The sequence below is a fragment of the Pyxidicoccus sp. M15 genome, assembly GCF_056858435.1.
The window spans coordinates 4,981,035-5,903,780 of record NZ_CM166495.1 but is presented as its reverse complement, the minus strand read 5'-3'; the positions used below and the strand labels follow the sequence as shown (position 1 = coordinate 5,903,780).

650 protein-coding genes, 6 tRNA genes and 7 pseudogenes (2 of these 663 running past the window's edge) are annotated in these 922,746 nt (G+C 70.4%); 297 read left to right on the top strand and 366 right to left on the bottom strand.

Annotated elements, in window-relative coordinates:
• A protein-coding gene (locus tag ACX9TP_RS22195; protein ID WP_482981724.1) for an outer membrane protein assembly factor BamB family protein crosses the window boundary here: on the top strand, positions 1–255 show its final stretch. It extends 795 nt beyond the left edge of the window; only the last 255 of its 1,050 coding nucleotides appear in the window; its start codon lies off the left edge, out of view; its stop codon occupies positions 253–255.
• 33 nt (positions 256–288) lie between these two features.
• On the opposite strand, the gene ACX9TP_RS22190 is transcribed toward ACX9TP_RS22195, so the two are convergent.
• The 20 genes from ACX9TP_RS22190 to ACX9TP_RS22095 form a co-directional block, all read right to left on the bottom strand.
• Entirely contained in the window at positions 289–2,598 is a 2,310-nt protein-coding gene (locus ACX9TP_RS22190) for a DUF6519 domain-containing protein (RefSeq protein ID WP_482981723.1), read from the bottom strand.
• Positions 2,599–2,630: 32 nt separating this feature from the next.
• Positions 2,631–4,250: a phage tail protein gene (locus ACX9TP_RS22185; RefSeq protein WP_482981722.1), complete on the bottom strand. Its 1,620-nt coding sequence runs from the start codon at positions 4,248–4,250 to the stop codon at positions 2,631–2,633.
• Positions 4,247–7,138, bottom strand: coding sequence for a baseplate J/gp47 family protein (locus ACX9TP_RS22180; protein ID WP_482981721.1), 2,892 nt, complete (start codon positions 7,136–7,138; stop codon positions 4,247–4,249). Before ACX9TP_RS22180 ends, ACX9TP_RS22185 begins: the two co-directional genes overlap by 4 nt.
• Positions 7,135–8,328 (bottom strand): baseplate J/gp47 family protein, encoded by a 1,194-nt coding sequence (locus ACX9TP_RS22175; RefSeq protein ID WP_482981720.1) that lies wholly within the window; start codon positions 8,326–8,328, stop codon positions 7,135–7,137. Before ACX9TP_RS22175 ends, ACX9TP_RS22180 begins: the two co-directional genes overlap by 4 nt.
• The gene (locus ACX9TP_RS22170; RefSeq protein WP_482981719.1) at positions 8,321–8,731 is read right to left on the bottom strand and encodes a GPW/gp25 family protein; all 411 of its coding nucleotides are present in this window, start codon (positions 8,729–8,731) and stop codon (positions 8,321–8,323) included. The genes ACX9TP_RS22175 and ACX9TP_RS22170 overlap by 8 nt, the downstream gene beginning before the upstream one ends.
• Before the next feature lie 16 nt (positions 8,732–8,747).
• The gene (locus tag ACX9TP_RS22165) at positions 8,748–9,566 is read right to left on the bottom strand and encodes a phage baseplate assembly protein V (RefSeq protein ID WP_482981718.1); all 819 of its coding nucleotides are present in this window, start codon (positions 9,564–9,566) and stop codon (positions 8,748–8,750) included.
• Complete coding sequence (locus ACX9TP_RS22160; protein WP_482981717.1) at positions 9,566–10,699, bottom strand: phage late control D family protein; 1,134 nt, start codon at positions 10,697–10,699, stop codon at positions 9,566–9,568. The genes ACX9TP_RS22165 and ACX9TP_RS22160 overlap by 1 nt, the downstream gene beginning before the upstream one ends.
• 4 nt (positions 10,700–10,703) lie before the next feature.
• Complete coding sequence (locus tag ACX9TP_RS22155) at positions 10,704–10,994, bottom strand: LysM peptidoglycan-binding domain-containing protein (protein ID WP_482981716.1); 291 nt, start codon at positions 10,992–10,994, stop codon at positions 10,704–10,706.
• The gene (locus ACX9TP_RS22150; protein ID WP_482981715.1) at positions 10,994–11,641 is read right to left on the bottom strand and encodes a hypothetical protein; all 648 of its coding nucleotides are present in this window, start codon (positions 11,639–11,641) and stop codon (positions 10,994–10,996) included. The genes ACX9TP_RS22155 and ACX9TP_RS22150 overlap by 1 nt, the downstream gene beginning before the upstream one ends.
• Positions 11,635–11,910, bottom strand: coding sequence for a hypothetical protein (locus ACX9TP_RS22145; protein ID WP_482981714.1), 276 nt, complete (start codon positions 11,908–11,910; stop codon positions 11,635–11,637). The genes ACX9TP_RS22150 and ACX9TP_RS22145 overlap by 7 nt, the downstream gene beginning before the upstream one ends.
• Positions 11,904–13,226 (bottom strand): ATP-binding protein, encoded by a 1,323-nt coding sequence (locus tag ACX9TP_RS22140; RefSeq protein ID WP_482981713.1) that lies wholly within the window; start codon positions 13,224–13,226, stop codon positions 11,904–11,906. The genes ACX9TP_RS22145 and ACX9TP_RS22140 overlap by 7 nt, the downstream gene beginning before the upstream one ends.
• On the bottom strand, positions 13,223–14,257 hold the full coding sequence (locus ACX9TP_RS22135; protein ID WP_482981712.1) for a Pvc16 family protein: 1,035 nt from the start codon (positions 14,255–14,257) through the stop codon (positions 13,223–13,225). Before ACX9TP_RS22135 ends, ACX9TP_RS22140 begins: the two co-directional genes overlap by 4 nt.
• A gap of 1 nt (position 14,258) precedes the next feature.
• A complete protein-coding gene (locus ACX9TP_RS22130; RefSeq protein ID WP_482981711.1) occupies positions 14,259–14,462 on the bottom strand; it encodes a hypothetical protein in 204 nt (67 codons plus the stop codon).
• Between the two features lie 1,006 nt (positions 14,463–15,468).
• Positions 15,469–16,266, bottom strand: coding sequence for a hypothetical protein (locus ACX9TP_RS22125; protein WP_482981710.1), 798 nt, complete (start codon positions 16,264–16,266; stop codon positions 15,469–15,471).
• The gene (locus ACX9TP_RS22120) at positions 16,266–16,775 is read right to left on the bottom strand and encodes a phage tail protein (RefSeq protein ID WP_482981709.1); all 510 of its coding nucleotides are present in this window, start codon (positions 16,773–16,775) and stop codon (positions 16,266–16,268) included. The genes ACX9TP_RS22125 and ACX9TP_RS22120 overlap by 1 nt, the downstream gene beginning before the upstream one ends.
• Positions 16,776–16,799: 24 nt before the next feature.
• The gene (locus ACX9TP_RS22115) at positions 16,800–18,758 is read right to left on the bottom strand and encodes a phage tail sheath C-terminal domain-containing protein (RefSeq protein WP_482981708.1); all 1,959 of its coding nucleotides are present in this window, start codon (positions 18,756–18,758) and stop codon (positions 16,800–16,802) included.
• A 325-nt stretch (positions 18,759–19,083) separates the two neighbouring features.
• A complete protein-coding gene (locus ACX9TP_RS22110) occupies positions 19,084–20,052 on the bottom strand; it encodes a hypothetical protein (protein WP_482981707.1) in 969 nt (322 codons plus the stop codon).
• 12 nt (positions 20,053–20,064) lie between these two features.
• On the bottom strand, positions 20,065–24,765 hold the full coding sequence (locus ACX9TP_RS22105) for a hypothetical protein (RefSeq protein WP_482981706.1): 4,701 nt from the start codon (positions 24,763–24,765) through the stop codon (positions 20,065–20,067).
• 216 nt (positions 24,766–24,981) lie between these two features.
• The gene (locus ACX9TP_RS22100; RefSeq protein WP_482981705.1) at positions 24,982–26,415 is read right to left on the bottom strand and encodes a hypothetical protein; all 1,434 of its coding nucleotides are present in this window, start codon (positions 26,413–26,415) and stop codon (positions 24,982–24,984) included.
• Positions 26,416–26,542: 127 nt separating this feature from the next.
• Positions 26,543–27,511: an NAD-dependent epimerase/dehydratase family protein gene (locus tag ACX9TP_RS22095; RefSeq protein WP_482981704.1), complete on the bottom strand. Its 969-nt coding sequence runs from the start codon at positions 27,509–27,511 to the stop codon at positions 26,543–26,545.
• Between the two features lie 178 nt (positions 27,512–27,689).
• Between ACX9TP_RS22095 and ACX9TP_RS22090 the strand changes: the two genes are divergently transcribed.
• Positions 27,690–28,226 (top strand): FHA domain-containing protein, encoded by a 537-nt coding sequence (locus ACX9TP_RS22090; protein ID WP_482981703.1) that lies wholly within the window; start codon positions 27,690–27,692, stop codon positions 28,224–28,226.
• A gap of 12 nt (positions 28,227–28,238) precedes the next feature.
• Here ACX9TP_RS22090 and ACX9TP_RS22085 read toward each other — a convergent pair whose 3' ends face one another.
• Positions 28,239–28,769 (bottom strand): hypothetical protein, encoded by a 531-nt coding sequence (locus tag ACX9TP_RS22085; RefSeq protein ID WP_482981702.1) that lies wholly within the window; start codon positions 28,767–28,769, stop codon positions 28,239–28,241.
• Positions 28,770–29,187: 418 nt separating this feature from the next.
• Between ACX9TP_RS22085 and ACX9TP_RS22080 the strand changes: the two genes are divergently transcribed.
• Entirely contained in the window at positions 29,188–29,313 is a 126-nt protein-coding gene (locus ACX9TP_RS22080) for a hypothetical protein (protein WP_482981701.1), read from the top strand.
• A gap of 434 nt (positions 29,314–29,747) precedes the next feature.
• On the opposite strand, the gene ACX9TP_RS22075 is transcribed toward ACX9TP_RS22080, so the two are convergent.
• From ACX9TP_RS22075 to ACX9TP_RS22065, 3 genes are all read right to left on the bottom strand, one after another.
• Positions 29,748–31,259: a Y-family DNA polymerase gene (locus ACX9TP_RS22075; protein ID WP_482981700.1), complete on the bottom strand. Its 1,512-nt coding sequence runs from the start codon at positions 31,257–31,259 to the stop codon at positions 29,748–29,750.
• Positions 31,260–31,267: 8 nt separating this feature from the next.
• Entirely contained in the window at positions 31,268–32,155 is an 888-nt protein-coding gene (locus ACX9TP_RS22070) for an ImuA family protein (RefSeq protein ID WP_482981699.1), read from the bottom strand.
• Positions 32,156–32,335: 180 nt separating this feature from the next.
• Positions 32,336–33,553, bottom strand: a complete 1,218-nt coding sequence (locus ACX9TP_RS22065) for a vWA domain-containing protein (RefSeq protein ID WP_482981698.1) — start codon at positions 33,551–33,553, stop codon at positions 32,336–32,338.
• 263 nt (positions 33,554–33,816) lie between these two features.
• Between ACX9TP_RS22065 and lon the strand changes: the two genes are divergently transcribed.
• Both lon and ACX9TP_RS22055 read left to right on the top strand, forming a co-directional pair.
• The gene (gene lon / locus ACX9TP_RS22060) at positions 33,817–36,297 is read left to right on the top strand and encodes an endopeptidase La (RefSeq protein ID WP_482981697.1); all 2,481 of its coding nucleotides are present in this window, start codon (positions 33,817–33,819) and stop codon (positions 36,295–36,297) included.
• Between the two features lie 293 nt (positions 36,298–36,590).
• On the top strand, positions 36,591–37,532 hold the full coding sequence (locus ACX9TP_RS22055) for an N-acetylmuramoyl-L-alanine amidase family protein (RefSeq protein WP_482981696.1): 942 nt from the start codon (positions 36,591–36,593) through the stop codon (positions 37,530–37,532).
• A gap of 91 nt (positions 37,533–37,623) precedes the next feature.
• On the opposite strand, the gene ACX9TP_RS22050 is transcribed toward ACX9TP_RS22055, so the two are convergent.
• From ACX9TP_RS22050 to ACX9TP_RS22040, 3 genes are read right to left on the bottom strand one after another with little or no spacing between them, the layout of a single operon-like run.
• The gene (locus ACX9TP_RS22050; RefSeq protein WP_482981695.1) at positions 37,624–59,010 is read right to left on the bottom strand and encodes a non-ribosomal peptide synthetase; all 21,387 of its coding nucleotides are present in this window, start codon (positions 59,008–59,010) and stop codon (positions 37,624–37,626) included.
• Positions 59,007–70,427 (bottom strand): MupA/Atu3671 family FMN-dependent luciferase-like monooxygenase, encoded by an 11,421-nt coding sequence (locus tag ACX9TP_RS22045; protein ID WP_482981694.1) that lies wholly within the window; start codon positions 70,425–70,427, stop codon positions 59,007–59,009. The genes ACX9TP_RS22050 and ACX9TP_RS22045 overlap by 4 nt, the downstream gene beginning before the upstream one ends.
• Positions 70,420–75,771 (bottom strand): amino acid adenylation domain-containing protein, encoded by a 5,352-nt coding sequence (locus tag ACX9TP_RS22040; RefSeq protein WP_482981693.1) that lies wholly within the window; start codon positions 75,769–75,771, stop codon positions 70,420–70,422. The genes ACX9TP_RS22045 and ACX9TP_RS22040 overlap by 8 nt, the downstream gene beginning before the upstream one ends.
• Before the next feature lie 259 nt (positions 75,772–76,030).
• Between ACX9TP_RS22040 and ACX9TP_RS22035 the strand changes: the two genes are divergently transcribed.
• The 5 genes from ACX9TP_RS22035 (at position 76,031) to ACX9TP_RS22015 (ending at position 81,403) form a co-directional block, all read left to right on the top strand.
• A complete protein-coding gene (locus ACX9TP_RS22035; RefSeq protein WP_482981692.1) occupies positions 76,031–77,011 on the top strand; it encodes an aldo/keto reductase in 981 nt (326 codons plus the stop codon).
• 60 nt (positions 77,012–77,071) lie between these two features.
• Positions 77,072–77,983 carry a patatin-like phospholipase family protein gene (locus ACX9TP_RS22030; protein ID WP_482981691.1) on the top strand — a complete coding sequence of 304 codons (912 nt, stop codon included), beginning with the start codon at positions 77,072–77,074 and terminating at the stop codon, positions 77,981–77,983.
• A 38-nt stretch (positions 77,984–78,021) separates the two neighbouring features.
• Positions 78,022–78,663: a glutathione S-transferase N-terminal domain-containing protein gene (locus ACX9TP_RS22025; protein ID WP_482981690.1), complete on the top strand. Its 642-nt coding sequence runs from the start codon at positions 78,022–78,024 to the stop codon at positions 78,661–78,663.
• A gap of 137 nt (positions 78,664–78,800) precedes the next feature.
• Entirely contained in the window at positions 78,801–79,628 is an 828-nt protein-coding gene (locus ACX9TP_RS22020) for an alpha/beta fold hydrolase (protein WP_482981689.1), read from the top strand.
• Between the two features lie 332 nt (positions 79,629–79,960).
• Entirely contained in the window at positions 79,961–81,403 is a 1,443-nt protein-coding gene (locus ACX9TP_RS22015; protein ID WP_482981688.1) for a serine/threonine protein kinase, read from the top strand.
• 141 nt (positions 81,404–81,544) lie between these two features.
• Here the strand turns inward: ACX9TP_RS22015 and ACX9TP_RS22010 are convergent, their stop codons facing one another.
• Entirely contained in the window at positions 81,545–83,212 is a 1,668-nt protein-coding gene (locus tag ACX9TP_RS22010) for a hypothetical protein (RefSeq protein WP_482981687.1), read from the bottom strand.
• Positions 83,213–83,506: 294 nt separating this feature from the next.
• Positions 83,507–84,100 carry a TetR/AcrR family transcriptional regulator gene (locus ACX9TP_RS22005; protein WP_482981686.1) on the bottom strand — a complete coding sequence of 198 codons (594 nt, stop codon included), beginning with the start codon at positions 84,098–84,100 and terminating at the stop codon, positions 83,507–83,509.
• Between the two features lie 92 nt (positions 84,101–84,192).
• Between ACX9TP_RS22005 and ACX9TP_RS22000 the strand changes: the two genes are divergently transcribed.
• Positions 84,193–84,570: a DUF1304 domain-containing protein gene (locus ACX9TP_RS22000; RefSeq protein WP_482981685.1), complete on the top strand. Its 378-nt coding sequence runs from the start codon at positions 84,193–84,195 to the stop codon at positions 84,568–84,570.
• A 157-nt stretch (positions 84,571–84,727) separates the two neighbouring features.
• Positions 84,728–85,366: a DinB family protein gene (locus ACX9TP_RS21995; protein ID WP_482981684.1), complete on the top strand. Its 639-nt coding sequence runs from the start codon at positions 84,728–84,730 to the stop codon at positions 85,364–85,366.
• A gap of 96 nt (positions 85,367–85,462) precedes the next feature.
• Here the strand turns inward: ACX9TP_RS21995 and ACX9TP_RS21990 are convergent, their stop codons facing one another.
• Positions 85,463–86,827 (bottom strand): M57 family metalloprotease, encoded by a 1,365-nt coding sequence (locus ACX9TP_RS21990; protein ID WP_482981683.1) that lies wholly within the window; start codon positions 86,825–86,827, stop codon positions 85,463–85,465.
• A 301-nt stretch (positions 86,828–87,128) separates the two neighbouring features.
• On the opposite strand from ACX9TP_RS21990, the gene ACX9TP_RS21985 reads away from it, so the two are divergent.
• Complete coding sequence (locus tag ACX9TP_RS21985) at positions 87,129–88,577, top strand: FAD-binding protein (RefSeq protein WP_482981682.1); 1,449 nt, start codon at positions 87,129–87,131, stop codon at positions 88,575–88,577.
• A gap of 92 nt (positions 88,578–88,669) precedes the next feature.
• Positions 88,670–89,446, top strand: coding sequence for a zinc-dependent metalloprotease (locus tag ACX9TP_RS21980; RefSeq protein WP_482981681.1), 777 nt, complete (start codon positions 88,670–88,672; stop codon positions 89,444–89,446).
• 47 nt (positions 89,447–89,493) lie between these two features.
• Here ACX9TP_RS21980 and ACX9TP_RS21975 read toward each other — a convergent pair whose 3' ends face one another.
• A complete protein-coding gene (locus tag ACX9TP_RS21975) occupies positions 89,494–91,254 on the bottom strand; it encodes a SulP family inorganic anion transporter (RefSeq protein WP_482981680.1) in 1,761 nt (586 codons plus the stop codon).
• Positions 91,255–91,878: 624 nt separating this feature from the next.
• Between ACX9TP_RS21975 and ACX9TP_RS21970 the strand changes: the two genes are divergently transcribed.
• The 3 genes from ACX9TP_RS21970 to ACX9TP_RS21960 all read left to right on the top strand — a co-directional run bounded on the left by ACX9TP_RS21970 (position 91,879) and on the right by ACX9TP_RS21960 (position 95,815).
• On the top strand, positions 91,879–92,772 hold the full coding sequence (locus ACX9TP_RS21970) for a hypothetical protein (RefSeq protein ID WP_482981679.1): 894 nt from the start codon (positions 91,879–91,881) through the stop codon (positions 92,770–92,772).
• Positions 92,773–92,780: 8 nt separating this feature from the next.
• Complete coding sequence (locus tag ACX9TP_RS21965) at positions 92,781–94,649, top strand: hypothetical protein (RefSeq protein WP_482981678.1); 1,869 nt, start codon at positions 92,781–92,783, stop codon at positions 94,647–94,649.
• Positions 94,650–94,795: 146 nt separating this feature from the next.
• Positions 94,796–95,815 carry a formylglycine-generating enzyme family protein gene (locus ACX9TP_RS21960; RefSeq protein WP_482981677.1) on the top strand — a complete coding sequence of 340 codons (1,020 nt, stop codon included), beginning with the start codon at positions 94,796–94,798 and terminating at the stop codon, positions 95,813–95,815.
• A gap of 12 nt (positions 95,816–95,827) precedes the next feature.
• On the opposite strand, the gene ACX9TP_RS21955 is transcribed toward ACX9TP_RS21960, so the two are convergent.
• Positions 95,828–96,709 (bottom strand): hypothetical protein, encoded by an 882-nt coding sequence (locus ACX9TP_RS21955; protein ID WP_482981676.1) that lies wholly within the window; start codon positions 96,707–96,709, stop codon positions 95,828–95,830.
• Positions 96,710–96,722: 13 nt separating this feature from the next.
• The gene (locus tag ACX9TP_RS21950) at positions 96,723–97,871 is read right to left on the bottom strand and encodes a hypothetical protein (protein WP_482981675.1); all 1,149 of its coding nucleotides are present in this window, start codon (positions 97,869–97,871) and stop codon (positions 96,723–96,725) included.
• A 297-nt stretch (positions 97,872–98,168) separates the two neighbouring features.
• On the opposite strand from ACX9TP_RS21950, the gene ACX9TP_RS21945 reads away from it, so the two are divergent.
• Positions 98,169–99,428 (top strand): threonine/serine exporter family protein, encoded by a 1,260-nt coding sequence (locus tag ACX9TP_RS21945; protein WP_482981674.1) that lies wholly within the window; start codon positions 98,169–98,171, stop codon positions 99,426–99,428.
• 6 nt (positions 99,429–99,434) lie between these two features.
• On the opposite strand, the gene ACX9TP_RS21940 is transcribed toward ACX9TP_RS21945, so the two are convergent.
• The gene (locus ACX9TP_RS21940) at positions 99,435–100,439 is read right to left on the bottom strand and encodes an HAD family hydrolase (protein ID WP_482981673.1); all 1,005 of its coding nucleotides are present in this window, start codon (positions 100,437–100,439) and stop codon (positions 99,435–99,437) included.
• 178 nt (positions 100,440–100,617) lie between these two features.
• On the opposite strand from ACX9TP_RS21940, the gene ACX9TP_RS21935 reads away from it, so the two are divergent.
• Complete coding sequence (locus tag ACX9TP_RS21935) at positions 100,618–102,906, top strand: hypothetical protein (protein WP_482981672.1); 2,289 nt, start codon at positions 100,618–100,620, stop codon at positions 102,904–102,906.
• Positions 102,907–102,910: 4 nt separating this feature from the next.
• Here ACX9TP_RS21935 and ACX9TP_RS21930 read toward each other — a convergent pair whose 3' ends face one another.
• Positions 102,911–103,783 (bottom strand): neuromedin U, encoded by an 873-nt coding sequence (locus ACX9TP_RS21930; RefSeq protein ID WP_482981671.1) that lies wholly within the window; start codon positions 103,781–103,783, stop codon positions 102,911–102,913.
• Between the two features lie 350 nt (positions 103,784–104,133).
• Between ACX9TP_RS21930 and ACX9TP_RS21925 the strand changes: the two genes are divergently transcribed.
• A complete protein-coding gene (locus tag ACX9TP_RS21925; protein WP_482981670.1) occupies positions 104,134–104,325 on the top strand; it encodes a hypothetical protein in 192 nt (63 codons plus the stop codon).
• A 24-nt stretch (positions 104,326–104,349) separates the two neighbouring features.
• Entirely contained in the window at positions 104,350–106,239 is a 1,890-nt protein-coding gene (locus tag ACX9TP_RS21920; RefSeq protein WP_482981669.1) for a SulP family inorganic anion transporter, read from the top strand.
• Positions 106,240–106,249: 10 nt separating this feature from the next.
• On the opposite strand, the gene ACX9TP_RS21915 is transcribed toward ACX9TP_RS21920, so the two are convergent.
• The gene (locus ACX9TP_RS21915; RefSeq protein WP_482981668.1) at positions 106,250–107,392 is read right to left on the bottom strand and encodes a chemotaxis protein; all 1,143 of its coding nucleotides are present in this window, start codon (positions 107,390–107,392) and stop codon (positions 106,250–106,252) included.
• A 438-nt stretch (positions 107,393–107,830) separates the two neighbouring features.
• Between ACX9TP_RS21915 and ACX9TP_RS21910 the strand changes: the two genes are divergently transcribed.
• From ACX9TP_RS21910 to ACX9TP_RS21900, 3 genes are all read left to right on the top strand, one after another.
• Complete coding sequence (locus tag ACX9TP_RS21910) at positions 107,831–108,604, top strand: zinc-dependent metalloprotease (protein WP_482981667.1); 774 nt, start codon at positions 107,831–107,833, stop codon at positions 108,602–108,604.
• Positions 108,605–108,782: 178 nt separating this feature from the next.
• On the top strand, positions 108,783–109,394 hold the full coding sequence (locus ACX9TP_RS21905) for a DUF6310 domain-containing protein (RefSeq protein WP_482981666.1): 612 nt from the start codon (positions 108,783–108,785) through the stop codon (positions 109,392–109,394).
• Positions 109,391–110,146 carry a DUF5953 family protein gene (locus tag ACX9TP_RS21900; RefSeq protein WP_482981665.1) on the top strand — a complete coding sequence of 252 codons (756 nt, stop codon included), beginning with the start codon at positions 109,391–109,393 and terminating at the stop codon, positions 110,144–110,146. The genes ACX9TP_RS21905 and ACX9TP_RS21900 overlap by 4 nt, the downstream gene beginning before the upstream one ends.
• On the opposite strand, the gene ACX9TP_RS21895 is transcribed toward ACX9TP_RS21900, so the two are convergent.
• The 3 genes from ACX9TP_RS21895 to ACX9TP_RS21885 form a co-directional block, all read right to left on the bottom strand.
• Entirely contained in the window at positions 110,135–110,836 is a 702-nt protein-coding gene (locus ACX9TP_RS21895) for a hypothetical protein (RefSeq protein ID WP_482981664.1), read from the bottom strand. The genes ACX9TP_RS21900 and ACX9TP_RS21895 overlap by 12 nt on opposite strands.
• Positions 110,837–110,955: 119 nt before the next feature.
• Positions 110,956–112,614 carry an LVIVD repeat-containing protein gene (locus ACX9TP_RS21890; protein ID WP_482981663.1) on the bottom strand — a complete coding sequence of 553 codons (1,659 nt, stop codon included), beginning with the start codon at positions 112,612–112,614 and terminating at the stop codon, positions 110,956–110,958.
• 173 nt (positions 112,615–112,787) lie between these two features.
• Entirely contained in the window at positions 112,788–113,390 is a 603-nt protein-coding gene (locus ACX9TP_RS21885; protein WP_482981662.1) for a TetR/AcrR family transcriptional regulator, read from the bottom strand.
• A gap of 71 nt (positions 113,391–113,461) precedes the next feature.
• Between ACX9TP_RS21885 and ACX9TP_RS21880 the strand changes: the two genes are divergently transcribed.
• On the top strand, positions 113,462–113,893 hold the full coding sequence (locus ACX9TP_RS21880) for a VOC family protein (RefSeq protein ID WP_482981661.1): 432 nt from the start codon (positions 113,462–113,464) through the stop codon (positions 113,891–113,893).
• A gap of 214 nt (positions 113,894–114,107) precedes the next feature.
• Positions 114,108–116,372: a zinc-dependent metalloprotease gene (locus tag ACX9TP_RS21875; RefSeq protein WP_482981660.1), complete on the top strand. Its 2,265-nt coding sequence runs from the start codon at positions 114,108–114,110 to the stop codon at positions 116,370–116,372.
• Between the two features lie 65 nt (positions 116,373–116,437).
• Here the strand turns inward: ACX9TP_RS21875 and ACX9TP_RS21870 are convergent, their stop codons facing one another.
• Positions 116,438–116,944, bottom strand: coding sequence for a hypothetical protein (locus ACX9TP_RS21870; RefSeq protein ID WP_482981659.1), 507 nt, complete (start codon positions 116,942–116,944; stop codon positions 116,438–116,440).
• A 211-nt stretch (positions 116,945–117,155) separates the two neighbouring features.
• On the opposite strand from ACX9TP_RS21870, the gene ACX9TP_RS21865 reads away from it, so the two are divergent.
• Positions 117,156–119,003 (top strand): serine/threonine-protein kinase, encoded by a 1,848-nt coding sequence (locus ACX9TP_RS21865; RefSeq protein WP_482981658.1) that lies wholly within the window; start codon positions 117,156–117,158, stop codon positions 119,001–119,003.
• Between the two features lies 1 nt (position 119,004).
• Here the strand turns inward: ACX9TP_RS21865 and ACX9TP_RS21860 are convergent, their stop codons facing one another.
• The gene (locus tag ACX9TP_RS21860; RefSeq protein ID WP_482981657.1) at positions 119,005–119,724 is read right to left on the bottom strand and encodes a hypothetical protein; all 720 of its coding nucleotides are present in this window, start codon (positions 119,722–119,724) and stop codon (positions 119,005–119,007) included.
• Positions 119,725–120,102: 378 nt separating this feature from the next.
• Between ACX9TP_RS21860 and ACX9TP_RS21855 the strand changes: the two genes are divergently transcribed.
• Entirely contained in the window at positions 120,103–122,817 is a 2,715-nt protein-coding gene (locus ACX9TP_RS21855; RefSeq protein ID WP_482981656.1) for a glycosyl hydrolase, read from the top strand.
• Between the two features lies 1 nt (position 122,818).
• On the opposite strand, the gene aac(3) is transcribed toward ACX9TP_RS21855, so the two are convergent.
• Positions 122,819–123,619, bottom strand: a complete 801-nt coding sequence (aac(3), locus tag ACX9TP_RS21850) for an aminoglycoside 3-N-acetyltransferase (protein WP_482981655.1) — start codon at positions 123,617–123,619, stop codon at positions 122,819–122,821.
• Positions 123,620–123,716: 97 nt separating this feature from the next.
• Here aac(3) and ACX9TP_RS21845 point away from each other — a divergent pair, with 97 nt between their 5' ends.
• Positions 123,717–124,970 carry a cytochrome P450 gene (locus tag ACX9TP_RS21845; protein ID WP_482981654.1) on the top strand — a complete coding sequence of 418 codons (1,254 nt, stop codon included), beginning with the start codon at positions 123,717–123,719 and terminating at the stop codon, positions 124,968–124,970.
• Positions 124,971–125,037: 67 nt separating this feature from the next.
• On the opposite strand, the gene ACX9TP_RS21840 is transcribed toward ACX9TP_RS21845, so the two are convergent.
• The 3 genes from ACX9TP_RS21840 to ACX9TP_RS21830 form a co-directional block, all read right to left on the bottom strand.
• Positions 125,038–125,646: an RNA polymerase sigma factor gene (locus tag ACX9TP_RS21840; protein ID WP_482981653.1), complete on the bottom strand. Its 609-nt coding sequence runs from the start codon at positions 125,644–125,646 to the stop codon at positions 125,038–125,040.
• A 132-nt stretch (positions 125,647–125,778) separates the two neighbouring features.
• Complete coding sequence (locus tag ACX9TP_RS21835; protein WP_482981652.1) at positions 125,779–127,350, bottom strand: lipoxygenase family protein; 1,572 nt, start codon at positions 127,348–127,350, stop codon at positions 125,779–125,781.
• A 3-nt stretch (positions 127,351–127,353) separates the two neighbouring features.
• Complete coding sequence (locus ACX9TP_RS21830; protein ID WP_482981651.1) at positions 127,354–129,663, bottom strand: peroxidase family protein; 2,310 nt, start codon at positions 129,661–129,663, stop codon at positions 127,354–127,356.
• A 124-nt stretch (positions 129,664–129,787) separates the two neighbouring features.
• On the opposite strand from ACX9TP_RS21830, the gene ACX9TP_RS21825 reads away from it, so the two are divergent.
• Entirely contained in the window at positions 129,788–133,924 is a 4,137-nt protein-coding gene (locus ACX9TP_RS21825) for a protein kinase domain-containing protein (protein ID WP_482981650.1), read from the top strand.
• An 80-nt stretch (positions 133,925–134,004) separates the two neighbouring features.
• Here the strand turns inward: ACX9TP_RS21825 and ACX9TP_RS21820 are convergent, their stop codons facing one another.
• The gene (locus ACX9TP_RS21820; protein ID WP_482981649.1) at positions 134,005–134,868 is read right to left on the bottom strand and encodes a hypothetical protein; all 864 of its coding nucleotides are present in this window, start codon (positions 134,866–134,868) and stop codon (positions 134,005–134,007) included.
• Between the two features lie 107 nt (positions 134,869–134,975).
• Between ACX9TP_RS21820 and ACX9TP_RS21815 the strand changes: the two genes are divergently transcribed.
• Positions 134,976–135,926, top strand: a complete 951-nt coding sequence (locus ACX9TP_RS21815; protein ID WP_482981648.1) for an ATP-grasp domain-containing protein — start codon at positions 134,976–134,978, stop codon at positions 135,924–135,926.
• Between the two features lie 10 nt (positions 135,927–135,936).
• Here the strand turns inward: ACX9TP_RS21815 and ACX9TP_RS21810 are convergent, their stop codons facing one another.
• The gene (locus ACX9TP_RS21810) at positions 135,937–136,593 is read right to left on the bottom strand and encodes a glutathione S-transferase family protein (protein ID WP_482981647.1); all 657 of its coding nucleotides are present in this window, start codon (positions 136,591–136,593) and stop codon (positions 135,937–135,939) included.
• A gap of 78 nt (positions 136,594–136,671) precedes the next feature.
• Between ACX9TP_RS21810 and ACX9TP_RS21805 the strand changes: the two genes are divergently transcribed.
• The 3 genes from ACX9TP_RS21805 (at position 136,672) to ACX9TP_RS21795 (ending at position 139,059) form a co-directional block, all read left to right on the top strand.
• Complete coding sequence (locus ACX9TP_RS21805; RefSeq protein WP_482981646.1) at positions 136,672–137,556, top strand: LysR family transcriptional regulator; 885 nt, start codon at positions 136,672–136,674, stop codon at positions 137,554–137,556.
• A gap of 132 nt (positions 137,557–137,688) precedes the next feature.
• Positions 137,689–138,315 (top strand): CHRD domain-containing protein, encoded by a 627-nt coding sequence (locus ACX9TP_RS21800; protein ID WP_482981645.1) that lies wholly within the window; start codon positions 137,689–137,691, stop codon positions 138,313–138,315.
• Between the two features lie 48 nt (positions 138,316–138,363).
• Positions 138,364–139,059, top strand: coding sequence for an expansin EXLX1 family cellulose-binding protein (locus ACX9TP_RS21795; RefSeq protein WP_482981644.1), 696 nt, complete (start codon positions 138,364–138,366; stop codon positions 139,057–139,059).
• 90 nt (positions 139,060–139,149) lie between these two features.
• On the opposite strand, the gene ACX9TP_RS21790 is transcribed toward ACX9TP_RS21795, so the two are convergent.
• The 3 genes from ACX9TP_RS21790 to ACX9TP_RS21780 all read right to left on the bottom strand — a co-directional run bounded on the left by ACX9TP_RS21790 (position 139,150) and on the right by ACX9TP_RS21780 (position 147,967).
• Entirely contained in the window at positions 139,150–144,672 is a 5,523-nt protein-coding gene (locus tag ACX9TP_RS21790) for a DNA repair ATPase (protein WP_482981643.1), read from the bottom strand.
• Positions 144,673–144,795: 123 nt separating this feature from the next.
• The gene (locus ACX9TP_RS21785) at positions 144,796–146,955 is read right to left on the bottom strand and encodes a hypothetical protein (RefSeq protein WP_482981642.1); all 2,160 of its coding nucleotides are present in this window, start codon (positions 146,953–146,955) and stop codon (positions 144,796–144,798) included.
• A 124-nt stretch (positions 146,956–147,079) separates the two neighbouring features.
• Entirely contained in the window at positions 147,080–147,967 is an 888-nt protein-coding gene (locus ACX9TP_RS21780) for a hypothetical protein (protein WP_482981641.1), read from the bottom strand.
• A gap of 185 nt (positions 147,968–148,152) precedes the next feature.
• Here ACX9TP_RS21780 and ACX9TP_RS21775 point away from each other — a divergent pair, with 185 nt between their 5' ends.
• The gene (locus ACX9TP_RS21775) at positions 148,153–149,307 is read left to right on the top strand and encodes a DNA topoisomerase IB (RefSeq protein WP_482981640.1); all 1,155 of its coding nucleotides are present in this window, start codon (positions 148,153–148,155) and stop codon (positions 149,305–149,307) included.
• Here the strand turns inward: ACX9TP_RS21775 and ACX9TP_RS21770 are convergent.
• On the bottom strand, positions 149,285–150,322 hold the full coding sequence (locus ACX9TP_RS21770) for a methyltransferase (protein WP_482981639.1): 1,038 nt from the start codon (positions 150,320–150,322) through the stop codon (positions 149,285–149,287). The genes ACX9TP_RS21775 and ACX9TP_RS21770 overlap by 23 nt on opposite strands.
• A 99-nt stretch (positions 150,323–150,421) precedes the next feature.
• On the opposite strand from ACX9TP_RS21770, the gene ACX9TP_RS21765 reads away from it, so the two are divergent.
• Positions 150,422–151,147 (top strand): 2OG-Fe(II) oxygenase, encoded by a 726-nt coding sequence (locus ACX9TP_RS21765; protein WP_482981638.1) that lies wholly within the window; start codon positions 150,422–150,424, stop codon positions 151,145–151,147.
• A 14-nt stretch (positions 151,148–151,161) separates the two neighbouring features.
• Here the strand turns inward: ACX9TP_RS21765 and ACX9TP_RS21760 are convergent, their stop codons facing one another.
• Positions 151,162–152,853, bottom strand: coding sequence for an amidase (locus tag ACX9TP_RS21760; RefSeq protein ID WP_482981637.1), 1,692 nt, complete (start codon positions 152,851–152,853; stop codon positions 151,162–151,164).
• A 110-nt stretch (positions 152,854–152,963) separates the two neighbouring features.
• Between ACX9TP_RS21760 and ACX9TP_RS21755 the strand changes: the two genes are divergently transcribed.
• Positions 152,964–154,022 (top strand): patatin-like phospholipase domain-containing protein, encoded by a 1,059-nt coding sequence (locus ACX9TP_RS21755; RefSeq protein WP_482981636.1) that lies wholly within the window; start codon positions 152,964–152,966, stop codon positions 154,020–154,022.
• Positions 154,023–154,158: 136 nt separating this feature from the next.
• Here ACX9TP_RS21755 and ACX9TP_RS21750 read toward each other — a convergent pair whose 3' ends face one another.
• Positions 154,159–160,326 (bottom strand): myxosortase-dependent M36 family metallopeptidase, encoded by a 6,168-nt coding sequence (locus ACX9TP_RS21750; RefSeq protein ID WP_482981635.1) that lies wholly within the window; start codon positions 160,324–160,326, stop codon positions 154,159–154,161.
• Between the two features lie 285 nt (positions 160,327–160,611).
• Between ACX9TP_RS21750 and ACX9TP_RS21745 the strand changes: the two genes are divergently transcribed.
• Positions 160,612–160,905, top strand: a complete 294-nt coding sequence (locus tag ACX9TP_RS21745; protein ID WP_482981634.1) for a hypothetical protein — start codon at positions 160,612–160,614, stop codon at positions 160,903–160,905.
• A gap of 9 nt (positions 160,906–160,914) precedes the next feature.
• Here the strand turns inward: ACX9TP_RS21745 and ACX9TP_RS21740 are convergent, their stop codons facing one another.
• The 5 genes from ACX9TP_RS21740 to murJ all read right to left on the bottom strand — a co-directional run bounded on the left by ACX9TP_RS21740 (position 160,915) and on the right by murJ (position 166,359).
• Positions 160,915–161,862, bottom strand: a complete 948-nt coding sequence (locus ACX9TP_RS21740) for an aromatic alcohol reductase (RefSeq protein WP_482981633.1) — start codon at positions 161,860–161,862, stop codon at positions 160,915–160,917.
• Positions 161,863–162,076: 214 nt separating this feature from the next.
• Positions 162,077–162,150, bottom strand: a tRNA-Met gene (locus tag ACX9TP_RS21735).
• A 69-nt stretch (positions 162,151–162,219) separates the two neighbouring features.
• A tRNA-Met gene (locus ACX9TP_RS21730) sits at positions 162,220–162,293 on the bottom strand.
• A gap of 100 nt (positions 162,294–162,393) precedes the next feature.
• Positions 162,394–164,373, bottom strand: coding sequence for a S1 RNA-binding domain-containing protein (locus ACX9TP_RS21725; RefSeq protein WP_482981632.1), 1,980 nt, complete (start codon positions 164,371–164,373; stop codon positions 162,394–162,396).
• Positions 164,374–164,655: 282 nt separating this feature from the next.
• Positions 164,656–166,359 (bottom strand): murein biosynthesis integral membrane protein MurJ, encoded by a 1,704-nt coding sequence (murJ, locus tag ACX9TP_RS21720; protein WP_482981631.1) that lies wholly within the window; start codon positions 166,357–166,359, stop codon positions 164,656–164,658.
• A 105-nt stretch (positions 166,360–166,464) separates the two neighbouring features.
• Between murJ and ACX9TP_RS21715 the strand changes: the two genes are divergently transcribed.
• The 5 genes from ACX9TP_RS21715 to ACX9TP_RS21695 all read left to right on the top strand — a co-directional run bounded on the left by ACX9TP_RS21715 (position 166,465) and on the right by ACX9TP_RS21695 (position 171,816).
• Positions 166,465–166,941, top strand: a complete 477-nt coding sequence (locus tag ACX9TP_RS21715; RefSeq protein WP_482981630.1) for a ferritin family protein — start codon at positions 166,465–166,467, stop codon at positions 166,939–166,941.
• A 42-nt stretch (positions 166,942–166,983) separates the two neighbouring features.
• Complete coding sequence (gene encA, locus ACX9TP_RS21710; RefSeq protein WP_482981629.1) at positions 166,984–167,868, top strand: encapsulin nanocompartment shell protein EncA; 885 nt, start codon at positions 166,984–166,986, stop codon at positions 167,866–167,868.
• A 14-nt stretch (positions 167,869–167,882) separates the two neighbouring features.
• Positions 167,883–169,307 (top strand): sigma-54-dependent transcriptional regulator, encoded by a 1,425-nt coding sequence (locus ACX9TP_RS21705; protein WP_482981628.1) that lies wholly within the window; start codon positions 167,883–167,885, stop codon positions 169,305–169,307.
• Between the two features lie 79 nt (positions 169,308–169,386).
• The gene (locus ACX9TP_RS21700) at positions 169,387–170,421 is read left to right on the top strand and encodes a peptidoglycan DD-metalloendopeptidase family protein (protein WP_482981627.1); all 1,035 of its coding nucleotides are present in this window, start codon (positions 169,387–169,389) and stop codon (positions 170,419–170,421) included.
• Between the two features lie 96 nt (positions 170,422–170,517).
• Positions 170,518–171,816: a hypothetical protein gene (locus tag ACX9TP_RS21695; protein ID WP_482981626.1), complete on the top strand. Its 1,299-nt coding sequence runs from the start codon at positions 170,518–170,520 to the stop codon at positions 171,814–171,816.
• A 54-nt stretch (positions 171,817–171,870) separates the two neighbouring features.
• Here the strand turns inward: ACX9TP_RS21695 and rsmI are convergent, their stop codons facing one another.
• From rsmI to sucC, 12 genes are all read right to left on the bottom strand, one after another.
• Positions 171,871–172,701 carry a 16S rRNA (cytidine(1402)-2'-O)-methyltransferase gene (rsmI, locus tag ACX9TP_RS21690; RefSeq protein WP_482981625.1) on the bottom strand — a complete coding sequence of 277 codons (831 nt, stop codon included), beginning with the start codon at positions 172,699–172,701 and terminating at the stop codon, positions 171,871–171,873.
• Between the two features lie 9 nt (positions 172,702–172,710).
• Positions 172,711–173,091: a YraN family protein gene (locus tag ACX9TP_RS21685; RefSeq protein WP_267863107.1), complete on the bottom strand. Its 381-nt coding sequence runs from the start codon at positions 173,089–173,091 to the stop codon at positions 172,711–172,713.
• A gap of 68 nt (positions 173,092–173,159) precedes the next feature.
• Positions 173,160–175,061, bottom strand: a complete 1,902-nt coding sequence (locus tag ACX9TP_RS21680) for an AAA family ATPase (protein ID WP_482981624.1) — start codon at positions 175,059–175,061, stop codon at positions 173,160–173,162.
• A gap of 96 nt (positions 175,062–175,157) precedes the next feature.
• Positions 175,158–175,547 carry a 50S ribosomal protein L19 gene (gene rplS / locus ACX9TP_RS21675; protein ID WP_163988562.1) on the bottom strand — a complete coding sequence of 130 codons (390 nt, stop codon included), beginning with the start codon at positions 175,545–175,547 and terminating at the stop codon, positions 175,158–175,160.
• A gap of 119 nt (positions 175,548–175,666) precedes the next feature.
• Positions 175,667–176,410: a tRNA (guanosine(37)-N1)-methyltransferase TrmD gene (trmD, locus tag ACX9TP_RS21670; RefSeq protein ID WP_482981623.1), complete on the bottom strand. Its 744-nt coding sequence runs from the start codon at positions 176,408–176,410 to the stop codon at positions 175,667–175,669.
• On the bottom strand, positions 176,407–177,006 hold the full coding sequence (gene rimM, locus ACX9TP_RS21665) for a ribosome maturation factor RimM (protein ID WP_482981622.1): 600 nt from the start codon (positions 177,004–177,006) through the stop codon (positions 176,407–176,409). The genes trmD and rimM overlap by 4 nt, the downstream gene beginning before the upstream one ends.
• Positions 177,003–177,302, bottom strand: a complete 300-nt coding sequence (locus ACX9TP_RS21660; protein WP_482981621.1) for a KH domain-containing protein — start codon at positions 177,300–177,302, stop codon at positions 177,003–177,005. The genes rimM and ACX9TP_RS21660 overlap by 4 nt, the downstream gene beginning before the upstream one ends.
• Before the next feature lie 20 nt (positions 177,303–177,322).
• A complete protein-coding gene (gene rpsP / locus ACX9TP_RS21655; protein ID WP_163988571.1) occupies positions 177,323–177,586 on the bottom strand; it encodes a 30S ribosomal protein S16 in 264 nt (87 codons plus the stop codon).
• A gap of 87 nt (positions 177,587–177,673) precedes the next feature.
• Positions 177,674–178,807, bottom strand: coding sequence for a dual-specificity RNA methyltransferase RlmN (gene rlmN / locus ACX9TP_RS21650; protein WP_482981620.1), 1,134 nt, complete (start codon positions 178,805–178,807; stop codon positions 177,674–177,676).
• 201 nt (positions 178,808–179,008) lie between these two features.
• On the bottom strand, positions 179,009–179,446 hold the full coding sequence (gene ndk, locus ACX9TP_RS21645; protein ID WP_163988575.1) for a nucleoside-diphosphate kinase: 438 nt from the start codon (positions 179,444–179,446) through the stop codon (positions 179,009–179,011).
• A 43-nt stretch (positions 179,447–179,489) separates the two neighbouring features.
• Entirely contained in the window at positions 179,490–180,389 is a 900-nt protein-coding gene (sucD, locus tag ACX9TP_RS21640) for a succinate--CoA ligase subunit alpha (RefSeq protein WP_482981619.1), read from the bottom strand.
• A gap of 36 nt (positions 180,390–180,425) precedes the next feature.
• Positions 180,426–181,586 carry an ADP-forming succinate--CoA ligase subunit beta gene (sucC, locus tag ACX9TP_RS21635; RefSeq protein ID WP_482981618.1) on the bottom strand — a complete coding sequence of 387 codons (1,161 nt, stop codon included), beginning with the start codon at positions 181,584–181,586 and terminating at the stop codon, positions 180,426–180,428.
• A gap of 328 nt (positions 181,587–181,914) precedes the next feature.
• On the opposite strand from sucC, the gene ACX9TP_RS21630 reads away from it, so the two are divergent.
• Positions 181,915–183,045: a S41 family peptidase gene (locus tag ACX9TP_RS21630; RefSeq protein ID WP_482981617.1), complete on the top strand. Its 1,131-nt coding sequence runs from the start codon at positions 181,915–181,917 to the stop codon at positions 183,043–183,045.
• 150 nt (positions 183,046–183,195) lie between these two features.
• Here the strand turns inward: ACX9TP_RS21630 and sdhB are convergent, their stop codons facing one another.
• From sdhB to ACX9TP_RS21605, 5 genes are all read right to left on the bottom strand, one after another.
• Positions 183,196–184,002 carry a succinate dehydrogenase iron-sulfur subunit gene (sdhB, locus tag ACX9TP_RS21625; RefSeq protein WP_482981616.1) on the bottom strand — a complete coding sequence of 269 codons (807 nt, stop codon included), beginning with the start codon at positions 184,000–184,002 and terminating at the stop codon, positions 183,196–183,198.
• 81 nt (positions 184,003–184,083) lie between these two features.
• The gene (gene sdhA, locus ACX9TP_RS21620; RefSeq protein ID WP_482982205.1) at positions 184,084–185,961 is read right to left on the bottom strand and encodes a succinate dehydrogenase flavoprotein subunit; all 1,878 of its coding nucleotides are present in this window, start codon (positions 185,959–185,961) and stop codon (positions 184,084–184,086) included.
• A gap of 223 nt (positions 185,962–186,184) precedes the next feature.
• The gene (mdh, locus tag ACX9TP_RS21615; protein ID WP_206728044.1) at positions 186,185–187,129 is read right to left on the bottom strand and encodes a malate dehydrogenase; all 945 of its coding nucleotides are present in this window, start codon (positions 187,127–187,129) and stop codon (positions 186,185–186,187) included.
• 27 nt (positions 187,130–187,156) lie between these two features.
• Positions 187,157–188,455, bottom strand: a complete 1,299-nt coding sequence (gene icd / locus ACX9TP_RS21610; RefSeq protein WP_482981615.1) for an NADP-dependent isocitrate dehydrogenase — start codon at positions 188,453–188,455, stop codon at positions 187,157–187,159.
• A 351-nt stretch (positions 188,456–188,806) separates the two neighbouring features.
• Positions 188,807–189,364 carry a histidine kinase gene (locus tag ACX9TP_RS21605; protein ID WP_482981614.1) on the bottom strand — a complete coding sequence of 186 codons (558 nt, stop codon included), beginning with the start codon at positions 189,362–189,364 and terminating at the stop codon, positions 188,807–188,809.
• 397 nt (positions 189,365–189,761) lie between these two features.
• On the opposite strand from ACX9TP_RS21605, the gene ACX9TP_RS21600 reads away from it, so the two are divergent.
• Together ACX9TP_RS21600 and ACX9TP_RS21595 are read left to right on the top strand one after the other, a co-directional pair.
• Positions 189,762–191,918: a PilZ domain-containing protein gene (locus ACX9TP_RS21600; protein WP_482981613.1), complete on the top strand. Its 2,157-nt coding sequence runs from the start codon at positions 189,762–189,764 to the stop codon at positions 191,916–191,918.
• A 5-nt stretch (positions 191,919–191,923) separates the two neighbouring features.
• A complete protein-coding gene (locus tag ACX9TP_RS21595) occupies positions 191,924–192,667 on the top strand; it encodes a hypothetical protein (RefSeq protein ID WP_482981612.1) in 744 nt (247 codons plus the stop codon).
• 113 nt (positions 192,668–192,780) lie between these two features.
• Here the strand turns inward: ACX9TP_RS21595 and ACX9TP_RS21590 are convergent, their stop codons facing one another.
• Positions 192,781–194,406 carry a bifunctional 3-(3-hydroxy-phenyl)propionate/3-hydroxycinnamic acid hydroxylase gene (locus tag ACX9TP_RS21590; protein ID WP_482981611.1) on the bottom strand — a complete coding sequence of 542 codons (1,626 nt, stop codon included), beginning with the start codon at positions 194,404–194,406 and terminating at the stop codon, positions 192,781–192,783.
• 654 nt (positions 194,407–195,060) lie between these two features.
• Here ACX9TP_RS21590 and ACX9TP_RS21585 point away from each other — a divergent pair.
• The gene (locus ACX9TP_RS21585) at positions 195,061–195,273 is read left to right on the top strand and encodes a hypothetical protein (protein WP_482981610.1); all 213 of its coding nucleotides are present in this window, start codon (positions 195,061–195,063) and stop codon (positions 195,271–195,273) included.
• Between the two features lie 231 nt (positions 195,274–195,504).
• Here the strand turns inward: ACX9TP_RS21585 and menE are convergent, their stop codons facing one another.
• The 6 genes from menE to ACX9TP_RS21555 form a co-directional block, all read right to left on the bottom strand.
• Positions 195,505–196,998 (bottom strand): o-succinylbenzoate--CoA ligase, encoded by a 1,494-nt coding sequence (gene menE, locus ACX9TP_RS21580; RefSeq protein ID WP_482981609.1) that lies wholly within the window; start codon positions 196,996–196,998, stop codon positions 195,505–195,507.
• Positions 196,999–197,152: 154 nt separating this feature from the next.
• The gene (menC, locus tag ACX9TP_RS21575; protein WP_482981608.1) at positions 197,153–198,319 is read right to left on the bottom strand and encodes an o-succinylbenzoate synthase; all 1,167 of its coding nucleotides are present in this window, start codon (positions 198,317–198,319) and stop codon (positions 197,153–197,155) included.
• A 9-nt stretch (positions 198,320–198,328) separates the two neighbouring features.
• Positions 198,329–199,252 carry a 1,4-dihydroxy-2-naphthoate polyprenyltransferase gene (locus tag ACX9TP_RS21570; RefSeq protein WP_482981607.1) on the bottom strand — a complete coding sequence of 308 codons (924 nt, stop codon included), beginning with the start codon at positions 199,250–199,252 and terminating at the stop codon, positions 198,329–198,331.
• Positions 199,249–200,106 (bottom strand): 2-succinyl-6-hydroxy-2,4-cyclohexadiene-1-carboxylate synthase, encoded by an 858-nt coding sequence (gene menH / locus ACX9TP_RS21565; RefSeq protein ID WP_482981606.1) that lies wholly within the window; start codon positions 200,104–200,106, stop codon positions 199,249–199,251. Before menH ends, ACX9TP_RS21570 begins: the two co-directional genes overlap by 4 nt.
• Positions 200,097–201,866, bottom strand: coding sequence for a 2-succinyl-5-enolpyruvyl-6-hydroxy-3-cyclohexene-1-carboxylic-acid synthase (gene menD, locus ACX9TP_RS21560; RefSeq protein WP_482981605.1), 1,770 nt, complete (start codon positions 201,864–201,866; stop codon positions 200,097–200,099). Before menD ends, menH begins: the two co-directional genes overlap by 10 nt.
• Positions 201,850–203,160, bottom strand: coding sequence for an isochorismate synthase (locus tag ACX9TP_RS21555; protein WP_482981604.1), 1,311 nt, complete (start codon positions 203,158–203,160; stop codon positions 201,850–201,852). Before ACX9TP_RS21555 ends, menD begins: the two co-directional genes overlap by 17 nt.
• A gap of 182 nt (positions 203,161–203,342) precedes the next feature.
• On the opposite strand from ACX9TP_RS21555, the gene aroF reads away from it, so the two are divergent.
• From aroF to ACX9TP_RS21515, 8 genes are all read left to right on the top strand, one after another.
• Positions 203,343–204,182 carry a 3-deoxy-7-phosphoheptulonate synthase gene (gene aroF, locus ACX9TP_RS21550; protein ID WP_482981603.1) on the top strand — a complete coding sequence of 280 codons (840 nt, stop codon included), beginning with the start codon at positions 203,343–203,345 and terminating at the stop codon, positions 204,180–204,182.
• Positions 204,179–204,868 (top strand): bifunctional demethylmenaquinone methyltransferase/2-methoxy-6-polyprenyl-1,4-benzoquinol methylase UbiE, encoded by a 690-nt coding sequence (ubiE, locus tag ACX9TP_RS21545; protein WP_482981602.1) that lies wholly within the window; start codon positions 204,179–204,181, stop codon positions 204,866–204,868. Before aroF ends, ubiE begins: the two co-directional genes overlap by 4 nt.
• Positions 204,849–205,451 (top strand): shikimate kinase, encoded by a 603-nt coding sequence (locus tag ACX9TP_RS21540; RefSeq protein ID WP_482981601.1) that lies wholly within the window; start codon positions 204,849–204,851, stop codon positions 205,449–205,451. Before ubiE ends, ACX9TP_RS21540 begins: the two co-directional genes overlap by 20 nt.
• Positions 205,448–206,719 (top strand): shikimate dehydrogenase, encoded by a 1,272-nt coding sequence (locus ACX9TP_RS21535; RefSeq protein WP_482981600.1) that lies wholly within the window; start codon positions 205,448–205,450, stop codon positions 206,717–206,719. The genes ACX9TP_RS21540 and ACX9TP_RS21535 overlap by 4 nt, the downstream gene beginning before the upstream one ends.
• Complete coding sequence (gene aroC, locus ACX9TP_RS21530; protein ID WP_482981599.1) at positions 206,716–207,735, top strand: chorismate synthase; 1,020 nt, start codon at positions 206,716–206,718, stop codon at positions 207,733–207,735. Before ACX9TP_RS21535 ends, aroC begins: the two co-directional genes overlap by 4 nt.
• Positions 207,732–208,805: a 3-dehydroquinate synthase gene (locus tag ACX9TP_RS21525; protein WP_482981598.1), complete on the top strand. Its 1,074-nt coding sequence runs from the start codon at positions 207,732–207,734 to the stop codon at positions 208,803–208,805. Before aroC ends, ACX9TP_RS21525 begins: the two co-directional genes overlap by 4 nt.
• Positions 208,802–210,094, top strand: coding sequence for a 3-phosphoshikimate 1-carboxyvinyltransferase (locus ACX9TP_RS21520; RefSeq protein WP_482981597.1), 1,293 nt, complete (start codon positions 208,802–208,804; stop codon positions 210,092–210,094). The genes ACX9TP_RS21525 and ACX9TP_RS21520 overlap by 4 nt, the downstream gene beginning before the upstream one ends.
• A gap of 76 nt (positions 210,095–210,170) precedes the next feature.
• On the top strand, positions 210,171–211,472 hold the full coding sequence (locus tag ACX9TP_RS21515) for a citrate synthase (RefSeq protein WP_482981596.1): 1,302 nt from the start codon (positions 210,171–210,173) through the stop codon (positions 211,470–211,472).
• A gap of 99 nt (positions 211,473–211,571) precedes the next feature.
• On the opposite strand, the gene ACX9TP_RS21510 is transcribed toward ACX9TP_RS21515, so the two are convergent.
• Entirely contained in the window at positions 211,572–213,392 is a 1,821-nt protein-coding gene (locus ACX9TP_RS21510) for an AMP-dependent synthetase/ligase (protein ID WP_482981595.1), read from the bottom strand.
• 83 nt (positions 213,393–213,475) lie between these two features.
• Between ACX9TP_RS21510 and ACX9TP_RS21505 the strand changes: the two genes are divergently transcribed.
• From ACX9TP_RS21505 to pyk, 3 genes are all read left to right on the top strand, one after another.
• Positions 213,476–213,853 (top strand): hypothetical protein, encoded by a 378-nt coding sequence (locus tag ACX9TP_RS21505; protein WP_482981594.1) that lies wholly within the window; start codon positions 213,476–213,478, stop codon positions 213,851–213,853.
• 108 nt (positions 213,854–213,961) lie between these two features.
• Positions 213,962–214,750, top strand: coding sequence for a bifunctional nuclease family protein (locus ACX9TP_RS21500; RefSeq protein WP_482981593.1), 789 nt, complete (start codon positions 213,962–213,964; stop codon positions 214,748–214,750).
• 227 nt (positions 214,751–214,977) lie between these two features.
• Positions 214,978–216,378, top strand: a complete 1,401-nt coding sequence (gene pyk, locus ACX9TP_RS21495; protein ID WP_482981592.1) for a pyruvate kinase — start codon at positions 214,978–214,980, stop codon at positions 216,376–216,378.
• 52 nt (positions 216,379–216,430) lie between these two features.
• Here the strand turns inward: pyk and ACX9TP_RS21490 are convergent, their stop codons facing one another.
• The 9 genes from ACX9TP_RS21490 to ACX9TP_RS21450 all read right to left on the bottom strand — a co-directional run bounded on the left by ACX9TP_RS21490 (position 216,431) and on the right by ACX9TP_RS21450 (position 226,318).
• Positions 216,431–217,096: a DUF7986 domain-containing protein gene (locus tag ACX9TP_RS21490; RefSeq protein ID WP_267863594.1), complete on the bottom strand. Its 666-nt coding sequence runs from the start codon at positions 217,094–217,096 to the stop codon at positions 216,431–216,433.
• Between the two features lie 15 nt (positions 217,097–217,111).
• Positions 217,112–218,236: a glutamine-hydrolyzing carbamoyl-phosphate synthase small subunit gene (gene carA, locus ACX9TP_RS21485; RefSeq protein WP_482981591.1), complete on the bottom strand. Its 1,125-nt coding sequence runs from the start codon at positions 218,234–218,236 to the stop codon at positions 217,112–217,114.
• Complete coding sequence (locus ACX9TP_RS21480; RefSeq protein WP_482981590.1) at positions 218,236–219,549, bottom strand: dihydroorotase; 1,314 nt, start codon at positions 219,547–219,549, stop codon at positions 218,236–218,238. Before ACX9TP_RS21480 ends, carA begins: the two co-directional genes overlap by 1 nt.
• The gene (locus ACX9TP_RS21475) at positions 219,546–220,439 is read right to left on the bottom strand and encodes an aspartate carbamoyltransferase catalytic subunit (protein WP_482981589.1); all 894 of its coding nucleotides are present in this window, start codon (positions 220,437–220,439) and stop codon (positions 219,546–219,548) included. Before ACX9TP_RS21475 ends, ACX9TP_RS21480 begins: the two co-directional genes overlap by 4 nt.
• Before the next feature lie 85 nt (positions 220,440–220,524).
• Positions 220,525–221,787 carry a signal peptidase I gene (gene lepB, locus ACX9TP_RS21470; protein WP_482981588.1) on the bottom strand — a complete coding sequence of 421 codons (1,263 nt, stop codon included), beginning with the start codon at positions 221,785–221,787 and terminating at the stop codon, positions 220,525–220,527.
• A gap of 3 nt (positions 221,788–221,790) precedes the next feature.
• Entirely contained in the window at positions 221,791–223,602 is a 1,812-nt protein-coding gene (gene lepA / locus ACX9TP_RS21465) for a translation elongation factor 4 (RefSeq protein WP_482981587.1), read from the bottom strand.
• 539 nt (positions 223,603–224,141) lie between these two features.
• A complete protein-coding gene (locus ACX9TP_RS21460; protein ID WP_482981586.1) occupies positions 224,142–225,086 on the bottom strand; it encodes an NAD-dependent epimerase/dehydratase family protein in 945 nt (314 codons plus the stop codon).
• A gap of 69 nt (positions 225,087–225,155) precedes the next feature.
• Positions 225,156–226,124, bottom strand: coding sequence for a UDP-glucuronic acid decarboxylase family protein (locus ACX9TP_RS21455; RefSeq protein WP_482981585.1), 969 nt, complete (start codon positions 226,122–226,124; stop codon positions 225,156–225,158).
• A gap of 14 nt (positions 226,125–226,138) precedes the next feature.
• Positions 226,139–226,318 (bottom strand): ribbon-helix-helix domain-containing protein, encoded by a 180-nt coding sequence (locus tag ACX9TP_RS21450; protein ID WP_465839585.1) that lies wholly within the window; start codon positions 226,316–226,318, stop codon positions 226,139–226,141.
• 93 nt (positions 226,319–226,411) lie between these two features.
• Between ACX9TP_RS21450 and ACX9TP_RS21445 the strand changes: the two genes are divergently transcribed.
• Positions 226,412–227,050, top strand: coding sequence for a hypothetical protein (locus ACX9TP_RS21445; RefSeq protein WP_482981584.1), 639 nt, complete (start codon positions 226,412–226,414; stop codon positions 227,048–227,050).
• A 27-nt stretch (positions 227,051–227,077) separates the two neighbouring features.
• Here the strand turns inward: ACX9TP_RS21445 and ACX9TP_RS21440 are convergent, their stop codons facing one another.
• The 6 genes from ACX9TP_RS21440 to ACX9TP_RS21415 all read right to left on the bottom strand — a co-directional run bounded on the left by ACX9TP_RS21440 (position 227,078) and on the right by ACX9TP_RS21415 (position 232,286).
• Positions 227,078–227,440: a cupin domain-containing protein gene (locus ACX9TP_RS21440; protein ID WP_482981583.1), complete on the bottom strand. Its 363-nt coding sequence runs from the start codon at positions 227,438–227,440 to the stop codon at positions 227,078–227,080.
• A gap of 27 nt (positions 227,441–227,467) precedes the next feature.
• Positions 227,468–228,394, bottom strand: coding sequence for an SPOR domain-containing protein (locus ACX9TP_RS21435; protein WP_482981582.1), 927 nt, complete (start codon positions 228,392–228,394; stop codon positions 227,468–227,470).
• 134 nt (positions 228,395–228,528) lie between these two features.
• Entirely contained in the window at positions 228,529–228,966 is a 438-nt protein-coding gene (locus tag ACX9TP_RS21430) for an integration host factor subunit beta (protein ID WP_482981581.1), read from the bottom strand.
• A 74-nt stretch (positions 228,967–229,040) separates the two neighbouring features.
• The gene (locus ACX9TP_RS21425) at positions 229,041–229,820 is read right to left on the bottom strand and encodes a hypothetical protein (RefSeq protein ID WP_482981580.1); all 780 of its coding nucleotides are present in this window, start codon (positions 229,818–229,820) and stop codon (positions 229,041–229,043) included.
• 28 nt (positions 229,821–229,848) lie between these two features.
• On the bottom strand, positions 229,849–230,895 hold the full coding sequence (gene mnmA, locus ACX9TP_RS21420; protein ID WP_482981579.1) for a tRNA 2-thiouridine(34) synthase MnmA: 1,047 nt from the start codon (positions 230,893–230,895) through the stop codon (positions 229,849–229,851).
• Positions 230,896–231,017: 122 nt separating this feature from the next.
• A complete protein-coding gene (locus ACX9TP_RS21415; protein ID WP_482981578.1) occupies positions 231,018–232,286 on the bottom strand; it encodes a CCA tRNA nucleotidyltransferase in 1,269 nt (422 codons plus the stop codon).
• A gap of 132 nt (positions 232,287–232,418) precedes the next feature.
• On the opposite strand from ACX9TP_RS21415, the gene ACX9TP_RS21410 reads away from it, so the two are divergent.
• The 4 genes from ACX9TP_RS21410 (at position 232,419) to ACX9TP_RS21395 (ending at position 237,618) form a co-directional block, all read left to right on the top strand.
• The gene (locus tag ACX9TP_RS21410; protein ID WP_482981577.1) at positions 232,419–233,327 is read left to right on the top strand and encodes a sigma-70 family RNA polymerase sigma factor; all 909 of its coding nucleotides are present in this window, start codon (positions 232,419–232,421) and stop codon (positions 233,325–233,327) included.
• A 98-nt stretch (positions 233,328–233,425) separates the two neighbouring features.
• Positions 233,426–233,755 carry a pilus assembly protein N-terminal domain-containing protein gene (locus ACX9TP_RS21405; protein ID WP_482981576.1) on the top strand — a complete coding sequence of 110 codons (330 nt, stop codon included), beginning with the start codon at positions 233,426–233,428 and terminating at the stop codon, positions 233,753–233,755.
• Between the two features lie 152 nt (positions 233,756–233,907).
• Complete coding sequence (locus tag ACX9TP_RS21400; RefSeq protein ID WP_482981575.1) at positions 233,908–235,371, top strand: protein kinase domain-containing protein; 1,464 nt, start codon at positions 233,908–233,910, stop codon at positions 235,369–235,371.
• 129 nt (positions 235,372–235,500) lie between these two features.
• Entirely contained in the window at positions 235,501–237,618 is a 2,118-nt protein-coding gene (locus ACX9TP_RS21395) for a carboxypeptidase regulatory-like domain-containing protein (RefSeq protein WP_482981574.1), read from the top strand.
• A gap of 125 nt (positions 237,619–237,743) precedes the next feature.
• On the opposite strand, the gene ACX9TP_RS21390 is transcribed toward ACX9TP_RS21395, so the two are convergent.
• Positions 237,744–240,065: a discoidin domain-containing protein gene (locus tag ACX9TP_RS21390; protein WP_482981573.1), complete on the bottom strand. Its 2,322-nt coding sequence runs from the start codon at positions 240,063–240,065 to the stop codon at positions 237,744–237,746.
• Between the two features lie 146 nt (positions 240,066–240,211).
• Between ACX9TP_RS21390 and ACX9TP_RS21385 the strand changes: the two genes are divergently transcribed.
• From ACX9TP_RS21385 to ACX9TP_RS21375, 3 genes are all read left to right on the top strand, one after another.
• A complete protein-coding gene (locus tag ACX9TP_RS21385; RefSeq protein WP_482981572.1) occupies positions 240,212–246,259 on the top strand; it encodes an FG-GAP repeat domain-containing protein in 6,048 nt (2,015 codons plus the stop codon).
• A gap of 35 nt (positions 246,260–246,294) precedes the next feature.
• Positions 246,295–248,124: a galactose-binding domain-containing protein gene (locus ACX9TP_RS21380; RefSeq protein WP_482981571.1), complete on the top strand. Its 1,830-nt coding sequence runs from the start codon at positions 246,295–246,297 to the stop codon at positions 248,122–248,124.
• A gap of 79 nt (positions 248,125–248,203) precedes the next feature.
• Entirely contained in the window at positions 248,204–248,467 is a 264-nt protein-coding gene (locus tag ACX9TP_RS21375) for a hypothetical protein (protein WP_482981570.1), read from the top strand.
• A gap of 96 nt (positions 248,468–248,563) precedes the next feature.
• Here ACX9TP_RS21375 and ACX9TP_RS21370 read toward each other — a convergent pair whose 3' ends face one another.
• The 3 genes from ACX9TP_RS21370 to sitA5 are packed head-to-tail and all read right to left on the bottom strand — an operon-like array spanning position 248,564 to position 250,568.
• A complete protein-coding gene (locus tag ACX9TP_RS21370) occupies positions 248,564–248,926 on the bottom strand; it encodes a hypothetical protein (RefSeq protein WP_482981569.1) in 363 nt (120 codons plus the stop codon).
• A complete protein-coding gene (locus tag ACX9TP_RS21365; protein WP_482981568.1) occupies positions 248,923–249,273 on the bottom strand; it encodes a DUF2019 domain-containing protein in 351 nt (116 codons plus the stop codon). The genes ACX9TP_RS21370 and ACX9TP_RS21365 overlap by 4 nt, the downstream gene beginning before the upstream one ends.
• Complete coding sequence (gene sitA5, locus ACX9TP_RS21360; RefSeq protein WP_482981567.1) at positions 249,273–250,568, bottom strand: SitA5 family polymorphic toxin; 1,296 nt, start codon at positions 250,566–250,568, stop codon at positions 249,273–249,275. The genes ACX9TP_RS21365 and sitA5 overlap by 1 nt, the downstream gene beginning before the upstream one ends.
• A 261-nt stretch (positions 250,569–250,829) precedes the next feature.
• On the opposite strand from sitA5, the gene ACX9TP_RS21355 reads away from it, so the two are divergent.
• Positions 250,830–250,903 (top strand) — tRNA-Arg (locus tag ACX9TP_RS21355).
• Between the two features lie 165 nt (positions 250,904–251,068).
• Here ACX9TP_RS21355 and ACX9TP_RS21350 read toward each other — a convergent pair.
• From ACX9TP_RS21350 to ACX9TP_RS21340, 3 genes are all read right to left on the bottom strand, one after another.
• On the bottom strand, positions 251,069–252,109 hold the full coding sequence (locus ACX9TP_RS21350; protein WP_482981566.1) for an exonuclease/endonuclease/phosphatase family protein: 1,041 nt from the start codon (positions 252,107–252,109) through the stop codon (positions 251,069–251,071).
• 202 nt (positions 252,110–252,311) lie between these two features.
• Positions 252,312–253,256 carry an alpha/beta fold hydrolase gene (locus ACX9TP_RS21345; RefSeq protein ID WP_482981565.1) on the bottom strand — a complete coding sequence of 315 codons (945 nt, stop codon included), beginning with the start codon at positions 253,254–253,256 and terminating at the stop codon, positions 252,312–252,314.
• A gap of 48 nt (positions 253,257–253,304) precedes the next feature.
• The gene (locus ACX9TP_RS21340) at positions 253,305–254,813 is read right to left on the bottom strand and encodes an AfsR/SARP family transcriptional regulator (RefSeq protein ID WP_482981564.1); all 1,509 of its coding nucleotides are present in this window, start codon (positions 254,811–254,813) and stop codon (positions 253,305–253,307) included.
• A gap of 308 nt (positions 254,814–255,121) precedes the next feature.
• On the opposite strand from ACX9TP_RS21340, the gene ACX9TP_RS21335 reads away from it, so the two are divergent.
• From ACX9TP_RS21335 to ACX9TP_RS21290, 10 genes and pseudogenes are all read left to right on the top strand, one after another.
• Entirely contained in the window at positions 255,122–255,535 is a 414-nt protein-coding gene (locus ACX9TP_RS21335) for a GntR family transcriptional regulator (protein ID WP_482981563.1), read from the top strand.
• The gene (locus ACX9TP_RS21330; protein ID WP_482981562.1) at positions 255,532–256,503 is read left to right on the top strand and encodes an ABC transporter ATP-binding protein; all 972 of its coding nucleotides are present in this window, start codon (positions 255,532–255,534) and stop codon (positions 256,501–256,503) included. Before ACX9TP_RS21335 ends, ACX9TP_RS21330 begins: the two co-directional genes overlap by 4 nt.
• Positions 256,500–257,426 carry a hypothetical protein gene (locus ACX9TP_RS21325; protein WP_482981561.1) on the top strand — a complete coding sequence of 309 codons (927 nt, stop codon included), beginning with the start codon at positions 256,500–256,502 and terminating at the stop codon, positions 257,424–257,426. The genes ACX9TP_RS21330 and ACX9TP_RS21325 overlap by 4 nt, the downstream gene beginning before the upstream one ends.
• 112 nt (positions 257,427–257,538) lie before the next feature.
• Positions 257,539–258,462, top strand: coding sequence for an ABC transporter ATP-binding protein (locus tag ACX9TP_RS21320; protein ID WP_482981560.1), 924 nt, complete (start codon positions 257,539–257,541; stop codon positions 258,460–258,462).
• A complete protein-coding gene (locus ACX9TP_RS21315; protein WP_482981559.1) occupies positions 258,459–262,085 on the top strand; it encodes an ABC transporter permease/M1 family aminopeptidase in 3,627 nt (1,208 codons plus the stop codon). The genes ACX9TP_RS21320 and ACX9TP_RS21315 overlap by 4 nt, the downstream gene beginning before the upstream one ends.
• A gap of 318 nt (positions 262,086–262,403) precedes the next feature.
• Positions 262,404–263,492 (top strand): ferritin-like domain-containing protein, encoded by a 1,089-nt coding sequence (locus tag ACX9TP_RS21310; RefSeq protein WP_482981558.1) that lies wholly within the window; start codon positions 262,404–262,406, stop codon positions 263,490–263,492.
• A 74-nt stretch (positions 263,493–263,566) separates the two neighbouring features.
• Positions 263,567–263,698 (top strand): annotated as a pseudogene (locus ACX9TP_RS21305) (IS66 family transposase); the annotation flags it as partial.
• 366 nt (positions 263,699–264,064) lie between these two features.
• A complete protein-coding gene (locus tag ACX9TP_RS21300; protein WP_482981557.1) occupies positions 264,065–265,183 on the top strand; it encodes a hypothetical protein in 1,119 nt (372 codons plus the stop codon).
• A gap of 16 nt (positions 265,184–265,199) precedes the next feature.
• Positions 265,200–266,201: a HEAT repeat domain-containing protein gene (locus ACX9TP_RS21295; protein WP_482981556.1), complete on the top strand. Its 1,002-nt coding sequence runs from the start codon at positions 265,200–265,202 to the stop codon at positions 266,199–266,201.
• A gap of 44 nt (positions 266,202–266,245) precedes the next feature.
• Positions 266,246–266,770 (top strand): hypothetical protein, encoded by a 525-nt coding sequence (locus ACX9TP_RS21290; protein ID WP_482981555.1) that lies wholly within the window; start codon positions 266,246–266,248, stop codon positions 266,768–266,770.
• Positions 266,771–267,305: 535 nt separating this feature from the next.
• On the opposite strand, the gene sitI6 is transcribed toward ACX9TP_RS21290, so the two are convergent.
• Positions 267,306–267,563 (bottom strand): SitI6 family double-CXXCG motif immunity protein, encoded by a 258-nt coding sequence (gene sitI6 / locus ACX9TP_RS21285; protein WP_482982204.1) that lies wholly within the window; start codon positions 267,561–267,563, stop codon positions 267,306–267,308.
• A gap of 351 nt (positions 267,564–267,914) precedes the next feature.
• Between sitI6 and ACX9TP_RS21280 the strand changes: the two genes are divergently transcribed.
• The 7 genes from ACX9TP_RS21280 (at position 267,915) to ACX9TP_RS21250 (ending at position 275,238) form a co-directional block, all read left to right on the top strand.
• On the top strand, positions 267,915–268,139 hold the full coding sequence (locus ACX9TP_RS21280) for a hypothetical protein (protein WP_482981554.1): 225 nt from the start codon (positions 267,915–267,917) through the stop codon (positions 268,137–268,139).
• The gene (locus tag ACX9TP_RS21275) at positions 268,136–268,873 is read left to right on the top strand and encodes a metallophosphoesterase family protein (protein WP_482981553.1); all 738 of its coding nucleotides are present in this window, start codon (positions 268,136–268,138) and stop codon (positions 268,871–268,873) included. Before ACX9TP_RS21280 ends, ACX9TP_RS21275 begins: the two co-directional genes overlap by 4 nt.
• Before the next feature lie 193 nt (positions 268,874–269,066).
• Positions 269,067–269,819 (top strand): LOG family protein, encoded by a 753-nt coding sequence (locus ACX9TP_RS21270; protein WP_482981552.1) that lies wholly within the window; start codon positions 269,067–269,069, stop codon positions 269,817–269,819.
• Between the two features lie 333 nt (positions 269,820–270,152).
• Positions 270,153–271,145 (top strand): hypothetical protein, encoded by a 993-nt coding sequence (locus ACX9TP_RS21265; protein ID WP_482981551.1) that lies wholly within the window; start codon positions 270,153–270,155, stop codon positions 271,143–271,145.
• A gap of 295 nt (positions 271,146–271,440) precedes the next feature.
• Positions 271,441–272,280, top strand: coding sequence for a ferritin-like domain-containing protein (locus ACX9TP_RS21260; RefSeq protein ID WP_482981550.1), 840 nt, complete (start codon positions 271,441–271,443; stop codon positions 272,278–272,280).
• A 306-nt stretch (positions 272,281–272,586) separates the two neighbouring features.
• Entirely contained in the window at positions 272,587–272,997 is a 411-nt protein-coding gene (locus tag ACX9TP_RS21255; protein WP_482981549.1) for a hypothetical protein, read from the top strand.
• Positions 272,998–273,291: 294 nt separating this feature from the next.
• Positions 273,292–275,238, top strand: coding sequence for an Ig-like domain-containing protein (locus ACX9TP_RS21250; protein WP_482981548.1), 1,947 nt, complete (start codon positions 273,292–273,294; stop codon positions 275,236–275,238).
• A gap of 193 nt (positions 275,239–275,431) precedes the next feature.
• Here the strand turns inward: ACX9TP_RS21250 and tnpC are convergent.
• A pseudogene (gene tnpC, locus ACX9TP_RS21245) lies at positions 275,432–276,078 on the bottom strand (IS66 family transposase); the annotation flags it as partial.
• A gap of 679 nt (positions 276,079–276,757) precedes the next feature.
• On the opposite strand from tnpC, the gene ACX9TP_RS21240 reads away from it, so the two are divergent.
• Positions 276,758–279,865 (top strand): RCC1 domain-containing protein, encoded by a 3,108-nt coding sequence (locus ACX9TP_RS21240; RefSeq protein WP_482981547.1) that lies wholly within the window; start codon positions 276,758–276,760, stop codon positions 279,863–279,865.
• 287 nt (positions 279,866–280,152) lie between these two features.
• On the opposite strand, the gene ACX9TP_RS21235 is transcribed toward ACX9TP_RS21240, so the two are convergent.
• Positions 280,153–282,189, bottom strand: coding sequence for a carbamoyltransferase C-terminal domain-containing protein (locus tag ACX9TP_RS21235; protein WP_482981546.1), 2,037 nt, complete (start codon positions 282,187–282,189; stop codon positions 280,153–280,155).
• A 216-nt stretch (positions 282,190–282,405) separates the two neighbouring features.
• On the opposite strand from ACX9TP_RS21235, the gene ACX9TP_RS21230 reads away from it, so the two are divergent.
• The 3 genes from ACX9TP_RS21230 (at position 282,406) to ACX9TP_RS21220 (ending at position 312,359) form a co-directional block, all read left to right on the top strand.
• Positions 282,406–283,260, top strand: coding sequence for a TauD/TfdA family dioxygenase (locus ACX9TP_RS21230; protein WP_482981545.1), 855 nt, complete (start codon positions 282,406–282,408; stop codon positions 283,258–283,260).
• A 2-nt stretch (positions 283,261–283,262) separates the two neighbouring features.
• Positions 283,263–310,985: a non-ribosomal peptide synthetase gene (locus ACX9TP_RS21225; RefSeq protein ID WP_482981544.1), complete on the top strand. Its 27,723-nt coding sequence runs from the start codon at positions 283,263–283,265 to the stop codon at positions 310,983–310,985.
• Between the two features lie 132 nt (positions 310,986–311,117).
• A complete protein-coding gene (locus tag ACX9TP_RS21220) occupies positions 311,118–312,359 on the top strand; it encodes a hypothetical protein (protein ID WP_482981543.1) in 1,242 nt (413 codons plus the stop codon).
• A 75-nt stretch (positions 312,360–312,434) separates the two neighbouring features.
• Here the strand turns inward: ACX9TP_RS21220 and ACX9TP_RS21215 are convergent, their stop codons facing one another.
• On the bottom strand, positions 312,435–313,817 hold the full coding sequence (locus tag ACX9TP_RS21215) for a sigma 54-interacting transcriptional regulator (protein WP_482981542.1): 1,383 nt from the start codon (positions 313,815–313,817) through the stop codon (positions 312,435–312,437).
• A gap of 259 nt (positions 313,818–314,076) precedes the next feature.
• Between ACX9TP_RS21215 and ACX9TP_RS21210 the strand changes: the two genes are divergently transcribed.
• Positions 314,077–315,345, top strand: a complete 1,269-nt coding sequence (locus tag ACX9TP_RS21210; RefSeq protein WP_482981541.1) for an ADYC domain-containing protein — start codon at positions 314,077–314,079, stop codon at positions 315,343–315,345.
• 11 nt (positions 315,346–315,356) lie between these two features.
• Here the strand turns inward: ACX9TP_RS21210 and ACX9TP_RS21205 are convergent, their stop codons facing one another.
• Complete coding sequence (locus ACX9TP_RS21205) at positions 315,357–318,464, bottom strand: protein kinase domain-containing protein (RefSeq protein WP_482981540.1); 3,108 nt, start codon at positions 318,462–318,464, stop codon at positions 315,357–315,359.
• Positions 318,465–318,960: 496 nt separating this feature from the next.
• Here ACX9TP_RS21205 and ACX9TP_RS21200 point away from each other — a divergent pair, with 496 nt between their 5' ends.
• The 3 genes from ACX9TP_RS21200 to ACX9TP_RS21190 all read left to right on the top strand — a co-directional run bounded on the left by ACX9TP_RS21200 (position 318,961) and on the right by ACX9TP_RS21190 (position 321,148).
• Positions 318,961–319,545 carry a hypothetical protein gene (locus ACX9TP_RS21200; protein WP_482981539.1) on the top strand — a complete coding sequence of 195 codons (585 nt, stop codon included), beginning with the start codon at positions 318,961–318,963 and terminating at the stop codon, positions 319,543–319,545.
• 83 nt (positions 319,546–319,628) lie between these two features.
• Positions 319,629–320,288, top strand: a complete 660-nt coding sequence (locus tag ACX9TP_RS21195) for a hypothetical protein (RefSeq protein ID WP_482981538.1) — start codon at positions 319,629–319,631, stop codon at positions 320,286–320,288.
• A 32-nt stretch (positions 320,289–320,320) separates the two neighbouring features.
• On the top strand, positions 320,321–321,148 hold the full coding sequence (locus tag ACX9TP_RS21190) for a hypothetical protein (RefSeq protein ID WP_482981537.1): 828 nt from the start codon (positions 320,321–320,323) through the stop codon (positions 321,146–321,148).
• Between the two features lie 9 nt (positions 321,149–321,157).
• On the opposite strand, the pseudogene ACX9TP_RS21185 reads toward ACX9TP_RS21190, so the two are convergent.
• Both ACX9TP_RS21185 and ACX9TP_RS21180 read right to left on the bottom strand, forming a co-directional pair.
• Positions 321,158–321,370, bottom strand: a pseudogene (locus ACX9TP_RS21185) (IS5/IS1182 family transposase); the annotation flags it as partial.
• Positions 321,371–321,639: 269 nt separating this feature from the next.
• Positions 321,640–325,545 (bottom strand): Ig-like domain-containing protein, encoded by a 3,906-nt coding sequence (locus tag ACX9TP_RS21180; RefSeq protein ID WP_482981536.1) that lies wholly within the window; start codon positions 325,543–325,545, stop codon positions 321,640–321,642.
• A 403-nt stretch (positions 325,546–325,948) separates the two neighbouring features.
• Here ACX9TP_RS21180 and ACX9TP_RS21175 point away from each other — a divergent pair, with 403 nt between their 5' ends.
• The 4 genes from ACX9TP_RS21175 to ACX9TP_RS21160 all read left to right on the top strand — a co-directional run bounded on the left by ACX9TP_RS21175 (position 325,949) and on the right by ACX9TP_RS21160 (position 329,943).
• Positions 325,949–326,275: a hypothetical protein gene (locus tag ACX9TP_RS21175; protein ID WP_482981535.1), complete on the top strand. Its 327-nt coding sequence runs from the start codon at positions 325,949–325,951 to the stop codon at positions 326,273–326,275.
• A 112-nt stretch (positions 326,276–326,387) separates the two neighbouring features.
• Positions 326,388–327,914 (top strand): peptidoglycan-binding protein, encoded by a 1,527-nt coding sequence (locus tag ACX9TP_RS21170; protein ID WP_482981534.1) that lies wholly within the window; start codon positions 326,388–326,390, stop codon positions 327,912–327,914.
• A gap of 318 nt (positions 327,915–328,232) precedes the next feature.
• A complete protein-coding gene (locus ACX9TP_RS21165; protein ID WP_482981533.1) occupies positions 328,233–328,979 on the top strand; it encodes a type 1 glutamine amidotransferase domain-containing protein in 747 nt (248 codons plus the stop codon).
• 34 nt (positions 328,980–329,013) lie between these two features.
• Entirely contained in the window at positions 329,014–329,943 is a 930-nt protein-coding gene (locus ACX9TP_RS21160; protein WP_482981532.1) for a helix-turn-helix transcriptional regulator, read from the top strand.
• Positions 329,944–330,005: 62 nt separating this feature from the next.
• Here the strand turns inward: ACX9TP_RS21160 and ACX9TP_RS21155 are convergent, their stop codons facing one another.
• The 4 genes from ACX9TP_RS21155 to ACX9TP_RS21140 form a co-directional block, all read right to left on the bottom strand.
• A complete protein-coding gene (locus ACX9TP_RS21155; protein WP_482981531.1) occupies positions 330,006–330,413 on the bottom strand; it encodes a hypothetical protein in 408 nt (135 codons plus the stop codon).
• 141 nt (positions 330,414–330,554) lie between these two features.
• A complete protein-coding gene (locus tag ACX9TP_RS21150; protein WP_482981530.1) occupies positions 330,555–331,070 on the bottom strand; it encodes a hypothetical protein in 516 nt (171 codons plus the stop codon).
• Positions 331,071–331,136: 66 nt separating this feature from the next.
• Positions 331,137–331,535 (bottom strand): hypothetical protein, encoded by a 399-nt coding sequence (locus tag ACX9TP_RS21145; protein WP_482981529.1) that lies wholly within the window; start codon positions 331,533–331,535, stop codon positions 331,137–331,139.
• A gap of 127 nt (positions 331,536–331,662) precedes the next feature.
• Positions 331,663–332,493, bottom strand: a complete 831-nt coding sequence (locus tag ACX9TP_RS21140) for an ion transporter (protein ID WP_482981528.1) — start codon at positions 332,491–332,493, stop codon at positions 331,663–331,665.
• 145 nt (positions 332,494–332,638) lie between these two features.
• Here ACX9TP_RS21140 and ACX9TP_RS21135 point away from each other — a divergent pair, with 145 nt between their 5' ends.
• Both ACX9TP_RS21135 and ACX9TP_RS21130 read left to right on the top strand, forming a co-directional pair.
• Complete coding sequence (locus ACX9TP_RS21135; RefSeq protein ID WP_482981527.1) at positions 332,639–335,740, top strand: serine/threonine-protein kinase; 3,102 nt, start codon at positions 332,639–332,641, stop codon at positions 335,738–335,740.
• Positions 335,741–335,798: 58 nt separating this feature from the next.
• A complete protein-coding gene (locus ACX9TP_RS21130; protein WP_482981526.1) occupies positions 335,799–336,680 on the top strand; it encodes a sigma-70 family RNA polymerase sigma factor in 882 nt (293 codons plus the stop codon).
• 62 nt (positions 336,681–336,742) lie between these two features.
• On the opposite strand, the gene ACX9TP_RS21125 is transcribed toward ACX9TP_RS21130, so the two are convergent.
• From ACX9TP_RS21125 to ACX9TP_RS21115, 3 genes are all read right to left on the bottom strand, one after another.
• Positions 336,743–337,942, bottom strand: coding sequence for an aminotransferase-like domain-containing protein (locus tag ACX9TP_RS21125; RefSeq protein ID WP_482981525.1), 1,200 nt, complete (start codon positions 337,940–337,942; stop codon positions 336,743–336,745).
• A 3-nt stretch (positions 337,943–337,945) separates the two neighbouring features.
• Complete coding sequence (gene hppD, locus ACX9TP_RS21120) at positions 337,946–338,965, bottom strand: 4-hydroxyphenylpyruvate dioxygenase (RefSeq protein ID WP_482981524.1); 1,020 nt, start codon at positions 338,963–338,965, stop codon at positions 337,946–337,948.
• A 158-nt stretch (positions 338,966–339,123) separates the two neighbouring features.
• Complete coding sequence (locus ACX9TP_RS21115; protein WP_482981523.1) at positions 339,124–339,912, bottom strand: alpha/beta hydrolase; 789 nt, start codon at positions 339,910–339,912, stop codon at positions 339,124–339,126.
• 220 nt (positions 339,913–340,132) lie between these two features.
• Here ACX9TP_RS21115 and ACX9TP_RS21110 point away from each other — a divergent pair, with 220 nt between their 5' ends.
• Both ACX9TP_RS21110 and ACX9TP_RS21105 read left to right on the top strand, forming a co-directional pair.
• Positions 340,133–341,722 (top strand): MBL fold metallo-hydrolase, encoded by a 1,590-nt coding sequence (locus ACX9TP_RS21110; RefSeq protein ID WP_482981522.1) that lies wholly within the window; start codon positions 340,133–340,135, stop codon positions 341,720–341,722.
• A 19-nt stretch (positions 341,723–341,741) separates the two neighbouring features.
• Entirely contained in the window at positions 341,742–343,343 is a 1,602-nt protein-coding gene (locus tag ACX9TP_RS21105; protein ID WP_482981521.1) for an MBL fold metallo-hydrolase, read from the top strand.
• A gap of 9 nt (positions 343,344–343,352) precedes the next feature.
• On the opposite strand, the gene cysC is transcribed toward ACX9TP_RS21105, so the two are convergent.
• The 3 genes from cysC to cysD are packed head-to-tail and all read right to left on the bottom strand — an operon-like array spanning position 343,353 to position 346,083.
• On the bottom strand, positions 343,353–343,910 hold the full coding sequence (gene cysC / locus ACX9TP_RS21100; protein ID WP_482981520.1) for an adenylyl-sulfate kinase: 558 nt from the start codon (positions 343,908–343,910) through the stop codon (positions 343,353–343,355).
• 11 nt (positions 343,911–343,921) lie between these two features.
• Complete coding sequence (locus tag ACX9TP_RS21095) at positions 343,922–345,178, bottom strand: sulfate adenylyltransferase subunit 1 (RefSeq protein WP_482981519.1); 1,257 nt, start codon at positions 345,176–345,178, stop codon at positions 343,922–343,924.
• Positions 345,178–346,083, bottom strand: a complete 906-nt coding sequence (gene cysD, locus ACX9TP_RS21090; protein ID WP_482981518.1) for a sulfate adenylyltransferase subunit CysD — start codon at positions 346,081–346,083, stop codon at positions 345,178–345,180. Before cysD ends, ACX9TP_RS21095 begins: the two co-directional genes overlap by 1 nt.
• Positions 346,084–346,251: 168 nt before the next feature.
• Here cysD and ACX9TP_RS21085 point away from each other — a divergent pair, with 168 nt between their 5' ends.
• Positions 346,252–347,064, top strand: coding sequence for a GNAT family N-acetyltransferase (locus ACX9TP_RS21085; RefSeq protein WP_482981517.1), 813 nt, complete (start codon positions 346,252–346,254; stop codon positions 347,062–347,064).
• Between the two features lie 36 nt (positions 347,065–347,100).
• Positions 347,101–347,877 carry a thioesterase II family protein gene (locus ACX9TP_RS21080; protein ID WP_482981516.1) on the top strand — a complete coding sequence of 259 codons (777 nt, stop codon included), beginning with the start codon at positions 347,101–347,103 and terminating at the stop codon, positions 347,875–347,877.
• A 10-nt stretch (positions 347,878–347,887) separates the two neighbouring features.
• Here the strand turns inward: ACX9TP_RS21080 and ACX9TP_RS21075 are convergent, their stop codons facing one another.
• Positions 347,888–348,667 (bottom strand): 4'-phosphopantetheinyl transferase family protein, encoded by a 780-nt coding sequence (locus tag ACX9TP_RS21075; RefSeq protein WP_482981515.1) that lies wholly within the window; start codon positions 348,665–348,667, stop codon positions 347,888–347,890.
• A gap of 85 nt (positions 348,668–348,752) precedes the next feature.
• Here ACX9TP_RS21075 and ACX9TP_RS21070 point away from each other — a divergent pair, with 85 nt between their 5' ends.
• Positions 348,753–349,967 carry a phosphatase domain-containing protein gene (locus ACX9TP_RS21070; RefSeq protein ID WP_482981514.1) on the top strand — a complete coding sequence of 405 codons (1,215 nt, stop codon included), beginning with the start codon at positions 348,753–348,755 and terminating at the stop codon, positions 349,965–349,967.
• Here ACX9TP_RS21070 and ACX9TP_RS21065 read toward each other — a convergent pair.
• Positions 349,936–352,689 carry a galactose oxidase-like domain-containing protein gene (locus tag ACX9TP_RS21065; RefSeq protein ID WP_482981513.1) on the bottom strand — a complete coding sequence of 918 codons (2,754 nt, stop codon included), beginning with the start codon at positions 352,687–352,689 and terminating at the stop codon, positions 349,936–349,938. The two genes, ACX9TP_RS21070 and ACX9TP_RS21065, sit on opposite strands and share 32 nt — an antisense overlap.
• Positions 352,690–352,963: 274 nt before the next feature.
• Here ACX9TP_RS21065 and ACX9TP_RS21060 point away from each other — a divergent pair, with 274 nt between their 5' ends.
• The 4 genes from ACX9TP_RS21060 (at position 352,964) to ACX9TP_RS21045 (ending at position 357,276) form a co-directional block, all read left to right on the top strand.
• The gene (locus tag ACX9TP_RS21060) at positions 352,964–354,217 is read left to right on the top strand and encodes a glycosyltransferase family 2 protein (protein ID WP_482981512.1); all 1,254 of its coding nucleotides are present in this window, start codon (positions 352,964–352,966) and stop codon (positions 354,215–354,217) included.
• On the top strand, positions 354,214–355,314 hold the full coding sequence (locus ACX9TP_RS21055) for a hypothetical protein (RefSeq protein WP_482981511.1): 1,101 nt from the start codon (positions 354,214–354,216) through the stop codon (positions 355,312–355,314). The genes ACX9TP_RS21060 and ACX9TP_RS21055 overlap by 4 nt, the downstream gene beginning before the upstream one ends.
• Positions 355,315–355,345: 31 nt before the next feature.
• Entirely contained in the window at positions 355,346–356,476 is a 1,131-nt protein-coding gene (locus tag ACX9TP_RS21050; RefSeq protein WP_482981510.1) for a hypothetical protein, read from the top strand.
• A gap of 230 nt (positions 356,477–356,706) precedes the next feature.
• Positions 356,707–357,276, top strand: coding sequence for a hypothetical protein (locus ACX9TP_RS21045; RefSeq protein ID WP_482981509.1), 570 nt, complete (start codon positions 356,707–356,709; stop codon positions 357,274–357,276).
• 182 nt (positions 357,277–357,458) lie between these two features.
• Here ACX9TP_RS21045 and ACX9TP_RS21040 read toward each other — a convergent pair whose 3' ends face one another.
• Positions 357,459–359,075, bottom strand: a complete 1,617-nt coding sequence (locus ACX9TP_RS21040) for a Rieske 2Fe-2S domain-containing protein (RefSeq protein WP_482981508.1) — start codon at positions 359,073–359,075, stop codon at positions 357,459–357,461.
• A gap of 280 nt (positions 359,076–359,355) precedes the next feature.
• On the bottom strand, positions 359,356–360,441 hold the full coding sequence (locus tag ACX9TP_RS21035) for a carbohydrate-binding protein (protein ID WP_482981507.1): 1,086 nt from the start codon (positions 360,439–360,441) through the stop codon (positions 359,356–359,358).
• A 352-nt stretch (positions 360,442–360,793) separates the two neighbouring features.
• Between ACX9TP_RS21035 and ACX9TP_RS21030 the strand changes: the two genes are divergently transcribed.
• Entirely contained in the window at positions 360,794–361,759 is a 966-nt protein-coding gene (locus ACX9TP_RS21030) for a TerC family protein (protein WP_482981506.1), read from the top strand.
• An 18-nt stretch (positions 361,760–361,777) separates the two neighbouring features.
• On the opposite strand, the gene ACX9TP_RS21025 is transcribed toward ACX9TP_RS21030, so the two are convergent.
• The 7 genes from ACX9TP_RS21025 to ACX9TP_RS20995 form a co-directional block, all read right to left on the bottom strand.
• A complete protein-coding gene (locus ACX9TP_RS21025; protein ID WP_482981505.1) occupies positions 361,778–362,077 on the bottom strand; it encodes a hypothetical protein in 300 nt (99 codons plus the stop codon).
• 189 nt (positions 362,078–362,266) lie between these two features.
• A tRNA-Val gene (locus tag ACX9TP_RS21020) sits at positions 362,267–362,338 on the bottom strand.
• Between the two features lie 90 nt (positions 362,339–362,428).
• Positions 362,429–362,698 carry a hypothetical protein gene (locus ACX9TP_RS21015; RefSeq protein ID WP_482981504.1) on the bottom strand — a complete coding sequence of 90 codons (270 nt, stop codon included), beginning with the start codon at positions 362,696–362,698 and terminating at the stop codon, positions 362,429–362,431.
• Between the two features lie 15 nt (positions 362,699–362,713).
• Positions 362,714–363,139 carry an SCP2 sterol-binding domain-containing protein gene (locus tag ACX9TP_RS21010; protein ID WP_482981503.1) on the bottom strand — a complete coding sequence of 142 codons (426 nt, stop codon included), beginning with the start codon at positions 363,137–363,139 and terminating at the stop codon, positions 362,714–362,716.
• A gap of 10 nt (positions 363,140–363,149) precedes the next feature.
• A complete protein-coding gene (locus tag ACX9TP_RS21005; protein ID WP_482981502.1) occupies positions 363,150–364,766 on the bottom strand; it encodes an Hsp70 family protein in 1,617 nt (538 codons plus the stop codon).
• 91 nt (positions 364,767–364,857) lie between these two features.
• Positions 364,858–366,978: an ATP-dependent helicase gene (locus ACX9TP_RS21000; RefSeq protein ID WP_482981501.1), complete on the bottom strand. Its 2,121-nt coding sequence runs from the start codon at positions 366,976–366,978 to the stop codon at positions 364,858–364,860.
• Between the two features lie 54 nt (positions 366,979–367,032).
• Complete coding sequence (locus ACX9TP_RS20995; RefSeq protein ID WP_482981500.1) at positions 367,033–368,727, bottom strand: HEAT repeat domain-containing protein; 1,695 nt, start codon at positions 368,725–368,727, stop codon at positions 367,033–367,035.
• A 135-nt stretch (positions 368,728–368,862) separates the two neighbouring features.
• On the opposite strand from ACX9TP_RS20995, the gene ACX9TP_RS20990 reads away from it, so the two are divergent.
• The gene (locus tag ACX9TP_RS20990; RefSeq protein ID WP_482981499.1) at positions 368,863–369,744 is read left to right on the top strand and encodes a CHAP domain-containing protein; all 882 of its coding nucleotides are present in this window, start codon (positions 368,863–368,865) and stop codon (positions 369,742–369,744) included.
• 71 nt (positions 369,745–369,815) lie between these two features.
• On the opposite strand, the gene ACX9TP_RS20985 is transcribed toward ACX9TP_RS20990, so the two are convergent.
• The 4 genes from ACX9TP_RS20985 to ACX9TP_RS20970 all read right to left on the bottom strand — a co-directional run bounded on the left by ACX9TP_RS20985 (position 369,816) and on the right by ACX9TP_RS20970 (position 375,120).
• Positions 369,816–371,000: a glycosyltransferase family 2 protein gene (locus ACX9TP_RS20985; RefSeq protein WP_482981498.1), complete on the bottom strand. Its 1,185-nt coding sequence runs from the start codon at positions 370,998–371,000 to the stop codon at positions 369,816–369,818.
• 168 nt (positions 371,001–371,168) lie between these two features.
• Complete coding sequence (locus ACX9TP_RS20980; protein WP_482982378.1) at positions 371,169–373,307, bottom strand: hypothetical protein; 2,139 nt, start codon at positions 373,305–373,307, stop codon at positions 371,169–371,171.
• Positions 373,308–373,421: 114 nt separating this feature from the next.
• Positions 373,422–373,838 (bottom strand): ComEA family DNA-binding protein, encoded by a 417-nt coding sequence (locus ACX9TP_RS20975; RefSeq protein WP_482981497.1) that lies wholly within the window; start codon positions 373,836–373,838, stop codon positions 373,422–373,424.
• 4 nt (positions 373,839–373,842) lie between these two features.
• On the bottom strand, positions 373,843–375,120 hold the full coding sequence (locus tag ACX9TP_RS20970) for an aspartate kinase (protein WP_482981496.1): 1,278 nt from the start codon (positions 375,118–375,120) through the stop codon (positions 373,843–373,845).
• 111 nt (positions 375,121–375,231) lie between these two features.
• Here ACX9TP_RS20970 and hutH point away from each other — a divergent pair, with 111 nt between their 5' ends.
• From hutH to ACX9TP_RS20945, 5 genes are all read left to right on the top strand, one after another.
• Positions 375,232–376,758, top strand: a complete 1,527-nt coding sequence (gene hutH, locus ACX9TP_RS20965) for a histidine ammonia-lyase (RefSeq protein ID WP_482981495.1) — start codon at positions 375,232–375,234, stop codon at positions 376,756–376,758.
• Between the two features lie 305 nt (positions 376,759–377,063).
• Entirely contained in the window at positions 377,064–377,966 is a 903-nt protein-coding gene (locus tag ACX9TP_RS20960) for a peptidoglycan-binding domain-containing protein (protein WP_482981494.1), read from the top strand.
• A gap of 32 nt (positions 377,967–377,998) precedes the next feature.
• Complete coding sequence (locus ACX9TP_RS20955; RefSeq protein WP_482981493.1) at positions 377,999–378,508, top strand: helix-turn-helix domain-containing protein; 510 nt, start codon at positions 377,999–378,001, stop codon at positions 378,506–378,508.
• A gap of 11 nt (positions 378,509–378,519) precedes the next feature.
• Positions 378,520–379,029, top strand: coding sequence for an IS630 family transposase (locus tag ACX9TP_RS20950; RefSeq protein ID WP_482982203.1), 510 nt, complete (start codon positions 378,520–378,522; stop codon positions 379,027–379,029).
• 474 nt (positions 379,030–379,503) lie between these two features.
• Positions 379,504–380,349: an alpha/beta hydrolase gene (locus ACX9TP_RS20945; RefSeq protein WP_482981492.1), complete on the top strand. Its 846-nt coding sequence runs from the start codon at positions 379,504–379,506 to the stop codon at positions 380,347–380,349.
• 307 nt (positions 380,350–380,656) lie between these two features.
• Here the strand turns inward: ACX9TP_RS20945 and ACX9TP_RS20940 are convergent, their stop codons facing one another.
• Positions 380,657–383,911, bottom strand: a complete 3,255-nt coding sequence (locus ACX9TP_RS20940) for a carbohydrate binding domain-containing protein (protein WP_482981491.1) — start codon at positions 383,909–383,911, stop codon at positions 380,657–380,659.
• 270 nt (positions 383,912–384,181) lie between these two features.
• Here ACX9TP_RS20940 and ACX9TP_RS20935 point away from each other — a divergent pair, with 270 nt between their 5' ends.
• The 5 genes and pseudogenes from ACX9TP_RS20935 to ACX9TP_RS20915 all read left to right on the top strand — a co-directional run bounded on the left by ACX9TP_RS20935 (position 384,182) and on the right by ACX9TP_RS20915 (position 389,965).
• The gene (locus tag ACX9TP_RS20935) at positions 384,182–385,495 is read left to right on the top strand and encodes a hypothetical protein (RefSeq protein ID WP_482981490.1); all 1,314 of its coding nucleotides are present in this window, start codon (positions 384,182–384,184) and stop codon (positions 385,493–385,495) included.
• 192 nt (positions 385,496–385,687) lie between these two features.
• Positions 385,688–385,831 (top strand): annotated as a pseudogene (locus ACX9TP_RS20930) (IS3 family transposase); the annotation flags it as partial.
• 79 nt (positions 385,832–385,910) lie between these two features.
• Positions 385,911–388,307 (top strand): Ig-like domain-containing protein, encoded by a 2,397-nt coding sequence (locus tag ACX9TP_RS20925; RefSeq protein ID WP_482981489.1) that lies wholly within the window; start codon positions 385,911–385,913, stop codon positions 388,305–388,307.
• Between the two features lie 204 nt (positions 388,308–388,511).
• Positions 388,512–389,438 (top strand): hypothetical protein, encoded by a 927-nt coding sequence (locus ACX9TP_RS20920; RefSeq protein ID WP_482981488.1) that lies wholly within the window; start codon positions 388,512–388,514, stop codon positions 389,436–389,438.
• A 2-nt stretch (positions 389,439–389,440) separates the two neighbouring features.
• Positions 389,441–389,965, top strand: a complete 525-nt coding sequence (locus ACX9TP_RS20915) for a hypothetical protein (protein WP_482981487.1) — start codon at positions 389,441–389,443, stop codon at positions 389,963–389,965.
• Positions 389,966–390,166: 201 nt separating this feature from the next.
• On the opposite strand, the gene ACX9TP_RS20910 is transcribed toward ACX9TP_RS20915, so the two are convergent.
• Entirely contained in the window at positions 390,167–390,676 is a 510-nt protein-coding gene (locus ACX9TP_RS20910) for a DUF1993 domain-containing protein (protein ID WP_482981486.1), read from the bottom strand.
• Positions 390,677–390,791: 115 nt separating this feature from the next.
• Positions 390,792–392,249 (bottom strand): serine hydrolase domain-containing protein, encoded by a 1,458-nt coding sequence (locus tag ACX9TP_RS20905; protein ID WP_482981485.1) that lies wholly within the window; start codon positions 392,247–392,249, stop codon positions 390,792–390,794.
• Between the two features lie 353 nt (positions 392,250–392,602).
• Between ACX9TP_RS20905 and ACX9TP_RS20900 the strand changes: the two genes are divergently transcribed.
• The 3 genes from ACX9TP_RS20900 (at position 392,603) to ACX9TP_RS20890 (ending at position 395,573) form a co-directional block, all read left to right on the top strand.
• Positions 392,603–394,111, top strand: coding sequence for a B12-binding domain-containing radical SAM protein (locus tag ACX9TP_RS20900; protein ID WP_482981484.1), 1,509 nt, complete (start codon positions 392,603–392,605; stop codon positions 394,109–394,111).
• A gap of 135 nt (positions 394,112–394,246) precedes the next feature.
• Entirely contained in the window at positions 394,247–394,708 is a 462-nt protein-coding gene (locus ACX9TP_RS20895) for a carboxymuconolactone decarboxylase family protein (RefSeq protein WP_482981483.1), read from the top strand.
• Position 394,709: 1 nt separating this feature from the next.
• Positions 394,710–395,573, top strand: a complete 864-nt coding sequence (locus ACX9TP_RS20890) for a sigma-70 family RNA polymerase sigma factor (RefSeq protein WP_482981482.1) — start codon at positions 394,710–394,712, stop codon at positions 395,571–395,573.
• A gap of 36 nt (positions 395,574–395,609) precedes the next feature.
• On the opposite strand, the gene ACX9TP_RS20885 is transcribed toward ACX9TP_RS20890, so the two are convergent.
• The 3 genes from ACX9TP_RS20885 to ACX9TP_RS20875 all read right to left on the bottom strand — a co-directional run bounded on the left by ACX9TP_RS20885 (position 395,610) and on the right by ACX9TP_RS20875 (position 398,755).
• Positions 395,610–396,239: a hypothetical protein gene (locus ACX9TP_RS20885; protein ID WP_482981481.1), complete on the bottom strand. Its 630-nt coding sequence runs from the start codon at positions 396,237–396,239 to the stop codon at positions 395,610–395,612.
• On the bottom strand, positions 396,236–396,655 hold the full coding sequence (locus tag ACX9TP_RS20880; protein ID WP_482981480.1) for a DUF4189 domain-containing protein: 420 nt from the start codon (positions 396,653–396,655) through the stop codon (positions 396,236–396,238). The genes ACX9TP_RS20885 and ACX9TP_RS20880 overlap by 4 nt, the downstream gene beginning before the upstream one ends.
• 63 nt (positions 396,656–396,718) lie before the next feature.
• The gene (locus ACX9TP_RS20875) at positions 396,719–398,755 is read right to left on the bottom strand and encodes a hypothetical protein (protein WP_482981479.1); all 2,037 of its coding nucleotides are present in this window, start codon (positions 398,753–398,755) and stop codon (positions 396,719–396,721) included.
• 210 nt (positions 398,756–398,965) lie between these two features.
• On the opposite strand from ACX9TP_RS20875, the gene ACX9TP_RS20870 reads away from it, so the two are divergent.
• Positions 398,966–400,531, top strand: coding sequence for a DUF2079 domain-containing protein (locus ACX9TP_RS20870; protein WP_482981478.1), 1,566 nt, complete (start codon positions 398,966–398,968; stop codon positions 400,529–400,531).
• Positions 400,532–401,012: 481 nt separating this feature from the next.
• On the opposite strand, the gene ACX9TP_RS20865 is transcribed toward ACX9TP_RS20870, so the two are convergent.
• The gene (locus ACX9TP_RS20865) at positions 401,013–402,272 is read right to left on the bottom strand and encodes a hypothetical protein (protein WP_482981477.1); all 1,260 of its coding nucleotides are present in this window, start codon (positions 402,270–402,272) and stop codon (positions 401,013–401,015) included.
• Positions 402,273–402,686: 414 nt separating this feature from the next.
• On the opposite strand from ACX9TP_RS20865, the gene ACX9TP_RS20860 reads away from it, so the two are divergent.
• On the top strand, positions 402,687–402,947 hold the full coding sequence (locus ACX9TP_RS20860; RefSeq protein ID WP_482981476.1) for a FruA-associating protein, FapA: 261 nt from the start codon (positions 402,687–402,689) through the stop codon (positions 402,945–402,947).
• Between the two features lie 16 nt (positions 402,948–402,963).
• Here ACX9TP_RS20860 and ACX9TP_RS20855 read toward each other — a convergent pair whose 3' ends face one another.
• The 5 genes from ACX9TP_RS20855 to ACX9TP_RS20835 form a co-directional block, all read right to left on the bottom strand.
• The gene (locus tag ACX9TP_RS20855) at positions 402,964–403,962 is read right to left on the bottom strand and encodes a hypothetical protein (RefSeq protein ID WP_482981475.1); all 999 of its coding nucleotides are present in this window, start codon (positions 403,960–403,962) and stop codon (positions 402,964–402,966) included.
• 72 nt (positions 403,963–404,034) lie between these two features.
• Positions 404,035–404,235: a DUF3565 domain-containing protein gene (locus ACX9TP_RS20850; RefSeq protein ID WP_482981474.1), complete on the bottom strand. Its 201-nt coding sequence runs from the start codon at positions 404,233–404,235 to the stop codon at positions 404,035–404,037.
• A gap of 103 nt (positions 404,236–404,338) precedes the next feature.
• Positions 404,339–405,112 carry a hypothetical protein gene (locus ACX9TP_RS20845; protein WP_482981473.1) on the bottom strand — a complete coding sequence of 258 codons (774 nt, stop codon included), beginning with the start codon at positions 405,110–405,112 and terminating at the stop codon, positions 404,339–404,341.
• A 162-nt stretch (positions 405,113–405,274) separates the two neighbouring features.
• Complete coding sequence (locus ACX9TP_RS20840) at positions 405,275–406,276, bottom strand: metallophosphoesterase (protein WP_482981472.1); 1,002 nt, start codon at positions 406,274–406,276, stop codon at positions 405,275–405,277.
• A 312-nt stretch (positions 406,277–406,588) separates the two neighbouring features.
• Positions 406,589–407,557: a deoxyhypusine synthase family protein gene (locus ACX9TP_RS20835; RefSeq protein ID WP_482981471.1), complete on the bottom strand. Its 969-nt coding sequence runs from the start codon at positions 407,555–407,557 to the stop codon at positions 406,589–406,591.
• Positions 407,558–407,774: 217 nt separating this feature from the next.
• Between ACX9TP_RS20835 and ACX9TP_RS20830 the strand changes: the two genes are divergently transcribed.
• The 5 genes from ACX9TP_RS20830 to ACX9TP_RS20810 all read left to right on the top strand — a co-directional run bounded on the left by ACX9TP_RS20830 (position 407,775) and on the right by ACX9TP_RS20810 (position 411,145).
• Positions 407,775–408,176, top strand: coding sequence for a hypothetical protein (locus ACX9TP_RS20830; RefSeq protein WP_482981470.1), 402 nt, complete (start codon positions 407,775–407,777; stop codon positions 408,174–408,176).
• Between the two features lie 109 nt (positions 408,177–408,285).
• Positions 408,286–408,441, top strand: coding sequence for a hypothetical protein (locus ACX9TP_RS20825; protein WP_482981469.1), 156 nt, complete (start codon positions 408,286–408,288; stop codon positions 408,439–408,441).
• 101 nt (positions 408,442–408,542) lie between these two features.
• The gene (locus ACX9TP_RS20820; protein WP_482981468.1) at positions 408,543–410,069 is read left to right on the top strand and encodes a hypothetical protein; all 1,527 of its coding nucleotides are present in this window, start codon (positions 408,543–408,545) and stop codon (positions 410,067–410,069) included.
• Positions 410,070–410,199: 130 nt separating this feature from the next.
• The gene (locus tag ACX9TP_RS20815) at positions 410,200–410,559 is read left to right on the top strand and encodes a DUF1428 domain-containing protein (protein ID WP_482981467.1); all 360 of its coding nucleotides are present in this window, start codon (positions 410,200–410,202) and stop codon (positions 410,557–410,559) included.
• A gap of 181 nt (positions 410,560–410,740) precedes the next feature.
• Positions 410,741–411,145: a PilZ domain-containing protein gene (locus ACX9TP_RS20810; RefSeq protein ID WP_482981466.1), complete on the top strand. Its 405-nt coding sequence runs from the start codon at positions 410,741–410,743 to the stop codon at positions 411,143–411,145.
• An 18-nt stretch (positions 411,146–411,163) separates the two neighbouring features.
• On the opposite strand, the gene ACX9TP_RS20805 is transcribed toward ACX9TP_RS20810, so the two are convergent.
• From ACX9TP_RS20805 to ACX9TP_RS20785, 5 genes are all read right to left on the bottom strand, one after another.
• Complete coding sequence (locus ACX9TP_RS20805; protein ID WP_482981465.1) at positions 411,164–411,979, bottom strand: hypothetical protein; 816 nt, start codon at positions 411,977–411,979, stop codon at positions 411,164–411,166.
• Between the two features lie 222 nt (positions 411,980–412,201).
• Positions 412,202–413,644, bottom strand: coding sequence for an FAD-binding oxidoreductase (locus ACX9TP_RS20800; RefSeq protein ID WP_482981464.1), 1,443 nt, complete (start codon positions 413,642–413,644; stop codon positions 412,202–412,204).
• 2 nt (positions 413,645–413,646) lie between these two features.
• On the bottom strand, positions 413,647–415,434 hold the full coding sequence (locus tag ACX9TP_RS20795) for an ABC transporter ATP-binding protein (RefSeq protein ID WP_482981463.1): 1,788 nt from the start codon (positions 415,432–415,434) through the stop codon (positions 413,647–413,649).
• Between the two features lie 101 nt (positions 415,435–415,535).
• A complete protein-coding gene (locus ACX9TP_RS20790) occupies positions 415,536–418,421 on the bottom strand; it encodes a type 2 lanthipeptide synthetase LanM family protein (RefSeq protein WP_482981462.1) in 2,886 nt (961 codons plus the stop codon).
• A 3-nt stretch (positions 418,422–418,424) separates the two neighbouring features.
• Complete coding sequence (locus ACX9TP_RS20785; RefSeq protein ID WP_482981461.1) at positions 418,425–418,583, bottom strand: DUF6229 family protein; 159 nt, start codon at positions 418,581–418,583, stop codon at positions 418,425–418,427.
• Positions 418,584–419,057: 474 nt separating this feature from the next.
• On the opposite strand from ACX9TP_RS20785, the gene ACX9TP_RS20780 reads away from it, so the two are divergent.
• The 4 genes from ACX9TP_RS20780 to ACX9TP_RS20765 are packed head-to-tail and all read left to right on the top strand — an operon-like array spanning position 419,058 to position 423,773.
• A complete protein-coding gene (locus tag ACX9TP_RS20780; RefSeq protein WP_482981460.1) occupies positions 419,058–419,579 on the top strand; it encodes an RNA polymerase sigma factor in 522 nt (173 codons plus the stop codon).
• Positions 419,576–420,319, top strand: a complete 744-nt coding sequence (locus tag ACX9TP_RS20775; protein WP_482981459.1) for a hypothetical protein — start codon at positions 419,576–419,578, stop codon at positions 420,317–420,319. Before ACX9TP_RS20780 ends, ACX9TP_RS20775 begins: the two co-directional genes overlap by 4 nt.
• A gap of 30 nt (positions 420,320–420,349) precedes the next feature.
• Complete coding sequence (locus ACX9TP_RS20770; protein WP_482981458.1) at positions 420,350–420,868, top strand: hypothetical protein; 519 nt, start codon at positions 420,350–420,352, stop codon at positions 420,866–420,868.
• A gap of 1 nt (position 420,869) precedes the next feature.
• Positions 420,870–423,773 (top strand): CHAT domain-containing protein, encoded by a 2,904-nt coding sequence (locus tag ACX9TP_RS20765; protein WP_482981457.1) that lies wholly within the window; start codon positions 420,870–420,872, stop codon positions 423,771–423,773.
• Between the two features lie 147 nt (positions 423,774–423,920).
• Here the strand turns inward: ACX9TP_RS20765 and ACX9TP_RS20760 are convergent, their stop codons facing one another.
• From ACX9TP_RS20760 to ACX9TP_RS20750, 3 genes are all read right to left on the bottom strand, one after another.
• Entirely contained in the window at positions 423,921–424,289 is a 369-nt protein-coding gene (locus ACX9TP_RS20760) for a VOC family protein (RefSeq protein ID WP_482981456.1), read from the bottom strand.
• 68 nt (positions 424,290–424,357) lie between these two features.
• Positions 424,358–425,815, bottom strand: coding sequence for an RtcB family protein (locus ACX9TP_RS20755; RefSeq protein ID WP_482981455.1), 1,458 nt, complete (start codon positions 425,813–425,815; stop codon positions 424,358–424,360).
• 33 nt (positions 425,816–425,848) lie between these two features.
• Positions 425,849–426,268, bottom strand: a complete 420-nt coding sequence (locus tag ACX9TP_RS20750) for an archease (protein ID WP_482981454.1) — start codon at positions 426,266–426,268, stop codon at positions 425,849–425,851.
• A gap of 81 nt (positions 426,269–426,349) precedes the next feature.
• Between ACX9TP_RS20750 and ACX9TP_RS20745 the strand changes: the two genes are divergently transcribed.
• Both ACX9TP_RS20745 and ACX9TP_RS20740 read left to right on the top strand, forming a co-directional pair.
• Positions 426,350–427,078 carry a phosphoribosyltransferase gene (locus ACX9TP_RS20745; RefSeq protein ID WP_482981453.1) on the top strand — a complete coding sequence of 243 codons (729 nt, stop codon included), beginning with the start codon at positions 426,350–426,352 and terminating at the stop codon, positions 427,076–427,078.
• Between the two features lie 99 nt (positions 427,079–427,177).
• The gene (locus ACX9TP_RS20740) at positions 427,178–430,405 is read left to right on the top strand and encodes an ELWxxDGT repeat protein (protein ID WP_482981452.1); all 3,228 of its coding nucleotides are present in this window, start codon (positions 427,178–427,180) and stop codon (positions 430,403–430,405) included.
• Positions 430,406–430,433: 28 nt separating this feature from the next.
• On the opposite strand, the gene ACX9TP_RS20735 is transcribed toward ACX9TP_RS20740, so the two are convergent.
• A complete protein-coding gene (locus tag ACX9TP_RS20735) occupies positions 430,434–431,951 on the bottom strand; it encodes a hypothetical protein (RefSeq protein WP_482981451.1) in 1,518 nt (505 codons plus the stop codon).
• Positions 431,952–432,239: 288 nt separating this feature from the next.
• Here ACX9TP_RS20735 and ACX9TP_RS20730 point away from each other — a divergent pair, with 288 nt between their 5' ends.
• Both ACX9TP_RS20730 and ACX9TP_RS20725 read left to right on the top strand, forming a co-directional pair.
• Entirely contained in the window at positions 432,240–434,768 is a 2,529-nt protein-coding gene (locus tag ACX9TP_RS20730) for a VIT domain-containing protein (RefSeq protein ID WP_482981450.1), read from the top strand.
• Between the two features lie 89 nt (positions 434,769–434,857).
• On the top strand, positions 434,858–436,567 hold the full coding sequence (locus tag ACX9TP_RS20725) for a ligand-binding sensor domain-containing protein (protein ID WP_482981449.1): 1,710 nt from the start codon (positions 434,858–434,860) through the stop codon (positions 436,565–436,567).
• A 63-nt stretch (positions 436,568–436,630) separates the two neighbouring features.
• Here ACX9TP_RS20725 and ACX9TP_RS20720 read toward each other — a convergent pair whose 3' ends face one another.
• Complete coding sequence (locus tag ACX9TP_RS20720) at positions 436,631–438,280, bottom strand: hypothetical protein (RefSeq protein ID WP_482981448.1); 1,650 nt, start codon at positions 438,278–438,280, stop codon at positions 436,631–436,633.
• Positions 438,281–438,808: 528 nt separating this feature from the next.
• Between ACX9TP_RS20720 and ACX9TP_RS20715 the strand changes: the two genes are divergently transcribed.
• Entirely contained in the window at positions 438,809–440,170 is a 1,362-nt protein-coding gene (locus ACX9TP_RS20715; RefSeq protein ID WP_482981447.1) for an amidohydrolase family protein, read from the top strand.
• A gap of 246 nt (positions 440,171–440,416) precedes the next feature.
• Complete coding sequence (locus ACX9TP_RS20710; RefSeq protein WP_482981446.1) at positions 440,417–441,928, top strand: DUF8189 domain-containing protein; 1,512 nt, start codon at positions 440,417–440,419, stop codon at positions 441,926–441,928.
• Between the two features lie 45 nt (positions 441,929–441,973).
• On the opposite strand, the gene ACX9TP_RS20705 is transcribed toward ACX9TP_RS20710, so the two are convergent.
• The 4 genes from ACX9TP_RS20705 to ACX9TP_RS20690 form a co-directional block, all read right to left on the bottom strand.
• Complete coding sequence (locus ACX9TP_RS20705) at positions 441,974–442,921, bottom strand: hypothetical protein (RefSeq protein WP_482981445.1); 948 nt, start codon at positions 442,919–442,921, stop codon at positions 441,974–441,976.
• Between the two features lie 61 nt (positions 442,922–442,982).
• Positions 442,983–444,365 (bottom strand): serine/threonine protein kinase, encoded by a 1,383-nt coding sequence (locus tag ACX9TP_RS20700; RefSeq protein ID WP_482981444.1) that lies wholly within the window; start codon positions 444,363–444,365, stop codon positions 442,983–442,985.
• A gap of 206 nt (positions 444,366–444,571) precedes the next feature.
• Positions 444,572–445,390: a hypothetical protein gene (locus tag ACX9TP_RS20695; protein ID WP_482981443.1), complete on the bottom strand. Its 819-nt coding sequence runs from the start codon at positions 445,388–445,390 to the stop codon at positions 444,572–444,574.
• 18 nt (positions 445,391–445,408) lie between these two features.
• The gene (locus ACX9TP_RS20690; RefSeq protein WP_482981442.1) at positions 445,409–446,509 is read right to left on the bottom strand and encodes a hypothetical protein; all 1,101 of its coding nucleotides are present in this window, start codon (positions 446,507–446,509) and stop codon (positions 445,409–445,411) included.
• Between the two features lie 210 nt (positions 446,510–446,719).
• On the opposite strand from ACX9TP_RS20690, the gene ACX9TP_RS20685 reads away from it, so the two are divergent.
• Together ACX9TP_RS20685 and ACX9TP_RS20680 are read left to right on the top strand one after the other, a co-directional pair.
• A complete protein-coding gene (locus tag ACX9TP_RS20685) occupies positions 446,720–448,519 on the top strand; it encodes a sigma 54-interacting transcriptional regulator (RefSeq protein WP_482981441.1) in 1,800 nt (599 codons plus the stop codon).
• 59 nt (positions 448,520–448,578) lie between these two features.
• A complete protein-coding gene (locus tag ACX9TP_RS20680) occupies positions 448,579–449,814 on the top strand; it encodes an ADYC domain-containing protein (protein WP_482981440.1) in 1,236 nt (411 codons plus the stop codon).
• A 1-nt stretch (position 449,815) separates the two neighbouring features.
• Here the strand turns inward: ACX9TP_RS20680 and ACX9TP_RS20675 are convergent, their stop codons facing one another.
• From ACX9TP_RS20675 to ACX9TP_RS20650, 6 genes are all read right to left on the bottom strand, one after another.
• Positions 449,816–453,055 (bottom strand): protein kinase domain-containing protein, encoded by a 3,240-nt coding sequence (locus ACX9TP_RS20675; RefSeq protein ID WP_482981439.1) that lies wholly within the window; start codon positions 453,053–453,055, stop codon positions 449,816–449,818.
• 75 nt (positions 453,056–453,130) lie between these two features.
• Positions 453,131–457,288, bottom strand: coding sequence for a hypothetical protein (locus ACX9TP_RS20670; RefSeq protein WP_482981438.1), 4,158 nt, complete (start codon positions 457,286–457,288; stop codon positions 453,131–453,133).
• 29 nt (positions 457,289–457,317) lie between these two features.
• Positions 457,318–458,154, bottom strand: coding sequence for an exonuclease/endonuclease/phosphatase family protein (locus tag ACX9TP_RS20665; protein ID WP_482981437.1), 837 nt, complete (start codon positions 458,152–458,154; stop codon positions 457,318–457,320).
• Between the two features lie 455 nt (positions 458,155–458,609).
• On the bottom strand, positions 458,610–459,215 hold the full coding sequence (locus ACX9TP_RS20660) for a response regulator transcription factor (RefSeq protein ID WP_482981436.1): 606 nt from the start codon (positions 459,213–459,215) through the stop codon (positions 458,610–458,612).
• A complete protein-coding gene (locus tag ACX9TP_RS20655; protein ID WP_482981435.1) occupies positions 459,212–460,315 on the bottom strand; it encodes a sensor histidine kinase in 1,104 nt (367 codons plus the stop codon). The genes ACX9TP_RS20660 and ACX9TP_RS20655 overlap by 4 nt, the downstream gene beginning before the upstream one ends.
• A 10-nt stretch (positions 460,316–460,325) precedes the next feature.
• Positions 460,326–462,122, bottom strand: coding sequence for a CIA30 family protein (locus ACX9TP_RS20650; RefSeq protein ID WP_482981434.1), 1,797 nt, complete (start codon positions 462,120–462,122; stop codon positions 460,326–460,328).
• 245 nt (positions 462,123–462,367) lie between these two features.
• On the opposite strand from ACX9TP_RS20650, the gene ACX9TP_RS20645 reads away from it, so the two are divergent.
• From ACX9TP_RS20645 to ACX9TP_RS20635, 3 genes are all read left to right on the top strand, one after another.
• Entirely contained in the window at positions 462,368–462,604 is a 237-nt protein-coding gene (locus ACX9TP_RS20645) for a DUF6289 family protein (RefSeq protein WP_482981433.1), read from the top strand.
• A gap of 331 nt (positions 462,605–462,935) precedes the next feature.
• Positions 462,936–464,078 carry a TPM domain-containing protein gene (locus ACX9TP_RS20640; protein ID WP_482981432.1) on the top strand — a complete coding sequence of 381 codons (1,143 nt, stop codon included), beginning with the start codon at positions 462,936–462,938 and terminating at the stop codon, positions 464,076–464,078.
• Between the two features lie 360 nt (positions 464,079–464,438).
• Positions 464,439–467,972: a CHAT domain-containing tetratricopeptide repeat protein gene (locus ACX9TP_RS20635; protein WP_482981431.1), complete on the top strand. Its 3,534-nt coding sequence runs from the start codon at positions 464,439–464,441 to the stop codon at positions 467,970–467,972.
• On the opposite strand, the gene ACX9TP_RS20630 is transcribed toward ACX9TP_RS20635, so the two are convergent.
• The 5 genes from ACX9TP_RS20630 to ACX9TP_RS20610 all read right to left on the bottom strand — a co-directional run bounded on the left by ACX9TP_RS20630 (position 467,914) and on the right by ACX9TP_RS20610 (position 470,912).
• Positions 467,914–468,600, bottom strand: a complete 687-nt coding sequence (locus ACX9TP_RS20630; protein ID WP_482981430.1) for a DUF4136 domain-containing protein — start codon at positions 468,598–468,600, stop codon at positions 467,914–467,916. The two genes, ACX9TP_RS20635 and ACX9TP_RS20630, sit on opposite strands and share 59 nt — an antisense overlap.
• Before the next feature lie 237 nt (positions 468,601–468,837).
• Entirely contained in the window at positions 468,838–469,467 is a 630-nt protein-coding gene (locus ACX9TP_RS20625; RefSeq protein WP_482981429.1) for an IS66 family transposase, read from the bottom strand.
• Positions 469,371–470,117 (bottom strand): hypothetical protein, encoded by a 747-nt coding sequence (locus tag ACX9TP_RS20620; RefSeq protein WP_482981428.1) that lies wholly within the window; start codon positions 470,115–470,117, stop codon positions 469,371–469,373. The genes ACX9TP_RS20625 and ACX9TP_RS20620 overlap by 97 nt, the downstream gene beginning before the upstream one ends.
• 16 nt (positions 470,118–470,133) lie before the next feature.
• Positions 470,134–470,514 (bottom strand): IS66 family insertion sequence element accessory protein TnpB, encoded by a 381-nt coding sequence (gene tnpB / locus ACX9TP_RS20615; RefSeq protein WP_482981427.1) that lies wholly within the window; start codon positions 470,512–470,514, stop codon positions 470,134–470,136.
• The gene (locus tag ACX9TP_RS20610) at positions 470,508–470,912 is read right to left on the bottom strand and encodes a transposase (RefSeq protein ID WP_482981426.1); all 405 of its coding nucleotides are present in this window, start codon (positions 470,910–470,912) and stop codon (positions 470,508–470,510) included. Before ACX9TP_RS20610 ends, tnpB begins: the two co-directional genes overlap by 7 nt.
• Before the next feature lie 141 nt (positions 470,913–471,053).
• On the opposite strand from ACX9TP_RS20610, the gene ACX9TP_RS20605 reads away from it, so the two are divergent.
• Positions 471,054–471,272, top strand: a complete 219-nt coding sequence (locus ACX9TP_RS20605) for a hypothetical protein (RefSeq protein ID WP_482981425.1) — start codon at positions 471,054–471,056, stop codon at positions 471,270–471,272.
• Between the two features lie 14 nt (positions 471,273–471,286).
• Here ACX9TP_RS20605 and ACX9TP_RS20600 read toward each other — a convergent pair whose 3' ends face one another.
• Positions 471,287–471,997, bottom strand: a complete 711-nt coding sequence (locus tag ACX9TP_RS20600; RefSeq protein WP_482981424.1) for a hypothetical protein — start codon at positions 471,995–471,997, stop codon at positions 471,287–471,289.
• A gap of 702 nt (positions 471,998–472,699) precedes the next feature.
• On the opposite strand from ACX9TP_RS20600, the gene ACX9TP_RS20595 reads away from it, so the two are divergent.
• On the top strand, positions 472,700–472,864 hold the full coding sequence (locus ACX9TP_RS20595; RefSeq protein ID WP_482981423.1) for a proline and serine-rich protein 1 family protein: 165 nt from the start codon (positions 472,700–472,702) through the stop codon (positions 472,862–472,864).
• 94 nt (positions 472,865–472,958) lie between these two features.
• Here the strand turns inward: ACX9TP_RS20595 and ACX9TP_RS20590 are convergent, their stop codons facing one another.
• Together ACX9TP_RS20590 and ACX9TP_RS20585 are read right to left on the bottom strand one after the other, a co-directional pair.
• Entirely contained in the window at positions 472,959–474,293 is a 1,335-nt protein-coding gene (locus tag ACX9TP_RS20590) for an agmatine deiminase family protein (RefSeq protein ID WP_482981422.1), read from the bottom strand.
• A 200-nt stretch (positions 474,294–474,493) separates the two neighbouring features.
• Positions 474,494–474,997 carry a hypothetical protein gene (locus tag ACX9TP_RS20585; protein ID WP_482981421.1) on the bottom strand — a complete coding sequence of 168 codons (504 nt, stop codon included), beginning with the start codon at positions 474,995–474,997 and terminating at the stop codon, positions 474,494–474,496.
• Positions 474,998–475,037: 40 nt separating this feature from the next.
• On the opposite strand from ACX9TP_RS20585, the gene ACX9TP_RS20580 reads away from it, so the two are divergent.
• Entirely contained in the window at positions 475,038–475,616 is a 579-nt protein-coding gene (locus ACX9TP_RS20580) for an IS4 family transposase (RefSeq protein ID WP_482981420.1), read from the top strand.
• Positions 475,617–476,411: 795 nt separating this feature from the next.
• Here ACX9TP_RS20580 and ACX9TP_RS20575 read toward each other — a convergent pair.
• Both ACX9TP_RS20575 and ACX9TP_RS20570 read right to left on the bottom strand, forming a co-directional pair.
• A complete protein-coding gene (locus tag ACX9TP_RS20575; RefSeq protein WP_482981419.1) occupies positions 476,412–477,215 on the bottom strand; it encodes a hypothetical protein in 804 nt (267 codons plus the stop codon).
• 193 nt (positions 477,216–477,408) lie between these two features.
• Positions 477,409–479,034 (bottom strand): peptide-N4-asparagine amidase, encoded by a 1,626-nt coding sequence (locus ACX9TP_RS20570; RefSeq protein WP_482981418.1) that lies wholly within the window; start codon positions 479,032–479,034, stop codon positions 477,409–477,411.
• Between the two features lie 323 nt (positions 479,035–479,357).
• Here ACX9TP_RS20570 and ACX9TP_RS20565 point away from each other — a divergent pair, with 323 nt between their 5' ends.
• The 6 genes from ACX9TP_RS20565 (at position 479,358) to ACX9TP_RS20540 (ending at position 487,286) form a co-directional block, all read left to right on the top strand.
• Positions 479,358–480,242: a hypothetical protein gene (locus tag ACX9TP_RS20565; RefSeq protein ID WP_482981417.1), complete on the top strand. Its 885-nt coding sequence runs from the start codon at positions 479,358–479,360 to the stop codon at positions 480,240–480,242.
• A gap of 8 nt (positions 480,243–480,250) precedes the next feature.
• Positions 480,251–480,937, top strand: coding sequence for an SGNH/GDSL hydrolase family protein (locus ACX9TP_RS20560; RefSeq protein ID WP_482981416.1), 687 nt, complete (start codon positions 480,251–480,253; stop codon positions 480,935–480,937).
• Between the two features lie 120 nt (positions 480,938–481,057).
• Entirely contained in the window at positions 481,058–482,296 is a 1,239-nt protein-coding gene (locus ACX9TP_RS20555; protein ID WP_482981415.1) for a hypothetical protein, read from the top strand.
• 121 nt (positions 482,297–482,417) lie between these two features.
• Entirely contained in the window at positions 482,418–483,986 is a 1,569-nt protein-coding gene (locus ACX9TP_RS20550) for a protein adenylyltransferase SelO (RefSeq protein ID WP_482981414.1), read from the top strand.
• Positions 483,987–484,013: 27 nt separating this feature from the next.
• Positions 484,014–485,069, top strand: coding sequence for an iron-containing alcohol dehydrogenase family protein (locus tag ACX9TP_RS20545; protein WP_482981413.1), 1,056 nt, complete (start codon positions 484,014–484,016; stop codon positions 485,067–485,069).
• 93 nt (positions 485,070–485,162) lie between these two features.
• Positions 485,163–487,286 (top strand): methyl-accepting chemotaxis protein, encoded by a 2,124-nt coding sequence (locus ACX9TP_RS20540; RefSeq protein WP_482981412.1) that lies wholly within the window; start codon positions 485,163–485,165, stop codon positions 487,284–487,286.
• A gap of 75 nt (positions 487,287–487,361) precedes the next feature.
• On the opposite strand, the gene ACX9TP_RS20535 is transcribed toward ACX9TP_RS20540, so the two are convergent.
• Entirely contained in the window at positions 487,362–488,456 is a 1,095-nt protein-coding gene (locus ACX9TP_RS20535) for an FHA domain-containing protein (RefSeq protein ID WP_482981411.1), read from the bottom strand.
• A 75-nt stretch (positions 488,457–488,531) separates the two neighbouring features.
• Complete coding sequence (gene trxA / locus ACX9TP_RS20530) at positions 488,532–490,841, bottom strand: thioredoxin (protein WP_482981410.1); 2,310 nt, start codon at positions 490,839–490,841, stop codon at positions 488,532–488,534.
• A gap of 191 nt (positions 490,842–491,032) precedes the next feature.
• Here trxA and ACX9TP_RS20525 point away from each other — a divergent pair, with 191 nt between their 5' ends.
• Positions 491,033–492,475, top strand: coding sequence for a Kelch repeat-containing protein (locus tag ACX9TP_RS20525; RefSeq protein ID WP_482981409.1), 1,443 nt, complete (start codon positions 491,033–491,035; stop codon positions 492,473–492,475).
• Positions 492,476–492,479: 4 nt separating this feature from the next.
• Here ACX9TP_RS20525 and uvrA read toward each other — a convergent pair whose 3' ends face one another.
• A complete protein-coding gene (gene uvrA, locus ACX9TP_RS20520; RefSeq protein ID WP_482981408.1) occupies positions 492,480–495,032 on the bottom strand; it encodes an excinuclease ABC subunit UvrA in 2,553 nt (850 codons plus the stop codon).
• A gap of 133 nt (positions 495,033–495,165) precedes the next feature.
• On the opposite strand from uvrA, the gene ACX9TP_RS20515 reads away from it, so the two are divergent.
• The 8 genes from ACX9TP_RS20515 to ACX9TP_RS20480 all read left to right on the top strand — a co-directional run bounded on the left by ACX9TP_RS20515 (position 495,166) and on the right by ACX9TP_RS20480 (position 504,909).
• Positions 495,166–495,684: a hypothetical protein gene (locus tag ACX9TP_RS20515; RefSeq protein ID WP_482981407.1), complete on the top strand. Its 519-nt coding sequence runs from the start codon at positions 495,166–495,168 to the stop codon at positions 495,682–495,684.
• Positions 495,685–495,844: 160 nt separating this feature from the next.
• Positions 495,845–496,348, top strand: a complete 504-nt coding sequence (locus tag ACX9TP_RS20510) for an RNA polymerase sigma factor (RefSeq protein WP_482981406.1) — start codon at positions 495,845–495,847, stop codon at positions 496,346–496,348.
• Entirely contained in the window at positions 496,345–497,106 is a 762-nt protein-coding gene (locus ACX9TP_RS20505; protein WP_482981405.1) for a hypothetical protein, read from the top strand. Before ACX9TP_RS20510 ends, ACX9TP_RS20505 begins: the two co-directional genes overlap by 4 nt.
• Before the next feature lie 3 nt (positions 497,107–497,109).
• Positions 497,110–498,774, top strand: a complete 1,665-nt coding sequence (locus tag ACX9TP_RS20500) for a caspase family protein (protein ID WP_482981404.1) — start codon at positions 497,110–497,112, stop codon at positions 498,772–498,774.
• A 14-nt stretch (positions 498,775–498,788) separates the two neighbouring features.
• A complete protein-coding gene (locus tag ACX9TP_RS20495) occupies positions 498,789–500,048 on the top strand; it encodes a PASTA domain-containing protein (RefSeq protein WP_482981403.1) in 1,260 nt (419 codons plus the stop codon).
• 95 nt (positions 500,049–500,143) lie between these two features.
• On the top strand, positions 500,144–501,988 hold the full coding sequence (locus ACX9TP_RS20490) for a hypothetical protein (protein WP_482981402.1): 1,845 nt from the start codon (positions 500,144–500,146) through the stop codon (positions 501,986–501,988).
• A gap of 290 nt (positions 501,989–502,278) precedes the next feature.
• Complete coding sequence (locus ACX9TP_RS20485) at positions 502,279–504,198, top strand: serine/threonine protein kinase (protein ID WP_482981401.1); 1,920 nt, start codon at positions 502,279–502,281, stop codon at positions 504,196–504,198.
• Positions 504,199–504,282: 84 nt separating this feature from the next.
• Entirely contained in the window at positions 504,283–504,909 is a 627-nt protein-coding gene (locus tag ACX9TP_RS20480; protein WP_482981400.1) for a hypothetical protein, read from the top strand.
• Between the two features lie 15 nt (positions 504,910–504,924).
• Here ACX9TP_RS20480 and ACX9TP_RS20475 read toward each other — a convergent pair whose 3' ends face one another.
• The 3 genes from ACX9TP_RS20475 to ACX9TP_RS20465 form a co-directional block, all read right to left on the bottom strand.
• The gene (locus tag ACX9TP_RS20475) at positions 504,925–505,875 is read right to left on the bottom strand and encodes a pirin family protein (RefSeq protein ID WP_482981399.1); all 951 of its coding nucleotides are present in this window, start codon (positions 505,873–505,875) and stop codon (positions 504,925–504,927) included.
• A gap of 93 nt (positions 505,876–505,968) precedes the next feature.
• On the bottom strand, positions 505,969–507,378 hold the full coding sequence (locus ACX9TP_RS20470; RefSeq protein WP_482981398.1) for a right-handed parallel beta-helix repeat-containing protein: 1,410 nt from the start codon (positions 507,376–507,378) through the stop codon (positions 505,969–505,971).
• A gap of 220 nt (positions 507,379–507,598) precedes the next feature.
• Entirely contained in the window at positions 507,599–511,777 is a 4,179-nt protein-coding gene (locus ACX9TP_RS20465) for an MG2 domain-containing protein (protein ID WP_482981397.1), read from the bottom strand.
• A 109-nt stretch (positions 511,778–511,886) separates the two neighbouring features.
• Here ACX9TP_RS20465 and ACX9TP_RS20460 point away from each other — a divergent pair, with 109 nt between their 5' ends.
• The 5 genes from ACX9TP_RS20460 to ACX9TP_RS20440 all read left to right on the top strand — a co-directional run bounded on the left by ACX9TP_RS20460 (position 511,887) and on the right by ACX9TP_RS20440 (position 521,542).
• Positions 511,887–513,071 (top strand): phosphorylase family protein, encoded by a 1,185-nt coding sequence (locus ACX9TP_RS20460; protein ID WP_482981396.1) that lies wholly within the window; start codon positions 511,887–511,889, stop codon positions 513,069–513,071.
• Positions 513,072–513,162: 91 nt separating this feature from the next.
• Positions 513,163–515,634 carry a S8 family peptidase gene (locus ACX9TP_RS20455; protein WP_482981395.1) on the top strand — a complete coding sequence of 824 codons (2,472 nt, stop codon included), beginning with the start codon at positions 513,163–513,165 and terminating at the stop codon, positions 515,632–515,634.
• A gap of 184 nt (positions 515,635–515,818) precedes the next feature.
• A complete protein-coding gene (locus tag ACX9TP_RS20450) occupies positions 515,819–517,975 on the top strand; it encodes a M13 family metallopeptidase (RefSeq protein WP_482981394.1) in 2,157 nt (718 codons plus the stop codon).
• Between the two features lie 175 nt (positions 517,976–518,150).
• Entirely contained in the window at positions 518,151–520,892 is a 2,742-nt protein-coding gene (locus ACX9TP_RS20445) for a YncE family protein (RefSeq protein ID WP_482981393.1), read from the top strand.
• Between the two features lie 107 nt (positions 520,893–520,999).
• A complete protein-coding gene (locus tag ACX9TP_RS20440) occupies positions 521,000–521,542 on the top strand; it encodes a GNAT family N-acetyltransferase (protein ID WP_482981392.1) in 543 nt (180 codons plus the stop codon).
• Positions 521,543–521,546: 4 nt separating this feature from the next.
• Here the strand turns inward: ACX9TP_RS20440 and ACX9TP_RS20435 are convergent, their stop codons facing one another.
• On the bottom strand, positions 521,547–522,206 hold the full coding sequence (locus ACX9TP_RS20435; RefSeq protein ID WP_482981391.1) for a hypothetical protein: 660 nt from the start codon (positions 522,204–522,206) through the stop codon (positions 521,547–521,549).
• A 259-nt stretch (positions 522,207–522,465) separates the two neighbouring features.
• Positions 522,466–523,902 carry a M91 family zinc metallopeptidase gene (locus ACX9TP_RS20430; protein ID WP_482981390.1) on the bottom strand — a complete coding sequence of 479 codons (1,437 nt, stop codon included), beginning with the start codon at positions 523,900–523,902 and terminating at the stop codon, positions 522,466–522,468.
• A gap of 266 nt (positions 523,903–524,168) precedes the next feature.
• On the opposite strand from ACX9TP_RS20430, the gene ACX9TP_RS20425 reads away from it, so the two are divergent.
• Positions 524,169–529,244 carry a tetratricopeptide repeat protein gene (locus tag ACX9TP_RS20425; RefSeq protein WP_482981389.1) on the top strand — a complete coding sequence of 1,692 codons (5,076 nt, stop codon included), beginning with the start codon at positions 524,169–524,171 and terminating at the stop codon, positions 529,242–529,244.
• Here ACX9TP_RS20425 and ACX9TP_RS20420 read toward each other — a convergent pair whose 3' ends face one another.
• From ACX9TP_RS20420 to ACX9TP_RS20410, 3 genes are all read right to left on the bottom strand, one after another.
• Complete coding sequence (locus ACX9TP_RS20420; RefSeq protein ID WP_482981388.1) at positions 529,245–529,982, bottom strand: competence/damage-inducible protein A; 738 nt, start codon at positions 529,980–529,982, stop codon at positions 529,245–529,247. It abuts the gene before it with no gap.
• Positions 529,983–530,091: 109 nt separating this feature from the next.
• Positions 530,092–530,748, bottom strand: a complete 657-nt coding sequence (gene tmk / locus ACX9TP_RS20415) for a dTMP kinase (RefSeq protein ID WP_482981387.1) — start codon at positions 530,746–530,748, stop codon at positions 530,092–530,094.
• Entirely contained in the window at positions 530,745–531,083 is a 339-nt protein-coding gene (locus tag ACX9TP_RS20410) for a hypothetical protein (protein WP_482981386.1), read from the bottom strand. Before ACX9TP_RS20410 ends, tmk begins: the two co-directional genes overlap by 4 nt.
• Positions 531,084–531,285: 202 nt before the next feature.
• Between ACX9TP_RS20410 and ribB the strand changes: the two genes are divergently transcribed.
• Complete coding sequence (gene ribB / locus ACX9TP_RS20405; RefSeq protein ID WP_482981385.1) at positions 531,286–532,437, top strand: 3,4-dihydroxy-2-butanone-4-phosphate synthase; 1,152 nt, start codon at positions 531,286–531,288, stop codon at positions 532,435–532,437.
• 60 nt (positions 532,438–532,497) lie between these two features.
• Here ribB and thrC read toward each other — a convergent pair whose 3' ends face one another.
• From thrC to greA, 5 genes are all read right to left on the bottom strand, one after another.
• Positions 532,498–533,835 (bottom strand): threonine synthase, encoded by a 1,338-nt coding sequence (thrC, locus tag ACX9TP_RS20400; protein ID WP_482981384.1) that lies wholly within the window; start codon positions 533,833–533,835, stop codon positions 532,498–532,500.
• The gene (locus ACX9TP_RS20395) at positions 533,832–534,401 is read right to left on the bottom strand and encodes a hypothetical protein (protein WP_482981383.1); all 570 of its coding nucleotides are present in this window, start codon (positions 534,399–534,401) and stop codon (positions 533,832–533,834) included. The genes thrC and ACX9TP_RS20395 overlap by 4 nt, the downstream gene beginning before the upstream one ends.
• A 108-nt stretch (positions 534,402–534,509) precedes the next feature.
• Complete coding sequence (locus ACX9TP_RS20390) at positions 534,510–535,148, bottom strand: protein-L-isoaspartate(D-aspartate) O-methyltransferase (RefSeq protein ID WP_482981382.1); 639 nt, start codon at positions 535,146–535,148, stop codon at positions 534,510–534,512.
• Positions 535,149–535,214: 66 nt separating this feature from the next.
• Entirely contained in the window at positions 535,215–538,265 is a 3,051-nt protein-coding gene (gene recG / locus ACX9TP_RS20385; protein ID WP_482981381.1) for an ATP-dependent DNA helicase RecG, read from the bottom strand.
• Positions 538,266–538,377: 112 nt separating this feature from the next.
• Complete coding sequence (greA, locus tag ACX9TP_RS20380) at positions 538,378–538,896, bottom strand: transcription elongation factor GreA (RefSeq protein WP_482981380.1); 519 nt, start codon at positions 538,894–538,896, stop codon at positions 538,378–538,380.
• Between the two features lie 178 nt (positions 538,897–539,074).
• Between greA and ACX9TP_RS20375 the strand changes: the two genes are divergently transcribed.
• Both ACX9TP_RS20375 and ACX9TP_RS20370 read left to right on the top strand, forming a co-directional pair.
• Entirely contained in the window at positions 539,075–539,605 is a 531-nt protein-coding gene (locus ACX9TP_RS20375) for an FHA domain-containing protein (protein ID WP_482981379.1), read from the top strand.
• A gap of 20 nt (positions 539,606–539,625) precedes the next feature.
• Positions 539,626–540,024, top strand: coding sequence for an ACT domain-containing protein (locus tag ACX9TP_RS20370; protein ID WP_482981378.1), 399 nt, complete (start codon positions 539,626–539,628; stop codon positions 540,022–540,024).
• Positions 540,025–540,028: 4 nt separating this feature from the next.
• On the opposite strand, the gene ACX9TP_RS20365 is transcribed toward ACX9TP_RS20370, so the two are convergent.
• On the bottom strand, positions 540,029–542,002 hold the full coding sequence (locus ACX9TP_RS20365; protein WP_482981377.1) for a hypothetical protein: 1,974 nt from the start codon (positions 542,000–542,002) through the stop codon (positions 540,029–540,031).
• Positions 542,003–542,422: 420 nt separating this feature from the next.
• Here ACX9TP_RS20365 and ACX9TP_RS20360 point away from each other — a divergent pair, with 420 nt between their 5' ends.
• From ACX9TP_RS20360 to ACX9TP_RS20350, 3 genes are all read left to right on the top strand, one after another.
• Positions 542,423–544,087, top strand: coding sequence for a DUF2339 domain-containing protein (locus ACX9TP_RS20360; protein WP_482981376.1), 1,665 nt, complete (start codon positions 542,423–542,425; stop codon positions 544,085–544,087).
• A 125-nt stretch (positions 544,088–544,212) separates the two neighbouring features.
• Positions 544,213–544,617: an MGMT family protein gene (locus tag ACX9TP_RS20355; protein WP_482981375.1), complete on the top strand. Its 405-nt coding sequence runs from the start codon at positions 544,213–544,215 to the stop codon at positions 544,615–544,617.
• Between the two features lie 86 nt (positions 544,618–544,703).
• Positions 544,704–545,258, top strand: coding sequence for a M15 family metallopeptidase (locus ACX9TP_RS20350; RefSeq protein ID WP_482981374.1), 555 nt, complete (start codon positions 544,704–544,706; stop codon positions 545,256–545,258).
• 1 nt (position 545,259) lies between these two features.
• On the opposite strand, the gene ACX9TP_RS20345 is transcribed toward ACX9TP_RS20350, so the two are convergent.
• On the bottom strand, positions 545,260–545,682 hold the full coding sequence (locus ACX9TP_RS20345) for a hypothetical protein (protein ID WP_482981373.1): 423 nt from the start codon (positions 545,680–545,682) through the stop codon (positions 545,260–545,262).
• A gap of 228 nt (positions 545,683–545,910) precedes the next feature.
• Between ACX9TP_RS20345 and ACX9TP_RS20340 the strand changes: the two genes are divergently transcribed.
• The 3 genes from ACX9TP_RS20340 to ACX9TP_RS20330 all read left to right on the top strand — a co-directional run bounded on the left by ACX9TP_RS20340 (position 545,911) and on the right by ACX9TP_RS20330 (position 550,527).
• Entirely contained in the window at positions 545,911–548,178 is a 2,268-nt protein-coding gene (locus ACX9TP_RS20340; protein ID WP_482981372.1) for a mucoidy inhibitor MuiA family protein, read from the top strand.
• Positions 548,175–549,731, top strand: coding sequence for a DUF4139 domain-containing protein (locus ACX9TP_RS20335; RefSeq protein WP_482981371.1), 1,557 nt, complete (start codon positions 548,175–548,177; stop codon positions 549,729–549,731). Before ACX9TP_RS20340 ends, ACX9TP_RS20335 begins: the two co-directional genes overlap by 4 nt.
• Positions 549,732–549,816: 85 nt before the next feature.
• Positions 549,817–550,527: a hypothetical protein gene (locus tag ACX9TP_RS20330; RefSeq protein WP_482981370.1), complete on the top strand. Its 711-nt coding sequence runs from the start codon at positions 549,817–549,819 to the stop codon at positions 550,525–550,527.
• A 15-nt stretch (positions 550,528–550,542) separates the two neighbouring features.
• On the opposite strand, the gene ACX9TP_RS20325 is transcribed toward ACX9TP_RS20330, so the two are convergent.
• Positions 550,543–551,712, bottom strand: a complete 1,170-nt coding sequence (locus tag ACX9TP_RS20325; RefSeq protein WP_482981369.1) for an FAD-dependent monooxygenase — start codon at positions 551,710–551,712, stop codon at positions 550,543–550,545.
• A gap of 96 nt (positions 551,713–551,808) precedes the next feature.
• On the opposite strand from ACX9TP_RS20325, the gene ACX9TP_RS20320 reads away from it, so the two are divergent.
• Positions 551,809–554,295 carry a MopE-related protein gene (locus tag ACX9TP_RS20320; protein WP_482981368.1) on the top strand — a complete coding sequence of 829 codons (2,487 nt, stop codon included), beginning with the start codon at positions 551,809–551,811 and terminating at the stop codon, positions 554,293–554,295.
• Between the two features lie 31 nt (positions 554,296–554,326).
• Here ACX9TP_RS20320 and ACX9TP_RS20315 read toward each other — a convergent pair whose 3' ends face one another.
• A complete protein-coding gene (locus tag ACX9TP_RS20315) occupies positions 554,327–556,561 on the bottom strand; it encodes an MltF family protein (RefSeq protein ID WP_482981367.1) in 2,235 nt (744 codons plus the stop codon).
• A 164-nt stretch (positions 556,562–556,725) separates the two neighbouring features.
• Between ACX9TP_RS20315 and ACX9TP_RS20310 the strand changes: the two genes are divergently transcribed.
• The gene (locus tag ACX9TP_RS20310) at positions 556,726–557,319 is read left to right on the top strand and encodes an HD domain-containing protein (RefSeq protein ID WP_482981366.1); all 594 of its coding nucleotides are present in this window, start codon (positions 556,726–556,728) and stop codon (positions 557,317–557,319) included.
• Between the two features lie 13 nt (positions 557,320–557,332).
• Here ACX9TP_RS20310 and ACX9TP_RS20305 read toward each other — a convergent pair whose 3' ends face one another.
• The 3 genes from ACX9TP_RS20305 to ACX9TP_RS20295 all read right to left on the bottom strand — a co-directional run bounded on the left by ACX9TP_RS20305 (position 557,333) and on the right by ACX9TP_RS20295 (position 559,809).
• Entirely contained in the window at positions 557,333–558,181 is an 849-nt protein-coding gene (locus ACX9TP_RS20305; protein WP_482981365.1) for an MBL fold metallo-hydrolase, read from the bottom strand.
• An 8-nt stretch (positions 558,182–558,189) separates the two neighbouring features.
• A complete protein-coding gene (locus ACX9TP_RS20300) occupies positions 558,190–558,606 on the bottom strand; it encodes a hypothetical protein (protein WP_482981364.1) in 417 nt (138 codons plus the stop codon).
• Positions 558,607–558,741: 135 nt separating this feature from the next.
• Positions 558,742–559,809: an NADH:flavin oxidoreductase/NADH oxidase gene (locus ACX9TP_RS20295; protein ID WP_482981363.1), complete on the bottom strand. Its 1,068-nt coding sequence runs from the start codon at positions 559,807–559,809 to the stop codon at positions 558,742–558,744.
• Positions 559,810–559,892: 83 nt separating this feature from the next.
• Here ACX9TP_RS20295 and ACX9TP_RS20290 point away from each other — a divergent pair, with 83 nt between their 5' ends.
• Both ACX9TP_RS20290 and ACX9TP_RS20285 read left to right on the top strand, forming a co-directional pair.
• The gene (locus ACX9TP_RS20290) at positions 559,893–560,669 is read left to right on the top strand and encodes a hypothetical protein (RefSeq protein ID WP_482981362.1); all 777 of its coding nucleotides are present in this window, start codon (positions 559,893–559,895) and stop codon (positions 560,667–560,669) included.
• Complete coding sequence (locus ACX9TP_RS20285) at positions 560,666–561,580, top strand: type VI immunity family protein (RefSeq protein WP_482981361.1); 915 nt, start codon at positions 560,666–560,668, stop codon at positions 561,578–561,580. Before ACX9TP_RS20290 ends, ACX9TP_RS20285 begins: the two co-directional genes overlap by 4 nt.
• 6 nt (positions 561,581–561,586) lie before the next feature.
• Here the strand turns inward: ACX9TP_RS20285 and def are convergent, their stop codons facing one another.
• Complete coding sequence (gene def / locus ACX9TP_RS20280) at positions 561,587–562,189, bottom strand: peptide deformylase (protein WP_267854125.1); 603 nt, start codon at positions 562,187–562,189, stop codon at positions 561,587–561,589.
• Between the two features lie 33 nt (positions 562,190–562,222).
• A complete protein-coding gene (locus tag ACX9TP_RS20275; RefSeq protein WP_482981360.1) occupies positions 562,223–562,960 on the bottom strand; it encodes a ferritin-like domain-containing protein in 738 nt (245 codons plus the stop codon).
• Between the two features lie 424 nt (positions 562,961–563,384).
• Between ACX9TP_RS20275 and ACX9TP_RS20270 the strand changes: the two genes are divergently transcribed.
• Together ACX9TP_RS20270 and ACX9TP_RS20265 are read left to right on the top strand one after the other, a co-directional pair.
• Positions 563,385–564,809 (top strand): TonB C-terminal domain-containing protein, encoded by a 1,425-nt coding sequence (locus ACX9TP_RS20270; protein ID WP_482981359.1) that lies wholly within the window; start codon positions 563,385–563,387, stop codon positions 564,807–564,809.
• 54 nt (positions 564,810–564,863) lie between these two features.
• Positions 564,864–565,358, top strand: a complete 495-nt coding sequence (locus ACX9TP_RS20265) for a hypothetical protein (protein ID WP_482981358.1) — start codon at positions 564,864–564,866, stop codon at positions 565,356–565,358.
• 51 nt (positions 565,359–565,409) lie between these two features.
• On the opposite strand, the gene ACX9TP_RS20260 is transcribed toward ACX9TP_RS20265, so the two are convergent.
• The 4 genes from ACX9TP_RS20260 to ACX9TP_RS20245 all read right to left on the bottom strand — a co-directional run bounded on the left by ACX9TP_RS20260 (position 565,410) and on the right by ACX9TP_RS20245 (position 570,284).
• On the bottom strand, positions 565,410–566,561 hold the full coding sequence (locus ACX9TP_RS20260) for a fatty acid desaturase family protein (RefSeq protein WP_482981357.1): 1,152 nt from the start codon (positions 566,559–566,561) through the stop codon (positions 565,410–565,412).
• A gap of 132 nt (positions 566,562–566,693) precedes the next feature.
• Complete coding sequence (locus ACX9TP_RS20255) at positions 566,694–568,631, bottom strand: carboxypeptidase regulatory-like domain-containing protein (protein WP_482981356.1); 1,938 nt, start codon at positions 568,629–568,631, stop codon at positions 566,694–566,696.
• A gap of 6 nt (positions 568,632–568,637) precedes the next feature.
• On the bottom strand, positions 568,638–568,931 hold the full coding sequence (locus tag ACX9TP_RS20250) for a hypothetical protein (protein WP_482981355.1): 294 nt from the start codon (positions 568,929–568,931) through the stop codon (positions 568,638–568,640).
• A 108-nt stretch (positions 568,932–569,039) separates the two neighbouring features.
• Complete coding sequence (locus ACX9TP_RS20245) at positions 569,040–570,284, bottom strand: hypothetical protein (RefSeq protein ID WP_482981354.1); 1,245 nt, start codon at positions 570,282–570,284, stop codon at positions 569,040–569,042.
• A gap of 341 nt (positions 570,285–570,625) precedes the next feature.
• Between ACX9TP_RS20245 and ACX9TP_RS20240 the strand changes: the two genes are divergently transcribed.
• The gene (locus ACX9TP_RS20240; RefSeq protein WP_482981353.1) at positions 570,626–571,315 is read left to right on the top strand and encodes a hypothetical protein; all 690 of its coding nucleotides are present in this window, start codon (positions 570,626–570,628) and stop codon (positions 571,313–571,315) included.
• 274 nt (positions 571,316–571,589) lie between these two features.
• A complete protein-coding gene (locus ACX9TP_RS20235) occupies positions 571,590–572,666 on the top strand; it encodes an NADH:flavin oxidoreductase (protein ID WP_482981352.1) in 1,077 nt (358 codons plus the stop codon).
• A gap of 72 nt (positions 572,667–572,738) precedes the next feature.
• On the opposite strand, the gene carB is transcribed toward ACX9TP_RS20235, so the two are convergent.
• Entirely contained in the window at positions 572,739–576,005 is a 3,267-nt protein-coding gene (gene carB / locus ACX9TP_RS20230; RefSeq protein ID WP_482981351.1) for a carbamoyl-phosphate synthase large subunit, read from the bottom strand.
• Positions 576,006–576,127: 122 nt separating this feature from the next.
• On the opposite strand from carB, the gene ACX9TP_RS20225 reads away from it, so the two are divergent.
• Complete coding sequence (locus ACX9TP_RS20225; protein ID WP_482981350.1) at positions 576,128–576,745, top strand: hypothetical protein; 618 nt, start codon at positions 576,128–576,130, stop codon at positions 576,743–576,745.
• Here the strand turns inward: ACX9TP_RS20225 and ACX9TP_RS20220 are convergent.
• The 6 genes from ACX9TP_RS20220 to ACX9TP_RS20195 form a co-directional block, all read right to left on the bottom strand.
• Positions 576,742–577,932 (bottom strand): pyridoxal phosphate-dependent aminotransferase, encoded by a 1,191-nt coding sequence (locus ACX9TP_RS20220; RefSeq protein WP_482981349.1) that lies wholly within the window; start codon positions 577,930–577,932, stop codon positions 576,742–576,744. The genes ACX9TP_RS20225 and ACX9TP_RS20220 overlap by 4 nt on opposite strands.
• A 50-nt stretch (positions 577,933–577,982) precedes the next feature.
• Positions 577,983–578,468 (bottom strand): pantetheine-phosphate adenylyltransferase, encoded by a 486-nt coding sequence (gene coaD, locus ACX9TP_RS20215; protein ID WP_482981348.1) that lies wholly within the window; start codon positions 578,466–578,468, stop codon positions 577,983–577,985.
• 45 nt (positions 578,469–578,513) lie between these two features.
• Positions 578,514–579,071 carry a 16S rRNA (guanine(966)-N(2))-methyltransferase RsmD gene (gene rsmD / locus ACX9TP_RS20210; RefSeq protein WP_482981347.1) on the bottom strand — a complete coding sequence of 186 codons (558 nt, stop codon included), beginning with the start codon at positions 579,069–579,071 and terminating at the stop codon, positions 578,514–578,516.
• Positions 579,072–579,098: 27 nt separating this feature from the next.
• Positions 579,099–580,136 carry a hypothetical protein gene (locus tag ACX9TP_RS20205; protein WP_482981346.1) on the bottom strand — a complete coding sequence of 346 codons (1,038 nt, stop codon included), beginning with the start codon at positions 580,134–580,136 and terminating at the stop codon, positions 579,099–579,101.
• A gap of 129 nt (positions 580,137–580,265) precedes the next feature.
• Positions 580,266–580,997: a hypothetical protein gene (locus ACX9TP_RS20200; RefSeq protein WP_482981345.1), complete on the bottom strand. Its 732-nt coding sequence runs from the start codon at positions 580,995–580,997 to the stop codon at positions 580,266–580,268.
• Between the two features lie 124 nt (positions 580,998–581,121).
• A complete protein-coding gene (locus tag ACX9TP_RS20195; RefSeq protein WP_482981344.1) occupies positions 581,122–582,135 on the bottom strand; it encodes a cation diffusion facilitator family transporter in 1,014 nt (337 codons plus the stop codon).
• Between the two features lie 110 nt (positions 582,136–582,245).
• Here ACX9TP_RS20195 and ACX9TP_RS20190 point away from each other — a divergent pair, with 110 nt between their 5' ends.
• The 8 genes from ACX9TP_RS20190 to ACX9TP_RS20155 all read left to right on the top strand — a co-directional run bounded on the left by ACX9TP_RS20190 (position 582,246) and on the right by ACX9TP_RS20155 (position 592,696).
• The gene (locus ACX9TP_RS20190; protein ID WP_482981343.1) at positions 582,246–583,829 is read left to right on the top strand and encodes a sigma 54-interacting transcriptional regulator; all 1,584 of its coding nucleotides are present in this window, start codon (positions 582,246–582,248) and stop codon (positions 583,827–583,829) included.
• Positions 583,826–584,800, top strand: a complete 975-nt coding sequence (locus tag ACX9TP_RS20185; RefSeq protein WP_482981342.1) for an alpha/beta fold hydrolase — start codon at positions 583,826–583,828, stop codon at positions 584,798–584,800. Before ACX9TP_RS20190 ends, ACX9TP_RS20185 begins: the two co-directional genes overlap by 4 nt.
• Positions 584,801–585,042: 242 nt before the next feature.
• Positions 585,043–586,887 (top strand): translational GTPase TypA, encoded by a 1,845-nt coding sequence (typA, locus tag ACX9TP_RS20180; RefSeq protein WP_482981341.1) that lies wholly within the window; start codon positions 585,043–585,045, stop codon positions 586,885–586,887.
• Positions 586,888–587,091: 204 nt separating this feature from the next.
• Positions 587,092–588,636 carry a hypothetical protein gene (locus ACX9TP_RS20175; protein WP_482981340.1) on the top strand — a complete coding sequence of 515 codons (1,545 nt, stop codon included), beginning with the start codon at positions 587,092–587,094 and terminating at the stop codon, positions 588,634–588,636.
• A gap of 312 nt (positions 588,637–588,948) precedes the next feature.
• Positions 588,949–590,025: a 2OG-Fe(II) oxygenase family protein gene (locus ACX9TP_RS20170; RefSeq protein ID WP_482981339.1), complete on the top strand. Its 1,077-nt coding sequence runs from the start codon at positions 588,949–588,951 to the stop codon at positions 590,023–590,025.
• Positions 590,026–590,248: 223 nt separating this feature from the next.
• Positions 590,249–590,872: an NAD(P)-dependent oxidoreductase gene (locus ACX9TP_RS20165; RefSeq protein WP_482981338.1), complete on the top strand. Its 624-nt coding sequence runs from the start codon at positions 590,249–590,251 to the stop codon at positions 590,870–590,872.
• Positions 590,841–591,797, top strand: coding sequence for an SDR family oxidoreductase (locus tag ACX9TP_RS20160; protein ID WP_482981337.1), 957 nt, complete (start codon positions 590,841–590,843; stop codon positions 591,795–591,797). The genes ACX9TP_RS20165 and ACX9TP_RS20160 overlap by 32 nt, the downstream gene beginning before the upstream one ends.
• 101 nt (positions 591,798–591,898) lie before the next feature.
• Positions 591,899–592,696, top strand: a complete 798-nt coding sequence (locus ACX9TP_RS20155) for a DUF6544 family protein (protein ID WP_482981336.1) — start codon at positions 591,899–591,901, stop codon at positions 592,694–592,696.
• 4 nt (positions 592,697–592,700) lie between these two features.
• On the opposite strand, the gene cglE is transcribed toward ACX9TP_RS20155, so the two are convergent.
• From cglE to ACX9TP_RS20085, 14 genes are all read right to left on the bottom strand, one after another.
• Positions 592,701–593,303, bottom strand: coding sequence for an adventurous gliding motility protein CglE (gene cglE / locus ACX9TP_RS20150; RefSeq protein WP_482981335.1), 603 nt, complete (start codon positions 593,301–593,303; stop codon positions 592,701–592,703).
• 161 nt (positions 593,304–593,464) lie between these two features.
• Entirely contained in the window at positions 593,465–595,522 is a 2,058-nt protein-coding gene (locus ACX9TP_RS20145) for a TonB family protein (protein WP_482981334.1), read from the bottom strand.
• A 54-nt stretch (positions 595,523–595,576) separates the two neighbouring features.
• Positions 595,577–595,864, bottom strand: a complete 288-nt coding sequence (locus ACX9TP_RS20140) for a hypothetical protein (RefSeq protein WP_163989187.1) — start codon at positions 595,862–595,864, stop codon at positions 595,577–595,579.
• 185 nt (positions 595,865–596,049) lie between these two features.
• Positions 596,050–597,555 carry a tetratricopeptide repeat protein gene (locus ACX9TP_RS20135; protein WP_482981333.1) on the bottom strand — a complete coding sequence of 502 codons (1,506 nt, stop codon included), beginning with the start codon at positions 597,553–597,555 and terminating at the stop codon, positions 596,050–596,052.
• Positions 597,556–597,599: 44 nt separating this feature from the next.
• Entirely contained in the window at positions 597,600–601,274 is a 3,675-nt protein-coding gene (locus ACX9TP_RS20130; RefSeq protein WP_482981332.1) for a tetratricopeptide repeat protein, read from the bottom strand.
• Positions 601,275–601,525: 251 nt separating this feature from the next.
• Complete coding sequence (locus ACX9TP_RS20125) at positions 601,526–603,073, bottom strand: tetratricopeptide repeat protein (protein WP_482981331.1); 1,548 nt, start codon at positions 603,071–603,073, stop codon at positions 601,526–601,528.
• Between the two features lie 23 nt (positions 603,074–603,096).
• A complete protein-coding gene (locus ACX9TP_RS20120; protein ID WP_482981330.1) occupies positions 603,097–604,302 on the bottom strand; it encodes an outer membrane beta-barrel domain-containing protein in 1,206 nt (401 codons plus the stop codon).
• 13 nt (positions 604,303–604,315) lie between these two features.
• Positions 604,316–605,140, bottom strand: coding sequence for an outer membrane beta-barrel domain-containing protein (locus ACX9TP_RS20115; RefSeq protein WP_482981329.1), 825 nt, complete (start codon positions 605,138–605,140; stop codon positions 604,316–604,318).
• Positions 605,141–605,541: 401 nt separating this feature from the next.
• Entirely contained in the window at positions 605,542–606,213 is a 672-nt protein-coding gene (gene rplC / locus ACX9TP_RS20110) for a 50S ribosomal protein L3 (protein WP_482981328.1), read from the bottom strand.
• Positions 606,214–606,357: 144 nt separating this feature from the next.
• Positions 606,358–607,128, bottom strand: a complete 771-nt coding sequence (locus ACX9TP_RS20105; protein ID WP_482981327.1) for a hypothetical protein — start codon at positions 607,126–607,128, stop codon at positions 606,358–606,360.
• 101 nt (positions 607,129–607,229) lie between these two features.
• Positions 607,230–607,703: a hypothetical protein gene (locus tag ACX9TP_RS20100; protein ID WP_482981326.1), complete on the bottom strand. Its 474-nt coding sequence runs from the start codon at positions 607,701–607,703 to the stop codon at positions 607,230–607,232.
• A gap of 58 nt (positions 607,704–607,761) precedes the next feature.
• Positions 607,762–608,889 carry a HupE/UreJ family protein gene (locus ACX9TP_RS20095; protein WP_482981325.1) on the bottom strand — a complete coding sequence of 376 codons (1,128 nt, stop codon included), beginning with the start codon at positions 608,887–608,889 and terminating at the stop codon, positions 607,762–607,764.
• A 64-nt stretch (positions 608,890–608,953) separates the two neighbouring features.
• Positions 608,954–609,520 (bottom strand): hypothetical protein, encoded by a 567-nt coding sequence (locus ACX9TP_RS20090; protein WP_482981324.1) that lies wholly within the window; start codon positions 609,518–609,520, stop codon positions 608,954–608,956.
• Positions 609,517–609,681: a lmo0937 family membrane protein gene (locus ACX9TP_RS20085; protein WP_482981323.1), complete on the bottom strand. Its 165-nt coding sequence runs from the start codon at positions 609,679–609,681 to the stop codon at positions 609,517–609,519. The genes ACX9TP_RS20090 and ACX9TP_RS20085 overlap by 4 nt, the downstream gene beginning before the upstream one ends.
• Positions 609,682–609,980: 299 nt before the next feature.
• Here ACX9TP_RS20085 and ACX9TP_RS20080 point away from each other — a divergent pair, with 299 nt between their 5' ends.
• From ACX9TP_RS20080 to ACX9TP_RS20050, 7 genes are all read left to right on the top strand, one after another.
• Positions 609,981–610,718 (top strand): lytic transglycosylase domain-containing protein, encoded by a 738-nt coding sequence (locus ACX9TP_RS20080; protein WP_482981322.1) that lies wholly within the window; start codon positions 609,981–609,983, stop codon positions 610,716–610,718.
• 234 nt (positions 610,719–610,952) lie between these two features.
• Positions 610,953–611,276 carry an STAS domain-containing protein gene (locus ACX9TP_RS20075; RefSeq protein WP_482981321.1) on the top strand — a complete coding sequence of 108 codons (324 nt, stop codon included), beginning with the start codon at positions 610,953–610,955 and terminating at the stop codon, positions 611,274–611,276.
• Positions 611,277–611,373: 97 nt separating this feature from the next.
• Positions 611,374–612,354, top strand: a complete 981-nt coding sequence (locus ACX9TP_RS20070) for an AAA family ATPase (RefSeq protein ID WP_482981320.1) — start codon at positions 611,374–611,376, stop codon at positions 612,352–612,354.
• Entirely contained in the window at positions 612,351–613,325 is a 975-nt protein-coding gene (locus ACX9TP_RS20065) for a DUF58 domain-containing protein (RefSeq protein WP_482981319.1), read from the top strand. Before ACX9TP_RS20070 ends, ACX9TP_RS20065 begins: the two co-directional genes overlap by 4 nt.
• Positions 613,322–615,367, top strand: coding sequence for a transglutaminase TgpA family protein (locus ACX9TP_RS20060; RefSeq protein ID WP_482981318.1), 2,046 nt, complete (start codon positions 613,322–613,324; stop codon positions 615,365–615,367). Before ACX9TP_RS20065 ends, ACX9TP_RS20060 begins: the two co-directional genes overlap by 4 nt.
• Before the next feature lie 519 nt (positions 615,368–615,886).
• Positions 615,887–616,774: an RNA polymerase factor sigma-32 gene (locus ACX9TP_RS20055; RefSeq protein ID WP_267854168.1), complete on the top strand. Its 888-nt coding sequence runs from the start codon at positions 615,887–615,889 to the stop codon at positions 616,772–616,774.
• Positions 616,775–616,921: 147 nt separating this feature from the next.
• Positions 616,922–619,396 (top strand): OPT family oligopeptide transporter, encoded by a 2,475-nt coding sequence (locus ACX9TP_RS20050; RefSeq protein ID WP_482981317.1) that lies wholly within the window; start codon positions 616,922–616,924, stop codon positions 619,394–619,396.
• 100 nt (positions 619,397–619,496) lie between these two features.
• Here the strand turns inward: ACX9TP_RS20050 and ACX9TP_RS20045 are convergent, their stop codons facing one another.
• Entirely contained in the window at positions 619,497–619,874 is a 378-nt protein-coding gene (locus ACX9TP_RS20045; RefSeq protein WP_482981316.1) for a hypothetical protein, read from the bottom strand.
• 187 nt (positions 619,875–620,061) lie between these two features.
• Between ACX9TP_RS20045 and ACX9TP_RS20040 the strand changes: the two genes are divergently transcribed.
• Both ACX9TP_RS20040 and ACX9TP_RS20035 read left to right on the top strand, forming a co-directional pair.
• Entirely contained in the window at positions 620,062–621,822 is a 1,761-nt protein-coding gene (locus ACX9TP_RS20040; protein ID WP_482982202.1) for a HEAT repeat domain-containing protein, read from the top strand.
• Positions 621,823–621,827: 5 nt separating this feature from the next.
• The gene (locus tag ACX9TP_RS20035) at positions 621,828–623,138 is read left to right on the top strand and encodes an HD-GYP domain-containing protein (protein ID WP_482981315.1); all 1,311 of its coding nucleotides are present in this window, start codon (positions 621,828–621,830) and stop codon (positions 623,136–623,138) included.
• Here ACX9TP_RS20035 and ACX9TP_RS20030 read toward each other — a convergent pair.
• From ACX9TP_RS20030 to ACX9TP_RS19990, 9 genes are all read right to left on the bottom strand, one after another.
• On the bottom strand, positions 623,119–624,144 hold the full coding sequence (locus ACX9TP_RS20030; protein ID WP_482981314.1) for an RluA family pseudouridine synthase: 1,026 nt from the start codon (positions 624,142–624,144) through the stop codon (positions 623,119–623,121). The genes ACX9TP_RS20035 and ACX9TP_RS20030 overlap by 20 nt on opposite strands.
• Positions 624,145–624,155: 11 nt before the next feature.
• Complete coding sequence (locus ACX9TP_RS20025) at positions 624,156–624,419, bottom strand: hypothetical protein (RefSeq protein ID WP_011553384.1); 264 nt, start codon at positions 624,417–624,419, stop codon at positions 624,156–624,158.
• Positions 624,420–624,503: 84 nt separating this feature from the next.
• Positions 624,504–625,964, bottom strand: coding sequence for a helix-turn-helix domain-containing protein (locus ACX9TP_RS20020; RefSeq protein WP_482981313.1), 1,461 nt, complete (start codon positions 625,962–625,964; stop codon positions 624,504–624,506).
• Positions 625,961–626,914 carry a P-loop NTPase gene (locus ACX9TP_RS20015; RefSeq protein ID WP_482981312.1) on the bottom strand — a complete coding sequence of 318 codons (954 nt, stop codon included), beginning with the start codon at positions 626,912–626,914 and terminating at the stop codon, positions 625,961–625,963. The genes ACX9TP_RS20020 and ACX9TP_RS20015 overlap by 4 nt, the downstream gene beginning before the upstream one ends.
• Before the next feature lie 167 nt (positions 626,915–627,081).
• Positions 627,082–628,776 carry a hypothetical protein gene (locus ACX9TP_RS20010; RefSeq protein ID WP_482981311.1) on the bottom strand — a complete coding sequence of 565 codons (1,695 nt, stop codon included), beginning with the start codon at positions 628,774–628,776 and terminating at the stop codon, positions 627,082–627,084.
• 157 nt (positions 628,777–628,933) lie between these two features.
• The gene (locus ACX9TP_RS20005; protein ID WP_482981310.1) at positions 628,934–629,527 is read right to left on the bottom strand and encodes an HNH endonuclease; all 594 of its coding nucleotides are present in this window, start codon (positions 629,525–629,527) and stop codon (positions 628,934–628,936) included.
• A complete protein-coding gene (gene selA, locus ACX9TP_RS20000) occupies positions 629,524–630,921 on the bottom strand; it encodes an L-seryl-tRNA(Sec) selenium transferase (protein ID WP_482981309.1) in 1,398 nt (465 codons plus the stop codon). Before selA ends, ACX9TP_RS20005 begins: the two co-directional genes overlap by 4 nt.
• Positions 630,922–631,053: 132 nt before the next feature.
• Positions 631,054–631,257: a cold-shock protein gene (locus ACX9TP_RS19995; RefSeq protein ID WP_163989240.1), complete on the bottom strand. Its 204-nt coding sequence runs from the start codon at positions 631,255–631,257 to the stop codon at positions 631,054–631,056.
• Positions 631,258–631,502: 245 nt separating this feature from the next.
• Positions 631,503–633,908 (bottom strand): transglycosylase SLT domain-containing protein, encoded by a 2,406-nt coding sequence (locus ACX9TP_RS19990; protein ID WP_482981308.1) that lies wholly within the window; start codon positions 633,906–633,908, stop codon positions 631,503–631,505.
• Between the two features lie 107 nt (positions 633,909–634,015).
• Here ACX9TP_RS19990 and ACX9TP_RS19985 point away from each other — a divergent pair, with 107 nt between their 5' ends.
• The 3 genes from ACX9TP_RS19985 (at position 634,016) to ACX9TP_RS19975 (ending at position 679,672) form a co-directional block, all read left to right on the top strand.
• On the top strand, positions 634,016–636,256 hold the full coding sequence (locus tag ACX9TP_RS19985; protein WP_482981307.1) for an ATP-binding protein: 2,241 nt from the start codon (positions 634,016–634,018) through the stop codon (positions 636,254–636,256).
• A gap of 235 nt (positions 636,257–636,491) precedes the next feature.
• On the top strand, positions 636,492–637,556 hold the full coding sequence (locus ACX9TP_RS19980) for a thioredoxin domain-containing protein (protein WP_482981306.1): 1,065 nt from the start codon (positions 636,492–636,494) through the stop codon (positions 637,554–637,556).
• A 98-nt stretch (positions 637,557–637,654) separates the two neighbouring features.
• On the top strand, positions 637,655–679,672 hold the full coding sequence (locus tag ACX9TP_RS19975; protein ID WP_482981305.1) for a non-ribosomal peptide synthase/polyketide synthase: 42,018 nt from the start codon (positions 637,655–637,657) through the stop codon (positions 679,670–679,672).
• A 54-nt stretch (positions 679,673–679,726) separates the two neighbouring features.
• Here ACX9TP_RS19975 and ACX9TP_RS19970 read toward each other — a convergent pair whose 3' ends face one another.
• A complete protein-coding gene (locus tag ACX9TP_RS19970) occupies positions 679,727–680,329 on the bottom strand; it encodes a hypothetical protein (RefSeq protein ID WP_482981304.1) in 603 nt (200 codons plus the stop codon).
• A gap of 101 nt (positions 680,330–680,430) precedes the next feature.
• Between ACX9TP_RS19970 and ACX9TP_RS19965 the strand changes: the two genes are divergently transcribed.
• From ACX9TP_RS19965 to gspC, 3 genes are all read left to right on the top strand, one after another.
• Positions 680,431–681,099, top strand: coding sequence for a TFIIB-type zinc ribbon-containing protein (locus ACX9TP_RS19965; protein ID WP_482981303.1), 669 nt, complete (start codon positions 680,431–680,433; stop codon positions 681,097–681,099).
• 153 nt (positions 681,100–681,252) lie between these two features.
• Positions 681,253–681,828: a hypothetical protein gene (locus ACX9TP_RS19960; RefSeq protein WP_482981302.1), complete on the top strand. Its 576-nt coding sequence runs from the start codon at positions 681,253–681,255 to the stop codon at positions 681,826–681,828.
• 27 nt (positions 681,829–681,855) lie between these two features.
• Positions 681,856–682,746, top strand: coding sequence for a type II secretion system protein GspC (gene gspC, locus ACX9TP_RS19955; RefSeq protein ID WP_482981301.1), 891 nt, complete (start codon positions 681,856–681,858; stop codon positions 682,744–682,746).
• 16 nt (positions 682,747–682,762) lie between these two features.
• Here the strand turns inward: gspC and ACX9TP_RS19950 are convergent, their stop codons facing one another.
• Positions 682,763–684,730, bottom strand: coding sequence for an ABC-F family ATP-binding cassette domain-containing protein (locus ACX9TP_RS19950; protein WP_482981300.1), 1,968 nt, complete (start codon positions 684,728–684,730; stop codon positions 682,763–682,765).
• A 255-nt stretch (positions 684,731–684,985) separates the two neighbouring features.
• Here ACX9TP_RS19950 and ACX9TP_RS19945 point away from each other — a divergent pair, with 255 nt between their 5' ends.
• Positions 684,986–686,557, top strand: a complete 1,572-nt coding sequence (locus tag ACX9TP_RS19945) for a protein kinase domain-containing protein (RefSeq protein WP_482982201.1) — start codon at positions 684,986–684,988, stop codon at positions 686,555–686,557.
• Between the two features lie 227 nt (positions 686,558–686,784).
• The gene (locus ACX9TP_RS19940) at positions 686,785–688,197 is read left to right on the top strand and encodes a hypothetical protein (protein ID WP_482981299.1); all 1,413 of its coding nucleotides are present in this window, start codon (positions 686,785–686,787) and stop codon (positions 688,195–688,197) included.
• Between the two features lie 84 nt (positions 688,198–688,281).
• On the opposite strand, the gene ACX9TP_RS19935 is transcribed toward ACX9TP_RS19940, so the two are convergent.
• Entirely contained in the window at positions 688,282–689,019 is a 738-nt protein-coding gene (locus tag ACX9TP_RS19935) for an SIR2 family NAD-dependent protein deacylase (protein ID WP_482981298.1), read from the bottom strand.
• Between the two features lie 100 nt (positions 689,020–689,119).
• Between ACX9TP_RS19935 and ACX9TP_RS19930 the strand changes: the two genes are divergently transcribed.
• The gene (locus tag ACX9TP_RS19930) at positions 689,120–689,605 is read left to right on the top strand and encodes a GAF domain-containing protein (protein ID WP_482981297.1); all 486 of its coding nucleotides are present in this window, start codon (positions 689,120–689,122) and stop codon (positions 689,603–689,605) included.
• 44 nt (positions 689,606–689,649) lie between these two features.
• Here the strand turns inward: ACX9TP_RS19930 and ACX9TP_RS19925 are convergent, their stop codons facing one another.
• Complete coding sequence (locus ACX9TP_RS19925) at positions 689,650–690,561, bottom strand: pseudouridine-5'-phosphate glycosidase (protein ID WP_482981296.1); 912 nt, start codon at positions 690,559–690,561, stop codon at positions 689,650–689,652.
• Positions 690,562–690,661: 100 nt separating this feature from the next.
• On the opposite strand from ACX9TP_RS19925, the gene ACX9TP_RS19920 reads away from it, so the two are divergent.
• A complete protein-coding gene (locus tag ACX9TP_RS19920) occupies positions 690,662–691,573 on the top strand; it encodes a DMT family transporter (RefSeq protein ID WP_482982200.1) in 912 nt (303 codons plus the stop codon).
• Between the two features lie 78 nt (positions 691,574–691,651).
• On the opposite strand, the gene ACX9TP_RS19915 is transcribed toward ACX9TP_RS19920, so the two are convergent.
• The 3 genes from ACX9TP_RS19915 to ACX9TP_RS19905 form a co-directional block, all read right to left on the bottom strand.
• Positions 691,652–693,355: an FHA domain-containing protein gene (locus ACX9TP_RS19915; protein ID WP_482981295.1), complete on the bottom strand. Its 1,704-nt coding sequence runs from the start codon at positions 693,353–693,355 to the stop codon at positions 691,652–691,654.
• Between the two features lie 62 nt (positions 693,356–693,417).
• Positions 693,418–694,590, bottom strand: coding sequence for a DUF2314 domain-containing protein (locus ACX9TP_RS19910; protein ID WP_482981294.1), 1,173 nt, complete (start codon positions 694,588–694,590; stop codon positions 693,418–693,420).
• The gene (locus ACX9TP_RS19905; protein WP_482981293.1) at positions 694,590–695,204 is read right to left on the bottom strand and encodes a deoxynucleoside kinase; all 615 of its coding nucleotides are present in this window, start codon (positions 695,202–695,204) and stop codon (positions 694,590–694,592) included. Before ACX9TP_RS19905 ends, ACX9TP_RS19910 begins: the two co-directional genes overlap by 1 nt.
• A gap of 235 nt (positions 695,205–695,439) precedes the next feature.
• Between ACX9TP_RS19905 and ACX9TP_RS19900 the strand changes: the two genes are divergently transcribed.
• The 3 genes from ACX9TP_RS19900 to ACX9TP_RS19890 all read left to right on the top strand — a co-directional run bounded on the left by ACX9TP_RS19900 (position 695,440) and on the right by ACX9TP_RS19890 (position 698,317).
• A complete protein-coding gene (locus ACX9TP_RS19900) occupies positions 695,440–696,234 on the top strand; it encodes a lysophospholipid acyltransferase family protein (RefSeq protein WP_482981292.1) in 795 nt (264 codons plus the stop codon).
• 12 nt (positions 696,235–696,246) lie between these two features.
• Positions 696,247–697,629: a tetratricopeptide repeat protein gene (locus tag ACX9TP_RS19895; RefSeq protein ID WP_482981291.1), complete on the top strand. Its 1,383-nt coding sequence runs from the start codon at positions 696,247–696,249 to the stop codon at positions 697,627–697,629.
• 133 nt (positions 697,630–697,762) lie between these two features.
• Positions 697,763–698,317 (top strand): hypothetical protein, encoded by a 555-nt coding sequence (locus ACX9TP_RS19890; protein WP_482981290.1) that lies wholly within the window; start codon positions 697,763–697,765, stop codon positions 698,315–698,317.
• Positions 698,318–698,431: 114 nt separating this feature from the next.
• Here ACX9TP_RS19890 and rplQ read toward each other — a convergent pair whose 3' ends face one another.
• From rplQ to ACX9TP_RS19710, 36 genes are all read right to left on the bottom strand, one after another.
• Positions 698,432–698,857, bottom strand: coding sequence for a 50S ribosomal protein L17 (rplQ, locus tag ACX9TP_RS19885; RefSeq protein WP_482981289.1), 426 nt, complete (start codon positions 698,855–698,857; stop codon positions 698,432–698,434).
• Positions 698,858–699,042: 185 nt separating this feature from the next.
• A complete protein-coding gene (locus ACX9TP_RS19880; protein ID WP_482981288.1) occupies positions 699,043–700,065 on the bottom strand; it encodes a DNA-directed RNA polymerase subunit alpha in 1,023 nt (340 codons plus the stop codon).
• Between the two features lie 159 nt (positions 700,066–700,224).
• The gene (gene rpsD / locus ACX9TP_RS19875; protein ID WP_163989288.1) at positions 700,225–700,851 is read right to left on the bottom strand and encodes a 30S ribosomal protein S4; all 627 of its coding nucleotides are present in this window, start codon (positions 700,849–700,851) and stop codon (positions 700,225–700,227) included.
• A 72-nt stretch (positions 700,852–700,923) separates the two neighbouring features.
• The gene (rpsK, locus tag ACX9TP_RS19870; protein WP_267854196.1) at positions 700,924–701,367 is read right to left on the bottom strand and encodes a 30S ribosomal protein S11; all 444 of its coding nucleotides are present in this window, start codon (positions 701,365–701,367) and stop codon (positions 700,924–700,926) included.
• Positions 701,368–701,427: 60 nt separating this feature from the next.
• Positions 701,428–701,811, bottom strand: coding sequence for a 30S ribosomal protein S13 (rpsM, locus tag ACX9TP_RS19865; protein WP_163989292.1), 384 nt, complete (start codon positions 701,809–701,811; stop codon positions 701,428–701,430).
• A 54-nt stretch (positions 701,812–701,865) separates the two neighbouring features.
• Positions 701,866–701,982 (bottom strand): 50S ribosomal protein L36, encoded by a 117-nt coding sequence (rpmJ, locus tag ACX9TP_RS19860; RefSeq protein ID WP_002633586.1) that lies wholly within the window; start codon positions 701,980–701,982, stop codon positions 701,866–701,868.
• Between the two features lie 73 nt (positions 701,983–702,055).
• Positions 702,056–702,235: a translation initiation factor IF-1 gene (infA, locus tag ACX9TP_RS19855; RefSeq protein WP_013375891.1), complete on the bottom strand. Its 180-nt coding sequence runs from the start codon at positions 702,233–702,235 to the stop codon at positions 702,056–702,058.
• Positions 702,236–702,425: 190 nt separating this feature from the next.
• The gene (gene map / locus ACX9TP_RS19850; RefSeq protein ID WP_482981287.1) at positions 702,426–703,184 is read right to left on the bottom strand and encodes a type I methionyl aminopeptidase; all 759 of its coding nucleotides are present in this window, start codon (positions 703,182–703,184) and stop codon (positions 702,426–702,428) included.
• 94 nt (positions 703,185–703,278) lie between these two features.
• The gene (locus tag ACX9TP_RS19845) at positions 703,279–703,926 is read right to left on the bottom strand and encodes an adenylate kinase (protein WP_482981286.1); all 648 of its coding nucleotides are present in this window, start codon (positions 703,924–703,926) and stop codon (positions 703,279–703,281) included.
• A gap of 162 nt (positions 703,927–704,088) precedes the next feature.
• Positions 704,089–705,435: a preprotein translocase subunit SecY gene (gene secY, locus ACX9TP_RS19840; RefSeq protein ID WP_482981285.1), complete on the bottom strand. Its 1,347-nt coding sequence runs from the start codon at positions 705,433–705,435 to the stop codon at positions 704,089–704,091.
• Between the two features lie 134 nt (positions 705,436–705,569).
• The gene (gene rplO, locus ACX9TP_RS19835) at positions 705,570–706,097 is read right to left on the bottom strand and encodes a 50S ribosomal protein L15 (RefSeq protein ID WP_482981284.1); all 528 of its coding nucleotides are present in this window, start codon (positions 706,095–706,097) and stop codon (positions 705,570–705,572) included.
• 22 nt (positions 706,098–706,119) lie between these two features.
• Positions 706,120–706,389, bottom strand: a complete 270-nt coding sequence (gene rpmD / locus ACX9TP_RS19830) for a 50S ribosomal protein L30 (RefSeq protein WP_482981283.1) — start codon at positions 706,387–706,389, stop codon at positions 706,120–706,122.
• A 2-nt stretch (positions 706,390–706,391) separates the two neighbouring features.
• Complete coding sequence (gene rpsE / locus ACX9TP_RS19825) at positions 706,392–706,913, bottom strand: 30S ribosomal protein S5 (RefSeq protein ID WP_163989304.1); 522 nt, start codon at positions 706,911–706,913, stop codon at positions 706,392–706,394.
• Between the two features lie 22 nt (positions 706,914–706,935).
• Positions 706,936–707,292 carry a 50S ribosomal protein L18 gene (gene rplR / locus ACX9TP_RS19820; RefSeq protein WP_482981282.1) on the bottom strand — a complete coding sequence of 119 codons (357 nt, stop codon included), beginning with the start codon at positions 707,290–707,292 and terminating at the stop codon, positions 706,936–706,938.
• Between the two features lie 108 nt (positions 707,293–707,400).
• Positions 707,401–707,967 carry a 50S ribosomal protein L6 gene (gene rplF / locus ACX9TP_RS19815; protein WP_267854202.1) on the bottom strand — a complete coding sequence of 189 codons (567 nt, stop codon included), beginning with the start codon at positions 707,965–707,967 and terminating at the stop codon, positions 707,401–707,403.
• A 64-nt stretch (positions 707,968–708,031) separates the two neighbouring features.
• Positions 708,032–708,430, bottom strand: coding sequence for a 30S ribosomal protein S8 (rpsH, locus tag ACX9TP_RS19810; RefSeq protein WP_482981281.1), 399 nt, complete (start codon positions 708,428–708,430; stop codon positions 708,032–708,034).
• A gap of 188 nt (positions 708,431–708,618) precedes the next feature.
• On the bottom strand, positions 708,619–708,804 hold the full coding sequence (locus tag ACX9TP_RS19805; RefSeq protein WP_015350175.1) for a type Z 30S ribosomal protein S14: 186 nt from the start codon (positions 708,802–708,804) through the stop codon (positions 708,619–708,621).
• A 26-nt stretch (positions 708,805–708,830) separates the two neighbouring features.
• Complete coding sequence (gene rplE, locus ACX9TP_RS19800) at positions 708,831–709,361, bottom strand: 50S ribosomal protein L5 (RefSeq protein ID WP_482982199.1); 531 nt, start codon at positions 709,359–709,361, stop codon at positions 708,831–708,833.
• A 303-nt stretch (positions 709,362–709,664) separates the two neighbouring features.
• Positions 709,665–710,000: a 50S ribosomal protein L24 gene (gene rplX, locus ACX9TP_RS19795; RefSeq protein ID WP_482981280.1), complete on the bottom strand. Its 336-nt coding sequence runs from the start codon at positions 709,998–710,000 to the stop codon at positions 709,665–709,667.
• Positions 710,001–710,041: 41 nt separating this feature from the next.
• Complete coding sequence (gene rplN, locus ACX9TP_RS19790; protein ID WP_120210006.1) at positions 710,042–710,410, bottom strand: 50S ribosomal protein L14; 369 nt, start codon at positions 710,408–710,410, stop codon at positions 710,042–710,044.
• A gap of 29 nt (positions 710,411–710,439) precedes the next feature.
• Complete coding sequence (gene rpsQ / locus ACX9TP_RS19785; RefSeq protein ID WP_482981279.1) at positions 710,440–710,766, bottom strand: 30S ribosomal protein S17; 327 nt, start codon at positions 710,764–710,766, stop codon at positions 710,440–710,442.
• An 82-nt stretch (positions 710,767–710,848) separates the two neighbouring features.
• Positions 710,849–711,067, bottom strand: a complete 219-nt coding sequence (gene rpmC, locus ACX9TP_RS19780) for a 50S ribosomal protein L29 (RefSeq protein ID WP_482981278.1) — start codon at positions 711,065–711,067, stop codon at positions 710,849–710,851.
• Positions 711,068–711,113: 46 nt separating this feature from the next.
• Entirely contained in the window at positions 711,114–711,533 is a 420-nt protein-coding gene (gene rplP, locus ACX9TP_RS19775) for a 50S ribosomal protein L16 (protein ID WP_163989320.1), read from the bottom strand.
• A gap of 66 nt (positions 711,534–711,599) precedes the next feature.
• The gene (gene rpsC, locus ACX9TP_RS19770) at positions 711,600–712,262 is read right to left on the bottom strand and encodes a 30S ribosomal protein S3 (RefSeq protein ID WP_002633602.1); all 663 of its coding nucleotides are present in this window, start codon (positions 712,260–712,262) and stop codon (positions 711,600–711,602) included.
• A gap of 41 nt (positions 712,263–712,303) precedes the next feature.
• Complete coding sequence (rplV, locus tag ACX9TP_RS19765; protein ID WP_465838989.1) at positions 712,304–712,651, bottom strand: 50S ribosomal protein L22; 348 nt, start codon at positions 712,649–712,651, stop codon at positions 712,304–712,306.
• A gap of 35 nt (positions 712,652–712,686) precedes the next feature.
• Positions 712,687–712,974 carry a 30S ribosomal protein S19 gene (gene rpsS / locus ACX9TP_RS19760; protein WP_046714300.1) on the bottom strand — a complete coding sequence of 96 codons (288 nt, stop codon included), beginning with the start codon at positions 712,972–712,974 and terminating at the stop codon, positions 712,687–712,689.
• A gap of 14 nt (positions 712,975–712,988) precedes the next feature.
• Entirely contained in the window at positions 712,989–713,834 is an 846-nt protein-coding gene (rplB, locus tag ACX9TP_RS19755; RefSeq protein WP_482981277.1) for a 50S ribosomal protein L2, read from the bottom strand.
• 36 nt (positions 713,835–713,870) lie between these two features.
• Entirely contained in the window at positions 713,871–714,164 is a 294-nt protein-coding gene (locus ACX9TP_RS19750) for a 50S ribosomal protein L23 (protein WP_267854206.1), read from the bottom strand.
• Positions 714,161–714,784 (bottom strand): 50S ribosomal protein L4, encoded by a 624-nt coding sequence (gene rplD, locus ACX9TP_RS19745; RefSeq protein ID WP_163989328.1) that lies wholly within the window; start codon positions 714,782–714,784, stop codon positions 714,161–714,163. Before rplD ends, ACX9TP_RS19750 begins: the two co-directional genes overlap by 4 nt.
• A gap of 52 nt (positions 714,785–714,836) precedes the next feature.
• Complete coding sequence (gene rpsJ / locus ACX9TP_RS19740; protein ID WP_002633608.1) at positions 714,837–715,145, bottom strand: 30S ribosomal protein S10; 309 nt, start codon at positions 715,143–715,145, stop codon at positions 714,837–714,839.
• Between the two features lie 200 nt (positions 715,146–715,345).
• Positions 715,346–716,536 carry an elongation factor Tu gene (gene tuf, locus ACX9TP_RS19735; protein ID WP_482980908.1) on the bottom strand — a complete coding sequence of 397 codons (1,191 nt, stop codon included), beginning with the start codon at positions 716,534–716,536 and terminating at the stop codon, positions 715,346–715,348.
• A 149-nt stretch (positions 716,537–716,685) separates the two neighbouring features.
• Positions 716,686–718,761, bottom strand: coding sequence for an elongation factor G (gene fusA / locus ACX9TP_RS19730; RefSeq protein ID WP_482981276.1), 2,076 nt, complete (start codon positions 718,759–718,761; stop codon positions 716,686–716,688).
• Positions 718,762–718,905: 144 nt separating this feature from the next.
• Positions 718,906–719,376 (bottom strand): 30S ribosomal protein S7, encoded by a 471-nt coding sequence (rpsG, locus tag ACX9TP_RS19725; RefSeq protein WP_044191600.1) that lies wholly within the window; start codon positions 719,374–719,376, stop codon positions 718,906–718,908.
• 154 nt (positions 719,377–719,530) lie between these two features.
• Positions 719,531–719,902: a 30S ribosomal protein S12 gene (gene rpsL, locus ACX9TP_RS19720; RefSeq protein WP_164016133.1), complete on the bottom strand. Its 372-nt coding sequence runs from the start codon at positions 719,900–719,902 to the stop codon at positions 719,531–719,533.
• A 226-nt stretch (positions 719,903–720,128) separates the two neighbouring features.
• Complete coding sequence (rimI, locus tag ACX9TP_RS19715; RefSeq protein WP_482981275.1) at positions 720,129–720,623, bottom strand: ribosomal protein S18-alanine N-acetyltransferase; 495 nt, start codon at positions 720,621–720,623, stop codon at positions 720,129–720,131.
• Positions 720,620–721,348, bottom strand: coding sequence for a hypothetical protein (locus ACX9TP_RS19710; RefSeq protein ID WP_482981274.1), 729 nt, complete (start codon positions 721,346–721,348; stop codon positions 720,620–720,622). The genes rimI and ACX9TP_RS19710 overlap by 4 nt, the downstream gene beginning before the upstream one ends.
• A 112-nt stretch (positions 721,349–721,460) precedes the next feature.
• On the opposite strand from ACX9TP_RS19710, the gene dnaJ reads away from it, so the two are divergent.
• The 6 genes from dnaJ (at position 721,461) to ACX9TP_RS19680 (ending at position 730,162) form a co-directional block, all read left to right on the top strand.
• Positions 721,461–722,618 carry a molecular chaperone DnaJ gene (dnaJ, locus tag ACX9TP_RS19705; RefSeq protein ID WP_482981273.1) on the top strand — a complete coding sequence of 386 codons (1,158 nt, stop codon included), beginning with the start codon at positions 721,461–721,463 and terminating at the stop codon, positions 722,616–722,618.
• Positions 722,619–722,706: 88 nt separating this feature from the next.
• Positions 722,707–723,435, top strand: coding sequence for a HEAT repeat domain-containing protein (locus ACX9TP_RS19700; protein WP_482981272.1), 729 nt, complete (start codon positions 722,707–722,709; stop codon positions 723,433–723,435).
• A gap of 100 nt (positions 723,436–723,535) precedes the next feature.
• Complete coding sequence (locus ACX9TP_RS19695) at positions 723,536–725,233, top strand: ATP-binding protein (RefSeq protein ID WP_482981271.1); 1,698 nt, start codon at positions 723,536–723,538, stop codon at positions 725,231–725,233.
• Positions 725,234–725,308: 75 nt separating this feature from the next.
• Positions 725,309–727,030, top strand: coding sequence for an arginine--tRNA ligase (argS, locus tag ACX9TP_RS19690; RefSeq protein WP_482981270.1), 1,722 nt, complete (start codon positions 725,309–725,311; stop codon positions 727,028–727,030).
• Between the two features lie 79 nt (positions 727,031–727,109).
• The gene (locus ACX9TP_RS19685; RefSeq protein WP_482982198.1) at positions 727,110–729,599 is read left to right on the top strand and encodes a 1-acyl-sn-glycerol-3-phosphate acyltransferase; all 2,490 of its coding nucleotides are present in this window, start codon (positions 727,110–727,112) and stop codon (positions 729,597–729,599) included.
• A 53-nt stretch (positions 729,600–729,652) separates the two neighbouring features.
• Positions 729,653–730,162: a DUF6265 family protein gene (locus ACX9TP_RS19680; protein ID WP_482981269.1), complete on the top strand. Its 510-nt coding sequence runs from the start codon at positions 729,653–729,655 to the stop codon at positions 730,160–730,162.
• A 1-nt stretch (position 730,163) separates the two neighbouring features.
• Here ACX9TP_RS19680 and ACX9TP_RS19675 read toward each other — a convergent pair whose 3' ends face one another.
• From ACX9TP_RS19675 to ACX9TP_RS19665, 3 genes are all read right to left on the bottom strand, one after another.
• The gene (locus ACX9TP_RS19675; RefSeq protein ID WP_482981268.1) at positions 730,164–730,685 is read right to left on the bottom strand and encodes an Ig-like domain-containing domain; all 522 of its coding nucleotides are present in this window, start codon (positions 730,683–730,685) and stop codon (positions 730,164–730,166) included.
• Positions 730,686–730,843: 158 nt separating this feature from the next.
• Positions 730,844–732,028: a cytochrome c3 family protein gene (locus tag ACX9TP_RS19670; RefSeq protein ID WP_482981267.1), complete on the bottom strand. Its 1,185-nt coding sequence runs from the start codon at positions 732,026–732,028 to the stop codon at positions 730,844–730,846.
• On the bottom strand, positions 732,029–733,339 hold the full coding sequence (locus tag ACX9TP_RS19665; protein WP_482981266.1) for a hypothetical protein: 1,311 nt from the start codon (positions 733,337–733,339) through the stop codon (positions 732,029–732,031). It abuts the gene before it with no gap.
• A 165-nt stretch (positions 733,340–733,504) separates the two neighbouring features.
• Here ACX9TP_RS19665 and ACX9TP_RS19660 point away from each other — a divergent pair, with 165 nt between their 5' ends.
• Positions 733,505–734,692 (top strand): CPBP family glutamic-type intramembrane protease, encoded by a 1,188-nt coding sequence (locus tag ACX9TP_RS19660; protein WP_482981265.1) that lies wholly within the window; start codon positions 733,505–733,507, stop codon positions 734,690–734,692.
• 26 nt (positions 734,693–734,718) lie between these two features.
• Here ACX9TP_RS19660 and ACX9TP_RS19655 read toward each other — a convergent pair whose 3' ends face one another.
• The 3 genes from ACX9TP_RS19655 to ACX9TP_RS19645 all read right to left on the bottom strand — a co-directional run bounded on the left by ACX9TP_RS19655 (position 734,719) and on the right by ACX9TP_RS19645 (position 737,524).
• The gene (locus ACX9TP_RS19655) at positions 734,719–734,934 is read right to left on the bottom strand and encodes a DUF5818 domain-containing protein (RefSeq protein ID WP_482981264.1); all 216 of its coding nucleotides are present in this window, start codon (positions 734,932–734,934) and stop codon (positions 734,719–734,721) included.
• Positions 734,931–736,730: a S8 family serine peptidase gene (locus ACX9TP_RS19650; RefSeq protein WP_482981263.1), complete on the bottom strand. Its 1,800-nt coding sequence runs from the start codon at positions 736,728–736,730 to the stop codon at positions 734,931–734,933. Before ACX9TP_RS19650 ends, ACX9TP_RS19655 begins: the two co-directional genes overlap by 4 nt.
• A 161-nt stretch (positions 736,731–736,891) precedes the next feature.
• Entirely contained in the window at positions 736,892–737,524 is a 633-nt protein-coding gene (locus tag ACX9TP_RS19645) for an alpha/beta hydrolase (RefSeq protein ID WP_482981262.1), read from the bottom strand.
• 143 nt (positions 737,525–737,667) lie between these two features.
• On the opposite strand from ACX9TP_RS19645, the gene ACX9TP_RS19640 reads away from it, so the two are divergent.
• Positions 737,668–738,618 (top strand): hypothetical protein, encoded by a 951-nt coding sequence (locus ACX9TP_RS19640; RefSeq protein ID WP_482981261.1) that lies wholly within the window; start codon positions 737,668–737,670, stop codon positions 738,616–738,618.
• A gap of 25 nt (positions 738,619–738,643) precedes the next feature.
• Positions 738,644–739,072 carry a hypothetical protein gene (locus ACX9TP_RS19635; RefSeq protein ID WP_482981260.1) on the top strand — a complete coding sequence of 143 codons (429 nt, stop codon included), beginning with the start codon at positions 738,644–738,646 and terminating at the stop codon, positions 739,070–739,072.
• Between the two features lie 61 nt (positions 739,073–739,133).
• Here the strand turns inward: ACX9TP_RS19635 and ACX9TP_RS19630 are convergent, their stop codons facing one another.
• From ACX9TP_RS19630 to ACX9TP_RS19620, 3 genes are read right to left on the bottom strand one after another with little or no spacing between them, the layout of a single operon-like run.
• Positions 739,134–740,330 carry a class I SAM-dependent rRNA methyltransferase gene (locus tag ACX9TP_RS19630; RefSeq protein WP_482981259.1) on the bottom strand — a complete coding sequence of 399 codons (1,197 nt, stop codon included), beginning with the start codon at positions 740,328–740,330 and terminating at the stop codon, positions 739,134–739,136.
• Complete coding sequence (locus ACX9TP_RS19625) at positions 740,327–741,163, bottom strand: HAD-IIB family hydrolase (protein WP_482981258.1); 837 nt, start codon at positions 741,161–741,163, stop codon at positions 740,327–740,329. Before ACX9TP_RS19625 ends, ACX9TP_RS19630 begins: the two co-directional genes overlap by 4 nt.
• Positions 741,163–742,350, bottom strand: a complete 1,188-nt coding sequence (locus tag ACX9TP_RS19620; protein WP_482981257.1) for a hypothetical protein — start codon at positions 742,348–742,350, stop codon at positions 741,163–741,165. Before ACX9TP_RS19620 ends, ACX9TP_RS19625 begins: the two co-directional genes overlap by 1 nt.
• A gap of 82 nt (positions 742,351–742,432) precedes the next feature.
• Here ACX9TP_RS19620 and corA point away from each other — a divergent pair, with 82 nt between their 5' ends.
• The 4 genes from corA to ACX9TP_RS19600 are packed head-to-tail and all read left to right on the top strand — an operon-like array spanning position 742,433 to position 744,820.
• Positions 742,433–743,377: a magnesium/cobalt transporter CorA gene (gene corA, locus ACX9TP_RS19615; RefSeq protein WP_482981256.1), complete on the top strand. Its 945-nt coding sequence runs from the start codon at positions 742,433–742,435 to the stop codon at positions 743,375–743,377.
• 28 nt (positions 743,378–743,405) lie between these two features.
• On the top strand, positions 743,406–744,200 hold the full coding sequence (locus tag ACX9TP_RS19610) for an alpha/beta fold hydrolase (protein ID WP_482981255.1): 795 nt from the start codon (positions 743,406–743,408) through the stop codon (positions 744,198–744,200).
• 11 nt (positions 744,201–744,211) lie between these two features.
• Entirely contained in the window at positions 744,212–744,454 is a 243-nt protein-coding gene (locus ACX9TP_RS19605; protein WP_482981254.1) for a peroxidase, read from the top strand.
• A 51-nt stretch (positions 744,455–744,505) separates the two neighbouring features.
• The gene (locus ACX9TP_RS19600) at positions 744,506–744,820 is read left to right on the top strand and encodes a carboxymuconolactone decarboxylase family protein (RefSeq protein ID WP_482981253.1); all 315 of its coding nucleotides are present in this window, start codon (positions 744,506–744,508) and stop codon (positions 744,818–744,820) included.
• 11 nt (positions 744,821–744,831) lie between these two features.
• Here the strand turns inward: ACX9TP_RS19600 and ACX9TP_RS19595 are convergent, their stop codons facing one another.
• From ACX9TP_RS19595 to ACX9TP_RS19555, 9 genes are all read right to left on the bottom strand, one after another.
• A complete protein-coding gene (locus tag ACX9TP_RS19595) occupies positions 744,832–746,007 on the bottom strand; it encodes an ARPP-2 domain-containing protein (RefSeq protein WP_482981252.1) in 1,176 nt (391 codons plus the stop codon).
• A complete protein-coding gene (locus ACX9TP_RS19590; RefSeq protein ID WP_482981251.1) occupies positions 746,004–747,506 on the bottom strand; it encodes a hypothetical protein in 1,503 nt (500 codons plus the stop codon). The genes ACX9TP_RS19595 and ACX9TP_RS19590 overlap by 4 nt, the downstream gene beginning before the upstream one ends.
• 187 nt (positions 747,507–747,693) lie before the next feature.
• Entirely contained in the window at positions 747,694–748,071 is a 378-nt protein-coding gene (locus tag ACX9TP_RS19585; RefSeq protein ID WP_482981250.1) for a hypothetical protein, read from the bottom strand.
• A 37-nt stretch (positions 748,072–748,108) separates the two neighbouring features.
• Positions 748,109–749,113 carry a dipeptidase gene (locus ACX9TP_RS19580; RefSeq protein WP_482981249.1) on the bottom strand — a complete coding sequence of 335 codons (1,005 nt, stop codon included), beginning with the start codon at positions 749,111–749,113 and terminating at the stop codon, positions 748,109–748,111.
• 102 nt (positions 749,114–749,215) lie between these two features.
• Positions 749,216–750,349, bottom strand: coding sequence for a serine/threonine-protein kinase (locus ACX9TP_RS19575; protein ID WP_482981248.1), 1,134 nt, complete (start codon positions 750,347–750,349; stop codon positions 749,216–749,218).
• Between the two features lie 200 nt (positions 750,350–750,549).
• A complete protein-coding gene (locus ACX9TP_RS19570; protein ID WP_482981247.1) occupies positions 750,550–751,137 on the bottom strand; it encodes a hypothetical protein in 588 nt (195 codons plus the stop codon).
• A 215-nt stretch (positions 751,138–751,352) separates the two neighbouring features.
• Positions 751,353–751,904, bottom strand: a complete 552-nt coding sequence (locus ACX9TP_RS19565; protein ID WP_482981246.1) for a hypothetical protein — start codon at positions 751,902–751,904, stop codon at positions 751,353–751,355.
• The gene (locus ACX9TP_RS19560; protein ID WP_482981245.1) at positions 751,901–752,125 is read right to left on the bottom strand and encodes a hypothetical protein; all 225 of its coding nucleotides are present in this window, start codon (positions 752,123–752,125) and stop codon (positions 751,901–751,903) included. Before ACX9TP_RS19560 ends, ACX9TP_RS19565 begins: the two co-directional genes overlap by 4 nt.
• A gap of 11 nt (positions 752,126–752,136) precedes the next feature.
• Positions 752,137–752,523, bottom strand: a complete 387-nt coding sequence (locus ACX9TP_RS19555) for a hypothetical protein (protein WP_482981244.1) — start codon at positions 752,521–752,523, stop codon at positions 752,137–752,139.
• Between the two features lie 119 nt (positions 752,524–752,642).
• Between ACX9TP_RS19555 and thiS the strand changes: the two genes are divergently transcribed.
• The 6 genes from thiS (at position 752,643) to ACX9TP_RS19525 (ending at position 757,507) form a co-directional block, all read left to right on the top strand.
• Positions 752,643–752,843 (top strand): sulfur carrier protein ThiS, encoded by a 201-nt coding sequence (thiS, locus tag ACX9TP_RS19550; protein WP_482981243.1) that lies wholly within the window; start codon positions 752,643–752,645, stop codon positions 752,841–752,843.
• Between the two features lie 9 nt (positions 752,844–752,852).
• Positions 752,853–753,638: a thiazole synthase gene (locus tag ACX9TP_RS19545; RefSeq protein ID WP_267854243.1), complete on the top strand. Its 786-nt coding sequence runs from the start codon at positions 752,853–752,855 to the stop codon at positions 753,636–753,638.
• Between the two features lie 4 nt (positions 753,639–753,642).
• Positions 753,643–754,275 carry a thiamine phosphate synthase gene (locus ACX9TP_RS19540; RefSeq protein ID WP_482981242.1) on the top strand — a complete coding sequence of 211 codons (633 nt, stop codon included), beginning with the start codon at positions 753,643–753,645 and terminating at the stop codon, positions 754,273–754,275.
• A complete protein-coding gene (locus ACX9TP_RS19535; protein WP_482981241.1) occupies positions 754,272–755,300 on the top strand; it encodes a hypothetical protein in 1,029 nt (342 codons plus the stop codon). Before ACX9TP_RS19540 ends, ACX9TP_RS19535 begins: the two co-directional genes overlap by 4 nt.
• A 49-nt stretch (positions 755,301–755,349) precedes the next feature.
• Positions 755,350–756,216, top strand: a complete 867-nt coding sequence (locus ACX9TP_RS19530; RefSeq protein WP_482982197.1) for a DUF4129 domain-containing protein — start codon at positions 755,350–755,352, stop codon at positions 756,214–756,216.
• Positions 756,217–756,325: 109 nt separating this feature from the next.
• A complete protein-coding gene (locus tag ACX9TP_RS19525) occupies positions 756,326–757,507 on the top strand; it encodes a DUF4350 domain-containing protein (protein ID WP_482981240.1) in 1,182 nt (393 codons plus the stop codon).
• Here the strand turns inward: ACX9TP_RS19525 and exoP are convergent.
• The 5 genes from exoP to exoL form a co-directional block, all read right to left on the bottom strand.
• Positions 757,504–758,706, bottom strand: a complete 1,203-nt coding sequence (gene exoP / locus ACX9TP_RS19520; RefSeq protein WP_482981239.1) for a spore coat polysaccharide biosynthesis glycosyltransferase ExoP — start codon at positions 758,704–758,706, stop codon at positions 757,504–757,506. The genes ACX9TP_RS19525 and exoP overlap by 4 nt on opposite strands.
• Positions 758,693–759,775, bottom strand: coding sequence for a glycosyltransferase family 4 protein (locus ACX9TP_RS19515; protein WP_482981238.1), 1,083 nt, complete (start codon positions 759,773–759,775; stop codon positions 758,693–758,695). Before ACX9TP_RS19515 ends, exoP begins: the two co-directional genes overlap by 14 nt.
• A gap of 11 nt (positions 759,776–759,786) precedes the next feature.
• A complete protein-coding gene (locus ACX9TP_RS19510) occupies positions 759,787–760,305 on the bottom strand; it encodes a serine O-acetyltransferase (RefSeq protein WP_482981237.1) in 519 nt (172 codons plus the stop codon).
• A 79-nt stretch (positions 760,306–760,384) separates the two neighbouring features.
• Positions 760,385–761,920 (bottom strand): spore coat polysaccharide flippase ExoM, encoded by a 1,536-nt coding sequence (gene exoM / locus ACX9TP_RS19505; RefSeq protein WP_482981236.1) that lies wholly within the window; start codon positions 761,918–761,920, stop codon positions 760,385–760,387.
• Positions 761,917–763,041, bottom strand: a complete 1,125-nt coding sequence (exoL, locus tag ACX9TP_RS19500; protein WP_482982196.1) for a spore coat polysaccharide deacetylase ExoL — start codon at positions 763,039–763,041, stop codon at positions 761,917–761,919. Before exoL ends, exoM begins: the two co-directional genes overlap by 4 nt.
• Positions 763,042–763,451: 410 nt before the next feature.
• Between exoL and ccmA the strand changes: the two genes are divergently transcribed.
• Genes ccmA through ACX9TP_RS19460 form a run of 8 tightly spaced genes read left to right on the top strand, consistent with a single transcriptional unit; the run spans position 763,452 to position 770,040 of the window.
• Positions 763,452–764,108 carry a heme ABC exporter ATP-binding protein CcmA gene (gene ccmA, locus ACX9TP_RS19495; RefSeq protein ID WP_482981235.1) on the top strand — a complete coding sequence of 219 codons (657 nt, stop codon included), beginning with the start codon at positions 763,452–763,454 and terminating at the stop codon, positions 764,106–764,108.
• Positions 764,105–764,809 (top strand): heme exporter protein CcmB, encoded by a 705-nt coding sequence (locus ACX9TP_RS19490; protein ID WP_482981234.1) that lies wholly within the window; start codon positions 764,105–764,107, stop codon positions 764,807–764,809. The genes ccmA and ACX9TP_RS19490 overlap by 4 nt, the downstream gene beginning before the upstream one ends.
• A gap of 3 nt (positions 764,810–764,812) precedes the next feature.
• Positions 764,813–765,532: a cytochrome c biogenesis protein CcsA gene (ccsA, locus tag ACX9TP_RS19485; RefSeq protein WP_482981233.1), complete on the top strand. Its 720-nt coding sequence runs from the start codon at positions 764,813–764,815 to the stop codon at positions 765,530–765,532.
• 2 nt (positions 765,533–765,534) lie between these two features.
• A complete protein-coding gene (locus ACX9TP_RS19480; protein WP_482981232.1) occupies positions 765,535–765,720 on the top strand; it encodes a hypothetical protein in 186 nt (61 codons plus the stop codon).
• Between the two features lie 5 nt (positions 765,721–765,725).
• A complete protein-coding gene (locus ACX9TP_RS19475) occupies positions 765,726–766,208 on the top strand; it encodes a cytochrome c maturation protein CcmE (protein WP_482981231.1) in 483 nt (160 codons plus the stop codon).
• On the top strand, positions 766,205–768,229 hold the full coding sequence (locus ACX9TP_RS19470) for a heme lyase CcmF/NrfE family subunit (protein WP_482981230.1): 2,025 nt from the start codon (positions 766,205–766,207) through the stop codon (positions 768,227–768,229). Before ACX9TP_RS19475 ends, ACX9TP_RS19470 begins: the two co-directional genes overlap by 4 nt.
• Positions 768,230–768,784, top strand: coding sequence for a TlpA family protein disulfide reductase (locus ACX9TP_RS19465; RefSeq protein ID WP_482981229.1), 555 nt, complete (start codon positions 768,230–768,232; stop codon positions 768,782–768,784).
• Between the two features lie 26 nt (positions 768,785–768,810).
• Positions 768,811–770,040: a zinc ribbon domain-containing protein gene (locus ACX9TP_RS19460; protein ID WP_482981228.1), complete on the top strand. Its 1,230-nt coding sequence runs from the start codon at positions 768,811–768,813 to the stop codon at positions 770,038–770,040.
• Between the two features lie 26 nt (positions 770,041–770,066).
• On the opposite strand, the gene ACX9TP_RS19455 is transcribed toward ACX9TP_RS19460, so the two are convergent.
• Complete coding sequence (locus tag ACX9TP_RS19455; protein ID WP_482981227.1) at positions 770,067–770,945, bottom strand: hypothetical protein; 879 nt, start codon at positions 770,943–770,945, stop codon at positions 770,067–770,069.
• 593 nt (positions 770,946–771,538) lie between these two features.
• Here ACX9TP_RS19455 and ACX9TP_RS19450 point away from each other — a divergent pair.
• From ACX9TP_RS19450 to ACX9TP_RS19425, 6 genes are all read left to right on the top strand, one after another.
• Positions 771,539–772,129, top strand: a complete 591-nt coding sequence (locus ACX9TP_RS19450; protein WP_482981226.1) for a peptidoglycan-binding domain-containing protein — start codon at positions 771,539–771,541, stop codon at positions 772,127–772,129.
• A 9-nt stretch (positions 772,130–772,138) separates the two neighbouring features.
• Positions 772,139–774,241, top strand: a complete 2,103-nt coding sequence (locus ACX9TP_RS19445; RefSeq protein WP_482981225.1) for a hypothetical protein — start codon at positions 772,139–772,141, stop codon at positions 774,239–774,241.
• 116 nt (positions 774,242–774,357) lie between these two features.
• The gene (locus ACX9TP_RS19440; RefSeq protein WP_482981224.1) at positions 774,358–775,839 is read left to right on the top strand and encodes a hypothetical protein; all 1,482 of its coding nucleotides are present in this window, start codon (positions 774,358–774,360) and stop codon (positions 775,837–775,839) included.
• A 155-nt stretch (positions 775,840–775,994) separates the two neighbouring features.
• On the top strand, positions 775,995–776,498 hold the full coding sequence (locus ACX9TP_RS19435; protein WP_482981223.1) for a cytochrome c-type biogenesis protein: 504 nt from the start codon (positions 775,995–775,997) through the stop codon (positions 776,496–776,498).
• 3 nt (positions 776,499–776,501) lie between these two features.
• On the top strand, positions 776,502–777,473 hold the full coding sequence (locus ACX9TP_RS19430; protein WP_482981222.1) for a tetratricopeptide repeat protein: 972 nt from the start codon (positions 776,502–776,504) through the stop codon (positions 777,471–777,473).
• A 21-nt stretch (positions 777,474–777,494) separates the two neighbouring features.
• The gene (locus ACX9TP_RS19425; protein ID WP_482981221.1) at positions 777,495–778,181 is read left to right on the top strand and encodes a hypothetical protein; all 687 of its coding nucleotides are present in this window, start codon (positions 777,495–777,497) and stop codon (positions 778,179–778,181) included.
• A gap of 19 nt (positions 778,182–778,200) precedes the next feature.
• Here the strand turns inward: ACX9TP_RS19425 and ACX9TP_RS19420 are convergent, their stop codons facing one another.
• The gene (locus tag ACX9TP_RS19420) at positions 778,201–779,583 is read right to left on the bottom strand and encodes an RING finger protein (RefSeq protein ID WP_482981220.1); all 1,383 of its coding nucleotides are present in this window, start codon (positions 779,581–779,583) and stop codon (positions 778,201–778,203) included.
• 124 nt (positions 779,584–779,707) lie between these two features.
• On the opposite strand from ACX9TP_RS19420, the gene ACX9TP_RS19415 reads away from it, so the two are divergent.
• On the top strand, positions 779,708–781,471 hold the full coding sequence (locus ACX9TP_RS19415; RefSeq protein WP_482981219.1) for a family 43 glycosylhydrolase: 1,764 nt from the start codon (positions 779,708–779,710) through the stop codon (positions 781,469–781,471).
• Between the two features lie 154 nt (positions 781,472–781,625).
• Here the strand turns inward: ACX9TP_RS19415 and ACX9TP_RS19410 are convergent, their stop codons facing one another.
• From ACX9TP_RS19410 to ACX9TP_RS19370, 9 genes are all read right to left on the bottom strand, one after another.
• Positions 781,626–782,828, bottom strand: a complete 1,203-nt coding sequence (locus ACX9TP_RS19410; protein WP_482981218.1) for a GNAT family N-acetyltransferase — start codon at positions 782,826–782,828, stop codon at positions 781,626–781,628.
• 53 nt (positions 782,829–782,881) lie between these two features.
• On the bottom strand, positions 782,882–784,051 hold the full coding sequence (locus tag ACX9TP_RS19405) for a DegT/DnrJ/EryC1/StrS family aminotransferase (protein ID WP_482982195.1): 1,170 nt from the start codon (positions 784,049–784,051) through the stop codon (positions 782,882–782,884).
• Positions 784,048–785,166 carry a GNAT family N-acetyltransferase gene (locus ACX9TP_RS19400; RefSeq protein WP_482981217.1) on the bottom strand — a complete coding sequence of 373 codons (1,119 nt, stop codon included), beginning with the start codon at positions 785,164–785,166 and terminating at the stop codon, positions 784,048–784,050. The genes ACX9TP_RS19405 and ACX9TP_RS19400 overlap by 4 nt, the downstream gene beginning before the upstream one ends.
• A 35-nt stretch (positions 785,167–785,201) precedes the next feature.
• Positions 785,202–786,281 (bottom strand): gluconeogenesis factor YvcK family protein, encoded by a 1,080-nt coding sequence (locus ACX9TP_RS19395; RefSeq protein ID WP_482981216.1) that lies wholly within the window; start codon positions 786,279–786,281, stop codon positions 785,202–785,204.
• Between the two features lie 115 nt (positions 786,282–786,396).
• Positions 786,397–787,764 (bottom strand): polyisoprenyl-phosphate hexose-1-phosphate transferase ExoE, encoded by a 1,368-nt coding sequence (gene exoE, locus ACX9TP_RS19390; protein WP_482981215.1) that lies wholly within the window; start codon positions 787,762–787,764, stop codon positions 786,397–786,399.
• Between the two features lie 101 nt (positions 787,765–787,865).
• Complete coding sequence (locus tag ACX9TP_RS19385) at positions 787,866–788,603, bottom strand: CpsD/CapB family tyrosine-protein kinase (protein ID WP_482981214.1); 738 nt, start codon at positions 788,601–788,603, stop codon at positions 787,866–787,868.
• Between the two features lie 30 nt (positions 788,604–788,633).
• Complete coding sequence (locus tag ACX9TP_RS19380; RefSeq protein ID WP_482981213.1) at positions 788,634–790,061, bottom strand: GumC family protein; 1,428 nt, start codon at positions 790,059–790,061, stop codon at positions 788,634–788,636.
• A 14-nt stretch (positions 790,062–790,075) separates the two neighbouring features.
• Positions 790,076–791,224 carry a hypothetical protein gene (locus tag ACX9TP_RS19375; protein WP_482981212.1) on the bottom strand — a complete coding sequence of 383 codons (1,149 nt, stop codon included), beginning with the start codon at positions 791,222–791,224 and terminating at the stop codon, positions 790,076–790,078.
• Positions 791,225–791,308: 84 nt separating this feature from the next.
• Positions 791,309–791,881, bottom strand: coding sequence for a polysaccharide biosynthesis/export family protein (locus ACX9TP_RS19370; protein WP_482981211.1), 573 nt, complete (start codon positions 791,879–791,881; stop codon positions 791,309–791,311).
• Positions 791,882–792,251: 370 nt separating this feature from the next.
• On the opposite strand from ACX9TP_RS19370, the gene ACX9TP_RS19365 reads away from it, so the two are divergent.
• Together ACX9TP_RS19365 and ACX9TP_RS19360 are read left to right on the top strand one after the other, a co-directional pair.
• Entirely contained in the window at positions 792,252–792,452 is a 201-nt protein-coding gene (locus tag ACX9TP_RS19365; RefSeq protein ID WP_482981210.1) for a hypothetical protein, read from the top strand.
• A 219-nt stretch (positions 792,453–792,671) separates the two neighbouring features.
• Positions 792,672–794,708 carry an amylo-alpha-1,6-glucosidase gene (locus tag ACX9TP_RS19360; RefSeq protein WP_482981209.1) on the top strand — a complete coding sequence of 679 codons (2,037 nt, stop codon included), beginning with the start codon at positions 792,672–792,674 and terminating at the stop codon, positions 794,706–794,708.
• An 87-nt stretch (positions 794,709–794,795) separates the two neighbouring features.
• On the opposite strand, the gene ACX9TP_RS19355 is transcribed toward ACX9TP_RS19360, so the two are convergent.
• Positions 794,796–795,740, bottom strand: a complete 945-nt coding sequence (locus tag ACX9TP_RS19355; RefSeq protein WP_482981208.1) for a CPBP family intramembrane glutamic endopeptidase — start codon at positions 795,738–795,740, stop codon at positions 794,796–794,798.
• A gap of 177 nt (positions 795,741–795,917) precedes the next feature.
• Entirely contained in the window at positions 795,918–796,712 is a 795-nt protein-coding gene (locus ACX9TP_RS19350; protein ID WP_482981207.1) for an SDR family NAD(P)-dependent oxidoreductase, read from the bottom strand.
• Positions 796,713–796,939: 227 nt separating this feature from the next.
• Between ACX9TP_RS19350 and ACX9TP_RS19345 the strand changes: the two genes are divergently transcribed.
• Positions 796,940–797,368 (top strand): EVE domain-containing protein, encoded by a 429-nt coding sequence (locus ACX9TP_RS19345; protein ID WP_482981206.1) that lies wholly within the window; start codon positions 796,940–796,942, stop codon positions 797,366–797,368.
• Here ACX9TP_RS19345 and ACX9TP_RS19340 read toward each other — a convergent pair.
• The 4 genes from ACX9TP_RS19340 to ACX9TP_RS19325 form a co-directional block, all read right to left on the bottom strand.
• Positions 797,331–798,815 (bottom strand): amino acid permease, encoded by a 1,485-nt coding sequence (locus ACX9TP_RS19340; protein WP_482981205.1) that lies wholly within the window; start codon positions 798,813–798,815, stop codon positions 797,331–797,333. The two genes, ACX9TP_RS19345 and ACX9TP_RS19340, sit on opposite strands and share 38 nt — an antisense overlap.
• A gap of 76 nt (positions 798,816–798,891) precedes the next feature.
• Positions 798,892–799,485 (bottom strand): Spy/CpxP family protein refolding chaperone, encoded by a 594-nt coding sequence (locus ACX9TP_RS19335; RefSeq protein ID WP_482981204.1) that lies wholly within the window; start codon positions 799,483–799,485, stop codon positions 798,892–798,894.
• Between the two features lie 4 nt (positions 799,486–799,489).
• Complete coding sequence (locus ACX9TP_RS19330; protein WP_482981203.1) at positions 799,490–800,083, bottom strand: hypothetical protein; 594 nt, start codon at positions 800,081–800,083, stop codon at positions 799,490–799,492.
• Positions 800,080–800,634: an RNA polymerase sigma factor gene (locus tag ACX9TP_RS19325; protein WP_482981202.1), complete on the bottom strand. Its 555-nt coding sequence runs from the start codon at positions 800,632–800,634 to the stop codon at positions 800,080–800,082. Before ACX9TP_RS19325 ends, ACX9TP_RS19330 begins: the two co-directional genes overlap by 4 nt.
• A 104-nt stretch (positions 800,635–800,738) precedes the next feature.
• On the opposite strand from ACX9TP_RS19325, the gene ACX9TP_RS19320 reads away from it, so the two are divergent.
• Genes ACX9TP_RS19320 through pheA form a run of 3 tightly spaced genes read left to right on the top strand, consistent with a single transcriptional unit; the run spans position 800,739 to position 803,111 of the window.
• A complete protein-coding gene (locus ACX9TP_RS19320) occupies positions 800,739–801,164 on the top strand; it encodes a GNAT family N-acetyltransferase (RefSeq protein WP_482981201.1) in 426 nt (141 codons plus the stop codon).
• Positions 801,161–802,297, top strand: coding sequence for a bifunctional chorismate mutase/prephenate dehydratase (locus ACX9TP_RS19315; protein ID WP_482981200.1), 1,137 nt, complete (start codon positions 801,161–801,163; stop codon positions 802,295–802,297). The genes ACX9TP_RS19320 and ACX9TP_RS19315 overlap by 4 nt, the downstream gene beginning before the upstream one ends.
• Complete coding sequence (gene pheA / locus ACX9TP_RS19310) at positions 802,290–803,111, top strand: prephenate dehydratase (protein WP_482981199.1); 822 nt, start codon at positions 802,290–802,292, stop codon at positions 803,109–803,111. The genes ACX9TP_RS19315 and pheA overlap by 8 nt, the downstream gene beginning before the upstream one ends.
• A gap of 220 nt (positions 803,112–803,331) precedes the next feature.
• On the opposite strand, the gene ACX9TP_RS19305 is transcribed toward pheA, so the two are convergent.
• From ACX9TP_RS19305 to ACX9TP_RS19270, 8 genes are all read right to left on the bottom strand, one after another.
• Positions 803,332–804,450, bottom strand: coding sequence for a 3-deoxy-7-phosphoheptulonate synthase (locus ACX9TP_RS19305; protein ID WP_482981198.1), 1,119 nt, complete (start codon positions 804,448–804,450; stop codon positions 803,332–803,334).
• Between the two features lie 176 nt (positions 804,451–804,626).
• On the bottom strand, positions 804,627–805,193 hold the full coding sequence (locus tag ACX9TP_RS19300; RefSeq protein ID WP_482981197.1) for a tetratricopeptide repeat protein: 567 nt from the start codon (positions 805,191–805,193) through the stop codon (positions 804,627–804,629).
• Positions 805,194–805,339: 146 nt separating this feature from the next.
• Positions 805,340–807,586 (bottom strand): caspase family protein, encoded by a 2,247-nt coding sequence (locus ACX9TP_RS19295; RefSeq protein WP_482981196.1) that lies wholly within the window; start codon positions 807,584–807,586, stop codon positions 805,340–805,342.
• Entirely contained in the window at positions 807,586–808,404 is an 819-nt protein-coding gene (locus ACX9TP_RS19290; protein ID WP_482981195.1) for an ActD protein, read from the bottom strand. The genes ACX9TP_RS19295 and ACX9TP_RS19290 overlap by 1 nt, the downstream gene beginning before the upstream one ends.
• Before the next feature lie 141 nt (positions 808,405–808,545).
• Positions 808,546–809,859, bottom strand: coding sequence for a GNAT family N-acetyltransferase (locus tag ACX9TP_RS19285; RefSeq protein ID WP_482981194.1), 1,314 nt, complete (start codon positions 809,857–809,859; stop codon positions 808,546–808,548).
• Between the two features lie 54 nt (positions 809,860–809,913).
• Positions 809,914–811,569, bottom strand: coding sequence for a sigma 54-interacting transcriptional regulator (locus tag ACX9TP_RS19280; protein ID WP_482981193.1), 1,656 nt, complete (start codon positions 811,567–811,569; stop codon positions 809,914–809,916).
• A gap of 45 nt (positions 811,570–811,614) precedes the next feature.
• Positions 811,615–812,568: a GGDEF domain-containing protein gene (locus ACX9TP_RS19275; protein ID WP_482981192.1), complete on the bottom strand. Its 954-nt coding sequence runs from the start codon at positions 812,566–812,568 to the stop codon at positions 811,615–811,617.
• A gap of 123 nt (positions 812,569–812,691) precedes the next feature.
• Complete coding sequence (locus ACX9TP_RS19270; protein WP_482981191.1) at positions 812,692–812,970, bottom strand: glutaredoxin family protein; 279 nt, start codon at positions 812,968–812,970, stop codon at positions 812,692–812,694.
• A gap of 21 nt (positions 812,971–812,991) precedes the next feature.
• On the opposite strand from ACX9TP_RS19270, the gene ACX9TP_RS19265 reads away from it, so the two are divergent.
• Entirely contained in the window at positions 812,992–814,146 is a 1,155-nt protein-coding gene (locus tag ACX9TP_RS19265; RefSeq protein ID WP_482981190.1) for a DUF4388 domain-containing protein, read from the top strand.
• Positions 814,147–814,164: 18 nt separating this feature from the next.
• Here the strand turns inward: ACX9TP_RS19265 and ACX9TP_RS19260 are convergent, their stop codons facing one another.
• Positions 814,165–815,559 (bottom strand): penicillin-binding transpeptidase domain-containing protein, encoded by a 1,395-nt coding sequence (locus ACX9TP_RS19260; RefSeq protein ID WP_482981189.1) that lies wholly within the window; start codon positions 815,557–815,559, stop codon positions 814,165–814,167.
• A 185-nt stretch (positions 815,560–815,744) separates the two neighbouring features.
• Between ACX9TP_RS19260 and ACX9TP_RS19255 the strand changes: the two genes are divergently transcribed.
• Together ACX9TP_RS19255 and ACX9TP_RS19250 are read left to right on the top strand one after the other, a co-directional pair.
• Complete coding sequence (locus ACX9TP_RS19255; RefSeq protein WP_482981188.1) at positions 815,745–816,644, top strand: ABC transporter permease; 900 nt, start codon at positions 815,745–815,747, stop codon at positions 816,642–816,644.
• Complete coding sequence (locus ACX9TP_RS19250) at positions 816,641–817,552, top strand: ABC transporter ATP-binding protein (RefSeq protein ID WP_482981187.1); 912 nt, start codon at positions 816,641–816,643, stop codon at positions 817,550–817,552. Before ACX9TP_RS19255 ends, ACX9TP_RS19250 begins: the two co-directional genes overlap by 4 nt.
• Before the next feature lie 43 nt (positions 817,553–817,595).
• Here ACX9TP_RS19250 and ACX9TP_RS19245 read toward each other — a convergent pair whose 3' ends face one another.
• Positions 817,596–817,826, bottom strand: a complete 231-nt coding sequence (locus ACX9TP_RS19245; protein WP_482981186.1) for a sulfurtransferase TusA family protein — start codon at positions 817,824–817,826, stop codon at positions 817,596–817,598.
• 197 nt (positions 817,827–818,023) lie between these two features.
• Here ACX9TP_RS19245 and ACX9TP_RS19240 point away from each other — a divergent pair, with 197 nt between their 5' ends.
• Positions 818,024–820,000 carry a DsbA family protein gene (locus tag ACX9TP_RS19240; protein WP_482981185.1) on the top strand — a complete coding sequence of 659 codons (1,977 nt, stop codon included), beginning with the start codon at positions 818,024–818,026 and terminating at the stop codon, positions 819,998–820,000.
• Positions 820,001–820,095: 95 nt separating this feature from the next.
• Here ACX9TP_RS19240 and ACX9TP_RS19235 read toward each other — a convergent pair whose 3' ends face one another.
• Entirely contained in the window at positions 820,096–820,482 is a 387-nt protein-coding gene (locus ACX9TP_RS19235; RefSeq protein ID WP_163999312.1) for a RidA family protein, read from the bottom strand.
• A gap of 82 nt (positions 820,483–820,564) precedes the next feature.
• A complete protein-coding gene (locus tag ACX9TP_RS19230; protein ID WP_482981184.1) occupies positions 820,565–822,787 on the bottom strand; it encodes a RelA/SpoT family protein in 2,223 nt (740 codons plus the stop codon).
• Between the two features lie 158 nt (positions 822,788–822,945).
• Here ACX9TP_RS19230 and ACX9TP_RS19225 point away from each other — a divergent pair, with 158 nt between their 5' ends.
• On the top strand, positions 822,946–824,130 hold the full coding sequence (locus ACX9TP_RS19225; protein WP_482981183.1) for an FHA domain-containing protein: 1,185 nt from the start codon (positions 822,946–822,948) through the stop codon (positions 824,128–824,130).
• Between the two features lie 33 nt (positions 824,131–824,163).
• On the opposite strand, the gene ACX9TP_RS19220 is transcribed toward ACX9TP_RS19225, so the two are convergent.
• Positions 824,164–825,801: a serine/threonine-protein kinase gene (locus ACX9TP_RS19220; protein WP_482981182.1), complete on the bottom strand. Its 1,638-nt coding sequence runs from the start codon at positions 825,799–825,801 to the stop codon at positions 824,164–824,166.
• 190 nt (positions 825,802–825,991) lie between these two features.
• Here ACX9TP_RS19220 and ACX9TP_RS19215 point away from each other — a divergent pair, with 190 nt between their 5' ends.
• Positions 825,992–826,759: an FHA domain-containing protein gene (locus ACX9TP_RS19215; protein WP_482981181.1), complete on the top strand. Its 768-nt coding sequence runs from the start codon at positions 825,992–825,994 to the stop codon at positions 826,757–826,759.
• A gap of 73 nt (positions 826,760–826,832) precedes the next feature.
• Here the strand turns inward: ACX9TP_RS19215 and ACX9TP_RS19210 are convergent, their stop codons facing one another.
• Complete coding sequence (locus ACX9TP_RS19210) at positions 826,833–827,195, bottom strand: TraR/DksA family transcriptional regulator (RefSeq protein WP_163999307.1); 363 nt, start codon at positions 827,193–827,195, stop codon at positions 826,833–826,835.
• A gap of 125 nt (positions 827,196–827,320) precedes the next feature.
• Between ACX9TP_RS19210 and ACX9TP_RS19205 the strand changes: the two genes are divergently transcribed.
• A complete protein-coding gene (locus tag ACX9TP_RS19205; protein ID WP_482981180.1) occupies positions 827,321–828,202 on the top strand; it encodes a DNA integrity scanning protein DisA nucleotide-binding domain protein in 882 nt (293 codons plus the stop codon).
• 17 nt (positions 828,203–828,219) lie between these two features.
• Here ACX9TP_RS19205 and ACX9TP_RS19200 read toward each other — a convergent pair whose 3' ends face one another.
• From ACX9TP_RS19200 to dnaK, 6 genes are all read right to left on the bottom strand, one after another.
• Positions 828,220–828,780, bottom strand: coding sequence for a PspA/IM30 family protein (locus tag ACX9TP_RS19200; protein WP_482981179.1), 561 nt, complete (start codon positions 828,778–828,780; stop codon positions 828,220–828,222).
• Between the two features lie 15 nt (positions 828,781–828,795).
• Entirely contained in the window at positions 828,796–831,066 is a 2,271-nt protein-coding gene (locus tag ACX9TP_RS19195; protein ID WP_482981178.1) for a vWA domain-containing protein, read from the bottom strand.
• A 67-nt stretch (positions 831,067–831,133) separates the two neighbouring features.
• Positions 831,134–833,665, bottom strand: coding sequence for an AAA family ATPase (locus tag ACX9TP_RS19190; protein WP_482981177.1), 2,532 nt, complete (start codon positions 833,663–833,665; stop codon positions 831,134–831,136).
• 88 nt (positions 833,666–833,753) lie between these two features.
• On the bottom strand, positions 833,754–834,626 hold the full coding sequence (locus ACX9TP_RS19185) for a hypothetical protein (protein WP_482981176.1): 873 nt from the start codon (positions 834,624–834,626) through the stop codon (positions 833,754–833,756).
• Between the two features lie 203 nt (positions 834,627–834,829).
• Complete coding sequence (locus tag ACX9TP_RS19180; RefSeq protein WP_482981175.1) at positions 834,830–838,735, bottom strand: Ig-like domain-containing protein; 3,906 nt, start codon at positions 838,733–838,735, stop codon at positions 834,830–834,832.
• A 146-nt stretch (positions 838,736–838,881) separates the two neighbouring features.
• Positions 838,882–840,792, bottom strand: coding sequence for a molecular chaperone DnaK (gene dnaK, locus ACX9TP_RS19175; RefSeq protein WP_482981174.1), 1,911 nt, complete (start codon positions 840,790–840,792; stop codon positions 838,882–838,884).
• A 399-nt stretch (positions 840,793–841,191) separates the two neighbouring features.
• On the opposite strand from dnaK, the gene ACX9TP_RS19170 reads away from it, so the two are divergent.
• Entirely contained in the window at positions 841,192–842,286 is a 1,095-nt protein-coding gene (locus ACX9TP_RS19170; protein ID WP_482981173.1) for a diacylglycerol/lipid kinase family protein, read from the top strand.
• A gap of 87 nt (positions 842,287–842,373) precedes the next feature.
• Here ACX9TP_RS19170 and ACX9TP_RS19165 read toward each other — a convergent pair whose 3' ends face one another.
• The 5 genes from ACX9TP_RS19165 to greB form a co-directional block, all read right to left on the bottom strand.
• A complete protein-coding gene (locus ACX9TP_RS19165; protein WP_482981172.1) occupies positions 842,374–843,138 on the bottom strand; it encodes an SAM-dependent methyltransferase in 765 nt (254 codons plus the stop codon).
• Between the two features lie 74 nt (positions 843,139–843,212).
• Positions 843,213–843,518 (bottom strand): HP0495 family protein, encoded by a 306-nt coding sequence (locus ACX9TP_RS19160; protein WP_482981171.1) that lies wholly within the window; start codon positions 843,516–843,518, stop codon positions 843,213–843,215.
• A gap of 34 nt (positions 843,519–843,552) precedes the next feature.
• Positions 843,553–844,872: a PhoH family protein gene (locus ACX9TP_RS19155; RefSeq protein WP_482981170.1), complete on the bottom strand. Its 1,320-nt coding sequence runs from the start codon at positions 844,870–844,872 to the stop codon at positions 843,553–843,555.
• Positions 844,873–845,125: 253 nt separating this feature from the next.
• Positions 845,126–846,076 carry a deacetylase gene (locus ACX9TP_RS19150; protein WP_482981169.1) on the bottom strand — a complete coding sequence of 317 codons (951 nt, stop codon included), beginning with the start codon at positions 846,074–846,076 and terminating at the stop codon, positions 845,126–845,128.
• Between the two features lie 9 nt (positions 846,077–846,085).
• Positions 846,086–846,616 (bottom strand): transcription elongation factor GreB, encoded by a 531-nt coding sequence (greB, locus tag ACX9TP_RS19145; RefSeq protein ID WP_482981168.1) that lies wholly within the window; start codon positions 846,614–846,616, stop codon positions 846,086–846,088.
• A gap of 192 nt (positions 846,617–846,808) precedes the next feature.
• On the opposite strand from greB, the gene ACX9TP_RS19140 reads away from it, so the two are divergent.
• Together ACX9TP_RS19140 and ACX9TP_RS19135 are read left to right on the top strand one after the other, a co-directional pair.
• Positions 846,809–846,881 (top strand) — tRNA-Lys (locus ACX9TP_RS19140).
• A 24-nt stretch (positions 846,882–846,905) separates the two neighbouring features.
• Positions 846,906–846,978: transfer RNA gene (locus ACX9TP_RS19135), tRNA-Glu, on the top strand.
• A gap of 20 nt (positions 846,979–846,998) precedes the next feature.
• Here the strand turns inward: ACX9TP_RS19135 and ACX9TP_RS19130 are convergent.
• From ACX9TP_RS19130 to ACX9TP_RS19120, 3 genes and pseudogenes are all read right to left on the bottom strand, one after another.
• Positions 846,999–847,380, bottom strand: a pseudogene (locus tag ACX9TP_RS19130) (tyrosine-type recombinase/integrase); the annotation flags it as partial.
• A 67-nt stretch (positions 847,381–847,447) separates the two neighbouring features.
• A pseudogene (locus ACX9TP_RS19125) lies at positions 847,448–847,603 on the bottom strand (hypothetical protein); the annotation flags it as partial.
• 81 nt (positions 847,604–847,684) lie between these two features.
• On the bottom strand, positions 847,685–848,455 hold the full coding sequence (locus ACX9TP_RS19120; RefSeq protein ID WP_482981167.1) for a transposase: 771 nt from the start codon (positions 848,453–848,455) through the stop codon (positions 847,685–847,687).
• A gap of 509 nt (positions 848,456–848,964) precedes the next feature.
• Here ACX9TP_RS19120 and ACX9TP_RS19115 point away from each other — a divergent pair.
• From ACX9TP_RS19115 to ACX9TP_RS19105, 3 genes are all read left to right on the top strand, one after another.
• The gene (locus ACX9TP_RS19115; protein WP_482981166.1) at positions 848,965–849,219 is read left to right on the top strand and encodes a hypothetical protein; all 255 of its coding nucleotides are present in this window, start codon (positions 848,965–848,967) and stop codon (positions 849,217–849,219) included.
• 414 nt (positions 849,220–849,633) lie between these two features.
• Positions 849,634–849,891 carry a hypothetical protein gene (locus ACX9TP_RS19110; RefSeq protein WP_482981165.1) on the top strand — a complete coding sequence of 86 codons (258 nt, stop codon included), beginning with the start codon at positions 849,634–849,636 and terminating at the stop codon, positions 849,889–849,891.
• A gap of 139 nt (positions 849,892–850,030) precedes the next feature.
• Positions 850,031–852,118: a B12-binding domain-containing radical SAM protein gene (locus tag ACX9TP_RS19105; protein ID WP_482981164.1), complete on the top strand. Its 2,088-nt coding sequence runs from the start codon at positions 850,031–850,033 to the stop codon at positions 852,116–852,118.
• Between the two features lie 57 nt (positions 852,119–852,175).
• On the opposite strand, the gene ACX9TP_RS19100 is transcribed toward ACX9TP_RS19105, so the two are convergent.
• Positions 852,176–854,578: an ABC transporter permease gene (locus tag ACX9TP_RS19100; RefSeq protein WP_482981163.1), complete on the bottom strand. Its 2,403-nt coding sequence runs from the start codon at positions 854,576–854,578 to the stop codon at positions 852,176–852,178.
• Between the two features lie 180 nt (positions 854,579–854,758).
• Here ACX9TP_RS19100 and ACX9TP_RS19095 point away from each other — a divergent pair.
• A pseudogene (locus tag ACX9TP_RS19095) lies at positions 854,759–855,810 on the top strand (IS701 family transposase); the annotation flags it as partial.
• A gap of 116 nt (positions 855,811–855,926) precedes the next feature.
• Here the strand turns inward: ACX9TP_RS19095 and ACX9TP_RS19090 are convergent.
• Complete coding sequence (locus ACX9TP_RS19090; RefSeq protein ID WP_482981162.1) at positions 855,927–856,292, bottom strand: transposase; 366 nt, start codon at positions 856,290–856,292, stop codon at positions 855,927–855,929.
• 275 nt (positions 856,293–856,567) lie between these two features.
• Entirely contained in the window at positions 856,568–856,918 is a 351-nt protein-coding gene (locus ACX9TP_RS19085; RefSeq protein WP_482981161.1) for a hypothetical protein, read from the bottom strand.
• A gap of 231 nt (positions 856,919–857,149) precedes the next feature.
• Here ACX9TP_RS19085 and hrpA point away from each other — a divergent pair, with 231 nt between their 5' ends.
• From hrpA to ACX9TP_RS19040, 9 genes are all read left to right on the top strand, one after another.
• Positions 857,150–860,860, top strand: a complete 3,711-nt coding sequence (gene hrpA, locus ACX9TP_RS19080; protein ID WP_482981160.1) for an ATP-dependent RNA helicase HrpA — start codon at positions 857,150–857,152, stop codon at positions 860,858–860,860.
• Positions 860,861–861,053: 193 nt separating this feature from the next.
• Positions 861,054–867,527: a MupA/Atu3671 family FMN-dependent luciferase-like monooxygenase gene (locus ACX9TP_RS19075; RefSeq protein ID WP_482981159.1), complete on the top strand. Its 6,474-nt coding sequence runs from the start codon at positions 861,054–861,056 to the stop codon at positions 867,525–867,527.
• A gap of 197 nt (positions 867,528–867,724) precedes the next feature.
• Positions 867,725–868,756 carry an LLM class flavin-dependent oxidoreductase gene (locus ACX9TP_RS19070; RefSeq protein ID WP_482981158.1) on the top strand — a complete coding sequence of 344 codons (1,032 nt, stop codon included), beginning with the start codon at positions 867,725–867,727 and terminating at the stop codon, positions 868,754–868,756.
• 344 nt (positions 868,757–869,100) lie between these two features.
• Entirely contained in the window at positions 869,101–873,711 is a 4,611-nt protein-coding gene (locus tag ACX9TP_RS19065; protein ID WP_482981157.1) for a type I polyketide synthase, read from the top strand.
• A 26-nt stretch (positions 873,712–873,737) separates the two neighbouring features.
• Entirely contained in the window at positions 873,738–876,827 is a 3,090-nt protein-coding gene (locus tag ACX9TP_RS19060) for a type I polyketide synthase (RefSeq protein WP_482981156.1), read from the top strand.
• A 33-nt stretch (positions 876,828–876,860) separates the two neighbouring features.
• Positions 876,861–878,162 (top strand): glycosyltransferase family 4 protein, encoded by a 1,302-nt coding sequence (locus ACX9TP_RS19055; protein WP_482981155.1) that lies wholly within the window; start codon positions 876,861–876,863, stop codon positions 878,160–878,162.
• Entirely contained in the window at positions 878,159–879,004 is an 846-nt protein-coding gene (locus ACX9TP_RS19050) for a thioesterase II family protein (protein ID WP_482981154.1), read from the top strand. Before ACX9TP_RS19055 ends, ACX9TP_RS19050 begins: the two co-directional genes overlap by 4 nt.
• A complete protein-coding gene (locus tag ACX9TP_RS19045) occupies positions 879,001–879,327 on the top strand; it encodes a hypothetical protein (protein ID WP_482981153.1) in 327 nt (108 codons plus the stop codon). Before ACX9TP_RS19050 ends, ACX9TP_RS19045 begins: the two co-directional genes overlap by 4 nt.
• 19 nt (positions 879,328–879,346) lie before the next feature.
• Complete coding sequence (locus ACX9TP_RS19040) at positions 879,347–880,216, top strand: cupin-like domain-containing protein (RefSeq protein ID WP_482981152.1); 870 nt, start codon at positions 879,347–879,349, stop codon at positions 880,214–880,216.
• Positions 880,217–880,263: 47 nt separating this feature from the next.
• Here ACX9TP_RS19040 and ACX9TP_RS19035 read toward each other — a convergent pair whose 3' ends face one another.
• Positions 880,264–881,706, bottom strand: a complete 1,443-nt coding sequence (locus ACX9TP_RS19035; protein ID WP_482981151.1) for a hypothetical protein — start codon at positions 881,704–881,706, stop codon at positions 880,264–880,266.
• A gap of 137 nt (positions 881,707–881,843) precedes the next feature.
• Here ACX9TP_RS19035 and ACX9TP_RS19030 point away from each other — a divergent pair, with 137 nt between their 5' ends.
• The 12 genes from ACX9TP_RS19030 to ACX9TP_RS18975 all read left to right on the top strand — a co-directional run bounded on the left by ACX9TP_RS19030 (position 881,844) and on the right by ACX9TP_RS18975 (position 893,959).
• Positions 881,844–882,527, top strand: a complete 684-nt coding sequence (locus ACX9TP_RS19030; RefSeq protein WP_482981150.1) for a glutathione S-transferase — start codon at positions 881,844–881,846, stop codon at positions 882,525–882,527.
• Positions 882,528–882,549: 22 nt separating this feature from the next.
• The gene (locus ACX9TP_RS19025; RefSeq protein ID WP_482981149.1) at positions 882,550–883,602 is read left to right on the top strand and encodes a hypothetical protein; all 1,053 of its coding nucleotides are present in this window, start codon (positions 882,550–882,552) and stop codon (positions 883,600–883,602) included.
• A gap of 8 nt (positions 883,603–883,610) precedes the next feature.
• Positions 883,611–885,251 (top strand): cyclic peptide export ABC transporter, encoded by a 1,641-nt coding sequence (locus tag ACX9TP_RS19020; protein ID WP_482981148.1) that lies wholly within the window; start codon positions 883,611–883,613, stop codon positions 885,249–885,251.
• 38 nt (positions 885,252–885,289) lie between these two features.
• Positions 885,290–887,341, top strand: coding sequence for a class I SAM-dependent methyltransferase (locus ACX9TP_RS19015; protein WP_482981147.1), 2,052 nt, complete (start codon positions 885,290–885,292; stop codon positions 887,339–887,341).
• 220 nt (positions 887,342–887,561) lie between these two features.
• Positions 887,562–887,750 carry a hypothetical protein gene (locus ACX9TP_RS19010; protein ID WP_482981146.1) on the top strand — a complete coding sequence of 63 codons (189 nt, stop codon included), beginning with the start codon at positions 887,562–887,564 and terminating at the stop codon, positions 887,748–887,750.
• 49 nt (positions 887,751–887,799) lie between these two features.
• A complete protein-coding gene (locus ACX9TP_RS19005; RefSeq protein ID WP_482981145.1) occupies positions 887,800–888,267 on the top strand; it encodes a DUF4150 domain-containing protein in 468 nt (155 codons plus the stop codon).
• Positions 888,237–888,854: a DUF1877 family protein gene (locus tag ACX9TP_RS19000; protein ID WP_482981144.1), complete on the top strand. Its 618-nt coding sequence runs from the start codon at positions 888,237–888,239 to the stop codon at positions 888,852–888,854. Before ACX9TP_RS19005 ends, ACX9TP_RS19000 begins: the two co-directional genes overlap by 31 nt.
• Positions 888,855–888,934: 80 nt before the next feature.
• Positions 888,935–889,939: an AHH domain-containing protein gene (locus ACX9TP_RS18995; RefSeq protein ID WP_482981143.1), complete on the top strand. Its 1,005-nt coding sequence runs from the start codon at positions 888,935–888,937 to the stop codon at positions 889,937–889,939.
• Positions 889,939–890,541: an imm11 family protein gene (locus ACX9TP_RS18990; protein ID WP_482981142.1), complete on the top strand. Its 603-nt coding sequence runs from the start codon at positions 889,939–889,941 to the stop codon at positions 890,539–890,541. Before ACX9TP_RS18995 ends, ACX9TP_RS18990 begins: the two co-directional genes overlap by 1 nt.
• A 235-nt stretch (positions 890,542–890,776) precedes the next feature.
• A complete protein-coding gene (locus ACX9TP_RS18985) occupies positions 890,777–891,196 on the top strand; it encodes a class I SAM-dependent methyltransferase (RefSeq protein WP_482981141.1) in 420 nt (139 codons plus the stop codon).
• Positions 891,197–891,561: 365 nt separating this feature from the next.
• Positions 891,562–892,344: a spermidine synthase family protein gene (locus tag ACX9TP_RS18980; RefSeq protein ID WP_482981140.1), complete on the top strand. Its 783-nt coding sequence runs from the start codon at positions 891,562–891,564 to the stop codon at positions 892,342–892,344.
• Complete coding sequence (locus ACX9TP_RS18975) at positions 892,334–893,959, top strand: spermine/spermidine synthase domain-containing protein (RefSeq protein WP_482981139.1); 1,626 nt, start codon at positions 892,334–892,336, stop codon at positions 893,957–893,959. Before ACX9TP_RS18980 ends, ACX9TP_RS18975 begins: the two co-directional genes overlap by 11 nt.
• On the opposite strand, the gene ACX9TP_RS18970 is transcribed toward ACX9TP_RS18975, so the two are convergent.
• Positions 893,943–894,326, bottom strand: a complete 384-nt coding sequence (locus tag ACX9TP_RS18970; protein ID WP_482981138.1) for an S-adenosylmethionine decarboxylase family protein — start codon at positions 894,324–894,326, stop codon at positions 893,943–893,945. The genes ACX9TP_RS18975 and ACX9TP_RS18970 overlap by 17 nt on opposite strands.
• Positions 894,327–894,497: 171 nt before the next feature.
• Here ACX9TP_RS18970 and ACX9TP_RS18965 point away from each other — a divergent pair, with 171 nt between their 5' ends.
• Together ACX9TP_RS18965 and ACX9TP_RS18960 are read left to right on the top strand one after the other, a co-directional pair.
• Positions 894,498–896,462 carry a RiPP maturation radical SAM C-methyltransferase gene (locus tag ACX9TP_RS18965; protein ID WP_482981137.1) on the top strand — a complete coding sequence of 655 codons (1,965 nt, stop codon included), beginning with the start codon at positions 894,498–894,500 and terminating at the stop codon, positions 896,460–896,462.
• Complete coding sequence (locus ACX9TP_RS18960; RefSeq protein ID WP_482981136.1) at positions 896,459–897,106, top strand: hypothetical protein; 648 nt, start codon at positions 896,459–896,461, stop codon at positions 897,104–897,106. The genes ACX9TP_RS18965 and ACX9TP_RS18960 overlap by 4 nt, the downstream gene beginning before the upstream one ends.
• A gap of 19 nt (positions 897,107–897,125) precedes the next feature.
• Here ACX9TP_RS18960 and ACX9TP_RS18955 read toward each other — a convergent pair whose 3' ends face one another.
• Positions 897,126–898,808, bottom strand: a complete 1,683-nt coding sequence (locus tag ACX9TP_RS18955; protein WP_482981135.1) for a spermine/spermidine synthase domain-containing protein — start codon at positions 898,806–898,808, stop codon at positions 897,126–897,128.
• Entirely contained in the window at positions 898,801–899,520 is a 720-nt protein-coding gene (locus ACX9TP_RS18950) for a spermidine synthase family protein (protein ID WP_482981134.1), read from the bottom strand. Before ACX9TP_RS18950 ends, ACX9TP_RS18955 begins: the two co-directional genes overlap by 8 nt.
• Positions 899,521–899,777: 257 nt before the next feature.
• Here ACX9TP_RS18950 and ACX9TP_RS18945 point away from each other — a divergent pair, with 257 nt between their 5' ends.
• Positions 899,778–901,163 (top strand): glycoside hydrolase family 88 protein, encoded by a 1,386-nt coding sequence (locus ACX9TP_RS18945; protein WP_482981133.1) that lies wholly within the window; start codon positions 899,778–899,780, stop codon positions 901,161–901,163.
• Between the two features lie 46 nt (positions 901,164–901,209).
• On the opposite strand, the gene ACX9TP_RS18940 is transcribed toward ACX9TP_RS18945, so the two are convergent.
• A complete protein-coding gene (locus ACX9TP_RS18940) occupies positions 901,210–902,103 on the bottom strand; it encodes a phytanoyl-CoA dioxygenase family protein (protein ID WP_482981132.1) in 894 nt (297 codons plus the stop codon).
• A gap of 298 nt (positions 902,104–902,401) precedes the next feature.
• Between ACX9TP_RS18940 and ACX9TP_RS18935 the strand changes: the two genes are divergently transcribed.
• The 3 genes from ACX9TP_RS18935 (at position 902,402) to ACX9TP_RS18925 (ending at position 914,679) form a co-directional block, all read left to right on the top strand.
• Positions 902,402–913,798 (top strand): amino acid adenylation domain-containing protein, encoded by an 11,397-nt coding sequence (locus ACX9TP_RS18935; RefSeq protein WP_482981131.1) that lies wholly within the window; start codon positions 902,402–902,404, stop codon positions 913,796–913,798.
• Positions 913,799–913,866: 68 nt separating this feature from the next.
• Positions 913,867–914,337: a hypothetical protein gene (locus tag ACX9TP_RS18930; RefSeq protein WP_482981130.1), complete on the top strand. Its 471-nt coding sequence runs from the start codon at positions 913,867–913,869 to the stop codon at positions 914,335–914,337.
• Positions 914,338–914,472: 135 nt separating this feature from the next.
• Complete coding sequence (locus tag ACX9TP_RS18925; protein ID WP_482981129.1) at positions 914,473–914,679, top strand: hypothetical protein; 207 nt, start codon at positions 914,473–914,475, stop codon at positions 914,677–914,679.
• Positions 914,680–914,849: 170 nt separating this feature from the next.
• Here ACX9TP_RS18925 and ACX9TP_RS18920 read toward each other — a convergent pair whose 3' ends face one another.
• The 8 genes from ACX9TP_RS18920 to ACX9TP_RS18885 all read right to left on the bottom strand — a co-directional run.
• Positions 914,850–916,181 (bottom strand): hypothetical protein, encoded by a 1,332-nt coding sequence (locus ACX9TP_RS18920; RefSeq protein WP_482981128.1) that lies wholly within the window; start codon positions 916,179–916,181, stop codon positions 914,850–914,852.
• 5 nt (positions 916,182–916,186) lie between these two features.
• Complete coding sequence (locus ACX9TP_RS18915) at positions 916,187–916,930, bottom strand: outer membrane lipoprotein-sorting protein (protein WP_482981127.1); 744 nt, start codon at positions 916,928–916,930, stop codon at positions 916,187–916,189.
• 19 nt (positions 916,931–916,949) lie between these two features.
• The gene (locus tag ACX9TP_RS18910; RefSeq protein ID WP_482981126.1) at positions 916,950–918,176 is read right to left on the bottom strand and encodes an ABC transporter permease; all 1,227 of its coding nucleotides are present in this window, start codon (positions 918,174–918,176) and stop codon (positions 916,950–916,952) included.
• Positions 918,173–918,754: an ABC transporter ATP-binding protein gene (locus tag ACX9TP_RS18905; RefSeq protein WP_482981125.1), complete on the bottom strand. Its 582-nt coding sequence runs from the start codon at positions 918,752–918,754 to the stop codon at positions 918,173–918,175. Before ACX9TP_RS18905 ends, ACX9TP_RS18910 begins: the two co-directional genes overlap by 4 nt.
• 185 nt (positions 918,755–918,939) lie before the next feature.
• The gene (locus ACX9TP_RS18900; RefSeq protein WP_482981124.1) at positions 918,940–920,166 is read right to left on the bottom strand and encodes a beta-ketoacyl-[acyl-carrier-protein] synthase family protein; all 1,227 of its coding nucleotides are present in this window, start codon (positions 920,164–920,166) and stop codon (positions 918,940–918,942) included.
• Positions 920,167–920,227: 61 nt separating this feature from the next.
• On the bottom strand, positions 920,228–921,463 hold the full coding sequence (locus ACX9TP_RS18895) for a beta-ketoacyl-[acyl-carrier-protein] synthase family protein (protein ID WP_482981123.1): 1,236 nt from the start codon (positions 921,461–921,463) through the stop codon (positions 920,228–920,230).
• A gap of 63 nt (positions 921,464–921,526) precedes the next feature.
• Positions 921,527–922,300 (bottom strand): SDR family NAD(P)-dependent oxidoreductase, encoded by a 774-nt coding sequence (locus ACX9TP_RS18890; RefSeq protein ID WP_482981122.1) that lies wholly within the window; start codon positions 922,298–922,300, stop codon positions 921,527–921,529.
• Positions 922,297–922,746 carry the 3' portion of an SDR family oxidoreductase gene (locus tag ACX9TP_RS18885; RefSeq protein WP_482981121.1) on the bottom strand. The gene runs 300 nt beyond the window's last position, so the window shows 450 of its 750 coding nt (coding positions 301–750); its start codon lies off the right edge, out of view — the gene reads right to left on this strand; its stop codon occupies positions 922,297–922,299. The genes ACX9TP_RS18890 and ACX9TP_RS18885 overlap by 4 nt, the downstream gene beginning before the upstream one ends.

Sequence of the window (922,746 nt, the reverse complement as noted above, 5' to 3'; positions counted from 1 at the left end):
ACCCTGGTGCTTCGCGACGAGGTGACGGGCACCGTCCGCTGGCGCGCGCCGGCCACCCAGTCCATGGCCGTGCACGTGTCCCTCATGGAGGGACTGGTGGTGGTGAAGGACCTGGACGGCCTGGGCGTCTACCGCCGCCGGGACGGCGTGCTCCTGGGCTACGAGGAAGGCTCGTTCTCGAGGGCCACGCTGGACGCGAACCAGCTCTACGTGGGGCACCGCAACACGCTGCGGTGCCTGTCCACCTCGCCGTAGGACACGCGAGGCGCCCACGGTGACGGTGTGACTTCAGATGAAGGGGACGCCAATCGTCAGGAAGATGAGATCGAGGGCGGCCGGCAGCGTGGAGGCCGGGCCGTTCTCCAGCCGCACCGTGTAGGCGGCATACGGAGCTGTCGACATGCCGGCTGTCGGTACGGTGCAGACCAGCGCTCCATTCACGTAGTACTCGATGTTGTCTCCCCGGTGCACCGCGAGGTAGCGACGCGGCGTGACGGGAGTCGCCCCGTCGATCAGCGCGATCTGCTGGATGGGGTAGCCCGTGGGGCTCCCCATGCCGAAGGTCACGGCATGGAGCGCGACCTGACCCGAGGCGTTGGATACCGCCCGGAAGCCATACCCGCCTGACGCCTGACCGTTGCCAGTGGGCCCGCCGTTCACGATGTAGGCGGTGTGCCCATTGGCGTTGAGCCCGCTGAAGCTCGCGGAGAACGCCAGGAAGCTTCCCTTGATGGGCAGGCCTGCGACCGCGTTGCCGTTGCCGTTGCGCACGTCCAGATACGCATTGGGCGAGCCGGTCGTGGCGATGGACAGCCAGCCTTCCCGCTTGGTGATGAAGCCGTTGCTCACCACGTCTATCGTGTTCGCATAGGTCACGGTGTGGGCGGCGACTCCGAGCGTCATCCCCTTCACGAGGTTGCCGCCGAAGTCCGCGTCACCCGAGAGCTTGAGGCCGGTCAGCGTCCCCAGTCCGGTGATGTTGGGATACGCGCCGGAGAGGCGGGCGGCGGGAACGGTCCCCGACGTCAGGTTGGAGGCATTCAGGCTGGACAGTCCCGTCGTGAGGCGGCTGTCTGACTCCGTCTTCGTGTAGTAGCGGCCGTCCGATTCCGTCTTCGTGTAGTAGCGGCTGTCGGACTCCGTCTTCGCGTAGTAGCGGCCGTCCGACTCCGTCTTCGTGTAGTAGCGGTTGTCGTGGTCCTGGCTCGTCGCCAGCACATGGTTGTTCATGTGGGTGACGAGCTCGACGAGCTGGGACTGCACCGTGCCCGCCGTGAGCCTCCGGGGGGCTCCCGTGAACCCGGAGGCGCCGATGAAGGAGGCCCCCGCCTTGCCGGCCTCGGAGGACCGCAGGCCCGTGAGGGACGGGAACTTCACGCTCGAGTCGGAAAGGAGCGAGTCGACCCCCATCTGTCCCAGCTTCAGGTAGTGGTGGACGATGCCCACGGGCCTGGCCGTGTCCAGCAGGTACTTGCCCGCCTCGTCGTCCTGGCGCACCGTCGCGAGCCAGGAGTCTCCCGCCACGAAGAGCCGGCTCGAGGTTCCGAAGTCAATCAGGGACAGCGACAGGTCCAGCTCCTGGAGGAGGATCTTCACCAGCCCAGCGGCAATCTGCGCGTCGCCGTGCCGCTCGGGAGTGTCGCGAATGGTCAGCGGCGCGCCGCGGTCCTTCCCTCCAGGAAGCAGCGTCCACGCCCCCGTCGTGCTGTTCCTCGACAGCTTGCACGTGCCGTCCCACCTGCGGACGTAGGGCCACGTCTCCTTCGCCGGCGGCGTCACCGGGTAGCCCGCCTCCAGGACGCCGCGGGCCGGGAAGCCCGGGCCGGTGACGTGGTGGACGCCCAGGTGCTTCTCGCTCGTGTCGCTGTAGAACTCGTAGAGCCAGTCATTGCCCTTGAAGCTCGCGGGCACGCGGTCGTCATTCGCATAGACCTCGCTCGCGTTCTCCGTGGACCACTTCAGGGTGATCTCCGTGGGATTCTTCGCCGTCCCCTTGACGTCATGGACTTCGAGCCGGAACACGAAGTTGCCCGAGGCCTGAGCCTCCGCCGTGGGGGCATCGGCGCGCGCGGTCCGCAGCCGCAGCGTGAGCGGCGCGTCCCCGCTCATGGGATTGACCTCCGGATTGGCGAGCTGGACGCCCGGCTTGCAGTACTTGAACTGGAGCATCGTCTGCATGCGCGTGCTGGTGTCCGCGCCGTGCAGTCCCGGGTCCCTCAGCATCGGGTCCTCGAGGAAGAGGACCGGCCGCTCCCAGAGGTCCACGTAGACGGTGTCGCCCTCTTCGGGCATTCCGGGGACGGAAGGAAAGTCCTCCTGGCTGTAGAAGCCCGTCCACGTCCTGTTCTCCGCGACCAGGCCGTTCGCATGGGCGGTGCCGGGGCTGAACATGAGGTCGCCATCCACCGTCCCCCCCAGGTCCCGCGCGGCGGGCACGCCCGTGCCCACCACGTCGCGCAGGGCGAGGGCGATGCGCTCGTTGATGAGGGTCACCAGCTCGTTCCAGTCCGCGTCGGTGATCATCCGCCCCTGCTGCTGGTAGACGCCCGAGTAGCGCTTGTGCGGCTGGTGGGAGTGTCGAGAAATCTGGGTCTTCATGATGATGGGCTCCCCAAGGAGTCGAATCGGATTCAGGTGGAAGGAAGGGGCACGATGGGCAGGGCCTGGCCCAGGCGCGCATCCGGCACGAGGACCGCATCCATGCCGGCGGGAAGTGACTCGCGCACGCGGGCGAGCACCGCCGCGTCGCGCAGGGCGTGGCGCCGGTGGTGGTAGGCCCCCAGCTCGCCCCCGTCCTCGGCGCCGTCGAGCAGGCGGGTGCTGTTGACGAGGTCGAGGACGCCGGCCCCGGGAGCGCCGAAGTCCGTGGCCAGGAAGCGGGGCACATCGCTCGTGCACTCCGACGCCTCGGCGCTCCGGCCTGGCGCCGTGTATGTGTCGAGCGCGTCCGCGGGCAGCCGGCAGTAGCGGAAGCAGTTGCCCGCGTCCGGCCGGGGAATGACGGTCCCCGCGAAGATGGAGTCGTTGGCGAAGCACCGCGGCACGTTCAGCGTGCCCATCACCGTCACGCTCAGCAGCTTGACGGGCGCCACGCCGTCCAGGTCCCCCACGAGGCTGTCCTCCACCGTCGCGCCGAGCACGTCCGGAGACCCACCCTCCAGCGTCAGCCGCCGGAGCGCGGAGCGCCGGACGACGAGCTCGTCACCCATGTTCCGGGACACCGTCCCGGTGACGATGGAGTCTTCAATCAGGTGCGTGAAGCCGGGCGAGTCGATGTTCACGTCGCCGCGGACCACGCAGTTGCGCAGCACCAGCCTGTTGTCGCCAATGCCCAGGTGCGCGCCCTCGGGCAGGACGCGATTCTCGATGACGTAGTCATCACCCGGCGCCGGCGGCGGGGGTACGGGGCCCTGGCGGCGCCGGGGCAGCGCGCGCTCGGGCTCCGGCGGCACCGGCAGGGGCCGCGTGTCGCCCTGCTCCCAGCCTGGCGGGAAGAAGCCCACGCGCGGCAGGGTGAAGACCACCACCCGCTTCGCATGCACCTGCCCCTGCCGGGGCGTGGGCCGGCGCAGGTCCGGCGTCCGCCGGGACACGTCGTCGAAGTGTCCCGGCGCCTCGGGGACGCCATGCGGGTTCTGCTGCAGCGGCGGCCGGGGCGCCCCGTCCGCGCGCGGGGGCAGCGCCACCTTCCGCGACACGTAACGGAGGTCCACCGTCGCCGCGGGCAGTGCCGGGTGCCGCAGGGCCGGAGCGCCCGCAGGCAGCGGCAGCGCGCCCAGCGCCTCCGCGGGCAGCAACGGCTGGCCCACGCGAGGCGTGACGGCCACCCGTCTCCACCCTTCCTGGAGGAGGACGGGCACCTCGGGCTCATTCCTCGGGTCCTCCACGTCCCAGGCGTACTGGCCGACGGCCAGGGCCACCTGCTCCACCGCGCCCGGCGTCCCCTTGCGCTGCCGCAGCGTCACCGCCTGCGACAACTCCTGCCGCTGCTCGGCCTCGCCGGGCGACAGCAGCCGCACGTCCAGGAGCTCCGCCAGGTACGGCAGGCTCCAGCCCTGCGCGTCCGGATGGTCGGGGAAGGCGTCCGCCAGCCGCTGGGCAATCACGCCCCGGACGAGGTCCAGCACCTCTCCGCACGACTCCACGTAGTCGCGCAGGTCCCCATTGTCCCGGCTGCGGTAGACCTCCGGCAGCAGCCCGTAGAGCTGCGCACCGAGCCCGCCTCCCGTCCCGCCATTGCTCGTGCTCACAGTGAGTACTCCTTGAAGCGCACGGCGAGGCCCGTGCCCGAGGGCTCCAGGTAGACGACGTGCGCGCCAGACGGCGCGTCCTTGCGCTGGAGGCCCGGCACGCCCGCCAGGACGCAGATGGAGCTCTCCACGCCGGGCACCGCCTCCACCACCTTGTAGACGTCACTGAGGAACAGCGGCTGCCCCAGCCCGCGGCGGCGCAGCGACAGGGCCTCGAGCAGCGCGTTGCGGACCGCCTGGAGGACGGCGTCCGGGTTGAAGGCCCGCGTGTCTACCTCCACCTCCACGTCCAGCGTCACCGGCTCACCCAGGTACCGCGCGAGGGACACCTCCACCCCCGGCACGGCGTGGGCGCGGAGGAAGTCCGCGAGCGACTGCTTCAGCGGCCCCAGCTCGCCTCCGTTGACGGGCACCACCACCACCTCCACCAGCTCCTGCCGGGAGCCCGGGCTGCGCCGCAGGAAGGCGCGGGCCTGCCAGACGCTGCTGTGGCCCATGGCCAGGCTGGCGAAGTCCTCCGTGGACACCGCGCGCTCCAGCGTCAGCACCGTGGAGGGAGCGGTGCGGCGCAGCGCCTCCACGCCCTCCATGTCGTTGCCTCCCGTCGCGGCCAGCGGCTGCGCCACCCCGTCCACGAGCGGATGCGGCCGGGCCGGCTTCGCCAGGCTGCCCGCGGCCAGGTTGCCCTCCAGGCCCGAGCCCGCCCGGAAGGAGACGCGCACGTTGTTGGCCCCGGTGGGCAGGCGCCGGCCGTTGCGCCCGTCGCCGAACACCACGGCCAGCTCGCCGTCCTGCACCAGCCGCACCGTGTAGTGCGGGTCCGTGGGGCCCGACTCACGCAGGCTCTCCACCTGCGTCCAGACGCGGCCCGCGACGCGCACGTCGAGGTCCGCCCGCACGCCCGACGCCCGCGTGGCGTCCGCGACGAAGGAGAGGCCGCGCTCGCGCATCAGGAAGGCCTGGTTCGTCTTCGTGGCGTCACCGCTGCCCAGCACCTGCTCCGGCTTGCGCTCGCCATGCCCCGCCAGGACGACGTTGCCGTGGAGGACGAGGTTCTCCACCGTGCTCCCCGGAGGCAGCGGGTCCGCGAGCGACAGCAGCCCACCGCCCACGCCCAGCACCCGCGTGAGGACGGGCGCGGTGGAGGTGCCCTCCTGGCTCACCACCATCCACCGGCCGTACGTCAGCCCCTCCGGCGTCCCCGCCAGGGGCACCGCCGTCCCAGACAGCGGGGTGGTGTTCTGGTTCCACCCCACCAGCCGCGCCACCTGCTGGAAGTGGCCGAAGGCCCGGGTCTCCGTCCGGGGGAAGTCCGCCCCGCCCCGGCCCTGCCACCCGGCCACGGGCTGGAGCTCCGTGCGCTGCGCGTCCGCATTCACGGTGATGGACGCCAGCCGGCCCCACGCAGCCTGGTTGCCCGTCACCACCGCCAGGAAGTCTCCCGCCGTGAGGCCCCGGGGCTTGTCCACCCAGAGCGTCCCCGGCAGCCGCGACGCGGAGTCCCCCGCGACGAGGAAGGTATCCACCGCCCAGCCTCCCGCCGACAGCGGCGGCGGAGCCAGGAAGGCCTGCGGGTTGAGCAGCGGCGGCAACGGCTCGTCCGGCGCGCGGCGCTGGGTGAGCTTCAGCAGCGTGTAGCCGCGGCTCGCCGCCTCGGTGGTCGTCACCGGCACCTCGGCGGCGGAGACCACGTGCACCTCGTACTCCTCCACGTCGGCCGCGAAGGCGCGCGGGTCTCCCAGCGTCTCCCCGTTGAGCCGCTCCCACGCCCCGGGCACCTGGACGAAGTGCTCCACGGTGGGCGGTTCGCTGTCGCCGATGGCGCGGGTTCCCAATTGCTTCACCACCGGCACCACCACCGGCCGCGCCACCGTGGCCTGGCCGAGCGCCATGGGCCCCACCGCGCGGTCCAGTCCCACCAGCCGCCCCTCCACGGAGGTGACGCGGCGGTAGTAGCGCCGCTGCCCGTCCGCGAGGGTGATGATGTCCCCGGGCAGCAGTCCCAGCGGCTCCACCGCGAGCCGCAGCGTCGTGCCCACCGTGCCGCCGGTGCGCAGCGGACCGAGCAGCGCCAGCCGCTCCTTCGGCCTCACGTGCACGCGCGTGCGTCCCGTTGTAAAGACGCTGCTCGCCAGCGGCGGCGTCACGCGCACCGTCGTGGTGTCCGGGCCCTGCACGACGCCCTCCACCACGTGCGCCATGAACTGCCCGTCCGCCTCGTTCTCCAGGACGATGGGCTCGCCCACGTTGATGCCGGAGATGCTGCCCTCCAGCTCCAGGCTCTTCGTCGAACGGCCGAGCGCGTCCGTGCTCACGCCATGGCCCGCGGGCCGCAGGACGTTGAGCGCCGCATCCACGTCCAGGTCGTCCAGCGTCTCGAAGGTGACGGGCGCCCCGCCGTCCGGCGGCGAGTAGCGCACCGGGAAGCCGCGCTCCACCCGCCCCCGGGCGCCCGCCTTCGCGTGCAGCACCAGCGGCGTGAAGGCCGACGCGGGAGGCGCCGGGTGGTAGTCAATCATCTCCACCAGCCGCCGCAGGCTCTCCCACTGCGTCGCCGTGCCCAGGTACGCCTCGTTGGCGTAGGCATTCACATGCTCGGTGAGCACGTGCGTCGCGCGGGACAGCGCCCGGGCAATCTCCCAGCCCCAGTCCGGCACGGCGGCGCGGGGTGCCTCGTACTGGGCCATCAGCCGGGCCTGCCGCTCCGCGTCCGTCTCCTCCGTGGGGGCCTGCATGGCCGGCCAACGCGCCGACTCCTCCGGCGGGTTGAAGCGCTCGTCCAGACGCGCGCGGACCTCCTCCAGCAACGTGGCCGCGTTCGCATTCACATAGCGAATGCGCCTCAGTCCCGCCCGGTTCCACCGGGTGATGTCATTGGACTTGCTCACCCTCGCCTCCCGCCCAGCAGGTTCAACACGTAGGAGCCGCGCTCCGGCCGCGCCGCATCGTTGTCACACGTCGCCAGCTCGATGCCCTGGAGCAGGATGCGGCCCGTGGCAATCTGGTCCAGGTACCGCGCGCCGTACCGCTTGAAGCGGTCCACCTGCACCGTCTCCACGCCCTCCAGCGCGGTGAGCGTCTGGATGAGGTCGCTGGCGTTGACGTCCTCGCCGAAGCGCAGCCGGCCCGGCTCGAAGAAGCCTCCGGCGCCACGGCCGAGCGCCTGGTCCACCGCGGAGCGCACCTCGGACTGGAAGTAGTCCGGGTCCACCTTGAGGGTGAACGCAAGCTGGATGCCCACCGGCACCGCGTCCTGGAGCTGCACCTCCTGGCCAATCATCCGGTAGTGCTCCACGTAGCCGCCCAGCAGCGTGCGCAGCGAGGTGTCCGGCCAGTACGGCGCGTCCAGCCCGCGCTCCAGGTGGAAGCGCTCCACGCGGCGGCGCACGTCGGACGGCGTGGTGGAGCGCGCGTCCGTCCCCTCGCGCACGTCCAGTGAGCGGTCATTCAGGCCGATGACGGCCACCCGGACCACCGTCCACGAGCCACCCCACTCCAGCGAGGCCTGCGCGTGGCGCACCAGCGGGTGCTCCTCCAGCAGGCGCCCGTAGTCCTCCACCGTCACCATGCGGCGCTGCACGTGCAGCTCGCGCGGGCCGGCGCGGCGCGCGGCCTCCATGAGGAAGGGGTTGGCCGCCCAGGCGCGCTCCAGCTCCGTGCTGGCGCCGTCCCGGTCCGCGGCCGGGTTGGTGCGAATCTCGCCGGCCGCGAAGGCCATGCGCTCCGCGTCGTAGCCGATGAGCTTCAAGAGCCGGCGCACCGACTCCGGCCGGCGCGCCGTCTCCAGGAAGGACTCCGCGGCCACGCGGTCCGCCATGTCCGAGAGCTGGTCCAGCACCGCGGCCAGCGCCTCGACGAGGACGACCTCCATGTCCGCCGCCGTCCAGCGCTGGCGCTCCGGGAAGCGCGCCGCCAGCTCCTCCATCATGAAGAGGCGGAAGCCGTCGAAGTCGCGCACCTGCCAGTCGAAGTCGTTGCCCACGTCCGGCAACGGCTGGGGCAGCCCCTTCACCACGCGGCGGCCGCAGCCGGGCAGGCCGGGCTCGAAGATGATTTCCGGAACGGGTGTGTCAGCCACCACGGCCTCCCACGGGGAAGAGCTGCTGCTGGGGCACGCCGAGCGTGGTGAGCCGGTAGCGCACGACGAGCTGCAGCTGCTCGCCGTCGCCCGTCACTTCCACCTCCAGGCTGCCCGGGTCCACCTCGCCGCGCAGCGCGTCCGCGAGCGCCGCCTGCATGCGCCGCCGCGTCACGTCCCACAGCGGCGTGCCGTTGGGCTCGAACACCAGCATCTTCGCGCCGCCGCCGAAGTCCGGGCGGAACACGCGCTCGCCGGGCGTGGTGAAGAGGACCTGCTCAATCTGCTCGCGCACGTGCTGGCTGCGCCGGCTGATGGCCGGCCCCTGCGCCTGCACGCGGAATGGGAAGGCCAGGCAGGGCGGGTCTCCAAGGCGCTGGCTCTGGTCGAATGGCTCGCTCATGCGTCGTCCCTCTCCCTCACTTCGTCATCACCGACATCGACAGCGTGCTCATCTCGCCCTGGGGAATCGGCGGCGACGTGGGGCTGCCGGGCACCGTGGTGGTGTGCACGTGCGTGGCGAACAGCGTCAGGAAGCTCTGGCCCTTGATGACGGGCTCGCCGCCCGCGCCACCGAGCAGCACCTGCGTCCCCTCCACCACCACCTTCTGCCCCTTCACCGTCACGCCCGAGGACGCCGTCTCAATCGTGTTGCCGCTCGCGTCCTCCACCTTGATGCCGCTGGACGACATGACGATGGAGTTGCCGTGGCTGTCCTCGATGCGCAGCTCCTCGCCCTCCGCGTCCAGCACCACCGTGGCGCCCTTCGCGTCCGTCAGCGCCACCGAGCCCTTCGCGTCGATGGCGAGCTGCGCCCCCTTCGCGTGCTTCAGCAGGACCTGCTCCTCGTCCTTCTTGTCGTTGAAGGCCAGCGCGTGGCCGCTCGGCGTCTGGAAGACGCGCGTGGTGGTGGGAGCCTTCGCGGCGTCCTCCGGCACCTGCGCCTTCTTCTGCCAGAAGGTGCCCGTCCAGATGGGACGGCGCAGGTCCCCTTCCTCGAACTCCACCCACACCTGCGCGTCCACCTCGGGCACGGCGAACCAGCCGTGGCCGGGCCCGCCGCCGAAGGGCGCGCACGGCAGCGCCCACGGCGAGGACTCGCTGCCCAGCACCGAGGGCACCTTCACCTTGATGCGACCCAGGCCCTGCGGGTCCTCGTTGTCCGCCACGAAGCCGCGGTACTTGCCGTAGTACTTCTCCCGGACCTGCCGGATGAGCTGGGGAAGAACCTCGTCCATTAGAGAATCCCCTTCAGTGCGTTGAGGGCCCCGCCGCCCACGTCGTCCCCGTAGGCGTTGCGCAACAGGCGGATGCCCTGGCGGTACCCTTCGCTGGAGAAGACGTGCGTCACGGCGTCCACGTAGAAGACGCCGCCCAGCCACTCGCCCACGCCGTCCACCGCCACCGGCTGGCCCACCTTGAGGACGTGCCCGTACGCGGTGCCGTCCAGCTCGCCCTCGGCGCGCACGCGCAGGGAGAAGTCATTGACCTTGCGCTGCGCGCGGGCGACCAGCTCCTCCTCGTCCACCGAGCCCTCGCGGGTCAGCAGCCACGTGAAGTCGCGCCCCTCCTTGCCGCCGTGCGCCGCCTGCGTGCCGAGCAGCGGCAGGTCCGCCTTCACCTCGCGGCGGCTGGGCGTGGCGCCGTCTTCCGGGGACAGGTCCACCGCCACCGCGTTGGGCAGGTGTCCGTCGGTGATGATGGACAGCGCGCGGCAGTGCGTGTCCAGGCCTGCATAGACGCGGATGGTGGGCTGCGGCTCGGCGGTGAGCCGCATGGGGCCGAAGTAGAGCTCGCCGCCCTGCACCAGCAGCTCGTAGCCATTGGCCTCCGCGCGGGCGCGCAGGAAGCGGATGTCCGTGGAGTCCTGGGGCACCACCAGCCCGCTCAGCCCGCTGCCGCTGGTGAGGTCCACGCGCAGCCCGTAGCGCGCGGCCAGCTCCATCACCATGACACGGTCCGTGGTGGGCACGTCCGCGCCCCACACGCGGCGCACGTGCTCGCGGTCCATGGCCAGCGACTCGTCCTGGCAGGACACGATGACGCGGGCGGCGCCCACGTCCTCGGGGTAGTCCGCGCGCACCTGGCGGATGTAGCCGCGCAGCACCTCTTCCGTGCGCCCCGGGCCGAACACCGCCTCGATGACGATGGGCTCCCAGGGCGCGAGCACCTCCGCGTCCTGCACCGTCCAGCGGCCCCGCTCGTCGCGGCGCGTCTCGAAGACGAGCGTGGCCACGCCGGCACGCTCCCGGCCCAGCTCCACCCGCACCTCTGCGAGGTACGGGTACAGCTCGGAGAGGGAGCGGCCACGGACCTTGACGTCGCACTCGGCGGGCGCGCGGAACGGGGCGCTGAAGAGGTCGGCCAGCATGGCGCTACTCCGTCGCCCGCGGGATGACGATGACCTGGCCCACGTAGGCCTCGAGCATCATGTCGCCGCCATGCAGGAAGCCGGGGTTCGCATCCACGATGCGCCACCACAGCCGCGGGTCGTTGTAGTAGTGGCGCGCCAGCAGGTCCAACCGCTCCCCCGAGCGCACCACGTGCTCCAGCACCCCCGTCGCGGGGCCGATGGCACGAGGCCGTACGCCCCGGAACACCTCGCCCTGGACCGGGTCCTCTTCGAACGCCTTCGCCTTCGCGTAGCGCGAGTCGCGCAGGAACATCACAGCACCCCCTTGAGGACGTCCGCGGCCAGGCGGCCGCTGTTGACCGCGGCGCCCACCAGCTGCCGCGCCTTCTCCCGCAGGTAGAAGGGGTTGTTGCCCTCGATGACCTGCAGCGTGAGCGACGCCCGCGCCCGGTACGGAATGAGCGATGGCAGGAAGTCCGACTCCTCCACGCGCACCGAGGTGAGGAACACCGGCAGCACCTGCCCGCCCCAGACGAACAGCAGCACGGAGGCGAACTGCTCGCGCATGAAGGCCCGCTGGGAGCCCAGCCCCAGGCTCGCCAGCAGCTGCAGTCCACCCGGCCCCTGAGACTTCGGCTCCACCAGCGTGCGCAGCGTGTCCAGCTCCGGCTGGATGCCCAGCGAGGACGCCACCGGGTCGCCCTCGTGCATGCGGTCCGTGGCGTCCAGGAGGATTTCGAGCGTGAGCGACTCCGGCTGCACGGCCACGCCCTGCGCCACGCGCGGCGTCTCCGTGGGCAGCGCGAAGTCGTAGCCCCCGCGCAGCCCCGGCGTGCCTCCCATGCGCAGCGTGAGCGTGCGCGTGCGGGAGATGCCCTGGGGGTTGAAGTCGAACACCAGCGTCAGCGGTGGGACGGACAGCCCGTACTCCACCAGCGCGCCCCGCGTCACCCTCACCATCCGCGTCCTCCCTCCTCGTGCTCCATGGACCCCGCATCCACCGCGCCCCGGACCTGCTTCAGCAGCGCGGAGGCGATGCGCGAGGCGACCTCCCCGTCCGGCAGGGCGGGGTCCAGCTCCAGCACCAGGTCCGCGCGAGGCAGCCGGTGCTCTTCCTGCGCCACCGCCGGCGCGCGTGACAGCTCGCGGCCCACCAGGCGGACGATGGCGTCCGCGCGGTGCTCGAAGCCCGCGGGCAGCGACAGGTGCAGCGAGTCGATGGTCAGCATGCGGCGACCTCCGGCGGCAGGTGGCGGCGCAGGGGGCCCAGCTCCGCGGCGGACACGTCCCGCCCGTCCTTGCCCAGCTCGCGCCACACCGCGAGGGCGATTTCCCTCAAACCGATGGGCGTGCCCGCGCCGGCCGCGAGGTAGGCCGCGTGCAGCGCGGCGTTGCGGATGCTGCCGCCCGACAGGTTCACCGCCGCGCCCAGCAACTCCGGGTCCACGTCCGGCGCCAGCGGCGCGCGCGGCGGCAACAGCCCCTTCCACAGCTTCGCCTGCGCGCGAGAGTCCGGCCGGGGGAACTCCACCACCACCTGGAAGCGGCGCGCGAAGGCCGCGTCCAGGTTGCCCCGCAGGTTGGTGGTGAGGATGCACGGGCCGTCGTGCTGCTCGATGCGCGCGAGCAGGTGGCTCACCTCCAGGTTGGCGTACCTGTCGCGCGCCTCACGCACCTCACCGCGCCGGCCGAAGAGGCTGTCCGCCTCGTCGAAGAGGAGGACGACGTTGCGGCCGTGAGCCGCGTCGAAGAGCTTGCTGAGGTTCTTCTCCGTCTCGCCGATGTACTTGCTGACGAGCGCGCCGAGGTCCACCCGGTGCAGCTCCCAGCCCAGCTCCGTGGCGAGCACGGACGCGGCGAACGTCTTGCCCGTGCCGGAGGGGCCCGCGAACAGCGCCACCGGCCCGCCCACCGCGCGGCCCCCCCACTGCTCCACCACCGTCTCGCGCTGGCGGACCCACAGCAGGAACTCGCGCATCACCGCCAGCTTCGCCTCGGGGAGCACCAGCTCCTCCCAGCGGGCCGTGCCCTGCACCCGCAGCGCGCCCGGCAGGGTGAGCGCCGGCTCCGGCGCCCCGAGCAGTCGCGAGGTGATGCCCCGGCCCGGACGGATGGGCGCGTACGGCCCCGCCTCCTCCCGCTCCAGCAGGCCCAGCTTCTTGAGCGGCGCGTCGTCGGACAGCACCGTGGACAGCCGCGCGCCCTCGGCGGGCTGCAGCGCGAGCAGCTCTTGAATGAGCGCCGCGGACGGATACACCGGCTGCGCCGCGCCGGGCTGGAGCTGCTGGAAGAGCCAGCCCACGCGAGGCTCCACCTCCGGCGCCACCGCGCACGCCAGCACGTCGTATTCGATGGGCGTGAGCGCTCCGGCCCGCAGCCGCTTCCACGCGGAGCCATCCTCGCGGCCCCGCCGCACGTGGGCCTGGGCCTCGCGCAGCTGGCCGAGCGCGGTGTCCTCCAGCTTCGTGCCCTGGCGCAGCCGCGCGAGGCACTGGCCGAGCAGCTCCACCCGGTCCACCTCCACCCGCAGGAAGTCCACGCTCATGCGCCACCTCCGTGCAGCGTGACGAGCACGGGGTTGCCGCGCACCTCGAGCTCCACCCCGCCCGGGCCGTCCGCGGCGCGGCGGTAGCGGTGCACGGCGTAGAGCACCGCCTGGCCGGCGCGGTCCTTGAACGGCAGCGGCACGGTGGCGCGCGACGTCGCGGGTGGGTTCTCCGGGTCCACCTGGGACACGGCCACCGTCGCGTCGACCGCCGTGTCCACCGTGCTCCAGCCGGTGGTCCGCTCCCAGACGTCCCAGCGGAAGTGCACGGATGCGCCCGGCACCCCGGCCACCACCGCCTCCGGGACGAAGGCCTCCAGCTCCGGGCTGCCCACCTCGAACACCAGGCTCTGCGTGCACGTGCCACCGCGCACGAAGCCCACCTGCGGCGCCCAGTCCTCCTGGAGCGTGTCCACACGCAGCGGCGGCAGCGGCGGCGTCCAGCCCGGCACCGGCGCCACGGGCCCCTTCTTCGTGTTCGACTGCACGCGCGTGCCCACGGACACCACGCGCGGCCCCTCGACGGTGCGCACGCGCGGCACCACCGGCACGAGCGACAGCTCGTAGGCCACGGAGGGGCGGTAGGCCACGTCCTTCTGCGTGGACCAGAGGCGGTTGATGTCGTCCAGGCTGAGCGGCTGGAAGATCATCTGCACGCGGATGACTTCACCTTGCGCGTCCACCGCGTCCATGACGGGCTTCTCGTGGAAGAGGCGGATGACCTCGCCCAGCAGGCGCAGGTCATTCTCCCCCGCGCTCACCGTGTCCTCGGCGGCGGCGAACGCCGTCACCAGGCAGTGCACGCGCAGGAACCAGGGCTGACCGGGCAGCACGTCCGCGCCCATGACGGGCGGCTCGAAGCGGTGGAAGAACAGGTTGATCCGGTGGTCCGTGTCGCTCGCGCCGGGCGCGGCCGCGGCGGGAGCGCCCATGGGCACGCGCACCGTCTGACCGAGCGCGCGGAAGTTCTCGCGGACGAAGTCCGCCAGCGAGCGGCAGGCCACGGAGACCGAGGATTCAGGCAGGGCCATCTCAGGCGTTCCGGAGGTAGTGACGGTTGAGCAGGTCCGAGCCATGGCCCGGAATCGCGGACGAAGACGAAGAGACAGGGGCCGGCGCGGGCGCGGTGATGACGACGTGGACCTCGCCGATGTGGACGCGGGGCTCCGCCGGCTCACGCCTCGGAGGGAGCACCGGAGGCCGTGCCCGCTCGGGCGGCGGCTGGGTGGAGGGCACCGCGCGGTCCGCGGCCGCGACAGGCGTCGCCTGAGTCGCGTCCTTCCTGGTACCAGTGGCGTCCCGTCCCGGAGCCCCCGCGCGCGTGGCGGGATGCACAGACTCACCAGGCCCCAGGTCCCGGGCCACGGCGAAGGGCGTTTCCGCGCCTGGCGTTGAGTGCGCGCTCTCGGAACTCGAGGTTCGCGCCCCTGGGCGCTCCGTCCTTGTCCCCGGGGCGCCCCGGAGGGGGCTGCTGTCCACTCCCGTGGGGCGTACGGACGCGAGCCCGCGCGCACCGTGAGCGAGGTCCTCGGCGGGGGCGCGCTCCTCGCTCCCCGGCACACGCTCCACGGACCTCGTCCGCTCCAACGCTCCCGGCGCCGGACCTCCGGCATCGGCACGCGTTGCCGGAGATTGTGTTGCCACGCGCTGGCGGGCTGGCGCGCCCATGTCCTCCGGCCGGGGGCCGGGGGACTCGAAAACAGGAGGGGTGGCGGGTCCCTGTGGCTTTCTCCTTAGCAGGCTTACGGAGGTCAGAGGTGGAACGGGTGCACCGTTCGCGGCCACCGTTACACCGTCTCCAGAGTCACTCCGGTAAGGGAGCTCCTCCGGCGATGGGCTTCGATGGGACGCTCGAGGCGCACCCGCCCCACGTGACACTCCATGGGCCGGGTTGGGTAGAGATTGAAGGCCGCCAGACCCGCGCCCGGTTTCCCGAGCCGGTGTCCCGCGTGCCTCCGATGGGACTCGGACGTCATCCGCCAGGATGCCGCCCTGTCCCTGAGGGACCGCTGCCACCTTCTCCAGGAGTGCGGCACCGTCGCCGGAACCGACCCTGGCCTCCCACTCATGGTCCGCATTCCGGGGAGTGGCGGCGCCACTCCACCTCGGTGGGGGCACCCCGGCGTCGCCCGGGGGCACGCTCCCGGTCGCCTCAGCGGCCGGCCGTGCGCCGGTCACCGAGGACCGGAGCGCATCGGCGGAGATGTCTGCCAGGAACCCCATCGCGGACTCCAAATCCGAATCACGTCGTCACACCCGCGTCCCGCTCCACGAGACGCAGGTACTGCCGCCGCCGGTGCCTTGGCAGCGCGAGGATGTCCCGCTCGCTCCAGTGGTACGTGGAGGCCAGCGTGTGCACCTCTTCCAGCAGCTTCACCGCGCTCATGGACAGGCACGCGTACGGGTCCACCTCCACCTCCCGCATCACCCCGCACGCCACGCACGTCGCGCCCACCCGCGTCACCACCGCCGGAGACACCACCTCCAACGCCTCGTCGATGCGCCGGAGGTCCTCGTCCCCCAGCCGCTCCACGTCCCAGCCCTCGAGCGGCGTCACGCAGCGGGCCAGCAACGCCCGCTCCCCCGTCCCGCCCGCCCCCTCCGCCAGGGCCTCCTGGTCCGCGCCCGTGGGCACCCTCACCCGCAGCCGCCCCAGCGCCGTCTCCACCTGGGCGAAGGGAAACCCCTCGCCCGCGTCCTTCACGGGCAGCGCCGACACGTCCAGCTCGAAGTCGAAGCGCTCCCCGCATGCGCCGCACACCACCGTGTGCCACGGCTGCTCCAACCCGAGCAGCCGCGCCAGGCCGCGCATGAGGAACTGCCGGTCCGCCACGCACAGCTCGCTGGCGAGCGCCTCGCTCACCGGCTCGCCTCCCACGTGCTCCAGCGTGACGGCCAGCACCCGGGTGACCCGCCTCGGCAGCGGCTCGTCCCGCCCCGCCTGCTCGGCGATGCCCAGCTCCAGGGCACCGTCGGGCTCGCGGAAGCGGAACCGCCGCTGCACGGTGCCCGCGCGAAGAAGGCCCCCGGGCAGTCGCATCAGCTCTCCGCGGGCTCGGGCACGCTCGTGTCGCGCTGCCAGCCCTCGTGCTGGAGCGTGAGCGTCTGGATGCCCACCGCGTTCATCGCCTGCGAGTCCAGGTCCGGCAGCGCCTGGTACTCGGACACCCAGGCCCGGAGGATCTTGTAGGAGATGGCCACCTGGCCCTGCATGTTGAGGACGTTGAGCACCAGGTCCTTGCGGAAGTTCTTCAAGGACATCGCCGCGTCGCCCTCGACGTTGTTCACCAACGCGGCCCAGGCCTCGAACACGGGGTCATGCGTCAGCCCCTGCTCGAGCGTGATCGGGTCGTAGCTGGTGCCTCCCGGGAGGATGCGCTCGTGCGACGGGTCTCCCGCCGTGCGCCACTTGATGGCCTCGGTCTTCTTCTTCAGGGCCCCCATCTTCTTCAACCCGGCCACCGGACGGCCGTCGATGAGGAGCTGGAACTTGAAGGTCCGGTACGGATCGTGACGGTGCGTGTTCACCGTGAACATCGGTGCAGCCATGTCTCATCACCTCGTTCGGTGGCCCTACTGCTGGAGCTTCTGCTGGATGCGGACGATGACGAACTCGGCCGCCTTGAGCGGCGCGAACCCGACGACGACGATGACCTGACCGCGGTCGATGTCCCCCTGGGTCATGGTGTCTCCCAGACCGCAGCGGACGAAGTACGCGTCAGAGGCCTTCTCGCCCTGGAAGGCGCCGGCCCGGAACAGCCCGTCCATGAACGAGCCGATGTTGGTGCGCAGCGCCGCGTGCAGCCGGTGGTCGTTCGGCTCGAACACCGCCCACTGGATGCCGTTGTAGACGCTCTGCTCGATGAGGATGGCCGTGCGGCGCACGGACACGTAGCGCCACTCGGGGTCCGCCTTCGTCGCCAGGGTGCGCGCGCCCCAGATGACGGAGCCGAAGTTGGGCATCGCCCGCAGGCAGTTGACGCCCAGCGGGTTGAGCTGGTCCTGCGCTCCGTCGTCCACCACGAACTCCAGGCCCGCCACGCCCGTCAGCCCCGTCTCCACGCCCGCGGGCGCCTTCCACACGCCGCGGCGCGCGTCGATGCGGGACCACATGCCCGCGGCGAACCCGGACGGAGCCACCTTCACGGTGGGGCTCGTCGTGCCCGGGGACTCGGACTTGTAGAAGGGGTTGGCCACCTTCACCCACGGGTAGTAGGTGACGGAGTACGTGGACGTCGGCAGCTTGAGCTGGTCCACGCGGGACGCCGTCGTGAGCTCGAAGCCGGGCTCCGGGTCGATGATGAGCACCCGGTTGCGCATCTCCTCGCAGTGCGCCAGCGCCGCGGTGACGGCGGCGTTGCCCGCGCCGGTGCTCGGCAGGGCGTTGCCCGGCAGCAGTACGGTGGTGATGTCGCGAATCTTCCGCAGCGCGCCGCCGAAGACGGACTGGAAGTCCTCCGCCCGGGGCGCCTCGGCCACGCCGCCCGCGAGCTTCGTGGTGGAGCTGGCCGCCACCGCCGCGGGCACCAGCAGCGCGGAGCCGTGCGCCACGGTGAGGCTGGACGCCGGGTCCACCTTCATGAGCCGCGCGAGCACGCCGTCATAGACCTCCACGGAGGAGGACGACGACTTCGCGGACGTGAGCACGAACCGGCGGTTGGTGCCGTCGTAGGTGCAGGTGAAGTCCTTGAAGGGCGAATCGGCCGGCGCGAGCGCACGGACCGCATCCTGGATGGCGGTGGCCACCTTCCCGGCATCCACGGCGGCGTCCGTGCCGCCCAGTGCCAGGTCCGCCTTCTTGAGGGTGAAGTTGCGCGCCCCCAGCCCATCCAGATTGAGGCTGAACGGAAGGTCGGCCGGCAGCGCCGCCGGAGCGAAGTAGTTGGCGGGGACCGCGGTGGCATGGAGCGCCGCGCCGGTCAGCCTGCCGAAGTCCGCCAGGGTGCTGATGACGGTGGCGTTCGCGAGCGACAGCTTCACCGGGGAAGACTCGCCATTCACGACCGCCGGCGCGTAGGTCGGCGCGCGCTCGTTCATGGACAGGTTGGGGAACGTCAGGTCCGCCTTGAAGCGGAGCGTCCCATCCACCGACTCCATGTGCCCCACCTCGAGCGTGAAGGTGGGCGCCGCGGTGGAGGCCGCGCGCGTGACGCGGTAGTGGAGCCCGTTGCCCCACGCGCCCGGGCTGGTGGCGCTCAGCGTGAGCACCGGGTCCGGCGTCGCGTCCGTGTTGTTCAGCGTCACCGAGGCGGCCTGCGCCGTCGCGGGGTTGGCCACGCGGACGATGTACGCGTCCTTGCCGCCGTTCTGGTAGTAGGCCAGCACCGCGAAACCCATTGCGTCCTGCTCGCTGCTGATGGGCCCGAAGGTGCGCTCGTATTCACCGAGGCTGTGTACCAGCACGGGCGTGGACAGCGGTCCGCGCGTCGCCTCACCCACGAAGGCGGCAAGAGATGTCGCCACACCTTCGATAGGCTTTGCACCGCTCGGAATCTCTTCCAGATAGACGCCGGGGTGCAGATAGGTCGCCATGTCACCTCTCCTTGAGAGAAAATGATTGCCAGACGCATGACCTGAGAGGTCATGACGTGAGTCGATACATGCCGCAGTGGGATTGAGGCGCAGGCCTGGCACTGCTACCGGACGTCCGACCGCGCCCGGTGCCTGGGTTACCGCTGTGAATGGCTCAGGCTTATACAGTTGCCGTCTGACAAACGCCTATCGCTCTCCCGCCAACCACATTCATCTATACGTGCCAGACATTTTCGGTGGGTCGTTCCGGCGGGGTTTTTCTTCGCATCCCCGCCGCGCGCTCCACCGCCGGGCCCGGGGGTTCGGTGGACGGGAGGCACAACGCTCATGCCACGGTTTGATTTTCACCTTCATTTCCGTGGCCGGAAATCAGGCCGGGGCCCTCGTCCATCAGGAGCGACAGCCTTCCGAAGACCTGGATGAGCGGGAGCGCGCCGGCTTCCTCTCCACGCCGCTCGATTTCTCCCTGCCGCGCTTCGACCCACTGGCTGGGCCTCCCGCCGCCGGGAATCTCCACGCCCATGGCCGCGCAGGACAGGGCCCCGGAGAGCTGCGCCACCAGCGCGGGGGCCAGGGCTCCGTCATGCGCCAGCTCGACGTAGCCGTGGCCCTGCTTCGGGGTGCGTGAAGCGTGCCAGCGCCACTCGCGCGGCAGCAGCGGAACGCCGAGCTCCCGCCAGGCACGCTCCTCGACCTTGGAGAGCACCATCCGGCTCGTCCGGGTCTCCCGCTCGAGGAGCAGCTCGCTGTCCCGGGGAAGCGAGACCCGCCACTCCTCGCTCGCGAGCACCTCGCCCTGGTCGATGTCCGCCTGGGAGGTGCCGCACAGGTGGATGAGGCGCTCGGTGTACAGCTCGTCCACATCGCGGCCGGCAAGCAGGTCATCGATGGGCGGCGCCCCGATGTGGACGCCCCCGCGCTCCAGGTCCCAGGAGACGAGCTCCACCGTCCTCCCGGAGAAGAAGGTCGCCAGCGCCCTGCGGTCCCCGCTCGGGTAGGAATCCCGCGCGACGACGAACCCCCCGGTCACCTCCGACAGGGCACGACAGAGCCCCAGGTCCCACTGGTGGGACTCGGGCGGCTCCTCCAGGAGCAGCACCGTGCCCCCGTGGTCGACCAGCTCCACCACCTGCCAACGGAGCGTTCCGCGCGTCTGCGGGCGGGGTCGCGCATCCACCGCGAGCACCTGGCGGGACTCCACCTGGCGTCCGGCACGTGCGAGTGCCTCGGAGAGGCGCTCCGGCGCCTCCCGCCCCACCCCCGTCGCGAAGCTGCTGATGAAATGGACAGACATGGGGGCTCCGCCTCACATGTTCTCGGGTCTGCCGGCGTTGTCGGGGGTACGTACCACCACCAGTCGTTCGTTGCCCGGGCAGTGGATGACGATGCTCGCGATGTAGTCACCGCCGAAGACGTCCCAGTTCCTCCGGGTGGCGTATTCCGGTGGAGGTGGCGCGTTCCAGGCCTCCCGGACCGCGTCCCGGGGAATACTTTTCATCCAGATGTGGACTTCCACGTTCCGGATTCCGGCCAGGATGGCTTTCTCAAGCGCCGATGACGCCTGGATGCGCGCAGCAATCGGCTGCGCTTTATCTCCCGAGTTCTTGAGCTGCAACGGGCGACGGGGTGTGCCGATGGTGCCGTCAATGCCTGGATAGTTGGCCTTGGCGGCATCGTCACCAAACACGTGGATCTCCTCACCCGTGAGCTTGTAGAGATCCTTCGCATTCCCGCGCTCATCGTCCGAGGGAAGTTTGCTCTCGTAGTCGAGGAAGATCTTCTCATCGGGATTGTTCGGGTCGTTGGGCTCGTCCATGTGAGCGAGCCATGGATCGAGCAGGTCCCCCGTGATGTTGAAGGCGTGTCGAGCCCACCGCTCGTTGTCCGCCTGACGGCGGAATTCCGCCTCGACGTCCTGGCGGATCAGAGCCTCGCTCTTCTTGGGGATGATGACCTCGGGATCCTCGCCTTTGGCCCGCATCTGCTCGATCACGTAGTCGAATGCCAGCAGTCGCTCCGGCCCGAGCTGGAGAGCGTCAAGCATCGCCCTCTCGTTCGTTTTTCGTTCACGGATATGCGCTTCCGGGGGCCCCGGGAGGCGGACATTCACGATGTCCAGCCAGAGCGGTGCGCCTCCCGCCGGGTCCGGCACCGGGCGCAGGTGGATCTGCTGCCCCGGATCGAGCGCCCTGGCCCGCAGCTCGACGCTTCCCAGGTCGGCGATGCGGGACAGGAGTTGCTCCCGGTTCGAGGACACGGCGTCCGCCATGCGCACCCACTCCTGGAAGCCGACCACCCGCCCTTGCGACTGGAGCTGTGCCACACGCTCGATGAGCCTGGTGAAGGAGATCCATTTGGCTGTGAGCCCGGTTTCGATGGACTGCAGCTCCGTTGCTACCTCGGGGTAGCCCTTCACGAAGCCCTTGCTGTATGCCGCCACCACGCCCTGCCCCACGTCCAGCGAGTCCACCTGTAGCTCGTGGAGGGCCAACTGGCCCTGCAGGTCCTCAATCTGCCGCTGGATGTCCTCGGCGTCGCGCGCGAGCGACTCCGCGTCCTTCCCACCCAGCTGCTCGATGCGGCCTTCGATGCCCCGCTGCATCGCCTCCAGCTCGTCGATGATGCCGCGCAGCTTGCGCACCTCCAGCCGGGACTCGAAGCCCTGGGTGCCGTAGCCGGGGATGCGGGTGAAGACCTGGGTGATGCGGCTCAGCAGCCGGCGGATGTGGCCGATGGGCCCCTCGTAGCGGAGGAGGATGCGCGCCGTCTCCAGGTGCGTGCGAATCTGGAAGGGGCCCGCGTCCGGCCCCACCTCGAGCTGGAATCGCCCGCGCCGGTAGCGCACGCGCGTGGACCTGCCCTTCAGGTCCGGATGCTCCACCACCGCCACCCGGCCCCGCAGGTCTCCCAGCTCCGACTCCAGCTGGAGCACCCGCGCACTCACCTCCGGAGGGCGGGCAGCGGGCACCGCCCCGGCTCCGTCCCCCGGCACGCGCGCCTCGCTCTCGGGAACCTGTTCTCCGCGCGGCGCCCTGGCGCCTTCGCCCTCCGGAGCGACACGGGCCTCACCGTCGGGACGCAGGCGCGTCCCGGCGGGCTCTCCTACGAGAGGCCTGCCCGTCTCCACCTCCGCCGGATGCACCGCGGGCTCGGGCTCCCACGTGCGCCGGGTGCCCCCGGTGTCCCCCGGGTGCAGCATCTGCGCGGCGGAGTCCGCCGTCATGAGCCCGGAGCGCACCGCGCCGAGGATGGCCTCTGCCCGCTTCGCCGCCAGCTCGCCCGGGCTGAGCTGCCCCTTCTGCTTCTCCAGGGCCGACAGCTCCATCTCCAGCTGCACGGGAATGATGATGACCTGCGCGCCCGTCTGCGTGACGCCGTAGATGTGGAGCACCCCCTGCAGCCGCTCCACGCGGGTCGCCCAGCGTGGGACGTTGCGCAGCATCCCCAGCGCCGGGGCCGCGACTCCCGCCACACCGCCGACAATCGACGAGACGTCCATGAGCGTCTCGAAGTCCCACCGCAGCGCCCCGGCCGAGTGCCGCCGCGACAGGCTGTCCACCGCGACGATGGCCCCCGCCACCGCGCCCGCCGCGCCCACCGCCAGCCCCACGGGGCCGCTGAGGATCAGGCCCGCGAGCTCCGCCGCCGTGGCCAGGTCCCGCAGGCGCTGCATCACCCGGGCGCGCGAGCCCGGTGCGCTGCGCATCTGCGCCTTCATTCCGAGCGACCCGCTCGCGGCCTTCTCCAGCCCCTCCGGCAGGCGGATGGCCAGCGCGCCGCGCCCGTAGCCGTTGTTCTCCCGGAAGTCGACGAACGCCGCGTGCACCGCCTCCGCATGGCCCGCATCCCCGGGCTGCGTGCCACGTCCCTCGAAGACGTACCTGTCCCTCGGCGTCGGCGCGGTGACGTCCGCCAGCAGGTAGTGGCGCTTGCCCTCGCGCGAGTCCTCCGCCTCGCCGAGCATCATGATGAGCTCGTTGACCTGGCCGGTCTCCTCGGACACGAGCGTCACGTGCGGCCGGAAGTCGCGCCCGGGGATGCGCGCATCCACCTCGCCCATCAGCCGCAGGCGCTGGGCCATCCCCGCCTTCTGCGCCTTCAGCTCCCGCTGGTATTCGTCGAGCGGAATCCCCTGCAGCTCCAGCTGCACGCTCAGCAGCCGCGCCTCCGGGCTCCGCTGCTCCGTCGGCGTGCCGGCCTCGTTGTCCGCGGCGAGCCGGTCCGCCACCGTGATTCGTTGCTCGAGCGCCCGCAGCGCGTCCCCACCCAGCTGTGCCGCGGTGCCCGTCTCCGCCCTGCGCAGCGCGGCGATGCGCGCGTCGAGCTGCTCGCGCGCCTCACCCTCGGCTCCTTCGCGCTCGGCCTCCAGCCGGCGCAGCTCGTCGGCGCCCTGCTCGTTCACCTCCGTGGCGCGCCGATTCACGTCCACCACCTTCACCGCGAAGGTGGCGATGCTGGAGGCACGGCGGATGACGCTGCCCTCGCCGGAGGACGGCGTGGCGATGCAGCGGATGAGGAACTCGCCCTCGCGGTCCCACCCGATTCCCTGCTCGTTCCTTGGAGCGGTGACCTGGCCGATGGTGCTGCTGATGCTCGCCCGTCCCAGCCGCACCACGTTGCTCAGCCCCACCACCCCCAGCCACGCCGAGCGGGCCGGCCACGTCGCCACCACCTCCAGCGGCGAGCCGGACACGGACTCCACCAGCTCGGCCCGCGTGTCCTCCAGGACGTGTTCCCCTGTCCGCTCGACGTCGCGTGCCCCTCCCTCCAGCGGTAGCAGCTGCTCGACGGGGTCGGTGGCCCGGTACGTCAGGGCCCCGCGCGCCTCGGGCTTCACGTCCGTCACGTCGTAGATGTCCCAGACGTACGAGATGGGCTGAAGCCGCGCCCCCACCTGGTCCAGCGTGCGCGGCCCGGCGGGCGCGTAGTCGAGCAGCATCTCGAAGCGCTGGGTGGCCCCGGTGACGGTGATGTCCGGGCCGTGGTTGACGATATGGGCGGGGTACGCGGGCGCATTGGCGACACGCTCCGCGCCCTCCAGCACGGGCGCGTCCTGCTTCACCCTGCGCGTGAAGCCCGTCTCCGTGGCCCCGTCGACGAGGCGCGTGCTGGCCGCCGCGTCGCGTGACTCGCGCAGTCCTTCCGCGGCCTCCTCCACGCGCCGTGTGAGCGCCTCCACCGGTTCGTCATCCGCCACGGGCAGCGCCGTGTGCGCGCCGTCCACCCAGACGTTGACGAACGGGCCGCGCTCGTCGGACCAGACCATCAGCCGGTCCGGCACCGCGCGGTGCTCCGGCGCGGACCCTGTGTCCTCCGCCTCCTCCGCGAGCCGCTCACGCACCTCGCCCACGAGGCGCTCCGCCGCCGCCGTGTCCGCGGCTCCCGTGCCTCCCGTGGACGCATCGGACGGAACGCCCACCAGCGCCACCACGTCGCCCTGGCTGGCGAGCCGCTCCAGGAAACGCTGGGCGTCGTCGGGCCGGAGCCAGTTCGCCAGGTAGCCCACGTCCTCCTTCTCGAAGGACCACGGCGCCCAGTCCCGCTGGCCGTCCAGGTCCACCAGCCGCAGCAGCCTCTCCGCCGTCGCGAGGTACCAACCCTCGGCCCAGCGGGTGGCATCCGGCCGGAGGACGAAGGCATCCACCTGCTGCCCGTTCGGCCCGTACCAGATGACGGTGTCCCCGGCGAGGAGCAGCGTGACGAGGCGCGACAGCAGCGCCTCTTCCACGCCATGCCGGACCAGCTCCGCGCGTCCCTCCTCGCGCAGCCCCCGGAGGCTGCCCGCCATGGGGCGCACGTGGACGACGCCCGCGTCCGCGCCTTCCACCTCGCGCGGCGGCGCGGCGGCGGACGGGACAGGCGTGGACGCCGGAGCCGCAGCGAGTATCTCCCGCAGCTTCTCCCGCTCCGCATCCATGTCGAGCGACTCACCCGGACGCGGGACAACAGGGGGCCTGGCGCGCACACGCGCCGGCTCACGAGGGGTTTGCACCTTCACGCCGGACATGAAACCGCCTCCCCCTGACACTCGTGCTCCCCACACGAGCCGCTGTCTCCGTGACGCCCCCGCATGCCCCACCTTCCGACGGGAATGCACATACACGCCGTCCCTGTGCCAGACACCCACCCGGCCATGGATGGGGCTCCAGCTCGGGTTCCGGTCTGCCTGCGCGGAGCGCTCTCCTTGATTACGGAGGGAGCTTCAAATTCGGGTCGTCCGGTGTCAGGGGCCGCCGAACACGCCCAGCCACACCTCGTTGTTCTTGAGGTGGTTGGCCACGCGGGAGAGGTTGGAGGCCTCGTTGGTGGAGAAGGCGAACACCACGGAGCCGTCGGGCCCCGCGGCCGCGCGGAGGACCTGGGTGTCGCGCGGGCCTTCGAGCAGGAGGAGGTCCTGCTGCGCGCCCTGCGCGTCCAGCTTCAGGATGAAGCCCTTGCCGTTGTCCTGCGTGCGCCCGTTGTCCAGGTCCACGTAGCCGGTGTGGCCCGCGAGGCAGTAGCTCCCCGCCCCGCACGGCACCAGGGAGACGGACGCCTCGTCCCGGTCCAGCGAGAAGTCGCGGACGACGGCCTCTTCCGCCGGGCGGTCGAACCGGCCGGACGCGAAGAAGAGGTCCGTCTCCCGGCTCTTGTCCTCCTGCTCCACGGGCCTGCTCGTGCGGCCGCCGACGGCGTAGGCCCCGCCGCCCACCACGAGGCTGGCGATTTCATCCGCGGTCTCCGTCGACACCGTCCTCGCGCCCAGCCACGCGCCCGTGGGCTCGAAGCTCGACACGAGGATGCCCCGGCCCTCCGGTCCCTCCGGGAGCTTCCCGAGCGCTTCCGTGTACGCGCGACGGTGGACGCCCAGGAAGGGAATGGCGACATGGGCCCGGTCCGCCTCGTCCACGGTGAGCCCGTGGCCCGTGAAGGGCGCTCCCATGGCGTACATCTGCTCCCAGGTCGACGCCTTGAGGATGACGCTCGGCGCCACCACGCTCGTCCACCGCGTCCGCAGGCGGCTGTCGAGCCGGAGCAGGCGCAGGCCGTCCATCCCCGCCAGCACGTACACGTCCTCGCCGGAAGGCCGGACGACGAGGACGCCCAGTCCGCGCTCCTCGTCCGTCTCCTGGACCTTCACCACCCGGCCGTCCGGCATGCCGTTGAAGGTGAGACGCTCCGCTGGCGGCACGTCATTGCGGAGCACGCCCTCGGCGATGACCGTGCCGTCCGGGCGGAGGCGGCGCAGCTGGATTTCCAGCTGGGACTCCGTCTTCTCCCAGCCGAACACGGTGAGCTCTCCGCTGGGGTGCAGGACGAAGTCCTGGATGAACTCCGGCGTCGTCAGCTCCCTGAGGAGCTCGCCGCCGGGCCCCACGTGGGTCAGCCGCTTGACGGCCGGGTAGTAGAAGGAGTCGGCGCCGTGGTCCTCGAACTCGATGCGGCGAAGCCAGGTGGAGCCGTCCGCCGCCACGCCCAGCCCCACCACGTTTCCACGGAAGGCACAGTCCACCCGGCGCACACGGGCGCGCGCGTCGAAGGGCGCCCGTGCCTCGAAGCCGGCCTGCGCGTCCCGGGGACAGTCATCGTCCGAGTCCGAGCACGCCCCGAGCACGGAGGCGAGAGCGGCGAGCGCAAGCAGGGGGAACCGCGAACACGCGGGGAGGAACCGGGCCATGACATCACTCCAGCTGAGGCGATTCAGGGACGACTGCGAGGAGCACGACACCCGCCGGCCCGGGTGTCCGGGACGCGCGTCCCGGCGGCACCACTATAAACGGAGCGGGCCCGGGCCGGAGGACGGCTCAGGCGCCGGAGTGTTGGAGGTACCACTCCACCAGCCGCGCTACCCCCTCCTCTATGGACACCCGGGCGCGGAATCCCGTCTCGCGCTCCAGTGCGGAAGGGTCCGCCCACGTGGCGTCCAGCTCTCCCGGCTGGGCCGGCAGCGGATTGAGCTTCGCCCGCGTGCCCAGGTGCCGCTCCAGCAGGGCCAGGAAGTCCCGCAGCGCCACCGGCTCGCCCCGGCCCACGTTGAAGAGGCGATACGGCGGAGCCCCGGAGGGCGGACTGTCCAACACGCGCACCACGGCCTCCGCCACGTCATCCACGTGCGTGAAGTCGCGCCGCATCCGGCCCTCGCCATACAGGTCGAGGGTGCGGCCCTCGCGCAGAGCCTTCAGGAAGAGCATGGGCGCCATGTCCGGCCGGCCCCACGGCCCGTACACCGTGAAGAAGCGCAGGCCCGTGGTGGGCAGCCCGTGCAGGTGGCTGGCCGTGTGGGCCAGCAGCTCGTCGGTGCGCTTGGTGGCCGCGTAGACGCTCAGCGGCCGGTCCGCCGCCGCGTCCTCCCGGAAGGGCACCGGAGTGCCCGCGCCATAGACGGAGCTGGAGGACGCGTACACCAGGTGCTCCACGCCCCGGGCGTGCTCCAGGACGTGGAGGAACCCGGTGACATTCGCATCCAGGTAGCCGCGAGCGGCCGAGCCCGCCGCCCGCACGCCCACGCGCGCCGCCAGGTGCACCACGCGCTCCGGGCGCTCGCGCTCGAAGAGGGCCCGCAGCGCCGGCCCGTCCGTCACGTCCGCCCTGTGGAAGGTGGAGCCCCGTGCTCCCGGCAGGCCCTGGAGCCGCGCCAGCCGTGCCTGCTTGAGGGGCACGTCACCGGACGGGTCCAGGTTGTCCACGCCAATGACGGTGTCCCCCCGCGCGAGCAACCGTGCGCTGACGTGGTGGCCGATGAAACCCGCCGCTCCGGTGACGAGGACGCGCATGCGCCCCCCACGCTCCCACGGAGCGCCGCTCGGGGCCATGCCTCATCGCCGGCGGGTTGCCGGCCTCGGGGGGCCATGGAGCGCGGAGGCGGCTGACTCCTTCCTGGCCCTGCCCGGAACGCCGTGGATGAGCGCGGCGCTTCCCGTCTCCACCGCTTGCACGTAGGGTGGAGGCCGCATGGTGTCCGTGAAACAGCTCCGCCCCTTCGCCGGGGCCCCGCTGGACGCATTCATGGCCGCGTCCGGCCCGGTGGCCCTCATCCAGCCGCCCGCGGCGCTCCTGCAGGCCGCGGCCCTGGGAAGCGCCAGCCACCGCACCGTCGCCATGGCCCACCGCGCGCGCATGGAGGAGCGGCTGCTGGCCATGCTCCGCGACTTCGACAACCTGGAGGTCCACTTCCTCCAGCCCACGGTGGACGGCGAGGAGTTCACCGTGGGCCGCACGGACACGTGCGACCTGGCGGTGCCGGACCCGTCCGTGTCCCAGCACCACGCCACCCTGCGGTGGAACGCCGAGCGCGGCGGCTTCACCGTGCGCGACGCGGAGTCCATGAACGGCACGTGGATCAACGGCGCGCCGCTGGGCTACCGCGCGCAGGTGCCGCTGCATGACGGGGACACGCTGGCCTTCGGCGACGCCCAGTTCCTCTACCTGCGCGCGGAGACCGTTTATGAGCACCTGCGCCGGGCCAGTCCCCGGCCGCCCTCGCCCTGACGGCTTCGTGCCTCAGGGCACGGCGCGGACGGCCTCGATGACGGCCTTGCGCAGGTAGGAGCGCCAGTCCGTCTGCGCCTGGTAGATGCCGACCTGGGCCGTGGTGTGCGTCTCGTTGCGCCAGCTCAGCTCGCCGGTGGGCGACACCACGCCCGTGTCCAGCACCACCTCGGCCCGGCCGAGGGCATTGATGGCGGACGCGTCCACCCAGGCGAGCACCACCACCACGGCGGCCTCGGCCTGGTTGTCATTGATGAGCGCCACCACTTCTTCCGTGGAGGGCGCGGGGGCCGGGGAGATGCGCGTGCCCACCACCTCGAAGCCGCGCTCGCGCAGGACTGCTTCCGCCTGGCTGACGAGCACCGTGCGCGGGTTGCCCTCGCCCATGAGGTCCTCGCGGTACGTGGCCGTCGGCAGCGAGTCCACGCGAGAGCCCACCACCACCACCACCTTGCGGATGGCCCCGGGCGGCCGGACCTGGGGCGCGGCACAGGCGGCGAGCAGGAGAGTCAGGACGAGGGGGATGGAGCGGAGGACGCGCATGTTCGGGACCTGGAGGATGGGAAGTGGCTCACCGACTATCATGTCCCCCGGCTCGGGGCGCCTTGGAGAACGGGGGGCGTTGCCGGGCTACACCTGAGTGAACTTCACGCCGGTGGCCTTGATGCGTTCCAGGGCCTTGTGCGGTAGGCCCAATGCCGGATGGGGTAGTCTCCTGGAGCTTGCTTGAGCGAAGGAGACCCGTGTGCAACGGCATGAGGGAAAGGTGCTGCCGAGACTGCTGATGGGAATCGGCATCCTCGGGGCTTTGCAGGTGCCGACAGCACATGCGGAACCTCCTCTGACGAAGGCCCCCGGGTGCGTCAAACGTGGATGGCCCGCGACCGTCACATGCCCAAACAAGGCGTGCTTCGTTTCGAGCTGTGGCGACGGAAAGTGCCCCTACTGCTTCATTGAGGGCATGGAGAACCTCGTCTTCACAGGATGGGCGGTCTACACGTGCATGAGTGGCGACACCGTGACGGGGAAGGCGCTGCTGTTCAACACGCTGCCTTTCAACGCTCGCCTGGGGCCCATCTGTGGCTGAGGATTCGTGGGAGCAGGAAGCGACCCTGGTGGTCGAGGCGCTCAACCTCCTGACCGTACTGGCCGCACCCCGTCTCTACGAGCGGTGGTGTACCCAAGCCCCGGCTGAGGAACTGCGTACGGTGCTCCAGTCTCGCATGGCAACGCTCGCGGCTTTCTGCGCGAAGGCGTGGGGGAGCCCGGATGCGGAGCGCTTCCGGTCAGCAGCCCCCAAGGTGCAGACGCTCGCTGATTCACTGGCAGGCGCTCCGCCCGGAAGCCTTATAGACCCTGGATGGAACGCCCAGGCCCGCGAGTGCTTGAACGCCCTGGGAGTCCCGGTGCCTCCAGGAGGATGGGAAGCCTTCGAGGGGGTGCGTGCTGGCAGTGAGTGAAAGGTGAATCGCCCTTCTTCATGTCGAAGCCGCCCACCCACCGCCGAAGCGCCGCCCGAACTCAGTCGAACAACCCCTGCAGGTAGAACCGGCCGTCCCTCCCATCCCGGAACACCCACGCCGGCCCCAGTCCCTCGAAGTGCACGCGGTAGTAGTCCCGCTGGTAGGGCACGTCGGCCCACCACTCCCCGCCCAGCCGCTCCGGGCCCGCCAGCGCCGTCACCCGGTGCCGCTTCCCACCCAGCCGCGCCGCCAGCAGTCGCCCCGACTCCGCCACCTCCGCGTCCAGGCACGCCGGCGCCGCCAGCAGCCGTGATGGCCGCTCGCGCCCCACGCCCGCCGCCACCTCCTCCCGCGCTCCCGCCTCCAGCCCTTCCGCCGCCAGGCCCCGCTTGCGCTCCGGCGGGTGGAAGCCCCGCGCGCCATGCGCCGCCTCCGGCCGGTGCACCGCCTCCAGCCCCGCCGCGAAGAGCGAGTGCTCCCCCAGCGTCGTCACCAGCCGCGACAACACCACCTCCAGCGCCGCGTCCCCCTCCGGAGCATCCCCCAGCGCGAGCTGCTGCCCCCGGTCCTCGGAGTGCTCGTCCACCCGCGCGGACACCTCCGCCACCGGGTTCTCCAGCTTCAACTCCTCCAGCCGGTGCCGCGCCAGGTCCAGCAGCAGCTTCGCCTGCGCCGTGGGCCGCGCCAGCGTCAGCGGCACCCGCGCCTGCCCCCGCGGGTCCAGCTTCATCGAGAAGGTGAGCCGCACCGCCGCCCGCCGCCGCCCGGACAGCCGCGCCCCCAGCCGGTCCGTCAGCGTCTTCAGCGCGAAGCGCAGCGGCTCGAAGGACTCCGCCGGGAAGTCCAGCACCACCCGCTCCTCCAGCACCTCCTCCAGCACCGCCGCGACGAAGGGCGTGTCGTCCTCCCCCCGGCAGCGCGCATGCACCCGCGCCCCGGCCACCCCGCCGCGCGCCGCCACCGCCCCCGCCGGCAGCACCGCCACCTCTCCCAGCGTCGTGAGGCCCAGCGAGGAGAAGGCCGCCCCCTCCCCGCCCTCCAGCGCCGCCAGCGGCAGCGGCGCCAGCGCCCGGGCCCCTCCCCCCTCCGGCACCACCTCCACCCGCCGCGCCCCGTAGCGCGCCAGCGCCCGCGACGTGAAGGCCTCCGAGGCCACCACCGCGTGCCCCCGGTAGCCCAGCTCCGCGCACCGCTCCAGGGCCAGCGTCGCCAGGGGCTCCTCGCCCCCCACCAGGTGCGCCGCCCCCGCGTCCAGCCACAGGCCATCCGGAGGGGACAGCTGGAAGCCCGGCGCCAGCGCCATCAGCGCCTCGCCCAGCACCGTCAGCGCCCGCGCCTCGTCCTCCGGGCGGTAGGGAAAGTGCCGCAGCACCGGCTCCAGCGCCGTGGCCGCCGTCAGCGTCATCCCCGGGCGCACCCCGGCCTTCAGCGCCGTGGTGGACGCGAAGGCCACGCGCCGCTGGCCGCGCACCTCCTCCACCAGCGCGAAGGGCCGGCTCGCCAGCTCCGGCAGCTCCAGCACCTTTCGCTGCACCGGAAAGCGCGTGAAGTGCAGATAGGCCCTGCGCATGGCCCCTCTCAGCCCGCCACGCCGGCCGCGTCCAGGCCCTCGCGCAAGGACGGCATGGGCGCGTCACGGCCGGGCCGCTGGCCGAGGATTCCGCAGCCGTTGCGCAGCGCCCCGCCCTGCTCGCGCAGGAAGTCCGGCGTCGCATCCGCCCCGGCCTCCGCCACGTCCAGCACCCGCCCGCCATCCTCCAGCCCCAGCTCCGGGTACAGCACGCTCCACGGCAGCTCCGCCCGCGTCCCCGTGCCTCCCTGCCGGCTGCGCACCACCTCCACCGACCAGCCCTTCCCGTCGCGCGCCTCCGTGCGAAGCCGCGTCATCCCGTCCGCCGGCGCCTCCGGCGAGGTGAGCAGCAGCAGCAGCCCGCCCCCGCGCTCCGCCGCGTCCGCCAGCTTGCGCGCCTCCGCCAATGAGACTCGTGGCGTCCTCCCCGTGGAGCCCACCCCTCGCGTCAGGTCCAGCACCACGCAGGCAAAGGCCCCGCTGCGGGCAAGCTGCACCGCCGCCCACACCCGCTGCTCAGGCGCCTGGGGCCGGACGATGAGCAGCCGCTCCAGGTCCACGCCCAGCGCCGCCGCCGCGGGCGGGTACAGCTCACGCGGGCCATCCACCCACGCGCACAGCCGCTCCTCCCGGTGCGCCGCCACCACCGCGCGCAGCGCCAGGCTGGTGCGCCCCGAGGCCGCCTCGCCGCACAGCTCCACCGCCTGCCCCAGCGGGAAGCCGCCCGCGGGCAGCAGCGCGTCCACCGCGTCCATCCCGGTGCGCAGCACCGCCAGGTAGCGCCGGGGCGCCGCCTGCAGCTGGCGGATCTTCTCCCGCAGCTGCTCCACCACCGAGCCCGCGCCCGACGCGCCCGTTGCCCCCGCCTCCCCACGCTGCTCCGCCGCCGCGCGCATCTCGCCTCCTCGCCAGAACCCCTGAGCCCGAACGGTCGTCTGGACGCTCGTTCAGTATGCTCGTGGGTCTGACATGCGCCGCACAGGACGCATGGCGACGGGGCGGCGGATCAGACCTGTCAGCTCGGATCCGCGGGGACGACGTGAGAGATCTCCAGGGTCTGCGCGAGCGCCAGCCCGCTAGCCCGCGCAGATCACCTTCACTTCCACCTTCGTGTCATCCCCGCGGCGCAGGCACGTGCCCAGGAAGTACAGGCGCGCGGAGCGGTCCTCACCCGAGGGCTCGTACCGCAGGTCGCCCGCGGCCACCGAGCAGCTCTCCACCGTGCCGTCCGCGCGCGTGAGCTCCACCTTCGCCAGCCGCGGATCCGGCAGGTTCACCACGTCGATGCTCTGCGCCACCGTGGCCAGCTCGGCGATGCCCAGCAGCGTGTCCCGGTAGCCCTCCTTGCAGATGGAGTCGAGGTTGCGCACGTCCTGGTCGAACCTCTCCGCCAGGGCCCGCTGCCGGAAGCCCGGCCCGTTCGACGTCGGGCAGTCGACATTGCGCACGAACGTACCGTCGCTCGTGACGTCCTGAACCAGACCGGCTCGCTTGTCGGACAGCGCCACCGGGCCAATGGTGGCCCACAGCACCTCCCGGGAGGCACCCGTCGAGTCATGCAGGCGCTGGAAGATGGAGAAGTACTCGTCCACCGACGTCAGCTTGTCCCCCTGCTCCGTGCAGTGATCCACCGACGTGTCCTCGGTGAGCACCACGGGCGGCGGGCGCTCGGTGGAGCTGCAGTCCTCCTCGTCCGACACCACCACCACGAGCAGCCGCGCGCCGTCGCGCAGGAAGCCCGCGTTGCCGCCCTCGGAGATGGCCGTCGTCGCCAGCGGCTCCGACACCGCCAGGTTCACCGCCTCGAAGGGAGTCTCCTGCCCGCTCCCCTCCGTGCCCTGCTCCACCAGCCGGCGGAACTTCTCCACCAGGAACGGGTCCGAGCCCTCGATGAAGTGCTCGTCCGTCGCCTGCCCCGAGGCGTCCGGCACGGGCCGCAGGCGCCCGGACTCCTCCTCGTAGTAGCGCACCTGCTCCTGCCCCTGGAACAGCACCCGCCGATAGACGGACGTGGTGATGACGCCCACACGGAAGTCCTGGGCGATGCCGCCCCCCTCCTTGAGGGCCTCCACGAAGGCGGGCAGCTCCCGGGCGATGCCCTCCTGCTCCTCCGCCATGGAGGACGAGTTGTCGATGACGAAGAGGATGTCCGTCTTCTGTGGGGAGACGACCGGGGACTCGGCCTCGCATTTCCCTGGCAGGGTGGAGCCCGGGTCGTCGACGGGCGACTTGCACGCCGCCCCCCACAGGGCGGTCGTCATCAGCAACAGGGTTGCACGGGTGCGGAGCTTCATGGGCATCTCCGAGGGGGACGGCGCGCCCAGGCGGCGCGCCGCATCAAGCAGGGGGGGCAAGCATGCCCCACCCCACGCAAGGACGCGAGACTTCAGAGGATCGTCGGGCATCCGACGAGGGCGTGGAAAAACGCACATCGCGTTTGCCAGGGGCGTTTTGGTTGTTACGTTGGTTCATCTGCCGCAGAAAACTGACAGATGTTCACCGGCCCGGTCGCTTGCTGGCCGGGCTTGAGCAAGAACGAGAGAAGAGGCCGAACTTCATGTCCGACGAGAAGAAGAAGGGCTCCTCCGCGAGCGCCATGCCGACGGCGATGGCTCCGCCGGGGCTCATCAACAAGGAAGACATTCCGCAGGTGCTGCCCATCCTGCCGCTGCGCAACAGCGTCTTCTTCCCGGGCGGTGTCCTTCCGCTGGCCGTCGGCCGCCAGAAGACCATTGCCCTCATCAAGGACGCGGTGCGCGACGACCAGGTCATCGGTGTCGTCACGCAGCGCCGCGCCGAAGAGGAGGACCCGGGCGCTTCCGACCTCTACACCATGGGCACCGTCGCCCGCATCGTGAAGCTGCTGAAGATGGGCGAGGACAACTACTCGCTCGTCGTCCAGGGCCTGGCCCGCTTCCGCGTGGTGGAGCTGGTCCAGGAGGCGCCCTACCTGAAGGCCCGCGTCGACGCCGTCGAGGACAAGACGTCCTCGGAGAACGTCGAAGTCGAGGCCCTGGGCATCAACCTCAAGAAGCTGGCGCGCGAGGTCATCGAGCTGATGCCCGAGCTGCCGGCCGCCGCCACCGAGCTGGTGGAGAGCATCACCCACCCCGGCCACCTGGCGGACCTCATCGCCGCCAACGTGGACGTGCCCATCGAGGAGAAGCAGGCCGTCCTCGAGACGGTGGACCTCAAGGCGCGGATGAAGCTCGTGCTCGAGCTGCTCAACCGCAAGCGCGAGATCCTCAAGCTCTCCAACAAGATCGACTCCGCCGTGAAGGGCGAGATGTCGAAGACCCAGCGCGAGTACTACCTGCGCCAGCAGCTCAAGGCGATCAAGGAAGAGCTCGGCGAGATGGGCGAGGAGGAGGAGGAGCTCGACGAGCTGCAGGAGCGCCTGAAGAAGGCCGGCCTGCCGCCCGACGTGGAGAAGGTGGCCCAGAAGGAGCTCAACCGCCTGAAGACCATTCCGGCGGCCTCCAGCGAGTACACCGTCTCGCGCACCTACCTCGACTGGATTGCCGACCTGCCGTGGTCGAAGATCTCCGAGGACAACCTCGACATCGAGAACGCGCGACAGCAGCTCGACAAGGACCACTTCGGCATCAAGAAGGTGAAGAAGCGCATCCTGGAGTACCTGGCCGTCCGCAAGCTGAAGAACGACATGCGTGGCCCCATCCTCTGCCTCGTGGGTCCCCCGGGCGTCGGCAAGACGTCGCTGGGCCAGAGCGTGGCGAAGGCCACGGGCCGCAAGTTCGTGCGCCTGTCGCTGGGCGGCGTGCGTGACGAGGCGGAGATCCGCGGCCACCGGCGTACCTACGTCGGCGCGCTGCCCGGCCGCTTCATCCAGAGCATGAAGAAGGCCGGCACCAAGAACCCGGTGATGATGCTCGACGAGATCGACAAGCTCGGCGCGGACTTCCGCGGCGACCCGAGCGCGGCGCTCCTCGAGGTGCTGGACCCGGAGCAGAACAACTCGTTCAGCGACCACTACCTCGACGTGGCCTTCGACCTGTCCAAGGTCATGTTCGTCGCCACGGCGAACCAGCTCGACCCCATCCCCGGTCCGCTTCGTGACCGCATGGAGATCATCGAGCTGACGGGCTACACCTTCGAGGAGAAGCAGAACATCGCCCGCATCCACCTGGTGCCCAAGCAGCTCAAGGAGCACGGGCTCAACCCGGACCACATCGACATCACCGACGAGGCGCTGCTGACGCTGACGACCTCGTACACGCGTGAGGCCGGTGTGCGTAACCTCGAGCGCCGCATCGCGGACATCTGCCGCGCGGTGGCGGTGGAGGTGGCCGGTGGGAAGCTGGAGAAGCAGAACATCAACGGCGACAGGGTGAAGGAGATCCTCGGGCCCGAGATGTTCTACTCCGAGGTGGCCGAGCGGACCGAGGTGCCGGGTGTGGCCACGGGCCTGGCCTGGACGGCGGCGGGCGGCGACCTGCTCTTCATCGAGGCGACGAAGATGGCGGGCAAGGGCGGCATGACGCTCACCGGCCAGCTCGGCGACGTGATGAAGGAGAGCGCCACCGCGGCGCTGAGCTACCTGCGCAGCAAGGCGGAGCAGCTCGGCATCAGCCCGAACTTCCTCGAGAAGACGGACCTGCACCTGCACTTCCCGGCGGGCTCCATTCCGAAGGACGGTCCTTCGGCGGGCGTCACCATCCTCACCGCGCTCACCAGCCTGCTGACGGGCATCCGGGTGCGGCACGACACGGCGATGACGGGCGAGGCCACGCTGCGCGGCCTCGTGCTCCCGGTGGGTGGCATCAAGGAGAAGGTGCTGGCGGCGCACCGGGCGGGCATCAAGCGGGTCATCCTGCCTGAGCGGTGCCGCAAGGACCTCATCGACGTGCCGGACCAGGCGCGCAACGAGCTGGAGTTCATCTTCGTCACGCACATGGACGAGGTGCTCAAGGCGGCGCTGGAGTCCATGCCGGTGGGCCTGGCGTCCAGCGGCGGCGGCGAGCCGGGCAAGGAGGCCCCGCTGGCGCAGAAGCCGGCGGAGCCCGAGGTCCGCGCCTAGCGCACGGCCTCACGGCCGATAGGAAGTGACACGGGCAGGTTCCCTCACGGGAACCTGCCCGTTGTCTTTGCGGGTGGGCGGCGTGCTCCTGGCCCTCCGGACGAGCAGGCACGGGGACAGGGGCAGGTTCCCTCCTGAAGAACTGCCCGTCATCTCCGCGGGCATGTGGCTCCGGCCCTCCCGCCGGGCAGGCACGCGGTGGGCGGCGGGCGTACCGCCGGGCTGCCCTTTCGCGGGGCTCCGTGCCGGGGGACACTGGGAACGCCGCTCCGTCCCCGGGCGTCACACCCGCCATGCTGAAAACCACCTCCCTGCTCGGACTGTGCGCCGCCCTGCTCTCCGCGCCCGTGCTCGCGTCGGAGGCGGTGGTGCAGCCCTCCGTCCCATCGGCGGACGGTACGGGCAGGACGGTGGCCCCGACTTCCGTTCCCCCCGCGAAGGGTGCGAGTACGGCCCCGCCTCCCGCATGGCCCTCTCCGGGCGCGCCGCTCACCGTGGCCGAGGTGCGCTTCCCGGCGGGCTTCGGGAAGCGGCGCATCTACCTGGACGCGGGGCACGGCGCGGCGGGGAACACCGGCAATCGCTCCGTCACCTGCGAGGACGAGGAGTCCTTCACCCTGCGCGTGGCGGAGGACCTGGCGAGGCGGCTGGAGGCCACCGGCCACTTCCGGGTGCGCCTGAGCCGCAAGCCGGGCGAGCGCGTCCCCTACCCGTCCCGCCTCAATGCCGCGCGGAGCTGGAATGCGCACGCACTGCTGAGTCTGCACTCGGATGCGCGGGGCATGGCCCTGCCCTGGGAGCCCGTGCCGGGGCAGCAGTGCTACCGGCAGGACGCATCCCCGGGCTTCAGCGTGCTGTGGTCCGAGGAGGCCAACGCGCCCCTGCGCTCCCAGCGGGCCCTGCTGGCCCGCGCACTGGCACGGAGCCTGGGCCGCGCCGGCTTCCGCACCTACGACGGCGTGGACTACACGGGCCTCTATGCCCCGGATGCCGCGCAGCCCGGTGTCTTCGTCGCACGCCCGAACGAGCCCACGCACCGGCGCATCTTCGTGCTGCGCAGGCCGACCATCCCCTCCGTCATCATCGAGACGCACCACGCGCTCGACTTCGAGGAGGCCGCGCGTTGGCGCGAGGAGCGCACCCTGGAGGCGTTCTCCGCCGCCGTGGCCCAGGGGCTGGTGGACGCGCTCGCGCCGGTCGTGTCACCGGCAGCCAACGCGGCGGCGCAGCCCTGAGCAGACGCCGCCGCTGATGGCGCATCCGCCTGGCCCTGGGCGGACGCGGCCCGCGCCTTCACGGGCCACTCCGCCGTCCATGGGACGCCGCTCAGCCCTCTCCGCGCTGTCCGCCGTCCTCCGAGGCTTCATCGAGGTGCCGCATGAGCCGCGTCGCCATCGCGTCCACGTGCGGGGTGCGCAGCGCGCTGTAGTGGTCTCCCGGCACGTCCTCCACCGTGAGCTGGGACGTCACCCAACGCGACCAGCCGTGCGTCGCATCCACCGCGTGCTCCCGCTGCGAGTCCCTCGCGCGCAGCAGCAGCACGGGCCCGCGATACTCCAAGGGCCGCCAGGCCATCTGCGCGCGCAGGTTCGCCCGCATCACGTCACGCCACGCGCGAAGGTCCGCGTCCCGCACCTCCGGCGGAAGCCAGCCGGCCTCACGTGCGTGCCGGGCCACTCGGGAGAGCCGCTCCTCGTCGGTCCGTCCTTCGAGCAGCTCGGGCCGCAGTGTCGGGTCCGCGCCCGCCATACGCGCCAGGTCCATGGCCATGCCCGCGAGCAGCAGCGTGTCGTCCGGCTCGTGCGAGGACATCCCCTCCACCGGAGTGAAGCTGTCCAGCAGCACCAGCAGTTCCACGCGCTGCCCCTGCCGCTCCAGCTCGCGTGACATCTCGAAGGCCACCACGCCGCCCAGGGACCAGCCGCCGAGCACATACGGCCCTTCCGGCCGCACCGCGCGCACGGCTTCCACGTACCGCCGGGCCAGTGCCTCCACTGTGTCCAGCGGAGGCTCGCGGCCGTCGAGTCCCGTGGCCTGCAACCCGTAGACGGGACGCCCCAGCTTCCGGGCCAGCTCGCGGTACGGCCCCACGGCGCCACCCACCGCGTGGACGAGGAACACCGGCGTGCCCGTGCCCTCCGCCTGCAGCGTCACGCAGTGGCGCGCGGGACCATCGGACCTCGCGCCTTCCAGCCAGGCCGCGAGCCGCTCCACGGTGGGCGCCTCGAAGAGCGCGCGCAGCGGGACATCCACGCCGAGCGCTTCGCGCAGCCGCGCCATCACCTGCGTGGCCAGCAGCGAGTGCCCACCCAGCGCGAAGAAGTCGTCGCGCCGGCCCACCCGCCCCGGCTCCATGCGCAGCACCTGCGCCCAGACCGTGGCCAGGGATTCTTCCAGTGGCGTCCGCGGAGGCTCGTATGCGGAGCCCGGGGAGGCCGCGCCGTCCTCCGGTGCCGGCAGGGCCTTGCGGTCCACCTTGCCGCTGGGCGTCAGCGGCAGCGCCTTCACCACTGCGAAGGCCGAGGGCACCATGTACGCGGGCAGCCGCTGTGACAGGAAGGTGCGCAGCTCCGTCACGTCCAGCGGCGAGGCTCCACCTGGAGCACCGGAGGCTGTCAGCCCCTGGCCGCGCTCCTGCGTCTGGGCCTCTTGCGACGGATTCCCGCTGGGCGAGCCCGAGGACGTGCGCTCCTGTGCAGCGCCCCCCGTCCTGGGAGCTCCGCTCGGAGCACCGGAGGCCGTCGGCACCACGTACGCCACCAGTCGCATGCCACCGGGGCCGTCGTCGCGCGCCACCACCACCGCGTCACCCACGCCCGGGTGCGCGCGCAGGGCGGCTTCGACTTCACCCAGCTCGATGCGGAAGCCGCGCAGCTTCACCTGGAAGTCGAGCCGGCCCAGGTACTCCAGCGTGCCATCCGGCAGCCAGCGCGCCAGGTCACCCGTGCGGTACAGCCGCGCCCCGGGGACACCGGAGAACGCATCCGGAACGAAGCGCTCCGCCGTCAGCTCCGGCCGGCGCCAGTAGCCCCAGCCCACCTGGATGCCGCCGATGAGCAGCTCACCGGGCACGCCCACCGGCGCGAGCTGCCCATGACGGTCCACCACGTGGATGCGCGTGTTCGCCACCGGCCGGCCGATGGGCACCACGGGCCGTGCGTCGTCTCGCGGGCACGCGTGGTACGTGACGTCCACCGCCGCCTCCGTGGGGCCGTAGAGGTTGTGGACCTCCGCCACTGGCAGCCGGGCCTGGGCCCGGCGGACCACCGGCGCGGGCAGCGCCTCGCCACTGCACACCACGCGACGCAGCTGCGTCAGCCGCTCCAGCCCGGGCTCCTCCACGAAGGCCTGCAACATGGACGGAACGAAGTGCGCGGTGGTGACGCGCTCCTGCTCCATCAGTCGCACGAGGTACGCGGGGTCCTGGTGCCCACCGGGCCGCGCCAGCACCAGCCGCGCGCCCGTCATCAGTGGCCAGAAGAACTCCCACACGGACACGTCGAAGCTGAACGGCGTCTTCTGCAACACCGTGTCGGCCGACGTCAGCCCGTACTCCCGCTGCATCCACAGCAGGCGGTTGACGATGCCGGCGTGCGCATTCATCGCCCCCTTCGGCCGGCCCGTGCTTCCCGAGGTGAAGATGACGTAGGCCAGGGAGTCCGGGCCTGCGAGCGGAGCCAGCCGGGAAGCCTCCTCACGCGCCACCGCGTCCCAATCTCCATCCAGGCACAGCACCCGCGCGGAGTGCGAGGGCAACACGTCCTTCAGCCCCCGCTGGGTGAGGAGCACCGAGGCGTCCGAGTCCTCCAGCATCCACGCCAGGCGCTCGCGAGGGTACGCCGGGTCCAACGGCACGTACGCGCCGCCCGCCTTCAGCACGCCCAGCAGCGCCACCACCAGCTCCAGCGAGCGCTCCAGGCACACGCCCACGCGCGTCTCCGGCCCCACCCCCAGCGAGCGCAGGTGCCGCGCGAGCTGGTTGGCTCGCGCGTCGAGCTGCGCGTAGCTGAGCGCCGAGTCCTCGAAGCGCACCGCCTCCGCATCCGGCGTGCGTGACACCTGCGCCTCGATGAGTGAGTGCAGGCACACGTCGCGCGGGTACGCCTCCTCACGACCCTGGAAGTCCACCTGGAGCCGCTGCTGCTCCTCGGCGGTCAGCAGGCGCAGCTCGGACAGGCGCAGCTCCGGCCTGACGGTGACGGCTTCCAGGAGCACTCGCAGGTGGTCGACCAGCCGGCGCACGGACTCCTCACGGAACAGGTCCGTGCGGTAGCCAATCCGACCGCGCACGCCGTCGGGCGTCTCGACGAAGCCCACGGTGAGCTCGAACTTGACGGTGTCGCTCTCCACCTCGACGGGATGGAGCGAGAGCGAGCCATCCCCGCGCGCGCCCGGCGTCGCCGCGTCGGGCGTGTTCTGGAGGATGAGCATCACCTGGAACAGCGGCGAGCGGCCCAGGTCTCTCTGAGGCCGCAGCTCCTCCACCAGCTTCTCGAACGGGATGTCCTGGTGCGCCTGCGCGCCGAGCGTCGTCTCGCGGACGCGCCCCAGCAGCGCGCGGAAGGACGGGTCTCCATCCAGTCGCGTCCGCAGGGCGAGCGTGTTGATGAAGAGGCCCACCAGTCCCTCCAGCTCCGCGAAGCGCCGGCCGGCGATGGGCGTGCCGACGACGACGTCGTCCTGTCCGGAGTGACGTGACAGCACGACCTGGAACGCGCCCAGCAGGGCCATGAAGAGGGTGACGCCCTCCTCGCGGCACAGGGACTGGAGCGCGCGCGACAGCTCGGGGGTGAGCTGGAACTCGAAGCTCGCGCCCCGGGAGGACGGCACGGGAGGACGCGGGAAGTCCGTGGGCAGCTCCAGCGCATGCGGCGCCCCGGCCAGGTGTTCCTTCCAATAGGTGAGCTGCGACTCCAGGACTTCGTCACGCAGCCATTCGCGCTGCCAGACGCAGTAGTCCGCGTACTGGAGCGGCAGCTCCGGCAGGGACGAAGCGCTTCCCGCGACGAAGCCGAGGTAGAGGGCCTCCAGCTCTCGGACGAGCACGCCCGAGGACCAGCCATCACAGACGATGTGGTGCAGCGTGAGCAGCAACAGGTGCCGCTCCTCGGAAAGGCGCAGCAGCGAGACGCGCAACAACGGCCCGTGCGCCAGGTCGAAGGGACGGGCCGCCTCCTCACGTGCCAGCCGCAGTGCCTCGGCCTTGCCTGCGCGCAGGTCCGTCACCCCCAGCCGGAACGGCGCCGGTGGCGAGATGACCTGGACGGGGACGCCGCCCTCGTCCGGGAAGCGGGTGCGCAGGCTCTCGTGCCGGCGCACCAGCTCCGTGAAGGCGAGCTCCAGGGCCGCCACGTCCAGCCGGCCCTCCACGCGCAGCACGGTGGGCACGTTGTACGTCGCCCCGCCCGGCTGCAGCCTGTCCAGGAACCACAGGCGCTGCTGCGCGAAGGACAGCGGCAACGGGCCGGCTCGCGGCACGGGACGGAGCGGGGGCAGCGCGAGGCTCCGCGTCGCCTGCTGCACCTGCACGGCGAGCGCTTCCACGGTGGGCGCATCGAAGAGGACGCGCAGGGGCACCTCCACGCCCACGGTGCTCCGCAGGCGCGACACCACCTGCGTGGCCAGCAGCGAGTGGCCTCCCAGCTCGAAGAAGTCGTCGTGGACGCCCACGCGCTCCACGTGCAGCAACTCCATCCAGAGCGAGGCGAGCTGTGCCTCCAGCGCGGTGCGCGGCGCCACGTACTCCCGGGCCCGGACCGCCAGCGCGCCTTCCGGCGCGGGCAGCGCCTTGCGGTCCACCTTGCCGTTGGACGTCAGCGGCAGGGCGGGCAGCACGGCGATGGCGGAAGGCACCATGTACTCCGGCAGCCGCTCCTTGAGCGCCTGACGCAGCGAGGCCACGTCCACCGGGGTCCCCTCCTCCGCCACCACGTACGCCACCAGGCGCTTGTCGCCGGGGGCGTCCTCGCGCACCACGGCCACGGCTTCACGCACGGCCGGGAGGCGCGCCAGGGCGGACTCCACTTCGCCCAATTCAATCCGGAAGCCGCGCAGCTTCACCTGGAGGTCCGTGCGCCCGAGGTACTCCAGCGTGCCGTCGGCCCGCCAGCGCGCCCGGTCTCCGGTGCGGTACATCCGCGCACCGGGCGTGCCCGAGAACGAATCGGGCACGAAGCGCTCGGCGGTGAGGTCCGGCTGTCCCAGGTAGCCCCGCGCCAGGCCTACGCCGCCGACGCACAGCTCTCCGGGGACGCCCACCGGCAGCGCGTGCAGCGCCGCGTCCACCACGTACACCTGGAGGTTGGCCCAGGGCCGGCCGATGTTCAGAGTCTCTCCGGGCCGCAGCGGCTCGGAGATGGAGGCGCACACCGTCACCTCCGTGGGGCCGTACGCGTTGAGCAGCCGCACGCGGCCCCCCCAGCGCTCCACCACCTCGGAGGTGAGCGCCTCTCCCGCGGAGACGAGCGTCTCCAGCGACGGGAAGTCCTCCGGTGCCACCTGAGCCAGCACCGACGGCGTCAGGGTGACGGCGGAGATGGACTCCTCTCGGGCCAGCGTGCGCAGCGGCGCCCCCGGCAGCAGGCGCTCCCTCGGAGCGAGCACCAGCGTGGCGCCGGAGAGCAGCGCTCCGAAGACTTCCCACACGGAGGCGTCGAAGCCGATGGAGAAGAACTGCAGCACCCGGCTGCCGGGCCGCAGCGACATGGCCGCGCCCGCCCGCAGCGCCGTGTTGCACAGGCCCCGGTGCTGGAGCAGCGTCCCCTTGGGACGGCCCGTGCTGCCCGACGTGTAGATGACGTAGGCCAGGCTGTCCGCGCCCGCGCCACTCTCGGGAGCCGTCGTGGGCCGCGCGTCGATGAGCGCCGCGTCCGCGTCCAGCAGTACGAGCTGTCCATCCCCTGAAGGCAGCTCGTCAGCGAGAGCCTCCGTCGTGACGAGCACCGGCGCCGCGCTGTCGCGCAGCATGTACGTGAGCCGCTCCACCGGCTGGCTCGCATCCAGGGGCACCCAGGCGCCCCCGGCCTTGAGGATGCCGAGGATGCCGACCACCGTTTCCAGCGAGCGCTCCACGCACAGCGCCACCGGCACGTCGGGCCGGACGCCCAGCGCGCGCAGGTGGTGCGCGAGCTGGTTGGCCCGCGCCTCGAGCGCCGCATACGAGAGCGACTGACCTTCGAAGCGCACGGCGACCGCGTCGGGCGTGCGTGTCGCCTGGGCGGCGAAGAGCTGATGCGCGCACGCGTCGCGGGGGAAGTCCCGCTCCGTGGCGTTCCACTCCACGAGGACCTGACGCTGCTCCTCCGAGGACAGGAGGGAGAGCGTGGACACACGCGCCTCGGGCCGCGCCACCGCGGCCTCCAGCACCGTGCCCAGGTGCCGCACGAGCCGGTCCACCGTTTCTTCCGTGAAGAGGTCCGTGCGGTACTCGCAGGCGCACTCCAGGCCCCGGGCCGTCTCCGCCATGGACAGCGTGAGGTCCAGGCGTGACGTGCCCGCGTCCACAGGCTCGCCGCGCAAGGTGAGCCCGGGCACCGTCAGCTCGGTGACGGGCTGGTTCTGGAGCACCAGCTTCACCTGGAACAGCGGCGCGTGGCCCTGGCTGCGCTCGGGGTTGAGCGCGCGGACGACCTCCTCGAAGGGCACGTCCTGGTGCGCGTAGGCGCCGAGCGTGGCCCGCCGCACGCGCCCCAACAGCTCGTGGAAGGACGGGTCGCCCTCCAGCCGCGCGCGGACGGCGAGCTGGTTGATGAAGAAGCCGATGAGCCCCTCCGTCTCCGCCCGGTTCCGGTTCGCGATGTCCGTGCCGACGACGAAGTCCTCCTGGCCGGAGTGGCGCGAGAGGACCACCTCGAAGCCCGCCAGCAGGGCCATGAACAGCGTGGCGCCCTCGCGGCGGCACAGCGCGTGGAGCGACGCCACCAGCTCGCGCGGCAGCACGCGCGTGAGCATGGCGCCCTGCCGGCCCTGCACGGCCGGACGGGGGAAGTCGGTGGGCACCTCCAGCACCGGCGGCGCGCCCGTGAGGTGCTCACGCCACCAGGAGAGCTGCGCCTCCATGGCCTCGCCCTGGAGCCACTCGCGCTGCCACAGCGCGTAGTCCGCGTACTGCACGGGCAGCACGGGCAGCTCGGGAGCACGGCCCTCGCGGAAGGCCGCGTAGAGCGCCGCGGACTCGCGCACCAGCACGCCCATGGACCAGCCGTCCGAGACGATGTGGTGCATCATCACCAGCAACAGGTGCCGGGACTCGGACACCCGCACCAGCGAGGCGCGCAGCAGCGGGCCGCGCGTCAGGTCGAACGGGCGCCGCGCCTCTTCGTGGGCCAGCCGCCGGGCCTCGGCCTCGCGCGCGGCTTCGGGCAGCGAGGTCAGGTCCACCACGGGCAGGGACACGGGCTCGGGGGCGTGGATGACCTGGACGGGGCCGTCCTGGAAGGTGGTGCGCAGCACCTCGTGGCGGCGCACCAGCTCCGTCAGGCCGCGCTCCAGCGCTCCCACGTCCAGCGTGCCCTCCAGCCAGAGCACGACGGGCATGTTGTAGAAGGCGCTCCCGGGCTCCAGCCTATCGAGGAACCACAGGCGCTGCTGCGCGAAGGACAGCGGCAGTGCGCCGGTGCGCGGCACGGGCACCAGCGGCGGCGCCTTCACGGAGGAGCCCGCCAGGGCCTCCACGCGGGCGGCGAGCCCGGCCACGGTGGGTGACTCGAACAGCTCTCGCAGTGGCAGCTCCACCCCCACGGTGCTCCGCACGCGCGACACCACCTGCGTGGCCAGCAGCGAGTGGCCACCCAGCGCGAAGAAGTCGTCGTGGCGGCCCGGCTTCTCCACCCGCAGCACCTCGGCCCAGATGGCCGCGAGCTGTTCTTCGGTGGGAGTGGCCGGCGCCTCGTAGGCGACCCCGGAGGAGGCGCCGTCCGGTACAGGCAGCGCCGCGCGGTCCACCTTGCCGTTGGGCGTGAGGGGGAACGCCTTCAGCGGCACGAAGGCCGTGGGCACCATGTACTCCGGCAGCCGCTGCTTGAGGAATGCACGCAGCGCCGCCGAGTCCGGCGCGGTGTCCGGGTGCGTGAAATACGCCACGAGGCGCGGGTTGCCGGGCACGTCCTCGCGCACCCGCACCAGGGACTCGCGCACGGCCGGGTGTTGCGCCAGCGCGGACTCGATTTCTCCCAGCTCGATGCGGAAGCCGCGCAGCTTCACCTGGAAGTCGGTGCGGCCCAGGTACTCCAGCGTGCCGTCGTCACGCCACCGCGCCCGGTCTCCCGTGCGGTACATGCGCGCGCCCGGCGTGGCGCTGAACGGGTCCGCCAGGAAGCGCTCCGCCGTGAGCGCGGGCCGGCGCAGGTAGCCGCGTGCCAGTCCCGCTCCGGCGATGAACAGCTCTCCGGGCACGCCCGGCGGCACCGGCCGCAGGTGCGCATCCAGCACGTACACCCGCACGTTGGCCAGCGGCCCGCCCAGGGAGGGACGGGAGCCGGGGCGCACCGCGAAGGCGGTGGCGTCCACGGTGCACTCGGTGGGGCCGTAGACGTTGAAGGTGCGCGTGCGCGGCGCGGCGGCCAGCTCCCGCCACAGCGCCTCGTCGATGGCCTCACCTCCGGGCACCAGCAGGCGCGGCGCGCTCGCGTCTGTCAGCAGGCCGTCCCGCACCAGCAGCCGCAGCAGCGACGGGGTGCAGTCCAGCACGTCCACGCGGTGCCGCCGCAGCCAGCCCCGCATCGCTTCCGGGTCCTGTCGGGTGGCCTCGGGGACGATGCACAGGCAGTGGCCGTCGAGCAGCTGGATGAGCTGCTTCACGGAGGCGTCGAAGGCCAGCGGCGCGTTGACACTCACGCGCAGCCCCGCGGGCTGGCCGGCGTACACCGTGCGCGCCAGTGCCTGGCGCAGGTTGAGCACCGAGCGGTGCCGCACCATGACGCCCTTGGGCGTGCCCGTGCTCCCGGACGTGTAGATGACGTACGCGAGGTTGTCCGCGGAGGCAGCCGGCGCGGGGGCCCGCGAGGGCAGCGAGGCCGGCAGCGCATCCGCCGCGTCGAGGCACACCACGCGAGGCACCGCGGGCGTCCAGCCGTCCACCTGATGCCGGTGGGTCAGCAGCACCGGCGCGGCGCAGTCCTGGAGCGTGAAGTCCCGCCGCTGCGTGGGCCATGCCGGGTCCATGGGCACGTAGGCGCCACCGGCCTTCATCACGCCCAGCAGCGCCACGACCATCTCCACGCCGCGCTCGAAGCACAGCGCTACCGGCACGTCGGGGCCCACGCCCAGCGCGCGCAGGTGGTGCGCGAGCTGGTTGGCCCGCGCCTCGAGCTGCGCGAAGGAGAGGACGGACTCCTCGAAGGACACGGCGGCCGCGTCGGGAGTGCGGGCCGCCTGGAGCTCGAAGGCCTGGTGGAAGGTGGAGTCCACCGGGACGTCCGCCGCGGTGTCGTTCCATCCGCGCAGCACCTGCTCGCGCTCGGCGGGCGTCAGCAGGTCCAGCTCGGACAGGCGCAGCTCCGGATGGGCGGCGACGGCCTCCAGCAGCACCTGGAGGTGCCGCGCCATGCGCAGGCCCGTGGCCTCCGTGAAGAGGTCGGCGCTCAGCTGCAGGTGGCCCTGGAAGCCCTCGGCCGTTTCGGACAGGTCGAGTCCGAGCTCGAACTTGGCCAGGTCCCCACCGACGCCGTCCATGGACCGGAACGACAGTGAGGGCAGGCGCACCTCCTGCACCGGAGCGTTCTGCAGGACGAAGAGGACCTGGAAGAGCGGAGAGCGGTTCAGGTCACGCGCCGGCTGGAGCTCCTCCACCAGCTTCTCGAAGGGGATGTCCTGGTGCTCGTAGGCACCGAGCGTCATCTCCCGCACCTGCCGCAGCAGCTCGAGGAACGACAGCGCACCCTCGGGCCTCGCGCGCAGGACGAGCGTGTTCGCGAAGAAGCCGATGAGTCCCTCGGTCTCCGCATGCCGGCGGCCGGCGATGGGCGAGCCGACGACGATGTCCTCCTGCCCGGAGTAGCGCGCCAGCACCGCCTGGTACGCCGCCAGCAACAGCATGAAGGGCGTTGCCCCCTCACGCTGGGCCAGCGCGTTGAGCGCGTCGCTCAGCCGCCGGGACAGGCGCACCGGCACCCGGACACCTCGACGCGAGAGGACGGGCGGGCGCGGCAGGTCCGTGGGCAGCTCCAGGTGCGGCGGCGCTCCGGCCAGTTGCTGCTTCCACCAGTCGAGCTGCGACGCCAGCACGTCTCCGTGGAGCCAGCCGCGCTGCCACACCGCGTAGTCCGCGTATTGCACGGGCAACGCCGGCAGTGGCGACGGCAGGTCGCGCGTGAAGGCGTCGTAGAGGGCCGCCAGCTCCCGGACGAGCACGCCCGCCGACCAGCCGTCGGAGACGATGTGGTGCAGCACCAGCACCAGCACGTGCTCCTCGGAGGACAGCGTCACCAGCGCCGCCCGGAACAGGGGCCCGCGCTCCAGGTTGAAGGGACGCCGCGCCTCCTGCTCCACCTGCCGGCGTTCCTCGGCCTCGCGCTCGGAGGCCGTCACCGTGCCCAGGTCCACCACGCGGAAGTCGAGCACCGGCTCCGGGGAGATGACCTGCACGGGCACGCCGTGGTCCGCGCGGAACGTCGTGCGCAGCGAGTCGTGGCGCAGCGACAGCGCATGGAAGGCCCGCTCCAGCACCTTCGCATCCACCGGGCCCGTGAGCCTCACCGCCGCGGGCACGTTGTAGGAACTGCTTCCCGGCTCGAGCTGGTCCAGGAACCACAGCCGCTGCTGCGCGAAGGACAGCGGCGGCGCCGCGCTCCGGTCCGCCCTCGGGGTGAGCGGCGGTGCGGCCCCGGCCCCACCGGTGCGGCCCCGCCGGTCGATTCGCTCGGCGAGCGCGACGACGGTGGGGGCCTCGAAGAGCTCACGGATGGGCAGCTCGACGCCCAGCGTGGCGCGCAGCCGGGCGACGACGCGCGTGGCCAGCAGCGAGTGTCCGCCCAGCTCGAAGAAGTGGCCGTGCAGGCCCACCTGCTCCAGCCCAAGCACCTCCGCGAAGACGCCGGCCAGCGCCTGCTCGGTGGCGGTGCGCGGGGCCACGTAGCCCTCACGCGCGCTGGACGCGAAGTCCGGCGCGGGCAGGGCCTTGCGGTCCACCTTGCCCTGGGACGTCAGCGGCAGGGCCTCCAGCACCACGAAGGCCGACGGCACCATGTACTCCGGCAGCGCGCCGCCCAGTGCGTCACGCAGGGCCCCGGGCTCCAGCGCGTGGCCCTCGCGCGGCGTCACGTACGCCACCAGGTGCTTGTCGCTGGCGGTGGCCGCTCGGGCCACCACCACCGCCTCGGCCACGTCCGGGTGCTTTCGCAGCGCGGACTCCACCTCCGACAGCTCGATGCGGTAGCCGCGCACCTTCACCTGCGCGTCGGCGCGGCCCAGGAACTCCAGCACGCCGTCCTGCCGCCAGCGGGTCAGGTCTCCGGTGCGGTACAGGCGTGCGCCGGGCACGCCGGAGAAGGCGTCCGGTACGAAGCGCTCCGCCGTGAGGGCCGGCTGCTCCACGTAGCCGCGCGCCACGCCGTCACCGCCGATGAACAGCTCGCCCGTGACGCCCACGGGCACCGGCTGGCCCTGCGCGTCCAGCACGTACACCCGCGTGTTGCCGATGGGGCGGCCAATGGGCACCCCACCCTGTGCCTGCTCCACGCGCGTCATCCGGTGGCAGGAGGCGAACAGCGTCGTCTCGGTGGGCCCGTAGCAGGCCGTCACCGGAATGCGCAGCGTCTCCAGGACGCGGCGCACATGCGGCGCGGAGACCACGTCACCACCGGTGAGGAGCTGCTTCACCGTGCGCAGGCCCTCGAGGTGGCTGTCCACCATCTGCGAGAAGAGGCCCGCGGTGAGGTGGAGTGTCGTCACGCCGTGGCGCACCAGCACCGCCTCCAGCTCATGCACGTCGGACGGCGAGCCGGGCGGGAAGACGACCAATCGCCCACCGTGCAGCAGCGGGCCCCACAGCTCCAGCGTGGAGGCGTCGAAGGAGATGGGCGCGATGAGGAGGAACGTTTCGTCGGGTCCGAGGTGCGCGTAGTCGACGCCGAAGAGGGTGCGCAGCACGGCCGCCTGCGGAGTCCCGACGCCCTTGGGCCGGCCGGTGGAGCCGGAGGTGAAGTCGATGTACGCGAGGCTGTCGGGAAGCGACGTGACGGGAGGCGCGGCGGTCGGCTGGCCCGCCATGGACAGCTCGTCGAGCAGCACCGTGCGCATTCCCGCGGAAGGCATGCCGAGCCGCAGGTTGTCCGTGGTGAGGAGCACCGTCGGACGCGCATCCTCCACCATCGCCGCGAGCCGCTCGCGCGGGTAGGACGGGTCCAACGGCACGTAGGCGCCGCCCGCCTTGAGGATGGCCAGCAGCGCCACCACCAGCTCCACGGAGCGGTCCAGGGCGATGGCCACGCGCGAGTCGGTGGACACCCCCAGGCTGCGCAGGAACCACGCGAGCTGGTTCGCGCGGGCGTCCAGTTCCCGGTAGGTGAGCCGCTCGTCGTCCAGCTCCACCGCCACCCGGTCCGGCTGGCGAGCCACCACCTGGGCAAACACCTCGGGCAGCGTGAGGCCCCGGGGGTACTCCGAGGCCGTGGCATTCCAGTCCACCAGCACCTGCTGGCGCTCGGCCCCGGTGAGCATGGACACGGAGGACAGCGGCGCATCGGGCCGGTCGACCACGGACTCCACGAGCACGCGGAAGTGCTCCACCATGCGACGGGCGGTGGTCGCCTCGAACAGGTCCGTGTTGTAGCCGAGGAAGCCGGCGTAGCCCCCGTCCGACTCCGCGAGGTTCAGCTCCAGCTCGAACTTCACGGGGAGGTCATCGACCTGGAGCGGGCTCAGCGACAGCCCCGGCAGCCGCAGCTCGGGCAGCGGCGTGTTCTGCAGCGCGAAGAGCACCTGGACGAGCGGATTGCGGCTCAGGTCGCGCTCCGGCTTCAGCGCATCCACCAGTCGCTCGAAGGGCAGGTCCTGGTGCGCGTACGCGCCCAGTGCCGCCTCCTTCACCTGGTGCAGCACGTCGCGGAAGGACCTGCGCGCGTCCACGCGCGAGCGCATCACCAGCGTGTTGACGAAGAGGCCGATGAGCCCCTCCAGCTCCCCCCGCTGGCGCCCCGCGATGGGCGAGCCGACGCTGACGTCCTCCTGTCCCGAGTAGCGGGAGAGCAGCACCTGCCACGTGGCCAGCAGCAGCATGAAGGGCGTCACGCCCTCGCGCTGGCAGAGGGCCTCCAGCCGCTCGGCCACCGCGCGAGGCAGGGCCACCGGCACCTGCGCGCCGTGGAAGGTCCGCACCGGGGGGCGCGGCCTGTCCGTGGGCAGCGCCAGCGGGGAGACGCCCGCGAGCTGCTCCCGCCACCAGGCGAGCTGCGCGTCGAGCACCGCGCCGTCCAACCACTGGTGCTGCCAGACGGCGTAGTCCGCGTACTGGATGGACAGCGGAGGGAGCGGAGAGGGCCGACCCGCGGAAAGGGCCTCGTACAGCGCGGCCACCTCGCGCACCAGCACGCCCAGGGACCAGCCGTCGGCGACGATGTGGTGCAGGTTCAGGACGAGCACATGCTCCTGCTCGGCCAGCTTCAGCAGCAGCGCGCGCACGAGCGGACCTGCGGCGAGGTCGAAGGGCTTGCGCGCCTCCGCCTCCAGGCGCCGGCGGGTCTCCGCCCTTCCCTCTTCCGGCGTCAGGCCGCTCAGGTCCACGTGCTCCAGCGGGAGCCGGACGTCGGACGTGACGTACTGCACGGGCCGGCCCGCGGCGTCCACGACGAAGGTGGTGCGCAGCGCCTCGTGGCGAGCCACCAGCTCGCGCAGGCCCCGGCTCAGGACGTCCGCGTCCAGCGCGCCCTCCAGCCGGACGAAGGCAGGCAGGTTGTAGGTGGCGGTGCCGGGCTCCAGCTGGTCGATGAACCACAGCCGCTGCTGCGCGAAGGACAGCGGCAGCGCGCCCATGCGCGGCACGGGGACGATGGCGGGAGCGCCGTCCCCCGGCCGGGACGCGTCAATCCTCGCGGCGAGCTCCGCGAGCCTCGGCGCTTCGAAGAGGGCTCGCAGCGGCAGCTCCACGTCGAAGGTGGAGCGCACGCGCGACACGAGCTGTGTGGCGAGCAGCGAGTGCCCGCCCAGCTCGAAGAAGTGGCCACGCAGGCCCACGCGCTCCAGGCCCAGCACCTCCGCGAAGAGGCCCGCCAGGGCCTGCTCGGTGGCGGTGCGGGGGGCCACGTAGCCTTCGCGTGCCGCGCTTCCCAGGTCCGGCGCGGGCAGGGCCTTGCGGTCCACCTTGCCATTGGGCGTCAGGGGCAGCGACGCCAGCGCCACGAAGGCCGACGGCACCATGTACCCGGGCAGGTGCTCCTGGACATGGGCCCGCAGCGCCTCCACCGCGAGCGACGGCGATGTGGGGACGACGTACGCCACCAGCCTCACGTCCCCGGACACGTCCTCCCGCGCCACCACGACGGACTCGCGCACGGACGGGTGCCGCGCCAGCACGGACGCAATCTCCCCCAGCTCGATGCGGAAGCCGCGCACCTTCACCTGGAAGTCCACGCGCCCGAGGAACTCCACCGTGCCGTCCGCGCGCCAGCGGGCCTTGTCCCCGGTGCGGTACATGCGGCCACCGGGACGTGCGCCGTAGGCGTCCGGCAGGAAGCGCTCCGCCGTCAGCTCCGGACGGCCGAGGTAGCCACGCACCACGCCCTCACCCGCGATGAACAGCTCGCCCGCCACGCCCACGGGCACCGGCCGCAGCCCTTCGTCGAGCACGTACAGCGACGTGTTCGCGATGGGCGTGCCCAGCGGCACCGGGCCCGTCACCTCGTCCACCGGGTGCGTCGAGGACCAGATGGTGGTCTCCGTCGGGCCGTACATGTTGTGCAGCGCCGGCACGCGCTCACGGAGCGTCCGGGCCAGCTCCGGCGGCAGCGCCTCGCCACCCACGAGGAGCTGGCGCAGCTGGCCCAGCGCCTTCGCGGACTCGGGCTCCTGGCTCAGCGCGCGCGCCATCGACGGCGTGCACTGGAAGTGCGTCACCCCGTGGCGCCGCAGGGACTCCGCGAACCACGTGCGCGTCCCCGTGTCGCCCTGCACCACCACCTGGAAGCCACGCGCCAGCGTCCACAGCAGCTCCAGCACCGAGATGTCGAAGGACATGCTCGTCACCGCGAGCCATACCCCGTGCTCGGGCACGCCCAGCCGCGCGTCCATGGCCGTGAAGAAGTTGGCCACCGTGCGGTGCGGCACCATCACGCCCTTGGGACGGCCGGTGCTGCCGGACGTGTAGATGGCATACGCGAGGCTCTCCGCCTCCGCGCCGCCGGGCAACACCCCGCCCTCCAGGGCCGCGAGCCGCGCTTCGTCCGTGTCCAGGCACACCACCGCCACGCCGTCGCGCGCGAGCGCTTGCGCGTGCCGCGACTCCGTCACCCGCACCCGGGCCCCGGAGTCCTCCAGCATGTACGCCAGGCGCTCGTGCGGATACGCCGGGTCCAGGGGCACGTAGGCGCCTCCCGCCTTGAGCACGCCCAGCAGGGCCACGCCCAGCTCCAGCGAGCGCTCCAGGTGCACGGCCACGCGCGAGTCAGGCCCCACGCCGAGCCCACGCAGGTGCCGCGCCAGGCGGTTGGCTCGCGCGTCGAGCTGCGCATAGGTGAGCCGCGCGTCCCCGAAGCACAGGGCCACCGCCTCCGGCGTCCGCGCCACCTGCGCCTCGAAGAGCCGGTGGATGGGCGCCGCCGGGAAGTCGGTGGAAGGGACGTTCCATTCCACGAGCACCCGCCGCCGCTCTTCCTCGGAGAGCATGGGCAGCTCCGCCACGGGCCGGGCCGCATCACCGGCGAGCCCCACCAGCAGGTTGCGCAGGTGCGCCATCATCTGCTGGATGGCCGCCGCGTCGAAGCGGCCGGAGTCGTAGGCCAGCTGGAGCAGCAGCTCGCGGCCCGGCATCGCCGTCAGCGTCAGCGGATGGTGGTCCACCTCCAGCGAGCGCGCGTCGCGCACGGCCAGCTCGTCCGACGGCGCGTTCAGCGCGGCGTCCACCGGGTAGTTCTCGAAGATGACCAGGCTCTCGAACAGCGGCTGGCCCGGGGGCACGTCGCTCCAGCGGCGCACCTCCACCAGCGGCGCCAGCTCGTGCTGCCGCGCCTCCAGCAGCCACGCCTGGAACGCCTTCAGCCAGGCCCCCACCGGCTGGGACGGCGACAGCCGCACGCGCACGGGGATGGCGTTGATGAACATGCCCACCATGCCCTCGACGCCGGACAGCGCCGCGGGACGCCCGGAGACCGTCACGCCGAAGACCACGTCGTCATTGCCGCTGTAGCGCCCGAGCAACAGCGCCCACGCCGCCTGCACCAGCGTGCCTGGCGTCAGGCCGTGCTGCCGCGCGAAGGCGCCCACCGTCGCCGTGTCGTCCATGCCCAGGCGGAGCTGCAGCTCTCGCCGGCCGCCCTCTCGGGGCGTGCCGCCCAGGTCCACCCGCGTGGGCTCGGTGAAGCCCGCCAGCGACTTGCGCCAGAAGTCGCGCGCGGCGCCCAGGTCCTGCCGAGCCAGCCAGGCGATGAAGTCCCGGTAGGGGCGCACGTCCCGCCGGGGGAGCGTCAGCCCGCGCCGTACCGCCTCGTAGCGCGTGAGCACGTCGCGCATCACCAGCGGGACAGACCACCCGTCCAGCAGGATGTGCGAGAGGCTGAACACCACGCGCCACACCCGCTCGCCGGTGCGCAGCAGCGTGAGCCGGAACAGCGGCGCGCGCGACAGCACCACGCCGCGCCGCCGGTCCTCCGCGAAGAAGGCGGCCAGCCGCGCCTCGCGCTCATTCGCGGGCACCGTGCGCCAGTCCTCCACGCTCACCGGAGGCTCCACCTCGCGCATCACCGCCTGGAGCGGCGCGTCCAGGCCTTCCCAGAAGAAGGCGGTGCGGAGGATGGGGTGCTGCGTGGTTGCCTGCCGCCACCCCTGGATGAAGGCCTCGACGTCGAGCGCGCCCTCCAGCTCGAAGGTGATCTGGTTGAAGTACGGCTGCGCCACGTCCTCCTGCAGGTGGTGGAAGAGGATGCCCTGCTGCAGCGGCGACAGCGGGTAGAGGTCCTCCACGTCGCGCAGGCGCCCGCCCTTCGCGGCCAGCCGGTCCGCGAGCGCATCCAGCGCGCCCTGCCCCAGCCCCGCCAGCGGGAAGTCCGAGGGCGCCAGTCCGCGCGGGTCCTCCGACGTGCCGTGTGCAATCAGCTCGCGCAGCGCCGCGCGCAGCTCAGAAGCCAGCCGCTCCACCGTCTCGCGCCGGTGGAGGCCCGAGCCGTACGTGAGCATCAGCCGCAGCCTCCCTCCGGTGACGGCGCAGTCCACGTCGAGCAGGTGCGCCCGCTTCCCGTCCGCCGCACGCGTGGGGCCCACGGGCCCGTCCGACAGTGCGAGCGGCGCCGTCGGGGGCAACACGGTGTCGAGCTGCCCCAGGTAGTTGAAGCCCACCTCCGGCGGTGGCAGCGCACGCAGCCGCTCCCGCAGCTCGCGATCCGGCGACAGGTAGCGCAGCACGCCGTAGCCCACGCCCTTGCCCGGAATGCGCCGCAGCGCCTCCTTCGCCGAGCGCAGCCACGCGCCGGGCTCCTCCCCCGCATCCTCCAGCAGCACGGGGTAGATGCTGGTGAACCAGCCCACCGTGCGCGACAGGTCCGCACCCTCGAACAGCTCCTCGCGGCCGTGTCCCTCCAGCTCCACGCGCACGCACGGCGCGCCCGTCCACCGGCGCAGCACGTGGGCCAGGGTGCCCAGCAGCAGCTCGTCCGGCCTCGCGCGGCACGCCTTCGCCACGTCCTGCAGGAGCGCCTGCGTCTCGGAGGGCTCCAGCGAGACTTCCACGAGCCCCGCCGCGCCCTCGGTGTTGGGGACGCCGCCCTGCACGTCCAGGGGCAGCCGGCCCACCCGCTCCCAGGGGAGCCCGAGCCAGAAGGACGCCTCCTCACGCGCGGTCGGCGTGCGGGCGTGCTCCACCAGCTTCGACGCCCAGGCCGCATAGGACAGCGTCTTGGGCGGCAACCTCACGGACTCATCCATCCGGAGCTGCCGGTACGCGGTCAGCAGGTCCTCCAACAGCACGCGCCACGAGACGGCGTCCACCGCGAGGTGGTGGATGACGAGCAGCAACTCCTGCGGTGCATCCGGCCCCTGGTCGAACAGCACGGCGCGCGCGATGTCGCCCGTGGCCAGGTCCATCCCCGTCTGGGCCCGCATGGCGTGGGACTCCAAGGCCGCGCGGCGCGCATCCGGCGCCAGCCCTGAGAGGTCCACCCGCGCGAGGGGCAACGTCCCCTCCACGCCGGCCAGCTCCTGCCGCCACGGGCCCTGCCCGTCTCGCGTGAAGCGCAGGCGCAGGGTGTCATGGTGCTCGCGCAGGTGCTGGAGCGCGCGCTCCATGTGCTCCGGCGCCACACGCTCGCGCAGGGTGAAGCGCAGGGCCTGGTTGAAGTGGTGCGGCTCCGCCAGCTCGCGCTCGAAGAACCAGCGCTGGATGGGAGTGGGCTCCACCGGCCCCGTCACCGGCCCCTGCTCCGCCGCGACGGCGGGCGCCTCGGCGGCCACCGCCGCCAGTCGCGCCACTGTCGGGAAGTCGAAGAGCTGCTTCGCGGTGAGGTGCAGCCCGGCCTGCGCGGCGCGGGAGATGATCTGGATGCCGAGGATGGAGTCGCCGCCCAGCTCGAAGAAGTCGTCGTGGATGCCCACGCGCTCGCGCCCGAGCACCTGCGCCCAGATGGCCGCGAGCGCTTCCTCGCGCGCGTCCCGGGGCCCCACCCACGTCTCCGCCACCTCCACCGCGCGCTCGGGTGCCGGCAGCGCGCGACGGTCCACCTTGCCGTTGGACGACAGCGGCAGCGCCTCCAGCGCGACGATGGCCGCGGGCACCATGTACTCGGGCAGCCGTTCGGACAGCCAGGCCTTGAGGAGCACGGGGTCCGGCTTCGCGGCGCCCTCGTCCCGCGGCTCGACATACGCCACGAGCCGTGCGCCCGAGGGACCGTCGTCCCGCACCACCGCCACCGCGTCACCCACCGAGGGATGCGCCCGCAGCGCAGACTCGATTTCGCCCAGCTCGATGCGATAGCCGCGCACCTTCACCTGGAAGTCGGTGCGGCCCAGGTACTCCAGCCGTCCGTCCGCGCGCCAGCGCACGCGGTCTCCGGTGCGGTACAGCCGCGCCCCGGGCTCATCGCCGAAGGCATCCGGCACGAAGCGCTCCGCCGTCAATTCCGGCCGGCGCCAGTAGCCGCGCGCCACGCCCGCGCCGCCGATGAACAGCTCTCCCGGCACACCCACGGGCACCGGCCGCAGGTGCGCGTCCAGCACGTACAGGCGCGTGTTGGCGATGGGCCGGCCGATGGCCAGCGGACCGCTCGCCGGGTCCGTGGCGCTCACCGTGTACACGCAGCAGCCCACCACCGTCTCGGTGGGGCCATACTCGTTGATGAGCCGCGTCTCCGGCGCGTGCTCGCGCCAGAAGGCCACGCCCTCGGCCGTCAGCGCCTCGCCTCCGATGACGAAGGCGCGCGTGCGGCCGGCGGCCTCCTCGGGGCGCAGCTGTTGCGCCAGCATGCGCAGGTGCGTGGGCGTGAGCTTCACCAGGCTGAAGTGGTTGCCCGCGCGCAGCGCCTCGCCCAGGCCCTCCACGCCCGCTTCCTCCGACACCAGCACCACGGGCCGGCCGGCAATCAGCGGCGCGAGGAGGCTCGTCACCGTCAGGTCGAACGACAGCGGCGAGTGGACCGGAGACCCGCTGCCCTCGGCGATGCCGTAGGCACGGATGGCCCAGCACAGGTAGTTCACCGCGCCGCGGTGCTCCACCATGACGCCCTTGGGGCGCCCCGTGCTGCCGGAGGTGTAGATGAGGTACGCGAGGTCGTCCGCGGTGGCCAGCGGCTCCGGCGGCGTGACGGGCTCGCGGCCGGCGGTGCGGGCCCACTCGGAGTCCAGGCACACGAGGAACTGCGAGGACACGGGCAGCGCATCCGCCAGCGCGTCCTCGGTGAGGAGCACCGGCACGCCCGTGTCCTCCAGGAGGAACGACAGGCGCGACGCGGGCCAGGCCGGGTCGATGGGCACGTACGCCCCGCCCGCCTTCAGCACGGCCCACAGCGCCACCACCATGTCCGGCGAGCGGCGGAAGCACAGGCCCACCAGCGTCCCACGTCGCACACCCAGGCCGCGCAGGTGGTGCGCGAGCTGGTTGGCGCGCGCGTCCAGCTCACGGAAGGTGAGCCGCGTGTCGTCCATGCGCACGGCCACCGCGTCCGGCGTGCGCTCCACCTGGGCCTCGAAGAGGCCGTGGATGGTGACTTCGGTGGGGAAGTCCGTGCGCGTGTCATTCCACGCGACGAGGAGCTGGTGGCGCTCGGCGTCGGACAGCAGGGGCAGCTCGCCCAGGCGGCCCTCGGGGCGCGCGGCCATCGCCTCCAGCACGCGGCGCAGGCGCTCCAGCTGCGCGTCCGCGAACGCCTCGGTGAAGCGCGTGCGGTCATAGCGCAGGTGCAGCGGCAGCCGCGCGCCGTTGGAGGAGATGAGCGTGAGGGCGTGGTGGTCCGCCTCCATCGCCCGCACGTCGCGCACCTCCAGCGCGCGCGAGGCGGAGGTGAGCGCGGCGTCCAGCGGGTAGTTCTCGAAGACGACCAGCGTGTCGAAGAGGGCCGTGCCCGCGGGCACGTCGCTCCAGCGCTGCACCTTCACCAGTGGCGCGTGCTCGTGCTGGCGCGCCTCCACCTGCACCTCTTGAATGCGGCGCAGCCACGCCACCCACGGGGTGTCCGGCGACAGGCGCACGCGCACCGGCTGGGTGTTGATGAACAGGCCGACCATGTCCTCCACGCCCGCCAGGTCCGGCGGACGCCCGGAGACGGTGGTGCCGAAGACGACGTCCTCGGTGCCGGACAGGTGGCCCAGCACCATGGCCCACGCGCCCTGCACCAGCGTGTGCGCGGTGAGCCCGTGCCGGCGCGCGAAGGCATTCAGCGCCGCCGTGGTGTCGGCCGGCAGGTGCATCACTCGCGTCGCGCGGCCCGGCCCCTCGCCCTGCCCCGCTCCCGTGGCGGTGGGCTCGTGGAAGCCCGCCAGCTCGCGGCGCCAGAAGGCCTCCGACACGGACAGCTCGTGCTCCGCCAGCCAGCCGATGTAGTCCCCATACGGGCGTGGCGACGCGAGCCTCGGCGTACGGCCCGCGAGCGCGCCCTCGTACAGCGCGAAGACGTCGCGCAGCACCAGCGGCACGGACCAGCCGTCCAGCACCAGGTGCGAGTGGCTGAACACCAGCCGGTGCGCGTCGTCCGCGGTGCGCAGCAGCGTCAGCCGCACCAGCGGCGCGCGGGACAGGTCGAAGCCTTCACGCCGGTCCTGCTCCAGGAAGGCCGTCAGCCGGGCCTCCCGGGACTCGGGGGCCAGGTCGCGCCAGTCCTCCACGCGCAGCGGCAGGTCCACCTCGCGCAGCACCACCTGGACGGGCTCGTCCACGTCGTCCCAGACGAGGGCCGTGCGCAGCACCGGGTGCGCCGCCACCGCGCCCTGCCACGCGCGCGTGAAGGCCCCCAGGTCCAACCGCCCGCGCAGCTCGCAGACCAATTGGTTGAAGTACAGCCCCTGGCCGGGCTCCGCGAGCGCGTGGAAGAGCATGCCGCCCTGCAGGGGCGACAGCGGGTACAGGTCCTCGAGGTTGTCACTCATCGCGTCTTCTTCCCGAAGCGGGCGGACAGCTTGTCCAACTGCGCCTGTTTCACCTTGGCCAGCGGGAAGTCGGACGGAGAGTGGCCTCCCGCATCCGGCGCCCGCGACGCCACCACCAGGGCCTTGAGCCGGGCGAGGAAGTCCTCCGCCACGGCCACCACCGTCTCGCGACGGTGCAGCGCCTCACTGAACGTCCACAGCACCTCGAGCCGGCCGTCACGCACCGCGCTCGTCACGTCGAGCGCGTACGGGCGGCGCGAGCTCGGGGCCCGCTGCCGCAGCGACTCTCCTTCCGGCGCGAGCGCGAAGGGCGCCCCCGCGTCCACGGCTCCATCCACCTGTCCCAGGTGGTTGAAGCCGACCTCCGCCTCCGGGAGCGCCGCCAGCGACACGTCCTTCGCCACGTACTTCAGCAGGCCCCAGCCCATGCCCTGCGACGGCACCGCGCGCAGCCCTTCCTTCACCGCGCGCAGCGCCTCACCGGGCCCCTGCGTGCCGCGCAGGTCCAGGAGCGCCGGGAAGAAGCGCGTGAACCAGCCCACCGTGCGGGAGACGTCCACGCCCGGGAGCACCTCCTCACGGCCATGGCCCTCCACGTCCACCAGCGCCGTGCTCTTCCCCGTCCAGGCGGCAAGCGCCTGCGCGAGCGCGGTGAGCAGCGGGTCCTGCGGCTGCGTGTGCCAGGCCTTCGGCACGTCGTGCAGCAGGGCCTTCGTCTCCTCCGCGTCCAGCGTCACGCGCACCGTGCCCGTGGTGGCCTCGGTGTTGACGCCTCCGGAGAAGTCCCGAGGCAGCCGCGCCACCTCGCCCCACGGCCGCTCCATCCACCACGCGCGCTCCGCCGCCAGCTTCTCCGAGCGCGCCAGCGACTCCAGCCCGCGCGCCCACACCTGGAAGGACGTCGTCTTCGGCGGCAGCCGCACCGCCGCGCCCGACGCGAGCTGCACGTACACCGCCGCCAGGTCCTCCAGCAGGATGCGCCACGACACCGCGTCCACCACCAGGTGGTGCACCGCCAGCATCAGCCGCGCCGGCCGCCCCGCGTCCGACTCCAGCAGCGCCGCCTTCAGAAGCGGGCCATCCAGTCGCAGCGACGCCTGCAGCGCTTCCGCCTGCTCCAGCCGCGCGTGCTCCACCGTCACCGGCTCGCCCGGAGCCACGGACGCCTGGTGCCAGCCATCCTCCGCGCGAGCGAAGCGCAGGCGGAGCGCGTCGTGGTGCTCCAGGACGTGCGCCAGCGCCCGCTCCAGCAGCGCCGCGTCCAGCGCCGTCTTCACGTCGAGCAGCAGCGACATGTTCCAGAATTGCGGCGCCTCCAGCCCCAGCTCGAAGAACCAGCGCTGAATCGGCGTGAGGGCCACCGGCCCCACCACCGGCCCCTGCTCGGCCTGCACGGCGAGCCGGGTCCCCGCGACGGTGGCGAGCCGCGCCACCGTGGGGTTCTGGAAGAGCTGCTTGGGGGACAGCTCGATGCCGGCCGCGCGGGCGCGGGTGATGATCTGCAGGCCGAGGATGGAGTCACCGCCCAGCTCGAAGAAGTCATCGTGGATGCCGACGCGCTCCAGGTGGAGCACCTCGCGCCAGAGGGCCACGAGCTTCTCCTCCACCTCCGTGCGCGGCGCCACGGCGGGAGCGCCGCGGGCCTCCGCCGAGCCCGCGTCGGGCGCGGGCAGTGCGCGCGTGTCCACCTTGCCGTGACGCGTGCGCGGCAGGGCGGCCAGCGTCACGTACACGGCGGGCACCATGTACGGCGGCAGCCGGGACAGCAGCCAGGCCTTCAGCTCCGTGGCGGTCAGCGCCTCGGTGCTCCCCTCCGTCGCGGGGACGACGTAGGCGACGAGCCGCTTCGGCCCCTTGCCGTCCTCCCTCGCCACCACCGCGGCCTCCTTCACCGCGGGGCTCGCGAGCAGCGCGGCCTCCACCTCGCCCGGCTCGATGCGGAAGCCCCGCACCTTCACCTGCGTGTCGGAGCGGCCCAGGAACTCCAGCGTCCCGTCCGTCCGCCAGCGCGCCAGGTCTCCCGTGCGGTACATCCTCGCGCCGGGACGCCCGTCGAAGGCGTCCGCCACGAAGCGCTCGGCGGTGAGCGCCGGCTGGCCCAGGTAGCCCCGCGCCACACCGGTTCCACCCACGTACAGCTCGCCCGGCGCGCCGGGAGGCATCAGCCGGCGCCGCGCATCCAGCAGGTACACGCGGGCCCCGGGCACCGCCCGGCCAATGGGCACGCTGCCCTGCTCGTCCTGACGCACGCGGTGCACGGTGCTCCAGATGGTGGCCTCGGTGGGGCCGTACTCGTTGAACAGCGCCACCGTGGGCAGCGCCTCGTGGTGCGCGCGGGCCAGCTCCAGCGGGCACGCCTCACCGCCCACGCTCACCGCGCGCAGGCCGGACAGTCCGCCCGGCGGCGCCGCCGCGAGCACCTGCCCGTAGAGCGCCGGCACGGAGATGAGGTGCGTGACGCCCGCCTTCGCCATCAGCTCCGCGAGCTTGCGCGGGTCCTCGCGCTCCTCCACGTCCGGGTAGCGCAGCGTGCCGCCCTCGAAGAGGGACCAGAACAGGCCCGCCAGCGACGCGTCGAAGGTGAACGGCGCCAGCGACAGGACGACGCCGGGCACGCCGTACACCACGTGCCGGGCCCGCGTCGCGGACACGAGCTGCCGGTGCTCCAGCACCACGCCCCGCGGCCGGCCCGTGGAGCCGGACGTGTAGACGATGCATGCCGCATGGTGCGCCTCGGGCCCGGGCAGCTCCGCGCCAGGGGCCTCGGGCAGGGACTCCAGCGACACCACCGCCGTGCCCTCGCGCGCGGGCACTCGCGCGGCCCATGCCCTGGACGTGACGACGGCGCGCGCCCGCGTGTCCTCGAGGATGCCGGAGAGCCGCTCGGCCGGGTGCTCCACGTCGAGCACCACCGCCGCAGCCCCCGCGCGCATGACGCCGAGCATTCCCGCCACCACGTCCGCGGGCTGCACCAGCGCGAGCGCCACGACGGCATCCGGCCCCACGCCCAGGCCATGCAGGTGCCGCGCGAGCCGCGCGGACAGCACGTCCACCTCACGGTAGGTGAGCCGCCGGGTGCCGTCCTCCACCGCCACCGCGTCCGGCGTGCGCGCCGCCTGCGCCGCGAAGCGCGCGGGCACCGTGTCCGCACCGGAGGACTCGTGGGCCGCGGGCGGGTTCCACTCCACCAGCAGGCGTTGCAGCTCGGCCTCGGACAGGAGCGACAGCCGCGACAGCCGCTGCTCGGGCGCGGAGGCCACGGACTCCAGCAGGCGGAGCAGGTGCTCCGACAGCCGGGAGATGGTGTCCGCGTCGAAGAGGTCGGTGTTGTACTCGATGGCGCCCGCCAACCCCTCCTTCGACTCCACCAGCTCCAGCGTGAGGTCCAGCTTGGTGGCGCCCGTGGGGACGACGCGGCTGCGGATGTGCACGCCGGCCAGGGACATCTCGGGCGCGGGCGTGTTGTGCAGCACCAGCATCGTCTGGAAGATGGGCGTGTGGCTCAAGTCGCGGGCCACGTGGAGCGCGTCCACCAGCTTCTCGAAGGGCACCTCCTGGTGCGCGAAGCCGCCCAGCGCGGCGCGGCGCACCCGGCCGAGCATCTCGACGAACGTCGGGTCACCGGACAGGTCCGCGCGCAGGGCGATGGAGTTGATGAAGCAGCCGATGAGCGGCTCCACCTCGGGGCGGTTGCGGCCGGCCACCGGGGTGCCCACCGCGAAGTCCTCCTGGCCGGAGTACGCGTGCAGCAGGGACTGCCACGCCGCCATCAGCACCATGAAGGGCGTGGCGCCCTCGCGCCGGCCCACCGCGGCCAGCGACTCCGCCAGCCGCTTCGGCACGGTGACGGGCAGCCGCGCGCCGGGGTACGTCTGCACCGGAGGCCGGGGCCGGTCCGTGGGCAGGCGCAGCACGGGCACGTCGGACAGCACGTCCCGCCACCAGTCCTGCTCGGCCTTCAGCTCGGGGCCGCGCATCCACTCCTGCTGCCAGACGGAGTAGTCCGCGTACTGCACGGGCAGCGCGGGCAGCGGCGACGGCTGGCCCTCCATGAAGGCCGCGTACAGCCGTGCCAGCTCGTGCATCATCACGCCCGCGGACCAGCCGTCCGAGACGATGTGGTGCAGCACGAGCAGCAGCACGTGCTCGGTGCCGCTGACGCGCAGCAGCGCCGCGCGCATCAGCGGGCCGGCCTGGAGGTCGAACGGGCGGCGTGCTTCCCCCTTCGCCCAGGCCGTGACTTCGTCCTCGCCCGCGCCTTCCGCCACGGCCAGGACGATGGGCACCTCCAGCGACGGCGCGATGAGCTGCACCGAGCCCGAGTCCGCCATGGCGAACGTGGTCCGGAGGATTTCGTGCCGGCGCACCACCTCGTTGAGGGCGCGCTCCAGCGAGGCCACATCCAACGTGCCGCTCATCACCAGCGTGACGGCGTTGTTGTAGGCCACGTTCCCCGGCTCCAGGTGGTCCAGGTACCAGAGCCGCTGCTGCGCGAAGGACAGCGGCAGCGGTCCGTTGCGCGGGACACGCGGGATGGGCGGAGGCCCTTCCGTCTTCTTCGCGGCCCCGGGCGTCGCCGCGACCTTCGGCGGCTTCGGACGGCGTGCCGGCGCGGGCACGGCGGCCAGCAGCTCCAGCGAACCGTCGCCGCGGCGCCGCGCGCGGCGGCCCGTCATCAGCCTGCGCTCCCCTGCTTCCGTGGCCTGGACGACGCGAAGCGACGCGGTGCCCGGCGCGTTCCAGAAGCCGCGAGGGACACCCGCGCCCGCCAGGGCCAGCTCACCCACCACGCCCGCGGGCACCGGCCGGCCCCGCACGTCGACGACCTCGAACGGAACAGAGCTTCCATTCCCGGAGGCGAGCCACGCGCCGAGCCCCACATCGTGACGCACGACCTCCGCGCCCAGCGAGCGGGCCAGCGAGGCCGCGTCCTCCGGCGTCGCGCCCTCCAGCAGCACGCGGCGGAGGACTCCGGCGGCTCCGGGCACTTCCGACAGCGCGCGGGCCTGCGCCACCGTGCAGTGCAGGTGGCTGATGCCCGCCTCGCGCAGCAGCGACAGCATCGCCTCCGCGGCACCGGGCCCCTCCTGGAGCGTCGCGCCGGGCACCGGGGCTCCCGGCTCCGGTGCATACCGGTTGCGCAGCGCATCCAGGTGCCGCAGCCCTTCGAGCGTCGCATCCACCTCCACGCCGAAGTCCACGAGGCAGGCCACCTCATCCACGTCGAGCCCGCGCACGCGCTCCACCACGGGCCCGCAGGAGTCCGGAGTACCGAAGAGGCCGCCGTCCTCCAGGTAGCGCTCCAGTCCGTGCTCCAGCAGCGCATCCACGTCCGCGGGCGTCAGCGAGCGCGGGTCGATCTTCAGCCCCTGGCTGGCGATGAAGCCCGCGAGGATGTCCAGCGAGCTGCGGAAGTAGTTGAGGAGCGGCTGGCGCACGCGCTCGCGCACCCCGGCCGGGTCCGCACCCAGGTACGTGTGCATCATCAGGCTCACGTGCCCCCGGCCCGCGTGCCCGTGCTGACGCCAGGCCTCGCGGTACAGCGCCACCTTCGCGGCCAACTCCTCCAGGTGCTGGCCCATCAGGTTGGTGAGCACGTACGCGCCCAGCTCGCCCGCGAGGCGGAACGTCTCCGGGCTGCCCGCGGCGGTGAGCCAGACGGGCAGCTCCTTCTGGACGGGACGCGGGCGGAGGGACAGCTCCACCTCGTCGCCCGCGCCGTTGCGGCGGCGCACCGTGCCTCCGCGCCACAGCGCCCGCACCTCCTCGACGCCGCGGAGCATGACCTCCTTGCGGCGCGCGTACCGGTCCGGCGCGAAGACGAAGTCGTTGGCGTGCCAGCCCGAGGCGAAGGACACACCCACGCGGCCGTCGGACAGGTTGTCCAGGACGGCCCACTCCTCCGCCACGAGGACGGGGTCATGCAGCGGGAGCACCACGCTGCCGGCGCGGATGCCCACGCGCTCCGTCACCGTGGCCACGCCCGCGCCCACCACCGCCGGCCTCGGGTACAGGCCGCCGAAGGCATGGAAGTGCCGCTCCGGCGTCCACACCGCGGAGAAGCCATTCGCGTCCGCGAACTTCGCCGCCTCCAGCAGCAGCCGGTACTTGCGCCCGCCGAGCGAGTCCTCGTCGTTGGCGAAGAACGACAGGCTGAAGTCCGGCCCCCGGCGCGCGGCCCCCGCGCCCGCCGACACCAGGCTGAAGCGCGCCCGCTCCTCGGGCAGCACCACGCGCAGGCCCCGGGTGAGGGCCCACAGCAGCTCCAGGCCCGAGCCCGGCGAGTGCGTCTCCTCCGCCGCGAGCCACGCGCCTTCCGCCGCGGGGCCCGCCGCGTCCAGGTGGTGGAAGAAGTCCGCCACCGTCCGGTGCGTGTGGATGGCGCGGAGCCGGTCTCCCGACGGGCCGACCCGTGGCTCCAGGCACACCATCGTCTCCGCCACCACGTTCGCCGGACGGCTCCGCGTGAGCGCCTCCGCGCGGGAGGCCCGGAGCATCGACTCCGACAGGGCCTCCAGGGGACGCGCCGCGCCCGCGGCCCCGCTCCCCGGCGGGAGTGAAGCCCGAGCCAGCGCGTCCGTGCCCTTCCCTTCCGCGAGCAGCGTGTCCACGTGCAGCACGCGGGCGGCCTCCAGCGTCACGCTCGTCCGCACACGCTCGTGGGTGAGCAGCAGGGGCGCCGGGCCGCCATCGGGCGCGAGCGAGGACAGCTCGCGAAGCTGCGGCACCGACAGCAGCACGTACGCGCCGCCGGCCTCCAGCACCGCCCAGAGCGCCACCACGCGCTCCACGGAGGGCTCCAGGCACACGGCCACCAGCACCTCGGGCCCCACGTCGCGGGCCACCAGCACCGCCGCGAGCCGCCGCGCCTTCTCGCGCAGCTCGCCCCAGGTGACGCTCCGCTCGCCCACCGTGAGCGCCACGGCGCGCGACTCCTGCGCGGCCCGCGCCTCCAGCAGGGACACGGCGGCCACCGGCGCGCGCGTGTCCCTGGACTCCGGCAGCGAAGCGGCCTGCACCGGGGCCAGCGGCAGCGCGGACAGACGCTGCTCCGGGTCCGCCACCGCGGCGGCGAGCAGCGCATCCCAGTGCGCCACCAGCCGCTCCATCGTCGCGGGCTCGAAGCGCTCCACGGCGTAGTCCAGCGTGCCGGAGAAGCCCTCGTCGCCCTCACCCATGGAGATGGAGAGGGACGACAGCACGGCGCCGAACTGCGCCGGTCCGTCCTGGACCTCCATCAGGCTCATCCGCAGGCCCGGCAGCTCCAGGTGCGGCTCGAAGCGGTTGTGGAGGATGAACAGCGAGTCGAAGACGCGCTCGCGGCCCGTGTCCTTCGCGGGCTCGATTTCCTTCACCAGGTGCTCGTAGGGCACGTCCGGGTGGGCGTACGCCTCCAGCATCACGTCCCGCACGCGCCCGAGCAGCTCGCGGAAGCTCGGGTCGCCGGACAGGTCCGTGCGCAGCGGCACCGCGTGCGCCACGTAGCCGATGACCGGCTCCAGCTCCGGGCGGCTCCGGTTGCCGATGGGCGTGCCCACCACCAGGTCATCGCGGCCGGACCAGCGCGCCAGCAGTGCCTTCCAGGACGCCAGCATCACCATGAACGGCGTGACGCCCTCGCGCTGCGCCAGCGCATGCACCGCGCGGGTCATCTCCGGAGAGAAGCCCACGTTGCGGCGAGCGCCGCCCAGCGCGGGCCCTTCCGGGCGAGGGCGGTCCACCGGCAGGTCCAGCGCGCCCGGCAGCGACACCAGCCGCTCGCGCCACGCGGCGGCCTGCGAGGAGAACGCGCCCACCTCCAGCGCCTTCCGCTGCCACGCCGCATAGTCCGCGTACTGCACCGCCAGCTCCGGCAGGGGCGACGGCTGGCCCTGCTGGAAGGCGCCGTAGAGCGTTCCCAGCTCCCGCCCGAGCACCACGAGCGACCACGTGTCACACACCACGTGGTGCACCGTGACGGCGAGCAGGTGCTCGTCCGGGGCCAGCCGCAGCAGCCGCGCGCGCACCACGGGGCCGCGCTCGATGTCGAGCGGCCGCGCCGTCTCCGCGTGCACCAGCCTGCGCCACTCCGCCTCGCGCGCCTCCGGTGTTGCACCCGCCACCTGCTCCGCCGTCAGCGGCAGCTTCAGCTCCGGGGCGATGCGGACCACCGTGCGCCCCTCCACCCGGGGGTACGACGTGCGCAGCGCCTCATGGCGCCGGGTCATCGCCTCCAGGCTCCGCTCCAGCACCGCCACATCCAGCGTGCCGCTCATCCGCAGCACCATGGACATGTTCAGCGCCGGGTTGCCCGGCACCGCCTGCTCCAGCGCGACGACGCGCTCCTGCACCACGGACAGCGGCAGCGCGCCGTCACGGGGGACGCGCACCAGGGGCGGCAGCGCCGCCTCCGCGCTCTCCGCCCCCGTGCCCAGCCGCGCCTGGATGCGCGCCGCCACGCCCGCCACGGTGGGGGCCTCGAACAAGTCACTCAGCGGGAGCTGGACGGGGAAGGCCTCGCGCAGGCGCGTCAGCATCTGCGCCGCCATCAGCGAGTTGCCGCCCAGCTCCAGGAAGTCGTCGTGGATGCCGAAGTCCGTGCGCCCCAGCCGCTCGCGCCAGATGTCCAGCACCTTGCGCTCCACGTCCGTGCGCGGCCCGGCCTTGTCCGCCGGCAGCTCCGCCACGGGCGCGGGAGCGCTCTGCTGCTCCGCCTGGATGAGCGTCGTCGCCTGCGCCGTCGCGACGGCCGAGGCCGGAATCGCCGCCGGCACCTCCACCCCGAAGGGCTGGCGCTCGAAGGGGTACGTCGGCAGCGACAACCGCCGGCGCTGCTCGTGCGCGTAGACGTCCTGCCAGCGCACCTCCAGGCCCTGCTCCCACAGCGCACCCAGCGCCTCGCTCAGCGCCGCGTGCTCCGACGCCTTCGCTCCCGCGCGAGGCAGCGAAGCCACCGCCCGCCCCGCGTGCCCGCGCAGGCCCAGCCGCGCCAGCGCGGTGAGCGCCTGGTCCGGCCCCACCTCCAGGAACACGGTGCAGCCGTCGGCCTTCAGGGCCTCCAGCCCGTCACCGAAGCGCACCGGCGCCCGCATCTGCCGCGCCCAGTACGCCGGGTCCGTCGCCTCCTCCGCGCGAATCCACGTGCCGGTGACGCTCGACACGTACGGCAGCTGGGGCGCGGACAGCCGCAGCCCCGACACCACGCGCTTCAGCTCGTCCATCAGCGGCTCCACGTCCGCCGAGTGGAACGCGTGCCCCGCCGGAAGCCGCAGCACGCCGAGGCCCCGCGACGTCAGCTCGCGCTCCAGCGCCTCCACCTCCGGCGTGGGCCCGGACACCACGCACCGCTCCGGCCCGTTCACCGAGGCCAACGCCAGCCCACCCGACAGCAGCGGACGCACCACCTCCTCCGCCGCGCCCACCGCCGTCATGCTCCCCGCGGGCAGCCGCGCCATCAGCCGCCCGCGCGCCGTCACCAGCGCCAGCGCGTCCTCCAGCGGCATCACCCCCGCCAGGCACGCCGCCGTGTACTCACCGAAGCTGTGCCCCAGCAGCGCGTACGGCTTCACGCCATACGCCTCCCAGAGCCGGGCCAGCGCGTACTCCACGGAGAACAGCGCCGGCAGCGCGAAGCGCGGGTCCGCCAGCGTGTCGCGCGCGGCCGCCTCCGCTCCCGGCGCGGGCAGCAGCACGCCGCGCAGCGCCGTCTCCAGCTGCGGCCCCAGCCCCGTCAGGCACGCATCCAGCGCCTCGCGGTACGCCGGCTCCGCCGCGTACAGCTCACGCCCCATGCCCACCGACTGCGCGCCCTGCCCCGGCAGGAGGAAGGCCACGCGCCGCTCGCGCGCCGCCGCCACGTCCTCCAGCACCTGCGCCTTGCCCGGAGCCCGCAGCTTCGCCAGCAAGTCCTGCCGGTCCTTCGCCACCACCGCGCGCCGGTGCCCGAAGCCGCGGCGCCCCGCGTTGCGCGTGAAGGCCACGTCCGCCAGCGCCACGTCGGAGGGCGCGGACTCCAGCCAGTCCGCCAGCTGGCTCGCCGTCGCGGCCAGCGCTCCCGCCGTGCGGGCGGACAGCGTCACCACCTGCGTGGGGCGGGCGCTCGGCGCGGGCGGCGGAGGCAGCGGCGCCTCCTCCAGCACCGCGTGCGCGTTGGTGCCGCCGATGCCGAACGAGCTGACGCCCGCGCGCCGGGGCACGTCCCCGCGCGGCCACGGCCGCCGCGAGTTCACGACGAAGAAGGGGCTGTTCGCGAAGTCGATGGCCGGGTTGGGCCGCTCGAAGTTGAGGCTGGGCGGCAGCTCTTCATGGTGCAGCGCGAGCGCCGCCTTCATCAGTCCGGCCAGGCCCGCCGCCGTGTCCAGGTGGCCGATGTTCGTCTTCACCGAGCCCAGGCCGCAGTAGCCCTTCCGGTCCGTCTGCCGCCGGTACGCCCGCGTGAGGGCCGCGACTTCAATCGGGTCGCCCAGCGCGGTGCCGGTGCCGTGCGCCTCCACGTAGCCGATGTCGCCCGCCTCCAGCCCCGCGTACGCCAGCGCCTCGCCGATGACGTCCGCCTGCCCCTCCACGCTCGGCGCCGTGTAGCCCACCTTCAGGCCACCGTCGTTGTTCAGCGCGGAGCCGCGGATGACCGCGTACACATGGTCCCCGTCCCGCAGCGCGTCCTCCAGCGGCTTGAGCACCACCGCCGTCACGCCGTTGCCCGGCACCGTGCCCGCCGCCTTCGCGTCGAAGGCCCGGCAGTGTCCGTCCGGGGAGAGAATCATCCCGTCCTGGAAGAGGTAGCCCGTGCGCTGCGGCAGCGACACGCGCGCCGCTCCGGCGATGGCCATGTCCGACTGGCGCAACAGCAGGCTCTGGCAGGCCATGTGCACGGCCACCAGGCCCGTGGAGCACGCGGTGTAGACGGCCAGGCTCTCGCCGCGCAGCTTCAGCTTGAAGGACGCCTTCGTGGCGAGGTTCTCACCCGTGGTGCCCAGCAGCTCGAAGAGCGAGGCCGGGTCCAGCTTCCCCTGCCCCAGCAGCGACAGCGTGTGCAGCGACGGCCCCGCGCCCGCGTAGAGGGAAATCTTCCCCGCGTAGCGCTCCGGGTCATACGCCGCGTCCTCGAGCGCGGCCCATGCGCACTCCAGGAAGACGCGCTGCTGCGGGTCCATCCACTTCGCCTCGCGCGGCGGCACGTCGAAGAAGCCGGCGTCGAAGGACTCGCCCTCCTCCAGCACCGACGCCGCGGGCACGAAGTCCGGGTGCTTGCGCACGGACTCGGGCACCACCGGCGAGGCCTCCATCGCCTCCGGCTTCAGGCGGGAGATGGACTCCACGCCCTCGCACAGGTTGCGCCAGAAGGCGCGCACGTCGGCGGCACCGGGAAAGCGCCCGGCCATGCCGATGATAGCGATGTCATTGCCACCAACGCCTGTCGTCGCGTCCTGTTCAGTCATGGCCTCGGGTGTTCCTTCCGCGCCGCTGGAGGACCTGCCTGCGGGCCTCCGCGCGCTCCTGGTGCTTGACGCCCTCCGTCTCGGGCTTCGCCTCGGCGGACAGCCTCCGGGCGAGCGCGTGGACGGTGGGATGTTCGAAGAAGTGGGTGATGGGGACGTCCCGGCCGAGCGACTCGCGCAGCCGCGAGCACGCCCGCACCGCCGCCAGCGAGCTGCCGCCCAGGTCGTCGAAGAAGTGCGCGTGCACGCCGACGGACGGGTGGCCCAGCGCCTCGGCCCACGCGCGGGCGATGGACTCCTCCAGCGGCGTGCGGGGCGCGCCATCCGGCGCCGCGGCCCTCGCGGGAGGAGGCAGCGCGCGCGCGTCCACCTTGCCGCTGGCCAGCAGCGGCAGCGCGGCGAGCGGGAGGATGTCCGCGGGCACCAGGTGCTCGGGCAGCCGCGCGCGCAGCAGGGACTTCACCTCGCCCGGCGCGAGCGGCTCCGCGGAGGCGGGCACCACGTACGCCACCAGCCGGGGCTCTCCTCCCGAGGGAGGCCGCCACACGGTGACATGCGCCTGCCGCATGCCGGCAAGCTCGCGCAGGGCGACCTCCACCTCCCCCGGCTCGATGCGGAAGCCGCGCAGCTTCACCTGCGCGTCCACGCGGCCCACGAAGTCGAGCCGTCCGTCCGCGCGCCAGCGCACCACGTCGCCCGAGCGGTACAGCCGCGCGCCGGGCTCGCCACCGTACGGGTCCGGCACGAAGCGCTCGGCGGTGAGGTCCGGCCGGCCCAGGTAGCCGCGCGCCACGGAGGGTCCGCCGATGTACAGCTCTCCCGCCACACCCATGGGCACCGGCCGCAGCGCCTCGTCCAGCACATACGCGTCGATGTGCGGCAGCGGCCGGCCGATGGGCGGCGGGCCCGCCTCTTCCGGCGGGCAGCGCCCCCAGGTGGCGCACACCGTGATTTCGGTGGGGCCATACGCGTTGACGAGCGCCCGGCCATTCGCGAAGCGCGTCACGAGGTCCGCCGGGCAGGCCTCGCCCGCGGTCATGAGCACCGCCAGGTCCGGGAGCGGCGCCTCCGGCAGCAGCGTGGAGACGGACGGCGGCAGCGTCACCGCGGTGATGCGCTGCTCCTTGAGCACGCGGTGCAGCACCTCGCCAGCGAGCAGCTCCCCCGGCGGAGGCAGGTGCAGCTCACCGCCGGTGGTGAGGGACTGGACGTACTCCGCCACCGAGGCATCGAAGGACGGTGAGGAGAACTGGAGCACGCGCGCGCCCGGGCCGAAGGAGAGGACCGCGGCAATGGACTCGGCGAAGTGCACCGCGCCCCGGTGCGTCACCACCACGCCCTTGGGCCGCCCCGTGCTGCCCGAGGTGTAGATGACGTAGGCCGCGCAGTCCGGCGACGGCACCGAGGAGCCCGAAACGACGGACTCCTCGGCGGCCTGGCCCGGAGCGCCGTGTTCTTCCCAGCGCAGGGCTCGCACGCCCTCCGGGAGGGCCAGCCGCTGCGCGAGCCGCCCATGGGCCAGCAGCACCCGCGCCCCCGCGTCCGCGAGCGTCCACGCCACGCGCTCGGGAGGGTGCGTGGGCTCGAAGGGAACCACCGTTCCGCCTGCCTTGAGCACGGCGAGGAAGGCCACCACCGACTCCGGCCCACCCCGCTCCAGCAACGTGCCGACGCGCACCTCGGGCCCCACACCATGCCGCCGCAGCCGGGCCGCGAGCCGGCCGGCCCACGCATCCACCTCGCGGTACGTCCACCGGGTGGCGCCGGCCACGAGCGCCACGGCGTCGGGAGTCCGCGCCGCCCAGGCCTCGAAGAGCGCGTGCAGCTCCGTGCCGACAGCCTGCTTCGGGGCCTCCGTACGACGCCCCAGGTCCAGCAGTCCGCGTCGCTCGTCCGCATCCAGCAGCGGCAGGTCCACCAGCGGGGCGTCGGGTGCGGAGGACGCCGCCTCCAGCAGCACGCGCAGGTGACGGGCCATGCGCGCGGCGGCGTCCGCGTCGAAGAGGTCCGCGCAGTACTCCAGGCTGGCCGAGAAGCCGCCGTCCACCTCCGCCATCATCAGCGTGAGGTCGAAGGCCGAGGCGCGGTGACCCAGCGGGAAGGACTCCAGCTCCAGCGCGCCCAGGCGGGCCCGCGCCCCCGGCTCTCCGAGGGCGAACGCGCCCAGCGCCTCGCGCCCGGGCCGGCCGGACTGCAACGCGAACATCGCCTGGAAGACGGGCGCGCGGGACGGATCTCTCCGGGGTTGGAGCCGCTCGACGAGCCGGGCGAAGGGCAGCTCCTGGTGCTCCAGCGCCTCCAGCACGGTACCGCGCACCTGCGCCAGCAGCCCGGAGAAGGACAGCGCACGGGGCAGGCGGGCGCGCAGGGCCACGGGGTTGACGAAGTAGCCCACCTGCCGCGACAGGTCCGCGCGAGTCCGGCCCGCGGTGGGCGTGCCGACGATGACGTCCTCCTGCCCGGTGTAGCGGCGCAGGAAGGCGACGTACCCCGCCAGCAGCGTCATGAACGGCGTGGCGCCATGCGCGTGCGCCAGGGCCTTCAGGCGCGCGGCCGTCGGGGGCTCCACGCGGAACGACACCGTGGCGCCCCGGAAGGACTGCAGCCGGGGACGGGGCCGCGACGTGGGCAGCTCCAGCGCGGGCAGCTCGCCGCCCAGCCGCTCGCGCCACCAGGCCTGGAGCGCGTCACCGGCGGGCCCCGTGTAGCGCGGCTCCTGGGCCTGGAGGATGGCCGGTGCGGGCGGCGGAGGCGGGAGCAGCGCGGCGGGTGTGCCGTGGACCTCGGCGGTGTAGAGCGCGCCCAGCTCCTCGGCCAGCACCTCCAGCGACCAGAAGTCGGTGACCAGGTGGTGCAGCACGAACAACAACACGGACCCGCCCGGCGCACCGGTGAACAGGCGCACGCGGACGAGCGGCCCGTGCTCCAGGTCGAAGGGCCGGTATGCCTCGGCGTCGAGCCGCTCGCGAAGGGCCTCCACCGTCGACGCGGACGCGTCCTCCAGTTCCAGCGACGGCACGGAAGCCGAGGGCCGCAGCACGGGCTCCCCGCGCTCCTCGGGGAACGCGCAGGCCAGGGCCGGGTGGCGCGCGACGAGCGCGGAGAACACGCGCCCGAGCACCGCTGCATCCACGGGCGCGGTGAAGCGCAGCGCGCGGGCCACGTGGTACGCCGTGCTCCCGGGCGCCATGCGCTGGAGGAACCACAGCGCGCGCTGACCATCGGACACGTACGTGGCGCCACTCGCGGGAGTGGACGGCACCGCCTCCGGACGCCCGGAAGCGTCACCGCGCCGCTGCTCCACCCAGGCCGTGACTTCGCGCAGGCTCGGTCCCTGGAGCAGCAGCGCGGGCGGCAGCGACACGCGCCACCCCTCCTCCACCGCGTGCAGCACCTCCAGCGCGCGCAGCGAGTCGAGTCCGAAATGGGTGAGCGGCGCATCCACGTCCAGCGAGCGCGCGTCCACGCCGAGCAGCCCGGACACGCGCGACACGAGCCACGGGAGCACCTCGCCCTGCCCCGCCTCGGACACCCCGGGGGCCTGGTGCGCGTCCCGCGCCTCCATCCCGGCCGTGCCCTCCACCTGTCCCTCGCGCCACTCCCGCACCACGTCCAGCGTGCCGGCCAGGAACGCCTCGCGGCACGCGCGCCGCTGCACCTTGCCGCTGGACGTCTTGGGCAGCGCGCCCGCGGAGATGAGCACCACCGCGTGCGCGGCCACGCCATGCTCCTCGGCCAGCGCCGCGCGGATGCGCGTGAGCACCGTGTCCACGTCCCCCGCCGCCTTCGCGGAGACCTCCTGCACCAGCGTGAGCCGCTCCTCCCCGCCCACCTCCACGGAGAACGCAGCGCCGCAGCCGGGGCGCAGGCCCGGGTGGCAGCGTTCCACGGACAGCTCCAGGTCCTGCGGGTAGTGGTTCCGCCCGCGCAGCACCAGCACGTCCTTCAGCCGCCCGGTGACGAAGACCTCGCCGCCTTCGACGACGCCCAGGTCGCCGGTGCGCAGGTACGGCCCGTCACCCGAGCCCGCCAGCCGCCCGTGGAACGTGCGCGCCGTCTCCTCCGGCCGCTGCCAGTACCCATCCGCCACGCTGGGGCCGCGCACCCAGATTTCTCCCACCCGCCCCGGTGCGGACGGCACCCCCGTTTCCGGGTCCACCACGCGCAGCTCCTGCCCGCCCAGCGCCTCGCCGCAGCCCACCAGCACCGCCTCCACCTCGCCATCCACCGGGGCCCGCGCCTCGCCGTGCCGCAGCCCCTCGCGAGCGAAGCGCCGCACCACCGGCGGCTCCGCGCGCCGGCCACCGGTGACGATGAGCGTCCCCTCCGCCAGTCCGTAGCAGGGGTAGAAGGCCTCGCGCCGGAAGCCCGCGGGCGCGAAGGCCTGGGCGAAGCGCTCCAGCGTCTCCTCGCGCACCGGCTCCGCGCCGCAGAACGCCACCTCCCAGCGGCTCAGGTCCAGCGCGGCCCGCTCCTCGGGCGTGCTCTTGCGCACGCACAAATCGAACGCGAAGTTGGGCCCGCCGCTCACCGTGCCACCGAAGCGCGACACCGCCTCCAGCCACCGCATGGGCTGCTGCAGGAAGAACAGCGGCGGCAGCAGCACGGTGGGGATGTCGCGGAACAGCGGCTGGAGGATGCCGCCAATCAGCCCCATGTCGTGGTACGGCGGCAGCCAGATGACGCCCACCGGATTCGGGGCCGCGTCGAAGCCGCGCGCGATGAGCCCCGAGTTGTGCAGCAGGTGCCGGTGCCGCAGCACCACGCCGCGCGGCGTCCCCGTGGAGCCCGACGTGTACTGGAGGAACGCCACCGCGTCGCCGTGGAGCTCCACCGGCCGCCACGCCTCCGCCTCCTCCGCCGGCACCGAGTCCGTGGCCAGCCAGCGCAGCGCGCGCAGGTCCGGCGCGTCCTCTGTAAGCGGCTCCACCATCGCCAGGATTCCGGACGTGGTGAGCGCCACCCGCGCGCCGCAGTCCGCCACCAGCGCCTGGAGCCGGGGCAGCGTGCGCCCCAGCCGCATCGGGTCCGGCGGGTACGCGGGCACCGCCACCACCCCCGCGTACAGGCACCCCAGGAAGCCGAGCACGTACTCACGGCCGGGCGGGTACAGGAGCAGCGCCCGGTCGCCTGGTGCCAGGTGCCGCCGCAGCAGCGCCGCCACCGCCCGCGCGCCCGCGTCCAGCTCCGCGTAGGTGACGGTGTGCTCCCCTTCCTCATCCAGGAAGGTGAAAACGTTCTGCCCGCCCTGCGCCGATGCACGGGCGCGGCAGAGGTCCACGAAGGTCAGGTCCTGGGGACAGACGAATTCGGAGGCGGGGTCGGCGCGCGTCGGCAGGTGCATGTCGTGAGTCCCGGGGGGCCTTCCCAGGAGGGCGCCACAGACGGAGACCGCGCGACGCACACCCCACCCGCAATCCGGGGCGCGCGCCCGATGGCTCCGCTCAGCGACCCCCTCGGATTCCTCGTACGTTTAGCGGAATCTCGACTTTCAGAAAAGCGCCCGTTCATCAAAGACCCACCCGGTCGGGGTATGACGCGGCGGCTCAGGGACAGGGGCATGCAAGCGCCCCTGAATCCCGGCTTGACGGAGGAGTCAACCGATGAAGTACACCAACCTGGGTCGCACCGGCTTGCGGGTATCCCGCATCTGTCTGGGCTGCATGAGCTACGGCACGCCTACCTGGCGCCCATGGGTGCTGGACGAGGAGGCGGCGCAGCCCTTCTTCCGCCGTGCGGTGGAGCTGGGCATCAACTTCTTCGACACCGCGGACATGTACTCGATGGGGGTGAGCGAGGAAGTCACGGGGCGTGCGCTGCGCCGCTATGCGCGCCTGGACGAGGTGGTGATTGCCACCAAGGTCTACTTCCCCATGGGCGACGGGCAGAACCTGCGCGGCCTGTCGCGCAAGCACATCGTCCAGGGCTGCGAGGCGAGCCTGAAGCGGCTGGGCGTGGACGCCATCGACCTCTATCAAATCCACCGCATGGACCCGAACACGCCGCTGGAGGAGACGCTGTCCGCGTTGGACCAGCTCGTGCGCCAGGGGAAGGTGCGCTACCTGGGTGCGTCGTCCGCGTACGCGTGGCAGTTCGCGAGGGCGCTGGGCGTGGCGGACCTGCACGGCTGGTCGCGCTTCGTCTCCATGCAGGGCCACTACAACCTCGTCTACCGCGAGGAGGAGCGGGAGATGCTGCCCCTGTGCGAGTCCGAGGGCATCGGTGTCATCCCCTGGTCCCCGCTGGCGCGCGGCCTGCTGGCGGGCTCGCGCAAGTCGCTGAATGACCGCAGCGCCACGGCCCGCGCGAAGTCGGACACGTTCTCCGGCCAGCTCTATGACCAGCCCGGGGACTGGGAGGTGGTGGAGGCCACGCAGAAGGTGGCCGCCGCGCGCAACGTGCCGCCCGCGCAGGTGGCGCTGGCGTGGCTGCTGTCACGGCCCCAGGTGACGGCGCCCATCATCGGCGCCACGAAGCCCGAGCACCTGGAGGACGCCGTGCGCGCGGTGGACCTCAAGCTGGCCCCCGAGGAGCTGAAGGCGCTCGAGGCGCCCTACAAGCCCCACGAGGTGCGCGGGATGTGACGCACACGGCGGGCCCTCCCGGGCCTGGGCTAGAGTCCAGCGCTCATCTTGGAGGACTCCATGAAGCGGCTCCTGCGCATCACCCTGCTCGCCGTGCTGATGGTGGGAGCGTCCTCCTGCCGCCGGAGCGGGGCTGCGCTGCGTCATGCCCCGGAGCGCACGTGCGTGGTGCTCTCCGTGGGGTCGGCGCGAGGGCTGGCGCACCTGGGCGCGCTGGATGCGCTGGTGGAGCGCGGCGTGCGCATCGACTGCGTGGTGGGCAACAGCATGGGCGCGTTGGTGGGCAGCCTCTATGCCGCCGCGCCCGGGGAGGACCTGCGCACGCGCTACCGGGCGTTCTTCCGGCTGTACGAGCGCGAGACGGAGCAGGAGGCGAAGAAGCGCGGCGCGGTGGGCGCGGCGGTGGGACTGCTCGCGGTGCTCATCTCAGGAGGTGCGCTGGCACCCGCGCTCGCGGCGGGAGCGCTGGGCGCGGCGGGAGGCGCGGCGTCGGTTCCCGAGCTCAGCCATGAGCGCTTCACCCAGGTGCTGGAGCGCTTCCACCGTGGGGCGCGCATCGAGGAGCTGCCGGTGCCCTTCGCGACCTTCTACCAGGAGCCCACGGGCGAGGGCCTGCACCGGGTGGCGGCGACGCAGGGCTCCGTCGCGGAGGCGGTGGCCTCCAGCGCGGCCAACCCGTTCCTGTTCGAGGACGCGACGCTGCAGCGCATCGACCCGGGGGCGGACCGGGTGTCGGCGGTGCCCGTGCATGATGCCTGCGAGCTGTTCCCGGGCTCGCGGCTCATCGCCATCAACGTCACCGACGAGCCCGCCTTCTACCGTTCCGACATGGGCTGCGAGGTGCGGGAAGTGCGCGTGGACATGACCGGCACGTCCGTCGAGGCGTTCCGGGGCGCGGGCGAGGCGTTTGAATCCGCATGGCGCGCGGGCCATGACGCCGTTATCCGCGCGCTCGACGACGGGCGGTGGTGAGGGTTGCCCGTGTCACCTCTCGAATTTGAGGAACACAGATGCCAACTGTGCTCGAAGAACTCGCCAGACCTGTCATTTTCGGCCGCTCCAGCTCCCACTTCACGCGAATCACACGCATCTTCGCCGCGGAGCTCGGCGTCGATTACGACTTGCGCGTGGTGCGAGACCTCATGTCCTCCAATGTCGAGGACTACGGCGGCAACCCCGCGCTCAGGATCCCGAGCCTGAAGACGTCCCAGGGTGTCTGGTTCGGTGCCCTGAATATCTGTCGTGAGCTGTACCGACAGTCGAGCCGCAAGCCCCGTGTGGTCTGGCCGGAAGACCTCGACGTGCCGGTGCTGGCCAATGCGCAGGAGCTCGCGGCGCAGGCGATGGCGACGGAGGTGTCGCTGGTCATGGCCAAGGTGGGCGGCGGCGGGGACGGTGCGCACCCGGCGAAGCTGCGCACCGCGCTGCTCAACATGATGGCGTGGCTGGAGGAGAACGTGGGGGCCGTCCTCGCCGCGCTCCCGCCTCAGCGGGACCTGAGCTTCCTGGAGGTCACCCTGTACTGCCTGGTGACGCATCTGGAGTTCCGGGAGGTCCTGCCGACGGCGCCCTACTCCGAGCTGACGAAGTTCTGTCAGCAATTCTCGACGCGCGCATCTGTTGGTGCGACGCAATTTCGATTCGACCCGTGAAAGCCGATGAGGCAGCTCCCTCTGTCTGCACCATGCCCCACCCCCTCTTGAAGCCGCTCCTCCTCGTCGCCCTGGTCCTGTCCGGGTGCGCGACCCAGCCCCACACGAAACCCGACGGTGCCCCGGGGGAAGGCCCCATGACTCAGCAGAAACCCACGAAGTCCGGCTACGCGCCGGTGAACGGCCTCCGCCTCTACTACGAGGTCCACGGTTCCGGAGACGGCACGCCCCTCATCGTCCTGCATGGCGGCTTCCGCATGGCGGCGCTCATGGGCGAGGTGCCGAAGCAGCTCGCGGAGAACCGACAGGTCATCGCCGTCGACCTGCAAGGTCATGGCAGGACCGGCGACATCGACCGCCCCCTGCGCTTCGAGCACATGGCAGACGACATCGCCGCCCTCATCCAGCACCTGGGCTTCGAGCAGGCCGACGTCATGGGCTACTCGCTCGGCGGTTGCGTCGCGATTCGAACCGCGATTCAGCACCCCCAGCGGGTCCGGAAGCTCGTCGTCGTCTCGGCGGGCTTCAGCCAGGACTCCTGGTACCCGGAGGTCCGCGCCACCTTCCAGCAGATCAACCACTCCATGGTCGAGTTCATGCGCCCGTCGACCGAGTACCAGACGTACGTGGCCGTCTCGCCGAACCCGGACGGCTTCCCGAAGCTGCTCGACAAGATGGGCGAGCTGCTGTCGCGCGACTACGACTGGTCCAACGAGGTCCCCCGCATCTCGGCGCCCACGCTGCTCATCTACGCGGACCATGACGGCATCTCGCCGGCGAAGATGGTGCGCTTCTTCGAGCTCCTCGGCGGCGGCCAGAAGGACCCGGGCTGGGAGGGCAAGGACATGTCGAAGGCCCGCCTCGCCATCCTCCCGGGCCGCACCCACTACAACATCTTCGACTCGCCCGACGTCGTCGGGAAGGCGAACCCCTTCCTCGCCGAGCCCATGCCGTCGGCCCGATAGGCTCCTCCGGCACGGTTCACCGCCACGTGAAGTTGCCCCGCGGAAACGGGGCAACCTCATGTCCGAGGCCCAAGCCCTGTCTCCTCGACTGGGAGGCCGTGCGCGTCCCGGACCTCACCGCTCCACGATGCTGCTCGGCGGCAGGGGTGAGGTCTGGTCGAAGGGGCTCACCCTCGGGCGGGCCCTCACCCACACCGTCGTCGTGACGGTGCGGACTCCCCGCGTCAGTCCGGTGTGGAGGGCCGCCGTCCACCTGACGGATGACGTTGGAGTCCAACTACCTCGCGAGTAGTCTCCTCGTGCGCGGTGCGGACCGCCTCACGAGGAGCCTCATGGAGTTTGACGACCTCAATCCGGGAATCCTGCCCCCCGGGATGCGACTCGGCCCGTGGCGTCTGCTGGAGCAGCGCGGCCGGGGCGCCTACGGAGTCGTCTACCGCGCCGTGCCCGCGAAGGGGCAGGCAGGGGACGCCGTGGCCCTCAAGCTGGCCCTGCACCCCGGGGATGCGCGCTTCGCGCGTGAGGCCGAGCTGCTCGGCCGCATCCGCCACCCCGCGGTCCCGCGCCTGATAGACAATGGCCACTGGCAGCCGCGGGAGGGCGAGTCCTACGCATGGGTTGTCATGGAGTGGGTGGAAGGCCTTCCGCTCTATGCCTGGGCCCAGGCTCAGCGCCCGTCTTCACGGCAGGTGCTTCAGCTCCTGGCCCGGCTGGCCCGTGCCCTGGACGCCACGCATTCGGCCGGAGGCCTCCACCGCGATGTGAAGGGTGACAACATCCGCGTCCGGCGGGCAGACGCTCAGCCCTTCCTCATGGACTTCGGCTCTGGCCACCACCTGGGAGCCGCCACGCTGACCTTGCAGCCATTTCCTCCCGGCACCCCGGCCTACCGCTCGCCCGAGGCATGGCGCTTCGTGCTGCACACCCGCAAGCCCCTGGACGTCCCGTATCCCCCGGGGCCCGCGGATGACGTCTTTGCCCTGGGGGTGACGGCCTACCGACTCGTCACCGCGAAGTACCCACCGTCAGCGCACCCGGGGCATGAGGATGACTGGCTCTGGCGCACCGAGGCGCTGGAGCACTGGACGGCGCGAGTGGGCAACCCCCGCTGCACTCCGGAGCTGAGCGCGCTGGTGTCCCGGATGCTCTCGCCGCACCCCGAGGTGCGCGGCAGCGCGCGGGAGGTAGCGGAAGCGCTGGAGCAGGCTGCGCGCAGAGCAGGACACGAAGCGGATGCGCCTCTCTTCACGGGAGAAGAGCCGCGGCTCGCGGGCCGCTTCCCCATGCCCCAGCGCGTCACGGTGCTGCGCCCCCCTCGCATGCGCAGGTGGCCCTGGTTCGCGGCCGCCGGCCTCGGAGGCACACTGGCGCTGAGCGCCGGGGGGCTGCTGAGCGTGAGTCGCACGGAGGAGCCCGCAGCGCCCCATCTTGCTGAGCAGGAAGAAGAGTCAGCGGATGCCGGCACCGTGGCCGCCGGGGACTCCGCACTGATGGCGCCAGTGAAGCCCGAGCAAATGCCCTCCGTGTGGGCATCCATCGCGGTCGACGTGCCACCGAAACCCTTCCCAGGGCAGCGGCGCCCGGACGGCAGGGGCCGCTGTCCTGGCACGGTGCAGGTGGCAATCAACGGCGGTTGTTGGACGAAACTGGCCGTGGAGCTGAAGGACTGTGGTGGTGAAGACGGCTTTGAATACAAGGGCGCGTGCTACCTCCCCGTCCTGGCTCCGCCACGCCCCGCCACCTCGGGCCCCGCGAAGCGAGACGACAGTCCCTAGCCAGTTGCTCCAGAGCCCGACGGGTCGCCCGGTCCCAACCCGAGGAGGAGCCCGGGTGAGCTTCTGACGCCAGACACCCTCCGCGACGCGTCCGGGGTCCGGAGCCCTCCTGGCGAGGGCTCCGGAGGGAGCTCGAGTGCCTCAGAGGTTGTGGTAGGCGACCTGCAGATCCGAGCGGAGCTTGGCCTCGATTTCACTGCACAGCTTGCCCTCCTCCCCCAACTGCGCGATGAGGGCCCGCCACCGCTCCTCCTCCTTCGGCAGGGGCTTCCGGTAGGCGCCCTCGAGCACCGCGCGGAACGAGCGCTCGAGGATGCCGTCCTGCACGTGCCGGTCGGTGTGGTCGCCGCCGTACTTGTTCCGGTCCGATACCCTGTCCGAAACGGCGTAGCTGATGGCTTCGGAGTCCTTGCCCTCGGCGGCCATCTGCCTGGCCAGGGCATCGTACCGCTGGTAGTCGCTCTCGGTCGTCCGGTAGTTGGGATTCTCGTGGGCGCGCTTGAACGCCTTGTCGATGGCGTTCTTGATGGCGATGGGCGAATCCGGATCGCCTCCGTAGACGAGGACGTTGGTGATCTTGTCCGAGATGGCGTAGCTGATGGCCGAGGAGTCCTTGCCCTCCTCGGCCATCTTCTTGGCGATGGCCTCGTACTTCTGGAAGTCGCCGCTGGTCATCCTGTAGTTGGGATTTTCGTGGGCGCGCTTGAACGCCTTGTCGATGGCGTTCCTGATGGCGACGGGCGAATCCGGATCACCTCCGAAGACGAGGACGTTGGTGATCTTGTCCGCAATGGCATACATGATGGCCGCGGAGTCCTTGCCCTCTTCGGCCATCTTCTTGGCGATGGCCTCGTACTTCTGGTGGTCGCCGCTGGTCGTCCTGTAGTTGGGATTTTCGTAGGCGCGCTTGAATGCCTTGTCGATGGCGTTCCCGATGGCGACGGGCGAATCCGGATCGCCTCCGAAGGCGAGGACGTTGGAGATCTTGTCCGAGATGGCGTAGCTGATGGCTTCGGAGTCCTTGCCGTCGGCGGCCATCTCCCTGGCCAGGGCCTCGTACTTCTTGTAGTCGCTCTCGCTCGTCCGGTAGTTGGGATTCTCGTTGGCGCGCTTGAACGCCTTGTCGATGGCGGTCCCGATGGCGATGTCCGAATCCGGCTCGCCCCCGTAGTTCCGGACGTTCATGGCCTTGTCGGAGATGGCATAGCTGATCTCCATGAAGGTCTTGCCGTCGGCGGCCATCTTGTTGGCCATCTCGCGGTAGCGGCCGTACTCCTCGGCGCTCGTCGGGTACTGCTTGTTCTCGTAGGCGCGCTTGAAGGCCATGTCCGTCAGCGCTTTGAAGTCGGCGTCGGTCTTGGGATAGAGCGGGCCGTGGCGCAGCTCGGACACCATGCCCTTGAGCGTGGACTCCATCAGCGCGGCGTCGTTGCAGCCGGCCTTCTGCATCATCACCGCGTACTGGTAGAGGTCGTTCCGCCCGGCCCCGCCGGGAAGCGGCTCGCCCTCCGCGGCCGCGGCGCGGATGGCGTTGTCGACGGCGCGCGCCATCCGCTCCGGAGACAGCGCGGTCTCAGAGGGTGGGAGCATCGCCTGCGTGGGCGCACTCTTCTGGGCCGCCGGGGCCGTGAAGACGGCCGCCGGGGCGGCGGTCCGCGCGGTGGGCGCCACGGCCGTCGTCGCCATGGTGGCCCTCAGGGAGTCCAGGAACGCCAGCTCCGCGCTCTTCGTCGGCTGGGACGTCTGGGGGCTCTGGGTGCTCTCAGTCTTGCGAGTGGAGACCGCGGGTGGACGCTCACCGACCTTCATGGGAATTCCTCAGGCAGTTTCTACTTCTTGGATTGCCTGATTATGGGGCCAGCCTTTTAAAAGTTGCATACGCAGACGCACAAAGGTTCGACCCGATGCGGCATGTGGAAATCCACCAGCCAGCGCGGGCCATGAAGAGAGGAAATGAGCGGACCCGGGGTGTTGGCGTTTGGGACCAGGCGTGAGGGGCTTCGCTCCCGGTCGCCATGGATGTCGCTCGCCGTGAGGTGGGTCGCCCAGCACCCACCAGCGCCCTTCAGGGCTTGAAGCCTGGGGGCGGGTCACCTGAATGCCCTACTCCGCCCAACCCGCCGCTTCGCTCGCCGTCGCCCTCGCCAACCGGGCGGCCGCCGCCGGGTCCACCCGCGCCGTGACGAGCACGCCAATCACCGCGCCCAGCAGCAGCTCCACGCGGCGGGCCACCGTCTTCCGCGGCAGCGTCCCCGCCCGCGCGGCCCCCTCCAGCGCCCGCGTCAGGTGTCCCTGCAACAGGGCGCGGTAGTCCTCCACGGCCTGGTGCGCGGCCTCGTCGTGCGGCGCCAGCTCCGTGGCGGTGTTGACGAGCAGGCACCCCCGCCGCGTCAGGGCCGGCGGCGCGGTCCCCATCGTCGTCGCGAGCGCTTCGAAGTAGGTCGTCACCTGCTCCAGCCCGGGCGTGCCCGTGGCGAAGACACCCAGCCGGGGCGTGATGACCTCCCGCAGGTACAGCGCGACCGCCCGCGAGAACAACCCCCGCTTGCTCTCGAACGCCTGGTACAGGCTGGAGCGGCTCAGCCCCGTCGCCGCCTCCAGGTCCGCCAGCGACGTGGCCTCGTAGCCTTTGGACCAGAACACCCCCAGCGCCGCACGCACCGCCACCGTCTCGTCGAACTCACGCGTGCGCGCCACGGCACCCTCCTTGACAATTGTGAACCGAACGTTCCAATATCGATTCGGAACTGATTGGTCCAGAATAGCCGCAACTCGGGAGGGGAGTCACCATGTCGCTGTTGGCCCAGGTCTTCGCGCTCATCGCCGCCGCCATCCATGTGCTGTTCTTCGTGATGGAGAGCATCGTCTTCTCGCAGCCGAAGGTGTGGCGGCGCTTCGGGCTGAAGTCGCAGGCGGACGCGGACGTGATGCGGCCGATGGCGCTCAACCAGGGCTTCTACAACCTGTTCCTCGCGCTGGGCGTCTTCGTGGGCGTGGCGCTCACGTACACCGGCGCGGCTGTCTCGGGCGTGGCGGCCGTCGTCTTCGGCTGCGCGTGCATGGTGCTGGCGGCCCTGGTGCTGGTGGCGTCCAATCGCCGCTTCTTCACCGCGAGCCTCGTCCAGGGCGCCCTGCCGCTGCTGGCGCTCCTTCTCATCGCCTTTTAGTCCTGGAAACGTTGCCCTCGGGTCCACAGCTCCAGCGCAGCTGTTGCTCTCGGTTCTACACGTGACGAGGTGCCTTCCTCTGGGCGCACCCTGGCCTCGATGTTGCTCAGTCCCCCCTGAGCCGAAGCCACCTGCAACCTCGACCTGCCGGACACGTATGACCGCTCACACCCCTGATGCAGCCGCCCCGCCGGAGCTGGAATCCGCTGTTCGCATCCGCGCGCACAAGCAGTTCTTCCGCCGGACCCTGCAGGCCTTCCAGGAACAGGATGCCGACTTCCAGCCCCGTCCGGGGATGCTGAGCGTGGTGGGCCACGTCCACCACGTCACCGCGGGGTTGGAGCTGTTCCTCGCGGGCGTCTTCCCGGCCATGGAGCGCTTCAAGGGGCGGGAGTGGAAGAGCTACCGGGGCGAGGGCCAGGCCTGGCTCGGGCTGGGCCCGGGCTTCACCAGCATGGAGTGGACGAAGGTCTCCAACGAGAACCTGTCCGGTGGAAGCGACACGGAGAGCCCGCTGGCCTTCGCGCTCCACGCCTTCGACGAGACGATGGCCCTGGCCGCGGAGCTGTATGGCCAGCTCTCCCGGGAGGAGCTGCTGCTGCCGCTCCCGGAGAACCCCATCCGCCTCAGGACGCCGCAGGAGGCGCTGGAGATCATGATCGACCACACGGCGCACCACCGCGGCGCCCTCGCGCAGTACGCGCGCCTGCTCGACCGGGAGCCCAAGATTCCCTACTTCGAGATGAGCGAGGCCATGCACGAGGCCCAGCTCCTCGCGGGCGGACACGCGCCCTGACCGGGGCGGCCCCCCGGAGGGCCCTGTCCTTGACGCGAACGAGGGGCGCCCTGCGACAGCGCCCCTCGTTCCTGCCACCGGAATCAGGCGTGGCGACTACGGGCTGAGGGAGAAGCTTCCTGCCCAGGCGCCGTAGGACAACGTGGTGATGCCGTTACGGGTCGTGCCCGTGTAGCTGCCCTGTCCCGGCCGGATGGTGACGACCACCGTCCCGCCCGTGGAGGGAATCGCACCGGCATGCACCGCGGCCGCGCAGACATTCGAGTCGTCGGTATAGATGTCCGTCCCCCACACGGCTCCCGCGCTCACCGACGCGCAGCTGCACCGGACCTGCGTCCCGTTCTGCCCGCGGTACGACGTGAAATTGTAGTTGGAGCAGCTGCTCGGAAGGGGCGTCGTGCCGGTGAGGGAGAAGCTCCCTCCCCAGGCGCCGTAGGACAACGTGGTGATGCCGTTACGGGTCGTCCCCGTGTAGCTGCCCTGCCCCGGCTGGATGGTGACGACCACCGTCCCACCGCTGGAGGGAATCGCACCGGCGTGCACCGCGGCGGCGCAGACGCTCGAGTCGTCGGTGTAGAGGTCCGTCCCCCACACGGTCCCCGTGCTCCCCGCCGCGCAGCTGCACTGGACCTGCGTCCCGTTCTGCCCGCGGTAGGTCGTGAAGTTGTAGCTGGAGCAGCTCGCGACCGAACCGCCGCCCGGGTAGAGGGCGTCCAGCGCGGTGATGTCGGAGCTGGTCCACTCGCCGGTCTCGGTCGACCGGAAGCAGGAGTTCATGACCGAACCGCCCACGACGGCCGTGGTCGGCGTCCCGGGGATGTGGATGGCGCCCACGCCGGCATCTCCCTCGTCGCCGCCGGCGCCGCAGCTGATGGACCGGTTGTAGTAGTCCGTGTGGCGGAAGCCGATGGCGTGGCCCAGCTCGTGGGCGATGACGTGCTCGTTCACGTCGACGCTGTAGCTCTGCAGGCCGGTGCCGATGTTGATGATGCCGTAGGGCAGGCCGCCCGAGGGGAAGCCCGCGGAGCCGCCGGTGCCGGACGTGGTCTGCGCGGTGATGTTCGCGGTGCAGCCGGTGGTCGGGCCGCGCGCGAAGGTGATGCGCAGACCCCGCTCATTGTAGTTGGCGATGGCCAGGTCGAGCCCCTGGCTCAGGGCGGTATAGGTGTTGAACGTGGAGGTGGGGTTGACGCAGATCTTCGTCACGCTCGAGCCGACGAGGTTGGTCGTGCGGTACTGCTCGGCGCTCTCCGCGGGGACCTGGAGCATCTCGCGAGACGCCTCGAGGGTGACGTGAGCGTCGCGGCCCACGTACACGGCACCGTCGGCGACCATGATGTCATCGGCCGGAAAACCGGCCTCGATCAGGTTGGAGACGATCTCCTGGTTCTCGGCTTCCGGGTCGACACCGCAACCGACGAGGGTGACACCGACCAGCAACGCCATGGACAGCTTGCGCATGGGGCTTCCTTTTCGAGGAACGACAGGGTGTAGGCGCTGCTGTCCCTGGGAGGGCCAGCCGCGCCCACCCGCCCCTATACCTGAGCAATCCCCCGACCAATCAGTAAAACACGAAATATTAGCTTTCTCTTATATTCAAGCAAACGTAGACGAGTCATCTTGGTGGGCGACGCCTGACCGGCCGTCGCGCCGGGCCCCTCGTCGTTTCCAGGTCCACCCGTGGCCACTGGAGCCCGAGGGGAGTGCGATTGTTGGGGTCAGGGGCCCGGGCTAGAAACCTCCGAAGCATCAGGAGGAGTCCATGTCGAGTCGAGTCGTCTCCCGAAGGTCGTTGCTCCAGGGTGCGTTGGCGGCGGTGGCCTTCAACCCCATGAGCCGCAGCTGGGCCTCCACGCTGGAAGCGAGCGCGGTGCCCCTCCCGCCGCTGGACGGCGAGCTGCTGATGGACGCGGCGTCGCGGACCGCCGCGGCGGACGATTTCGGCCACATCATCCACCGCACGCCGTGGGCCGTGCTCGTCCCCGGCTCGGTGAAGGACATCGTGGCCATGGTCCGCTTCGCGCGGCGCCAGGGCCTGAGGATTGCCGCCGCTCGGGGGCTCGGTGAGAGCCACAGCACCTTCGGCCAGTCCATGGTGCCGGCGGGCATCGTCATCGACATGTCCACGCTGTCCACCATCCACGAGGTTTGCGAGGACAGCGCCTGGGTGGATGCGGGCGTCCGGTGGCACGAGCTGCTGCAGGCCTCGCTGCCCTCCGGCAAGAGCCCCCCGGTGCTCACCGACTACATCGAGCTGAGCATCGGTGGCTCTCTGTCGGCGGGAGGCATTGGCGGACAGGCGTTCCGCCACGGCCTCCAGGTGGACAACGTGCTGGAGCTGGACGTCGTCACGGGCCGGGGTGAGCTCGTGCGGTGCTCGCGCTGGCGGGAGCGGCCCCTGTTCGACGCCGTGCGCTCGGGGCTGGGGCAGTTCGGCATCATCGTGCGCGCCCGCGTGCGGCTCGTCGACGTGCCGCCCCGCGCCCGGACGTACACCGCCCTGTACAACGACCTCCACCGCTTCATGGAGGACCAGCGGCGGCTCATCGAGGACGGCCGCTTCGACTACGTCGAGGGCTCCGCGGTCGCCTCCAACGGGGGCTGGGCGTATCAGCTCGAGGTGGTGAAGTACTTCACCCCGGGCTCGGAGCCGAACGATGAGCGGCTGCTCGCGGGGCTGGGCTTCCTGCCCGGGACGCTCCAGGCGAACGACGGCAGCTACTTCGACTTCGCCAACCGGCTCGCGCCGCTCATCGAGCTGCTCAAGCAGCTCGGCATCTGGGGCTTCCCCCACCCGTGGCTGGACATGTTCGTCCCCGCCCGGGCCGCGGAGGCCTTCGTCCAGGAGGTCCTCGCGCAGACCACAGTGGAGGACATGGGCCAGGGGCCCATCCTCCTCTACCCCTTCCGCTCCGCCGAGCTGACCACGCCCTTCCTGCGCACGCCCACGGACCGGCACGTCTTCCTCTTCTCGCTGCTGCGCACCGCCATTCCCCCGACGCCGGAGAACGTGGCGTCCCTGCTGCAGAAGAACCGCGCCATCTTCGACCGGCTCACCGCCATTGGCGGGAAGATCTACCCCGTCGACGCCGTGCCCTTGAGCCCCGCCGACTGGCGCCGCCACTTCCACCCCTACTGGGAGCGCTTCGAGCACGCGAAGCGGCGCTACGACCCGGACCGCATCCTCACGCCGGGACAGGGTATTTTCTGACCTTGCCGGTTAGTCTTGGATTGTTTGTCTCCGCCGGTGAGATGTCCTAGAAAACCCTGTCGTCCGCTTCAGGACCCAAAGGGGAGACAACCATGTTCAAGAAGGCGGCAGTCTTCGTGGTGAGCTGTGGCGCGTTGCTGGCCGGCTGCGACACCGACCCGCAGCTCGAGAACGAGGAGATCATCTCCAACCTGGTCGAGGCCGGGTTTCGGGCCGACGACATCCAGGTCTCCGAGGGTGCCGTGTACGTGGGGCGAGATGGCCACGTCACCCTCGAGGCGTCCCGGGAGATGCTCCAGAGCAGCGAGGGGAGCGAGGAGCAGTACCGCACGACCAACATCGTCGGTGTCCCCCTCATCCGGAAGATCTGCGTCAACCCCACGTCCGCGTTCAACAGCTACTCGCGGCTGAGCCAGGGGCTGGATATGGCGCTCGCCAACTACAACGCCCTGGGACTCTGCTTCTCCATGGCGCGGGGGCCGACCACCGGCTGTGACGCGAACATCACCGCGCAGACCACGTCCGGCACCGGCGGCTCCGCGGGCTTCCCCTCGGGCGGCGTGCCCTACGGCGTCATCAATATCGGCACCGGGCTGAACGCCTACAGCGTGGACGTGGTCGAGCACGTCATCACCCACGAGCTGGGCCACGCGCTCGGACTCCGCCACTCGGACTACTACAACCGGGCCATCAGCTGCGGCTCTGGCGGCAGCGAGGGAACCGCTGGCGTGGGCGCCATCCTCATCCCCGGGACGCCGAGCACGGCCACGGTGGGAGGGTCCATCATGAACTCCTGCTTCCGGTCGACCGAAAGCGGCGAGTTCAGCAACAGCGACATCCTGGCGCTGAAGTACCTCTACAGCTGCTGAGCACAGGCGGCTGAAGGAGACCGGCTCCATTTCGAATAGCACCTCCCTCAATGCACCGCGGGAGGCCCTGGCGGGCCGCGTCCATGCGGCGGGCCCGCCGCCTCGGCCTGAAGCGCCAGGAAGCTCCGCACCGCCGCGCCCACCGTCGGATGGAGGTTCTCCCGTCCCATCCGCTCCGCCAGCCCCGTGCGCCGCAGCATCCGCCGCATCGGCGCCCGGGCCTCGGCGATGCCCAGCACCACGCCCTCCTCCTCGAACTCCCTCCGCAGCTTCTCCAGCCCCTCGGCCGCGGTGACGTCCAGGTCGAACACGGCGGACGCATCCAGCACGAACCACCGCACCGGCGCGCGTGCCCCCGATACCAGGGCCCGCGCCTCCTCCCTCAGGTGCCGCGCGTTCGCGAAGAAGATGGGCGCGTCGAACCGGTACACCACGAGCCCCGGAACCGTCTCCGCGTCCTCGTGCCGCTTGATGTCGTGGTAGCCCGGCACCCCTTCCCTCGTCCCCAGCACCGCGTCGTGCGGCCGGGCCGCCCGGCGGATGAGGTCTACCAGCGCCAGCGCCACCGCCACGAGGATGCCCTGGAGGATGCCCAGCACCAGCACCCCCACCATCGTCACCACCGCGAGCGCCGCCTCCACGGGCCGGACGCGCCACAGGTCCACGATGGACCGCACATCCATCAGGTACACGGCGGCCACCACGACGATGGCCCCCAGCGTCACCATGGGGAGGTTGCGCAGCAGCGGCGTCAGGAACAGCGCGAAGACGAGCACCACCCCCGCCGCCATCACCCCCACCCACTGCGTCCGTCCCCCCATGGACGCATTCACCGCCGTGCGGGAGTCACTGCCCGTGACGGGGAAGCCCTGCGTGAAGGCGGTGGCCAGATTCGCCGCGGCCTGACCGATGAACTCCTGATGCGCGTCCAGCCGGTAGCGGAACCTGTCCGCGTAGATGCGTCCGGTGAGCACCGAGCCGGCGTAGTTGACGAGCGCCAGGCTGAAGGCCGCCGGCAGCAGCGCGCGCACGTCCTCGAACTGGACGGACGGCAGCGCGAAGCCGGGCGGCGTCGCGGACAGCTCGCCCACCACCTTGATGCCGCCGTGCGCCAGCTGGAACAGCTGACCCGCCACCGTGGTCAGGACCACCAGGATGAGCGGACCGGGGGCTTTCGGCAGGAAGCGCCGCAGCAGCACCAGCAACCCGATGATGCCCAGGCCGAGCCACAGCGTGGGCAGGTGGGCCCGCTGCACGTTCGCTCCCACCTCGTACACCTGACCGGCGAAGTCGTCCGCCTTGCGCTCCAGCCCGAAGAGCCTCGCCAGCTGGCTGCCGATGATGATCAGCGCCGCGCCGTTGGTGTAGCCGACGAGGATGGGCCGGGACAGGAAGTCCGCGAGCGCGCCCGCCTTCAGCAGTCCACCCAGGAGGCTCAGCACGCCCACCATCAGCGCGAGCAGCGCCACCAGTGACGCCTGGCGCGCGGAGTCCGCCCCCGCCGCCAACGGGGCGATGGCCGCCGCGGTGAGGATGGCCGCCCCCGCTTCGGGCCCGACGATGAGGTGCCGCGAGGGCCCGAACAGCGCGTAGGCCAGCATGCCCGCGATGCCCGCGTAGAGCCCCGCCGCCGGGCGCACCCCGGCAATCTGCGCGTAGGCGAGCCCCTGGGGGATGAGCATCGCGCCAATGGTGAGCGCGGACAGCGCGTCCGCCTGGAACACGCGGCCCGAATAGCCCTGCGCCAGCCGCAGCCCGGGCACCCCGCGCTTCGCCGCCTGCCACACCGCCGCCGCCGAGAACTTCATCGCCTCTCACTCCTCTCGCAGCCGGAACCGCGGGTGCACCCGGGGGAGCGTGCTCGCCGACCCGCGGCCCCTACCGCCCAGGAGACGCGTCGGTGTACGTCGTCGAGCAACGCCGGCACACCGCGTGGTGTGTCCCTGCCCTACCGCGCGGGAGCCGCCAGCACCTGCTGGCGGGCCATCGCCGTGCGGAAGCGCTCCTCGAGCGAGAGGAATCCGTGCCACAGCCTGGGTTGCCGGAAAGCTAGGCCGCCCGCGACTCCGGGCCAGTGCCCCGCGGGAGTGGCCCCCACAAGCTTCAGGACGCTTGCACCGGCGTGGCGACCCAGGCCCGTGGTGCATCGAGCAGGGCCGAGAAGGTGCCCCGGAGGATGAAAGGGAGGTGCGGGCCGCGACGAACGACCCCGCTCCCCGTCCAGTGGCGACCGGGGAAGGGCCCTCCCACGTTGGAAGCCCATGAAACCGATGACCGTGGGGCTGCTCCTGCTGCTGAGCGCGGCACTTCCTGCAAACACGTCCGCCGCTGAAAGCCCCCCCGTTGCTAAAGCGCCCGACTGCCATACCGCCGACACGCGGCAGCTGGGCGGACATACGTTCCAGTTTCCCATCCTCCAGCAGAGCGCCTTCGTGACCACGAACGTGGGCCTCCGGGAGGGCGTCGCTCGCTACGACGTGCCGGACCTGCCCATCGGCAGCGTGGGCACGACGGACGTGCTGCTCACGGGTGTCCAGCAGACGCTGGACCTGGGCTTCGCCCTCACGGACTGGCTGGGCGTGGCGGGCTTCGCGCGAGGCACCATCATCACCGGTGCCAACGCGCGCTCCCTGCTGGTGGACGGCGCGTCGGTGGAGCTGATCGGCCAGGCGGGCGCCATCGTGCGCGTGTGGCACAACGAGCGCAGCGGGACGCAGGTCTCCGTGCGCGGCAACTTCGGCTACCAGAACGGCAAGGAGGTCACCGTCCTCCCGCTGGTCACCAGCATCCTGGACTCGCCGGGGCTGACGCTCGAGCAGCTGGTCCTGGGCAGTCTGGGCCGGTTCCTCCTCGTGCCCGCGACGGAGACCTCGGTGAACGGCGGCGCGTACCTGGCCCAGGCCTTCAGCCGGACGTTCTCACTCCAGGCCTCCGCGCAGGGCGAGTACGCGTGGCGAGAGCGCAATCCCTTCGACTCGGAGCTCGGCGACCGCCTCACCCAGAAGACCCATGCGGCGCGCGTCAACCTGGGGGCCGCGCTCACCGCGGACTTCGCGCCCCATGGAGTCCCCGTGGCCATCATGGGTGAGTACCTGTTCACCACCGGAGAGGAGAGCGAGGCGCGCCTGCCCGACAGGACGTTGAAGGCGAGCACCGTCGCGCTCGGGCTCTACTACTCCGGCCGGCCCAACCTGCAGGTCGGCCTGGGCGCCGTGACGACGCTGAATGCCGCACCCCGCATCGGAATCGACGCGGACGGCAACGCGCTCGAGTCCGACACGCCCACGCTCAGCTACGGCCAGTTCATCCTCCGCTACATCTGGTGAGCCCCGGCGTGTCAGCCCCCGAGCCGTGCCACAGCGAGCCGCCGATGCCCGCGCCGCATGACAGCGCGGCGCGCGCACCTCCCCCGCCCCGCGCGCGCTGGCCGCGGTGGCTGCGCGTGCTCGCCTGGGGGCTGGGCGCGGTGCTGCTCCTGGAGGGGCTGCTCAACCTCGCGCTCAACACGCCGCTCGTCCCGGCGCTCGTCCACCGCGTCGCGCCGCGCACGCAGCTGGGCTGGAGCCGGGCCTGGTGGCCGTGGCCGGGCCGGTTCCAGGCCCACGGCTTCTTCGTGGAGCAGCGCGGCACGCACGTGCGCTGGCACATCGAAGCGGACGAGGTGGAGACGCAGCTGTCCCTGGCCGCCCTGTTCCGCCGCCAGGTCGAGGCCGAGGGGGGCCGGGCCCTGGGTGTGCGCGCGCGGGTGGACCCGCTGCCGCCCGGGGAGCGCACGCCACCGAGGCCCCTCACGCCCCACCCGTGGCAGGTGAGGCTGCGCGACCTGGAGGTCCGGGACGCGCGCGAGCTGGCCTTCGGCACCACGCGCTATGTCGGGCCCGCGGACGCGCGGGGCACCGTGCACCTCGTCGCCGGCCAGCGGCTCACGGTGGACGCCGGGCAGGTCCACCTGGAGCGCGGCTTCGTGGAGGTCCAGGAGCAGCGGGTCGCGCGGCTGCACGTGCTGTCCACCCACTTCTCGCTCGAGGCCACCCGGAGGAGCCCCGAAGAGGGCTGGGACGTCCTGGGAGGCCTGAGCGGGCGGCTCCGGGCCAGGGCGGACCTGTCCTCCCTGGACTGGCTCGAGCCGCACCTGTCCCCGCACGCGCAGGTGGGGCTCCATGGCGGCGCCGGCACGCTGGCCGTGGAGCTGGGCGTCCAGCAGGGCCGGCTGGAGCCGGGCAGTCGCGTGGAGGCCCACGGCGCACCGCTGCGCCTGCGGCTCGGGCCCGCGCACGTGCGGACGTCCTGGCACGTCGGCGGCACCGTGGAGGCGGACGCAGGCGCCGCGCCGCGCGGCCGGCTGCAGCTCACGCTCTCCTCCGTCCGGGTGGAGGGCCTTCATGCGCGGCTGCTGGAGCTGCCCGAGGTGGCGCTCGCCTTCCATGCGGAGCCGCGCCTGGGGCTCCCGGTGCCGGACATCCAGCAGGAGCTGCGCGTGGCGCCCAGCAAGCCGGTGGACCTGCGGATGCTCAACACCTGGACGGGGAAGACGTTCCGCGTGGACTCCGGCAGCGTCACGGTGAAGGCCGCGGGCCATGGTGAGTCCGAGCACGAGCAGAGGGCGATGCACCTCACCCTGGGCACCGACCTCGTCGAGGCACGAACGGGTGACGACCGGTGGCTCGGGCGGGCGTACGCGGAGCTCGACACGCGGCGGCTCGCGCTGCACGGCAGGGCCCTGGGGCTGGATGGGACGACGCTGCGGCTGAGCCAGGTGTCCGCGGACCTGGACGCCGCGAAGGTGCGCGGCTGGAGCGGCACCTTCACCCTCCCCCGCGCCACGCTGAGGCTGTCGCCTCCGGAGCTGGAGGCGCGGTTCTCCTCCCGCTTCGCCACCGCGGACCCCATCGTCGCGGTGCTCACCGGGCACAAGAAGCTGCACCGCTTCCTCACCCCGCTGCTGTCGGCCCGGGACCTCGAGGTCTCCGGACGGGTACAGGTGGGCGCCGCGGGCATCCAGGTGCGGGAGCTGCGCATCAAGGACGAGAACCTCGAGCTCGAGGGCCGGATGGACCTGTCCCGCGGTGCCACCCACGCCCTGGTGCTGGCGACGATGGACGGCATCACCGGCGCCGTGGAGGTGACGTCCGGGAACACCCGCGTCCAGCTCGGGAATGCCCGGCGCTGGTACGAGGACCGGCTGGCGAAGCCGTCGCCCTGACACACCCGGGCCCCGCCAGGACCACGGCTTCGTCCACTTCCAGTCCACGCCCCACCCCCGAGGACCGGTGCCTTCGTCCTCCGGTGCGTCCAGGTTGCCTCCGGCGGAGCGTGCGTCCACCGACGCCATCCCCCGAGGAGCCAGGCATGAGCATGGACATGAGCAGCGAGGCCGCGAGGCGGATGGAGCCGGAGCCCTCGCCTGTCTCCGAGCCTCCGCCGGGCGAAGCGCCCTTCCCGGACATGACGTGGGTGCCGGGCGGGACGTACTGGATGGGCTCGGACCACCACTATCCCGAGGAGGCTCCCGCCCACCAGGTGACGGTCTCCGGCTTCTGGATGGACCGCTTCACGGTGACGAACATGCAGTTCGCCCACTTCGTGGACGCCACGCGCTACGTCACCGTGGCCGAGCGCCCGCTGAACCCCGCGGACTACCCCGGCGCCCTCCCGGAGCTGCTGGTGCCCGGCTCGCTCGTCTTCCGGAAGGCCGCGGGCCGCGTCGACCTGCGGGACCTCTCGCGCTGGTGGGCCTACGTGCCGGGCGCGAGCTGGCGGCACCCGGAGGGGCCCGGCAGCAACCTCAAGGGACGCGGCAAGCACCCCGTGGTGCACATCGCCTTCGAGGACGCGGAGGCCTATGCCACCTGGGCCGGCAAGGCGCTGCCGTCAGAGGCCGAGTGGGAGCGCGCCGCGCGCGGCGGGCTGGAGCGCCAGGAGTACTGCTGGGGAGACGAGTTCACCCCCGGCGGCAAGCACCTGGCCAACACCTGGCAGGGCGAGTTCCCCTGGCAGAACCTGCGCGAGGACGGCCACGAGGGCACCTGCGCCGTGGGCAGCTTCCCGCCCAACGGCTACGGCCTGCACGAGATGGCCGGCAACGTGTGGGAGTGGACCACGGACTGGTTCCAGTCACGCCACACGGGCAACAAGGGCAAGGCCTGCTGCATCCCCGTCAACCCGCGCGGGCCCGCCCACGCAAACGGCAGCAAGGACCCCGGCATGCCCCAGGTGAACATCCCCCGCCGCGTGCTCAAGGGCGGCAGCTACCTGTGCGCGCCCAACTACTGCCTGCGCTACCGCCCGGCGGCGCGCTCGCCCCAGGCCGTGGAGAGCGGCTCCAGCCACATCGGCTTCCGCTGCATCGTGCGCCCCGCGGGCCGTTGATGACGGGCGGCGTCAGGTGGGCACGCTGCCCGGAGGCACCCGGTCCGCCCGCTCCCGCCGCTTCATCCAGAGCTTGTAGGGAATCAGCGCGAGCAGGCGGACCAGGATCAAGGCGCCCACCACCGCCGCCACCTCCAGCGCCCGCATGCGTGGGTAGCTCTGGATGATGATGGTCATCGTCAGCGCCGGGTGGGCCAGCGCGGCGGCCAGCGCCACGGCCTTGCGGTCCTCGGGCCGCGGTCCGCCCGCCTGGTGTCCCAGGAAGTCCGCGATGGACACGAGCAGCACCAGCGCCAGGATGGTGGTCACCCCGAGCTCCATCAACCGCGGCCCCGCCAGGACGATGACGACCCCCGCGACCGCCAGCAGGAGCACGTTGAACACGCGGTCGACCCACACGGCCAGCACCGGCGCCACGCGCGGGAAGAAGTAGTTGACGGCCATGCCCGCCAACAGCGGCGGGAGGAGCTTCACGAGCAGCGTGCGCAGCACCAGCCCGGGAGTGGCCTGGAGCTGGAACCCCGTCACGCGGCTCAGCACGTTGACCCAGAGCGGCACGGTGACGATGGCGCACAGGGCCAGCAGCAGCAGCAGGTTGAGCGACGTCGTCGCACTGGCCTTCAGCGACTTCGCCTGGTTCACCTGCAGGGGCGCACCGGGACAGATGGCCGTGAGCATGATGGCGGCCGCCGCCACCGGGGGCAGCCTGAGCAGCCGCACCAGCACGTACGCCACCAGCGGCACCACCACCAGCACCACGGCCAGGGCCCGCGCGTAGAGCCCCGGGCGCTGGCGCACGTGCCGGAAATCTCCCAGGCGCCGCATCAGCCCGGCGGAGAACATGGCCAGCAAGATGACGTTGGACAGCACGAAGATGATGACGGTCCTCAGCATGGCCCCTCCCCTTTCAGGGCAGCCCTTCGTGGATCTGCTTGAGGACCGCGAGGAACTCCCGGTCCATGATCAGCAGGATGGCCAGCGGCGCGAGCGCCGCGGCGAGCAGGCCCGTCAGCGAGCGCGGCTCGAACGGGAACAGCCGCATCTTCCGGGCAGTGGCGAAGGAGCTTCCCAGGTCGGTCAGGGAGGAGAAGTCGGGCGCGCCCAGCACCTCCGTGCTGACGTCGTCGCGAAACCACTTGCGCTCGAACCGCCGCGAGTGCCAGGCCGCGAGCGCGGAGAACCGCATGTCTCCCCGCCGCTTGGCCTTCACGAGCTGGGGGGTGAAGAACCCCAGCGGCGCATAGACGGCGAGCGCCAGGAGCCCTCCGAGCACCACCTGGGGAATGGCGTAGGTCAGCGGATCCATCACGACGCCGTGGGGCTGGAGCCTCCACTGGTGCGCCGCCAGCCCCGCGGACAGCGCGAACACCACCGGCGCGAAGCTGGACTGGCTGATGGCCAGGAAGCCCAGGCCGCCCGACATGTCCGGATGCGTGGGCACCAGCGCGAGCGGCAGCCGCGAGACGCGGAACAGGAAGCGGGCCCACACGACGGCGCGCCACACCCACCGCAGCGCCAGGAACCGGACCAGGGGCTGGCTCACGGTCATGTACCACCAGCCCGCCGGGGAGGGCGCGCCCCCCGCCTCGTTGAACATCCATTCCCGGGATTGCTCATGCGGTGTCACGAGCACGAGCGCGAAGGCGGCAAGCAGCAGGCAGGCCTCGGCGAGGCTGCTGTCCCGCCAGCGCATCGCCGCGCGGGCGGCATCCTCCAAGGCGGACCGGCTTCCCACTCCCACCAGGTGTGAGACGCGGAGCTGGCGCGCGGCCCGGGAGGTGTGATTGTCGACATAGGGCTCGGCCGCGATGAGCACCGTCAGCGCCACCAGCAACTGGGCATGGACCTGCATCTCCGAGAACAGGGCGTGCAGCGCCGCGCGGCCTTGAGCCAGCGCGAGGAAGGGGATGGGCAGCCAGGTCAGGAAGATGAAGGCGAGCATGCACCGGCGCCTGTCGGCACGGTTGGGCTGGACGAGATGGAGCTTGCTCTCGCACTTGAACAGCGGCCCGCCCCGCACGATGGAGAAGTCGGTGGATGGGGAGGACTTGTCCATGGTTGGAGGCATCCAGGCAGTCACGGGGGCACCAGCCCCACGGGCCGGCCACGGGCGGGCCTGCGCGGGCGCCCGCCACTCCAGGGTGTGCCCGAGCCCCGGCATTGACAATCCAGGCGGCCAGAGGGGCGCCGCGCCTCCGGTGCGCACGGGACGGACGGGACGGGAGGCCCTCCATCCGGGGGCTCGCGTGCTCCCGCCCGGGAACGATGACAGCCCCTCCGTCCGGGCAGAGCTTCACGGCATCCGCGGAGGGCGGCCCATGACGCCCGGCCGGCTCCGCTCCGGGAGGTCCCCATGCGTGACACCGTCCCCCCCTCGCCCCCTGCCGACGAGGACCGGGCCGTGGCCTTCCTGCTCGACCTCGCGCGGGCGCTCCACCTCGCCTACCTCCCCGCCCAGGTGCTGGAGTCGCTCATGAAGGGGGCCGCACGAGGCCTGGGGCTTCGCCTGGAGCTCTTCACGCTCCAGAGCTTCGTGGCGACGGAAATCACCTCGGGTGAGCGGCGGCGCGTGGACATCGAGCGCCTGCCCTTCAACCCCCACTGGAACCTCCGACGGACGTCCGGGTTGCTCCTGCTCACCCGCTCGCTGGCGGCCGGACGGCTCACGCTATCGGAGGCGCGCGCCGAGCTGGACCGCATCGTCCAGCAGCCCTCGGCCTACCCGCACTGGCTCGTGTTCCTCGCCTATGGCGTGTACAGCGCGGTCGTCGCCGCCCGCGTGGGCGGCGCGTGGTGGGAGATGGCCGCGGCGGCTCTCATCGGCATCGTGGCGGGCGTCATCCACTTCGGCACGCTCAAGTCGATGCGCATCGACCTGCAGAAGAGCTTCCTCGCCGCGTTCCTCGGGACGCTGATGGTCTGCGGCCTCACCTGGCTCCTGCCGCCCTTCGACCTGGCCCGGGCCCTGTTCGGCGGGGCGACGCTGCTCATCCCCGCCATGGTGGTGACGCTGGGGGCGGACGAGCTGGTCAGCGAGTCCGTCGAGGCGGGGATGACACGCCTCACCTACGGCCTGCTGCGCTTCGTGCTGGTGGGCGTGGGCATCACCGCCGCGGCCCGGCTCTGGAGCTTCTTCCTCCCGATTCCCGCCTACCTCCCGGCGAACGCGCTGCCCGAGCCCGTGGTGCTGGGCCTCGTCGCGCTGGGCGGCGTGGCGCTGACGGTCTGCATGGGAGGCCGGCAGCGCGAGCTGCCGTGGATTGTCGGCGCGGTGCTGCTGGCCTTCGGGACCCAGGAGCTGACGAAGCTCTTCGTCGGAGGACGCGGCAGCCCGCTCGTGTCCGCCTTCGTGCTGGGCGTCGCCGGGCTCCTGTATGCCCGGCTCCCGGGAAGGACGGCGACGACCCTCATCATGCCCGGGCTGCTCCAGCTGGCCCCCGGCTTCATCGGCACCCAGGTCATCCTGGCGCTGCTCCACCCGAGGGCCTCCTCCTCCGGAGCCAGCTTCTTCGAGGTGCTCCTGGTGTCGGCGCAGCTCGTCATGGGCCTGGTGTTCGCCTTCGCCGTCGCCCAGCCCCGGGGCCGCGCCCTCACGCAGAAGGCGCCGACGTGAGCGGGCTCAGCGCTCCTCGCCGAAGACGCGCTTCCAGTCGTCGCGCATGCTGACCACGCTCCAGCCGCCCTCCTTCGCCGCGCGAAGGGAGGCGCCGTCCTTCTCCTGGTAGGCGAACTCCCTGTCCGCGTCGTCATGGTTGATGAGGAGCTGGAAGGAGGGCCCGCGCCGCTGCGCGGAGGCCCCCAGCATGGCGATGTCCCCGCCATTGCGGACATTGCCCGCGACGAACACCGGGGACCTGCCGATGTGCAGCGCGTTGCCCACCGGCTTGCCCTCCTTGTCGTTGAGGTGGTCCGGACGGGGCTCGCGCCACAACACGTAGCGGCCGCCGCGCTTCTCGTACTTCTCCTCCAGGCTGCTGCCGATGACGCGCTCGGGAGGAATGCCATACACCTCCTCGGAGAAGACGCGCATGAAGTCGATGCCCCCGCCCGAGCTGATCCACGTCTGGAAGCCGTGGTCGCGCAGGTACTGGAGCAATTCGAGCATCGGCTGGTAGGCGAGCTGCGTGTAGGGCACGCCGAGCTTCGGGTGCCGCGCCGTCTTCAGGAACTGGCGCACCTCGGCCTGGAACTGCTCCGGCGTCATGTTCGCATGGGTGGCGGCGAGCAGCTCCATCAGCGCCTTCTCGCCCCCCTCCACCAGGGCGTCCACGTCCCCTTCCAGCACGGCCTTGTAGGGCTGCCGCTGCCGGAGCGCGGGGTCCTTCGCGGCCAGCGCCTTGACGCGCTCCACCAGGAAGACGCCCTGGACCACCGGCTTCTCCTGCCACAGGGTGCCGTCGTTGTCGAAGACGGCGATGCGCTCCGCCTCCGGGAGGAAGTCCGGGCTGCCCTCCGTCGTCACTCGGGCGACGAAGCCGAGGATGGCCTGCTTCACCGGCCCGTCGTTCCATGACGGCAGCGGGTCCGCCGTTGCCGCCCGCGCGTGGACGGCGGCCGGGAATACCAACCCCAGCACCAGCACCAGGGCAACGGGAAGGGTGTGACGGCGGGAATGCGGCGCCATGGGGCACCTCCTTCGCCACACGCTGAGACCGCTGGACGCACTTCGCAACGCAAGCGTCACACCCGGGAAGGGCTCCGCCAGCCATGCGCCACCCCGCATGGCACGCAGCGTCTTGACCCTCGTCCCTCGGCAACCGTACCGTGATTACAGCTCTTCCATTTCTCTCTGGAACAATCCCATGCATGTCTCTGAAAGCAGTCCTGGCGCCCTGGGCGTCCTCGCCCGGGTGTGGCTGGGCCTCGCGCTGTCGGCCTGTGGCGTCGCACCGGAGCCGTCAGCGGCGCCCGTGGACCAGCAGCGCGCGGCGGTGCTGCCCACGAACGGCGTGTGCCCCGGCCTGGACGGGGGAGCGCTCACCATCCCCCACCACTACTGCCACGTGCGGATTGCGCAGCTCGCCTACTACGGCGTCCCGGTGGATGCGTACATGGACGACCAGCTCCAGAACGACGTGGACCTGGTCGTGGCCAATGACCCCGCCGTCCGCGCGCACATCGACACCCTGGCGCCGGACACGCCGCAGCTCGTCTATTCGAATGCGAGCAACCTGTATGGCAACTGGAATGGCAACTCGCTGGGCAACGGCGGGCTGCTGGTCCACTGGCTCAACTACGCGGACGCGTACGTGGCGGCGCCGGAGAATCGCGAGAGCGGCTTCTTCCACTGCGACTCCACGCTGCTGAACACCTCCAACAACAAGTACGGCTGCCAGTTCAGCGCGGTGGGCCAGTCCACGGTGCCCGTCTCGCGCTTCTGGCAGGTGAAGACGGGGCCGCTCACGGGCAGCGCGGGCTTCACGGACTACACGGCGGCGGCGCACGCGACGGGCACCGTGCCCCTCGCCACGGCGGGCAACGCGCTCTACATCGGGCACACGGACAAGTTCCGCCAGGTCATCGTCACCGTGTCCACCGCGGCGAGCGGCTGGACGTACCAGTGGCAGTACTGGAACGGCACCGCCTGGGCGGCGCTCACCGTCTCCGAGCCCGCGGGCACGTGGACGACGACGGGCACCTCGCGCGTCCTCGCCTTCCACCCGCCGAGCGACTGGAAGGCCACGGCCATCGCCGGGGCCGGCTTCGGGGACCGCTTCTTCTACGTCCGCGTCCAGACGACGGCCGGCACGCCCCCGGTGGCGGAGAACATCTCGAGCGAGGACTTCGTCTTCACCAACGGCACCATCGTCACCGTCCCCTCCTTCGACGGCGCGGCGGACACCAACGGCGACGGCTACCTCAACGACACCGAGTGGGCGAGCCGCTCCGTGGGCAGGGACGCGCGGCTCAAGTGGTGGAGCCGCATGTTCTCCACCTACGGCCAGATGCGCTACGCGACCAACCCCGGCTCCTACGCCTTCCGGCTCTGGTCCGCCTGGTACCACCGCAACTGGCTGCCCACCAACGCGCAGGCGGACGCGGTGTTCATGGACAACTCGGGGGCCACGGACCCCTACCCCAACTGGCCCAAGGCGGGCGCGTCCTTCCCGTTCCCCACCCTGGAGTGCGCCGTCCCGTGCACCGGCACGGCATGCCTCTGCAACAACTACGGCACGGACTACGGCAAGCTCATCCAGAAGGTGGACGAGCAGTACCTCACGTCGTCGGCCTTCACCGTCCTCAACACCTCCGGCTACATCGCGGGCCCCAACGCGGCGCTCGCGCAGGTGCAGAAGGGCATCACCTACGAGGAGAAGTACCCGCGGCCCGTGCAGTTCATGGCCAACAAGTGGAAGGAGGCCCTCCAGCTGACGAAGGAGCGGGCCAGCGTGACGCCCCGCCCGCACGTCATCTACGACGTGCTCGTGGCGCCGCCCACCACCGAGGCGTACTGCAAGACGTGTGGCACCGGCACGGGCTGCCCCACCGCCTGCGCGTCGTCGTACCCCGCGGGCCTGGGCGGCGTGACGGACACGCGGACGCTGATGGCCGTCCTCGCCGCGCACTACACGCTGCAGGACCCGGAGCTGTCCTTCCTCAACGTCAATGGTGGCGCCGCCCCGGCCTCCTCGTGGCAGTACCACTTCATCCCCGCGTGGCGGTACGACATCGGCACGCCGGACGTGGACCAGCTCACGTGGTTGACGCAGGCGCTGAACGACACGGCGAGCAACGACGCCGTCATCGTGGGCAATGACCCCTCGCCGTACAACAACTGGGATGCGTCCGGCTGCGGCGTGAAGACGCCCGCGAAGTACCGGCTCTACAAGCGCGTGTACACGAAGGGCACGACGAAGGTCATCGTGCTCTTCAAGTCGCTCTCGTACCACTCGGTCTGCACCGGCTTCAACGGCGACTACAAGCAGACACACGTGGGCCCGACGACGGCCACGACGTTCACCTGGGGCAGCCCGCTGCCGTCCACGTGCCGCAAGCTCAAGCCCGACGGCACGGTGGACACGGTGAGCATCAGCGGCACCACCGGCGTGCCCATTGAAAACGCCGAGGGCGTCATCCTCGTCTGCCCCTGAGCCCCTACTTCTTCTTGCCCTTGGGGAACAGGAACGCGAGCTGGAGGCGCAGCTGCCAGTCGGCGCTGCCCTCCGGGCGGACGGCGTTGTAGTACGCGCTCACCGAGCCGTTCAGGGCCTGCCCGCCCACCTTGAAGACCTTGCCGGCGCCCGCACCGAACGGGATGACCCACGCGTCCTCGTCCGCCTCCCAGTTGGCGGTGAGGATGGGCGCCGACGTCACGTACCAGCCCTCGGGCAGGTTGCAGGTGATGAAGTATTGCAGGAGCAGCTGGTTCACCGACGCCCGGTCCTCGCTCCCGAAGACGGACCACACGTTGTTCACCAGCACGCCCAGGGACCACGGCTCGGGCTGGACGAGAACCACCGCGGAGGGACCGACGGACCACTTCCCCGTGCCGAGCACGTCATCCGTGGCCGTGGGCAGCAGCAGCGCCGGCCCCACGCCCCAGATGAGCTTCCCGGGCTTCGCGGGCGCGAGGAAGAACGTGGCGGACGTGTCCCCCAGCCCGAACGTCCCCCCGCTGTCCGCCGACACGTCCGGCTGGTACACGACGGGCAGGATGGTGCGGATGATGAGGTTCCAGTCCAGCGTCAGCGACAGCGGCACCACGGGCTGGATGTTGAGGGTGTTGCGCGTCCGGTCGGACGGGCCGATGCCGAAGTCCACATTGTCCTGAAACGGCACGCTGATGAGGTTGGCGACGGGGTTCTGGACGGCCTTCGCCAGGTCCTGCTCGGAAGCCGCCCCGCCCTCGCCTGCTGGACGCTCCTGGGCGGGCGGCGCCTCGGGGGCCTGCGCGCGCGCGGCCGGAGCACATGCCAGCACGCCCACCCCGCCCAGCCACGCGCAGCTGCGCCGCCATCCCGAGCCCATCACGCCCTCCCCCACCCAGAAGCGTAAAGCTGGAAGGCGCGCCCAGCCCCGCCCATGGCCCCCAAGTCGTACGCCGCCGGGCGCCGTCCCACACCCGCTCGCGGCAGCGCAGCCCACGCCCCCTGCCAGGACTGCCCCGCGCCGGCGCCGGCATGTCCGGGACGTGCGCCCGCCTGCCCCACCCTGGCGTCCGGGGGGCTCGGGAAAGCCACGGTCCGCCCTCCCGCCCCCGCAGGGTTTGCGTCACGGGAGCGCCATCCCCACCTCTAGTTTCATTCACGACTCTTCGCGCCCACCCCATGGCATCAGCCACCCGGTTGCGTGTCGAGCCCTCGCGGAGTGAAGCCCCCATGGCCCAGTCGAAGCAGAAGAGCCCCCGGAACTGGCTGCTCGACCTTGCGTTCTACGTCTTCCCCGCGCAGCAGCTCGTGGCCCGCTTCCTGTCGAGCTTCAAGGAGTTCCCCCCGCGCCAGCGGCCCGCCAGCTTCTCGGTGGACCAGGTCGTGGAGAAGCTGGAGCAGTCACCCACCGCCACGCACTGACTCGCGGCCCCGGAGAGCCCCACCATGCCCCCCACTCCCGCGAAGCCCGCGGCCTCGTGGCTCGCGCGCGCCGTGCCCTTCGCCGCGACGGTGCGCGGCTACCGTCCCGCGTGGCTGAAGCGGGACCTGGTGGGCGCCCTCACCGTCACGGCCCTCCTCATCCCGGAGGGCATGGCCTACGCGGAGCTGGCGGGCCTGCCGCCGACGGCCGCCTTCTATGCCGCCCCGGCGGGCCTGGTGCTCTACGCCCTGTTCGGCAGCTCGCGCCAGCTCATCGTGGCCGTGTCCGCCGCGGTGGCGGTGCTCTCCGCCGCCACCGTGGGCGCCCTGGCGCAGGCGGGCTCGCCCCGCTTCGTCGTCCTCACCGCGGCGCTGGCGCTGATGGCGGGGCTCATCTCGCTGCTCGCGGGCGTGCTGCGGCTGGGGCGCATCGCCCAGTTCTTCTCCGCCTCCGTCCTCACCGGCTTCGTCTTCGGCCTGGCGCTCATCATCGCCATCAAGCAGGTGCCCAAGCTCTTCGGAATCGAAGGCGGCGAGGGCAACTTCTTCGAGCGGGTGTGGTTCCTCGGCACGCACCTGGGCGGCACGCACGGGGTCACGCTCCTCGTCGGGGCCGGCAGCCTGCTGGCGCTGCTGGGATTGGAGCGGGTGTCGAAGCGGCTCCCGGCGGCCCTGGTGGTGCTCGCGGTGTCCATCGGGGTGACGGCGCTGCTCGGGCTGGACGCGCGCGGCGTGGACGTGGTGGGCAAGGTGCAGGCGGGGCTCGCCGCGCCGCGCCTGCCGGACGTGGGCCTTCGCGACCTGCTGGGCCTGCTGCCCGGGGCCTGCGGAATCGCCCTGGTGGCCTTCGCCGAGGCCATCGGCCCCGCGCGCATGCTGGCGGGCCGCCACGGCTACGAGGTCAACGCCAACCGGGAGCTGGTGGGCCTGGGCGCCGCGAACCTGGGGGCCGGGCTCTTCCAGGGCTTCTCCATCGGCTGCAGCCTGTCCAAGTCCGCGGCCAATGATGCCGCCGGGGCCCGCACGGAGGTGTCCGCGATGCTGGCCGCGGGCCTCACGCTGCTCGTCGCCCTGTTCCTCACGCCCCTCTTCCGCCTGCTGCCCGAGGCCACGCTGGGCGCCATCGTGGTGGTGGCCGTCTCGGGGATGATGGACGTGCGGGAGATGCGGCGGCTGTACCGGATGCGGCGGGCCGACTTCATCGGGGCGGCGGTGGCGCTCGTCGGAGTGCTCGCCCTGGACGTGCTGCCGGGGCTGCTGGTGGCGGTGGGCCTGTCGCTCTTCCTCACCGTGTACCGCGCCAGCGTGCCCCGCCTGAGCGAGCTGGGCCGCACGCCGGGCACTCTCGCCTTCAGTGACTTGCGGCACTCGCCGCGCCCGCTGACGGTGCCGGGCATGCTCATCCTCCGACCCAACGAAGGCATCTTCTTCGCCAACGCCACGTCCCTGCGGGACGAAATCATCGACCGGCTGGAGCGTGCCCCCCGCCGACCCCAGGCCGTGCTGCTGGACCTGGAGGTGACCGCGGACCTGGATGTGCCCGGCACCGACATGCTGGCCGACCTGCACGGCGCGCTATCGCAGCGGGGCGTCACGCTGATGCTGGCGCGAGTCATGTCCCCCACACGGCGGATGCTGGACCGCACCGGGGTGACGGCGAAGGTGGGCGCGGCGCACGTCTACGCCCAGGTGCTGGAGGCGGTGGTGGAGCACCTGTCCCATGCGCCGGCGATGACGCCCGAGGAGCAGGAGCTGCTGCGCGACGGCATGCACCGGCTGCGCGCCCTGGTGGAGGAGGCCGGCTCCACGCTCGATGAACACGAGGCGACGGACCGCCAGCGACTCCAGGCCCTGGGCCAGCGCCTGGGACAGGCCGAGTCCTCGCTGGAGGGGCCGGGAAGCGCGCCGCACTGAAGCGCCCTGCTCACGCGCGCTTCCAGGCGCGGACCCCCAGCGCCACCAGGATGAGCCCTCCCACGAGCCCCAGGGCCACCAATGCGAGCAGCCACAGGAAGACGCGGTCCACCAGGTGTCCCGCCCGGTCGAAGGCGAGGTCCACCCAGCCGCGCGCCAGCCCGTCCATCTGCTGGAGTGCCGCCACACGCTCGGCGTGCAGGGCGGCCACCACCGCGGCACGCTCCTGCCCCACCCCCGTCATGACGGCCTGCCGCTCACCGGAGATGAAGTCCTGGAGCGAGCGCCGCTCCATGTCCAGCGCCTCCAGCACCGCCGCGCGCTCCCGGGCCACCAGCGCGGGGGTGTTCGCGGCCACGCCCGCCAGGCGGTCGAGGATGTCCACCGTCCGCGCCAGCTCGGACATGGCGGACTGGAGCGCGGGGGCATTCATGGCATCGGCGGCCACCAGCTCCGCCTGCCAGCGGGCCTGGCGCGGGAGGCTGGCGGCGTAGAGGTCGACCCGCGCGGTGAGGTCGCGCGTGTCCTCCAGGAGGCCTGCCGCCCGCCCCCGTAGGCCCCCGCCCGAAGCCGCCGTCACGGAGGCCAGCAGGGGCGCGGTGGACTCGCGCGCGACGAGCGCCCCCACCAGCGGGTGCTCGGCGGCCCACGCGTGCACCCGCGCCCGCGCGGAGGACACGTCCTCGTTGCCGGTGATTTCCCGCCACACCGCCTCCACCTGGGACTCCATGTCACCCAGCGAGCGCTGGGCCTTGGCCAGCAGCTCCGGTGAGGCGCCCGCCGCGGTCTTCGGCAGCGCGTCCTGGAGCTGGGCCAGCAGCGCCCACGCATCCACCAGCGCGGCCACCGGGTCCGGCTGGAAGAGCGCGCCCTGCATGGTGGGCACCGCGTTCGCCTTGAACGTGAGCATCGCCCGCGCCGTCTCGGGCGAGCCCGAGTGCGCGGCGATTTCATCCGCCGCCACCTCCAGCAGGCCGGAGAAGCGCCGGGCCAGGTCGCGCACACGGACGCGCAGCGCGCTCACGTCCAGGTCCGAGCGCCCCACGCGCTCGGCCAGCTCCGAGCGGGGCGGATTCAGCGTGGCGCACGCCGGGAGCAGTGCCACGAGCACCACCGCCACCATCCGAGACCAGGGGGGAAGAACCGGAGACATGCGCCCGGCGCAAGCTGCGCATGTCCGCCCGCCCCGCCGAGCCTCCCCCGGAGCGGGCGGCGCGTCGTGGTCCGGACAGTCGCGCCGCCTCGAGAACACAGGCCTTGCCTGTCCAGGCAGTCCCCCCGAAGCGCCTCGGCATGGGTAGCTGCGACCCCAGGGTATGTGACTGAATTCGAGACACCCCCCGCCCGGCCCTGGGAGGTTCGCCCCCCGAGAGCAAAGCCCCTATACGGGCAACCCCTGACGCCTCCGGTCGTCACGCTTCTTTACGTCAACGCCCCCCAGAGCCTGGAGTGTCAGCGCTCCAGGCAATTCTCGGGTGCTCGTAATTCAAGCGGGTTACGGGTTGGTCCGGTCTTTGCTCAGGGGTGGGGCACGCTGTCCGCGGCTGATGGGACGGTCCGGCGGCATAACCCCCGACGCAGAGGAAACAACATGTTCAAGAAGGCGGCAGTCATCGCGATGAGCTGTGGTGCGTTGCTGGCGGGCTGCGGTGCTGACCTGGAGAGCGAGAACGACGAGATCGTCTCCAACCTCGTCCAGGCCGGCTTTCCGGAGGACGACATCATGGTCGTCGACGGTGCCGTGTACGTGGGGCGCGACGCGCATGTGAGCCTGGAGGCGTCCCGCGAGATGATCCAGTCCAGCAAGGAGAGCGCGGAGCAGTACCGGACGACCAACCTCATCAACACCAGCGCCGTGACGTTGATCTGCGTCAATTCCACGGCCCAGTTCGACAGGTACGCCAACCTCAGCGCGGGTCTGGACCTGGCCATCGAGAACTACAACCAGCGCAACCTCGCCATCCGGTTCGTGCGCGGCCCGGCCACCGGTTGCACCGCGACCATCACCGCGAAGACCGCGGGCGGCACCGGCGGCTCCGCGGGCTTCCCCTCGGGCGGCCTGCCCTACGGGACCATCAACATCGGCACCGGGCTCAACAAGTACAGCGTTGACGTGAACGAGCACGTCATCACCCACGAGCTGGGCCACTGCATCGGCTTCCGCCACACGGACTACTACAACCGGTCCATCAGCTGCGGCGGCAGCGCCTCCAACGAGGGCGACGCCGGCATTGGCGCCATCCTCATCCCCGGCACGCCGAGCACGGCCGTCCTGGGCGGGTCCGTCATGAACTCCTGCTTCCGGTCGAGCGAGAGCGGCGAGTGGAGCAGCTCGGACATCACCGCGCTGGACTACCTCTACTGAGAGCTGGCGCGACAGCCCCCGGGTCTGTTCATGACTCGGGGGCTCGCTCCTCGCGGGCACCGTCGTCCCGGGCGTCGAAGCCCGTGGAATGGCGGTGCCCGCGGTGCTTTCAGGTGCGTGGGAATCCGGCGGACAAGCCTTGACCCACAGTCCCCGCACTTGATTGAAGTGCGCGACCATGCGACTCCACGCTTGCGCCGCACTGCTACTCCTTCTCTCGGCGTGCGCGGCGTCGGTGCCGAGCCCAAGAGAGCGCGTGTCCCGGAACCCGGGGCTCGCCAACCTCCAGCGAGCGGCGGAACTGCCGTGGAGGGATGAGGGGCGCTGCGCCGTCCGTGAGACTTCCCAGCCATGGCCCGTGTTGGCGGAGAGGTGCTTTCATGCCCTCGACCATGACCGGGTCCGGTTCAATGACCGGACGAGACGATGCGTCGTTGCCTCGGCGGGCGCGGCTGCCATGGGAATCGGCCTCTGTGTCCTGGCGGCGCCGGAGCTCGTTGTAGGCACGGTCATCGGGATGGACGTGCTCGTTGACGGCAAGCGCTTCGACGCGCTGCAAGTCGGCGCGCGTGTGCTGTGGGAGATCAAGACCGACCAGTTTGACACGTACTCGCGCTTTCTCCAGAACCAGGCGATCAAGGATCAGGTGCTCGAACTGAATGAAGAGCGCGACATCGCGGAGGCCTGTGGATTTGGCTTCGTCGTTGGGGTGAGCAGCGCAGCGCACAAAGCCGCGCTGGAGGTACAGGCCCCCCTTCTCGACATCGTTGTCACGGGGTGCAAACGATGACCGCTCAAAACTCCCTCGTTCTCATCGTCTATGCGCCAGCGCTCGTGGACAATGACGGCCGCACGCTCGCTGTCGTCCATGCTTTGGAACGGGCTCTGCCCGGTTCGAGCCTGGAGTGGAAGGTTTCCGAAGACGGGCGTCCGATCATGTTGCCCCAGCGCGACGCCTGGCTTGCCGACGCGGCGGCACGTAGGGAGTTCCCTCTCGTGTGTAACGGTGACGAGAGCTACCCCGTAACCATCTACGGGCTTGCAACGAGCGCTCGCGCTGCATCGGCTGGCCAGGCGTTGCTCGACATCCATGCAGACCTGCCCCTGGATGCGGCAGGCATCTTGGCTGCAGTGGATGTGCTGTGTGGAGTAGCGGAGAGCGCACGAGCGTTCTGGGGGCATGCGACGCCGCACAGCGCGGCGGTGGAGATTTCGGGACAGACGAGAGCTCAGGCGCGTAAGCCAGGGGTTCCGCCACGGGGGCTACCAGCGCTCAAGTTCCCAGATAAGATCCGCTCGCCTGAGATTCCGCATCGCCTCGGATGGCTGAACTACTGGTCTGCCACCGCCGCACGCATTATCGGGTTCCCGGACACCACGCGTGACGCCGAGTTGCTGTCGCGGGCGCGGCGCACGGCATCGGGCGGCTGGGTCGTGCAGCTCACGGACGCGCCGCTCGATCTCGACAAGCCCGCCCACCTGGACGCGCTCCTGCGCGCCTATGAGCGCTTCCCGGAGATTGGCGGACGCTCAGCGCCTTGAAGCCCGCGGTTCCAAGTCCAGCCGCCTCCATCCCGAGAAGCCCAGCGCTCCAACTCCTGCACCGCGCTCTCCCGCGCCTCGGGCGACAGGTGCGCATACCTCATGGTCATCTCGATGGTGGCGTATGTCACGGAACATCCGGTTGACGCCATGGATGGAGATGAACGCATCGACCGCCGCGGTCTGCCCGTTGGTCTGCCCGAGAGGTCCATAGGCGAAGAGCTGGTTGTCGCCCCAGTCGTTGAGCGGGTAACGGTAGGGGAACGCGGGAGTTCCGTCAGGCTGTGCAGACGCGAAGACCTGGTCGAACTCCTCGCTCTGGAGGTGGATGACGCCCAGGTCCCGGCCCTCCACGGGCGTGCCGCGGAAGACCTGCTGAATCCAGACATGCGTGTCGCCCATGGAGTTGGTGCGGACGCGGCGGACACGGAATGACAAGCCCGGCGCGCGCGCGGCGAAGCGGCGCTCGATTTCGGCGAGCGCGCGGGCCGAGCGCTCTGGCTCACGGGCTCGAATCGCCGCGAGGGCCTTCTCGGAGACCTCGGGACGCAGGTTATCGGGCACGAGCGCGCCGGCGGTGGCGGCAGGCCCGGCCGCGGGGTCCACCTCCTCCGGTGGACCTCCCGCGGGCTCGACGCAGGCCAGCAGGCCCAGGACAGGGACAACCCATACCAGGTGCAGCTTCTTCATGACTCCCCCTCTGTGCTCCATCCCCGTCAGGCCCCGCATGTCACTCACGGAAGATGGAATTCACAGCCTGGATGGCCCTCCATGCGCCTGTCATGACGCGACGTCAGCCGTGAGGTCGCTCACGGCTCGCGGAGGATGAGCAGGCCGCGCGTCACGTCCACCACGTACACGTACCCGTCGCCCGGCACGCGGATGCCGATGGCGCCCACGAAGAGGCCCTCGGTGCGGCCCGGGTCCGAGTCGCGGAAGCTGTTGTAGTGGGCGATCTGCTTCGGCTGGGTGGGATTGGCCACGTCGAAGACGCGCACGCCGTCGGCGTACCACGCGACGTAGAGTCGCTTGCCCACGAGCACCATGTTGTGGATGGACGTCTGGCTTCGCATCCGCACCTCGCCAATCTTCACGATGTGGGCGGGGTCGCTGACGTCGAACACGCGCAGGTAGGCGTCGTTGGTCTCGCCGCCCTCGAAGGCGATGGTGCGGCCGGCGAAGGTGCCCACGGCGTTGGCGTGGCTCGAGTTGACGTAGAGGGGGTACTCGTACGCGCCGAGCGGCTTGGGGCTGGCGGGGTCCGCGACGTCCACCACGTAGTAACCCTGGCCCATCTGGTTGATGTAGAGCCGGTCCTGGTAGGCGAAGGAGTCGTGCGGGTAGCCGGAGCCGATGTCATTGGCGGGCACCGAGTAGCTGCCGAGCAGCACGGGCTGGAGCGGCGCCTTCACGTCGTACATGAGCACCCGGTTGTTGGGGGTGTCCATGGCGTAGAGCCGCTCGCCGTCCACGAACACGGTGTGCACGCTCGCCGCCGTGCCCGGCAGGCTGCGGACGAACTGCGGGTCGGCGGGGTTGGAGATGTCGTAGACGAGCACGCCCCGCTTGGTGCTGGCGATGTAGAGCCCGTCGCCCCTGGCCCACACGCCGTTCCAGGAGCTGTCGCCAGCGACGGTGACCGTCTTGCGGAAGACGGGGTGGGCCCGGTCGGTGACGTCGAAGACGGTGAGGCCGCCGGTAGGGCCGGTGCGGCCCTGGTCCTGGGACACCACGTAGGCGTGATTCTTCGCGACGTAGATGTCCGAGGGAAACCCCAGCTCCACCCGGTGCTCCGAGGCGAGGGTGAGGCCCCCGGAGGACTCGGGCTCGTCGAGCCGCTGGAGGCGCACGCCCTCGAAGGTGGCCAGGGTGCGCCGGGCCCCGCCGTTGATGCACCTCTGGAAGCAGCCGGTGAAGCGCTGGGCGCTCTCGGCCTGGCACCCGGCGTAGGCGGCGAGCCAGGTGCCGCCGTCGGGCCGCGTCTGCAGGCTGGCGACGTAGAAGCCCTGGCTGTCCACCTGCTTCTGGACGATGGGGTTGCCGTCGTGGCTCTCCGGGCCGCCGTCGGCGGAGATCATGAAGCTGCTCCAGTCGAGCAAGTCGTTGAAGACTTCGCCGCGCATGGACGCCGCGTAGATGGCGCTGGGCGAGAGCTGGCCGAGGGTGGAGGTCTCGCACGAGGAGAGGTCGAAGGACTCGCGGCTGCCGCAGGCGGGGCCCGTGCCCCCGTCGTCGGGGAGGACGAAGCCACAGGAGGCGAAGCGGCCCGGGTCGATGAAGTCGTAGTAGATGTCCGCTTCTTCGATGGGAACGTAGGTGCCGTCCCACTCGGGCACGGAGGCGTCCGCCACTGAGGCATCCGGCGAGGGGCCCGCGTCTGGAGTCTCCGGGGGATTGGACTCACAGCCCAGCCAGGAGGTGCACACGGCCAGCACGGCGAGCAGGCGGAGGGTTCGATGGGGCGTCATGGGTGGAGGCTCTCCCTTTCGATGCGATGGGCGCGCAGGGCTTCTGCGGCTGGCAGGGGAACGAGAACGTCGAGCGGTGATACCCATATCGATCGACCGCTCCGGCAACGGACCGCGGCCGCCCGCACCTTTCGACGCCGGAACCCCCCGCGTGCCAGCGAGGACACGGAGGGTCACCGCGTCCGCTTCGTGAAGAGCCCCTCGAGCAGCACCGCCAGGGCGGCCCGCTGGTCCGCGGCGTCCGCCCCCGCTTCGATGGCTAGCGCCGCCCGGTCGAACGCGGCCGACAGGAGCCCCGTCAGCGCATCCAGCGGCGCCTTCACGAGCACGCCCTCCCGCCGGGCCGCGTCCAGCCCCTCCCGGAGTGTCCGACCCGCATGCCGCAGGTCGATGGGGTCCATCTCCGCGCGGCCGAGCACCGCCGGCCCGTCGAGCAGCAACAAGCGCGTGCGCCCAGGCACCGCCATCGCCGCGAGATAGGCGTCCGCTCCGGCAAGCAGCGCCTGGCGAACCGGGAGGTCCGGCGGCGTGGCGCGCTCGATTTCTTCCGCGACGGCCAGGGCCTCCTGCTCGACCACCGCCCGGAAGAGCGCCTGCTTGTCCTCGAAGTGGTGGTACAGCGCGCCCCGCGTCACCCCCGCGGCGGTGGCGATGTCCGGCGTGCTCGTCCCTGCATAGGAGCCGTCCGTGAAGAGCTTCCGCGCGGCCGTGATGAGGTCGCCCCGCGTCACCTCCGTGCGCTCCTGATTCGTCCGTCGGGTCACCTTACGTTGCATACATGCAGCCTGTATGTTAGGAGCCAATGAAACATACAGACTGTATGTCGAACCCACCTGGAGGACAAGGGATGAAGACCACTTCCTATTACCCGGTGCTGCTGGCTCCCGACGTAGCCGAGGCCGCGCGCTTCTACGTCACCCACTTCCAGTTCAAGCCGCTCTTCGAGAGCGACTGGTATGTCCACCTCCAGTCGACCGAGCGTCCGGGCGTCAATCTCGGCATCGTCCGCAACGACCACGAGACGATTCCTCCGTCCGGGCGTGGGAAGACCTCCAGCCTGCTCCTCAACTTCGAGGTGGAGGACCCGGACGCCGTCTACACGCGCGTCCAGGAGGCGAACCTGCCCATCCTCCACACCCTGCGCGACGAACCCTTCGGCCAGCGCCACTTCATCACCGCGGACCCGAACGGCGTCATGATTGACGTCATCAAGCCCATTCCCCCGACGGCGGAGTTCGCCGCGCAATATGCCAGTGAGGCGCTGCCGACGCGGAGATAGGCGGCGGCCCGCGCGGACAGAAGTGAGCCCGGCTCGCACGGACCGGCGGCATCCATTGGGGTGCAGCTTCCGGAGCCTCCCACCCGACGCGTGGTGCCCACCTCACGCGCATCACGTCCGGAACACGGCGCGATATGCACGGTACCCACACGCGTTGTGTGCCATGCCGCGCGTCAGGGGCCGCGGCTCCACCCGCAGTCGAGCAGGGAATTCCATGGCAACTTCAGAGCCGTTCGCGCTCCGTGCACTCGTGTGCGCATTCGGGGCGTTCGTCATGTTGTGCATGGGCTGTGGTTCCGAACCCCAGACACCGGACAGCGCCGCGCCGCTCGTCCTCGAAGGTCCCATCGTCGCCGTGCCCCGCGCGCTGGCACCGGACTCGGTGCGCAAGCTTCGCGAGGGGCTCGGCGGCGCCGCCAGCGCGCTCCAGTCCAATCCCTCCGAGACCTTCTACCTGGCGCTGCGCAAGAGCGAGCTGGGCCAGCGCTGGTTCATGTCCGTCTACCTCAAGCAGCACCACCCGGAGTCCCTGACCGGCCGCAGCGGAGGTTCCACGCTGGGCGTCCGCGTGGTGTCCTTCCGCGTGCAGAACGACACGCTCTACGCGTTCGACGTCGACGACACCAAGGTTCGCAGCACGCTCTTCGACCCGGAGGAAATCATCGAGGCGTGGCCCATCGTCACCGACCACCGGGACTTCAATCGGCTCGCCGGCTCCGACAAGTACGTCCTCTTCGACCCCGTGCGAGGACTCGACCGGGTCATCGGCGTGGACCCCCTCCGCAACGTCATGTACGGGCCGGGCTTCGAGGTGGAGCTGGCCTTCGCCCAGCGCTTCCGCGAGCTGAAGGACGGCATCTCCTTCGAGAAGATCTTCACCGGCCACGGGCAGATTTCCTTCGATGTGCCGGGCGCCTTCCCGGAGGCCGACAACCACCGGATCACCGCCACCGTGAGCATCGCGTTCCGCCGCTACCAGGAGGGCGCGGGCTACACCCCCACGATGCCTCCTCATCGCGATCACTACTTCCTCGGCGGGGCTCGCCTCGTGCCCAACTCGGGTGGAGTCATGACGGAGGTGGCCTCGAAGTGGAACGTCCACCCCGGGATGAAGCCCATTGTCTGGGTGCTCTCCGAGGAATGGAGCGCCTTGCAGCAGGACCCCCGCTACAAGGACTATGACTTCCTCGGCGCGGCGAAGCGGGGCGTGGAGCACTGGAACGCCGCGTTCGGCTTCCCGGTGCTCACCACCCGCATGGCCACGCCAGGAGAGTCCTTCGCCGATGACGACAAGAACTTCGTCATCCTCGACCCGGACCCGAGCTACTCCACTGCCTATGCGAACCTGCGGGAGAACCCGAACACCGGCGAGATGCTCGGGGCCACCGTCTACGTGAGCAGCGCCTGGCTGGACGCGGCCATCGAGGTCATCACCGGGCAGTCCCCCGCCGCTCCCGTGCAGCGGGAGGTCCGGCCCGAGGCCGGAAACATCGAGTTGAGCTGGAACGGCATGGCGCCCTCGCGGCGGTGTGAGCTGTACACCTCGGACGTGGAGGCCCGGCTGGAGGGGCCACGCGGGCTGGCCGCGACTCTCCCCGGCGCACAGTCGGCCCTGCCGACGAAGGAACGGGTGGAGCGCTTCTTCACGGTCGTGGTGATGCATGAGGTCGGTCACACGCTGGGCCTGGCCCACAACTTCAAGGGCTCGCTCGGGTCCCCGACGTACTCGGTGATGGACTACCTGTGGGCGTTCGACCAGGAGAATGCCGGCGGAGGATTGGGGCCCTATGACGTGTCCGCCGTCCGCTACCTGTACGGCCTGTCCTCCACGCTCCCGACAGAGCCCTTCTGCACCGACATCGATCTCCTGAGGGACCCTGACTGCAACCGCTACGACATCACCGCCGCGCCGCTGGAGCTCTTCCACGGCCCTGCCTGGCGGGAGGCGCTGATGGCCGAACTGGAAGAGGGCGGGGAGTCCCCGAGCGACGGGCTGCTCAACAACGTCCTGCGGTACGTGCGCGCCAGCCGCTCCAGCGCCGAGCGGCTCCGCGCGTGGAACATCGCCGTGGAGGGCATCCAGGCCCCCCTGCCTCCAGAGGTGCTGGCGGAGAAGCCCGAGCATGGCCGAATCTCCGACGTGGAGCTCACCCGCATCCTCCGGCGCCTGTACCTGGATCCGCCCATCGATCGGGGCACCCTCAGGATTGACCCGCGCCCCGACCCGGTGCTGACGCCCGCCATCCTGGGGCAGGTTCGCGCCGTGCTCCTCAACGTCGATGGAGTGCGCGCCTACGCGTCGCGGCGGGGGATGGTGAGCCTGCTGAAGAAGCTGCAGACGTTCGAGGCCTACGCCATCCTCCGAGAGGCCCGACTCGCGGTGGAGGCGCAGATACCGACGCTGTCCGGCAAGGCGCTGTACGAGGCGGAGAACCTCGCCAGCCACCTCCAGCAGGCGACGTCGCCGTACTTCCCGTAGCGGTGGGGCTCAGCGTCGGACGGCGGGACGGCCGCTGGAGCGCCACAGCGGCCGACCTGAAGGGCCTAGAAGCCCACGCGCGTCATGGTGAAGGGCACCGGTGACACGCTGCCGCCCTTCACCAGGACGATGCCGGTGATCTTCCCGGTGAGAGCGCTGCGCTGGATCTGGCTGATGGCATAGAAGTCCCGCTCCGCGCCCGCCGGCGTCTTGAAGACGATGAGCGCGCCCGTCGCCGGGTTGTTGGGCAGCGCCCAGAAGGTACCGGTCTCCGTGTTGCAACCGTAGATGGGACACGCACGGCTCACCGTGCGGACGTAGCTCCCCTCCACGCGGTCCACGTACTCCATACCCGTCAGCGTCATGGAGGTGAGCTCCTCCGCGGCCGCTGGCGGCCAGTAGCGCGTGTACGTGCCCACCAGCCCGGAGAGGCTGTCCGGAGCCTCGTACACCGCGGACTCCGCCGTCTCCAGCGTCTCCGCGCCCTCGGGCCCCCGCGGCTCCTCACCGCCACAGCCAACGAACAGCCCGAGCCCGACGAGCAGCCCTCCAAGACGTCCAAGCGAATGCATGCGTTCCCCTGAGGTGTGGTGGTGCAACCTGTCCTGAATTGAATGTTGATTCAGGTTTCACCAGCACTACCGGTGCGTCATGGGACGGTCAAGAACTGAACCTTCTCCGCTTCGACGGTGAGCAGCCGAGCGCGACGCACGGCCCGCGCGTCGTGGCCCCGCGGCTCGCACTTTGTGTGCCGCCCGGTACCGCGATGGTAGGGTTCCTGCCGTGAGAGCGGAAAAGGTGTACTCGGTCGTCAAGACGCTGGGCCAGGGAGGCATGGCGAAGCTGTCCCTCGCGTACTCGCACCTCCGCCGCGAGAACGTGGTCCTCAAGCAGATGACGCTGAAGGCCGACGAGGCCGGCCGCGGGAGCTTCCTCAACGAGGCGCTCCTCAGCCTGAAGCTCACGCATCCCAACATCGTCCGCGTCTACGACGTCTTCGAGAGCCAGGGACAGCTCTTCATCGAGATGGAGTGGATTCCGGGGCGGACCCTGGAGCAGCTCCTCCGGGCCCGCGCGGCCACGGGGCTCCCCGCCAGCATCGTCTGCCGGGTGATGTACGACGTGTGCCAGGCGCTGCATGCGGCGCACCACGCCACGGACTCGCATGGCCGGCGGCTCGAGGTGGTGCACCGGGACGTCAAGCCGTCGAATGTGATGGTGGGCCTGGGCGGCGTCACCAAGGTCATCGACTTCGGCATCGCCTGGTCCGCGCGGGCGACGGCGCCGGCCGCGCATGAGCTGTTCTTCTCGCCGGGCTACCTCGCGCCGGAGCGGGCGCTGGAGCTGCTCAGGACGGTGCCCGGGGGCGACGAGGGCCTTCCATCCGAGCCGGTCGTGGTGGATGGCCGGAGCGACCAGTTCTGCGCGGGCGTGCTCCTCTTCGAGATGCTGACGGGCCGGCTGCCCATCCCTCCCTCCGCGGATGTCTCCGTCTCCGTTCCCAGCCAGGTGGCGCACTGCCAGCAGCTTGCACGGTGCCACGTGGACGTGTCGTCGCTGCCACCGGAGCTGGCGGCCGTCGCCGCGAAGGCCCTCGCGCGCAGGCCGGAGGACCGCTACGGCTCGTGCCAGGAGATGGCGGAGGCGCTGGCTCGGGCCTGCCCCCTGGCGCCCCCGGAAGAGGTGGGACGCTTCCTGCGCGAGGCCTTCCCCGAGGCGCAGCGGGAGGCCGAGGAGGGCCAGCGGGTACCGGATGCGACCGCGGAGGTCCGCACACTGGCGATTGGCGCCCTGCCCGGTCCCGCCGTCCTGGAGCCGCGCCGGGCGCCTCGCATGCCTTCACTGCCCGGCGCCCGGGGCGAGCCCGCCTGGGCCACCGCGGGGGCGCTGAACGTCGGGAGCGAGGCGCTTCCGGCACCGCCGCCCGAGCGCAAGCCGTCGCGGTGGGGATGGGGGCTGGCCTTCGTCCTGGTGCTCGGTGCGGCCGGGGCGGTGATGCTCCGGGAGAACGGGTGGCAGTCGGTGGAGGCGGTGCTCCGTGAGCATGGGGGGCCCTCGTTGAATGCGCTGCTCCGTGAGAAGGAGCAGCCACCGGGGGAGCCGCTCACGCCGGCGCCCGCGCCCGCACCCGCCGAGGTGCCGCCCGCGAGTCCCGTGGCGCAGCCGGAGACCGCGCCGGAGGTGCCGGCCCGCGAAGCCCCTACCCTCCAGGCCCCTCCGAACAAGAAGAAGGAAGTGAGGCGCGGCACGGGGGCCGCCGCCATTGCCGCCGGGACGGAGCCGACGGTCATCGGCAGCGTGGACGCGGGCAGCGCTACCGACGCGCAGCCGTCCCTGAACGTGGAGGCCGGGGGCTCCCTCGTGGACGGCGAGGCGGGTGAAGGCGCGCCGCGGGTGGAGCCCGAGGAGACCGTCGCGGGCGACGGCGCTCCGACGGGAGCACCGGAGGCGGACACGGGCGTGGCCGAAGCGCCCGGCTCAGTCGAGACTCCGCCGCCGCCATCGGATGAGCCCCAGCCCTCGGGTCCAGCGGAGGGCGGCGCGCGCGAAGTGGATGCGGCTCCGCCATCAGGGGCCGCAGCCGCTCCCGATGCCGGGGTGGAAGCCACGCCCGGCCCCCAGGAGTCCTAGCCTACGGACGCGAGGTCGACAGGTTCGGCATGGCAATCCAGCCCCAATGGCCGGACTGGACGTAGCCATACAGGAAGCTGAGGCGGGTCGAGACCTGCACCGCGTTGCCGGAGCTGCAGTCATAGAGCGGCAGCGAGACGGAGTGCTGGACCTGCGCGCGCTTGAAGTTGAGCCCCGTGTTGTTCGGGTAGACCGCCTTCGTCGGTGAGCCCTTCCCCGGCAGGTTGGTGATGAGGTTGATGCGGCCGTTGCGCCCCAGGTAGTGGACAGCCATGTTGTTGGCGGGGCAGTTGTCGGTGATGTGCAGCCCCTCGTAGGGCGCGTTGTTCGACGGGATGATGTACCAGTCGCTGTACGTCCCACCCGGGTCGGGGGCCGGCCGGTAGTTCTGGGTCAGCCAGTTCATGATGTTGGTGTAGCCCGCGTCCAACTGGTCCGGACGAATCCAGCCGCTGATGCCGCCATTGTTCGTCGGCGCCGAGAAGGCCATCGCCAGGTAGTTCGGAGAGACGGTGGAGATGGTCTTCCGCGTCCCCAGGTTGATGCGCACCTGCTGCCCCGCCGCCACGGTGCCCATCACATTGCCCAGGCTGTCGTAGATGTTCGCGGGCGAGGTGGTCTTGAAATAGAGCGTCTTCGAATTGCGATTGCACAGACGCGGCCGCGGGTCACACTTCATTCCCCCCAGCTCGCAGTTGTTGGGCGTGTTGGGGGAGTCCACGCTCGGGCTCCCGGTTCCGCACGCAGCAGAGTCCGCGACGGTGCACGGGTTGGCGGCCCAGTCCGCCGTGCATTCTCCAGCCAGCTCCTGCTCAGAAGAGGCGAGGTCGTCCGGCCCCGCTACCACCGCGGGCGGCGTCACGTCCGCGCCACAGGCCGTGAGCGCGGAAACCAACAACCCGAATCCCCAACGACGAGAGAGAGACATCCGAATGTTTTCAATGAATGACATGTTGCCGGATCCTTTCATCGAGGCTCGCCCTGGTACGGCGGGGCAATTGTAGCGACCAAGGCAGCAGTCTCCCAGGTCAGCTGTGGCGCGGCGCCTGGCGCTGACGGCGCGGTTTCACAGGCGAGGCGCCCGGACGTCCTGCTGTCCATGGACGACATGGACAAGGGCCAGCCGGTGGCGGTGGGCGCGGGGTTCATCCAGACGAAGCGCAGCACCATCGGCAATCCGGGGGCCAATGCGCCCATGGCCGGCGCCCACGCGGTGAGCTGTACCGACGCGCTCCCGTGGCCCTACAGGACGAACACCTGGCTCAGCCCCATCCTGATGGCGGACAACACGTCCTCGGTGTACCTGGGGCAGGACGCGAAGGGGCAGTACCAGCGGCGCACCCTGGCGCAGCTTCCCGTCTTCCCTCATCCCTGGGCCCTCGCGTTCAACGCCTCCGGGCCCGGCGACACGGGCCTGCTGCTCATGCAGGAGACGGTGCGCGTGTTCGGAGGTGCGAACATCCCGGGGCCCGGCGGCCCGGGGACGAACTCGCCCGACAAGCTGACGCAGCTCAGCTCCGTCTTCGAAGCCCAGCTCCAGGTCCTGCCCGGGTTCCTGCCCCAGGCCCTCAAGGTCCACCGGATGGGCGACTACGACGCGCAGCTCGTCATGCGCGCCGCGGATGACGCCGCCCGGCCCGCCTTCCTGGCCTCCAACGCAGAGCTCCAGCTGGGGGTCGTGCGCGGGAGCCCGTTGCTCTACTTCACGGCCATCAACCTCCCCAGGGTCGAGTTCAGGTCCACCACGGACGCGCCCGTCATCGGCTTCGGCACCGTCGAGGTCGGCGGCGTGAAGCTCTCCTGGTGCGTGCAGCGCAACACCGTCTTGTTCTTCCCGAGCGGCACGGCCCGCTACCAGAACTCGTCGGCCACCGACTGGACGCTCACGTTCAACGACGCGATGGCGAGCAACTACTTCGTCCTGGGGACACTGCCCGACAACTGGTTCGACGGCGCCGACGCACTCACCCAGCTGGCCGAGGCCGCGTTCTCATACCCCACCGGCTCCACCGTCGCGTACACCTACGACTCCACCGGACAGACAGTGGACGCGACGTACACGCTACAGACGAAGAACGTGCTCGGCCTGCAGGTGAACCGGGCAATCCACGGCCTCCTCCCCGGCCACTACCTGCCGAGCCCGATGCAGGACAACACCCCGGTCCTCCAGGGGAACCCAGCACCGCTCCAGAACAAGGCCGGCAAGCAGCTGTGCTTCCTCACCGTGCGCGGAGAGCTCCGGGTCTTCGACACCCCCAGCTTCACCTGCCGCTTTGCCTACCCGGGCATCCTCCCATGGCTGCCACCCCTGGACGCGGACGACCAGGAGGGCCGGGCGACGCTGGAGAAGTGGGTCGACGATGTCTTCGTCCGACGGCACGGCTTCGACAATCCGCCCTACACCAACGTCAACGCCCTCCAGGGACAGCTGGCCTACACGCTGGGCAAGTTCCTGACGCGCAACATGGTCGCCGTGCCCTCCATCGCGGAGACGCAGAACGACGCCGAGCTGGCGGAAACCATCACCCACGCCACCAAGGCCGCCATCGAGCTCTACTTCCGCAAGGACCCCACGTACACCCAGCAGGTGCCCGGCGCCGCGCCCTACTACGCCGTCTACGACTCCGAGGTGGGAAGCCTCTTCCAGTACCCGAACGGACAGGGCCCCAGTGTCATCTTCCCTTCGGACACGGACGTGCCTCCCTACGAGAGCTTCGGTGCCATCACCCGTCTCAATGACCATCACTTCCACTACGGCTACTTCATCTTCGCCGCGGCGCAGATTGCCCTGCGCGACCCGGCCTGGGGCGCGCAGTGGAAGGACGCCATCAACCAGTACGTCTTCGACGTCGCCAACACCCCCGCCATCAATCCCAGTCCGCTCTTCAAGTTCCCCGACATGCGCTGCTGGGACGCCTACGAGAACCACAGCTATGCGGCGGGGTTCTCCTGGGACGACAACGAGGGCAACAACGAGGAGTCCATCTCGGAGGACATCCACTTCTGGGCCGGCGTGATTCTGTGGGGCGCGGCCACCGGCCAGCCGGCGCTGATGGAGCACGGCATCACCCACTACGCCGCCGCCGTGCACTCGTCGTGGCTCTATTGGTTCGGCGGGGCCGGCATCTACCGGGACCTCATCGAGCGCATCGCCGGCAAGGACTGGCCGGTGAACTGGCCCGGCGACGGAGTGGCCCGCCTCTTCGATGCCGACTCACGCTGGGACACCTTCTTCGGCATCCATCCGGTGAACGGCCGGGGCATCGCGATGATCCCCCTCACCTCCTGCTCCTTCTACCATGCGATGAGCCCGGAGTACGTCGACACCGTGGTCGCGGCGTACAAGGACTTCGTCACGCGCCATGACATCGACCCGCTCAGGCCCGCGGGGCTGGACACGCCCTTCACGACGAAGAATCAGTGGCTCGGCTACCTCTACTGGTACGGCCTGCTCGCGAAGTACCAGGCCCTGGTGGACCCGGACGCCGCCCTCTCCTACTTCTATCCCGTCGCGCCCGACTACGACGTGGTGAACGGCATCGTCCCCAACGACAAGTTCACCGACGTGGGGGACTCGGGGACGTTCACCTACCACCTCGCGCGCTACATCCAGACGCACGGCACGCCCGACGTGTGGCTCAAGGCGACCGGTACGCCGTTCTTCATGACCTTCGTGGACGCGGCCCGCAAGCAGCGGACCTACGCCGCCTTCAACGCGTCCGATGCGCCGCGCACCCTCACGTTCACCGATGGCACCCGCATCGAGAACGTGCCGCCGCGCTCCCTGGGAACGAGGACGCTCCCCCTGCCTTGAGTCAGCGTCCGTGCTCCTCCAGCCAGGCCACGCCACACCTCACCAGGCGGCGTGCGTCGAACAGGTAGGACGGGGCCTGCGCGATGCGGCCCGCGCGGCCGCCTCCCTCCGCGAGGCACTGCTCGCCAATGGCCGTGAAGTAGTCCGTTCCGGCGGCGAGCAGCGCGTCCGTCACCGGGTCACTGGTGTCGAACTCCTCGAAGTCCACCCAGCGCCGCTCGCCCTCCACCCACATGGGCCGCTGGTACCGCATGACGCGCTTGCCGGGGATGTCCGCCAGGTGCTCCGCGTGGTGCAGCACCGTGAGCGTGTCCAGCGGCGCACCGAGCATCAGCACCTTGCCGCCCCCCTCCGCCAGCTTGTGCAGCGGAGAGCCCCGGCCATACCCGTACTGCAGCGGATGGTCCGCGCAGAGCCACTCCGCGCGCGCCCCGATGGCGGCCACGCCGGCATCCGGGTGGTCGCTCCGAACCGCCCCGGGCCAGGTGCGAAGCGTCTCCGCGAGAATCCCATGGTCGCGGCTCGCGCGCGCGGTGCGCTTGTCGAACGTGGGAATCTCCTCGCGGAGGCGCTCGTCCTCGAAGTCCTCCGGTTCGACCCCCATCTCCCAGTCCATGTACGCCATGACCGTACCGTCGGCGCCCACCGTGTCGAGCAGCGCCTGCGCCACGGTGTTCACCCCTCCGAGCACGGGGCCCAGCTTCCGGAGGCCCGCATGGACCATCACCAGGTCGCCAGCCTCCAGCCCCATGCCGCGCAGGTCCCCCATCAAGCTCGTACGGGTCGCCAGTGTCCTCTTCATGTGTGTCCGCGCCTCCTGACAGGCGAGCATAATTAGAATGGGTGTTCATGTTGAACTCCCGTGAATCCTGCGAAGCGGGTGTTCTATGCTTGGCGGCATGACCAGTCAGAATGGGCGCGCCGAGGATGCGGTGGCCGCCTTCAACCCGATGGCGCCGGACCAGATAGAGAATCCCTACGCGTTGTATGCGCGCCTGCGCCGTGAGCGCCCCGTCTTCCACAGCGCCATGTTCGACCTGTGGGTCGTCACCCGCTATGACGACATCGCCGAGGTGGAGCGGGACACGTCGCGCTTCTCCTCCGTGGGCGCGCTGGATGCCCGGGCCGAGCCGCACCCCGAGGTGCGCAACGTCCTCAAGCAGGGCTACCCCCAGTTCCTCTCCCTGGTGCAGAGCGACCCGCCGGACCACACGCGCATGCGCGCCGTGTTCGGCCGGGCCTTGAGCCCCCAGCACATCGCCGCGATGGAGCCTTCCATCCGGGCGACGGCGAACGGGCTCATCGACGGCTTCGTGAGCGACGGCCATGGGGACCTGGTGCAGCAGTTCGCCTTCGCGCTGCCGGCCTTCGTCATCTGCGACCTGCTCGGCGTGCCTCGCTCGGACATGCAGCAGCTCAAGGGCTGGTCCGACGACAAGACGCTGTTGATGTCGGCGACGGCGCCCATCGAGCAGCAGGTCGAGAGCGCGCACGGCTTCATCGCCATGGAGCGCTACTTCAAGGAGAAGATCCACGAGCGCAGCCGCAAGCCGCGCGAGGACCTGCTCACGCTCCTCGTGCCTCAGTCGATGGGTGGCACCGCGCCCTGGAACGAGCAGGAGGCGGTCTGCAACGCCATGGACCTGTTCTCCGCCGGCCACGAGACGACGACGGGCCTCATCGGCAACGGCGTGTGGCTGCTCCTCAACTCCCCCGAGCAGCTGAAGGCGGTGAAGGAGGACCCGAGCCTGATGCCCGCCGCCATCGAGGAGATCCTCCGCGTGGAGCCGCCCGTCCGGGGCTTCTTCCGCCAGGTGCTGGCGGACACCACGCTCGGCGGCGTCTCCCTGCCGAAGGGCGCCCGGCTGTTCATCCTGTACGAGTCCGGCAACCACGACGAGACGCAGTTCTCCGAGCCGGAGCGCTTCGACATCCGCCGCACGGACGCGAAGAAGCACCTGGCGTTCGGCAAGGGCATCCACTTCTGCGTGGGCGCCGCGCTGGCGAAGCTGGAGGGGCGGATTGCCTTCGAGCAGCTCCTGACGCGGCTGCCCAACCTGCGGCTGCGCACGGATGAGCCCACGGTGCGCCGGCCGTACCTGATGCTGCGCGGCTTCGAGCACCTGCCCGTCGCCTGGGACGTGCCGGCGTAGGGGCCGCGGCACGGAGCCGGCGCGGGGTGGCCTTCCGGGAGGACGGGCGGCTCCTCGCGCCCCGCGCTCACGCCGGCGGAGGCGGAGCGTTCACGAAGAGCTCCCGGAGCCGGACCTTGAGCCGCTTGAAGCGCTGCCGCAGCGCGGTCGCCTTGCGGCCAAGCGCCTCGGGCGTCAGCGGCTCGTCCGGAGCGGCCATCTCCCGGGCGATGTCGTTCCAGGACAGCCGACGATCGATTCTCAGCATGAGCAACCGCTGGTCCAGTGGCTCGAGCTGCGCGCGGAGGGCCCGGAACCGGTCCTTGTTCTCGGTGCGCTGCCAGGGCTGCGTCATGGAGCGCTCGCGCTGCGGCGCCTGGTCGAACGCGCCCTGGCTCACCGGCACCTCCCGGCGTGCCGAGGTGCCCACGCGGTAGCAGATGTGACGCACCACCCGGTAGGCCCAGGACCGGAATGAGCTCTCCCAGCGGAAGCCCGGCAGATCCCTCATCAGGCTCTCGCTGAAGGCGCTGAAGGCCTCCTGGGCCAGCTCCGGCTCCCGGAGCTGGGTCCTGATGAAGGCCATGAACTCGGTCCCATAGCCGTGCAGGGCGAGCTCGACAGCCTGGCCGACCTCACCTTGCGTGCAGAGCGCTCGAATCCGTTCCTCCAACTGCGCGCGTCCGTCCGTCCCCATGTGCTCGCCTCGGGGTCAAGTCGTTCGCAGTTAAGGATAGGCATTGCTCCCCACCCTCCCGAAGCGGACACCGGAGCCAGGGAGGGAGGGATGAGGGGACGGAGGGGGGCGCACCCGGCAGCGCGGCAGCCCTCAATTCGACAGGCTGACGTTGAAGTTCACCGGGTACGCGAGGTCCGGATGCGAGGGATGCTTCGACAGCTCCGCCTGGATGCGCCGCAGCCGCGCGAGCCATCGCTCCATGACGCGCCGGCCGCGCGGATCGAGCGCCAGCGCGGGGATGTCCTCGTCGAGGAGCATGTTGTACGGCTTCCACGTGCCGATGAGCGTGGTGATGAGGTCGAACGCGCGGCGCTGGTCCATCAGCGCACCGGTGATTGGCACGGCGGTGGGCACGAGCCAGCTCGGCGTCGAGTAGTCCCAGGCGACGTTGTTCAGGACGTCATGCTCCACGGTGGAGACGTGGATCAGCGTGGCGCACAGGCGCGTCAGCCACTCCCGCGTCAGGGGGCCCTCGAGCGGCCGCACACCGTTCGGCACGAGCCGCTCCAGCTCGGCGAGCCACCCGGCGAGCTCCGCGTCCAGGCGGACCGCCATGTCCCCCGCGTAGTAGAGGCGCAGGTACTCAGCGACATACGCATGCGTCGCCTCCCAGAGCTGCAGGACGTTGTCCCGGTAGGGATAGGCAAACGGCGTCCGGAGCGTGCGCCTCCGCGAGAACTGCGTCTCTGGCTCGAAGTCCCAGAAGTCGAACCGCCGCAGGTAGTCCGAGGCCATCCGCGCGAGCTCCTCGTGGTCATGCGAGAAGATGGTGGCGGAGAAACCGTCTGGACCGCAGAGCTGGAACTCCCCCACCTCGCGGTTGCCGATGAGCACGGTGTGGAAGCAGTGATGCAGCAGGCGGCGGACCGGATGCTCCGCACCGAGGCGGTTCGTCGTGGCGAGCGCGAAGGGGGTGAGGATCGCCAGGTGGGCCGAGATGTTGTGACGGAAGGTCGTCAGGTCCTCATTGAGCGCGGCGAGCAACGCGGCCCGGGTGCGCTCCGGGTCTCGTGAGTCCTTCGCCGTCCCGGGCGCGCCGTCGCGGTACAGGGCCGCGGTGACGAGGCGGCCATTGCGCTCCGAGAGCACGGCCTTGCCCCCCGGGCGGATGAGTCCGCCGATGGCGCGGTAGCCGAGCATCCACGTGAGGTCGATGACGTAGTCCCCGGGCGACGCCTCGCCTGCGCGCACCTCGCTGTCGTTCGCGCCGCGCAGGTACGAGCCGAACGGGCCGCGGACCGCGAGCTGCGCGAGGATGTCCGGCACCTGGCCAGGTCCAGGGCTCTTCAGCTCGGGTGGGACGCGGGGCGGCGTGGGCCACACCCGACGGAAGAACGCGGGGTAGACGGAGTCGAGAAACCGCTCCGGCTCACCGGGGACCGGCGGCGCCTGAGGCGGAGCGATGCGCCGGAGGACGGAGAAGGCCGCCTTCTGCAGCTTGAAGCGGACTAGGCGCGGCACCGCGTGCTCCGCGCGGGGGAAGCTCTCCGCGTCGAAGAGGCCGGGCATCGGCATGGCGGGAAAGGCCTGCGCGTAGGGCCGGAAGCGCACGGCGCCCCCCCGAGGGGGCTCGAGTGCATGGATGCGATGCGACTTGAAGCCCCCCCACACGAGGAGCCCGACGAGGTTGCGATAGGCGGAGAATCGAAGCTGGGTCAGCATGGGTCACACTCCCTGGGCCCGAAGCGGATGGCGGTCGCGCGCCTGGAGCGTCTTCCCCTCGTCCCAGGGCTCGAAGGCGTTGCTCACGTTGGCCAGTCCCGTCCCCTCCAGTTCCGGGAAGTGGCGGAGGAGGACTGACTTCATGTCGTTGTCGTCGATCCACTGGAGCCCCTCGGGCGAGTAGGTCTCCGCGTTGAAGTTGTCGGTGTAGAAGCGGTCCGCCTCCAGCCGGCGGCTGGCATTGAGCAGGAACACCTGGAAGAGCGTCTCGCCAAAGCCGAAGTACTCCGGGCGATGGGCCTCGGCCCGGTTGCCAATCAGCACGTCGATCTCCTCCACGCTCCGGTAGATGCGCTTGAGCGCGGCGACCTGCTCCGGGTCGTCCGTCAGGTCCTCGAAGGTTTCGATGGGCTGCAGCCCGAGCTGGCGGCGGAACTCGTTGTAGCGGGGCACGCCCCGCTCGCGAGCGCGGAGGATGTCCACGGCCGCCAGGTCATACATCGGGTTTCCGGGGATGCTCAGCTCGCGCAGCATCCGGGGGTAGTTGTTGAGCACGAGCGCCCCTGGATGCATGTTGCCCAGGGAGAAGAAGAGGTCGGCCATCGGCACCCGGTCGTGGAGCCGGGACACCGCCGCGTGCGAGACCTCCGCCAGCGACAGCCGCTCCACCGCCTCGGGGTCAGCGATGCGGCGGACCTCCACCTCGTCGGGAAGCAGCTCATGCATCCGGTACACCTCGACGAACTCCTCGCTCAAGGCATACGGCACGTCATGACTCTCGCGTGCATTGCCCACGAGCCCGCCGACCACCGGGCTGGCGATCTTCAGCAGGGGCAAGGTGCGCCGCGCCTCGCGCTTCCTGGTGAGGGTCTCCACGAGGCCATACCAGTTGCAGTTCATGCCACAGGCGAGCTTCGCGTTCGGAAGGATGGCGGGCGTCCACTCCACGCTGTGGATCTTCGCCATCAACGCGGCGTTGATGAGCCGGGCCACATTGTAGAGCTGGTCGTCATTCCACGCCGGGTAGCGGGCCGCGAGCATGTCGCAGATGGCGTTGTGCTCCCGGACGAACAGGGTGGCCATCAGGCTGAGCCCCACCCACCAGCCCCGGGTGCGGCCCGTCTCTTCAAAGCCCCTGTGGTCCACGGGAAGCCGGCCCCGCGCATCCAGCCGCAGCCTTCCCCCCTTCAACGTGCGAAGCCGGCGCGCGTCCTTCTGGGTGCTGCCGTAGATCTGCGAGCCGTCCCACCAGGCCGTCTCCTCGTTGATGTACGTGGGGGGCGTGCCCGCATCTTCCGGCATGCGGGTCGGGTCCGGCGCGGTCCGGCCCACGAACAGCTTCCGCTGGAAGTACTTCCGGCGCGCGGGATGGTCCGGCGGCAACGGAACCTCGAGCACCCCGAACCGGAGGTCCATCCGATGCCCCACCCAGTCATGGGTCATGAACTGGAGCCACCCGGCGGCCAGCAGGTTGAGGAAGGGCACCTCCTTCATCTTCGAGCCGCGCGCCAGGAGGACCTGACTGATCTCGGCCGGGTTGGGCGTGAGCAGCTCCTCGCCGGTGTGAGGCCAGGTGACGGAGCGGCGCACGTTGCGTGAGAAGCGAACGCCCGCCGCCCCTTCCTTGGGGTTGCTCAAGTTGTTCCAGGAGCCGTCCGCGGTGCGGAAGTGGGTGACGCCACGGGGGATGGCCTGCCCCCGGGCCTGGAACGCCGTCAGCGCACCGGCTGGATAGGTCTCCACGAGGTTGTCCCGGATGAGCTTCTCGCGCATGGCGGACAGGGCCAGGAGCGCCTCGAGAAGGCTCTTGCGGTACCAATCGGTCCAGATGCCGTGGCGGCGCTCTGCTTCCTGGCGGAGGCGCGTCAGCCGGATGACGAGCTGCTGGGAGAAGGTGACTCCCCTTCCCACGAGCCTGCCGGCCGCGGCGCACAGGAAGTCCACCGGGCCGGGTGCGTACGGGCGCGGTGGCTCGGGGAGCTCGGGGACCGGAGGAGGCGCCAGCAGCTCGTCCCGGTCGAATGGAAGCACCTCGGTGTGCCGCTCCTGGCTCCGGGACACGAGGTCGGCTGCGGCCTTGCGCAGCTTCTCCTCCCATTCGGGCGTATGGGGCGAGAGCGCCTGGGCTCGCTTCAGCTGTTGGTGGGCCTCCTTCGGACGCCCCAGCAGCAGGTGGACCGTCCCCAACAGGCCGTGCTCCCTGGCGCTCGCGCGCCTGGCCAACCGCTGCTCCAAGAGCCTCGCGGCGGCCTCGTATTCCCCGCGCTCCATCAGCGCGATGGCAGGCTCGCTCTCCAATTCAATGCCGCACATCCCGTCATTCCTTTCGCCGTTCGGTCCATGAGGCACCCCAGTGCCAGGGATGCTCGTGCCCGGAGCCCATCTCCGAAGGTGACCGTCACAGCCGTCGATGAAGGTGGGGAGGAGCAATGGGGATGTGACGACCCCGGGCCGCCGTCCGCGGGGCGCCTTGAAGATGGGCAGGCCCACCCTCACCTTCGTACGTATGCAATTGCCGCCAGAGAGCTTCGAGGGCGCGGAGGGCCCGTCCTCCCTGGTGCCTTCCCTGGGCGAGCGGCTGGGAGGCCTGAATGGCTCCCGGTACGAAATCCTTGCGCTGCTGGGCCATGGAGGAATGGGACGCGTCTACCGCGCCCTGGACCGGGAGCTGCAGCGCACGGTCGCGCTGAAGTTCCTCCTGCCCCACCTGACGCGTCGCAGAGCCGAGGGACTCACGCTCCTGCGTGAGGAGGCCCAGGCGATTGCGAGGCTGGACCACGAGAACATCGTCCGGATCCACGATGTGGCGGCGTGGGGCACCCGGGACGCGGGCTTCCGGCAGGTGAGTGTTCCCTTCCTGGTGATGGAATACCTGGAGGGCAGGTCGCTGCGGGCCACCCTGCGAACCGGCAGGCTGGACCTGCAACGCAAGCTCGAGATCATGACGGACGTGGCCGCGGGCCTCAGGCATGCGCACGAACGCCACCTCATCCACTCGGACCTCAAGCCGGGCAACGTCTTCGTCCTCGATGATGGCAGGGCCAAGCTGCTCGACTTCGGCCTGGCACGCCTGCTCGCTGGCAGCTCCGCGGCGTGGAGGGCCGGGGCGGGCACGCCCGCCTACATGTCCCCGGAGCAGTGGGAGAGAAATCCGCCCGACATGCGAGATGACGTCTGGGCGGCGGGCATCCTCCTCTTCGAGCTGCTCACCGGGCAGCACCCCTTCCCGGAGATGGACCGCGAGGAGCTGCGCGCGCGCATCACCTCCTCCGAGCCGATGCCCTCGGTGCGCGAGCTCCGCCCGGACCTGCCCGAGGAGCTGGAGCAGCTCGTGGCCTCGGCACTGGTCCGGAACCCCGCGGACCGCATCCCCAACGGGGGCGAGCTGCTGAAGCGGCTGTGGCGGGTGCGCGAGCAGCTCGGGCTCCGGCGCCGCAACCCGCTGGCCGGCGTCGCCGAGCGGCGGCAGGTCACGTTCCTGTCCTGTCGGCTCGCCCTCACCGCCAACGCCGAGGCGCCCGACGCCGAAGACCCGGACGAGCTGGACACCGCCTTCCATCGCACGTGCTCGACCGTCCTCCACCAGCACGGCGCGATTGTCATGGCCTGCGTCGGCGACCAGGTGCTCGCGTGCTTCGGCTATCCCTCGGCCCGGGAAGACGCCTCGGCGGAGGCTGTCCGCGCGGGGCTGCACCTGCTGGAGGCGCTCCCGCGAGAGCTGGCGGGACAGCGCGCCCGGGGCCTCGTCATCCGGGTGGGAATCCATACGGACCTGGTGGCCGTGGACGACACCACGTCCGGCTTCCAGGGGGCGCCCTCCATCCAGGGCAAGGCGCCGCTGATCGCGAACTGGCTGGCCGCCGAGGCCTCGCCCCACTCCTTGCTCGTCAGTGAAAGGACCCACGTGCTGGTGCGAGGCCGGTTCGAGACGCGCCCCGCGGGCCAGCGGACCTTCGTGGGACTCTCGGGAAGCTCGACGCTCGGCACCTATCAACTGCTCCGAGAGACCCGGGGCGTGAGCCGCTTCGACCGGGTGCTCGTCCTGGGCGAGCTGACACCGCTGGTCGGACGCAAGCGTGAGCTGGAGCAGCTCGGCGCAAGCTGGAGCGCGGTGGCGCGCGGCCAGGGCACGTGCATCCTCCTGCGAGGCGAGGCAGGGGTGGGCAAGTCCCGGCTCGTGCAGGAGCTCCGCGACCAGAAGGCTCACGCGGAGTTCCCCTGCGTCACGTGCCAGTGCTGGCCCCAGTTCAAGGGCAGTGCCTTCTACCCGCTCACCGAGTGGCTCCAGGACTTCCTCGCGCTCTCCTCCGAGGACTCGCCCGAACAGAAGCTGCGCCGGTTGGAGGCGCGGCTGGGGCTGCTGGGCCTTCCCCCGGAGCATGCGCCCGCGCTGGGCTCACTGCTCTCCGTGCCCCTCCTGAAGGGCTCTCCATTCCTCCAGCAGCCCCCCGAACACCAGAGGAAGCGGAGCATGGCCGCCCTCGAGGCCTTCCTCCGTGGGATGGCAAGCCAGCACCCCCTCGGGTTCATCGTGGAGGATGTGCACTGGGCGGATCAGTCCACTTTGCAGTTCCTGGGCCTGCTCCTGGAGCACCTCGAGGACACCCGGATCGGCGTCCTGCTCACGGCCCGTCCCGAGTTCCAGCATGGCTGGGCCGGGCATCCCCGGTTCCAGGAGCTGGAGATCGCCCCGCTGTCTCCCGAGTCCACGGCGGTGATGATTCAGCAGGTCGCCCGGGGCAAGGCGCTCCCGGAGGAGCTCAACGAGCAGCTCGCGGCCAGGACGGATGGGATTCCCCTCTTCATCGAGGAGATGACACGGCTGGCGCTTCAGCGGGAAGACTCGGCCAGCCCTTCCGCGGAGCCCGCACAGACCGCCATCCCCACCACCCTGCAAGAGCTCCTCGTGGCCCGGCTCGACCAGCTGCCACCGCGCGCGAAGGCCCTGGCGCAGCTGGCGGCCACGCTGGGCCGGGAGCTCAGCTACGAGGTGCTCCGGGCCATCTCGCTCGTCTCGGAGAAGGAGCTGCGCGAGCAGCTCGAGCAGCTCGAGCAGGCGGGGCTGCTCTTCCGGCACGGCGAGTTCCCCTACACCGTGATGTACACCTTCAAGCACGCGCTCATCCAGGCCGCGGCATACCAGTCACTGCTCCGCAGGACGCAGAAGCGCTACCACGCCCGGATCGCCGTGAAGCTGTCCGAGCAGTTCCCGGAGCTCGCGGAGGAACAGCCCGAGCTGCTGGCATACCACTCCACCCTGGCGGGCCAGGCGGAGCAGGCCGCCAGCCAGTGGCGAAGCGCGGGCGAGCGGGCCAAGGCGAAGTCCGCGCTCTCCGAGGCGACCGGTCACTTCACCCGGGCCATCGAACAGCTCGGGTTCCTGCCCCCCTCGCGCGAGCGGGATACCCAGGAGTTCGCGCTCCAGCTCGAGCTGGCCGAGACGCTCATCGCGACCACGGGCTTCACGTCCAAGAAGGTCCTGGACGCCTACACACGGGCCTACCAGCTGTGCGAGCCGACGGGTGACATCCCCATGCCGGTGCTCTGGGGGCTCACCACCGTCGCGGTGCTCCGGGGTGACAGGAAGGACATGGAGCGGCTGGTGCCGCGCCTGCAGCACCTCATCGACACCAGCGAGGACCCGCTCAGCCTGATTGCGGCCCATTGCGAGCTGGCGACCCTGTCCTTCCGGCGAGGCCAGCTCGTCGAATGCCGCCGCCATGGAAAGGAGGCGAAGGTCCTGGCCAGGCAGCATGGCCTCCTGAATCCCACGGTGCTGAAGACGGGAAGCCACCCCGGCTACGTCACCGAGAGCCTGCTGTATTCGCTGCTGTATCTGGCCTACAGCGAGGTGCTGCTGGGAAACGCAGACAGGGGACGCCAGGAATATGCGGAGGTGCTCGCGCTCGCCGAGGGGACACGCTCTCCCTATGACATGGCCCGGGTGCTCATGTTCGGCGCGTTGATCGTGGACGAGGCGAGCGATTCGAAGGAGGTGCGCGCCGTGGCGGGCCGTGCCATCTGCCTGGCCCGTGAGCACAAGTTCCCCACCGTCCTGGCCATGTGCTCCTGCATCGACGGCTGCGCCGCCGTCAGCATGGGCGAGACGCAAGCGGGGTTCGCGAAGATTCAGGAAGGACTGGCGCTGATCCGCTCGATGAGCGCCATGGCGCTCTACCCCCGCAGCCTGGAGTTCTTCGCCAGGGCGTGCCTCTTCACCGGCCGTATCGCCGAAGGACTGTCCGCCACGAGCGAGGCGCTGGAGATGACGGAGACGCGGTTGACGCCTCATGCCATTCCGGAGCTGCGGCGGTTGGAGGGGGAATTGCTGCTCCGGCAGGGCCATGAGGACGCCGCGCGGATGGCCTTGAGCCAGGCGCTGGAGACCGCGCGTGCGTCGGGTGCGAAGCTGCACGAATTGCGTGCGGCGGTGAGCCTCGGCCGGCTCATGCGGAAGGCCGGGGAGGTGACCGAAGCCCGTGCGCTCGTCGCCGAGGTTTGCGGCAGGTTCACCGAGGGTTTCGACGTCGTGGACTACAGGGCCGCCCGGCAGTTCCTGGCCGAGGTCTCGTAGGCCCCCGCGCCAGGCGCACCCAATGAAAAGGGCCGGATGCTTTCGCACCCGGCCCTCGGACACCTGAAGCGGTTGTCGCGCTACTTCGCGCCGCCCTCTTCACCCACGGCGAGCGTGGTCACGGGGGGCGTGGGCGTGGGCTTGATGCCGCCCTCCTCGCCCACCGCCAGCGTCGTCGCGGGGCCGGGGGGCGGCTTGATGCTGCCCTCCTCGCCCAGGGCGAGCGTGGTCATCGGAGGAGGCTTGATGCCGCCCTCCTCACCGAGCGCCTTGGTGGTCATCGGAGGAGGCTTGGTGCCGCCTTCCTCGCCCACCGCCAGCGTCGTCGCGGGGCCGCCGGGAGGCTTGGTGCCGCCCTCCTCGCCCACCGCCAGCGTCGTCGCCGGGCCGCCGGGAGGCTTGGTGCCGCCCTCCTCGCCCACGGCGAGCGTGGTCATCGGAGGGGGCTTGGTGCCACCCTCTTCACCGAGCGCCTTCGTGGTCATCGGGGGCGGCTTGGTGCCACCCTCTTCGCCCACTGCCAGCGTCGTCGCGGGGCCGCCAGGAGGCTTGGTGCCGCCCTCTTCACCGAGCGCCTTCGTCGTCATCGGAGGCGGCTTGGTGCCACCCTCTTCGCCCACTGCCAGCGTCGTCGCGGGGCCGCCGGGAGGCTTGGTGCCGCCCTCCTCGCCCACCGCCCGGGTGGTCAGCTGAGGAGGCTTGGTGCCACCCTCCTCGCCCACCGCCAGCGTCGTCGCAGTGCCGGGGGGCCTGGTGCTGCCCTCCTCACCGAGCGCCTTGGTGGTGATGATGCCGCCACCCGGTGGCTTGGTGCTGCCCTCCTCACCCACCGCCAGCGTCGTCGCGGTGCCGGGGGCCTTGCCCGGAGCCGTGCCTTCCGGCCGCGTCGGCGGCCTGGGCGTCTCGTACTTGATGAACGGCGGTGCCTTCGGAATCTTGGTCACGGGACTCCCCCTACATGCGAACACCTGGATTGTCGGCGGTGGGCATTTGTAGTTGCCTGAGAAAAAGCGACACCTCCGGAACCCCCCGGCGGGCTGGGAGCACGGCCTTGAGAATCGGCATCTTCGGTGACGGCAATGACCCGCAGTGCGCGGCGGTGGCGCACGAAGCGGGCGTCCTGGGAGCGGAAGCGGTCATCATCGACAGTGAGGCCCTGGAGAACGGCTGGCCGCTGTCCATGAAGGACGACGAGACCTGGTACCTCGGGCAGCGCGTGGACGACCTGCGGGGCTTCTACCTGCGCTTCGTCCCCGCCCCCTTCGTCCCCGCCCTGGAGCAGGACGGAGAGCTGGTGCTCTACCAGGACTGGCACGACCAGTTCATGCAGACGCGCGAGCGCGCCTCCTACTTCGTGGCGTGGCTGCTGAAGCTGGCCCACCAGGGCGCCACGCTGGTCAACGGTCCGCACGCCGCCAGCGTCATGCAATACAAGCCCTTCCAGCTCCACGCGCTGCGCAGCCTCGGCGCGCGGGTGCCGCGCACGCTCATCTCCAATGACCCGGACGCCATCCGCGCCTTCCATGAGGAGGTGAAGGACGTCATCTTCAAGCCCGTCATGGGCGGCGCCGTCACGCGCACCCTCGACGACGAGGCGCTGGAGCGACTGGACGCCGTCACGGCCTCACCCGTCATCTTCCAGGAGCGCGTGCGCGGAGACGACCTGCGCATCATGCTCGTGGGCGACGAGGTCGTCTCCTGCGTGGCCATCGAGACGCCCGAGCAGCACCTCGACTTCCGGGCGGACCCCATCTACAGCGGGGGCCAGGCCAGCTACCGCGAGGTGCCGCTGCCCGAGCCCGTGAAGGACTTCTGCCGCAAGGCCGCGCGTGCGTGCGGCCTCACCTTCGCCGGCATCGACATCAAGCACCACGGAGACGACTACGTCTTCCTGGAGCTCAACAGCTCGCCCATCTACCTCGACGTGGAGATGAAGCTCGGGCACCCCATCAGCCGCGCCATCGCGAAGGCCGTGGTGGAAGGCGCTCGCACCGCGCGGTAGCGCTGGCGGCTCAGCGCTTCTCCTTCGGAAAATTCTGGGCGTAGGGCCGCGCCTCCTCGAGCACCCGGGCGAAGGAGGGACGCGCCTTCAACCGGGCCAGGTAGGCCGCGGTATTCGGAAAGGCCTCACCGAAGGGCACCACCATCTCGGCATAGTGCAGGGCGGGAGCCGCCGCGCAGTCCGCCAGGGTGAAGACGTCGCCCATGGCCCAGCGCTTCGTGGCCATCTCCTGCTCGATCTGCTCATAAGACGTGCGCAGCACGGCCCTGGCCAGCTCCACGCCGTGCGCATCGCTCTTCCCCTCCGGGCGCAGCCGATCGACGACGATCTTCTGCATCGGCTCCTGGACGTAGTGGTCGTAGAAGCGGTCGCTGAGCCGGGTCCGCAACGCCAGCTCCGGCTCCAGGGGCAGCAGCCGCACCTTCCCCGGGTAATGCATGTCCAGGTACTCGATGATGATGCTCGACTCCGGAATCATCTGGTTCCGCGCCTCGTCGAGCAGCACGGGGATCTTCCCGACCGGCCACAGCTTCAGGAAGTTCGTGCGCGAGGTCTCATCACCGAAGTCGACGAGGTGCGGCTCGAAGGGCGTGCCGTTCTCGTAGAAGGCGATGAGCGGCTTCATGCAGAAGGACGCGAACGGATGCATATAGAGCTTCAGGGCCATGCCCCGCCTTCTATCCCGGCCCGATGATGCCCGTCGGGCATTCCGGCTCGCGTAGACTCGCGGCAGCGAGGCAAGAGCATGGACCTGGAAGAGCTGCGGGCCTTTCTCGATGTCGCGGAGACGGGCTCGTTCCTGGCCGCCGCGGATTCCCTGGGGGTGTCGCGCACGACGTTGAGGCGCCGCGTCGAGGCGCTCGAGGCCCGCGCCGGCGTGCCGCTCCTCAAGAGCACCCGGTCGGGCATCGTCCTGACGGAGGCCGGCACGGTGCTCGCCCAGCGCGGGCGCATCATGATGCAGGAGACGAGCGCGCTGCTGGCCTCCATCCGGGAGGTGGGCCAGGCCCCGTCGGGCCTGCTGCGGGTGGTGCTGCCCGTCGGGCTCCCGCCGCACCTGCTCACTCCGCTCTTCGGGGCGCTGCGCACCGCGTACCCGCAGCTGCGCGTCCAGGCACGCTTCAGCAATGACCCGCTGGAAGAGCCCCTGGACGACGTGGACATGGCGGTCCACTTCGGCGAGGCCCTGCCCAGGGGGCCCTGGCTGTCTCACGAGGTGCTGCGAGTCCATGAGGGGTTGATTGCCAGCACGGAGTACCTGGAGCGCAGGGGCGTCCCCCGCTCCGTGGAGGACCTGAAGGGCCACGAGCTCTTCTCGTGGGAGGCACCGGGAGAGGACGCGCGCCTGTGGCCCTCGCTCCGGGGGCCTTCGTTCAGCGTGGAGCCGGCCCTCATCACCCCGGACATCCACCTCATCCGCTCGTGCTGCATCGCCGGGCAGGGCATCGGACTGGTCCCCAGTGTGGACCTGCCCGACCCGGGCGTCGCCGGAGAGGTGCTGGTGCCCGTGCTGCCCGACGCCGTGGGCCGCGAGCGCCCGCTCCGCATCAGCGTGCCCGAAGCGCTCTCCGAGATTCCCAAGGTCAAGCACGTGCTCGCGCACATCCGGGGCTTCCTCGACCCGCTGTGAGCCCTCTGGCGTCACGGGCTTGCGCGGCGCGTTGCGAGATAACGGCCACCGCCTGTCCACCTTCGGCCATCACCCACGGCCGGCTCGGGCTACTCCTGCTGCGGCCATTTCGCGCTGGAGCCCGCCATGCACATGCCGACGCGTCTCGCCCTCACGGTTGCCCTGCTGACCCTGTCCGCCCACGCCAAGGAGCCGGCGCTCGGGGCGACGACCTTCACCGTCTACGAGGCCTTCCTCAGCCCCGCGCAGGAGCCCGGTGAGGAGTCGGAGACGCCGAAGCTGCTGGAGAAGAGCCTGGGGGCCACGGCGCCCTCCACGCCGCGCGAGAGTCGGAAGTCCCGGGGCTGGGGGCAGGTCCGGTTCACCAGGGACCTGAGCCGGGCCTATGTCGACGTCCAGATTGAAGGGGTGAATCCCGCCGACATCCTCATGTTCCACATCCACTGCGGTGCGCCCGGGGTGCTCGGCCCCGTCGTGGTGAACCTCGGTGAGCACGGCTCCCTGTCGACGACGATGGCCCATGGAAAGCTCTCCCTGGAGCTCACCAACAAGGACATCGTCTTCATCAAGGACATGAAGGGCATGAAGTCCGGGCTGCCGGAGAGCTGCCCCGCCGAGCTGGGATTCCTGGCGCAGACGAAGACGCTTGCCGCCCTGGAGTCCCTGGCGAAGAAGGGCGTGCTCTACTTCAACCTCCACACCAAGGCGCACACCTACTACGGCGAGATGCGCGGGCAGCTCTACCCCGCCCAGCCGTAGGCGCCCGCACGGAACCGGGGCGCCGCTTGCGGGTATGATTCACGGCGTATGCGAACGCTCCGCTCCCAGTCCCGCTCCCTCCTTCTCCCCCTCGCCGCCGCGTTCCTCGCGTGTGGTGCATGCAGCGACGACCCGTCCGGCGGCGGTACGCCGCTGGGTGAAGAGGTGAAAGGCATCGCCACCTTCTATGACGCCACCGGCGCCGGCAATTGCAGCTACGAGGCCGGCGGCGACCTGATGGTGGCGGCCATGAACACGCCCCAGTATGCCGACAGCGCGGCGTGCGGCATGTGCGTGGACGTCACGGGCCCCAAGGGCAACGTCCGCGTGCGCATCGTGGACCGCTGCCCGGAGTGCGACACCGGCCACCTGGACCTGAGCCGCCAGGCCTTCGCGAAGATCGCCGACATGGAGGACGGCCGCGTCAACATCACCTGGACGCCGGTGTCCTGCGACGTGGCCGGCAACCTCGAGTACCACTTCAAGAACGGCAGCAACGCGTGGTGGACCGCCATCCAGGTCCGCAACCACCGGCTGCCCATCAAGAAGCTGGAGTGGAAGCGCGGCACCGGCGGGTGGAACGACGTCCCCCGTGAGGACTACAACTACTTCGTCAACGGCGACGGCATGGGCGACGGCAGCTTCCAGCTCCGCGTCACCGCCAGCGACGGGCAGCAGGTGGAGGACACCCTCCAGCAGGTGCTCGACGACGACAGCGTCGACGGCACCAGCCAGTTCCGCTGACCGGCGCGCACCCGCGGGCGGAAACGAGAAGGCCCCCGGAAGGCGCGGAGCACCGCGCCCGGGGGCCTTCGCTGCTTCGAGGCCGAGGCCCTACCGGCGCAGCATGGAGCGGAGCAGCTCCAGGGCCTCCGTCACGTTCTGCCAGACCTGGAGCGACTTGACGCCCTCCCCTTCACCCTGGATGGCGCGCCGCGAGGCCCGCTCCAGGGGGAGGAGCACGCCCTCCACCAGCTCAATCTGCCGGCTCAGCTCCGCCGGAGACGGCCCGGCGACGGCCGTGCGCTGGAGCGCCTCCGCCGGCACGCTGGCCGACACGTTCACCGGCCGGTCCGCCAGCGCGGCGATGGCCCGCGAGAGCTGCTCCATGTAGGGCCCGAAGTCCGGCGCGGGCGCCTGCGCCGCCACCACGGCCGGGGCCGCCGACGGCTGCGCCTGCACCGCCACCCGCTCCGTGAGCGCCTTGAGCAGCTGCGCCAGGTGCTTGAGGTACGGCGCCAGGTCCGGGGCCGGCGCGGCGGCAGGGGCCGGCGCGGGCGGCGGCGTGGCCATCACCTCGCGGCCCACCTTCGCCACCTCCAGCACGGCGTCGCGCAGGGACTCCAGGTGGGGCAGCACCTCCCCCGCCGGATGCGTGTCCTGCTCGCCGCCACGGGACACCTGCGCGGCCGCCTGCACCACCGCGTCGCGCACGGCGCCGAGCTGCTCCTCGATTCCGCTGAGCTGGCCGGTGACGCGGGCCACGGGGTCGTCCTCCTTGCCCCCCATGCGCTTCACGCGCGCGAAGCCCTGCTTGATGTCCTCCCAGCGCTTCGCCTTCTCCGGCGTCAGCCGGCCGCGCATCTCCGCCAGCTTGAGCAGGTTCTGCTCCGCCGCCGTGGTGAGCGTCTGCGACTCGCCCTGGTAGTGGTCGTCGATGAGCCGCTCCAGCTCGTCGTCCGTCATCGCCGCGACGACCTTCTCCGTCAGCTTGTTCATGTTGCGGTAGCTGCCCTGCAACTTGAACGCGGGCTCACTGCGGAAGCGCTCGTCCTGCGCCGCCGAGGCGATGTACTGCATGTTCACCTTCAGCAGCACCGACTGCACCTTGAACATGCGCTGGAACACCGCGACGACTTCCTGCAGCTCCGCCGCCGCGTAGCCGTGCTTCAGCTCGCCCGCGGGCACCTCCTCGCCCTGCGCCATGCGGATGAGGCGGTGCGTGTCGGCCGGGTCCCGGGTGGCCAGCGGCGCCGTCGCCAGGTTCGAGGTCAGCGCGTTCTCGATGTAGCTGAGCGCGAACAGGTGCTCCTTCCCGTCGAGGATGTCACCCAGGTTGTAGGTGTCCGCGCGGTTGGCGAGCATGTCGGGAATGCGGAAGCGCTCGCCCGTCTCCGTGTACGGGTTGCCCGCCATGACGACGCAGAACTTCTTGCCGCGCAGGTCGTACGTGCGCGTCCGGCCGTTCCACACGCCTTCAATCCGGCGCTGGCCGTCGCAGAGCGAGATGAACTTCTGGAGCAGCTCCGGGTCCGTGTGCTGGATGTCGTCGAGGTAGAGCATCACGTTGTTGCCCATCTCGAAGGACAGGTTGATGCGCTCCACCTCCTGGCGGGACGTGGCGTTGGGCGCCTCGGCCGGGTCCAGGGACTTCACCGCGTGGCCCAGGGCGGGGCCGTTCACCTTCACGAAGGTGAGGCCCAGCCGGCTGGCCACGTACTCCATCAGCGTCGTCTTGCCGTAGCCCGGAGGCGACATGAGCAGCAGCATGCCCATGCGGTCCGTGCGCTTGCCCTCGCCCGCCGCGCCCAGCTGCTTGGCCAGGTTGGCGCCGATGAGCGGCAGGTACACCTCGTCGATGAGGCGGTTGCGCACGAACGAGCTGAGCACCTTCGGCGTCAGCTCCTCCAGCCGCAGCTTGCGCCGCTCGCGGTCCAGCAAGTCGCGCAGCATGGCGCGGTAGGCCTGGTATTGCGGCACCCGCACCTGCCGGAACTCGCCCGTGCGGGCGAGGAACTCGTCCAGGCGCACGGGCAGCTTGCGGTCCTGGATGCGCGGGTGGTTGCCCAGCAGCGCGGTGACTTCGCTGGCCGTCAGCGCGCCCGCCGGCTCGCGGTCCAGCTTGCGCTCGGTGAGCAGCAGCACCGCCGTCTCCAGCGCCACGTGCGTCCACGCGCCGGGGCCCTCCTCGCGCTGGGTCAGGTACGCGTCCACCCAGGCGCGCGAAATCTCCAGCCGCGAGCCCAGGTCCTTCTCCAGCCCGCGCAGGTCGTCCTCGAAGGCCGAGCGCGAGCCCTGCCGGTCCAGCTGCCCGAGGAACAGGTCCTTCAGGGCCAGGGCCTCGCCGCTGGTGGTGAAGCGCGGGCGCTCCACGCCCAGCTCCTCCACGAGGTAGCGGCCCGCCTGCCGCGCCTCCGCGGGCGAGTGCGCGAGGCCGTGCGAGGTGAGGAACGCGGCCACGCGCTCGCCCAGCTCGGTGCCCAGGTCCGCCATCCCGCCGGTGGAGGCGAAGGTGGTGCGCAGCCGCGAGAGGCTGCGCGCGCGCCGGTGGAACAGCGCCCGGCCCGCCTCGTCCGCGTCGAAGGCCCAGTACAGCGCGGCCCAGGCGCGCGGCACCGGGGCGAAGCGCAGCAGGCCCGCGCCCTGGTGCAGGTGGAGCAGCTTCTCCAGCAGCGCCGCCGCGTCCGCGTCGTGCACGCCGCGCTCGTAGCCCTCGTCGAAGCGGTCCGCGGCGTACGCGCGCACCCGCTCCAGCAGCGTGCCGCCCAGCGCGGCCTCGTGCAGGACGGACAGCGTCAGCCCGCCCTTCCCGTCCTCCGCGTCGGACAGGACACACGCGGCCAGGTACTCCGCCCGGTACATGTCGCGAGACTCGGAGACGAGGTGCTGCTCCCAGAGCTCGCGGTACTTCAAGAGCTCCGGGTCCTCCACCTTCTGCGAGTAGTCCGTGCCGGTGAGCTGCAGGTACAGCGCGCCCTCGCGCGGCACCAGCGTCAGCTCCAGCGGCTGCGTATTCACGTTGAAGCGGTACGTGCCCAGCTTGATGAGCGCGTCGCCGTCCGCGAACAGGTCCTGCTTGTCGCGCAGCGCGCGCAGCGCGTCCTGCTTCGCGGACTTGATGCGCGACTGGACCTCGTCCGCGCGCACGCTGTCCTGCAGGCCCATCAGCTGCTCGGCGAGCTGCCGCAGCTTGAGGATCATCGCGTCCGACGCGAAGTACCCGTTGAGCTCGTCGTCCGACTTGAACGACTTCGCGCGGCGCTGCACGCCCTGGAGGATGCGCTCCGCGGCGCTGAACAGGCCCTGCGCGCGGCGCTGGCGCTCGTCCACCAGCGACTGCTTCCGGGCGCCGAAGGCCTCCAGCAGCTCCTCTCGCTTCTGGGTGATCTGCCCGAGGAACTCGTCGAACTCGCCGAAGCGGCCCTCCAGCTCCTCCAGCTGCACCGTGAGGCGCGACAGCGCCTCGTCACAGCGCTCCGGCGAGTCCGCCTGCGTGAGCGCGCTCTCGATGCTCTGCCCCAGCAGCTTGAACTGGGCGCCGAACTCCGCGCGCTTCTCGCGGCCGGACAGCTCCTTGCGCTTCGCCCCCAGGCTGGCGCGCACCCGGTTGAGGCGGCTGAACAGCTCGGAGATGCCCTCCAGGATGCGCGCGCGGGCCAGCGGGTCACCCACCTGGAGCCCGCCCACCACCTCGCCCAGCACCTCCAGGCCGTGGGCCGTCTTGTCCACGTCCTCGCCCAGCGGCGCCAGCTCGGTCGTCGTCTGGATGGGCTCCAGCTTCGCCAGCAGCTCGTCCAGGCGCGTGGCCAGCGGCTGGAGCGCCTCGCCCTTCTGGAGGAAGTCCACGCAGGCCGCGCTGGCCTTGTCGGACGCCTCCACCACCGCGGCTTCCAGGGCCTCCACCCGCCCCAGGTCCATGTAGCGGATGTCCTTGAGCGTAATCAGGTGGCCGCGCTGCTTGCGCAGGTCCGCCAGCGCCTGCATGAAGGACTCGGCGGTGGTGAGCTGCTCGGGCAGCACGCGCAGGAGCAGCTCGTCCTGGGTCGTCACCGCCGTGGCGAGCGACTCGGTGGCGCGCTTCTGGAGCGTGAGGACCTTCTCGAACTCGTCGATGATGAGCTCGGAGGTGCGCCGCAGCGTCTCCACCGGCTCCCGCAGGGCCGTCTCCGCGTGGCCCAGCCAGTAGTACGCGTCCAGTGAGCGGGTGGCCGCGGCCGCCAGGTCCTCGTAGGTGCGCCGCGTGGGCTTGTCCGTCTTCGCGATGCGCTGGAGCGTCAGCGCGTCGGAGATGCCGCGCACCAGCTCCGCGTTGCCCACCTTGCCCAGGTAGCCGGGCGCCGGGGGCGTGGCCGCCGCGTGCTCGGCGGAGACGAACGGCGTCTGCCAGACCTGCATGGGGTGGACGCGGGTGGGCTCCGCGGACGTGGAGCGGAAGAGGACCAGCCGCCCGTCCGAGAAGAGGCTCATGCCGTGGCCGACGAGGGGGTTCTGCACCTCCTTGCGGACCAGGTTGTACGGGAAGAGCACGTAGGAGCCCTCGTCCCGGCGGTGGAAGACGTAGAGCACGTCCTCGCCGTTGGGCGAGCGGATGGCCCGCTTGAACTCCATGCCCTCGCTGGCGGCGGCGCCGTCGAAGACCTTGAAGTCCCCTGTCTGCAGGTAGTAGCCGCCGGGGAAGACGATGCCCTGGTCCTCCGGCAGCCGCACACAGGCCTGGCCGATGGCGTCGATGCGCACCACGTGCTGCGTGCGCGAGTTGAAGACGAGGTAGCGGTGCGCCTTCTCACGGAAGGGCAGCACCCGCAGCAGGATGAGCGTGCCCACCTGGGCCCAGGCGAACTCCGCGTCGTCCAGCGACTGGTCCGGGTCTTCCACCGGCTCGCTGTAGATGCCCATGCCGGTGGAGGTGTTGTCCTCCACCTTGATGGTGAGGTCGCCCTTCACCGTCTCCACGAACACCTGGTCCAGCACGTTGACGTGCGGGTGCTGGCCGGTGACGTAGTTGTCGCGCGTGGCCACCGTCCACTCGAAGTCGTGGGACGCGGGGAAGACGTGGTCTCGCTCGCCCTGGTTGTCCAGGTAGGTGGCGCGGCCCTCCAGGTCCACGTTGAAGCGGAAGACCTTGATGTCGCGCAGCGACTGGCCCGTCTGGAAGATGGCCAGCAGGCGCGAGTCCAGCCTGCGCAGCTGCAGCAGCTTCGCGTCCTTGTAGTACTTGTACAGCTCGCCGAAGTCCTTCACGAAGCGCGGGTCCGCCAAGAACCCGCCGGCCTCCGTGTTGGGCACGGTGGAGAAGTCGAAGCCCTCCTCCGTCTTCACGAAGCGGTGCAGCGAGAAGACGTCGGACACCGACGTCTCCTTCTTCAGCCCGATGAAGACGTTGTAGCCGAAGAGGAGGTACTCCCCGACGGCGGAGATGTCGCGCGGGACGCAGTTGTTCTCGGTGCGCACCCGCTCGTTGCCGATGACGGAGAGCTCCGTGCCGCCAAAGAGCGCCTTGCGACGCGCGTTGAGGTCGTTTGCCTTCGCGCCGAGCGCGTCCGCCTGCGCCAGCAGCCGCGTGCGGATGACCTCGTAGCTGCCGCCCTCCAGCGCCGCCTCGCCCGAGGGAGCCGCGCCCTTGCCGTCACTTGCCATGGATGTTCACCGGAAGAAGCGTAGACCCCCGCCGAACCCGCCTCATGGGGGAAGCGGAACCGGGGGTCGTCGTACGAACCCGCCGCCACCGCGACGAAGCGCGGTGGCGGCCCCATCAGCCTCTCAGCCCTGCTTGTCGGCGGAGGGCCGGCTGTCGTCGCCCACCAGCGCCTTCAGGCCCGCGGTGGTGGAAGCCACCGGGCTGGACGCCATCTTGTGCAGCAGGGCGGCCACGGCCAGGTTCTGCGCGTCGCCGCTCAGGCCCGGCTTGGAGAGGATCTCCTTCAGGTCCGCCGGCAGGTCCTTCTCGCCGTTGAGGTAGCCGCCGAGCGCCTTCTTCAGCGACTCGCCGTGGTCCATCGCGCCGTCCACCGCGGTGCCGAAGGACACCGCCTTGACGAAGCGCTCGAAGAACTGGCCGTCGCCGCCGACAATCTGGAACTTCGCGTTGGCGAACGCCTTGGCGAGCACTTCCGCCTGGGCGTGGGCGATGTCCTTGCGCACGCGGATGGTCTCCAGCTCCACGTCGCGCTCCTTGTTGAGCTTGAGGCGGAACTCCTCGTGCTCGCGGCCGACGCCGTCCATCAGCTTCATGGAGGCGGCCTTCTCGGCGAGGCCCCGGGCCTCGGCGAACAGCTTCTCCTGGATGCCCGCGGCCTCCGCCAGCTGCTTCTCGCGGATGGCAATGGCCTCCGCCTCGCCGCTCTTCTGGACGGCTCCGGCCTCGGCCTCCTGGATGCGGGCGCGAGCCAGGCCCTTCTCCTGCTCACCGGCGGCCTCCGCCAGCATGCGCTCGCGGACGACCTGCGCCTGGGCGTGGCCCTGCTTCTCGATGGCGCCGGCCTCGGCCTCCTTCACGCGCACCTGCGCCATGCCGAGCTTCTCGGTGGCCTGCGCGTCCGCTTCCTTCACCCGCACCTCGGCGAGGCCGTGCGCGGCGGACTCGGCCTGGATGCCCTCGGCCAGGCGCATCTTCGCCTTGGCCGACTTGTCGGCGGCCTCGAGGTCCGCCTCGGCCAGGGTGAGCTTCTCCTTCGCCATGAACACGGCCATCTCGCTGTTGGCCTTGGCGGCGTTCACGTCCTTGACGGTCTTCTCCTGCGCCTGGCCCTCGGCGGTGATGATGAGGGCGTCCTTCTTGCGGGTGGCGTCGGCCTTCACGCGCAGGTCCTTGATGCGCTCCTCCTCCTCCGCCACCGTCTTCTCCACGGCGATGCGGGCGCGCACCACGTCGGCGATGAGCTTCTTCTCGCCTTCGAGCGCCTTCTCCTTGGCGATGCGCTGCAGCTCCGTCTCGCGCTCGCGGTTGATGGCCTCCAGGGCGCGGTCCTTCTCCACGCGCTCGGTCTCCACGCCGACCACGCGCTCGCGGTTCTTCTGGGCCACCTCGACCTGGCGCTGCTTGTTCTGCTCGTTGATGAGGATTTCCTCCTCGGCCTTGATGCGCGCCAGCTCCGCCTTGGCGTGCTCCTCCTGCTTCACGCGCTCGGCCTCGGCGGACTCACGGGCGTGGATGCTGTCGATCTCCCGCTTCTGCTTCGCGGCGGCCTCCTCGCGCTGGCGCTCGAGGGCGAAGATGGCCTCATCCGCCTCGACGTTGCGCTTGGTGACGGCCATGCGCTCGTCCTGGCGCAGCTCGTTGGTGAAGACGTTCTGCTTCGTCGTCAGCTCGGTGATCTTCCGGATGCCCTCGGCGTCGAGGATGTTGTCCTTGTCGAGCATCTCGACGGGGGTCTGCTCCAGGAAGTCGATGGCGCAGTCCTCCAGCATGTAGCCGTTGAGGTCGCGGCCGATGACCTGGACCACCTGGTCCTTGATTGCGTCACGCTTGGTGTAGAGCTCCACGAAGTCGAAGCTCTTGCCCACCGTCTTGAGGGCCTCGGAGAACTTGGCCTCGAAGAGGTTCTCCAGCGTCTCCTGGTCGGAGGCGCGCGCGCAGCCGATGGACTGGGCCACCTTGAGCACGTCCTCGCGCGTCTTGTTCACGCGCACGAAGAAGGTGACCTTGATGTCCGCGCGGATGTTGTCCTTGCAGATGAGGCCTTCCTTCCCGCGACGGTCGATTTCGACCGTCTTCAGGGAGATGTCCATCACCTCGGCGCGGTTGATGATGGGGTACACCACCGTGCCGGTGAAGGTGACGTGCGGCTCGCTCTTCAGCGTGTTGACGATGAGGACCTTGCCCTGGTCCACCTGGCGATAGAGCCGGACGATGGTGAGGGCGATACCACCGAGGACGATGACACCCACCGCGATGATGGGGAGGAGCTGGTAGAGTTCCATGGCCTTTCCTGTACGTGATGACCGCGGGCCTTGTACCAAGCTCCGGAAGCCCCCCGCAAAAGCCTCCCGGATTGTGCTGTGCCGACGGCCACCCTCCCAAAGGGTCTCCGCCGGAAGTCTCTCTTCAGTGACGAGCCCTGGCGCGAGCGATGCTGGCGGCCTTGCCCGGGTCGTCGAGCTGCTGTGCTTCTTCCGGGAGGAGCCAGTCCACCGGCTCCACCTCGTAGACGTGCCGCTCGGCGTCGTAGCCGAGGATCAGCGCCGGGTCTCCCCGCTTGAGGCCGTTGGCCTTGGCGCAGACGACGTTGAGGATGAGGCCCGCGCCCCCGTCCTCGAAGGTGGCGTGGCCGAAGCGCTCCGTCACGCTGCCGCTGGAGATGTTGCACACGCGGCCCATCAGCTCCTGACGGCCGGGCGCGCGCTGGGCCACGAAGATGGGGCGCAGCGGCCGCACGGCGAGGCCGGAGACGACCATGGCCACGACGAAGCACGCGAGGCCCAGGGTTCCGCTGATGAGCCACGAGGGGAGCGCCGGCCCCAGCGCCGCGTGCACGGGGCCCGCGCTCAGCAGGGACAGCGTCCAGGAGATGAAGCCCACGAGGCTGACGGACACGGTGAGGGGGATGCCCGCGAAGCCCAGCGCCGCGAGGATGCCGCCGTCCACGTCCGCGGCGTGGTCATGCGCGGCCGCGGCCTTGACGCCGCCTTCCAGCGCACCGCCCGCGGCCTTGGCGCCGCCCTCGAGCGCGCCGCCCGCCGCCTTCATCCCGCCCTCGAGCGCGCCGCCCGCCGCCTTCATCCCGCCCTCGAGCGCGCCGCCCGCCGCCTTCATCCCGCCCTCGAGCGCGCCACCGGCGGCCTTGGCGCCGCTCTCGAAGTCCAGGTGGCCATCGAGCATGTCGATGCCCACCGCGCCGATGATGACGAAGAGCCAGTACGTCAGCACCACGCCCATGACGATGGTGAAGACGGCGGTCGGGAAGGCGAGGATGGCGCTGAGGAACTCAGTCATGGGGCCCGGCAGGCACTCTAATCGACCTGTATTCCCATCGAAAACGCCGCCGGGCGCTTTTCTGGCGGCTCCCTGGGCAGGCATCCAGGCGACGCCTGGGTTGTCGCGCGGCCGGGGGCTGCGCACTACAGGGAGGCCCCCTGTGCATGGAGCGCCGGGGTCTACCTGTCCTGCGGACCCATCCCATGATGACGCACGCCGAGCCAGCCTCCTGGATGGAGCCCTCCAAGGGGGGGCGGAGCCGCTCGAGCAGCGAGACTCACCTGGAGCGGCTCCAGCGCACGGGCATCCGGCGGGTGGGCACGGCGAAGCGCGGCTTCCGCTACGTGCGCGCGGATGGGAAGGCGGCGACGAAGGCGGACCGCGAGCGCATCGACGCCATGCGGCTGCCCCCGGCCTGGACGGACGTGGCCATCGCCCCCTCCCCCACCGCGCACCTGCAGGCGGTGGGCAGGGACGCGGCGGGGCGCTGGCAGTACCGCTACCACGCGTCCCATACGCGCCGGCAGGAGGAGGAGAAGTTCCAGCGCATCGTCGGCTTCGCGCGGGCGCTGCCGCGCATGCGGCGACGCGTGAATGCGGACCTGCGCAGGAAGGGGCTGGGCCGGGACAAGGTGCTGGCGTGCATGCTGCGCATTCTCGGCTCGTGCTTCATCCGCCCCGGCAGCCAGCAGTACGCGGACGAGAATGGCAGCTTCGGCCTGGCCACGCTGCGCCGGCGGCACGTGTGCGTGGCGGGCGACACGGTGACGTTCGACTTCCCGGGCAAGAGCGGCAAGCAGCAGCGCCGGCAGCTCAGGGACCGGCGCGTGGCGACCATCGTCCGGCAGTTGATGAGGGTGCCCGGACGGGACGTCTTCAAGTTCGTGGTGGATGACGGCGCCGTGGTGGACGTGCGGCGGCGCCACCTCAACGAGTACATCCAGGAGGTCATGGGCCCGCAGTTCAGCGCCAAGGACTTCCGCACCTGGGCGGGAACGCTCATCTGCGCGTGCGCGCTGGCCAGGGCCCGCGAGCGAGTGAAGCGGGAGACGGGCGGCGACGACGGCCTGGTGAAGAAGACCACCCTCAAGAAGACGATGGTGGCCGCCGTGAAGGAGGCCGCCGAGCACCTGGGCAACACGCCCGCGGTGGCGAAGTCCTCGTACATCTACCCGTCCGTGCTGGCCATGTTCGAGCGGGGCCAGGTGGTGGACCGCTACTTCGAGTCCGTGGACGAGCTGGCCGCCACGACGAGCGAGGGCCTCCACTGCTCGGAGAAGGCCCTGCTCAACATGCTCGGCGAGACGAAGCACCGGGGCTCCGCCCGCCACCAGGTCAGGCCGGGACGAGCTCGATGACGCTGGGAGGCATGGTGGTGGGCAGGATGTTGGCGATCTTCATCCCGGCCTTCTGCGCCAGCGCCGTGTACTCCGCGTCGGTGCGCTCCTGGCCGCCCACGAGCACGAGCATCGCCATGTCGTAGAGGTTGCCGAAGTGCATCGCGTTGTCGCCCGGCAGCACCGTCTCCACGACGAGCAGCTTCGAGTCCGGCCGCATCGCCTGACGGATGTTGCCGAGGATGCGCAGGCTCTTCTCGTCGTCCCAGTCGTGGAGGATCTGCGACAGGATGTAGATGTCCTGGCCCTGGGGAATGGAGGCGAAGAAGTCGCCGTCGACGACGTCGCAGCGCTCCTTCAGCCCCATGGACGCGAGCCGCTCGCGCGCTTCCACCGCCACGTGCGGCATCTCGAAGATGGAGCCGCGGATGGCCGGGTGCGCGCCGAGGATGTGCGAGATGAGCGTGCCGGTGCCGCCGCCCACGTCCATGACGGTGCGGGCCGTGCTGAAGTCATACGCGCTCACCACCGCCGGGGCGTTGAGCGTCTGGTACGCGGCCATGCTCCCGTTGAAGATGGCGGCGTCCTCGGGGTGCGCGGCGAGGTAGTTGAAGAACGTGTCGCCCATGAACTTCTCCACCGAGGGCTGGCCCGTGGTGAGCGACGACTTCAGGTCGCCCCACGCCTGCCAGGACAGCAGGTGGCCGTGCGCGCGCAGCGAGCCGTAGACGGAGCCCGGGTTGTCCTTGCGCAGCATGCTGCCCAGCTCGGTGAGCCCCCAGCACTCCGACTGCTCGTCCTTTCGCAGCACCCCCAGGCCGCTGAGCAGACGAAGCATCCGGCGAAGCGCGGGTGCATGGGTGCCGCTCGCCTTCGCGAGCTCCTCCACGCTCTTGGGGACATCACCGATGGTGTCGGCGATGCCCAGCTCGGCCATGATCTGGAGACATCGAGAGACCCAGAAGCCGTACACCATCTGGGTCATGATGAGGGCCGCGGGAGGAGGAGTGCTGGACGGTCGGGGGTGCTGGCTCATGAATCCTTCTCGGGGGATGAGAACGACAAGAGTGGAACCTAGAAGGTAGGCTGTAAAATCGCTATTGGTCTGTTGGGCATGTCTTGCGGTTTTTTTCCTGTGCGCACCTACACCACCCAGCGTAAAGCCCTGCCTACACCGGCGCTAGAGGCGCTCCGGGGGGCCCTGCTCGGCTCGCGCTTCGTCGCGCGCAGCCCGCTGATGGGGACGTTCCGCGCGAGCCGAGGCTTTGCCTTCATCTTCACGCACGAGGGGCGCGCCACCCTGGAGTCCCGCTTCCCGTTCCTCTCTTGCTACCTGGAGAGGGTGCTGGATCCGGCCGGTGCTCGCGGGTTGCTCCCCTGGGGCGAGCGGCTGCTGGGGGCCCGGAAGCAACGTGCGCCACCCAACGCTTTCTACCTGAACCTGCTGCTGCTGGACGCGGGCACGGCCGTGGGCCGACACATCGACGCGACGCTCCAGGGCCCCAGCGGCGTGCCGGATGCGACGCCGCGCCACGTGAGCGTGCTGTACCTCCAGGTCCCCGAGCGCGCGAAGGGCGGCGAGCTGTGCCTGCTGCGCGACAACGTGCCGGTGGGCGAGGTGCGCCCGCGCGAGGGGATGCTGGTGCACTTCCGCGGGGACCTGCAGCACGAGGTGCGGCCCTTCACGGGAGGCGCGGAGGGCGCGCGGCGGGCGAGCCTCGTGTGCGAGCAGTACGTCTTCCCGCCCGAGGCGCTCGCGCGCATCCCCTCCTTCCGCCTCCAGTCGAAGGCCGGCTTCGCGGCCTACCTCGACGACTGGCGGGAGCGGCCCGACGCCGCCCCCGCGGGCGAGCTGGAGTAACCCGGCGCGGGACTTCAGGTGGCGGGCTTCAGGCGCAGGTCCGCCGTGGGAGCGAAGCCGGGCGGGCGGCGGTGGTGCGACGCCTGCTCGTAGGCGTAGGCGAGCTTCAGCAGCGTGGGCTCGCTCCAGGCGCGGCCGATGAAGGACATGCCCACCGGGAGCCCGAAGACGTAGCCGACGGGCACGGTGAGGGTGGCGTAGCCGGAGACGGCGGCGGGCGTGGAGCTGCTGCCCAGCCAGTGGTCGCCATTCACCAGGTCGATGAGGCCCGGAGGCGCCTGCGTGGGGGCGACGAGCGCGTCCAGCTTGTGCTTCGCCATCACCGCGTCCAGGCCCTGCTCGCGCGACAGCTTGCGGCAGTCCGCCAGGGCCTTGCGGTACTTCTTGTCCGTCAGCGGCCCCTTCGCCTGCGCCATGTGGAATAGCTCCTGGCCGAAGTACGGCAACTCCGTGGCCCGGTGCTCGTCGTTGAACTTGATGAGGTCCGCGAGCGTGCGCGGGTGCGTCCCCTGCCCCAGCCCGGCGAGGTACGCCTCCAGGTCCGCCTTGAACTCGTAGAGCAGCACCTCGAACTCGGGCTCGTCCAGCTTCGACGCCGTGGGGATGGGGGCCGGGTCGATGATGGTGGCGCCTTGCGCCTTCATCAGCTCGATGGCCTGGTCCACCAGCGCGTCGGAAGGCGCGTGGTAGCCGAAGAAGCGCTCGCGCGGCACGCCGATGCGCGCGCCCTCGAGGCCGTTGGGGTCCAGGAACTTCGTGTAGTCCGCGTGGGCCCTGCCCCGGCTCGCGGCGGTGGCCGCGTCCGAGGGGTCGACCCCCGCGAGCACGGAGAGCAGCGCCGCGGCGTCCGCCACGGTGCGCGTCATGGGGCCGGCGGTGTCCTGGGTGTGGGAGATGGGGATGATGCCGGTGCGGCTCACCAGGCCCACCGTGGGCTTGAGCCCCACGAGCGAGCTGGCCGCCGAGGGCGACACCACGGAGCCGTCCGTCTCCGTGCCCACGGCCACCGCGCAGAAGTTGGCGGCGGCGGCGACCCCGGAGCCCGAGCTGGAGCCCGACGGCGTCCTGTCCAGCGCGTACGGGTTGCGCGTCTGGCCCCCGCGCCCGCTCCAGCCGCTGGAGGACTTCGTGGAGCGGAAGTTGGCCCACTCGCTCAGGTTCGTCTTGCCGAGGATGACCGCGCCCGCCGCGCGCAGGCGCTCGACGATGAACGCGTCGCGCGAGGGCACCGCGCCCACGAGCGCGAGCGAGCCGGCGGTGGTCTGCATGCGGTCCGCGGTGGCGATGTTGTCCTTGATGAGGACGGGGATGCCGTGCAGCGGCCCGCGCGGCCCCTTCTCCTTGCGCTCCTTGTCGAGCGCCGCGGCGATGGCGAGCGCGTCCGGGTTCAGCTCGATGACGGACAGCAGCGGGAGGTCTCCCTTGCGGTCCAGCGCGTTGATGCGCGCGAGGTAGCGCTCCGTGAGCCCGTGCGCGGTGTGCTTGCCGGACTTCAGGCCCGCCTGGAGGTCCGCGACGGTGGCCTCCTCCAGCTCGAAGGGCTTCGAGGCGGGAGCCGCCGCCGGAGCCGCTCCGGCCGGTGGCGCGGAGGGCGCCTGGGCCTGGGAGTCCAGCGTGACGAGGGCGGTGGCCGCGGCCGTGCCGCCGAGGAAGGCGCGGCGGCTCAGGCCCGGGGAGGGACTGCCAGGAGGAGTGGGCTTCTTCATGGGGTGCCGCGCACTACAGCAGCGGCGCGCGGACTGTCGCAAGCGGAGCGTGGTGTGGCCCGAGAGGGCCAACGCGCGCGGGCGGCCCCTGCTACCTTGCCGCCCCCGATATGGCATCCAACCTGACCCTCCTGGCCGGCCCCGACGCCCTGCGGATGATTCGTGAGCGGGGCCTGCGTGGCGATGACGTGGACGTCGTGCCCGGTGCCTCGGGGGGACCGAAGTGGCTGGTGCTCGCGGGCCTGGACCGCGCCCTCTTCGCCGGGCTCTTCCAGGGGCGCACTCGGCCGCTGCACCTGATTGGCTCGTCCATCGGGAGCTGGCGGCTGGCGTGCGTGGCGCAGGCGGACCCGGTGGCGGCGCTGCACCGCTTCGAGGCGGCGTACATCGACCAGCGCTACCCCGCGAAGCCACCCCCGTCGCTGGTGAGCGAGACGAGCGCGCGCATCCTGGACGCGCTCCTGGGCGACGAGGGCGAGGCGCAGATTCTCGAGCACCCCTGGGCCCGGCTGCACGTCGTCACCGCGCTGTGCCGCGGGCCCGTGGGCGTGGAGCACCCGCGCGTGCAGATGCTGGGACTGGCGCTGTGCGCGATGGGAAACCTGGTGAGCCGGCGGACGCTCGGTCTGCACATGGAGCGCGTCATCTTCCACTCCGCGGGCGACACCAGCCCGTTCGCCGGGCTGAGGGACTTGCCCTCCGTGCACCTGCCGCTGACGCGGGAGAACCTGCGCCCGGCGCTCTTGGCCTCGGGCTCCATTCCGATGGTGCTCAGCGGCGTGCGGATTCCGGGCGCGCGGCCCGGGGTGTACCGGGACGGAGGCGTGCTCGACTACCACCTGGACCTGGACTTCGGCCCGGGCGAGGGGCTGGTGCTCTACCCGCACTTCTACCCGTACGTGGTGCCCGGCTGGTTCGACAAGTCCCTGCCCTGGCGGCGCGCGCGTCCGGCCAACTTCCGCAGGGCGCTCCTGATTGCACCGTCCACGGAGCTGGTGGCGCGGCTGCCGGGAGGCAGGATTCCGGACCGCGTGGACTTCGAGCGGCTGAAGGACACGGAGCGCATCCGCGCGTGGAACCAGGTGGTCGCCGAGAGCGAGCGCATGGGCGACGAGCTGCTGGAGCTCATCACCACCGGGCGCCTGGCGGAGCACGTGCGGCCGCTCTGAAGCGCGGGCCCGCCAAAAAGAGCGGCGGCCGGCCTCCTCGAAGGGAGAGCCGGCCGCCGCAAGACTTCTGAAGCTCAGTGGGGAACCGCCGGACCCGGGCCTTTCAGCCGCCCGGGCCTGGCGGCACCGTCACGTCTCAGGCCAGCGTGTTGCGCCGACGGCGCAGCAGGCTGAGGAGCGCCAGGCCGAGCATGCCGGCCGGGGCGCCCGCGCCCGTGGAGGAGCAACCGCCGCCATTCTCAGGCGTGGCCGTGGCCTCCACGGTGGCGGTGTGCGTGCCACCGCGAGCGTCCGTCACGGTCAGCTTGAAGCTGAACGTGGCGCTGTCGTCGTCGAGCTCGGGGACGTCCACGCTGAGCACCGCCTGGTTGGGGTTGCTCAGGGTGACGGCCGGGCCGCCCGTCTGCTCCCACTTGTAGGTGATGGCGTCACCGTCCGGATCGCTGGAGGTCGAGCCGTCGAGGGTCATCGACGTCTGGTCGCCAGAGAGGATGATGCGCGCCTTGGCCACCGGGACGATGTTGTCGGACTGCGTGACAGTCACCGTCACCGTGTCCGCCTCGCTGGTGAGCGTTCCGTCGCTCACCACCAGGCGGAAGGTCAGCTCCGTGTTCGCGTCGACATCCGGCGCGGTGAAGGACGGATTGGCCGTGGTGGCCCCCGTCAGCGTCACCCACGGGCCGCCCACCTGCGTCCACTGGTACGTCACCGTGGCGCCATCGGCGTCAGCGCTGGCGCTGCCGTCGAGGGTGACCAGGGTCTTGCCCTTGGCGGACGCGGCCGCACCGGCCTCGGCCACCGGCGCCCGGTTGACCTGGCGCACCGTCACCACCACGTCGTGGCTGGCCGTGGCCGTGCCGTCGCTCACCGTCACGCGGAAGGTGAACTCCGTGTCAGCCGCCACCTCGCCCGTGGAGAAGGTGGCCGTCGCGGAGTCGGCACCCGTGAGGGTGACCTCCGGACCGGACACCTGCGACCAGGCGTAGGTCAGCGTGTCGCCATCCGCATCCGCGGCGGTGGCCGCGAGGGTGGCGGTGCTGCGCTCGTCGACCGCCACGGCGGAGGCCGTCACGGCCGGCGCGCGGTTGACCGTGTTGACCGACACGTCCACCGTGTCGCTGGCCGTCGACTTGCCGTCGCTCACCGTCAGGATGAAGGAGAGCGTCTCACCGGCCGCCGTCTCCGGCGCCGTGAAGGTGGCCACCGCCGCGTTGGCGTGGGTCAGCGCCACCGGGGTGCCGGACACCTGCACCCAGTGGTAGGTCAGCGCGTCGCCGTCCGCGTCGCTCGCGGAGCCGCTCAGCGTACCCGTGCCGCGCTCGTCCACCGCGCCATCCACGCCCGCGTTCACCGTCGGAGCGCGGTTGATCTGGCGCACGTTCACCACCACCGTCTGGGTGGCCGTGGCCGTGCCGTCGCTCACCGTCACGGTGAACGTGAGGACCGCGTCAGCGGACACCTCGCCGGTGGAGAAGGTGACGGTCGCGGTGTCGGCGCCCGAGAGCACCACCGTGTCGCCACCCGTCTGCGCCCAGCTGTACGTCAGGGTGTCGCCATCCGGGTCGGTGCCGGAGGCCGTGAGGGTGGCCGTGCTGCGCTCGTCGAAGGCGGCGGAAGCAGCCGTCACCATCGGCGCGCGGTTCACGTTGCCGACGGACACGCTCACCGAGTCGTTGCTGGACAGCTTGCCGTCGCTCACCGTCAGGGTGAAGGTGAGCGTCTCGGGCGCCACCACGTCCGGCGCGATGAAGGTCGCCGTCGCGGTGTCGTGGCCGTGCAGGCCCACCGGGGTGCCGGCGGTCTGCGTCCACTGGTAGGTCAGCGACTGGCCGTCCTCGTCGCTCGCGGAGCCGGAGAGCGTCACGGTGGCGCGCTCGTCGGCGGTGGCGTCGAGGCCCGCGTTCACGGTCGGAGCGCGGTTCTGGTCGCGCACCGTCACCGTCACCGTCTGGGTGGCCGTGGCCGTGCCGTCGCTCGCCGTCACGTTGAAGGTGAGGACGGAGTCAGCGGACACCTCGCCGGTGGAGAAGGTGACGGTCGCGGTGTTGGCGCCCGAGAGCGTCACCGTGTCGCCGCCCGTCTGCGTCCAGCTGTACGTCACGGTGTCGCCATCCGGGTCGGTGGCGGAGGCCGTGAGGGTGGCCGTGCTGCGCTCGTCGAAGGCGGCGGACGAGGCCGTCACCATCGGCGCGCGGTTCACGTTGGCGACGCTCACGTTCACCGTGTCGCTGGTCGTCGTCTTGCCGTCGCTCACCGCCAGGTTGAAGGTGAGCGTCTCACCGGCCGCCGCGACGTCCGGAGCGGTGAAGGTCGCCGTCGCGGTGTTGTAGCCGCGCAGCGACACGGGGGTGCCGGACACCTGCGTCCACAGGTAGGTCAGCGTCTCGCCGTCCGCGTCGCTCGCGGAGCCGGAGAGCGTCACGGCGGTGCGCTCGTCGGCGGCGCCGTCGAGGCCCGCGTTCGCCGTCGGAGCACGGTTCACCTGGCGGATGCGCACGGTCACCGTGTCGGTGGCCGTGGTCACGCCGTCGGTGGCGGACAGGCGGAGCACCAGGTCGGAGTCCACCGTCACGTCGGGCGCCGTGAAGGACGGCGTCAGCGTGTTGCCGTTGGTCAGCGTCACCGCCGGGCCGGACACGCGCGCCCAGGTGTAGGTGAGCGCCTGGCCGTCCGCGTCGAAGCCGTTACCGGTGAGGTTCACCTGCGCGCGCTCGTCGACCGTCACGTCCGGGCCGGCCGAGACGACCGGAGCGGCGTTGCCACACACCCCGTTGTCCGCGCAGATCTTGATGAACGGCAGGTTGGTGATGCCGGAGAAGGACAGGTCGTCCAGCAGCCAGCCCGTGTTCGCGGCGCCGTTGTCGCTGCCGATGCGGAAGCGGATCTGCACCGTCTTGCCCGCGTAGGCAGTCCCCAGGTTCAGCGAAACGACGTTGAACGTCGGGAAGCCCGCGGTGGTGCCGGTGAAGGCGCGGCGGGTCGCCAGCGGGTTGAGGTTGCCGGCGTAGTTCACGAGGACGCCGTTGTACAGCGGGGTGCCGATGTCGACCCACGTCTGGCCACCGTCCTCGGTGAGCTCGATGACGGCGCCGTCGTAGTTGCCGCTGGCGTCCGCCTCGAAGTCGAAGGCGTGGCGGAAGGACACGATGAACGGCGCGGCGGTGCCGACGTTCAGCTCCGGGGTGATGAGGCGGGAGTCCGCCGGGGCACCCAGGTTCTCACCGAAGAAGGCGCGGTTGAGGTCAGTGAACTCCACGACGCCGAACTCGGAAGCGACCAGGTTCTCGTCGTACTCCGTGGTCCAGGGCAGGCTGCTCGGCGTGGCCTCCACCGTCTCGCTGGTGGTGGCCTCGGGAACCTCGTCGTAGTTGGCCTTGAAGGCCAGCGTGTCGGACTTGTCGCCCGGGGTCGCCTGGCGGTCGTCGCGGACGGAGTACGTGAAGTCGAGCCGCTGAGCCGTGCCCGCGCCCGCCAGGGTGACGGGAATGGACGCGAAGCTCAGGTCGCCAATCTGCATGGCCGGGAACGTCGCGGTGCCACGGCTGCCCAGCGACACACCCGACGTGCTCGTCACGACGGTGACGCTGCTGGTCTCGGCGGGCTCGGAGCCGTTGTTGTAGACGACGAAGGTCAGGAAGCCGGTCTCCCCATTGTCGAGGATGCCGTCCCCGTCACCCGGGCTCGCCGGGTCTTCCTCGTAGAAGGCGCCGAGGACCTGGATATCCGTGCCAACGTTGTAGCTCTCCACCACACCCGCGTGGTTGACGGAGTTGCGGTCCGGGGCCACCGCGCCCACGCCGGCGCCGCGGCGGGCGAAGGCCGCCCAGAGGCGCTGACCGTCGGCCGGGTCATTGGCCATGGCCGAGGCGATGACGGCGTCACGCGCCTCCAGGTAGGTGGGCGACGGAGGCGTCAGCTTGTACCCGTTGACCACGTAGCTCTTCATGCGGTCCTGCGCCTCCTGGAACGGATGCGCACGGAGGAGCGCCACGTAGCACTCCCACAGCATGGAGGCCCAGATCTCGCCGGAGTTGTGCACCTGCGAGTTGACGCCACCCGGAGCGAACGGGGTGTTCGTCGGCAGGGCCACGCCGTCCATGATGTGACGGAAGCGCAGCGCGTTCTTGGTGGGGTCCACCGAGTAGGCGCCACGGCGGATGCCGAAGAACGACGAGTCGGGGGAGATGCCGCGCGTCGCGTACTCGGCCATGGCGTACACGCCATTCCAGTTCGCGTTGGACGGGACGTTGATGTCCTCGGGGCGCACCGTCATCAGCAGTGCGGTGAAGTCACCCCAGCCCTCGCCCATGGCGCGACCCTGGTTGTTGACCAGGCCGGACGCGTTCCCGATGAGGCGGTTGCTGATGTAGTGGCCCCACTCGTGGGCCACGATCTGGTTGTCGATGGTGCCGTCGACGTTGACCGTCGTCCCGCGGAACATCCGCGCGGTCATGCCCGCCGGAATCGCGGCGCGAACCCGGTTGCCGTCCGCCTGGGTGAGGCGCAGCGAGGGGATGGTGACGAGGGTGGACGTACCACCGATGTCGGTGACGAAGCCCGGCGCGTTGTCGGCGATGATGACGCCGATGGCGCCCACCGCCTGCGCGTTCTCGATCTTGAGGTTGAAGTTGCACGAGCCGCGGTCGATGATCGCAATCTTCCCGGTGACCTCGGCCCCGTTGGTGAGCGCGGAGCAGCCGTCGGTGGTGCTCGGACCGGTGGCGTCGGACGCGTCCAGGGCCGCGACCACGGGGCCCGTGATGTCGAACGTCTGGGGACCGAAGGCCGACGCGACACCGACCAGGTAGTCACCCGCGATGCCCGAGGGCGGGTTCACCGTCAGGCGCGCGTTGCGCGGGCCGGAGAAGAGGTACATCTGCATGCGCGGGGACAGACCGTCCGCCGGCGTGGACATGTTGGCGTTGTTGGTACCGCTGTAGTCCTGCGCCTGCGCGCGGATGGCGTCGTTGCCCAGGCCGCCGCGGCCGAAGTTGTCGACCTGCGCGTTGCCGGAGGCCTCGTCGAAGCCCGCGTCGTAGAACCAGTCGTGGAGCCAGTTGTTCAGATAGAACAGGCTCGTGGTGGCCGCGGCAATCTGCTCGGCGTTCGCGTTCGGCTGGATGTCGAACAGCATCGTCCGGTCGAACACGCCCGGCGCGGTGACGGTGGGACGCAGGTCACCGGCGTTGAAGTTGTCCGGGGCGACGAGGTCCGCGTAGGCGTCCACGTTGTTGCCCGTGGTCACCGTGGCGCCAGCCGGGAGCCAGGGGTCATTCTGGCTGTAGGGGGCGTTCTGGATGGTGATGAGGGCGGGAGGGGCGTACGCCGGGCGGTAGCCGTCCGGGTTGCCCGTGGGGTGCGGCGTGGCGGCGTAGTTGCCCGTGGGGCCATCGTGCGGGGTGTACGGCGGCGTGGTGTCCGCGTAGACGCGGTAGGAGAAGTCCGCGTGCGACGTCAGGTTGTTGCGCATCAGCACGCGGCCGTCGAGCGCGGAGATGACGTAGCCGTAGAAGTCGGAGTCCTTGCTGTCGACGTGGCCGGTGTTGAGCTCCACGTAGTACGCGGGCACCAGCGAGGTGGGCAGCGAGTAGAGGACCTGCTTCGCGCGCGCCGGGATGAGGAGTCCCTCTTCCAGGGGGCGGGCGTAGGAGGCCAGCTCGAAGTGCGTGTACTTGCCGGCGTTCTGCGCCGCCACGCTCTTGAGCAGGCTGCCGTCCAGCGCGTTGCCGGTGAGGTCCTGGTAGGCAGCGGCGACGGCGGAGCTGGCCGTGAGCTGGAACCGGACGCGCGGCGCGACACTGGCGGAGACGTGCTTGGAGATGCTGCCGGAGACGGCAACCAGCTCGTTCTTGCGGTTGAGCAGGAGGTTGAGGGACTGCCGGAAGACCTCGATACCCCCCGACTCCTGGGCCAGCGTGACGACCTTCACGCCCTGGCGGTTCTCACTGACGTTGACGACTCGCGCACCCGCGGCCTCGAAGGAGCTCACTCCGTAGAGGGACGCGGCGTCCGCGATCTGCGCCAGGGCGGCCTGCCCGGGCGCCATGCTCGCGAACTGGGAAGACGCGCTCAGCTTCGACTGATCCGCGCTCTTCCGAGCCCAGAGGAACGTAGGAGAACCGGTGCGCTCATCACGATGAGCGACTTGCGGCCCCTTGGAGTCCACGGGCTTGAAACCAGCGGCGACTCGACCCGCGGGCTTCGCGTCCTGCAATGCATCGTAGTTCGGCAGCGTCCGTGCAACAGCGCTGGTACCGGACAACACCAGCGACAGGCCGGACAGCGTGGCAACCAACCTTCTCACGTGGGGGAACTCCCTGTTTCAACCGCGGGGTGGGAGCCACCTTGCGACCTGGGAGGGTGCCCCGGCACCATCGCCGGAACGCCAGGTCACGAATGTCGCCCCCGGGTGACAAAGTGTCACCTGATGAGAAGATTAGTGCCCTTTACGATGTAGGTTGAAAGGCGACATCGGCGGTTATTCCCGACGCGGCGCACAATTCCGTAGTTACGGCAGGTTATGAGCGGGCCTGGAGGAAAAATGCGGTGGGCGCGAAGCCTGATGGGGCGGATGTGGGTCGGATTCGGGTTGACCGTCCTGCCCGTGGCCTGCCGGTCCACCGCGGAAACGGGGCCCGTGGAGACGCGGCAGGGCGGCCAGGGGACGGATGGCGGCACTCCGCTCCAGGGCGTGCGCCGCTGGGACGCGGGCGTGGCGCCGCACGAGGGCCCGCCGCACTTCCCTGCCCCAGCCGCCGACGCGGGCACCTGCCCGGGAAAGCAGGAGCGCTGTTGTGATGGACAGTGCGGCACGGCGCTCGAGTGCGCCCAGCTCGCGTGTGATCCCGCGCCTCATCGGCTGCCGCCGGCCGAGGAGCGCTGAAGCACGCGCTCACGGGTGCGTGGGGTGTGAAGCCTCCGCGCGTGACGCCAGCCACGGCCCCGGCCTCGCCTCGAGGTACTCGCGGACCGTCATGGGGCGGCGCCGTGAGAGCTCCGCGTTGGCGGGGTTGCGCAGCCGCCCCCTCCCCGCGAGCTGCAGCAGGAGGTGCGGCAGCACGAGTCCCTCGGGGGCCGCGTCCTCCGGGGCGCTCGCGCGCGCGAGGTGGCGGCGCAGGTCCTCCACCGTGCCGCGGCAGACGCGTTGGAGCTGCCGGCCCGTGAGCTCCTCGTAGAGCCGGGAGACTTCGTTCACCGTCACCACGTCCCCCACGAGCTCCAGACGCCGGCCCTCCGCGCGCGGGTCCACCACGGCCTGCGCCACCCACCAGGCCGCGTCGCTCATCGCCGTGACGTCGAAGGGCTCGTCGCCGGTGCCCCAGTACGCCACGTGCCCGCGCTCCAGGTCGAACACGTGCGCCCGGGGCGACAGCGCCACTTCCATGAAGGCACCGCAGAGGATGAACGTGTGCCGCACGCCGCTGCGCTCCACGGCGTCCGCGACGCGCCGGTGCAAATCCAACTGCGCGTCCGCGCCGTCGCGGAGCTGGAAGAAGTCCGGCGAGTAGTCCGAGGGGATGAAGCGCATGACGCCGTGCCGCCGCGCCACGTCCAGCAGCCGGAGCTGACCGTCCACCATGACGTCAGGCCCGCCGCGCACGGCGGAGATGATGGCGTCCACGCCCTCCACCGCCGAGTCGAGCGAGCGCACGTCCTGGAGCGAGCCCTCGACGAGCGTCACGCCCTGGTCCGCGAGCCCGTCCAGCGACTCGGGCCGCGTGCCGGGGCGCACCAGCACGTGCAGGTGGATGCCGGGCCGGGACAGGAGCGCCGAGGCGAGCCGGTGCCCGAACCGGCCCGTGCCTCCCACCAGCAGGACGTGCGTGGCCTCGGTGTCCATCGTCCGCTCCTCCTCACCGGCGGGCAGGCGCGGCGGAAGGAGTCCATCCACGCAGGCTGCCCACACCGGGAAGATGGAGCCTGGGACGGACAGCGACTGCGCGGTGGGCGCGGCCGCCCCTGGTCCGGACGAGGGACGAGCAGGAGTGCTGGCGACGGGTACGCCCAAAAGCAATCGGCCCGGTCATCCAGGAGGATGACCGGGCCGATCCGAGTTGCGGGGGCAGGATTTGAACCTGCGACCTTCGGGTTATGAGCCCGACGAGCTACCAGGCTGCTCCACCCCGCGTCATGTTGTGTCTGTCTTCGAACCGCTGAGTCCCTGCCATCATTCCGGCAGGGCTTCAGGTGCAACGAGTTGCGGGGGCAGGATTTGAACCTGCGACCTTCGGGTTATGAGCCCGACGAGCTACCAGGCTGCTCCACCCCGCGTCAGTGGCTGCGGCGAGGGGGTTAGTACCGTCCCCACCCCGGAGCGTCAACACCTTTCTCCGCGCTGCGCCATTCGGTGCGCAGCGCGGAGAGAGGAGCGTTACTTGCGCATCTTGCTGAGCAGGTCGGCGAAGGTGCCGAAGCCCTTCTTGCCCGCGGCCTGTCCCTGCGGCTGCTGCGTCTTCTGCCAGGCCTCCACCTCGGCGCGCTCCTCCGCGCGCTGCGCGGCGGTGACGGAGAGGCGGATCTTCCCGGCCGGGTCGATGTCGAGGATGGCGACCTTCACCTCCTGGCCGAGCGAGTAGTGCTTGCGCAGGTCGGTGCCGCGCTCGGTGCCCGTCTCGCTCGCGGGGAGCAGGCCCTTGCCGCCAGCGAACTGGAGGAACACGCCGTAGGGCTCGATGCGGTCCACCTTGCCGACGACGACGTCGCCCACCTTGGGACGGGGCGCGGCGGGCTGACGGGCCGCGGCGGGCGCGGCGCTGGCGGCGGCGGCCGGCCGCTCCTCGGGAGGACGCTGCGCCTCCTCCTCGGAGATGCGGCGCAGGCCGATGCGCTTGTCGTTGGCGTCGATCTTCTCGACGGCCACCCAGATGACCTCACCCTCCTTCACCGCGTCGCGCGGGTGCGCGATGCGACGGTCGCTCAGCGCGGAGATGTGCACGAGGCCATCCACGCCGGGGCGCAGCTCCACGAAGGCGCCGAAGGGCTGCAGGCGGACGACCTTGCCCTGGAGGCGGTCGCCTTCCTTGATCTCGGAGATGGCCTTCTTGAAGGGGTCCTCCATGCGCGAGCGCATGGACAGGGTGATGCGCTCCTTCTGCTTGCTCTTGTCGGGCGAGTTGGGCTGCGCGGCCTCCATGCGGAGGATCTCCACCTCGACCTCGTCACCGGCGTTGACCACCTCGGACGGGTGGCCGACGCGCGTGTACGAGAGCTCGGAGACGGGAATCATGCCCTCCACGCCGCCCAGGTCGACGAAGACGCCGAAGTCGCGCACGCCGGAGACCTTGCCCTTGACGACCTTGCCCTCGGACAGGTTCTTGCGCGTCTCAGAGGCCAGCTTCCGCTGCTCCTCCTCGAGCAGCGCCCGGCGCGACAGCACCACGTTGCGATCACGCACCTCGGTGACGCGGAACTGGAGCTTCTCGCCGATGAACTGGTCCGGCTTCTCCACGAAGCGCAGGTCCAGCTGGCTGATGGGGCAGAAGGCGCGGATGTCGCCGATGGCGACCTCCACCCCGCCCTTGTTCACGCTCAGCACCATGCCCTCCACGGGCATGCCGGAGGCGCGGGCCTCGGCCAGCATGGCCATGGACGCGCTGCCCTTGGCGAGCGCGCGCGACAGCAGGATGCCCTTGGCACCCACCTCGATGACGTGGGCCTCGAGGCTGTCACCCACGCCGAAGCGGAGGATGCCCTCGTCGTCCTTGAGCTCGCGCAGCTCGATCATCGCCTCGCTCTTGGCGGACCCCTCCAGCGACACGAACGCGGTGTCCGCGCCGAGCTGGAAGATGGTGCCCTTGACCTTCTCGCCCACGCGCACGCCGCGGCGGCCCGGAGCACCGCCCTGCGCCTCGAACATCTCGGCGAAGGACTGGGACTCGGGGACCTCCTCGTACAGCGCGCTGGAGGGCGCGGGCGTCGGAGTCACGGGGCGCGGCGCAGGCGTGGGAGCCGGCGTCGTCGCGGCGGAAGCCTCGGCGGCGGCGGTCGTCTCCTCGGCCGTCGCGGTGGCGTCGGCGGGCTTCTCGTCCGCGAGGCCCCGCGTCTCGATGGCACCCGAGGCACGCTTGACGACCACCATGGGGCCGGACGGACGGCGCTCGCCGCCACCGCTCCCGCCACCACGGCGCTCGCCGCCCCGGTCACCGCCAGGACGAGGAGGACGGTCGCCACGCGGGGCGCCACCCTCGGGCCGGGGCGACGCTTCGCGCTCGCCACGACCTCCGCGGTCGCCACCACGCTCACCACCGCGGCCACCTCCGCGCCCACCCCGGTCCCCGTCCCGGCCACTTCCCCCAGAGGGGATGCCGAGCATCACGTCACCGAAGGTAGCCTTCGGCTTCTTGGGACCCATGCCGCCCGGACCGCCCGAATTGGAACCGTTCTTCTCGTCGCTCACTGCCGAGACCTTCCTGAGACGAATTCGACCCTGGCTTCCCGAGAAGCCGGGCCCCGGTGAAAAAGGCGGCGCACTCTACACGCGCGCCAACTCCGGAGGAAGCCAGATGACGCGCACGCCGTGTGGACCGTTGCTTCGTTGTTGAACGGAGGCAGTGCTCCAGGCCATCCCGCGGGCACTGCTTGCCGCTCAAAGAGATGCCGGCCGGTCCGTCAGGAGCCGAGTATTCACGGGTAGTTAGCGCACCAACCGGAGCTTGCGGCCGACCTTGCGGAACACCGCTCCGGCCTCCGGGACACCCAGGGCGGCGGCCAGTGCGAAATAAACCATCCCGAAGGGGACGGCCGTCGCCAGCAGGCCCAGCGCGGGGTGCAGCCGGGGGGGCACGAGCAGCCCGCCCCCCCACATCGCCGTCACGCCGGGCATGGGGCCGAGCAGGGACGCGAGGCCCAGCTTGATGCCCAGCCCCACGAGCCCGGCCACGCAGGCGGCGCCCCACAGCCGGGGCAGCAGTCCGGGGGGGACGCCCACCGGGCCGAGCTGCTTCACGAGCTTGCGCCGGAGCAGGCTGGACTCCAGCCAGGCCACCAGACCGCCCGCCAGGGTGAGCCCCAGCGCGCCCAGGTAGTCCGGCAGACCCAACCACCCCGGGAGCTTCAGGCCCAGCAGCCACGCGCCCAGGGCTCCGGCGGACACGCGCACCACCGCGAAGCGCAGGGGCGTCTTCGGGTCCTTCAGCGCATAGAAGGCGGAGGCATAGAGCCGGCCCACGGTGGAGGCCACCAGGCCCACCGCCGCGCCCATCAGCAGGTACCAGAGGTAGCGCGAGTCGGCCGCGTCGAAGCGGCCCGTCTGCAGGAGCGCCGCGGCCACCATGTCCCCCAGGAAGAGGAACGCGGCGGCGGAGGGCACCACCCAGAAGGCGATGCGCCGCGCGCCGTTGCCGATGCGCTCGCGCAGCTTCGCGGCCACGTCCTGGCCCTCGCCCGAGGCGCGGGACATCTCCGGCAGCTCCGCGGCGGACACCGCCATGCCGAAGAGGCTCACCGGGATGAGGTAGATGGTCTGCGCGTACAGCAGCGAGGACACCGCGCGGTTGGAGATGAGCGTGGCGAAGGCGGTGTCCACCCACGCGCTGAATTGCACCACGCCGCGCCCCAGCACCACCGGGCCGAAGTTCTCGAGCACCTGACGCACCGACGCGCTGGCCAGGGACAGCGTCGGACGGAAGCTCCCGAGCAGGCGCAGGGTCGACGGCACCTGCACCGCGAACTGGAGGAAGCAGCCCAGCACCACGCCGTAGGCGAGCACCTCCACCAGCCGGTCCTCGGTGTAGCGGCCCCCGGCGAAGACCAGCGTGACGATGATGGCGATGTTCCACACCACCGGCGCCAGGTACGACAGCAGGAAGCGGCGGTGGCTGTTGAGGATGCCCAGACACCACGCGCTCAGCACCAGCATCCCCGTGCCGGGGAAGAGGATGCGGACCACGCGGATGGCCAGCTCCCGCTCGGTTCCCTTGAAGCCGGGGGCGATGAGGTCCACCAGCAGCGGCGTGGCGAGCATTCCCGCGGCCACCATCACCGCGGTGACGAGCGACAGCAGGCCGAACACCGCGCCGGCCACGCGGTCCGCCTCCTTCGTCTCGTCGCGGCCCAGCAGGCCCGCGTAGACGGGGATGAACGAGCCGGAGAGGACCCCCTCGCCGAAGAGGTTCTGCAGGAAGTTGGGGATGCGCAGCGCGGCCTTGAAGACGGCGGCCGCCAGCTCGTTGCCGAGGTAGTGCGCGAAGACGCGCTCGCGCACCAGGCCCATCAACCGTGACGCGAGGATGCCCGTGGCGACGAGCAGCGCGCCCTTGCCTCCCGGGCGCGCGGACCGGGAGGGCGCGGGAGGCGGCGACGGCGGCGGCGAGGAGGGCGCGGGCGTGGAGGAAGTCACCAGGGCGCGGGACTCTACGCGCGCCGTTGAGTGGCATGAAGCGCGAAACCCGGCCAGTCTCTTTCACTTGACGCTACCTCGCCAGGTTGCCAGGGTCCGGTGCCAATGGCCGGAACCCCCGACAGCGACCTGGACGACGTGGCGCGCATCCGCCGCGTACTGGCCCGCGAGCTCGAGACCATCAACGAATACGAGGCGTTCGCCCGGGCCTCTTCGTCACCCGACGTCCGTGCCTTCTTCCTGCACCTGGCCGCCGAGGAGAAGGAGCACGTCTCCGAGGCCGTCCACATGCTGCGCATGCTGGACGGCGGCCAGGACGCCCACTTCACCACTCCCGTGGCCACCGGACACTTCGAGGGCGCCGCGGGTGCCCCCGCCGCTCCGGCCCGGGCTGCTCCACCCGCGCCCGCGCCCGCGGCCGGGAATGGCCGCAATGGCCGTCCCGCCATGGAGCCCCTCACGTCGCTGCCCCCGCAGCGGCTCATGTACGGCCTGCCGGCCCCGCCGCCCGCGGTGGAGTCGCACCCGCTCACCGTCGGCTCGCTCCGCCGGGGTGGTGGCGGCGGTGGCAGCGGTCGCTGACGTCCCTATTCTCTCCTTGTTGACTCCTCTGGAGAACATCCGATGCCTGACTTCCTTGGACATGCCGAGAACCCCCTCCGTGAAGAGGAGTGGGCGCGCCTGAATGAAACCGTCATCCAGGTGGCGCGGCGGTCGCTGGTCGGCCGTCGCATCCTGGACATCTACGGCCCGCTGGGCGCGGGCGTGCAGACGGTGCCCTACGACGAGTTCCAGGGCGTGTCGCCCGGCGCGGTGGACATCGTCGGTGAGCAGGAGACCGCGATGGTCTTCACCGACGCGCGCAAGTTCAAGACCATCCCCATCCTCTACAAGGACTTCCTGCTGCACTGGCGCGACATCGAGGCGGCGCGCACGCACAACATGCCGCTGGACGTGTCCGCCGCCGCGGGCGCCGCCGCGCTGTGCGCGCAGCAGGAGGACGAGCTCATCTTCTACGGCGACGCGCGCCTGGGCTACGAGGGGCTGATGACGGCCAACGGCCGGCTCACCGTGCCGCTCGGTGACTGGACGGTGGCGGGCGGCGGGTTCCAGGCCATCGTCGACTCCACGCGCAAGCTGAACGAGCACGGCCACTTCGGCCCCTACGCCGTGGTGCTGTCGCCGCGGCTGTACTCGCAGCTGCACCGCATCTACGAGAAGACGGGCGTGCTGGAGATTGAAACCATCCGCCAGCTCGCGTCGGACGGCGTCTACCAGTCCAACCGCCTGCGCGGGGACTCCGGCGTGGTGGTGTCCACCGGCCGGGAGAACATGGACCTCGCCGTGTCCATGGACATGGTGGCCGCGTACCTGGGCGCCTCGCGGATGAACCATCCGTTCCGCGTGCTGGAGGCGCTGCTCTTGCGCATCAAGCACCCGGACGCCATCTGCACCCTGGAGGGCCCCGGCGCCGCCACCGCGCCGCCCGCCCCCACGCACCGCCGCTAACCCTGACAGCCCACATGGCAAAGGTCCTGGTCATCGACGACGAGGCGAACCTGCGAAAGGTGCTCGCCGCGATGCTGCGCCGGGACGGCTTCGACGTCACCGTCGCGGAGAACGGCGAGCAGGGGCTCGCCGAGTTCCACAAGAACGGCGCGGACATCGTGGTGACGGACCTGGTGATGCCCAAGGTGGGCGGCATGGAGGTGCTGGGCACCGTCCGCGCCGCCAACCCGGACGTGCCGGTCATCATCATCACCGCGCACGGCACCGTGGACTCGGCCGTGGACGCCATCAAGGCCGGCGCGTTCGACTACATCACCAAGCCCTTCGATCAGGCGGAGCTGTCCTCCGTCGTCGCGAAGGCCGCCAAGACGAACGAGAGCGCCCGCCGCTCCGTGCGTCCGGACGTCAAGGCGCGCGCCGCCATCATCGGGGACTCGCCGCAGATTCAAGAGGTCTACAAGATCATCGACAAGGTGGCGGACACGCCCTCCACGGTGCTCATCACCGGCGAGAGCGGCACCGGCAAGGAGCTCATCGCCACCGCGCTGCACGGCGCCTCCAGCCGGCGCGACAAGCCGTTCATCAAGATCAACTGCGCGGCCATCCCCGCCACGCTGCTGGAGAGCGAGCTGTTCGGCTACGAGCGCGGCGCCTTCACCGGCGCCGTCACCTCCAAGCCCGGCCGCTTCGAGCTGGCCGACGAGGGCACCCTCTTCCTGGACGAGATTGGCGAAATCCCGGTGGAGATGCAGGTGAAGCTCCTGCGCGCGCTCCAGGAGGGCGAGTTCGAGCGCGTGGGCGGCATCAAGACGACGCGCGTGGACGTGCGCCTCGTGGCCGCCACCAACCGCGACCTCCAGGCGGAAATCGAGGCGGGCCGCTTCCGCAAGGATTTGTACTACCGGCTGGCGGTGGTCCCCATCACCCTGCCCGCCCTGCGCGAGCGCCGCAGCGACATCCCCATGCTCGCGCGGCACTTCCTGGACAAATACAACCGGCGCCTCAACAAGAAGATTGAAGGCATCACCGATGACGCCATGGCCCTGCTCCAGGGCTATGCGTGGCCGGGCAACATCCGCGAGCTGGAGAACCTCATCGAGCGCGTGCTGCTGTTCGCGGACGGCCCCTTCATCACCGGCAAGGATTTGCCGGAGCCGGTCCGCAGCGGAGCGGGCGTGCAGGCGAGCGCCGTGTCCTCCCCCTCCACGCCGTCCATGGAGGTTCCCACGGGCGAGGTGGGCCTCAAGGACATCGTCCGGATGAAGGCGGCCGAGCTGGAGCGGGACCTCATCGTGAAGAAGCTGGATGAGACGGGCGGCAACGTCACGCGGGCCGCTCGCCTGCTTCAAATCAGCCGGAAGTCGCTGCAGACGAAGATGAAGGAGTTCGGCCTGCGCGACACCACCCCCGACGGGCAGGACGACGGCACCGACGAGTAGCTTCCGCGCGGAGGCGGAATTCCTCCGCGCGCGCGTCGGTTTCGGGCCGGCCCACTCTTTCCAAACCCAGGGAGCTTGTATGCGGCCGAACCTTCCCACCCTCGGTGCCCCACCGAAGCGCAGTCCGCTCGGCTCGGTGGTAGCCGTGTCACTCATCCTCGGCGCCTCCGCCGGTGGCGTGTGGTGGTGGAAGCAGCGGATGGCAGGCGCCACGGAGCAGGCCACCGCGGCCGCCCCCGTGGCCGCCACGGATGCGGGGGCTGTCGCCGCGGCGCCCGTCGCCCCTCCGGCGCCCGTGGACCCGGTGAAGGCCGCCGGCCTGGAGCGCGCCTCCATGCGCATCGACGGCCCGCTGGAGACGGCCCTCAACGCCGCCGCCGGTGCGGACGTGGGCCCCGCCCTGGCGCAGGTGGTGACGCGCACGCTGGTGTGGTGGGTGGAAGTGCCGGGTGAAATCCTGCGCGGCGACACGCTCGACGTGCTGTACCAGCGCCGCGAGAACGAGGAACCCCTCGTGCACGCCGTGCGCTTCACCAGCGGCAAGCTGGGCAAGACGATGAGCGCCTACCGCTTCCAGGGCGAGGGCGACAAGAATGCCCGCTACTACCTCTCCACCGGCGACGAGCTGGAGATGCGCCTGGAGAAGTCGCCCATCGACGACTACGAGCAGGTGACGTCCCTGCTGCGCGACGGCCGCCGCCACAAGGGCGTGGACTTCCGCACCCCGGTGGGCACGCCCATCAAGGCGCCCTTCAATGGCGTGGTGAAGCGCAAGAACTGGAACTGGGGCAGCAACGGCAACTGCCTGGAGCTGGTGGAGACCGGCGGCCGAGGCCGGCGCGCCCTCTTCCTGCACCTGGACGAGCTGTCCAAGGACATCAAGCCCGGCACCCGCTTCACCACGGGCCAGGTCATCGCCGCCAGCGGCAACACGGGCCGCTCCTTCGCCCCCCACCTGCACTATCAGCTGATGACGCAGGATGACCGGGTCCTGGACCCCTTCGACCAGCACAAGACCTTCCGCCGCGCGCTGAATACGGCCAACAAGGCGCAGTTCGAGTCCGAGGTGCGCCGGCTGGAAGGCCTCCTCGGGACCTCGGTGGCCGGGAAGTAATTGCCACCCGTTTCTTGACACTCCTCCGACGGCGCGGCTAGCTGGAAGCCCCCGGGCCTTGCCGGAAGGCCCGGGTGATTCGCCGTCGGAGGTCGGATGCAAAGGCTTCGCGCCGTACTCGCCGCACTCACCCTGGGCGCGCCGCTCGCCGCCAGCGCGGCGGAAATCACCCGGATTGCTTCGTCCTTCGAGGACGACGACCCGTTCGACCTCTTCATCGACGTCGGCTTCGAGCGCACGCAGACGCGCGCGAAGATCATCCGCGAGCAGCTCATCCCCGCGGGCTCGGACGGCACCACGCGCATCGACGCCACGGAGCTCTGGTACAAGGGCGTGGACGCGCGGCTGAACCTGGAGCTGTCCTTCGGCCTGTACCGGGACCTGGAGTTCTCCTTCACGCTGCCGCTGGTGTTCCAGCAGAACGAGCGCTGGGACCGCACCTCCGACGCGACGCCGGAGAACTCCACCATCACCAACAACTGCCTGAACGCGAACGGCTCGGTCATCCCGAACTGCCTGGGTGAACCAGGCGCAGGCGTGCCGCTGTTCGACATCCCGCAGGAGAGCTTCCGCGGCGGCCTGGGCAACATGCGCTTCGGGCTCGCCTACGCCTTCTTCAAGCAGGACAAGGACGCCACCAAGCCCACGTGGATTGTCGGCCTGGACTACGAGGCCCCCACCGCGAAGCAGCGCGACCCGAGCGCGAACACCACGGACCCGGACGAGCGCGGCAACATCGGCGACCGCGTCCACAAGTACCAGCTCTACACGTCCTTCTCGCGCCGCATGGGCGTGGCCGAGCCGTACTTCAAGGCCAGCTGGACCATCCCCGTGCGCGGCCCGGGCATCTACTCCAACTGCGACCAGGCGGCGTCCAACCCGGACAACCTGGGCGCCCCGGAGAACTGCTTCACCGGCCCGTGGACGCGCAAGGAGACGGGCATCCAGGCCCCCACGCAGGCGGGCATGCTCTTCGGCGTGGAGCTGGTCCCCTTCGAGAAGCCGCAGAAGTCCCAGAAGTTCGCCCTGGACCTGCGCACCATCGGCAACTACGTGGGCCGCGGCCGGTACTACAACGAGATGAGCCAGGCGCTGGGTAAGCTCCTCACCTCGGAGGACTACTTCCAGGTGGGCGGCATGCTGGGCATCAACGCCAGCGCGGCCGAGTCCTTCACCATCCGCGCCTCCGGCACGTTCCTCTACAACACCGACCACACCCTCACCGCCGAGGAGCTGGGGCAGGACCTGGACGGCAACGGCCAGGTGGACGTGGAGGCGAACCCCGCGGAGCTCAACCCGACGTTCGACTGGCGCTATGACCTGGTGTCCCGCCGCTTCCGCGCCGTGGAGAGCACCTCGTTCCGCTTCGACCTGAGCGCCACGTTCAGCTTCTAGCCACACGGCCGGGGACGGGCACCGCGAGCCCGTCCCCGCCCGCGCTCCAAAGCCTCACCGCTTCAGCGACAGGCCCAGCCGGTAGACGTCCTGACCGGCCCAGCCCGCGCGGCGGGCCAGCTCGGTGCTCAGCGCCTTGAGCTTCTCGCCGCGCGACAGGCCCTCCTCCAGCGCCTTCTTCAGCTCCTCCTCGGACCAGCGGCGCTCGCCGGTGCGGCCCTCCACCAGCACCACCACCTCGCCCCGGGGCTCCTCCGCCGCGTAGCGCGCCGCCAGCTCCGCCAGCGTGCCCCGGGCGAACTCCTCGTGGAGCTTCGTCAGCTCGCGCGCCACGCAGGCACGCCTGTCTCCCCAGGCGTCCAGCAAGTCGGGCAGCGTCTCGCCCACGCGGCGCGGGGACTCGTAGAGCACCAGCGTGGCGGACAGGTTGGCCACCTCCTCCAGCATGGCCCGCCGCTCCGCGCCCTTGCGCGGGAGGAAGCCCAGGAAGTGGAAGCGCCCGGTGGGCAGCCCGGACGCGCTCAGCGCGGCCACCAGGGCCGTGGGGCCCGGAATGGGCACCACCGTCAGCCCGCGCTCCAGCGCCTCCGCCACCAGCCGCTCACCCGGGTCGCTGATGGCCGGACTTCCCGCGTCCGTCACCAGCGCGCAGTCGTCCCCTTCCGCGATGCGGTCCAGGATGCGCCCGGCGCGCTGCCCCTCCGCGAAGGCCGGCAGGCTCACCAGGTCCTTCCCGCCAATGCCGAAGTGGTCCAGCAGCACGCGTGAGTGCCGCGTGTCCTCACAGGCGATGAAGCGCACGTCGCGCAGCGTCTGCAGCGCGCGCGCCGTCACATCCCCCAGGTTCCCGATGGGCGTGGCCACCAGGTAGAGCGTTCCAGCCATGGCGTCCTCTCACATACCCGCGTCGAAGGCGCCAGGGATGTGCTCCACGGTGGCGCGCTCGCCGCGCCCCACCACCGAAATCACGTCGAAGCGCATCATCCGCTCGCCCAGCGAATGGGCGAAGAGGTAGTGCAGCGCCGCCTTCACCACCCGACGCTGCTTGGCGAAGGACACCGTGTGCGCCGGGTCTCCCCACACGGCCGTGGAGCGCATCCGCACCTCCACGAAACACACGACGTCCTCGCGCTCGGCCACCACGTCCAGCTCCCCGTAGCGGCACGTCCAGTTGCGCGCCAGCACCCGCCACCCCCGCGCCTCCAGGAAGCCCACCGCCGCTTCCTCGGCCGCATTCCCGTACTGCCGCCGCTCCCGCGGCTCCGCCCGTCCCATGCACCCTCCCCTTCGACGCCACCCGCCCGTCCCGGTCCTCCTGCGTGGAGGCAACCCGCCGCGTCGGACTACACGCTAACGGTGCCGTCCGACATCTGCGCGAAGCCGGGGTGCCCGGTGACGTGCAGCACCTGCGTGAGCGTGCCCAGGTGCTTGAGCATGCGAGCGATGAGGGGCAGCTTCACCTCCTCCATGCCGGCGAAGACGTCCTCCAGCAGGAAGGGACGCTTCACCCGCGCGCTGGCCTTCTCCACCACCGTCATCCGCAGCGCCAGGTAGTAGAGGTCCAGGTCCTTCGGCGGCAGCTCGCCCACGGGGATGCGCTTGCCCGGGGCCAGCGCGAAGGCCCGCCCCTCGCGGTCCCACTCGATGCCCTGGTAGCGCCGGTCCGTGAGCGCGGTGAGGTACTGGAGGCAGCGGTCCTTCAGCATCGCCTGCACGGACGACACGTCCGTGGTGAAGATGTCCGCGGCCTGGGAGAGCAGCACGGGGGACGGGTCCTCCAGCGCCTCCACCGGCGCCGGTGCGCCATCAGGCCCCGGGGCGGCGGCCGGGCGTGGGGCCCGGGCCAGGGCGATGGACTCCTTCAGCCGCCCGATTTCCCGCTCCACCTCGCGGACGTCGCGCACGTAGGAGCCCTTCTGGGTCAGCTCCACGTTGAGCGCCTCGAGCTCGTCCTTCAGCTCCTGCCGCCGGGTGATGGCCGCCAGGTATTCCGGGTCCGCCTCCATGGCGGCCAGCTGCTCCTTCAGCTCCACCACGCGCGCGGCCAGCAGCTCCTTGCGCTCCAGCATGGGGGTGATTTCCTCGATCTCCTCCACGCCGAGCGCCTTCTGCGCCATGCGCAGCGGCGCGGCCTCGGCCTCGAACTCGTCGAGGATCTTCTTCTCGCGGGCCTCGTAGCGGTTGTCCTTGGTGCCCTTGCGGGACGCCTTCTGAAGCTCGTCCACGTGGCGCAGCGCCATGAAGGCGGCCACGCCGAAGGCGGGGATGTCCAACAGGGTGACGTAGCGGAGCGTCTTGTCCACGCTGATGCCCAGCCCCACCCCCAGCGCGAGGAAGAGCACGCCCGCTCCCAGCCCCGCCCAGAAGGCGCGGTTCTCCTTGAGCGGCGCCACGGACGGAGGCACCACGTCCGCCTCCGTGTCCCGCTCCTGGTGCAGCCGGGCCAGGGCCTCGTCGCGCCTGGCCACCACCTTGGGGTGGCGCTGCACGCGGTTGCGGATGTCCTGCGGCAGCCCGAGCGACTCCGGGGTGGGCGCCGCCCGCCACGAGGCCTCCGCCTCGGCGATGGCCACCTTCAGCCCCTCGGTGCCCTTGAGGCGCTGGTCCGTCTGGAAGACCTCCGACGTCAGGCCGTCCACCTTGAACTGGAGCTGATCCACCTCGGTGGAGCCCACCAGCTCCTGCTCCAGCGCGCGCAGCTTCGCCTCGGCGGCGGGGAGGTCCTCCGCGGGGGCCACCGTGGACGCCGACGCCAGCGAGGGGTACTTCCCGGACGCCTTGGGGTCCGGCTTCGCGGCGGCGGCGGCCTTGCGCGGGCGCCTCGAGGGGAGCTGCCCCGCCTGCAGGCAGTACACCTGCTCGAAGGTGGTGCGCGGAGGCAGGCCCGTCTGGCCCCGGAGGAACTGGCCAATCTCCGACGTGTCCGAGGACACCAGCTCCGCCTGCTGCGTGGCCTTGTTCATCCGGTGCAGCGTCCCGGAGCCGCCCAGCTCGCGCAGCACGCGGTACGTCACGCCGTCCACGCCGACGAAGGTGAGGGCCGCCTTGCCCGTCTTCGCGCCCGGCGCCAGGAAGCTGGCGTCACCGCCGCGCCCGTCGGCGAAGAGCAGCGCGAGCGACAGGCCCGCGAGGGGACTCACCTCGGCCGTGGGCGGCTTGAGGACGAGGTACCCGGCTTTGAGCGCAAAGCGCCCCGCGGGAGAGAAGCCCCGGACATTCTGGACGGCGACCTCGGCGAATTGCATGGCCCGCGCATGTTAGCGCGAATGAAAAAAGGAGCGCCCGGGATCGGACGCTCCTTTTCATGAACAGCCCCTGTGCCCTTCCGGGCAGGCAGGCGATCAGGCCTTGGCGGCGGCCTTCTTGGAAGGCGTCGGCGTCGGCTCCTCCTGCACGTCCACGCGGGCGGCCTTGCCCTTGAGGTCGCGGAGGTAGAACAGGCGGCTGCGATTCACATCGCCGCGCGAGAGGACCTCGATGCGCTCGTAGCGGGGGCTGTGCAGCGGGAAGATGCGCTCCACGCCGACGCCGAAGGACATCTTGCGCACGGCGAACGTGGCGCGGTGGGCGCGGCCGCTCAGCCGGATGACGACGCCCTCGAAGGCCTGCACGCGCTCCTTGTCGCCCTCCTTCACCTTCCAGTGGACGCGCACGGAGTCACCAGGACGGAAAGCGGTGACGTCCTGGCGCAGGAACTTGGCCTCGACGTGCTGAATGGCGGCGTTACGCATGACGGACTCCGGAAAATCGGAAACTTACGCGCGGGGCGCGTGAAAGAGCGGGCCGTACTACCAGAGAGAGCAGTGTCGGACAAGCCCACTGTGAGCCAACCCGCTGGGAACGCTCAGGGTTACAGGTCTTCCTCCCGACGAGCCAGCAATTTCTGGTCGGCGGCCGAGAGCTGCAGGCGGGCGAACAGGTCCGGCCGGCGCTCCCGGGTGAGGATCAGCGACTTCCAGCGGCGCCAGCGGGCGATGCGCGCATGGTCCCCGGACTGGAGGACGGCGGGCACCTCGCTGCCCCGGAAGACGGGCGGGCGGGTGTACTGGGGGTGCTCCAAGAGCCCCTCCTCGAAGCTCTCCGTGACGGACGAGTCGACGTTGCCCAGCACCCCGGGCACCAGCCGCGCCACCGCGTCCACCACGGCCAGGGCGGCCACCTCGCCGCCGGTGAGCACGAAGTCGCCCAGGGACAGCTCGCCATCCAGGTGCGCCATCACCCGCTCGTCCACGCCCTCGTAGCGGCCGCAGACGAGGATCAACCCGGCCTCGTGGCGCACCAGCTCACGCGCCGTGGCCTGGGTGAAGGTGGGGCCGCGGGGGCTCATCAAGAGCGCCTTCGCGCCCGGCTGCCGCGCCCGGGCGGCCTCGATCGCGGCCACCAGCGGATCCGGCTTCATCACCATGCCGGCCCCGCCGCCGTAGGGCGCGTCGTCGGTAACACGGTGCTTGCCCTCGGCGTACTCGCGCACGTCGGTGACGGTGGCGGACAGCAGGCCCTTCTCCTGGGCCTTCCCGAGGATGCTCGCCCCCAGGTAGCTGGACACCATGCCCGGGAACAGCGTGAGGATCTCCACCGGGTACGGCGCGCTCATGCCCCGTCCCCGGAGTCCTCTTCAGTCTTGCCCGTGGGGGCAGCAGCGGCCACCGCCGGGAGCTCCTTGCCGGGGCGCCCCACCTCCACGTACTCGGGCGGGCGGATGACGATGCGCTGGGTGGCGAGGTCCACGCTGGGGACGAACTCGTCCGCGAAGGGCACCACCAGCTCCGGGCGCTTCGGGGCGCGGATGACGATGTTGGGCACCTCGCCGGTGGACCAGATCTCCTCCACGCGGCCCAGCTCCGCGCCGGACTCGTCCACGGCGAGGAGCCCCACCAGGTCTCCCTGGAAGAACTCACCCTCGGCGGGGGGCTCCAGGTCTTCGCGGTAGACGAACACCTTGGCGCCCACGAGCGCCTCGGCTGCCTCTCGCGATTCCACGCCCTCCAGGACGACGATGTTCTCCTTGGGCGTGGGCCGCACGGCCTCCAGCCACACCTCGCGCTGCTCGCCGGAGCGGGTGTGCAGCAGGAGGCGCTCGACGACGTCGAGCGCTTCCGAGGCCGGGTCGAAGGTGCGGATGGCCACCTCGCCGCGCAGCCCGTGCGCTCGCGCCACGTAGCCGAGCTCGAGGGTGGGCGGGGGCGTCACCGCGAGGTGTCCGGTGTCGCGGGCGGCACGGCCGCGGCGCCAGGCGCGCCGGCCGCGTTGCGCCGGTCATCGAGGATTTCCAGACGGACCTTCTGCCCGTCCTTCTGGGCAGCGGCGTTGAGCAGCGTCCGGAGGGCATTCACGGTGCGCCCGTCACGGCCGATGACCTTGCCGACGTCCTCGGGGGCGACCTTCAGCTCATAGAGCCGGGCGCCTTCCGCTTCGGACACGCGCAGGCCGACCTGGTCTGGTTGGTCGACCAGGGCCCGCGCGAGATAGGTGAGAAGTTGCTCCACGTCTGCTCGGTGCAGCGGGCTCAGACCGCGGGGGCGGCCGGCTTGGCCTTCGCGGCGACCTTGATGAGGTCCGCCACCGTCTCGGAAGGCGTCGCGCCCGTCTTCAGCCAGTAGTTCAGCCGCTCCTCGTTGAACTCCACCTTGGGGGGCTCGAGGTTGGGGTCATACGCGCCCACGGCCTCGATGAACTTGCCATCCCGGGGGTTCCGGGAGTCGGTGGCGACCACGTGGTAGTACGGCTTCTTCTTGGCGCCCGCGCGGGCGAGACGGAGGACGACGGCCATGAGTTGCTCCAACGAACAGGTTACATCTTGGGAAAGGGGGGCGCTCTTACCGCCGCCCCCGCTGGATTGTCAAGGAAGCTCGGGACCTTATGTCGTGCCCTCGGCAGGGGCGGACTCGCCCTGGTTGGCGAGCTGACCGCAGGCGCCGGCGATGTCCCGACCCCGGTTCCTGCGAATGTAGGCGCCGATGTGTCCATCGGCGAGGATGGCGCGGAACTGCTCGGCCCGCTCCTCGCCGGTGGTGTGGAACCCCAGGCCGGGGTTCTCGTTGTACGGAATCAGGTTCACCTTCACCGGAATGCCCTTGAGCAGCTCGATGAGCCGGTGGGCGTCCTCGTCGGCGTCGTTGAAGCCCTTGATGAGCACGTACTCGAAGGTGATGCGCCGGCCCTGACGCAGGGGGAACTTCCGGCACGCGTCCAGCAGCGCCGCGATGTTCCACTTGCGGTTGACGGGCATCGTCTTGCTGCGCTGCTCGTCGGTGCTGGCGTTGAGGGAGATGGCCAGCTTGACGTCCGTCTCCTGGCCGAAGCGCTCGATCATGGGCACCAGCCCCACCGTAGAGACGGTGATGTGCCGGTGGCTGAAGTTCGGCCCGTCCTGCGACTGGAGGATGGAGAGCGCCGTCTTGAGGTTCTCGAAGTTGTGCAGGGGCTCGCCCATGCCCATGAACACCAGGTTGCTGAGCGGGCGCAGCGTCTCCAGGCCCTCGTTCTTGCGGACCTCGCGGTTGACGGCGTGCACCTGGGCCACGATTTCGCCCGGGGTGAGGTTGCGCTTGAGCCCCATGGTGCCCGTCATGCAGAAGCCGCAGGCCATGGCGCAGCCCACCTGGGTGGACACGCACAGCGTCTTGCGGTCCTCGGAGGGCATGTAGACGGACTCGATGAAGCGGCCGTCGCGCGTCTTCCACCGGTACTTGATGGTGCCGTCGGTGCTGCGCAGCTCCGCGTCCTTCACCAGCGGGACGATTTCCGCCCGCGCCTTGAGCTTCTCGCGCAGCGCCTTGGACAGGTCCGTCATCTCGTCGAACGAGGTGACGCCGCGCTGGTGCAGCCAGCGGTAGATCTGCGGGGCACGGAAGGCGCGCTCGCCCAGCGTCTCGGTGACGAAGCGGGTGAGCCCCTCGAGCGACAGGCTGGCCACGTCCACCAGCTTCGCGGGCGCGGGCGCCGGGAGCGGCTCGGTGACAGGCAGGGTGGTAGCGGAGGTCTCTGACATCGTCGTTGGGCTGTAAACGGTGGGCCGGAGGGCGTCCCTTCCCACACCTGGGCCGGGCAAGTCAAAGGAGCGCACGCTCCCCTCCCCGCCTGGTGGACGCTTCCAGACCCGTCTCCTGGATGAACAACGGCCCGGGCCCGGGCCTTCGCAGGCGCGGACTCGGGCCGGGAACAGCGGCCCCTCGGAAGCGGGGCCCGCCGACTACTTCTGGTACGGGTACGGCTGGATCTCCGTCTCCCGGAAGAAGTACGCGATCTCGTTCTTCGCGTTCTCCAGGCTGTCGGAGCCGTGCACCGTGTTCTTGTCGATGCTGGTGGCGAAGTCCTTGCGGATGGTGCCGGCGGCGGCCTGGGCCGGGTTGGTGGCGCCCATGATGTCGCGGTTGCCCAGGACGGCGTTCTCGCCCTCCAGCACCATGAGGACCACGGGGCCGGAGATCATGAACTGCACCAGGTCCTTGAAGAAGGGCCGGGCCTTGTGGACGGCGTAGAAGCCCTCGGCCTCCTTCTGGGAGAGCTGCTGCAGCCGGATGGCGACCGGCTTCAGACCCTTCTCCTCGAAGCGGCTGATGATCTTCCCGATGACGCCCTTCTCCAGACCGTCCGGCTTGATGATGGACAGCGTGCGCTCGATGGCCATGTGACTGGCTCCTTGTGCTCGTTGGGGTGTTTGGCGCTGCGACTCAGCGCTTCTTGGGAGCGCCCCGCTTGAGGGCCTCCTGGAGGGTGGTGCCCAGCTCGGCGGGGCTGGAAGCCATCAGGAAGCCGGCGGCCTCCATGGCCTTCATCTTCTCCGTCGCCGTGCCCTTGCCGCCGGAGATGATGGCGCCGGCGTGGCCCATGCGCTTGCCCGGGGGCGCCGACTGGCCGGCGATGAACCCGGCGATGGGCTTGGTGAACTCGCGGGCCACGTACTCGGCGCCGCGCTCCTCGGCGTCGCCGCCGATCTCACCAATCATGATGACGGCGTCCGTCTCCGGGTCTGCCTGGAAGAGCTTCAGCACGTCCACGAAGTCCGTGCCGTTGACCGGGTCACCACCGATGCCCACCGCGGTGGACTGGCCCAGGCCCAGCTGGGTGAGCTGGTGCACGGCCTCGTAGGTCAGCGTGCCGGAGCGGGACACCACGCCGATGCGGCCCGGCTTGTGGATGTGGCCCGGCATGATGCCGATCTTGCACTTCGCGCCCGGCGTGATGACGCCCGGGCAGTTGGGGCCGATGAGGCGCACGCCCGGCTTGCCCTGCAGGTAGCGCTTGGCGCGCACCATGTCGTTGACGGGGATGCCCTCGGTGATGGTGATGATGAGGGAGATGCCCGCGTCGGCGGCCTCCATGATGGAGTCCGCGGCGAAGGGGGGCGGCACGAAGATGACGGAGGTGTTGACGCCCGCCTGCTTCACGGCGTCAGCCACCGTGTTGAACACGGGGACCTTGCCCTCGAAGTCGGTGCCGCCCTTGCCCGGCGTCACACCGGCCACGAGCTTGGTGCCGTACTCCAGCATCTGCTTCGAGTGGAACGAGCCCGCCGAGCCGGTGATGCCCTGGCAGACCACCTTCGTGTTTTCGTTGACGAGGATGCTCATGGCGTTCCTTCTGGAAAGTGTTGGCGGAGGGCCGGACTACTTGATGGCCGCGACGGCCTTTTCCGCCGCCTGCCGAAGGTTGTCCGCCGGGGTGATGGCGAGCCCGGAGTTGCGCAGCAGCTCCTTGCCCTTCTCCACGTTGGTGCCTTCCAGCCGGACCACGAGGGGCACCTTGAGCTGGACCTCCTTCGCCGCGGCGATGATGCCCTCGGCGATGACGTCGCACTTCATGATGCCGCCGAAGATGTTGACGAGCACGGCCTTCACGGCCGGGTCGGCGAGGATGAGCTTGAAGGCCGCGGTGACCTTCTCCTTGCTCGCGCCGCCGCCCACGTCCAGGAAGTTGGCCGGGCTGCCGCCCACCAGCTTGATGGTGTCCATGGTGGCCATGGCCAGGCCCGCGCCGTTCACCATGCAGCCGATGTTGCCCTCGAGCGCGATGTAGGCCAGGTCCCACTCCTTGGCCTGCGTCTCGCGGGGCTCCTCCTCGGCGAGGTCGCGGTACTCCAGCAGCTCCTTGTGCCGGTAGAGCGCGTTCTCGTCGAAGTTCACCTTCGCGTCGAGCGCCACCACGCCGCCGTCCTTGAGGACCACGAGCGGGTTGACCTCCACGATGGAGGCGTCCGTCTCCATGAACATCTTGTAGAGCGAGGAGCAGAACTGGACGAACTTGTTCACCGTGGGGCCGGTGAGGCCCAGGCCGAAGGCGAGCTTGCGGCCCTGGAAGTCGGTGAAGCCCACCGCCGGGTCCACCGACTCGCGGAGGATCTTCTCGGGGTGCTTCTCCGCCACTTCCTCGATCTCCACGCCGCCCTCGCGGGAGGCCATGAAGGTGATGCGGCTGGTGGCGCGGTCCAGCGTCACGCCGAGGTACAGCTCCTGGCCGATGGCGAGGCCTTCCTCGATGTAGACCTTGTGGACCGTCTGGCCTTCCGGCCCGGTCTGGATGGTCTTCAGCTTCATGCCCAGCATCGCCGTGGCGAGCTCCCTCGCCTCGGCGGGGCTCTTGGCGAGCTTCACGCCGCCGCCCTTGCCGCGACCGCCGGCGTGAATCTGGGCCTTCACGACGACCACGGGCGTGCCGAGCTGCTTGGCAGCGGCCTCCGCCTCCTTGGGCGAAAGCGCGAGGATGCCCTTCGGCGTGGGCACGCCGTACTTCCGGAAGATTTCCTTGCCCTGGTACTCGTGGATCTTCATCGAGGCTCCGATTGGGACGAGGGAGACGGCCTTTAACAAGAGGCGTCAGCGCGGGGCCCTCATTGCGCAGAAACCGACGGATGGCAAGGCCGTTTGACCCCGACGGAACCGCTCCGTGCAGCCCCATGCACACGAGATAACCAGGATTGTCCGCCAGGATGAGCCCGGCTTCACGGCCGTGTGGCATCCAGGGAGGCGCGAGGACGCGTGACGCGGCCGACACCTGCCCTGGAGGGCACGCGGGGGCCGGTATGGAACATTCCCCCGGGCGTTCGATGGGAAGGACGGGCGTCCGTCCCCTGCCCGTCCCACCTGGGAGTCCTCGCGCATGTCCTTCCGTCCATGGCGGCTGCTCTGGTTGTGCCTCCTCATCGCGCCGACCCCGGCCCTGTCGGCCGAGGCACCGAAGGGCGCGGAGGAGCCCCCGGCGTTGGATGCGAAGGCGCGCACCCGCATCGTCGAGGCAGCCATCGCCCAGGTCCGTGCGCGCCACTACTCGGCGGAGAAGGCGGCCCTGGCGGAGCGGCTGCTGCGCTCCCGGCTGAAGCGCGGCGACTACGACGCCATCACCGAGCCCCGGGAGCTGGCCCACGTGCTCACCGAGCACCTGGTGAAGGACGGCCAGGACGCGCACTTCGTCGTCATCTACAGCCCGCAGCCCGTGCCTCGGAACCTGCCCCTGCCGTGGGAGCCCGCGCCGCCCGAGGTCGAGAAGTTCCGCGCCGGGCGCGAGGAGCGACGGCGGCGGATGGCCCTTCGCGAGGCGTATGGCATCGGCCGCGTGGAGCGGCTGGACGGCAACGTGGGCTACCTGCGCCTGACGAGCCTCCCCGAGCCGAAGTACGCCGGCGAAGCCGCCGCCGCGGCCATGCGCCTGCTGTCCGCCACGGACGCGCTCATCATCGACCTGCGCGGCAATGGCGGCGGAGACAACGAATTGGCGGCGCTGTACCTGGGCTGGCTCCTGCCGGAGCGCACGCACGTGCTCGACACGCTGTGGAAGGGCCGGCCGAAGCAGCAGCTCCACACACCCGCTGTCCCGGTGGCCGGCCGGTACGGCGGCGACAAGGAGGTCTACGTCCTCACGGACGGGGACACCTTCTCCGCGGCGGAGACGCTCGCGTATGACCTCCAGGCGCGCAAGCGGGCACGGGTGGTGGGGGAGACGACGCACGGAGGCGCCAACCCCAGCGTGGCCCTGCCCGTCGACGACCACTTTGTCGTGGGCGTGCCCATGGGGCAGACGGTGCATGCCCTGACGAAGACGAGCTGGGAGGGCGTGGGGGTGAAACCGGACATGCCGGTGCCCGCGGCGGACGCGCTGCGTGCCGCGCACGTGGCCGCGCTCACCGCGCTGGCGAAGCGCGCGGAGGACCCGATGCAGGCGGAGGATGTCGACGAGGCCCTCAAGGCGCTGGGCGCCGGCACGAAGCCGCTGGGTGCCGACACGAAGCCGTAGGGAGGTGCCATCCCTGCCCGCAGGTCCGTTGCATGGCGCCGCCGAGGACCTCCGCTCCGGCGCCTGAAACGGCGGCGGCCCCGCCCGGCGTCCTGAGGACGCCAGCACGGGGCCGCTTCGCTGCGGGAAGAGCGGAAGCTGGCGGGTGGACTACCCCGGACCGCCGTGGCTCTTCTGCTCCTCTTCCTTGAAGAAGATGTCCTTGATCATCAGCTTCGTCACCTCGCGGTTCATCACCGCGATGGACGTCGTGAGGGGAATCTCCTTCGGGCAGACCTTCACGCAGTTCTGCGCCTTGCCGCAGTCCTGGATGCCGCCCGGCCCCATCAGCGACCGGACGCGCTCCTCGGACTGCATCTTGCCCGTCGGGTTCATGTTGAACAGGCGGGCCTGGCTGATGGCCGCGGCGCCCATGAAGTCGTTGCCCTGCGTCACCTGCGGGCACGCCTCCAGGCAGCTTCCACACGTGATGCACGTGGACAGCACGTACATGACGGACTGGTCCTTGGGCGACTGGCGCGGGCCCGGCCCCAGGTTGTGGGTGCCGTCGACCGGAATCCAGCCCTTCACCCGCTTGAGCGCGTCGAACATGCGCTCGCGGTCCACGGTGAGGTCGCGGACCACGGGGAACTTGCTCATCGGCTCGAGCGTGATCGGCTGCTCCAGCTTGTCGACGAGCGCCGAGCAGGCCATGCGCACCCGGCCGTTGATGTTCATCGCGCAGCTGCCGCAGACCTCCTCGAGGCACGCGGCATCCCAGATCACCGGGGCGACCTTCTTGCCCTCCACGGTGACGGGGTTGCGCTGGATCTCCATCAGGCACGAGATGACGTTGGCGCCCTTGGTGTACGGGACCTTGAACTCGTCGAAGTGACCCGGCTTGTTCGGGTCATCCTGCCGCCAGATGCGGAAGGTGACGGTCCTGGTGGTGACGGCGGTTGCCTGTGCAGTGTCCATGTCGCTCGACCCTTCACTTCCCAATCAGTTACGGCGGCCCGCCCTGCTGGCGCGGGCCCCCAGAAGAATGAGTACCCCGGCTCAGGCGTACCAGCGGGGCTCGGGCTCCAGGACCGGCGTGGGAATCTCCTCGTAGGAGATCTGCGGGCCCTGCTCGCTGTGCTTGGCAATCGTCGTCTTCGCCCACTTCTCGTGGCGCTTGCGCCACAGCGCCATCCAGTCGGCGTCCTCGCGCGGGTCCTTCGACTTCGGCTCCGGCAGGGAGAACTCGGGCTTGTAGTGCGCGCCCCGGCTCTCGTCGCGCAGGAGCGCGCTGGTGGCGATGACCTCGCCCAGCTCCAGCATGTTCCAGAGCTGGTTGGTGTACGACAGCGCGCGGTTGGCCACGTTGCCGGTGTCCAGCACGTTGCAGTTGGCCCAGCGCGACTTCAGCTCGCGGACCTTCTCCACCGTCTTCTTCAGCCGGTCGTTGTACCGGACGACGGTGCAGTTCTCCGTCATGATGTCGCCCAGCTCCTTCGCGAGCGCGTAGGGGTTCTCCGGGCCCGCCATCTTCTTGATGGTGGCGAACCGGTCCTCCCAGTACTTCTTCGCGTTCTGGAAGTACTTCTCCGGCATGGCCGCCGCGCTGGTGGCGTTGTTCTTCGCGAAGGCCGCCATCGCCGGGCCGCCAATCATGCCCGAGTAGATGCAGGACAGCAGCGAGTTGGCGCCCAGGCGGTTCGCGCCGTGGAACGCGTAGTCCGCCTCACCCGTGGCATACAGGCCGGGGATGTTGGTGGACTGGTTCTTCGGGCTGCCCTCGGCGGGCGTCTGCGTGCGCGGGTCCGCCTCGAACTGCACGTACAGGCCGCCCATGGAGTAGTGCATGCCCGGGAAGATGACCATCGGCGTGACGCGCGGGTCGTCTCCCACGAACTTCTCGTAGATCTCCATGACGCCCTTGATCTTGGCGTCCAGCGTCTTGGCCGGGATGTGCGTGACGTCCAGGTACACGCCGTCCCTGCCACCGATGCCCATGCCCATGTCGCGGCAGACCATGAAGATCTCGCGCGTGGCCACGTCGCGGGGCACCAGGTTCTTGTACTTGGGGTACTTCTCCTCGAGGAAGTAGAAGCGCTCGGCCTCCGGGATGTCCCGGGGGTTGCGCGGGTCGCCCTTCTTCCGGGGCACCCAGACGCGGCCGCCCTCGCCGCGCACGGACTCGCTCATCAGGCGCAGCTTGTCCTCACCCGGGATGGAGGTGGGGTGCACCTGGATGAACTCGCCGTTGGCGTAGATGGCGCCCTCCATGAAGGCGCGGCCGGCGGCGGTGCCGGTGTTGATGATGGAGTTGGTGGAGCGCCCGAAGACGATGCCCGGGCCACCGGTGGCGAGGCACACGGCCTCCGCCGGGAAGGTGCGGATCTCCATGGTCCGCAGGTCCACCGCCACGCTGCCGATGACGCGCCCGCCCTCGTCCTTCACCGTGCCGAGCCACTCCCAGTACTCGTACTTGGTGACCTTGCCCTCGGACTCGTAGCGGCGCACCTGCTCGTCCAGCGCGTAGAGCAGCTGCTGGCCGGTGGTGGCGCCCGCGAAGGCGGTGCGGTGGTGGAGCGTGCCGCCGAAGCGACGGAAGTCCAGCAGACCTTCGGGCGTCCGGTTGAACGTCACGCCCATGCGGTCCAGCAGGTAGATGATGCCGGGGGCCGCGTGGCACATGCCCTTCACGGACGTCTGCTCCGCGAGGAAGTCGCCGCCGCGCAGCGTGTCCTTCACGTGGATGTCCGGATGGTCGCCCTCTCCCTTGGTGTTCACCGCGCCGTTGATGCCGCCCTGGGCGCAAACGGAGTGGGAACGCTTCACCGGGACGAGCGAGAGCACATCCACCTGGTGGCCTGCTTCCGCGAGCTTGATCGTCGTCATCAGCCCGGCGAGACCGCCGCCCACCACCGTGAACCGCGCTGCTGCTGCCATCATCGTCTCCTTGACTGCCGGATGCCCGACGCTGCCGTCGTGAGCCGACTCGCCGTGTGGCGCGCCAGGGCTCGGACATCCCGTGCGAGATCTACAGGCTAGATAACTTGATGAAACTCCGCCGCAATGAAGGCGCCGGCCAGGATAAGGCGGCGTCATCCACGGCATCAGGCGTTGGGGGCCCGCCGGAGACCTCCGGCGGGCCGCCCGCGCCCGGTACGGCCTACAGCTTGACCGAGTCGACCGTCTTCTTCACCGACTGGAAGGACTTCTCCAGCTGGGCCTTCTCGTCACCGTCCAGCTCCACGGTGATGACCTTCTCCACGCCGCCCGCGCCGATCTGCACCGGGGCGCCGAAGAAGTAGCCGTTGATGCCGTACTGGCCCTCCAGCAGGGCCGCGGCCGGCAGCACGCGCTTGCGGTCGAAGAGGAAGCTCTCCGCCATGGCGATGGAGGACGCGGCGGGCGCGAAGTAGGCGCTGCCCGTCTTGTAGAGCGCCACCAGCTCGGCGCCGCCCTCGCGGGTGCGCTTGATGATGGCGTCCAGCCGGTCCTTGGCGATGAGCTGCGTCAGGGGCACGCCGCCCACGGTGCTGTGGCGCACCAGCGGCACCATGTCGTCGCCGTGGCCGCCGAGCACCAGCGCCTCCACGTCGCGGATGGAGCAGCCCAGCTCCTCGGCCACGAAGCACTTGAAGCGGCTGGTGTCCAGCACGCCCGCCATGCCCGCCACCATGTTCTTCGGCAGCTCGGCGATCTTGTGGAGTGCGAACACCATCGCGTCCAGCGGGTTCGCCACGTTGATGACGAAGGCGTTGGGGGCGTGCTGCTTGATGTTGGCCGCCACGTCCTTCATGATCTTCAGGTTGATGTCGAGCAGGTCCTCACGGGACATGCCCGGCTTCCGCGGCACGCCGGCGGTGATGATGATGACGTCCGAGCCGGCGACGTCCTTCCAGTCCGTGGTGCCGGTGACGCGGCAGGAATAGCCGTCCACCGCGGACAGCTGGTTGATGTCCAGCGCCTTGCCCTTGACCATGCCCTCGGCCGCGGGGATGTCGTAGAGCACCACGTCGCCGAGCTGCTTCTGGATGGCGAGCAGCGCCAGGTTGCCACCGATCTGGCCGCCGCCGATGAGGCCGATCTTCTTCTTGCGATTCTGAGCCATGGATTCGTCCTCTCTCAGTAAGGGGGACTACATGTTCTTGATGATGGCCTGACCGAACTCCGAGCACTTCACCTCGGTGACCGTGCCCTGTCCCTCCTGCTTCATCAGGCGGGCGAAGTCGTACGTCACCGTCTTGTTGGCGATGGCGCGGTCCATGCCCTTGATCATCAGGTCCGCCGCCTCGTGCCAGCCCAGGTGCCGGAACATCATCTCGCCGGAGAGGATGACCGAGCCCGGGTTCACCTTGTCCTGGTCCGCGTACTTCGGCGCGGTGCCGTGCGTGGCCTCGAACACCGCGTGGCCCGTGACGTAGTTGATGTTGCCGCCCGGGGCGATGCCGATGCCGCCCACCTGGGCCGCGAGCGCGTCCGACAGGTAGTCGCCGTTGAGGTTCAGCGTGGCGATGACGTCGAACTCGTCCGGACGCGTGAGCACCTGCTGCAGGGTGATGTCCGCGATGGAGTCCTTGATGATGACCTTGCCGGCGGCCACGGCGGCCTTCTGCTCGGCGTTGGCGGCGTCCTCACCCTTGGCCGCCTTGGTCACCTCCCACTGGTCCCAGGTGTAGACCTTGTCACCGAACTCGCGGGCGGCCAGCTCGTAGCCCCACTTGCGGAAGGCGCCCTCGGTGAACTTCATGATGTTGCCCTTGTGGACCAGCGTGACGCTCTTGCGCTTGTGGTCCACCGCGTACTGGATGGCGGCGCGGATGAGCCGGTCGCTGCCCTCCTTGGAGACGGGCTTCAGGCCCACGCCCACGTTGGTGGGGAAGCGGATCTTCCCGAACTCCTTCGGGAACTCCTGCTTGAGCAGGCCCAGGAACTTCTCCGCGGCGGGCGTGCCGGCCTCGAACTCGATGCCGGTGTAGATGTCCTCCGTGTTCTCACGGAAGATGACCATGTCCACCTTGTCCGGCGTCTTCACCGGGCTGGGGACGCCCTTGAAGTAGCGCACCGGGCGCAGGCAGACGTACAGGTCCAGCATCTGGCGCAGCGCCACGTTCAGCGAGCGGATGCCGCCGCCCACCGGCGTCGTCAGCGGGCCCTTGATGCCGACGAGGTACGTGCGGAACGCCTCGACAGTCTCGTCGGGCAGCCAGTTGTTGACCTGCTTGAAGGACTTCTCGCCGGCGAGGACCTCGTACCAGGCAATCTTCTTCTGGCCCTTGTAGGCCTTCTCGACCGCGGCATCGAAGACCGCTTGGGACGCGCGCCAGATGTCGCGGCCGGTACCATCGCCCTCGATGTAGGGGATGATCGGGTTGTTTGGCACGGACAGCTTGCCGTTCTGCAGGGAGATCTTCTCTCCGGAAGACGGGGGCGCCATGGGCGTACTCCTGGAAGGTGTGGCCGTGTAAGAAGAGGCGCGGGATAGTCGAAAACCCGCTCCCTCCCGTCAAGGAGTTTGGCCGACCGCCCAGGTTGCAGGACTTATCGGAGCCAGCGGCAAAGGCGCGGACGTCCGCCACGCGCCCCCGGACACAGCCCCCTATAAAGCAGTAGACGGAGGCGCGATGCAGAGCGAGGACCGGCGCCAGGCGCGGCATTCCTTCCAGCGGGCCGCTTCCATGCGCAGCGGCCGTGGATGCGTGGGGAATGGAGGACCGGCGCGAGCGCAGCAGTCCTCCAGGGCCTCTTCACTTCCTCCACCGCGGAATCACCGCGGCGGGCACCGCGACTACCAGCTGGACATGCCGGGCGCGGGCAGCTCCACCGTCACGGTGATGCCAGCGCCGCGGGCCACTTCCAGCGTGCCGCCCACGGACTCCACCAGCTCCCGCGCGCGGGCCAGCCGGCGGTGCAGCGGCCCCACCAGCATGGGCGACAGGAAGACGGCCTGGGCCTCGCGCTCCGAGAGCGAGGCCCCGGGCGCCACCACCTGGAAGCGCGGGCCCACGTCCCCGAAGTCATCCGGAGCGTCCACCACCAGCCGGACCCCCTGCCCGTTCGCCGCGTCCGCGGCGTGGGCCAGCAGGAGCAGCATCACCTGCTGCATGCGCCGGCTGCTGACGCGCGCGGGGACGGCGTCCTCCGGCAGCTCCAGGGCGACTTCCACTCCATGGAGGCGGCGCGTGGCGGTGAGCAATTCCACCGCGCCGCGAGCCATCTCCGCCACGTCCACCTGGGGACGATCAGGCGAATCCACCAGCGCGAGTGCGGGGACGCGCCCCGTTGCGCCCTGCTGGAGCTGCTCTCCCGACTGCGCCCCACCCGTCGTGCTCACTGCAGCACTCATCCCTCACCTCTCCCGCTGGCCGACTGGAGCAACTCTAACGACAGGGGCTGACGATCTCCATTTCACTACGAGAAAGTACGCACAGCGTGCCCGACTTGTGACATTACAGTTGCGCGACAACATCGCCGTGATGTTGTTCACTCCTGAGCCTTCACTCTTCGTGGAAATCGGAAAAAGGTTCTGTCACCCCCGACCCACAGCCCTACATTCCCGACAGCCAGAAAACAGCGTGGCTGGATAAATTCGGTTTGACTGTTCCTTCTGAATCCGTATGATGCGGACCTATAGCGATTCGCCGCCTACCGCAGAACCGCTGGAGCAGGGAGGGACTGTTGTGCTTGCAACTTCGACATCCGCATCAGGCGTTCCTCAGCACCGGAGAAGGGGGCTCCTGCCTATGGAAGGGGGAAATGCGCACTCCAACTCCACCAAGCGGACGCTGGAGTTCGTCAGCCGTGATGCTCTCTTCAATGTGATTCCGCTGCCGCCGGCCGAGGCGGCCCTGGATGACTCGGGCTACTCGCTGCACGGCACGGGCGCGGACGCCATCACCTGCTCGCTGGGGACGCCGGACATGTCCATTGGCGAGGTGACGCGCCTGTCCCCCACGGTGGTGTGGGTGATGCCGCACGGCCCGGTGGACATGTCGGAGTCGCGGACGATGCCGGTGTACCTGTCCGGCTGCGGCGTGACGCTCGGCCCCATCCGCGGTGCGTTCATCCGCACGGACGCGGAGACGCCGAACGCGCCGGTGGGTCTGCAGCTGGTGGGCGTGACGCTGGAGCAGGGTCGGCAGATCCTCTCCCTGCTGGCGGACGCGCTGAAGCGCGGCGTGGCGGAGCCGGCCGCGTCGGTGCTGCCGGTGCAGGACACCATCGAGCAGGCCGAGCGCGTGCGCTCCATCCTGGTGGCCACCTGCGCTTCCGGTAACAAGGCCGTGCTGCGCCGCATGGGCCGCACGGTGCGCATGGTGCTCGAGCGTTTCAACCCCTCCACGTCGCAGCTGGAGTGGCGGACCGAGGAGCCGGTGGCCGAGTGGGGCGAGGCGCCCTTCGACATCGACGTCATCGGCTACAACAGCGCGTACCGGATGAAGCTGGACGTGGGCACGGCCGACGGCGAGCGGCTCTTCACGCCGCTGCCCGAGAAGCTCTTCCGCATCCGTCACCGGTGGCACCGCCGCGTGCAGGCCCCCGCCGGCGTCAGCGTGCGCTTCCACCACCCGCTGTGGCGGGAGCTGGGCGAGCTGTCCCGCGAGGTGGTGGACCTGTCCTTCTCCGGCATGTGCGTGCGCTGCCGCCCCGAGGACCTCGTGTTCCCGGGCCTGCTGCCGCCCATGCTCGAGCTTCACACGGACAACGGCCAGATCATCACCCTGCGCGGGGAGATCCGCTACGTCAGCAGCATGCGCGCGGACGGCACGGTGCTGTGCGGACTGAGCGTGCTGCCCTACTCCTCCGACGAGGCGCGCTGGGTGCGCTTCGTGTCGCAGGCGGCCTCCCCCAACACCCGCACCAGTGAGAACCTGGAGGACGGGCTGTGGGACCTCTTCACCCGCTCCGGCTTCTTCAGCCTGGCGGGCAAGTCCGCCGAGGAGTTCGAGGAGCTGCGCCTGGCCTTCCGCACCATGGCGAAGAAGGCCGCCGAGATTCCGCAGCTGTTCTGCCAGGCGGTGTGGCCGTCCGAGCGCGGGCTGGAGGCGACGCTGTCCTTCATGAAGCCCTACCGCCACGCGTGGATGGGGCACCAGGTCGCCAAGCGCCCGGGCAAGCCGCCCTCCAACGTGACGGAGCCGGGGCAGATCATGCGCGACCTGTACCTGCGCACCTTCGAGCACCCGCAGAGCGACCCGGACTTCAAGTGGGTGGTGGCCTACGTCGAGGCCCTCAACCCGTGGATTGCGAAGGCGCACGTGCGCTACGCCGAGCGGCAGATGGAGACGGGCGCCGGCCTGGCCTTCACCCGCAAGGTCCACATGCTCGACGTCTTCAGCCACGAGCTGACGGGCCGCACCTTCGACGGAATCTCCGTCGGTTCCGCCACGCCGAACGAGCTGACCCTGCTGTCGGACACCATCGCCCGCACGCGCCCCACCTGCTACCTGGAGGCGCTCGACTTCACGCGAGACCGCATCGAGCTGCGCCCCGTCCAGGCCCGCTGGAAGGAGTTCGGCCTGGAGCGTGAGCGCGAAATCCTGGTCGCGCGCCGCGGCGGTGTTCCGGTGGCGGCCGTCGTCGTGGAGCTGGGCCAGCTGGGCACCAACCTCTACAGCCTGTTGGACATGGCCCGCCTGTTCCCGCTCACCGAGGCGGGGCCGTCCGCTTATGTCGCGCTCGTCGATGCTGCCCGTCGCTGGTACGCCGCGCGCCGTCGCACTTCGTTCCACTACATCTGTGAGGACGAAGGGGGGGATTACGTGCAGGAAGCCGGCATCCACGCGGGGCCTGATCCGTACATGTGGATCATCTCCTCGAAGCTGATCCCGGACTTCCTCGAGCACATCAGTGAACTGACCATCGGGCGCCGCAGCGCTCACACCACTCGCCAGGGGTAATTGAAATGAGCAAGAAACTCGTGGAGGAGCTGTACGTCCCGCACGTCAAGGAGGCGCGTGAGCGTCTCAAGACGAACCCCGCGCTGAAGGCCCTGCTGGACCCGAACGTGAATCCGGCGCTGGTGGAGGGCTTCCTCATCCAGCTCAACTCCCTGGGCGTGTACATGACGGAGCCCGTGGACGGGTGGATCCGCCGCGCGGGCGAGGCGACGGTGAAGATGGGCCTGGTCGAGGTCGGCGAGAAGCTGACCACCCACGCCAAGCACGAGGAAGGTCATCACCTGATGATGATCGAGGACACCAAGTCCCTCGTGGCCCGGTGGAACAAGCACCGCACGCCCAAGCTGGACGCGGAGGCCCTGATTGCCCAGGCCCCCACCCAGGCGATGAAGGACTACCGCGCCATCCACGAGGAGACCATCGTCGGTCCGATGCCGGCCTCGCAGGTCGCCATCGAGTACGAGATCGAGAACCTGTCCGTGGTCTTCGCCCCCGGTCTGATGGACCAGGCCAAGCGCGTTCTCGGCGAGGACATCATGGAGGCGATGTCCTTCGTGAAGGAGCACGCGGAGATCGACGTGGGCCACACCGCGCTCAACGAGTACATGCTGGGCAAGCTGCTGGGCCAGGTGCCCGAGGCGGCCCCCATCATCGGCCGCACCGGCGCGCGCGCGCTGGAGATCTACCTGAACTTCATGGCCGACTGCGTGGAGCGCGCCGAGCAGCTGCTGAAGTCCGCCGCGGCCTGAGCTTCCACACGTCCTGAAGTCTCCCGGGCGTCACGGGCACGAGAGTGCCCGCGGCGCCCGTGACTTTTTCCACAGCCCCCTGCCCTTCCAGCGAGGCTGGACGCGCCCTGGGCTCACCCGGCGCGACGGACCTTGCCCTGTCCCCGGCGCGCCAGCGGGCGGATGCGTCCGCGCAGCGAGCCCTGCAGGTGCCCCAGCTCCCCGCCTCCCGCCGCGCCGTAGACGTAGCGGTCCGGGCGGAGCACCACGACGTCCGCCGAGTGCCGCGCGAACCAGGCGCCGAGCCGGCCCTCCGCGTCCACCACCCCTTCCGCCCGGATGGAACCGGTGAGCTCCGCCGCGGACACCGGCAGCCAGCGCGCGCCGAGCTCCGTCGCCAGCGTCCGGGCCTCGCGCTGCACCTCCAGTGAAGCACCGGGCCGCGTCAGCACCGCGAAGCCCTCGCCGAGGACGTCGTCCAGCAGGGTGGAATTCCCGTCCGGCAGCGCCACGCGCGGCTGCGGGAAGTAGGTGCCCTCCGGCGCGTCCTTCTTCGCGCGGCGGGCGTGGACGAGGAAGCCCTGCTCCAGCGGCATCATCGGCTTGACCTTGTACTGGCGGATGAAGTCCCCGGTGACGGGCAGCCGGTAGAGCAGCTGGATGAGGGCGTTGCGCGCCCGGGCCAGCACCTGCCCGCCCGTCATCATCACCCGGCCCATGGCGTCCGAGCTGCGGATGACCTCCGCCACGTGCGCGCGCCGCTCCTGCTCGTATGTGTCCAGCAGCGACGCATCCGCCGCGCCCCCGAGCACCAGGCCCAGCTTCCACGCCAGGTTCGCCGCGTCCCGCAGGCCCGCGCACAGCCCCTGCCCCAGGAAGGGCGGCATCAGGTGCGCGGCATCTCCGAGCAGGAACGCCCGGCCCACCCGCCACTTCTCCGAGAGACGGCTGTGGTACGAGTACACGTTGGCGGAACGGACCTTCACCGTCGCCGGGTCCAGGTAGTGCGCGACGAGGCTCCGGACGAACTCGGGCCGGCGCGCCGCCTCCAGGTCCTCGTCCGGCGCGAGGATGATGTCGAAGCGCATCTCGTCGCGCGCCGTGCGGGTGATGAAGCCGCGGCGCTTCGGGCCGCAGAGGTACGCGGTGAACTCCGGGTCCGGCGTGGCGGTGGCCACGGTGATGGCGAGCGAGTGCTCCAGCGCCGTCGTCCCCTCGAGCTTCAGCCCCAGGCGCCGGCGGATGGCGCTGTGCGCGCCGTCGCAGGCCAGCAGGTAGCGGGCGTGCACCGTCACGGCGTGCTCGCTCGCGCACTCCTTCACCCGCGCCGTCACGCCCTCGTCGTCCTGCACGAAGGACTCGACCTCGTGCCCCTGCCAGAGGCTCACGTGGGGGAAGCGGGCCATGCCCTTGCGCAGCGCCGCCTCCAGGCGAGGCTGCTGGAAGAACGCGCCCACGAAGTGGCCGAAGGGCTGGTCCACCTTCGTGAAGTCCACCTCCGCCAGCGAGCGCAGCTCGTCGTCCAGGTACTGCAGGCGCCGGCACGGGAAGAAGCCCGGGCCCAGGTCGTCCACCAGGCCCACCGACTGGAAGATGCGCTGCGCCTCGTCATCCACGCTGATGGCGCGGGACTGACCGTGGGGCGCCGGCTCCCGCTCGATGACGAGGGTGCGCACCCCGTGCTGACCCAGCAGGTTCGCCGCCATCGCTCCAACAGGCCCACAACCGACGATGATGACATCAACAGACTCTGGAGCCATGTCCGCCTCCCGTTGCGCGACGTGCGAGCTGATCTGCCTTTGAGCCGATTCCCCCCTTGACCTGGGAGATAAAGATATCAAGACAACCTGACAACCCCTTCGGCCCGAATCTGACTCCCGTCCAGTGTTGAGCTGATCGGCGCCGGCCTGCCTGAACCCATCCTTTTCCCCGCATCACCTGTTTTCCCCTCGGAAACCGACCCCGCGCCCCGCGACTTCGTGGCCTCCTGCTCCGAGCGGGCCGCGCTCCGGAGTGGCCCCACCGCGTCCTGTGTCCTCCACCAACCCCTTCATCTATTTGAACGCACCCGGGGAAATACCTTGCATGTATGAGTTAGCCCTTCCCAAATTCTTTCCGGGCGGCGACGCCATGTCTCAACGTTCCGAGCGGGACGGCACCCGGCCAGACGCAGGCACCGCCGCACCGCCGTGTCTGGCCATTCCTTGGAGGCTTCAAGATTGCGCCCGGACGGGACAACGCGGCGCATTGCGGGATGAGGCCTCGCCTGCCCTGCAGCCAACATGGCGGACGCGTGACGCGAGGCCCCCTGTCGGGAACACGGCAGTGACGCCCCACTCCAACGCACAGCGTCGTGATTTCCAGGGCTTATGGGGGTTGGATGCAGGCTCCGCAGTTCCTCAAGGAGCAGACAGATGGAATGGCTCGAGTTCCCCCGTTGGTCCCCTGAAGTGGAGCGGCAGCTGGCGATGCAGGCCGCCCGGTTGGGAGCGGCCATGAGCCGGGGCGCCGTCACGACCCGCCGGCCCGGCACCAGCGCCACCGTGGCCGCGGCGTACCGGCTGAACGCGATGCTGCGCTCCTACCCGCGCACCAACCCCTGGGGCCACCCCGCCTCCGAGTGCTGAGCGCCTCACGCACCTGAAAGCCCGGCCCCCGTCCTCCTTCGACGGCGCCAGGGCTCCACAGGCGCGGGAGACCGCGACGAGGCCCCTCCTCCGCCCTCACCCGAGGGACGGGAGCGCGGCCCCCGGTCTCGACTTTGACTCCAGAATCAGGCTTCCCAGGTCAGCCGGTGGCGCACGGGCGGAGCGCGGCGTGCTCGGCGCGGCGCCTGGACCTGCCCCGCGGCTGGCGTGTCAGCCGGTGGCGCGCTGGCGGAGCACGGCGCGCTCGACCTTGCTCATGGCGTTGCGTGGAAGGGCGTCCACCCAGGTGAAGCGGGCGGGCGCCTTGAAGCCCGCGAGCGACTGGCGGCACCACGCGTCCAGCGCCTCGGCCGTGGGCGTGGGCTGGCCGGCGCGGAGCGCGAGGAAGGCCACCGGGACTTCGCCCCAGCGGGCGTCCGGCACGCCCACCACCGCGGCTTCCTGCACCGCGGGGTGGTTGGCGAGCACCGCCTCAATCTCCGCGGGGTAGAGGTTCTCTCCGCCCCGGACGATGAGGTCCGTGCGACGAGAGAGCACGGTGAGGCGGCCGTGCACGTCGAGCACGCCCACGTCCTTCGTGCGCAGCCAGCCGTCCCGGAGGACGTCGCGCGTGGCGTCCGGGCGCTTCCAGTAGCCCGCCATCACCGTGGGGCCGCGCACCTCGATGTCCCCTTCCTCGCCGGGGCCCTGCGCGGTGCCGTCCCCGCCGACGATGCGGACGTGGATGCCGGGGAGCGGAGGCCCCGCGGTGCGGCCGTCGGCCTCGCCGGGGCGCTCCGTCGTCACCTGGGAGCACGCCTCCGTGAGGCCGTACGTCTGGAGCGCCAGCAGCCCCGCGGCCCGCGCGCGCGCCAGCAGCGGGACGGGGACGGGGCCTCCGCCGATGAGCGCCAGCCGGAACGTCGGCGGCACGGGGCAGTCCCCCCGCGCGTCCAGCACGCGCTCCAGCGTGGTGGCCACGAGGCTGGCGTGCGAGATGCCCTCCGCGTCGATGGCCCGGTTGACGGCGTCCGCGTCGAAGCGGTCGTGGAGGATGAGCGCGCCGCCCTCGTACGCGGTGCGCGTGAGCATGGCGAGCCCGCCCACGTGGAAGAGGGGCAGCGTGCCCAGCCAGCGGGGCGCGGGGTGCGCGCCCAGGTTCGCCGCGGAGGCCCGGGAGGACGCCCGGAAGTTGTCCTCCGTGAGCACCGCCCCCTTGGGCCGCCCCGTCGTCCCGCTGGTGAAGAGGACCACCCGGGGCGCGTCCTCCGCCATCAGCTCACACGTGAGCGACGGTGCGGCGTGAGTGGCGACGAAGGACTCCAGGGCCTCGGCGCCGGAGATGCGGTCCATCAACGCACCGAGGGCGAAGACGAGACGGGGCTCCACGTCCTCCACCAGCGGCGCCAGCTCCGCCCGCGTGAGGCGCGCATTGAGGGGCGCCAGCACGGCGCCCAGCCGCCCCAGGGCCCAGAAGAGGCACACGGACGCCACGTGGTTCGTCGCGAGCAACGCCACGCGGTCCCCGGCTCCGACGCCCCGGTCCTCGAGCGCCTTCACCCACCGGCCCACGTCCGCGTCCAGCGCCCGGTACGTCCATGCGCTTCCGGCGAAGGTGAGCGCCTCCGCATCCGGGTGGCGCACGGCGCCTTCGCGGATGGGACAGGGCCCACCGCCCCGGGCGCCAGGGAAGGTGCCAGCCTCGACTGCCTTCGGGTCCGTCATCCTCGCGCCTCGGAATCCATGGGACGGACCTGCACCGACAGCGCACCACCTCGGGGCACGAAGTGTGTCCCTCCGTCCGCGGTCTCCGGTCCGTCAGCCCTTCACCTCGAAGCTCCCGCGCCGCTGGGGCCAGGGCTCCGGGACGTCCACACCCTCAGCCGACCATCTCCGCGGTGAGGCCCAGGCCAGGGGCCTGGGGCAGCCGGATGTGCCCGTGCACGGGGCGATACGGGTGCACCGCGGGCTCGTGCGCGAAGAGGCGCCCCACCGCGAGCCCCGACGCCAGCGCGCCGGAGGGCAGCGCCGCCGCCAGGTGCGTCGCGCCGGCCCGTGCCACCACGCCGTCCAGCGAGCTGGTGACATACGCCTGCATGCCCAGCCGCGCCGCCCGCATCGCCACCACCAGGCACGGCAGCAGCCCGCCCAGCACCATCGGCTTGAGCACCACCGCGCCCACCGCCGGGCCTCCGCCCATCAGCGGGTCCACCGCCAGCAGGGCCCGCAGCGCCTCCGGTGAGCCGAGCGACTCGTCCGCCGCCACCATGCACGGTGCCCGCCGCTGCACCCGCCACAGCGCCGCCAGGTCCTCCGGCGGCGTGGGCTGCTCCACCAGCTCCAGGCCGTACCAGCCCAGCTTGTCCAGCGCGCGCTTCGCCTCGGGCTCGGACCAGCCGCCATTCGCGTCCAGCCGCAGCTTCACGTCCGGCCCCACCGCCTCGCGCACCGCCTTCACGCGCTGCTCGTCGTCCTCCAGCGGGCGGCCCGCCACCTTCAGCTTCAGCGTGCCGTAGCCCTCGGCCACCGCCTTGCGCGCCTCCTCCGCCAGGGCCTCCGGCCCGTCCGCACCCAGCAGCGCATTCACCGTGACTTCCGTGCGCGCCTCCTCGGCCAGCAGCCAGCACAGCGGGACGCCCTGTCGCTGGGCCAGCAGGTCCAGCAGGGCCAGCTCCAGCGCGTGCTCCGAGGCAGGCATGGGCCCCTCCGGCGTCGGCGTGGGCTGGCGGGAGCGGATGCGCACGCCGTCGCCTCGGGCCACCGCCGGGGGGAATGGGGACAGCGTGTCCTCGATGGCTCGCACCGAGTCCCCGAGGAACTGCCCCTTCAGCGCGGCGAGCCAGGCCTCCAGCGTGGCGCCGCAGTCCGCGAGCGACTCCGTGCCGAACTCCGGCAGCGGCATCGCCTCGCCCAGGCCCACGCGTCCCGCTTCGTCCTCCAGTCGCACGAGGAAACCCTCGCGCGCCGAATACGTGCCGCGAGACGTCTTCAGGGGCTGGAGCAGCTCCAGCCGCAACGGGGTGAGGGACACCTTGGCGATGCGCATGGGCTCACATCATCTCAGGTACAGCCCCAGCGCGAATAGCAGGCCGTAAACGAGCTGCAGCCGCGCCGTTCCCCCCAGGGCCGGGTTCAGCGCGGCCCCATGTGCGGTCAACATCAACCTCAGAGGTGGAACGGCCAGCGGAAGACTCAGCAAGGCCAGGAAGACCCAGGGGCCAGCCTGCCCCAGCGCATACATGGCGAAGGGCGTGGCATAGGACAGCACGAGCAGCAGCACGTACTCCGCGCGGCCCATGCCGGTGCCGAAGCGCACCACCAGCGTGCGCTTGCCTGCCTTCACGTCCGTCGAGGCGTCGCGCTGGTTGTTCACCACGATGAGCGCGGTGCCAATGGCCCCCACGGGCACCGCCGCCCACCACGCCGCCGGGTCCACCGTGCCCGCCTGCACGTAGTACGTCCCCGTCACCGCCACGAGCCCGAAGAAGATGAAGACGAACAGGTCTCCCAGCCCGTGGTAGCCCAGCGGGAAGGGCCCGCCCGTGTACGCGAAGCCGCACAGCAGCGACGCGACGCCAATCGCGACGATGGGCCAGCCGCCCACCACCACGAGGTACAGGCCCGTCACCGTCGCCAGGCCGAAGCACACCGCCGCGCCGGCCAGCACGGTGCTCGGCGCGATGAGCCCGCTCTGCGTGACGCGCTTGGGGCCGAGCCGCTCGTGCGTGTCCGCGCCCTTCTTGAAGTCGTAGTAGTCGTTGATGAAGTTGGTGCCAATCTGGATGAGCACCGCGCCCAGCAGCGCCGCGAGCGCCGGGAGCGCGCGGCCCACGCCCAGGCCGAACGCGAGCGCCGTGCCCACCAGCACCGGCACCAGCGCCGCCGTCAGCGTCTTCGGCCGCGCCGCCATCACCCACAGCTTCACGCCGGGACGCGGCTTCTCCACCGCGGGACCCAGGCCAGGAACCGACGTGCTCACGAGCCCATCCTCCCCGCCGCCGTGGCAACGGGACTGTCGAACTGCGGCGCCTCGTACCAGGGCGTCTGGAGGAAGCCCAGCACCTCACGGGCGTACGCCTCCGGCGACTCCAGGTGGGGCGCGTGGCCGCGGTCCGCGAAGGCGTGGCGCCACACCACGGGCAACTCCGCGGCCATGCGGCGCGCCGTCTGGGTGAACTTCGCGTCCTTCGCGCCGGTGAGCAGCAGCGTGGGCAGCCGCTGTGCATGCAGCTCCGGCCAGTAGTCCGGCTGGACGCCCAGGCCCAGGCACTCCAGCGCTCCGGCGAGTCCCTCCGGCGTGCAGGCGCGGCGGCGGGCGCGCAGGGCGGCACGGCGCTCGGGAGACAGCTGGCGCAGGCCCTCGAAGAGGGGCAGCGCCTCCCAGCGGTCCACGAAGGCGTCCACGCCCCGGGCGCGGATGAAGGCCGCGAGCTGCGCATCCGCCTCGCGCCGCGCCGCGCGCTCCTGGCGGCGGTGCAGGCCCGGCGAGCCGCTCTCCATGATGAGCCGGCCGAAGCGGTCCGGTGCGCGCACGGCCGCCGCCAGCGCCACGCGCGCGCCCTGCGAGTAGCCCAGCAGGTCCACGGGGCCCTGCCCCAGCCGGTCCACGAGCGCGACGAGCGCGTCCACCGTCTCCAGGAAGCCCTCGCGGCCCGTGCGCTGCGGCAGCGGCGTGGCGCCGTGTCCGGGCAGGTCCACGGCGATGGCCTTCACCGCGCGGCCCAGGAAGGGGCGCAGGTCGTCGAAGGAGCTCCGGCTGCCCGTGAAGCCATGCAGCAGCACGAGCGGCCGGGAGCCCTCGCCCCACGTCTCATATGCCAGCGTCACGCCCATGGTCCGTCTCCCAGTGCGGCAGCCATCCGAGCGAAGAGCTGCCGGTGCTCGTCCACGTTGGCGGCGCGGTCCACCCGCGCCTCCACCAGATGCAGTCCACCCTCGAGTCCCTCGCGCACCGCCGCGCGGAGCGCCGAGGGCGTCCGGGGCCGGTGCAGGCGCGCCCCGCCGAGCGCGGCCGCGTGCGACAGGTCCACCCCGTGCGGGGTGCCGAAGAGGGACTCGAAGTCGTCCGGCCGCGCCGCCTGGGCCACCGGCAGGAACGAGAAGATGCCGCCGCCGTCGTTGTTCACCACCACCACGGTGAGCGACAGCCGCGCGCGCGACGCGGTGACGAAGGCACCCACGTCGTGCAGCAGCGCCAGGTCGCCGGTGAGCAGCACCGCCGGCCGCCCCGCCGCCGCCGCCATGCCGAGCGCGCTGGAGACGATGCCGTCGATGCCGTTGGCCCCGCGATTGGCCAGCACCCGCAGCGGCACCGTGCCCGCGGGAGCGAAGGCATCCACGTCGCGAATGGGCATGCTGCTGGACACGAAGAGCGGCACCCCGGACGGCAGCGCCGCCACCACCTCGCGAGCGATGCGCGGCTCGTTGAGCGCCTCGGGCTGCTCGGCGAAGGCGGACTCCAGCTCCGCGCGCGCCAGTCGCTCCGCGCCCAGGAAGCTCCGCGCCCACGGCCCCGCGCCGCGTGACAGGCCGCGCGAGAGCGCCTCGCACGCCGCCACCGCCGAGCCCTCCACCACCAGGGCCGCCCGGTGCGCCGGGTCGAACAGCGCGCCCCCGTCGCTGAAGAGGACGATGTCCGCGCCGGACGCGTCGAGCCACTGCTGCGGCACCTTGGGCGTCAGCCCTCCGCCGAAGCGCAGTACCAGCTCCGGACGGTGCGCCTTCGCGAAGGGCGTGTGGCGCAGCAGCGCGTCGTAGTGCGACACGGTGAGCGGACCGCCGCCATAGCGGGCCTGCGAGGTGGCCTCGGCCAGCACCGGGTAGCCCGTGGCCTGCGCCAGCGCGCTGATGGCCTCCGCGAAGCCGTCCGCCTCGTCTCGCGGGCCGCAGACGATGACGCCCCGCTCGGTGGCGGCGATGCGACGGCGCACGTCCTCCAGCGCGGCCGCGTCCGGCACGGGCGTGGGCGGGACGATTCGCGTCAGAGGCACCCCGGGCCGGCCCGCCTTCGCCAGCGCGGACAGCCGCTCCTCGCCGAAGGGCTCGGCCACCGGGGCCAGCGGCTCGCGGAAGGGCACGTTGAGCTGCACGGCGCCTCGCGGGGCGCGCAGCGCGGTGGCCACGGCGCGCGCGGCGGTGGCGCGCAGGTGGGCCAGGGCCACGTCACTCGCCTCGGGCAGGCCCAGGTCGGCGAAGAGGCGCGCGTGCTCGCCGAAGAAGCGCGCCTGCGACACCGTCTGCGGCGCACCCCACCCCTGCAGCTCCAGCGGCCGGTCCGCCGTCAGCACCACCAGCGGCACGTGGGCCAGCGACGCCTCGATGACCGCCGGGTAGAAGTGCGCGCCCGCGGTGCCGCTCGTCGCCACCAGCACCACCGGGGCCCGTGACTGCTTCGCGAGGCCCAGCGCGAAGAAGCCCGCGCTCCGCTCGTCGATGACGGACCAGGTGCGCAGCCCTTGCGCGCGGGCGCAGGCCAGCGCCAGCGGCGACGAGCGCGAGCCCGGGCACACCACCGCATGCCGCACTCCGCCGCGCGTCAGCTCCTCCAGCAACGCGCGCGCCCACAGCACGTTGACGTTAGCGTCGCCCGACATCCCCGCCTCCCAGGGCCCGCAGCATGGCCAGGCTCTTGATTTCCGTCTCCCGCCACTCGGCCTCGGGGGTGGAGCCCGCCACCAGCCCCACGCCCACGAACAGCCGCGCCTTCGTGCCTCTCACCAACGCCGAGCGCAGCGCCACCATCAGGTGCGCCCGGCTCGGCCCCACCCAGCCCACCGGCCCCGCGTACCAGCCGCGGTCCAGCCCCTCGTGCTCCACCAGGAACGACAGCGCACGCTCGCGCGGCGTGCCGCCCACCGCCGGCGTGGGGTGCAAGGCCGCCACCACCTGCGCCGCCGTGACGCCCTGACGCAACTCCGCGCGGATGCCCGTGCGCAGGTGCACCAGGTTCTTCAGCGTGAGCAGCGCGGGCGCCGCGTCCGACGTCACCTTCTCCGACACGGGCCGCAGCGCCGCGAGGATGTAGCGCACCACCGCGTCATGCTCGCGCAGGTCCTTGTCGTGCCCCGTCAGGCCCTCGGCCTGCGCCGTCGCCGCCGTGCCAGCGAGGGCCTCCGTCTCGAGCACCTTCCCGTCCACCCGGCACAGCGTCTCCGGCGTGGCGCCCAGGAAGCAGGCCCCGTCCGGCGCGCGGAAGAGGAAGGTGGCGCAGCGCGGGTTCTGCTCGCGCAGCCGCGCCAGCACGTCCACCACGTCGAAGGAGGCCGGCCCCTCCACGTCCAGCGAGCGCGCCAGCACCACCTTCTGGAGGTGGCCCGACGCAATCGCCTCCAGCGCCCGGTTCACCCGCGCCTCGAAGGCCGGGCGCGACGACGCCTGCGCCAGCGACACCGGAGCGCCCCGCGCGTGCCGGTACGTCTCCGGGAAGCACGCGCGCACCCGCTCCAGCCGCGAGCGCACCGCGTCCTCTCCGCCCCGCTCCTCCGGCGCGAAGGCCGCCACCATCAGCCCCGCCCCGGCACGCCACACCAGCACCTCCGGCAGCGTCCAGCGCGCCACGCCGTGCGCGTCCCACGCCGCGTCCGGCGCACCGGTGGCGCCGAAGCGCATCCCGCCGAACCAGGGGCCGGGCATCGACTCGGGTGCGTCACCCAGCCAGCGCAGCGACAGGGCGCCCAGGGACGCCAGCGCGGCCGGGGCCTGGGACGCGTCCTCCGCCACCACCACCGCGGCCTCGCCCCAGCCAGCCGCGGCCTCCCGGGCCAGCGGCCGCTCCCAGTACACCGAAGGAACGCCCAGCACGTCCGCTCCCGCCAGCGGATCCCCCACCGCCAGGGGCATCATTCCGGCCACCCAGCGCTGGCCCTCAACGGGATTGAGCGTCTTCATCAGCGTTCCTCATCGATGATTGCCTCGCAATCACCTTCGGTTGTCTTCTAAGCCATCTCGGCTATACATGCACCAAGGAGTTCAAAACCTCTTGAACTCCATGAATCGGAGGGTCCGTGGGAGGCGAGCGGCCAGACGCACCCGCACCGGCGGTGTCGGGGCGGGACACAGGCGCGCGGAAGGTGCTGCGCTCCACGCGGCCCGAGGGCACGCGAGTCAAGGTGGGCGCCGTGGAGGTCGGTGGCCCGGGCTTCGTCGTCATGGCGGGGCCGTGCGCGGTGGAGGGCGCGGAGCAGGTGGAGCGCGCCGCCACGGCCGTCGCCGCCGCCGGGGCCCACGTCCTCAGGGGCGGCGTATTCAAGCCGCGCACCAGCCCCTACGCCTTCCAGGGCATGGGCGAGCCGGGCCTGCACGTACTGGCCGAGGCCGGGCGCCGCCACGGGCTGCCCGTTATCAGCGAGGTGATGGAGTCCTCGCAGCTGCCGTTCATGGAGGAGTCCGCGGACATCCTCCAGGTGGGCGCGCGGAACATGCAGAACTACTCGCTGCTAAGAGCGTTGGGAAAGTCGCGCCGGCCGGTGCTGCTCAAGCGGGGACTTTCCGCGACGATGCAGGAGTGGCTGCTGGCGGCGGAGTACATCCTCGACGGCGGCAACGAGCAGGTGATGCTGTGCGAGCGCGGCATCCGGACATTCGAAACGGAGCTGCGCAACACGCTGGACCTGGCGGCGGTGGCGTGGGCGAAGCAGCGCTCGCACCTGCCCGTCATCGTGGACCCGTCGCACGCGACGGGCGTCCCGGAGCTCATCCTCCCCATGTCGCTGGCCGCCGCGGCCGCCGGGGCGGATGGATTGTTGATTGAAGTCCACCCCCGGCCGGAGCAGGCGATGTGCGACGGCCACCAGGCCCTGACACCCGAGCGCTTCGAGACGTTGATGCGCCGGCTGCCAGCCGTGCTAGGAGCGGTGGACCGACACCTTTGGAGGCCGGAAGGTCCGGCCCAGGTCGCGAGGGCTCGATGAGCACCGAAGTCCGTCAGATGTTTTCTTCCATCGCTCCGAAGTACGACGTGACGAACGAGGTCCTCTCGTTCGGCATCCACCGTCTGTGGCGTAGGACGGCCGTGCGTCTGAGTGGTGCGAAGGAGGGCAGCACCGTCCTCGACTGCGCCACTGGCACCGGCGACCTGGCCATGGTCTTCAAGCGCAAGGTGGGCGGCTCCGGCCGCGTCGTCGGCACCGACTTCTGCCCGGAGATGCTGGAGAGCGCCCCCGCCAAGGCGGCGAAGGCCGGCCTCCAGGTGGAGTTCCAGGTGGCGGACGCGCTCGCCCTGCCCTTCGCGGACAACTCCTTCGACGTGGCCTCCATCGCCTTCGGCATCCGCAACGTGGATGACCCGGTGAAGTGCCTGAAGGAGATGGCCCGCGTGGTGCGCCCCGGCGGCCGCGTGGTGGTGCTGGAGTTCGGTCAGCCCAACGGCCTCTTCGGCGGGCTGTTCCGCTTCTACAGCAAGACCATCATGCCCGCCGTCGGCGGACTGCTGACCGGCAACCGCGCCGCGTACGAGTATCTGCCCCGCACCTCCGCGGCCTTCCCCTCCGGGGACAAGTTCGTGGAGCTGATGGAGCAGTCCGGCGCGTATTCGGAGCGGGCCGCTCACCCACTGACGTTCGGCACCGCCTACGTCTATGTCGGCACCGTCCGCTGACGAGCGAAGGCGCCTCGTCGAACAGACGCTCAGCTCCATCGACCCCCGGCTCGCGCCGGGGCTCCGCGAAGCGCTCGCCCGACCCGGGCCGTGCCTGCTGCCGGCCCCCGGGCAGACGGTGGTGATTGCCGGCCACCGGAGCGCGGGCAAGACGCGCCTGCTGCCCCTGGTGGGCGGGTTGCTCGGCAGAACGGGACTGGACCTGGATGCGCACCTGGAGCGCCTCCACGGCCGCCCGCTGCGCAGGTGGGTGGTCGAGGCACCGGCGGAGTTCCGCGCCGCCGAGCGCAGCACCCTCCTGGAGCTGCCGCCCGGTGGGCTGGTGTCCCTGGGAGGCGGCTTCCTCTCCCATCATGCGGATGCGCTGGCGGGCCTCTTCACGCTGCTCGTCCCCATCAGCTTCGACACCTACCGCGAGCGCCTGCTCAGGGACCGGACGCGCCCGCGCCTGCGCCCCGAGCTCTCGCTGGAAGACGAATTGTCCGCTGTGTTCCATGAGCGCGAGGCCCTCCACGCTCGCGTCCCCACGGTGGCCCTGGTGGATTTCCTCCGGGGCTGCCTCACCGACGAGGTCCTTCCGTGACGCCCGCCCGTCGCGTCGTCACCCTGCCCCCCACCGTGCTCGGCCACGACGCCGTGCACTTCGCGCGCGACGGCCAGCGCCGGGGGGCGGCCGTGCTCGAGCTTCGCACTGATCTGCACGCCCCCGACGCCATCGACGTCGAGGCGCTCGCGCAGGTGCTCCCGCTGCTCGTCTCCGAGCGGGGCAAGCCCCTTCCTCCCGCCTGGGTCTCCGCCGCGTGGCGGGTGGACCGCGACCTGAAGGACACCCGGGGGCGCGAGGGCGCGCTGGATGCCCCTGCCGGGAAGCTGCTCGCGTCGCACCACGCGGAGCGGCAGCTGTCCACCGCGGAGGCCCTGAAGCTGTGGGAGCGCGAGCTGCCCCCGGACGCCTTGGTGAAACACGTGGAGCCCATGCACGGGCCGGAGCACCTGCGCACGCTGCTGGAGACCCAGTGGCTGCTGATGCAACGCTTTGGCGTGAAGCGCGTCACGGTGCTCGGCATGGGCCCGGTGGCGCTGCCGGCGCGGGCGGTGCTGGCGCGCAACAACGTGCTCGACTACGTGGCGGCGGGAGGCGCCTGGGCCGCCGCGCCGGGGCAGCGGCTGCTCGACGACGTCGTCCGGGAGATGCGCGGCGCGGACCTCGTGACGTTGGACCCGCCCCTGAGGCTGGGCATCCTCGGCACGTCCATCGCCCACTCGCGCTCGCCGCGCATCCACCGGCAGCCGTTCGACCGCATCGACATCCCCGAGGACGCGCCCGTCGAGACGCTGGTGGACTCGCTGCTGCCGCACTACGCGGGCTTCGCCGTCACCAGCCCCTTCAAGCTGCGGCTCGCGCAGCACACGCGCTCGCCGCTGCAGGCCATCAACACGCTGGTGCGCCGGGGCAACCGCTGGGAGTCCTTCAACACCGACACGTACGGCGCCCTCACGGTGATGGACCGGCTCAACGCGATGGACGCCTTCGTGCTGGGAGATGGCGGCGCCACCGCGGCGATGCGGGCCGTGGCGGGGGAGATTGGCTGCAACCTGCGCGTGTTGCGCCGCGCCGACATCCAGGCCCCGCTGACCGGGGCGGGCGTGTGGACGTGGCCGGACCGCGTGGCCCCGCCGGAGCAACTGCGTTTCAATAAGGCGCGCGTCGCGGTGATCGCATACGGTGCGCCGGGCCGGCGCATCGCCGCGGAGATTCAGCGCCGTGGAGGGACGCCGGTCCTGCTGGGCGCGGCGTGGTTCGTGGCGCAGGCCCGGCGGCAGCGCCAGCTCTGGGAGTCCGCGACATGAACACCTTCGGTACCCTCTTCCGTTTGACGACCTTTGGCGAGAGTCATGGGCCCGCGCTCGGCTCCATCCTCGATGGCTGCCCCGCCGGCGTGCCCCTCACCCGCGAGCAGATCCAGGTCGCCCTGGACCGCCGCCGCCCGGGCCAGTCCGCGCTCGTCACCGCCCGCAGCGAGCCCGACCAGGTCGAAATCCTCTCCGGCGTCTTCGAGGACAAGACGCTGGGCACGCCCATCGCCGCCATCGTCCGCAACACCAACCAGCGCTCGGGCGACTACGAGAAGCTGAAGCAGGAGGACCGCCCCGGCCACGCGGACGCCGTGTGGCGCGAGCGCTTCAAGCACAGAGACCACCGCGGCGGCGGCCGCACCAGCGGACGCGAGACGCTCTGCCGCGTCATCGGCGGCGCCATCGCCGAGGCGTACCTCGCCCGCGACCTCCCCTCCATCCGCACCGTCGCGTACGTGTCCCAGGTGGGAGACCTCGTGTCCGCCGTGCCCGCGCCCGGCCTCACGCGCGAGCAGGTGGACGCGCACGCCACGCGCTGCCCGGACACCGCCGTGCGCGACGAGATGTCCCGCCGCATCCTCGCCGCGAAGGAGGCCGGGGACAGCCTGGGCGGCTCCATCGACGTGCGCGTCGAAGGCCTGCCCGTGGGCCTGGGCGAGCCCATCTTCGGTAAAATCAAGGCGCTCATCGCCCAGGCGCTCGGCAGCATCGGCGCGGTGACGGGCGTCGTCTGGGGGCCGCCGGACCTGCTCCAGCGCATCGGCCAGCCCGGCACCGTCTTCCACTCGGTGAAGGACGCCTACGGCGGTATCCAGGGCGGCCTCGCCAACGGCGAGCCCATGCAGGTGCGCGCCTTCTTCAAGCCGCCCGCGACGCTGATGGACCACGCCAAGGGCGGGCGTCACGACCCGTGCATCATGCCCCGCGCCGTCCCGGTGCTGGAGGCCATGGTGTCGCTGGTCATCGCCGACCTCGTCCTCCAACTGAACGCCCGGCCCCACACGCTATGAGCGGCTTCCTTCCTCCCGGCGCCTACCGTCCCCCCGTCGACCGCTGGGGCACCTTCGCCCGCCTCGCCAGGAGCCTCCCCGAAGGCAGCGTGGCGGTGGTGGACCGCACCGTGGCGAGGCTGCACCCCACGCTCCTCTCCACGCTGGAGGCCCGCCGTCCGCGCGCCATCATCCAGCTCACCGGCGGCGAGAGCGCCAAGACGTTCACCGCCCTGGAGAAGGTGCTCGCGGGGGGCCTGTCCCTGCCGCGCTCCGGCACGCTGCTGGCCGTGGGCGGAGGCACCGTGGGCGACGTGTCCACCGTGGCCGCGCACCTGCTCAAGCGCGGGGTGCGGCTGGTGCAGGTGCCCACCACGCTGCTGGCCGCGGTGGACAGCAGCCTGGGCGGCAAGGGCGCGGTGGACATGATGGTGCGCGGGCGCGTGGTGAAGAACCCCGCCGGCGTCTTCCACTACGCCGACGAAGGCTGGCTCTGCCCGGAGTTCTTCTCCACCCTGTCGGAGACGCAGGTGCGCGAGGGCTCGCTCGAGGCGTGGAAGATGGTCATCAGCCTCGACGCCTCCCTCTTCCGCCGCTACGTCCGCAAGCCGCCCGCGCTGGAGAAGCTGGTGAAGGATGCGCGCGCCCTCAAGGAGCGCGTCTGCTCGCAGGACCCCTACGAGCACCAGGGCCTGCGGCGCGTGCTCAACTTCGGTCACACCTTCGGCCACGTGCTGGAGAGCGTCTCGCGCTTCAAGCTGTCGCACGGTGACGGCGTGGGGCTGGGCATGCTGCTGGCCCTGGACGTGGGGCGCCACCTCGGCGTGACGCCCGAGCCAGTGGCCGCCCAGGCGGAAGCCGCCCTCGCCAACGGCCCCGGCGTGCAGGGCCGCGAGCGTGCCGCCGCCCTGCTGCGCCGCGCGCCGCTGAAGGACATCGTGACGCTGCTCAACGCGGACAAGAAGGCGGGCAGCGCGGGCGAATTGCGCATGGTGCTCTTGACCGCCATCGGCACCACCGAGGTGCGCGACGTCGCCCAGGACACCTGGCGCGCGCTGTGGCCCGCCTGGACGAAAGGTATCCGCCCATGAGCTCGACGCGCGTGTCCCGCATCCTCGTGGACCCGGCCGGCCTGCGCGCCGCGCCCCTCACCCCGCCCGTGTCCAAGTCGGACGCGCAGCGGGCGCTGGTCCTGGGCCACCTCACCGGCGCGTGGCCGCTGCCGTCCGTGCAGGCCGAGCCGGACGAGGACCTGCCCGCCGACGTGCGCGTGCTGCGCCGGGGCGTGGAGGCCCTGCGCCAGCCCCCGGGCCCGGTGCGCGACGTGGACTGCGCGGACGGGGGCGCCCCCTTCCGCATCCTCGTCACCCAGGCCGCGGTGACGCCCGGCGCGCACGTGCGCTTCACCGGCACGCCCCGCCTGGGTGAGCGCCCCCACGGGCCCCTCTTCACCTCGCTGCGCGACGCGCTCGGGTCCTCCGGCCTGTCCCTCACGGAGGGCACGCCCTGGCCTGTGGAGCTGCGCGCGCCCCGGGACACCTCCGCCGTGGCGCCGGTGTTCCGGGTGCCGGGCGCGCAGAGCAGCCAGTACGCCTCCAGCCTCCTCCTGGGCTGCGCCGCGCTGTACCTGCGCGAGCGCCGGGCCTGGAGCGTGGAAATCGAGGGCACGCTGACGAGCGCCGGCTACCTGGAGCTCACGGTGACGTGGCTGAAGCGCTTCGGCTTCGTCATCCAGGAGTCACCGTCCCGTTACACCGTGGCCGGGTACGCGGCGCCCCCGCGTGTCCCGTCGCTGCCGGGCGACTGGTCCTCGCTGGGCTACCTGCTGCTCGTCTCCTGGAAGGCCGGCGGCACGGTGGAGCGGGCCGACACCGGCAGCGCGCACCCGGACGACGCCATCCTCCGGCTCATCGAGCAGGTGGGCCTGAAGGCCGTGCCCGCCGGGTCGCTCCACACGCTGAAGGTCGAGGGACGGCTGTCCGGCGGCCTGCGGGCCTCCGGGAAGGAATGTCCGGACCTGCTGCCCACGCTGGCGGCGCTCGCGTGCATCCTCCCCGCCCCGTCCACCCTCACGGACGTGGGCATCCTCCGGGTGAAGGAGAGCGACCGCCTGGAGGGCATCCGCACGCTCGTGGCGGCCTATGGGGGCACCACCGACCTCCAGGGGGAAACGCTCGAAATCCGCCCCCCGGCCACGCCCCCCGCACGTTTCGAGATGGACAGCCGGGGCGACCATCGGCTGGCGATGACGGCTGCCACACTGTGCGTGCTGTCCGGTACGCCACTCCTGCTCACCGGCCCCGAGTGCGTGGAGAAGAGTTTTCCCGGCTTCTGGCGTCAGCTCGAGCGCATGGGCGCTCTTATTTCTGGCGCTCAGTAGAACCATCAGTGTCCGCCCTACGGACTTATCGTTCTTTTTTGTTGAAAGCGCTCTGCGCCCTGTGAAATCTGCGCTCATGGCCAAGGACACGCTGACGATCACCGACAATCGGACCGGGAAGACGTACGAGGTCCCGATCGAGAACGGCTGTATTCGCACCAACGCTCTCCGCCAGATCAAAGCCAGTGAAGAAGACTTCGGGCTGATGGGCTACGACCCGGCGTTCCTCAACACGGCCAACTGCAAGAGCGCCATCACCTTCATCGACGGTGACAAGGGCATCCTGGAGTACCGCGGCTACCCCATCGAGCAGCTCGCGGAGAAGTCCAGCTTCCTGGAGGTCGCGTACCTCCTCCTCAACGGCGAGCTGCCCACGCCGAAGGAGCTCGAGCAGTTCATCCACCTCGTCACGCACCACACCTACGTGCACGAGAACGTGAAGTCCTTCATGGACGGGTTCCGCTACGACGCGCACCCCATGTCCATGCTGGGCTCCACCGTCGCCGCCCTCTCCGGCTTCTACCCGGACGCGAAGAACATCAAGGACGAGCGCAGCCGCCGCATCCAGATCACGCGGCTCATCGCGAAGATGCCCACCATCGCCGCGTTCTCCTACCGGCACAGCATGGGGCTGCCGTACATCTACCCGGACAACGACTTGTCCTACGTCGCCAACTTCCTGGCGATGATCAAGCGCATCGGCACCACCACCTACAAGGTGCACCCGGTGCTGGAGCGCGCGCTGGACGTGCTCTTCATCCTCCACGCGGACCACGAGCAGAACTGCTCCACCACGTCCGTGCGCACCGTCGGCTCCTCCGAGGTGGACCCGTACTCGGCCGTCACGGCGGGCATCGGCGCCCTCTACGGCCCGCTGCACGGCGGCGCCAACGAGGCGGTGCTCCGCATGCTGCGTGAGATTGGCCACATCTCGAAGATCCCGGACTTCATCAAGTCGGTGAAGAGCGGCGAGGGCGAGAAGAAGCTGATGGGCTTCGGCCACCGCGTCTACAAGTCCTACGACCCGCGCGCCAAGGTCATCAAGCGCGTGGCGGACGAGGTCTTCGAGGTGACGGGCAAGAACCCGCTGCTCGACATCGCCCTGGAGCTGGAGAAGATCGCCCTCCAGGACGAGTACTTCGTGAAGCGGAAGCTCTACCCCAACGTCGACTTCTACTCGGGCCTCATCTACGAGGCCATGGGCTTCCAGGTGGAGATGTTCCCGGTGCTCTTCGCCATCCCCCGCACGGTGGGCTGGTGCGCGCAGTGGGAGGAGATGGTGATGGACTCGGAGCAGAAAATTGCCCGTCCGCGTCAGGTGTACACCGGCTCCAAGCGCCGCGACTACGTCGCCATGGACAAGCGCCCCGCGAAGTAACCCGCGAGCGAGCCTGAAGTGAAGAGGGGCGAGGAACCGAAGAGGTTCCCCGCCCCTTCGCTTTTGCGGGGAGCCATTCAGCGGGCCCCCCAAGCTGCCTCAGCCGTGGGCCTCGGCGCCGTGCTTGGACTCGGCGTAGAGCGACTCGATAAGGGCCTCGTACTTCTGCTCCACCACCTTGCGGCGCACGCTCAGCTTGGGCGTCAGCTCGCCGCCATCCAGGGAGAACTCCGTCTTCAGCACGGCGAAGCGCTTGATGGTCTCGAAGCGGGCCAGCTTCGGGTTGACGTCGCGTTCAATGGCCTGCTGGAGGAGCTCGTGCAGGCGCTTGTCCTCGGAGAGCGTGGCCAGGTCCGTGGGCCAGCCCTTCTCCTTCGCCAGGGCGAGCGCCTTGTCGGCCTCCAGCGCCAGCAGGGCCACCAGGTAGTTGCGCCGCTCGCCAATCACCAGCGCGTGGCCCACGCCCGGAAGCGCCTTCAGCAGCTCCTCGATGTTGCTGGGGGCCGTCTTCTTCCCGCCGGAGGTGACGATGATTTCCTTCTTGCGCCCGGTGATGTGGACGAAGCCCTCCGCGTCCAGCTGCCCCACGTCACCGGTGTGCAGCCACCCGTCCTCCAGCAGCTCCGCGGTGGCCTCCGGGTTCTTGTAGTAGCCCATGCAGACGTTGCCGCCGCGCACGAGGATTTCGCCGTCCTCGGCGATGCGCAGCTCCACGCCCAGCATGGCCCGGCCCACCGTGCCCAGCCGCGTGGCGTCCTCGGTATTCACGGTGCCCGGGCCCGTCACCTCCGTCATGCCCCACACCTCGTGGATGACGATGTCGATGGACGCGAAGAAGTCCAGCACGTCCCGGCCGATGGGCGCCGCCGCGGTGGCGAAGAACTCCACCCGGTCCATGCCGATGCGGGCCCGCAGCGGGGCGAACACCAGCTTCTGCGCCAGCCGGTACTTCGCCTCCATCAGCACGGGGATGCGCTCGTGCCGCATGGCGCGGGTGTGGCGCTCCATGGCCACGCCGCGGGCCCAGTTCACCAGCCGCCGCTTCATGGGCGGCTGGGAGTTGAGGCCCGCCTCGGCCTTCACCTTGAACTTCTCCCACACGCGGGGCACGCCGAAGAAGAAGGTGGGCCGCAGCTCCTTCAGGGCCTCCGGCATCTTGTCCACCGACTGGGCGAAGTACACCTGGATGCCCATCAGCAGCGGACAGTGCAGGGAGATGATCTGCTCGGCGATGTGGGACAGCGGCAGGTAGGAGATGAGCGACGGCGTGTTGTTCTTTCCGAACTCCACCGACTCCTTGAGCTGGTTCGCCGTCCACACCATGTTGTAGTGGCTCAGCATCACCCCCTTGGGGTGGCCGGTGGTGCCGGAGGTGTAGATGAGGGTGCCCATCTGCTCGGGCTTGAGCGCGTTGACGCTGTCCCAGTAGGGCCCCTCGTCCACGCCGGTGCCTTTGGCCAGGACGTCCGCGTACGTCAGCACCCCCTCGGGCAGCGAGGCCGGCGGGTCGATGACCACCAGGTGGCGCAGCCCGGGCAGCTTCTGGCGGAGGGCCAGGCCGGTGCGCAGGTGCTTCTCGTTCTCCACCACGAGGACGGTGGCCTCACAGTGTCCGAGGATGTATTCGAGCTGCTCCAGCGAGCTGGTGGTGTACAGGCCTACCGGCACCCCGCCCATGGCGATGGTGCCCAGGTCCGCCACGTGCCACTCCTCGCGGTTGAAGCCGAGGATGCCCACCGGCTGCCCCGCTCCGAAGCCCAGGGCGTGCAGGCCCAGGGCGAACCGGCGGACCCGCTGCGCGTAGTCCGCCCAGGAGGTGGGCACATAGGCGCTCCCCTGGAGCTTCCAGAGGGCCGGCTGCTGCTCCAGCTGGGTGGCCCGGTCATGGAGTGCGTGAACGACGGTCTTCGGTAGTTCCATGGGCCGAAGGTAACGGATGCCCACCCGGCCCCGCCAGCAGCGTCGCGCGTCTCCGACGTTGACAGCCGGTTGGAGGGCTTTGTATGCCGCGCCCGACCATGAGCATCGACTTCACCTGCCAGAAGTGCGAGGCGAGCTTCGAGCTGGACGCCCAGGATCTCATCGAGGGGACGGAGAAGATCGTCTGCCCTCACTGCGACGCGAAGGCGCCCGCCAACTTGACGGAGGACTTCGTCGCCGCGCTCACGGAGATGCGGGCGCAGATCGCCGCGCTCGACAAGAAGTTCGCCGTGTCCATGACGCTCGACACCGTGGACGTGGAGGACACCCTCGACGACGAGGAGGACGACGAGGACGAGGAGGAGTCCGAGGAGGACGACGAGCTCGACGAGGATGAGGACGAGGACGTCGACGACGAGGAGGACTACGACGACGACGAAGAGGACGACGACCGCGGCTGAAAGCTCGCCCGCCTGCCCCCCGGCCCGGGGGGCGGCACCGTCCCACCCGGAGGGCCCCGCCCGGAGCGGCGCCCTCCCGGGGGGGTACCGGGTGCGTAGTTTAGAGGTGTGAAAACGCCCAACCGCGCCACCCTCTTCGTTGCACCTCTCTCCGCAGTGGTCCTGGCGCTGGGAGGGCTCCTGTTCCTGCCTGCATTCAGTTCAACCGGAGCCATCGCCGCGTCTGTTCCGGCGGTGAGCGCCCCGCAGCAGCCCTGCATCACCGACCGTGGGGACGACCCCAAGGCCTGCGCCGAGCTCGTGGAGCTCGAGGTGCAGGACGTGGTGCCGCTGGTGGAGGCGCAGACGCACGCCGTCGTGCTGACCACCAAGGACCGCGACATCGTCCTGCCCGTCTTCGTGGACGAGGCCTCGGCCGTCTCCATCGCCTTCCGGCTGGCCGAACGCGAGCCACCCCAGCCGCTCGCCCAGGACCTGCTCGACGACGTGGTGAAGCAGCTCGGCGGCCGCGTCACCGAGGTCCGCATCGACGACCTGCGCGACAACGTCTACTCCGGCCGCGTCTTCCTGGAGCAGGGCAAGCGGAAGATGACGCTGGACGCGCGCCCCTCGGACTCCATCGCCATGGCGCTCACCAGCCACGCCCGCATCCGCGTCACCCGCAAGGTGCTGACCATCGCCGGCATCAGCCGCGACGAGATTGAAGGCCTGCAGGGCGGCCCCGGCGTGGGCGGCAGCGGCCCGGGCGGCATGGACATGGAAGAGGACGCCGCGCCCCTGCCCATCCCCGGCGCGCCCGACTCGAAGCAGACGCCGCTCGACATGGACATGGAAGCCCCGCCGCATGGCCACCCGGCCGTGACTCCGCGGGGCACCGGCAAGCAGATAGACCTCTAGCCTTCGACGGGCCCCCGCCCCGCTCGCAGCGGAAGCCAGCCACACGACGCAAGAAAGCCCGGCCCCCCCTCCCAGGGAAGCCGGGCTTTCTCTCTCAAACGTCGAGAGCACAAATGGATTCGCGAGGGCCCGCCGCTGGGGTGGGCGCCTCGCGTGTGGCCGAAGAATCGTCCCGAGAGCGTGAGGCTGTCAAGCCGGGCCCCCGGACGCCTAGGATGCGCGCGCATATGCGCAAGGCGAAGATCATCTGTACGCTGGGACCCGCGTCGGACACACCTGAAGTCATCGAGGGGCTCATCCGCGCGGGCATGAACGTGGCGCGGCTGAACTTCTCCCACGGCACGCACGAGGAGCACCGCCAGCGCGTGGCCATCATCCGCAAGGTGGCCGGGCGCCTGCGCATGCCGGTGGCCATCCTCCAGGACATCCAGGGGCCCAAGATTCGCCTGGGGAAGTTCCAGGACGGGCAGCTCATCGTGAAGGCCGGCCAGACGGTGACGGTGACGACGCGGGCCGTCATGGGCCAGGGCTCCATCATCCCCACCCCCATCAAGTCGCTGGTGAAGGACGTGGTGCGCGGGGACGACATCCTCCTGGACGACGGGCGGGTGCGGCTGCGGGTGCTGAAGGTGCAGGGCCCGGACGTCACCTGCAAGGTGGAGGTGGGTGGGCTGCTGAAGGACAAGAAGGGGCTGAACCTGCCGGGCTCGCCCATGTCGGTGCCCACGATTACGCGCAAGGACGCGGACGACCTGGCCTTCGGCCAGGAGGTGGGCGTGGACTACGTGGCGCTGTCCTTCGTGCGCTCCGCGGCGGACATCCACAAGGCGCGCGAGCTGGTGAAGCGCAACAGGACTCCGCTCATCGCGAAGATCGAGAAGCCCCAGGCGGTGGAGCAGCTGGAGGCCATCGCCGCGGCGGCGGACGGCATCATGGTGGCGCGGGGAGACCTGGGCGTGGAGATGCCGCTGGAGCAGCTGCCCGCCATCCAGAAGCACATGGTGCGCGAGGTGAACCGCCGGGGCGGCCTCGTCATCGTCGCCACGGAGATGCTGGAGAGCATGGTGAGCAACCCCCGGCCCACGCGCGCCGAGGTGTCCGACGTGGCCAACGCCATCCTCGACGGCGCGGACGCGGTGATGCTGTCCGGCGAGACGGCGGCGGGCCGCTACCCCGTGGAGGCCGCGGCCACCATGGCGCGCATCGTCGAGGAGACGGAGCGCGGCGTGGTGCGGCACCAGCACCACTCCCCCTTCGAGCGCTCGGATGACATGGGGACGGGCGTGGCGGCGGCCGCCGTCGCCGCGGCCACGCAGCTCAACATCGAGACCATCGTGGCCTACACGGAGAGCGGCCACACCGCCCGCCTCATCTCCGAGTTCCGGCCCCGCGCGCGCATCGTCGCCCTCACGCCGAGCGAGGACACGGTGAACCGGATGTCGCTCTACTGGGGCGTGACGGGGCACCAGGTGGGCCGGGTGACGTCCACGGACGCCATGCTCCGGCAGGTGCGCAAGCTGTGCCGGGACGCGCGCATCTGCAAGGTGGGCACGCCCGTGGTGGTGGTGGCCGGCGTACCGCTCAACGTGCCGGGCAACACCAACCTCATGAGCATCCACCGCATCTGAAGGCGGCGCTGGGGGCCCGCGCCTTCGCGACGCGGGCCCCGCCAGCGGGGCTTCAGAGCACCTTCTGCTCGAAGTCGTAGAGCTTCTCGACGGGGAGCTGGCGGTAGCGCTCCACGTTGAGGGCGCGGCGGGCGCACTCCCAGACGAGCTCGTTGGGCGTGCGGTCCGGCTCCTTCTTCTTCCGGCGCTTCACCTCGGCCTTGATGGGCTTCACGGCCACGCGCGGGTGGTAGCAGAAGGCGGAGGAGAACAGCAGGTGCCCGCCGAAGGGGATGAGGCGGGCCTCGATGATGTCCCCCGTCTCCAGGCCGGCGATGTGGCGGCGCTCCGTCACGTCGAAGTCCTTGCCGGAGTACAGCTCGCGCAGGCGGACCTCGCCCTTGCCCAGCTTCCTGACTTCGAAGAGGCCGTGGACGGTCTCCGTGAAGCTGCGGAAGGCGTTGGCCTCCTCGGGCGGCGCGTTGGCCAGCCGCTGCTCGTACAGCTCCGCGGCCGGCGTCTTGCCGGTGAGCGGCGAGACGCGGTCGTAGAGGTAGTAGTCGAGGAAGGATGCCATCCTCAGCTCGAACAGCTTGTCGTCCTCGAACACCTCTCCCGTCAGGCGGAAGTAGTCGGCCTTGGCGGCGAGGAGGTCCTCCTTGCGGGGCTCCTGGCTGCCGAAGGCGATGAGCTGGTCCAGGTACGGCTGATACGAGAGCGGCGACAGCGGCGAGTCCATAGAAGGTGCGCCATCCTACCCCGCCATCAGCTTCGCGAACCGGCCGAAGAGATAGCGTGCGTCATGCGGGCCGGGCGAGGCCTCGGGGTGGTACTGCACGCTGAAGGCTCGCGCGTCCGGGACGGCGAGGCCCTCCACCGTGCCATCGTTGAGGTTGATGTGCGTGACGACGGCCAGGCCCTTGAGGCTGGCGTCATCCACGGCGAAGCCGTGGTTCTGCGCGGTGATTTCGACCTTGCCGGTCGTCAGGTCCTTCACGGGCTGGTTTCCACCGCGGTGTCCGAACTTCATCTTGTACGTCCGGCCGCCCAGCGCCAGGGCCATGATCTGATGGCCAAGGCAGATACCGAACACCGGCACCTTGCCCAGCAGCGCCGCCACCGTGCGGTCCGCGCCCTTCACCGCCGCCGGGTCCCCGGGGCCGTTGGCCAGGAAGACGCCGTGGGGCTTGCGCGCCAGCACCTCGTCCGCCGTGGTGTTGGAGGGCACCACCGTCACCCGGCAGCCCTGGTCCACCAGGAAGTGGAGCATGGACTTCTTCAGGCCGTAGTCGTACGCCACCACGTCGAAGTGGAGCGTCTTCTCGGGGACTTTCTCCCCCACGCCGGTGAACACGTCCGGGGACGGCGTGGTGAAGGTGTAGGGCGCCTTCGTGGACACGCCGGTGGCCAGGTCCATGCCCTCCATGCCGCGCGCGGTGCGGGCGCGCTCCACCAGGGCCTCGGTGGACAGCCCCTCGCTGGAGATGACGCCCATCTGCGCGCCGTGCGTGCGCAGGTGGCGCACCAGGCGGCGGGTGTCGATGCCCTCGATGCCGGCGACGTTGTTGCGCTTCAGGTACGCGTCGAGCGACTCCTTCGCGCGCCAGTTGGACGGCTGCTCCGTGAGGGCGCGGACCACCATGCCCACCGCGTGGACGCGAGAGCCCTCCTCGTCCTCCGGGTTGGCGCCGACGTTGCCAATCTCCGGGTACGCCATGGTGACGATCTGCCCGACGTAGGAGGGATCCGTGAGGACCTCCTGGTAGCCGTACATGGTCGTGTTGAAGACCACCTCGCCCACCGTCTCGCCGACCGCGCCAAAGGCCCGGCCCTCGAAGGTGGTGCCATCCGCCAGCGCGAGCACTGCCCGCTTCGTCATCACTTCGACTCCTTGCTCGGGCCAACCTGGCCGTTCTCGAACACCTTCCGACCGCCGACCCACGTCTGCACCACCCGCCCCTTCTGCTTGCGTCCGTGGAAGGGCGTATTCCGGCTGCGGGAATAGAACCGGTGGGCGTCCACCGTCCACTCCTCCGAGGGGTCCACCACCGTGACGTCCGCTGGCGCCCCGGGGGCCAGGTGACCGCCCGGCAGGCCGAACGCTTTCGCCGGCCCGTGCGTCAGGAGCTCCACCGCCCGCTTCGCGGTGAGCACGCCCGCGTGGACCAGCTCCAGCGTCAGCCCCAGCGCCGTCTCCAGCCCGACGATGCCGTTGATGCCCTTCTCGAACTCCACCTGCTTGTCCAGCACGCCGTGCGGCGCGTGGTCCGTGGCGATGGCCTCCACCGTGCCGTCCGCAATGGCCTCGCGCAGCGCCTCCACGTCCCGGTTGGAGCGCAGGGGCGGCGCCATCTTCGCGTGGGTGTCGTAGTCACCCACCGCGCGGTCATCCAGGATGAGGTGGTGCGGGGTGACTTCCGACGTCACACGCAGGCCGCGGCGCTTCGCCTCGCGGATAAGGCGCACGCTGCCCTCGCAGGACACGTGGGCTAGGTGCAGCCGGGCGCCCGTCTCCTCCAGCAGCACCAGATCCCGGGCCACCATGGCCACCTCGGCCGAGGCGGGGATGCCGCGCAGGCCCAGCCGCGTGGACGTGGGGCCCTCGTGCATGGCGCCGCCGGCGGACAGCGTCAGGTCCTCCTCGTGAACCATGATGGGGACGTCGAACTGCGTGGAGTACTGGAGCGCGCGCCGCATCAGCGCCGCGTTCATCACCGGGCGCCCGTCGTCGGTGATGGCCACGCAGCCGGCGGACACCAGCTCGCCCATCTCCGCCATCTCCTCGCCCTTGAGGCCCTTGGTAATCGCCCCGGCCGGGTAGACGTGGCACAGGCCGGCGGCGCGGGCGCGGGAGAGCACCAGCTCCGTCACCATGCCGTTGTCGTTGACCACCTTGGTGTTGGGCATGGCCACCACCGCGGTGAAGCCGCCCGCCACCGCCGCGCGGCAGCCGGTGAGGACGGTCTCCTTCCCCTCCTCGCCCGGCTCGCGCAGGTGGACATGCAGGTCGATGAAGCCCGGCACCACCCACTTGCCGGTGGCATCCACCACTTCGGCGCTGGAGGGCACGGGCAAGAGGGCCTCGGACACCTCCACCACCTTGCCGTCGCGCACCAGCACGTCGCGCACGCCGTCCACACCGTTGCGCGGGTCGATGACGCGCCCCCGCCGGAAGAGCACCGTGGAGCTCATGACGCGCACACCTCCAGGATGGCCCGCCGCACGGCCACGCCGTTGGACACCTGCTCCAGGATGACGCTGCGGGCCCCGTCCGCCACCGAGGGGGCAATCTCCACGCCGCGGTTGATGGGGCCGGGGTGCATCACCACCGCGCCCTCCTTCATCCGCTCCTCGCGGGCCGCGTTGATGCCGAACAGGCGCGCGTACTCGCGCGTGGAGGGCAGGAAGTTCTCCGTCTGCCGCTCCAGCTGCAGGCGCAGGCACATGATGGCGTCCGCCTGCGGCAGCACCGCGTCCAGGTTGTGCGTCACCTCCGCGCCCATCGCCTCCAGGCCCGGCGGCATCAGCGTGGGCGGGGCGCACAGCACCACGCGCGCGCCCAGCGCCTTGAGGCACAGGAGATTCGAGCGCGCCACCCGGCTGTGCATGATGTCGCCGACAATCAGCACCGTGCGCCCGTCCAGCGAGCCCCAGCGCTGGCGCAGCGTGAAGGCGTCCAGCAGCGCCTGGGAGGGGTGCTCGTGGGTGCCGTCGCCCGCGTTGATGACGGCGCAGCGCACGTGCTTCGCCACCAGGTGCGGCGCGCCCGAGGACTTGTGCCGCATGACGATGACGGTGGGCCCCGTCGCCTCGATGTTGCGCGCGGTGTCCAGGAGCGTCTCGCCCTTGGAGACGGAGGAGCCCGTCTGGGTCCAGTTCATCACGCTCGCGCCCAGGCCCTTGGCGGCCATGTGGAACGAGGTGCGGGTGCGGGTGGAGTCCTCGAAGAAGAGGTTCGCCACCACCTTCCCACGCAAGATGCTGGTGCCGTCCGGTCCGGCGGGCAGGTGCGCGCGTGCGCGGTCGAGCAGTGACTCCAGCTCGTCCCGGCGCCAGCCTTCGATTCCGAGGAGGTGTCTCATGGCCGGGGGCGCCGCGTACCCCGGGGCGCACGGCGCGTCAAGCACCGTGCGTGGCGCGCCGGGCTGGCTGCCCTCGCGGTGTGCGTCAGCGGACCGGCTCGAAGAAGCGGTCCACCCGCAGGCCGGTGCCGCCGAAGAGGCCGTGGAACAGGCCCTCGAAGCCCAGCGACAGCCACACCACCATGGCCTTGCCCTTGATGTGGCCGTAGGGCACGTACTCCACCCTGCCTCGGCCGGTGACGCCCAGGCCATGACGGCTGTCCGCGCTGTTGTCGCGGTTGTCGCCCATGACGAAGACGTGGCCGGCGGGCACCGCGTAGGGCCCCTCGCGCGCGGGCATCTGCGCCAGCGTCTGCAGCGCGGAGTGCGTCACCCCGGACAGGTCCTCCTCGAACAGCGCCTCGGACTGGTCGTACCAGCGGCCGTCCTCGGTGATGTTGTGGACGACGTAGTCGGTGGACACCACCTTGCGCGCCTGCGGCTGGCCGTTGAGGTGGATGACGCCGTCGATGACCTCCACGGTGTCCCCGGGGATGCCCACCACGCGCTTGATGTAGTCCTTGGACTCGTCCACGGGGTTGTTGAAGACGATGACGTCCCCGCGCTCCGGAGGCCGGACGATGACGAACGGCACCACGTTGGCCCAGGGGACGCGCACCCCGTAGATGAACTTGTTGACGAAGACCTGGTCGCCAATCTGCAGCGTGGGGAGCATGGAGCCGGACGGAATCCGGTACGGCTCCACGATGAAGGTGCGGATGACCAGCGCGATGAGCAGCGCCTTGCCGAAGCCGCCCACGAAGTCCATGGCGGACTGCTTGCGGAACGCGCCCAGGTGCTGGGCCGTCAGCTCCTCCAGCCCCTTGAGCTCCTGGCGCATCCGCTCCGGGTCGCCCTCGATGGAGGCCGTCTCCACGCGCAGCGCCTGGTCGGTGATGCGCTCGGGGACCTGCGCGCCCAGCTTCTGCCGCACGTGCGGCTTCTGGAGGATGCGCTCGTTCTCCGAGACGAGCTCGTGCGCCTCGTGGCGCAGCCCGCGCAGCGCCTTCTCCTTCGGAGACACGTTGCGCCACACCAGCAGCGCGAAGAAGTAGGCCACCATGAGCAGCCCCAGCCCCTTCATCAAAGGCTGCGCCCACGCGGCGGCGGAGGGCGCGAACTCGATGAGGATGGTGTAGGGCACGAAGGCCAGCCCGATGATGCACAGCGGGGCCCAGAGGCTGGTGAGCAGCTCACGCCACATGAGCTGGCGGCGGGCGCGCAGCTGCTCCGGCGTGCGGCGGGCGGCCATCGCCGCGCCGAGCTTCACGGGCGGCGTGGGGGTTGCGGAGGGACTGGCCGCGTTCATGCGCTACTGCTCCGTCTTGAGGACCGCGAGGAAGGCTTCCTGCGGGATCTCCACCGTGCCCACCTGCTTCATACGCTTCTTGCCCTCCTTCTGCTTCTCCAGGAGCTTGCGCTTGCGGCTGATATCGCCACCGTAGCACTTGGCGAGCACGTTCTTGCGCATGGCGGAGATGGTCTCTCGCGAGATGATCTTCGCGCCGATGGCCGCCTGGATGGCCACCTCGTACATCTGCTTCGGGATGACCTCCTTCAGCTTCTGGCACACCTCGCGGCCGCGCAGGTACGCGCGCTCGCGGTGCACGATGACGCTGAGGGCATCCACCGGCTCCCCGTTGATGAGGATGTCCAGGCGGGCCAGGTCGGACTCCATGTACCCGGCCAGCTCGTAGTCGAGGCTGGCGTAGCCGCGCGACACGCTCTTGAGCTTGTCGAAGAAGTCGAACACCACCTCGGCCAGCGGCATCGCGTACGTCACCTGCACGCGCTGGCCGCTGCTGCCCAGGTACTTGATGTCCTTCTGCACGCCGCGCCGGTCCTGGCACAGCTTGAGGATGGCGCCCAGGTGGTCGTTGGGCACGTGGATGTGACAGGTGAGGAGGGGCTCCTCGAACTTCTCGATGTTCTGCACCGGCGGCAGCTTGGCCGGGTTGTCCACCAGCATCACGTCACCCTTGCTGGTGGTGATGCGGTACACCACGCTGGGCGCGGTGGTGATGAGGTTCAGGTTGTACTCGCGCTCCAGGCGCTCCTGGACGATCTCCATGTGCAGCAGGCCCAGGTAGCCGCAGCGGAAGCCGAAGCCCAGCGCGGTGGAGGACTCGGGCTCGTAGGTGAAGGCGGAGTCGTTGAGCGTCAGCTTGGCCAGCGCGTCGCGCAGGTTCTCGTACTCCGCGGAGTCCACCGGGAAGATGCCGGAGAACACCATCGGCTTGACTTCCTTGAAGCCGGGGAACGGCGCGTCCGTGGGACGGGCCTCCTCGGTGACGGTGTCGCCCACCTTCGCGTCCTGCAGCTCCTTCACGTTGGCGACGAGCACACCCACCTCGCCGGCCATCAGCTGCTGCACCGGGCGCGAGAAGGGGCTGAACACGCCCAGCTCCTGCACCTCGAAGACCTTGTTGTTGCTCCAGAGCTTGATCTTCTGCTTGAGCTTGAGCGTGCCCTCGAGCACGCGCACCAGCGTCACCACGCCCCGGTAGTTGTCGTACCAGGAGTCGAAGATGAGGGCCTTGAGGGGGGCGTCCGGCGAGCCGCTCGGGGGCGGCACGCGCGCCACCACGGACTCGAGGATTTCGTGGATGCCGATGCCCTCCTTGGCGGAGGCCGGCACCGCGATGGACGCGTCGATGCCGATGACGTCTTCAATCTCGGAGCGCGTGCGCTCCACGTCCGCGCTGGGCAGGTCGATCTTGTTGATGACCGGGATGATTTCGAGGTCGTGGTCCAGCGCCATGTAGACGTTGGCCAGCGTCTGGGCCTCCACGCCCTGCGACGCGTCCACCACCAGCAGCGCGCCCTCGCACGCGGCCAGGCTGCGGCTGACCTCGTAGGCGAAGTCGACGTGTCCCGGCGTGTCGATGAGGTTGAGGACGTACTGCTTGCCGTCCTTGGCGGTGTAGTTCATCCGCACGGACTGGGCCTTGATGGTGATGCCCCGTTCCCGCTCGATGTCCATGTTGTCGAGGAACTGGGCCTGCGCCTCGCGCTTGGTCAGCGTCCCCGTCTTGTCAAGGAGACGGTCGGCCAGCGTCGACTTTCCATGGTCGATATGGGCGATGATGCAGAAGTTGCGGATGTGCGCGTTTTCAGCCGGCATGTTCGGGGCGCTCGTCGGAAGAAGCGGGCGTGAGTAACACCGAACCGCGCGAAAATCTACGCGCGAGCGCCCGCAGCCCGAGCAACCCGCCAGGGGAGCACGTTTGTTCCCGAACCACCTGTAGCGCCTGCCCGGGGGGCCCCTCCCCCACCCGGCCTCGCCCCGTCACGGGACAGGCACACGGGAGGGGCGCTTCGGTCTCGAAGCCGGCCCGGGTGCGCGCCGCGCCACCTGCCCACCCGCGAGGCGAGCCCGCATGCATGCCGCGCCGACCCTGGTGGTGGGCCGGGACGCGGCAGGCGCGCTACCGGCCGGATGTCATGGCCTGCCGGGGCGTGCAAAGGCGCTCTACCGGCTGGACGTCATGGCCTGCCGGGACGCAGGAGCGCGCCATCGCACCGGGCGTCATGGCCTGCCGGGACGTGGAAGGCACGCTACCGCACCGGACGTCATGGCCTGCCGGGGCGTGCAAAGGCGCGCCACCGCACCGGACGCCATGGCCTGCCGGGACGCGGAAAGGCGCGCCCCGGCCCCGGCCGTCAGCCGTGCACGCGCGCGGGCGAGCCGGCCTTCTCACGGAAGAAGGCGACGGTGCGGCGCAGGCCCTCGCGGATGTCCACGGTGGGCTCCCAGCCGAGCACCTTCTTCGCCAGCGCGTTGTCCACGCAGGAGCGCATCTGCTCGCCGGGCTTGCCGGGGGCGTACGCCACGGTGGCGGTGGAGCCGGCGGCCTCGGCCAGCAGCGCGTAGAGGCGGTTGATGTCCGTCTCCACGCCGGTGCCGATGTTGATGGCGCCCACGTAGTCCTTCTCGAAGGCGAGCCGGTTGGCGCGAGCCACGTCCGGACCGAAGACGAAGTCACGCGTCTGCTTGCCCTCGCCGAAGATGGTGCAGCCCTGGCCGCCGATCAGCCGCTGGCTGAAGATGGCCACCACGCCGGCCTCGCCATGCGGGTTCTGCCGCGGGCCGTACACGTTGGCGTACCGCAGGGCGACGTACGGCAGGCCGTACTGGGCGCTGTAGTAGCCGAGGTACAGCTCGCCGGCCGCCTTGGAGACACCGTACGGCGACAGCGGCCGCGTCGGGTGGCTCTCCGGCGCGGGGAACACATCCTGCTCGCCGTAGATGGCGCCGCCGGTGGAGCTGAAGATGACCTTCTTCACCCCGGAGACGCGCGCGGCCTCGAGGAGGTTGAGGAAGCCGCGGATGTTGACGTCCGCGTCGAAGCCCGGGTCGTCCACGCTGCGGCGCACGTCCATCTGCGCGGCCAGGTGGCAGAGGACCTGCGGCTTCTCGGCCTTGATGAGCTCCGCGGCCTCGCGGCTGCGAATGTCGTGCACGGCCAGGCGCACGCGCGGGTCCAGGTTCTCCCGCTTGCCGCCGGACAGGTCATCCAACGCGATGACCTCGTGCCCACCTCGCAGGAACTCATCGCACACATGTGAGCCGATGAAACCCGCACCACCTGTCACCAGGACTTTCACGCTTCCTCCCGCCACCCATCCAAGTGGCCGCAGTGTCTACAGGTTCGCAATGCCGTTGACGCCGCGAAACTAGGGCGTACGTGCCCTACCGGCAACCTCCCGGAAATAGGCAATGGTCTCCTTCAGACCTTCTTCCAGGGGCACCTTCGGCTCCCACCCCAGCAGCGTCCGGGCGCGGGTGATGTCCGGCTGGCGCTGCTTCGGATCATCCTTGGGCAGCGGCTTCTCGATGATCTTCCCGCCGCCGCCCGCCGCGAGCCGCACCGCCTCCGCGAACTGGCGGATGGTCATCTCGCGCGGGTTGCCGATGTTCACCGGGTTCGGCTCGTCCGAGAGCATCAGCCGCACCAGCCCGTCCACCAGGTCCTTCACGTAGCAGAACGAGCGCGTCTGGCTGCCGTCCCCGAAGACGGTGAAGTCCTCGCCCTTGAGCGCCTGGCCCACGAAGGCCGGCACCACGCGGCCGTCGTTGAGGCGCATGCGCGGGCCGTAGGTATTGAAGATGCGGACGATGCGCACCTGCACGCCGCGGCTGCGGCCGTAGGCGGCGGTGATGGCCTCCGCGTAGCGCTTGGCCTCGTCGTACACCGAGCGCGGACCAATGGGGTTCACGTTGCCCCAGTAGTCCTCGCGCTGCGGGTGGACGAGCGGATCTCCGTACACCTCGGAGGTGGAGGCCATGAGGAAGACGGCCTTGTTCGCCTCCGCCAGCTTCAGCCCGTTCTCCGTGCCGATGGAGCCCACGCGCAGCGTCTCCAGCGGGAGCTCCGCGTAGTCGATGGGCGACGCGGGCGAGGCCATGTTGAACACGTAGTCGATGGGGCCCTTCACCGGAATCCCCTCGGTGATGTCCGCCTTCACGTACTCGAAGCCCTGGCGCCCGGTGAGGGTGGTGAGGTTCTGCTCGCTCCCGGTGATGAGGCTGTCCACCGCCACCACGGACGCCGCGCCGTCATCCAGGATCCGCTCGCACAGGTGCGAACCGACGAAGCCCGCACCACCGAGGACCACCACCCGCTTCCCACGAAAGCTCTTCACGTCACGCCTCTCTCTCACAGCTCGTCGAAGGTCGCCTGACCCGGGAGCTGGGCCTTGTACTTCTCGAGTACCAGATCGATGCCCTGGCGGATGTACTCGGCCACGGGCACCTTCGTCTTCTGGTTCAGCGCCTTGAGGAGCTCGTTCTGCTCCGGAGTGATGTAGATGGTGGTGCTGACTTTCTTTCGGGCCATGGCGATATGTGAAAATATATGAAGTGACGTGTCGCGCGAAAGCCTCTCGTGCACGCGGCGGGGCCCCGCCGTTCCGTCACATCGGAGTCGCGTATGTCACACAGCAAGAGTTTGTTTTTCCTGGGTTTTCTGGCCGTGGGTGCCCTGGCCGGCTGCGCGGGCGGCAAGTCGGCGGAGCGTGGGGACGGAGCCCAGGGGGGCCAGGACGCGGTGCGGCAGGAGTCGGAGTCCATCCGGCCGGAGCGCTCGGGGGACGAGCGGGTGCAGGAGCAGGACGTCAACGGCGACGGGAAGCCGGACGTGTGGACGTACATGGTGAAGGACCCGGGCACGGGCGACGGCGCCGGGGGCGACCGCAAGGTGCGCCAGGAGCTGGACCTGAACTGGGACGGCCGCGTGGACCTGACGCGCTACTTCGACGCCAGCGGGGAGCAGACGCGCGAGACGCTGGACCTGGACTACGACGGCAAGGTGGACGCCACCTACTTCTTCGAGAAGGGCATCAACACGCGCCGGGAGCGGGACGTCAACGGCGACGGGCGCGCGGACAGCTTCACCTTCTACGAGGGCGGCACGCTGGTGCGCAAGGAGCGCGACACCAACGCCGACAGCAAGGTGGACTACTGGGAGTACTGGGAGCGCGGCCAGGTGGACCGCATCGGCGAAGATTTGGACGGGGACGGGACGGTGGACAAGTGGACCCGCAACCCCAACAACGCGGCCAGCGAGTAGGACGCCGGCCGCGCGCGCCGGGAGCGACTACGGCTTGCTGGTGCCGGTGCGGCCGTACGAGTCCTCCAGCCGCACCACGTCGTCCAGCTCCGGGGTGCTGACCTCGAGGATGTCGCAGTCGGTCAGCGCCACCATGCGGTGCTTGGTGAGCGGCTTGATGTGGTAGCTCTCGCCGGGGTTCATCTCCTTCTCGATGAGCCCGTGGCCTTCGTCGACGACGAAGAGCAGCTTGCCGCTCTGGACGTGGATGGTCTCGTCCTTCTGGTTGTGGAACTGCAGGCTGAGCTTGTGGCCCTGCTTCACGTGCAGCAGCTTGCCCACGTACCGCTCGGTGTGGGCCCAGATGAGCTCGTGGCCCCAGGGCTTCTCCACCCGCCTCGTCGTCGTCATGTTGCTTACCGTCTTCCTCGCCCCGCTCTAGTTCGTGCCGGCCACGAAGGCGTCGAGCTGGGTCTCACGCTTGAAGTCTGACAGATACCGGCTGGCATCGTCCCTGGACGCGAAGCTGCCCATGCGGACGCGATACCACGTGCCCTTCCCGGGCACCTCGGCCGCCAGGATATAGGGGGCATAGCCCTTGTTGCGCAACCGAGCGGCGAAGCGGTCGGCCTCCTGGCGGTCCTGAAAGGCGGAGAGCTGGAGGGTGAAGGCGCCGCCCTTCACGGCCTGGGGCGGCGGCTGTGCGGCGCGTGCGATGGCCTCCTTCAGGCCCCCACCCTCCTTGTTCGTGGTGCGCGTGGGGATGGCCGCCACTTCCACCTTGCCCGACACCGGCACCGCCTTGACCTCGGCCTTGGCGACCTCCGTCTTCGCGGGCTCGGCCTTCACGGGCTCGGGCTTCTGGGCCACGGCGGCGGGAGTCTCCGCGGGCGCGGAGGGGGACTCGGCGGCGACCACCGTCTCCGGCTCCTCGGGCTCCTCCGGGGGCAGCTCGCCGGTGTCGGGGTCCGGCGTGGGGGCGAGCTTCGGGCGCTCGGCGGTGGCGGCGGGCTTCTCCGCGGGCGCGGCGGGCTTCTCCGCGGGCGCGACGGGCTTCGGGGAGGGCTTCGGCGCGGCGGCGACGGCCACGGGCTCGGAGGCGGTCTTCTTCGTCAGCTCGTCCTGGAAGGTGAGCTGCGCGTCCTTCTGCCGCACGTCCTGGAGTGCCTGCGCGTTGGCGTCGAGCGCGGAGAGCAGGTCCGGCGCGGAGGCCGTCTGGACATTGCCCGCCAGCTTCTTGCCGACGACGACGCCCAGCACGAAGACGGCGCCCATGACGACGATGCCTGCAATCAGCAGGCTGACGATCTGCCGGTTGTCCAGGGAGACGTCGAACTTCTCCTTCATCCGGTGGGCGTCACGCATGGCTTGGAAATCCTCGGGCGCGGACGCAGCGGGCCACACGAATCCGTGTTGCGGCCTGTAGCGTCGGCATGGAGGGCAAGGTACGCCCCACCTCCGGGCGGGTCAAATTCGCGGAAGGCGTTCCCGGGGCGCTGTCAACCCGTGGCGAACGCGGGCGGCGCTGGAGGCGAGGAAGCAAGCGGGCCGGGCGGCTCCGCGGGAGGCGCGAGGGGCACCGGCGCGGCCGCCGCCACCGGCGCGGCCACGGACACCGGCGCGGCCACGGACACCGGCGCGGCCGCTGTATCGGGGGGCGGCATGTTGAGCCGCTCGCGCAGCTCCTTGCCGGCGGCGAAGGACAGCGTCCGGCGCTCGGGCACGGAGACGCTCTGCCCCGTCTTCGGGTTGCGGCCCGTGCGCGCGCGGCGGGTGCGGACGGAGAAGACGCCGAAGCCACGCAGCTCGATGCGCTTGCCGGCCACGAGCGCCTTGCACATGCCGTCGAAGACGGCGTGGACGATGGCCTCCACCTCACGTCGGGGGACGTGCGGAGCACGCGCCACGATGCGCTCGATGAGCTCACTCCTCGTCATCGCACACCTCCCTGGAGGGACGAGGGACTCTACAGAAGCAAGACCCGCGAGGACAAACCACCCTCCCTCCAGGGCTAGCGGAGGCGAAGGTCGGCGGGGCCCTCCACCTCCGTCTCCCTGCCGTCCCCGGAGCGCAGCACCACCTCCGCGCCGTCGGGAATCAGGAGGCGCACCGTGCGGCCCAGGGGGACCTCGCGGTCCTCCAGCAGCACGGCGGTGGCGAGGTCGTCCGTCTCGGCCACGGCGAAGCCGTCCTCCACGATGGCCACCAGCCCGCCCTCTCCCAGGGCGCCCGCGTGGATGAAGGGCACGCGCGGGCGCATGGGCGGCGGGGGCAGCGGCTGGCGCGGCCCGTCCTGCTTCGTGTCGGAGCCCAGGTTGCTCAGCCCGTTGGGCGTGAAGAAGGCCACGAAGTACTGGGCGGAGCTGTAGTCGCCCTGGGCCTGCTGCGCGGACGCGGGGGTCACCTGCACATTGGTGTAGCGCGCGGCGACGATGCGCAGCGCGCGGGGCGCCTCCTGCACCTCCCCTGCCTCCCAGCGGCGGGACGGCAGGTTGACGCCGTGGAGCTTCGCCTCGTCGGCCTCGCCCACCTCCAGCGTGTCTCCGTCCTCCAGGAAGCGCAGGCCGCCGCCGAAGTACTCGAGCACGGCGGGGCCGGTGGCGGTGAGCTGCTCCTCCGGCAGGAGCTGCGCGCCCACGGCGACGGGGAGCTTCTCCTTGCCCACCGTGCGCAGCACGGGCGCGCCCGCGGCCAGCAGCCCGGCGATGGGCTTGTCCGAGCGCTCCTTGCACCCGGCGCCGAGGCCCAGGGCGGCGGCCGCGAGCAGGCATCCCACGAGGCGCTGCGCCATGTCCGCCACCCTCCTCGACGACGCGGGGTCAGACGATCCAACCACCGCCGAGCACGCGGTCCTGATGGTAGACCACCGCGGCCTGTCCCGGCGTGACGGCGCGCGCGGGAGCATCCAGCTTCACCGAGACCAGCCCATGCTGCGACACGTGCACGCGGCCCGGAGCCCCGGCGTGGCGGTGGCGGATGCGGACCTCCACGGCCTGCTCGGGCGGGGGCGGCCCGTCCACCCAGTGGGGCTGGAGGAGGCCGAAGTTGTCGCGGCCGGTGCCCTCGGCGGGGCCCACGACGACGCGGTGCGTGTCCGGCTCCAGGCGCTGCACGTAGCGCACCTCGCCGCCGCCCAGGTTGAGGCCCTTGCGCTGGCCCACCGTGAAGCGGTGGATGCCCTGGTGCGTGCCGAGCACGTGGCCCTCGGTGTCGACAATCTCGCCCGAGGGCTGCGGCCCGGCGACCTTCTCCACGAAGCCGGCGTAGTCGCCGTCGGGCACGAAGCAGATCTCCATGCTCTCCGGCTTGTGGCTGGTGACCAGGCCATGGCGCTCGGCGACGGCGCGCACCTCGGCCTTCGTCATGTGGCCCACGGGGAAGACGATGTCGCGCAGCTCGTCCTGGCCGAGCGTGAAGAGGAAGTAGCTCTGGTCCTTCGCGGCATCCACGGCGCGGCGCAGGACGTAGCGGCCGTCCACCTCCTCCACGCGGGCATAGTGGCCGGTGGCCAGGCGGGCGCCGAGCGCGCGGGCGCGCTTGAGCAGGAAGTTGAACTTCACGTCCCGGTTGCAGGCGACGCAGGGGATGGGGGTGCGGCCCCCGAGGTAGGACTGGACGAAGGGGTTGATGACGCGGTCCTGGAAGATCTCCTCCGCGTTGGCCACGTAGAAGGGAATCCCCAGCGTCTGGGCCACGGCCCGGGCGTCATCGATGTCATCCGGGCTGCAGCAGCTCCCGCACTTCGCCTTGCCCTCATAGGACCAGACGCGCAGGGTGATGCCGATGACCTCATGGCCCTGCTCCTTGAGCAGGGCGGCCGCGGCCGAGGAATCCACCCCGCCGCTCATGGCAACGACGACTCGCATGGTGCCCCTTCCTACACGCCCGGACGTCCCGGCGCACGCGGGAGGACGCCCGAGCGGCGCCTTTCCCGACATGCGCCAGAGGGGCATGGGGTGGGAAGCCCGCTCCCCTGCCCCACCGGCACTCAGCGCCCGGACAGGGCCTGCCAGTCCTTGAGCCGGGCCTTCAGCGTCTCCGCCGTGTTCAGGGACGGGTCATCGAGCACCGACTCCAGCAGGAACCGCGTGGCCTCGCCGACGATGGGAGACGGGCCCACGCCCAGGGTGGCCATGATGTCGCCGCCCGTGAGGGCCAGTTCCTTCGCGCTCAGCGGAGGCTTCGCCGCGGCGAGCGCCTCCAGCCGGGTGAAGAGCGCCTCGACCTCTGGCAGCCGGTCCGGCGCGCGGACACCGACGCGGGCCCGGGCCACGGCGATGAGCTGCGGGAGCTGGGGCAGGCCCACGCGGGCGAGGAGCCTGCGCAGCGCGGGGTCGGAGTCCGCCACCCGCTCCTCCAGCTTCGCGTGCTCCACGAGGAGCGCGACGAGGTCTGCGTTCTTGTTGGGGAACTTGAGGCGCAGACCGATGTCCCGGGCCTGGGTGCGGTTCACGAGGTCCGCGAGCAGCACGGCCATGCGGACGTCCACGTCGACGGGCGCGGCCTGCACGGCGGCGCGCGCCCGACGCGCGGCCTCCGCGTCGGCACGGGCCAGCTCGGGGAGGAACACGTCCAGCAGGCCGGTGTCCGCGAGCAGCGCCAGTCCCAGCTCGGCGCGAGGGGTGTTGAGCAGCTTCACCAGCTCGTCGTGGATGCGCTCGAAGGCCACCTTCCGGAAGACGGAGAGCGTGGTGGGAATGGCATCACGGGTCGCCGGGTCCAGCGAGAAGCCGAGCACCGCGGCGAAGCGCACGGCGCGCAGGGAGCGGAGCCCGTCCTCGGAGAAGCGCTCCTGGGCGGACCCCACGCAGCGGATGAGCTGGGCCTTGAGGTCGTCCTGCCCACCGAAGGGGTCCACCAGCTCGCGGTCCACCGGGTTGTAGGCCATGGCGTTCATGGTGAAGTCGCGGCGGGACAGGTCCTTGACGATGTCTCGCTCGAAGGCGACGGAGCTGGGCCGGCGCCCGTCGTGGTAGTCGCCCTCGGAGCGGAACGTCGTCACCTCCACGTGGGTGCCGCCCTGCACGACGGTGACGGTGCCGTGCTGGATGCCGGTGGGGATGACCTTGCGGAAGGCGCGTTGGACTTCCTCGGGCAGCGCGCTGGTCGCCACGTCGAAGTCCTTGGGCGACACCAGGCGCACCATGTCCCGGACGCAGCCGCCGACGAGGTACACGGCATGGCCCAGCTCGCGCAGCCGCGCGATGACTTCGAGCACGGGCTTGGGAATGTCGGCGTTGTGGAGGTTGGCGATCATCGATTCCGCGTTGTAGCGGCGGGACTCGCGCAATCCAAGCCCGGGGCAGCGCGCTCGTGCGCCGCCCCTCGTTCCCGGGTAACAATGCGCGTGAGCCGTGCCGCTCCCGGCACGCGCCGTGCCGAGGTGCGCATGCGAACGCAGCAGAGCCGCTCGCTCGTCTTCCTCCAGCAGCTGGGGCCCGGGGCCCGGAGTGGCTACGCGAACGTCTCCGGACTGGAGGACGTGCTGGCCTCGCTGTACGCCGCGGGACAGCAGGCCTGGCCGGGCGTGTCCCTGGCGGAGGACGACTTCCTGCGGCACCTCGCCGGGTGCGTGCCCCCGGATGAGGACCCTGCCCGGGTGCTCGCCTCCGTGCATGCCGCGGACCTCTACCTGGCCTGTGCCTGCGCGCGAGGCGACCCCGCGGCGCATGCGGCGCTGGAGCGCCACGTGTTTCCCAAGGCCGCCGCCTCCGTGGCGCGGCTGCGGGAGACCGGCGTGGAGCCGGCCGAGGTGTTCCAGCGCCTGCGCGAGCGGCTCCTCGTTCCGGAAGGAGGCCGGCCCCCACGCGTGGCCGAGTACCAGGGCAGCGGTCCGCTCGCGGCCTGGCTGCGGGCGGCGGCGGTGCGCACGGCCCTCAACCTCCAGCGGTCGGAACGCCGGAGGACCCACGCCGAGGAGGAAGCGGAGGCGCTGCCGCTCCCAACCGAAGCGGGCGCGGCGGACGTCGAGCTGGACTACCTGCGAAGAAACCACCGCGAGGACTTCCAGGCGGCGCTCTCCGAGGCCCTCAACGCCCTGCCCGCGCGGGAGCGCACCGTGCTGCGCCTGCACGCCGTGGAGGGACTGAGCCTGGAGCGCATCGGCACCATGTACCAGACGCACAAGTCCACCGTGTCGCGCTGGGTGTCCCGGGCCCGGGAGACCGCGCTGGAGGGGACCCGGCAGCGACTGGTGGAGCGGCTCAAGCTGTCCTCCGGAGAGCTGCACAGCCTGATGCGCGCGCTGAACGGGGAGCTGGACCTGAGCCTCCCTTCCCTGCTGAGCAGGTCCGGGTAGCCGGGGGCGAAAACTTTTTTCGCGGCGGCGTGCAACGCCTCCAGGTGGCCGGTGTCATCCCGGTGAAGGTGAAACCAACCCCCTGGAGGACACACCCCATGCATCACGGAATGAAGCTGGCCCTGGTCGCGCTGACGTTGGTGGGAACCCCTGTGCTGGCGGCGGAAGAGGCGAAGCCGGCCAAGGCCGCCGAGGCCGCGCCCGCCGCCGCCGAGGGGACCATCGTCCTGAAGAAGGGCGGCCAGAAGGACCTGCGCATGCCGGGCATGGTCCGCGTCGCGATTGACGACCCGGAGGTCGCCGACGTCGACGCGCCGGGCAAGGACGTGCTGCGGCTCACCGGCGCCAAGGCCGGGGAGACGGAGCTGCTCGTCTGGTCGGGGAAGGAGAACAAGCGCAGCAGCTTCCACATCGTCGTTCGCGACTGACCCACACGCGGCGGGGGATTCCGGGCTCCCGGCATGGGGGCCTGGATGCTCCCCCACTCAGGCGGCAGACGATGGACGGGCGTCGTGGCGATGCGTCATGCCGCCCCTGGCTTTCCGGCGCCTGTCCGGGCTGCGAAGATTCGACGCGCGCCATGAACCCGTTGCCCCACCCTCCCCTGCCCCCTTGTCCGGACGAGAACCTGCTCGCGGCCTTCGCCACCGGCTCGCTTCCGGGGGCGAAGGTGTCCGGGGTGGAAGCCCACCTCGACAGCTGTGCGGATTGCCGGGCGCTGGTGGCTGCCGTGGCGTCCGAGTCCTCGCTTCCGGGCACGGGCGATTCGGACGAGCCCACGCGGCTGGACACCGGTGCGCCCACGGTGTCGGACGCACGGCCGGACACGGCGCTTCCGCCAGGGACGCAGCTGGGGCCCTACCTGATTCGCGGCGTGCTGGGCATGGGGGGCATGGGCGTGGTGTACGCGGCGGACGACCCGCGGCTGGGGCGGCGGGTGGCGCTCAAGCTGCTGCGGCCGCTGCAAGGTGGTGCGGAGGAAGAAGGCCGGGCGCGGCTGCTCCGGGAAGCCCAGGCGATGGCGCGCCTGTCACATCCCAACGTGCTGCCCATCTTCGAGCTGGGTACGGCGGAGGGACGCGACTTCCTGGCCATGGAGTGGGTGGAAGGCACCACGCTCGGAGACTGGCTCCGCTCGAGTGAGCGTCCCTGGCGCGAGGTGCTGGAGGTGTTCCTCGCGGCGGGCGCGGGGCTCGCCGCCGCGCACCGGGCGGGACTGGTACATCGTGACTTCAAGCCCTCCAACGTCCTGGTGGGGCTCGACGGACGGGTGCGCGTCACGGACTTCGGCCTCGCCAGCCGCGGCACGGAAGAGCAGGACGTCGTGACGTCCGCGGCGAAAGACGAAGCCTCCCCCGCGGAGGCGTCCGCGCTCACACTGCGAGGCCGGGTCCCGGGGACGCCCGCCTACATGTCTCCCGAACAGCGCGCGGGCCACGCCGTGGACGCGCGCAGTGACCAGTACAGCTTCTGTGTCGCGCTCCACGAAGCGCTCCAGGGTGAGCGGCCGCCGGGCCTGCCTGCGTCCTCCCCACGTCGGGCCATTCCTCGGGCAACACCGGCCAGGGACCTGCCAAGGCACGTGCGTGCCGCCCTGGCCCGTGGGCTCGCGAAGGCTCCGGAGGAGCGCTTCCCTTCCATGGATGCGCTGATGGCGGCGCTCTCCCAGCCACCTCCGTCCCGGCTGCGTCGACCGGGAGGCTTCACCGCGGTGTTGGCGGCCGTGGGACTCGGGGTGTTCCTGTGGAAGCAGCCTCCGCGCTCCGAGCCACCTGCCGCACAGGTGCAAGCGGCACCGGTCGCGGAGGAGCGTGGTGACCCGGCGAACACGCTCATCTCGCTGCGCGAGGGTCAGGTGAAGGACCTGCCCGTTCCCAAGCTCCAGCGCATCGCGGTGGGTGACCCGGAGACCGTGGAGGTGGAGATCCTGGACGGCGACGTGCTGCGCCTGACGGGAAGGTCCGCAGGCACCACGAACCTCGTGACGTGGACCCGTGAGGACGGGGAGATGCGGCTCTACACCCTGTCCGTCACCGCGCGCTGACGTCAGCGCCCGCCTGCCACGGGAACAGGGCTCGACGCTCGGCGATGGGCCCTGCGTGCTGGAGCCCCTCCCCACCAGGCAGGGGAGCGTCACGCTTCGCTCGCTTCGGGGTATCCTTCCGGAGCAACGATGGCCCTCCGGTTCGCGCGCGGTGCGCTCTGGCTTCTCCCCCTGGCGCTCATGACGGTTGCCCATGCGGGCACACCGTCCGCTCGCGGCTCTCGCGTCATCGAGGGCATCGCTGTCGCGAGCACGGGGCCCGTGGCCTCGGTGAAGGTCCGCGCCACCCATGGAGGGCGCGTCGTCACCACCCGCACCGACGCGCACGGGCACTTCGTGCTCCGCGGCCTGTCCGACGGCTGGTGGACCCTGACCGCGTCCCGAGGCTCCGAGGTGGGAGAAGTCCAGGCAGCGCCAGGGGTCATGGAGCCGCGCTACGTGGTGCTGGAATTGGGCCTGCCCAGGACCGTGCGCGGCGTCGTGCGCACGGAGTCGGGCCTGCCCGTGCTCGGGGCCCGGGTGGAGGCGGGCCTCCAGGGCGTGGACGGCCTGCGAAACCCCCGCGAGTACCGCACCGCCAGCAATGGGCGGTTCGAGCTTGCGGTGACGGGCCTCTCTCCCATCGCGGTCCAGGTCAGCGCTCCAGGGTTCCTTCGCCAGCAAGTCACCGAGGCGTCGTCCACCGGGGAATGGGACGTGGTGCTCAAGAGCGCGGTGGAGCTGCGCGGCAGGGTCACCGATGGCCGAGGCACGCCGGTGATGGGCGTCCGGGTGCGTCTCAAGCGGTATGGGCAGACGTCGTTCTCCAGGACCTCCTCCGGCCGTGACTCGCTCGCCACCCTGACGGAGGGTGACGGCACCTTCGCCATTGGAGGGCTCCAGCCAGGCCGGTACAGCTTCCTGCTCGAGCATCGGGCCCACGCCTCTCTCAGCGGAGACGTGGAGGTCCCCACCTCCGAGGTCCGCTGGACGCTCCCGGACGGCATCCGCGTCTCCACCACCGTCACGGGGCCGCGTGGTGCGCCCACGCCTGCCACGGTGTCCTTCTCCGGACCGCTGGAGGACCCGGCCTTCTCCCCCTCGGAGCGAACCGTCGAGACCGACGCCGCGGGAGGCGCGGTGCTCGAGGGCCTCGTGCCCGGGACCTACCAGGTGACGGCGAGCCTGGGGGCTCGTGCGGAGGAGCGGTCCCTATCCCGCAGGGTCCAGGTCTCCGCTGGCGAGCCTGCCCTGACGCTGGACTTCCGGAACCCCCACCCGCTCCGAGGGCGTGTCGTCGACGCGCGCGGGCGGCCCGTGCGAGGCGTACGGCTGTCACTCCGCCACGAGGACGCGCAGAGGGCGACGGGCTTCTCGGTGACGGGCCGGAGCATCGACGGCACCTTCAGCTTCGACAGCCTTCCTGAAGGAGCGCTGACGGTGGTGGCCCGGAAGGAGGGCTACGAGCCCGTCTCCACCGAGGTCCGGGTCCCCGCTTCGGCACCGCTCCGCCTGGTGCTGAAACGGCACCGGAGCGTCCCGGTCTCTGGCCGTGTGGTGGATGCGCGGGGCCGGCCCATTCGCTCGTTCAGCGTGAACGGCACCCAGAAACGGCACGCGGCGGGCCGCTTCTCGATGCCGGTGCCGCCGGGCGCGGAGGCGGTCGTGCTTCGCATCTCCGCGGATGGCTTCGCCCCCAGGCTGCTGACCCTGGATCCGCGGGCCCCGGCGTCGCGGAAACTGGGGGCCGTCCGGCTCGACAAGGGCAGGACGCTCAAGGGGCGCGTGGAGACCCCGGAAGGCTGGGAGCTTGCCGGAGTGCCGGTCCGGTGCAGATGGCCCGGCGCGCCGACCCACCGGGACCCGAGTGCCTGCCACGGCGAGACGCTTCCGGATGGGAGCCTCTACCTCGTCCACGTGCCGGCGGAGCCTGTCGTCCTCGAGCTGGATCCCCCGGACTGGCCGCTGACACGGCTCCTCGTGCCCGAGGGCGTCACGGAAGCACGAGTACGCATGCCTCATGGGTTGACGGTGCGAGGCACCGTCAAGGACGCGCGCGGGCTCCCCCTGGAGGACGGCGACGTGCGCGTGGAGGTGAAGGGGGAGGCGCACTTCGCCCCCATCCGTCCCGACGGGACGTACGTCATCCGGGTAGCGCCAGGGCGCGGCTCCATCCAGGTCGTCAACCAGCGGGGCGAGCCGACGACCTTCGAGGGCGCGGAAGGACAGACGGCCCGGGTGGACCTGCTGGTGCGGAGCGATTCCTGACAGGCCCCGAGCTCGGTGTTCCGCAGGGCATGGCCAGTTCCGTATGAAGCAATCCCCCGCGCATCACGGAGGACGTCCTCGAGCGGTTCGAGGCCCCGGCCAGCGCCGGAGCCTCGTCCCCGCCGTCACCCGAGTTCCTGCAGCAGCTCCAGCTCGGAAAGCGCCGCGACGGTGCTGCCGCTCGCCGCGGTCACCAGCAGCCGGTAGTGGGTGTAGTGGGCCCGGTTCTGCGCGGGCACGGTGAAGGACTGTGTCTGGGCCTGGCTGGACCAGGTGACACCCGAGCGGCTGTCCAGCGTCGTCCACGTCACCCCGTCGTTGGAACCCTGGAAGTGCCAGGCCGACGGGTCCTGGTCGTTCCAGCCGTCACCCCGGTTGGTGATGCGGTAGGCGTACACCTTCGCGCTCGCCGGCAGCTGGCGCTGTACCCACTGTGGGAACGGGCCGCCGTTGGAGGCCCAGATGCTCCCCCAGCCGAAGTTGGTCGTGCTCTGGTCGAAGGCCATGTAGCCCGCGTGGGCGCCGTCCCACTCCGACGAGGCCGTGACGGCGTGCCCGGCCGGCGTGCTGCCGCTCGACATGGCGGGCAGGGACTGGCGGGACTCGAAGACAGGGCCCGGGTTGGTGGACGTCAGGGAGACGGACGCCTCATAGACAATCGGAGAGGCATACCCAGACGTGTAATAGATCCTGACCTTGCTCGACACCACGGTGGGGAACGTCACCGTCCTGCTCGCGCCGATGGTCGTCCCCGTATAGGCCGTGGACCAGCCACTCCCGTTCCAGTACTCGATGCGGTAGCCGCTCGTCCGGTCCCCGAACTCGGAGAGGGTCATGGTGTTGAACGCGGTCCTCACACCGAAGTCCACGGCGAGCCAGGTGCCCGCCATGCTGGCGCCGCGGCCCTGCCAGTTGGTGTAGGGGTCACCGTCGAAGGCCTTGTCGGCCGTCTGGTTGGCATCCCAGTTCGTCGAGCTGGAGTAGGACTCGTACCGGGCCAGGTTCGTCTCCTGGGACGGAGCGCTGTTCAGGCTCCACTCGAAGATGATGGGGGTGCTGACCCCGGCGGTGAAGTAGAGGCGCGCCTTTCGCCCGGTCACCGGCGCGAACGAGACGGTGCTCGACGCGCCAATGCTCGCTCCGGTGTACGCGGTCCGCCACGTCGTGCCGTTGAGGTACTCGATGCGGTAGCCCTGGGTCCTGTCTCCGTACTCGCTCATCGTCGCCTGGCTGAACGTGGTGTCCCTGCCGAAGTCCACTTCGAGCCACTGCCCGGCGAACATCCCAGGCGCTGACTGCCACACCGTCCCGTGGGTCCCGTCGAACGCCTTGTTCGCCGTCATGGTCGAATCCCAGCTCGACGAGCTGGAATACCGCAGGACCTCGGAGACGGCCTCGATACGGTCGGTCCCCTTCTGGAGCGTCGGCGTCAACCAGCCGCCCTCGTCGAACTCGTTCCACGCGTACATCAGGACCGCGTTGGCGTCGGAGGACGCCGGGTTCGCCGAAATCCAGTTGAGGGCGTTCTGGAGGTTGGTGGCGACCTCGGCGGCCGTCGCCTGCTGCGCCCAGGCGTTGGCGGGAGGCACGGGGTTGAGGAAGGATGCGGGCCGCTCGTTCCTGGGCCGGTTGTCCATCCCCACGGTGACCCACGGGATGACCTTCTTCCCCGTCGCGGCGTGGGCGTTCCACTTGCTTTGGTTGTCCGCGATGACGCTCGAGTAGGGCACGCCGTCCCAAGGACTGGTCAGGTACGCGCTGATGGCATCCGCTCCAGCCTGGTTCGCGACCTGGGCCGCCGCCGCCGAGTCGTAGTGCATCACCACGACATAGGGCGCCGGCATCCCCGCGGCCGCCGCGCCCTGGCGGAGCCGGGCGAGGAGGTCCTGCGTATTCGCGCCGAGGCCGAAGACGTAGACGAGCGGCCGCCCGTCCAGGACCCGCTGATAGTAGCTCTTCCCCCAGTCCGCGAGGATCGACTCGACGGAGCCGGCCGGGTACTCGGAGACGCCGATGATGTAGGCGAACTTGAGGTTGCCGCGCTGGGTGCTGGACTTGTACAGGTTGCGGGCGATGTCGAAGCCCTCGCCGTCCGGGTACCAGCAGAACGCCCAGTAATCGAGGCCGGCCCGGTTGGCGTAGGCGATGTCCTGGTCCATCTGCGCCTGTGTCAGCTGGCGTATCTGCACCGTGTCGGGCCCCGTCCTCACGGCGTAGAACGGGAGCCGGTCGCTCCACTTGCTCGGCCCGAGCGTGTATTCGTTCTCGAGCCCATAGGGATGCCGGTCTCCGACCCAGGTGTCCCAGCGGATGGCGCCCACCGCCGCGCCGGGGGTATTTCCGGCGTCAGCCGTCAATGGCGCCAGCGTGCTCGCCAGACATGTCGCCGCGAAGAGGAGCCTCGCCGACCAGCGTCCTGCACATCCCGGGTTCTGCCTCTGTGACATGGGGGGACTCTTCCTTTGGGAGCACGGAGGTGGCTCCGCTCTGGAGTCACCGGGCGCGGGGAAAAGTCGCATCCGCCCCGCCCGGGCATGCGACAATTTCCACCGGCGGGTGACTCCCTGAAGGAATGGCCTCGGGAGGCCTCGTCATGGGTGGAATCACCAGCGGGGCGCGGTGGACCGCGCTCCTCGGCAGTCTCGTCCTCGGTCTGGGCGGCGTCCTGGCGCCGCTCGACGCCGCGGCGCAGTGGCTCGAGGCTCCGGGCGTCTCGTTCGACCTGCCCGCCACGGACATCGTCAACCGCTCCAACGTCGCGTTTCTCGTCTTCGGCGGGAGCTGCTCGAACGCGGAAGAGGCGGTGGCCGTCACCGGCCCTGGCGGCTTCTCCGCCACCGCGCAGTGCCAGGCCATTGGCCGCTGGGAGCTCTCCAACGTCAGCCTGACCCAGCAGGGCGAGGGGCTGTTGACGTTCACCGCCACGCACGCGCTCACGGCGACCGCCTCGCGCACGCTGCGCAAGGACACGGTGGCGCCCCAGCTCACGCTCCAGCAGCCCGCTTTCGGCTCGACCATCGACGCCTCGAACCACCAGGCGGTGCTGGTGCGTGGCACGTGTGGTGAGCTCAGCCAGCCGGTGACGGTGCGCGCCCGGCCCGCGGCCTCCCCCACCCCTTCCGTCGAAAAGCAGCTCACCTGCCTCGGCTCGCGCTCCTACTCCACCACGCTGGACGTCAGCGGCCTGCCGGACGGGGACATCCAGTTCCTCGTCCAGCATCGGGACACGGCGGGCAACACCGCCCAGCAGGACATCATCCTCTTCAAGGACACCGTCCAGCTCGAGGTGACGATGGCCTCCCTGGGGGGCTACATCCCGGCCGCCCGGAGCGCGAGCCTCCAGCCCGGGGGCACCTGCAACAAGCCGGGCGAGGCGCTGTACCTCGACGTGACGGGCCCCAGCGGCCATGCGGTCTCGCTCTTCACCCTGTGCGGCTGGGACGGGGCCTGGTCCTTCTCCAACGTCAGCGTGACGGATGCGCCGGACGGGGAGCTCACCTTCACGGCGACCCTTGTCTCCTCCCTCACCGGCGCCTCGGCGAGCACGCAGCAGACGGCCCTCAAGGACGTGGTGCCCCCCGTCGTCACGGTGCTCACGCCCGCGCCCGGAGCCCGCGTGACGTCCGCGACCGGCACGGCGCTGCAGGTCTCCGGCACCTGCAGCGAGGCCACCCCCGTCTCCGTCGCCACCGCCGGGGGGACGCCCGTGGAGACGCCGTGCCAGGCGGGGACCTTCAGCGTGCTGTATGAGCTGGGGGACTTCGCGGACGGGGACGTCGCCTTCCGCGTGGCCCAGGCGGACCTCGCCGGCAACACCGCCCGCCAGGACTTCTCGCTGCACAAGGACACTCAGCCTGCCTCGGTGAGCGTCCTGTCCCCGCTCCCGGGCGCCTACGTCAACGTGGCCACGGCGCCGGCCTTCCTCTTCACGGGCACCTGCTCCGAACATGGCGAGTTCGCCGAGCCGGTGTGGCTCGAGGGCGCTGTCTCCGCTGTCGCGCTGTGCGTGGCGGGCAACTGGAGCGTGATGCTGAGCCTCACCGAGCTGCCGGAAGGCCCGCTGCAGGTGCGCGTCTCGCACCAGGACACCGCCGGCAATCCGCCCGCCGAGGTGCTGCTCACGCTCGTGAAGGACGTCACGCCTCCGACGCTCCAGCTCACCTCGCCCTCGCCTTTGCCCGGTCAGCCGCAGGTGCTGGTGAACGCCGCCAACGTCGACACGGTGAAGCTCCTCGGGACGTGCTCGGAGCACGGCCAGGTGCTCACGGTGTCGGGCGCGGTGACGGGAACAGCGCTCTGCCAGGATGGAACCTTCGAGTACACACCCGCGCTGCGCGGCGCCGCGGATGGCGACGTCCTCCTCCACCTCACGCTCACGGACGCGGCGGGCAACAGCGCGACGCAGAGCCTGGGCCTCTACAAGGACACGCTGCCCCCCAATCTCACCCTGGCCGGTGGCGACCCGTTGCCCCTCACCGCCACCACCGCGCCCGACCTGCTGCTGACGGGCGCATGCTCCGAGCACGGGGCGTTCGCGGCCCCGGTCCGCGTCGTGGCTCCGGTGGCGGCGAGCGCCGCCTGCAACTCCGGCACGTGGTCGTTGAAGGTGAGCCTCACCGAGCTCTCGGACGGAACCGGCACGCTCCAGCTGGAGCACACGGACCGGGCGGGCAACGTCGCCCGGTTGTCGCGCGCCTACCTCAAGGACACGGTGCCGCCGATGCTGTCCCTCACCGCGCCGGGGCCGGGCTTCTACATCAACGCCAGCACCGTGACGTCCGTGCGCGTCGCCGGCACGTGCAACGAGCAGGGCCGCGCCGTGGAGATTTCAGGCCCGGTGAGCGCGACGGCCCCGTGCTCCGGCGGCGGGTTCAGCACGTATGTGAACCTGACCGGCGCGCCGGAAGGCGATGTCACCCTCCGGACGCGGCTCACCGACGCCGTGGGCAACGAGACGGTGCAGGACGTGCGCGTCCTCAAGGACACGGTGCTGCCCACGCTGGCACTGACCAACGTGGGGGACCCCCTCATCCTCAACGCGGCCAGCACGGGGGAGCTGTACCTGCTGGGCACCTGCTCCGAGCACTCGAGCGGCGTGAAGCTGACCTCCCCCGTGGCTGCCACCGCCGCGTGCACGGGGGCCACGTGGTCCCTGCTGGTGAGCCTCGGCAACCTGCCCGACGGAACCGGCAGCCTCGCGCTGGAGCACCGGGACGTGGCCGGCAACGTCACCAGGCTGTACCGCTCCTATCGCAAGGACACGGTGGCCCCGGCCCTCGCCCTGACGCGCCCCGCCCCCGGTGACTACATCAACGCGGCCACGGTGCAGGCCGTGCCGGTGTCGGGGACCTGCAGCGAGAATGGCCGGGCCGTGGAGGTCACCCACCCGGTGGCGGCCAGCGCCTCCTGCTCCGCCGGCAAGTTCACGCTCGCGGTGGACCTGCGCAACGTGCCCGACGGCAGCGTGTCCCTGCGCACGCGGCTGACGGACGCGGCGGGCAACGAGACGCGCCAGGACGCCATCGTGCTCAAGGACACCGTCCTGCCCACGCTGACCCTGGCCAACGCCGGCACCCTGGAGGTGCCGAACGCGCCGGGCACGGCCCTCGTCCTCTCCGGCGCGTGCTCGGAGACAGACCCGGCCTGGCCCGTGTTACTGGCCTCGCCCGTGACGGGCAGCGCGGCCTGCAACGGCGGCGCATGGTCCCTCCAGGTCGACTCGGGCTCGCTGCCCGAGGGTGAAGGCTCGCTGCGATTCACGCACACGGATGTCGCGGGCAACACGGCGCAGCTGGTGCGCGCCTACCTGAAGGCGCCGCCGGTGCCGGTGCTCACCCTGGCGAACGTGGCCTCGGGCGGACACCTCCCGGCGAAGCCCCAGCTCACGGGCACGTGCAGCGAGAAGGGCCGGGCCGTGGAGCTGCTCTCCCCCGTCACCCTGTCCGCCACCTGCTCGACCGGTGGGACGTACGCCCTGAGCCCCGTGCTGACCTCCCTTCCGGACGGGCCGGTGACGCTGCGCCTGCGTCACACGAATGCCCTGGGCCGGAGTACCGAGCTGGAGCTGGCGGTGACCAAGGACTCCGTCGTGCCCACCGTCGTGCTCACCCAGCCGGTGGGAACGGACCTCGGGCAGAGCACGGCCATCGCCCTGGCGGGGACCTGCTCGGAACCGGGCCGCCCGGTCCTCTTCAAGAATGCCGTCTCGGGAGAGGTGGCGTGCACGCAGGCGAAGACCTTCGCCGTCACGCTCCCGCTGACCCTCTGGGGCCTGTTCACCGTCGACGTCGAACACCGGGATGCCGCGGGCAACCTGGCCACCGCGCGGCGCACCTTCGAGCGGTGCCAGTACCCGGCTCGGGTGTCCCAGCCGCAGGTGGCGGGCACGGGCACCCTCGTGCGCGCGGACTTCAACGCCGATGGCGTGGGGGACGTGGCCCAGCTGCTCCTCACGACCAGCACTGAAGGGGTTCGGGTCTACCTGGGACGCGCCGCCCCGCCGCCCGGCACCTCCAGCTTCGAGGCGCCCGTGTTGCTCCCCACCACCTCGCCGAACTGGCTGCACAACGCCTCGCTCACCGTCGCCGACTTCAACGCTGACGGCGCGCTCGACATCCTGGTGACGGGACGCTCCTCGGGTCCGTACGCAGGCGCCAGCCTGTTCACCGGGCGGCTGGTGAACGGGCGGCCCTCCGGAACCTTCAACGCGGCCGCCCTCTTCCCCGAGCTCGGCGCGTCGTTCGCCGAGGTGCTCGCGACCGACATCAACGACGATGCCCTCCTGGATGCCGTCCTGGTCCAGCCCGAGACAGGCGTGAGCGTCGCGTATGCGCGCCAGGCCTGTGGTCCGGGCGTCGCCTTCGAAGCGCCGGTCATCGTTCATCAGAGTCCCGCCACGGAGAACGGCTTCCCCCTGCGCTACGAGGGAATGACCGTGGCGGACATGAACGGTGACGGGCGCTCGGACATCGTCGTCGCCGGCTTCTATGGCACCCTCGACGTCCTGCTGCGAACGAGCACCGTGGGCGCCCCCGTCTTCCAGCGCATCCTGGCGGGCCGCCCGGAGCAGGCCTTCCACGGGATGAAGAGGGTCATCGCCTCCGACCTCAACGGCGACGGGCGGATGGACCTCGCGGCCACGGCCCGCTTCGGTGACTCGTCCGTCATGGTGACGTATGGCCTCGGCGCGGGGGCCTTCACGCCCCTGAAGAAGTACCCGGTGGGCGACTTCCCGGTGGACCTCACCGCCGCGGATGTCGATGCGGACGGCAGGAGGGACCTGGCCGTGGGCAGCAACGCGGGCGTCACCCTCCTCCCCGGCCAGCCGAGCACCGAGCCGGGGGGCTCCGCCTTCGGCCCGGCGCGGGGCATGTCCACCGACAGGGACGTCGACGGGCTCGTGATGATGGACGTCAACGCCGACGGCATCCTCGATGTCGTGACGAATGAAGGCGGCGGGTCCCTGCTGGGCACCTATCCCCGGAGCACGGCCGCGCTCGAGCCCACGCCCTTCCATGCTCCCACCGTCTACGGTGCGCCGAACGAGAAGATGTGGCACGTGGCCTCCGCGGACTTCGACGCGGACGGCATCCTGGACCTGGCGACGACCAGCGCCCAGGGCTTGGGCATCCTGCGCGGCGGGGGCACCGGGGGTGTGGGCAATGGCACCTTCTCGCCGCTGGTGAAGTACCCCGGCTTCGAGGCGTACCGGCTCTTCACCGCCGACTTCAACGAGGATGGCGCCACCGACATCGCGGGGCTGGGCGAGTCGTCGGTGGGCATCTTCCTGGCCAACCGCTCCGGCGGCGTGGCGAACGGAACCTTCGCGGCGCCCGGCGTCTACTCCCTGGGAGGCCTGGAGTCGAACTTCGCCACCCGTGCCATGCGGCAGCTGTCCGTCGCCGACCTGGACGCGGATGGCGTGCTCGACCTCGTGGCCGGGTACGAGTTCTACACCTCGGGGGTTGGCCACACGACGACGCTGTCGGTCCACTACGGTCAGGGCGCGGCGGGCCGGGGCCATGGCACGTTCGAGCCGGTGCGGCTGGTGCCGCTGCCGGTGGAGGCGACCCAGTTCCTCGTCCGGGACTTCAACTCGGACGGACGGGCCGACCTGGCCCTCTCGGTGTACTTCCATGACCCGACGCTGAAGAGGTACCGCTACGAGGTCCAGGTCCTCTTCGGCACCGGCAACCGTGCCGCTCCATTCGGCGCCCCCACCATCTACCCCTTGCAGTCCGGCCCGAATTCAATGGTCGCGGGCGACTTCAATGCCGATGGCGTCCTCGACCTCCTGCCCCAGACCCTCCTGGTGATGTCCCCCGGCGTCGTGCTGCTGGGCACTCCGGCGGGGACCTTCACGCCCTCGGAGTTCAAGGTGGGCAGCCCGCTGGGCGAGGCGCCCGTGGCCGAAGACTACGACCAGGATGGGGCGCTCGACGTCGTCGTGATGACGAATGGCCAGCTCGGCCTGCTGCGACGCACTTCGGGGCCACTGGGGGAGCGGCTCGCGTCGAACTTCATCTACCCGTCCTCGAGCACCTTCGAGCTGGGCTTCACCGTGAAGGACTTCAACGAGGACGGGCGGCTGGACGTCGCCTTCACCAGCGGCGGCGTCCACGTGATGCTCGGCCGCCCCTGATTCACCCATCTCGTTTCATCCAGAGCGAGACACCCATGTCACGCAAGCCCTGCCGCTCACGGACGGCGTTCGCCGCCGCCCTCGCTGTCGCCGCCGCGCTTCCCTTCGCGGCGGATGCTGGAAACACCGTCGGCGCCACCGTCGGCGCCATCCGCTGGGATGCCTGGGTCGGTGAAACGAACACGGACTGGCTGGGCTTCACGCAGGGCGGGCTCCAGGTGGAGCAGGCCCTGGGGCCCCACCAGTTCCATGACCGGCTGCCCTTCTACGCGGTTGAGACCGGGTGGGACTCCGTCCAGGTGCGGCAGCTCACCCAGGCGCAGATGGATGCCGACATCGCCTACGCGCGGCGCGCGGGCATCAACTACTGGGCGTTCTGCTACTTCGCGGACGGCACCGGCTTCGACATCGCCCGCCGGCTCTATCAGTCGAGCACGCAGCGCGGGGACCTGAACTACGCCTACGTCGTCGGCACCTACAGCATCCCCACCAGCACGCTCGACGCCGTCGTCGCGGAGTTCAAGAGCAGCCACTACCAGAAGGTCCTGAACGGCCGGCCCCTCCTCTACCTGTTTGGCGTCAACGCCGACGCCACGGGGGCGCAGTACGTCACAGACATGCGGAACAGGGCGGCGGCGCAGGGCGTCCCCACGCCCTATTTCGTGGTGATGCATCCGTCCTCCTGGGACGCGGCGAACATCGCGAACACGATTGGCGCCGACGCCATCAGCGCCTACGCCTCGGCCACGCAGGACGGCGCGGCGTACTCGACGGTCATCACGCAGAATCAGAGCAACTGGAACGCTCACGCCGCCACGGGGAAGAAGGTCATCCCGTGGGTCACCTCGGGCTGGGACAACCGGCCCCGCCACCTGAACCCGCCCACTTTCGTGAACCCGGTGCCCCCGGCGAATGCGTGGGTGCAGCAGGCCACTGCGGCGGAGGTGGCAACGAACCTGCAGAACTCCCTCAACTGGATTGCGAGCAATCAAGGGGCGACGGAGGCCAACACCGTCATCGTGTACGCGTGGAACGAGTTCGACGAGGGCGGCTGGCTGACGCCGACGCTCCACAAGGGGACGGACCGAATCGAAGCCGTCTCGGAGGTCCTGAAGTACGCCAGCTCCTCGAGCTGGGACCACACGATGACGGCGAACAAGGCGTTCGACGGGGACATCTATTCGGCCTGGCAGCAGGCGCCCGGCACCTCCTACGCGGGCAGCTGGCTGGAGGTCGACTTCGGCAGGGAGATGACGTTCAGCCAGGTCTCCCTGCGCGAATTCGGCAACCGCACCACCGGCTTCCGGCTCGAATACCTCAACGGCGCCACGTGGAAGACGGCCTACACCGGAAGCTCCATCGGCGCGTCAGCCACCTTCTCGTTCCCCGCCGTCACCGGCCGCAAGGCGAGCCTGTTCTTCACCTCGGGCATCGACACCGCCATCATCTACGAGTTCAACCTCAACGCCGCGCCGGCCAACCAGCCCAACCTCGCCCGGCACGAGTCCCACTCCAGCTCCACGAACTGGGATGCCAACCAGACGGCCGACAAGGCCTTCGATGGTGACCCCTCCACCAACTGGCAGGGCCGCGGCACCACCATTGCCAACACCTGGCTCCAGGTGGACTTCGGTGTCAGGACCGCGTTCAACACCGTCACCCTGTCCGAGTTCGGCGACCGGACGGCGGGCTATCGCATCGAGTACTGGAACGGGGGCGGCTGGTCCACGGCCTATACGGGGACGACCATCGGTGCCAACCGGACGGTGACGTTCCCCACCGTGGTGGGCAGCAGGGCGCGCATCTACTGGACCGCGGGAATCTGGACGCCGATCATCTACGAGGCGAGCTTCCTGCTGAACTAGGCCCCCACCCCATGTACCTGCTCACGAGCATCACCTGACGTTCCCATTCGCCTACTCGGGCGCCCTGCCGGGTGAGAGCGTGGACTGCGAGGAGGCCTTCCCGCAGCACACGTTCAAGACGGCGAAGCAGCTGGAGTCGAAGTGCAGCGGAGCCTGCTACACGTCCAGGTCTGGTGCCGACTACACCATCAACTTCTCCAAGGATAAGAAGGGCCGCTGGCACGGATCGATGATCGCGGCGGGAACCAATAATGAGGAGGACACGCTGACCTTCGTCCGGGAGGCGAAGTCCGGCGCCTGGAAGCTCACCCGGGCCTCGCGCAACGACGGCGAGTGCCAGTGAGGCCTGGCAGGCGGCATGGCTCCGGTCCATGCGGCCCGCTCCACCCGGGCGGCGGACGCCGCGTCCAGGCCTGAAGCGGCGACGTTGGCCGCTAGGTCATGGGAATTTGAGCGTGCCCTCGCGCCACGCCTTGAGCGCGTACTCGGCTGGTGTCCGGACTCGTCCAGGACGGGCCGCAAGTTCCAACAGAACCGGTTCCCCCTGCTCTGGTGCGAACTCAAGCGCGTGTGCCGCCACGCATGCGCGGACGTTCTCGTTCTCGCTCTTCAACAGCGGGAGGAGATGGGAGGCCGCCGCTCGCCTGCGGAGTTCACGGTAGGCACTTGCAATCTTGTCGTGGGCCCGATTGGCGGCACGATGATTCGCAGCGGCCAACGCCTGTCCGTAGGCTACCGCCGCCTGCTCGTACTCTTGGACGAGTTCATCGACGCTCGCCCCTTGGAAGTTGCGTAAGGTCATGCCGGGTCCAAGGCCCAGGTACCTTCCTCCCACCGCTTCAAGGCCTGCTGCGCCTCGAAGGGGACCAACCCCTTGCCTTTCGCGGCCTCTTCCAGAACTGCCTTGGCCTCCTCCGTGCGATGGCGGAGCAGGAATGCCGCCGCTGCAACGCGGACATCCATGCGTGGATGTTTGAAAAGAGCGGCAAGCGCATCGCGTCCTGTATCTCCAAGGGCGCGGAGTTCGTCGAAAACCGCCAAGTACTCATCAACATGCCTATTGGCAGCTTTTGCATCTCCCTTCCAGCCAGCCTCTGTCTCTGCTTGCACATGCCGGGCGAATTGCTCAACCAGTACTTCGAGCTTCATCACCAGACTCCGTTCTTGATGTTCTCGATGGCCTGCAACCCGAATGCGCGCTGGGCCTCGTAAGACTGCGTGCTCAGCCATTGCCTCACGGTGAGATCTCGCGAGCCGGTGATCCTCAGGATCTTCCGTGAATAGAAGGCGCTCACTTGGCTGTGCAGCCCTTTTTCCAGAGGAGTGACGTTCTGGGTGTTGTGGAGAGCATGAGGCCCAAATCGCTCCACGTTGCCCGGCGTCTGCTCGACGATATGGTGCCAGTTCTTGCCAGATCCCGCCGAGCCCAAAGCACTCTTGAGGCCGCTGAACGAGCCCCAGGCCCTGAAGTCGGCAGGACCGACTCCCGCTGTGGCGCCTCTCAAGCCCTGGGCCATCATGGCAACCGCTGTAGCGGGCAGGGAGACGATGACGGTGCTTCCTTCAACGGCGACCGCACTCACCTGTCCCACGTTCGCAAGGCTGATGCCTACCCGTGAGGCCCCGGCCGCCGCAGCATCCATGTAGATGGGCAGCATCGACAGCCGCGAGGCCAGCCACGCGGCGCCACCGGTCATGCCGTGGTTCACCACCACGGTGACCGCGAGGACGAAGACACGCGCCACTTCCGGTCCTACTCGATTGGCGAAGCGATGGCCGGCCTGCTCCAGTTCCACCCAGGTGGTGGCCCGGTCCGTGGCCCGCTTCAGTTCCCGGCTCGCTTCCACCACCTCCAGGAACGTTTCCACGCCCAGGTAGATGAGCAGGACCGCTGAGACGATGGCCGCCGCCTTGGTGAACACCGGCTCGGGATTGGCCGCCAGGATGGCCCAGGTGACGAGGCCCGTGGCGATGACGGTGTAGAAGATCTGGGGCGCCAGGGTCTTCTCCACCGCCCGGGCGATGCTCTCCTTGAGGGGCTCCAGCGACAGCCCCAGGGCAACCCCCAGCTTGTCCCACTCGCCCAGGCCTGGCCCGATGTCGAGCAGGGAGAGGCAGGCGTCTCTGCGCTGGCCCGGCTCGCAGAGGCCGCCGAAGCTCTTGCGCATCAGGCGCTGCCATCGGGGGTCCGCACTGTTCCCCGGGTGGGAGGCGCGCACCAGCAAACCCTGCTGCGGGGCACGGAGCGTCAGAGGTACTTCCAGCACCAGCCGCGCCAGCGCCTCTTCGAAGGCTTCCGTGTCCACCTTCACGGACGTGTCCGAGGAGGACGGCCTGAACTCCAGGGGCGGGCCCTGCCCCGTGTCGAGGCGGATGGCACGCGGAGCGGCGCACGCATTGAGCAGGGTGAGGAGCAGGAGCGCGACGGCCAGACGGGTTGCCATGAGCTACTTCCGGCAGCAAGGAGGGCTCCAGCCTACGGAAAGCTCCCTCCGGAGACGATGCTGTTCCGGCCCTCCTCTTCGGCCTACAGCGGAAGGTGATACTGCCCTGCCGCTGCACCGCGAACGGCGACGGCTGCGGCCTCCACGGTCGCCTCCTCTTTTGTCAGGTAGGCGTCAGGGGCGCGTCCGAACAGGGGGCGTTTTCGCCACGGCCTCACGCTCGTTGCGCGCGTCGGTCCGCCTGCTATAACGCGCCAGCACGACCCCGTAGCTCAGTTGGATAGAGCGGCGGTTTCCTAAACCGCAGGCCACAGGTTCGATTCCTGTCGGGGTCATCGCCCTGCTTCCCAAGTCCTCGGAAGCAGGGCTTTTTTCTGTCCAGTGGTGTTCAGGCGCGTTCGCCCGATGGGTACCGGGTCTGCGCCTCCTGACGCCCTGTCCCGGTCGCGCCTCGATCCCTCGAGCACTCAGGGGCTCCAAGGTCGCGGCGCCAGCCCCTTTCACGGGTAGTGGATGCGGGCCCGGATGGCGCGGTGGCCGGAGTAGTTGAGGGGGTTGTCCGAGCCGGTGAACTTGCGGTCGGCGGCGTCGCCCTCGTCATAGGTGACGGTGTGGCCCGAGGACGAGCGGGCCGCCGCGTTGAAGAAGAGGAAGTCGATGCGCCCCCCGCCCCCTCCCGTCCAGTTGTCCCCCAGGCACGCCTTGCTCCCCCCGCAGACCTCGTAGATGGGGTCGTTCCAGCCGTAGTTGACCGTGCTGGAGATCTGGCTGTTCGCCTGGTTGTACCACTGCTTGAAGTCGCCGCTCGAGTTGAGGTCCCCCTCGTTGGAGTCAACGCCCCAGATGATGAGGTCGGCGGTGCCGGTGCCTCGCACCCTGGCGTCCGTGCGCTGGATGTTGACCTCCGCGCACGCGGGGTCCGAGGCCGGGCCGCCCTGGTCCGTCGGCCAGTGCGTCGACCCGAGGATGACTCGCTTGCCGGTAATCTTGTCCCTGAAGGCCATGCGCACGCCGATGGAGCGCGACTGGCCGTTCAGCACGCACGCGCCATTGGCGCCCTTGTCGGCCTGCCAGGTGTCTCGCGTTCCGGCGATGGGCTCCAGGCGGCCGGTGCGGTAGATGATGGCGTTGGTCTGGTAGCGCTTCGCCTCGCCGCAGGGGCTGAGCTGGGAGTCCGGGTTCGCCTCGGCGATGATGAAGTCATACAGCCCGGGCAGGTTCTGCTGCATGTATTGAGCGAGGTTGCCGGCCTGGCCCGCGCCGCTCATCTGGTGGACGATGAAGACGTCCGGCGAGTACGTCTGGTCCTTCATGTAGAAGACGAGGTCCTGCCAGTCCCCCTCGCACGGGTTCTCACCGGGGTTGGGCAGGTTCTCGTAGTTCACGTTGTAGACCACCAGGAAGCCCGGGTTCTCGTTCACCGTGACGCCCTGGGGGAGCGAGCCCACCGCCTCAGGCTCCGCCGTGTCCTTGACCGGGGTCTCCCCACAGCCAAAGAGGAAGAGAGAGGTCATCACCGACACTGCGACTCTGAATTTCATGGGGACCTTCGATTGGGATGGGCTGAGGAATTCAGGCTCCATCCAGGATGAGGGCCCGTCCCGGCGGCCGTCTTATAAAATCCGCTCCCGGCCTGGCCTGGGCGTCCGACTTGAACGCGCCATCGGCGCTGAGCCGTCCCCGGGAGCAACGGCCAGTTGCCGGCGGTGTTGGCCAGGGACAGTCCATTGCCGCGCCCCTGCGTCACCAGCCGCCAGGCGCCGGCGGGCTCGAGAGGAAGGCGCGGTACGCCGCCCCCGTCTCCCGCGGCCGCTCCATCATCGGCAGGTGCCCCACGCCGGGCAGCACCCGGCCCACGTGTCCGGGCAGCGCCTGCAGCCGCGCGGCGCCCGAGACGTGGAACACCGGGTCCTCCGCCCCCCACAGCGAGAAGGACGGCACCGTGAGGTGCGGCAGCAGGTGCTCCACCACGGGCCCCTGTGCCCGGTGCGCGTGCCACATGCGCACGTCCCCCGGCACGTCGCGGACGGCACGCGCCGCGAGGTGCGCGAGCACGGGCCCCGGCACGAACGGCCGGCGCACGAACATCCGGTCCACCAGCCGCTCGAACTCCGCGTGCGAGGTGACGACGAGCGGCAGGTGGCCCGCGGCAATCTCGCGCTCCACAGGGCTCGGCTCGGGCGTGGGCAGCCCGTGCGGCGCGCCGATGAACGCGAGGCTCAGCACCTGCTCCGGGTGGCGCGACGCGTACACCGCCGCGAGCGCGCCACCCATGGAGCTGCCCGCCAGGTGGAAGCGCTCGAGCCCCACCGCGCGCGTGAAGGTGTGCAGCCGCGCCACCTGCGCGTCGTACCGGTAGTCCGCGCCCGCCAGGCGCGAGCTGTCCCCGAAGCCGGGCAGGTCCGGCGCCACCACGCGGTGCGCGGGCGTGAGCGCGGCGGAGAACTCCGTCCAGTGGTCCTTCTCCCCGAACAGGCCGTGCAGCAGCAGCACGGGAGCGCCCTGCCCGCCCTCGAGGTAGTGGACCGTGTGCCCATCCACGGTGACGACCCCCGGGGTGAGCCCCGCGAGCCCGCGGTTCAGGGCGATGAGCGGCGCAACGAATGGCGCGGGCACCAGGTGGTAGGCGGCCGTGGTGGCACCCACCACGGCGAGGAGAGCGACGAGCAGTGTGCGGGTCCGGGTCATGGGGTCACGTCTTGCGCTCATCCCCGTGACACAGGTCTGACAGGGCGCTCAGCCCCCTTGCGTCCACCGGGCCCGGAACCGCGCGAGCGCGGCGGCGGGGCTGCCCCCCGAGGCCGCGGCGAGCTCGGGCGCGAGCGCGCGCGCCCCCGGCACGTCCAGCGAGGCGACCAGTGCCTCCACGTCCGCGGTGGCGAGCGGCGCGAGCGGCACGTGCACGGCGATGCCCCCGGACACCGCCTGCTCGAAGAAGCCGAGCACCTCGGGCGGCAGCTCCCCGGTGCGATAGCAGACGACGGCGCGCAGCGCGCCGCCCTCGGCCGCGTCCTGCTGCTGCAGGTGCGAGAGGATGAAGATGCCCGCCTCCATGCTGGCCGCGTCCACCCACTGCAGGTCGTCGTAGCCCACGGCGCTGAAGCCGCGCGCCATCGCGGCGCGGAACACCTCGGCCTTGGCCTGGAAGAGGCGCACCTTGTCGAAGTCCGCGCCCGCGGGCGCCGCCCGGCCCAGCCCCGGGATGACGCGCGCGAGCTCGCGCTCGGCCCACGCCGGCAGCGCGCCCCCGCCCAGCACCTGCGCGAGCTTCTCGTAGGTGCGCGTGAAGGTGGCGAAGGGCACGCGCCGGTCGCCCAGGCGCCCGGAGATGAAGACGGCGCGCCCGTGCGCCCCGAGGAACTCCTGCATCAGGCGCGTCTTGCCCACGCCCGCGGGGCCCGAGAGGATGATGGCCTGGCCGGCGACCCACGCAGCCTCCATCCGCGCCCACTCGCGCGCGCGGCCCACCAGCGCCGGCGGGTGCAGGAGGGCGAGCGGCACGGCGCCGCCCGGGGCCGCGGGGCGCGGCGGGGGCGTCACCCGGGCGAGCTCGCGCGCGAGCCGCGACGTCTCGGGCATGGGCGCCACACCCAGCTCCTCTTCGAGCCGCGCCCGGCACCGCTCGAATGCCGCGAGCGCCGCGCCCCGGTCGCCCAGCGCGAAGTGCAGCCGCATGGCGCGCCGGCACGCCTCCTCCGAGAGGGGGCTCACCGCGAGCAGCCGCGTGACGTGCTCGAGCGCGCCGGTGGCGTCCCCCGCGGCCTCCCTGCGCGACGCCTCGCGCAGGAGCGTGGGCTCCTGGCGCAGGCCCAGCCGCTCACGCTCGGCGCGCAGCCAGTCGCCCAGCCCGTTCTCCGCGTCGAACTGCAGGCGGCCCAGCAGCTCGCCCGCGAGCGCGAGCTGCGCGGCGCGCTCGGGGGGCGTGGCGGGATCGAGCAGCTCTCGCACGTCCACCGGCACGCCCCCGCTCAGCGCGAGCTGCTGCGTGCCCACGGCCTGCACCAACTCCAGCCCGCACGCCTTGTTGATGCGCCGCAGCGTCTGGCTGAGGTTGTTGCGCGCCACCGCCTCGGCCGAGTCCCCCCAGAGCAGCCCCGCCACGCGGCCCCGCGCGGTGGGCCCCTCGAGCGCGAGGAGCGCGAGGAGCGCGGCGTGTTTGCCCTCGAGGTCCACGCTCCCACGGGGCCCGTGGAAGCGGGCACCTCCGAGGAGCCGCAGGGACGTGGGCGTCGCAGGGGACGGCATGGGGTCCATTCCTAGCACCGCCCACGCGCGTGCGCCCCTACCCCACTGGCGCATCGAGCGCGTGGCGTACATGGCGTGCCCAGCCACTCCAAGCATCGCGCCACCCACTCGCTCTCGGTGGACGCCTCCAGGAGGATGCGCGCTCGGGCCCTGCCGCCGAGCAGCTCGCGGGGTAGCTCTTCTCGATGTCCCGGTCGCTGCGCTTCGCGGTCCTGGACCCGGGTGCACTCCATGTGCAGCCCCTTGCGCAGGCGCTCGAACTGATGCAGTGTTGCAGTCATGTGCAACACCGCCACACGGGAGGCTCGGTGCTGATCAGCCTCGACCCGCGCGATGCGCGCCCGCTCTACCTGCAGATTGTGGACGAGGTGCGCCGTGCGCTCGTGGTGGGGACGCTGAAGGCGGAGGACCCGCTGCCCTCGGTGCGCGAGCTCGCCTCGCAGCTGCTGGTGAACCCGCGCACGGTGTCGCAGGCCTACGGGGAGCTGGAGCGCGAGGGCGTCGTGTACGTGCGGCGCGGGCAGGGCACCTTCGTGTCGCCCGACGCCCAGCCCAACCGCCGCGAGCGCCGCGCGCTCGCACACGAGGTGGCGAAGCGCGCGCTGCGCGAGGCGTGGCGCAACGGGCTGGGCCTGGAAGAGCTGGTGAAGAGCCTGCGCGAGGTGGCGGCGGAGGAGGGAGCGCCGCCGTCCTCCGCCGTGAAGCAGGGAGGCGGGGAATGAGCCACGTGACGCATGCCGAGCCGGGGAGCCGAGAGATGAACCGCACCACCCACGCCGAGCCGGAGGCGGCCGCCGCGCTCGCGGTGAGCACGCACGGGCTGACGAAGCGCTACCGGGGCGAGCTGGCACTGGAGGGCGTGGACCTGCGGGTTCCCGAGGGGGCGGTGTACGTGCTCATCGGCGCGAACGGCGCAGGCAAGAGCACGACGCTCAAGGTGCTGATGAACCTGGAGCGTCCGGACGCGGGGCACGCGCAGGTGCTGGGCCTGGACACGGCGCGCCACGGCCCCGAGGTGCGCGCGCAGGTGGGCTACGTGCCGGAGCACCACGCGCACGACTACCCGTGGATGAGCTGCGGCCGGCTGCTGCAGCACGTGGCCGCGTACTACCCGGCGTGGGAGCCCGCGTACGCGGAGCACCTGAGCGCCTCGCTCGGCCTGCGGCCGCAGCGCAAGGTGGGCAGCCTCTCCAAGGGCGAGTCGCGCCGGCTGCAGCTGGTGCTGGCGCTCGCGCATCGGCCGCCGCTGCTGCTGCTGGACGAGCCGACGGACGGGCTGGACCCGATGGTGCGCCAGCGCACGCTGGCGCTGCTCTCCGAGCACCTGGCCGACACGCCCACCACGGTGCTCGTCTCCACGCACCACCTGCACGAGGTGGAGAGCCTCGCGGACCACGTGGGCGTGCTGCGCGGGGGGCGGCTCGTGGCGCAGTGCTCGCGCGACCAGCTGCGGCGCACGGTGCTGCGCTACCGCGTGGAGGTGCCGGAGCGCTGGGAGGCGCCGCCCGGGCTGCAGGGCACGGGGCTGCGCCGCTCGAGCGCCGGGCGCGAGCTGCAGTGGACGCTGGTGGGCGAGGAGGGAGCGGTGACGGAGCAGCTCACCCGCGCCGGGGCCCACGTGCGCGAGGTGACGTCCCTGCCGCTCGAGGACGCGGCGCTCGCCTTCTTCCCCGAGGAGGCCCCGCGATGAGCACGCAGCCGATGTCCGCGACGCCGCCGCCCGCGCGCCACGCCGCGCCCGGCGTGCGCACCGCGCTGCGCGAGCAGGTGCGCGCGGTGGGGCTCGTCCTGCGGGGGCCGGCGCTCGCGGCGGGCGCGCTGCTCGCGCTCGCGACGGTGCTCAGCGCGAGGCAGCTGCTCGAGGGCTCCGGGCCCTTCGGCTTCCACCCCGAGCTCTCGATGGTACCGGGCATGGCGGGGCTGCTGCTGCCCCTCTTCGTCTGGCGGGGAGAGCAGCGCTTCGGGCCGGGCTTCCTCTGGACGCTCCCGGTGGACCGGCGCCAGCACGCGCTGGCCAAGGTCCTCGCCGGGTGGGTGTGGCTGATGGTGGCCGTGGCGCTCCTCTTCCTCTGGCTGCTCGCGCTCACGCTGCTCTCCGGTGGCAACCCCCTCGCCGAGGAGACGCTGCGGCTGCTGCCGGGCGCCCTCGCGGGGGAGCAGGGCGTGGACCCGGCGGCGGTGGGGAGCCTGCGCCGGGCGCCGCAGCCCTTGTTGTGGCTCGTCCCCTTCACCGCGGCGAGCGGCACCTACGTGCTGGCCAGCGCGCTGATGCTGGGGCTGCGCCACCCGCTGCGCTGGCTCGCCGGAGGGGTGCTCGCCATCTTCCTCGCATTCTCCGTCGGACGGGCGGCGGGGGCCGGGTGGCTCGTGGACGGGCTGGAGGTCCTGCTGCAGACGTTCTTCACCGGCCGCTACGGCTTCGACGCGCTGCTCACCGCGAGGGCCGAGTCCCTCCATACCGAGGTGACCCTCGCTACCGGCGAGACGCTGGGCGTGTGGCGGGCGCTGCCGCACCTGGGCCAGTGGGCCCTGGCCACGCTGCTGTGGGTGGGGGCGGGCCTCCTCGCCCTCTGGGCTGCGGCCTCTCGACACCGGGAGCGCCGCAGGGCCTGAGCCCCTCGCCGTAGTGCAGCGCCCGCCCTCTCACCAGGCCGTCTCCCGTAGCGGGGGACGGCAACGCCACCGCCTTGCCCTCTTCACGCCGTCCTCCCCCACCCCGGGCACCATGAATCTGGAAATCCGCAACCTCTCGAAGACCTACGCGAACGGGGTGCACGCCCTGCGCGACGTCACGCTCACCATCCCGGCGGGGATGTACGGGCTGCTGGGCCCCAACGGCGCGGGCAAGAGCACGCTGATGCGCACGCTCGCCACGCTGCAGGAGCCGGACGCGGGCACGGTGCGCCTCGGCGACACCCACGGCCACATCGATGTGCTGCGCGAGAAGGAGCGGGTGCGCGCCTCGCTCGGCTATCTGCCGCAGGAGTTCGGCGTGTACCCGAAGGAGAGCGCGGAGCGGCTGCTCGAGCACTTCGCCATCCTCAAGGGGCTCACGGACAAGCGCGTGCGCCGCGAGACGGTGGACGCGCTGCTGCACCAGGTGAACCTGCACGCGGTGCGCAAGGAGAAGCTGGGCGGCTACTCAGGCGGCATGCGGCAGCGCTTCGGCGTGGCGGTGGCGCTGCTCGGCGACCCGCGCCTCATCATCGTGGACGAGCCCACGGCGGGCCTGGACCCGGCCGAGCGGGTGCGCTTCCTCAACCTGCTCAGCGGGCTCGGCGAGAAGAGCGTGGTCATCCTCTCCACGCACATCGTGGAGGACGTGGCGGAGCTGTGCAGCCGGATGGCGATCATCAACCGGGGGGAGATCCTCCTGGAGGCAGAGCCCCTGCTCGCGGTGGAGGCGCTGCGCGGGCGCATCTGGCGCCGCACCGTCGCACGCGCGGAGCTGGAGGCGCTCGAGCGCGCCCACGCCGTCATCTCCACGAAGCTGCTGGCGGGACGCACGGTGGTGCGCGTCTACGCGGAGAGCTCGCCCGCGCCTGGTTTCGAGCCCGTGGAGCCGGGACTCGAGGACGTCTACTTCAGCACCATGGCGGGGCACTCCGGAGCGCGCGCCGCACGGACCGCGTTCGAGGTGGCCTCATGAGCCTGCGCGGGGTGCTGCGCTACGAGCTCGGGCTGCAGGCGCGCCGCGTCTTCCCCTGGCTCGCCTTCGTGGCGATGACGGGGCTCATCTACCAGGCGGCGACGGAGGCGCAGTTCGAGCAAGCACGCGACGGCGGCTACTTCTTCAACGCGCCCATCACCCTCGCCATCGTCACCCTCATGGGCAGCCTGATGGGGCTGCTGGTGGGTGCCCCGCTCGCGGGGGATGCGGCCGCGCGGGACGTGCAGCTTCGCATGCACCCGCTCGTCTACACCACGCCGGTGGGCAGGGGGGCCTACCTGGGGGGCCGCTTCCTCGCCGCCTTCGTCCTGCACGCGCTCATCCTGCTCGCCGTGCCGCTGGGCCTGATGCTCGCCACGCTCTCGCCGGGCCTGGAGCCCGAGCTGATGGGGCCCTTCCGGCCGGGGGCCTACCTCGGTGCCTACGCCTTCATCGCGCTGCCCAACGCCTTCCTCACCACGGCGCTCGGCTTCACCCTGGCGGCGCTGAGCCGGCGCCCGATCGCGGCCTATCTGGGCAGCGTGCTCCTCTTCATCGCGACGATGGCGAGCCTCCTGTACCTGTCCCACAAGCTCAGCCTCTGGGGGCTGGGCAAGCTGCTGGACCCGCTCGGCTTCGCCGTGATGAGCGAGCTGTCGCGCGCGTGGACGGCCACCGAGAAGAACACCCGCCTGGTCAGCCTCGAGGGCCCACTGCTCACCAACCGCCTCCTGTGGATGGGCATCGCGCTCGGCCTGCTCGCGCTCACCCACCTGCGCTTCCGCTTCGTGCACCCGCACACGGAGGGCCGCCGTTGGGGGCGCCGCCCGCGTGCGGCCGCCGCAGGAGAGCAGGCCGCAGCAGCGGCGCGCCCCGCTCCCATCGCCGTCCCCCGGGTGCAGCGCGGCTTCGGCCCCGCGGCCCGCGCGCGCCAGGTGGGCGCGGTGGCCTGGCACTCGCTGCGCGCGCTGGTGAAGGGCGGGGGCGCGTTCGCGCTCGTCGGGATTCCGGCGCTGCTGCTGCTCATCGCGCCGGAGGTGATGAGCCACATGGGCGTCCCGATACTGCCCACCACGGAGCAGCTGCTCGGCTTCATCGGTGCCTCCGGGGACCTGTTCTGGCTGCTCATTCCGCTGTTCACCGTCTGGTGCGCCGGAGAGCTGGTGTGGCGCGAGCGGGAGGCGGGGCTGAGTGAGATCGCCGACGCAACGCCGGTGCCCGACTGGGTCCCCTTCCTGGGCAAGCTCGGAGGGCTCGTCCTCGTGCTCGTCGCGCTGCACGCGATGCTGCTCGCCGCGTGTCTCACCGTGCAGGTGAGCATGGGCTACACGCACTTCGAGCCCGGGCTGTACCTGCGCATCCTCTTCGGGCTGCAGCTCGCCGACCGCCTCCTCTTCGCCCTGCTGGCGCTCACCGTGCACGTGCTGGTGGACCACAAGTACGTGGGCTACATGGTGCTGGTCCTCACGCATGGCCTGCGGTCCTTCGCCTCGTCGCTCGGGCTCGAGCACCACCTGCTCGTCTACGGGGCGAGCCCCGGCTGGACCTACTCCGACATGCGCGGCTTCGGCCCCTCGCTCGGGCCGTGGCTGTGGTTCACGCTCTACTGGGCGGCGTGGGCGCTGCTGCTCGCGGTGGCGGCGCGGCTGCTGTGGGTGCGCGGCAGGGTGGGAGGCCCGCGGGCGCGGCTGCAGCAGGCACGCACGCGCCTGGGCCGTCCGGTCCTCGCGACGGCCGCGCTGGCCACGGGGCTCATCCTCGGTGTGGGCGGCTTCATCCTCTACAACACGAACGTGCTGAACACCTTCCGCACGTCCGCGGACCTGGAGCAGCACAGCGCGGAATACGAGCGGCGCTACCGGCAGTACGCGGACGTGCCGAAGCCCGCGCTCACCGGCACGCGGCTGCACGTGGAGCTGTATCCGCAGCGGCGGGAGGCGGCGGTGCGTGGCACCTACCAGCTCGTCAACCGCGGCACGGCGCCCATCGAGACCATCCACGTGGCCCCCGCGCCGGACGCGGAGACGGCCGCGGTGCGCTTCGACCGGCCCGCCACGCTGCGGCTCTCGGACGACGCGCTCGCACACCGCATCTATGCGCTGGCCGAGCCGCTGCAGCCCGGCGACTCACTGCAGCTGCACTTCGAGGTGCGCCATGCCCCGCGGGGCTTTCCGAACGACGGGCCGGATGCGTCCGTGACCGCGAACGGCACCTACCTGCAGCACCGCAGGGTCCTGCCTTCGCTCGGCTACCAGCGGGGCCGCGAGCTCAAGAACGCCGGCGAGCGCCGCGAGCACGGCCTCCCTCCACGCCCTGCCGTCCGCGCCCTCGATGACGGCAGCGAGGCGGCGCGGGAGGGAGGGGGCCTGAACTTCGACTTCGAGGCCGTGGTGGGCACGGACGAGGGCCAGGTGGCGCTCGCGCCCGGCGCCCTGCGCCGCACGTGGGCGGAAGGGGGCCGGCGCTACTTCCACTACGTGACGGACGTCCCCATCGACAACGACTACGCCTTCTATTCGGCGAACTACGCGGTGCACGAGGGGCGCTGGAAGGACGTCGCCATCCAGGTCTTCCATCATCCGGGCCACGGCCACAACGTGGCGCGCACGGTGAAGAGCGTGCAGGCCTCGCTCGAGTACCTCTCGGGACAGTTCGGCCCCTACCCTCACCGCCAGCTGCGCTTCGTCGAGCACCCGGGCGTCGGCGTGGGCCTGCACGCGGCGCCGGTGAACGTCTCGTTCAGCGAGGGCTTCTCGCTGCTGCATCCGGAGAAGGACCCGCTCGACATCGACTTCGCCTTCGCGGTGGTGGCCCACGAGGTGGCGCACAGCTGGTGGGGTGGGCAGGTCGCGCCCGCCTGGGTGGAGGGCGCGCCGGTGCTCAGCGAGAGCCTCGCCTGGTACTCCGCGCTCTCGGTGGTGGAGAAGACCCACGGCCCTGCGCACCTGAGGCGGCTGATGGACAAGATGCGCTATGCGTACCTCACCCCGCGCAGCCGCGCCGACGTGCCGCTGCTGCGGGCCGTCGACTGGTTCCTCGCGTACCGCAAGGGTCCGTTCGCCATGTACGCGCTGCGCGAGTACGTGGGCGAGGAGCACGTGAACCTGGCGCTGCGGCGGATGATGGAGAAGTACGGCGCGGGAGTGCCGCCCCTGCCCACCTCGCGCGACCTCTACCGCGAGCTGCAGGCCGTGACGCCCGAGGCGCAGCGCGGCCTGCTGCACGACCTCTTCGAGGCGAACACCTACTGGGAGCTCGCGACGAAGGGAGTCACGGCCGAGCCGGCAGGGGATGGCACCTGGCGGGTGACGCTCGAGGTGCGGGCGCGCAAGGAGGTGGTGGACCCGGAGGGCCGCGCGACCGAGGTCCCCCTGGACGAGCTCGTCGAGGTGGGTGTCTTCGCGGCCGCGCAGGACGGCGGGCAGGGCGAGCCGCTCCACCTGCGGATGCACCGCGTGCGCTCCGGCACGCAGCGCCTCACCGTGACGGTGCCGCGCGAGCCCGCCTGGGCGGGAGTCGATCCGCGCCACCTCCTCATCGACGTGACGCCCGCCGACAACCTGCAGGAGGTGCTGCGCGCCGGGGGCCAGGCCCTCAGCGCCCGGGGAGAGCCCGCGCCGTGAGGGCCTCGCCTGCGCTGGCGCAGCTGGCGCTCGAAGCCGGCGCCCCCTGCCCCCCTTTGTCCAGCCTCTCGAACCGCAGGTCGCGTGGCCATTCCTCCCACGCTTGACGCTGCTCACCCGGAAGCTGACGATGTGCCCTTGTGCACCGTGTAGCGGCGTGCACAGGTGCGCCGCTGATGCGCCGCCCTCTGCACATCCGGGCCTCCCTCCTTCCCTCGGAACGGCCGAAGGGGCTGGCATCCGCGGTGCACTGTCCCGACGATGCTCGTGGGACCTGGCCAGGTGCCACGCCGCTGCTGATTCTCGAAAGGGTTGTCCATGCATTTGGAGTCCGCGGAGTCCGTCCTCGTCCTCGTCCTCTTCGTCCTCCTCCTGGGACCCGCGGCCTTCGTGGGGGGGCTCATCTTGATGCTTTCGAAGCGCCACTCCGGAGGCATCCGTGTCCTCGGGGGGGCCGTGACGCTCTTCGGCACCGCGACGATGGGGGGCGTGGCCTGGCTCATCAATGAGATCGCCTCCACCAACTTCTCGAAGGGGCGGGTCCTTCGCCTGCGGGGGCGAACTCGCGTGGCTCGCCGGGCCCTGGGTGAGGGCTGGGCGGATGACGCGGTTCCGGAGGTCTCGGGGCTCACGCCCTGGCAGCGAACCGTGCTCGGGGAGGTGTGGATGTACTCGGCGGGCCTGGAGCACGCGTCAGTTCCAGCCTTCTCGAAGTTGTCGCTCAAGCTCTCCGCCCTGGGAGCGCCCTCGGAGCTGCTGGAGGACTGCCACCTGGCGGCCCTGGATGAGGTCCGTCATGCCAGGCGGTGCTTCGCGCTCGCCAGGGCCTACTCGGGGGTGCGCTGGACGGCGGGAACGCTTCCGGAGCTCGAACAGGGAAGCGCCCCGCCTTCTCCGGCAGGCACGGGGGACCCCTGGTCCCGGCTGGTGCGCGGGTCGCTGCTGGATGGGTGCCTGGCCGAGGGGATGGCCTCGCTGGTCGCGGGCGAGGGCGCGATTCGGGCCACGGACCCCGTCGTGCGGGAGACCTTGTCGGTCATCTCCGAGGATGAGGGGCGGCACGCGGAACTGGCCTGGGACGTCATCGGCTTCGCCCTGGAGCGGGGCGGTCGGAGCGCGAAGGAGGCCTTGCGCCAGGCCCTCCCGGCGCTGGAGTCGCAGCAGACGCCCGCGCTCCCCCGCATCCCGGGTGTCGACGAGGACTTCCTCGCGCGCAACGGTGTGCTGCCCCAGGCGGAGCTGGGGCGGCTGATGGCGGTGTGCATCGAGCGGACGCGCGCCCGGGCGGAGGCGCTGCTCGAGCCGTCGAGCCTCCCGGTGTGGCATGGCCCCATCGACATCCTGGGCGTGCCCGCTTCGTCTTCGCGCGACGCGGTGCCCGTGGAGGCCGCACCCCGGACCCCGTGACTCTTGGATTGGGCGGACTCCCCGGTCGACGGGAGCCCGCCATTCACCCGGCGGTAGACGCCCTGGTCAGTTGAATCGTGGTGGACGGGTACACCGGCTACAACCCGGTGACGCTGCCGGACGGGCGCGTGCGCGTCGGCTGCTGGGCGCACTGCAGGCGCCGCCTCTTCGATGCGCTCGCCACCGCCCCCGAGGCCCTGGACCTCATCGCCGTCCACCGACGCTTGCAGCTCCTCGTACCGCTGGCCCCGCCAGGAGAGCTCGAGCCGCTTCGGCCCGCCCTCCTCCCATGGGAAACGCCGGGGGTGCATGGGGTCCCCTGAATTTCGCCGGAATTATCACGGCCCGCCGCTTCCGCCGTCCTCCGTCGGGCCCACAACCCCTTGAAATCTGGACCATTACATCTCATGGCCTTCCATCTTCACCGGGTTTTTTCGTTTTTTTGGGACGAGGGAGAATTCGCGGCCTCTTCACAAGGCCCCATGACTCCAGAATCCTCCCATCGCTCCGCCTCCCTCCCGGTGAATGACACGGCCCGCCGAGGCCCGAGGGTCGCGATCGCGCTCGGTGCCGTGGCCCTGCTGGCGGCGGTGGCGCTCCTCTCCCGTGGCTCTTCCCAGGAGGGCGGCACGCCCGCGGCGTCCCAGGCCGCGGCCCCCCAGCCCTCGTCCACCGGCCCCGGGAAGGCCGGGCACACCGCTCCGGGCCAGAGCGTGCAGGCCGAGTCGAAGCCCAAGCAGTTCAACACCACCGTCTGCTGGGAGGACCTGGAGCGCTTCAATGACGCGGTGACCCTGGAGACGTTCCGCGAGTGGGCCGGGCCCCTGCTCGCCGTGAAGGATCCACTCGTCCGCGAGTACCTCATGGGGCGGCTGGGCGAGCTCATCGGCGATGACGAGGGCCGCGCCAGTGAGGTGCTGGGCTGGGCGCGAGAGGCCTCGCCCGCGGAGTTCAAGCTGTTCATGGGCGGCCTGCGCAACTCCAAGGCCCTGCCCAGGATGGCCTCGCAGCTCACCGAGCTCGGGCTCGACGAGAAGCTCGACCTGGGGCGGCGCGCGGGCTTCCTGGACGAGCTGCAGCGCATGCCCCGGCTGGAGCCGGCGGCGCTCGACAAGCTCACGACCTTCGCGCAGGACGCCTCCTCGGGCGAGGCCGGCTGGGTCACCACACGCGCCATCGGCCGGGTGATGCAGGAGGACTTCAAGAAGAGCGGCAACTTCAAGCCCTACCTCGACAAGCTCCTCACCATCGGCACCCAGTCGGCGGATGAGCAGGTGCGCTACCTCTCGCTCGAAATGGGAATGACCGCCGATGCGCCGCTCGACACGCAGGCCATGGAGCGGCTCGGCAAGCTGCTGGCCACCGAGGGCAGCGAGGACGTCCGCATGATGGCCGCGCACGAGCTGTCCATGTCCGAGGACAAGTCCCAGGCGCTGGACCTCTACGGCAAGAACTTCGAAATCGAGAAGGACCTCTGCGTGCGCTGGGCCCTGTTCCGCTTCGCGGCGCGCACCGCCGGCAAGGACGCGCTCCCGGTGATGGCGAACATGGCCATGACGGACCCGCGCTTCCAGGGCATCTACCAGGAGTTCGAGAAGCTCTACGCCAGCGGCATCGTCGATTTCGGGCGCATCTGGTTCTCCCTGTCCACGGACGACCCCTTCGGCTGCCTGGACCGCCACGAGGAATGAGTTCCGGAGCCCACCCATGACACGCGCCTTCCTTCGCATGAACGTGCTCCCCACCCTGACGCTCACCGTGTGCCTGCTCGCGCCGGCCCTGGCCTCCGCGCAGCAGTCGGCCTCGTCGCACGAGGCCCCCGCCCCCAAGCCCACGACGTGCTCGGTCGAGGGACTGATGGACTCCATCCGCCGCGGGATGAACTCGAAGTCCGAGGCCTACAAGCTCTACCTGCGCACGCTGCTGCGCGAGTCCGCCGTCAACCTGCCCCTCGCCGAGCTCCAGGCCGCCTTCGAGCGGGAGTACGACCCCGTCATGGTGGAGCACCTCGCGGCCGCCCTGGTGGCGCGCACCGAGCGGGGCCTGGAGGACGAGGCCTTCCAGCAGGTCGCGAAGCGGGCCCTGGAGGACAGGGACCCCAGCCTGCGCGCCGCCACGGTCCGCGCCATGCGCCGCACGGGCGCGCTGGAGCGCAGCGGGGAGATGTTCGAGCGCCTGGTGAGAGATCCCTCGCCCGAGGTGCGCATGGAGGCGGCGACCAACCTCGTCGAGGACACCGAGCACGTCTACGGCGGGCACCATGGCCCGGCGGCGAATACCGCGGTGGCGGCGGCCGCGGCCTCGAACGACCCGAAGGTGACGGCGAAGGTGCTCGGCCAGCTCATGACCGGGGAGATCAGCTCCGACTCGGCGCGCAAGCTCGAGCATCTGCTGGGCAGCGACTCCGCCGAGGTCCGCGCGGCGGCGTCCACCGCGCTCGGCGGCGTGCCCGTGGCGGAGATGGCCAACGCCCGTCAGGCGCTGACCGGCATGTACCGCGACGAGAAGGACCCCACGGTCCGCAAGGCCATCATCCAGAGCATCGCCCGGCTCGGCTTCTCCGGCGCGGTGCCCGAGCTCCAGCGGTTGCGCGGTGTCGACCCGCGCATGGCGCCGGAGATCGACAGCTGGATTCGAGTCCTCAACATGAACCACCAGGATTGGAGCCTGATCCTGAGGGAGAAGCAGCGGCAGCAGCAGGCTCGGTAGCGACCCCCCCACTGGGGCCGGCCCACCGGTCCAGAGGAACAACGATGCGTAAGGCAATGAAGACGACGCTGGCAGTCCTGGCTTCCCTGGCGTTCATCCCCACGACGGCGCTCGCGGTGCGCGTCGGCTCGCCCTTCCCGGGCGACGTGACGGCCACCACGTACTACTCCAGCGGCAGCTTCCACGGCGCGGTGGACATCTCCAGCCGCAACGCCTGCGGCTACTGGGGAGTGGAGACCGGCGTGGTCGGCTCCTACTACTGGAACGTCACCATCCGGACCACCGGCGTCGTGTGCTACGGCAACGGCAGCGGCAACCAGAACGAGGTGAAGCACACCTTCGGCGACGGCCGCGTCATCCGCCAGTGGCACTTCCTCAAGGAGCCCACCTCGTACGACCGCACCTGCGACCGCTGCCAGATCGGCGACGAGGGCGGCACGGGCAACGTCACCGGCCCCCACACCCACATGCAGGTCGACCGCAACGGCAGCAACCTCACCGGCTGGTACTCCGGCTACACCTCGCGCGGTGAGTTCCTCGACCGCGGCGAGACCGTCGGCCACCTCTAGTAGTCAGACGTCAGGGCCTCTCGACGAGGACCCCGGTACAAGCTGGGAGGTGGGCTCCCACCAAGACGTGAGCCCGCCCCCAGTGGCAGTGACGAGCTGTTCCCTCGTGACGCGGTCGCGCTTCTCCACGACGCCAGCGACGGCGCCCATCGTGAGCTCGACCGCCACGCCCTGCTAAGCCTGCGCGACGCCGCCCGCCTCGAGCGCAAGCTCGTCGACGGCGAGCTCGTCCGCGGTGTGATTGAGCGCGCTTGAGCTCGCCGCGTAGCCATTTCGGCCTTGGGACGCCATCATCGCCCCTGGTGGCGTCCCGGAGCAGGCCTTGATGGGCATCACGCCCGCTGACGGCTCGCAGGCTCCTGACGGATGGCCATCAATCAGCCGGCTTGCTCGCCCATCAGCAGACGTGCGCGTCAACACTCAGCAGCTCTGCCCAGTCCACTCGCGGCGTCCTCTCCTGTATCCGCACCGTCCTGGCCGATGCCTCAAGCCTCGCGCTCGCCTCCTCCGCGCCTGCTTGGGGGAGCACAGGGCTTCAGCGCACGGCCAGTTCGTGGAAGCCGACACCATCCAGCGCGAGCTTCCGCGCGGAGTCCACCATGCGCTCGCTTGCGACAATCATTGTCGGCCAGTCGAAGCACCGGAACAGGTCCGTGTGCGCTGGTATGGATGCGGCGTCGAGGATGGGAGACTCCGGCATGACGAGACGGGCGTTTCCACACCTGGCACACGGAGACACCCGGTCCGGCGCCAGGCAGTCCGGATGAAAGCGTCCGTGCAGCTCGAGCTGCATTCCGAGCAACTCGGATGGGTTCTTCCCACGGAACCGCACGTCCATGTGGGCGCCGCGAGCGTCCGAACCTCATCCCGCCCGGCCGCCGCCACCGCTTCCTTCTCCCAGGAGTAGAGGGTGGGGACGCTGACGCCCGACTCCTCCCCTCGCCCCCGGCTTGCCCTACACCGCGCGCGCTTCCCCAACATTGAACCAGAACATGCACGGATGGGCGGGTTGTTTTTCCTCTGAACCTCGCCACCTTCGAGGTCCAAGGACCCGCCGGGATCATCCCTCACATGCACATGCGGAGCGCGACGCCGCGTCGCGTAACGCTTGTATGAATGGAGCGTATACATGGATGCCAGCGAGATGCTCCCACAACATAGGGTCGGCCGCCTGCGGCAGCTCCTCGCCACGGACCCACGAACCAACCTCCTCGACGTGGAGCTCAGGATCACGGGCAATCGCCTGTTCATCGCCGGTCGCGTCGAGTCGGACTCGTTACGCGCGGCGGTGGAGCAGGTGGTGCGCGAGGCAATTCCCCCGGAGATGCAGGTCGTGAACAATCTGTCCGTCACGGCCTACGTCCCATGAGAATCGCCGCCGTCGGGGATATCCACGCCGGAGTGGACTCGGCGCCGCTGATCCGGGCCGCCGTCGAGCACTTGCGGGGCCGGGCCGACATTCTGGTGGTGGCCGGCGATCTCACGCAGCACGGCTCTGTCGAGGAGGCCCAGGTCGTGGCTCGCGAGCTCGCGCGCCTCGAGTTGCCGATGTTCGCGGTGCTGGGCAACCACGACTACCACATGGGCGCCGAGCAGGCGATTAGCGCCACGCTCGAGGACGCGGGGGTGCGCGTCCTCGAGGGCAAGGCGGTGGTCTGCGATGTCGATGGCGTGCGGGTCGCGGTGGCCGGGGTCAAGGGGTTCGGCTGCGGGTTCGCCGGCGCGTGCGGCACCGAGTTCGGCGAGCCCGAGATGAAGCTGTTCGTGCGGCGCTCCCGGGAGAGTGGCGAGCAGCTGGCCCGTGCCCTCGCCACCGCGGACGCCAACCTCCACGTCGCGCTCACGCACTTCTCGCCCGTCAAGGACACGCTCCTCGGCGAGCGCCCCGAGATCCACCCCTTTCTGGGCTCGTTCTTCCTGGCCGACGCGATAGACCAGGGTCCGTGCGATGTGGCGTTTCACGGTCACGCGCACAACGGCACGGAGTGGGGGCTCACCGCAGGCGGCGTCCCGGTGCGAAACGTAGCCCGGTTCGTCCTACGTGCCGCCTACAAGGTGTACGAGCTCGACCCGGCGGCGCCACCCGGCTCGCGCCTGCGCTGACCGAGCGACGGACGAGCCCGCTGGCCGAAGCCGGACAGCCTTGCGCGTCGAACTTCCTCCGCGCGCTGGACTGCGGCGCGCCTGGAGCGGTTGCACTGAAGGAGAACTGGCCGCTCCTCGACACCTGGGTGGACGACCGCACAGCTTGCACGAGGGGCTTTGATGGCACCTCTTCGACCGAGGGAGAATTCCCATGAGCGAATCGCCGTACTTGAGCAGCTCTCAAGCTACCGTGAGCCTTGCGGACGAAGAGACGACACTGCGTGTTGTCACCGACACCGTCTTCGGGCTCTGGACCGCCGTGAACAACCTGACCCGGCTTCGGCCGTCACGCCGAACGCGCTACCGCGTCACCATCTTCGGTTCAGCTCGGACGAAGCCTGGCCACTGGGCCTACGACGAAGTCCGGAGAATGGCGGCAGGTCTGACCACGTTGGGTTGCGACATCGTCACGGGTGGCGGTCCAGGGTTGATGGAGGCCGCGAACCAAGGCGCCAGACAGGCTCAGGGCTCCAGCCGGACGCAGTCCACCGGAATCCGCGTGGACCTGCCCTTCGAGCAGGAGTCAAACGCCTTTGTCGAACAAGCCTATGTGCATCAGACGTTCTTCACCCGCCTGCACCACTTCGTCCTGATGTCCGACGCCTACGTGGTCGTTCCAGGAGGAATTGGCACGGCGCTCGAATCGTTGATGGTCTGGCAACTGCTTCAGGTCAGACATCTGCGTGACACGCCACTCGTCTTCGTGGGTGCGATGTGGGGCGGGCTCGTCGACTGGGCACGCACGCACATGCTACGGCCCGGCGACGAGCTCATCAACGCCCCTGACCTGGAGATCCCGCGCTGCGTGAGCGGCGCGGACGAAGCAATTGCGATCATCCGCGAACATCACGCCCGGTGGCAAAGCGACGCCGATGCACAGCCCGCCGAGGAAAGGACACACTGAGGGCGCTGACCGGATGGAAGGCCGAGTCGCAGCGGCTGACGGACGCAACGGGCCTGGCCATCAGCGTCTGCCACTTCCCGCCCGGCGCCGGGCAGCCCAGTGTCAGGCGAGGCATGAGCACGCCCCCGAGGGGTGCCGACGTGGAACGAACGTTCCTTCCGCGCTCGACCCGCGCCGGGAGGCAGGGAGTAAGGCGGGGATGGCCGTCCTGAGTCGTTTTCCGGCAATGGTGGCGGGTGCCGCCCGGGTTCTCACCCGAATTGTCGGGGCGCGAGGGGGGCTTATACAGTGCCGGGTATGTCCAAGCATGGGGGACGTTGGGGCAGCGTCGATGTGGTCATCCTCGCGGCGCTATCGCTGGAGTACGAGGCGGTGCGCCAGGTCGATGCCGGAGCCGTCGAGGGGAGCCAGTGGGAGGAGGAGCGGCGCCCGAACGGCCTCCAGGTGGCATTCCGCGCGTTCCACGGCAAGAAGGGCAGCCGCCCGCTACGGGTCGCGGTGGGACTGACGACTGCCCTGGGCACCGTGGGAACAATCACCGCGTTATTCCCCCTGGTCGAGGAGTACCACCCGAGGTGCGTCGCGATGTGCGGCGTCTACCCTGCGAAGCCTGGGAATACGAACCTGGGCGACGTCCTCGTACCCGACAGGCTGTTCTTCCGCGACATGGGCAAGCAATACCCCAAAGTCGCCCAGCAGGACCTCATGACGTACCACCTGCGCCACGACTGGAAGGAAGCGCTCGAGCACTTCGACTTCCTCGGGCATCTGAAAGACCAGGACTGGTGGAAGAACCGTCCAGTGCCGTTCCCATGGCAGGAGGACTGGTTGTTGATGAGGCTCCACGAAGGTGTTTCAGCGCCATGGACGCATCCAGAGTGCGCGCGGTATTGCCCCGATTGGGAGACGGTCTTCGAGAAACTCGTCTTACACATCCTGGCATTCCCTAGCGGGGAACTCACTCCCAAAGGACGCGAGTTCGCGGAGTCTCTTTCGCACCACAAGGGGCGCACCCCAGGTCTGTTTCCCACAGAAGGGCAACTCCCATTCCGCGTCCACCTCAAGCCCATGGACAGCGGCAGTCCATTCGTCGATGACATGGCCGACTGGGGAGAGGTCACCGGTTCCATGCGCAAGGCGCTGGGCCTGGAGCTGGAGGCCGCCGCGCTCGATGCACTGGCGATGAAGGGCATCATGGGCTTCGGCATCTCCGGGGACGACCCCTTCAGGAAGTACGCGGCCCGGACGTCGGCCGAGTGCGTGCTTGCGTTCCTCCGCGAGCACCTCGATGTGGAGGTGGCTCCCGGCCGCCCAGGTCAGCCCTGATTCTTCACCAGGAATCCAGCCAGAGCCCCTTCTTCGACGCCAAGGAAAGATGGGGGCCCTGTTGCGGGGGAGGGAGGGTGCAGAGGGGCCGAGGAGGGCCGCTGACGGTGGCCCTCGTGCCGGGGCCAACCTCGCACATGCCGTGGGCAAGCCCAGGTGCTCCAGAATCGCCCGCACCGGGGCCGTGACGCTCTTCGGCACCGCGACGATGGGGGGCATGGCCTGGCTCATCAACGCGATCGGCTCCACCAACTTCTCGAAGGGGCGGGTCCTTCGCCTGCGGGGGCGAACTCGCGTGGCTCGCCGAGCGCTTGGGGAGGGCTGGGCGGATGACGCGGTTCCGGAGGTCTCGGGGCTCACGCCCTGGCAGCGAACCGTGCTCGGGGAGGTGTGGATGTACTCGGCGGGCCTGGAGCACGCGTCAGTTCCAGCCTTCTCGAAGTTGTCGCTCAAGCTCTCCGCCCTGGGAGCGCCCTCGGAGCTGCTGGAGGACTGCCACCTGGCGGCCCTGGATGAGGTCCGTCATGCCAGGCGGTGCTTCGCGCTCGCCAGAGCCTACTCGGGGGTGCGCTGGACGGCGGGAACGCTTCCGGAGCTCGAACAGGGAAGCGCCCAGCCTTCTCCGGCAGGCACGGGGGACCCCTGGTCCCGGCTGGTGCGCGGGTCGCTGCTGGATGGGTGCCTGGCCGAGGGGATGGCGTCCCTGGTCGCAGGCGAGGGCGCGATTCGGGCCACGGACCCCTTCGTGCGGGAGACCTTGTCGGTCATCTCCGAGGACGAGGGGCGGCACGCGGAGCTGGCCTGGGACGTCATCGGCTTCGCCCTGGAGCGGGGCGGTCGGAGCGCGAAGGAGGCCTTGCGCCAGGCCCTCCCGGCGCTGGAGTCGCAGCAGACGCCCGCGCTCCCCCGCATCCCGGGCGTCGACGAGGACTTCCTCGCGCGCAACGGTGTGCTGCCCCAGGCGGAGCTGGGGCGGCTGATGGCGGTGTGCATCGAGCGGACGCGCGCCCGGGCGGAGGCGCTGCTCGAGCCGTCGAGCCTCCCGGTGTGGCATGGCCCCATCGACATCCAGGGCGTGCCCGCTTCGTCTCCGCGCGACGCGGTGCCCGTGGAGGCCGCACCCCGGATCCCGTGACTCACGTCCGCGCTCCTATCCGTTCTGCGAGCTGAACCCGGAAGCCTGTATGGAGCCGCTGCCTGCCCCAGCGCCTGGGGAGGCCGAGACCACAGCGGACCCATGGAAGTCCTTCGCATGCATCCAGGCATGCCAGGCATGCAGTCATACAATGGAGGAGTTCTGCGAGAACCTTCCAGGAAGGACGAAGCGACAGCAGAAGCTCAAGGCCCTTTGCTTTGGCTCGTGCTACGCGGGCAAAGCCGCATGCCTCGTATTCTGCCGGGCCTACTTTGGTCCTCCCAGGGAGCCATGAGGTCACGATCCATGCCTGAGAAGGATGAGAACTGGCGTCCGAAATTGAGGCGCATTGAAGACCCGATTGCGGAGGATTGCTGGGAGTATGTTACCCCCTCGGGCAAGCAGCGTATTTCGAGGCTCATGGTGGGCCGCCCGGTGCACTACCCCAAGCGGCGGCTCTGGTATTGCCCGGTACTGATCGAGGGCTACACCAAACCCCGGTTCAGACCGATCTTTGGTATGGGACCTGTGGACTCGCTGATGAACGCGATGACTTTCGTCCGAAAGTTCTTCGAGGAGAATTTCGAGGTGCTGCCCGGAATAAAGCCAGCAAGGCCCCAGCGGCTCCGCCCGCAGGGGGTTGGTAAGCGGTCCACGCCGCAAAGGACGTCCCAGAAGAGACAGCAGGGGAAGGCGCGAACCCAGCGGGCGAAATGAAGATGCCGCTCTTCAGCGCTGCATCGAGGCCAGCCCCGTCAGCGTCATGGCGCGACTGGCCCTGCAGCGTGGTCAGCGCCGATTGAGCCCCACCAGCGTCGTCATCCCGGTGTTCGGCATGCTCCGGAACGGGTGATCGGCATCGGCCGGAATCGCTGCTCGGCATGGCCGGAATACGCACGAAGAAGTGCATCCACCCACAACTCCTGCCAGTGTGGCCGCATACACCACAAAGACAGGCTTCGTGACGTCACGTAGATTGAAGCCTAAGGCACTAGAGCCGGGGGGAATCGGATGCCAATCGATCCAAGCGCATCGAAGTGGTTTATTGGCGCGCTCGTCTTGTCGCTCCTGCTGTCGTGCGGTCAGCCGCACGGTAACGAGCCCAAGCCGGTGGATGACAATCCTAATGAGCCGGAGCCTGCCACACAGGTTTCGCCTGATGCGGTCGTACTCGACTCCACGGCGGTGCTCACATCTGACGCCGAGGGCCAGATAAGAGTGATCGCAGCTCGCGCACCCGCCAACCTGAAGGCGGGCTCCCTGGTCGTGAGCGACAAGGATGAAGGCATCCTGCGCCGAGTCACTTCGATCACCGAGAGTGGCAGTGAGCGAATCCTGCAGACAACTCCCGCTTCCCTCGCCGACTTGATTGAGACGGGAACATTCGAGACCTCGATTCCCCTGGCGCCAACGGCCGAGGGTGGCGCGCTTCCAAACACACCGGCCGAAGCGTTCGCCGCGGCGGACGCACGCCTGTCGCAGTTCGAGTATCTCGCTCCTGGACTTCGAGTCATCCGCCCGGAGGGCGCAACCAATTTTTCATTTGAATTCAGTGGAATCGACCTCATTGACGAACCTGGAGTCAAATTCACTCTTGGCCGAACGCGCGTGGATTTTGGCGCGAACATGGACATCTCGGCTGGATATCGTGAGCATACTCCGGCGTGGCAGAGCGTGATCCTGAATGGAATGGTGCAAGCCTCGGTTGGATATTCCCTTTCGACCACGCATGAGTCGTCATGGTCGAAAAGCCACACGCTTGCCACCTACAAGGTTCCTATCAGGGGCTTGATCGGCGTGGTTCCGGTTCTAGGGACCGCCACTGTGAGCCTTGTCGTCGAGGCTTCCGTGAAGACAAATGCGTCGCTCACATACACCCAGAGCTATGTCAAGCGGGTCGACTTCCGTGCGGGCATGCAACATGACGGCGGCGAATGGAGTAGCATTGAGGACTTGCGCTCGAGTCCGGCCACAAGCGTGCACTCCATTGACGGTGCAGGCGGCGCGCAAGTCGCATTAAAGATATACCCACGCGTGCTTGTCAGCTTCTATGGTGTCGGTGGCCCATTCGTGCGTGTTGGCAAGACGCTGACGACCTCGGTGAAACTCCAGACTGACTCCACGCAGAATCTCAGGCTGGCGGAGATGAAGGGAGTGCTCTCTACGGAGGTCGCCATTGGTGGCGAGTTCCACATCCTCGGGACGCGCAAGTTCGAGTATTCCGGCGAGTTCCTTCCCGAGACAGTGTTCCACAGGGAGCGCAGGGAACCACTCGTGAACGTGCTGATTCCTTCTTCCGGATGGTTGGAACTCGGCCTGGGCCGCACGGGCCGCATTGAAGTTCTCGCCTATGGTACCGAGGGAGAGGTGACAAACGAAGTCAAGCTTGCATGGTCCAGCAGCGACCCTGGCATCGCGACCGTGGACTCCGAGGGCAATATCACCGCTGTGCGGACAGGGACTGCAGTGATTCTGGCCTCCGTCGGGGACGTCCAGTGCGCCATCTCTTTGCGAGTGAGAGACATTCGGAACTACCGGGTCACCATGAACATTTCAATTGAGTGGTTTGATCATGTTGACAGTCAAGATCGGTCACAGTACCAAGCCGTGACCTGCACGGTTGACCGGATGGCTCGAATTGAAGTGCTTCCCGATGGACGGCTGACCGGGAGGATAACCGGGCCGTTCGTGAGGGTGTGTCCTCACAACAACGCCCATCTCATCATGTCAGAGCAACAGACGGTATTCGGGACGTTGAGTGGGAACTTTGCACGCGCGACCATTGACTCCATCCAGGAAGAATACGAAGGCCCGTTCGACCCCGAGGGGTTTCGCTGGCAGAACCTGGAGACCTACTCCGACCCCAATCACTACCCCTTTCGAAACTATGTCAATATCGTCACCGGGGTCCGCGCGGAAGATGCTCAAGTGATGCCGGAAAGCCCGTTCGAAGATTGAAGCCCCGTCCACCGAACGGCGGCTCAAGCTCGGCAGGCCTGAGCCCGCTCGAGGTTGTGGCGCACCGTCCCTCGCAGCACGTTGCTGGTATCCGTACGGCGGACGACGTGCCGGACTGATTGAAGACGGACGGATGCTGTGCTCGGCGGTGGTCGCGAGCCTGGGCGTGAGCGGTCGGACGTGAGCGAGGGGCTCAGCAGGAGTCGGCGGCGCGCAAGCGCTTCCACTCGTGCGGCAGCAGCTCGCCGATGCGGGACTGGGGGTGGGTCTGCACGCACAGCAGCACGTCTGCGAGATATTCCTCCGGGTTGACGTCGTTGACCTCGCAGGTGGCCACCAGCGCGTAGAGGCCGGCGAGGTTCTCGCCGCGGCTTCGTGGCCGACGAAGAGGAAGTTCTTGCGGCCCAGAGCTGCCTTCCGCAGGGCACCTTCGCTCCGGTTGTTGTCCAACGGCAGGCGCTCATCCGAAACGAAGCGGCCCAGCGCTTCCCACTGCTTCAGCGCGTAGGAAATGGCCTGGCCCAGTGGCCCCTTCGGTGGGTGCCGTGGGGCCTGCTGCGTCAGCCAGGCGCGCAGTTGCTTGAGGACGGGCACGCTGCGCTGCTGGTGCAGTTCGCGGTGGGCGGTCGTGCGCACCACTTCCGCGTCGCGCGCGAGGGCCTCCACCCGGTAGAGGGACAGGATGAGGTCCATGGCCTCGCTGTCCTCGGGAGAGGTGGCGAGCGCGTCGAAGAAGCGCCGTCGCACGTGAGCCCAACATCCGACGCGCACGCGCCCATCGGGCAGCGTCACCGCGTTGTATCCGGTGTACCCATCCACCACGAGGGCGCCCACGGTACCGCGTGCGCAGGCGCAGCCCCCGGCGCCCAGCGAACTCACGCTGCGTCTGCCCGCTCGCTTCGAACTCCTCGGCGATCCGCAGCCACTCCGGCTTCTCGACTCTCTTCTGCACCCGAAGAGGGATGACCTGAACCGCTCATCCGCTCAAGGCCTCGCAGCACGTCGTCCGTCGTACAGATACGAACAAGGCGGTGGTGATGGGATGGGTGGCACGCGTGTCCCGAGGCCATCCCGCGCGGCTCTCCTTCGAGGTGAGCTGTCAGACGTGCGTCGCAAGCAGCCATCCGTGAGGCCGCTGACAGTGTCGTGCTCCTCGCCCATCGGCCTGAAGGGCATATAAAACGTCACCTTCCGGGCCAATCCAGAGCCGGTCATTGGGCACATCCATTTCAATAGGCAACCCAGTCCTGTTAGACTAACGGGCGATAAGGCTTCACAGATAGAGTTTTCGATCGGAGCGCACTGGTCTGCATATCCCCATAGGGGCTCCTGTGCTTCGGACCCATAGCCAACGCTCGGTCGCCTCATGGGTTTAGCTGGATTGGATTCACCACCAACACTGGCCGGAAGGGGATTTCGCATGGGCGATTCAAAAAGAGGTGTCTGGAGAGGTCCGCTTCATCCATCCCTCTTGTTACTCGGCGCGCTTTACCTGGGCGGCTGTGGGTATGCCGACGAAATGCCCACAGAGAGCGCCGTTCCATCGCAGGAGAATGTCGATCTGACGCGCTCCGCGACTGCGCAGTCGCTGCCGTCCAGAATGGCCGCGGGGCAGGAGCACACCCTGGTTGTCAAGCCGGATGGCACCGTCTGGGCCACGGGCTCTAATGTGTATGGGCAGCTCGGAGATGGAACGAACACGGATCGCACGACCTTCGTCCAGGTCCAGGGCTTGAGCCATGTGGTGTCGGTGGCCGCCGGGCTCTCGCATTCACTCGCGTTGCGTGCGGACGGCTCGGTCTGGGCGTGGGGTTCCAATAGCGCGGGCCAGCTCGGCGATGACTCGGGCGTGGACAGCGCCGTTCCGGTGCAACTCCCGGGACTGACCGGGGTGCGGGTGCTTGGGGCTGGCGCGGAGCACTCCCTGGCCGCGAAGGCAGATGGAACGCTCTGGGCCTGGGGCGCCAACTGGGATGGTCAACTGGGCATTGGCTCCACGACCACGCGCACCACGCCGGTAAAGGTCGGTACGACCCTCGTCAATGCCGTAGCCCTGGCGGGAGGCAGCTCCCACTCACTGGCGTTGCGCTCCGATGGCACCGTGCTGGCCTGGGGTGCCGGTTCCAGTGGACAGCTGGGGAACGGGTCGACGGCCCGTCGGCTCACGCCGACCGTGGTGCCCGGCCTGACTGGAGTGGTATCGATCTCTGCGGGTGACAGCCATTCGCTGGCCCTCTTGGCGGGCGGCATTGCACGTGCGTGGGGCAACAATGCGTATGGGCAGCTGGGGGATGGGACAAATATCAACAGGCTCTCGCCGGTGTCGCTTCCCACCCTGAGTGGTCTGGTGTCCATTGGCGCGGGATTGAGTTCGTCCATGGCCACGCGCGCGGACGGGACTGTCTGGTCGTGGGGCTCCAATGCCTATGGCCAGCTCGGAGATGGAACGCGGGTGGACCGCGCCACACCGGTGCAAGTGAGCGGCTTGAGCCAGGGCCAGAGGGTGGCCATGGGCAGCACACACTCGCTCGTGATGCACGCCTCGGGAACGGTCTGGTCCTGGGGGGGCAACTTCCTGGGCCAGCTAGGAGACGGCTCATTGGTGGACAAGGCCTTTCCCGCGCCGACGAATATCCACTCGGGTTGGGGAGGCGCCTGCGGAGGGGGCAGATTCTCACTGTTTCTACGCCCCAATGGCTCACTCTGGGCTGCGGGTAACAATGCCTCGGGCCAGCTCGGAGATGGAACGACGAACGATAGCTCGACCCCTATTCACATCCGGAGCCTGAGCAACGTCGTGGACGTGGGCTGCGGAGACGCGCATTCCCTCGTGGCCCTCGCGGATGGCTCGGTCTGGATCTGGGGCAGTTTCTACACGCCCATTCCCACGAAGATCACCGAGCTGAGCAACGTGGTCGCCGTCTCGGCGACCTTGTACAGCTCGGCCGTGCTCAAGGCGGATGGTACAGTATGGAGCTGTAGCAGCTATGGCTTGAACCAGACGCCCACCCAGGTGCCGGGATTGACGGGAGTGGTATCCCTGTCGAGCGGGGCCGATCACACCCTTGCGCTGCGCGCGGATGGATCGGTCTGGGCGTGGGGCAGCAACAACAACGGCCAACTGGGGGATGGGACGACCGCTACGCGCAATGTTCCCGTGCAGGTGAGCGAACTGACCCAGGTGGTAGCCGTGCAGGCGGGGGGATACCATTCCCTGGCGCTTCGCGCGGATGGCACCGTCTGGGCCTGGGGTTCCAATGCCTACGGCCAATTGGGCAACGGCTCCAACGCTACCCGGTACACACCTGGGCAGGTTCCAGGAATGACGGGAGTGACGTCAATCTCGGCGGGCGGCTGGCACAACCTGGTGCAGCGCACGGATGGATCGATCTGGGCCTGGGGCTCCAACAATGCGGGTCGGTTAGGGGATGGAATGACCCTCGACCGCTACTCCCCCGTGCAATTGACGGCAGCAGCGAACATGTTGTTCGTGCGCGCTTGTCGCTACCATTCAATCGCACAAGCGGCCGATGGGGCCTTCTGGGCGTGGGGCTCCAACATCGTCGGGCAGCTGGGCAATGGCCTCTCCGATCAACGGACCGCACCCGTCATGCTCTCCAGTCTGACGAACGTGGTGGAGGTCGCAGCGGGGTACTGGCACGCCTCCTTGGCGCTGCGGGCGGACGGGTCTGTCTGGAATTGGGGGTATTTGGGCTATGAACAGAGGACGCCCGTGCCAGTGAGTGGCTTGACCAACGTGGTGGACATCGCGGTAGGCAGCTATCACTTCATGGCCCTGCGCTCGGACGGGACCGTATGGACCTGGGGCTTCTCCAACAATGAGGGTCAGCTTGGAGATGGAACCACCTCTCCGCGGATGGTACCGGCTCCCGTGCCTGGTCTGACAGGCGTGATAGCCATTGCCGCGGCGGATGAGCACTCCCTGGCCGTGCGCGGCGATGGTACGGTTTGGGCGTGGGGCTACAACGGGTCGGGGCAGCTCGGTGACGGCACGTGGACCAGCCGCTTGATTCCCACCCAGGTGAAGGATCTGTCCGGGGCCGTCTCCGTAGCGGCGGGGTATTTCGGATCGTTGGCGGTGGCGGGAAATGGCAGGGTCTGGCAATGGGGGTCGGGAACCCCATTGCCTGTTCAGGTCGCGAATCTTTCGGGCATCGTGGAGGTCGCGTCCGGAGCTGGGCATTCCCTCGCGCGAAGCGCGGACGGAACCCTCTGGGCCTGGGGCTCGAATTCCAATGGACAGGTAGGTGATGGAACGACCACCGATCGGAGTGCGCCGGTTGCTGTCTTGAGCGGAGTCAGGGCCATGGGTACGGGGAACTGGTCCTCCTACGCGTCGCGCGTGGATGGCTCCCTGTGGACCTGGGGCCAAAACGATTTCGGCCAGCTCGGGGATTCGAGTACGACAACAGGCACGTCCCCCGGGCAGGTCTTCGGCCTGAGCGCCATCGTCAACTTGGCGGGTGGGTGGGGCCAATCGCTCTTCCAATCGGTCGACGGCACCGTTTGGGTATCGGGGCGCAACACCTCCGGGGAGCTGGGTGATGGCACCCCGTCGGCGAATCAATACGCTCCCGCCCGAGTCCTCCTGCCGCCGCTGAATTGATGCAAGATTTCGCCGTGTCCCGTCACGACGACCTGCGTTCCTCCTGACCCTCGGGGGCTGGCCGCGATCCGCTACTTCGCCTGGGCTTTGCCGGAGTGGCAGCGCGCGCCGTACCCTAGGGGCCCAGGGCCCCTTGGCTGTCAGACGTGCGCCGCCAGCGGCCCTTCGTGAGGCCGCTGGCGGTATCGTGCTCCTCGCCTGTCGACCTGAAGGGCATAGAAACCCACGCGCGTCATGGTGAACGACACCGGCGACACGCTGCCGCCCTTGATCAGGACGACGGCCGCTCAGGACATCTGGAAGACGCGGAGCAGCGCGAGCGCGCGCTGCAGGTCACCGACGACGGAGATCTTCCCCGCACCGAAGAGCGACATGGCCTCGCTTGGGTCGTTGTAGAGCCGCTGGAAGTCGCTCTCGGAGAGCGAGAGCGAGATATCCGGCGTGCCCCGGCCCTCGTACACGGTGGGCTGCGGGCGCGACAGGTCCAGGGTGAAGGTCCGCGTGCCGCTCAGGCGCAGCTCGTACACTCCGCCCATCGTCCGGGCCTCCTCGGCGTTGCGCTCCAGGGCCGGCTTGATCCGCTCGAGCAGCAGCGCTTCCAGGGACAGGTCCACGGCCGCCTCGGTCCCCGTCTTGAAGAAGATGCGGTCCTCCAGCACCAGCGCGTCCAGCGCGCAGCCGAGGAAGAACTTGATGGCGTCCGCGGGCGTCTCGACGATGGGCATGCCCTTGCGGTTGAAGGAGGTATTCAGCAGCACGGAGATGCCGGCGACCTCCTTGAAGTCCTTCAAGAGCCGGTAGTACGCGGGGGACACGTCCTCGGTCACCGTCTGGATGCGGGCCGAGTTGTCCTGGTGCACCACGCTGGGCAGGCGCGAGCGCCACTCGGGGCGCACCGGCGCCACCAGGATCATGTACGGACTCTCGTAGTCGCAGTCGAAGTAGGTGGAGCAGTCCTCCTTCAGCACGGACGGGGCGAAGGGGCGGAAGTCCTCGCGGAACTTCACCTTCGAGTTGATGAAGTCGCGCATCTCGGCCCGGCGCGGATCCGCCAGGATGCTGCGGTGGCCGAGCGCCCGCGGGCCGAGCTCCGAGCCGCCCTGGAACCAGCCCACCACCTTGCCATCCGCGAGCAGCTCCGCGGTGCGCCGGGAGACGTCCTTCACCGGCTCTTCCTTCAGATGCTCGCCGTGCTGCTTCACGGCCTCCTCGACCTCGTCGCGGCGGTAGTGTCGGCCGAACGCCGAGGCGCCCGTGGCCTTCACCCGCTCCCGCTTGAGCACCTCCAGCCAGCCGTAATACGCGCAGCCCACCGCCAGGCCGTTGTCGCCCGCCGCCGGCTGGATGAACATGTTCTTGTAGCGCGTCTGCGTGCGGATGAGCCGGTTGGCCACCGCATTGAGCGCCACGCCGCCCGCGTAGACGAGGTTGTCCGACGGGGACACCTCGTAGCGATGGTTCACCACGTAGAGGATGGCTCGCTCCACCTCGCGCTGCACCCACCACGCGAAGTCCGCGTGCTCCTGGAAGTGCTCCTTGAAGTCGGTCTTGTTGCGCGCCGGGCGCTTGAAGCGCTCCTGCCAGTCGTAGCGCACGAAGGCGCGGCCGTCCTTCAGGTCGAAGATGGGGAAGTCATGCTGGCCGGGGCGGCCGTAGGGCGCCAGGCCCATCAGCTTCCCAGGGTCCTCGAAGCCCGCGAAGACGTAGGTGCTCGCCGCCAGATACATGCCTCCAATGGAGTGCATGGTGCTGCCAGGCCGCAGGGGGTAGTTCTTGAGAACGAGGCCTCCCTCGGAGAAGTCCTTGTACACGGGGCGCAGCCGGCCCTGCTCGTAGCGGTAATAGCTGTCCTTCTCGTAGAAGAGATGCCCCAGCTTCGCGGGCGGGACTTCCGGGAGGGTGCACCCCTCCAGGTCGAGGCAGTCGTCGTAGGAGCTGCCACAGCCGTCGATGATGAGCACCGCGGCTTCGTCGAACGGCGAGGCGCCAATGGCGCTGTAGGCATGCGCCAGGTGGTGGGAGATGGAGACGATGGGGACGTTCGTCCCCTTCACGATGCGGGGGCCGCGGTACCAGTCGTCAGCGCCCAGGAGCATGCCGAAGTTGTCGTTCTGCACGACGGCGGCCACGTCGTCGATGGTGATGCCCTCGGCCTGCAGGCAATAGCTCACCGCGTCCGAGTCGTTGCCTCCATCGTGCTTGCGCCGGGTGATGCGCTCCTTCTCGATGGCCACGCAGATTCGCCCGTCCTTGATGAGACATGCCGAGCCATCGTGTGAGAGGCCCGTACCAAGGACATAGGTGGGTCTGGTGCTCCGAGTCATGCGTGGGTTCTCCGGGTTGAGAGCACCTTGATACTAGCTGTATCGTGCCGCGCGACCACCAGCCCCACACAAATTACTCGACGCCAACGCGGGCGCACGGGCGGATTCTCCATGTTTCCCCTCACCCTCGATCCACCCACCCCAGACACGTCACTTCTCGACTGGGTCGAAACACACGGCGAGCGCTGGCGCACAGCACTCCTGGAGCATGGCGCAGTGCTCTTCCGGGGCTTCCGCTTCGGGGGACCCGAGGACTTCGAGAAGCTCTCCAGCGCGGTCTACGCGGACCCACTGCGCTACGTCTACCGCTCCACGCCACGCACGGAGGTGGGCCGCGGCGTCTACACCGCGACCGAGTACCCGCGACAGGAGACGATTCCGCAGCACAACGAGAACGCCTACTCGGACAGCAGTCCGATGAACCTGTGCTTCCACTGCGTCACCCCCGCCGAGCAGGGCGGAGAGACGCCGCTGACGGACAACCGGCTGACCACCGCGCGCATCCCCGAGCCCATCCGGCGGCGCTTCGAGGAGCGACGCATCATGTACGTCCGCAACTACGGGCCGCGGGTGGACCTGCCCTGGCAGGTGGTGTTCCAGACGCAGGAGCGCTCCGAGGTCGAGGCGTACTGCCGGGCGCATGGCATCGAGTTCGAGTGGAAGGACAAGGACGGCGCTCGACTGCGCACGCGCCAGGTGCTGCCCGCCGTGGCCCGGCACCCCCGCACGGGAGAGACGTTCTGGTTCAACCAGGCGCACTTGTTTCACGTGAGCAGCCTGGCCCCCACCGCGCAGCAGGCCATGCAGATGCTCTTCAAGAAAGAGGACCTGCCTCGCAACGCCTACTACGGCGACGGAAGCGAGATTGACGTGGCCGACCTGGAGGCCATTCGCAAGGCCTACCAGGACACCCTCGTCACCTTCCCCTGGCGGAAGGGGGACGTGCTGCTGGTGGACAACATGCGGGTGACCCATGGACGCAAGCCCTACGAGGGCACGGGCCGCAAGGTGCTGGTGTCCATGGGGGACTGCTACGCGGCCGGCCTGAAGCCGATCCACAGCGATTCGTGACCATGGCGACTACCCCTGAGCAGAAGCGTGCGCGGCTCGCCGAGCTGCTGCGCGAGAAGAGCCGTTCCTCCCACCGTGCCCCGGCGTCCTTCTCCCAGGAGCGCATGTGGGTACTGGAGCGGCTCGACCCCGGCAGCGCCACCTTCAACCAGCCCATCGCCGTGCGGCTGTCCGGCGAGCTGGACGAGGACGCCCTGCACCGGACGCTGCAGGAGCTGGTGCAGCGGCACGAGCCGCTGCGCACCACCTTCGTCGAGCAGGATGGCCGGGTGCAGCAGCACATCGCCGCCTCCGTGGAGGTGGCCCTGCCCGTGGTGGGCGTGCAGGGCGCCGCCGGGGGCGAGGCGGAGGCCTGGCGCAGGCTGCAGGCCCAGGCGCGGCAGCCCTTCGACCTGGAGAAGGGCCCGCTGCTGCGCACGGTGCTGTACCGGCTGGACGCACGCGAGCACCTGCTGCTGCTCAACCTGCACCACCTCGTCTCCGACGGCTGGTCGCTGGGAGTGCTCGTCCAGGAGGTGGCCGCGCTCTACGGCGCCTTCTCCCAGGGCAGGCCCTCGCCGCTGTCGCCGCTGCCCATGCAGTACGCCGCGTTCGCGGACTGGCAGCGGGACTGGCTGAAGGGCGAGGTGCTGGACTCGCAGCTCTCCTGGTGGCGCCAGCGGCTGGACGCGGACGCGGTGCTGGAGCTGCCTCGCGACAAGCCCCGGCCCGCCGTCGCCAGCGCCCACGGCGCGCGCCACACGGTGGTGCTGCCGCCCGGCCTGCTCCAGGCCCTCGAGGAGCTGGCGCGGAGCCAGGGCCGCACGCTCTTCCCGGTGCTGCTCGCCGCCTGGCAGGTGCTGCTGGCGCGCTACAGCGGCCAGGAGGACGTGGTGGTGGGCTCGCCCGTGGCGGGCCGCAACCGCGCCGAGCTGGAGGGCCTCATCGGCCTGTTCGTCAACACGCTGGCCCTGCGCGCGGACCTGTCCGGCGACCCGTCCTTCCTGGAGCTGGTGGACCGGGTGCACGCGTTCAACGTGGACGCCTTCGCGCACCAGGACGTGCCCTTCGAGAAGGTCGTGGAGGCCTTGCGCCCCGCGCGCCAGCCAGGCGTCTCTCCCCTCTTCCAGGTGCTGTTCGCCCTGCAGAACGCGCCGCTGCCCCCGCTGCGCGTGCCGGGTCTCGTCATGGAGGCGCAGCCGGTGGACAGCGGCGCCAGCCAGCTGGACCTGTCCCTGCTGGTAACGAAGGTGTCCCAGGGGCTGCGCGTGGCCCTCGTCTACCGCACGGACCTCTTCGAGAGCACCACGGCGGAGCGGATGCTGCGGCACTTCCAGACGCTGCTGGAGGGCATCGTCGCCGCGCCCCAGAGGCGCCTGTCCGAGCTGCCGCTGATGGAGGAGTCGGAGCTGCGGCAGGTGGTGAAGGAGTGGAACGCCACCGCGACTGCCGTCCCGCGCGAGGCCGGCGTCCACCAGCTCGTCGAGGCGCAGGCACGCCTCACGCCCGACGCGCTCGCCGTGGAGTCCGACGACGCGCAGCTCACCTACCGGGAGCTGGACGCGCGGGCCAACCAGCTCGCCCGCCACCTGCTGCGCCGGGGTGTGCGCTCCGGCGACCGCGTTGCCCTCTGCGTGCAGCGCTCGCCTGAGATGGTGGTGGCGCTGCTGGGCATCCTCAAAGCCGGCGCCGCCTACGTCCCGCTGGCCCCCGACTACCCGCGTGAGCGCCTGGCCTTCATGCTCCAGGACTCCCGCGCCCGGGTGCTGCTCACCCAGGACGCCCTGCGCGGCCTGCTCCCCGAGGGCACCGACGTCGTGTCCCTCGACTCCGGCGACGCCCTCTCGCGCGAGGACGCCTCCGCGCCCGCCGTCACCGTCTCCGCGAACGCCCCCGCCTACGTCATCTACACCTCCGGCAGCACCGGCCTGCCCAAGGGCGTCGTCATCCCCCATGGCGCCCTCGTCAACCACATGGCGTGGTTCCTCTCTGCCTTCGGCGTCACCGCCGCGGACCGGGTGCTGCAGAAGACGCCGCTGAGCTTCGACGCCTCCGTCTGGGAGTGCTGGGCCTCGCTCATGGTGGGCGCGCCCCTCGTGCTCGCACCGCCCGAGGCCCATAGAGACCCGGCGGCCCTGGTGGCGTGCGTGGTGCACCAGCGCATCACCGTGCTCCAGGTGGTGCCCTCGATGCTGCGCTTCATGCTGGAGGAGGAGGGCCTGCGCGGTGCCTCGCACCTGCGCGCGCTCTTCTGCGGCGGTGAGGCCCTGGCCTCCGAGCTGGCCCCGCGCCTGCGCTCGCTGCTGCCCCAGACGCAACTGGTCAACCTCTATGGCCCCACCGAGACGACCATCGACGCGACGTCCGCCGTGGCCACGGGCCAGGAGCGCGGCGCCACCGTGCCCATCGGCCGGCCCGTCGCCAATACGCGCCTGTACGCCCTCGACGCGCGCATGCAGCCGGTGCCGCCGGGCGTGCCGGGAGAGCTGTTCATCGGCGGCGCTCAGCTGGCCCTCGGCTACCTGGACCGGCCCGCGCTCACCGCCGAGCGCTTCGTGCCGGACGCCTTCAGCACGGAGCCCGGCGCGCGCATGTACCGCACCGGCGACAAGGTGCGCTGGAAGGCTGACGGGACGCTGGAGTACCAGGGCCGGCTCGACTTCCAGGTGAAGGTGCGCGGCTTCCGCATCGAGCTGGGTGAGGTGGAGTCGGCGGTGCGCGCGGCGCCCGGCGTGCGCGACGCGGTGGTGGTGGCGCGCGAGGACGTGCCCGGGGGCAAGCGCCTCGTCGCGTACGTGGTGCCCTCCGAGGGCGAGCCCTCCGCGCTGGACGTGGCCGCGCTGCGCGCCGGACTTCAGCAGCGGCTGCCGGCCTTCATGGTGCCCTCGGCCTTCGTGGCGCTGAGCGCGCTGCCGCTGACGCCCAACGGCAAGCTGGACCGCAAGGCCCTGCCTGCGCCGGAGGCGCCCGTGGGGACCTCCACCTCCGCGGCCCCGCGCAACGACACCGAGCAGTTGCTCGCCACGCTCTGGAGCGAGCTGCTGCGAGCGGAGCGCGTGGGCATCCACGACAGCTTCTTCGAGCTGGGCGGCCACTCGCTGCTGGCCACGCAGGCCGTCTCGCGCATCCGCGCCGCCTTCGGCGTGGAGCTGCCCCTGCGCGCCCTCTTCGAGGCACCCACCGTCGCGGGCGTGGCCGGGCTCCTGGGTGCCGCCACCCGGGCCCCGGTTCCGGCCCTCGTCCCGGTGCCCCGCACGGGCGAGCTGCCGCTGTCCTTCGCCCAGCAGCGGCTGTGGTTCGTCCACCAGCAGGAGCCCCAGAGCGCCGCCTACAACGTGCCCGTGGGCCTGCGCCTGGAAGGCGCGCTGGACGCGAAGGCCCTGGAGGGCGCGCTGGCGGAAGTGGTGCGCCGTCACGAGTCGCTGCGCACCACCTTCGCCGTGCGCGAAGGCCAGCCCGTGCAGTGCATCCACCCCGGCGCCGACTTCGCCCTGGCCCGGGTGGAGCTGACGGGAGTGCCTGCCGCTCAGCGCGAGGAAGAGGCCCGCCGGCTGGCACAGCAAGAAGCCCTGCGCCCCTTCAACCTCGCCACCGGCCCGCTGCTGCGCGGCTCGCTGCTGCGGCTGGGTGAAGACACGCACGTGCTGCTGCTGACGATGCACCACATCGTCTCGGACGGCTGGTCCATGGGCGTGCTGGTGCGCGAGGTGATTGCCCTCTACACCGCCTTCGCCAGGGGCCTGCCCTCGCCCCTGCCCGAGCTGCCGGTGCAGTACGCCGACCATGCCGCCTGGCAGCGCTCGTGGCTGCAGGGCGAGGTGCTGGAAGGCCAGCTGAGCTGGTGGCGGGAGCACCTCTCCGGCGCGCCCCAGGTGCTGGAGCTGCCCACCGACAGGCCCCGCCCCGCCGTCCAGTCCCACCGCGGCGCGTACCTGCCCGTGCGCCTGCCCCAGGCGCTCTCCGAGTCCCTCAAGCGCCTCTCCTCGCGGCAGGGCGTGACCCCGTTCATGACGGTGCTGGCGGGCTACCAGGTCCTGCTGCACCGCTATTCCGGAGCAGCGGACCTCGTCGTCGGCGCGCCCATCGCCGGCCGTACCCATGGCCAGACCGAAGGCCTCATCGGCGTCTTCATCAACAACCTAGCCCTGCGGACGCGGATCGACCCGCGCGCCTCGTTCCTCACGCTGCTGAGCCAGGTGCGCACCAGCACCCTGGGAGCCTACGAGCACCAGGACATTCCCTTCGACAAGCTCGTCGAGGAGCTGCGGCCCCAGCGCAGCCTGGGCCACGCGCCCCTCTTCCAGGTCAGCTTCACCCTCCAGAACACCCCCATCGGTCCGCTGCAGGTGCCAGGGCTGCGCCTGGAGCCGCTCGCCCTCGCCTCCATGCCGACGAAGTTCGACCTGAGTCTCGTGCTGGAGGAGACCCCGGACGGCATCAAGGGCCACTTCCTGTACGCAGCGGACCTGTTCGACGCATCCACCGTGGCGCGGATGGCCAGCCACCTGCAGACGGTGCTGGAGGCCAGCGCCGCCCACCCGGAGCGCCCCGTCTCCGCGCTGCCGCTCATGGACTCCGCCGAGCGCCAGCGCCTGCTGGTGGAGTGGAACGCCACCGCCCACGACTTCCCTCACGACACCTGCGCCCACCTCCTCTTCGAGGCCCAGGCTCAGCGCACGCCGGACGCCGTCGCCCTTCGCTTCGGCGACGACTCACTCACCTATGCGCAGCTGGACGCGCGCGCCAATCAGCTGGCGCACCACCTGCGCTCACTGGGCGTCGGCCCCGAGACTCCCGTCGCTCTCCTGCTGGAGCGCTCCGTCGAGCTGCTCGTCGCCGTGCTGGGCGTGCTCAAGGCCGGTGGCGCCTTCCTGCCTCTGGACCCGGCCTACCCCGCCGAGCGCCTGGGCTTCATGCGGGCCGACTCCGCTGCTTCCGTCGTCCTCACCGTGCAGCCCCTGGCCGGCAAGCTGCCCTCTCGCGGCGAGCACCGCGTCCTGCTCGACACGGACGCGCCGCTGCTCGCACGCCAGCCCCAGTCGCCTCCTGAATCCAGGGTGACGGCCGAGAGCCTCGCCTACGTCCTCTACACCTCCGGCAGCACCGGCCACCCCAAGGGCGTCATGGTGCCGCACCACGGCCTCGTCCACTACCTGCACTGGGCCCTGCACGAGTACCGCCTGGCTCCCGGGCACTCGGCCCCGGTGCATACCTCCGTCGCGTTCGACGCCACCCTCACCAGCCTCCTCACGCCGTTGCTGGTCGGCGGCTGCGTGCACCTGCTTCCCTCCGGCAATGAGCTGGAGGCCCTCGCACAGTCCCTCCGCGTTCACCGCCACGGCCTCGTCAAACTCACCCCGGCTCACCTCCAGGCCCTGCTGGACCTGATGACGGCGCCGGAGCTGGCGCTCCAGGAAGGCACCTTTGTCGTCGGTGGCGAAGCCCTGCCCGCCGCCACCGTGGAGCGCTGGCGCCAGCTGGCCCCGCGCGTGCGCCTCATCAACGAGTACGGCCCCACCGAGACGGTCGTCGGCTGCTCCATCTATGACTTGCAGGCGGGTGGCCTCGTCCAGGGCGCTGTGCCCATCGGCCGGCCCATCGCCAACACGGCGCTCTACATCCTCGACGCTCAGCTGCAGCCGGTGCCGGTGGGTGTCACCGGTGAGCTGTACATCGGCGGCGCGGGCGTAACGCGTGGCTACCTGGGCCGCCCGGAGCTCACCGCCGAGCGCTTCATCCCCGATGCCTTCAGCACTGTGCCCGGCGCGCGCATGTACCGCACGGGCGACCTGGCGCGCTTCCTGCCCGACGGCAATATCGACTTCCTGGGCCGCCGGGACGGACAGGTGAAGCTGCGCGGCTTCCGCATCGAGCTGGGCGAAGTCGAGGCCGCCCTGCGCTCCCTCCCAGGCGTGTCCGACGCCGTGGCCGCCGTGCGCACGGATGGGCCTACTGGCCCGCGGCTCGTCGCCTACGTCGTGCCCGCGGCAGGTGCCGCGCCCGAGTCCCTGGACGCCCGGGCCCTGCGCGATGCACTCGCCCAGCAGCTGCCCGAGTACATGGTGCCTTCCATCATCGTGCACCTGGACGCCCTGCCGCTGACGCCCAACGGAAAGGTGGACAGGAAGGCCCTGCCCTCACCGGATGCAACCCATGTGGCGGCCTCCGAGTACGTCGCACCGCGCACCGCCACCGAGACCCTTCTGGCCGACCTCTGGGCCCAGGTGCTGGGCCTGGAGCGCGTGGGCCTCCACGGCCACTTCTTCGAGCTGGGCGGCCACTCGCTGCTGGCCATCCAGCTCATCTTCCGCACTCGCACCCTCTTCGAGGTCGAGCTGTCCCTCGAGGAGCTGTTCTCGGCCCCCACGCTCGCGGAGTTCGCCCAGCAGGTGGAGAAGAGCCGCAGGGAGGCCCGGGGCCTCACCCTGCCTCCCCTCGTCCCGGTACCGCGTACGGACGCGCTGCCACTGTCCTTCGCCCAGCAGCGGCTGTGGTTCATCGACCAGCTGGAGCCCGACAGCGCCACCTACAACATCCCCGTCGCCTTGCGCCTGGAGGGCGCGCTGGACGCAAAGGCCCTGGAGGGCGCGCTGGCCGAAGTGGTGCGCCGTCACGAGGCCCTGCGCACCACCTTCGTCTCGCGCGAGGGGCAGCCCGTGCAGTGCATCCACCCCGGCACGGACTTCTCCCTGGCCCGGGTGAAGCTGACGGAGCTGCCTGCCGAGCAGCGCGAGCAGGAGGCCCGCAGGCTGGCGCGGGAAGAGGCGCTGCGCCCCTTCAACCTCGCCACCGGTCCGCTGCTGCGCGGCTCGCTGCTGCGGCTGGACGATGAAGTCCACGTGCTGCTGCTGACGATGCACCACATCGTCTCGGACGGCTGGTCCATGGGTGTGCTGGTGCGCGAGGCGGTGGCTCTCTATGCCGCCTTCGCGAAGGGGCAGCCCTCTCCGCTGCCGCGGTTGCCGGTGCAGTACGTCGACTTCTCGGCCTGGCAGCGGGGTTGGTTGCAGGGCGAGGCCCTCCAGAAGCAGCTGTCCTGGTGGCGCGACCAGCTCGCTGACGCGCCCCATGTCCTGGAGTTGCCTGGCGACAGGCCGCGCCCCGCCGTGCAGTCCCACCGTGGCGCGAACCTGCCCGTGCGCCTGCCGCGCGACCTCTCCGAGTCCCTCAAGCGCCTCTCCACCCGCCAGGGTGTGACGCCCTTCATGACGCTGCTGACCGGCTTCCAGGTCCTGCTGCACCGCTACTCCGGCGTGGAGGACATCGTCGTCGGCTCGCCCATCGCCGGCCGCACCCACACCCAGACCGAGAACCTCATCGGCTTCTTCCTCAACAGCCTCGTGCTGAGGACGCGGATTGACGCGCGGGCTTCGTTCCTGTCGCTGCTGGGCCAGGTGCGCACCACCACCCTGGCCGCCTACGAGCACCAGGATTTTCCCTTCGACAAGCTCGTCGAGGAGCTGCGTCCCCAGCGCAGCCTGGGCCACTCGCCCCTCTTCCAGGTCGACTTCACCTTCCAGAACGCCCCCATGGGCCCGCTGCAGGTGCCAGGGCTGCGCCTGCACCCGCTCCCTCCCGAATCGCTGCGGGCCAAGTTCGACCTTGGCCTCGTCCTGGAGGAGACGCCTGACGGCTTCCGCGGCGGCCTCGTGTACGCCGAGGACCTGTTCGATGCCTCGACCGTGCAGCGCATGGCCGGACATCTGCTCACGCTGCTGGAGGGCATCGTCGCCGACCCGGAGCGTTCCATCTCCGCACTGCCGCTCATGGACTCCGCCGAGCGCCAGCGCCTCCTGGTGGAGTGGAACGCCACCTCACGCGACTTCCCCCGCCACAGCTGCGTCCACCTGCTCTTCGAGGCCCAGGCCCGAAGCACTCCGGACGCGGTGGCTCTTCGCTTCGGTGAGGACTCGCTCACCTATGCCCAGCTGGATGCCCGCGCCAACCAGCTGGCTCACCACCTGCGCGCGCTGGGTATCGGCCCGGACACCCTCGTCGCCCTCCTGCTGGAGCGGTCCATCGAGCTGGTGGTGGCCGTCTTCGGCGTGCTCAAGGCGGGCGGCGCCTTCGTCCCGCTGGACCCGGCCTACCCCGCGGAGCGCCTGGGCTTCATGCTGGCCGACTCCGCGGCCCCGGTCGTCATCACCGTGGAGCGCCTGGCGGATGAGCTTCCCTCGCGCGGTGAGCAGCACGTGCTGCTCGATGCCGATGAGCGGCTGCTCTCGCGCTACCCCACCTCGCCTCTCGAGGCCTCGGCCACGGCCGAAGGCCTTGCCTACGTCCTCTACACCTCTGGCAGCACCGGCCGCCCCAAGGGCGTCATGGTCACCCAGCGTGGCCTCGTCCACTACCTCCACTGGGCTCAGCAGGAGTACCGCCTGACGCCGGGGCTCTCAGCCCCCGTGCACACGTCCGTCGCTTTCGACGCCACCCTCACCAGCCTGCTGACGCCGCTGCTGGCTGGCGGCACCCTCCACCTGCTTCCCTCTGGCAATGAGCTGGAGGCGCTTGCCCAGACCCTGCGCGTTCACCGCCACGGCCTGGTCAAGCTGACTCCCGCTCACGTGCAGGCCCTGCTGGACCTGATGACGGCGCCGGAGCTGGCCCTCCAGGAGGGCGCCTTCGTCGTCGGCGGCGAAGCCCTGCCCGCCGCCACCGTGGAGCGCTGGCGTCAGCTGGCTCCCCGCGCGCGCCTCATCAACGAATACGGCCCGACAGAGACAGTCGTCGGCTGCTCCATCTACGACGTCAGCCGCGACGGCGTGGTGCGAGGCCTGGTGCCCATCGGCCGGCCCATCGCCAATACGGCGCTCTACATCCTCGACGCGCAGTTGCAGCCGGTGCCGGTGGGCGTCACCGGCGAGCTGTACATCGGCGGCGCGGGCGTGGCGCGCGGCTACCTGCGCCGCCCGGAGCTCACTGCTGAGCGCTTCGTACCGGACGCCTTCAGCACCGAGCCCGGCGCGCGCATGTACCGCACCGGAGACCAGGCGCGCTTCCTGCCCGACGGCAATATCGACTTCCTGGGCCGCCGGGATGGGCAGGTGAAGCTGCGCGGCTTCCGCATCGAGCTGGGCGAAGTCGAAGCCGCCCTGCGCTCCCTGCCGGGCGTCTCCGACGCCGTGGCCACCGTGCGCACGGACGGGCCCACCGGCCCGCGGCTCGTCGCGTACGTCGTGCCCGCGGCAGGTGCCGCCGAGGCTCTGGAGACTCAGGCCCTGCGCGAGGCCCTCGCCCGGCAGTTGCCCGAGTACATGGTGCCTTCCGTCCTCGTGCACCTGGACGCCCTACCGCTGACGCCCAACGGCAAGGTGGACAGGAAGGCGCTGCCCACCCCGGACGCAATCCATGCGGTGGCCTCCGAGCCTGTCGCCCCGCGCACCTCCACCGAAGCCATGTTGGCCGACCTCTGGTGCCAGTTGCTGGGTGTTGCCCGGGTCGGCATCCACGACGACTTCTTCGAGCTGGGCGGCCACTCGCTGCTGGCGACCCAACTCCTCTCCCGCGTCCGCGCCCTCTTCGGCGTGGAGCTGTCCCTGCGCGAGCTGTTCTCCGCCCCGACGGTGGTCGAGCTGGCGCAGCAGGTGGAGAAGAGCCGCAGGGAGGCCCAGGGCCTCACCCTGCCTGCACTCACCCCGGCGCCTCGCACGGGCGAGCTGCCGCTGTCCTTCGCCCAGCAGCGGCTGTGGTTCGTCGATCAGCTGGACCCCGATAGCGCCAGCTACAACATCCCCGTGGCACTCCGCTTGACGGGCGCGTTGGACGCAGACGCACTGGAGCACACCCTGGCCGAGGTGGTGCGCCGCCACGAAACGCTGCGCACCACCTTCAGCTCGCGTGAAGGCCAGCCGGTGCAGCGCATCCACCCCACCGGTGACTTCACCCTGGCCCGGGTGGAGCTGACGCACCTGCCCACGGCCCAGCGCGAGGAAGAGGCCCGCCGGCTGGCGCGCGCGGAAGCCCTGCGTCCCTTCAACCTCGCCACCGGCCCGCTGCTGCGTGTCTCACTGCTCCGGCTGGGCGAAGACACGCACGTGCTGCTGCTGACGATGCACCACATCGTCTCGGACGGCTGGTCCATGGGCGTGCTGGTGCGCGAGGTGGCGGCCCTCTACGCCGCCTTCACACAGGGCCAGCCTTCGTCCCTGCCGCGGCTGCCGGTGCAGTACGCCGACTACGCCGCCTGGCAGCGCTCCTGGCTCCAGGGTGAAGCCCTCGAAGCACAGCTGTCCTGGTGGCGCGAGCACCTCGCGGGCGCTCCCCACCTGCTGGAGCTGCCCACCGACAGGCCCCGCCCGGCCGTCCAGGGCTTCCTCGGCGCGCATCACACGCACGTGCTGCCGAGCGCACTGGTCGACTCGCTCCAGGCCCTCGGCCGCCGGGAGGGTGCGACCCTCTTCATGGTGCTGCTCGCCGGCTTCGAGGTGGTCCTCTCCCGGTACTCGGGGCAGGAGGACTTCGTCATCGGCACGGACATCGCCAACCGCAACCGCGCGGAGACCGAAGGCCTCATCGGCTTCTTCATCAACCAGCTGGCACTGCGCGCCCAGGTGGGCGGAGACCCGAGCTTCCGCGAGCTGCTCGGCCGCGTGCGAGCCACCGCCCTGGACGCGTATGCCCACCAGGACCTGCCCTTCGAGGAGCTGGTCAAGGTCATCAACCCCGAGCGAAGCCTCGGCCACGCGCCCCTCTTCCAGGTGAAGCTGGTGCTCCAGAACCAGCCCACCACCGAGCTGAAGGTGCCCGGCCTCACCCTCGCGCCCGAGCGCACCACCGAGGCCGCCTCGCGCCTGGACCTCACCCTCTTCATCTTCCCGACGGCGCAGGGCCTGACCTGCACGTGCGAGTACCGCACCGACCTCTTCGAGCCCGCCACCATCGACAGGCTGGTACGGCACCTGGGCACGGTGCTGGAGGCGGCCGCGGCAAGGCCCGAGACGCCGGTGTCCTGGCTGCCGCTGCTGTCCGAGGAGGAGCAGCGTCAGGTGCTGGTGGAGTGGAACGCCACCGCCCGCGACTTCCCCCGCGACAGCTGCGTCCACCGGCTCTTCGAAGCCCAGGCCCAGCGCACTCCCGACGCCATCGCCCTTCGCTTCGGCGACGACTCGCTCACCTATGCCCAGCTGGACGCCCGCGCCAACCAGCTGGCTCACCACCTGCGCTCCCTGGGCATCGGCCCGGACACCCTCGTCGCACTGTTCCTGGAGCGCTCCCTGGAGCTGGTGACGGCCATGCTCGGCGTCCTCAAGGCGGGAGGCGCCTTCGTTCCGCTGGACCCGACCTACCCCGCCGAGCGCCTGGGCTTCATGCTGGCCGACTCCGCCGCCCCGGTCGTCATCACCGTGGAGCACCTCGCGGACGAGCTGCCCTCGCGAGGTGAGCTGTACGTGCTGCTCGACGTGGATGCGCCGCTGCTCGCGCGCCAGCCGCAATCGCCTCCTGAATCCGGGGTGACGGCCGAAAGCCTCGCCTACGTCCTCTATACCTCCGGCAGCACCGGCCGCCCCAAGGGCGTCATGGTCACCCAGCGGGGCGTCGCCCATTACCTCGCGTGGGCACGCCAGGAGTACCGCGTGTCCTCCGGGCAGAGCGCCCCGGTGCATACCTCCGTCGCCTTCGACGCCACCCTCACCAGCCTCCTCACTCCCCTGCTGGTCGGCGGCTGCGTGCACCTGCTTCCCTCCGGCAATGAGCTGGAGGCGCTTGCCCAGTCCCTGCGCGTTCACCGCCACGGCCTCGTCAAGCTGACTCCCGCCCACCTTCAGGCCCTGCTGGACCTGATGACGGCGCCGGAGCTGGCGCTCCAGGAAGGCACCTTCGTCGTCGGTGGCGAAGCCCTGCCCGCTGCCACCGTGGAGCGCTGGCGCCAGCTGGCCCCGCGCGTGCGCCTCATCAACGAGTACGGCCCCACCGAGACCGTCGTCGGCTGCTCCATCCATGACGTGAACGAGAGCGGTCTAATCCATGGGGCCGTCCCCATCGGCCGGCCCATCGCCAATACGGCGCTCTACATCCTCGATGCGAGGCTGCAGCCGGTGCCCGTGGGTGTCACCGGTGAGCTGTTCATCGGCGGAGCGGGCGTGGCGCGCGGCTACCTGCGCCGCCCGGAGCTCACAGCCGAGCGCTTCATCCCCGATGCCTTCAGCACCGAGCCCGGCGCGCGCATGTACCGCACCGGAGACCTGGCGCGCTTCCTCCCGGACGGCACCATCGACTTCCTGGGCCGCCGGGACGGCCAGGTGAAGCTGCGCGGCTTCCGCATCGAGCTGGGCGAAGTCGAAGCCGCTCTGCGCTCCTACCCGGGCGTCTCCGACGCCGTGGCCGCCGTGCGCACGGACGGGCCTTCCGGCCCGCGGCTCGTCGCGTACGTCGTGCCCGCGGCAGGTGTCGCTCCCGAGTCCCTGGACTCCCGGGCCCTGCGCGATTCCCTCGCCCGGCAGCTGCCCGAGTACATGGTGCCTGCCATCATCGTGCACCTGGACGCCCTGCCGCTGACGCCCAACGGCAAGGTGGACCGCAAGGCCCTGCCCACCCCGGAGGCCGCGGCCCCCAGCGTCGACGAGGTCGCACCGCGCACTCCCACCGAAGAGCTGCTGGCCGACCTCTGGTCCCAGCTGCTGGGCGTCCCTCGCGTCGGCCTCCACGATGACTTCTTCGAGCTGGGCGGACACTCCCTGCTGGCCACCCAGCTCATCTCCCGCCTGCGCTCCCTCTTCGGCGTCGAGCTGTCCCTGCGCGAGCTGTTCTCCGCCCCCACCCTCTCGCAGCTCGCCGGGCAGGTGGAGGTGAGCCGTCGACAGGCCCGCGGGCTCACCCTGCCTGCGCTCGTCCCGGTGCCTCGCACGGGCGAGCTGCCACTCTCGTTTTCCCAGCAGCGGCTGTGGCTCATCGACCAGCTGGAGCCTGACAGCGCCACCTACAACCTGCCCGAGGCCTTGCGCCTGGAGGGTGCGTTGGACGCCAGGGCACTGGAGCGCGCGCTGGCCGAGGTGGTGCGCCGTCACGAGGTCCTGCGCACCACCTTCGCCTCCCGTGAAGACCAGCCGGTGCAGTGCATCCATCCCGACAGTGACTTCTCCCTGGCGCGGGTGGACCTGACGGGGCTGCCCGCTGCCCAGCGCGAAGCAGAGGCCCGCGGGCTGGCACGAGAAGAGGCGCTGCGCCCCTTCAACCTCGCCACCGGCCCGCTGCTGCGCGGCTCGCTGCTGCGTCTGGACGACGAAGTGCACGTGCTGCTCTTCACCATGCACCACATCGTCTCCGACGGCTGGTCCATGGGCGTGCTGGTGCGCGAGGTGGCGGCCCTCTATGCCGCCTTCGCGAAGGGGCAGCCCTCTCCGCTGCCGCAGTTGCCGGTGCAGTACGCCGACTACTCCGCATGGCAGCGCGGCTGGCTCCAGGGCGACGCGCTGGAGAAGCAGCTGGGCTGGTGGCGCGAGCACCTGGCGGGCGTCCCCCACGTGCTGGAGTTGCCTGGCGACAGGCCGCGCCCCGCCGTGCAGTCCCACCGTGGCGCGCAGCTGCCGGTGCGCCTGCCGCGCGGACTCTCCGAGTCCCTCAAGCGCCTCTCCACGCGCCAGGGCGTGACGCCCTTCATGACGCTGCTGGCGGGCTTCCAGGTCCTGCTCCACCGCTACTCCGGCGCGGCGGACATCGTCGTTGGCGCGCCCATCGCCGGTCGCACCCATGGACAGACGGAGGGGCTCATCGGCTTCTTCGTCAACACCCTCGTCCTGCGCACGCAGCTGAAGCCCGAAGACTCCTTCCTCTCACTGCTGGCCCAGGTGCGCACCAGCACGCTGGCCGCCTACGAGCACCAGGACCTTCCCTTCGACAAGCTCGTCGACGAGCTCCAGCCCCAGCGCAGCCTGGGCCACTCGCCCCTCTTCCAGGTCAGCTTCGCCCTCCAGAACACCCCCATGGGTCCGCTGGAGCTGCCGGGGCTGCGCCTGCAGCCGCAGGCTCCGGAAGCCTTCCTGGCCAGGTTCGACCTGAGCCTCGCCCTGGAGGAGACACCCGACGGCTTCCGGGGCGAGCTCGTGTACGCCACGGACCTGTTCGACGCGTCGACCGTGGCGCGCATGGCCGGCCACCTGCTCACGCTGCTGGAGGGCATTGTCGCCCGCCCGGACGAGCCTCTCTTCGCGCTGCCATTGATGGACGCGGCCGAGCGGCACCGCCTGCTGGTGGAGTGGATGGGGCAGCCCATGCCCTTCCCGCAGGACGCCTGCATCCACCACCTCTTCGAGGCCCAGGCCCGCCGCACTCCGGACGCCGTCGCCCTTCGCTTCGGCGACGACGCCCTCACGTATGCCCAGCTGGATGCCCGTGCCAACCAGCTGGCGCACCAGCTGCGCACGCTGGGCGCCGGCCCCGAGGTGCTGGTGGGCGTGTGCCTGGAGCGCTCGCTGGAGCTGGTGGTGGCGCTGTTGGGCGTGCTCAAGGCGGGCGCCGCCTACGTGCCGCTGGACCCGGCCTACCCGCGCGAGCGGCTGGCGTGGATGCTCGAGGACGCGGCCGCCCCGGTGCTGCTGACCCAGCGGCACCTGCTCGGGGTGCTGCCGCCCCACTCCGCCCGCGTGTTGTGCCTGGACAGTGACTGGGACGTGGTGGCCCGCCAGCCCGCGTCGTGCCCCGTCTCCCTGGCCGGGCCGGAGTCTCTGGCGTACGTCATCTTCACCTCCGGCAGCACCGGCCGTCCCAAGGGGGCGATGAATGCCCACTCCGGCGTCGTCAACCGGCTGCTGTGGATGCAGCAGGAGTACGGGCTGACGTCCGCGGACACGGTGCTGCAGAAGACGCCCTTCAGCTTCGACGTGTCGGTCTGGGAGTTCTTCTGGCCGCTGCTGGTGGGTGCGCGGCTGGTGGTGGCCCGTCCGGGAGGCCACCAGGAGCCGGCGTACCTCGTGCGGCTGATGGCCGAGGAGCGGGTGACGACGGTGCACTTCGTGCCGTCGATGCTGGGCGCCTTCGTGGAGGAGCCCGGGCTGGAGCAGCTGACGCAGCTGAAGCGGGTGGTCTGCAGCGGCGAGGCGCTGCCAGCGGACCTGGTGAGGAGGGCGCAGGAGAAGCTGCCGGTGGCCGAGGTGCACAACCTCTACGGCCCGACGGAAGCGGCGGTGGACGTGACGTACTGGGCCTGCCCGCGAGGGGACGCGCGGCGCAGCGTGCCCATTGGCAGGCCGGTGGCCAACACGCGCATCCACATCCTGGACGCGCACGGGCAGCCGGTGCCGGTGGGCGTGGCCGGAGAGCTGTACATCGGCGGGGTGCAGGTGGGGCGGGGCTACTGGAGGCGGCCGCAGCTGACGGCGGAGCGCTTCGTGCCGGACGCCTTCAGCACCGAGCCCGGCGCGCGCATGTACCGCACCGGGGACCTGGCGAGGTGGAGCGAGGACGGGACGGTGGAGTACCTGGGCCGGGCCGACTTCCAGGTGAAGCTGCGCGGCTTCCGCATCGAGCTGGGCGAAGTCGAGTCCGCCCTGCGCTCGCACCCTGACGTCTCCGACGCGGTGGCCCTGGTGCGCACGGATGGGCCCACCGGCCCGAGGCTCGTCGCCTACGTCGTGCCCGCCCCTGGAGAGGCCCGGAGCCCCGACACAAAGGCCCTGCGCACCTTCCTGGCCGAGCGGCTGCCCGAGTTCATGGTGCCCTCGGCCTTCGTGGTGCTGGAGGCCCTGCCGCTGACGCCCACGGGCAAGGTGGACAGGAAGGCCCTGCCCGCTCCGGAGGCGCGGCCGCGCGACGACGGGGACTTCACCGGGCCTCGCACGCCCGAGGAAGCCGCCCTGGCCACGGTCTGGGCGGAGCTGTTGGGCGTGCCCCGCGTCGGGCCGCACGACAACTTCTTCGAGCTGGGCGGTGACTCCATCCTCGCCATCCAGCTCGTCTCTCGCGCCCGCCGCGCGGGCCTGCACCTGGCCGCCAACCTCGTCTTCCAGCACCAGACGCTGGAGGCCCTGGCGCGCGTGGTGAAGCGTGAAGGCCAGGTCCAGGCCGAGCAGGGCGTGGTGCGAGGCCCGGTGCCGCTGACGCCCATCCAGCTCGCCTTCTTCGAGCAGCCGCCGGTCCACCTCCACCACTACAACCAGGCCGTCGTCCTGGCCGCTCGCGGGGCGGTGGACGTGCCTGTCCTGGAGAAAGCCCTCCAGTCCCTGGTGGCGCACCACGACTCGCTGCGCCTGCGCTTCACGCACGGGGCGGACGGCACCGCGCACCAGCACCTCGCCGGAGTGGAGGCGCTCGTGCGCGTGGAGGTGGTGGACGTGTCCTCCCTGCCCGAGGCCGAACAGGCCCAGGCGCTGGAGGCCGAGGCCACCCGCATCCAGGCCAGCCTCCGGCTGGACGAGGGACTGCTGCTGCGCGCCGCCCTCTTCCACTTCGGCCCGGCCCGTGCGCCCCGGCTGCTGCTGGCCATCCACCACCTCGCCGTGGACGGCGTCTCCTGGCGCATCCTGCTGGAGGACCTGGCCACCGCCTATTCACAGCTGCTGCGCGGCGAGGCGGTGGTCCTGCCTCCGAAGTCCACCTCCTTCAAGGCCTGGGCGGAGAAGCTGCGGGCCTTCGCCCGCTCCGAGGCGCTGACGCACGAGTGGCCCTACTGGCAGGAAGCCGCTCACGCGCACGTGCCCGCCCTGCCGGTGGACCTGCCGGGCGGCGGCAACACGCAGGCCTCCGCCCGCGGGGTGAGCGTGTCGCTGGACGCGGAGGAGACGCGCCAGCTGCTCCAGGAGACTCCCGCCGCCTGGCGCGCCCATATCGATGACGTGCTGCTGGCCGCGGTGGTGGAAGGCGTGACGCACTGGACGGGCCAGCCCCGGCTGCGCGTGGACCTGGAGGGCCACGGCCGCGAGGACCTCTTCGAGGACGTGGACCTGTCACGCACCGTGGGCTGGTTCACCTCGCTGTATCCCGTCGTGTTCGACGTCTCCGGCGCCGCCACCCCGGGCGACCGGCTGCGCGCCGTGCGCGACGCGCGGCGCCGCCTGCCCCGGCGTGGCATGGGCTACGGGCTGCTGCGCTACCTGTCCGGCGACGAAGGGGCCCGCGTCCTGCGCGACGCTCCCCAGGCGCAGGTGATCTTCAACTACCTGGGCCAGTTCGACCAGCTCGGCGGCTCGCAGGCGCCGGGCGCCACGCCGCCGCCCTTCACGCCCACGGGAGGGCCATCGGGCGCGCTGAGGAGCCCGGAGGGCAAGCGCACCCACGCGCTGGAAGTCACCGGCTACGTCTTCGAAGGCCGGCTGACGCTGGGCTGGACGTACAGCACGGCGCTGCACCGGGAGCAGACCGTCCAGGCGCTGGCCACGCACTGCCTCGCGGCGCTGCGGCAGCTCATCGCCACCCGCGCTTCCGAGGACGCGCGCCGCTACACGCCGGCCGACTTCCCGCTCGCGAAGCTGGAGCAGGCCACGCTCGACCGGCTGCTGCCAGCGGGCCTGGCCGTGGAGGACCTCTACCCGCTGTCGCCGCTCCAGCAGGGCCTGCTCTTCCACACGCTGGCGGAGCCCGGCTCGGGCGTCTACGTCTCGCAGCTCGCGTGGACCTTCGGTGGCACCGTGGACCTGGCCGCCTTCCGGCGCGCGTGCGACGCCGTGGTGGAGCGCCACCCGCTGCTGCGCACCTCCTTCGTCTGGGAAGGCCTGGAGGAGCCGCTGCAGCACGTCCACCCGGGCGTCCCCCTGCCCTGGGAGGAGCATGACTGGAGCAACGTGCCCGAGGCCGCACAGCGGGCACGCCTCGACGCCCTGATGCGCGAGGACCGGGTGCGCGGGTTCGACCTGCGCCGGCCTCCGCTGATGCGCATGACGGTGGTGCGCCTGGGCGAGAACACCTGGCGCGTCCTCTGGAGCCACCACCACCTGCTGCTGGACGGCTGGAGCCTGGGGCTGCTCTTCCAGGAGCTCTTCACCGCCTACGGCGAGCTCCGCGCGGGCCGCACGCCGCCCCGGAGCCCGTCGCGCGCCTTCCGCGACTACATCGCCTGGCTGCGGCAGCAGCCCGAAGAACGCGCCGAGGCGTACTGGCGGGAGGCGCTGCGCGGCTTCACCGCCCCCACGCCCCTGCCAGGCCTGCGCGCCGCGACCTCCGGTGCGGCGCCCTCCCGCGAGGCGCGCCACACGCGGCTCTCCGCCGAGGCCACCTCCGCGCTCCAGGCCTTCGCCCGCCAGCACCAGTTCACCCCCAACGACGTGGTGCAGGCCGCCTGGGCCCTGGCGCTGTCGCGACACACGGGCGAGGACGACATCGTCTTCGGAGTGACCAGCTCCGGCCGCTCCGCGTCGGTGCCCGGCATCGCGCAGGCCGTGGGCCTGTTCATCAACACGCTGCCCGTGCGCGTGCGCGTGGACGAGGACCAGAGAGTCCTCGCGTGGCTCAAGGGACTGCACACGCGGCAGGCGGAGCAGCGCCAGCACGAGCACTCCGCGCTGGTGCGCATCCAGGGTTGGAGCGACGTGCCTCGCGGCACTCCGCTGTTCCAGTCCCTCTTCGTCTTCGAGAACTACCCCGTCGACGCCGCGGTGAACTCGGCCGGTGCCGAGCTGGGCATCCAGGACGTCCATGCGCGTGAGCAACCGGACCTGCCGCTGGTGGCCGTGGCCGTGCCCGGCCCGCGGCTGGGGCTGAGCCTGACGTGTCCGGCGGGACGCTTCGAAGCACCACGCCTGGAAGGACTGCTGGAGCACTGGGCGCTGGCGCTGGAGGCGCTGGTGTCGCATTCCAGCAGCCGGCTGCGCGACGTCTCCCTCCTGTCGGAGGCCGAGCGCCAGCGCGTGCTGGTGGAGTGGAATGGCCAGCCCGCGCCCTTCCCGCGGGGCGCATGCCTGCACGAGGCCTTCGCGGCCCAGGCTCGAAGCACTCCGGATGCGGAGGCCCTGCGCTTCGGCGACGACTCCCTCACGTTTGGCCAACTGGACGCACGCGCCAACCAACTGGCGCACCACCTGCGCTCGCTGGGCGTCGGCCCGGACACCCTCGTCCCGTTCCTGCTGGAGCGCTCCGTCGAGCAGGTCGTCGCGCTCTTCGGCATCCTCAAGGCCGGCGGCGCCTTCGTCCCCCTGGACCCGGCCTCCCCCGCCGAGCGCCTGGGCTTCATGCTGGATGACACGGCCGCGCCGGTCGTCATCACCCTGCAGTCCCTGGCGAACAGGCTGCCCTCACGCGGCGAGCGCCTCGTGCTGCTCGATGCCGACGCAGCCCTGCTCGCGCGCCAGCCCCAGTCACCTCCTGACTCCGGAGTGACAGCCCAAAGCCTCGCCTACGTCATCTACACCTCCGGCAGCACCGGCCGACCCAAGGGCGTCATGATCGAGCACCGCTCGGTGCTCAACCTCCACCGGGCCTTGCGCCAGACGGTCTACGCTGGCCTGCCGCCGGGCTCGCGCGTCACCCTCAATGCGCCGCTGGCGTTCGACGCCTCCATCAAGCAGCTCATCCAGCTGCTCGACGGCCACAGCCTGCACATCGTCCCCGAGGATTTGCGCAGGGACGCGCACGCCCTGGTGGACTGGCTGGCCCGGCGCCGCATCGACGCACTCGACTGCACCCCCTCGTTGCTGCGGCTCATGCTGCAGGAGGGCCTGCTGGAAGCGGCCCACGTGCCCGGACTGCTGGTGCCCGGGGGCGAGGCCATCGACGAAGCCACCTGGGCGCAGCTCGCCGCTTCCGAGCGCACCCAGACCTTCAACGTCTACGGCCCCACCGAGACCACCGTCGACGCCACCACCTTCCACGTGCGGCCCGGCACCCTGCCCACCATTGGCCGGCCGCTCGCCAACGTCCGCGTCTACGTGCTGGATGCGTACCTGCGTCCGGTGCCTCCGGGCGTGCCCGGAGAGCTCTTCATCGGCGGAGCCGGCGTGGCGCGCGGCTACCTGCGCCGCCCGGAGCTCTCCGCCGAGCGCTTCGTGCCGGACGCCTTCAGCACCGAGCCCGACGCGCGCATGTACCGCACCGGCGACAGGGTGCGCTGGCTGGCCGACGGCACGCTCGACTACCTGGGCCGCGCCGACTTCCAGGTGAAGCTGCGCGGCTTCCGCATCGAGCTGGGCGAAATCGAAGCCGCCCTGCGCTCGCACCCGTACATCTCCGACGCCCTGGCCCTGGTGCGCGCGGACGGGCCCACCGGCCCGCGGCTCGTCGCCTATCTCGTCCCCTCCTCCGAGGAGGCCAGTGCCTCCGGGCTGGAGCCCCAGGCCCTGCGCACCTGGCTGGCCCAGCAGCTCCCGGAGTACATGCTGCCCTCGGCCTTCGTGGTGCTGGAAGCCCTGCCGCTGACGCCCAACGGCAAGGTGGACAGGAAGGCCCTGCCCGCACCGGAGGCGCTTTGGAACGAAGCTTCCTTCCACCCGCCCGCCACACCCGCGGAGGAGCAGCTGGCCACCCTCTGGCGCACGCTGCTGCGCGTGGAGCGCGTGGGCCGGGATGACAGCTTCTTCGCCCTGGGCGGCCACTCCCTGCTGGCCACCCAGCTCGTCACCCGCATCCGCACTGCCTTCGGAGTCGAGGTGCCCCTGCGCACCCTCTTCGAGGCCCCCACCCTCTCGGGGCTGGCCGGGCACATCGACGCCCTCCGGGGTGCGCAGGCGCCCGTGGCTCCGCCCCTGGTGCGCGTGCACCGCACGGGCGGGCTGCCGCTGTCCTTCGCCCAGCAGCGGCTGTGGTTCATCGACCAGCTGGAGCCCGACAGCGCCACCTACAACATGCCCGTGGCCCTGCGCCTGGAGGGTGCGCTGGACGTGGCGGCCCTGGAGCACGCCTTCCGCGCGCTCTTCGAGCGCCACGAGGTGCTGCGCACCACCTTCGCGGTCGAGGACGGCGAGCCGGTGCAGCACGTCCACCCGAGCCCCGGCTTCTCGCTGCCCGTGGTGGACCTGAGCGCCCTGTCCACCGAGGCCCGCGAGGCCGAGGTCCGCCGCCTGGGCACGGCGGAGGCGCTGCGGCCCTTCGACCTCACCACCGGCCCGCTGCTCCGGGCCTCGCTGCTGCGTCTGGCGCCGGAGGAGCACGTGCTGCGGGTGACGATGCACCACATCGTCTCCGACGGCTGGTCCCTGGGCGTGCTCGTGCGCGAGCTGGCCGCGCTGTACCAGGCCCGGACCACGGGCAGGGAGGCACGACTGCCGCCGCTGCAAGTGCAGTACGCCGACTACGCCGTCTGGCAGCGCCACTGGCTGCAGGGGGCGGTGCTCGACGAGCAACTCGGGTATTGGAAGCAGCAGCTCTCGGGCCTCACGACCCTGGAGCTCCCCGCGGACAAGCCCCGCCCGCCCCTGCAGACCTTCCATGGCTCGCACGTGCCCGTGGCCCTGTCCCGGTCCGCGTCCGAGCAGCTCAAGGCACTCTGCCAGCAGGAGGGCGCCACGCCCTTCATGGCCCTGCTCGCGGCGTTCCAGGTGCTGCTGTCCCGCTATTCGGGCCAGGAGGACATCGCCGTCGGCTCGCCCATCGCGGGCCGCCAGCGCGGAGATCTGGAAGGCCTCATCGGCTTCTTCGTCAACACGCTGGTGCTGCGCGCGCGCGTGGCGCACGGCACGTCCTTCCGCCACCTGCTGCGCCAGGTGAAGGAGACGGCGCTGGGCGCCTTTTCCCACCAGGACGTGCCCTTCGAGCGGCTGGTGGAAGAGCACCAGTCCACCCGGGACCTGAGCCGCAGTCCGCTCTTCCAGGTGCTCTTCGCGCTGCAGAACGCGCCGGCGTCCCCGGCCCGGGGCACGGGACTGGCGCTGCGTCCGTTGGACGTGGAGAACCCCACCATCAAGTTCGAGCTGGAGCTCATCCTCACGGACTCACCGGAAGGCTTCCGGGGCAGCCTGCGCTACAACACCGGGCTCTTCACGTCCGCCATGGCCGGGCGCATGGCGGAGCACTTCCGCGTGCTGCTGCAAGGCCTGCTGGACCGGCCCGAGCAGCCCCTGGAGACCGTCTCCCTGCTCACGGCCGCGGAGCGCCACCAGTTGCTGGAGGAGCTCAACGACACGCGCACCGTCCTCCAGCGCACCCTCATTCCCCACCTCGTCTCGGCGCAGGTGGCCCGCACGCCGGAGGCCACGGCGCTGGTCGTGGGCACGGAGCGCTTCACCTACGCGCAGCTCGAGGCGCGCGCCAACCGCCTCGCGCACCATCTCCAGTCGTTGGGCGTCGGCCCCGAGGTGCGCGTCGCCATCTGCATGGAGCGCACCGCGGACCTCGTCGTCGCCATGCTTGCCGTCCTCAAGGCCGGCGGCACCTACGTCCCCCTGGACCCGGCCTACCCGCGCGGGCGTCTCGACTACACGCTCACCGACTCCGGCGCGCAGTTCCTGCTGTCGCACCAGTCGCTGCTTGCCTCACTCCAGCTCGACACCCAGGGCCTGCGCACCGTCTGCCTCGACGCGCTGCCCGAGTCCTTCGACGCGCTGCCCACGTCCGCCCCGGTCTGCCACGCCGTGCCGGACAACCTCTCGCACATCATCTACACGTCCGGCTCGACGGGCCGGCCCAAGGGCGTGGCCATCTCCCACGGCAGCTCCACCGCCTTCCTCGACTGGTCGCTGCGCACCTTCACGCGCGAGCAGTTCGCCGGCACCCTGGCCGCGACGTCGATCTGCTTCGACATCTCGGTCTTCGAGATCTTCGCGCCGCTGTCGTGCGGCGGCACGGTGCTGCTGGCCGACAACGCGCTGGCACTGGCCTCGCTGCCCGCCGCTGCCGAGGTGACGCTCGTCAACACGGTGCCCTCCGCCGCCGCGGAATTGCTGCGCCTGGGCGCCATTCCGCCCACCGCCGCCACCGTCAACCTCGCGGGTGAAGCCCTGCCCGGCACGCTGGTGCGCGCCATCTACGCCACCGGCACCGTCCAGCACGTCTACAACTTCTACGGCCCCACGGAGGACACCACCTACTCCACGTACGCGCGCGTCCCCGACGGCCCCGGCGAGCCCACCATCGGCGTGCCGCTGCCGCAGACCTCCGGCTACATCCTCACGCCTGGCATGCAGCTCCAACCCGTTGGCGTGCCGGGCGAGCTGTACCTCGCGGGCGCGGGCCTCGCGCGCGGCTACCTCGGCCGGCCGGACCTCACCGCCGAGCGCTTCGTGCCGGACCCGTTCAGCCCCACGCCCGGCGCGCGCATGTACCGCGTGGGTGACCTGGTGCGCTGGAGGGCCGACGGCGAGCTCGACTTCCTGGGCCGCATCGACTTCCAGGTGAAGATTCGCGGCTTCCGCATCGAGCTGGGCGAAATCGAATCCGTCCTGCGCGGCCACCCCACCGTCAAGGGCGCGGTGGTGATGGCGCGCCAGGATGAGCCCGGCGGTGACAAGCGCCTCATCGCGTACGTCACCCCCGCCGAAGGCCAGACGATTGAAGTGGACGCGCTGCGCCGCCACGTGCGCCAGCACGTGCCCGACTTCATGGTGCCCGCGGCCTTCGTGCCGCTGGACGCCTTCCCGCTCAATCCCAACGGCAAGGTCGACCGCAAGCTCCTCCCCGTGCCGGAGGCCGTGCGGTCCGGCTCGCAGGCGGGCTACGTCGCCCCGCGCACCCCCACCGAGGAGCTGCTGGCCGGCCTCTTCGCGCGGGTGCTGCGCGTGGAGCGGGTGGGCATCACGGACCACTTCTTCGAGCTGGGGGGACACTCCCTGCTGGCGACCCAGCTCGTCTCCCGCGTGCGGTCCACCCTGGGCGTGGAGCTGCCCCTGCGCGCCCTCTTCGAGGCGCCCACCGTCGAGTCGCTCGCCGAGCGCCTCAGGGCCCAGGGAGCCTCGGGCCAGGAGTCAGCGCCGGCGCTCCTCCCGGCGCCGCGGACGGGGCCGCTGCCCCTGTCGTTCGCCCAGCAGCGCCTCTGGTTCATCGACCAGCTCGAGCCCGGCAGTGCCGCGTACAACCTTCCCACCGCGCTGCGGATGCACGGGCCGGTGGACGTGGGCGCGCTGGAGAAGGCCTTCGCCTCGCTCATCGAGCGACACGAGTCGCTTCGCACCACCTTCGCCGTCCACGACGGCGAGCCCGTCCAGCGCATCCACGCGCCCTCGGACCGCCGCCTGCCCGTGGTGGACCTGGAGGCGCTGCCTGCCGCCGAGCGCGAGGACGAGGCCCGGCGGCTGGCGCACGAAGAGGCGCTGCGCCCCTTCGACCTGGCCACCGGTCCCCTCTTCCGCGTCACGCTGCTCCGGCTCGGGGAGCAGGAACACGTGCTGCTGGCGACGATGCACCACATCGTCTCCGACGGCTGGTCCATGGGCGTGCTCGTCCGCGAGGTGGCCGCGCTGTACCAGGCCCGGGCCACCGGCCGGGAGGCGGAGCTGCCGCCGCTGCCGGTGCAGTACGCCGACTTCGCCCAGTGGCAGCGCGGCTGGCTGCGGGGCGCGGTGCTCCAGCGCCAGCTCGGCTTCTGGAAGCAGCAGCTCTCCGGAGCGGCCCCCGTGCTGGAGCTGCCCACGGACAAGCCCCGTCCCGCCGTCCTGTCCTTCAGTGGGGCCCACCTCCCGGTGCACCTGCCCCGGGCGCTGAAGGACGCATTGCTGGCGCTCTGCCAGCGAGAAGGCGTCACCCCCTTCATGGCGCTGCTGGCGGCGTGGCAGGTGCTGCTGGCGCGCTACTCGGGGCAGGAGGACGTCAGCGTCGGCTCGCCCATCGCCGGCCGTACCCGCGCGGAGACGGAGGGCCTCATCGGCTTCTTCGTCAACACCCTGGTGCTGCGCTCGCACGTGAAGCCCGAAGCCACCTTCCGCGAGCTGCTGGCCCAGGTGCGAGCCACCACCCTGGGCGCCTACGAGCACCAGGACGTGCCCTTCGAGAAGCTGGTGGAGGAGCTGCAGCCCCGGCGCAGTCTCAGCCACTCGCCCCTCTTCCAGGTCATGCTCGTGCTGCAGAACACGCCCGTGCAGGCGCTGGAGCTGGGTGGAGGCGAAGCGGGGCTTGCGCCGCTGCGCCTGGCGCCCGTCGAGTCCGGGCTGGACACGGTGAAGTTCGACCTCACCCTCGCCCTCACCGAGACGCCCGAGGGCTTCTCCGGCACCCTCGCCTACCGCACGGACTTGTTCGAGCAGCCCACCGTGGCCCGCATGGCCGAGCACCTGCACACCCTGCTCCAGGCCGCGGTCTCCGCTCCGGAGACCCGCCTGGACGCCCTGCCGCTGATGGGGGGCGACGAGCTGAAGCGCATCCTGGTGGACTGGAACGACACGCGCCGCGAGGTGCCCTGGGTGGGCACCCTCCACGAGCGCATCGAGGCCCAGGCCGCACAGACGCCTGACGCCCTGGCCGTCCTCGACGACGCCACCCAGCTGTCCTTCGCCGAGTTCAACCGCCGCGCCAACCGGCTCGCCCGACTCCTGCGCCAGCGCGGCGCCGGACCCGAGGTGCGCATCGGCCTGTGCCTGGAGCGAAGCGTGGACGCGGTGGTCGCCGTGCTGGGCATCCTCAAGGCCGGCGCCGCCTACGTCCCCATGGACCCGGCCTACCCGCGCGAGCGCCTGGCCTTCATGCTCCAGGACTGCGGCGCCCCCCTCGTCCTCACCCAGCAGCACCTGGCCGGCCTGCTGGAGGGCTCCGGAGTGGAGCCCCTCGTCCTCGACAGCCCCCACACGCGTGAAGCGCTCGCCCGCGAGTCCGACGCCAACCCGTCCCACGTGAGCGCCCCGCAGCACCTGGCGTACGTCATCTACACGTCGGGCTCCACCGGCCGGCCCAAGGGCGTCATGGTGCAGCACGCCTCCATCATGAACATGCGTGCCGCCATCGACTTCATCGTGCACGCCCGCGCCGAGGGCCCGCTGCGCGCCACGCTGAATGCGCCCCTGGCCTTCGACTCCTCCGTCCAGCAATTGGTGCAGCTGGCGGACGGCTACGCGCTGTGCGTGGTGCCGCAGGCGGCGCGCGAGGACCTGGGGCTGATGAAGACCTGGCTGGAGAAGCACCAGGTGGACCTGCTGGACTGCTCGCCCTCGCACCTGCGCCTGCTGCTGGACGAGGGCCTGGGCGACTCGCGGCCCATTCGCGTGCTGCCCGGTGGCGAGGCGATAGACGAGGCGCTCTGGACGCGGCTGGCCACGCACCCCAACCTCATCCCCTTCAACGTCTACGGCCCCACCGAGTACACCTGCAATGCCGTTGCACGGCCGATTACGTCCGACACGCGCCGGCCGACATTGGGACGCCCGCTGGCGAACATGCAGGCGTACGTGCTGGACGAGCGACTGCGGCCGGTGCCCGTGGGCGTGCCCGGCGAGCTGTGCATGGGCGGCGCGGGCCTGGCGCGCGGCTACCTGGGCCGCCCGGAGCTGACCGCGGAGAAGTTCGTCCCCAATCCCTTCTCCCTGGAGCCGGGAGCGCGCCTGTACCGCACCGGCGACAAGGTGCGCTGGCTGGCCAACGGGGAGCTGGAGTTCCTGGGCCGCATCGACTTCCAGGTGAAGCTGCGCGGCCTGCGCATCGAGCTGGGGGAAATCGAGGCCGCGCTGGAAGAGGTGCCGGAGGTCCGCCGCGTCGTGGTGCTGGCGCGCGAGGACGTGCCCGGAAACAAGCGGCTGGTGGCCTACGTCGTCACGGACGAGGCGAGGCCCGTGGAGCCGGCCTCGCTGCGCGCCACGCTCCTGCGGAAGCTGCCCGAGTACATGGTGCCGTCCGCCTTCGTCACCCTGGAGGCCCTGCCCCTCAACATCCACGGCAAGGTGGACCGCAAGGCCCTGCCCGCACCGGACCTGGCCTCCGCGAGCCAGTACGTCGCCCCCCGCACGCCCATGGAGGAAAGGCTCGCCGCGCTGTGGGCGGAGGTGCTGGGCCTGCCGCTCGTGGGCGCCGAGGACGACTTCTTCGAGCTGGGGGGCCACTCCCTCCTGGCCGCGCGACTGGTCTCCCGGCTCCAGCGAGAGCTGCAGCGGCGCGTGCCGCTGGCCACCCTCTTCGCGCACCCCACCCTCGCGGCCCTGGCCCGTGCCTTGGACGACGCCCGGCCGGAGCCCACCGCGTCAGCCTCCAACCTGGTGCCCCTCAAGGCGGGACAGGAGCATGGCCGCCCGCTGTTCCTCATCCATGGCGGTGGCGGCGGCGTGGATGCCTACGCCAGCCTGGCGCGCCTGCTCCCCGCGGACCGGGCCGTCTACGCCCTCCGGGCGCCCGGACTGGACGGTGGCGCGCCGCCGCCCGCGTCCGTCGAGGCGCTGGCCGAGCACTACCTCCCCCAGCTGCGCGCGGTGCAGCCCCAGGGCCCGTACCTGCTGGGAGGCTGGTCCTTCGGCGGGCTCGTGGCCTACGAGCTGGCCCGCCGGTTCCAGGCGGAGGGCGACACGGTGGAGCTGCTGGTGATGCTCGACACCCACGCTCCCGGGCCGCACATCGCGCCGGAGCCCGGAGCCCTCAAGGAGCTGGCCACCTTCGGCCGGCTCCTCGACCTGCCCTGGCAGTCCCTGAAGTTGGACACGGCAAGGCTGGAGCAGCTCGAGGGCCGGGAGCGGCTGGCCTGGCTGCTGGAGCAGCTCGGGCGCCTGCCCGAGGCCGCGCCCGAGCTGGACCTGGATGAGACCGAGCGCCTCTTCCGCGTCTTCCAGCGACTCAGCGAGGCCCAGCGGACCTACGTCCCGGCCTCCTATGCCGGCCGCGCCGTGCTCCTCAAGGCGGCCGCCAGTGCGGGGGACCTCGGCTGGAGCACCTGGCTGTCCACGGAGCCACGGGTGCTCGAGGTGCCCGGAGACCACTTCACGATGCTCGAGGCGCCGAACCTTGCGTCCGTGGCCGAGCAGCTCGCGGCGCTCCTCCGGGAGTAGCCCTGTTTCGGGTCATCGCCAGGCGAAGAGTATTCGCCTGCATCATTTTCCCATCCACCGGCTCATCCCCCCCGAGGGGTCCTGCCCAGGCCTCTGCATACGTGCCTCCAGAACCCTCGGGCCAAGAGAGCCATGCAAAATCATTTTCGCGACGTGATGATTCAGGCTTCTGTCGTAATGACGCTCTGCCTCGCGGGGTGCGCTGGCGAGCCTCGGCAACAACCTCTCCTGCCCCCGACCTGGGAGGAATTCCGAGCGCACGTCGACCAGGAGCCCGACACGGGAATCTTCATCGTCAATGGTGACGAGGTCGTCTTGAACGAGGAGCAGTTGCGCCAGTTCTATGACCAGATGATCGCGGCCTCCGCGGCGGACCAGGAGAAACTGGGCAGCACCCAACGACCCCTCATCCAGGCGTACATTCCCATCGACGGGTGGATGAGCCACTGGGGCATCCCCGCGGCGCGCAACCTCACCTACTGCATCAGCTCGGCCAGCTTCGGTGACAAATACGCCAGCGTGGTGAGCGCGATGAACACGGCAGCCGCCGACTGGAAGAATACCGGCGCGAACCTCAACTTCGTCCACGTTTCGTCGCTGGATTCCAACTGCGACAACACCACCAACGTCATCTTCAATGTGCGGAAGGTGGACTCCTCAGGGGCGGGGAACTACCTCGCCCGAGCCTTCCAACCTGGTTATGACACCTCGACGCCCCCTCCCCGAAGCTCCCGAGAACTCCTGATCGACATCGCTGCCTTCGAGGATGTGAACCTCGCGCCCTGGACCCTTGCGGGCCTCATGCGGCACGAGCTCGGACATGTGCTGAGCTTCAGACACGAGCACATCCGCATCATCCAAGAGAGGCAGGACTGCACGGAAGGCACCACCTACACGCGGGCGCTGACTGCCTATGATTCGAATTCGGTCATGCACTACACCTTCTGCCATGGCACGAATATCACCGGCGATCTCACTCTGACCCCGTCCGACGCCGTCGGCGTCAGAGCCATCTATCCTGTCGCCCTCCTGGCGGGGCAGCGCCTCTACGCCGGGCAGAGCATCTCGTCGAGCGATGGTCGGTTCACGCTGACCCTCAAGCCCGGAGGGGAGCTGGTCCACACCTGGAACGGCCACGGTGTCCTGTGGTCGAGCGGGACTGGGAACACGAATGGCCTGTCGGTCTGGATGCAGGCGGATGGCAACTTCGTCCTCTACTCGACCACCGTGCCCAATTTCGGCAGTGACCTCTGGGCGAGCAACACCGGCGGGAACTCGGGCGCTTATCTGGCCATCCAGAACGACGGCAACCTCGTCGTCTACGACAACTTCGGCGCCACCGTGCTCTGGACCTCGGGCACGGGCGGGCACTGAGTTCGGGTCCAGCAGATGGGGGCGAGCATGACGGTCCTCATGCTCGCCTCGCGGGCAACGGTGGTGACGGGTGCTTCAGTCGCCCTCGCCCCCGGAACCCGCGACGATGCCATGGCGCGCGAGCAACCGCCGGAGCTGCGTGCGATGCATGCCGAGCGCCCGCGCCGCGGCGGCCACGTTGCCGCCCTGCTCGCGCAGCGCCTCCTCGATGCGCGCCCGCTCCTCGGCCTCCATGGGTGGAGCCCGCGAGGGCGCTTCCCGCCTGACGCTCTCCGTCTCCATCGGCACCGGAGTCGACGGCGCGGGCCCGAACGCGGTGCCGGCACTCGGGCTCAGGTGGACGGCCTTCACACGCGTCTCCCCGCCCAGGAGTGCGGCCTGGACGGCACTGCGCACCTCGACGCGCAGCTCCCGGACATTCCCGGGCCAGGGCCGCAGCAGGCACTCCTCCACCAGCGACACGTGCAGTCCCAGGCCGGGCGCCACCTGCCGCACCTCCTGCTGGAGCAACAGGGGAATCTCCTCGGGGCGCTGGCGCAGCGGCGGCAGCATCACCTCCGGCCTGCCCAGGCGGAAGTAGAGGTCCTCCCGGAGGTGCCCGCCCGCCACCCGCGCGCGCAGGTCCTTGTTGCTCGCGGAGCAGACGTGAAGGTCCACCGGCTTCGGCTTCGAGGCGCCCAGCGAGAGGACCTCCCGGCTCTCCAGCACCCGCAGCAGCTTCGCCTGGACGGACAGGTCCAGCTCCACCACTTCATCCAGGAACAACGTGCCGCCGTCCGCGGCCTGGAGGTAGCCCTGGGCATCCGCATCGGCCCCGGAGTACGCGCCGCGCCTGGCGCCGAACAGCAGCCGCTCGGCGAGGCTCTGGGGAATCGCCGCGCAGTTGACCGCCACGAAGGGCCCCGCGCTTCGGGGACCGCTCTGATGGAAGGCACGCGCCACGCCCTCCTTGCCCGCACCGCTCTCCCCGTGGATGTGCAGTGTGGACCCGACCTGCGCCAGCCGCGCCACCTCCGCCAGCAACCGTTGCATGGCGTGGCCGCGCACGAAGCCGTCCCGGAGCACCACGCCGTGCCGCGCCAGGGGACCCACGTCCGCGCAGGGCACGAACAGCGAGTCCCCCATGCGGACGACCCGCTGGGCTTCGTGCGGCGTTCCGGCGGGCACCTGCCTCCCCTCCACGAACGTGCCGTTCTGACTGCCGAGGTCCGTCACCCAGAAGCGCCGCCCATCGAAGTGGACGCGAGCGTGGAGCCGGGACATGCGCGGGTCCTGGACCTCCCCCAGCGCAGCGGCGCCCCGCCCCAGCTCCAGGGCTCCGTCCCGTAGCGGCAACACCTCCGCCATCGCCGCGTCCCCGCTGAACAGCCGCAGGAGGCCGGGGCGCTTCTCCTCTCCAGAGTCGCTCGCGCCTCCGCTGGCACCGCTCGGCTGCAGGGTCGATGGGTCCTTCTCCATGGGCCGTCATTCTACGCGGCTCCTGGCACACGACGCAGGTGCCAGCAGGTGTGCCACGCAGGGAGGCGCCGCCCGGGGCGCGTGAAGAAGTGCTCAAGAAGATTGACGAGCCCGCGCTCCATCGCGCCAGAGTCGACACCCGCGAAGCAGGCACAGGCCTTGCTCAGGCCGTGAGCACTTCGTACACGCGAAGCCAGTCGTTACCATCCAGGGGCTGGGACGAACCTGCCCGCACACATCGCAGCGAGGGGGACTCGAGATGAAGCAGGTGAAGCACATACGACCTTCATGGCTCGGACTGATGGCGGTGTTGCTGTGGGTGGGCGGATGCAAGACGTGCGGCTCCCACCTGCCGCCGCCCCAGCCCGTCCCGGACAAGGAGCCGCCAGCCGATGCCGGCACTGTCACGTCCCCTGCCGACGGGCCGCTATCCACCACCGAGTGCGGCGATGGGAGGTGCAAGACTCCGTGGCCGCCACCCGAGGTCCCGACGAGCTTCGCTGCCTGCCCGACGGGCTCCTGCGGTCCTGGCAGCCAGAATGGCCGGGGCATCTACGTCTCCAACACCGAGGTGCGGAGCTACTGCTTCAGGGACGAGCACGCGGCCTCCCCCTCATTCCCCTACTCGTTCTGCCCCGAGCTCTTCATCAACACCCCCACCGGGGTTCGACTCCAGGTGCGGGATTGGACCAACCCCAATTACATCCGCGACACCGCGGTCCAGGCCTGGCTCGAGCCCGCCTCCGGCACCCGTCAGTCCGTCAACCTGAAGAGCATCCGGAGTGACCAGAGCCGGCTCGTCATCACCTACGAAACGGCGGGCCAGGTGCATGAGGTCACCGGTGCCGGGTTGGAGCAGGTGAGGCTCGGGTTCCAGCTCAGCGTCATCGATGACGTCTACGCGTACGAGATGAAGCTCAACGCAGCATCGGGCACCGGGGGGCCGGAGGAGCTCCACCGGTATCTCCTCTCCTACCGATACAAGCTGGGCAGCATGCTGTCCGAGTGGATGAAGCACTGCGAGGACCCCGCCGCGGGGAACCGGATCTCCTTCCTGGGAGGAAAGAAGGTGGATGGCCTGACGGCGCAAGTGACGGATGCGCCCGGCGTCACGACCCTGAGCTGCGAGACGGGAGCCATCAGCACCTGCCTGGCCTGGGGCTACACGCCGTGGAGTGCCCGGACGGGGGATCCCAGGTGGAGCGACTACCTCTTCCGTTCGTGCCTGCACGCAAAGCGCGCCGCCTACTTCGTCCAGTTCGGGAACTTCAACAGCTACACGAAGTCCGGCACCGACATCTACAAGCGGGACCCGTTCGGCATCAACGCCGAGCGGATGGACCACCTCGAAGCGCTCTGGAGTCCCCGGGGCGCGGAGTGCCTCAACCTGGACAACGTCCGCCGCGCCGAGCTCCGCTCCCAGCTCGGCGACTTGAAGCGCACCACCGGGCTGCGCGACTGCACGGAGACCCGGTGGGAACAGAGCGGGTTCGGGAGGCTCGCCACCAGCCCCGAAGCCCTCCCCTGAGGCAACCACCGTCAGGGCCGTGAGAGCCGCTGCTCCACCTCGCGCAGCGGCTCCTCGTACTCCCTGCGCAGCAACGGATTGAGCTCGACGGCCCGCGCGAGCGCGGCGTGGGCCTGGCGAAGCGGCTCCAGGCGTGTTGCCGCCTGACGCTCCAACCGGGCCCTCTGCAGCAGGAGCCCACCACGAATGGCGTGGGCGTGCGCCAGGGCCGGGTCGAGCTTCAGCGCCAGGTCCACCTGTTCCTCGCCTCGCGCGATGGACTCGAGCGCGGCGCTGGCGGGCTGCTCCTCCGCCAGACGCAAGTAGACGCGCGCCAGCTCCTGGTGGGCCTCGTGGTACGGATACAGCTTCACGGCCTGCCGAGCCTCGGCGAGCGCCTGCTGGAGCAACGGCACGCCCGGCCGTCCCCGCCGCTTCGCCCACGCCGCCTCCACCATGCTCAGCCGCGCGCTCACCACGCGGCAGTCCACGCAGCCCGCGTCGTTGCGGTACGCCTCCGCCAGCGCCTCCCGCCCGGCCAGGAGGTCACCGTCGGGATTGCGCTCCTCGCCCAGGGCGTGGGCCGCCGCCACGAGGTGGCTCCGGGCGCGGTAGAAGTGCGTCCGCCCGAACGTGGCGTTGATACCCAGGGAGCGCTCCAGGTGCTGGAACGCGCGCTCCAGCGCGGGACGCGGCGCTCCCCCACTGTCGAGGAGGTACTGCGCTCGCGTCAGCTCCGCGGCCGCCACCTGGTTCAGCACCAGGTAGAAGCGCCCGTCGATGGAGAGGGCCTGCTGGCCCACCTGGAGTGCCTTCTGGATTTCGGCCTCCGGGTCCTGTCCGTGCGCCAGCGCGTGAGCCGCCTGGTCGACGTACAGGTCGCCCAGGTTCTGGAAGGCGTAGAGGTAGCGAGGGTCCACCTGTATCGCCTGACGGAAGTAGCGCTCCGCATCCGCGAAGGCGCCGCGCGGGTCCTGGCCGTGCTCGCGCTGGTGGTTGCCCTTCCAGCGGTAGACCAGCGCCAGGTCATTGAGCCCCCAGGGATAGCGAGGCTGGAGCGCGAGCGCCTTCGTCAGCGCGGAGATGGCCTCCTCCCAGGCCGGCCCCGGATCCCTCCCGTCCCTGGCCTCCTGGAAGCCACGCAGGAAGAGGCCATTGCCCAGCGAGTCGTAGGCGTACACGTCGCTTGAATCCAGCTCCACCGCGCGCGCCGCCGTGGCGAGCCACTCGGCGAGGATGGGCGCCGGGTCCTCGCTGCCGCCCTGGAACCGGTTCAGGTGGTAGCGCTTCAACAGGACCTGGGCCTGCCGGGTGTACCCGGACGCGCGCAGCGGGGCCGCCTTCAGCGCCCTGCCCCCGGCCTCCATCGCGCGCCGCAGTGCCTCCTGGGGAGGCCTTCCCTGCCGCTGGTCCAGCTCCGCCTGTTGCAGCCACGCCTCCGCGAGCGCCTCCTGAATCCGCGCGTCACTTCTGCCGGACTCGGCCGCCTGTTCGTACTGTCCCACCGCCGCCTGGAGTCGCGAGCGCGCCGCGTCGTACTCGCCCCGCTCCAGCAGCTCCATCGCCCGCGTGTATTCGACGTCCCCGGCGAGCTTCAGCGCCTCGTACTCCCACGGCGCTTCAGCGGTGGCCTCCGCCGCTGCCCGTGCCGCCGCGTCATGGTCCTTGCGGTAGAAGGCGATGAGCCCTTCGAGGTAGCGGGGTGACGCCAGCGCGAGCCCCCGGCTGCGCTCGAGTGACTGGAGCGCCGGCTCCAGGTACTGCTTCTCCAGCTCCCGCTGCCGACCGGCCAGCCACTCCGCGCCACCGCTGCGCCGCGCGTCCTCCATGGCCCGGTGGTACAGCTCGCCCAGCACGCGGCCCCGGGCCAGGTGCAGCTCGCGCGTGTCGATGCCCAGCCCCCACGCCTTCGTCAGCGCCTCGTGCGCCTTCTCGAAGTCGAGCAGCGCGAGGTGGCCACGTCCCAGGGCGTACTGCACGAGCCCCTCGCCTGCCTCTCCGAGCGCGTGCTCCCGCGCCGCCATCCGCTCCATGAGCGCGTGGACGTGCTGCTGCTCACGGGTCGTGTCGTGCAGCGGCAACCCATGGGCCACGCGGAGGAAATACTCCAGCTCCTTGACCTGCTGCCCCAGCTGCTCCGCCAGCAGCGCTCGGCTCGCGGACTGCTCCCGCGTGTGCCGTGCGTCCAGCCAGGAGCGCACGCCGAGGGCGGAGAGGACGAGGATGCTCACCAGCGACAGCGCCGAGAGGGTCACCAGGGCCCGGTGCCTGCGCGCGCCCCGCTTCAGCCGATGCAGCAGCCCCGGGCGCTGCCCGAGGATGGGCTCGCCGTCGAGATAGCGTCCCAGGTCCTCGGCCAGTGCCCGCGCGGACGGGTAGCGCAGGTCCGGCTCCTTGCTCAGGCACTTGAGGACGATGGTCTCCAGGTCGCTCGCGAGCTGGGGCACGCGCGTGCGTGGGGGCGGCGGCTCTTCGTGCAGCACCTTCGCCAGCGTGCCCATGAGCGTCGAGTCGGTGAACGGCGGCACGCCGACCAGCAATTCGTAGAGCGTGGCGCCCAGGCCGTACACATCCGTGCGACGGTCGATGCTCCGCACGTCGCCACGGGCCTGCTCCGGCGCCATGTACGCGGGCGTCCCCATCACCGCGCCTGTCTCGGTGAGGCCGTGCCCCTGGTCCACCTCGTATGCCAGGCCGAAGTCCAGCACCACCGGGAGCCACTGCCCGTCCTCGCCGCTGGAGACCAGGATGTTCGCGGGCTTGAGGTCGCGGTGGATGACGCCGAGCCGGTGCGCCTCGTGGATGGCCTCGGTGACCTCCTTCATCACCCGTACTTTTTCGGGCACGGACATGGGGGCCTCGTCGACCCGCTGTCCGCCGATGAGCTGCATGGCGATGTATGCCTTTGCGCCAACCTCGCCGACCTCGTAGACCTTGCAGATGTTCGGGTGGTCGATGCGCGCCTGCGCGCGGGCCTCGCGCAGCAGGCGCATGACCCGGTCCGGGTGCGCTCCGCGGATGAACTTGAGCGCGACGACGCGGCCCAGGCGCAAATCACGCGCCTTGTAGACCTCGCCCATGCCGCCGCGGCCCAGCGGCTCGATGAACTCGTAGCGCTCCCAGTGGCTGACCGGGAACACGTCGTCCGAATCCGCTCCAACGGGGCGCGGCCGAGAAGCGTCGAGGCTTTCGGGCGGGAGCGTCGGGTCGATAGCCAGTCTTGCCCTGTCGGAAGCTGACATGTGGAGCGCGGTCTCCAGGGGTTCCTCGCCCATGCTGCCCGGGGCCCGCCCAAGCGGTCCAGTGGGCCGGGTCTTCACGCGCGACACGGCCACGAGGCGACGGACACGGCTCGCGATGGCACATGGCACGTGGCACGTGGCACATGTGCCAGGTGTGCCACCCGCGTGGAGTCCAGGGGCCCAGCGCGCTCGACACGGGGGCCGACGTGGCCGGCTTCGGGCCCGCTTTCAGAGGAGGATGCGTCCGCGCGAGGTCTCGAGTGGAGGCCGCTGCTCCCGAGGCACATGCGCGGGCACGGGCCTTGCTCAGGGTCCACGCAGATGGCGAACACCGCCGGGCACACCGGACGGGGCGCCATCCCAGGCAGTCCACCCGAACACCAAGGAAGAAAAGATGAGCACTCTCTCGCTGCTGAAGCGCGCCGCCATCGGTCTGTCCGTTGCCGCCCCCGTCGTGATGGCCATCCTCCCGGGCACCGCGAGCGCGTACCGTGCCTACCCCACCGCCGGCTGCACCTACGAGACCGACTACGTCGGCGACTACGTCTGGTCGCTCGGCATCGCCAACCAGAGCGCCGGCGTCGGCGCGCGCGCGCGCAACATCCGCTGCCCCATCATCGACGACAACTCCGGCGCCCCCGGCGCCACCACGTCCAACGTGAGCTGGCGGCCCGCCGTCTCCTCCATCTACGTGACGGGCTACGACGGGAACAACGGCACCACCGACTACTACAACGCCCAGGCGACCGTCTGCTACGTGTTCAGGGAAGGCACGGGCTCCTCCTGCTCGGCGCCCAAGGTGCTCCGCCCGATTGCCACGGACATCACCTTCACGGGCCCGTTCCAGGTCGCGCTGGACGCGGCGCAGGTCAACAAGCTGAAGGAGGCCTGGCAGGGCGACTACTCCTTCATCCAGATCCAGATCCCCCACAACGGGCCGCTGGGCAACAGCGCCATCTACGGCTACTCGACCTACTAGGCCGCCGCCCCACCCGCTTGCGTTGTCGCCCGGAGCGTGGGGCCGCGTGCCTCGCGCTCCGGGCCCTTTTCCCTGGAGGAACCATGTCTCACCTGCTGAAGGGCCCCTGGCTGGCCGCCATCCTCACCACCACCCTCGTCGCCGGCATCGCCTGGAGCCTCGGCCCGTCGCCCGGCCCCGCGACCACTTCCGCGCCCACGCCCGAGCCGATGCCCGCGCCCACCTCGCCCGCCCCCGTCGCGCCGGGCGCCTCCGCGGACGGCAAGCGCCTGCGCCAGCTGGAGCAGCAGGTGGAGCAGCTCTCCCAGCGGCTCGGCTCCGAGGACGCGGCCCGCGCCAACCTCCCTCCCCCGCCCATGCCCCCGACTCCCGAGGAGCAGGTGCAGCGCCGTGAGGCCGGCATGGAGCTGTTCGAGATGAAGGTGGACGCGTATCGGCAGGAACGCATGGATGCCGCGTGGGCGGACCCGGCGCGCAAGTCGCTGGAGAGCAGCATGGGCACGCTCCTGGCGAGCCTGCCAGCGGACCGGCGCGGGAACCTGCTCGACGTGGACTGCCGCACCCACTCCTGCATGGCCACTCTGGAGTTCCCCAACTTCGCCGCCGCGAGGGACCAGTTTCCCCGCTTCGTGGAGCACATCTACGACGTGCCCTGCGGACGCACGGCCGTGCTCGACGACACCGCGGACCCGGCCGCGCCCCTGAAGGTGCGCGTCCTCTTCGACGAGTGTGCGCGCGACTGAGCCTGGCCCAAGGTCTGGTCTAATGGCGGCCCATGTCTTCGCACCCCCTGTCCGGCCCGCCTCCCGAGAACAACCGAGCCACCTTCGCCGACGTGCCGTCCGACGACCTCGAGCGGGCGCGTGCCCTGCTCGCGAGCGTCCCGAGAGCGCCGCGCGCGCCCTCGAAGGAAGCCCGGCGCCTGGTGCTCGCCTTCGCGGGCCCTCAGCGTGCCACGCTCTACGCCAGCCTCTTCTTCCTGCTTGCCGGTGGGCTCCTCTGTGCCTTGTTCCAGTCCCCTCGCGCCGTGGGGGACCTGCTGCTGGACCTGCAGTCCTTCGAAGTCCCCGGCGTCGTCGACTCGGTCGAGGTGGGGATGCGCCAGCGCAGGTCCCGTCCGCCCGTGTACTGCGCGCGCTTCCACTCGGAGGACGGCACGCTGGTGGGACGCAGTTGCGAGCCGGGCGGCAGCTTTCAGCCCGGCCAGCGCGTGGTCCTCGAGTGGCGAGGAGACCAGGCGCGTATCCGCGGCACCACTCTCACGCACATGGGGCGCCTGGGAGGGCTCGCGCTGTTGTTCCCCCTCGGGGGCGCCGTGGGCCTGTTGCTCGTCGTACGGGCCAACCGCCGTGAGTCGCGCGCGGCCCGCGTGGGCATCCCGATTCTCGCGCGGGTGACGTACTTCGGCGACGAAATGCCGGTGCGCAAGCAGGGGCCACCGCCCACGGTGCTGCGCTGGAGCTTCATCGTGCGTGGCGAGCGGTATGAGGGCAGCCTCTCCCTGGGCAGCGCGTCCGAGTTCGACTTCCTTCCCAGCCGCGACGTCATCGTCGCGCTCTATGACCCGGCGGCTCCGGTCATCAACACCGTCTACGTGCCCTGAGAGTTCCTGACAAAACCGGCCGAGCGACCGTAGCAGCATGAGGTCGCAGGCGAGCAGGAGGAGCGCCTCGTGGATGTCGGCTCGCCGCTCGTCGCGGATACGCAGGCGACGGAAGCGGTGGAGGATGGCCAGGCGCTGCTCGACGATCCACCGGTAGCGGCCCAGCCGTTCGGACGACTCGATTCCAGGTCGTGCAATGCGCGGAGAGATGCCGCGCTCACGCAGGCCTGCTGACCAACGCGCTCAAGTTCGGAGCAGACAAGCCCATCGAAGTCCACGCCTCCAGCGAGGGAGGGTGGGTGCGCCTTGCGATGAGGGACTACCGGAGACACGTCACTGACCGAGCACCCCGCTTTCGCACCTCGCGTTGCGGCCACGCTGCCCAGGGCGTGGCGAGCAGCGACACGCTCAGCCGCGCTCCCAGCGGGGTCCCGCGCTGAACACCCTGGGCTCCCCGGTACGCCGGGGAGCCCCGCCCGCAGTCAACAGCGCTACCGCACGAGCCGGCGCCGCCGGGAAGCCGCGATCGCCAGCAACGCCAGGCTCGCCAGCAGCCACGAGGAATCCCCCGGGCCCGCCGAGCACCCGCCGCCCTCCTCCGGGTCCCCGGGCTGCTCAGAGGCGCCGAGGTCCACCGTGAAGCTCACGACGGCGCTCGCCGGGCTGGTGCCGCCGGTGTCGCGTGCCGTGGCGACCACACTGTGGCTTCCCTCCGCCAGGGGCGACGTCGCAGTGAAGGACCAGGTGCCCGCCTCGCTGGCGCCGGTGGTGCCCACGTCCTGCCCATCCACGGTGAGGGTGACGGTGCTGCCGGGCATTGCAATGCCAGAGAAGACGGGCGTGGCGTCGTCCAGGGTGGCGCCCTGGGCCGGAGAGATGATGGAGGGCGCCGCCGGAGCGGGCCGCGCCACCTCCCAGGTGTGGCTGGCCGGAGTGGCATCCGCGTTGCCGACCCCATCCTTCGCGCGCACCTGGAAGGTGTGAGCGCCCTCGGTCAGGTTGGCGTAGATGGCCGGCGAGGTGCAGTCGGTGAAGTCCGCCTCATCCAGGCTGCACTCGAAGCTGGCACCCGCCGAGCTGGAGAAGGTGAAGGTGGCCGTGGGCTGAGCGCTGGGGTTGCCCGGAGCGGACGTGAGCGTGGTGGACGGCGCCGTCAGGTCCACGCTCCAGGCGTGGCTGACCGGGGAGGACTCAACGTTGCCGACCCCGTCATACGCACGCACCTGGAAGGAGTGGGAGCCTTCGCCCAGGCCGGAGAAGGTGGCCGGCGAAGCGCAGGAGCTGAAAGACGCCCCGTCCAGGCTGCATTCGAAGCGGGTCCCCGCCTCGTTGGAGTCGAAGGAGAAGGTCACCTCGGCCTGGTTGCTGGGGTTGCTCGGAGCGGAGGTAATGCGGGTGACCGGTGCCGTCGCGTCGACCATCCAGGAGTAGATGGCCGGGGTCACATCCACGTTGCCGGCCTCGTCACGCGCACGAACCCGGAAGGTGTGGCTGCCATCGCTCAAGACGAAGAAGGTGGTGGGTGAGAAGCACTCGGTGAAGGTCGCCCCATCCAGGCTGCACTCGAAGCGGGCCCCCGGCTCATTGGCTTCGAAGGCAAAGGTCGACGAGAGCGGCGGAGAGGGATTGGACGGAGTGGAGGTGAGCGTGGTGGCCGGGGCCGTCCGGTCCACCGTCCAGGAGTAGGCGTCCGGATTCTCATCCACATTGCCGGCCGCGTCCCTCGCACGCACCCGGAAGGTGTGGGTGCCCGCGGTCAGGTTGACGTAGGTGACCGGCGAGGCGCAGGCGCTGAAGGTCGACCCATCCAGGCTGCACTCGAAGCGGGCATCGAATTCGAAGGAGAAGAAGGAGAAGGTCGCCTGCGTCTGTTGCGTGGGATTGGCCGGCACGGAGTCCAGGATGGTGCGGGGGGCCGTCAGGTCCACGGCCCAGGAATGGAAGGCGGGAATACTCTCATTGCCCGCCCCATCGATTGCGGACACCTGGAAGGTGTAGGTGCCTTCGCTCAGGCCGGAGAAGGTGACCGGCGAGGTGCACTCCGTGGAGGGCACCCCCTGCAGGTTGCACCGGAAGCGCCCCCCCGCGTCGTCGGACTCGAAGGCGAAGGTGGCCGTGGTCTGGCGAGTGCCGCTGCTCGGAACGGACGTGAAGGTGACTACCGGCGCGGTGACGTCCACGGTCCAGGTGTGGGAGGCAGGAGTCGCAGCCACATTGCCGGCCCTGTCACGCGCACGGACCCGGAAGGTGTGCGTGCCAGAGAACACGCTGTAGACAGCCTGCCAGGAGCAATAGGTGAAGGGCTCATTGTCCAGGCTGCACTCGAAGCTGGCGCCGGCCTCGTTGGACTCGAAGCCGAAGACCGCGGTGGTGAACCGGGAGGGATTCTCCGGAGCGGACGTGACGGTGGTTTCCGGAGCCGTCAGGTCCACCGTCCAGGAATAGGAAACCGGGGTCGCATCCACATTGCCGGCCTCGTCACGCGCGCGCGCCTGGAAGGTGTGGCGTCCTTCCGTCAGGTTGGCGTAGGTGACCTGCGGGCTGCACGGGGTGAAGGGCGCGCCGTCCAGACTGCACTCGCCGCCGACACTCCCGAAATCGAAGGTGACGCCGAAGGTCGCCTGGGTCTGTTGCGTGAAGGCGTCCGGCGTGAACTCCAGCCAGGTCTCCGGGGCCACCAGGTCCAGGGTCCAGTAATGGGACACCGGGGGGGACTCCACATTGCCGGCGGCATCGCGTGCACGCACCTGGAAGGAGTGCTGGCCGTCGAACAGGTTGGCGTAGGTGGCCGGCGAGGTGCACGAGGCGAAGACCCCGCCGTCCAGGGCGCACTCGAAGCGGGCCGACTCATCGTCGGACTCAAACGTGAAGGTGGCCGTGCGCTGATTGGTGAGGGGGCCTGGAGCGGACGTGAGGAGGGTGGTCGGACTCGTCACGTCCACCGTCCAGGCGTGGGAAGAAGGAGTCTCATCCACATTGCCAGCCGCGTCACGCGCCCGCACCTGGAAGGAGTGTGCGCCGTCGCCCAGGTTGGCGTAGGTGGCCGGCGAGGTGCACGGGGTGAAGGGCGCCCCGTCCAGGCCGCACTCGAAGCTGACACCGGTCTCACTGGCGAAGCGGAAGGTGGCGGTGGATTGATTGGGACTGGCCTGGATGGACGTGAGGGCGGTTTCTGGAGCCGTCAGGTCCACCCTCCACGTGTGGGAAGCGGGGGTGGCATCCACGTTGCCGAGCGTGTCTCGCGCCCGCACCCGGAACGTGTAGGTCCCCTCGGCCAGGTCGGCGTAGGTGACGGGCGAGGTGCACGCGCTGAAGGCCTCGGCGCCCAGGCTGCATTCGAAGTGGGTGCCCGCATCGTCGGAGGTGAAGGCGAAGGTCGCACCGCGCTGGCGGGTGGCGGGGGGCGGCGTGGCGCCGAAGCGGGTGTCCGGTACCTTCAGGTACAGCTCGGCCCGGGTCTCCGAGATGCCGTTGTTACTCCCGCCCGCCACGAGCAGCCTGCCACCGGGCAGCACCGTGGCGGTGTGGAAGGTGCGCGGCAGGCTCATGGAGCCGGTGGTCGTCCAGGTGCCGGTGGCCGGGTCATACAGCTCGGCGCCGGCGCCGGAGCCGCCCGCCACGAGCACCTTGCCGTTGGGCAGCAGCGTGGCCGTGAAGTAATAGCGTTCCTGACTCATGGAGCCGGTGGCGGTCCAGGTGCCGGTGGCCGGGTCGTACAGCTCGGCACTGGAAAGGGTGAGGAAGTCGTACCCGCCCGCCGCGAGCACCCTGCCATCCGCCAGCAGCGTGGTCGTGGAGCGCCCGCGAGCCTGAATCATCGAGCCGGTGGGGGTCCAGATGCCTGTGGCCGGGTCGTACAGCTCGGCACTGGCCTCCTGGTCGTTGCCGTTACTCCCGCCCACCACGAGCACCCTGCCATCCGGCATCAGCGTGGCGGTGTGGCCCTGGCGGTAATGGCTCATGGAACCGGTGGCCGTCCAGGTGCCGGTGGCCGCGTCATACAGCTCAGCGCTGGCGAGGCTGCCATTCTGTCCGGAATACCCTCCCGTCACGAGCACCCTGCCATCCGGCAGCAGTGTGGCTGTCGGGCTGGAGCGACCCGAGGCCATCGCGCCGGTAGCGGTCCAGGTGCCGGTCGCCGGGTCGTACAGCTCGGCGCTGGAGAGAATGCCGCCGCCGTACCCACCCACCACGAGCACCCTGCCGTCGGGCAGCAGCGTGGCCGCGGCGTTGGAGCGAGCCCGCCTCAGCGCGCTGGTGACGGTCCAGGCGCCGGTGGCCGGGGCGTACAGCTCGGCGCTGACGAGGACGTCGCCTTGGAAGGCGTACCCACCCGCCACGAGCACCCTGCCATCCGCCAGCAGCGTGGCGGTATGGCCATAGCGGCCTGAAACCATCGAGCCGGTAGCGTTCCAGTTCCCCCCGGCGGGGTCCGGGGCCAGAGGCGCCGTCGCGCTCCGGGGCTCCTGGGCCCGCGCCTCACCTCCCCCTCCAGCGGCTCCCAGGAGCAGGAGCACGGCCAGTGCTCCCATGAGGTGCGTCTTCTGACACGTCTGCTTCAATCGATTCGGGTGCAAGCGTTCCCCCCCTCAACAACGAGCGGCGATTGTACCGGGCAGTCTGACTCCAGGCCGCGCGCTCCCCCGAGGGCGCGGCCCGAGCTGCCTGTTGGCAATGGCCCTGAATGAGGACCACGAGGAATGAGCCGCCGAGGCGGAAAACGATGCAGAGAATTCCACTGCCGAAGCTTGCGCCTGTCTCTTCAGGGGCGATGGGGAAGAGAAGCCCATCCACTACACCGTGGACGCTGACGTTGCGCCCCTCTTGATTCTCGTCCAGGGGCAGAACGCGGGCGACTTCATCTCCATCCACACGGAGCGCCATTCGGCGTCCAGCATGACGCGCATGATGCTCGCGGAAGGGGGACTGGTCGCGAAGGTCTGCTCCGGCGTGTTCGCAACGGCCGACGAACTGGACGCCATGCTCGCCAGCGAGCCCCAGCCACCTCCATCCTCCGCGCCCGCTGACGCGCAACACGTCACGCCCGCGGTCGCTCCGAAGGCCGTACCGGTCCGCGCCTCCATCCGCACCTCGAAAAGGAAGGGCCCCGCTCCCCTTCTGGCATGACACCCACGCCTACATCCACACACCCATTCCGGTCCTGAAAACTATTTCGGCAACTCGGCACATACCTCTCCCGACAATGGGACAGCCCCGACTGATCCGAAGGAACCCCCCCATGGCCATTGACTCGACCAGCCGCTCGACGACTCGCGTCTCCACTTCGCAGCGGACGAGCGTTCCCGTCGCGCAGACCTCGACGTCATCCGGACGCGGTACCACTCCGACGAACAACCGGGTGGGCACCTCCGGGGTGAGCTCGTTCGAGGGAACGAGCCGGACGGACCCCAACGCCATCCTCGGCCGCTACAACCCGACGGGCGCCTCGGACCGGACCGCGCGCCAGGACGGCATCCGGCAGGGGGGCCCTGCCGCCTCGCGCCAGATGGCGATGACCGACCTGCCGCGGCTGCAGCAGTACAAGGCGGACATCGAGTCGGTGGCGCAGGAGTACGGCTTCCCGCCGGCGCTGTTGGCCGCGATCATCAGCCGCGAGAGCCGCGGCGGCCAGGCGCTGGACGCCAACGGGCGCGGCGACGGTGGCGCGGGCTACGGCCTGATGCAGGTGGACCGGGGCACGGCCGCGGGCATCGGCGGCCCCCGCAGCCGCGAGAACATCGCGCAGGGCGCTGGCATCCTCCGGGACCAGCTCAACCAGGTGAAGCGCGACCACCCGAACTGGACCCCCGAGCAGCAGCTGCGCGGCGCGGTGGCCGCCTACAACATGGGCGCCGACGACGTGCGGACCCTCGAGGGGATGGACCGGGGCACCACCGGCGACGACTACTCCAACGACGTGTGGGCCCGCGCGCAGGCGCTGGCGCCGCACTTCGGTGGCGCCCCGACCGGCGGCGCGGAGAGCCGGCCCGAGATCAACCCGGACCGTCCCGCCACCGAGCGGAGCCGGACGACCACCCCCGCCCGCGCGGCCAGGCTGGAGCGGGGCGCGGAGAGCCCGCAGGTCGGCTCGCTCCAGCGGCAGCTCAAGGCGGCCGGCGTCAACCCGGGCCCCATCGACAACAAGTTCGGCCCGAAGACCGAGGCGGCGGTGCGCAAGTTCCAGCAGGCGAACGGCCTGAAGGTGGACGGCATCGTGGGGCCGCGCACCCGGGCGGCGCTCGAGGCGGCCAACGCTCCGGGCCAGCGTCCGACCACCGGCGGCAGCCGGCCCACCACCGGCACCACTGGCACCGGCGGCAGCCAGCCCACCACCGGCGGCGGTGTCAATGGCACCGCGCGCCTCAACAACTATCCCGCCGGCAAGGGCATGGCCACCGGCACCGTCACGGTGAACGGCAACACGTACCAGTTCAACTCCGGCTCGCGCAGCCTCTTCTCGGTTCCGCAGGGCGAGTTCCGGGTGACGGCGCATCGCAACAGCCGCTCTGACGCTGCCTTCACGCGGGACGGCGTCGGCTTCAGCTTCCGGCTCGAGGACCCTCGCCGTCCGGGCTCCGACAAGTTCTATGACCCTCGCGCGGGCCGGGATCGCACGCTGCTGCGCATCCACCCGGACGGTGGCCAGACCGGCACCGCGGGCTGCATCGGCATCGTCGGTGATGCGGCGACGTTGCGCCGGTTCCGCGACGACATGAACGCGGAGCTCCGCCGCAACGGCGGCTCGTACACGCTGCGCGTGCAGTAACGAGCACGAAGCGGCCGGCGCGGGGCGGCCCCGCCTCACGCAGGCGACGTTGGCGCATACGTTCAAGCCCACCCTCCAGTGGCGCCCTACCCTGGTGATGAAGCTGTCACCAGGAGGAGCGACATGGGTGCGTCCACCACGAATCGAGTTCCAACGTCCCCCGTGAGGCGGGCTTTCACGAGGCGTGTCTCCCGCCTCGTCTTCGCGGCCGCGGTCTGCGCGGGAATCATGGGGTGCGCAGCGCTTCCGACCCGCCAGGTGGTCTTTCCTCCAGGAGCCGCCACGGCCGAGGAGCTCCGCTCACCAGGAGCGGTTCTCATGGTCCTCTCCGCCGCGTCCGTGCAATCGCTCGCGGACGGGAGCACGCGGCAGACGGGCGTCTTCCTGAATGAGTTCTACGAGCCCTACCGGGCCCTCGTCGACGCGGGCTACGAGGTGGCCATCGCGACGCCAGCGGGTCGGGCACCGGTGTTCGACCCGGAGAGCCTCGAGCCGTCGTACTGGAAGAAGCACCCCGAGGCCCTCGCCGAAGCGCAGGCGCTCATCACGACGCTGCCGGGGCTGCTCGCGCCGCTTCACCTGTCCGAGGTCCGCGCGCGCTCCGACGCGTTTCAGGCCATCCTCGTTCCGGGCGGCCAGGGCGTCATGGTCGACCTGCTGCATGACGCCGACCTGCACGCCCTGCTCGTCGACTTCGGCGCCACGGACCGTCCCGTCGGGCTCGTCTGCCACGCCCCCGCGCTCCTGTCGCGACTGCCGGAAGACCGGAGTCCCTTCCTCGGCCGGCGCGTCACCTCGGTGTCTGGCTTCGAGGAGTGGTACATTGAGACGTTCGTGATGGGTGAACGCGCACAGGTTCGCGAGATTGGAGAGCAGCTCGACGGCGCGGGCTACCTCCATGAGACGGCCTTCCCGGGCCGCTCCAGGGCCGTGCGCGACTGCAACCTGGTGACCAGTCAAAACCCGTTCTCGGGTGCGGAGTTCAACACGCTCTTCCTCGCCGCGCTGACGGACTGGCGCAAGGCGGGTCGATGCGCCGGGCCGCCACCGCGTGCGTCCCGCTGACCCGAAGCCGGTGACCGTGATGGACCAGGGCACCATGACGAACGCGGCCCTGGGTGCGCTGTTGCACGCGGCCGTCGCTCGCGACTACCCGGACCTTCAGCTCCGGGGACGCGACAAGGTCACCGTGCTCCAGGCCGTCATGGATGCCCACGGCTGGCGGCCCGTGCTGGAGCTTGGCCGTGAGCTGCGCGCCCTGGCGGCCCATCCCGTCATCCGAGCCATCACCGGAGGGGCCACGCCCGGCCACATCCTCGAGCGGTGGAAGACGCTGGAGCGCTTCGGCCACTCGCGACACCGCACGCAGCTCCTCGACCACGACGCGGACGGTGCCCGGCTGACCCTGCGTCACGTGGCCATCGACGGAGGGAAGATTCTCGCCGTCAATGACCTGTTCGTCTGGGGCCTCGTCGTCGCGCTGCTGGAGCTCGCGGGCTACACGGAGCTGGTCGTCACCCTCACACCCGCCGCCAGCGAGCCCATGGTCATCCACGGCGGAGCCCCGGCGCCTGCCCCGCGGATGCTGCCTGACGCCACGGACGTGGCCACCTTCCACTGGAAGCCAGCGAAGCCGACGGACGCCTCTCGGTGCGAGGACTCGCAAGGTAATGACGTCCCTGAGCTCCGCGCCCGGCTCCAGAAGCTGATGACGGCGGACCTCCTTCACCCGTGGACCCTCGAGGAGGCCGCGTGGCGGCTCGCCCTCTCGCGCCGGAGTCTTCAGCGCGCCCTGCGGCAGGAGGGGACCACCTTCTCCGAGCTGCTGCAGCGCTCCCGCGTGGACGCCGCGCAGGCGCTGCTGGGAGATACACGCCTGACGCTCACGGACGTCGCGTTCTGCACCGGCTTCGCCGACCACGCCCACTTCACGAGGACGTTTCGCAGGTACAACGAAATCCCTCCGTCCGCGCTGCGCGAGATGCTGCTCACGCCCGCCGGCCCGTCAGGAAGAGCCGCACCTCGGTGAACCACCGTGGAGGAACACCCGGGGCGAGCTCATCCGCTCCCCCGCCCCGGGCTTCAATCCCTCTAGAAGTTCGAGTAGTTCGAGCCGTTCGACAGGCGGAGGTAGGTGCACGTGCCGGTGGTGTTCCACGTCACGTAGAAGTAGCCGCGGCTGCTCAGCGCCAGGTTCCAGATGGAGGACACCGTGGCGTCCGGGATGCAGGTGTACGTGCTGGGCGTGGTGGCGCCCCCCACCGTGTACCGGGCGTAGAAGCTGCGCGTGCCGTCCTCGTCCTCGCGGAAGGAGGCATACGAGGTCGTCGTCGCATCCTCACGAAAGCCAATCATGTTGCCGATGCAGTAACCCGAGCCATCCGTGTTCTGGTAGCAGGTGGCACTCTGCGACTCGAGGCCCGCGCTCGCGACGGAGGCAAGGCCAAGGGTGGCAAGTGCCACCACCGGGGTCAGCGACTTCAGGTGCAGGGACTTCATCGTCTTCTCCTTGAAGGGGCCAGCGCGCGGCTGTGCCCCGAATGGGGGTTGAGGTGGATTGCTTCCAGGAGCGCATGACGCGTCCTCCCGGGGTGCTTCTGTCAGGCAGACACCTTCCTGCTCGGGGATGTCGGGCCGGCCCTAGGGCAGCCCGTCGGCATCGTCCGAGGGGGTGAGCCGGTTCTGGTTGATGGCGACGACGATCTTCCGGCGGAGCGCCTCGGCTTCGGCCCGGCCGCCGAGCAGCGCGAGCTCGCGGCGGATCTCGTGGACGTCTTCGGCTGTCATGCGCCCGCTGGACACCATCCGCTCCACCAGCACGTCGGCCCGTGTCGCGGCCGCATGCTGCTCTGGAGTCAGGTTCGGAGGTGGCGCCGGGGGCTCCGCGGCTTGCGGACCCTCGGCGAATGTCCCGGACTCCTTCAGGAGGGTGACCATCCGCGCGGCAATGGCATCCAGGTCCTCGGCGGTGGGCCGTGCCGCGCCCGCCTCCAGGGACGGAGGAATCCCCGCCGCGTTGCCTCCAGCAGGCATGACGGAAGTCGGCGCCGGCAGCGCCCGGACGGCTCGGCGCAGTGACGCGACCTCGTCGGCCAGTTGCTGCATCCGCAGCTCCTGGGCCTGCTGTCCCTGGCTCACCGCGAGCCAGCTACCCACTCCGCATCCCAGGGCCAGGACGAGGCCCGGGAGCCATCCACGCAGGGCATTGACAGACATGGCGGCTCAGAAGTTGGCGTACTGGCTGCCGTTGTTCAGGTACAGCGAATAGCAGGCACCCGACGCGTCCCAGTAGATGGAGAAGTACCCGTGGTGGTTCATCGCCTTCGTCCACTGCGCGGCCGTGGCGGCGTTCGGCGTGCACGAGAAGTACGTCGTCGTCGTGCCAGACGTATAGGCCGCGGAGAAGGACCGGGTGCCGGAGTAGTACTGCGTGAAGTACGCGTACGTGTTGCTGCCGGCGTGGTTGCGGAAGCCGAGCATGCTTCCATAGCAACCACCGGAGTTGTCCGTGTTCTTGTAGCAGTACGCCGACTCCGTCTTGGACCCGGCCAGCGCGGCGGGCGCCGCGACGAGCGCCGCCAGCGACACGATGGGAGTCCACGTCGTCAGGATTCGCTTCATTTCCAATCCCCCTTCAGCGAGTTCACGTGTTCGGGGAAATCCCGGACACGCGAACAAAAACGAGGGAGGGGAAATACCTTCGGTGAATTTCAATTCCTCTCTGCGTCGCAGTGCGTTGCTGCGCGGGCTAGAGGCTGTGCCCGCAGAACTTGCAATGCGATGCGTCCAGGTCATGTCCCTGGACGCCGCAGCCGAGGCAGGCGCGCGTGTCGACCGCATGGCGGGTGGCGGCGGCCAGCTCCACGGAGACGATGCCGGTGGGCACCGCGATGATGCCGTAGCCCATCACCATCAGCACCGAGGCGATGAGCTGCCCGAGCACCGTCTTGGGTGTGATGTCGCCGAAGCCCACCGTCGTCACGGTGACGATGGCCCAGTACATGGCGCGGGGGATGCTGTCGAAGCCATTCGCTCCGCCCTCCACCACGTACATCACCGCGCCCATGATGACGACGATGGTGAGCACCGTGCCCAGGAACACCGTGATTTTCGGCCGGCTGGCGCGCAGCGCGGTGATGAGGATTTCCGCCTGTCCCAGCAGGTGGCCCAGCTTGAGCACGCGGAAGATGCGCAGCAGCCGCAGCACCCGCACCACCAGCAGCGACTGGGCGCCGGGAATCAGCACGCTCAGGAAGGTGGGGAGGATGGCCAGCAGGTCCACCAGCCCGAAGAAGCTGCGCATGTAGCGCAGGGGCCGCTGGACGGCGATGAGCCGCAGCACGTACTCGGCGGTGAACAGCGCCGTGAAGAACCACTCGGCGCCGCGGAGCACCGCGCCGTACCGCTCGCGCAGCGGCGCAACGCTCTCCAGCATCACCGCGACGATGCTGAAGACGATGGCCCACAGCAGCGTGATGTCGAACGCCTTCCCGGCCGGGGTGTCCGCTTCGAAGATGATGGTGTGCAACTGGTGGCGGAGGCCACCGTCGGACGGGCTCTGCTCGGAGGGGCTGGACACGGCGCCAGTCTAGGCGCCCGGTGGCCATTGGAAAGCGGAGCGGGAGCTGGCCGCGAAGACGCCAGGTTCCTGGCCAGCGGGCTCGTCCGGGGCCCCGACGCGGTAGGATATGTTTCCCAGGCTATCCAGCCTTCGGGCTGTTTCCATGACCCCATGTCCTGACGAGAACGAGTTGCTGGAATGGGAGCAGGGGCGCCTGTCCGCGGACGCCCTGGCCCGGCTGGAGGCGCACCTGGACCGGTGCGCGGCGTGCTGCACGGTGATGGCGGGGCTCGAGGGACAGCGGGCCCTGGAGTCCCCGCCGCCGCCCGAGCCGGGAGCGCCTCCGCGCGCTGGAGCGTGCGTGGGGCGCTACGTGCTGCTGCGCCGCGTGGGCGAGGGGGGCATGGGGGTGGTCTTCGCCGCGTATGACCCGGACCTGGACCGGGAGGTGGCGCTCAAGCTGCTCAAGCCCGGAGCGGTGGCGGACGCGGAGGCGCGCGGGCGGCTGGTGCGCGAGGCCCAGGCGCTGGCCCGGCTCTCCCACCCCAACGTCGTCATCGTCCATGACGTGGGCCTGGACGGCGACACCGTCTTCCTCGCCATGGAGCTGGTGCGGGGGCGGACGCTGCGCCACTGGCTGGCGGAGGCGCCGCGGCCGTGGCGCGAGGTGCTCGCGCGCATGCTCCAGGCGGGCCAGGGGCTGGCGGCCGCGCACGCCGTGGGGCTGGTGCACCGAGACTTCAAGCCGGACAACGTGCTGCTGGGCGACGACGGCCAGGTGCGAGTCACCGACTTCGGCCTCGCACACCGGGCTCCCGTCGAGCCTGGCACCGGGGACGGCCCCACCCCGGAGGCTTCGCCGGGGGAAGGCGACCCCCTCGCGGGCGTGCGGCAGGGCACCCCCGCGTACATGTCCCCGGAGCAGTGGCGGGGCGGGCGCGCGGACGCGCGCAGCGACCAGTTCAGCTTCTGCGTCGCGCTGTACGAGGCCCTCTTCGGCCAGCGGCCCTTCGCGGGCGGCACGGCGGGTGAGCGCGCCCGGGCCCTGCGCGACGGAAGGGTGACGCCTCCGCCCCGCGGCTCGCGCGTGCCCGGCGCCGTGCGCGACGCCGTGCTGCGCGGACTGGCCATGGAACCGGCCTCGCGTCACCCCTCCATGGACGCGCTGCTGGCCCGGCTCCAGTCCGGCCCGCGTGCGCGCCGCTGGCGCCAGGCGGCCGCGGCGCTGGTCACCGGCGTGGCGGCCAGCGCCGCCGTGGGCTTCGCGCTGGCCCGGGGTGACGCCGCCAGGGCGTGCACCGGCCTGGAGGCACGGCTGGAGGGCACCTGGGACGCGGAGCACCGGGCGCGGCTGGAGCAGCGCTTCCGTCAGGGCGCGCTGCCGGCGCCCGGGGAGGCCTTCGCGTCCACCGCGCGGGCGCTGGACGCCTATGCCCAGGCGCTGGTGGCCCAGGAGCGTCAGTCCTGCGAGGACACGCGCGTGCGGCAGGCGCAGTCCGAGCGACTGATGGACCTGCGCGCCGCGTGCCTGGATGGCCGGCGCCAGGCGCTGAGCGTCCTGGTGGAGCTGCTGGAGGAAGGCGAGCCGGAGGCGCTCACCCGTGCGCCCGAGGCCGCGCGGCAGCTCCCCTCCCTGGCCGCGTGCGCGGACCGGGACGCGCTCGCCCGCGTGGAGCCGCTGCCGCAAGGCCCGGAGGCCCGGGAGCGGCTGGCGGCGCTGGGCCGGGAGCTGGACGGGCTGCGCGTGCAGGGCGCGGCCGGGTTCCATGCGCGCGCGCTGCCCCGGCTGGAGGCGGTGGTGACGGCGCTGCGGGGCCTGGGGCACCGGCCCACGCTGGCGCGGGCCCTGCTGCTGCTGGGCGAGATGCGGGGCACCGCTGGCAGCTTCGCACCGGCGCGCGAGGCGCTGGAGGAGGCGGTGCGCGTCGCGGAGGCCGGGCACGACGACGAGACGGCCGCACACGCATGGAACCGCCTCCTCTACACGGAGGTCGAGGGCCTGGGCCTGGCGAAGGAGGCCGAGCGCACCGCGCGCATGGCGGAGGCGGCCCTGGAGCGGCTGGGGCCCGAGGCCTCCCTGGAGGTGGCCGCGGAGCTGCGCCGCGTCCACAGCCACCTCAGCTACCGGCTGGGAGACTACGCGCGGGCGCTCGCCGACGCCGGCAAGGCGCTCGCATTGCTGGAGCGGGCGCGCGGGCCGAAGGACGTGGCGCTCGCCGACGTGCTCATCGGCATGGGCCTGGCGCTCAACGCACTGGGGCGCTACGCCGAGGCGGAGCAGCACCATGCGCGCGCCCTGGCGTTGGTGGAAGCGGTGTATGGCCGCGAGCACCCACTGCGCGCCGCACACCTCAACAACGTGGCCACCGCGCTGCGCCTCCAGGGGAAGGTGGCCGAGGCCGTGGCGCGCTACGAAGAGGCCCTCACGCTGGGCGAGCGCCTCCTCGGCGCGGAGCACTCCAGCACCAGCAGGATACGGGTGAACCTGGGCGACGCGCTCTCGCGGCGGGGCCAGCTCGCGGAGGCGCTGCCCCACTACGAGCGCGCCCTCGCGAGCCTGCGCAAGGAAGAGGACGGCGGGCCGCTGCGGGTGGCCAACGTATTGCTGAGCCTGGGCAATGCCCGGGCGGACCTGGGACAGCTCACGCAGGCGGAGGCGAACTACCTCGAGGCGCTCGCCATCCAGGAAGCGCAGCTCGGCCCCCGGCACCCGGACGTGGCGCTGTCGCGCAACAACCTGGGCTTCGTGGCGATGGACTCGGGCAGACTCGTGGATGCGCGCGCCCACTTCGAGGCGGCGCGCGAGCTGTGGGAGGCCACGCTCGGCCCCAACCACCCGAAGGTGGCCAGCGCGCTGTACAACCTGGGGCACGTGGAGCTGCGCCTGCGCAGGGTGCGCCCGGCGCTCGTCCACCTGCGGCGGGCGCTGGCGTTGCGCGAGCAGGCGCTCGGAGCGGAGCACCCCCGGGTCGCACAGACGCTCGGGCTGCTGGGCGAGGCACTGCTGGAGGGCGGACACCTGCGCGAGGCCCGCGAGCCGCTGGAGCGGGCGGTGGCGCTCTCCGCGCGGGTGGAGCTGGCCCCTCCCGAGCGGGCCCGGGCGAGCTTCGCGCTCGCCCGCCTCCTCTGGCAGTCTCGCGGCGAGCGACACCGGGCGGTCATCCTGGCGCGCGAGGCCATGGAGGCCTACGCCCGCGGCGCGCCCGTCTACGCGCCCCGGGTGCGCGAGGTCCAGGTCTGGCTGTCCACGCACGGCTCCCCCTGAGCCTGGCACCGTGTCTCACTCCCGCCCGCGAAGGCGGGCTCGTCGGTGGAGGTGCATCTTGGCGTCCGAGCAGACCGAGTCCTTCCTGTCGCGGGCGCCGCGGACGCTCGTCCCGGCGTTGCGCTCCCATGCGGGCCTGGAGGAAGCGCTCGAGAACCTGGTGCGGCAGGCGCGCGCGGCGTGGCCCCGGGTGGACATGGAGGCGGGGGCCTTCCTCGCACACGTGGCCGAGCGGCTGCCCCCCACGGGCGAGGTGGGCGAGGTGCTCGCGAGCCTGCGCGCGGGAGAGCTCTTCCTCGCCTTCGCCTGCACGCGGGGCGATGCGCGGGCGCTCGAGGCGCTCGACGCGCAGGTGCTGTCCCAGGTGGGGACGTGGCTGCCGCGCGAGGCCCCCTCCCTCGTGGACGAGCTGCGGCAGGTGTTGAGCCAGCGGCTGCTCGTCCCGGTGGACGGGGCGGCGCCGAAGCTGGCCTCCTATTCCGGGCGCGGTCCACTGGCGCAGTGGGTGCGGGCGGTGGCGCTGCGGCTCCACATCGACCAGCAGCGCGCCGCGCCGCGGGAGCAGCCCGTGGGGGAGGCCCCGGTGGAGCTGGCGGAGCGGCTGGGCGCGGACCCCGAGCTGGCCTTCATCCGCGAGCGGCACCAGGAGGACTTCCGCGTGGCCTTCCGCGCCGCGCTGGGCCGGCTGGACGCCCGGGAGCGCAACCTGCTGCGGCTGCACCACGTGCACGGCCTGTCCATCGACTCGGTGGGCGCCACGTTCCAGGCGCCCCGCTCCACCGTGGCGCGCTGGATTGTCCGCGCACGGGAGCAGCTGCTGGCACTCACCCGGGAGGAGCTGACGGCCCGGCTGGGGCTCACGCCCGACGAGCTGGACAGCATGCTGCGCCTCGTGGGCAGCCAGCTCGACGTCAGCCTTCGCCAGCTCATGACGGACTGACGGGCCTCGGAATCACACCGCCCGGAAGGGGCCGCCCATTGCCGGGCGGCCCGTCCCCTTCCCTACCGCGCCGCCAGCACCCGGCCCAGCCGCGCCACGGCCTCTTCAATCCTCGCCGGCTCGCAGTTGCTGAAGTTCAGCCGCATGCAGTGCGCGGCGGACCGCCCACCCGGCACCGAGAAGGCCTGCCCGGGCAGGTACGCCACCTTCTCCGTCTCCAGCGCGCGCGGCAGCAGCGCGGTGGTGTCCGCCCCTTCGGGCAGCTCCACCCAGACGAACATGCCGCTCGTGGGCTTCGTCCACGTCGCGCCCTTCGGCATGTGCGTCTCCAGCGCCTTCAGGAGCGCGTCGCGCCGCAGCCGGTACTCCGTGCGCAGCCGCCCCAGGTGCCCCTCCAGCTTCCCCGAGTCCAGGAACGACAGGACGATGCGCTGGGTGAATGTCGCGGTGTCGATGTCGCTCGACTCCTTCACCGTGGCCAGCCGGAACACCATCGGCTCCGGCACCACCACCCAGCCCACGCGCAGGGCGGGCGCGAGAATCTTCGAGAACGAGCCCACGTAGAACACCCACTGGTCGTCCATTGCCCGCAGCGGCGGCAGCACCGTGTCCTCGTACTGGAGGAAGCCGTACGCGTCGTCCTCGATGACGGGCATCCGGTAGTCGCGCGCCAGCTTCACCAGCCGCTCGCGCGCCTCCAGCGCCAGGCCCGTGCCCAGCGGGTTGTGCCCGTCGCTCATCGTGTACAGGAACGCCGGCCGCTCGCCCGCCTTCAGCATGGACTCCACCGCATCCAGGTCGATGCCCGTGCGCGCGTCCCGCCGCACCGGCAGCCGCTTCGCCTGGTACGGCTCCAGCACCTGCTGGAACCCCGAGTACACGCGGTCCTCCAGCATCACCGACTGGCCGGGCTCCAGCATCAGCCGCACCAGGAGGTTCATCCCCTGCTGCGCGCCCGTCGTCAGGAACACCTGCTGCGGCGTGCAGCGCACGCCCCGCTTCGCCATCATCGCGACGATGTGCTCGCGCAACGGCTGCAGCGTGGCCGAGTACTGCAGCGCCCCACCCTGCTCCGCCAGGACGCTCGCCGCCGCCTGCCCCATGCCTTCGGTGGGGAACAGCTCCGCGGCCGGCAGCCCCAGCGCCAGGGAGAAGACGCCGGGCTTGGTGATGTTCTGCAGCATGTCCTGCATGGCGGACGGCGCCAGCCGCCGCGCCCAGGACGCCAGGGGAAGCTCAGGGGTGTTCATCGGGGACGACATGGTTCAAGGCCTCCGGGCCTGCTCACGCTCCACCGCTTCGAACAACGCGCGGATGTTGGCACCGCCAAACCCGCGCGCGTCCTTGCGCTGGATGACTTCGAAGAAGAGGGTGCGCCGCGAGTGCATGGAGCGGGTGAATGCCTGCAACAGCAGCCCCCACGCATCACGGTCCACCAGGATGCCGTAGTCTCGCGTCCGGGCCACGTCCAGGTCCAGCCTCCCCAGCCGCTCCTCGAGCACCTCGTAGTACGTCGGCGGAATATCCAGGAAATCCACACCGCGCGTGCGCAGCGCCCGGATGGCCGCCTCGATGTCGTGGCTCAGCATGGCGAAGTGCTGCACGCCCGGGCCGCCGTGGCGCGCCAGGAAGTCGTCAATCTGCCCCGGCTTGCCGTCCCGCGCGGGCTCCATCATCGGGAAGCAGATGCGCCCGTTGTCGTTCTGCACCACCTTGGAGTTCATCCCGCTCTCCCCCGTCCGCACGTTCTCCTCGTGCGACTCGTGGAAGCCGAAGACGTCCCGGTAGAAGCGCACCATGGGCTCCAGCTGCCCGGGCTCCAGGGCGATGGCCAGGTGGTCCAGCGCCGCGAAGGGCTCGAACGAGGGCAGCGGAAAGCCCTCCGTCACCGGCAGGTACACCCCGGGCATGAAGTCCTCCGGCCCGCCCCGCGACTCGCGCTGGATGAAGGAGTGCACCACGTCCCCCATCGCCGCCACCGTCGCGCGCGTCACCCGGGCGGCGCCGTCGCCGCACACCGCGGGCCCGCTCACCGGCCGCGCGCCCCGGCGCACCACGTCCCGGAAGGCCGCCTCCACGTCCGTCACGCGCAGCGCGATGTCCCGCACCGCGTCCCCATGCCGCCGCACGAAGTCCGCCGCAGGCCCCTCTCCCGAGGCCTCCGTGAGCACCAGCCGCAGGTGGCCCTGCTGCAGGAGCAGCGAGCGCCCCGCCTCCGCCCGTCCCACGACGCGAAACCCGAACGTCCCCACATAGAAGCGTGCCGCCGCCCCTGCGTCCTCCACCCACATTTCCACATGGTCAACTTCCCTGAAATACATGTGTTCCCCCGAAGCAGGGGACGCATGATACTTCATTGAAAGATGAACATTCCAGATAGGGCGGAGTGGCGCGGAAGGCCGCCTTCATGGGTAGCCTCGCGCTTTCGTGCCCGTCCGACGGCTCAGGGAGCGGCGGGCGCCGTGAGGAAGTTGAAGCCCTCCTTCGCCAGGGTGACGGGCACCGCGTGGCGCCCTTCGAACTCGCGGTAGTCCACCACGTAGTCCTCCTTCAGGAGCTGCTCGTTGATGTAGCGGCCTCCGAAGTCGATGGGCAGCACCGGGTCCTGGGTGCCGTGGGTCATGAACACGGTGGGCTTGCCCCGGAGCTCGGAGGCGGCGACGAAGCCCGGCGAGAAGGCGGCGATGCGGCGGAAGAACCCACCGTTGGTGAGCCCGACGGACAGCGCGTAGCTGGCACCGTCGGAGAAGCCGCTGATGGAGACGCGCGCCGGGTCCACGGAGTACTCGCGGAACACGCGGTCCAGCCCGCGACTGATGCGGGACAGGTCCACGTTGTAGTGGCCCCGCTCGATCATGTCCCACGTGAAGCCCACCGACTTGGGCGCCATCACCAGCGTGCCGTTGGCCTTGGCCTCCTCGCGCATGATGGTCAGGATGGACTCCGGATTCCCGCCGGCCCCGTGCAGCAGCACCACCAGCGCCGCGGGCGTGTCCGGCTGGTAGCTGTCCGGGACCAGCAACACCCCGGCGTCCGGGTTGTCCGCGTCCATGGGCAGCTCCCCTCGCTGCGCCGAGGGCTCGGTGGGCGGCGTCACCTCCTTGTCCATGCGCGCCGAGCCGAAGCGCGCCTCCGTCAGGTGTCCCGGCTCGCTGCACCCGGCCATCGTCACCAGCAGCACCAGGAGGACGCCTGCCTGCCCTCCCCGGAACGTCGCGCGTGCGGTCTTCATCCGTCGCCAACCCCTTGTGAATGGCCGGGAATCTCTTGGGGAAACGCGGCCTCTCCGGCGCCATATCGCGCGGGAACCTTCACCGGCATGCCTGGGAGCACCTTCACCGTCCGTGTCATCCCGGGCCCCCACCCGTGCGTGTGGACGGAAATCCGTGTATCAACCGGGCTCCGCTGCTCGCAATCCCCGCCGGAAAATCAAGCCTCGCCCGGAGACTGTAATGCTGGACCGCCCGATGTACCTGAAGCCGAACGTCGCCATCGAGCCGCTCTACAACCAGTGGTACACGTGGTGGTACCTGCTGTCCCCGGCAACGGCGCCGCTGTTCGTGACGAACCTGCACCTGAAGCTGATGCAGTCCTTCGTCGCCAACCCGGACGTGCACGTCGCGGCGCTGAAGAACCCCATGCTGATGGGCGGCCCCTTCATCAACCACCCGGCCTCGCGCGTGCCGCAGGTGAAGGAGCTGCTGGAGCGCACCCAGCGCGAGCAGGCGCACATGCTGGCGTACACCAAGGCCATGGCGGAGCTGGAGCAGCTCATGGCGCCCAACAACGGTGGCTCGCTGGAGTCGCTCTACCCCAAGGTGCCGGACCTGCTGCGCGGCTACGTGGAGCTCACGTATGACTTGAGCCACCGCGCCAGCGCCCGCGTCATCGAGCCGCTGCTGTACCGCAGCAAGTTCTACCAGGAGTCGTCGCAGAGCGTGACGCTCAACATGGTGGACGGCGACTGGCGCCCGTACATCTTCAGCACGCCGCGCCTGGAGGAGGACTCGCCCCTGTGGCTGAAGGTCCCCTTCAAGCACGAGGGCCTGGACGAGCTGTTCCGCATGCGCCACACCGCCGGCTCTCCGGGCAAGGTGGCGGAGATGCTGGGCGTGTCTCCCAGCGCCGCGGGCGCCTTCGCCAACCTCTTCACGGACGCCGAGCCGCGCCGCGCGGAGCGCTACACGGGTGAGGGCGTGCGGGTGCGCTACTTCGGCCATGCCTGCGTGCTGCTGGAGACGAAGGACGTCAGCATCCTCACGGACCCCGTCATCAGCTACGAGTTCCCCACGGAGCTGCCGCGCTTCACCCACTCGGACCTGCCCGAGAAGATCGACTACGTGGTCCTCACCCACGGCCACGCCGACCACCTGATGATGGAGACGCTGCTCCAGCTGCGGCACCGGGTGGGCACCATCATCGTCCCGCGCAACAACGGCAACTCGCTGGCGGACCCCTCGCTGCGGCTGATGCTGCACCACACCGGCTTCAAGAACGTGGTGGAGATCGACGACCTGCAGGAGATTCCCGTGCCGGGCGGCTCCATCACCGGCCTGCCCTTCATGGGCGAGCACAGCGACCTGGCCATCCAGGCGAAGACGGCGCACCTCATCCGGCTGGGCGGCAAGTCCCTGCTGATGGCGGCGGACTCCAACGCGATTGAGCCGCGCCTGTACCAGCACCTGCGCGACATCGTCGGCTCCATCGACGTGCTCTTCCTCGGCATGGAGTGCGAGGGCGGCCCGATGAGCTGGATGTACGGCCCGCTCCTGAGCAACCCGCTGCCCCGGAAGATGGACCAGGCCCGCCGGCTCAACGGCTCGGACAGCGCCCGCGCCACGGAGATCACCAACTACCTGGCCCCCAAGGAGGTCTACGTCTACGCGATGGGCCAGGAGCCCTGGCTGCGCCACGTGATGATCCTCGTGTACGACGACAAGGCCCCGCAGATCGTCGAGTCGAACAAGTTCCTGGAGCACTGCAAGACGAAGAGCATCCAGGCCGAGCGTCCCTACGTGCGGCTGGAGCGCATCCTCAAGTAGCCTCCCGCGTCGAACGCCCATGACGACAGCACCCCTCTATCGCCTCGCGGACTCGACCCTCGTCGAGCCGCTCGTTCAGGACTGGATGGCGTGGTGGATGACGGTGGCCCCGGTGGCCGCCAGCCTCCACACGCACGCGTACCAGGTGCCCCTGCTGAAGAACTACCTGCAGGGGCCGGACTTCCACGCCCGCGCGGCGAAGGACCCGGCCCTGTCCGGCACGTCCTTCGTGGGCATCCCCGCCGCGCGCGCCGGCGAGGTGAATGCGCTCCTGCAGCGGATGCAGGCGGACCAGGCGGACCGCATCCAGTTCGCCGAGGCGCTGGAGGAGTTCCAGGGCTGGCTCCTGGCGGAGGCGAAGGGCCAGTCGCTGGAGCCGCTCTACGCGAAGGTGCCCGAGCCGCTGCGCGGGCTCGTGGAGCTGGGCTACGACTACTACAACCGCCCCTTCGTCCGGTTCCTGGAGGGGCTCGTGTACCGCGGCCGCCTGCACAAGCAGGAGCTGCAGTCGCTGCGCCTGTCGCGGCTGGAGCGCGACGGCCGCGCCTCCCTCCAGGCGACGCCGCGCCTGCTCGAGGCGGGGCAGCTCGACTGGAAGGTGCCCTTCCACGACGCGCGGCTGGACGCGCTGTTCGGCCTGGACCTGGAGCCGAAGCCGCTGCCGTGGATCCGGGATTTGCTCGGGCCCGCGGTGAAGGACGACGCACAGCTGCTGCCGCTGCTGTCCGAGGCCCCCCTGCCCCCGCCCCCGGAGCCCTGGAATGGCTCCGTGCCGCGCGTGCGCTACGTGGGCCACGCGTGCGTGCTGGTGGAGTGGAAGGGGACGAGCATCCTCACGGACGCGGTGATTCCGGTGCGCCCCGTGGAAGGGGGCATGGAGCGCGTCTGCTTCACGGACCTGCCGCGCCGCATCGACTACGTGCTCATCACCCACAGCCACCCGGACCACTGGGACGTGGAGACGCTGCTGCGCCTGCGCCAGCGCATCGGCCAGCTGGTGGTGCCGCGCTCCAGCGGGCTGCTGGTGGGTGACTACTCGCTGCCCCTCCTGGCCCGCTCGCTGGGCTTCCGCAACGTGCTGGAGCCGCAGGCCCTGGAGTCCATTCCCATCCCCGACGGGGAAATCCTCGCCGCGCCCTTCCTGGGTGAGCACGGCGACCTGCTCCACGCGAAGTCCTCGTGGGTCGTCCGCGCCGGCAACCAGCGCCTGTTCTTCGCCGCGGACTCCACCAACGTGGATGACGCCCTCTACCGCAACCTCCGCCAGGCGGTGGGCGAGCTGCACACCGTGTTCATGAACACGGAGATAGAGGGCGCGCCGCACACGTGGATGCTGGAGGCGCTCTTCCCCAAGAAGCGCGACAGGAAGCTGGAGAAGAACCGCCGCTGCCGGGGCAGCAACACCACCGAGGGCCTGCGGATGCTGGAGCTGCTCGGCGCGAAGCGGCTCTTCAACTACGCCATGGGCCTGGAGCCGTGGATGGAGCACATCATCGGCCCGCCCGCGGGGCCGGAGACTCCTCGCATGAAGGAGTCCGACCGGCTGCTGGTGGAGTGCCGGGAGCGGGGCCTCGCCGCACAGCGGCTGTGCGGCCCCACCACCTTCACGCTGGACGCCTGAGAGAAAACCTCAGGCGGCCACGGCGGAGGCCAGCAGGCCCCGGTCGCGCAGCGTGTCCAGCACGCGCTCCAGGCCTGCATCCACCGACTCCGCGTCCGAGCGCACGGTGGCCTCGGGGGCCTCCGGCGCCTCGTACGGGTCCGACACGCCGGTGAAGTGGGGAATCTCCCCGGCGAGCGCCTTCTTGTAGAGGCCCTTCACGTCGCGGGCGATGAGCGCGTCCAGGCTGGCCTGGATGTAGACCTCGAGGAAGGGGATGCCCTTCGCCTCGGCCATGCGGCGCACCTCGTTGCGCGAGCCCCGGTAGGGGGAGATGGCGGCGACGATGACGCCCACGTCGTGCTTGGCGAGCAGCAGCGCCACGTTGCCGATGCGCCGCACGTTCTCCTCGCGGTCCTCCCGCGAGAAGCCCAGGCCGCGCGACAGCCAGGTGCGCACCTCGTCACCGTCCAGCAACTCCACCGGCCGCACCCCGTCCATGCGCGCCTGCAGCGCGCGGGACAGCGTGCTCTTGCCCGCGCCGGACATGCCCGTCAGCCAGAGGATGAATCCCGTTGTCTGCCGCATCTTCATTCACCTCAAACCGCGGGGCCGTTGATCATCCCGGCGCCCACCGTGGCGTTGGTCGCCTCGTCGATGAGGATGAAGCTGCCGGTGTGGCGGTTGCGCTGGTACTCGTCGAAGAACAGGGGGACCGTGGTGCGCAGCGTCACCCGGCCAATCTCGTTCAGCTTCAGCTGCGCGCTGTCCGCATCCCGGTGGAGCGTGTTCACGTCCAGCCGGTAGTGCAGCTGGTTGATCTTCGCCCGCGCCATGCGCGTGGTGTGCTTGATGGCCAGCCGCGCGCCGGGCTGCAGCGTCGTGGTCTCCGACAGCCAGCACACCATCGCGTCGATGTCCTGGCCCGACGTGGGCGGGTTGCCCGGGCGGCAGAGCATGTCGCCGCGGCTGATGTCCAGCTCCTCGGCCAGCGACACGTTGACGGACATGGGCGGGAAGGCCTCCGTGAGGCTCTTGCCCGCCAGGTCGATGTCGCGGATGCGCGTGGTGAAGCCGGAGGGCATCACCATCACCTCGTCACCCGGACGCAGCACGCCGCCCAGCACCTGCCCCGCGTAGGCGCGGTAGTCATGGTACTTCGCGGACATGGGGCGGATGACGCTCTGGACCGGGAAGCGCACGTGGATGAGGTTCCGGTCGGACGCGATGTGCACGTTCTCCAGGTGGTGCAGGAGCGTGGGGCCCTCGTACCAGGGCATCTTGTCCGAGCGCGACACCACGTTGTCCCCGCCCAGCGCGGAGATGGGGACGAACGTGAGGTCCTGCACGTCCAGCTTCATGGAGAACTGGCGGAACTCCTCGCGGATCTTGTCGAAGACGGCCTGGTCGAAGCCCACCAGGTCCATCTTGTTGACGCACAACACCAGGTGCGGCACCCGCAGGAGCGACGCGATGAAGGCATGGCGGCGCGTCTGCTCCAGCACGCCCTTGCGCGCGTCCACGAGGATGAGCGCCAGGTCCGCCGTGGACGCGCCCGTCACCATGTTGCGCGTGTACTGCAGGTGTCCGGGCGTGTCCGCGATGATGAACTTGCGCTTCACCGTCGAGAAGTAGCGGTACGCCACGTCGATGGTGATGCCCTGCTCGCGCTCGGCCTTCAGGCCGTCGAGCAGGAGCGCCAGGTTGACGTACTCGTCACCCCGGGCGCGGCTGGTGCGCTCCACCGAGGCCAGCTGGTCCTCGAGGATGGACTTGGTGTCGTAGAGCAGCCGGCCAATGAGGGTGCTCTTTCCGTCATCGACGGAGCCCGCGGTCGCGAAACGAAGCAGTTCCACTAGAAGTAACCCTCACGCTTGCGGTCTTCCATCGCCGTCTCGCTGAACTTGTCGTCGGCGCGGCTGGCGCCGCGCTCGGTGACGCGCGAGGCGCGAATCTCGTTGACGACCTGCTCCACGGTGGTGGCCGAGGACTCGACGCACGCGGTGCAGGTCATGTCGCCCACGGTGCGGAAGCGCACCTCGGCGGTGATGACTTCCTCTCCGGGCAGCATCTGGAGGAAGGGCGACCAGGCCATCAGCATGCCGTCGCGACGGAACACCTCGCGCCGGTGGCTGTAGTAGATGGACGGCAGCGCCACCTTCTCCTGGTCGATGTACTGCCAGATGTCCAGCTCGGTCCAGTTGGACAGGGGGAACACGCGCAGGTGCTCACCCCTCCGGTGCCGGGCGTTGTAGAGGTTCCACAGCTCCGGGCGCTGGTTCTTCGGGTCCCACTGCCCGAACTCGTCGCGGAAGGAGAAGACGCGCTCCTTCGCGCGGGCCTTCTCCTCGTCGCGCCGGGCGCCGCCGAACACGGCGTTGAACTGGTGCTTCTCGATGGCCTCCAGCAGGGGCACCGTCTGCGCGCGGTTGCGCGAGGCGCGAGGCCCCTTCTCCTCCGCCACCCGGCCACCATCGATGGCCTCCTGCACCGACGCGACGATGAGCCGCGCCCCCAGCTCCGCCACGCGTGCGTCGCGGTACTGGAGGACCTCCGGGAAGTTATGCCCGGTGTCCACGTGCATCAGCGGGAAGGGCAGCGGTGCCGGCGCGAACGCCTTCACCGCCAGGTGCAACATCACCGCCGAGTCCTTCCCTCCGGAGAACAGAAGGACGGGCCGATCCAGCTCGGCCGCCACCTCCCGGATGATGAAGATGGACTCGGCTTCCAGGGCCTCGAGATGTGACAGCTCGTAACTCACGAGGCGGCAAACTAGCACAGCTCTCCGGCAGCCCTGCCAGCCCCCAATATCCGGCGACACTTGATACATCGGGTGAGTGGGTCCGGGCCGGCGACGTCCCAGGTGGGCCGCCGCGGACCCGGGCTCACGGGCAGTGTGGGTTTGAGGCAGACTGCTCCCGAGGTGGCCATGGACGCCGAGTCATTGCCGCACCCGGAGCCCCGCCTGCTGGCGTGGCGCATCGAGCAGGCGCAGGCGGAGCAGGTGGACCAGACGCCCCTGCCCGGCCGCGTGGGGCGGCCCTCGCTGTACGTGGCGGGGGGGCGGGCCATCTACACCGGCCCCCGGGCGCTGTTCTCCGTGGCGCTGGGCGTGGGGCTGGGCGGCGCGGTGAGCGAGGAGGACATGGACCGGATGGAGGCGCTGCTGGGCCAGGGCGGCGGCGCGGCCCGCATCGAGCTGAACCCCTTCTGCGACGCGTCCCTGGGCCAGGCGCTGGCGCGGCGCCGGTATGCCGTGGAGTCCTTCCAGCTCGTCTGGTGGCGCCGTCCGGGGGTCGTCCCTCCGCCGCCTCCGGGCATCACGGTGCGGCCCATGGGCGTGGGCGAGGAGCGCACCTGGGCGGACCTCTTCTTCCATGCGTACGCGGGGCGCCCCGCGACGGCGGAGGTGGAATTGATGGGCGGCCTCAACCTGACGCGCACGCCCTGCAACACCTGCTTCCTGGCGTGCGTGGACGGGGAGCCCCGGGGCGTGGGCGTGGTGTCCGAGACGGGCGGGGTGGCGCTGCTGTCGGGGGATGGGGTCCCCCTGCCCTACCGGGGGCGGGGGCTCCAGCTGGCGCTCATCCACGCACGGCTGGCGTGGGCAGCCGAGCATGGCTGCGACGTGGCCACCGCGTCGACGGAGCCCGCCACCGCGTCCCAGCGCAGCTACGAGAAGGCGGGGTTCCGCTGCGCATACCCGAAGCTCATCATGGTGCGGCCGGCGCCGGGGACTTGACCCGTTTTCCGTGCCCGTGCGACAGAGCCTCAAGCCATGCCCAGTCCGACCCCCCAGAGCCCCGACCGCTGGTTCCCGACGCGCAAGCCGCTGACCGACCCGCGCATGCGGCTGTTCTGCTTCCCCTTCGCGGGCGGCAGCGCGGCCATCTACAACACCTGGGGCGCCGGCATGCCCGTGGGCGTGGAGCTGTGCGCGGTGCAGCTGCCCGGCCGCGAGCGCCGGCTGATGGAGAAGCCCATCGACAACCTGCCGGCGCTGGTGGACGCGCTGCTGCCGGTGCTGGCGCCGCTGCTCGACAGGCCCTTCGCCTTCTTCGGCTACAGCATGGGCTCGCGCATCTCCCTGGAGCTGACGCGCCGCCTGCACGTGCGCAACGGCCCCATGCCCAAGGGCCTCATGCTGGCCGCCGCCGGCCCGCCGCGGGAGAACGACCGCGAGCCCATCCACCACCTGCCCGAGGCCGAGTTCATCGCGCACCTGCGCAAGTACGACGGCACGCCGGAGGAAATCCTCCAGCACAAGGAGCTGCTGGAGCTGCTGCTGCCCACGCTGCGCGCGGACTTCGCGCTCGCCTGGTGGGAGAACGGCAACCACCCCGTGAAGCTGGACGTCCCCATCTCCGCCATGGGCGCCGTGGGGGACGCGCACGTCCCCGTGGCCAAGCTGGAGACGTGGCGCGAGGAGACCTCGAACGCGGACTTCCGCGTCCGTCACTTCCCCGGCGGCCACTTCTTCATCCGCCAGCACCAGGACGCCATCCTCACCGCCGTGCGCGAGGACCTCGCGCGGTGGATGACCCCGGCGCCCTGAGCGGGCCGCGCTACGCCGCCTGGTAGCGGGGCGGCGTGGTGTCCCCGGCCAGCGGCACCGTGAATTGCCAGCGCACGCTCAGCGGCAGGCCCCGCGCCCGCCGCAGGGCCACCGCCGCCTGGTGCCGCTCGGACGGCTTGAGCTGGACGAACTGCCACGCCTCCGGCTCGTCCCGCATCCGTGCATCGAAGGAGATGCGCGGCGCCTGCCCCGGCTCCAGGTGGAAGGCGAACTGCTCCAGCGGGAGCGACAGCCCGGCCCCGCGCGCCTTGATGTAGGCCTCCTTCAGCGTCCAGTACTCGAAGAAGCGCTCGCGGTGGCGCTCCTTGGGCAGGCCGCGCAGCGTGGCCACCTCGGTGGGCGCGAAGTAGTGGTCGGCGATTTCCACCGTCTCCCCTTCCCGCTGGGCGTCCTCCACATCCGCGCCCAGCTCCGCACCCGTCCCCACCGCCACCAGGGCCATGCCGTCGGTGTGGGAGAGGTTGAAGCGCAGCTTCGTGCCCCACTCGCCCTGCACTTCCGGCCGCCCGTACGCGTTGGTCGCGAAGGTCCACGCGGCCGGCGCCACCGGCGCGTAGCGTGAGAGCGTCAGCCGCACCAGCGCGTGACTCACCAGGTACTGCCGCTGGTGCCGCTCGAAGCGGAAGCGGCGCTGCTTCTCGCGCTCCCTCGCATCCAGCAGTCCCCAGTAGGCATCCAGCAGCTGCCGGTCATCGATGCGCTCCGGCTCGACAATCCACACGTGGACCTCGTCCGGGCGCAGCTCCAGGAGGTTCGAGACAGTCGACATGCCCTACCTCTACCACGCCGTCAGGCGGCCCGCGTAGGCTGGGGGTTGGCTCGGGGCACCGCTCGCCGGGCCGGGGGGAAGAACCATGGACCTGACTGCCGCGACGAAGAAGCTGGAGACGCTGCGCACCCTCATGGCCGGCCACACCGACACGGCCGAGGAGCGCCGCATCCTGGAGCTGCTCACCGGGGCCACCGCCGCGGAGCTCAACTTCCTGCTGAGCAACCTGGACCTGGAAGCGCTCCTCGGTGACATGGACGACCGCGTCATCGGCCCGGACAACCAGACCGCCCTGCTGGAGCTCCTGTGCGTCCAGCGGGCCTCCGAGCTGTCCCTTCCCGCGCGCGCCAGCCTGGTGACGGCGCTCCAGGCGGGCGCCACCCACCTGGAGGCCGAGCGCCGCGTCCGTGACTTGTTCCTCGGGCTGCGCGGCCGCGAGCTGACGGCCTTCAAGAACCTGCTCGACGCGGGCGGCAACCACCAGGATTTGGAGAAGCTCCTCTTCGACGACGTGGACGACCCGGGCGTGCGCGAGGAAATCCTCACCCACATCCGCCGCGAGGCGGAGGCCACGCCCAGCGGGGAGAACAAGGTCCTCAGCGACATCGACGACACCTTCTACGCGAACCTCAAGGACAAGCGGTACCCGTCGAAGACGGTGTACCCGGGCGTGCTCGGCTTCTACGCCGAGCTGGACCGGGGCCCCGGCATCATCGCCGGCCGCGACGGCGACCTCACCTTCGTCACCGCGCGCCCCATGGACGCGCTGGGCGTGGTGGAGAACATGACGCTGGACACCCTGCGCGAGCGCGGCGTGCCTCCGCCCGCCGTGCTCTCCGGCAGCTTCGCCCACCTCGTGGGCAACTCGCGCATCGCCGACAAGAAGTTCGACAACTTCCAGCGCTACCTGCGCGTCTTCCCCGAGTACGGCTTCGTCTTCGTGGGCGACAGCGGCCAGGGCGACGTGGAGTTCGGAGACCGGATGCTCGCGGCGGCTCCGAACGCGGTGCACGCCGTGTTCATCCACGACGTGGTGGACACCCCGGAGGCCACGCGCCAGGCCTGGCGGGCGAAGCGCATCTACTTCTTCGACACCTACGTGGGCGCCGCGGTGGAGGCCTTCCAGGTGGGCGTCATCTCCCGGGACGGCGTGGCGCGCATCGCCCGCGCCGCCCAGGAGTCCATCGCCGGCATCGCCTTCACCACGCCCGGCCAGCGCGAGGCCCGGCTGCTCGAGCTGGAGCGGGACCTGAAGCGCGCGGCGGCCATCACCGCTCCTGCGGTGGCGACAGCCCGCTGATTCCCAGCTCCAGCGACAGGTCGAAGGACAGGTCGGGCGAGGTGGCGCCCACCTGCTTCACCATGACGGCGACGGTGTTCTCCCCCTGCACGAAGACGCCCGGCGCCAGCGCCACCGTGGCGCTGGCGTTGTCCGAGCCCGCGTTGGCGTACTTCGCGTGCGCGGTGGCATTTGCATCCACGTTGCGGTAGAGGACCGGCGCTCCGTTGACGTACACCACGATGCCGTCGTCGTAGAGCACGCTCAGCGTGGCGCTCGTCACGGTGCCGGACACGGTGAGCTTCTTGCGGAAGTAGACGCTCGTCTGCGACGGAATGGTGCGCGTGAGCATCGTCGTCTCGTCCCCTTCGCCATAGCCGAGCTGGCCCGCGCCGGACAGCCAGGCGCTGTCGTTGTACCCCGCCGACGTCCACGTCGCCCCCGGGTCCTGCCCGTTGTCGCGGAACCTCCAGGTGGAGCGCCAGGGGATGGGCGTGTCACGTCGCACGGTGGAGATGGAGAAGACGGCGTTGCTCACGTCCACGGGGGCGCCGCCCCCGGCGCGGGACACGCGCACCAGCGCCTGCGTCGTCGGCGGGTTCGGCACCTGCCACGTGTACGCGCCGGTGTTCACCACCCCGGAGGCGATGGGGGCCCAGCTGGCGCCGCCGTCCCGCGACAGGGCCAGGTCCACGGCGGACACGTTGCCGCTGGTGTTCCACCGGAGGGTGGCGGAGGTGCCGACGATGAGCACCTCGCCTCCGTTGGGGGACACCAGCGTGAGCGTGTCCGGCGGGGGCCCGTCGTCGCTCAGCTCCGCCTCCAGGCCCAGCGCGAAGGTGAGGTCGTCGGACGCGCCACTCACCTGCTTCACCATCACCGAGATGACGTTGTCCCCCACCACGAAGGGGGTGCCCGACAGCGGCACCGCGGCCCGCTCGTACTCGTTGCTCACCGACGCCGAGGCATGCGCGCCGAAGTCCACCCCGTTGCCCAGGTTCCTGGTGAAGACGGACACGCCGTTGACCCACACGCCGATGCCGTCGTCGTAGAGCACCTCCAGCTGCGCGCGGGTGACGGGCTTGTCGAGCGTGACGTGCCTGCGGAAGTACACCGAGGGCTGGGCCGGCGACGTGCGTGTCAAGAGCGTGCCCTCGTCACCATCCCCGTAGCCGAGCTGTCCCGCCCCGGACTGCCACGCCGAGTCGTCGTAGTCCCGGTGCCGCCAGCCCGAGCCCGGGTCCACGCCGCGGTCGTCGTACCTCCACTCGTCGCTGAAGGACACGAGGCGCCGCGCCTTCGGCGCCACCGGCGGCACCATCACCACCTTCCCCACCGAGGGCACGCCCCGGTCGTCCACGAGGAAGAGCAGGTACGGCCCCGGCGGCGCGTCCACGTTGGTGGCGGGCGCGGTGACGGTGAGCCCGCCCGCCGTCGCGGTGAAGCCCAGGGTGAGGAAGCGCTGTCCCTGGTCCATGGCGTGCGTGGGCGCCCCCAGGCCGATGAGCGTCACCTTGCGGATGGACGCCGCCTGCGGTGTGGAGACGCTGAAGCGCTTGCCCGGCTCGACGAGGCCCGGCGCCGAGGTGAGCGTGGGACGCGCGCCCTTGAAGAGGTAGGGCGGCGAGAAGACCTCCATGGTGCGCACGTTGCGGCCGCCGCCGTGCAGCACGCGCCCGTCCGGCAAGAGCAGCGTCGTGGCGTGGTAGCCGTGGAAGTCGCTCGCGGAGGCCAGCTTCGTCCACTTGTCCAGCGCGGGGTTGTAGACCTCCGCGTACTTCACCGCGCCGGACGCGGTGTTGAAGCCGCTGGCGCTGGTGCCCCCGGTGACGAGCACCGTGCCGTCGGGGAGCATGGTGGCGTTGCCCTGCCGCCGGGGCAGCGACATGGACGCGGTGTAGCGCCACACGGGCTTCGGCTGGTTGAGGTCGATGATTTCCGCGGTGGCCGTGGGCGGGTCGCCGCCGCCGAGAATCATCACCTTCCCGTCGAAGTACACCGCCGGGCCGTAGCTGCGGCCCCCGAAGAGGCTGCGGCCGTACTCCCACCAGGTGCCCGTGCCGTGCCAGTCCAGGAACATCGTGGTGCGCCGCGGGGACGCGAAGAAGAGCTTGCCGTTGGGCGCCACGAACATGCGCGGGTAGTAGGGCAAATCCCTCACCGCGGTGGACAGGTCTCGCAGCGTGTGCGCGGCGCCGCTGTCCGGGCCGCCCGGTTGGTACACCTGCACGAGCTGGTTGTTCATCCCCGACCCGTGCGTCTCACCGGCGAGGATGGCCACGTCCCCGTTGGGCAGCGTGGTGTTGGTGGGGTACCAGCGGTGGTCGTTCATGTCGGGGCCGCGGGACCACGTGTTGGTGGCCGCGTCGTAGATGCTCGTGTGTGACAGCCCCACGTGCGACTCCGTGTGCCCTCCCGTCACCAGCAGGCGCCCGTCCGCGAGGAACGAGTGTCCGGAGCAGAAGATGTTGTAGTCGGGCGCCGGTGCCTGCGTCCGCGTGCCGGTGGCCGGGTCCCACAGCACCGGCGGCCCCTCGCCCTCGTCGAACTCTCCGAAGACGAACACCTTGCCGTTGGGAAGGAGGTTGGCGTGGGTGGCGGAGATGGGCCAGGTGCCCAGGTGCGTCCATTGCCCGACGTCGGAAGGAGCCTGCGCCCGGGCCTCGCCAGTGCTCACCAGCACACACGCCCACAGCCACACCGCGAACCCTCGCAGTGCCCTGAAATCTGATCCTGCTGACATGGCTCCCCCAGGCGACGCGGCCGGAAGTCCGGCGGCAGAACCTGAGCGGCCCGGGGTCCCCCGTCATCCCTGGCGTCAGTCGCAAGCACCGCCGCGAAGTGGACGGATTCGCCGCGGCGGTGTTGCCCACTCTTCATCAGTGGACCTGTACGCATGGGCAGTTGGCGGAGGACGACGGCCCGCCAACCTTCCGGTCGCTCATATCGGGGGCTGCGGAGGCGCGTGCGCCTTCGTTCGGCAGGAGCTCACAGGCGTGACGGGGAGCAGGACCTAGATGGAGCTCTTTCCCATTCATCTGCTGTTCATCGTGGTGTTGATGAACCGCTACATCCTCGGTCCGTTCCTGCGGCGCCTGCGCGGCCAGCAGTTCGACCGGGTGGACGACACGTACCGTCCGCGGGTCGCCATCGTCATTCCCCTCTTCAACGAGGGCAAAGGCATCTTCCATGCCGTCCGCAGCCTCCTGGAGCAGGACTACCCCAGCGAGCTGTTGCAGATCGTCGTGGTGGATGACTGCTCCAAGGACGACAGCTTCGCCTGGGCGCTGAAGGCCGCCGAGGGGCACCCGAACGTCATCGTGCTGCGCAACCCGGAGAACATGGGCAAGCGCAAGGGCATCAACCGGGGCGTGAAGGCCGCCGTCGACGCGGAAATCATCGTGTCGGTGGACTCGGACGTCATCGTCGACAAGGCGGCCGTGCGCCAGCTGGTGCGCCGCTTCACCAGTCCGCGCATCGCCGCCGTGGGTGGCCGCACCTACGTGACGAACCGTCATCAGAACTGGTTGACGCGGATGATCGAGGTCAAGTTCCACTTCGCCCAGGAGTGGCTGAAGGACCTGGAGCGCAGCTTCCGGCAGGTGATGTGCCTGACGGGCTGCCTCACCGCGTACCGCCGCCACGTCATGCTGGAGCTGGAGCCCATCCTCGAGGCGCGCTCCATCGCCGGCGTCCCCATCAAGTACGGCGAGGACCGGTTCCTCACGCGGCAGATCGTCAAGGCCAACTACGAGACAGTCTATACGCTGGATGCGTTCTGCTTCACCGCCGCGCCCGCCACGCTGGCGGGGTACTTCTCCCAGCAGCTGCGGTGGCGGCGCTCCAACCTGGTGGACCTGCTGGGCGGCCTGTCCCACGCGTGGCGGCTGCACCCGGTCGTCACCGTCCACTACGTGTCGCAGCTCGCGCTGCTGCTCTCGTACCCGGTGGTCATCATGCACAACGTGCTCAATGGTGAGTTCTGGGACATCCTCGCCTTCCACTTCCTCATCATCGGACTGCTGGGCGTCATCTACCGCTTCGAGACGCGCCACCTGCCGGAGGACCGGCGCGTGCATGGCGCGAGCTTCCTGCCCATGGCGCTGCTGATGCCGGTGACGTACGCGCTCTTCACGCCGCTCGCGCTGCTCACGCTGGACTCCGGGAGCTGGGAGACGCGGGGAAGCCCCAGCTCCGCTCCCGCCACCTCGCCCGCGGACGACCGCGGCGGACTTCCGCCCACCCATGCCGGTGAGGGCTCATCTTCATGAACCAACGCGTCGCCAATCGAATCAACTCCATCGTCGTCTCGGCCTACAAGTTCATGGGCTCGGTGCTGCTGGCGTTGATCATGCTCGGCCTCATCTCGTTCCTCACCGTGCAGGGCTTCTTCCTGGTGAGTCGCGGCTGGGTGTCACCCACCGTGGTGTCGCCCACCGACACGGAAATCCTCACCCTCAGCACCCAGGTGGCGGCGCAGACGTCCGCCCGGGACCACGTGCTGGCGGAGCGGCGCATGGTGGAGGACCGCATCGCGGACACCGAGCGCACCATCGCCGCGGAGCGCTCGTTCCAGCAGCGCTTCCGGGTGGCGCTGAACGGCGAGCGCAACGCGAGGGACCGCGTGTCCAGGCGGCTGTCGGAGCTGCGGCGCGAGTACGGCCTCGCCCGTGAGGAAATCGTCCAGTCCAACCGGGCCTTCTCCGGCCTGACGCGCGTGCGCACGGACGCGCTGTATGGCGCGCGCCTGATGGAGCAGGAGGACAAGCTCACCATAAACCACCACCTGGCGCAGCTCGCGCAGAGCAACCTGTCGCTGGCGCAGAATTCGGTGGACCTGGAGACGAAGCTGGAGTCGCTCCAGCGGGAGATGGCGGGCCTGGCGGCGGTGCAGAAGGGACTGGGCCAGGACTCCTCCCCGGACGGGATGACGACGGACGTGCTGCTGCTGGAGCGCGAGTTCACCCACTCGACGCTGGAGCTGGCCCGCGCCGAGGCCACGCTCAAGAGCCTGAAGCAGGACCTGCAGGCGCTGGACGACGTTGCCCTGCGGTACGAGACGCTGATTGCCTCGCTGCGCGCGTCGCCGTACCTGCGGGCCATCGAGAAGGACCTGACGGTGGCCTTCGTCCCCTATGAGAACCTGGGCCGTGCCGAGCAGGGCACCCCGCTCTACGCCTGCGCGGCGAAGCTGTTCTGGTGTCACGAGGTGGGCGTGGTGGGCAAGGTCCTGGAGGGCGAGGTGTCCCTGAAGCACCCCATCCGTCAGTACATGCTCCGCGGCGTAATGGTGGAAATCCAGCTGTCGGATACGCCCGCCGCGCGGGAGGAATTGCTCCACCTGGGCCGTCCTCCGATGCTGCTCTGATGGCGTCCTCTCCCGGAGGTGGAGACGGTTTATGCGGATGATGCTCACTGGCGGTGCGCTGCTCGCCCTGGCCGCGCGCACCGCGCTGGCGCAGTCGGAGCCTCCGGCGGAGGCGGCGCCCGGGCTGGAAGACCGGGCCGGCGGCTATTGCGAATTCGTGCGCGGCGTGGCGGACGCCGAGGCCGCGCTGGAGCTGCTCCCGGAGGTGTACGGCAGCATCGGCGTGGTGAACGCGGGCGAGGCGAGCGGAGGTGAGGGCTCCAGCGCGCTGGGAGAGCCGAAGCCTCGCGTGACGGCGGGCCTCAGCTACGACTTCATCGGGCTGTACCGGGGCAGCGCCCTGCGCAGGCGCGCGGAAGCCGAGTGCCGGCGTCAGCGCGCCATGGCCATGCTGGAGGCCGCGGTGAACCAGGGCAGCGGGCTGGGCGAGGAGGCCGCGCTGGCGGCCCGTGCCCGCGTGCTCGACGAGGCCCTGCCCCGCGCCGAGGAGCTCGTCACGGCCCTGCGCAACGAGCTGCGCGAGGGCCGGAGCACGCTGGAGGAGCTGAACGCCGTGCAGGTGAGGCTGGACGCCCTGCGTGCGCTGGCGACGAGCACCGCGCTCGCCCGCGAGCGGCTGGCCGGCAGGCCCCGCGTCGCGGAGGGCCAGCGGCTGGAGGCGCTGCTGGAGGAGATGCGCACCGCGGATGACGTGGTGGAGTCGTACTCCGGCGGCCTGCGCCGCTCACAGGCCTGGCGGCTGAGCCTGCGGGGTGGCTACGACAAGGTCTTCGACGTGGAGCAGGGCACGCCCATCTCCGGGCAGCTCATGCTCAGCTACGACCTGGGCCACCTGTTGCAGGGCTCCGCCAACGCACGGGCGCGAGAGGGCCGCCGCCGGGCAACGCTCGAGGAAGTGTCCGGCGTGCCACAGCGGGTCGGCGAGCTGATGGCGGAACTGCGCGCCGTGCAGCGCACCGAGGAGGGCCGCCTGCGCGAGGTGTCCACCCTGGTGACGGACCTGGAGGGCCAGCTGCGCCAGGTGGAGTCCCTGCAGACGCGGGAGATTCGCCGGTTCCGCGACTACCTCCTGCTGGAGCTGACCCGGCTGCGCGCGGAGCAGGCCTACCTGCGCGCCCATGTGGAGTCGCTCGCCACGTTAGTCGGAGCCGGGAAGCCGTGAGACTGCGGCACGTGCTCACGGCCTGTGTCGCCGGGGCCGTGCTGCTGGGGCTCGGCGGTGTGGCGGTGGGTGCGTCGGACGCGAGCCCGGAGGAGGAAGGGCCCGCGCCTTCCGCCCGGGAGTCGGTGTCGCGCCCGTCGGCTCGGGATGCAGGTGCGGAGGCGGGCAGGCCGTCCCCTTCCGCCCGGGCGACAGCGCCCTCGAAGCCGCGCAGGGAGGGAGGCCCGCACATGACAGAGCCCGTCTCGCTGTCCTCGCTGGACGTCACGGAGGGCGAGCTGCGCTCCGGACTGGATGGGCACCTCACCGTCGACGGGCCCCGCATGCGCGCGGTGTTGAAGGGCGTGACGCCCTCCTCGGCCGAGCTGCGCTTCACGGTGCTGGGGCCCACGGTGCGGCAGGTGGCGCTCGCCTCGGGTGAGCAGCGCCAGCAGGTAGGCCTCAAGCTGCGTGCGCTCGACGGCTGCAACCTGGTCTACGTGATGTGGCGCATCGCCCCGAAGCCGGGCGTCGTGGTGAACTACAAGCGCAACCCGGAGCAGCACACCAGCCGGGAGTGCGGCAACGGCGGCTACACCACCGTGCGCCCCGCGCGCCGCGGTGCCGTGGATGCGCCCACGCGGGGAACTCCCCACACGCTGCGGGCCCTGCTCGAAGGCTCCGCGCTGCGCGTCTGGGCGGATGGGCGGCTCGTGTGGGAAGGCGAGCTGCCCGCGGAGGCGCTCGCCGTGGACGGGCCCGTGGGCCTGCGCTCGGACAACGTGCGCGTGGCGCTTCAGCTCTTCAGCCCCGTGCACTGAACTCCGATCCGCCTGGCGGCAGCGGTGGGCGACCGGCCGGGCGCAGGTGAGGTGGCGCACCCAAACCCGGTGCGCTCACCGCTTCGTCGCGTCCGAAGCCTCGCGTCGGGCAACCGGCGGCCCGGTGCCCCCGATTCGCGACGCTGGGGCCAGCCGCTCGCACTGGCCCCCACTCTGCCCCGCTACACGCGCGGCTGGACGTCCGTCACGGGCGCGGCGGCCTTGTCGGACTTCTCCGACTCGCGCTCGGGCACGGGCTCCGCGCAGAGGCTGGAGTTGTTCTGGGTGCAGCGACCTCCGTCCTGCATGTCGAACTGCCAGCGGTGCCGAGGGCACACCAGGTAGCGCCCCTCCTCCACCCAGCCGCCGGCCATGTCCGCGCCCTGGTGCGGGCAGAACCGCTGGATGGAGAAGCGCCTGCCGCCCACGTCCACCTCGGTGCGCTCGCGCTGCGCCTCCGTGGAGCGGATGCCCTCGCAGAACTCGCGCATGTCCTCGATTTCCACGCCGAGGAAGCCGTGAAGCACGGGCTCGTACACGTCCGGGTTGCGGCTGAGGCGCAGCCGGAAGGACAACAGGAAGTCCTCCCAGTTCAGCTTCCGGTCCAGCACGCGCACGATGTCCGCCGCGCTCGCCTTCATGGTGTAGCGCACCGACTCGCGAATCTCCGGCACCACGTCCACCCGCCGGCCCTTGAAGTCCACGCGCAGTAGCTTCTCGGGGGCTTCCGTCAGCTCCACGTACAGCGGCATGCCCACCCGCTCGTGCAAATCCAGCAGGTCCAGCTTGCGCTGCAACTCCACCCGCAGGCGCTCGTGGATTTCGTCCACCTCCTCGCGCAGCATGTTGCGGCGCCGCTCGCGGAAGACGTGCTCCTGCATGGTCGCGTAGTCGCGCAGGTACTGCTCGAAGTTCTCCGGCGTCACGCGCTCCGGCGACAGCGAGACGAACTCCAGCGTCTTCACGTCCAGCACGTCCCCCGGCATGGGCTCCAGATACGACGTCGCGGCCTCCGGCAGCCGCTTCTTCATGTACGCGAAGAGCTGCGTCGCGTTCGGGAAGATGTTCACCTTCTCGAAGTTGAGGTGGAACTGCGTCGGGTCCAGGAAGCACGCCGGGCCCGCCGCGGCGATGTACGCGCGCGGCTGCACCTGCTCGAGCGCGCGGGCCACCGCCTCGAACTTGCTGTCGCGCTTCTTCAGGGAGATGGCCGAGTACGTCTCGGGCGCGTACTCGTAGCAGGTGGGGTGCCAGATGGCCCCGGAGAACTGCGCGGAGAACACGTCGATGGGCCCCTCCTCCGCGACGATTCGCACCATGCGGTCATGGAGCTTGCAGTCGTTGAGGTTGAGGAAGCACTGGTTGTCCCCGCGCACCATCACCGCCGAGTCGCGGTTGGTGCCCTGCTCGGAGACGAAGAGCTTGATGTAGCCGCCCTTGATGGGAATCTCGCGCGCGTCCTCGCAGGCGATGACGCGCTTGCAGCCGTACTTCGCGAAGACGTCCTGCAGCTCCGAGCGGTGGAACTTCGGCACCAGCACCGTGAAGTCCCGCTTCTCCACCGTGGCGAGGAACTCCGGGTCGAAGTGGTCCTTGTGCTCGTGGCTGATGTAGAGGAAGCGCTCCTTGCCCGGGGTCTCCAGCTTCTCGCGCACCAGCGGTGCCAGGTGGTGGTTGCGAGGCAGCTGCATCCACGCCGAGTCGAAGGCGCCCCGCGGGGTGAGCCACGGGTCCATGACGACGATGGCCCCCGCGGTCTCCACCACGAAGCCGGCGTGGCCCAGGAAAGTAATCTGCATGGAGGTCTTCCCTACCCTTCGAACATGAAGCGGGCCGGCGGCGCGCCGCGCCCGGACAGACGGATGCCGGCGGCTGGCGCGTCGGCGCCCGAAGGCTGGGAACCCCACGCCCTACCGGCCACCTGCCCTCCGGTACGATGCGCGCGTCCGCCGGTGGACGCCGCCCGCGTTCAGCGGGAAACACGAAGGGCGCGAAAGGCCTCCGCCCTCCGCGCCCCCGTTGGCTTCACGACACCGGCTCCACCGCCTTCACCGCGGTGAAGGCGGTGCACACCTCTGACTACGGCTGGATTTCACGGACGGACAGCCACTTGAAGTCCACGTCGTTGGCGTTGTCCCAGCGGAACGTGGCGATGGGGCCGCCCCAGGTGATGGGCATGGCACCCACGGCGCCGCCGCAGTGCTGGGCGTCGCCGCCCCAGTCCCCGGCGTCCACCATGTCGTGGACCTTCTTCCAGGTCACCTTGTCGGCGTTCTCGTTGACGTACAGCTCCAGGCGCACGGCCTCCTTGCCGTTGGTCTGGGTGTTGCGCATCACCGCCTTGAAGCCCACCCAGCGGCCCTTGAGCGCCGAGGTGGCGGGCTTGTACGGAGCCTGCTCGTAGGAGACGTGCCACGTCTCCTTCTGCCAGCGGGCGCGGCCGTCGTAGTGCAGGCCGCCCTTGTAGCTGCTGCCCTCGCAGCCGGAGTTGTTGTCGTTGTGCTTGCCGCCGCGCGCATACCAGTCGAAGTTGTCCGAGGTGTCCTGGGCGGCGTTGAGCTTCACGAAGCCCGTCATCTCGATGTTCTTCCAGTCGTTCGGCGCCTGCATGTAGCCACGGCTGGCCATCACATCGCGGTCATACGTGGGAATCTTCGCGGCGCTGTAGCCCGAGGACGTGGAGACACCCATGCGCACCTGGCTGCTCTTCATCTTCCAGGAGCCGTCCGCGTTGCGCGTAATCGTCTGCTGCGGGTCGAAGCGCTTGTCCGCGGTGGGGTTGTCCGCGAGGAACCACTCCTCACCGCCGGCCACGCTCGGGTAGAGCATCGTCACGCCGAACTTGTCCGCGCCCGGCTGGGAGGGAGTCGGGGCGGGCGTCGGCGTGGGGGTGGGCGTCGGAGCGGGGACCGGGTCCGGAGTGGGCGTCGGCGTCGGCACGGGCGTCGGCCTCGGCACGGGCGCGGGCTCGGGAGTCGGCTCCGGAGTGGGCTCGGCCACCGGGGGCTCGGACGGAGTGGGGTTCGGCAGCTGAGGCTGCTCAACGGGCGGCTCGACAGCCCCTGGCGTATTGGTTCCTTCGTTGCCAGGGTTACCGCAGCCGGAGGCAGCAGCCAGCGCGAACAGCGCGCCACACGTCGAAGCGAGAAAACGGTTCCGGATCAATGCTCTGTCCTTCTTCGGGGGTCACGAGAGTGACGGGGCCGCGGGCGCCATCGCGGGCGGCCTTCTCGCCGCGCCCTCGTCCCAGAAGGCCGGAGCTGCCTTCGCGGGGGGGACGGGGACGCCTGGCTGGTCTCGATGACCCGTGACTGTTCAGTCCAACCGGGACGGGTCAGAACCCATCACGCTACTGAACATTTCCCAAGGCATGGCCGGACGCCGGAGCGCTCCTCCTCCTGCTCCTCCAGTGGACAGGCCGGCGCCCGCGCCCCGCACATCCTTCGGTTTTTCCGAAGGAGCGAAGCCAGAATCTCTATTTGTGGAAGATTGGGACGGTCCTTAACTCAGAGTCCCTATGGGAAATCTCGAGAGCGTAGGCAGTCCAGCGCTATGGGGCGGCTTCATCGCGTTCGTCATCGCGATGCTGGCGCTGGACCTGGGCGTGTTCCACCGCAAGGCGCACGTGGTGAAGTTCAAGGAGGCGCTCGGGTGGAGCGCGGTGTGGGTCAGCCTGGCGCTGCTCTTCAGCGCGGGCGTGTGGTGGAAGTTCGGCGCCGAGCCGGGCATGCAGTTCCTCACCGGCTACCTCATCGAGAAGTCGCTCTCCGTCGACAACATCTTCGTCTTCGTCGTCATCTTCTCCGCGCTGCGCATCCCCCCGCTCTACCAGCACCGGGTGCTCTTCTGGGGCATCCTCAGCGCGCTGGTGCTGCGCGCCGTCATGATCTTCGCGGGCGTGGCGATGCTGGAGCGCTTCCACTGGCTCATCTACGTCTTCGGCGCCTTCCTCATCCTCACCGGCGTGAAGCTCTTCCTGCAGCGCAACAAGGAGGAGCACCCGGAGGACGGCTGGCTGATGCGCTTCGCCCGGCGCACCATCCCCTCCACGAGCACCTTCGACGGGCATCACTTCTTCACGAAGGAGAACGCCCGCTGGCTGGCCACGCCGCTCTTCATGGCGCTGCTGCTGGTGGAGGCGTCGGACGTCATCTTCGCGCTCGACTCCATCCCCGCCATCTTCGCCGTGACGAGAGACCCCTTCATCGTCTTCACGTCGAACATCTTCGCCATCCTCGGCCTGCGCTCCATGTTCTTCCTGCTGGCCGGCGCGGTGGAGAAGTTCAGCTACCTGAAGGTGGGCCTGTCGGCGGTGCTCGTCTTCGTCGGCGCGAAGATGGCCGCGGTGGACTTCGTGAAGATTCCTCCCGCGCTCTCGCTGGGCATCATCGCCACCCTGCTGGGCGGCAGCATCGTCGCGTCGCTCATCAAGAGCCGGAATGCCCCGGCCGAGAAGCAGCTGCCCAAGGCGAGCGAGGCCTGAGCCGCCTCGCCCACCGCTTCAGGAGGCGGACGAGGCGCGTGCGTGCGCCACGAAGTCCAGCCAGGCGCGCACCGCCTCCTCGAAGTCCTCCAGGGGCAGGTGCAGCGTGCGCCCTGGAATGGCGTGCTCGGTGCGGATGGTGGCGCGCGCCGGGCTGAACTCCACGCTCCAGCAGTCCCCGGGCACCTCCCAGGTGCCCATGCGGCCCGCGTGCAGCTCGTGAATCAGCGCCAGCAGCCGCTCCGCCGCACCCGAGCCGGGCTGCAGCTCCTCGGAGAGGTAGTCCGCCAGCACGTCGTTGGGAGGCGTGGCTCGCACGAGCACGCTTCCCCGCGGCTCCCATGTGAATCGGAGGTTCCTCGTCGGCACGGACTCAGGGTGACATGCCCCCGGGCGGCGTCACATCCGAGGACGGCGCGACACCTCAAGCAGTGAACATTCCGCGGCCGGAAAACGAAGAGGCCGTGAGCCTTTGGGTTTCCCCTCAGACTCACGGCCTCTTTGAAGTGGGCGCAGCAGGGTTTGAACCTGCGACCCCTGCCGTGTGAAGGCAGTGCTCTACCGCTGAGCTATACGCCCTTGCTGTGTGTCGCTGCCGCGTTCCGCTTCAGCGGCGACGAACGCGGGGGTAAATGCCATCCGCCCGCGCGGGTGTCAACGCAATTTCGACTACAGCGAGTCCAGCTTCTCCTCCAACTCACGCAGGCGGCGCTTGAGTCCTGACAGCTGCTTGCCCACGGCCTTGAACTCGCTGCGGGGCGCGAAGTGGAGGGCCTTCATCAGCTCCTCCTGGCCCCGGTCGAGCGCCTGCTTGCCCCGCTGCACCTTCCCGATGGCGGTGGCGATGGCCATGGCGCGCTTCTCGTCGGCCATGAGCTTCTCCACGGCCTTGCCGGACACGTCCAGCGCCTGCTTCTTCAAGTCATCCCGGATGCCCATGTGGCCCCTCCCCGCTCACGGCTCGTCGATGTACTGCGTCTGCAGCTTCGCGAAGACGCGGTCCGCGATGCCCTTGTACTTCATGCGCTCGATGAGCGGCTGCAGGTCTCCCTTCATGGAGATGCGGCGCTTGAGCACCGCCTCCACGGGGTCCAGCGTGCCCATCAGCAGCTGCTTCCAGACGGTGTACGGCGCGCGCGCCAGGTAGACGGGCTCCAGCTCGTCCAGGTCGTCTGGATCCGCGAGCACCCGGGCCTTTTCAATCCGGCAGTCACCGGGGACGACGTGGACCACGAACGTCTTGGCCAGCTTGCCCGGCTCGGCCTCCACCACGGCCCCGAAGTCGCCCTTCCAGCCCTTGCCGGCCACGGCGCACTCGGGGTCTTCGTTGGTGAGCCGGACGGCCTCGTCCAACCACTCCTTCGACGGGAACTTCGGCATCACGGACTCCCTAGCCCCTCCGGAAGATGCTCCCGATGCGCGACAGGAGCCCCCCGTTGTCGCTGGCGTTGCTCGACGAGGGCCCCTGCTGCGGGTTGCGCGCGGCGGCCTCCTGCAGGGCCCGCTTGAGCTGCTCGGGCGTGTCCCGCGTGGCCAGGTCCACCTTGCGCATCCCGCTGGCCTCCTCCACCGTCACCTGGAGCAGACACTCCTCGGTGAGGCGGAAGTCGATCTTCCGGCCCGCGGCGGCGGAGGGCACGCGCACGGTGCCCAGGTATTCATTGTCCACCAGCAGGTCGCTGTCACCCTGGTAGATGTCCAGCTCGATGAAGGGCGAGCCCGGCTCCTTCGGCGGAGGCAGGCGGAAGCTCTTCACCAGCGGGATGAGCGAGTTCTTCTCGATGATGCGCTTCACGCGGCCGTTGGGCATCGCGTAGCCGATGGGCATGGACAGCGCGTCCAGCAGCGTCACCGCGTCGATGCTGCCCAGCGAGTCGCCCAGCAGCGCCGCGCCCAGCGCCACGCACTCGTCCGGGTGGACGCCCTTGCGCGGGGCCTTGCCGAAGTGCGCTTGAATCTTCTGCTGCACCAGCGGCATGCGGCTCTGGCCGCCGACGAGGATGATCTCGTCGATTTCGGAGCGGGCGATGCCCTTCTCCTCCAGCACGCGGTCGCAGATGTCGAAGGTGCGGTCCACCAGGTCGCCGCTGAGGCTGTTGAGGAACTCGCGCGTCAGGGGGATGCGCAGGTCCAGCGGCTTGCCCTTGCGCTCGTCGATGAAGGGCAGGTCGATGACGACGTTGGGGATGAGCGTCAGGTCGATCTTCGCCGCTTCCGCCGCGTTCTTGATGCGCTGGAGGGCGATGGGGTTCTCCGTGAGGTCGACCTTGTTCTCCTCGCGGAAGCGCTCCAGCACGTACTCCATGATGCGGTTGTCGAAGTCCGTGCCGCCCAGGAAGGTGTCGCCGCCGGTGGCCAGCACCTCGAAGACGTTGCCGGCCAGGTGGAGCACGGACACGTCGAAGGTGCCGCCGCCCAGGTCATAGACGAGGACCTTCTGGTCCAGGCCGCGGTTGAAGCCGTAGGCCAGCGCCGCCGCGGTGGGCTCGTTGACGATGCGCTTCACGTCGAAGCCGGCCAGCCGCCCGGCCTCCTTCACCGCGTTGCGCTGGTTGTCGTTGTAGTAGGCCGGGACGGAGATGACCGCCGCGTCGATGGGACCGCCGAGGAACTGCTCGGCGATGGTCTTCACCTGCCCGAGCACGAAGCTGGAAACCTGGGGCAGCGAGTACAGCTTGCCGCCGAGCATCACCGCCGCGTCCCCGTTGGGGCCCTCGACGATGTCGTAGGGGAAGTACCCCTTCAGCTCCTCCACGGCCTTGGAGTTGTACTTGCGGCCGATGAGCCGCTTGGTCCCCCAGAGCGTGTTCCGGGGGTTGGTGACCATCTGGTCCTTGGCCACCCCGCCCACCACCAGCTCCCCGCGCGACGACAGGGCGACCACGGACGGAAGGGTCAGGTTGCCGCGATCCGTGGGGACGATCTTCGGGATGCGGTTGCGCACGGAGGCCACCAGCGTGTTGGTGGTGCCCAGGTCAATCCCGACGATGCGAGGTCTGTCCGCCATGAAGTTCGGGGGGCGTGGGCCAGTGGAGGCGCGCCTGCCCTCCACTCTCTATCACGTCGCGGTGGCGCGTGCGCGTTTCTGGGCGTCCGGCTCAGGGCTCCCGGTCCGGGTCGCCCGGCGGGGGCTCGGTCGGTCCCCGGGGTAGGACGTCGGGCGCCGCCTCCGGGGGCGGTGCGACTGGCGGCTCCTCCACGGTGGCCAGGACGAGCCGATCATAGGGCGCCTCCTCTCCCACCGGCAGTTCCTCGATGAAGCGCGAGACCCGCAGGAGGATGCGCTCCCCGTCCCGGGGCAGCACTGTCAGGGGGTACACCAGCGCCAGCTCGTCCCGGGCCCGCGTCATGGCGACGTAGAACAGCCGGCGCTCCTCCTCTTCCTCCTCGGGCAGGCGGGAGGCCAGCGACAGGGGGAAGCGGCCGTCCGCCAGCCAGAGGACGAAGACGGCCCGCCATTCCAGCCCCTTGGCCTGGTGGACGGTGGACAGCGTCAGGTACTCGTCCGGGGTGGCCTCTTCCGAGTCGCCCGCCAGGGCCTGGTCGGCGGCGAACTCCGCCACCAGGGCGATTTCGGACAGGAAGCGCGGCAGGTCCTCGAAGCGGGCGGCGAACTCCGCGAGCTGGCGGATGTCCTCCTCCCGCTGCTCCTCGGCGGCGAACTCCGCCTTGAGGTACTCCGCGTACCCACCGGCCAGCACGTCCTCGATCAACACTCCCGGTGTGCGTGCCGCCTCCGGCCGGGTGAGCCGGCCCATCAGGTCGGAGAAGGCCTGGAAGCCCTTCTGGGCCTTGCGCGGCAGGTGGGCGCGGACGTCGGCATGGACCAGCCCTTCCGCCAGGGGAGTCCCCTCCGGGAGCGCACGCAGGGAGGTCCACAGGTGCTCCGTCGTCGCGGGTCCCACCCCGGGTACGCGCCGCACCACCCGCTTGAAGGCGAGCTCATCCGCGGCGTTGTTCACCAGCCGCAGGTGGGCGAGCACGTCCTTGATGTGGGCCTGCTCGAAGAAGCGCACACCGGAGCGCACGCGGAAGGGGATGCCGCGGCGGGCCAGCTCCAGCTGCAGTTCCAGCGAGTGGCTGTGCGCGCGGTAGAGGACGGCCATGGCCTCCAGCGACAGCCCCTCGTCGCGCAGCTCGAGGATGCGCTGGGCCACGAAGGTGGCCTGCTCGGCGGCGTCCTTCGTGGGGACGACGACGGGCATGGCGCCCGGGGGCCGCGCCGCCGTCAGCTCCTTGGGGAACTGGCGCTCGTTGCGGGAGATGGACGCGTTGGCGAGCCGGAGGATTTCGGGGGTGGAGCGGTAGTTGCGCGTGAGCGTGAAGACGGCGCAGCCCGGGTAGCGCTCGGGGAAGCCGATGATGTTGGTGAAGTCCGCGCCGCGGAAGCTGTAGATGGACTGGCAGTCGTCGCCCACCACCGTGAGGTCCTTGCGCTCCCCGGCGAGCAGGTCCACGAGGTCGCCCTGGAGCCGGTTGGTGTCCTGGTACTCGTCCACGAGCACGCAGCGGAAGCGCTCGGTGAGCTGCGCGCGCAGGGCGGGGTGCTGGGTGAGCAGCCGCTTCAGGTGGAGCAGCAGGTCATCGAAGTCCATCAGGTGCATCTGCGCCTTGCGCTGCTGGTAGCGCGCGGCGGTGGCGAGCACCTCGGGGGCCAGGGGGAGGAACTGGGGACGGCGGTCCACCAGCACCTGGGACACGGGCTGCTGGAGGTTGGTGGCCATGGACACCAGGTCCAGCACCAGCTCCGGGCGGGGGAAGCGCTTGTCGCTCTTGAGCTTGCGCTCGGCGATGCACGTCACCATGAGGTCTCGCGCGTCCTCGCGGTCCAGCACGGTGAAGTTGGTGGAGAAGCCCAGCACGCCCGCGTGCTGACGCAGCAGCACGTGCGCGGCGTGGTGGAAGGTGCCGCCGAGGATGCGCTTCACGTCCACGAAGGAGCCGGCCAGCTCCTCCACCCGCCGCGTCATCTCCCGCGCGGCCTTGTTGGTGAAGGTGAGCAGGAGGATGCCCTCCGGGGGCACGCCCCGCTCCAGCATGCGGGCCACGCGGAAGGTGAGCGTGCGCGTCTTGCCGGAGCCCGCGCCGGCGATGACGAGCACCGGCCCCTCCCCCGCCTCCACGGCCGCGAGCTGCTCCTCGTTGAGGAGGGCGGCGTAGTCGATCCGCGAAGACGGCTTCGCCGGGGCGACCTTGAGCGTGTACGTGCGCGTGGCCATGGAGCGGGGAACTCTAACCGCCCCGCCCTTCGCGGACACTTGATCCGGTGCGGATCAGGGCGTGGGCTTCAGGGCCGTCAGCCGGGACGACGCGGCGGCGCGGACCTGGGGGGACGGATCCCGCTCCCTCGCCAGCTCGAGCAGCAGTCGCCCCACCTGCTGGGGCAGCTTCGTGGCCACCGCATCCAGCGCGGCGGTGCGCTCCTTCACCGCGCCCTCCAGCCGCTCGCGCACGTCCTGGTCGGAGCAGGTGCGAGCGCCGGGTGACTGCTCGCGGAGGATCAGCTCGGCGTCCGCCAGCCGGGCCTCGGCCAGCCGCTTCGCCTCCGCCGCCTTGCGCTCGAACTCGCCCAGGTCCTCGGCGAACTCGGGGGTGGACGCACGGGCGCGGGCGATGGCCTCCGCGGCGAAGCGCGCGTTGACGGCCGCCGCGCACAGCTGCCGCACCGAGCCCAGGGGGATGCGTCCCTCGGTGGTGACGGTCTCCTCGTTGGAGACCTCCAGCGACCACAGCGCGAGCTGCCGCGCCGCCACCGCCGCGGAGAAGGCCTGCTTGCGCTCCTCGCGGATCTGCACCCAGCGGCGCAGCACCACCGGGTCCGGCGCGCCGCCGTCGAAGGCGCGCTGGTACTCCGTGGACGCCTGGACGAGGTTGCCGGAAAGGTCCAGCAGCACCGCCACCGGCAGGTACAGCTCCGCGCTCGTGGCCCGCTCGCGCAGCGACTCCAGGCGCGAGGCCACCTCGTACTCCGCCACCGGGCGCGGCAGCGCGGCCAGCACGGTGCGCAGCGACTCCAGGGCGTACTGGCGCACCAGCGGGTTGCGCGCGGAGCGCAGCGCGTCCAGCAGCGGATCCAACGTGCGCACGGAGACGTGCTGGCCCATCTCCTCGGCGGCCTGCCAGCGGTCCAGCGCGTCCGGCGCCACCAGCGCGCGCTTCAGGTCCTCCAGGTCGCGCAGGTAGTGCGCCACGTGCGCGGCCCGGGCCAGCGGCTCGGGGCGCGCCAGGGCGGCGCGCTCGGCGCGGGCCCGGGTGAGGCGCTCGGGGAAGCCGGTCAGCTTCGGCCCCAGGGGGTGCGCCTTCACGCGCGCCTCGGCCTCGTCCACCAGGCCGGAGACGAGCAGCCCCTCCACCTCCAGCTCCAGCAGCAGGACGCGCGCCTCCTCGCGGTGCGCGCCGGCGGGGAAGTCCTTGAGGTACGCGAAGAGCTTCGTCGCGCCGGAGGCCCGGGCCTCCTGGAAGGCCTGGTCGTCCAGCCGCGACTCCACCTCCTGGCGGCGCGGATCATCCGGCGAGGCCTTCAGGTAGTCCGCCAGCTTCCGCGGGTCATGGGTGCTGGCCAGCTCGCGGGCCTCTGCCTCGCCCAGCAGGCGCTTCGCCTCGTCGCGCTGCGCGCCGGCCGGGTGCTCCTGGAAGAACTGCTTCCAGGCGGCCACCGTGCCCGCCTCCTTCGCGGCGTTGAAGCGCAGGCCCTCCAGCAGCGTCTTCGCGGTGCGCGACGGCGGCGCGTCCGGGTACGCCTCCAGGTAGCGCTTGTAGCCAATCACCGTGTGCAGCCGCTTCGCCTCCTCGAACTCCAGCTCCGCCAGCCGCGCCTCGGCGGCGTCGACGTCCGGGTGCGAGGGGTGCTCTCGGAGGAACGTGCGGTACGCCTCCACCGTGTCGGTGCTCGCGGCCCGCTCGTACGGCGAGGGGATGCAGCCGGTGGCCAGCAACAGGACGGCGAGGGCTCGACGGAGGGAGGCCATTCACCCCCAGCAATACCGCACCCACGCTCACCCGGAAACCCGAGCCGTGACGGCTGGTTGCCTGGGTGGGTTTTTTGACGACACGCCCACTCGGGCCGAGCATGCCGCCTCAGGACGCTACAGGGAGGTCGCTCCATGAGGTCGGTTGCGCTGCTGGGAATGCTCGCGGTGATGGCGACGGGCTGCGCCACGACGAGCGCGCCGCTGGAGCCCTGGCTGGACTCCTACACCCTGCGCTACCGCTCCGCCTCCCCGCCCGCCTTCCCGCGCGAGTCGCTCTCCAGCCCCGTCGTCGCCCAGAAGCCGGCGCGCACGCCCGCGCGCGCGACGGCGTCCGCGGGCGGGGCCCGGACGAGTCCGGGGGCCTCCCGCGCTGCGAAGCCGGCGGTGAAGAAGCCCGCCGCCACCCCGGCCCGCGCCACGGCGTCCGCGCGCCCCGCCCCGTCTCAGGGTCCCCGCGAGACGGTGCTCGCCACGGCGCGCGCGCTGGTGGGCAAGTCGCAGGTGGTCCTCGGCGGGCGCAAGTACCCCGCCGACTGCACCGGCCTCATCGAGGGCGTCTATGCCCAGGCCGGCGTCAGCTTCCGCGGCACGCTCAAGCCCGGCGACAACGGCGTCACCGCCCTCTACCGCCACGCCCGCGCGCGCGGCCGCGTGTACACGGAGGGCCGGCCCGTGCCCGGCGACCTCGTGTTCTTCCGCGAGACGTATGACCAGAACCGGGATGGCCGCCGCAACGACGGGCTCACCCACGTGGGAATCGTGGACGCCGTGGACGCCGACGGCACCGTCACCGTCATCCACCGCGTGCGCCGGGGCGTCGTGCGCTACCAGATGAACCTCGCCCGCCCCCACCTGCCGAGGAATCCGAAGACGGGCGAGGTGCTCAACGACTACCTGCGCCACCCCGGCCCCAACCGCGAGCCCGTGCTCACCGGCCAGCTCTTCGCGTCCTTCGGCAGCGTGCTGCCCGCGCCCCCCGCAAAGACAAAGCCGGTGCCGGTGGCGCTCCGCTAGAGCCCCACCGCACCGGCTGTTCCTCTCGTCCCGGGGCCGTGACGCGCAGGCTCCCGGTCGCGGTGCTCAGCTCACGCCCGCGCGGTGCGGTCCCACGCGGCGCGCTGCGTGTTGCGCAGGAAGCGCCAGAAGCCCACGACGATGGCCAGGTTCATGGTCACGAAGTAGTAGGCCACCGAGGCCACCCGCTTCGACGTGCCGCGCTTCAGCACGCCCGTCTTCCCCAGGTAGGCCAGCGCGTAGAACAGCGCCTGCCCGAAGAGGGTGAAGCGGTAGAACATGCTGTCGAGCAGGAACACGTTGGCCAGCAGCGCCACGCCCATCAGCGCGGGCGCGCACCAGCGCAGCAGCTTGTGGGACCAGAACGCGAACGCGGGGAAGCCCGCCGTCGGCAGCAGGAGCCCCGGCACCATGCGCAGGCTCTGGAAGTTGCCCGCCGCGATGCGCGCCCGCCGGCCGAACTCCTTGCCGTAGTCCTCCGTCGTCTCCTCGTGAGCAACGGCGTGCTCCTCGTAGACGACCTTGTAGCCCTTCTCCAGGATGCGCAGCGGAATCACGAAGTCGTCGACGATGGTGGACGGAGGCAGCTCCGTGAACAGGGTGCGCCGGATGGCGTACAGGCCACCGTTGGCCCCCACCACCGCGCCCCGCCGCCCCTCGTACATCTTGATGAGCGACTCGTAGCTCCAGTAGGCGCTCTCCTCGTAGTCCTGCTTCGTCGGATTGTAGAGCTTGAGCTTCCCGCAGACGGCCCCCACCTCCGGGTCGTCGAAGTGGCGCACGAGCCGTTCAATGGCCTCCGGTTCAATCATCGTGTTCGCGTCCGAGAGGACCACGATGTCGCCCTTCGCCATGGGGATGCAGCGGTTGAGCACCGTCGTCTTGCCGGCGCGCGGCGCCGGAGACAGCCGCACCCGCGCGTCCGGGCACTTGCGGACGATGTCATCCGTGCCATCCGACGAGCCGTCCGAGCCGATCACCACCTCGAACTTGTCGGCGGGGTACTGAAGGGCGAGGCTGTTCTCCAGCTTCTGCTGGATGCAGGACGCTTCGTTGTACGCCGCCACCACCAGGCTGACCGAGCTCTTCGGCCCTCCCCTGCGCGCTTCCTGTCGGCCCGCTCCCGCTGCGCCCCGCATCGCCCGGATGTTCTGGGCCACCTGCGCCCCTCCATCCAGTACGAACAGGATGAGTGGGTAGAGAAAGTACGTGTGCGCGAGCAGCACCGCGGCACACCAGAAGAAGACCTCCGCCATCGACCATGCCTCCCGTAACCCAGTCCCCGAACCTGCAGGGGGTCTAGCAAGAGGTATGCCCTGCTCTTTCGCGCGCAATCCGCCCGGAAGGTCTCGGGCTGGCGGTGGATCAGCCCGTGAGGGACTGGACTTTCTCCAGCCCACGGGCGCGACCGGACGGTCGTCGTTTCAGGGCTTGGCTGCGCCCGCGTCGAGCTGCGCGAGCAGCCTGCTCGCCAGCTGATGGTTGGGGTTGAGGGCGAGCACGTCGTCCAGCAGCGAACGAGCCGAGTCCGGATCATTCAGGCGCAGGGCCAGGCGGGCGCCCAGGACGTAGGCGCGCAGCAGGGTGCGGTCCTCCTGGCGCAGCGCCTCCAGCTCCTTGACGACCTCCACCAGCGAGTCCGGCGGCGAGCCGGAGCTGAGCGCGTACTCGGCCCGGGCCAGCGTGCTCCACGTCTTGGACGAGCCCTCCACGTTGCGCAGCCGCTCGGCCAGGGCCAGCGCTTCCGGGGCCACCGTCACGCCGGCATGGATGGCACGCGCCTTCAACCGGGCCACCAGCGCCGGAGCGGGCTCCACCTCGGGCCCCGTGGCCAGGACGGACAGCTGCGCGTACAGCTCCTTGCGCAGCGCTTCCGCCTCGCTCCGGAGCGGGACCTGCGCGGCGGTGAGCTCCGACAGCTCCTTGTCCACCGAGCTCCCATCTCCCGTCTCCTGCCGCTTGCGCCGCAGCTGCTGGAGCCGCTCGGTCTCCGCCTGCAGGTCGGACAGTCGCAGCGACAGGGCCACGGCCAGCTCGGCCTGGGCCTCGATGTACTTCGGGTGCGCGGCGTTCAGGGTGCGCAGGCGCTGGATGGCCTGCTCGCGCGAAGCGGAGTCATCGCGGCGCAGCAGTGCCGCCGCCCGGTCCTTGTCCTCCACCGCCGCCGCCGGCATGTCCGTGTTCCGGTCCCGCCATGCCGGGTAGGCCAGCACGGCCGTCAGCACGAGCCCCACCGCCACGGCCAGTGCAATCCACAGCCGCTCCCGGCCACCGGACGTGCCTCCGGCGTTGAAGGACGTCCCCGCGGAAGAAGACGATGACCGGGTCGCCGCGAGCAGCTCTGGAGGCAGCTCCACCTGGGCGCGGCGCGCGGTGATCCCCGTCCCGGAGACGGGCTCGACGGCCGCGGGCCCCTGCGACGTCGGGCCGAAGGGCAGCAGCGTCTCGGAGCCCACGGGCTCGGGAGGCAGTTCGATGCCGGTGTCCTCTCCGGGAGAAGCGGCCACCGCGCCGAAGAGGTTCGTGCGGCTGGTGGTGGCGCCCTGCCCCGGCGACTCGGGAGATACCGCGCCGAAGGCCTGGGTCGTGCCCACGGGTCCGCGAGCCTCTTCGGGCGGTATCGCCGGCACCGCGCCAAACGCCTGGGTCGTCCCCATGGCGGCATGCGAGCCGCGGGCCGGGAAGATGCCGGAGGTCGACTTCAAGGGGACACCCGACTCGGGGAGCGACACCGGCGCCTGGCCGGTGACGCGCTCCGAGCCGACAGGCGCCTCGTGCGCGGGGACGGCGCCGAACGTCTGCGTCCTCCCGATGGGCGAGGACGCGTCCTGGGCAGGCACCGCGCCGAAGGTCTGCGTCGTGTTGCCGGGAGGCACACCCTGCGCTGGCACCGCACCGAAGGTCTGCGTCGCGTTGCCAGGCGACATCGAGCCCTGCGCGGGCACCGCGCCAAACGTCTGCGTCGCATTGCCCGGCGACGTCGAGCCCTGCGCGGGCACCGCGCCAAACGTCTGCGTCACATTGCCAGGCGACATCGAGCCCTGCGCTGACACCGCGCCAAACGTCTGCGTCGCGTTGCCCGGCGAAGTCGTGCCCTGCGCGGGCACCGCGCCAAACGTCTGCGTCGCGTTGCCCGGTGACGTCGAGCCCTGCGCTGGCACCGCGCCAAACGTCTGCGTCGCATTGCCCGGCGACGTCGAGCCCGTGGCCCTCACGGCCCCGAACGTCTGCGTCGTATTGCCTGGAGCCGCCGTGCCCTGCGCCGGCACCGCCCCGAACGTCCGCGTCACCCCCACGGGGGCGATGGCGGGCGGCGGAGGAACGACGGACGGGCCCGTCCTGTCAGCGCCCTGCACCGCGCCGAAGGTCTGCGTCGTGTTCGGCACCGGCGTGGACGCCGCGCCGTCCGGCCTCGGATGCGGCCCCGAGCCGAAGAGCTGCGTGGACGTCATCGGCGAGCGTCCCGCGCCGAAAATCTGCGTGGAGCTCGTGCCGGAGGCCGCACCGCCCGGTGTCGCCGAAGCGGGCCGCGGGGCCGGAGCCTGTCCGTTGGGAGAGGCCATGAACACATGGCCACAGCGCGTACACTGGACGGACGCGCCTCCCGGGGGGAGCAGGCGGGGGTCGAGCACGTACTGCATGGAGCACTGAGGACAGGAGAGCTGCACGCACCGTGCTTACCACACGGGCCCGGCGTCCGGAGCGGCTCCCAGTGACGTGGCTGCCCGGAGGGTCTGCAACTTGGCAGCACCCACGCCCGGAACGTCATCCACCGCGTCCCAGCTCGCGAAGCCACCACCGTCCTCGCGGGCCTCGACGAGGCGCCGGGCCAGCGACGGCCCCACGCCCGGCAGGAGGGCAAGCTCCTCCTCCGTGGCGGTGTTGAGGTCCAACCTGCGGCCGAGCGCCAGGGCCTGGGCCCCCGACGGCGCGAGCCCCTCCCCGCACGTGGCCACCCCGTCCGCGCCAATCCGCACCGCCTCCGGCGCGCAGTCCAGCGCCGGGGCGGAGTCGGGCCACTGCAGGCGGGCCACGGAGCCCAGCCCCATCACTCCCAGCGCGGCGACGGCGAGCGCCGCGGTGCGGCCCGCCACGGACTCAGACCTTCTCGCCCTTGAGGGCGGCCGCCTCGGAGACGGCGGAGGCACCCGCGGGAGGCATGGGCTGATCCAGCCCGAAGGCGGTGTGCAGCGCGCGCACGGCCAGCTCCGTGTACTTGGCGTGGACCACGCACGACACCTTGATCTCCGACGTGGAGATCATCTGGATGTTGATGCCCTCCGCCGACAGCGCCTGGAACATGCGCGCCGCCACGCCCGAGTGGTTGCGCATGCCCACGCCGACGATGGACACCTTCGCGACGTTGTCGTCCGTCTCGATGCCCACGGCCTGGATGTCCCGGGCGACGTCCTTCACCACCTCTTGAGCCTTGGCGAAGTCCGTCTTGCCCACCGTGAAGGTCAGGTCCGTCCGGCCATCCCGCGCGGGGTTCTGGACGATGAGGTCCACCACGATGTGCTTCTCGTCGAGCGCGCCGAAGATCTTCGCCGCCGCGCCCGGAACGTCCGGCACGCCGCACACGGTGATCTTCGCCTCGTTCCGGTCGTAGGCGACTCCGCGGACCAGCACGTCCTCCATGGTCTTGTCCTCCTCACACACGAGAGTGCCGGGGTCATCGGTGAAGGACGACTTCACCCAGAGCGGCACCTTGTACTTCATGGCGAACTCGACGGAGCGGATCTGCAGCACCTTGGCCCCCACGCTGGCCAGCTCGAGCATCTCTTCATAGGTGATGCGGTCCAGCTTGCGCGCGGCGGGGACCATGTTCGGGTCGGTGGTGTAGACGCCGTCCACGTCCGTATAGATTTCACACGCATCGGCCTGGAGCGCCGCGGCCACCGCCACCGCCGTGGTGTCCGAGCCTCCGCGGCCCAGCGTGGTGACGCTGCCCTCCTCGTCCACGCCCTGGAAGCCGGCGACCACGACGATGTGGCCCTTGGCCAGGGCGGCGCGGATGGGCTGCGCGTCAATGCTCTTGATGCGCGCCTTGGAGAAGGTGCTGTCGGTGACGATGCGGACCTGGTGGCCGAGGAAGCTGGTCGCCTTCCCCTGCTGGGCGTGGATGGCCAGGGCCACGAGGCCGATGGAGACCTGCTCGCCGGTGGCGACGATGACGTCCTGCTCGCGCTCGTCGGGCCGGTCGGTGATCTGCGACACGAGCTTGAGCAGGCGGTTCGTCTCGCCCGACATCGCCGAGACGACGACCACGACGTCGTGCCCTGCTTCCTGGGCGGCCAGGCAACGGAGGGCGACGTTCTTGATGCGGTCGACACTGCCCACCGAGGTACCGCCGTACTTCTGGACGATCAATGCCACGGCGCCTGCACCCTCCCTCTTCGGTCGGGCCGGAGCTATACGAGCAGCGCCCTCGGGTGTAAAGCGCCCGCAGCCGGCATTCTGGCGTTTACGCACCCCTTTGGAGCCCCAATGTCTCGCGCTCGCATCCTCATCGACGGTGACACCCTCAAGCTGGAGGAAATCCTCCAGGTGGCCCGGAACGAGGCCACCGTGGAGCTGGCCCCCGCGGCGGCCGCCCGCGTCCGCGCCTCGCGCGCCCTGGTGGACCGGGTCGCTGCCGGGGATACCCCGTCCTACGGCATCAACACGGGCTTCGGCACGCTGGCCGAGGTCCGCATCGACAAGAAGGACCTGAGGGACCTCCAGCGCAACCTCATCCTCTCCCATGCCTGCGGCGTGGGCACGCCCCTGCCCCTCCCGGAGGCCCGGGCGCTGCTGCTGTTGCGGTGCAACGTGCTCGCCAAGGGCTACTCCGGCATCCGCCCGGAGACGCTGGGGCTGGCGCTGGACATGCTGAACCGGGACGTGGTGCCGGTGGTGCCCGAGCGCGGCAGCGTGGGCGCCTCGGGTGACCTGGCGCCGCTGGCGCATCTGGCGCTGGTGTTCATCGGCGAGGGCGAGGCCTTCCACCAGGGCCAGCGGATGCCGGCGCGGCAGGCGCTGGAGAAGGCGGGCCTGCAGCCGGTGGTGCTGGAGGCCAAGGAGGGCCTCGCGCTGGTGAACGGCACGCAGGCCATGTGCGCGGTGGGCACGCTGCTCCAGCTCCGCGCGGAGACGCTGGCGGACCTCGCGGACGTGGCGGGGGCCATGACGCTGGAGGGCCTGCTGGGCAGCCACAAGCCGTTCATCCCGGAGATTCACGACGTGCGAGCGCACCCGGGCCAGAAGGACTGCGCGGCACACCTGCGGCGGATTCTCGCGGGCAGCGAGCTGGTGGAGACGCACGTCAACTGCAGCAAGGTGCAGGACCCCTACTCGCTGCGCTGCATGCCGCAGGTGCACGGCGCGGCGCGCGAGGGCATGGCCTTCGCGCGGCGCATCCTCGAGGTGGAGGTGAACAGCGCGACGGACAACCCGCTGGTGTTCACGGAGACGGAGCGGATTGTCTCGGGCGGCAACTTCCACGGGCAGCCCATCTCCCTGGCGATGGACGTGGTGGCCATGGCGCTGACGCAGCTGTCGTCCATCAGCGAGCGGCGCGTGGAGCAGCTGGTGAACCCGTCGCTGTCGGGGCTGCCGGCGTTCCTGGCGAAGAACTCGGGGTTGAACTCGGGCTTCATGATTGCGCAGGTGACGAGCGCGGCGCTGGTGGCCGAGTCGCGCGTGCTGAGCCACCCGGCGTCGGTGGACTCGATTCCGTCCTCCGCGGGCCGCGAGGACCACGTGTCCATGGGCATGACGGCGGCGCTCAAGGGCAGACAGGTGAGTGACTTCACCCGCTCGTGTCTGGCCATCGAGGTGCTGTGCGCGGCGCAGGCGCTGGACTTCCGCCTGCCGGCGAAGCCCGGCAAGGGCGCGCTGGCGGCATATGAGCTGGTGCGCAGCAAGGTCCCGCACATGGACCGCGACCGCGAGCTGCACAAGGACATCGAGGCGGTGAGCCAGCTCATCGACTCGGGCGCGCTGCTCGCGGCGGTGAAGTCCGCCACGGCCTGAGGCCACGGGTTCAAGTCCCGTACTCCTCGCCATGGAGAGCCTGGCAAGCCTCAGGGGTTGCTGGGCTTTTCTTTTTCCGCCGCCCCAGGCGCACATCGGATGACTTTCCCTCACCTCTGGGGCCATTGAGCCGGAGCAAGCTCATTCGAGGGAGCGGACCGGATGACGGCAGCCGCGCGGGGGGCGCTCGCCTCGCGGCGCGTGTCGCACCCCGCCGGAATTTCAGCTCTTGCGAAAATGGGACGCAACCATCCGTCGCAGGGGGCGATAACTCTCCCGCAGCCACTCTTCATGAGGTCTTCGAAATGCGTATCTCCTCCGCCGCGCGAACCACCCCCGCCGCCGCCAGCGCTCCTTCGAATCCCACCCTGAAGCGCGGCGCGTCCGGCCCCGCCGTGAAGTCCCTGCAGCAGGCGCTGGCCAGCGCGGGCTTCTCCCCGGGCGCGGCGGACGGCCAGTTCGGTCCGAAGACGGAGGCGGCTGTGAAGGCCTTCCAGAAGGCCAAGGGCCTCGTCTCCGACGGTATCGTCGGGCCGAAGACCTGGGCCAAGCTGACCGCGACTGCTTCTTCGGGCGGTAGCGGCCCCACGCTCAAGCAGGGCCACAGCGGCGCGCCCGTGGCCGCGCTCCAGAACCGCCTCAATCAGCTCGGCTTCAACGCCGGCGCGGCGGATGGCCAGTTCGGTCCGAAGACGAGCGCGGCGGTGAAGGCCTTCCAGAAGGCCAAGGGCCTCGTCGCCGATGGCGTCGTCGGGCCGAAGACCTGGGACAAGCTCGGCATCAAGGTGAGCGGCACGCCCTCGACTCCCCCCAGCACTGGTGGCGTGCGCGGCAACTCCGCGCTCGCCAACAACGCCCGCTCGGTGGCGTTGAGCATGGGTGGCTACTCCAGCCAGGGCCTGTGCGCCACGGGCGTCAGCCGCGCCATCCAGAACACCTACGGCATCAAGGTGTGGGGCAACGGCAACCAGATTGACAACAACCTGCCGCGCGACAAGTTCAAGCAGGTGAACCTGTCGCTCGCCGAGGCGCTGAAGATTCCCGGCCTCATCCTCACCTGGGAGCAGACCTCCACGCGCCTCGGCAGCAAGTACGGCCACACCGCCATCACCTCGGGCGACGGCCGCAGCTCCTACAGCGACTTCGTGGAGAGCAACACCCTGGGCGCTGGCGGCCGCAGCGGCTTCAAGGTGTTCATGCCGATCTAAGCGCCCGGACATAGATATTGTCCACCCCTGGCATGGAACCGCTGCGGGTGGACGAGGCGGTGCGTGAGCGGCTGCGGAGCATCAGCCGCTCCGAGGATGTGGATGCAGACGAGCGGGACCGGGTGCAGATGGTCCTGCTTGCTGCCGAAGGCTGGAGTGCGCCGCGCATCGCACGTCACCTGGGCGTCAGTGACAAGACGGTGCGCCGGCTGCTCAAGGGCTGGCGCGTGCAAGGCGAGCAGGCCCTCTTCAAGAAACTACCCGGGCCGGCGCCCGACTTCGGGCACCAGCAGCGCGTGCAGCAGGCACTGCAAGGCCTGCTCGAAGAGCCGCGCACCTGGAGCGCTGGCCAGCTGGCGCGTGCGCTGGAGGCGCACGGCATCCACCTGGGCCCGCGCCAGGTACGCCGCTACTTGGCGGCCATGGGTGCCGGCTGGCGGCGCACCAAGATGAGCCTGGCGCATAAGCAAGAGCCCGACGCCGTCACCCGGGCCCGGGCGCGCCTGCTGCGCCTGAAAAAAAAGCCCGAGAGGGGAAATTAGACCTCTACTTCCTGGACGAGTGCGGCTTCAGCCCGACCCAGCCTACCGGGTACAGCTGGGCCGCTGGCGGCACGCGCAAGCTGGTGCCGTACGAGAACCCTCGGGGCCGACGCGTCAACGCGCTGGTGGCGTACCGCCCGTTAGGACCCAAGCGCGGGCTGCGCTTCCTGGTGCGCCCGCGCACGCTGACGGCGCACGATGTGGTGCACCTGCTGCGCCGACTGCCGTCCGGCAGCTGCCCTTGCGTGGTGGTGCTGGACAACGTGGGCATCCACGTCGCCCGCGTGGTGCAGCAGGCGGCGCAGGCATTGAGCCGCAAGGGCCTACGCCTCTTCTACTTGCCGGCGTACTCGCCACAACTCAACGACGTGGAGGCCGTGCTGCAAGTGGTGAAGCACTACGAGCTGCCCCAGCGCAGCTACACCACCCTCGACGAGTTGGTGGCGGCCGTGCGGCGTGCACTGCGCCGCCACCACCTACGACTCCGCTCCCCTGGACAACATCTATGTCCGGGGGCTTAGTCAGGGTGCGCGTCAACACCTCCATACGAACCCTCTCCGGCGTCATGGGCGTTTGGGAATAGCCCAGCGCATGGGCCGCCGGCCTCGCCCTTCGCGGGGCGAACATCAAAGGGGTACGCGCTGTCTTGCTCGTTCTCCGGGATGCGGTCCGTTTCGGCGTGGTGGCCAGCCGGCAGATTCTCTCAAAGGCAACTGGACGCGGTGGCGCTCCGATTGAACCAGCGTCCGCGCAAGACCTGGAGTTCGCCACTCCAGCAGCCAGGTTGCAGCCGGTGTTGCGTTGACCGATTGAGTGCACCTCCGGCGGCTTCCGTAGCGGGAGCAGGCTGAGCGCGGAAAGACCAGGGGCCAGGAATCGAGAGGGAAACCTCGACGATTCCAAACCCTTTCATGTGACATGTCGACGAATGCATGGCTCTGGCAGTATCTGGGCGCGTGCTGCCCTACAGCGCGTGGCAACAGAGTGAGGATTCGATGCGAAACGCGATGAAGTGCGCGGCCCTGCTGCTGTTCGCCCTGGGATGCGCATGCTCGAGCACGAAGCCCGCCATCCCAGAGGTCGCGCCTCCCCATCAGACGTTCACGCTCGAATCCTCGAAGCTGAAGGAGACCCGCAACATCACCGTCTACCTGCCTCCGGGCTACGAGACCTCGGCGGACCGCCGCTTCCCGGTGCTGTACATGCCCGATGGTGGCTTGAAGGAGGACTTCCCGCACCTCGCCACCACCGTCGACAAGGCCATCCGCGCGGGAGAGCTGCGGCCCCTCCTGGTGGTGGGAATCGAGAACACCGTGCGGCGGCGAGACATGACGGGGCCCACCACCGTTGCTTCCGACCGGGAAGCCGTGCCCATCTCGGGAGGTTCGGCCGCCTTCCGCGCCTTCATCCAGGAAGAGCTGATGCCGGAAGTCCAGCGCCGGTATCGCGTGACGGAGGAGCGGGCCATCATCGGTGAGTCCGCCGCGGGGCTCTTCATCGTCGAGACCTTCTTCCTCCAGCCGGACCTGTTCGACACGTACCTCGCCCTGAGCCCCAGCCTGTGGTGGAACGCGGAGTCCCTGGTGCAACAGGCGGGAGCGCGACTCGCGGCCCGGCCGGACCTGCGAGCTGCCCTCTACGTCTCTTGCGCGAACGAGGGGGACATCGCTCCCGCTGTGACACGGCTGAAGGAGGTGCTCCGCAAGAGCGCCCCCCCGGGCCTGATGTGGGAGGTCGACCCGAGGCCCGACCTGCGCCACAACAACATCTACCGGACGACTTCGCCGGACGTGCTGCGCAAGTGGTTGCCTCCGGTGGTGCCCGCCGGGAACACGCCCTGACGGACATCGCCCCGTGTCACGCGCCGCGCGCATCCCCCGAGCCTCCATGCGGCGCCTGGCTTCAGCTGAGGGAATGACTCAGGCGGATCAACCCGCCCCCGGCGGGTATCGTGGCGAGGCCACGTCACCGTGCCCAAGGGAGGATGGAACCGCCGCGTGCCGATGACGAAGCGGCTGGCGGCGCTAGCAGCCAACCGCCACCTGAGAGGGCCGCGGGTGCTCTACCGCGACCTTCTCGTGCTGCGCCCCGCCAGCAGGTGGGCCCAGCGCGTGCCATGGCTGGGAGCGTTCAGAGCGGAGGCCGGGCTCACAGCCGCTGGAACGAGAAGTCGTCCAGGTCGGCGGTGACGACGTTCGCGATGTAGCTGTGAATCCAGATGCGGGCAGTGGCGGCGTTGGCGGGCGCGGACCTGTCGAGCTGGAAGGCCCGCCAGGCCGTCGTGCCCGCCGGCACCGTGAGGTTGCCCGAGGCCGCGGTGAGCTCCGCGCCCGAGGCGTCGTAGAAGCGCAGGTACACGCCCAGGCCGCTGCCGGAGACGAGGCGGCTCCAGAAGGCCACGCGGTAGCTCCTGCCCGGCTGCACGAAGAACGGCTCGCTCCAGGCCGAGGAGCCCTGGCCCGAGGTGGAGGTGTCCGTCACCCGCAGGCCCGCGGCGCCCGAGCGCGCCGCGGCGGTGGTGGCCACGCTCTGTCCCAGGTCCCCGGACACGTTCCACCCAGCCAGCCCGGACTCGAAGCCCGGGTTGGCCAGCGGGAAGACGGGGTTGCGCTGCCACTCGAAGAGGGAGGCGACGGCCGGGCGGGGCCGGGGCGGCAGCGCCGCGAAGACCAGGTCATCGAAGTCGGCCGTCACCTGGGCGGCCGCGTACGAGTGGAGCCATACCCGCACGAAGGCCGTGCCGGCCGGGGCGTCCGCCCGCAGGGTGTACTCCCGCCAGCCGGGCTCGGAGGGAAGCTGCTTCAGCGGGGACGCGAGCTGCTGCTGGTTGGAATCGAAGAACTGGAGATAGACGGCGATGCCGCTGCCCAACGTCTGCCGCGCCCAGTACCGCACCTGGTACGTCCAGCCCGGCAAGGCGGGGAACCGCACCGAGGCCAGCGAGGAACCCTGCGAGGTGCTGGCATCGCTCACCCGCAGCCCCTGCGCACCGCTGTGCGCGGCGGAGCCGGACGCGATGCTCATGCCATTGTCGCCGCTCGCGTCCCACTGGCTCAGCCCTGTCTCGAAGCCGCCATCGGGCAGCTCATGGGGCAGCGCGCCGAACTCGAAGTCATCGAAGTCCACCGTCAGCACTCCGTGGGAATAGGAGTGCAGCCAGAAGCGCGCCGTCACGGAGCCGGCGGGCGCGGTGTCGCGGTGGAGCACCTGCTGCCAGTTGCTCCCGGAGGCGAGGCTGTGAGGGTAACCCGCCAGCTCCCGGCCACCCGCGTCGTAGAAGCGCAGGTAGACGCCCATGCCCCCGCTGCCGCCACTGAGGATGCGCTGCCAGTAGCGCACGCCGTACACCCCGCCGGGCTGCACGGGGAAGGCAGGGGACAGCACGCTGGAGCCCAGCGTGGAGCTGCCATCCGTCACGCGCAGGCCGCTGCCGCCGGTGCGGGCCGCGGAGGCGGACAGCACGCTCATGCCGCTGTCGCTCGCCTCCAGCGTCCAGCCCGTCCAGCCGCTCTCGAAGCCGGGGTTGGTGAAGCCGGCCCGGGCGAAGGTGTCGGCCGTGGTGTTGTCCCGCAGCACGGAAGGGGCGGCCTGGCCGCTGGAGAGGGCCGCCGGCCCGGTCAGGCCCTGGAAGTGGTTGCCGGTGAGCGCCACGCCGGTGCAGTCGGACGTCTCCAGCCGCACGCCGGAGCCGGCCGCCCCGAGGACGAAGACATTGTCCGCGAGCACGTGGCCTCCGCTGTTGTCCTTGGCGAAGACGCCCACGCCCGTGTCGGCATGGATGCGGTTGTAGGCGAAGACCCAGCCACGGTTCATGCCCCCGAGCCAGACCCCGGCCTTCGGTGAGGTCACGTCGGAGTTGTAGACGACGTTGCGCGGTCCGTTCGGTCCGTGGGCGGTGTCCTCCGGCGGCGAGGCCCACATGCCGTAACCATAGGCGCCGTGGCCGCGGTTGGCTTCCACGGTGACCTGCTCGAAGAGGTTCTCGTTCGTCCAGCCGGCGTGCCACTGCGCATCGCTGTCCACGAAGGTGCTGCGCCGCACCACGTTGCCCGCCGCCGACCACTGCACCAGCGGCGCGTGGCGCATCTTGTACGTGGTGACGCCGTCCATCAGACAGTCATAGGCGTACTCGAAGCCGACATATGCCGTGCCGCCGTCGCCCTTGAACCACGCATCGTCGAAGACGCTGTCGCGAATCTCGCAGAACTTGCCGGGATTGAAGTAGAGCGGGAAGCGGCCCGCCTTCTTCACGTGCACGTTCTTCGCCCAGCTTCCCCAGGACCAGGCGAAGAGGATGCCGCTGGTCCACACGTCGTTCGTCTGCTCCAGCGACAGGTCCTCCACGCCGTTGCCGGTGAGCGGCACCATCTTCTGCACATAGCTGCCATCCGCCTTGGGGAAGTCGATGCGCAGCGGCTGGTTGAGCATGACGACCTGGCCGCTGACGGAAGTGGCCCTCACCTGGTAGCGGCGGAAGTTCGTGCTCGTGGTGCAGGCGTTGCGGACCTCCGCGTTCCACGCGGGCGTCGCCGGGGCGAAGATTTCCAGGAAGTCGCCGGCCACCACCGTGTGGCCGGGCGGCAGCGTCACCTGGGTGTCCCCGCGCAGGCCGCTCACGTCGAGCAGGAAGGTGCTGCCCGTGCGGCCCGTGCCGAGGAAGTTGATGGCGCTCAGATGCCCCGCGCCGGGGATGGCGTTGGCGTCGCTGCGGTTCTCCAGGGTGACGGTGAGCGTCCGGGTGCGGACCACGCCGCCCGGATACTCGGCCTCGGCGACGACCTGCCTGCCGGTGCCATGGCCCGCCTTCGCGGCCAGGGAGGCGCCGCTGGTGCGCAGGGAGAACGACGCCCCCCAGTGGCCGCTGGAGCGCAGCTTCTGCGTGACGACCTGCCCGCCCGCCTTGATGGTGAGGCGCTGGAGCTCTCTGGGGTCCGCGTGGATTTCCAGCCAGTGGTTGTTCGCCAGCGTCTGGTTGGAGATGCCGGGCGGAAGGAAGAAGGCGACGTCGTTGGACGGCGGAGCGAAGCGGAAGACCAGCTTCGTCGCGCTCCGGCCCGCGCCGCGCAGCACCACGTTGGAGCGCCGGATGAACGCCGGCCGGTCCAGGTGGAACGTGCCCGCCGGGAGGCTCACCACGCCCCCACCCGCCTGCGCGCAGGCCTCCGCCGCGGCCTCGAGCGCGGCCGTGTCGTCGCGGCCGTCATCGGCCACGGCGCCATGACTGGTGATGGCGCCGCACGCGGGCAAGGCGCCCGGAATGCCGCCGGGCACGCCGGACCGCGTCCAGTCCGGATAGACGATGCCGTCGGGACCGAGCACGTCGGCGGGATTCCACGTCTGGGCGAGCACAGGCGTGGACAGGCCCAGCGTGAGCGCCAGGGCGAGGGAAAGGGGGCTTCTCATGCGGTGTCTCCCAGGTACGGCTCCGGAGCCAGCGGCTCGTCCACCCCTCCCCCGGTGCAGGCCTGCAGCACCAGGAGGGGTGTCAGCGTCGTTCTCGCCATGGAGGGCCCTCCGGGCGCCCCCCCGAGGGCGCACCCGCCAGTACCTTCGCGGCTACTACCGGCCAGGAAGCCGCGAAAGTTATTTATTTCTGCTTTTGCCATGAATCCGGCGATTGGACGCGGTAGTACCCTGTGAGCGGTTCAACTCTTCTGGCGAGGCGCGTCCCCGGTGCCCCTGTTCCTCCTGCTGGCCCTGCTCACCGCCGCTCCCGCCGCGGACACGGACACGACGTGCGAGCCCGCGGAGGGCACTCCTGGCGACGAAGGCATTCCCTCCCAGGCCGCGCTTGTTCGCTGGGCTCGGAGTCGTCTCGGCCCGGAGGCCGCCGGCATCGTCGGCGCGCTCGACTGGGAACAGCTCTCGTGGTCCGGCAGGGAGGGACGCTATCTCGCGCCACCGCGCTCCCCAGGCGCCTGGAAGCTCCGGCTGGCCGTGCCCGAGCCATTCCAGCTCACCGCGTCGCTCTCCCTGGAGCCCGGCGCCTGTCTCACGCCGCGCTTCTCCCATCCGGAGGCTCCCACCGCCGAGGAGGGTGCGCTGGAGCTCGAAGGGCCCTGGCGGGTGGAGCTCCGGCTGTCCGCTGGCGACAAGACCGAGACCCTCCTGCTCACCGGCATCCCGCGGCTCGCCGTCGCCTGGCACCGCGAGGCCGGACGGCCCCAGGCGCGCCTCTTCGCAGAGGAGCTCTCGCGGCCCTTTGAGTTCGACCTGCCCATTGCCCACGGGACGTCCGAGCGCACCTGGAACACCCTGACGCGTCCGCGTCCCTCAATGGCCTGGCAGGACCTGCTCCTCGCGCTCCTGGCTCGCGGCGACTCGCCAGCGCGCCAGCGTGCGGCCGCCGTGACGCTCCTGACCACCCAGAGGCAGGAGCTCAGTGGGAGTGTCCAGAGCGCCCTGCGCTCCCTGCTGCTCACCAAGCGGCTCCGCCCGAAGGAGGCCGCGGCGCTGGACCTCGTGGCCCGGGCGCCCCCCGAGGGGAGCAAGGCCCCCGCGCTCTTCACCGTGGACGGTGCCGCGCCTCCGCGTCTCTGGGTGGACGGGCAGGAGGTCTCCGGCTGGGCGCCGCGCACCGGGGGCTTCGAGGTCGGCACCCCGCTGCAGGGGTTCGTCCTCGTGCGGGCGGAGTGGCCCGGTGGAGAGACCCAGGGCTTCTGGGCCGTGCTGGGCCCAGGCGTCCGCCTCCACCTGAAGACGGACCAGGGCCCCCGTCAGGACTCGCCTCCCGAGGGCGAGCGCTGCATCGCGGTGGAAGGGGCCGACGCTCGCTGGTTCTGCGAGTTTGAGTCCGTGCCGCGCCAGGGCCCGCTGTATTGCCCTTCGCCGGCGTACCTCCGGAGCGCCATCGCGCTCCAGTCGCAGCGCAAGAGCGGAGCGGAAGCCTTGCTCTACTTCGTGCCCACCCTGCCCGGCCGCTACACCTTCCGCTGGCACGGTCCCCACATCGACGGACGCTGGGCCCCCGGCTGTGCAAGTCCCTGACTGTGCCGAAGGCCTGCCTCCGGGGTGGGAGTAGCCCAGCTCCGTGGACACCCGAGATGTGATGGAGGGAGCACGGGATGTCCGCGAACGAGGAGAAGCAGAACAAGCCCAGGAGGCCGCGCAAGACCCTGGAGTTCACCACTCCAGCAGCCAGGTTGCAGCAGCAATTGCGTTGACTGATTGAGTGCACTCACCCTGAAGCTGGAGCTCGTCTACGTCACCCGCTTCAAGACTCAAGAGGCGAAGCGCGCGCTGTTCGAGTACATGGAGGTGCTCTACAACCGGAAGCGGCGCCATTCCTCCCTGGGCTACGTCAGCCCAGTTGAGTTCGAGCGGGTGGCCACAACGAAGAGGCTGGCCGCGTCACCGACCTGTCTACGGAACCGGGCCACGCCCATCTCAGGGGATACAAACGATGCGAAGCCGTTTTGGAGTGCTGTTGTCGTGGGGACTGGGCCTGACGCTGACCTTGTCCCTGGGAGCGTGTGGTGTGGAGGCCCCGGAGGATGGGGGGGCGCAAGAGGACAACGGGGCGTTGACGCTTGAGCGGCAGGAAGCCTCGTTGACGTGGGACCCGCATGCGGACGCGGTGGCGTCCGGCACCACGGCGGCGGTGCTCAACGCGAGCGCGGCGCTGGGCGCGCCGGATGGACAGGCGGCGACGCTCCTGGGCCTGCTCAACGCGGCGCTGGTGTTGGATTTGGGCGCGGGCGAGGAAGGCACCGGCGACCTGCGCGTCTATTACCATGGCCTGTCGTTGGCGCTGGTAGCCCAGGTGGACTTCCTGAAGGCGGATGGGACCCTCATCGGCTCCAGCGCGTTGCACCTGGTGGAGCTGGGCATGGGGACCCATGTCGCGGTCGCGACGTACCCGGGCAACAAGCCCTATCGCTACGTGCGCCTGCGGGGCGCGCTCGCGATCTACCTGGTAGATGCGGTGGAGACGTCGCTGCGACCCATCTGTGGTGATGGGGTGCTGGCCGGGGTCGAAATCTGTGATGACGGCAACCCGCTCTCCGGAGATGGCTGCAACAGCGTCTGCCAGGTGGAGCCGGGCTACACCTGCACGGGACAGCCGAGCGTTTGCGACAACAACTCAGCGCCCACGGTCGAGGACGTCGACGCGACCACCGCCGAGGACACCTCGGTGAACATCACCATCTCCGCGACGGACCCGGATGGCGACGTGCTTGCCTTCTCCTACACCACGCCTGGCCATGGAACGCTCGCGCTCTCGGGGGCAGCGGTGACGTACACCCCGAACGCGAATTTCAACGGAGAGGACACCTTCCAGGTGACGGTCTCCGACGGCAGGAAGCAGGCAACGGCCACCTTCACGGTCACCGTGACTCCGGTCAACGACGCGCCCGTGGCCGCCTCCGCCACGGTGACGGTGAACTACAACACGTCGACGCCCATCTCGTTGACGGCCACGGACGTGGACGGGGATGCGCTCACGTTCACCGTGACGGCTCCCGCCAACGGAACCCTGTCCGGGACGGGCGCCCAGGTGCTCTACACGCCGGCCGCTGACTTCCAGGGGGCGGACGCGTTCACCTTCACGGCCACCGACGGCGCGCTTGCCTCCAATACCGCCACGGTCACCATCACCGTCCGGGGGCCGCCTGTCTGCGGCGACGGCTCCGTCGATTCGGGTGAGGTGTGTGACGACGGCAACCGCGTCGCGGGAGACGGCTGCCGAGCGGACTGCCAGGGCGTGGAAGTGTGCGGCGACGGCCTGGTCGACAGCATTGCGGGAGAGCAGTGCGACGATGGCGGCACGACCCCCGGGGATGGCTGCGACGCCACGTGCCAACTGGATGCCTTTACGAATGTGCCCCCCACGCTCATCAGCGGGACGCTGAACTGCACCACGGCCACCACGAACACGGGGCGCAAGGTGGCGGTGGATGCACTGGGGCGCTTCTACGCCGTCATGAGGTGCGGTAGCGAGGTCCATGTCAGCGTGAGCGAGGACCGTGGCCACACCTGGGTGGGGCCCACGCCCCTGGGCATCACCAACGCGGCTGAAGTCGCGATTGAAGGCGGCCCCACTGGCGTCGCCTACGTCGCGGCCACCAGCGCGGGCACGGTGGTATTCACCCGGACCGTCGACTCGGGAGCAACCTGGGAGGCGCCGAGAGCCCTCGGCTCGGCGGCCAACCCTACCGTCAGTCTGGATTCCAGGGGCGACGCCCTCTACATCTCCGTCTCGCGAGGCTCCGCGGGGGTGCGCGTCCTCCGGAACTTCGCGCGAGGCGCGAACGACTTCAGCGTGACGGACGTGGCCCAGAACAATGCCTTCTTCGACGTCATCGTGGACAAGATCAGCGGAGATGTCTTCTCGGTGAGCGACGACCCCTCTTTCCGCATCTGCCGCAGCAGCGACCAGGGGACCACCTTCGGCCCGCAGAGCTCCCCGCCGGGGCAGGCCTACTTCTCGGACTGGACGGGCTCCAACGGCTTCATCTACGCCACGGGCTCCTTCGGGGACGACAACGTGGACGTCATCCCGATGTCAGCGCCGGGGACGAGCACCCAGGTGCCGGGCCTGCCCACGGACGTCGGTCCCGGCTCCTTCCGGACGATTGACGCGGACGCGCTCGGCAACGGCTACATCGCCTCCCAGCGGGAAACGGGCAACATCCAGTTGGACCGGATGCTCGTGGGGGCGGCCACCATCCTGAACACGGATGCCAGGACGGTGGGGCCAGGCGCCGCGCCAGCAGTCGCTGCGCTCCCGTCGAACGGCGGCGCCCTGGTGGCCTATACGAACGGCACCAGCGTCTACGCCTCGGTGGTGGTGTACTGAGTCCCTGATGCGCGCCTCCCAGTGCGTGAGGGAGGCGCGCATCGAGTTGAACTGCGCGAGAGGCGGGGATGGAGGTCTGGGCTTGCCCCGCTCTCCGGTTGCGGAGCTGGCCGCGCCGCCGAGACCGCGACAGGCCTGTCAGAAGGCGCCCGCCTGGATTCGCGAGTGGACTGGACGGACTTCGAACCGATAGAAGGGCGCACCATGTCCTTCCGACGGCTCGCCCGCGCACTCGGCGTGGCGACTCTGCTCGCAGCCTTTCGACTGGCGCATGCGGACCCGGCCCCCGTGGCGCTTCCCACCGTGCAGCGCGCCTTCGAGCATGGGCGCTTCGCGGACGTTCTGAGGGACGCGGAGCAGGCGCTCACCCAGGCGCCGCCGGCCGAGCAACCCGACCTGCACCAGCTCGCCGCGCTCGCGGCCTTCAACCTCGGTGAGCACGACCGGTCCGACTCCCACTTCCGCGCCTTGCTGCGACTCGTGCCCGACCACGCGCTCGACCCCTACAGCATCCCGCCCCCGGTGCTGCGGCGCTTCGAGCAGCTGCGCAAGGCGATGGAGCCGGAGCTGCAAGTGGCGCGGAGTCAGGAACAGGCCCTTCGGGAGGCGCAGCTCGCGCTCCAGCACGAGCGCGAGCGCGGCGCCGAGCTGGAGCGACAGCACGCCCGGGCGCTCGAGGCGCAGCAGCAGCGCACGACCGAGGCCGCGCGCCTCGCGAGCGCCTATCGCCCCCTGGTGGTCTGGCTGCCCTTTGGCGCCGGCCAGTTCCAGCAGGGCCGGAAGACGGCGGGCACGGTGCTGGCGGTGGCCGAGGGGACGCTCGCGCTCGGCAGCATCACCTCCTTCCTCACCTACCACGCGCTCCTCGACCGGCGGACCATCCAGGTGGAGCGCGAGGACGGGCCGCACGTGGTCATCGAGCGAGGCATCCAGCCCGCCTTCCAGGAGCGGATGCGAGCCTGGCGCACGGTGAACCTCGTCACGACCGCGGCCTTCTTCGGCCTGTGGCTCGCGGGCGCCACCGAGGCCGCCCTGCGCGAGCCCGAGGCGCCAGCCCCCTCCCCCTCCCCGCTCCCCACGCTGAGCGTTGGCGCGCGAGGCGCCAGCGTCGGCCTCGGGATGCGCTTCTGACCATGGCTTTCCGGCCCGCCTCGCCGCGTCTTCCCGCGCTGCTGCTCGCGCTGCTGACGCTTCCCGCCTGCCCCATTCTCACGCAGGACAACTATTTCGAGAACCGCCCTCCCCGCCTCGTGGAGGAGTACGCGAGGCCCCAGGGCGCCGAGGTGCGGGTGCGCGCCGAGGAGGGCTGCGCGCCGCTCGAGTTCTCCGCCCAGGTCGAGGATCCAGACCTCGACGACGACATCCGCTATCGCTGGTTCGTCGATGACGTGTTCGTGGCGGAAGGGGTGGTGCGGAACACCACCGTCGAGCTGCTGCGCGCCGAGCGCATCTCCTGGAGCGAAATCCCTCGCGCGCCGACCAGCCTGCTCAGGGCGCCGGGCACCCACTTCGTGGAGCTCATCGCCGCCGACGCGGAGCTCGTCGGGCGTGAGCCCCAGCCCCGGCGGCCCCGCCCGGACGGAGGAGGCGACCCGACCTATGCGGACAGCCGCACGTGGGTGGTGACCGTGGAGGAGTTCGGGCCCACCTGCCCCTGAGCGCGTGTTGTCCACGCCATGCCCGGGGCTTCGCGTCGTCCTTCACGGAAGGAGGCGAAGCTCTTCAAGCCATGGGCCCGCGCCCCCCACGCGCTCAGCCCGGGCTCCCGCGCGCCGGGAACAGGGAGGCGCGTGTCCTTGTCATGCGGGGAGCAGGGCGCGTCCCTGCTCACCGCGATGATGGGCGCCCCATCCGAGGGCTCAGCGCCCGCCGAGGAAGTCCGCCTTGCCCAGGTCCACGCCGTTGTGGCGCAGCAGCGCGTATGCGGTCGTCACGTGGAAGAAGAAGTTCGGCAGGGCGTATTGCTTCAGGTACTGCTCCCCGGTGAACAGCATCGGGTCCTTGCCGCGCCTCGGCACGCTGACCTGCTTCTCCTCGGTGCCGTCCAGCTTCTCGCGTGGCACGGACTCCAGGTAGGCGACGGTCTTCGCGATGCGCTCCTCGAGCTCGAGCAGCGTGGCCTCGTTGTCCTCGTAGCTCGGCGCATCCGTCCCGGAGAGGCGCGCCACGCAGAACTTGGCCGAGTCACAGGCAATCTGCACCTGGGTCTTGAAGGGCAGCATGTCGGGCGCGAGCCGCACCGTCACCAGCACGTTGGGGTCGAACTTCTTCGCGTCCGCGTGGGCCCGGGCCTTGCCCAGACACTTCGAGAGGTTGCCGAGCATCGAAACGAAAATCGGCACGCTGGCCGAGGACATGGAAATCGTCATGGAGGGTCTCCGGAATGGGAGCCCTGCTCTAACCCAAAGCCGCGGCCGGCGCACCTCCATCTCGGCTCCGCCCGCGGCTGGCGCCGTTCGATGCGCGTTCGAGTCCGAGCCGCAATCAATCTGCTGCCTTCTCGAACTTCACGTTCTTCGCTCCCCAGTTCGAGATGCGGAGACCGGTGACGGTTCCTTTGGAGCTTCGGACGAACTCGATCTCGACGGGAAATCCGATCCTGCCTGAGAATTTGTCCTTCCCCGCGTCGCTGAGGGCGATGTCGCCGTATCTGATGTGGGAGAGGATCAATCTTCCGCTCGCGGCTTTCGCGCGGTACGCCGTGTCCAATTCGGCGTTGTAGAACCTGCCTTCGAAATCCTTCAGGCTGGCATTCGGAGCTGCCGTGGGCTTGTTCTCAGCCGGCGCGGCGTTCGGGACGGGGGCAGGCTGAAGATCTTTCAGGTAGAGCTCCGCGATCTTCAAGCTGGTGACCGCGTTCAGGTAATGTTCGTCGTTGCTCAACGCGATGACGCCCAGTCGCTGCTCGGGGAAGCGCCCGAGAAAAGATCGAAACGCGGCCGCATGCCCGCCATGGCTGTAACGCTTGACGTTCCTCTCGTTCCAGAGGATCTGCCCCTTCGCGTGGTAGCCCGGGTTGCCATCGGAGACCGCGTAAACGACCCGCTCGCCGTTGTTGAGCAATGACGGCTCCTCGAACCTGCGTATCAGCTCGGCATCGCCGACGACCGGCTTCTCGAAGTTCAGCACCCATTTCGCCATGTCCTCCACGGTGGTGTAGACGTTTGAGGGGCCGTCGACCGAGTTGTTCACGGACTTTTTCTTGTAGGTGCCGCCGTCCAATTCGTAGGAGTCCGCCCGATTCCGGACGAGCGTTTCGTAGTCGTCGTAGAACTGCGTGTCGTTCATCCCGAGCGGTTCGAAGATGTGCTTCTTCGTGTACGCGACGAACGACTGCCCGCTCGTTCGCCTGACGATTTCCGCCAGCAGCGTGTAGCCGGAATTGCTGTACAGGAACTGGCTGCCGGGCTCGAAGTTCAACTCCTTTTGCCGGCTCAACATCCTGATGACCTGCTCCGTCGTGGTGACGTCGACGGAATGCCACCCGGCCAGGCTCATCACCGCGGCCTGGTCTTTGATGCCGCTCGTGTGTGCGAGCAGGTGCTTTATCCTTACCGGTTTGCCGTAGGCCGGTAGCTCCGGAATGTATTTCCTGACGTCATCCTCGAGCGAGACCTTGCCTTGCTTCTCCAAAAGGTAGATCGCGAAAGCGGTGAACTGCTTCGAGACCGAGCCGAGCTGAAACACCGTCTTCGTGGTGATCGGCACGCCGAGCTCGAGATTGGCCGTTCCGTAGCCCTTCTTGAAGGCCACTTTCCCGTCTTTGACGACCGCCACCGCGACCCCAGGAGTCGATGCGTTGTAGTTGGAGAAGATCCGGTCGATCTCCCCGCCGACGTCTACACCGTGCGTTTGCCCGAATGCGGGCGAGGCGGCGATGAAAAGCAATGCAATGGAAAAGAGCGTTCTAGGCATTCGGGGCCTGGTCGGGTGAGCCATCATGACGGGCTGCTTCTTGATGGGGTCCTCTGTTGTGGGTGCTGCGGGGCACTGTGCCTGTCCGCCAGCGGCCCGTGCGGCCCGTTCAGCCAGCCGGCAGCTCCGTGCAGCGAACGGGGCCTCCGCTGCGGCGAACGGGGCCTGGCTGACGTTTCCCTCACCCATTCGGGCCGGAGGGCTTCGCTCCCTGCCGTCGCTCACGGCACCGCGCCCACGCTCGTCATCGCCCCCCCGGAGGCTCCCACCCGAGCGGAGTGACGGCTCAGCCTCGTCTTGCGACCGCTCACCCGGGGCCCCCCGAATCCCTGACTGGCGGTCCGTACCCTGCTCCCCGTCATCTCCCCTGGAGGAAGCGGATGGATGCGAGGCCTGTCAGACCGCCGGACCCGATGCAGGTGGCCCCGGTGCTGCCCCCTGCGCGGAAGGGCACCCCGGTACCGCGCACGGTGCTGTTGGTGAATCCCTTCTATCCCAAGGACGTGAACGCGAGCTTCGGCAAGCACGTGCTCACGCCCACGCTCGCGCTCACCAGCCTCGCCGGAGCCACGCCACCCGAATGGCGCGTGCGCTACTGGGATGAGAACCTGCTGCAAGGCGCCCCGCCCATGGAGGAGGTGCCGCAGGTGGTGGGCATCAGCGTGCACCTCACCTTTGCCCAGCGGGCCTATGCGCTGGCCGCCTGGTTCAAGGCGCACGGCTGCATCGTGGTGATGGGCGGCCTGCACGCCCTCTCCTGCCCCGACGAGGTACAGGCGCACGCGGACTCCCTCTGCGTGGGCAACGGCGTGCCCGTCTGGCCGCGGATGCTGCGGGACATCGAGCGCGGGGAGCTCAAGCCCCGCTACGGCGCCGAGTACCGCGACTACGCCGCCGACCCTCCTCCGGACCGGCGCATCCTGCCGGACTACGGCTTTCTCACCCCCGCCTCGCTCATCGCCACGCAGGGCTGTCACAACCGGTGTGACTTCTGCTACCTGGCCACCGGTGACACGCGCATCAAGTACCAGATGCGCACCCCGGCCCAGGTGGCCGAGGACTTCCGCTCCACGGGCGCGCCCTATGGCGTCTTCGTGGACAACAACCTCGGCTCGAGCCGCCGCTACCTGCGCGAGCTGTGCCAGGCCCTGGCGCCGCTGGAGAAGATCTGGAGCGCCGCCGTCACCCTGGATGTGACAGACGAGCCTTCCCTGGTGCGGGAGATGGCGCTCGCCGGGTGCACGGGGGTCTTCATCGGCTTCGAGAGCCTGACCGACGACAACATCCGCGCGGCGGGAAAGAAGAGCCCGCGCGCCGAGGACTACGCGCGCCGGGTGGAGGTGTTCCACCGCAATGGCATCCAGGTGAATGGCAGCTTCGTGCTGGGCTTCGACCACGACAGGCCGGAGGTCTTCGAGAACCTGGCGCGTTGGATAGAAGCCACCCGCATGGAGTGCGCCACCTTCCACATCCTCACGCCCTATCCGAACACGCCGCTGTTCCGCCGCATGGAGGCCGAGGGGCGACTGCTGCACCAGGACTGGTCTCTCTACGACACGGCGCACTGTGTCTTCCGCCCCAGGCACATGAGCCCCGAGGAGCTGGAGGCCGGCTATGCGTGGCTCTACCGGCGGCTCTTCTCGCTCTCCTCCATCTGGGCGCGCAGGCCCCGCCAGGCCAGCGCCGTGCTGCCGTACCTGGCGATGGCGCTGCTCTACAAGCGCAGCAACTTCCTGTGGCGCTTCCTCATCCGCCACCGCCTCACGCACAAGGTGTGGTCGCCGCTGGTGCAGCTCACCCGCCTGCGCCACCTGCGCTACCGCCGGCGGCTGGCGCTCGAAGGCTCGCTGCCCGGGCACCTGGTGTCCCCCATCCGCCCCAGTGTGTAGCAGGGGGGCGCCCGCGAAAGGCCACCGTGCTCGGAGGGGGAAAATCCCTCCGAAATGGCCATGTCACACGCGCCATGGGTGAGTCGTCCCAGGGGCGGACAGGATGTTCCTGCCCCGAAAAACGGAGCCACACCCATGAAGGCCAGGATGAATCCCTTTGCCGCCGCACCGGCCCTGATGAAGGAGATGCTCGACTTCTCAGGGAAGGTCCAGGGCAGCGGGCTCGAGACGAGCCTGACGGAGCTGGTGAAGATCCGCGCCTCGCAGCTCAACGGCTGCGCCTTCTGCATCCACATGCACGCCCTCGACGCCCGCAAGCACGGAGAGACCGAGGAGCGCATCTACCTGCTGTCCGCCTGGCGGGAGTCGCCCCTCTTCACCGACCGCGAGCGGGCGGCCCTGGGCTGGACCGAGGCCCTGACGCTCGTCTCCCAGACTCACGCGCCGGATGCTGACTATGCTGCGATGCGGGCACACTTCAGCGAGGAGGAGAGCGTGAAATTGACCCTGCTCATCGGGATGATCAACACCTGGAACCGGATTTCCGTCGGCTTCCAGTCCATCCATCCGGTGTCCCCGCGCAGTGAAGCCGCCTGAGGTGACTCCCGAGGACGCCTTCGACCCGCTCCGCCCGCGCCTGCTCCGCATCGCCTACCGGATGCTGGGCAGTGTCGCGGAGGCGGAGGACGTGGTGCAGGAGGCGTATCTGCGCTGGCACCAGACGGACCGCACCGTCGTGCGAGATGCCGAGGCCGTGCTCGTCCGCACGGTGTCGCGCCTGTGCCTCGACGTCCTGAAGTCCGCCCGCGTCCAGCGCGAGCAGTACGTGGGGACCTGGCTCCCAGAGCCCATCGTCGAAGCGGTGGAGGGTGACGACTTGACGCTGACCCTGATGATGGCTCTGGAGCGCCTGTCCCCTCTGGAGCGGGCCGCGTTCCTGCTGCATGACGTGTTCGGCATGGACTTCGACGAGGTGGCGCGGGCCATCGACCGCGATCCCGCGGCCTGCCGTCAGCTCGCCAGCCGGGCAAGGAGCCACGTGCGCGAGGCCCGGCCCCGCTTCCCGGTGTCGGAAGGCAAGGGCCGCGAGCTGGCCTCGGCGTTCTTCACCGCGTCCCGGAGTGGCGACCTCCAGGCGCTCCAGGCACTGCTCGCCCAGGACGTCGTCACGTACACCGACGGCGGAGGCAAGGTGAAGGCTGCCCCCAACCCCATCTACGGAGCGGACAAGGTCCTGCGCTTCTTCAACGGGCTGCGGGAGCGCTTCGGGCTGAACGCCTCGCGGCTCGTCTACGAGGGCCTCATCGACGGACTGCCGGCCATCGTGAGCGTGGGGCCGGATGGCGTGTTGCAGACCACCGCGTTCGCCATCGAGGAGGACCGCATCGTCGCCATCTACATCACGCGCAATCCCGACAAGCTCCAGGGCATCCGCCGGTTGGTGGGCGAGGACGTCATTTGATGACGAGGGGAAGTCCGGGCGACCGGCGCGACGCGCTCACGAAACGACCACGTTGAGCACGCGCACCACCTGCTGCCAGTCTCCGTGCACGCGCCGCTCGCCCTTGAGACTCACCCGCACGTTGCCGCCGCCGTCGCCAGTCACCTCGAGCATCAGTCGGCCGTGGCGGTCGACAGTCGTCCTCACGTTGGCGATGCCCGGCCGGTCGACCTCGACATTGACCGCGCGCCACCGGTCGTCCTCGTGAGCGGTCCTGGAGAACTCCGGCCCGAGGAAGACGCTGAGCTGCGCCCGGCGCACCTGTCCGCGCTCGAGCGCATAGGCCCTGGGAATCTCGCGGACGTCGGGACTCGGCCGCAACACACGGACCGCCGCCGAGTGCTCGAAGGGCAGCCCTTCCTCGCGCAGCTCGCTGCCAACCACGATTCGCCGGTATGTCCCGGTGAACGTCACCCGCGCCTCTCCGTGGTGCCGGCCGTCGATGCACAGTCTGTTGAGGTTGGTATCGAACCGGGCCTGGGCGACCTCGGGAGGCTCGACGCGCACCGTCGAGCTCTTGACCGCGCGGCGGACCTGGATGCAGGTCGTCTGCCCGACTTCAATCGTTCTTCGCTCCTGCGCGGCCGCCGAGCCAGCCATCAAGACGAGAAGGAGTGCGCACCTCATCGCGAGCTCCCCTCTGCATGCTCCGCCGCCTCGCCGAACCGGTCATTCCAGCCGATGCGCGGCCAGCCGCACTTCCCGGCATCGCTGCTGTTGCACTTCTGGACCGCCGACACGTACGCGTCCTCGGTGCTCGACGCGCCACACGACGCGCCGAGAGCCCGCGTGTGCCCGCCCGCCTTCCGGCTGAACGAGATGGCGCCGAAGCCGGGGCCGTCGCAAGAGACGTGGACCTGGCAGGCACGCCGCGTGCGCCGCTGGCACGACTTCAGCGCGGCGCGCTCCGCTGCTTCCTGGGTCGGCTGGTTGAAGCTGTAGCCGTACGTCATGTCGTCGGCCATGGCGACCGCGCTCGCCGCCTGCGCGGGGCTGGTTGCCACCAACAGTGTCGCAATCACCAGGCTTCGTCGGGCGCTCATCGTGTCCCCTCCTCGTGTCTCGACTTCTACGCTCGAAGCCGAGGAAGGTTTTTCCCGTGATTCTCAGGGTGATGCGGGAACGACCGTCCACGCGCGCTCGACGGTCGCCGAGCCCCAGGTGAGGCGAACGGTCGAGCTTCCCGGCGCGATGCCCTCCAGACACAGGCCGTCGGAGAAGGACTTCCGGCTGAACACCAGCGAGTCACCGCTGAGCGCCACGCGCGGTCGGGTGGGAGGCTTCCCGAGAATCACCACGCCGCCCACTCCCAGTGGAGCGAGCGCCGCCACGCACTTCGCCGTGCCCGCGGACAGGGTCTGCGCCTCCAGGCCCCGGATGTCCGTGATGGCCATGGCATCTCGCACCTGGATGGTCAGGGTGTCCGCCCCGAGGGCAGACGACACGGTCAGCGTGTGCGGCACCGCCCCGGAGGCCAGGGCATCGGGAGCGCTCACGCTGGAGCGGGCCTCGGGGGTGTCGGTCGCGACGCGCAGCGGGGCGATGCCATGGAGCACGGTGCCACTCGCGCGCGTGTAGCTCGCCGCCACCGTCGCCTTCGAGTGGACGAACAGCTCCACCGAGGCTGTCCGCTGCGCCGGACTCCCGGCCTCGGTGCGCAGGGTATAGGCGATGCGGTCCACCTTCCGGGCTTCGACGTCGAGCTCGCCTTTGTCGTCGAGGTTGTCGGCGCGGAAGCTCAAGCCGTGCGTGCCCTCGGCCAGGGGCTTCACGGTCATCACCATTTTGGAGCCCACGCAGGTCCCGCCCTGGAGGGCCAGGCCCGCGCTCGGCCCGGGCGGGAAGACCGTCCAATCCCACGCGGGGTCCTGCTGGAAGGTGAGCTTCTGCGGCGGCCCCAGGGAGATGGGCACCGGCGACAAGCCCAGCTCCAGCGAGAGCAGGAGCTTCGTCGTGAGCCCCACCCCTACGAGCTCGTCCTCGCCCAGCACCCCTCCGTCGGGAGTGGGGTCGCGATGCTCGATGCGCCAGTCGGAGTCGATGTAGCAGTCCCCATCCAGGAACCAGGGGTACTCGCACCTTCCGTCGGAGACACTGCTGGGACATTCGCCGCCGCGAAGAATCTCCGCCACGAGCTCCGTCCCCCCATCCGGAATCACCGACCCGAGAACGGGGGGAGGGCCTTCCTCCACGCCGCCCGCGGAGAACGAGCGCGTCAGGCCACGCCCATCTCCGAGCCGCGCGTCCACGTCGCACGTCTCCCGGCCCACCAGCTCGAACCGGAAGGCACGGCCCGCGAGGCCGAGGGACAGCGGGCCGGCAATCTCCACGCCCGACAGGACCGGCGCACACTGCTCCCCCGTCACAGTCACATTCGCCTTCACACCGCGGTCATGGATACAGACGGAGTGCCCTCCCGCCGTGGTCCCCAGGACGATGGCCCGCGGCTGCTTCGCGCGTGCGGGCTCCTCGGTCAACGTGAGGTCCAGCAGCTCCGGGGCGTAGACGAGGAACTCCAGGGTGTCACCGCCCACGAGCGCCCAGGAGTACCTTCCGGGCTCGGCGGGTGCGAGGGCCTCGCCCTTCCCGTCCACCTGCTGCTTCAGCACGAAGCCCGGCGCATCGACCAGCGAGAGGTCGCCCACCGTCAGCGACGTGTCTCCAGCGCTCGCATGGAGGTCGAAGTTGAAGCGGCTGCCCGCGGGGACCGGATGGACGGCTCGATAGCCGAACTCGTCGCAGTGGACGGAGACCCGCGTGTCCGTGACGGTCATCGCCTGGAACCAGGCCTCCACGGTGTGGGAAGTGCCGCGCGGGTCGAGGTATTCGACGGTGAGCTTCCCCCTTCCCTCGGCCTTCGCCCTCATGCGGATGAGCGCGGCGCCGGCCTCGACCCGTTGCTCCCCGAGCTCGATGCGGTCACCTGACATGGAGACGCTGACCAGCGTCGCGACGTCCTCGTCCGGGCAGACCCTCAGCGGAGGGGCGCCCACGAGGCACTCGCCAACGGACACGAGCACCTCCGCGCCCACGGGGAAGGTGAGGACCGGGACGTCGTCCTCCTCGTTCCCCGGGCCCGCGCGGCCACAGCCCACGGCCGAGAACACCAAGGCTAGCAGGAGCACACAGGCGGGACGGAGCATGCACCCACTCTATGCGCACCCGGACCGGAAAGCCGAGACCAGGGGCTCATCCACTGCACGTCGACGTCCATCCGGCGGCTCGTCTGATTCAACTGCCCTTGCGGTGTTGTTCGGGCCCTGGGAACGGAACTGCGCACGAAACCTTCGGCGTGGGCGACCCGAGAAGGGGCGCCACTCTCAGCGGAGATTCCTGGTAGGAACGACGTCCCGATGCGACGTCTCCCCGCCTTCACCCCCCTCGCATTCCTCGCCGCCTTCCTGGCCGTGCCTCTCGCGTGGCTCGCGGGTGTCTTCGTCTTCGATGCAGCCCGTATCGCCGGAGGCCTGGTGCTGCTCGGGCTGATTGCGAGCCCACGGCTGCGCCGCCTCGGTCCCCTGGAGCTCCCGCGTTCCCACCGGCTCGTCATCGCCGGGGTCGCGGTGTTCTACGTGCTCATGATGCTCGCCCACCAGCTCGCCAAGGTGCGGCTGGGGCGTCATGGCATCGACTTCGCCATCTTCACCCAGGTGGTGGACAGCATGGCCCGGCGGGGCGCGCCGCTCTCCTCCCTCATCGGTCCCGAGTGGCGCAACTTCCTCTGGCACCACTTCGTGCCCGTGCTCTACCTGCCCGCCGCGCTCACCGCCGCCGGCCTCTCCGCAGCCACGGCCGCCATCCTCGTCCACGTCGCCGGGGTCGCGGTGGCGTTCCTCTCGCTCCACCTCATCATGCGACAGGTGGGCGTCCCGCCCACGGGCGCCATCACCCTGCTGCTCGTCGCGATGCTCAGTCCCGTCCTCCGCCCGGAGCTCTTCTGGGGCATCCATGACGAGACGTACGCGCTGCCCTTCATCGGGCTCACCTTCCTCTTCTGGCTCCGGGGGCGCTTCATCGCCTCCGCCGTGGTCCTCTGCCTGAGCGCCAGCTGCAAGGAGAGCCTCTTCCTCTTCATGGTGTCCTTCTCGGGCGTGGCCATCCTCGCCCATGATTCCTTTCATTCCGCCGAGACCGCACCCGCGGCGCGCCGGGCCTATGGCGTGACGGCGCTGCTGGGGGCTCTCGGTTTCGCTGGCTATTTCTTTCTCCAGCCTCTTCTCGTGGGCAAGCACTTCGACCACCTGGACAAGCTCGCGACCCTGGACACGCTGTTCTCTCCCTCCGTCCTGGGCCGCAAGCTCCTCTTCACCGCGGTCCTCCTCCTGCCGTCCCTGGGCCTGGGCCTCTTCACCCGGCGCGGTCGTGCAGTGCTCGCCACCGCGCTCCCATTCCTCGCAATCGTCTGGGCCGCCGGCTACCCGGAGATGTATCGCCCCCTCGGCTACTACAGCATCCTCACCGGGTTCATCTCCTTCATCGCCGCCGCGGTCTCGCTGGTGGACCTGGCGCCTCGCTGGAGGCAGCTCGCCCTGTCCGCGCCCGTGCTGCTCCTGCTCGGCTGGCTCTCGCTCTCTCTCGCGACCCACCTCCCATCGCGCGACGTTCCCCGCGCCTGGCGCGATGACTCGCGAGAGGCCTCGCACCTGGACTGGATTCCCGAGCACGCCCGCGTCATCGTCGATCCCGCGGCCGCGGTGGCGCTGCTTCGCACCGCGCACCCCCTGCGGCTCTACCAGGTGGGCCAGCTGGAGCAGCCCCCCGAGTTCGACTACCTCGTGTTCAATCCAGACGGCTGGGAGTCGCTCCCGCCTTCGCTCGAGCAACGAACCGAGCCCTGTCATCCCTCCGGCGGATGGCAGGTGCGGTGCCCGAAAACCACACGTCCCCCCGCCTCCCGGTCGGGCACGTCCGGCGAGTAGGGAGCCCGCTGCACCCAGCGCTCCGGCGTTTCCTCACTGAAGCGCGTCCACGCGTTCGCGTCGACGGCCCTCGCCCTGGAAGGGCGTCCGCGGCCCCCTCGCCTCGCGGCGCTGCCGTCCGGCGGCCGGGGCTCCCGCACGGCTCCGGAGGAAATCGCCATCGTCAGGCCCTCCCATTGCCATTGCGCTGACGAAGCGCTTCCTCGCCGTCTACGGTGAGGAGTGGAACGTCGAGTGTGAGCACGGCGGCGCGCGCTCCGTGTACCCCTGTGGCCCTTGCGTCCACGACGCTCCTGGACTGCGAGGACATCTAGGGACGCGGAGCATGAGCAGGGGAAGGACAGGCGCCCCATGGTGCGTCGCGGGAGGTGGCCCTCGTGCCGGGGCCACCTCCCGCAGCTCCCACTTCAAACCCCGGGTGCTGCATTCGCCGACGGGGCGCATGGAAGCGCCTGAATTCATCCCTCGAAGCGGCTTCCCTCTACGGAAGCCGCCGGAGGACGAACAAGCCGCCGCTCGACTTCGTGCCCCCGATGAAGAGTCCGGCCGCGCTCGTCGACGCCGCGTTTCCGATCTCCGACCAGCTCTCGTCCGGGTCGAGCGTCGCCGGCCCCGACCAGACCCCCGCCGACGAACGCTCCACCGCCACCAGCGAGCTCTCGTCGAAGTCGTTCCCCGGGTTGATCCAGTCCTCGAAGTGATACTGGCGCACCGCGAGCAACACCAGCCCGCTCCCCGGCCGCTGCGCGACCACGGGCAGATAATGATCAACCGATTCGATCGACGACTCCGTTTCCTCGTAATAGGAGGCCAGCCCCGGAGTCGGCTCCTGGATGAACGACCCGGTGGTGCTCATCCGATACAGGCGCAGCGGACTGTCCGTGGTCACCCACAACGTCCCGTCGACCCAGGCCGACATCTGCCCGGACGGGAATCCCAACTGCACCGTGAGCCTCGGACCGAGCGGGCCTGCCCCCTGATTGGCGAGCCGCCGCGCGTAGATTCCATCCGGAGCCCGGTACGTCACCCAGATGGCATCCGGAGCAATCACCAGACTCGTGCTGCGCCAGGTCAGGGTCCGCGACGCGGCGTCGAGCGTATGGACCGCGCCGGAGCAACCGGCCGCGAAATCATACGAGGACAGTCGGTACTGCCCGGGGGTGAGGTTGTCGCCGTCGTTCCAGGTGTACCAGACCCGCCCCTGGCCATCGACGTCGGCGCTGACGTCATTGACCATCCCCACCGGGGTGATGCGCGTCCAGGCGCTCCATGCGAATCCATTCCAGCGCTTCGCGAAGAGCGCGTACAGCTGGCCGTCCGCGTCGAGGATGGTGCGTGAATACCGGGCGGTGATGACCACCACCACCGGCGCCGCGCCGAGCGAGCTCTTGTTGGCGGAACCCACGAAGACCCGCCCCATCACCTCCGCGGTGCGGCCGTTGTAGGTCGGCAGTCCCCCGTCGATGCGTGCCGGCGCGGACCAGGAGCCGCCCTGCAGCGTGCGGAAGAAGACGCCGGCGCCCGTGTACCCCGGGAGATAGTCTCGGGAGACCACAGCCGCGCTGCCGTCATCGAACGCCTTCATGTGGCTCCATGACGCGAGCGCGGAGCCATCATCGAGCAGCGTCTGCCACGTCTGCGCTCCGGCCTCGCCGGGCAGGAACACCGCGAGCCCGAGCAGCAGGGCGGCGAGCGAAATCCGCGCGGACACTCGTTTGATTCGACCCATCGAAGAGAACATGTTTCCTCCGTGTCAGCTGAAATCGGCGAATCCCAGTGAAACGGGGAATCGACGAACGCGGCAACGTAGCACAGGGCGCCCCTCAGCCTGCGCACTCCCAGGACACCTCGAGCGGCGCATCTCCTGGCGAGGCCACCCAGGCCGCGTGAGGGGCCTGCGTGTCATTGGCGAGAGCAACACCAGGGTCGTCGTGAGCGACCTCCAGCGCGCACACCGGGAGCTGTGACGAGAGGACTTTTCTGGAGTTCTGGAACTTGAATTCCCCGGGAAGGAGGTGCCCTCGGAGAGGATGGAACTGTCAGCGAGTGCTCAGCACCTACCGACCCATTGCCCGGGAGGTCAGATGCTGGCCCTGACGGCCATGGCAAACATCCGCCCATGCACGCGACCCATGAGCAGGTAGGAATTGAGGAGATGACGTCGGCCGACCTCGCAGCGCTGGAGACCTGGGACCCGACCCAGGAGGAGCTCTCTCCGGGCACGGCGGCACGGCTGTGGTTGCAGACCAGCCTCCGCCTCACCCGGGCCCAGAAAGAGCTCCATGATGCCATCTTCACCCACGATGGCAGCGACGAGAGCCTCGACCGCTATGCCAGCGCGCGGGCGGAGCTCGACTCGGCGGAGGCCTGGGCCCTGCGTGTCGCCAAGACGCATCCCCGGCGCAACCAGGGCTGACGGGCCTCCTGCCCCATCACCGGCTGCCCTCGGCCGACATGTACAGGTCATTGGGATGGGGAATGATGGACCGGGAGGGGTCGAAGACAGCCTCCTCCTCGTCCATGACGGTGAAGGTCCAGAGCACCGCCACGTCCTCACGCGCAATCCCCTGCCCCGCGACCCGGTCGAGCACGGGGGCGTAGCGCAGGCGCAGGGCCTCCAGGGCCCTCGCCCCTGCGTCCGTCAGCCCGGCGACGGTGCTCTGTCCGGCGCCGTCCACGAGCGGCGTCGTCGAGCGGACCCGTTGCCAGGAGAGGCTCGCGGCGAGAAGCAGCCCCTGCTCGTCCCTCAGTCCCGAGGCGCCACCCACCAGGACCACGACATACCGCGCACCCTTCGGCCAGCCCTCGGGCTGCGGCGGGAAGATGCTGATGCGCAGCGTGTCCGGGTTGTAGCCGATGCTGTGCTGGGATTGGCTGGTGGGCCCTTCGAGCTGGATGACCCGGACGCTGGACTCGTTGACGCTGCCGGGGTCCAGCCGCGCCGAGGCGATGGCGGCGGGGACGGATGACACCAGGAAGCCATTGAGGGAGTTGAGGTAGTCGCGCGTGAATGCACGCTCAGCGGGGGAGGTGTCCGGCGACAGCGGCAGGTTCAGCCGGCCGGCGTCGGAGTCGAGGTACACGTCATTGATGTCGGGAAAGAGGGGCCGCGCGCCGAGCGGCTCGAAGAGGATGGTGGTGGTCCCCGTGGGGATGCCCGCGTCCGTGCCCGCGTCACCTGCCCCGCCGTCCGGCACGGGGGCAGGCGCCTCGCAGACACCCTCGTCACAGGTGTCACCGGCGCGGCACGTCTGACAGGCAGCCCCGCCCGTGCCGCAGGCGGAGACGCGGCTCCCGAGCAGGCAGACGCCGGCGCTGCAGCAGCCTTCACACGTCATGGGGCCGCACGACGAGGTCTCCGGAGGCTTCGAAGGCTCGGAGCACGCGGCCACAAGCAGGAGCACCAGGGCCGCGAATGTGGAGAAACGCATGGAAGGAATCCCTCTGGGCAGGTGCATCCGGGGGAGGCCCCACCCTACTCCAGGATGAAGAGCTCGATGTCCTCATCCCGCTCGCCCCGCCTCGTCACAGCGCTTGCAATCGAGCTCGACTCCCAGACGGCTGCGCCGCCCCTCCTCCGTGAGGACCCACGGGCGCAGCGTCCAGGGCGGGGCATGGCGCATGTGCTGCGGGTGGCCACATTCGAGGTCGGCGACCCAGTGTCCCTCCTGGTCGAGATGGAAGCCTGTGATTCTCTGCTTCATCTCACCCACGCCATGCAAATCAGGCGGCCCCCGCGGGGTGGCGCGCTTCGCGCCCATCCGAGGCAGGGCCCGGAACGGAGCGGTCCCGCGATTCGACTCGCAATCACACAGGCCGTCCAGGCTGTCCAATCAGATAGGTAATGACCATCCCCTGCGCGCGATGAACCCCACTGCGCCAGCGGTACCCGTTGGCGTCGAGCCCCTTCGTCAGCTTCTCCAGGTCCGCCGGAGCATAGGTCCGCAGCGAGGACACCACGCCATCCCAGAGGATGAGCAGGGGAAGGATGGGCAGCAGGTAGGTGAGCACCAGGCGCCACCAGCGTGTCGGGCGGATGAGCGGGGTGAAGCCCCACACGAGCGGCACGACGAGCAGGCACTGGACGAGGATGTATGGCAACGAGCGCTGGGTGAGCTCGAAGGCGGCGAAGGGAACCTCGCGCGCGACGGCATCCGAGAGGAGGGCACGGGCCTGCTCCGGCGGGAAGTGGTGCAGCCCCTCGAAGAGGGTCCTCACCCCCTTCAGCTCCTCCGGGATGCGCGTGGCGTCGACCGGGGTGTCGCGGTAGTGCACGCCGGGAGGCAGCTCCTGCCCCGGGACGGGATGGAGGTCGGTGAGCGTCACCTCGGCCCCGCCGTGCACCGCCCGCAGCGCCGGCAGCAGGGTGCGCCACGGCCCCCCCGAGCCCGAGCAGAGGTCGATGATCCGGTCCGTGCCCGCCGCGCGGAGCAATTCCGCCAGTTGCGGCGCCACACGGTCATAGGGCCGCATGCGGTCGAGCACGATGCGCAGGTAGTCGACTTCGCCACGGCGCAGCAGCCTGGGCAGCCACGGCTGGTCGAGGAACTCGAAGAGCTGCAGTCTGGGAATGAGGGGCATCGAGCCAAGGATAGAAGCGGCTCGTGCCCCCGGGCCCTCAATCCCGTGCACGACTCAGTGAAGGGCGGCTACGAATCCATAAGTTCCAGGCACGTCACCCTCTCGGCACCCGGCACCCGCGCCACGACCTGTCGCCTCCAGGCGCCCCTTCCCGCCTGACCTTCAGCGCGGGCTCGCCTCGCGCCGGGCCGGCTGTGGCACCGCGGCCGGCTCGGGAACCTGGACGGAGGGGCTCGGCGCGGGGGCCTTGGGAATGAGCAGCGGCACGCGGCCCTCGGGATACAGGGCCGTGAGCCGGTCGCCCCGTAGCTCCAGCGCCGCCAGGTGGTGGCCGTACCCGGTGCTCAGCCCCGTGTCGATGAACACCACCCGCCCCCCGAAGCGCATGCGGATGCGCCCGTCCTGGGTCGTCGTGTGTCCCATCACCATCCGCTTCGCGCCCAGCTGGCCCAGCACCTTCGTGAGCCCGGCCTCCCACTTCGCCTCGTCATCCAGCGCGTAGCCGCGGAACCACAGCGGCCCATTCCGGGCCGTTGCCCCTCCGGGAGGCTGGCCCGGAGTCAGGTCCTGCCGCACCCAGCGGTTGATGCCCTCCAGCGTCGTCTCCGGCAGGTCCGGCGCAAGCCCCCCGTGCAGGAAGAGCGTGTCGTTGATGCGCACCACGGCGGCGTGCGTGCGCAGCCAGCGGCCATAGCGTCCCTCGGGGCCGTAGGCCGCCTGGTGCCCCTGCGTTCCATGGGGCGCGCCCGGCGCGTCCGGCGCGGGGCTCTGGTCCGCGAACGAGGCCCGCTCGCCCGGGGCGACGTAGCGCAGGTCCCCCATCATGTTCATCACCTCGTGGTTGCCCAGCAGTGCGTGGACCCGGCCCCCCGCCTTGCGCGCCTCGACCTCCAGGCGCATGAGCAGCTCGTAGGCCTCGCGCGTCTGCTCGCCGCGGTCCGGGATGTCCCCCGTCTGCACCAGGTGTGTCTTGCCACCCGTCCAGTGGCCCTGGGCGTCGATGAGCCCGGCCAGCTTCAGCACGTCGCGCAGCGCGCCTGCATCCCCATGGACGTCTCCCACGGCGACGATGCGCTCCACGCCCTGGAAGGCGTACGGCTCCGTGCGAGGCGCGGCGGCCAGGAGGACGGGACACAGCAGGAGGCAGAGCAAGGCAGGACGCACGGGGTGTTCCTCGGCACGACGTTGAAGCTGACGCGGCGGAGCCTAGTCCACGTCCCCTCCCCCTCCACCACCCGAGCCGCCCCGGCCCAGGCCGGAAATGCAAAAGAATTGGCGCCTCCACGTCCCTCCAGGAGCCGCAGCAGCCGGGAACCCTTCTTGAAAGAGGGTTCCAGGACACGACGACGGCCGACACCCGCTTCTTCGTGGGCGCCACGGCCGACTCCAGGAATGGCTTCGGAGTGCGCTTCGGAGCCGCCGTCAGGTCCTGACCCGGCTCCGAGCGCCCCTTCGTTGGCCGTTGCCGGCAACGGCTCACTCGCCGAGGACGTAGGCGAAGATGAGCGGCGCGACGATGGACGCGTCGCTCTCCACGACGAACTTCGGCGTGTCGATGCCGAGCTTGCCCCAGGTGATCTTCTCGTTGGGCACGGCGCCGGAGTACGAGCCGTAGCTCGTCGTCGAGTCGCTGATCTGGCAGAAGTACGCCCACAGCGGGACGCCCTCGCGCCGGAGGTCCTGGTGCAGCATGGGCACCACGCAGATGGGGAAGTCCCCGGCGATGCCGCCGCCAATCTGGAAGAAGCCGATGGGCGCGCGTGGGGCGGTCTCCGTGTACCAGCCCGCGAGCGTGGTCATGTATTCGATGCCGCTGCGGACGGTGTGGACGTTCTTCACGTCTCCGGCGATGCAGTGGCCCGCGTACATGTTGCCCAGCGTGGAGTCCTCCCAGCCCGGCACCCAGATGGGGAGGTCCTTCTCGCAGGCCGCGAGCAACCAGCTGTTGCGGGCGTCGATCTGATAGCTGCTGGCCAGCTTGCCGCCACGGAGCACGCGGTAGAGGAACTCATGCGGGAAGTGCCGGCGTCCGTCCCGGTCCGCCGAGAGCCACTCCTCCAGGATGACGGCCTCGATGCGGCGCATGGCCTCCATCTCCGGGATGCAGGTATCCGTCACCCGGTTCATGTGCCGTTCGAGCAGCGCCTGTTCGTCCTTCGGCGTGAGGTCCCGGTAGTGCGGGACTCGCTCGTAGAAGGCATGCGCGACGAGGTTGAAGATGTCCTCCTCCAGGTTCGCCCCCGTGCAGCAGATGGCGTGGACCTTGTCGCGGCGGATCAACTCCGCCAGAGAGATGCCCAGTTCCGCCGTGCTCATCGCACCCGCGAGCGTGACGAGCATCTTGCCGCCGGCCTCCACGTGCCGGACGTAGCCGTCGGCCGCGTCGACCAGTGCCGCTGCGTTGAAGTGCTTGAAGTGGGTCCGGCAGAAGTCCCTGATGTTCAAGAGGTCAGCTCCCGGCGACGAGGGGTCGGCGTGGGGGCTGTCGCCAGGGCGCACCACACCGAACGCTCTACGGCCCGAGGACGGGCCGCCATCGAAGCGCCGGGTGGCTGCAGCGGGAGCCGTTGTAACCAGCACGAATGTTTGTCGCAAGCGGGACTGGCGCAGCCCGGAGCCATGGATTGCGACGGCTCCCGCGCCCGCGTATATGCGGAGCACCATGTCGCTGGTCCTGCGCATCTTCACGCTCGCACTCCTGCTCGGTTGGCAGGCTGTTGCCGTCGGGGCGAGCGGGCCTGCGCACTTCTGCCAGAAGCAGGTCGAGAAGCGCTCCGCCGAATGCCACTGTCCCCACGGTGAGCTGAAGGCGGAGCAGGCCCGGCACAGTCAGCCGACGCTGCGGATGGACTGCTGCGACGAGCCGGGCTGGACGTTGCCCGCACCGACTTTCGCGGACACCTCCAGCCACTCCTACCTGGTGGCGCCCCCGGTGGGCCTGCCTCCGACATGGCTGAGCGTCGCTCCTCCCCGGGGTGGGCGCCTCCCGTCACTCGCGCTCTGGGAGCAGCCTCGCGCCCAGGGCCCACCTGTCTTCCTCCGCATCCGCTCGCTCCTGATCTGAGTGCTCCCGGCGCACGCCTGGACCCGGCTCCCTCGTCATGTCCCGAGGAGGCCCGGGGCCCCGTCAGCCGTATCGCATTCACATCCTCATGCTGTCTCAGGAGTGCCGGATGAACCTGTTCTTCGAAGTCCTTGTTGGCGTCGTGTTGATGACCCTGCTCATCGTCGTGCTGGGGCCCGCCTTGTGGAGCTCACGGCTCAGCATCACGGAGAAGCAGAAGCAGTGGGAGCAGCAGGGCAAGAAGCGCCCCGGGCCCGGTGACTGAGGCGCCTTCGTCTTCCTGCAGCGCACGTGCGCCCCGGAGGGACGCCGCTGGTACTCTCGGGACAAACCGTCCCCTCACCAGCGGCACCTCCAGGGAGAACCATGTTCCTGCTGCGACTCACGCCTTCACGTGCGCCGGCCCTCGCGCTGACCGGACTGCTGTCGCTCGGGGTGCTCGCCGGATGTGGCCTGGAAGGCGCCGAAGCCGGCGCCGCGGCGAGCGCGCCCGAAGCCACCGCGCGGGCCTCCTCGCTCGTCACCCTCGGCGGAGACACGTCCTGTGCCTGGGGAGGCCCGGACTGCAACCCGTGCGTCCCCGACGTGCCCGCCCGCTTCAATCAACTCAGGGACCACGGCGAGGTGCTCGGCATCTCCCCGGGGACGTTCACCTTCAACGTCGCCTACCCGGGCAGCAACCACTGGCAGGGCATCCAGCGCCTGCCGCTCGACTCCGGCCGCTACTTCGTCCTGTCCAAGCGGGATGGCAGCTCCGGCGGCAACGTGGGCCACCTGGTCCACATGGCCACCCGCAACGGTGACGGGCTGCGCTTTCGCTCCAACCGGCTGTCCACCAGCATTGCCCAGCCCGAGGACACCCCTCCGCCGGGAGCGGACCGCGCGGTGACGGCGCTGCCGGTGCTCGGCGGCTACGTCCATGGCGGCGGCATGCAGGCGGTGGGCAACCTCGTCGCGCTCCCCATGGAAGAGGGCCCCGGGGCCGGGCGCATCGCGCTCTACGACTACAACGCCTCCCTGAACCCGAGCCCCTTGGCCTACGTCTACGGCAGCACCGCGAACGCGGGGACCGCGTCCCTCTCCAAGCTGTCCGATGGGCGCTACCTGCTGCTCCTCGGGCAGCACGACGCCAGGTCGCTCGAGGTCTTCTTCTCCACGGAGAGCAACCTCCGCTCCGGCACCAACCAGTGGCTCCGCGCGGACCAGTGGTACGACTGGGAGCTGGCCTCCGGCGAGTGGGGTGCCTTCCAGAACCTCAACCTCGTCACCGACTGCAAGGACTCGCGGCTCTACCTGGTGGGCACGCGGCTGGGCGGGCTCCGGTGGGGCGCCGTCAGCGACGACCATGCGCACCTCTACCGGGTGAACCTCGACGGCCACCTGCGGCTCGAGCACGTCGCGTCGAAGCACCTGTACTGCAGCAACGACGGCTCGCGGCAGTGCAACCTCGACGCGGCCGGAGGCGTCTTCGTCGACGCGGACCGCAACCTCCTCCTCTACGCCACCGAGCATGCCGATGACGGCCCCGCTGGCGCGGTGAAGCTGGTGGAGTTCCGCAACACCTGGGCGGACGCCCGGTGCGGCGCCGACATCTCGCACGCCTACGTCGACTTCTACGACGACTCCGACTTCAGCGACCGGGGCTTCATCTACGACTACGCGGACCGCGACTTGAAGAACTGGGGCAGCTTTCACAGCATCGACGCCTTCAACGACAAGGCCTCGGCCGTCCGCTGGTGCATCCCGCCCGGCTGGCGCGTCAGGCTCCACGGCGACTCGAACTACGCGGGCAGCTACAAGGACCTCATTGGCGATGGGACCCTTCGCGAGGTCAACCTGAACAGCTGGAGCTTCGGAGACAAGGTTTCATCCGCGCGCTGGCTGGCGTTCTGAGCGGGCCGGTGCGCGTGAGCATCGGTCGGGTATCACACGGACGCCCGAGGCCAGGGATGACGGCTGACCGCGACAGGCGCTTGGATTGCCTCCACACCTGACTACCGCTGATTCCGAGCGTGGAGGACGTATGCCCTATGTCGATGGTTTCGTCGTGCCGGTTCCCACCAAGAACATGGCCGCCTACCGCACCATGTCGCGCAAGGCGGGCAAGCTGTGGCGCGAGCACGGCGCGCTCGCCTACTTCGAGTGCGTCGGCGACGACGTCAAGCCCGGCAAGCTCACCTCCTTCCCGCAGAGCGTCAAGCTGAAGCCCGGAGAGACGGTGGTGTTCTCCTGGATCGTCTACAAGTCGCGCGCCGAGCGAAACCGCATCAACAAGAAGGTCATGGCCGATCCCCGCCTCTCGAAGATGATGGACCCCAAGGCCTCACCCTTCGACAGCAAGCGGATGATCTTCGGCGGGTTCAAGGTGATGATCGAGCTCTGACGCCCGGCCATTCCCTGCCCTGGCGCATCCGTGGGAGACGGATGCGCCAAACAGGCAAGACACCTGCCGGTACGTGAAGAGTGTTGGACGGTGGAAACCGGGCGCCGCTGTGTTCCAGGATTGACTATCGGCTTCTCAGAATCGCATCAATCGCAAGCAGTGTCTGGCAATCATTCCAACCATGCCAGCCAGACACGAGCAGATTGACCGCCGCTCCTTCCCGCGTCTCCAGGCTCCGCTGTACTCGCGCCCGGCGCGGTGGCAGTTCGGTTCAACCCGACAGGTGCTGGACGTCAGCCGGAGCGGCGCCCGCATCTACTCCGACGAGTTCCATGCGGAGGGCAGCCAGCTGGAGCTGGAGCTCTTCCTGCCGGATGCCGCCTCGCTGGAGTGCAGGGCACGCGTGGTCTGGACGTCGAAGCTCCCGCCGGGCGCCGTCGCCCGCTACGAGGTGGGGCTGGCCTTCCTGGACGCGCCGCCCGCCATGTGGAGCCGGCTCCAGCCGCTGCTCGTCCCCGACGACGCGCATGAACAAGAGCCTGGGCCCCTCCTGGGGTTCCAGGCCCTTGAACCTTCAGCGTCCTGAAGCGCGGGCCACGCGCGGCTACTTCGCCGTGGTGAACGACTCGTTCACGATGGTGAAGTCCTTCCCGCCAGACGTCACGTCGATGCCCGAGAAGCTGGTGTACGGGTAGGCACCGGCGCCAATCTGCTCGACGAACTCGATCTGGTCGCCGACGAGCTCCTGGCCGTCGAGGTCGATCCTGAACGTGCCCTCTCCGACACGCGTCCTCCAGACGCAGGCGCCCTCGTCGTTCTCGGCCGCGCCGCGACCGGACCACTTCATCGGGAAGAAGTGATACCGGACGGCGAACTCGTCCATGATGTACACGAAGCCGAAGATGTCGGTGACGATGACGATGCGATCCGCCGTCCCGCCGGTGCTGCTCCCCTGGAGCACTCCGTCACGGTAGACGTTCACCCTGTGCGCGGAGCCCCCCGGGGTGCCGGTGAAGTGCGGCGTCAGGATGATGTGATTCGGCTCGTCGCCCGTTTCGACTCGAAGCGTGCTGACCACCTGGTCGCCATCCCGCGCGGCCAGCGCGTAGTTGAGCTGACCGGCGCCGGTGTCCAGCCCCGTCCGGCGCCTCCAGCTCACGGCCCCGTCGAAGTTGGCGGCGACACCGTCGCTCGCGGCGTCCTCGAGCCCCGAGACATGGAGCCCCTCCTCGCTGGGGCTCAGGCTCGCGTTGCCCGTCGCGCAGTGGGTGATGCCCTCGAACTGATTCACACACTGCGTGCTCGCCTTCGCCTCCTGGGTGCTCAGGGGCGCCGAGGACGGGGACTCGTCACCCTGGCAACCTGCGACGGTGCTCAGGAGCACGGCCGCGAACAGACGACCTGCCATCAGCTTCTGCATGTTCCACCTCTTGTGTGCGGGGATGTGGCGGGAGCCACGGCCCGAACGCGTGGCGCGCCGGGCCCGCCGCCCCTGTGCACTGGCCGCGCCAGCAGGTGGAGGTGCGCTCTCTTCTTTCCTCGTCAGACGAGAAAGACATGTGCAGAGGTCGAAGCGTGTAGCGCTCGCCGTCACATGACCCGTCTGGCTGTAGCGCTTCCCGTCACAAGCAGACGGACACGCTCACGGCGGGGAGAGCGTCTGGGCATGGCAGAAGACGTTCTCCGGGTCGTACTTCTGCTTGATGCGCTGGAGTCTGGGATTGTGGCTTCCGTAGTAGGCACGGCGGAAGGCATCCAGGCGCGCGTCCGCGTAGCCTTGATAGACATGCCCGTTGGCGTGTGGGAGCACCGTCATCCACGAGGCATCCACCCACCCGCGGGCGTGCTCGCGCAGGGCGTCCACGGACCGCGAGCCCACGGTGGCGGTGTGGCGGATGAGCATGCGCGCATGGCGGTGGAGGAAGCTGGAGGAGCCATCGGAGAGCGCATAGGCCCCGCCCCAGGGAATGAGCTCCAGCTCCCGGAACTGCGCGTAGCGGCGGTCCGCCTGGAATTGCTCCACACACGCCCGGATGGACTCCGTGTCCAATGGCTCATCGAAGAAGCTGGAGCGGGTGAACTGGTAGCCGGTGGATTGGTAGGGAAGGCTCGGCATCCAGGCCGGTGCCGTTTCATGGTCCAACAGCCCGACCAGGTACTCCGCCGCCGCCGCGGGCGTGAGGCGCCACCTGCGCAGGTCCCCGGACAGCGGCCCCAGCCAGCGCTCCACTTCCGTCACGTGGCTGTCGACGCGCGCGCCACGCCCGAGGATGACGCCGAAGAGCTCCACGTAGCCCGGGGACTCGGGGTCGTCTGGCGCGACGAGCCCGAGCTCGAGATTCACGTCCGGGTCCGCGTCGGGGGCATGCTCCTGCCAGCGCGCCATCAGCTCGGCGGCCTCGCCCAGGTCCCAGCGGCCGTGGCAGACGGTGATTCCCTCCAGGGACTGGGTCCGCAGCGTCAGCTCGGTGACGATGCCGAAGCCGGAGGCGCCGGCGCCACGAAGCGCCCAGAAGAGGTCGTCCGCTTCGTCCCGGCTCGCATTGAGCACGCGGCCGTCCGCGCAGACCACCTGCAGGCGCTCGACGTGGTCCGTGGTGAGCCCGTAACGCCGGCCGAGGAAGCCGAAGCCACCGACGAGCGCGAGCCCGCCGATGGCGACCCGGGGACACCCTCCGGTGGGAAGGACGCGGCCCACGGCGGCCAGCCGCTGGCTGAGGTCGGCGGAGAGCGCGCCCGGTCCGACGACGGCGATACCCTTCGTCACCTCGACCTGGTTGAGCTCCGAGAGGTCGATGACGACCGGCTCACGCATGGACAGGTCCGCGAAGCAGTGCCCTCCACTCCGCACCGAGAAGGGCAGCTCGTGGTCGAGGAGGAACTCCAGCGTCCGCTGCACGTCCGAGGTGCTCCGGCAGCGGACCAGCGCCAGCGGAGTCGCGAGCGGCCGGCCCGCGGCGAACTGCTTGTTGGCGAGCAGCATCCGCTCGTCTCCCGGAAGCACCACCGCGCCCTGGAGGACTCCACGCAGCAGGGACCAGTCAACGTCCCGGCAGCGCGCTTCGGCTTCGGTCGAAGTCGTCATCTTCAGGGAGTATCGTCCTCCAGCCCGTGCAGTTTCGTCTGCAATCGATAGAGTTCGGCGTAGCGGCCGTCCAGCGCCATCAGCTCCTCGTGGCGGCCCTGCTCGACCACGGCCCCGCGCTCCAGGAAGTAGATGCGGTCGGCGTTGCGCACACTCGCCAGCCGGTGGGTGATGAGCAGCACGGTGCGCTCGCGGGCCAGCTGCCGGAGCGACTCGTAGACGGCATGCTCGGCCCGCGCGTCCAGGGGCGCCGTCGGCTCATCCCAGATGACCAGCGGGGCATCCCGGTACAGGCCCCGGGCCACGGCCAGCCGCTGCCACTGCCCGCCCGACAGGTCCTGCCCGCCCCGGAACTGGCGTGACAGGAGCGTCTCCCAGCCCTGTGGCAGGCCCTCGATGACCTCCAGCGCGCGCGCCTGCTCGGCGGACTGGAGCAGGACGCGCGAGTCGGGGTCCTCGCGCTGGTGCCGGCCGAGGCGGACGTTGTCCCTGGCGCTGCGAGGCCAGCGGATGGGGTCCTGCAGCACCATGACCACCCGGTCCGCGAGGCTGTCCGGCGCCAGGTCCCGCAGGTCCACACCGTCCCAGGTGATGCGGCCCGCCGTCGGCGGGTAGAGCCCGGCAATCAGCTTGGCCAGCGTCGTCTTGCCCGAGCCATTCTCGCCCACCAGCGCGATGCTCTGCCCAGCCTCGATGGTCAGCGACACGTCACGCAGCGCCAGCCGGCCCTCCTGCCCCGGATAATGGAAGCCGACGCCGTGCAGCTCGATGCGCCCCGGATTCTCCGGCGCCTTCAAACCGCCGGCGGGCCGCACGCGCCGCGAGGACTGCTCGAGAAACTCGCGATAGTCGCTGATGTACAGGCCCTTCTCGAACAGGCCGTGCGCCATCTGCATCAGCTGGGTGAGCGCCGTGCTCGCGCCGCGCACCGCGATGACCGCCGTGCCGACGATGGCCAGGTCCAGCCATTGCGCGTGGAGCATTCCCCCGAGCGCGACGAAGGTCGCCACCAGCCCGATGCTGGAGAGGAGCCGGCCCACCGCGCCCGCCCTCGCCTCGGCGACGCCCATGCGGACCAGGTGCTCCTGCAGCGCCACCGCGCTGCGCCGGTACTCGGACAGCACATAGTCCTGGGCCTGGTTGGTGCGAATCTCGGGCGCGCACTCCCGCTGGGTCGCCAGCTCCGCCATCATGTGGACCTGACGCGTGAGCGAGATGGTCGTCGGCATGCCGGCGTACTGGAGCCGCGCCGCATGGAGCGCCGCCCAGCCCTCGGGCAGCAGGGCCACCACCAGCAGGGGCAGCAGCAGCGGGTGGAGCCAGAGCAGCGCGAGCGCCGCGCCGCCCACCGAGAACGCGGCGCGGAACGCGTCGACGAGGCAGGTGGTGGCGCCCTCCATGTGCAACACGCCCCTGTCCCGGGCCCGGTGCAGCTGGTCGTAGAAGCAGGGGTCGTCGAAGGAGGACAGCTCCACCTGGAGGCTCGTCCGGAACAGCTCCTCCTCCGCCACCCGGAACACGCGGGGGACCAGGTTCGCCCGTGCCACGGAGGTGGCCGTCTCCAGCCCCAGGCGCGCCAGCTGCACGCCGCCCAGCAGGAGCAGCACCGGGAGCGCCGCCTGCACCCGCTCGGCCCCGGAGCCGTCGGCGAGGAGCTGGCCGAGCACGCGCGTGGTCAGCAGCAGCCCCCACGCGGTGGCGGCCCCGGCGAGCACCTGGGAGACGATGACCACGAGCGCGGACCGGGGCGCCGCGCGGCGCAGCACGGACAGCACCGGGTGGACGGCCATCGACACGCGCCGGACGAGCGCCCACAGGCCGTGCCCGGCCGGCGCGCCCGTGTCGATGCGCCAGTACGGTGTCTCCAGCTCGACCTGGGGTGCGTCCGCGCTCAGGCGTCGCCCCCGCCGACCGTCAGGATGGACGGCAATTCATTCTCCGGGTGGGTCCGCAGCAACTGGTAGACGACGCCGCCCAGGCCGGGCAGCAGGCCCGGGACGAAGGCCTCCCGCGCCATCCCACAGGTGGGCCCCCGCTCCTCGATGCTGGTGAGAATGGTGCCCAGGAGGTGCTCGCGCGTCAGGCCCTCGGGGCCCTCACCGGCGGCAATCGCGCGGTCCACCAGCTCCCAGGCGCCCAGGTCGCCGTGGCAGGCGCAGTGGTTCCACCCGATGCCCAGGCGCCACGTCGCCGCGGCGGCCCGGCGCAGCGTCAGCCGGGTGCGGGGGTGCTCCAGCCCGGGGTCGAGGTCGGCATGCGCCAGCCCGATGCCCACCGAGCCGTGGCACCACGCGGCCGCCGTCTTCAGCCCGTCCAGCAGGCGCAAATCCAGCCAGTTCTGCTCGCCTTCGTCGAAGAGCGCCTCCTCGAAGGCGAAGGCCGCCCGCGCCGTCTGCGCATGGCGGGGAGCGCCCGTCACGCGGGCGAGCCGGGTCAGCGCCCAGCCGATGCCGGTGACGCCGTGCGCGAAGCCCCCCACGCCCTCGGGCCAGCTCTGGTGGGACCAGTAGGCGCCATCGCCCTTGAGCCGCGCCAGGTCGCACAGCTGGTCTCCCAGCGTGCTCGCCAGCGCGAGGTGCCGCGCGTCCCCCGTCTTGCGCGCCAGCGCGAGGAGCGGGGCAATCGCGCCGGCCTTGCCCGAGAGCACGTCGTGGATGTCGTCGGCCGCGGCCGCCTCGGGGATGCTCTCGGCGAGCGCGGCGGCGCGCGCCACCCCGTCACCGGCGTCCATGCCCCACCCGGCCAGGACCAGCCGCGTCCAGAGCTGCGAGCCGAGGCCGATGTAGCCGCCCGGCGCCTGCGGCCGCAGCTTCACGCCCCGGCTGCGCTGCGCGCCGGGCCGGGCCTCGGCCAGGTCCAACGTGCGCAGCGTGGCCGCCAGGAGCGCCTCCAGGCCCGCCACCGGGTCCGCCCTGCCCGCCGCGGCCTCGCGCAGGTACGCGCCCAGCAGGAGCGCCACGCCGGAGCTGCCGCCGTACAGGTCCTGCTCCAGCGGCTGCACGGACCAGCCCGTGGGCCTGAAGATGGGGGCAATCCAGGTGACGGTGCCGTCCCCGCCGCGAATGGCGGTGGCGACGAGGTCGTTCATGATGCGCGCCGTGACTCGCCGGCGGGAGCGCTCGAGGCCGTCGGTCCGCACCCGCTCGGGCCGGCGCGACACTTCCTCGGGCCGCCAGCCGTCGTTGATGTAGGCGCTGACCAGCGCGGACTGGATGACGTTGCGCTCCAGCTTGAAGTCCGCGGTGCGCCAGTGCTCCAGCGCGGCGTCCACCAGGTTGCGGGGCGGCAGCCAGGACGTGCCACGGGGGCCTTCCAGCCGGCCCTCGGCGGCCACCGTGGTGAAGACGGGGATGTCTCCCTCGAGCAGCTCCTCGACCTCCGCCTCGATGACCGCCGGGTCGCCGGGCGCGGTGGACACGTTGGCGGCCATCTTCGCCAGCAACTCCCTGGCGCGCTGGCGTGGCGGCGCGGGCTTGTGCAGGGACACCGGGTGCCACAGCATCCGGGCCAGCTCGGAGTACACCTCGGTCGTCCGGGTGACGACGCGGATGCGGCAGCCGGAGAAGGGCTCCAGCAGGCTCCGGAGGCGTCCCTCCGTGTCCAGCCGCTTCAGCGTCCCGGTCATCTCGTCGAAGCTGGTGAGGACGTCGGGCCAGTACCGGGCCAGGGCCGGCTCCGGGCTGGGGTGGTTCTGGGAGACGGGGGCCTCGACGTGGGTGGCGCCGATGCGCGCCTCGTCGGTGCCCGCCTTGAGGACGCCCGGCTGCTGCAGGCGCGGCTGCTGCCCCGGCAGCATCCCCACGGCGGAGCTGTCCACGCCGCGCCACCCCAGGCCCTCGCCCCGTCCCGGCAACAGGCCGATGGACAGCACGGTGCCGGAGACCAGCTCCGCCGCGAGGTCCAGCGCCTGGCCCAGGCCCGAGGGATGGGGCGGAGGCTTCGGGGTGAAGAGCGTCTCGCAGTCCACGATGACGGGACTGCCGCCATGGGCGATGAGGTTCTCCGCGTGCAGGTCGCTGCCCCCGAGCAGCCGCATGATGGCGAGCCAGTGGCCGATGCCGCGGTAGAAGTCGAGCAGCTCCTCCCTTCCCGAGGCATGGCGGTGCGGGACGAACTCGGCCCAGCCATGGGTCTCTCGCAGCACCACCGAGGGAACGCGGATGCTCAAGGCGGCGCAGTGATGCTCGGCCAGCTCGGTGACGAACTGGCGCAGGGCGAGGTCGACGGCCAGCGACCGCGGCTTGTAGACAAGCCTCCCGCCCTCGCACTGGAGCAGCGAGACAGTCTGACCGCCGCAATGACTGTCACCCGCGCCGAAGCCGAGGCCCCGCAGCTCGCCGGGCGGCGCTCCGCACAGGGCGCCGAGGCTGGCGCGGTCGGCGGCCCAGCGCTCCGCGAAGCGCAGCGAGGCCGCGCAGCGGTTGCGGACAATCTTCTCGATGCGGGGGAGCAGCGTCGGATACGGGCCCGCGAGGCCGTCCCAGAAGTCACGCCGGGACGACAGCTCCAGGAATTGCGTCCAGCGCACCGCCGCGTCTTCGCCGCCGAGGCGTCCCGTCACCCGCGCGGCGTTCAGCTCCAGCACGAGCAGGCGGGTGAGCTTTCGGCCGAGGACGGAATAAAGCGAGTCACGCGTCGCGGCGGCGATGAGGCCGCGCTCGCCGCCAGAAAGACCAGTAACCCGCTCGAGCTGGGTTGCCAGCTCCTCCACGACGGGCAGGAGCAGGCAACCCAGGGATGCGGTGAAGTTACTGGCGCCTGTATCAGACGCCGCCACGGCTCAGCAGCACTGGAACGTCAGGGAGCCGGTACAGGCCGTGCCACACCGGCCGCTGATGGTCCCCGTTTCACAGATGATGTCCGCCTCCGTGAACTCGCCACCGATGAACAACGGACCCGCCGGGTTGTCCATGTCGGCGTCGTTGCGCCACTGTTCCACGAGATCGCTTCCCTGAGCAGCATTGTCCATAACGCTCTCCTCTGGCTTCAGTTGACGAACGTGCCGCAGGGATGAACGAAACGGGCCGTCGCAGACCAACCTGAGCGACTTCTGGCCTACGCCACTCGCACGGTTCAGACCTCCGACACGCGACAGAGGATAGGCACGCGTTTCAGACGAATCAATGTAACCCCAAATGTCACATGAAACATGCGGAAACCCCTTACGGGAATCATCCGATGTCTCACGGTCCGGGGTTCCAGGGAGGGCCCGCCGCCGGGGCCGGAAAATCCCCCGGGAAATAGGGGTGAGGGGAAAAAAGGGCGGCCGCCGTTGAGGAGGGACAGGCGCGAGTGCTGCGGGGGGCCCTGGTCCCCGGCGCCACTGCCTTGCTCTAGCAGAGAGGTTTCGAACACCATGGGCGCTTCCTGGAGGATCTTCCACGTGGAGCTGCAACAGAGACCGGAGCCGGTCGTGAAGGCCCTCCCGGACGAGGGACTCGCGCAGCTCCGGCGGGACCTGGAGCGGGCCGTGTCCCGGGTGTGCCCGCCGGCCCTGGCGGACCGCCGCGATGACCTGGTGCAGACCGCCATGATTCGCGTCGTGGAGCTCCAGCGCAGGGACCCGGACCGGGCCCGGCTCTCCCCCGCCTACCTGTACCGGGTCGCCTACACGGCGCTCATCGACGAGATGCGCATCCTGGACCGGCGCCGCGAGGTGGCCCTGGAGGAGGTGGAATCCCTGCCGCGTCAGCCCACGGCGCCGGGAGACCCGGAGCGCTCCGCGGGGGCCGCGCAGATTGGCCGGGCGGTGCGCGACTGCCTCCAGCGGCTCGTGCAGGACCGGAGGCTCGCGGTGACGCTGTACCTGCAAGGGCACACCATTCCAGAAGCCGCGGAGCTGCTCGCCTGGGATGGCAAGCGCACCGAGAATCTTGTCTACCGGGGGCTGAGCGCGCTGCGCGCCTGCCTCGCGACGAAGGGAATCGAGCCGTGAGCGAGCGCACGCCGGACGAGAAGCCCGATGACGCCACCGTCGAGCGCCTGCGCGCGGCCTTCCGCGCCGGGGACGCCGTGCAGGAGGCCGGCGAGCCCGTCGACGCGGACCGCGTCTGGCGCGCGGTGAGCGGCGAGTCGACCCCCGAGGAGCGTCGCGAGGTCGTCGCGCGTGTGGCCGCGGACCCGGCCTGGGCCGCCGCCTGGCGGCTGGCGCATGAGCTGACCCGGTCCGCTGCCGACGCGACGGCTCGGGCGGAGCGGGAGCCCGCGCGGGACTCGCGAGCCCGGCGCGACACGGAGCGCCCGCGGCCCCGGGAAGGACACCGCCTCCACCGCGCCTGGAGCCGTCCCGTCTGGGGCGCGCTGGCAACGGCGGCGCTGGTGCTCGTGGTGGCGGGCGTCTTCCTGCGGCAGGGAACCGACAACCCGCCGCGCATGCGGGGCGGTGACTCCGTGGCCATCACCTCCCAGGTGCCCGAGGACGCGCCCCTGCCGCGCGAGCGCTGCGTCCTGCGCTGGAGCGGAGCCCCCGAGGGGACCCGGTGGTCGCTTCAGCTCTCCTCGGAGGACCTGCGCGTGGTCCATCGCGTGGACTCACTGACGCGCGGCGAGTACCCGGTGCCCGCCGACGTGCTCTCGGCGCTCCCGCCGGGGACGAAGGTGCTGTGGCAGGTCGAGGCGCGCCTGCCGGACGGAACCGTGCGGCGCAGCGCCACGTTCGTGAATCGAATCGAGTGAAGCTGTCACGTCCATTCTAGAGAGGATTCCATGAGGACCGAGGGTGCGATGAAGGGACTGCGCAGGAGTGCATGGGGACTGGTGCTGGGCCTGGTGTTGTGTGGGCTGTCGACGCAGGCCCGGGCACAGGCCCAGACCATCCTCCAGGCGACGACGTGGCCCATTGACGGCGCGGCGGGCGACATGGTGGTGGCCTCGTTGGTGGACGCGGGGTCGCGGACCGGAGCGAGCGTCCTCGTGACGCTGCGAGTGGTCGACGCGAGTGGCGCCATCGTGGCGCAGACCACGGGGCTCGTCAGCGAGAGCGCGCCGCTGCGCCTGAGCTACCGGGCCGTGTCGACCGGGGGTGTTTCCGCGCAGGTACTCCTCCCGGTGGGACCGGACAAGCTCGCCGTCCCGGTGCTGGCGCTGGAGCGCTGGAATCCCCAGCTCCCGATGGCGGCAAAGCCTCCGGTCGTCTGCCATCCCCCTCCCATGGGCGAGTATGATCCGCCGCCCGGGCCGGTGACGGACTGCCAGGAGGATTCCATCGTCCTCCGCGCCCGCTGACGTGCCCCCACCGCCGCGACGCCCCGCCGACTTCCTGCTCATCCTCGCTTTGCTGGCGGGGCTGGGCGTGGCGCGCCCTGCCCTGTCCGCGCGGGACGCGGGCGTGGCGGTGCCCGCGGGGGTGGCGGAGTGCGTGGCGCGCTTCGACGCGAAGCCCGGGGAGCGGGAGTCCGCGCTGTGCTTCTACCAGCGGGCCCAGGGCGCGGAGGGGCGCGACGCGGCCCGGCAGGAGCTGAAGGCGCTCGAGGCGCGCTACCCCGAGCAGCCCTGGCTGCCCCTGGTGCTGGGACACGTGGAGCTGCTCTCCGGACCGCGCCCCGCCGAGGACGCGTACCGGCGCGCGGTCCAGGGCTTCCGCCGCCTCCAGGACGCGGAGGGCGAGGTGCTCGCGGCCATCAACCTGCGCAACACGCTGGTGACGCAGGGGCGGACGGACGAGGCCCGGGAGTGGACGCAGCGCATCGGCGAGGTCGCCCGCGCTTCTCGAAACGCGGAGCTGAACGCACGCGCCCTCATCGTCGAGGCCAACGAGCGCTTCGACGTGGAGCACGACCTGGGAGGCGCGTTCCGTCTGCTCAAGCGCGCGGAGGCGCTCGCCTTCCCGGACGGCAGCGCGGGCTTGAAGAAGCAGTGTCTGACGTCACTGGCCACGGTCAGCTCGCACCTCGGGCGGCTGGATGAGGCCGTCGAGTTCTACCACCGGCTGGCGGAGCTGGCCCGGAGCACCCACGAGGGCCCGCAGGAAGCGCGTGTGCGCCTCGCGCTGGCCAACCTGGCGCTGCTGCGCCACGAGCGCCAGCCCGAGCCCGGCGGCCGCGCCCGCATCCTGGTCCTGGCCCGCGAGGCCCTGGCCGCGGCCGAGCAGACCGGCAGCAAGACGCTGGAGGTGATGGCGCTGCGGCTGGTGGCCGACATGCTGGGAGACTCCGCCCAGGAGCGCCGCGAGGCCGAGCAGCACCTGCGGCGCTGTCTGGCCCTGGCGGACGAGCTGGCCATGCCCGAGCGGCGCATCGCGTGCCTGTGGACTCGCGCGGAGCGGCTGTTCCCGCTGGACCCGGCGGCGGCGGACCAGGACTCGGCCGAGGCGCTGCGTCTGGCCTTCGAGCACGGCAACCCGCACACCCTCGCCCTGGCCCTGCGGGGGCGCGCGACGGTGGCCTTGCGCACCAGGCCCCTGCCCGAGGCGCTCCGCCATGCCGAGCGCGCGCTCGACGCGGTGGAGGCACTGAGGGAGCTGCAACGGGATGCGTCCAGCCAGGCCGAGGTATTCGCCAGCTGGGCCAGCGACTACCACCGGCTCGCGGGCTGGACGCTGGAGGCTGGCGGCGCGGAGGGCAGGACGCCCCAGGTGGCGCCCCGCGAGGCGCTGGAGCGTGCGTTCCGGGTGAGCGAGCGGCTGCGGGCGCGCACGCTGCTCGACGCGCTGGTGGCCTCCCGCGCGCTGTCCGCCTCCACTGACGAGCCGGCCCGGCGTGCGGCGCGCGCGGTGGTCCAGCGGCGACTGACGGCCGTGCAGCGGCACCTGCTCGAGCCGGGCCTCACGGACGACGCGCGGGCAGCGGCCCTGGACGAGCTGCAGGAGCTGGAGCGCAGCGAGCGCGACCTGCGCCCTGCCCCGCGCCATGGCGCCGCCGGGTTCGCGTCCCTCGAAGCCGTCGAGCGGGGACTGGCACCGGACGAGGCGCTGCTCGCCTTCCTCGTGGGAAATGACCTGGACCTGTACGGCGGGCCCGCGGGAGGCGCGTGGCTGCTCGCGGTGACGCGCGAGGGGACGCGCGTCCACCGCCTTCCCGAGCGCGCGCGGCTGGCACCGGCCGTGGCCCTCTTCACCGGCCTCCTCGAGCGCCGTGACGGCTCCGAGGCGGGCGCCGCCGCGGCGCTCCACGCGCAGCTCCTCGCGCCGGCGCTGGCCGGGCTTCCCCCGGGCGTGCACCGGCTGCTGCTGGTGCCGGACGGGCCGCTGCATGACCTGCCCTTCGCCGCGCTCCGCGAGCGTGCGGACGGACCGCCGCTGGTGGGCCGCTACGAGCTGGCGCTGGTGCCGTCCGCCAGCCTCTGGCGCTACTGGCGCGAGAAGCCGCCACTCCCGCCGGGAGGCGAGGCCCTGGTGCTGGCAGATCCGGACCGGCGGGAAGGCACGCGGCTGGCGCGGGCCATGGCGAGCGAGCGCACCGGAGTCTTCGCGGAAGCGGCCCAGCTCGGCGCGCTGCCGGAGGCACGGCGGGAAGGGCACGCGGTGGAGCAGGCCCTGCAGGAGACGACGGTGGCCCCGCGGCTGCTCGTCGGCGCGGGAGCGTCCGAGCGGGCACTCAAGAGCGCCAACCTCGACTCGGTGCGCGTGCTGCACGTGGCGGCGCATGCCGTCGTCGACGCGGAGGCGCCGGAGCGCTCGGCGCTCGTCCTCGCCCCGGGCGCGGAGGAGGAGGACGGCATCCTGCAGCCGCGAGAAATCGCGGAGCTGCGGCTGGGTGGAGCGCTCGTCGTGTTGTCGAGCTGTCGCAGCGCCTCCGGAGCGGTGCTGCCCGGCGAAGGCGTGCTGAGCCTGGCGCGGGCCTTCTTCGAAGCGGGCTCGCGCGCGGTGGTGGCCAGCCTGTGGCCGTTGCGGGACGACGAGGCGGCCGGGCTCGTGGCCCGCTTCTACCAGCACCTCGCGCGCGGACGGAGCGCGTCCGCCGCGCTGAGGGCCGCCCAGCTCGAGGCCCTCGAGGAGGGGCAGCCCACGTCGGCGTGGGCGGGACTCGTCGTGCTGGGGGATGCGTCGCTGGTGGCGGTGGAGCCGCGCGAGCCGGAAGGAGCCCGCGGCACGAGGCTCCTCATCGCGGGAGCGGCGCTCCTCTGCCTGCTCACCACCGTGCTCGTCTGGCGCCGCCGGACGCCTGGGCCCCCGTCGAGCCCACGCCGGTAAGCACCATCCGCCCCACCTCTGCCCGAGAGCAGCCCACACAGCGCCAGGGCAGACAGGGGAACAGAACGCGCATCGGCTCCTACCTCGGTGAGGCGCGCTCCATCCCACGGCAGGGGGTGACGCGGACGACGTCACCCCTCGGCGTCATCACCCGCCCGCCTTCATGCAGACGGCTTCCACGTTGTTCCCATCCGGGTCGATGAGGAACGCCGCGTAGTAGTCCGGGCCGTAGTCCGGGCGCGGCCCGGCGGCACCGTTGTCCTTCCCGCCCGCCTTCAGTCCCGCGGCGTGGAAGGAACGCACCGCCTCTTGCGTGGCCGCGCGAAAGGCGAGGTGCGCGCCGGGGCCCGCGGCGTCGGACTTGTTGAGCCAGAGCGCGGGTGCGCCCGGAGGACCGAAGCCCGCGCCTTCCGCATTCTGACCGCTCACGACGAGCCCGAGCGGCGCGAGCGCGGCCTCGTAGAACCGGACGCTCGCCGGGACGTTCTTCACCTTCAAACCAACGTGGTCGTACATGACTGCTCCCGTGATTGAGACGGGCGCACCGTACGGGGCCGGCACTCATCAGTCTTACAAGTCCTTGCTCAGCCCTTGAGCACCGCGAGCGGCACCAGCCGCGCCACCTTCAGGGCGATGCCCGCGGCCTCCACCGCGTCCACCACGCGCTCCACGTCCTTGTAGGCCGTGGGGGCCTCCTCCGCGAGCTCCGCATTGGAGGGGCACTCCACGATGATGCCCCGCGCGTTCAGCGCCTTGCGCAGCTCCGCGCCCACCACCTCCCGCTTCGCGGCGGCGCGGCTCATCTGCCGGCCCGCGCCATGACACGCGCTGCTGAACGACACGGACCGCGACTTGCTCCGTCCCGCCATGACGAAGGAGGACGTGCCCATGCTGCCGGGGATGAACACCGGCTGGCCCACCCGGCGCAACGGCTCGGGCAGCTCCGGGTTGCCCGGCCCGAAGGCCCGCGTCGCGCCCTTGCGGTGGATGCACAGGCGCTGGCCGCCGTACTCCTCCACCTTGGCGATGTTGTGGGCCACGTCGTAGACGATGCGCGGCCACACGTCCGCGCCGAGCCTCCGGCCGAACACCTCGCGCACGCGGTGCGTGAGCACCTGCCGGTTGGACCACGCGAAGTTCGCCGCGGCGCACATGGCCGCGTAGTAGGCCTGTCCCTCGGGTGAGGAGAACGGCGCGCACGCGAGCTGCCGGTCCACCAGCCGGAGGCCTTCTCGCGCCAGGGCCCGGTCCATCTCCCGCACCGCATCCGTGCAGACCTGGTGCCCCAGCCCGCGCGAGCCGGTGTGGATGAGCACCGTGAGCTGTCCCTCGAACAGCCCGAACGCCGCGGCGGCCCCGGCGTCGAGGATGCGGTCCACGCGCTGCACTTCGATGAAGTGGTTGCCACCACCGAGCGTCCCGAGCTGGTCGTGCCCCCGCTCCCGCGCCCGGAGCGAGACGCGGTCCGCCTGCGCGGCGGGCAGGTGGCCGCCCGACTCGATGCTCGGCAGGTCGTCCTCGGTGCCCAGTCCCAGGCCTCGCACCACGTAGGGGACGCCCTCGGTCAGGACCCGGTCCAGCTCCTCCGGATTCAAGGCCAGCCGGCCGTGCCGGCCAAAGCCCGTGGGGATGCTCCGCGCCAGGTCATGGGCCAGGGTCGGGACGACGTCCTTCACGTCGTCATGACGGAGCCCGGTGGACAGCAGCCGCACGCCGCAGTTGATGTCGAACCCGATGCCTCCGGGGGAGATGACGCCGTCCGGCAGCAGCGTGCCCGCCACGCCGCCCACGGGGAAGCCGTAGCCCTCGTGCATGTCCGGCATGCCGATGGCGAAGCCCTGGATGCCCGGCAGCGTCGTCACGTTGACGAGCTGCACGATGCTCCGGTCCTGCGCCATCTTCTGGAGCAGCTCCTCGTCGGCGACGATGCGGGCGGGCACGCGCATGTCCTCGCGGAAGCCCGCGTCCAGCTCGTAGAGCGCGGGCCCGAGCTGCCGGAGGCGTGGCGCCGGCTGTTGAGGGACTTCGACGGTGGGTTCCATGTTCGCCTCGCTGCGGCCAGGGCCGCGGGAAGGTCAGACGTCGAGCACGATGGAGGCGACGAAGCGGTCCTCGTGCTCGCGAATGTCCAGTCCGTGGAAGGTGGCGGCCTTCACGGCCGTCTTGAGGACCTCGGGCGTGAAGCCACGGATGCGGGCGTGCAGCTTCCGCTCGACGAGCGCGTCCACCACGACGTGCGTGTAGACGCGCTTCTTCATGTCCGAGCGGGAGATGAGCTCATTGAGCCAGTCGACGAGCAGGGCCTCGGTGTCCGCCGCGTCGAGCGTGACGTGCTCCTCCTCCGCGCCGGCCGGTGGCTCCGGCGGTGCCTCGCCGAGCATGACCTCGGCCAGCGCATACCCCGCCTCCTCGAAGAGCTCCGCCAGGTCGGTGCCCTCGACGCGGATGCGGACCTCACTGGTGTGCGGCTCGAACTGCCAGGTCCCCGGTTCCACGCCCCCTCCCCTGTGGTGGTCTGTCCCTTCAAGGTGGAGGCGACCGCGGGCGGATGCCAACCGGCACGAGGCGCCCCTAGCTTGAAGAAGACCGGCCACCGGGCCGCGTCGGGGGGAGCGATGTACTTCGAGGACCGCGTCGATGCGGGCCGGAGGCTCGCGGAGCTGCTGCTCGAGCATGGCTACTCGGGAGAGGACACCCTCGTCCTGGGACTGCCTCGCGGAGGCGTCCCCGTGGCCTACGAGGTGGCGTCCGCACTGGGCACTCCCCTGGACGTCTGGGTGGTGCGCAAGGTGGGCGCACCGGGCTTCCAGGAGCTGGGGCTGGGCGCGGTGGCGGAGGGCGGCATCGCCTACCTCAACCGCGAGCTGATGGAAGAGGTCGGCGCCACGGAGGAGGAGGTGCGGGAGACGGTCCGACGCAAGAGCGCCGAGGTGAACGAGCGCGTGGCGCGCTACCGCCAGGGGGCGCGGGCGCCCGAGCTCGAGGGCAGGGTCGTCATCCTCGTCGACGACGGAATCGCCACGGGAGGCACCTTCCGGGCAGCCATCCAGGCGCTCCGGCTGCGGCATCCCGGTCGCATCGTCCTCGCCGTCCCGGTCGCCGCCTCGCAGGCGCTCGCCGAGCTGCGGCCCCTGGTGGACGACGCGGTGTGCGTGTTCCCGACGCCGGCGCTGTACGCCATCGGCCAGTGGTACGCGGACTTCCACCAGGTGCCCGACGACGACGTGGTGGACCTGCTGGAGCAGGCCCGGCTCAACCTCCGGCCACGCAGGCCCACCCCGCCCATCGAGCCCGCGCACGTCTAGGTCCGCCCACGGGCCCGCCGGGACAACAAATGACTCGCGCGTCTGGAACGGCATGAAGGCCTGTGAAAGGGTTCACTTCGAGTCCTGCCCGGAGTGACCATGAGCCGAGTCCTCGTTGCCCTCCTGCTGCTCTCTGTCGTCCCGTCCGCCCGGGCCCAGCCGGACGGTGGGGTGTCCCTGGCGGTGGACCTGTCCCCAGGAACCCGGTCCTCCTCGCCCGGGAGCTTCGCGAGCGTGGGCGACACGGTCTACTTCGCCGCGGACAACGGCTCCGGACGGGAGCTGTGGAAGTCGGATGGCACGGCCGCAGGCACCGTGCGGGTGACGACCGGCACGTCGCAGCTCCCCCCGCCCACCGTCGAGGAGCGGGCCGTCACCGCGACGGCAGAGGCCATCTACTTCTTCACGAGCGGCGCCGCGACGCTCTGGCGCTCGAACGGGACGGCCCGTGGGACGGTGCCCGTGGTGGACGAGGCGGGGCAGCCCTTCACGTCCGACAATGGCGAAGAGGTCGCGCTGGGCAATGCCCTGCTCCACTTCACGTTACGCTCGGGGCAACACGAGCTGTGGCGCGCGGAAGGGGCGACGGTCCGGAAGGTGGCCCCGCTGACCGGCCCCGGGATAGGGCCCATCTCCCCTGCCGTGGGCGGACGCAGCTTCTTCAGTCAGCGCACCCCGGAGCATGGGGACGAGCTCTGGAGCACGGATGGCACCGCCGCCGGCACGGGGCTGGTGAAGGACCTCTACCCGGGCCCGACGGACTCGTCACCCGAGACATTCGCCGCCGTGGGCGACACGCTCTACTTCGTCGCCGTCGGCGAGGGGCACGGCCGCGAGCTATGGAAGTCGGACGGCACCGCGGAGGGCACGCAGCCGGTGTGGGAAGGCCAGGCGGGGCCGTCGCCGCTCACCGTCGTCTGGATGCATGGCCTGGGTAGCAGGCTGGTCATCGGCACGTTCAACCTCCCGGCCAGCCCGCTCTGGGTGAGTGATGGGACTTCCGGAGGAACCCTGTCACTGGCCTCGGGTGGTCTGAATGGCCTCGGGCCTTCGGGAGTCCAGAACGTGGTCGCCACGGCGGACCGGGTCTACTTCAGTGGCTCCAGCGACGCAGCGGGTGAGGAGCTGTGGAAGACGGATGGGACGCCCGAGGGGACGGTCCTGGTGAAGGACCTGCGGGCGGGGGCCCAGGGCTCGGCGCCCCAGCGCTTCACGATGAGCGGTGGGCTGCTCTACTTCACGGCGGAGGACGGAGGCGGCACCCGTGACTTGTGGCGCTCGGACGGGACGGCGGAGGGGACGTTCAAGGTGCGGGACGGGCCACTTCCGGGCCGGTACTTCCCCGCCATGGTGGGCACTCCGAGCGGGCCGCTGCTCTTCGCGGAGGAGTCTCCCGGCATCGGCGTCGAGCTGTGGCGCAGCGATGGCACCGTCGCGGGCACCGCGCTCCTGAAGGACGTCGGCACGACGCCGGCCAGCTCGGAGGTCGCGGGGCTCACGGTGCTGGGAGATGTGCTGCTCTTCACCGCGTACGAAGGCACCACCGGCCCACGGCGGTTGTGGCGTGATGACGGTACGGGCAGCGTTCCCAGGAAGCTCGTGGACCAGAGCCTCGGGGAGACCCGAGACCTCGCGCGACTGGGCAACCACGTCTACTTCGCCGTCGAACCGCGCATCGGCGAACACCACCTGTGGCGCACCGACGGAACGGAGGCGGGGACGCGCCCGGTGGAAACCTCGCCGACGAGCTTCTCGCGGGTCGCCACGTCCTGGGCCGTCATGGGAGGAGCGCTCTACTTCAATGGCTACACGAGCAACGGCGCGGAGGAGGTGTGGAGGACGGACGGCACGCCCGGAGGTACCCGGAGGGTGAAGGACATCAACCCCCAGGGGACCTCCGAGCCCACGATGCTCACCGCCTTCGGCGAGGTCCTCTACTTCGTGGCGGACGACGGCGTGCACGGCCGGGAGCTGTGGCGCAGCGACGGCACCGAGGAGGGCACGCGGCTGGTGAAGGACATCCAGCCCGGCAGCGGGACGGCCTTCCTGTATGGCGGGTCGATGGTCGCGGTGGGGAACGCGCTCTACTTCTCCGCGGACGACGGGGTCCACGGGCACGAGCTGTGGAAGACCGACGGAACCTCCGAGGGCACCGTCATGGTGGCGGACCTGGTGCCCGGGGGCGACCACGCCTATCCCGTCCAGCTGCGTGCGTCCGGCGGGAAGCTGTGGTTCTCGCTCTTCGGCCCCATCATCCCGCAGCTCTGGGAGACGGATGGGACGGAGGCCGGCACGCGCCGCGTGGACGTGCGGGGCGCTGGGGGCCCGGTGGCCGTGGAGTTCCTGCTCGGCGAGTCGCGAGGGGTGAAGTTCCTCTCGGCGGACCGCTCTCGCTCGCTGTGGAGGACGGATGGGACGGTGGCGGGCACCTGGAACGTCTTCCGCTTCCCGGACTCCGCACCGGAGCCAACGGGCCTCCACGTCATCGCGGAGCGCGACGGAGGAGTCTATTTCGTGGCCCGTGGGACGGACGGAGACGTGCTGTGGCACACGGATGGAACGCTGGACGGGACGTCCCGGATGGGACGGGTGCAGGGCGTCACCCAGCTCCGTGACGGCCTGCGGTGGCCGGACCCCATCGACCCGGCCGTGCGCTACCGGGGCCACCTGATGTTCGCCGCGGATGATGGGGAGCATGGCCGGGAGCTGTGGCACCTGCCGCTCGCGCCAGTCACCTGCCCTCCCTTCGTCACCGCGGAGGCCTCCAGTGCGTCGGGGGCGGCAGTGACCTATCCGAACGCACTGCTGGCCGAGGACGCCCAGGCGGGGACGGACGTGCGGTACAGCATCGCCTCGGGGGGCACCTTCCCCCTGGGCACCACGCCCATCACCGTGGAGGCCTCGGACCCGGGCTACCCGCTGTCAGCCTGCACCTTCAACGTCACGGTGCGAGACACCACGGCGCCCCAGCTCCGATGCCCGGAGGACCTGAGCGTTTCCGAGAGTGAGGAGGGACAGGGCGCCGCCGTGTCCTTCTCCGTCACCACGTCCGATGCCGTCACCGCGAGCCCCGCCCTCACCTACAGCCACGAGCCGGGCAGCGTCTTCCACGGCACGACGCGGGTCGAGGTCAACGCGACGGACGCGGCGGGCAACAAGAACTTCTGCACCTTCAAGGTGACGGTGAGTCCCGCCTCGGCGTCGGGCTGTGGCTGTGGCGCGGCACAGGGGCCCGGGAGCTGGGCGTGGCTGGCGGGCCTGGGGCTGTGGGCGTGGTGGGAGCGCCGTCGCGCGGCCCGCTCCGCGGGGGCACGCCTGGAGGCCTGAGCCCCGCGTGAATGGCCCCGGCGCTCCGTCAGTACATGGAGCGCCGGGTGAAGCCGGCGAGCGCGGCCAGCGGCAGCACGGAGCGCGTGAGGTACGGCAGCCGCCACATGCCACCGTGGTTGGCGCCCTGCATGATGAGCTCCAGCGGGTGCCGCAGCGGCACGCTCGGGTTGGAGAGCGCGTCGGGGTTGCGGAGGTCGTGCACCCAGAGCGCCGCCATCAGCGCGTTGGTGGTGGCGGGCTCGAAGATCTCCACGCCGAAGCTGCGGGCGCCCCGGAAGCCGGCGGCGAGCAGCGGGTTCTTCACCACCGAGTGCGTCGCCGTGGACGGCGCGACGTTGATGGACACGCGCTGTCCCGCCGCGCGGGTGACGATGGCCCGCCACTGTTGCAGCCGCTTGGCCAGCGCGTAGTTGGGGCCCTGCTGGAGGACGATGCAGTCCACCGTGCCGTAGCGCTGGCCGTTGCTGCTCTCGATGATGCGGCCGGTGTTCGGCTGGTAGAGCGCGCCACGGCTCACCCCGCGCAGGGTGGCCTGGGCCGTGCGCCCCAGCATGCCCCGCTGCGAATAGCGGGCGGCCACCGACTGGGAGACGGCCTCGGGCACGGCGAACACGTCCGTCGGCGTCGCCATGTACGCGAGCGACGTGCCGAACCGCGCGGCGCCGAGCGCGGTGACGATGGCATCCATCGCCACCGTCACGCGCACGTGCCGCTCGCCGTCGAGGTACGCGAGCGAGGCGACGTCCAGGTCGCCGGTGAGCGTCCGCAGCCAGGCGACGATTTCCGGCGACTGGGTGAGCAGGTCCGCGCCCGCATGGGAGCGCAAGTACTCGGCGCCCTCCCCTGCCGGCGCGCTGGAGGGGACTGGAGCGAGGAGCCGGCCGTTCCCCGTGGACGCGAGCTCGACGAGGCGCTGCCACACGCGCGGACGCTGGAGGTCCACCGCGGCCACGTTGGCGCGCCAGCGCATGAGCCACGGGAAGGGCCCGGCCTCCGACGCCGCGCCGAGCAGCACCATCGTCCGGTCCGAGAGGTCCAGCCACGCCGGGTTGCGCTGCACCAACCGGAGCGCCTCGGCATGCGAGGGCTCGATGACCCCCGCGCGCTCCCACTGCTCCAACTGGCGAAGGAGGGAGTCGCCGGAGAGGCTCTGCCCCCGGTACGGCACCTCCCACGTCACGGGCGCCGAGCGCTCACGCCCCTCGAGCGTGGCGGTGCGGAAGCCCTCCCCCACGGGTGAGGCCATGGCCGTGTCGAGGGTGAGGGGCTGGCCGTCGCGCCAGAACTGGAAGGCGCGCCGCGTCGCGTCCAGGCCCGCGCGCGCGATGGCGAGGGCATTCTCGGGGCGCTCCAGCGAGCGCTCCACCAGGAGGCGCACATAGTGCGGGTAGCGCTCACGCCAGCGCTTCTCCGCGCGCAGCTCCCGCGAGGCGTCGGCGCCGATGGCGTCGAAGGCGGCCTCGAAGACGGCCCGCGCCGTGTCGCTGGTGCTGCGCCGTCCGTCCGGAGTGGACGGGAACTGGATGCCGCTGTCGGTCGTCATGCTGCCCCCTGGTTCGCGGCGGCAGCATGTACCGGTGCCCGTTCCAACGTTCAATGGCGGAGTGTGCCCCGCAGCATCCAGCCGCGACCCGCGGGGCGGCACGCGCACGCGGGGGCACTGCCGGGCAGGGTGTGGCCCGGTGACCACGGGCCCGTGTCACTCGCGGGCCACGGATGGCATCGACCCGACCCGCCGCGGGCTCACGGGCGTGGGTGGCTCGCCACATTTCGCGCTGGCCCGGGGCCTGCAATCCCCCGGACACACCCCGAAATCCGAGGCCCACGTTCCATGCGAGTCCTCCTCGCCACGCTCTCCGTCTGTCTGCTGTCCCTGACGGCCACCGCACAGCAACCGCCGTGTCCCACGCCGGCCTCACCGCTCAGCCCGGGCGCCATCACCCAGGGCACGCTGGTGGCCCGGCTGCGCCAGCACGCGGGCGCCACCGGCTGCCCGGACACCGCGCCGCGCACCTTCAGCCTCCAGCACACGCAGGTGGACGCCGAGGTGAGCGGCTTCCTCGCCTCCGTCACCGTGACGCAGGTCTTCGAGAATCCCTACACCGAGCCGCTGGAGGCCCTCTACGTCTTCCCCCTGCCGGAGAAGGCGGCGGTGGATGGCATGGAGCTCGTCGTCGGCGAGCGCATCATCAAGGGCGTCATCCAGACGCGAGAGCAGGCCCGCGCCACCTACGAGCAGGCGAAGTCGGAGGGGAAGACGGCGGCGCTGCTGGACCAGGAGCGCCCCAACGTCTTCACCCAGTCCGTCGCCAACATCCTCCCCGGCGAGCGCATCCGCGTCCGCATCCACTACGTGGACCGGCTCCCGTACGAGTCCGGCACCTACCGCTTCACCTTCCCCATGGTGGTGGGCCCCCGCTACATGGGCGGCGAGCCCCTGGCCTTCCGCCAGGGCGAGGGCACGTCTCCGGACACCACCGCCGTCCCCGACGCCAGCCGCATCTCCCCGCCCGTCCTCCCGCCCGAGCTGCGCGCCGGCCATGACATCCAGGTCGATGTGCGGCTCGACGCGGGGCTGCCCATCCAGGCGCTGCGCTCCACGTCGCACCGCGTGGAGGTGGCCCACGAGGGCCGCGCCCGTGCCCGCGTGCAGCTCGGCCGTGACGCGCGCATCCCCAACAAGGACTTCACGCTGGAGTACACCGTCGCCGACGCGCTCATCCGTCCCGCCATCCTCATGCACCGCGAGCCGGGCGCGGACCACGGCTACTTCCTGGTCATGCTCAACCCGCAGCTCCAGCCCTCCGACAAGGAGGTGGTGCCGCGCGAGCTGTACTTCGTCCTCGACACCTCGGGCTCGCAGTCGGGCCTGCCCATCGAGAAGTCCAAGGCCATTACCGCCGAGGTGCTCCGCCACCTGAACCCCGAGGACTCGTTCCAGGTGCTCGACTTCAACACGGTGGTGAAGAAGTTCGCGCCGACGGCGGTGCCCGCCACGCGGGAGAACATCGAGCGCGCCCTGCCCTACGTCGCCAACTTCTGGGGCGGTGGCGGCACGGACGTGCGCGCCGCCACGCAGGAGGCCATCGTCCCCGCCAATGACCCGGCCCGGCTGCGCATGGTGCTCTTCATGACGGACGGCCTCATCGGCGGCGAGGACCGCGTGCTCGCCACGCTCCAGGAGCACCTGGGTGAGCAGACGCGCATCTTCACCGCCGGCGTGGGCGAGGGCATCAACCGCTACCTGGTTGCGAAGATGGCCGAGGTGGGCCGAGGCAGCTCCACCTTCGTCAACCTCCGGCGTCCCGAGGACGAGGTGGCCCGCGAGTTCGAGACGCGCATCCGCGGCCCGGTGCTCACCTCGCTGCGCGCGGAGCTGGACGGCCTGCCGGTGGCGGAGGTGTACCCGAAGGTGCTGCCGGACCTGTTCAGTGGCCAGCCGCTGTTCCTGGTGGGGAAGTTCCACGGCACCGGCGAGGGCGTGCTGCGCATCTCCGGCCAGGTGCGCGGCGTGGAGCGGCGCTTCGAGGTGCCGGTGCGCTTCCCCGAGGCCGCCCCGGAGAACCCGGCGCTTCGGAGCCTGTGGGCCCGGCAGCGGATTGAAGAGCTGACCGTCGAGGGCTACCGCGGCGAGTCGCCGGAAGTCGTTCAGGGCATCACCGCCACGGCGCTGCAATACGGGTTGATGAGCAAGTACACGTCCTTCGTCGCGGTGGAGCAGGTGGCGCGCACGGCGCCGGGCGGCGAGTCGTTGAAGGAACTGGTGCCGGTGCACCTGCCGGAGGGCATGTCCTACGCGGGAGTCTTCGGGGAGCTGAGCCGCGAGGAGATTCCGCCGGGAGACCCCATCATCAGCGTGCGGGCCCCGCGCGACGCGCGCCGGGTGACGGCGTACTTCCCCTTCGGCCTGGTGAAGCCGCTCACCTTCGACACGGTGACGGGAGCATGGCGGGGCCGGTTCCTGGTGCCGCTGTCGGTGAAGGACGGCTACTACGAGGTCGTCATCGCCGCCGAGCTGCCGGATGGCCGCGTGCTGCGCCGCGAGGTGCGCTACCGGCTGGACTCGAAGGGCAACGACATCGACGTGACGCTCTCCTCGGCGGAGCTGGCCCAGGGGGACGTGCTGAAGCTGGAGGTGGACGCGGTGGAGACCACCAAGGAGGTCAGCGTCTACGGCGAGCTGTTCGGCGAGGAGCAGCGCCTGCTGGAGACGAAGGACGGCCTGCGCTTCGCCGGTGAGCTGAAGGTGCCGTGCGACGCCGCGCCCGGGGAGTACGAGCTGGTCTTCGTGGCTCGGGACCCCGCGGGCAATCGCTTCGAGCGCCGCGAGAAGGTGCGGGTCCACGCCACGGTGCGGTAGTCCCCCACTCCGCCCGCTGACCTCCGGCCGCACCTGTGGCCGGAGGGCAACACGGAGGGCTGGCCCGGAGTTCGCAGTGGGAGGAGGTCATGTCCCTCACGCTCTCCGTCGTCACCGCCGCGGCCCTCGCCGCCACCGTCACCAACACCGAGACGGTGCATGACCTGGAAGCCTTCGCCGGTCATGTCGTCGCCTGCACCGAAGGAGGGCTCGAGCTGTTCTCCTCCACCGGCAGGTCCGTCCGGGTGCTCACCGTCGAAGACGGCCTGCCGAGCCACTTCTGCCGCGCGCTGGAGCGCACCGGGGACCGGCTCTTCGCCGCCACGGACGAGGGGCTGGTCTCGCTCGACGCCCGCTTCCAGGTACGGCCCGTGCTGGACGTGCGGTGGCATGCACTGCCTCCCGCTGACGGCGCGAGCACTGGGGAATACGAGGCGCGGCTCGGCAGGCTCGCGTCAGCGCTGCCCTCGGGCTCCACGTACACCGCGCTGTCCACGCGCTTCGCGGGCACGGCGGACGGGCGTGTGCTGGAGCTGGGCACGGCGCGGATGTGGCCCGTTCCCGGCCCCGTGCGGTTCCTCGCGGAGGAGCGCGGAGGACTGAAGGTGGGGACCCGCGAGGGCGCGTTCTTCATCGGCACCGGCGGGAAGCTGTCCTCCGCCAGCGTCGTGCCCGTGGGCCCCCTGGAATACGCGCGCAACGCCAGGGGTGAGGTGACCCTCCTCGGCTCGCGCGGAGAGGCGATGACCTGGAGCGGGGAGCTTCCCGAAGGAGCTCTCGCGCAACCATCGGGTCTGCCCGGGAACGCCACGTCCATGAGCCACCTGCCGGAAAGAGCAACGTCCAGCCACCCGCCGGAGGGCCCGACGTGGGTGGGCACTCGTGATTCGGGGGTGCACCTGCGCATGGCTGGAAGCTGGCGCCGGGTGACGCCCACGGGGCAGCTCTGCGGGAACCACGTCACCGCGCTCACCCGGCACAAGGGGCGGCTCGTGGTGGGGACGTTCGACCGGGGCGTGTGCTGGCAGAGGGACGACGGCCGCTGGCAGTCGTTCCGCACGCCCGCGCTCCCGAGCAACATGGTGCTCGGCGTCACCAGCGACGGAGAGCGACTCTACGTGGCCACGACCTACGGGCTGGGCCTGTACGACGGAAAGGTGTGGACGCAGGTGGCGTATGGCGGGCGCAACCCCGTGGCGCTCGACAAGCTCTCGGTGCTCGCCGCCGTGCGGATGGACGGGGGCGTGGCGCTGGTGGACGGACGTGGAGCATCCATCGTCGCGACGGGTGGACAGCCGCTGTCCCTGGCCGAGCGACTGCCGCTTCCCGAGGGCTGGAGTGAGCACGCCTCCGTGGCGGACGGCGCGGGCCGCTTCCTCTGGGTGGCCAGTGAGGACCGGGGACTGGTGCGCTGGGACGGCTCGCGGTGGCAGCGCTTCCACGACGGGAGGGACCTCACGGACAACTGGGTGACAGCGCTCGCCACCGACGCGGAGGGGCGCGCAATCGCTGGCACCTGTCAGGACGGCTTCAGCTACTTCGACGGCTCGCGGTGGACCCGGGTGCGTGAGGCGGCGGGGCTGCCCTCGCGCGCCATCGTCGCCACGGCGCTCGTGCCGGGAGGCGCGCTCATCGGCACGCTGCTGGGGGCCGCGCGCTACGACGCCGCGAGTGGCGAAGTGCGTCCCCTTCCCCGGCTCGCGGACCCGCGCGTCTACGCCATCCTCGTGGAAGGTGGGGCCGCCCACTTCGGCACCGAGGGCGGACTGTCCCGGCTGGACTGGAGGGAAGCGCCCTGACGCCGAGCCCCCTCCAGTGGCTGGTTTGAGCGGACCGTGCCCCGGCGGCCCTGGGGCTTCCGCTCACGCTCCGGGCCGCAGGTGCCGGGAGAGCAGCTCGAACAGCCCCCGGCGACGGAGGATGACGTGGTGCTCGCCAGCGGGAAGCTGGACTTCCAGCGTGCCGGCTTTCGTGGCGACGAACCGCGCGGGAGTGTCCGCCTCGGCGGCGAGAAAGGGCGTCAGGAACTGGTTGAAGCGCACGGCGCACCCTCGCGGTGACGACACGGTGAGGGTGATGCGGTCGAAGTGGAAGGCCGAGCGCAGCGCCTCGCGCGGCTCCGCGTCCACCCTGTCGCAGCCCACCTGGGCAAGGAACGGCGCCGGTGGCGGGACGCCCGCTTCGACAGCGGCCCGTGGAAGGTACTCGTTGCCAGACCACGGACGGTCGAGCGCGGCGAGCTCGCTCTCGATGCCCGACCGCGAGGCAATGGGATAGCGGGGGTGCGTTGCCCTCCATCCGAGCCACAGGCCCGTGAAGAGCGTGAGCCCCACCACTGCCTGCGCGAGCCGCCGTTTCCCACCGCCAAGCCAGACGGCGTCCTCCACCAGCAGGCACAGCACGAGCACGAGGAGCGGCGTGAGGAAGGCCACCAGCCGCCAGGGGAACTGGAGCAGGCTGGCGAATGGCACCGCGCGGTAGAACGGCGCCGAGATGGGAAGCTGCAGCACCGCGTAGATGGCGGTGCTGGCCAGGAGGAAGGCCCACGCGGGACTACGGCTCGGGGCTCCCCCGCGAGAGGCGAGCCGCACACCGCCCAGCACGAGCAGACCGATGCTCAAGCCGCGGCCAAGCTCCGGCGTGATTCCCTCCCACTGCTTTCCCCAGTGGAACTTCCGGTCCCAGAAGTACCGCGCCAGCGACACGTACTCGCGGTCGGGCGTCCAGGAGCCCAGCGCGCCCGGGTTGAAGTCCTTCTCCAGCCGCACCAGCAGCATCGCGTAGGGGGCGCACAGCACGAGCACCACCAGCGCCGCCTGGCCCGTCGCGACGAGCGTGGAGCGCCAGCCCCACCGGGAGAGCATGAAGCCCAGGGCCACGGCCAGCGTGAAGAACGCATACAGGAACATCACCATGTGCGCGTAGAAGAGGGACGCGAGGACGAGCCCCACGCACCAGCCGCCCCGGCCCTCGTCGCGCAGGCGCAGGCACGCCCACAACAGCCAGGGGTAGAGCATCATCGCCGCGAGCTCGGCCGCGGCACCGCGCACCACCCAGTCCAGGTAGGCGTAGGAGGAGAAGCAGAGCAGGAAGGCCGCGAGCACCTGGAGGCGGGGTGAAGCGCCGAGCCTCCGGGCGACGGCGGCCATCCCCAGGGCCCCCGTGTAGAGGACGAGCACCAGCGCGAGCTGCACGCCCCGGTACGCGGAGCCCAGCACCCAGGCGAGCCCTCCGGAGAGCGTGGTGAAGAGCCGGTGGTAGAAGAAGGGCCAGGGCGAGCCGTGGCCGTTGTGACAGAAGGGCGTCCACAGCGGGAAGAAGTCCCCGGCCGCGTGCGCGCGGCGGAACGCCTCCGCGCGCTCGAAGACAGAGAAGCCCTCGTGGTTGTACGGCCAGCCGTCCAGGCCAAGGATGGGCACCAGGGCCGCGAGCGCCACCCCCAGGCAGGCCACCGGGACCCAAAGCCAGGCACGGCGCTCCAGGAGGGAGCCGGTGGCGGGAGCGAGGGCCATGGGGGACGGTGAAGACCACATGTCGCGGCGCAGTCTACCGGTCCATGAACTGGGACTGCCTGGGACAGAACGCGCGTCATGGAGGGATGCACAGGCGGCGAGCAGTGCTCGCCGTCTGGAGCCTCGGGTGGGTCAATGGCAACTGACCTGGCCCATCGGTAGTCGCACACCCGAACCAGGAGTCCCTGAAAACTCAGCGCCCGTGCCAAAGACAAGGCTCGACGCCGTGTCCCCCATGCGATAGCGTTGGAAAAATCCAATGACAGCGGCTTGCGGGCCTCGGGGAGAGGCGCAGGCCAGATGACTCTGGGTCACCCAGAGGGGGAACGGGACATGTGTCAGAAGGTGTGTGGAAACCACGCAGTCCACGGCGGAGCGCCAGAGAAGGCGGGCTCCTCCCGCCGCCAGTTTCTCGCGGTGGGGGCTTCAGCCCTCGGTGCCGCGGCCATCTCGGCAATTCCCGCGCCAGCGCAGGCAGCGCCTGGGCAGGGGGAGTCGTCGCAGGAGCGCGGCGCCAGCGAGCGTGACATGCCGGTGGAGACCGGTGCTTCGCACCGGCGCTACCTGATCAAGGGCGGCGCGGTCCTCAGCATGGACCCGAGCGTCGGAGACTTCGCCAAGGGCGACGTGCTCATCGAGGGCAAGAAGATCCTCGCGGTCGGGCCCAACCTGCACGCTCCGGGTGCGGCGGTCATCGACGCGACGGGCATGGTCGTCATGCCAGGGTTCGTCGACACCCATCACCACCAGTACCAGACCGCGCTGCGGAACTTCCTGCCCGACGGGCTGCTGTTCAACGACGGGCTGCCACACGGGCAGAAGAACTACCTCGACTACATCCACTCGACGTTCACGCCGCTCTACAGGCCGAGGGACGTCTTCATCGCCGAGCTCGTCGCTTCACTCAGCCAGCTGGACGCCGGGGTGACCACGGTCGTCGACACGTCGCAGGTAGGCCATTCTCCGGAGCACACCGATGCCGTCATCGAGGGGCTCCAGGAAGCGGGCCGTCGCGCGGTCTTCGTGTACTCACCGGGTGTGGGCCCCCGCAGCATCTTCCCGATGGATCTCCAGCGGCTCCAGCGCCGTCACTTCTCCTCGAACGATCAGCTCTTGACGCTGGCCATGGGCGGAGAGGTGTTCGATCCCGCCTTCCGGACCTTCTGGGCCATCGCGCGGCAGAACAACCTGCACATCGTCACCCACCTCGTCGGCAGCCTGGGCCAGGCGACGCTCGTGGAGCAGCTCGCGAGTGAGGGCCTGCTCGGGCCCGACCTCGAGCTCATCCACGCCACCCGGCTCTCGGAGGGCTCCTGGCAGGCGATTGCCGCGTCGGGGGCCACCGTCTCGCTCGCGACCCCCATCGAGATGACCATGCGGCACGGCCTGCCGCCCATCCAGACCGCGCTCGACCACGGCGTCCAGCCCGCGCTGAGCACCGACGTCGAGTGCACGATGACCGCGGACTTCTTCACCCAGATGCGGACCGTCTTCACGCTTCAGCGGGCGCTCATCAACGAGCGCGCGCTCAACGGGGAAACGAACCTGCCCGCGCTCCTCACGAGCCGCGATGTGATCCGCTTCGCCACGGTAGAAGGAGCGCGGGTCGCCCGTCTCTCCCACAAGGTCGGCTCGCTGACTCCGGGCAAGGAGGCCGACATCCTCCTGCTGCGGGCGGATGCCATCAATGTGGCCCCGCTCAACAACGTGCCGGGGGCCGTCGTGACGTTGATGGAGCGCAGCAACGTGGACACGGTCATTGTCGCGGGGAAGATCCGCAAGTGGCGAGGAGCCCTGGTCGGAGTGAACTGGCCCCGCCTCCGCGCCTCCCTCGAGGCGTCCAGGGACTTCCTCTTCCAGGCCGCGGGAATCGAGCGCGTGCTCTTCTGACGCTGAAGAACTCCCCCGGGGCCGCGCGTACGTGCGTGCGGCCCTGGCAGCTGGCTGATGATGGTGAGTGAACTCGGCGGCTGGAGAGGTTGTCCATTCCTGCACTGCGAATGCATCAGTAGGTCATGTTCATCGTGATTTCACTGACAGTCGCGGTGATGGGCTGCCAGAACCCGGGCCCCGTCCTTCGCGAGATGACGGGGCCATGGGGGCCCCGTCCTGCGGAAGGCGGCGGAGACGGACACCATGTTGACTGGAATCGCTCCCCACCGGCGGACCGCACTGCTCGCGGCCCTGGGAGTTGGCCTCGGTTCGCTGCTGGGTTGTGACGGAGGAATGGAGCCGTCCGCGTCCGCCGAGCTGACGTCCGCTCCGACGGAGACGCTCTCCAACACCGCGGCGGACCTCTACGTGGCCTCCGCGACGGTGTGGCGGCCGATGAGCGTCCCGGTGTGCTGGGAGAACCCGGGGGCGGACGCCACGCAGCGGCAGTGGGTGCGCAACGCGGTGGCACGCACGTGGGAAGCGCGCTCTGGCGTGCGCTTCACCGGATGGGGCACGTGCGCGGCTTCGTCCACGGGCATCCGCATCAACATCAGCGACGTCGGCCCCCACGTGAAGGCGCTGGGCAACAGGCTCAATGGCGTGGCCCAGGGAATGGTGCTGAACTTCACGTTCAACAACTGGGGCACCTCGTGCCAGAGCCAGCTCCAGTACTGCATCGACGCCATCGCGGTGCACGAGTTCGGCCATGCCCTGGGCTACGCCCACGAGCAGAACCGTCCGGACCGGCCGTCGTCCTGCACCGAGCCCGCGCAGGGCTCCTCGGGTGACTGGCTCATCGGACCGTGGGATCTCAGCTCGGTGATGAACTACTGCAACCCGAACTGGAACGGGGACGGCAACCTCAGCGCCACGGACGTCCAGGGTGCGCAGCTCACGTATGGCGTCCCCTGGGAATCGCTGGGTGGCGGCTTCCTCTCCGGCCCCGCTGTCAGCTCGTGGGGCGCGGGCAGGCTGGACCTGTTCGCTCGCGGTCTGGACAACCAGCTCTGGCACCTGGGCTACAACGGCTCGCAGTGGATCGGCTGGGAGGCGCTGGGAGGCTCGCTCAACGCGGACCCGGCGGCGGTGAGCTGGGGCGCCAACCACATCGACGTCGTCGGACGGACCACGGACAACTCCTTCATGCTGAAGACGTGGACGGGCACCCAGTGGACCGCGTGGGCGTCGCTGGGCGGCGGCTTCAACTCGGGCCCGGCCATCGCGTCGTGGGGCGTGGGGCGGCTGGACATCTTTGGCCGGGGGCTGGACAACGCGCTCTGGCACAAGGCGTGGAATGGCTCGCAGTGGGTGGGCTGGTACTCGCTGGGCGGCAACCTCACGTCGGACCCGGCGGCGGTGAGCTGGGGGCCCAACCGCATCGACGTCGTCGCCCGTGGCGCGGACAACTCGTACATGCACACGGCGTGGAACGGCGCCGTGTGGAGCCCGTGGACGTCGCTGGGTGGCGGCTTCAACTCGTCACCGGGCATCGCGTCCTGGGGGCCCGGCCGGCTGGATGTCTTCGGCCGGGGCCTGGACAACCAGCTGTGGATCAACTCGTGGAACGGCTCTGGATGGACCGGGTGGCAGTGGCTCGGCGGTGACCTGACGTCGTCGCCGGATGCCGTGAGCTGGGGCTCGGGTCGCCTCGACGTCTTCTATCGCGGCCCGGACAACGCCATGCGGCACTCGGCGTACAACAACGGCTGGTGACCTGACGGGCTTTCCGGACACGGAGCCTGGCGGCTCGGCGGAGGCTCACAGCTCGGTCAGCAGATAGGGGCCGCTCACGCGAATCACGAGCTCCCCCTTCGCGTCGTCCTCCTGGATGCGGCGTCCCCACTCGGTGATGGCCGCATCCGCCTCCTCGTACGAGACGACGTCGGTCCAGGCCGCGTACGGCGCGTTGCAGCCGGGCCTGCTGATGAGGGCCACTCCCGCCGAGCCCTCCCTCCCAATGGCCACCGCCGAGTTGCCGCGCTTCTCGATGTCCTCGGGCTGGTCGGGAAGCAGGGGCTTGAAGACGCGGGAGCCCTGCCCCGTGAGCACGATGAGGCGCCGGCTGCCCTTGTCCAACGATGAACACCAGTCCACCGTGTAGCCCTCGTGCTGGCCGAACGGCGTGCGGATGTCCTCGGGCACGCCCATGTGCTGCCACACGCTGATGGAGAGGGTTCCCGCGTAGTCTCCCTCCTTGAGCCACTTCCCCAGGTACGCGATGAGCGGGTCCACGGACTTGAAGCTCGGGGTGATGAAGCCCGTTCCGGAGGGCGCACAGAGCTCGCTGTAACCGGGGCCGCAGTCCTGGAACAGCCAGCCCTGCTCCTTCAGGAAGTCGTCATCGAGCCCTTCGATGCGTCCCGCGCGGAAGACGGGCCTGGGCACCTCAGCCGGGCCTCTCATGATGGGCGAGTCGATGCGAAGGTTGGGAGTCCCGGGAGGCGCCGGGCTGTCGACGTTGCCCCCTCCTGGCGTCACCCGGATGGGGCGGCGGCCATGCCCCGTGAGCATGACGCCTCCCCAGTGTCCCTGTGACGTCGCCGCATGCTCGAAGCTCAACCGCACCGAGTACCCGTCGTACGTCCCCGCCTTCGTGTGGATGTCCTCGAGCCGCCCCAGCTTCGGCGAGGGACGCACGATGCGAGGCGCGCATGCACCCAGACAGAAGGTGGCGGCGAGGCCCAGGACGAGCAGGAGGTGTCTCATGACGAGGAGTCTTCCGTCTGCGGTCCCCCCTGCGCAAATCATGAAATCATCATGAGCACTGCTACGGAGCGACGCCGCCAGGGCGCTCCGAGGGGCCCGAGGTGGCGGGGCGCGGAGGTGGGTAGGCGGGGCCGTAACACGCGCCTTCGTGCACGTAATAGGGCTCGACACAGTCCTTCAGGCTCGTGTCCAACTTCATCCAACACCCACCAGCGATAGAGACATGCGCCCGGTGGGCACACCGCCCGGACGCATCGGGTCGGAGCTGCCCTTGGAGCGGCTTGGGCGGCAGGTCCACGGCGATGACAGACAGGACAGCCGGAGCCCGGGTGAGGGGCACCGGGGCCGTCAGTGCGGTGTCGCCGACGGCGACCGTGCCGGCATCCTTCGCCTCTTCGGTGGCGGATGCGTGGGCCTGTTCGGTCTTCTCTCGACGAGGCTGCGCGCTCACCACCCACACAGCTCCAAGCGCCACGGCGGCGCCCACGCTGGCGGCCGCGATGAGGCGGGGCCACGGGGCAGGCTCCCTGCTTTGCGGAGCGACACTCCGTGCTTCCTCGACAGGGAGGTCCTTCCGGGTGAAGAGCGGCACATCCGCCTCAGGCCCCGCGCTCCGCGCGGCCTGCTCCAGCGCCTCCGCCAATTCGCCGGCACCGCCACGCGCTTCGGGGCGCACGGAGAGCATCCGTGACACGAGCCGGCTCAACTCCGCGCAGCAGCGGGCATTGACGCCATGGGGCGGCACGGGGCCCGTCCCCTCCGGGCCCCAGAGGTGGGCCACCTCGTTCAGCAGGGCTGGCGTGGGAGGGTAGTCGCCGGTCACCAGCCGGTAGGCGGTCATCCCCAGCGCGAAGACGTCATCAGCCGGTCCGGGCGCATAGGGCGGGTATGACGGCAGGAAGGGAAGGCGCACGGAGCGCCACGCCTCCGGTGCGCGGTAGGGCGGCGTCCCGGGAGGCAATGGCGGCGACGTGAGTATCGCGGCGCCCACGTAGCTTCCGGAGCCGAAGTCGGTCAGGAAGACCTGTCCGTCCGAGGCGCGCACGAGCACGTTGTCGCCCTTCACGTCGCGGTGGACGCCGCCCGCGGCATGCGTGGCCGCCAGCGCCCGCGCGAGGTTGGCGAGAACGCGGAGCACCTGGCGCGAGGTGGGGCACTGCGCGTGCGCCCAGTCGTAGAGGGACACGCCGTCCACCCACTGCATCGCGAGGTAGGGGTAGGCAGCGCCTCCGGGCTGCAGCCAGCGCCCATGCCCCATGAGGCGCGGGACGTTCGGATGGTGGAGGCGGGAGAGCAGCTCCACCTCTCGCGCGAAGCGTCCATCTTCGGGGTGCAGGGCCAACTTGAGCGCCACGGGCCCCAGCACATCCTCCGTACCGAGCGCACGGTAGACGGCGCCGTACGCGCCCCAGCCGCGCCGCTCCAGGACACGCCAGGGCCCCACCCGGGTCCCTGGCGGCAGGCGTGATGGAAACAGTGGGCCGGACTCCATGACGTGCCCCTCGCGGAGGAAGAAGGTTCGCCTCAAGCGCCGCGAGCCTACTCGCTGCATCCGCAGGTGTCAGCGTGTCCTCTGGAGTCGGTTCCGGAGCGGTCAGCGCCCCCTGCCCCACCGGCTGGGGGCAGAGGGCGCTGACTGGAAGCCGGGGGCTACTGCGGCAGCGGCTGCTCCAGCGCCTCCAGCATGCGCGCCTTCAGCTTGGGGCTCGGGCTGTCCCCCACCGAGGCCGCCTGACGCTGAATCACGTCGGTGCGGCCCATGAAGCGCAGGCCGTCCAGCGCGGCCAGCCGGATGGAGGTGGGCTCCGCCGCGTTGCCCAGCACGGCGCCGAGCTGCTCCGCGTACGTGACGAGCCCCAGCCCGCCCAGCTGCATCAGAGCGAGCTTGCGCACCTCCGGCTGCGAGGAGGTGCTGGAGGCCGCGAGCCGGGAGAGGAGCGCGCCGTCGGCGGCGGTGAAGAGGCCGCGGTGCACCAGGTCCGCCATCGCGCTGTAGCGCAGGTAGGGCACGGACGCGTCGAGCTGCGCGAGCGCCACCGGCTTGAACGCCACGGGGTCCCTCCAGGTCTGCTGGTAGCTGGCAATCGCCGTGCGGTAGCTCTCGGCCTCCTGGAGGCTCACCGCCACGATGGAGTACGTGCTGGTCGCCAATTCGAGCCCGCCCGCCGCGTCCATCGAGAGGAAGAGCAGGTAGTGATTGCCGGGCACGAGCTGCCTGTCCGCGGTGTACGTGTCATGCATGAGCCGGAACTGGGTGGGCGTCGTCTGGCCGGAGAGCTGCACCGACGTCGTGAAGCCCATCGCGATGCTGTCGTTGGACGTCAGCTGCGCGATGACCGCGGACCTGGAGTCCTCCAGCTGGCCGCCGAGCGCATCGCCCCCGGGAGCAATGTCCAGCGCGAGCGCCTTGCCCGCGCCGACGAGGAGGGCCATGCAGAGAATGGAACTGAGCAGGATTTGATTCTTCATGAAATGCCTCGTCTGGAATCAGGGGTGGATGATCTTCAGGTAGCTCTTGCCGTAGTTCTCGAAGTACGGCTTCTTCGTGGCGCGGGTGGTCGGGTTCGCCTGGCCGATGCGGGCGTAGAGCAGCGACTTGCCGCCCGGGTCCATGATGTGGTGGCCCACGTCGAAGCGGTCCGACGGGTTCGCGTCGTCATAGGCCTCGCAGTTGTGTGAGCCCTCGCAGCCCTGCAGCCGCGTCGGGCCCTCGGAGACCAGGCCGAAGCTGTGGCCCGCCTCGTGCGCCGCGGTGCGGCCGATGGCCGTCGCCACGTCCTGCACGCGCATGGCGAGCGTGTCGGTGAGCTCCGCCGGGGTGGTGGAGACGAGGCTCTTCACCAGCTTGCAGCGGAACACGCCGACGAAGACCTGCGACGTCTGCGTCTTGTTGGTGTTCTTGTAGTCCCCGGGTGAGACGCCGAAGAGGTTGCACTTGGTCGTGTCGCCGATGAGGAACTTCACCGTGTGCACGCCCGTGCCCGGGGCGCTGGCGAGGGTGATGGCCGTGCCGGCGTAGGCGTTGGCGAAGAAGCTCGCCACGCCCGCCTTCACGTCGTTGACGAAGGCGGTCTGCTGCGCGGCGGTGAGCGGCCCGCTGAGCGTGCCCGTGGCAATCGCCTTGAGCTCGGCGTCGACGCCGGGCGCGGACCAGTCGAGGAACACCGGCTGGCTGCCGTTGGCGGCGAGGTCGTTCTTCCGCTCGATGATGAAGTCATCGATGCTGCCGGAGACAGTCCCGTTGGGCGTCGAGCGCCAGGTCTCACCGTCCAGCACGTTGACGCCGAGCGCGAGCGGCACCGCCGCCTGCTGCCACACCTTGTTGGCGTCCGTCTGGTCCCACGCCATGAAGCCGCCCCCGTTGACGCGCATGCGGGCCCAGCCGGCCATGGTCTCCTGCATCTGGAGCGTGTTGTCGTCATACCGCCCGATGTAGCCCTGGACGTTCACCGAGGGGCTGGTGACCACGATGTCCGTCTGGGGCTGCGTGACGCAGCCCCGGTCGAAGCCGAAGAGGGGAATGGCGGCCAGCGCGAGCCCCACGGCCCAGTTCCGCGACGCGGGGCGGCTGGAGGAATGTGCCTTCATGTGTGTGTCCTTTGCGAAGCTGGGCGGCAGGTCGCCCGCGGGGAGGGCCATTGCAGCCGGCCTGCCAGCGGCTCGTGCCCCCTGGAGCGCCGTCCCGCTCGCGCGGGAGGGGCAACGGCTGCCCTCCGCATGGGCCCGCGGGCCGGGCAGGTCTTGCCCATGGGGCAATCATTGCCCCGCCCAAGGGGCCCGCCGTGGTTTGCTTCCCCCATGAAGCCCCCCAGCGCGAATGAAACCGTGGATGCGGGCCAGCAGCGCCGCGCCTCTCCCGGCGAGCCGGAACGCCTCTCCCTGCTGGTGATGGAGGGAAGCTCGTCCTCGATTGTGCCCCTGCCTCGCGACGGCACGCTCACCATCGGCCGCGGCGCGGGCGTCGAGCTCCTCGTGCAGGACGCCTCGGTGAGCCGGCGCCACGCCCGGCTGAGCGTGGTGGAAGGCGAGGCCCGAATCACCGACCTCGACAGCCACAACGGCGTCCGCGTCAACGGCGAGCTCATCTCCGGCGAGCAGGTGCTGCGCAGCGGCGACGTGGTGCTGCTGGGAGACGTCACGCTCGTCTTCCACCGCAGGGACATCCCCCCGCCACAGCGGCTCCTGCTGGGCGCCGCCCCGCTGCGGGACAGGGTGGCGGAGGAGCTGGAGCGGGTGCTGCGCTACGAGCGCGCGCTGAGCGTCGTCGCGCTGGTCCTGGGCCCCACGGATGTGCCCCTGGAGGAGCTGGTCCGCGCGCTCGGCGGCGGCCTGCGGCTGATGGACCTGGTGGGACGGGGCGGGCCCACGCAGCTCTTCGTCCTGCTGCCCGAGCTGACGGCGGAGGAGGCGGAGGAGGTCGTCCAGCCCATGCTGGAGAGCCTCGCCCCGCTGGCGCCCGAGGTGCGGGCAGGCGTGGCCTGTGCCCCCCAGGACGGGCTGGACGCGGACACCCTCATCTCCGCGGCGCGGGCGGTGGCGCTGACGGCGCCCTCCGGGGGCCTTCGCATCAGCGGCCCGGACCTGTACCAGCTCGCGCTCGGAGAGCGCTCGGTGATGGTGGCGGACGAGGCCATGGTGCGCCTCTTCGAGCTGCTCCGACGGCTGGCCTCGAGCCCCATCCCCGTCCTCCTCCATGGCGAGACGGGCGCGGGCAAGGAGAACGCCGCCTGGGCCGTGCACCACTGGTCGCCGCGCGCACAGCGGCCGTTCATCTCCCTCAACTGCGCGGCCCTTCCGGAGAGCCTCGTGGAGAGCGAGCTGTTCGGCGCCGAGCGGGGCGCCTTCTCCGGCGCGGTCGCCTCGCGGGCCGGCCTGCTGGAGCGGGCCAGCGGAGGCACCCTCTTCCTCGACGAGGTCGCGGAGCTGCCGCTCTCCGTGCAGGCCAAGCTGCTGCGCGCGCTGGACCAGCAGCGCATCACCCGCCTGGGAGACTCGCGCGAGCGCCCGGTGGACCTGCGCATCGTCGCCGCCACCCACCGCGTGCTCGCGGACGAGGTGAAGGCCGGCCGCTTTCGCCAGGACCTCTTCTTCCGCCTGTCGGCCTCTGTCGTCGTGCTGCCGCCCCTGCGAAACCGTCCCCGCGAGCTGCCGCTCCTGGCCACCCGCTTCCTCCAGGAGGCCCTGGCCCGCGCGGGCAGGACGGCGCCGCGCATCTCCGCCGCCGCCATGGACGTGCTCCGGGCGCACCCGTGGCCGGGCAACGTGCGCGAATTGAAGAACGTCATGGAGTACGCCGCCACCGCCGCCACCGGCCCCCTGCTGGAGGCCTCCCACCTGCCCGACTCCCTCCAGCGTCCCCCGGGCGAGGAAGCCCCTCCGCTCCCGCCCACGGCGCCCGCCCCGGACACGGCCCCCGCGAGCTTCCGCCCCATCGCCGAGGAGGTCCGCGAGCTGGAGGACCGCCGGATGCGAGAGGCCCTGGAGGCCGCCGGCGGCGTCCAGACGCGTGCCGCGCAGCTCATCGGCATGCCGCTGCGGACCTTCAAGTTCAAGGCCCGGCGCTACCAGCTCCCGCGCCCTCGCGCGGACCGCGAATGATGACGCAGGCACGCCGCATGCAATCCGTCTCCGCGAACAGCACGAAGGGGTGGACGGTCATGAAGGACGGACTCGACCAGCGGAGCGCGGTGGCGCTGATGGTCATCATGGTTTCACTCGTGGGGTGCGCGGCCCACGGAAACATCACGAGCATTGCGACGGGCGACGGGACTCCGGAGGTCAGCGCGCTCGTGACGCACTGTCCCGGAGGGACGACCTGCCCGGGCGACGGCAACGGCCCCGGCATCTACGTCTCCGACACTGGCAGCTACTGCCTCTGGCTGGACCCCGCGAGCAACCTGCGCTTCTGCCCGGAGTCCTTCGAGAACCTCCCGGCGAAGACGGGGGGCGTGAGCAGCGTGCGGCTCAAGGGGCGACTCTGGTCCGGAGGCGAGGACACGGAGGTACTCAGCACCCCCATCCAGGTCCGCTACGACGGCGACAAGCTGGGCAGCCTGCTCAAGGTGGATCCCTCCACCGTGCCGGACGCGTCCCGGCTCGGCTTCACCTACCTGCTCAAGGGCGCGTTGACTCCCGCTCACGCGGTGGGCCCGACGCTGCCGAAGCTGACGCTGCTCTTCATGCTCACCACGCCGGACACCCAGGCCCTCGAGCTCACCTTCACGGAGGTCGCGCTCGCGGGCTCGCCCGACCCTGACAGGCCAGACACGCAGCTCAAGCTCTTTCGCTACCAGGCCCGGTACGCCAACCCCCGGCGGAATGTCTCCGGGTACTACTGCTCGCTGCCGGGCGACGCGCAGGCCACGCCCGGGAGCGAGAAGACGCCGCTCGCGCTCTCCGTCCTGCCGGCGCACCGGGTGAATGGCGCCACGGGCGTCATCCAGGCCTCGGCGGGCTCGGTCACCGTGGCCTGCGTGTCGGGCGCCATCGTCACCTGCATGGAGCACTGGGACTACGTGCCCTGGAACCCCACGCTCGAGTCCAAGGGGAATCCAACCCTGCTCCTCGGCGCCTGCATCCAGGGCAAGCGGGCCGCCTACTTCGGCCACCCGAAGACGCACCCGTATCAGGACTTCAACAGCTACACGGTGGAGGGAACCGACATCCGCATCCGCGACAACGTCATCAACTTCGCGAATCTCAGCATCGAGCAGGGCAACATCGAGGCCATCTGGGACACCACGGGAGCCGTCTGCTTCAATCCGTCCAACCAGCGCCGGCCGGACCTCTTCGCCCTGGAAAAATGGAACCCGGCGGCCCTGCCCCTGCTCCCCGCCTGCACCGCGCAGGACCTCCAGCCCCACCGCATCATCACCGGAAAGGCCGCGCCCTGACTCAGCGCTGCCCCTGGCTCGCGGCGAGGCGTGCCAGCAGCGACTCCACCTCGTCCGCGAGCGCCTGGTGCCGCCGCGGCAGGAGCGGATTGAGCTCGAAGGCCCGCGCGAAGGCGGCGCGGGCCAGGAGCGCGGTCTCCTGGCGCGTGGCGACGCCCTCCATCCCCCGGGCCCGCAGGAGGAGCAGTCCTCCGCGGATGAGGTGGGCCTGCGCCAGGTTCCCGTCGAGCTTCAGGGCCCGCTCCACCTGCTCCAGGCCGCTCGCAATCGCCGCTCTCGCGCCGGCGGGTGGCAGCGCCTGCGCCAGCCGCCAGTAGACGCGCGCCAGCTCCTGGTGGGCCTCGAAGTAGGGAACCATGTCCACGGCGCGCTGGGCCTCGGCCCTCGCCCCGTGCAGCAGCGGCAGGCTCGCCCTGCCCTGCCGCCGCGCCCACTCCGCTTCCGTGAGCGCCACCCGCGCGCCGACGACGCGGCAGTCGACGCACCCGGGCGCGCCCCGGTAGGCCCGCTCCAGCGCGGCGCGGCCCGCCTCGAGCTCGGCGGTGGGATTGCCTCCGTCCCGCATCGCCTGGAGCGCCGCGAGGTGGTGCGCCTCCGCCATGTGGAGGTGGCTGCGTCCGTCCGTGGGGTTGCCGCGCAGCGCGCGCTCCAGCTGCTGGCGGGCGCGCTCCAGCGGCGGGCGCACGTCCCCTCCGGCCTCCAGCAGGTACTGCGCGCGCATCAGCTCCGCGGCGGCCATGCCGCCCCGCGCGGAGGCATGGTTCGCGTTGATAGCGAGGCTGCGCTCACCCGCCTCGATGGACCTGCGCGCGTGCGCCTCGGGGTCCAGCCCGCGCCCGAGGCCGTAGTCGGCCAGCGCGTTGTAGACGTGGACCTGGTTCGACCAGGCATAGAGGTACTGGGGGTCCGCCCGCGCGGCCTGCTCGAAGTACCGCGCCGCCCCCTCGAGCTCCGGGCGGGGGTCCTCGCCGTGCTCCCGGAGGTGGTTGCCCTTGTTGAAGTGGATGAGCGCCAGGTCGTTCAGTGCCCACGGATAGTCGGGCTGGAGCTGGAGCGCGTGCTCCAGCCGGGCGATGGCCTCGTCCCAGGAGGGATGGGGGTCGCGCTGGTGGCGCCACTCGTAGAGCCCGCGCGTGTAGTAGCCGCTGGCCAGCGCATCATGGGCATACACGTCCTTCGGCGCCCGTTCCACCGCGCGCAGTCCGGAGGCAATCCAATCCGTGAGAATCGGCTCCAGTTTCTCGACGGCCCCCTGGGTGTTCTCCATCTTGTACTGGCGCATCAGGGCATAGGCCCGCTGCCGGTAGGACATGGAGCGGTGGGGCGCGGCGCGGGCGGCCTGGGCGGTGGCCACCAGGGTGCGCTCCAGCGCGTCCCGGGCGGGCCGGCCCTGGTCGAGCTCGACGTCCACGCGCTCCAGCCAGGTCTGCGCGAGCGCCTCGTAGCTGCTCGCGTCGCTCCGCCCCGCCTCCAGGGCCTGCGCATACAGCGTGGCGGCCTCCTCGAGTCCCTCCCGGGCCGCGTCGTAGTCCCCGCGCTCCCGTCGCTCCACCGCCCGGGCATGGGCCACATCTCCGGCGAGCCTCCGGGCCTCGTACATCCACGGCGCGGACACGGTGGCTCGCGCGGCCGCCCGCGCCGCCGCGTCGTAGTCCTTGCGGTAGAGGGCGATGAGGCCCGCGAGGTAGTGCGGCGACTCCAGCTCCAGCGCGCGGCTGCGCTCCAGGGACTGGAGCGCGGGCACGAGGTATTCCTGCTCCAGGGCCTGCTTGCGCTTCGCCACCCAGGCCTTGTCGCCACCGCGTCGCATGTCCTCCAGCCCCTGGCGGTACCTCGCGCCAAGCGACTGGCCCAGGGCGTAGTGCAGCTCGGGTGAGTCCAGGCCCAGCTGGCGCGCCTGCGTCAGCTCCGCGTGGGCCTGCTCGAACTCCTGCATCGCGAGGTGGCCCCGCCCCAGCGCGTAGTGAATCAAGGCCTTGCCGTACGCATCCAGCTCCCGCGCCTGCGAGGCGATGCGCGCCATCCGCTCGCGGACGAGCTGCTGCTCCCGCTGGGTGTCATGCAGCGGCAGGGCGTAGGCCGTGCGCAGGAACCACTCAATCTCCTTCACCTGCTGGCCCACCTGCTCGGCCAGCCGGGCCCGCGTCGCGAGCTGGGCGCGCGTGTGCCGGGCCTCCAGCCACGAGCGAGCCCCCAGCACGGAGAGCACGAGGATGCTGGCCAACGACAGCGCGGAGACCCATACCAGCGCGCGGTGCTTTCGCGCGCGGCGCCGCCAGCGGGACAGCAGCCCCGGGCGCCGCGCGAGGAGGGGCTCGCCATCCAGGTACCGCCCCAGGTCCTCCGCGAGGGCGCGCGCGGACGCGTAGCGCTGCTCCGGCTCCTTGTTGAGACACTTGAGGACCAGCGTCTCCAGGTCCGCCGGCAGGTCCGGCACGTGCGCGCGTGGCGAGGGCGGCTCCTCCTGGAGCACCTTCGTGACGACGTCCGCGGCCGTGGCGGCGGCGAAGGGCGTCACGCCGGTGAGCAGCTCGTAGAACGTGGCGCCGAGGCTGTAGACATCCGTGCGGCGGTCGATGCGCGCCAGGTCTCCCCGGGCCTGCTCCGGCGCCATGTAGGAAGGCGTGCCCAGCAGCGCCCCGGTATGGGTGAGGCCGTGCCCGTGGGCATCGTCGTAGGCCAGGCCGAAGTCCACGACGATGGGGAACCAGTGTCCGCCCTCGTGCCGCTCGACGAGGATGTTGGAGGGCTTGAGGTCCCGGTGGATGACGCCCAGCCGGTGCGCCTCGTGGACCGCGGCGGCGACGTCCCGCATCACCTGGATCTTCTCGGTCAGCGACATCCCGGAGGCGGCGTGGTCCAGGCCCCGTCCCGCGACGAGCTGCATGGCGATGTACGGCCTTCCGCCGACTTCGCCGACCTCGAACACCTTGCACACGTGGGGATGGTCGATGCGGACCTGCGTCCTCGCCTCCTGGAGGAAGCGGTCGGCGCGCTCCGTGTTCGCATCCCGGATGAACTTGAGCGCCACCCTGCGCCCGAGCCGGCGGTCCCTCGCCTCGAAGACCTCGCCCATGCCGCCCTGCCCCAGTCGTTCGAGGAGCTCGTAGCGTTCCCAGTCGGAGAACGGGAGCGCCCGGCTCCGGGACGGGGCGGGGAGCGCTCCATCCATCGTGGCCAGGTCGCCCGGCGCAGCCGCGCGTGGCCCCGACGGAGTCTCGTCATCCCCAGCGTTCGACATGCCACCAGTGTAGCCCGTCTTCACCTGGGGACCGGGCGCAGCGCGCCACGAAGGCCTTCTCCACGCCCGCGTCGCTCACCACTTCGTCGGGTCGAGCTTCTCGCCAATTTCCTTCGCGGCATCCTCGAACGCGCCGCCGAGGCTCTTGAAGGCGTTCTTGATCTGTTTGGTGGAGTAGCCGACGCCCTCCATCACCTTCTTCAGCGCATCCGGCCCGAGCTTGAACGCGTCCTTCAGGAAGCGGCTGACCTCGTTGACGCCGTAGCCCGCCCCCTTGAGCGCGGCGCCGACCGTGTTGGCCGTGGCGCCATAGGCCGACTTCAGGGCATTGCCCACGTCGTTCACCCCGTAGCCCGCGGCCTTGAGCAGCTTCGCGGCCTGGTCGGCCGTCACGCCGTAGGCCGACTTCAGGGCACTGCCCACGTCGTTCACCGCGTAGCCGGCGCCCCCGAGCACCTTCACGGCCTGGTCGGCCGTCACGTTGTAGGTGCTCTTGAGCGCGCTGCCGACCTCGCCGGCCGCGTAGCCCGCGACCTTCATCACCCTCGCGGCCTCGGAGACGGTCTTCCCGAAGGTCGTCTTGAGGACTCCGGCCACATCCGAGACGCCCTGGATGACACCATCGCGCACGAGCCGGGCCCACCGTCCCGCATCCGTGAGGAGGTCCTTCAGCGCGCGCTCCACCAGCGCGGAGACCTGCTTCGGCAGCTCGAGCAGGGACGCCGTCTTCACGTCCAGGTCCAGGTTCGGGAGCTGCGTCCTGGAGCCCGCGAGCTCGAAGCTGCCCCGGAACCTCGCCCATTGCTTCGGGCCATCCACGCCCGCATCGAGCTCGCCCTTCGCTCCCGTATCGATGTGGACCTTGCCGAGCGGCCCCAGGTCCACCGCGCCGAGACCGATATCCAGCGAGCCTCCAGCGCTCAGCTGGGTCAGGCCCGTGAACCCGCCTCGCAGCGCATACGTGGAGCCGGGCACCAGGATGCCCTTGATGTCGAAGGCGAAGCCCTTTCTGCTGATGCTGACGTACGCGCTCCGGGTCATCCCCAGCAGCGTCATGCTGGCGTCGATGAGGAAGTGCGGCCCCTTCATCGCCGCATCCGCCGCCTCGGGCTGGTTGAAGGTGGCCGCGGAGATGCGCGGGCCTCCCGTGCCATCCGTGGATTCGAGGCAGAAGAGCTTCTCCGTCCCGATGACGATGCGGTCCATCCGGCCGTCCACCACGATGCCCTGCGAGGGCTTCACCAGCACCTTCGCCATCGCATCGAGGCCCAGCACCTTCAGCCCCGCGTTGAGGAACATGCCCTGCTCGAAGCGCAGGGCGCCGATGGCGGTGTTGCTGGGCGCGAAATAGAACTGCGGGTTCAACCTGACGCGGATGCCGCCGGACACCGCCTCCAGCTCGTAGTGCACCATGCGCATCATGTCGGTGATGAACCAGTGCTGCCCCGGCTTGCTCGCCACCAGCAACACCTGCGAGACGGTGGCGGGCAGGGTGATGCCGTGGGTGGCGAAGGCCGCGGAGACCGCGTCCACCTGCAGGTTGTCCAGCGACGTGGCCAGCTGCGCCCCCAGGATGAACTCCTGCGTGCCCACCAGCTCCACCTGGGGCAGCACCGCGTCCACCTCCGAGGGCAGCACCTTGCCGGCGAGCGTGTCCACGACGTCCTTGAGCGACAAATCACTCAGCGAGCCCGCCACCATGCTGCGCGTCGGGTCCGTGCTGTCGAAGAAGACGGCAACCGAGGACTGGAACCGGTCCACCGCCAGCGTCGCCGCGAGGCCGAGGCTCGGCACCGCCTCCCAGCTCACGCCCACGACGAGCGCCACGTTGGAGAGGGTGATGCCCGCGAACTCGACCGAGCCGAGCATGGAGCCCGAGAGGAAGGCGCCGTTGGCGACGAACAGCGTCGTCACGTCGAAGCGGACGGGCCGGCCCTGGATGCGCGTCTCCAGCGCGCCCGTGAGGAACAGGCCCACCTGTCCGTCCTTCATCTGCCCGCCCACCTGGCAGTGGAAGGGCTGCCCCTGGATGCTCGTGTCGTAGCTGACATAGAGCCGGCTGTTCTTCGTCGGGTTCTGCCCCACCTGCAGGGTGATGCCCAGGCTGGGGTCCAGTCCCAGCAGCTTGCGCAGCAGCTCCTGCTCCCGCGAGGACGTGTCTATCGTCCACCGCGCGTAGGCGTTGAGCCCGGCGATGACACCACCTGCCTGCGCCGGCAGCTTCAGGTCCCCCGTGCGGAGGATGGGGCTGTTGAAGGCCGCCAGGCTCGGGAGCTGGAAGCCCGGGTCCTCGAACGAGGCCACCACCACCATGAGCTGGTCCATCCGGAACAGGTCCTCGAAGGGCTTCAGCCCGCCGAGGCCCGGCAGCGCGGACAGCCGCAGCCCCGACAGGTCGATGCCGGCCGCGAACCCCCAGCGGCCCTGCCCGCTTCCCAGGCGCCGGGCCTCGAAGGCCACCGTCCCCACGTCTTCCACGGTGGTGGCGTACCGCAAGACGAGGTTGGAGCCCGAATACTGGACGAGGACGCTGCCGTCGGTCAGCTCCAGGTCGAAGTCGCCGGGCAGCGAGACGTCCTGGTTGGTCAGCTTGCCCACCAGCTCCATCAGCCGGACGTCCGGCAACTCCGCCCGGATGACGAAGTCCCCCGGCGTCTGCCACGCGCAGTCCAGTCGCAGGTCATCACCCAGGGCGATGGCCCCGCTGAAGCTGCCGGAGGACGTGCCTCCCGCCCTGCCCGCCACCAGCCGCACGTCCGACACGGTCAGCGGCACGGGGCCCAGGTCCAGCGTCCACGACGGCGTCTGCGCCATGGCGGCGGCGAAGGAGAAGTCACCGGCCCTGCTCAGGCCCACCTGCAGCGTGTCGACCGTCAAGTCCTGCACGCCGGGCAGGCCCAGGTGCTCGGTCAGCCGGGCCAGGGGCAGCGTCGCGCCCTCCGTCAGCCGGGCCGTGGCGGAGACCTCGGGCAGGTCGAGCGTCGCCTCGAAGGGCACGTCGAAGAGCTGCGCGCCGCCGCCCAGGGTGGCGGACAGCGCGCGCTCCGGCCCGAACGGCTGGGTGATGCTGAAGCTCGCGAACAGCCGTTGCAGCTCCAGTCCCGGCAGCACGTTCGTACTCAGCTGGGACATGCCGATGGTGAGCCCCACGCTCTGCACGCGCAGGCCCTGGCCCAGCCCCAGCGTGACGGACTCCAGGGACAGCGTGTCCAGGGCGCCGAGCGCCTGCTGCACGTCGTCGGGGAGCTGCGAGGCCAGGTCTCCACCTCCCGCCAGGTCCAGCAGGTGCTCCAGCTTGCCGAAGCTGGCTCCCTCGAACTGCCCGAAGAGCATCAGGCTGGAAGGAGAGCCAAGGCCGGCCGCCGTCAGGTCCAGGGACAGGTGGGCGCTGGGCACCTCCAGCGTCGCGGCGGCGGCGTACCGCTGCGGGTAGCTGGGGTTCGCGTCCGCCCAGGTCTGCGTGGTGGGGCAGTAGATGCGCAGGCCGACGTCGTGGACCCGCAGCGCGTTGCCCAGCGACGCGTCCACCCCCAGGTCCGCGGACAGGTGGATGCCGGGGACGAGCTGGGCGAGCTGCCAGGGGAACTTGATGGAAGGCGTCGGGGGAGGCGGCAGCGTCACCTCGCCTGGCTTCGGCACCAGGATGGGGCCATACAACACGTGAGTCCCGCCGCCGCTGAGGACGCTGCCCAGCAGGCCAAGCACCCCGGCAGGCCTGCACCGGGCCACGAAGTTGAACCCCGCCCGCAAGGGGGCGCCCGTGACTGAGTCCGTGCCCTTCGTGGCCGTCGTCAGCACGAAGGCCGCATCCGACAGCGCGAGCTGATTCAGCAGGTGGGGCTCGGGCGTCTCGGTGGTGCCCGGCGCGGGCTTCATCAGGCTCACGCCCGCGCGCAGCGGCGGCAGGTCGGGAAAGCTGTGGCTGAAGCTCCAGGCGTTGGGGCCCGGCGTGCCGGCAATCAACGTGAAGCGCGCCGTCAGCACGGGGCCGTCGGGACCGGCTTCGGCAATAACTGTCACGGGCAGGTCCGCCATCCGCAACAGGCTGGCGGTACCGGTGACGGTGACAAGCCCGCCGGCCACCTGCCGTGTGGCGTTCTGGATGACGATGGGTGTGGCATCCGTCAGCCGGGCGAGCTGGTCGCCCAGCACGTCGCCAGCGGCGGCCTGCGCATCGAGGGTGACGGTGGTGCCGCTGAGCGGCAGGAAGGAAGAGACGTCCAGGACTCGCATGGGATTGCTCCGCGGGTGTGCGGTGAGGCTCAGAACGTCACGGTGATTCCGGCGTGGTCCGACGCGTGGGCGACCCGTGTGTGCACGAACACCTGGGCACTCGCGTCGGTGATGGAGGCGTCATTCACCACCCAGTAGTCATAGGGATGGACGTTGGTGGTGTTGACGTAGGTGCCCGGGGCCGCGAGGGCGGCGCGGGTATGGAAGCGCTCGTCGGAGCCGCGCGGCCGCTTCCGCGTGCGCGGCTCGATGTTGAAGTCACCGCCGATGATGACGGTGGCATTCGTGTAGTTGCCGCCGATGGCCGTCCGGGCCCGGGTGGCCATGACGTTGAGGCTCTCGAACGCCGCCGTCTTGTTGCCCAGGTTGTACATGTTGTGCATGAACGCGATGAGGTAGCGCCGGCCCGTGGCGGCGCTCGTGCCCGCGATGTATGCGAGGCCGCGGGTGTCCGCCCCCATCGCCACCCCGAGGGGCAGCGGAAGGACCTGGTTGACGACGAACCCGGGGGTCGTGTCGTGGGCCGTCCAGGAACGGTTCATCGGGTTCCAGAGCACCCGGCCGACGTGCGCGACGGGGAACGCGACATTGTCCCAGGCGATGCCGATGAACTCGCGCCGGCCCAGCGCGGTGGTCCCCACCTCGACGATGACCAGACGGGTCAGACCGGCATCCAGCGTCTGGGCGAGCAGTGGCAGGTTGGCCAGCGAGGCGGGCCCCGCGTACAACACCTCGGTGAAGCCCGCCGCCCAGTAGGTCGCGCCGGTGATTCCGTTGATGGCCCCCAGTGCACCGGTGAAGGTGGCGTTCCGCAGGGCGGACTTCCCGCCATAGTCGAACATGTTCTGGTGGAAGATGCGGACCATGTGCACTCCAGGGGCTGGGGTCGTGGTTGACGCCCCGGAATGCACTTCGCGGACCGCCGCGCGGTCGCCCCTCTACGGCTGCGCTCCCCGGGGACGAGCCCGTGGATGCGTCTGCCTGGAACGCCGCTGCGTCTTCCCGGAACGCCGGCGGTGCCGTTCCACTCAGCGAGAGACGACCGTCCAGCCCGCGCTCCCCGGGACGTTCCAGGAGCGGTCCGCGGCACATGCGCGCGGCGGACTGCTGGTGAGGTGACAGATGGGGCGCCGGGTGGATCTCCCCGCGGGCGGAGCGCGGCCCGCGTAACGCCGGGCCGCATCGCCCCGCGCTTCGACGCGCGTGGTCGCCCCCTCATTTCGGGAGCACGCAGGGGCCGGCCGCTGAAGGGAACGCGTGGGCCGTGCGCCAGGCCGGTGGAGATGCCGCTCAGTCCCATTGGGGTACGCCGGCCCGCGACTTAGAGCCAGCCTGCTTCGCGGGCGATACGGAAGGCCTCGATGCGGTTGCCTGCATTGAGCTTGCTGATCGCTTCCGAGAGGTAGTTGCGTACCGTTCCCTCGGACAGCGACAGCTGCTTCGCGATATCGGCGCCGCTGCGGCCTTCGCCTGCCAGCCGCAGCACCTGCCGTTCGCGCTCGCTCAGCGGGTCCTCCGCTCCGTTCCAGCTTTCCAGCGCCAGCTCCGGCGCGATGGCCCTGCCGCCCGAATGCACCGTACGGATGGCGGCCGCCAGCGATTCGGACGGCGCATCCTTCAGCAGGTAGCCGCGCACACCTGCCGCCATGGCACGGCGCAGGTAGCCGGAACGCGCAAAGGTCGTCACGATGATGACCCGCGCGGCAGCATGCCGTTCGGCCAGCGCGGCGGCCAGCTCGAGGCCCGTCATCCGCGGCATCTCGATATCGGTCAGGACGATGTCCGGCGACAGCTGCGCACACATGGCAAGCGCCTCCTGTCCGTTGCGCGCCTGCCCCACCACCTCGAGGTCGGCCTCCAGCTTGAGCAGTGCGGCCAGCGCGCCCAGCACCAGCGACTGGTCTTCCGCAATCAGTACGCGAATCATGCGATACCCGTTGGCAGGCGCAGCTCGAGCGAGAGCCCGCGCGCCACTTCCACGCGCAGCTGCCCCCCCAGCGAGGCTACACGTTCCTGCATGCCGCGCAGGCCATTCCCCTGCTCCAGCGCCTGCAGCGAGTCGAGCTTCCTTCCGTCATCCCTGATGTGGCAGACCACCACGCCGTCCTGCAGGCTCACATTGACCTCGCAACGCTTTGCATCCGCGTGGCGCAGGATGTTGGTGACCGCTTCGCGCAACGACAGCGACAGGACGCTTTCCGCCGTAGCGGGCATGGCAAAGGCCTGGACCCTGGCGTCCAGCGTTACGTTCGCGGCGGCCAGTGCGGCACGCGCCTGCGCCAGCTCATGCGCGAATCCGGTCTGGCGGTAGCCGCTGACGGCGCTGCGCACTTCAGCCAGCGCCTGTCGTGCATTGGTCTCAATGTCCTTGATCTCCCGGCGGGAGGCTTCGACATCACGGTCCAGCAGGCGGCCTGCCAGCTCAGCCTTCAGCGTGATCAGCGATAGCGTATGCCCCAGCAGGTCATGCATATCGCGCGAGATGCGTTCCCGTTCGGCGATGCGGGCCAGGTGTTCCACTTCCTCCTGCTTGCCCAGCAGCTGCCGCTGCTTGCGCTTGACTGTGGCCTCCATCACGCTGGCGATGCCCACCGGCGTACCGATAACAAGCGTGGGCAGGAGGAAGCTGAGCGGCAAGTCGACCGTCAGCGCAATCAGCGTCGCACCGCACAGGATCAGCGCAATCGTGCCGTAGGCGTAGCGTCGGTTCTCGAGCCCCGCACACATGCCGGAAGCAAAGATGAAGAATGTGCAGGCGCCGAAGTTGAACGGCGCCCAGGCCAGACCCAACGCGAAGGTTGCGAGCAGCACGGGGACGAGGCGCCTGTTGCGCAACCAGAAGCTGGAAAAGTACATCGGCACGAAGACGATGAGCGTCAGCGCCAGCATCGCCAGCTCCAGCACGGATGGCCGGATGTAGAAGTACTTCCACACGAAGAAATTCAGCGACAGCAGCCACAGATACGGCGCCTTGCCTACCGCGGGCGGCAGCCATGGCCCCTCCAGCAATCGCCGTATCCTGTCCATGCGGGTCTCCCTATTCTTCCGTGAGGCGGACGTCGGCCAGCTGGAACCGATAGTCGCCCGGCTTGGGTCCTGCGTTGAACGCCATCATGGTGAGCGCGCTGGCATCCACCCCCTTGAAGGCCGACAGTGGCATCACGACCTCGGTCCAGCCCTCCCCCGCCGTGAATGGCTGGCTGACAGGGATTGTCACTCCCTTCGACATCATCGACACCGCGTAGCTCTGGCCGTCGCCGCGCACGCGGAAGCGGAGCACCCTGGCAGCGCTCAGGTCCACTGCCTGCATGGGCTGCGAGCCCGGAACGAAGGCAATGCCGGCCCACGGGTAGGCGAAGCCGGGACGCACGTTCGCGCTCACTTCCGCGGCGTGCTGGCCGTCAGCCTCCACATAGGCCAGCTTCGAAATCGACTTTCCGCCCATGAAGTTGTCGCTGGAAGGCATCCAGCCCATGCCGAAGGGGCTGCCCAGCTTCTGTTGCGTGAAGAGGCTGATGCGTCCTTCCGGCGGCAGTGCCAGGGCCATGCCCGGCTGGGTGCTGGCTTCCTCCGCCACGGCCTTCAACCGCGCGGCACGCAGCGGTGAAACCGGCGTACCGTCCTTCCACACCTCGACAATGCTGCGCGTCGCGCGGATATCCGCCGTTGGGTCGCCATCCACCAGCAGCAGGTCGGCCTTGTAGCCCCTGGCGATGCGGCCGCGCTGGGGCAGGCGGAAGGCCTGCGCCGGGACGCTGGTTGCGGCGGCCAGCACTTCGGACGGAGTCATGCCTGCCTGCGTCATCGACAGCAGCTCATGGTGCATGCTGGCGCCGTACTGGGTGCCTGCATTGCCCGCGTCGGTCCCCGCCAGCAGCGTGACGCCCGCGCCGCGCAGCGCCTTCACCACGGCGCGCGGCGCACGCAGCTTCTCGGGCCGCGCGGCATGCCCATGGCTGGTCTTCAGGGACGACACCTGCTCTTTCAGCAGCAGCGCCATCAGCGAGCGGTCCTCCAGCACATCCTGTTCCTGCACGCCCGCGATACTTTCCATGACACTGAAGGTCGGGATGATGAAGGCCTTGCGGCCGCGGGCCAACTTCGCAAATGCGGCCAGGTCGTCCGGCGCGATGTCTTCGCCCACGAAGAGGTGTACCAGCCCATCGGCGCCAGCTTCAAGCGCGGCGCGCGCGCTGGCCAGCGTGGCGATATGGACCACCGCCAGCTTGCCGCGGCGGTGCGCAGCGTCCACCAGCGCCTTCATGGTTGGCAGGTCCAGGCTGGGCATCGGATGCTCGTCGTTGCCCGGTTCCAGCACGATCTTGATGAATGCGGAGCCCTCGGCGATGCGGGCATCGACCCAGGCCTGCGCTTGTTCCGGCCGGGTCAGCGTGGGGATGGGAATACCGTACTCGGTGCCGTGGCCGCCCGGCACGGTGGCGAGCGTACCGGCGGAGAACAGGTCAGCGCGGTCGTGGTTCTCGCCGCGCTGCATGCGCGCCGTCATCTCCTGCATGATGGAGACGCCGGTGAACATGTCGATCTGGGTGGTGACGCCGAACAGGAGCGGCAGGTCCAGATAGCGGTAGGCATGCACGTGCGAGTCGATGAGGCCCGGCATCAGCGTGCGGCCCTTGCCTTCGATGAGGGTGGTACCCGCACGCGGCGCTCCGCGGAAGTCGGGATCGGCGATTCGGGTGCCGTCGATCAGCACATTGCGGTGTTCGTGCGTACGCTGTCCGTCGAACACGCGCACATCGCGGATCAGCGTGGTGGCAGCGGATGCGGGCAGCGCCGCGCTGAGAGCTGCAGCCAGAAGCAGTGGTCTGAACATCTTCTTCCCCCTGAGGTTTGGTGGGAGAAGTATCCGGTGGCGGCCTTTCGCCCAGCAGAGCAAAACGCCATCAATCCAGCATGACAAATGTCATCAACCCAGGTGCGGGTTGACGAAGGCCAGCGGACCGACGCCCTCCCCAGGATTCTTGCGCGGCTGGCCGCGAAAGTCCGGGAGCCATCTTGCATATGCAATTCGATGCCACCTAGCGTTCGAGGTCGCAGTCCTTCCCTTGGAGGCCGTAGATGAAGAAGCTGCTCTTTGGCGTTGTGCTGGCGGTTCCCGCGCTCGTGGGCACTGGAATCTTCGCTTATGCCCCGGAGGCCGAGGCGGCTCCGTCTCATATGTGTGAGTGGGACTACTTCTCGGATGACACCTATTCGGAGATGGTGGGCAACGAGACCCAGACGTGCAGCGGACGGAGTTATCTCTCAGGCATCCGGACCTCGTACAGCCGTCTGGTGTACTGCTTTCCCTGTTAGGGAAAGCCTTGCCGGGCGGATACGCATTCCGAGGTAACGCCCCTGCAACGAGAGCCGGGCTCCGCCGTGAGCCCGGCTTCGTCGCCTGCGCCGGTGCAGGCCGCGCCGAAGATGACGGCTTCACCAGATGCGCGGTTGATGATTCGTCAGGGGTCGTCGCACCCGTGTCGATGTTGATGCGCAGGCTCACGCCAGAGGCGTGAGCTTCTGGAACAGCGCGACTGCTTGGGCCTCAACACCACGCCAACTGCGCTGGGCCCTACGCCCGGGGGCACTTTCGCTCCCGCACCGCACTGGAATAACGTCCCAGCCCGTCTGCCGAGGGGGGCACATGGTGAAGACGTGCGCGCTGGTGCTGTTGCTGCCGGTTTTCCTGCTGGGCAACGGCCCTCCTCCTATCGACCGGCCCGTGGAGGACACCGTCGGCCTGCTGTCCCCTTCCGACCGGGAGGCCGTGGCCAGCGCCCTGGTGCAACTGCGCAGGGAGACCGGCGCGCAGATGGCGGTGCTCATCGTGGGCACCACCCGCGGTGAGCCCATCGAGGACTACGCCATGCGCGCCGCCGAGGCCTGGAAGGGCGGCGGCGCGGGCCGGGACAATGGGCTGCTCCTCGTCCTCGCGGCGCATGACCGCCGCCAGCGGCTGGAGGTGGGCTACGGGCTGGAGGAGTACCTGCCCGACGACGCCGTGCGCACCCTGCTCGAGGCGCAGGGGCCTTTGCTGCGCCAGTGGAACTACCGGGGCGCGCTGCTGGGCGTGGTGTCGGGCGTGCGCGCGCGCCTGCGGGGGGCGGACGGAGCGGTGAGCGTCCAAGAACCATGGAGCGAGCGGGAGGTGAACGACGCCTTCCTATGGATGATGGGCAGCGGGCTCGTCGCGGGGGTGCTCATCGGCTTCTGCTTCGGATCGTGGAGGGCCCGGCTCGGCACAGCGCGGCTGGCCGGGGCCGTGGGCGCGCTGCTGGGCGTGCCCATGGTAGCCATCGCCCTCTACGTGCAGTCCAGCCAGCGTCCCACCGAGCACTTCCTGCTGGCCTTCGCCGCCTTCGCCTTCTTGTTCTGCGTGGCGACACTGGTCGGCCTTCGCTCTTCCCGCCCCGGGGGCCTGGTCGTGGGCGCGGTCACGCTCGTGGGTGGCGGGGTCGCCTTCACGTGGCCGCCCCCCGACCTGGTGGTCCCGGTCTTGGTGCTGGCTAGCGTCGCCGGGGTCATCTTCGTCATCGCCTGCGGGTTCTGGGCCGTGTTCCAGGCCTTCTTCAAACATCGGCCTTCAGGCAGGCATGGCCGCGGCGCATCTTCGAGTTCCTCCGAGTCCTCCTGGTCGTACTCCTCCGGCTCGTCGGGGTCGTCCTCCTCCGGCTCGTCGGGGTCGTCCTCCTCCGATTCGTCATCGTCTGGAAGCTCCAGCTCGGACAGCTCCTGGGAGGGCGGAGGCGGCGACTTCGGCGGAGGTGGCGGGGGCTCCTCGTGGTAGCGGAGCGGCCCGCCCGTCGCGTGTGGCCGGGTCGCCAGTCCGCGGCACCAGTCCCGTGCGTACGCATAGGGCGAATGGGCGGGGTGTTGAGGGTGAGGGCTGATGCTGAGGGGCGAGGAGGGAGTGCGACCCTTGCCGGAACGGTGGAGCGATTGTGAAGCACCTGGGCTTGCCCACGGCGAGTGCTCAGGTGGCCCCTGGGCGAGGGCCACCCGCCCTATGCGGCTGTCCAGGTAGAGGTTGAGAGTCGTTTCTGCGGCCTCCCATTCTTCCAATATCCTGCATCATTTTCCAGGTCGCCCCCTCTAGAGGGAGGGAAGCTGAACGTTCAGTGGCCGCGCTCTGGGCCGGGGGTGAGGCATGCGGCAGGTGCTCAAGTGGATGTCATTGGTGGTCCTGGGCTGTGCAGCCACAGTACTGGCCGGAGAGAATCCCCCGGATGCGGAACTGCAACTGCAGGAGGCGCAGACGGCATATACCGAGGCGCAGACACTCTACGACGCAGGCCAGTACGCCGAGGCCTGGGTGCAGGGCGAACATGCGCGGGGGCGGGTAGAGGCGGTGCTCGGGGGCATGCATCCAGGAGTCGCCACATGCCTGAAGCTGCTCGGTAATATATCCCTGCTTCAGGGAGATTTTGACCGAGCCGAGCCACTGCTTCAACGTGCCCTCACCATTCGGGAAGCGGCCCTCGGCAAGAGCCATCCCGAAGTCGCCAAAGCGCTCCACGACCTCGCCCTCCTCTACCGGCAGCAGGGGTTGTACGGCCGGGCCGAGCCGCTCGACGAGCGCGCTCTCGCCATTCGGGAAGCGGCCTTGGGTAGGAACCACCTCATCGTCGCCGATTCGCTTCACGCCCTCGCCAACCTCTACCAGGCCCAGGGGGAGCATGGCCGGGCCGAGCCGCTCCACCAGCGTGCCCTCGCCATTCGGGAAGCGGCCGTCGGCAAGAACCATCCCGAAGTCGCCTCATCGCTTCACGCCCTCGCCAACCTCTACCAGATCCAGGGGGAGTACGGACGGGCCGAGCCACTCCACCAGCGCGCCCTCGCCATTCGGGAAGCGGCCGTCGGCAAGAATCATCCCGACGTCGCCTCATCGCTCCACAACCTCGCCAGCCTCTACCAGGCTCAGTCGAGTTACGGCAGGGTCGAGCCGCTCGACAAGCGCGCCCTCGCTATTCGGGAAGCGGCCTTCGTCAAGACCCATCCCGACGTCGCCTCATCACTCCACGTCCTCGCCAACCTCTACCAGGCCCAGGGGGAGTACGGCCGGGCCGAGCCGCTCCACCAGCGCGCCCTCACCATTCGGGAAGCGGCCCTCGGTAAGAACCATCCCGACGTCGCCTCATCGCTCCACGACCTCGCCCTCCTTTTCCAGGCTCAGGCGTTGTACGGCCGGGCCGAGCCGCTCGACGAGCGTGCCCTCGCCATTCGGGGAGCAGCCTTCGGTAGCAAACATCCCGAAGTCGCCGCATCACTGCACAACCTCGCCAATCTCTACCAGGCGCAGGGAGAGCATGGCCGGGCCGAGCCACTCCACCAGCGCGCCCTCGCCATTCGGGAAGCGGCCCTCGTCAAGAGCCATCCCGACATCGCCTCATCACTCCACGCCCTCGCCAACCTCTACCAGGCCCGGGGGGAGTATAACCGGGCCGAGCCGCTCCATCAGCGAGCCCTCGCCATTCGGGAAGTGGCCCTCGGCAAGAACCATCCCGACGTCGCCTCATCACTGCACAGCCTCGCCAGCCTCTACCAGGCCCAGGGGGAGTACGGCCGGGCCGAGCCACTCCACCAGCGCGCCCTCGCCATTCGGGAAGCAGCCCTCGGCAAGAACCATCCCGACATCGCCTCATCGCTCCACAACCTCGCCAACCTCTACCAGGCCCTGGGGGAGTACGGCCGGGCCGAGCCGCTCCACCAGCGTGCCCTCGCCATTCGGGAAACAGCCCTCGGCAAGAACCATCCCGAAGCCGCCTCGTCGCTCAACAGCCTCGCCTTGCTCAGGCTGGCCCAGCATCGCCCCGACGCAGCCGTTCCGCTGTTCACGCGTGCCTTCGCCATCTCCGAGCAGCGCCTGCGCCACGAGGCGCTCGACCTCTCCGAGGCGCGCCTGGCCAGCTTTCTCCAACTCCTGCGCTCTGACGAAGAGCGCCTCTATGCCCTGCTGCGCAAGCATCCCGATATCGCTAGCGTCAGGCGCCTGGCTCTGAGCGCTTCCCTGCTCCTCAAGGGCCGCACTGCCGAGGAGACAACCAGTATCTCCCAGGCCATCTACCGGAGCCTGGGCGCCGGTGAGCGCGAAACCTTCGAAATAAAGGGCCGCTTTGGCAAGGAGGCAGACGGTATCCCCGGGGCTACCTACCGGAGTCTGCTGGGCGCCGGCGATCGCGAAACCTTCGAGCGCTTGCGAGGCTTGCGCGCCCAGCAGGCCCGTCTCTCGCTCCAGGGCCCGGGCTCCCTCCCTCTGTCGGTCTACCAGCAGCAGCTCAAGGAACTCGCCAGTCAGGGAGATGCCCTCGAAGCCATCCTCGCCAGGCGCTCCGCTTTCATGCGCTCGCTGGCGGCCCTCCCGGCTCCCGCCGACGTCGTTGACCGGGTCGCGCAGGCCCTGCCCGGGGACGGGGCCCTCATCGACTTCATCTCTTATGCGGACCGCCCACTTCTGCCCGGGCCACGCCTTCCCGAGCCCCGCCTACACTACCTGGCGCTGGTGCTCTTGCCGGACACCCGGATTCTCACCCTCGACCTCGGCCCCGCAGCCCCCATCGACTCCGCCGCCTTGCGCCTGCGAGATGCCCTGGCCAACCGCGATGCCTCCTTCCAGACTCATGCCCAGGCCCTCTACCAGCTCGCCTTTCAGCCTCTGCTCCCGCTGCTGGGCAAGACCCGCCGCCTCTTCCTCTCGCCGGATGGCCAGCTGGCCCTGGTGCCCTTTGCCGCCCTTCGCGATGGCGACCACTTCCTCGTCGACACCTTCAGCTTCACCTATCTCACCTCCGGCAAGGACCTGCTGCCTCGCCCCCAGCAGCCTGTCCCCACTTCCTCCGTCGTCATCCTGGCAGACCCGGACTTCAGCGCTCCGCTCCAGCCGCCCGCCCCCTCCCTGACAGGGGCTTTCGTGTCAACCGAGCGCTCCGCCGCCCTTGAGCGCTTCTACTCCGCCCGGCGGGAGGAACTGGCGCGCCGTGACTGGAACCTCGTCCCACTTCCGGGGAGCCGTCAGGAGGCCAAGGCAATCCAGAGCTTGCTGCCCCAAGCCCAGCTCTTCCTCGGCTCGGAGGCCACCAAGCAGCGGCTGCTGCAGATGCCTCCCCCAGGCCTCCTCCACCTGGCCACCCACGGCTTCTTCCTCGAGGACGCTTCCACTCCCGAGGACTCCCGTGCCGTCGGCAACATCGAAACGCTGGGCGGAGACCCTCGGGCTCCACATGCTCCGGACCCCCTGCTGCGCTCCGGCCTGCTCTTCGCGGGAGCGAATGCGCCGACGCCCTCCAACTCCTCCCAGCCTCCGTCCGACAATACGCTGGCAACGGCTCTGGAGCTGGCCAGCCTCAACCTCTGGGGCACCCAGCTGGTGGTCCTGTCCGCCTGCGACACCGGCCGGGGCGACGTCAAGCTGGGCCAGGGAGTCTACGGCCTTCGCCGAGCCTTCGTGGTGGCGGGTGCCGAGACAGTGGTGATGAGCCTGTGGAAGGTGAATGACGACACCACTCGCCAGTTGATGGAGGCCTATTACCAGAAGCTGCTCGCGGGCCAGGGCCGCGCCAGTGCGCTGCGCGAGGCCATGCTCTGGCTGCGTACCACCCGGCCCCATCCCCACTACTGGGCTCCCTTCATCGCCCTGGGCCAGGATGCTCCGCTACGCGGGCTGGGGCCTGCATTGCCTCGATGAGCCCCTGACTTCGCAACTGTTCGATGAAACCCTCAACGAGAAGTTGAGCCTGCTGTTCCGAGTGTGCGTCCCCGCCTACCCGGTGGCTCCTCGTGCCCCGCGACGTTGCAGACCAGACCACTTCGCCCGTGGTTGCATCCAGCAGGCGCCAGAGAATCGTGTATTCGAAATAGGGAATACCGAAACTCTGCGTGGATCCAAGATAAGAATTGTAGAAACTGATGGTGAGCGTTTTGGTGTTCACCTCGGAGGGGAAGATCACCAGCCGGTACATCACGCCAAGTACATCCTCCGTCAGCTGGTTCCGCGCGACGATGACGCCCACCGGCACATTGAGTGACCAACCATCCCTGGCAAGGACCGGAGCTCGCTGGCCGGAGCGCGCGTCGCGGAACCACATCTGGGTGTTTTTCACGCCGTGGCGAGTCAGGGACGCCACCAGCTGTCCCCTGAAATGCTGTAGGAACTTCTCGCCGAGGTGGTCGGCCTGAAGATCCAGAAAAGAATACACGTAGACGTCGTTGAGCTTGAGCGCTCGTTGCTTGGGGACGTCGACGGTAAACCGGGGAGGGACCACCGCACAGCCCGTAAAGAGCAGTGCGGCTGCGAGAGCCACCCCGTACTTCATCGTTGCTCGTTGAGACCTGACTTGCATGTTCAGTATGGTTTCTCCAGGTGTGCCTCTTGACGGGAAGCAGTGGTGCTCCAGCCCTCTCGAATGAAATGAGCCGGCGCGGTGGGAAATGATGCAGGGAATCCGAGGCTGCTCAAACCGCCACGCCCCTCCCAAACGAAAGATCGTAAGTCCTCGCCGTGCCCCGTCCCGGCACCGAGCTGACCCGCCCGGGCCGCCCGGCGGGCGGGGTCAGCTCTGGACCTTCGGCAGCGTCACGGTGCCAGGGCTCTCGATGGCAGCGAGCGCAGCGCGCCGCAAGTAGTGGCCAGGCTCCTCACCGCGCAGGCGCGCTGTCTCGATGAGCGAGTAGAAGAGCGCCGCCACTTCGGTGCCCCGCTTTGACTTGCTGCCGTAATGGTTCTTCCTGCCAATCACCATGTCACGCAGCTGGCGCTCGACATGGTTATTGTCCAGCGGCACCTGTGGCTGAGTGAGGAAGACCGTCAGCCCACTCCACAGGTTCAGCATGTACTCAATGGCCTTGCGAAAGGCACTGCCAGGCAGCGCGCGCTGCGCGTGCGCCCAGTCTCGGATTCGCTCGGTCAGCGGCGAGGACTTCTGCTGACGCACGGCGAGCCGGTGCGCGAGCGCGGCCTGACGCTCCTCGCCCTCCAGCGCGTACCAGGCCGGCAGGTCCGCCTCGACGGCGTACAGCTCCCCAATGAGCTCCAGCACCTCTTTGCAGGCAGGGGCAAACTGCTGGGCTTCGAAGAATTTTCTCCTCACATGGGCCCAGCAGAAGGCCAGGGTGGCTGGACAGGGCCCGTCCGCGCCGGACTTCGTCGCCGTCTGGTACGCCGCGTACCCATCCACCAGCACGACGCCCTCGTAGTCGCCCAGCACGGTGCGCGCCGTCGCCCCGGAGCGGCTGGGGTAGATGCGGCCAGCGGCAGGTGAAACCCGTACTTCATGAGGGCCACGTGGACGGCGAAGTCCACCGAGTAGCGGCCACCCGGAATCAGTCGCGGTGGGGCCGGCGCCGTCAACGGCGTGCAGCCCTGGCCGCAGCGGTACTTCTGCCGGCGCACACGCCGCAGCAGGAAGCTTCGCTCGACGACGGTGATTTCCTCGCAGTCCTCCGTCTGGCCTTCCCACGCGTGCAGGCCGCTGCCACACAGGCCGCACACCCGGTCCGCCTCGTCCAGCGGCAGCAGCACCTCTTGCACCTTCAGCTCGGGCTGCGCTTTGGGGCCGTGGCCTTTCTGCGGCCTGGCACGCGGAGGCTTCGGCGGCCTGTCGCCTCGCTTCTCGCTGGAGGCGCCGAAGAGGCGCTGCTGCATGAGCGCCAGCTGCTCCTTGAGCTGCGTCAGCTCCAGCTGCAGGTGCGCCTGGGCGTCCTCGCCCTTGAGCCGGGCCACTTCCGCGACGAGTGCCTCCAGGCGCAGGTGCAGCCGGGCATTCTCCGCCTCCAGCAGCGCCGCCACCTGCCTGGCCGTCTCCAAGTCTCGCAGCTGCTCGACGCGCGTCATGACTACCTGACAGGTGCTACAAGGCACTGCCTACCGCAAGGACTTTCTCGTCCACCGCCGGAGGCGACAACCTCCACCTTCCGGCCAGCTCGCAGCCCTCCAGGAAGAGGGACAGCTCGCTCACCGTCAGCTCCACCGCCTGCGCGCCCTCCTCGCACCAGGGCCGAGCGAAGCGTCCCCGGAAGAGTCTCTTGGTGAGGAGCACCAGGCCCGTGCCGTCGAAGTGCAGCACCTTGGCCCGGCGTCGGCTGCGGCCGACGAAGAGGAAAACGTCGCCCTTGAGTAGCTGACGTCCCAACTGCTGCTCGACGAGGGCGCTCAGTCCGTCGAAGCCCCTTCGCATGTCCACCGGGGCCACGTCCGCGAAGACTCGCACCGCGCGCGTGGGCGTCAGCACTCCAGCTTCCCCAGCAACTGCGCGGCACTCTCAACGCTCAGGCCTTCGACTCGCCAACCGCTCGGCGACACCAGCGCCACCTGCTGCAACCCCGCCCCTACGCCCGCGGCCGGTCGCTCGCTGACTCGCACTGGCACCAGGGCCGCCCCCTTCTCAGCGGGCTTCGCACGGCGGTGCCCCGCGGGACGTCCCTTTCGCCACTCGTAGAGCGTCGGCCCGGACACGCCCAGCTTCTGCGCCGCGTCCGTCACCGTCCCACCCGCCGCCACGGCGCGCTCGGCATAGCGTACCGCAAAGGCTCGCAGCGCCTCGGGGAACGGCAACGAGCCGCTGCGCCGTCCGGCCTTCAGTCGCTGCGCCTCCTGTCGGAACTGCTCCAACTCCTTCTCCAACTCCACGGCTCACCTCCTGGTGCGTGGCCAATGGAGGTCTCACGAAATGCTGGAGCCCGTCGCGACGGGGCACGGCGAACACTTACGAAGTATCCGGTGGCGGCCTTTCGCCCGGCAGAGCAAAAAGCCATCAATCCAGCATGACAAATGTCATCAACCGAGGTGCTGGTTGGCGAAGGCCAGCGGACCGACGTCCTCGCGACGAAGACCAACCGGATACCCGATGAGGAGTTGAACATGATTCGCGTGCTACTCGTGGAAGGAGGAGCAGCACTTCAGCCCGCCGCTTCTCGAAGAGCAGCGAAGTCCCCGGCCGCTACAGCACTGAAAGGCGCAGCGGTGATGCTGCGCCTGAAAAGGAATTGAGCCCCGAACACCCATCACGGGTCTTGATTGGGGATGGTTCTGGGACAGGGGGCTTCCGATACATCCAGTCGGGTTCGCGTTCGCCCCGCGCACGTATAGGCGCAGTCCCACTTGCGAAGCGTCTCCATGAAGATCTCCTGATGGACCGTGCAGACACTCGGGTCCGCGAGCGCACGGATTGCGGTGTCGATGTAGGCCTGCATGTCCGCATCCGAGACTTCGGGGCGAATGGCCTGCAGGTGTGGGACCGCGTCCGTCCGCCCCAGGCTCATCAGGTCACTGATGGTCCATTGCAAGTCCCTGTCGTCCCTGTGCTCCCGGAGCCGGGTGGCGAGAATGGTCACCCTTTCATTCTCCGGGGCGATCTGCACCAGGCTGTTCAGGGCCGCGCGAGAGAGCTCGAACTCCGCCTTCGGACTCTTCGCAAGACGCTCGAGCACGTCCCTGGCGCGCCCCTTCCTCAAGAGAACGAGGCCCTTGATGGCGGCCTTCACCTCCAACGACTTGTCATCAGCGCCTGTTTCCGCCGCATTCGTCACCAGCTTTTCGAGGAGGGGCACGGCTTCCTCTCCGTGCCGCTTCAAGAATGCCTGGACGTTCTTGTCCGGAGCCTCGTCACCGCCATGGTCCAGCTCATCGGCTGCCACAGCACGCTCCAGCTCGCCCTGAAGGCGAAGCGCGTCCGCCGGCGCCATTGCAGGCCGGCAGGCGGTAACGAGCAGCACCAGGACAACCAGCTCAATTCGAGGCCGCACGACCGACCCTGTCGACAAAGTTCACCTCCTCGTCTGAAACATCGAGGGCGTTCGAGTCCTCCCTGGAAGTGGGAAACATCAACGATTGGGCGTTGAAAAGTATAGGACGGATAGGAGCCCTGTTGAGGGCGGCGGGCTGGTGAAGAGGGGCCAAGAAGGGCCGCTGGAGGGTGACACGCGGGCTGTGCGCCGGGCCGGAGCAGAGGCTGTGCCGCCCCTCGGGGCACATGCCGGCCCAAGCGGTCCAGCCAGGCCGCAGGGGCGTGGGCTTCCAGGTCACTGTGGGGGCTTGGGCTCAACACCACGCGCTCTGGGGTGGACCCTGTGCCGAGGCCAGCTTCGCAGGCCGCGAGGGCAATGCCAGGTGCTCCAGAATGGCGCGCCCCCCATCGGGGGCCGTCAGGTATGCCAGCACCCTCCTGCGGCCTCCACACCTCACCCAGGCGAACACGTCGAAGTCGAACGTCCTCCTCAGCAACTCGGCCCAGTCCACTCGCGGCGTTCTCTGCTTCATCCGCTCCGTTCTGGCCGCTGCCTCCTTTCCCGCTCTCGCCTCCTCCTCACCTGCTTGGGGGAGCGCCTGAACGAGGCGGTCGCCAAGGAGGGCTTCGCGGAGGACCGGATGCGCGTGCTCACCCTGGCCGCCAACGACAACCACTTCCTCATCTCGAGGTGGCGCAGCTCATCACCCACTTCCCCTACTCGCAGGACAAGCTCACCGTGGTGCGCAACCTGAAGCCGCGCATCCTCGACCCGGAGAACGGCTACCCGCTCTACAGCGCCTTCTCCTTTTCCAGCGACAAGAAGCGCCTCCAGGAAATCCTCGCGCAGCGTTGACGGGCCGGACGACGCGAGCGTGGCTGGAGCACCACGGGCGCCTCGGGATTCTTCCCGAGGCGCCCGTGGTCTTTTCACCGCACCGGCCCCGGCTTCAGCGGTACGTCATCGTCACGCAGTGCAGTGAGCCCTGGCAGGGAATGAGGCTGTCGGACTGGATGGGCACCACCTGCACGGCGCCCCGGCCGAACTCACGGTCCAGCTCGCGCTGGTACGTGGTGAGCGCCTGCTGCTGCTGCTGGGCGATGATGGCCTTGTGGGACTCCGGCACCCACTGGAAGACGGGCACGGCCAGCGCGTTGCCCACGCGGATGGAGTTCATGTACGTGGCCCACACGCGCTGGCTGGTGCCGTCGCACGGGCCGATGAGGGACTCCTTGCCGGTGCAGGTGGCGTTGAGCTGCTTGCAGTACGGCCGGGGCATGGGCACGCGCACCACGCGGTAGCCCAGGCCGGCCAGCCGCTGCGCGTTACGGTCCAGGATGGCGGCGTTGACGGCGTCATCCGCCGCTTCGTACTGGCCCACGAGGATGGTGCGCCGCGACAGCACCGTCATCCACATGTCCACGTGGTCGATGACGCCGCCCTCCATCGACTCCAGGGCGATGACGTTGCAGCCGTGGTAGGCGCCGATGACTTCGTTCAGCTCCTCCTCGGTGTAGCACCAGCGCGAGAAGCAGTTGCGCGTGTTGGCCTCGCGCCGCGCGCGGAAGCAGGTGCCCGCGCCGTCCGTCTGGAGGTTGCCGCCCTCCAGCCGCACCTGGGCCCGGTCCACCGGCATGCCGCCCCAGGCCGCCGCCAGCCGCGTGGGCGCCGCGTCGTCGTTGGTGCGTCCCGCCAGGTTGTTGCAGGTGTCGGACAGCTGCGGGTAGTAGCTCATGTCCACCATCCGCCGCTCGCCGTTCGCCCCGGCGACGAACTCCGGGCCGTAGTCGCGAATCCAGACGCTGTCGACGGGGACGTCCACCCACTCCACCTGGGCCAGCTGCGCCGCCGTCATCCCCCGGTGCTCCAGGCACGACTTCGCGCCCTGCTGGTGCTGGACGTCGGCCAGCACGGTGACGTGGACCCGGCCCACGCCGATGCGGATGAGCTCGGTCAGCTCCGGCACGGTGCAGCCATAGGACGGCCAGCCGATGAGCAGCCCCGTGGTGGAGTCCGCCTCGGAGGCGAATCCCACCTTGCGCGACGCGGCGGTGAACCCGTAGAGCTCCGGGTTGCACTCCCACGCATACGCCTGCGAGGCGCCCTGCGCGGGGTCCGACTCGGTGCGCGCCTTCTCCTCTTCCGTCAGCCCCCGCGGCATCATCGGCGACTCGTTGAGCGCCTCCCCGCGCGACGTCAGTGCCGCGTCGGACTCCAGCTCCACGCCGCCGCACCCCACGCTCGCGACGGCGAGGGTTGCGAACCACGGCTTCAGCCACTTCATGTGACATCCCCTTGGAAGGCCGGCGCGGGGGGAGACGCCGGCCGGTGTCGGCCCATGGCTCCCGGGACGAGCCAGGCCCCCGCGGGGCGCATCCTGGACGAGCGCTCCCACGCGTGTCGTTTCGCGGTGCGCCAGGGGTGGGCGCCACGCCGGTGCGGACGGGTGCGGACGCACCCTGGGGAATCAGCGCCCCGCCGCCTTCAGCTCCGGGAGAGCGCGTCCCACACGGCCTGCGCCTCCCGAGCGTCGGCGGTGCCATGGACGGCAGCTACCACACGGCCACGGGCATCGAGCACGAAGGCATACGGGGTGCGGCTGGTGGCCAGCCCCAGCGCCTTGCCCATGGCGCCGTTCTTGTCCAGCCACGTGTCGCCCCAGAAGACGCGAGGCACCTTCTCGCGGGCCTTGCCACGCACGGTGCCGGCGCTCACGAAGAAGGGCACCTTGAGGGTGAGGATGGAGGCGCGGTGGACGGACGCGGGCACGCGCGTCTTCGCGGCGTCGAACCACTTCCGCATCTCGTCACCGCCATCCTTGTCGGTGATGACGACCCGCAGCGTGGGCCGCCCCACCAGCTCACGGCTCCGGTGCGGGCGGTCCAGCAAGTCCCGGGTGGAGAACTCCGGGAGCAGCTCCCCGGGCCGGGGCACGGCGCCCGCGGTGGTGGCGGCGCGCAGCGCCACCGCCAGCACCACCCCCGGCACCTCGCGTCGTCCAAGCAGCGCGGTGGAGGCCTCCGGCCGAATGGGTGGTGTCCAGGGCACGGGCCAGGTGCGCGAAAAGTTGTTGTCCCATGAGGCCGTCACTCACCCAGACATTCTGAGTGGGCACGTGCAGGCGACTGCCGAGCGTTGTCACCAGCACCCGGTGGTGCTGTGCGTGCAGGACACCACGAGCCTGATTTTCGCTCATACGGTGGAGGGCGACGGAATCATCAATGCCATGGAGACCGTCCATGGGATGCTCGCCCTTACGGCCCTGGCGATTTCGGCGTCCGACCATGAGGTGCTCGGCGTGCTGTCCCAGCAGGTATGGGCCCGGCCCGGCAGGGTGCCCGCGGAGGAGACCGCGAACCAGCGACGGCACCGACGGCGCGAGAGTGAGAAATGGGCCGAAGGGGTGTGCCAGGTGTCCGAAGCCCTGGCCGCCGGGGTTGACGCCCGACAAGCGCTGCGCGCTCTGGCCTCGCTGGGCGGCTTCATCGGTCGCAAAGGGGATGGTGAGCCCGGCTGGCGCACGCTCTGGGCTGGCTGGCAACGATTGCTCCAAGCGGAACTGGGTTACCGCGCGGCCCTCGACCCTCCGTCTTCCTCTTCTGGGTAACGATGAGGTCCGTGGTGGGGTGAGGGGCGTCAGGTTTCGCGAATCACAGGCAGTCGAACCACGTGCCAGGGCCAGGTCCAGCAGACGCCCCCGTGGCATCGTTCACACTGAGCCTCGGGAGAATCGAGTATTGCGAGGGCCAGGTCTCGTTGGGCTCGTAGCAGCTATAGAACCTGCTCGCGCCTCCCTCCTGGGGAACCCCGTTGTAGTACTTGTTGGTGTCGTTCCGGAAAGTCGTCTGTGTCCAGAAGTACCTGTAGGGAGGCACGCCACCAGAGACCGACGCGGTGCAGGTCACGCCCGAGGCAGGTGGGCGAGCGCACGAGAGGGAGACCGTCAGCGCCGACAGAGAAGACACCTCCCCGTCAGCCTGCGTGGCCGCGGAATCGGCCACCGGCTCGCTGGACTCCCGCAGGTCTTCCGGAGCACCACCGCAAGCCCCCAACAGCAGCACAGCCGAACCCAGGGAAAGCCAGTCACGAATCGCGGAGCGCCGCATCGAGTCAACTCCAGGCAGATGGGAGCGCGGGAATGCGCTCCAGGCGCATGAATGCATGCCCTAGCTTTAACTCAAGAAAACCGCGAGCGTGTCTCGTTTCGGAGTTGGCCAATCGACATGGCTGCTCCTGGCTAGCGTTCATGCCGCACCGTGGCAACGACCACCTCGGAGAGCGCCAGCTTGCGGTCGCGGAGCTGGCGTTCGGCGTTGCTCCGCCGCGTCGAGTCCACGCCCCGGGGACCGCTCCCCAGGGCATTCGCGCTACCTGGACGTGAAGGAACCGGAGGACTTCTCACTCACGGGCAGGACGTGCCCGTGGCCGTCCAATTCCCCGCGACGCAGTTGTAGTTCTGGAAGTCCGCGCCGCAGACACTCTGGCCGCACGACACCGACACGGGGTTGCCAAGGTAGTCCGTGCCGCCCGTGCACTGGCATGTGCCACCACACCCGGTGCCCGTGGATACCCAATTCCCCTGGACGCAGTTGTAGTACTGGAAGTCCGCGCCGCAGACGCGCTGGCCGCACGACGCTGATACAGGGTTGCCGAGATAGTCCGTGCCGCCCGTGCACTCACAGCACTGGGTTGAGGATGGACACCGCGGCGGCGGAAAGATTCCGGTTTGAAAGTAGTAATAGCAGACCTCGCGGGCCGTCACGCGGATGTCTGTTGGAGCGAACTCGATCTCTTCGGGCGGCGTCACGAAGCACAGCGGACCGTGATCGTCGAGATGCCCAGCAAGGAAGCAATCCATGTACTGCTTGTTCTTACAGAGGCTCCAGTCGTTGATATTCAATACGTTGCAGTTCTGGCAGGTCGCGAGCTGTGAGAACAACCCGAAGCACGCATAGTCCTTGTTCGGGTCGTTGTCCTCGTCCCAGTCCCTATTACAACTCTGAGCGTCGACCGGCTCGTTGCAGCCGGGTTCGAACGGCTGCTGGAGGTAGTCGAAGCAGTCCTGCAGCGTGAGTGGATTCGTCGCGACCGCGGCGTGCTCAATCGTCCCCGCTTCCGCGTCTGCGTGGACCTCCGCATCATCCGGGACGACGCAGCTCGTGGTGAACAAGACTGCCAGCGCCACTTCTTGAAGGGGGTGTCGCATCCGTGCACTTCCTCGCGTGAGGGAAACGCCTTGACGGGCCAGGACGGATTGTGTGCGCTGTTGCAACTCGGCTGCAAGTCTCACACCGTCACCCGGGCGCATGCAGGCAGAAGCTCCCCAGGTCCAGAGCAGACCTCAAGACCCAGGGAGCTTCATCGCAGGCCTCGCGGCCTACGCCCCCGAAAGGGCATCCTCAGTCGCAGCCCTGGACGTCCTCGGTGACGAAGCCGTTCTTCGAGGAGATACGACGGTCGTAGCAGGCGCCGTTCTCCGTCAGCTGGTAGCGGTGGGTGGACGTTCCCACCGCGTTGCGCTGCGCGCGCGGCACACCCAGGTTGTACGCGGCTTCACCGGTGTAGACGTCGGTGAACTTCCGGTGCGCCTGCATGGAGGCCCCCCGCAGGGTGCGCGCGTCCTCCGTGTCGCTGACGGTGATGGTCGTGCTCAGCCGATTCTGGGGGTTGATGCCGACGATCCCATCGAGCACGAAGCGCTTCTCGGAGCGGCTCACCGTCGGAAGCCCTCCAGGGCTGTAGGCGATGACGATGCTGGAGTCGCTCCACGACGCCGTGAGCTGATCCGGGTTCTCCTGGTCCCCCACCCAGCGGTGCATGCTCGAGTTGGAGACGGACTGCTCCACGGAGGTCACCACCCTCCCCTTCGGGGTCTGGACATAGCCGGAGACCCGCAGGCGATGGCTGCCCCGCGTGTCCACCTGGTTCCAGCCATCCACCACCGAGTGCGCCGAAGCATTCGCCACCGGACCCACCTCGTGCGTCAGCAAGCCACCCGTGACGCGCGCGCTGCCCGGGGCGCGCCAGACGAGCACGCTCGTCGGCAGGTCCCAGCCGGGACGTCCCACGGGGACTCCCAGCACGGACACCTTGATCTGGTGCGGCAGGCCGTCGGTCAGCAGGCCGGCGAAGGGCGTGAGGTCATAGCGGATGGGGCGGACGTCGAAGGCGCGCGGCGCCGGCAGCACGTACCAGAGGAACGGGTTGGACCAGCCGCCCGTGTACACATGCGGGAAGGGCATGGCGATGCCAGCCACCCTGCCGTCCACCTCAATCTGCACCTCGCGGTACGGGCCGTCATCCGCGGGGCACGAGTACGGCACCACCGTCGGAGCGGTGATGTACCAGAACTCCTCGCAGCCTCCGCCCGAGCCCGTCGCATACACCTCCGCCACGAGCCGCTCCGTGTTCCGCGGCACCGTCACCTCACCGAGGAGCGCACTGCCCTCGCGGTGCGCGTTCGCCAGCGGCAGCACGTCGCTGGCCGTGTCCGCCGGCTTGTAGCGGCCCTGCGCCGGGTAGAACGTCAGGTACACCTGCACGTCCAGCACGCCGGTGTAGGTCTCGTTGACCACGTTGCCAATCAGCATCCACACGGGCTGCGGCGTCGAGAGCAGCGGCGCGTAGTCGGTGACGTCCTTCTCCACCACCCACTGGATGCCGTCGCGGGACGGCTCCGGCGTGGACGTCTTGAAGATGGCGACCCCGCCCACCTCCAGGTGCCCGAGCCGGTCGTACTGCACGCCCTGCACCTTGCCCTCCATGCGCAGCACCACCTTGTTCCAGGGCCCCGGGCAGCCCGCGGGCGGGGTGAAGGTGCTGGTGTACGGCGTGAAGTCGTCGAACTTCTCGTCGACGATCTTCACCGTGCACGAAGGCGTCGGCGGCTTTTCCACCGGACGGACCGCGGTGCGCGGGTCGTCCCAGTCGAAGCCGAACTCGGGAGGCGGGTCGGCGGCGTACGCAGGGGACATCGCGCAGAGCGCGAGGCCCGTCGCGGCGAAGACAGCGGAGAAACGTGTCACAGGCATCTCCAGGGCAGCGAGGAGGGCGCGCAGCCTAGCAGCCCCCTGGAGAAGTCACCGTGTCACTGTTGAAACCCGCTGGCGCAAGGTCCGTCGAGGACTCAGCGCCCCTCGAGGAATCCGGCCAGGAGGGCACGGCGAGAAGCCGTGCATGGCGCATGGGTGGGAACTCCGGGGGTGTGCAAGCAAGACGGCGAGGAGAGGAATTGAGCGGCGGAGTCGAATGAGCCCACCTGGATTCAACCGAGGTTCGGAGGTCCCGCCTGACTCCGCATCCCAGATTCGGCCCGAGGTCCGGGCGTCCTCTCAACCCTGGAGTCGAAATGCGCAGGTCTGCTTGGAGTTGGATGTTGTGGCTGGGCTGCGGCCTCGCGGCCGTCGGGTGCAGGCACTCAGGCGCTAGCGCCGGCCATGATGAATTCACCACCGCGCTGTTCGCCAAGGCAGCGGCGCCCGAAGGGACGCTGCGCTGGGAGGTCGTGGACCGCTTCCGGCTGGTGAGGGAGCCCGGTGGCACGCGAGAGCTCTTCTCGCGCTACGCGTCGTACTACGAGACCGTCATGGTGCAGCTCCACGACCAGGAGATGTTGGACACCTGGTGGGACCCCATCGCCGCGCGGTACCGCCCCGGCTACCTCACCGTCGACACATGGAAGGTGCGGCTGACGGCGCCGTTCCAGGGGGACTGTGAGTGGAGCGTCGCCGGAGCCGTCAAGACAGACGTCTGTGAGGGCCACGAGGTCGAGGTCGGAAAGGGCGAGACGCCGGTTCGGGTGCGGCAGGTCGCTGGCACATCCTCCGTGGAGGGGACCGTCCAGCAGCGGGACGTGCTCATCGCATCGCTGGGCGACTCGTATGCGTCCGGAGAGGGAGTGCCCGACGCACGGGCACGATGGTTCAAGTCCGCTGTCTGGATGGACAAGCGCTGCCATCGTTCCCTCTTCTCGGGGCCGGGGCTCGCGACGCTCATGTACGCGACGCTCAATCCCCATGTCTCGGTCACCCACCTGACCTTCGCCTGCTCGGGGGCGGAGGTGAAGACGGGCTTCCTCCAGCCCTACATGGGGGCTGACCCCGGGAAGCACCGGTTCCCCCTCCCTCCGCAAATCGAGGCGCTCCAGGCCGCGCTGGAGGATGCGGGGCGCACCCCGGACATCCTGACGCTCTCGGCGGAGGCAACGACATCGGCTTCGCCGCGGTCGTGCTGAAAGCGACGGTGAGCGACGAAACGAAGCTGAAGCAGACCATCCAGCGGCACGTTCCGGTGGGAGAGAAGTCCGTCCGCTCCATCCTGCCCCTGGTGCAGTGCGCCCTGAGCAACGCGGGCATCTCCTCCTCCCGAACCACCCTGCTGCTGACCGAGTACCCGAACCCCACGAACCTCCTCAGCGAGAAGCTCGCGCAGACGGACTCCGACGTGGTCAATGAATGTGGAGGCAAGGGCAATGGCACCATCTCGTTTCCTCCATCGCTCGTGAGCTGGATCACCAACGTCAAGAAGGAGGAACTGGCCCTCATCCAGCAGCGGGTCGCGGACCCGCTCAAGGCGCTGCTGGAGACGATGCGCTCCCGGCTCGACGCCCGGCTCGTCACCGGCATCGACGAGGACTTCCGCCAACACGGCTTCTGCGCTCCCGGCCTGAACCTGGCCACCGGGCACCTCCGGTGGGTCAACACGGTGCGGGACTCCCTCACCGTCACCGGCGGGCTGAGTGGGGCCATGCACCCCAACATCCGTGGGCAGGACTCGTACGCGCGACACCTGCTGGAGCGCATCATCGAAGCGGAGTGCCGCTCCGGGCGCATCTCGAAGGCGGCGCCCTTCCACGACTCGCTCTGCAACGGGACGGACTGGCAGAAGAACCTGCCCGGCTATCGCAAGACGCAGGCGCCGAGTCCCTGAGCCCGCCCGCCAGCCCCTCCGCCGGGAAGCCCTGCCGCCCCCGGGCGGCCACGCGGCAGGGTCCGCCGGTGGCGGCACTTCCCACCCCGTCCGGCCCGGGGGCGGTGTTAGAAGTGGCGCATGTCGACGCCCTTCCCCTCCGTCGCCTACCTCACCGACGTGGAGGGTCTCTGGAAGAAGCTGACCAGCTTCTGTCAGGACAACCCGCTCGTGTCCCTGGAGGACGGGGACCGCCTGGTGGTGCGCCCGGGCGTGACGTTCGTCTTCGGCGGAGACGCCATCGACCGGGGCCCCGACGGGCGGCGCGTGGTGCGCACGCTCCTGGAGGCCCGGCGCCGGCAGCCGTCCCAGGTGGTGCTGCTCGCGGGCAACCGAGACATCAACAAGCTCCGGCTGGTGCGCGAGCTGCGTGGCCACCCGCTCGCGCGGACGCCTCCCGAGGTGCGCAGCGCTCCCCGCCCCGTGCTCCTGCGGTGGATTTTCGAGAACACCATGGGCGCACGCGGCGCCTTCGAGTTCCGCAAGGCGGAGCTGACCCGCTCCGGCGACACCGTCAGCGACGAGGACGTCGTCGACAGCTTCCTGGAGGACCTCGGGCCCGGCGGCGCGCTGCGCGAGTACCTCACCGCCTGCCAGCTCACCCACCGCGTGGGCAACACGCTCTTCCTCCACGGCGGCCTGCACGAGGACAGCCTCGGCATGGTGCCCTCCCGGGAGCGCGTGGACGGCGTGGACGCCTGGGGCGAGGCCCTCAACGCGTGGTACCGCGAGCAGCTCGCGGCCTTCGCGGAGGAGCGCTTCGACGCGGACGGCAGGCCCGCCTGGGAGCCGGTCATCGCCTACCAGGCGCCCACGCCGGGAAGGCGCATCAACACCGCCAGCGTCGTGTACGGGCGCATGGCCAACGAGCTCAACCACCCCGGCCTGCCCTCCCCCGAGCTCATCCAGACGCTCACCCGCGCGGGCATCCACCGGCTCGTGGTGGGGCACACGCCCAGCGGTGACTGCCCCTCGCTGCTGCGCGACGACACCTTCGAGCTCCTCCTCGCGGACAACTCCTATGGACGGGTGGAGGGCGCCTCGCGCGTCCTCCTCGGCGATGACCGCGTCCTCGTGGAGGGCGACGTGAAGCTGGACGATGGACGACTGGAGCGGCTCCGCTTCGAGCAGGCGCTCGGCGACACCGCGAGCCCCATCGGCCGGCAGCTCCTGGACACCGGGCAGCTGGTGAAGGGGCCGCTGCAGAGCGGAGAGTGGCTGCTGTTCCGCGCGCTCCCGGAGTTCCGCGTCGAGCAGCTCGCGGTGGATCCGAGCACCCTCTCCGGACGGGCGCTGGGCCCCGCGCGCGCCGCGCCCTGAGCGCCACAGGGCCGCCGTCCAGGCGCCAGGCCGCCTGTCAGTTGGGGGTGCGAGCGGCGGATGGGCGGTGTTAGAGCCGTCCCGCCACGCACCACGCCGCCCGCTCCAGCATCCAAGACACATGCCCCAGTTCCTCTCCCGCTTCGTCGAATCCACCCCCGGGGACCCGCTCAGCGACCGCCGCCCGAGGCAGGTGCACAGCGCGCTCTGGTCCCGGGTCGAGCCGACGCCCGTGTCCGCGCCCCGGATGATTGCCTGGTCGCCCGAGGTGGCACGGATGCTGGGACTGGACGACGCCACGCTCCAGTCCCCCGAGGCGGTGAAGGTGCTCGCCGGCAACGCGCTCTGGCCCGGCATGGTGCCGTACGCCGCCAACTACGGCGGACATCAGTTCGGCCGCTGGGCCGGGCAGCTCGGGGATGGCCGCGCCATCGTCCTCGGTGAGCTGCTGACGCCGGACGGCACGCGCCAGGAGTTGCAGCTCAAGGGCGCGGGGCCCACGCCCTACTCCCGCCGCGCGGACGGCCGCGCGGTGCTCCGCTCGTCCATCCGCGAGTTCCTCTGCAGCGAGGCGATGCACCACCTGGGCGTGCCCACCACCCGCGCGCTGTCGCTGGTGGCCACCGGTGACTCCGTCATCCGGGACATGTTCTACGACGGCAACCCCGAGGCCGAGCCCGGCGCCATCGTCTGCCGCGTCGCCCCCACCTTCCTGCGCTTCGGCAACTTCGAGCTGCCCACGAGCCGGGAAGACGTGGGGCTGTTGAAGCAGCTGGCGGACTACACGGTGACGCACTTCTTCCCGGAGCTCGGCGCGCCGTCGAAGGCGACGTACGAGGCCTTCTACGGAGAGGTCGCACGCCGCACGGCGAGGCTCATCGCGCACTGGCAGGCCGTCGGCTTCGTCCACGGCGTGATGAACACCGACAACATGTCCATCCTCGGGCTCACCATCGACTACGGCCCCTATGGCTGGGTGGACGACTTCAACCCTGGCTGGACGCCCAACACCACGGACGCGGAGCAGCGCCGCTACCGGTTCGGCAACCAGCCCGCCATCGGCCTGTGGAACGTGCAGCGGCTGGGCGCGGCGCTGTTCCCTCTCTTCGAGGACGACGAGTCCGTCATCGAAGCGGGCCTGCTCGAATACCAGCGCACCTTCGAGGCGGAGGCCGGGCAGCGCTTCGCCGCGAAGCTGGGGCTGTCCTCCCTGAAGGACGAGGCGGATGTCACGCTCGTGAATCAGTGCTTCGCGTGGCTCGCGGAGGAGGAGACGGACATGACGCGCTTCTTCCGCGCCCTCTCCTCCGTCGTGACGATGCCCCAGGCGCCCACGGGTCTGCCTCCGGTCGTGCGCGAGACGTTCTACGGCGAGGTGCCCGAGGCGCACGTGGCGAAGGGCGTGGAGTGGCTCGCGGCCTGGTGGCACCGCACGCGGCGCGAGGACGCCCCCCCGGCGGAGCTGGCGCGGCGCCTGGACGCGGTGAATCCGAAGTACGTCCTGCGCAACTGGCTCGCCCAGGAGGCCATCGACGCCGCGCACGCGGGGGACGACTCCAAGGTCCTCACGCTGCTCGACGTGATGCGACGTCCCTTCGAGGACCAGCCCGGGCGCGAGCACTACGCGGAGAAGCGTCCGGACTGGGCGCGCTCGAAGCCGGGGTGCTCGGCGCTCTCGTGCAGCTCGTAGCCGGCGTGCCATGCTCGGCGGGCCCCCATGCCCGCCCACACATCCCCCCTCTCCATCCCCGAGCTCGTGCGCATCAAACCCGGCGCGCTGGACAGGCTCGGCGTCTACCTGGCCCGGGCCGGCTACCGGCGCGTCGTCCTGCTGGTGAGCGCCGGGCTGCAAGGCGCGCTGGAGCAGCGCCTGGGCGCGGGCCTCGCGCGCGAAGGCATCACCGTCCTGCGCCGTGAGGACGTGGACGAGGCGAGCTTCGAGCAGGCCACCGCGCTGTTCGCCGGCCTGCCCTCAGGCTGCAATGCCCTGGTGGGCTTCGGCGGTGGCCGGGCCCTGGACGTCGCCAAGTACGTGGCCTTCCTCGCGGGCCTGCCGTACCTCGCGGTGCCGACCTCCCTGTCGAACGACGGCTTCTGCAGCCCCCAGTCGAGCCTCACGCAGGGAGGCCACCGGCGCTCGCTGCGCGCGGCGATGCCTTCGGGCGTCGTCGTGGACACGGACGTCTGCCTCCAGGCGCCAGCGCCCTTGTGGTGGTCCGGCGTGGGCGACCTCGTCGCGAAGGTGACGGCCATCGCCGACTGGAAGCGGGCATTCCATGCCCGGGGCACGCCGGTGAATGACTTCGCGGCCCTGCTCTCGGACGCCACCGTCTTCCAATTCATGGCGAGGCCCGTGAAGGACCTGGAGGGCGTCCGCCTCCTGGCCACGGCCCTCATGCTCAACGGGGTGGCCATGGAGGTGAGCGGCTCGTCGCGTCCGGCGAGCGGCAGTGAGCACCTGCTGTCCCATGCGCTCGACGCGGTGTCGGCGCGCCCCCGACTCCACGGGTTGCAGGTGGGCGTGGCGACCTATATCGTCAGCCGGCTGCAAGGCCAGGGAACGGAGCGGGTCGCTTCCGTCCTGGAGGCCACGGGTTTCTGGAAAGGCATTCGCGCGGACCCCTTCTCCCGCAAGGAGTGGCTCGACGCGGTGCGCCTCGCTCCGTCGCTCAAAGAAGACTTCTATACCGTGCTCTCGTCACGGGATTGTGCCTCCCAGGTCCAGGAAATCCTGGAAAACGACACGGTATTGGAAGGCTGCTTTGGGGACTGAGGGGGGGAATGTATGCAAACCTATCCCAAGATTCTCAGGTGGCGGGGAAGACCCATTTACAGAAGTACCCCTGGGAGTCGAGCATTGGACAAAATGGATTCGCCCCGCTCGTTTCGCCGGCTCGCGCACTTCGTCGCGCTGGGCGCCGCGCTGTTCCTGGTGTTTGCCCTTCCTTCCGTCGCCCAGGCCACCGAGGCAGGCGGCCCCGTCCCCGTGGTCGAAGGGTGGCGCTTCCGCTGGGGCGACTCGCCCATGGGTGCGGATGGCGTTCCCACCTGGGTGAAGGACCCGGGCGCGCTGGAGGCATGGCGCCCGACGCCGGCGCTGACGGAAGTCCCGGGCCGTGGCGACCACACGTTCCTGTGGCTGCGCATCCCGGTGCCCGACGGCGGCTGGGCCGAGCCCGCGCTCTTCCTGGGCGAGGTGTCCAGCGCCGTCGAGGTGTACGCGGACGGCCGGCGCATCTATGCGAGCGGCAAGATGAGCCGCTCCGGCCGCGAAGTCGCTGAGAACCTCGCCTGGCACCTGGTGCCGCTGCCGCGCGAGGTGCTCGGGAAGGAAGTGCTGCTGCGCATCCAGTCCAGCGCGCCCAAGATCGGTGCGACCCAGGACGCGAAGGTGGGCTCGCGCCATGAATTGCTCGCCACCGTCACGCGCGAAGGCCAGGCGCCCTTCGTCATGGGCGTCCTCCTGCTCGCCGTGTCCATCGGGGCGGGCGGGGCCTTCGCATTGCACTGGCGGCGGCGGATGCTCGCGGGGCTGGCCGTCTTCTCCGCCAGCGGCGGCACGATCCTGCTGGCATTGAGCGGCCTGCCCATGGCGCTCTGGGCGATGCCCGTCGCCGCGACGCGGGGCATGCTCCTGGGCATCTTCCTGCTGGCGGCCGGCCTGATGGCCTTCGTCTCGGATGCGCTGCTCGAGAACCGGCTGCGGTGGTTCTTCAAGCTCTCGGTGGTCTTCTCCGTCGTCTCCGCCGTGTGCGCCTTCGCGGCGCTCGTCGACCTGGGGCTCGGCCATCGGGTGCTGGTGCCGTTCATGCCCGTCGCGCTGCTGATGCTGCTGGTGAGCTTCGGCGTCGCGGTGCTCGAGGCGTGGCGTGGCAACCCCGACGCCCGCCTCTTCGTCTCCGGCTTGTGCGTCCTCGTCGTGGCGCTCATCGTCACCGTGCTGCCGGTGCTCGGGGTGATGGAGAAGTCGCTCGGCAACGTCTCGCACTGGGGTTACCTCGCGCTGACGCTGTCGCTCATCGCGGTGGTGGTGCGCCGCTCCATGGAGGTGGTCCGCGCGCTGGAGACGCACACCCGTCAGCTCGAGGAGCGCCAGCAGGAAGTCCGGACGCTGGCCGAGCGCATGGGCAGTGGCGCCGGTGAGCTGGCCACCGTGGTGCAGCAGCTGCGCTCGTCGAGCGACCAGCAGACGGAGGGCGTCAGCCGGCAGGCCGTCGCGCTGCAGGAGGCGGAGCAGACGGTGAAGGAGATCCGCCGCAGCTCGCAGATGACGGCGGAGAAGGCCGGCGCGCTGGCGGAGGCGTCCGAGAACGCCGAGCAGGTGGGACGCGAGGGCATGGAGGCCCTGGAGCGCACGCTGACGGACCTCGCGGCCATCCGCTCCGAGGTGTCCGAGATGGCGCGGCGCATCCTCGCGCTGGATGACCAGACGCGCGAGGTCTCCAGCATCGTGGAGTCCGTGAAGGACCTGGCGGACCAGTCCAACATGCTGGCCATCAACGCCGCCATCGAAGCGGCGCGCAGCGGTGAGAGCGGCAAGGGCTTCGGCGTGGTGGCGCGGGAGATGCGCGGCCTCGCGGACCAGTCCATCCGGGCCACGCACCGCATCCGCGAGGTGCTCGACGGCGTGAGCACCAGCATGCGTGAGGCCGCGCGCAACAGCGAGAAGGGTGACGAGCGCGTCCGGCAGAGCCTCGACGCCGTGCGGACCTCGAGCGCCCAGTTCCAGCAGCTGGCCGTGCTCATCGCGGACACCAGCTCCAGCGTGCGGCAGATCTCCGCCGCCGTCAGCGCGCAGGACGCCGGCACGCACCAGATGGCCACGGCCATCCAGGAGCTGTCCGGACAGATGCAGCGCACGCTGAAGACGGTGCAGGAGACCCAGGAGGCCACCCGCTCCGTCCAGGGGCTGGCGGAGAGCATGTCGGGCATGGCGAAGCAGACGCTCCGGGCCGACGGGGCGACCGCTCCCGCGGCCCCGGCGCACTGAAGCCGGCGTCACGCCCGACGGCCGGGTGCTCCACACGCGGGCACCCGGCGCGAGGCCGGGTGCTCCACACGGCCTTCACCCGAGGGTGAAGGTCACCCGGATTCCGCCGAGCAGGTACTCGTCCCCGTCCGAGACGAGGCGGCGGCTGATGCGGGTGTTGTCGAACCACGTGCCGTTCGACGACGTGAGGTCTTCGATGAAGTACTCCGCGCCCTCTTTCAGTACCGCGGCGTGCTCGCGGGAGACGCGCGCGGACTTCACCACCAGGTCGCAGTGTGCCCCACGGCCGATGATGAAGCGCTCGCGGGAGACCCGCACCGGCTCGCTTTCGTCGAGCCGGATGTGGAGCGGCACACCTGACGTCGTCGGGACGATGATGGTGGTCTCCACGGGAGCGGGCGACTTCGGCGTTGGCGCCATTGCCCCGCTTGCGGCGGCCACGCCCCTTGCGGCAGCCGGGCGCGCATCGTCGGCCTCGTTCTCGTCGTCCGAGGCGTCTTCGTCGTCCGAGGCGTCTTCGTCGTCCGAGGCGTCTTCGTCGTCCGAGGCGTCTTCGTCGTCCGAGGCGTCTTCGTCGTCCGAAGCCTTCTCGTCGTCCGAAGCTTCTTCCTCGTCAGAAGCCTTTTCGTCGTCCGCGTCGTCGTCGTCCGCGTCGTCGTCCGAAGCCGCTTCGTCGTCCGCGTCGTCATCGTCCGCGTCATCATCCGAAGCCGCCTCGTCGTCCGAAGCCTCCTCATCGTCCGACTCTTCAGCCTCGGTGCGGAGCCGCTCGTCCAAGGGCTCAACCAGGCGATCGACGTCCGCGATGATGTCGCGCATGCGCGCCACGACGCCCTGCCGAAGAGCCGCCACGTCCACCTGGGGGCTCTGAGAAGCAGGCTTCTCGTCGGTCGGCTCCGCTGCGTCCGGAGCCTCACTCGCGGCCCCACCCCCCATTGCGAGCACCGTGGGCGGGCCCCCGGTGTCGGCGTCCTCCGCGAGGTCGCGGCGGGGCTCCGCCACGTCCACGCGAGGGCGCTCCTCGCGCGGCTTCTCCACCGGCTGCGCGGCCGGAGCAGATGCAGCCGTAGCCCCATCCAGCAGACTGACCTGCGTCGGCGTGATGAAGCCGAACTGTCGAGCCAGCGAGAAGATGGCCTGGTTGAGCAGGACGTCGCGGTCCACGCCCATCTCACGGCTCATCGTCTCCAGAGCGGTCCATAGCGGATCCGAAACAGCGACCGTGCGGGAAGTGCGATTCATGGCTCAGCTCCCCCTCAGGTTGTCCTGCCAGGGCGACACGTTGGACGGGTTGATCAGCCACAGGAACATCGCCTGCATGTCGGCGTACTGCTGCTCGGCGATGCCCACGAGGTTGGGATGGAGCTCGTCGATGTCCACTCCCTCGAATACGAACCCCGGTGAGTTCGACATCTTCGCCCCCCGCCCGCCCGTCACGCGGATGTCCCGGCTGCGCCACAGCCGCTGGCTGGCCATGCCCGCGGCGTGACCGAACTCGCCGGGCGGAGCCACCGCCTTCGGCATGACCACGGCGCGCTCGCCACAGGCCCACATCAGCCACGTCAGCGCATTCCAGTCCGCGCGAGCCGCACGGGCAAGGTCCGGCAGTCCCATCTCATGAAGGGGGAGCGTTTCATCGATGGAGATCGTCTCCCCCTCCTCGTCGTCGAACTCGTCCACGACCAATTCCATGGGCCCGCCCGGGAGCAGCGCGGACAGGTCCGGCGGCATCCACGGCAGGGACGCTCCGGGCTTGAAGCGCTTCAGCATCGCCTCGCGCACCATTTGCAACCGGGTGGCGTATTTCTGGACGATGCGCTGGATGGCGGTCAGCTCCTGCCCCGGGGCCTCGGGGAGGCCGTCATACGTCGAGTGGGGCTTCTCCTCCGCGGGCCAGAAATCGAGCCGGCGGTAGAGACACCGCGTGTACGCCTCCAGGAACTTCGCCGTCTTCGGCTCCGACGACGCCAGGCCCCTGGCATCCAGCTGCGCGTGCTGGTCGAGCCCCAGGTTGAGCAGGATGAGGCCCCGGGTGAACAGGTACTCCGTGCGCTCCGGGTGCAGCAGCAGGGCCGCGTGGATGAAGTCGAGCGCCGCGCGGGGACGGTCCTTCTGGTCCAGCAGCACCGCGTACCCCCGCAGCAGCATGCCCGCATCGCCTCCGCGCACGAGCGTATCGGCCATGGGGGCCCAGGAGTCCCCCGCCCCCTCCAGCGTCTGCCCCGCCACGGCCCGCGCGTTCTCCGGGGTGCGCGGCAGCGCCACCCGGGCCAGCAGCTCCGTCAGTCCCGTCACCCGCTGCTCACACGCCGCCGAGCGCGCCACCGCCAGCACCGCTTCACGGTACTTCTTCGCCTCGGCGCAGGTGGCGGCGTACTCCCGCCACTCGCTCGCCGGCCTGGGCAGGTTGGAGAAGACGGGCGAGTCGCGCAGCTCCTCCTCGCCCTGCGCCGCGCCCAGGTCTCGCGTCGTCACCACCTTGCCGTCCGCGTCGAGCAGCGACCAGACGCCCTTGGCCAGGTCGTCCTCGCACTCGCCCTGGTCGAAGGCGACGCGCGGGTCCTGGTACTCGTCCTCCGCGCGCGAGTGGAAACGGCCGGAGCGGCTGCCATGCACGTACTCGGCCTCCCAGACGAACTCGCCCTGGGCCGTCCAGAACCGGCACAGCCCATGGCGCTCCCCTTCCGCGTCCAATTGGACGTGGACCCACTGGCCCTCGTCCTCGCGGAACTCCGCCTCGGGGGGAACCGCCTTGGGGCGGTCGGGGTACGGCTCACCGGTGGTGGGCACCACGCGGCGGCCCTGGCCGTCGAAGTGCTGGATGCCGACGACGCGCCCCTGGTCGTAGACCATGACCGTCTTGCGCACCCCCTCCGAGACGCCGTTCTCGTGCATGCGCTCGGTGGTGAAGCCCTCGGTGGCGTGCCAGGTGCGCGGCCCGTGAAGCGCGCCCTTCACGAACTGGCCTTCCTGGGACACGCCGCCGCTCTCGTGGAAGCGCTTGAACGGGCCGTGCGGCTGGCCGTGCTCCATGTGGCACTCGTTGCAGAGCGTGCCGTCCGCGCGCCAGAACCGCCACGGGCCGTGCTTCTCGCCGGCCTCGTCGTGGCCGCCGTGGCCCCACTCCTGGTCGCCCTCGTCCCACCCGGCCTCGGCGGGGACGCCCGGCGGCGCGATGCCCTGCTCCGTCAGCCGCTTGTTCTCCTCCGCCCTCTTCACCTGCTCGGTGTCGAGCGCCTTCAGCGACTGCACCAGCGACTCCAGGCGCGCCCGGGGCAGCGCGCCGCTGGAGCGGTGGACGACGACGCCGTCCTTGAAGCCGATGAGGGTGGGAATCGACTGGACGTCGAACCGGCCTCCGAGGTCCGGGTGCGCCTCGGTGTCCACCTTGCCGAAGACGACGTCCGGATGCGCCGTCGCGACGGCCTCGTAGGTGGGTGCGAAGGCCCGGCAGGGTCCGCACCAGGCTGCCCAGAAGTCCACCAGCACCAGTCCCGACTTGTTCGTGGTCTGCTGGAAGTTCTCTTCCGTCAGCTCAAGGGTGTGCTCGCTCAAGGTGGCTCCTCTGACGTGGAAGCCGCCGCTTCTAGTGGAAGCCCCGGCGACAGGCCAGACGCAACCCACGCTGAACACACCGGCCCGCACCTCGAAATCTCGGAGTGCGAGAGACTGATAGGTGGGCGATAGTGGTGGCACTGGGCATCTACAGGCCGGGTACGTGCCCCCAACGAAGCCAGGGGGGAGCCGTGAAGCATCAACTGCGACTGCTGTGCGTGGTGGGATTCCTCGTCGGGTCGACGGGCTGTGACGACCCGGAGGAGAACCTTTCCATCGTCGAGACCCGGCAGAGTGCCTCCTCCGTCGCGCCCGGAGGCACCGTCGACTTCGCCGTCAACGTCCGGAACCCGGAAGACTCGGCGCTGCACTTCGAATGGCAGGCGGAGCTCGGCATCCTGGGTGCCTCGGAGGAGTTCGCGACGACGAGCGAGGTCACCTGGACAGCGCCGCCCTGCCTGCCGCCGGGCAGCACCTCGCCCATCGGGGTGGAAGTCACGGTCCGTGATGACCTGGGCCATGAGGCGAGCACGCGCTTCCAGGTGTCGGGGCTCTCCGAATGCCGTGGGTGGAGCTCCGCGGGGCTCATGGTCTCCGGCCGCCGCGAGCACACGTCGACGTTGCTGCCGTCGGGCAGGGTCCTGGTCACAGGGGGACAGCCCACCGTTCCGACCACGGCGGAGCTGTATGACCCCCAGCGCGGAACGTGGGCGGCCACCGGCAACCTGAACGCGGTCCATGCCAGGGGACACACGGCGACGCTGCTGCCCTCGGGCAAGGTGCTCGTCACGGGCGGCTCATGCCAGTGCGACACGGGCATCGGGGCCACGGCGGAGGTGTACGACCCGCAGACGGAGACCTGGACGGCAACGGGCGCCATGAGCTCGCCGCGCGCCCATCACACGGCGACGCTGCTGCCCTCGGGAAAGGTGCTGGTGACGGGCGGGGACGGCGCTTCCTCCTCCCTGGCCACGGCGGAGCTGTACGACCCGCGGACGGGCGCCTGGAGCGCGACGGGCAGCATGGCCGCGGCACGCAGCGGCGCCCGCGCCCTCCTGCTTCCCTCGGGAAAGGTGCTGGTCGCTGGCGGCGACAACAAGGTCTCAGGCGGGGCCTCGCAGCCCCTGGCCACCGCCGAGCTCTATGACCCGGCGACGGGCACGTGGACGGCCACCGGCAGCCTGGCCTCCGCGCGCACCGGCCATACCGCGACGCTGCTGACGTCGGGCAAGGTGCTCGTCACGGGAGGGCGTACCGATACCCACGTGGGGCCGGGGCCCGAGACCGACCTGGCCACCGCGGAGGTGTACGAGCCGGGGACGGGCACGTGGACGGTGACCGGGGCCATGAGCACGCCGCGCGTCAACCATACGGCGACGGTGCTGCAGTCCGGCCGGGTGCTCGTGACGGCGGGGCGGCGGGCCGGTGACACCTCGACCGGCCACTACCCCTACGTGGACCTGGCCTCCGCGGAGGTGTACGACCCGGCGGTGGGCACGTGGACGGACGCCGGCACCATCCCCCTGGCCCGCCACCTCCACCAGTCGACGTTGCTGCCCTCGGGTCAGGTGCTGATTTCGGGAGGCAGCTGGCTCGACGGTTACGAGGACGAGGCGGACGTGTACTCCCCCTGACGGCTCACGCGACGACGCGCGCGAGGAACGGTGCCGTGCGGCTCCTGGATGACCGGGCGACCTCCGCGGGCGTGCCGGCGGCAACCACCTTGCCGCCCTCGTCGCCCGCGCCCGGGCCCATGTCGATGACCCAGTCGCTCTCCGCGATGACGCGCATGTCGTGCTCGACGAGGATGACGGTGTTGCCCGCCTCGACCAGGCCCTTCAGCTGCGTCATCAGCTTGTCCACGTCGGCGGGGTGCAGCCCCGTGGTGGGCTCGTCCAGGACGTAGAGCGTGTTGCCCCGCTGCGTCCGCTGCAGCTCGGTGGCGAGCTTGATGCGCTGGGCCTCGCCACCGGACAGCTCGGTGGCGGGCTGGCCCAGGCGCAGGTAGCCCAGGCCCACCTCGCGCAGGACGCCCAGGGAGCGCAGCACCTGCGGCTCGTCGGCGAAGAACTCGTAGGCCCCGTCGACCGTCATGCCCAGCACCTCGGCGATGTTCTTGCCCCGGTACTGAATCTCCAGCGTCTTCGCGTTGTAGCGGGCCCCGTGACACGTGGGGCACGGCGCGTAGACGCTGGGGAGGAAGAGCAGCTCGACGCTCACGAAGCCCTCGCCCTCGCACGTCTCGCAGCGGCCCTTGGCCACGTTGAAGGAGAAGCGTCCGACGTCGTAGTGCCGGGCCTTCGCGCCGGGTGTCGAGGCGAACAGCTTGCGGACACTGTCGAACAGGCCCGTGTACGTGGCCAGGTTGGAGCGCGGCGTGCGGCCGATGGGCTTCTGGTCCACGCGCACCAGACGCTTGATTCCCTCCATCCCCTCGGCAATCCGGCCGCCGGTGGTGAGCACCACGGTGCGCTCCAGCTCCTCGCCCTCCTCCTCGTCCGGCGGCACCTCATGGCCGAGCTGCTCGGCGACCAGCTCCACCAGGACCTGGCTGACGAGGCTGGACTTGCCCGAGCCGGAGACGCCCGTCACCGTGGTGAAGACGCCCAGCGGGAAGTCCACGTCGAGGGAGTGCAGGTTGTTGCGGGTGACGCCTTCGAGCCGGAGCCAGCCCCGGGGCGCGCGGGGCGCGTGGCGCAGGCGCAGGTCCGCGCCGAAGAGGTAGCGCCGCGTCTTGGACGCCTCCACGCGCTGGAGTCCTTCCAGCGGCCCGCTGTAGAGGATGCGTCCGCCCTTCTCGCCCGCCGCCGGGCCCACGTCGACAATCCAGTCGGCGTGCCGGATGACGTCCACCTCGTGCTCCACCACGAACAGCGAGTTGCCCGAGCCCTTGAGCTGATCCAGCGCCTTCAGCAGCGCCTCGGTGTCCGCCGGATGGAGGCCGGCGGAGGGCTCGTCGAGCACGTACACCACGCCGAACAGGTTGGAGCGCACCTGGGTGGCGAGCCGCAGCCGCTGCAGCTCCCCGGGCGACAGCGTCGGCGTGCTGCGCTCCAGTGAGAGGTAGCCCAGGCCCAGCTCGGTGAGGACGCTGATGCGCGCCAGCAAATCCTTCGCGATGCGCGCGGCGACCAGCGCCTGCTCCGGGTGCTCACGCGCCAGCTTCGCCGCCCCCGGGCCCGTGCCGTCCGCGGCGGGGCGCAGGATTTCCGCCACGCGCTTCAGCGGCAGTCGGGACAGCTCGCCGATGTCGAGCCCCGCGAAGGTGACGGACAGGGACTCGCGGCGCAGCCGCTTGCCCTGGCAGACGGAGCACTGGCCGCCCACCATGTACTGCGACACGCGCTTCTTCATCAGCGCGCTCTGCGTGGTGGCGAAGGTCTGCAGCACGTACTTCCGGGCGCCGGTGAAGGTGCCCATGTAGCTGGGTGGCTCCTTGCGCTTGAGGGCGCGGCGCGTCTCCGCCGGGGTGAAGCCCGCGTAGACGGGGACGGTGGGCTGCTCGTCCGTGAAGAGAATCCACTCGCGGTCCTTCTTCGGGAGGTCCCTCCAGGGCGTGTCCACGTCGTAGCCGAGCGTCACCAGGATGTCGCGCAGGTTCTGGCCGTGCCACGCGGGCGGCCACGCGGCGATGGCCCGCTCGCGGATGGTGAGCGAGTCGTCCGGCACCATGGACTTCTCGGTGACTTCGTACACGCGGCCCAGGCCGTGACAGTGGGGGCAGGCGCCCGCGGGCGTGTTGGGAGAGAACGCGTCCGAGTCGAGGTGCCGCTGGTGCGGTGGATACGTCCCCGCGCGCGAGTACAGCAGGCGCAGCGAGTTGGCGATGGTCGTCACGCTGCCCACCGACGAGCGGGACGTGGGCGAGCCCCGGTGCTGCTGGAGGGCCACCGCCGGGGGCAGGCCGTCGATGGAGTCGACCTCGGGGACGCCTGCCTGGTCGATGAGCCGCCTCGCGTAGGGCGCGACGGACTCGAAGTAGCGCCGCTGCGCCTCCGCGTAGAGCGTCCCGAAGGCCAGCGAGGACTTGCCCGAGCCGGAGACACCCGTGAAGACGACCAGCGCGTCCCGGGGAATCTCCACGTCGATGTTCTTCAGGTTGTGCTCGCGGGCACCCCGGACGCGGACGTAGCCCGTTCGCGTGTCGCCGGACGGCTCGTGAGGGTGGTGGGGGTCGCGGAGTTTGCGCATGCGCGGTCTGCTTGAGGGTGGTGTCGGCGAAAGCGAAGGAACAGGGGACGGCCGGGCGTCCGACCAGCAAGCAGGCAGGCCCGCACCTCTGGTAGATGGGCGCGGCTGTCCCACTTCTGACCGGAGTTTCCAGATGACCGCAGTCTCCAGCCGCGTGCTCGTGCTCGCCCTGATGCTCACCTCCACCAGCGCCCTCGCGGGGGAGCAGTGGGTGCAGGCGCGGGCCATCCTCAACTCGTGCGGCTACTTCAGCAACGCGCAGGTGGAGGTGACGCTCTCCTACCGCAACCAGGACCTGCCCTGGGGCACGTCCGTGTACCTCATCTACGGCTGGGGCGGCGGCACCACCACGACGTCGTTCGACTGGGCGCCGCAGCCGACCACCGTGCAGGCGCCCGCGACGGCCCCGTACCACTGGGGCACGAAGGTGACGTCCATCTTCCGGGCGCGGAGCTCGACGACGTACTCGAGCATCAACTACGTCTGGAAGGTCGTCCTCCCGGACGGCAGCGAGTTCTACGAGAAGGGCAACGGCTCCACGTACGGCTACTACGCCGCGGACTTCTCGGCGGTGCCCGTGCCGTGCGTGAATGACGGGCAGTTCATCGGCACCCCGCAGCCGCTGGCCATCACCACCGTCGTGAAGAACTGACGGAGTCTCCTCTCCCTTTCTCGGAGTGGCTGTTCCTGGCCGGCCCCATGGAGGATGCTGTGGGGCCGTGTCGGCCTTCCGGCCGTCGAAAAAGGGGGTTCCCATTTTCCAGCGGTCGGGCGGTCTTCTCTCCGGATGGAGCGCACCGCCGTGAGTTCCCATGGATGACACGCAGCTGGGCCAGCTCTACGAGCGCTATGGCTTCCTCGTGCACCGGCGATGCATGCAGCTCGTCCGCCGGCCGGAGGACGCCGAGGACGCGCTCCAGGAGACCTTCCTCCGGGTGAAGCGCTATGGCCCCCCGCGCGACGGCGGAGCCACGCTCGCCTGGCTCTACACGGTGGCGGCGCGCTGCTGCTTCGACCTGATGGAGAAGCGCGGCCGCGAGCCCGTGGCCGAGGAGTCGCAACTGGCGGCCCTGGAGGAGCGCGGCGGCGGCTCGGCGGAGGACGCGGACCGGCGCGCGCTGCTCGGCGCCGCGCTGCGCACGCTCGACGGCAAGACGCGCACCATCGGCGTGCTCCACTACCTGGACGGCTACACCCAGGAAGAGGTGGCCGAGCAGACAGGCTTCTCGCGGAAGACTGTCGGCAAGAAGCTCAAGACATTCGAGGACCGCATCCGCCAGCTCTTCGGTGGCCGCGGCAACGAGGCCCCACGATGACCGCTCCCCTTCCCCCCTCCCCTCGCGGTCCCGAGTGCCCTCCCGCCGTCGTGCTCGAGGCGCTCTCGGCCGGCGAGCCCACGCCGGATGCGACGCGTGCCCACGTGAAGTCCTGCGCCGCGTGTGGCGCACAGCTCGACGCGCTCACCGGCGGACGGGAGGCGTTCCTCAAGGCCCGGCCGGCGGACCGGTTCCTGCGGCAGGTGGAGCGCCGCGAGGCCACAGCCGCCCGTGAGCCCCCTGCGTGGCGCCGCTTCCTGCCGGTGCTCGCCGCCGTGGTGCCCGCGCTCGTGCTGGTGCTCGTGCTCGGGCCGAAGCTGCTTCAGGACGACCCGGGCGTCACCTGGAAGGGCGAGGCCTTCCGGGTGGTGGCCGCACGGCCAGGTGGGGAGCCCACTCCGCTCGCCCCGGACAGCGCGGTGAAGGCGGGTGACAGGCTTCGCTTCGCCTACGAGGCGCCGGAGGCCGGGCACCTGCTGGTGCTGGAGCTGGACGGCCGGGGCGGCGCCAGCGTCTTCCACCCGTTCAACGGCACGACGTCCACGCCCATTGCGGCCATGCAGCGCGACTTCCTGCCCGGCAGCGTGGAGCTGGATGACGCGCCGGGGGCGGAGTGGCTCTTCGCCGTCTTCTCCCCTCGCCCGCTCCAGGCGGCCCCGCTCCTCGCGCAATTGCGTGAGCAGGCGGGCCGCGCGGAGCCCACCCTCACCTGCGACGGCTGCCGCGTCTCATCGCTGCGCCTGCGCAAGACGCCCTGACATATGCGGCCGCTACTCGTGCTCCCACGCCCTGCCCTCGTTCCAGCCGAGGCGGTGCGCCCGCTGAGCGCCTCGCGCCGGCTCAAGACCTTCTGCTCCAAGCGGCTGCTGCCCTTGTTGTTGCTCATGTTCCTGTGGCCGTCACTCGCTCCGGCGGAGACGGTGCGCCTGCTCGTCTCTATCGGCGCCAACGTGGGCGACCCGGACGACGCGGTGCTGCGCTTCGCGGATGACGACGCCGCCCGCGTGCGTCAGCTCTTCGTGGAGCTGGGCGGCGTGCGCGCGGACCGTGCCTCGGTGCTGGTGGACGCCTCGGCGCAGGACGTGCGCCAGAAGCTCGCGGAGGTGGCGGGCCGCGTCGCCGAGCTGCGCGGCGAGGGACATGACCCCGTGCTGGTGGTCTACGTCTCCTCGCACGCGAAGGCGGGAGTGCTGCACCTCGCCGGCACCCACCTGCCGCTCGCCGAGCTGCGCGACACCGCGCGCAAGGCTGGCGCGCGCCTCACCATCGTCGTGGTGGATGCGTGCGAGAGCGGCACGCTGGCGCAGAAGAAAGGTGGCCGCGCGGCGCCCGCGTACGACGTCGCGCTGGAGAAGCTGCCGCTGCACGGCCAGGTGGTCATCTCGTCGAGCGGCCCGGCGGAGCTGAGCGAGGAGTGGGACTCGCTGCAGGGCTCGCTCTTCACGCACCACCTGCTCACCGGCCTGCGCGGCGACGCGGACTCGGACTCGGACGGCAAGGTGTCCCTCTCCGAGGCCTATGCCTATTCCTACCGGCGCACCGTGGCGGGCGCGGCCGGCGCGGGGCAGCACCCCGCCTACGCACTGGAGCTGGCCGGCACGGGCGAGCTGGTGCTCACCGAGCCCGCGGGCGCCAGGAGCGCGCTCGTCTTCCCCGCCGCGGCATCGGGACGCTACGTGGTGTCCAGCCGCCCTCGCCCGGACGTCGTCGCCGAGGTGGAGAAGGAACCCGGCCGCCCGCTGCGACTCGCGGTGCCCCCGGGGCGCTACCTCGTGCGCAAGCGCGCGGGCGCGAGCACGGGCCTGCTGGAGGTGGAGCTGCCCTTCGGCGGCGAGCGACAGGTCAACGAGGCCGCGTTGGAGTGGCGCCGCTACCAGGAGGTCGCCGTGAAGGGCGGCGCGCTGGAGCTGCGCAACGCGGCGGTGCTCGCGCTCGGACGCTGGGAGGGTGCGCCCATTCCTGGCACGGGCTCGCGCGTGTCGGCCGCGCTGGGCTACCGGCACACGTGGGGCGCGTGGTGGGTGCTGGGCACGGCGTCGGGCACGCGCGCCACCTACCGGGGCGTGGGACTCGGCATCACCGAGGGCTCGCTGGGGCTGGGCGCGTCCGCGGGCTACCGGTGGCTCGAGTGGGCGCTGGTGCCCCACGTGGGCCTGTCCGTGGAGCTCACGGGGCTGCGGCAGTCCTTCCAGAGGGACAGGGAGGAGGACATCCAGGACACGATGGGGCTGCCCGGGCTGGCGCCTCGGAGCGCGCTGGGCGTCGCGGCCGGGCCCGTGGTGGGGGTGGAGGTGCCGCTGCCAGGCCCGGCCTTCGCGCTCGTGCAGGGACAGGTGCTGGTGCGCTACCTGCCGCCCGCGAGCGACGCGGTGGCGCCCCTGCGCCTCGTGCCGCTCGCCAGCGCGGGCGCGGGCTTCCGCTTCTGAGAGGACACGCCGTGATGCTCCGACAATTGGGCTCGCTCCTTCCCCTGCTCGTCTTCGTCACCGCGTGTGGCCACCCCGTGGACACGACGTACGCGGGTGAGCCGCTCGTCACGCTGCGCGGCGAGGCGAGCCTCTCCGCGACCGACCGGCCCGACGGCCCGGTGCGCCTGACGCTCGCGTGGTACCCGGGCCTGGTGGACGACACCGCGGCGCTGCCGAGCGCACCCGCGTCCATCCTCGCCGAGGACATCGCGTTCCAGGCCACCTTCCCCGCGGGCTTCGCGCTGCCCCTCACCCAGCCGCCTCCGGAGGGGGCTCGCGTGGCGGTGGGAGGCCGCATCCGCGGACGCGCCGCGACGGGCTTCCTGCTCGCGTACCGCGACGTGAATGACAACCGCCGGCTCGACCCGCTCCCCGCCAACGGCGGCGGGCCCTCGCGGGACAGGGTGGTGGGCTCGTCGTGGGGCTGGCTGGAGTCGTACGTGCTGCTGTACCTCGAGGAGGCCCAGGACGAGGACACGGGCCTGCGGCGCGGCTTCAACCTCCTGCACATCACCGTCGAGAGCGGCAGCGTGGTGCCGCTCGGCACCCCCATTCCGCTCGCGCTGAGCGCGGGCAGCGCGCAGCTGGACCTGCTCGCGTGCGAGGTCGCCTGGGACAGCACTCCGGAGTCGGAGCCCCCGTGCGGCCTCTCCTTCGAGCCACCGCCCCCGCCCCCGGGAACGCTGCGGGTGGAGGGCGAGGTGTCACTCACGGGCCGCGCGGTGGCAGTCCGCCTCGCCGTCGTGAAGGACGAGGAGTACCTGGGTGACGCCACCGTCACCCTGGCCGGGCGCCCGGTGCCCTTCGTGCTCGAGCGCTTCTCCTACTACCTCGAAGAGGCGGACTCCACGCTGCTCACCGAGGGCGGCACCGTGGAGCTGGTGGTGCGCAGGGAGGACTCCGTCACCCGGCGACTCCTCACCGTCCCCGACGGCTTCTCCATCACCTCGCCAGCCGCGGGGGCACAGGTGAAGAGCGGCACGGAGCTCGACGTGGCCTGGACGAATGCGCCCGGTGCGCTCGCCTACGCCGTGACGCTGGAGGCGCCGGAGGCGGAGGGTTCGCTGACGCGCTCCTACACGTCCGAGACGCTCACGACGCTGCTGCCCGTCTACCACGAGGGAGAAGTCACCCTCCGCGTCGCCGCCGTGTCGCAGGCCCCGGACCGCGACCGGCTGGGGTGGATTGAAGTCGAGAACGTCCGCACGCGGCTGCTCACCTTCGTGCCCTGACGAAAAAAGCGGTTCCCAAAAATAATGGGTCGCCCGGTCTTCATGACGTGAGCGCCTCGCAGCCGCGGGGCCTCTCTCTTGAACCGGAGTCCCGAATGTTCGCTGCCCGCCGTGGTTTCCGCAGTCTGTCGCTCCTCGCCCTCTTCTCCCTCTCCGCCTGTGAGGCCACGGAGCCGGGACCCATCCAGACCCCGCCCCCGGCGAAAACGCCCGAGGCCAGGCTCCAGGGCCAGCTCACCCTGGCGTCGGGCACCGAGTTGGACGGCCCGGTCCGCCTCGCGCTCGCGTGGTACCCCACCCTCCTCGCCGAGGACTCCGGCACGATGACCCGGCCCGCCGGCATCGTCACCGAGGACCTCGCGTTCTCGGGCGGCTTCCCCGCCAGCTACACCTTCGACGTGAAGAACGCGCCGCCCGCCGAGGCGCTGGTGCAGCTCGGCGACGGCATGCAGGGCAAGGGCGCGGTGGGCATCCTGCTCGCGTACAACGACGGCAATGGCAACGCCGCGCTGGACACCATCCCCGCGGACGGCACCCCGGTGGACCACGTGCTGGGAGCCTCGCTCGCGTGGACGCGGCCGCCCGCCTTCATGGTGGTCTACCTCGACTCTGCGCAGGCGCCCGCGACGGGGCTGAAGCAGGGCTTCAACCTGGTGCGCATCTCCGACAACCTCACGTCCGACGTGGTGCCGCTCACCACCCCCATCCCGCTGGCGCTGCACGAAGACCCGCTGCTCGACGCGTTCGTCTGCGAGGCGGCGTGGGACGGCTCCGCGGAGCAGACCCCGTGCGGCCTGCCCGGCGAAGAGGACCCCGGCGAGGGCTGGCTCACCCTCCGGGGCGACGCCGTCTTCTACGGCAACGAGGCGGACGTGTCCCTCATGGTTCACGAGGACGAGGTCCCCGTGGACGACGCGGAGGTCCTCGTGGGTGACCGGGTCGCGACGTACGACGCGGAGCGGGGCCGCTACACGCTCCACCTGGACGACGCAGCGGCGGTGCTCGAGAACGGTCGCCTTCCGCTGGTGGCCCGCCGCGGTGACTCGGCGTCGGGACGGAAGATGGTGGTGCCCTCGGACTTCCAGGTGACCTGGCCCACGACGCCCGTGAGCTACAGCCCTGGCGCGGAGGTGCAGGCGGCGTGGACCAGGTCGCAGGGCGCGTCCGACTACTCGGTGCGGGTGGTTGGCGGAGACCAGGTGCTCGCGTCCGAGCTGACGCGGGCGCAGGCGCTGAAGCTCGCGACCGAGCCGTACGAGGGGGCCGCGGTGCTGCGCATCGAGGCCGTGGAGGCAAATGACGGGCTGGTGATGCGCCGGGTGCGCGAGGTGCCCATCTCCTTCACCCCGTGCGACACGGTGACGGACGGCAGCGGCCTCACGGTGGAAGGCTACTTCCTGCGGTACGGCCGGGACTTCTCCGGCGAGGAGTCGAGCGAGGTGCACGCCGACGTCAAGGATGACGGGGTGTCCGTGACGGACGCGAGGGTGATGCTCAGCGGGTGGAACGTGCCGTACATGCCGGAGCTGGGCGGGTTCCACAATGGCTTCGTCACGCTGGGGGGCGGCAGGGGGCTCGGTGAAACGGTGGAGCTGCGGGTGATGCGCCAGGACGAGGTGCTGTGCCGCACCCTCACCCTGCCGGGCGACTTCGACGTGAGCATGCAGGGCACGCGCTCCCGTCCCTCGGGCTCGCCCCTGAGCATGAGCTGGACCCGCTCCGAGGGCGCCGTGCAGTACGAGGTGTGGCTCGGCAAGACGTTCAACGAGCCCCTCTACTCGGCGAGCACCAACGAGCTCGAGTACACCTTCGAGCAGGTCGACTACGTCGGTGAGCTCAGCATCCGCTTCGCCGCCGTGGCGCACCCGGCGCACAACGACACCCTGGGCTGGATGGACGTGAAGCGGGCCCACCTGGGCGGCGCCCACTTCACGGAGTGACGGCTCCAACCTGAAGTCGTCAGGCGGGTGGCGGGGGCCTGGGTCGGGCTCCGCCACCCGCGGCCGTTTGTAGCGCCGGACGCTACAGCCGGGGCCCGGCGTGTGACGTGGGACGCAACCCGGCCCGAGGGGGGCCCCGCCCGCCCTTCCCGACGGCGCCCGGCGCCGGGTGGCACCCGGCCTGCACAGGGGGCCCCCCCGTGGTGCGTCCCGGTCCCCATCAAAAGAGAACACCGGCTGGAAACCCTGGGTTTTCTGACCTGCCATCGTCCCTGGTAGCTTCGGCGGACGTGAGCGAGCCCCGGCACATCCCCTTCGGCAGGTACGAGCTCCAGGAGCGCCTGGGGAGCGGCGGCATGGCCGTCGTGTACCGGGCGCTCTACACGGCGGCTCCCGGCGTCACGAAGCCCGTGGTCATCAAGCGCGTGCTGGGCACGTACGCGGAGGACCCGGCCTTCGTGCAGATGTTCCTCAACGAGGCCCGAATCTCCGTGGGGCTGAGCCACGGCAACATCGTGCAGGTGTTCGACTTCGGGAAGGTCGACGGCGAGTACTTCCTGGCCATGGAGTTGGTGGACGGGCACACGCTGGGGCGGGTGTTGAAGGCCGCGAAGGCAAAGGGCCTGGCGTGCCTCCCCGCGCCGCTGGCGGTGGGCATCGCCCTGGAGATGTGCCGGGGCCTGCACCATGCCCACACCCGCCTGGACTCGCGCGGCGAGCCGCTCGGCGTGGTGCACCGGGACCTCTCTCCGGACAACGTCCTGCTGAGCTACGAGGGCGAGGTGAAGCTCACCGACTTCGGCATCGCCAAGGCGCGGCTCAAGGGCCGACCGGAGACGGAGGTGGGCATCGTCAAGGGCAAGTTCCTCTACTTCTCGCCGGAGCAGGCGCGAGGCGAGGCGCTCGACGCGCGCTCCGACGTCTATACGGTGGGCACGGTGCTGTACCAGATGCTCTGCGGCCAGCGACCGACGGATGGCAGCGAGTTCGAGGTGATGCGCAAGATTTCCGAGGGGGAGCTCACCCCCGCGCTGTCCCTCAACCCCACGCTGGACTCCGACCTGCTGGGCATCCTGGGGCTCGCGCTGGCCACCTCGCGCGACAAGCGCTACCTGAGCGCGGAGGCCCTGCAGCAGTCGCTGTCCGACTGGATGGGGTTCCGTGCTCCGCGATTCCCCGCCAACGCGCGCAAGCACTTCATGGGCTGGCTGTTCCAGGAGGAGCTGACCGCGCTGAAGCGCGCGCCGCAGATTCCGGCGGACTTCCTGTCGCAGCTCCAGTCCTGGCGCGGCAGGAGCGCCGCGTTGCCCGCGCAGGAGGGAGCTCCCCGGGCGATGACCCCCATGAGCCCGCCCCGGGCGTCGCCGCTGGGCAGGCCCGCGCTCGCGGTGGACGGCTCCTCCGCGACCCAGGCCGCGAACGGGGCCGTGGCCGCGCGCGTCTCCACTCCGCCCGCCTCCGCGAAGACGCCGGAGGCGCCGGGCACGGGGCCCACCCACGCGAACCTGCGCTCACGCTTCCGTGCGCGCCTGCTGCGCCGCTCGGCCGTGCTGAAGCTGGTCCTGGGGTCGCTCGCCGTGGGCATCGTGAGCCTGGTGGGAACGACGGTGTTCTGGGTCGCGCATGCACGGGAACAGCGGAAGCCGGAGGCGACTCCAGTGACGGAGACGGCGCCCCGCGCGCCCGGGGGCGTGACGGCTGCCACGACGCCGCCTTCCACTCCGACGCCCGGTGACACCCTGCCCGCGGGGGCGACCACCGTCACCCCGGCGCCCGGTGACACCCTGCCCGCAGGGGCGGCCACCGCCACCCCGACGCCCGGTGACACCCTGCCCGCAGGGGCGACCACCGCCACCCCGACGCCCGCCGAGCCGGCGCCCTCTACCGCGAACCCTTCCACGGAGCCCGCGCCGGGCACCACCGAGCCCTCCACTCCCGAGGACGAGACGCGCCTGGCGCTGGAGAACGGGCTGTATTGGAGCTCGCGTGCGGACGACAACCGGGCCCTGGGGTGGTTCCAGCGCTGTCTGCGCTTCGATAAATCCCAGGCGCGGTGCCACCTCGAATCGGCTCGCATCTACGCCCGCCGGGGCGCGATCCGGGATGCAATGAAACACTTCACCCATCACCTCGCCCTGGAGTCCGAAGGACCCTCGGCGGACGAGGCGCGCAGGTACCTGAAGCTGTATGCAGGCTCGGACCTTCCGTAATGCCTTTCGGCCACATCGGAGTCGCACTTTTGTCTGACGCGCTTCGTGTGGTGCAAGCCAAAGGAATTGCGATACACAGACGGCATGTCCCCATCCATTTCGCGTGTCGTGACCGCTGTCGCGTGCTCCCTCTTCCTGTCCGCGAGCCTGACAGCTTGTGGTGATGACGACATCAGCTCCGACGAGCAGGCCCGGCGCGCCTACCTGGGCCTCGACGAGTCCATCGACAAGTCCCTGCAGCTCGGCTTCGCCGGCTTCAACGCCGCGACCAGCGCGAACATCACGCCCCAGTCGGCGTCCGGCGACGCGACCGGGACGCTGATCATCACCGGGCAGGTGGACCAGGGCTCCTCGGCCAACAAGGGAATGCGGCTGCGCGTGGGAATGGTCACCTACTCCGACGGGGAGATTGAAGTGAGCGAGGACGAGGACCCGGTGAACATCACCTACGCGTCCACCACCGACCAGACGTCCCAGCCGGAGCTGACCCTCCAGCTGCGGGACATCCCCAACGGCACCTTCACCGGGACGCTGGTGGGCACCTTCCAGATGACCGGAGACCTGGAGGGTGACGTCACCCTGAACCTGAGCATGTCCGGTGAAATCGAGGACGACGGCACCGGCAAGGTCCGGCGCAAGGCCGGCACCACCACGGTGGAGGGCACCGCCACCTCCGGTGACGGCACCTACAACGTCGACGTCACCCTGTAGTCACCACGCGACGCCTCACGGGTAGCGCGCGACGCCAGAGGGCTCGGGCTCCGGGAGCGGGATGAACTCCGTCTCGCCGGGGACCGCGGCCATGCGGCCGGACTTCCAGTCCTCCTTCGCCTGCTCGATTCGCTCGCGCGAGCTGGAGACGAAGTTCCACCAGATGTGGCGCGGCCCATCCATGGGCTCGCCGCCGAAGAGCAGCACACGGCCTCCCGCCTGCTCCGAGGCGGCGACCACCACCTCCGCGCCGGGCCGGAGGATGAGCAGCTGCCCCGGCCCGTACGTCTGCCCCTCCAGCTCGACCAGGCCCTCCGCCACGTAGACCGCGCGCTCCTCGTGGCTCGCACGGACCTGGAGTCGCGCGCCGGCCGCGAGCACCGCGTCCGCGTAGAAGAGCTCCGACAGCGTGCTCACCGGCGAGCGTGCGCCATACAGGCCGCCGGCAATCACCCGCACCCGTGCCCCGGCGTCCTCCACCACGGGCAGCGCCTCCGCGGGTGTGTGGGCGAAGCCGGGCGCAATCTCCTCGTGCTGCTTCGGCGTGGCCACCCAGATCTGGATGCCGTAGAGCTTCCCGCCCGACGCGCGCAGTCCCGGGGGCGTGCGCTCGGAGTGGGTGATGCCGCGTCCGGCCACCATCCAGTTCACCGCGCCGGGCTGGATGGTCTGCACCGTCCCCAGGCTGTCCCGGTGGAGGACCTCGCCCTCGAAGAGGTACGTCACGGTGGCCAGGCCGATGTGCGGATGCGGCCGCACGTCCAGCCCGTGCCCGGAGCGGAACACCGCCGGCCCCATCTGGTCGAAGAAGATGAAGGGGCCCACCATGCGGCGCCGCACCGAGGGCAGCGCCCGGCGCACCTCGAAGCCGTCACCGAGGTCGCGCGTGCGCGGCATGATGATGGTCTCCAGCGCGGAGCCGGGCTCCGGATCGACAAAGGGCTCGTCGGGCATCTGCCAGGCCATGGGCTCGCGTCTCCACGAAGGTCGGTGCATCCGTGCCGGAGGGCACGCCGGGCCTGTTATCACCCGTTGCCCGCCTTCCTGCACGAGGAACGCTCAAGGCACCTGCGCGGAAGCCCCATCCACGCCCGAAACGCTCTTCCACTCCGTCAAGTCGCGAACTTCCTTCGGGTCCGCCTTGAGCAGCCCGCCCCGGGCGTAGCGGTTCCGGTCCATGCGCAGCCCGGGCCGGTGCTTGCCGAGCCTCACGAGGTTCCGTCCGCGGACGACATTCTCGCGGACCGTCACATTCTCGCTGGGCGCGTTGTTGGCCCCCAGGCCCACCATCAGCCCGTAGCCCTCCGTCTTGTCGATGGTGTTGCCCACCACCGCCACGTCCTTCGCGTTCTCCACCCGGATGCCGGTGCCGTCACCGCCGCCCTGCTTCGAGATGTCGGTGATGCGGTTGTCCTTCACCTCCACCGCCGTGGGGCTCGGCTGGCCTCCATCCTTCACGCCGCCGACGGAGATGCCCCGCCCCGCGTCGGAGATGCGGTTGTCCTCCACTCGGACATTCTTCGCGGAGTAGTGGACCACCACCGCCTCGCCCGCCGAGGTGGGCGACTTGCGGAAGCCGTGCATGTCGTTGTCGCGGATGACCACGTTGCTGCACGTCTTGATGTCCACGGCGTTCTCGTCGCTCGAGTAGAGCCGGTTCTTCTCGATGAGCACCCCGCGAGCGGGCGCCTGCCCGGCCCGGTCCGGCTTGAGGCACTGCACCGAGTCACCCGAGTTGTCGTGGATGTCGTTGTCGCGCACGGTGATGTCGCGCGACGTCGCCTGGACGACCACGCCGTGCGAGTCGCCTCGGGGCTTCTTCCGGAAGTCGTGGATGTTGTTGCCCTCGATGGTGACGCCGCGCGCCCCGCCGAACGTGGTGACGCCGCCGCCCAGGGTGCCGTCATGGACATGCGAGCCGGCCAGCACGGAGCCCTCGGTGTTCCCCTCGAAGATGACGGCGAAGCGCGGCTGACCCTTCACGTCGATGTCGAAGCCGTCCACGACCCAGTAGGGCTTGCGGACCTGGACGAGCGCCCCGCCCTTGCCCGGGACGATTCGCGCGTGCCCCACGCCCTTCAGGGTGATGGGCGCGTCCTTGCGCCCCGGCTTCACGTCGCCGTCGATGACGACGCTCTCGGCGTAGACGCCTGGGAGGACCTTGATGGCCTCACCGGGCCCCACCGCCTTCAGGGCCCGGCGGATGGTGCGGAACGGGGCTGCCTTCGAGCCCGCCGCATTGTCCGAGCCCGAGGTGCTCACGTACCACTCGCGCGAGAAGTGCTCCGGGCGTTGGGTGGGACCGCGCGAGGGCATCCCGGAACCGCCCGTTCCCCGACTCGCCTCCTCCGCGCCCTGTCCTATCTCTGGGAGCGGGACGCCCGCTTCCTCCGCGGTCTTCTGCACCTGGCTGCATGCGCCCAGCACCACGGTGAGGAGCCCCACCCCCAGCCACGTTGCTCGCTTCATCGTGCGTCCCTCCCGTACGGAAGGAGGGAGGCCACTTCCGGCGATTGTGAGCAGAGGGCCCGGCGGGCGGCATGCGCCTGCTCGTCCGTGAGGGAGGACGGCACTGGCGAGCAGGCGGCCCGATGAAAGGCATGCGCCCACCCGTCCGTGAGGAGGGTGGGCGCGGGTGAGCAGGCGAGCGACGGGAGGCTGGCTCCCGTCCGCCCGACTTCCTACGTGACTACGGCTTCGCGGCGATGGAGACCTTCACGCCCTCGCTCCACGTCTTGTGCTCGTCCGAGTAGTACAGGTACGCGCGGCTGGCCGGGCCCGTGTACGTGCCGGGCACTGCGGCCACCAGGGACAGCGGCACGTCGATGCGCTTGCGAGGCTCCATGCCGCGCCAGTACAGGACGACGTCGCGCCCGAGCACCTCGTACGCGTCCACCACCTGCCGCTTCACCAGCTCCTTGAGCTGGTCATGCCGCACCTCCAGCCCGCCCGGCACGCCGAAGATGGCCACCGCCGTGGGCAGCTTCTGGCCCGTCCGGTTGGCAATCACCACCCGCGCCTCGGTGGGCTCGCCCTCGGTGAGGTCCGTCTTCGCCAGCGTCACCTCCAGCGCCACCGGCGTCTCCTTCGAGCTGTCCGGCACCAGCGCGCTGTACGTGACTTCCACCGAGTACGGCAGCTCCGCGCCGCCCTCCATCCGCAGCTCCACGCGACGCTCGCCCCCGCCGAGCAGCGCGCTCACGTCGGGCAGCTTGAGCGCCTCCTGGGTGGAGCCGTCGAAGCGGACGGGCTCGCCCACCGGACGCCCCTCCACGTAGACGCGCACCAGGCCCGGGGTGAGCTTGGAGGCGCGCGCCTTGTCGTAGGCGATGATGGCGCGCAGCGCGAGCACCGTGCTTTGCGTGGCCCCGTAGCGGCCGCCGTCGCTGGACTCCGCGAGGAACTTCATCGCGCGCTCCACGTTCCCCACGTAGGAGGCGTCGCGCATCCACGCCAGCGCCGCCAGCGCGGTGGTCTCGATGTTCAGCGTCTCCCCCGAGCTGCCGACGATGGACTGCGTCGCACCGCCCACCACGCCGTCCTTCCCCTGCAGGGACGCGAGCCGCCCCATCAGCGACCGGGCCTCGGAGGTGTCACCGGCGAGCGCCATCGCGTTGGCCGCCAACGCCACCACGTAGCTGTTGGTGCTCTTCGCCGCGGAGGCCTTCAGCGAGGCCACCTCCTTCGCCAGGGCCTTCGCCTGCGCGGCCGGCTGGCCCGCGCTCTCCAGCAGCGTCCAGAGGATGTACGCGTTCGACGTGTCCGGGTCCTCCACCCACACGTGCAGCGCGCGGCGCTTGCGGTTGAAGCCGCCCTGCCCGTCCCGCTGCTGGAGGAGCCACTCGCGCGTGCGCTCCAGCATCGCCGTGTCCACCTCGCGCACCTGGAGCATGTCCGTGAAGTGCAGCAGGCCGAAGGCGGTCAGCGCCTCGTGGCCCGGGTTCTGACCGAACCACTCGTAGCCCTTCTCGGACGTCTCGTAGCCCACCAGCCGCTGGTAGCCCCGCTCCAGCTTCTCGCGGGCGCTCGCCACCAGCTCGGGATTCACGCCGGTGTGCGTCTGGAAGTACTGCTGCGCCATCGTCATCGGGTACGTCGTGGAGCTGGTCTGTTCGAAGCAGCCATAGGGCTCCTGGATGAGGCGGGCCAGCGACTCCGTCATGTTGGCCAGCGGGCCGGGGTAGACGGCGATGGACGTGCGCACGCTGCCGGGCACCACGCTCTCCGGGAGCACCACCCGGTGCGCCGCCGGGGCCTTGGACGACAGCAGCCCGCCGAAGGACACGCGGCCCGGGAAGCCCCGGGGCTTGATGGACAGCGTGCGGGTGACGACGTCCGTGTACTCGCCCGCGCTCGCGGTGAGCTTCACGTCCACCGGCTGCGCCTCCTGGCCAATCTCCAGCGAGAAGAGCTGCCGGGCCCGCGCCTGCGAGGCCAGGTCCAGCGTGCGGCTGCCGGTGACCTTCACGTCCCCCTTCAGCTCCACCTTCACCCCCGCCCCCGCCAGCCTCGTCTCCGTCCCATTCACCAGCGCCACCGGCAGCCGCACCACGTCTCCCGACGTCACCTCGAGGGGCAGCTTGGGCTCCGCGTAGAACGGCTGCACCGACTCCAGCTCCGCCACCGCCGAGCCGAGCGCGCCGTCACCACCCACCGCTCCCGCGAAGGCCTTGAACGTCGTCACCGAGTCGCTCATCGCGAAGGACACCCGCGCCTCGCCGGTGCGGGCATCCGTGCGCACCCCGGCGTTCCAGTAGAGCGTCTCCGCGAAGTCCACCCGGTCGCCCGCCTTGCGGTTCGGCCGCGCGGTGTGCGCGAACTCGCGGAGGTAGACCATCTGCCCCATGTGGACACGCCGCTCATCGGCGCTCATGTCCCTCTTCGCGCGCCGGGCCGCCTTCTCCCTCGGCGCCTCCTCTTCCTTCACTTCGAGCACGGGGGCCGGGCCGTCCGCGGGGGCCGGAGCAAAGGCAGCCGGAGCCGCGGGAGCCTGGGCCGGGGGCGGCATGGGAGCCGCGGCGACAGGCGCCATCTGCACGGCACCGAGGGCCATGCCAGCCCCCTCGGCGGCGACCTCCGCGTCGTCCACCATCTCCTCCCGCTCCATCTGGGGCACCGCCATCCCGGCCCCGACCATCCGGTCATCGAAGGCGGCCCCACGCCCGCCCTTGCGGACGGGAGGCCTGGGCCTGCGGACGGGCTCATGCGGCCAGCGCACCGCGAGCACGCGCATCGCCGCGTCACCATGCCGGGCAAGGAAGCCCTGCGTGTCGGTCAGCGCGAAGCGCCGCCAGCCCTGCGTCCCCAGCAGCAGGTCCACCGCCAGCTTCGACTTCGGGTTCTTCGCGTCGAGGTAGAGCTGCGCGTCGGCCAGCTCCTTCACCTCGGACTCCAGCAGCACCATGACGGGCAGCTGCGGCGCCTGGTCCCGCTTCTCCTGGAGCTCCAGCACCGCGTCATCCGTGACGGTGAGCATCACCAGCGCGGAGACGGGCTTGCCGTCGCGCGTGGTGCGGGCCGTGAGCTGCACCGGGCCGCCGGGCACGTAGCGCTTGCGGTCCGCCTTCAGCTCGACGGTGACTTCCTTCGCGGGCTGGCGGAACACCAGTCGCTCCGCGAGCGGCCGCCCGTCGTGGTCCCACACCGTGGCGACGAGCACGCCGTCCGCCTGGCCCGGGTCCAGCGTCACCGGCCCGCCCTGCTCGCCCTCGAGCACCGCCGAGGCGACGCGCACCTCGCGCTGGCTCAGCGTCACCGTCGCGCGGCCCACGCCGGACAGGCCCACCGCGAGCTGCACCAGCCGGCCCGCGGGCACCACGTCCTCGCGAGCGCGGATGACGGCGCCTCGCGGCTTCACCTCCGGCAGCGGGAAGCTCTTCTTGATGCCCGACGGCGAGTCGATGCGCAGCGCGTACTTCACGCCCGCCTGCGGGGTCAGCTCGATGCGGCCACGGCCCTCGTGCTCCGAGCGCACCCTGGCGACCACCTTGCCGGTGCCCACCTCCACCACCCGGCCCGTGAGGTCCGCCGGCTTCTTCGCGGGCGTGCGCGCCTCGAAGTAGACGCGCGAGGCGAGGCCCGCCACCAGGTCGCCGCCCTCCGGGTACATGGCCAGGTCCAGCGTCTGGAGGAGGATGGGAATCGTCTTCGCCGCGGACTCCACCACGCCCCCATCCTCGATGGTGAAGGCCAGCGTGCCCTCGCCGCGCTCCATCGCCGCCGGCAGCGGGAAGCGCACCGTGCAGCGTCCCTTCCCGTCCACCGTGCACGGCACCTGCGCCGCGGTGGCGCCGTCGACGAGCGCGGTGGCCGTCACCTTCGCGCCCTCGGGCACGCCGCCCTCCGCGCGCTTCACGTCCAGCGTGGCGGTGACGGTGTCACCGGGGCCGTAGCCGTCGCGGAGGAACTCAATCTGCGACTTGAGCCGCGGGGCCCGGTAGGCGCGCACGTCGAACTTGCGCTCCGCGGGGGCCTCGCCCGTCCACGGGTAGGTGACGCGCAGGGTGTACTCGCCACCGGCCTGCCCGGCGGGAATGGGCCACCCGTACCCCCAGACGGCATCCGCGGTGGACACCGTGCTGGTGGTGACGACGTCGCCCTTGGGCCCCCGCACCTCCAGCTGCGCCTGGAGCGAGCCCGCGTACGGCTTGCGGCTCATGGCCTCCAGCACCAGCCCGCGCACCAGCACCTGCTCGCCGGGGCGGTAGAGCGGCTTGTCGGTGGTGACGTGCGTCAGGTACCGGTTCGCACCGCCGAGCGAGCGTGTGGTGGCCCGGGCCGCGAGGACACGGGGCGACAACAGCACGAGGAGGGCCGCGAAGCCCAGGGTCAGGAGCGCGCGCATGGCACGCGGGACGTGGAAGGTCATGGAGTCACTCAACGGGCGAGCGTGCCAGAAGTTCTGGGCGCCTGCTTGGAGCCCCCGGGTCACAAGCCGCCCCGCCGCCATCTACCCAGGGGACCCCTGGAGGTGCGCCGTGCCGAACCCTCATTCCATCCTGAGCAACCCCAGCCTGCTCGCGCGTCACATCATCGAGTATGGAGCCCTGGAGGACGAACAACCGCTGGAAGCCCTTGCCGTCCCGAGGGAGCGGGCCGCCCTGGAGAAGGTGAACCTGGGGCTGACCTATCCCGCGGGCCTGACTCCCACGCCCCAGCCCCTCGCGCAGATTCCGGACCCCGGCGCGCCCCTGCCCGAGGCGGACTACCTCGTCGTCACCTGGACGGTGGCCGAGGTGGAGGCGCTCGCGGACACCCTCACCCCGGGCACCCGGCGCGAGCGCTGGTACAACTACGACCGCGACTTCGCGACGAAGTACCAGCCGAACATCCGCAAGGGCGCCCCGTCGCAGCGGGTGAAGCGATTGGGGAGCTATTTCCTCACGCGCATCGGCGACAAGCGGGTGCTGTGCTTCAAGTCGGAGCTGCACCTCAACCAGGACGGCGTCCGCACCGGCCAGGGCACCGCGACGCTGCCGGTGAAGGAGCTGTTCCACCAGCTCATCCGCGAGGTGAAGCCGCGCATGGTGATTACGGTGGGCACCGCGGGCGCGACCTTCCCGGACCATGAGCTGGGGGACGTCATCATCACCCGCGCCGCGAAGTTCCGCCTGTCCATGGAGTTCCGCAACGAGCCCTTCAACGGCAAGGAGTACCGCTGCGACTTCCCCATCCCCACCCGGCACTTCGAGGACGCGCACCGGCTGATGGCCCGCCACGCGGACCAGCTCCGCGAGCCGGACTTCGGGCCCCCCACCAAGCGCTACGCCTTCACCGGCCCCCTGCTGCCCGGCATCCGCAACACGCCCGACTTCAAGGTCGACGGGCGCGACATGCCCGCCTTCCACCCCATCCTCACCACCGACTTCTTCGAGTTCGGCACCTCGCGCAACGGCCTGGAGGCCGCCGGCGCGGGCGTGGAGATGGGGGACGCCGTGCTGGGCATGGTGGCCGAGGAGCTGGGAGCGCAGGCGCCCCTGTGGCTCGTCATCCGAAACGCGTCCGACCCGCAGATCAACGGAGACCTGCCCGACACGCCGCGGCCCCTCAACATGCAGGCCCACTGGGCCGTCTGGTACTACGAGGCCTACGGCTACTGGACCAGCGTCAACAGCGCGCTCGCGACGTGGGCCATCATCGCGGGCCATGGTCAGGACGCCTGAGCTGTAACAATTCAGTAAACGAGACTAGTCTGTTTTAACCGTCAGACGCGTGTGCTTCTCTGCTGCCCTCCCCTCACCCGGAGGAACGCAGATGAAGCCACGCAGCTCGTTTCCCGTCTCACGTCTCGGAGGTCTGGCCCTCGGGCTGGGAATGCTCGCCGCGCCGTTCGCGGATGCGGCTCCCGGCGCCTTGCAGGAGCGGCCCGTCGCGAACAAGGCCCAGGCCCGGCTGGTGGTGGACGCCCCGCTGGAGCGCCTGGTGGTGAAGTTCCACGAGGGCACGCGCGTGCGCCTGCGCGAGGGCCGCATGGTGGCGCTCGCCCAGGAGCGCGGGCAGGACGAGCGCGCGCTGCTGTCGCGCCAGGGCCTGACGGACGCTCGGCTGGAGGCGGACGTGGCCTCGGTGCTCGCGCTGGTGGAGCGGGCGCCCCGCATTGGCGGCGTCGCGCGGCTGTTCAAGGAGGACGAGTCGCTGCTGTCGGAGCGCAAGCGCACCGGTGAGGAGCGCGGCGGCCGGCAGCTCGCGGACCTCAACCTGTACTTCGAGGTGCCGCTGCTTCCGGGCACCCAGCCCGGTGACGTGGCCGCGCTGGTGGAGCGCCTCAACGCGCTGGACAGCGTGGAAGTCGCCTATGCCGAGCCCCGTCCGGAGCCCGCGATGGTGGACTTCGGGATGAGCGCGGCGGTGCGCAGCCTGCTGGCCGCGGCCGACCTGCCTCCCACCACCCCGCTGTACGAGGGCAACCAGGGCTACCTGAACGCGGCGCCCTCCGGCATCGACGCGCGGTACGCGTGGACGGTGGCGGGCGGCGCGGGCGCGGGAGTTCGCATCGTGGACGTGGAGGGCGGCTGGCGCACCACGCACGAGGACATGCCGGCCCTCTTCTTCCAGGGCGGCACCCAGGTCAACGACATCGGCTGGCGCAACCACGGTACGGCGGTGCTCGGTGAGATGGTGGGCGTCGCCAACGGCTACGGCGTGACGGGCATCGTGCACCAGGCGCAGGCCGGCGTGCAGAGCTACGCGGTGGGCACGGCGAGCGCCATCTCCTCCGCGGCGAACGCGGTCGGCGGCGGTGGCGTGGTGCTCATCGAGCTGCACTCCCAGGGCCCCTCGGACGGCACGGCGTGCACGTGCAACACCAGCCAGTGCAACTACATCGCGATGGAGTACTGGCAGGCCAACTACGACGCCATCGCCACGGCCACCGCCAACGGCGTCACCGTGGTGGAGGCGGCGGGCAACGGCAGCGCCAACCTGGATGCGTCGGCGTATGGCGGCGCGTTCAACCGCAACCTGCGTGACTCGGGCGCCATCGTCGTGGGCGCCAGCACCGCCACCACCCGCGCGCCCATGTGCTGGACGAACTACGGCACCCGCGTGGACGTCCACGCCTGGGGCGAGCAGGTGGTGTCCATGGGCTACGGCAACCTCTTCGGCTCCGCCTATGGCGAGGACCAGTACTACACCGCCTCGTTCAGCGGCACGTCGAGCGCCTCGCCCATCGTGACGGGCGCCGTCGCCAGCCTCCAGGGTGTCGCCCGCGCCAGCGGCCAGGGCCCGCTCGCGCCGCTCACGGTGCGGCAGATTCTCGCGGAGACGGGCACGCCACAGGCCGTGTCTCCCCTGAACATCGGGCCCCTGCCCGACCTGCGCCAGGCCATCACCCGCCTGTTCAACAGCGGCTCCACCGTCTGCAGGGGCGCGACGTCGCAGGGGGCCACGGGCTGGCAGCAGTACTCCGTGGATGGCATCTACCTGGACGTCAACACGGCGGGCTGCGGCTTCACGTCCACGCCGCTGTACTTCACGACGTTGGGCGGCACCAGCAACCACTGGACCGCCAATGGCGCCACGGCCATCTACAGCCCGACGGCCACGGGCTTCCGCGTCTACGTCAACTACACGGGCATCACCCCGGCGGTGGCCAACCAGTGGGGCTGGCACATCGCCTGGCAGGCCGCGCCGAACAACCTGCGCCAGACCACGCTCTGCACCGGCCAGACGGCGCAGGGCTCCACCAACTGGCAGCAATACTCCGCGGATGGCATCTACCTGGACATCCCCACGTCCGGCTGCGGCTACTCCTCGACGCCGCTTTACCTGACCTCCCTTGGCGGGGTGGGCAGCCACTGGCAGAGCCGCGGCGCCACGGCCATCTACAGCCAGACGGCCACGGGCTTCCGCGTCTACCTCAACTACCCGGGCATCACTCCGACACTGGCCAACCAGTGGGGCTGGCACCTCAACTGGCAGGCCACGCCGAACGGCGTGCGCCAGCCGTCGCTCTGCACCGGCCAGACGGCACAGGGCGCCACCAACTGGCAGCCGTACAGCGCCAATGACATCTACCTGGATGTGGACACGGCGGCCTGCGGCCTCGCGTCGACCCCGTACTACCTGACGTCCCTTGGAGGGCTGAGCAGCCACTGGCAGAGCCTCGGAGCCACGTCCATCTACGTTCCGACGTCCACGGGGTTCCGGGTGTACGTCCACCAGCCCGGCATCACCCCCGCCCAGGCCAACCAGCTGGGCTGGCACCTCAACTGGAGCGCGCGGTAGGCGAAGTCCCAGGGAGTGGGGAGCCATTCGTTGGCCACAAGGCACGCGGGACGGGATGAAAATGCCCGTCCCGCTGTTCGCTCCCCCACTGCATGCGCCAGACCGTCTATATCCCCAGGTCTCGAAGGCTCCGGGGGTCCTGCCCCCGGGCCGGCGCTGTGGTCTCTCGTTCAGGAGCTTCACCTTGAAACATCCCCATCGACGTTTCCCGGTCGCGACGCGCGGCGTTGTGGCCGTGTGCGCCTCCGCTCTGATGACCTCGTGCGCGTCCTCCGCTCCGGCGGAGAAGACGCCGCCGCCCTCCACCCCGGCGGAGAGCCCCGCTCCGGCCCCCGCGGCCGCCGCCCCCGCCGCGCCGAAGCCCATGTACGGCACCTTCGGCTACGACCTCGCCGGCATGGACAAGGCCACCAAGCCCGGGGACAACTTCTACCGGTTCGCCAACGGCACCTGGCTGGACAAGACGGAGATTCCCGCCGACCGCTCCAGCTACGGCATGTTCACCCGGCTGGGCGAGCAGGCCGACCAGCGCAACCGCGAGCTGATCGAGGCGCAGGCCCAGGCCGCCGAGGGCAGCGAGGGCCGCAAGGTGGGCGACGTCTTCGCCAGCTACCTCGACGAGGCCGGCATCGAGGCGAAGGGCATTGCCCCACTCAAGCCCGAGCTGGACCGCATCGCGGCCCTCTCCAACAAGAAGCAGCTGTCCACCGAGCTGGGCCAGGGCCTGCGCGCCGACGTGGACGCGCTCAACACGGGCAACGTCACCACGAGCCGCATCTTCGGCCTCTGGATTGCCGAGGACCTGAACGACCCGTCCCGCTACGCCCCGTACCTCCTCCAGGGCGGCCTGGGCCTGCCGGACCGGGACTACTACCTGGTCGACAACCCCCGCTTCAAGGAGGTGCGCCAGTCGTACCAGCAGCACATCACCAACATGCTGAAGCTGGCGGGCCTGTCCGAGCCCGAGGCCCGCGCCGCCCGCGTGGTGGACCTCGAGACGAAGATTGCGAAGACGCACTGGGCCCAGGTCGACACGCGCGACATCACCAAGACGAACAACCCCTGGCCGCGCGAGCAGTTCGCGAAGAAGGCCCCGGGCCTCGACTGGAACGCGTTCTTCGCCGCCGCTGGCCTCGCGCAGCAGCCGCAGGTCATGGTGTGGCAGCCGAGCGCGCTCGTGGGCATCTCCAAGCTCGTCGGCGGCGAGCCGCTCCAGGCCTGGAAGGACTACCTGACCTTCCGCGCCATCTCGCGCACCGCGGTCGTCCTGCCCAAGGCCTTCCTGGACGAGAGCTTCAACTTCAACGGCAAGACGCTGGCCGGCGCGAAGGAGATGCGGGCCCGCTGGAAGCGCGCCATCGACTTCACCAACGGCACCATGGGCATGGCCGTGGGCAAGCTGTACGTGGAGAAGTACTTCCCGCCCGAAGTGAAGGCGGAGGCGGACACGATGGTCCGCAACATCGTCGAGGCCTTCGGCAAGCGCGTGGACGCGCTGACCTGGATGTCGCCCGAGACGAAGGCCCGCGCCCGGCAGAAGGTCGCCACCCTCCAGACGAGCATCGGCCACCCGGCGAAGTGGCGGGACTACTCGTCGCTCCAGATTGCCCGGGACGACGCGTTCGGCAACTACGAGCGCGCGTCGCTCTTCGAGCTCAAGCGCAACCTGGCCAAGCTGGGCCAGCCGGTGGACCGCACCGAGTGGTTCATGGTGCCGCAGCTGGTGAACGCGCTGAACTCGCCGCAGCAGAACTCCATCATCTTCCCGGCCGCCATCCTCCAGCCGCCCTTCTTCGACGCGAACGCGGACCCGGCGGTGAACTACGGCGGCATCGGCGCCGTCATCGGCCACGAGATTTCCCACAGCTTCGACGACACCGGCGCGAAGTTCGACGCGCACGGCAAGCTGTCCAACTGGTGGACGAAGGAGGACGAGGCGCGCTTCCAGGCCGCCGGCAAGGCGCTCACCGAGCAGTACAACGCCTACCAGGCGCTGCCCGATTTGCACGTCAACGGCGACCTGACGCTCGGCGAGAACATCGCGGACGTGGCGGGCATGGCCGTGGCGTATGACGGCTACAAGCTGTCGCTCGGCGGCAAGCCGGCGCCGGTGATTGACGGCTTCACCGGCGACCAGCGCTTCTTCCTCGGCTTCGCCCAGGTGTGGCGCAACAAGTACCGCGAGCCGACGCTGCGCCGCATCCTGATGACGGACGGGCACTCACCCGGAGAGTTCCGCGCATCCACGGTGCGCAACAACGACGCCTGGTACCAGGCCTTCGACGTCCAGCCCGGCCAGAAGCTGTTCCTCACGCCGGACCAGCGCGTCCGCATCTGGTAGCCCGCAGGTATTGATGGACCCGCCCGGGGAAGGCGGGACGGCGACCCCGTCCCCCGCCCCGGGCGGTTCTGTTTTCCACTGAACACTTCAGCCTACGCTCGGGGCGCGCAACCCGCGCTTCACCGTGCCTCCGTATCCCGGTTGGCACGACGTCCGACATCTCGAGCGAGGCACCATGAAGGCCCCAGGCACGGCATTCCGCCGTGGCATTTCGACAGCACTGCTCGCGGCGACGCTCCTCGTGAGCGCTGCCGCTTCCGCAGCACACTTCACCCTCTTCGAGAGCGGCCAGGTCCGGCCCCTGGCGCTCTCGCCCAACGGCAATCTCCTCTTCGCCGCCAACACGCCGGACAACCGCTTGGAGATCTTCCAGGTGGGGGCCAGCGGCCTCGTCCACCGCGGCTCGGTGCCCGTGGGCCTGGAGCCCGTCGCCGTCGCGGCGCGCACCAACGACGAGGTCTGGGTCGTCAACCACCTGTCCGACAGCGTCAGCGTCGTGCGCATCGACTCGGGCGGAGGCGGCGGCACGGTGACGCGCACGCTGCTCGTGGGTGACGAGCCCCGCGACATCGTCTTCGCGGGCACGGGCCGCAAGCGCGCCTTCATCACCGCCGCGCACCGGGGACAGAACGCCCCGTTCGACCCGCAGCTCACCACCGAGGGCGTCGGCCGCGCCGACGTCTGGGTGTTCGACTCGGACAACCTGGGCAGCACGCTGGGCGGCAACCCGCTCACCATCATCCCCCTCTTCGGCGACACGCCCCGCGCGCTCGCGGTGACGCCGGACGGCTCGCGCGTCTACGCGGCGGTGTTCCACTCCGGCAACCGCACGTCGGTGGTGCACGAGAGCCTGGTGCCCAATGGCGGCGAGTCCGTGGGCGGCGTCCCCGGCCCCAACGTCAACTTCCAGGGCGTGCCGGCCCCGGAGACCTCCCTCATCGTCAAGTACGACGGCCAGGACTGGCTGGACGTGCTGGGCCGCCCGTGGACGCAGCAGATGCCCTTCTCGCTGCCGGACAAGGACGTGTTCGCCATCTCCGCCACGGCCAACCCGCCGGCGCAGGTGTCCGGCGCCGCGGGCTTCTACACGGGCGTGGGCAGCATCCTGTTCAACATGGCCGTCAACCCGGTGAGCGGGAAGGTCTACGTCAGCAACACCGAGGCCCGGAACGACTTGCGCTTCGAGGGCCCCGGCACCTTCGCCGGCAACACCCTCCGCGGGCACCTGCACGAGAGCCGCATCACCGTGCTGGGCACGGGCAGCGTCGCGCCCCGCCACCTCAACAAGCACATCAACTACGCCGTCTGCTGCGCGCCGGTGCCCAACGCGGAGAGCGAGAAGAGCCTTGCGCAGCCGCTGGGCATGACGGTGACGTCCGACGGCGCCACGCTGTACGTCACGGCCTTCGGCTCGTCCAAGCTGGGCGTGTACTCCACCGCCGCGCTGGAGGCGGACACCTTCGTGCCGAGCACCGCCAACCAGGTTCAGCTCACCGGCGGCGGCCCCACGGGCGTGGTGCTGGACGAGGCGCGCGGGCGTCTCTACGTGCTCACGCGCTTCGACAACGCCATCTCCGTGGTCAACACCACCACGAAGCAGGAGGTGGCCCACCTGCCCATGTTCAACCCGGAGCCTGTGAGCATCGTGGAGGGGCGCCCGTTCCTCTATGACGCGCGCAACAGCTCCAGCCATGGCGACGCGTCCTGCGCGAGCTGCCACATCTTCGGCGACTTCGACAGCCTCACCTGGGATCTGGGCAACCCGGACGGCGCCGTGAAGGCCAACTACAACCCCGTGGTGCCGGTGCTGCCCGAGTTCGGTCCGGACCCGACCTTCGGGCAGGACCCGTCCTTCCACCCGATGAAGGGCCCCCTGGCCACGCAGAGCCTGCGCGGCATGGCCAACCACGGCGCCATGCACTGGCGCGGAGACCGCACCGCCGGCGCCGAGGCCCCCAGCGTCCAGCCGAACAGCGGCGCCTTCGACGAGGTGGTGGCCTTCAAGCAGTTCAACCCGGCGTTCATGGACCTGCTCGGGCGCAGCTCGCAGCTGCCCGAGGAGGACATGCAGAAGTTCACGAACTTCATCCTCCAGGTGACGTACCCGCCCAACCCCATCCGCAACCTGGACAACTCGCTCACGCCGCAGCAGCAGGCGGGCCGCGACTTCTTCGTCGGCACCACCAGCTTCTTCCACGGCTCGTGCGAGTCCTGTCACCGGGTGGACGTGAATGCGAATCCGGGCGAGGGCCCCTTCAAGGGCTTCTTCGGCACGGACGGCAAGTCGTCCTTCGACGCGGAGCCGCTGTTCCCCAAGGTTCCGCACCTGCGGAACATGTACCAGAAGGTCGGCATGTTCGGCGCCGGCTACCCCTTCGGCAACTCGCCCGCGGACTCGTTCCTGGGAGAGCAGGTGCGCGGCATCGGCTTCAACAGCGACGGCGCCATCCCCACGCTGTTCCACTTCAACAGCGGGTTCGACTTCCACCCCCTCTTCAACGCCGTCGGCATCCCCGACACGCCGGCGGGCGTCGCGGCGAAGAAGAACATGGAGCTGTACATGTTCGCCTTCGAGAGCAACCTGGCGCCCATCGTCGGGCAGCAGGTGACGCTCACCGCGAGCAACCCGGGCGTGGCGGGCCCGCGCATCGACCTGCTGCGGCAGCGCGCGGACGCGGGCGAGTGCGACCTGGTGGCGAAGGGACGCGTCTCGGGCCACGACGTGGGCCTGCTGTACGTGGGCGGCGCGCAGTTCAAGGCGGACCGGGCGGCGGTGCCCCTGGTCTCCGACACGCTCCTGCGCCAGGGCATCGTCCAGGCCCAGGGCGTGCTGACGTACACGTGCACGCCGCCGGGCTCGGGCCAGCGCATCGGCATCGACCGGGACCTGGATGGCGTCCTCGACGGCGACGAGTGATGTGGGCCCGACGCTGAGCGCGCCCGGCGCTCGCTGAGGGAAGGAATGCGACGGGAAGGCGGTATACGGTCCGCCTTCCCGTCCCTCCCCTTCCCCGGAGACCGCCCATGATTGCCCCCGGACCGACGCTCGAGACCGCTCGCCTCATCCTGCGCCCCACGGCGCTGGAGGACCTGGACGGCTTCGCGGCACTCGCGGCGGACCCGGAGTCCGCGCGCTTCATCGGAGGCGTGGCGCACAGGGCCGCGGTCTGGCGGGGGATGTGCACCATGGCGGGCTCGTGGGCACTGCAGGGCTTCGGCATGTTCTCCGTGCTGGAGAAGTCCACGGGCCAGTGGGTGGGACGCATCGGTCCGTGGAAGCCGGAGGGCTGGCCGGGCACGGAGGTGGGCTGGGGCCTGCTTCGCAGCGCCTGGGGCAAGGGCTACGCCACCGAGGCGGCGACGGCGGCCATCGACTGGGCCTTCGACACGCTCGGCTGGACGGAGGTCATCCACTGCATCGCGGCGGAGAACACCCCGTCCGCGGCGGTGGCCCGCCGGCTGGGCTCGAAGAACCAGGGCCCGGTGACGCTGCCGCCGCCGCACGAAACCGTGGTCGTCGACGTGTGGGGGCAGAGCCGCGAGGAGTGGCGGGCCCGGCGGAAGTGAGCCCTCAGGGCGTGGGGCGGGCCGGCATCGGCAGGGGCCCCACCTCGGCGAACTGCTGCCGGGTGATGGCGGGCCCGAAGCTCGGGTAGCGGCACAGGCGGCCCACGTCGTCCTTCGTCTCGTGGAGCTCCACCTCCGGCACGTCCGGCAGGTAGCCGATGCGCAGCGTCACCGCGCGCAGCGTCGCCAGGTCCAGGGGGCGCGGGTCGCGGTACGGCAGGTCCTGCTTCGGCGGCAGGCGCACGCGAATCTCTCCCGTGAGCGACTCTCCCGGCGACAGCTTGCGTACGCAGGGCACCTCGGGCGCCTCCACCGCGATGTCGTCCGGCACGGGCAGCAGCGCCCGCGTCAGGAGGAGCACTCCGTCCCGGGCCTCCACGTACGCGCGCTCGGGCTCCAGGTGGTAGTAGCCGGCGGGGCTCGTGCTGAAGAGCTGATCCACCACCCACACGGGGGCCTCGCCGTGGAGCGAGTAGCGCACCACGAGCGCGTCCTCCGCGAAGCGCAGCTCGGTGACGCGCAGCATGCCGCTCGACTCCTGGACTGCCGCCATGGGCTTCTTCCCTTCCGGCTGCGCCGTGGCGGGCTGGCTCCGTGCGCAGCCCGCGAACATGACGAAGATGAAGGGGAGGATACACGTCGCGGCGCGTGCCGGATGTCTCAACTTGCCCTCCTTGATGGGATGCGCGGGGGACGGAGGGTGCCGGCGCCAGTCAGGCCCTTCCCGGGCTGGGCCCTGGTGGGGACAGGCAGGGGCCTCCGCCGTGCTCCGAGCGACGGGGACGCGGGGCACCTCCACGACGTGGGCGGCGCTCCGTCCCCTTCGGGCGGCGGGCTGGCGGAAGGAAGCTTCCTTCCGCTGCCGCCGGCCGCCGGGGACCGCGCCTTCACATCACCGCGTGCAGGCCCATCCGCTCCTGGACTCAGTACCGGGGCCGGGTGGGCAGGTTCAGCTCGTCGCGGTAGTCGTTCTCGTTGATGTGGCCGGGGTGCTGGTTCGCCGTGCTCGGGTCGGCGTCGTGGTCGTACGGCAGGCCCACCGCCGCCAGCTCGCGGTTGTTCACCCCGCCCGTCTGCCCCGGGGCCAGCGTGCCGGTGACGTAGTTGTAGGCATGCACCATCTCGTGGAAGAGGCCGACGACGGGCGGGCGGTTCTGCCACTCCTCACCGCCCAGCGAGATGCGCTCGGGGTAGTAGTTGATGACCGCGTCCGAGCCACTCCCCGGGGTGCCATCCGCGTTCGGCCACACATTGGTGCCGTCCGTGGCGCTCGCGGTGTTGCCACGGCTCGGCACCGTCTGGAGGCGGATGGTGGTGGTGTGGCCGCTGTTGTCGAGCGCCGTGAGCATCTCCCGGCCCTGCGGGGTGGAGCGCAGCGCGTCCAGGTCGGACTGCACGCGCGCCTGGAAGGCGGCATCGCCCTCGATGACGATGGAGCTGCCGGGGACGTTGCCGGCGTCGTTCTTCGTGTCCAGGTCCACCGTCGTCACGGTGTCGCCCGCCCGCTGCGCCTTCGTCCCGGTCCGGACGTCGTCCGTCTGGGTGAAGAGCGTGTCGCGGCCGGTGCCGCCGTTGACCCGGTCCGTGCCCTCGCCCGCGGCGACCACGTCGTCGCCGGCGCCGCCGTTCAGCGTGTCGTTGCCACGGCCGCCCATCACCTGGTCATTGCCGGTGCCGCCGTGGATGGTGTCATTGCCCTCACCACCGTCGACGTAGTCGCGGTCCGCCCCACTCGAAATCGTATCGTTGCCGCCCAGGCCGTACACGACGTCGCGGCCCGCGCCTCCCTGGATGCGGTCGTTGCCCGCGCCGCCCTGGAGGTAGTCATCCCCGGCCCCGCCCACGAGGGTGTTCTTGCCGGCGCCGCCGAAGAGCGTGTCGTTGCCGTCGCCGCCCTCGATGCGGAGGTCCGCCGTCACGTCGGCGTCCACCGCGATGCGGTCATTGCCGTTGCCGCCGCGGATGACGACGTTCTTCGCCTGCTCCGCGGTCAGGTTGACGCTGTTGCCGTCGGAGGTGACGGTCAGTCCGCCGTCACGACCGCGGGACACCGTGGCCTGGTTGTTGCCCTCACCCAGGTCCACCACCGTCTGCCCGGCGCGGTTCGTCGTCACCTGCGGCCCCACGGGCGTCGGAGTCGGCGTGGGCGGCGGCGGACGGGCGCCGGTCAGGTCCAGCCGGCCCGTGCGGCGCGTGCCTTCGAAGCCGTCGGTGGCGAGCCGGTTGCGAACCTGCTGGCCCACCGGGTCCTGCCTGGGAGCGACGGTCGCGGCCTTCGCGGTGTCGACACGCGGCTCGGCCCGGGGCTGGGTCCGCTGCGTCGAAGGAGCTCCACCACCACCGATGCGATTCGTGCTCATGGAAATCCTCTAGCGAAGGCCTGCTCCCGGATTATCGGTGGATGTGGGTAGGAGTTGCGTCCCCATGGAAATCCGCCAGCGGCGTTTCTTCCCGCGAGTGGCCTCCGAGCCCCTCCCCGGACAGCGCCGCCTGCCCGTCTCCTGGGGGTCCTGGCACCCAAATCGTCAGGAAAGTCGGGAAGTTGAGAGACCGGCCGAGCGCGTGTTACGACCGCAGCCGGCCAAGTCGCCCCTCCCCCGCATTGGCCATTCGGAGCCGGCTTCTCATGAGTGAGCGCAACGACGTCCCGCGGCCCGCTGTCCCCGTGGCCTCTCCGCCCCTGTCTGGAGCGTCCGCGAAGCCCGCGGCATCGGCCACCGAGACGCTTGCCCAGGCCGCCAGCCAGCTGCCCGCGCCGCCCAACACCAGCGCCGAGGACGAGGCCCGCGAGCGCATCGCCTCGCTGGAGCGCGAGGCGAAGGCCCTGAGCGCCACCGAGCCGCAGGCCGCCGCCCTCCTCTTCCACGAGGTGGGCCTGCTCTGGGAGGAGCCGCTGAAGAACCCGCGCAACGCCGCGGTGGCCTTCCAGAGCGCGTACAAGCTGGCGCCCCGCTACCTCGTCAACATCCGCGCCGCCCGCCGCCTCTTCGCGGACGTGGGCAACTGGCAGATGGTGCTGCAGTTGCTGGACGCCGAGCTGTCCGCCACCGAGGACGTGCGCCACCAGGCCGCGCTGCTCTTCGAGAAGGGCATCATCCTCCAGGAGCGCCTGTCCCGCGACGAGGAGTCCACCGCCTGCCTCAAGCTGTGCCTGGAGCGCCGGCCCACGGACGTCGTCGTCCTCACCCAGCTCGAGTCCGTCTACGCCGCGCGCAACGACTCGCACGCGCTGGTGGAGGTGTACCGGCTGCTGTCCGCCGCCGTGCAGCAGCCGTCGCTGCGCGCGCACTACCTCACCGCCGCGGGCCTGCTGATGGAGGAGCGGCTGAAGCAGCGGGACCCGGCCGCCGTCCTCTTCCGCCAGGCGTTCGCCCTGGACCGCACGGACTTGCAGTTGCTGGCGGCGATGAAGCGGCTGTCCGAGCGCGAGGGCAAGACGGACGAGCTGCTCGAGGTGCTCGCCGCCGAGGCCGCCGCGCTGGGCCCGCAGGCGGCGCCCGCGTACCTGCAGATTGCCAAGGTGTGTGAGCGCGCGGACCGCAAGGGCGAGGCGCTGGCCGCGCTGCTGGACGCGCGCAGCGTGGCGCCCAACGAGCCGCTGGTGCTGAGCGAGCTGGCCGGCATCTACGAGACGCAGGGCCGCTTCGAGGAGCTGGCGGACGTGCTGCTGGCCCGCGTGGGCTCGCTCAACGACGAGAGCGAGCTGGTGGCCACCAACCTCCGGCTGGCCGCGCTCTACGAGGAGACGCTCAAGCGCGAGGCGGACGCGGCCGCGCGCTACCAGGCGATTGTCGCGCGCATCCCCGGCCACGCGGCGGCGCTCGCGGGCCTGGGCAAGCTGTACTACCGCATGCAGAACTGGGAGGGGCTGGTCTCCGTGTTCGACGCGGAGGTGGCCGCCGCCGAGGACGCGAAGCAGAAGGCCGCCCGCATGTACAAGGCGGCGGAGATTCTCGAGGAGCGGCTGGGCCGTCAGGAAGACGCCATCACCCGCTACAACACCTGCCTCCAACTGCAGCCCGGCTACCTCCCCGCGCAGAAGGCCCTCACCCGCCTCTACGAGCGCCAGGGCCGCTTCGCGGAGCTGGTGGCCATGTACGAGCAGGACCTGCTCCAGACGTCGGACCGCGACCAGCTCATCACCACGCTGAACAAGATGGCGGTGGTGTACGAGGACCGGCTCGGCGACCTGGACCACGCCATCGAGTGCATGAAGCGCATCCTCGACCTGGCGTCGGACCACCTGCCCACCATCCGCAACCTGGCGCGGCTGTACGAGCGGGCCGCGCGCTTCCGCGAGCTGCTGGAGACCAATGACCTGGAGGCGTCGCTCGCCGGTGACACCAAGCAGGTGCTGTCGCTCCTGCACCGCAACGCGGAAATCCTCGACGAGCACCTGAAGGACCGCGCGGGCGCCATCTCCGCCTACGAGCGCGTGCTGGCGCTGTCCCCGTCCTACCTGCCCGCGCTCAAGGCGCTGGGCCGGCTGTACGCGCAGGACGGCCGCTGGACGAAGCTCATCGACATGTATCGGGCGGAGTCGGAGTCCTCGGCGGACACCGAGCAGGCCGCGGCGCTCATCTACAAGATTGGCGAGCTGTACGAGCAGAAGCTGCAGATGGAGAGCGAGGCCATCGCCTCGTTCAACGAAGCGCTGATGCTGGCGCCCAGCTACTTCCCCGCGCTGCGCGCGCTGGCCCGCATCTACCGCTCCGCCAGTGCGTGGGAGAGCCTGGTCGAGGTGCTGCGCGCCGAGGCCGCCAACCGCACGGACCCGCTGGAGCGCGCCAACGCGCTCTACCAGGCGGCGACCATCTGGGAGGACCAGCTCCAGCGGCCGCAGCTCGCCATCGACACCTACCAGGAGGTGCTGCGCCTGACGCCGGGCCACGCCGCCACGCTGCGCGCGCTGGAGCGGCTGTACCTGGCGCAGGACAACGTGAAGGAGCTGGTGTCCATCCTGGACCGCGAGACGCAGGTGGGCGGCACGCCCGCGGCCAAGGTGACGGCGTACCTGAAGCTGGCGCGGCTGTACCTGGACCGCTTCCAGGAGCCGTCGCGCGCGGCCCAGTGCAGCGAGGCCGTGCTGGGGCTGGACCCCGGCAACCTCACCGCCCTCACGCTGCTGGAGCGCATCCGCGCGTCCGACCGTCCCCGCCGCGCCGAGCTGCGCCAGCGCATCGCCGAGCGCGTGAATGACCCGCGCCTGGCCACCGCGCTGCGCCTGTCCGCCGCGCTGGATTTGGACAAGACGCCCGCGGAGGGGACGCTGGAGGCGTACAAGCGCGCCTTCGAGGCGGACCCGGGTGACGCGCGGCTCGCCTTCGTGCTGGAGCGCGGACTGCGCCAGGCGGGGGATGCCGCGGGCCTCGCGCGCCTCTACACCATGCGGCTGGCGGCGGCGCAGGACGCCGAAGAGGCGCTGGAGATGCTGCTGCGCACCGCCGAGCTGGCGGATGGCCGCTTCAACGACGTGGAGCGCGCGGCGGCCCTCTACCGTCAGGCGCTGGAGTTGCAGCCCACGTGCCTGCCCGCGCTGCAAGGGGCGCGGCGCGTGGCGCTCAAGCGCGGGGACTTCTCCGGGGCGCGGACCGCCCTGGAGGCCGAGGCGCGCGTCAGCAAGGACCCGCGCGGCGCCATCGACGCCCTCCTCGCGGCGGCGAGGCTGGCCGCGGGCAGGCTGGGGGACTCGGACGGGGCGACGGCGCTGTACCGGCAGGCGCTGGAGAAGGACCCGCTGCACCCGGCCGCGCAGGCGGGCCTGGAGGAGCTGCTCGCGCAGCGCGGCGGCTCGGCGGACCTGGCGGCGCTGCAGGAGCGGCGCGCCGAGGCGAAGCTGGCCCAGAAGGACGGCGCGGCGGCGGCCACGGCCTTCGTCGGCGCGGCGCGGCTGTACTACTCGGCGCTGAACGACAGGCCCCGCGCGCTGGCGCATCTGGAGAAGGCGCTGGCCGCGCAGCCGGGCTTCCCGGAGGCGCTGGAGCTGCGAGGTACGCTGCTGCTGGAGGCGCAGCAGTACCCCGAGGCGGCGGCCATGCTGAGCCAGCGCGTGCAGCAGGGCGGAGACCCGCGCGCCATGGCGCAGCTCCACCTGACGCTGGGCAACCTGTACGCGACGCACCTGAACGACGCGGGCCGCGCGGCGGCTCACCTCCAGACGGTGCTGGCCACCCTGCCCCGCAACCTGGAGGCGCTGGAGAGGCTGGCCGCGCTGCACGCGCAGGCCCGCAACTGGGCGGGCGCGGTGGACTGCCTGCACAAGCTGCTGCAGCAGGAGCTGTCCGCGGACGTGCGGGCGCGCTTCACGCTGGAGCTGGCGCGCACCTACGACGAGGGCCTGGGCGACGCGGCGGCGGCGACCCCGCTCTACCGCCGGGCGCTGGAGCTGACGCCGGGCAACCCGGCGCTGGTGGAGCGGCTGGTGGTGCTCTACGAGCGCGCGCGCAACCTGCCGGAGCTGGCGCAGATGCTGGAGGCGCAGGCCCAGGCGCAGATGGCGGTGGACCCGAAGCGCGCGGCGACGATGCGGATGCGGGTGGCGGACCTGTACTCGGGCCCGCTGTCCGAGCCCGCCCGCGCCACGGCGCTGTACCGCCAGGTGGTGGACTCGGACGGCGCCAACCTGACGGCGCGCGCGGCGCTCGCGGAGCTGTACGCGCGCGACACCACGTCCGTGCCCATGGCGATTGAGGAGCACCGGCAGATCCTCCGCCAGGACCCGACGCGCGTGGACAGCGTGCACGCGCTGTTCAAGCTGTGGGAGGGCATGAAGCAGCTCGACAAGGCGTTCTGCGCGGCGTCGGTGCTGCAGTTCATGCGCTCGGCGAACGAGGTGGAGATGGCCTTCTACACGGAGGCCCGCACCCGGCTGGCGCAGGAGGCGCGTGAGCCACTGGGCTCCACGGACGTGGACGCGGTGCTGATGCACCCGGCGGCGCGCGGGCCCATGCTGGAGGTGCTGCGCGCGGTGGGAGACCAGCTGGAGAAGGTCCACCCGCCGAGCTTCGACATCGTCGGCGTCAACCCCAAGGCGGACAAGCTGAAGCCGGACTCGGCCGTGTTCAAGGCCATGCGCACGGTGGCGCAGGTGTTCGGCGTGGACGAGTTCGAGGCCTACCAGGCGCGGCGCGGGCTGACGGTGCTGGAGACGACCGAGCCGCTGTCGGTGTGCATCGGCCAGGACGTGGTGCGGCGCTTCAACGCGCGCGAGCAGAAGTTCCTGCTGGGGCGCGCGGCGCTGGGCCTGCTGAACAAGGCGGCGGTGCTGCAGAAGCTGTCGCAGGGAGAGACGGCGGACCTCATCGGCAACTCCATCCGCATCCACGCGCCGCAGTTCACCTCGCTGGGCCGGCGCAACGACGAGTCGGTGAAGCAGCTGCGCAAGGCGTACTCGCGCAAGGCGCTCAAGGCGCTGGAGATTCCGGCGATGGCGGTGGGCGAGCTCCAGAAGGTGGACCTGCCGATGTGGCTGGACGCGCTGGACTACTCGGCGGACCGGGCAGGCCACCTCATCTGCGGCGACGTGTCCGTGGGCCTGAGCATGGTGCTGCGCGAGGACCCGAACTTCGCCGGCGCGCGCCTGGACAGCCCGGAGCCCGTGCTCCAGGCCATCCGCGAGGGCGAGCGGCTGCGCACCCTGCTCTCCTGGTCCTTCACCGATGACTTCTTCCGGCTGCGCCAGCGGCTGGGGCTGTCGCTGTAGCTACTCCCGCCGCAGCACCGCCCCCTCGGGCAGGCCCTTGACGATGCGCTCCAGCGCGTCGTCCACGGGGCCTCGCTCGAGGGACTCCACCGTCACCTTCACCCGGTAGTCCTTTCCCGGGTCGAACTCCGGATAGGAGCCGATGGCCACGTGGGGCATGTCCAGCGCCACGCGGTCCAGCACGGCGGCAATCTCGCTCTCCCCCAGGCGCAGGTAGAGGCTGTTCAGCACCACGGGCGTCCCACTCAGGCGCCCGAGCACCGTCTCCAGCTGCATCCGGAAGAGCTGCGGCACGCCGGGCAGCAGGTACACGTGCTCCACCGTCAGCACGGGGTACCAGGTGCCCGCCTGGGGCAGCAGCACGGCGCCCTCGGGGGCGTCCGCCAGCCGCATGCCCTCGGGCGTCACAAGGCCTCCGGGGGCCCGGGCGGTGATGAGCTCCACCATCTCCGGCAGCCGCACCACCGGCTTGCCCATGGCCAGCGCCACCGCGCGCACCGTGACGTCGTCGTGCGTGGGGCCGATGCCACCGCTGGTGAAGACGTAGCGCGCCTTCTGGCGGGCCCGCGCCACCGCGCTCACGATGGCGTCCACGTCGTCCAGGACGATTTCCACCGAGTGCAGCGGGATGCCCACCTCGCGCAGCCGCTTGATGAGGTGGGGCCCGTTCAGGTCCGTGACCTTCGCGGTCAGGACCTCATTTCCGATGATGACCGCCGCTGCGCCGGTGCGCTCCATGGGAGGGCGGACTCTAGCCCGACCCGCCGCCTGCCACAGCAGGAGACAGCGAGCCGGGTGCAACCGGTGGGTGCAGGAGCCGACACCGGACGCCGCGTCCGCCGCCAGCTCAGCGCTTCCGGCCGAGCAGCTTGCGAAGCTCCTTCAGCGAGGCCTCCGTCACCGCCTCGATGCCCTGCTCGCCGTCGATGTGGACGATGCGCTCGCGCTTCTCACGCAGCTTGATGGCCGCGACGTACTGCTTCGCAATCCGCCGCTGCGCCTCGTCCGCCTCGAACAGCTCCGGCGCCCCGCCCCGGGCCGCACGCCGGCGGGCGGCCACCTCGGGCTTCACGCCCACGAAGAGCGTCAGGTCCGGCGACACCGCGCACGCATTCACCGCGTCCACCCACTCCATGGGCAGCGTCGCCCCCTGGTATGCGAGCGACGACAGCACGTAGCGGTCACACAGGACGACCTTGCCCTCGGCCAGTGCCGGCAGCACCCGCGCCGTGAGGTGGTCCGTCCGGTCCGCCGCGAACAGCAGCGCCAGCGTCTCCGGCGCCAGCGGCCCCGCACCACCGGGCAGGCCCAGCCGACCCGTGAGGGCCTGGCGAATCAGCGTGCCCACGGGCCCGTCGGAGGGCTCGCGCGTGGTGAGCACCGCGTGCCCCTCCGCGCGCAGCACGGCCGCCAGCCGCTCCACCTGCGTGGTGGTGCCGGCGCCGTCGAGCCCTTCCAGGATGATGAACCGCCCCTTGCGGACGGCCTTGCGCGCGGCGCTCACCGGGGCAGCAGGGCCGCGGGGTCGTCCAGCCGCAGCTGGCGACGCAGCGCCATCATCGTCTCGTAGCCCTTCAGCTCCTCCACCAGCACCTTGCGGCCCAGGCGGTAGTGGCGGAAGGCGTACACCAGCAGAGCCAGCGCCAGCAGCGCCGCGCCCCACGCCAGCAGCGGCGTGCGGAGCGAGTCGTAGAAGAGCTTGCCCGCCGCGCCGCCAATCAGCAGGGCGGCGATGGTGGAGACGCCCGCATGGGCGAAGTGCGTCGTGCTCTGACGGACGGACAGGCTCTCCTGGAGCTGGTCGAGCTGCGTCCTCAAATCCTGGGTATCGGCGCTCATCACGGAACCGCGGACCCTACATCAGCTCGCCCCACCCGTCGAGTCGCCACCCCGGCCACCGGCCGACCGTAGGCCCTCCAACGGCCTCTCCACCGTCCAGGGAGAGAGCCCTTCCCGACTCATCCGCCCCATCACCTGAACGCACAGCGTCCAACAGGTTGCCTTGCGAGCCCGGAGCGTGCGCGCTACATGCGCCGAGGACATGCAGCCCCCCAGGCGGACCGACACCTCCATGAGTCACGACTCCCAGCTCTCCTCCATCGAGGACGCCATCCGCGACATCCGCGACGGCAAGTTCGTCATCGTCGCCGACGACGAGGACCGTGAGAACGAGGGGGACCTCATCATGGCGGCGGAGAAGGTGACGCCCGAGCACCTCGCCTTCATGGTCCGCCACACCAGCGGCATCGTCTGCCAGCCCATGCTGGCCGAGCGCCTGGACGCGCTCCGCCTGCCGCAGATGGTGGCAGACAACACCGAGTCCCACCGCACCGCCTTCACCGTCTCCGTGGACTTCCGGCACGGCACCACCACCGGCGTGTCCGCGTCGGACCGCGCGAAGACCATCCGCGCGCTGGTGGACCCGAACAGCAAGGCAGACGACTTCCTGCGCCCCGGCCACATCTTCCCGCTGCGCTACCGCGAGGGCGGAGTGCTGCGCCGCGCCGGCCACACCGAGGCCACGGTGGACCTGTCCCGCCTCGCCGGCCTGGAGTCCTCCGGCATCCTCTGCGAGCTGGTGAAGGACGACGGCACCATGATGCGGATGCCGGACCTGATGACCTTCTCCCGCGAGCACAAGCTGGCGGTCATCACCATCGCCGACCTCATCGAGTACCGCCGCCGCAAGGACCGGCTGGTGCGCCGCGAGCCCGGCCAGCACACCGTCAACACCCGCTACGGTGAGTTCACCGCGCTCACGTACACGTGGCTGCCGGACGGCGTGAAGTCGCTGGTGCTCGTGAAGGGCGACCCCGCGGCCCGGCCCAGCACCCTGGTGCGGCTGCATGCCGCGTGCGCCATGGGCGACGTGTTCGGCTCCCCGGCCTGCAACTGCAACGTGCTGCTGGACCAGGCGCTCGCGCGCATCTCCCGCGAGGGCAACGGCGTGCTCGTGTACCTGCCCGGCATGCACGGCGACGACTTCGGCATCCACCACAAGCGCAACACCGACGGCAGCAGCGGCCCGACGCGCGGCCCGCAGGACTCGCGCGACCTGGGCATGGGCTGCCAGATCCTCAACGACCTGGGCGTGCGCTCGCTCCAGGTGATGACCAACACGGACATCACCTACCGCGGACTGGCGGGCTTCGGTCTCACCATCGACAAGCGCGTGCCGCTGCTCGCGGACTGACGCGCACCGGGGCCGGCTTCCGCGGAAGGAACGCCCCTTCCGCGGCTCCCCCCCCCTGACTCAGCCCAGGTCGGCCAGCGCGCCGCGCACCGCGTCCAGGCTGGCGGGCAGCTCCACCGGAGGATTCGCGTAGCGGCTCGTCACGTCCGCGAGCGCGCCCCGGTGGTAGCCCACCTTGAAGTCCGCGAACTTCAGCCCGTGCGCGGTGGCAATCACCGCCACGCGCGAGTCCTTCGCGATGACGCCCTGGGCCACCAGCTTCTCCACCGCCGCCAGCGCCACGCCCGTCTGCGGGCAGGTGAAGGTGCCCTCGCGGTCCGCCCGCGCCGCGGCATTGGACAGCTCGGACTCGGTGGCTTCCTCCACCACGCCGTCGAAGGCCCTGAGGACGCGCACCGCGCGCTTGAAGGACACCGGGTTGCCAATCTGGATGGCGGACGCCAGCGTCTTCTCCGCCTGCATCGGCACCAGCTCGCGGAAGCCGCCCCGGAAGGAGCGCGCCAGCGGATTGGCGCGCTGCGCCTGCGCCACGGCGATGCGCGGCCGCTTCGTGATGAGCCCCAGCTCCAGCATCAGCTCGAAGCCCTTGCCCAGCGCGCTGGCGTTGCCCAGGTTGCCGCCGGGAATCACCACCCAGTCGGGCGGCTCCCAGCCCAGGTCCTGGCACAGCTCCACGGCGACCATCTTCTGGCCCTCGATGCGCAGCGAGTTCATCGAGTTGGCCAGGTACAGCCCCGTATCCGCCGTCACCGCCTGCACCAGCTTCATGCAGCCGTCGAAGTCCGTGTCCAGCGACAGCACCCGCGCCCCATTGGCAATCGGCTGCACGAGCTGCGCGAGCGACACCTTGTCGCGCGGCAGGAACACCACCGCGGGAATCCCGGCCGCCGCGCAGTAGGCGGACAGCGCCGCGGACGTGTCCCCCGTGGACGCGCACGCCACCGCGCGCAGCGGCACGCCCCGCGCGCGCATGTGCTTCACGGCGGAGACCAGGACGGTCATCCCCCAGTCCTTGAAGCTCCCCGTCGGGGAAACACCGCACTCCTTCAAGTCGAGCGCCGCCAGCCCCAGCTCCGAGGCCATGCGCGGCAGCGGCTTGAGAGGCACGCGCCCCTCGCCCAGGGACACGATGTCCTCGTCGAGAATCCCCGGGAACGCCCACTCACGCTTGCCCCACACCCCCGAGGCCTCCGGCAGCCGCGCGGAGCCGAAGCGGGACTCGAAGCGCCGCTTCCACATCACCCCGGGCACGGCGCGCAGGGCCGCCAGGTCGTGCGACACCTCCAGCAGGCCGCCGCAGCGCGGGCACCGGTACACCACGTCCAGCAGCGAGGCGCGGAAGTCACAGCCCTCGCTGCATGCGTACTCGGCCCGGAACTTCGGATCAGGGACGATCATGCTTCCACTCTAGATCGCGTCCCACACTCCGAGCAGATCTTCCCCGGACGCACCGGAGTGTGGCACGTCGAGCAGGGAGTCCAGCCGTCGCCATCCACGCCCGTCCCCTTCGCGCCCACCACGGCGGTCGCCGCCGGGCGCGCGCGGGGCAGCCGCATGCCGCAGTGGTCACAAAGCAGCCCCTGGGCCTGCACGTTGCGGCAGTACCGGCACACGACGGCGCCCGTGGGCGCGGCGGTGCGCACGCCGTCATCCTCGGCGCGGCCGGTGTCCAGGTCCTCGATGGGCAGCACCGGGATGGCGTCGGTGGGCCTGGCGCGCGTCAGCTCCAGGTCCTGCACCACCTGGGCCGGCAGGTCGGGGCCGGCCCGCAGGCGCGTCGCATCCAGCTCGGGCAGCACGGCGACCTCCACCGCGCCGCGGCCTCCCGCGTGCGGCGTCACCTCCAGCTCCGCCAGGGGGGCGATGGGCGTCGCCTCGACGACCTGCGCCGGGAAGACCCGGCCACAGATGTCACACTCGGTCCCCTCGGGTTGAACGTGGTCGCACACCGGACAGATGATCATGATGCGCGAACGTTAGCGGGCCGCCGCTCCCGGGAGCAACGCGACTTCCAGACGATGATGGAAGTGCAGGCAGGCAGGCGGAGGGTCCCCCCCACCCACGCCGCACGCTCACTCTCGCGGAAAGGCCTGGCCCGTCATGGGCACGAAGCGCACCGGGAGCAGCCGCTCGACGAGGGGAAGGTCGCCTTCGCGCCGGGCTCGCTGGATGCGCAGCAGCTCCTGCGCGCCTCCCAGCGGACCCACGGGGATGACCATCCGACCGCCTCGCTGGAGCTGGGATACCAGGGGCACGGGGACCTCGCTGGGCGCGGCGGCGGCAAGGATGGCGTCGAAGGGCTCCGCCCCGGGCCAGCCCAGCGAGCCGTCTCCCCGGCGGAAGTACACGTTCTCGAAGCCCAGGCGCCGCAGCAGCCGCCGCGACGAGCGCGCGAGCTCCGGGACGATTTCCACCGTGTACACCTCGCGGCACAGCAGGGCGAGCACCGCCGTCTGGTAGCCGGAGCCGGTGCCAATCTCCAGCACGCGCTCGTGCCCCTTGAGCTGGAGGGCCTCCGTCATCAGCGCCACCACGAAGGGCTGGCTGATGGTCTGCCCATGGCCGATGGGCAGCGGAGCGTCCGCGCCGGCCTCACCCCGCATCCGCTCCGGAACGAAGTCGGCGCGCTCCAGCCGGGCAATCGCCTCCAGCACGCGCCGGTCCTGGATGCCCTGGCCCTTCAGGTACTCGGCCCGTCCCCAGTCACCCATTCCATGACGATAGTCACCGGCAGGCAGGCTGGCATGCTCCCACGGCCCCCGAGCGGCCCGGCCCGCCTACCCCACCCGCGCCAGCGCGAGGCGGCCTTCCCACCGCTCCTCGAGCGCCTTCACGAGTCCCTGATTCTCACGGGCCTTCAGGTCCGGGTCCTTCTCCAGGATGAGCCGGGCCTCGGCCTGGGCCATGGACAGGAGATCTCCGTCCCTCGCCAGGTTGGCCACCGCCAGCTCGGGCAGGCCGCTCTGGCGCGTGCCCAGGAACTCGCCGGGCCCGCGAATCTCCAGGTCCTTCTCCGCGATGACGAAGCCGTCGCTGCTGCGCTCCATCACCCCGAGCCGCTCGGTGGACTCCCACGAGCGCGCGGCGCCGGCAATCAGGTAGCAGTAGCTCGCCGCCGCGCCACGGCCCACGCGCCCCCGGAGCTGGTGGAGCTGGGACAGGCCGAAGCGCTCGGCGTGCTCCACCACCATCACCGACGCGTTGGGCACGTCCACGCCCACCTCCACCACGGTGGTGCAAACGAGGAGGTCCAGCTCCTTGCCGCGGAACGCCTCCATGACGGCGTCCTTCTCCTCGCCCTTCATCCGCCCGTGCAGCAGGCCGACCCTGGCCTGGGGGAACACCTGCGCCAGCTTCTCCACGCCCTGCGTGGCGTCCTCCAGGTCGAGCTTCTCGGACTCCTCCACCAGCGGATAGACGACGTACGCCTGGTGGCCCTTCGCCAGCTCCGAGGCCACCGACTCGTACACGCGGGCGCGCTGCTTCTCGTTGAAGACGCGGGTGCTGATGGGCGTGCGCCCCGGCGGGAGCTGGTCGATGACGGACAGGTCCAGGTCCCCGTACAGCGTCATGGCCAGCGTGCGAGGAATGGGCGTGGCCGTCATCACCAGCACGTCCGGCTTCGGGCCCTTGCTCATCAGCGTGTGGCGCTGGAGCACGCCGAAGCGGTGCTGCTCGTCGATGACCGCGAGCCCCAGCCGCTGGAAGGTGACGTCCTGCTGGATGAGCGCGTGCGTGCCCACCGCGAGGTGGATGTCGCCGCGCGCCACGGCGTCGCGCCGCTCGCGCTTGGACTTCGCCGTGCCCGCCGCGCTCAGGAGCCCCACCTTGTAGCCCAGCGGCTCCAGCACCTTGCGGAAGGTGCGCTCGTGCTGCTCGGCCAGGATTTCCGTGGGCGCCATGACGGCCACCTGGTAGCCGTCCTGCAGGGCCACCATGGCGGCAATCATCGCCACCGCCGTCTTGCCGCTGCCCACGTCGCCCTGCACCAGCCGGTTCATCGGCTCCGAGCGCGCCATGTCCCGGGCAAGCTCCTGCACCACCTTCGCCTGGGCGCCGGTGAGCTGGAACGGGAGCGCGGCGCGGGCCGTGTCCAGCCGCGTCGGAGACACGTCGAAGGAGATGCCCTCCTCCGCCTTGATGCCCTGCCGCTTGAGCGCCATGCCGAGCTGGAGGAAGAACAATTCGTCGAACGCGAGGCGCCGGTGCGCGTCGCTCTGGTGCGTGTCCAGCGCCTCCAGGTCCGCGTCGCCGGGCGGGAAGTGGATGAAGCGCAGCGCGTCCGGCAGGCCCATCAGCTCCAGGCGGCGGCGCAGGTCCGCGGGCAGCGGGTCCTCCAGCGCCTGCGCGTACTTGTCCCCGACGCTGGCGGCCAGGTCCCGGAAGGAGCGCTGCTCGGCGCGCTCGAAGCCCGGGTAGATGGGGACGATGCGGTTGAAGTGGACGGAGGAGGACTCGAGGTCCTCGGCGGGCTCGATTTCCGGGTGGGCCATCTCCCGGCCGCTCATGGTGGCGCGCACCTCGCCGGAGAGGACGATGCGCTTGCCCACGGTGAAGCGGCTCTTCAGCCACGGCCCCGCGTTGAAGTACGTGGCGGCGATGCTGCCCGAGGAGTCGCCCACGACGGCGCGGAACATGCGCTTGCCGCCGCGGCCGGGCACGAAGTCCGCGAGCCTCACGACGCCCACGGTGACGCCGCGCTGGCCGGGCTCCAGCTCGGCGATGGTGCTCAGCTTCCTGCGGTCCTCGTAGCAGCGCGGCAGCAGGAAGAGGATGTCACCCAGCCGGCGCAGGCCCTTCTTGTTGAGCGTCGAAACGAGCCGCGGGCCCAGCCGCTTGTCCAGCGTCTTCAGCGGCATGGACAGCGGCCCCGTGCGAGGGGCGATGGACAGGAGCTTCGCCTCGGCGCGCGAGGCCTCGGCCGCCACCGCGCGCTTCTTCTTCCGCTCCGCCTTCTCCTTGCGCGTCTTCGCGCCGGGCACGGCTTCCGGCACCGTAGCGAGAGAGGCCTGCCGGGGGACCCTGGCGGTGGGGGTGGCGGTAGGGGCCGCGTTCCTGCCGGCGGGCATGGCACCGGGGCGTGCGGCCGGGGCCGCGGGCATGGCTCCGGCGCGCGAGCCCTGGGCGGCCGGCATGGTTCCGGGGCGTGCTCCCGGGACGGCCTGCGTGGCTCCGGGGCGCAGGCCCGAGGCTTCCGGTATGGCACTGGAGTGAGAGCCCGAAGTGGCCGGAATGGCACCAGCGCGAGGACCCGGCACGGCACCGGCGTGCGGGCCCGGTGTGGCCGGAATGGCACCAGCGCGAGGACCCTGTGTGGTCGGCGTGGCACCAGCGCGTGGGCCCGGAGCCGACGTGTCCTTCGCCCGGGGAGGCGGCGCCACGGGCTCGACGGACTTCCACGGGGGGACATAGCCCGGAGGCGTCGCTCCGGCGGCCGCGCCCTCCGCCACCGGCAGGTTGCGCGTGCGGGGCTTCTCCGCGGGCGCCAGCACACTCTCCCGCACGAGCGTCCGTGGGGCAGCCGCGGCGCCCTCCGGAGGCCGGGCCACCGCGCCCACGCCCTCCAGCTCCGCCGGAAGCTCCACGCCGCTGAGCTTCAGTCCGGCCACCACGCGGCGCAGCGCGGCCTTGCGTCGCTCGGGCGCGGGGTCGTCCACGTAGGGCAGCGCCGAGCGCAGGTGGTCCAGGGCCTGGGCGTCCACGCCATCGGCCCCCGCGAGCGCACGCTCCAGCACCGGGCGCAGCCCCTTCACGGTGGCGAGCATCGCGAAGTCGCGCTGACACGCATACCGGAGGGGACCGACGAGGCTGGCGAACGGATGGTTCACGCGCGGATTCCGTCGCTCATCCTAAGGAAGAGGACTGACGTCTCCCAGGAAACGAGACCGGGGGAGCGAGCCCATGCCCGCTCCCCCGGCAGCTCCCCGAAGGGAGACGAACTCAGCCCTCGCCGGACGTCACACCCTCGTCCGGGTCCTCGAAGCGGACCTTGGTGATCTCCAGCTCCTTCGTACCGCCGGGGCTCTGCACCGTGGCGATGTCGCCCACCTTCTTGCCAATGAGCGCACGCGCCACCGGCGAGGTGACGGCAATCCACCGCTTCTTCAGGTCGGCCTCCAGCTCTCCGACGAGCCGGTAGGTCACCGGCTTTTCGGTCTCCGTGTCCACGAGGTCCACCGTCGCACCGAAGACGACCTTGTCACCGCCCAGCTTGCTCGTGTCGATGACCTCCGCGCGGGCAATCCAGTCGTTGAGGTCCAGGATGCGGCCCTCGATGTGCGACTGCTTCTCCTTGGCCGCGTGGTACTCGGCGTTCTCGCGGAGGTCCCCGTGGGCGCGGGCGACCTCGATCTCGCGCGAGATCTTCCCCCGCTCGACGGACTGGAGGTGCTTGAGCTCCTCCTTCAGCTTGCGCAGTCCGGACGGGGTCATCGGGATGTTGTCGCTCCCGCTGCTCATCGAAACGGCTCCTTCCACCACTCCCTGGTTCAATACACAGAGGGCCGGTGCTCCTACCGGAGCCCGGCCCCCACGAAACGCCCAATGTAGGGAACCCCTCGCAGCCTGGTCAACGAAAGCCGTACATGGAATCGGGGTTGTGCTGTCCGTACGACGGGTGACCCGGTAGTCTGCCCGCGTGCTGTCCGTCCAGGAACTGCGCGCGCTCGCCGCCGCGCTGACCACCCCCGCCTTCCAGCGTCAGCTCGGCCCCTTCGCGCTCATCCAGCGCCCGCCCGCCGACGCGTCCGCCGCCGTCCTCGCCCCCACCCGCATGGCGGCGCCCGAGGACATCCAGCAGGGAATGCTCGCCCTCCTGTTCGAATTCGAACACCTGCGAGTGGCCACGCTGCCGCCGCTGCAGTCCACGGACCGGCTGCGCATCGGCCGCCGCATGGACTGCGACCTCGTCATCGACGACGCGTCCGTCTCCAAGATGCACGCGGAGCTGCGCTGGAACGAGGCCGAGCAGCGCTGCACAGTGCAGGACCTGGGCTCCACCAACGGCACCTTCCTCAACGCGCAGACGCTGGGCGCGCGCGAGGCGGTGCTGCGTGACGGCGACATCCTGAGCTTCGGCAACGTGCAGTTCTGGTACCTGCTGACGGGCACGCTGCACGAGCGGCTCCGCTCGGGCGACGCCACCGGGCTGGGCTCCCGCAGCGGGTGAGCCGCGAGGAGGGCGCGCGTATGGCGGGCGAGACGAACCTGGACGTGCTGCTCAGGTCCATGCGGCCGGTGCTCAAAGACGGGGAGTACGTCTTCTGCACCCTGCCCCACCCGGCCACCCCGGACCTGGGCGCGCTGGCGCCCGTGGGCCTCTTCCACGAGGACGAGGGCCTGACGCTCATCCTCCGCCGCGAGCGCGCCGACGCGGCGGGCCTCCCCTACGCGGGGACGTTCCGCCAGGTGACGCTGTCGGTGCACTCCAGCCTGGACGCGGTGGGCTTCATCGCCGCCGTCGCCACGCGCCTGGCCGCGCACGGCATCGGGGTGAACCCGGTGGCCGCGTACTTCCACGACCACCTGTTCATCCCTTCCGCGCGGGCCACGGACGCCATGGCCCTGCTGCAGTCCTTCGGGCGCTGAAGCGTCAGCGCTTGTGAAGAATCGCCGTGTCCCCCGTCAGCCACAATTCCGAGGCGGAGGACGCCCACAGCCCGGAGTAGTCATGGCGGGTGCCGGTGCGCTCGGGCACCCACTTCGTGCCCTTCAGGCGCAGCAGCGTGCCCCTGTCTCCCGCGGCCCACACCTCCGTCGCGGAGGTGCCCCACACCGCCTCCAGGTTGGCGGTGGTGCCGGTGCACGCCGCGCTCCAGGCGGTACCGTCGTAGTGCAGCAGCGTGCCTCCGTCTCCCGCCGCCCAGAGGTCCGCGGGCCCGGAGCCCCAGACACTCCGCAGGCTCTTGAGCGTGCCCGAGGGCATCGCACTCCACGCGCTGCCATTCCACTGGAGGATGGTGCCGTCGGCCCCCACCGCCACCGCAAACGACGCGCTGCCCGTCCAGACGTCATACAGCGCCTTCGTGTTGCCCGTGGGCACCAGCGTCCAGCCCGTGCCGTCGCGGTGCAGCGCCTCGCCATTCTCGGCCACCGCCCAGACGTCCGACGCGGAGGCGCCGTGAATCGCCGTCAGGGTCATGGCGCTCTGCTGGTGCTCCTGGCTCCACGTCGTCCCATTCCACCGGAGGACGTATCCGCTGGCGGTGACCACCCAGACGGCCGACGGCGACGCCGCATGGACACCCCGGTAGTCATGCGAAACACCCAGCCCGTCCTTGCTCGCGGGGGCCCAAGCACCGGCGCTCCACCGCAGCACCTGGCGCTCGCTGTCCACCGCCCACACGTCCTGGGGCCCGCTGCCATGCACGTCCACGACGCTGCCCAGGGTGATGGGGTTCTGCGCCGCCCAGGTGGTGCCCGTCCACCGCGCCATGCGATTGCCCGAGGCGAAGAGCCACACATCGTCCGCGCCGCTCCCGGCCATGAGGCCGCTGATGCCGTTGGTCAGCCGCTCCCACGTCGCCGAGTTCCACCGATAGCGCGTCTCCCCCGTGACGAGCACCGTCGACGGCGCCGCAGCGAACACGTGGAAGAACTGGTCCGAGGTGCGCAGGCGCTCCTCCAGCCCGGCCGAGGAGACGCGGTAGACGATGCCGTAGTCGTCGCAGAAGAGGCACGGGTCTTCGGACGTCACGGCCCAGACGTCGCTCGGGCCGGTGCCCGTCACCTCGTATAGCGGCAGGTCCGTGCCCGCGTCGACGGCGGAGAACGCGGCGCCGTCATGGTGGCGCAGCGTGCCCTTCTGCCCCACCACCCAGATGTCGTTCGCGCCGCTGCCCCAGATGCCATTGAGGTCCTGCGTGGTGCCCGCGCTCACGGTGTTGAAGCCGGAGCCCTCACTGCGCACCACGGTGCCGCCGGCGCCCACGGCCCAGACGTTGCCCGGTCCGGCGGCCCACACGGAGGACAGGCTCCGCGTCGTGCCCGCGTCCACCGCCGTGAAGGCGCCGCCCGACGAGCGCACCACGGTGCCCTTCTCACCCACGGCCCACACCTCCGTTGCGGACACCGCGTGGATGTCGTGCAGGTCCGTCACTGTTCCCGCCGGGACGCGCGTCCACCGCGTGCCGTCCCAGTGCTGGATGTAGCCCAGCTCGCCCACGGCCCAGCCGTCATCCGGAGCGCGGAAGTGCGCGCCCTTCAGCGTGTACCCGTGCGGCAGCGGGTACTCCCAGCACCAGCAGTCCGCGCTGCACACGCGCCCTCCATCCGCCAGCGCGCAGCTCCCGGTCGGAGCCGGGTCGCCACACACTTCCGGGTCCGTGCAGGTCGGACACGTGACGCCGCCGTCCGACGAAGTGCCACCATCGGAGCGGGTTCCCCCATCCACAGTGGTGCCCGCGTCGTCCGGAGCGGGCTCATCCTCGTCGTCGGAGTCACAGCCCGCGAAGCCGAGGGCCGCCGTGAGGAGGAGCACGAGCGGGAGTGCCCGCGCGCGGGAGGACGCCGGGCCACCGCGTGAAGCGGGGACCGCGGCGGCTGCGAAGTCGAGGTCTCGGAACATGGGGTCTCCTGAGTCCGTGCTCCGCCGCGTCGCGGGGGCCACACCTGCTGCGTCGAAGTTGTCGCGAGACATGGCGCTCCTGGGCGACTGCGAGGGCAGACCCGTGGCGCATGGCTTGCCCGGGCTCGGATTCAGGGATGTGTTGCATGCAATGGTTCCCGCTGGATCCCCGGACCCGCGATTCCCGGGCCTGGTCCCCGCGGACCGCGCTCCGCCAAGCCGTGTGCCGTGGTCAACACGTCGTCCCACGTCCAGCGTTGCGCTCGGAGCCGGCGGCACATATCCGCCATCCGGAGAGCTGCTGCGCCCCCATCCCACCGCGGCCGACGATGGTTTCCGCTTGACTGCATGTGTGGCCCCGGTCGACACCGGGCGCGGTGGTAGGGCCGGTGCCGCGTCTTGTACGAGGGGAACGAGGGAATGGCGGCCGAGGGTGAAGAGCAGGAGCTGCGCGAGGCCATCCGCAGGTTGGAGTCCACCGTCGCCTCGCTGGAGGCGCGCCTCACCCGCCTGGAGTCATCCGGTGCCCGTGCCGAGGCGCCGCCCACCGTCGCGGCGGAAGTGGCGGCCCCCCGCGCCGTCGCGCCCACGCCCGTGGCTCCGGCGCAGCGGGATTTGGAGGCGCACCTCGGCACCTACTGGCTGAGCCGGCTGGGCATCGTCGCGCTCATCATCGGAATCGCCTACCTCATCACCTACCGCTTCGGTGAATTGGGGATGCTGGCCCGCGTGGTGGCCGGGTACGTGCTGAGCGCGGGCCTGGGCGCGTTCGGCCTCTGGCTGGCGCGGCGGCATGAGCTGTTCGGCCGCATCGTCTTCGGCGGCGGCCTGGCGCTGGCCTACTTCGTCACGTACGCGCTGCACTTCCTGCCCTCGGTGCGCGTCATCGAGAGTCAGGCGCTCGCGCTGGTGCTGCTCGCGCTGCTGGTCGTGGCCATCGTGGTGATTGCCCACCGGATGCAGTCGGAGACGGTGGCCGGCATCGCCCTCTTCCTCGGGCTGCACACGGGGATGCTCAGCGAAATCACCACCTTCACGCTGCTGTCCACCACGCTGCTCGCCTCCGGCGCCCTCTTCTTCCTCGTGAGGAACCGGTGGGTCGTGGTGCCGCTGTCCAGCCTGGTGGCCGTGTACTCGACGCACGTCGTCTGGGCGCTGCGCGACGACAGCGTGGCCCCCGGGGCGCCGGAGCGGGAGCGGCTGCTCCTGAGCCTGGGCTTCCTCCTCCTCTACTTCGTGCTCTTCTCCGTGGCGCTGCTCGCCCGTCCGCGCGAGTTGTCCCGGCGCGCGTGCCTCGCCTTCGCGCTGCTCAACTGGGTGGGGCTGGCGCTGCTCGGCGGGTACGAGGTGGCGCGGTGGAGCGAGGACCACCTCTTCACCTTCTTCGTGGTGCTGGCGCTCGCCGAGGCCGGCAGCGCCGCGGTGGCCCGCGCGAGGCAGGCGCCCGGCACCCTCTTCCACGCGTACCTCGCCCTCACCGCCATCACCTTCGCCCTGGCCATGCCCACCGAGTACCAGGACTCCACCCTGGTGGCCGCGTGGGCGGTGACGGGCCTGGCCGCTGGGCTCACGGCACGCGGCACGGACTCGCCGGTGCTGCGGTGGGTGGGCGTGCTCATCCTCTTCACCGCGCTCGGCGCGTGCGAGGTGCTCACGCCCGGACGGACGCTGCTGCTCGCGGTCCTCTTCGGCGCCTTCGTCATCGTCGAGCGCGCCGGCTCCGCGCTCTGGCCGGGCCCTCCGCCCGCGGCGGCGCAGCGGGGGGACGTCCTCCTCCAGGCCGCCTGCGCGGCGGGCGCGGGGCTGTCCCTCCTCGGGCTCGTGGGCGGGCTGATGCCCCAGGGGCTCGTCACGCTGGGCTGGGTGGTGGCCGCCTTCGGCCTCTTCGCCCTGGGCTTCGCCGTGCGCGAGCGCTGGTACCGGTGGGCCGCGCTGGCCCTCCTCGGGCTCGCCCTCGTGCGGCTGCTGGTGGTGGACCTGGCCAACCTCCCCGCCGACCAGCGCGTGCTCACCTTCATCCTGCTGGGGGTGATGCTGCTGGTCATCTCGTACACGTACACGCGCCTGAGGGACCGCAAGGGCTGACGGCCGGGCGCTCGCCATTGGACGCACCGGGGACAGCGGACCCCACCCGCCCGGTTGGGCTCTTGACTCCCAACCCATGACACGGCATTTCGCCGGGGGAAACCTTCATGGGCCAGGAGGGCGCCATGTCCACGCCAGTGCGCGACGAGCGCGACTTCTACGAGCGCATCTACACCGCCTCCGAGCAGGTGCCGCGCGGCCAGGTGGCCACGTACGGCGACATCGCCACCATCGTGGGTAACGGCTGTGATGCCCGAATCGTGGGCCATGCTCTGGGCGCGCTCGGCGCCCGCGCGGCGACGGTGCCGTGGCAGCGCATCATCAACCGCACCGGCGGCATCAGCACGTCGGGCCATGGCCAGCGCGAGCTGCTGGAGGCGGAGGGCGTCGCCTTCGACGAGCGTGGCCACGTGCGCATGGACGCGCACCACTGGCCCGGCCCGAGCGAGGAGTGGGCCCGCGCCCACGGCTTCCAGACGCTCCCCAAGCGCCCCGGGAGCGCGCCGGACCCGCAGCTCCGGCTCTTCTGAAGAGCGGGCGCTCGCCTCCCCGCCTGCTTTGCACCGGGGAATAGAAGCGAGAGCATCAGCTTCCGGCCACCGGGCCGGAATCCAACATGCCGCTCGTGTTCCTCCGCTGGGCCGTTCTCATCCTCGCGTGCCTCGTCGCGTCCTCGTCGTACGCCGCCGGCTCCACCAAGAGCCGCAAGGCGAAGACGAAGGCGAAGGGCTCGAAGCTCGTCCGCATCAAGGGCGGCGAGCTGCTCCACCATGCCGCCGCCGCGGCGTTCCTCCGCATGAGCACGGAGGCGCGCGAGTCCGGCCTGTCGCTGCGGGTCACCAGCGGCTACCGCTCGCGGCGGGAGCAGCGCTGGCTGTACCAGCGCTACCGCAAGGGGCTGGGTCCGAAGGCCGCGCGGCCCGGGCGCTCCAACCACCAGCGCGGGCTCGCGGTGGACCTCGTCGTGGGGGACGTCACCTCGGCCACGTACGACTGGCTCGCATCCCATGCGTGCCGCTTCGGCTTCCGTCGCACGGTGCCGTCGGAGCCGTGGCACTGGGAGTACCGCCCACGCACCACCCTGGGCCCCGCCGAGGGACAGGACTGCCTGGGCCGCGACCTGGGGCCCGAGCCCGCCCCGGAGCCCGTCGCCAAGCAGGACGCGAGCTGAGCTACAGCCGCTCCAGCGCGACACTCACCACGCGCGCCTCGTAGCCGCAGTTGCAGCAGGCGCCCACCACCAGCACCTCCGGCACCGTCACCTCCACGGACGCGGGCTGGTAGCCGGGGGCGCGGACCTCGAAGGCGTAGTCGCCCGGCGCGTGGACGTTCGTCGAGCACACCGTCGTGGTGCCATCCGCGCCGCAGCTCCCTTCGATGCCGGACAGCTCCGCATCGGGGATGGCATTGCCGGGCCCGCCGCTGACGCGCACCGTGACCGCGGGCGCGCAGGGTCCACAGACGACGCCCTCGCAGGAGCGCGCCTCGGGAGGGCCGTCGTCACCGTCCCCGAGCGTGCGTTCGAGCGTGGATGGCAGGTCACACCCGCCCAGGGCGAGCGCGACGAGCAACGGAATGCCGAGGGTCCGGACCATACCCCGGGTTGGAAGCAACTCATATACCGAGCGTCCGGCGCGCTGAACCACGCGTAACTCCAGGCCCCGCCCTCCCCGGCCCCCTCGAAAAAACGAGGCGCCCATGGTTTTCCAGCAGTCCCCATGAGGGCTCCGGCCCCCGTGGCCCAGGTCCCCCATCGCCGAGGGAGGCATGATTTCCGGCTTGCACCTCGACTAGCGTGTGCCCCCTCTTCTCGAGGGGGGCTCATGCTCGTCGTGCCGTCCATCCTGGAAGCGGTCACCGTCCATGCCGAGGGCGCGCTGTGTACACGCGTGGCCCTGGTGCAGGCGGAGGGTGGCCGACTCCCCACGCAGGTGCGCATCAATGGCCTGCCGTTGTCACTGCGCGCCGGCTCCCTGCGCGCGTCCGTGTTGCAGGGCCCACCGGGGCTCGCCGTGCGAGACATCCGTCCCGCCTTCGACGTCCAGCTTCCCGCCGAGGTGGACGTCCCCGCCGAGCAGCGCGCGCTGGAGGCCGCTCGCGCCCGGCACACCGAGGTGGCGGCGACCCTGAGCGTCCTGCAGCGCGAGCTGCGCTCGGTGATGAAGCTCACGCCCACCTTCCCCTCGCGGAAGAAGGACGAGCTGCAGCCCCGCGACGCCCCGGTGTCCGCGTTGCTGTCGCTCGCGTCCCTGGTGGACTCGGAGCTGGCCACCCTCCTGGCGAAGAAGCTGGACCTGGAGCGCCAGCTGCGCGACGCCGACGCGGAGGTGACGCTGCGCAAGCAGCGCCTCCAGGAAGCCTCGTCGGCGGTGCGCGGCCAGCGGGCCCGGGTGTACCGCGCCGCCATCCTCACCCTGGCCGGCCTCCCGGGCGTGGAGCACCCCGCGAAGCTCGCGCTCGAGTACGCGGTGCCAGGCGCGCGCTGGGTGCCCACCTACGACTTGCGCCTGCCGCGCACGCTGGAGGAGGGAACGCTGCGCATGCGCGCCTCCGTCCTCCAGCGCACCGGCGAGGACTGGACGGGCGTGAAGCTGTCGGTCTCCACCGCCGACCTGGAGCGGCGCGCGGAGGTGCCGGAGCTCAAGGCGCTGCGCATCGGCCGGCGACAGCCGCCCCCCGCGCGCTCCGGCTGGCGCGAGCCGCCGCCCGGCCTGGACGAGCTGTTCGCCGGCTTCGACGCCACGCGCGTCCCCGCGAAGCCCGAGCCGCCGCCGCTGCCCAAGCCCCAGGCGCAGCCCGTCCCCCTCGAGGAGCCCTCCGGCGAGTATGCCGGCGCCCCGGAGATGGAGGAGATGGTGAAGGAGGCGCCCATGATGGAGCGGCGTCGCTCCGTGGCCAGAGACGACCTCATGACGACCACGGGCTCCTTCCCGCCCATGGCTCCGGCCGGGGCACCGGCACCCGCCGCGGCCATGCCCGGGATGTTCCGGCCCCGCAACGCGATGCCCTCTCGCGCCATGGCCCCCAAGATGAAGAAGAGCGGGCGCGGGGGACCTCCGCCCCCCATGGAGGAGAGCGCCGACGAGGACGCCTTCATGGATGCGCCGGGCGAGGCGCTCGAGGGCGCTCCCCGAGATCTCCTGGGCGGGTCGGCCGGCGGTGGCGGCGCCGCGGAGGAGCGGCAGGCGTCGCGGCTGGAGCCGTCGGACGCGCTGCTGGACTACGACCGGCTGGAGCTGGCGCCCGCGGGGGACTCCAGCGCGCGCGGCCGGCTGCGTCCGCGTCCCGCCTACGTCACCCGGGAGCTGCTGGCGCTGGCGGCGGTGCACGTGCACATAGACGTCACCACGCTGGTCGCCGTGAGCGAGCAGGAGGTGTCCACCGTCCGGCAGGCGCCTCCGCCCGCGTGGTCCGTGCCGCCCCGTCAGTCCTCGCCGCACTTCGACGCGCGCTTCGACGTGGAGACGCGGTCGGACGTGCCGTCCGACGGGAGCTGGCACACGGTGCCGGTGCTGTCCGTCCCGGTGGGCCTGTCCGCCGAGTACGTCTGCGTGCCCTCGGTGGAGACACGGGCCTTCCGCACGGTGCGCGTGGAGAACCGGACGCCCTACCCGCTGCTGGCCGGGCCGGTGGACGTCACGCTGGGCGACGAGTTCCTGATGACGTCCCCGCTGCCCACCATGGCGCCCGGGGCGACGCAGCGGCTGGGCCTGGGCGTGGAGGAGTCCATCAAGGTGGCGCGCAACACGCGCTTCGACGAGGCCACCGGCGGCATCTTCGGCGGCGCGACGATGCTGACGCACCACGTGTCGGTGGAGCTGGCCAACCGGCTGGCCAACCGCATCCTCGTGGAGGTGTGCGAGCGCGTGCCGGCCGTGCCCACGGGCTCGGAGAAGGACATCAAGGTGGAGGAGACCGAGGTGGCGCCGCTCTGGCAGAAGCGCACGCCGCTGCCCGGTGAGACGCAGGTGGAGGGCGAGCGCGCGTGGCGCGTGGTGCTCCAGCCGGGTGAGGCGCAGACGTTGAAGGCGACGTGGACCGTGAAGATCCCCGCGAGCAAGATGCTCAACGGGGGGAATCGGAGGACATGATGGGCTCGCTTACCCTGCCCGTGGTCAAGGTCACCGTCCTCGAGGACCGCGCCCTCGTCGAGCGGCGCGGCGAGGTGCCCCTCGTCGCGGGCGCGCAGCGCCTGGTCATCGAGGGGCTGTCACCGCTGGCGGTGGACCGCTCGCTCCAGGCGAAGGTGGCCGGCGGCACCGTGTCCCAGGCGCGCATCCGCCGCGCCGTGAAGCCGTACCGCCCGGAGGCGCTGCGCGAGCACCGCACCGAGCTGGGCCGGCGCGTGGCGGAGCTGGAGCAGGAGCTGTGGCTCGCGCAGGCCGAGGAGGAGCGCCGGCTCCACAAGCACACCCTGCTGCTCAGCGCGCACGAGGACGTGTACCGCGCCATCTCCGAGGACGCTGGCCGGGGCCAGGACCGCCCGGAGGTGTGGCGCCAGCAGCTCACCACCGTGCGCCAGGCGCTGGACGCGGCGGAGGCGGCGCTGCGCGCGTCGAGCCGCGACGTCGTCGAACGGCGGGAGCGGCTGGAGGAGGCGCGCACCGCGCTGGCGCGCACCGAGGCGCAGGAGTCGAAGCTGGACGTGTTCGCCGAGCTGGAGGTGGGCCACCCCGCCGGCGGCTCCGCGGTGCTGTCCCTCACCTACCTGGTGCCCTGCGCGGCGTGGCGCCCGGCCTACCGCGCGACGCTGGAGCGCGGCGAGAAGGGCGAGACGGTGACGCTGGAGTGCGAGGCCGTGGTGTGGCAGCGCACCGACGAGGAGTGGAAGGACGCGGAGCTGGCCTTCTCCACGGCGCGCCCCACGCTGGGCGCCTCGCCGCCGCGGCTGGTGGAGGACTGGCTGTGGCTGCGCGACAAGACGGAGCGCGAGAAGCAGGTGGTGGAGGTGGCCATGCGCGAGGAGGTCATCCAGACCACCGGCGAGGGCGGCGTGGTGAAGCGCGAGGAGGGCCTGCCCGGCATGGACGACGGCGGCGAGCCGCTGACGCTGGCGGCGCAGCACCGTGCCACCGTGCCGCCAGACGGAGAGCCGCACCGCGTGCCGCTGTTCCGCTTCACCGCGCCCGCGGCGTCCGAGTTCCTGGCCTGCCCGGAGCAGTCCCCGCTGGTGCACCGGGTGGCGCGCTTCGACAACACGGGCCCGTCGGTGCTGCTCGCGGGGCCGGTGGACCTGGTGCGCACCAGCGGCTACGTGGGCCGCGCGCAGCTGCGCTTCACCGGACGCAGCGAGCGCGTGAAGCTGGGCTTCGGCAGCGAGGACTCGCTGCGCGTGGCGCGCAAGGTGGACGAGGAGGTGGAGACGAGCCGCCTCACCGGCCGCCGCGTGCGCACGCAGCGGGTGAAGCTGTACCTCTCCAACATGGGCTCGCGGCCGGAGTCCGTGGCCCTGGAGGAGCGGATGCCCGTCTCCGAGGTGGAGGCGGTGGAGGTGATGCTGCTCAGGGACGCCACCCGGCCGGCCCCCACGCGCGTGAGCGAGGACGGCATCGTCCGCTTCGAGCTGGCGGCCCCTCCCCGCTCACAGCAGGAACTTTCGCTGGCCTACACCGTCACCAGCGCGTCGAAGGTGGCGGGGCTGTGATGGTTCCACCGCGCAACAGCCGTTTGGGAGGGCCCCTTCCCCCGTGGTACGGGCCGTGACTAATCCCTCGGGAGGAGGAACCCCCATGAGAATCGCCCCCGCGCTGTGCTCCCTTGGCCTGCTGGTGTCGCTGGGTGTGCCGGTGTCCGCCCTGGCGGAGGAAGCGCCCCCGCCCCCGATGGAGGAGCCTCGGGGCCGGCCACCGCAGCTCGCGGTGGAGGTGGGTGGCTTCTTCACGCGGATGGAGCACCCGGCCGCGCTCATCCCCAAGACGGCCGCGCTCACGAAGCCGCTGGACGCTCGGCACAACGCGGTGCGGCTGTCGGGCGGGCTGCACTTCAACCTCGTCCGTGGCTCGAACCGGGATGACCTGTGGTGGATCAACGGCGTCGACTGGTACTTCGCCGACGACGTGCAGGTGCTGTCGTTCCGGCCAGGGTTGGAGAAGCGCTTCGCGCTGGCGAAGCGGCTGACGCTCGGCGTGGGCGCGTTCGGCGGCGCGGCCGAGGTGTCCCTGCCCACGGGGCTGATTCAGCGGAACAATCCCGGTGACCCGACCTCGGGCCCCACGCTGGGCGGCGCCTTCTCCGAGAACCGGGACCGCAAGTGGGTCTTCGGCGCGGGCGGGGTGGCGTCGCTTCAGTACTCCTTCGGGCGGTGGGTCTACACGCGCGTCCAGGCGGGCTACACGCAGTACTTCAACAAGGCGGACAACTTCGCGAGCTCCGCGACGGACACGTTCTCCGTCTCGCTCAGCGGGCCGTTCGCGGGCGCGCTGCTGGGCTTGAGTCTCTAACGGCCTGTGCTCCGCTCACGTGGCGGCGGAGCGCACCAGCTCTCGGACGCCACGCGCGGCGAGCCCCGCCGGGACGAGCCGGAAGAGTGAGTCGCGCAGGAAGCGGCCGGCAGGGCTCTCCATCTGTGCGAGCTGGCCCAGTCGCCACGAGCGAAGCACCAGCTGGTTGGCGCGCTCGCGGCGGCGCTGCTCGTAGGTGACGAGGGCGCGTGTCACGTCGGGGTCGGCGGACAGGCACTCCGAGAGGACCACGGCGTCCTCGATGGCCTGACACCCGCCCTGCCCCAGGTTGGGCGTCATGGGGTGCGCGGCGTCACCGAGCAGCGTCACCCGTCCGTGGCTCCAGCGGTTCAGCGGTGGCCGGTCGTGGATGTCGGTGCGGACGATGGCGTCCTCGGGAGTAGCGGCCAGGAGGTCCGGGATGGGGGCGTGCCAGCGTCCGAAGACCTCCTGGAGCCGGGCGCGCGTGGTGCCGGGCGCGTCGTGGCCACCTGGGGGCGCGTTGAGCGTGGCGTACCAGTACACCTGCCCGAAGCCGATGGGCACGACGCCGAAGCGCGCGCCACGGCCCCAGGTCTCCGAGACGTGGCCCGGACGCGCGCTGGGGACCTCGGGAGAGACTCCGCGCCAGCTCGTGTAGCCCGAGTACCGGAGCGGCGCGTCGCCGAGCAGTCCGCTGCGCACGGCGGAGCGCAGGCCATCCGCGCCCACCAGCACGTCACCCGTCACGGTGATTCCGTCCGACAGCGTCACCGTCACCTGGTGGTCGTCGGTCCGGAAGCCCGTCACCGCGAGCCCGAGCCGGACGTGCTCCGGCCCGGCGTGCTCCAGGAGGACGCCCTGGAGCCGGGCGCGGTGGAGGCAGGTCATGGGGATGCCCAGCTCCTGCTGGAGTCGCTGGACGGGGAGCCGGGTGATGGTTGCGCCGGAGGGCCGGAGGATGGCGCTGTTCGTGGGGCTGGCGCCGGCCGCGGCCACGGCGTCGGAGAGGCCGATGCGGCGCAGGGCCACGGCGGCGTTCATCTGGACGATGATGCCCGCGCCCACCCAGCGCAGCGCGTCCGCGCGCTCGAAGACGGTGACGGTGTGGCCGGCACGACGGAGCGCGCAGGCCAGCGTGAGGCCGCCGATTCCGGCACCAGCGATGAGGACCCGCCTGGAAGTGGCGCCCGTGGCAATTGACATGGAGTCTCATTAGCGCACGGCTCGCCGCCGTGGGTAGGGCAATGCTATGGCGTGGCAACGGAGCGAGCGGGGGTTGCTCGCGCGGAGAGGTGCGCGATGAGAGTCATGAGGCTGCTGGGCCTGGGTGCGACGTTGATGCTTTGCGCCTGTACCGTGCCCAGTCTGGAGGAGCTTCGCGGCTATCGCTCCGTCATGGTGGAAGTGTCCTTCGACTTCAAGGCCGGTTGCATCGTCGTGGAGGCCCGGGACAAGGACGCGCCAGACAGGTCCGACGAGTTCACCTTCGAGGTCCTGAGTCTTGATGCGTCGGCACGAAAGATTGAGACCGAAGTCCGACGCCCTTCAGGCTGGGGGTCCACCCTGGAGCTCATCACCACCGCGCACGAGCAGTCGTGCACCGGGCCCAAGGTGGCGAGCAACTCACGGACGGTGACACTGGACGCCGAGAGCGTGGAGACAGTGGCCATCGCGTTGCACGCGGAGGACGCCGACGGTGACGGGTTCGTGCCCACGGCTGGGGGCGGTACCGACTGCAACGACAACAACGCAACCATCGTGCAGCGCACCTTCTACCGGGATGGTGATGGTGATGGTTACGGCGCGGGTCCCTCGGTGCAGGGTTGCTCACCACCCTCCCAGTACGTCGCGCTCGGTGATGACTGCGACGACACGACCACCGAACGGACGCCAGGCAAGGCCGAACTGTGCGATGGCGTGGACAACGACTGTGTCGACGGCATCGACAATGGCCTGACTCAGAACAGCTTCTACCGGGACGCGGACCATGACGGCGCGGGTGCGGGGCCGGTGGTGCTGGCCTGCTTCGCGCCAGTCAATCACGTTGCTTCCAGCAACGACTGCGATGACACCGACAACCAGCGCAAGCCCGGGCTGGCGGAAACGTGCGACGACAAGGACAACGACTGCGACAACCTCGTGGATGACGGACTGCAGGTGAACACGTACTTCCGGGATGCGGATGGTGACGGCTTCGGCAAGGCCTCGGATTCGCGACAGAAGTGCAATGCCCCAGCGGGGTACGTGGCCAACAACACCGACTGCAATGACGCCGCGGTGGCCGTGAATCCCAATGCGCTGGATGTGTGCAACGAGGTCGACGACAACTGCGCCGGTGGCACGGACGAGGGCTTCAACAAGACGTGGTACCGGGATGCGGACGGAGACACCTTCGGGCGTCAGAATGACATGCAGAGCGGGTGCACGCAGCCCGCGGGCTACGTCGCGCCGACTGCCACCTTCGACTGCAACGATGACAACGTCGCGGTGAAGCCCGGGGCCATGGAGCTGTGCAACGACTTCGACGACAACTGCGTGGATGGTGTGGATGAGCCCTTCACGAGCGGGACGACACGGAAGGGCAACGCCTGCGGCAGCCCCTGCTCGGGCATCTACGTGTGCAACGTGGCGCAGACCGCCACCACCTGCAACGCGCCCACGCCGACAAGCTATTACACGGATGCGGACGGTGACGGGGACGGCAACCTCGCCCTCGCCGCCCAAGTCGTCTGCCCCGGCCAGCCCATTCCGGCCAACAGCGTGGCGGATCTGCACACGGACTGTGACGACGTGGACAAGCACAACAAGGGCACCGGCACCGAGGCGTGCGATCAGCGTGACAATGACTGCGACAGCTCGACCGACGAAGACAACGTGTGCATGGGCATGGGGTGGAAGGCGCTGACGGACCCGGCGGTCGTGCTCCGTGACTGGAATACGGTCGCCATCAGCAAGGTCAGCGTCAGCGGCTACCCGGTGTGGATTGCCGGCGCGGCAGGAGCGCTGGCCCGTCGCGACAGCGCGAGCGGCACGTTCACGAGCTTCGATGGCGCGTGTGGCACCGCCAACTGGAACGCAGCCTGGGTAAACAGCGATGGAAGAGTGTTCCTCGCAGGCAGCGAAGGGAGGGTGGCCCAGCACGACGGAACCACATGCATCCAGCAGTACCCACTGACGGGGGGCAGCAACGCCACGGGCATCATCGGCTTCGATGGCGCCGTGCCCTCCCTCTTTGTAGTGGATGAAGGTGGCCGCCTACACTTCTGGACGTCGGTCAGTGAGCCGACGTTGATGGATGACAACGCCCCCATCTATAGGGACATCCACGGCCTCGACAGTTCACGCGTATTCATCGCGGCCCAGGAGGCGGGAGGGACCAACAGTCCCCTTATCGAGACCTATACCGGAGGAACAGACACCACCCCTATGAGCACGTCGGGGTCAAACAATTCAAGCCTCCAGAGCGTGTGGATGGTGTCGCCGACGCTCGCGTACGCGGTGGGAGACAACTCCAACATCGCGAGGTGGAATGGCGTGACCTGGCAGGCCGTAACGCCTCCGGCGACCGCCCAGTTCACGAGCGTCTGCGCGCCGGACCGCACGTCGGTCTACGTCACCGAAGCGGCGGGCGTCATCCGCCGCTACACAGGAACCGCGTGGCTGCCGCCGCTGTACGTTTCCGCGCCCGCAGGCGCACTCAGGGACATCGCAAGCGTCGCCCCGACCAACATCTGGGCCGTGGGCTCCGGCGGGCGCGTCATCCACTTCCCCGAGCCTCTTCCATAAATCCGAGGCGCGGTGCGCAGCGCCCCACCCTTCAGCGCTGCACCACCGCCGCGTAGTTCCCGTACCGCGTCTGGATTTCCGACACGTACTTCACCGGCTCGGAGCCACGGCAGAAGCCGTGGCGGGCGCGCCGGTAGTACTTCGGCTTCTCCAGCATGAGCATGGCCTTCTCCACGTTGCCGAACCAGCGGTTGGGGTCCAGGCCCTGCTCCTGCGCAAGCCGGCGCGCGTCGAGCACGTGTCCGAGCCCCGCGTTGTACGAGGCGAGCGCGAAGCGCAGGCGCTGCTTGAAGGGAATCTCCGGCGCAATCCGGCCGATGAGCTGGTGCATGTACTTCACGCCCGCGTGGATGCCCTGGTCCGGGTCCTCCAGCTTGCGGAATCCCAGCTCCTTGCCCGTGGCAGGCATCACCTGGAACAACCCCTGCGCCCCCACCCAGCTGCGCGCCTTCGGGTCGAAGCGGCTCTCCTGGAACATCTGCGCCACCATCAGCCGCCAATCCAACCCGTAGCGCGCCGAGTACGACTGCACCAGCGGGTCATACGGAGAGATGGCGCCCGTGGCCAGGGCGGTCTCCGCCGTGACCGGCGCCTCGGCACGGCGGCCCTCGAAGTAGCGGCGGCGGTACACGTTGTAGTCGACGCCGCGGTAGGTCTTCTTCACGAAGCCGTCGAGGAACGCCCGCAGCTTCGGGTTCTCCTGCCGCACCGCGAAGGCGATGCCGTAGTGCCCATCCTTCCCCGCCGGCTCACCCTGCCCCGGCACCGTGAGCGCCGCCTCCACGTCATCGCGGTACACGCGCTCGGCGGCGAGGATGTGGCTGTCCGTCACCGTGTACGGAATCTCCCCGCGTGCCACCCGGTCGATGAGCGTCTCGGTGTCCATGTCCTCGGGCTCCTCGACGAGCGTGAAGCCATGCTGCGCCGCCAGCGCGCTCAGCGTGCCGAAGTGGCTGGACGACTTGCGCAGGTGGATGGCCTGGCCCTTCAGCGCGTCGAGCGACGCGGGCTTCGCGGCCCCCGCACGCTGCACGAGGACCTCGTCCACGTAGAGGTACGGCGTGCTGAAGGCCACCTGCTTCGCGCGCTCGGGCGTGGCGGTGAGCGCGGCGGCGATGACGTCACCACGCCCCTCCTTCAGCCACGAGATGAGCTGCTCGTACGTGGGCGGCACCACCACCTCCAGCCGCACCTTGAGCGCCTCCGCGGCGAGCTTCGCCATCTGGTAGTCGAAGCCGGCCTGCTCGCCCCGGTGGAGGAAGTACGTGACGGGGCTGTTGCGCGTGAGGACGCGGAGCACCCCGCGCTTGCGAATGCCATCCAGGTCCGCCGTGACGAGCCTGTCCCGGTGCTCGGTGAGGGCACGCTCCACCAGGAAGGCGTCCAGCGCGGCGCGCAGCGCGGGGTTCTCCAGGCGCACGGCCCACGCGAGCTGCCGCCCTTCCGCGATGGGGAACAGCCCCTCCACGTCCGGGTTGTACGTCTCCATCGCCGAGAGCACGTGGCTGTCCACCACCGTCAGCGGGCGCTCCCCGCGAGACACCTGCCACGCGAGCTCCTCGGGGTCGAGCGTCTCCGGCACCGGCTCGATGACGAGCCCCGGAGCCTTCCCGTTCGCCAATTCCTTCAGCGAGGCGGCGAAGGTGGAGCTGGCGCGCACGTGCACGGTGCGCCCGGCCAGTTCCTCCGGCTTGCGCGGCAGCCCCTTCTCACCGCGCTTGCCCACGACGACCTCGCTCACCCGGGCCCTGGGGCGCGTGAAGGCGATGTCCTTCGCGCGCTCCGGCGTCACCGTGAGGTCGGCGGCGATGAGGTCTCCGCGCCCCTCGCGCAGCAGCGGGATGAGCCGGTCGAAGCTGTCGACGGCGAGGAACTCCACCGCCATGCCGTACTTCTCCGCGAAGCGCTCCAGCAGCGCCCGGTCCTGCTCCCGGGGCATGCCCTCGCGCGGGAGCGAGTCCTCCTGGGTGCCATCCACCAGGACGCGCAGCGTGCCGCGCTTGCGCAGCGCCGCGAGGTCTCCGGTGAAGGGAGGCTCGGGAGGGGGCGCGGGCGCCTCGACCTGGGCCGCCGCCGTGGGCACCTCGGCCCGGGCCAGCAGCGCTTCGGGGAACGGCGGGTCCTCCGGCTCCACGGCCGCGCTCGGCGTGGGCGGTGCGGGAGGCGGCTCCACGGGCTCCCGCTTGCAGGCGGTGGCAGTCACGAGCAACGCGGCGGCGAGCAGCCACCGCGAGGACGACAGGCTCCAGCAGGACGAAATGACCACGATGAACTCCCCCTCCACATGGCCCGTGGACTGCCGCCCGGAGGCGGAAAGCGCGCACGGCCATCCTCGTCCCCACATCTAGCCGATTTCCCCCGCTGGAATCACCCTCACCCCGAGTACGGCCCCACGGGCCGGTGTACGGTGCCGGGACGAGGAGATGACGCATGAAGACCAAGGCCGCGCCGCCGCTGGCCCTGCTCCAGGGCCGGAAGACACTGCCGCTCATCGAGGCCTACTTCGAGCTGAACCACCTGAAGCAGCTCTTCCGCCAGGGCTGGCTGCGCGTCGGCATTCCTCCGGAGCGGTGCGAGAGCGTGGCCGAGCACTCGTTCTTCGTCGCGCTGCTGGGCCTGTTCGTCGCGGATGGCTTCTTCCCGGAGGTGGACGCGTCGAAGGTGGTCCGCATCGCGCTGCTGCACGACCTGGGCGAAGCGTACGCGGGCGACATCACCCCGCATGACGGCGTGGACAAGGCGGCCAAGCACGCGCTGGAGCGGCGCGCCGTGGAGACCATCTTCGGCAAGCTGCCACGCGCCGCGGAGTACCTGGCGCTGTGGGACGAGTACGAGCACGGCACCTCCTTCGAGGCGCGGCTGGTGCGGCAGCTGGACCGGCTGGAGATGGGCCTGCAGGCGTGCGTCTACGAGCACCAGGGCATGGGCGACCTCTCCCAGTTCTACGCCTCGGTGGAGAAGGCGCTGGAGGCCCCCGAGCTGCGCGCCGTGCTGGCGGAGCTGGAGGCGCTGCGGCCCGCGTGAGCCCTGCCCCGCTTCAGCCGAACCAGCGGCCCGAGGGCGGGGCGAAGACGCGGACGCGCTCGTAGAGGGATGGCGGCAGGCGGGCGCGGATGGTGGCGTGGACCTCCTCCGGGCTGTGGGCCTGGCTGAAGTGCATCAGCACCAGCGCCTCGTTGCGGAAGAGGTCGGCGCGGGCCGCGAGCTCGTCCAGGTGGAGGTGCCAGCGCTCCTGCGCGTCCTGCACGGTGTGGCGCGCGTCCACGAAGGTGCACTCGATGATGAGGACGCGCGAGTCGAGCACGGACGGCTCCGTCTCCAACACCCGAGAGAGTGTGTCGGTGGCGTAGGCCACTTCGAGCCGGTCCACCTCGTCGAGGAGGTTTTCCCCCGCCTGCCGGCGCCTCGCGATGTCCTGTGGCGGGAGGCCGTGGAACTCGGGCCGCAGCTTGGAGATGCGCCGGAGGAACTGGTAGCCGAGCGAGGGCACCGGGTGGTGCGTGCGGAAGGCGCGCACGTGCAGGCCGTGTCCGAGCGCATGGACGTCCCCCGGACGCAGCGGCACGGTGCGCACCTCCATGGAGGTGTGGTGCAGACGGGACAGCACCGCGAGGGCCTCCTGCACGGGCGCCTCGACTTCGGCGGGCAGGAAGACCTGCGGCGGCCCCTTGCCGATGAGCCGGCGGATGCCGAGCAGCGAGCCGAGGCCGCTGGCATGGTCCGGGTGGGCATGACTGAGGAAGATGCGGTCCGTCCCGGCGAAGGAGCGGATGGGCACGCCCACGTCCAGCACCGAGTCCAGCTCCGGCACCTGGAGGGAGGTGTACACGCCGCCGACGGAGATTCCGCGAACGGTATAGGGACCCGCCTGGACCTCGGTGAGCATCCACCCGCTTATTGCGCGACGGGCTGGCAGCCGCAACCGCAGTCGTTGAAGAAGGGCTCCTGACCGGCGTCACAGACGAAGCGGATGGCCGCGCACTGCTCCGGGTCCTTCGAGACGTAGCTCAGGTTGGGGTCCTTGTAATCGCAGCCCTTCTTCTCCTGGGTGCTGCCGTCTTCGCCCTGCACGCTCTCGTCGGGCGAGGCGGAACAGACGCCGGCACAGTCGGCGCCGCCGCTGTTCGGGTCGCAGTCGTCATTGGGGTTGTCCACGCAGGAATATCCGTCGGGACAGCCGGTGCCGGCGAAGCCGCCACAGGCAGGGCTCGGGGGCGCGGCGGACTCGGGCTCCTGGGCGGTGGCGATGCCCATGGGCACGGCGAGCCAGGCGGCCACCAGGACGGCGAGCTTCTTCGCGGCGACGGACATGTGTGGCTCCTTGGAAGTGGGGGGCATCCAAGAGTTGGGGCTCGCGCACGCACGCGGGGAGTGGCCCCATGGCGCGGGTGCCTTCCTGGCTGCTGCCTTGACACACGGCCCCGTCCACTCGGGAGCCGCGAGGAATCAATCGCGGGCGCGCTCGTACTGCACGGGCCACTTCACCTCGGCCCGGAGCTTGCGGGCCGAGCGCAGGGGCCAGTACGGGTCTCGGAGCAATTCGCGCGCGAGGATGACCAGGTCCGCCTGTCCGGTGCGCAGCACGTGCTCGGCCTGCATCGCGGAGCGGATGATGCCCACGGCGCCGGTGGGGACTCCGGCCTCCCGGCGGATGTGCTCGGCGAAGGGCGTCTGGTAGCCGGGGCCCGCGGGAATCTTCACGCCAGGGACGATGCCTCCCGAGGAACAGTCGATGAGGTCCACGCCGTCGAGCATGAGCAGCCGCGCGAGGGCGACGGAGTCTTCGAGGGACCAGCCCTCTTCCACCCAGTCGGTGCAGGACAGGCGCACGAGGACGGGGAGGTCCTCCGGCCACTTCTCGCGCACGGCACGCACCACTTCGCGCGTGAGGCGAACGCGGTTCTCGAACGAGCCGCCGTAGTCATCGGTGCGCGTGTTGGAGAGGGGCGAGAGGAACTCATGGAGCAGGTAGCCGTGGGCGGCGTGGACTTCGATGGCGCGGAAGCCGGCGGCGCGTGCGCGCACGGTGGCGTCGGCGAAGGAGCGGATGACGCGGGCGATGCCCTTGGCGTCGAGGGCCGTGGGTTGGGGGTAGTCGGGGCTGAAGGGTGTGGAGGTGGGGCCGACGGGGCGCCAGGCTCCGGCGTCGGCAGGCACGGCGCCCTCTCCTTCCCACGGGCGCAGGGTGGAGGCCTTGCGCCCGGCGTGGGCGAGCTGGACGCCGGCCACGGCGCCGTGCAGCTCGAGGAACCGGGTGATGCGGGCGAGCGGTTCGACGTGGGCATCCTTCCAGAGGCCCAGGTCCTGCGGGGAGATGCGGCCGAGGTCCTCGACGGCGGTGGCCTCGGCGATGACGAGCGCCGCGCCACCGACCGCCCGGCTGCCTAGATGGACGAAGTGCCAGTCGTTCGCGAAGCCGTCGTCGCTGGAGTACTGGCACATGGGTGAGACGACGATGCGGTTGCGGAGCTGGACTCCGCGCAGGGCGAGGGGGCTGAAGAGGAGGCTGCTCATCTATCCTCCACGGGGCGTGGACAAGGGAGGCGCACGTGCCGGTGGAATGCTCGCGATGGCTTCAGGTGATGCTCTTACCCTGCATGCTGCTCATCGCGGCGTGCGCGGGCACCCCGGACAGGGGGGCAGCTGGGAGGTACGGGTTCGATTCAGCGTCCGCGGGGTGCAGGCAGCATCCGGGGCTGTGTGCTCGCATTGCGGGCGAGGAAGCGGTGCTCCCCGGGATGCGCACCGCGGAAGTGGTGGCCTCGTCAGTGAGGACCGGCATCGCCGTGCTCCGGGTGCTGGAGGAGACGACCCGGGCAGTGGTCGAAAAGGAGCTCACTGCATGCGCCGACCTGGCGCGCTCGAAGATCCTCATCGACCACATGAACGGGAAACCTCCGACGCTTGCCGAGTGCAACGAACTGGTGGACGACGCGAACTCGCGCAGACGCATCACCCGCGCCATGCAACTCGGCTGCCTCATGCATGAAGTGGCCCTGGACTGTACCCGGAAAGCACTCGACGAGCGCCTCCCTGGCAGGTTCAGCCTGGAGCAGCGCTACCGCTATGACCGGCAATCGGGAACACTGGAGCTGGTCAGCCGAGAGGAGGCCCGGTCCCTGCTGCGCGCGGGGTGTGGCGAAGAACTGAGGGGCACGCTCATCCCGGATGTCGTCATCCACTCTGGCGATCCACTTGAGGCCGACGCCGTCTATGACTTCAAGTTCCCCTGTGTGAACACCCACAAGATACTGTCTTCAAGGGAGTATCCGCCCGATCACCCCTACGCGGGCGCCGTGCAGGAAGCGGTCTACAAAGAGGCGTTGGGCGCCGAGGTCCGGCGCATCGTTCCTCGACTGGGAGTCATTCGATGAGCGCGCACTACCCGAGGATCCGAATCATCGCGGAGAGCGGCTACACACTGGCCCGCGATGCGCTGCACATCTGCTTCTTCATGCATCGGCGTCAATCCGAAGTTGCGCAGAGCGTATTACATGCGTTGGACCTTTTCGTGCACGCGGTAGGCCCCGATGCGCTTGGGCACTATGGCGACCTTGAAGGTGAATGGCAGGAGCTGGATGAAACCGGCTGGGAGGTCACCAGGACCAAGCTCCGAGAAGGCCCCGAAGCCATCACTCAACTCAGTGATGCATCGCTAGAGAATCGCTACGCCTTCGAGTACTTCGGTAAACCCGCCAACGCCCCGCTGGTCAAGGAGCGTCCAACTGCCACATGCGCAGCGTACTTCCGGCTCCCCACCGAACTCATGGAGGAGCGGGGCCCCGAGTGGGTACGGGCCCTTGCGTTGCGACTCGCGGAAGCGCTGCCATTCGCGTCCGGCCATGCAGGACTCGCGGTGGCCGGGGCCCTCGATCTCGTAGGTGTACCGCAGAGGGTGGCCAAGAACTGCTTTCGCTACCCCGGCATGGACATCCTCCCGATGGAGCACGTTTCCTGGGAGATCGGCACCAAGGTGCGCGGCCCGGCGTGGCTCACGTTCCTGGGGCAACCCGCGCTGGGCGGGCTCGGGGGCGTCGCCGCGTTGCGGAGCCAGCTCCACGCTCCCGGCACCACCGTCGAATCCTTGACCAGCGACAGTGCCGTCATCACGCTCGGCGACTGGCCGGAGGCCGGTGACACCGAGCAGGGCCAGATGCTCCCCGCCTACCGCGAGCTGGCTCGCGTGCTGGAGCCCTGGCTCTTTCGCGAGGAGCACCCCTACAGCATGGGCCTGGGCTTCACCCCCGAGGACCTGCTCCGCTGGGAGCGCCGCTTCCTCGACTGAAGCGCCCTACCCCTTCCGCTCAGGCAACCCGAGCGCCGCGCGGAGCTCCGCGGTGCTGCGCCCCGCCTGATGGCGGCGGTGGTTGTCCGCGGTGGTGAAGCTCCGCGTCTCCATCCGGTCGATGTAGAGCGTGCCGTCCAGGTGGTCCAGCTCGTGCTGGAGGATGCGCGCATACCAGCCCTTCGCGCTCACCGTCACCGGCTGGCCATGCTCGTTCAGCGCCTCCACGCGCACGCCGCGCGCCCTCGCCACCAGGGCCGCGAAGCCGCTCACGCTCAGGCAGCCTTCGTGGAACTCCGCGGGCGTCGGGTCCTCCACCACGAGCTTCGGATTGATGAGCACGTGGAAGGCCACCGGCGCCCGCTCGCGCGATGCAAGGTCCGCGGGGGACACGCCGGCCTGGTACTCGGCCCGGTCCTCCACCACCACCAGTCGCAGGCCCACGCCCACCTGCGGCGCCGCGAGCCCCACGCCGGGCGCGTCCCGCATCGTGTCCCGCATCAGCCCGATGAGGCGCTGCACCTCGGGGCTGGCAATCTCCTCCGGAGTCAAATCCCGCGCCTTCTGCCGCAGCACCGGCTCCCCTGCCTGGACAATCTTGAGCACCATGCGCCCACGCTACAGGGCCACCGGCCATGCCCGCTACGCTCCCGCGGCGCTCCGTCGCTCCACCCACGCCCGCGCCGGCGCGGTGTCCACTCCGAAGCGTTCCAGGCCCGGGAAGACCACGTCGTGCAGCGCCTTCACGAAGGTCTCCCGCTTGCGCGCATGCGGCAGCACCCCGTGCTTCAGCAACGCGAGGCTCTCCTCCTCCGGGCTCCCCGGTGCGAAGAGGCGCGGCGACGCAGTGCCCTCCAGCATCGCCGGCACATGGCCCGCCAGGAAGCCCACCGGCCCCCGCTCGTGCTCATGCGCCAGCCACGCCCAGCCCAGCCGGCTGTGCGCCACCTCGTCCCGGAGGATGTCGCGCAGCACCGAGCGCACCCGGGGCGGCCCGTCCGGCACGAGCAGCGTCGTCAGCACCGCGGTGCTCTCCGTCTCGGTGATGCAGCAGGCGGCCACCACCTCGTAGAGCACCTGCTCGCGCATCGGCAGCGCGGGCGGCGCCACCTCCTCCACCGCCTGCGGGGCCGGAGGCATCTCCGTCTGCCCGTACTCCCGCGCGAGCCGCTCACACATGCCCGCGTGGCGTCGCTCGTCCTCCGCCGCGCGCCGGGCAAGGGAGACGAGCGGCTCGGGCGCACCCAGCCGCGCGAGCCGCTCCGTCAGCCGGGCGAAGCGCAGCTCCGCGTCCAGCTCCACCTGCCTGCGGAACGTCCACGCCTCGGCGACGAGCCGCCGCACCAGGTCCGGCAGCAGGTCCGGTTTCGTGTCGCTCACCTTCCGGAAATCCATCGCGGCACCGATTCATCCCGGGCGGGATTCGCCCATGCACGGTGAGAAGCTCCGGGCAGGATACTCCAGATGCCATCGCCCCCGTTTGCAGCGGCCGGAACTTCCATCCGTCCCGGGTCGTAGGTCGCGAGGCGGAGGTCCCTCCCTCGCGAGGCCGAGGTGCCCCCTCGGGCCGGCGGCCGAGGTCTTCCCCTCGCGTCGGTGGCACGCTCCAGAGCGTGGCGAAGCGTCCGACAATGCACGCACACGTCCCGGTGAAATGGCGGGGACTCCACGCAATGTCGCGGCGCAGCAGCCGTAGCCCTCATGGAAGACGCCCCACGGGTATCTTCGCGAGAAGCGCAGGGCCGGCGCGAAGCCCCAGCACATCCGGGGCCGGGGCGATGTTCCAGGGAGCGTGGGAGTAGCGATGCGGCGCTTTCAACGCTTCGGGTGGGCCGCCCTGGCCTCGCTCGCCATCCACCTGGCGCTCCTCGCCCTTCTCTGGGACGTGACGCCTCCACCGGCTCCGGCCGCGCGGCCACCTGCCCAGGAACCGCTCGTCGTGGAGATTGTCACCCGCCCGAAGGCCGCGCCGCCCGACTCGCCCACGCCCTCACGCGAAGCGCCGGCCACGAAGCCTCCCCCACGACGCGAGCCTCCTGCTACCAAGCCTCCGCCTCGGAGCGAGCAGCCCCTTCGAGACACGCCACCGGAGGAGGCCCGGGAGTCCCCTCCTCCTTCCACGTCCGACGACGTGTCGGTTCCGCCCGCCACGGCAGCGAAGGAGCCCGTCGCTCCCGCCTCCGAGCCACCGTCCTCCTCTCCCGCCGAAGCCGCGCCAGGGACCTCCATCCCTTCCGAAAGCGAAGCACCGGAGCAGCCTCCGTCATCACCCTCTCCGGGCGCGGCCTCCAATCCTTCCTCCATCGCCGGAGCTCCGTCCGACACACCGAGCCGCCCCCGAGTGGCGGACGGGTCCATGTATCCATTGCCACCGTCACTGGTTCCCGGAGGCCCGCCCCCTTCCGGTCCGAAGCTCCAGAGTGGCCGCACGCTGCGCCCCGGAGACCCGAGCCTGGACCCCGGGCTGCTCGCCGCCCAGGAGCGCGGCCGCGTCCACGGGCGCGTGAAGGGCTTCATCAAAGACAACCAGGCGGAGCTCCGCGTGGACAACGGGCTGATCGACTCGTACTTCAGCCGGCTCCGAGGCGCCCTCGAGAAGTCGCTGGAGGATGCGCCCGTCTTCGACGGCATCAGCCTGCTGGACCAGGCCACGACGTCGTGGACCGCCCAGGCAGGAAGGTTCGGCGCGACGGGCAATCCCGGCGCGGGCCCCGCCCCCATGGCCCCCACGGTCGCCGAGCACCTCAAGGCCCTGCAGGAGCGCGGAGACGACTGGATGGAGTATCTGCGCGGGCGCGTCCAGGCCGGCGAGGAGGTGCAGAAGCTCGCGGGCGGCGGAGGCAGGAAGCTCGTCGTCACCCTCGAGCTGCACCAGGGACCCGACGGTTCGCTGCGCGATGCGAGGCTCGTGTCGACGAGCGGCAACAAGGCCTACGACGCCTATGTGCTGAACGGCGTGCCACCCGCGCTGGTGAAGCTCGCCCCTCCATCCGCTGGCGCCCGAGGCGTGCGCCCGGACGGCATCCACACGCTCTGGTCCGTGGAGGGCCGCGTCGTCTACCTCCGCAAGCTCAAGGACCTCAAGACGCAGGACAGCCTCTACATGGCCGCGGCGCTCGCCGCCGGGGTGCTCGCCGGCCGCTTCGAGGAGACCACGGGAGAAATCGAGGTCATCGACTTCCGCAACCCGCGCTTCGTGTGCCAGGCCCACCTGCTGCGCGTCTACTGACGCGGGAGCCCCGTGGTTGGTCCAGGGGGCGTGGCGGAGGTAGGCTCACGGACCATGGCTCGTCGCAAGAAGGCCGAGGAGATGGCCGCTCGCGTCCGCAACCTGCTCGCGATGGACGCGGCCGGCATCATGCGCCGGCTGGATGCGCGGCGTGACGAGATGTTCGCCCTCTTCTCGCGCCTTCGCAGCCGCGAGCCGCTGCTGGGCACCATCGCCTCGCGCTACGCCAGCGGCGCCTTCGAGAATCTCATCCACCTCTCCGAGCAGGAGCAGGCGGTGGTGGACCACTTCTACGAGCGCCTGGACGAGCTGCGCTGGTACTTCACGTACACCGAGGACATGCCCGGCACCGCGCAGCTGATCTTCACCAAGCTGCACAAGCGACTGGAGGAAGCCTACCGGGTGCTGGTGGTGACGCTCGGGCCGCCGGTGCCGCCGGATGGCTCCCGCGTCGTGGACGTGCAGGCGGTCCGCCACGAGGGCCCGTCCGCAGCCACGGAGTCGGCGCTGGACCGGCCCAAGGCCTCCGCGCGCAACCGGCGCGCTTGAGCAGCTGCGCGCGGGCGCGCGGCCCCGGTTGGAGAACGGGAGCGGCGGGGCTCAGGCCGCCGGAGCCGCGGCGCTCGGGAGGCCCTCCGCCTCGGCCTTGCGCGGGGTGAGGCGGCGCATGGAGCTCTTGCCCACGACGACGTCCACCATCTTCCGGGCGCGCGTCCAGACGCTCTCCTGGACATAGGGCACGCCGTACTTCTCGCAGAGGGCGCGCACCTGCGGCTGCACCTCGCGGTACTTGAGCATGGGCAGGTCCGGCCAGATGTGGTGCTCGATCTGGTAGTTCAACCACAGGTGGGCGAAGTCGTTCAGGTCGCCGCCGGTCCGGTAGTTCGCGCTGCCAATCACCTGCTGCACGAAGCGCGCGCCGCGATTCTCGGGGGCCTCGTCGAAGCGGTACAGGTCCTCGCCAGTGTGGTTGGGGCCCACCACCAGGAACGTGTGCAGGCTGGTGAGCACGTCCGCCATCACCGAGTTGCACAGCGCGCTGAAGGCCGCCCACGGGCCGATGATGAGGAACAGCGCGGGGAAGAGGACGAAGTTGAAGGCGGCGTACGGCAGGTAGCACTGAAGGACCAATTCCTTCAGCTCGGCCTTCGTGAGCGCACCGCCCTTGCGCCGGCCCTTGCGGCGCAGCGAGCTCAGCGTCTCGGGCGCGTAGTAGCTGGCGCGCCAGGTGAGCGCGAGCAGCGCGAGCTGGACGTAGCGGAGCGCGAGCGGGCGGCTCCGGTTGCGCAGCGTCCCTTCCGCGTTGCGCTCCAGGAGGTCCGGGTCCGCGTCCTCACCGGTGTGCGAGTGGTGGAGGACGTTGTGCTCGAACTTCCACGCCTCCGGCAGCATCCAGTCGAGCCAGTCGAGGTAGCGGCGCCCGCCCTTCGCAAAGCCCTTTCCGGTGCGCGACGCGGGCAGGCCCGGGACGCGGTCGTACCCACGGTGCCCCACGTGGTGCATCAGCAGCCACCGCGTGGAGCGGCCCAGGCTGAGCGCCGCGGCGCTGAACGGGTTGGGAGCGAGCCAGCACGTCGCCACGCCCAGCAGCGTGGCTGCCCGGCCCCACCGTTCAATCTTCCGCAGGTGCGCGGCGTCCGCCTCGCCGAGCGACGCATCCACCTGCTCGCGAAGCGCCTTCAGCTCGCGGTGGAAGCCCTCCACATCCACGGAGGCCAGGTCGAAGTCGGGGGCGGTGCGGGACGAGCTCACTGACACTCCTCGGAGGGGCAAGGGGGCGCGAACGGTAACCTTCACCGGGGAACCCGGGAAGGGCCGCGTGCCGGACATAGTCGCCAGGGTACCGAGCGTCCAGCCACCCACCGTCGAAGTCTCCGAGTCGGTCTAGACCTGAATCTTCCTCCGGACGACCCAGACGTCCTCCACGTCCGAGCGTCCCGCACGCCGGATGCCCAGCCGGACGCGGCTGCCCTCGGGGCCACGAATGGCCTGCACCGCCGAGGGGAAGCCCAGCTCCACCACCTTCGTCCCGTCGATGCTCACGATGGCATCTCCGGGTTGCAGTCCCGCCTCGGCCGCGCCGCCACCGGGGATGATCTGCCCCATCACCAGCGCGTCGTCGCGCGCGGCCAGCACCGCGCCGATGCCCACCATCTCCATGCGCTCGGTGCCGCCGTCCGCCACGGGGTTGAGCTCGATGGGCGGCAGGGGCGGTGCGCCCGGTCCGACGGCGATGCGATCCACGAGGCGCGTGTCATGACCCGCCGCGCTCACGGAGAGGCTCAGTGTCCCCGGGGCCACCCCGTCCACCGTGAAGCGGCCGGAGGTGTCGGTCATGGCGTCGAACACCGTGGACAGTGACGCGCCGTAGACGCCGCCCTCCACCTGCACGCGAGCCCCGGCGATGGGACCTCCGCCTCCGCGCTTCACGACCTGCCCCTCCAGCCGGGCGCCGGGTTGCAGGGTGATGTCCACGGGGCCGACGTCCGCGGAATTCGGCGGCACAGTCACCGTGGGGGCCGCGGGGGCGAGTCCGTAGGCTCCGACCCGGAGGGTATAGGTGCCGGGGGCGAGTCCTTCCACGGCGAAGCGGCCCTCCGGGTCCACCACGGTGAGCGTCGAGCCGAGCTCGCGCTCCAGGGGGCCTCGATGGAGCTGCAGCTCGAGCTGGAAGGATGCGACGGGAGCGCCGCGCTCGTCGCGCACGCGGCCGGTGAGGCGGGCGCCCCGGGTCAGGGTGAGCGTGAGGTCGCGGCGGCCGGCCTCGACGTTCGGGACGGTCGCGCTCACGCGTCCGAGGACTTCGGCGAACACGTCGTAGCGGCCCGGGGCGAGCCGCTCCAGGAGGAAGCGTCCGTCCGCTTCCGTCAGGGCCTCGGCCATGGGGCCGCTGCCGTCTCCGGCGCCGGGCAGGCTCGTGCCGCGGGGTTTCGCGACTCGGACACCGGCACCGGCGATGGCTGTCCCCGACTCATCCACGACGCGGCCCGCGAGCACTTCGCTGGCGGTCGAGGTCTCAACCTCGAGCCGAAGCACGGCGCGCCGGCCCGCGAGGCGTGCGTTCAGCTCCGCCCTCCCGGGCGCGTGGCCCGGGTGGCGGGCCTCGACCGTGGAGCCCTCGGGGGCCTGGAGGCGGACCTCGCCTTCCGCGCCGGTGGTGAACTCGTCGTGGGTGGGGAACAGCACCGTCTCCCCGGAGCGGCCGGTGAGGAGCCGCACCTGGGCGCCCGCGAGGGGCTTGCCGGTGGGGTCCTCGACCCGGATGGTCCAGGACTCCTCGGGGGTGAGGGCCAGCAGCAGGCCCTCCACGCCGCTGCCGGGACGCGCCGTGAGGCGGACGGGGCTCTGCCCCCAGTCGGGACCGAAAGGAAGGAAGCCGTCCGCGCGAATGCTGGCGAGCTGCCAGAGGCCCTCCTGGTCCGGCACGAAGCGGAAGGAGCCCGCCTCGTCCGTGCGGGTGCTCGCGGCGCCCGAGGGGCCGGCGAAGGTCAGCTCGGCGCTCGGGATACCCTGGCCGTTGGTGGCGGACACCACGCGACCAGAGAAGGCCCCGGGCGCATTGGCGGGAGCCTCCGTGCGCCGGGCCGAGGGGAGCCGGAGCAGCGGGGCCGGCGACGGAGGAAGGGCCTGGGCCTGCTGAGGCTCTGTCGGTGCCGGGCTCGCGGTCTCAGGACGCGCGCGAGCGGGAGTGGCTCCGGACGTCTCGGTCGCCGTGGCCGGAGGAGCTTCGGACTTCCGGGCACTGGCCCACCAGAGGACTCCGCCCAGCAGGAGCAGGCCCAGCGCGACCCAGCCCCCATATCGGCGCTTCGTGTCAGCCATGGTGCCTCATCCTCCGCCATCAAGGACTCGGCCAACAATCTCGGCATCAACCTGGGCAAGGTCACTTCGTGGTTCCTGCGCGTCTTCACCCACGAAAAGAAGAAGTCGTTTGTTACCCGGCTTCTCGTGGAGCAGACGTCGATGCTGGCCCCGGGATTCGAGGTCGAAGCGGTCCCGGATAGCCTTGGACGAAGCCGTGTGTACTTCAATGCGACGAGTGACGTCGAAAAACTGCGAGCGCTCGTGCCCGTGGCGAATAAAGAGGAGACGAAGCGTCAGCCTCGGGAGGGCGCCGTCCACGTCTCGCGCCCCCTCATGCCACGCATGCGCTCCGCGAAATGCGTCCCCGCCCCTCACCCATCGCACGCGGCCACCGGCGGGCGGTATCTACTCACGGGCTCCACACGGCTATTGACCACCTTGCGGCCAGGAGAGGGCATGCACCGCATCCCGCCGAACCAGCCATCCCGAAGCGAGCCCTGTGGGGCGGTCCACCAGCACCAGGTCATCATCATCCAGATAAACGAGGTACACGCCCTCACACCTGGTCAACCCGTTCGTTGTCGCCACGCACCTCCCCGTTCCACTTCCGCCCAGGTCCAGTGGAAACGCGTCTTGCGAAATCCACACCACGACCTCTTCAGGCCGTCCTCCCCCCAATCCCTGGGGAACGACAGGATAGACCTTGTAGGAGTAGTAGCTTGCCGAAACGAGGTACACCACGACGAGCAGGCTGGTGATGACCAGGAATCCGAGCGCTCGGGTCGAACGCTCCTCCGCCACCATCCACTTCCTGGCAAAGAAGAGAAGCAGGAGCGCGACGTAAAACAGACAAACCCCCACCACGGCAATGAGGGCGCGCACGATGGTGAAGCGGGCTGCAAGCGTGGGGGACCAGATGCTCAGGATGGCCTTCAAGTCGAAGACAAACCATGCGATGAGTCCGAGGAGAATGATGACGTAGACGATCAGCATCCTCCGGGGGACCTCTCGTGGGCGCTTCAGGACCAGGTCGAGGAAATCCCAATAACTCACGCCACGAGAAGGGGCCGACCCAGTCGCATCCTTCCTGTGGTCGCTCGCGGCTACATCATTATTGGCAGGTGGCTTTCCTCCCCCCTCATAGGCTTGTAATCGAACGAGCCATATGACCTGACGGACGATGATGCCCACTGCGATGGCAATCGCGGCATAAAGCAGATGCTTCTCAGGTATTGGATGACCAAAGATGGCGGAGAACAAGAGATTCACTGGCAACAGAAACGTCCAGCCAATCAGCAGATAGGTGGAAAGTATCAATAGAATCGGCGCGATGGAGGCTGCCAGCCAGATTGGCGCTGTCAGAACCACCAGTACGGCCACTGACAGTCTCTTCGGCCTGGGAGATTTGAACTCTCTCAACACCCAATAGATATACGCGCAAATCAGGACCAGGAATGCTGCCGGCAAGACTCCTGCTCTCAGGACGTGGTCGTAGGAAATGAGCCCTGTCGGGACGCCGAACCGAGAGAATTGGAGGTAGACCGGCGGGAACCCCATGGCCGCAACCACTCCCAACCCCGCGGCCCCCACCCTCAGCCCCTTTTCGAGCGATTCAAGCAGGTCCTTTTTGGGGCCAGCACCTTGCGCCGCCGCGCTGTTGGGCTCGGACATTGGGTTCCACCCGGCTCCCGTGCATCAAATAGCCCTAGCGGCGAGGTTACGGGCTTCACACCCAGAAACGCTGTTGCCGACAGGGGCATGTGTCGCCTGTCTTGCGCCCCCTCTCCACCAGGCCCGTGTCTCCGGGTTTGGAATGGAACAGTGGTCATGAGGAAGGACTCGTTCTCATGGGCCTCGCCAAGGCGGCTGTAGGGAATCCAATGAGGGCATGCCTCGGGGCGCAGTGACCTCCAGGGAGGTACATGCCCATCGTCCGGCATGGAGCGAAGGGTAGAGCCGCAGGCGCGCCACGCGCTCTGGCATCGAGGAGATCTGGACGGAGAGCGCGCGTAATGAGCCTGTTGGAGTTTCTCAGCCTGAGCTGGAGGTTTCTCGAGAAGCTCATCGCCTTTCTCAGCGAGCCCTTCATCCTGGGCCTTCTCGCGAGCTACGTCTTCGACAGACATGCCAGGCGTCGCGAGCAGCGTGAGAAGACCCGGGAGAAGGCCGTTGAGTTCGTCACCGAGGTGGCTGACGACATCAATGCGCTCTTTGCGCGCATCTTCGCGCACCTGCGTGGAGGCCATCCCAGCGCTCCCGGGTTGGCCGAATTGCTTGGCCAAAGACAGCAGACTCTCTTCGAGAAGCGCCTGAGCGTGCAGGTCAAGAGCCGGGCCTATCTGGGCTCCGATGGGTTCTTCAACGACTATGAACAGGTCATCTGGGCGGCTCGATACGTCGTGGATCAGATTCACATGGTCGAGCGAAGTTACGCCGGAGAGAAAGAAGAATGGGTTGAGCCACTGAGGACGGAGATCCGGAAGAGAACCGACACCCTGGAATCGCGCTGGCAACTGCCAGCTGGCCAGGACCTCGGTCCCGCGCAGAGCCCGTCCTGGCCGCTACCCGACGAACAGGCCATCTCCCACGGCCTGCCGCCGCCCTATGACGTGCTCTTCCTCTTCGCGAAGCGGGTCGAGCACAGGGCAATCGAGGCACTCTCGCGCAGTCTCAGGAGTGCGCTCTCCGCAAAGGCGAGCTGAAGTCGGTATCCGGTGCGGAGAGACCGGGCAGGTGGTTTTCACGCCTGGCTTTGGCAGTTCCCCGGACCCGGTGGCCGACTTGCGTGGTGTGCCTACTCGCGAAGTGGCCCTGGCGTTCGGCCTCGCCTTGCCAGGCCTGCGCACGGGCCCCGGCGGCCGCCGGCCAGTTCTGAGGCCCGTCATACTTCCCGGCCACGTGAACCTGCAGAGCCGAGCGCCGTCTTCCGCGTTATCACTGTGGCCAGAAGCCGTGCCCACCCAAGGAAACGACGACATGACAGGGCTGTTCACCCCCCTCGAGCTCCGGAAGAACGTCACCGCCCGCAACCGCATCTGGCTCGCGCCGCTGACGAACATGCAGAGCCACGCCGACGGCACGCTGTCCGACGACGAGCTGCACTTCCTCGCCAGCCGCGCCGACGGCGGCTTCGGCCTCATCGAGACCTGCGCCGCCCACGTCGCGCAGGACGGCAAGGCCTGGCCCGGCGAGCTGGGCGTCCACGATGACGCCATGCTGCCCGGCCTCACCCGGCTCGCCGCGCGCATGCACACAGGCGGCGCGCTCGTCTCCTCCCAGCTCTTCCACGGCGGACTCCGCGCGGACCCCGCCGTCAGCGGCGTCGAGAAGTGGAGCGCCAGCGCTCACACCGAGGACGGAGCCTCCTGCCGCGCCGGCACCGAGGCCGACATCCAGGGCGCCATCGACGCCTTCGCCAACGCCGCCCGCCGCTGCGCCACCGCGGGCTTCGACTCCGTCGAGCTCCATGGCGCCCACGGCTACCTGCTCTCCCAGTTCCTCAGCACCGTCTACAACCAGCGCACCGACGCCTGGGGCGGCTCACTGGAGAACCGCTCGCGCCTCATCCGCGAAACCGTGCGCGCCGTCCGCCGCGCCGCGCCCTCCCTCGTCCTCGCCGTCCGCCTCTCCCCCGAGGACTTCGGCCAGGCGAAGGGGCTGGACCTCGACGAGACGCTCGACGTCGCCCGCATGCTCGCCGACGACGGCATGGAGGTCCTCCACCTGTCCCTCTGGCGCTCCGCCCTCAACACCAGGAAGCGCCCCGACGCTCACGCCGTGTCCCTCTTCCGCGCGGCCGTCCCCGCCCACGTCCGCATCGTCGTCGCCGGTGCCATCTGGACGCGCGAGGAGGCGGAAGCCCAGCTCGCCCTCGGCGCGGACGCCGTCGCCCTCGGCCGCTCCGCCATCGCCAACCACGACTGGCCCGAGCGCGTCCGCCGCGGTGACGCCATCAACCGCACCCCCGTTGCTCCCGAGACGCTCCGGGGCGAGGGCCTCTCGGAAGGCTTCGTCCACTACCTGCGCCAGTGGAAGAACTTCGTCGCCGCCTGAAGCCCCAAACGCATGCGGCCCCACTCCCAGGAGGAGCGGGGCCGCACGCGTCACGTCACCGGCTGAGCGTTGCTACTGCTTCCCGCCCTTGGCCACGCCCGTCACCTTGCCGCCGGTGATGCCCAGGTACTCCTGGAGCGGCTTCACGGACAGGTCCGTGCGCTTGAGGGCCTCCAGCGCGCCCACCGCCATGCGCGCCCCCTGCACCGTCGTGTAGTACGGCACCGAGTGCATCAGCGCCTCGCGGCGGATGGAGAAGCTGTCGGCAATCTCCTGCTTGCCGAAGGTGGTGTTGATGACCAGCACGATTTCCCCGTCGAGAATCTTGTCGACGATGTTCGGCCGGCCCTCCTTCACCTTCTGCACCACCTGCGCCTCGATGCCCTTCGTCGACAGGTACCGGGCCGTGCCCGCGGTGACGATGAGCGAGAAGCCCATGTTCCGCAGCCGCCGCGCCAGGTCCACCACCGCGGGCTTGTCGTCGTCCTTCACGGAGATGAACACCTTGCCGCTCTTCGGCAGGCGCACCCCGGCGGCGAGCTGGCTCTTGGCGAAGGCCGACGCGTAGTCGTCCGCCAGGCCCATCACCTCGCCCGTCGACTTCATCTCCGGCCCCAGGATGACGTCCACGCCCGCGAAGCGCGCGAAGGGGAACACGCTCTCCTTCACCGCCACGTGCTTGAACTCGGGCTCCTGCGTCGCGCCCAACTCCTTCAGCGTCTTGCCCACCATGCACAGCGCGGCAATCTTCGCCATCGCCACGCCCGTGGCCTTCGAGATGAACGGCACCGTGCGGCTCGCGCGCGGATTCACCTCCAGGATGTAGATGGTCTTCCCCTGGATGGCGAACTGCACGTTCATCAGGCCCACCACGCCCAGCTCGCGCGCCAGCGCAATCGCCTGGTCCTTCATCCGCTCCACCAGGTCCGGCGACAGAGAGTGCGGCGGCAGCGTCGCCGCCGCGTCACCCGAGTGCACGCCGGCCTCCTGGATGTGCTCCAGCACGCCGCCAATCATCACCGCGCCCGTGCGGTCCGCCACCAGGTCCAGGTCCACCTCGATGGCGTCCTTCAGGAAGCGGTCGATGAGCACCGGGTGCTCGGGCGATGCGCTCACCGCCTCGCGCATGTACCGCTCCAGGCTGGACTGGTCGTAGACGGTCTCCATCGCCCGGCCGCCCAGCACGTACGAGGGGCGCACCATGACGGGGTAGCCAATCCGCTCGGCCACCTTGAAGGCCTCGGCGTGGCTGCGCGCCACCCCGTTCTCCGGCTGCGTCAGGCCCAGCTTCTCGATGAGCTTCGAGAACCGCTCGCGGTCCTCCGCCCGGTCGATGGCGTCCGGCGACGTGCCCAGGATGGGCAGGCCCGCCTTCTCCAGCGGCACCGACAGGCGCAGCGGCGTCTGGCCGCCGAACTGCACAATCGCGCCCACCGGCTTCTCGCGCTGCGACACCTCGAGCACGTCCTCAATCGTCAGCGGCTCGAAGTAGAGGCGGTCGGACGTGTCGTAGTCCGTGGACACCGTCTCCGGGTTGCAGTTGACCATCACCGTCTCGTACCCGGCCTCGCGCAGCGCGAAGGCCGCGTGCACGCACGCGTAGTCGAACTCGATGCCCTGGCCGATGCGGATGGGGCCGCTGCCGAGGATGAGCACCTTCTGCCGGTCCGTTGGCGGCGCCTCGTCCTCCTCCTCGTAGGTGGAGTACAGGTAGGGCGTGTACGCCTCGAACTCGGCGGCGCAGGTGTCCACCCGCTTGAAGACCGGGCGGATGTTGCGCGAGTGCCGGTGCGCGCGCACCTCCTCCTCCGGGTAGCCAAGCAGCTTGCCCAGGTACTTGTCGGAGAAGCCGTGCGCCTTCGCCTGGCGCAGCTGCTCGTCCGGGAGCTGGTCCAACCGGCCGCACTCCTGGATGGACTGCGCCTCGCGCACCAGCATCTCGATGTAGCGCAGGAACCACGGGTCGATGTTGGAGAGCGCGTGCACCCCCTCCACCGTCATCCCCTCGCGGAACGCCTGCGCCACGAACCACGGGCGCTCCGGGCGCGGTACGCGCAGGGCCTCGCGCAGCACCTTCTCGCGCTCCTCCTTCTCCGAGGGCAGGTCCGGCGACTCCAGCCCGACGCGGCCCAGCTCCATGGAGCGCAGGGCCTTCATGTACGCCTCGGGGAAGGTGCGGCCAATGGCCATCACCTCGCCCACCGAGCGCATGCTCGTCGTCAGGGTCCGGTCCGCGTGGGGGAACTTCTCGAAGTTGAAGCGCGGAATCTTCACCACCACGTAGTCCAGCGTCGGCTCGAAGGAGGCCGGCGTGTCGCGGGTGATGTCGTTGCGCAGCTCGTCCAGCGTGTAGCCCAGCGCCAGCTTCGCGGCGACCTTGGCGATGGGGTAGCCCGTCGCCTTCGACGCCAGCGCGCTGGAGCGCGACACGCGCGGGTTCATCTCGATGACGACCATGCGGCCATCGCGCGGGTGGATGCCGAACTGGATGTTGGAGCCGCCGGTGTCGACGCCAATCTCGCGGATGATGGCCAGCGACGCCTGCCGCATGCGCTGGTACTCGCGGTCCGTCAGCGTCTGCGCGGGCGCCACGGTGATGGAGTCACCGGTGTGCACGCCCATGGGGTCCAGGTTCTCAATCGAGCAGACGATGATGACGTTGTCCGCCGAGTCCCGGACCACCTCCAGCTCGTACTCCTTCCAGCCGAGCACGCTCTCCTCCACGAGGATGGTGGAGGTGGGGCTCGCCTTCAGGCCGGAGCGGCAGATGGCCTCGAACTCGTCGCGGTTGTAGGCGATGCCGCCGCCGGTGCCGCCCAGCGTGAAGGAGGGGCGGATGATGGCGGGGAAGCCAATCTCCTCCACCAGCGCCATGGCCTGGGCCAGCGTCGTCGCGTAGCCGCTCCTGGGCAGCGCGACGCCAATCTTCTGCATGGCCGCCTTGAAGAGCTGCCGGTCCTCGGCCTTGTTGATGGCCTCGAGCGAGGCACCAATCAAGCGCACGTTGTACTTCTCGAGGATGCCCTGCTCCGCCAGCGCCTTGGCCAGGTTGAGCGCCGTCTGGCCGCCCATGGTCGGCAGCAGCGAGTCCGGCCGCTCGGCGGCGAGGATGCGCTCCGCCGCGTCCACGGTGATGGGCTCGATGTACGTGCGGTGAGCGAACTCGGGGTCCGTCATCACCGTGGCGGGGTTGCTGTTGAGCAGCACCACCTCCACGCCTTCGTCCCGGAGCGCCTTGATGGCTTGAGTACCGGAGTAGTCGAACTCGACGGCCTGCCCGATGACAATCGGGCCCGAGCCAATCACCAGAACCTTGCGGATATCGGTACGTTTAGGCATCGGGCCGCCCCCATACCAACCTCCGCCGCGACATGCACGGACTGTATTCGTGGCTGTCCGCTCGCATGGACTCCGGACCCGTCCGGCGCTGTCTGCTACGCTCCACTCCTTTCGGAGGTCCCATGCGCCGCAGGCTCCTGGCCCTGTTCTTCTCCCTCGCGTCCCCTGCCCTCGCCCAGGCTCCCGCCACTCCCACGCCCGCGCCGGCGGCACCCGCGCCGACGGCACCCGCGCCGACGGCACCCGCGCCTACCGCGCCCGCGCCCACCGCGCCGTCCGCTCCCTCGCTTGCCATCCCTCAGGACCTGCCCAAGCGGCCCATCGACGAGACGCCCTTCCCGGAGCTCTCCCGCGAGGAGCGCATCCGCCGGGACATCCGGGAGGACTCCCGCTTTCTCTTCCAGAGCCTGATTACCGGCGACGCGCGGAGCACGGCCAACGAGCTGTTCTACCCGTTCCAGCTGGAGGACAAGCGCTACGCCACCCCGGAGGAGCTGGTGATGGCGTGGGTGAAGCAGCTGCGGCTCAAGCGCACGGACCTCATCACCCTCTACGACATCGAGGTGCTGCCGCTGGCGGAGATGGAGAAGAAGTACGGCAAGGCGCCCGCGCGGCTGGGGCTGGACCTGCGCAACGAGAAGGAGCTGTGGTTCGCGGTGGGCAACCTCTCCGGCCACCCCGCCGTCTTCGTCTACCGGCCCTACCGCGACGAGTTCCGCGCCTTCGCGTACACGGACTAGCGCAGAGCCAGGACCAGCTCGCCCAGCCGCCCCAGGCCCTTCTGCAGGACTTCGCGCGAGGTGGCGAAGCTCATGCGGATGTAGCCCTCGGCGCCGAACGGGTCTCCGGGCACGGCGGCGACACGGAACTCGTCGAGGAGGATTTCCGACAGCTGCATGGAGCCCGTCACCGGCTTGCCCTTGAAGTCGCGGCCGTACAGGCCCCGCACGTCCGCCAGCGCGTAGAAGGCGCCCTCCGGCATGCGGCACTTGATGCCGTCCAGCGCATTGAGGCCGCCGACGAACATGTCCCGGCGCGCGCGGTACTCCGCGGCCATGGCGGCGACGGTGTCCGGGGGGCCGTTGAGCGCGGCGAGCGCCGCCTTCTGGCCGATGGACGAGGCGTTGGACGTGGACTGGTCCTGCACCAGCTGCATGGCGGCCACCAGCGGCCGGGGCCCCGCCACGTAGCCCATGCGCCAGCCCGTCATCGCGTGGGACTTGCTGAGGGCGTTGGTGACCACCAGCCGGGGCACCAGGTCCGGCGCCACGTCGCTGATGCCCAGGCGCTCGTCGGTGTAGAGGAGCTTCTCGTAGATGTCGTCCGAGATGATGAAGCAGTCGTGGGGGCGCAGCACGTCGGCGATGCCCTGGAGCGCGGCGCGCGAGTACACGGCGCCGGTGGGGTTGCCGGGGCTGTTGATGATGACGGCGCGCGTGCGCGGGGTGAGCGCGCGGCGGATGGCGTCCGGGTCCGGCGCGAAGCCGTCCTCCTCGCGCGTGGGGACGATGACGGGGGTGGCGCCCGCCAGCCGCACCATGTCCGGGTAGCTCACCCAGTAGGGCGCGAAGATGATGACCTCGTCGCCCTCGTCCAGCACCGCCTGGCAGAAGTTGTAGAGCGCCTGCTTGCCGCCGGACGTCACCAGCACCTGCTCCGGCGTGTAGCGCAGCCCGTTGTCACGCTCGAGCTTGCGGCAGATGGCCTCGCGCAATTCGGGGATGCCGTTGGTGGCGGTGTACTTGGTGAAGCCCGCGCGGATGGCGTCCACCGCGGCCTGCTTCACGTAGTCGGGCGTGTCGAAGTCCGGCTCACCGGCCGCCAGCACCACCACGTCCACTCCCTGGGCGGCGAGCGCCTTGGCGCGCGAGTTGAGAGCGAGCGTGGGGGACGGCTTGATGGCCTGGAGCCGACGGGCGAGTTTCATGCCCGACTGCGTAGCCCGGGAGCGCCCGGGCCGACAAGGGGAGAGAGGGGCTACTTCCGCCCGGCGAACTTCTCCTTCAGCTTCTTGTTCACGTTGTCGGGGACCAGCCCCGTCACGTCGCCGCCGAAGGAGGCCACCTCCCGGACGAGCTGCGAGGAGATGTAGAAGTAGTCCTCGCCCGTCATCATGAAGACGGTCTCGATGTCGGGCGCCAGCTTCCGGTTCATGTTGGCGAGCTGGAACTCGTATTCGAAGTCGGACACCGCGCGCAGGCCGCGGATGATGACGCCCGCGTTGCGGCGCCGCACGTAGTCCACCAGCAGCCCGTGGAAGGCATCCACCTCCACGCGGGGGTCATTGCCGCAGGCGTCGCTGATGAGCTGGCGGCGCTCGTCCTCGGTGAACAGGGGCGTCTTCTTCGGGTTCACCGCGATGGCGACGATGAGCCGATCGAACATCTTCAGGCTGCGCTGGATGAGGCTCAGGTGCCCGTTGGTGAGCGGATCGAACGAACCAGGATAGATGGCGACCGGCATGCAACACGGAGTCTCGGGCGCCCCGGACAGCCGGTCAAGGAATGGTCAGGGGGCCCGGTAGAAGCTCACCAGGGTGTCCCCGAAGCGGCGCTGGTCTTCCCGGGTAAGCCCGCCATGAGACTCCGGCGCGGCCTCCCGCTTGTCGTGCTCCACCACCACCATGCCGGAAGGGGCCAGCACCCCCGCCCCCGTCACCCCATCCAGCACCGTCTCCACCACCCGCGCCGCGTAGGGCGGGTCCGCGAAGATGAGCTCGAAGCGCTCCCCGCGCTTCTTCAGTGTCTCCAGCGCCCGGGACGCCGGCTGCGCGAGCAGCTCCACCTGGGCGGTGAAGCCCAGGTGGTCCGTGTTCTCCCGGCAGAGGGCCTGGGCCTCGCGGTCCTGGTCCACCAGCACGGCCCGCCCGGCGCCGCGCGACAGGGCCTCCAGGCCCAGCGCCCCGGTGCCGGCGTAGAGGTCCAGCACGGCCTGGCCGTCCAGGAACTGGCCGAGCATGTTGAAGATGGTCTCCCGGACGCGGTCCGCCGTGGGACGGATGTGCGTCGACGTCGGCTTGGGGCCGGTCAGCGCGCGGCCCTTCGCAGTCCCTGCCACGATTCGCATGGGGAAGGCTTCTACACCGGCCCGGGGCTAATCGCCCCGGTTCTGCGCCAGCATGCGCATGGACGTGCCGCCCGAGCGCGTGGCGCCCAGCGCGGAGACCACCTCCGCCGCCTCCGCGAAGGACAGCGCCTCCAGCCTGTCGCGCGCCACCTGCGTCAGCGGGGGCAGTTGCTCCTCCAGGACGCTGAGCAGCTCTCCCGGGGGCAGCCCGGCGGCCACGGCCTTCTCCTCCACACTGGCACGGGACTCCTGAGGCCAGGCGCCCAGGGCGAGCCGCTCGAAGGCGCCCACACAGTCCACCTTGCGCACTCCGGCCGCGACATAGGTGGGCAGCGCGTGCGGGACGCCCGCGACCACCTCGCCCACGGTCACCACGGCGTCGTACTCCGTGGCCAGGTCCACCAGCCGCCGCAGCAGGGCCACGTCCGGCTCGCTCTCCCCCAGCGCGGCTTCCGTCACGCGCACGAAGCGCACCGGCACCTTCCACTGCCGCAGGCCCTCCAGCAGCGTGCGGTACGCGTCCAGCGGGTCCGCGCTGGAGGAGGCCGGGGCCGTCAGCTCCAGCGACAGCTCCCGCTCCGACACCGGGCCCGCCAGCACGTTGAGCGCCTCCACGGCCGCGAACGAGTCCAGGCGGGACAAGTCCAGCGACACCAGCGTGAAGCCCGCGTCCACCACGCGGAACAGGCCCTCTTGCAGGGGCCCCAGCGCGTCGCCGTCCACCCGGGAGATGCGCACCGGGCCGGCCTGGAGGAAGAGGGGCCGCGAGTGCTCGGCCTCCACCGCCGCCTCGTGCACGGCCGCGACGAAGCGCTCCGCCGCGCCCCGGTCCGCCAGCGGGTGCGGGCACGCCAGCCCCAGCACCGCGTCCTCCGCCCGCGCCGCGCGCAGCAGGCCCGGCAGCGCCCCCTTCGCCTGCACCGGCAGGCACGGCAGCGCCACCGGCGCGCGCTCCAGGGCGTGCAGCAGCTCACGCGGGTTCAGCAGCGGAATGCGCGAGCCGGCGCCCACCCGGGCCACCGTGTTCCCCGGCCTCAACGACAGCACCTTGTCCAGCACGCTCATGGGCCGCGGAGGATTGTCCGCCTGTCCCACACGCGCAAGGCGAACCGGCCGGGAGCGTCCGTTCCGCTACGGGCGCTCGCCCGGGAGGGTGACGGGGCCGCGCCGACGCGGACCCCGGCGAGGTGCCGGCTAGAAACTGCCGACAAGGCCTCCGAGCACCCCGCCGTCCTTCGTCGTCGCGGCCACCGGCACCAGCCGGGGGGCCTCGTTGGACCAGTTCCGAGGCGGAGGCGCGCCGGCGAAGAAGTGGGAGATTTCATAGCCGGCGATGGCACCCGCGAGCGGCATCAGCAGGGCCGTGTAGGTGTCGACGTTGCCATTCCCGTCGTCATCCGCGCCGAGCATGAGCAACGCGGCCCCCGTCCCCAGCCCCGCCCCCGTCATGGTGGCCAGGAAGTCCCCCTGGCCGCGCATGAGCCTGCCCGCGCCGTACACGCCCAGCCCCGCGCCCAGGCCCGCCCCCATGACGAAGGCGGTGCTGTACTCCCGCGCGCAGCCCTCGCACTTGTGCCCGAGGCCTTCCGGGGTCAGCGACTGAGCGGCGACGCCAGCCACCACGAAGGCCCCGCCCCCGATGAACACCTCCGCGAGGATGCGGCGGGTGAGCTGACCGGCTCCCGGTGGGGCGTGGCTGCTCACCGAGGGCGGCTCTTCGTCGTCGGGAGGGGCCTTCTCCTCCCGCAGCGGCGCATCCGGAGCGGCGCGGCGGGCGGCGTCCTCGACTCGCGGCGCGGTGTCCTTCGTCGCGAGTGCTTCGACGACGGGCGCGGGCCCGGACGTCGTGGGCGGCGGGGCCTCCTCGGTGCGTCCCACCACGGGGGCCAGCACGCAGACCAGGACCAGCGCGAGCAGTCGCGACATGACAACGACCTCGGGGGAGGTGCGGGGCACGACCGGCCCTTCGGCCCGCGCACGGGTCCATTGTTACCTGGACCCGGACTCGGAGTCACGTCACCCGGCCCACCGCGCGCCAGCGTCTGTCGACTCAGTGGACCTCGCCCATGTGGGCGTAGGTCTCGCTCTCTATCTGGATGGTGGTGTGGTCGATGCCGAAGCGGTCGTACAGGTCGTGCTTCACCGCCGAGAGGATCTCGTCGTTGTTGCAGACCATGGGGTCCTGCACCACGAGGTGCGCCGACAGCGCGTAGACGCCGCTGGAGATGGTCCACACGTGCAAGTCGTGAACGGCCGTGACGCCGTTCACCTTCAGCATCAGTTCCTTGATGTGGGCCATGTCCACGTGCGCGGGCACCGCCTCCATCAGCACGTCCACCGCGTCACGCACCAAGCGCACCGCGCCCACCACGATGACCACGGAGATGACCACCGAGATGATGGGGTCCACCACGTACCAGCCGGTGAACCACATGATGCCCGCGCCGATGAGCACCCCCACCGACGACAGCGTGTCCCCCAGCACGTGGAGGAACGCGCCTCGCACGTTCATGGAATGGGTGCGGTGCAGGAAGCCCAGGGCCCCCAGGTTCGCCAGCAGGCCCACCGTGGCCACCAGCGCCATGGGCTTCAAGTCCACCGGCGCCGGGGCGCGGAAGCGCTCGTACGCCTCCACCAGGATGAAGACGGTGATGGCCAGCAGCATGACGCCGTTGAGCAGCGCGCTGAGGATCTCCATCCGGTAGTAGCCGTACGTCTTCTTCACGTCCGCCGGCTTGCCCGCGAACCACAGGGCCACCAGGCTCAGGCCCAGCGCGGACACGTCCGTCAGCATGTGGCCCGCGTCGGACATGAGGGCCAGCGAGTTCGTCAGCCAGCCGCCCACCGCCTCCGCCAACATGATGGTGGCGGTGAGGATCAGCGCGAAGAACAGCCGGCTGCGGTCCTTCCGCCGCTCCTCCGCCAGGCTCCCCTTCCGGGGGCCGTGCCCATGACCGTGCCCATGCCCATGATGATGGTGGTGATGCGAGTGGTCATGCCCTTCGCCGTGCTCATGCTCGTGGCCATGCCCGGATCCACCGCGCGTGTGAGTGGAGGTAGTCACGGGAGAGAGGGGTGCGGATAAAGCCCGTTCATGGGGTATGAGGGACGAGGATTCGAGTTCCGGCGACCCGGTGTCCCCAGCCCCGAGCGAGGGGGCGCACGGAGGTAGGGATGGACTTCGAGAAGCACCTGGGCCTGCACACCATCATCATGCTGAGAGATGTCATCCGCAAGTGGTGGCAGGTGGAGCTCTCGTGGGCGGACAGGCACGGCGTGGTGCACGACTGGCAGCGCGGCGAAATCGTCCCGCCGCCGAATGACTTCTGCCGCATGTCGCTTTCCTCCAAGGAGGGACTGCGGCGCTGCGGCCAGTCGGTGAAGGTGTTGCATGAAAAGTTCAAGGCGGGAAGGAAGCTGCGCCGCGCGCTCTTCCACGACTGCCACCTCAACTTCACCATCGTCGGCGCCCCGCTCTACATCAACAACGAGTACGAGGGCTTCCTCTTCGTCGAGGGCTTCGCCCGCCAGCCCCTGACCGCGCGCGACGCGGAGGTGCTCAAGGCGAAGATGCTCCAGTTCGCCCCGCCCCACTCGGACCTGGACCGCGCCGAGGACCGCGTGCCCGTGCTGGACGGCTCCGAGCTGAGCAAGCTGTCCGACCTGCTCGAGTTCGCGGTGACGGAGATTGCCAACCACGAGGTGGAGCTGGCGCGCCGGGACGACCCGCTGCAGTCGCTGTCCTCCGACCCGGGCGACCGCTACCGCTTCGAGAAGATCATCGGGCGCTCCGGACCGATGATGGAGGTGTTCCGGTTGATGGAGAAGGTGGCCAACTCCGACTCCACCGTCCTCATCAACGGCGAGTCCGGCACGGGCAAGGAGCTGGTGGCGCGCGCCATCCACCACAACGGCCCGCGCAAGGACATGCCCTTCGTGGTGCAGAACTGCTCCGCCTTCAACGACAACCTCCTGGAGAGCGCCCTGTTCGGCCACACGCGCGGCTCGTTCACCGGCGCGCTGCGGGACAAGAAGGGCCTGTTCGAGGTGGCCGACGGCGGCACCTTCTTCCTGGACGAGGTGGGCGACATGTCCCCCGCGCTCCAGGTCAAGCTGCTGCGCGTGCTGCAGGAGGGGACATTCCTCCCCGTGGGCGGCACCCAGCTCAAGGAGGTCAACGTCCGCGTCATCGCCGCCACCCACAAGGATTTGAGCGAGATGGTGAAGCGGAGCGAGTTCCGCGAGGACCTCTTCTACCGCATCAACGTCATCCGCCTGCAGCTGCCGCCCCTGCGCGAGCGCCGCGACGACATGCCCATCCTCATCGACCACTTCCTGCGCAAGCACCACCGCGAGGGGCAGCGCGCGCGGGGGCTGGCCGCGGAGGCGCTGGCCATCCTCGGGGCGTACTCGTGGCCGGGCAACATCCGCGAGCTGGAGAATGAAATCGAGCGGCTGCTCGTGCTGGGGGGCGATCTGGAGACCATCCCCGCCGAGCTCATCTCCAGCCGCATCCGCGACGCGGTGGTGCCCGGCGGCGGCCCGTTCATCCCCCCGCGCGCGCACGGCAAGCTGCACGAGGCGGTGGAGGCGCTGGAGCGGGAGATGATTCAGCAGGGCCTCCTACGCACCCGCTACAACAAGAGCCGCCTGGCGCGCGAGCTGGGCATCAGCCGCTCCAACCTCATCCTCAAGATTTCACGCTACGGCCTGGACAAGGGCCTGCCCGACGACGAAGCCGAGGTGGGTGAGGCATGAGCTCCGAGGCGCTGTACTTCCATCAGGACCGGCTGCGCGTGCCGGACGGCGCGGAGCTGTACTACCAGGCCACCGGTGACGGCCTGCCGGGCATGGTGCTGTGCGACGGCCTGGGCTGTGACGGCTTCGCGTGGAAGTACCTGTCCCCCTTCCTCGCGCGGCGCCACCGCGTGCTGCGCTGGCACTACCGGGGCCATGGCCGCTCCGGCATCCCGAATGACCGCACGCGCATCGGCATGCTGTACACGTGTGATGACCTGCGGCGCATCATGGACGCCGCGGGCCTGGAGCGGGCCGTCGTCTTCGGCCACTCCATGGGCGTCCAGGTGGCGCTGGAGTTCCACCGCCGCTACGCCAGCCGCGTGTGCGGGCTCGTCCTGGTGTGCGGCAGCTACGGCAACCCGCTGGACACCTTCCACGACTCCACCGTCCTCAAGCGCCTGTTCCCCATCATCCAGCAGGTGGTGGAGCGCTACCCGCAGCAGTCCGCGCGCCTCATCCACGCCGCGCTGCGCACGGAGCTCACCGTGCAGCTCGCCATCAGCCTGGAGATGAACCGCGAGCGCATCGCCCGCAACGACCTGGCCCCCTACTTCGACCACCTGGCCCGGATGGACCCCGTCGTCTTCGTGCGCACCCTGGACTCGCTGGCTGAGCACAACGCGTGGGACCACCTGGCCCACGTGGACGTACCCACGCTCGTCGTCGCCGGCGAGCGGGACAGGTTCACCCCCGGGTGGATTTCCCGGAAGATGGCCGCCCGGATTCCGGGCGCGGAGTTGATGCTCATCCCCGAGGGCACCCACACCGCCCCACTGGAGGCCCCCGGGCAGGTGGAGGTCCGGGTGGAGCGCTTCCTCCGCGAGCGGCTGGGCGTGCGCACGTCCGCCAGCCCGCATCCGGCCCCCCTGGAGGCGCAGGCCCCGTCCCCGGCACCCGGCCCGGCGGCGGTCCTCCCCTCCGGCTCCTGAGCTTCGTGACGGCCGGGTGACGCCCCCGGCGGGGAGAAATGGCCCGCTTCAGGCGTTGAAGGGCGGGAGCGCGAAACCCGTGCTTCCAGGGCGCGAATACCGGCCGGCCGGCTGGTGGGCGTCCACGCTCATTGCAGGAGCCGCACTCGCGGCATATAAGCGCCCGCCTTCCGGGTTCCAGTGGGGTTCGGAAGCCCCGGGCGCTTCGGGCGTTCCCCCACCTTCATCACAGTTCGGTCCGTATGATTCCTCGCGAAAACATCCGTAACATCGCCATCGTCGCTCACGTTGACCATGGCAAGACCACGCTCGTCGATCACCTGCTGCGGCAGGCGGGCACCTTCCGTAGCAACGAGCACGTCGCCGAACGGGTGATGGACTCCAACGACCTCGAGCGCGAGAAGGGCATCACCATTCTCGCGAAGAACACCGCGGTCAGCTACAAGGGCATGCAGATCAACATCATCGACACCCCGGGTCACGCCGACTTCGGTGGTGAGGTGGAGCGCGGTCTGCGCCTCGTGGACGGCGTCGTGCTGCTGGTGGACGCCGCCGAAGGTCCCCTGCCCCAGACGCGCTTCGTGCTCACCAAGGCCCTGGCCATGGGCCTGAAGACGGTGCTGGTCATCAACAAGATCGACCGCCAGGACGCTCGCGCGCCCGAGGTGCTCGATCAGGTCTACTCGCTCTACATCGACCTGGGCGCGGACGACAAGCAGCTGGAGATGCCCGTCCTCTACACGGTGGCGCGTCAGGGCCAGGCCTCCACGCAGCTGGACGTGCCGGGCAAGACGCTGGAGCCGCTGTTCGACGCCATCATCCGCCACATCCCGCCTCCGCCCGCCTCGGAGGAGAAGACCCCGCAGCTGCTCGTGGCCAACCTGGACTACGACGACTACGTGGGCCGTCTCGCCGTGGGCCGCGTGCAGGCCGGCCGCCTGACGCCCAACATGCCCGTCTCCGTCGTCCGCGACGGCGGCAAGGTGGAGCAGGGCAAGATCGTCAAGCTGTACGGCTTCTCCGGCCTCAAGCGCGTGGAGATCGCGGACGCGGGCCCGGGTGAGATCGTCTCCATCGCCGGCATCGAGGAGGTCTCCATCGGCGACACCATCGGTGACCCCGAGAAGCCGGTGGCCCTGCCCCGCATCACCGTGGACGAGCCCACGATGATGATGATCTTCAAGGTCAACGACGGGCCGCTCGCGGGCAAGGAGGGCAAGTTCGTCACCTCCCGCAACCTGCGTGAGCGCCTGTACCGCGAGGCCTACCGCAACGTGGCCGTCCGCGTGGAGGACACCGAGACTCCCGACGCGTTCCGCGTGGTGGGCCGTGGCGAGCTCGCCCTGGCCGTCATCATCGAGAACATGCGCCGCGAGGGCTACGAGCTGACGGCCTCCAACCCGGAGCCCATCACGAAGACCATCGACGGCACCGTCCACGAGCCCATGGAGCTGCTCTTCTGCGACGTGCCGGAGACCAGCGTGGGCGCGGTGACCGAGCGCCTGGGGCCCCGCAAGGGCCGCATGGTGGACATGGAGAGCCTGGGCTCGGGCCGCACCCGCCTCAAGTTCCGCATCCCCGCACGCGGCCTCATCGGCTTCCGCAACGAGTTCCTCACCATCACTCGCGGTGAGGGCATCATGAGCAGCCAGTTCGACGGGTACGAGCCGTGGTTCGGCTACATCCCGAAGCGTCAGAATGGCGCCATGGTCTCCGACCGCCTGGGCGACACCGTGCCCTACGCGCTGTTCAGCATCCAGGAGCGCGGGCACCTCTTCGTGGGCGCCGGCGTCACCGTGTACGAGGGCATGATCATCGGCGAGCACGCCCACCCCTCCGAGCTGAACGTCAACTGCTGCCGCGAGAAGAAGCTCACCAACATCCGCGCCGCCGGCCGCGACGAGAACGTCATCCTCACCCCGCCCCGCGAGATGGGGCTGGAGAAGGCGCTCGAGTGGATTGCCGACGACGAGCTGGTCGAGGTGACGCCCAAGTCCGTGCGCATGCGCAAGAAGGCGCTGGCCGTGGGCGAGCGCTACCGCGCCGAGCGTGACCGCAAGCGCGAGGAGCGCGCCGCGGGCGAGTAGTCGCTCGAGGTGAGCTTCACGCTGTAACGCCAAGGGCCCGTTCCCACCTGGGAGCGGGCCCTTCGTGCGTCTGCGACTCTCACTCCCAGAGAAAACGAGCCGCACAAGGCAACCCTGGCGCGGAAACCTCGATAATTCGGAAAGTCAGGAGAACCGGTCCGTCTGGACCTCCCCCTCTCCTCTCCCCCCGCGAGGATCCGCCCCATGGGAATCGGACTGCCGAAGTTCAGCCTCCCCAAGATCGAGCTGCCGAAGCCGAAGCTGCCGAACCCCGTCGACGTCGTGAAGAAGGGCGTCGAGGTGGTGGGCAACGGCGCGAAGACGGTGACGAAGACCGGCGCCAACGTCGTCAAGGACGGCTTCGACGTGGCGAAGACGGGCGTGAAGACCGCCGTCGACATCACGGGCAAGGGCGTCCAGGCGCAGGTGGACCTGCTCAAGGCCGGCGCCGACGTGGCGACGTCCGCCGCCAAGGCGGGTGGCCGCTTCGCCCTGGGCGCGGCCGAGGTGGCCATCGACGCGCAGAAGAAGACGCTCGACCTGGTCGGTGACGTGGCCACGGCCGGCGGAAAGGCGGCCTTCGACGCGGTGAAGTTCGCGGCCAAGGAAGGCCTCCAGCTCGCGGACGGGCTGCAGCAGAAGGTGCACGACGCCGCGCTGGACGGCATCGACAAGGCCACCGGCCTGGACGGGAAGATCAAGGACCTGGGCCCCGGCGACAGCATGAAGCTGAGCGGCAAGGTCGGCCTGGCCCTGGAGCTGGACGTCGAGCTCAAGGGCGAGTTCGAGATCAAGCGCGAGAAGGACGGCAAGTACGTCGTCTCCGGCGAGGCCGGCGCGGGCGTGGGCCTGGGCGCTGGCGCCGCGGCGCACGTCACCGCAGGCGGCAAGGTGGAGTACAAGTTCGACAATGCCGAGGACGCCAAGAAGGGCGCGCTCATCCTCGCCGGCGCGAGTGCCACCGCCGCGAACCCGGTGCTCGGCGCCGCGCTCGCGCCCCGTCCGGATGACCTGGCCTTCCTGCAGAAGAACCTGTCGTCCGTGGAGATCAAGGGCGGCGTCGACGCCAGCGTGGACGCGTCCTTCGGGGGCGAGGTCGGCGCGGGCGCTTCCGCCGGTGCCTCCGCCGGCGCGGCGGCCTCGTCCAGCTACAAGCTGGAGTTCGAGAACGGCAAGCCCAAGGCCCTGGTCCGCACCACCGAGGTCGAGGTGTCCGGCAAGGCCGAGGCCAGCGTCGAGCTGTTCGGCAAGCTCGGGAAGCAGACCGGCACGGATGCCCAGGGCAATCCCATCAACGACTCGCTCCAGGCCTTCTCCGGCGTCTCCGGCGAGGTGAAGGGCAAGATTGCCGTCGAGACGAAGATTCCTCTCGACTCGGCCAAGGTCGGTGACTGGGCCGCCTTCGCCGCCAGCCCCACCACCGCCGCCTTCGCGGGCGCCGCGGAGACCACCATCAAGGGCGAGCTTACCGGCGACGCGGGCGACGTCGGCGTCAAGGGCGACTTCGAGATGAGCGGCCTGAGCGGCAAGGAAGTCCAGACGGTGGCCGGCCGCCTCCTGCGCGGTGACTTCGGCAGCGCCCTGGACGGCGTGAAGGTCGACACCAAGGGCAGCTGGGGCACCTTCTCGGACAAGGAGCTCGGTATCGGCGTGGACGCCAAGACGGGCGGCGCCGGTGTCGAGGTCTCCGTGAATGGCCTGAAGCGCGACTACACCGAGCGCGGCTCCTTCGAGCGGAAGGCCGCCTAGGACATCGCAGTCGAGCGTTGCTGAAGCAGCCATGGGAGCCGCGCCGGTCCAGCACCGGCCGGCTCCCATGTGCTTTCGGGCCCTCAGTCGCTCAATCGCTCCCTTCTCCCGCTGAATCACAACCCAGACGGCACGCCCCTCCCCGGCGGGCAGGTTGACGCCTGTTCGCCCAGAGTTTTAGGTTCTAGACAGTCTGGCTGTTTATTCCTCCGTCACGATTATTTCGGGCTCGACTGCTTCATCGGAGGCCATCCAGGCGCGCCGCTCTGACGGGCTACCCCCGGCCCGCATCGGCAGTCGAGAGCCCCCTCCATGAGTGATTTGCAGACGTTTTCCCTGCCCGACTCCGTCTCCGGGCAGCCCGCTGATATGGAATTGGCGGGTCGGATGATTCGCGCGTGGAAGCGCGACGGCATCTTCCAGGTCGCGATGAGCGCCGAGCAGGACGGGAAGACCGGGCGCGCGTTCGAGGCGAGCCGCCGTTTCTTCCGGATGCCATTGTCAGCCAAGGCCCGGTGCATCAGTGATTTGACCTATAGCGGCTACATCGCCTCCGGTGAGGAAGTCACGGCCGGCGAGGCCGACGCCTCGGAGATCTTCACCGTCTGCAAGGACGTGTCGCTGGAAGACGCGCGCGTGCACGGTCGGTGGCCGTGCCACGGCCCCGCGCCCTGGCCCGACGAGGACTATCGCCTGAGCATGAAGGCCTTCACCGACGAGCTGGGCTCCGTCGGAGAGCGACTGCTGGAGCTCACTGCGCTGGGGCTGGGGCTGGAAATCGACGCGCTGACGCGGCTGACGCGCGACGGCTGGCACCACATGCGCGTGCTGCGCTTCCCTGCCCTGTCATCGAGGCCGGCGCGAGGCATTGGCGCCCATACCGACTACGGCCTGCTGGTCATCGCCGCGCAGGATGACGTGGGCGGGCTGTGGGTCCGTCCGCCGGTGGAGGGCGAGCAGCGGAACCGGAACTGGCTGTCCTCCGAGAGCTCCGCCGGCATGTATGAGAATGAGGAGCCGTGGAGCTTCGTCAAGCCCGTGCCGAAGGTGCTCACCGTGTTCCCCGGTGACATCCTGCAATTCATGACGCACGGCCAGCTGCTCTCCACACCGCACAAGGTCCGGCTCAACACGCGGGAGCGCTACTCGATGGCGTACTTCCACGAGCCCGCCTTCAACACGTGCGTCCGGCCGCTGCTGGGGCCTCCGAGCGGGGAGTTCATCCACTACGGCACGCACTTCACGAACATGTTCATGCGGTGCTATCCGGACCGCGTCACCACGCGGCGCATCCTCGACGAGAACCGTCTGACGACGCTCGCCTGGCTGAGGGAGGAAGCCGTGGCGTCCTCCGCGCCGATGCGGGTGCGCCGTCGCGCCGTGGCGTAGCAGGAGCGCCTCGCGACGGCTCCGCGCGGGAGGCAGTCGCATCCTCTGAACCGGTGCAAAGGCGTCGTCGTGCCCTTGCGTGGTGAGCCCCCGCATGAAGGACTTGCGCGAGCGGCCCGCCTCACGCGCAAGTCCTGCGTCCGCGCGTGTGCCCTGCTCCACGGGTGTCCCGGCACGGAGGGCCGGCGCGCCTCGTGCAATCGCGCGACGCCAGGAGGCGTGCATGCGAATCGCGGTGCTGGGAGCGAGCGGTCGAACGGGGCGTCAACTGGTCTCCCAGGCGCTCGCCGCGGGCCATGAGGTGCGAGTCCTCGTACGCAAGCCCGAGGCCTTCAGCGAGTCCCATCCCCGGCTCACCGTGCTGACAGGAGACGCGGAGGACGCCGCGCACGTCCGCGAGCTGGTGCGTGGCACGGACGCGGTGGTGAGCGCGGTGGGCCCGGGCCGCGACGACCCGGAGGCGTGCAGCCATGTCAGCGGCGTCGTTCGCGAGGTCCTGGAGGCCGAGGGTCCCCGTCGCTACGTCTACGTCTCGGGCTCGCACGTGGACGTGCCGGGCGACGCGAAGGACTTCGTCGGGCGGCTGGCCACCCGGGTGGGCCGACTGTTGGGAGGGAGGATTGTCGCGGACAAACAGCGCGAGCTGGATGCCCTGCGCGCCAGCAACCTGGACTGGACAGCGGTGCGCCCCTCCCAGCTGACCCAGGGGCCGAAGACTGGCAGATACCGGGTGAGCACCTTGACCCCGCCGGGAGCCTTCGTGGCCCGCGCGGACGTCGCGGACTTCATCCTCAAGGAGCTCCAGGAGCACCGCCATGGACGACAGGCTCCCTTCATCGCCCGGTGAGCAGCACGACGCGGGCCGTCCCTGCTCCAGGGTCCTCGTCACCGGAGCGCTCGGCACCGTGGGGCGCGAGGTGCTGCGGGCGCTTGCGTCGCGGGCAATCCCGGCGCGGGCGGCGGACCGCTCGGTGGAGCGTGCTCGCGCGGTGCTCGGTCCCGAGGCGGATGTCGTCGCGCTGGACTTCCTGGACGCGCGCACGTTCCAGCCCGCGCTGGAGGGCTGCGATGCGCTGTTCCTGCTGCGTCCTCCAGCGCTCTCCGACGTGAAGTCCACGCTCAACCGCCTGGTGGACATGGCCGTGGCGGGTGGCATCCGGCACATCGTCTTCCTCTCGGTGGTGGGCGCGGATACGAACAAGCTCCTCCCCCATCACGCCGTGGAGCGGCACCTGGAGCAGGCGCGGACGGGCTGGACGCTGCTGCGGCCCGGCTTCTTCGCGCAGAACCTGGGGAACGCGTACCGGCGAGACATCATCGAGGACGGGCGCATCTACGTCCCGGCGGGCAGTGGCAGCGTCGCGTTCGTCGACGTGCGCGATGTGGCCGAGGTGGCGGCACGTGTATTCGCCGCGCCACGGGCCCATGCGGGCCGGGCCTATACCCTCACGGGCCCGGAGCACTTCACCTTCCTCGAGGTCGCCGAGACGCTCACGGAGGCGACCGGCATCCACGTGCGGTATCAGTCCGCCAGCATCCCCGGCTACCTGCTGCACCTCGCACGGCGAGGGCTGCCGGCCTCACAGGTGCTGATCCAGACGGTGCTCCATGCGGGACTGCGCTCCGGCCAGGCCGCGCGGGTGGACCCGACGCTCACCCGGTTGCTCGGGCGCCCCGGGCGCACGGTGCGCGACTACGTGCACGACCATGTCTCGCTCTGGAGCACCGCGCCGGGACCGGGCAGAGACCCGGCGACAGGCTCCCATGCATAGGCAGCCTGATGAATGGCTCCTCATGCACGCGAAGGAGCCTCGATGACCACCACCCTCCTGCCTCGCGTCGCCGCCCCCGAACCGAACGTGAAGGACGCCCGATGACCGCCACCCTCACTGAACGCCTCGTCCCTGCCCCAGCGCTGTCGCGCGATGAGGACGACGTAGCGCGGCGCCTGGCGGACACGCCACCGCGCGACAGCTTCCGGCCCGAGATGCTGGACGGACTCCCGCCGCCGGCCCGGGACTGGCTCGCCCATGCGATTGCCATCGGCACGCCCTTGTGGCGCACGGCGCGGCTCACCATGCACGGCACCCTCAAGGTGGGCGGGCGCTGGTGCCCCTTCGAGGCCACCCAGGTCCACGCTCCCAGCCACGGCATGCTGTGGAAGGCCCGCGCGCGGATGATGGGCCTGCCCATCGTCGGCCATGACCTCTATGCCGACGGGCGCGGAGAGATGCGCTGGAAGCTGCTCGGGCTGGTGCCGGTGGTGCGCGGCGACGGGCCGGACATCGCCCGCTCCGCGCGCGGCCGGCTGGCCGGCGAGGCCGTCGCCATGGTGCCCACCTGGCTCGTGGGCCCGCACGTGACATGGTCCGCCGAGGGGCACCGCACCGCCGTGGCCCACTTCACCGTCGACCAGGAGCCCTTCGACATCCGGCTGGAGCTGGGTGACGGCGGCGCCCTGCGGAGCGTGAGCTTCCTTCGCTGGGGCGCCCCTCGCCCGGGAGACGCCGCCGGGCTCCACCCATTCGGCTGCGAGATACTGGAGGAGCACACCCTCTCGGGGCTCACCGTGCCGCGCAGGATGCGCGCGGGCTGGTTCTTCGGCGGGCCGCGCTTCGAAGCCGAGGGCGAGTTCTTCCGCGCCACCATCGACTCGCTGCGGCCCTTCTGAGGCTTCAGAACGTGTACTTCACCTTCGGGAAGATGGAGAACGCGGTGATGTTGGGCCCGATGACGTAGCGGGCCAGCAGGTCCGCGCCCACGGAGAAGTGGTCCATGCCCGTGGCGTACTCGACGCCGAAGCCCAGGCCCGCGTTCGGCGCGCTCAGGGCGCGGCCCGGGTCTCCTGCTTCGGGGTCCACCGGAGCCGGGTCCAACCGGGTGTAGCCCGCCAACACCTTCGGCGTCAGGTACAGCCGGTCCATCACCCTCACGTGGTACGCCGCCGAGAGGTCCAGGAACGTCATCGTGAAGTTGTCGGAGAGCGCGCACGTCTCCGTGCCCGGCAGGTAGCCCGCGAAGCAGTTCTGCGCGGACGAGCCGAGGCCGAAGTGCGCCCCCAGCGACAGCTTCTCCGTCAGGTCGTACCCCAGCCCGAGCTGCAGGTACGTCTGCGCGTTCGAATAGACGTTCTCCCCGCCCAGGGTGAAGAACACGCCGATGTCCGTCTCGGTGAAGAAGCCGCGGCGCGGCTGGAACTCCACCCCTTCCGGAGGCGTGGCCGCCAGGGCCGGAGACGACAGCAGCGCAAGCGCGGCGATCAGCTGGGACTTCTTCACGAATCCTCCCCACACGCGTGCCCCCAGTGCATCCCGGGAGCGGCGCTGGACGTTAATGATGCCCCCCGCATTCCGGCAACGAGGGGCGGAAATGAAAGTGGCGTGGACCGCTTCGTCCACGCCACTAGAGAACATCTACGCTGCTGGGCCAGTGCTCGGGACTACCCCTCGCCACCCTCGCCGCCGCCGGCGGGCGAGAAGAGCCAGGGGTACGTCACCGACACCACGCCGCCGCCCTTGGGCTCCGGGAACTTCCAGCGGCGGATGCGGGAGATCATGCACTGCTCCGCCTTGGCGTTGTTCAGCGTCGTCTCGCTGACGTTGGCGTCCGACACCGCGCCCGTGGGGTCGATGGTGAAGGCCACCGCCACCTTGCCGGCGAGGCTCGGGTCCTTGTTCAGCTCGGACTCGTAGCAGTACTTGATCTCCCCCTGGTGGCGCCGGATGACCTTGGCGATGACGTCCTTGTCGAGACCGCCGACCACCGTCGTCTTGCCGGGGATGACCTTGGTGATGGACTTGCCGCGGCCGCCCAGGTCGATACCACCCGAGCCACCCGCGCCGCGACCGGTGCCCTGCGTGCCGAGGCCACCGATGCCCAGCGCCGTGCCGCCACCGCCGGTGCCCGTGCCGCGAGAGCCGAGACCACCGACGCCCTGCGCGTCACCCATGGCCGCGCCGCCCTTGAGGCCGCCCAGCGCGTTGTTGAGGCCGGTGCCGAAGCCGCCGGGGCCGAACACGTCCGAGGCCCCGCCCTTCAGCCCCTTGAACGCGCCCAGCAGGCCGACCTTGCCCACCACCTGGCGGTCCTTCTCCTTCTTGTTCTTGTCCACCACCGGCGTGCCCGGCTTGGAAGGAGCGGCCTCCGCCTGCTTCGCCTCCTCCTTGCCGAACTTGCCCTCTTCGTCCTTCGCCTTCGCGCCCTCCTCCACGCCCGTGAGCTGGAGCTTCTTCTGCTCGAGCTTCTTCTCCGGGGTGATGAGGAACTTCGCGACGCGCTGCTGGTCCTGGAAGATGTCCGACGTCTCCGGGTGCTCCGCACGCGGCGTGAGCGTCATCGCGAGCACGACGGCCAGGCCCGCCAGCAGGCAGATGCTGGCAATCTTGAAGAAGGTGAAGTCCGCCTCGGCCAGCGAGACGGCCGCGATGCCCGGCGCCGGCCGCACGTAGCGGGCGACGAAGGACACCGTGCCGAGCGACACCTCCACCCGGTCATGCAGCCCGAGCGCGAGCACCTGCTCCTGGGCCGCCGCGCCGGTGAGCGCGCCCGCCGCGCGCAGCGCGTCCTTGGAGCGCACGTCGCCCTGGTTGGTGACGATGAGGCCCGCGCCCGCGGGGGCACGCACCTCCAGCTTGTCGCCGCGGCTCACCGCCAGCACGTGGCGCTGGCCCACCGACGGCTCGAAGACGTGGAAGAAGTTCTTCTTCCCCTCGCCGATGGTGACGGGGACGCCGTCCTTGAAGTGGTGGACCTCCAGCATCTGGTCGCCCCAGAGCATGGCCACCTGGAGCACCTTCGCCTCGGGGGCCGGCATGGCCTCGGGAGGCAGGGGCTCCTGGAGGTGCGGCGGCAGCGACGGCTTCACCTTCGCCGTGGCCGCCGGAGTCACCGTCCGGGCCTGCTGGGCCGCCGGGCCCACCCTGTTCGCCACCGGAGGCGCCACGGGGGGCACCACCGGCGTCACCGGCCGCTCCGTGCGCACGGAGACACCACCCGAGGACGCCTCCACGCGGTTGCCGGAGACCGGCATCGGCACCGGCATTCGCGGCGGGTGCTGCGCCGAGGGTGGCGTCACCACCTCCGGCACCGCCGCCGCCGCTACCGGGGCACGCTGTGTGTACGAGCCCTGGAAGACAGGTCCCGCCACCTTCGCGCCCGCGGGTGCACTGCGTACGGGCTCGGCTGCTCCGAAGAGCACCTCCACCCGGGTGCCACCCACCTTCAGGACATCCCCGGGCGTGAGCGCGGTGGGGAGGACCAGCCGCTGGCCCCTCACCTCCGTTCCGCTCTCGCTGCCGAGGTCGATGGCCGTGACAGAGCCATCCTTGTCCACCTTGAGCATCACATGGAGGTTGGATACCCGCGGATCCTGAATCTTCACCGCCGCTTGGGCGCCCGACCCCACAATGACGCTCTCCGCTTCAGACACGGCCTCGACCGTGGAGCCATCAGGCCCGGTGATTCGAAGCGTCAAGCCGTTGTTCTTCGCCGCCGCCATGAGGATTCTTCCTTCTTCCCTTCCGCTCCCGAATTCGGAACGACCGCCGCCGCCCTAGAGGTTATCGACTGACTTCTGCAACTCCGGATCGAAGTTCTCCCGGACCTTGATGAGGCTCTGGAAGTCCGACTTCTTGCGGTGGAGCACGTACGAGCCTTCCGGCTTCGTCAGCTCGCCCTCCACCGCGACATCGGTGAAGTCGATCACCGTCTTCTTGCGGAAGACGGTGCGGTCCTCCTCCTGGATGACCTTCACCGTGTCCTTCGAGTTGTCCTGCGCCACCGCCACTGCCGGCGCCACCCACAGCCCCATCACCACCGCCACCGATGCCAGTCGCCTCATACCCATCCTCCAAATCACTCCATCGGGTGAGACAGCGGGTCTTCCAACAGGTTCCCGCGGGTCCATTGCACAGCGCGATCCAAACCCAAGTCCCTGAATCCTATGGAACTTGCCTGCCGCCTGCCATGTGGCGGCCCGGCAGGTGGAAAAAACTTCCACCTCCTGACCGTCACAACTGCCGTCCGCTACGGCGCCTGCGTGGGCGCAGGAGCGCCCTGGGCCGCGTCCTTCGCGGGGGCACCGGTGGTGGCCCCACTGGCGGGCGCCTGGGCGCCCTGGGCCGCATCCTGCGCGGGCGCGGCCGTGTCACCGGACGGTGACGCACCGTCCCCCGTGGGAGCCGCGCCCTCGGCGGACGGCTCGCCCTCGGCGGGAGCGGCGCCTTCAGCAGGCGCCTCGCCCTGCTCCTGGGGCAGCTGGTTGAGCAGGGAGCCACCGCCGCCGGTGGCCTCGTTCTTCTTCTCACCCTCGGCCCCGGCCGCGGCGGGCGCCTCGGGAGGCGGGGCCTTGAGCATGTTCTGCAGGCCCTGCACCTTGGCGGTGATGATTTGACGGTCCTGGTCCGTCGTGGACTGCAGGCCCTTGCAGCGGTCGAGGAAGGCGATGGCCTTCTCCCAGCCCGCGCGGTCCGAGGCATACGCCCAGCCCGCGCCGCACACCGCCTCCGGCAGGTCCGCGCGCGAGGTGAGCACCTTCTCGAACGTCTCACCGGCGGCCAGGCCCTTCTTCGGGTCCTTCCCCTTCTGTCCGTCCAGCGCCCACGCGAGGTAGAGGCGCGCCTCCGCGGAGTCGGGCTCGAGCTCCGTCACCTTGGTGAAGGAGCGCTCGGCGCCCGTGTAGTCGCGGTAGCTCAGCGCCATGGCGCCGAGGTTGAGGTAGCCCGGAGCGAACTTCTCGTCGAGCGACACCGCCTTCTGGAACTGGGCGAGCGCGCGCGGGCGGTCGTCCAGCTTCAGGGAGATCATCCCGAGCAGGTTGTAGAGGGCCGGGTCCTTCTCCGCGTGCTTGATGGCGGTGCCGGCCAGCAGCTCCGCGAGCCGGAACTGGCCGCGCGCATAGGCCACCTGCGCCAGGTTCTTGTACGCCTCCGGGTTGTCCTTGCTGCGCACCAGCACGCGGCGGGCGGCGGCCTCGGACTCGTTCAGCTTCCCCGCCACGCGGTAGGTAATGGACAGGCTGTTGAGCAGCGAGGCGTCGAACTCGCGGCCCGGCTGCTTCAGCGCCTTTTCGAGCAGCGCAATCGCCTCGTCGGAGTGGCCCTGGTTGCGGTGCAGCACCGACAGGTTGACGGCGGACGGCACGTGGCCCGGGTCCAGGAGGAGCACCTTCTCGTAGGCCACCCGCGCGTCGTCCACGCGGCCCTGGCGCTCGGCGATGACGCCCAGGTTGAACTGCGCGTTGAGGCTGCGCGGGTCCTTGGAGAGCGTCTTCTCGAAGCCCTGGCGCGCGCCGTCGAGGTCACCCGCCTCGTAGGCCTGGAGCGCCGCGGCGAACAGCTCCGTGGAGGTGCCGTCCTTCGGTGCGGGCGCCTGCGCCGGCTGCGGTGCGGGCGTGGCCTGCTCGGGCTTCTGGGCGGACGCCGCCGAGGGGGCCGGCGTCTCCGGAAGCACGGAGGGCTTCGTCTGGGGCCCCGACGCGCACGCGGCGGTGAAGGCCAGCGAGCCGGCGAGGAACGAGCGGAACCATTTCATCTGCGTCTTCCCTGTCCCTGCATGAAAGAAGTTGAAGCGGGGGCTCACGGCAGCACCTCCCCGACCGAAGCGGTGGGCGCGGGCGCCTTCTCCTGCGTGGAGGGCGCCTGCTGGGCCGGGTCCGCGGGCGCGGCCTGGCCCGCCGGCTGCTCGGGCTTCCCGGGCTCCGTGGCCGCCGGAGCGGGCGTCACGGAGGCCTCGGCCGTGCCGTCCGGCGCACGGGCCAGGTCGGCGCGAACCATGGAGTCACTGGCGCGGTACTCCACCGGCCGCACCTGCGCGTACGCGCCGGGGCGGTAGCGGTTCACCTGGTCCTGCGCGGCCAGCGTCCACTGGTTGTAGACGCCCAGCTCGTAGGCCTTGTCGAGCGCCTTCTCCAGCGCCTCGGTGGCCTTGTCCTCCAGCGGCAGCGCCAGGTTCTCCAGCTCCCCGCGGTACATGGCGAGCTGGTCCTCGTCGAGCCCCTGCGGGTCCGGCGAGTCCATGATGTTCTTCGCGAAGTCCGCGTAGGCCAGTCCGATGCGCGTGAGCGCCGCGATGCCCCAGTCCGCCGAGCCCGTGGCGAGCACCGCGAGGTACTCCTTCTCCAGGCGCTGGATTTCCTTCTGCTTGGCGGTGAGGTCCCTGCGGATGGTGGTCACCCGCGAGAACTTGATGTCCGTGTAGCGCTTCCACGCCGGCTCCAGCGCCAGGAAGCGCGCGTGGCCGTAGGCGTTGAGCACCGCCACGTCCTTGCGCGCGGCCTCGGGCAGCCGGTTCCAGGAGCGCACCAGCTCCCCCTGCACGCGCTCCTGCTCCCGCACGTTCTTCAGCTGCTGGTATGCGAGCAGCTCGTGGTAGCGCGCCAGGTACAGCTGCGGCGCGGCGGCGCGAGAGTCACGGCCGTAGGCTTCCGCGAAGGAGCCGAAGGCCTTCGCCGCCTCGCTCCACTTCTTCTCCTTCTGCCACACGTTGGCGATGGCGTAGGCCACCTGCGGCACGTCCTTGCGGTCCTTGAAGCGCGTGACGTAGGCGTTGTAGGCGGACACGGCCTTCTGCGGCTCGCCCGCGCCCTCCCACCAGACGCCGGCGTTGAACTGCGCGTCCGCCACCCACGTCCCGGCCTCGTCCACCAGCGCCTTGCGCTCGGCGGCGCGCTGCGCGCGCTTGGAGTCCGCGTCCTCCACGGCGCCCGGCGCGTCGTCCTTCTTCGCCGTGGCCTTGCGCTCCTTCGCCTTCTTCGACTCGGCGTCCCGCGCCTTCATGGCGGCGTCGTACTCGGTGATGAAGGACTCGGCCATGGTGGCGGCCTTGCGGTACTCGGCCACCTTCTCGTAGAGGCCGGCCAGCGAGTAGCGCGCCTTCAGCTCGAAGTTGCTGCGCGGGTACTCCTTGAGGAAGCGCTCACCCGCTTCGATGCCCTTGTCGATTTCGCCCGCCTCCTGCGCAATCACCATCACATAGGTGAGCGCGCGGTCGGCGTTCTCCGACTTGGGGAACTCGGCGACGAACTTGAGGAACTCCTCGGCGGCCTTCTTCGGGTTCTTCTCCTTCTTGTAGACGATCTCGTCCACCCACTTGTAGTGGCTGCCCTCCACCACGCGGGACACGCGGGTGGCGAAGTCCGTGCCGGGCTTGGACAGCCGCTTGTTGGCGAGGAACTTCCGCGACAGCGTGCTCAGCTCCAGCCACTCCTCGCGGCTCTCGAGCACGTACATGGTGAGGTCCGCCGCGTCACGCGAGCGCCGCTCCTCGGGGTACTTCTCGATGATTTCGCCGAAGCGCCGGGCCGCGTCCACGAAGTGGCTGCGGTCGTAGAGGATGACGGCCGCCTGGTAGCGCAGGTCGATTTCGTCCTGCGTGTCCGGGTACAGCTTCACGTAGATGTCGCACGCGGAGACGAGGCGCTCCTCGAACTTCGTGAGCTTCTCCTCCTCGCGCTCCTTCGCGTCACGCTTGACGATCTTCTGCTTCGCGACGTCGCCCTTGTCCTTCTTCTCGTCGACCTTCTGGCCGTCCTTGAGGTCGCTCTTGGCCAGCTGGCCGCGCTCGATCTTGACCAGCTTGTCGTAGGCGAGGATGGCGTTGTACGCGGCGCCCTTGCGGTAGGTCTCGTTGGAGACCTCGCGCGCGGAGTCGCGGTCCGGAATCTTGAACGCCACCACCGCGTCGTACTCGGCGGCGGCGGCCTGCCACTCTTCCAGGGCCCAGAGGATTTCCGCGTAGAAGAAGCGGATGTTGAAGGCCGAGTCGGCGACGAACTCCGGGTTGGAGTTGGAAGCGAACGCGTCCACGTACTGCTTGTAGATGTCGCGCGCGAGCCGGTAGGTCTCCACCTGGCGCGTCTTCTGCGCCTCCTGGTGGTACTCCGTCACCATGACGCGCATGGCCTCTTCGGTGACGTTGAAGGCGTTGCGCAGGACGTTGGCCTGCTTCTCGTTGGAGGTCCACCACTCGCCACCCGGGCTGTAGAGGTCCACCATCCGCTTCATCTCCTTGCGGACCTGCTGGCGCTGGCGGAGTCCCTCGTAGGCGCGGACGATGGCCTGCTGGTACTCGGGGGCGTTGGCGCCCATGGGCTCGTCGTCCACGAGCGTGCGGTAGGTGAGGATGGCGCTGTCGAAGTGGCCCGCGTCCACCAGGCCCGCGGCCGTCTTGGCGATGAGCCGGCCCTGCCGCTTCGCGGGGGCCTTCTCCTTGAAGTAGGCGATGGCCTCCTTCGGCTGGTCCATCTGCACGTAGAAGACGGTGAGGTCGTTGAGCGCCTCGGTGCGCAGGTCGCCCAGCTCCTCCTTCTTCGCGGAGTAGTCCACCACCTCGTGGAGCTTCTTCAGGCCCTCCGCGTAGTCACCGGTGTTGTAGTCACACCAGGACAGCTTGTAGATGGCGTACGCGTAGATCTTCGGAACGCCGGAGTCGCGCGCCTTCTCGTAGTTCTGCTTGGCGGGGATGAGCTTGTTGTTCTCGAAGTAGTGGTTGCCGAGCTGGATGTACGCGTCCGGCACGAACTCCGACTTCGGGAAGTCCTTGATGAGCTCCTCGTAGCGGGCCACGGCGGCGTCGCGGCGGCCGAGCTCGTAGAGGTTGTAGCCCATGGAGAAGAGGATCTCGTCGCGCTGGGGGTACTTCGGGTACGCGCGGAGGATGTCCTCGTAGATGGCCATCGTCTCCGCGCGGTAGCGCTCGCTCTCCTTGTGGTCCTGCTTCGGCTCCGCGGCCTTCTCGCCCCGCGCCACGGCGGCGTCGTACTGCTTCTCCGCCGCGAGGAAGCGGTCCATCTCCAGGCGGTAGAGGTACTGGGACTTCTCCCAGTAGAGCTCCGACAGGCGGCTGAGCATCTCCGCCTTCTGCACGTTGTCGTCATGCAGCTTGGAGACGAGGCGCTTGAGGGCCTCAATCGCCTCGTCGCGCTTCTTGTCCGCGAGCGCGTCCTTCTTCGAGTCCGCGATGCGCGGCACGTCCGCGAACTTCGCCGTGGCGGGCTTCACCCGCGCGGGGCCCTGGCGCACGTCCTCCGGCGCCACGCCGGGCGGAGGGGCCTTCGCCTCCTCCTGCTTCGCGGCCTGCGCCTTCTTGTCGGACGCCTTGGCCTTCTCCCGAGCACCCGGGGTCTTCGACGCCGACGACGAGGCGGGCTTCTTCACCGCCTTGCGCGCCGGCGACTCCGCCGCCTCTCCCACCCCACCGGTGGCGAGCGCGACACCTACCGCCAGCGCACCGAAACGAAGAACCACCTTCATGCGAGCTCCTGCCGTGAAGCCGACCCGGCAACCGGGCGATCAGACACCCATTGACGAGGGACGACGGAAAGTAGACGCGCCCTCCCAGAATGAGAAGTGGCGTGGAACGACTCTTGCGGTCCGTAACCCACTGTCTGGCAATGGTTTCTTCCAGTGCATGACAACGACGAAGGGGGCGGCCCCGGCGCCAGCTGCGCGCGGAGGCGGCCCCCTCGTGGGTACGACCATGGGCGACAGCGGCCCATGTGTGTCTATTGTTGCTGCTGCGTGGATTCGGCCGTCTTCGCCGGGCAGCCGCGCTTCAGCGTGTACTGGTAGTAGCCAATCTCGTCGATCCAGAACTCGCCCTGGAACTTCCAGTAGTTGTAGTTCGCGCCCGGCATCTTCGGCCGGTAGAGCGACTGGCGCGTCAGCAGCGTCTTCTGGTCCACACCGGCCTGGAGCAGGTCCTTCTCGTCGAGCGCCGTCTGCACGCGGATGATTTCGGCCTGGTCGGAGAAGGTGCGCAGGTTGTCCGAGGCCTCGCGGATGCGGCTCTTGGCCAGGGTGCCGCCGACCTGGAGCAGCGTGCCGCGAATCTCCTCCAGCGAGCCCATCGTCTGGGCCGCCATGGGCGAGCCGCGCCAGCCGCCGCCGCTGAGCGTGCGCTTCTCCTGGTCCACCTGGTCCAGCATCCGCATCACCTCGCGGATGCGCTCGTTGTTGCGCAGCCACAGGTACACCGGGCGCGGCAGCCGGCGGTTCTCCGCGGCCACCAGGTTGTAGGCCTGCACCAGCTGCACGTCGTCGCCGGTGAAGGGCTCGAGCTGCTTCTGCATGGGGCCGTAGAGCTCGTCGAAGGCCGCCAGCGTGGTCTTCACCTCGTCGTAGAGGCAGGAGTAGTAGTAGACGGTCGCCTTGAGAATCCACGACTCGGGCTGGAAGGCGCCCTCGAACTGGGGCGCGTGGAGCGCCTGGAGGCTGCCCAGCGCGCCGCCGAAGTCCTCGTTCTGGAAGCGCGCGAAGCCATTCTCGAAGAGGGACTGGTCCCAGTAGCGGGCGTAGCGCGGCACGCGCTCGTAGGCGGCGGTGGCCTCCGCCTGCTCGCCGCGGCGGTAGTGCAGCCGGCCCAGGCTGAGCAGCGCCAGGTGCTGGGTGGGCTTGAGCTCCACCTGCGGCTCCTTCGCGGACAGCACCGCGTTGAATGCGGACAGGGCGTCCTTGTCCAGCGCGTCCCCCTCACCGGGGCGGCCGGGGAAGCGCGGGTCCGACAGGACGACGCCCAGCAGGTAGCGCGCCTTGGCGTAGACGCGGCTGTCCTTGGGGACGGCCTCCAGGAGCTGGCGTGCTTCCTCGAAGCGGCCCTTGCGCTGGCTCACCGTGCCCACCAGGTAGTTGATGCGGGCGAGCACCTCCTTGGGCAGCGTCACCCACCGGTCGCGCACCTCGTCGGTGTACGCCTGGTTGAGGATGCTGGGGATGAGGTTCTGCTCGTCCAGCTGCTGCTGCATGTCGACGAGCCCCTCCACCGCCTTGAGGTACGAGGGGTGCGAGGGCCCGGCGTTGACGATGGCCGCGTAGGAGATGAAGGCGGAGACGGGCAGTCCCTTCTTCGCGAGCGACTGCGCGAGGAAGTACTCCGACTTGCCCTTCACGTCGGCGTCGGCGGCGCCCTCGGAGAGCTGGAAGAAGAGCGGCGCGGCGGTGTCGAAGTCGCCCGCGTTGAAGGCGGCCAGCGCGCGGTTGTAGCCGCCCACGTCCTGCTGGGCGGGCACCGCGAGCGGCGCCAGGACGACGAAGAGGCTGAGCAGTCGTTTCATGGCGAGTGGGGCCTTCATGTGCGTCAGAAGAGGATGGAGAAGCCGGCGTAGAAGCTGATGTTGTTGAGGACGTCCGAGGACGGCTCGGCCACCAGATCCCGTCCCAGGATGATGTCCTCGCGGTAGTTCTTCTTCGTCTTCGGGTCCACGCCGTCGAACTTCTCGTAATTGCAGCTGCCGCTGAGCTGCAGGGAGGCGAAGTCCTGGTTGCCCGCGCGCGCGGCCTCCAGCGCCTCGAAGTCCGCCAGGTTGCAGCCGTCCACCTTGTCCACGCGGGCGGTGTAGATGAGGTCTCTCACCTCCATGCGCAGCGCGTAGTTCTCACCGAACTGGAGGCGGAAGCCGCCGCCCACCGAGCCGAGGAACTTGGTGCCGGTGTCACCGAAGCGGGCGGGCACCGTGAAGGTCTCCCCGTCCACCTCGTTGGCCACTTCCGGGCGGATGAGGTGGCGCGTGGCGCCCACGCCCGCACCGCCGCTGAGCACCACGCTGAACTGCGCCAGCGAGTCGTTGAGAAAGGCGAACTTGCCGTAGAGCGGCGTCACCTCCACGCCCGCCTGCGCGCCCCACACCAGGAGCAGCGACGAGGCCGCCTGCGCCTGCTCGCGGACCTTGTCGATGAGCTCGAGGTTGAAGTCGCTCTCGTTCGAGTACCAGTTGTACTGGCCCATCACCTGGAACGCGAAGTTCTCCTGCAGGTGGTAGATGTACTGGAGGGCCGAGCCGGCGTGGTTGGTGTACTTGCCGTTCACCTGCACCGTGGCCGGGAAGAACGCGAACTCGTGGTGGCCCTCGTCCGCGAAGCGCTTCTTCTGGACGATGTGCACCGACACGTTCGGGTTGTAGAGCGGCGCGCCGTGCACCAGGCGCTGCTGCTGGGCCTCGGTGGTGCGCGGGGCCTCGGCGGCCAGCACGGGCGCGTCCTCAGGCGTGGCGGGCGCGTCCGGCGGCGTGGGCTCGGCCACCACGGGCGCCTCCTCCGGGGAGGCAGGCGCGGGGGCCTCGGCGGCGGTGTCCGTCGCTGGAGCCACCTCTGGTGCCTCCGAGGACTCCTGGGGCACGACGGGCTCGGGCCGGTCCGCGGGCGCGGAGGGCGCCTCCGGCTTCGGCTGGGCCTGGACGGGCGGCGGCGGCACGGACGTCTCCGCGCCGGGCGCGGGCACGTTCGCCTGCGCGAGCGCGAGGGCCGGGGCGGCGACGAGGAGCGCGAGGGAGAAGATGGGTCGCATAGTCAGTCAGGACCTAGAAGGAGAAGGTGTAGCCAAGGTCGAACTGCACCAGGTGCGTGAAGCCAGGGCTGGACGCGGGCTCACCCGTCTCGCGTCCCGCCTCCCAGTCGTCGCGCAGCAGGTTGACGCGGTAGGCGTCGCGGAACACCCAGTCGCGCAGCTCCAGCCGCACGCCGTGCTTGTTGAGGACGAAGAAGCGGAAGCCCACCGCGGCGGACACCACCGGGGCCACGCGCGACTCCTTCACCCAGAAGTCGTTGGAGGCCGAGCCCCGGTCCTCCGGCACCGCGCGGTCGTCACAGATGCCCAGCTCCCGGTCCACCACCTGGGAGCACTGGATGACGGAGTTGCGCTGGAACGAGCCGAGGCCGCCGCCGGCCCAGACGTACGCCTGGAAGTGGGCGGGCAGGTCGGACAGCAGGCTGAGCTTGCCGTAGATGGGCGCCCACCTCACGCCGGCCACGCCGTGGAGGTTCATCTCCCAGAGGTCCTCGAGCTCGTCCGTCACCTTCTTGTCCTGGCGGTCCAGGAAGCTCTCGGAGATGGAGCGCGCCAGGCCGGTGTGGCGGCTGGCCGCGTAGCCGGCGCGCGCCTCGAGCGCGAAGGTGTCGAAGAGGTTGTAGGCGACACCGGCGTTGAAGAAGTAGTGCGCCGTCAGGTGCGTCTGCACCGGCAGGCCCACGCCGAGCGACAGCTCGAGCTGTCCTCCGGGCTCGAACAGCCGGTTGCGGACGACAACGTTGTCGAGGACCTTCTCATCATCGTCCTGTGCCGCGGCGATGGGCGCCGCCAGCGACATGGCCAACGAAGCAAAGACGCGGAGCGTGCGTGCGTTCATGGTTCCTGCCCGGCCCGTGGGGTGGGCCGCCGTGTGCGGGAGGTCGAAGCCTCCCCCATCCCGGGCGCCTGCGTCACTCGACGATCAGGCCCCTTCGTGGCGCATCCATGTGCACACGGCTTCCACGAGCGACAAGCCACGATGGCGCGGAGTCTGAATTCTTTTCACCCATGCCGACTTGGGGCGCCCACCGGTCAACGTTTCGGGGCGCCCCGGTGACTCGGCGGTGGCAGAGCGGGCAGGCAGGGCGCCTCTGGGGGCACACCTGGACCTACCCGTGACGTCGCCTTCGGGGGGGGCAGGCCCTGCCCCGCAAAGCGAACGCCCCGCCCGGATGCCCGACGAAGCGGGCCCGGAGGCGGGGCGTCAGGAGCGCCTGGACTTCAGGGCGCCCGGTGCGGCTAGCCGCGAGCGGCCTTGTGCTGCGCGCGCATGGCCACCTTGATGCTCGGCCGGACGTAGACGACGGCGTTGTTGTGGCCCGGGACGGCGCCCTTCACGAGGAGGAGGCCCTTCTCCACGTCCACGTCGACGACGGTCAGGTTCTGCGTGGTGACCTGCTCCACGCCGAAGTGGCCCGGCATCTTCTTGTTCGGGTAGGTACGGCCAGGCGTCTTACGCTGACCGATGGCGCCCGGGTGACGCTGGTACTCGTGCGTACCGTGCGTCTTCGTCTGCGAGCCCTTGAAGCTCCAGCGGCGCATGACGCCGGAGAAGCCGCGGCCCTTGGTGACGCCGGTGACGTCCACCAGCTCGCCCTTGGCGAACATGTCCGCCTTGACGGCGTCGCCCACGTTGAAGGAGGCAGCCTCCTCCGGCGTCACACGGAACTCCTTCAGGTGGCGGCGGTAGGGAGCGTTGGCCTTCTTGAAGAAGCCGCGCTCGGCGAGGTTGAGAATCTTCTCGCGGATCTCACCAAAGCCGATGGTCACCGCGGAGTACTGGTCCTTCTCCGGGGTGCGCTTGCCCACGACCTGGCAGGTGCCCACATCGATCACGGTGACCGGGACGAGGTTGCCCTCATCGTTGAACACCTGGGTCATTCCGACCTTCTTGCCAATCAGACCCTTCACGTCGTCCTCACTGCCAGCGCGCGTGGCGCGGAAAATCCCAATAAAATCAATGACCTGGACTGCTCGCGTCCCCGCGGTCGCCAGGAAGCGGCGCAATGTAGCAGACGCGCCCCCTACGTCAAGCACTACGGGCGAGGGGTTGCCTCACTGGGCGCGATCAAGCCGCGGGTAGAACGGTGCGAGCTGCGCATCGGGGATGCGCCGAGCGTACACGTCTTCGCCGAGCAGGAACAACGATTGATCCAGGTAATCCTCCGCGGCCTTCACCTGTTCCTCCTTCGCGGCGATTGCCTGGTCGAGCTCCGCCATCTGGTGGTCGTGCTCCAGCTTGCGCGCCTCCTCCTCGTCCTCCATCTCCAGCAGGCGCTTGTGCGCCAGGATGCCGGCGGAGCCGGGCTGGCCGGGCTCGGGGGTGAGGGCGTTGGACACGCGGACCTCCAGGTCCTCCACCTCGCGGCCCAGGCGCATCTGCGCGAGCCGGTTCTTCTTGAGGTTGGTGCGGGCGACGTCGACCTTGCTCGGGTCCGTGCCCGTCAGCTCCATGTCCTTGATCTTCTTCTCGAGCTTCTGGAGGCCGTCCACGGCGTAGCGCAGCTCGGCGCGGCGGGTGGACAGCGTCTTGCGCAGGTCCTTGACCTTGCCCTCGATGGCGTCCACCGCCTTCTTCCACTTCTTCACGACGACCTGGTGCCCGCTCCGCTCCTCGGCCTGCTGGGCCAGGTAGTCCTGCCAGGCGGCGTCCAGGTCGTTCATCTCCTGCTCGAGCGCGGCCAGTTCGTCCCGGCGCGCCACCACGGCCTCTTCGGCGCGGTAGACGCGGTCCATGGAGCGCGGGCAGGTGGGCTTGCCGGGCAGGCGATCACGCGCCAGGTCGCCCAGCTGGAAGATGAGGTCGTTGTAGCTCTCCTTCGCCATGGGCGGGTTTCTACGCCCAACGCGCGGGGACTGTCACCGGGAGAGCGAACCGGGAGGACATCCGGAGCCCTTTTCAGGGGCTCCCTCCTCAGCAACCGGGATCAGGAACCGGGAGACGCGTCCATGGTGGAAGACGGCCCGTGCATGACGGCGGCCAGGGCCCCTTCCGCCAGGGCGAGCAGCTCCCGGGCGCGGTCCTGCTCCTCCGTCCGGTTGAGCTCGCACACCCAGGCGGAGGACAGGTCCGCCTGCTGGCGCGCCAGCTCGGCCGTCGTCTCGTAGCGGGCGGCGGACGCGCGGGCGAAGCAGCCCTCGCGGCGCAGCTCGAGGATGGTGTCCGCGTCCAGCTCGATGTCCTCGGGCGGGACGGGCAGCGGCCCGCGGCCCAGCGCGGCCAGCCGGGCCAGCAGGCGCGAGGCGTGTGCCCGGCAGAAGGCGGCCAGCACCATCAACCGTGCCCGGACCCGCGCATCTCCAATGCGCTCCGCCAGCGCTGTCATCCGCCGGGCGGAAACGACTTCCGCCTCCCATGCGGCGGCCAGCGCAGCGGCCAGCCGGGTATGCCTCGCACCCATTGACGTCCCCCGTTCCCTACCCTCTATGCCGGCAACGTAGGGACGCCCTTCGCCGGATTCAACCGAGTGCCCGCTCGATCATCCAGTACCCACCAGCAGCGAGGATGCACACCGACACTCCGCGCACCGTCTTGAGGTACAGCGCCGGCCGCCGCTGCACCATGCGCAGCACGGGGAGCAGCACGGCCACCACCGCCGCCTGCCCCACTTCCACGCCGAGGTTGAAGCCCAACAGTGCCGGCACCACCGAGTCGCCCAGCCCGTAGTTCTTCAGCACGCTCGCGAAGCCGAAGCCATGCACCAGCCCGAAGAGGAAGGTGACGAGGGCGCGGTGGCGGTGCTCGCGCAGGACGAGGTTCTCCACCGCGACATAGATGATGGAGAGGGCGATGGCGGCCTCCACCCAGCGCTCCCGCTCTCCGTCCAGCCCCACCCAGCCCAGCACGACGGCCCCCAGGGTGAGGGAGTGCGCGACGGTGAACGAAGACACGAGCAGCAGCACCCGCTTCCACCCGCCGCCCACCAGCAGCACCGCGAGCAGGAAGGCGAGGTGGTCCACCCCGTCGAAGATGTGGCGCACGCCCTCCCCCACCCAGCCGAAGACGCCGCGGACGGACGCGCCGGCCCTGCCTCCCTCCGCGAGGCCGGGGATGTCCACGCTCGGCTGGGCGGCGTCCGCGAACACCGCGCCCGGGACTTCACCATCCAGCGAGCTGCCGAGAATCACCCGGTAGCCCACCGGCAGCACCGACAGCACGGTGTACGTCTGGCGCAGCGGCCCCTGAGGGCAGGTGAAGGTGGCGGTCAATTCCACGTACGTCTGGCGCAGCAGCGCGGCGTGGGCGGTGCGCGTGCAGGGCCGCCCGCCCGCGGTGAGCGGCAGCGCGTCCCACACACCCACCTCGAGCGCGGCGCGGCGGGCGTCCAGGTCCGCCTGGGACACGGTGCCGTCCCCGTCCGCGTCGGCGGGCAGCAGCAGGCCGAGCGTGCCCGCCGTCATCGTGAGCACCTGGCGCACCTCAGAGCCGACAGGCTCGCCCGCGAGCTCGTCCCGCGGCCCTTCAGCGGAGGAGCCCGCCGGGATGCGGCGCACCTGTGAATAGAGGATGTCGGCGTCGTGCGCGGAGGCCGCGCCCGCGACCAACAGGAGGGCCGCGAGCACCAACCGGGAGGAGGCCCTCGTCATGGCGCCGCAGCCTGCCTTCACGGCCGGCTCCAAGTCCATCACCGGCTGGCCGCCTGCTCCGGGCCTACTCCTGGATGAAGCGCAGCTGCACCTGCTGGCGGCCGCTCAGCCCCCCGTGCCGGGTGCCGCAGTAGGGGCAGTAGAGGGGCTGGTCCCAGTCCCACAGCACCTTGAGGTCCTCCCCGCAGCACAGCATGGGCAGCGTGCGCAGCAGCTCGTCCGCCTCCGGGTCCATGGGCCCGGGCAGCGCCTCGGGCGTCACCGCGACGAAGGTGGGCCGGGGGTTGAGCGACAGCGTGCGATTCACGTGGGCCAGCTGCTCGTAGCGCACGTGGTTGGCCCACGCGCGCGCCACCCCCTCCAGGTGCGTCTGCTGCGCGGGCGTAAGGAAGGAATCCGCCTCCGCGCGCGTGCCGCAGTAGGGGCAGCGCCACAGCGGCAGCCCGTCCTCTCCCTCGTGCGCGTTCTCGAAGGAGAAGAAGGCCTGCAGCTTGTGCAGCACCGCGCGCGCGTCGAAGGGGCCCGGCCGCATCTTGAAGGGCCGCTGGCAGCCCGGGCACTCGCGCCGCGTGAAGCCGGCGGTGTCCCGGGGCAGCTCCAGGCCCGTGACTTCCGGCCCGGCGCCGCTCATGAATCCGCCGTCCATCTCGCGCGCGGCGTCCGCCGGCCGGTGGACACCACCGCCAGCAGGAAGGCCACGAAGGAGAACAACAACAGCAGGTGGACCCAGTAGCCCTCGGTGGAGCCCGCCGTCATCCCGAGCCCCCACAGCACCAGCAGGATCATTCCCATCGTCCAGTACACGCCACACCTCCCACGCCCACACCCTGGCGCCGGCAAAGCTAGGAACGGGTACCGGACCGGGCAACCCAGTCCTTTTCACAGCCTCACGTTGGGTAAAGCACTACCCCATCCGGGCATTTTTTCCGGTGTCCGGGGCGATCCTCCAGCCCTTGCGTGGAGATCTCATAAGGAGGGACGCAGTGTGAAGGGCGCATGGCACGCCGCCTGCTTTGCCGCCGTCGCATCGGAAGTCTGTTGGAGTTGCAGGTTCAGCGGGCGCGCGCGGCATGGGCGCCGGGGAGGGCGGGATGAGGGGCTGGACGGTGGCGATGGCGGCAGCGGCGTGGCTGGTGGGGACCGAGGCGTTCGCGTTTCCGGTGCAGGTGCCGGAAGGGCCTCAGGGCGAGGCGCCGGAAGTGGTGGAGCTGCGCGCACAGCTGTCGGCGCGTGACGCCGAGCTGAAGGCGGCGCTGGCGAAGCTCCAGGCGTACGAGGACGAGGCGGACTACGCCGAGGCCGACCGGCTGGGCGTGGTGGAGATGGTGAAGGCCTCCGGCCTGCCGGAGCGGCAGCAGCGGCGGCTGGCGGTGGCCATCGTCCGCGAGGCCCGGGCCAACAACGTGGACCCGCTGCTGGTGGTGGCGGTCATCCGCTGCGAGAGCAGCTTCAACAACTACGCCGTCTCGGGCGTGGGGGCCATGGGCCTGATGCAGGTGATGCCGGACACCGGCAAGTACCTGGCGGAGAAGGGCGGCTACAAGCTGGGCCGCTCCAGCAACCTCTTCGACGCGGAGACGAACGTGCGGCTGGGCACGTCCTACCTCGCGGACCTCATCTCCCGCTTCGGCACCGTGGAGAAGGCGCTGGTCGCCTACAACGCGGGCCCCGGGCTGGCCAGGCGCATCCTCGCGAAGCCGGAGGTCCGCAAGAAGTTCATGGCCGGCTACCCGACCAAGGTCGTGAAGGAGTTCCGGAAGCTGAAGGCCCAGCAGGAGCGCCAGCTCACCCTCCGCGACCAGCAGACAACGGTTGACCGCAAGGGATGACCGGCAGGCAACAGGCTGGACGCCCGTTGCATGACAATCCGGTGAAAGTTTCCAGGGGGGGGCTGACCTTCCCGGCCGCCCGGGTGCAGTGTGTGCGCCCGGTTGAGAGCACTCCACGGGTTGTCTCACTCGTGGAAGTTCCGGCTCCTGGATGGGTCCGGAAATCGCCCTCGACCGCCGTGCCCATCTCAACGGCACATCGTGCACACAGCATCTACTTGGGAGCGCACAGCGATGGCGGGGCTACAGATTCACAGTGAGGAGATTGCAGGTCGGGTCACCCTTCGCCTGGAGGGCATCCTGGACGGCAGGACCGCGCACGAGGTGCGCACCTCCCTGAGCTCGCTCAGCGGCCGTGAGGTCGTCCTGGACTTCACGCACCTGCGCGAGTTCAAGGACAGCGCGGTGGGCGTGCTGACCCGCGACCTGATGGAGCGGCCGGTGCAGCTGCGCGGCCTGGCCACCCACCACGAGCGGATGTTCCGCTACTTCGGCGTGGGGACGGGTGAGTCCCAGCGCCGCGCGTACTACACGCCGGAGGACATCCTCTCGGCGTGAGCAGTCCCCCACCCGGTGAGCAGGCAGGCGTCCCGCGAGGGGCGCGCCGCGAACCGGGTGTGCCGGCCCGCGAGGGAGTCGGCTAGAGTGGCCGGAGATGAACCAGCCTGCCCGTGTCCTGTCCCCCGTCCCTTCTCCTGCCTCCGCGCGCTCGGCGATGGAACGGATCGCCACCCAGCTGGGGCGCGCGGTCCAGGGCAAGGAGGCCCAGGCCCAGCTCGTCGTGACGTCCCTGGTGGCCGGGGGGCACATCCTCCTGGAGGACGTACCGGGTGTGGGCAAGACGACACTCGCCGAGGCCCTGGCCCGGGCGTGTGGCCTGAGCTTCGCCCGCGTCCAGTTCACCGCGGACCTGATGCCGGCCGACATCCTCGGCGCCCAGGTCTTCCACGCGCAGTCGGCCACCTTCCAGTTCCGTCCCGGTCCCCTCTTCCGTCAGCTGGTGCTGGCGGATGAGCTGAACCGCGCGCCCCCGCGCACGCAGTCCGCGCTGCTGGAGGCCATGGCCCAGGGACAGGTGTCGCTGGACGGCGCCACGTACCCGCTGCCCGCGCCCTTCACCGTGGTGGCCACGCAGAACCCGGTGGACTTCTCCGGCACGTACCCGCTGCCGGACTCGCAGCTGGACCGCTTCATGGTGCGCATGTCGCTGGGCCACCCCGCCCCCGAGGTGGAGTCCCGGCTGCTGGCCACCCGCACCGGCGCGCCGGCCCTGGACGCGGTGGAGGTGGTATCCGGCCCCGACGAGGTCGCGTCCCTGCGCGCGCTGGCCGCGGAGCTGAAGCTGGACGGCGCGGTGGCGGACTACGTGGTGCGGCTGGCGACGGCCACGCGCCAGCACGGGGACATCGAGCGGGGCGCGTCCACGCGCGCGGTGCTGGCCCTGGGCGCGGCGGCGCGGGCGCAGGCCCTGTGGGAGTCCCGGGACTTCGTGACGCCGGGAGACGTGCGGGCGCTGCTGGTGCCCTGCTGGGCGCACCGCGTGCTCTTGCGCAGCGCCGTGCAGGGCGTGACGGCGCGAGACGAGGCGGCGCACCTCCTGGAGGAGCTCTCCCGGAAGGTCCCGGCGCCCCGGTGAAGCCGCGCCGGCGCAAGCAGTGGTGGGCCCGGCTCCGCTCCTGGCTCCGGCCGCCGCGCACCCTGAAGGTGACGCGCATCGGCCGGACGTACCTGGTGGTGACGTTCGGCGTGGGCCTGGGCGCGCTCAACACCGGCAACAACCTCCTCTACCTGCTGCTGGGCCTGCTCTTGAGCATGGTGGTGGTGTCCGGCGTGCTGTCCGAGCGCTGCCTGAGGGACGTGTCCGTGCGGCGCGTGGGCGCCGACGCGGCCTTCGCGGCGGAGCCCTTCGCCTTCCGCTGGGCGATTGCGAAGAAGCGCGGCCACGGCTTCGCCCTCACGCTGGGCGAGGCGGACTCGCCGCTGACGGGCGAGGGCGGCGTGGGCTACCTCCCCGCGGGCGTGGACCACGTGGTGCGGGCCAACCTCACCGCGCCCCACCGCGGCCCGGTGCTGCTGACGGGCGTGCGCGTCACCACGACGTGGCCGCTGGGCCTGTTCGCCAAGTCGCGCGTGTTCTCCCTGGAGGGCACGCTGCTCGTCTACCCGCGGCGCGGCTACGCCTGCCAGGACCCGGGCGAAGCGGAGCGCGGGCCGGTGGGTGACGCGGGCAACCCGCGCCGCAACGACGGCACCGGCGACGTGACGGGCCTGCGCGAGCTGATGCAGGGCGAGGACGCGCGCCGCATCCACTGGCTCAAGAGCGCGTCGGCGGGGAAGCTGCTGCGGGTGGAGCGCGAGCGCGAGGAGCGGCGCACCTGGGTGCTGGTGGTGGACGCCGGGCTCGAGGACGACGCGCTGGAGCGCCGCTGCGAGGAGGTGGCCGCGCTGGCCCACCGGCTCATCGAGGAGGGCCACGAGGTGGGGCTGGAGACGGCGGACGGCCGCGTGCGCCCCGCCGCGGGCAGCGCGCAGGAGCGGCGCGTGCTCCGGGCCCTGGCGTGGCTGGGCCACGAGGGCCCGCACGAGGACGAGGAGGCGGCGGCATGAGGCAGGGCCTGCGACTGGGGCTGAGAGACCTGGGCGCCGGGGCCGCCTTCGCCTCCATGGGCGTGTCCGGGCAGCTGCCGGTGTGGACACTCGTGCTCTATGGGCTCGCGCTGGTGTGCGCGCTCATGGGGCGGCGCCTGTTCGGCCGGCGGGAGAAGCTGACCGCGCTGCTGCTGCTCGCGGTGGCGGTGGTGCTGGGCATGAATGTCCTGGCCGGCTCGCTCAACCTGGTGGTGGCGGCGTGCGCCTTCGCGGGCCTCATCTCCGCGCACCGCCTGCTGTCCAAGCCAGACCCGGCCACCGACGGGCAGGTCCACCTGTCCGGGCTGTTGATGGTGGCGGGCGGCGCGGCGCTGTCCGGCGAGCTCGTGTACGGCCTGTGCCTGGTGGCCTTCGGCGTGCTGTCCAGCATGTCGCTGGCGCTGGGCGTGGTGGAGGCCGCGGTGCCGGAGGGCGAGCCGGTGCCGGTGCGCCAGGTGATGCGCCCGCTGGCGACGGGGCTGACCTTCGCGGTGGCCGGCGCGGTGGCCTTCTTCGTCCTCTTCCCGCGCCTCAACTGGAACATGATGGGCCCGCGCGCTTCGCCGGGCCTGGGCGCGGCCACCACGGGCTTCTCCAACACCGTGCGGCTGGGCGGCGCCGGCACCATCAAGGGCAACCCCCGCATCGTCCTGCGCGCCACCCTGGCCCCGGATCCGGACAAGGAGAACCTGGACGCGTACTGGGTGGGCCGCACCTACGACGTCTTCGACGGGCAGGAATGGACGAGCATGGGCGGCGCCCGGAACAACGGCGACTGGATGGTGACGCTGCGGCCGGGCAGCGAGGGCCTCATCCACCAGCGCGTGGAGCTGCTCCCCGCGTACGGGGCCCGCACGCTGGTGGCCCTGGAGACGCCCTCGAAGCTGGGCAACGCGGCGTCCCACACGCAGACGGGCAGCCGGCGCGCCCGCATCCAGGAACTGGGCGGCGGCGAGGTGCGCCTGCTCGACCCCGGCATCGCCTTCAGCTACGAGGCCTACAGCCTTCCTCCCGGCGGCAGCGGTGACAGCTTCCAGAAGCTCCCCGCCGACGAGCAGGACGCGCTGCTGACCCTGCCGGAGAACATCGACCCGCGCGTCGCGCAGACGGCCGCGCGGGTGCTCAATGGAGAGCGCGAGCCGCTGGCCGCCGCGCAGAAGCTGGCAGCGTGGCTGCAGCGGGAGAACTCGTACACACTGGAGCTGAGCGGGGATGTGGAGGATCCGCTCGCGGACTTCCTCTTCGAGCGCAAGGCGGGGCACTGCGAGCACTTCGCCACCGCCCTCACGTTGATGCTGCGCACGCAGGGCATCCGCGCGCGGCTGGCCACGGGCTTCTTCGGCGGCGAGCGGGTGAATGACGTCTACGTCGTCCGCGCCGGTGACGCGCACGCCTGGTCGCACGTGCTGGTGCCGGGGCGCGGCTTCGTCACCGTGGACGCGACGCCGCCGGCCCACCGCGCCAGCCAGGCCTCCGCCTTCCTCCAGGACATGCTCAGCTTCTACGAGTCGCTGGAGGAGCGCTGGCGCAGCGCCGTGGTCGACTACTCCTTCAGGGACCAGCTGGACTTCGCACGCGCGCTCGTCCGCCCGCCCCGCGGCTCCGACGAGGACACGACGCCGAGCCGGCTGCCGCCACTTCGGGCCTGGGCCACCGCGCTCGTGGCCGGCGCCATCGCGTATGGCGTCTGGCGCAGGCTGGCTCGCTTCCTCGAGCGTGAGCGCCCGCATGACGCCACGCGCTTCGTGGACGCGGTGGAGGCCCAGCTCACCTCCGCCCGGCTGGAGCGCCACGAGGGCGAGACGCTGGAGGAGCTGGACGCGCGGCTCGCCCGCGAGCAGCACCCGCTCTCCCCTGCCCTGAGCCCCATCACCCGCCGCTACCTGGAGGCCCGCTTCGGTGGCCGCCCGCTGCGCCAGGGTGAGTCGGTGGAGCTCCTCGGCACGCTCAAGCGCGCCATCGCCGCCGACGCCCGCCGCGCCGCCGCGGAAGTGCGCACGCCCCGCGCCCGCGCTTCCTGAGCCCGGCGCGGCGCCCGCGCTCCCGACTCCCGAGCTCGGCGCAATCGCTCGCGCCTCTCAAGCCCGGCGCATCGCCCGCGATTCCCAAGCCCGGCGCGTCGCCCGCGCCTCCCGAGCCCGACCTTGCGAGCGTGGAGGTTCCTGCCCTCCCGCCCGCTCTCCGGTCGTTCCAGCGCGCTCATGGAAACGCACCTGTCATTACCGGAGCGAAGCGTTACGCCTTTTGCGTCGCCCGGGCAGACAGGTCCGGACCGAACGTAGGAGGCCGCTTGCTCATCTTTCTGAACTTCCTACCGCTCCGTTTCCGAGGTCGCCCTCCAGGCGCGATGTAACCGTTACAGGTTTCCCGCCTTGTACACGCGGCCAAGCATCGCCAACCCCCCGCAGACACTGGGGAAGACGCACAGCAGCAAGTTGGCACCGCCGTTGCTCAAGGCAGCCTTCGTCAAGTTGTCAGGCGGTCCGAACACATTTTTCTCGGCCTCCCAAGCGAGAGGCCCCCGTCGGGAGACACCACTCATGCAGGCTTCCACCGAGCAGTCGTCCAACTCCGGTTCTCTGGCGATGTACCTCTCGGAGATCAACCACTACTCCCTCCTCACCGTGGAGGAAGAGCAGGAGCTGGCGCGGCGCTTCATCAAGGGGGACCTGGCCGCCGGCCACCGCCTGGTGACGTCCAACCTGCGCTTCGTCGTGAAGGTCGCCTACGAGTACCGCTCCTACGGCATCAAGATGTCGGACCTCATCCAGGAGGGGAACATCGGCCTGATGAAGGCCGTGCAGAAGTTCGACCCGGACAAGGGCATCCGCCTCATCTCCTACGCGGTGTGGTGGATTCGCGCGTACATCCAGAACTACATCCTGAAGAGCTGGAGCCTGGTGAAGCTCGGCACCACGCAGGCGCAGCGCAAGCTGTTCTTCAGTCTGGCCCGCACGCGCCGCGAGCTGGAGAAGTTCGGCAGCGGCGACGCCATCGTGAACGTGGATGACATCGCCCGCCGCCTGCACGTGAAGCCCGGCGAGGTGCGCGAGATGGAGCAGCGCATGGGCGGCCGTGACTTGTCCCTCGACGCGCCCATGGGCGAGGACGGCGGCAACAGCCACGTGGACTTCGTGGTGAGCGCCGCCGCGCCGCAGGACGACGAGTTCGCGGACAAGGAGGAGGCGGGCCTCATCAACGCCCGCGTCCGCACCGCGCTGATGCGGCTGGACCCGCGCGAGCGCTTCATCATCGAGCAGCGCGTCATGAACGAGCGGCCGATGACGCTCAAGGAGCTGGGCGAGCACTTCGGCTTCTCCCGCGAGCGCGCCCGCCAGCTGGAGATTCGCGCCAAGGACAAGCTGAAGTCCGAGCTGGCCGCCCTCATGGCCGAGGTCGACCCCGAGGCCGCCGCCATGCAGCAGTAGCCCGCGCCTGACGCGGCAGGTCGGCCGTCTTCCAGCGCCTCCGCCCCACCCGGGCGGAGGCGCTTGTCGTTTGAGCGCTCCGTGTGACGAGGGCCTGGCTCCCTGCTAGAAGGGGCGGCGATTTCCCCTCGTGAAGGAGCCTCACGCTTGGCCCACGGTAACCCGCCGGTCGCCGAAGACCGCGTCCCTGTCGCAGAGGTGCACGCGCCCCACGCCCATACGCCCTACATCTCTCCCGACAAGTCGCCCCTGGAGATGACCCTCCGAGGCCTGGTCCTCGGCTCGGTGCTGGGCATCGTGTTCGCCGCCTCGTCCGTGTACCTGGCCATCAAGGTCGGCCTCACGGTGTCCGCCTCCATCCCGGTGGCGGTGCTCTCCATCGCCATCTTCCGGGCCCTGGGCAACTCCAGCATCCTGGAGAACACCATCGTCCAGACGGCGGGCTCCGCCGGCGAGTCGCTCGCCTTCGGCGTGGCGGCGGCGCTCCCCGCCCTCCTGCTGCTGGGCTACGACATCAGCCTCACCCACGCCTTCCTCACCGCGGCGCTGGGCGGCGTGCTCGGCGTGCTGATGATGATTCCGCTGCGCCAGGGCCTCATCGTGCAGGAGCACGGCAGGCTGCCCTACCCCGAAGGGACGGCCAGCGCGGACGTGCTGATAGTGGGCGAGCAGGGCGGCACCAACGCGCGCACGGTCATCATCGGCTTCGTGGTGGGCGGCATCTACAAGTTCGCGTACTCGGGCATGAAGCTGTTCCGCGAGGTGCTGAGCACGCCCCTCAAGGGCCTGAAGAGCGCGACGCTGTCCACCGAGGTGAGCCCGGAGTTGCTGGGCGTGGGCTACATCATCGGTCCGCGCGTGGCGGCGATTACGTTCGCCGGTGGCGTGCTGAGCTACCTCATCCTCATCCCCGCCATCTCCTTCTTCGGAAGCGGGTTGGACGAGCCGCTGCTGGTGCACAACGGGCAGCTCATCCGGGACATGTCTCCGGACCAGATTCGCAACGCGTACGTGCTCTACATCGGCGCGGGCGCGGTGGCCACGGGCGGCCTCATCAGCCTCATCCGCTCCATGCCCACCATCATCGGCGCCTTCCAGCGCAGCGTCGCCACGCTGCGCGCCTCGCGCAACCAGGGCTCCGCGCCGGTGCTGCTGCGCACCGAGCAGGACCTGCCCATCACCGTGGTGCTGGTGGGCAGCCTGCTGCTCGTCCTCGCCATCTGGCTGGCGCCGCCGCTGCAGGTGAACTTCATCTCCGCCATCCTCATCGTCATCTTCGGCTTCTTCTTCGTGACGGTGAGCGCGCGAATCACGGGGGAGATTGGCAGCTCGTCCAACCCCATCTCCGGCATGGTGGTGGCCACGCTGCTCGTCACCTGCCTCGTGTACCTGCTCTTGGGGTGGACGTCCTCCGAGGACCGCTTCATGGCCCTCACCACGGCGGCCATCGTCGGAATTGCCGCCTCCAACGGCGGCACCACCGCGCAAGACTTGAAGACGGCCTTCCTGGTGGGCGGCACGCCCCGCAAGCAGCAGGTGGCGCTCTTCGTCGGCGTGCTGACGAGCGCGATGTTCATCGGCCTGGTGCTGGTGACGCTCAACCGCGGCGCCACCGTCACCATCCCCGAGCCGCACCCGGGCGTGCAGGTGACGGACCTGACGGAGGAGTCGCGCGTGCAGCACGCCTTCCCCTGGACGCCGTCCCCCGAGGCGCTGGCCTCGCGCGGCGCGGACGAGGCGGCGCTGCGCAAGGCCCTCTGGGCCCAGGGCTACGAGCTGAACACGCAGGGCGGCAGGACGGAGCTGCGCAGCTGGCGCGAGGTGTCCGCGCAGGACGTGGGCGCGGTGACGCTCAGCCTCGCCAATGACGCGCAGGTGAAGGTGTCGGACCTGGGGGCCGTGGGCCAGGCCGTGCAGCGCACGTACAAGGAAGGCCACGTGCGCGGCGCGGACACGCCGGTGCCCGCGGGCAAGTACCTCGTCGACGAGTCGGGCACCATCCAGTACGTGGTGGACCCGGGCATCGGCGGCCGCATCAGCACGTACGAGGGCCAGCAGCTCACGCGCTACTCCGCGCCCAAGGCGCAGCTGTTCGCGCTCATCATCGACGGCATCCTCACGCAGCGGCTGCCGTGGGACCTGGTGCTGCTGGGCGTGTTCATCGCGCTGATGCTGGAGCTGTGCGGCGTGTCCGCCCTGCCCTTCGCCGTCGGCGTGTACCTGCCCATCAGCAGCAGCGCACCGCTCTTCGTGGGCGGCATGGTGCGCTACGTGGTGGACCGCGTGCGCGGCGGCAGCGCGGCCGAGTCCGAGTTCTCCCCCGGCACCCTGCTGTCCTCCGGCTACATCGCCGGTGGCTCCATCGCCGGCGTGCTCATCGCCATCCTGGAGATTGCCTCCGACGGCGCCCTGACGCGCGCCATCAACCTGCCGGCCGTGCTGGGCCACCAGGGCGGCCTGGGCGGCTTCCTCAACGCGGTGGGCGAGAGCGAGCTGGCGCACCCCGTCTGGTCCAACGTCTGGGGCCTGGTCTTCTTCGCCGGCCTCACCCTCTTCCTGCTGCGCTCCGCCCTCAAGGGGGAGAGCGCCGCGGTGGCCCCGCCGCCGCCGAAGAAGGCCTGACGTTGATTCAGGCAGCGGTGCCCGCCTGAGGCACCGCGCATGAGACGAATCGAGGCGGCGTGGGAGCAATCCCCGCCGCCTCGTTCATTTCAGGCGCCGCTCACAGCGGCGGGTGGGACGGAGGCACGCCCGTGGGGAGCGGCGCCTCCTGGGCCCCGGACGGAGCGTCTTCCGACTGCGACTCCCAGTCCGGCAGCGCCGCGCCGCCTTCGGCGCACACGTATTCAGCACGCAGCGGCGCGACGATGCCGAAGGTAAAGAAATAGACGATGGGTCCCCAGACGGGCCAGTACACATCCACCCGCGACAGGCCCCGCGGGCACTCCGCCGCCACGTTGGACATCGTCAGGCCATACGCCAGGCTGACCCCCGTCTGCTCCTCGACGTCTCCCGAGCGCGGCGCCCCGGAGCGCACGCTCATCCGGAAGCATCCCGTCAGCGACAGCAGTATCACCCCGCACGCCAGCATCCGCTTCATGCGCCTGACACTCCCTCGGTGGATGGCTCGGCTCGTACCACACCAGGAAATCCCGGTCATCCCGGGCGCTGTTTCATACATGTCACCCGAAACCCTTGAACTTCCACCGGATCGTTCCCTGGGTAACGGCCGGAAATCAGGGTAGGCTCGGGATACCGCCCGAGCGGAGAGTTGCAGACGCATGGCCATGGCCCAGCCCCAGAAAGCCGCACCCGACGCGAGCGCCGAGCTGACTCCCGAGGCGAAGGAGAAGGTGGAGCTGGCGAAGACGTTCGCCTTCCACCTGCTCAAGGGCATCAAGCAGATTGGCATGTATCGCCACAACGAGTCGCGCTTCCCGGAGTTCCTCGGCAAGGCGCTCGAGTCCATCCACGCGTACAACGAGAAGTTCGGCCCGCTGTCGCTGAAGGTGGAGCAGCAGAACCTGCTGCTGCATGGGGAGGCGCTGTTCTCCGAGGACACGCCGCTGCCCTACAAGTTCTTCCGGGACGGCATCCGCCAGCTCATCTTCCGCCCGGGGCTGCTGGTGGAGGAGCTGGTCACCTTCACGCTCATCGCCCTGTCCGAGCCGGAGCGCGGCGCGGAGGACGTGCTGGCGCAGCTGTGGCGCGCGAGCATGGAGCACGTGGAGTACGTGGTGGTGGAGGGCTTCTCCATGGAGTCCGCCACCGAGGAGGAGGTCCAGGTCGAGGTGGACAAGGTGGTGGGCTACCTCTACTCGCGGCTGCAGACGAACTCGGATGACTACCTGCGCTTCGCGCGCGTGTCCGCGGAGGACCTGGACTCCAAGCTGGACGGCGTGGAGCAGATTCGCGGCCTCGTGGTGGGCGGCCGCCACGCGTCCGACGAGCTGAAGGCGAAGCTGCAGCGCGAGGTGAGTGAGGAGGAGAACGCGCGGCTGTTCCCCAAGCTGGTCAGCGCCGTGTTCCAGGTGGTGGAAGGCGGCGTCGAGGACGCCACGCTGCTCGAGGAGATCTTCGTGCAGCTGCTGGACATGCTCCTCATCCAGGACGACTTCAGCACCATCAACCAGATCGTCCTCAAGCTGCGCGCGCTGTCGCAGCGCGACGGCGGCGAGGGCCTGGGACGGCTGCTGGACAACTTCCTCCACAAGATGGGCGAGGAGCAGCGCCTGATGCGCCTGGGCGAGTCGCTGAAGACGGCGCGCCCGAAGAACCCGGCGGACGTGACGCGCTACCTGCAGGCGCTGGGCAAGGACGCCATCGTCCCGCTGCTCACGGTGCTGGAGACCATCGAGGTGCCGGAGAACCGCGCGCTGCTGTGCGATGTGATGGCGGGCTACGCGCGCGAGTTGCCGGACCCCTTCGTGGTGCGGCTGGTGTCGGACCGTCCGCAGACGGTGCGCGACATGGTCTACATCCTGGAGAGGAGCAACCACCCGGACCGCCTGAAGATGTTCGCCCAGGTGCTCAAGAGCCCCAACCTGGTGGTGAAGCTGGAGGTCCTCAACATCATCGGCAAGGGCCGCACCGGCGAGGCCCGGAAGATGATGGTCGACGCGATGGCGGACCCCATCTCCCAGGTGCGCATGCTGGCCGCGAAGCTCCTGCCGGAGTTCGACCGGGACAAGGCCTACGCGGACCTGATGCGGGTGGTGCGGGATGCCGCGTTCGAGAAGAAGACGCCGGACGAGCGCGTGGCCTTCTACACGGCCATCGGCTCCACGGGCACGCCCGGGGCGCTGTCGATGATGCAGCAGCTGCTGTCGGTGAAGCCCTCGCTGCTCAACAGGAAGCGCGTGCTGGACGACAAGCTGCTGGCCATCCACGGCCTGGGCGGCGCGTGCTCCATCCAGGGCTACAAGCTGTTGCAGTCGGTGGTCGAGGACAAGAGCCAGCCGCTGGAAGTGCTCACCGCCGCGCGCAAGGCGATGTACCAGACGCGCAAGACGTTGTTCGGGGACTCGGCGCTCCCCGAGGAGGCTTGAGACACATGGCCGAGAATCTCAAGGTCAATCAGAGCCAGGACGAGAACGTCAACGAGTACGGCCGCGAGCACAACGAGAAGCTCCAGTCGCTCGCGCGCTCCATGGTCGCCGGCCTCTACATGCTGGTGCGCTCGGTGAAGATGTATGACCCGGAGAATGCCGTCTTCCAGAAGCCGCTCCACCAGCTCCAGGACATCGTCAACCAGATCATCGGCAAGGAAGGCCGGCTGGAGCTGACGGGCGTCAAGGAGTCCTTCTACCTCAACGGCATGCTGGTGAAGGTGGACCTCAACTCCATCGAGAACCAGCGCTACCTGCTGGCGGAGATGCGCGCCAAGGACGTGGGCGGCTTCACGCTCACCAAGCCGGTGACGGTGCCGGAGCTGAAGAACTTCGTCTGGATCTTCGCCAAGGAGCAGTCCGGCACGACGGAGGAGGACGGGCTGTCGGGCCGCAAGCTGCTCAACATGCGGGTGGCCAAGTTCTCCAAGCTGAAGGAGAAGCTGAACAAGGACATGGACAACCCGGGCGACCTGAAGGTCGATCGCAAGAAGTACGCGATGACCATCTACGCCCGCGCGGTGTTCTTCCTCTCGAAGTACCTGGAGTCCGTGCGCGCCGGCAAGCCCATCAACGCCTCCAAGGCGCTGCGGCTCGTGCAGGACTTCGTGGACATCTCCTACGAGCAGAAGACGCACTTTCTGGGCATGACGACGATGCGGCGCGAGGACGACTACCTCGTGTATCACCAGGTCAACGTCTGCCTGATGAGCATCGTCTTCGGCGCGGAGCTGGGGCTGACGAAGCCGCAGCTGAGAGACCTGGGCTACATCGCCCTCTTTCACGACGCGGGCATGGCGACGCTGCCGGAGGAGCTGTCCACCAAGCGCGGCGCGCTGTCTCCGGACGAGCGGGTGGCGGTGCAGAAGGCGCCGCTCATCTCCGTGCGCAACATCCTCATGGAGAAGGGCTTCAGCCGCTCCACGCTGCTGCGCGTGGTGACGACGTTCGAGCACAAGACGGACTTCGGCACCGCGGTGCGCGACTCGCGCGGCAACATCCAGATGATCATCCCGAAGACGAACCTCGGGGCGTACGCGAAGATCATCGCCATCTGCGACGCGTACGACGCGCTCACGTCCAAGCGCCCGTACCGGGACGCCTACGGCCCGGAGGTGGCGCTGATGCTGATGTGGACGGAGATGCGCAACAAGTTCGACCCGGAGCTGCTGGAGGTCTTCATGCGCGTCATGGCCATCCAGCCGGTGAAGGTGCTGTCCAAGCGGCAGCAGACGCTCAGCGTGTCCGGCCTGTAGCCCGCTTCGCCGCCTTCTTCCGGGCGGCGGGCGCGGGCTTGCGCTTCGCTTCCGGCGCGGCCGGGGTGCCGCGCAGCAACTCCAGCGCGGCGGTGAAGTCCCCGGGGATGGGCGCCTCCAGGTTCAGCGCCTTGCCCGTGCGCGGGTGGGCGAAGGCCAGCCGCCACGCGTGCAGCGCCTGACGCCCCAGCCGCTCCTGCGCCTCCCCCGCCCTGCCCTTCGCCTTGCGGCCGGCGCCATAGAGGGCGTCGCCCAGCAGCGGGTGGCCGGACTCGGACAGGTGCACGCGAATCTGGTGCGTGCGGCCGGTGAGCAGGTCCACCTCCACCAGCGCGGCGCCGTCGAAGGACTCGAGCACGCGGTAGACGGTGATGGCCTGCTTGCCCTCCCGCACCTTGCCGGTGAACTTCTGGCGATTGACGGGGTGGCGGCCGTAGAGCGTCTCGATGCGCCCCTCCGCGGGCGGCGTGCCGTGGACGAGCGCCAGGTACGTCTTCTCCACCGCGCGCGTCTTGAAGGACTTCTGCAGGGCCACCAGCGCCTGCTCGTTCTTCGCCACCACGAGGCAGCCGGTGGTGTCCTTGTCCAGCCGGTGGACGATGCCCGGGCGCAATTCGCCGCCCACGCCGGCCAGGTCCTTCACCCGGTGGAGCAGCGCGTTGACGAGCGTCCCGGAGGCATGCCCCGCGCCGGGGTGCACCACCATGCCCGCCGCCTTGTCCACCACCACGAGGTCCCTGTCCTCGTGCAGCACGGCGAGCGGCAGCTCCTCCGCCAACGGGACGGCGGCCACGGGCGCGGGGACGTGGAGGCTGAGCAGCTCCCCGCCTCGCAGCCGCCGCGCCGGCTTGGCGGGCTGGCCGTCGGCGAGCACATGCCCGGCCTCGATGAGGCCATGGATGCGGGAGCGGGTGAGGTCCGGAAACGCCCGGGCGAGGTACTGGTCCACGCGCTCTCCGCGTGCTTCGGGCGGGGCGCGGTGCTCTCGCGTGTCGGGCGCTGCCACGTGCGGAGGGGCTACCAGATCTTCGACTTCACGTGCGCCTTGGAGCGCAGGACGATGTCGTTGATGGCGCGCTCGAAGAAGTTCATCTTCGTGAAGATCTCCTGGCTGACGCGGCTCTTGTAGAGCTCGCGGCCCTCTTCCAGTTCCTCCTTGAGGACCTCGAAGAGGTTGTCCTGCTCGATGCCCTTGATGATCTTCTGCTCGTTGTAGAGCGAGATATCCGAGGCAATCGCACGGGCGAGCCGCATCGCCTTGACCTTTTCCTCGTCCGTCATCGTCCTACCTACTTAGGCACCGGTCTGGGGCGAGTCAACTTTCATCGCACCCCTGTACCGCGAGGCCCTGCGCCCGGGAGGGAGTCACTTCTTCCCTGACTTCTCAGAAGCCAGGGCGAGATAGCTCCTGGACACCCGGAGCGGATCCAGCCCGAGCTCGCGGGCGAGGTTCATGAGGATGCCGCGCAGGTACACGGGGGGCGGGAGGGCGCTGTAGCGGTCGGCCTCCACGTTTTCCAGGTGGGCCTTGGAGATGCGGGTGCGGTCGGCGACCTGCTGGAGGGAGAACGAGCGGGCCTCGCGCACGCGGCGCAGCAGTTCGCCGTTGAACTCGGCGTCCGGCGGGAGGTCCGGGGTGCGGGGACGCGGCTCGCGCACGCGGGCGGCCACCTGCGCCAGGGCCGCCTCCGCCGTGGCGATGGCCGCGTCCTGGGAGAGCACCTGGGCGTCGCCGAGCTGCCGTCCGGGGCCCGGACGCGGTGCCGGCCGGCCGGGCTCGGAGGCCGGGGAGACCGCGGCGGTCCGGGTGGACGGCGTGCGCACGCCCGCCCGGGATGCGGGAGCGGAGGTGGCCCCGCCACGGCCGGGCACGGTGGCGAGCGCGCTGCTCTCGGGGGCGGTGGGCGAGGTTCGCGAGGGCGCGACCTCGGGGGCGGGTTCCGAGGCGGCCACGGCGGCAGCGGGCGCCACGCGGGGCGTGGGCACCGGTTCCACGGCGGCCACGGAGGGCGTGGACGCGGGCACCGGTTCCACGGCGGCCACCGGCGGCGCGGAGGCTGTCGCCACGGGCGCCTGCACGGGTTCCGTGGCGGCCATGACCGCGGTGGGCACGGGCGCCTGCACCGGCTCCGCCGCGGGGGCGGACGTCGAGGCCCTGGGCGGCGCGATGGCCGCGGACACACTCGAGGCGCTCACGGACTCGCGCGTCGATGCCGGCGCCTTCTCCGACGCGGACACCACCGTGGGCACGTACACGGCGCTGCCGAGGACCTGGGAGTCCTGCAACGAGCTGGACACGTACGCGAAGGAGAACCCACGGAAGAATGTGGCGCGGAGGTCCGCCGGTTCCACCGGGCTCGTGGCGGCCTCCGAAGGCGGCGGCGTGGCCGTGGAGGTCTGCTTCACCTCCTCCTGCACACGCGCAACGGGCGCGGCCGTACCGGCCCCCTCCCCCGCCGCGTCCACCTCCGCCGCCGCCGAGCTCGCGAGCGCCTCGGCGGCGCGCTCCACCGTGCCCGCCGCGGGCGTGGCCTCGGGCGACGGCCTGCCTCCCGCCGTGACGGCCTCCGCCATCCTCCGGGTGGGAAGGCCCAGGTCCTTGTCGTACTCGGCGCGCAGGTCCGCGTCGGTGAGGATCTCCATCGCCTCGGTCATCCGGGCGCGGAGGCTGTCCACCTGCTCCGGGTCGACCAGCGCGTAGACGGCGATGGAGTCCGGCGCATACAGCTCCATCAGCCGCGAGTACGCCGCGCGGATGTCATCCACCGGAGCGGAGACGGGAACCTCCAGGAGCTCGTAATAGGTCTGCTTCTCGAAGGGCTTCATGGGGAAGACGGGTCGAGGTTGCTGTCGAGTGCGAGAAGGCGCGCGGCGATGCGCTGGATGGCCGTGGCGGCCGGGGAATCGGGCCGTTCGATGAGGACCGGGCGGCGCTTGCGCACCGAGCGCCATGCCTCGTCGTCGTAGCGGATGGCGCCGAGGTCATCCATCTCGATGCCGAAGAACTTCTTCCACGCGGAGGCCACCGCCACCCCCACGTTGAGGTCCGCGTCCGTGCGCGCCTGGTTCACGATCAGCCGGATGCGGAACTCGGCCAGCTCGCGCTCCAGCCGCTCCGCGGCCGCGGGGTCCTTGCGCCGCGCCTGCGCGAGCACGTCGTGCAGCGTGCGCAGCGAGCCCTCGCGCGTCGTGAGCGCGCTCTCCACCACGTCCTGGATGCCGTACTGCGCCTCCACCTGCTGGAGCCTCCGGAAGAACGCCGCCTTGGCGAAGCGGTACGCGTTCTCCACCGAGGTCGGCTCGGGCAGCACCACCAGCAGCCCGTGGTCCGCCATGATGAAGAAGTCGATGGTGTTGAAGCTGGTGCCCGCGCCCAGGTCCAGGATGAGGTAGTCCGCCGACGCGCCCATCAGCGTCTTCAGCAGCTTCTGCTTCTGTGCGTACTTGAGGTTGGCGGCGTCCAGCGCGTCCTGCGCGCCGGCGATGAGCGACAGCCGGGGCACGCCCGTGGGGACGATGACCTCTTCGAGCGTCGCCTTGTTCTTGCGCAGGAAGTCCGAGAGCGTGGCCGTGGGCTGCCCCACGCCCAGGCACGTGTGCAGGTTGGCTCCGCCCAGGTCGGCGTCCACCAGCAGCACGTTGAGCCCGGATTGCGCGAGCGCGACGCCCAGGTTCGCGGACACCATGGACTTGCCGATACCGCCCTTGCCTCCGCCCACGGCGATGATGCGCCGGGGACGGGGACGACGGGACAGCCCCGGGGGTCCGGAGGCCACCGGCCCCGGTGTCTTGGAGACGGGGCCCGGGACATGGGCTTCGCTCCGGGGCGCTCTCAAGGGTTCGGTCATGGAGGACAGTGGGACGGGCTTCAATGGAGCTCCCATCAAAGCCCGTCCTACTGCCCGAGTCGACTCCCCGCCAGAAAGCGTCCGTCAGGTGCCGATCACCGGATGATCACGGAGCACGTGCACGCCTGGCTGCCGTCGCACGCGGCCCCTGCGGACGTCTCGCACTGCAGGCCGAAGCAGCAGGGGTTGTTCGGTGAACACGCCTGCCCGCCCGCCGAGCAGGTAGCCCCGGCCTCGCAGGTGCCGGTGGTGCTCCCTCCGGGGATGCGGCAGCCCAGCCCGGAGCAGCAGTCCGAGGGCGAGGTGCAGAGGCTTCCCTGCGGCTGGCAGACCTGCGGCGTCTGGCAGACGTTGCCGGTGCAGATGCCCGAGCAGCACCCGGCCCCGCTGGTGCACGCCTGCCCGTTGGGCGAGCAGATGGGACCGCCGTCCACACCGCCCGTGCCGGCATCCGTCCCGCCCGTGCCGCCATCGGCGCCGCCGCCGGGCGCGGTGCCCGTCGGACGGCAGACGAACGTCAACTCGTCGATGGCGCGGCACGACGTCCCGGCGCAGCAGCCGGAGTTCGACGGGTCGCACACCGTGCCCACCGGATCACACGTGGGGGCCGGCTGGCACGTGAAGGCGCCGCCGTCCGCGCCCGGCAGGCAGAGGTTGCCGTTGCAGCACTGGTCGCTGAACTGGCACGTGCTGCCCTGGGAGATGCAGCAGCCCGCCTCTCCGGTGTAGCCCGTGGGGCACTCGGCGGGGCACTGGCCGCTGGGGCAGCCGCCGAAGCAGCGCGGCACGCCGCTGGAGTCCACCTTGCACACGGCCTTCTGGCCGTCGCAGCAGGCCTCGCGCGCATTCACGTCGATGATGCCGCCGTCGGGCAGCGTGCCGGAGCCGCAGATGTTGCCCACCGGGTTGCAGCCGTTGGGCTTGTCGCAGCGGCTCTCGCGGCAGTCCACCGCGTTGGAGAGCTTCTCGCCGCCGCAGCACACGCCGTCTTCGGTGCAGTAGTTGCCCGTGGGGCGGCAGCCGCCCACCGGCTGGCACACCGTGGCGCCGTAGCCCAGGTCCACGCAGGTGCGCGAGCAGCAGGTGCTGCCGCCGGTGCACGGGTTGCCGTCCTGCACGCAGTTGCCACCACCCGCGCCGCCCACCGCCAGGCAGCGGCCCGGAGTGCCGGTGCCGTTCTGCGAGCACACGCCGCCGCAGCAGTCCTCGTTCTTCAGGCAGAGGTCGTCATTGGCCTGGCACGAGTACGCCGGCTTGCACACGCCGGCCTGGCAGTTGGTGGAGCAGCAGTCGGCGTCCCCGCCGCAGGCCTGGCCCGGCACCTTGCAGGACGTGGTGCCCGCGGGCAGCGCCGCGCACTTGCCGTCACCGCCGCAGATCTTGGTGCAGCACTCCTCCGCGTTGGCGCAGGTGCCGCCCACGTCCAGGCACTGCTGCGTGGAGCACTTACCGCCCAGGCAGCTCTGCGTGCAGCACTCGATGCCGCTGGAGCAGGACTCGCCGGCCGGGGTGCACTGCTCGCTCGGCTCCGGACACGTGCCCGCGTCCGTGCAGGCGCCCGTACAGCACGCGGCGCCCGTGTCCTGGCTGCAGGCCGCGCCCACGTCGATGCACGTGGAGCCCGGGCCGCCATCCGGCAGGTCCGTTCCGCCGTCCGTGCCCGAGTCCACCTCGGAGCCGGCATCCGTCGTGCCCGGCGGCCCCGAGGGGGGCTTGTCGTCGTCACACCCCGAGACGACTCCCAGGGCCAGCACCATGCCCACCAGCATCAGCCAGCGGTTCGCTTTCATGTAGAGACTCCCTGCCGTGCCCGGTGCGGCGGGGCGCGGTCCGGGCCGGGCGTGCATGTGCGCGGAAGTCCCGCGCGTGCCGGGAGGGACCCGGGCTCCCCCGGGAGCGGCCACGGGAAATCGTCAGGGAGCCGTCACTTGGTGGACGGCGATTCCGCTACTCGTCCAGAAGTTCGACGTTCCAGTACGAGGCATCCGCCAGGTGCAGGAAGGGCAGCCACTCCCGGTACGTCACCTTGCGCGTGGCGCCGCGGAACAGGGGCGTCCAGCGCGGGCGCACCGGCTTCTTGAGCAGCTTCATGTCCGCCTGCTCGGGTGTGCGTCCGCCCTTCTTCAGGTTGCAGGGGACACAGGAGCAGACGACGTTCTCCCACGTCGTCTTCCCGCCCTGTGAGCGCGGCATGACGTGGTCCAGGTTCAAGTCGCTGCGCGGGAGGCTCTTTCCGCAGTACTGGCAGGTGTCGTTGTCGCGCGCGTAGATGTTCAGCCGCGAAAAGCGCACCCGACCGCGGGGCAGGTGGTCATACGCGCTGAGCACCAGCACGCGAGGCACGCGGATGGTGCGGTTGATGGTGGTGATGCAGTCCTGCGTGGCGCTCAGCGCGGCCCAGTCGTCGAACTCGTAGAGGCGGTACTGCGCGTCGATGGCCTTCGCCACGCCCTGGTACAGCAGCGAGAACGCCCGCTTCACCGAGGTGACATGCACCGGTTGGTAGTACCGGTTGAGGACGAGGACGGCGCTGTTGATCATGGCGGGTTCCCTGGACGGGCGGCCGCGACGGAGTCGGCGACCACCTGGAGCTCCTCCTCCGCGAGACAACGGACGTCGAGGACCCCCTCGCCGTCCGTGATCCTGCCAATAACCGGGACATCCCCGCTGCGCAGGCAGTCGAGGAATGTTTCCGGCGCCTCTAGGTTGAGGATGCAGGCGAAGGAAGGCAACCGGGCCAGCGGCATGGCGCCCCCGCCCACCTGTCCCACCACGCCCTCCACCCGAGCACTCACGCCCCGCTCGGCCAGCAGGGCCTGGAGCCGCAGCGCGCGGGCGCGCAGCTCCTCCGGCCGCTGGGCAAGCAGCCTGTACGTGGGGACGGCTTGCGGCCTGCCGTCCCGGTACAGCTCCAGGGTGGCCTCCAGCGCGGCCACCGTCATCTTGTCCACGCGCAGCGCCCGGGTGAGCGGGTGGGCCTTGATGCGCGCGAGCAGCTCCGCGCGTCCCACCACGATTCCCGCCTGCGGTCCGCCCAGCAGCTTGTCCCCGGAGAAGGCGATGACGTCCGCCCCCGCCGCCACCGCCTGGGGCACCGTGGGCTCCTGCGTGAGCCCCTCCCCTTCCAGCGGCACCAGCGCGCCCGAGCCCAGGTCCTGGAACACCGGCACCCCGCGCTCACGGCCCAGCGCCGCCAGCTCCGCCACGTCGACTTCCTCGGTGAAGCCCACCATCGCGAAGTTGGAGCGGTGCACCTTCACCAGCAGCCCCGTGTCCGGCCCCACCGCGGACGCGTAGTCCGCGCGCCGGGTGCGGTTGGTGGTGCCCACCTCCACCAGCTTCGCGCCGGACTGGCGCATGACGTCCGGCACGCGGAAGCCGCCGCCAATCTCCACCAGCTCGCCGCGCGACACGATGCACTCGCGCCCGGAGGCCAGCGCCGCCAGCACCAGCAGCGCCGCGCCCGCGCAGTTGTTGACGACGAGCGCGTCCTCCGCGCCGGTGAGCGCGCGCAACAGGCTGATGACGGGCGCGTAGCGGCTGCCGCGCTCGCCCTCGTCCAGGTCGTACTCGAGGTTGGAGTAGCCGCGTGACACGGACGCCACGCGCGCCACGGCCTCCGGGGCCAGCGGCGCGCGCCCCAGGTTGGTGTGCAGCACCACGCCGGTGGCGTTGAGCACGGGCCGCAGGTTGGGCGTGGCCAGCGTGGCCAGGGCGTCGCGGACGTCGGCGTCGTCGAAGGGACGCACCTCGCCCTGGAGCAGCCGGGCGCGCACGCGGTCCACCGCCAGCCGGAGCGCGGCCACGGCCCGGGCCCGGGGAACTTTCGCCAGCAGTGGCTCCAGCGACGGGCGGCGCAGCAGCTGCTCGATGGAGGGCAGCCCGCGCAGGAGCGCGTTCTTCCCACCATCCCCGCTGTTCGACGGTGCGCCCACACACGGAGTCTAGGGGAGCCGGCGGGCGGGCGCCAATCGGCGCGGCAGGAGGCCGGAAAAGGAAAAGGCCCAGTCTCCTCGTGGGAGACTGAGCCTTTGTACCGAACGCGTCAGTGCGCGTTCAGCGGGACATCAGAGCGGGCGAACGTTCTGAGCCTGGAGCCCCTTGGGGCCGCGGGCCACATCGAACTCCACCTTCTGCCCTTCCTGCAGGGAGCGGAAGCCCTGGGTCTGGATCGCAGTGTGGTGGCAGAAGAGGTCCTCGCCCCCGCCGTCCTGCGTGATGAACCCAAAGCCCTTCGCGTCGTTGAACCACTTCACGGTACCAGTCGCCATTACTCTTCTCTTCTTCTTTCTCTTCCAGCCTCATGAATTGAGCTGGATGCCACGCCTGGTTCAGGTGCGGCCCCCGCCGTGTGACACGTTTCCACGCGGTTGCATAGGGGGTTACACCGTCCCAGGTGCCCTTTTCTGTCAGGACCCGGACATAACACGCTGTTTCAGAGCATGATTCCGGACGATTTTCCCTCCCCGCACCGCGTCATCGGCCACCCACACCGGCCGTGACTGGAAGGGAGGGGCTACTTCGCGGCGCTCTTGAGGACGGGCAGCTTGGGGGCCCGGCCGTAGAGCAGCTGGTAGGTGTTGAAGGAGCGGAGCACGCGCTTGATGTAGCCGCGCGTCTCGGAGATGGGGATCTCCTCCACCCACGCGTCCAGCGGCAGATCCGGCTTGTCCGAGCGCCAGCGATTCACGGCGCCGGGGCCGGCGTTGTAGCTGCCCACCGCGTACGGCGTGTGCCCGTTGAACCTCTTGAGCAACCCGCCGAGGTAGTGCGCGCCCAGGCGGATGTTGAGGTCCGGCTGCAGCAGGCTGTCCACGGTGAAGCGCTTGAGCTTCAGCTCGCGCGCCACGCTCTTCGCCGTGGACGGCATGAGCTGCGTGAGGCCGAGCGCGCCCGCCCACGACAGCGCCTTGGGGTCCAACGCGCTCTCCTCGCGCATCAGCGCCTGGAGCAGGTCCGGCTCCACGCCCGCGTCCGCGGTGTGCTTCTCGATGAGCTCACGGAACGCGTTGGGATAGGCCACCTCCCACACCACGCGCGTCTGCGGCGTGATCTTCCCGCTCAGGTCCTTGCGCAGCGCCAGCCGCGCCACCGCGTGCGCGGAGCGCTCGTCACCGGCCTCGTGCAGCACCAGCACCAGCAGGCGGATGGACTCCGCGGGCTGGTTGGCGCGGTTGACGGCGAGCAGCTCGGTGGCCACCGCGTCGACGAAGCCCAGGCGGTACAGCTCCACGCCCGCCTTGAAGTGCGGGTCCTCGCCCATGGGGCCGGCGAACAGCGGCCAGGGGCTGGCGGCCTCGGGCACCTTGAAGATGTCCGGGGACACCTTCTCCAGCCGCGCCGGGTCCACCGTGGACAGCTGCGAGCGCGCCATCAGCCCGTAGTAGGTGGCCGGGTGCTCCACGGCGAGCTTCTCGAACAGCTCCGCCGCGCCCTGGATGTTGCCCTTCTCCTGCATCGTCCGGGCGCGCCAGTACCGCGCGCGCTCCACGTCGTAGCTCTCGTCCGCCTGGGCGAACTGCGCCTCGATGCGGTCCAGGAAGGACAGGCCGGAGTCCTCCGCCCCGCTGGTGCGCGCAATCCAGAACGCCTTGAAGAGCGCCTCGCCGAGGAAGTCCCCCGCCGGGTACAGGCGCGCCAGCTCGTCCAGGCGGGCCATGGCCTCCTTGGGACGGCCCGTCTTCACGTACAGGTCCGCCGCGTAGAAGAGCCCGTCGTCCGCGAAGGTGTGGTCCGGGAACTCCCGCGCCAGCCGCTCGTACGTCTCCGTGCCGCGCGCCTGGTCCACAATCGAGCGCGACGAGCCGAGCACGTACAGCGCGCGCGCCAGCAGGTCCTTCTCCTGGCACTGCTCCACCACCGGCGTCAGCACCTGGATGGCGCGCGTGTGCTGGCGCTCCTTGCGCTGGCCCTTGCCGTAGATGAAGTGCGCGCGGCAGGCGAGCGCGTCAGGCAGCTGGAGCTGCCCGAGCAGCGGCTCCAGCACCTCCAGGCCCTGCTTGTTGCGGTGCAGGTCCACCAGCGCCTCGCCTCGCGACACCTTCGCGTCCAAGGGGGGCTTCTGCCCCTTGAGGCGCTTCTCGGCCTGCTTGGCCAGGGGGGACAGCGGGTACGCGCCCCACAGGCGCCACAGCGCGGTGCGCTCGGCGGCCTTGTCCTTCTTCTCCGCGGCGATGTCGGCGATGGCCATCAGCGCCTCGGCGCCCACGTTGCGGCCCCAGCTGGGCGCGGCCCGCGTGGTGAGCGGCTCCAGCGCGGCCATGGCGCCCGCGGCGTCCTTCTTCTTGCGCAGCACGCGCGACAGCGCCAGCCGCGCGTCCACGTAGAGCTTCGACTCCGAAGGCACCTGCGTCAGCAGCGCCGCCGCCTCGTCGAAGCGGCGCAGCCCCTCGAGCGCCACGCCGCCGTGGGTGAGGCAGCGGTCCTTGAGCGCGGGGTAGTCCGGCGCCAGCGCGGCGAACTCGGCCGCAGCGGCCTCGTCGTCTCCGGCGCGCACGGCGGCCAGGGCGCGCAGGTAGCGCACCGGGGCGCTGTCACCCTCGTTCTTCAGCAGCTCGCGGGCGCGGGTGTACTGGCCGCGGTCGAAGGCCTCGCGGGCCTCCTTCTTCTTGCCGTCCGCGAAGTACGGAGACAAATCCTCCAGGCCATAGCGGCGGCCGCGGTGCACCACGGGCGCGGGCGGCTCGGCGTTGGGGAAGGCCGGGTTGAGCACCTCCACATAGCCGAGGGGCGCGGGGGCCTTCTCCGAGTCCGGCGGTGGAGACAGCGCGGCCTCCGGGGGCGCACTGTCCGGACGCTGGGCGGGGGCCTCGGAGGCCTCGGCACCGGGGCCTTCGGACGCGGGCACCTGGGGAGCGGGAGCCTGCGCGGACATGAGCAGCGCGGAGGCGATGACGGCGACTTTGGAGAGATAGGGCTTCATACGCGGGGGCTTGGACCCTGGTTGATGCGCGCGGGCACGCCCCAGGACAACTGGGAGTGCATGGAAAATTTCCGGACGTGGACACAGGTTAGACTGTCCGCCTGCACATGGACATCCGGACTCAGAGCGCTCTGCTTGCATCCATCATCGGGCTCGCGCTCGGCGTGTCCATGTTGTTGCGGCCCGGACGACCTCGCGTCCTGACGCTGTATTCCGTTTTCGCCCTGACAGTCGCCGGGTATTACCTCTCCCTCTTCTTTCACAGCGTCTTCCCCTCGGCCGACTACCCCTGGGCGTCGCGCATCGCCCTGGGCGCCACCGTCCTCGTGGCCTCCCTGGTACCGGGCGCCGCGGTGGCCTTCTTCCTGGAGTTCCTGGGCGTCAGCAAGGGAACACACCAGGTCGGCCGGCGGCTCGCCGTGCTGTCCGCCGTCCTGGGACTCGCCGTGGCCGTCACCCCCCTGGCCGACAAGGAGTGGGCCCGGGTGGCCATCGGCATCTGGGTGGGCGGGACGCTGCTGACCTCGGGTTCGTTGCTGGTCCACCGGGTTCGGACCACGGAATCGCGCATCGAGCAGCTGCGACTGGCGTACCTGGCCATCGGCGCGGGGGCGGCCATCCTCTTCTCGGCGCTCGACTTCCTGGGGCGCTACGGGATTCCCTTCCCCACGCTGGGGCCGGTCTTCTCCACGCTCTACCTGTTCTTCCTCGCGCAGACGCTGCTGCGGCTGCGGCTGATGGATTTGCACGAGCTGCTGGGGAAGATTGCCTCGCAGACGGTGCTGGCCGTCATCCTCGCGGCCGTCTTCACGGTGCTGACGGCGTGGGTGGACGAGGACACGGGCCTGTTCGTCTTCAACACGGTGGTGGCGGCCTTCGTCATCCTCATCCTGTTGGATCCGCTGCGCGCCAAGGTGGAGGAGACGGTGGTGCGCATCTTCTTCCGCGAGCGCTTCGCGCTGCTCGACTCGCTGGGCACGCTGCGGGCGCGGATGACGAACGTGATTGAAATCTCGGAGCTGGCGCGGCTGGTGCTGGACACGCTCCACGAGACGGGCCGCGTGACGCACGCGTCGGTGTACCTGCTGGCGGAGGACCGGCCCGGGTACCGGCTGCTGGACTCGCGGGGCCCGCCGCCGGTGGCCTTCCTGGACACGGCGGTGGCGCGCGGCCTGCTGTTCGCGGCGGCGAGCGGGCAGAAGGCGGTGCTGCGGGAGAACGTGGAGCGGCGCATGTCCACCATGCGGCTGCAGGCGGTGGAGGGCAAGCGCTACCGCGACGAGCTCAAGCGGCTGAACGACACGCGCGGGGCGCTGGTGCAGGTGAAGGCCGGCATCACCGTGCCGCTGATGGGCAATGACCGCGTCATCGGCTTCCTCAACCTGTGGGACGAGCGGGTGCCGGAGGCGTACGCGTCCGACGAGATTGCGCTGATTTTGGAAGTGGCCGAGCGGCTGGCGACGGTGCTGGAGAACTCGAAGCTGTACGAGAAGATTCGCGAGCGAGACCGCCTGGCGGCGCTGGGTGAGATGGCGGCGGGCCTCGCGCACGAGATTCGCAACCCGCTGGGGGCCATCAAGGGCGCGGCGCAGTGCCTGGACCCGAAGCGGCTGGGGGGCGAGGACGGCGAGTTCCTGGACGTCATCGTCGAGGAGGTGAACCGCCTCAACGGCGTGGTGACGGCGTTCCTCGACTACGCGCGGCCCATGAAGCAGAGCTTCGGGCCCACTGATTTGAACGAGGTGGTGACGCGGACGATGCGGCTCGTGCAGAACGACGTGCCGCCGAGCATCTCGCTGGCGGTGGAGCTGGACCTTCAGCTGCACCGGGTGGACGGGGACGCGGAGCAGCTCAAGCAGGTGCTTATCAACCTGGTGCAGAACGCGGTGCAGGCGCTGGGCACGCGCGAGGGGCGCATCACCGTGCGCACGGACAAGCCGGAGCGCTTCGGAGAGATTCGCAACGCCGGCGGCGAGTTCGTGGAGGTGCTGGTGTCCGACACGGGCCCGGGAATTCCCTCGGACCAGCATCAGCACATCTTCGTGCCCTTCTTCACGACGAAGCAGAAGGGCACCGGCCTGGGCCTGGCCATCTGCCAGCGCATCGTGAAGAACCACGGAGGGAGCATCTCCGTGCAGAGCAAGGTCAACGAGGGCACCACCTTCGTCATCCGCCTTCCTGCCCTACCCCCTGAGCAGGCCACGGAGGCCGTGCCCGCGGATGGAACGCCCGTTCCCGCCACGCGGCCATCGCTGTCCCTGCCCATGCCGGATGAGCTGCGCGACGCGCCCAAGCCGCCGCCACCGGAGCCGGGCCGCAAGCGCGAGCGGCGACGGCGCGCGAGCTGAACACCCGTTGCGGAAGCCTGTGTCGGATACGCCCCGGAACGGACACTCCTCTCCGTACTCCTGGAGCGGCAGACAGGCATTCACGCCCCAGCGTTCGCCCTTCGTAACACCCTGGAAATAATGCTTTTTGGCGATATGTCGTTAACTGCCGGAAAGTTGCGCTAGATCCGCGTTTTGCGTCCCAGACGCCTCCCAAAACTCAGAGAAGAGAACGGAGACATCCGTTCAGTCCCCTATGCCATCCAACGCTCCTTGGCGGAACCACGCGGTCCTCGTCGCCCGTGGCGCCGCGCTCACGGGTCTCGTCGCCAGCTTCTTCCTCGTCGCGAACTATTTCCTGCCGCCCTCCGCGGGTGGCTGTCCGGCGAATGGAGGTTGTCACACGGTACGCACGTGCTGGGTGGGAGGCGTCTTCCCCGGGCTGTGGCCGCTGGTGGGCACGGTCGGTTTCCTCACCCTCTTCTCGCTGTCGCTCTCCTCGCGCCCGTGGGCGTGGCGCGTGCTGCGCGGGATGAGCGTGCTGGGAGCGCTGGTGGGCGCGGGGCTGCTCGTCGCACAGCAGCAGATCTGCGGCGCCTTCTGCGTCTACTGCATCGTCACCGACACCATGGCGCTGCTCACCGCGCTGGCCGTGTGGGCGGTGCCCACGGCGGCGCCCGCCACGCCCCCGCGCACGCGGTGGAGCCTGGCCGGGCTGGCGGTGGCCCTGCTCGCGGGCATCGGGGGCTGGTTCGGCTGGCGGTCCACGACTCCCATCGCCCCGGTGCGGCTGGAGCAGCTGCCGGCGCTCGCGGCGGCCCAGCAGCGGCCGGGCGTCGTCACCATCATCGAGTTCATGGACTTCACCTGCGTGCACTGCCGCGAGCAGCACCCCGTGCTGCAGCAGGTGCTCGCGAACCAGGGTGAGCGCGTGCGGCTGGTCCGCCATGCGCTGCCCACCGCCAGCGATGCGGCGGAGAGCTCCGCCCGCGCCTACCGCTGCGCGCAGGTTCAGAACCAGGGCGAGCCCATGGCCGACCTGCTGACGCACGCCAGCGACCTGAGCACCGCCGGCTGCGAGGCACTGGCCACCCGGCTCGGCCTGGACCTGGGTGCCTATCGCGAGTGCGTGAAGTCCCCCGAGACGGACGCGCACCTGCAGGCCGCCCGCGCGGCCGCGAGAGAAATCCGGCTGGTGTTGCAGCCGACGCTGCTGGTCGGCCAGGACCGCTTCGACGGCGTCGTCCCGCTGGAGTCGCTGCGCGCGAGCATCGACGCGGCAATGCAGGCCCCCGCTGTCGCGGGCCCGCCCCAGCCCTGAGTCCCTTCCTTCCCTGAGCGGACCCGCTGGCCACGTTCCCGTGGTCGCGGGTCTCCGTGTTTCGACCGCCTCGCGCGGTCTGCCCATCGAGAATCGTCATGGCCCGTCGCCCCACACCCCCTTTCTCCACGCTCATCGACCTCCTCGAGTCCCGGACCGCGCAACAGGCAGACCAGCGGCTCTACACCTTCCTCGACGACAGCGGCGCGGAAGAGGGCACCGCCAGCTACGCGCAGCTGGAGCTGCGGGCGCGGCAGATTGGCGCCGCGCTCCAGGAGGCGGGGGCCACGGGCCAGAGCGCGATGCTGCTCTATCCGCCGGGCATGGAGTACATCGCGGGCTTCTTCGGCTGCCTCTACGCGGGCACCGCGGCGGTCCCCGCCTACCCGCCGGACCCGACGCGCATCGAGCGGACCCTGCCCCGGCTGCGCGCCATCATCCAGGACGCGGGCGCCACCGTGGTGCTCACCAACTCCTTCATCCTGTCGATGGCGGAGTTCTTCTTCGAGCAGGCGCCGGAGTTGAAGGCGCTGCGCTGGATTGCCACCGACGCGCTCCCCGAGGACGCGCACACGACGTGGCGCCGGCCGGACGCGGGCCCGGACACGCTCGCCTTCCTCCAGTACACCTCCGGCTCCACCGGGACGCCCAAGGGGGTGATGCTCAGCCACGCCAATCTGCTGAGCAACCTGAAGCTCATCTCCCACGCCTTCCAGACGCGGGACGACAGCGCGGGCGTCATCTGGCTGCCGCCCTACCATGACATGGGGCTCATCGGCGGCATCCTCGAGCCGCTGTACCACGGCTTCCACACCGCGCTGATGTCGCCGCTGAGCTTCCTCAAGCGGCCCTTCCTGTGGATGGAGGCGCTGACCCGCTACGGCGGCACCATCAGCGGCGGTCCCAACTTCGCGTTCGACTTGTGCGTGCGCAAGGTGACGGCGGAGGAGCGGCAGACGCTGGACCTGAGCCGCTGGGAGGTCGCCTTCTGCGGCGCGGAGCCCATCCGCCAGGAGACGCTGGACCGCTTCACCGAGGCGTTCGCCCCCTGTGGCTTCCGGCCCGAGTCCTTCTATGCGTGTTACGGCCTCGCCGAGGGCACGCTCATCGCGTCGGGTGGCCTGAAGGGAGCGGGGACGCGCGCGACCACCCTGCGCGCCTCCGCGCTGGAGCAGGGCCGGGCGGAGCTCGCGGAGGTGGGGGAGAGCGGAGCCCGCGTCCTGGTGAGCTGTGGCACCAACCTGCCCGACCAGGACCTGCTCGTCGTCAACCCCGACACGCTGCGGCCCTGTGCCTCGGGAGAGGTGGGCGAGGTGTGGCTGCGCGGCCCCAGCGTGGCGCGCGGCTACTGGCGCCGCCCGGAGGAGTCCGCGGCGACCTTCGGCGCGCACACGTCCGACGGCCAGGGGCCGTTCCTGCGCACCGGCGACCTGGGCTTCCTGCGCGAGGACGGCGAGCTGTTCGTCACCGGCCGGCGCAAGGACCTCATCATCCTGCGCGGGCGCAACCACTACCCGCAGGACATCGAGCTGACGGTGGAGCGCAGCCACCCGGCGCTGCGCCCGGGCTGCGTCGCCGCGTTCTCCGTGGAGGTGGAGGGCGAGGAGCAGCTCATGGTGGTGCAGGAGGTGGACACCCGCCGGCTCACGTCCGTGGACGAGGTGGTGGGCCAGGTGCGCCAGCGGGTCGCGGAGCTGCACGAAGTGCAACTCCACACGCTGGTGCTCGTCGAGCCCGGCAGCATTCCCAAGACGTCCAGCGGCAAGATTCAGCGACAGGGGACGCGCGCGGCCTTTCGCGCCAGTGAGCTGCGCGAGGTGGCGCGCTGGCAGGTGGGCTCCGCCAGTGCGCCGGTGGAGTCGTCCGCGCAGAACATGCCCGCTCCGGCGGAGCAGGCCCCCACCACGCCCGATGCACTCGCGGGCTGGCTCGCCGACATCCTGAGCCTGCGGCTGCGGGTGCGGCGCGACGAGGTGTCGCTGGAGGCGCCCATCACCCGCCTGGGCCTGGACTCGCTGGCCGCCGTGGAGCTGGCGAACGAGCTGGAGCGCGCGATGGGCGTGGCCGTGCCCATGGAGCTGCTGCTGCGCGGGCCCAGCGTGAGCGAGCTGGCGCGCGAGCTGCTCGCGCTCCAGGCGAAGGCGGGCCGGACGCCCCGCGGCGTCATCCCCCACCTGCCGCACGAGGGCCGGGCTCCGGCCTCGTTCGCGCAGCAGCGGCTGTGGTTCCTCGACCAGCTGGAGCCGGGCAGCCCCCTCTACAACATCCCCGCCGCCATCGAGCTGGAAGGCGCGCTGGACACCGGAGCGCTGGAGCACAGCCTCGCGGAAGTGGTCCGCCGGCACGAGTCGCTGAGGACGACGTTCCGCGGTGAGCGCGGCCAGCCCGTGCAGGTGTTCGCCCCCACGGACGCGCTGCGCCTGGCGGTGGTGGACCTGGAAGCGGTGCCCGCCGGAGAGCGGCAAGCGCACGCGCTGCGGCTCGCCACGGAAGAGGCCCAGCGCTCCTTCGACCTGGAGCGCGGTCCGCTGGCGCGTGCCACCCTGCTGCGGCTGGAGGAGCAGCGGCACGTCCTGCTGGTGACGATGCACCACATCGTCTCCGACGGCTGGTCCATGGGCGTGCTCGTGCGCGAAGTCGCCGCGCTCTACGAGGCCCACGCGGCCGGCAAGCCGTCACCGCTGCCGGAGCTGTCCGTGCAGTACGCGGACTACGCGGTGTGGCAGCGGCAGTGGCTCCAGGGGGAGGTGCTCGACACGCAGCTCTCCTGGTGGAGGAAGCAGCTCGCGGGAGCGGCGGGCGCGCTGGAGCTGCCCACGGACAAGCCTCGCCCGGCGGTGCAGTCGTTCCGGGGCGCCACGGTCCCCGTGCGCCTGCCTCGCACGCTGGTGGACTCGCTGAAGACGCTATGTCGCGACGAGGGCGTCACCCCCTTCATGGTGCTGGTGACGGGCCTCCAGGTGATGCTGGCCCGCTACTCGGGACAGGACGACGTGTCCGTGGGCACGCCCATCGCCGGCCGCGGCCGTCCCGAGCTGGAAGGGCTCATCGGCTTCTTCGTCAACACGCTGGTGGTGCGCTCGCACGTCGACGGCGCCCTCACCCTCCGCGAGCTGCTGGCTCGCGTGAAGGAGACGACGCTCGGGGCCTACGCGCACCAGGACGTCCCCTTCGAGAAGCTCGTCGAGGAGCTGCAGCCGCAGCGTGACCTGAGCCGCTCGCCCCTCTTCCAGGTGATGCTCGCGCTGCAGCCGGACGTGGTGCCGTCGCTGCGCCTTCCCGGACTGGCCCTGCGCCCGCTGGAGGTGGACGGCCGCACGTCCAAGTTCGACCTGACGCTGGCCCTCGCAGAGACCGCCGAGGGACTGGTGGGCACGCTGGAGTACTGCACGGACCTGTTCGAGGCCGCCACGGCCGAGCGCATGGTGGGCCACTTCCAGGTGCTGCTCGAGGCGCTGTGCGCGAGCCCCGAGACGCGCGTGGGCGCCCTGCCCCTGCTCTCCACTCCCGAGCGCCAGCGCCTGCTGGGTGACTGGAGCCACGGCGGCGCCGAGCCCCATTCTTCCTCCGCCCTGCACTCCCGCTTCGAGCAGCAGGCCCTCCGCACTCCCGACGCCACCGCCCTCGTCGTCGGCCACCAGCGCCTCACCTACGCCCAGCTCGACTCCCGCGCCAACCAGCTCGCCTGGCACCTGCGCTCCCTCGGCGTCGGCCCCGAGGTCCCCGTCGCCTTCTGCCTCGAGCGCAACGAGTGGCTTCCCCTCGCCATCCTCGCCATCCTCAAGGCCGGCGGCGCCTACGTGCCCCTCGACCCGGCCTACCCCGCGGAGCGCCTCGCCTGGTCCTTCCACGACTCGCGCAGCCCCCTGCTTCTCACCCAGCGCTCACTGGCCGCGTCCCTGCAAAGCCTCGGTGCTTCCGCCACCCTGCTGCTGGATGAGGCGCAGTCCTGGGCGCACCTGCCGACGCACCAGCCGCCCTGCCTCAACTCCCCCTCTCACCTGGCCTACGTCCTCTACACCTCCGGCTCCACCGGCAGGCCCAAGGGCGTCGCCCTCTCCCACCGCAGCGCCTCCGCCTTCGTCTCCTGGGCCCTGGAGACTTTCACTCCGTCGCAGCTGGCCGGCGTCCTCGCCGCCACCTCCGTCTGCTTCGACCTCTCCGTCTTCGAGCTCTTCGCGCCTCTGTCCTGCGGCGGCCGCGTCTACCTCGCCGACAACGCCCTCGCCCTGCCCTCGCTACCGGCCGCGTCCGAGGTGACGCTCGTCAACACCGTGCCTTCCGCCATGGCGGAGCTGGTGCGCCAGCGCGCCCTTCCCGCTTCGGTGCGCACCGTCAACCTCGCCGGCGAGCCGCTGCCCGCGCCTCTCGTCCACGCCCTCTACGCGCTGGGCACCGTCGACGCCGTCAACAACCTCTACGGCCCCACCGAGGACACCACCTACTCCACCTGGACGACGGCTCCCCGCGACGCCTCCCGTCCTCCCACCATTGGCCGGCCCCTGCCCGGCACCCACGCCTACGTCCTCGACTCGCGCCTGCAGCCGGTACCCGTCGGCGTCCCCGGCGAGTTGTACCTGGCCGGCGCGGGCCTCGCCCGCGGCTACCTCGGCCGGCCCGACCTCACCGCCGAGCGCTTCGTGCCGGACCCCTTCAGCACCGAGCCCGGCGCACGCGCCTACCGCACCGGCGACAAGGTGCGCTGGCTGGCCAACGGCGAGCTGGACTACCTGGGCCGCATCGACTTCCAGGTGAAGGTGCGTGGCTTCCGCATCGAGCTGGGGGAAGTGGAAACCGCGCTGCTGCGCGACGCGCACGTGCGCGACACGGTGGTGACGGTGCGTGAGGACGTGCCCGGCGACAGGCGCCTGGTGGCCTACGTCGTCGCCCACGAGGGCCGCACCCTCGACGTCGGCGCCCTGCGCGCCACGCTCAAGCAGGCGCTGCCCGAGTACATGGTGCCCGCCGCCTTCGTCGTGCTGCCCGCCATGCCCCTCAACCCCAACGGCAAGGTGGACCGCAAGGCCCTCCCCGCGCCGGAGGCGGGACGCTCCGAGGACTCCCAGGAGTACGTCGCCCCGCGCACGCCGCTGCAGGAGGTGCTGGCCGGCATCTGGGCCGAGCTGCTCCACGTGGAGCGCGTCGGCATCCACGACAACTTCTTCAACCTGGGCGGCCACTCGCTGCTCGCCACGCAGGCCCTCTCGCGCGTGCGTGAGGCGCTCCATGTGGAGCTGCCGCTGCGCACCTTCTTCGAGTGCCCGACGGTGGCGCTCCTCGCGACGCGGCTGGAGTCCACCTCCCAGCACACCGGCGCGAGGGAGCCGGGCCTGCGGCCGATGAAGCTTCAGGGCCCGGTGCCGCTGTCGTTCGCGCAGCAGCGCTTGTGGTTCCTGGAGCAATTGGAGCCGGGCACTGGCCTCTACAACATCCCCGCCGCGGTGCGGCTGGAGGGCACGCTGGACGTGGCGGCCCTGGAGCGCAGCCTCCAGGAAGTGCTCCGCCGGAACCCGGCGCTGCGGACCGTCTTCACGACGGGCGAGCAGGGCCCGGTGCAGCAGGTGCAGTCCGAAGCGTCGCTGCGCATCCACGGCGTGGACCTCCGCTCGCTGCCCGCCGAGGCTCGCGAGGCCTCGTGGCGGAAGCAAGCCCATGAGGAGGCGCTGCGGCCCTTCGACCTGACGCGCGGACCGCTGGTGCGCGCCACGCTGCTGCACCTGGAAGACCCGTCGTACGTGCTGCTGCTGACCCTGCACCACATCGTCACCGACGGTTGGTCGATGGGGCTCATCGTCCGCGAGCTGGCGGCCCTCTACGCCGACTTCACCTCCGGAAAGACCCCGGCACTGCCAGAGCCCGCGCTGGAGTACACCGACTACGCGGTGTGGCAGCGCGAGTGGCTCCAGGGCGACGTGCTGGAGCGGCAGATGGGCTGGTGGCGCCAGCACCTCGAAGGCGCGCCGCGCGTGCTGGAGCTGCCCACCGACAGGCCCCGGCCGCCGGTGCAGACCTACCGCGGCTCGCACCTGCCCGTGCTGCTGCCGCGCGGGCTCTCCGACTCCATCAAGGCGCTGGCCCAGCAGGAGGGCGTCACGCCCTTCATGGTGCTGCTGGCCGCCTGGCAGGTGGTCCTCGCGCGCCATGCGGGCCAGGATGACGTGTCCGTGGGCACCCCCATCGCCGGCCGCAATCGCGCCGAGGTGGAGGGGCTCATCGGCTGCTTCGTCAACACGCTGGTCCTCCGCACGCGCCTGGACGGCAATCCGACCTTCCGTGAGCTGCTCGGCCGCGTGCGCGAGACCACGTTGGGCGCCTACACCCATCAGGACGTGCCCTTCGAGAAGCTCGTCGAGGAGCTGCAGCCCGAGCGCGACGCGAGCCGCTCGCCGCTCTTCCAGGCGATGCTCGTCCTCCAGAACGCGCCCATGCCCGAGCTGACGCTGCCAGGGCTGACCCTGAGCGTGCTGCCCGAGGAGCGCACGGCGAAGTTCGACCTGACGCTGACCTTCACGGAGACCCCCGAGGGCTTCGCGGGTCCGCTGGACTTCAACACCGACCTGTTCGACGCCTCCTCGGTGGAGCGGCTGTTCGGCCACCTGCGCACCCTGCTGGAGAACGCTGTCTCCGCGCCCCAGCGCCGCCTGTCCGAGCTGCCCATGCTCTCCGGCCGGGAGCACTCGCGCGTGGTGGCTGACTTCAACGCCACTGCTGTGCCCTACGCACGCGACGCGTCCGTTCACCAGCTCTTCGCCGAGCAGGCCGCTCGCACTCCCGACGCCCTCGCGCTCGAGTCCGACGAAGGCACCCTCACCTACCGTCAGCTCGACGAGCGCTCCAACCAGCTCGCCCGCCACCTGCACGCCTCCGGCGTCTCTCCGGGCTCCATCGTCGCCCTGTGCCTCGGCCGCTCCCTCGACATGGTCGTCGCCACCCTCGCCATCCTCAAGGCTGGGGCTGCGTACCTCCCTCTCGACCCGGCGTACCCGCCCGAGCGTCTGTCCTTCATGCTCGCCGAGTCCGGCGCCGCCGTCCTCGTCACCTCCGACGCCCTCGCTGATGAACTGCCCGCCCAGGGCCTCATGCTCGTCTGCGTCGACGCCGATGAGAGGGCCATTACCCGTCAGCCGACTACTGCGCTGGATGCGTACGTGCGTCCCGAGTCTCTGGCGTACGTCATGTTCACCTCCGGCTCCACCGGCCGGCCCAAGGGCGTTTGCGTGCCTCACCGCGCCATCGTCCGTCTGCTGTGCGGCTCCGACTTCGCTTCCTTCGGACCCCAGCACTCCTTCCTCCAGTTCGCCCCCATCTCCTTCGACGCCTCCACCTTCGAAGTCTGGGGCGCGCTGCTTCACGGCTCGCGGCTCGTCCTCTTCCCCAACCGCACGCCCTCCCTCGAAGAGCTGGCTTCCTTCATCTCCTCGCGCCGCATCACCACCGCCTGGCTGACGGCCGCTCTCTTCGACCAGATGGCCGCCTTGCACCTGCCCGCGCTGGACGGGGTGGAGCAGCTGCTGGCTGGCGGCGACATCCTGCCCCCGGGCCGCGTGAAGGAGCGCCTGTCTCGGGGCCGCCGCCTCATCAACGGCTACGGCCCCACCGAAGGCACCACCTTCTCCGCCTGCTACGTCATGGACGACGTCGCCCAGGTGGGCACTTCGGTCTCCATCGGCAAGCCCATCTCCAACACCCAGGTGTTCCTGCTGGATGCGCAGATGCAGCCGGTGCCGGTGGGCGTACCCGGTGAGCTGTTCATCGGCGGCGACGGCCTCGCGTGGGGCTACCTGCGTCGGCCCGAGCTGACGGCGGAGAAGTTCGTTCCGCATCCGCTGAGCACCGAGCCCGGCGCTCGCCTGTACCGCACCGGCGACATTGCCCGCTGGAAGGAAGACGGCACGCTGGAGTTCTTCGGACGCCGTGACTCGCAGGTGAAGGTGCGTGGCTTCCGCATCGAGCTGGGCGAAGTCGAAGCGGCCATTGCCCGCCACTCCTCCGTGCGCGAAGTCGTCGTCGTGGTGCGCGAGGACGTCCCTGGCGACAAGCGCCTCGTCGCCTACGCCACCGCCCAGGAAGGCGCGGCACTGCCCGACTCCTCCACTCTGCGCACGTTCCTCAAGCAGCACCTCCCCGACTACATGCTGCCGGCCGCCTTCGTCCCCATGGACGCGCTGCCGCTGTCCTCCAACGGCAAGGTGGACCGCAAGGCCCTGCCTTCTCCGGATGGCTCGCGCGAGGTGCTGGGCAGCACGTTCATCGCGCCGCGCAACGCGGTGGAGCAGACGCTCGCGACCATCTGGGCGCAGGTGCTGCGCCGCGAGCAGATCGGCATCCACGACAACTTCTTCGACCTGGGCGGCGACTCCATCATCAGCCTCCAGGTCATCGCCCGCGCCCGTCAGGCCGGCCTGCAGCTCAGCCCGCAGCACCTGTTCCAGCACCAGACCATCGCCGAACTGGCCCCCCTGGCCGTTCAGGCCCAGGTCTCGCGCGACGAGCAGGGCCTCGTCACCGGCGCGGTGCCGCTCACTCCCATCCAGCACTGGTTCTTCGACTGGCGGCTGCCCGAGCCCCATCACTTCAACCAGCACGTCCTCGTCTCACTGCACCAACGTCCGGACCCCGCCCAGCTCGAGCGCGCCCTCAACCTGCTCGTCGAGCACCACGACGCCCTGCGCCTGCGCTTCGAGCGCTCCGAGTGCGGTGAGTGGAGCCAGTCCCTCGCCGCGCCGCAGCCGCTGCGCCTCCAGCGCTTCGACCTGTCGTCGTTGCCCGAGGACGCGCAGCGCGCCGCGCTCGAAGCCGAGGCCTCCCGCCTCCAGACGTCCTTCCGCCTCGACGAGGGCCTGCTGCTGCGCGTGGCCCTCTTCGACCTCGGCGTGACCAAGCCCCAGCGCCTGCTGCTCGTCGCACACCACCTCGTCATCGACGGCGTCTCCTGGCGCATCCTCCTGGAGGACCTCGACTCGGCCTGCAAGGCGGTGCTCGCCGGCCACCAGCCGTCGCTCCCCGCGAAGACCACTTCCTACAAGACGTGGGCCGAGCGGCTCGTATCGCATGCTGTCTCGCCCGCGCTCGCGAGCGAGCTGAACCTGTGGCTCGAGGCCTCGGGCCCGAGCCAGCCGCTCCCCGTGGACTTCCCCCAGGGACAGAACTCCCTGGCCTCCGCGCGGACCGTCTCGGTGCGCCTGAGCGCCGAGGAGACCCGACTCCTGCTCCAGGAGACGCCCACCTCCTGGCGCGCGCACATCAACGACGTGCTGCTCACCGCGCTGGCCCAGTCCCTGGGCCGGTGGTCCGGTCAGTCGCAGCTGCTCGTCGACGTCGAGAGCCACGGCCGCGACCACGCCTTCGACGACGTGGACCTGTCGCGCACCATCGGCTGGTTCACCACCATCCTCCCGGTGCGCCTCCAGACGCCCACCGAGGGCCGGACCCTGGGCGACGCGCTGCGCGCCAACCGCGACACCGTGCGCCGCATGCCCACGCGCGGCCTGGGCCATGGGCTGCTGCGCCACCTGAACCCCGAGGCCTCCGAGCGCCTGCGCGCCCTGCCCTCGGCGCAGGTCCTCTTCAACTACCTCGGCCAGTTCGACGCCGTGGGCGAGGGCGCGGCCTTCGCGCTGGCGCCCGAGTCCGGCGGCTCCCCCATGGGTGAGCAGGGCGAGCGCCGTCACCTGCTCGAAGTGAGCGGCATGGTGCTCGGCGGTGAGCTCGAGGTGAAGTGGAGCTACAGCGAGGCACTGCACTCGCGCGCCACCGTCGAGTCGCTCGCCCAGGACTTCGCGCGGGCCCTTCGCTCGCTCGTGGAGCAGCGCCACTCCGAGGACAGCCGCCGCTTCACGCCTTCCGACTTCCCCCTGGCCGGGCTGGACGTCCCCACGCTCGCGCGGGCCCAGCAGCTCCACCCGCGACTGGAGGACCTCTACCCGCTGTCCCCCATGCAGCAGGGCATGCTCTTCCACGCCCTGATGACGCCCGACGTCGGCGTCTACTTCGACCAGATCCACTGGTCGCTCAACGCCCGGCTGGACCTGGACGCCTTCCACCGCGCCTGGGAGGCGGTGGTGGAGCGCCACGCCATCCTCCGCACCGCGTTCCTGTGGGAGGGCATGGCCGAGCCGCTCCAGGTGGTGCAGTCCCGCGTGGACCTGCCCTGGCAGCTCCTGGACTGGCGCGCCCATGACGCCGCCGCGCAGCAGGAGCACCTGGACGGGTACCTGCGCGAGGACCGCGCGCGGGGCTTCGACCTGGCTCACGCCCCGCTGATGCGGCTGGCGATGATGCGCCTGGGGGACTCCTCCTGGCGAATCGTCTGGAGCTTCCACCACCTCCTGCTGGATGGCTGGAGCGTGGGTCTGGTCCTCCAGGACCTGTTCGCCTTCTACGACGCCCTCACCCAGGGCACGGCGCCCCAGCTCTCGCGCCCGCCCGCGTACCGCGAGTACCTCGGCTGGCTGAAGCGCCAGGACCTGGGACGCGCCGAGGCCTGGTGGCGCAAGGCGATGGAGGGGTTCTCCGCGCCCACGCCCATGCCCGCCGCGGATGGCCGGCACACCGAGCCGTCCACGGCCACCCGGGGACTCGGTGAGAGCGAGCTCTGGCTCACACCGGAGGCCACCTCCGCGCTGCAGACCTTCGCCCGCCAGCACCAGCTCACCGCCAACAACGTCGTCCAGGCCGCCTGGGCCCTGCTGCTGTCCCGCTACAGCGGCGAGTCCGACGTCGTCTTCGGCACCACCGTCGCCGGCCGTCCTCCCGAGCTTCACGGCGTCGAGTCCATGGTCGGCCTGTTCATCAACTCGCTGCCCGTGCGCGTCCGCCTCGACGACTCGCTGCGCGTGCTGCCCTGGCTCCAGTCCCTCCAGGCCTCTCAGGCCGAGATGCGCCAGCTCGAGCACACCCCGCTCGTCCAGGTCCAGGGCTGGAGCAGCGTGCCCCGCGGCACTTCTCTCTTCGACAGCCTCTTCGTCTTCGAGAACTACCCCCTCGACGCCTCCCTCAAGGAGCGCGCGCGTCACCTGGAAGTGGGCGAGGTCCGCTCCGTCGAGCGCACCAACTACGTGCTCACGGCGCTCGCCCTGCCCGGGGAGAAGCTCCACCTCAAGCTGCTCTTCGAGACCTCGCGCTTCGACCGTGGCACCACGGAGCGCCTGCTCGCGCACTGGCGTGGGCTCATCGATGCACTGGTGACTGGCGCGCAGCGGACGCTGGGCGAGCTGTCCATGCTCTCCGCCCAGGAGCGCAACCGCGTCGTGGCCGACTTCAACGCCACTGCTGTGCCCTACGCACGCGACGCGTCCGTCCACCAGCTCTTCGCCGAGCAGGCCGCTCGCACTCCCGACGCCCTCGCGCTGGAGTCCGACGAAGGCACCCTCACCTACCGTCAGCTCGACGAGCGCTCCAACCAGCTCGCCCGCCACCTGCACGCCTCCGGTGTCTCTCCGGGCTCCATCGTCGCCCTGTGCCTCGGCCGCTCCCTCGACATGGTGGTCGCCACCCTCGCCATCCTCAAGGCTGGGGCCGCCTACCTCCCGCTCGACCCGTCGTACCCGCCCGAGCGCCTGTCCTTCATGCTCGCCGAGTCCGGTGCCACGGTCCTCGTGACGTCGACGGCACTCGCCCGTGAGCTGCCCGCGAACGAGCTGCGCGGCGTGTGCGTGGATGCGGACTCCGCCGCCATCACTTCCCGTTCCGCGGCTCCGGTGGACGCGCACGTTAGCGCCGAGTCTCTGGCGTACGTCATGTTCACCTCCGGCTCCACCGGCCGGCCCAAGGGCGTGTGCGTGCCTCACCGCGCCATCGTCCGCCTCGTCTGCGGCTCCGACTTCGCCTCCTTCGGGCCCCAGCACTCCTTCCTCCAGTTCGCCCCCATCTCCTTCGACGCCTCCACCTTCGAAGTCTGGGGCGCGTTGCTGCACGGCTCGCGGCTGGTCCTCTTCCCCAACCGCGCGCCTTCGCTGGAGGAGCTGGCCTCCTTCATCTCCTCGCGTCGCATCACCACCGCCTGGCTGACGGCTGCTCTCTTCGACCAGCTGGCCGCTTCCCACCTGCCCGCTCTGGACGGCGTGGAGCAGCTGCTGGCCGGTGGCGACGTGCTGCCTCCGGGCCGCGTGAAGGAGCGCCTCGCGCGGGGTCGCCGCCTCATCAACGGCTACGGCCCCACCGAAGGCACCACCTTCACCGCCTGCCACGTCATGGATGACGTCGCCCAGGTGGGGACGTCGGTCTCCATCGGCAAGCCCATCTCCAACACCCAGGTGTTCCTGCTGGATGCGGGCGGCCAGCCTGTTCCCGTGGGCGTGCCCGGTGAGCTGTTCATCGGCGGCGACGGCCTGGCTTGGGGCTACCTGCGCCGGCCCGAGCTGACGGCCGAGAAGTTCGTCCCCAACCCCTTCAGCACCGAGCCCGGCGCGCGCTTGTACCGCACCGGCGACATCGCCTGCTGGCGCGCGGATGGCACGCTGGAGTTCTTCGGCCGCCGCGACTCGCAGGTGAAGGTGCGTGGCTTCCGCATCGAGCTGGGTGAAATCGAGGCCGCGCTGGCCCGCCACCCGTCTGTGCGCGAGGTGGCCGTGCTGGTGCGCGAGGACGTGCCCGGAGACAAGCGCCTCGTCGCCTACGCCACGGCGCAGGCGGGCACGTCGCTGCCCGACTCCGCCACGCTGCGCACGTTCCTCAAGCAGCACCTGCCCGAGTACATGCTCCCGGCCGCCTTCGTCCCGATGGGGGCCATTCCGCTCACGCCCAACGGCAAGGTGGACCGCAAGGCCCTCCCGACTCCGGACGGCTCGCGTGAGCTGCTGGGCAGCACGTTCGTGGCGCCGCGCAACGCGGTGGAGCAGACACTCACGTCCATCTGGGCACAGGCCCTGCGCCGCGAGCAGGTCGGCATCCACGACAACTTCTTCGAGCTGGGCGGCGACTCCATCATCAGCCTCCAGGTCATCGCTCGCGCCCGTCAGGCCGGGCTCCACCTGACGCCGCGCCAGCTCTTCCAGCACCAGACCATCGCCGAGCTGGCACCGCTGGCCGCACAGGCCCAGGCCTCGCGTGACGAGCAGGGCGTCGTCACCGGCGAGCTGCCCCTCACCCCCATCCAGCACTGGTTCTTCGACTGGCAGTTGCCCCAGTCCCACCACTTCAACCAGCACGTCCTGCTCTCGCTCCACCAGCGCGTCGCCGCGGAGCACCTCGAGCAGGCCCTCAGCAAGCTCATCGAGCACCACGACGCCCTGCGCCTGCGCTTCGAGCGCTACGAGTCCGGCGCGTGGCACCAGTCCCTCGCCGCGCCCCAGTCCTTCTCCGTGCAGCGCGTCGACCTGTCCTCGCTGTCCGAGGACGCGCAGCGCGCCGCGCTGGAAGCGGAGGCCTCGCGCCTCCAGGCGTCCTTCCGGCTCGATGAGGGCGTGCTGCTGCGCGCGGCCCTCTTCGACCTGGGCGCGCAGAAGCCCCAGCGCCTGCTGCTCGTCGCGCACCACCTCGTCATCGACGGTGTCTCCTGGCGCATCCTCCTGGAGGACTTCGACGCCACCCTGAAGGCCCTGACGTCCGGCCAGCGGCCCGCGCTGCCTCCGAAGACCACGTCGTACAAGGCCTGGGCCGAGCGGCTCTCCAAGCATGCCGTCTCGCCCGCGCTCGCGGGTGAGCTGGACCTGTGGCTCGAAGCCTCGGGCCTCCAGCAGTCGCTGCCCGTGGATTTCCCCGAGGGCCAGAACTCGCTGGCCTCCACCCGCACCCACTCGCTGCGGCTCGACGCGGAGCAGACCCGGCTGCTGCTCCAGGACACGCCCACCGCCTGGCGCGCGCACATCAACGACGTGCTGCTCACCGCGCTGGCCCAGGCCCTGGGCCAGTGGTCCGGACAGTCGCGGCTCCTCGTGGACCTCGAAGGCCACGGTCGCGAGCACGCCTTCGATGACGTGGACCTGTCGCGCACCGTCGGCTGGTTCACCTCCATCGTCCCCGTCGCCCTCCAGGCCTCCACCGAGGGCCGGAGCCTGGGCGACGCGCTGCGCGCCAACCGCGACACCGTGCGCCGCATGCCCACGCGCGGCCTGGGCTACGCGCTGCTGCGCTACCTGAACCCCGAGGCCTCCGAGCGCCTGCGCGCGCTGCCTCCGGCCCAGGTCAGCTTCAACTACCTCGGCCAGTTCGACACCGTGGCCGAAGGCGCGGCCTTCGCGCTGGCGCCCGAGTCCGGTGGCTCGCCGCAGGGTGAGCAGGGCGAGCGCCGCCACCTGCTCGAAGTGAGCGGCATGGTGCTGGGTGGCCAGCTCGAGCTGACGTGGCACTACAGCGAGGCGCTGCACTCGCGCGCCACCATCGAGTCACTCGCCCAGGGCTTCGTGCAGTCCCTGCGCGCCCTCGTGGAGCAGCGTCACTCCGAGGACGCCGCGCGCTTCACGCCTTCCGACTTCCCCCTCGCACGCCTGGACGCGCCCCGCCTCCAGCGCGTGCTGGAGCGCTTCCCCAAGCCGGAAGACCTCTACCCGCTCTCCCCCATGCAGCAGGGCATGCTCTTCCACGCCCTGCTCTCGCCCTCCTCCGGCGTCTACTTCGAGCAGCTCGCGTGGCGCATCCACTCCCCTCTCGACCTTGGCGCCTTCCGCCGGGCGTGGGAGCTGCTGCTGGAGCGCAACGGCATCCTCCGCACCTCGTTCCTCTGGGACGGACTGGCCGAGCCGCTCCAGGTGGTGCACCCGCGCGTGGAGCTGCCCTGGCAGCAGCTCGACTGGCGCGAGCTGGCCCCCGAGGCCCAGCGCGAGCAGTTCGAGGCCTTCCTGCGCAATGACCGCGCCCAGGGCTTCGACCTGTCCCGCCCGCCGCTGATGCGCCTGGCGCTGATGCGTCTGGATGACTCCGTCTGGCAGATCGTCTGGAGCTACCACCACGTGCTGCTCGACGGGTGGAGCCTCGGCGTGGTGATCCAGGAGCTGTTCGCCCTCTACGAGTCCGCAGCTCGCGGCACCGCGTCGCGGCTCCCGAAGGGTGCGGCCTACCGCGACTACATCGCCTGGCTGCAGCAGCAGGACGCGGCCCAGGCCGAGGCTTGGTGGCGCAAGACGCTGGAAGGCTTCTCCACGCCGACGCCGCTGCCCGCGGACCGTCTGCCGGGACGCACGGGCTTCCAGTCGCAGGGCATGGGTGAGGCGGACTTCAAGCTCTCCGCCGAGTCCACCTCCACGCTGCAGGCCTTCGCCCGCCAGCACCAGCTCACCGCCAACAACGTCGTCCAGGCCGCCTGGGCCCTGCTGCTGTCTCGCTACAGCGGCGAGTCCGACGTCGTCTTCGGCACCACCGTCGCCGGTCGTCCTCCCGAGCTTCACGGCGTCGAGTCCATGGTCGGCCTGTTCATCAACTCGCTGCCCGTCCGCGTCCGCCTCGACGACTCGCTGCGCGTGCTGCCCTGGCTCCAGTCTCTCCAGGCCTCCCAGGCCGAGATGCGCCAGCTCGAGCACACCCCGCTCGTCCAGGTCCAGGGCTGGAGCAGCGTCCCCCGCGGCACCCCGCTCTTCGACAGCCTCTTCGTCTTCGAGAACTACCCGCTCGACGCCTCCCTCAAGGAGCGCGCCAGCGGCATGGACGTGCGGGATGTGCTCCCGCTCGACCAGACCAACTTCCCGCTCACGGCGATTGCGCTTCCGGGCGAGCAGCTCCACCTCAAGGTGCTCTTCGAGACCCAGCGCTTCGACGCCGGGACGGTGGACCGGCTCCTCGGCCACTGGAGCAACCTCATCGACGCGCTCGTGAGCGGCGCCGAGCTGCCGCTGTCCGCGCTGACGCTGCTCTCCAACGGCGAGCGCGAGCGCATCACCCAGGAGTGGAACGACACCGCCGCGCCCTTCCCGCGCGAGGTGTGCCTGCACGACCTCTTCGTCGCCCAGGCCCTGCGCACTCCGGACGCCATCGCCGCTGAAATCGGCGACGCCCGCATCACCTACGGCGAGCTGCACCTGCGCTCCAATCGCCTCGCCTGGCACCTGCTCGGCCTGGGCCTGCAGCCCGAGCAGAAGGTCGCCTTCTGCCTCGAGCGCTCCTTCGACCTGCTCGTCGCCATGCTCGGCATCCTCAAGGCTGGCGCCGTCTACGTCCCCATCGACCCCGACTACCCCGTCGACCGCGCCGCCTTCATGCTCAGCAACACCGGCTCGCGCGTGCTGCTCACGCACTCGCGCCTGCTGGGCCAGCTGCCCGAGTCCTCGCCCCAGACGCTCTGCCTCGGTGAGGGCGGCCTGGACTTGAGCACCGGCCGTGACGACACCCCCGTCACCGCCGTCCGCCCCGACAACCTCGCCTACATCATCCACACCTCCGGCTCCACCGGCCGGCCCAAGGGCGTCGCCGTCCGTCACGGCCCCGCCATCAACCTCATCCACTGGGTCAACTCCACCTTCCACCTGGGCGCCAGCGACAGGCTCCTCTTCGTCACCTCGCCCTGCTTCGACCTGTCCGTCTACGACGTCTTCGGCATCCTCGCGTCCGGTGGCACCGTCGTCATCGCAGGCGAGAAGGACATCAAGGACCCGGAGCGGCTCGCCTCGCTGCTCACCCAGCGCGGCATCACCTTCTGGGACAGCGCTCCCGCGGCCCTTCAGCAGCTCGTCGCCCACTTCGGCGAGGGCAGCCCGGCGCTGCGCCTCGTCTTCATGTCGGGTGACTGGATTCCTCTCACCCTGCCCGATGCCATCCGCGCTCGCTTCCCCAACGCGAATGTCATCAGCCTGGGTGGCGCCACCGAAGCGACCATCTGGTCCAACTTCTTCCCCATCGGCGCGCTGCAGCCTTCCTGGACGTCCATTCCCTACGGCCGTCCCATCCAGAACGCGCGGTACTACGTCCTCGACTCGCACCTGCAGCCGCTGCCGGTGGGCGTCGCCGGAGACCTCTTCATCGGCGGTGAGTGCCTCGCGGATGGCTACGCCAACGCGGCCGCGCTCACCGCGGACCGCTTCATCCCCGATCCGCTCAACCCGGTGGCCGGCTCGCGCATGTACCGCACCGGCGACCGCGCTCGCTTCTTCGCTGACGGCAACATCGAGTTCCTCGGCCGCGCCGACGCGCAGGTGAAGGTGCGCGGCTTCCGCATCGAGCTGGGTGAAATCGAGGCCGTCCTCGTCGAGCACCCCGCCGTGCGCGAAGTCGTGGTGGACGCCAAGGGCCCCGCCCGTGGCGACCGCCGTCTCATCGCCTACCTCGTCGCTCGTCCCGGCGAGACGCTGCCCACCGTCACCGAGCTGCGGCGCTGGGCCACGCGCAAGCTGCCCGAGTACATGGTGCCCTCGGCGTTCGTCACCCTGGACGCCCTGCCCGTCACCGCCAACGGCAAGCTGGACCGCAAGGCCCTGCCCGAGCCGGATGGCGCCCGCCCCACGCTGGAGCGCGAGTTCGTTGCTCCGAGCACGCCGGTGGAAGAGACGCTCGCGTCCATCTGGGCGCAGGTGCTGCGCATCGAGAAGGTCGGCATCCACGACAACTTCTTCGAGCTGGGCGGCCACTCGCTGATGGCCACCCAGGTGACGTCGCGCATCCGCGAGAGCCTGAAGGTCGAGCTCGCCCTGCGCGAGGTCTTCGAAGCGCCCACCGTGGTGGAGCTGGCCTCGCGCGTCGAGCGGCACCTGGCCGCGCAGCCCGAGACGGGCTCGGCGGCAATCGTGCCGGCGTCGTCCCTGGCCGCGGTGGCGCCCATCACCGCGCGGGCCCAGCCCGGGTCCACCTTCCCGCTGTCCTTCGCGCAGCAGCGGCTGTGGTTCCTCGACCAGCTCGAGCCCGGCAGCCCCTTCTACAACATCCCCACCACCGTCCGGCTGGACGGCCGGCTGGACGTGGAGGCGCTGGAGCGCTGCTTCCAGGCCCTCGTGCGCCGTCACGAGTCGCTGCGCACCACCTTCCGTGAGGACGTGGGCGGCCCCGTGCAGGTCCTGCACGCCGACGCCTCGCTGCCCCTGACGCTCGTGGACCTGGGCTCCGTGCCCGCCGCCGAGCGCGAGAAGGAGGCCCTGCGGCTCGCGGCCGACGAGGCGCTCAAGCCCTTCGACCTGGTGAAGGGCCCGCTGCTGCGCGCCACGCTGCTGCGGCTGGATGCGCAGCGGCACGTGCTGCTGCTGACCATGCACCACGTCATCTCCGACGGCTGGTCCATGGGCGTGCTGGTGCGGGAGATCGCCGCCCTGTACGACGCCTTCACCTCCGGCCAGTCCCCCGCCCTGCCCGAGCTGCCCGTGCAGTACGTGGACTACGCGCTGTGGCAGCGCGAGTGGCTGCGCGGCGACGTGCTGGAGCGTCAGCTCGCGTACTGGAAGCAGCAGCTCGACGGCGCCGCGCAGGCGCTGGAGCTGCCCACCGACAGGCCCCGCCCGCCGGTGCAGACCTTCTGGGGCGCCCACCATCCGGTGCGCCTGCCGCGCGAGCTGTCCCGCGCGCTGGATGAACTGAGCCGCCGCGAGGGCACCACGCCCTTCATGACGCTGCTGGCCGCGTTCCAGGTCCTGCTGCACCGCTACTCGGGACAGGACGACATCAGCGTGGGCTCGCCCATCGCCGGCCGCAACCGCGCCGAGCTGGAGGGGCTCATCGGCTTCTTCATCAACACGCTCGTGCTGCGCACGCGGCTCGACAGCACCGTCACGTTCCGCGACCTGCTGGCGCGCGTGCGCGAGGTGACGCTCGAGGCCTATGCCCACCAGGACATGCCCTTCGAGCGGCTGGTGGACACGGTCCAGCTCCAGCGTGACCTGAGCCGCTCGCCGTTCTTCCAGGTGATGTTCGTCCTGCAGAACGCGCCGCTGCCGGCGCTGGAGCTCTCCGGGCTCACCCTGCGCCTGCTGGAGCCCGAGGTCCGCACGTCGAAGTTCGACCTGACGCTGACCCTCTCCGACACGCCCGAGGGCTACGAGGGCGCGCTCGAATACAACACCGCGCTGTACGACACCGCGACCATCACCCGGATGGTCGGCCACCTGCGCTCGCTGCTGGAGAGCGCCGTCGCCCGGCCCGAGCTGCCGCTGTCCGAGCTGTCACTGCTCCCGCCCGAGGAGCGTCAGCGCATCACCCAGGAGTGGAACGACACCGCCGCGCCCTTCCCGCGCGAGGTGTGCCTGCACGACCTCTTCGTCGCCCAGGCCCTGCGCACTCCGGACGCCATCGCCGCTGAAATCGGCGACGCCCGCATCACCTACGGCGAGCTGCACCTGCGCTCCAATCGCCTCGCCTGGCACCTGCTCGGCCTGGGCCTGCAGCCCGAGCAGAAGGTCGCCTTCTGCCTCGAGCGCTCCTTCGACCTGCTCGTCGCCATGCTCGGCATCCTCAAGGCTGGCGCCGTCTACGTCCCCATCGACCCCGACTACCCCGTCGACCGCGCCGCCTTCATGCTCAGCAACACCGGCTCGCGCGTGCTGCTCACGCACTCGCGCCTGCTGGGCCAGCTGCCTGAGTCCTCGCCCCAGACGCTCTGCCTCGGTGAGGGTGGCCTCGACTTGAGCACCGGCCGCGACGACACCCCCGTCACCGCCGTCCGCCCCGACAACCTCGCCTACATCATCCACACCTCCGGCTCCACTGGCAGGCCCAAGGGCGTCGCCGTCCGCCACGGCCCCGCCATCAACCTCATCCACTGGGTCAACTCCACCTTCCACCTGGGCGCCAGCGACAGGCTCCTCTTCGTCACCTCGCCCTGCTTCGACCTGTCCGTCTACGACGTCTTCGGCATCCTCGCGTCCGGTGGCACCGTCGTCATCGCCGGCGAGAAGGACATCAAGGACCCGGAGCGGCTGGCCTCGCTGCTCACCCAGCGCGGCATCACCTTCTGGGACAGCGCTCCCGCGGCCCTTCAGCAGCTCGTCGCCCACTTCGCCGAGGGCAGCCCGGCGCTGCGCCTCGTCTTCATGTCGGGTGACTGGATTCCTCTCACCCTGCCCGATGCCATCCGCGCGCGCTTCCCCAACGCGAAGGTCATCAGCCTGGGCGGCGCCACCGAAGCGACCATCTGGTCCAACTTCTTCCCCATCGGCGCGCTGCAGCCTTCCTGGACGTCCATTCCGTACGGCCGTCCCATCCAGAACGCCCGGTACTACGTCCTCGACTCGCACCTGCAGCCGCTTCCGGTGGGCGTCGCGGGAGACCTCTTCATCGGCGGCGAGTGCCTCGCGGATGGCTACGCCAACGCGGCCGCGCTCACCGCGGACCGCTTCATCCCCGACCCGCTCAACCCGGTGGCCGGCTCGCGCATGTACCGCACCGGCGACCGCGCTCGCTTCTTCGCCGACGGCAACATCGAGTTCCTCGGCCGCGCCGACGCGCAGGTGAAGGTGCGCGGCTTCCGCATCGAGCTGGGTGAAATCGAGGCCGTCCTCGTCGAGCACCCCGCCGTGCGCGAAGTGGTGGTCGACGCCAGGGGCCCTGCCCGTGGCGACAGGCGACTGGTGGCGTACCTCGTGGCTCGCGCCGGCGAGACGCTGCCCACCGTCACCGAGCTGCGGCGTTGGGCCACGCGCAAGCTGCCCGAGTACATGGTGCCCTCGGCGTTCATCACCCTGGACGCCCTGCCCGTCACCGCCAACGGCAAGCTGGACCGCAAGGCCCTGCCCGAGCCGGACGGCGCTCGCCCCACGCTGGAGCGCGAGTTCGTTGCTCCGAGCACGCCGGTGGAAGAGACGCTCGCGTCCATCTGGGCGCAGGTGCTGCGCATCGAGAAGGTCGGCATCCACGACAACTTCTTCGAGCTGGGCGGCGACTCCATCATCAGCCTCCAGGTCATCGCTCGCGCCCGTCAGGTCGGCATCCACCTGACGCCGCGCCAGCTCTTCCAGCACCAGACCATCGCCACCCTGGCGCCGCTGGCCTCGCGGGCGCAGGCCTCGCGTGACGAGCAGGGCATCGTCACCGGCGAGCTGCCCCTCACCCCCATCCAGCACTGGTTCTTCGACTGGCAGTTGCCCCAGTCCCACCACTTCAACCAGCACGTCCTGCTCTCGCTCCACCAGCGCGTCGCCGCGGAGCCCCTCGAGCAGGCCCTCAACAAGCTCATCGAGCACCACGACGCCCTGCGCCTGCGCTTCGAGCGCTACGAGTCCGGCGCGTGGCACCAGTCCCTCGCCGCGCCGCAGCCCTTCTCCGTCCAGCGCGTCGACCTGTCCTCGTTGTCCGAGGACGCACAGCGCGCCGCGTTCGAGGCCGAGGCTTCTCGCCTCCAGGCGTCCTTCCGCCTCGATGAAGGCGTGCTGCTCCGCGTGGCCCTGTTCGACCTGGGCGCGCAGAAGCCCCAGCGCCTCTTGTTCGTCGCGCACCACCTGGCCATCGACGGCGTCTCCTGGCGCATCCTTCTGGAGGACCTGGGTTCCGTCTTCACCGCGCTGATGACCGGCCAGCAGCCCGCGCTGCCTCCGAAGACCACGTCGTACAAGGCCTGGGCCGAGCGCCTCGTGGCGCACGCCGCCTCGCCCGCGCTCGCGGGTGAGCTGGACCTGTGGCTCGAAGCCACGGGCCCCCAGCCGTCGCTGCCCGTGGACTTCTCCGAGGGCCACAACTCCCTGGCCTCCGCGCGCACCGTCTCGATGCGCCTGAGCGCCGAGGAGACCCGGCTCCTGCTCCAGGAGACGCCCGCCGCCTGGCGCGCGCACATCAACGACGTGCTGCTCACCGCGCTGGCCCAGGCCCTGGGCCAGTGGTCCGGCCAGTCGCAGGTGCTCATCGACCTCGAAGGCCACGGCCGCGAGCACGCCTTCGATGACGTGGACCTGTCTCGCACCGTCGGCTGGTTCACCTCCATCGTCCCCGTCGCCCTCCAGACGCCTTCCGAGGGCCGGAGCCTGGGCGATGCGCTGCGTGCCAACCGAGACACCGTGCGCCAGCGGTCCGCCCGTGGCCTGGCCCACGGACTGCTGCGCTACCTGAACCCCGAGGCCTCCGAGCGCCTGCGCGCGCTGGCTCCGGCCCAGGTCAGCTTCAACTACCTCGGTCAGGTCGATGCCGGCACCACCGGCACGGAGCTGTTCGGCCTGATGACGGACCCCGCCGGTCCCTTCCATGGGGACCAGGGCGAGCGCCGCTACCTGCTGGAGGCCAACACCCACGTCCTCGGCGGTCAGCTCGAAGTCACCCTGAGCTACAGCGAGGCGCTGCACTCGCGCGCCACCGTCGAGTCGCTCGCCAGGGGCTTCGTGCAGTCGCTGCGCGCCCTCGTGGAGCAGCGTCACTCCGACGACGCCGCGCGCTTCACGCCTTCCGACTTCCCCCTCGCGCGCCTGGACGCGCCCCGCCTCCAGCGCGTGCTGGAGCGCTTCCCCAAGCCGGAAGACCTCTACCCGCTCTCTCCCATGCAGCAGGGCATGCTCTTCCACGCCCTGCTCTCTCCCTCCTCCGGCGTCTACTTCGAGCAGCTCGCGTTCCGCGTGCACTCGCCCCTGAACGTCGACGCCTTCCGTCACGCCTGGGAGACGCTGGTGGCGCGCACGCCCGCGCTGCGCACGTCGTTCCTCTGGGAGAAGGAAGGGCTGGCCGAGCCGCTCCAGGTGGTGCACTCGCGCGTGGAGCTGCCCTGGCGGCAGCTCGACTGGCGCGGGCTGAGCCCCGAGGCCCAGCATGAGCAGGTGGAGGCCTTCCTGCGCGAGGACCGCGCCCAGGGCTTCGACCTGTCACGCCCCCCGCTGATGCGCCTGGCGCTGATGCGCCTGGACGACTCCGTCTGGCAGATTGTCTGGAGCTACCACCACGTGCTGCTCGACGGGTGGAGCCTCGGCGTCATGCTGCCGTCGCTGTTCGCCGTCTACGAGGCCGCCGTCGCCGGCACCGAGCCCCGACTGCCCACCGCCCCCGGCTTCCGCGACTACATCGCGTGGCTGCAACAGCAGGACGAGGCGCGCGCCGAGTCCTGGTGGCGCGAGGCCCTCCAGGGCTTCACCGCGCCCACCCCGCTGCCTGGCGACCGTCGCCCGGGCCTGGCCGAGGCCGAGGTGCGCGGCCTGGAGGAGCGACAGCTCACCTTGACGGCCACCGCCTCCTCGGCGCTCCAGGCCTTCGCCCGCGAGCACCAGGTCACCCTCAACACGCTGGTGCAGGCGGCCTGGGCCCTCGTGCTCGGCCGTGCCAGCGGTGAGCAGGACGTCGTCTTCGGCACCACCGTCGCCGGCCGCCCGCCGGAGCTGCCCGGCATCGAGGGCATGGTGGGCCTGTTCATCAACTCGCTGCCGCTGCGCGTGCGCCTGCCGGAGTCGGAGCCCGTCGTCTCGTGGCTCCAGACGCTCCAGGCCCGTCAGGTCGCAGCCGGCCAGTTCGAGCACACGCCCCTGGTGCGCGTGCAGGGCTGGAGCAGCGTGCCGCGCGGCACCCCGCTCTTCGAGAGCCTGCTCATCTTCGAGAACTACCCGGTGGACACGTCGCTGCGCCAGCAGGCGCGCAGCATGGACATCCGGGACGTGCGCGCCTTCGAGCGCACCAACTTCCCGCTCACCGCCATCACCCACCCGGGCCAGGAGATGCTGCTCAAGCTCTCCTACGCGCCCGAGCGCTTCGACGCGGCCACCATCGACCGGCTGCTGTCGCACTGGCGCACCGCGCTGGAGGGAATCGTCGCCCGCGCCGGCCAGGCGCTGTGGGAGGTGTCGCTGCTGTCCACCGAGGAGCGCCAGCAGCTCCTGGTGGAGTGGAACGCGCCTCGCACCGAGTGGTCCGCGCAGTGCCTGCACACGCTCTTCGAGGAGCAGGCGGCGCGCACGCCCGACGGCGTGGCCGTGGAGTCCGAGGATGGAAGCTCGCTGAGCTACCGGGAGCTGGAGCAGCGCGCCAACCAGCTCGCGTGGCACCTGCGCTCGCTGGGCGTGAGGCCCGAGGTGCGCGTGGGCCTGCACCTGGAGCGCTCCGCCGAGTGGGTCATCGGCGTGCTCGCCATCCTCAAGTCCGGAGGCACCTACGTGCCGCTGGCGACGGGCTACCCGCGTGAGCGCGTGGCCACGATGCTCGCCACCGCGCCGGTGGCGGTGCTGCTCACGTCGGAGGCCCTGCGCTCCGCGCTGCCCGCGACGGACGCGAGCGTGGTGTGCCTGGAGTCCGAGTCCGCCTCCCTCGCGCGGCTGCCCGTCCAGGCGCCGCCCGCGCTGGCCACGCCCGAGCACCTCGCCTACGTCATCTTCACCTCCGGCTCCACCGGCCAGCCCAAGGCGACGCTGGTGGAACACCGGGGCGCGGCGAACACGCTGCGCCACACGGTGGAGGACTTCGGCGTCCAGCCCGGCACTCGACTGTTGCCGATGACGTCCATCGGCTTCGACGTGTCCATGCTGGAGCTGTTCGGCACGCTCGCGGGAGGCGGCACGCTGGTGCTGGCCTCGCGCGACGCGCTGCTACCCGGCCCGGACCTGGTGAGCGTGCTGCGTGAGCGCCACGTGCACGCCGTCGTGCTGGTGCCCTCCGTGCTCGCGGTGCTGCCGGAGCCGGAGCTGCCCGAGCTGCGCACCGTCATCACCGGCGCGGAGCCGTGCAGCGCGGAGCTGATGGACCGCTGGGCCGCCGGCCGCCGCTTCGTGAGCTGCTACGGCCCCACCGAGGCCAGCATCACCGCGTCCAGCGCCGTGTGCGCTCCGGGCTCGGGCCGTCCGACGCTGGGACGCCCGTACCCCAACGTGCCCCTCTACGTGCTGGACGCGCGGATGGAGCCGGTGCCCGCGGGCGTGGCCGGCGAGCTGTTCATCGGCGGCGTGGCCGTGGGCCGCGGCTACCTGGACATGCCCGAGCTGACGGCCACGAGCTTCGTGCCGTCGCCCTTCTCCACCGAGCCGGGCCGCCGCCTGTACCGCACGGGCGACGTCGTGCGCTGGCGCGCGGACGGGCAGCTCGAGTTCGTGGGCCGCCGCGACTCGCAGGTGAAGGTGCGCGGCTTCCGCATCGAGCTGGGTGAAGTCGAGGCCGTGCTGGCCACCCACCCGGCCGTGCGCGAGTCTGTCGTCGTGGTGCGCGAGCCCGCCCCGGGCCGCAAGCACCTGGTGGCCTACGCCACGCCGAAGCAGGGCCAGGCGCTCCAGGTGTCCTCGCTGCGCGAGTTCCTCGCGGACGCGCTGCCCGAGTACATGGTGCCCTCGGCCTTCGTGGCCCTGGACGCCTTCCCGCTCACGCCCAACGGCAAGGTGGACCGCAAGGCCCTGCCCACGCCGGAGGGCCTGCTGGTGTCGCAGCGCGAGTACGTGGCCCCGCGCACTCCCACCGAGGAGCTGCTGGCCCAGGTGTGGATGGAGGTGCTCGGCGTGCCGCGCGTCGGCGCGCAGGACGACTTCTTCGAGCTGGGCGGCCACTCGCTGCTGGCCACCCAGGCGCTCTCGCGCATCCGCGCCACGCTGGACGTGGAGCTGCCGCTGCGCGAGCTGTTCGAGTCCACCACGCTGGCGGCGCTGGCCGCGAAGCTGGACGCCGTCGTGCGCGAGGGCCGCTCGGCCCCGAAGGCTCCGGCGCTGGTGCCGCAGCCCCGCCCCGAGCAGACGCCGCTGTCGTTCGCGCAGCAGCGCCTGTGGTTCCTCGACCAGCTCGAGCCGGGCACGCCGTTCTACAACATCCCCGTGGCCCTGCGGTTCGAGGGCCCGGTGGAGCTGGAGGCCCTGCGGAGCACGTTCCGCGCGCTGTTCCAGCGCCACGAGGCCGTGCGCACCACCTTCGAGGTGCGAGGCGCCGGCCCCGTCCAGGTCATCCACCCCGTTCCCGAGCAGCCGCTCACCGTGGTGGACCTGCGCGAGCAGCCCGCCGCCACGCGCGAGGCCGAGGCCCAGCGCTTCGCCGTGGAGGAGGCGCTGCGTCCGTTCGACCTGGTGAAGGGCCCGCTGCTGCGCGCCACCCTGCTGCGGGTGGAGGAGCGCGTGCACGTGCTGCTCATCACCATGCACCACATCGCGTCGGACGGCTGGTCCATGGGCGTGCTGGTGCGGGAGATGGCCGCCCTCTACGAGTCGTTCCGCACCGGCCAGCCCTCGCCGCTGGCTCCGCTGCCCGTGCAGTACGCGGACTACGCGCTGTGGCAGCGCGGCTGGCTGCACGGCGAGGTGCTGGAGTCGCAGCTCGGCTGGTGGCGTGAGCAGCTCGAAGGCGCGCCGCGCGCGCTGGAGATGCCCACGGACAGGCCGCGTCCTCCCGCGCAGACCTTCCGCGGGACGCTGGAGACAGTGCGCTACCCGCGCGAGCTGACCGGAGCCATCCAGGAACTTGCGCGCCAGGAGGGCGTCACGCCCTTCATGGTGATGCTCGCCGCGTGGCAGCTCGTGCTGTCGCGGTACTCGGGCCAGGACGACATCGTCGTCGGCACGCCCATCGCCGGCCGCAACCGCGCCGAGGTGGAAGGCCTCGTCGGCTTCTTCATCAACAGCCTCGCGCTGCGCACGAAGCTCTCGGGTGACCCGACGTTCCTGGAGCTGCTGGGCCGGGTGCGCGAGACGACCCTGGGCGCCTATGCGCACCAGGACGTGCCCTTCGAGAAGATCGTCGAGGAGCTGGACCTCGAGCGTGACCTGAGCCGCTCACCGCTGTTCCAGGTGATGCTCACGTTCCAGAACACGCCCATCCCGGAGCTGTCGCTCCCCGGGCTGACGCTACGCCCGCTGCCGCTGGAGCGCCGCACGTCGCAGTTCGACATGAGCCTGTCGGTGGCAGAGACCTCGGACGGGTACTCCTGCACGATGGAGTACAACACCGACCTGTTCGACGACTCCACGGTGACGCGGCTGTTCGACCACCTGCGCACCCTGCTGGAGAACGCTGTCTCCGCGCCCCAGCGCCGCCTGTCCGAGCTGCCCATGCTCTCGGCCCAGGAGCGCAACCGCGTCGTGGCCGACTTCAACGCCACCCGTGTGCCCTACGCACGCGACGCGTCCGTCCATCAGCTCTTCGCGGAGCAGGCTGCCCGCACTCCCGACGCCCTCGCGCTCGAGTCCGACGAAGGCACCCTCACCTACCGCCAGCTCGACGAGCGCTCCAACCAGCTCGCCCGTCACCTGCACGCCTCCGGCGTCTCCCCGGGCTCCATCGTCGCCCTGTGCCTCGGCCGCTCTCTCGACATGGTCGTCGCCACCCTCGCCATCCTCAAGGCCGGGGCTGCGTACCTCCCGCTCGACCCGTCGTACCCGCCCGAGCGTCTGTCCTTCATGCTCGCCGAGTCCGGCGCCGCCGTCCTCGTCACCTCCGACGCCCTCGCTGATGAGCTGCCCGCCCAGGGCCTCATGCTCGTCTGCGTCGACGCCGATGAGCGCGCCATTACCCGTCAGCCGACTACTGCGCTGGATGCGTACGTGCGTCCCGAGTCGCTGGCGTACGTCATGTTCACCTCCGGCTCCACCGGCCGGCCCAAGGGCGTTTGCGTGCCTCACCGCGCCATCGTCCGCCTCGTCTGCGGCTCCGACTTCGCCTCCTTCGGGCCCCAGCACTCCTTCCTCCAGTTCGCCCCCATCTCCTTCGACGCCTCCACCTTCGAAGTCTGGGGCGCGCTGCTTCATGGCTCGCGGCTCGTCCTCTTCCCCAACCGCACGCCTTCTCTCGAAGAGCTGGCTTCCTTCATCTCCTCTCGTCGCATCACCACCGCCTGGCTGACGGCCGCTCTCTTCGACCAGATGGCCGCTTCTCACCTGCCTGCGCTGGATGGCGTGGAGCAACTGCTGGCCGGTGGCGACATCCTGCCCCCGGGCCGCGTGAAGGAGCGCCTGTCTCGGGGCCGCCGCCTCATCAACGGCTACGGCCCCACCGAGGGCACCACCTTCTCTGCCTGCTACGTCATGGACGATGTCGCCCAGGTGGGGACGTCGGTCTCTATCGGCAAGCCCATCTCCAACACCCAGGTGTTCCTGCTGGATGCGCAGATGCAGCCGGTGCCCGTGGGCGTGCCCGGTGAGCTCTTCATCGGCGGCGACGGCCTCGCGTGGGGCTACCTGCGTCGGCCCGAGCTGACGGCGGAGAAGTTCGTTCCGCACCCGCTGAGCACCGAGCCCGGCGCGCGCCTGTACCGCACCGGCGACATTGCCCGCTGGCGCGAAGACGGCACGCTGGAGTTCTTCGGCCGTCGTGACTCGCAGGTGAAGGTGCGTGGCTTCCGCATCGAGCTGGGCGAAGTCGAAGCGGCCATTGCCCGCCACTCCTCCGTGCGCGAAGTCGTCGTCGTGGTGCGCGAGGACGTCCCTGGTGACAAGCGTCTGGTGGCGTACCTCGTGGCCCAGGAGGACGCGACGCTGGCTGATGCATCCACCCTGCGCACGTTCCTCAAGCAGCACCTCCCTGACTACATGCTGCCGGCCGCCTTCGTTCCGATGGAGGCCATTCCCGTCACCTCCAACGGCAAGGTGGACCGCAAGGCCCTGCCTTCTCCGGACGGCTCGCGCAGCGACCTCGCCGAGTTCATCGCTCCCTCCACTCCGACCGAGCTGCACCTGGCCGCGCTGTGGACCGAGCTGCTCGGTGTCCAGCGCATCGGCGCCACCGACGACTTCTTCGAGCTGGGCGGCCACTCCCTGCTGGCCACCCAGCTCATCTCCCGCCTGCGCGCCGCCTTCCGCATCGAGCTGCCGCTGGCAGAGCTGTTCTCCACCCCCGTCCTCTCCGCACTCGCTGCGCGCGTGGACGCGGCCGCCGCCTCCGGCATCTCCGCTCCCCAGGCTCCGGCGCTGGTGCCCGCGCCTCGCACCCAGCGACTGCCGCTCTCCTTCGCTCAGCAGCGCCTGTGGTTCCTCGACCAGCTCGAGCCCGGCAACCCGTTCTACAACGTGCCCGCGGCCCTGCGATTCGAGGGCCCGGTGGACGTGGACGCGCTGCACCGCACCTTCCGTGAGCTGTTCCAGCGTCACGAGGCGGTGCGCACCGTGTTCCGCACGGAAGAGGGCTCCAGCCCCGCGCAGGTGATTCAGCCCGTCCCCGAGCAGCCGCTCACCGTCGTGGACCTGCGCGAGCTGCCCGCAGGGGCTCGCGAGGCCGAGGCCCAGCGCCTCGCCATGCAGGAAGCGCTGCGGCCCTTCGACCTGTCGCGTGACACGCTCCTGCGCGCCACGCTGCTCCGGCTCGAGGACCGCTCGCAGGTGCTGCTGCTGACCCTGCACCACATCGCCTCGGACGGATGGTCCCTGGGCGTGCTGATTCGCGAGATGGCCGCCCTCTACGAGGCGTTCCGCACCGGCCAGTCGCCCGTGCTGCCGGCCCTGCCCGTGCAGTACGCCGACTACGCTGTGTGGCAGCGCGGATGGCTGCAGGGCGACGTGCTGGCGTCCCAGGTGGACTGGTGGCGCCAGCAGCTCGAAGGCGCGCCGAGCCTGCTGGAGCTGCCCACCGACCGGCCCCGCCCGGCCGCACAGAGCTACCGGGGCTCCAGCCTCCGCGTGGGCCTGTCGCGCGAGCTGACCGACAGCATCACCACCTTCGCCCAGCGCGAGGGCGTCACCCCGTTCATGGTGCTCCTGGCCGCCTACCAGGTGGTGCTCGCGAGGTACTCCGGCCAGGACGACGTCTGCGTGGGCTCCCCCATCGCCGGCCGCCGTCACTCCGAGCTGGAAGGGCTGATTGGCTTCTTCATCAACAGCCTTGTGATGCGCACGAAGCTGTCGGGTGACCCGACGTTCCGTGAGCTGCTCGGCCGCGTGCGGCAGACCACGCTGGGCGCCTTCGCCCACCAGGACGTGCCCTTCGAGAAGCTCGTCGAGGAGCTGCAGCCCGAGCGCAGCCTGAGCCACTCGCCGCTGTTCCAGGTGGTGCTGTCGCTCCAGAACTCTCCGGCGGCCGAGGTCGTCCTCCCCGACCTGACCATCCGGGCCCTCGAGGTCGAGCGGCGCACGTCGCAGTTCGACATGAGCCTGTCCGTGACGGACACGCCCGACGGGCTGGCCGGTACGTTGGAGTACAACACCGACCTGTTCGACGCCTCCACGGTGGAGCGACTGTTCAGCCACCTGCGCACCCTGCTGGAGAACGCCGTCTCCGCGCCCCAGCGCCGCCTGTCCGAGCTGCCCATGCTCTCGGCCCAGGAGCGCAACCGCGTCGTGGCCGACTTCAACGCCACCCGTGTGCCCTACGCACGCGACGCGTCCGTCCACCAGCTCTTCGCGGAGCAGGCCGCTCGCACTCCCGACGCTCTCGCGCTCGAGTCCGACGAAGGCACCCTCACCTACCGCCAGCTCGACGAGCGCGCCAACCAGCTCGCCCGTCACCTGCACGCTTCCGGTGTCTCTCCGGGCTCCATCGTCGCCCTGTGCCTCGGCCGCTCCCTCGACATGGTCGTCGCCACCCTCGCCATCCTCAAGGCCGGGGCTGCGTACCTCCCGCTCGACCCGGCGTACCCGCCCGAGCGCCTGTCCTTCATGCTCGCCGAGTCCGGCGCCGCCGTCCTCGTCACCTCCGACGCCCTCGCAGATGAGCTGCCCGCCCAGGGCCTCATGCTCGTCTGCGTCGACGCCGACGAGAGGGCCATCACCCGTCAGCCGGCTACTGCGCTGGATGCGTACGTGCGTCCCGAGTCTCTGGCGTACGTCATGTTCACCTCCGGCTCCACCGGCCGGCCCAAGGGCGTTTGCGTGCCTCACCGCGCCATCGTCCGTCTGCTGTGCGGCTCCGACTTCGCTTCCTTCGGACCCCAGCACTCCTTCCTCCAGTTCGCCCCCATCTCCTTCGACGCCTCCACCTTCGAAGTCTGGGGCGCGCTGCTTCATGGCTCGCGGCTCGTCCTCTTCCCCAACCGCACGCCTTCTCTCGAAGAGCTGGCTTCCTTCATCTCCTCGCGCCGCATCACCACCGCCTGGCTGACGGCCGCTCTCTTCGACCAGATGGCTGCCTTGCACCTGCCCGCGCTGGATGGCGTGGAGCAACTGCTCGCCGGTGGCGACATCCTGCCCCCGGGCCGCGTGAAGGAGCGCCTGTCTCGGGGCCGCCGCCTCATCAACGGCTACGGCCCCACTGAAGGCACCACCTTCTCCGCCTGCTACGTCATGGACGACGTCGCTCAGGTGGGCACTTCGGTCTCCATCGGCAAGCCCATCTCCAACACCCAGGTGTTCCTGCTGGATGCGCAGATGCAGCCGGTGCCCGTGGGCGTGCCCGGTGAGCTCTTCATCGGCGGCGATGGCCTCGCGTGGGGCTACCTGCGTCGGCCTGAGCTGACGGCGGAGAAGTTCGTTCCGCATCCGCTGAGCACCGAGCCCGGCGCGCGCCTGTACCGCACCGGCGACATCGCGCGGTGGAAGGAAGACGGCACGCTGGAGTTCTTCGGCCGTCGCGACTCGCAGGTGAAGGTGCGCGGCTTCCGCATCGAGCTGGGCGAAGTCGAAGCGGCCATTGCCCGCCATTCGTCCGTGCGCGAAGTCGTCGTCGTGGTGCGCGAGGACGTCCCTGGCGACAAGCGCCTCGTCGCCTACGCCACCGCCCAGGAAAACGCGGCGCTGCCCGACTCCTCCACCCTGCGCACGTTCCTCAAGCAGCATCTCCCCGATTACATGCTGCCGGCCGCCTTCGTCCCCATGGACGCGCTGCCGCTGTCCTCCAACGGCAAGGTGGACCGCAAGGCCCTGCCCTCCCCGGACGGCTCGCGCAGCGACCTCGCCGAGTTCATCGCTCCCTCCACTCCGACCGAGCTGCACCTGGCCGCGCTGTGGACCGAGCTGCTCGGTGTCCAGCGCATCGGCGCCACCGACGACTTCTTCGAGCTGGGCGGCCACTCCCTGCTGGCCACCCAGCTCATCTCCCGCCTGCGCGCCGCCTTCCGCATCGAGCTGCCGCTGGCAGAGCTGTTCTCCACCCCCGTCCTCTCCGCACTCGCCGCTCGCGTGGACGCGGCCGCCTCCTCCGGAATCTCCGCGCCCCAGGCTCCGGCGCTGGTGCCCGCGTCCCGTACCCAGCGCCTGCCGCTCTCCTTCGCCCAGCAGCGTCTGTGGTTCCTCGACCAGCTCGAGCCCGGCAACCCGTTCTACAACGTCGCCGCTCCGGTCCGGCTGGAGGGCGACCTGGACGTGGCCGCGCTGGAGCAGAGCTTCAACGAGCTCATCCGCCGGCACGAGGCGGTGCGCACCGTGTTCCGCACGGTGGATGACCTGCCCGTGCAGGAAATCCTCCCGCCCATGACGCTGCCGTTCGCGGCCGTGGACCTGCGTGAGCTGCCGCCCGGGACGCTCGAGAGCGAGGTGCGACGCCTCGCCTCCGAGGACGCCCGGCATCCGTTCGACCTGAGCCGCGGGCCGCTGCTGCGCGCCACGCTGCTCCAGCTGGAGGACCGGGTGCACGTGCTGCTGCTGACGATGCACCACATCATCTCGGACGGCTGGTCCATGGGTGTGCTGGTGCGCGAGCTGGCCGCACTCTACGAGGCGGCCACCACGGGCCAGCCCTCGCCGCTGCCCGAGCTGCCCGTGCAGTACGCCGACTACGCCGTGTGGCAGCGCGGCTGGCTCCAGGGCGACGTTCTCGACGCCCAGGTGGATTGGTGGCGCCAGCAGCTCGACGGCGCACCGCGCGCGCTGGAGCTGCCCACCGACCGGCCCCGTCCGGCCGTGCAGAGCCACCGCGGCGACACGCTGACGATGAAGCTGCCGTCCGCGCTGTCCCAGGCGGTGGTGGCGCTCGGCCAGCGCGAGGGCGCCACGCCCTTCATGGTGCTGCTCGCCGCGTTCCAGGTGGTGCTGGCCCGCTACTCCGGCCAGGACGACGTCTGCGTGGGCTCGCCCATCGCCGGCCGCCGCCATGCCGAGGTCGAGGGCCTCATCGGCTTCTTCGTCAACACCCTGGTGCTGCGCACGAAGCTGTCCGGTGACCCGACCTTCCGCGAGCTGCTCGGCCGCGTGCGGCAGACCACGCTGGGCGCCTTCGCCCACCAGGACGTGCCCTTCGAGAAGCTCGTCGAGCAGCTCCAGCCGGAGCGCGACCTGAGCCGCTCGCCGCTGTTCCAGGTGATGATGGTGCTGCAGAACGCGCCGGTGCCGGAGCTGCGGATGCCGGGCGTCACGCTGCGCCCGCTCCCCGTGGAGCACGGCACCGCCCAGTTCGACCTGAGCTTCTCCTTCGTGGAGACGCCCGCGGGCATCGAGGGCGCGCTGGAGTACAACACCGACCTGTTCGACGCCTCCACCGTGGAACGCCTGCGCGGCCACTTCCAGGCCCTGCTGGAGGCCGTGGTCGCCGCGCCGGACGCGCGCCTCTCCAACGTGTCGCTGCTCACCGAGTCCGAGCGGCACGAGATGCTGGGCGCGTGGAGCGGGACGCGCGCGGACTTCCCGCGCCAGTCCTGCCTGCATGAGCTGGTGGCCGCCACCAGCGCGCGCCACCCCGACACGGTGGCCGTGGAGTCCGACTCGCACGCGCTCACCTACGCGGAGCTGGAGCAGCGGGCCAACCAGCTCGCATGGCACCTGCGCTCCCTGGGCGTTGGCCCCGAGGTCCGCGTGGCCGTGTGCGTGGAGCGCTCGGTGGAGATGGTGGTGGCGCTCCTCGGCGTGCTCAAGGCCGGCGGAGCCTACGTCCCCGTGGACCCGCTCCTGCCGTCCGCGCGCCTGTCCTTCCTCCTGGAGGACAGCGGCGCCGCGGTGCTGCTCACCCAGCAGCGCCTCACGCCGCACCTGCCCGCCTTCGCCGGCCACACCGTGGCCCTGGATGCCGGCGCGGATGCCCTCGCGGCCCTGCCCACGCACGCGCCGGTGTCCGGCGTCACGTCGGGCAACCTCGCGTACGTCATCTACACCTCCGGCTCCACCGGCAGGCCCAAGGGCGTGCTCATCACCCACGAGAGCACCGCCAACCTGGTGCACTTCGAGCAGCGGGCCTACGGCCTGGGCCACGGCAGCCGCGTGCTCCAGTTCGCAAGCCTGAGCTTCGACCTGTCCGTGGAAGAGGTCTTCACCACGCTGGCCTCGGGCGGCACCCTGCGGGTGCTCCGGCCCGAGCAGGTCGTGGCCGGCCCCGCGCTGCGCGAGCTGGTGAATCGCCACGGCATCACCGCCGTCAGCCTCACGCCCGCCGTGCTCGCGGCCACCGCCGCGGAAGGCCTGCCGGCGCTGCGCACCGTCATCTCCGGTGGCGAGGCCTGCTCGGCCGACCTCGTCGCGCGCTGGGCGCCGGGGCGCACGTTCCTCAACACCTACGGCCCCACGGAGGCCACGGTCGTCGCCACGGTGGCGGAGTGCACCGCGGATGGGCGCACGCCGTCCATCGGCCGGCCGCTGCCCAACGTGCAGGCGTACGTGCTCGACGAGCACCTGCGCCCGGTGCCCGTGGGCGTGCCCGGCGAGCTGTGCCTGGGAGGCGTGGGCCTCGCCCGCGGCTACCTGGAGCGCGCGGACCTCACGGCCGAGAAGTTCATCCCCCACCCGTTCAGCACCGAGCCCGGCGCCCGCCTCTACCGCACCGGTGACAAGGTGCGCTGGAGCGCGGACGGCCAGCTGGAGCACCTGGGCCGCATCGACCTCCAGGTGAAGGTGCGCGGCTTCCGCATCGAGCTGGGCGAAGTCGAAGCCGCGCTGGCCCTGCACCCCGAGGTGCGCGAGGCCACCGTGGTGCTGCGCGAGGACGTGCCCGGCGACAAGCGCCTGGTGGGCTACGTCGTCGCCGCCGTCACGCTGGACACCCTGGCGCTGCGCGCGTTCCTCAAGGAGCGGCTGCCCGAGTACATGGTGCCCGCCGCCTTCGTGACGCTGCCGGCCCTGCCCCTGACGTCCAACGGCAAGGTGGACCGCAAGGCCCTGCCCGTGCCGCGCATCCAGGTCGACGAGAACACCTGGGTCGCTCCGCGCAACGCCACCGAGCGCACCCTGGCGGACATCCTCGCCCAGGTGCTGCGCCTGGAGCGCGTGGGCGCGACGGATGACTTCTTCGCGCTCGGCGGTCACTCGCTGCTGGCCACGCAGGTCATCTCCCGCATCCGCACCACCTTCAACGTGGAGCTGCCGCTGCGCGCCCTCTTCGAGGCGCCCACCGTGGCTCTGCTGGCCGGGCGCCTCCAGGCGTCCTCCAGCGTGAAGGCGCCGCCGCTCACCCGCGCCTCGCGTGAGGGCCGGCTGCCGCTGTCCTTCGCGCAGCAGCGGCTGTGGTTCCTCGACCAGCTCGAGCCGGACAGCCCGCTCTACAACCTGCCCTCCGCGCTCCGCCTCACGGGCCCGCTGGACGTGTCCGCCCTGGAGCAGGGCCTGAAGGCGCTCGTGCTCCGTCACGAGGCGCTGCGCACCACCTTCCACACCGACGGCGGCGAGCCGTTCCAGGTCATCGCTCCGTCCCTGCCGCTGCCGCTGGTGCGGGTGGACCTGTCCACCGTGCCCGCCGGACAGCGCGAGGCCGAGGCACTGCGGCTCGTGCAGGAGGAGGCGCTCCGGCCCTTCGACCTCGCCAGTGGACCGCTGCTGCGCGTCACCCTGCTGCGCCTGACGGACAGCGAGCACGTGCTGGTCGTCAACCTGCACCACATCGTCTCGGACGGCTGGTCCACCAGCGTGCTGGTGCGCGAGCTGGCCGCGCTCTACGAGTCCCACGCCCTGGGCGGCCCCGCGCCGCTCGCGGAGCTGCCGCTCCAGTACGCGGACTACGCGGCCTGGCAGCGCCAGTGGCTCCAGGGCGAGGCCCTGGCGCAGCAGCTCGCCTGGTGGAAGGAGCAGCTCTCCGGCGCGCCGCACGCGCTGGAGCTGTCCACCGACAAGCCGCGCCCGCCCATGCAGTCCTTCCGCGGCGCCCAGGTGCCCCTGCGTCTGCCCGAGCACCTCTCCAGTCAGGTGCGGCTGCTCGCCCAGCGCGAGGGCGCCACGCCGTACATGGTGCTGCTCGCCGCCTTCCAGGTGCTCCTGCACCGCTACACCGGCCAGGACGACCTGCTCGTGGGCTCGCCCATCGCCGGCCGCCGCCACGCCGAGCTGGAAGGGCTCATCGGCTTCTTCGTCAACACGCTGGTGCTGCGAGCCCGCTTCGCGGGTGAGCCGTCCTTCCGCGCGCTGCTCCAGCAGGTGCGGGACACCACGCTGGGCGCCTACGAGCACCAGGACCTGCCCTTCGAGAAGCTCGTGGAGACGCTGCAGCCGCAGCGCGACCTGAGCCGCAGCCCGCTCTTCCAGGCGCTGTTCTCCTTGCAGAACACGCCCGCGTCCTCGGCACGGCTCGCGTCGCTCACCCTGTCGCCGCTGGAGGCGCCGGGAGGCACGCTCGCCAAGTTCGACCTGACGCTGGCGCTGGAAGAGACGGGAGACACCTTCGCCGGTGCGCTGGAGTACTGCACGGACCTGTTCGACGCGGCCACGGCCGAGCGCATGGTGGGCCACTTCCAGGTGCTGCTCGAGGCGCTGTGCGCGAGCCCCGAGGCGCGCGTGAGCGCCCTGCCCATGCTCTCCACTCCCGAGCGCCAGCGCCTGCTGGGTGACTGGAGCCACGGCGGCGCCGAGCCCCATTCTTCCTCCGCCCTTCACTCCCGCTTCGAGCAGCAGGCAGTCCGCACTCCCGACGCCACCGCCCTTGTCGTCGGCCACCAGCGCCTCACCTACGCCCAGCTCGACTCCCGCGCCAACCAGCTCGCCTGGCACCTGCGTAGCCTCGGCGTCGGCCCCGAGGTCCCCGTCGCCTTCTGCCTCGAGCGCAACGAGTGGCTTCCCCTCGCCATCCTCGCCATCCTCAAGGCCGGCGGCGCCTACGTGCCCCTCGACCCGGCCTACCCCGCGGAGCGCCTCGCCTGGTCCTTCCACGACTCGCGCAGCCCGCTGCTTCTCACCCAGCGCTCACTGGCCACGTCCCTGCAAAGCCTCGGCGCTTCCGCCACCCTCCTGCTGGATGAGGCGCAGTCCTGGGCGCACCTGCCGACGCACCAGCCGCCCTGCCTCAACTCCCCCTCTCACCTGGCCTACGTCCTCTACACCTCCGGCTCCACCGGCAGGCCCAAGGGCGTCGCCCTCTCCCACCGCAGCGCCTCCGCCTTCGTCTCCTGGGCCCTGGAGACTTTCACTCCGTCGCAGCTGGCCGGCGTCCTCGCCGCCACCTCCGTCTGCTTCGACCTCTCCGTCTTCGAGCTCTTCGCGCCTCTGTCCTGCGGTGGCCGCGTCTACCTCGCTGACAACGCCCTCGCCCTGCCCTCGCTGCCGGCCGCTTCCGAGGTGACGCTCGTCAACACCGTGCCTTCCGCCATGGCGGAGCTGGTGCGTCAGCGCGCCCTGCCTGCCTCGGTGCGCACCGTCAACCTCGCCGGCGAGCCGCTGCCCGCGCCCCTCGTCCATGCCCTCTACGCGCTGGGCACCGTCGACGCCGTCAACAACCTCTACGGCCCCACCGAGGACACCACCTACTCCACCTGGACGACGGCTCCCCGCGACGCCTCCCGTCCTCCCACCATTGGCCGGCCCCTGCCCGGCACCCACGCCTACGTCCTCGACTCGCGCCTGCAGCCGGTACCCGTCGGCGTCCCCGGCGAGCTGTACCTGGCCGGCGCGGGCCTCGCCCGCGGCTACCTCGGCCGGCCCGACCTCACCGCTGAGCGCTTCGTGCCGGACCCCTTCAGCACCGAGCCCGGCGCACGCGCCTACCGCACCGGTGACAAGGTGCGCTGGCTGGCCAACGGCGAGCTGGACTACCTGGGCCGCATCGACTTCCAGGTGAAGGTGCGTGGCTTCCGCATCGAGCTGGGGGAAGTGGAAACCGCGCTGCTGCGCGACGCGCACGTGCGCGACACGGTGGTGACGGTGCGTGAGGACGTGCCCGGCGACAGGCGCCTGGTGGCCTACGTCGTCGCCCACGAGGGCCGCACGCTCGACGTCGGCGCCCTGCGCGCCACGCTCAAGCAGGCGCTGCCCGAGTACATGGTGCCCGCCGCCTTCGTCGTGCTGCCCGCCATGCCCCTCAACCCCAACGGCAAGGTGGACCGCAAGGCCCTGCCCGTGCCGGACGCGGCCGCCGTGTCCACGCGGGAGTTCGAGGCGCCGCGCACCCCGGCGGAGAAGCTGGTGGCCTCCGTCTGGGCCGAGGTGCTTCGCATGGAGAAGGTCGGCCGGACGGACGACTTCTTCAGCCTGGGCGGCCACTCGCTGCTGGCCACGCAGGTGCTCTCGCGCCTGCGCGCGGCGGCCGGGGTGGAGCTGCCCCTGCGCGCCCTCTTCGAGGCACCCACGGTGGAGCAGCTCGCCCTGCGCGTCGAGCAGGCGGGCCACGTCACCGGCCTGCCCCCGCTGCGGCCCGCGACGAGGGACGGACACCTGCCCCTGTCCTTCGCGCAGCAGCGCCTGTGGTTCCTGGAGCAGCTCCAGCCGGGCCTGCCGACGTACAACATGCCGGCCGCGCTGATGCTGGAGGGTGAGCTGGACGTGGACGTCCTGCGGCACGCCTTCGACAAGCTGGTCCAGCGCCACGAATCGCTGCGCACCACCTTCCACGAGGTGGCCGGCCAGCCCACCCAGGTCATCCACGCGTCGGCACCGGTGGACATCACCTGCCTGGACCTGACCGACCTCTCCGCGTCCGAGCGCGAGGCCGGAGTCCGTCGCCTGGCGCGCGAGCACGCCCTGCGTCCCTTCCAGCTCGCCGAGGGCCCGCTGCTGCGCGTCGCCCTGGTGCGCGTGGCCGAGGAGCAGCACGTGCTGCTCCTCAACCTGCACCACATCATCTCCGACGGCTGGTCCATGGGCGTGCTGGTGCGCGAAGTGGCCAGCCTGTACGAGGCCTTCAGCCAGGGCCGTGTCCTGGCACTGCCCCGGCTGCCGGTGCAGTACGCGGACTACGCCCTGTGGCAGCGCGAGTGGCTGCGGGAAGGCGCGCTGCAGAAGCAGCTCCTGTGGTGGAAGGAGCAGCTCTCCGGCGCGCCGCCGCACCTGGAGCTCCCCACGGACGCGCCGCGTCCGCTCGCCCTCTCCGCCGCGGGCGCCACCGTCCCGGTGCGCCTGCCGCGCAAGCTGAGCGAGGACCTCAAGGCCCTCGCCCAGGCCGAGGGCGCCACGCCCTTCATGCTGCTGCTGGCCTCCTTCCAGCTCCTGCTGTCCCGCTACTCGGGCCAGGAGGACATCGTCGTCGGCTCACCCATCGCTGGCCGCCACCCGGTGGAGACGGAGGGGCTCATCGGCTTCTTCGTCAACACGCTGGTGCTGCGCGCGCGGCTGAACGGCCACCTCACGTTCCGCCAGCTGCTGGCCTCCGTGAGGGAGACGACGCTGGGCGCCTACGAGCACCAGGACGTGCCCTTCGAGAGGCTGGTGGAGGAGCTGCAGCCGGCGCGCAACCTGGGCCGCAGCCCGCTCTTCCAGGCGATGTTCTCCCTGCAGAACACGCCCTCGGAGGAGATGACGCTGACGTCCCTGTCGCTCCGCCCCCTGAGCTCGGAGGACGCGGCCGCCGCCAAGTTCGAGCTGAACCTCGACCTGGCCGAGACGCCGGACGGCTTCTCCGGTGAGCTGCTCTACAGCACCGACCTCTTCCACGAGGCCACCATGCGCCGCATGGTGGAGCACCTCCAGTTGCTGCTGGAGGGCGCGGTGGCGCGGCCCGAGACGCGCCTGTCGTCGCTGACGCTGCTCACCTCCGAGGAGCGCCGCCTGCTGCTCGTGGACTTCCAGGGCAAGCCCGAGGCGTACCCGCGCGACGTCTGCCTGCACTCCCTCATCGAGGCCCAGGTGCTCCGCACGCCCGACGCCGAGGCCGTGCGCTTCGAGGACCAGGCCCTCACCTACGCTCAGCTCGATGCCCGCGCTGACGCTCTCGCCTCCTTCCTGCGCCACCTCGGCGTCGGCCCGGAGATGCTCGTCGGCGTCTGCCTGGAGCGCTCGCTCGACATGATGGTCTCACTGCTGGCCATCCTGAAGTCCGGCGCCGCCTACGTCCCGCTCGACCCGGCCTACCCGCGCGAGCGTCTGGCCGGAATGCTGGAGGACGCCGCCGCGCCGGTGCTCCTCACCCACCGGCGCTTCGTCGACGTGCTGCCTCCGCACGCCTCGCGCACCGTCTGCCTCGATGAGGACTGGGCTTCTTCCGTGCCCGCCGCCTCGGAGCTGCCCGCGCCCCAGGCCAGCCCCGACGCGCTCGCCTACGTCATCTTCACCTCCGGCTCCACCGGCCGCCCCAAGGGCGCCACCAACGCCCACACCGGCATCGTCAACCGCCTCCTCTGGATGCAGCAGGAGTACGGCCTGACCTCCGCCGACACGGTGCTTCAGAAGACGCCCTTCTCCTTCGACGTCTCCGTCTGGGAGTTCTTCTGGCCCCTCATGACGGGCGCCCGCCTCGTCTTCGCGAAGCCCGGCGGGCACCAGGACCCGGCCTACCTCGCGAAGCTCATGGCCGACGAGCGCGTCACCACCGTGCACTTCGTGCCCTCCATGCTCCAGGCCTTCGTCGAGGAGCCCGGCCTGGAAGGCCTCACCCACCTGCGCCGCCTCATCTGCAGCGGCGAGGCCCTGCCCGCCGAGCTGGTGCGCCGTGCCCACCAGCGCCTGCCCGCCACCGAGGTGCACAACCTCTACGGCCCCACCGAGGCCGCCGTCGACGTCACGTACTTCGCCTGCCCCCGCGACGAGCTGGCCCGAAGCGTGCCCATCGGCCGCCCCGTGGCCAACACGCAAATCCTCATCCTCGACGGCACCGGCCAGCCGGTGCCGGTGGGCGTCGCCGGAGAGCTCTTCATCGGCGGCATCCAGGTGGGCCGTGGCTACTGGAGAAGGCCGGAGCTGACGGCCGAGCGCTTCATCCCCAATCCCTTCAGCACCACCCCGGGCGCGCGCATGTACCGCACCGGCGACGTGGCCCGCTGGAGGCTGGACGGCACGGTGGAGTACCTGGGCCGCGCCGACTTCCAGGTGAAGGTGCGCGGCCTGCGCATCGAGCTGGGAGAAATCGAGTCCGCCCTGCGCCAGCAGCCGCAGGTGCTCGACACGGTGGTGGTGGCACGCGAGGACCGGCCCGGCGACAAGCGCCTGGTGGCCTACGTCGTGGCCCGTGAGGGCACCAGGGTGGACACGGCCGCGCTGCGCACCGCGCTGCTCGAGACGCTGCCCGAGTTCATGGTGCCCACCGCCATGGTGGTGCTGCCCGCCCTGCCCCTGAACCCCAGCGGCAAGGTGGACCGCAGGGCCCTGCCCGCGCCCGACTTCGCCGGGGCGGCACGGGACTACGTGCCACCGCGCGACATGCTCGAGCACGAGCTGGTCACCCTCTGGGAGGAGCTGCTCGGCGTCCAGCCCATCAGCGTGAAGAGCCAGTTCTTCGAGCTGGGCGGACACTCGCTGCTCGCCGTGCAGCTCGTGGCGCGCATCCGGGAGCGCATCGGGCGCGAACTGCCCCTGGCCGCGCTGTTCCAGGCGCCCACCGTGGAGCAGCTGGCCGCGCTCCTCCGGCGTCAGGAGCCGGCGGCCTTCTCGCCGCTCGTCCCCATCCAGCGCGGCGGCAGCCGGCGCCCGCTGTTCTTCGTCCACCCGGTGGGTGGCAACGTCCTCGGCTACGCGGAGCTCGCGCGGCGGCTGGGGCCGGACCAGCCCTTCTACGGCCTGCAGTCGCAGGGGCTCGATGGGAAGGAGGCTCCGCTGGGCACGGTGGAGGAGATGGCCGCTTGCTACATCGAGGCCATGCGCACCGTTCAGCCCCAGGGCCCCTACCAGCTCGGTGGCTGGTCGATGGGCGCGATGGTGGCCTTCGAGATGGCACGCCAGCTCCAGGCCCGGGGACAGGAGGTGGCGCTGCTCACCTTCGTCGACCCCAGCCCGGTGCCGGACGGTGGACCGAGGCCGGACGCCATGCAGGTTGCGGCGATGTTCGCCAGCGACCTGGGCCAGCTCATCCCGGTGGGTGCGGCGGCGCCGGACGAGGCCCTCCTGGGCCGCGGGCCTGACGCGGTGCTCGAGTACCTCCTGGAGAAGGGCCGCGAGGCAGGGCTGCTCGTTCCCGAGGTGGGCCTGGCCCAGCTCCGCGTCCTCTTCGAGGTCTTCGCCAGCAACGTGGGCGCCATGGAGGGCTACGTGCCCCGTCCGTACGCGGGCCGCATCGACGTGCTGCGCGCCAGCGAGTCGCGGCTGCCGGTGGACTCGCCCGACAGGGGCTGGGCCGCGCTGGCGGGCTCGCTGGAGCTGCGCGAGGTGCCGGGCACGCACTACAGCGTGCTCCAGGCCCCGCACGTCCAGGTCCTGGCGGAGCGGCTGTCGGAGCTGCTGCGGCAGGTGGACCCGCCCCGGGAGCAGCAGGACGACGACACGATCCGCTCGGCCTGAGGCCGGCGGCCTCGCGATGGGGCGGAGGTGAAGGTCCTCCGCCCCGCCCACGCGTCAGGAGAAGCGGATGACGTCGAAGTACCGTGACGCCGAGCCCGCGCCGTTGGAGGCCGTGAGGGTGTAGCGCCCCGCCGGCACCGAGGTCAGGTTGGACAGGAGCAGGATGGCGCTGGAGGGATTGGGCACCACGAGCGACAGGCCAATCAGCGACGACGACACGGAGTAGCCCGAGACGCTCGTGGGCAGGCTGTCTCCGCCGACGATGAGCTGCCGGTTCGGGCCGCTGTTGTCCGGGTAGATGATGCTCGGGTCGAGGTAGCTGATGGTGGGCGCCTTGAGGACCGTGGCGATGGAGATGGGCACCGACGCGCTTCCGGCCTGGTTGGAGACCCGGAGCAGGTACTGCCCCGGAGGCACGTTGGACGCGACGTAGAACGGCAGGCTCACCGCGCTGGGGCTGCCTGACGGGAAGCCCGTCCCCGTGCCCAGCAGGGGCTGTCCGTACAGGTTGGTGATGGCGTAGCCGAAGGACACCGGCAGGTTCATTCCCCGGAGGGTGACGACCGTCGTCCCCGCGGACAGGGTGCTGGGGTTGACCGAGCTGATGCTCGGCGCGCCGGCTGCTCTCTCCTGCTGATTCATCTGATGCGCTTCCATGTGAGCCTCGCTTCGTTTTCGGAGGCCTGGAACATCCAGGTCCTCACATGACTGCTACGAGGCGGTATGGGCAGCGGATGCGGGTCTTGTAGGCTCGCGCCATGAGCGCCTGCCCCTTCTGCCAGACGAGCATGCGGTCCACGTTTCTCGGCGGCCTGCCCCGGGAGGAGTGCGGCGGCTGCGGAGCCGTCTGGTTCGAAGGCGAGTCGCTCTCGAAGGTGATGGGAGGCTCCGTCTCGGACGCGCTGGTGCGGCGCGCGAAGGGGCACCCCGGCATCTGCAAGGGCTGCAGCGCGAAGCTCCAGTACGTACCGAGCTGTCCCGACTGCGGCGCGCAGGCCCCCACGTGTCCGCGCTGCGGCCACGCCCCGCTGCCGGTGGTGGAAGCGCTGGGCGTCACTGTCGAGGTGTGCTCCGACTGTGCAGGCGTGGCGCTGGACCCGGGCGAGCTTCAGCAGCTCCAGCGGGCCGCCGAGACGTACCGCAACGAGCCGCTCGACGTGCGTCCCACGGTGCGGCTCGGCGTGGTGCAGGCGTGTGCCGAGTGCAAGCGCGGGCTCAAGCCGAAGTACGGCTTCGTCTGGGAGGAGCGGCTCTACTGCGGAAGCTGCGCGCCGGAGGGCTCCGTGCCCTTCTCCGAGGAGCTGGCCAAGGCCACCCCCAGCGAAGTGTCCGCCGTGCGGCGGAACTCCGGGTACCCCTCTGCCGCCGGTGCGGATGTCACCGGCTCCGCGTTGACGTGGTTGTTCTCGCGCGTGTTCGGACGTTGAAGCCCGCGTGACAACCTGTCACCCGCTCGCGCGGACTCCGTGACAGCGGGGCGTGCTGTCAGTGCCCGCTGACGACGCCGCCCCTCTGGAAGCCCGGGTGGCACCGTGCTTGCTCATGTCCGTCGTGTCCCTGAAACGACAGGAGCCACGACGATGGAACGCTTCATCCGCAAGCACTTCTGGCTGTTGAGCGGCGCCTTCATTCTCATCGCCGCTCCGGTGGCGGCGGGCACGATGCAGCTGCTCACCCGGCACATTCCCGCACTCGCCCCCGAGCCCAACGCCTCCGCCATCGTCATCGAGCGGGAGCGCATCACCCTCCCCGCGCAGGCACAGCGGGCTCCCGCCCAGCCCTCCGCCATGAAGGTCGACACCTCCCCGGAATGGGGAGACGTCCGCACTGTCGGAGAGCACGCCTACGAGATTTCCGCCGCGGATTTCCAGAACGCGCTCATGCGCCTGGACGAGCTGTCCTCGCAGGCGCGGGTGGTGCCCGCGTTCAAGGAGGGCCAGCCCCAGGGCTTCAAGATGTTCGCCATCCGTCCGCACTCGCTGTACGCGAAGCTCGGGCTCCAGAACGGTGACGTGCTCCAGCGCATCAACGGGCAGTCACTCCAGACGCCAGAGACCGCGCTGACGGCCTTCGAGAGCCTCCGCGAGTCCCGACACATCGAGCTGGACCTGGAGCGCGGCGGAGCCCCCGTGAGGAAGACGTACGACGTGCGCTGAAGCACCGCGGACAAAGGGGGACGACAGATGGCACTCATCTTCCGCAGGTATTTCTGGCTGGTGAACGGGGCCTTCATCCTGTGCGTCGCGCTGCTGGCGGCACGCACGGCCAACCTCTTCGTGGAGCACGCGCTCGCGCCGCCCCTCTCCGGCCCCACACCCGCGCGCGCTCCGGAAGCCACGGCCTCGGAAGAGGCACGAGTGTCACTGGATGGCCCGCGCCTGGCGAAGCTCATCGGCTTGAGCTTCGGCAAGGACGAGCCCGCCGTGGTCGAGCCCGAGGGCGAGGAGGTCGCCACCGGCCCCGTCAGGAGCGCGCTGCGCGTGAAGCTCCTGGGCACGCTGGTGGCGAGTGACAATCAGTGGTCGCTCGCCTCCATCCAGTACCTGGAGACCCAGCGCGCCAGGAGCCTCATGGTCGGCGATGACCTGATGGGTGCGCGAATCCTCTCCATCGAGCGCGAGCGAGTCATCATCGCCGCCAACAACCGCGAGGAGTTCATCGACGGAGCCGCCTCACCCACGGCTGTGCCCGCCCTCACCCGCACCGCCCCTACCGCGAGCTCCGGCCCCGAGAGCGGCATCCGCGCCGTCGGTGAGCACACCTACGAGATTCCCAGCGAGGAGCTCCAGAACGCGCTCTCCCGGTTGGACCAGCTGTCCACCCAGGCCCGCGCCCTGCCGGCCTTCGAGAATGGCAAGTCCGTGGGCTTCAAGCTCGCGGCCATCCGGCCGAACTCGCTCTACTCGAAGATAGGCCTCCAGAACGGTGACGTGCTCAAGCGCATCAACGGCCTGACGCTCGACGCACCCGAGCGCGTCCTGGAGGCCTTCACGAAGCTGCGCGAGGCCCGGCACATCGAGCTGGAAATCGACCGGGGCGGCGGCCCGGTCCGCAAGGTCTACGACGTGCGCTGACGCCGGACCCGCATCCCTACCCGAGCGACGCGGTCGCCTCCGCCAGCTTCTCCTGCGCCGCTTCCCACCGGGCATAGAGGCTCTCCAGCTCCTCCTTGCCCGCGCGGTGCGTGTCCATCAGCGGCTTGGCGCGCGCGAAGTCGTTGTAGAGGGCGGGGTCCGCGAGCTGCGCCTCGCGCTCCTTCTGCTCCGACTCCAGCGCGGCGATGCGCTCCTCCAGCTTGGCGATCTCCTTCTTGATGGGGCCCTCCACCACGCTGCGGCGCTGGCGCGCCTCGGCCTCCAGGCGCTTGCGGTCCTTCTCCGTCACCGGGCCCGTGGACGTCTTGCTGTCCCGGCCCGCCGCCGCGGCGGCCGCGGCCTCCTGGGCCTGACGGAGCTGCTCCTGGTGGTACAGGTAGTCGTCCAGGTTGCCCGGATGCGGCGTCAGCTTCCCGTCCGCCACTTCCCACACGTGCGTGCACAGGTTGTTGATGAAGCTGCGGTTGTGGCTGACGAAGAGCAGCGTGCCCGTGTAGCTCTTCAGCGCCTCGATCAGCATCTCGGACGAGTCCAGGTCCAGGTGGTTGGTGGGCTCGTCCATCAGCAGGAAGTTGGAGGGCACCAGCAGCAGCTTGGCCAGCGCCACGCGCGCGCGCTCACCGCCGCTGAGCACGCCGATGGGCTTGTCCACGTCGTCGCCGCTGAAGAGGAATGCGCCCAGCACGCCGCGCACATAGCTCTCCGGCTTGTCCGCCGCGAGCGGCCGCACCTCTTCGATGATGGTGTTCTGCCGGTCCAGCTTGTCCGCGTGGTGCTGCGCGTAATAGCCCACCACCACGTTGTGCCCGAGCGTCACCTTCCCCGTGTCCGGCCCCAGCTCGCCCGCCACCATCCTGAGCAGCGTGGTCTTGCCCGCGCCGTTGGCGCCCACCACGGCGATGCGCTGCCCGCGCTCCAGGCGCGCGGACAGACCGTTGTACACCGTCTGCGCGCCGTACTTCTTGGTGATGCCCTCCATCGTCACCACGTCGCGGCCGCTCCGCTCCACCTCCGGGAAGCGGAAGCGCATCGTGTTGCGCTCCTCGAGGACCTGCACCTTCTCCATCTTCTCCAGCATCTTCGCGCGGCTCTGCGCCTGCCGCGCCTTGGTGGCCTTGGCGCCGAACCGGTCGATGAAGCCCTGCAGCTCCGCGCGGCGGGCCTCCACCTTCTCGGCGCGGGCCTTGAGCAGCTCCTTCTCCTCCGCGCGCAGCCGCTTGTAGTCGTCGTAGTTGCCGGCGTACTCGCGCACGCCCTCCAGCTCCAGCGACACCACCCGGTTGATCTGCCGGTTGAGGAAGTCCTTGTCGTGCGAGATGAGGACCAGCGCCTTGTTGGAGCGGCGCAGGAAGTCGTCGAACCACGTGAGCGTGGGCACGTCCAGGTGGTTGGTGGGCTCGTCGAGCAGGAGCAGGTCCGGGTCCTGGAGGAGCAGGCCGGCCAGCGCCGCGCGCATGCGCCAGCCGCCGGACAGCGCGGAGGTGGGCTTGAGCAGGTCCGCGTCCCGGAAGCCCAGGCCCTTGAGGATTCGCTCGGCGTGGTGCTTGCCGTAGCGGTTCTCGAAGTCGTCCAGCTCGGCGTGCAGGTCCGCCAGCGACTGGGAGAGCTCCAGCTGGTCGTCCTCGTCGGTGGCCTCGGCGAGCGCGGCTTCCGTTTCCCGGAGCCGGGCCTCCATGGTGTCGCGGCCGGGCACGGTGCTCATGACGGCTTCCACCACCGTCCCCTCGGGCAGGCCGGCGATTTCCTGGGGCAGGTAGCCCGCGCGGGCCTTCCGGGCGTACTGCACCGTGCCGGAGTCGGGCTGGCTCACCCCGGCCAGTATCTTCATCAACGAGCTCTTGCCCGTCCCGTTGGCGCCGACCAGACCTACACGGTCCCTGGGTCCGAGAGTGAAGTTGTCGTTGTCGAAGAGGACCTTCTTTCCATAGGAGAGGCAGAGGTCCTGGGCGATGACGAGGCTCATGGCGGGCGGGGATGTAACAGCCCTCGGGCCCCTCGGGAACGTCAGATATGCCTGCTCGCCCGCCCCGGGGCCGTCCTGCCCCTTTTCGCAGCCGGCCAGGGCCTGCCTATACTCCCGCCCCACATGGCTGCCCCCTGCCCCCACTGCGGAAGCACCGACGGCGTCGACCACCTCTGCTCCGGCCAGAGTCTCCAGCTCCTCGGCCAGGTGCTCGACGGCCGCTACAAAATTGAGAGCGTCCTGGGCCAGGGCGGTATGGGCATGGTGTTCCGCGCCACGCAGACCTCCGTGCAGCGTCCGGTGGCGGTGAAGACGCTGAACCCGTCGCTGGCCGCCGCGCCCCAGTTCTTCGAGCGCTTCCGTCGCGAGGCGGAAATCGCCAGCCGGCTGCGCCACCCCAACGTCATCACCATCTTCGACTTCGGCCGCGCGCCGGACGGCACCTGCTACTTCGTGATGGAGCTCCTGCAGGGCGAGAGCCTCAAGGAGATGGTGAAGCGCGAGGGCCCCATGTCCCTGCGCCGCGCGGTGAGCCTCATCGAGCAGGCGTGCCAGGGCCTGGCGCACGCGCACGCGGAGGGCTGCGTCCACCGCGACCTCAAGCCGCACAACATCATGGTGCAGCAGCTGAGCGGCAAGGACTTCGTCAAGGTGCTGGACTTCGGTCTGGTGAAGGCGATGGAGGCTGAGGAGGAGGAGCAGCTCACCTCCACCGGGCAGGTGCTGGGCACGCCGCAGTACATGCCGCCCGAGCAGGCCGGTGGCGAGGCCGTGGACCAGCGCTCGGACCTGTACTCCATGGCGGGCGTGCTCTACTTCTGCCTCACGGGCAGCTCGCCGTACGGCGCCAACACCGTGCGCAAGGCGCTCACCGCATCGCTCACGCAGCCGGTGCCCGCCGTGAACAGCAAGCGGCAGGGCGCACCGGTGCCGGCCGCGCTGGATGCGTTCTTCAAGAAGGCGCTCTCGCCCGAGAAGGAAGACCGCTACCAGAACGCGCAGGAGTTCATCGACGCGATGCAGGACACCATCGCGGACCTTTCGCCCGAGGAGCTGGAAGCGATGCCCAGCGGCGGCGTCGGCTCGGGCGCGCACGAGCGCGGCAGCGGCAGCCGGGCCTCCGGGAGCCGCGCGGGCCGTCCGGGCGGCAGTGGAAGTGGCAGCGGCGTGCGCGCCTCTCGTGCCGCGCCCGCGGTGGGCCGGGGCTCCACGCCGTCCAACGTCGTCGTCGCGCGCAGCCAGGCCGCGGGTCCGGGCGGCAGTGGCTCGTCTCCGAGCCGCGCGCGCCCGTCTCCGTCCCGCCCCGCCCCGCAGCCGCCTGCCCCGCCTCCCGCGCCCGAGGGCATGTCCACCGGCAAGAAGATGGCGCTGGTGGCGGTGCCGCTGGTGCTGCTCGGCATCGGTGCGGCGGTGGTCATCGGTACCTCGGGCGGTGGCACGTCGCAGACGCCGGTGACGCCCATCGAGGCGCCGTCCACGAAGCCCGCGGCGGTGACGGCCGGCAACACGGACACGACGGCGAGCGCGGCGGCGAAGAACATCATGGTGTCGCTGAGCTCGACGCCGCCCGGCGCGGCCATCTACGAGGGCGAGGAGATGCTGGGCACCACGCCCATCAAGCTCGAACTGCCCCGCGACAAGGTGTACGCGCTCAGCTTCCGGCTTGACGGCCACAAGGACGTGGAGCGGACGCTCAACTTCAGCCGCATCGCCGGGGACAGCCAGGCCGTCGACGTGACGCTGGAGCCGGTGCGCGCCGCCCCCACGTCGCGTCCGACGAAGCCCGTGAAGCAGGGCGGCGGGCAGGACATCTCCGTCTTCGAGTAGCGCGGCGGTTGTCGCTCAGGCGCGGGTCCGGGCTCGCGCACGCGTCACGTCGCGACGCGGACGCGTCCTGCTGAAACGCGAGCCCGGGCGCTTCCTCGAGGGTCGTGCGCACTCCGCACGCCCCGGACGGCACACGGCGCCCCGGGACGACCTGGCGGGTCCGCCCCTTGCACTCGGAGTCCGGGCTGTCGTCTTGCGCCACGCCCCTTCCCCCGAGGTCACCTTTGATGAACGTCCTTTCGCCACGAGTGCGCCGCCTGCTGCTGGCCGGTGCGCTGGCCAGCGTTGCCATCCTCGCCTGTACCACCGCCTCGTCCACCGGGCCGAAGCCGCCCGGAGACACCCAGACAGCCGCCCAGGGCCTCCCCCCGGCGTGCAACCCGAACCCGACGTGCCCGGGCTCCACGTGCGCCACGTCCATCACCTCCGCGCTCTCCAGCCCGCCCGTGGATGCATGCCCGCGCTTCGGTGAGAGCCAGAGCGACGTGGACGTCTACTCGTGGAACACCTTCATCGCGATGAACTGGCCGGCGGACACGAAGACGTGTCTGCCGAACACGCAGGGCAGCATCCTCGGCGGCCAGGGGCCGGTGGTCTGGGAGACGTACCCCCAGGACTCGGACATCTTCGTGGCGCCCGACGCGGGCCCTCCCGGCAAGTGGTGCACGTTCAACACGCCGGCCGCCGTCGAGAAGCAGCTGCTGCGGCTCCGGAGGGCGACTCCTTCCGAGCGGCTCCAGGTGGCCGCCGGCCACGTGGACAAGGTGCTGGTGGCGGACTCCAAGGCCTCGGACCTCGTCGCGGAGCGGTTCGGCGGCATCGGCCAGGCCGTGGGCGGCCCGCTCACGGACCAGAACGGCCGCTTCGTCCGCTACGAGAAGCGCGTCAACCTGGACGAGTACAACTACCTCATCGCCAACAACCTCTGGAACGCGGCCGGGCAGAACGGCGTGACGGTAAGCTTCCCCACCGGCCCGGACCAGAACCCCGGCCCGTGTGACGGTGGCCCCTGCGGCCCCGTGGGGGCGATGGAACTCAAGGCGTCGTGGAAGGTGCTGAGCGCGCAGGAGATTGCCGGCAAGCGCTTCTACATGCGCCAGGCCTGGGTCTTCAACGACGAGGCCGGAGACCCGAGCCCCGGCAAGAATCCCGTCACGGTGGGCCTCGTCGGCCTGCACATCATCCACAAGACGAGCACGCAGACGTCGTGGTTCTGGTCCACCTTCGAGCAGGTGGACAACACCAAGTCCTCCTTCTTCAACCCGCACTGCACCAACTGCCAGGACAACCAGCAGACGGCGAAGCAGCCCTACACGGAGCTGGCGCCGGACGGCGGCCCGCTCAACGCGCCCGTGCAGGTGGTGCGCACCACGCCCGTCCAGGCGGATGAGCTGTCTCCCGGGCTCAACGCCTACTACCGCGGCCTGCTCAAGGGCTCCGTCTGGGAGAACTACCAGCTCATCAGCACCCAGTGGGCCACGGGCGGCGCGCCCCAGGGCACGCCCACGCCGCTGGCCAACGTGACGATGGAGACCTTCATCCAGCCCAACGCGAGCTGCCTCGGCTGTCACAAGAGCGCGACGACTGCGGACGGCGGCGCGTCCGCCGACTTCAGCTTCCTGCTGGGCGAGGCGCAGTAGCCCGCGCCCGGACGCGCACCGCCCGCTCCGGGAGCACCTCGCCACGCGTCGGCGAGGGGGGCCCGGAGCCGGACGGGCCCGTGCTCACACCAGCTTCGCCAGCTTCGGGAGCACCTCGCCGCTCTTGCCGGTGACGGTGTTCTCGAAGCGGCTGGAGTTCTGCGCCGGGTCCAGGTTGACGAGCCACGTCTCCCCGCCGGCCGCGCGCACGTGGTCCACGATGCCCGCCGCCGGGTAGACGAGGCCGGACGTGCCCGCCGCGAGGAAGACGAACCGCCCGCCCGACGTGGAGCCGCGCAGCGCGAAGTCCTCGATGCGCTGCATGTCCGCCGGGTCCAGGTACTCGCCGAACCAGACGATGTGCGGGCGCAGCCTACCGCCGCATGCGTCGCACGTGGGCACCTGGCCCACCGGGTACACGGTGGTGTCGTCGAACGGCGCGCGCTTGCACGTGCTGCATCGCGTCTTGAAGAGGTTGCCGTGCATCTCCACCACGCGGCTGCTGCCGGCCCGGCGGTGCAGCCCGTCCACGTTCTGGGTGGCCAGGAGGAAGCGGTCGCCGAGGTGGCGCTCCCAGGCCACCAGCGCGTCATGACCGGGGTTGGGGTGCACGGCGGCGGCGCCGGCCCGGCGCTGCGAGTAGAAGCGCCACACCAGCGTCGGGTCCTTCACGAAGCCCTGGGGCGAGGCCACGTCTTCAATGGGATGGTTCTCCCAGAGTCCGTCCATTCCACGGAAGGTCGGGACTCCGCTCTCGGCGGAGACGCCCGCTCCGGTGAGGACGAGCAGCCAGGTCTTCGAGTCCAGGATGAGCTGTTCCATGACGCCTCTCGTGCGGCGGGAAATGATTCAGGGTATTGAGGGACGACGACTTCGCCGGGGCCTGACGCCCCGGTGACGTTCCCCTTCCGAGGTCCCCATCATGGCGGAAGTCACCCTGGATCTGCGCGGCATGCCCAAGGCGGAGGCGTACGCGGAGTTGAAGCAACATGCCCTCGCGGTGCTCGAGGGCATCGACGACGACATCGCGGGCATGGCGTCCATGAGCTGCCTGCTGCACCACGCCTTCGGGCACCTGTGGACGGGCTTCTACCGGGTGGTGACGCCGGGCAGGCTGCTGCGCGTGGGGCCCTACCAGGGCACGCTCGGGTGCCTGGAAATCCAGTTCGGCAAGGGCGTCTGCGGAACGTCCGCGGCGAAGGGCGAGACGCTGGTGGTGGCCGACGTGCACGCCTTCCCGGGCCACATCACCTGTGACGGGCGGTCGGCGTCGGAAATCGTCGTCCCGGTGTTCGGGAAGAATCGCGAGCTCATCGCCGTGCTCGACATCGACTCCGAGCACAAGGGCACCTTCGACGACGTGGACCGCCGCGAGCTGGAAGACCTGATGCGCTGGTTCCAGAAGTAACGCGGTACCGCGAGGGCGGAGCACGCCGCCCTCGCGTCCCGCTCTCAGCCCTTGCGCGCGTAGGCCACGGCGAGCTGGCCGGCGAAGCGGGCGTTGTTGACGAGCAGCGCCAGGTTGGCCTTGAGCGTCTTGCCGCCGGTGCGCTTCGCCATCTCCGACAGGAGGAACGGCGTCACGGCCTTGCCGCGCACGCCCTGCCGGTCCGCGTCCGCGAGCGTGGAGGCGATGTGCAGCTCCACCTCGTTGCGGGGCAGCGAGGTCTCCTCGGGAGGGGGCACGGTGTAGAGCAGGCCGCCCTGCCCCAGCGTCTCGAAGCGGGCGCGGGCGATGCGCGCGGCCGTGTCCACGTCGTCCACGCGGTGCTCCAGCTTCAGGCCGGAGCCGCGGCTGTAGAAGGACGGCAGCTCGTCGGTGCCCACGCCGATGACGGGCACGCCGGCGGTCTCCAGGAGCTCCATCGTCTTGGGCAGGTCCAGCACGGACTTGGCGCCCGCGCACACCACGGCGACGGGGTAGCGGGCCAGCGCGGCGATGTCCTGGGAGATGTCCCAGTGCTCGGACGCGCCGCGGTGCACCCCGCCGATGCCCCCGGTGGAGAAGACGTGGATGCCGGCGGCGGCGGCGAGCTCGCAGGTGGCGCTGACGGTGGTGCCGCCGGAGGCGCGCGTGGCCACGGCGATGGCCAGGTCGCGAGAGCCCAGCTTGAGCAGGCGCTCCTTGCCCTCGGCGAGCCGGCGCATGGCCGTCTCCTCCAGGCCGATGCACACCTCTCCATCCACCACGGCGATGGCGGCGGGGATGGCGCCGCCGCGGCGGATGGCCTCCTCACAGGCGCGAGCGGCGGCCAGGTTGTCCGGGTATGGCAGCCCCTGGGCCACGACGCTCGTCTCCAGTGCCACCAGGGGTTGGCCAGCGTCGCGAGCGCGGCGCACCTCGTCCGAAAAGCGTAGGTCCATGGGCGCGCGTTTATCCCCGGGCGGGCATGCGGACAAGCGGGGCCGTGGGGGAAACGTCGGCTTGCGCGCGAGAGCGGCTCGCCCTATTCCCTCGCCCGCCGTGTCCACCTCCGCCGCCACCGCGACTGCCGTCCCCGCACGCGCCTTCTCCGCGAACGACCTGGCCATCATCGGCGTGGTCATCATCTGGGGCACCAACTACACGGTGGTGAAGGAGGCGCTGGCCACGATTCCGGCGCTGGCCTTCATGTCGCTGCGCTTCGCCATCGCCGCGCTGGCCATGGGCGCGCTGCTGCTGGTGGTGGAGGGCTGGAAGCCGCTGCCCCGGAAGACGTTCCTCAAGCTCACCGCGCTCGGGCTGGTGGGCAACACGGTGTACCAGGTGTGCTTCATCGTCGGGCTGGCGCACACCACCGCGGCGAACAGCGGGATGCTCACGGCGGTGACGCCGGTGCTGGTGGCCGCGCTCGGGGCGATGCTGGGCGTGGAGCGGCTCACCCGGCCGCTGGTGACGGGCCTGTCACTCGCGGTGGCGGGCATGCTGCTGGTGGTGAGCGCGCGAGGCCCGGCCCTCGGCGGGGCGACGTGGCTGGGGGATGGGCTCATCCTCGGGGGCTGCCTGTGCTGGGCGGTGTACACGGTGGGCATCCGCTCGTTGGGCACGGAGGTGTCCGCGCTGCGAATCACCGCCATCACCATGCTGACGGGTGCGCCCGTCGTGGTGCTGGCCGGAGTGCCGGCGGTGATGGCGATGGACACCGCGAGCGTCGGCCCTGCCGCGTGGGCGGGCGTGGTGTACTCGGCGCTGGTGCCGCTGGTGCTCTCGTACTTCATCTGGGGGCGCACCGTGCAGCGCGTGGGCAGCAGCCGCGCGGCGCTCTACAACACGGGCATCCCCGTGGTGGCCGCCCTCACCGCCTGGGCCGTGCGAGGCGAGCGCCCCACCCTCCTCCAGGTCTTCGGAGCGGGCCTCATCCTCGCGGGCGTGTTGCTCAGCCGGCGCAAGTCGTAGCCCGCGGCGCCCGGGCGAACCGGCGCCCCGGGCCGCAGCGCGACGGAGCGGCCGCGCGCTGCGTGTTCCCGCCACGCCTCAGCCGCGCCGGCCGCGCTCGACGGAGAGGCCGTACTCTTCAATCTTCTTGTCCAGCGTGGGCCGGCTGATGCCGAGCAGCGCCGCGGCGCGGACCTTCTTCCCGCCCGCCTCGCGCAGGGCCTCGGCGATGGCGTCGCGCTCCAGCCGGGCCACGCGGTCCTGCAATGTCTGGGGCCCGGTGGAGGCGCCGCCCTCCTGGATTTCCGGCGGCAGGTGCAGCGCGCCCACGCGGCCTCCGGCGTACAGCAGCCCCAGCCGCTCGCCCACCAATTCCAGCTCGCGCACGTTCTGCGGCCACGCGTAGTCCACCAGCAGCCGCCGCGCCTCGGGCCCCAGGGTGGGAGGCTCCTTGCGCGAGCGCCGCGCCGCCCGCGTGGTGAATCCCTCCAGCAGCACGAGCACATCCGCCCTGCGCTCGCGCAGCGGTGGCACCTCCAGCTCGAAGCCGGCCAGCCCCCGCGCCAGTGACGCCTCCACCTCGCCCCGCGTGGCCAGCAGCGGCAGCGGCTCGAGCGCGGTGGCCAGCACCCGCACGTCCACCGGTTCCTCGCCGCCCTGCCGGGCCGGCGCGGACCGGCGGGCCAGCAGCCGCGCCAGCCGCTCCGCCGAGGGCCGCGGCAGCGCCTCCACGTGCTGCAGGAGCAGCGAGCCCCCATCCGCGCGCAGCAGCGCGGACGTCACCGGCGGCTGCCCCGGCGCGCTGGCCCGGCCGAAGAGCGCCTCATCCACGGCCGGCTGGGGTTGACGGCAGTCCACCGTCACCAGCGGCCCCAGCGCCCGCGGAGAGCGCGAGTGGAGCATGCGCGCCAGCAGCGTCTTCCCCGTCCCCGGCTCGCCGTGAATCACCACGGGCGCGGCGCTCGCCGCCGCGCGCCTGGCCGCGTCCAGCAGGGCCTTCAGCGGCCGCGAGGACCCCGCCAGCGTCAGGGAGGGGGCCTCCGCCTCCACCCGCGAGCGAACCGCCGTGTACGCCTCGCCGCCCAGCCGCCCCAGCGCCGCGAGCAACTGTCCCTCGCCTTCGGAGAACACGGGCTCGGCCCGAGTCACGTACAGCACGCCGAAGGGCATGCCGCCCGAGGCCACCAGCGGCGCGCACATCGCGTCGTCCGACTGGCTCAGCTCCTTGCGCTCCAGGGCCGCCTGGGCCATGGCGCGCGGCACCGTCAGCGCCTCCGCCCCCACCACCGAGGCGGTGAGCAGGCCACCGCTGCTGCCCAGCAGCGCCGCCGCGCGGTCCCCGTTGAGCGCGTGCGCCACCTCGTCCGCCAGCCGCCGCAGCACCATGGCCTCGCTGGTGGCGCCGAGCAGCGCCGTCCCCGCCGAGTACATCGCCGCCGCCGTGCCCACGTGCGGCAGCACCTCTTCGATGGGCACGTGCCCGTGCGTCACCGGCCCGCCCTCCACCAGCGTCACCGCCGGAGGCTCGAAGAGGGCCGTCGTCGTCCCCACGCGGACGCGGTCTCCCGGCTGCAGCACCACCTCTCCGGAGAGGCGCTCCCCGTTGACGAGCGTCCCGTTGCGCGAGCGCAGGTCGCGGATGCGCGCCTGGCCCTCATGGAGGGTGATCAGCGCGTGCTTGCGCGAGACCTGGTCGTCCTCCAGGGGGATTTCGCACGACGGGCTGCGACCGATTGTCGCTTCCGTGAGCACCTCGTAGCGGCGCCCCGCGGATGGACCGGTGAGCAGCAGGAGTGCGGGCATGGGGCGCGGAGCGTAGCGTTCCGCCGGAGCCGGGCAAGCGCTCCCTGCCCCCGCCGCACGAACTACATGGGCCGCTCGGCGTTCAAGAGGGCACGAATCTCCCGCTCGTCCAGCGTCCGCCCCTCCCGGGTGATGGCCAGCGCGTTCACCTGGGTCTCATCCACCTCCACGTGGGCGCCCTTGCGCCACTCCGTGGTGTGCACCGCGCCATCAATCAGCTTCCCCACGACGCTCCCCTCGTCCCGGGCCATGACCTCCAGCCAGAGGTTCTCCACCACGGTGCCGCCGTCCGGGTGGGTGTCGAAGGGGGCGCGCACCAGGAAGGTGAGCGGCTCCATCAGCCCCTTGCGCTGGAAGCGCGCCAGGAACGAGGGCAGCAGCACCTGCGCCTCGCGGCGCATGGCCTGCGTCTGCTCCTCGGGCTCCTTCTCGAAGCGCTCGCGGTACGGCGCCAGCAACTGGGACGTGTTGTGCCGGCCCAGGGGCGACACCACGGAGAGGAACAGCCCCTCATGGCCCTCGAACGTGTCCAGCGGCACGCCCAGCAGGTTGGTGCGGGCCTCCTCCGAGGGCACGAGCATGAACGTCTGCCCCTCACTGGTGCCCACCTGTGAGCGCAGCGCCGGCCCCTGCCCGAAGGCCAGGTCCGTGCACAGCTCGTGGAGGAAGCTCTCCGCCGCCAGCAAATCCCCCTCCGAGAGGTGGAAGATCTCCAGGTCTCGCGCGCCGAACTTCTCCATGCCGTGCGAGTGGACCCAGAGGGGCGTGTCGCCCTCGGTGGCCTCCACGGCGTGCAGGTGCACGTGGTCCCGGATGTCGAAGTCCAGCTCGGTGATTTCCACCACGTCGTCAGGCTCGTGGAGCTTGAAGGCGGTGACGTCCACCAGCACGCCCTGCACGTGCTCCAGCAGCGTGCGCACGGCCCACAGCGCCTCGAAGACGGGCAGCGTGGGCTGCGGCCCGCCCGGCTCCACGGCCAGCCGGTAGAAGGCCTTGGAGCGCCCCAGCCGCTCGAAGGCCTCCGGGCTGCCGCTGAAGACGCCCTTGCTGAAGCGCGGCAGGTGCTCCGCCCCCACCGTCAGCCGGACCTTCACCTCCGAGCTGTCCGCCTTCAGCGCGAAGCCCTGGCCATCCTCGTCCGGGGTGAACTCCACGTCGTCCGTCGCGAACGAAGCACGCAGCGCGTCAAGCGGCGCCGGTCCATCCTGTTCGATGGCGAGGAGGTAGACCTCCATCACAGGTGCTTCTCAATCTGTCGGAAGAGGTCCACGCGGTCCACCAGGTTGGTCAGGTAGTCGAGCTTGTCCGTGGCCAGCACGAGCACGGGCGACAGCCGGTAGTTCTCGAACCACTCCTCGTACAGGGCATTGAGGCGCTGCAGGTAGCGGGTGGGGATGTCCTTCTCCATGGCGCGCCCGCGCAGGCGGATGCGCTCGCGCAGCGTCTGCACGGGGCAGCGCAGGTAGATCATGAGGTCCGGAGGCCTCAGCGACTCGGAAATCGTCTCGTACAGCTCGCAGTACGTCTTCCAGTCACGCTTGTCGATGAGCCGCTGCCGGTGGAGGTTCTTGGCGAATATCTCCGCGTCCTCGTAGAGGGTCCGGTCCTGGAGCACGGTGCCGGGCGTGCGCTCGAGCTCCCGGTGCAGGCGGAACTTGTGCGTCAGGAAGAAGAGCTGCGAGCGGAACGCCCACGTCTTCATGTCCTTGTAGAAGTCGGCCAGATACGGGTTCTGGTCGTTGGGCTCGAAAGACGGAGTGAGGCCGTACTTCCGGCAGAGGAATGACGTGAGCTCCGTCTTCCCGGCCCCGATGTTGCCCGCGATGGCGATGAACTTTTTCCTGGCCACGCCACCCTTGCTTGTAACCCCGGCGAGCGGCGCGCACCAGAAACAACGTGTAGGTTGGACGTGGTAGAAGAAGTGCATGCTCCGCCTGCCTCCTGCCCACCGCGTCACCGGTGCCGCCACCCTCCAGGGTGGGTCCGGCCGCCTGGTGCCCGGGGAAGCGGCGTGGGTGGAGCGTGTCCGCGGCCCCGGCGACCCGCCGACCCGCCGCGTCGGCCCCGCGGAGGGGGCCTGAGGGATGCGCAAGATCTTCTGCATGTTCGTGGCCGTGGTCTGGTCGGCGGTCTGCTTCCCCCTGGCCATCCTGGCCATGGTGGTGACGTTGAATCCCGCCAACTCGGTCTGGGTGGCCCGCAGGCTCTGGTCGCCGGTGCTGCTGTGGGCGGGCGGCGCGAAGCTGGAGGTGCTCGGCCAGGAGAACGTGGACCCGAAGCGGCCCACCATCTACGTGGCCAACCACCAGTCCACCATCGACATCCCCGCGCACTTCATGGCGGTGCCGGTGCCCTTCCGCTACGTGGCCAAGAGCCAGCTCAAGTGGGTGCCGTTCATCGGCTGGTACCTGGCGCTCGCCGGCCACGTCTTCGTCAACCGCTCCAACCGCTCCAAGGCCATCGCCTCGCTGGACGCCGCGGCGGCGAAGATTCGCGGCGGGGTGAGCATCTTCCTCTACCCGGAAGGCACCCGCTCCACGGACAACCGCGTCCTCCCCTTCAAGAAGGGCCCCTTCGCCCTCGCCCTGAAGTCCCGCGTCCCCGTCGTCCCCGTCACCATCGAGGGCTCCGGGAAGCTGATGCCCAAGTCCACCTGGAACATCACCCCCGGGCCGGTCCGCGTGAAGATTGGCAAGCCCATCGACACCAACGGCTTCGCGGAGGATGACCGCGAGGGCCTTGCCCGCGCCGTGCGCGAGGTCATCATCGCCGACAGCCTGTCGCTCGGCGGCCTGGGCGGTGACGTGGACGACGCCGTCGCCGCCGCGGGCGTCGAGGGCGTCAGCACCGCGCGAGCGCGCGTCACCTCCTCGACCTGAGATGTCCCCACCGTGAAGACGACCCGTCCGTTCCTGTCGCGCCCCTGGCTCCGCGTCGCCGTGCTCGGCCTGGGGCTGGCCACCGGCTGCACGCACACCGCGGCGTCCACCTCCGGCGGCCGTCCCCTGGACACGCGGGCGAGGGCCCGCGCGTACCTGGAGGAGAACCAGCCGGAGAAGGCGCTCGGGCTCCTGCGGGAGCTGCACCTCCAGGCGCCCGACGACCTGGACGTGGCGCGCTCGCTCACGGAGGCCCAGGTGAAGGCGGGCCACACGGACGCGTGGGTGACCGAGCTCCAGGGGCGCCTCGCCGCCGGCGAGCGCGCGGTGGACCAGTACATGCTGGGCCTCGCCCTCTTCTCGCGGGCCCGGGACGCGGGCGCGCCGGCGGTGGCCGCCTTCGAGCGCGCCATCGCCCTGTCCCCGGACACGGCCGAGTACCACTACCGCCTCGGCCTCGCGCGGCTGGAGTCCGAGCAGTACGCCGCCGCGGTGGAGCCCCTGCGCCGGGCCACCACGCTGGCCCCGGAGCGCGCCGGGTGGCGGCTGCCGCTGGCCAAGGCGCTGCACCGCACGGGTGACGCGGCCGGCGCCGTGGTGGCCCTGGGCGCCGTGGTGCGCGGCAGGCCCTCGCCCGCCGAAGTCACGACGGCGCGGGCGCTGATGGAGCAGATCGCCGACCCCTTCAGCGGCTTCCCCAAGGCGGCCGAGCCGAAGCTGGAGGAGGGCCTGCGCTACCTGAAGGACCTGGACGCGCCCCAGCACGCCATCCTCGCCTTCGAGGAGATTCTGCAGGACTACCCGGACCTGGCCGTGGTGCACGCGCTGCTGGGCCTGGCCTACCAGCGCCTGGACGACGCCGGGCGCGCGGTGGACGAGTTCAAGCAGGCGATTGAGCGCGCCCCCCGCGACGGGAAGAACCAGCTCTACCTGGGCGAGCTCTACCTGGCCCGCCAGCGCCCGGACGCGGCCCGGGAGTCCTTCGAGAAGGCCGTGGCGCTTCACCCGCTGCTGGACGCGGCCTGGTTCCAGCTGGGGGACTTGCACCTGGAGCGGCGGGATTTGAGCGCCGCGCGGGACGCCTTCACCGTGGCCGTGTCCCTCCAGCCGGACGCGGTGCCGCCGCGAGGCAAGCTGGCGCTCGTGTACCAGCTCGAGGGCGACTACGCCTCCGCCGAGCGGGAGCTGCGGCGCGTGGTCGAAAAGGACCCGGAGAACATGGAGTTCAGCCTGCGGCTGGGGCTGCTCTTCACCGAGCAGGCGCTGAAGGCCTCGCGTCCGGAGGCACGGAAGACGGCGGCCGGAGAGGCCGAGCGCTGGCTGAGCAAGGTGCTGGAGACGCAGCCGGAGAACGCCGTGGCCTCCCGGGCGCTTCAACAGCTCAAGGCGCAGTAGCCACCAGCGGGCCCGGCCCTCTACACTCGGTGTCCCGATGAGCGACGTTCGCAAGCCTTCATCCCCTGGCACGCAGCCACCGCGGACGACGTCCAGTCCCGGCACGCAGCCGCGTACGCCGACGAACCCGGGCATGCGGGTCATGACGGCCCAGCGCGCGGCGCCCCTGCAGAAGGAGAAGGTGGAAGGCCCCCTGGGCAAGCGCCTCGCGGGCGAGGCCTCCAACCACCTCCTCAACGGCTTCTCCATCCTCAAGGAGATGCTGGCGGACTTCCGTCAGCAGGACCGCTTCTTCAAGTACAAGGCCTCCATCGTCGTCGGCTGGCTGTTGATGTCGGTGGCCAGCTTCGCCATCGCCTGTCCCGGCAGCGACGTGCAGGCTGGTGACATGGACGCGCGCCTGGTGCTCAGCGACAAGCTGGACCGGCCCTCCCTCACCATCTGGAACGAGAGCGACGAGGCCTGGAAGGACATCGTCGTCACCGTGAACAACCAGTACCAGACGGCGGTGCCGTCCGTGGCGCCGGGCGAGTTCATGACGATTACGCCCAAGCAGCTGATGGGCAGCACCGGCTCCGCGCCCGCGGACCTGCGCTTCCAGACGCTGCAGCTGCGCAGCCGTGATGACAGCGCCGACCTGACGGAGGACCTCCGCCACGAGTGGGAGCGCCTCACCGGCCCGAAGTAGCCCTGGCGCAGGCCCGAAGTCCTGAAACACGAAGGGCGCCCTTCCCGGGTGGGAAGAGCGCCCTCGTGTTGCCCCCGGCCCCTCCTCGCGGAAGGGCACGGGAAGCGTCAGCGACTACTCGGCCTTGGAGCCCTCGGCGGCAGCCTCGCCACCCTCGGTCTCGACGGGAGCGGCCTGCGTCGCGGGCCGGTCCACCAGCTCCAGCAGGGCCATCTCCGCGGCGTCACCGCGGCGGAAGCCGAGCCGGATGAGGCGGGTGTAGCCACCGGGACGGCTGGCGTACCGGTCCTTGTACTCGCTGAAGACCTTCTGCAGCACGTCGCGGTCCTTCACCGTACGGGCCGCGAGACGCACGTTGGACAGACCACCCTTCTTGCCCAGGGTGATGATGCGCTCCGCGATCTTCCGGGCTTCCTTCGCCTTGGGGACCGTGGTGCGGATCGCCTGGTGCTCGAGGAGCGAGGTGACCATGTTGTTGAGCATCGCGAGCCGGTGGCTCGTGGTGCGGTGCAGCTTCCTTTGTCCGACCTTGTGACGCATCGTCGTGCTCCAGGCCCTTCAGGGCCCAACCACTCCGGCCGGATCAGGTACCGGGTGGGAAGGGCGGACCCGGCACGGGGCCCGCCACTGCGGTTCGGAGTCGGAACAAGAAGTCCCGGCTCCCCTCCCCTCGCGCCGCTGACTGCCGTGCCCGGCGGCGCGCGAGGAGGTGCTGCGAGAAGACACTACGCCTTCGGCTGCGCGGGCGCCGGCGCCGTCTTCGGCGGCCAGTTCTCCAGCTTCATGCCCAGCGACAGGCCCATCTCCGCGAGGATCTCCTTGATCTCCTTCAAGGACTTGCGGCCGAAGTTCTTCGTCTTGAGCATCTCGGCCTCGGTGCGCTGCACCAGGTCGCCGATGCTCTTGATGTTCGCCTGCTGCAGGCAGTTGGCCGAGCGAACCGACAGCTCCAGTTCGTCCACCGAGCGGAAGAGGTTCTCGTTGAGCTTGGCCTCTTCCTTCGGCGCCTCGGCGATGACGGGCTCCTCCGTCTCGTCGAAGTTCACGAAGACGGTGAGCTGCTCCTTCATGATCTTCGCCGCGTACGCCACCGCGTCCTGGGGGGACACGGAGCCGTCGGTCCACACCTCGAGCGACAGCTTGTCGAAGTCGGTGACCTGACCGACGCGCGCGTTGGTGACCTGGTAGTTCACCTTGCGGATGGGCGAGAACAGCGAGTCGATGGGGATGGTGCCGATGGGCGCACCCGCCACCTTGTTCACGTTGGCCGGCGTGTAGCCACGGCCGCGGCGGCACGTCAGCTCCATGCGGAGCTTGCCACCCTCGGAGATGGTGCAGATGTGGTGGCCCGGGTTGAGGATCTCCGTGTCCGGGTCGGTGATGATGTCACCGGCCTTGACCTCCTTGGGACCCTCCGCCTCGATGCGCAGCGTCTTCGTCTCGTTCGTGTGCATCCGAAGGAGGACTTCCTTCAGGTTCAGCACGACGTCCGTGACGTCCTCGGCCACCTCGGGAATGGTGGTGAACTCGTGGTCCACGCCCTCGATCTTCACCGAGGTGATGGCCGCGCCCTGCAGGGACGACAGGAGCACCCGCCGCAGCGAGTTGCCCAGCGTCGTGCCGAAGCCACGCTCCAGCGGCTCCGCGACGAACTTCCCGTAGGTGGGCGTCAGGCTGTCCTGGTCCACCTCCATGCGGCGCGGCTTGATGAGGTCACGCCAGTTCTTCGCAACGAACGTATCTGCCATGGTGTACGGCCTCTCGTGTCGTGCGCCACCACCGACTTACCCACCGGGCTGGCGGGAGGATGGGCACGCGGGGACTGCGTTGAAGCACCTGCGATAAAGCACGACGCCCCGGCCTCATGTATCGGCCAGGGCGCCCAGACTGCAACGTCCAGCAGCGGCTTACTTCGAGTAGAGCTCGACGATGAGCTGCTCCTGGATGGGCATGGTCAGGTCCTCGCGGTTCGGCGCGGTCGACACGGTGCCCTTGAACGCCTTCTTGTCCAGGGAGATCCACTGCGGAACGCCACGGCGGTCCACCGTCTCCAGCGCCTCGGAGATGCGGAGCACCTTGCGGCTCTTCTCCACCACCTCCACCGCGCTGCCCGGCTTGACCGAGAAGGACGGGATGTTGACCTTGCGGCCATTCACCTGGAAGTGGCCGTGGCGCACCAGCTGGCGGGCCTCGGCGCGGGTGTCCGCGAAGCCCATGCGGAACACCACGTTGTCCAGGCGGAGCTCCAGCTGCTGCAGGAGGTTCTCACCCGTCTTGCCCTTGGCGGCGGACGCGCGGTGGTAGTAGCCGCGGAACTGGTTCTCCAGCAGGCCGTACATGCGCTTGACCTTCTGCTTCTCGCGCAGCTGCACGCCGTAGCCGGAGAACTTCACGCGGCCCTGGCCGTGCTGGCCGGGGGGATAGGGGCGGCGCTCGATGGCGCACTTGTCCGTGTAGCAACGGTCGCCCTTGAGGTACATCTTGAGGTTTTCGCGCCGGCAGATGCGGCAGGCGCTGGCGGTGTAACGAGCCATTGAGAGGTCCTTGAAGGTGTTCTGGAGCCGCCCCCACGCCGGCAAGGCGAGAAGGCGGCCCGGACGAAGGGTTTAGACGCGGCGGCGCTTGGGCTGACGGCACCCGTTGTGCGGGATGGGCGTCACGTCGCGGATGAGGTTGATCTTCAGGCCGGCGGCGGCCAGCGCGCGCAGCGCCGACTCGCGGCCCGCGCCCGGGCCCTTCACGAACACGGACACGTTCTTCAGGCCGTGCTCCATCGCCTTCGCCGCGGCATCGCCGGCGGCCACCTGGGCGGCGAACGGCGTGGACTTGCGGCTTCCCTTGAAGCCACGCGCCCCGGCCGAGGACCAGGAGATCACGTTCCCGGACACGTCCGTGATCGTGATGATGGTGTTGTTGAACGTGGACTGGATGTGGACCACGCCATTGAGGATGTTCTTCTTGCCCTTGCGCTTGGCCTTCTTCGCGGCAGGGGCCTCGGCACCCTCGGCGCCCGCGGGCGCCGCAGCCGAAGTATTGGTCTCGTCAGCCATGTGCGTTGCTGCTCCTGAAAGGTGATCGACGTGGGCTCCCTGGAGAGCCCACGCGGAGGGTTAGCGAGCCGGAGCGGCCGGCTTGGCCCGGACGATGCCGCGCTTCGGACCCTTGCGGGTACGCGCGTTGGTGTGGGTGCGCTGGCCGCGAACGGGCAGGCCCTTGCGGTGACGGAGACCCCGGTAGCAGCCCAGGTCCATCAGGCGCTTGATGTTCATGGTGACCTCGCGACGCAGGTCACCCTCCACCTTGTAGCTGGCCTCGATGATCTCGCGGATCTTACGGGCCTGCTCCTCGGTGAGGTCCTTGGTCCGGGTGGTGGGATCGATGCCCGCCGCCTCGATGATGTCTTGCGCGGACTTGTTGCCGATCCCGTAGATGTACTGGAGCGAGATCACTGCACGCTTGTTGGGCGGCAGATCGATGCCGGCGATACGAGCCATCTTCGGTATTCCTTCGTGGGTGGAGTTGGTCTGAAGCCAACGGCCGTCTGGCCGTTAGCCCTGGCGCTGCTTGTGACGGGGGTTCGAAGCGCAGATGACACGCACGATACCCTTGCGACGAACGACCTTGCACTTGTCGCAGATCTTCTTGACGGACGCCCGTACCTTCATGGGAGCGAACTTCCTTCCTCAGCTAAAGAAAAGCCCAGCGGGCCGCCCGCCATTCCCGGCGGGCAGGGCCCTTCTACTTCGCCCGGTACGTGATCCGACCGCGCGTCAGGTCGTACGGAGACAGCTCGACCTTCACCTTGTCACCCGGGAGGATGCGGATGAAGTGCATCCTCATCTTGCCCGAAATGTGCGCGAGCACCTTGTGGCCGTTGTCCAGCACCACGCGGAACATCGCGTTCGGGAGGGGCTCCATTACGGTCCCCTCGACTTCGATGGAATCATCCTTCGGCAAGCGTCAGACTCTCTTCCCGGACCACGAACCTCTTGGAAGCGCGGCGGGATAGCACTTTGGTCCGCAAGTGGCAAGCGCCGCGCGCAGCAAAACTCGGATTCCTACCAACCCCCCATAACACCTGGGTATTTCACCCGCAGTCGGAGCGACCTCAACCGCTCCGGGTGAGCACCTCGGGGCCGTGGTCCGTGATGAGGACCGTGTGCTCGAAGTGCGCAGACAGCTTTCCGTCGGCCGTGACGGCCGTCCACTCGTCTTCCAGGATCTCCACCTCGTCGGTGCCCTGGTTGACCATGGGCTCGACCGCCAGGACCATCCCCGCCCGGAGCTTCATGCCCCCACCCGCCTGGCCGTGATTCGGAACCTGCGGGTACTCATGCAGCTTGCGCCCGATTCCGTGCCCCGTGAAGCCCCGCGCCACCGAGTAGCCCCGCGCCTCCACATGACGCTGCACCGCATGGCCGATATCGCCCAGATGGTTGCCCGGCCGCATCGCCTGGATGGCCTTGTGGAGCGACTCCCGGGTGGCGTCCACCAGGGCCCGCGCCTCCGGGCTCACCCTCCCCACGGGCACCGTCCGCGCCGAGTCCCCGAAGAAGCCCCGGTACACCACCCCGAAGTCGAGCTTCATCAAGTCGCCCTCCACCAGCTTCCGCGCCCTGCTGGGGATGCCGTGGACCACCTCCTCGTTGATGGAGGCGCACAGCACACACGGGAAGCCGAGGTACCCCTTGAACGCCGGCCTGGCCCCCTTCCGGGCGGTGAGCTCCGCGGCCAGGGCGTCCAGCTCCCACGTGGTGACGCCGGGCGCCACGGCCTTCTCGAGCGCGTCCAGGACCTCGCACACGATGCGCCCCGCCTGGCGCATGAGGGCAATCTCCTCCGGGCTCTTGATGCCGACCTGGCTCATGCATGTGTCCCGGGCCCGGCGGGGCCTCCTGGGAACGGGTGGGCAGCGAGGAGAAGCGCCGCAAGAGCCCCCTCCCCGCCCGCCCGGCCTCCGCTCAGCCCTTGCCGGCGGCGGCCTTGATTTCCTCGTAGATGCCTTCCGGCGAGCCCACGCCGTCCACGCTCTTGAGGACGCCCTTCTTCGCGTAGAAGGCCTTCAGCGGGGCCGTCTCCGCGTCGTACTTCTGCAGGCGCTTTTCAATCACGTCCGGCATGTCGTCCGGGCGCTGCACGAGGCCCGTATTGCACTTGTCGCAGTAGCCCGCCCGCTTCGGAGGGCTCTGGTAGACGTGGTAGACGCTGCCGTCATTGGGGCACACGCGCCGGCCGGAGCCCCGCTCCACCAGCTTGGCGTGCGGCACCTCGAGCGAGATGACGGCGTCGAGCTGTTTGCCCAGCCGCGCCAGCATCCGGTCCAGCGCCTCCGCCTGCCCCGGCGTGCGCGGAAAGCCATCCAGCACGAAGCCGGTGGCCACGTCCGACTGCTTCAGGCGCTCCTCGACGATGCCGATGACGACGTCATCGGGCACGTACTGCCCCGCGGCCATCAGCGGCCCCGCGACCTTCCCCAGCTCCGTCCCATCCGCCACCGCCTTGCGGAGGATGTCACCGGTGGAGATCTGCGGGATGTGGAAGTCCCCATACAGCTTCTTCGCCTGGGTTCCCTTCCCCGCGTTCGGCGGCCCCAACAGGATCAGGTTCATGTGCTCCTCTCAAGTCCGAAGGAAGGCACGGAAGTCGTCGGCCACAAACCTCCGAGGGCCCCCCGTGTGCACCACCGAATACCCCTGAACGACATTACCCTGGAACGACGAGGCGCCCCTCCCCGCGACGGGGAGAGGCGCCCGGAACGTACGCCCTGAGACTCAGGCCGCCGCGCGCACCCGGCCGCGGATGCGCGGACCGCGGGGACCCGCGAAGCCTTCGTAATTGCGACTGATGAGGTGGCCCTCGATCTGCTGCACCGTGTCCAGCGCCACGCCCACGACGATGAGCAGCGCCGTGCCGCCGAAGGTGAACTGCACCCCCAGCAGGCCGCTGATGACGGACGGAATCACGCAGATGACGGCCAGGTAGATGGCGCCACCGAAGGTGAGCCGGTTGAGCACGCGCTCGATGAACTCCGCCGTCTGACGGCCCGGACGGATGCCGGGGATGTAGCCGCCCTGCTTCTTGATGTTGTCCGCGACGTCATCCGGCCGGAACGTCAGCGCCGTGTAGAAGTACGCGAAGAAGATGACCATGAGGACGAACAGCCCGTTGTAGATCCACGGGTTGCCCTCGATGGCGCGCTGGAAGTCCTGGAGGAACGGGAACCAGGTGCCCAGCGTGGCCGGGAAGGACAGCACCGCGCCGGCGAAGATGGGCGGAATCACGCCGGAGGTGTTCACCTTCATCGGGAAGTACGTGGCCTGGCCCGCGAACATCCGCCGCCCCGCCATCCGTTTGGCGTACTGGATGGGGATGCGCCGCATGCCGCGCTCGACGTAGACCACGATGCCTATGATGAGGAGCATGAAGACCAGCAGCCCCAGCACCTCGGCCACCGCGATGACCTCCTGGCGCGTCAGGTCCAGCAGCGTCTTTCCGCCAGGGACCAGGCCCGCCACGATGCCGGCGAAGATGATGAGCGAGATGCCGTTGCCGATGCCGCGCTCGGTGATGCGCTCACCCAGCCACATGATGAAGGCCGTGCCCGCCGTCAGGCTGATGACCGTCATGAACGTGAACCAGGCGCTGTCGTCCGGGACGACGACCTGGTTGAAGCCGCTCTGCCCGCCGTCGGAACGACCGAGCGACGCCAGCCACCGCGAGATGCCGATGCCCTGGATGACGGACAGGACGATGGTGCCGTAGCGGGTGTACTGATTGATCTTCTGGCGCCCGCCGGCGCCCTCCTTCTGGAGCCGCTCGAGGCTGGGCACCACCACAGCCAGCAGCTGCATGATGATGGAGGCGCTGACGTACGGCATGATGCCCAGACCGAAGATGGACATCTGCTCCAGCGCGCCGCCGGAGAAGAGGTTGAACAGCGACACGAGGCCACCCGACTGCTTCTGGGCCTCCATGAACGCGTTCATCGCTGCACGGTCCACGCCCGGCGTGTTGATGAAGATGCCGATGCGATAGACGGCGAGCAGCACGAGCGTATACGCGAGCCGGCTGCGCAGCTCCGCGATACGGAAGACGTTGGCGAAGGCGTTGAAAGCCACGGGGTAGCCATCCTCTTCGTGAGGGTTCTGCCAGGACGACAAAACGCCCCTGTTCCGCGAGCGGGAAAGGGGCGCAGAAGCCTACACAAGCGAAAAGGCGCGCACCACCGACAAGTGATGCGCGCCGGACACGCTCAGGCCTTGGGCTGCCGGGGCGCCTTGACGCCCTTGCCGGCGTGCGCCTTGGCGGCCGCTTCCGGCTTGTGGGCCATCAGCGGCAGCTCCTCGACGGCGCCGCCCGCCTGCTGGACGGCGGACTTCGCCGCCTCGGAGGCCTTGTGGACCTTGACGGTGACCTTCTTGGTCAGCCCGCCCTGGGCCAGCAGCTTCACGCCGTGGTAGCGGCCCTTGACCAGGCCCGCCTTCTTCAGCGAGGCCTCGTCCACCGTGGCGCCGGCGTCGAAGTGCTGCTCGACGTCCGCCAGGTTCACCACCGCGTAGATGGTGCGGTTGGGCGAGGTGAAGCCGAACTTCGGCAGGCGGCGCTGCAGGGGGCTCTGGCCACCCTCGAAGCCCTCGAACCGCATGTTGCCGGAGCGGGCCTTCTGGCCCTTGCCACCGCGGCCGGCCGTCTTGCCCAGACCGCTACCCTGGCCGCGGCCCACGCGCTTCTTGCGGTGCCACGAGCGCGACGGACGCTTCAGATCGTGCAGAGTGCTCATCGTCTCAATCCTCTCGTGACTCTCAGGCCTTGCCCTGCTTGGCCTGATACGCGCGGGCGCGCTCCTTCAGAGCGACCTTGCGCGGCTTGCGACGCTTGGGGGCCGGGGCCTCACCGGAGACAGTCTCCAGGCTGACCAGGTGCTTCACCTTGAACACCATGCCGCGAACGGACGGGGTGTCCTTCAGGATGCGCTCCTCGCCGAACTTCTTCAGGCCCAGTCCACGGATGGTGTCCAGCATCTCGCCGGACGACCCCGAAAAGCTCTTCACCAGCTTGACCTTGAGCGCCATGTTTAGGTCCTCTGCTCGCCGGCGAGCTTCGTCGCCTCGACGTCCTTGCCACGCAGGCGGGACACCTGCTCCGCGCTGCGCAGCATCTTCAGGCCGGCCACCGTGGCCTTCAGCACGTTGTGCGGGTTCCGCGAGCCCTGGCTCTTGGTCAGGATGTTGCGGATGCCCGCGGCCTCCAGCACCGCGCGAACCGCGCCGCCGGCGATGACGCCCGTACCCTGGCTGGCCGGCTTCAGGAGCACCCAGCCGGCGCCGAAGTGCCCGAGCACCTCGTGCGGGATGGTGTGGCCCATCAGCGGAACCCGGAACAGGTTCTTCTTCGCGTTCTCGCCACCCTTGCGGATGGCCTCGGGGACCTCGTTGGCCTTGCCCAGGCCGACGCCCACGTGTCCGGCGCCGTCCCCCACCACCACGAGGGCGGCGAACGAGAAACGACGGCCGCCCTTCACGACCTTGGCCACGCGGTTGATGTTCACCACGCGGTCGGTGAGGTCCAGATCGTTCGGATTGATCGGAGTTGCCACTTGGGGGATTCCTTTCGAATTCTTAGAACTTCAGCCCGGCCTCGCGCGCGGCGTCGGCCACGGCGGCGATGCGCCCGTGATAGGGGAAGCCGTTGCGGTCGAACACCACCGCCTCGACGTTGGCGGCCTTGCACTTCTGCGCAATCAGGGCGCCGACTCGCTTCGCGTCCGCCTTCTTGTCGCCCTCGTCCTGACCCTTCAGGTCCTTGGACAGCGACGAAGCAAACGCGAGGGTGCGGCCCGTGGTGTCGTCCACCACCTGGGCGTAGATGTGCTTGAGGCTCTTGTAGACGGTGAGCCGCGGCCGCTCTGTCGTGCCCGACAGCTTCTTGCGGATGCGGTTCTTCCTCTTGAGGCGCTGTTCGATCTTCGATGCCATGGCTGCTTCCTTTTCCGTCCGGTGGCGATGCGGCCTTCCGCCGCCGGATGATGCCGCCAGGCCCGGTGGGCCCGGCGGAGTTTGGAACACTCAGGACAGACGGGACGACTAGGTCGTTCCGGTCTTGCCCTCCTTGCGGCGGATGCGCTCCTCGGAGTACTTGATGCCCTTGCCCTTGTAGGGCTCGGGCGGGCGCAGCGAGCGGATGTTCACCGCCGTGGCCCCCAGCACTTCCTTGTCCGCGGAGCGCAGCGTCAGGCCCACGGTGGGGAGGCTGTCCTCGGTGCGCGACGCCTTGTCGACCTCGGCCGTCACGCCCTCTGGCAGGTTGAACACCACCGGGTGCGAGTAGCCCAGCGCGAAGTGGATGGCCTTGCCCTTCACCTCGGCGCGGAAACCGACGCCGCGGATGTCCAGCTTCTTCTCGAAGCCCGTGGACACGCCCTTGGCGGCGTTGGCGAGGATGGTGCGCGTCAGGCCGTGCAGGCTGCGGGCCTCGCGAGAGTCGTCCTCGCGCTGCACCGTCACCTGGCCGTCCTTGACCTCCACCTTGACCCGGGCGGGCAGCTTCACGGACAGCTTGCCCTTGGGGCCCTCGAAGTTCACCTGCTGGCCGGCGACGGTGGCCTTCGTCTTGTCGCCGAGCTTGATTGCCAGTTTTCCAATCCGACTCATGGTTGCCTCGGTCCTGTGTGCCCGGGGGGCGCTCCCTCGCGGGGCGCCACTCCTGGGCTGCTGGCTAGTAGACGGTGCAGAGCAGCTCGCCGCCGACCTTCTGCTTGCGAGCCTCGGTGTCCACCATGATGCCGCGCGAGGTGGAAAGGACGGAGATACCCAGGCCACCCAGCACCTGCGGAATCTCACGCGAATTCACGTAGCGGCGCAGACCCGGCTTGGACACGCGGCGGATGCCGGTGATGGCCGGAGCACGGTCCGGACCGTACTTCATCTGGACGGTGATCTCGTTCTGCGGCTTGAGCTCGTGAACGGTGTACTCACCGATGTAGCCCTCGTCCTTGAGGACCTTGATGATCTCGAGCTTGAGCTTCGAGTGGGGGATGACGACCTTGTCGTGCCGCGCGCGCGAGGCGTTGCGCAGGCGGGTCAGCATGTCGCCGACGGGATCATTGACCGGCATGGAAAACCTTCCGAGGCGGTGCCATTCAGGACACCGCGTTCGCAACCGCCGCGCCTGCCGGGCCCATCCCGGGGGTTCGCGACGACTGCCACTTCCTACAGCGGAGCTACGAGGGCGCGCTCCTTCCGGAGCACGTCCAGGGCGCCTATCAAGCCCTCACGGGCCCGCCAGGCGCCCTGCCCTTCCGGCTACCAGGACGACTTGGTGACGCCGGTGATTTCACCGCGCAGCGCGCGGTTGCGCAGGCAGATACGGCACATCTTGAACTTGCGCAGGAACGCACGGGGCCGGCCGCACAGCGGGCAGCGGTTGTACTGGCGCACGGCGAACTTCGGCTTGCGCTTTGCCTGGGCAATCTTGGAGAGCTTGGCCATGTGTCTTCGGGTCCTTGGCTCGAGGGCTACTGACGGAACGGCATGCCGAAGTGACGCATCAGCGCCAGCCCCTGCTCGTCGTTCGCGGCCGTGGTGACGAAGCTGATGTTGAGCCCCTTCACCTTCTCGATCTGGTCGTAGTTGATTTCGGGGAAGATGATCTGCTCGCGGACACCGAGCGTGTAGTTGCCATTCCCGTCGAAAGCCTTGGGGGACACGCCCTTGAAGTCACGCACGCGCGGCAGCGCCACGGTGATGAGGCGGTCCATGAACTCGTACATCCGCTCGCCACGCAGCGTCACGGCGGCACCAATGGCCTGGCCCTGACGCAGCTTGAAGTTCGCGATGGACTTGCGGGCGCGCGTGACGATCGGCTTCTGGCCGGTGATCGCCGCGAGCTGGTCCACCGCCGACTCCAGGATCTTGTTGTTGGCGAGCGCCTCGCCCAGACCCATGTTGACGACGATCTTCTCGAGGCGGGGAACCTGCATCGGGTTCTTGAGGTTCAGCTCCTTCATCAGGGCGGGCACGCCCTCCTTGAAGAAGCGGACCTTCATGCGGGCCGGCTTGGACTCGAGGCCTTCCTCGATGTTCGCCGCGAAGCCAACCTTCTTGGCTTCTTCCTTCTTGCCCCGCTTCGCCTTCTTTTCCTTCTGCTCGGGCTTCTTCTCGTCAGCCATCGTCCTGTCCTCTGCTTCGGAGCGCCGTCGTGGACCCAGCGCGTCCGATCAGTCCTTCGTATGGAACCTGGAAACACCGCGAGGGCCCCTGATGCTCCACGGGCCCTCCATGCCTGCACGCCCACCGTCCCTCCCACCCGGGAGGGCGAAGGGCGCGCATACATGCACCAACGCGGCTACCTAGTCAATCAGGGCGTCGCAGTTCTTGCAGAACCGCTTCTTCTTCCCGTCCTCACCCTCGGTGCGGAAGCCGACTCGCGTCGGCTTGTCGCACTTGGCGCACACCACCTGGACGTTCGCCAGGGCGATGGTGCCGGGCTTCTCGACGATGCCGCCCTCGGGGCTCTGCGGCGTCTTCTTCATGTGCCGCTTCACCAGGCGCAGGCCCTCGACCGTGACGCGCTCGGCGTCGCGATCGATCTTCAGGACCTTGCCGCGCTTGGTCGCCGGGGTCTTCTCGGAGGCCTCGGCCCCGGCCATGACCTGGACCGTGTCTCCCACCTTGAGCTTCTGCATGGCTTCCTCTCTCTGGCTGCTCGCCGTCCGGCCTGCTGTCCTTAGAGGACTTCGGGCGCCAGCGAGATGATCTTCATGAACTTGCGGGCGCGGAGCTCACGGGCCACCGGCCCGAAGATGCGCGTACCAATGGGCTCCATGTCCTTGTTGATGAGGACGGCGGAGTTGCCATCGAACTTGATGTAGCTGCCGTCGGCCCGACCCACCTCGCGCTTGGTGCGAACGATGACGGCCTTGGCCACGTCACCCTTCTTCACCTTCGAGTTGGGCAGCGCCTCGCGGATGGACACGACGATGACATCGCCGATGGACGCGTACTTGCGCTTCGAGCCGCCGAGCACCTTGATGCAAAACACCTTCTTCGCGCCCGAGTTGTCGGCAACGTCGAGCACGCTGGTCATCTGAATCATCTGGAAGTCTCCTTGTCGCCGGGTGCGTGCTAGACGTTCTTGCTCTTCTCCAGCACCTCGACCACGCGCCAGCGCTTGTCCTTCGACGCGGGCTTGGTCTCGGCGATCCGGACCCGATCACCCTCGTTGATGGTGATCTTCTTGGGGTAGTCGTGGTCCTCCACGTGCGCCTTGTACTTCTCGCGCAGGCTCATGATCTTCCCGTACTTCGGGTGGGGAGCCCGACGCTGGACGGTGACGACCACCGTCTTCTGCATCTTGTTGGAGGTGACGATACCCACGCGCGTCTTGGGACGGCCGCGGGAGGAGGTCTCGGGAGCGGGCGTCTCGGTCGCTTCAGCCATCTTCGGTCTCACTGTCTCTCATGCACCCGGGCCTTCAGGGCCCGGATGGCCGCGCGCGCTCCTACCACACGAGCGCGCTTGGAGGTTTGACTTCTCAGCCCTGCTTGGCCGCCTTGACCTTCTGGGTCATGACGGTCAGCACGCGGGCCAGGTCGCGGCGGTGCTGGGTGCGCTCGGACGGGCTGTCCAGCGAGCCCGTGCGCCGCTTCAGCTGGTCCTGGAACAGCGTCTCGCGCAACTCGGTCGCGCGCCGCTGCAGGTCCTCCGCGGACAGTTCCTTCAGTTCCTTTGCAGTCGCCATTGCAGTCTCCACATGCGAGCGGGAGCCGACCGGAAGGCCGACCCCCGCCGCTGTATGCCTAGAGGCTCAGGTCCGCACGGGTCACGATCTTCGTGAGCACCGGCAGCTTGGCCTGCGCCAGCTTCAGCGCCCCGGTGGCCACCTCGCGCGTCATACCCTCCATCTCGTAGAGGATACGGCCGGGCTTCACCACCGCGACGTAGTACTCCACGCCACCCTTGCCGGTACCCATACGGGTCTCAGCGGGCTTCTTGGTGATGGGCTTGTCCGGGAAGATACGGATCCAGATCTTGCCGCCGCGCTTCACGTGGCGGGTCATCGCGATACGGGCCGCCTCGATCTGCCGGGAGGTGATCCACCCCGGCTGGAGGCTCACGAGGCCGTACTCACCGTAGGTCATGTCGCTACCACGGTGCGCAGCGCCCGGGGTGCGGCCCTTGTGCATCTTGCGGTACTTGGTACGAGCAGGCTGAAGCATCGTCGCTGTCCTTGGCCGCCCTGTTCCGGACGGCCCTCACGGGCACGTCCGGCGCGGGTGGGCTGATTACCGGTTGGAGGGCATGGGGGCCTGGCCACCCTTGCCGGGGAGGACCTCGCCCTTGCAGACCCAGACCTTGCAGCCGATCTTGCCGTAGGTCGTCTTGGCCTCGGCGAAGCCGTAGTCGATGTCCGCACGCAGGGTGTGCAGGGGCACGCGGCCCTCGCGGTACCACTCGTAGCGCGCCATCTCCGCGCCACCGAGGCGGCCCGAGCAGGCCACGCGGATGCCCTTGGCGCCGAACTTCATCGCCGTCTGCAGGGCCTTCTTCATGGCGCGGCGGAACGCGATGCGGCGCTCGAGCTGCGTGGCGATGTTCTCCGCCACGAGCTGGGCGTCGGTCTCCGCCTTGCGGACCTCGACGATGTTGAGGAAGACCTCGTTCTTCGTGAACTGCTGGAGGTCCTTCTTCACCGTCTCGATGCCCGCGCCGCGCTTGCCGATGACGATGCCCGGGCGCGCGGTGTGGACGTTGACCTTCACCTTGTTGGCGGCGCGCTCGATCTCCACCTTGGACACGCCCGCGTGGTTCAGCGACTTCTTCACGAACTCGCGGATGCGGATGTCCTCATGGAGCCACTGAGCGTAGTTCTTGTGCTCGAACCACTTGGAGTCCCAGGTCTTGATGACGCCGAGCCGGAACCCGATCGGATGAACTTTCTGTCCCAACGTGAATCTCCTTGAACGTTCCGGGCGGGGCCCGACGGGTCCTACTTCTTCTTCGCCTCGGCCAGCACCACGTGAACGTGGGCCGTCTTCTTCTTGATCGGGGTGGCCCGGCCCATGGCGCGCGGCATGAACCGGCGCTGGGTGGGACCCTGGTCCACGGAGATGGTCTTCACGTAGAGCGTATCCACGTCGACCTGCCCCTTGGACTTGTCCGTCGCGTTGGCCACGGCGCTCTTGATGAGCGTCTCCACCGGCTTGGCCGCAGCGCGCTTGGTGAACTTCAGGATGTTGAGGGCCGCCTCGACAGGCTTGCCCCGGACGAGCGCCGCAACGGTGGAAATCTTGCGGGGGCTCATGCGCAGGAAACGCAGATGTGCAGTCGACTCCATGGTCTTCTCCTCAGGCTCTCAGGCAATGCGCCAGGCTACTTGCCCGGGGCCTTGGCGACCTTCTTCTCCGCCGAGTGACCGCCGAACGTACGCGTCGGGGCGAACTCGCCGAGCTTGTGGCCCACCATGTTCTCCGTGACGAACACCGGGATGAACTTCTTCCCGTTGTGCACCGCGAAGGTGTGGCCGACGAACTCCGGCAGAATCGTGGAGCGGCGCGACCACGTCTTTACGACGGTCTTCTTGTTCGTCTTGATCATGTCCTCGATCTTCTTCACGAGGAAATCGTCGACGAACGGACCCTTCTTGATCGAACGAGCCATGACTTGCGATCCTCTTACTGGCTGCGCGCGCCCTGGCGGCGGCCGCTCACGATGAACTTGTCAGTGCGCTTGTTGGTGCGCGTGGTGAGGCCCTTGGTCTTCTTGCCCCACGGAGACACCGGATGCGGGTTACCCTGACCGGACTTACCCTCACCACCGCCGTGCGGGTGGTCGACGGGGTTCATCGCCAGACCGCGGACGGTGGGACGGATGCCCAGCCAGCGGCTCTTGCCCGCCTTGCCGATGCGGATGATCTCGTGCTCGATGTTGCCCACCTGGCCCACGGTGGCGCGGCACTCGATGAGGACCTTGCGGACGGTGCCGGAAGGCATGCGGACCTGCGCGTAGCGGTCCTCCTTCGCCATCAGCTGGCCGGACGTCCCGGCGGAGCGGATGACCTGGGCGCCACGGCCCGGCTTCAGCTCCACGTTGTGGATGACGGTACCCACCGGGATGTTCTGCAGCGGGAGGCTGTTGCCCGGACGGATGTCCGCCGTCTCGCCGGCGAACACCGTGTCACCCACGCTCAGACCCACCGGAGCGAGGATGTAGCGCTTCTCGCCGTCCGCGTAGTGCAGCAGCGCGATGTTGGCGGTGCGGTTCGGATCGTACTCCACCGCGGCGACCTTGGCCGGCACGCCGTCCTTGTCGCGACGCTTGAAGTCGATGATGCGGTAACGGCGCTTGTGGCCACCGCCCTGGTGACGACGGGTGATGTGCCCGTGGACGTTGCGGCCACCGGAGCGCTTGAGGGGCGCGGTGAGGCTCTTCTCCGGCGAGTCCTTGGTGATGTCCGCGAAGTCGGACACCGTCATCAGACGGCGGGCGGCGCTAGTCGGCTTGTACTTCTTGATGCCCATGGTGTGTTCCTCGCAGGCAGGCTCGACGCCGTAGCGTCAGGCCGCCCCTCCCTCGAAGAGCTCGATCGAGTCGCCCTGCTTCAGGGTGACGACCGCCTTCTTGAAGTTGGGCCGCTTGCCGATGCTCCGGCCCACCCGCTTGACCTTGCCGCGGACGACGTTGGTGCGAACGCCCTCGACGGTGACCTTGAACAGCGTCTCCACCGCGCGGGCCACGTCGTGCTTGGTGGCCTTGCGGTCGACGATGAACGAGTACTGACGGAACTTCTCGCGGGCCTTGTCCAGCTTCTCGGTGATGAGCGGGCCCTTGATGACGTCGTTGAGATTCATGACAGCGCCCCCTCGAGGGTCTTCGCGGCCGCGGAGGTGAGGACGATGTGCGAGTGCCGCAGGACGGCCTCGAGGTTGAGACCCTCGGGAGGCAGCACGTCGAACTTCGCCAGGTTGCGCACGCTGCGGTGCAGGTTGGTGTTGCCCTTGTCGTCAATCACCAGCGCGTTCTGCAGCTTCAGGCGCTTGGTGAGGACCTCGAAGGCCTGCTTGCTCTTCGGCGCGTCCAGGGAGAAGCCGCTCAGGATGATGAGCGTCTTCTCGCGGGCCCGCAGGGACAGAGCAGACTTCAGGGCGCCGCGGCGCACCTTGCGGGGCGGGCGGTAGAAGTAGTCGCGCGCCTTGGGAGCCATCGCCTTGCCGCCGCCCACCCAGTGGGAAGCGCGGATGGAGCCCTGACGGGCGCGGCCGGTGCCCTTCTGCTTCCAGGGCTTCTTGCCGCCGCCGCTGACCAGCGAGGTGTTCTTCACCCCCACCGTGCCGCGACGCCGGTTGATCTGCTGCATCTTCGCCACCTCGTAAAAGAGGTGGGTGTTCGGCTCGGCGCCAAACACGTCGTCGGAGAGCTCGATCTCCGACACCTTCTTCAAATCCAGGTCGACAACGTCAAACTTCGCCATGGCACTTTCCTCGCGGGGTCGGAGTGAAACCACTCGAACGCCCACCCGCTTCCTAGGACTTGATCTCGACGTCAACGCCGGCCGACAGATCCAGCTTCATGAGCGCATCCAACGTCTGCTGCGTGGGCTCGAGGATGTCGAGCAGGCGCTTGTGCGTGCGGATCTCGAACTGCTCGCGGCTCTTCTTGTCCACGTGCGGGGACCGCAGCACGGTGAACTTGTTGATGCGCGTCGGCAGGGGGATCGGACCGGCTACCTTCGCGCCCGTGCGCTTGGCCGTCTCGACGATCTCCCCGGCACTCTGGTCCAGGAGCTTCGAGTCGTACGCCTTCAACCGGATGCGGATCTTCTGTGTCGCCATTCGCAAGAACCTCTTAGAACGAGCCCTGCCTGTGCCTCGGGCGGCGTTACGACTTACGTCCCCTGGATTTCACAGAGCCGTTTCTTCGGAACGAAGGGGCGCGGTGATTACCATCCCGCGCCGGGGGTATGCAACTGGATTTCCTCCGGCTCCCTGAAAATTCCCCACCCAGGGGGTCTCAGGGAGCCGGTGGAGGGCTTCTACTCGATGATTTCGGCCACGACGCCGGCGCCCACGGTACGACCACCCTCACGGACGGCGAACCGGAGCTCCTTCTCCATGGCGACCGGGGTGATGAGCTCCACCTCGATGGCGATGTTGTCGCCCGGCATCACCATTTCCACGTTGTCCGGCAGCTTCACCGTGCCCGTCACGTCCGTGGTGCGGAAGTAGAACTGGGGACGGTAGCCCTTGAAGAACGGGGTGTGACGGCCACCCTCTTCCTTCGAGAGCACGTAGATCTGCGCCTTGAACTTGGTGTGCGGGGTGATGCTGCCCGGCTTGGCCAGCACCTGGCCGCGCTCCAGGTCCTCACGCTTCAGACCACGCACCAGCGCGCCGATGTTGTCGCCCGCCATGCCCTCGTCGAGCAGCTTGCGGAACATCTCCACGCCCGTCACGACGGTCTTCTGCGTCGGACGCAGACCGACGACTTCGACTTCCTCGCCGACCTTGATCTTGCCGCGCTCGACGCGGCCGGTGGCCACCGTGCCACGGCCGGCGATGGAGAAGACGTCTTCCACCGGCATCAGGAAGGGCTTGTCGGTGGCGCGCTGCGGGGTGGGGATGTAGCTGTCCACCGCCTCCATCAGCTTCAGGATGGCCGGCTCGCCGATGTCGCTGGTGTCACCCTCGAGCGCCTTGAGGGCCGAGCCGGGGACGATGGGGATGGTGTCGCCGGGGAACTCGTACTTCTTGAGCAGGTCCCGGACCTCCATCTCCACGAGCTCGCGCAGCTCGGGGTCGTCCAGCATGTCCACCTTGTTCAGGAAGACGACGATGTAGGGCACGCCGACCTGGCGGGCCAGGAGGATGTGCTCACGCGTCTGGGGCATCGGGCCGTCGGCCGCGGAGACCACCAGGATGGCGCCGTCCATCTGCGCCGCGCCGGTAATCATGTTCTTGACGTAGTCGGCGTGGCCCGGGCAGTCGACGTGGGCGTAGTGCCGGTTCTTCGTCTGGTACTCCACGTGCGCGGTGGAGATGGTGATACCGCGCTCACGCTCCTCCGGCGCCTTGTCGATCTGGTCGTACGCCATGAACGTGGCGCCGCCCGTCTTCGCCAGCACCTTGGTGATGGCGGCCGTCAGCGACGTCTTGCCGTGGTCCACGTGTCCGATCGTGCCGATGTTCACGTGGGGCTTGTTACGCTCGAACTTCTCCTTGGCCATGACCTCTCCTCGCGGGGTTGCCGGTCAGCAGCAGACCCGGCGCGCGTCTCAATCTCGGAAAACAACTGCGAAGGTGCTGCGTCCTGCTCCAAACGTGCCGCAACGTCAACTGAAATCGGCCGGCAAGCACTCCGCCAGACGTACCGCGGTCACCGGTTGAGCGCCGACTTCGGCGCGGGCGCGTAGTGACTGAACTGCATGGTGTAGGTCGCCCTTCCCTGGCTGCGGCTGCGCAGGTCGGTCGAGTAGCCAAACATGGCGGCCAGGGGCACCTGTGCCTGGATGGCCTGCACCCGGCCGGGCCGGGGCACCATCCCCAGCACCTTCCCACGGCGGCCGTTCAGGTCGCCGATGACGTCGCCCATGAAGTCCTCGGGCGTGACGATTTCGCAACTCATGATGGGCTCGAGCAGCACGGGCGTGGCGTTGCGCACGGCGTCCCGGAAGGCCAGGGAGCCGGCAATCTTGTAGGCCATCTCGCTGGAGTCCACGTCATGCATGGAGCCGTCGTAGGCCTCCACCTTGACGTCGACCATGGGGTAGCCCGCCACCGGCCCGTTCTGCATGGACTCGGCGACGCCCTCCCGCACCGCGTCCACGAACTCCTTCGTCACCGCGCCGCCCGTCACCTTGTTCTCGAAGGCGAAGCCCTTGCCCGGCTCGTTGGGCATGACGCGCAGCCAGATGTGGCCATACTGGCCGCGGCCGCCCGTCTGGCGGATGTACTTCCCTTCCGCCTGCGTCTGGGAGGTGATGGTCTCCCGGTACGCCACCTGCGGCTTGCCGATGTTCGCGTCGACCTTGAACTCGCGCAGGAGCCGGTCGACGATGATTTCCAGGTGCAGCTCGCCCATGCCGGCGATGATGGTCTGCCCCGTCTCCTCGTTCGTCTTCACGCGGAACGACGGGTCCTCCATCGCCAGGCGCTGCAGCGACTGGATGATCTTGTCCTGGTCCGCCGTCGACTTCGGCTCGATGGCGATGTCGATGACCGGCTCGGGGAACTCCATCCGCTCCAGGATGATGGGCTGCTTGTCGTCGCAGAGCGTGTCGCCCGTGCTGGCCAGCTTCAGGCCCACCACCGCGCAGATGTCGCCGGCGAAGCACTCGGTGAGCTCGTCCTTCTTGTCCGCGCGCATCTGCACCAGGCGGCTGACGCGCTCGCGCTTGCCCTTCACCGAGTTCCACACGGCCGTGCCCGCCTCGAGCCGGCCGGAGTAGACGCGCAGGAAGGTCAGCGTCTGCGACTGGAACGCGGGGTCGTTCATGATCTTGAACGCCAGCGCGCTGAAGGGCGCGTCGTCCTTCGTCTCGCGGATGGCGTCCTCGCCCTTGGGCGTCTTGCCATGGATGGGCGGGACGTCGAGCGGGCTGGGCAGGTAGTCCACCACCGCGTCCAGGAGCGGCTGCACGCCCTTGTGGCGGAACGCCGAGCCGCAGAACACCGGGAACAGCTTCAGCCCCACGCAGCCCTTGCGGATGGCGCCGCGAATCTCGTCCTCGGTGAGCTCCTGGCCCTCGAGGAACTTCTCCGTCAGCGCGTCATCCTGCTCGGCCGCGGCCTCGAGCAGCTCGCCGCGGGCCGCCTCGGCCGCCTCGAGGAACTCCTCGGGGATGTCCACCTCGTCGTAGCGGCTGCCCTGCTCCGAGTCGTGGAACACCAGCGCCTTCATCTTGATGAGGTCGATGACGCCGCGGAGCTTGTCCTCGGTGCCCAGCGGAAGCTGCATGCGCACCGCGCGCGCGCCCAGCTTCTCCTTGATGGTGCCCACGGACATCTCGAAGTCCGCGCCCACCCGGTCCATCTTGTTGATGAAGCAGATGCGGGGGACCTTGTACTTGTCCGCCTGGCGCCACACCGTCTCGGACTGCGGCTCCACGCCATTCACGCCGTCGAAGACGGCAATGGCACCGTCGAGCACGCGCAGCGAGCGCTCCACCTCGATGGTGAAGTCCACGTGTCCCGGCGTGTCGATGATGTTGACGCGGTAGCGCTGGTCCTTGCGCGTCCAGAAGGCGGTGATCGCGGCGGACGTGATCGTGATGCCGCGCTCGCGCTCCTGCACCATCCAGTCGGTGGTGGTGTTCCCCTCGTGCACCTCGCCCATCCGGTGGATGGCGCCGGTGTAGAAGAGGATCCGCTCGGTGGTGGTCGTCTTGCCGGCATCGATGTGCGCCATGATGCCGATGTTGCGGTAGCGCTCGAGGGGATGCTCACGGGCCATGACTCAATACCTCTCCAAAAAGCGGGACGGGCCTCCACGCCGCGTCACCCACCGACCGGACGATTTCAGAGAACCTGCGCCATCTAACAAAACCGCCCGGATGCAGCATCTGCATCCGGGCGGCAACCGCGAAGCCTTTGGGGCCTACCAGCGGTAGTGAGCGAAGGCCTTGTTGGCCTCCGCCATCTTGTGCGTGTCTTCACGCTTCTTCACCGCGTTGCCGCGGTTGTTGGCGGCGTCCATGATCTCGCCGGCCAGCTTCTCCTGCATGGTCTTCTCGCCACGCGCCTTGGCGTAGCTGATGATCCACCGCATGCCGAGGGCGACGCGGCGATCCTGACGGACCTCGACGGGCACCTGGTAGGTGGCGCCACCGACGCGGCGGCTCTTCACCTCGAGCACCGGCTTGACGTTGTCGAGGGCCTTCTTGAACGTCTTGAGGGGGTCTTCCTTCGCGCGCTCCTCGATGAGGGCGAAGGCGCCGTAGCACACGCCCTCCGCGATGGACTTCTTCCCCTTCCGCATCAGGTCGTTGACGAACTTGGTGACCAGGCGGTCCTGGAACTTCGGATCCGGCAGAATCTTGCGCTTGGCGACTACGCGACGACGAGGCATCTCTACTCTCTTCCCTTACGCCCCACTCCCACTTGGAGAGCAATCAACGGGGCTTCATGAGCTGCTGCGAGGAACTTCCCACGGACGCTCCCCAGGGTGTGGGGCGAGACGTCCGAAAACACTGCGAGACGAAGGTGGTCGGCGTGACGAGCGATCAGCTCGGACGCTTGGCTCCGTACTTGGAGCGGCTCTGCTTGCGACCCGCGACGCCCACGGAGTCCAGCGTTCCACGGATGATGTGGTAGCGGACGCCCGGGAGGTCCTTCACACGGCCACCGCGGATCATGACCACCGAGTGCTCCTGGAGGTTGTGACCCACGCCGGGGATGTAGGACGTGACCTCGATCCCGTTGGTCAGACGAACACGGGCCACCTTGCGGAGGGCCGAGTTCGGCTTCTTCGGGGTCGTGGTGTACACGCGCGTGCAGACGCCACGCTTCTGGGGGGACTCCTTGAGGGCCGGGCTCTTGCCCTTGATGACGAGCTTCTCGCGGCCCTTGCGAACCAGCTGGCTGATGGTCGGCAACTGATACCTCTTCTTCGGGGTTGGCCACCGCCAGACACACCAGGCGGCGCATATCTACCTACAGGACTACGGAAAGGGCCGCGAGTATAGGGAGGGACCCCTCCGTGTCAAGCACGGCCTGGACCCTGCCTATGAACCGGCAGGGCCCCGGAGGTCCATTCCCCGTTGCCCGGAACCACGGCGCACGGCGGGTCTACAGCGGGGCGCTCGTCTACTCCGCGTGCGGCTAGAAGTCGAGGACCATGACGATGGCGTCCTCGCCCTCGTCCACGTAGTAGTTCGGCCGGATGCCCACCGGGCGGAAGCCCAGCGACTTGTAGAGCTGGAGCGCGGCCTCGTTGCTGCGGCGCACCTCCAGCGTGGCCAGGGTGCAGCGGCGGGCCTTGCCGCGGGCGAGCACCTCGTCCATGACGGCCCGGGCCACCCCGCGCCGCCGGTGCTCCGGAGCGGTGGCCACGTTGAGCACGTGCACCTCGTCGTGGACGATCCAGAAGATGGCCAGGCCCAGCAGCAGCGGGCCGTCCTCCTTCCGCTCCTCCTCCACGAGGAGGATGGTGGACCACTCGTGCTGCAGCTCGCGCTGGAGCAGCTCCGGGGACCAGGGGTTCCTGAAGGCCTGCTTCTCCAGCGCCATCACCGCCGGCATGTCCGCCACCGTCATCTGCCGGATGACGAAGTCGGGCCTGCCCCGCGGAAGGGAGTCCTCGCGCATCCGCCTCATCGCCGCGCCTCCCGCGCGAAGGGGGCCACCCGGCGCACCTGCGCCGAGGCCCGGACCTGGGCCAGCTCCTCCGCCGCCAGCACTCCGTACCGCTCTCGCACCAGCTTCTCCCGGATGGCCGCGCGCACCGACTCGTAGTCCGAGGGGTACTCGGCCGCGTGCTGCTCGAAGTAGCGGCGGACCTCCGTCTCACCCACCTGCGCCCGCAGGCGGATGCGGCTGTCCAGGATGCGCTCCGCCCGGAGTCCCCGGGCCAGCACCCCCTCCAGCGCGTTCTGGTCCATGTCGTGCCGCGCCAGGAACCGCTGCAGCGCAGCCTCGCCTCCCACGCGGGCCTGGAACGCGGCCAGCCGCGCCTGCACCTCGGCCGGCTCGGCGGGGAACGCCTGGAGGCGGTCCGCGTTCAGCACCTGGACCCGCTGGTTGATGATGAGCTCCAGGGCGCCCCGGAGCGTGTCCTCGTCGAGCGGGGCCTCCAGGGCCTGCACGCCCCCTCGCTGGACGAGCGCCACCCGGGCCTCGAAGCGCAGCTCGCTCAGGGTGAGCACCCGGCCCTCGATGATGGCCACCACCCGGTCGACGACGCGGGCGTCCGCTTCTGGCGCGGATGCGTTCCGGGCGTCCGGGGCTGGCGGGGGCGCGGCCCGGGCCCCCGCGACGGGCACGAACAGGAGCCAGACCACCAGCCACAGGGTTCCCGCTCCAGCCTGGCGCGGCGCTTCCATGGCCTCCCTCATCTTCCGGCGACTTTATACATCTCCCGCCAACCGGGCACTCCAAGCTGGCGCGCTCCCACCGGCTGGTTACGTTCAATCAGGTACATCACGGCGGGAACAAATGGCGGACGACTATTACCAGATTCTGGGTGTGGACCGCGGGGCTTCGGCGGAGGACGTCAAGAAGGCGTACCGCAAGCTCGCGCGCAAGTACCACCCGGACGTCAACCCGGGAAACAAGGCCGCCGAGGAGAAGTTCAAGCAGGTCAGCTCCGCCTTCGAGGTGCTGTCGGACGCGAAGAAGCGCAAGCTCTACGACGAGTTCGGCCCCGACGCGGAGAAGATCGGCTTCGACGAGAAGAAGGCGGAGGCCTACCGCGCCTACAAGGCCGCGGCCGGGAGCGGCGGCGCGGGCGGCATGCCCTACGGCGCCGAGGGCTTCGACCTGGGCGACCTGTTCAGCGACCTCTTCGGCGGCCGGGGCGGCGCCGGGGTGGGCGGCTTCGACGCGGCCGACATGTTCGGCCGGCGGAGGGCTTCGGGCCCGGAGCGCGGCGAGGACCTCACGGCCCGCGTGCAGCTCACCCTGAACGAGGCCGTCGCGGGCGCGGAGCGCACCCTGGCCATCTCCCGGCCCGGGCGCTGCTCGGCGTGCAGCGGCCGGGGCGACTCGGGGAAGATGGGCACCTGCCCCACCTGCAGCGGCACCGGCCGGCCCCGGCGGGCGGGCCTCTTCGGCGGCAGCGGCGTGTGCCCCAACTGCCAGGGCACCGGGCGGGCGATGGAGCCCTGCCCCCAGTGTGGCGGCTCCGGCATCAAGGAAGAGAGCACCCGGCTGACGGTGAAGATACCGGCCGGGGTCCATACGGGCTCCAAGGTGCGGCTGGCCGGCCAGGGCGCCGCCGGCCCCCGGGGCGGCCCACCGGGCGACCTCTACATCGAGACCGAGGTCGCCGAGCATCCGTTGGTGCGCCGCGAGGGCGACGACCTGCACATCGACCTGCCGGTGACGGTGCCGGAGGCCATCCTGGGCGCGGACGTGCGCGTGCCGACCTTCCAGGGCGAGGTGACGCTGAAGGTGCCGCCGGGCTCCCAGTCCGGCAGGCGCATGCGCCTGAAGGGGCGCGGGGTGCCCTCCCTCAAGGGAGGGGCGCCCGGGGACCTCTACCTGCACCTCCAGGTGAAGGTGCCCGAGGAAGCCAGCGCCGAAGCGCGTGCCGCCGCCGAGACACTTTCCCGCGCCTATCGCGACGATGTCCGGCGCGAGCTGACGCTCTAATTTTCTTGTCTCTTGTCCCAGGCGCCGCCTCGGCATAGACGGCACCTCCTACCTTCACGCTTCCGCAGGAAACGGAGCACACGCGCACATGGGCCTCTTAGACATCTTCACGGGCGGCTCGGGCCCCGACAAAGCCCTCAAGCTCAAGTCCAAGGTGACCCAGAAGTACGGGGACCCGGCGACACGGCAGAAGGCCATCGAGCAGCTGGGGGAGATGAAGTTCCCCGAAGCCGTCAGCGTGCTGCTCAGCCGCTTCACCATCACCGTGGACCCGCTCACCACGGACGCCGACGAGAAGGAGCGCACGTTCGACCTCGTCAAGAGCTTCGGCAAGGACGCCGTGCCGCCCATCACCGAGTTCCTCGGCAAGAACGAGTCGGCCACCTCGTGGGCGCTGCGGCTGCTGGGAGACCTCCTCACGGAGGACGAAGTGCTCGGCGCCTGCGTGGAGGCGCTGCGCCACCTGTCCGCGCACTACACGAAGAACCCCGAGAAGAAGGTCGTCCTCCTCCACCACGTCACGGGCAAGGCGGACCCCCGCATCCCCCCGGTGGTGCTGCCCTTCCTCGAGGACATGTCGGACGACGTGAAGATCGCCGCGCTCAAGGCGCTCGGCTCCTTCAAGTACGAGCCGGCTCGCGAGCCCATGCTGAAGCTCCTCACCGCCGACGAGACGGCCCGCCGGGTCCAGACGTCGGCGCTGGCCGCGCTGGCGGAGGGCGGCTTCTCCGTGGACGGCTACCAGACGAAGGTGCAGCCGCTCCTGGTGGAGCCCTACGCCCTCGGGCAGGACGGTCGCATCCAGCGCCGGGCCTGAGGTCCGGGCTGTCGGGCAGCCGACACGGCCACTGTCCTCCGGAAGGCCCTGCGAGCCAGGGCCGTTCCCTCGCGCTCGGGACATGGAGCAGGATTCTCACGTGCGCACGAAGAAGAAGGGGCCGCTGGCCGAAGTCGTACCGCTGCGTCCCATTGCCAAGACAGCCAAGAAGCCCACCCGACGGACGGTGAAGCCTGCCCCGCCGGTGGATGCCGATGTCGCCAACCGTGCCCTCCTGGAGATGGCGCGGCACCTGACGGACAACGCGGGGCCCACGGAGGCCCTGCGCTCCCACCTGCAGACCATTCACGCGCTGCTCAAGCCGAAGGTCTGCTACGTGGCCCGCCACTTCCCCTCCCGGGAGCAGCTCCACGTGGAGCACGTGCGCGGCCGCTACGACGACCGCGTCACCGCCGCCGTCCCGGGCGAGGGCGTCGTGGGACGCGCCTTCGCCACGAAGACACTCTTGCGCGAGGGCGACACCGTGGCCGTCCCGCTGGAGGGCCCCCAGGGCGTCACCGGCGTGCTGGTGGTGCTCGGCGCGCGGCGCGAGCCCTCGGACACGCTGCTGGAGTCGCTGGCCGCCCAGCTCACCGCCGCCTACGAGGTGGCCCGCCTGCGCGATGACAGCGCCCGCCGCAACAAGGACCTCCAGACGGCCATCGCCGGCCTCAAGAGCCTGGAGCAGAACCGCGAGGAGCTGCTCGGCAATGTCTCGCACGACCTGAAGAACCCGCTCACCACCATCAAGTCCTACCTGGCGATGATGGGGCGCGAGAAGCTGGGCCCCCTGACGGACTCCCAGCGCCGCGCGGTGCAGATCTGCGACCGGAACTCGGACCGCATGCTGCGCATGGTGAACGACCTGCTGCTCATGTCCCGGCTCCAGTCCGGGAAGATGCAGCTCAACCAGCGCCCCTTCGGCCTCAAGTCCGTGGCCGAAGAGGTGGTGCGCGCGCTGGGCGCCCTCGCGGAGCACTGCAAGGTGCGCGTGGTGATTCCGCCCTGCCCCGAGGTCTTCGTCCGCGGCGACCGCGAGCGCATCGCCGAGGCCATCCACAACCTCGTGGAGAACGGCATCCACCACAGCGAGGCGGACGACACCGTCGAGGTGCGCGTGTCCGCCGAGGACGGGCTGGCCACGCTCACCGTCAAGGACAGCGGCCCCGGCATGTCCGCCGAGGCGCTGGAGCACGTCTTCGACGCCTTCTACCGCGCGCAGCCGGGCATGCCCCGTCCGCCCGGCGCCGGCCTGGGCCTGCCGCTGGTGGGCAAGATTGTCGCACTGCACGGCGGGCGCATGGATGCGTCCAGCGTGCTCGGCGAGGGCAGCATCTTCCAGATGGTGCTGCCGATGTTCGCCGGGGCCGTCAGCACGCCGGAGATGAACCAGGCGGCGCCCAAGTCCGGCGGCATCCTCCTCGTCGAGGACGACGCCGACTGCCGCGAGGTCCTCCAGCAGGTGCTGGAGCAGGAGGGCTACCGGGTGATGGCCACCTCGGGGGCCTCGGAGGCGCGCTCCATCCTGTCCCACATCCGCCCGGCCATGGTGCTGCTCGACCTGCGGCTGAGCGAGGAGGACGGGCAGTCGGTGCTGCGCTTCATCCGCGGCAACGAGTCGCTGGCCGACATCGTCGTGTACATCATCTCGGGAGCCAGCGAGGTGGCGTCCCTCACCTCGGGCCAGGGGCTGGAGCGCATCGACGGCTTCTTCGAAAAGCCCCTGCAACTGCCCAAGCTGCTGGACACGGTGTCTGCGGTGGTGCGGCCCAGCCGCCGGGCACCTGCCGTACCCTGAGTAACGGAATGAGCGTGGGCGCGAACAAGAGGTGGCCGGAAGGCCTCTCGGTTTGTCTAGTATCGCCGCGTTCCCATGAGCTCCTCCGTCTACTCCCGATACCGCGCCGCATTCGCCCAGGGCCTCGCCACGGCCCTGGGTGTGCCGGCGTCCGAGATTGAAGCGCAGATCAAGCCCGCCGAGCCCACGCACGGTGACTTGAGCTTCGCCACCTTCCCCCTCGCCAAGGCGCAGAAGAAGGCGCCCCCCGCCATCGCCGCCGGGCTCGCCCAGTCGCTGAGCGTGCCGGGGCTCGAAATCAAGGCGGTGGGCCCGTACGTCAACGCCCGCTTCGCCCCCCTTCCCTTCTCGGCCGAGGTCATCGACGCGGCACGCTCAGCGGGGCTGGCCTACGGCGGTGACGCGGACGCGGGGCGCGGGAAGACGGTGGCCATCGACTACTCGTCGCCCAACATCGCCAAGCCCATCGGCTTCCACCACATCCGCACCACGTTCCTCGGCCACTGCATCGCCAACATCTACCGGGCGCTGGGCTGGAAGGTGGAAGGCATCAACTACCTGGGTGACTGGGGCAAGCAGTTCGGCCTCGTCGCGGTGGGCTTCCAGGAGTACGGCGACCCGACCCGCATCGACGACATGGCGCACCTCGTGGAGGTGTACGTCCGGGCCAACAAGCGCGCCGAGGCGGAGCCCGCGTTCGACGAGAAGGCCCGCGAGTTCTTCCGGCGCATGGAGGCCGGTGACGCCGAGGCGCTCAAGCTCTGGAACCAGTTCCGCGAGACGAGCATCAAGGGCTTCAAGCAGATCTACGCGCGGATGGGCATCGAGTTCGAGCACATCGAGGGCGAGAGCCGCTACCAGGGGAAGATGGACGCGGTCATCGAGCAGATCGCGAAGAAGCCCGGCGTGAAGGAGTCGCAGGGCGCGCTCATCGTCGACCTGCCCTACGCCGACAACGAGCCGCCCATCCTGCTGAAGAAGAACGACGGCAGCACGCTGTACGCCACGCGTGACCTGGCGGCCGCGCAAGACAGGTACGAGCGCTTCCACTTCGACAAGTCGCTGTACGTCGTCGCGCAGGACCAGGCGCTGCACTTCCGCCAGGTGTTCCGCACGCTCAAGGAGATGGGCCAGCCGTGGGCGGACCGCACCGTGCACGTGGCCTTCGGCCGCATCCACGGCATGAGCACGCGCAAGGGCCAGGTGGTGCAGCTCAGTGAAGTGCTCGACGAGGCGAAGGAGCGCGCCTCCGCGAAGGTGAAGGAGAACATCGAGGCCGGCCGCATCCACACGGGCGACGCGGACCAACTCTCCGAGCAGATCGGCCTGGGCGCCATCGCCTTCGGCGACCTCAAGCACAAGCGCGCCAGCGACTACACCTTCGACTGGGACGAGGTGCTCAGCTTCGAGGGCCACACCGGCCCCTATCTCCAGTACGCCCACGCGCGCACCGTCAGCGTGCTGCGCAAGGGTGGCGGCGCGCCCCAAAGCTACGACGCGGCCCTGCTGACGCTGCCCGAGGAGCAGGCACTGCTGCGCGAAATCATGCGCCTGCCCGAGGTGGTGCGCGACGCGGCCGAGCAGTACGAGCCGAGCCTGGTGGCGCGGCTGCTGCTGGACGTGGCCGCCGCCTTCAGCCGCTACTTCACCGCGGGCAACCAGGACCGCGAGAAGCGCATTCTCGTAGAGGACAATGATGCACTTCGCGCGGCGCGACTCGCCTTGACGGACGCCACCCGGGTTACGCTGGCGGCGGGCCTGACGCTGCTGGGCATTCCGACGCCGGACAACATGTAGCCGGGGGGCTACCGTGGACACCGTGCTGACTCAGACTGGGAATCAGGGTGAGGCCTCGCTGAAGGAAGAGTTCGGCCCCATGGGCCGGGCGCTGGGAGCCCGTTATCTGGACGGGGTCCACTTCTCCGCGGAGACCGAGGACGAGCTGCGCTCCCTCCACGCGAAGGGCTTCGTGGTGCACGTCATGCGCTCCACGGCGTGGGTGAACTTCCTCTACCTGACCTGGGCCATGGTCCGCCGGGCGCTGCCTCCCGTGCGCGCCGTCTGCAACCTGCGCCCCTGGTTCACCCGACCCTGGCGGCAGACGAAGCACACAGGCGACTACGTGCAGCGCTTCGAGTACGCACAGCAGACGGGCGGCAGCGGGCTCGTCTTCCTGCGCCGCACGGCGCTGCTGGCTCCCTCCGGCAAGGAAACGCGCGAGGACCCCTTCCCCGCCCTGGTGGCCATCGCGCGCAAGTCCGACCGGCCTGTGTACCTGGTGCCGGAGCTGTTCATCTGGGAGAAGCGCACCGCGCGCCTCAAGCCCAACTGGGTGGACATCCTGTTCGGGAGCCCGGAGGCGCCGGGCTTCCTGCACTCGATGCTCGCCTTCTTCCGCAACTACAAGCGCGCGCAGTTCCGCGTGGGCGAGCCCATCGACCTGCGGCGCTTCGTGGAGGAGAACCCGAAGGACTCGGACGAGGTGCTGGCGCGCAAGGTGCGCAGCACGCTGCACGTCCACCTGGCCCGCGAGACGCGCGCCGTGTTCGGTCCGCCGGTGAAGCCCGCCGCCCGGGTCATCGACGAGACGCTGCGGGACAGGGCCCTGCGCAAGGTGCTGGACGAGCACGCGGCCTCGACGAACCGCAAGCAGGAGAGCGTGCTGCGCGAGGCCCGGCGCAACCTGGAGGCCATCGCCGCGCGCCCCAGCCCCACCACGCTGGCCTTCATCGCGCCTGTGCTGGAGTGGGTGTTCAACCGCATCTACGACGGCATCGAGGTGGACGAGGCGGGCCTGCACCGCGCGCTCAAGGCCGCCGGCAAGGCCCCGCTCGTCCTGTGCCCCAGCCACAAGAGCCACGTCGACTACCTGGTGATGAGCTGGATTCTGTGGAGCCGCGGCTACACGGTGCCGCTGGTCGCCGCGGGCGCCAACCTCTCCTTCTGGCCGCTGGGCTCCATCTTCCGCCGCTGCGGCGCGTTCTTCCTGCGCCGCTCGTTCAAGGACGACAAGGTCTACTCGGCGGCCTTCAAGGCGTACGTCCGCAAGCTGGTGCATGACGGCACCCACCAGGAGTTCTTCCCCGAGGGCGGGCGCTCGCGCACGGGCAAGCTGCTGACGCCCAAGCTGGGCATGTTCACCTGGCAGGTGGAGTCCGTGCTTGAGGGCGCGCGCAACGACCTCATGTTCGTGCCCGTCGCCATCGACTACGAGAAGGTCGTGGAGTCCGGCAGCTACTCGAAGGAGCTGGCCGGCGGGGAGAAGAAGCCGGAGGACCTGAAGGCGCTGCTGAGCACGCCCAAGGTGCTGGCGGCGCGCTACGGGCGCATCCACCTGGGCTTCGACGAGCCCATCTCCCTCCAGGAGTTCATGCAGGCTCGCGGGCTCAACCCCGAGGAGCCGGTGACGGACGAGCAGAAGAAGGGCCTGGTCCGCGCGCTGGGCAACCGGGTGATGTACGGCATCAGCAAGGTGTCCACCGTGACGCCGCACGCGCTGGTGAGCACGTCCCTGCTGGCGCACCGCCGCCGCGGCCTCACGCAGCGGGAGCTGGCGGACCGCATCAGCGTCCTGCGCCGCATCGCCCTGGAGGACGGCTCGCCGCTGTCCGTGGAGCTGCGCAACGCTCCGAGCAACCCGGAGACGATGGGCCCCATCCAGGACGCCATGCGCACCTTCATCTCCGATGAGATGGTGCGCACGCAGGAGGCGCGCGGCGAGGTCATCTACCAGGTGGAGGACTCCCGCCGCCCGGAGATGTCCTTCTACAAGAACACGCTGATGAACCTGGTGGCCGCTCGCAGCCTCGTGGCCAACGCGCTGCTCGCCAGCGGCTCACCCGCGCCGTACGACGCGGTGAAGACCCGGGCGCTGTTCCTGTCCCGCCTCTTCAAGGTGGAGTTCATCTACCGGGTGGGCCTCACCTTCGACACCATCTTCGCGGAGACGGTGGAGCGGCTCGTGCGCATGGGCCTGGTGATGCACGAGGGCGACACGCTGACGCTCGCTCCCGAGCCCCACGCCCGCCCGGAGCTGGAGTTCCTGGCGGACCTGCTGCGCGACTACCTGGAGGCGTACCTGCTGGCGGCGATGACGCTGGAGGACGTGGCCACCGGCGTTGCGACGGACCGCAAGGCCTTCATCAAGCTCGCCCTGGAGACGGGCCGCGCGGAGTACCACGCGGGCCGCATCACCGCCGCCGAGTCGCTGGCCAAGGTCACCCTGGAGAACGCGGTGGCCTACCTGCTGGACCAGAAGTACCTCGTCGAGAAGGACAAGAAGCTCGAGGTGGTCACCAACGAGCAGGGCCAGCGGAACCGGAAGCAGCTCGCCGACGACATCCGCGACTACCTCAAGCGGGCCTGAAGAGTGCACGCAACAAGTGCGGCCGTGGCTGGCCGCATGTGAGGATGGCCGGCATGCCTCGATGCATGCCGTTGCTGTCCCTCGTCTCAGTGGTGCTTTGTTCCTCCGCTCCGCTCTCCTGCCGGAGCACGCCGTCGACGGCACCGGCAGCACGTGCGCACGCCTGTGGCACGTCCATCGCCGACGTGGCGTGGATGGCGGGCGACTGGCAGGGCCCGTCAGGTCCGGGCACGGTGGATGAGCATTGGACCCATGCGGCGGGGGACTCCATGCTCGGGATGAGCCGCTTCGTCTCGCAGGGCAGGACGGTGTTCTTCGAGTACCTCCGCATCGAGGCGCGGCCGGACGGGCTCTATTACATCGCCCATCCGAAGGCCCGCCCCGGCGTCGAGTTCAAGCTCGTGCGCTGCTCGGAGGGGGAAGCGCTGTTCGAGAACCCCGCGCATGACCACCCGAAGCGCATCCTCTACCGGCGTGAGTCCGCGGACAGGCTCACCGCGCGCGTCGAGGGTGACGAGGGTGGCAAGCCCGTGGCGGAGGACTTCCTCTACACGCGGATGTAGCTCACGGCCCGGTGGTGGTGCGGAAGGCCACGCGCACCTCGCCGGTCAGCGCGTTGCCCTCCCAATCCGTGAGGCTGTCTCGCAGCACCAGCGTGTAGGCCGTGCCCGGCTGGAGCGAGCTGCCCTCCCCCGCCGTGGCCTCCACCGTGTACGGCCGGTCTCCGCGCTCCACATCGGCGTCCACGTCGGACACCTCGGGGGCGGCCAGCGTGAGCGCCACCTCGTCGCGGCCCGCGAAGACGGCGATGCCCGGGCGCAGCGTGCGCGGGTCCATCGTCTCGGAGAAGGTGATGCGCAGCGTCCCGCTCGGCGACACCGTGCCGCCCGCGACGGGCGTCGTGGACAGCACCTCCGGCGGGTCCGTGTCGCGGCGGTCGTAGATGGGGTCTCCGGGTTCCAGGCACGCCGGCAGGCCGGTGAGCACGGGCACGGCCAGGAGCGCGAGCACGAGCCCCCGAAGCCCTTCCTGGCCCAGCGGGCGCATCCGCGGTGCACGGGCGCCACGCTCGATGCGCTGGCGCACGCCTTCCCGTACAGGGCCCGCCGCCGGGGTGGCGCCGCCGACCTGCGGTGTACGGGCGCCCCGCGCGTGGCACCGGCGCGCTCCTTCCCGTCCGGAGCCCACGGCCGAGGCGGTAGCGCCGCGCTCCAGAGTCGGTGGTTTGCTCGTGAGCCGCCGCATCACCGGCACCCCTTCTCCACCAGGCTCTCCGGCGTGTGGCACTTGAGGCAGGCCCTGTCGTTGGCCCCCGCCAGTCGCTTGCAGGCCTGTGCGAAGCCCGCCGGGTGCGGGTTCACCTGCCTCCGCGTGGACAGCGACGAGTGGCAGCTCGTGCACGACTCCTCGCGGTGGCAGGAGATGCAGCTGCCGATGTCCCTCGACGCGGCGATGCCGTGGTGCTGCGGCCCGATGATTTCCACCCACGCCTGGTAGTCCGGGTGCACCTTCAGGTTGCGCGGGCGCAGGGACGCAGCCGCGTCCATGCTCACACCCGTGCGCTCATGACACGCGACGCAGAAGGACTGCGCGCGGTGGCAGCTCTCGCAGCGCGTCGTGCCCGCGCGCGCCTGCACCGGGTGCAGCGTGATGAAGTCATTGGGGTGCACGGACAGCGGCTTCTGCATGCCGTCATGGCATGTCTGGCAGTAGCTCTCGCTGTGGCATTGCTGGCACGTCAGCCGGTCCACCGTCGCGCGGGGGCCGTGGTTGAACTCGTAGCGCGGCCCGTGGTCCAGCCCCAGCGGGTTGCCCTGCATGGGACGCAGCAGCCCCGAGTCGAACGAGAGCCTCAACCGCCCGGAAGCCTCCGTCGGGTGGCAGCTCTTGCACGTGTTGGTGGCCACGTTGCCGTCATGGCACGTGAAGCACGTCGCCATCTTCGGCAGTTGTTGCCGGGTGGCGAGCTGCACGTCCTTCATCTCGCCGTGGCACACCGTGCAGTCCACCTTCTTCTCCACGTGCTGCTGGTGGCTGAAGCGCAGGTTGGCGGGCGGCACCACCAGCTTCGCGGGCTCCATGCGCACGGTGGGGTCGAAGCCCGGGTGGCACGTCGTGCAGGCGGACGGCGGGTCCGTGCGCTTGCCCTTCCTCGCCGCGTCGATGTCGTGACACGTCTCGCACTCCTCGTGCCCGGGGAGGTTGCGGTCCTTCGGGGACTGGCTGGTGCGCGCGGCATCGTGGCAGGTGACGCACTCGGCACCGGCTTCCAGGTGCTGTGCGTGGTTGAACCGCAGCGGCACGTGCTGCGCGGGGTACACGGCCAGGCTGCGCTCTCGGCCCGTCGCGGCCCAGGCGACGCCAGCGCCCACCAGCAGCGACAGCGCGGCAAGCCCCAGCAGCACGGTGCGGTTCGGACGGTGCGGCATCTACAGGCTCGCCTTCAGGTCGAAGAGCAGGAAGCCCTTCGTGTCCGAGTCGGTGAAGGAATTGACGTTCTGCTCCAGCACCAGCGACAGCCGCGCCGCGCGGCTCAACGCCCGGCTGGCCCACACCTGCGCGCCGTAGAAGTTGCCGCCCAGCCGCGGGTTGAAGCTGTCGAAGATGCGCGCGAAGGACAGCCGCCCGTCCAGCGTGAGGCCGTCACGGCCGAAGCTGTAGCCGCCCGTCAGGTCCGCCCAGAGCTGGTCCCCGCCGTAGCCCGTGCGGTACGTCACGTCCAGCGCCGAGCGGAAATCGCCCTTCCGCAGCGTCGCGCCCACCGCACCGCCCACGCTGCGCGTCTCCGGTGCGCCCTCCCCGTCCACCTGCGACGCGAGACCCAGCGCCGGGTTGAGGTCGTCGTGGTACAGGCTGCCAATGCCCTGCACGTAGTAGCGCAGCGCGCCCACGGGCAGGAAGTCCACGCGCACCCGCGCCTCATCCCGGGGGGCCCACGCGAAGTAGTACCAGATGGAGTCCGCGGACAGCACCGGCGACAGCCGCATCGCCTCCGCGCTCACCGCGAAGCGCGTCCTGTCCCACCGCGCCTGCACGCGCACCTGCGCCGGCTTGCGCTGCAACAAATCGTAGTCCACGCCCGCCACCGCGCTCACGCCCAGGCCCCGCACGTAGCGCACCTCCAGCGTGGCGCGCTCCAGGTCCGTCTTCCCCTCCACCATCGCCTTGCGGTAGCCCGCCGCCGCGTGGAAGCCGCCCAGGTCCTCCAGCAGCAGCTTCGCTCCGTACAGCGGCTCCAGCGCGTCCAGCGTCGCGTCACCCTCCCGCGTGCCGTCGAGCTGATACACCGACGAGCCGAGCACGCTCGCGCCCTTCACCCACAGCCCGCCGAAGGCCTCCACGCCCAGCCCCAGCCGGCTCACGTACCGCAGGCGCAGGCCGTCGAACGCGAGGATGTCCGTCACGTCCCCGTACAGCTGCCGCCCCAGCCGGCCCTCGAAGCCGCCCTTCGCGTAGCGCACGTAGGCGTGGAGCAGCTCCGCGTCCTCGGACTTGAGCCCGTCCACCAGCGCCGCCTCGCCCCGCGGCAGGCCGAAGTCCGCCCACACGCGCAGGTTGGACTCGAAGCCCATGTCCTGGCCGGTGACGAGCTCGAAGGCGTTGAGGCCCAGGTACTGGACGATGCGCCGGCGCGGCAGCAGCACCGGGTCCTCCGGCGTGGTGCCACGCCACGCGCGAATCTGGTACGCCTGCGCCTCGGTGCGCGCCTCCACCTGGAACGCCGCCGCGTGCGACGTCACCGCTCCCAGGCCGAGCCACAGGGCGCCCAGCGCTCCCAGGGTCCGAGAGCACCTGCACCACGTCCGCCGCGCTGTCCGAGCCAGGATGAAGGACGTCAACGTGCGGACAGTATAGGAAAGCCCCAGTGCGGGCAGTTCGGCTTTTCGTAACAAGGAGACGAAACGGTGGAAGATTCCGCTCCCAGCGACTCACAGCCGCCGCAGCCGCCCGTGCCTCCGGAGCCGCCCCAGGCCTCGACGAGCCCGCGCACGATGGCGGTGGCGGGCACCGCGCTCGCGCTGTCGCTCTTCCTCCCCGTGGGCGGCTTCGTGCAGTTCATCAACCCGGCCTTCGGCATCTGGTTCACCGAGCTGTTCGTCTTCCTCGGCCTGGGCTGGGTGATGCTGCGCTTCGCCGGCTGGCGCCCCCGTGAGTACACCGGGCTGACGCCGGCGCCGCGCGCGGCCACCCTCTTCGGCTTCCTGCTGGGCGTGGCCAACTTCTTCGCGCTGGTGGTGCCCATTCAATTCGGGGCCCAGAGCCTCGCCCCCGAGTGGCTGACGAAGATGTTCGACGGCTCGCGCCTCTTCGAGGGCCAGTCGCCCGTGGAGCTGGCCCTGCTCCTCACCGGCGTGTCCGTGGCCGCGCCCGTATGCGAGGAGCTCTTCTTCCGCGGCATCCTCCAGCGAGGCCTGACGCCCGCGAAGCCGGCCTCGCCGGTGCGCGCGCTGGTGGTGACGGCCGTGGTGTTCAGCGCGTTCCACCTGGACCCGGTGGGCTTCGCCGCGCGCGTGGAATTGGGGCTGCTCTTCGGATGGCTCTACCTGCGCACCGGCTCGCTGTGGCCGAGCATCGCGGCGCACGCGGCCAACAACCTGGTGTCCTCCGTGCTCTTCCTCACGGCGAAGGCCCTGGGACAGGAAGCCACCGACACGGAGACGGACCCGCGCGCCGTGCTGGCGCTGGCCAGCCTGGGCATCATCGGCCTGTCCGCGCTCTTCACGGCCGCGCGCCACTACCCGGGGCTGCTGGGTGGACAGGCCCGGGCCACCGACGCGGAGGCCCGGGCGCCGGAGCCTCGCCCCTCACTGGCGGGACTGCTGCTGCCGTGGGTGGTGGCCGCCACGCTGTCGCTGGTGGCGCTGGGCGCGGTGGATGCCCGAGGCATCTCCCTCAACTTCTACGACGCGCAGCACCCGCTGCCCACGCTCGAGAAGGACGCGCCCCCCGGCCTCCAGGCGGAGCGAAAGGCGCTCCAGGTGCTGCGCAGCTCCGCGCGCCGGGGCGAGTCGCCGATGGAGGCCTACCACGAGGAGCGCGAGCGGCAGGCCCGCTCACACCGCCGGGCCCTGGGCCTCCAGAAGGAGCCCTGAGCCGGCGGCGGGGAGCACGCCTGCCGTCAGACGAAGCGATACGTGCTGACGTGGAACACGGGGCCCACCATGGCGCTGGTGAGCTGGTCCTTGTCCACGCTGCCCTCGGCCTCGATTCGCTGGCCGTCCTTCTTGATCTTCCGGTCGCCGCCCGCGAGCTGGTACGTGGTTCCGTCGTCGCCCTCCAGCACCCACACCCCCGTCTCGATGTCCCGGAAGACGACGCGTCCGGTGAGCTTCACGCCTCCTCCTTCTTGAGCATGGCGCGGGCGATGACGAGGCAGAGGACGGTGTTGAAGCCCAGCCACGGCTTGGCCAGGAAGGTGAACGGCATCCACGCCAGCGCCGGAGCCCCCGCCCACGCGGAGTACGCGAGGAAGCCCGCGAAGCCGAGCGCCAGGCCGCCCACCGCCGCGCGCAGGCCGCGCCACTTGATGGACGGCAGCGAGAGCAGCAGCGGGATGAGCGCGCTGTAGAACAGCGGGTTCACCGTCTTGCCACGGCCGAAGATGATGCGCTCCCAGTCGGGGATGGGCAGCGAGGCCACGTTCACCACGTCACCCGCCGCGCCCTCCGCGCCACCGAACCAGTTCTTCAGGAAGAAGGCGCCCACCGTGGACAGCAGCAGCGGGAGGAGGAACGCCGGCTTGAAGAGCACGTTGAGGTAGCCGGGACGGGCGCCTCCACGCAGCGTCAGCAGCACGAAGGCCAGCAGCGCCATGGCCCAGTACAGCGGCGGCCACTGGGACATCCCGCCGCGCAGCGACGCCAGCGACGCCTCCGCGTTGAGCAGACCGTGGCCGTACTGCTCGCTCCACGCCTGGTCCGCGACCTTCTTCGCGCCGGCGTACAGCGCCTTCTCCACCTCGTCCGGGCCCTTGGCGCCGGCCGCGTACAACATGGCGGCCACCGCGGCCACGTGCGGGGTGGCCATGCTGGTGCCCTGGTAGGACGCGTAGACGGACTGCGCCGGGTTGCGCGGGTCGATGGTGTTCTGGAGGATGCCGCCCTGGTCGCCGCGGCGCTTGTCACCGCCCGGCGCGGCGATGTCCAGCTCCTTGCCGTAGGACGAGTACGGCGCCAGCGTGCCGTCCGGGCCCACCGCCGACACCGCCACCGCGCCCGGGTACGCCGCGGGGAACTCGACGCGCGCGCGCCCGCCGTTGCCGGCCGCCGCCACCACGGTGACGCCCTTCTTGCGCGCGTACTCCACCGCGCTCGCCATCACCTGCGAGTGGCCGCCGCCGCCCAGCGACATGTTGATGACGTTGGCGCCCTTGTCCGCCGCGAAGCGGATGGCGTCCGCGATGTCCGCCGTGGTGCCGCCACCGAAGTGGTTGAGCACCTTCACCGGCATCAGCGTCGCCTCGAAGGCCACGCCCGCCACGCCTTCCTTGTTGTTGGTGGCCTGGGCAATCGTGCCCGCCACGTGCGTGCCGTGCCCGTGGTCGTCGTTGGCGTGCTCGTCGTCGTTCACGAAGTCGTAGCCCTTCACGAACTTCGCGCCCTTGAGGTCCGGCACCTGCTTGAACTCGTCGTAGTCCTCGTAGGCGATGCCGGTGTCGAGCACCGCCACCACCACGCCCTTGCCGTGGTTGCGCTCCCACGCCTTGGGCATGTCGATCATCCGCAGGTTCCACTGCTCCGCGTACTTGGGGTCGTTCGGCGTGAAGCTGGCGCGGACCTCCATCAGCGGCTCGGCGGACTCCACGTCGGGGTTCTGCCGGATGCGGGCCAGCGTGCCCTCGACGTCGTCCACGCCCACCGCCAGGGTGAGGGCCTCGTCGGCGCTCTCCACGGAGTTGAGCTCCAGGTCCACGCCCCAGTCGGCCTCCCAGGCGTCGAACTCGGCCTTGGTGGTGCCGTCCTTGAAGTCCACGACGATGGCGCCATCCACCACGTCCATGGGCTCGAGCGCTCCGACCGCGGCGGCCTCCGCTTGCGTCGGCGGCGCCTGCTCATCCGAGCGTGAGGCGCACGCGGTCGCCAGCGTCACGGCCAGCACCGCGCCACCCAGGGTCCATCGCACCATCCGCATCGGGCTACTCCTTGAGGAACGAGGCTCTTCCAGAAGACCCCTACGAACGAACGACGAAACGATTGGGTCTGCACTCACAGTCTGTACGCCCCCTCTCCCGGCGTGCAAGGGCCCGGGGATAAAGAAACGTGAAGAAGTCCACGGGGTTGCACGGGCATCGGTCATCCGCCGGAGAGCCGGCGCAGCCATGCGGCCACGGCCCGCCCGACCTGGGGGAGGTTGCGCTGGAACGTGGCCCCGGCATCGTCGATGACCTCTAAATCGCCTCCCGCCTGGGCGACAGCGGCTGACACCCTGGCCCGGGGCAGGCGGGCGTCCTGCTCCCCCTGGATGACCAGGAGCGGACACGCCACCCGGCCCAGGACGTCAGGGGCCACGTCCGCGGGCGCCACCAGGCACAGCCCCCCCACGGAGGGGTGCTTCGCCTGGAGCGCCAGGGCCACCTGCGCCCCGCCATGGAGCGCGGCCACCGCCAGCGCCGACGTGCCCGCGTTCTCCATCAGCATGCGCATGGCCGCCTCGGCGTCCTCCAGGAGCGCCAAATCCCTGCCCCGCGTGCCCTGGCTGGCGCCCACGCCCCGGTGGTTGAAGCGCAGCGTGGGGAAGCCCGCGTTGGCCGCCGCCCAGACCAGCTCCGACGCGATGACGTGGTCCATGCCGCCCCCCTCGTCCGGACGGGGCGGAATCACCAGCAGCGGCGGGGCCCGGGTGCCGCGGTGGGCGGTGCCCTCCATCACCTCGCGGCCCACCGGCACCAGCGTGGCACGCTCCAGGAACTGTCCTTTCTGGACCATGCTCCCACCTTAACCTTCCAGGTGCGCGGCGGCCCGGCCCGTGTGTGGGCACATCTCCCCACACTTGAATCATCCAGCCCCACGCAACTTCCCGGGTTCTCGGGTGAGAATGGAGGACAGCGACGTCCACAGGAGCCCCCAGCATGAGCCTCATCGAGCGCGGCCGGAACCTCGTCACCAGGATTGGCACCGGCACCCAGAAGGCCGTCGACACCGCCCAGACGGCGGCGAACACGGTGAAGACGACCGCGCAGACGGTGGGCCAGAAGGCTGCCACCGTGGTGGACGGCTTCGAGAGCAAGGCCGCCCAGGCGGCCAACACCGTCGCGGGCGTCTTCACCGCTCCGGCGGGCGCGAAGGACAAGGCGTACGACGGCAAGCTGGTGGGCGCGGGGGGCCAGACGTTCCAGCCCGGCACGCCGCTGAGCCAGATTCCCGCCGTCACGCCGCGCAACAACCCGAACGCGACGTCCACCGTCATCTACGTCAACGGCATCTCCACGGACAAGAATGGCCAGTCCGCGGAGCTGCAGGCCATCGCGGACAGGTCCGGCATGCGCGCCATCGGCATCCACAACGCCACCGAGGGCATGGTCTCCGACCTCCTCCAGTGCGTGAAGGACAAGCTGGACAAAGGCAAGAACCCCGCCGTGGACACGCTGGCGGACACCATCTACTCCGAGCTGAAGGCGGGCCGCTCGGTGAACCTGATGGGCTACAGCCACGGCGGGCTCATCACCTCGCGGGCGCTCAACGACGTGGCGCGCCGGCTGCGCATCGAAGATGGGATGTCCAAGCCGCAGGTGGAGCAGACGATGAGCCGCCTCAACGTGGAGACGTTCGGCGCCGCCGCCTGCACCTACCCGGACGGCCCCAGCTACGTGCACTACGTCAACGACAAGGACCTCGTGCCTACCCTCTTCGGCCTCGGCGGGAGCGGCAAGAGCCCGGCGGACCTGCTGCGCGACGCGGGCCGCGGCGCCAAGGTGCACTACTTCTCCGAGAAGGGCGCGTTCAGCGGCGCGCACGCGCTGGCGGACACGTACCTGAAGCACCGCGTGCCCTTCGAGGAGGCCCGGGCCGGACGCTTCTAGCGCGAGTCGTGCTATGTAGGCGCTCATGAACATCGAAGAGGCGCAGCGACTGGTACAGGCCTTCATGCGGACCCAGGGCGAGCAGCACAGCCCGGGCCTCAACCCGCAGGGGTTCGGTGGTCTCGCCAAGGGCGAGGCGCAGCTCTACTTCGAGTTCGTCCCCACGTCGGGCGAGCTCAAGTGCAGCGCGCTCATCTACCGCTTCCGCGACGCTCCCCGGCCCGGCGTCCTCGACGGCTTCCTCGCCGAGGAGAAGGCCGGCACGGACACCGGCGGGGGCAAGGTGGACTTCGAGAAGGAGAGCAAGAGCCTCTTCCTCAGCCGCACGTACGCCACCGTCCCGCCGGACCAGTCGTTCGAGCTCGGCATGAACAAGCTGATGGCCGCGAGCCTCACCTGGGGCGGCCCCGTCTTCGAGCGCGTCGCCGCGAAGGTGATTCCCGCCAAGAAGTAGCCAGGGTGCTTCCGGGCCCGAGGGCGACGAGGTGCTGGACCTCGTCGCCACCCGCGCCTCGCTACACCGCCTGGAGCACGTAGAACTTGAGGTACTTCCCTTCCGGGAACTGCAGGCGCACGGGGTGGTCCGGCGGCTGGTAGCGCTCCTCGACGAGCGCCAGGTCCACGCCGGACTTGAAGCCCGCCTCGCGCACCGCGCCCATGAAGTCGTCCGGCGTCACGCGCGCCGAGCACGACGCCGTGGCCAGCAGCCCGCCCGGCTTGAGGATGCCCAGCGCCTGCCGGTTGAGGGACGCGTAGCCGTCGATGGCCGCCTGCACCGCGCGCTGGCTCTTCGCGAAGGCCGGCGGGTCCAGGATGATGAGGTCGAACGTGCGGCCCTCTTCCTTGAAGGACTGGATGATCTTGAAGACATCCGCCGCCAGGAAGTCGTGCTTCTCCGCGGGCAGCCCGTTGCGCGTGAAGTTCTCACGGGCGAGCGCAATGGCGTCCGGGTCCAGGTCCACGGAGAACACGCTGTTGGCCCCGCCCAGTGCCGCGTTGACGGAGAACCCGCCGCTGAAGCTGAAGCAGTTGAGCACGTCGCGGCCCTTCGCCAGCCGCCGGATGAGGTAGCGGTTCTCCCGCTGGTCCAGGAAGAAGCCCGTCTTCTGCCCCTTCCACGCGTCCACCAGGAACGTCGCGCCGCGCTCGCGGATGGGGATGAGCTCCGGCGCCTCGTGCCCGTAGAGCATCTTCCCGGAGCCGCGGCCCTCGTCCTCGTCCACGTCGTCGCGCCCCACCTCGTCGCGGCCGAGCACGCCCTTGAGGCCGGGCACGCCCGCCTTCAGCGCCTCGAGGATGAGCGGCCGGTAGGGCGTGAGGCCCGCCGAGTACAGCTTCATCACCGCCCAGCCCGCGTAGAGGTCCACGACCACGCCCGGCAGCCCGTCGCCCTCGCCGTGAATCAGGCGGTAGCTGTCCGTGTCGGTCAGGTCGATGAGGGACGTGCGCTCGTTCAGCGCCTGGCGCACCCTGCGGGTGATGAAGGCCGCGTCCACCGCCTCGCGAGGGTCTCTCGTCAGCACGCGCACGGCGATGGCGGAGTGCGGGTCGTAGTACCCGCGTGCCACGAACTTCCCATTCTCCGTCAGGTCCACCACGCAGCCGGCCGGAATCTTCGGCACGTGCTCCAGCGCCTTGCGGAACACCCACGGGTGCCCCGCGCGCAGGTGGCGCCCCAGTCCTCGCGCCAGCTCCAGCTTCACGACATTCACGGTGTCACTCCTCGAAGGGCCGCGCGGGCCCGGCGGGCGAGGATGGCTCTTGCCAGCTCCTCGAAGCCCCGCCCCTCGGCCGCCCGGGTGATGAAGGCCGGCGGCGCGTCAATCCGGTCCAGCACGGAGCGAACATTGGCCACGCCCACGCCCAGTGCAAATGCTGCGAACATCGGGGCGTCGTTGAAAGAATCCCCCGCGTACACGTAGCGCCCGTCCGCCGGCTCCAGCCGCTCGCCCCACGCCACCTTCGCGAACCGCCGCGTCGCGCTCAGCTTGTCGAAGCGGCCCAGCCAGCAGTTGACGTGCACCGACGAGCGCACCGCCGTCACCCCTCGCGCCGTCAGCAGGGACTCGATGCGAGCCGCCCCGTCATCCCCCAGCCGCGCCTCCTCGTTGTAGTCCACGGCGAGGTCCACCTCGGTGTACGCGCTGTCCAGCGACAGCCGGGCCCCGGGGACCTGCTTCAGCACCCGCGCCACCTCCGCCTGGAGCCGCTTCCGGTTGGCCACGCGCTCGGCGGGGCCTTCCGCGTACACCTTCCGCATGCGCCCGTGCTTCCCCTTCAGGAAGAACAGGCCGCCGTTCTCCACGATGACGCCGTCCACGGGGAGCTGCCGCGCCCACGCCTCACCCCACCCCGCCGGCCGGCCGCTCACCAGCACCACGTGCAGCCCGGCGGCGGACAGGCGCTCGAGCGCCCGCACCGTGTCCGAGCGCAGCTTGTGCCCCGTGGTGAGGGTGCCGTCCACGTCCGTGAAGACGCCCTCCACGCGGGACAGGTCCGCCGCGCGCAGCGGGCGCGGCGTGGACTGCTTGCTGGACGCCGCCATCACATCACGTCCAGCTGGGCCAACAGCCCCTGGAAGGACTCGATGGTGGAGCGCAGGTCCGCCGGCGAGAGCTGGCCAATCTGGAGCTTGCGCGCCTTGCGCAGGAAGGCGTCCAGCTCGGAGTCGCGGCCGTAGAGGGACTGGGCGCTGCCGGCGGCTTCCGCCAGGGCGCGCGCGGCGCCGGCCGGGTCCGAGCCCACCAGCGACAGGGCCCGCTCCAACCGCACGCCGCAGGAGGCCCACACCTCGCGGTCATGGATGATGAGCACCTGCCGCTGATTCACCGCGGACAGGCCGCGCACGAACTCTTCGAGCTGCCCCACCACCACGACCAGCTCCGGCCGGGAGGGGTTGGGGAGGATGGACAGGCGGCCCACCTCGGCGCGCATCTCCACGATGTGGCGCTTGTCCTGCGCGCGGAGGTTCCGGTACGCGGCGGTGCGGCCGAAGGCGTCCAGCTCCGTCTGGAGCTGCTGCGCGTTCCACTGCACGTCCTCGGGCTCGGCCTCGCGGACCTTCTTGAGCCGCGCGGAGATGATGCGAGCCAGGTCGGAGGTAATCGCGCGCACCGTCACCGCGGCCTTCACCTCGGCCTCGTAGCCCGGCACCACCTGCGCCCGCGTCACCTCTCCGAAGGTGCCCACCGACTCGAAGACGAGGTTGCTCATCTGCTCGCGGAAGCGGGCGCGGAAGCGCTGGATTTCCGACAGCAGCGTCCACCGGTCGCTCACCACGGCCGGGTTGCGCATCGCCTCGCCGAGCTGGGTGACGTTCTGGGCAATCTGGCTCATCGCCTCCCGGAGCAGGCCGGCGGGGTCTCCGCCGCCGCCCGGCTGCTTGCCGACCTCGTCCGCCGCGCGGCTCACCGTGTCGGCGATGCCGCCCAGCGGCTGCACGGGGAACTGCTCGCGGATGACGTTGAGCAGCGCGTTGACGTCCATCACCGTGTCGCGGATGACGGGCGCCATCTCCTCCCACAGCGACAGGTCCGGGGACGAGTCCACGACGGGCGTCTCGTACTTCACCAGGTCCATGTCGCTCAGCCGGGCGATGGCCTGGGCCGCGGCGACGTACACCTTGCGCAGACGGCCGGCGAAAGCCCGGTCGGGGATGGACTTGAGGATTTCTTCGAGCCTCGGGGACAGGGAGGCCGGGGCATTTTCAGCGGCTTCGGACACGGGACACACACTCTACTAGCGCTCGACTTCGGCGCGGGGGAGTTCTAGCACTCGACTTCAGGCACGGCCGCTGATTCGGGAGCGCTACGGGATGATCCAGGTCTGTCTGTTGAAGGGCGGTCAGCTTGTCACCGGCGGGGAGGAGCTCCTCGATGCCGAGGGCCGGAAGTGGGTCGACGTGCAGCAGCCGACCGAGGAAGTCATGACCCGGCTGGGGGAGCGGTTCGGCCTGCACAAGCTGGCCGTGGAGGACTGTCTCCACCTGGACCAGCGGCCCAAGCTGGAGGAATACCCCAACCACCAGTTCATCGTCCTGCAGGGCTTCACCGTGGCCAGCAAGGACGTGTGTGATTTGACGCTGCACGAGCACCACTTCTTCCTGTCTCACGACTGGCTCATCAGCGTCCACGAGTTCCCCTTCGCGGGGCTGGACGCGGTGAAGAAGCGCGTGATGGACGACCCCAAGGCGACGCTGGAGCGGGGCACGGACTTCGTCCTCTACATGCTGGCGGACGGGCTGGTGGACGCGCAGTTCCCCATCCTGGACGCGTTCAGCGACGAGCTGGAGGACCTGGAGGTCGCCATCTTCGAGAACGTGGAGAAGGGGCACCTGCAGCGCATCTTCGAGATGAAGCGGATGCTGGTGACGGTGCGCAGGGTGCTGTCACCCCAGCGGGACGTGGTGGGACTCCTGTCGCGGCGAGGCCTGCCCAACATCCATGACCGGACGACGCTCTACTTCCGCGACGTCTACGACCACCTGGTCCGGCTGTACGAGCAGATCGACGCGGGCCGGGACATCGTGGGCAACGTGATGGACGGCTACCTCTCCATGGTGGCCAACAAGACGAACGACATCACCAAGCAGCTCACCATCTTCTCCACCCTCTTCCTGCCCCTGTCCTTCATCGTCGGGTTCTTCGGGCAGAACTTCGATGTGCTCTCAGCGAAGGGCTACTACTACGCAATGTGGGTGACGATCATCGGGTTCCCGGTGGCACTCATCCTCTGGTTCAGACACAAGCAGTGGCTCTGACGTCTCCGACGTCTCACGGAGGAAGCGCATGCTGACGGTGACCGTCGACGGAATCCCCCTGCACTACCGCGACGTGGGCCAGGGACCGCCCGTCCTGCTGCTGCACGCCTTTCCGCTCAGCGGTGACGCCTTCGACCCGCAGGTGAAGGCCCTGTCGGGGCGCTACCGCTTCATCATCCCGGACCACCGGGGCTTCGGGCAGAGCAAGCTGGGGGATGGGCCCACGGAGATGTCGCGCATCGCCCGGGACGCGCTGGCGCTGCTGGACTCGCTGAAGCTCGACTCCGTGGTGGTGGGCGGCGTGTCCATGGGCGGCTACGCGGCCATGGCGCTCCTGCGCGAGGACGCGGGCCGGGTGGGCGGGCTGGTGCTGGTGGACACGCAGGCCACGCCGGATGACGAGGCGGGCAAGGCGCGCCGCGAGGCCTCCGCGCAGGAGGTGCTGGCCAAGGGCGTGGAGCCGCTCGTCCAGTCCCTGCTGCCGAAGCTGGTCGCCGCGGGGGCGGACTCGCCGGTGGGGCGCGAGGTGGCGGCGCTGATGCGCACGGCGTCTCGCGAGGGGCTCGCCGCCGCGCAGCGGGGCATGGCGCTGCGTCCGGACAGCAAGGACATGCTGGCGCGTTATGCGGGCCCCGCGCTGGTGGTGGTGGGCGAGCATGACGCCATCACCCCGCCGGAGAAGGCGAAGGCCATGGCGGACCTCATCTCCGGCGCGAGGCTGGAAGTCATCCCCGGCGCCGCGCACCTGCCCAACCAGGAGCAGCCGGAGCGCTTCAACGCGGTGCTGGACGCCTTCCTGTCCTCCCTCCACGGGGGCGTGTAAGAATGGGGCGCATGTTCCTGAAGGACGTGGAGACGCATGAGTCGGACGGCCACTACGGCCGGCTCATCCGGAAGATGCGCGAGGCGGGCTCGCCCATGCCTCAAATCTGGCACCTGTTCGCCTTCAAGCCGCGGATGACGGAGGCCCTCTCCGTCTTCACCCAGGAGGTGATGCGCGGCCCCTCGCCCCTGTCGCCGGGCCTGCGTGAGCTCATTGCCGCGTACACCTCGCGCGGCAACGAATGTTTGTTTTGAACGGGCTCTCACGCCGCGGTCGCGGCGGAACTGCTGGGCAGCACGGATGTGGTGAAGGCGGTGCTGGAGGACGTGGGCTCGGCCCCCATCCCCGACGCCGAGAAGGCGCTGTTCGCCTTCGTCGACAGGCTCAATCTCCAGTCGGCGCAGGTGCGCCAGGAGGACATTGACGGCTTGAAGGCGGTGGGTTGGACGGACGAGGCCATCTACGACGCCATCTCGGTGTGCGCGCTGTTCAACTTCTACAACCGCTGGATTGACGGCACCGGCGTCCAGGCGATGCCCGCGGAGATGTATCACCGCAACGGGCAGCGGCTGGCGCAGGGCGGGTACGTCGACTCGCCCCTCTCCCCGCCGAAGAAGTAGCGCGCGGGACTTCAGCGCCCGCGCCGCGCGCGGCGGGTGGCCTCCTCGAGGACGTGCTCCTTGAGGAGGTAGCCGAAGCCCGCGTTGCGCAGGCGCAGGACGAGGTCGTCCCGGGTGGTGTTGAAGCGCTCCGCGGCGCCCTCCAGCTTCCAGCCGGCCAGGGCCAGTTGCTGGAACAGGTACGCCCGCCGTGTCTGGGCCGAGGAGAGGCGGTACGTCTTGAGGTACTCCAGCGTGCCGTCGTCGCGGACGATGGCCTCGCCCAGGTGGTTCTCCTCCGCGGGCTTGAGGCTCGTGTGGAAGCGCTGGAGGAGGAATGGCCCGGCCTCGTAGATGCGCTCGGACGTCACGTCCGTGCCGAAGAGGCCGCCGGCCATGAAGGCGTGGAAGTCCGCCCAGTCGGTGCGCATGCGTGCCACCGCCGCGCGCAAGTCGTCCAGGCTGGCGATGCGCGCGTCGTCCAGGGACAGCCCGAGCTCGGGCGCGGGGCCGAGGAAGCCGTACTGGAGGAGCAGCTCGCCGTAGAAGTCCTCCAGCAGCGTGCGGTGCAGCGCGCGGTAGTCTTCCGGGTGCGAGACGACGAAGGCGGACAGGAGCACGTCCGCGCTGAAGAGCAGCAGGCCCACCTGCCGCTCGTGGACCTCGAAGGTGCGCAGCGCGCCGTCCAGCGCGGAGCTGGCCCAGCCGGGCACGGCGCCCTCGATGCGGGGGCTCAGCCCGTGGGACAGCGCCTCGCGGGAGTACTCCGTCCACGCCACGTCCGGCCCGCCGAAGTGCAGGGCCAGGAAGCCCTCCATGGCCAGGTGCAGCGGCAGCATGCGGAGCTGGTTGCGGTCCTCGCGGTGCACCATGCGGTGCAGGAGCCGGACGGAGAAGGGCCCCACCTTCACGCGCTTCCCGTCAGGCGCCTGGAGGTTCGTGCCCTGGACGGCGTCCGCCTGCCGCTGGCCCCACGTCACCACCAGCCCGTGCGGGACGTACGAGCAGTACTTCAGGCCCGGAGCCTTCAGCTCGCCCTCCAGCGAGACGACGGTGAGGGGGTCGTCATAGGTGCGGCGGTTGAAGCGGAGGTCGTCCCGTACGGAGTCCCGCAGCACGGGCACCAGCCGGATGCCACCCCACACCTGGGAGGGCGCCAGCCGCAGCCCGGAGGGCTCCAGCTTCTGGAGCAGTCGCGCGTCCGTCATCCCTCGCCCTCCTCGGCCACGACAGGCTCCACGGGGGCCGCGACGGCGGCGTCCCGCTGCCGCCTGCGGGCATCCCGCTCCCGCAGTCCCCGCACGCGCGCGGACAGGTAGCCCTCCAGCTCCGCCAGCGGGGCCGCGCCCTCGGCGAAGCGCGCGAAGCCCAGCACGGTGGGCAGGTCCTCCGCGTCGCGCACGCCCACGGTGGGCACGGCCGTTCCGAAGGAGCGCGGCGCGTACTCCTCCGCGTCGAACACCGGGTTGACGTGGACCAGCGCCGTGCGGCGCGCCGGGTCCAGCTTCGCGCGGAAGACGCGCGTCAGCTCGGCCACGGCCTTCGGCGGGTCGTTGTCGTAGCCGTCGGAGACGATGACCACCAGCTCCGCGCCCCACGCCAGCGCCTCAAGCAGCGGCGTGGCGATGTCCGTCTGGCCTCGCGCGCCCACCTGCACCACGTCCTCCACGGGGCACGTCCAGAAGGCGCGGTAGTCGCGCGACGCGGCGGACAGCAGGTAGTGCGCGGCCAGCGCCACGCCCAGCGGCCGGCGGCGCTTCTCCAGCGAGCCGGAGGAGGAGTAGCTGCTGTCCAGCACCGCCGCCACCCGGCCCAGGGCTACGGGCGCCTTGCCCAGCACGCGCGCCGCGGCCCGCTCCAGCGCGGTGTTCAATTCGTCGCGCCGCGTCCGCCGCTCCTCCTGCTTCAGCGACAGCAGGTAGAGGGCCAGCTTCGTCAGCGGGGCCCGCTCCAGGTCCACCGGGGGCGCCCTGCCTCCGTCACGCGCCGCGGACTCCTGGAGGCGCAGGCGCTCCGCCGCGGTGAGGCGCGGTTCGATTCGCTGGAGGAACACGTCCCGGGGGATGCCGTGCTTCGCGGCCAGCCCCTCCGCCACCGTGTACGGCAGCGCATAGACGGCGTCCTGCGTGTAGTGGGCCTGGCGGAAGGCCTCCAGCAGGGGCTGGGTGTACGTGCGCTTCTTCCAGCCGTGGATGAGGAAGGGGCCCAGCTCCCCGGGGAGCTTCACGTGTCCGTGCACCACCGCCGCGCGCAGCTTGGAGCGGTACTTCACCGCGTCGAAGGCCAGGTCCGCGGGGCCCTCCAGGTACTCCCGGACGACGGCGCGGGCCCGGCGGTTGTTGATGCGCCGCGCGCGCAGGGACTCCAGCACGCGGAAGGCGCGCGGCGGCGGCAGCGCGCGCAGGGTCGCGGCGATGAGGGCGCCCTCCTCCTCGCGGTCCTCCGGCGCCACGGGACTGCCGCTGGCCAGCAGGTTGAGGACGATCTGCGCCTGGTTGAAGTGGTTGATGCCGGCCGCGAGCGTGCGCGCGTAGAGGCGCCGGTAGTTGCCCAGGATGTACTGGTGCAGGAACTCGATGGAGACGGACTGGCCGCGCGCGTCGCCGTAGAACTCCCGCTGTCCGGTGCAGGAGAAACACGCGTTGACGAACATCACCAGGTCCTCGCGGGCGACCTGTTCGCTGCGGACTTCCATCACCGCGGCCATCGTTCGCACTTCCTCCCCGGGCTCCGGGGCTGGGATGGAAGCGCCGCTCGGGGAAGAGGGATACGACCAGCGTGTCAGGCTCCAAAGGCTTGAATCGGAAGTCGCATCGGAGTCCCGCGAGCGGCACTCCCACGCTACCACACGCTCCCGACTGGAGAATCCTGACGGCCCGGCCCTGGCCCAGAGCTCAGGGCTGGCAGGTCACCTCGTCACCCTCCACCGAGCAGTCCGAGCAGGAGGCCGTCTCCTCCAGCACGCCCTGGCGGCACTCGAGGATGGCCCGGCCATCCGCGCGGCACACCCCCTTGCCCTCGGCGCTGGAGGCGCAGGCGTCGCCGGCCCGGTTGTTGGACGTGTCACAGCGGACGGCGTCGTCCGTCTCGCGGCAGCCCAGCGGCCCGCGGCAGGGCACCTCGCGCCAGGTGCCGCTGCGGCACTCCAGCGCGAGGACGTCTTCCTGACAGATGAAGCCACTCCCCTCACAGCTGTCTCCCGCATTCTGGCCGCAGCCAGCGAAGAGGAGGGAGCCAACGACGGACACGGCGACAAGGAGGGAGCGGTTCATGAGCGTGCGGCCAATATTTCGAGCGTCCCGCTCCCGGTCAACCACCCAATGTCTCCTGGAAGAAACGACGGAAGTTTCCACCGGCGACACGTTCCACCCAGGACTCTGGATGGCGTTGCAGTAGCGCCTCGGTGAGCAGATGCAGGTCCGTGACATCCTTCATGCCCCGGGGGAGGGCCACCATGCCGTCGTAGTCGGAGCCCAGGCCCACGCCCTCCACGCCCATGACGTCCACCGCGTGCTCGATGTGGCGGACCACGTCGGCCACCGAGTCGCCGCCCAGGTACACGGGGGCGAAGATGATGCCCACCACCCCACCCCGGTCCGCGATGCGCCGCAGGGCCGCGTCGGAGAGGTTGCGCCAGCCGCCCCCCGCCGCCCGCACGCCCGTGTGAGAACAGAAGTACCGCACCGTGGGGTGGGCGAAGAGGTCCTCGAGCGTGCTCTCCGAGGCATGCGCCACGTCCACGCTCAGCCCCAGCCGCGCCATCTCCTCCATCACCTCGCGGCCCAGCGGCGCCAGCCCCCGGTTGCCCATCATCGGGAACGAGGAGCCGCCCAGGTCATTGTTGGACAGGTGGGTGAGCCCCATGAAGCGCACCCCGCGCCGGTGCAGCTCCGCCAGCCGCTCCACCTTGCCTTCAATGGCATGTCCGCCCTCCACCCCCAGCACCGCGGACAGCCGCCCGTGCGCGAGGTTGTCCTCCAGCGCGGCCCCGGTGGTGGTGATGCGCGCCGCGTCCCCGGAGCGACGGCAGAACTCCTCCATGCGCTCAATCTGCCAGAGCGCCCGCGTCCACTCGCTCGCACGCGCCTCGCGCGGCCACCCCCGCCACGCGGCGAACACGGGGAAGCCCCCGATGAAGGGGAAGCCCCGGGTGACGATGGTGAAGCACTGCAGCTTCACCCCCGCCTCCCGGAGGCGGGGGAAGTCCACGTGTCCTTCCTCGGAGCGGGCCGTCAAGTCCCGGTTCCACATCAGGGAATCCGCATGTCCGTCCGCGATGCACCAGCGCTGGTGGAGCTCAGTCACGTCACCCATGCGCGGCAGTCTGCCCGGCCGGGCGCGCGAGACAAGCGCCACCCGCGTCCGGGCGCCAGTGTCCGACAGGGCCGAGGGCCCTTCGGCCTGCCCACCGCCCGCTCACGTGTCGCGCGGGGCGTCCGCCCGCGGGCTGGAGTCCGACCGCGCGGAGTCCTCCCACCGCAGCACGTCCGCGGGCCGGCGCCGGGAGCGTGCGTCACGGCGCACCTGGGCCCCCTCGCGCTCCGCCTCCCGGGGGCCGTAGCTGTAGCCCAGCCCGCCCAGCACGCCGCGCAGCGCGTCCCGCAGCTCCAGGCCGGTCTGGAAGCGCTCCGCCGGTTCGCGCCGCAGCAGCCGCGCGAGGATGGTGCGCATGGGGCCGGACAGGCCCCGCGTGGCGCGCTCCACGTGCTCCGGGGCGAGGCACGCCATGCGCGCGGCCATCATGGGCGCCGGCAGCCAGCTGGGCACCTCCGCGAGCAGCGCCTCCGCCTCCGGGACGGGCCCCGCCGCCAGCGCCGCGCGCTCCACGTCCTCCAGGTCCAACAGGTGCAGTCCGGTGAGCAGCTCCAGCAGCACCACGCCCAGGGAGAACAGGTCCGAGCGCCCATCCAGGGGCTGGCGCGCGAGCGCCTCCGGGGAGGCATACGCCAGGTCCCCCCGGACGACGTGCCCTTCCGTGCCCACGCGCCCCGGCAGCTTCGCCCACGCCATGGCGAAGTCCGCCAGCTTCACCCGGCCGTGCACGTCCAGCCGCAGCGTGCGCGGGGACACGTCCCGGTGGACGAGGCCCAGCGGCTGGCCCCGCGCGTCCTCCAGGGAGTGCGCGTGGTGCAGCGCGTCCGCGACCTCCGCGCCCACGTAGGCGCCGAAGGCCTCCGAGAAGGGCCGCCGCCGCAACGCCGCGAAGCTGGTGAGCGTCTCCAGGCTGTGGCCCTCCACGTACTCCATGACGAGGTGGGGCGACCCCTCATGGACGCGCACCAGGAACACCTGGGCGATGGCGGGGTGGCTGAGCTGCATGAGCAGCTTCACCTCCTCCCGCAGGCGCGCGCGCCCCTGGGTGTCCCCCGCGTCCTGCAGCCGCTTGATGACCACGAGGTCACCGGGCGTGTCCGCGTAGTGCCGGCGCGCGAGCAGCATCTCCCCCGGGCCGCGGGGGCCGAGGAAGCGGACCAGCTCATAGGAGGTGGCCCCGGCGGAGAAGAGGATGATGGGCTTGGAAGACGGGTGCTCGGGGTGATGGGTGGCCATAGGCTCCTGGGCAGGAAGTCCTCCCCTGGGTTGGGAAGGCGTGAGAAAACCTCACGGGTCCCTCCTACCACCCACGTCCGACACACCCTCCCCACCTCCCAGAACGGATTCGCGAATAAAAGGGAACGGCCCCCGCCGGAGCGGGAGCCGTCCGAGCCGGCCCGCGAGGAAACGGGCCGGCCACTGCGCCGTGCGTGCGGCTACTGCTTCTTCATCACCGGCTGCGTGACGGTCAGCTCCTTGGCCACCATGTCCTTGCCGTCCATGACGTAGGAGGCGCGGACCTGGGCACCCTCGGTGATGTCATCCAGCTTCACCGGCGCGTTGTTCTGCATGATGCGCGTCTGGTCGTTCGTCTTCAGCTTGAGCTGCTTGTTGTTCGTGGTGTCCACCAGGGTGAGCGAGTCACCCCCCGTGGAGAGCACGCGGCCCTGGACGTTGGAGGCCGCCGCGGTCGCCCCGGCCATGCCGGAGCCGCCCTGCGCCATGTCGTCCTGACGCTCACGCGCGTCCTCGTTCAGGTCCTCCTGCCGGTTGGCCTCGGCCTGGGCGAGGTCCTGCTGCTCCTCGCGGACGTCCTCCTGCGCGCCGGCGACCTCCTCATTCGCGTCCTGCCGCGCGCCAGCGATGTCCTGCGACTCCTCCTGGCGGGCCTCGGCCGTCTCCTGCGCGGCCTCCTGCTGGGCCTCGGCGACGTCGCGGCGCTCCGACTCGACGTTGTCACGCTTGCAACCCGGAACCATCGCCAGACCCGCCACCGCGGTGACCGCCATCATGAGCTTGCGCATATCTCGTGTCCTTTCCCTTGGGAGCCGGGGACCCTGTCCTCCGGCGTTGGACAGAAAGTGGGCGTCGATCCCCTGCTTGCACAGGGCTTGCCAACGGCGATTCACAGGCACAGGGGAAGCCTCCGGGCCACTCGGCGCCCGGCCGCCCGGCTGCTTCGGCAGGAACAATGTCGGCAGTCACACGGCGGGTGGGAACGCGATTTCCCACCCGCGCGTCAGGAGCCTCCGTCGGCGCCACCGTCCGGGAGGCCCGCGTCGACGCCGCCGTCGGAGCACAGCGGAGCGCCGCCAGCCACCCAGCGGGCGATGAGCGCGCGCTGCTCCGCCGTGGGAAGGGGCACGACGGTGGGAGAGGGCGGCATGTCCTGAGCCACGGACGCGCGCTGCCGGATGCGCTCCGCCTTCGCCTGCGCGCCCGGGAGCCCGCCCGCGTCCGGCGCGTAGTAGTCCAGGCGGAACGAAGTCACGTTGCTGTCGCGCGTGTCCTCGCCGTGGCATGAGCTGACGCAGCTGGCGGCCATGATGGGCTGGATGTCCGCGCACCACGTGGGCACCGGCCCCGCGTCCTCCTCGCCCCCGTCGGAAATCCCCGGCAGTCCCAGCACCTCGCAGGTACGGCCCTCCCCCGGGCGCGCGGCGACACAGACATGCGTCTGCGGGCAGTCGCCGACGTCCTCGCACTTCTTGCCGGTGAAGTCCGCCACCTCGAGGGTGCAGGCCAGGACCGCACAGAGGGCGAGCGCCGCGCTCGCGAAGAGCCTCTTCATGGCGTGGCTCCGGCGTCCATGCCGGCATCCACCGTGGAGGACGGCGGGTAGATGACCTCGCAGCGCCCCTTGCCTTCCGTGCCGTCCACGCACCGGTAGTACGCGGGGCAGCCGGTGTCGTCCGAGCATTGCAGCTCCGCGACGTCGTCCACGTCGAGGGAGCAGGCGGCGACCAGCGCGGTGACGAGGACGAGCAGTCGAGGAGGAAGGCGGGCAGCCAAGAGGGGCTCGGTCAGAAGTGGTAGGTGAGGCTCGCCGCGTCGGCGGCCGGCTGGGGGAGCAGCTCCAGCACCAGCCCATACAGGACGGCGGCGCCCGCCGTGGCGTAGAGGAGGTTGGAGGTGGCCGCGGCGGTGCGGGCCCTGTCCAGGGTGACGCGCGCGTCATGGGCGGACTCCAGGCTCTGCGCCCGCCGGGCCTCGCCCTGGGCGAAGAAGCCCAGCCCCAGCCCGCCCAGCGCGAGCACGCCTCCCGCGACGAACGCATACCGGTGCCCATGGAGGACGGGCGTGGGCGCGCGCACCGGTGCGTCCACCGCGGCCGGCTCGGCGGCGAGTGCGCCGGCGGGCACGGCGAGCGTCAACAGCAGCACGGAGGCGACGAGCCTGCTGGGAGCCATGAGCATGACCGCGAGTATAGGCGTGACGCTGGCGGACACGTCCACGAGAGAGCGCGTTGACAGCGTGGAGGGCCCCCTGTAGTCCGTGCCCAGGTCCCGTCGCAAGGAGCCGTGACGCCGTGCAGGTCTGGGTCAACGGAGAGACACGCGAGGTGCCGGAGGGAACCACCCTCTTGGCGCTGCTGGAGTCGCTCCAGGTGGGCGGTCCCGGTGTGGCCGTGGAGGTGAACGCGGAGGTGGTGCGCCGCGCCCGCCACCCCGAGCACCACCTCCAGGCGGGAGACCGCGTCGAAATCGTCACCTTCGTCGGTGGCGGCTAGGAGACTTCCATGAGCATCCAGGACAAGCCCTTCACCCTCGCGGGTGTCACCTTCGGCTCGCGCCTCATCCTCGGCACGGGGAAGTACCCCAGCCACGACATCATGAAGCAGTGCCACGAGCAGTCCGGCACGGAGATGGTGACGGTGGCCGTGCGCCGGCTCGACTTGAAGGCCACGGGCGAGGCGTCGCTGATGAGCTGGATCGACCGCAACCGCCTGCGCCTGCTCCCCAACACCGCGCTCTGCTACACGGCGGACGACGCGGTGCGCACCTGCCGGCTCGCCGAGGAGCTGGGCATGAGCAAGTGGGTGAAGCTCGAGGTGCTCGGCGACGAGAAGACGCTCTACCCGGACGTCGAGGAGACCGTGAAGGCGGCGCGCATCCTGGTGAAGGAGGGCTTCACCGTGCTGCCGTACACCAGCGACGACCCGATTACGGCGCGCAAGCTGGAGGACGCGGGCTGCGCGGCGGTGATGCCGCTGGCCGCCCCCATTGGCAGCGGGCTGGGCATCCGCAACCCGCACAACATCCGCCTCATCATGGAGACGGTGAAGGTCCCCGTCATCGTGGACGCGGGCGTGGGCACGGCGTCGGACGCGGCCATCGCCATGGAGTTGGGCGTGGATGCCATCCTGATGAACACGGCCATCGCCGGGGCGAAGGACCCGGTGCGCATGGCCGTGGCCATGAAGAAGGCCGTGGAGGCCGGCCGCGATGCGTACCTCGCCGGCCGCATCCCCCGGAAGGCCTACGGCTCCGCGTCCAGCCCCCTCGACGGCATCCACCACCAGTAGCCCCGTGGTGCCGCTCCCCCGCCTCGTCGTCATCACCGACTGGCGCCTGCCCGCCGAGCGGCTCTTCAGCGCGCTCGCCCGTGCGCTGGAGGCAGGTCCTCAGGTGGCCGTGCAGCACCGCCACCCCGAGGCCACCGGGCGCCAGTTCCTCGAAGAGGCCCGCCTGCTCGCCGGGCTGTGCGCGGCGCGAGGCAACCCGCTGTTCATCAACGGCCGCCTGGATGTCGCGCTCCTCATGGGCGCGCACCTGCACCTGCCCGCCCACGGGCCCACGCCCGGGGACGTGCGTCCCCACCTGCCCGCCGGGCGGCTCGTCAGCGTGGCCGTCCATGACGAAGCGGAGGCCCGGGCGGCGCGCGGCGCGGACCTGGCGCTGGTGAGCCCCGTGTTCGCCCCCGGCTCCAAGCCCGGGGACACCCGGGCGACGCTGGGCCCCGAGGGCTTCGCGGCCCTGGCGGCGGCGCTCCCCTGCCCGGCGCTGGCGCTCGGCGGCATCACCCCCGAGCGGGCGCGGGACGTGCGGGGCGCGGCGGGCTTCGCGGTCATCTCCTCGGTGCTGGAGGCGGAGGACCCGGCGGCGGCGGCCCGGGCACTGCTGGCCGCATGCCCGGCGCAGGCTATGCTGCGCCTTCCGTGAGCCCCACACCCGTTCCCGAGCTGCGCCCCCTCGCCATGGGGGAGATGATCGACCGTGCCGCCACCTTCTGGCGCGCCCACCTCAAGCCGCTCTTCGTCCTGAGCTTCGGCTTCTCGCTGGTGAACTACATCGCGATGAAGGCCACCATCCTCTCGGGCCGGCGGCTGACGCCGATGCTCTACTCGGGCGACGCGCAGGCCCAGGCCCAGCAAGACCCCATGGGACTCATGGGCGAGGCGGGCCTGTCCATGGCGCTGTGGATGGTCCTCCTCGTGTTCCTCTTCTGGAGCTACTGGCTGGCCACCCTGGCGGCGTCCCGGTACGTGGTGTCCGCGCAGCTCGGCGAGCCCGTGAGTCCGACAGACGGCCTGCGCCGCGCCTTCTCCCGCGTGGGCGCGTTGACGGGCGTCTATCTCCTGTCCATGGCGTGGGCGGGACTGATGATGGTGCTGCTGCTGGGCCCGGGAGCCATCCTCGGCGGCATGGCCGCCGCGGCCTCGGTCATGGGCTCCAGCACGCTGGCTCTCGTGCTGGGGGTGGTGGGCATCCTGCTCGCCGGCCTCGGGCTCATCGCCGCGATGCTCTGGTACTTCCTGCGCTTCATGCTGCTGCCGCCGGTGATGGCCATGGAGGACCTGGGGGCGTGGGAGTCCTTCAAGCGCTCCGGGGAGCTGCTGTCCGGCCGCATCGAGCCGGGCTTCCTCGGCCGGGTGGTGGTGCGGGCCATGATTCTCTACACGGTGATGAGCCTCATCCTCCTCTCGGTGCAGCTCGTCTCCAGCATCCCGTCGTGGCTGGTGATGGCGCCATATGGCAACCCCTTCGACGCGGGGACCATGGCGCGCACGCCTCAGCTCGTGCTGGTGCCCGCGGAGCTGGTGCAGGTGGTGGCGCAGTCGTGCTTCACGCCCATCTACTTCGTCTTCTCCTCGCTCTTCTATCTGGACATGCGCGTGCGCCGGGAGGCCCTGGACCTGGAGCGGCGCATGGACTCGCCGCCGGCCACACCGACGCTGGCCGTCTGACACGCCTTCGCCCCGCGAGCCTCCCGTGACGACGAGCCTGTCCCTGCTGATGCTGCTGGCCACCCTGCCCTGCGCGGAGAGTGAGCGCACCGCGCGGCTGCTGGAGGAGACGTCGGCCACGCGGCCCGCGGAGCTGCCCGCGGTGGTGGACGGGCTGGCCGCGGGCATGGGCGGAATGCCGCTGCCCTCCTGGGAGCAGGGCGCGTCCGCGAGCGAGCGCGCGAAGCAGCTCACGGGCTTCCTGGAGCGGGCGTGCGCGCTGCAGGAAGCGGAAGGCAGCGCACCGGCCGCGCTGCCCCCCAGCGAGCCACAGCGACTGAAGGCCATCCTCGACCGGCCGGAGTTCTCCCGGGCCCGCCAGCGCCACGGCGACCTGGTGAAGCGGCTGATGCGCGAGCTGGAGGCCTGGATGGAGAGCCTCTTCGAGTCCAACGAGGCCCAGGGCTTCGCGGTCGCCACGCGCGCGGTGATGCTGGGACTGGCGCTCGCGCTGGTGCTGTGGGGCGTGCTGCGGCTGGCCGCGCGCCGGGGACGCAAGGCTGCCGCGCTGCTCGCCCCGACGCATGCCGAGGCGCCGCTGGTGCTGGACTCGCCGGGAGAGCACCTGCGGCGGGCTCGGGCGGCGCTGGGCGCGGATGCGCGCGAGGCGATTCGCGAGGGACTGCTGGGCCTGCTGTCCGCGCTGGAGCAGCGGCGGCTGGCACGGCCGGACCGGGTGAAGACCAATCGCGAGCTGGCGGCGGAGCTGCCCGCGAGGGGGGCGCCCGCGACGGTGGTGAGCGAGGTGGAGCGTCTGGTGGGCTGGTACGACCGGGCCTTCTACTCGCTCGCGCCGGTGCCTCCGGATGAGGCGGCGAGCTTCGTCGCCGCGGTGGAGCACCTCAACGGCACGCTGCCGGCGGAGGGCGCACGGTGAGTCGACCTCCGACGAACGTGCCGGCCCGTGCCGTCGGGACGCCCTCACCGACGGCGGCAGCCGTCCTCCGTGCGCGGCCTCCCCTGGCGTCGCGAGTGGAGGCCTCCCGGTGAAGAACCTCCGCACCGCAGCCGTCTTCGGCGTGCTCATCGCCCTGGCCCTGGCGGTGGGCCTGTCCACCCGCGCGGACTCGCCGGAGTCCGTGGTGCCCACCCTCGAGAACACCGGCGCCCAGGGCGCCCGCGCGCTCTACCTCTACCTGCGCGAGGGCGGGCGCCCCGTGGACGCGCACATGGCCTCGCTGGAGTCGCTCCCCGCCGGCACGCGCACGCTGGTGCTGGCGTCGCCACAGGGACGCCCGGTGTCGCAGGAAGAGGTCTCCGCGCTGGAAGGCTTCGTCCGGGCCGGCGGCACGCTCGTCTACCTGTCCCCGCGCGAGCTGGGCCAACACCAGGCGGCGCTGGAGGACTGGCTCCGGCTGGATTCGGGCCCGCTGATGCCGGCGAGCAGCCGCGGTCTCGACTCCACGATGGCGGATGCGGGCGGCACCACGGTGGATGTCTGGCTGGCCGCGGGCCCCCTGCGCGGACTGTCCGGCCTGCGTGTGTCCCAGGACCGGGGCCTGCGCATGAACCACGACGACGCCGTGCCCCTGGCGGGCCTGGGCGGCGCGGTGGCGGTGTGGCGCTGGCCGCTCGGCACGGGCGAGGTGTACGTGCTCGCGGGCGCGGACCTCGTGGAGAACCGGCGGCTGGAGCTGCTGGACAACCTGCGCTTCTGGGACGCGCTCGCGGCCCGCGGCCCGCTGCTGTTCGACGAGTACCACCACCAGCTCGCGCCACCGCCGCCGCTGTCTCGCGGCATCTGGGTGTTCGTCGGGCAGGTGCTGCTGGTGGGCCTGCTCTACGCCGTGTCCCGGGGCACGCGCTTCGGCGCGGCCCGGCCCCTGCGCCAGGAGCGGCACCGCTCGGCGCTGGAGTACGTGCGCAGCATGGGCTGGCTGATGCGCCGCGCGAAGGTGGAGCGCGAGCTGCTCCCCGAGCTGGAGCGCACGCTGCGGCAGCTCATGCAGGAGCGGCTGGGAATCCCCCTCGCGCTGTCCGACGCGGACGCGGCCCGCCTCATGGAGCGCGGGGGGAAGGACTACCTCGATGCGAAGGCGGACCTCACGCGGACGCTCGCGCAGCCGGACATCCGTCCGTCCGACTACGCGCGCGTGGCCCGCCACTACGCGCACCTGGAGCGCGTGGTGACGGGCCGTGAGTCAGAAGCTCGCGAGGACGCGGCCTAGAGGTCCTTCCCGTCGGCCATGAGGGCGGCGCCCACGTGGTGACGGATCTCCTCGACGCGGGCGTCCCAGCTCTCGTTGAAGATCTTGTCCGCGCGCTCGCGGCTGGGGCCGGGGCCCTCCGCGAGGCACTCGTCGACCTTGCGCACGAAGTCCTCGGTGTTCGAGGCAATCTTGCACAGGCCCACCTTGCGGACCTCCGGCAGGTCCGTGGACACCACCGGCAGACCCGAGGCGAGGTACTCGCGCACCTTCAGCGGGTTGGCGTTCAGCGTCAGCTCGCTGACCTTGAAGGGCATCAGCGCCACGTCGAAGGCCTTGCTGTAGCCCGGCAGGTCCGCGTACGGCTTGCGGCCCAGCATGTGGATGTTGGGCTCGGCGCGCAGCTTCGAGTCGTCGCAGTCCGGCGTCGTCTTGCCGATGATGACCACCGAGCCCTCCGGATGGGCGCGGGCGGTGGCGATGATGGCCTCCTGGTCCACCCAGTCCGCCACCAGGCCGAAGAAGCCGATGACGGGCTTGGGCAGGTTGGCGATGTCCGCCGGAATCTGCGTGGCCGGGTCACACGCCTTCACGAAGTGCGTGAAGTCCGTGCCGTGCCGCACCAGCACCGTGCGCGGGTTGATCTTCGACTTGTTCTCCCGCAGCCGCTCCGCGGAGGTGATGCAGATGTCCGCGCGGCGCAGCAGCCGCTCCTCCAGCTCCGCGATGTGCTTGCCGTTGGTGTCCGCGAAGGCGGCGAACTCGTCCACGCAGTGGTAGACGACGAACTCCTCGCCCAGCGTGCCGGACACCGGCGCGGAGGCCGGCAGGAAGCTCCAGGAGATGGGCTTCTTGAAGTTCAGCTGCTTCATCGCCCGCAGGACCTGAAGCCGCAGCAGGTGCCGGTTGGCGCTGCGCACCAGCTCCGAGCCGTAGAAGGGAATCGCCAGCGGCGACAGCACGAAGAGGTTGGGCAACACCTCCTTGATGCCCTCGGTGAACTTCTCCAGCTTGTTGAAGATGCGCTTCGCATCGTGCGCGTTGGCGCGTGGCGCCCGGTTGCCGATGCTGTTCACCCAGAGGATGCGGTTCTCCCGGGAGAGAATCTTCATGATGTGGACCTTGGACAGCGGGTCCCCATCCCAGTCGTTGGAGAACACCACCAGGTCGCGCCCGCGGAGGGCCCGCCGCGACAGGTCCATGTCATCACTGCGCCGCATGTCTCGTCTCTCCTGTATCGAAGGCTTCGTCGTCTGACTTCTTGAAAGGAATCGTCTCGGTGTAGAGCGCGAGCAGCTCCGGCCCCGCGTCCACTGTCGGCTGGATTGCCGGCCCCGCCGCCACGGCCTCGCGCACCACGCGGGCCAGGTCCTGCGCGTCATCCGCGGTGAACACCCGCGTCCCCTCGGGACGGGCGCACACGTTGCTGGCCACGCAGGGCACGCCCAGCGCCAGCGCCTCGCGCACGGAGATGGAGTCCCCGTCGTGCGTGGTGGGCCGCAGGAAGGCGTCACTGCGGGCCAGCAGCCCGAGCGCCGCCGAGTGCTCCAGCTCCCCCAGCACCTCGAGGTTCCCCGCCACGCCCAGCTCGCGCGCGTCGCGGATGAACTCCTCCGTATCCGTCCCCGGCCCGAAGAGGGCCAGGCCCACGTCCGGGTGCTCCTGCGCGAGGAGCTTCAGCGCGCGGAACGCCAGCTTCCGCCCGTACACGGGCGAAGGGTGGTGCGCCATGGCGAGCAGCGGCTTGCGCCGGGCCCGCGCCGCGTCCACCACCGCCGGCACCGTCCCCGGCCTCACCTGCGAGGACAGGAAGGCGGGATGGACGACGACCTTCTCCTCCGGCACGCCGCACGCGACGATGGCGTCCCTCACCGCTTGGGACACCGCCACCACGCGCGCGTAGCCGGCCAGCGCCACGCGAGCGAAGTTGCGCCGGGCCGACGACGCCGCCAGGTAGTCCGGCAGCAGCCCCGAGTGGAGGGTGATGATACGGGCCGACCGGAACCCGGGCAGCCCGCCCACCATGCCCGCCAGCACCCAGGACTTCGGGTTGTTGCCGCTGGTGTGGACATGCACCGTCCACCCCGAGGAGATGAACCCCGCCAGCCGCAGGGCGAAGGAAGCGGGACTGCGCGTCGGGATGACGTCCGGAGCCGGCCGGCCGCCCTTCCCGATGTCCAGTACCTTCGTTTCGACCCCGCAGCCGCGCAGGTAACCGTGTAGCTGTTGTACGTGGATGGCCACACCGCCATACGGAGGCGGGTAGTCCCCGACGAGGAGCACTTTCATGACGTCCTCCCCTACTGCCGCATGGAGGCGGGAGGAGGCACCGCGGACAGCGGAGCGCGCTGGGGCAACAGCCCCATCTCCCGCTGGTACGTGGTGAGCGGATCCGGATCCTGACGAATCACCTTCGCCGGAACGCCCGCCACCACCGTGCCCGAGGCCACGTCCTTGAGCACCACCGCGTTGGCGCCAATCACCGCGAAGTCGCCGATGCGGATGTTGCCGAGAATCTTCGCCCCGGCGCCGATGCGCACGTAGTCACCGATGACCGGCGCGCCCTCGAGGCCCGAGCGCCCGCCGATGGTCACCTGCTGCGAGATGAGGCAGTTCTTCCCCACCTTCGCCGCCTTGTGGATGACCACGCCGATGCCGCCGTAGCCGAGCTGCGTCCCTTCCCCGATGTCCGCATCCTCGGGGATGTACGAGCTGTGCAGATAATAGATGGCCTTGCGAAGCACGGCCGGAAGCAGGGGCACGCCCCGCTTCTTCAAACCGCGCGCGAGCCGGTACAACGTCATCGCGTCGACACCCATCACGCCTCCCTGACCCCGAATTCCCGACGGCGAGGAAACTAGGTACCCAACCGTGGGGAGGGAAGTGCCCCTCTCGCGTCTATTTCCCGACGCTCAACCCCGCCCGGCGCGGACGCAGCCCCGCCAGCAGGCTCAAGGGCCGCACGCCCGCCGCGTACAGCACGCCCAGGTAGGCCATGACGAAGAGCACCCCGGCGGACGCCAGCGGCAGCACGCGCCACACGAAGCCCTCCGGCAGGTGGCTGAAGGCCCCTTGCGCCGCGGCCCTGAGGGCGAAGACGCCCAGCGCCGCCGCCGCCGCGGACAGCGCGGCCTTGCCCAGCTCCCGCCAGGGGATGACGTCCACCACCCGCAGCTTGAGTTGGGGGGTCGACAGTGCGGCCGGCACCCGCGCCAGCAGCATCGCCTTGCCCACCACTTCGGCCACCGCCCACGAGCCGATGCCGCCCATGAGGCCCAGGTGCTTCACGCCCAGCCACACCAGGGGCACCGTCACCGCCGCCTTCACCGCGTACGAGGCGAAGATGGCGCGCGTCTGGCCCCGGGCGCGCAGCGTGCCGTCCATGGGCAGGATCGACAGCACCACGCCCAGCACGCTCACCCGGAACACGGGCACCGCGGGCAGGAACTTCTCGCCGAACATCGCCCCGATGAACTCGGGCGCCGCCGCGAAGAGGAACGCGGCGAAGGGCAGGAAGACGTAGGCCAGCTTCCCCGCCGCCTCGCGGAACGCATTCACGCCCTCCTCCAGGCGCCCTTCCCGCTCCAGCTCGCCCAGCCGCACCATCAGCACCTCGCTGGTGGGCGTGTAGAGCAGGTCCACCACGGGCAGCTGGAAGCAGCCCACCCGGTAGAGCGCGTACATCGCCGGCGCCACCGCGCCCGCCACCATGTACAGGTGCGCGTTCTGTTGCGGAATCGCCAGCAGCATCGCCGCGCCGAAGGGCGCCGCGTACGCGAGCTGCTCGCGGAGCAGCGTCCGGTCCACCAGCGGCCCGGTGACACCGCGCAGCGACACCAGCCACGTCGCCACGTAGCGCAGGCCCGCGAAGGCGGCCACGACGACCATCATCCAATACAGGGACGCGCCCAGCAGCGGCGGCACCACCATGACGGCGGCGCGCACGGCGTCGGACACCAGGTAGACGCCCGCGGACGCCTTGGTGCGCCCCTGCGCGGTGAGGGACACCTCCAGCGGGAAGCTGCCCAGCAGGAAGGCTGTGTACGCGGCCAGCGGCAGCCGGTACTCCGCCAGCGCCGGGTTGGAGAACCAGCCCGCCACGTACCCCAGGCTCGCGTACACGCCCAGCGCGCCCAGAAGGCCCGCGGCGGACATGAACAGCAGCGTCTGCCCCAGGTAGGGCCGCTTCGCCTCCGCGCGCGGCAGGAAGTAATACAGGCTCTGCACCACGCCGAACGGCAGCACGTAGTAGAGCGTCGTGGCGATGAGGAACAGCTGGTAGTACGTGCCGTACTCGTCCAGGTGCAGCACCCGGGCGAGCACGAGCGGAATGGACAGCGTCAGCCCGGCGGTGAACAGCCGGGCCAACACGAGGGGGCCGGCGCGGCCGAGGAACGAGCCCCCGGACGCCGCCGGCGTGGCACTGCCGCTCACGGAGCCTCCTTCACCGGCGACGTCGCCGCCTCCGGGCTGAGGATGTTGGCGGCGACGGCCGGACCCATCCCGGATGATGCGCTGCCCAGGTGGTGCGGGCGCTTGCCCGGCACCGGGTGGCTCATGCCGAGCACGCCGAAGCAGTCGTCGAACTGGCACGCGGTGAGCGACGACGAGTAGTCCCCCGTCATGCCCAGGCTGAAGTTCTCCCACAGCACCTTGCGCTTGAGGGTGAACGGGTCCCCACCGATGCGGTTGGGGAAGTCCTCCGTCGTCACGCCCGAGCGGAAGCCGTTGGACGACAGCACGCGGATGACCTCGTCCGAGTACCAGCCGTTGCAGTAGGCGAAGTCACGCACGGTGATGCCCACCTCCTTCTCGATGGTGCGCTTGGACTCCAGAATTTCGCGCTCCACCACCTCCTGCGGCTCCAGCGTGAGCACGGTGTGGCCGAGCGTGTGCGCGCCGAACTCGAAGCCGTCGCGCGCCATGCGGCGCACCTCGTCCCAGTTCATGACGTCGCCCTGCTCCGGCACCAGGTCCTTGCCGCCGCCCAGCTGCTGCTCCAGCGCGTCGATGATGTCCGTGAGCGTGCGCGTGGGGTGCTCGCCGATGAAGTCGTCGAGCGCGGCCGACACCGTCTTCTGTCCGGAGAGGATGGGCCCGAGCAGCTCCAGCGACGGCGTGGGCAGCGCGTCGTACACCGGACGGAAGCGGCGCTGCTGGACGCGGTGGAGCAGGTGGAAGAGCCTGTCGTGGTTGAAGCGCTTGTCGGTGCCGATGAAGGCCGTCGGCAGGTAGGTGATGGCCGGCACGCCCATCTGCTTCAGGACGGGGTACGCGTACCGGTACACGTCGCGGTAGCCGTCATCGAAGGTGACGACACACAGGTCCTTCTTCGCGGTGCGCCGTCCGGCCATGACGTCCACCGCGTCGCCGATGGAGGTCAGCTCGTAGCCCGCCGCGTTCGCCTCCTCCAGGTGCTTGCGGAACGTCTCCTGCGAGATGAGGAGCCCGGGGATGGAGCGCTGCAGCTCCCCCGTGAAGTCGCTCACCACGCGGTGGTAGCTGACGATGAGGATGCGCCGCCCGCCGGACTGGATGCGGCGGTACGCCGCCATCGCCTTGCGCACGCCGCTGTAGTGCATCACTCCCGCCGCCGCCGCCTTGACTGCCCTGCGTACCACCTTGCCCGTCGCCATCACGCCCTCCGCGCGGAGATGAAACCGCCCGCCCGCCCGTCTCCTCCCTGTCCCGGGAAGAGAACCCGGGCCGCGCCATTGCAGGGGGAGTGCCATGACCAAACTAGGCACCCGTTCACCTCTGGCAGAGCGGAAGCCCGGCGGCGCAGGGGGGCTGCCGGGCGGTGGACACCCCCTCCGGTGGAAACCGGACGGAGCCCACGGGCACCTCAGACCACATGCAGGCGAAAAACTTTTCCGATCTGGAGGGCCCGCTCCTCCACTGACCGGCCGTCCCTCAGGGTTTCACTGGAGGACATTTCCATTTCCGGATACGAACGGCGGCGCCGATGCCTCCCCCTTCCGCCCCCGCGCTCGCGCTGCACGACGTCAGCAAGCGCTATGGGCGTCGCTGGGCCCTGGCGCGTCTCAGCTACGCGCTCCCCGCCGGACGCTCCCTGTTGCTCACCGGACACAACGGCTCCGGGAAGACCACCCTGCTGCGCCTCGTAGCCACCGCGCTCAGCCCCACCGCGGGCCGCGTGGAAGTGCTGGGCCGCGACGCGGTGGCGGACCGGGACGCCGTGCGCCGCGAGGTGGCGCTCCTGTCCCACGCCAGCTTCCTCTATGAGGACCTCACCGCGCTGCAGAACCTCACCGTGCTGGCGCGGCTGCTCGGCATCCCCTCGCCGGAGGACGCCGCCAGCGCGCTGCTCACCCGCGTGGGCCTCACCCGCCGCTCGGAAAGCCCGGTGCGCAGCTTCAGCGCCGGCATGCGCAAGCGGCTCGCCATCGCCCGGCTGCTGCTGAAGGCCCCCGCCATTGCCCTGCTGGACGAGCCCTTCGGGGAGCTGGACCCGCAGGGCATCCGCGACATGGAGGGCATCATCGCGGAGCTCAAGGCCGGCGGCGTCACCGTCATCCTCGCCACGCACCTCATCGAGCAGGGCATGTCCCTGTGCGAGGAGCGCCTGCACCTGCAGGACGGCCGGGCGGTGGCCGCATGAGCCCCCCGCCGCGTCCCCGCCCCGTCGGCCTCATCACCGCCACCCTGGCGCTGCTGCGCAAGGACCTGCTCATCGAGTGGCGCACCCGCGCGCGCCTCAACGCCATCATCTTCTTCGCGCTGGCCACGCTGCTGATGTTCTCCTTCGCGCTGGGGCCGGACACGAAGCTCCTGGAGAAGAACGCGGGCGGCTACTACTGGCTGGCCATCCTCTTCGCCAGCGTGCTGGCCCTGGGCGAGTCGTTCCGCGTGGAGTCGGAGAACGCGTGCCTGGACGGCGTGCGGCTCGCCCCCGCCGACGCGCGCGCCATCTTCCTCTCCAAGGCCCTGGGCAACACGCTGCTGCTCACCGCCCTGGGCGCCCTCATCTTCCCCGTCATGGTGGCGCTGTACGGCGTCCACATCGCCACCAGCGCGGTGGACCTGGGCCTCATCCTGCTGCTCGGCTGCCTGGCCCTCAGCGCGCCGGGCACTGTCTACGCGGCGATTTCCAGCAACGCCCGCGCAAGGGACGTGCTGCTGCCTCTGCTATTGTTCCCGCTCGTCATCCCGGCCCTCCTCTCCGCGACCAAGGCGACCACCCTCGTTTTGCAGGGTGACCCCATGAATCAGCTAGGCTCATGGCTGGGGCTTTTGAGTGGATTCAATCTGATTTACTGGGCGGTAGGCTTCCTGCTGTTCCCGCGGATCATCGAGGACTGACCGATGAACAAGTTCGTCAAGTGGGGCCTGCTCGCGCTGGGCCTCGGCCTGCTCGGCTACGGCTGGTGGCTGGGGCTGGCCTGGGCGCCGCCGGACCGGGAGATGGGCGACGTGCAGCGCATCATGTACGTCCATGTCCCGCTCCAATGGATGGCCATGCTGGCCATGTTCATCAACTTCGTGGCGGCGGTGGCGTACCTGCTCAAGAGCAAGGCGAGCTGGGGGCTGGACTCCACGGCGGAGGCGTCCGCGGAGATTGGCCTGCTGCTGGGCACCGCGGGGATGATTACCGGCGCCATCTGGGGCCGGCCCACGTGGGGCGTGTACTGGTCCTGGGATCCGCGCCTGACGTCGGAAGCCATCATGCTGGTGACGTACGCGGGCTACCTCGTGCTGCGGCGCTTCGTGGAGGACCCGGACAAGCGCGCCACGTGGAGCGCGGTGGTGGCCATCATCGGCGCCATCAACCTGCCCATCGTGTGGTTCTCCGTGCGCTGGTGGCGCAGCCTCCACCAGGTGCAGTCCAGCCCGAAGACGGTGGACCCGGACATGGTGCTCCCCCTGCGCGTGTCCGCCTTCGGCATGCTGGCCCTCACCCTCTTCCTGATGGCCATCCGCTACCGGCAGGCCCTCGCCGAGCGCCAGGCCGAGGTGGCCCTGCCGGACGCGCTGCCCGGCGACCTGCCCGCTCCCCTGGCCCACAACTCCTCGAAGGTGGCCTGAACATGATGACGCTCTCGACGCTGATGGTCCTGGCCCAGGCGGCCCCGGGACAGGTGGGCAGCGGCCGCATCCAGGGTGGGTGGGGCTATGTCTGGGCCTGCTACGGGGTTACGGTTGCCATGCTGCTCCTCTACTCACTGTCCCTCTGGGTGCGCCGGCCCAGGGCCTCATCCGACGCCAAGGAGTAATCACCATGTCGCCTGTCGCCCGAAACCGACTCTTCGCCCTCGGGGCCCTGCTCGTGGCAGGTGCCGGCCTCGCCTTCATCGCCTTTGGCGAAATTGGGGAGACCCTCGTCTATTACTGGAGCCCCTCGGAGATGCTGCGCCAGGGGGACAAGGCCTACACGGCCACCATCCGCCTGGGCGGCGTGGTGCAGCCGGGCAGCATCCAGTGGAACGCGGAGCACACCACGCTGCACTTCCGCGTGGCGGACGACGTCAAGGAGGGCGCGGCCAGCGTGCTGGTGCGCTCCACCGAGACGCCCCCGCAGATGTTCCGCGACAAGATTGGCGTCGTGGTGGAGGGCACCTACGACAAGTCCGGCGTCTTCAGCTCCAACCGGCTGATGGTGAACCACTCCAACGAGTACCGCGCCCCGAAGGAGGGCGAGGACCCGAACAAGTGGCGTGAGACGCTGTCCGACGCCACCACGGCCAGCACGGGGGCGAAGTGAACGGAACGCTCGGAAACAGCCTGGTGCTCGGAGGGCTCGCGTTCGCGGCCTTCGGCGCCATCGTCGGCCTGGCGAGCGGGCTGCGCCGCAGTGAAGCGGGCTTCCCGTGGGTGATGCGCGCGGTGTGGGGTTTCGCCGCCTGCTTGATTGGCGCGAACCTCGTCATGGTGCACGCGCTGGTCACCAACGACTTCAGCGTGAAGTACGTGGCGCAGGTGGGCAGCCGCGACACGCCGCTGCTCTACAAGGTGGTGTCGCTGTGGAGCGCCCTGGAGGGGTCCATCCTCTTCTGGGGCCTCATCATGGGCGGCTACATCGCCGCCTTCGCCTTCATCCACCGGCGCGAGCACGCCCGGTACATGCAGCTGGCGCTGGGCACCATGCTGGCGGTGGGCGTCTTCTTCGCCTTCCTCATCGCCGGCCCGGCCAACCCGTGGGGCGCCGTCTCCCCGGTGCCAGCGGACGGCCCCGGCCCCAACCCGCTGCTGCAGAACCACATCCTCATGGTCATCCACCCGCCCATGCTCTACCTGGGCTACGTGGGCATGACGGTGCCCTTCGGCGTCGCGGTGGCGGGCCTGCTGCGCGGCGAGATTGGCGAGGCGTGGATGGCGCCCCTGCGTCGCTGGACGCTGGTGGCGTGGGCCTTCCTCTCCATCGGCATCATCCTCGGCGCCTGGTGGGCGTATGCCGTGCTGGGCTGGGGCGGCTACTGGGCGTGGGACCCGGTGGAGAACGCGTCCTTCCTGCCCTGGCTGACGGCGACGGCGTTCATGCACTCCACCATGGTGCAGGAGCGCAAGCGGATGCTGAAGCTGTGGACGCTCAGCCTCGCGCTCGCGTCCTTCGTGCTCACCATCCTGGGCACGTTCATGACCCGCTCGGGCATCTTCAACTCGGTGCACTCCTTCACCCAGTCGGACATCGGGCCCACCTTCCTGGTGTTCCTCGGCGTCCTGCTGGTGGTGTGCATCGGCCTGTTGGCGTCGCGCGGCCACCTGCTGGTGCCCGAGGGCCGGCTGAGCTCGGCCATGTCCCGCGAGACGAGCATCCTGGTGAACAACCTGGTGTTCGTGGCCATCACCTTCACGGTGCTCCTGGGCACGCTGTACCCGCTGGTGTCCGAAGCGGTGCGCGGCATCCGGGTCAGCGTGGGTGAGCCCTACTTCAACAAGATGGCGGTGCCGGGCGGCATCGCGGTGCTCTTCCTGATGGGCGTGGGACCGGTGCTGCCGTGGGGCACGCCGGACAAGGCCACGCTGCGCCGGCAGTTCATCATCCCCGCGGTGGTGGGGCTCATCGTGACGGCGGCCTGCTACGCCGCCGGGCTGCGCGGCACCTACCCGCTGCTGACCTTCGGACTGGCGGGCTTCGTCACCGTGGTCACCCTGCGGGAGCTGGTGGCGCCGGTGCGCGTGCGCATGGCCGAGCGCAAGGAAGGCTTCGTCACCGCGCTGCTGACGAGCGCCATCAAGGCGCAGCGCCGCTTCGGCGGCTACGTGGTGCACCTGGGAATCGTGCTCATCATCGTCGCGGTGGCCGCGTCGTCCGCGTACGTGAAGCACACGTCCGGCACGGTGCGGAAGGGCGAGAGCCTGGAGCTGGACGGCTACCAGATGAAGTACCTGGGGCTGGTCAGCGGCGAGGAGCCGCACCGCACCTACGTGGCGGCGCGGCTTCAAGTCACGGCGCCCAACGGCACGGAGTCCGAGCAGCGCCCGCGCCTCAACTACTACGAGCGGAGCACGGACCCCATCGGCACCCCGGCGGTGCGCGAAACGGCGGCCGAGGACCTCTACATCTCCATGATGGCCTTCTCCGAGCAGGCCGGCACGGCGAGCTTCAACGTCTGGGTCTTCCCGCTGGTGGGGTGGATCTGGTGGAGCATCCCCCTGCTGGTGCTGGGCACGCTCATCTCCATCTGGCCGCGCCGCAAGGCGGCGGTGGCGGTGTCCACGGCTCAGGACATGGGCGCGGCGCCTCCGCTAGCCGGCGGCGACGCGGAGCGGGGGGCGGCTTAAATGGGACGCTGGCGCTATACCCTCGGCTTCGCCGTGTTGTGCGCGGGCCTGCTGGCCGTGCTCTACAAGGGCTTCGGGCGCAACCCGCACGAGGTGCCTTTCATGCTGAAGGGCCAGCCCGCCCCGGGCTTCACGCTGCGCGCGCTGGACAGCGGCGAGCGGGTGAGCCTGGCGGACCTGAAGGGCCGCCCGGTGGTCATCAACTTCTGGGCGTCCTGGTGCGGACCGTGCCAGATGGAGCACCCGGTGCTGGAGTGGGGCGCGCGCGAGTTCGGCTCGCAGGCGGTGTTCCTGGGCGTCGTCTTCGAGGACACCGAGGACAACGCGCGCCAGTTCCTCACGCGGCACGGGGCCAGCTTCCCGCAGCTCGTGGACCCGCGCTCGCGCATGGCGGTGGACTACGGCGTGGCGGGCGTGCCGGAGACGTACTTCATCGACCCGAGCGGCGTCATCCGGGGCAAGCACGTGGGCCCCGTCGACCCGCAGACGCTGGCCCTGCGCATCCGGGAGCTGACGGGGACGGCCCCCGCCGCCCCCGCCGAGGCGGCGCGCTAGCAACCCGAGTCAACGAGGTGGGACGCATGCGGTGCCCGGAGTGCGGCGAAGGCTCGGATACGCGGCTGAAGTACTGCGAGAACTGCGGCGCGAAGATGCCGGAGCGGCCCCAGTCCACCGCCCCGCGTCCGGCGGTCCGCCGCTCGCGTCCCAGCCGCGCGGCGGAGGAGCCCGCCTACGCGGCGGAAATCCTCGAGGAGGTGGAGGAGCGCTCGCGGCCGTACCCCGTGAGTGACGCGCCGCCCCTGGACCCGGAGGAGAAGACGGACCCCGGACAGGTCCGCGCGCCGTACGAGGGTCCGAAGTGGCTGGAGCACGTGCCGGCGCACTCGCCCACCGTGGCGGGCGTGGGTCTGCTCGCGGTGGCGCTGGTGCTGTCCATCCTCCCCTTCTTCTCCGGCGCGGGCGTGCCCGCCTCGCTGCTGGCGCTGGTGGCCGGAGCGATTCTGGTGGCGCGCGAGCTGCGCGCGGCCGACCAGGCCCCCGGCTTCACCGAGCGGGTGCCCGAGGTGCTGCTGCGCCCCGAGGCCATGGCGGCCGCCACGGTGGTGCTGGCGGCCATCGCCGTGCGGATGCTGGGCTTCGGGCTCACGCCGCTGCTGTGGGTGGCCGGCGTGGGGCTCGTCGGGTACGACCAGTGGAAGAAGGGGCTGTTCAGCGAGGACGTCGTGGGCCAGTACTTCGAGCCGCGCCGGCTGCTGAAGATGCCCCGGCTGGCGGCGCTGGTGGGCGCGGCGGTGTGCATCCTGTCGCTGTTCGCTTCGTGGGCAACGGTGCGCACGGAGCTGGGGGCGCTGCCTGGAAATGCACCGGTGCCCCAGGGGCCTCCGGAGCTGCGGGCCATCCGCACGATTCGCCCCACGGATGACGTGCTCTATTCGCGGGGCGGCGACGTCACCCTGCTGTCCGGCTGGGATTTGCCGGCGTCGGTGGTGCCGGAGCTGGCGCTGCTCGTCGTGCTCGCGATGCTGGCCTTGCGCCCGGAGGTGGAGCGTCCGTCCTGGGCGCGCTTCGTGCCCGCGGGCGCGGTGGGCCTGAGCCTCGTCTGGGTGGCGCTGAACCTCCGCCTCGTGCCCGGCCCCTTCGGCTTCCTCGTGGGCCTGGGCGCCGTGGGCATGCTCGCCGCCCGCGAGTGGATGGGCCCGCAGGCGGACCCGGAACCCCTCCCCTCCGACGACGAACCGGAGGTGTCCCCCTTCGCGGATGACGCGTCGGCGTTGTCGCCCCTCGCCGACGACGACTCGGAGCGGGGGTAGCCCCGCTCCGCCCCGCGCCTGCGCGGTTACGGCGTGGTGAACTGCGTCAGCCAGTTCAGGTTGGTGCGCAGCGACCACGGCGCGGTGCCGCTGCGCCACGTGGAGTCCAGCGTCAGGCCGATGCAGCTGCCGTTGCGCATGTAGCAGTGGTCGGCCTGGCCGTCCGACACCTGCGAGTCCTTGATGATGTACCAGCCGCTGCCGTTGCTCCGGAAGCATGACGTCGCCAGGGGGCAGGACAGGCCCGTCGTCTCCGTGTTCTGGCTGCGCACCGAGGACTCGGTGGGGCCGACGAACGCGTCCTGCTCGCCGTTGATGATGCGCAAGCGGTCGCTCGGCAGCGCGCGGTTGCCATCCGCGACGCAGGAACTGAGGTCGTAGATGGAGTACTCGACGCCGCAGCCCAGGCCGTAGGCGGCGCGAACGCGGGCGTCATGGTTCTTGGCCAGGGTGGCCATGATGGAGCCCTGGCTGAAGCCCGCCACCACGACGCCCTTGGAGCAGTCCGCCTTGGCCCGCGCGCAGAGCCGGCTGATGGCGCTGGAGGACCGGCTCGCGTCATAGGTGCACCTCGCGCGGCTCGAAATCGTGGAGCAGGAGCCGAAGGTGCCGTTGTCGTATTCGACGGTGGCGGCGACGTAGCCCCGGGCCGCCATCTCCGACACGGCGGCCAGCGCCGAGGAGTGGTCATACGGCTCCGTGGTGCCCACCGTGTAGATGAACACGGGGTACTTCCCCGTCAACGCGGGCTCCTGGCCGCGGATGTTGTACGTCGTTCCGCAGATGAGCCCGCTGCCGCCCGAGTACGTCGCCGTGAAGCTGCTCAGCGACTGCGCTCCAGCCACGGGGGCCCACGCCAGGGCCAGGAACGCGCCAAGAATGAAGCTCGCGCCTACGGTCTTCATGACTTCTCCTCGTTGTTCGGGGTGCACTGCACAGCCGGGTGCCACCGGCGCCGCGAACGCGGTGCCGTCAGCCCCAGGCTCTTCGTGGAATGACGACTGCTGCATGGACAGACATCCAGCGGATGCCTGTTGATACATTCTTAGACCTCAAGCCAGGAAGTTTGTCCATACCATTTATTGCTGAATGACGGCTTTTTCTTGTTTTGTTCCGCAATGCGAAACATTGCCGCCCGGAGTTCCGCGAGGCAAAACAGCGAGGCCTGGAGTTCCGCGAGGCGAAACATCGAGACATGCCAGGGATTGAAGGCACGGCCTCCGGGGCAGCTGCCCGCGGGCCGTCATGGACCCGACAGCGCCCCCGGGTGGAGGCTCGGAGGGGCCGGCGCGCGTCGGCCAGCGATCAGTCCCGCTGCACGGCTGGCCGGAGCAGCGTCGCCTCTCCGACCCGGCAGGTTGAGTTTCGTCAACCCAACCAACACTCCACGAAAATTCACGTGCTTTCGTCGCCCGGGGTTCCGCGGCCCTGGCGTACCTTGGCCCCGCCAACAACAGGTACAGGCACCATCGCGAGTCCAGGCACGGGGGAGCGCGGCATGGTTGGCCCGAGGACGGCACCCATTCGGACGGGAAGCACCAGTACCTTCACACTGAAGCAGAAGCGGCTGCACATCATCCTGCTGGACCCGAGAGAAGCGCCCTATGCCGGGCAGGAGTACGTGCTCACGGTGGGCAGGACGGAGCACCACGGCCGCACCGCAGCGGACGGCTCGCTCTGCCATGAGGTGCCGGGCCTGCCCGGGGGGGAGCTGGTGCTGAAGCTCCCCGCGCCCGACGCGGCCGCCGCGCCCGAGCCCGCCTCCGTCGCCCCACCCGGAGCGCCACCGCCCTACCCGCCCCCCGTCCGCGACGACGACTTCCCGGACACCCCGGCCGCCTCCACGCCCGAGCCCGTGACGCTGCGCTGGACGCTCCAGCTCCAGTCATTGGTGAGCTTCGACGCGGACGCGGTACGCGCCGCGCAGGAGCGGCTGCACAACCTGGGCTTCCCCGCTGACGGCGAGCGCGGCACCCCGGGCCCCCGCACCCGCGCGGCCGTGCGCGCCTTCCAGCGCACGCACGGCCTGCCCGAGACGGGGCAGCTCGCGGACGTGCAGCAAGAGCTCATCCGGCAACACGACGCCTGACGCACGCCCATGCCTCGCATCGCGCTCATGGCCAGTGTCGCCCTCGCTTCGTCGGGAGGGCGCAACCGGAACCGGCTGAGGCCCGCCAGCTTCAGTGTGGCGGACTTCCGGCTCTCCACCCCCGGCGGGATGTCGTCCCGCTGCCACCTGCCCTCCCCCTTCCGCGCCCCGGGCGGCGGAGAGGACGGCTTCCACTTCGCGCCAGAAGTCGAGCCCGTGGAGCTCGCCTACCGGCTGAGCAACACCGCGGGCCTGGCCCGCGCCGGGAAGCTGGAGCTCTTCACGCGCCACCGGAAGGCACCGCTGTGGTCTCGCGAGCTGTCCGCCGAGGAAGTCACCGCGGGCGACCACCGGCTGCGCTGGGACGGGCGGGTGACGAAGTGCGACGCCTTCCCGGACGGCGTCGTCACCGTGGAGCACTCGCCCTACAAGCTGAAGCTCACGCTGCACGGCAGCGGCTGGGCGGAGTGCCCGGTGGCGTGGACGTACTTCCACGTGCTGGTGGATGGAATGGACCTGGAGCTGGGGGACTCGCGCGTGTTGTCCCGGCAGAGGGACCGCGAGGTGGCCGCGGCGCTGGGGAGGTTGCCCGCGCCCGGGGAGAAGGCCGAGGTGCGGCTCGTCAGCAACCTCTTCAAGACGGACTCGGCCGAAATGGAGGACGACACCGACTTCCAGCAACTCCGGGCCGCCTGGGGCAACGGACCGGACATCCCCATCTTCGCGCGTGTGTGGCTGAAGGACTCGGCGGGCCGCCGCGTGGATGCGCCGAAGGCGTTGGGGCGGGTGCGCTTCCTCTGGGACTGGGAGGACACGGCCGAGGACCTCACCGCCCACGCGCCTCGTGCGCGCACCTTCCTGGAGCAGGCGCTGAACCGCCAGTGCTCGGCCTCGCGGCCCACGGGGGACAACGCGCACCGGGAAGTGGGTGGCAAGCGAGGCCTGCCCTCCTCCGCCGTATTCCCCAGGCAGGCGGGATACGCGCCCCGGGACACGCCCAGCGAGGGTGTCTTCCCCTTCCGTGTCGTCCCCTGCGGCCATCGCAAGTGGGCGGCCTTCACCCAGGCATGGACGTCTGGCCTCTGGGCGGGAAGGACGGGCGTGCTGTTCCAACCCTCGCGCATCGCAGGGGACGCGTGGCGCGTGACGGTGCAGCTCGCCTATGAGCGGCGCAAGGACGGGGCCGTGGCGCTGGACATCGAGGCCGCCGCGCCCCTGCCCGCGGCGGTGCGCGCCACCACCGGTACCTTCGAGACCTGGCGCGAGGTCCACATCTCGCGCGTGGTCCGGAAGCACGCGGGCATCGCGGGCTTCGCGCTGGCGACCGTGCAGGCGCAGTTCGAGCGCGCGTTCCTGAGACTGGTGGACAAGAGCGGCGGCGTCACGGAGCTTCCGGCGGCGGAGTACAACGCGCGCATCGCGGCGACGGTGAAGGCGCACCGCGCCTGGGAGCTTCGTGCAGCCGTCGACTCCACGGTGGATCAGCACGCCGCGGGAAGCCACGCGCTCACCTTCCGCACGTACGCGGAGTTCCTGGAGGAGGTGAAGCGCCAGAAGCGCTGTGACGATGCCGCGCTTCCCAGGTGGCTCGTGGACGCTTCCACCGGGGGGACCCCCTTGCTCAGGGAGCAGGTCTACAACCTTCGATGCAAGGACTGGGCAAAGGAAATCCTCGTCAAGGCTTTCGATGCGCTTCCAGGCCCGCAGCCGGGCATCCTGCTCCTCCAGTTCTCCGGTCTCTACAATCTGGAGCGGGCGCCGGGGGGCAGCGCGGTCAACGGCTTCTCCAAGGAGTCCCCTTCCCGGAACAGGAACCGATGCGTCGTCGTCCAGTGCGGCGCTGCTCACAACTACGCCGGCAACGCCAACTCCCTGGAGCAGACCATCGCCCATGAGCTGGGCCACCAGCTCTTCCTGCCTCACGCGCCCTTTCCCTCGCCTCGGGTTCCCACCGGTGCATGCGCCGCCCTGCATGACCAGGACGGAAGTGACTGTTTGATGGGCTACGACTACTCCGCGGAGCGAAGGCTGTGCGGCCTGTGTCTGCTGCGGCTTCGAGGCTGGAACGCGACGTTGTTGAGCAGCGACGGGAGCCGGAACTCCCACCCATGAGCGCGCTCGTCCTGTCGTGTCCGGCGCTGCTGCTGGTCTTCTCGCTTGCGGGCGGTGCGAGCCCTCCCCATGGCGCATCAGCGCCTCGCCAATTCCGCCCCACCGGAGGTCCTCCCTTGAGCATCCAGTTCCGGCTCCCCAAGGTGCGCTTCACCGCGGCGGAGGAACGCACCGCCCGCTTGACGCTCCGCAACGAGGGCAACGCCCCCCTGGAGCTGAGAGACCCCTTCCGGGATGCGGACCAGTCACTGGCCTATACGCTGACCGGACCGGAGTACCCCGACGGCCGCAGCGTCACCTGGCGCTCGTTCGTGCTGCGCGACCCCGCCTACAACCTCACGATGGATGTGGCGCCCCGAATCCGGCTGGGCGTCGGACAAGCCATCGAATTCATCGTGGACCTGCATGAGTGGCTGCCCGCCACCCGCCCCGGGCGCTACCGCCTGGAGGCCCGGCTGAACCAGGAGAGCCTCACCGCGACGGCCACGCCGGTCGAGTTCGACATCGTGCCCTCCACCGCCGGCCCCGCCTCGCTGGGCGTCACGCTGGGCGTTTCCTATGACAGCGGGGCCTCGGCGGCCTGGCTTCAGGACGTCGAAGGACAGCCGATGCTTCTCATCAACGCCTATGACGACCAGAACGCGGAGGACACAGAGGGCGGAATGACCATGCGGGCAGCGTCGGTCCTGGGGCCTGTCGAGCCCGGCTCCACGGAGGCGCTGGTCCCCTGGTCCAACGACGCGCAGGGCGACCTCTCCGTGCACTGGCGGATGTGGCGCCACGGCACATCCATCGTCGCGGTGGGAGGGATGGCGGCGACCACGCTCAATCCGTTCCGCTTCGACCTGGGCGAGGCGCCCGAGCGCATCGTCCGCCCCCCCCTGGAATCCGTCGCCGGAGAGCTCTTCGTCCCCGTCGTGGGCGCCGGCGGGAGGACGCTGCGGCTCATCCGCTTCCAGACGTCGAACGACGCCACGGAAGTCACCCCGGGACGCGAGGTCGGCCGCGTCATACTCCCCGGAGCTCCGGTGGCGGCGCGTGCCACCATCCAGCCCTCCTCGGTCGGCAATGGCGTCAGCGTGGTCCTGGTTGAAGAGTCCCTGGGGGGGCTGGACCTCCACCATGTCCGCACCACCAGCACGGGGCGGCTGACCCGCGTGGCCAGCACGTTGGTTCGCGGCGTGCGCGCCATGCCCCGGTCGGAGCCCGGGTTGTGGATGGATTCGGCGGGACGGCTGAGCGCGGCGCTGGTGGCGACGTCGCCGAAGAACCCCCGTCGGGCCCTGCTCGTGGAGGTGCGCTACCGCGCGGATGGGCGGTTGGAGTCCCCGCCCCGGGTGACGCCCCTCGGCCTGCTGCCCGAGTCCCCGCGCGCCTCGGTGGCCCGCTACCGCACCGACGCGGATCGCGGCGGTGAGCTGTGGTGGGCCATCCTCCTGGAGGACGGCCATATCCTTCACAGGAACTCCAACGTGCTCAGGGGCCCCATGAAGACAAGGCACCCCGCCGCCCTACCGCTCGAGCTGTTCCTGGGCCGCGACGCGTACCTGCTCTGCGCCGACCCCGTCCTGGGCCCGAGCTTCGAGCCGATGCGTTGACCCTGGCTCGCGGCCCGAGGAGAGTCTGGCCGCCTGTCTGCAGGGCGGGCACGGCACACCTGGGGAACGGGCGGAGGGACGGGCGCCCGGCGCGCAGGTTTCGCTGTCCAAGACGGGCCCAGTAGCGCTACGTAGGGACGGTTCCAGGGAGTCCGATGACCGCTGCCCTCCTGTCGCTGACCCTCGCCTTCAGCCTCCTCACCGGCCAGTACGCGCCCCAGCAGGGCGGAAGCCAACCTCTCGAGCCGAAACTGGAGGCCCGCGTCCAGGCGCTCGGCAAGAAGTTGCGCTGCGCCGTGTGCCAGGGCGTGTCCGTCGCGGACAGCCCGGCCTCCATGGCGCGGGCGCAGCTCGACACCGTGCGCTCGCTCGTGGCCGAGGGGAAGAGCGACGAGGAGGTCGTGGACTACTTCGTCGCCCGCTACGGTGAGTGGGTGCTGCTGGAGCCCACCGCGCAGGGCTTCAACTGGCTCGTGTGGCTGGGCCCCGTCGCGCTCGTCGCCATGGGCGGCTTCGTCATCTGGCGACAGCTCCAGCGCGGCCCTCCCGAGACACAGGTTGCGAAGACGACCGCCACCCCGGCGACACCGACGGGAACCCCGTCGGCGGATGAAGAAGACCCGTACCTCCAGGCCGTGCGCCGGGAATTGGAGCGCTGAGCCATGCCGCCGCAAACGACCAACTGGTTGCCCGGAATCATCGTGCTGGCGGTCGCCTTCGTGGCCGCCGCCGCCTGGCTCATCTTCCAGCGCAGCCGCGGCGCGCTCAGCACGAACGAGCCACGCGACGGCGCGTTGGATGACCTGACGCAGCGGGCGCAGACGCTCATCGAGCAGCTCCGCTCGCTGGAAGCCGACAAGCACAACCTGGGCGCCGAGCAGTACGCGGCGGAGAAGTCCCGCCTGGAGCGCGAGGCCGCCGGTGCGCTGCGCGCGAAGGACGAGCACCTCAAGCGCAAGGCGTCAGGTGACGGCGCCAAGGCGCGGGCGCCGGCTCCGGTGGGCACGGGCTGGGCGTCGCGCAATCCGCAGCTCGCGGGCGCGCTGTGGGGCGCGGGCATCGTGCTGTTCTTCGGCGGGCTGGGCTACCTGCTCGTCTCCGAGCAGCAGCCACGCGAGGACGGCCGCGAGGCCACGGGCCGGATGCCGGGTGGCCAGCAGGCGCAGCAGCAGCCGCAGGGCGACGGCATGGGTGGGCAGGAGGAAGGCCAGGACATGCAGGAGGCCCGTGCACGGCTCCAGTCCAACGCCGGGGACGTCGAGTCCGCGGCGCTGCTGAGCCACGAGCTCATCCGCCGGCAGGAGTTCGAGGAGGCCGCGAAGGTGACGGCGAAGGGCCTGGCCGCGGACCCGTTCCATGTCGAGCTGCGCGTGCACCGCGGCGTGCTGCGCGCCACGCAGGGAGACCTGCCGGGCGCGGAGGCGGAGCTGACGGAGCTGGTGGACACGTGGCCGGACGCGCAGGAGGCGCTCATCTTCCTGGGCAGCCTCGCGCTGCGGCGCGGCGACAAGGCGAAGGCGCTGGAGCACTTCGAGCGCTTCTCCGTCGAGGTGCCGCGCAACATGCAGCCGCCGCAGCTCGGGCCCGCGATTGCCCAGCTGCGCTCCGAAGTCTCCGGCGGCGGCATGCCGTGAGCTGACGCAGAGGGCTCGGTCATGGGGAAGCGGACGAAGCGCGACGAGCCACCTCTCGAGTACACCGCCGAGCACATCAAGGTGCTCTCCCCCAGTGAGGCCGTGCGTCGCCGCCCGGCGATGTACCTCGGGCCCGAAAGGCGGCGGACGTCCCTCGTCGCCCAGGCCACACTCGCCTCCTTCTCCGCGACGGAAGCGCGGTGCTCGCGGATGGAGGTCTCCTGGACCTCCGAGGGTGTCGTCCAGCTCGTCGACGACGACTGGCGTCTGGACACCGGGGAGAACCCGCGAGGCGGTACAAACATCGAGCTTCTGCTCTCGAGTTTGTTCGCCGGCGGTTCGAATGTACGAGGAGCGGGCCTGCCCCTCGCCAACCTCATGAGCGAGTGGTTCCTCATCGAGGTCCACCAGCCCGAGCGGCTGTACCGGCAGCGCTTCGACGCGGCCGAGCCTCGGACCCCCGAGACGGGCGTGGCCACTCCGCCCTGGCGCACGATTGTCACCTTCAAGCCCGATGAGCGCTGCGTCGACCTGCGGACGCCTCTCACGGCGGACGCACTCATCGAGGACCTCCAGTTCATCCTCGAAAAGTGGCAGAGCTATTCAAGGCACGAGGAACGCCTCACCCTTTCCTTCGAGCCCTCGCCCACGAAGCTCGTACTGAGGCGTGAGCCTTCCGCGGGCGCCCCTCCTGCCGACAGCGCCTGAGGATCTCCACACCAGCGCTTCAGGCAGGCGCGTGGGCTCGGGACAGGCCCCGCGCCCGGACGAGCTGCATGCAGGAGATGACGGCCGCGATGAGCATGGCGCTGCCATCCAGGATGCCTCCCAGGAACAAGAAGGCGCCGCCGAGCAGGACGTCGAGCACGAAGACGCCCCAGCCGACCACGGTGCTCCGGGTGAGCGTCAGCAGCCCCGCGAAGCCGAGGAACACGGCGGCGAAGCATGCGCCGCCCGCGAGGGCATAGAGCTCCTTGTCGGAGGGAGCACTCATGGCTCGCAGCACGCCGATGACGACCAGCGCCACCGCGACGCCACAATGGACGAGTGCCATGTCGCGCATCAGCGTGCGACGCAGGCGCACCGGGTCCATCACCTTGTCGCGCTCGACGCAATCGGGGCAGTGCGTCCGCTCGGATTCGAGTGATTCCGGCAGGCACCCGTCACAGTAGAAGCCGCCACATCGAGGACAGGTGCGCGTCTCCTCCACCTGAAGATGGCGGGGACAGCGCGGGCCCGTGTCAGCGGACGGTGCCGCGGCCACACGCCCTGCTTCCAGGCCGCGCTCCGCGCTTCCGTCGGGTGGCAGCGATGCAGTGGCCTCCATGGCCACGGCCACGGCGGCTCCCGCGAGTGACGCGAGGCAGCTCGGACAGAACTCCGCCTCGCGAGGCGCCACCGTGCCGCAAGCGCACCGCACCCGGCGCGAGTCTCCCTCACTCAGCGCTGAAGAACCCTCACGCCAGGGGGCCGCGTCGAATGGCTGGCCGGGCTCCCAGACGGTGATGGCAGCCGGCCCTTCAGCCGCTGACTCCGACGCCGGACCCGCTGTGACTTCGGCCACGAAGCCATCGGGCATGGCCCGGGCCGCGTGCTGCTTCGTGCGAATCTCTTCCTGGATCGACGCGCTGGAAGCCCGCAGCAAGGCGCCCACCGGCAGACGCCCCATGGCGAGGGAGACCACCGCGCCCGCTGCCAGCAGGTCCTTGTTCACCACCGGGCGCGCTTCCTTCACCAGCTCCAGCGTGTCGAAGAGGCGCCACGGCGGCCGGACGCGCACGGCCCCCTCGGGGACAGGGGCCACGGGCTGGAAGAGCAATTCGCGCACTTCCGTGTCGAGGCTCAGCGGCAGCGTCCAGCGCAGGACCTGCCCGCGCTCCAGCGAGGGCAAGGGTGCACACAGCAGCTCCCGCCGCGTCCCAGCGTCGAGCACGCGCAGACTCGCGTCCGGTGCCATCGGAGTGAAGGCCCCCTGCAACCAGATGCTCGCGGTCGCCCGGGTGCCCTCGGGCGAGCGGACCACCGGGTCCACGTGGAGCTGCACCGTGCCGAACTCGCGCGGCTGGCGGCCCACCTGGTCGAGGATGTCCGGGAAGAGGCTTTCATCCATACGACGCAAGGAACCTCAAATGCCCCAATCAGCGCAACCGGGTCGCCCAAGACAACGGCGCCCTTGTGCTGACTCAGATTTGTCGGGAAATTCTGTATTTCCCCCCTTCAGAGAAAGAGGCACCATGAAACCGCTCCGGATGCTCGTGCTCCTGTCCACGCTCTGTGCGGCCCTCGCCGGCTGCGGAGACGGACACGCCCCCGGGCCACAATCCGCTCCCGACGAGGTCTCGACTCCGCAGGCGCTCGCGGGCGTCTGTGACGGCGTCACGTGCAGTGGCCACGGCGTCTGCAAGGACAACGCGGGGAGCGCGGTCTGCGTCTGTGACGAGGGCTTCACGGGAGGCACCTGCGCCGCGCGAGGCGCGGACTACGGCGCGCGCACCCTGCTCATGCAGTGGCTGGCGGACCCCGACATCTACAAGGAGCACGACGACCTGTTCTTCCTCACCGGCACCGGCAACGGCGTGCTGCTGCCGCTCTACCAGTCGACCGACCTCAAGAGCTTCCACTTCAAGAAGGACTACAACCCGTCGGCGGCGGACCCCGTCTACGACTACTGCTTCCTCTGGGCGCCGGACCTGGGCAAGTACAACGGGGCCTACCAGCTCTACTTCTCGGCGCACCGGGTGCCCAACGGCGCCGCATGCCCGCCGTCCGGCCAGGAGGTGACGACCTTCGTCGCCACGGCGTCCGACTTGAACTTCAACTTCAGCGCGCCCCAGCCCATCAACGCCAACACCACGTACCCGCGCACCTCCACGGGCACGGCGTGCCTGCCGCAGGGCTGCAACCGGAACATCCGCATCGACTCGGCCACGTACAACGACACGTCGGGCCGCTGGTTCTTCTACGTGTGGTTCGACCGGGGCAACAACATCTCCTCGTTCAACACCGCCGCGCCCGGCACCGTCTACAACCACGCGGGCCCGGCCGTGTTCGCGACGCCGGCCCACGAGGAGGGCATCAACGAGGCCCCCGAGCTCTTCAAGCGCAATGGCCAGTACTACCTGCTCTTCAGCGGCGGTTGGTACAACAGCCAGTACGCCATGTACTACGTGATGGGGGACTCCATTCCCCAGCTCACGCGGGCGCGGGCGGTGCGGCGACTCTCCCAGCCGCTGCGCAACTCCGCGGGCAGGCTGGTGCAGAGCCACGGCCACAACGTCTTCGTCGAGCGCCGGGGTGAGGTCTTCAACATCTTCCACGTCGGCGCCTTCGACGCCGCGGGCAACCTCACCTCCCGCAGCACGTACAAGCAGCGCGTGGCCTTCAAGCCGGACGGCTCGATGCACTCGCTCAACCAGGTGAACGTGCGGTGGAACAAGCTGACGGGCTACAGCTACTCGCTCGACGTCGTGCTGCGCGACGGCTCGGTGGTGGGTCCGTGCCTCGCCGTGGGCATCCTGGGGCAGGCCAACAAGACTGTCTTTGACGGCGTGTGCCGCAGCGCGGGTGACCGCGTGGTGACGAAGGGCGACATCGCCGCGTTCCGCATCTTCTACTCGAACAACAACGTCTGGGGCCCCTTCGTGGAGACGGCCTATGACGGCATCTCCGACGACGTGGCCCTCAACCTGCCGGGGGGCTTCACGCCCTTCGTGGACCTGAACTGGAGCGAGGAGGAGACCGCGGCCCAGTACTCCATCGACGTACAGCGGCGGGACACCGGCGCGTGGATTGGCCCCTGCATCGGCGTCACTTCGGTGAACAAGAGCCTGTCGTGGACGTACCAGGGGCGCTGCGACACGCCGGGCATCAACGTGCCGTACTCGAACATCCAGGCCTTCCGCATCTGCTCCGCCGTGAATGGGGACTGGGCCCGCGCGCGCTGCGGCGCAACGGCCTATGACGGCCGGAGCATGCACTCGCAGATCGTCATCCCCTGAGCGGGCAGCGACGACGCAGGGCTCAGCGTGTACCGAAGGCCTTGCACGCCGCCACGCCTTCGCAGCTCACGACGGACAAGGCGAGGTCCTGCTCGCGGGGAATGTAGAAGAGGCCCAGGCCCCGGACAGTCACGTCCGGGGCAAGCGTCGCGCCCTACTCCACCGCGGCCTGACGCCGGCGGAAGCGGCGCACCTTCTCCACCAGCGTGTTGGGCATCACCGCCTTGGCGCCGTTGCGCACGTTGCGCGCCAGCTCCTCGGACTGGGTGAACCAGCGCCCGGTCCACGTGCCACTGTGCACGCGCACCGACACGGTGTGCCGCTGCTTCGTCACCCAGTCGGACTTGTACGTCTCCGTGCCGCGCAGGAAGTCATACTCCGTGCAGCCCGACGCCATGGCGTCCCGGAACGTCTCGCCCACCAGCACCAGGCCCACGCTGCGGTTGCGCCACTCCGGGTCATACCCGGACTGGAAGTACACGAAGCTGTCCCGGTGGAGGATGCCGTACACCGAGGCCACCGCCCGGCCCCCCACCTTCATCGTGTACATGCGCAGCCGGCCCCGCTCGGCCAGGAACTGCGTGGCATCCCGGTGGAACGCCTCCACGCCGCTGCCCTTGATGCCCTGCGAGCCGCCGTCCGACGCCCACCGCGCCGAGTGCAGCCGGAAGAAGTCCGTCAGCGGCGCCGCCAGCTCCCCCGGCGTCTCCGTGCGCTCAATCCGGTAGCCCTCCTGCTTCTCCAGCCACTTGCGCCGGCGCAGGAAGTTGTCGCGCCGGCCCGTGCGCTTGAGGAACGCGTCGAACGGCTCCTTCGGGTCCAGCGTGTCGTACGGGCACACGTAGCGCTCCGCCACGCGGACGTCGCCGCCGGGGAACACCTCGCGCAGCACGTCCACCGTGGGCGAGCCCTCACGCAGGTCCGTGAGGTCCAGCACGTCCCACTCGTCGCGCAGCGCGTACAGCATCCGCGCGAAGGTGTGCGCCACCTCCTTCTCCTGGCCGCGCTTCGCCACCACGTCCAGGTAGTCGCTGCCCACGTGCGTCTCGCCCAGGAAGCTCAGGCGCCGCACCGGCACGCCCGCCACGCTCCGGTACTCCACGGAGAGCGGCAGGAGTCCCACCAACGCCCCCGAGCGGTCTCTCGCCGTGAGCACCAACGGGCGCCGGTTCGTGGCGATGCGCCGGCACCAGGGATAGAGCCACTCCCAGGCGTTGAAGGGGCCCGCGTCGCTCGCGTCGAGCAGCGCGTCCCACTCCTTGCGCATGCCCGCCAGCGCGGAGGTGCTGCCCACGGCACCCACCTCCAGCCACTGCGCGACCTGCGGCCCCTGCGTCAGCTCTGCCTCGCGAATCACCGCCCCGCCCTCCCGGAGGGACGGTCGTCCCTCCCCTGTACCCTGTGTCCTGCTCAGCCCGCGCGCTTCTTCGTCCGACGGTCCGACTTCAGCGCCTCGCGCACCGCCGCCGCCACGTCCGCCATGACCTCCGGCGACAAGTCCTGGTGGCACGGAATCTCCACGATGGACCTGCGCAGCTGCGCCACCTCGGGGAACGCCGACGCATCACACGCCGGGTGGAAGCGCTTCCAGAAGTCGATGGCGTCGATGCCCTGCGCCCTCAAGCGAGCCAGCACCTCCGCCTTGTCCTGCACCACCATCGGGTAGAACAGCGGGCACGCCCCCGGCGGCAGCTGGTTGAACAGCGGCGGGGACACGTCCCGCAGCCGCCCCAGCAGGAAGAAGTAGTTGCGCCGGCGCTGCTCGACGATGGACTCCAAATCTTGCGCCTGGGCAATCCGCTTCGTCAGCGGGCTCATGCCCAGGTCCACGTGCTTGCGGTCGAAGTGCTGCGTGCCCGTGGCGACGCGCTCGATGCTGGCTGCCTTCACCGTGCCGTGGCCCAGCGCGCGCACCCCGCTGCGCACCGCGCGGCCGAAGGCGCCGCCCCGCAGCTCCAGGTTCTGCAGCAGCGCGGACACCGTGTGGCTGAAGGTGGACGCGGACGGTGGCGCCGGAGGCTCCGGCAGGCTGTACTGGCGCGGGCCGTTGACGACCAGCGCTCCACCATTGGGAACCGGCAGCGTCTTGTAGAGGCAGAAGATGCCCACGTCACCCGTGGTGCCCAGCGGCACCGCGCCGTCCGACGACAGCAGCGACAGCGCGCAGTCCTCGATGAGGATGAGGCCGTGCTGGTCCGCCAGCTTGCGCATCTCCTGCACCGGGCCGGGGAAGCCGGCGTAGTGCGTGAGGTACAGGGCCTTCGTCTTCGGGCCGATGCGGCGGGCCACGTCCTCCAGGTCCACGTCCCAGCGGCTGCCCACGCGGTAGAAGCGCGGCGTGGCGCCGGCGTCCACCAGGGCCTCCACCTCCACGCCGTGGTGGTAGGCGGGCATGAGCACCTCACCCGCGTCCAGGCCCAGCATCTTCACCGTGAGCCAGATGGCGTTGCGGGCGAAGTAGAAGTAGCGGACGTTGGGCGAGGAGAACGGGGGCAGCGCCCCCGGCTTCGGCCGCGACATCAGCATGTGCGGCCAGAGCGTCGGCAGGGACGGTACGAACAGCTTCCCCGTGGGCTTCATCGCTTCCATCTCGCCACCACCTCTTTCATCGCGGGTCCCCACCGGAACTTGGCCGCGCAGAGCGCCCGGCCGAAGGTGGAGTCATTGAATACGTAGAGCCACGTGTGGCGGCGCACCTGGTCCGTCCAGTCGCGCTTCCACACCATGTCCGGTCCCAGGAAGTCGAACTCGCCCAGGCCCCGGTCGATGCAGTCGCCCACCACTTCTTCCACGAGGAGCTGCCCCGGGCTGCACTCGCGCAGGCTCTCGTCGTAGCCGGGCTTCAAGAGGAAGTAGCGCCCGCCGTATTCCAGCCCGTAGTGGAAGGCCACCGGCTTGCCGTCCACCCGCAGGAAGTACAGCGCCAGGCGCTTGCGGTACGCCGCGTCCCGCGCCAGCTCCGTGTAGAAGCCCCGCGTGCGCGCGTCCTGCGCCATCGCCGTGCCGCGCTCACCCTTCCAGCCGCTCTGCTCGAGGAGGAAGCCCTCCTCCAGCGTGCCCTCCAGGCTCAAGCCGCCGTCCACCCGCTCGAAGGTGACGCGGCCCCGCTCCTCCAGCTTGCGGCGGCGCCTGCGGCAGTTGGCCTTGAACTTGGACTGCAGCTTGCCCAGGTACGCGTCCCGGCTCGCCGGCAGGGGAATGTAGGGCGACTGGAGCGACTCCCACTCTCCCACCGGCATTCCCGCCTCGCGGGCCTGGGCGTGCAGCCGCCAGGCCGCGCCGCCGTCCGGCACGTCCGTCAGGCGCAGCACATCCCACCCGCCCACCTGGCGCAGGTGCGCGAGGAAGGCCTGCGCGGCGACGTCCGGCTCCTGGGCCAGCATGTCGAAGCGGCAGGAGTGGACATTCGCCATCGCGGAGAGCTGCCGCGCCGGCACCCCGTACAGGGTGGTGCGCTCCTCCCACAGCGGCAGCGCCGCCGTCAGCCGGCCGTCGCCGTCGCGCAGCGTGAGGACGCGCGGGCGCGCACCGGGCGCGAAGTTGTCCAGCCAGATGCGCAGGAACTCGTGCCGGTAGAACAGCTCGTTGGAGGTGGCCTCCACGAGCGCGTTCCACTCGGCTTCCAGGGTCATGAAGGCCGCCCGGTCGTTGACTTCCACGACGGACGGCCGAGCGTTGAGTTGTCTAGCTTCCATTATCGGGCGCCAAAGGTGGTGACGGCCCCGCGCGGCTACAAGCCGCTGCGGGCCATCTTCAGGAGGCAGGAGGCAACCTTGCGGCTGTCGTGTCGGATCCTGGACCCCTCCTTCAGGAGGTCGGCCTGGACCGGCACCACGCCGGCGGCAATCAGGTCCCGTCGGTCCACCGGGACGACGAACGAGCCACGCCGCGCGTAGCGCTTCATGGACTCGTCCGAGGGCGAGGTGCCATTCACCAGCACCGCGTCCAGCACCGGGCCCACGTGGTCGATGACGGCCTGCACGTGGTCCAGACACGTCATGCCGTCCGTCTCGCCCGGCTGCGTCATGAGGTTGGACACCATGACCTTCAGCGCGCGCGTCTCCTTCAGCGCCTGGGCCACGCCGTCCACCAGCAGGTTGGGCAGCACGCTCGAGTAGAGCGAGCCGGGGCCAATCGCGACGAGGTCCGCGGTGTAGATGGCCTCCAACAGCCCCTCCACCGGCGGCGGCGAGCGCGGGCTGAGCGACACCCGGCGCACCCGGCCGTGGGCGCGGGTGATGTTGCGCTCGCCCACCACCTCCGTGTCGTCATGCATCTGCGCCACCAGCTGCACCGAGGACAGCGTGGAGGGCAGCACCTGCCCCCGCGAGCCCAGCAGCTCGCCGGACATGCGCACCGCCTCGAGGAAGTCCCCCTTCAGCTCCGCCAGCGCGGCGATGAGCAGGTTGCCCACCGCGTGCCCGGCCAGGCCGCGCGCCCCGCCGAAGCGGAACTGGAAGACGTCCTTCAGCGCGTTCTTCCCACCCGCGAGCGCCACCAGGCAGTTGCGGATGTCACCCGGGGGCAGCGCCCCGTGCAGGCGGCGGAGGCGGCCGGAGCTGCCTCCGTCGTCGCTCATGGCCACCACCGCGGTGATGTCCACGCCCGGGTCCCCGGGCCTGGGCAGCGCGCGCCGGGCCAGGCCGCGGAGCACCATGGGAAGCCCCGTCCCGCCGCCAATGGCGACGATGCGCGTGGGCCGTTCCACCTGGGGCTGCAAAAGCTCGTTGCGCTCGCGCTCCTGCTCCAGCCTGCGGCGCGTGTCCTCCCAGCCTTCCGGGAGCGACGAATCCAAGTCCATCCCCATCATTGCCCTACCCCCATCCACGACGCCCAAGACCCGCCACCCCAACACCCGGCGGGCCCGCCGCGTGGGCCTCCTCATCCAAGAAAGAGGCCAACGCAGCGGTACTGCCAGCAACTCTCTACCGAGCCCCACGACCGAGAAGCACATGCCTCACGGTGTGGAAAATGATTCCCACATCCAGGAACAGCGAACCGTTCTTCACGTAGTACAGGTCGAACTCGAGCTTGTTCCGCGCGTCCTCCACCGAGGCACCATAGGGGTAGCGAATCTGCGCCCACCCCGTCAGGCCCGGCTTCACCGCCTCGCGCAGCCCGTAGAACGGAATCTGCTGCTTCAGCTGCTCGACGAACACGGGCCGCTCCGGCCGGGGCCCCACGAAGCTCATCTCCCCCATCAACACGTTGAAGACCTGGGGAATCTCGTCGATGCGCGTGCGGCGGATGAAGCGCCCCACCCGCGTGACGCGGTCGTCATTCGCCCGGGCCCACACCGCGCCGTCCTTCTCCGCGTCGGTGCGCATGCTGCGGAACTTCCACAGGTGGAAGGTGCTGCCGGCCAGGCCGGTGCGCTCCTGCCGGTAGAAGATGGGTCCCTTGGAGTCCAGCTTGATGGCCACCGCGACAATCAGCAGGAAGGGCGCGGCGGCCAGCAGCAGCAGCGAGGCCACCAGGATGTCGAAGCCGCGCTTGAGCGAGCGGCGCAGCGGCGACACCGTCAGCTCGTCCGCGAAGGCGAAGTCGCTCGCCCGGAGGAACTGCACCGGGATGCGGCGCAGCACCCGCTCGCAGAACCCGGCCGCCTCGTACACCCGGCGGCCCTGCAGCCGGCAGCTCAGCAGGGACTCCACCCAGTTGGCCCCGCGCATGTCGTCCGCCGCCTGCACGACGTAGGACGCATTGAGCCGGGCCGCCGTCCGCTCCAGCGGCTCGGAGGCGCCGCGCGGGTCCACCAGGCCCACCACGCGGTAGCTGCCCTCGCCGCCCGCTTCGATGGCGCTCGCCACCGCGCGGGCCTTGGGGCCATCCCCCACCAGGAGGACGGTGTCCGGTGCGCCCACCAGCGCGCGGATGGACACCCGCACCATCAGGGTGCCGGCCAGGGCGCCCATCGCCCCGCCCAGCAGCGTGCCCGGAGGCAGCGCCACCGGGAGCACCAGCGGCACCACCAGCATCACCACCCCCGCCACCATGGCGGTGACACCCGCGGCCTTCAGGAACCGGTAGCCCCGCACCCGGTCCTCGGCCGCCACTCGCAAGTCGTACAGGTCCAGCAGGTACAGCGTGAATTGGAAGGTGACGACGAAAGCGGCGCCCAGTCCCAGCAGCGTGGGCCACATCTCGGAAAGCGGGGGCTGAGTCCCCGTGGGTGCGAAGAGTGCCGCGCAGGCCGCCGCGCCCATGACACAGGCCAACGCGATCGCCGAGCTCTCGGCGAGGAAGAAAGTCAGTTTCTTTGCAGAAAAGTAGTGGTGAAAAACGCGGAGCACGTGCCCCTCCAACCAACCCGCCCGACCAGCCAACCTCGCATCCGCCTCCAGCCGCCCGCCCCCGTTGTTGCCAGGGGCGGGAAGCGTGAGGCCGCCCGGTGCTACTTCTTCTCGTAGTTCTTCAGGTACGGAGTCGCCTGCGTCTCCGCGCCGTTCAGCACGCACCCGAGGATGGGCGCGCCGCCCAGGCTCTCCACCGCCTGGTGCACCGACTTGCCCGGCGTGACGTTGGCGCGGATGACCATCAGCACCCCGTCCACCTGGTGACCCAGGATTGCCGCGTCCGCGAACGGCAGCGTCGGCGGCAGGTCCACGTACACCTCGTCGAAGCCCTCGCGCACGGCCTTGAGGAACTGCTTCATCCGCGCGCTGGCCAGCACCTGCGTGGGCTCCTCCGGCGTGGCGCCGGCGGGGATGATGGCCAGGCGCGTGGAGTTGAAGCGCCGCACCACGTCCCGCACCTCGCACTCACCCGCCAAGAGCTCCGCCAGGCCCGTCTTGTTGCGCATGCCCAGCGTGGCCGCCACGCCGCCCCGGCGCAGGTCCGCATCCACCAGCAGGATGCGGCGCTCCGGGTTCGCCCGGGCCGCGGCGAGCGCCAGGTTCACGCTCGTCACCGTCTTGCCCTCGCCGGGCATGGCCGAGGTGAGCGCCACCACCTTCATCGGCCGCAGCTCCCGCATCCGCTCCAGCCTGTAATAAAGACTGCGGTACTGCTCCGCCGCCGCCGAAGCCGGTGCCGTCAGCGTTACCACGCGACGGTCCACCACGTTCCCACCCGTCGCGTTGTCATCCACTCGGGGGAGGAAGTTGCCCGCCCGCTCCATCGTCTGATCCATCTCTCGGTCCTCCGTCCTTTCTTCGGCGACTCAGTTCAACGACGTGGGGGAAGACACGCTGTTTCGAGCCCCCGAAGCCGGCATCAGAATCCGCCGCTCCGTCTTGCCATGCATATCCGGGACCACCGCGAGCACCGGCAGGGTGAGGCGCTCGCGCACCTCGGTGCCGTCGCGCAGGCTGTCGTCGCGCATCTCGAGCACCGCGCCGGTGAGAACACCCAGGCCGAGGGCGACCAGCAGCGCGATGAGCATGCCCGTCATGCGGTCCGGCCGGGCAGGCACCGCCGGCACGCCGGCGGGGGAGATGACGTTGAAGAGGCTCTTGGCGCTCTTGGCCTCCAGCTCCTGCGCCAGCTCGGCCTCCACCTTGCGGCTCACCACGCTCTGGTACTTGGTGCGGGTGATGTCGTAGTCGCGGTTCATCACCGCCAGCTCGTGCGCCCAGCGCGGGGTGTTGGTGAGCCGCGCCTGGTAGACCTCGGCCTGCTTCTGCAGGTCGACGATGTCCTTCTGGACGGACTCGATGAGCTGGGCCACCCGGGTGCGCTCGGCGCGCTCGGCCCACAGCCGGCCTTCCGCGTCCTTGCGCTTGTTCGTCATGTTGTCGAGCTCCGAGGACAGGCGCTTGATTTCAGGGTGGTCCTCCGTCCACTGGGTGCGGGCGTTGACCAGGGCGCGGGTGAGGCCGTTCTCCGCGGCCTCGAGCCGGCCGGCCTCGCTGTCCACCGCGTTGCGGGCGCGGGCCAGGTCGGAGCGGCGGGCCTCGGCGGCGCGCAGCTCCTCGGACTTGGTCTGCATGAGCTGGGACACGCGCTCCAGGCCGCGCATGTTCATCTCCATCTGCTCGGGCAGCTCACCCAGGTGGTCCACCTTGAACTGGGCAATCTTGCGCTCCCAGGACGAGACGGCGACGCCCAGGTTGCCCATCTCCTCGTTGAACAGCTCCGTGGCGCGCGCCGCCTGCGCCTGGCGGATCTTCAGCGTCTCCGCGGAGAAGATGTCCGGCAGCCGGTTGGCCACCTGCGCGGCCACCTGCGGATCCCGGTTGGAGTAGGTGAGCTCGAAGGCCGTGTCCCCCTCGATGCGCACCGTGAGGTCCTTGCGCATCTGGGCGACCGCGGACTCCATGCCCTTCTCGGACACGATGTCCGGGTAGAGGTTCATCTCCTCGATGGCCTTCTGGAGCACGGGGCGGGCGAGCAGCTCCTGCCTCACCGTGAGCAGCCGCTGTTCGATGAGCTCGCTCACCGTGCGCTGCACCATCTCCTCACCCGGCCGCTGTGGCTCCACGCGGACCACCACCGACGCGTCGTACATGCTCGGCCGCGTCATCACGATGGCCGCGCCCACCGCGAAAACGGCCGCTGCGATGGCTCCCACCAAGGCCTTGCGGCGCCACAGGGCAGCCAGCAGCTGGTCCGCCGTCATCCCTCGCTCCATGTTCCGCTCCTCCTCCATCCCTCTCGCTGTAGCTACCAAGGCGTCACCACCAGTCGGACGGCGAAGACATTGCGCGTCAGGTCCACCGCGCCCGCCGTTTCCGCCACACCCACCTGAGCAATCCTGTCCACCGCACCCTGCGCGGAAATGCGCCGGTTGATGCGGTACTCCACCCCACCACTCAAGGCATACCCCTGCGACACCAGCGGCGAGCCGCTGAAGACGCCCCACTCCCGGTCCGGCGCACGACCGTTACGGAAGAAGCTGGCCGCGCCGAAGACGTTGAACCGCTGCGTGAAGCGCCGCGCCAGAATCAGCGACGCGTAGTCCGCCCACACCGCGTTGGCGAAGCCGCTCGCGCCCACCAGGTCGTGGCCCACCGCCACGCCCACGTCGAGCAGCTCGCCTTCCCGCTGCAACTCCAGATTCACGCGCGGCACCCAGCCGCGCTCGAGGCCATCGGGCCCCACGTAGTGCACCGGGCCCGCCCGGACGAGGAGCGTCGTCGGCCGCGTCAGCCGATAGCGCAGCCCCGCCGCCGCCCCGTGAGACTGGGCCAGCTCCCCCTGGTAGAGGAAGCCCTGGTACCGGTACTCCAGGCCCACGCTCAGCCGCCGCGTGGTGCGGTACCAGGCCTCCACCGACGGGGTGTGGGCGTAGCCCGCTTCCTGCCCCGACTCGAGGATGCGCACCGCCTCGAACTTGTAGCCGGCGCGCACGTCCAGCCGCTCCGTGGTGCGCGCCGTGGCGCTCAGGTTCGCCTGGGTGAAGAACGTGGGCGACGTCGAGCGCGCCAGTCCGTCACGCGGAAGCGAGGACGGGTCCGTCACGCGGAACACCCGGACGGCCGAGTCCACCTTCAGCCGGCGCGTCAGCACGTGGTGGGCCTCGAGCCCCGCGCGGTGGTCCAGCGTCACCTTGCCGGAGCCGTGCCGCATGAGGAGGTCCGCCGCGTAGAAGCCGTCCAGCTTCAGCCGCCCGTCGCCACCTTCCACACCCAGCCGAGGCGTCAGCTTCGTCATCAGCTGGCCGCCGCCCGTGCCATCACCCAGGCGCAGGTCGTCGTCGTAGCGCTCCTCCGCGGTGAGCCGCACCTTCGGCTCCCACACCGTCGCGCCCCGTGCGGCCGGCGCGACGAGCATCAGGCCCGTGAGCAGCCACTTCTTCCAGTTGCCCTTCACCGTCGCCCTCCGTCCCACACGCCACCCACCGTCCCGAACCACGACGCCCATACCTCTGAAACCCCTCACCGCACGCGACACCACTCACGGCACGACGATGGTGTCACCCGGCCGCAGGAAGAGCTCCTGGCCGCCGTCAGGCGAAATCAGGTCGCTGTAGCGCACCGGAATCTGGCCGCCGTTGGTGTCGGTGCGGATGACGACGATGCCGTCCGAGTTGGCGAAGTCCGTGAAGCCGCCCGCGAGCGCAATGGCTTGCAGGAGCGACACACGACCGCGGAGCGGATAGGCGCCGGGGTTGTGGACCTCACCGGTGACGAACACCCGGCTGCTGTTCACCTCGCGGACAATCACCGTCACGCGGGGCTCCTGCACGTACGGCTGCAGGCTCTGCTTCAGGGACTCGGCCAGCTCCGTGGGCGTCTTGCCCGCCGCCTGGAGCTCGCCCACCATCGGCATGGAGATGAAGCCGTCGGGGCGCACCGGCAGCGTCCGCGACAGCTCCGGATCCCGCCACACGGCGATGTCCAGCACGTCCTCACGGCCAATCCGGTAGGGCTGCTCCGAATTGTCCACCTTCACATTCGGCTGGTGGGCGCAGCCCGCCAGGAGCATCACGCCCACCACCGTCCAGAACCCCGCGCTCGTCTTGCCCATCGTCTGCTCTCCCTCGCTGCGGATGTCTCGTGCATGGCCTTGAAGTCAGTTGCGCCACGCTTCCGGCGGCAGTCCCATAGCAGCGGATGTGCCACGCGCCTCGGGGAGGGAAAGTCCATGGATCGTCGTGGGTTACGAAGTGCCCCACCTGGAGAGGTCCCCGGCACCTGGAAATTTTTCCGGCATCGTACTGGCGTCCCATCCAGTGATTTCTGCAGGGAGGGGTCAGATCAGAGAAGAGGTTTACCCACCCCGAGCCACACGCCTTCTCATTCCATACGTGCCGTGCGTGGCACGCGTCTTGATAGGGAAGACGGGCGAGGCAACACGGTACACACAACGGGGGCCGGGGGGCCCGGGAGACAGGCGGATGAGGAAGGCGGCAGGGGCGGTGGCGGCGGCGTTCGCGATGGGCACTGGGGCCATGACGTTGATGGGCGTGTCGTTCGCGTCTCATATGGAAGCAGCGGTGCTGGGAGTGGTGGGGCTGGCGCTCTACGCGAGCAGCTCGCTGCTCAACGGCAAGGCGACGGCTGCAGCGCCGACCGGTGGCGTGGTGAAGCAGGCGTAGTCTTTTCAGGAGTCCGGGGCCCGGCCTGTAGAAGAGGCCGGGCCCTTTTTCTTTCAAGGACACCGAGCAGCCAGGGAAGCAGCAGGTGTCTTGTCCGCGTACCGGGCCGCCACTCCCGGTGCTTTCCTCGGAGAGCGCGCATGCACAACGTCGCCACGGAAGGCTGAACGTCCCCGGGCAGACTGCGCGGGTGCCGACGAGCACCGAGGAGAAGACGGCGTGACTCCGGACCACCCCTCCCCTGCCCTCCCCCGCCTCGGCTTCGAGTGGCCCGAAGGCCCGGACTTCCGCAAGGAGCTGTCCCACGAGTGGCTCATCACCAACGGTCGCGGCGGCTACGCGTCCGGCACGCTGGTGGGCTGCAACACGCGCCGCTACCACGGCCTGTTCATCCCCACCTTGGAGAAGCGCGGCCGCACGGTGCTGCTGGCCCGCCTGGTGGAGCACGCGGACGTGGGCGGGAAGACGTACCGGCTCGACTCCGAGGAGCGCGCGGATGGCACCACCCACCAGGACGGGGCGCTGCACCTGCGAGGCTTCCACCTCGACGGCCTGGTGCCTGTCTGGGAGTACCAGCTCGGTCCGGCGCGCCTGCGGCGCAAGCTGGTGATGGCCCACGGCGAGAACACCGTCTTCATCGCCTGGGAGCACGTGTCCGGACCGGAAGTCGCCCTGCGGCTGCGCCCCTTCCCCGTGGACCGGCCCCACGACAGGCCCATCCCCTCCCGGCACCTCGAGTCCACCGTCGTCCTCGATGGCGCGCAGGTGGAGCTGCGGATTGCGGACGACGTGCCGCCCGTGCGCCTGCGCATGTACGGAAGCCTCGCCTCGCCCTTCGTGGGCCTGGCGCAGACGTCCGCCGTGCAGCTCTACCGCGTGGAGAAGGCGCGGGGGTACGAGCACACGGAGGTGCAGCACTCCCCGGGCTACTTCGAGTGCAGGGTGGCCCCGGGCGAGACGCTCGCGCTGGGCATCACCACGGACGCCTGGAGCTGCCTGGAGCGCAACCCGGCCGAGGTCTTCGCGCTGGAGCTGGAGCGTGAGCGGCGGCTCATCACCCGCGCCCCTCCGGAGGCGCGGACCGGAGTGCCCGCACGGCTGGTGCTCGCGGCGGACCAGTTCATCATCGCCCCGATGCGCGCCGCGGACGACGCATGGGCTCGCTCCATGGGCCAGGACGCGCGCAGCGTCATCGCCGGCTACCACTGGTTCACCGACTGGGGCCGGGACACGATGATTTCGTTCGACGGCCTGACGCTGTGCACCGGTCGTGTCCACGAGGCGGCGGCCATCCTCCGCACCTTCCAGCACTACGTGCGCGACGGCCTCATCCCCAACTACTTCCCCGACGGAGAGAGCGAGGGCGTCTACCACACGGCCGACGCCACCCTCTGGTTCTTCCACGCGGTGGACCGGTACCTCGAGTCCACGAAGGACGAGGAGCTGCTGAGAGACCTCTTCCCCACGCTGCGCTCCATCATCGAACACCATCAGAAGGGCACGCGCTTCCACATCGGCGTGGACCCGGCGGACGGGCTGCTGCGGCAGGGCGCGGAGGGTTACCAGCTCACGTGGATGGACGCGAAGGTGGACGGCTGGGTGGTGACGCCGCGGCGGGGCAAGGCGGTGGAAATCAACGCCCTGTGGTTCAACGCCCTGCGGCTGATGGCCACCTGGGCCGAGCGGCTGGGACACGACGCGCGGCCCTACTTCGCGGCGGCGGAGAAGGCCTACGGCAGCTTCAACCGGCGCTTCTGGAACGAGAAGCTCCAGTGTCTCTTCGACGTGGTGGACGGCGAGCACGCGAAGGAGGACGCGGCCATCCGCCCCAACCAGGTGTTCGCCATCTCCCTGAAGCACCCGGTGCTGCACCGCGAGCGCTGGGAGCCCGTGCTGGAGGTGGTGCGGCGCGAGCTGGTGACACCGGTGGGCCTGCGCAGCCTCGCGCCGGGGCATGCGGACTACAAGGCGAACTACGATGGTGACCTGCGCGCGCGGGACGCGGCGTACCACCAGGGCACCGTGTGGGGTTGGCTCATCGGCCACTACGTGGACGCGACGCTCAAGGTGAACCCGGACATCCCGGCGGCGCGCGCGCTCCTGCGGGGCCTGGAAGAGCACCTGCTGCACATGGGCATCGGTCAGCTCAGCGAAATCTTCGACGCCACCGAGCCCTTCCTGCCGCGCGGCTGCATCGCCCAGGCGTGGAGCGTGGCGGAGGCGCTGCGCGTGTTCATGAAGACACATGTGACGTGATCGGAAGGCCGCGCCACACCCACGCGGACATCCTCCATGGCGTCATGCGAAGGGGCGCGCCTCACCGTGCGGACAACCTCCACGTCGTCACGGCGGCAGGCCTGGCGACGCGGCTTCGGGCGCCGGAAGCCGCGCCGCGCGACGGGCCCGGCGGCGGGGCATGAAGGCGACCCACTGCCCCCGGCGCGCCGCGGACACCAGCAGCAGCACGCCAGCGGTGGTGCACAGCAGCACCGCCACGCCGCTCGCCTCCGCGCCGAAGGAGCCCCCCGTCCAGACCGCGGGCCCCTCCATCCGACTCTCCAGCAGCGAGGCCACGCCCGTGCCCGAGACGGCGACGCCGAAGAGTGCGCCCTGGGTCCAGTTCCAGGCGATGTGCACCCCGGTGGCGAACCACAGCGAGCGGGTCAGCATGTACGCCGCAGCCAGGAGCACGCCCGCCTCCAGCGCAATCGCCAGCGTGGCGAACCAGGTGGCATTCGGATTCATCGCGTGGACGAGGCCGAAGAAGGCGCTGCTGAGGGCCAGCGCCGCCGCCGAGCCCAGCCACTCCTCCAGCAGCCGGAAGGCGATGCCCCGGAAGGCCACCTCCTCGAAGAAACCCGCCGCCGTGAAGATGGCCGCCCACCAGAGCGCGTCCCGGGCCTCGTCCTGGACTGTCTCCGGAGGACCATCCACCAGGTGGTACCAGCCGGCCAGCGCCAGGATGCCGACCACCGCGCTGAGCAACCCCAGCCCCAGCAGCAGGCCCCACCCCAGGTCTCTCACCGCACGGTGCCGTCCCAGGCCCAGCTGCGCGAGCGTCCGGCGTCCGAGGCCCCACTCCACCAGCCACATCGCCAGCAGGACGCTGGTGGCATTGAACACCGACATGAGCAGGACGCCGGGGGGGCCGGGCAGGCGCCGCTGCAAGCCGAGGAGATAGCCGAGCCCGTGCAGCAGCAGCGCGAGCGCCACCGAGAGCACGACGCAGAGCACGAGCCGCGTGAAGGGGTGAAGGAGGACGCGACGGAAGGTGGACGGTGAATCCATGGGCGCGGGAGCCTGCGTGGCGGAGCGTTCCGCCGATGCTCGCACGCGGCTCGGGCGCCGTCACGCCAGCCAGGCCCCGGCAGCAGTGCGGGTGCGTGCTGTTCGGAAATGTCGGGACATTTCCCGCAGCGAACCCCCCGACATTTCCGAACAGGACGCCCTCCGGCCCGCTCCGCGTCAGGCGATGGCGCGCACCACGCCGCCGTCCACGCGCAGCGCCGCGCCGTTGATGCCGGAGGACTTCGGGCTGCACACGAAGGCCACCAGCGCGGCAATCTCCTCCGGCCGCTCGAAGCGCTGGAGCAGCGAGGAGGGCCGCGCATTCTTGAAGAAGTCGCGCTCCACCGTGGCCACGTCCACGCCCTGCTGGCGCGACAGGTTCTCCAGGAAGCCCTCTACGCCCTCCGAGCGCGTGGGGCCGGGGAGGATGGAGTTCACCGTGACGTTCGTCCCCACCGTGCCCTCGGCGATGCCGCGAGCCAGCGCAATCTGCGCCGTCTTGGTGACACCGTAGTGGACCATCTCCACCGGAATCTGGATGCCGGACTCGCTGGAGATGAAGAGGATGCGGCCCCAGTTCTTCTCGCGCATGCCCTTGAGGTAGTGACGGCTGAGCCGCACGCCGCTCATCACATTCACCTCGAAGATGCCGAACCAGTCCTCGTCGGTGATTTCCTCGAAGGGGTGCGGCGCGAACGCGCCCAGGTTGTTCACCAGGATGTCCACGCGGGGCACCTCCTGGAGCATCCGGGCCACGCCGTCGCGCGTGCCCAGGTCGCCCGCCACGCCGCGCAGCTTCGCGCCGGGCTGCTTCCCGCGGAGCTCCTTCAGCGCCGCGTCCACGCGCTCCTGCGTGCGGCCGTTGACGATGACCTCCGCGCCCTCACGGGCCAGGGCCTCCGCGATGGCCAGGCCGATGCCCGCCGTGGAGCCACTCACCAGCGCAACCTTGTCCTTCAGTTCCAGGTCCATGCGTTCCACTCCCGAAGTTGGCCGCACCCTGTAACGGGGCCCATGGCCGGGCGCACGACTCCCGTGCGGAGGGGACGCACCCTGTCCTGGAAGCTCCGGGCGCGCACGCCGCTTTCACCGCGAGTGTCCGCTCCCGTGCCCGGGCCCGGAGTCCGGTGCATCCGAGTGCGTGGCGACACATTCCCCGCTGGCCCCCAGCGCCCTCCCCTGCTCTATGTTCCGCCGCCATGGCGAAACCCCAGTACTGGCTCATCAAGAGCGAGCCTTCGGTCTACGCGTACGCCCGGTTGGAGCAGGACGGGAAGACGGAGTGGACCGGAGTGCGCAACTACGAGGCGCGCAACAACCTCCGGGCGATGAAGCCCGGCGACCTGTGTCTCTACTACCACTCGAACGAGGGCAAGGCCGTGGTGGCCGTGGCGAAGGTGCTCGCCGCCGCCGGCCCGGACCCCACCGCGCCGGGCGAGGACTGGGCCTCGGTGGACGTGGGCCCCGCTTTCGCGCTCAAGCAGCCGGTGGACCTGGCCACCATCAAGGCCACGCCCGCGCTGAAGGACTGCCAGTTGCTCGCGCGCAGCCGCATCAGCGTGGTGCCCGTCACCGCGGAGCACTTCAAGCTCATCCTGAAGATGGGGAAGACCGCGCTTCCGAAGTAGCCCGCGCCGCCGGGGGCCGCAGCAGCGTCACCTGGGGCCCCTTGAAGGTGTGCCGCTGCGCCAGCCCCCAGTAGAGCCCCAGCAGCACCAGCGCGCCGGCGAAGGTGTAGCCGGCGAGCTGGTTGGGCGGCAGCACGAAGAGCACCATGATGACGGCGCACCAGACGAGCGCCACCGCGTTGACCCAGGGCGACGCGCGGCCCAGATCCCACGGCCCCTGGTGGGACCACGTCCCGGAGCGGCGCGCCCGCCAGCCCACCCAGATGGGCAGCGCATACGACGCGTAGAGCGCCAGCGTGCTCAGCGCCACCATGGCCGCGTACGCCTGGGCCCACAGCGCCACGACGAAGGCGGCCACGACGGACACCCACACCGCCACGGACGGGCTCCGGAAGCGCGGCGACACGTGCTTCAGCCACCGCGAGCCGGGCAGGCCGTTGTCCCGCGCGAAGGCGAACAGCATGCGCGAGTTGGACGTCACCGACGACAGCCCGCAGAACCACATGGCGCCGATGGCCACCCACACCAGCGCGCCACCGATGGACGGGCCCAGCGCGTTCGTCAGTACGTACAGGAACGAATTGGGCGCGGCGACGGTGGCGGGCAAATCCTGGATGGCCAGCGTCACCGCCCCCAGCAGCACGTAGCCCACCACGGCGCTGACGGCCACGGACAGGAAGATGCCCCAGGGCGCATTGCGCGTCGGGTCTCTCGTCTCCTCGGAGATGTGGGCGCTGGCGTCGTAGCCGGTGAAGGTCCACTGCGCCTGCAAGAGGCCGATGAGGAAGCCGTACGCGTACCAGGAGGGGCTCTCCACGCTGACGCGGGTGAGGAGGAAGGAAACGTCCTGCCTCGGCGCCAGCGCGGCGAGCGCGCCGATGAGCACCGCCACGCCGACGAGGTGGTACCAGGCCGAGAAGTCGTTGAGCCACGCCACCACGCGCACGCCCACGTGGTTGAGCACCGCGTGGGAGAACAGGATGGCGGCGTACAAGGGGAGCACGTCCCCGCGCTCGCGGGACAGGCCGAGCATGTCCGCGAGGAACTCCGCCAGCCCGTAGTCGATGCCTGCGGTAATCGCGAACTGGCCCACCGTGTTGAGCCACGCGGTGAAGAAGCCCACCCGGGGCCCTCCGAGCATGGCGGCCCAGTGGTAGAGCGCGCCCGCCGTGGGGAAGGACGAGGCGAGCTGCGCGAGGCTCGCCGCCACCGCGAGCGTCAGCACCGCCACCAGCGGCCAGCCCACGCCCATGACGTAGGGCCCGCCGAAGCGCAGCCCGTGGCCATACAGCGTCACCGCGCCGGTGAGGATGGAGATGATGGAGAAGGAGACGGCGAAGTTGGAGAAGCCGCCCATGTCGCGCAACAGCTGCTGCGCGTATCCCAGCCGCTGGAGCTGGGCGGCGTCCTCCTCGAGCTGGCGCTCACGGTCCGGAGTGGTGGCCATGGCGTGCCAGGATACGCGGACCCGGGGGTGAGACCTTGGAGGGGACGCCCTCCCGGGCCCGCGTCTGTCCGGAACGCTACGGCTTGCGAGGCGGCGCCGGGGTGCCAGGGCGCGGCGCGGGCCCCTCACCGTGGGGGCCCCGGAGAATCTCGATGCGCTTCTCGACGCGGACCGGCCCCATCTCCGCCTCCAGCTTCTGCCAGAGGTCCGGGCCCAGCAGCTTCTTGATCTGCACCATCAGCGACAGGCGGTTGCGGCGCACCGCCGTCTCCGCGCGGCCCACCTCCTCGGACTGGGTGAGGATGGCGCGCTCGTCCGGCGTGGGCGCGCTCAGCAGGCGCTCCAGCCGGAGCTGGGCGCGCTTGAGGTCCGCCTCGAGGGGAATCAGCGCCTCGTTGGACTCGAAGGAGAGGTCCTTGATTTTCTGCGCCACGTCGCGCGGCACGCCCAGCTTCTCCACCAGGTGCGGGGGAATGCCGTTGGCGGCCGCGGGCAGCGGGCCCAGCGGCATCGCCCCGGGCCCACCTCCCAGCACCAGCATCCGGTGCCCGGCGGGCCCGGGAGACTGGATGACGACGTCCTCGTCCGCCTGGGCCAGGGCCAGGGCGGGTGCCGCCAACAACAGGCCGGCCACGGTGGTGCTCCACAGCTTCGAAACGCGTGTCTTCATCGCTTCACTCCTGAGGATAGAGGGTCAAGACCGCCGTTCGGAACGGCGGGGTTTCCAGCGCGCGGGAGTCGGGAGGGCGCAGCCACGCGGCGAGCGTTCCATAGGGCCGGTACGTCTCGTCGTGGACCACCAGGTCGCGGCGCGTGTAGCCGCGCACCTCGCCCATCAGGTTCATCAGGGAGCCCCGCCCCGCGAGCACGGCGCGGGCGGGGGCCTCCTCGGGAAGTTCCTCCTCACGAGGTCCGCCGGTCATCCCCAGCTCGGCGCGGGGAGTGAGCACGTCCTCGGGGTATTCGGGAGACGTCCCCTCATCCAGGACCGGCGTGGGGGAGCGCGTCCACAGCATCAGCCCGGCCAGGCACAGGGACGCCACGGCCCCGGCGGCGGCGCGGCGGCGGATGACGCGGCGGCGCACCTCGCCCAGCACGGCGTCGCGGGGAATGGGGGGCAGCGCCGGAGGCGACGGCAGGCGCAGCGCGGAGGCGGAGGCGTGGAGCGCGGCCAGGGCCCGGCATTCCTCACAGGTCTCCAGGTGGGCCAGCAATTCCCGAGAGCGGCCCTCCTCCATGAGGGCTGTGGCCGCGTCGTGGCATCTCATGGGGTGTCTCCTTCCAGTGCGTCGGCGGCCTTCAGCTTCTTGAGGGCGCGGTAGAGGTGGATGCGGACGGTGCCCCGGCCGATGCGCATGGCCCCGGCGATGGCGTCCAGGTCCAGTCCCTCCAGGTAGCGGAGGGTGAAGGCGGTGGCCTGCTGCGCGGGGAGCGTCCGCAGCGCGCGGCCGAAGGTGCGCCAGCGCTCGGCCCCGGCGAAGTGCTCCTCCGGGGAGCGCTCCTGGGAAGGCCCGAAGTCGAGCGCCTCGCGCACGAGCATCCACACCCGGCGCCGGCGCAAGTGGCCCATGGCGCGGGACACCAGGATGCTGCGCAGCCACGCGGGGCCGGCCTTCACGTCCCGCAGCGCGTGGCGCTTCTCATAGGCGTCGGCCAGAGTGGCCTGCACCAGGTCCCTCGCCTCCTCGCCGTCCCACACCAGCCTCCGGGCGAGGCGCAACAGCCCGCCCTGCTCCGCCTCCAGGAGCGCGTCGAAGTCCCGCGCGGCCGTGGCGCGCGGCGGGCTCGTCGGCTCGTCCAGGATGGCGGTGCCCTTCACGGTGAAACGACCTCCATCGACTTCCACGCGAATGAGGACGCACGGGTGGGGAAACCGGCATACTCGAATCCGTGAGTGCCCCTGAAATCCGCCGTATTCCCGCCGTGGAGACCCGACCTCTCCGCCATGCCGTGCTCCGCCCCCACCAGTCGCCCAACCTGGTCGTCTACCCCGGGGACGAGGACGTCGACACCCTCCACCTGGGCGCGTACGCGGCGGGCCGCCTCGTGGGAGTGGCCTCCCTCTACCGGGAGCCGCCGCCGGATGCCCTTCGCACCACCACGGCGTGGCGCCTGCGGGGCATGGCGGTGGACCCCACCCTCCGGGGCTCCGGCCACGGCGCCGCCCTCCTGCGCGCCTGCCTGGAGCACGCCCGGGGCCAGGGCGGCACCCTGGCGTGGTGCAATGCCCGCATGACGGCCGCGGGCTTCTACCGCTCGCTCGGCTTCTCGCAGAAGGGGGACCCCTTCGAGCTTCCCGGCATCGGCCTCCACCATTTCATGTGGAGAACCCTGGAGGCTTCCCGATGACCCTCCCCGACCTGGAGGCAGTGCGCGTCGCCATCGAGAACATCGACGAGGAAATCCTCGATGCCCTCCGGCGGCGCATGGACCTGGCGGACGACGTGGCGCGGACGAAGCTGGCCGCGGCGGCGCCCTTCCGAGACCAGCGCCGCGAGGACCTGCTCCTGCGCCGCATCCGCACCCGCGCCGCCGAGCACGGGTTGGACCCGCACGAGGTGGAGCGCATCTGGCGGCTCTTCATCGACATGTCGGTGGCGCGGCAGCAGGCGCTCGTCACCCGGCTGGACACCACGCCCCTGCGCGTGGGCTACCCGGGCGTCGAGGGCTCCTACAGCCACATGGCCGCGCGCCAGCGCTACGCGAAGCGGCCCGGCGGCGTGCTGCTCACCGGCTTCGACCTGCCCCGTGAGGCCCTGGAGGCCCTGCGCCGCGGCGAGCAGGACCTGGTGCTGCTGCCCATTGAGAACACCACTGCGGGCAGCATGAACGAGACGTATGACCTGCTCGCCGAGGGCGGCGTGGTCATCACCGCGGAACTGGTGAGCCAGGTGGACCACCGGCTGCTGGCGCTGCCGGGCGCGAAGCTGGAGGGCCTGCGCGAGGTGCTCTCCCACCCGCAGGCGCTGGCCCAGTGCGAGGCCTTCCTGCGCACGAGGGTGCCCTGGGCGCGGGCGGTGCCGGACGCGGACACCGGCGGCGCGGCGCAGAAGGTGCGCGAGCGCAATGACCCGACGGTGGCGGCGATTGCGAGCGAGACGGCGGCGCAGCGCTTCGGGCTGGAGGTGCTCGCCAGGGACTTGCAGCCCGGGTCGGACTACACGCGCTTCGTGGAGGTGGGCCGCGAGCCCACGCCGCTGGCGCCGGGCGTGCCGTGCAAGACGTCGCTGCTGATGGTGCTGGAGCACAAGCCTGGGACGCTGGGGGAGATGCTGCAGCGGCTCACCCTGCGCGGGGTCAACCTGAGCAAGCTGGAGTCGCGCCCCATTCCGGGCCAGCCGTGGCAGTACCGTTTCTACCTGGACGTGGAGGGCCACGCGGCCTCGGCGCCGCTGATGGCGGCGCTGGATGACATCCGCCCGCTGACCTCGTTCCTGCGCGTGCTGGGCACGTACGAGCGCGCGGAGGGCCCTCATGGCTGAGCCGAAGCGCCGCATCGCCTTCCAGGGGGAGCACGGCGCCTACGGCGAGGAGGCCGTGCGCGCGCTGCACGGCCCGCTGGTGGAGTCCGTCCCCGTCCTCACCTTCCGCGCCGTCTTCGAGTCCGTGGCGGAAGGCCGCGTGCAGGGCGGCGTGGTGCCGGTGGAGAGCAGCCTCGGCGGCCCCGTGGTGGACAACGTGGACCTGCTGCTGGAGCACGACCTGCAGATTACGGGCGAGCTGTCGCTGCGCATCCGCCACTGCCTGCTCGCCCCGCCGGGGCGGACGCTGGACGGAATCGAGCGCGTGCTGTCCCACCCGCAGGCGCTGGCACAGTGCGCGGGCTACCTGCGCAGGCGCGGAATCCTCCCGCTGCCGGAGACGAACACCGCCATCGCCGCGCGCCGGGTGGCGGAGGAGGCCCCTCCTCGCACGGCGGCCATCGCCAGCCGGATGGCGGCGGAGCTGTACGGGCTGGCGGTGCTGGACGTGGGCGTGGAGGACTCGCCGGACAACCACACGCGCTTCGTCACCCTGGGCCCCGCGCCCGAGCGCGCGTGGACGCGGCGCAAGACGGCGCTGGCCTTCACGGTGGAGAACACGGCCGGCGCGCTGTACCGGGTGCTGAGCGCCTTCTCCTCGCGCGGGCTCAACGTGGCGCGGCTGGAGTCCCGGCCGCAGCGGCGCGCGTGGGAGTACGTCTGGTGCATGGACGTGGACGGCGCGCTGGAGGACCCGCGGGTGCGCGAGGCGGTGGACGCCGCCCAGGGCGCCTGCATCACCCTGCGGGTGCTCGGCAGCTACGGGGTGGCGTAGCGCTCCGAGCTTCCGGAACCGCACGTCCTCACCGGAAACTTCAGGATGGCGGCCAGCGTGCTGCCGTTCTTCAAGGCGGGGACGGCGCGGCGCGTACCCCACGCGTGTGAGGCGTTACGCCCACGCGGCGCGGGAAGCGGCGGGCGAGCCGCCGCCGTTCGTCACGGCGACGACGGCACGGCGTGGGCCCCACTCGCGTGAGGCCCCACGCCGGTGGACTTCAGGACGCGATGGCCTTGCTGCCGTCGCCGTTCTTCACGGCGGCCTGGTACGCGTCGCGGATGATGCGCGTGTAGTTCTGGAGCGCGGGGAGCTGCTCCAGGCGCAGGGCCTGCGGGCCGTCGCACAGGGCGGCCTCCGGATGCGGGTGGAAGTCCACCAGCACCATGGACGCGCCGGCGATGAGCCCCTGGCCGATGGCGTGGAAGATGTCCGGCAGCCCGTCCGGCGGCGCCGCCGCCTGGCCGATGGCGTGCGAGGGGTCCACGCACACGGGCATGCGGGTGAGCCGCCGCACCACCGGCACGTGGGCGAAGTCCACCATGTTGCGGTGCGGGTCGCCCAGGTGCGTCTTCACGCCGCGGAGGCAGAAGACAATCTTCGGGTTGCCCTCGCTCGCCACGTACTCGCACGCGTTGAGGGACTCCTCGAGCGTGATTCCCATGCCGCGCTTGAAGAGCACGGGGAAGGTGCGCTGCTGGCCAATGCTCTTGAGCAGCTCGAAGTTCTGCGCGTTGCGCGTGCCCACCTGGAGCATGACGCCGGTGGCGTTGCCCGAGCGCTCCAGCGCGTCGCGAATCTCGTCGATGTGGCGCGGGTGCGTCACCTCCATCGCGATGACCTTGATGCCGTGCTTGCCCGCGGACTCGAACACCCACGGGAGGCACGCGGCGCCCAGGCCCTGGAACTCGTAGGGGTTGGTGCGGGGCTTGTACGCGCCCATGCGCGTCGTCTTGATGCCGCACTTCGCGAGCGCGGCCATCATCGTGTCGACGTTCTCCCGGTTGTCCACGGCGCACAGGCCCGCGAACAGCTGCACCGACTTCTCGTCGAAGGTGACGCCGTTGTACTCGAAGCCGGACGAGGCCACCTGGCCCTTGTGCCGCCCGATGACGCGGTACTTCTGCGACACGCGAACGACCTGGCGAACGCCCGGAATCTGCTCGAAGGGCTCGGTGGGAACCTGCGCGGTGGGACCGAGCAGATACACCTCGGTGACCGTGTACTCGGCGCCCTCCATGACGTGTGCCCGAGGGGTTATTCCCTTGTACTGGGAAGCAACCTTGAGGACGGTGGACACCACGGACTCAGGCGAGTCCGGCTCGAGCATGACGATCATCTTGTGGTTCTCCCGCGCGGCGTTGTCGTACCTGGCGTGAAGAATAACGCATCAGGCCGCGCGGGGTGTAACACCCCGGGACGGGCCATCGCGTCCACGTGTCCGGACTGACACCGCAGGCCCCCTTCGTGAGGCCCCGTCGAGCGCGTGGGGCGCTCGGCACCCTGCCCGCCCGCTCAGCCCCCGACGGGGCGCAGGCGGCTGGCCATCTGCGCGTAGTGGTCCCTCTGGGCGGTGTCCCCCAGGTGCTCCCAGACGTCCGCCAGGGCCTTGGCGGCCTCGACGTAGGCGGGGGACAGCTCCAGGGCCAGCTCGAAGACGTGGCGGGCCTGGCGGTAGCGGGCCTTGTCCGGACGGCGGGAGCCCCGCGTCAGGAGCGCGTTGCCCAGCGTGTAGACTTCCACGGCGGCGGCCTCGCGGTAGCCGTGCTCCGGGTTGAGCTGCACGGCGCGCTGCATGAGCTGCGCGGCGGCCTCGGGCTCTCCCAATTCGAGCTGGCAGAGGGCCGCGTCGCGGTGCGGGTCGGCCGCGTTGGGGTCCACTTCGAGGGCGCGCTCGAAGCAGGCCAGCGCCTCCTGGGTGCGGCCCAGCGCGGCCAGGGCCGAACCCTTTGCGGTGAGCGCCGGGACGTGCTTCGCGTCCACGGCGAGGACCTTGTCGAACGCGAGGATGGCGGCCTCGTGGTTGCCGGACATGGAGAGCTTGACGCCCTCGTTGAATGCCGCGAACAGCAACTTTGACATCGTGCCCCCAAAGCAGTGTTGGCCCGTCTCCGAGCCTGTCACCGCCAGGGAGGGCGTGGAAAGCCGTCCGACAGGGCGGCCTGCGTCACGCTGATGGGAGCCATCGCTCCGCGAGAAGGGACCGCGTAGGACGCCTTATCCCCGCGTCACAGCCGCACGCCGACCTGCACCCCGGGCCACCAGATGAAGTGCTTGGGCCCCTGGCGCGAGAAGGTGCTCAGCGCGGTGATGGCGTCACCGTCCACGCCGTGCAGGAGGTTCATCGTCGGCCCGCCGATGACGGTGAAGCGCTTCGCGACCTGGAACCCGCCGATGACGCGCACCTGGTGCAACAGGCGCGTCGTCGTGAAGCTCGAGTCCCAGTCGTAGACGGAGTGCGTCACCCCATCCACGTCGACGAAGAAGCGCTCGGACACGGGGATGTGGCCGCCCAGGCCGAAGCCCAGCGTCCAGTGGCTCGGCCCCCGGGCGCCCGCGACGCGGCCCATGCCCACCACCACCGTCGTGTAGAAGTGGCGGCTGCCCACCTTGAGGGCGGTGTTGGCGAAGTTGATGTCGCTGCCGAATGCCTCGACGTGAAACTGGCCGTTCTTCACGATGCTCAGCGCGCCAATCGGCAGGCCGGAGTCCATCTCCCGCGCCACGTTGACGATGCCCAGTTGCAGGCCGCTCATCTTCCCCGCGATGTTGATGAGCCCCAGCTGCATGCCCTTCACGTCGTCGCCGACGTTGAGGAGCGACAGCTGCACGCCCCGCGCGGTGTCCGCCCAGTTCATGCCCACGGACATCTGCATGCCCACCATGCGCCCCCGCACGGCGTTGAGGCCCACGGTGCCCTGGACGCCGTCGAAGTCGCCCTGCACCCAGTTGGTGCCCACCGACAGCTGCGCGCCGCTCAGCGGCGCCCGGGACAGGTTGCCGCCCACGGACAGCTGTCCGGCCAGGCCGCCCTGCTGCGCGATGTTGAGGCCCACCGCGGCCTGCACGCCGCCGACCTCGCCCGTGGCCCAGTTGCCGCCGACGGCGAACTGGCCGCCCGTCACGTCCGCGCGCGCGACGTTGCCGCCGACGGAGAGCTGCAGGCCATTCACGGAGTGCGTCGCCCAGTTCGCGCCCAGGGCCAGCGCCACGCCGTCCAGCCGCGCCGTGCGGCCCGCCGCCAGCGCCAGTGAGATGTTGTTGTCCACCGTGCCGCCGAACAGGTCATTGGTCTGCACCGACGGGAAGAGGCCCAGGTTGAAGGGCATGTGCCGATTCGAAGGCCCCTGCACCGCCGTGCTCCCCCCCACCGAGGGCTTCACGCCGTCGAGGCGGGGCGTGCCCCCGCCGCGCATGGCCGTCATCTCCAGGCCCACCGGCCGGAAGGCGGACTCCGCCAGGACGAAGCGCCCGCCCTGGTCCAGCACCAGCTCCGCCTGCGAGCCCGCGCCGAGCGACTCGCGCATCACCGTGTAGCGCCCCGGCTGGAGGCCCAATTCGGTGGCGCGGCCGGCGAACTTCTTCAGCTCCACCACGAGCCGGCCCGGCGCGTCGCGCACGTACAGGCGCCCGTCGAGCATCTCCCCCAGCACGAGCACCGAGGCGGTGGAGCGCAGGTCCGTCATCACCAGCTCGCCGGTGCCGGCCAGCTCGATGTCGTAGGCGGGGTGCTGCGCGCCCGCGCGCGTCTGCTCGGTGCGCGCCAGCGTCTCGTGGAAGGCGAACTGGTAGGCCTCATGGAGCGTCACCCGGCCGTCGCCGGTGGCATCCGCGGCGCCGCGCATGCCGGACACCAGGTTGTGGGTGAAGAACGAGCCGCCGATGCGGTCGGACTCCTGGGACACCTCGTCCTCGGACGAGGACGTGAGGATGGCGTGGCCACGCACCGCGGTGGATGCGTCCACCAGGAAGGACGGCCGGCGCACCCCGCCCTTCTGCCGCGCCAGCGTGCCGGACGCGCACGAGTCGAGGATGGCGATGCGCACGTCCGCCGGCAGCGACTCCAGCGCCTGGCGCAGCTCCTTGTAGCCGAAGCGGTCCTGCTGGAGCAGCAGGCCCGCCTCGTCCGAGTGGCCCGAGTAGTAGACGAGCGCCTCGGTGCGCCCGCCCGACGTCTTCGCCTCGGCAATCATCGCCTTGAACTTCGACAGCGCGCGCTCCAGCTCGGCGCGGCCGCCCTCCATCAGCATTAGCCGGTCCTGGGGCTGCACGCCGCCCAGCTCCTCCAGCACGTCGCCGAAGGAGCGCGCGTCGGTGACGGCGTAGCGGAGCTTCGCGCGGCCCGGACCTCCGTCGTTGACGCCCACCAGCAGCGCGAAGCGGCGCACCGGCTGGGAGGAAGCCGCGTCGGACGCGGGGGCCGCCGAGGCCAGGGCGGGGAGCAGCAGGAGCGAGAACAGGAGCGACCGCGTCATCACGGCACCTTCTCCAACGTGAACGATGTCTGGGCCAGGGTATCCGGCAAGGGGAGCGGCCGGATGCGAGCTTCGGAGGGCTGGCGGGCGAGCACGCGCACCGCGTCCAGCACCGTGGCCACGTCCAGCGGCGCGTCCGAGGTGACGAAGAGGAAGCGCTCGAAGCCGGGGGCGTCGTCCAGCTCGTAGGCATGGCCGAGCGTCACGGCCTCGCCCGAGGCCAGCTCCGTGGAGCCGGTGAGGGTGGCCGGGTGGTGCAACGTCACCGCGCCGCGCCCGTCCACCGACACCACCACGCCGTGCGGGCGGCCTCCGGACACGTAGCTGAGCTGCAGGACGTCGCCGCGGCGGGCCCGCGCGTGGTTGGCGAGCAGCTCCGGCTCGGTGGCCCCCTGCCGGTGGATGCGCAGGAGGGGCTCGCCCTTGATGCGCTCCGAGACGTTCCAGATGATGGGCGCACGCGCCGACGCGGGCTCCGGAGCCGGCTCCGGCGGCAGCTCCCGCTGCGTGGACAGGACGAGCAGCGCGAGGGACGCGGCCACCGGCATGCCCAGGGACAGGCCGTGCCAGCCCCCCCGTCCGGCCTCGCGGGCCCGGTCCATGCGGGTGCGGGCGGCCCGGCGGCGCTCCACCTCGGCGGCCACGGCCGCGGGCGGGTACCGCTCCAGGGTGCGGCGCGAGTCCTCGGCCAGCCGGGCCAGGCGCCCGTCCCCATCCGGCTCGCGCTCCAGCCGCGCGCGGGCGTCGGCCAGGGCGTTCGGGGGCAGCTCGCCGAGGGCGACTCGCTCCAGCAACCAGTGGGGGATACACAGGGCCATGCTCAGGGAGCCTCCAGCGCGGCACGACGCGCCTTCCATCGAACACCGGCGCCGGGGGGAACTGTCACTGCATCACGCCACGTTTCCGTGCCGCCCGCTCCGGAGCCGCGCCCGAGCGGGTGGGCCAGTGTGGGCCAGGACTCACAGGGGCAGGCACATCAGCTCCTCGTCGATGTAGGCCCCGCCAATCTTCAGCGCGGCCGGCTCCACGCCGTAGGTGCGAAACCCCAGGGAGCGGTAGAGGGCCTGGGCCGCCGCGTTGCCCACGGAGACGGACAGGAGGAGGCGCTCGACTCCCGCCATCTTCCGGCCCTCGCCGATGAGCCCGGTGAGCAGCCGCCGACCCACGCCCCGGGAGCGGACCTCGGGCAGCACGTACATGCCCCAGACGTGGGCCTTGTGGGCCGACTTGCGCTCCTGCCCCCGCCACATGCCCGCCACGCCCACCAGTCGCCCCCCGTCGAAGGCGCCCATGACGACCTGCGAGTCCCCCACCATCCGCGCGCGCACGACGTCCATCGGCCGCGCCGTGTCCTCCTCCAGCGACGCGCCGAAGGACTCCGGATGCTCCCCGAGCCCGCGCAGCCGCAGCGCCCAGAAGACCTCCGCCTCGTCCGGGCGGAGCCTCCGGACGGTGAGCGACTCGGGCCCGCCCGCGCGGCCCTCGGCCACCAGCAGCGAGGTGAAGCCGGCGACGTAGTCCGGGTAGCGCAGTCGCCAGCCCAGCGCCTTGAGGCGCGCGTTGGACACCGCGCGGTCGCCCCTCAGCGACTCGTGGAGGCTCTCCAGCGGAACGCGGGGCGGCAGCGGCAGGCCGAGCCGCTCGCACAGCCAGGTGACAGTCTCTTCCTGGGGCGCGGGCCGGTCATCCGCGACGCAGTAGAAGGCCCCGGGCTCGCCCCACTGGAGCACCACGCGGATGGCCTCCACCAGGTCGTCCACGTGGACGCGGGAGATGCGCCCTCCCCCGCTCTCCGGCAGCCGGACGGCGCCCGCCTGCAGGCGCGCGAGCGTGCTCCGCTCCGGACCGTAGATGCCGGCGATGCGCAGCACCACCGCGCCCAGCGGGAGGAAGCGCGACTCCGCCTCGATGCGGCCGCGCGCCGTGGGCGAGGCCGGCTCCACCGGCGTGTCCTCGTCCACGAGGCCACGCGCGCCGCCGTAGACACCGGTGGATGAGAGATAGACGAGCCGGGAGGGCCGATGCCGCGCGAGCGCCTCGGCGATGCGCGAGTCCAGCCCCGCGTCCGGCGGGACGGAGCAGACGACGTGCGCCCCGTCCGTCCGGGACAGCGCGTCGTCCAGCGAGGTGACACGGGCTCCCGCGCGCTCCAGCGCCTCACGGCGCGCGGAATCCCTCGTGGCCGCCAGCACGTCGCGGCCCGCGCGGGCTTCCGCCACGGCGAGCCGTGTGAGCGTGTACCCGGAGCCCAGGAGGACGAGTGGAGGCGTCATACCCCCCGCGATAGCGGGACCGCGGGGGGCAACGCAAGTGCCGGTGCAGAAGGATTACAGCTCGGCGCTGGAGCGCGGGTCGATGATTCCGCACTCCTTGATCTTGTACAGCAGTGCCTTGTAGCTGATGCGCAGCTTGGTGGCCGCGCGGCGCTTGTTCCAGGCGGTGCGCTGGAGCATGCACAGTATCGCCTCGCGCTCAGCCAGCATCGCCGCCCGCTTGCCGATGTCCTTCAGCGACGGCTCCCCCGCCGGAGCGGGAGGCGGCGGCGGCTGCGGCACGTCGAACGGATTGACGTACCGGGGCGTCGGGAGGACGGAGTTGGCGGGCTCCAGCATGACGGGAGCCGGCGAGGGCGAGGCGGACACCATCGCCTGGGCGGACCCGCGCGTGGGCATCTCCAGCACCTGCACGGACGAGGACGGCGGCGAGCGCATCGGCTCCTCGTGGACGCGGCCATACACGCCGCCGTCGTCACCGCCGTACGCGGTGGGCAGCGACGGCGCGCTCGCGGGGCTGCGGCCGGCCGCGTTGAGCTCGTCGAGCACCAGCGTGGCGTCCTTCAGCACGCACAGCCGGCGCACCATGTTCTCCAGCTCGCGCACGTTGCCGGGCCAGTCGTAGTCCGCGAAGGCCTGGAGCACCTCGCGGGGCAGCTCCGACACACCGTTGATGAAGTTGCGGCCGTACTTCTTCAGGAAGTGGTCCGTCAGCGGCACCACGTCCTCGCGGCGCTCGCGCAGGGGCGGCAGGCGGATGGCCACCACGTTGAGGCGGTAGTAGAGGTCCTCGCGGAAGTTGCCGAGGGCAATCTCCTTCTCGAGGTCCCGGTTGGTGGCCACCACCACGCGGCTGTCCACGCGCACGCTCTTCTTGCCGCCGACGCGGAAGAACTCCTCGTCCTGCAGCACCTGGAGCAGCTTGGCCTGGAGGCGGATGGCCATCTCGCCAATCTCGTCCAGGAAGATGGTGCCCTGGTCCGCCAGCTCGAACTTGCCGGGCTTCTCCGCGGTGGCGCCGGTGAAGGCGCCGCGCTCGTGGCCGAACAGCTCGCTCTCCAGCAGCTCCCCCGGCAGCGCCGCGCAGTTCACCTTGATGAACGGCTTGCCGCGCCGCTGGCTGCGCGCGTGGATTTCGCGGGCAATCACTTCCTTGCCCGTGCCGGACTCACCCAAGAGCAGCACCGGCACGTCCGTGTCGGCGATGCGCTCCACCAGCGCCCGGGCGCGGCGCATGGACGGAGACGTGGAGATGAGCACCCGCGCGTCCGACGTGGTGTCGATGAGCGGAGCCGCCACGCGAGGAGGCGGGAGGCTCGGCGCCACCGCCTGGCGCTCCGGGGCGCGCGTCCCCAGGGCCCGCGCCAGCACGTCCTGCAGCTCGTCGTTGCCGAACGGCTTGGACAGGTAGTCGCTCGCGCCCATCTTCATGGCGCGCACCGCGTCGTCCGCGCCCGACAGCGCGCTGAGCACGATGACCGGCGCGGAGCCGCCCGCGCCCCGGTAACGGCGAAGCACTTCCAGACCGCTCATCTCCGGCATCACCACGTCAAGCAGCACCGCGTCGAAGGAACCTCCCGAAAGCATCTCCAGCGCCTGAGCGCCGCTCGCGGCACTGCGCACCTGGTAGCCCGCACTGCCGAGCAACTCGGACAGGAACGTGCGCACCGACTCTTCGTCATCCACCACCAGCACCGCGATCCGATCCATCCCCACGCCTCCGCTCGCCCTGTGCATCGAACCTCCACCCATCCCTTACACCGACAGTCGGGTTGGTCCCCCGACCGTGCGACGAAATTCTCGTGTCCGCCTCAGCTCCTGGAGTGCCGCCGCCAGCAGCTGCGTGGGCGTGCCCACCGCGTCCGGGAAGCTCACCGCGCCCAGCTCCAGCGCCGTGCGCACCACCCGGCCCTCCACCTGGAAGCGCGCCGCCTCGAAGCGCGCGCTCACCCGGGCCATCACCTCTGGAACCGACTCCGCCGGCGTGCCCGGCAGGAGCAGCGCGAACTCACTGTCGCCCACCCGGGCCACCGCGTCCGCCTCGCGCACCGTCTGCCCCAGCACCACCGCGCTGTACACCAACAGGCGCTCGGCCATGCCGCGCCCGAACTCCTTGCGGAAGGCCCCGTAGCCCCCCACCTCCGCCGCCACCACGGAGAACGTCCCGCCGTAGCGCTCCGCGCGGCGCACCTCCAGGCCGATGAGCGACAGCAGGAAGGGCCGGTTGTAGAGCCCCGTCACCGGGTCATGCAGCGCCAGCGCCGTGCCGGACTCCTCGCCCGCCGCCGCGCGCAGCACCGCCGCCTTCAGCTTCAGCTGCGCGTGCAGCTTCATGGACAGCTCCGCCTCGCTGCACCCGCGCGAGACGATGTCCACGCACTGCCCCTTCTCCAGGCAGTAGCGGTACGCCTCCATGTCATGCGGGTCCACGAGGTAGAACACCGGCACCGTGCCCCGGCTCACCTGCCGCAGCCGCCGCGCCACCTGCACCGCGCTGTAGTCCGGCGACTGCGCGGCGAGCAGCACCGCGTCCGGACGGATGACCTCGAACAGTGGCATCGCCGCGTCGAAGCGCGTCAGCGGCACCACCCGGAAGCCGGCCTCCCCCAGGAGCAGCCGGGTCCGCTCCAGGTCTTCGGCCCGTGGCTCGACCACGAGTACGGTGGGAGGCTGCCCCGCCTTGCCCACCCGCTTCCGTCTCACGCCCACCGCTCCACCCTCCCCGCCAGAAGTTTCTTCTCCACCGCGCCTCCGCCCCGCACCCGGATTTACAGTCCTGCGCCTTCCCCTGACCTCTTCAACTCCTCGGATTTACTGGAGAAGGGCACTGAACTACCCATCCTGGGCAGCGGTTTTAGCAATGGCTGTGCCACCTTGGGCCTCACGCAGGCGCGCTTCGAGCTCGGCTGGCTCCACGCGGTGCTTGAAGGCGGGCACGCCGTCGATGACGACCACGGGGATGTCGTAGCGCCAGGCGTCGAAGGCCGCCGCGTCCTCCAGGATGGAGATGATCCGCAGCTCGAAGGGGATGCGAGCGCGTACCGACTCGACGACGGCGGCTGCCTTGTCGCAGAGCGAGCAGTTGGGTTTCGAGTAGATATCGACTCTCATGCGGTGCAGGATGGCCGGTCCATGCGTGGTCTGTCTGGTGACTTTTCGACGATGCCCCTCAAGGACCTCGTCGTCTACCTCGGGAACCGGCGAGTCACCGGCTCCCTGAAGGTGGAGCGTGGGGACGTGCGCAAGCAACTGGAGCTGCGCGACGGCCACGTGGTGAGCGCCAGCTCCAACCAGCCACGCGAGTTCTTCGGTCAATTCCTCATCAACATGGGGCACCTGACGGAGGACCAGCTCGAAAAGGCTTTCGCGACCCAGGCCCAGACGCGCGTCTTCCTCGGGAAGATCCTGGTGATGACGGGCCTGGTGGCCGAGGCCACCGTGCGCAGCGCGCTGAGTCACAAGTTCCGGGAGATGCTGCTGGACGCCTTCCACTGGAGCGAGGGCGGCTTCGCCTTCGAGGCCTCGGACACGGCGCCAGAAGTCGCGGGCCTGGACGTCAGCGTGGACCTGATGGACATCCACCGCGAGGGCGAGTTCCGCGAGACGGCGTGGCAGGCCATCCGCGCCGTCTTCCCTTCCGGCGTCGTGCGGCTGTCGGTGGACGAGCGCAAGCTGCCCGAGCGCAAGCCCGGCAGCATGGACGAGCGCATCGTCCAGCTCATCAAGGACGGGCTCAACATCGACGGCATGGCCCTGGCGCTGCACGCCACGGACTTCTTCCTCTATCAGCGGCTGTACGCGCTCTACCGCCTGGACGCGGTGAAGGTGTCGGAGCTGGAGCCCGAGCCGGAGACGGCCGTGGTGGTGGAGGAGGAAGAGGACGCGAGCGTCATCGGCTCGGAGTCCTCGGCGGACGAGGTGCTCCAGGCGGCGCAGCTCTTCCTGGACGCCGGCAACGTGCGGGACGCCGAGGCCCTCGCGAAGCGCGCGCACGAGCTGGGCCCCTCGCCTCGCACGGCGGAGCTCCTGAAGAAGGCCCAGGAGCGGCTGGTGGTGGAGCTGCGCCGGGAGCTGGTGGAGCCGCCCCGGGTGCCCGCGCTGCAGGTGGCGCCCGCGCACCTGAAGACGCTGCAGCTGTCCGCGCCCGAGCGCTACCTCCTGTCGCGCATCGACGGCCGGCGCGACGTGGCCGCCATCGTCCACGTGTCCCCGCTCCAGGAGCTGGACGCCCTGAAGTTCTTCCAGGGCTTCGTGGACCGGGGGCTGGTGAAGCTCACCGCGCGGTGACGGCGCGCGGCCCGTCGCTCAGTGCTTGCCCGCGGCGGACGCCGGGGCCGTCATCTCCACGGGGGCCGGCACGCGCAGCAGGCCCAGGCGCAGGGCCTCGCGGCCCAGCCAGGAGCCGCGGATGCGCCACTTCGGGTCATTGACGATGACGGCGGCCACCACCACCCGGGGGTTGTCCTTGGGCGCGAAGCCCACGAACCACGAGTAGTCGCGGAAGGGATTGCGGTCCGCCAGCGTGCCCGTCTTGCCCACGGCGTCGTCCACGCGGAAGCCGCGCTCGCGGAACACGCCGCGCGCGGTGCCGTGGGTGACGGTCTCCTCCAGCATGGCGGTGAGGTCCTTCGCCGCCTCGGGGGTGAGGACGGGCTCGCCCTCCGGAGGCAGCAGCGGGCCGGCCTCCGGCTCCACCAGCACGGGGTCCACCCACCGGCCGTCGTTGGCCGCCACCGACGCCATCAGCGCGCCGTGCAGGGGGGACAGGTACACGTCGCCAAAGCCCGCGCCGGTGTTGGCCAGGCCGAAGGGCTCCTCTGGAATGGCCGCGAGCGACACGTCCACGGGGACGGGGAAGGCAATCTCGCGGTTGAAGCGGAAGCGGGCCGCCATGCGGCGCAGCACGTCCGCGTTGAGGTGCTTGTTCGTCAGCTTGGCGAAGACGACGTTGGCGCTCTTGCCCATGGCCAGCGCCAGCGACATGCAGGCCCCGTCGCGCTCGCTGTCCTCCAGGTGCTTCTCGGACAGCCGCCGCTTGCCGCCGTGGAAGCACTCCTCCACGGACGGGGGGACGCCTGCCTCGAGCAGCGCGCCGCCGGTGACGATCTTGAAGATGCTCGCCGCGGGGAACACGGCCCGCACGGGCAGGCCGCGCATCTCCGGCCGCGCCGCCGAGTGCTCCGCCAGCGCCAGCACGCGGCCCGTGGAGGGCTCCAGCACCACGGCGGCGCCGTAGGGCACGGCGTAGTCGCGCATGATGTTCGTCAGCTGCGTCTGGAGCAGCGGGTCGATGGTGAGCACCTGCTTGTGGCCGTTCTTCTCCTTCACCACCAGCCGCTCCCCCTCCAGCTTCGCGCGGGCCAGCAGGTCCGCGGCGCGAGGCAGGGGCTGCAGCTTCGCGATGGGGGGCGCCGACACGCGCGAGGGCACCGGCACCGGAGGCACCATCCCCGGCTCCGCGGCCAGCGCGGCGAGGCCGCCATCCGGGGCCGCGCCCCCCAGCACCGCGGCGCTGGCCGTGGCGAGGGACTCGGGCGTGCCGGCGTCAGAGGGGTCCACGCTCTCCGTGCCCGTGGGCGCGACGGAGGATGCTCCGGTGCCCTGAGCGGCCGTGCCTTGCGGCGGGGGCTCATTCGCTCCCAGCAGGAAGGCGAGGGGGAACAGCGCTGCGGCGGACAGGAGACGGCGGCGGATCGTCATTGCTGCGCAGGGGCTCCAGGGGGGCTCCGGCGGCTTCCGTGAGAAGTCGCAGGAGATGAGCTGAGCGCGAACTCTACCGGCTGGCGGCGCGCTGTCCACGGACGCTTCCTCGGTCGCTTCCGTCCGGCCGCTGGCGTTAGAAACTTGGCGGAGAGGTGCGCAACTCCGCTAGGTTCCCCCACACCTTGGACGGATTGAAAGAAACCCTGGTCATCTGGAGCGCGGAGCTGCGCCGCGCCGTGCGCAGTGGGCGCGCGGTGGTGCTGCTCGGCCTCTACAGCATGTTCTCCGCGCTGGTGCTGCTGGTGGTCGGCTGGCTCGCCGGCCAGGTGCGCGAAGCGGTGAACAAGCAACTGGAGAGCGCGGGAGCGGGCGCGGACGCCTCGGCGCAGGTCAGCGAGGAGATGCGCAAGGGCGTGCTGGGGTTCCTCACCAGCGACGACAGCGCGATGATGGAGGCGCTCTCGCAGGTGCCGCTCGAGGTCCTGGTGGTCTTCAAGATCACCCTCTTCTTCCTGCCGGCCTACGTGGCGCTGATGGGCTTCGACCAGCTCAGCGGCGAGGTGGGCCCGCGCTCCATGCGCTACCTCACCGTGCGCGCGCGCCGCTCCTCGGTGCTGCTGGGCAAGTTCCTCTCGCAGGCGACGCTGCTGCTCGGGCTGGTGCTCATCATCGACCTGGCCATCTTCGTCTACGCCCGCTTCGCCAACCCCACCTTCGGCTTCGCCGACGTGGTCATCAACCTCATCAAGTTCTGGCTGGCGGCCATCGTCTTCTCGCTGGCCTACGTCTCCCTCACCACGCTGTGCTCCAGCCTCTTCCGCAGCCCGGCGGTGAGCCTCGTCTTCAACTTCATCCTGCTGTTCGTCTTCTGGCTGATGGACACCATCGGCCGGGCCTCCCAGGCGGCCTATGGCGACGCGAGCGTGATGCGCTTCCTGCGCTACCTGTCGCCCTCGTACTACGCGGGCAACCTGCTGCACCCGAGGCTGGCCGAGTTCGCCGCCAGCGGAGCCGCGTACGCGGGCTTCGCGACCGTCTTCCTGCTGGGCGCCTACGCCGTCCTGCGCGCGAGGGATTTGTGAGCGACCTGGCGATTGAGCTGTTCGGAGTGTCCAAGCGCTTCGGCCCCAAGGTGGCCGTGAAGAACGTGAGCTTCGCGGTGCCCCGGGGCTCGGTGTTCGGCCTCATCGGCCCCAACGGCGCCGGCAAGACGACCACCTTCTCCATGATGTGCGGCTACCTCTACCCCACCGAGGGCACGCTGAAGGTCATGGACGTGGACCCCGCCACCCCCGGCGCCCTCAAGGGCCGGCTGGGCGCGCTGCCCCAGGACGCGGTGCTGCCTCCCGGCTGGGAGACGGGCGCGCTCCTGACGTACTGGGCCCGCCTGTCCGCCCTCGCCGACCCGGAGCGCGAGGCCCGCGAGGCCCTGGAGCAGGTGGGGCTGATGGAGGCGTGGAACGTCCAGACGCAGGCGCTCAGCCACGGCATGGCCAAGCGCGCCGCCATGGGCCAGGCCCTGATGGGACGCCCGCCGCTGGTGCTGCTCGACGAGCCCACCGCCGGGTTGGATCCGCGCATCGCCGCCCAGGTGCGCCAGGTCATCCGGAACATGAAGGAGGCCCGGCAGACGGTGGTGGTCTCCAGCCACAACCTCCAGGAGCTGGAGGAGCTGTGCGACGCGGCCGCCATCCTCGACAAGGGCGCGCTCGCCAAGGCCGGCACCATGTCCGAGCTGACCGGCCAGGGCTCCGAGTTCCGCGTGCAGATTGCCCGCGGGGACGTGCTCATCCCCGAGATTGCCGCCCTGGCCGACGTCACCGACGCGCGCATGGAGAGCGAGTCCGTGCTGCGCGTGCGCATCAAGGGCGGCGTGAAGCCCGAGGAGGTCATCAGCCGCGTGGTGGGGCACCTGCTCCAGCACGGCGTCCTCATCCTCGGCGTCAGCCGGGGCCAGCGCCTGGAAGACCGCGTCCTCCAGCTCCTCTGAGGAGGCAGCCGTTAAAGGGAACGCCCGGCCGGCGGGGGGCGGCTCAGCCCGCCTTGCGCACCCACCCCACGTAGCTCGTCCCCCGGCGCTCCAGGCGGAGCAATGGATGGCCGGTGGCCTCACACCAGGCGGGGAGGTCTGCTTCCAGTCCCCTGTCGGTGGAGATGAGCTCCACCACGGTGCCGGGTGCGAGCCGCCGCATGGCCTTGGCAATCTCGAGGATGGGCATGGGGCAGAGCGCTCCCGAGGTGTCCAGGCGGACTTCGGCTTCCATGATCCTCACTCTGACGGAATTTTTCCAAAAACTCCCCAGTTTCCGGGCCCCTAGGGGGAGTTGTACCCCCGTGGAAGCCAGACGCACTGGCTTGCGTGTCTGGAATTCCGTCTGTTAAGTACCCCGCCCCTGACCCTGTAAAAAACCCCACGCTCGGGCCCGGAGTCGGACCTATGGCGAAGGAGCATAACCAACCCATGAAGCCCAATGTCATCGTGGCCCTCATCGTGGGCCTGGTGCTCGGTTTCTTTGGCGGCCGCGTCGTCAGCGGCCCGTCCTCGAACACCGAAGCCGCCAAGCCCGCCGCGAACTCCCCTACCGCTCAGGCGCCCGGCCGGCGTCCGGTGGACCCCACCGTCTTCAAGGTGAACATCGACGGCTCCCCGGTGAAGGGCAGCCCCGACGCGCTCATCACGCTGGTGGAGTTCTCCGACTACGAGTGCCCCTTCTGCAGCCGCGCGCACGTCACCGTGGAGAAGCTGCGGGAGCAGTACGGCAAGAAGCTCCGCGTGGTGATGAAGCAGAACCCGCTGTCCTTCCACCCCCGCGCCAAGCCCGCGGCCCTCGCCGCGCTGGCGGCCGGTGAGCAGGGCAAGTACTGGGAGATGCACGACAAGCTCTTCGCCAACCAGAAGAAGCTGGATGATGCCTCCCTCGAGGGCTTCGCGAAGGACGTGGGCCTGGACATCGAGAAGTGGAAGGCCGACCTGGCCAACCCGAAGTTCCAGGAGCAGATCCAGAAGGAGCAGGCCCAGGCGAGCACGCTGGGCGCCAGCGGCACCCCGGCCTTCTTCATCAACGGCCGCTTCCTCTCCGGTGCGCAGCCCCTCGACAACTTCAAGGCCCTCATCGACGAGGAGCTGGCGAAGGCCGAGGCCCTCGTGAAGAGCGGCGTCCCCGCCTCGCAGGTGTACGCGAAGACCATCGAGAAGGGCGCCGAGAAGGCCGCCCCGAAGCAGAACCCGGTGCAGCAGGCCGCCGCCGCCGTCCGCAAGGTGGACGTCCCCGCGGACTCCCCCTCCTTCGGCCCGGCGACCGCCAAGGTCACCATCGTCGAGTTCTCCGACTTCGAGTGCCCCTTCTGCAGCCGCGTGGTGCCCACGCTGACGCAGATCAAGAAGGACTACGCGAAGGACGTGCGCGTGGTGTTCCGCAACCAGCCGCTGCCCTTCCACGCCAACGCCAAGCCCGCCGCCGAGGCCGCCATGGCCGCACACGAGCAGGGCAAGTTCTGGGAGATGCACGACAAGCTCTTCACCAACCAGAAGGCCCTGGACCGCGCCTCCCTGGAGAAGTACGCGCAGGAGCTCGGCCTGAACGTCGCGAAGTTCAAGGCCGCCCTCGACAGCGGCAAGTACAAGGCGAAGATCGAGGCGGACATGGCCGCCGGCAGCGCGGTGGGCGCCAACGGCACCCCCACGTTCTTCATCAACGGCCGTGAGCTCGTCGGCGCCCAGCCGTTCGACGCCTTCAAGAAGGTCATCGACGAGGAGATTGCCAAGGCCGACAAGCTGCTGGCCGCCGGCACGAAGCCGGAGGAGCTGTTCGGCAAGATTCTCGCCCAGAACATCGCCGCCGCTCCCGCCGCCCCCGCGGGTGGCGCCGACGGTGCCCCGGCCGAGCCGCCGGTGCAGAAGGTGGAAGTGGGCAACGCCCCGGTGAAGGGCGCGAAGAACGCCCCCGTCACCATCGTCGCCTTCTCCGACTTCGAGTGCCCCTTCTGCAGCCGCGTGGTGCCCACGCTGAAGCAGCTCGAGGACCAGTACCAGGGCAAGATCAAGGTGGCCTTCAAGAACCAGCCGCTGCCCTTCCACGCCAACGCCAAGCCGGCCGCCGCCGCCGCGCTGGCCGCGCACGAGCAGGGCAAGTTCTGGGAGATGCACGACAAGCTCTTCGCCAACCAGCGCGCCCTGGACCGCGCCTCGCTGGAGAAGTACGCGCAGGAGCTGGGCCTCAACGTCGGCAAGTTCAAGGCCGACCTCGACAGCGGCAAGTACAACGCGCAGATCGAGGCGGACTCCGCCGAGGGCACGCGCCTGGGCGCCAACGGCACCCCGACGTTCTTCATCAACGGCCGCACGCTCGTGGGCGCCGTGCCCGTCGAGGCCTTCAAGAAGGTCATCGACGAGGAGCTGAAGAAGGCCGGCGGCGCGGTGGCGGCGGACGCCAAGTAGTCCCCGCTCCGGCCCCCCCGGGCCTGAAGCACCAGAGGCCGTCGGACCTTCGGGGTCCGGCGGCCTCTGTGCTTTTCAAGGCCTCCGTGCCGCTGTCAGGAGACGGCGATGGCGTCGATCTCCACCTTGGAGCCGCGGGGCAGCGCGGAGACCTGCACGGTGGCGCGGGCCGGGGGCGCGCCGGTGAAGTAGCGGCCATACACCTCGTTGACGCGGGCGAAGTCACCCAGGTCCGTGAGGAAGATGGTGCAGCGGACGACGTGGGAGAAGTCCAGGCCGCCGGCGGTGAGCACGGCCTTGAGGTTCTCCATCACCCGCTCGGCCTGCGCGACGACGTCACCCTGCACCATCTCCATGGTGGAGGGGTCCAGGGGAATCTGGCCGGAGAGGAAGGTCATCTTCCCCGCGTCCACCTGCACCGCCTGGGAATAGGGGCCAATGGCCTTGGGGGCCTGGTCGGAGTGGATTGCCTTGCGAGCCATGCGGGCACCTCGGAAGTAGAGGAGCGGCCCCTTGTCGGGGCCGCCCGGGTTTCCGGGGCGCTCTAGCACGAAAGCCGGCGCTCTAGATTCGCTCGACGGAGTAGACGCCGTTGAGACGCTCGATGGTGCGCATCAGGTCGGTGAGCTGCTTGAGGTCGGAGATGGTGACCTCGAAGGTGTTCACCGCCCGGTCATCCCCCGTGGCGCGGCAGTTGGCCTGGGAGATGTTGACGCCCTTCTTGGAGAAGGTGTTGGAGATGTCCGCCAACAGGCCCGGCCGGTCCGCCGTCAGCACGCGCAGCGTCACGGGCCGCTTGAAGTCCCCGCGCACGTCCCACGACACGTCCACGCGCCGCTCGGGGTCCGTGGCCAGCGCCTTCTCACACCCCACCGTGTGCACCGTCACGCCCCGTCCCCGGGTGATGAAGCCGGCGATGGGGTCGCCAGGGACGGGGTTGCAACACCGTCCGAAGCGCACCAGCACGTCGTCCACGCCGCCAATCTGCACGCCGCTGCGGTTGCTGCGGCCCACCAGGCGCTTGGCCAGGTCCGTGACGCGAGACAGGCCGGGCAGCATGGAGGAGCTGACGGAGTTGCCCCCCGACAGGCTGTTGCCCCCGCCGTCGGTGCGCGCCGCGGTCTCCGCCGCGGCGAGCTTCTCCTGCGGCACCAGCCGGTGCACCAGCTGCTGCGGCGTCACCTTGCCGTAGCCGATGGCCACCAGCAGGTCGTCTTCGATTCGGAAGCCCAGCTCCTCGGCGGCCTTCTTCATCTCCCCGGACTTGAGCAGCCGGTTGAAGTTGAGCTGGAAGCGCTTCAGCTCGCGGTCCGTCAGCTCGCGGCCCAGCTGCAGGCTCTTGTCGCGCTGCTGCTGCTTGATGAAGCCGCGGATGCGCTGCTGCGCGCGGCTCGTCTTGACGAAGGTGAGCCAGTCCTTCGACGGGTGCTGCTGGGGGCTGGTGAGCACCTCCACCGTGTCGCCGTTCTTCAGCTTGTAGCGCAGGGGAACAATCTTGCCGTTCACCTTCGCGCCCACGCACCGGTTGCCCACGTCCGAGTGGATGGCGTACGCGAAGTCCACCGGCGTGGCCCCGCGCGGCAGCGAGCGCACGTCGCCCTTGGGCGTGAAGACGAAGACCTCGTCGGTGAAGAGGTCCACCTTCACCGTCTCGAGGAACTCCTTCGGGTCCTTCAGGTCCTGCTGCCACTCCATGAGCTGGCGCAGCCAGGCGAACTTCTCGTCATCCTTGGAGATGACCGCCTTGCCCTCCTTGTACTTCCAGTGGGCGGCGATGCCCTCCTCGGCGATCTTGTGCATCTCCGAGGTGCGGATCTGCACCTCCACGCGCTCGCTCAGGGGCCCAATCACCGTGGTGTGCAGCGACTGGTACATGTTGGGCTTCGGAATCGCGATGAAGTCCTTGAAGCGCCCGGGCACCGGCTTCCACATCTCGTGCACCAGTCCGAGCGCCTCGTAGCAGGAGGGCGCGGTGGGGGCGATGATGCGGAAGGCGATGATGTCGTGGATCTGGTCGAAGTCGATGCCCTGCGCCTTGATCTTCTTGTAGATGCTGTAGACGTGCTTGAAGCGGCCGGACACCTCGCCCTTCAAGCCGCGCTCGGCGAGCTTCGAGCGGATGAGGTCGCACGTGTCCTCGATGTACTTCTCGCGCTCCTTCTTGCGCTTGTTGAGCTTCTCCTGGAGCGCGAAGAACTCCTGCGGCTTCACGTAGCGGAAGCTCAGGTCCTCCAGCTCCGTCTTTATCCAGGAGATGCCGAGCCGGTTCGCGAGCGGCGCGTAGATGTCCAGGGTCTCCTGGGCGATGCGCGCCTGCTTCTCCTCGGACATGTGGTCCAGCGTCCGCATGTTGTGCGTGCGGTCCGCGAGCTTCACGAGGATGACGCGGATGTCCTGCGCCATCGCGATGATCATCTTCCGGAAGTTCTCCGCCTGCTTCTCCTCCTGGGAGAGGCTGGCGGACGCGGAGAACTTGGACAGCTTCGTGACGCCGTCGACGAGCTGGGCGACTTCGGAGCCGAACAGCTCGGTGAGCTCCTCGGCGGTGGCGAGCGTGTCCTCGATGGTGTCGTGGAGGAGGCCGGTGACGATGGACGCCTCGTCGAGCTTCAGCTCTCCCAGGATGCCCGCGACCTCGAGCGGGTGGACGAGGTAGGGCTCGCCTGACTTCCTCAGCTGGCCCTGGTGGACCTTGGCTGAGTAGACGTAGGCCTTCTTGATGATGTCCAGGTCAGGGTCCGGGTGATACGAGGAGACCCGTTGGAGGATGTCGTTCAGGCGAATCATCGAGTGAAGGGCAATCGTAACTTTGCCCCCGAGGGGGGGCAACGTCGCCCCACACCTGGGTGCTCCAGTGCACGTCCGGGGCCGTAGGACTTATCCCACCTGTCGCGTTCGCTTTCGTTGACCCGACGTTTTCAGGGCCCCTAGATTCGCCCTCTCCCATGTCACAGCTCCTGCTGTCCGCTCTCGCCGTGGTCTGCCCGAACTGTGACGGGTACAACCCTCCTCGCTCGGCCGCCTGTGTCCTGTGCGCCCAGCCGCTGGAGGAGGCCGCCGCCCGGCCGCCCGCCGCCCGGCCCGCCGGGGCCGCGTCCCGTCCCGCCGCGCCGCCTGCCGGTCGTCCCGCGGCGGTGGCCACCTTCCCCGGCCCCCGGGGAGAAACGGGCGTGCCGCACACCACGCCACCTCCGCCGAGCGCCATCCCCCCCGGGCTGCGCCCCTCGGCGCGGACGCCTCCGCCCACCGCCGCCGCGGGGCTCCCCGTGGAGCGCCCCGGCGCCCGGGTGACGGCGCCCGCGGGTGGCGCCGCCTCGGTGCCCCCCGTCTCCGCGAGGGGGGCCTCGGGAGGACCCGCGCCGGTGCCTCCGGGCCCCGCCGTCACCCGGCCTCCGCCTCCGGTTCCGGACAACGCGATGCCCTCGAAGCCCGGGGCCGCGCCCGCGGCGGCGCCCGGGGCCGCGCGGCCCGCGCCCCCGGCGGCCTCCCGCTTCGGCCTGGCCGTCATCTCCGGCTCCACGCGGGGCCAGCGCTACAAGCTGCCCGTCACCGGCTGCGTCGTGGGCCGGCAGCGCGGCGCCATCCTGTTCGCGGATGACGCGTACGTGTCGCCCCTGCACGCGACCTTCCTGGTGAAGGACGGCGCCCTCTTCGTGAGGGACGAGTCGAGCGCCTCGGGTGTGTTCGTCGCCGTCGCGGGCACCGAGGCCCTCGCGCCGCGCACCCTCTTCAGCGCGGGCCAGCGGCTGTTCCGCTACACGGGCCGGCTGGAGCCGGCGGCGCCCGTGGCGGGCCGTCCCCACGTCTACGGCGCGCCGGTGCCGCTGGGGCAGGCGGTGTACGGGGTGGAGGAGGTCCTGGTGGGCGGTCGCGCGGGCCGCGCCGTGGTGACGGCGGCGCCGCTGCTCACCATCGGCCAGGCCAACTGCGACTTGAGCTTCCCGGGGGACGAGGGGCTGGCCGGCCGCCACTGCGAGCTCTCCCCCACCCCCACGGGCGCCCTGCTGCGCGACTTGTCGGGAGGACTGGGCACGTACGTACGCCTCGCCTCGGGCGTGGAGCGTCCGCTGCGTCCGGGAGACCGCGTCCGCCTGGGCCAGCACGTGCTCCAGGTGGAGAACCTGGGCTGAGAGCGCCGCGGGGCGCCGCCGCGCCCGCCGCCGTCAGGGCGCGGCGGGCCGGGCGACGGCCCCACCCAGGCGCTGCTCGATGAGCTCGCGCGCCTTGGAGGTGGGCATCTCGCGCAGGTGGCGCTCCCACCAGCCCCGGGCCTCCTGGAGGTCGGGGTTCGGGCGGCTCCAGTAGATGTCGCCCAGCTTCAGCGCGAGGTCGGCGTCGCCGCTCATGCTGAAGGCCTCGCGGTAGCTGGAGGCCGCGAGGCCGATGTCCAGGCGCTGCAGGGCCCGGTCTCCCTCTCGCGTCTTCCGTCCGGCCGCCTCCACGTCGCGCTCCGTCATGGAGATCTGCCGCTCGTAGAGGGGCACCTCGGGGCTGGGCACGCTCCCGACAGCGCCGGGCACCGGCGCGTTCTTGGGCAGCGCGTACGGCAGGTCCTGCGCGCCGCTGCCGGCGCCGACGCTGAAGTAGTAGGCGTAGGCGAAGAAGCCCGCCGCGGCCACGACGAGGAGGATGGTCAGCGACTTGAAGAAGAAGGCGAACCCGCCGCCCCCGCCCGAGCCCGGATTCGTCGGCGACAGGGAGTCCGTCTTCTCCCGGGTGGCGGGCATGGCGTCCGCGTTCGCCGGCAGGGGCGAGAGCACGCCCGGCAGCGCGCGGACCGTGGCCTCCATCGTGACTTCGTTGCTGTCCCAGCCCGGCACGGTGACGTCCCGGCCGTCATTCATCGGTCCGCCGGTGGACTTGCGCGGCAGCGGCGCGAGCACCGCGGAGGGCCGCGCACCACGCTGCGAGGCCTCGGCGCGGCGGCGCTCCTTCTCCACCGCCGCCAGCTCCGCCTTGAAGGCCTCGGCGTTGGCGGGCCGGTCATCCGGGCTCTTGGAGAGCGCGCGCAGGATGAGCTTCTCCAGCCCGGGAGAGATGCGCGCGTCCGGCCGGCGCCGGCTGGGCGGAGGAGGCTCCTCGGTGAGGTGCTTGGTGGCGAAGCCCACCGCCGAGTCGGACTCGAAGGGCAACAGCCCCGTCATCAACTGGTAGAGGATGACGCCCACCGCGTACAGGTCCGAGCGGTGGTCCAGCTGCGCGCCGCGCGCCTGCTCCGGCGACATGTACTCAGGGGTGCCGCACACGAAGCCCGCGCGGGTGAGCGCCGGGCCGTCGTCGGTGGAGTCGGTAATCTTGGCGATGCCGAAGTCCAGCACCTTCACGAAGTCGCCTTCGTTGCGGCGCTGCTCCACCATGATGTTCTCGGGCTTGAGGTCCCGGTGGATGACGCCGGCGCCGTGGGCGTCCGACAGCGCGCTCAGCACCTGGCTGACGAGGCGCACCACGCGCGCCTCCCCCAGCGGCCACTCGCGGCTGAGGATCTGGTGCAGGTCCTGCCCCGCCACGTACTCCATGGCGATGAAGAGCGCGCCGTCCTCGGCCTGGCCGAAGTCCAGCACGCTGATGGAGTTGGCGTGGTTGAGGCGGCTGGCGGCCTTGGCCTCGCGCTGGAAGCGCGCCACGGTGCGCTCGTCCGACAGCAGCGTGTGGCGCAGCACCTTGAGCACCACCACCTTGTCCAGGGCCAGCTGGCGGGCGCGGTACACCTTGCCCATGCCGCCCTCGCCGATGAGGGCCTCCACCCGGTACTTGTGGGCAATCGTCTTGCCGACGTACTCGTCCGCGTCGGCCGCGCGCACGAGTGTCGCGCCGCAAGCGGGGCAGTAACGGGAGCTTTTTTCTTGGGCGTCGGCGCCGCAGGAGGGGCAGAGCAAGGCAACGTTCCCCAGTGGGGTGGGTCCCGGACTTCATCACGTCGCTCGGGTGACGGGCAAGCCATGCACAAGGCGAGCAACCAGGCTCGACCCCTGGTAGAACCCGGAGATCGCCATGGACGCCGTGGAATACTGCCCCCGCTGTGACACCGAGAATGCCCGGGACGCCACCGTCTGCCGGGCGTGTGGCTCACCCATCCGCTCCGGGACGATGGTGATGGCCGTGGCCAGCGTCACCGCGCGCCCGCAGGTCTCCATCCGCGTGGTGCGCGCCGACGGAGGCCCCGAGTCCGTCGTCCGCATGCAGCGCGACACCCTCACCTGCGGCCAGCAGGGCGAGATTTCGCTGCCGGATGACCCGTTCATCATGCCCGTCCAGCTGCGCTTCTTCTTCTCCGGCGCCCGGCTGGCGGTGGAGGACGTGGGCGGCGCCAACGGCGTCTTCGTCCGCCTGCGCCAGGAGCGCGAGCTGTCTCCCGGCGGCGAGCTGCGCCTGGGGCGGCAGCGCCTGGTGCTGGAGCCCATCCCCGCCGCGGCCAACGGCCCGGGCGGCACCCAGGTCTGGGGCTCGCCGGATCCCGGCTACCGCCTGCGGCTGGTGCAGCTGCTGGAGGGGGGCTTGAGGGGCGCGGCCTTCCCGCTGCGCGAGGGCGACAACCTGCTGGGCCGCGAGCAGGGCGACCTCACCTTCCCCACGGACGGCTTCGTGTCCGGACGTCACGCGGTGCTGCAGGTGCGGCAGGACCGGCTCCAGGTCCGCGACGTGGGCTCGTCCAACGGCACCTTCATCCGTCTGGCGGGCCCCACCTTCGTGGACAACGGGGACCACTTCCTCATCGGCCGTCAGCTGCTCCGCGTCGAAATCCAGGCGCCCGCGGCCTGAGGGCGCCCGGCCCGGTCATCACTCCAGGGCGGGCCGCACGAGGGCTCCCTCGCGCGGCCCGGGCCCCCGGCGCTCAGCCGTAGGACTTCTCCTTCTTCTCCTGCTCCTCCTTGCAGCGGATGCAGAGCGTCGTCACCGGACGCGCCTCCAGCCGCTTCGGAGAGATGTCCTCCTCGCAACGCTCGCAGATGCCGAAGGTGCCGTCCTCGATGCGGGCCAGTGCCTTCTCGATCTTCTGCAGGAGGAACTTCTCCCGGTCGCGCAGGCGGAACACCATGGATTGCGCGTACTCGGAAGAGGCCAGGTCGATCTCGTCCGGGAGGTCGTCCGTGTCGAAGTTGGACTCCTCCACCAGGGTTTTCTTGGCGCTCTCGAGCAGGCTCGTCTTGCTGTCCTCGAGCATCTTCTTGTAACGCTTGAGATCTTTCTGGTTCACAGACTTCGCTCCAGTCCAGCGAGGGTTTGGGCCCTGCCCCCAAAAAAAGGGCCCGAAAGCTTTATTCATGTAACCTTCAGTGTCAAGCTGACCTGGGTGCACACTGTGGGTGAAGGGAGGGGCGTTTGACCGAGAACACGAAGTTCGATCGGGAGTTCCTTCGCTCGGCCCTCTCGCTGGCGGGCAAGAGCGAAGTGGATCACTTCCTCTACATCTGTGACACGCCCATTCCTCCCGACGAGTTCCGGGGCCGGCCTGCTCGCAAGAAGCTCGTGTACGCGGTGACGCTGGAGAAGCTGGCACAGGAGCACCTGGCGAAGAAGGTGCGTGCCCTGGTCATCCCCGCCTACGACTACTCCCGCACCGAGCGCGTGAAGGTGGCGCTCGTGTCCGCGCTGTCCCAGGGAGCGTTCAAGGAGGGGGACCTGGTGCTGTGCATGACGGGCAAGGTGGGGCGCGCGCCGGACACGCTGATGCAGATGCGCATCGGGGGCTCGCTGGACGACCGGCTGGCGATTGAGGGCGTGAAGCTGGGCGAGGAGTTCAACTCGCAGGTGGTGGACGCGCTCATCCAGCTGGCGCTGCAGATTGGCCAGGAGGGCTTCGAGGGCCATCCCATCGGCACCATCATCACCATCGGCGACCACACGACGGTGCTGGAGAAGAGCCGGCAGATGACCATCAACCCGTTCCAGGGCCTGTCCGAGGCCGAGCGGAACGTGTTGGACCCGAAGATTCGCGAGGCCATCAAGAACTTCTCCGTGCTGGACGGGGCCTTCATCATCCGCGAGGACGGCGTGGTGCTGGCCGCGGGCCGCTACCTGTCCGCCACGGACGACATGGTGAAGATTCCGCTCGGCCTGGGCGCCCGGCACGCGGCCGCCGCGGGCATCACCTCCACCACGCACTGCATCGCGCTGGTGGTGAGCCAGACGTCCGGCGCGGTGCGGCTCTTCAAGGGCGGCAACATCGTCCTGGAGCTGCACCAGACGGCGCGCCGCACCTGAAAGGCGCGCGGGCGGCTTCAGCGCTCCTGCTCGCGCAGCTCCTCGCGGTAGATGTCCGCCAGGGCGTGCGCGCGCTCCACCTCGTCGCGGGCGGCGTCCACGACCAGGGCCTGCTCGAAGCGGGCCACGCGCTCGCGCATGGCCTCGGTGACGATGCCGCCCACGGTGAGGCGCGCGGAGGCGCTCTCCCGCTCGCGGCGCAGCTCCACCACCCGGTCTCCCAGCTCGCCCGCGGCCTCCAGCAGGAGCTTCCCGTCCGCGTCCGCCCGCTCCAGCGCGTCCCGCGTGGAGGCCCGCAGGGCCTCGGCCTGCTCCCGGTCCTTCGCCAGCACGGCCACGGCCCGGCCGTCCCCGCGTGACTCGGCGGTGGTGCGCCGCGAGGCGATGTCCTCCAGCCGGCGCGTGTAGCGCTCCGCTGCGCGCGTGAGGTCTCCCTTGAGGGCCAGCAGCGTGGCCGCGGACTTGCGGACCTCGGCCGCCTGGCGCTCCAGGTTCTCGATGAGCTGGTCCAGCGCGGCGAGCGGGTCCGCCGGCCGGGAGGGCTCCTTCTTCCGTTTGCGCAGCAGGCCGAAGAACATGGCGTGGACGGGAGCCTACCCGAACGGCCGGCACAACAGCCGCACCCGTTCCAGCGCCTCCCTCACCGGGAGCCCACCGGCGGACAGCGCGGCCAGGTAGCGCGCCGGCGTGAGTCCATACACCGACAGCAGGTGCTGCAGGAGCACCACGCTCTCCGAGGCACGCCGCTCCGCCGGGGCCAGCGACGCCGCCTCCACCAGCGCGGCGAGGATGTCCACCACGCGGTTCACCACGTCCGGGCCCGGCACCTCGCGGGCGACGGACGCGGAGGGCGTCTCCGGGAAGAGCGCGTCGAAGGACGCATCCACCGCCACCTGCGCGGGCGAGCCCCGCCCGGCCGCCACCGCCTCCAGCGCGTCCAGGTGAGGCGACAACTGCTCCAGCGCATCCGCGGTGGCGGGCACGTCCCTGGGCAGCAGCGTGCGCCAGGGGGTGTCGAACTCGGTGCGCGCCCACAGAATCTCCTCGTCGGAGAGGTGGTGGTAGAAGGCGCGGCCTCCCGCGGCGCGCTGCTCCTTCACCAGCAGGCGCAGGTCGGGGTTCTCCTCGCCGAGCGAGATGAAGCTCAGGGCGATGTCCAGCGCGCCCATGGGGGCCCGCGTGCGGCGGATGAGCTCCAGGTCCACCCGGTCCTCGCCGTCGGTGATGATGACCACGGTGGCCCGGGCGAGGTACGGGTCCCTTCCCTGCGCGGCGCGGATGGAGTCGAAGGCGGACATCAGCGCGAGCGTGATGTCCGTCTGGCCCTCGGCGGGCGACTCGCGGAAGAGCTTCTCGATTTGGCGCGTGGCCTCCACGGCGGTGTCCACGCGGGCCAGCTCGGTGGGCACGTCGTTGAAGAAGCTGAAGTAGAGCGGGTCGAACGGCTCGCCCCGGCGCGCCTTGACGCGCAGGTTGTTCAGCTCGGCGATGACGAGCGCATCGCGGAAGCGGGCGCGCGCGCCGTGCATGGAACCGGAAGCGTCACACACGTAGACGCGCACCGCCGTGCGCTTCACCTTCTTGGGGCGCGGCGGCGGCTCGTCCTCCAGGTACGTGCGCACCAGCTGGCGGTTGGCGGCCAGGTCCCGCAGCAGCATGCGCGGGTCGCTCAGCACGAAGTTGTGCACCTCGTGCAGGCTGCCCGTCGTCTCGTACGTCATCGTCTGGGTGGGGTACGGCACGCGCCGGGGCACGGGCCGCTGCGTCCGGGTGTCCGCCAGGACGATTTCCTCGGAGAGTGCATCCTCCACGTCGAAGTAGCGGGCACAGCCGGCCGCCAGCTCGAAGGTGGAGAGCTGCTCGGGCTTGAGCGAGAAGGCCAGGTCCGCGAGCAGCTCGTCCGAGCGCGGGGCCGCGGCCTCCGGCTTCTCCCCTCCTGGCTCCTCGCCGAACCAGTGCGCCAGCGAGTCCCGCTCCGCCGTCTCCACCAGGGACGACAGCCTCTGCTTCGAGGGCAGCAGCGGGTTCAGGGCCGTGCGCGCGGCATCCGCCAGCTGCGTGTCGCCCGCCTCCAGCGCCCGCTCGTACAGCCCGCGCAGCGAGCGGTACGCCACCTGCGGCTCCCGCCGGGCCGCGTGCCGCACGTGCCGCAGCAGCTCCTCCAGCGAGCGCACCGCCGGCACCGCGCGGACGCGCTCCCGGGCCTCCACCACCTGCCGGCGCAGCGTCAGGCCCCGCTCCCGGTCATGGTCCGCGCCCAGGCGCAGCAGCAGCTCGTGCGCGAGGTCCAGGTCCCGGCGCTTCTGCACCACGTCCGCCACGTTCTCCCGGGCGCGGCTGGCGAAGAACTCCGCCGCCGCCATGCGGGCGCTGGTGGGCGGGCGGTCCCTCCGCGTCGTCTCCGTGCGCACGTAGATTTCGAAGTCCGCGTCCAGGCCCTCGGCGGGAGGCCGGGAGAACAGGTCCGCCACCTTCACCGCTCGCGCGAGCTGCACGAAGGCCCGCTCTAGCAGGGTGAGCGCGCCCGGCGGAGGCTCGCCCGCGCGCCACGCGCGCTCCACGCGCAGCACGCACTCCTCCATCTCCTCGAGCGCCTGCTGGGCCCGCGTCTGGAGTCCCTGGGCCAGCGTCCCCGCCCGCCCCTTGCGCACGCCCAGCTCGCGGAGGAGCTGCGCGTCCGCCGCGGTGTGGACGCCCACCCGGTCCAGCTCGCGGTCCAACGCCGTGAGCACCGGCAGGGCCAGGTCCTCCGGCCCGCGCGCGCGGCGGCCGAACGTCCACGCGCGCCAACCACCGGCGGGTGGGGCCGGCTGGTTCAGGGCGTCCAGGCGCCGTCGCAGGTCCGTGAGCCGCCGGGACAGCACGCTCAGCGCCCCCTCTCAGTCCCAGCCCGAAGGTAGGACTCCGCCCCCGGGCCTGGAAGACGCCGTCTCATGGCGCGGACCGCCGCTCCAGCACCTGCCGGCTGAAGCGCCCGAAGTCGTCGTCGATGCCCCGCAGCTGCCCCTCCAGCCGGCGCGCGCTCTCGCCCAGGTCGCCGGGCATGGAGCCCAGCAGGGACAGCACACCGCGCAGCCGCACCAGCTCGCCCTCCTTCAGCGCGAGCATGGGGAAGCGGCTGCGCACCAGCCGGTCCACCGTGCGCTCGGCCTCGGACCGCTCCGAGATGGAGTCCGGTGCGGGCAGCGACGTGAGCAGCTGCGTCAGCCAGCTTCGCAGGTACTTCACGCGCGAGTGGATGAAGGACAGCTCCGCCTGCGCCACGGCCGCCCGTACGTTGTCCGACAGGAAGCCCGACGAGGCGCCGCTGCGGGTGACGGTGAGCTGCCCGTCCAGCCCGAGCAGCGCGGCCAGCTCCCCGTCCGGCGCGCGGGCGGAGAACTCGCCCCGGTAGAACACGTAGGCGTCGCCATTGAGGACCGCGGTGGCCTGGGGCGGAGGGCTGGCCACCTCGCGCGTGAGCAGCCGGGCGTGCTCCCGGAGCCGGTTCTCGATGAGCTCCCGGCACTCGGCCAGCACGAGCTCCGCGGACAGGCCCTCGCGCCGCAGGTTCTCCGCCACGGACTGCACCGCGCGGCCGTACTGCTCGATTCGCTCGAAGGGCGTGGTGCCGAGCACGTCGCGCGCGTAGGCCAGCCCCAAGGGCAGCAGCAGCTCCTGCTTGAGGCCCGCCTGTGACGGGTCCAGCACGGCCAGGGAGTGCTCCAGCTGCGTGAGACGCCGCGAGTCCGCGGAGAGCGCCTCCAGGGGCTCCTTGCGGGAGCGACCCGTGGAGCCCTGGAAGGCCAGGGCCGCGCGCCGGCGCAGGGCGGACACCACGCGCCGCCGCACGGCCACCTCCGCCACGCGCAGGCGCTCCAGCGCGGCCGGCGCCCCTTCCGCGAGCTGTCCCGCCAGCTCCGTCGTCTGGGACAGCTCCTCCTCCAGGTTGTCCGCCAGGCCCACGAGTCCTTCGAGCTTCAGCCCGTCCTCGAAGTCCACGCTCTCCGCGGAGAGGGCAATCATCTCCAGTGCGCCCTCCAGGAAGCGGGCGGTGGCCTCGCAGAGGGGCGCGAAGTTGGCGCGCAGCTCGGGAATGGCGCGGCACAGCTCCAGCGCGTCCCGGAAGGAGGACAGCAGCGCCAGCCCGCCTCGGCCCTCGCCCTGCCCCGCCATGCCGCGGGCCAATCGCTGCTCGAGCGCCGCCACCAGCGCCCGGGCGGCCACCAGCAGTGGGGCCCGGTTCTGCGCGTGGCGCGGCCCGGGCACCAGCTTGGCCTGGAGCGCCTTCGCGGTGTTGGAGACCAGGCCCGGCTGCCAGTTGCGCCCCAGCGCCTCGGCCGCCGTCACCTCGTCCTGCGCCGCCAGCGCCAGGGCCTCGCGCTCCACGCCGCCGCCCAGGTCCTGCCGCACCTTGGCCAGGGCCTCGTCGAAGGCCCGCTGCTCCAGCCGGACGATTTCGAGCTGCGCCCGCTCCCGGGGGTCCACCACCGCCTTGAGCAGCGCCTCCGTCTCCGCCGCGGGCGGACCGCCCAGCAGGAAGAACCAGCGCAGCGAGTCCAGGTCCTCCACGGACGCCTCCAGCGGCCGGTCCGGCCGCCGGTACAGCTGGTCCCTCACCACCGCCGCCTTCAGCGCCCACAGCGCCTTCACCGCCGAGCGCTGGGAGAAGTACTTCGTGGGCACGTAGTCGGGCAGCTTGGACACCTGCGCCGCCAGCGCGCGCTCCAGCGCGTCCGCCAACAGCTCCACGCCCTCCAGCACGTGGCTGGGCACCTTCACCTTCGTCACCGCGTCCTGGAGCAGGTCCAGCTGCTGCAGCGTGAGCTGGGCGCGCAGGTCGGGCCGAGCCCCGGAGGAGAAGCGCTGGAGCATGGCCGCCCGGCTCTCCCTCCGGGCGAAGGCCTTGGGCACGAAGCAGATGAAGCTCAGCCGGTCCGCGAAGGCCAGCAGCAGCTCCGGCGAGCGCGCCAGCACCTCGGAGAGGTACCGGTTGCTCGTCATGATGACGCACTCGGTGCGCCCCGCCGTCACCCTCCGCCCGTGCTTCAACTCGCGCTCGTACAGCACGTTGAGGATGGAGCGCAGCAGCATGTCCCGGCCGTCGAAGACCTCGTCGAGGAAGGCGTGCTCCGAGCCCAGCATTCCCTCGTCCGTGAGGTACTCCGTGCGTCCCGTCTCCGTGAGCACCTTGAAGTCCACCGGGCCGATGAGGTCCGTCTGCACGGTGGACTCGGCGAGCTGCTTGGAGAACAGCGACGGCTGGCCCGTGCGCTCGTCGGTGATGCGCCCCAGCACCGCGCTGGCGATGGCGCTCTTGGCCGTGCCCGGCGGCCCCACCACCAGCACGTGCTCCCGCCCCAGGAGCGCCAGCTCGATTTGCGTGAAGAGCGTCTCTCGCTCCAGGTAGGCGTCCCGGAGCTCGCCGAAGAAGTGACGGAAGGCCCGGGCGGCCTGGAGGTACGGGGGCGGTTGAGGGAGCACGGACAACCCAGAGGTAGCGGGGATGCGCCCATGCTATCCGCCGCCGTCGCCCCATTTGAAGTGCACCGAGGCCCTCTCCGCACGAAGGTCACCGCTCCCGCAGGGTGTCGTGCAGGTGCGCATGGACGCTGCGCCAGATTCCATGCTGCCGCTCAATCGGGTCCATCAGCTTCATCCCCACCTCCGTGGCCGGGGAGCTGCCCTGGAAGGCGGAGTACTGGCGCAGCCGCGTTCCGCCGTGGCCGTCGTCCTGGAAGACGAAGCGGTTCGTCCCTCGCAGCGGGTGCCCGTCCAGGGTGGTGATGTGCAGCGTGTTCGCCCCAGGCTCCAGCCGGACGGTGATGGGCGCCCACACCGGCGGTGGGCCCTTCTCTTCCAGGAACAGCTTCGCCCCGTCCGTCAGCGCGCCCACGGCGGGACGCACCTGGATGCCCGCCGACTCGAACACCGCCCCCGGGTTGCGCACGAAGTAGGCATAGGCCTTCTCCGGCGACACGCCCGGAATGGAGCTGGTGTAGTCCGTGAGCGACGTCGGCGCTCCCTGGATGGGCGGGCTCGCATCGAGTCGCTTCAGGTGCTGGCGCGCGTACGCGTCCACCACGATGCCGCCCCCCATCACCAGGCTGGCCGCCGCGGCCTCGGACTGCGCGGCCGTCAGCGTCAGCTGCTTCATCTGCTCGGCCAGGTTGCCCGTGGGCTTCGGGGGGAAGGCGCCGCCCACCGCGAAGTCGAACCGGTTGTTCGCCCCCGTCATGGGCCCGGAGCGGGGGCCCGTCACCGGGGCGCTCTCACGCGCTCCGCCCTCCCCGCCACGGAACACCTCCACGGTGCTGGCTGGAGCGGAGGCCACCGGGCGGGACGGCGCCGAGCGCTGCGCGGACGGAGCAAGGGGGGCCGGAGTCGCCTCGGTGTCGACGAGGCCGGAATGGAGGGAGGACGGCGGGGACTCGATACGGGACATGCGGGCGCCCTTTCACTGGCACGAGGTGCCCTGTCCGGTTGCAGCCCCGCCGCCAGCCACCGCCCCAGTCCCATCAAGCACTTGCTGGCCCCACACGTCCCGCTTCTCGTACCCCCCGTCCACCCCTTCGGAAGCTCCGCCGTCCACCCTCGATGTCAGCGGCGGCGCGAGAACAGCCACAGAAGCAGTCTCTGCCCTCGAGCTCAGCGGCGGCGGCGCTGCGACAACCGCAGGAGCAGTCCGAGGGCCGTGAGCGTCAGGGGCGCACCCGGGCCCGCGCCGGGAATCGGGTTGCAGCCGCAGCCGGAGGTGTCGGAGCTCTCGGGAGGGGGCACCGTCCCGCCGTCTGTTCCGGTCCCCGCGTCCGGCATGCCGCCGTCCGCTTCGGACCCTGCATCTGGGACTCCCGCATCCGCTTCGGTCCCCGCATCGGATGTGCCCGCGTCCGGCTCCCCGCCGCCGTCCGCCTCGGTCCCCGCATCCGGCACTCCCGCGTCCTCCGGCTCACCCGCATCCGGGAGGCCGCCATCCATCGGCGTCTGGACGTTCTCAACCGTGAACGTCCGCTCGGCGGAGAAGGCACTGGCCGCGTCGCGCGCATCCGTGGCCTTCACGCGCCAGGCGTAGCCACCCGGCGGAAGCACCTCGCTCGCAGCCAGGGTCCAGGTCGTCGCCACCGTGTCGTGTGTGCGAACGGCCTCACCACCCTGGAGCACCTCCAACTGGTAGGTGAGCGCCTCGCCCTCCTCGTCCGTGGAGGCATTCCACTGGAAGGCGACGAGCCCGCTCTCCAGGCGGGCCCCCTCCGCGGGCGATACGAGCACCGGGATGGACGGAGCGTCGTTGAACGGCGCCACCTGGATGGTCACCCTGACCACGGCCGACACGAACTCTCCATCCGAGACACGGAAGGTGAAGCTGTCCGGGCCGCTGTACCGGGCCGCCGGTGCGTAGGTGCGGCGCGCGCCGGTGCCTCCCAGAACGCCGCGCTGGGGCAGCGTGACGATGTCATAGGTGAGCGCCTGTCCCTCCGGGTCGCTGCCCTGGAGCTGGATATTCAGGAGGGTGTCCTCCACGGCCTCCAACGCCAGGGGCACAGCGGTGGGCGGCTGGTTGTCATGGAATGTCACGAACCGTCCGCGAACCCGATGGCTCCAGTAGGGCGCCGAGAGGTCGAAGCGGTCATACACGACGAAGGCCGTCCGGCCGGAGCCGGCGAACGCCACCGACGGTGCCTCCTCCGCGTCGGCGGTGCCGGCAACCTGGAATCCCGCGGACTCGCGAACGACACCGCCGTTCGTCACCCGCGCGCCATGAATGTCTGAACGGGGCGTGCTCCCCCGGTCGTCCTGCCAGACGACGAGATACTCCGCCCCCATGGAAGCCACCGAGGGAACGTACTGGTACCGGATGGCCGTGGTGATGGCGATGCCCAGCGAGTCCAGCACCGTGCCCTCGCTCGACACGCGTGCACCGTAGACGTCGGACGCGCTGCTCCTGCGGAAGTCTCCCCAGACGACTAGGTAATCCGTGCCATTGGAGGCGATGGCGGGGTTTCGCTGGTTGTCGACCGCCGTGGTGATGGCGATACCCGAGACGTCCAGCACCGCGCCCGCGCTCGTCACCCGCGCGCCGAAGATGTCGTTGTTGCCGTTGCGGTAGTCCTCCCAGACGACGAGGTAGTCCGTCCCGTTGGAGGCCACCGAGGGCTTGTCCACGGACCCCGGCAGTCCGGAGATGGCCAACCCCGAGCCATCCAGGACCGCGCCCGCGCTCGTCACCCGGGTCCCGGTGATGGTGAACACCGCGTTCTCACCGGGCATCGTCCACACGACGAGGTAGTCCGACCCGTCGGACGCCACCGAGGGCGGCCCCGAGGCCCGCGAGCCTGGCGCGGAGAGCGCAAGCCCCGGGGCGTCCAGCACCTCGCCTCCCGCCGTGACTCGCGCGCCCAGGACGCGGGTCTCGCTCCCACCCACGTCCAGCCAGGCGACGAGGTAGTCCGTCCCGTTGGAAGCCACCGCGGGGTCGAGGTGCCCACCTCCCGCGGGTGAGATGTCGAGCCCCGAGGCGTCGAGGACCTCTCCCGCGTCCGTCACCCGCACGCCGAAGATGGCCGCCGTGTTGTCCCGCTGCCGGCTCTCGTACCAGACGACGAGGAAGCCTGACCCGTTGGAGGCCACCGCGGGGGATGACTGGCCATTGGCCGCCGTGGACAGCGCCACGCCCGTGACGTCCAGGACCTCCCCCGTGGCCGTCACGCGCGTCCCGTAGATGTCCAGGAACGAGCGAGCGTCCTGCCAGGCCACGTAGAAGTCCGTGCCATTGAAGACCACCGACGGGCGGGTCTGGGCGTTGTAGTCCGTGGAGATGGCAAACCCCGAGCCATCCACCACCGTGCCGGTGCCCGTCACCCGCGCACCGAAGATGTCACCCGTGTCCTCGGTGCGCGCATCGCTCCAGACGACGAGATAGTCCGTCCCGTTGGCGGCCACCGACGGCGTGTCCTGCGACTGCGAGGCCGAGGAGATGGCGAACCCGGTGGCATCCACCACCGTGCCGGTGCCCGTCACCCGCGCGCCGAAGATGTCGCCCGCCGACTCGACGCGGGCGTCCTCCCAGGCAACGAGGTAGTCCGTGCCATTGGAGGCCACCGACGGCGTGAGCTGCGAATGGGCCTCCGTGGAGATGGCGAGGCCCGAGGCGTCCAGCACCACGCCCGCGCTCGTCACCCGCGCGCCGAAGACGTCTGGATTGCCAGCGCGCACGTCTTCCCAGACGACGAGGTAGTCCGTCCCGTTGGAGGCGACCGACGGCAGGCGTTGCGCCTGAGCCGCCTGGGCGATGGCCAGACCCGCGCCATCCACCACCGCGCCGGTGCTCGCCACCCGCGTGCCGTAGATGTCCGGGTTCCCGTTCCGCATGTCCCACCAGACGACGAGGTAGTCCGTCCCGCTGGAGGCCACATCGGGAGCGAACTGCCCTGAAGGAGACGTCCCGAGCGCCAGCCCGGTGGCATCCTGGACTTCCCCCGCCGCGCTCACGCGCGTGCCACGAATGTTGGTCGAATTGTCGGAGAGCGTGTCCTCCCAGACGACGAGGTAGTCCATCCCGTTGGAGGCCACCGAGGGCTTCTCCGGGTAGGCGGCCCCCCGGGAGAGGTGGATGCCCCAGTCATCCAACACCACCCCCGCGCTCGACACCCGGGCGCCGAAGATTTCGAACTTGCTCCCGCGGAAGTCCTCCCAGACGACGAGCTGGCCCGAGCCATTGGACGCCACCGTCGGAGCCTCCTGGCTGTTGACCTGGGGCTCCGGCACCGGCTGGTTCGTGCCGACCTCCGGCGAGATGGTGGGGGCCAGCGTCGCGGGAAAGACGCTCGCCTCCAGCAGCGCCTCGGGGACGTGGAACTGGATGGCGCCCGCCCGGTAGCGGGCCTGGAGTGGCGTGCTCCGTCCCGAGGCATCCACCCAGGCGGCATGGCCATAGCGGAAGCCCAGGCCACTGTTCGCATCCCGGAAGTGCAGGCCCTGCTCGCTGCCCTCGACGAAGGCCAGCCCCTGCACGGGAAGCGTCAACACCAGAGCGCCCGCGCCTCCAGGCGCGGCCTCGAAGACCCAGGCCTGCTGGACGCCGTCCTCCGCGTTCCGCAGGTGCTCGGTGAAGCCCTCGCGCGACAGGGAGAGCTGTCCGCCCTTCTCCACCTGGACCCGGGTCTTCGTGGCCTGGGCCTCTCCCTGCCCCCGGCGCAGCTGCACGGCGCCCAGCGTGAGGGGCGCTCCCTTCTGCACGGCCACGCGCTGGGATGCCGCGCGCGAACGCCTCTCGCCAGAGACCTCCACTCGGGGATGGAAGAACGGCGTCAGGCTCAGCCCGTCAGCGCTCGCCCGCACGTCGTACGTGGCGTGGCCACCGCGCCAGACCGGGCCTTCGGGCCTGTAGGCGAAGTGGACCTGCCGCATGACGGCGGAGACATCGAACGACGCGCTGGCCTCGGGGGCGGGCGCCGCGGGGACGCGCTCCTCGACGGAAGACGACCGGCAGGAGAGGAGCGACAGGGTAAGGACAACCCCGAGGAGCGGGCGGAACCAGACGGCCGGAGGGAGCATGGAGGGCCGGAGCTTCTTCCCAAACATCAATCAAAGACAATCCCCCGGCCCGTTCTCCCCGCAAAGCGAGAGGGCCGGCCCCCCGCCTTCGCGGGAATACCGGCCCTCTTGCAACAACTCAACGGAGGCGGCTCACCGCCCCGGCACTACGACTGCCGGAACTCCGCGTCCACCACGTCGTCCTTCTTGGCCGAGGCCTGCGAGCCCGGAGCCGCGGAGGGGCCAGCGCCCGGCGCACCCTCGGCGCCCGGAACGCCGCCAGTGGCGCGGTACATCTCCTCCGCCGCCTTGTAGCTGGCCGCCTGGAGCTTATCGAGGGCCGCCTTGATGGCGTCCTTGTCCTGGCCGTCGCGGACCTTGTTGAGCTCCGCCACCGCCTCCTCGAGCGGCTTCGCCACGTCCGCGGACAGCTTGTCCTTGTTCTCCTTCAGCAGCTTCTCCGCGGCGTAGGCCTGGCTCTCCGCCTGGTTCTTCACCTCCACCAGCTCGCGGCGGGCCTTGTCGGCCGCCTCGTTGGCGCGGGCGTCGGAGACCATCTTCTCCACCTCGTCCTTCGCGAGGCCGGACGAGTGGGTGATGGTGACCTTCTGCTCCTTGCCGGTGGCCTTGTCCTTGGCGCTGACGTTCAGGATGCCGTTCGCGTCGATGTCGAACGTCACCTCGATCTGCGGCACGCCGCGCGGCGCCGGAGGCATGCCCGTCAGGTGGAAGCGGCCGAGGCTGCGGTTGTCGCCCGCCATCTCGCGCTCACCCTGCAGCACGTGGATCTCCACCTGCGTCTGGCCGTCCGCGGCCGTGGAGAAGGTCTCCGACTTGCGCGAGGGGATGGTGGTGTTGCGCTCGATGAGCTTCGTCATCACGCCACCCAGCGTCTCCACGCCCAGGCTCAGCGGCGTCACGTCCAGCAGGAGGATGTCCTTCACCTCGCCGGAGAGCACGCCCGCCTGCACCGCGGCGCCCACCGCCACGACCTCGTCCGGGTTCACCGAGCGGTTCGGCTCCTTGCCGAACAGCCGCTTCACCGCCTCCTGCACCTTCGGGATGCGGGTGGTGCCGCCCACCAGCACGACCTCGTTCAGGTCCTTCGGGTCCAGCCCGGAGTCCTTGAGGCACTTGCGGCACGGCTCCAGCGAGCGCTCGATGAGGTCGTCGATCATCGCCTCGAACTTGGCGCGCGTGAGCTTGACGTTGAGGTGCTTGGGACCGGACGCGTCCGCCGTGAGGAACGGCAGGTTGATGTCCGTCTCCATCGCGCTCGACAGCTCGATCTTCGCCTTCTCCGCCGCCTCCTTCAGGCGCTGGAGCACCATCTTGTCCTTGGTGACGTCGAGCCCGGTGTCCTTCTTGAACTCGGCAATCAGCCAATCCATGATCCGCAGGTCGATGTTGTCGCCACCCAGGTGCGTGTCACCGTTGGTCGCGAGCACGTCGACCACGCTCTCGCCCACTTCCAGGATGGACACGTCGAAGGTGCCGCCGCCGAAGTCGTAGACGGCGATCTTCTCGTCCTTCTTCTTGTCCATGCCGTACGCGAGCGCCGCGGCGGTCGGCTCGTTCACGATGCGCTTCACCGTGAGGCCGGCAATCTCACCGGCGTCCTTGGTGGCCTGGCGCTGGGCGTCGTTGAAGTACGCGGGGACGGTGATGACCGCCTCCGTCACCTTCTCGCCGAGGTAGTTCTCCGCCGCCCGCTTCAGCTTCAGCAGCACCTGCGCGCTGATCTCCGGCGCGCTGAACTGCTTGCCGTCGATGTCCACGCGCGCGTCGCCGTGCGGGCCCCGGGCGACCTTGTAGGGGACCAGCTTGGCCTCCTCGGTCACCTCATCGTGGCGCCGGCCCATGAAGCGCTTGATGGAGTAGACGGTCCGCTCGGGGTTGGTGATGGCCTGACGCTTGGCCACCTGGCCCACCAGGCGCTCCCCATCCTTCGTGAACGCGACCACCGAGGGCGTGATGCGGCTGCCTTCCTCGTTGACGATCACCTTGGGCTCGCGACCCTCCATGATCGCAACCACGCTGTTCGTGGTGCCCAGGTCGATCCCGATAATCTTGCCCACGGTTCGTATCCTCCGGAAAAGACTGCGTTTTTCTCAAAAGCTCCTGATGTACGCCCAACGTAACCACCCACCCCCTCGTGTCAAACCAGGCAGGTGTCCGCGCGGGCCCGTCGATGTGAAGGTGGCAACCCCCGGTGCGTAGCGCAGTGCGCAGGCAGGCATGCGCCGCGTCACGCCCGCGCCACCAGCGCGGCACGGGTGCGTAACGCGCTCTACACCTCTGTCACCCCGCGGTAGCAACCGGGCGACCTCACGATCAGCAGCCAACGCTCCAACCCCTTGGAAAGACATGCCTGCTCGCCTGCTGACGCCTCGCGTCAGGGCTTGGCGAGAAAAGTGCACACTCGGGCAGCCGTCGCCATCGGGCCCCCCGTCCCGAGCAACCCAGGAGCCTGCCGCATGCTCGTCCAGCCCCTCCGCTCTCCGGACTTCCGCCGTGCTCCCGCGTCGGACACCGCCGCCGAGCCGAAGGTCGCGGTGCTGCTGAACGCCAACGCCCGCAAGGTGGACGCACGGGTGGTGAAGTCGCTGTCGCACGTGGTGCCGGAGCAGGACCTGTTCCTCTCCCGCTCGCCGCTGGATGCGCGGCGCATCATCCAGACGGTGCTGGAGCGGGGCTACCCCATGGTCTTCACGGGCGGCGGCGACGGCACCTTCATGGGCTTCGTCAACGAGGTGCTGCACCAGGTGGGCCCGCGCGGCCGCTTCGCCGGCCAGACGGCGCCCCGCTTCGGCATCCTCAAGCTGGGCACGGGCAACGGCATCGCCGCGCACGTGAATGCCTCCAGCACGCGCGGCGACGGCATCCTCAATGACGTGCTGCGCGCCCGCACCGGAGAAGTGCCCGGCTACCGCCCCATGGACCTGCTGATGGTGGACGGCCAGCGCGCGCCGTTCGCCGGGCTGGGCGTGGATGGCAAGGTGCTCAACGACTACATCTGGGTGAAGGAGAACCTGGGCAAGGGCCTGTTGAAGGGCATGCTCACGGGCAGCGGCGGCTACTTCTCCGCGGTGGCCTGCAAGACGGTGCCGCACTACCTCACCCACTCCACCTGGGTGGAGTGCGAAGTCGTGAATGGCCCCTCCAGCGAGGCGTACCGGCTGGGCTCGGACGGGCGCGCGGTGGGTGACGCGCTGGCCCCCGGCGCCACGCTGTTCCGCGGCCAGCTGATGATGGCGGCGGCGGGCACCATGCCCTTCTACGGTTACGGCTTCCGCATGTTCCCCTTCGCCAGCGAGCGCCGCGGCTTCATGCAGCTGCGCCTGGGCCAGGTGAAGCCGGGGGCCGTGCTGGCAAACCTGCCGAAGCTGTGGAACGGCCGCTGGTTCCCGGAAGGGCTCCACGACTTCCACGCCCGCGAAGTGACGATTCGCTTCGCCCGCCCCATGCCCTTCCAGGTGGGCGGCGACGCGGCCGGCTACCGCGACCAGGTGACGCTGTCCGTCGCCCCCGAGTCCATCGAGCTGGTGGACTTCAACGGCGCGATGAACTGACGCGAGCGGTACCGCTGTCCGGGTGCCGGCCCCTTGCGCTCCCGCGCGGGGCGCCGGGCCGGACGGTGACGCGGGCGGGCCCCTGCCCTACCCGCGGTCTCTCGAGGCCGGCGGCTTCTCGCCCGGCTCCTTGCGGCGGCCCACGACGAAGGCATAGCTGACGCTCGCCTTGCCGTTGCTCTCACGGTGCAGCGCCAGCTCCTCGCGCAGCCCCGCCGCCTGCGCTCCCGCGGGCGCGGACGCCAGCTGCGCCTCGACGTCCCGGTAGTACGCGTCCAGCTCCGTGTCGTGGAGCGTCTCCGCGGACTCGGGCTCGTAGCCGGAGCCCTCCAGCGTCTGGAGCATCTCGCGCGGCAGGAGCAGCGGCCCGCCCACGCGCCGCTCCCAGAAGTCGAGCGTGGCCTTGGGGGCGAAGCGCCCCACCCTCGCGGGGAACGTCAGTCCCAGCCGGCCCCGCTTCGCCAGCAACGGCCGCATCCCCGCCAGCGTGGGCCTGAGCGGATACAGCACGTGGCCCTGGATGAGGATGGCGTTGAAGCTGCCCTCGGGCAGGCCGAGCGCGTCCAGCGCCACGCGCCGCACCTCGAGCCGGTCGCCCAGCCCCTGGGCCCTCACGCGCTCTCGCAGGGGGGCCAGCAGGGACTCGTCCGTGTCCGCGGCCACCACCGAGCAGCCCAGCTCCCGCACCAGCAGCAGCGCGGCACTGGCGTCCGGGCCGCAGCCGAGCACCAGCACCCGCGCGCCCGGCTCCAGCTGGGCCACCTTCGCGAAGCGCCGCGTGGCTTCATCCGAGCCGAAGGCGCGCCGGACGCCTGCGGGGTGGAACAGAGGGAAGGGCTCTGCGGGGCTCATGAGGTTCCTCATATACCTGCCCCGTCCGGACTTCCAGCCACGGACCCGCCCCATCCGGGCGAGGGGGCACGCCCTCAGAGGTAATAGACGACCCGCTCGTCCTGGTGGAGCTGGGCGTAGATGGCGCGCCGGTGCTCCTCGGACAGCAGGTACACCGACACGCTCAGCGAGACGTACTTGCCCTTGGTGCTGGGCTGCTCGCGGATGGAGTCCGGGGAGATCTCCGTCCCCATCAGCCTCCGGAACAGCTCCCTCACGTGCTCGGTGAAGCCGGACTCCTGCTTGCCCATCACCTTGAAGGTGTAGACGGTGGGGTACTCGATGAGGGGCTTCTTCTCCTCCCCCGGGGGAGGCGTCTTCTCGGGGCCGTCCTTCGTCATGGCACGTCTCGTTGGGTTTCGCGGGCGCAGGCGCTTAGAGCAGGTTCGCGGCCAGCTCGGCCAGGACGCTGCGCTCGCCCTTGGCCATGGTGATGTGCGCCGCGATCTTCTCGTTCTTGAAGCGGTTGACCACGTGCACCAGGCCGTTGTTGGTCGCGTCCACGTACGGGTTGTCGATCTGGAACGGGTCGCCGGTGAGGATGATCTTCGTGTTGTCGCCCACGCGGGTGATGATGGTCTTCACCTCGTGCGGCGTGAGGTTCTGCGCCTCGTCCACGATGATGAACTGGTTGGGCAGGCTGCGGCCGCGGATGTACGTCAGCGGCTCGATCTCCATCAGCCCCAGGTCCAGCAGCTCGTGGTAGCCGCGCCCGGCCTTCTTGTCGGAGCGGCTGAGGTTCATCAGGAACTCCACGTTGTCGAAGATGGGCTGCATCCAGGGGTTGAGCTTCTCCTCGACGCTGCCGGGCAGGTAGCCGATGTCGCGCCCCAGCGGGAAGATGGGCCGGCTCACCAGGAGCTTCTGGTACAGCCCCTCCTCCGTCACCTTCTGCAGGCCCGCGGCGATGGCGAGCAGCGTCTTGCCCGTGCCCGCCTTGCCGACGATGGTGACGAGCTTGATGTCGTCATTGAGCAGCAGGTCCAGGCAGAAGGTCTGCTCCATGTTGCGCGGGCGCACGCCCCACGTGCCGTCCTTGATGGAGCGCAGCAGCGGGACGAGCCGGCCCTTCGTGCCGTGGAAGCGGCCCATGGCGGTGTGGGACGGGTTCGTCTCGTCCTTGAGCAGCACCACCTGGTTGGGAGACAGCGTGTCCGCGTCGGGCAGCTCCACCTCCGCGCCCTGCTTGTACATCTGGTCCACCAGGTCACGCGGGACGAGCCGCTCGGTGAAGCCGGTGTACAGCTCGGTGATTTCCACCCGCTCGGCGTCGTAGTCCTCGGCGATGAGGCCGAGCGCGTCCGCGCGGATGCGCAGGTTGGTGTCCTTGGTGATGAAGACGGCCTGCGTCTCGGGCTCCTTCTCCATCAGGTCGATGGCCACCGCGAGGATGCGGTTGTCCATCAGGTTGCTGTCCGCCATGGACAGCGGCAGCTCGCGGTCGGTGAAGTTGACGCGGAGCATGCCCCCGTGCGGCAGGGGCACGCCCTCCTTCAGCGAGCCCTCCGCACGGAACGAGTCCAGGTAGCGGGCCACCAGTCGCGCGTTGCGCCCCAGCTCGGAGAGATCGCGCTTGAACTGATCGATCTCCTCGATGACGTAGATGGGGATGATGACGTTGTTTTCCTTGAAGCCGTAGATGCTGCGCGGATCATGGAGGAGGACGTTGGTGTCGAGGATGAAGTTCTTTCGCATCGTGGGTTGCGCGACCTGAAGGTTCGGGTGCGACCGCTGTGGCGTGCGACGGGGCCTTCTTTCCACCCAATATAGGCACCGCCCCCGGGGGAATCAGCCAGCTTTCCGCCTGGAAGTCCGGCTGTCCGAAACCCCACGCCCGACGCACGCGGGCCACGCGCCCTGACCGGGCTCGAGGGCCCTGGACATTGAACGCGCAGGCCCCACGCCCCCACTCCCCTGCCGCCACAGGGCTGTAGCGCCCTGTCACGCCTCAGTGCGCGGCGACGGGCGCGAGCGGATCATAACCGAGCAGCTCCACCACCCGCTCGGGCGGCGGGCCCGGCGGCATGCGCTCCCAGGGGAAGCGCTGCTGGAGCGCCTCCTCGTCCAGGGCGAGCGGCTGCCGGGCGTTGATTTGCAGCGCGTCGTCCCACGCCCGCGCGTCGAAGTGGTGGATCAGCCGGCGGCTGAGGGGGGACAGCATGGGGGTGGGCATGAAGGGGACGGACTGGGCCCGGGCGTCGCGCATGCAGCCCAGCTCCACGGCCCAGGCGAGCAGCCAGCGGGGGCGCTGCTGCCCGGCCCCCTTGAGTGCGAGGAAGCGCCCCTGGGCCGCGCCGTCCACGAAGAGGAAGCGGCGCTCGTAGACGCAGGCGGCGGCGAAGGTGGCGGGGATGAGGGCCAGGGCCTCGGCGCCGATGCGGCGGGCCATGAGCAGGAGCAGGTCGAGGATCTGTCCGGAGAGGGCCAGGCCGGGGTGGCTCTGCCCGGGCAGCGGGGGCCGGTTCCAGTCGAAGGCGCGGCCCGGGTTCTGGAGGAGCAGCGAGTCCACGTAGAGGAGCGGCGCGGTGGCGAGCGCGTCGTCCAGGCCCACCTCGGCGCCGATGCTCTTGCGCAGGCTGACGTCGGCGACGGGGGCGTAGAAGCGGCGGCTCCAGAGGACGAGCCGGGGGCGGTACGGGTCCTCGCACTGGACGCGCAGGTCCAGCGGGCCCACGCGCTCCTCCACGCGCTGGAGCAGGCCGTAGGCGCGCAGGGCGCGCTCCAGGCCCTCGGGGCTGTAGGTGCCGAAGACGAGGTCCACGCGGGACTGCTTGGAGTCCCCGCCCAGGCCGAGGTCCTCCAGGGAGAGGTCTTGGTCCTCGGAGACAGCCAGGTCCGCCCCGCTCAGGTGTTGGTAGATGCGGCGGTAGCGGGTGTTGATGGGCTGCGTCCGAGGCATGACGGCCTCCTATTCGTAGCGGATGTCGACCACGGTGAGCTCGATTTCCCCCCGGGGGCGGCGCACCTCGACGGAGTCACCCACGGCCTTGCGCAGGAGCGCACGGCCGATGGGGGACTCCACGCTGATGCGGCCTCCGGCGGCGTCGATCTCATCGGAGCCGACTATCTGGTACGTGGTCCTCGCTCCGTCCTCGTCCTCCAGGGTGACGGTGGCCCCGAAGTAGATTCGTGCACGGTCGCTCTGTTCAGCGGGCGTGACGATGGTGGCGGTGTCCAGGCGCTTCGTCAGGAACCGGAGGCGCCGGTCGATTTCGCGCAGGCGCTTCTTTCCGTAGATGTACTCGGCGTTCTCGGAGCGGTCGCCCTGGGCGGCGGCGGCGGAGACCTCGGCCGTCACCTTGGGGCGCTCCTCGTTGAGGAGGTGGACCAATTCGCGGTGCATGCGCTCGGCGCCCGAGCGGGTGAGGTAGCGGCGGAACGGCGCCTTCTCCTCGTCGTCCTCGAGGTCATCCAAGTCGGGGGGTGCGTCCTGGGACATGCGCCCTGTATAGCGCCGGACGGTGACGGCGGAGTGCGGACGGCGGGCCGGACGTTCACCGGAAGTCGGGGGACGGATGTCAGGAAGCAGGGCGTGTGCTCGCCAGTGGAAAGCGCTCGGGAGTGCTGGTAGGAAGCGCCTGCCCCGAGGCTGACGGGGCGGTTGGACGTCGTAACGAAAAAAGAATAGTGCGAGTCGCTAGCTCAGCTGGTAGAGCACCGGCCTTTTAAGCCGAGGGTCGGGGGTTCGATCCCCCCGCGACTCATGTAGGTGGTAGAGGAGTAGAGCCGTCCCCGTCGTCTAGAGGCCCAGGACGCTGGCCTTTCAAGCCGGTAACACGGGTTCGAATCCCGTCGGGGACAACATGGGAAGCCCAGCAATCTCAAGGGGTTGCTGGGCTTTTCTTTTGCCTCCCGCCCATCATGTGCCCCCAGTGTGCCCCTCCGGCGTCTCTACGCTGGTGCGGCGTAGGGTTGGGGCGCAGGCCGGTCGAGTTGCTGCACCGCGCTCTCTCGGGCCTCCGGCGCGAGGTGGGCGTACCGCATGGTCATCTCGATGGTCGCGTGCCCCATCAGCTCCTGAATGACCTTGAGTGGAACACCCCTCATGGCGAGGTGACTGCCGTAGGTGTGCCGCAGGTCGTGCCAGGTGATGCACCCCTGCTCGCGCGTGATGCCCGCGCGGCTCAGTGCCCCCTCTAGCCGATGCTCCGTCATCCCAGCGGTGAGCGGCTGGCCGTCCTCCCGGCAGAACACGTAAGGGCCTGAGCTTGGCCCAGTTCCGTGGCTCTCCCGCACTTCGCGTGGACCGTAGGTTCAGACGGTGAGCAGCACGCGACGACGCAAGGTCGAGGTTGGCGCGGCCATACATTTGACGCTTGAGGAGCTTGAGCTTCGTGATTTGGCCCTCAGCCTGGGCGTTGCTCCAAGGAGAGGTCAGGGCGGCCCGGACGGCATCGCCGTCCTGTTCGAGGCCCTCCGCAAAGGTCTCCACCGCGCGCACGCCGCACGCGCGAGCCTCACCCAGCCACGCTTCGAAGGGCCTACAGAACCTTGTTGGCCTTGCTCTCTATGAAACACCCCGCGAGCGCACGAGTTCACAGAACCGCCGGGTCAATGCGACGACACGTGACGCTTCCTCGTCCTGCTCAATTCGCGCCAACGTCGCGGTCTCCGTGGAGGTCAGCTCCGAGGGCCTCTTCACGCACAGCCATGCCAGTTGCTTCGGCGAGGCGAGCGCGTCAGGGCGCGTGCCCTTCGACCACCAGTTGCCGCCGAGGTACCTGCGCGCCCCTGAACGAGGCCGAACGGTCCGTCGCATCCGGAGCCAACGGTGGACCTGCCGTGAGGTGCCACGAAAGCCTTGGGCGCGAATCTCCCGCCAGAGTTCGCAGGCGTTCTCACACCCTGCAGCTTGTCGCCGCGTCAGGTCCTTCAGATACGGGTCGAGGATGCTCGGTCCGGGTACGCGAGCCGCGCGCTCGGGGAACGCTTCGGCGGCTGCATATTTGCGCACTGTTCCTCGCGCCAGTCCCAGCGTGCGACTGATTCTCAGCAGAGGTTCCCCCGCCAAGTACGCCGCTCGTGCGTACTCGGTCGACCGGTCTCTGGCGATGACTTCCACGCCGGGATGCTGTTGCAGCCAGACGCTCACGGTGGGAGTCGAGCGGTCTGGCAGGACGTCCCGGACGCGGTGCGCTTCCAGGTCAACGAGAATGGAGCCGTAGGTGTGCCCCTTGCGCAGCGCCCAGTCGTCGAGGCCCAGGACGCGAGCGGGACTGGGAGGAGGCAGCTGAGCGCGGCGAATCAGCCGCAGGAGGGGGTCGGGACTGGTGGGCATGGCCAGGGGCTTGAGCAGTCTGGCTCCAGCCTCTGCTCCGGCAGGAGGGACATCGAGCTCGCGTGCCCTCCATGTACAGCCCGAGGACGGCCTGCGCCGAGCTACCGTGGGTCACCCGGTCCACCTGACATCCAGGAAGTGGATACAGCGTTTCCATTCCCAAGGTGTATTCGCCCTGCTGGCCGCCTGCCGCGTCTGACTCCTCCCCCGAGGGGAACCACACGAAGTGCGGGAGAGCCACGGAACTGGGCCAAGCTCAACACGCCTCTACTCCGGCCCGGCGTACAGCCCGCGTGTCAACCTTCAGCGGCCCTTCTTGGCCCCTCTTCACCAGCCCACCGCCCTCGACTTCGCGAGCCAGCTGTGGATTCCACGTATATCGTCCGCCTCGGCCAGGTCAGATAATCCCTGTGGCCGCGATGTCTGCATCGAAAAGGATGGCTTTCACCTCCTCTCCTACTGCGGGCAATCGGGCCACATCGCGGCGAACGTCTCTCCAGAGGTGCACCATGGACAAGAAGAAGCTGTCACGGCTGCTCGTCTCTCCCGCTGCACTGACGATTGTGTTCGGAGCGCTGTCCAGCAATGCGGCGACGCTGAATCCATCCATCGGTGCGGTCGTCGGCACCGGCCCTGATGCGAATCCGCTCATCGTCGATAACCACAACAACGGCAACAACAACAACAACGACGACCGCGCCATGGCCTCTACCATGAAGCCCGCGCCGCTCAGGCATTTCGATCTCGAACTGCGCATGAGCTGAACAACATCGTCGACGGGCGTTGAGCACCACCCTTCCAAGGTGATGGAGGGGCTTCCCTGGCGGGCGAAGCGGCCCTGGAGGCCGTCCTCGAGCGCTTCGTGCATCATGCCCTCATGCCCGTCACGTGGCGTGCGCACCATCGTCAGGCACATCGAAGTCCAGGGGGCATCGACCAGGCGGCACCCTGAGCGAGGTTTTGCCCCCCCGCCGTCCAGTCCTGGACAACCCTGAGTGCCAATGTCCTCGCATGTGCACCGCTCAGCCACCTGTGGATTCCCCGTATATCTGCGATTGCTTCAAAATCAGATAATGCCAGCGGCCCTGATGTCTGCATCGAAAAGGAAAGCTTTCGCCTCCTCGCATGCTGCAAGCCATCGGGCCACATCGCGGTGAACGTCCCTACAGAGGTGCACCATGGACAAGAAGAAGCTGTCACGGCTGCTCGTCTCTCCCGCTGCATTGACGATTGTGTTCGGAGCGCTGTCCAGCAATGCGGCGACGCTGAATCCGTCAATCGGCTCGGTCGTCGGCACCGGGCCTGATGAGAACCCGCTCATCGTCGACAACAACAACAACAACCACGACAACAACAACAACAACGACCTCGCCATGGCCGCCGCCATGAAGCCTGCGTCGCTCAGGCATTTCGATCTCGAACTGCGCATGAGCTGAACAACGCCGTTGTCGGGCATTGAGCGCCATGCCCGGTCCTCGAGAGTCGTCGTGGCGGCGGTGCTGAAGGTGGCTCCGCCGCCATTCTACCTGCTTCACCCGAACTCTGTCGTTGCTGAGAGAAACGGAGACATCCGAAATGAACCCCACGGCTCGAATCTCCCACCCTTCTCCTGACGAGACGCTCCACCAGGACCGGCACACCGACCTCCACCTGATCTTCCCGCCCCAATGGTCACCGTTTCAGCCGTTCCTCAGCACCCCTTCTCTCAAAGCCTACCTGGAGCAGCGCGGCCATCGCGTTCATCAGGATGACTGGAACCTGGCCTTCTACCAGTGGTTCATCAACCCCGAGCGCCTGCCGTTGGCCCGGTCCAGGCTGCTCCAGTACGCGCGGAGACTGACGGACAACGCCGAAATCTACCGGGCCAAATGTCTGCACGCGCTGGCGGTGCTGGAGGATCATGAGAAGCTCCTCGCCTTGACCAACAAGCTGCGAAGCGGCGACACCTGTGACACCCTGGAATCGTTCAAGGACAGTGCGGACGCCTTGAGGCGGTTGCTCTCCGCCTTCTCCACCGCGGAGCCGGTGGTCACGGTCGGTACCAGTTCCTTCAGCAACGGCGACGTCCTCCAGTCCGTCGACTCCATGCTTTCCTTTCTCGACGACCGCTACGCGAACCCGTTCGTCGAGTTCTTCGAGCGTCAAGTCGAGGCCATCAGCCGGCCGCCGCGCTATTTCGGCATCTCCATCATCGGAGGCGAGCAGGTAATTGCGGGCCTGACCCTTGGGCGCGTGTTGAGAAGGAGGTTTCCTGACTCCCCCGTGCTGGTGGGCGGGAGTGTGTTCTCCCGGCTCGTCGAGAAGGAAAAGGACACCATTGCGCGTCTGTTCGGCGACTGCTTCGATTACATCTGCCTGTACGAGGGGGAGAAGCCCATGGACCTCTTCCTCTCCAGCGACTCACCGCGCCGTGACCGGACTCCCAACCTCGCGTTCATGGAGGACGGCAAGGTGGTCGTGACGCCCCATTGCGAACAGCTCACCATGGAGGAGCTCCCGACCCCGGACTTCTCCAACCTGCCCCTGAACGAGTATCTGTCGCCTAACATCGTGCTGCCGCTGCTGACCACGCGTGGCTGTTATTGGGGGAAGTGCGCCTTCTGCTACCACGGCATGATCTATGGTGAGCGCTACCGCATGCGTGCCCCGGCGTCGATCGCCAGGGACGTCCAGGTGCTGAACGAGCGCCACGGCGTGAAGCATTTCGTCTTCAACGACGAGGCGCTGCCTCCCAAGCTCTTCCGCCTGCTCCCGCAGGCCATGCCCAAGGGCAAGTACTTCTTCACCGCGCTCTACAAGTTCGAGAAGATCTTCAAGCCCGAAGATTACAAGGGCATGTATGACATTGGCTTCCGCTCGCTCTACATCGGACTGGAGTCGGCCTCCGAGCAGATGCAGCGGAAGATGCTCAAGAACAACACTCAGAAGACGATGGTGGACAACCTCCAGTTCGCGCATGACGCGGGCATCTGGAATCACACCTTCAACTTTTTTGGCTTCCCGACGGAGACCGCGGAGGACGCGGAGGAGACCATCCAGTTCCTTCTCAACCACGCGAACATCCTGCACTCCGAAGGGACCGGTACCTTCTCTTTCGAGCACAATGCTCCCATCCACAAGGCACCGGACCGGTTCGGGGTCAGGAGCGTCAAGGCCAAGACGGACTCCATCCTGAACCTGTTCTACGACTACGAGCCGGCCACGGGGCTCGATGCCGAGGCCGCGCGAGGCATGTTGGAGCGCTTCACGAAGCTCAAGAGCGAGCGGGGCCTCTACCAGACGGGCCACTGGATTGCGCGCGAGCACCTGGTACTGCTGCTCAGCCGCTTTGGCCGGGACGAACTGCGCCGGCAGCTCATCGACGTCGAGTCCCTTGAGCGGACCTACCCCGCCGCCGAAATCCTCCGGAGCTTCACCGTCGACTCCCCTGAGGGCCCGAGACACTTCGTCGTCAACCGCCACCTGGGGCGCGTCTGCTCCACCAACGCTGACACCCTACGGCTGGTGGAGTGGTTGTCGCCGGAGGCGTCGGTTGCCGACCTGCTGGACCTCTACCCCGTGTTCGGACCGTTGCTCGACCGCCACAACCCGGAGGCGGTTGCCGCCGACCTGGCGCATGCCTTCCCTGGCGCTGTCGACGGTTCACTGGCCCTGCAGCCTTGAAGCAACGCGGGCGCGTGTCCGCTCTCGCCTGTACGGCGGACACGCGCCAGGGCCCCTTCAATCCGCGCGCAGCGAGGTTGCGGGGGACACCCGGCTGGCGCGCAGGGCCGGCACCCAGCTTGCCAGCAGGGACACACCGCTCAGTCCCGCGGCGACGCCCAGGAAGATGCCGGGCTCATTGGCCTCTACACCGTACAGCATGGACGCCAGCAGCCGGGTGCAGCCGAAGGCCGCCACCAGCCCCACCCCGACGCCCAGCAAAGTCAGCCGCAAGCCCTGGCCCATCACCAGTCCCAGCACCTGCCGGGGGTGGGCGCCCAACGCGAGGCGGATGCCCAGCTCGCGTGTGCGCTGGCCCACGGTGTAGGCCATGACGCCGTAGACGCCGACACCGGCCAGCACGACTGCCAGCAGGGCGAAGGCGGCCAACAGCCGCGCGGTGGCAGCAGGGCGCTGCATCTGCGTGTCCAGCCGCTGCGCGAAGGGCGCAAGGTCGTAGATGGGCTGCGCAGAGTCCACGGCCCGGACCTCGTTGCGCACCGCCGCCATCAACCCGGCGGCCCCGCTTCGTGTCCGCAGGAGGAGCGTCATGGCGCCGGCGGGCCGCTGGGAGAAGGGCACATAGGCCTCCGGCTGGGCCGGGAGCGTGAGCTTGTCGTGCCGCACGTCCGCGACCACGCCGACAATCTGGCGGAACGTCCGCTCGCTCCCCCACAACAACTGCACCCTCCGGCCCAGGGCGTCCGCACCGCCGAGGTAGCGTCGGACGAAGGCCTCGTTGACGATGACGGAAGGCACACCCTGCTCTCCGTCCTCGGGGCCGAAGGCCCGGCCCTGGCGCACCGCGATGTGCATGGCGCGGAAATAGCCCGGGCTGGCCACGCGAAACTCGGTGATGAACCGCTCGCCGGGCTGCGCCGTGCCTGCCTCCAGAATGAAGTCGCCGTTGCTGCTGCTGCCCCCTAGGGGCGCATCGTTGACCAGACCCACCGCCTCCACGCCCGGTAGCGCCTGCAGTCGGCCCTCCAAGGCCTCGAAGAAGCCCCGGACCTGCGCCTCACTCGTGTACTTCGCGGCGGGCAGGTTCAGCCTCGCGGAGAGCACCCCGTCGGCGTCGAAGCCCGGGTCCACGGCCTGCACGTTGCGCAGCGTGCGCAGCATCAGCGCGGTGCCGGCCAGCAGCACCAGCGCCAGCGCCAGTTGCACGGCCACCAGGGCGCTGCGCAACGGATGGCTGGAGCGGGCTCCCGCCGCGCTGCCGGACTGCTTGAGCAGGGGCAGCACGTCCAGGCCCGAGGTGTGCAGAGCGGGGACGAGGCCGAAGAGCAACCCCGCGCCCACGGACAGCACGAGACTGAAGACCAGCCCCATGCCGCTCAGTTCCACGGGTGTCAGCCGCAGCATGCTCGCGGGCAGCAGGGTCCGCACCAGCCCCATCCCCCACATCACCAGCAGGAGCCCCAGTGTGCCGCCGAACAGGGACAGCAGCACACTCTCCACCAGTGCCTGCTGGATGCGCCGGCCCCGGCTGGCCCCCAGCGCCGCGCGGATGGCCCCGTCGCGCTGCCGCGCCAGCGCCCGTACCAACATGAGGTTGGCCACGTTGGCGCAGGCGATGAGCAGCACGAAGGCCACCGCGGCCCACAGCGTCCACAGCATGGGACGTGTGTTGGCGGTGAGGTGCTCCTGCCAGGGCGTCACCTGCACCCCATGCGGCTTCTGACCGGGCCCCGAGCGGTCGATGGCGGCAGCCACCCGGGCCAGGTCCGCTCGGGCCGCATCCAGCGAGGTGCCGGGCGCAAGCCGTCCCAGCACATTCAAGTGGTGGTTGCCGTGGCGCTGGGGGTCCGCCCACATGGGCACCCACACCTCGGGCTCCACGGAGAAGTCCGGAAAGGCGAAGCTCTGGGGCAGCACCCCCACCACCGTGTGGCTGCGCCCGTCCAACACCACCGTGCGGCCCACCACGCCCGGGGCGCCCCCCAGCGTCCGTTGCCAGAAGGCATGGCTCAGCAGCACCACGAAGGAGTCGGTGCCGGGAGGGGCATCCTCGTCGACGAAGTCCCGGCCCTGCACCGGCGTCACGCCCAGGGTGGCGAAGAAGTTGGGAGTGACACGCCCGCCAACCACCCGCTCCGGTGAGTCGTTCCCCAGATGATTGAGATTGACGCGCTCGTACCCTGCCACCTGGGCAAGTCCCCTGGCATGCTCACGCCAGCCCAGAAGCTCCGGCTCCGAGACCGAGACAGGGCCCGCGCGGTCCTGCACGCACCAAAGGCGCACCACGTCACCGGCCGCAGGGAAAGGCAGGGGCCGCAGCAATAGGGCGTGGATGGCGCTGAAGAGAACGGTGTTCGCCCCGATGGCCAGCGCGAGCGTGATTCCGGCAGCTAGCGTGAAGCCGGGGGTGCGTGACAGCGTACGCAGCGCGTACCGGAAGTCCTGCCGGAGACGGTCCATGACGAAGCTCCGTGCAAATCACATATCAACAAACTCCGTCCCGATTATCCTGGGATTCCATCGAAAAGTGCAAGGCGCGAGGATAGATGCCCCCTCCCTTCCCTCGAGGTGGATGGCGACCGGAGTTCTAATACTACCCGGTCAGATGAATCGAGCGCTGGCGCCCTGTGTTGATGGGGCATGACGCCCGCACAGTTGAGCAAGCTCGACCGGGAACTGAGCGAGTAGCTGTGGAGTCCATGACGGTGGGAATGGGCCGCACCGAGAGGCGTCGCGCCCTCGGCGGCTACGTCACCGGGCTGCTGCTGGACGGCGAGCGCAAGAGTATCGAGCCCATGGCGGCCCGGCTCGTCGAGGAGCCGGGCCAGACGGAGGCCATGCGCCAACGGTTGCAGCAATGCGTGTCCGGTGCGAGCTGGGACGACGCCGAGATGCGACGGCGCCTGGCGCGCAAGCTGGAGCATGAACTGCCAGGCTTGGAAGCCCTGGTCATCGACGACACGGGCTTTCCGAAGAAGGGCGTGCATTCAGTCGGCGTGGCCCGCCAGTACTCCGGCACGTTGGGCCGCACGGACAATTGCCAGGTGGCGGTGAGCCTGCATCTGGCAGACGAGAAGGGCAGTGGCTGCATTGGCATGCGTCTGTACCTGCCCGAAGAGTGGACGACGGACAGGCGCCGGATGCGAGCGGCCGACGTCCCGTCGGAGGTCGACTTCAAACGCAAGTGGGAGCTGGCGCTGGAGCAACTGGACGAGGCCTTGGGCTGGGGAGTGCGCAGCCGTGTCGTCCTGGCCGACCCCGGCTACGGCAACTGCCGCCAGTTCCGTGACTCAGTCCGGGCCAAGGGCCTGCACTTCCTGGTCGGCGTGCAGAGCAACACCCATGTCTGGCCTCCAGACTCCAAGCCGCAGGCCCCCCAACGCGTGCCGCACCAGCGAGGCCGCCCTCGCACGCGCTACTTCGATGCGGATGGTCAGCGCCCGGTGAGTCTGGACAAGGTGGCTGCGCAGCTGCCTCGCTCCGCCTTCCGGCGCGTGCAGTGGCGCCAAGGCAGCCGTGGCGTGCAGTCCTCTCGCTTCGCGGCACTGCGCGTGCGGACCGCGGAGCGTCAGGTGGAACGAGCCGCCCCCAGTGACGAGGTATGGCTGCTGATAGAGTGGCCACGTGGAGAGGCGCGTCCGACGAAGTACTACCTCTGCTCTCTGCCGGAGCAGACGCCGTTGAAGGAGTTGCCCTCGGGACAGTGCGGCGGCAGGAAGTGCAGCACCACCCGCTCGCCCATCTCGGCCAGCACCTTCTTCGTCTTCTTGCTGGAGTGCGTGGCCGCATTGTCCAGGATGAAGTGCAGTCACCTGGCCGTGGGGTAGGCCTCGCTCCCCGCGCGCACCAGGTCGATGAAGAGGGCGCTCGTCTTTCGCTCTCCCTTCACCCACGTCAGCTCGCCCGTGCGTGAGTTGAGCGCTCCGGCCACGTAGCGCTTCTGGTTGTTGCCCGGGGTGACGACCTCCCGCCGCTCTCCGGGCAGCATCCAATCGGGCCCCACCTTGGGGTTGAGGTGCACGTCCATCTCGTCCTCGTAGAAGACGGGCTCCTCGGTCCGGGCGTAGGCCGCCCGGCACTTCAGCTGCCACAGCCGCTGCTGTCGCTGGCGCTCGGGCCAGGGGCAGCTCACCACGGGACGGGGCGGCTTCAGCCGCGCGCCCACCGAGGCCAAGGCTCGTCCCATCGTCGCGGGCGAAACGCGCACCCGGCCTCGCCTCTCCACCTCTCGCGCCAAGAGCTCGCGTGTCCACGGGGTGCGCCGCCAGCCGGACTGCTGGGGTGTGCCCCTCAGCACCCGGCAGAGCGTTGCTCGGAAGCGCTCGTCCACCTTGCGCTGTCCATTGCGAGCGCGCCGGTCCACCATCGGCGCTCGCGCACCTCCTCAAGGGCCGTCACGGATCTGGTCAGGCAGGACTACTTGGGAGGGTGGATTCCCGAGGGCATGTCTCAATACACGCAGGTCCCGTTCGGGCCGCAGTACCCCTGCCCCGTCTTGCAAACGCACTGGTAATCCTCGAAGCAGAAGGAGGCCGGGCAGAAGCCCCCACCCGTGCCTCCACCGCCCGTCGTCGGGTACACGCAGGTTCCGTTCGAACCGCAGTACGCGTTCGGATCGCTGGTACACGCCGCCTGACACTGCTGGTCCTCGTAGCAGAAGGAGGCAGGACAGGTGCCGTCCACCAAGGACTCGCTCTCACGGGAGACCTGCTCCCCGGTGGAAGGCTCGGCCGTGGCGACCGTGGCGAAGGCCAGCAGGACAGCGACACCCCAGGACAGATGACCGCGCTTCAGCGTCATGGACAGCCCCTCATGGTGACTGCGTGGGTCCAGCGAGGATAGCAGCCCCCTGAGCACGGGCGGTATGAAAGCCCTGCTACGGGAGAGGGCCGGCGGAGGTGGTCGTCCAGGAGGGCCGCGCGACACGCATTGGACGCGGCAGGAGGGCCCCGAGGAGGCCCGCCTGTCACGCAGGCGCCCACACACTTCGTCAGGGGCGAAACGCGCGCTTCAGTGCTACTCCATGCCACCATGTCCGGCGACTCACCCGTCCCGCTCCCCGGCGGCCAGCCCACCCTGCGCTTCCCCCCCGAGCTCCCCATCTCGAGCCGGGTGGAGGACATCACCGCGGCCATCTCCGCCCATCAGGTGGTCATCGTCGCGGGGGCCACCGGCTCGGGGAAGACGACGCAGCTGCCGAAAGTCCTTCTCGCCATGGGGCGCGGCCGCCCGCGCCAGATTGGCGTCACCCAGCCCCGGCGTATCGCCGCGACGAGCGTGGCGGCGCGCGTGGCCCGCGAGCTCGGCACGGAGCTGGGCACGGACGTCGGCTACCAGATTCGCTTCGAGGACCGCTCGTCCCGGCAGACGGCCGTGAAGTTCATGACCGACGGCGTCCTCCTCGCGCAGATTCACAGCGACCCGCTCCTGCGCCGCTATGACACCATCGTGCTCGACGAGGCCCACGAGCGCAGCCTCACCATCGACTTCCTGCTCGGGTGGCTCAAGCGCATCCTCCCCAGGCGCCCCGACCTCAAGGTCGTGGTGAGCTCGGCCACCATCGAGACCGAGCGCTTCTCACAGTTCTTCGGGGGCGCCCCGGTCATCCAGGTGGAGGGCCGTACCTTCCCGGTGGACGTGCTCTACGAGCCGCCCCCCGAGGACGACGAGCTCGCCGACTCCGTCGCCGATGCGGTGGCGAACGTGCTCTCGCTCGACCCGGACGGGGACGTCCTCGTCTTCCTCCCCGGGGAGCGGGAAATCCGCGAGGCCGAGACTGCCCTGAACGCACGCGAGCTCCGCGGCACGGTGGTGCAGCCCCTGTATGCGCGCCTGTCGGCCTCCGAGCAGTCGCGCGTCTTCGCCACCATCCCCGAGCGCCGCGTCATCCTCGCCACCAACGTCGCGGAGACGTCCGTCACCATCCCGGGCATCGTGTACGTCGTGGACACGGGGGTGGCGCGCCTGTCGCGCTACGACGCGCGCTCGGGCACCACGCGCCTGCACATCGAGCCGGTCTCCCAGGCCAGCGCCGACCAGCGCAAGGGGCGCTGCGGCCGCGTGCGCGAGGGCATCTGCGTGCGCCTCTACGACGAGGCGAGCTTCACCACGCGGCCCGCCTTCACCGACCCGGAAATCAAGCGCACCGGGCTCGCGGGGGTCATCCTGCGGATGAAGTCCCTCGACCTCGGTGACGTCGAGGACTTCCCCTTCCTCGACCCGCCCCAGCCGAGGGCCATCGCCGAGGGCTGGCGGGTGCTCGAGGAGCTCGGGGCCATCGAGGGCAAGGAGCGCACCTTGACGCCGCTCGGGCACCAGCTCGCGCGCTTCCCGGTGGACCCGCGCATCGCGCGGATGATTCTCGCCGGCGCCGAGTACGGCTGCCTGGACGAGGTGCTCATCGTCGCCGCGGCGCTCAACCTGCAGGACCCGCGCGAGCGGCCTCGGGAGCTCGCGCAGAAGGCGGACGAGCTGCACCGGCGCTTCCGTGACGAGCACTCGGACTTCACGGGGCTGCTCAAGCTGTGGGCCTTCGTACGCGAGGCCGAGGGCCGGGGGACGTCCCACCTGCGGCGCGTGTGCCGGGACAACTTCCTGTCCTTCCTGCGGGTGCGCGAGTGGCGGGACGTCCAGCGCCAGCTCGAGGAGACCGTCCGCGAGCTGCGCCTGCCGCGCAAGGGCGGGGGCGCCCCGGCGCGCGGGGACGCCCTGCACCAGGCGCTCCTCACCGGGCTCCTGTCCCGCATCGGCCAGTGGAATCCGGAGCAGCGCCACTATACGGGCGCGAAGCAGACGCGCTTCATGGTCCACCCCTCGTCGGCGCTCGCGAAGAAGCCCCCCGCGTGGGTGATGGCGTTCGAGCTCGTGGAGACGTCCCAGCTGTTCGCGCGCACCGTGGCGAAGCTCGACCCGGAGTGGCTCGCGGCGGCGGCCCCCCACCTGCTCAAGCGCAGCTACTCCGAGCCGCACTGGTCGGAGAAGTCCGCGCGCGCCGTGGTGAAGGAGAACGCGACCCTCTTCGGGCTCCAGGTCTTCAAGGAGCGCCCCGTGGCCCTGTCCAGCATGGACCCCGCCCGGGCACGGCTGATGTTCCTCGAGCATGCCCTGGTGCGCGGCGAGTACCGCACCCGGGGAGCGTTCCAGGAGAAGAACCGCCAGGTGCTCGAGCGCGTGGAGCGCCTGCGGGACAAGGCCCGGCGCAGCGCGCTGCTCGACAGCGAGGCGCTGCTGACGTTCTTCGACCAGCGCGTCCCGGAGGACGTGACGGACGGAGCGAGCTTCGAGGCCTGGCGCCGCAAGGCCGAGGCGGCCGACCCCGACGTGCTCGTCCTCTCGATGGAGGATGCCCTCTCGCACGACCCGGGCCTGTCCCCGGCGCACTACCCGGACGCCATCCCCCTGCACGGCGCGTCCGTGCCGGTAACGTACACCTTCGACCCCTCGGCCGAGGACGACGGCATCACCCTGAGCGTGCCGCTGCTGCTGCTCGCCCAGCTGGTCCCGGGTGAGCTCGACTGGACCATCCCCGGATGGCAGCGGGAGAAGCTCACCGCCCTGCTCGAGCAGCTCCCCCGCGCCCAGCGCAAGCAGTTGGGGCCCCTGCCGGACCTGGTCGACCGTCTCGAGAAGGAGCTCGTGCCCTTCCGCGGGCCGATGATTCCAGCGCTCGCGCGTGCGGTGTCCCGGCTGTGCGGCGCGGACATGACCGAGGACTCCTTCCGGGCGGATGCCGTGCCGCCGTACCTGCGCGTCACGCTCCGGGTGCTCGACGAGCGGGGAAAGGAGCTCGCGCGGAGCCGCGACGCCGACGCGCTGCTCGAGCAGCACGGGGGACGTGCACGGACGGCGCTGCGCAGCGCGGCACCGGCTTCGGACTGGGAGCGCAAGGGGCTGACGGCGTGGACGTTCGGCGAGCTGCCCCCCGTGGTCACCCGGCGAATTGGTGGGCTCGAGGTCCGCAGCTACCCCGCGCTCGTCGACCGGGGCGCTACCGTGGACCTGGTGCTGCTGGAGACCGCCGCCGCCGCCGACGCGGCCACGCGCACGGGGGTCCGCCGGCTCCTGATGCTCGCCGCGCGCGGCCACGTGGCCGTCAGCGCCGCGCGCATGCCGCCGCCCTTCCCGTCCCTGGACGGCGCGCCGCCCGCGCGGGGCCAGGCCGACCCCTTCCGGGCGCTCGTCCTCGCACGCAGCGTCGATGATGCGTTCAAGCTCGCACCGGGTGCGCCGCTGCCCCGCACCAAGGCGGCCTTCGAGGCACTGGTCCGTGAGGGCTCACCGCGCATCGAGGGTGCGGCCCGGGACTGGGCGAACGCCGTCATTGTCACCTCCTCGGAGCTCGCCGCGACGCTCGCCGCACTCAAGACCGCCTCCAGGGGGCAGAGCGGCGCGGCGGCCGTGAGGGACATCCGCTCGCAGTTGGGGCACCTGTTCCCCGCGAACCTCATCGAGTGGATTCCCTTCGGGCGCCTGCTGAACTACCCGCGCTACCTCCGCGCGGCCCAGGCACGGCTGTCGCGTGCGGTGGCGAACCCCGGCAAGGACGCCGGGAAGGCCGAGCCCTTCACCCCCCTGTGGGAGACCTTCCTCGCCAGGCGCGCCACCGTGCGAGACCAGGAGGCGGCGCAGGAGCTGCGGTGGGCCTTCGAGGAGCTCCGCGTGGCCATCTTCGCTCCGGAGGTGACGACACCCGTGTCGGTGACGGTAGCGAAGGTCGGCGCGGCCCTGGCGGCGCTGCGCTAGACCGCCTCGTGGGGGCGCAGCCGCGCCCGGGCTACTGCCTCCACGAGGACGCCCGTTCTCGTCCTTCACCTGCGCGGTGGCGCGCTCCAACCCAAGGAAATCAGGCCCGAGCGTCGATACACCCGAGACGCATCCAGCCTTTTCCGCCCCTGCGGCGCTTGCTATAATTCTGCCCCTTTCCCGTTATCCCAACATGCCCGAGCGCGAGCGAACCGAGACTGCGGCCCGCAGGAACTCCAACCTTGTCGATTTGCTGCGGTTCCGGGCGGAGCACCAGGGCGACGCCCTGTTGTACCGCTTCCTGGAAACGGGCGACGTGGACGGCCCGTCCGAGGAATGGAGCTACCGACACCTGGACTCCCGGGCGCGCTCGCTGGCCGCGCGACTCCAGGCCGAGGGCGGCCGGGGCGAGCGCGCGCTGCTGCTCTACCCGCCGGGGCTGGAGTTCGTCGCCGGCTTCCTGGGCTGCCTCTACGCGGGCGTCATCGCCGTCCCCTGTTACCCGCCGGACCCGACACGGCTGGACCGGACGCTGCCGCGGCTGCGCGCCATCGCCCAGGACAGTGGCGCGCGGTACGTGCTGACGACGAGCACCATCCAGGAGATGGCGGAGTTCCTCACGCCGCAGGCGCCGGAGCTGGGCGCGCTGACGTGGGTGGCCACCGATGCCGTCCCCGAGAGTCGGGCCGGTGAGTGGCTGCGGCCGGACCTGACGGCCGACACGCTGGCCTTCCTCCAGTACACCTCCGGCTCCACGGGCAACCCCAAGGGCGTGCAGGTGAGCCACGCCAACATCCTCCACAACGAGTCGCTCATCACCCGCGACTTCGGGATGGCGGAGCACTCCGTGGGCGTGGGCTGGCTGCCCATGTTCCATGACATGGGCCTCATCGGGAAGGTGCTGCAGCCGCTGTACCTGGGCTTCCCGTGCACGCTGATGTCGCCCATCGCCTTCCTGCAGCGGCCGCTGCGCTGGCTGGAGGCCATCTCCCGCTTCGGCGGCACGTGCAGCGGCGGGCCCAACTTCGCCTACGACTTGTGCGTGCGGAAGGCGAAGGGCGCGGACCTGTCCGGGCTGGACCTGCGCTCCTGGGACCTCGCCTTCAACGGCGCGGAGCCCGTGCGGCGCGAGACGATGGAGCGCTTCGCGGAGGTGTTCGGCCCGCACGGCTTCCGGCGCGAGGCCTTCTACCCCTGCTATGGCCTGGCGGAGACGACGCTCATCGTCACCGGCGGCACCAAGGGTGAGCCATACGCGCACGGGCACTACGACACGCGGGCGCTGGAGCGCGGGCAGGCCGTGTCCGTCGCCCCGGAAGCAGCGGAGGGCCCGGCGGCGCGCCTGCTGGTGTCCTCGGGTCGGGGCGCGCCGGACCAGCGGCTGCTCATCGTCCACCCGGAGGCGCTCACGCCCTGCGCGCCCCATGCGCTGGGGGAGATCTGGGTGGCGGGCCCCAGCGTGGCGGGCGGCTACTGGAACCGGCCCGAGGAGACGGCGCACGCCTTCGGCGCGCGGCTGGCCGGCGGTGAGGGCCCGTTCCTGCGCACCGGCGACCTGGGCTTCCTCACGCCGGAGGGCGAGCTGTTCGTCACCGGCCGCCTCAAGGACCTGCTCATCATCCGCGGGCGCAACCTCTACCCGCAGGACCTGGAGCTGACGGTGGAGCGCGCGCACCGGGCCGTGCGCGCCGGCTGCACCGCCGCCTTCTCCGTGGACGTGGAGGGCGAGGAGCGGCTGGTGGTGGCCACCGAGGTGGACGTGCGCGAGGGCTTCGACGCCTCGGCCGTCGTGGACGCCCTGCGCCGCGCCCTGGCGGACGAGCACGCGGTGCACGCGCACGCCCTGGTGCTGCTGCAGGCGCGCAGCATCCCCAAGACGTCGAGCGGGAAGATCCAGCGCCGCGCCACCCGCGCCGCCTACCTCGCCGGGGAGCTGGAGGTGGTGGAGTCCTCCGTGGTGGGCGCTCACGACGCGGCGCCGGCTCCCGCGCACACGGTGCCCGTCCGTGAGCGGCTGGCCACCGCGTCCGAAGCGGAGCGCACCGCGCTGGTGGAGGACTTCGTGCGCGACGAGGCGTCGCGCGTGCTGCGCCTCGCTCCAGCGGCGCTGGCCCGCGACACCTCCCTGGCGAGCCTGGGCCTGGACTCGCTGATGGGCCTGGAGCTGCACGGCCGCCTGGAGTCGGAGCTGGGCGTGCAGCTGCCCGCCGCCTTCCTCTGGCAGCACCCGACGCTGGCCGACGCCGCCGCGCAACTGCTGGCCATCTGGAATGGCGTGCGTCCGGAGTCCGCCCTCGCCGCGCCGCCGGTGGTGGCCACCCCGCTGGAGGGCGAGCTGCCCCTGGCCCCCGGACAGCTCCGCCTCTGGTTCCTGGACAGGCTGGTGCCCGGGACTCCGCTCTACAACGTGCACTTCCAGATCCGCCTCTCCGGGCCGCTGGACGAGGCCGCGCTGCGCTCGGCGCTGGACGGGCTGCTCGCGCGCCATGCCGTGCTGCGCGCCGCCTTCCCGGAGGTGGACGGACAGCCGCGCCAGGCGCTGGCGCCCGCGCGCGGACTGGACGTGCCACGCGTGGACCTGCGGGCACTGCCCTCCTCCGAGCGCGAGGCCGAGCTGGACCGGCTGTCGCGCGCGCACGGCCAGGAGCCGTTCCGGCTGGCCGAGGGTGCCCTGGTGCGCGCCTCGCTGGTGGCGCTGGAGGACCAGGAGCACGTGCTGCTGATGACGCAGCACCACATCATCACCGACGGCTGGTCCATGGGCGTGCTGGCCCGCGAGCTCGCGGCGCTGTACCGCGCGGCCGTGTCCGGCGTCCCCGCGGCACTGCCTCCGCCCGCGCTGCAGTACGTGGACTACGCGCGGTGGCAGCAGGGGCTGGGCGCGCTGCTGGACGGGCAGCGGGCGTACTGGGGACGGAAGCTGGAGAACCTGCCCCGGCTGGAGCTGCCAACGGACCACCCTCGCCCCCGGGAGCCGGGCTTCCAGGGCGCGCTGCACCGCTTCACCCTGCCGCGTGAGCAGGTGGAGGCCCTCAAGGCGCTGGGGCGGAGCGAGGGCTGCACCCTCTTCGTCACCCTGGCGGCGGCGTGGACGGCGCTGCTGCATCGCTACAGCGGACAGGAGGACTTCGGCCTGGGCACGGTGGTGGCCCACCGGGAGCAGCCCGGGCTCCGGGACGTGGTGGGCTTCTTCGCCAGCACGCTGGTGCTGCGCTCGGACGTGTCCGGCGCGCCCACCTTCCGCGAGCTGCTCGCGCGGATGCGCACCACCTTCCACGAGGCCCTGTCCCACGGAGACCTGCCCTTCGAGGAGGTGGTGGGCGCGGCGCGCGCGGCCCGTGGCGCCGACAACCCGCTCTTCCAGGTGAACCTGCTGCTGGAGAGCCTGCCCCCGGCGGACATGGCGGTGCCGGACATGCGGTGGCGCCCGGTCCTCCCCGTGCCGGACGGCGCCGTGGAGGGCACCGCGAAGTTCGACCTGCAGCTGGCCCTGGTGGAGACGCCCGAGGGACTCGGCGGCGCGCTGGAGTACCGCACGGACCTCTTCACGCCGGCCACCGTGGCGCGGCTCGCCCGGCACCTGGAGTCGCTGCTGCGCGGCGTGGTGGCCTCGCCCGGGGCTCGCGTGGCGGACCTGCCCCTGCTCGACGACAGCGAGCGCCGCGCGGTGCTCGTGGACTGGAACGACCTTTCCGCCCCCGCGCCGGCGGACCCCGCCCTCTGCGTGCACGCGCAGTTCCGCGCCCGGGCCGCGCGCGCGCCCGAGGCCGTCGCCGTGGTGGGTGATGACGCGACGCTCACCTACGCGGAGCTGGACCGGCGCTCGGACGCGCTCGCCTGGCACCTGCGCGGACTGGGCGTGGGCCCCGAGGTGCGCGTGGGCCTGAGCGTGGAGCGGTCGGCGGAGATGGTGGTGGGGATGCTCGCCATCCTCAAGGCGGGCGGCGCCTACGTGCCGCTGGACCCGGACTACCCGCGCGAGCGCCTGACGTACATGCTGGAGGACTCCGGGGCCCGGGTGCTGCTCACGCAGGCGCACCTCGCGGGCGCGCTGCCGGCGGCCGACGTGCGCACCGTGCTGGTGGATGCGCCCGAGTCCTTCCCCTCGGGCCACGAAGGGCCGCCCGCCCCGGGCACCACGCCGGACTCCATCGCCTACGTCATCTACACGTCCGGCTCCACCGGACGGCCCAAGGGCGTCATGGTGCCGCACGGCGGCGTGGCCAACTTCTTCTCCGCCATGGACGCGCGCGTCGGCAACGAGCCGGTGGGCACGTGGCTGGCCGTCACCAGCATCTCCTTCGACATCTCCGTGCTGGAGCTGCTGTGGACGCTCACCCGCGGCTTCCAGGTGGTGGTCCAGGGCGAGGGCGCGCCGCTGAAGGCACCGGCCCGCGCCGCCGCGGCCCGGAAGCGCCCGCTGGACTTCAGCCTCTTCTACTTCGCGGATGACGCGGAGGCCGCCGGAGGAGACCGCTACCGGCTGCTGCTGGAGGGCGCGAAGTTCGCGGACGCGCATGGCTTCGCGGCGGTGTGGACGCCGGAGCGCCACTTCCATGCCTTCGGCGGGCTCTACCCCAACCCCTCCGTCGCGGGCGCGGCCATCGCCGCCGTGACGAAGCACGTGGCCATCCGCGCCGGCAGCGTGGTGCTGCCGCTGCACCACCCCGTGCGCGTCGCGGAGGAATGGGCGCTGGTGGACAACCTCTCCGGCGGGCGCGTGGGCATCTCCGTGGCCTCCGGCTGGCACGCCAATGACTTCGTCTTCGCACCGGAGCGGTACGAGCAGCGCCGGGAGCTGATGCTGGAGGGCCTGGAGACCATCCGCCGGCTGTGGCGCGGCGACGTGGTGCGCTTCCCCGGCGGCGCGGGCACCCAGGTGGACGTCACCCTGCGGCCCCGCCCGGTGCAGAAGCAGCTGCCCGTGTGGCTCACCGCCGCGGGCAACCCGGAGACGTTCAGCACCGCGGGCCGGCTGGGCTGCCATGTCCTCACCCACCTGCTGGGCCAGACGTTCGAGGACCTGGAGAAGAAGCTCGTCCTCTACCGGGACGCGTGGCGCGCGGCGGGCCACCCGGGCGACGGCCACGTCACCCTCATGCTGCACACCTTCATCGGCGACGACGCGGCCCAGGTGCGCGCGGTGGTGGAGAAGCCCTTCCGCAACTACCTGAAGAGCTCCGCGGACCTGATGCGCGGCCTGGGCGGCACGCTGGGCATCGACATGAACGCCGCCACCGAGGCGGACCTGGACCGGCTGGCGGGCCACGCCTTCGAGCGCTACTTCGAGACGAGCGGCCTCTTCGGCACGCCCCGCTCCGTGCGCACCCGCATCGAGGAGCTCAAGGCGCTGGGCGTGGACGAGGTGGGCTGCCTCATCGACTTCGGCATCGCCCCGGAGACAGTGCTGGCCAGCCTGCCGCGGCTGCTCGAAGTCAAGCAGCGCAGCGACCGGGACAGCCGGCGCTCCCAGGACACGCGCTCCCTGCCCGAGCAGCTGGAGGCGCACGCGGTGACGCACCTCCAGTGCACGCCGTCGCTGGCGCGCGCGCTCCTGGTCGACACCGAGTCCGCGCGGGCGCTGGGCGGCCTGCGGCGGATGATGGTGGGCGGCGAGGCCCTGCCCGGGCCGCTGGCCACGTCGCTGCGGCAGGCCCTGCCGGAGACGGCCGCACTGCTGAACATGTACGGCCCCACGGAGACGACCATCTGGTCCTCCACGCAGCCCGTGGGCGCCGAGGACACACGGGCGGTGGTGCCCCTGGGCACGCCCCTCCTGCGCACGTCGTTCTATGTGCTGGACGCGCGGATGGAGCCGGTGCCGGTGGGCGTGCCGGGCGAGCTGTACATCGGCGGCGCGGGCGTCGTGCGCGGCTACCTGGGCCGTCCGGAGCTGACGGCCGAGCGCTTCGTGCCGGACCCGCATGGCCGCGAGCCCGGCGCGCGCCTGTACCGCACCGGAGACCGGGCGCGGTGGCTGGCCAACGGCACGGTGGAGTTCCTGGGCCGGGTGGACCACCAGCTCAAGGTGCGCGGCTTCCGCATCGAGGCGGGTGAAATCGAGGCGGCGCTCGTGGCGCAGCCCACCGTCCGGGAGGCGGTGGTGGTGGCGCGCGAGGACGTTCCCGGCGACGTGCGCCTGGTGGCCTACGTGGTGCCGCGCCCCGAGCAGAAGGTGGACACGGCGGCGCTGCGTCACGCCCTGGCGCTGAAGCTGCCCGAGCACATGGTGCCCTCGCTGGTGGTGGAGCTGCCCGCGCTGCCCCAGACGCCCAACGGCAAGGTGGACCGCAAGGCCCTGCCGGCGCCCACCGCGGACCGCGCGTCGCGCGCGGCATTCGTGGCGCCCCAGGGCCAGCTCGAGGAGCAGATCGCCGAGGTGTGGCGCAAGGTGCTGCGCGTGGAGCAGGTGGGCGTGCACGACAACTTCTTCGACCTGGGCGGCCACTCGCTGCTGATGGTGCAGGTGCACGCGCAGCTCAAGGCGGTGCTGGGACAGGAGCTGCCGCTGCTCAAGCTGCTGGAGCACCCCACCGTCAGCGCGCTGGCCCGCTTCGCCCGGCAGGAGCCCGCCGCCGCGCAGTCCTCGGTGGAGGTGGCGCAGGACCGCGCGAAGCGCCAGCTGGAGAGCCTCAAGCGCCAGCGTCAGCGCAGCGGCCGGAAGTAGGCCTCTGACGCGAAGGCCACCCGGACGCAGCTCCGGTCCGGGTGGTGGGGTGAGCTCCACCTGTTCCGAGTTTCAGGGGAAGAGGGGTTCATCCATGAATACAGAAATGGTAACGTTCTTGTCTCACGCGCCATCCATGTGACGGGTGTGAGCGCGGGCCCGCGGCCCGCCGCCTGCCCGAGAGGAACCCACACACCATGAAGCTGAGCGTCCTCGACCACTCCCTCATCGTCAGCGGCGGTACCGCTCGCGAGGCGTTCCGGAACACGCTGGAGCTTGCCCGGACCACGGAGCAGCTCGGCTTTCATCGCTTCTGGCTCGCGGAGCACCATGGCTCCGGCCACTTCGCGGGCGTGGCGCCCGAAATCCTGGTGGCCGAGGTGGCCTCGGCGACGTCGCGCATCCGGGTGGGCACGGGCGGCGTGCTGCTGACGCACTACAGCCCCTTCAAGGTCGCGGAGGTCTTCCGGCTGCTGGAGACGCTGCACCCCGGGCGCATCGACCTGGGCGTCGGGCGGGCCTCGGGCAGCACCGACCAGGTCACCAAGGCGCTCGCGTATGGCGCACCCACGGGGCCGGAGGGCTTCCCCCGCAAGCTGGCGGACCTCATCGCGTTCCTCTGGGGCACGGAGCCCGCCAGCGAGGAGCTCCGCGGCCTGCCCCTGCGGCCGCAGGACGCCGGGCGGCCGGAAATCTGGGCGCTGGGCTCGGGTGAGCAGAGCGCCGCCCTCGCGGCCCGCCATGGCATCTCCTTCTGCTTCGCCCACTTCTTCAACCCCATCACCGGCGCGCCGGTGACGCGCGGCTATCGGGCCCAGTACCAGCCCTCGAGCCAGCAGCCCTCGCCCCACTCCGCCGTCAGCGTCTACGTCGTCTGTGGCCGCACCGACGACGAGGCGCGCTCGCTGGCCCGCAGCAACGACCTGCTGTCGGTGAACACGCGCAAGGGGCGCGCGGAGCTGCCCATCCCCTCCGTCGAGGAGGCGGATGCGTACAACTACTCGCCCGAGGAGCTGGCGACGCTCGAGTTCGACCGCAAGCGCGTCGTCTTCGGAGACCCGGCCCGGGTGAAGGAGCAGCTGCAGCGCATGGCGGCGGACTTCGAGGCGGATGAGCTCATCATCACCACCATCTGCCACGACCACCGCGCGCGCCTGCGCTCCTACGAGCTGGTCGCGGAGGCCTTCGAGCTGGGCGCCGTGGGAAGCACCACCCGCCGCGCCGGGTAGCGGACCCCACACGTCCTCGATTGCGGATGGCGCGGCGCGACACGATTCGCCCGCGCGGTGACGCACGTTCGTGACGCCCCAGAGCGGGTGTTGTCACGTGTGTCACGTGTATTGCGACATTCAAATGATTCCGCTAAGAAGTTTCTCCCCGAATTGTCATTATTAGCGGCTATTTCAGCATAAACGCCCACATCAGGGCTTTACGACACCTCGGGGTTCAGTGTCCGACCGGCGCCCGATGATGGGCCTGCCGCCGTCCGTTTCATTTCTGTTTCAGGCCTCATCCCCCGCCAGCGTCAACGCGGGTGCACACGCGCATCGCCGACAAGGAGTTCTCGCCCATCATGGAAGACGCCGACCTTCGCGAGGGTGATGAGCTGGCCATCGCCATCGTCAGCGTGGCGGGCCGCTTCCCGGGGGCGCGCGACGTGGATGCGTTCTGGCGCAACCTCCGGGAGGGCGTGGAGAGCATCCGCTTCTTCTCGGATGAGGAGCTGAAGGCGCGCGGCGTGCCGCAGGAGCGGCTGAGCGAGCCGGGCTTCGTGCGGGCCGGCGCGGTGCTGGAGGACGTGGACGCGTTCGACGCGGCCTTCTTCGGGTACTCGCCGCGCGAAGCGGCGCTCATGGACCCGCAGCATCGCGCCTTCCTGGAGTGCGCCTACGAGGCACTGGAGCGCGCGGGCCATGGCCTGGACGCGGACTCGCGCTCGGTGGGCGTCTTCGCGGGTACCAGCCTCAGCACCTACCTGCTCTTCAACCTGCGGACGCACCCGGAGCTGCTCCAGTCGAGCGACAGCTTCCAGGTGATGATCGGCAACGACAAGGACTTCATCGCCACACGGCTCGCGTACCTGCTGGACCTCAAGGGGCCCAGCATGAACGTGCAGACGGGGTGCTCCACGTCCCTGGTGGCCACGCACCTGGCCTGCCAGGCGCTGCTGGGCTTCCAGTGTGACGTGGCCCTCGCGGGCGGCGTGTCCATCGACGTGCCCCAGCGCACCGGCTACGTGCACCAGCCCGGCGGCATCGCGTCTCCGGACGGGCACTGCCGCCCCTTCGACGCGGAGGGCCAGGGCACCCTCTTCGGCAACGGCGTGGGCGTGGTGGTGCTCAAGCGGCTGGAGGACGCGCTCGCGGACGGCAATCCCATCCACGCCGTCATCCGCGCCACCGCCGTCAACAACGACGGCGCGTCCAAGCTGGGCTTCACGGCCCCCAGCGCCGAAGGGCAGGCGGAGGTCATCGCCCGGGCCCAGGCGCTCGCGGGTGTGAGTGCGGACAGCGTGGGCTACGTGGAGGCGCACGGCACCGGCACCCTGCTGGGGGACCCGGTGGAGGTGTCCGCGCTGACGACTGTGTTCCGCGAGGCCACGCAGGCCACCGGCTTCTGCGCGCTCGGCTCCGTCAAGTCGAACATCGGCCACCTGGACGCCGCCGCGGGCGTGGCCGGCCTCATCAAGGCGACGCTGGCGGTGGAGCACGGGCTCATCCCCCCCACCCTGCACTTCCGCGCCCCCAACCCGAACATCGACTGGGCGCACGGCCCGTTCTACGTGAATGCCCAGGCGAAGGAGTGGCGCACGGACGGCACGCCGCGCCGCGCGGGCGTCAGCTCGTTCGGCATCGGCGGCACCAACGCCCACGCCATCCTCGAGGAGGCCCCGGAGCGCGCGCCGTCCGGCCCCTCGCGCCCGTGGCAGTTGCTGGTGCTCTCCGCGAAGACGGAGAGCGCGCTGGACGAGGCCACGCGCCGGCTGGCCACGCACCTGGAGGCCCACCCGGAGCAGTCCCTGGCGGACGTGGCGCACACGCTCCAGCTCGGCCGCAAGGCCTTCGCGCACCGCCGGGTGGTGGCCACCCGGGACACCGCCGACGCGGCCTCCGTGCTGGCGGAGCTGGACCTGGAGCGCGTCCACTCCGGCGTGGCGAAGGACGGGGGCCGCCCCGTCGTCTTCCTCTTCCCGGGGGGCGGTGCGCAGCACGTGCGCATGGGACAGGAGCTGTACGAGCAGGAGCCCATCTTCCGCGAGGCCTTCGACGCGTGCGCCGCGCTGTTCTCCCGCCGCGGGGGCCTGGCGCTGAAGGCCGTGCTGTACCCGGCCGAGGGCCAGGGGGACGCGGGGGCGCCGCTGCCCCGTCCCTCGGTGGGCCTGCCCGCCCTGTTCGCCGTGGAGTACGCCCTGGCGAAGCTGTGGGAGGCCTGGGGCATCAAGCCCGAGGCGATGATTGGCCACAGCATGGGCGAGTACGTGGCCGCCTGCCTCGCGGGGGTCTTCTCCCTGGAGGACGCGCTGGCGCTGGTGGCCGAGCGCGGGCGCCTCTTCGAGCAGCTCACGCCCGGCGCCATGCTGAGCGTGGCGCTGACGGAGGAGGACGTCCGGCCCCTGCTGAGCGCGCGCCTGTCGCTGGCCGCCGTCAACGGGCCCACGCAGTGCGTGGTGGCCGGGGACACGGAGGCGGTGGACGCGCTCGCCGCGAGCCTGGCCACGCAAGGCATCGAGCACCGGCGCATCCACATCGACGTGGCGGCGCACTCGCACCTCATCGACCCCATCCTCCCGGCGTTCGCCTCCTTCGTCGGGCGGCTGAAGCTGAACGCGCCCACCACGCCCTTCGTCTCCGGGGTGAGCGGCACGTGGATCACCACCAGTGAGGCCACCGACCCGAGCTACTGGGTGCGGCACCTGCGGCAGGCGGTGCGCTTCGGGCAGGGCGTGCGGACCCTGCTGGAGGACCCGTCGCGCGTGCTCCTCGAGGTGGGCCCCGGGCGCACGCTGGGCTCGCTGGCGCGGCTGCAAATCGAGCGGAACAGCCCCACGGTGGTGCTGACGTCCCTGCGCGCGCCGCGCGAGCCGGGCTCGGACCTGCGCTTCGCGCTCACCACGCTGGGCCGCCTCTGGGTGGCGGGGGTGACGGTGGGCTGGAGGGGGCTTTGTTCAGGCGAGCGCCGGCGGCGCGTCGTCCTCCCCACCTACCCTTTCGAGCGCAAGCGCCACTGGGTGGACCCGCGCCCGGAGGGCTTCACGCCCGCGCCCGGAGCCGCGCTGGAGCGCCGGAAGGACCCCGCGGACTGGTTCTACCTGCCCTCGTGGAAGCGCACGCTCCCGCCCTGTCATGTCGACGCGGCGCCCCGGCGCTGGCTGCTCTTCACCGACGCGCGCGGCCTGGGTGACGCCCTCGCACGCCAGCTTGCGGGAGCGGGCCACACCGTCCACACCGTAGCGCCGGGCACGGACTTCGGCCGCACGGGCCCCACCGCGTTCCAGGTGGACCCCACCCGCGCCGAGTCGTACGCCGCGCTGCTGGCCGCGCTCGCCGACGAGGGCGCTCACCCGGAGCGCATCGTCCACCTGTGGAACGTGGATGACGCCGAGCCCGGCCTGGAAGGGATGGAGCGGGCGCAGGACGCCGGCTTCTTCAGCCTGCTCTTCCTGGCGCAGGCGCTCGGTGGCCGGAGCACGCCCGGGCCGGTCCATCTCACCGTGATATCCACCGGGGTGCAGGCCATCACCGGCCACGAGCCGCTCCAGCCGCTCAAGGCGACGCTGCTGGGCGCCTGCCGCGTGCTGCCGCGCGAGGTGCCGGGCCTCACCTGCCAATCGCTGGACGTGGAGCCTCCCGCAAGCGCCCCCGGGGCGCTGGAGCGCATGGCGGCGCGGATTGCCACCGAGGTGCTGGGGCCCGCGGCGGACGGCGCCATCGCGCTGCGCGGGGCCTTCCGGTGGGCGCAGGACTTCGAGCAGGTCCGCATGGAGGCCCAGCCCCAGGTCCAGGACGCGGCGCCTCGCCTGCGCCCGCGCGGCACGTACCTCATCACCGGCGGCCTCGGCGGCATGGGCCTCGTGCTCGCGGAGCACCTCGCGCGGCGGGTGCAGGCGCGGCTGGTGCTGGTGGGCCGCACCGCGCTTTCGGAGCCCTCGGAGTGGGACGGCTGGCTCGCCTCGCATGGCGGGGAGGACGCGGTGAGCCGCCGCATCCGCCAGGTGCGGGCGCTGGAGTCACTCGGCGCGCAGGTGCGGGTGTTCCAGGCCGACGTGGCGGACGCCGCGCGGATGGAGGACGTCCTGCGCCAGGCGCGCGAGAGCTTCGGGGAGCTTCACGGCGTCATCCACGCCGCCGGCATGCCCGCGGGCGGGCTCGCCCAATTGCGCACGCGCGAGGCGGTGGCGAGCGTCTTCGCGCCCAAGGTCCAGGGCACCTGGGTGCTGCACACGCTGCTGCGAGACACGCCGCTCGACTTCTTCCTGCTGTGCTCGTCCCGCACGGCCTACACGGCGGAGCCCGGGCAGATTGACCACTGCGCCGCGTGCGCCTTCCAGGACGCCTACGCGAACTGGCGCTCGGCCCAGGGGGGCACGCCCGTGGTGTCGCTGGGCTGGGACACGTGGCGCGAGGTGGGCCAGGCCGTTTCCACCGCGCTCCCGGACGCGGCCCGTGGGATGCGCGAGGCGATGCTCGCCTTCGCCCTGAGCTCGGCCGAGGGCGTGGACGTCTTCGAGCGCGTCCTCGCTCGCATGCCCGCGCACGTGGTGGTGTCCACGCAGGACCTGCCGGCCGTCATCGCCCGGGGGGCGGCCTTCCTCCAGGACCTGATGGGCGCGGCGGAGCCCGCGGACGGCGCGGCGCCCCGAGCGCTTCCGGCCACCATGGACGAGGTGGAGCAGGCGCTGGCGGAAATCTGGCAGCGGCTGCTGGGCGTGGAGCACGTGGGGCTGCACGAGAACTTCTTCGACCTGGGTGGCAACTCGCTCATCGGGCTGAAGGTCATCGGCGAGGTGCGGCGCAGCTTCGGCGTGGACGTGCCGGTGGTGGCCCTCTTCGAGAACCCCACCCTGGGTGCGTTGGCCCGCCTGCTCTCGAAGCCTGAGGAAGCGGGCCCCCACCTGACGGACCGGCGCAGCCGTGGGGCGAAGCGCCGGGAACAGCTTCAGCAGCGGCGGCAGCAGGGCCGCTAAGGCCCATTAGAGGGGGAGGCAACAGCGTGGCGGAAGCACTCACAGGCACCGAGGTCGCCATCGTCGGCATCGCCGGACGCTTTCCTGGCGCGCGCGACCTGGACGAGTTCTGGCGCAACCTCTGCGACGGCGTGGAGTCCATCGAGCCCCTGTCGGACGAGGACGCACTGAAGGCGGGCGCGGACCCGGCCTCGCTCCAGGACCCGCGCTTCGTGAAGGTGGCGGCGCGGCTGGCGGACGTGGCCGGTTTCGACGCGGCCTTCTTCGGCTACTCGCCGCGCGAGGCCGAGCTGATGGACCCGCAGCAGCGCCTCTTCCTGGAGTGCGCGCTGGAGGCCCTGGAGGACGCGGGGCACGGCGCGCCGCCGCCGGAGCTGCTGGTGGGCGTCTTCGGCGGCCAGGCCCTGAGCACGTACCTGGTGCTCAACCTGCTGACGAACGCGGAGGTGCTGCGCACCGCGGATCCGCTCCAGCTCAACCTGGGCAACGCCGGCAGCTTCCTCACCACGCGCGTGTCCTACAAGCTGGACCTGCGCGGCCCCAGCTTCAACGTGGAGAGCGCCTGCTCCACGTCGCTGGTGGCCGTCCACATCGCCTGCCAGAGCCTGCTCAACCAGGAATGCGACCTGGCGCTCGCGGGCGGCGTCTCCATCAACCTCCAGGTCCAGGGCGGCTACCGTTTCCAGGAGGGCAGCATCCTGTCTCCGGACGGCCACTGCCGGCCCTTCGACGCGGACGGGCGCGGCATCGTCTTCGGCAGCGGCGTGGGCGTGGTGGCGCTGCGGCGGCTGGAGGACGCGCTGGCGGACGGCTGCCCCATCTATGCCGTCATCAAGGGCTCGGCGGTGAACAACGACGGCGCGGCGCGCGTGGGCTACACCGCGCCGGGCGTGGAGGGCCAGGCCGCCGTCATCTCCGAGGCCCTGGGCAACGCGGGCGTGTCCGCCGGCAGCATCGGCTACCTGGAGGCCCACGGCACCGGCACTGCGCTGGGCGACCCGATTGAAGTCCAGGCGCTCACCCGTGCCTTCGGAGACGAGGCCGCGGGCCCGCGCACCTGTGCCCTCGGCTCCGTGAAGGCCAACGTGGGCCACCTGGACGCGGCGGCCGGCGTGACGGGGCTCATCAAGACGGCGCTGGCGCTCAAGCACCGCAAGCTGCCGCCCAGCCTCAACTTCGACACGCCCAACCCCAACACGCCCTGGGACACCACGCCCTTCTACGTCAACACCGCCCTGCGCGAGTGGAAGGCGCCGGCCCGGGGCCCTCGGCGCGCGGGCGTCAGCAGCTTCGGCATGGGCGGCACCAACGCGCACGTCATCCTCGAGGAGGCCCCGCCGCGCACCGCCGCGCCCACGACGCGGGCCCAGCAACTGGTGGTGCTGTCCGCGCGCACGTCCACCGCGCTCGCCGCGCAGACGTCGCGGCTGGCCGAGCACCTGCGCGCCCACCCCCACGCGGACATGGCCGACGTGGCCCACACCCTCCAGGTGGGCCGCAAGCGCCACCCGCACCGGCGCGTGCTGGTGTGCCAGGGCGCCGCGGACGCGCTCGCGGGCCTCACGGGCGCGGGGCGCATGCTCACCCAGGCCGAGGAGCGCACGGCCCGGCCCACCGTCTTCATGTTCCCCGGCCAGGGCTCGCAGCACGTCAACATGGGGCGCGGCCTCTACGACGGCGAGCGCCTCTTCCGCGAGCAGGTGGACGCCTGCGCCACGCACCTCAAGCCGCACCTGGGGCTGGACTTGCGCGAGGTGCTCTACCCCGCGCCCGCGCAGCTCGAGGAGTCCAAGCGCCTGCTGCGGCAGACGCACCTGGCGCAGCCCGCCCTCTTCACCGTGGAGTACGCGCTCGCGCGGCTGTGGATGGCGTGGGGCGTGCAACCCGAGGCGATGATTGGCCACAGCGTGGGTGAGTACGTGGCCGCGTGCCTCGCGGGCGTCTTCTCCCTGCCGGACGCGCTCGCGCTGGTGGCCGCGCGGGGACGGCTCATGCAGGAGCTGCCCACGGGCGCCATGCTGTCGGTGGGGCTGCCCGTGGCGGACGTGGAGTCGTCGCTGGGCGAGCGCCTCTCGGTGGCGGCCGTCAACGGGCCGGCCTTCACCGTGGTGGCCGGCCCCACGTCGGACATCGACGCGCTGCGCGCCACGCTGGAGGGCCGCGGTGTGAGCTGCCGCAAGCTGCACACCTCGCACGCCTTCCACTCGGCGATGATGGACCCCATCCTCGCGCCCTTCACCGAGCGCGTGCGGAAGGTGAAGCTCCACGCGCCGAAGCTGCGCTACCTCTCCAACGTCACCGGCACCTGGGTGACCGCCGCCGAGGCGACGGACCCCGCCGCCTGGGCACGACACCTGCGCCAGCCCGTGCGCTTCGCCGACGGCCTGCGCGCGCTCGCGCCCGGCCGCGTCCTGCTGGAGGTGGGCCCGGGCCGCACGCTGTCCACCTTCGCGGCCGCTTCGGGCCCCGCCGCCCAGGCGCCCACCACCGTCACGTCGCTGCGCCACCCGGAGGACACCCAGACGGACGCCACCGTGCTGCTCTCCGCGCTGGGCCAGCTCTGGATGGCGGGCGTGGACGTGGACTGGACGGCCTTCCACCAGGGCGAGCGCCGCCAGCGCGTGTCGCTGCCCACCTACCCCTTCGAGCACAAGCGCTACTGGGTGGCCCCGGGCTCGCGCCACGCGGCGGCCGGCGCGGCACGGGCGGAGGACGCCAGCGCGTCCGAGGAGGAGGCGGAAGCGGAGCAGGCCCAGCCGGCCTCGCACACGCGCCCGGCCCTGCGCACGGAGTACGTGGCCCCGGCCACCGACGACGAGCGCACGGTGGCGGCCATCTGGGAAGAGGTCCTCGGCGTCCGGCCGGTGGGCCTGCACGACGACTTCTTCGAGCTGGGCGGACACTCGCTGCTGGCCACCACGGTGGTGGGACGGCTGCGGGACACCGTCGGCTTCACCATCCCGCTCCAGTCCCTCTTCGAGTCTCCCACCGTGGCCCGCATGGCCTCGCTGGTCGCCAGCCAGCGCGCGAGCCCCGCGCACCAGGACCCGGAGATCCAGGCCCTGCTGCGCATGCTGGCGGAGCTCTCTCCCGAGGAGGCCGCGGCCGCCCGCTAGCCGCGCCACACCCGCACCGTTCCGAGAGAACCCATGTCTCGTCCTGCTACCGCGCCGCTGAAGGCGCTCATCTTGTCGATGGAGTACACCCCGAACGTGGCCGGGGGCGTGGGCACGTACGTCTACGAGCTGGCCAACGGGCTGGTGCGCGCGGGGTGCCGCGTGACGGTGCTCGCGTACACGCCGGGCGAGCCCACCGTGCTGCGCGAGCCCGACCTCACCGTGCACCTGGTGCCGCCCAGCAAGTCCAGCCTGTCCCAGGCCGCGCAGCTGTCGCTGGTGCGCGGCATCCGCCTCTTCAACGAGGACCTCGTCCGCCACGGGCACGAGCGCATCCGCGAGGAGAAGCCGGACCTCATCCACTTCCACCAGTGGCACACCCACCGCGCCGCGCGGGTGCTGGGCCGCGAGCACGGCATCCCCGTGCTGGGCACCAGCCACTACATCTCCGAGCCCGCCGAGCGCTGGTGGGGCCAGACGCCGGACCCCGAGATTCTCGAGGAGGAGCGCAGCCTCTACGACGGGACGACGCCCACCATCTCCGTCAGCGCGTCCATGAGCAACCTCATCCGGGACACGTACGGGCTGCCCGCCTCGCTGCTGCACACCATCCACTGCGCCATGGACGCGCGGCCCTACCTCCAGCCCGCGCACCCGCCGGAGACCTACGCGAAGCTGCGCGCGACGGTGGCCCCGCCCGAGGCGCCGGTGGTGCTCTACACCGGCCGGCTCCACCCGCAGAAGGGCATCACCGCCATCTTCGCCGCCGCGGAGCGCGTGCTCGCCCAGCGCCCCGACGTGCGCTTCCTGCTGGCGGGCGGCACCGACTCGCGCGAGTCCACGCAGATGGTGCACGACCTGTCCCAGCGCTACGCGCACCTGCTGCCGCGCATCAAGCTGCTGGGCAAGCTGCCCCGTCCGCAGCTCGGGCTGCTGCACCGCATCGCGGACCTCGCGGTGGTGCCCTCCCTCTACGAGCCCTTTGGCTATACCGCCATCGAGGCCATGGCCTCCGGCCTGCCGCTGGTGGCCACGCGCTCGGGCGGTCCCGAGGAAATCGTCGTCCACGGAGAGACGGGCCTGCTGGTGCCGGTGCTTCCCACGTCCCGCGGTGACTTGCGGGAGGTGGACGTGGACGCGTTCGCCTCCGCGCTGCTCTCCCTGCTGGGGGACCGCGAGCGCGCCCGGCGCATGGGCGAGGCCGGCCAGCGCCGCGTCCTGGAGGTCTTCAACCTGGAGAAGATGGTGGCTGACAACCTCGCGCTGTACCGCAAGCTGCTCGGAGGCTCCGCGCCCGCCGTGTCCTCGCAGGCCCACCCGGAGGCCCGGTCATGAACGAGCTCGCCCCTCGGCGTTCCCCGGCCTCCGCGCGTCCGGCGGCGGAGCCCTGGCTGGCCTTCCATGTCCCGCAGTCGCGCGCCTGGGCGCGGGTGTTCTGCCTGCCGCACGCGGGCGGAAGCGCGTCGCTGTTCCGCGGCTGGCAGGCGGAGCTGGGACCGGACCTGGAGGTCTGTCCCGTGCAGCTCCCCGGCCGGGAGAACCGCCTGCACGAGCCGCCAGTGCGCGACCTGCCGCCCCTGGTGGACCGGCTGGTGGAGCTCATCCGCCGCCACGACGACAAGCCCTTCGCGCTCTTCGGCCACAGCATGGGCGGCCTGCTGGCCTTCGAGCTGGCCCGCACCCTGCGAGACCGGGGGCTGCCCCTGCCCCTCCACCTCTTCGTGGCCAGCTACTGCGCGCCCCATACCCTGCGCCGCGCCCCCGAATCCTCGTGCACCCACGACATCGACCTGGCCGAGGCCCGGCGCATGGGCGCCGCGCTCGGGCTCCACGCGGACATGTCCGAGGAGCTGCTGCGGCTGATGCGTGCCGCGGTGCTGGCGGACACCGCCGTCTGCGAGGGCTACACGTGGCGTCCGTGCACGCCGCTGCCGTGTCCGCTGTCCGCCTTCCGGGGCAGCGAGGACTATGTCCCCGAGGAGCAGACGGCCGCGTGGCGCGAGCTGACGTCCGGCCCCTTCGCCACCCAGTCCTTCCTGGGCGACCACTTCTTCCTGCGGCAGACGCCGCGCGGCATGCTGCAGGGCATGCGGCGTGCCCTCGCGCGACTGCGTCCGTCCGCCTCCACCGCCACCACCACTTCCCCGTCCTCCCCTGCCAAGGAGCCGCTCCCGTGAAATACCTCATCTACGTCAAGGACCGCACCACCGGGCCCGTCCCGCCGGACCCCATCGCCCTCAACCGCGCGGTGCGCGACTGGGTGGAGGCGCGACTCAAGGACGGCACCATGGACTGTGCCTATTACGTCCTCCCGAAGATGGGCCTGTGTATCGTCAACGCGGACTCGCACGAGTCGCTGCTCTCCCTCCTGCGCAACTGGCCGTCCTTCGCGTTCCAGGAGTTCGAAATCCACATGCTCGCGGACGTGCGCCACGGCATCGACAACAACTTCGAGCGGCTGCAGCGCGAGGACGCCCGCAAGTCCGCGGACGCCGCGTGAGGCCAGGGAGCGCCGTTCCATGAGCACCGCCACCGTCCAACGCGCCCCCAGCGCCCCCCTCGTCCCGGAGCGGATGCCGGTCGAGCACCGCCGCGAGTTCTTCGAGGCCCTCGAGGCCGACGACAAGCCCGTCATCTTCACGGGGGCCATGCAGGACTGGCCCGCCGCGAAGCAGTGGACCTTCGACTGGTTCGCCCGTGAGCACGGCGACGTGAGCGCTCCCGTGGAGTGGCTCCAGTATGGCCGCCGCGCCTCGGGTGGCGTGGAGCGGGTGGGCCGCGTGCGCACCATGACCATCCGCGACTACGTGGCCACGCTGAAGTCGACGGACTCCGCCGAGACGGGCTACCTCATCGGCAACGACCTCTTCCACATTCGGCCCACGCTGCGCGACGACGTGCGCTTCGCGGCGTACCCGGTACAGCGCCGCCTCACCGAGCAGCTCTTCTTCATGGGGCCGCGCGGCACCTTCACCCAGCTCCACATGGACCGCGCGCACAACCTGCACGCCGTCATGGTGGGCCGCAAGCAGTGGCAGCTCTACGCGCCCTCGCGCGGCGAGCAGCTGCATCCCGCGAAGCTGGACCACGTCTGGTCCGTGGTGAGCGACCACGACCTGGTCCCCCACGGCGGCAAGCCGGACGTGATGCCCGGCGGACAGGTGCCCGACTACGACTTCGTCCTGGAGGCGGGGGAGATGCTCTACCTGCCCTATGGCTGGTGGCACCGCGTGTACACGGTGGAGACCGCCATCGCCACCAACTACTGGTGGTGGACCTGGTCCATGCTCGCGCGCATCGGCCCGCGCCTCATTCCCTCGCTCGCCACCAGCGCGCTGGGACGGATGCGCAAGCAGGCCGTGCACGGCCGCCGCTTCCGCGAGCAGTGAGCGAGGCCCGGGGCGGCGGTCCACCCGCCCCGGCCTCCCCTGGCGGGCTACTCCACCACGACGAGCGCGCACATGGTGGCGCCCTGCCGCGTGTTGACGATGCCCGTGCCCCGTCCCGCCGGGTTCATGCGCACCATCGTTCCACCGTAGTGGTCTCCGAAGACGAAGGGCCCCCAGATGAGGTTGTGCGGCCCCACGCCGCCATCCGCGCGCAGGTAGGTGTACGGTTGGGACTCGACTCGCTCCTGGATGACCCAGCCACCGGCATCCAACGCCTTGCGGACGGCCTCGTCCCATTCCGCGGCGGGCGTGGCCCAGCCCATCAGCACGGACCGGCCCGCGTAGTCGCGGCCCGCCTTCAGCACCAGGTCCTCGCGCCGCGAGGCCACCAGGTCCGGCAGCCACACCCGCTCGCCGCCGCGCGTCGTGTGCGCGCGCTCCAGCCGCCGCGACCAGGGGATGTGCAGGCGGATGAGCTCCCGCTCCTCGTCGCTCAGCGCCTGGGAGTCCGCGTTCTCCGACAGCAGCGTGATGTTGCGCTTGTCGTCGAGGATTTCCTGCGCCGGGCCGTTGTAGAGGCAGAGGGTGCGCGCGGAGAGCGCCGCCCGGGCGCGGGCGTCGAACACCGGGCCCGCCAGCTTGAGCCTGTCTCTCGCGTCATGCTCCAGCACGCCGTGCAGCCGCTTGCCGCGCAGCGTGAGGCACTGGCCCGGCGCGTCCTGGACCTCGCTGTACGTGCCGATGAGCACCTCGCCCCGGGCACCCTCCGCGTCCAGCACCTCCTTGAAGTGGTAGTTGAGCAGCATCGTCGCCATCTCGATGCCCGCCTCGCCCGGCGTGTCGTTGTCCGGGAAGAGGACGCCCAGGTTGCACTCGCCCTCCCAGGCGACGCTCCGGCGCACGTCCTCCAGGATATGGACGAAGAAGGCCCGCAGCGTGTCCTGCGGGTGGATCTTCAGCCCCTGCTCCTTCGCGAAGCGCTGCAGCGCCGGCTGGTCCATCACCAGCTGCGCCTGGAGCGCCGTCTCCCACCCGCCCAGGCCCGCCGTCAGGTTGAACTCCAGGCACTTCAGGCCCGCCGCCGAGTCGATGAAGTCCCCCCGGCTGATGGCGCCGCGCGCGTCGTCCGTGAGGGCCAGCGCCTCCAGCGCCAGCCGCGCCCGCTCCGGGTCCAACCCGTAGTACGCGGAGACCCGCGCCGGGTCGCTCCCCAGCAGCCGCCGCGGCGCGCGCTTGATGAGCCGGCAGACCTTCAGCGACATCTCCTCCAGCAGCCGGCTGCGCCGCAGGTCGATGAGGGTGGGCCACCGATGCAAGTCGTAGTGCATCAGCGGGGATTCCTCGAACTTGTTGAACTTGTGCAGCGCGAACACCTCCGGCTCGCGCTCCGCGAAGTCCAGGAACGCCGCCGACGCGGACGACAGCCCGGCGTGGAGCGCCTTGAGCTCCGGGGTGAATCTGGGGGTGGAATTCGACTCTGGACTCAGCATGCAGGAAGTCCTCTTAGGCTCGGTGACCCCGTAAAGCAGTTCTCTCACCATAACACCCGTGTTACGTTCCGGCGTCTTTCCGCGGCTCTGTTTCACGGTCGTATCACCACCCACCTCCACCACGATTGCCTTTACCGATGAGCGCCGAGAATCCACTGCCACGCCTGTCGTATTTCAATGCCCGGGGACTGGCCGAGAAGATCCGCATCCTGCTCGCCGAGGCGGGAGTCGCGTACGAGTACCGGGACCTCGGGGCCTATGACGCGAAGGCGAAGGTGAAGACCCCGGAGTTCGAGGCCATCAAGGCCACCGGAATCCTCGCCTTCGACAAGGTGCCGCTGTGGGAGGAGCCGGACGGGTTCTGCGTGGTGCAGAGCTGGGCCATCCTCCGGCACGTGGCGCGCACGCGGGGCCTGTACGGCGCCAACGAGCGCGAGGCCTCGGCCTGCGACATGATCATCGAGAGCGTGAAGGAGGTGTCGGAGCGTGCCCTCAGCCTCACCTCGATGGACCCGGACCAGCTCTCCGAGCAGCTCCCCCTCATCCTGGGCGAGGAGCTGCCCGTGTGGCTGAAACACTTCGAGCGTTTCATCGCGCGCAACCACGGTGGCGAGGGCTTCTTCGTCGGGGACCGGGTGAGCGTGGCGGACACCAGCGTCTACGGGATGATGGAGATGCTGGTGGACAACGGGCTGATGGAGGTCATCGAGGGCTACCCGCGGCTGCGCGCCTTCTTCACGCGCATGCAGCAGCGCCCCAACATCGCCCGGTGGATTGCGGACCCGAAGCGCTTCCCGGGCGTGCAGCTCCTGAACGGCTGAGCGCGCGAGGGAGACGACCGCCATGAACGTAAGCCAGGCCATTCAACAAGCCAGGGACTGGGTGGCGGAGCAATCCCCCCGCATCCCCGGGTTCTCCGGCGCCTTCCTCGCCGGCAGCCTCACGCGCATGAATCCGGACACGCCGCTGGAGCCCTGGCGGGACGTGGACGTGGTGATGGTGACCTCGGACCCCACCGCCGTGAAGGAGGACCGGGCCGAGCTGGCGCACGGCGGCCTCCTCCTGGAATGTGGCGTGCTCGGCGACGAGCCGTTCCGCACGGCGGAGGGCATCCTGGCCTCCGCGGAGCACGCGGACAACGTGGCGGCGGGCATCATCCTGGCGGACCCTTCCGGCTCGCTGACGCGACTGCAGGCCCAGGTGGCCGCGGAGTACGGGCGGCGCCGCTGGGTCCGCGCCCGGCTGGAGAGCCGCCAGCAGTTGATTGGCCGCCGGCTGGCGGCGGCGCGCAAGTCGCTGGCGGAGGAGGACCTGCCGGCGGTGCTGATGCACTTCTACGTCGGGACGGCGCTGATGGTGGGCCTCACCGCGCAGGCGGCCGCGCGGCCCCTCACGCTGCGGCGTGGCTTCGTCCTCTCCGGAGAGCTGCTGGAGACCCAGGGCCGCTCGGACCTGCACGAGGCGTCGCTGGAGCTCATCGGCTCCGCGCGGCTGACCCGCGAGGACACGGAGCGCTTCCTCACGCACTTCGACGAGGCGTTCGAGCTGGCCATCCGGGTGAAGAAGCAGCCGGTCCACTACGACTTCAAGTTCCGCGGACACCTGCGGCCCTACTACGTGGACGGCACGCGGGAGATGATCGCCGAGGGGCGGCACCGCGAGGCGACCTTCTGGATCATCGGCTTCGCGTACCAGGCCTGGCTGGTGCTGCTGAGCGACGCACCGGATGAGCTGCAGCAGCCCCACCTGGAACGGCTGGCGCACTTCTTCCAGACGCTCGACCTGCTGCCCACGAGTGACTGGAAGGCCCGCCTGGACCGCTTCGAGGAGCTGCTGGCGAAGTTCTCCGAGGCCGCCGCCGAGCGGGTTCGCACCCATCCCGGGCTGACCGACTGAGTGGGCGGATGACGGTCTTCACCCTGTTGCTGCGCAGCTCCCGGAAGCTCTTCCTCCTCGCGGTGGTGCTGGGGCTCATCTCGGGCGCGGCCAACGCGCGGCTCATCTCGCTCATCAACGACGCCATCGCCGGGCGCCTGACGCTGGGAGGCCCGGGCGCGCTGCTGTTCGCCGGCGTTGTCGCCGTGGCGCTGGGGACGCGCGTGGCGTCGCAGATGGTGCTGAGCCGCCTCAACTTCGGCGCCCTGCACCGCCTGCGCGTGGAGCTCAGCCAGCAGGCCATCGGCACGCCGCTGCGCAAGCTGGAGCAGCTGGGCGAGCACCGGCTGATGGGCGTGCTGAAGGAAGATGCCTTCACCATCTCCCAGGCGCTGGTGAACGTGCCGACCATGTTCGTCAACGTGGCGCTCATCCTGGGCTGCCTCCTGTACCTGGCGTGGCTGTCCGGACGGGCCTTCCTGTCCTTCTCGCTGGTGCTGGGACTGGGGCTGGCGGGACTGATGGTCCTCCAGTCCCGCTCGCGAGACAGCCTGCAGAAGGCGCGCAGCCGCATCGACGAGCTGTTCCGGCACTACCGCTCGCTGTGGACGGGCCTCAAGGAGCTGAAGCTGCACCGGCGGCGCGGCACGGCCTTCATCACCGAGCAGCTGGGGCCCACGTCGGGCTTCATCCGCGACATGCTGCTGCGCACCGCGGACGTCAACGCGGTGAGCGCGGCGCTGGCCTCGCTGCTCGTCTTCGCCATCATCGGCATGCTGCTGTTCGTGTTCCCCGCCTTCGGTGCGCTCGACCGCTCCACCCTGGTGGGCTACACGCTGGTGGTGCTGTATCTGCAGCAGCCGCTGGACTCCATGATCAGCCTGATGCAGTCCGTGATGCGCGCGGACGTGGCCGTGCGCAACGTGGACCAGATGGGACTGGCGCTGGCGGAGGGCTCGGAGCCGGCCGGCCCCGAGCGCCCCGAGCCCGCCGCCTTCCAGCGGCTGGAGCTGGCGGGCATCACCCACTCGTACCAGCGCGAGGACGAGGACACGCGCTTCACGCTCGGGCCCATCCACCTGACGCTCGTCCCGGGCGAGCTGCTCTTCGTGGTGGGCGGCAATGGCAGCGGGAAGACGACCCTGGCCAAGCTCATCACCGGGCTCTACACCCCGGAGTCCGGGCAGGTCCTCCTGGACGGCGTGCCCGTGAGCGACGCGGACCGCGCGCACTACCGCCAGCTCTTCTCCACGGTGTTCGCCGACTTCCACCTCTTCGAGAACCTGCTGGGCCTGTCCTCACCGGAGCTGGCCCCCCGAGCGCAGGGCTTCCTCACGCGCCTGCGGCTGGACCGCAAGGTGAAGCTCGAGGCGGGACGGCTGAGCACCACCCAGCTCTCCACGGGCCAGCGAAAGCGCCTGGCCCTGCTCACCGCGTACCTGGAGAACCGCCCCATCTACCTCTTCGACGAGTGGGCCGCGGACCAGGACCCGGTGTTCAAGGACGTCTTCTACCGGGAGCTGCTGCCGGAGCTGAAGCGAGCGGGGAAGGCCGTGGTGGTCATCTCCCACGATGACCGGTACTTCCCCCTGGCGGACCGGCTGGTGCGGCTGGAGGACGGCCGCATCGTGGAGCCCGTCCCAGCCCCCGCGGTCCAGCGCGTGTCGTGACGGCCCGGGCCGCACGTCCCTTTTTCATGAGGAACTCCATGAGTCCCGCCCAGCCCGCCGCGCCCCTTCCGGCCATCGACTCCTCCCGGATTGCTCCGGAGGCGCTGCACGTCCTCCAGCGGCTGCACGAACGGGGACACGTCGCGTACCTGGCCGGCGGCTGTGTCCGGGACCTGCTCGCGGGACGGACGCCTCGAGACTTCGACGTGGTGTCGAGCGCCTCGCCGCTGGAGGTGCGCGCCGTCTTTCCTCAAAGCGTCGGGTTCGGCGGTCGCCGGTTCCTCGTCGTCCAGGTCCGCCTCGAGGGCGGAAAGGTCATCGAGGTCGCCCCCTTCCGGGCCCGGCTCTCGACGGACCACAGCGGCCCGGATGCCGCCGTCATCTCGGATGAGCGGCTGGCGGAGCTCCTGCCGGAGCGTGGAACGCCCGAGCAGGACGCCCAGGCCCGCGACTTCACCGTGAACGGGCTCTTCCTGGACGGCGTGAGCGGCCAGGTCATCGACCACGTCCAGGGGCTGCGAGACCTCCAGGCGAACCTGCTGCGCCTCATCGGCGACCCGGAGACGCGGCTGCGGGAGGACCCCGGCATCATGCTCCGGGGCGCCCGCTTCGCCACGCGGCTGGGCATGGACCTCGAGTCGCGCACCGCCGAGGCGATGGTCCGCATGGGTGGCGAACTGGCCCGCTGCCCGCGCTACCGCCTGCTGAGCGAGACCCTGCGGGGGCTCGGTGGCGGCACAGGCGCGCCGTTCCTTCGCATGCTCCAGGCCATGGGCTGGCTTCCCCTGCTGCTGCCGCCCGTGGCCCGCCGGCTGGCGGAAGGAGGCCCCGCGCTCGAGCAGCGCTTCTTCGCCCAGGTGGAAGCGGTGGACCGGTCCATCGTCTCGGGCCAGCGCTACAACGAGCTGATGCTCGCCTGCGCGCTCCTGCTGCCGCTCTCGTCAGCGGAGGGCGCGCTCCCTCCTCCCGAAGCCCTGGTGGCACTGCTGGGAGAGCTGGTGCAGGGGGCGCCCGAGCTCGCCCCCCTGCCCCGGCATGCACACCTGCTGGTCGCCACGTTGCACCAGGTCATGGCGTCGCCCGAGGCAGCCCCGCCAGGAAACCCGCTGCTGCCCGACGCCCGGCGCCTGGCCTCGCTCGTCACCGAGGCGAGCCGCGGACGCCGGACGCCCCCTTCCGAAACGAAGCCCCTCTTCACCGAAAAGGAGTCAGACGTGGCTGGAGAAATGGACATCGCGGCGAAGGTGTCGTCGCTCGCGGCGCGTGTGCAGGAGCTCTTGAAGGCGTCCGGTCCGGAAGCGAACCCGGTGGTGGTGGGCTGGGTGCGGGACGTGGAGTCCACCCTGCCGCTCCTGACGGCCGGAGCCGTCGCGAAGCTGGGGCCTCACGCGGCCTCCGTGGACAACCTCCGCCTCAACGCCCGCACGGTGATGCAGAACCTGTTGCGCGCCGCGTGGCTCGACACCGAGGCCCGGGCCGCGCTGAGCGGCTTCCTGGAGCGCCACCCCGCCGTGCGCGAGGTGGGCAAGTACCGCTTCTCGTCGGACTGGATGTCGAAGTGCGAGGAGGACTGGCGCAAGCTGCTGGCGCCGCTGGTGGGCGTGCCCGGCGTCCGCGCGCTGGAGATTGGCAGCTTCGAGGGCCGCTCCGCGGTCTGGCTGCTGGAGAACGTGCTCACCCATCCCACCAGCCGCATCACCTGCGTGGACCTGTTCGAGGGCGAGTACGCGCGACTGTTCGACGAGAACATCGCGGCGAGCGGCGCGGCGGGCCGCGTGGAGAAGAAGGCGGGCTATTCCTCTCACGCGCTGCGCCTGCTGGCGCCGGAGCCGACCTACGACTTCATCTATGTCGACGGCTCCCACCTGGCGTTCGACGTCCTCCAGGACGCGGTGCTGAGCTGGCCGCTGCTGAAGCCGGGCGGGTGGATGATCTTCGACGACTACGGCATGGCCTCCGCGCGGCTCGTCCCCGGCGGCGGCGGCTCGCGCCCGGACATCGGCATCGACGCCTTCCTCAGCGCGGCGGTGGGCCGCTTCGAGCTCGTCTCGAAGGACTTCCAGCTCACCGTCCGCAAGAATCCGGCCTGAAGCGCTGGCGCGTTGGACAGCTCGGACCGGGTTGTCCCGCTCCGCATGCGCCACTGCCATGGGCGGCCGGCGGGTGATGTCCCGCTCGGCCGGCCTTTCAAGCCGGTAACACGGGTTCGAATCCCGTCGGGGACACTGGGTGATGTAGAGGTTTCGCGGGTTTAGGTGCGCACAGCCGTGCAGAAAACGGCGGCTGTGCGCGCCGCCCTGGGGCGCCAGGGTGGCGCCAAACGCCGCCACGACTCCTGCCGCCCAGGTCACCCTCACCCAGGACCAGGTCGTCCTCCAATGCGGCGAGGCCAGCATCTCCCTGCGGCGCAGCGGAAAGGTCGTCATCAAAGGAGCCACCGTGGAGACCCGCGCCCGTGGCGTCCACCGCATCAAGGCGGGCACCGTCGACATCAACTGAAACGCCCGATTCATGTAGAGTCCAGACGCTCCAGCCGAAGAGGTCCGCCATGGCGAGCACCGTCGGTGTCAACAAGCTGTCAGTCATTACCAAGGACAGCAACGGCATCACCACCGCCTTCCCTGACGTCTGCAAGACGCCCAGCCCCGGCGGCCCCATCCCCATTCCCTACCCCAACATCGCCAAATCTTCTGACACGGCGAAGGCGGCCGACTCGGAGGTGGTGGAGGGCAATCCCCTGTGCGTGAAGGACTCCAACTTCAGCACCAGCACGGGCGACGAGGCTGGCACCGCAGGCGGCGGCGTGGCCTCCAGCAAGACCCAGGGTAAGGCCGAATTCGTCAACTTCTCCTTCGACGTGAAGGCCGAAGGGAAGAACGTCGCGCGCACCCTGGACCTGATGCTGCACAACGACAAGAACACCCCGCCCTTCCCAGGGGTGCAGCCGCCCGTCGTGGGCAAGGGCGGCGCCGCGGAGAAGCCGAAGTGCCCCTGCTGCGGGGCCCCCCGGAAGTGAGCGCCAACTGCCTGTTTCTCGCGCTGGACGCGACGGAGTGGGAGCAACTCCGAGAGGACCCGGACACACTGCTCGACGTGCTCGGCTCCCCGCTGCTGTACGAGGAGGGCGCGGGCGGAGGCGCCATCTTCAGGGGCATGGTGCTCCAGGACGACGTCGCGCAGGTACTCGAACTCCTGCTCACTCCGGACCGCCGTCCGCCCCTGGGCCCCGAGGCGCCCTTCATCGGGGACTGGGCCGCGCCGGTCCCCATCGAGGAGGCGGTGGGACAGTCCACCCCGCTCGACAACTCCGCCTGGCACCTGCCGCCCGACGAGGTGCGGAAGGCGGCTCGGGGGCTGGCGGGCGTGTCATGGGAAGACCTCGCCTCCCGGTATGCGCCCGAGGGGCTGCGCGAGTCCGGTTACGGCAAGCTGACCGAGGACCTGGACGCGCTGGAGTCGTGGACGGAGGACGACCTGCCCGTGCTGCAAGAGTCCTGGCGGGAGCTGGTGGAATACTTCCAACAGGCCGCCGAGCAGCACCAGGGCATGCTGCTGCTGCAGGAGGACGGCCCCCTCGCCTCGCTCGACCTGGGGATGAGGTGAACGGGCGATGACGTACCTGCGGACGCAACCGGAGCCGTCGCTGTATGAGGCCCCCTGACGTTTGCAGAGGTCTCCAAGTCATGAGCAAGGCCGCGTCGAAGCCGAAGAAGAAAACCGAGCAGCAACCACTGGGCTCCGGCGAGAGCGAGATTTTCAACGACGACCTGTCCGTCAAGCCGGGCAACTTCCCGGAGCTCGACGACGCGAACTACCCGGCGAAGCTCAAGCAGGAGCTCCAAAAGGACCAGGCGGAGAAGGACCGGCAGAAGGACGACTGCCCTCCCGCCCTCGCCAGCCGCCGCCGCATCCGAGGCTTCCACAAGTACCGCACGGCCGCCTACATCCATGACCAGGGCGGGCGAGGCCACTTCAACGTCAAGCCGGACTACGGGGAGGAAAAGCTGAAGGCCGCGTTGGGCTCAGGCATCATCAACGACAGGAGCTTCAACACCCTGAGCGACGACTCGAAGTGGAAGAAAGCCATGGCTTTCCCCCGCGAGGGCTCGCCCAAGCCGTACTCGAAGGAGGCCGGGCGCTTCCTGCTGACCAACATGAACTACAAGCAGTCCGCCGCCCAGAAGACGGACGAGGACTGGGTGACAGGCCCCTGGGCTCCGTACCAATGGACAGCGCACCACCTCATCCCGCATCAACGGCTCACGGAGGAGGAACTGGGGGCCGCGGAATACCAGCTGCTCATCGAGAGTGGCTATGACGTCAACAACGGCCACAATGGCATCATCGCCCCGATGTGCGATTGGGCAGTGCCCATGCATTGCATCCTCCAACACCTGGGCAGCCACCCCAACTACAGCGGGAAGGTCCTCGGCATGCTGGCCGGCGTGAAGCGCTCGCTGGGAAAGCTCGCCGCCCAGGTGAAGCAGAAGAAGACGGACCACAGCCACGCCCACGCGGCCATTCTCGATCAGCTCACCAAGATAGAGAACGAGCTGTGGAGGTACATCGTGGACCTGAGCAAACAGGTCGTCCCCGAGGCGCTCCAGGGGAACCAACTCAGCCATCCCCACGTCGCCTTCGTGCGCAACAAGGGCCAGTCCCTCTACCGCTTTGGAGTCCTGACCTGATGCCGCCTGCCGCCACAATCGCTGGCTACTGGGCCATGATGACGGACTACACCAGCGCCGTCATCGAGAAGCTGCCCGAGGGCTCTCCGGAGCTCTACCTGATGACCGAGGGAATCTCCCTGGCCGACAGCTTTCCCTCGAAAGGCACCATCCGCTTCTCGGACAACTTTCCCGACCACCGCAAGGTCTGCGACTTCATGACCTGCACGCTCGGGGCCCTCATCGTCTCGGAGAAGGTGAAGCGCATCATCGAGGGCCTGGGCGTGGACAACTGCGAGTTCTTCTCGCTGAAGATGCTCGACCACAAGGGCAAGGTGGCCAGCAGCGCGCACTACCTGTGCAACGTGCTGGGCAGCGAGGACGCCATGGACATGGAGCGCTCCGAGGTGGTGATGGACTCCATCCTCCCCACGGAGGTCTCCTTCATCCACAAGCTCATCCTCAAGCGCGAGGCCATCTCCCCCAGGGCGCGCATCTTCCGCATCCAGAACAAGCTGGCGGAGATCCTCCTGCATGACAGCCTTTACCAGGCGCTCCAGAAGGAGGGCGTCACCGGCATGCGGTTCTTCCCTGCGGACGGCTGGAACGGCCGGGACTTCTAGCTCGCGGCCATCCCACCATGGAGCTGGACTTCCGCAACCTTCGTGAGGACTCGGTCAACGCGCCTGGCGCGGTGCTCGGGCGCATCTCTCCCCAGTCGCCGCGCACGGCCCTGGTGCGGAACGTGGGCGCCGCGTGCCTGCACCTCCACACGCTCGGAGTGGCCAGCCTGCTGGTGGACGGCTACCCGAAGGACTTCGCTTCGAGGGCCGCTCCGCCGTCTGGCTGCTGGAGAACGTGCTCACCCATCCCACCAGCCGCATCACCTGCGTGGACCTGTTCGAGGGCGACTACGCGCGACTGTTCGACAAGAACATCGCGGCGAGCGGCGCGGCGGGCCGCGTGGAGAAGAAGGCGGGCTATTCCTCTCACGCGCTGCGCCTGCTGGCGCCGGAGCCGACCTACGACTTCATCTATGTCGACGGCTCCCACCTGGCGTTCGACGTCCTCCAGGACGCGGTGCTGAGCTGGCCGCTGCTGAAGCCGGGCGGGTGGATGATCTTCGACGACTACGGCATGGCCTCCGCGCGGCTCGTCCCCGGCGGCGGCGGCTCGCGCCCGGACATCGGCATCGACGCCTTCCTCAGCGCGGCGGTGGGCCGCTTCGAGCTCGTCTCGAAGGACTTCCAGCTCACCATTCGCAAAAATCCGGCCTGAAGCGCCGCCGCGTTGGACAGCTCGGACCGGGTTGGCCCGCTCCGCCTGCGCCACTGCCATGGGCGGCCGGCGGGTGATGTCTGGCCCAACCGCCGCTGTAGGGGAGCGTGTATGGCATGTGAGGGATTACGCAAACCCTCACATCTTCCATGAACCACGGGTGCGAGAAGAACGCGCCCGTGGCCGTGCCGGATGGCGTGGCTCAGCTGTTGACGGAGGCGGAGCTCTCCGCCTCCCGCTGCGTCTCGCGACAGCAGCACCACCAGGTCCACCCGGGCGGATGAGCCCCTGCCGGAGACTCCAGGTTGACAGTCCGTGCGCCTTCATGCGTTCGTCTGTTCCCTTCCTCGTGTGACGAGGTCTGCATGTCGCCGGAAAGCTGTACCGTCTGCGGCGCGCCCGTGTCGGCGCCCGCCGAGGCTCCTCCCGCCGCGCCTCACAGCGTTCCCTTCAGCCTGCGCGTCACCGTCACCACCTGCGCGCTGCTCAGTGGCGGCTGCGCCATGGTGTACCAGCTCGCCGTGGTCGGCAGCCTCGGCTTCCTGCTGGGAGAGACGGTGGTGCTCTTCTCCGTCTTCATGGGCGTCTTCCTCTTCGCCATGGGCATCGGCAGCCACCTGGCGGGCAGCGAGCGCGTGGCGCCCCGGCGCGCGCTGGTGACCACCCAATACGGCCTGGGGGTGCTCGGCTGCCTCGCGCTGCCCCTGCTCTTCATGCTCCACGCCGCCCTGTTCCGGCCGGGCCTGTTCGCCCTGACGACGCCCGCGCTGTGGACGGTGGGCCTCGCCTTCGACGCCGCCTTCGGGGTGCTCGCGGGCATGCAGCTGCCCCTGCTCGTGAGTGTCGCGGGCGACGCCAGCGGCGAGGGCGAGACGCCCCACATCCTCGGCCTCGACTACCTGGGAAGCTTCGCCGGGGCGCTCCTCATGCCCCTGGTCCTGCTGCCCCGCCTGGGGCTGCTGCGCGCGGTGTTCGTCGCCGCCCTGCTCAACGTGGCCTCGGCGGCGCTCGCCTCGCTGACGCTCACGGCGGGGCCGCGCCGCGGGCGCTCCTGGGCCCCCCTCACCGCCGGCGGAGTCCTCGCCGTGGCCTGGGTCCACGCCTCCGCCCTGGAGGCCTTCCTCGACCTGCTCCGCCATGGCCGCTGAGCCCCGCCCGACGCTCGGCGCGGGCGCCGCCTCCGCCGTCCTCGTCCTCGCCGCCGGCTGCTCGCTCGCCTACGAGATGAGCCTGGGCGCCACGCTGGCGGAGCTGTATGGCGACTCCGTCTATTACTTCTCCCTCACCGTCGCGGGCTTCATCCTCTTCATGGGCGTGGGCTCGTTCCTCAGCATCCCCCTGCGCTCCCACGCCTTCCATGCCCTCGTCTGGGTGGAGGTGCTGCTCACCATCATTGGCGGCTCCTCCAGCTCCACCCTCATGGCGCTCACCGCGCGCGTCATGGACCGCTCGCTGACGCTGATGCTCGCCGGGGTGTTGATCGCCATCATCGGCGTGCTGTCGGGGATGGAGATTCCCCTCGTCCTCGCCCTGCGCTCCCACCAGCAGCCCGGCCGCGAGGGCCGCTCCCTCAGCCGCCTGCTGGTGGCGGACCAGGGCGGCGGGCTGCTCGGCTCGCTCCTCTTCGCCCTCGTGCTGCTCCCCGCGCTGCAGGCCAATGGCGCCGCCATCGCCGCGGCGCTCGTCAACGCCGCGGTGGCCCTGTACCTCGTGGCCCGGCTCCCCGTGCGCCGCTTCACCGACGGCATCCTGGTGGTGGCCACCCTCTTCGCCGTCGTCCTCGGCGTGCGCTTCGCCCTGCATGCCAGGGACTTCCGCAACCTCGTGGACCAGCGCATCTATGGCACGCGCGCGGGGACGCGCCTGCAGGCCAACTTCCGCACCCGGTACCAGAAGGTCGTGGTGACGACCCGGCCCCGCACCGGAGACACCCCCGGCGAGGAGCGCGCCCCCTGGCTGAACATCTGGCTCAACGGCAGCATCCAGGCCTCGGGCCCGCTGGGCAGCCCCACGGACGCGTACCACCACGGCTTCGTGCACCCCGCCATGGCCCTGGCGCGCCAGCCCCGGCGCGTCCTCATCCTCGGCGGCGGAGACGGCCTGCCCGCCAAGGAGGTCCTCAAGTACGGGGACGAGGTCGAGCGGGTGGTGATGGTGGACCTCGATGAAGAATGGGTCCGCTTCGCCGCCTCCCACGAGCTGCTGCGCAAGCACAACCACGACTCGCTGAACAACCCGCGGCTGGAGCTCGTCTTCGACGACGCCTTCGCATGGGTGCGCCGCTCGCAGGAGAAGTTCGATGTCGTCCTCGTCGACTTCCCCGAGGGCGTCGACTTCGTGCTCTCGCGCAGCTACAGCCTCCAGTTCCTGAGGGACTTGCGGGCGTTGCTGGACGAGGGCGGCGTCATCTCCTTCCAGCACGACACGTACGACGACGCGGCCTACTGGTGCGTGGTGAAGACGATGCGGGCGGCCGGCTTCTCCGTGCTGCCCTACCACACGCTCAAGGGCGAGCTGGAAGGGCTCTATCTGCTCACCGCCGCGCCGGCCGACCTGTCCGGCTACGAGGCCCGCCTGGACGTGCACCCCTTCGTCGACCGCTCCCTCACCCCGGACCGCAGGCTGCTGGCAGAGCTCGCGGACCCCACGCTCCAGGAGCAGAAGGCGTCGGCGGTGGAGGTCAACTCCTTCTACCGCCCGGTGTACCTGGACTACCGCCGCTCGGAGTTCCGGACCTCGAGGGCGCTCATTCCCTGGTGGTGAGGCCCGCCACCCGCGGCACGGCCCAGAGCGCCTTGCCGGGCACGCCGCGCCGCAGGCCCTGCCGCTGCTCGTGCCGGATGGCCAGGGGCGCCAGCAGGCGGTCCGTCACCCCGTCCACGTCCACGGCCGGGTTGCAGACGTACACGTCCATGCTGAAGTAGCGCTCCTCCGGGTAGGTGTGCAGGGAGAAGTGGCTCTCCTTGAGGATGAAGACGGCCGTCACCCCGAAGGGCTCGAAGCGGTGAATCGACTCGCGCACCACGCTCAGGTGCGCGCGCGCCCGCTCCAGCAGCCCCTCCACCAGCGCTTCCGTGAGCGGCTCGTCCAGCCAGACGTCCACCAGGAGATGTCGCGCGGCAGGGTCCATCCAGCTCCGGTGCAACCCAGCTACAAGAGGAGCGGCAAGGCTAGGGCGCGCGGGGACACGCTGTCAAAACACGGCCTTCACTCTCCGTGCGACTCCAGGCTTGACCCTCGGGGAGCTTCACTGTCACCATCCGGTTTCGCCCTTCTTTCCCTTTCCGCCGTGAGGACTCGAATGGACGCGCCCGCTGCGCAGGTCCTCCTGGTATCCATGCCCTTCAGCCAGGCGACCTTGCCGTCCCTGGGACTGAGCCTGCTGAGGGCGGAGCTGAAGGCGCGTGGCATCGAAGCGGCCCTCCAGTACTTCTTCGTCGAGTTCGCCCAGCGTGTGGGGCTGTCCCGCTACGAAGAGGTCATCGACCAGGACCAGTCCCGCCTGCTGGGCGAGTGGGTCTTCGCGCCGAGCCTCCATGGGAGCGTCTCCGCGGAGCAGGTGGAGCAGTACTGGCGTGGGGCATTCCCCCGCGCCAGCGCGGCGAAGCTGAAGCGGCTCCAGGCGGCCATCGCCTCGCTCCAGGAGGACGCGACGCGGTTCATCGAGGAGGTGGCCAGCGCCACCGACTGGCGGGCCTACCGGCTGGTGGGCTTCAGCACCACGTTCCACCAGACGGTGGCCTCGCTGGCGCTGGCCCGCCGCATCAAGGAGCGTTCGCCCGGCACGCAGATTGTCTTTGGCGGCGCCAACTGCGAGAGCGAGATGGGGATGGCGCTGCTGCGCAACTACCCCTTCATCGACTACGTCTTCTCCGGCGAGGCGGACGACACCTTCCCGCCCTTCGTACAGGAGCTGCTGGAGGGCCGCCGCCCCGCTGACAGGGGCGGGCTGCTGCGCCGGGATTCGGCCACCGGCGCTCCCGTGAAGCCCGCGGCGTGGGTGTCGCCCGTGGCGAACCTCGACACGCTTCCCGAGGTGGAGTTCGATGACTTCTTCGCCCAGGCGGCGCCGCTCATGGAGGCCAGCCCGGAGCGCTTCCAGGTGGCCCTGCCGTTCGAGACCGCGCGCGGGTGCTGGTGGGGCCAGAAGCACCACTGCACCTTCTGCGGGCTCAACGGCTCCACCATGGCCTTCCGCAGCAAGTCCGTGCCGCGCGCCATCTCGGAAGTCTCAACGCTGCTGGACCGCTATGGCGACAAGGTCCACCGGCTGCGCGCCGTCGATAACATCCTGGACATGCGCTACTTCGCGGAGTTCCTGCCCGCGCTGGGCAAGCACCCCAAGCTGCGCCCCGTGTTCTACGAAGTGAAGAGCAACCTCTCGCGCGAGCAGATCCAGGCGCTGGCGGCCGCGAAGGTGATGGACCTGCAGCCGGGCATCGAGAGCCTCAGCACCTCCGTGCTCAACCTGATGCGCAAGGGCGTCACGGCGCTGCGCAACGTGCAGTTCCTCAAGTGGTGCTCGGAGGCCGGTGTCCGGCCCTCGTGGAACATCATCTTCGGCTTCCCCAAGGAGGACCCGGCCGAGTACGCCGCCGTGGCGCGCCTCATCCCGTCCCTGCGCCACCTCCAGCCTCCGACGGGCTACAGCCAGCTGCGGCTGGACCGCTTCAGCCCCTACTTCGGCGACCCCGCGTCCTTCGGCATGGTGAACGTGCGGCCCTACGCCACCTACGGGGCCGTCTTCCAGCTCCCCGAAGACGAGCTCCGGGAGCTCGCCTACTACTTCGAGTTCGACTACGAGGACGGGCGCTCGCTCGAGTACGCCGCGGAGATGGAGGCGCTCTGCCGGCAGTGGACGAAGACCGGGGGCTCCGCCTCGCTGGTGGGCTTCGCCACCGAGGAGCGCCTGCTCATCTGGGACACCCGGCCGGTGGCGAAGGCGCCCTGGGTCTGCCTGCGAGGCGCCCACCGCGCCCTGCTCCTCGCCTGCGACGCCATCAGCTCGCGCGCGGGCCTGCACCGCGAGGTCCAGGCGGCGCTGGGCCCCGAGGTGGACGCGGGCCAGATTGACGCCGCGCTGGCGGACCTCGAGACGTGGGGCCTGCTCATGCGCGAGGGGAACCAGTACCTGAGCCTCGTCGTCATGCCGAGGGACGCCGAGGCTCCCGTCCTTCCCCGGCACCTCGTTACAGAGCTTCCGCAGCCGGCGGACCTTCCCAGCACACCGGCCCGGGTAGTCCATTCACAAGGAGAGGCACGATGAGCAGCGATTCCAACGCACCGTCGAAGCCCGAGGGCAGCCCGCCGTCGGCGAACGACGAGGGCATGAACCGGCGGCAGTTCATCATCCGGCTCTCGGCGTACGGCCTGACGGCCGCGGCGGCGTCCGTGGCCCTGACCCACGGCGTGGCGCGGGCCCAGGAATCGGAGCCCTATGAGCCGCCCATGGGCGGCACCATCGAGGCGACCGCGGAGATCGACGGCGGAGAGGGGGCCTCGTCCTACCACTTCATCGGCAGCCTCGTGTACGAGACGTACGCGAGGGACGACCTGCCCGAGGGTGACTGGGGCATGCGCATCCTGAGGTTCTCCCTCACCGGCAAGCGCCTGAGCGGCCCCGAGCTGGGCCCCATCACCCTGGCCCTGGCGGGCCCCAATGATGGCGTGACGTCGCTGGACGGCTCCTACACCGTCAAGGGGCCGCTCCTCTATACCGACAAGGCCCACGGCGAGCTCAAGGCCGAGGCCATGTGGACCGGCGTCATGGACGAGGAGACGGACGAGCTCAAGTCCCTGAAGCTCGAGGCGGCCGCCTGGGACGCCGAGGGCAACGCGGCGGTGCGCTGCATCGGCGTGGGCATCGGAATCCCCATCGGGAAGATGACCGAGGACGACTCGGACATGTAGTCCGCCGCCCGGGGGCCCCTCAGAACTGGGGGTCCCTCAGGCTGAAGAAGGCGGGCAGGAAGATGGAGTTCACCTCGGCTTCGTCCACCTCGTAGGCGAAGCCAGGGTTGCGCAGCGCCTCGAGCCGCTCGGGCGTGAGGACCTCCAGGGGCACCCCCAGGTCTCGCAGCTGGAAGCTCAGCGGCGCCTCCTCCCGGCGCAGCAGCGCGAACGTCTCGCGGAAGGGGCTGCGGTAGGGGAAGACCTGGCCGAAGCCGGCCGCCTTGAGCGTGCTGATGACGCGGGTGTTGAGCGTCCCCTCGGTGCCGCGACTCCTGGCGTACAGCGGGCAGTCCAGCACCACGAAGCCGCCGGGCTCCAGCCGCTCGCGCAGGCTCTGGTACAGCTCCACGCTGTAGAGCCGGGCGGCGTCGTAGCTGTAGGGATAGGGGAAGTCGACGAAGATGGCGTCGTAGCGCTCGCGCCGCGTGCGCACGTAATAGAAGGCATCGCCCACCTCCACGCGCACCCGGGGGTCCTCGAGCGAGTGCTGGTTGAGGCGGGTGAAGGCCGGATGTGAGCGGGCCAGCTGGAGCATCATCGGGTCCAACTCCACCAGCGTCACCTGCTCCAGCGGAGACCCGTAGCGCAGCAGCTGGCGCAGCAGCAGCCCGTCCCCCGCCCCCAGCACGAGCACCCGCCGGGGGATGTGGCCCGTCATCTGGATGGGCGCGTGCACCATGAACTCGTGGTAGTCGCGCTCGGTGCTGGCGCTGAACTGGAAGTGGCCTTCCAGGTAGACAGTCACTTCGCGCGCCTCGACGGGGCGGCCGTCGCCCTTCGTCCCGCCATAGACGATGTCGATGGTCTGGTAGGGCGTCAGGTGGCGCTCCACGTCGTGGCGCTGCTTGAGGATGCGCTGGAAGTAGGGAGGCCCCAGGCTCACCGGCTGGTTGAAGTAGAAGTTCTTGAGCTGCACCTGCTGCAGGCCGTCGCCGTACACCACCACCGCGGCCAGGGAGGCGACGGAGACCACGAGCAGCAGCGGGTAGGACAGCCGCTCGCGGGGGGAGAGCCGGGCCAGTAGGAAGAAGGCGAGCAGCAGGTTGAGCGAGGCCACGAGCGCGCCGGTGGTGACCAGGTCCAGCCGCGGCACGAGCAGGGTGATGAAGGCGAGCGTCCCGGCCAGCGAGCCGCCATAGGTGGCCGCGAGCACCCGCGCGGCCCCCCGCCCCGGGCGCACCTGCTCCAGCAGGGCGATGAGCAGCGGCACCTCGTAGCCGGAGAGCAGGCCGATGGCGAGCGTCACCAGCTGGCTGGCCAGACAGAAGATGAGCAGCGAGGCCGTCGACCCTGGCGCGTGGGTGAGGTTGGTGACGAAGTCGAAGAGGGTGATGCGGTAGACGACGTGCAGCACCAGGACGAGGGGCACGGCGAGCACGCCCAGCAGCGCCAGCCACAGCTCCACCCGGCACAGCCGCTCCAGCTCCCTTCCCCGGGGAACGCGCGAGGCCCGGTGCGTGCCCACGCCGAGCGCGGCGAGGTACAGGCCGATGGTCAGTCCCTGCCACATCACCATCTGTCCGGAGAGAAAGCCGACGATGCGGGCGATGAGGAACTCGTAGCTGAGGCTGCAAATCGAGGCCACCGCGGCCACCACGAGGATGGCGCGAGGGGACAGCCTCGCGGAGGGGGACGCCGCCGGGGAGAGCGCCTCAGCCATGGGCCACGTAGAGCGAGCGCAGCACCTGCTCGTAGTGGGCGCTGGCGAGGGGGAGGAGGCTCAGGAGCAGGACCGACAGCCCGACCGCGACGACCCAGCGCGAGCGCGGCACGTCCTGCTCCCGGCGGAGCAGGAGCAGGGCCACTGAGACTCCGGCGGAGAGGGTGGAGGCGAGCAGCGCGATGGGGACGATGCCCAGGGTGGGGAGCAGGACGACCGGGAAGAGCAGCGCTGCGGCCAGCGTCCCCACGTAGTCCAGGACGAGGACCCGGGTGCCGTAGCCGGGCCGCTGGGCCTCGGCGAGCGACATCAGCAGGGGGAGCTCCAGCCCCGTGAGCAGGCCCACGAGCACGATGGAGGCGTGGCTGAGCACCAGGACCAGGGTCTGCGCGCCGGGGAGCGCGTGCTCGGCGGCGAGCCGCCCTCCTCCGTCCAGGAGCACGAGGTAGAGGGGGCAGAGCGCGCCGGCCAGGGCGATGAGCAGCTCGGCATCCACGAGCGTCTGGAGGTAGGTGGCGGGCTTGATCCAGTCCGCTCGGGCGGCGCCAAGGCCCATGGAGGCCAGGTAGAGGCCAATGGTGAGCGTGTAGCGGGACGCGGTGTCGCCCAGCGTGGCCGCCAGCGTCTGCGCGAGCAGCAACTCATAAAGCATGCTGCAGAAGGCGACGACGAAGGAGATCGCCACCAGGCTCGTTGCACGCGCCGCTGCCATCGTGGGGTCCACCTTAGACGAACTGCCAGGGTGGCAGCCACCGGCCCGGGACATGCAACCTCCCCCGGGCGGCACGCGCTGGTCCGACGACGGCACCTGATGGGGCCCCCACTGACGTCCAGTTGCGCATGTCACGTCTCCAGCGCGCGGCCTCTGGCCAGGCCAGCAAGCGAACACCAGGCTCTTTGCTGAAGACCGGTCGCCCTTCCCCGCCACCTTGCCCATGTTCCCCAGGGGTTTGTCTGGAGGGCAGGACAATGATGGGAAGGCTGCAAGATCGAGCCTGGAGCTGTTTTCTGGCGGCGACCACCTGTGTCCTCACGGCAGGGCAGGCCTGGGCCTTCGATGAGGCCGCGGCGGACCGGGCCCTCCAGTTCGCCCGGGAGCAGCTGGCCCGAACGTCCACGAGCTCGGACATCCCACTGGACCAGTACCCCAAGAACACCCTCGACAACCGCACGTGGAAGCTCGTCCCCGCGGACCACCGCGTCGACTGGATTCAGGGCTTCTATCCAGGCCTGCTCTGGTACATGTACGAGTCGGCGGAAGACCCGGTCTGGCGGGAGCGGGCGGATGCGAGGACGCGCCCCATCGAGGTCCAGAAGACCAATACCCAGACACATGACCTGGGCTTCAAACTCTTCCCCAGCTTTGGCAATGCCTACCGCCTGACGGGGGACGCCTACTATCGCGACGTGCTGCTGGCGGCGGCCGGCTCGCTGGCGCAGCGCTTCCATGCCCCCTCGGGGGTCATCAACTGCTGTGACTGGAACCGGAAGTGGAAGGTTCCGCTCGTCACCGACACGATGATGAACCTGGAGCTGCTCTTCTGGGCGGCCGAGAACGGTGGCGACCCGGCCTGGAAGGACATGGCGCTGAGCCATGCGCTGGTCACCCTGCGCGACATGGTCCGCCCGGACGGCGGTACCTTTCACGTCGTGGACTACGACGTCGCGGGCAACATCCGCTCGCGGGAGACCTTCCAGGGGCACTCCGACCCTTCGACGTGGTCCCGGGGACACGCCTGGGCCATCTACGGCTTCACCATGGCCTACCGGTACACGAAGGACCCGCGCATGCTGGAGGCGGCCCGCAAGGTGACGGATTACTACCTGGAGCGGCTGCCTCCGGACTCCATTCCGTACTGGGACATGGACGCGCCCGCGGACCAGCAGGTGAAGGACTCGTCGGCGGCGGCCGCCGTGGCTTCGGCGCTCCTGGAGCTGCACACCTACGTCCCGGACGCAGCCGAGAAGGAGCGGTACCACTCGGCGGCCCTGGCGATGCTCGACAGCCTCAGCTCATCGGCCTACCTGGCCGTCGGCACCCAGAGTCCGGGCATCCTCCTGCATGGTGTGGCGTTCTACCGGACGCCCATCAAGCCCAAGGGCGAGGCCATCGACGAGAGCCTCATCTACGGCGACTACTACTTCGTCGAGGCGTTGCTGCGCTTCAAGCAGTCCCTCGCGGTGCCCTCGCCGGTGCCTCCGGAGGCCCCGATGCATCCTCCCGAGCCGGAGGCGCGCGGAGATGATGGGCAGGAGGGGGGCTGCGCCTCGGCGGCGCCCGGCGCGATGATGGGCGCGCTCGGGTTGCTGCTCTGGCTGCGGGCCACACGCCGCAAGGGCATGATGGCGCGCTGAGGCCGACCGGACGACAGGCCAGGCCAATCCTCCAGGAGCCGCGCCCTCAACAAGGCACGAGGCAGGCGAGCTGGTGCGCATCGAGCCGCGTGCCCCACCGCTCGACGAAGGCTCTCTGCAACGTGCGCCCGGAAGCGAAGCAGAAATAGGCCTCGCGGCTGAGATAGGAAAACGTCATCGAGTAGCGGTCCACCGTGGTCGGCGGGGAGGCCCGGTGCAGGCAGCGCGCGGTGTCGCAGAACACCGCCGTGAGCTGGGGGCCGACGAACGTCCGCCGCTCCGCCGTCGGCACCACCTTCTCCAGCGCCTCGGGCGTGCAGGTGCTTCCCCAGGCGTAGCGCAGGCGCTTCTTCGCCTCGCCGCTCTGGCGGGCGTCGATGGCCTCGAAGGGCCCCGACCCGGCATCCACGTCACTCAGGTAGACGATGATCTTCAACATCCGCTCGTCTTCCGGGTCCGCGTGCCACAGCCGTGTCCCCTCGCTCCGCCCGTTGGCGAGCTCGCGCTTGATGTTGACGCCGAGATAGTCCACCGGCAGCCCCAGGTAGCGCTCCGCGAGGTCCAGGAGCGGCCGCGACAGGCCGAAGAGGAACGGCTCGGCATGGGCCAGGAGCGCCTCGTCGGAGGTCAGCTCGAACGTCCGCCTCGAGACAGAAGGGAGCTGGCGCAGCTTCTCCACGTGCACCTGCGCGACGCGCAGCGTCTCGTCGGTGGGGAGGCCCAGCGCGTCCAGCGGGAGCCGTGCGAGCCCCGTTTCACACAGTTGCTGGTAGACGGCCCGGAGCGGCCCGTCCAGCCACGGCAGCTTCTCCACGTGGTTGGCCCGTGCCAGGCGGTGCCCCCGCTGGAGGAACTCCTCGACGTAGGAGACCCGACGAAGCCTGCGCTCCACGGCCTGCCGCACGCGGGTCCGCAGATCGTCATGAAATTCATAGGGCATGGCGCCAGCACATTCGGCAGGGAGGGGGCAGTGGGCAACTGTGAGCAGTTCCTCCTTCCATGCTCGTGAACAGTTCAGGCCCTCATCCTAGGAGCCCGAGCGGCGCCCTTCTTCCAGTCCTCCGTGTCGCTCCCGCCTCGGGCTCTGGCGGTGAGGGGGCACGCTGGCGGAAGGCCGGCACCGCGCGAAGACCTCCGCGATTCCGTCCCCGCACCACTTGTTTGACTTCACCATCAGGACCCATGGCTTTCATGTATATGGTTCTCATGTATATTCAATATTGTCTGTGTATGTGAATATGCCCATCCGAACGCTTGGAACCACGGCGGGGGCCAGCTTGATGATCACGAAAATGCTCGCGAATGACGCCGATCCCCTTCGGGGAGTTGCCCTTGCCGCATCATTCGCGCAGGAGCGCTTGTGGTTCCTTGACCGGCTGAGGGCGGGCACGGCTGTCTATAATATGCCCGTCTGGATTCACCTGCCGGCCCGGATCAGTCCAAGAGTGCTCGAGCGTTGCCTGGGTGAGCTCGTCCGAAGGCACGAGTCGTTGCGGACGACGTTCCAGTCAGAGGCCGGCCGTCCCGTCCAGGTCGTGAATCCTGCCCGCCCGCCCCCGCTGGCGACAGTCGACCTCCGGCGGTTCCGGCAACACGAGCGCCGCGCGCGCCTCGACAGCCTCGCGACCTCGGAGAGCCGGCGCCCGTTCGACCTCGCCCGGGGTCCACTCCTTCGCGCAACGCTCTATCGCCTTGCCTCGGACGACCACTTCCTGCTGCTGGTGCTCCACCACATCGTCGCGGACGCGTGGTCCATCGAAGTGCTGATGCGCGAGCTCGGGCAACTGTACACGGCGTTCGCCTCCGGCGAGCCGTCACCGCTCGAGCCGCTGGCAATCCAATACGCGGACTGGGCCAGCTGGCAGCGTGAGCGCCTGGGCGCCGACGTGCTGGACGCCGAGCTCGCATTCTGGAGAGCCCGGCTCGCGGGGGCGCCGACCGTGCTCGACCTGCCCTCCTCCCGCGCACGCTCTGGAGCGCCGAGCTATGTCGGAGGACAGGAAGCCTTCGTCGTGGACCCCGGGCTCACCGAGCCCTTGCGTGCCCTGAGCCGGCGCCACGGGTGCTCGCTGTACATGACCCTCCTCGCCGCGTTCGCGGCGGTGCTGGGCCGTCATGCCGCACAGTCCGAGCTGCTCGTCGGCAGCCCGATGACCAACCGGAATCGACCGGAACTCGAGTCCGTGATTGGCCTGTTCGTGAACACCGTCGCCCTGCGCGTCGACGTCCGGGGTTCGGCGACGGTGAGCGAGCTGCTCGAGGGCGTCCGGGCGATGGTGCTCGATGTGCAGGCACACGCGGAGGTGCCCCTGGAGAGGGTCATCGAAGCGGTGCAGCCCGAGCGCAGCGCGGGCCGGCATCCCCTCTTCCAGGTATTCTTCTCCCTCCAGGGAAGCGCATCGTCCGCGCCGGCTTCGGGTACGGCAGCGCGAGGACGCACCGCGCCGTCCGCCCCTCCGACGACCGGGACGTCGAAGTTCGACCTCAGCCTCCTGATGTCGGACACCTCCCATGTCCTGGCAGGCACCTGGGAGTACGCCGCAGACGTGTTCGACGCCGCCGACATCCGCCGGCTGAACACGCATTTCAACAGGGTCCTGGCCGCCTTCGTCGAATCGCCCCACGCACGCGTGAGCGAGCTTCCCATGATGGATGCGGCGGAGGAGCGGGAAATCCTCTCATGGGAAGGCAGGGCACGAAGCGGGGAAGGCATCCCGTCCCAGGCTGAGCCCCACGGCTGCATTCACAACCGTGTCGTGGCGCGGTCGCGGCTCACGCCCGATGCTGTCGCGGTCGAGGCCGGGGGCGAGGCTGTCACCTTCGCGCAGCTCGTCGCGCGCGCCGCGGAGCTCGCGAAGCGGCTGCGTGCCCGTGGAGTCCGGCCCGAGGAGCGCGTGGGGGTCCTCATGCGGCGCAGCGCGAACCTCGTCGTCGCGCTGCTGGGAGTCCTCCGGGCGGGAGCCGCGTACGTTCCACTCGACCCGACGCATCCGCGAGAGCGGCTCGGTGCCATCGCCTCGGACGCGGGGCTGAAGTGGGTGGTCTCGGAGGAGGCACTCTCCGCGCAGCTCCCGCCGGGTGTGCAGCCACTCTTCATGGACCTGGCCGACGACGTCCGGCCGAGCACTTCGCCGCTGGACGCCTCGGTGCCGGGCAATCTCGCCTACGTCATCTACACCTCGGGAACGACCGGCCGCCCGAAGGGCGTGGCGGTGACGCACGCGTGTGTCACCGCCATGCTGGACTGGGCGGCGGCCACCTTCGATTCCCGGCAGTACGCCCGGGTGCTGGCCTCGACGTCCATCTGCTTCGACATCTCCGTGTTCGAGCTGTTCCTGCCCCTGACCCAGGGGGGCACCGTCGTCCTCGTCGACAACGTGCTCGCGCTCGCGTCACCGGATGCACCGGAGGTCACGCTCATCAACACCGTGCCCACCGCCATGCGGGAGCTGCTGCGGCTGTGGCGGCCGGGCCCCTCGCTTCGGGCGGTGAACCTCGCGGGCGAGGCGCTGGCGAGAGACCTCGTTCAGCGCCTGTACGAGCGGGCGCCGGGTGTCGCGGTGAACAACCTCTATGGCCCGACCGAGACGACGGTCTACTCCACGGGCACCCGGGTACCACCGTCGGAGCCGGCCATTCCAGCGATTGGCGGGCCCATCGCGGGAACCGTCGTGCATGTGCTCGACGGCCGCCTGGCGCGCGTCCCCATCGGTGTTCCGGGTGAGCTCTACATCGGCGGCGCGGGGTTGGCCCGGGGGTATCTCGGCAGTCCCGCGCTCACCGCCGAGAGGTATGTGCCCGACCCCTTCGCGAGCACGCCGGGCGAGCGCATGTACCGCACCGGCGACCTCGTGGCCTGGCGTGCGGACGGAACACTCGAGTACCGGGGACGCATCGACCATCAGGTGAAGCTGCGGGGACACCGCATCGAGCTGGGCGAAATCGAGTCGGCGCTCCGGGCGCATCCGCTCGTGCGCGACGCGGTTGCCGTGGTGCGCGGCGCCCCGAAGGGTGACGCCCGAATCATTGCGTATGTGATTACGGACGCACCCGTACACGAAGAGCTCGACGCACTCGCGCGGCGCACGCTGCCGCCGTACATGGTCCCTTCGAAAATCGTCTCGCTCGACGAACTGCCGAGGACCGTCACCGGCAAGGTGGACCGTGCGGCCCTGCCCCTCCCGGTGCAGGAAGCGTCCGCGGCGGCATCGCGCGAGCCGGCAACGGAGACAGAGGCCGCGCTGTGCCGGTTGTTCGCGGCCCCCCTCGGCCTTCCGAGCTTCGACCCCGACGGCGACTTCTTCGCGCTCGGTGGACATTCGCTCCTGGCGACGGGCGTCGTCGCCTCCGTCAACGAGCTCCTGGGGGCCGACCTGCCCCTCAGCGCCATCTTCCAGAACCCGACCCCCGCGCGCCTCGCCATGCTCGTGAGCGCGTCGAGGGGCACGGCCACGCCCCGGACGCGGGAGTTCAGGCGGCGGCTCCCCGGGGAGACGCTCCCCCTCTCGTTCGCGCAGGAGGGGTTGTGGTTCTACGACCGGCTCCGGCCGAAATCCGCGCTCTACAACCTCCCGCTGGTCTTGCCCCTGCACGGGCCGCTCGACCCCGAAGCCCTGCAGCGAAGCGTCGACCACCTCGTGGCGCGCCACGAGGCGCTACGCACGTGCTTCGCCGTGGAGGACGGCAAGCCCGTGCAGCGGGTGGTCGAGTCCGTCCGCGTCCGTGTCGTGGTGCATGACCTCTCGGAGCTCCCCGTCGCCGAGCGCCAGAGTCGGGCCACGCGCCTCATGGAGCGGGAGACCCGCAGGCCGTTCGACCTGCGCCGGGCCCCCCTCCTGCGCGCCGCCCTCGTGCGCCTCTCGGACGAGCAGCAGTTCGTCGTCCTCGTGATGCACCACATCATCACGGACGGCTGGTCCACGGACATCCTGCTGCGCGACCTCGCGGCCTGCTACGAGGCCTTCCTCGTGGGCGGGGAGCCCACGCTGTCCGACCTTCCGTTTCAGTACGGCGACTATGTGCTCTGGCAGCGGAGCATCATGAGCCCCGCCGCCCTGTCGGAGCGGATCTCGGGCTTCCGCGAGCGCCTCGCCGGGGCCCCCGCGCACCTCTCGCTGCCGACGGACCGTCCACGCCCCGCGCACCCCTCGTTCCGCGGCGGCCTGCTCTCCTTTGAAGTCAGCCCGGACGCGAGCGCCGCGATGGCGAACCTCGCCGGAGCGCACGGCGCCACGGCCCACATGGCCTACCTGGCGCTCTTCGCGGCGCTCCTGCATCAGTACTCGGGCCAGGACGACGTCGTCATCGGCATCCCCATGGCGAACCGCAGCCGGCCCGAGTGGCGGGACGTGGTCGGGCTGTTCACGAACACCGTCCCCGTGCGGATTGCATGCGGGGGGAAGCCGGCGTTCGCGGCGCTCCTCGAGCGGGTCCGCGACGCGGCCGTGGAGGCCTATGCACAGGAGGACGTTCCGTTCGACCGGCTCGTCCAGGAGCTGAGCCCGGCTCGCGAGCCGGGCCACCACCCGATCTTCCAGGTCCTGTTCGGCTTCCAGGAGCTGGCGTCGGGCAACGCCCCCGCTTCCGGCGACGTCATCGGAGCGACGGGCACCGCGAAGTTCGACCTCTCGCTGAACCTCAGCCGGGCCGGCAACCGTCTGTTCGGCGTGCTGGAGTACGCGACCGACCTGTTCGACCAACCCTCGGTGGAGCGGGTGGCGCGCCACTACGCGCGCATGGTCCAGGCGCTCGCCGCCGAGCCCGGGCGCCCCATCGACACCGTCGCGCCGCTCACCCCCGAGAGCCGTGCGTGGTGCGAGGCCCACCAGGCCGGCGCATCCGCGGAACCCGCTGGCACGGCCGCGCCGGACACCACGGAGGACGCATGCCCCGCCCCACACCCGGAGCGGCCCACGGCGGCCCGCACCGAGCTGGAGCGACAGATTGCCGAGATGTGGGCCGAGGCGCTTGGCCACTCCCGGTTCGGCGTGGACCAGAGCTTCTTCGAGGTGGGAGGCCATTCGCTCGCCGCGGTCCTGGTCATCGCGCAGATTTCGGAGCGATGGGGGGTCGAGCTCCCCCTGGAGAGCATCTTCACCACCCCCACCATCGAGGCGCTCGCGAGCGCCGTGGAGTCGGCGCCCCTGGCCACGGCGCGAACCGGCGGTGACGCGGACGACTCGCTCGCGCTTCGCGCCGTCGAACGTGCCGGCCCCCTACCGCTCTCCTTTGCCCAGGAGCGCCTCTGGTTCCTGGAGCAGCTCGCACCCGGCTTGCCCGTCTACAACATCTTCATCCCCATTCCCTGGCGGGGCCCGGTGGATGTCGGCGCGCTGGAGCGAAGCCTCGAGCGACTGGCGGACCGACACGAGTGCCTGAGGGCCCGGTTCGTCGGGGGTGAGCTCGGCCCGGAGCAGGTGTTCGAGCCGGTCCTGGCCTTGGACCTGTCGGTCACGGACCTGTCGGGTGCCTCACCCGACGTCCGAAGGACGGATGCGGAGCGGGTCGTCGCGCGAGAGGCGCTCCTGCCCTTCGACCTCGAGAAGGGACCGGTGCTCCGCGCGCATCTGCTGCGAATGGGCACGACGGAGTACGTGCTGCTGCTGACGATGCACCACCTCGTCGCGGATGCGCAGTCCGTGGACATCCTCCAGCGCGACCTGGCGGCGCTCTACGCGTCCGAACAGACCGGCATGCCGGAGGCCCTGCCAGAGCTGCCGGTCCAGTTCGCCGACTTCGCGGTCTGGCAGCGCGCCCGCTTGCGAGGTGAGCGCCTCGCCGAGGAGCTCGCGCACTGGAAGAAGACCCTCGCTGGCGCGCCCTCGCTGCTCGCCCTGCCCACGGACAGGCCCCGGCCGAGCGAGCAGCGCCATGTGGGGAGGCAACTGCCCCTGTCGCTCGGAGCCGAGACCTCCACGGCGCTCCGCCGCCTTGCCGCCGAGGAGCAGGCGACGCCGTTCATGGTCCTCCTCGGTGTCTTCGGCGCGGTGCTGAGCCGGTGGGGCGGTACCCCGGACGTCGTCGTCGGGATGCCAGTCATTGGCCGGCCGCGACGGGAGCTCCAGGAGCTGATCGGGTTCTTCTCCAACACCCTGCCCTTGCGCATGGACTTCGCGGGGCGCCCGACCTTCCGCACCGTGTTGCGGCGCGTCCGCGAGGTCGTCGTCGAGGCGCTCGCCCACCAGGAGCTGCCGTTCGAGATGATGGTCCAGGCGCTGCAACCGGAAAGGACGCTCGCGCACAACCCCATCTTCCAGGTGATGTTTGCCTTTCAGCGGCCGGGAGCACAGGGCGCACCTGTCCCGGCACCCGAGGCTCCGGCCAGCCCTGGTGGAAGGCCTGCTCCGGAGGGCATCGGCGCGCAATCCGGGACCGCCAAGTTCGACCTCACGCTGTTCCTCGTCGACGAGACGGAGCGCCGTGGCCCGGACGACACGGAGTTCCACGGCGCGCTCGAGTACCGGACGGACCTCTTCGAGGCCGCGACCATCGAACGGCTCGCGTCCCACCTCCGCGCCGCCGCGGAGGCCGCCGCGGCCTCGCCGGATGCGGCGCTCTCCGAGCTGTTCCGGCCGAGCCACTCGGACTGCGCGGCGCTCGAGCAATGGAACGCGACGGCCACCGACTTCGAAGAGCGCCAGGAGCTCGCCCATGCGCTCTGCGCCGCACAGGCAGCGCGCACGCCCTCCGCGCCGGCGGTCTCGTCCCTCACGGAGCGCTGGAGCTACGCGGAGCTGATGCTGCGCGCGTCCCGCCTGGCCAGGCGCCTGCGGGACCTGGGCGTGGGACCCGACAGCCGGGTCGCAATCGCCGCCGAGCCGTCACCGGACAGCATCATCGCGACGCTTGCCATCTGGATGGCGGGCGGCGCGTGCGTGCCGCTCGACCCGTCCTACCCCGCCGAGCGGCTGGGCTTCATGGCGGAGAACTCCGGGGCGCGATGGCTGGTCGGCAGGCCGGGCGGCGCGTGCATCGCCCCCGGTCTCGCGTGGGTGGACATCGAGCAGCTCCCCTCGGACGATGGGTGCGACCCGGTGTCCCCCGCGCCCTGGCCCCCTGCGTCCGCCGACCAGCTCGCGTACATCGTCTACACCTCGGGTTCCACGGGAAGGCCGAAGGGCGTCGCGATGCCCCATCGGGCGCTCGTGAACCTCGTGCTCTGGCAGCGTGGCCGCGGCGAACGCGGTGCTCCCCGGCGCACCCTCCAGTTCGCGACGCCCAGCTTCGACGTGTTCTTCCAGGAAGTGCTGCTCTGCCTGTCGACCGGAGGAGAGCTCGTGGTCGCCGGCCCCGACGCGCGGCGCGACCCGGACCTGCTCATCGAGCTCTGCCGGGAGCGCGGCATCGAGCGCGTGTTCCTGCCGTTCGTGGCCCTGCGCGCGCTCGCCGAGGCGGGAGCGTCCCGCGCGCCCCTGCCCGGGCTGCGCGAGGTGATTACCGCTGGCGAGCAACTGCAGGCGACTCCGGCGCTCCGCCGGTGGTTCGCGAGCCATCCCGACTGCCGCCTGTACAACCAGTATGGCCCGTCGGAGACGCACGTCGTCACCGACGAGCCCCTCCAGGAGAGCCCGGAGGCCTGGAGCGCGCTGCCCCCCATCGGCCGGCCCATCGCCAATGCGAGGCTCTACGTCCTGGATGGGGACCACCAGCCGCTCCCCGTGGGCGTTCCCGGTGACCTGTACCTCGGGGGCATCTGTGTCGCGCGCGGGTATGTCGACCAGCCGGCCCTCACCGCCGAGCGCTTCCTCCCGGACCCGTACGCCGGGGTGCGGGGGGCGCGCATGTACCGCACGGGGGACTGCGCCCGGTGGCTGCCGGATGGGCGGGTCGAGTTCCTCGGGCGGAGCGACGACCAGGTCAAGATTCGCGGCTATCGCATCGAAGTGGCCGAGGTGGAAACCGTGCTCGCGAAGCTGCCTGGCGTCCGGCAGGCGGTGGTCGCGGCCCTCCCCGGTGCCGGAGGTGACCTGCGGCTCGTCGGCTACGTCCTTTCGAGCGACCCGGGCGCCGACCCCGCGAAGCTGCGTGAGGCGCTGCGCCGGCTGCTTCCGGAGCCGTTCGTACCGGCGGTGCTCGTCCTCGTCGATGAGCTGCCCCGCACCCCGAGCGGGAAGGTCGACCGCCGCGCGCTGCCACCTCCCCCGACCGAGTCCGGGGGGATGCATGAGCCGAGCACCGACCTCGAGCGCGTGCTCGCCAGCACCTGGTGCGACGTCCTCGGGCTCCAGCGGGTCGGTCTCGACGAGAACTTCTTCGCCCTCGGAGGGCATTCGCTGACGGCGGCGCGAGTCACCGTGCGCCTGCGCGAGCGCCTCGCGATGGACATTCCGGTGCGTTGGCTCTTCGAGCATCCGACCATTGCCCGCCTGGCCTCCACGCTCGTGGCGGCCAGGGGCTCGCGGCGCGCTGGTGACGAGGCCACCGCCGTGGAGCTCCAGCCGCTGCCGCGCGACGGTGCAGGATTCCCGGCGTCCTTCGCGCAGGAGCGGCTCTGGTTCCTGGACCGGATGGCCCCGGGGAATCCCGCCTACACCCTGGCCGCCGTATACGCGCTCCCCGCGTCGCTGAGCGTCGAGAACCTCCGCCACGGCCTCGACGCGCTCGTGCGCCGCCATGAGGCGCTCCGGACGGTCTTCCAGGAGGTCGACGGCCATCCGGTCCAGGTCATCACACCCGCGGCGCGCGCGTGCCTCGAGGTCATCGAACTGTCCTTCCTGCCCGCCGACGAGCTCGAAGCGGAGGCCAGGCACCTCATCGAGGAAGACTCGCGCCGCTGTTTCGACCTGGCCGCCGGTCCGCTCTTCCGCGCGACGCTGCTCAAGCTGGGACGACAGGGACATCTCCTGCTGCTCTCGATGCACCACATCATCGCCGACGGCTGGTCCCTGCGGCTGCTCCACCGCGACCTCGTCGCGCTGTACGAGGCGCGGGAGCGCGCTCAGCCGGCGTCCCTGCCGCCCCTTCGCCTGCAGTACGCCGACTTCGCCAGCTGGCAGCGGGGCGTCGTGAGTGGCAAGGCGCTCGACGACCTGCTGTCCTACTGGCGGACCCACCTCGCGGGCGCTCCACACCGGCTGGAGCTGCCGACGGACAGACCCCGCGCCAGGGAACGGCTGCTGCGTGGCGCGACCCACACCTTCCACCTGGACGCGGAGCGCGTTCGCGGGCTGCGGGAGCTCGGACAGGCCGAGGGCACCACGTTGTTCATGACGGTGCTCGCGCTCTATCTGGAGCTGCTTCGCCGCCATTCCGGGCAGGACGACTTCCTCGTAGGGACGCCGGTGGGCGCCCGGCCACGAGCGGAGCTCGAGGACGTCGTGGGCCTGTTCGTCAACACGCTCGTCCTGCGCGGAGACCTCTCCGGCAACCCCAGCTTCCGTGCCCTGCTCCAGCGCGTTCGCGAAGAGACGGTGGGCGCGTACTCTCACGCGGACCTGCCGTTCGAGCGCCTCGTCGAGGAGCTGCAACCGAGGCGCGACCTCGGCTGGAGCCCGCTGGTCCAGGTCGCGTTCGGACTCCACCATGCCAACGCTCCGGGAGGCGCGGTGGACACCGCCGCCGCACCGCGCGGGCCCGGAGCGGACCTGTCGTCCGGGAATGGGACCGCGAAGTTCGAGCTGAGCCTCGTATTGACCGAGGTCGATGGCGGCCTCTCGGGCGTGTTCGAGTACGCGGAGGACCTCTTCGAGCCGGCGAGCGTGGCACGCATGGCCGCGCACCTCGACCTGCTGGCCCGGCAGGCGGTCCTGACCCCGGACGTGCCCATGTCTCGTTGGGACCTCCTGCCACCGTCCCAGTCCCCGGAGGTGCTCGAGCGCTGGGGACGGGGCCCGCGACTCCCCGCGGACGCCGGTCTCCCGGAGCTCGTGAGTCTTCACGCACGACGGAGCCCGGAGAGGCTCGCAGCCGAGGGGCCCGACGGCGCGCTTGGGTACGGGGAGCTGGATGCTCGCGCCGGTCGCCTTGCCAGCAGGCTGCGCGCGCTGGGCGTCACGGCCGAGGTCCGGGTCGGGGTGTGCCTCGGCAACTCGGTGCAGCTCCCGGTGGCGCTCGTCGCCATCCTGCGGGCAGGCGGTGCGTATGTCCCGCTGGACCCCGCCCTGCCCGTGGCGCGCCTGCGGTACCTCATCAGCGACGCGCGGGTGGAGGTGCTCATCACGGACGAGTCCGGCGCCGCGAAGCTCTGTGGCTGCGGAGTTCCGGTCGTCCGCGCGGACACACTCGATGACGCCCCCCCGGTCGAAGACGGTGCGCCCGCGTCGGTCGACCCCGACCAGCTCGCCTACATCGTCTACACCTCCGGTTCGACCGGGCAGCCGAAGGGCGTCATGGTCACCCACCGGGGACTCCGCTCGCTCATCGCCGCGCAGGCGCACGCGCTCGGGCTCGGTGCGAACGACCGCATCCTCAAGTTCGCGACCCCCAGCTTCGACGCGTCCGTGTTCGAGCTGGCGGGCGCGCTCGCGGCGGGTGCGACGCTGTGCCTGGAGCCGCAGGACCAGCTCCTGCCAGGTCCCGAGCTGGTCTCCGTGCTCCAGCGGCGTGGCGTCACCATGGTCACCCTCCCACCGTCGTCCCTCGGTGTGCTGCCCGTCGAGGACTGCCCCGCGCTCCGGCTGCTGTTCGTTGCCGGCGAAGCCTGTCCGGCGGGGCTGGTCGAGCGCTGGGCGCGGGGGCGGCGGATGGTCAACGGCTACGGTCCGACGGAGACGACGGTGTGGGCCACCTTCGCCGACTGCCGGCCAGACGACCGCGCTCCGGCGATAGGCGGGCCCGTCGCGAACGCGCTCGTGCGCATCCTCGACCGCGACCTGCGCCCCGTCCCGGTCGGAGTCCCTGGCGAGCTCTTCATTGGCGGCCCGGCGGTGGCGCGTGGGTACCTCGGGCGACCCGACCTGACGGCCACCAGCTTCCTGCCGGACCCCTGGGGCGAGCCGGGCTCACGGATGTACCGGACGGGAGATCTCGTCCGGTGGCGCGACGACAAGAGCATCGAGTTCCTGGGGCGTGTCGACGGCCAGCTCAAGCTCCGGGGCGTGCGCATCGAGCCTGGCGAAATCGAGGCCGTCATCTCCGCGCTGCCCGGAGTGGCCTACAGCGTCGTCGTGCTGCGCGAGGACCGGCCCGGCCATCCGAACCTCGTCGCCTACGTCGTGCCTTCGCCACCCGCGGTGCTCGAGGGGACCGCCCTCCGGCGCGCGCTCCAGGAACACCTCCCGCGGAACCTCGTGCCGTCGCGGGTCTTGATTTGCGACACACTGCCTCGCACGCCCAGCGGCAAGCTCGACCGCAATGCCCTGCCACCTCCGCCGGCGGTCAGCGAGGAGACACCTCCGCCCCCGCGCAGCTCCATGGAAGAGGCCATCTGTCGCATCTGCTCGGACATCCTCGAGGTACGGGTCGGCCGCGACGACAACTTCTTCGAGCGGGGCGGCCACTCGCTGCTCCTGACGCGGCTTCTCTCTCGGATTCGGGCCGAGCTGGGAACCGACGTTCCCGTCCGTCGCATGTTCGAGGCGCCCACGATTGGCGCTTTCTGTGAGGGGCTCGAGGCACGCGAGGCTGAAGCCCGGTCGCAGATTCCCGCCATCCCACGCATCCGCAGAGTCTCTTCCAGCCATGAGGTAGCCCCATGACCGTGCCTCCGAAGCAGCAGCCCCCAGCGCAGGCGAAGAAACCCGACGTAATAACCCGAGAGAAGAAAATGATTCCCACTCAAGGTCAGCCCCAAAGCAGTGACAACTCGCCGTTCAAGGTCTTCGAGTCCCTCTTCAACGACTACGTCCGCAAGCTCGGAGACGGCTGGAACGAGTCCACCAAGCGCATCCAGGACGCGCAGAAGCAGTACACCGAGCGAATGAACGCGCCGTCGCAGGACCCGGGCGAGGTATTGAAGGCGCGGGAGTCCTTGCAGCGGAAGTACGTCGAGGACGTGCGCGCGGTCTGGGCCGACTCCCAGAAGCGGTACTCGCAGGCCTACACCGAGTACCTCGATGCATATCGGGAGGCCTGGGGACGGACCCGGGAGTACGTCATCTCACCGCAAGAGATGTCGATTGTCGCCCAGAGCGCGAGCGCGGCGGCGGGCTATGCCGCGGCGACGATTGGCAACTGGTCGCTCATCTCCTGGACGGGCATCCATCCCTGGGCCCTCTCCCAGACAACCAATGGTTGACCCGCTGAAAGAGTCTCCGACTCAACTTCAGTGGGCTCGACATGCGGCCCGGATTCCTGACCTCGGCACTTTCGAATACCGTCCTGTCTCCCCTCACGTCAGGACTTTCACCAGGGGCTACTCCAGGAGCTACACGTGAAGAAGATCGTACTCGCCGCCGTCGCAGGCTTCTCCGTCGCCTTCGTCGCGGGAATGGTGTCCGCCCCAGAGGCCCAGGCCCAGACCTTTCAACCCTGTCGCACGCACAAGGACTGCACCCAATGGTCCGCGACCTACTGCGGCGGTGGCCCGGGCTTCTGCTACGACCAGTTCGGTGACGCGTTTCAGTGCATCTGCCCTTGAGCCCTGACCCGGACTGGCAGGCACTCCGTTGCCGCTGAGCCCCACAGGAACTCCGGCGCCTGGCCTTGCCGTGCCCGGTGCCCGCCCGAGCCCTCCGTGGAAGGAACGCCCCTTCCACGGTCCCCGGCCGCAGGTCACCATCCGGTAGTCCTTGTGCGACGGCGGGTGGCCTACAGGACATAGCCCTTGGCCCCCACGAGAATCGACCGGCTCAGCAATGAGTGGAACTCGGAGCGAGGACTTCCGTGATTGATGACCCCCACCGCGAAGAGCGCCAATCGGCTCCAGACATTCCATTCGACATAGGCGGACCCCTGCCCGCTGCCGTCCACCAGATTGAGCGAATACCGGAGCTGCCAGGTGGGCCCGCTGTCCGCCTGATTGTTCTGCACTTGCAGGAACAGATAGTGGCGCCCCAGCAGTGCGAGCCCATTGTTGAGCGCGGCCCCCAACGTCTGGCCCGCGAGAGGCGAGGCAGCGGAGGAAGTCGTCAGCGTCTGCGATGCGCTGGCGGCGATGTCGAAGTACCGCACGCCATCCGCCCACCGGTAGCCTTCATTGTTGCTCAGGTACTCCAGATAGACGGTGTGGCCTGAATTCAGCGTGTAGCCACCCCCGACGAGCGCGGAATAGAAGAGCCGGCGGTCCCCGGCATGGCGGGGCAGGAATCCGCCCCCCACGGGTGTCGGCAGCCTCTCCGGGTACAACGCCGCGGTCCCCTGACGCAGCCCCCCTTCCACGTAGACGAGCAGCGCTTCGTTGACGGTGGCCTGTCCGAACGCACCGAAGCGGGGACGCTCGTCGGTCCACCGCTTCGAGGCGTTCAGGCTCGCGACGTAGACATCCGCCGTGTAGTCCACCTTCAGCAGCGACAGCGCCTTGAAGCCGTCATCCCGCTCCCACTGCCAGTCCCCGCGCCCGTCGCCGAACTGGTGCATCAGCGAAATGGACAGCGCGGACGTGGGCGACCAGGCCACCTGGGCCACGTCCACGCCGAGCAACTCACGCAGGGGGTTGCCCCGGCCATTCTCGAAGTAGATGGGATTGCTGGGCGAGCGGAAGTTGGAAGGCCCCCAGGTGAGGACCTCCCTGCCCACCGACACGGCGAGCTCCTGGACCGGATAGGCCGTCACGCCCCCCTGGTTCACCCAGGCGTCGAGCCGCGTCTCCGGGCCACCATCTCCGAAGCGCCGCCACTCGAAGCGGGCACGGGGCTTCAGGCTCAGCACGAAGGTGTCCGCGGTGAACTTCAAATCGAGCCGCCCCTCCACCTCCGTCTGACCTTCCGGAAGGTGGGCGATGAGGTTGCCCGGATTGAGCAGGCTGTTCTCCCTCAGCCCTCGCTCGCTGTCGTAGGCCAGCACCTGGAGGCTGGCGGAACCCTTGTCCCGGAGCTCCTGGATGGCGCTGGCCTCGACAGTCGTTCCAACCCCCACCGCCAGCAGGCCCGCCAGCAGGCGCAGTCCCTGCGTGGCGGTGACTGTGCTTCGTCTCGAGCGCATCCTGCTCAATTCCCGAGCCGATTGACGTCGAACTCCGCCCGGGCCAGCTCCGTCACCTGCACGTCGGAGTACACCAGCGTCGTCCTGGCGGCCGTGAGCGCGTCTTGAATGGTCATCTTGCTCACGAAGGGAATTGTCTTTCCTTCGTGCGTGAGCTGATTGCCATACTCGAAGGTGGCGGACTTCAGCAGCTTCCCGGAGAGCGAGAAGAAGTCCGCCTTCACACCCACCAGCCGCTGCTTGGAAACCCAGTAGGTGATGCGGTCATACGTGCAGAACGTGTTGACAGCTGTCAATTCCAGCACGTAGCTGGCTTCGCCGTTGACCTCCTCCTCGCGGAGCAGCTTGCCCTTGTAGTCGACGGCGTAGTTCGTTGAAGCGATGTCGCCCTGTGAGGCCTGCCCCGAGAGCTTCTGCCTCGGGGAGATGGGAATCGGCTTGCGGAGGCCCGGACGGCTCATCCACATGTTCCGGTCCACCTGCAGCAGCTTGGAGCCCTTGAAGCGCACGGGCTCCCGTGTCTCCGCGAGGCTGGCGGTGGCATTGGCCTTCAAAGTGAGCAACCGCTCGGGCTCCGAGTCTGCACCGTGGGTGGGCATGATGCGGACCGTCCAGCGGATGCCGGGAAGCCCGCCGCCGCGCGCGCGGTCCGAGGACTTGAGGATCTCCGCCGCCTCCGGCGCGGCGGCCCGCGCGGAGCCCGCCAATGACAGCAACAGCCCCGCGATGAGAAAGAGTGCGTTCTTCATGGTGGTGTCTCCCGCGCGGTCAGACATGGCCCAGAGAGTCGATGATCAGCTTGCGAGCGGCGGTCCGTGCCGGGAAGAAAGCCGCGCCGATGCCCAGCACCGAGAGCATGACGAATGTCCTCGCCATCCGGGGCACGTCGAGGTCGACCATGAGACTGACCACGTTGGACGAGTTCGGCGGCGTGTAGGTGATGCCCGCGCTGTTGACGGCAAGGCGCACCAGCAACGTGAAGAGCACGCCTCCGGCGCACCCGAGCACCACGAGAATGAAGGCCTCCGTGGTGAAGAGCCGCAGGATGCCCGAGCGGCGCAGGCCCATGGCCCGCAGTGTGCCGATTTCCCGGGTCCGCTCCACCACCGTCATGCTCATGGAGTTGACGATGCTCATCACCACCACGATGAAGACGTTGCTGAAGATGAAGGCGAAGATCATGTCGAACAGCCGCTTGACCTGCGAATAGAAGCTCGAAAGCTCCAGCCACGTCTTGAGCTCCACGTCGAAGCCCGCCTCCTTGAGCTGGGCCGTGAGCTGCGTCCGGGCTTGCTCCGTGAACTCCTTGTCATCCAGCAACACGATGAGCCGCTCGGCGCCGTCGAAGTCATACAGTGACTTCGCCAGGTCGAAGGGCAGGTACAGGAACTTGTCGTTGGTGCCGACATTGCCTGTGTTGAAGGAGTCCACGATGTCCACGTCCAGCGCGTTGGCCTGCCCCGTCACCGTGCTGACCAGCAGCGCAGCCGAGTCCCCGGGCTTCAGGTCCAGAATCCTTCCGAGGTCCTCGGCCGTCGCCACCCCGATGGGGTTGTCTGCCTTCAAGTCGCCGGAGAGCTTGCGCTGGAAGTCCCCCTGGAGCTTCTTCACGTCCGCGGGAACCATTCCCTCGCCAATGAAGACGGTGGACGCCGCACCGTTGGACACCATGCCGCTGAGGGACATGCGCGGCGTCACGAGCACCGTGTGCGGGTATTGCCGGATGATGGGCTCCACCCGAGCCAGCTCATCCTTCGTGAACATGTATTGAGCCGGGTGGAGCCTGCCCGCGGTGCGCAGGCCGCTCTTCATCACCGTCAGATGCCCCAGCAGCTCTCCGTGGATGGCCTGTCTGGCCAGCCCGCTGTACACATACTTGATGTACCCCGCGAAGAGGCTGATGGATGCGAAGCCGAAGCCCACCGAGATGAGGGTGACGAGGCTTCGGCGGTGGTGCTTCAGGATGTTCCGGAACCCGATGGTGAAGTAGTTCATCGCACAGTCTCGTCCGCTTGGAGCAGGCCGTCCTTGAGCAGGAGCTTCCGGTCGACCAGGTCCAGGAGACGCGGATCATGGGTGGTGAAGATGAAGGTGACTCGCTTGGAGCGGTTGAGCTCACGCATGAGCTTGACCACCATGTAGCTGTTCTCCGAGTCCAGGTTGGCCGTCGGCTCATCCGCCACGACGATGGAGGGGGCGGTGACGAGCGCACGCGCAATCGCCACGCGCTGACGCTGGCCGCCGCTCATCTTGTCCGGACGGACGTTCGCCTGACTCTCCAGGCCCACGTCCTTGAGCGCCTGGCTGGCGCGCACTCGCGCCTCGGAGGCACCCACGCCCTGGATCTGCAGGGGCACCATGACGTTCTCCAGGGCGCTGAGCACGGGGACGAGGTTGAAGCCCTGGAAGACGAAGCCGACCTTGCGGCTGCGCAGGTCCGCGAGCGCAGTGTCCGACAGCTTCCCGATGGGCACTCCTTCCAGTGCCACCTCGCCGGAGGTGGGGGCGTCCACCAATCCCAGGATGTTCATCAGGCTGGACTTGCCGCTGCCCGAGGGCCCCCAAACCGCCACGAACTCACCCCTGTGGATGCGCAGCGAAACACCTTTCAGTGCCTCGACCTTCGCTTCCCCCAGTACGTAATCGCGCCTGATTTCACTCAGGGCCAGGAGCACCTCCTGTCCCGCCGTGCTCTTCGCCGCAATGACCGCTCTGCTCGCGGCCCCTTCCACGTTGGCCATCTCAGTCTTTCCCAATGTCAGAGCGCTCGGACCAACGCCGCGCCGGCGCTGCCCCCGAACGAGTAGGAGTGTGCCAGGGCCGCCCGGACCGGCCGGTGTGCCTGGGAGTGTCGCACCAGATTGAGCCCGAACTCCGGCTGCTCGGTGCCGACCTGGAGGGGCAACCCGCCACCGCGGACGGCGCCGATACAGGCCAAAAGGTTGAACATGTCGCTGGCGGATTCCGCCTCGCCCGTGAGGGCCTTCAGGCTGCTGAGCGGGACGGTGCTCGCCGCGGCGCCCAGCGCCGTGCGGAGGGCGGCCGCTTCCGCCCTGTCCAACGACTGGGTGGAGTTGCTCGCGGCGGCGATGTAGTCCACCGCCTCGGGGGAAACCGCCGCGCCACGGAGCGCCTGACTCATCGCGGAGGCCAGTCCCCTGCCCTCCGGGTGATGGGTGCCGAAGCCGTGCCCGTCATGCGCCACACCCAGCCCCGCGATTTCCGCCAGGGGCGTGGCCCCCCGCGCCCGCGCGGAGGCGAGCGTCTCCAGCACCACCACCGCCGCGCCCTCCCCCATGATGAAGCCATCCCGTCGCGCGTCGAAAGGACGACTCACATTGGAGTCACTCAGCACGCCAATGTCATCCATGTCGTGGTGGGTGGCGGTGGTGATGAGGTCGAACGTGCTCGCGATGATGGCGTCGGCCCGTCCGCCGCGCAGGGCCTGCGCCGCCAGGGAGAGCACCTGGAACCCGCAGGCGTTTCCCGCGCTGATGGCATAGTTGGTGCCGCGCCAGCCCCAGCGGATGCTGAGCGCGCTGGCCACCGCGTTCGTCACCGTCTCCTGGAAGAGCAGTGGCTGGACGAAGCGTGGCTCGCTGGTGATGATTCGGTGCCAGATTTCCTGGCTGACCTCGGCATTGGCCCGGTACGTCCCCAGGAACACGCCCACCCGCTCCGGATTCCACGTGGAGGGGCCATGGCCCGCCATCTGGAGCGCCTCCTCCGTGGCGAGCATCGTGTACTGCGTCCCCCGGGGCGCGCGCCGGAGGTTGTTGGAGCCCGTCAGCGCGGCCAGGCTCGCGTGCGGGACACGTGCCCCGTGCGTGCAGGCGCACCCGGAGGTATCGAAGTCCTCGATGGGGCGGATGGCACTGCGCCCCTCGGCGAGCGCGCCCAGCAGGGCGGGGACACCTGCCCCGTAGGGGGACACCGCTCCCATGCCGGTGATGACAATCCGCATGTTCTCTGCTTCGTCCGTCATTCGCGTGGAGCCAGCCATGAGCGTCCCCTTTCTTCTCCGGCGGAGATTCTTGCGTGAGACATCAGCCCTCCCAGCGCCGGAAGACCATCGCGGCGTTGTTGCCCCCAAAGCCAAACGCGTTGGCGAGGACCGCTTCCAGCTTCGCGGGCCGGCTGCGATGGGGCACGTAGTCCAGGTCGCACTCGGGATCTGGCGTGTCCAGGTGCAGCGTGGGCGGCAGGAAGCCCTCGTTCAGCGCCACCACCGCCGCCGCTGCCTCCATGGCCCCGCTCGAGCCCAGGCTGTGGCCGACCATCGCCTTGATGGAGCTGACCGGGACCTGACTCCGCTCGCCAAAGACATGCTTGATGGCCCGCGTCTCGATGACGTCATTGGCCGGGGTACCCGTGCCGTGCGCCTTGATGTAACCAATCTGCTCGGGCTTCATGCCAGCGCTGTCCAGGGCCGCCTGCATGGCTCGCGCCGGGCCACGTCCCGTCTCATCGGGCCGGGTCATGTGGTAGGCGTCCGTGGAGCCGCCGTACCCGGCGAGCTCCGCCAGGATGCGCGCCCCGCGACGCGTCGCATGCGCCTCGCTCTCCAGCACCCAGAGCGAGGCGGACTCACCCAGGAGTGTCCCGTCGCGGTCCTTGCTGAAGGGCCGCAGCTTGTCGCTCGCCAGTGAGCGCAGGACGCCGAAGCCGGCCTGGGGCATCTCACTGAGCGGATCCACTCCGCCCGCGAGCATCACCTCGGTATGACCCGAGCGAATCGCATCCACCGCCACCCCGAGCGCATGCAGGCCCGCGCTGCACGCGGTGGACATGACCAGGCTGAGCCCTGCCAGCCGGTAGTGGCTGGCCACCTGGTCGCTCATCGCACTGATGAAGCTGTCGACCACCAGGGCCCGCCACGGCTCCTTCGGACCCGCGCGACCGCGCCGGTAGGGGTGGTGGAGCGCGGCGTAGCCCTCCTTCGTCGCCGGCATCCCTCCCAGGTTGGTTCCGAGCACCACGCCGATTCTCGAGCGGTCCTCGACGGCCAGGTCCAGCCCCGAGGCCGCCAGTCCCTGCGCCGCCGCCACGCGAATCATCCGGGTGCCGCGACTGAGGTAGGGCAATTCCTCGGGGCTGAAATGCGCCGAGAAGTCGAGGTTCTTCAGCTCCCCGGCGGACTGGCAGCGGTGCTTGCTGGCATCGAAGTGGGTGACCGGGGCAATGCCGTCACGCCCCGAGCGCAGCCCCTCGGAAAACTCCGCCAGGTTGTTGCCGATGGGCGTGAGAACGCCAATTCCGGTGACGACGACCCTGTTGCTCATCCTGTTCCTCTCAGCGGTTGTTGCGCGATTCCTCGAGAACGCCGGCCTCCTGCTGGCGGCGCGCTACATCACCAGCCCACCATTCACGCGCAGCACGTCGCCGACCACGTAGGCGCTCTCCGGAGAGGCCAGGAAGAGCGTGGCGTTGGCGACGTCCTCCACCGTCCCCAGCCTGCGGATGGGCGTGGCCTGGATGAACCCCTCGCGGACACCCGGGCGCTTCATCAGCCCCTCCACCATCTCCGTCTCCACGAAGCCCGGTGCCACGCAGTTCACCCGGATGCCATGCGGCCCGAGTTCCCCCGCCAGGGTCTGGGTCAATCCAATCAAGGCCCCCTTGGAGGCCGCGTAGGGCACCTGTCCCGCGCGCCCCCGGATTCCGGCGGTGGAGGACATGTTGATGATGGCGCCGCGCCCCTGCTTCATCATGGGACCGATGACCGCCTGACAGCAGGCGAGCGCGCCATAGAGGTTGACGTCCAATGTCTCGCGCCAGGCCGCGGCCTGCATCATCATCAGGTGCCCGTCCCGGCTGATGCCGGCGTTGTTCACGAGCACGTCGATGCGGCCGAAGTGGGAGAGCGCCGCGTCCCGGAGCTGTCCTGGGACGTCCGGGTTCGCGACGGAGCCGGGCACCAGCACGCAGCGCCGCCCCTTCGCCTCCACCTCCGCGGCGGCCTGCTGCGCGGCCTCCGTGCTGCTCCCGTAGTTGAGGACGATGTCCGCCCCCTCGGAGGCGAAGGCGAGGGCAATGGCCCTGCCAATGCCACGCGAGCCCCCGGTGATGATGACCGCCTGCTGCTGGAACCGCTGGCGTGCTGCCTGGGATTCACTCACCACAAGCCTCCGGTGGCTGACAGGCGCTGTCCCGTCATGAGGTTCGCCGCGCTCGAGACCAGGAAGAGCGCGGCCTCTGCGATTTCCTCCGCGCTCCCGGGCCGCCCCAGGGGCCCCAGCTCGCCGTCGAGCCGCTCGCGCTGCGCGGGGGGAAGCTGCTCGACTTCTTCCGCGAGGAGGTGGACCGCCAGGGTGTTCACGGAGATTCCGTGCCGTGCCACTTCGTTCGCCAGCGAGCGGGTCATCGCGGAGATGCCTTCGGCGGCCACCCGGCTCGCGCCCCCGGGAGCGACATCCAGGAGGTTGAGGATTCGCCCCGAGCGCTTGCGCATCATCGGACGGATGACCTCCTTGCAGAACCAGGCCGTGCCGCTCAACTGGCGCTCGAGCAACGACTTCCACTGCGTCGCGGACAGGTCGCGCAGCCCGCCGGGCTCGCGGCTCAA

Bases quoted from the DNA above. Each gene is read 5' to 3' on its own strand.
- ACX9TP_RS20680 (WP_482981440.1), top strand. From the start codon at position 448,579: ATGAAGGACGGACTCGACCAGCGGAGCGCGGTGGCGCTGATGGTCATC.
- ACX9TP_RS21680 (WP_482981624.1), bottom strand. From the start codon at position 175,061: ATGCAATTCGCCGAGGTCGCCGTCCAGAATGTCCGGGGCTTCTCTCCC.
- ACX9TP_RS21705 (WP_482981628.1), top strand. From the start codon at position 167,883: ATGGCAAAGGTCCTGGTCATCGACGACGAGGCGAACCTGCGAAAGGTG.
- ACX9TP_RS20535 (WP_482981411.1), bottom strand. From the start codon at position 488,456: ATGGGCGTGGACCGCGACGTCCTGCTCAACCAGGCCATCTTCTCGCTG.
- ACX9TP_RS19445 (WP_482981225.1), top strand. From the start codon at position 772,139: ATGCCTCGCATCGCGCTCATGGCCAGTGTCGCCCTCGCTTCGTCGGGA.
- ccmA (WP_482981235.1), top strand. From the start codon at position 763,452: ATGCCTCCCCCTTCCGCCCCCGCGCTCGCGCTGCACGACGTCAGCAAG.
- ACX9TP_RS21775 (WP_482981640.1), top strand. From the start codon at position 148,153: ATGATGACGCACGCCGAGCCAGCCTCCTGGATGGAGCCCTCCAAGGGG.
- ACX9TP_RS21310 (WP_482981558.1), top strand. From the start codon at position 262,404: ATGCATTTGGAGTCCGCGGAGTCCGTCCTCGTCCTCGTCCTCTTCGTC.
- ACX9TP_RS19455 (WP_482981227.1), bottom strand. From the start codon at position 770,945: ATGAAGACCGTAGGCGCGAGCTTCATTCTTGGCGCGTTCCTGGCCCTG.
- ACX9TP_RS19350 (WP_482981207.1), bottom strand. From the start codon at position 796,712: ATGGACCTGGAACTGAAGGACAAGGTTGCGCTGGTGAGTGGCTCCACG.
- ACX9TP_RS21890 (WP_482981663.1), bottom strand. From the start codon at position 112,614: ATGACGCCCCATCGAACCCTCCGCCTGCTCGCCGTGCTGGCCGTGTGC.
- ACX9TP_RS21590 (WP_482981611.1), bottom strand. From the start codon at position 194,406: ATGGCTCCAGAGTCTGTTGATGTCATCATCGTCGGTTGTGGGCCTGTT.
- ACX9TP_RS19055 (WP_482981155.1), top strand. From the start codon at position 876,861: ATGTCTCGTCCTGCTACCGCGCCGCTGAAGGCGCTCATCTTGTCGATG.
- ACX9TP_RS20755 (WP_482981455.1), bottom strand. From the start codon at position 425,815: ATGGAACCCACCGTCGAAGTCCCTCAACAGCCGGCGCCACGCCTCCGG.
- ACX9TP_RS20255 (WP_482981356.1), bottom strand. From the start codon at position 568,631: ATGGCTGACACGAAGCGCCGATATGGGGGCTGGGTCGCGCTGGGCCTG.
- ACX9TP_RS21795 (WP_482981644.1), top strand. From the start codon at position 138,364: ATGCGAACGCTCCGCTCCCAGTCCCGCTCCCTCCTTCTCCCCCTCGCC.
- ACX9TP_RS21975 (WP_482981680.1), bottom strand. From the start codon at position 91,254: ATGAAGTTCTCGGCGGCGGCGGTGTGGCAGGCGGCGAAGCGCGGGGTG.
- ACX9TP_RS20495 (WP_482981403.1), top strand. From the start codon at position 498,789: ATGCTCCGACAATTGGGCTCGCTCCTTCCCCTGCTCGTCTTCGTCACC.
- ACX9TP_RS20645 (WP_482981433.1), top strand. From the start codon at position 462,368: ATGAAGAAGCTGCTCTTTGGCGTTGTGCTGGCGGTTCCCGCGCTCGTG.
- ACX9TP_RS20880 (WP_482981480.1), bottom strand. From the start codon at position 396,655: ATGAGCGCCCGACGAAGCCTGGTGATTGCGACACTGTTGGTGGCAACC.
- ACX9TP_RS20330 (WP_482981370.1), top strand. From the start codon at position 549,817: ATGAGAATCGCCCCCGCGCTGTGCTCCCTTGGCCTGCTGGTGTCGCTG.
- ACX9TP_RS21165 (WP_482981533.1), top strand. From the start codon at position 328,233: ATGGTCCTCTCCGCCGCGTCCGTGCAATCGCTCGCGGACGGGAGCACG.
- ACX9TP_RS20165 (WP_482981338.1), top strand. From the start codon at position 590,249: ATGCGAATCGCGGTGCTGGGAGCGAGCGGTCGAACGGGGCGTCAACTG.
- ACX9TP_RS20100 (WP_482981326.1), bottom strand. From the start codon at position 607,703: ATGGGTGCGAGGCATACCCGGCTGGCCGCTGCGCTGGCCGCCGCATGG.
- hutH (WP_482981495.1), top strand. From the start codon at position 375,232: ATGTCTCGCGCTCGCATCCTCATCGACGGTGACACCCTCAAGCTGGAG.
- ACX9TP_RS21995 (WP_482981684.1), top strand. From the start codon at position 84,728: ATGACCGCTCACACCCCTGATGCAGCCGCCCCGCCGGAGCTGGAATCC.
- ACX9TP_RS20185 (WP_482981342.1), top strand. From the start codon at position 583,826: ATGAGCTCCGAGGCGCTGTACTTCCATCAGGACCGGCTGCGCGTGCCG.
- ACX9TP_RS22040 (WP_482981693.1), bottom strand. From the start codon at position 75,771: ATGCACCTGCCGACGCGCGCCGACCCCGCCTCCGAATTCGTCTGTCCC.
- ACX9TP_RS19230 (WP_482981184.1), bottom strand. From the start codon at position 822,787: ATGATTCGCCTGAACGACATCCTCCAACGGGTCTCCTCGTATCACCCG.
- ACX9TP_RS20360 (WP_482981376.1), top strand. From the start codon at position 542,423: ATGGCGGCCGAGGGTGAAGAGCAGGAGCTGCGCGAGGCCATCCGCAGG.
- ACX9TP_RS18895 (WP_482981123.1), bottom strand. From the start codon at position 921,463: ATGAGCAACAGGGTCGTCGTCACCGGAATTGGCGTTCTCACGCCCATC.
- ACX9TP_RS21930 (WP_482981671.1), bottom strand. From the start codon at position 103,783: ATGGGCTCGGGATGGCGGCGCAGCTGCGCGTGGCTGGGCGGGGTGGGC.
- ACX9TP_RS21200 (WP_482981539.1), top strand. From the start codon at position 318,961: ATGAGCACTCTCTCGCTGCTGAAGCGCGCCGCCATCGGTCTGTCCGTT.
- rplD (WP_163989328.1), bottom strand. From the start codon at position 714,784: ATGGCGAAGTTTGACGTTGTCGACCTGGATTTGAAGAAGGTGTCGGAG.
- ACX9TP_RS21005 (WP_482981502.1), bottom strand. From the start codon at position 364,766: ATGGCGGACAGACCTCGCATCGTCGGGATTGACCTGGGCACCACCAAC.
- ACX9TP_RS19295 (WP_482981196.1), bottom strand. From the start codon at position 807,586: ATGACGCGGTCGCTCCTGTTCTCGCTCCTGCTGCTCCCCGCCCTGGCC.
- ACX9TP_RS20575 (WP_482981419.1), bottom strand. From the start codon at position 477,215: ATGCGACACCCCCTTCAAGAAGTGGCGCTGGCAGTCTTGTTCACCACG.
- ACX9TP_RS20010 (WP_482981311.1), bottom strand. From the start codon at position 628,776: ATGAAAGCGAACCGCTGGCTGATGCTGGTGGGCATGGTGCTGGCCCTG.
- ACX9TP_RS22080 (WP_482981701.1), top strand. From the start codon at position 29,188: ATGGAGAACCTCGTCTTCACAGGATGGGCGGTCTACACGTGCATGAGT.
- rpsM (WP_163989292.1), bottom strand. From the start codon at position 701,811: ATGGCTCGTATCGCCGGCATCGATCTGCCGCCCAACAAGCGTGCAGTG.
- ACX9TP_RS20420 (WP_482981388.1), bottom strand. From the start codon at position 529,982: ATGGAGCGCACCGGCGCAGCGGCGGTCATCATCGGAAATGAGGTCCTG.
- ACX9TP_RS20220 (WP_482981349.1), bottom strand. From the start codon at position 577,932: ATGAAACTCGCCCGTCGGCTCCAGGCCATCAAGCCGTCCCCCACGCTC.
- ACX9TP_RS19300 (WP_482981197.1), bottom strand. From the start codon at position 805,193: ATGTCAAAGTTGCTGTTCGCGGCATTCAACGAGGGCGTCAAGCTCTCC.
- ACX9TP_RS21695 (WP_482981626.1), top strand. From the start codon at position 170,518: ATGCAAAGGCTTCGCGCCGTACTCGCCGCACTCACCCTGGGCGCGCCG.
- ACX9TP_RS20200 (WP_482981345.1), bottom strand. From the start codon at position 580,997: ATGTCGCGACTGCTCGCGCTGGTCCTGGTCTGCGTGCTGGCCCCCGTG.
- rsmD (WP_482981347.1), bottom strand. From the start codon at position 579,071: ATGCGAATCGTGGCAGGGACTGCGAAGGGCCGCGCGCTGACCGGCCCC.
- ACX9TP_RS19110 (WP_482981165.1), top strand. From the start codon at position 849,634: ATGGACAAGAAGAAGCTGTCACGGCTGCTCGTCTCTCCCGCTGCATTG.
- pheA (WP_482981199.1), top strand. From the start codon at position 802,290: ATGGCTGAGCCGAAGCGCCGCATCGCCTTCCAGGGGGAGCACGGCGCC.
- ACX9TP_RS20365 (WP_482981377.1), bottom strand. From the start codon at position 542,002: ATGTTCCGAGACCTCGACTTCGCAGCCGCCGCGGTCCCCGCTTCACGC.
- ACX9TP_RS21885 (WP_482981662.1), bottom strand. From the start codon at position 113,390: ATGCAACGTAAGGTGACCCGACGGACGAATCAGGAGCGCACGGAGGTG.
- ACX9TP_RS21510 (WP_482981595.1), bottom strand. From the start codon at position 213,392: ATGGAACTACCGAAGACCGTCGTTCACGCACTCCATGACCGGGCCACC.
- ACX9TP_RS20910 (WP_482981486.1), bottom strand. From the start codon at position 390,676: ATGACGATTTCCATGTCCTCGGCCAGCGTGCCGATTTTCGTTTCGATG.
- ACX9TP_RS21955 (WP_482981676.1), bottom strand. From the start codon at position 96,709: ATGCTGAGGACCGTCATCATCTTCGTGCTGTCCAACGTCATCTTGCTG.
- ACX9TP_RS22125 (WP_482981710.1), bottom strand. From the start codon at position 16,266: ATGCGACTGCCCGGGGGCCTTCTTCGCGCGGGCACCGTGCAGCGGCGG.
- greA (WP_482981380.1), bottom strand. From the start codon at position 538,896: ATGAGCAGCGGGAGCGACAACATCCCGATGACCCCGTCCGGACTGCGC.
- ACX9TP_RS20635 (WP_482981431.1), top strand. From the start codon at position 464,439: ATGCGGCAGGTGCTCAAGTGGATGTCATTGGTGGTCCTGGGCTGTGCA.
- menH (WP_482981606.1), bottom strand. From the start codon at position 200,106: ATGGGCGTGACGCTGGCATATGAGACGTGGGGCGAGGGCTCCCGGCCG.
- ACX9TP_RS19115 (WP_482981166.1), top strand. From the start codon at position 848,965: ATGGACAAGAAGAAGCTGTCACGGCTGCTCGTCTCTCCCGCTGCACTG.
- ACX9TP_RS22110 (WP_482981707.1), bottom strand. From the start codon at position 20,052: ATGTCTGTCCATTTCATCAGCAGCTTCGCGACGGGGGTGGGGCGGGAG.
- ACX9TP_RS20085 (WP_482981323.1), bottom strand. From the start codon at position 609,681: ATGGGAATGATCCTGCTGGTGCTGTGGGGGCTCGGGATGACGGCGGGC.
- ACX9TP_RS21350 (WP_482981566.1), bottom strand. From the start codon at position 252,109: ATGAAATTCAGAGTCGCAGTGTCGGTGATGACCTCTCTCTTCCTCTTT.
- ACX9TP_RS22155 (WP_482981716.1), bottom strand. From the start codon at position 10,994: ATGTTCCTGCGCGACTCGCGCTACGCGAAGGCGAAGGCGTTCGAAGAG.
- ACX9TP_RS20170 (WP_482981339.1), top strand. From the start codon at position 588,949: ATGAGTGATTTGCAGACGTTTTCCCTGCCCGACTCCGTCTCCGGGCAG.
- rplO (WP_482981284.1), bottom strand. From the start codon at position 706,097: ATGAGCACTCTGCACGATCTGAAGCGTCCGTCGCGCTCGTGGCACCGC.
- ACX9TP_RS19585 (WP_482981250.1), bottom strand. From the start codon at position 748,071: ATGAACCGCTCCCTCCTTGTCGCCGTGTCCGTCGTTGGCTCCCTCCTC.
- ACX9TP_RS19050 (WP_482981154.1), top strand. From the start codon at position 878,159: ATGAACGAGCTCGCCCCTCGGCGTTCCCCGGCCTCCGCGCGTCCGGCG.
- ACX9TP_RS22085 (WP_482981702.1), bottom strand. From the start codon at position 28,769: ATGCGCGTCCTCCGCTCCATCCCCCTCGTCCTGACTCTCCTGCTCGCC.
- ACX9TP_RS20160 (WP_482981337.1), top strand. From the start codon at position 590,841: ATGGACGACAGGCTCCCTTCATCGCCCGGTGAGCAGCACGACGCGGGC.
- ACX9TP_RS21740 (WP_482981633.1), bottom strand. From the start codon at position 161,862: ATGGACACCGAGGCCACGCACGTCCTGCTGGTGGGAGGCACGGGCCGG.
- ACX9TP_RS20190 (WP_482981343.1), top strand. From the start codon at position 582,246: ATGGACTTCGAGAAGCACCTGGGCCTGCACACCATCATCATGCTGAGA.
- ACX9TP_RS21940 (WP_482981673.1), bottom strand. From the start codon at position 100,439: ATGGCGCCGCATTCCCGCCGTCACACCCTTCCCGTTGCCCTGGTGCTG.
- ACX9TP_RS20335 (WP_482981371.1), top strand. From the start codon at position 548,175: ATGATGGGCTCGCTTACCCTGCCCGTGGTCAAGGTCACCGTCCTCGAG.
- rplQ (WP_482981289.1), bottom strand. From the start codon at position 698,857: ATGCGTCACAAGGTCGGACAAAGGAAGCTGCACCGCACCACGAGCCAC.
- ACX9TP_RS21475 (WP_482981589.1), bottom strand. From the start codon at position 220,439: ATGAGACACCTCCTCGGAATCGAAGGCTGGCGCCGGGACGAGCTGGAG.
- ACX9TP_RS21195 (WP_482981538.1), top strand. From the start codon at position 319,629: ATGTCTCACCTGCTGAAGGGCCCCTGGCTGGCCGCCATCCTCACCACC.
- ACX9TP_RS22055 (WP_482981696.1), top strand. From the start codon at position 36,591: ATGCTGAAAACCACCTCCCTGCTCGGACTGTGCGCCGCCCTGCTCTCC.
- ACX9TP_RS18935 (WP_482981131.1), top strand. From the start codon at position 902,402: ATGCCCATCCGAACGCTTGGAACCACGGCGGGGGCCAGCTTGATGATC.
- ACX9TP_RS20470 (WP_482981398.1), bottom strand. From the start codon at position 507,378: ATGAAGCGAGCAACGTGGCTGGGGGTGGGGCTCCTCACCGTGGTGCTG.
- ACX9TP_RS21370 (WP_482981569.1), bottom strand. From the start codon at position 248,926: ATGACCTTACGCAACTTCCAAGGGGCGAGCGTCGATGAACTCGTCCAA.
- sdhA (WP_482982205.1), bottom strand. From the start codon at position 185,961: ATGGCAGCAGCAGCGCGGTTCACGGTGGTGGGCGGCGGTCTCGCCGGG.
- ACX9TP_RS22075 (WP_482981700.1), bottom strand. From the start codon at position 31,259: ATGCGCAGGGCCTATCTGCACTTCACGCGCTTTCCGGTGCAGCGAAAG.
- ACX9TP_RS20425 (WP_482981389.1), top strand. From the start codon at position 524,169: ATGAGTGAGCGCAACGACGTCCCGCGGCCCGCTGTCCCCGTGGCCTCT.
- ACX9TP_RS19015 (WP_482981147.1), top strand. From the start codon at position 885,290: ATGAGTCCCGCCCAGCCCGCCGCGCCCCTTCCGGCCATCGACTCCTCC.
- ACX9TP_RS19430 (WP_482981222.1), top strand. From the start codon at position 776,502: ATGCCGCCGCAAACGACCAACTGGTTGCCCGGAATCATCGTGCTGGCG.
- ACX9TP_RS19235 (WP_163999312.1), bottom strand. From the start codon at position 820,482: ATGGCTCGCAAGGCAATCCACTCCGACCAGGCCCCCAAGGCCATTGGC.
- ACX9TP_RS21340 (WP_482981564.1), bottom strand. From the start codon at position 254,813: ATGCCGTCCCCTGCGACGCCCACGTCCCTGCGGCTCCTCGGAGGTGCC.
- ACX9TP_RS20305 (WP_482981365.1), bottom strand. From the start codon at position 558,181: ATGCTCACCGAGGTCCAGGCGGGTCCCTATACCGTTCGCGGAATCTCC.
- ACX9TP_RS20670 (WP_482981438.1), bottom strand. From the start codon at position 457,288: ATGCGAGTCCTGGACGTCTCTTCCTTCCTGCCGCTCAGCGGCACCACC.
- ACX9TP_RS19070 (WP_482981158.1), top strand. From the start codon at position 867,725: ATGAAGCTGAGCGTCCTCGACCACTCCCTCATCGTCAGCGGCGGTACC.
- ACX9TP_RS20735 (WP_482981451.1), bottom strand. From the start codon at position 431,951: ATGACGACCGACAGCGGCATCCAGTTCCCGTCCACTCCGGACGGACGG.
- ACX9TP_RS21490 (WP_267863594.1), bottom strand. From the start codon at position 217,096: ATGGACTCGCCGCTGTCGCCGCTCTCGTATCAGCCGTACCTGGACCAG.
- ACX9TP_RS22170 (WP_482981719.1), bottom strand. From the start codon at position 8,731: ATGAGCGAGCCATTCGACCAGAGCCAGCGCCTTGGAGACCCGCCCTGC.
- ACX9TP_RS20655 (WP_482981435.1), bottom strand. From the start codon at position 460,315: ATGGACAGGATACGGCGATTGCTGGAGGGGCCATGGCTGCCGCCCGCG.
- ACX9TP_RS21855 (WP_482981656.1), top strand. From the start codon at position 120,103: ATGGACGACATGGACAAGGGCCAGCCGGTGGCGGTGGGCGCGGGGTTC.
- ACX9TP_RS18930 (WP_482981130.1), top strand. From the start codon at position 913,867: ATGATTCCCACTCAAGGTCAGCCCCAAAGCAGTGACAACTCGCCGTTC.
- ACX9TP_RS21010 (WP_482981503.1), bottom strand. From the start codon at position 363,139: ATGCCGAAGTTCCCGTCGAAGGAGTGGTTGGACGAGGCCGTCCGGCTC.
- ACX9TP_RS20690 (WP_482981442.1), bottom strand. From the start codon at position 446,509: ATGAAGGCACATTCCTCCAGCCGCCCCGCGTCGCGGAACTGGGCCGTG.
- ACX9TP_RS21135 (WP_482981527.1), top strand. From the start codon at position 332,639: ATGACCCCATGTCCTGACGAGAACGAGTTGCTGGAATGGGAGCAGGGG.
- ACX9TP_RS21555 (WP_482981604.1), bottom strand. From the start codon at position 203,160: ATGAAGACGCTCAATCCCGTTGAGGGCCAGCGCTGGGTGGCCGGAATG.
- ACX9TP_RS19645 (WP_482981262.1), bottom strand. From the start codon at position 737,524: ATGGTCCAGAAAGGACAGTTCCTGGAGCGTGCCACGCTGGTGCCGGTG.
- ACX9TP_RS21045 (WP_482981509.1), top strand. From the start codon at position 356,707: ATGACAGAGCCCGTCTCGCTGTCCTCGCTGGACGTCACGGAGGGCGAG.
- ACX9TP_RS20565 (WP_482981417.1), top strand. From the start codon at position 479,358: ATGCGCAGGTCTGCTTGGAGTTGGATGTTGTGGCTGGGCTGCGGCCTC.
- ACX9TP_RS19750 (WP_267854206.1), bottom strand. From the start codon at position 714,164: ATGAATCTCAACGACGTCATCAAGGGCCCGCTCATCACCGAGAAGCTG.
- ACX9TP_RS19415 (WP_482981219.1), top strand. From the start codon at position 779,708: ATGAAACCGCTCCGGATGCTCGTGCTCCTGTCCACGCTCTGTGCGGCC.
- ACX9TP_RS19530 (WP_482982197.1), top strand. From the start codon at position 755,350: ATGCTGCTGGCCACCCTGCCCTGCGCGGAGAGTGAGCGCACCGCGCGG.
- ACX9TP_RS19040 (WP_482981152.1), top strand. From the start codon at position 879,347: ATGAGCACCGCCACCGTCCAACGCGCCCCCAGCGCCCCCCTCGTCCCG.
- rpmD (WP_482981283.1), bottom strand. From the start codon at position 706,389: ATGGCGCTCAAGGTCAAGCTGGTGAAGAGCTTTTCGGGGTCGTCCGGC.
- ACX9TP_RS20430 (WP_482981390.1), bottom strand. From the start codon at position 523,902: ATGAGCACGAATCGCATCGGTGGTGGTGGAGCTCCTTCGACGCAGCGG.
- ACX9TP_RS21915 (WP_482981668.1), bottom strand. From the start codon at position 107,392: ATGTCTCCGGTTCTTCCCCCCTGGTCTCGGATGGTGGCGGTGGTGCTC.
- ACX9TP_RS21050 (WP_482981510.1), top strand. From the start codon at position 355,346: ATGCGGATGATGCTCACTGGCGGTGCGCTGCTCGCCCTGGCCGCGCGC.
- ACX9TP_RS19365 (WP_482981210.1), top strand. From the start codon at position 792,252: ATGAGGAAGGCGGCAGGGGCGGTGGCGGCGGCGTTCGCGATGGGCACT.
- ACX9TP_RS20265 (WP_482981358.1), top strand. From the start codon at position 564,864: ATGGCTCGTCGCAAGAAGGCCGAGGAGATGGCCGCTCGCGTCCGCAAC.
- ACX9TP_RS19370 (WP_482981211.1), bottom strand. From the start codon at position 791,881: ATGGGCAAGACGAGCGCGGGGTTCTGGACGGTGGTGGGCGTGATGCTC.
- ACX9TP_RS19590 (WP_482981251.1), bottom strand. From the start codon at position 747,506: ATGGCCGCGGTGATGGAAGTCCGCAGCGAACAGGTCGCCCGCGAGGAC.
- ACX9TP_RS22015 (WP_482981688.1), top strand. From the start codon at position 79,961: ATGGAGTTTGACGACCTCAATCCGGGAATCCTGCCCCCCGGGATGCGA.
- ACX9TP_RS22135 (WP_482981712.1), bottom strand. From the start codon at position 14,257: ATGGCCCTGCCTGAATCCTCGGTCTCCGTGGCCTGCCGCTCGCTGGCG.
- ACX9TP_RS21810 (WP_482981647.1), bottom strand. From the start codon at position 136,593: ATGGCCCTGAAGCTCTATATGCATCCGTTCGCGTCCTTCTGCATGAAG.
- ACX9TP_RS19960 (WP_482981302.1), top strand. From the start codon at position 681,253: ATGGAACGCTTCATCCGCAAGCACTTCTGGCTGTTGAGCGGCGCCTTC.
- rpsK (WP_267854196.1), bottom strand. From the start codon at position 701,367: ATGGCTGACGAGACCAATACTTCGGCTGCGGCGCCCGCGGGCGCCGAG.
- ACX9TP_RS21845 (WP_482981654.1), top strand. From the start codon at position 123,717: ATGACCAGTCAGAATGGGCGCGCCGAGGATGCGGTGGCCGCCTTCAAC.
- ACX9TP_RS20505 (WP_482981405.1), top strand. From the start codon at position 496,345: ATGACCGCTCCCCTTCCCCCCTCCCCTCGCGGTCCCGAGTGCCCTCCC.
- ACX9TP_RS20060 (WP_482981318.1), top strand. From the start codon at position 613,322: ATGAGGCAGGGCCTGCGACTGGGGCTGAGAGACCTGGGCGCCGGGGCC.
- ACX9TP_RS20660 (WP_482981436.1), bottom strand. From the start codon at position 459,215: ATGATTCGCGTACTGATTGCGGAAGACCAGTCGCTGGTGCTGGGCGCG.
- ACX9TP_RS19945 (WP_482982201.1), top strand. From the start codon at position 684,986: ATGGGCATGGTGTTCCGCGCCACGCAGACCTCCGTGCAGCGTCCGGTG.
- ACX9TP_RS19480 (WP_482981232.1), top strand. From the start codon at position 765,535: ATGATGACGCTCTCGACGCTGATGGTCCTGGCCCAGGCGGCCCCGGGA.
- ACX9TP_RS22050 (WP_482981695.1), bottom strand. From the start codon at position 59,010: ATGAGTGACAACCTCGAGGACCTGTACCCGCTGTCGCCCCTGCAGGGC.
- ACX9TP_RS19610 (WP_482981255.1), top strand. From the start codon at position 743,406: ATGCTGACGGTGACCGTCGACGGAATCCCCCTGCACTACCGCGACGTG.
- uvrA (WP_482981408.1), bottom strand. From the start codon at position 495,032: ATGCGCAAACTCCGCGACCCCCACCACCCTCACGAGCCGTCCGGCGAC.
- ACX9TP_RS22100 (WP_482981705.1), bottom strand. From the start codon at position 26,415: ATGGCCCGGTTCCTCCCCGCGTGTTCGCGGTTCCCCCTGCTTGCGCTC.
- ACX9TP_RS20055 (WP_267854168.1), top strand. From the start codon at position 615,887: ATGCAGGCTTCCACCGAGCAGTCGTCCAACTCCGGTTCTCTGGCGATG.
- ACX9TP_RS19395 (WP_482981216.1), bottom strand. From the start codon at position 786,281: ATGATGGGGATGGACTTGGATTCGTCGCTCCCGGAAGGCTGGGAGGAC.
- ACX9TP_RS21935 (WP_482981672.1), top strand. From the start codon at position 100,618: ATGCATGTCTCTGAAAGCAGTCCTGGCGCCCTGGGCGTCCTCGCCCGG.
- ACX9TP_RS18960 (WP_482981136.1), top strand. From the start codon at position 896,459: ATGAGCAGCGATTCCAACGCACCGTCGAAGCCCGAGGGCAGCCCGCCG.
- ACX9TP_RS19975 (WP_482981305.1), top strand. From the start codon at position 637,655: ATGGCCCGTCGCCCCACACCCCCTTTCTCCACGCTCATCGACCTCCTC.
- ACX9TP_RS19595 (WP_482981252.1), bottom strand. From the start codon at position 746,007: ATGACGGACGCGCGACTGCTCCAGAAGCTGGAGCCCTCCGGGCTGCGG.
- ACX9TP_RS20120 (WP_482981330.1), bottom strand. From the start codon at position 604,302: ATGCGACCCATCTTCTCCCTCGCGCTCCTCGTCGCCGCCCCGGCCCTC.
- ACX9TP_RS19280 (WP_482981193.1), bottom strand. From the start codon at position 811,569: ATGGATCGGATCGCGGTGCTGGTGGTGGATGACGAAGAGTCGGTGCGC.
- ACX9TP_RS20045 (WP_482981316.1), bottom strand. From the start codon at position 619,874: ATGAAGCGGATGCTGGCGTGCGGGGTGATACTGCTGTCGCTGACGGGA.
- ACX9TP_RS21520 (WP_482981597.1), top strand. From the start codon at position 208,802: ATGAGCTCGACGCGCGTGTCCCGCATCCTCGTGGACCCGGCCGGCCTG.
- ACX9TP_RS21255 (WP_482981549.1), top strand. From the start codon at position 272,587: ATGCCTGAGAAGGATGAGAACTGGCGTCCGAAATTGAGGCGCATTGAA.
- ACX9TP_RS21220 (WP_482981543.1), top strand. From the start codon at position 311,118: ATGCAAAATCATTTTCGCGACGTGATGATTCAGGCTTCTGTCGTAATG.
- ACX9TP_RS20795 (WP_482981463.1), bottom strand. From the start codon at position 415,434: ATGGCCGTCCACCCGGTGCTGTCCGTGCTGCGCCGCGCGGCGCCCCGG.
- ACX9TP_RS20545 (WP_482981413.1), top strand. From the start codon at position 484,014: ATGCCCGCCCACACATCCCCCCTCTCCATCCCCGAGCTCGTGCGCATC.
- ACX9TP_RS20355 (WP_482981375.1), top strand. From the start codon at position 544,213: ATGTCCACGCCAGTGCGCGACGAGCGCGACTTCTACGAGCGCATCTAC.
- ACX9TP_RS20025 (WP_011553384.1), bottom strand. From the start codon at position 624,419: ATGACGGACGAGGAAAAGGTCAAGGCGATGCGGCTCGCCCGTGCGATT.
- ACX9TP_RS22120 (WP_482981709.1), bottom strand. From the start codon at position 16,775: ATGGCTGCACCGATGTTCACGGTGAACACGCACCGTCACGATCCGTAC.
- ACX9TP_RS19225 (WP_482981183.1), top strand. From the start codon at position 822,946: ATGTCACAGCTCCTGCTGTCCGCTCTCGCCGTGGTCTGCCCGAACTGT.
- ACX9TP_RS19340 (WP_482981205.1), bottom strand. From the start codon at position 798,815: ATGGCCACCACTCCGGACCGTGAGCGCCAGCTCGAGGAGGACGCCGCC.
- ACX9TP_RS21900 (WP_482981665.1), top strand. From the start codon at position 109,391: ATGACCGCTCAAAACTCCCTCGTTCTCATCGTCTATGCGCCAGCGCTC.
- ACX9TP_RS22165 (WP_482981718.1), bottom strand. From the start codon at position 9,566: ATGGACGAGGTTCTTCCCCAGCTCATCCGGCAGGTCCGGGAGAAGTAC.
- map (WP_482981287.1), bottom strand. From the start codon at position 703,184: ATGAGCCAGGTCGGCATCAAGAGCCCGGAGGAGATTGCCCTCATGCGC.
- rpsS (WP_046714300.1), bottom strand. From the start codon at position 712,974: ATGGCTCGTTCGATCAAGAAGGGTCCGTTCGTCGACGATTTCCTCGTG.
- rplN (WP_120210006.1), bottom strand. From the start codon at position 710,410: ATGATTCAGATGACCAGCGTGCTCGACGTTGCCGACAACTCGGGCGCG.
- ACX9TP_RS20640 (WP_482981432.1), top strand. From the start codon at position 462,936: ATGGTGAAGACGTGCGCGCTGGTGCTGTTGCTGCCGGTTTTCCTGCTG.
- ACX9TP_RS20115 (WP_482981329.1), bottom strand. From the start codon at position 605,140: ATGAACGCACGCACGCTCCGCGTCTTTGCTTCGTTGGCCATGTCGCTG.
- ACX9TP_RS20900 (WP_482981484.1), top strand. From the start codon at position 392,603: ATGGATGCGAGGCCTGTCAGACCGCCGGACCCGATGCAGGTGGCCCCG.
- ACX9TP_RS19940 (WP_482981299.1), top strand. From the start codon at position 686,785: ATGAACGTCCTTTCGCCACGAGTGCGCCGCCTGCTGCTGGCCGGTGCG.
- ACX9TP_RS21595 (WP_482981612.1), top strand. From the start codon at position 191,924: ATGAGCAAGAAACTCGTGGAGGAGCTGTACGTCCCGCACGTCAAGGAG.
- ACX9TP_RS20465 (WP_482981397.1), bottom strand. From the start codon at position 511,777: ATGACCTTCCACGTCCCGCGTGCCATGCGCGCGCTCCTGACCCTGGGC.
- ACX9TP_RS20865 (WP_482981477.1), bottom strand. From the start codon at position 402,272: ATGTTCTCTTCGATGGGTCGAATCAAACGAGTGTCCGCGCGGATTTCG.
- ACX9TP_RS21270 (WP_482981552.1), top strand. From the start codon at position 269,067: ATGAGCGAATCGCCGTACTTGAGCAGCTCTCAAGCTACCGTGAGCCTT.
- ACX9TP_RS20325 (WP_482981369.1), bottom strand. From the start codon at position 551,712: ATGTCAATTGCCACGGGCGCCACTTCCAGGCGGGTCCTCATCGCTGGT.
- ACX9TP_RS20720 (WP_482981448.1), bottom strand. From the start codon at position 438,280: ATGGCCCTCGCTCCCGCCACCGGCTCCCTCCTGGAGCGCCGTGCCTGG.
- def (WP_267854125.1), bottom strand. From the start codon at position 562,189: ATGGTGCTCAAGATTGTCCAGGCAGGGGAGCCGGTGCTGCGGCAGAAG.
- ACX9TP_RS21950 (WP_482981675.1), bottom strand. From the start codon at position 97,871: ATGGACAAGTCCTCCCCATCCACCGACTTCTCCATCGTGCGGGGCGGG.
- ACX9TP_RS21445 (WP_482981584.1), top strand. From the start codon at position 226,412: ATGTCACACAGCAAGAGTTTGTTTTTCCTGGGTTTTCTGGCCGTGGGT.
- ACX9TP_RS21400 (WP_482981575.1), top strand. From the start codon at position 233,908: ATGAACCCGTTGCCCCACCCTCCCCTGCCCCCTTGTCCGGACGAGAAC.
- ACX9TP_RS20850 (WP_482981474.1), bottom strand. From the start codon at position 404,235: ATGAAGCAGAGAATCACAGGCTTCCATCTCGACCAGGAGGGACACTGG.
- ACX9TP_RS19160 (WP_482981171.1), bottom strand. From the start codon at position 843,518: ATGACGAAGGACGGCCCCGAGAAGACGCCTCCCCCGGGGGAGGAGAAG.
- ACX9TP_RS21190 (WP_482981537.1), top strand. From the start codon at position 320,321: ATGTCTTCGCACCCCCTGTCCGGCCCGCCTCCCGAGAACAACCGAGCC.
- ACX9TP_RS21985 (WP_482981682.1), top strand. From the start codon at position 87,129: ATGTCGAGTCGAGTCGTCTCCCGAAGGTCGTTGCTCCAGGGTGCGTTG.
- ACX9TP_RS21250 (WP_482981548.1), top strand. From the start codon at position 273,292: ATGCCAATCGATCCAAGCGCATCGAAGTGGTTTATTGGCGCGCTCGTC.
- cysC (WP_482981520.1), bottom strand. From the start codon at position 343,910: ATGCGGCAGACAACGGGATTCATCCTCTGGCTGACGGGCATGTCCGGC.
- ACX9TP_RS19420 (WP_482981220.1), bottom strand. From the start codon at position 779,583: ATGGATGAAAGCCTCTTCCCGGACATCCTCGACCAGGTGGGCCGCCAG.
- ACX9TP_RS19935 (WP_482981298.1), bottom strand. From the start codon at position 689,019: ATGGAACAGCTCATCCTGGACTCGAAGACCTGGCTGCTCGTCCTCACC.
- ACX9TP_RS19245 (WP_482981186.1), bottom strand. From the start codon at position 817,826: ATGGAAGCCGAAGTCCGCCTGGACACCTCGGGAGCGCTCTGCCCCATG.
- ACX9TP_RS20290 (WP_482981362.1), top strand. From the start codon at position 559,893: ATGCTGCTCATCGCGGCGTGCGCGGGCACCCCGGACAGGGGGGCAGCT.
- ACX9TP_RS21365 (WP_482981568.1), bottom strand. From the start codon at position 249,273: ATGAAGCTCGAAGTACTGGTTGAGCAATTCGCCCGGCATGTGCAAGCA.
- ACX9TP_RS21210 (WP_482981541.1), top strand. From the start codon at position 314,077: ATGAAGCAGGTGAAGCACATACGACCTTCATGGCTCGGACTGATGGCG.
- ACX9TP_RS21840 (WP_482981653.1), bottom strand. From the start codon at position 125,646: ATGGGGACGGACGGACGCGCGCAGTTGGAGGAACGGATTCGAGCGCTC.
- ACX9TP_RS20005 (WP_482981310.1), bottom strand. From the start codon at position 629,527: ATGATCAACAGCGCCGTCCTCGTCCTCAACCGGTACTACCAACCGGTG.
- ACX9TP_RS20240 (WP_482981353.1), top strand. From the start codon at position 570,626: ATGAGCCTGTTGGAGTTTCTCAGCCTGAGCTGGAGGTTTCTCGAGAAG.
- ACX9TP_RS19285 (WP_482981194.1), bottom strand. From the start codon at position 809,859: ATGACGCCTCCACTCGTCCTCCTGGGCTCCGGGTACACGCTCACACGG.
- ACX9TP_RS21060 (WP_482981512.1), top strand. From the start codon at position 352,964: ATGGAGCTCTTTCCCATTCATCTGCTGTTCATCGTGGTGTTGATGAAC.
- ACX9TP_RS20825 (WP_482981469.1), top strand. From the start codon at position 408,286: ATGAACCTGTTCTTCGAAGTCCTTGTTGGCGTCGTGTTGATGACCCTG.
- ACX9TP_RS22190 (WP_482981723.1), bottom strand. From the start codon at position 2,598: ATGAAGACCCAGATTTCTCGACACTCCCACCAGCCGCACAAGCGCTAC.
- ACX9TP_RS22115 (WP_482981708.1), bottom strand. From the start codon at position 18,758: ATGGCGACCTATCTGCACCCCGGCGTCTATCTGGAAGAGATTCCGAGC.
- ACX9TP_RS19265 (WP_482981190.1), top strand. From the start codon at position 812,992: ATGCGTGGTCTGTCTGGTGACTTTTCGACGATGCCCCTCAAGGACCTC.
- rpsJ (WP_002633608.1), bottom strand. From the start codon at position 715,145: ATGGCGACACAGAAGATCCGCATCCGGTTGAAGGCGTACGACTCGAAG.
- ACX9TP_RS19980 (WP_482981306.1), top strand. From the start codon at position 636,492: ATGCCATCCAACGCTCCTTGGCGGAACCACGCGGTCCTCGTCGCCCGT.
- ACX9TP_RS20940 (WP_482981491.1), bottom strand. From the start codon at position 383,911: ATGAGAAGCCCCCTTTCCCTCGCCCTGGCGCTCACGCTGGGCCTGTCC.
- ACX9TP_RS19880 (WP_482981288.1), bottom strand. From the start codon at position 700,065: ATGGCAGATACGTTCGTTGCGAAGAACTGGCGTGACCTCATCAAGCCG.
- ACX9TP_RS19475 (WP_482981231.1), top strand. From the start codon at position 765,726: ATGTCGCCTGTCGCCCGAAACCGACTCTTCGCCCTCGGGGCCCTGCTC.
- sucC (WP_482981618.1), bottom strand. From the start codon at position 181,586: ATGAAGATCCACGAGTACCAGGGCAAGGAAATCTTCCGGAAGTACGGC.
- ACX9TP_RS18975 (WP_482981139.1), top strand. From the start codon at position 892,334: ATGGCCGCTGAGCCCCGCCCGACGCTCGGCGCGGGCGCCGCCTCCGCC.
- ACX9TP_RS19185 (WP_482981176.1), bottom strand. From the start codon at position 834,626: ATGTCCCGTATCGAGTCCCCGCCGTCCTCCCTCCATTCCGGCCTCGTC.
- ACX9TP_RS20040 (WP_482982202.1), top strand. From the start codon at position 620,062: ATGGCCCAGCCCCAGAAAGCCGCACCCGACGCGAGCGCCGAGCTGACT.
- ACX9TP_RS19180 (WP_482981175.1), bottom strand. From the start codon at position 838,735: ATGCTCCCTCCGGCCGTCTGGTTCCGCCCGCTCCTCGGGGTTGTCCTT.
- ACX9TP_RS22095 (WP_482981704.1), bottom strand. From the start codon at position 27,511: ATGCGCGTCCTCGTCACCGGAGCGGCGGGTTTCATCGGCCACCACGTC.
- infA (WP_013375891.1), bottom strand. From the start codon at position 702,235: ATGGAGCCCCTCCCGAACGCGATGTTCCGCGTGGTGCTGGACAACGGC.
- argS (WP_482981270.1), top strand. From the start codon at position 725,309: ATGAGCTCCTCCGTCTACTCCCGATACCGCGCCGCATTCGCCCAGGGC.
- ACX9TP_RS21080 (WP_482981516.1), top strand. From the start codon at position 347,101: ATGCCCAGTCCGACCCCCCAGAGCCCCGACCGCTGGTTCCCGACGCGC.
- ACX9TP_RS20590 (WP_482981422.1), bottom strand. From the start codon at position 474,293: ATGAAGTGGCTGAAGCCGTGGTTCGCAACCCTCGCCGTCGCGAGCGTG.
- ACX9TP_RS20925 (WP_482981489.1), top strand. From the start codon at position 385,911: ATGCGAAGCCGTTTTGGAGTGCTGTTGTCGTGGGGACTGGGCCTGACG.
- ACX9TP_RS21895 (WP_482981664.1), bottom strand. From the start codon at position 110,836: ATGAAGAAGCTGCACCTGGTATGGGTTGTCCCTGTCCTGGGCCTGCTG.
- ACX9TP_RS21180 (WP_482981536.1), bottom strand. From the start codon at position 325,545: ATGGTTTCAGGCCGCTATGGCCATACCGCCACGCTGCTGGCGGATGGC.
- ACX9TP_RS18950 (WP_482981134.1), bottom strand. From the start codon at position 899,520: ATGGCAGCGGCGCGTGCAACGAGCCTGGTGGCGATCTCCTTCGTCGTC.
- ACX9TP_RS22065 (WP_482981698.1), bottom strand. From the start codon at position 33,553: ATGAAGCTCCGCACCCGTGCAACCCTGTTGCTGATGACGACCGCCCTG.
- ACX9TP_RS19605 (WP_482981254.1), top strand. From the start codon at position 744,212: ATGTTCCTGAAGGACGTGGAGACGCATGAGTCGGACGGCCACTACGGC.
- ACX9TP_RS21480 (WP_482981590.1), bottom strand. From the start codon at position 219,549: ATGAGCTCCACGGTGCTCTTCCGGCGGGGGCGCGTCATCGACCCGCGC.
- ACX9TP_RS19270 (WP_482981191.1), bottom strand. From the start codon at position 812,970: ATGAGAGTCGATATCTACTCGAAACCCAACTGCTCGCTCTGCGACAAG.
- ACX9TP_RS21525 (WP_482981598.1), top strand. From the start codon at position 207,732: ATGAGCGGCTTCCTTCCTCCCGGCGCCTACCGTCCCCCCGTCGACCGC.
- ACX9TP_RS21385 (WP_482981572.1), top strand. From the start codon at position 240,212: ATGGGTGGAATCACCAGCGGGGCGCGGTGGACCGCGCTCCTCGGCAGT.
- ACX9TP_RS19460 (WP_482981228.1), top strand. From the start codon at position 768,811: ATGCGGTGCCCGGAGTGCGGCGAAGGCTCGGATACGCGGCTGAAGTAC.
- ACX9TP_RS21075 (WP_482981515.1), bottom strand. From the start codon at position 348,667: ATGTCGACTGTCTCGAACCTCCTGGAGCTGCGCCCGGACGAGGTCCAC.
- ACX9TP_RS21330 (WP_482981562.1), top strand. From the start codon at position 255,532: ATGAGCCACGTGACGCATGCCGAGCCGGGGAGCCGAGAGATGAACCGC.
- ACX9TP_RS19625 (WP_482981258.1), bottom strand. From the start codon at position 741,163: ATGGCGGCGTCCAGCAAGCAGTCCACGCCGCGCCCGCTGCGCGCGGCG.
- ACX9TP_RS21000 (WP_482981501.1), bottom strand. From the start codon at position 366,978: ATGGCCACGCGCACGTACACGCTCAAGGTCGCCCCGGCGAAGCCGTCT.
- ACX9TP_RS19075 (WP_482981159.1), top strand. From the start codon at position 861,054: ATGCCCGAGCGCGAGCGAACCGAGACTGCGGCCCGCAGGAACTCCAAC.
- ACX9TP_RS21630 (WP_482981617.1), top strand. From the start codon at position 181,915: ATGTCCTTCCGTCCATGGCGGCTGCTCTGGTTGTGCCTCCTCATCGCG.
- ACX9TP_RS20995 (WP_482981500.1), bottom strand. From the start codon at position 368,727: ATGGCCTCCCTCCGTCGAGCCCTCGCCGTCCTGTTGCTGGCCACCGGC.
- fusA (WP_482981276.1), bottom strand. From the start codon at position 718,761: ATGGCCCGTGAGCATCCCCTCGAGCGCTACCGCAACATCGGCATCATG.
- ACX9TP_RS19405 (WP_482982195.1), bottom strand. From the start codon at position 784,051: ATGAAGCCCACGGGGAAGCTGTTCGTACCGTCCCTGCCGACGCTCTGG.
- ACX9TP_RS20345 (WP_482981373.1), bottom strand. From the start codon at position 545,682: ATGGTCCGGACCCTCGGCATTCCGTTGCTCGTCGCGCTCGCCCTGGGC.
- ACX9TP_RS19030 (WP_482981150.1), top strand. From the start codon at position 881,844: ATGAGCGCCGAGAATCCACTGCCACGCCTGTCGTATTTCAATGCCCGG.
- greB (WP_482981168.1), bottom strand. From the start codon at position 846,616: ATGTCCCAGGACGCACCCCCCGACTTGGATGACCTCGAGGACGACGAG.
- ACX9TP_RS20125 (WP_482981331.1), bottom strand. From the start codon at position 603,073: ATGAAACGACTGCTCAGCCTCTTCGTCGTCCTGGCGCCGCTCGCGGTG.
- ACX9TP_RS19385 (WP_482981214.1), bottom strand. From the start codon at position 788,603: ATGGATCAGACGATGGAGCGGGCGGGCAACTTCCTCCCCCGAGTGGAT.
- ACX9TP_RS22140 (WP_482981713.1), bottom strand. From the start codon at position 13,226: ATGAGCGTGGACTTCCTGCGGGTGGAGGTGGACCGGGTGGAGCTGCTC.
- ACX9TP_RS19650 (WP_482981263.1), bottom strand. From the start codon at position 736,730: ATGCGGATGGTGCGATGGACCCTGGGTGGCGCGGTGCTGGCCGTGACG.
- ACX9TP_RS19085 (WP_482981161.1), bottom strand. From the start codon at position 856,918: ATGACGCTGAAGCGCGGTCATCTGTCCTGGGGTGTCGCTGTCCTGCTG.
- ACX9TP_RS19100 (WP_482981163.1), bottom strand. From the start codon at position 854,578: ATGGACCGTCTCCGGCAGGACTTCCGGTACGCGCTGCGTACGCTGTCA.
- rplB (WP_482981277.1), bottom strand. From the start codon at position 713,834: ATGGGCATCAAGAAGTACAAGCCGACTAGCGCCGCCCGCCGTCTGATG.
- ACX9TP_RS19910 (WP_482981294.1), bottom strand. From the start codon at position 694,590: ATGGAGGTCTACCTCCTCGCCATCGAACAGGATGGACCGGCGCCGCTT.
- lepB (WP_482981588.1), bottom strand. From the start codon at position 221,787: ATGAACGCGGCCAGTCCCTCCGCAACCCCCACGCCGCCCGTGAAGCTC.
- rplP (WP_163989320.1), bottom strand. From the start codon at position 711,533: ATGCTTCAGCCTGCTCGTACCAAGTACCGCAAGATGCACAAGGGCCGC.
- ACX9TP_RS19890 (WP_482981290.1), top strand. From the start codon at position 697,763: ATGCGGGTCATGACGGCCCAGCGCGCGGCGCCCCTGCAGAAGGAGAAG.
- ACX9TP_RS21880 (WP_482981661.1), top strand. From the start codon at position 113,462: ATGAAGACCACTTCCTATTACCCGGTGCTGCTGGCTCCCGACGTAGCC.
- ACX9TP_RS20920 (WP_482981488.1), top strand. From the start codon at position 388,512: ATGTCCTTCCGACGGCTCGCCCGCGCACTCGGCGTGGCGACTCTGCTC.
- encA (WP_482981629.1), top strand. From the start codon at position 166,984: ATGCCTGACTTCCTTGGACATGCCGAGAACCCCCTCCGTGAAGAGGAG.
- ACX9TP_RS21315 (WP_482981559.1), top strand. From the start codon at position 258,459: ATGAGCCTGCGCGGGGTGCTGCGCTACGAGCTCGGGCTGCAGGCGCGC.
- ACX9TP_RS19915 (WP_482981295.1), bottom strand. From the start codon at position 693,355: ATGCCCGCACTCCTGCTGCTCACCGGTCCATCCGCGGGGCGCCGCTAC.
- ACX9TP_RS21785 (WP_482981642.1), bottom strand. From the start codon at position 146,955: ATGGAACTCTACCAGCTCCTCCCCATCATCGCGGTGGGTGTCATCGTC.
- ACX9TP_RS20630 (WP_482981430.1), bottom strand. From the start codon at position 468,600: ATGAAGTACGGGGTGGCTCTCGCAGCCGCACTGCTCTTTACGGGCTGT.
- ACX9TP_RS20510 (WP_482981406.1), top strand. From the start codon at position 495,845: ATGGATGACACGCAGCTGGGCCAGCTCTACGAGCGCTATGGCTTCCTC.
- ACX9TP_RS21925 (WP_482981670.1), top strand. From the start codon at position 104,134: ATGGCCCAGTCGAAGCAGAAGAGCCCCCGGAACTGGCTGCTCGACCTT.
- ACX9TP_RS19170 (WP_482981173.1), top strand. From the start codon at position 841,192: ATGCTCGTCCAGCCCCTCCGCTCTCCGGACTTCCGCCGTGCTCCCGCG.
- ACX9TP_RS19215 (WP_482981181.1), top strand. From the start codon at position 825,992: ATGGACGCCGTGGAATACTGCCCCCGCTGTGACACCGAGAATGCCCGG.
- ACX9TP_RS19670 (WP_482981267.1), bottom strand. From the start codon at position 732,028: ATGCCGCACCGTCCGAACCGCACCGTGCTGCTGGGGCTTGCCGCGCTG.
- ACX9TP_RS21290 (WP_482981555.1), top strand. From the start codon at position 266,246: ATGCGTAAGGCAATGAAGACGACGCTGGCAGTCCTGGCTTCCCTGGCG.
- ACX9TP_RS19580 (WP_482981249.1), bottom strand. From the start codon at position 749,113: ATGGGTGACGTGACTGAGCTCCACCAGCGCTGGTGCATCGCGGACGGA.
- lepA (WP_482981587.1), bottom strand. From the start codon at position 223,602: ATGCCGGCTGAAAACGCGCACATCCGCAACTTCTGCATCATCGCCCAT.
- corA (WP_482981256.1), top strand. From the start codon at position 742,433: ATGATCCAGGTCTGTCTGTTGAAGGGCGGTCAGCTTGTCACCGGCGGG.
- ACX9TP_RS20650 (WP_482981434.1), bottom strand. From the start codon at position 462,122: ATGTTCAGACCACTGCTTCTGGCTGCAGCTCTCAGCGCGGCGCTGCCC.
- ACX9TP_RS22160 (WP_482981717.1), bottom strand. From the start codon at position 10,699: ATGCTGGCCGACCTCTTCAGCGCCCCGTTCCGCGCGCCCGCCGAGTGC.
- ACX9TP_RS19020 (WP_482981148.1), top strand. From the start codon at position 883,611: ATGACGGTCTTCACCCTGTTGCTGCGCAGCTCCCGGAAGCTCTTCCTC.
- ACX9TP_RS21440 (WP_482981583.1), bottom strand. From the start codon at position 227,440: ATGACGACGACGAGGCGGGTGGAGAAGCCCTGGGGCCACGAGCTCATC.
- ACX9TP_RS21160 (WP_482981532.1), top strand. From the start codon at position 329,014: ATGACGAACGCGGCCCTGGGTGCGCTGTTGCACGCGGCCGTCGCTCGC.
- ACX9TP_RS18970 (WP_482981138.1), bottom strand. From the start codon at position 894,326: ATGGACCCTGCCGCGCGACATCTCCTGGTGGACGTCTGGCTGGACGAG.
- ACX9TP_RS19025 (WP_482981149.1), top strand. From the start codon at position 882,550: ATGAACGTAAGCCAGGCCATTCAACAAGCCAGGGACTGGGTGGCGGAG.
- ACX9TP_RS20320 (WP_482981368.1), top strand. From the start codon at position 551,809: ATGAGAGTCATGAGGCTGCTGGGCCTGGGTGCGACGTTGATGCTTTGC.
- ACX9TP_RS20020 (WP_482981313.1), bottom strand. From the start codon at position 625,964: ATGAAGCCCTTCGAGAAGCAGACCTATTACGAGCTCCTGGAGGTTCCC.
- ACX9TP_RS19150 (WP_482981169.1), bottom strand. From the start codon at position 846,076: ATGCCTCGGACGCAGCCCATCAACACCCGCTACCGCCGCATCTACCAA.
- dnaJ (WP_482981273.1), top strand. From the start codon at position 721,461: ATGGCGGACGACTATTACCAGATTCTGGGTGTGGACCGCGGGGCTTCG.
- ACX9TP_RS20205 (WP_482981346.1), bottom strand. From the start codon at position 580,136: ATGAGCGTGCTGGACAAGGTGCTGTCGTTGAGGCCGGGGAACACGGTG.
- ACX9TP_RS21415 (WP_482981578.1), bottom strand. From the start codon at position 232,286: ATGATCGCCAACCTCCACAACGCCGACATTCCCAAGCCCGTGCTCGAA.
- ACX9TP_RS19950 (WP_482981300.1), bottom strand. From the start codon at position 684,730: ATGAGCCTCGTCATCGCCCAGGACCTCTGCCTCTCCTATGGAAAGAAG.
- ACX9TP_RS21515 (WP_482981596.1), top strand. From the start codon at position 210,171: ATGGCCAAGGACACGCTGACGATCACCGACAATCGGACCGGGAAGACG.
- ACX9TP_RS21990 (WP_482981683.1), bottom strand. From the start codon at position 86,827: ATGCGCAAGCTGTCCATGGCGTTGCTGGTCGGTGTCACCCTCGTCGGT.
- ACX9TP_RS20340 (WP_482981372.1), top strand. From the start codon at position 545,911: ATGCTCGTCGTGCCGTCCATCCTGGAAGCGGTCACCGTCCATGCCGAG.
- ACX9TP_RS21725 (WP_482981632.1), bottom strand. From the start codon at position 164,373: ATGGGTCCCAAGAAGCCGAAGGCTACCTTCGGTGACGTGATGCTCGGC.
- ndk (WP_163988575.1), bottom strand. From the start codon at position 179,446: ATGGCCATCGAGCGCACGCTGTCCATCATCAAGCCGGACGGTCTGGAG.
- ACX9TP_RS19680 (WP_482981269.1), top strand. From the start codon at position 729,653: ATGCCTCGATGCATGCCGTTGCTGTCCCTCGTCTCAGTGGTGCTTTGT.
- ACX9TP_RS20810 (WP_482981466.1), top strand. From the start codon at position 410,741: ATGCCAGCCAGACACGAGCAGATTGACCGCCGCTCCTTCCCGCGTCTC.
- ACX9TP_RS19450 (WP_482981226.1), top strand. From the start codon at position 771,539: ATGGTTGGCCCGAGGACGGCACCCATTCGGACGGGAAGCACCAGTACC.
- sucD (WP_482981619.1), bottom strand. From the start codon at position 180,389: ATGAGCATCCTCGTCAACGAAAACACGAAGGTGGTCTGCCAGGGCATC.
- exoL (WP_482982196.1), bottom strand. From the start codon at position 763,041: ATGGCGGCGTACCGCCGCATCCAGTCCGGCGGGCGGCGCATCCTCATC.
- ACX9TP_RS21040 (WP_482981508.1), bottom strand. From the start codon at position 359,075: ATGCAGATTACTTTCCTGGGCCACGCCGGCTTCGTGGTGGAGACCGCG.
- ACX9TP_RS20070 (WP_482981320.1), top strand. From the start codon at position 611,374: ATGAACCAGCCTGCCCGTGTCCTGTCCCCCGTCCCTTCTCCTGCCTCC.
- ACX9TP_RS19335 (WP_482981204.1), bottom strand. From the start codon at position 799,485: ATGAAGACACGCGTTTCGAAGCTGTGGAGCACCACCGTGGCCGGCCTG.
- ACX9TP_RS20390 (WP_482981382.1), bottom strand. From the start codon at position 535,148: ATGGGTGACTGGGGACGGGCCGAGTACCTGAAGGGCCAGGGCATCCAG.
- ACX9TP_RS20580 (WP_482981420.1), top strand. From the start codon at position 475,038: ATGGGTGGTGTCCAGGGCACGGGCCAGGTGCGCGAAAAGTTGTTGTCC.
- ACX9TP_RS21280 (WP_482981554.1), top strand. From the start codon at position 267,915: ATGCTCCCACAACATAGGGTCGGCCGCCTGCGGCAGCTCCTCGCCACG.
- ACX9TP_RS21295 (WP_482981556.1), top strand. From the start codon at position 265,200: ATGACACGCGCCTTCCTTCGCATGAACGTGCTCCCCACCCTGACGCTC.
- ACX9TP_RS21145 (WP_482981529.1), bottom strand. From the start codon at position 331,535: ATGAAGCGAATCCTGACGACGTGGACTCCCATCGTGTCGCTGGCGGCG.
- ACX9TP_RS20715 (WP_482981447.1), top strand. From the start codon at position 438,809: ATGCCGGTGGAGACCGGTGCTTCGCACCGGCGCTACCTGATCAAGGGC.
- ACX9TP_RS19315 (WP_482981200.1), top strand. From the start codon at position 801,161: ATGACCCTCCCCGACCTGGAGGCAGTGCGCGTCGCCATCGAGAACATC.
- ACX9TP_RS18940 (WP_482981132.1), bottom strand. From the start codon at position 902,103: ATGCCCTATGAATTTCATGACGATCTGCGGACCCGCGTGCGGCAGGCC.
- ACX9TP_RS21380 (WP_482981571.1), top strand. From the start codon at position 246,295: ATGTCACGCAAGCCCTGCCGCTCACGGACGGCGTTCGCCGCCGCCCTC.
- ACX9TP_RS20500 (WP_482981404.1), top strand. From the start codon at position 497,110: ATGCGGCCGCTACTCGTGCTCCCACGCCCTGCCCTCGTTCCAGCCGAG.
- ACX9TP_RS19545 (WP_267854243.1), top strand. From the start codon at position 752,853: ATGAGCATCCAGGACAAGCCCTTCACCCTCGCGGGTGTCACCTTCGGC.
- ACX9TP_RS20955 (WP_482981493.1), top strand. From the start codon at position 377,999: ATGGAACCGCTGCGGGTGGACGAGGCGGTGCGTGAGCGGCTGCGGAGC.
- trmD (WP_482981623.1), bottom strand. From the start codon at position 176,410: ATGAGCGCGCCGTACCCGGTGGAGATCCTCACGCTGTTCCCGGGCATG.
- ACX9TP_RS20550 (WP_482981414.1), top strand. From the start codon at position 482,418: ATGCCCCAGTTCCTCTCCCGCTTCGTCGAATCCACCCCCGGGGACCCG.
- ACX9TP_RS21215 (WP_482981542.1), bottom strand. From the start codon at position 313,817: ATGGAGAAGGACCCATCGACCCTGCAGCCGAGCGGTGCCAGCGGAGGC.
- ACX9TP_RS20800 (WP_482981464.1), bottom strand. From the start codon at position 413,644: ATGACGACTTCGACCGAAGCCGAAGCGCGCTGCCGGGACGTTGACTGG.
- ACX9TP_RS20555 (WP_482981415.1), top strand. From the start codon at position 481,058: ATGTCGACGCCCTTCCCCTCCGTCGCCTACCTCACCGACGTGGAGGGT.
- ACX9TP_RS20350 (WP_482981374.1), top strand. From the start codon at position 544,704: ATGCCGCTCGTGTTCCTCCGCTGGGCCGTTCTCATCCTCGCGTGCCTC.
- ACX9TP_RS20235 (WP_482981352.1), top strand. From the start codon at position 571,590: ATGACAGGGCTGTTCACCCCCCTCGAGCTCCGGAAGAACGTCACCGCC.
- menD (WP_482981605.1), bottom strand. From the start codon at position 201,866: ATGTCGGGCGACGCTAACGTCAACGTGCTGTGGGCGCGCGCGTTGCTG.
- rpsP (WP_163988571.1), bottom strand. From the start codon at position 177,586: ATGGCCGTCGTCCTCCGTCTCGCCCGCGCGGGCGCCAAGAAGAAGCCG.
- ACX9TP_RS21540 (WP_482981601.1), top strand. From the start codon at position 204,849: ATGTCGGCACCGTCCGCTGACGAGCGAAGGCGCCTCGTCGAACAGACG.
- sitI6 (WP_482982204.1), bottom strand. From the start codon at position 267,563: ATGCAGCTCGAGCTGCACGGACGCTTTCATCCGGACTGCCTGGCGCCG.
- ACX9TP_RS19995 (WP_163989240.1), bottom strand. From the start codon at position 631,257: ATGGCGACTGGTACCGTGAAGTGGTTCAACGACGCGAAGGGCTTTGGG.
- ACX9TP_RS21390 (WP_482981573.1), bottom strand. From the start codon at position 240,065: ATGTCACAGAGGCAGAACCCGGGATGTGCAGGACGCTGGTCGGCGAGG.
- ACX9TP_RS22025 (WP_482981690.1), top strand. From the start codon at position 78,022: ATGCCAACTGTGCTCGAAGAACTCGCCAGACCTGTCATTTTCGGCCGC.
- thrC (WP_482981384.1), bottom strand. From the start codon at position 533,835: ATGATCGTCCCTGATCCGAAGTTCCGGGCCGAGTACGCATGCAGCGAG.
- coaD (WP_482981348.1), bottom strand. From the start codon at position 578,468: ATGCCGGTCGCCATCTATCCTGGTTCGTTCGATCCGCTCACCAACGGG.
- hrpA (WP_482981160.1), top strand. From the start codon at position 857,150: ATGTCCGGCGACTCACCCGTCCCGCTCCCCGGCGGCCAGCCCACCCTG.
- ACX9TP_RS22000 (WP_482981685.1), top strand. From the start codon at position 84,193: ATGTCGCTGTTGGCCCAGGTCTTCGCGCTCATCGCCGCCGCCATCCAT.
- ACX9TP_RS21405 (WP_482981576.1), top strand. From the start codon at position 233,426: ATGCATCACGGAATGAAGCTGGCCCTGGTCGCGCTGACGTTGGTGGGA.
- ACX9TP_RS20105 (WP_482981327.1), bottom strand. From the start codon at position 607,128: ATGGCGAAGGAGAGCTACAACGACCTCATCTTCCAGCTGGGCGACCTG.
- ACX9TP_RS20695 (WP_482981443.1), bottom strand. From the start codon at position 445,390: ATGAAGAATCAAATCCTGCTCAGTTCCATTCTCTGCATGGCCCTCCTC.
- ACX9TP_RS22030 (WP_482981691.1), top strand. From the start codon at position 77,072: ATGAAGCGGCTCCTGCGCATCACCCTGCTCGCCGTGCTGATGGTGGGA.
- lon (WP_482981697.1), top strand. From the start codon at position 33,817: ATGTCCGACGAGAAGAAGAAGGGCTCCTCCGCGAGCGCCATGCCGACG.
- ACX9TP_RS19005 (WP_482981145.1), top strand. From the start codon at position 887,800: ATGGCGAGCACCGTCGGTGTCAACAAGCTGTCAGTCATTACCAAGGAC.
- ACX9TP_RS21110 (WP_482981522.1), top strand. From the start codon at position 340,133: ATGCTGGACCGCCCGATGTACCTGAAGCCGAACGTCGCCATCGAGCCG.
- ACX9TP_RS21125 (WP_482981525.1), bottom strand. From the start codon at position 337,942: ATGTCGTCCCCGATGAACACCCCTGAGCTTCCCCTGGCGTCCTGGGCG.
- ACX9TP_RS19970 (WP_482981304.1), bottom strand. From the start codon at position 680,329: ATGGAAGCGCATCAGATGAATCAGCAGGAGAGAGCAGCCGGCGCGCCG.
- carA (WP_482981591.1), bottom strand. From the start codon at position 218,236: ATGACGAAGCGGGCAGTGCTCGCGCTGGCGGATGGCACCACCTTCGAG.
- ACX9TP_RS19355 (WP_482981208.1), bottom strand. From the start codon at position 795,740: ATGGATTCACCGTCCACCTTCCGTCGCGTCCTCCTTCACCCCTTCACG.
- ACX9TP_RS20145 (WP_482981334.1), bottom strand. From the start codon at position 595,522: ATGGCGGCGGCGAAGAACAACGGCTTGACGCTTCGAATCACCGGGCCT.
- ACX9TP_RS22020 (WP_482981689.1), top strand. From the start codon at position 78,801: ATGACTCAGCAGAAACCCACGAAGTCCGGCTACGCGCCGGTGAACGGC.
- ACX9TP_RS20515 (WP_482981407.1), top strand. From the start codon at position 495,166: ATGACCGCAGTCTCCAGCCGCGTGCTCGTGCTCGCCCTGATGCTCACC.
- rplE (WP_482982199.1), bottom strand. From the start codon at position 709,361: ATGAAGGTCCGCTTCTTCAAGGAGGGCGTGCCCGCCCTGATGAAGGAG.
- ACX9TP_RS21905 (WP_482981666.1), top strand. From the start codon at position 108,783: ATGCGACTCCACGCTTGCGCCGCACTGCTACTCCTTCTCTCGGCGTGC.
- ACX9TP_RS19155 (WP_482981170.1), bottom strand. From the start codon at position 844,872: ATGCGAAAGAACTTCATCCTCGACACCAACGTCCTCCTCCATGATCCG.
- ACX9TP_RS19425 (WP_482981221.1), top strand. From the start codon at position 777,495: ATGGGGAAGCGGACGAAGCGCGACGAGCCACCTCTCGAGTACACCGCC.
- ACX9TP_RS21055 (WP_482981511.1), top strand. From the start codon at position 354,214: ATGAACCAACGCGTCGCCAATCGAATCAACTCCATCGTCGTCTCGGCC.
- ACX9TP_RS20905 (WP_482981485.1), bottom strand. From the start codon at position 392,249: ATGATGGCTCACCCGACCAGGCCCCGAATGCCTAGAACGCTCTTTTCC.
- aroC (WP_482981599.1), top strand. From the start codon at position 206,716: ATGAACACCTTCGGTACCCTCTTCCGTTTGACGACCTTTGGCGAGAGT.
- ACX9TP_RS20095 (WP_482981325.1), bottom strand. From the start codon at position 608,889: ATGACGAGGGCCTCCTCCCGGTTGGTGCTCGCGGCCCTCCTGTTGGTC.
- ACX9TP_RS20875 (WP_482981479.1), bottom strand. From the start codon at position 398,755: ATGCTCCGTCCCGCCTGTGTGCTCCTGCTAGCCTTGGTGTTCTCGGCC.
- ACX9TP_RS21980 (WP_482981681.1), top strand. From the start codon at position 88,670: ATGTTCAAGAAGGCGGCAGTCTTCGTGGTGAGCTGTGGCGCGTTGCTG.
- ACX9TP_RS21320 (WP_482981560.1), top strand. From the start codon at position 257,539: ATGAATCTGGAAATCCGCAACCTCTCGAAGACCTACGCGAACGGGGTG.
- ACX9TP_RS19635 (WP_482981260.1), top strand. From the start codon at position 738,644: ATGAACATCGAAGAGGCGCAGCGACTGGTACAGGCCTTCATGCGGACC.
- ACX9TP_RS20770 (WP_482981458.1), top strand. From the start codon at position 420,350: ATGAGGACCGAGGGTGCGATGAAGGGACTGCGCAGGAGTGCATGGGGA.
- ACX9TP_RS20885 (WP_482981481.1), bottom strand. From the start codon at position 396,239: ATGAGGTGCGCACTCCTTCTCGTCTTGATGGCTGGCTCGGCGGCCGCG.
- rpsG (WP_044191600.1), bottom strand. From the start codon at position 719,376: ATGCCTCGTCGTCGCGTAGTCGCCAAGCGCAAGATTCTGCCGGATCCG.
- ACX9TP_RS19165 (WP_482981172.1), bottom strand. From the start codon at position 843,138: ATGAGCCCCGCAGAGCCCTTCCCTCTGTTCCACCCCGCAGGCGTCCGG.
- ACX9TP_RS20980 (WP_482982378.1), bottom strand. From the start codon at position 373,307: ATGGCCTCTCCCAACGGACAGGCTCCGGCCCCGCGGCCCGCTTCGGCG.
- ACX9TP_RS21170 (WP_482981534.1), top strand. From the start codon at position 326,388: ATGGCCATTGACTCGACCAGCCGCTCGACGACTCGCGTCTCCACTTCG.
- ACX9TP_RS21830 (WP_482981651.1), bottom strand. From the start codon at position 129,663: ATGTGCGGCATTGAATTGGAGAGCGAGCCTGCCATCGCGCTGATGGAG.
- ACX9TP_RS20395 (WP_482981383.1), bottom strand. From the start codon at position 534,401: ATGATCATCTGTCCGGTGTGCGACCACGTTCAACCCGAGGGGACCGAG.
- ACX9TP_RS20480 (WP_482981400.1), top strand. From the start codon at position 504,283: ATGTCCCCATCCATTTCGCGTGTCGTGACCGCTGTCGCGTGCTCCCTC.
- ACX9TP_RS21585 (WP_482981610.1), top strand. From the start codon at position 195,061: ATGGAATGGCTCGAGTTCCCCCGTTGGTCCCCTGAAGTGGAGCGGCAG.
- ACX9TP_RS19900 (WP_482981292.1), top strand. From the start codon at position 695,440: ATGCGCAAGATCTTCTGCATGTTCGTGGCCGTGGTCTGGTCGGCGGTC.
- ACX9TP_RS22045 (WP_482981694.1), bottom strand. From the start codon at position 70,427: ATGACTGAACAGGACGCGACGACAGGCGTTGGTGGCAATGACATCGCT.
- ACX9TP_RS20830 (WP_482981470.1), top strand. From the start codon at position 407,775: ATGTCGCTGGTCCTGCGCATCTTCACGCTCGCACTCCTGCTCGGTTGG.
- ubiE (WP_482981602.1), top strand. From the start codon at position 204,179: ATGAGCACCGAAGTCCGTCAGATGTTTTCTTCCATCGCTCCGAAGTAC.
- ACX9TP_RS21070 (WP_482981514.1), top strand. From the start codon at position 348,753: ATGGACCTGACTGCCGCGACGAAGAAGCTGGAGACGCTGCGCACCCTC.
- ACX9TP_RS20445 (WP_482981393.1), top strand. From the start codon at position 518,151: ATGAAGGCCCCAGGCACGGCATTCCGCCGTGGCATTTCGACAGCACTG.
- ACX9TP_RS21325 (WP_482981561.1), top strand. From the start codon at position 256,500: ATGAGCACGCAGCCGATGTCCGCGACGCCGCCGCCCGCGCGCCACGCC.
- ACX9TP_RS21065 (WP_482981513.1), bottom strand. From the start codon at position 352,689: ATGTCAGCAGGATCAGATTTCAGGGCACTGCGAGGGTTCGCGGTGTGG.
- ACX9TP_RS19240 (WP_482981185.1), top strand. From the start codon at position 818,024: ATGAAGCCCAATGTCATCGTGGCCCTCATCGTGGGCCTGGTGCTCGGT.
- ACX9TP_RS21015 (WP_482981504.1), bottom strand. From the start codon at position 362,698: ATGGGCATCCGGGATGACTTGAAGAAGCAGGCGCTGGACGTGTCCGGC.
- ACX9TP_RS19510 (WP_482981237.1), bottom strand. From the start codon at position 760,305: ATGGGTGTCGACGCGATGACGTTGTACCGGCTCGCGCGCGGTTTGAAG.
- ACX9TP_RS19490 (WP_482981234.1), top strand. From the start codon at position 764,105: ATGAGCCCCCCGCCGCGTCCCCGCCCCGTCGGCCTCATCACCGCCACC.
- ACX9TP_RS21155 (WP_482981531.1), bottom strand. From the start codon at position 330,413: ATGAAGTCCCTGCACCTGAAGTCGCTGACCCCGGTGGTGGCACTTGCC.
- ACX9TP_RS20705 (WP_482981445.1), bottom strand. From the start codon at position 442,921: ATGAGACACCTCCTGCTCGTCCTGGGCCTCGCCGCCACCTTCTGTCTG.
- ACX9TP_RS21755 (WP_482981636.1), top strand. From the start codon at position 152,964: ATGGCATCCAACCTGACCCTCCTGGCCGGCCCCGACGCCCTGCGGATG.
- ACX9TP_RS20225 (WP_482981350.1), top strand. From the start codon at position 576,128: ATGCGCCGCAGGCTCCTGGCCCTGTTCTTCTCCCTCGCGTCCCCTGCC.
- ACX9TP_RS20140 (WP_163989187.1), bottom strand. From the start codon at position 595,864: ATGAGGCGACTGGCATCGGTGGCGGTGGTGATGGGGCTGTGGGTGGCG.
- ACX9TP_RS18945 (WP_482981133.1), top strand. From the start codon at position 899,778: ATGATGGGAAGGCTGCAAGATCGAGCCTGGAGCTGTTTTCTGGCGGCG.
- ACX9TP_RS20080 (WP_482981322.1), top strand. From the start codon at position 609,981: ATGAGGGGCTGGACGGTGGCGATGGCGGCAGCGGCGTGGCTGGTGGGG.
- ACX9TP_RS20155 (WP_482981336.1), top strand. From the start codon at position 591,899: ATGACCGCCACCCTCACTGAACGCCTCGTCCCTGCCCCAGCGCTGTCG.
- ACX9TP_RS20075 (WP_482981321.1), top strand. From the start codon at position 610,953: ATGGCGGGGCTACAGATTCACAGTGAGGAGATTGCAGGTCGGGTCACC.
- ACX9TP_RS20730 (WP_482981450.1), top strand. From the start codon at position 432,240: ATGCGAGTCCTCCTCGCCACGCTCTCCGTCTGTCTGCTGTCCCTGACG.
- ACX9TP_RS20130 (WP_482981332.1), bottom strand. From the start codon at position 601,274: ATGAAGGTGGTTCTTCGTTTCGGTGCGCTGGCGGTAGGTGTCGCGCTC.
- ACX9TP_RS20740 (WP_482981452.1), top strand. From the start codon at position 427,178: ATGAGCCGAGTCCTCGTTGCCCTCCTGCTGCTCTCTGTCGTCCCGTCC.
- ACX9TP_RS19035 (WP_482981151.1), bottom strand. From the start codon at position 881,706: ATGCTGAGTCCAGAGTCGAATTCCACCCCCAGATTCACCCCGGAGCTC.
- ACX9TP_RS20860 (WP_482981476.1), top strand. From the start codon at position 402,687: ATGACGTCGGCCGACCTCGCAGCGCTGGAGACCTGGGACCCGACCCAG.
- ACX9TP_RS20960 (WP_482981494.1), top strand. From the start codon at position 377,064: ATGCGTATCTCCTCCGCCGCGCGAACCACCCCCGCCGCCGCCAGCGCT.
- ACX9TP_RS19565 (WP_482981246.1), bottom strand. From the start codon at position 751,904: ATGAAGAGGCTCTTCGCGAGCGCGGCGCTCGCCCTCTGTGCGGTCCTG.
- rimI (WP_482981275.1), bottom strand. From the start codon at position 720,623: ATGAGGCGGATGCGCGAGGACTCCCTTCCGCGGGGCAGGCCCGACTTC.
- rplF (WP_267854202.1), bottom strand. From the start codon at position 707,967: ATGAGTCGGATTGGAAAACTGGCAATCAAGCTCGGCGACAAGACGAAG.
- ACX9TP_RS21920 (WP_482981669.1), top strand. From the start codon at position 104,350: ATGCCCCCCACTCCCGCGAAGCCCGCGGCCTCGTGGCTCGCGCGCGCC.
- ACX9TP_RS21960 (WP_482981677.1), top strand. From the start codon at position 94,796: ATGAGCATGGACATGAGCAGCGAGGCCGCGAGGCGGATGGAGCCGGAG.
- ACX9TP_RS19710 (WP_482981274.1), bottom strand. From the start codon at position 721,348: ATGGAAGCGCCGCGCCAGGCTGGAGCGGGAACCCTGTGGCTGGTGGTC.
- ACX9TP_RS20685 (WP_482981441.1), top strand. From the start codon at position 446,720: ATGAAGCCCCCCAGCGCGAATGAAACCGTGGATGCGGGCCAGCAGCGC.
- rlmN (WP_482981620.1), bottom strand. From the start codon at position 178,807: ATGTCAGAGACCTCCGCTACCACCCTGCCTGTCACCGAGCCGCTCCCG.
- sdhB (WP_482981616.1), bottom strand. From the start codon at position 184,002: ATGGACACTGCACAGGCAACCGCCGTCACCACCAGGACCGTCACCTTC.
- ACX9TP_RS19305 (WP_482981198.1), bottom strand. From the start codon at position 804,450: ATGATCGTCATGCTCGAGCCGGACTCGCCTGAGTCCGTGGTGTCCACC.
- mnmA (WP_482981579.1), bottom strand. From the start codon at position 230,895: ATGCGAGTCGTCGTTGCCATGAGCGGCGGGGTGGATTCCTCGGCCGCG.
- ACX9TP_RS21770 (WP_482981639.1), bottom strand. From the start codon at position 150,322: ATGAGCCAGCACCCCCGACCGTCCAGCACTCCTCCTCCCGCGGCCCTC.
- ACX9TP_RS21800 (WP_482981645.1), top strand. From the start codon at position 137,689: ATGCCGACGCGTCTCGCCCTCACGGTTGCCCTGCTGACCCTGTCCGCC.
- ACX9TP_RS20300 (WP_482981364.1), bottom strand. From the start codon at position 558,606: ATGTCCGTCGCCGCGAAGAAGCTCGCCGTCCTGGTGGCCGCCTGGCTC.
- ACX9TP_RS19990 (WP_482981308.1), bottom strand. From the start codon at position 633,908: ATGAAGCCCTATCTCTCCAAAGTCGCCGTCATCGCCTCCGCGCTGCTC.
- ACX9TP_RS20815 (WP_482981467.1), top strand. From the start codon at position 410,200: ATGCCCTATGTCGATGGTTTCGTCGTGCCGGTTCCCACCAAGAACATG.
- ACX9TP_RS20665 (WP_482981437.1), bottom strand. From the start codon at position 458,154: ATGGTCCGCATCTTCCACCAGAACATGTTCGACTATGGCGGGAAGTCC.
- rpsD (WP_163989288.1), bottom strand. From the start codon at position 700,851: ATGGCTCGTTACACCGCCAGCGCCTGCCGCATCTGCCGGCGCGAAAAC.
- ACX9TP_RS20620 (WP_482981428.1), bottom strand. From the start codon at position 470,117: ATGACGCGCGTCGAGCAGCTGCGAGACTTGGAGACGGCCAGGCAGGTG.
- ACX9TP_RS20870 (WP_482981478.1), top strand. From the start codon at position 398,966: ATGCGACGTCTCCCCGCCTTCACCCCCCTCGCATTCCTCGCCGCCTTC.
- ACX9TP_RS20605 (WP_482981425.1), top strand. From the start codon at position 471,054: ATGTCATCAACCGAGGTGCTGGTTGGCGAAGGCCAGCGGACCGACGTC.
- icd (WP_482981615.1), bottom strand. From the start codon at position 188,455: ATGGCGCCCCCGTCTTCCGGAGAGAAGATCTCCCTGCAGAACGGCAAG.
- ACX9TP_RS19805 (WP_015350175.1), bottom strand. From the start codon at position 708,804: ATGGCCAAGCTCTCCAAGATTGCCCAGGCAAAGCGCAAGCCGAAGTTC.
- ACX9TP_RS19575 (WP_482981248.1), bottom strand. From the start codon at position 750,349: ATGGCCACCCATCACCCCGAGCACCCGTCTTCCAAGCCCATCATCCTC.
- ACX9TP_RS21425 (WP_482981580.1), bottom strand. From the start codon at position 229,820: ATGGCGCAGCGCCTCGTGGGATGCCTGCTCGCGGCCGCCGCCCTGGGC.
- ACX9TP_RS20820 (WP_482981468.1), top strand. From the start codon at position 408,543: ATGTTCCTGCTGCGACTCACGCCTTCACGTGCGCCGGCCCTCGCGCTG.
- rpmJ (WP_002633586.1), bottom strand. From the start codon at position 701,982: ATGAAGGTACGGGCGTCCGTCAAGAAGATCTGCGACAAGTGCAAGGTC.
- ACX9TP_RS20895 (WP_482981483.1), top strand. From the start codon at position 394,247: ATGAAGGCCAGGATGAATCCCTTTGCCGCCGCACCGGCCCTGATGAAG.
- ACX9TP_RS21700 (WP_482981627.1), top strand. From the start codon at position 169,387: ATGCGGCCGAACCTTCCCACCCTCGGTGCCCCACCGAAGCGCAGTCCG.
- exoP (WP_482981239.1), bottom strand. From the start codon at position 758,706: ATGCGGCGCAGTGATGACATGGACCTGTCGCGGCGGGCCCTCCGCGGG.
- ACX9TP_RS18920 (WP_482981128.1), bottom strand. From the start codon at position 916,181: ATGCGCTCGAGACGAAGCACAGTCACCGCCACGCAGGGACTGCGCCTG.
- ACX9TP_RS20440 (WP_482981392.1), top strand. From the start codon at position 521,000: ATGATTGCCCCCGGACCGACGCTCGAGACCGCTCGCCTCATCCTGCGC.
- ACX9TP_RS19465 (WP_482981229.1), top strand. From the start codon at position 768,230: ATGGGACGCTGGCGCTATACCCTCGGCTTCGCCGTGTTGTGCGCGGGC.
- ACX9TP_RS22010 (WP_482981687.1), bottom strand. From the start codon at position 83,212: ATGAAGGTCGGTGAGCGTCCACCCGCGGTCTCCACTCGCAAGACTGAG.
- ACX9TP_RS21780 (WP_482981641.1), bottom strand. From the start codon at position 147,967: ATGACTGAGTTCCTCAGCGCCATCCTCGCCTTCCCGACCGCCGTCTTC.
- ACX9TP_RS22150 (WP_482981715.1), bottom strand. From the start codon at position 11,641: ATGGTGAGGGTGACGCGGGGCGCGCTGGTGGAGTACGGGCTGTCCGTC.
- ACX9TP_RS21945 (WP_482981674.1), top strand. From the start codon at position 98,169: ATGCGTGACACCGTCCCCCCCTCGCCCCCTGCCGACGAGGACCGGGCC.
- ACX9TP_RS22090 (WP_482981703.1), top strand. From the start codon at position 27,690: ATGGTGTCCGTGAAACAGCTCCGCCCCTTCGCCGGGGCCCCGCTGGAC.
- gspC (WP_482981301.1), top strand. From the start codon at position 681,856: ATGGCACTCATCTTCCGCAGGTATTTCTGGCTGGTGAACGGGGCCTTC.
- carB (WP_482981351.1), bottom strand. From the start codon at position 576,005: ATGCCTAAACGTACCGATATCCGCAAGGTTCTGGTGATTGGCTCGGGC.
- ACX9TP_RS19515 (WP_482981238.1), bottom strand. From the start codon at position 759,775: ATGAAAGTGCTCCTCGTCGGGGACTACCCGCCTCCGTATGGCGGTGTG.
- ACX9TP_RS21605 (WP_482981614.1), bottom strand. From the start codon at position 189,364: ATGAGTGCTGCAGTGAGCACGACGGGTGGGGCGCAGTCGGGAGAGCAG.
- ACX9TP_RS18990 (WP_482981142.1), top strand. From the start codon at position 889,939: ATGCCGCCTGCCGCCACAATCGCTGGCTACTGGGCCATGATGACGGAC.
- ACX9TP_RS20540 (WP_482981412.1), top strand. From the start codon at position 485,163: ATGGATTCGCCCCGCTCGTTTCGCCGGCTCGCGCACTTCGTCGCGCTG.
- ACX9TP_RS19380 (WP_482981213.1), bottom strand. From the start codon at position 790,061: ATGGAGGAGGAGCGGAACATGGAGCGAGGGATGACGGCGGACCAGCTG.
- ACX9TP_RS20245 (WP_482981354.1), bottom strand. From the start codon at position 570,284: ATGTCCGAGCCCAACAGCGCGGCGGCGCAAGGTGCTGGCCCCAAAAAG.
- ACX9TP_RS21870 (WP_482981659.1), bottom strand. From the start codon at position 116,944: ATGCATTCGCTTGGACGTCTTGGAGGGCTGCTCGTCGGGCTCGGGCTG.
- ACX9TP_RS20760 (WP_482981456.1), bottom strand. From the start codon at position 424,289: ATGTACGACCACGTTGGTTTGAAGGTGAAGAACGTCCCGGCGAGCGTC.
- ACX9TP_RS21345 (WP_482981565.1), bottom strand. From the start codon at position 253,256: ATGACCCGGACCCGCACACTGCTCGTCGCTCTCCTCGCCGTGGTGGGT.
- ACX9TP_RS21760 (WP_482981637.1), bottom strand. From the start codon at position 152,853: ATGAAGAAGCCCACTCCTCCTGGCAGTCCCTCCCCGGGCCTGAGCCGC.
- ACX9TP_RS21505 (WP_482981594.1), top strand. From the start codon at position 213,476: ATGCCGCGCCCGACCATGAGCATCGACTTCACCTGCCAGAAGTGCGAG.
- ccsA (WP_482981233.1), top strand. From the start codon at position 764,813: ATGAACAAGTTCGTCAAGTGGGGCCTGCTCGCGCTGGGCCTCGGCCTG.
- ACX9TP_RS21805 (WP_482981646.1), top strand. From the start codon at position 136,672: ATGGACCTGGAAGAGCTGCGGGCCTTTCTCGATGTCGCGGAGACGGGC.
- rplX (WP_482981280.1), bottom strand. From the start codon at position 710,000: ATGCAGAAGCTCAAGGTGGGAGACACGGTCCAGGTCATGGCCGGGGCC.
- ACX9TP_RS19570 (WP_482981247.1), bottom strand. From the start codon at position 751,137: ATGCGCAAGCTCATGATGGCGGTCACCGCGGTGGCGGGTCTGGCGATG.
- ribB (WP_482981385.1), top strand. From the start codon at position 531,286: ATGCAGCCCCCCAGGCGGACCGACACCTCCATGAGTCACGACTCCCAG.
- ACX9TP_RS20805 (WP_482981465.1), bottom strand. From the start codon at position 411,979: ATGCAGAAGCTGATGGCAGGTCGTCTGTTCGCGGCCGTGCTCCTGAGC.
- mdh (WP_206728044.1), bottom strand. From the start codon at position 187,129: ATGGCTCAGAATCGCAAGAAGAAGATCGGCCTCATCGGCGGCGGCCAG.
- ACX9TP_RS21030 (WP_482981506.1), top strand. From the start codon at position 360,794: ATGGGAAATCTCGAGAGCGTAGGCAGTCCAGCGCTATGGGGCGGCTTC.
- sitA5 (WP_482981567.1), bottom strand. From the start codon at position 250,568: ATGGCAACCCGTCTGGCCGTCGCGCTCCTGCTCCTCACCCTGCTCAAT.
- ACX9TP_RS20985 (WP_482981498.1), bottom strand. From the start codon at position 371,000: ATGGCGGAGGTCTTCTTCTGGTGTGCCGCGGTGCTGCTCGCGCACACG.
- ACX9TP_RS20915 (WP_482981487.1), top strand. From the start codon at position 389,441: ATGGCTTTCCGGCCCGCCTCGCCGCGTCTTCCCGCGCTGCTGCTCGCG.
- ACX9TP_RS20455 (WP_482981395.1), top strand. From the start codon at position 513,163: ATGAAGCCACGCAGCTCGTTTCCCGTCTCACGTCTCGGAGGTCTGGCC.
- ACX9TP_RS21410 (WP_482981577.1), top strand. From the start codon at position 232,419: ATGCGAACGCAGCAGAGCCGCTCGCTCGTCTTCCTCCAGCAGCTGGGG.
- ACX9TP_RS19200 (WP_482981179.1), bottom strand. From the start codon at position 828,780: ATGTTCTTCGGCCTGCTGCGCAAACGGAAGAAGGAGCCCTCCCGGCCG.
- tuf (WP_482980908.1), bottom strand. From the start codon at position 716,536: ATGGCCAAGGAGAAGTTCGAGCGTAACAAGCCCCACGTGAACATCGGC.
- ACX9TP_RS19065 (WP_482981157.1), top strand. From the start codon at position 869,101: ATGGAAGACGCCGACCTTCGCGAGGGTGATGAGCTGGCCATCGCCATC.
- menE (WP_482981609.1), bottom strand. From the start codon at position 196,998: ATGACGGACCCGAAGGCAGTCGAGGCTGGCACCTTCCCTGGCGCCCGG.
- ACX9TP_RS22070 (WP_482981699.1), bottom strand. From the start codon at position 32,155: ATGCGCGCGGCGGCGGAGCAGCGTGGGGAGGCGGGGGCAACGGGCGCG.
- ACX9TP_RS20310 (WP_482981366.1), top strand. From the start codon at position 556,726: ATGAAGACCAAGGCCGCGCCGCCGCTGGCCCTGCTCCAGGGCCGGAAG.
- ACX9TP_RS18955 (WP_482981135.1), bottom strand. From the start codon at position 898,808: ATGGCTGAGGCGCTCTCCCCGGCGGCGTCCCCCTCCGCGAGGCTGTCC.
- ACX9TP_RS18910 (WP_482981126.1), bottom strand. From the start codon at position 918,176: ATGAACTACTTCACCATCGGGTTCCGGAACATCCTGAAGCACCACCGC.
- ACX9TP_RS21240 (WP_482981547.1), top strand. From the start codon at position 276,758: ATGCCCACAGAGAGCGCCGTTCCATCGCAGGAGAATGTCGATCTGACG.
- ACX9TP_RS21910 (WP_482981667.1), top strand. From the start codon at position 107,831: ATGTTCAAGAAGGCGGCAGTCATCGCGATGAGCTGTGGTGCGTTGCTG.
- ACX9TP_RS21225 (WP_482981544.1), top strand. From the start codon at position 283,263: ATGGCGACTACCCCTGAGCAGAAGCGTGCGCGGCTCGCCGAGCTGCTG.
- ACX9TP_RS22145 (WP_482981714.1), bottom strand. From the start codon at position 11,910: ATGCTGACCATCGACTCGCTGCACCTGTCGCTGCCCGCGGGCTTCGAG.
- ACX9TP_RS18995 (WP_482981143.1), top strand. From the start codon at position 888,935: ATGAGCAAGGCCGCGTCGAAGCCGAAGAAGAAAACCGAGCAGCAACCA.
- ACX9TP_RS19930 (WP_482981297.1), top strand. From the start codon at position 689,120: ATGGCGGAAGTCACCCTGGATCTGCGCGGCATGCCCAAGGCGGAGGCG.
- ACX9TP_RS21275 (WP_482981553.1), top strand. From the start codon at position 268,136: ATGAGAATCGCCGCCGTCGGGGATATCCACGCCGGAGTGGACTCGGCG.
- ACX9TP_RS18900 (WP_482981124.1), bottom strand. From the start codon at position 920,166: ATGACGGACGAAGCAGAGAACATGCGGATTGTCATCACCGGCATGGGA.
- ACX9TP_RS20710 (WP_482981446.1), top strand. From the start codon at position 440,417: ATGTTGACTGGAATCGCTCCCCACCGGCGGACCGCACTGCTCGCGGCC.
- ACX9TP_RS22035 (WP_482981692.1), top strand. From the start codon at position 76,031: ATGAAGTACACCAACCTGGGTCGCACCGGCTTGCGGGTATCCCGCATC.
- ACX9TP_RS21715 (WP_482981630.1), top strand. From the start codon at position 166,465: ATGGCCGGAACCCCCGACAGCGACCTGGACGACGTGGCGCGCATCCGC.
- rsmI (WP_482981625.1), bottom strand. From the start codon at position 172,701: ATGGCTGGAACGCTCTACCTGGTGGCCACGCCCATCGGGAACCTGGGG.
- ACX9TP_RS20490 (WP_482981402.1), top strand. From the start codon at position 500,144: ATGTTCGCTGCCCGCCGTGGTTTCCGCAGTCTGTCGCTCCTCGCCCTC.
- ACX9TP_RS18980 (WP_482981140.1), top strand. From the start codon at position 891,562: ATGTCGCCGGAAAGCTGTACCGTCTGCGGCGCGCCCGTGTCGGCGCCC.
- ACX9TP_RS19985 (WP_482981307.1), top strand. From the start codon at position 634,016: ATGGACATCCGGACTCAGAGCGCTCTGCTTGCATCCATCATCGGGCTC.
- ACX9TP_RS18965 (WP_482981137.1), top strand. From the start codon at position 894,498: ATGGACGCGCCCGCTGCGCAGGTCCTCCTGGTATCCATGCCCTTCAGC.
- ACX9TP_RS20285 (WP_482981361.1), top strand. From the start codon at position 560,666: ATGAGCGCGCACTACCCGAGGATCCGAATCATCGCGGAGAGCGGCTAC.
- ACX9TP_RS20270 (WP_482981359.1), top strand. From the start codon at position 563,385: ATGCGGCGCTTTCAACGCTTCGGGTGGGCCGCCCTGGCCTCGCTCGCC.
- ACX9TP_RS19700 (WP_482981272.1), top strand. From the start codon at position 722,707: ATGGGCCTCTTAGACATCTTCACGGGCGGCTCGGGCCCCGACAAAGCC.
- ACX9TP_RS19400 (WP_482981217.1), bottom strand. From the start codon at position 785,166: ATGGAAGCTAGACAACTCAACGCTCGGCCGTCCGTCGTGGAAGTCAAC.
- ACX9TP_RS20945 (WP_482981492.1), top strand. From the start codon at position 379,504: ATGCGAAACGCGATGAAGTGCGCGGCCCTGCTGCTGTTCGCCCTGGGA.
- ACX9TP_RS19435 (WP_482981223.1), top strand. From the start codon at position 775,995: ATGACCGCTGCCCTCCTGTCGCTGACCCTCGCCTTCAGCCTCCTCACC.
- ACX9TP_RS21875 (WP_482981660.1), top strand. From the start codon at position 114,108: ATGGCAACTTCAGAGCCGTTCGCGCTCCGTGCACTCGTGTGCGCATTC.
- typA (WP_482981341.1), top strand. From the start codon at position 585,043: ATGATTCCTCGCGAAAACATCCGTAACATCGCCATCGTCGCTCACGTT.
- ACX9TP_RS21105 (WP_482981521.1), top strand. From the start codon at position 341,742: ATGACGACAGCACCCCTCTATCGCCTCGCGGACTCGACCCTCGTCGAG.
- ACX9TP_RS19845 (WP_482981286.1), bottom strand. From the start codon at position 703,926: ATGAACCTGATCCTGTTGGGGCCGCCGAACGCGGGGAAGGGAACCCAG.
- ACX9TP_RS19925 (WP_482981296.1), bottom strand. From the start codon at position 690,561: ATGGACCTACGCTTTTCGGACGAGGTGCGCCGCGCTCGCGACGCTGGC.
- ACX9TP_RS19685 (WP_482982198.1), top strand. From the start codon at position 727,110: ATGGGCCGGGCGCTGGGAGCCCGTTATCTGGACGGGGTCCACTTCTCC.
- ACX9TP_RS20475 (WP_482981399.1), bottom strand. From the start codon at position 505,875: ATGGCCTGGCAGATGCCCGACGAGCCCTTTGTCGATCCGGAGCCCGGC.
- ACX9TP_RS19965 (WP_482981303.1), top strand. From the start codon at position 680,431: ATGAGCGCCTGCCCCTTCTGCCAGACGAGCATGCGGTCCACGTTTCTC.
- ACX9TP_RS19290 (WP_482981195.1), bottom strand. From the start codon at position 808,404: ATGGCCCTGTGTATCCCCCACTGGTTGCTGGAGCGAGTCGCCCTCGGC.
- ACX9TP_RS20725 (WP_482981449.1), top strand. From the start codon at position 434,858: ATGTCCCTCACGCTCTCCGTCGTCACCGCCGCGGCCCTCGCCGCCACC.
- ACX9TP_RS21235 (WP_482981546.1), bottom strand. From the start codon at position 282,189: ATGACTCGGAGCACCAGACCCACCTATGTCCTTGGTACGGGCCTCTCA.
- rplR (WP_482981282.1), bottom strand. From the start codon at position 707,292: ATGGCATCGAAGATCGAACAGCGCCTCAAGAGGAAGAACCGCATCCGC.
- ACX9TP_RS20175 (WP_482981340.1), top strand. From the start codon at position 587,092: ATGGGAATCGGACTGCCGAAGTTCAGCCTCCCCAAGATCGAGCTGCCG.
- ACX9TP_RS20135 (WP_482981333.1), bottom strand. From the start codon at position 597,555: ATGAAATGGTTCCGCTCGTTCCTCGCCGGCTCGCTGGCCTTCACCGCC.
- ACX9TP_RS18915 (WP_482981127.1), bottom strand. From the start codon at position 916,930: ATGAAGAACGCACTCTTTCTCATCGCGGGGCTGTTGCTGTCATTGGCG.
- ACX9TP_RS21115 (WP_482981523.1), bottom strand. From the start codon at position 339,912: ATGAAGACCGCACGCGCGACGTTCCGGGGAGGGCAGGCAGGCGTCCTC.
- ACX9TP_RS21085 (WP_482981517.1), top strand. From the start codon at position 346,252: ATGGACGCCGAGTCATTGCCGCACCCGGAGCCCCGCCTGCTGGCGTGG.
- ACX9TP_RS20410 (WP_482981386.1), bottom strand. From the start codon at position 531,083: ATGAGCGCCGATACCCAGGATTTGAGGACGCAGCTCGACCAGCTCCAG.
- ACX9TP_RS19640 (WP_482981261.1), top strand. From the start codon at position 737,668: ATGAGCCTCATCGAGCGCGGCCGGAACCTCGTCACCAGGATTGGCACC.
- ACX9TP_RS21835 (WP_482981652.1), bottom strand. From the start codon at position 127,350: ATGCTGACCCAGCTTCGATTCTCCGCCTATCGCAACCTCGTCGGGCTC.
- ACX9TP_RS19105 (WP_482981164.1), top strand. From the start codon at position 850,031: ATGAACCCCACGGCTCGAATCTCCCACCCTTCTCCTGACGAGACGCTC.
- ACX9TP_RS21430 (WP_482981581.1), bottom strand. From the start codon at position 228,966: ATGACGAGGAGTGAGCTCATCGAGCGCATCGTGGCGCGTGCTCCGCAC.
- pyk (WP_482981592.1), top strand. From the start codon at position 214,978: ATGCGCAAGGCGAAGATCATCTGTACGCTGGGACCCGCGTCGGACACA.
- ACX9TP_RS20295 (WP_482981363.1), bottom strand. From the start codon at position 559,809: ATGAGCAGCCTCCTCTTCAGCCCCCTCGCCCTGCGCGGAGTCCAGCTC.
- ACX9TP_RS21600 (WP_482981613.1), top strand. From the start codon at position 189,762: ATGGAAGGGGGAAATGCGCACTCCAACTCCACCAAGCGGACGCTGGAG.
- rplS (WP_163988562.1), bottom strand. From the start codon at position 175,547: ATGCGTAACGCCGCCATTCAGCACGTCGAGGCCAAGTTCCTGCGCCAG.
- ACX9TP_RS20675 (WP_482981439.1), bottom strand. From the start codon at position 453,055: ATGTCGAACGCTGGGGATGACGAGACTCCGTCGGGGCCACGCGCGGCT.
- ACX9TP_RS22105 (WP_482981706.1), bottom strand. From the start codon at position 24,765: ATGTCCGGCGTGAAGGTGCAAACCCCTCGTGAGCCGGCGCGTGTGCGC.
- ACX9TP_RS19120 (WP_482981167.1), bottom strand. From the start codon at position 848,455: ATGCCCACCAGTCCCGACCCCCTCCTGCGGCTGATTCGCCGCGCTCAG.
- ACX9TP_RS21685 (WP_267863107.1), bottom strand. From the start codon at position 173,091: ATGGGACGGGCGGAGCCGCGGGAGCGGCGGCAGTACGGGAATGCGGCC.
- ACX9TP_RS20035 (WP_482981315.1), top strand. From the start codon at position 621,828: ATGGCCGAGAATCTCAAGGTCAATCAGAGCCAGGACGAGAACGTCAAC.
- rplV (WP_465838989.1), bottom strand. From the start codon at position 712,651: ATGGAGTCGACTGCACATCTGCGTTTCCTGCGCATGAGCCCCCGCAAG.
- menC (WP_482981608.1), bottom strand. From the start codon at position 198,319: ATGCGCATCGCCAAGGTGTCCCTCACCCCGTTGCGGCTGGAGCTGCTC.
- ACX9TP_RS19330 (WP_482981203.1), bottom strand. From the start codon at position 800,083: ATGAGATGCCACGACGCGGCCACAGCCCTCATGGAGGAGGGCCGCTCT.
- ACX9TP_RS19555 (WP_482981244.1), bottom strand. From the start codon at position 752,523: ATGGCTCCCAGCAGGCTCGTCGCCTCCGTGCTGCTGTTGACGCTCGCC.
- rpsH (WP_482981281.1), bottom strand. From the start codon at position 708,430: ATGCCGGTCAATGATCCCGTCGGCGACATGCTGACCCGCCTGCGCAAC.
- ACX9TP_RS19260 (WP_482981189.1), bottom strand. From the start codon at position 815,559: ATGACGATCCGCCGCCGTCTCCTGTCCGCCGCAGCGCTGTTCCCCCTC.
- ACX9TP_RS20855 (WP_482981475.1), bottom strand. From the start codon at position 403,962: ATGCGTTTCTCCACATTCGCGGCCCTGGTGCTCCTGCTTGTGGCCGCG.
- ACX9TP_RS21790 (WP_482981643.1), bottom strand. From the start codon at position 144,672: ATGGCAAGTGACGGCAAGGGCGCGGCTCCCTCGGGCGAGGCGGCGCTG.
- ACX9TP_RS21395 (WP_482981574.1), top strand. From the start codon at position 235,501: ATGGCCCTCCGGTTCGCGCGCGGTGCGCTCTGGCTTCTCCCCCTGGCG.
- ACX9TP_RS20090 (WP_482981324.1), bottom strand. From the start codon at position 609,520: ATGAGCGGCGCCGGGCCGGAAGTCACGGGCCTGGAGCTGCCCCGGGAC.
- ACX9TP_RS20845 (WP_482981473.1), bottom strand. From the start codon at position 405,112: ATGCCCCTCATTCCCAGACTGCAGCTCTTCGAGTTCCTCGACCAGCCG.
- ACX9TP_RS20370 (WP_482981378.1), top strand. From the start codon at position 539,626: ATGGCGGGCGAGACGAACCTGGACGTGCTGCTCAGGTCCATGCGGCCG.
- ACX9TP_RS20990 (WP_482981499.1), top strand. From the start codon at position 368,863: ATGAGGTCGGTTGCGCTGCTGGGAATGCTCGCGGTGATGGCGACGGGC.
- ACX9TP_RS21435 (WP_482981582.1), bottom strand. From the start codon at position 228,394: ATGCGTGACGCCCACCGGATGAAGGAGAAGTTCGACGTCTCCCTGGAC.
- ACX9TP_RS21450 (WP_465839585.1), bottom strand. From the start codon at position 226,318: ATGGCCCGAAAGAAAGTCAGCACCACCATCTACATCACTCCGGAGCAG.
- ACX9TP_RS19345 (WP_482981206.1), top strand. From the start codon at position 796,940: ATGGCGAAACCCCAGTACTGGCTCATCAAGAGCGAGCCTTCGGTCTAC.